Origin of the sequence: Blautia hansenii DSM 20583 (genome assembly GCF_002222595.2) — a bacterium.
In the GTDB taxonomy this organism is placed as follows: Bacteria; Bacillota; Clostridia; order Lachnospirales; family Lachnospiraceae; genus Blautia; species Blautia hansenii.
On the sequence record NZ_CP022413.2, the window covers coordinates 1,334,998 to 2,257,743 of the forward strand.

Annotated in this window: 977 protein-coding genes, 13 tRNA genes, 2 other RNA genes, 13 pseudogenes, 5 riboswitches and 2 other annotated features (2 of these 1012 cut by a window edge); of the genes and pseudogenes, 274 read left to right on the top strand and 731 right to left on the bottom strand. The window is 38.6% G+C overall.

Features of this window, described 5'->3' with window-relative positions:
- The 17 genes from CGC63_RS06530 to rpsA all read left to right on the top strand — a co-directional run.
- On the top strand, positions 1-1,108 hold the 3' portion of the coding sequence (locus CGC63_RS06530) for a vWA domain-containing protein (protein ID WP_004222265.1). 161 nt of this gene lie to the left of the window's left edge; only the last 1,108 of its 1,269 coding nucleotides appear in the window; its start codon lies off the left edge, out of view; it ends in the stop codon at positions 1,106-1,108.
- A gap of 12 nt (positions 1,109-1,120) precedes the next feature.
- Positions 1,121-2,596: an ATP-binding protein gene (locus CGC63_RS06535; RefSeq protein WP_004222262.1), complete on the top strand. Its 1,476-nt coding sequence runs from the start codon at positions 1,121-1,123 to the stop codon at positions 2,594-2,596.
- A gap of 105 nt (positions 2,597-2,701) precedes the next feature.
- Positions 2,702-4,585 (top strand): anaerobic carbon-monoxide dehydrogenase catalytic subunit, encoded by a 1,884-nt coding sequence (cooS, locus tag CGC63_RS06540; RefSeq protein WP_004222259.1) that lies wholly within the window; start codon positions 2,702-2,704, stop codon positions 4,583-4,585.
- A gap of 33 nt (positions 4,586-4,618) precedes the next feature.
- The gene (locus tag CGC63_RS06545; RefSeq protein ID WP_009247245.1) at positions 4,619-5,065 is read left to right on the top strand and encodes a 4Fe-4S dicluster domain-containing protein; all 447 of its coding nucleotides are present in this window, start codon (positions 4,619-4,621) and stop codon (positions 5,063-5,065) included.
- A 4-nt stretch (positions 5,066-5,069) separates the two neighbouring features.
- Positions 5,070-6,296 (top strand): NAD(P)/FAD-dependent oxidoreductase, encoded by a 1,227-nt coding sequence (locus tag CGC63_RS06550; RefSeq protein ID WP_004222252.1) that lies wholly within the window; start codon positions 5,070-5,072, stop codon positions 6,294-6,296.
- A 37-nt stretch (positions 6,297-6,333) separates the two neighbouring features.
- Positions 6,334-6,588: a binding site (T-box leader), on the top strand.
- 76 nt (positions 6,589-6,664) lie between these two features.
- Positions 6,665-7,885, top strand: coding sequence for a tyrosine--tRNA ligase (tyrS, locus tag CGC63_RS06555; protein WP_004222240.1), 1,221 nt, complete (start codon positions 6,665-6,667; stop codon positions 7,883-7,885).
- A 379-nt stretch (positions 7,886-8,264) separates the two neighbouring features.
- Positions 8,265-8,711: a hypothetical protein gene (locus CGC63_RS06560; protein ID WP_242970509.1), complete on the top strand. Its 447-nt coding sequence runs from the start codon at positions 8,265-8,267 to the stop codon at positions 8,709-8,711.
- Positions 8,712-8,950: 239 nt separating this feature from the next.
- Positions 8,951-10,387, top strand: coding sequence for an acyl-CoA carboxylase subunit beta (locus CGC63_RS06565; RefSeq protein ID WP_004222235.1), 1,437 nt, complete (start codon positions 8,951-8,953; stop codon positions 10,385-10,387).
- Between the two features lie 15 nt (positions 10,388-10,402).
- Positions 10,403-11,161: an OadG family protein gene (locus CGC63_RS06570; protein ID WP_004222234.1), complete on the top strand. Its 759-nt coding sequence runs from the start codon at positions 10,403-10,405 to the stop codon at positions 11,159-11,161.
- A 25-nt stretch (positions 11,162-11,186) separates the two neighbouring features.
- Positions 11,187-11,558 carry a biotin/lipoyl-containing protein gene (locus tag CGC63_RS06575; RefSeq protein WP_004222230.1) on the top strand — a complete coding sequence of 124 codons (372 nt, stop codon included), beginning with the start codon at positions 11,187-11,189 and terminating at the stop codon, positions 11,556-11,558.
- Between the two features lie 72 nt (positions 11,559-11,630).
- Positions 11,631-12,779 (top strand): sodium ion-translocating decarboxylase subunit beta, encoded by a 1,149-nt coding sequence (locus CGC63_RS06580; RefSeq protein WP_009247240.1) that lies wholly within the window; start codon positions 11,631-11,633, stop codon positions 12,777-12,779.
- Between the two features lie 30 nt (positions 12,780-12,809).
- On the top strand, positions 12,810-14,222 hold the full coding sequence (locus tag CGC63_RS06585; protein WP_009247239.1) for an oxaloacetate decarboxylase subunit alpha: 1,413 nt from the start codon (positions 12,810-12,812) through the stop codon (positions 14,220-14,222).
- Positions 14,223-14,363: 141 nt separating this feature from the next.
- Complete coding sequence (locus CGC63_RS06590) at positions 14,364-15,287, top strand: MurR/RpiR family transcriptional regulator (RefSeq protein WP_009247238.1); 924 nt, start codon at positions 14,364-14,366, stop codon at positions 15,285-15,287.
- 18 nt (positions 15,288-15,305) lie between these two features.
- Complete coding sequence (locus CGC63_RS06595) at positions 15,306-16,553, top strand: BaiN/RdsA family NAD(P)/FAD-dependent oxidoreductase (RefSeq protein ID WP_004222221.1); 1,248 nt, start codon at positions 15,306-15,308, stop codon at positions 16,551-16,553.
- A 14-nt stretch (positions 16,554-16,567) separates the two neighbouring features.
- Entirely contained in the window at positions 16,568-17,236 is a 669-nt protein-coding gene (gene cmk, locus CGC63_RS06600; RefSeq protein ID WP_004222219.1) for a (d)CMP kinase, read from the top strand.
- A 16-nt stretch (positions 17,237-17,252) separates the two neighbouring features.
- Entirely contained in the window at positions 17,253-18,104 is an 852-nt protein-coding gene (gene ispH / locus CGC63_RS06605) for a 4-hydroxy-3-methylbut-2-enyl diphosphate reductase (protein ID WP_004222217.1), read from the top strand.
- Positions 18,085-19,170 carry a 30S ribosomal protein S1 gene (rpsA, locus tag CGC63_RS06610; protein ID WP_004222215.1) on the top strand — a complete coding sequence of 362 codons (1,086 nt, stop codon included), beginning with the start codon at positions 18,085-18,087 and terminating at the stop codon, positions 19,168-19,170. Before ispH ends, rpsA begins: the two co-directional genes overlap by 20 nt.
- A 26-nt stretch (positions 19,171-19,196) precedes the next feature.
- Here rpsA and CGC63_RS06615 read toward each other — a convergent pair whose 3' ends face one another.
- Positions 19,197-20,321 (bottom strand): ribonuclease H-like domain-containing protein, encoded by a 1,125-nt coding sequence (locus CGC63_RS06615; protein ID WP_004222213.1) that lies wholly within the window; start codon positions 20,319-20,321, stop codon positions 19,197-19,199.
- A gap of 107 nt (positions 20,322-20,428) precedes the next feature.
- On the opposite strand from CGC63_RS06615, the gene CGC63_RS06620 reads away from it, so the two are divergent.
- The 20 genes and pseudogenes from CGC63_RS06620 (at position 20,429) to CGC63_RS15440 (ending at position 37,067) form a co-directional block, all read left to right on the top strand.
- Positions 20,429-21,343 carry a putative ABC transporter permease gene (locus CGC63_RS06620; protein WP_004222210.1) on the top strand — a complete coding sequence of 305 codons (915 nt, stop codon included), beginning with the start codon at positions 20,429-20,431 and terminating at the stop codon, positions 21,341-21,343.
- A 41-nt stretch (positions 21,344-21,384) separates the two neighbouring features.
- Positions 21,385-22,739: pseudogene (gene rsxC / locus CGC63_RS15970) on the top strand (electron transport complex subunit RsxC).
- A 12-nt stretch (positions 22,740-22,751) separates the two neighbouring features.
- Complete coding sequence (locus CGC63_RS06630; RefSeq protein WP_009247235.1) at positions 22,752-23,711, top strand: RnfABCDGE type electron transport complex subunit D; 960 nt, start codon at positions 22,752-22,754, stop codon at positions 23,709-23,711.
- Positions 23,708-24,319, top strand: coding sequence for an RnfABCDGE type electron transport complex subunit G (locus CGC63_RS06635; RefSeq protein WP_004222201.1), 612 nt, complete (start codon positions 23,708-23,710; stop codon positions 24,317-24,319). Before CGC63_RS06630 ends, CGC63_RS06635 begins: the two co-directional genes overlap by 4 nt.
- 1 nt (position 24,320) lies before the next feature.
- Positions 24,321-25,022 carry an electron transport complex subunit RsxE gene (rsxE, locus tag CGC63_RS06640; protein WP_004222199.1) on the top strand — a complete coding sequence of 234 codons (702 nt, stop codon included), beginning with the start codon at positions 24,321-24,323 and terminating at the stop codon, positions 25,020-25,022.
- Between the two features lie 15 nt (positions 25,023-25,037).
- On the top strand, positions 25,038-25,613 hold the full coding sequence (rsxA, locus tag CGC63_RS06645; RefSeq protein WP_009247233.1) for an electron transport complex subunit RsxA: 576 nt from the start codon (positions 25,038-25,040) through the stop codon (positions 25,611-25,613).
- A gap of 12 nt (positions 25,614-25,625) precedes the next feature.
- Positions 25,626-26,414: an RnfABCDGE type electron transport complex subunit B gene (gene rnfB, locus CGC63_RS06650; RefSeq protein WP_004222192.1), complete on the top strand. Its 789-nt coding sequence runs from the start codon at positions 25,626-25,628 to the stop codon at positions 26,412-26,414.
- 107 nt (positions 26,415-26,521) lie between these two features.
- Positions 26,522-26,896, top strand: a complete 375-nt coding sequence (locus CGC63_RS06655; RefSeq protein WP_004222188.1) for a NusG domain II-containing protein — start codon at positions 26,522-26,524, stop codon at positions 26,894-26,896.
- 14 nt (positions 26,897-26,910) lie between these two features.
- Positions 26,911-27,420 carry a Gx transporter family protein gene (locus CGC63_RS06660; RefSeq protein WP_004222185.1) on the top strand — a complete coding sequence of 170 codons (510 nt, stop codon included), beginning with the start codon at positions 26,911-26,913 and terminating at the stop codon, positions 27,418-27,420.
- Entirely contained in the window at positions 27,398-28,009 is a 612-nt protein-coding gene (gene ruvA / locus CGC63_RS06665) for a Holliday junction branch migration protein RuvA (RefSeq protein WP_004222183.1), read from the top strand. The genes CGC63_RS06660 and ruvA overlap by 23 nt, the downstream gene beginning before the upstream one ends.
- A gap of 16 nt (positions 28,010-28,025) precedes the next feature.
- The gene (gene ruvB / locus CGC63_RS06670; protein ID WP_004222180.1) at positions 28,026-29,015 is read left to right on the top strand and encodes a Holliday junction branch migration DNA helicase RuvB; all 990 of its coding nucleotides are present in this window, start codon (positions 28,026-28,028) and stop codon (positions 29,013-29,015) included.
- Between the two features lie 68 nt (positions 29,016-29,083).
- Positions 29,084-29,482 carry a cell division protein ZapA gene (locus CGC63_RS06675; RefSeq protein WP_004222177.1) on the top strand — a complete coding sequence of 133 codons (399 nt, stop codon included), beginning with the start codon at positions 29,084-29,086 and terminating at the stop codon, positions 29,480-29,482.
- A gap of 77 nt (positions 29,483-29,559) precedes the next feature.
- On the top strand, positions 29,560-31,776 hold the full coding sequence (locus tag CGC63_RS06680; protein WP_004222175.1) for a U32 family peptidase: 2,217 nt from the start codon (positions 29,560-29,562) through the stop codon (positions 31,774-31,776).
- An 8-nt stretch (positions 31,777-31,784) separates the two neighbouring features.
- Positions 31,785-33,113, top strand: coding sequence for an FtsW/RodA/SpoVE family cell cycle protein (locus CGC63_RS06685; protein ID WP_004222173.1), 1,329 nt, complete (start codon positions 31,785-31,787; stop codon positions 33,111-33,113).
- The gene (locus CGC63_RS06690) at positions 33,082-34,587 is read left to right on the top strand and encodes a peptidoglycan D,D-transpeptidase FtsI family protein (RefSeq protein ID WP_004222170.1); all 1,506 of its coding nucleotides are present in this window, start codon (positions 33,082-33,084) and stop codon (positions 34,585-34,587) included. Before CGC63_RS06685 ends, CGC63_RS06690 begins: the two co-directional genes overlap by 32 nt.
- Before the next feature lie 102 nt (positions 34,588-34,689).
- Complete coding sequence (locus CGC63_RS06695) at positions 34,690-35,142, top strand: NUDIX hydrolase (RefSeq protein ID WP_004222167.1); 453 nt, start codon at positions 34,690-34,692, stop codon at positions 35,140-35,142.
- Between the two features lie 84 nt (positions 35,143-35,226).
- Positions 35,227-35,562, top strand: a complete 336-nt coding sequence (locus tag CGC63_RS06700; RefSeq protein ID WP_004222164.1) for a hypothetical protein — start codon at positions 35,227-35,229, stop codon at positions 35,560-35,562.
- Positions 35,563-35,566: 4 nt separating this feature from the next.
- Complete coding sequence (locus CGC63_RS06705; RefSeq protein WP_004222160.1) at positions 35,567-36,430, top strand: DUF2953 domain-containing protein; 864 nt, start codon at positions 35,567-35,569, stop codon at positions 36,428-36,430.
- Positions 36,431-36,444: 14 nt separating this feature from the next.
- Positions 36,445-36,846 carry a GerW family sporulation protein gene (locus tag CGC63_RS06710; RefSeq protein WP_004222158.1) on the top strand — a complete coding sequence of 134 codons (402 nt, stop codon included), beginning with the start codon at positions 36,445-36,447 and terminating at the stop codon, positions 36,844-36,846.
- A 77-nt stretch (positions 36,847-36,923) separates the two neighbouring features.
- A complete protein-coding gene (locus tag CGC63_RS15440) occupies positions 36,924-37,067 on the top strand; it encodes a hypothetical protein (RefSeq protein WP_004222145.1) in 144 nt (47 codons plus the stop codon).
- Positions 37,068-37,132: 65 nt separating this feature from the next.
- On the opposite strand, the gene rpmB is transcribed toward CGC63_RS15440, so the two are convergent.
- The gene (gene rpmB / locus CGC63_RS06715) at positions 37,133-37,321 is read right to left on the bottom strand and encodes a 50S ribosomal protein L28 (RefSeq protein WP_004222142.1); all 189 of its coding nucleotides are present in this window, start codon (positions 37,319-37,321) and stop codon (positions 37,133-37,135) included.
- Between the two features lie 175 nt (positions 37,322-37,496).
- Between rpmB and CGC63_RS06720 the strand changes: the two genes are divergently transcribed.
- The 3 genes from CGC63_RS06720 (at position 37,497) to recG (ending at position 41,657) form a co-directional block, all read left to right on the top strand.
- Entirely contained in the window at positions 37,497-37,853 is a 357-nt protein-coding gene (locus CGC63_RS06720) for an Asp23/Gls24 family envelope stress response protein (RefSeq protein WP_004222139.1), read from the top strand.
- Between the two features lie 17 nt (positions 37,854-37,870).
- Entirely contained in the window at positions 37,871-39,520 is a 1,650-nt protein-coding gene (locus CGC63_RS06725) for a DAK2 domain-containing protein (protein ID WP_040351046.1), read from the top strand.
- Positions 39,521-39,599: 79 nt separating this feature from the next.
- Entirely contained in the window at positions 39,600-41,657 is a 2,058-nt protein-coding gene (gene recG / locus CGC63_RS06730) for an ATP-dependent DNA helicase RecG (protein WP_089438676.1), read from the top strand.
- 86 nt (positions 41,658-41,743) lie between these two features.
- Here recG and CGC63_RS06735 read toward each other — a convergent pair whose 3' ends face one another.
- Positions 41,744-41,971, bottom strand: coding sequence for an alpha/beta-type small acid-soluble spore protein (locus CGC63_RS06735; protein WP_004222130.1), 228 nt, complete (start codon positions 41,969-41,971; stop codon positions 41,744-41,746).
- A gap of 294 nt (positions 41,972-42,265) precedes the next feature.
- Between CGC63_RS06735 and CGC63_RS06740 the strand changes: the two genes are divergently transcribed.
- The 4 genes from CGC63_RS06740 to CGC63_RS06755 are packed head-to-tail and all read left to right on the top strand — an operon-like array spanning position 42,266 to position 44,407.
- The gene (locus tag CGC63_RS06740) at positions 42,266-42,658 is read left to right on the top strand and encodes a methylglyoxal synthase (RefSeq protein ID WP_004222127.1); all 393 of its coding nucleotides are present in this window, start codon (positions 42,266-42,268) and stop codon (positions 42,656-42,658) included.
- A gap of 27 nt (positions 42,659-42,685) precedes the next feature.
- Positions 42,686-43,237, top strand: a complete 552-nt coding sequence (gene rsmD, locus CGC63_RS06745) for a 16S rRNA (guanine(966)-N(2))-methyltransferase RsmD (protein WP_004222124.1) — start codon at positions 42,686-42,688, stop codon at positions 43,235-43,237.
- Positions 43,238-43,240: 3 nt separating this feature from the next.
- A complete protein-coding gene (gene coaD, locus CGC63_RS06750; RefSeq protein WP_004222122.1) occupies positions 43,241-43,753 on the top strand; it encodes a pantetheine-phosphate adenylyltransferase in 513 nt (170 codons plus the stop codon).
- Between the two features lie 3 nt (positions 43,754-43,756).
- Positions 43,757-44,407 carry a hypothetical protein gene (locus CGC63_RS06755; RefSeq protein WP_004222118.1) on the top strand — a complete coding sequence of 217 codons (651 nt, stop codon included), beginning with the start codon at positions 43,757-43,759 and terminating at the stop codon, positions 44,405-44,407.
- Here CGC63_RS06755 and CGC63_RS06760 read toward each other — a convergent pair.
- The gene (locus CGC63_RS06760) at positions 44,378-45,319 is read right to left on the bottom strand and encodes a sporulation protein (protein WP_004222116.1); all 942 of its coding nucleotides are present in this window, start codon (positions 45,317-45,319) and stop codon (positions 44,378-44,380) included. The genes CGC63_RS06755 and CGC63_RS06760 overlap by 30 nt on opposite strands.
- Before the next feature lie 131 nt (positions 45,320-45,450).
- Between CGC63_RS06760 and CGC63_RS06765 the strand changes: the two genes are divergently transcribed.
- The 17 genes from CGC63_RS06765 (at position 45,451) to CGC63_RS06845 (ending at position 61,825) form a co-directional block, all read left to right on the top strand.
- On the top strand, positions 45,451-46,902 hold the full coding sequence (locus tag CGC63_RS06765; RefSeq protein WP_040351045.1) for an aminoacyl-histidine dipeptidase: 1,452 nt from the start codon (positions 45,451-45,453) through the stop codon (positions 46,900-46,902).
- A gap of 90 nt (positions 46,903-46,992) precedes the next feature.
- Entirely contained in the window at positions 46,993-47,661 is a 669-nt protein-coding gene (locus CGC63_RS06770) for a M23 family metallopeptidase (protein WP_009247222.1), read from the top strand.
- A gap of 50 nt (positions 47,662-47,711) precedes the next feature.
- Positions 47,712-48,527 (top strand): GTP pyrophosphokinase, encoded by an 816-nt coding sequence (locus CGC63_RS06775; protein WP_009247221.1) that lies wholly within the window; start codon positions 47,712-47,714, stop codon positions 48,525-48,527.
- Positions 48,528-48,546: 19 nt separating this feature from the next.
- Positions 48,547-49,938, top strand: a complete 1,392-nt coding sequence (locus CGC63_RS06780; RefSeq protein ID WP_004222104.1) for an RsmF rRNA methyltransferase first C-terminal domain-containing protein — start codon at positions 48,547-48,549, stop codon at positions 49,936-49,938.
- Positions 49,938-50,654: a pseudouridine synthase gene (locus CGC63_RS06785; protein ID WP_004222101.1), complete on the top strand. Its 717-nt coding sequence runs from the start codon at positions 49,938-49,940 to the stop codon at positions 50,652-50,654. Before CGC63_RS06780 ends, CGC63_RS06785 begins: the two co-directional genes overlap by 1 nt.
- Positions 50,647-51,306 (top strand): HAD family hydrolase, encoded by a 660-nt coding sequence (locus CGC63_RS06790; protein ID WP_004222098.1) that lies wholly within the window; start codon positions 50,647-50,649, stop codon positions 51,304-51,306. The genes CGC63_RS06785 and CGC63_RS06790 overlap by 8 nt, the downstream gene beginning before the upstream one ends.
- On the top strand, positions 51,303-53,174 hold the full coding sequence (locus CGC63_RS06795; RefSeq protein ID WP_004222095.1) for a YgiQ family radical SAM protein: 1,872 nt from the start codon (positions 51,303-51,305) through the stop codon (positions 53,172-53,174). The genes CGC63_RS06790 and CGC63_RS06795 overlap by 4 nt, the downstream gene beginning before the upstream one ends.
- Before the next feature lie 3 nt (positions 53,175-53,177).
- Entirely contained in the window at positions 53,178-53,921 is a 744-nt protein-coding gene (locus CGC63_RS06800) for an SDR family NAD(P)-dependent oxidoreductase (protein ID WP_004222088.1), read from the top strand.
- Between the two features lie 26 nt (positions 53,922-53,947).
- Positions 53,948-54,565, top strand: a complete 618-nt coding sequence (locus tag CGC63_RS06805; protein WP_004222086.1) for a hypothetical protein — start codon at positions 53,948-53,950, stop codon at positions 54,563-54,565.
- 8 nt (positions 54,566-54,573) lie between these two features.
- Positions 54,574-55,587, top strand: coding sequence for an RluA family pseudouridine synthase (locus CGC63_RS06810; RefSeq protein ID WP_004222083.1), 1,014 nt, complete (start codon positions 54,574-54,576; stop codon positions 55,585-55,587).
- Positions 55,580-56,119 (top strand): signal peptidase I, encoded by a 540-nt coding sequence (gene lepB / locus CGC63_RS06815; protein WP_040351044.1) that lies wholly within the window; start codon positions 55,580-55,582, stop codon positions 56,117-56,119. Before CGC63_RS06810 ends, lepB (CGC63_RS06815) begins: the two co-directional genes overlap by 8 nt.
- Before the next feature lie 10 nt (positions 56,120-56,129).
- Positions 56,130-56,660, top strand: a complete 531-nt coding sequence (locus tag CGC63_RS06820; protein ID WP_004222079.1) for a Holliday junction resolvase RecU — start codon at positions 56,130-56,132, stop codon at positions 56,658-56,660.
- 173 nt (positions 56,661-56,833) lie between these two features.
- Positions 56,834-57,781: an L-lactate dehydrogenase gene (locus CGC63_RS06825; protein ID WP_004222075.1), complete on the top strand. Its 948-nt coding sequence runs from the start codon at positions 56,834-56,836 to the stop codon at positions 57,779-57,781.
- An 18-nt stretch (positions 57,782-57,799) separates the two neighbouring features.
- Complete coding sequence (locus CGC63_RS06830) at positions 57,800-58,972, top strand: NAD(P)-dependent malic enzyme (RefSeq protein WP_009247216.1); 1,173 nt, start codon at positions 57,800-57,802, stop codon at positions 58,970-58,972.
- A 148-nt stretch (positions 58,973-59,120) separates the two neighbouring features.
- A complete protein-coding gene (locus CGC63_RS06835; RefSeq protein ID WP_004222070.1) occupies positions 59,121-60,407 on the top strand; it encodes an MFS transporter in 1,287 nt (428 codons plus the stop codon).
- Positions 60,408-60,410: 3 nt separating this feature from the next.
- Positions 60,411-61,208 (top strand): glycerophosphodiester phosphodiesterase, encoded by a 798-nt coding sequence (locus tag CGC63_RS06840; RefSeq protein WP_004222068.1) that lies wholly within the window; start codon positions 60,411-60,413, stop codon positions 61,206-61,208.
- Positions 61,209-61,225: 17 nt separating this feature from the next.
- A complete protein-coding gene (locus CGC63_RS06845; protein WP_004222065.1) occupies positions 61,226-61,825 on the top strand; it encodes a ribonuclease H1 domain-containing protein in 600 nt (199 codons plus the stop codon).
- Here CGC63_RS06845 and CGC63_RS06850 read toward each other — a convergent pair.
- Genes CGC63_RS06850 through CGC63_RS06860 form a run of 3 tightly spaced genes read right to left on the bottom strand, consistent with a single transcriptional unit; the run spans position 61,796 to position 64,486 of the window.
- A complete protein-coding gene (locus CGC63_RS06850; protein ID WP_040351043.1) occupies positions 61,796-62,533 on the bottom strand; it encodes an aminotransferase class IV in 738 nt (245 codons plus the stop codon). The genes CGC63_RS06845 and CGC63_RS06850 overlap by 30 nt on opposite strands.
- Positions 62,533-63,891 (bottom strand): aminodeoxychorismate synthase component I, encoded by a 1,359-nt coding sequence (gene pabB, locus CGC63_RS06855; protein WP_004222060.1) that lies wholly within the window; start codon positions 63,889-63,891, stop codon positions 62,533-62,535. The genes CGC63_RS06850 and pabB overlap by 1 nt, the downstream gene beginning before the upstream one ends.
- On the bottom strand, positions 63,875-64,486 hold the full coding sequence (locus CGC63_RS06860; RefSeq protein WP_022239757.1) for an anthranilate synthase component II: 612 nt from the start codon (positions 64,484-64,486) through the stop codon (positions 63,875-63,877). Before CGC63_RS06860 ends, pabB begins: the two co-directional genes overlap by 17 nt.
- 246 nt (positions 64,487-64,732) lie before the next feature.
- Between CGC63_RS06860 and CGC63_RS06865 the strand changes: the two genes are divergently transcribed.
- The 8 genes from CGC63_RS06865 (at position 64,733) to CGC63_RS06900 (ending at position 71,284) form a co-directional block, all read left to right on the top strand.
- Positions 64,733-66,031, top strand: coding sequence for a bifunctional folylpolyglutamate synthase/dihydrofolate synthase (locus tag CGC63_RS06865; RefSeq protein ID WP_004222054.1), 1,299 nt, complete (start codon positions 64,733-64,735; stop codon positions 66,029-66,031).
- Positions 66,024-66,581 (top strand): GTP cyclohydrolase I FolE, encoded by a 558-nt coding sequence (gene folE, locus CGC63_RS06870; RefSeq protein WP_004222052.1) that lies wholly within the window; start codon positions 66,024-66,026, stop codon positions 66,579-66,581. The genes CGC63_RS06865 and folE overlap by 8 nt, the downstream gene beginning before the upstream one ends.
- Position 66,582: 1 nt before the next feature.
- Positions 66,583-67,065 (top strand): HD domain-containing protein, encoded by a 483-nt coding sequence (locus tag CGC63_RS06875; protein ID WP_004222050.1) that lies wholly within the window; start codon positions 66,583-66,585, stop codon positions 67,063-67,065.
- Positions 67,066-67,087: 22 nt separating this feature from the next.
- On the top strand, positions 67,088-67,903 hold the full coding sequence (gene folP, locus CGC63_RS06880) for a dihydropteroate synthase (RefSeq protein WP_172620987.1): 816 nt from the start codon (positions 67,088-67,090) through the stop codon (positions 67,901-67,903).
- The gene (folK, locus tag CGC63_RS06885) at positions 67,900-68,721 is read left to right on the top strand and encodes a 2-amino-4-hydroxy-6-hydroxymethyldihydropteridine diphosphokinase (RefSeq protein ID WP_004222039.1); all 822 of its coding nucleotides are present in this window, start codon (positions 67,900-67,902) and stop codon (positions 68,719-68,721) included. Before folP ends, folK begins: the two co-directional genes overlap by 4 nt.
- Positions 68,722-68,746: 25 nt before the next feature.
- Complete coding sequence (hutG, locus tag CGC63_RS06890) at positions 68,747-69,769, top strand: formimidoylglutamase (protein ID WP_009247213.1); 1,023 nt, start codon at positions 68,747-68,749, stop codon at positions 69,767-69,769.
- 90 nt (positions 69,770-69,859) lie between these two features.
- Positions 69,860-70,753, top strand: coding sequence for an aldose 1-epimerase family protein (locus CGC63_RS06895; RefSeq protein ID WP_004222034.1), 894 nt, complete (start codon positions 69,860-69,862; stop codon positions 70,751-70,753).
- Positions 70,754-70,771: 18 nt separating this feature from the next.
- Positions 70,772-71,284, top strand: coding sequence for a ferritin (locus tag CGC63_RS06900; RefSeq protein WP_004222029.1), 513 nt, complete (start codon positions 70,772-70,774; stop codon positions 71,282-71,284).
- Positions 71,285-71,364: 80 nt separating this feature from the next.
- Here the strand turns inward: CGC63_RS06900 and CGC63_RS06905 are convergent, their stop codons facing one another.
- Positions 71,365-72,048, bottom strand: a complete 684-nt coding sequence (locus tag CGC63_RS06905; protein WP_009247212.1) for a FadR/GntR family transcriptional regulator — start codon at positions 72,046-72,048, stop codon at positions 71,365-71,367.
- A gap of 149 nt (positions 72,049-72,197) precedes the next feature.
- Between CGC63_RS06905 and CGC63_RS06910 the strand changes: the two genes are divergently transcribed.
- The 6 genes from CGC63_RS06910 (at position 72,198) to CGC63_RS06935 (ending at position 77,755) form a co-directional block, all read left to right on the top strand.
- Positions 72,198-72,872 carry a response regulator transcription factor gene (locus tag CGC63_RS06910; protein ID WP_004222026.1) on the top strand — a complete coding sequence of 225 codons (675 nt, stop codon included), beginning with the start codon at positions 72,198-72,200 and terminating at the stop codon, positions 72,870-72,872.
- On the top strand, positions 72,869-74,125 hold the full coding sequence (locus tag CGC63_RS06915; protein ID WP_004222024.1) for a sensor histidine kinase: 1,257 nt from the start codon (positions 72,869-72,871) through the stop codon (positions 74,123-74,125). The genes CGC63_RS06910 and CGC63_RS06915 overlap by 4 nt, the downstream gene beginning before the upstream one ends.
- Positions 74,126-74,201: 76 nt before the next feature.
- Positions 74,202-74,921, top strand: a complete 720-nt coding sequence (locus CGC63_RS06920) for a polyphosphate polymerase domain-containing protein (protein ID WP_004222023.1) — start codon at positions 74,202-74,204, stop codon at positions 74,919-74,921.
- Positions 74,914-75,609: a DUF4956 domain-containing protein gene (locus tag CGC63_RS06925; protein ID WP_004222021.1), complete on the top strand. Its 696-nt coding sequence runs from the start codon at positions 74,914-74,916 to the stop codon at positions 75,607-75,609. The genes CGC63_RS06920 and CGC63_RS06925 overlap by 8 nt, the downstream gene beginning before the upstream one ends.
- A 12-nt stretch (positions 75,610-75,621) precedes the next feature.
- A complete protein-coding gene (locus tag CGC63_RS06930) occupies positions 75,622-77,109 on the top strand; it encodes a carbohydrate-binding domain-containing protein (RefSeq protein ID WP_004222013.1) in 1,488 nt (495 codons plus the stop codon).
- A gap of 79 nt (positions 77,110-77,188) precedes the next feature.
- Positions 77,189-77,755 carry a flavodoxin family protein gene (locus CGC63_RS06935; protein WP_004222009.1) on the top strand — a complete coding sequence of 189 codons (567 nt, stop codon included), beginning with the start codon at positions 77,189-77,191 and terminating at the stop codon, positions 77,753-77,755.
- 56 nt (positions 77,756-77,811) lie between these two features.
- Here the strand turns inward: CGC63_RS06935 and CGC63_RS06940 are convergent, their stop codons facing one another.
- Positions 77,812-78,018, bottom strand: a complete 207-nt coding sequence (locus CGC63_RS06940) for a DUF4177 domain-containing protein (RefSeq protein WP_004222007.1) — start codon at positions 78,016-78,018, stop codon at positions 77,812-77,814.
- Between the two features lie 148 nt (positions 78,019-78,166).
- Between CGC63_RS06940 and CGC63_RS06945 the strand changes: the two genes are divergently transcribed.
- From CGC63_RS06945 to CGC63_RS07010, 14 genes are all read left to right on the top strand, one after another.
- On the top strand, positions 78,167-78,550 hold the full coding sequence (locus tag CGC63_RS06945; protein ID WP_004222005.1) for a GntR family transcriptional regulator: 384 nt from the start codon (positions 78,167-78,169) through the stop codon (positions 78,548-78,550).
- Positions 78,544-79,395, top strand: coding sequence for an ABC transporter ATP-binding protein (locus tag CGC63_RS06950; protein WP_004222002.1), 852 nt, complete (start codon positions 78,544-78,546; stop codon positions 79,393-79,395). The genes CGC63_RS06945 and CGC63_RS06950 overlap by 7 nt, the downstream gene beginning before the upstream one ends.
- Positions 79,392-80,048: an ABC-2 transporter permease gene (locus CGC63_RS06955; protein WP_004221998.1), complete on the top strand. Its 657-nt coding sequence runs from the start codon at positions 79,392-79,394 to the stop codon at positions 80,046-80,048. Before CGC63_RS06950 ends, CGC63_RS06955 begins: the two co-directional genes overlap by 4 nt.
- Positions 80,049-80,156: 108 nt before the next feature.
- Positions 80,157-80,597, top strand: coding sequence for a MarR family winged helix-turn-helix transcriptional regulator (locus CGC63_RS06960; RefSeq protein ID WP_009247208.1), 441 nt, complete (start codon positions 80,157-80,159; stop codon positions 80,595-80,597).
- Between the two features lie 5 nt (positions 80,598-80,602).
- Positions 80,603-81,970, top strand: a complete 1,368-nt coding sequence (locus tag CGC63_RS06965; RefSeq protein ID WP_009247207.1) for an MATE family efflux transporter — start codon at positions 80,603-80,605, stop codon at positions 81,968-81,970.
- A 140-nt stretch (positions 81,971-82,110) separates the two neighbouring features.
- Entirely contained in the window at positions 82,111-82,668 is a 558-nt protein-coding gene (locus CGC63_RS06970) for an RNA polymerase sigma factor (RefSeq protein WP_004221987.1), read from the top strand.
- Positions 82,665-83,345, top strand: coding sequence for a hypothetical protein (locus CGC63_RS06975; protein ID WP_004221984.1), 681 nt, complete (start codon positions 82,665-82,667; stop codon positions 83,343-83,345). Before CGC63_RS06970 ends, CGC63_RS06975 begins: the two co-directional genes overlap by 4 nt.
- 46 nt (positions 83,346-83,391) lie before the next feature.
- On the top strand, positions 83,392-84,504 hold the full coding sequence (locus CGC63_RS06980) for an aldo/keto reductase (RefSeq protein WP_040351042.1): 1,113 nt from the start codon (positions 83,392-83,394) through the stop codon (positions 84,502-84,504).
- 239 nt (positions 84,505-84,743) lie between these two features.
- The gene (locus CGC63_RS06985) at positions 84,744-85,265 is read left to right on the top strand and encodes a sigma-70 family RNA polymerase sigma factor (protein WP_004221980.1); all 522 of its coding nucleotides are present in this window, start codon (positions 84,744-84,746) and stop codon (positions 85,263-85,265) included.
- A gap of 87 nt (positions 85,266-85,352) precedes the next feature.
- Positions 85,353-85,979 (top strand): hypothetical protein, encoded by a 627-nt coding sequence (locus tag CGC63_RS06990; protein WP_004221978.1) that lies wholly within the window; start codon positions 85,353-85,355, stop codon positions 85,977-85,979.
- Between the two features lie 82 nt (positions 85,980-86,061).
- Positions 86,062-86,631 (top strand): hypothetical protein, encoded by a 570-nt coding sequence (locus CGC63_RS06995; RefSeq protein ID WP_004221975.1) that lies wholly within the window; start codon positions 86,062-86,064, stop codon positions 86,629-86,631.
- A 71-nt stretch (positions 86,632-86,702) separates the two neighbouring features.
- The gene (locus CGC63_RS07000; protein WP_242648438.1) at positions 86,703-86,942 is read left to right on the top strand and encodes a hypothetical protein; all 240 of its coding nucleotides are present in this window, start codon (positions 86,703-86,705) and stop codon (positions 86,940-86,942) included.
- Between the two features lie 455 nt (positions 86,943-87,397).
- A complete protein-coding gene (locus CGC63_RS07005; RefSeq protein WP_004221956.1) occupies positions 87,398-88,177 on the top strand; it encodes a hypothetical protein in 780 nt (259 codons plus the stop codon).
- A 90-nt stretch (positions 88,178-88,267) separates the two neighbouring features.
- A complete protein-coding gene (locus CGC63_RS07010; protein ID WP_004221953.1) occupies positions 88,268-88,663 on the top strand; it encodes a DUF6483 family protein in 396 nt (131 codons plus the stop codon).
- An 89-nt stretch (positions 88,664-88,752) separates the two neighbouring features.
- On the opposite strand, the gene CGC63_RS07015 is transcribed toward CGC63_RS07010, so the two are convergent.
- The 3 genes and pseudogenes from CGC63_RS07015 to CGC63_RS15805 form a co-directional block, all read right to left on the bottom strand.
- Complete coding sequence (locus CGC63_RS07015; protein WP_004221951.1) at positions 88,753-89,007, bottom strand: hypothetical protein; 255 nt, start codon at positions 89,005-89,007, stop codon at positions 88,753-88,755.
- Positions 89,000-89,365: pseudogene (locus CGC63_RS07020) on the bottom strand (DUF3990 domain-containing protein); the annotation flags it as partial. The pseudogene CGC63_RS07020 and the gene CGC63_RS07015, both read right to left, overlap by 8 nt.
- 14 nt (positions 89,366-89,379) lie before the next feature.
- Complete coding sequence (locus tag CGC63_RS15805) at positions 89,380-89,508, bottom strand: hypothetical protein (RefSeq protein WP_022239771.1); 129 nt, start codon at positions 89,506-89,508, stop codon at positions 89,380-89,382.
- A gap of 192 nt (positions 89,509-89,700) precedes the next feature.
- On the opposite strand from CGC63_RS15805, the gene vanR reads away from it, so the two are divergent.
- From vanR to CGC63_RS07065, 9 genes are all read left to right on the top strand, one after another.
- Positions 89,701-90,396, top strand: a complete 696-nt coding sequence (vanR, locus tag CGC63_RS07025) for a VanR-ABDEGLN family response regulator transcription factor (protein WP_022239772.1) — start codon at positions 89,701-89,703, stop codon at positions 90,394-90,396.
- Positions 90,338-91,540: a sensor histidine kinase gene (locus CGC63_RS07030; RefSeq protein ID WP_081445588.1), complete on the top strand. Its 1,203-nt coding sequence runs from the start codon at positions 90,338-90,340 to the stop codon at positions 91,538-91,540. Before vanR ends, CGC63_RS07030 begins: the two co-directional genes overlap by 59 nt.
- A gap of 33 nt (positions 91,541-91,573) precedes the next feature.
- The gene (locus CGC63_RS07035; RefSeq protein WP_009247349.1) at positions 91,574-91,834 is read left to right on the top strand and encodes a type II toxin-antitoxin system HicB family antitoxin; all 261 of its coding nucleotides are present in this window, start codon (positions 91,574-91,576) and stop codon (positions 91,832-91,834) included.
- Between the two features lie 70 nt (positions 91,835-91,904).
- Positions 91,905-92,327, top strand: coding sequence for a hypothetical protein (locus CGC63_RS07040; protein WP_004221939.1), 423 nt, complete (start codon positions 91,905-91,907; stop codon positions 92,325-92,327).
- A 162-nt stretch (positions 92,328-92,489) separates the two neighbouring features.
- Positions 92,490-93,395 (top strand): D-alanyl-D-alanine carboxypeptidase family protein, encoded by a 906-nt coding sequence (locus CGC63_RS07045; RefSeq protein ID WP_004221937.1) that lies wholly within the window; start codon positions 92,490-92,492, stop codon positions 93,393-93,395.
- A 100-nt stretch (positions 93,396-93,495) separates the two neighbouring features.
- Complete coding sequence (locus CGC63_RS07050) at positions 93,496-96,156, top strand: DEAD/DEAH box helicase family protein (protein WP_004221935.1); 2,661 nt, start codon at positions 93,496-93,498, stop codon at positions 96,154-96,156.
- A gap of 92 nt (positions 96,157-96,248) precedes the next feature.
- Positions 96,249-97,409 carry a rhodanese-like domain-containing protein gene (locus CGC63_RS07055; RefSeq protein ID WP_004221933.1) on the top strand — a complete coding sequence of 387 codons (1,161 nt, stop codon included), beginning with the start codon at positions 96,249-96,251 and terminating at the stop codon, positions 97,407-97,409.
- Positions 97,375-98,163, top strand: a complete 789-nt coding sequence (larB, locus tag CGC63_RS07060) for a nickel pincer cofactor biosynthesis protein LarB (RefSeq protein WP_330399138.1) — start codon at positions 97,375-97,377, stop codon at positions 98,161-98,163. Before CGC63_RS07055 ends, larB begins: the two co-directional genes overlap by 35 nt.
- A gap of 11 nt (positions 98,164-98,174) precedes the next feature.
- The gene (locus tag CGC63_RS07065; RefSeq protein WP_004221927.1) at positions 98,175-98,810 is read left to right on the top strand and encodes an endonuclease III domain-containing protein; all 636 of its coding nucleotides are present in this window, start codon (positions 98,175-98,177) and stop codon (positions 98,808-98,810) included.
- Here the strand turns inward: CGC63_RS07065 and CGC63_RS07070 are convergent.
- The 5 genes from CGC63_RS07070 to CGC63_RS07090 are packed head-to-tail and all read right to left on the bottom strand — an operon-like array spanning position 98,807 to position 102,841.
- Positions 98,807-99,895 carry an ABC transporter substrate-binding protein gene (locus CGC63_RS07070; RefSeq protein WP_022239142.1) on the bottom strand — a complete coding sequence of 363 codons (1,089 nt, stop codon included), beginning with the start codon at positions 99,893-99,895 and terminating at the stop codon, positions 98,807-98,809. The genes CGC63_RS07065 and CGC63_RS07070 overlap by 4 nt on opposite strands.
- A 29-nt stretch (positions 99,896-99,924) precedes the next feature.
- Entirely contained in the window at positions 99,925-100,695 is a 771-nt protein-coding gene (locus CGC63_RS07075) for an ABC transporter ATP-binding protein (protein WP_009247355.1), read from the bottom strand.
- A gap of 11 nt (positions 100,696-100,706) precedes the next feature.
- Positions 100,707-101,717, bottom strand: coding sequence for a FecCD family ABC transporter permease (locus CGC63_RS07080; RefSeq protein WP_004221920.1), 1,011 nt, complete (start codon positions 101,715-101,717; stop codon positions 100,707-100,709).
- The gene (locus tag CGC63_RS07085) at positions 101,714-102,304 is read right to left on the bottom strand and encodes a nucleoside-triphosphatase (RefSeq protein WP_004221918.1); all 591 of its coding nucleotides are present in this window, start codon (positions 102,302-102,304) and stop codon (positions 101,714-101,716) included. Before CGC63_RS07085 ends, CGC63_RS07080 begins: the two co-directional genes overlap by 4 nt.
- Before the next feature lie 27 nt (positions 102,305-102,331).
- On the bottom strand, positions 102,332-102,841 hold the full coding sequence (locus tag CGC63_RS07090) for a nitroreductase family protein (protein ID WP_004221917.1): 510 nt from the start codon (positions 102,839-102,841) through the stop codon (positions 102,332-102,334).
- Positions 102,842-103,070: 229 nt separating this feature from the next.
- On the opposite strand from CGC63_RS07090, the gene CGC63_RS07095 reads away from it, so the two are divergent.
- The 5 genes from CGC63_RS07095 to CGC63_RS07110 are packed head-to-tail and all read left to right on the top strand — an operon-like array spanning position 103,071 to position 104,686.
- Positions 103,071-103,241, top strand: a complete 171-nt coding sequence (locus tag CGC63_RS07095; RefSeq protein WP_004221914.1) for a hypothetical protein — start codon at positions 103,071-103,073, stop codon at positions 103,239-103,241.
- A 46-nt stretch (positions 103,242-103,287) separates the two neighbouring features.
- On the top strand, positions 103,288-103,488 hold the full coding sequence (locus CGC63_RS07100) for a DUF4177 domain-containing protein (RefSeq protein ID WP_004221912.1): 201 nt from the start codon (positions 103,288-103,290) through the stop codon (positions 103,486-103,488).
- 27 nt (positions 103,489-103,515) lie between these two features.
- Positions 103,516-103,980: a GNAT family N-acetyltransferase gene (locus tag CGC63_RS07105; RefSeq protein WP_004221908.1), complete on the top strand. Its 465-nt coding sequence runs from the start codon at positions 103,516-103,518 to the stop codon at positions 103,978-103,980.
- Positions 103,981-104,027: 47 nt separating this feature from the next.
- A complete protein-coding gene (locus CGC63_RS15265; protein ID WP_004221904.1) occupies positions 104,028-104,192 on the top strand; it encodes a PF20097 family protein in 165 nt (54 codons plus the stop codon).
- Positions 104,193-104,227: 35 nt separating this feature from the next.
- A complete protein-coding gene (locus CGC63_RS07110) occupies positions 104,228-104,686 on the top strand; it encodes an HIT family protein (protein ID WP_040351040.1) in 459 nt (152 codons plus the stop codon).
- Between the two features lie 56 nt (positions 104,687-104,742).
- Here the strand turns inward: CGC63_RS07110 and CGC63_RS07115 are convergent, their stop codons facing one another.
- Complete coding sequence (locus CGC63_RS07115; RefSeq protein WP_004221896.1) at positions 104,743-105,378, bottom strand: GNAT family N-acetyltransferase; 636 nt, start codon at positions 105,376-105,378, stop codon at positions 104,743-104,745.
- Positions 105,379-105,459: 81 nt separating this feature from the next.
- Here CGC63_RS07115 and CGC63_RS07120 point away from each other — a divergent pair, with 81 nt between their 5' ends.
- The 4 genes from CGC63_RS07120 to CGC63_RS07135 all read left to right on the top strand — a co-directional run bounded on the left by CGC63_RS07120 (position 105,460) and on the right by CGC63_RS07135 (position 108,978).
- Positions 105,460-106,269 carry a MerR family transcriptional regulator gene (locus tag CGC63_RS07120; RefSeq protein WP_004221894.1) on the top strand — a complete coding sequence of 270 codons (810 nt, stop codon included), beginning with the start codon at positions 105,460-105,462 and terminating at the stop codon, positions 106,267-106,269.
- A gap of 55 nt (positions 106,270-106,324) precedes the next feature.
- On the top strand, positions 106,325-106,945 hold the full coding sequence (locus tag CGC63_RS07125; RefSeq protein ID WP_004221892.1) for a superoxide dismutase: 621 nt from the start codon (positions 106,325-106,327) through the stop codon (positions 106,943-106,945).
- A gap of 18 nt (positions 106,946-106,963) precedes the next feature.
- The gene (locus CGC63_RS07130; protein WP_004221890.1) at positions 106,964-107,455 is read left to right on the top strand and encodes a hypothetical protein; all 492 of its coding nucleotides are present in this window, start codon (positions 106,964-106,966) and stop codon (positions 107,453-107,455) included.
- A 101-nt stretch (positions 107,456-107,556) separates the two neighbouring features.
- The gene (locus tag CGC63_RS07135) at positions 107,557-108,978 is read left to right on the top strand and encodes an FAD-dependent oxidoreductase (RefSeq protein WP_004221888.1); all 1,422 of its coding nucleotides are present in this window, start codon (positions 107,557-107,559) and stop codon (positions 108,976-108,978) included.
- A gap of 5 nt (positions 108,979-108,983) precedes the next feature.
- Here CGC63_RS07135 and CGC63_RS07140 read toward each other — a convergent pair whose 3' ends face one another.
- From CGC63_RS07140 to CGC63_RS07150, 3 genes are all read right to left on the bottom strand, one after another.
- Complete coding sequence (locus CGC63_RS07140) at positions 108,984-110,051, bottom strand: tyrosine-type recombinase/integrase (RefSeq protein ID WP_004221886.1); 1,068 nt, start codon at positions 110,049-110,051, stop codon at positions 108,984-108,986.
- Between the two features lie 202 nt (positions 110,052-110,253).
- Positions 110,254-110,703, bottom strand: coding sequence for a D-aminoacyl-tRNA deacylase (dtd, locus tag CGC63_RS07145; protein WP_004221883.1), 450 nt, complete (start codon positions 110,701-110,703; stop codon positions 110,254-110,256).
- A complete protein-coding gene (locus CGC63_RS07150) occupies positions 110,704-112,017 on the bottom strand; it encodes an AI-2E family transporter (RefSeq protein ID WP_004221882.1) in 1,314 nt (437 codons plus the stop codon). It lies immediately after the preceding gene.
- 284 nt (positions 112,018-112,301) lie between these two features.
- Here CGC63_RS07150 and CGC63_RS07155 point away from each other — a divergent pair, with 284 nt between their 5' ends.
- Complete coding sequence (locus CGC63_RS07155; RefSeq protein WP_004221879.1) at positions 112,302-113,018, top strand: tRNA lysidine(34) synthetase; 717 nt, start codon at positions 112,302-112,304, stop codon at positions 113,016-113,018.
- A 176-nt stretch (positions 113,019-113,194) separates the two neighbouring features.
- Here CGC63_RS07155 and CGC63_RS07160 read toward each other — a convergent pair whose 3' ends face one another.
- The 8 genes from CGC63_RS07160 to CGC63_RS07195 form a co-directional block, all read right to left on the bottom strand.
- Positions 113,195-113,824, bottom strand: a complete 630-nt coding sequence (locus CGC63_RS07160; protein ID WP_004221878.1) for a cytidylate kinase-like family protein — start codon at positions 113,822-113,824, stop codon at positions 113,195-113,197.
- 88 nt (positions 113,825-113,912) lie between these two features.
- Complete coding sequence (locus CGC63_RS07165; RefSeq protein WP_004221872.1) at positions 113,913-114,830, bottom strand: RluA family pseudouridine synthase; 918 nt, start codon at positions 114,828-114,830, stop codon at positions 113,913-113,915.
- 3 nt (positions 114,831-114,833) lie between these two features.
- Entirely contained in the window at positions 114,834-115,352 is a 519-nt protein-coding gene (gene lspA, locus CGC63_RS07170; protein WP_004221871.1) for a signal peptidase II, read from the bottom strand.
- Positions 115,349-116,461 carry a 3-dehydroquinate synthase gene (gene aroB, locus CGC63_RS07175; RefSeq protein ID WP_004221869.1) on the bottom strand — a complete coding sequence of 371 codons (1,113 nt, stop codon included), beginning with the start codon at positions 116,459-116,461 and terminating at the stop codon, positions 115,349-115,351. The genes lspA and aroB overlap by 4 nt, the downstream gene beginning before the upstream one ends.
- 16 nt (positions 116,462-116,477) lie before the next feature.
- A complete protein-coding gene (locus CGC63_RS07180) occupies positions 116,478-117,230 on the bottom strand; it encodes a YlmH family RNA-binding protein (RefSeq protein WP_004221865.1) in 753 nt (250 codons plus the stop codon).
- Between the two features lie 9 nt (positions 117,231-117,239).
- Positions 117,240-117,818, bottom strand: a complete 579-nt coding sequence (locus CGC63_RS07185; RefSeq protein ID WP_004221864.1) for a cell division protein SepF — start codon at positions 117,816-117,818, stop codon at positions 117,240-117,242.
- A gap of 20 nt (positions 117,819-117,838) precedes the next feature.
- On the bottom strand, positions 117,839-118,534 hold the full coding sequence (locus CGC63_RS07190; RefSeq protein ID WP_004221863.1) for a YggS family pyridoxal phosphate-dependent enzyme: 696 nt from the start codon (positions 118,532-118,534) through the stop codon (positions 117,839-117,841).
- Positions 118,535-118,554: 20 nt separating this feature from the next.
- Positions 118,555-120,090 (bottom strand): biotin/lipoyl attachment domain-containing protein, encoded by a 1,536-nt coding sequence (locus CGC63_RS07195; protein WP_004221862.1) that lies wholly within the window; start codon positions 120,088-120,090, stop codon positions 118,555-118,557.
- Between the two features lie 86 nt (positions 120,091-120,176).
- Between CGC63_RS07195 and CGC63_RS07200 the strand changes: the two genes are divergently transcribed.
- Positions 120,177-120,392 carry a DUF378 domain-containing protein gene (locus CGC63_RS07200; protein ID WP_004221861.1) on the top strand — a complete coding sequence of 72 codons (216 nt, stop codon included), beginning with the start codon at positions 120,177-120,179 and terminating at the stop codon, positions 120,390-120,392.
- Between the two features lie 105 nt (positions 120,393-120,497).
- Here CGC63_RS07200 and CGC63_RS07205 read toward each other — a convergent pair whose 3' ends face one another.
- From CGC63_RS07205 to CGC63_RS07350, 30 genes are all read right to left on the bottom strand, one after another.
- Complete coding sequence (locus tag CGC63_RS07205) at positions 120,498-120,917, bottom strand: hypothetical protein (protein WP_004221860.1); 420 nt, start codon at positions 120,915-120,917, stop codon at positions 120,498-120,500.
- 122 nt (positions 120,918-121,039) lie between these two features.
- Entirely contained in the window at positions 121,040-122,044 is a 1,005-nt protein-coding gene (locus tag CGC63_RS07210; RefSeq protein ID WP_004221859.1) for a D-alanyl-D-alanine carboxypeptidase family protein, read from the bottom strand.
- A complete protein-coding gene (locus CGC63_RS07215; protein ID WP_004221858.1) occupies positions 122,028-122,423 on the bottom strand; it encodes a methylglyoxal synthase in 396 nt (131 codons plus the stop codon). The genes CGC63_RS07210 and CGC63_RS07215 overlap by 17 nt, the downstream gene beginning before the upstream one ends.
- Positions 122,420-123,550, bottom strand: a complete 1,131-nt coding sequence (locus tag CGC63_RS07220) for an FtsW/RodA/SpoVE family cell cycle protein (RefSeq protein WP_004221857.1) — start codon at positions 123,548-123,550, stop codon at positions 122,420-122,422. The genes CGC63_RS07215 and CGC63_RS07220 overlap by 4 nt, the downstream gene beginning before the upstream one ends.
- A 42-nt stretch (positions 123,551-123,592) precedes the next feature.
- Complete coding sequence (locus CGC63_RS07225; RefSeq protein ID WP_004221856.1) at positions 123,593-123,856, bottom strand: cell division topological specificity factor MinE; 264 nt, start codon at positions 123,854-123,856, stop codon at positions 123,593-123,595.
- Positions 123,857-123,873: 17 nt separating this feature from the next.
- Complete coding sequence (gene minD, locus CGC63_RS07230; protein ID WP_004221854.1) at positions 123,874-124,662, bottom strand: septum site-determining protein MinD; 789 nt, start codon at positions 124,660-124,662, stop codon at positions 123,874-123,876.
- A 57-nt stretch (positions 124,663-124,719) separates the two neighbouring features.
- The gene (locus CGC63_RS07235; RefSeq protein WP_004221852.1) at positions 124,720-127,614 is read right to left on the bottom strand and encodes a penicillin-binding transpeptidase domain-containing protein; all 2,895 of its coding nucleotides are present in this window, start codon (positions 127,612-127,614) and stop codon (positions 124,720-124,722) included.
- Positions 127,599-128,132: a rod shape-determining protein MreD gene (gene mreD, locus CGC63_RS07240; protein WP_004221849.1), complete on the bottom strand. Its 534-nt coding sequence runs from the start codon at positions 128,130-128,132 to the stop codon at positions 127,599-127,601. The genes CGC63_RS07235 and mreD overlap by 16 nt, the downstream gene beginning before the upstream one ends.
- Entirely contained in the window at positions 128,129-128,989 is an 861-nt protein-coding gene (gene mreC, locus CGC63_RS07245) for a rod shape-determining protein MreC (RefSeq protein ID WP_004221845.1), read from the bottom strand. Before mreC ends, mreD begins: the two co-directional genes overlap by 4 nt.
- A 27-nt stretch (positions 128,990-129,016) precedes the next feature.
- A complete protein-coding gene (locus CGC63_RS07250) occupies positions 129,017-130,006 on the bottom strand; it encodes a rod shape-determining protein (protein ID WP_004221843.1) in 990 nt (329 codons plus the stop codon).
- A gap of 28 nt (positions 130,007-130,034) precedes the next feature.
- The gene (radC, locus tag CGC63_RS07255; RefSeq protein WP_004221840.1) at positions 130,035-130,730 is read right to left on the bottom strand and encodes a RadC family protein; all 696 of its coding nucleotides are present in this window, start codon (positions 130,728-130,730) and stop codon (positions 130,035-130,037) included.
- Positions 130,731-130,805: 75 nt separating this feature from the next.
- Complete coding sequence (locus tag CGC63_RS07260) at positions 130,806-132,395, bottom strand: NAD(P)/FAD-dependent oxidoreductase (protein WP_004221837.1); 1,590 nt, start codon at positions 132,393-132,395, stop codon at positions 130,806-130,808.
- Positions 132,389-133,588, bottom strand: a complete 1,200-nt coding sequence (locus CGC63_RS07265; RefSeq protein ID WP_004221835.1) for a BaiN/RdsA family NAD(P)/FAD-dependent oxidoreductase — start codon at positions 133,586-133,588, stop codon at positions 132,389-132,391. The genes CGC63_RS07260 and CGC63_RS07265 overlap by 7 nt, the downstream gene beginning before the upstream one ends.
- A 3-nt stretch (positions 133,589-133,591) precedes the next feature.
- Positions 133,592-134,884, bottom strand: coding sequence for a methionine gamma-lyase family protein (locus CGC63_RS07270; RefSeq protein ID WP_004221834.1), 1,293 nt, complete (start codon positions 134,882-134,884; stop codon positions 133,592-133,594).
- On the bottom strand, positions 134,872-135,828 hold the full coding sequence (miaA, locus tag CGC63_RS07275) for a tRNA (adenosine(37)-N6)-dimethylallyltransferase MiaA (protein ID WP_009247377.1): 957 nt from the start codon (positions 135,826-135,828) through the stop codon (positions 134,872-134,874). The genes CGC63_RS07270 and miaA overlap by 13 nt, the downstream gene beginning before the upstream one ends.
- 9 nt (positions 135,829-135,837) lie before the next feature.
- Positions 135,838-137,748, bottom strand: coding sequence for a DNA mismatch repair endonuclease MutL (mutL, locus tag CGC63_RS07280; protein ID WP_004221831.1), 1,911 nt, complete (start codon positions 137,746-137,748; stop codon positions 135,838-135,840).
- 6 nt (positions 137,749-137,754) lie between these two features.
- A complete protein-coding gene (gene mutS / locus CGC63_RS07285) occupies positions 137,755-140,430 on the bottom strand; it encodes a DNA mismatch repair protein MutS (RefSeq protein ID WP_172620988.1) in 2,676 nt (891 codons plus the stop codon).
- Positions 140,431-140,707: 277 nt separating this feature from the next.
- Positions 140,708-141,235, bottom strand: a complete 528-nt coding sequence (locus CGC63_RS07290; RefSeq protein WP_004221826.1) for a hypothetical protein — start codon at positions 141,233-141,235, stop codon at positions 140,708-140,710.
- Positions 141,236-141,524: 289 nt separating this feature from the next.
- The gene (miaB, locus tag CGC63_RS07295) at positions 141,525-143,000 is read right to left on the bottom strand and encodes a tRNA (N6-isopentenyl adenosine(37)-C2)-methylthiotransferase MiaB (RefSeq protein WP_089438677.1); all 1,476 of its coding nucleotides are present in this window, start codon (positions 142,998-143,000) and stop codon (positions 141,525-141,527) included.
- 12 nt (positions 143,001-143,012) lie between these two features.
- A complete protein-coding gene (locus tag CGC63_RS07300) occupies positions 143,013-143,564 on the bottom strand; it encodes a 5-formyltetrahydrofolate cyclo-ligase (protein ID WP_004221821.1) in 552 nt (183 codons plus the stop codon).
- Entirely contained in the window at positions 143,542-143,763 is a 222-nt protein-coding gene (locus CGC63_RS07305; protein WP_022238940.1) for a DUF896 domain-containing protein, read from the bottom strand. Before CGC63_RS07305 ends, CGC63_RS07300 begins: the two co-directional genes overlap by 23 nt.
- 22 nt (positions 143,764-143,785) lie before the next feature.
- Positions 143,786-144,640, bottom strand: coding sequence for a glutamate 5-kinase (gene proB, locus CGC63_RS07310; protein ID WP_004221816.1), 855 nt, complete (start codon positions 144,638-144,640; stop codon positions 143,786-143,788).
- An 85-nt stretch (positions 144,641-144,725) separates the two neighbouring features.
- Positions 144,726-145,202 carry a hypothetical protein gene (locus CGC63_RS07315; protein ID WP_004221815.1) on the bottom strand — a complete coding sequence of 159 codons (477 nt, stop codon included), beginning with the start codon at positions 145,200-145,202 and terminating at the stop codon, positions 144,726-144,728.
- 63 nt (positions 145,203-145,265) lie between these two features.
- Positions 145,266-145,760: an rRNA maturation RNase YbeY gene (ybeY, locus tag CGC63_RS07320; RefSeq protein ID WP_004221814.1), complete on the bottom strand. Its 495-nt coding sequence runs from the start codon at positions 145,758-145,760 to the stop codon at positions 145,266-145,268.
- Positions 145,757-146,770 carry a PhoH family protein gene (locus tag CGC63_RS07325; RefSeq protein ID WP_004221813.1) on the bottom strand — a complete coding sequence of 338 codons (1,014 nt, stop codon included), beginning with the start codon at positions 146,768-146,770 and terminating at the stop codon, positions 145,757-145,759. The genes ybeY and CGC63_RS07325 overlap by 4 nt, the downstream gene beginning before the upstream one ends.
- Positions 146,763-147,992 (bottom strand): sporulation protein YqfD, encoded by a 1,230-nt coding sequence (locus CGC63_RS07330; RefSeq protein ID WP_004221812.1) that lies wholly within the window; start codon positions 147,990-147,992, stop codon positions 146,763-146,765. The genes CGC63_RS07325 and CGC63_RS07330 overlap by 8 nt, the downstream gene beginning before the upstream one ends.
- 11 nt (positions 147,993-148,003) lie before the next feature.
- A complete protein-coding gene (locus CGC63_RS07335) occupies positions 148,004-148,279 on the bottom strand; it encodes a YabP/YqfC family sporulation protein (protein WP_004221811.1) in 276 nt (91 codons plus the stop codon).
- A 61-nt stretch (positions 148,280-148,340) separates the two neighbouring features.
- Positions 148,341-148,877 (bottom strand): DUF2284 domain-containing protein, encoded by a 537-nt coding sequence (locus tag CGC63_RS07340; RefSeq protein WP_004221809.1) that lies wholly within the window; start codon positions 148,875-148,877, stop codon positions 148,341-148,343.
- Between the two features lie 26 nt (positions 148,878-148,903).
- Positions 148,904-152,149 (bottom strand): AAA family ATPase, encoded by a 3,246-nt coding sequence (locus tag CGC63_RS07345; protein WP_009247381.1) that lies wholly within the window; start codon positions 152,147-152,149, stop codon positions 148,904-148,906.
- Positions 152,112-153,353, bottom strand: a complete 1,242-nt coding sequence (locus CGC63_RS07350; RefSeq protein ID WP_004221806.1) for an exonuclease SbcCD subunit D — start codon at positions 153,351-153,353, stop codon at positions 152,112-152,114. Before CGC63_RS07350 ends, CGC63_RS07345 begins: the two co-directional genes overlap by 38 nt.
- A 147-nt stretch (positions 153,354-153,500) precedes the next feature.
- Here CGC63_RS07350 and CGC63_RS07355 point away from each other — a divergent pair, with 147 nt between their 5' ends.
- Positions 153,501-154,274, top strand: coding sequence for a prolipoprotein diacylglyceryl transferase (locus CGC63_RS07355; RefSeq protein ID WP_009247382.1), 774 nt, complete (start codon positions 153,501-153,503; stop codon positions 154,272-154,274).
- A 62-nt stretch (positions 154,275-154,336) separates the two neighbouring features.
- On the opposite strand, the gene CGC63_RS07360 is transcribed toward CGC63_RS07355, so the two are convergent.
- From CGC63_RS07360 to CGC63_RS07370, 3 genes are all read right to left on the bottom strand, one after another.
- Entirely contained in the window at positions 154,337-154,996 is a 660-nt protein-coding gene (locus CGC63_RS07360; RefSeq protein WP_004221800.1) for a YkgJ family cysteine cluster protein, read from the bottom strand.
- Positions 154,980-157,028: a HelD family protein gene (locus CGC63_RS07365; protein ID WP_009247383.1), complete on the bottom strand. Its 2,049-nt coding sequence runs from the start codon at positions 157,026-157,028 to the stop codon at positions 154,980-154,982. Before CGC63_RS07365 ends, CGC63_RS07360 begins: the two co-directional genes overlap by 17 nt.
- A gap of 83 nt (positions 157,029-157,111) precedes the next feature.
- The gene (locus CGC63_RS07370; protein WP_004221796.1) at positions 157,112-157,399 is read right to left on the bottom strand and encodes a type II toxin-antitoxin system Phd/YefM family antitoxin; all 288 of its coding nucleotides are present in this window, start codon (positions 157,397-157,399) and stop codon (positions 157,112-157,114) included.
- A 220-nt stretch (positions 157,400-157,619) separates the two neighbouring features.
- On the opposite strand from CGC63_RS07370, the gene CGC63_RS07375 reads away from it, so the two are divergent.
- The 3 genes from CGC63_RS07375 (at position 157,620) to CGC63_RS07385 (ending at position 159,602) form a co-directional block, all read left to right on the top strand.
- A complete protein-coding gene (locus tag CGC63_RS07375; RefSeq protein ID WP_040351038.1) occupies positions 157,620-158,312 on the top strand; it encodes a DUF3990 domain-containing protein in 693 nt (230 codons plus the stop codon).
- Positions 158,275-158,916, top strand: a complete 642-nt coding sequence (locus CGC63_RS07380; RefSeq protein ID WP_009247385.1) for a helix-turn-helix domain-containing protein — start codon at positions 158,275-158,277, stop codon at positions 158,914-158,916. Before CGC63_RS07375 ends, CGC63_RS07380 begins: the two co-directional genes overlap by 38 nt.
- 107 nt (positions 158,917-159,023) lie before the next feature.
- Positions 159,024-159,602: a DUF1648 domain-containing protein gene (locus CGC63_RS07385; RefSeq protein WP_004221789.1), complete on the top strand. Its 579-nt coding sequence runs from the start codon at positions 159,024-159,026 to the stop codon at positions 159,600-159,602.
- Positions 159,603-159,710: 108 nt separating this feature from the next.
- Here CGC63_RS07385 and CGC63_RS07390 read toward each other — a convergent pair whose 3' ends face one another.
- The 3 genes from CGC63_RS07390 to CGC63_RS07400 all read right to left on the bottom strand — a co-directional run bounded on the left by CGC63_RS07390 (position 159,711) and on the right by CGC63_RS07400 (position 161,460).
- On the bottom strand, positions 159,711-160,175 hold the full coding sequence (locus CGC63_RS07390) for a hypothetical protein (protein ID WP_004221785.1): 465 nt from the start codon (positions 160,173-160,175) through the stop codon (positions 159,711-159,713).
- A gap of 87 nt (positions 160,176-160,262) precedes the next feature.
- On the bottom strand, positions 160,263-160,535 hold the full coding sequence (locus tag CGC63_RS07395; protein WP_009247386.1) for a hypothetical protein: 273 nt from the start codon (positions 160,533-160,535) through the stop codon (positions 160,263-160,265).
- Positions 160,536-160,560: 25 nt separating this feature from the next.
- Positions 160,561-161,460, bottom strand: coding sequence for a radical SAM protein (locus CGC63_RS07400; protein ID WP_004221781.1), 900 nt, complete (start codon positions 161,458-161,460; stop codon positions 160,561-160,563).
- Between the two features lie 152 nt (positions 161,461-161,612).
- On the opposite strand from CGC63_RS07400, the gene CGC63_RS07405 reads away from it, so the two are divergent.
- Positions 161,613-161,951 (top strand): winged helix-turn-helix transcriptional regulator, encoded by a 339-nt coding sequence (locus tag CGC63_RS07405; protein ID WP_009247387.1) that lies wholly within the window; start codon positions 161,613-161,615, stop codon positions 161,949-161,951.
- A gap of 4 nt (positions 161,952-161,955) precedes the next feature.
- Here the strand turns inward: CGC63_RS07405 and CGC63_RS07410 are convergent, their stop codons facing one another.
- The 23 genes from CGC63_RS07410 to CGC63_RS07520 form a co-directional block, all read right to left on the bottom strand.
- Positions 161,956-162,348, bottom strand: a complete 393-nt coding sequence (locus CGC63_RS07410; protein WP_242970510.1) for an SdpI family protein — start codon at positions 162,346-162,348, stop codon at positions 161,956-161,958.
- A 234-nt stretch (positions 162,349-162,582) separates the two neighbouring features.
- Entirely contained in the window at positions 162,583-162,792 is a 210-nt protein-coding gene (locus CGC63_RS07415; protein WP_004221776.1) for a DUF6199 family natural product biosynthesis protein, read from the bottom strand.
- 200 nt (positions 162,793-162,992) lie between these two features.
- Positions 162,993-163,292 (bottom strand): Dabb family protein, encoded by a 300-nt coding sequence (locus tag CGC63_RS07420; RefSeq protein ID WP_004221773.1) that lies wholly within the window; start codon positions 163,290-163,292, stop codon positions 162,993-162,995.
- A 71-nt stretch (positions 163,293-163,363) separates the two neighbouring features.
- Positions 163,364-164,419, bottom strand: a complete 1,056-nt coding sequence (locus tag CGC63_RS07425; protein WP_004221767.1) for an FUSC family protein — start codon at positions 164,417-164,419, stop codon at positions 163,364-163,366.
- A gap of 78 nt (positions 164,420-164,497) precedes the next feature.
- The gene (locus tag CGC63_RS07430; RefSeq protein WP_004221766.1) at positions 164,498-165,073 is read right to left on the bottom strand and encodes a peptidylprolyl isomerase; all 576 of its coding nucleotides are present in this window, start codon (positions 165,071-165,073) and stop codon (positions 164,498-164,500) included.
- A 16-nt stretch (positions 165,074-165,089) separates the two neighbouring features.
- Positions 165,090-166,139, bottom strand: coding sequence for a 16S rRNA (cytosine(1402)-N(4))-methyltransferase RsmH (rsmH, locus tag CGC63_RS07435; protein ID WP_004221765.1), 1,050 nt, complete (start codon positions 166,137-166,139; stop codon positions 165,090-165,092).
- Between the two features lie 9 nt (positions 166,140-166,148).
- Positions 166,149-167,168: a sugar kinase gene (locus CGC63_RS07440; protein ID WP_004221764.1), complete on the bottom strand. Its 1,020-nt coding sequence runs from the start codon at positions 167,166-167,168 to the stop codon at positions 166,149-166,151.
- Between the two features lie 6 nt (positions 167,169-167,174).
- Positions 167,175-167,714: a GNAT family N-acetyltransferase gene (locus CGC63_RS07445; protein WP_004221761.1), complete on the bottom strand. Its 540-nt coding sequence runs from the start codon at positions 167,712-167,714 to the stop codon at positions 167,175-167,177.
- Between the two features lie 86 nt (positions 167,715-167,800).
- Positions 167,801-168,280, bottom strand: coding sequence for a 23S rRNA (pseudouridine(1915)-N(3))-methyltransferase RlmH (gene rlmH, locus CGC63_RS07450; RefSeq protein WP_004221759.1), 480 nt, complete (start codon positions 168,278-168,280; stop codon positions 167,801-167,803).
- Positions 168,281-168,291: 11 nt separating this feature from the next.
- Positions 168,292-168,816, bottom strand: a complete 525-nt coding sequence (locus tag CGC63_RS07455) for a DsrE family protein (RefSeq protein WP_004221758.1) — start codon at positions 168,814-168,816, stop codon at positions 168,292-168,294.
- Positions 168,817-169,521 carry a DNA alkylation repair protein gene (locus CGC63_RS07460; RefSeq protein WP_004221755.1) on the bottom strand — a complete coding sequence of 235 codons (705 nt, stop codon included), beginning with the start codon at positions 169,519-169,521 and terminating at the stop codon, positions 168,817-168,819.
- Between the two features lie 69 nt (positions 169,522-169,590).
- Positions 169,591-170,985 carry an NADPH-dependent glutamate synthase gene (gltA, locus tag CGC63_RS07465; RefSeq protein WP_004221754.1) on the bottom strand — a complete coding sequence of 465 codons (1,395 nt, stop codon included), beginning with the start codon at positions 170,983-170,985 and terminating at the stop codon, positions 169,591-169,593.
- A complete protein-coding gene (locus tag CGC63_RS07470; protein WP_009247391.1) occupies positions 170,985-171,872 on the bottom strand; it encodes a sulfide/dihydroorotate dehydrogenase-like FAD/NAD-binding protein in 888 nt (295 codons plus the stop codon). Before CGC63_RS07470 ends, gltA begins: the two co-directional genes overlap by 1 nt.
- A 214-nt stretch (positions 171,873-172,086) precedes the next feature.
- Positions 172,087-173,217, bottom strand: a complete 1,131-nt coding sequence (locus tag CGC63_RS07475; protein WP_004221742.1) for an FN3 associated domain-containing protein — start codon at positions 173,215-173,217, stop codon at positions 172,087-172,089.
- A gap of 19 nt (positions 173,218-173,236) precedes the next feature.
- A complete protein-coding gene (locus tag CGC63_RS07480; RefSeq protein ID WP_004221740.1) occupies positions 173,237-175,711 on the bottom strand; it encodes an FtsK/SpoIIIE family DNA translocase in 2,475 nt (824 codons plus the stop codon).
- Between the two features lie 35 nt (positions 175,712-175,746).
- Positions 175,747-176,619, bottom strand: a complete 873-nt coding sequence (locus tag CGC63_RS07485; protein WP_004221735.1) for an undecaprenyl-diphosphate phosphatase — start codon at positions 176,617-176,619, stop codon at positions 175,747-175,749.
- A gap of 83 nt (positions 176,620-176,702) precedes the next feature.
- Positions 176,703-177,407 (bottom strand): ClpP family protease, encoded by a 705-nt coding sequence (locus CGC63_RS07490; RefSeq protein ID WP_009247395.1) that lies wholly within the window; start codon positions 177,405-177,407, stop codon positions 176,703-176,705.
- A 53-nt stretch (positions 177,408-177,460) separates the two neighbouring features.
- Positions 177,461-178,189 carry a YebC/PmpR family DNA-binding transcriptional regulator gene (locus CGC63_RS07495; RefSeq protein ID WP_004221723.1) on the bottom strand — a complete coding sequence of 243 codons (729 nt, stop codon included), beginning with the start codon at positions 178,187-178,189 and terminating at the stop codon, positions 177,461-177,463.
- Complete coding sequence (locus CGC63_RS07500; RefSeq protein WP_004221720.1) at positions 178,159-179,550, bottom strand: hemolysin family protein; 1,392 nt, start codon at positions 179,548-179,550, stop codon at positions 178,159-178,161. Before CGC63_RS07500 ends, CGC63_RS07495 begins: the two co-directional genes overlap by 31 nt.
- A 105-nt stretch (positions 179,551-179,655) precedes the next feature.
- Entirely contained in the window at positions 179,656-180,003 is a 348-nt protein-coding gene (locus tag CGC63_RS07505) for a type II toxin-antitoxin system PemK/MazF family toxin (protein WP_004221714.1), read from the bottom strand.
- An 82-nt stretch (positions 180,004-180,085) separates the two neighbouring features.
- Positions 180,086-181,234: an alanine racemase gene (gene alr, locus CGC63_RS07510; protein ID WP_004221711.1), complete on the bottom strand. Its 1,149-nt coding sequence runs from the start codon at positions 181,232-181,234 to the stop codon at positions 180,086-180,088.
- A 21-nt stretch (positions 181,235-181,255) separates the two neighbouring features.
- Complete coding sequence (locus CGC63_RS07515) at positions 181,256-182,740, bottom strand: bifunctional ADP-dependent NAD(P)H-hydrate dehydratase/NAD(P)H-hydrate epimerase (RefSeq protein ID WP_004221708.1); 1,485 nt, start codon at positions 182,738-182,740, stop codon at positions 181,256-181,258.
- A gap of 64 nt (positions 182,741-182,804) precedes the next feature.
- The gene (locus CGC63_RS07520; RefSeq protein ID WP_009247398.1) at positions 182,805-183,449 is read right to left on the bottom strand and encodes a redox-sensing transcriptional repressor Rex; all 645 of its coding nucleotides are present in this window, start codon (positions 183,447-183,449) and stop codon (positions 182,805-182,807) included.
- A 152-nt stretch (positions 183,450-183,601) separates the two neighbouring features.
- Between CGC63_RS07520 and CGC63_RS07525 the strand changes: the two genes are divergently transcribed.
- Entirely contained in the window at positions 183,602-185,512 is a 1,911-nt protein-coding gene (locus CGC63_RS07525; protein WP_004221705.1) for an ABC-F family ATP-binding cassette domain-containing protein, read from the top strand.
- A gap of 143 nt (positions 185,513-185,655) precedes the next feature.
- Here CGC63_RS07525 and CGC63_RS07530 read toward each other — a convergent pair whose 3' ends face one another.
- From CGC63_RS07530 to CGC63_RS07575, 9 genes are all read right to left on the bottom strand, one after another.
- Complete coding sequence (locus tag CGC63_RS07530; RefSeq protein ID WP_004221703.1) at positions 185,656-186,861, bottom strand: NADP-dependent isocitrate dehydrogenase; 1,206 nt, start codon at positions 186,859-186,861, stop codon at positions 185,656-185,658.
- Positions 186,862-186,951: 90 nt separating this feature from the next.
- Positions 186,952-187,740 carry a S8 family peptidase gene (locus CGC63_RS07535; protein WP_004221701.1) on the bottom strand — a complete coding sequence of 263 codons (789 nt, stop codon included), beginning with the start codon at positions 187,738-187,740 and terminating at the stop codon, positions 186,952-186,954.
- Between the two features lie 218 nt (positions 187,741-187,958).
- Complete coding sequence (locus CGC63_RS07540; RefSeq protein WP_004221696.1) at positions 187,959-188,591, bottom strand: hypothetical protein; 633 nt, start codon at positions 188,589-188,591, stop codon at positions 187,959-187,961.
- A complete protein-coding gene (locus CGC63_RS07545) occupies positions 188,588-188,785 on the bottom strand; it encodes a hypothetical protein (RefSeq protein ID WP_004221693.1) in 198 nt (65 codons plus the stop codon). The genes CGC63_RS07540 and CGC63_RS07545 overlap by 4 nt, the downstream gene beginning before the upstream one ends.
- Before the next feature lie 49 nt (positions 188,786-188,834).
- A complete protein-coding gene (locus tag CGC63_RS07550; protein ID WP_004221692.1) occupies positions 188,835-189,776 on the bottom strand; it encodes a hypothetical protein in 942 nt (313 codons plus the stop codon).
- Positions 189,777-189,946: 170 nt separating this feature from the next.
- On the bottom strand, positions 189,947-191,494 hold the full coding sequence (locus CGC63_RS07555; protein ID WP_004221691.1) for a recombinase family protein: 1,548 nt from the start codon (positions 191,492-191,494) through the stop codon (positions 189,947-189,949).
- Positions 191,484-193,136 (bottom strand): recombinase family protein, encoded by a 1,653-nt coding sequence (locus CGC63_RS07560; protein ID WP_004221684.1) that lies wholly within the window; start codon positions 193,134-193,136, stop codon positions 191,484-191,486. Before CGC63_RS07560 ends, CGC63_RS07555 begins: the two co-directional genes overlap by 11 nt.
- The gene (locus tag CGC63_RS07565; RefSeq protein WP_004221681.1) at positions 193,137-194,795 is read right to left on the bottom strand and encodes a recombinase family protein; all 1,659 of its coding nucleotides are present in this window, start codon (positions 194,793-194,795) and stop codon (positions 193,137-193,139) included. It abuts the gene before it with no gap.
- A gap of 153 nt (positions 194,796-194,948) precedes the next feature.
- Entirely contained in the window at positions 194,949-195,218 is a 270-nt protein-coding gene (locus tag CGC63_RS07575; RefSeq protein ID WP_004221676.1) for a DUF6870 family protein, read from the bottom strand.
- Between the two features lie 402 nt (positions 195,219-195,620).
- Between CGC63_RS07575 and CGC63_RS07585 the strand changes: the two genes are divergently transcribed.
- The 3 genes from CGC63_RS07585 (at position 195,621) to CGC63_RS07600 (ending at position 197,828) form a co-directional block, all read left to right on the top strand.
- Positions 195,621-196,007: a DUF6290 family protein gene (locus tag CGC63_RS07585; protein ID WP_039959488.1), complete on the top strand. Its 387-nt coding sequence runs from the start codon at positions 195,621-195,623 to the stop codon at positions 196,005-196,007.
- Positions 195,979-197,328: a relaxase/mobilization nuclease domain-containing protein gene (locus CGC63_RS07590; protein WP_004221666.1), complete on the top strand. Its 1,350-nt coding sequence runs from the start codon at positions 195,979-195,981 to the stop codon at positions 197,326-197,328. The genes CGC63_RS07585 and CGC63_RS07590 overlap by 29 nt, the downstream gene beginning before the upstream one ends.
- A gap of 122 nt (positions 197,329-197,450) precedes the next feature.
- Complete coding sequence (locus CGC63_RS07600) at positions 197,451-197,828, top strand: hypothetical protein (RefSeq protein WP_004221663.1); 378 nt, start codon at positions 197,451-197,453, stop codon at positions 197,826-197,828.
- 105 nt (positions 197,829-197,933) lie between these two features.
- Here CGC63_RS07600 and CGC63_RS07605 read toward each other — a convergent pair whose 3' ends face one another.
- From CGC63_RS07605 to CGC63_RS07720, 22 genes are all read right to left on the bottom strand, one after another.
- Positions 197,934-198,464, bottom strand: a complete 531-nt coding sequence (locus CGC63_RS07605) for a DUF6892 domain-containing protein (RefSeq protein WP_004221660.1) — start codon at positions 198,462-198,464, stop codon at positions 197,934-197,936.
- Between the two features lie 130 nt (positions 198,465-198,594).
- Positions 198,595-199,140: a hypothetical protein gene (locus tag CGC63_RS07610; RefSeq protein ID WP_004221658.1), complete on the bottom strand. Its 546-nt coding sequence runs from the start codon at positions 199,138-199,140 to the stop codon at positions 198,595-198,597.
- A gap of 175 nt (positions 199,141-199,315) precedes the next feature.
- On the bottom strand, positions 199,316-199,588 hold the full coding sequence (locus CGC63_RS07615; protein ID WP_004221655.1) for an Imm59 family immunity protein: 273 nt from the start codon (positions 199,586-199,588) through the stop codon (positions 199,316-199,318).
- Positions 199,589-199,611: 23 nt separating this feature from the next.
- Positions 199,612-200,388 carry a hypothetical protein gene (locus tag CGC63_RS07620; RefSeq protein WP_004221651.1) on the bottom strand — a complete coding sequence of 259 codons (777 nt, stop codon included), beginning with the start codon at positions 200,386-200,388 and terminating at the stop codon, positions 199,612-199,614.
- Positions 200,389-200,406: 18 nt separating this feature from the next.
- The gene (locus tag CGC63_RS07625) at positions 200,407-200,862 is read right to left on the bottom strand and encodes a YrhA family protein (RefSeq protein ID WP_004221650.1); all 456 of its coding nucleotides are present in this window, start codon (positions 200,860-200,862) and stop codon (positions 200,407-200,409) included.
- 443 nt (positions 200,863-201,305) lie between these two features.
- A complete protein-coding gene (locus CGC63_RS07630) occupies positions 201,306-201,920 on the bottom strand; it encodes a hypothetical protein (protein ID WP_226971810.1) in 615 nt (204 codons plus the stop codon).
- Positions 201,921-202,290: 370 nt separating this feature from the next.
- The gene (locus CGC63_RS07640; protein ID WP_039959494.1) at positions 202,291-202,941 is read right to left on the bottom strand and encodes a hypothetical protein; all 651 of its coding nucleotides are present in this window, start codon (positions 202,939-202,941) and stop codon (positions 202,291-202,293) included.
- Positions 202,942-202,986: 45 nt separating this feature from the next.
- Entirely contained in the window at positions 202,987-203,799 is an 813-nt protein-coding gene (locus tag CGC63_RS07645) for a DUF5037 domain-containing protein (protein WP_004221639.1), read from the bottom strand.
- A 28-nt stretch (positions 203,800-203,827) separates the two neighbouring features.
- The gene (locus CGC63_RS07650; protein ID WP_004221637.1) at positions 203,828-204,328 is read right to left on the bottom strand and encodes a hypothetical protein; all 501 of its coding nucleotides are present in this window, start codon (positions 204,326-204,328) and stop codon (positions 203,828-203,830) included.
- An 83-nt stretch (positions 204,329-204,411) separates the two neighbouring features.
- Entirely contained in the window at positions 204,412-205,452 is a 1,041-nt protein-coding gene (locus tag CGC63_RS07655; protein WP_004221635.1) for a hypothetical protein, read from the bottom strand.
- A 12-nt stretch (positions 205,453-205,464) separates the two neighbouring features.
- Entirely contained in the window at positions 205,465-206,091 is a 627-nt protein-coding gene (locus tag CGC63_RS07660) for a hypothetical protein (protein WP_242648437.1), read from the bottom strand.
- Between the two features lie 145 nt (positions 206,092-206,236).
- Entirely contained in the window at positions 206,237-207,010 is a 774-nt protein-coding gene (locus CGC63_RS07665; RefSeq protein WP_004221631.1) for a hypothetical protein, read from the bottom strand.
- Between the two features lie 2 nt (positions 207,011-207,012).
- On the bottom strand, positions 207,013-207,579 hold the full coding sequence (locus tag CGC63_RS07670; protein WP_172620989.1) for a hypothetical protein: 567 nt from the start codon (positions 207,577-207,579) through the stop codon (positions 207,013-207,015).
- A 25-nt stretch (positions 207,580-207,604) separates the two neighbouring features.
- Positions 207,605-207,952 carry a hypothetical protein gene (locus CGC63_RS15655; protein WP_242970491.1) on the bottom strand — a complete coding sequence of 116 codons (348 nt, stop codon included), beginning with the start codon at positions 207,950-207,952 and terminating at the stop codon, positions 207,605-207,607.
- A gap of 373 nt (positions 207,953-208,325) precedes the next feature.
- Complete coding sequence (locus CGC63_RS07680; protein ID WP_039959497.1) at positions 208,326-208,790, bottom strand: hypothetical protein; 465 nt, start codon at positions 208,788-208,790, stop codon at positions 208,326-208,328.
- Between the two features lie 55 nt (positions 208,791-208,845).
- Positions 208,846-209,427: a DUF6652 family protein gene (locus CGC63_RS07685; protein ID WP_004221621.1), complete on the bottom strand. Its 582-nt coding sequence runs from the start codon at positions 209,425-209,427 to the stop codon at positions 208,846-208,848.
- Complete coding sequence (locus CGC63_RS07690; RefSeq protein ID WP_004221619.1) at positions 209,427-209,957, bottom strand: hypothetical protein; 531 nt, start codon at positions 209,955-209,957, stop codon at positions 209,427-209,429. The genes CGC63_RS07685 and CGC63_RS07690 overlap by 1 nt, the downstream gene beginning before the upstream one ends.
- 311 nt (positions 209,958-210,268) lie before the next feature.
- Positions 210,269-210,610, bottom strand: coding sequence for a hypothetical protein (locus tag CGC63_RS07700; protein ID WP_004221615.1), 342 nt, complete (start codon positions 210,608-210,610; stop codon positions 210,269-210,271).
- Between the two features lie 63 nt (positions 210,611-210,673).
- Complete coding sequence (locus CGC63_RS07705) at positions 210,674-211,411, bottom strand: hypothetical protein (RefSeq protein ID WP_004221614.1); 738 nt, start codon at positions 211,409-211,411, stop codon at positions 210,674-210,676.
- Positions 211,412-211,484: 73 nt separating this feature from the next.
- Positions 211,485-211,823: a hypothetical protein gene (locus CGC63_RS07710; protein WP_004221613.1), complete on the bottom strand. Its 339-nt coding sequence runs from the start codon at positions 211,821-211,823 to the stop codon at positions 211,485-211,487.
- Positions 211,824-211,848: 25 nt separating this feature from the next.
- Positions 211,849-212,178 carry a DUF4274 domain-containing protein gene (locus tag CGC63_RS07715; RefSeq protein WP_004221612.1) on the bottom strand — a complete coding sequence of 110 codons (330 nt, stop codon included), beginning with the start codon at positions 212,176-212,178 and terminating at the stop codon, positions 211,849-211,851.
- A 27-nt stretch (positions 212,179-212,205) separates the two neighbouring features.
- Complete coding sequence (locus tag CGC63_RS07720; RefSeq protein ID WP_004221611.1) at positions 212,206-212,427, bottom strand: hypothetical protein; 222 nt, start codon at positions 212,425-212,427, stop codon at positions 212,206-212,208.
- A 338-nt stretch (positions 212,428-212,765) separates the two neighbouring features.
- On the opposite strand from CGC63_RS07720, the gene CGC63_RS07725 reads away from it, so the two are divergent.
- Complete coding sequence (locus CGC63_RS07725) at positions 212,766-213,194, top strand: Abi family protein (RefSeq protein ID WP_233447395.1); 429 nt, start codon at positions 212,766-212,768, stop codon at positions 213,192-213,194.
- A gap of 16 nt (positions 213,195-213,210) precedes the next feature.
- Here the strand turns inward: CGC63_RS07725 and CGC63_RS07730 are convergent.
- Together CGC63_RS07730 and CGC63_RS07735 are read right to left on the bottom strand one after the other, a co-directional pair.
- Positions 213,211-214,355 (bottom strand): IS3 family transposase gene (locus CGC63_RS07730; protein ID WP_089438678.1). Its coding sequence is split into 2 segments (ribosomal slippage): positions 213,211-214,107 and positions 214,110-214,355, totalling 1,143 coding nucleotides; the frame shifts between segments, so codons are not numbered across the junction.
- A gap of 72 nt (positions 214,356-214,427) precedes the next feature.
- Positions 214,428-214,796: pseudogene (locus CGC63_RS07735) on the bottom strand (YtxH domain-containing protein); the annotation flags it as partial.
- A 17-nt stretch (positions 214,797-214,813) separates the two neighbouring features.
- Between CGC63_RS07735 and CGC63_RS07740 the strand changes: the two are divergent.
- Positions 214,814-215,005 (top strand): annotated as a pseudogene (locus CGC63_RS07740) (IS3 family transposase); the annotation flags it as partial.
- Positions 215,006-215,149: 144 nt separating this feature from the next.
- Here CGC63_RS07740 and CGC63_RS07745 read toward each other — a convergent pair.
- Positions 215,150-215,830 carry a hypothetical protein gene (locus CGC63_RS07745; RefSeq protein ID WP_003021564.1) on the bottom strand — a complete coding sequence of 227 codons (681 nt, stop codon included), beginning with the start codon at positions 215,828-215,830 and terminating at the stop codon, positions 215,150-215,152.
- 134 nt (positions 215,831-215,964) lie between these two features.
- Between CGC63_RS07745 and CGC63_RS07750 the strand changes: the two genes are divergently transcribed.
- On the top strand, positions 215,965-216,225 hold the full coding sequence (locus CGC63_RS07750; RefSeq protein ID WP_003021562.1) for a helix-turn-helix domain-containing protein: 261 nt from the start codon (positions 215,965-215,967) through the stop codon (positions 216,223-216,225).
- Between the two features lie 27 nt (positions 216,226-216,252).
- Here the strand turns inward: CGC63_RS07750 and CGC63_RS07755 are convergent, their stop codons facing one another.
- Positions 216,253-216,567: a DUF6050 family protein gene (locus tag CGC63_RS07755; protein WP_003021560.1), complete on the bottom strand. Its 315-nt coding sequence runs from the start codon at positions 216,565-216,567 to the stop codon at positions 216,253-216,255.
- A 499-nt stretch (positions 216,568-217,066) separates the two neighbouring features.
- Positions 217,067-217,819, bottom strand: coding sequence for an inositol monophosphatase family protein (locus CGC63_RS07760; protein WP_040351139.1), 753 nt, complete (start codon positions 217,817-217,819; stop codon positions 217,067-217,069).
- 160 nt (positions 217,820-217,979) lie between these two features.
- On the opposite strand from CGC63_RS07760, the gene CGC63_RS07765 reads away from it, so the two are divergent.
- Both CGC63_RS07765 and CGC63_RS07770 read left to right on the top strand, forming a co-directional pair.
- Positions 217,980-219,674 carry a S8 family peptidase gene (locus CGC63_RS07765; protein WP_052530453.1) on the top strand — a complete coding sequence of 565 codons (1,695 nt, stop codon included), beginning with the start codon at positions 217,980-217,982 and terminating at the stop codon, positions 219,672-219,674.
- A gap of 80 nt (positions 219,675-219,754) precedes the next feature.
- On the top strand, positions 219,755-219,982 hold the full coding sequence (locus CGC63_RS07770) for a hypothetical protein (RefSeq protein WP_003021548.1): 228 nt from the start codon (positions 219,755-219,757) through the stop codon (positions 219,980-219,982).
- A 287-nt stretch (positions 219,983-220,269) separates the two neighbouring features.
- On the opposite strand, the gene CGC63_RS07775 is transcribed toward CGC63_RS07770, so the two are convergent.
- Genes CGC63_RS07775 through hemA form a run of 7 tightly spaced genes read right to left on the bottom strand, consistent with a single transcriptional unit; the run spans position 220,270 to position 228,337 of the window.
- Positions 220,270-221,967 (bottom strand): MutS-related protein, encoded by a 1,698-nt coding sequence (locus CGC63_RS07775; RefSeq protein ID WP_003021542.1) that lies wholly within the window; start codon positions 221,965-221,967, stop codon positions 220,270-220,272.
- Between the two features lie 9 nt (positions 221,968-221,976).
- Entirely contained in the window at positions 221,977-223,248 is a 1,272-nt protein-coding gene (gene hemL / locus CGC63_RS07780; RefSeq protein WP_003021540.1) for a glutamate-1-semialdehyde 2,1-aminomutase, read from the bottom strand.
- On the bottom strand, positions 223,248-224,228 hold the full coding sequence (hemB, locus tag CGC63_RS07785; RefSeq protein ID WP_003021538.1) for a porphobilinogen synthase: 981 nt from the start codon (positions 224,226-224,228) through the stop codon (positions 223,248-223,250). The genes hemL and hemB overlap by 1 nt, the downstream gene beginning before the upstream one ends.
- 4 nt (positions 224,229-224,232) lie before the next feature.
- The gene (gene cobA / locus CGC63_RS07790; protein WP_003021536.1) at positions 224,233-225,756 is read right to left on the bottom strand and encodes a uroporphyrinogen-III C-methyltransferase; all 1,524 of its coding nucleotides are present in this window, start codon (positions 225,754-225,756) and stop codon (positions 224,233-224,235) included.
- Positions 225,749-226,639, bottom strand: a complete 891-nt coding sequence (gene hemC / locus CGC63_RS07795; RefSeq protein WP_003021533.1) for a hydroxymethylbilane synthase — start codon at positions 226,637-226,639, stop codon at positions 225,749-225,751. The genes cobA and hemC overlap by 8 nt, the downstream gene beginning before the upstream one ends.
- Positions 226,640-226,641: 2 nt before the next feature.
- Complete coding sequence (locus CGC63_RS07800) at positions 226,642-227,115, bottom strand: precorrin-2 dehydrogenase/sirohydrochlorin ferrochelatase family protein (RefSeq protein WP_009247407.1); 474 nt, start codon at positions 227,113-227,115, stop codon at positions 226,642-226,644.
- Positions 227,105-228,337 (bottom strand): glutamyl-tRNA reductase, encoded by a 1,233-nt coding sequence (gene hemA, locus CGC63_RS07805; RefSeq protein WP_009247408.1) that lies wholly within the window; start codon positions 228,335-228,337, stop codon positions 227,105-227,107. The genes CGC63_RS07800 and hemA overlap by 11 nt, the downstream gene beginning before the upstream one ends.
- 110 nt (positions 228,338-228,447) lie before the next feature.
- A riboswitch (cobalamin riboswitch) is annotated at positions 228,448-228,628 on the top strand.
- Positions 228,629-228,823: 195 nt separating this feature from the next.
- On the opposite strand from hemA, the gene CGC63_RS07810 reads away from it, so the two are divergent.
- The 5 genes and pseudogenes from CGC63_RS07810 to CGC63_RS15980 all read left to right on the top strand — a co-directional run bounded on the left by CGC63_RS07810 (position 228,824) and on the right by CGC63_RS15980 (position 232,335).
- Complete coding sequence (locus tag CGC63_RS07810; protein ID WP_003021523.1) at positions 228,824-229,570, top strand: energy-coupling factor ABC transporter permease; 747 nt, start codon at positions 228,824-228,826, stop codon at positions 229,568-229,570.
- A 1-nt stretch (position 229,571) separates the two neighbouring features.
- Positions 229,572-229,874 carry an energy-coupling factor ABC transporter substrate-binding protein gene (locus tag CGC63_RS07815; protein ID WP_003021521.1) on the top strand — a complete coding sequence of 101 codons (303 nt, stop codon included), beginning with the start codon at positions 229,572-229,574 and terminating at the stop codon, positions 229,872-229,874.
- A gap of 26 nt (positions 229,875-229,900) precedes the next feature.
- On the top strand, positions 229,901-230,677 hold the full coding sequence (gene cbiQ / locus CGC63_RS07820) for a cobalt ECF transporter T component CbiQ (RefSeq protein WP_003021518.1): 777 nt from the start codon (positions 229,901-229,903) through the stop codon (positions 230,675-230,677).
- Positions 230,674-231,276: pseudogene (locus CGC63_RS15975) on the top strand (energy-coupling factor ABC transporter ATP-binding protein); the annotation flags it as partial. The gene cbiQ and the pseudogene CGC63_RS15975, both read left to right, overlap by 4 nt.
- Before the next feature lie 270 nt (positions 231,277-231,546).
- Positions 231,547-232,335, top strand: a complete 789-nt coding sequence (locus tag CGC63_RS15980; protein ID WP_039925322.1) for a sirohydrochlorin cobaltochelatase — start codon at positions 231,547-231,549, stop codon at positions 232,333-232,335.
- 47 nt (positions 232,336-232,382) lie between these two features.
- On the opposite strand, the gene CGC63_RS07830 is transcribed toward CGC63_RS15980, so the two are convergent.
- The 21 genes from CGC63_RS07830 to spoIVA all read right to left on the bottom strand — a co-directional run bounded on the left by CGC63_RS07830 (position 232,383) and on the right by spoIVA (position 253,374).
- Positions 232,383-233,063 carry an HAD family hydrolase gene (locus CGC63_RS07830; protein WP_242648458.1) on the bottom strand — a complete coding sequence of 227 codons (681 nt, stop codon included), beginning with the start codon at positions 233,061-233,063 and terminating at the stop codon, positions 232,383-232,385.
- A 1-nt stretch (position 233,064) separates the two neighbouring features.
- Positions 233,065-234,087, bottom strand: coding sequence for a D-alanyl-D-alanine carboxypeptidase family protein (locus tag CGC63_RS07835; RefSeq protein WP_003021509.1), 1,023 nt, complete (start codon positions 234,085-234,087; stop codon positions 233,065-233,067).
- 97 nt (positions 234,088-234,184) lie between these two features.
- The gene (locus tag CGC63_RS07840; protein ID WP_003021506.1) at positions 234,185-235,384 is read right to left on the bottom strand and encodes an NADase-type glycan-binding domain-containing protein; all 1,200 of its coding nucleotides are present in this window, start codon (positions 235,382-235,384) and stop codon (positions 234,185-234,187) included.
- A 21-nt stretch (positions 235,385-235,405) separates the two neighbouring features.
- Positions 235,406-236,056 (bottom strand): precorrin-8X methylmutase, encoded by a 651-nt coding sequence (locus tag CGC63_RS07845; protein WP_003021503.1) that lies wholly within the window; start codon positions 236,054-236,056, stop codon positions 235,406-235,408.
- An 18-nt stretch (positions 236,057-236,074) separates the two neighbouring features.
- Positions 236,075-237,586, bottom strand: a complete 1,512-nt coding sequence (locus tag CGC63_RS07850; protein WP_003021500.1) for a cobyric acid synthase — start codon at positions 237,584-237,586, stop codon at positions 236,075-236,077.
- Between the two features lie 2 nt (positions 237,587-237,588).
- Positions 237,589-238,647 carry a pyridoxal phosphate-dependent aminotransferase gene (locus CGC63_RS07855; RefSeq protein WP_003021497.1) on the bottom strand — a complete coding sequence of 353 codons (1,059 nt, stop codon included), beginning with the start codon at positions 238,645-238,647 and terminating at the stop codon, positions 237,589-237,591.
- Positions 238,648-238,661: 14 nt separating this feature from the next.
- Positions 238,662-239,642 carry an adenosylcobinamide-phosphate synthase CbiB gene (gene cbiB, locus CGC63_RS07860; RefSeq protein WP_003021495.1) on the bottom strand — a complete coding sequence of 327 codons (981 nt, stop codon included), beginning with the start codon at positions 239,640-239,642 and terminating at the stop codon, positions 238,662-238,664.
- A 4-nt stretch (positions 239,643-239,646) separates the two neighbouring features.
- A complete protein-coding gene (locus CGC63_RS07865; protein WP_003021492.1) occupies positions 239,647-240,237 on the bottom strand; it encodes a histidine phosphatase family protein in 591 nt (196 codons plus the stop codon).
- Positions 240,230-240,616: a bifunctional adenosylcobinamide kinase/adenosylcobinamide-phosphate guanylyltransferase gene (locus CGC63_RS07870; protein WP_003021489.1), complete on the bottom strand. Its 387-nt coding sequence runs from the start codon at positions 240,614-240,616 to the stop codon at positions 240,230-240,232. The genes CGC63_RS07865 and CGC63_RS07870 overlap by 8 nt, the downstream gene beginning before the upstream one ends.
- A gap of 15 nt (positions 240,617-240,631) precedes the next feature.
- A complete protein-coding gene (locus CGC63_RS07875; protein WP_003021487.1) occupies positions 240,632-241,405 on the bottom strand; it encodes an adenosylcobinamide-GDP ribazoletransferase in 774 nt (257 codons plus the stop codon).
- Between the two features lies 1 nt (position 241,406).
- Positions 241,407-241,943 (bottom strand): bifunctional adenosylcobinamide kinase/adenosylcobinamide-phosphate guanylyltransferase, encoded by a 537-nt coding sequence (locus tag CGC63_RS07880; RefSeq protein ID WP_003021484.1) that lies wholly within the window; start codon positions 241,941-241,943, stop codon positions 241,407-241,409.
- 14 nt (positions 241,944-241,957) lie between these two features.
- On the bottom strand, positions 241,958-243,007 hold the full coding sequence (cobT, locus tag CGC63_RS07885; protein ID WP_003021481.1) for a nicotinate-nucleotide--dimethylbenzimidazole phosphoribosyltransferase: 1,050 nt from the start codon (positions 243,005-243,007) through the stop codon (positions 241,958-241,960).
- The gene (locus CGC63_RS07890; RefSeq protein WP_003021478.1) at positions 243,004-244,401 is read right to left on the bottom strand and encodes a cobyrinic acid a,c-diamide synthase CobB; all 1,398 of its coding nucleotides are present in this window, start codon (positions 244,399-244,401) and stop codon (positions 243,004-243,006) included. Before CGC63_RS07890 ends, cobT begins: the two co-directional genes overlap by 4 nt.
- Before the next feature lie 4 nt (positions 244,402-244,405).
- Positions 244,406-246,388 (bottom strand): bifunctional cobalt-precorrin-7 (C(5))-methyltransferase/cobalt-precorrin-6B (C(15))-methyltransferase, encoded by a 1,983-nt coding sequence (locus CGC63_RS07895; RefSeq protein ID WP_003021475.1) that lies wholly within the window; start codon positions 246,386-246,388, stop codon positions 244,406-244,408.
- Complete coding sequence (cobJ, locus tag CGC63_RS07900; protein ID WP_003021471.1) at positions 246,381-247,112, bottom strand: precorrin-3B C(17)-methyltransferase; 732 nt, start codon at positions 247,110-247,112, stop codon at positions 246,381-246,383. Before cobJ ends, CGC63_RS07895 begins: the two co-directional genes overlap by 8 nt.
- Positions 247,105-248,223 (bottom strand): cobalt-precorrin 5A hydrolase, encoded by a 1,119-nt coding sequence (locus CGC63_RS07905; protein ID WP_003021469.1) that lies wholly within the window; start codon positions 248,221-248,223, stop codon positions 247,105-247,107. Before CGC63_RS07905 ends, cobJ begins: the two co-directional genes overlap by 8 nt.
- 45 nt (positions 248,224-248,268) lie before the next feature.
- Positions 248,269-249,030, bottom strand: coding sequence for a precorrin-4 C(11)-methyltransferase (cobM, locus tag CGC63_RS07910; protein WP_003021466.1), 762 nt, complete (start codon positions 249,028-249,030; stop codon positions 248,269-248,271).
- A gap of 11 nt (positions 249,031-249,041) precedes the next feature.
- Entirely contained in the window at positions 249,042-249,737 is a 696-nt protein-coding gene (gene cobI, locus CGC63_RS07915) for a precorrin-2 C(20)-methyltransferase (RefSeq protein ID WP_003021464.1), read from the bottom strand.
- Entirely contained in the window at positions 249,734-250,906 is a 1,173-nt protein-coding gene (gene cbiD / locus CGC63_RS07920) for a cobalt-precorrin-5B (C(1))-methyltransferase CbiD (protein ID WP_003021461.1), read from the bottom strand. The genes cobI and cbiD overlap by 4 nt, the downstream gene beginning before the upstream one ends.
- A gap of 272 nt (positions 250,907-251,178) precedes the next feature.
- Positions 251,179-251,787 (bottom strand): DUF3786 domain-containing protein, encoded by a 609-nt coding sequence (locus tag CGC63_RS07925; RefSeq protein ID WP_003021459.1) that lies wholly within the window; start codon positions 251,785-251,787, stop codon positions 251,179-251,181.
- Between the two features lie 117 nt (positions 251,788-251,904).
- A complete protein-coding gene (gene spoIVA / locus CGC63_RS07930; protein ID WP_003021456.1) occupies positions 251,905-253,374 on the bottom strand; it encodes a stage IV sporulation protein A in 1,470 nt (489 codons plus the stop codon).
- 152 nt (positions 253,375-253,526) lie between these two features.
- Between spoIVA and CGC63_RS07935 the strand changes: the two genes are divergently transcribed.
- The 3 genes from CGC63_RS07935 to CGC63_RS16060 are packed head-to-tail and all read left to right on the top strand — an operon-like array spanning position 253,527 to position 256,195.
- Positions 253,527-255,005: a putative DNA modification/repair radical SAM protein gene (locus tag CGC63_RS07935; protein WP_022239183.1), complete on the top strand. Its 1,479-nt coding sequence runs from the start codon at positions 253,527-253,529 to the stop codon at positions 255,003-255,005.
- A 20-nt stretch (positions 255,006-255,025) separates the two neighbouring features.
- Entirely contained in the window at positions 255,026-255,781 is a 756-nt protein-coding gene (locus CGC63_RS07940) for a TIGR03915 family putative DNA repair protein (RefSeq protein ID WP_022239182.1), read from the top strand.
- Between the two features lie 54 nt (positions 255,782-255,835).
- Complete coding sequence (locus CGC63_RS16060) at positions 255,836-256,195, top strand: PBECR3 domain-containing polyvalent protein (RefSeq protein WP_412693780.1); 360 nt, start codon at positions 255,836-255,838, stop codon at positions 256,193-256,195.
- Between the two features lie 221 nt (positions 256,196-256,416).
- Here CGC63_RS16060 and CGC63_RS07945 read toward each other — a convergent pair whose 3' ends face one another.
- The 15 genes from CGC63_RS07945 to CGC63_RS08015 all read right to left on the bottom strand — a co-directional run bounded on the left by CGC63_RS07945 (position 256,417) and on the right by CGC63_RS08015 (position 273,409).
- Positions 256,417-257,268, bottom strand: coding sequence for a bifunctional 5,10-methylenetetrahydrofolate dehydrogenase/5,10-methenyltetrahydrofolate cyclohydrolase (locus CGC63_RS07945; RefSeq protein ID WP_003021444.1), 852 nt, complete (start codon positions 257,266-257,268; stop codon positions 256,417-256,419).
- A gap of 35 nt (positions 257,269-257,303) precedes the next feature.
- Positions 257,304-257,933, bottom strand: coding sequence for a cyclodeaminase/cyclohydrolase family protein (locus CGC63_RS07950; RefSeq protein WP_003021438.1), 630 nt, complete (start codon positions 257,931-257,933; stop codon positions 257,304-257,306).
- 33 nt (positions 257,934-257,966) lie between these two features.
- Positions 257,967-259,652: a formate--tetrahydrofolate ligase gene (locus tag CGC63_RS07955; RefSeq protein ID WP_089438679.1), complete on the bottom strand. Its 1,686-nt coding sequence runs from the start codon at positions 259,650-259,652 to the stop codon at positions 257,967-257,969.
- A 125-nt stretch (positions 259,653-259,777) separates the two neighbouring features.
- The gene (locus tag CGC63_RS07960) at positions 259,778-260,428 is read right to left on the bottom strand and encodes a DUF3786 domain-containing protein (RefSeq protein ID WP_003021425.1); all 651 of its coding nucleotides are present in this window, start codon (positions 260,426-260,428) and stop codon (positions 259,778-259,780) included.
- Between the two features lie 26 nt (positions 260,429-260,454).
- Positions 260,455-262,389 (bottom strand): corrinoid activation/regeneration protein AcsV, encoded by a 1,935-nt coding sequence (acsV, locus tag CGC63_RS07965; protein ID WP_039924855.1) that lies wholly within the window; start codon positions 262,387-262,389, stop codon positions 260,455-260,457.
- 91 nt (positions 262,390-262,480) lie between these two features.
- Positions 262,481-263,266, bottom strand: coding sequence for a carbon monoxide dehydrogenase/acetyl-CoA synthase methytransferase subunit (gene acsE / locus CGC63_RS07970; protein ID WP_003021416.1), 786 nt, complete (start codon positions 263,264-263,266; stop codon positions 262,481-262,483).
- A 189-nt stretch (positions 263,267-263,455) separates the two neighbouring features.
- The gene (gene acsC, locus CGC63_RS07975; protein WP_003021413.1) at positions 263,456-264,802 is read right to left on the bottom strand and encodes an acetyl-CoA decarbonylase/synthase complex subunit gamma; all 1,347 of its coding nucleotides are present in this window, start codon (positions 264,800-264,802) and stop codon (positions 263,456-263,458) included.
- Positions 264,803-264,827: 25 nt separating this feature from the next.
- Positions 264,828-265,766 (bottom strand): acetyl-CoA decarbonylase/synthase complex subunit delta, encoded by a 939-nt coding sequence (acsD, locus tag CGC63_RS07980; RefSeq protein ID WP_003021408.1) that lies wholly within the window; start codon positions 265,764-265,766, stop codon positions 264,828-264,830.
- Positions 265,767-266,044: 278 nt separating this feature from the next.
- A complete protein-coding gene (gene acsB / locus CGC63_RS07985; protein ID WP_003021404.1) occupies positions 266,045-268,171 on the bottom strand; it encodes an acetyl-CoA decarbonylase/synthase complex subunit alpha/beta in 2,127 nt (708 codons plus the stop codon).
- A gap of 21 nt (positions 268,172-268,192) precedes the next feature.
- On the bottom strand, positions 268,193-268,960 hold the full coding sequence (locus CGC63_RS07990) for an ATP-binding protein (RefSeq protein WP_003021401.1): 768 nt from the start codon (positions 268,958-268,960) through the stop codon (positions 268,193-268,195).
- Between the two features lie 25 nt (positions 268,961-268,985).
- Complete coding sequence (gene cooS, locus CGC63_RS07995) at positions 268,986-270,878, bottom strand: anaerobic carbon-monoxide dehydrogenase catalytic subunit (RefSeq protein ID WP_003021398.1); 1,893 nt, start codon at positions 270,876-270,878, stop codon at positions 268,986-268,988.
- A 229-nt stretch (positions 270,879-271,107) separates the two neighbouring features.
- Positions 271,108-271,878, bottom strand: a complete 771-nt coding sequence (locus tag CGC63_RS08000; RefSeq protein WP_003021392.1) for an ATP-binding protein — start codon at positions 271,876-271,878, stop codon at positions 271,108-271,110.
- 39 nt (positions 271,879-271,917) lie between these two features.
- Positions 271,918-272,835 (bottom strand): methylenetetrahydrofolate reductase, encoded by a 918-nt coding sequence (locus CGC63_RS08005; RefSeq protein WP_022239444.1) that lies wholly within the window; start codon positions 272,833-272,835, stop codon positions 271,918-271,920.
- Between the two features lie 59 nt (positions 272,836-272,894).
- Complete coding sequence (locus tag CGC63_RS08010) at positions 272,895-273,077, bottom strand: CooT family nickel-binding protein (protein ID WP_003021386.1); 183 nt, start codon at positions 273,075-273,077, stop codon at positions 272,895-272,897.
- A gap of 2 nt (positions 273,078-273,079) precedes the next feature.
- Positions 273,080-273,409 carry a DUF8180 domain-containing protein gene (locus tag CGC63_RS08015; protein ID WP_003021381.1) on the bottom strand — a complete coding sequence of 110 codons (330 nt, stop codon included), beginning with the start codon at positions 273,407-273,409 and terminating at the stop codon, positions 273,080-273,082.
- A 392-nt stretch (positions 273,410-273,801) separates the two neighbouring features.
- On the opposite strand from CGC63_RS08015, the gene CGC63_RS08020 reads away from it, so the two are divergent.
- Positions 273,802-274,629 carry an aldo/keto reductase gene (locus tag CGC63_RS08020; RefSeq protein ID WP_003021375.1) on the top strand — a complete coding sequence of 276 codons (828 nt, stop codon included), beginning with the start codon at positions 273,802-273,804 and terminating at the stop codon, positions 274,627-274,629.
- Positions 274,630-274,686: 57 nt separating this feature from the next.
- Here CGC63_RS08020 and CGC63_RS08025 read toward each other — a convergent pair whose 3' ends face one another.
- Genes CGC63_RS08025 through CGC63_RS08040 form a run of 4 tightly spaced genes read right to left on the bottom strand, consistent with a single transcriptional unit; the run spans position 274,687 to position 279,030 of the window.
- Positions 274,687-275,703 (bottom strand): NAD(P)H-dependent glycerol-3-phosphate dehydrogenase, encoded by a 1,017-nt coding sequence (locus CGC63_RS08025; RefSeq protein ID WP_003021373.1) that lies wholly within the window; start codon positions 275,701-275,703, stop codon positions 274,687-274,689.
- 6 nt (positions 275,704-275,709) lie between these two features.
- Positions 275,710-276,354 carry a glycerol-3-phosphate 1-O-acyltransferase PlsY gene (gene plsY / locus CGC63_RS08030; RefSeq protein WP_003021371.1) on the bottom strand — a complete coding sequence of 215 codons (645 nt, stop codon included), beginning with the start codon at positions 276,352-276,354 and terminating at the stop codon, positions 275,710-275,712.
- A 5-nt stretch (positions 276,355-276,359) separates the two neighbouring features.
- Positions 276,360-277,685, bottom strand: a complete 1,326-nt coding sequence (gene der / locus CGC63_RS08035; RefSeq protein WP_003021369.1) for a ribosome biogenesis GTPase Der — start codon at positions 277,683-277,685, stop codon at positions 276,360-276,362.
- Positions 277,648-279,030, bottom strand: a complete 1,383-nt coding sequence (locus tag CGC63_RS08040) for a radical SAM protein (RefSeq protein WP_003021367.1) — start codon at positions 279,028-279,030, stop codon at positions 277,648-277,650. Before CGC63_RS08040 ends, der begins: the two co-directional genes overlap by 38 nt.
- Positions 279,031-279,173: 143 nt before the next feature.
- Here CGC63_RS08040 and CGC63_RS08045 point away from each other — a divergent pair, with 143 nt between their 5' ends.
- Positions 279,174-280,337 carry a ribose-phosphate pyrophosphokinase gene (locus CGC63_RS08045; protein WP_009246094.1) on the top strand — a complete coding sequence of 388 codons (1,164 nt, stop codon included), beginning with the start codon at positions 279,174-279,176 and terminating at the stop codon, positions 280,335-280,337.
- A gap of 61 nt (positions 280,338-280,398) precedes the next feature.
- Here CGC63_RS08045 and CGC63_RS08050 read toward each other — a convergent pair whose 3' ends face one another.
- The 14 genes from CGC63_RS08050 to larC2 form a co-directional block, all read right to left on the bottom strand.
- Positions 280,399-281,607: a PcsB-like coiled-coil domain-containing protein gene (locus CGC63_RS08050; protein ID WP_003021362.1), complete on the bottom strand. Its 1,209-nt coding sequence runs from the start codon at positions 281,605-281,607 to the stop codon at positions 280,399-280,401.
- 148 nt (positions 281,608-281,755) lie between these two features.
- Complete coding sequence (locus tag CGC63_RS08055; RefSeq protein WP_003021359.1) at positions 281,756-282,103, bottom strand: YraN family protein; 348 nt, start codon at positions 282,101-282,103, stop codon at positions 281,756-281,758.
- Positions 282,096-282,866 carry a ribonuclease HII gene (locus tag CGC63_RS08060; protein WP_003021357.1) on the bottom strand — a complete coding sequence of 257 codons (771 nt, stop codon included), beginning with the start codon at positions 282,864-282,866 and terminating at the stop codon, positions 282,096-282,098. Before CGC63_RS08060 ends, CGC63_RS08055 begins: the two co-directional genes overlap by 8 nt.
- A 1-nt stretch (position 282,867) precedes the next feature.
- Positions 282,868-283,713, bottom strand: coding sequence for a ribosome biogenesis GTPase YlqF (gene ylqF, locus CGC63_RS08065; RefSeq protein WP_003021354.1), 846 nt, complete (start codon positions 283,711-283,713; stop codon positions 282,868-282,870).
- A gap of 17 nt (positions 283,714-283,730) precedes the next feature.
- On the bottom strand, positions 283,731-284,330 hold the full coding sequence (lepB, locus tag CGC63_RS08070; protein WP_003021352.1) for a signal peptidase I: 600 nt from the start codon (positions 284,328-284,330) through the stop codon (positions 283,731-283,733).
- A gap of 78 nt (positions 284,331-284,408) precedes the next feature.
- Entirely contained in the window at positions 284,409-284,756 is a 348-nt protein-coding gene (gene rplS, locus CGC63_RS08075) for a 50S ribosomal protein L19 (protein WP_003021348.1), read from the bottom strand.
- A gap of 130 nt (positions 284,757-284,886) precedes the next feature.
- Positions 284,887-286,323, bottom strand: coding sequence for a tRNA (guanosine(37)-N1)-methyltransferase TrmD (trmD, locus tag CGC63_RS08080; RefSeq protein WP_003021345.1), 1,437 nt, complete (start codon positions 286,321-286,323; stop codon positions 284,887-284,889).
- Positions 286,324-286,333: 10 nt separating this feature from the next.
- On the bottom strand, positions 286,334-286,840 hold the full coding sequence (gene rimM / locus CGC63_RS08085; protein ID WP_003021342.1) for a ribosome maturation factor RimM: 507 nt from the start codon (positions 286,838-286,840) through the stop codon (positions 286,334-286,336).
- A 120-nt stretch (positions 286,841-286,960) separates the two neighbouring features.
- On the bottom strand, positions 286,961-287,191 hold the full coding sequence (locus CGC63_RS08090) for a KH domain-containing protein (protein WP_003021339.1): 231 nt from the start codon (positions 287,189-287,191) through the stop codon (positions 286,961-286,963).
- 18 nt (positions 287,192-287,209) lie between these two features.
- Complete coding sequence (gene rpsP / locus CGC63_RS08095; RefSeq protein WP_003021336.1) at positions 287,210-287,455, bottom strand: 30S ribosomal protein S16; 246 nt, start codon at positions 287,453-287,455, stop codon at positions 287,210-287,212.
- A gap of 42 nt (positions 287,456-287,497) precedes the next feature.
- Positions 287,498-288,844, bottom strand: a complete 1,347-nt coding sequence (ffh, locus tag CGC63_RS08100) for a signal recognition particle protein (RefSeq protein ID WP_003021334.1) — start codon at positions 288,842-288,844, stop codon at positions 287,498-287,500.
- Positions 288,845-288,847: 3 nt separating this feature from the next.
- The gene (gene ylxM / locus CGC63_RS08105; RefSeq protein ID WP_009246100.1) at positions 288,848-289,192 is read right to left on the bottom strand and encodes a YlxM family DNA-binding protein; all 345 of its coding nucleotides are present in this window, start codon (positions 289,190-289,192) and stop codon (positions 288,848-288,850) included.
- Between the two features lie 41 nt (positions 289,193-289,233).
- On the bottom strand, positions 289,234-290,082 hold the full coding sequence (larE, locus tag CGC63_RS08110) for an ATP-dependent sacrificial sulfur transferase LarE (protein ID WP_003021328.1): 849 nt from the start codon (positions 290,080-290,082) through the stop codon (positions 289,234-289,236).
- A complete protein-coding gene (gene larC2 / locus CGC63_RS08115) occupies positions 290,069-291,040 on the bottom strand; it encodes a nickel pincer cofactor biosynthesis protein LarC2 (protein ID WP_003021325.1) in 972 nt (323 codons plus the stop codon). The genes larE and larC2 overlap by 14 nt, the downstream gene beginning before the upstream one ends.
- Positions 291,041-291,237: 197 nt before the next feature.
- On the opposite strand from larC2, the gene CGC63_RS08120 reads away from it, so the two are divergent.
- The gene (locus CGC63_RS08120) at positions 291,238-292,362 is read left to right on the top strand and encodes a DUF362 domain-containing protein (protein ID WP_003021323.1); all 1,125 of its coding nucleotides are present in this window, start codon (positions 291,238-291,240) and stop codon (positions 292,360-292,362) included.
- 76 nt (positions 292,363-292,438) lie between these two features.
- Here the strand turns inward: CGC63_RS08120 and thiD are convergent, their stop codons facing one another.
- The 14 genes from thiD to CGC63_RS08190 form a co-directional block, all read right to left on the bottom strand.
- A complete protein-coding gene (gene thiD / locus CGC63_RS08125) occupies positions 292,439-293,233 on the bottom strand; it encodes a bifunctional hydroxymethylpyrimidine kinase/phosphomethylpyrimidine kinase (protein WP_003021320.1) in 795 nt (264 codons plus the stop codon).
- Entirely contained in the window at positions 293,230-293,886 is a 657-nt protein-coding gene (gene thiE, locus CGC63_RS08130) for a thiamine phosphate synthase (protein WP_009246103.1), read from the bottom strand. Before thiE ends, thiD begins: the two co-directional genes overlap by 4 nt.
- Positions 293,887-293,981: 95 nt before the next feature.
- Positions 293,982-294,087: riboswitch (TPP riboswitch) on the bottom strand.
- Entirely contained in the window at positions 294,085-294,438 is a 354-nt protein-coding gene (locus CGC63_RS08135; RefSeq protein WP_003021314.1) for an arsenate reductase family protein, read from the bottom strand. (Overlaps the previous riboswitch by 3 nt.)
- A 14-nt stretch (positions 294,439-294,452) precedes the next feature.
- Positions 294,453-294,875, bottom strand: a complete 423-nt coding sequence (locus tag CGC63_RS08140; protein ID WP_040351138.1) for a bacteriohemerythrin — start codon at positions 294,873-294,875, stop codon at positions 294,453-294,455.
- A gap of 23 nt (positions 294,876-294,898) precedes the next feature.
- Entirely contained in the window at positions 294,899-295,324 is a 426-nt protein-coding gene (locus CGC63_RS08145; protein WP_003021308.1) for a DUF1284 domain-containing protein, read from the bottom strand.
- Entirely contained in the window at positions 295,321-295,866 is a 546-nt protein-coding gene (locus tag CGC63_RS08150) for a biotin transporter BioY (protein ID WP_330399101.1), read from the bottom strand. The genes CGC63_RS08145 and CGC63_RS08150 overlap by 4 nt, the downstream gene beginning before the upstream one ends.
- A gap of 100 nt (positions 295,867-295,966) precedes the next feature.
- The gene (locus CGC63_RS08155; protein WP_003021302.1) at positions 295,967-297,637 is read right to left on the bottom strand and encodes an extracellular solute-binding protein; all 1,671 of its coding nucleotides are present in this window, start codon (positions 297,635-297,637) and stop codon (positions 295,967-295,969) included.
- Positions 297,630-299,330, bottom strand: coding sequence for a sensor histidine kinase (locus CGC63_RS08160; protein ID WP_003021299.1), 1,701 nt, complete (start codon positions 299,328-299,330; stop codon positions 297,630-297,632). The genes CGC63_RS08155 and CGC63_RS08160 overlap by 8 nt, the downstream gene beginning before the upstream one ends.
- On the bottom strand, positions 299,305-300,831 hold the full coding sequence (locus CGC63_RS08165; RefSeq protein ID WP_089438680.1) for a response regulator transcription factor: 1,527 nt from the start codon (positions 300,829-300,831) through the stop codon (positions 299,305-299,307). The genes CGC63_RS08160 and CGC63_RS08165 overlap by 26 nt, the downstream gene beginning before the upstream one ends.
- A 109-nt stretch (positions 300,832-300,940) precedes the next feature.
- The gene (locus CGC63_RS08170; RefSeq protein ID WP_003021290.1) at positions 300,941-301,780 is read right to left on the bottom strand and encodes a carbohydrate ABC transporter permease; all 840 of its coding nucleotides are present in this window, start codon (positions 301,778-301,780) and stop codon (positions 300,941-300,943) included.
- On the bottom strand, positions 301,780-302,622 hold the full coding sequence (locus CGC63_RS08175; RefSeq protein WP_009246110.1) for a carbohydrate ABC transporter permease: 843 nt from the start codon (positions 302,620-302,622) through the stop codon (positions 301,780-301,782). Before CGC63_RS08175 ends, CGC63_RS08170 begins: the two co-directional genes overlap by 1 nt.
- Positions 302,623-302,699: 77 nt before the next feature.
- Positions 302,700-304,076 carry an ABC transporter substrate-binding protein gene (locus CGC63_RS08180; protein WP_022239458.1) on the bottom strand — a complete coding sequence of 459 codons (1,377 nt, stop codon included), beginning with the start codon at positions 304,074-304,076 and terminating at the stop codon, positions 302,700-302,702.
- A gap of 140 nt (positions 304,077-304,216) precedes the next feature.
- Positions 304,217-305,410, bottom strand: a complete 1,194-nt coding sequence (locus CGC63_RS08185) for a dicarboxylate/amino acid:cation symporter (RefSeq protein ID WP_003021282.1) — start codon at positions 305,408-305,410, stop codon at positions 304,217-304,219.
- A 182-nt stretch (positions 305,411-305,592) separates the two neighbouring features.
- On the bottom strand, positions 305,593-305,811 hold the full coding sequence (locus CGC63_RS08190; RefSeq protein ID WP_003021279.1) for a hypothetical protein: 219 nt from the start codon (positions 305,809-305,811) through the stop codon (positions 305,593-305,595).
- 276 nt (positions 305,812-306,087) lie between these two features.
- On the opposite strand from CGC63_RS08190, the gene CGC63_RS08195 reads away from it, so the two are divergent.
- Together CGC63_RS08195 and CGC63_RS08200 are read left to right on the top strand one after the other, a co-directional pair.
- A complete protein-coding gene (locus CGC63_RS08195) occupies positions 306,088-306,780 on the top strand; it encodes an iron-sulfur cluster assembly scaffold protein (RefSeq protein WP_003021275.1) in 693 nt (230 codons plus the stop codon).
- Positions 306,781-306,820: 40 nt separating this feature from the next.
- Positions 306,821-307,831 carry a GGGtGRT protein gene (locus tag CGC63_RS08200; RefSeq protein WP_003021272.1) on the top strand — a complete coding sequence of 337 codons (1,011 nt, stop codon included), beginning with the start codon at positions 306,821-306,823 and terminating at the stop codon, positions 307,829-307,831.
- 82 nt (positions 307,832-307,913) lie between these two features.
- Here the strand turns inward: CGC63_RS08200 and CGC63_RS08205 are convergent, their stop codons facing one another.
- From CGC63_RS08205 to CGC63_RS08225, 5 genes are all read right to left on the bottom strand, one after another.
- Complete coding sequence (locus tag CGC63_RS08205) at positions 307,914-308,993, bottom strand: hypothetical protein (protein WP_003021268.1); 1,080 nt, start codon at positions 308,991-308,993, stop codon at positions 307,914-307,916.
- Positions 308,994-309,085: 92 nt separating this feature from the next.
- A complete protein-coding gene (locus CGC63_RS08210) occupies positions 309,086-309,679 on the bottom strand; it encodes a TVP38/TMEM64 family protein (protein ID WP_003021265.1) in 594 nt (197 codons plus the stop codon).
- Positions 309,649-310,728 (bottom strand): glycosyltransferase family 4 protein, encoded by a 1,080-nt coding sequence (locus tag CGC63_RS08215; protein WP_154965455.1) that lies wholly within the window; start codon positions 310,726-310,728, stop codon positions 309,649-309,651. Before CGC63_RS08215 ends, CGC63_RS08210 begins: the two co-directional genes overlap by 31 nt.
- A gap of 2 nt (positions 310,729-310,730) precedes the next feature.
- A complete protein-coding gene (locus tag CGC63_RS08220; RefSeq protein WP_003021257.1) occupies positions 310,731-311,999 on the bottom strand; it encodes a glycosyltransferase family 4 protein in 1,269 nt (422 codons plus the stop codon).
- Positions 312,000-312,185: 186 nt separating this feature from the next.
- Complete coding sequence (locus CGC63_RS08225; RefSeq protein WP_003021254.1) at positions 312,186-313,691, bottom strand: 4Fe-4S dicluster domain-containing protein; 1,506 nt, start codon at positions 313,689-313,691, stop codon at positions 312,186-312,188.
- A gap of 170 nt (positions 313,692-313,861) precedes the next feature.
- Between CGC63_RS08225 and CGC63_RS08230 the strand changes: the two genes are divergently transcribed.
- Entirely contained in the window at positions 313,862-314,629 is a 768-nt protein-coding gene (locus CGC63_RS08230; protein ID WP_003021253.1) for a TraX family protein, read from the top strand.
- Between the two features lie 72 nt (positions 314,630-314,701).
- On the opposite strand, the gene fic is transcribed toward CGC63_RS08230, so the two are convergent.
- The 12 genes from fic to CGC63_RS08290 all read right to left on the bottom strand — a co-directional run bounded on the left by fic (position 314,702) and on the right by CGC63_RS08290 (position 326,424).
- Positions 314,702-315,307: a protein adenylyltransferase Fic gene (gene fic / locus CGC63_RS08235; RefSeq protein ID WP_009246118.1), complete on the bottom strand. Its 606-nt coding sequence runs from the start codon at positions 315,305-315,307 to the stop codon at positions 314,702-314,704.
- Positions 315,308-315,381: 74 nt separating this feature from the next.
- Positions 315,382-315,657 carry a hypothetical protein gene (locus CGC63_RS08240; RefSeq protein ID WP_003021247.1) on the bottom strand — a complete coding sequence of 92 codons (276 nt, stop codon included), beginning with the start codon at positions 315,655-315,657 and terminating at the stop codon, positions 315,382-315,384.
- Positions 315,658-315,697: 40 nt separating this feature from the next.
- On the bottom strand, positions 315,698-315,955 hold the full coding sequence (locus tag CGC63_RS08245) for a hypothetical protein (RefSeq protein ID WP_040351137.1): 258 nt from the start codon (positions 315,953-315,955) through the stop codon (positions 315,698-315,700).
- Positions 315,956-315,983: 28 nt separating this feature from the next.
- Positions 315,984-317,195 carry a threonine ammonia-lyase gene (ilvA, locus tag CGC63_RS08250; protein WP_009246121.1) on the bottom strand — a complete coding sequence of 404 codons (1,212 nt, stop codon included), beginning with the start codon at positions 317,193-317,195 and terminating at the stop codon, positions 315,984-315,986.
- 20 nt (positions 317,196-317,215) lie between these two features.
- A complete protein-coding gene (gene ftsY, locus CGC63_RS08255) occupies positions 317,216-318,169 on the bottom strand; it encodes a signal recognition particle-docking protein FtsY (protein WP_003021240.1) in 954 nt (317 codons plus the stop codon).
- Between the two features lie 9 nt (positions 318,170-318,178).
- Entirely contained in the window at positions 318,179-321,739 is a 3,561-nt protein-coding gene (gene smc / locus CGC63_RS08260; protein ID WP_003021238.1) for a chromosome segregation protein SMC, read from the bottom strand.
- Entirely contained in the window at positions 321,730-322,440 is a 711-nt protein-coding gene (rnc, locus tag CGC63_RS08265; protein ID WP_009246122.1) for a ribonuclease III, read from the bottom strand. Before rnc ends, smc begins: the two co-directional genes overlap by 10 nt.
- Positions 322,441-322,528: 88 nt before the next feature.
- Positions 322,529-322,759, bottom strand: a complete 231-nt coding sequence (acpP, locus tag CGC63_RS08270) for an acyl carrier protein (protein ID WP_003021234.1) — start codon at positions 322,757-322,759, stop codon at positions 322,529-322,531.
- 11 nt (positions 322,760-322,770) lie between these two features.
- The gene (gene plsX / locus CGC63_RS08275; RefSeq protein ID WP_039924860.1) at positions 322,771-323,790 is read right to left on the bottom strand and encodes a phosphate acyltransferase PlsX; all 1,020 of its coding nucleotides are present in this window, start codon (positions 323,788-323,790) and stop codon (positions 322,771-322,773) included.
- A 107-nt stretch (positions 323,791-323,897) separates the two neighbouring features.
- Complete coding sequence (locus tag CGC63_RS08280) at positions 323,898-324,530, bottom strand: hypothetical protein (RefSeq protein ID WP_009246123.1); 633 nt, start codon at positions 324,528-324,530, stop codon at positions 323,898-323,900.
- 97 nt (positions 324,531-324,627) lie between these two features.
- A complete protein-coding gene (locus CGC63_RS08285; RefSeq protein ID WP_003021229.1) occupies positions 324,628-325,692 on the bottom strand; it encodes a helix-turn-helix domain-containing protein in 1,065 nt (354 codons plus the stop codon).
- A 162-nt stretch (positions 325,693-325,854) separates the two neighbouring features.
- Complete coding sequence (locus tag CGC63_RS08290) at positions 325,855-326,424, bottom strand: folate family ECF transporter S component (protein WP_003021227.1); 570 nt, start codon at positions 326,422-326,424, stop codon at positions 325,855-325,857.
- 63 nt (positions 326,425-326,487) lie between these two features.
- A riboswitch (THF riboswitch) is annotated at positions 326,488-326,587 on the bottom strand.
- A 142-nt stretch (positions 326,588-326,729) separates the two neighbouring features.
- Here CGC63_RS08290 and CGC63_RS08295 point away from each other — a divergent pair.
- Positions 326,730-327,191, top strand: coding sequence for a GNAT family N-acetyltransferase (locus tag CGC63_RS08295; RefSeq protein WP_003021225.1), 462 nt, complete (start codon positions 326,730-326,732; stop codon positions 327,189-327,191).
- Between the two features lie 72 nt (positions 327,192-327,263).
- Here CGC63_RS08295 and CGC63_RS08300 read toward each other — a convergent pair whose 3' ends face one another.
- A complete protein-coding gene (locus CGC63_RS08300; protein ID WP_040351136.1) occupies positions 327,264-329,975 on the bottom strand; it encodes an alpha-mannosidase in 2,712 nt (903 codons plus the stop codon).
- A gap of 179 nt (positions 329,976-330,154) precedes the next feature.
- Between CGC63_RS08300 and CGC63_RS08305 the strand changes: the two genes are divergently transcribed.
- Positions 330,155-331,288, top strand: coding sequence for a GntR family transcriptional regulator (locus tag CGC63_RS08305; RefSeq protein WP_003021221.1), 1,134 nt, complete (start codon positions 330,155-330,157; stop codon positions 331,286-331,288).
- Positions 331,289-331,413: 125 nt separating this feature from the next.
- Here the strand turns inward: CGC63_RS08305 and rpmF are convergent, their stop codons facing one another.
- The 3 genes from rpmF to CGC63_RS08320 are packed head-to-tail and all read right to left on the bottom strand — an operon-like array spanning position 331,414 to position 333,385.
- Complete coding sequence (rpmF, locus tag CGC63_RS08310; protein WP_003021217.1) at positions 331,414-331,599, bottom strand: 50S ribosomal protein L32; 186 nt, start codon at positions 331,597-331,599, stop codon at positions 331,414-331,416.
- A 3-nt stretch (positions 331,600-331,602) separates the two neighbouring features.
- Positions 331,603-332,130 carry a YceD family protein gene (locus CGC63_RS08315; RefSeq protein ID WP_003021215.1) on the bottom strand — a complete coding sequence of 176 codons (528 nt, stop codon included), beginning with the start codon at positions 332,128-332,130 and terminating at the stop codon, positions 331,603-331,605.
- Between the two features lie 58 nt (positions 332,131-332,188).
- Complete coding sequence (locus tag CGC63_RS08320) at positions 332,189-333,385, bottom strand: acetate/propionate family kinase (RefSeq protein WP_003021213.1); 1,197 nt, start codon at positions 333,383-333,385, stop codon at positions 332,189-332,191.
- A gap of 246 nt (positions 333,386-333,631) precedes the next feature.
- Here CGC63_RS08320 and CGC63_RS08325 point away from each other — a divergent pair, with 246 nt between their 5' ends.
- On the top strand, positions 333,632-334,876 hold the full coding sequence (locus CGC63_RS08325) for a nucleotidyltransferase (RefSeq protein ID WP_003021211.1): 1,245 nt from the start codon (positions 333,632-333,634) through the stop codon (positions 334,874-334,876).
- A 3-nt stretch (positions 334,877-334,879) separates the two neighbouring features.
- Here CGC63_RS08325 and CGC63_RS08330 read toward each other — a convergent pair whose 3' ends face one another.
- The 11 genes from CGC63_RS08330 to CGC63_RS08385 form a co-directional block, all read right to left on the bottom strand.
- Positions 334,880-336,244 carry a PFL family protein gene (locus CGC63_RS08330; RefSeq protein ID WP_003021209.1) on the bottom strand — a complete coding sequence of 455 codons (1,365 nt, stop codon included), beginning with the start codon at positions 336,242-336,244 and terminating at the stop codon, positions 334,880-334,882.
- A gap of 32 nt (positions 336,245-336,276) precedes the next feature.
- Positions 336,277-336,549, bottom strand: coding sequence for an ACT domain-containing protein (locus CGC63_RS08335; RefSeq protein WP_003021207.1), 273 nt, complete (start codon positions 336,547-336,549; stop codon positions 336,277-336,279).
- Positions 336,550-336,574: 25 nt separating this feature from the next.
- A complete protein-coding gene (locus CGC63_RS08340; RefSeq protein ID WP_003021205.1) occupies positions 336,575-337,372 on the bottom strand; it encodes an MBL fold metallo-hydrolase in 798 nt (265 codons plus the stop codon).
- A complete protein-coding gene (gene coaE, locus CGC63_RS08345; RefSeq protein WP_040351135.1) occupies positions 337,359-337,961 on the bottom strand; it encodes a dephospho-CoA kinase in 603 nt (200 codons plus the stop codon). The genes CGC63_RS08340 and coaE overlap by 14 nt, the downstream gene beginning before the upstream one ends.
- Before the next feature lie 23 nt (positions 337,962-337,984).
- Positions 337,985-340,627 carry a DNA polymerase I gene (gene polA, locus CGC63_RS08350; RefSeq protein ID WP_003021201.1) on the bottom strand — a complete coding sequence of 881 codons (2,643 nt, stop codon included), beginning with the start codon at positions 340,625-340,627 and terminating at the stop codon, positions 337,985-337,987.
- Between the two features lie 168 nt (positions 340,628-340,795).
- A complete protein-coding gene (gene galT, locus CGC63_RS08360; protein WP_040351134.1) occupies positions 340,796-342,283 on the bottom strand; it encodes a UDP-glucose--hexose-1-phosphate uridylyltransferase in 1,488 nt (495 codons plus the stop codon).
- 19 nt (positions 342,284-342,302) lie between these two features.
- Positions 342,303-343,472 (bottom strand): galactokinase, encoded by a 1,170-nt coding sequence (locus tag CGC63_RS08365; protein ID WP_003021194.1) that lies wholly within the window; start codon positions 343,470-343,472, stop codon positions 342,303-342,305.
- Positions 343,473-343,588: 116 nt separating this feature from the next.
- Positions 343,589-344,500, bottom strand: a complete 912-nt coding sequence (locus tag CGC63_RS08370) for an ArsR/SmtB family transcription factor (RefSeq protein WP_003021192.1) — start codon at positions 344,498-344,500, stop codon at positions 343,589-343,591.
- A gap of 142 nt (positions 344,501-344,642) precedes the next feature.
- Positions 344,643-346,718 carry a DUF6449 domain-containing protein gene (locus CGC63_RS08375; RefSeq protein WP_003021188.1) on the bottom strand — a complete coding sequence of 692 codons (2,076 nt, stop codon included), beginning with the start codon at positions 346,716-346,718 and terminating at the stop codon, positions 344,643-344,645.
- The gene (locus CGC63_RS08380) at positions 346,693-347,595 is read right to left on the bottom strand and encodes an ABC transporter ATP-binding protein (protein WP_003021186.1); all 903 of its coding nucleotides are present in this window, start codon (positions 347,593-347,595) and stop codon (positions 346,693-346,695) included. The genes CGC63_RS08375 and CGC63_RS08380 overlap by 26 nt, the downstream gene beginning before the upstream one ends.
- Entirely contained in the window at positions 347,592-347,963 is a 372-nt protein-coding gene (locus CGC63_RS08385; RefSeq protein ID WP_009246133.1) for a GntR family transcriptional regulator, read from the bottom strand. Before CGC63_RS08385 ends, CGC63_RS08380 begins: the two co-directional genes overlap by 4 nt.
- A 302-nt stretch (positions 347,964-348,265) precedes the next feature.
- Between CGC63_RS08385 and CGC63_RS08390 the strand changes: the two genes are divergently transcribed.
- Positions 348,266-348,814, top strand: a complete 549-nt coding sequence (locus CGC63_RS08390) for a Uma2 family endonuclease (RefSeq protein ID WP_003021183.1) — start codon at positions 348,266-348,268, stop codon at positions 348,812-348,814.
- Between the two features lie 78 nt (positions 348,815-348,892).
- On the opposite strand, the gene CGC63_RS08395 is transcribed toward CGC63_RS08390, so the two are convergent.
- The 9 genes from CGC63_RS08395 to CGC63_RS08435 form a co-directional block, all read right to left on the bottom strand.
- Positions 348,893-351,520, bottom strand: a complete 2,628-nt coding sequence (locus tag CGC63_RS08395) for a pPIWI_RE module domain-containing protein (RefSeq protein WP_003021182.1) — start codon at positions 351,518-351,520, stop codon at positions 348,893-348,895.
- Positions 351,517-354,570, bottom strand: a complete 3,054-nt coding sequence (locus tag CGC63_RS08400; RefSeq protein ID WP_003021180.1) for a pPIWI_RE_Z domain-containing protein — start codon at positions 354,568-354,570, stop codon at positions 351,517-351,519. The genes CGC63_RS08395 and CGC63_RS08400 overlap by 4 nt, the downstream gene beginning before the upstream one ends.
- Complete coding sequence (locus CGC63_RS08405) at positions 354,554-355,690, bottom strand: restriction endonuclease-related protein (protein WP_003021178.1); 1,137 nt, start codon at positions 355,688-355,690, stop codon at positions 354,554-354,556. Before CGC63_RS08405 ends, CGC63_RS08400 begins: the two co-directional genes overlap by 17 nt.
- Before the next feature lie 402 nt (positions 355,691-356,092).
- Positions 356,093-357,034 (bottom strand): 2-hydroxyacid dehydrogenase, encoded by a 942-nt coding sequence (locus CGC63_RS08410; RefSeq protein WP_003021174.1) that lies wholly within the window; start codon positions 357,032-357,034, stop codon positions 356,093-356,095.
- A gap of 11 nt (positions 357,035-357,045) precedes the next feature.
- Positions 357,046-358,365 (bottom strand): aspartate kinase, encoded by a 1,320-nt coding sequence (locus tag CGC63_RS08415; protein ID WP_003021173.1) that lies wholly within the window; start codon positions 358,363-358,365, stop codon positions 357,046-357,048.
- Between the two features lie 131 nt (positions 358,366-358,496).
- Complete coding sequence (locus CGC63_RS08420) at positions 358,497-359,381, bottom strand: DMT family transporter (protein ID WP_003021170.1); 885 nt, start codon at positions 359,379-359,381, stop codon at positions 358,497-358,499.
- 62 nt (positions 359,382-359,443) lie between these two features.
- The gene (locus CGC63_RS08425; protein ID WP_003021168.1) at positions 359,444-359,881 is read right to left on the bottom strand and encodes an aspartate carbamoyltransferase regulatory subunit; all 438 of its coding nucleotides are present in this window, start codon (positions 359,879-359,881) and stop codon (positions 359,444-359,446) included.
- Positions 359,875-360,801: an aspartate carbamoyltransferase gene (gene pyrB, locus CGC63_RS08430; RefSeq protein WP_009246140.1), complete on the bottom strand. Its 927-nt coding sequence runs from the start codon at positions 360,799-360,801 to the stop codon at positions 359,875-359,877. Before pyrB ends, CGC63_RS08425 begins: the two co-directional genes overlap by 7 nt.
- Before the next feature lie 20 nt (positions 360,802-360,821).
- Positions 360,822-361,241 carry a putative ABC transporter permease gene (locus tag CGC63_RS08435; RefSeq protein ID WP_003021165.1) on the bottom strand — a complete coding sequence of 140 codons (420 nt, stop codon included), beginning with the start codon at positions 361,239-361,241 and terminating at the stop codon, positions 360,822-360,824.
- A gap of 145 nt (positions 361,242-361,386) precedes the next feature.
- Between CGC63_RS08435 and CGC63_RS08440 the strand changes: the two genes are divergently transcribed.
- Together CGC63_RS08440 and CGC63_RS08445 are read left to right on the top strand one after the other, a co-directional pair.
- Positions 361,387-362,520 (top strand): bifunctional chorismate mutase/prephenate dehydratase, encoded by a 1,134-nt coding sequence (locus CGC63_RS08440; RefSeq protein WP_003021163.1) that lies wholly within the window; start codon positions 361,387-361,389, stop codon positions 362,518-362,520.
- A 13-nt stretch (positions 362,521-362,533) separates the two neighbouring features.
- Positions 362,534-363,844 (top strand): ATP-binding protein, encoded by a 1,311-nt coding sequence (locus tag CGC63_RS08445; RefSeq protein WP_003021161.1) that lies wholly within the window; start codon positions 362,534-362,536, stop codon positions 363,842-363,844.
- A gap of 89 nt (positions 363,845-363,933) precedes the next feature.
- Here CGC63_RS08445 and CGC63_RS08450 read toward each other — a convergent pair whose 3' ends face one another.
- Positions 363,934-364,203 carry a hypothetical protein gene (locus CGC63_RS08450; RefSeq protein WP_003021159.1) on the bottom strand — a complete coding sequence of 90 codons (270 nt, stop codon included), beginning with the start codon at positions 364,201-364,203 and terminating at the stop codon, positions 363,934-363,936.
- Positions 364,204-364,284: 81 nt separating this feature from the next.
- Positions 364,285-364,614, bottom strand: a complete 330-nt coding sequence (locus tag CGC63_RS08455) for a hypothetical protein (protein WP_003021157.1) — start codon at positions 364,612-364,614, stop codon at positions 364,285-364,287.
- Positions 364,615-364,834: 220 nt separating this feature from the next.
- On the opposite strand from CGC63_RS08455, the gene lexA reads away from it, so the two are divergent.
- Positions 364,835-365,461, top strand: a complete 627-nt coding sequence (lexA, locus tag CGC63_RS08460; protein ID WP_003021155.1) for a transcriptional repressor LexA — start codon at positions 364,835-364,837, stop codon at positions 365,459-365,461.
- A gap of 33 nt (positions 365,462-365,494) precedes the next feature.
- Here lexA and CGC63_RS08465 read toward each other — a convergent pair.
- The 29 genes and pseudogenes from CGC63_RS08465 to glpK all read right to left on the bottom strand — a co-directional run bounded on the left by CGC63_RS08465 (position 365,495) and on the right by glpK (position 390,394).
- Positions 365,495-365,947, bottom strand: a pseudogene (locus CGC63_RS08465) (GNAT family N-acetyltransferase).
- Between the two features lie 83 nt (positions 365,948-366,030).
- Positions 366,031-366,381 carry a ribosome silencing factor gene (gene rsfS / locus CGC63_RS08470; protein ID WP_003021151.1) on the bottom strand — a complete coding sequence of 117 codons (351 nt, stop codon included), beginning with the start codon at positions 366,379-366,381 and terminating at the stop codon, positions 366,031-366,033.
- Positions 366,371-366,982 carry a bis(5'-nucleosyl)-tetraphosphatase (symmetrical) YqeK gene (gene yqeK, locus CGC63_RS08475; RefSeq protein ID WP_003021149.1) on the bottom strand — a complete coding sequence of 204 codons (612 nt, stop codon included), beginning with the start codon at positions 366,980-366,982 and terminating at the stop codon, positions 366,371-366,373. The genes rsfS and yqeK overlap by 11 nt, the downstream gene beginning before the upstream one ends.
- Positions 366,972-367,610 carry a nicotinate-nucleotide adenylyltransferase gene (gene nadD, locus CGC63_RS08480; protein WP_003021147.1) on the bottom strand — a complete coding sequence of 213 codons (639 nt, stop codon included), beginning with the start codon at positions 367,608-367,610 and terminating at the stop codon, positions 366,972-366,974. The genes yqeK and nadD overlap by 11 nt, the downstream gene beginning before the upstream one ends.
- Positions 367,611-367,636: 26 nt before the next feature.
- Positions 367,637-367,927, bottom strand: a complete 291-nt coding sequence (gene yhbY, locus CGC63_RS08485) for a ribosome assembly RNA-binding protein YhbY (protein WP_003021144.1) — start codon at positions 367,925-367,927, stop codon at positions 367,637-367,639.
- A gap of 18 nt (positions 367,928-367,945) precedes the next feature.
- On the bottom strand, positions 367,946-369,238 hold the full coding sequence (gene obgE, locus CGC63_RS08490; RefSeq protein ID WP_003021142.1) for a GTPase ObgE: 1,293 nt from the start codon (positions 369,236-369,238) through the stop codon (positions 367,946-367,948).
- Positions 369,239-369,313: 75 nt separating this feature from the next.
- Positions 369,314-369,604: a 50S ribosomal protein L27 gene (rpmA, locus tag CGC63_RS08495; protein WP_003021139.1), complete on the bottom strand. Its 291-nt coding sequence runs from the start codon at positions 369,602-369,604 to the stop codon at positions 369,314-369,316.
- Positions 369,605-369,608: 4 nt separating this feature from the next.
- On the bottom strand, positions 369,609-369,935 hold the full coding sequence (locus tag CGC63_RS08500; RefSeq protein ID WP_003021137.1) for a ribosomal-processing cysteine protease Prp: 327 nt from the start codon (positions 369,933-369,935) through the stop codon (positions 369,609-369,611).
- Between the two features lie 5 nt (positions 369,936-369,940).
- Complete coding sequence (gene rplU, locus CGC63_RS08505) at positions 369,941-370,246, bottom strand: 50S ribosomal protein L21 (protein ID WP_003021135.1); 306 nt, start codon at positions 370,244-370,246, stop codon at positions 369,941-369,943.
- A 139-nt stretch (positions 370,247-370,385) separates the two neighbouring features.
- Entirely contained in the window at positions 370,386-371,348 is a 963-nt protein-coding gene (locus CGC63_RS08510) for a CPBP family intramembrane glutamic endopeptidase (RefSeq protein ID WP_003021133.1), read from the bottom strand.
- Complete coding sequence (locus CGC63_RS08515; RefSeq protein ID WP_009246151.1) at positions 371,326-371,820, bottom strand: NUDIX hydrolase; 495 nt, start codon at positions 371,818-371,820, stop codon at positions 371,326-371,328. Before CGC63_RS08515 ends, CGC63_RS08510 begins: the two co-directional genes overlap by 23 nt.
- Before the next feature lie 16 nt (positions 371,821-371,836).
- A complete protein-coding gene (locus CGC63_RS08520) occupies positions 371,837-373,039 on the bottom strand; it encodes a ribonuclease E/G (protein WP_003021130.1) in 1,203 nt (400 codons plus the stop codon).
- Entirely contained in the window at positions 373,023-373,730 is a 708-nt protein-coding gene (locus CGC63_RS08525) for a TIGR03936 family radical SAM-associated protein (RefSeq protein ID WP_009246152.1), read from the bottom strand. Before CGC63_RS08525 ends, CGC63_RS08520 begins: the two co-directional genes overlap by 17 nt.
- Positions 373,720-375,579 (bottom strand): TIGR03960 family B12-binding radical SAM protein, encoded by a 1,860-nt coding sequence (locus CGC63_RS08530; RefSeq protein ID WP_040351133.1) that lies wholly within the window; start codon positions 375,577-375,579, stop codon positions 373,720-373,722. The genes CGC63_RS08525 and CGC63_RS08530 overlap by 11 nt, the downstream gene beginning before the upstream one ends.
- A 1,138-nt stretch (positions 375,580-376,717) precedes the next feature.
- A pseudogene (locus tag CGC63_RS16065) lies at positions 376,718-376,942 on the bottom strand (IS5/IS1182 family transposase); the annotation flags it as partial.
- A 157-nt stretch (positions 376,943-377,099) separates the two neighbouring features.
- On the bottom strand, positions 377,100-377,444 hold the full coding sequence (locus tag CGC63_RS08540) for a DUF6465 family protein (RefSeq protein WP_003021119.1): 345 nt from the start codon (positions 377,442-377,444) through the stop codon (positions 377,100-377,102).
- 145 nt (positions 377,445-377,589) lie between these two features.
- Positions 377,590-377,939: RNase P RNA component class A (rnpB, locus tag CGC63_RS08545), an RNA gene on the bottom strand.
- 48 nt (positions 377,940-377,987) lie between these two features.
- The gene (locus CGC63_RS08550; RefSeq protein WP_040351132.1) at positions 377,988-379,655 is read right to left on the bottom strand and encodes a nucleoside kinase; all 1,668 of its coding nucleotides are present in this window, start codon (positions 379,653-379,655) and stop codon (positions 377,988-377,990) included.
- 179 nt (positions 379,656-379,834) lie between these two features.
- Positions 379,835-380,620 (bottom strand): Nif3-like dinuclear metal center hexameric protein, encoded by a 786-nt coding sequence (locus tag CGC63_RS08555; protein WP_003021115.1) that lies wholly within the window; start codon positions 380,618-380,620, stop codon positions 379,835-379,837.
- Positions 380,610-381,314 (bottom strand): tRNA (adenine(22)-N(1))-methyltransferase, encoded by a 705-nt coding sequence (locus CGC63_RS08560; protein WP_040351131.1) that lies wholly within the window; start codon positions 381,312-381,314, stop codon positions 380,610-380,612. The genes CGC63_RS08555 and CGC63_RS08560 overlap by 11 nt, the downstream gene beginning before the upstream one ends.
- Positions 381,315-381,325: 11 nt before the next feature.
- On the bottom strand, positions 381,326-382,450 hold the full coding sequence (rpoD, locus tag CGC63_RS08565) for an RNA polymerase sigma factor RpoD (RefSeq protein ID WP_009246158.1): 1,125 nt from the start codon (positions 382,448-382,450) through the stop codon (positions 381,326-381,328).
- Between the two features lie 54 nt (positions 382,451-382,504).
- Positions 382,505-384,289 carry a DNA primase gene (dnaG, locus tag CGC63_RS08570; RefSeq protein ID WP_003021107.1) on the bottom strand — a complete coding sequence of 595 codons (1,785 nt, stop codon included), beginning with the start codon at positions 384,287-384,289 and terminating at the stop codon, positions 382,505-382,507.
- A gap of 15 nt (positions 384,290-384,304) precedes the next feature.
- Entirely contained in the window at positions 384,305-385,324 is a 1,020-nt protein-coding gene (locus CGC63_RS08575) for a deoxyguanosinetriphosphate triphosphohydrolase (protein WP_003021106.1), read from the bottom strand.
- A 142-nt stretch (positions 385,325-385,466) separates the two neighbouring features.
- Positions 385,467-386,303 carry a deoxyribonuclease IV gene (locus CGC63_RS08580; protein WP_003021105.1) on the bottom strand — a complete coding sequence of 279 codons (837 nt, stop codon included), beginning with the start codon at positions 386,301-386,303 and terminating at the stop codon, positions 385,467-385,469.
- Positions 386,304-386,423: 120 nt separating this feature from the next.
- A tRNA-Leu gene (locus CGC63_RS08585) sits at positions 386,424-386,507 on the bottom strand.
- Positions 386,508-386,550: 43 nt separating this feature from the next.
- Positions 386,551-386,634 (bottom strand) — tRNA-Leu (locus CGC63_RS08590).
- A 57-nt stretch (positions 386,635-386,691) separates the two neighbouring features.
- A complete protein-coding gene (locus CGC63_RS08595; protein ID WP_003021103.1) occupies positions 386,692-387,993 on the bottom strand; it encodes an amidohydrolase family protein in 1,302 nt (433 codons plus the stop codon).
- 10 nt (positions 387,994-388,003) lie between these two features.
- Positions 388,004-388,876, bottom strand: coding sequence for an amidohydrolase family protein (locus CGC63_RS08600; protein WP_003021101.1), 873 nt, complete (start codon positions 388,874-388,876; stop codon positions 388,004-388,006).
- 21 nt (positions 388,877-388,897) lie between these two features.
- A complete protein-coding gene (gene glpK, locus CGC63_RS08605) occupies positions 388,898-390,394 on the bottom strand; it encodes a glycerol kinase GlpK (protein ID WP_040351174.1) in 1,497 nt (498 codons plus the stop codon).
- A gap of 228 nt (positions 390,395-390,622) precedes the next feature.
- On the opposite strand from glpK, the gene CGC63_RS08610 reads away from it, so the two are divergent.
- Positions 390,623-391,888: a peptidoglycan-binding domain-containing protein gene (locus CGC63_RS08610; RefSeq protein WP_003021098.1), complete on the top strand. Its 1,266-nt coding sequence runs from the start codon at positions 390,623-390,625 to the stop codon at positions 391,886-391,888.
- A 95-nt stretch (positions 391,889-391,983) separates the two neighbouring features.
- On the opposite strand, the gene rseP is transcribed toward CGC63_RS08610, so the two are convergent.
- From rseP to CGC63_RS08660, 10 genes are all read right to left on the bottom strand, one after another.
- Positions 391,984-393,270, bottom strand: coding sequence for an RIP metalloprotease RseP (gene rseP, locus CGC63_RS08615; protein ID WP_040351130.1), 1,287 nt, complete (start codon positions 393,268-393,270; stop codon positions 391,984-391,986).
- 1 nt (position 393,271) lies between these two features.
- On the bottom strand, positions 393,272-394,414 hold the full coding sequence (gene dxr, locus CGC63_RS08620; RefSeq protein WP_003021094.1) for a 1-deoxy-D-xylulose-5-phosphate reductoisomerase: 1,143 nt from the start codon (positions 394,412-394,414) through the stop codon (positions 393,272-393,274).
- A 12-nt stretch (positions 394,415-394,426) separates the two neighbouring features.
- A complete protein-coding gene (locus CGC63_RS08625; protein WP_003021091.1) occupies positions 394,427-395,239 on the bottom strand; it encodes a phosphatidate cytidylyltransferase in 813 nt (270 codons plus the stop codon).
- Between the two features lies 1 nt (position 395,240).
- Positions 395,241-395,948 carry an undecaprenyl pyrophosphate synthase gene (locus CGC63_RS08630; protein ID WP_003021089.1) on the bottom strand — a complete coding sequence of 236 codons (708 nt, stop codon included), beginning with the start codon at positions 395,946-395,948 and terminating at the stop codon, positions 395,241-395,243.
- A gap of 68 nt (positions 395,949-396,016) precedes the next feature.
- Positions 396,017-396,574: a ribosome recycling factor gene (gene frr / locus CGC63_RS08635; protein ID WP_003021087.1), complete on the bottom strand. Its 558-nt coding sequence runs from the start codon at positions 396,572-396,574 to the stop codon at positions 396,017-396,019.
- Between the two features lie 29 nt (positions 396,575-396,603).
- Positions 396,604-397,299, bottom strand: a complete 696-nt coding sequence (pyrH, locus tag CGC63_RS08640) for a UMP kinase (protein ID WP_009246224.1) — start codon at positions 397,297-397,299, stop codon at positions 396,604-396,606.
- Between the two features lie 114 nt (positions 397,300-397,413).
- Positions 397,414-398,784, bottom strand: a complete 1,371-nt coding sequence (locus CGC63_RS08645; protein ID WP_003021083.1) for a sodium-dependent transporter — start codon at positions 398,782-398,784, stop codon at positions 397,414-397,416.
- Between the two features lie 94 nt (positions 398,785-398,878).
- Positions 398,879-399,901, bottom strand: coding sequence for a nucleoid-associated protein (locus CGC63_RS08650; RefSeq protein ID WP_003021079.1), 1,023 nt, complete (start codon positions 399,899-399,901; stop codon positions 398,879-398,881).
- A 15-nt stretch (positions 399,902-399,916) separates the two neighbouring features.
- A complete protein-coding gene (locus tag CGC63_RS08655; protein WP_003021077.1) occupies positions 399,917-401,479 on the bottom strand; it encodes a putative ABC exporter domain-containing protein in 1,563 nt (520 codons plus the stop codon).
- On the bottom strand, positions 401,476-402,180 hold the full coding sequence (locus CGC63_RS08660) for an ABC transporter ATP-binding protein (RefSeq protein ID WP_003021075.1): 705 nt from the start codon (positions 402,178-402,180) through the stop codon (positions 401,476-401,478). Before CGC63_RS08660 ends, CGC63_RS08655 begins: the two co-directional genes overlap by 4 nt.
- Positions 402,181-402,341: 161 nt before the next feature.
- Here CGC63_RS08660 and carB point away from each other — a divergent pair, with 161 nt between their 5' ends.
- Positions 402,342-405,560: a carbamoyl-phosphate synthase large subunit gene (gene carB, locus CGC63_RS08665; RefSeq protein ID WP_003021073.1), complete on the top strand. Its 3,219-nt coding sequence runs from the start codon at positions 402,342-402,344 to the stop codon at positions 405,558-405,560.
- A 93-nt stretch (positions 405,561-405,653) separates the two neighbouring features.
- Here carB and ltrA (CGC63_RS08670) read toward each other — a convergent pair whose 3' ends face one another.
- From ltrA (CGC63_RS08670) to CGC63_RS08695, 6 genes are all read right to left on the bottom strand, one after another.
- Positions 405,654-407,066, bottom strand: a complete 1,413-nt coding sequence (gene ltrA / locus CGC63_RS08670; RefSeq protein ID WP_003021071.1) for a group II intron reverse transcriptase/maturase — start codon at positions 407,064-407,066, stop codon at positions 405,654-405,656.
- A 472-nt stretch (positions 407,067-407,538) separates the two neighbouring features.
- On the bottom strand, positions 407,539-408,504 hold the full coding sequence (locus CGC63_RS08675) for a hypothetical protein (RefSeq protein ID WP_003021067.1): 966 nt from the start codon (positions 408,502-408,504) through the stop codon (positions 407,539-407,541).
- A gap of 198 nt (positions 408,505-408,702) precedes the next feature.
- Positions 408,703-409,305, bottom strand: a complete 603-nt coding sequence (locus tag CGC63_RS08680; RefSeq protein WP_003021065.1) for a LysO family transporter — start codon at positions 409,303-409,305, stop codon at positions 408,703-408,705.
- Between the two features lie 3 nt (positions 409,306-409,308).
- Entirely contained in the window at positions 409,309-409,593 is a 285-nt protein-coding gene (locus CGC63_RS08685; RefSeq protein WP_022239886.1) for a hypothetical protein, read from the bottom strand.
- Between the two features lie 71 nt (positions 409,594-409,664).
- Entirely contained in the window at positions 409,665-410,324 is a 660-nt protein-coding gene (locus tag CGC63_RS08690) for an HAD-IA family hydrolase (RefSeq protein ID WP_003021062.1), read from the bottom strand.
- A 4-nt stretch (positions 410,325-410,328) separates the two neighbouring features.
- Positions 410,329-410,790 (bottom strand): NADH-quinone oxidoreductase subunit NuoE family protein, encoded by a 462-nt coding sequence (locus CGC63_RS08695; RefSeq protein WP_022239887.1) that lies wholly within the window; start codon positions 410,788-410,790, stop codon positions 410,329-410,331.
- A 146-nt stretch (positions 410,791-410,936) separates the two neighbouring features.
- Between CGC63_RS08695 and CGC63_RS08700 the strand changes: the two genes are divergently transcribed.
- Positions 410,937-411,608, top strand: coding sequence for an HAD family hydrolase (locus tag CGC63_RS08700; protein ID WP_003021058.1), 672 nt, complete (start codon positions 410,937-410,939; stop codon positions 411,606-411,608).
- Here the strand turns inward: CGC63_RS08700 and CGC63_RS08705 are convergent.
- From CGC63_RS08705 to CGC63_RS08750, 10 genes are all read right to left on the bottom strand, one after another.
- The gene (locus CGC63_RS08705; RefSeq protein ID WP_003021056.1) at positions 411,580-411,885 is read right to left on the bottom strand and encodes a cysteine-rich small domain-containing protein; all 306 of its coding nucleotides are present in this window, start codon (positions 411,883-411,885) and stop codon (positions 411,580-411,582) included. The two genes, CGC63_RS08700 and CGC63_RS08705, sit on opposite strands and share 29 nt — an antisense overlap.
- Positions 411,878-413,038: a flagellin lysine-N-methylase gene (gene fliB / locus CGC63_RS08710; RefSeq protein ID WP_003021054.1), complete on the bottom strand. Its 1,161-nt coding sequence runs from the start codon at positions 413,036-413,038 to the stop codon at positions 411,878-411,880. The genes CGC63_RS08705 and fliB overlap by 8 nt, the downstream gene beginning before the upstream one ends.
- Before the next feature lie 3 nt (positions 413,039-413,041).
- The gene (locus CGC63_RS08715) at positions 413,042-413,710 is read right to left on the bottom strand and encodes an acyltransferase (RefSeq protein WP_003021052.1); all 669 of its coding nucleotides are present in this window, start codon (positions 413,708-413,710) and stop codon (positions 413,042-413,044) included.
- Positions 413,711-413,715: 5 nt separating this feature from the next.
- Entirely contained in the window at positions 413,716-415,785 is a 2,070-nt protein-coding gene (locus CGC63_RS08720) for a DNA topoisomerase (RefSeq protein ID WP_003021050.1), read from the bottom strand.
- Between the two features lie 165 nt (positions 415,786-415,950).
- The gene (asd, locus tag CGC63_RS08725) at positions 415,951-417,036 is read right to left on the bottom strand and encodes an aspartate-semialdehyde dehydrogenase (protein WP_003021048.1); all 1,086 of its coding nucleotides are present in this window, start codon (positions 417,034-417,036) and stop codon (positions 415,951-415,953) included.
- Between the two features lie 53 nt (positions 417,037-417,089).
- A complete protein-coding gene (gene argH / locus CGC63_RS08730; protein ID WP_003021046.1) occupies positions 417,090-418,478 on the bottom strand; it encodes an argininosuccinate lyase in 1,389 nt (462 codons plus the stop codon).
- Between the two features lie 69 nt (positions 418,479-418,547).
- Positions 418,548-419,186, bottom strand: coding sequence for an epoxyqueuosine reductase QueH (locus tag CGC63_RS08735; RefSeq protein WP_003021044.1), 639 nt, complete (start codon positions 419,184-419,186; stop codon positions 418,548-418,550).
- 16 nt (positions 419,187-419,202) lie between these two features.
- Entirely contained in the window at positions 419,203-420,192 is a 990-nt protein-coding gene (locus tag CGC63_RS08740) for a 2-hydroxyacid dehydrogenase (RefSeq protein ID WP_009246243.1), read from the bottom strand.
- 95 nt (positions 420,193-420,287) lie between these two features.
- Positions 420,288-420,983: a DUF1129 domain-containing protein gene (locus CGC63_RS08745; RefSeq protein WP_003021040.1), complete on the bottom strand. Its 696-nt coding sequence runs from the start codon at positions 420,981-420,983 to the stop codon at positions 420,288-420,290.
- A gap of 18 nt (positions 420,984-421,001) precedes the next feature.
- Positions 421,002-421,322: a PadR family transcriptional regulator gene (locus CGC63_RS08750; RefSeq protein WP_003021038.1), complete on the bottom strand. Its 321-nt coding sequence runs from the start codon at positions 421,320-421,322 to the stop codon at positions 421,002-421,004.
- A gap of 164 nt (positions 421,323-421,486) precedes the next feature.
- Here CGC63_RS08750 and CGC63_RS08755 point away from each other — a divergent pair, with 164 nt between their 5' ends.
- A complete protein-coding gene (locus tag CGC63_RS08755) occupies positions 421,487-422,257 on the top strand; it encodes an ABC transporter ATP-binding protein (RefSeq protein ID WP_003021036.1) in 771 nt (256 codons plus the stop codon).
- On the top strand, positions 422,250-423,059 hold the full coding sequence (locus tag CGC63_RS08760) for an ABC transporter permease (protein ID WP_040351128.1): 810 nt from the start codon (positions 422,250-422,252) through the stop codon (positions 423,057-423,059). Before CGC63_RS08755 ends, CGC63_RS08760 begins: the two co-directional genes overlap by 8 nt.
- 76 nt (positions 423,060-423,135) lie before the next feature.
- Here CGC63_RS08760 and CGC63_RS08765 read toward each other — a convergent pair whose 3' ends face one another.
- The 5 genes from CGC63_RS08765 to CGC63_RS08785 all read right to left on the bottom strand — a co-directional run bounded on the left by CGC63_RS08765 (position 423,136) and on the right by CGC63_RS08785 (position 428,263).
- Positions 423,136-424,065, bottom strand: a complete 930-nt coding sequence (locus CGC63_RS08765) for a hypothetical protein (RefSeq protein WP_040351127.1) — start codon at positions 424,063-424,065, stop codon at positions 423,136-423,138.
- Positions 424,066-424,184: 119 nt separating this feature from the next.
- Positions 424,185-425,093 carry a 1-phosphofructokinase gene (gene pfkB, locus CGC63_RS08770; RefSeq protein WP_003021030.1) on the bottom strand — a complete coding sequence of 303 codons (909 nt, stop codon included), beginning with the start codon at positions 425,091-425,093 and terminating at the stop codon, positions 424,185-424,187.
- A gap of 6 nt (positions 425,094-425,099) precedes the next feature.
- A complete protein-coding gene (locus CGC63_RS08775; RefSeq protein WP_003021028.1) occupies positions 425,100-426,476 on the bottom strand; it encodes an MATE family efflux transporter in 1,377 nt (458 codons plus the stop codon).
- A gap of 123 nt (positions 426,477-426,599) precedes the next feature.
- Entirely contained in the window at positions 426,600-427,517 is a 918-nt protein-coding gene (locus CGC63_RS08780) for a SufB/SufD family protein (protein WP_003021026.1), read from the bottom strand.
- A complete protein-coding gene (locus tag CGC63_RS08785) occupies positions 427,517-428,263 on the bottom strand; it encodes an ABC transporter ATP-binding protein (RefSeq protein WP_040351126.1) in 747 nt (248 codons plus the stop codon). The genes CGC63_RS08780 and CGC63_RS08785 overlap by 1 nt, the downstream gene beginning before the upstream one ends.
- A 190-nt stretch (positions 428,264-428,453) precedes the next feature.
- Here CGC63_RS08785 and CGC63_RS08790 point away from each other — a divergent pair, with 190 nt between their 5' ends.
- A complete protein-coding gene (locus tag CGC63_RS08790) occupies positions 428,454-429,101 on the top strand; it encodes a tetratricopeptide repeat protein (protein ID WP_003021022.1) in 648 nt (215 codons plus the stop codon).
- 110 nt (positions 429,102-429,211) lie between these two features.
- On the opposite strand, the gene CGC63_RS08795 is transcribed toward CGC63_RS08790, so the two are convergent.
- From CGC63_RS08795 to CGC63_RS08855, 13 genes are all read right to left on the bottom strand, one after another.
- On the bottom strand, positions 429,212-429,946 hold the full coding sequence (locus tag CGC63_RS08795; protein WP_040351125.1) for a DUF3784 domain-containing protein: 735 nt from the start codon (positions 429,944-429,946) through the stop codon (positions 429,212-429,214).
- Between the two features lie 20 nt (positions 429,947-429,966).
- Positions 429,967-430,392, bottom strand: a complete 426-nt coding sequence (locus CGC63_RS08800; RefSeq protein WP_003021020.1) for a DUF3887 domain-containing protein — start codon at positions 430,390-430,392, stop codon at positions 429,967-429,969.
- Entirely contained in the window at positions 430,379-431,527 is a 1,149-nt protein-coding gene (locus CGC63_RS08805; protein WP_003021018.1) for a sensor histidine kinase, read from the bottom strand. The genes CGC63_RS08800 and CGC63_RS08805 overlap by 14 nt, the downstream gene beginning before the upstream one ends.
- 4 nt (positions 431,528-431,531) lie before the next feature.
- Positions 431,532-432,233, bottom strand: coding sequence for a LytR/AlgR family response regulator transcription factor (locus tag CGC63_RS08810; RefSeq protein ID WP_003021016.1), 702 nt, complete (start codon positions 432,231-432,233; stop codon positions 431,532-431,534).
- Between the two features lie 150 nt (positions 432,234-432,383).
- Entirely contained in the window at positions 432,384-433,904 is a 1,521-nt protein-coding gene (locus tag CGC63_RS08815) for an ATP-binding protein (protein ID WP_003021011.1), read from the bottom strand.
- Complete coding sequence (locus tag CGC63_RS08820) at positions 433,894-435,240, bottom strand: vWA domain-containing protein (protein WP_040351173.1); 1,347 nt, start codon at positions 435,238-435,240, stop codon at positions 433,894-433,896. Before CGC63_RS08820 ends, CGC63_RS08815 begins: the two co-directional genes overlap by 11 nt.
- The gene (locus CGC63_RS08825) at positions 435,230-436,072 is read right to left on the bottom strand and encodes a leucine-rich repeat protein (RefSeq protein WP_003021006.1); all 843 of its coding nucleotides are present in this window, start codon (positions 436,070-436,072) and stop codon (positions 435,230-435,232) included. Before CGC63_RS08825 ends, CGC63_RS08820 begins: the two co-directional genes overlap by 11 nt.
- Before the next feature lie 19 nt (positions 436,073-436,091).
- Positions 436,092-437,132, bottom strand: coding sequence for a polyamine ABC transporter substrate-binding protein (locus CGC63_RS08830; RefSeq protein ID WP_003021003.1), 1,041 nt, complete (start codon positions 437,130-437,132; stop codon positions 436,092-436,094).
- A 23-nt stretch (positions 437,133-437,155) separates the two neighbouring features.
- On the bottom strand, positions 437,156-437,938 hold the full coding sequence (locus CGC63_RS08835) for an ABC transporter permease (protein WP_003021000.1): 783 nt from the start codon (positions 437,936-437,938) through the stop codon (positions 437,156-437,158).
- The gene (locus tag CGC63_RS08840) at positions 437,935-438,789 is read right to left on the bottom strand and encodes an ABC transporter permease (protein WP_003020998.1); all 855 of its coding nucleotides are present in this window, start codon (positions 438,787-438,789) and stop codon (positions 437,935-437,937) included. Before CGC63_RS08840 ends, CGC63_RS08835 begins: the two co-directional genes overlap by 4 nt.
- Before the next feature lie 10 nt (positions 438,790-438,799).
- Positions 438,800-439,864, bottom strand: coding sequence for an ABC transporter ATP-binding protein (locus CGC63_RS08845; RefSeq protein WP_003020995.1), 1,065 nt, complete (start codon positions 439,862-439,864; stop codon positions 438,800-438,802).
- Between the two features lie 67 nt (positions 439,865-439,931).
- The gene (locus CGC63_RS08850; RefSeq protein WP_022239906.1) at positions 439,932-440,720 is read right to left on the bottom strand and encodes a YibE/F family protein; all 789 of its coding nucleotides are present in this window, start codon (positions 440,718-440,720) and stop codon (positions 439,932-439,934) included.
- Positions 440,717-441,820 carry a YibE/F family protein gene (locus CGC63_RS08855; RefSeq protein WP_003020989.1) on the bottom strand — a complete coding sequence of 368 codons (1,104 nt, stop codon included), beginning with the start codon at positions 441,818-441,820 and terminating at the stop codon, positions 440,717-440,719. The genes CGC63_RS08850 and CGC63_RS08855 overlap by 4 nt, the downstream gene beginning before the upstream one ends.
- Positions 441,821-441,976: 156 nt before the next feature.
- Here CGC63_RS08855 and CGC63_RS08860 point away from each other — a divergent pair, with 156 nt between their 5' ends.
- The gene (locus CGC63_RS08860; RefSeq protein ID WP_003020985.1) at positions 441,977-443,884 is read left to right on the top strand and encodes a PfkB family carbohydrate kinase; all 1,908 of its coding nucleotides are present in this window, start codon (positions 441,977-441,979) and stop codon (positions 443,882-443,884) included.
- Positions 443,885-443,967: 83 nt separating this feature from the next.
- Here CGC63_RS08860 and CGC63_RS08865 read toward each other — a convergent pair whose 3' ends face one another.
- From CGC63_RS08865 to nadA, 5 genes are read right to left on the bottom strand one after another with little or no spacing between them, the layout of a single operon-like run.
- Positions 443,968-444,261 (bottom strand): hypothetical protein, encoded by a 294-nt coding sequence (locus CGC63_RS08865; protein WP_003020982.1) that lies wholly within the window; start codon positions 444,259-444,261, stop codon positions 443,968-443,970.
- 14 nt (positions 444,262-444,275) lie between these two features.
- Positions 444,276-445,280 (bottom strand): GNAT family N-acetyltransferase, encoded by a 1,005-nt coding sequence (locus CGC63_RS15875; protein WP_003020979.1) that lies wholly within the window; start codon positions 445,278-445,280, stop codon positions 444,276-444,278.
- A 27-nt stretch (positions 445,281-445,307) separates the two neighbouring features.
- On the bottom strand, positions 445,308-446,159 hold the full coding sequence (gene nadC, locus CGC63_RS08875; protein WP_003020976.1) for a carboxylating nicotinate-nucleotide diphosphorylase: 852 nt from the start codon (positions 446,157-446,159) through the stop codon (positions 445,308-445,310).
- On the bottom strand, positions 446,156-447,463 hold the full coding sequence (locus CGC63_RS08880) for an L-aspartate oxidase (protein ID WP_003020973.1): 1,308 nt from the start codon (positions 447,461-447,463) through the stop codon (positions 446,156-446,158). Before CGC63_RS08880 ends, nadC begins: the two co-directional genes overlap by 4 nt.
- A gap of 11 nt (positions 447,464-447,474) precedes the next feature.
- Positions 447,475-448,383, bottom strand: coding sequence for a quinolinate synthase NadA (gene nadA, locus CGC63_RS08885; RefSeq protein ID WP_009246287.1), 909 nt, complete (start codon positions 448,381-448,383; stop codon positions 447,475-447,477).
- Between the two features lie 192 nt (positions 448,384-448,575).
- Between nadA and CGC63_RS08890 the strand changes: the two genes are divergently transcribed.
- A complete protein-coding gene (locus CGC63_RS08890) occupies positions 448,576-448,875 on the top strand; it encodes an ATP-binding protein (protein WP_334290627.1) in 300 nt (99 codons plus the stop codon).
- A gap of 332 nt (positions 448,876-449,207) precedes the next feature.
- Here CGC63_RS08890 and CGC63_RS08895 read toward each other — a convergent pair whose 3' ends face one another.
- From CGC63_RS08895 to CGC63_RS08975, 16 genes are all read right to left on the bottom strand, one after another.
- Positions 449,208-449,699, bottom strand: a complete 492-nt coding sequence (locus tag CGC63_RS08895) for a class I SAM-dependent methyltransferase (protein WP_003020963.1) — start codon at positions 449,697-449,699, stop codon at positions 449,208-449,210.
- Positions 449,700-449,729: 30 nt separating this feature from the next.
- On the bottom strand, positions 449,730-450,494 hold the full coding sequence (locus CGC63_RS08900; RefSeq protein ID WP_003020960.1) for a MerR family transcriptional regulator: 765 nt from the start codon (positions 450,492-450,494) through the stop codon (positions 449,730-449,732).
- A gap of 78 nt (positions 450,495-450,572) precedes the next feature.
- Positions 450,573-450,812, bottom strand: a complete 240-nt coding sequence (locus tag CGC63_RS08905) for a hypothetical protein (protein ID WP_003020958.1) — start codon at positions 450,810-450,812, stop codon at positions 450,573-450,575.
- An 18-nt stretch (positions 450,813-450,830) separates the two neighbouring features.
- On the bottom strand, positions 450,831-451,304 hold the full coding sequence (locus CGC63_RS08910; RefSeq protein WP_003020955.1) for an LURP-one-related/scramblase family protein: 474 nt from the start codon (positions 451,302-451,304) through the stop codon (positions 450,831-450,833).
- An 18-nt stretch (positions 451,305-451,322) separates the two neighbouring features.
- Positions 451,323-453,590: an adenosylcobalamin-dependent ribonucleoside-diphosphate reductase gene (locus CGC63_RS08915; protein WP_009246291.1), complete on the bottom strand. Its 2,268-nt coding sequence runs from the start codon at positions 453,588-453,590 to the stop codon at positions 451,323-451,325.
- Positions 453,591-453,662: 72 nt separating this feature from the next.
- Positions 453,663-454,436 (bottom strand): ABC transporter ATP-binding protein, encoded by a 774-nt coding sequence (locus CGC63_RS08920; RefSeq protein WP_003020950.1) that lies wholly within the window; start codon positions 454,434-454,436, stop codon positions 453,663-453,665.
- A complete protein-coding gene (locus CGC63_RS08925; RefSeq protein WP_003020946.1) occupies positions 454,429-455,328 on the bottom strand; it encodes an ABC transporter permease in 900 nt (299 codons plus the stop codon). The genes CGC63_RS08920 and CGC63_RS08925 overlap by 8 nt, the downstream gene beginning before the upstream one ends.
- A gap of 17 nt (positions 455,329-455,345) precedes the next feature.
- Positions 455,346-456,353, bottom strand: a complete 1,008-nt coding sequence (locus tag CGC63_RS08930) for an ABC transporter substrate-binding protein (protein WP_009246292.1) — start codon at positions 456,351-456,353, stop codon at positions 455,346-455,348.
- 112 nt (positions 456,354-456,465) lie between these two features.
- Positions 456,466-456,714, bottom strand: a binding site (T-box leader).
- A gap of 22 nt (positions 456,715-456,736) precedes the next feature.
- On the bottom strand, positions 456,737-458,089 hold the full coding sequence (locus tag CGC63_RS08940) for an MATE family efflux transporter (protein WP_003020939.1): 1,353 nt from the start codon (positions 458,087-458,089) through the stop codon (positions 456,737-456,739).
- 83 nt (positions 458,090-458,172) lie between these two features.
- Complete coding sequence (locus CGC63_RS08945; protein ID WP_003020938.1) at positions 458,173-459,471, bottom strand: DUF4153 domain-containing protein; 1,299 nt, start codon at positions 459,469-459,471, stop codon at positions 458,173-458,175.
- 27 nt (positions 459,472-459,498) lie between these two features.
- Complete coding sequence (locus tag CGC63_RS08950) at positions 459,499-459,714, bottom strand: helix-turn-helix domain-containing protein (RefSeq protein WP_003020935.1); 216 nt, start codon at positions 459,712-459,714, stop codon at positions 459,499-459,501.
- Between the two features lie 14 nt (positions 459,715-459,728).
- On the bottom strand, positions 459,729-460,181 hold the full coding sequence (locus CGC63_RS08955; RefSeq protein ID WP_003020932.1) for a DUF2975 domain-containing protein: 453 nt from the start codon (positions 460,179-460,181) through the stop codon (positions 459,729-459,731).
- Positions 460,182-460,282: 101 nt separating this feature from the next.
- Entirely contained in the window at positions 460,283-460,711 is a 429-nt protein-coding gene (locus CGC63_RS08960; RefSeq protein WP_003020929.1) for a hypothetical protein, read from the bottom strand.
- Between the two features lie 110 nt (positions 460,712-460,821).
- The gene (locus CGC63_RS08965; protein WP_003020927.1) at positions 460,822-461,838 is read right to left on the bottom strand and encodes a serine hydrolase; all 1,017 of its coding nucleotides are present in this window, start codon (positions 461,836-461,838) and stop codon (positions 460,822-460,824) included.
- Between the two features lie 2 nt (positions 461,839-461,840).
- Positions 461,841-463,451, bottom strand: coding sequence for an amidohydrolase (locus CGC63_RS08970; protein ID WP_003020924.1), 1,611 nt, complete (start codon positions 463,449-463,451; stop codon positions 461,841-461,843).
- A 22-nt stretch (positions 463,452-463,473) separates the two neighbouring features.
- A complete protein-coding gene (locus tag CGC63_RS08975; protein WP_003020921.1) occupies positions 463,474-464,691 on the bottom strand; it encodes an aspartate kinase in 1,218 nt (405 codons plus the stop codon).
- Positions 464,692-464,857: 166 nt separating this feature from the next.
- Here CGC63_RS08975 and CGC63_RS08980 point away from each other — a divergent pair, with 166 nt between their 5' ends.
- Complete coding sequence (locus CGC63_RS08980; RefSeq protein WP_003020919.1) at positions 464,858-465,565, top strand: FadR/GntR family transcriptional regulator; 708 nt, start codon at positions 464,858-464,860, stop codon at positions 465,563-465,565.
- 66 nt (positions 465,566-465,631) lie between these two features.
- Here CGC63_RS08980 and CGC63_RS08985 read toward each other — a convergent pair whose 3' ends face one another.
- The 8 genes from CGC63_RS08985 to glgB all read right to left on the bottom strand — a co-directional run bounded on the left by CGC63_RS08985 (position 465,632) and on the right by glgB (position 474,919).
- A complete protein-coding gene (locus CGC63_RS08985; RefSeq protein WP_003020915.1) occupies positions 465,632-466,672 on the bottom strand; it encodes a DUF5692 family protein in 1,041 nt (346 codons plus the stop codon).
- 34 nt (positions 466,673-466,706) lie between these two features.
- A complete protein-coding gene (locus CGC63_RS08990) occupies positions 466,707-467,051 on the bottom strand; it encodes a hydrogenase maturation nickel metallochaperone HypA (protein WP_003020912.1) in 345 nt (114 codons plus the stop codon).
- A gap of 3 nt (positions 467,052-467,054) precedes the next feature.
- Positions 467,055-469,760 carry an FAD-dependent oxidoreductase gene (locus CGC63_RS08995; protein ID WP_003020910.1) on the bottom strand — a complete coding sequence of 902 codons (2,706 nt, stop codon included), beginning with the start codon at positions 469,758-469,760 and terminating at the stop codon, positions 467,055-467,057.
- 22 nt (positions 469,761-469,782) lie between these two features.
- A complete protein-coding gene (gene hypB, locus CGC63_RS09000; RefSeq protein ID WP_003020906.1) occupies positions 469,783-470,451 on the bottom strand; it encodes a hydrogenase nickel incorporation protein HypB in 669 nt (222 codons plus the stop codon).
- Positions 470,452-470,688: 237 nt separating this feature from the next.
- Entirely contained in the window at positions 470,689-471,105 is a 417-nt protein-coding gene (locus CGC63_RS09005) for a zinc ribbon domain-containing protein (protein ID WP_003020903.1), read from the bottom strand.
- Positions 471,098-471,637, bottom strand: coding sequence for a flavodoxin family protein BilS (gene bilS / locus CGC63_RS09010; RefSeq protein WP_330014655.1), 540 nt, complete (start codon positions 471,635-471,637; stop codon positions 471,098-471,100). The genes CGC63_RS09005 and bilS overlap by 8 nt, the downstream gene beginning before the upstream one ends.
- 109 nt (positions 471,638-471,746) lie before the next feature.
- Positions 471,747-472,631 carry a mechanosensitive ion channel family protein gene (locus tag CGC63_RS09015; protein WP_003020897.1) on the bottom strand — a complete coding sequence of 295 codons (885 nt, stop codon included), beginning with the start codon at positions 472,629-472,631 and terminating at the stop codon, positions 471,747-471,749.
- Positions 472,628-474,919 (bottom strand): 1,4-alpha-glucan branching protein GlgB, encoded by a 2,292-nt coding sequence (gene glgB, locus CGC63_RS09020; protein ID WP_003020894.1) that lies wholly within the window; start codon positions 474,917-474,919, stop codon positions 472,628-472,630. The genes CGC63_RS09015 and glgB overlap by 4 nt, the downstream gene beginning before the upstream one ends.
- 221 nt (positions 474,920-475,140) lie before the next feature.
- On the opposite strand from glgB, the gene CGC63_RS09025 reads away from it, so the two are divergent.
- The 3 genes from CGC63_RS09025 to CGC63_RS09035 are packed head-to-tail and all read left to right on the top strand — an operon-like array spanning position 475,141 to position 479,191.
- Positions 475,141-475,620 (top strand): complex I 24 kDa subunit family protein, encoded by a 480-nt coding sequence (locus CGC63_RS09025; protein ID WP_003020891.1) that lies wholly within the window; start codon positions 475,141-475,143, stop codon positions 475,618-475,620.
- Complete coding sequence (locus CGC63_RS09030; protein ID WP_003020887.1) at positions 475,617-477,491, top strand: NADH-ubiquinone oxidoreductase-F iron-sulfur binding region domain-containing protein; 1,875 nt, start codon at positions 475,617-475,619, stop codon at positions 477,489-477,491. The genes CGC63_RS09025 and CGC63_RS09030 overlap by 4 nt, the downstream gene beginning before the upstream one ends.
- Positions 477,492-477,502: 11 nt before the next feature.
- Positions 477,503-479,191, top strand: a complete 1,689-nt coding sequence (locus tag CGC63_RS09035; RefSeq protein WP_009246297.1) for a [FeFe] hydrogenase, group A — start codon at positions 477,503-477,505, stop codon at positions 479,189-479,191.
- 65 nt (positions 479,192-479,256) lie between these two features.
- On the opposite strand, the gene CGC63_RS09040 is transcribed toward CGC63_RS09035, so the two are convergent.
- The 12 genes from CGC63_RS09040 to tgt form a co-directional block, all read right to left on the bottom strand.
- Positions 479,257-479,820 carry an ATP-binding cassette domain-containing protein gene (locus tag CGC63_RS09040; protein WP_003020883.1) on the bottom strand — a complete coding sequence of 188 codons (564 nt, stop codon included), beginning with the start codon at positions 479,818-479,820 and terminating at the stop codon, positions 479,257-479,259.
- 3 nt (positions 479,821-479,823) lie between these two features.
- Positions 479,824-480,591 carry an ABC transporter permease gene (locus CGC63_RS09045; protein WP_003020878.1) on the bottom strand — a complete coding sequence of 256 codons (768 nt, stop codon included), beginning with the start codon at positions 480,589-480,591 and terminating at the stop codon, positions 479,824-479,826.
- Positions 480,569-481,564, bottom strand: coding sequence for an ABC transporter substrate-binding protein (locus tag CGC63_RS09050; protein ID WP_009246298.1), 996 nt, complete (start codon positions 481,562-481,564; stop codon positions 480,569-480,571). The genes CGC63_RS09045 and CGC63_RS09050 overlap by 23 nt, the downstream gene beginning before the upstream one ends.
- 25 nt (positions 481,565-481,589) lie before the next feature.
- Complete coding sequence (locus CGC63_RS09055) at positions 481,590-482,753, bottom strand: phosphoglycerate dehydrogenase (RefSeq protein ID WP_003020870.1); 1,164 nt, start codon at positions 482,751-482,753, stop codon at positions 481,590-481,592.
- Positions 482,746-483,837 carry a 3-phosphoserine/phosphohydroxythreonine transaminase gene (gene serC, locus CGC63_RS09060; RefSeq protein ID WP_003020868.1) on the bottom strand — a complete coding sequence of 364 codons (1,092 nt, stop codon included), beginning with the start codon at positions 483,835-483,837 and terminating at the stop codon, positions 482,746-482,748. The genes CGC63_RS09055 and serC overlap by 8 nt, the downstream gene beginning before the upstream one ends.
- A 142-nt stretch (positions 483,838-483,979) precedes the next feature.
- Positions 483,980-485,653, bottom strand: a complete 1,674-nt coding sequence (gene ilvB, locus CGC63_RS09065; protein WP_003020865.1) for a biosynthetic-type acetolactate synthase large subunit — start codon at positions 485,651-485,653, stop codon at positions 483,980-483,982.
- A gap of 21 nt (positions 485,654-485,674) precedes the next feature.
- Complete coding sequence (ilvD, locus tag CGC63_RS09070; protein ID WP_003020864.1) at positions 485,675-487,345, bottom strand: dihydroxy-acid dehydratase; 1,671 nt, start codon at positions 487,343-487,345, stop codon at positions 485,675-485,677.
- Between the two features lie 17 nt (positions 487,346-487,362).
- On the bottom strand, positions 487,363-488,448 hold the full coding sequence (leuB, locus tag CGC63_RS09075) for a 3-isopropylmalate dehydrogenase (RefSeq protein WP_003020860.1): 1,086 nt from the start codon (positions 488,446-488,448) through the stop codon (positions 487,363-487,365).
- Positions 488,449-488,585: 137 nt separating this feature from the next.
- Positions 488,586-489,470 carry an L-serine ammonia-lyase, iron-sulfur-dependent, subunit alpha gene (gene sdaAA, locus CGC63_RS09080; RefSeq protein ID WP_003020857.1) on the bottom strand — a complete coding sequence of 295 codons (885 nt, stop codon included), beginning with the start codon at positions 489,468-489,470 and terminating at the stop codon, positions 488,586-488,588.
- A 12-nt stretch (positions 489,471-489,482) separates the two neighbouring features.
- Positions 489,483-490,154, bottom strand: a complete 672-nt coding sequence (sdaAB, locus tag CGC63_RS09085; RefSeq protein ID WP_003020855.1) for an L-serine ammonia-lyase, iron-sulfur-dependent subunit beta — start codon at positions 490,152-490,154, stop codon at positions 489,483-489,485.
- 100 nt (positions 490,155-490,254) lie between these two features.
- Complete coding sequence (gene yajC / locus CGC63_RS09090; protein WP_003020852.1) at positions 490,255-490,563, bottom strand: preprotein translocase subunit YajC; 309 nt, start codon at positions 490,561-490,563, stop codon at positions 490,255-490,257.
- A 134-nt stretch (positions 490,564-490,697) separates the two neighbouring features.
- A complete protein-coding gene (tgt, locus tag CGC63_RS09095) occupies positions 490,698-491,834 on the bottom strand; it encodes a tRNA guanosine(34) transglycosylase Tgt (protein WP_009246301.1) in 1,137 nt (378 codons plus the stop codon).
- Positions 491,835-492,025: 191 nt separating this feature from the next.
- On the opposite strand from tgt, the gene CGC63_RS09100 reads away from it, so the two are divergent.
- Complete coding sequence (locus CGC63_RS09100) at positions 492,026-496,279, top strand: 2-hydroxyacyl-CoA dehydratase (protein WP_003020847.1); 4,254 nt, start codon at positions 492,026-492,028, stop codon at positions 496,277-496,279.
- A gap of 64 nt (positions 496,280-496,343) precedes the next feature.
- On the opposite strand, the gene CGC63_RS09105 is transcribed toward CGC63_RS09100, so the two are convergent.
- The 4 genes from CGC63_RS09105 to CGC63_RS09120 all read right to left on the bottom strand — a co-directional run bounded on the left by CGC63_RS09105 (position 496,344) and on the right by CGC63_RS09120 (position 500,901).
- Positions 496,344-497,978, bottom strand: a complete 1,635-nt coding sequence (locus CGC63_RS09105) for a putative polysaccharide biosynthesis protein (RefSeq protein ID WP_022239932.1) — start codon at positions 497,976-497,978, stop codon at positions 496,344-496,346.
- A 2-nt stretch (positions 497,979-497,980) separates the two neighbouring features.
- Positions 497,981-498,664, bottom strand: a complete 684-nt coding sequence (gene ung, locus CGC63_RS09110; protein ID WP_003020834.1) for a uracil-DNA glycosylase — start codon at positions 498,662-498,664, stop codon at positions 497,981-497,983.
- A gap of 84 nt (positions 498,665-498,748) precedes the next feature.
- Positions 498,749-500,224 carry a sensor histidine kinase gene (locus tag CGC63_RS09115; protein ID WP_003020831.1) on the bottom strand — a complete coding sequence of 492 codons (1,476 nt, stop codon included), beginning with the start codon at positions 500,222-500,224 and terminating at the stop codon, positions 498,749-498,751.
- Entirely contained in the window at positions 500,224-500,901 is a 678-nt protein-coding gene (locus CGC63_RS09120) for a response regulator transcription factor (RefSeq protein ID WP_003020829.1), read from the bottom strand. Before CGC63_RS09120 ends, CGC63_RS09115 begins: the two co-directional genes overlap by 1 nt.
- 175 nt (positions 500,902-501,076) lie before the next feature.
- A riboswitch (TPP riboswitch) is annotated at positions 501,077-501,176 on the top strand.
- Between the two features lie 42 nt (positions 501,177-501,218).
- Here CGC63_RS09120 and CGC63_RS09125 point away from each other — a divergent pair.
- The gene (locus tag CGC63_RS09125) at positions 501,219-501,884 is read left to right on the top strand and encodes an energy-coupled thiamine transporter ThiT (RefSeq protein ID WP_003020827.1); all 666 of its coding nucleotides are present in this window, start codon (positions 501,219-501,221) and stop codon (positions 501,882-501,884) included.
- A gap of 478 nt (positions 501,885-502,362) precedes the next feature.
- Here the strand turns inward: CGC63_RS09125 and CGC63_RS09130 are convergent, their stop codons facing one another.
- The 124 genes and pseudogenes from CGC63_RS09130 to CGC63_RS15340 all read right to left on the bottom strand — a co-directional run bounded on the left by CGC63_RS09130 (position 502,363) and on the right by CGC63_RS15340 (position 579,354).
- A complete protein-coding gene (locus CGC63_RS09130; RefSeq protein ID WP_003020823.1) occupies positions 502,363-503,643 on the bottom strand; it encodes a site-specific integrase in 1,281 nt (426 codons plus the stop codon).
- Entirely contained in the window at positions 503,636-504,256 is a 621-nt protein-coding gene (locus tag CGC63_RS09135) for an SH3 domain-containing protein (protein ID WP_003020820.1), read from the bottom strand. The genes CGC63_RS09130 and CGC63_RS09135 overlap by 8 nt, the downstream gene beginning before the upstream one ends.
- Positions 504,253-504,864 (bottom strand): hypothetical protein, encoded by a 612-nt coding sequence (locus CGC63_RS09140; RefSeq protein WP_003020817.1) that lies wholly within the window; start codon positions 504,862-504,864, stop codon positions 504,253-504,255. Before CGC63_RS09140 ends, CGC63_RS09135 begins: the two co-directional genes overlap by 4 nt.
- The gene (locus tag CGC63_RS09145; RefSeq protein WP_003020816.1) at positions 504,864-505,145 is read right to left on the bottom strand and encodes a hypothetical protein; all 282 of its coding nucleotides are present in this window, start codon (positions 505,143-505,145) and stop codon (positions 504,864-504,866) included. The genes CGC63_RS09140 and CGC63_RS09145 overlap by 1 nt, the downstream gene beginning before the upstream one ends.
- Positions 505,146-505,602: 457 nt before the next feature.
- A complete protein-coding gene (locus CGC63_RS09155; RefSeq protein WP_003020809.1) occupies positions 505,603-505,872 on the bottom strand; it encodes a hypothetical protein in 270 nt (89 codons plus the stop codon).
- Positions 505,873-505,893: 21 nt separating this feature from the next.
- The gene (locus CGC63_RS15275) at positions 505,894-506,046 is read right to left on the bottom strand and encodes a hypothetical protein (protein ID WP_003020807.1); all 153 of its coding nucleotides are present in this window, start codon (positions 506,044-506,046) and stop codon (positions 505,894-505,896) included.
- Positions 506,047-506,055: 9 nt separating this feature from the next.
- Positions 506,056-506,829: a class I SAM-dependent methyltransferase gene (locus CGC63_RS09160; RefSeq protein ID WP_003020804.1), complete on the bottom strand. Its 774-nt coding sequence runs from the start codon at positions 506,827-506,829 to the stop codon at positions 506,056-506,058.
- The gene (locus tag CGC63_RS09165) at positions 506,822-507,529 is read right to left on the bottom strand and encodes a hypothetical protein (protein ID WP_003020801.1); all 708 of its coding nucleotides are present in this window, start codon (positions 507,527-507,529) and stop codon (positions 506,822-506,824) included. The genes CGC63_RS09160 and CGC63_RS09165 overlap by 8 nt, the downstream gene beginning before the upstream one ends.
- Positions 507,522-507,770 carry an HPr family phosphocarrier protein gene (locus CGC63_RS09170; RefSeq protein ID WP_003020800.1) on the bottom strand — a complete coding sequence of 83 codons (249 nt, stop codon included), beginning with the start codon at positions 507,768-507,770 and terminating at the stop codon, positions 507,522-507,524. Before CGC63_RS09170 ends, CGC63_RS09165 begins: the two co-directional genes overlap by 8 nt.
- On the bottom strand, positions 507,771-508,016 hold the full coding sequence (locus tag CGC63_RS09175; protein ID WP_003020796.1) for an HPr family phosphocarrier protein: 246 nt from the start codon (positions 508,014-508,016) through the stop codon (positions 507,771-507,773). It lies immediately after the preceding gene.
- Between the two features lie 15 nt (positions 508,017-508,031).
- A complete protein-coding gene (locus CGC63_RS09180; protein ID WP_003020793.1) occupies positions 508,032-508,418 on the bottom strand; it encodes a hypothetical protein in 387 nt (128 codons plus the stop codon).
- A 2-nt stretch (positions 508,419-508,420) separates the two neighbouring features.
- Entirely contained in the window at positions 508,421-508,969 is a 549-nt protein-coding gene (locus CGC63_RS09185) for a dUTP diphosphatase (protein ID WP_003020791.1), read from the bottom strand.
- Between the two features lie 3 nt (positions 508,970-508,972).
- Positions 508,973-509,215 carry a hypothetical protein gene (locus CGC63_RS09190; RefSeq protein ID WP_003020787.1) on the bottom strand — a complete coding sequence of 81 codons (243 nt, stop codon included), beginning with the start codon at positions 509,213-509,215 and terminating at the stop codon, positions 508,973-508,975.
- 16 nt (positions 509,216-509,231) lie between these two features.
- Positions 509,232-509,501 carry a DUF6275 family protein gene (locus tag CGC63_RS09195; protein WP_003020785.1) on the bottom strand — a complete coding sequence of 90 codons (270 nt, stop codon included), beginning with the start codon at positions 509,499-509,501 and terminating at the stop codon, positions 509,232-509,234.
- 203 nt (positions 509,502-509,704) lie between these two features.
- Complete coding sequence (locus tag CGC63_RS09200) at positions 509,705-510,370, bottom strand: hypothetical protein (protein WP_003020778.1); 666 nt, start codon at positions 510,368-510,370, stop codon at positions 509,705-509,707.
- Positions 510,371-510,453: 83 nt separating this feature from the next.
- Entirely contained in the window at positions 510,454-510,606 is a 153-nt protein-coding gene (locus CGC63_RS15280) for a hypothetical protein (RefSeq protein ID WP_003020777.1), read from the bottom strand.
- Complete coding sequence (locus CGC63_RS09205) at positions 510,603-511,019, bottom strand: hypothetical protein (protein WP_040351124.1); 417 nt, start codon at positions 511,017-511,019, stop codon at positions 510,603-510,605. Before CGC63_RS09205 ends, CGC63_RS15280 begins: the two co-directional genes overlap by 4 nt.
- Before the next feature lie 97 nt (positions 511,020-511,116).
- Positions 511,117-511,323, bottom strand: coding sequence for a hypothetical protein (locus tag CGC63_RS09210; RefSeq protein ID WP_040351123.1), 207 nt, complete (start codon positions 511,321-511,323; stop codon positions 511,117-511,119).
- 14 nt (positions 511,324-511,337) lie between these two features.
- The gene (locus CGC63_RS09215; RefSeq protein ID WP_003020768.1) at positions 511,338-511,946 is read right to left on the bottom strand and encodes a TRM11 family methyltransferase; all 609 of its coding nucleotides are present in this window, start codon (positions 511,944-511,946) and stop codon (positions 511,338-511,340) included.
- Positions 511,933-512,649 carry a DNA-methyltransferase gene (locus CGC63_RS09220; RefSeq protein ID WP_003020765.1) on the bottom strand — a complete coding sequence of 239 codons (717 nt, stop codon included), beginning with the start codon at positions 512,647-512,649 and terminating at the stop codon, positions 511,933-511,935. The genes CGC63_RS09215 and CGC63_RS09220 overlap by 14 nt, the downstream gene beginning before the upstream one ends.
- 56 nt (positions 512,650-512,705) lie before the next feature.
- On the bottom strand, positions 512,706-513,398 hold the full coding sequence (locus CGC63_RS09225) for a DNA-methyltransferase (protein WP_003020760.1): 693 nt from the start codon (positions 513,396-513,398) through the stop codon (positions 512,706-512,708).
- Positions 513,399-513,504: 106 nt separating this feature from the next.
- A complete protein-coding gene (locus CGC63_RS09230) occupies positions 513,505-513,711 on the bottom strand; it encodes a hypothetical protein (protein WP_003020757.1) in 207 nt (68 codons plus the stop codon).
- A 12-nt stretch (positions 513,712-513,723) separates the two neighbouring features.
- Complete coding sequence (locus CGC63_RS09235) at positions 513,724-513,933, bottom strand: hypothetical protein (RefSeq protein ID WP_003020753.1); 210 nt, start codon at positions 513,931-513,933, stop codon at positions 513,724-513,726.
- Positions 513,924-516,215, bottom strand: coding sequence for an adenosylcobalamin-dependent ribonucleoside-diphosphate reductase (locus tag CGC63_RS09240; RefSeq protein WP_003020751.1), 2,292 nt, complete (start codon positions 516,213-516,215; stop codon positions 513,924-513,926). Before CGC63_RS09240 ends, CGC63_RS09235 begins: the two co-directional genes overlap by 10 nt.
- Before the next feature lie 14 nt (positions 516,216-516,229).
- A complete protein-coding gene (locus tag CGC63_RS09245) occupies positions 516,230-518,524 on the bottom strand; it encodes an AAA family ATPase (protein ID WP_003020748.1) in 2,295 nt (764 codons plus the stop codon).
- Positions 518,517-519,803, bottom strand: coding sequence for a helix-hairpin-helix domain-containing protein (locus CGC63_RS09250; protein ID WP_003020744.1), 1,287 nt, complete (start codon positions 519,801-519,803; stop codon positions 518,517-518,519). Before CGC63_RS09250 ends, CGC63_RS09245 begins: the two co-directional genes overlap by 8 nt.
- Before the next feature lie 664 nt (positions 519,804-520,467).
- The gene (locus CGC63_RS09260) at positions 520,468-520,968 is read right to left on the bottom strand and encodes a DNA polymerase III subunit alpha (protein ID WP_003020741.1); all 501 of its coding nucleotides are present in this window, start codon (positions 520,966-520,968) and stop codon (positions 520,468-520,470) included.
- A 105-nt stretch (positions 520,969-521,073) separates the two neighbouring features.
- On the bottom strand, positions 521,074-521,715 hold the full coding sequence (locus CGC63_RS09265; RefSeq protein ID WP_003020738.1) for an HNH endonuclease family protein: 642 nt from the start codon (positions 521,713-521,715) through the stop codon (positions 521,074-521,076).
- Between the two features lie 187 nt (positions 521,716-521,902).
- Entirely contained in the window at positions 521,903-523,933 is a 2,031-nt protein-coding gene (locus tag CGC63_RS09270) for a PHP domain-containing protein (RefSeq protein ID WP_003020735.1), read from the bottom strand.
- A gap of 15 nt (positions 523,934-523,948) precedes the next feature.
- The gene (locus CGC63_RS09275) at positions 523,949-524,941 is read right to left on the bottom strand and encodes a RecB family exonuclease (protein ID WP_003020733.1); all 993 of its coding nucleotides are present in this window, start codon (positions 524,939-524,941) and stop codon (positions 523,949-523,951) included.
- Positions 524,935-525,411 carry a hypothetical protein gene (locus CGC63_RS09280; RefSeq protein ID WP_003020730.1) on the bottom strand — a complete coding sequence of 159 codons (477 nt, stop codon included), beginning with the start codon at positions 525,409-525,411 and terminating at the stop codon, positions 524,935-524,937. Before CGC63_RS09280 ends, CGC63_RS09275 begins: the two co-directional genes overlap by 7 nt.
- Positions 525,412-525,416: 5 nt before the next feature.
- Complete coding sequence (locus CGC63_RS09285; RefSeq protein WP_003020725.1) at positions 525,417-526,529, bottom strand: hypothetical protein; 1,113 nt, start codon at positions 526,527-526,529, stop codon at positions 525,417-525,419.
- 8 nt (positions 526,530-526,537) lie between these two features.
- A complete protein-coding gene (locus tag CGC63_RS09290) occupies positions 526,538-528,139 on the bottom strand; it encodes a DnaB-like helicase C-terminal domain-containing protein (protein ID WP_003020722.1) in 1,602 nt (533 codons plus the stop codon).
- 148 nt (positions 528,140-528,287) lie between these two features.
- Complete coding sequence (locus CGC63_RS09295; RefSeq protein ID WP_003020715.1) at positions 528,288-528,866, bottom strand: hypothetical protein; 579 nt, start codon at positions 528,864-528,866, stop codon at positions 528,288-528,290.
- Positions 528,866-529,858, bottom strand: coding sequence for an AAA family ATPase (locus CGC63_RS09300; RefSeq protein WP_003020713.1), 993 nt, complete (start codon positions 529,856-529,858; stop codon positions 528,866-528,868). Before CGC63_RS09300 ends, CGC63_RS09295 begins: the two co-directional genes overlap by 1 nt.
- 16 nt (positions 529,859-529,874) lie before the next feature.
- Positions 529,875-530,798 carry a hypothetical protein gene (locus tag CGC63_RS09305; RefSeq protein WP_003020710.1) on the bottom strand — a complete coding sequence of 308 codons (924 nt, stop codon included), beginning with the start codon at positions 530,796-530,798 and terminating at the stop codon, positions 529,875-529,877.
- 212 nt (positions 530,799-531,010) lie between these two features.
- Positions 531,011-532,195: an RNA ligase family protein gene (locus CGC63_RS09310; protein WP_242648452.1), complete on the bottom strand. Its 1,185-nt coding sequence runs from the start codon at positions 532,193-532,195 to the stop codon at positions 531,011-531,013.
- A gap of 102 nt (positions 532,196-532,297) precedes the next feature.
- Positions 532,298-532,459, bottom strand: a complete 162-nt coding sequence (locus CGC63_RS15285) for a hypothetical protein (protein ID WP_003020705.1) — start codon at positions 532,457-532,459, stop codon at positions 532,298-532,300.
- Positions 532,460-532,473: 14 nt separating this feature from the next.
- The gene (locus CGC63_RS09315; protein WP_003020702.1) at positions 532,474-533,364 is read right to left on the bottom strand and encodes an ATP-binding protein; all 891 of its coding nucleotides are present in this window, start codon (positions 533,362-533,364) and stop codon (positions 532,474-532,476) included.
- A gap of 66 nt (positions 533,365-533,430) precedes the next feature.
- Positions 533,431-534,648 carry a zinc-ribbon domain-containing protein gene (locus CGC63_RS09320; RefSeq protein ID WP_003020698.1) on the bottom strand — a complete coding sequence of 406 codons (1,218 nt, stop codon included), beginning with the start codon at positions 534,646-534,648 and terminating at the stop codon, positions 533,431-533,433.
- On the bottom strand, positions 534,590-534,754 hold the full coding sequence (locus CGC63_RS16070) for a nucleotidyltransferase family protein (RefSeq protein WP_412693777.1): 165 nt from the start codon (positions 534,752-534,754) through the stop codon (positions 534,590-534,592). The genes CGC63_RS09320 and CGC63_RS16070 overlap by 59 nt, the downstream gene beginning before the upstream one ends.
- A 2-nt stretch (positions 534,755-534,756) precedes the next feature.
- Positions 534,757-535,722 (bottom strand): coiled-coil domain-containing protein, encoded by a 966-nt coding sequence (locus CGC63_RS09325; protein ID WP_003020695.1) that lies wholly within the window; start codon positions 535,720-535,722, stop codon positions 534,757-534,759.
- Entirely contained in the window at positions 535,694-535,864 is a 171-nt protein-coding gene (locus CGC63_RS15290) for a hypothetical protein (RefSeq protein WP_003020692.1), read from the bottom strand. The genes CGC63_RS09325 and CGC63_RS15290 overlap by 29 nt, the downstream gene beginning before the upstream one ends.
- 1 nt (position 535,865) lies before the next feature.
- The gene (locus CGC63_RS09330; protein WP_003020690.1) at positions 535,866-536,756 is read right to left on the bottom strand and encodes an SPFH domain-containing protein; all 891 of its coding nucleotides are present in this window, start codon (positions 536,754-536,756) and stop codon (positions 535,866-535,868) included.
- Complete coding sequence (locus CGC63_RS15450) at positions 536,753-536,896, bottom strand: hypothetical protein (RefSeq protein ID WP_003020685.1); 144 nt, start codon at positions 536,894-536,896, stop codon at positions 536,753-536,755. The genes CGC63_RS09330 and CGC63_RS15450 overlap by 4 nt, the downstream gene beginning before the upstream one ends.
- Before the next feature lies 1 nt (position 536,897).
- Positions 536,898-537,584 (bottom strand): hypothetical protein, encoded by a 687-nt coding sequence (locus CGC63_RS09335; RefSeq protein ID WP_154965457.1) that lies wholly within the window; start codon positions 537,582-537,584, stop codon positions 536,898-536,900.
- Positions 537,585-537,640: 56 nt separating this feature from the next.
- Complete coding sequence (locus CGC63_RS09340; protein ID WP_003020680.1) at positions 537,641-538,282, bottom strand: TerD family protein; 642 nt, start codon at positions 538,280-538,282, stop codon at positions 537,641-537,643.
- 12 nt (positions 538,283-538,294) lie between these two features.
- The gene (locus CGC63_RS09345) at positions 538,295-539,041 is read right to left on the bottom strand and encodes a VWA domain-containing protein (RefSeq protein WP_003020677.1); all 747 of its coding nucleotides are present in this window, start codon (positions 539,039-539,041) and stop codon (positions 538,295-538,297) included.
- The gene (locus CGC63_RS09350; RefSeq protein WP_003020674.1) at positions 539,041-541,659 is read right to left on the bottom strand and encodes a cation-translocating P-type ATPase; all 2,619 of its coding nucleotides are present in this window, start codon (positions 541,657-541,659) and stop codon (positions 539,041-539,043) included. The genes CGC63_RS09345 and CGC63_RS09350 overlap by 1 nt, the downstream gene beginning before the upstream one ends.
- The gene (locus CGC63_RS09355) at positions 541,656-543,275 is read right to left on the bottom strand and encodes a DUF2828 family protein (RefSeq protein WP_003020671.1); all 1,620 of its coding nucleotides are present in this window, start codon (positions 543,273-543,275) and stop codon (positions 541,656-541,658) included. The genes CGC63_RS09350 and CGC63_RS09355 overlap by 4 nt, the downstream gene beginning before the upstream one ends.
- Positions 543,276-543,392: 117 nt before the next feature.
- Positions 543,393-543,519, bottom strand: a pseudogene (locus CGC63_RS15295).
- Between the two features lie 6 nt (positions 543,520-543,525).
- A tRNA-OTHER gene (locus CGC63_RS15300) sits at positions 543,526-543,653 on the bottom strand.
- A gap of 340 nt (positions 543,654-543,993) precedes the next feature.
- Positions 543,994-544,067: transfer RNA gene (locus CGC63_RS09360), tRNA-Met, on the bottom strand.
- Positions 544,068-544,138: 71 nt separating this feature from the next.
- A tRNA-OTHER gene (locus tag CGC63_RS15305) sits at positions 544,139-544,248 on the bottom strand.
- Between the two features lie 83 nt (positions 544,249-544,331).
- A tRNA-Gln gene (locus tag CGC63_RS09365) sits at positions 544,332-544,403 on the bottom strand.
- 339 nt (positions 544,404-544,742) lie between these two features.
- Positions 544,743-544,816: transfer RNA gene (locus CGC63_RS09370), tRNA-Met, on the bottom strand.
- 33 nt (positions 544,817-544,849) lie between these two features.
- Positions 544,850-546,784, bottom strand: coding sequence for an NAD-dependent DNA ligase LigA (ligA, locus tag CGC63_RS09375; protein WP_003020666.1), 1,935 nt, complete (start codon positions 546,782-546,784; stop codon positions 544,850-544,852).
- Between the two features lie 54 nt (positions 546,785-546,838).
- Positions 546,839-547,093, bottom strand: a complete 255-nt coding sequence (locus CGC63_RS09380; RefSeq protein ID WP_003020664.1) for a hypothetical protein — start codon at positions 547,091-547,093, stop codon at positions 546,839-546,841.
- A 118-nt stretch (positions 547,094-547,211) separates the two neighbouring features.
- Positions 547,212-548,210, bottom strand: a complete 999-nt coding sequence (locus tag CGC63_RS09385; RefSeq protein WP_003020662.1) for a phage lytic cycle repressor MrpR family protein — start codon at positions 548,208-548,210, stop codon at positions 547,212-547,214.
- A gap of 79 nt (positions 548,211-548,289) precedes the next feature.
- The gene (locus CGC63_RS09390; RefSeq protein ID WP_003020661.1) at positions 548,290-549,303 is read right to left on the bottom strand and encodes a tyrosine-type recombinase/integrase; all 1,014 of its coding nucleotides are present in this window, start codon (positions 549,301-549,303) and stop codon (positions 548,290-548,292) included.
- On the bottom strand, positions 549,287-549,496 hold the full coding sequence (locus CGC63_RS09395) for a hypothetical protein (RefSeq protein ID WP_003020657.1): 210 nt from the start codon (positions 549,494-549,496) through the stop codon (positions 549,287-549,289). Before CGC63_RS09395 ends, CGC63_RS09390 begins: the two co-directional genes overlap by 17 nt.
- A 16-nt stretch (positions 549,497-549,512) precedes the next feature.
- Positions 549,513-549,635 (bottom strand): hypothetical protein, encoded by a 123-nt coding sequence (locus tag CGC63_RS15810; RefSeq protein WP_003020654.1) that lies wholly within the window; start codon positions 549,633-549,635, stop codon positions 549,513-549,515.
- A gap of 2 nt (positions 549,636-549,637) precedes the next feature.
- Positions 549,638-549,853, bottom strand: a complete 216-nt coding sequence (locus CGC63_RS09400) for a hypothetical protein (RefSeq protein WP_003020651.1) — start codon at positions 549,851-549,853, stop codon at positions 549,638-549,640.
- Positions 549,843-550,127 carry a hypothetical protein gene (locus tag CGC63_RS09405; protein WP_003020648.1) on the bottom strand — a complete coding sequence of 95 codons (285 nt, stop codon included), beginning with the start codon at positions 550,125-550,127 and terminating at the stop codon, positions 549,843-549,845. The genes CGC63_RS09400 and CGC63_RS09405 overlap by 11 nt, the downstream gene beginning before the upstream one ends.
- On the bottom strand, positions 550,124-550,303 hold the full coding sequence (locus tag CGC63_RS09410; RefSeq protein ID WP_154965458.1) for a hypothetical protein: 180 nt from the start codon (positions 550,301-550,303) through the stop codon (positions 550,124-550,126). The genes CGC63_RS09405 and CGC63_RS09410 overlap by 4 nt, the downstream gene beginning before the upstream one ends.
- Before the next feature lie 88 nt (positions 550,304-550,391).
- Positions 550,392-550,742, bottom strand: a complete 351-nt coding sequence (locus CGC63_RS09415; RefSeq protein WP_003020641.1) for a DUF551 domain-containing protein — start codon at positions 550,740-550,742, stop codon at positions 550,392-550,394.
- A 1-nt stretch (position 550,743) separates the two neighbouring features.
- Positions 550,744-550,908, bottom strand: coding sequence for a hypothetical protein (locus CGC63_RS15310; RefSeq protein WP_003020638.1), 165 nt, complete (start codon positions 550,906-550,908; stop codon positions 550,744-550,746).
- The gene (locus CGC63_RS09420; RefSeq protein WP_003020634.1) at positions 550,908-551,144 is read right to left on the bottom strand and encodes a hypothetical protein; all 237 of its coding nucleotides are present in this window, start codon (positions 551,142-551,144) and stop codon (positions 550,908-550,910) included. Before CGC63_RS09420 ends, CGC63_RS15310 begins: the two co-directional genes overlap by 1 nt.
- On the bottom strand, positions 551,141-551,470 hold the full coding sequence (locus CGC63_RS09425; protein WP_003020632.1) for a hypothetical protein: 330 nt from the start codon (positions 551,468-551,470) through the stop codon (positions 551,141-551,143). Before CGC63_RS09425 ends, CGC63_RS09420 begins: the two co-directional genes overlap by 4 nt.
- Before the next feature lie 203 nt (positions 551,471-551,673).
- On the bottom strand, positions 551,674-551,961 hold the full coding sequence (locus CGC63_RS09430; protein ID WP_003020629.1) for a hypothetical protein: 288 nt from the start codon (positions 551,959-551,961) through the stop codon (positions 551,674-551,676).
- Positions 551,942-552,706, bottom strand: a complete 765-nt coding sequence (locus tag CGC63_RS09435) for a hypothetical protein (protein ID WP_003020627.1) — start codon at positions 552,704-552,706, stop codon at positions 551,942-551,944. Before CGC63_RS09435 ends, CGC63_RS09430 begins: the two co-directional genes overlap by 20 nt.
- Positions 552,693-553,004 carry a hypothetical protein gene (locus CGC63_RS09440; protein ID WP_169899513.1) on the bottom strand — a complete coding sequence of 104 codons (312 nt, stop codon included), beginning with the start codon at positions 553,002-553,004 and terminating at the stop codon, positions 552,693-552,695. Before CGC63_RS09440 ends, CGC63_RS09435 begins: the two co-directional genes overlap by 14 nt.
- Before the next feature lie 63 nt (positions 553,005-553,067).
- Positions 553,068-554,120, bottom strand: coding sequence for a DUF262 domain-containing protein (locus CGC63_RS09445; protein ID WP_003020621.1), 1,053 nt, complete (start codon positions 554,118-554,120; stop codon positions 553,068-553,070).
- A 65-nt stretch (positions 554,121-554,185) separates the two neighbouring features.
- On the bottom strand, positions 554,186-554,845 hold the full coding sequence (locus CGC63_RS09450; protein ID WP_003020617.1) for a BRO-N domain-containing protein: 660 nt from the start codon (positions 554,843-554,845) through the stop codon (positions 554,186-554,188).
- A gap of 53 nt (positions 554,846-554,898) precedes the next feature.
- A complete protein-coding gene (locus CGC63_RS09455; protein ID WP_003020614.1) occupies positions 554,899-555,834 on the bottom strand; it encodes a hypothetical protein in 936 nt (311 codons plus the stop codon).
- 253 nt (positions 555,835-556,087) lie between these two features.
- Complete coding sequence (locus CGC63_RS09460) at positions 556,088-556,354, bottom strand: hypothetical protein (RefSeq protein ID WP_003020612.1); 267 nt, start codon at positions 556,352-556,354, stop codon at positions 556,088-556,090.
- Complete coding sequence (locus CGC63_RS09465) at positions 556,347-556,667, bottom strand: hypothetical protein (RefSeq protein ID WP_003020609.1); 321 nt, start codon at positions 556,665-556,667, stop codon at positions 556,347-556,349. The genes CGC63_RS09460 and CGC63_RS09465 overlap by 8 nt, the downstream gene beginning before the upstream one ends.
- 82 nt (positions 556,668-556,749) lie before the next feature.
- Positions 556,750-556,977, bottom strand: a complete 228-nt coding sequence (locus CGC63_RS09470) for a hypothetical protein (protein WP_003020606.1) — start codon at positions 556,975-556,977, stop codon at positions 556,750-556,752.
- 12 nt (positions 556,978-556,989) lie between these two features.
- A complete protein-coding gene (locus CGC63_RS09475) occupies positions 556,990-557,319 on the bottom strand; it encodes a hypothetical protein (protein WP_003020603.1) in 330 nt (109 codons plus the stop codon).
- A gap of 237 nt (positions 557,320-557,556) precedes the next feature.
- Complete coding sequence (locus CGC63_RS09480) at positions 557,557-558,078, bottom strand: hypothetical protein (protein WP_040351116.1); 522 nt, start codon at positions 558,076-558,078, stop codon at positions 557,557-557,559.
- Between the two features lie 242 nt (positions 558,079-558,320).
- On the bottom strand, positions 558,321-558,548 hold the full coding sequence (locus CGC63_RS09485; RefSeq protein WP_003020596.1) for a hypothetical protein: 228 nt from the start codon (positions 558,546-558,548) through the stop codon (positions 558,321-558,323).
- 126 nt (positions 558,549-558,674) lie between these two features.
- On the bottom strand, positions 558,675-559,007 hold the full coding sequence (locus tag CGC63_RS09490; protein WP_003020593.1) for a hypothetical protein: 333 nt from the start codon (positions 559,005-559,007) through the stop codon (positions 558,675-558,677).
- Positions 559,008-559,021: 14 nt separating this feature from the next.
- Positions 559,022-559,234 carry a hypothetical protein gene (locus CGC63_RS09495; RefSeq protein WP_003020590.1) on the bottom strand — a complete coding sequence of 71 codons (213 nt, stop codon included), beginning with the start codon at positions 559,232-559,234 and terminating at the stop codon, positions 559,022-559,024.
- Between the two features lie 96 nt (positions 559,235-559,330).
- Positions 559,331-559,771, bottom strand: a complete 441-nt coding sequence (locus tag CGC63_RS09500) for a type II toxin-antitoxin system HicB family antitoxin (RefSeq protein WP_003020587.1) — start codon at positions 559,769-559,771, stop codon at positions 559,331-559,333.
- A 36-nt stretch (positions 559,772-559,807) separates the two neighbouring features.
- Positions 559,808-559,981, bottom strand: a complete 174-nt coding sequence (locus CGC63_RS09505; protein WP_040351115.1) for a type II toxin-antitoxin system HicA family toxin — start codon at positions 559,979-559,981, stop codon at positions 559,808-559,810.
- Between the two features lie 85 nt (positions 559,982-560,066).
- Entirely contained in the window at positions 560,067-560,462 is a 396-nt protein-coding gene (locus CGC63_RS09510; protein WP_003020581.1) for a hypothetical protein, read from the bottom strand.
- Between the two features lie 48 nt (positions 560,463-560,510).
- Positions 560,511-560,837: a hypothetical protein gene (locus tag CGC63_RS09515; protein WP_003020578.1), complete on the bottom strand. Its 327-nt coding sequence runs from the start codon at positions 560,835-560,837 to the stop codon at positions 560,511-560,513.
- A gap of 14 nt (positions 560,838-560,851) precedes the next feature.
- Positions 560,852-561,133, bottom strand: a complete 282-nt coding sequence (locus tag CGC63_RS09520; RefSeq protein WP_003020575.1) for a hypothetical protein — start codon at positions 561,131-561,133, stop codon at positions 560,852-560,854.
- Positions 561,134-561,146: 13 nt separating this feature from the next.
- Positions 561,147-561,305: a hypothetical protein gene (locus CGC63_RS15315; RefSeq protein ID WP_155815246.1), complete on the bottom strand. Its 159-nt coding sequence runs from the start codon at positions 561,303-561,305 to the stop codon at positions 561,147-561,149.
- A 24-nt stretch (positions 561,306-561,329) separates the two neighbouring features.
- Positions 561,330-561,506, bottom strand: coding sequence for a hypothetical protein (locus CGC63_RS15320; protein ID WP_155815245.1), 177 nt, complete (start codon positions 561,504-561,506; stop codon positions 561,330-561,332).
- 35 nt (positions 561,507-561,541) lie between these two features.
- A complete protein-coding gene (locus tag CGC63_RS09525; RefSeq protein ID WP_003020566.1) occupies positions 561,542-561,838 on the bottom strand; it encodes a hypothetical protein in 297 nt (98 codons plus the stop codon).
- A 29-nt stretch (positions 561,839-561,867) separates the two neighbouring features.
- Positions 561,868-562,284: a hypothetical protein gene (locus CGC63_RS09530; protein WP_003020564.1), complete on the bottom strand. Its 417-nt coding sequence runs from the start codon at positions 562,282-562,284 to the stop codon at positions 561,868-561,870.
- Positions 562,285-562,336: 52 nt separating this feature from the next.
- A complete protein-coding gene (locus CGC63_RS09535) occupies positions 562,337-562,996 on the bottom strand; it encodes a hypothetical protein (protein ID WP_040351163.1) in 660 nt (219 codons plus the stop codon).
- 25 nt (positions 562,997-563,021) lie between these two features.
- The gene (locus CGC63_RS15525) at positions 563,022-563,420 is read right to left on the bottom strand and encodes a hypothetical protein (RefSeq protein WP_003020560.1); all 399 of its coding nucleotides are present in this window, start codon (positions 563,418-563,420) and stop codon (positions 563,022-563,024) included.
- Between the two features lie 19 nt (positions 563,421-563,439).
- The gene (locus CGC63_RS09545; RefSeq protein WP_003020557.1) at positions 563,440-563,673 is read right to left on the bottom strand and encodes a hypothetical protein; all 234 of its coding nucleotides are present in this window, start codon (positions 563,671-563,673) and stop codon (positions 563,440-563,442) included.
- Between the two features lie 201 nt (positions 563,674-563,874).
- Complete coding sequence (locus CGC63_RS09550) at positions 563,875-564,057, bottom strand: hypothetical protein (RefSeq protein WP_003020551.1); 183 nt, start codon at positions 564,055-564,057, stop codon at positions 563,875-563,877.
- A gap of 12 nt (positions 564,058-564,069) precedes the next feature.
- On the bottom strand, positions 564,070-564,315 hold the full coding sequence (locus CGC63_RS09555) for a hypothetical protein (protein ID WP_003020549.1): 246 nt from the start codon (positions 564,313-564,315) through the stop codon (positions 564,070-564,072).
- A 16-nt stretch (positions 564,316-564,331) separates the two neighbouring features.
- Positions 564,332-564,685 (bottom strand): hypothetical protein, encoded by a 354-nt coding sequence (locus tag CGC63_RS09560; protein WP_003020547.1) that lies wholly within the window; start codon positions 564,683-564,685, stop codon positions 564,332-564,334.
- A 12-nt stretch (positions 564,686-564,697) separates the two neighbouring features.
- Positions 564,698-565,018, bottom strand: a complete 321-nt coding sequence (locus CGC63_RS09565) for a hypothetical protein (RefSeq protein WP_003020544.1) — start codon at positions 565,016-565,018, stop codon at positions 564,698-564,700.
- Positions 565,019-565,033: 15 nt separating this feature from the next.
- On the bottom strand, positions 565,034-565,561 hold the full coding sequence (locus CGC63_RS09570; RefSeq protein WP_003020542.1) for a hypothetical protein: 528 nt from the start codon (positions 565,559-565,561) through the stop codon (positions 565,034-565,036).
- A complete protein-coding gene (locus tag CGC63_RS15330; protein WP_003020538.1) occupies positions 565,536-565,691 on the bottom strand; it encodes a hypothetical protein in 156 nt (51 codons plus the stop codon). The genes CGC63_RS09570 and CGC63_RS15330 overlap by 26 nt, the downstream gene beginning before the upstream one ends.
- 17 nt (positions 565,692-565,708) lie before the next feature.
- On the bottom strand, positions 565,709-565,897 hold the full coding sequence (locus CGC63_RS09575; RefSeq protein WP_003020535.1) for a hypothetical protein: 189 nt from the start codon (positions 565,895-565,897) through the stop codon (positions 565,709-565,711).
- A gap of 11 nt (positions 565,898-565,908) precedes the next feature.
- Positions 565,909-566,094, bottom strand: a complete 186-nt coding sequence (locus CGC63_RS09580) for a hypothetical protein (protein WP_169899516.1) — start codon at positions 566,092-566,094, stop codon at positions 565,909-565,911.
- Positions 566,095-566,126: 32 nt separating this feature from the next.
- Positions 566,127-566,369, bottom strand: coding sequence for a hypothetical protein (locus CGC63_RS09585; protein ID WP_040351112.1), 243 nt, complete (start codon positions 566,367-566,369; stop codon positions 566,127-566,129).
- Between the two features lie 14 nt (positions 566,370-566,383).
- A complete protein-coding gene (locus tag CGC63_RS09590; RefSeq protein ID WP_003020527.1) occupies positions 566,384-566,986 on the bottom strand; it encodes a GP88 family protein in 603 nt (200 codons plus the stop codon).
- Positions 566,986-568,341 (bottom strand): hypothetical protein, encoded by a 1,356-nt coding sequence (locus CGC63_RS09595; RefSeq protein ID WP_003020525.1) that lies wholly within the window; start codon positions 568,339-568,341, stop codon positions 566,986-566,988. The genes CGC63_RS09590 and CGC63_RS09595 overlap by 1 nt, the downstream gene beginning before the upstream one ends.
- Before the next feature lie 4 nt (positions 568,342-568,345).
- Complete coding sequence (locus CGC63_RS09600; RefSeq protein WP_003020523.1) at positions 568,346-569,626, bottom strand: reverse transcriptase domain-containing protein; 1,281 nt, start codon at positions 569,624-569,626, stop codon at positions 568,346-568,348.
- Positions 569,627-569,940: 314 nt separating this feature from the next.
- A complete protein-coding gene (locus CGC63_RS09605) occupies positions 569,941-570,786 on the bottom strand; it encodes a hypothetical protein (RefSeq protein WP_003020521.1) in 846 nt (281 codons plus the stop codon).
- Between the two features lie 46 nt (positions 570,787-570,832).
- Positions 570,833-571,315 carry a hypothetical protein gene (locus tag CGC63_RS09610; RefSeq protein WP_003020519.1) on the bottom strand — a complete coding sequence of 161 codons (483 nt, stop codon included), beginning with the start codon at positions 571,313-571,315 and terminating at the stop codon, positions 570,833-570,835.
- 25 nt (positions 571,316-571,340) lie between these two features.
- On the bottom strand, positions 571,341-572,183 hold the full coding sequence (locus tag CGC63_RS09615; RefSeq protein ID WP_003020515.1) for a DUF5688 family protein: 843 nt from the start codon (positions 572,181-572,183) through the stop codon (positions 571,341-571,343).
- Between the two features lie 431 nt (positions 572,184-572,614).
- A complete protein-coding gene (locus CGC63_RS09620; RefSeq protein WP_003020513.1) occupies positions 572,615-572,872 on the bottom strand; it encodes a hypothetical protein in 258 nt (85 codons plus the stop codon).
- The gene (locus CGC63_RS09625) at positions 572,869-573,159 is read right to left on the bottom strand and encodes a hypothetical protein (RefSeq protein WP_003020511.1); all 291 of its coding nucleotides are present in this window, start codon (positions 573,157-573,159) and stop codon (positions 572,869-572,871) included. Before CGC63_RS09625 ends, CGC63_RS09620 begins: the two co-directional genes overlap by 4 nt.
- A gap of 18 nt (positions 573,160-573,177) precedes the next feature.
- Positions 573,178-574,047 (bottom strand): DUF6551 family protein, encoded by an 870-nt coding sequence (locus CGC63_RS09630; protein ID WP_089438681.1) that lies wholly within the window; start codon positions 574,045-574,047, stop codon positions 573,178-573,180.
- 27 nt (positions 574,048-574,074) lie between these two features.
- Positions 574,075-574,422, bottom strand: a complete 348-nt coding sequence (locus tag CGC63_RS09635; RefSeq protein WP_003020504.1) for a hypothetical protein — start codon at positions 574,420-574,422, stop codon at positions 574,075-574,077.
- Between the two features lie 85 nt (positions 574,423-574,507).
- Complete coding sequence (locus CGC63_RS09640) at positions 574,508-574,969, bottom strand: hypothetical protein (protein ID WP_003020502.1); 462 nt, start codon at positions 574,967-574,969, stop codon at positions 574,508-574,510.
- The gene (locus CGC63_RS09645) at positions 574,962-575,243 is read right to left on the bottom strand and encodes a hypothetical protein (protein WP_003020500.1); all 282 of its coding nucleotides are present in this window, start codon (positions 575,241-575,243) and stop codon (positions 574,962-574,964) included. The genes CGC63_RS09640 and CGC63_RS09645 overlap by 8 nt, the downstream gene beginning before the upstream one ends.
- Positions 575,244-575,373: 130 nt before the next feature.
- Positions 575,374-575,523: a hypothetical protein gene (locus CGC63_RS15335; RefSeq protein ID WP_003020498.1), complete on the bottom strand. Its 150-nt coding sequence runs from the start codon at positions 575,521-575,523 to the stop codon at positions 575,374-575,376.
- Positions 575,524-575,692: 169 nt separating this feature from the next.
- Positions 575,693-575,890 carry a hypothetical protein gene (locus CGC63_RS09650; RefSeq protein ID WP_003020491.1) on the bottom strand — a complete coding sequence of 66 codons (198 nt, stop codon included), beginning with the start codon at positions 575,888-575,890 and terminating at the stop codon, positions 575,693-575,695.
- 14 nt (positions 575,891-575,904) lie between these two features.
- The gene (locus CGC63_RS09655) at positions 575,905-576,321 is read right to left on the bottom strand and encodes a hypothetical protein (protein ID WP_003020489.1); all 417 of its coding nucleotides are present in this window, start codon (positions 576,319-576,321) and stop codon (positions 575,905-575,907) included.
- A gap of 37 nt (positions 576,322-576,358) precedes the next feature.
- Entirely contained in the window at positions 576,359-576,544 is a 186-nt protein-coding gene (locus tag CGC63_RS09660; protein ID WP_003020487.1) for a hypothetical protein, read from the bottom strand.
- Between the two features lie 19 nt (positions 576,545-576,563).
- On the bottom strand, positions 576,564-576,965 hold the full coding sequence (locus tag CGC63_RS09665) for a hypothetical protein (protein WP_040351109.1): 402 nt from the start codon (positions 576,963-576,965) through the stop codon (positions 576,564-576,566).
- A 73-nt stretch (positions 576,966-577,038) separates the two neighbouring features.
- Positions 577,039-577,848: a hypothetical protein gene (locus CGC63_RS09670; RefSeq protein WP_003020482.1), complete on the bottom strand. Its 810-nt coding sequence runs from the start codon at positions 577,846-577,848 to the stop codon at positions 577,039-577,041.
- 972 nt (positions 577,849-578,820) lie between these two features.
- Positions 578,821-579,027, bottom strand: a complete 207-nt coding sequence (locus CGC63_RS09675; protein ID WP_003020478.1) for a helix-turn-helix domain-containing protein — start codon at positions 579,025-579,027, stop codon at positions 578,821-578,823.
- Positions 579,028-579,213: 186 nt separating this feature from the next.
- A complete protein-coding gene (locus tag CGC63_RS15340) occupies positions 579,214-579,354 on the bottom strand; it encodes a hypothetical protein (RefSeq protein ID WP_003020475.1) in 141 nt (46 codons plus the stop codon).
- A 642-nt stretch (positions 579,355-579,996) separates the two neighbouring features.
- Here CGC63_RS15340 and CGC63_RS09680 point away from each other — a divergent pair.
- From CGC63_RS09680 to CGC63_RS09780, 23 genes are all read left to right on the top strand, one after another.
- Complete coding sequence (locus CGC63_RS09680) at positions 579,997-581,187, top strand: AAA family ATPase (RefSeq protein WP_003020472.1); 1,191 nt, start codon at positions 579,997-579,999, stop codon at positions 581,185-581,187.
- Positions 581,188-581,397: 210 nt separating this feature from the next.
- Positions 581,398-581,670 (top strand): hypothetical protein, encoded by a 273-nt coding sequence (locus CGC63_RS09690; protein WP_003020466.1) that lies wholly within the window; start codon positions 581,398-581,400, stop codon positions 581,668-581,670.
- Positions 581,657-581,941, top strand: coding sequence for a hypothetical protein (locus tag CGC63_RS09695; RefSeq protein WP_003020464.1), 285 nt, complete (start codon positions 581,657-581,659; stop codon positions 581,939-581,941). Before CGC63_RS09690 ends, CGC63_RS09695 begins: the two co-directional genes overlap by 14 nt.
- Positions 581,941-582,627 (top strand): metallophosphoesterase family protein, encoded by a 687-nt coding sequence (locus CGC63_RS09700; RefSeq protein WP_003020461.1) that lies wholly within the window; start codon positions 581,941-581,943, stop codon positions 582,625-582,627. Before CGC63_RS09695 ends, CGC63_RS09700 begins: the two co-directional genes overlap by 1 nt.
- Position 582,628: 1 nt before the next feature.
- Positions 582,629-582,952, top strand: a complete 324-nt coding sequence (locus CGC63_RS09705) for a hypothetical protein (protein WP_040351108.1) — start codon at positions 582,629-582,631, stop codon at positions 582,950-582,952.
- A 19-nt stretch (positions 582,953-582,971) separates the two neighbouring features.
- Positions 582,972-583,319, top strand: a complete 348-nt coding sequence (locus CGC63_RS09710) for a hypothetical protein (RefSeq protein WP_003020455.1) — start codon at positions 582,972-582,974, stop codon at positions 583,317-583,319.
- A 15-nt stretch (positions 583,320-583,334) separates the two neighbouring features.
- Complete coding sequence (locus CGC63_RS15345; protein ID WP_003020452.1) at positions 583,335-583,490, top strand: hypothetical protein; 156 nt, start codon at positions 583,335-583,337, stop codon at positions 583,488-583,490.
- A gap of 16 nt (positions 583,491-583,506) precedes the next feature.
- A complete protein-coding gene (locus CGC63_RS09715; RefSeq protein WP_003020449.1) occupies positions 583,507-584,634 on the top strand; it encodes an RNA-guided endonuclease InsQ/TnpB family protein in 1,128 nt (375 codons plus the stop codon).
- On the top strand, positions 584,606-584,902 hold the full coding sequence (locus CGC63_RS09720) for a zinc ribbon domain-containing protein (RefSeq protein WP_089438683.1): 297 nt from the start codon (positions 584,606-584,608) through the stop codon (positions 584,900-584,902). Before CGC63_RS09715 ends, CGC63_RS09720 begins: the two co-directional genes overlap by 29 nt.
- 1,046 nt (positions 584,903-585,948) lie before the next feature.
- The gene (locus CGC63_RS09725) at positions 585,949-586,401 is read left to right on the top strand and encodes a GatB/YqeY domain-containing protein (protein ID WP_003020443.1); all 453 of its coding nucleotides are present in this window, start codon (positions 585,949-585,951) and stop codon (positions 586,399-586,401) included.
- Positions 586,394-586,519, top strand: a complete 126-nt coding sequence (locus CGC63_RS15815; protein ID WP_003020440.1) for a hypothetical protein — start codon at positions 586,394-586,396, stop codon at positions 586,517-586,519. Before CGC63_RS09725 ends, CGC63_RS15815 begins: the two co-directional genes overlap by 8 nt.
- A 19-nt stretch (positions 586,520-586,538) precedes the next feature.
- Entirely contained in the window at positions 586,539-586,739 is a 201-nt protein-coding gene (locus tag CGC63_RS09730) for a hypothetical protein (RefSeq protein ID WP_003020436.1), read from the top strand.
- Positions 586,740-586,759: 20 nt separating this feature from the next.
- Entirely contained in the window at positions 586,760-587,323 is a 564-nt protein-coding gene (locus CGC63_RS09735) for a hypothetical protein (protein ID WP_003020432.1), read from the top strand.
- Entirely contained in the window at positions 587,313-588,035 is a 723-nt protein-coding gene (locus CGC63_RS09740) for a hypothetical protein (protein ID WP_003020428.1), read from the top strand. Before CGC63_RS09735 ends, CGC63_RS09740 begins: the two co-directional genes overlap by 11 nt.
- A complete protein-coding gene (locus CGC63_RS09745) occupies positions 588,035-588,229 on the top strand; it encodes a hypothetical protein (protein ID WP_003020424.1) in 195 nt (64 codons plus the stop codon). Before CGC63_RS09740 ends, CGC63_RS09745 begins: the two co-directional genes overlap by 1 nt.
- A gap of 6 nt (positions 588,230-588,235) precedes the next feature.
- A complete protein-coding gene (locus tag CGC63_RS09750; protein ID WP_003020421.1) occupies positions 588,236-588,916 on the top strand; it encodes a hypothetical protein in 681 nt (226 codons plus the stop codon).
- Positions 588,900-590,138, top strand: a complete 1,239-nt coding sequence (locus CGC63_RS09755; RefSeq protein WP_003020420.1) for a DEAD/DEAH box helicase family protein — start codon at positions 588,900-588,902, stop codon at positions 590,136-590,138. Before CGC63_RS09750 ends, CGC63_RS09755 begins: the two co-directional genes overlap by 17 nt.
- A gap of 332 nt (positions 590,139-590,470) precedes the next feature.
- Entirely contained in the window at positions 590,471-591,211 is a 741-nt protein-coding gene (locus CGC63_RS09760; RefSeq protein WP_003020416.1) for a hypothetical protein, read from the top strand.
- On the top strand, positions 591,199-591,870 hold the full coding sequence (locus CGC63_RS09765) for a hypothetical protein (RefSeq protein WP_003020413.1): 672 nt from the start codon (positions 591,199-591,201) through the stop codon (positions 591,868-591,870). The genes CGC63_RS09760 and CGC63_RS09765 overlap by 13 nt, the downstream gene beginning before the upstream one ends.
- Before the next feature lie 54 nt (positions 591,871-591,924).
- Positions 591,925-592,092 carry a hypothetical protein gene (locus CGC63_RS15455; protein ID WP_169899500.1) on the top strand — a complete coding sequence of 56 codons (168 nt, stop codon included), beginning with the start codon at positions 591,925-591,927 and terminating at the stop codon, positions 592,090-592,092.
- Positions 592,085-593,980: a hypothetical protein gene (locus CGC63_RS09770; RefSeq protein ID WP_003020408.1), complete on the top strand. Its 1,896-nt coding sequence runs from the start codon at positions 592,085-592,087 to the stop codon at positions 593,978-593,980. The genes CGC63_RS15455 and CGC63_RS09770 overlap by 8 nt, the downstream gene beginning before the upstream one ends.
- An 87-nt stretch (positions 593,981-594,067) precedes the next feature.
- Positions 594,068-594,736 carry an NUMOD4 domain-containing protein gene (locus CGC63_RS09775; RefSeq protein ID WP_003020405.1) on the top strand — a complete coding sequence of 223 codons (669 nt, stop codon included), beginning with the start codon at positions 594,068-594,070 and terminating at the stop codon, positions 594,734-594,736.
- Between the two features lie 225 nt (positions 594,737-594,961).
- The gene (locus CGC63_RS09780; RefSeq protein WP_003020402.1) at positions 594,962-595,465 is read left to right on the top strand and encodes a hypothetical protein; all 504 of its coding nucleotides are present in this window, start codon (positions 594,962-594,964) and stop codon (positions 595,463-595,465) included.
- Between the two features lie 34 nt (positions 595,466-595,499).
- On the opposite strand, the gene CGC63_RS09785 is transcribed toward CGC63_RS09780, so the two are convergent.
- The 10 genes from CGC63_RS09785 to CGC63_RS09835 form a co-directional block, all read right to left on the bottom strand.
- The gene (locus CGC63_RS09785; RefSeq protein WP_003020398.1) at positions 595,500-597,182 is read right to left on the bottom strand and encodes a recombinase family protein; all 1,683 of its coding nucleotides are present in this window, start codon (positions 597,180-597,182) and stop codon (positions 595,500-595,502) included.
- Positions 597,183-597,300: 118 nt separating this feature from the next.
- Positions 597,301-597,567 carry a DUF6870 family protein gene (locus CGC63_RS09790; protein WP_089438684.1) on the bottom strand — a complete coding sequence of 89 codons (267 nt, stop codon included), beginning with the start codon at positions 597,565-597,567 and terminating at the stop codon, positions 597,301-597,303.
- Positions 597,568-598,036: 469 nt separating this feature from the next.
- A complete protein-coding gene (locus CGC63_RS09795) occupies positions 598,037-598,447 on the bottom strand; it encodes a sigma-70 family RNA polymerase sigma factor (protein WP_040351107.1) in 411 nt (136 codons plus the stop codon).
- A 436-nt stretch (positions 598,448-598,883) separates the two neighbouring features.
- Complete coding sequence (locus CGC63_RS09805) at positions 598,884-599,345, bottom strand: hypothetical protein (protein WP_003020388.1); 462 nt, start codon at positions 599,343-599,345, stop codon at positions 598,884-598,886.
- Between the two features lie 7 nt (positions 599,346-599,352).
- Positions 599,353-600,132: an ABC transporter permease gene (locus tag CGC63_RS09810; protein ID WP_003020385.1), complete on the bottom strand. Its 780-nt coding sequence runs from the start codon at positions 600,130-600,132 to the stop codon at positions 599,353-599,355.
- A gap of 2 nt (positions 600,133-600,134) precedes the next feature.
- Entirely contained in the window at positions 600,135-600,920 is a 786-nt protein-coding gene (locus CGC63_RS09815) for an ABC transporter permease (RefSeq protein ID WP_003020381.1), read from the bottom strand.
- A complete protein-coding gene (locus tag CGC63_RS09820) occupies positions 600,913-601,839 on the bottom strand; it encodes an ABC transporter ATP-binding protein (RefSeq protein WP_040351106.1) in 927 nt (308 codons plus the stop codon). Before CGC63_RS09820 ends, CGC63_RS09815 begins: the two co-directional genes overlap by 8 nt.
- 135 nt (positions 601,840-601,974) lie before the next feature.
- A complete protein-coding gene (locus CGC63_RS09825; RefSeq protein ID WP_003020375.1) occupies positions 601,975-602,892 on the bottom strand; it encodes a sensor histidine kinase in 918 nt (305 codons plus the stop codon).
- A 5-nt stretch (positions 602,893-602,897) separates the two neighbouring features.
- A complete protein-coding gene (locus CGC63_RS09830) occupies positions 602,898-603,590 on the bottom strand; it encodes a response regulator transcription factor (protein ID WP_003020373.1) in 693 nt (230 codons plus the stop codon).
- A complete protein-coding gene (locus tag CGC63_RS09835) occupies positions 603,583-603,771 on the bottom strand; it encodes a helix-turn-helix domain-containing protein (RefSeq protein ID WP_003020371.1) in 189 nt (62 codons plus the stop codon). The genes CGC63_RS09830 and CGC63_RS09835 overlap by 8 nt, the downstream gene beginning before the upstream one ends.
- Before the next feature lie 150 nt (positions 603,772-603,921).
- On the opposite strand from CGC63_RS09835, the gene CGC63_RS09840 reads away from it, so the two are divergent.
- Positions 603,922-604,281 (top strand): helix-turn-helix domain-containing protein, encoded by a 360-nt coding sequence (locus CGC63_RS09840; RefSeq protein WP_014080204.1) that lies wholly within the window; start codon positions 603,922-603,924, stop codon positions 604,279-604,281.
- A gap of 202 nt (positions 604,282-604,483) precedes the next feature.
- On the opposite strand, the gene CGC63_RS09845 is transcribed toward CGC63_RS09840, so the two are convergent.
- The 25 genes and pseudogenes from CGC63_RS09845 to CGC63_RS09965 form a co-directional block, all read right to left on the bottom strand.
- Positions 604,484-605,830, bottom strand: coding sequence for a relaxase/mobilization nuclease domain-containing protein (locus tag CGC63_RS09845; protein ID WP_172620990.1), 1,347 nt, complete (start codon positions 605,828-605,830; stop codon positions 604,484-604,486).
- 158 nt (positions 605,831-605,988) lie between these two features.
- Positions 605,989-606,336 (bottom strand): plasmid mobilization protein, encoded by a 348-nt coding sequence (locus CGC63_RS09850; protein WP_003020363.1) that lies wholly within the window; start codon positions 606,334-606,336, stop codon positions 605,989-605,991.
- Positions 606,333-606,497 carry a hypothetical protein gene (locus CGC63_RS15460; RefSeq protein ID WP_003020361.1) on the bottom strand — a complete coding sequence of 55 codons (165 nt, stop codon included), beginning with the start codon at positions 606,495-606,497 and terminating at the stop codon, positions 606,333-606,335. Before CGC63_RS15460 ends, CGC63_RS09850 begins: the two co-directional genes overlap by 4 nt.
- A 12-nt stretch (positions 606,498-606,509) precedes the next feature.
- Positions 606,510-607,094 (bottom strand): defense against restriction DarA-related protein, encoded by a 585-nt coding sequence (locus tag CGC63_RS09855; RefSeq protein ID WP_003020359.1) that lies wholly within the window; start codon positions 607,092-607,094, stop codon positions 606,510-606,512.
- A gap of 13 nt (positions 607,095-607,107) precedes the next feature.
- Positions 607,108-608,067: a DUF8626 domain-containing protein gene (locus CGC63_RS09860; protein ID WP_040351105.1), complete on the bottom strand. Its 960-nt coding sequence runs from the start codon at positions 608,065-608,067 to the stop codon at positions 607,108-607,110.
- A gap of 179 nt (positions 608,068-608,246) precedes the next feature.
- Entirely contained in the window at positions 608,247-608,600 is a 354-nt protein-coding gene (locus CGC63_RS09865; RefSeq protein ID WP_040351104.1) for a cysteine-rich VLP domain-containing protein, read from the bottom strand.
- A 177-nt stretch (positions 608,601-608,777) separates the two neighbouring features.
- On the bottom strand, positions 608,778-609,527 hold the full coding sequence (locus CGC63_RS09870; RefSeq protein ID WP_003020355.1) for a DUF4366 domain-containing protein: 750 nt from the start codon (positions 609,525-609,527) through the stop codon (positions 608,778-608,780).
- A 2-nt stretch (positions 609,528-609,529) separates the two neighbouring features.
- Positions 609,530-609,784: a DUF4315 family protein gene (locus CGC63_RS09875; protein WP_014080213.1), complete on the bottom strand. Its 255-nt coding sequence runs from the start codon at positions 609,782-609,784 to the stop codon at positions 609,530-609,532.
- Positions 609,785-609,798: 14 nt separating this feature from the next.
- Positions 609,799-611,517, bottom strand: a complete 1,719-nt coding sequence (locus CGC63_RS09880; protein ID WP_089438685.1) for a C40 family peptidase — start codon at positions 611,515-611,517, stop codon at positions 609,799-609,801.
- Positions 611,498-613,858, bottom strand: a complete 2,361-nt coding sequence (locus tag CGC63_RS09885) for a VirB4-like conjugal transfer ATPase, CD1110 family (RefSeq protein ID WP_172620980.1) — start codon at positions 613,856-613,858, stop codon at positions 611,498-611,500. The genes CGC63_RS09880 and CGC63_RS09885 overlap by 20 nt, the downstream gene beginning before the upstream one ends.
- Positions 613,815-614,204 carry a PrgI family protein gene (locus CGC63_RS09890; RefSeq protein WP_003020342.1) on the bottom strand — a complete coding sequence of 130 codons (390 nt, stop codon included), beginning with the start codon at positions 614,202-614,204 and terminating at the stop codon, positions 613,815-613,817. Before CGC63_RS09890 ends, CGC63_RS09885 begins: the two co-directional genes overlap by 44 nt.
- A gap of 3 nt (positions 614,205-614,207) precedes the next feature.
- Positions 614,208-614,777 carry an MT-A70 family methyltransferase gene (locus CGC63_RS09895; RefSeq protein WP_257319276.1) on the bottom strand — a complete coding sequence of 190 codons (570 nt, stop codon included), beginning with the start codon at positions 614,775-614,777 and terminating at the stop codon, positions 614,208-614,210.
- 2 nt (positions 614,778-614,779) lie between these two features.
- Complete coding sequence (locus CGC63_RS09900) at positions 614,780-615,559, bottom strand: DNA-methyltransferase (protein ID WP_003020336.1); 780 nt, start codon at positions 615,557-615,559, stop codon at positions 614,780-614,782.
- Positions 615,549-616,280: a septation protein SpoVG family protein gene (locus tag CGC63_RS09905; protein ID WP_003020333.1), complete on the bottom strand. Its 732-nt coding sequence runs from the start codon at positions 616,278-616,280 to the stop codon at positions 615,549-615,551. The genes CGC63_RS09900 and CGC63_RS09905 overlap by 11 nt, the downstream gene beginning before the upstream one ends.
- Positions 616,281-616,295: 15 nt before the next feature.
- The gene (locus tag CGC63_RS09910; protein ID WP_003020330.1) at positions 616,296-617,162 is read right to left on the bottom strand and encodes a VirB6/TrbL-like conjugal transfer protein, CD1112 family; all 867 of its coding nucleotides are present in this window, start codon (positions 617,160-617,162) and stop codon (positions 616,296-616,298) included.
- 11 nt (positions 617,163-617,173) lie between these two features.
- Positions 617,174-617,254, bottom strand: a pseudogene (locus tag CGC63_RS09915) (Maff2 family mobile element protein); the annotation flags it as partial.
- 90 nt (positions 617,255-617,344) lie between these two features.
- The gene (locus CGC63_RS09920; protein ID WP_003020327.1) at positions 617,345-619,015 is read right to left on the bottom strand and encodes a recombinase family protein; all 1,671 of its coding nucleotides are present in this window, start codon (positions 619,013-619,015) and stop codon (positions 617,345-617,347) included.
- Entirely contained in the window at positions 619,016-619,213 is a 198-nt protein-coding gene (locus CGC63_RS09925) for a hypothetical protein (protein ID WP_003020324.1), read from the bottom strand. It lies immediately after the preceding gene.
- Positions 619,214-619,454: 241 nt separating this feature from the next.
- The gene (locus tag CGC63_RS09935; RefSeq protein ID WP_003020317.1) at positions 619,455-620,783 is read right to left on the bottom strand and encodes a virulence-associated E family protein; all 1,329 of its coding nucleotides are present in this window, start codon (positions 620,781-620,783) and stop codon (positions 619,455-619,457) included.
- On the bottom strand, positions 620,761-621,405 hold the full coding sequence (locus tag CGC63_RS09940; RefSeq protein WP_004841066.1) for a CHC2 zinc finger domain-containing protein: 645 nt from the start codon (positions 621,403-621,405) through the stop codon (positions 620,761-620,763). The genes CGC63_RS09935 and CGC63_RS09940 overlap by 23 nt, the downstream gene beginning before the upstream one ends.
- 65 nt (positions 621,406-621,470) lie before the next feature.
- Positions 621,471-623,051, bottom strand: coding sequence for a MobQ family relaxase (gene mobQ / locus CGC63_RS09945; protein WP_003020311.1), 1,581 nt, complete (start codon positions 623,049-623,051; stop codon positions 621,471-621,473).
- A 157-nt stretch (positions 623,052-623,208) separates the two neighbouring features.
- A complete protein-coding gene (locus tag CGC63_RS09950; RefSeq protein WP_003020309.1) occupies positions 623,209-624,219 on the bottom strand; it encodes an acyl-CoA--6-aminopenicillanic acid acyltransferase in 1,011 nt (336 codons plus the stop codon).
- Between the two features lie 306 nt (positions 624,220-624,525).
- The gene (locus CGC63_RS09955) at positions 624,526-624,822 is read right to left on the bottom strand and encodes a DUF3847 domain-containing protein (RefSeq protein ID WP_039959346.1); all 297 of its coding nucleotides are present in this window, start codon (positions 624,820-624,822) and stop codon (positions 624,526-624,528) included.
- The gene (locus CGC63_RS09960; protein WP_003020305.1) at positions 624,815-625,156 is read right to left on the bottom strand and encodes a replication initiator protein A; all 342 of its coding nucleotides are present in this window, start codon (positions 625,154-625,156) and stop codon (positions 624,815-624,817) included. The genes CGC63_RS09955 and CGC63_RS09960 overlap by 8 nt, the downstream gene beginning before the upstream one ends.
- A complete protein-coding gene (locus CGC63_RS09965; RefSeq protein ID WP_003020302.1) occupies positions 625,153-625,341 on the bottom strand; it encodes a hypothetical protein in 189 nt (62 codons plus the stop codon). The genes CGC63_RS09960 and CGC63_RS09965 overlap by 4 nt, the downstream gene beginning before the upstream one ends.
- A 483-nt stretch (positions 625,342-625,824) precedes the next feature.
- Here CGC63_RS09965 and CGC63_RS09975 point away from each other — a divergent pair, with 483 nt between their 5' ends.
- Complete coding sequence (locus tag CGC63_RS09975; protein ID WP_003020299.1) at positions 625,825-626,631, top strand: helix-turn-helix domain-containing protein; 807 nt, start codon at positions 625,825-625,827, stop codon at positions 626,629-626,631.
- Between the two features lie 174 nt (positions 626,632-626,805).
- Here CGC63_RS09975 and ltrA (CGC63_RS09980) read toward each other — a convergent pair whose 3' ends face one another.
- The 25 genes from ltrA (CGC63_RS09980) to CGC63_RS10105 all read right to left on the bottom strand — a co-directional run bounded on the left by ltrA (CGC63_RS09980) (position 626,806) and on the right by CGC63_RS10105 (position 647,898).
- Positions 626,806-628,101, bottom strand: coding sequence for a group II intron reverse transcriptase/maturase (gene ltrA, locus CGC63_RS09980; protein WP_039959348.1), 1,296 nt, complete (start codon positions 628,099-628,101; stop codon positions 626,806-626,808).
- 490 nt (positions 628,102-628,591) lie between these two features.
- Positions 628,592-629,893: an MATE family efflux transporter gene (locus CGC63_RS09990; RefSeq protein ID WP_003020289.1), complete on the bottom strand. Its 1,302-nt coding sequence runs from the start codon at positions 629,891-629,893 to the stop codon at positions 628,592-628,594.
- A complete protein-coding gene (locus tag CGC63_RS09995; protein ID WP_003020286.1) occupies positions 629,886-630,320 on the bottom strand; it encodes a MarR family winged helix-turn-helix transcriptional regulator in 435 nt (144 codons plus the stop codon). The genes CGC63_RS09990 and CGC63_RS09995 overlap by 8 nt, the downstream gene beginning before the upstream one ends.
- Positions 630,321-630,436: 116 nt before the next feature.
- A complete protein-coding gene (locus tag CGC63_RS10000; RefSeq protein WP_003020283.1) occupies positions 630,437-630,814 on the bottom strand; it encodes a TnpV protein in 378 nt (125 codons plus the stop codon).
- Positions 630,774-631,046, bottom strand: coding sequence for a helix-turn-helix domain-containing protein (locus CGC63_RS10005; protein WP_039865074.1), 273 nt, complete (start codon positions 631,044-631,046; stop codon positions 630,774-630,776). The genes CGC63_RS10000 and CGC63_RS10005 overlap by 41 nt, the downstream gene beginning before the upstream one ends.
- Positions 631,047-631,325: 279 nt before the next feature.
- Positions 631,326-632,951, bottom strand: coding sequence for a recombinase family protein (locus CGC63_RS10010; RefSeq protein WP_003020278.1), 1,626 nt, complete (start codon positions 632,949-632,951; stop codon positions 631,326-631,328).
- Between the two features lie 127 nt (positions 632,952-633,078).
- Positions 633,079-633,273, bottom strand: coding sequence for a transposon-encoded TnpW family protein (locus CGC63_RS10015; RefSeq protein WP_003020275.1), 195 nt, complete (start codon positions 633,271-633,273; stop codon positions 633,079-633,081).
- On the bottom strand, positions 633,270-634,124 hold the full coding sequence (locus CGC63_RS10020) for an ATP-binding protein (RefSeq protein WP_003020273.1): 855 nt from the start codon (positions 634,122-634,124) through the stop codon (positions 633,270-633,272). The genes CGC63_RS10015 and CGC63_RS10020 overlap by 4 nt, the downstream gene beginning before the upstream one ends.
- On the bottom strand, positions 634,121-634,858 hold the full coding sequence (locus CGC63_RS10025) for a replication initiator protein A (RefSeq protein ID WP_003020271.1): 738 nt from the start codon (positions 634,856-634,858) through the stop codon (positions 634,121-634,123). The genes CGC63_RS10020 and CGC63_RS10025 overlap by 4 nt, the downstream gene beginning before the upstream one ends.
- A 130-nt stretch (positions 634,859-634,988) precedes the next feature.
- Positions 634,989-635,375 carry a cysteine-rich VLP domain-containing protein gene (locus CGC63_RS10030; protein ID WP_003020269.1) on the bottom strand — a complete coding sequence of 129 codons (387 nt, stop codon included), beginning with the start codon at positions 635,373-635,375 and terminating at the stop codon, positions 634,989-634,991.
- On the bottom strand, positions 635,365-636,990 hold the full coding sequence (locus tag CGC63_RS10035; protein WP_003020266.1) for a relaxase/mobilization nuclease domain-containing protein: 1,626 nt from the start codon (positions 636,988-636,990) through the stop codon (positions 635,365-635,367). Before CGC63_RS10035 ends, CGC63_RS10030 begins: the two co-directional genes overlap by 11 nt.
- Positions 636,962-637,360 carry a plasmid mobilization protein gene (locus tag CGC63_RS10040; RefSeq protein ID WP_025486347.1) on the bottom strand — a complete coding sequence of 133 codons (399 nt, stop codon included), beginning with the start codon at positions 637,358-637,360 and terminating at the stop codon, positions 636,962-636,964. The genes CGC63_RS10035 and CGC63_RS10040 overlap by 29 nt, the downstream gene beginning before the upstream one ends.
- A gap of 35 nt (positions 637,361-637,395) precedes the next feature.
- Positions 637,396-637,617, bottom strand: coding sequence for a hypothetical protein (locus CGC63_RS15530; RefSeq protein WP_207653329.1), 222 nt, complete (start codon positions 637,615-637,617; stop codon positions 637,396-637,398).
- Between the two features lie 325 nt (positions 637,618-637,942).
- The gene (locus CGC63_RS10050) at positions 637,943-638,143 is read right to left on the bottom strand and encodes a helix-turn-helix domain-containing protein (protein ID WP_081445594.1); all 201 of its coding nucleotides are present in this window, start codon (positions 638,141-638,143) and stop codon (positions 637,943-637,945) included.
- Positions 638,118-638,579: a sigma-70 family RNA polymerase sigma factor gene (locus CGC63_RS10055; protein WP_025482088.1), complete on the bottom strand. Its 462-nt coding sequence runs from the start codon at positions 638,577-638,579 to the stop codon at positions 638,118-638,120. Before CGC63_RS10055 ends, CGC63_RS10050 begins: the two co-directional genes overlap by 26 nt.
- 159 nt (positions 638,580-638,738) lie before the next feature.
- A complete protein-coding gene (gene ribH, locus CGC63_RS10060; RefSeq protein ID WP_003020249.1) occupies positions 638,739-639,206 on the bottom strand; it encodes a 6,7-dimethyl-8-ribityllumazine synthase in 468 nt (155 codons plus the stop codon).
- Between the two features lie 21 nt (positions 639,207-639,227).
- Positions 639,228-640,427, bottom strand: a complete 1,200-nt coding sequence (locus CGC63_RS10065) for a bifunctional 3,4-dihydroxy-2-butanone-4-phosphate synthase/GTP cyclohydrolase II (protein WP_003020247.1) — start codon at positions 640,425-640,427, stop codon at positions 639,228-639,230.
- 11 nt (positions 640,428-640,438) lie between these two features.
- Complete coding sequence (gene ribE, locus CGC63_RS10070) at positions 640,439-641,080, bottom strand: riboflavin synthase (RefSeq protein ID WP_003020245.1); 642 nt, start codon at positions 641,078-641,080, stop codon at positions 640,439-640,441.
- Positions 641,061-642,149 carry a bifunctional diaminohydroxyphosphoribosylaminopyrimidine deaminase/5-amino-6-(5-phosphoribosylamino)uracil reductase RibD gene (gene ribD / locus CGC63_RS10075; protein WP_003020242.1) on the bottom strand — a complete coding sequence of 363 codons (1,089 nt, stop codon included), beginning with the start codon at positions 642,147-642,149 and terminating at the stop codon, positions 641,061-641,063. The genes ribE and ribD overlap by 20 nt, the downstream gene beginning before the upstream one ends.
- A gap of 173 nt (positions 642,150-642,322) precedes the next feature.
- Positions 642,323-642,437: riboswitch (FMN riboswitch) on the bottom strand.
- A 96-nt stretch (positions 642,438-642,533) separates the two neighbouring features.
- Positions 642,534-642,674 carry a Maff2 family mobile element protein gene (locus tag CGC63_RS10080; RefSeq protein ID WP_014080223.1) on the bottom strand — a complete coding sequence of 47 codons (141 nt, stop codon included), beginning with the start codon at positions 642,672-642,674 and terminating at the stop codon, positions 642,534-642,536.
- Between the two features lie 95 nt (positions 642,675-642,769).
- Positions 642,770-644,605, bottom strand: coding sequence for a VirD4-like conjugal transfer protein, CD1115 family (locus CGC63_RS10085; RefSeq protein ID WP_003020231.1), 1,836 nt, complete (start codon positions 644,603-644,605; stop codon positions 642,770-642,772).
- A complete protein-coding gene (locus CGC63_RS10090) occupies positions 644,592-644,981 on the bottom strand; it encodes a PcfB family protein (RefSeq protein WP_003020228.1) in 390 nt (129 codons plus the stop codon). Before CGC63_RS10090 ends, CGC63_RS10085 begins: the two co-directional genes overlap by 14 nt.
- Positions 644,982-645,114: 133 nt before the next feature.
- The gene (locus CGC63_RS10095; RefSeq protein ID WP_003020225.1) at positions 645,115-645,828 is read right to left on the bottom strand and encodes an antirestriction protein ArdA; all 714 of its coding nucleotides are present in this window, start codon (positions 645,826-645,828) and stop codon (positions 645,115-645,117) included.
- Positions 645,828-646,169, bottom strand: a complete 342-nt coding sequence (locus tag CGC63_RS10100; protein WP_003020223.1) for a DUF7768 domain-containing protein — start codon at positions 646,167-646,169, stop codon at positions 645,828-645,830. Before CGC63_RS10100 ends, CGC63_RS10095 begins: the two co-directional genes overlap by 1 nt.
- 283 nt (positions 646,170-646,452) lie before the next feature.
- Positions 646,453-647,898, bottom strand: coding sequence for a ParB/RepB/Spo0J family partition protein (locus CGC63_RS10105; protein ID WP_003020216.1), 1,446 nt, complete (start codon positions 647,896-647,898; stop codon positions 646,453-646,455).
- 248 nt (positions 647,899-648,146) lie between these two features.
- Between CGC63_RS10105 and CGC63_RS10110 the strand changes: the two genes are divergently transcribed.
- The 43 genes from CGC63_RS10110 to CGC63_RS15375 all read left to right on the top strand — a co-directional run bounded on the left by CGC63_RS10110 (position 648,147) and on the right by CGC63_RS15375 (position 678,738).
- Positions 648,147-648,581, top strand: a complete 435-nt coding sequence (locus tag CGC63_RS10110; RefSeq protein WP_040351100.1) for a hypothetical protein — start codon at positions 648,147-648,149, stop codon at positions 648,579-648,581.
- Positions 648,582-648,699: 118 nt separating this feature from the next.
- A complete protein-coding gene (locus CGC63_RS10115; protein WP_040351099.1) occupies positions 648,700-649,053 on the top strand; it encodes a hypothetical protein in 354 nt (117 codons plus the stop codon).
- Between the two features lie 21 nt (positions 649,054-649,074).
- Complete coding sequence (locus CGC63_RS10120; protein WP_003020206.1) at positions 649,075-649,698, top strand: hypothetical protein; 624 nt, start codon at positions 649,075-649,077, stop codon at positions 649,696-649,698.
- A 498-nt stretch (positions 649,699-650,196) separates the two neighbouring features.
- Positions 650,197-650,282 (top strand) — tRNA-Tyr (locus CGC63_RS15350).
- A gap of 6 nt (positions 650,283-650,288) precedes the next feature.
- Positions 650,289-650,361 (top strand) — tRNA-Gly (locus CGC63_RS15355).
- A 4-nt stretch (positions 650,362-650,365) separates the two neighbouring features.
- A tRNA-Ser gene (locus tag CGC63_RS15360) sits at positions 650,366-650,454 on the top strand.
- Between the two features lie 443 nt (positions 650,455-650,897).
- Entirely contained in the window at positions 650,898-651,566 is a 669-nt protein-coding gene (locus CGC63_RS10125; RefSeq protein ID WP_003020200.1) for a GIY-YIG nuclease family protein, read from the top strand.
- A 3-nt stretch (positions 651,567-651,569) separates the two neighbouring features.
- Positions 651,570-651,800, top strand: a complete 231-nt coding sequence (locus CGC63_RS15365; RefSeq protein ID WP_003020197.1) for a hypothetical protein — start codon at positions 651,570-651,572, stop codon at positions 651,798-651,800.
- 49 nt (positions 651,801-651,849) lie between these two features.
- A tRNA-Leu gene (locus tag CGC63_RS10130) sits at positions 651,850-651,933 on the top strand.
- A 132-nt stretch (positions 651,934-652,065) separates the two neighbouring features.
- Positions 652,066-652,137 (top strand) — tRNA-Asn (locus tag CGC63_RS10135).
- Between the two features lie 3 nt (positions 652,138-652,140).
- A tRNA-Lys gene (locus CGC63_RS10140) sits at positions 652,141-652,212 on the top strand.
- Positions 652,213-652,352: 140 nt separating this feature from the next.
- A complete protein-coding gene (locus CGC63_RS10145; protein WP_003020194.1) occupies positions 652,353-652,541 on the top strand; it encodes a hypothetical protein in 189 nt (62 codons plus the stop codon).
- Positions 652,542-652,558: 17 nt separating this feature from the next.
- Positions 652,559-653,995 carry an MBL fold metallo-hydrolase gene (locus CGC63_RS10150; RefSeq protein ID WP_003020190.1) on the top strand — a complete coding sequence of 479 codons (1,437 nt, stop codon included), beginning with the start codon at positions 652,559-652,561 and terminating at the stop codon, positions 653,993-653,995.
- 16 nt (positions 653,996-654,011) lie between these two features.
- Complete coding sequence (locus tag CGC63_RS10155) at positions 654,012-654,635, top strand: ATP-dependent Clp protease proteolytic subunit (protein ID WP_003020188.1); 624 nt, start codon at positions 654,012-654,014, stop codon at positions 654,633-654,635.
- A gap of 22 nt (positions 654,636-654,657) precedes the next feature.
- Positions 654,658-654,963, top strand: coding sequence for an HU family DNA-binding protein (locus CGC63_RS10160; RefSeq protein ID WP_052530449.1), 306 nt, complete (start codon positions 654,658-654,660; stop codon positions 654,961-654,963).
- A 20-nt stretch (positions 654,964-654,983) separates the two neighbouring features.
- Entirely contained in the window at positions 654,984-655,157 is a 174-nt protein-coding gene (locus CGC63_RS15370) for a hypothetical protein (RefSeq protein ID WP_003020182.1), read from the top strand.
- 149 nt (positions 655,158-655,306) lie between these two features.
- Positions 655,307-656,419 (top strand): hypothetical protein, encoded by a 1,113-nt coding sequence (locus tag CGC63_RS10165; RefSeq protein WP_003020180.1) that lies wholly within the window; start codon positions 655,307-655,309, stop codon positions 656,417-656,419.
- A gap of 57 nt (positions 656,420-656,476) precedes the next feature.
- Positions 656,477-657,769 (top strand): YonG family phage-derived protein, encoded by a 1,293-nt coding sequence (locus CGC63_RS10170; protein WP_003020178.1) that lies wholly within the window; start codon positions 656,477-656,479, stop codon positions 657,767-657,769.
- Complete coding sequence (locus CGC63_RS10175; RefSeq protein ID WP_003020176.1) at positions 657,753-659,615, top strand: terminase large subunit domain-containing protein; 1,863 nt, start codon at positions 657,753-657,755, stop codon at positions 659,613-659,615. Before CGC63_RS10170 ends, CGC63_RS10175 begins: the two co-directional genes overlap by 17 nt.
- Before the next feature lie 793 nt (positions 659,616-660,408).
- The gene (tnpA, locus tag CGC63_RS10180) at positions 660,409-660,825 is read left to right on the top strand and encodes an IS200/IS605 family transposase (RefSeq protein ID WP_003020170.1); all 417 of its coding nucleotides are present in this window, start codon (positions 660,409-660,411) and stop codon (positions 660,823-660,825) included.
- The gene (locus CGC63_RS10185; protein ID WP_003020167.1) at positions 660,806-661,945 is read left to right on the top strand and encodes an RNA-guided endonuclease TnpB family protein; all 1,140 of its coding nucleotides are present in this window, start codon (positions 660,806-660,808) and stop codon (positions 661,943-661,945) included. The genes tnpA and CGC63_RS10185 overlap by 20 nt, the downstream gene beginning before the upstream one ends.
- Before the next feature lie 365 nt (positions 661,946-662,310).
- The gene (locus CGC63_RS10190) at positions 662,311-663,795 is read left to right on the top strand and encodes a hypothetical protein (RefSeq protein WP_003020162.1); all 1,485 of its coding nucleotides are present in this window, start codon (positions 662,311-662,313) and stop codon (positions 663,793-663,795) included.
- Entirely contained in the window at positions 663,770-663,967 is a 198-nt protein-coding gene (locus CGC63_RS10195) for a hypothetical protein (protein ID WP_003020159.1), read from the top strand. The genes CGC63_RS10190 and CGC63_RS10195 overlap by 26 nt, the downstream gene beginning before the upstream one ends.
- A gap of 12 nt (positions 663,968-663,979) precedes the next feature.
- Entirely contained in the window at positions 663,980-665,692 is a 1,713-nt protein-coding gene (locus tag CGC63_RS10200) for a hypothetical protein (protein ID WP_089438686.1), read from the top strand.
- Positions 665,693-665,751: 59 nt separating this feature from the next.
- On the top strand, positions 665,752-666,213 hold the full coding sequence (locus CGC63_RS10205; protein ID WP_003020148.1) for a hypothetical protein: 462 nt from the start codon (positions 665,752-665,754) through the stop codon (positions 666,211-666,213).
- 16 nt (positions 666,214-666,229) lie between these two features.
- Entirely contained in the window at positions 666,230-666,706 is a 477-nt protein-coding gene (locus CGC63_RS10210) for a YonB family capsid-like protein (RefSeq protein WP_040351097.1), read from the top strand.
- Positions 666,707-667,132: 426 nt separating this feature from the next.
- Positions 667,133-667,927, top strand: a complete 795-nt coding sequence (locus CGC63_RS10215; protein ID WP_003020139.1) for a GIY-YIG nuclease family protein — start codon at positions 667,133-667,135, stop codon at positions 667,925-667,927.
- A 122-nt stretch (positions 667,928-668,049) separates the two neighbouring features.
- Entirely contained in the window at positions 668,050-668,571 is a 522-nt protein-coding gene (locus CGC63_RS10220) for a YonB family capsid-like protein (RefSeq protein ID WP_154965461.1), read from the top strand.
- A gap of 64 nt (positions 668,572-668,635) precedes the next feature.
- Positions 668,636-669,166 carry a hypothetical protein gene (locus tag CGC63_RS10225; protein ID WP_040351096.1) on the top strand — a complete coding sequence of 177 codons (531 nt, stop codon included), beginning with the start codon at positions 668,636-668,638 and terminating at the stop codon, positions 669,164-669,166.
- 16 nt (positions 669,167-669,182) lie between these two features.
- Positions 669,183-669,611, top strand: coding sequence for a hypothetical protein (locus tag CGC63_RS10230; protein ID WP_003020132.1), 429 nt, complete (start codon positions 669,183-669,185; stop codon positions 669,609-669,611).
- Positions 669,604-669,903 carry a hypothetical protein gene (locus CGC63_RS10235; RefSeq protein ID WP_003020131.1) on the top strand — a complete coding sequence of 100 codons (300 nt, stop codon included), beginning with the start codon at positions 669,604-669,606 and terminating at the stop codon, positions 669,901-669,903. The genes CGC63_RS10230 and CGC63_RS10235 overlap by 8 nt, the downstream gene beginning before the upstream one ends.
- A complete protein-coding gene (locus CGC63_RS10240; RefSeq protein ID WP_003020129.1) occupies positions 669,903-670,880 on the top strand; it encodes a hypothetical protein in 978 nt (325 codons plus the stop codon). The genes CGC63_RS10235 and CGC63_RS10240 overlap by 1 nt, the downstream gene beginning before the upstream one ends.
- Positions 670,877-671,413, top strand: coding sequence for a hypothetical protein (locus CGC63_RS10245; RefSeq protein WP_003020127.1), 537 nt, complete (start codon positions 670,877-670,879; stop codon positions 671,411-671,413). Before CGC63_RS10240 ends, CGC63_RS10245 begins: the two co-directional genes overlap by 4 nt.
- A complete protein-coding gene (locus tag CGC63_RS10250) occupies positions 671,410-672,153 on the top strand; it encodes a hypothetical protein (protein ID WP_089438687.1) in 744 nt (247 codons plus the stop codon). Before CGC63_RS10245 ends, CGC63_RS10250 begins: the two co-directional genes overlap by 4 nt.
- Positions 672,154-672,212: 59 nt before the next feature.
- Positions 672,213-672,998, top strand: coding sequence for a YomU family phage tail tube protein (locus tag CGC63_RS10255; protein WP_003020118.1), 786 nt, complete (start codon positions 672,213-672,215; stop codon positions 672,996-672,998).
- A gap of 37 nt (positions 672,999-673,035) precedes the next feature.
- The gene (locus CGC63_RS10260) at positions 673,036-673,371 is read left to right on the top strand and encodes a hypothetical protein (protein WP_003020115.1); all 336 of its coding nucleotides are present in this window, start codon (positions 673,036-673,038) and stop codon (positions 673,369-673,371) included.
- Positions 673,372-673,440: 69 nt separating this feature from the next.
- Entirely contained in the window at positions 673,441-673,656 is a 216-nt protein-coding gene (locus CGC63_RS10265; protein ID WP_003020113.1) for a hypothetical protein, read from the top strand.
- Positions 673,656-674,234 (top strand): RusA family crossover junction endodeoxyribonuclease, encoded by a 579-nt coding sequence (locus CGC63_RS10270; protein WP_003020110.1) that lies wholly within the window; start codon positions 673,656-673,658, stop codon positions 674,232-674,234. Before CGC63_RS10265 ends, CGC63_RS10270 begins: the two co-directional genes overlap by 1 nt.
- A 1-nt stretch (position 674,235) precedes the next feature.
- Positions 674,236-674,772, top strand: coding sequence for a hypothetical protein (locus tag CGC63_RS10275; protein ID WP_040351094.1), 537 nt, complete (start codon positions 674,236-674,238; stop codon positions 674,770-674,772).
- 8 nt (positions 674,773-674,780) lie between these two features.
- Entirely contained in the window at positions 674,781-675,167 is a 387-nt protein-coding gene (locus CGC63_RS10280; RefSeq protein WP_003020106.1) for a hypothetical protein, read from the top strand.
- 17 nt (positions 675,168-675,184) lie between these two features.
- Positions 675,185-677,767, top strand: coding sequence for a phage tail tape measure protein (locus CGC63_RS10285; RefSeq protein ID WP_003020104.1), 2,583 nt, complete (start codon positions 675,185-675,187; stop codon positions 677,765-677,767).
- A 494-nt stretch (positions 677,768-678,261) separates the two neighbouring features.
- Positions 678,262-678,498, top strand: a complete 237-nt coding sequence (locus CGC63_RS10290; RefSeq protein ID WP_003020101.1) for a hypothetical protein — start codon at positions 678,262-678,264, stop codon at positions 678,496-678,498.
- Between the two features lie 87 nt (positions 678,499-678,585).
- The gene (locus tag CGC63_RS15375) at positions 678,586-678,738 is read left to right on the top strand and encodes a hypothetical protein (protein ID WP_003020097.1); all 153 of its coding nucleotides are present in this window, start codon (positions 678,586-678,588) and stop codon (positions 678,736-678,738) included.
- A 90-nt stretch (positions 678,739-678,828) separates the two neighbouring features.
- Here CGC63_RS15375 and CGC63_RS10295 read toward each other — a convergent pair whose 3' ends face one another.
- Entirely contained in the window at positions 678,829-679,290 is a 462-nt protein-coding gene (locus CGC63_RS10295; RefSeq protein WP_003020095.1) for a hypothetical protein, read from the bottom strand.
- 65 nt (positions 679,291-679,355) lie between these two features.
- Here CGC63_RS10295 and CGC63_RS10300 point away from each other — a divergent pair, with 65 nt between their 5' ends.
- From CGC63_RS10300 to CGC63_RS10405, 23 genes are all read left to right on the top strand, one after another.
- A complete protein-coding gene (locus tag CGC63_RS10300) occupies positions 679,356-683,972 on the top strand; it encodes a hypothetical protein (protein WP_003020092.1) in 4,617 nt (1,538 codons plus the stop codon).
- Positions 683,973-684,250: 278 nt separating this feature from the next.
- A complete protein-coding gene (locus CGC63_RS10305; RefSeq protein WP_003020089.1) occupies positions 684,251-684,709 on the top strand; it encodes a hypothetical protein in 459 nt (152 codons plus the stop codon).
- 99 nt (positions 684,710-684,808) lie between these two features.
- The gene (locus tag CGC63_RS10310) at positions 684,809-686,554 is read left to right on the top strand and encodes a coiled-coil domain-containing protein (protein ID WP_003020086.1); all 1,746 of its coding nucleotides are present in this window, start codon (positions 684,809-684,811) and stop codon (positions 686,552-686,554) included.
- A gap of 43 nt (positions 686,555-686,597) precedes the next feature.
- Positions 686,598-686,825, top strand: coding sequence for a hypothetical protein (locus CGC63_RS10315; RefSeq protein WP_003020084.1), 228 nt, complete (start codon positions 686,598-686,600; stop codon positions 686,823-686,825).
- 4 nt (positions 686,826-686,829) lie between these two features.
- A complete protein-coding gene (locus tag CGC63_RS10320) occupies positions 686,830-687,648 on the top strand; it encodes a phage tail domain-containing protein (protein WP_003020081.1) in 819 nt (272 codons plus the stop codon).
- The gene (locus CGC63_RS10325) at positions 687,648-691,538 is read left to right on the top strand and encodes a hypothetical protein (RefSeq protein WP_089438689.1); all 3,891 of its coding nucleotides are present in this window, start codon (positions 687,648-687,650) and stop codon (positions 691,536-691,538) included. The genes CGC63_RS10320 and CGC63_RS10325 overlap by 1 nt, the downstream gene beginning before the upstream one ends.
- Positions 691,528-691,773, top strand: a complete 246-nt coding sequence (locus CGC63_RS10330) for a hypothetical protein (RefSeq protein WP_003020069.1) — start codon at positions 691,528-691,530, stop codon at positions 691,771-691,773. Before CGC63_RS10325 ends, CGC63_RS10330 begins: the two co-directional genes overlap by 11 nt.
- A gap of 41 nt (positions 691,774-691,814) precedes the next feature.
- Positions 691,815-692,888, top strand: a complete 1,074-nt coding sequence (locus CGC63_RS10335) for an N-acetylmuramoyl-L-alanine amidase (RefSeq protein WP_003020067.1) — start codon at positions 691,815-691,817, stop codon at positions 692,886-692,888.
- Positions 692,889-692,949: 61 nt separating this feature from the next.
- The gene (locus tag CGC63_RS10340; RefSeq protein ID WP_052530445.1) at positions 692,950-693,864 is read left to right on the top strand and encodes a hypothetical protein; all 915 of its coding nucleotides are present in this window, start codon (positions 692,950-692,952) and stop codon (positions 693,862-693,864) included.
- 25 nt (positions 693,865-693,889) lie between these two features.
- Positions 693,890-694,327: a hypothetical protein gene (locus CGC63_RS10345; protein WP_003020064.1), complete on the top strand. Its 438-nt coding sequence runs from the start codon at positions 693,890-693,892 to the stop codon at positions 694,325-694,327.
- A 20-nt stretch (positions 694,328-694,347) separates the two neighbouring features.
- Positions 694,348-694,719 carry a hypothetical protein gene (locus CGC63_RS10350; protein WP_040351093.1) on the top strand — a complete coding sequence of 124 codons (372 nt, stop codon included), beginning with the start codon at positions 694,348-694,350 and terminating at the stop codon, positions 694,717-694,719.
- Positions 694,719-694,835, top strand: coding sequence for a CD1375 family protein (locus CGC63_RS15820; protein WP_259805246.1), 117 nt, complete (start codon positions 694,719-694,721; stop codon positions 694,833-694,835). The genes CGC63_RS10350 and CGC63_RS15820 overlap by 1 nt, the downstream gene beginning before the upstream one ends.
- A gap of 33 nt (positions 694,836-694,868) precedes the next feature.
- Positions 694,869-695,522 (top strand): hypothetical protein, encoded by a 654-nt coding sequence (locus tag CGC63_RS10355; protein WP_003020061.1) that lies wholly within the window; start codon positions 694,869-694,871, stop codon positions 695,520-695,522.
- A 3-nt stretch (positions 695,523-695,525) separates the two neighbouring features.
- Positions 695,526-695,873: a hypothetical protein gene (locus CGC63_RS10360; RefSeq protein ID WP_003020058.1), complete on the top strand. Its 348-nt coding sequence runs from the start codon at positions 695,526-695,528 to the stop codon at positions 695,871-695,873.
- Between the two features lie 22 nt (positions 695,874-695,895).
- Positions 695,896-702,753 (top strand): DUF6273 domain-containing protein, encoded by a 6,858-nt coding sequence (locus tag CGC63_RS10365; protein ID WP_089438690.1) that lies wholly within the window; start codon positions 695,896-695,898, stop codon positions 702,751-702,753.
- 52 nt (positions 702,754-702,805) lie between these two features.
- The gene (locus tag CGC63_RS10370; RefSeq protein ID WP_040351092.1) at positions 702,806-703,129 is read left to right on the top strand and encodes a hypothetical protein; all 324 of its coding nucleotides are present in this window, start codon (positions 702,806-702,808) and stop codon (positions 703,127-703,129) included.
- On the top strand, positions 703,126-703,257 hold the full coding sequence (locus CGC63_RS10375) for an XkdX family protein (protein ID WP_003020046.1): 132 nt from the start codon (positions 703,126-703,128) through the stop codon (positions 703,255-703,257). Before CGC63_RS10370 ends, CGC63_RS10375 begins: the two co-directional genes overlap by 4 nt.
- A 9-nt stretch (positions 703,258-703,266) precedes the next feature.
- On the top strand, positions 703,267-703,971 hold the full coding sequence (locus CGC63_RS10380) for a hypothetical protein (RefSeq protein WP_003020043.1): 705 nt from the start codon (positions 703,267-703,269) through the stop codon (positions 703,969-703,971).
- Positions 703,972-704,023: 52 nt separating this feature from the next.
- Positions 704,024-705,007 carry a hypothetical protein gene (locus CGC63_RS10385; RefSeq protein WP_003020040.1) on the top strand — a complete coding sequence of 328 codons (984 nt, stop codon included), beginning with the start codon at positions 704,024-704,026 and terminating at the stop codon, positions 705,005-705,007.
- An 11-nt stretch (positions 705,008-705,018) separates the two neighbouring features.
- Positions 705,019-705,606, top strand: coding sequence for a hypothetical protein (locus tag CGC63_RS10390; protein ID WP_003020037.1), 588 nt, complete (start codon positions 705,019-705,021; stop codon positions 705,604-705,606).
- A gap of 20 nt (positions 705,607-705,626) precedes the next feature.
- Positions 705,627-706,088: a hypothetical protein gene (locus CGC63_RS10395; RefSeq protein WP_003020033.1), complete on the top strand. Its 462-nt coding sequence runs from the start codon at positions 705,627-705,629 to the stop codon at positions 706,086-706,088.
- A gap of 39 nt (positions 706,089-706,127) precedes the next feature.
- Positions 706,128-707,786 (top strand): hypothetical protein, encoded by a 1,659-nt coding sequence (locus CGC63_RS10400; protein WP_003020030.1) that lies wholly within the window; start codon positions 706,128-706,130, stop codon positions 707,784-707,786.
- Positions 707,787-707,819: 33 nt separating this feature from the next.
- A complete protein-coding gene (locus tag CGC63_RS10405) occupies positions 707,820-710,918 on the top strand; it encodes a hypothetical protein (protein WP_003020027.1) in 3,099 nt (1,032 codons plus the stop codon).
- 372 nt (positions 710,919-711,290) lie between these two features.
- Here CGC63_RS10405 and CGC63_RS10410 read toward each other — a convergent pair whose 3' ends face one another.
- From CGC63_RS10410 to CGC63_RS10495, 18 genes are all read right to left on the bottom strand, one after another.
- Complete coding sequence (locus CGC63_RS10410) at positions 711,291-711,515, bottom strand: hypothetical protein (protein ID WP_003020024.1); 225 nt, start codon at positions 711,513-711,515, stop codon at positions 711,291-711,293.
- 178 nt (positions 711,516-711,693) lie between these two features.
- Positions 711,694-711,921 (bottom strand): hypothetical protein, encoded by a 228-nt coding sequence (locus CGC63_RS10415; RefSeq protein ID WP_003020019.1) that lies wholly within the window; start codon positions 711,919-711,921, stop codon positions 711,694-711,696.
- A 398-nt stretch (positions 711,922-712,319) separates the two neighbouring features.
- Positions 712,320-712,669: a transfer-messenger RNA gene (gene ssrA / locus CGC63_RS10420) on the bottom strand.
- A gap of 180 nt (positions 712,670-712,849) precedes the next feature.
- Positions 712,850-714,580 carry a peptide ABC transporter substrate-binding protein gene (locus CGC63_RS10425; RefSeq protein WP_003020017.1) on the bottom strand — a complete coding sequence of 577 codons (1,731 nt, stop codon included), beginning with the start codon at positions 714,578-714,580 and terminating at the stop codon, positions 712,850-712,852.
- A 74-nt stretch (positions 714,581-714,654) separates the two neighbouring features.
- Positions 714,655-715,635, bottom strand: a complete 981-nt coding sequence (locus CGC63_RS10430) for an ABC transporter ATP-binding protein (RefSeq protein WP_003020015.1) — start codon at positions 715,633-715,635, stop codon at positions 714,655-714,657.
- Positions 715,628-716,635, bottom strand: a complete 1,008-nt coding sequence (locus tag CGC63_RS10435) for an ABC transporter ATP-binding protein (RefSeq protein WP_003020013.1) — start codon at positions 716,633-716,635, stop codon at positions 715,628-715,630. Before CGC63_RS10435 ends, CGC63_RS10430 begins: the two co-directional genes overlap by 8 nt.
- Before the next feature lie 7 nt (positions 716,636-716,642).
- Positions 716,643-717,725, bottom strand: a complete 1,083-nt coding sequence (locus tag CGC63_RS10440; protein WP_003020011.1) for an ABC transporter permease — start codon at positions 717,723-717,725, stop codon at positions 716,643-716,645.
- Between the two features lie 15 nt (positions 717,726-717,740).
- On the bottom strand, positions 717,741-718,652 hold the full coding sequence (locus CGC63_RS10445) for an ABC transporter permease (RefSeq protein WP_003020009.1): 912 nt from the start codon (positions 718,650-718,652) through the stop codon (positions 717,741-717,743).
- 342 nt (positions 718,653-718,994) lie between these two features.
- On the bottom strand, positions 718,995-720,662 hold the full coding sequence (locus CGC63_RS10450; RefSeq protein WP_003020007.1) for a M3 family oligoendopeptidase: 1,668 nt from the start codon (positions 720,660-720,662) through the stop codon (positions 718,995-718,997).
- Positions 720,663-720,678: 16 nt separating this feature from the next.
- Positions 720,679-721,149: an SsrA-binding protein SmpB gene (gene smpB, locus CGC63_RS10455; protein ID WP_003020005.1), complete on the bottom strand. Its 471-nt coding sequence runs from the start codon at positions 721,147-721,149 to the stop codon at positions 720,679-720,681.
- 5 nt (positions 721,150-721,154) lie between these two features.
- Positions 721,155-723,347 (bottom strand): ribonuclease R, encoded by a 2,193-nt coding sequence (rnr, locus tag CGC63_RS10460; protein WP_003020003.1) that lies wholly within the window; start codon positions 723,345-723,347, stop codon positions 721,155-721,157.
- Positions 723,348-723,398: 51 nt separating this feature from the next.
- Complete coding sequence (gene secG / locus CGC63_RS10465; RefSeq protein ID WP_003020001.1) at positions 723,399-723,635, bottom strand: preprotein translocase subunit SecG; 237 nt, start codon at positions 723,633-723,635, stop codon at positions 723,399-723,401.
- A 55-nt stretch (positions 723,636-723,690) separates the two neighbouring features.
- Positions 723,691-725,013, bottom strand: coding sequence for a phosphopyruvate hydratase (gene eno / locus CGC63_RS10470; RefSeq protein ID WP_040351091.1), 1,323 nt, complete (start codon positions 725,011-725,013; stop codon positions 723,691-723,693).
- A gap of 135 nt (positions 725,014-725,148) precedes the next feature.
- A complete protein-coding gene (gpmI, locus tag CGC63_RS10475; RefSeq protein ID WP_009246311.1) occupies positions 725,149-726,690 on the bottom strand; it encodes a 2,3-bisphosphoglycerate-independent phosphoglycerate mutase in 1,542 nt (513 codons plus the stop codon).
- Between the two features lie 116 nt (positions 726,691-726,806).
- Positions 726,807-727,634 (bottom strand): amino acid ABC transporter ATP-binding protein, encoded by an 828-nt coding sequence (locus tag CGC63_RS10480; protein WP_003019997.1) that lies wholly within the window; start codon positions 727,632-727,634, stop codon positions 726,807-726,809.
- Complete coding sequence (locus tag CGC63_RS10485; protein WP_003019995.1) at positions 727,618-728,328, bottom strand: amino acid ABC transporter permease; 711 nt, start codon at positions 728,326-728,328, stop codon at positions 727,618-727,620. Before CGC63_RS10485 ends, CGC63_RS10480 begins: the two co-directional genes overlap by 17 nt.
- 16 nt (positions 728,329-728,344) lie before the next feature.
- Complete coding sequence (locus tag CGC63_RS10490; RefSeq protein ID WP_003019992.1) at positions 728,345-729,214, bottom strand: transporter substrate-binding domain-containing protein; 870 nt, start codon at positions 729,212-729,214, stop codon at positions 728,345-728,347.
- A 136-nt stretch (positions 729,215-729,350) separates the two neighbouring features.
- Positions 729,351-730,832 (bottom strand): L,D-transpeptidase family protein, encoded by a 1,482-nt coding sequence (locus CGC63_RS10495; RefSeq protein WP_003019990.1) that lies wholly within the window; start codon positions 730,830-730,832, stop codon positions 729,351-729,353.
- Positions 730,833-731,015: 183 nt separating this feature from the next.
- On the opposite strand from CGC63_RS10495, the gene CGC63_RS10500 reads away from it, so the two are divergent.
- A complete protein-coding gene (locus CGC63_RS10500; RefSeq protein ID WP_003019987.1) occupies positions 731,016-731,927 on the top strand; it encodes a radical SAM protein in 912 nt (303 codons plus the stop codon).
- A 90-nt stretch (positions 731,928-732,017) separates the two neighbouring features.
- Here the strand turns inward: CGC63_RS10500 and tpiA are convergent, their stop codons facing one another.
- From tpiA to gap, 3 genes are all read right to left on the bottom strand, one after another.
- Positions 732,018-732,767, bottom strand: a complete 750-nt coding sequence (gene tpiA, locus CGC63_RS10505) for a triose-phosphate isomerase (RefSeq protein WP_003019984.1) — start codon at positions 732,765-732,767, stop codon at positions 732,018-732,020.
- Positions 732,768-732,910: 143 nt separating this feature from the next.
- Complete coding sequence (locus tag CGC63_RS10510) at positions 732,911-734,104, bottom strand: phosphoglycerate kinase (RefSeq protein WP_003019980.1); 1,194 nt, start codon at positions 734,102-734,104, stop codon at positions 732,911-732,913.
- Between the two features lie 107 nt (positions 734,105-734,211).
- Positions 734,212-735,231 (bottom strand): type I glyceraldehyde-3-phosphate dehydrogenase, encoded by a 1,020-nt coding sequence (gene gap / locus CGC63_RS10515; RefSeq protein WP_039924906.1) that lies wholly within the window; start codon positions 735,229-735,231, stop codon positions 734,212-734,214.
- Between the two features lie 241 nt (positions 735,232-735,472).
- On the opposite strand from gap, the gene CGC63_RS10520 reads away from it, so the two are divergent.
- Positions 735,473-736,273, top strand: a complete 801-nt coding sequence (locus CGC63_RS10520; protein WP_022239939.1) for a histidinol-phosphatase HisJ family protein — start codon at positions 735,473-735,475, stop codon at positions 736,271-736,273.
- Between the two features lie 229 nt (positions 736,274-736,502).
- Here CGC63_RS10520 and CGC63_RS16110 read toward each other — a convergent pair.
- The 5 genes and pseudogenes from CGC63_RS16110 to CGC63_RS10545 form a co-directional block, all read right to left on the bottom strand.
- Positions 736,503-736,771, bottom strand: a pseudogene (locus CGC63_RS16110) (DUF7724 family protein).
- Positions 736,772-736,916: 145 nt separating this feature from the next.
- A complete protein-coding gene (gene mnmA, locus CGC63_RS10530) occupies positions 736,917-738,002 on the bottom strand; it encodes a tRNA 2-thiouridine(34) synthase MnmA (RefSeq protein WP_003019967.1) in 1,086 nt (361 codons plus the stop codon).
- Complete coding sequence (gene nifU, locus CGC63_RS10535; RefSeq protein WP_003019964.1) at positions 738,002-738,442, bottom strand: Fe-S cluster assembly scaffold protein NifU; 441 nt, start codon at positions 738,440-738,442, stop codon at positions 738,002-738,004. The genes mnmA and nifU overlap by 1 nt, the downstream gene beginning before the upstream one ends.
- Before the next feature lie 25 nt (positions 738,443-738,467).
- Complete coding sequence (gene nifS / locus CGC63_RS10540; RefSeq protein WP_009246318.1) at positions 738,468-739,652, bottom strand: cysteine desulfurase NifS; 1,185 nt, start codon at positions 739,650-739,652, stop codon at positions 738,468-738,470.
- 18 nt (positions 739,653-739,670) lie between these two features.
- Complete coding sequence (locus CGC63_RS10545; RefSeq protein ID WP_003019958.1) at positions 739,671-740,123, bottom strand: RrF2 family transcriptional regulator; 453 nt, start codon at positions 740,121-740,123, stop codon at positions 739,671-739,673.
- A 131-nt stretch (positions 740,124-740,254) separates the two neighbouring features.
- On the opposite strand from CGC63_RS10545, the gene CGC63_RS10550 reads away from it, so the two are divergent.
- Positions 740,255-741,583, top strand: coding sequence for a polysaccharide biosynthesis protein (locus CGC63_RS10550; RefSeq protein WP_003019955.1), 1,329 nt, complete (start codon positions 740,255-740,257; stop codon positions 741,581-741,583).
- Positions 741,584-741,693: 110 nt separating this feature from the next.
- The gene (locus tag CGC63_RS10555; protein WP_003019953.1) at positions 741,694-742,725 is read left to right on the top strand and encodes a 3-deoxy-7-phosphoheptulonate synthase; all 1,032 of its coding nucleotides are present in this window, start codon (positions 741,694-741,696) and stop codon (positions 742,723-742,725) included.
- A 27-nt stretch (positions 742,726-742,752) separates the two neighbouring features.
- On the opposite strand, the gene xerD is transcribed toward CGC63_RS10555, so the two are convergent.
- From xerD to CGC63_RS10785, 47 genes are all read right to left on the bottom strand, one after another.
- Complete coding sequence (gene xerD, locus CGC63_RS10560) at positions 742,753-743,637, bottom strand: site-specific tyrosine recombinase XerD (RefSeq protein WP_003019951.1); 885 nt, start codon at positions 743,635-743,637, stop codon at positions 742,753-742,755.
- A 99-nt stretch (positions 743,638-743,736) separates the two neighbouring features.
- Positions 743,737-744,270, bottom strand: coding sequence for a stage II sporulation protein M (locus tag CGC63_RS10565; RefSeq protein WP_242970492.1), 534 nt, complete (start codon positions 744,268-744,270; stop codon positions 743,737-743,739).
- 128 nt (positions 744,271-744,398) lie between these two features.
- On the bottom strand, positions 744,399-745,958 hold the full coding sequence (rny, locus tag CGC63_RS10570; protein WP_009246320.1) for a ribonuclease Y: 1,560 nt from the start codon (positions 745,956-745,958) through the stop codon (positions 744,399-744,401).
- 129 nt (positions 745,959-746,087) lie between these two features.
- Positions 746,088-746,696 (bottom strand): regulatory protein RecX, encoded by a 609-nt coding sequence (locus CGC63_RS10575; RefSeq protein ID WP_003019944.1) that lies wholly within the window; start codon positions 746,694-746,696, stop codon positions 746,088-746,090.
- Between the two features lie 12 nt (positions 746,697-746,708).
- Positions 746,709-747,776 (bottom strand): recombinase RecA, encoded by a 1,068-nt coding sequence (gene recA / locus CGC63_RS10580; protein ID WP_172620991.1) that lies wholly within the window; start codon positions 747,774-747,776, stop codon positions 746,709-746,711.
- A gap of 172 nt (positions 747,777-747,948) precedes the next feature.
- Complete coding sequence (locus CGC63_RS15380) at positions 747,949-748,092, bottom strand: hypothetical protein (protein WP_003019936.1); 144 nt, start codon at positions 748,090-748,092, stop codon at positions 747,949-747,951.
- A 25-nt stretch (positions 748,093-748,117) separates the two neighbouring features.
- On the bottom strand, positions 748,118-748,375 hold the full coding sequence (locus tag CGC63_RS10585) for a spore coat protein (protein WP_003019934.1): 258 nt from the start codon (positions 748,373-748,375) through the stop codon (positions 748,118-748,120).
- A gap of 11 nt (positions 748,376-748,386) precedes the next feature.
- A complete protein-coding gene (locus CGC63_RS10590) occupies positions 748,387-748,572 on the bottom strand; it encodes a hypothetical protein (RefSeq protein WP_003019931.1) in 186 nt (61 codons plus the stop codon).
- An 83-nt stretch (positions 748,573-748,655) separates the two neighbouring features.
- Positions 748,656-750,101 (bottom strand): glycogen synthase GlgA, encoded by a 1,446-nt coding sequence (gene glgA / locus CGC63_RS10595; protein WP_009246321.1) that lies wholly within the window; start codon positions 750,099-750,101, stop codon positions 748,656-748,658.
- Positions 750,102-750,212: 111 nt separating this feature from the next.
- Positions 750,213-751,007 (bottom strand): sporulation transcription factor Spo0A, encoded by a 795-nt coding sequence (spo0A, locus tag CGC63_RS10600; protein WP_003019926.1) that lies wholly within the window; start codon positions 751,005-751,007, stop codon positions 750,213-750,215.
- 197 nt (positions 751,008-751,204) lie between these two features.
- Positions 751,205-752,431 (bottom strand): SpoIVB peptidase, encoded by a 1,227-nt coding sequence (spoIVB, locus tag CGC63_RS10605; protein WP_003019924.1) that lies wholly within the window; start codon positions 752,429-752,431, stop codon positions 751,205-751,207.
- Positions 752,432-752,681: 250 nt separating this feature from the next.
- Positions 752,682-754,364 (bottom strand): DNA repair protein RecN, encoded by a 1,683-nt coding sequence (recN, locus tag CGC63_RS10610; protein ID WP_003019922.1) that lies wholly within the window; start codon positions 754,362-754,364, stop codon positions 752,682-752,684.
- Positions 754,365-754,384: 20 nt separating this feature from the next.
- Positions 754,385-754,843 carry an arginine repressor gene (gene argR / locus CGC63_RS10615; protein ID WP_003019919.1) on the bottom strand — a complete coding sequence of 153 codons (459 nt, stop codon included), beginning with the start codon at positions 754,841-754,843 and terminating at the stop codon, positions 754,385-754,387.
- A 12-nt stretch (positions 754,844-754,855) separates the two neighbouring features.
- Positions 754,856-755,719, bottom strand: a complete 864-nt coding sequence (locus tag CGC63_RS10620; protein ID WP_003019917.1) for an NAD(+)/NADH kinase — start codon at positions 755,717-755,719, stop codon at positions 754,856-754,858.
- A gap of 2 nt (positions 755,720-755,721) precedes the next feature.
- A complete protein-coding gene (locus tag CGC63_RS10625; protein ID WP_003019916.1) occupies positions 755,722-756,528 on the bottom strand; it encodes a TlyA family RNA methyltransferase in 807 nt (268 codons plus the stop codon).
- Positions 756,529-758,385: a 1-deoxy-D-xylulose-5-phosphate synthase gene (gene dxs / locus CGC63_RS10630; protein ID WP_003019914.1), complete on the bottom strand. Its 1,857-nt coding sequence runs from the start codon at positions 758,383-758,385 to the stop codon at positions 756,529-756,531. It abuts the gene before it with no gap.
- 13 nt (positions 758,386-758,398) lie between these two features.
- A complete protein-coding gene (locus tag CGC63_RS10635; RefSeq protein ID WP_003019911.1) occupies positions 758,399-759,289 on the bottom strand; it encodes a polyprenyl synthetase family protein in 891 nt (296 codons plus the stop codon).
- A complete protein-coding gene (xseB, locus tag CGC63_RS10640; protein ID WP_003019909.1) occupies positions 759,279-759,497 on the bottom strand; it encodes an exodeoxyribonuclease VII small subunit in 219 nt (72 codons plus the stop codon). The genes CGC63_RS10635 and xseB overlap by 11 nt, the downstream gene beginning before the upstream one ends.
- A 3-nt stretch (positions 759,498-759,500) precedes the next feature.
- On the bottom strand, positions 759,501-760,712 hold the full coding sequence (xseA, locus tag CGC63_RS10645) for an exodeoxyribonuclease VII large subunit (protein ID WP_003019907.1): 1,212 nt from the start codon (positions 760,710-760,712) through the stop codon (positions 759,501-759,503).
- A complete protein-coding gene (gene nusB, locus CGC63_RS10650; RefSeq protein WP_003019905.1) occupies positions 760,709-761,116 on the bottom strand; it encodes a transcription antitermination factor NusB in 408 nt (135 codons plus the stop codon). Before nusB ends, xseA begins: the two co-directional genes overlap by 4 nt.
- A gap of 110 nt (positions 761,117-761,226) precedes the next feature.
- A complete protein-coding gene (locus tag CGC63_RS10655; RefSeq protein ID WP_003019904.1) occupies positions 761,227-761,604 on the bottom strand; it encodes an Asp23/Gls24 family envelope stress response protein in 378 nt (125 codons plus the stop codon).
- 118 nt (positions 761,605-761,722) lie between these two features.
- Positions 761,723-763,315, bottom strand: a complete 1,593-nt coding sequence (locus tag CGC63_RS10660) for a peptide chain release factor 3 (protein ID WP_003019903.1) — start codon at positions 763,313-763,315, stop codon at positions 761,723-761,725.
- A 73-nt stretch (positions 763,316-763,388) separates the two neighbouring features.
- On the bottom strand, positions 763,389-764,060 hold the full coding sequence (locus tag CGC63_RS10665) for a SpoIIIAH-like family protein (protein ID WP_009246329.1): 672 nt from the start codon (positions 764,058-764,060) through the stop codon (positions 763,389-763,391).
- 13 nt (positions 764,061-764,073) lie between these two features.
- Positions 764,074-764,553 carry a SpoIIIAG-related protein gene (locus CGC63_RS10670; RefSeq protein WP_003019901.1) on the bottom strand — a complete coding sequence of 160 codons (480 nt, stop codon included), beginning with the start codon at positions 764,551-764,553 and terminating at the stop codon, positions 764,074-764,076.
- The gene (locus CGC63_RS10675) at positions 764,550-764,861 is read right to left on the bottom strand and encodes a stage III sporulation protein AF (RefSeq protein WP_154965464.1); all 312 of its coding nucleotides are present in this window, start codon (positions 764,859-764,861) and stop codon (positions 764,550-764,552) included. The genes CGC63_RS10670 and CGC63_RS10675 overlap by 4 nt, the downstream gene beginning before the upstream one ends.
- Before the next feature lie 189 nt (positions 764,862-765,050).
- A complete protein-coding gene (locus CGC63_RS10680) occupies positions 765,051-766,169 on the bottom strand; it encodes a stage III sporulation protein AE (protein ID WP_242648451.1) in 1,119 nt (372 codons plus the stop codon).
- A gap of 17 nt (positions 766,170-766,186) precedes the next feature.
- On the bottom strand, positions 766,187-766,573 hold the full coding sequence (locus CGC63_RS10685) for a SpoIIIAC/SpoIIIAD family protein (RefSeq protein ID WP_003019898.1): 387 nt from the start codon (positions 766,571-766,573) through the stop codon (positions 766,187-766,189).
- 11 nt (positions 766,574-766,584) lie between these two features.
- The gene (gene spoIIIAC / locus CGC63_RS10690) at positions 766,585-766,779 is read right to left on the bottom strand and encodes a stage III sporulation protein AC (RefSeq protein WP_003019897.1); all 195 of its coding nucleotides are present in this window, start codon (positions 766,777-766,779) and stop codon (positions 766,585-766,587) included.
- Between the two features lie 23 nt (positions 766,780-766,802).
- Positions 766,803-767,321: a stage III sporulation protein AB gene (locus CGC63_RS10695; protein ID WP_003019896.1), complete on the bottom strand. Its 519-nt coding sequence runs from the start codon at positions 767,319-767,321 to the stop codon at positions 766,803-766,805.
- Positions 767,315-768,286 (bottom strand): stage III sporulation protein AA, encoded by a 972-nt coding sequence (gene spoIIIAA, locus CGC63_RS10700; protein ID WP_003019895.1) that lies wholly within the window; start codon positions 768,284-768,286, stop codon positions 767,315-767,317. The genes CGC63_RS10695 and spoIIIAA overlap by 7 nt, the downstream gene beginning before the upstream one ends.
- 79 nt (positions 768,287-768,365) lie before the next feature.
- Positions 768,366-768,758 carry a DUF4430 domain-containing protein gene (locus CGC63_RS10705; protein WP_003019894.1) on the bottom strand — a complete coding sequence of 131 codons (393 nt, stop codon included), beginning with the start codon at positions 768,756-768,758 and terminating at the stop codon, positions 768,366-768,368.
- Positions 768,755-769,540: a sugar phosphate isomerase/epimerase family protein gene (locus CGC63_RS10710; RefSeq protein WP_003019892.1), complete on the bottom strand. Its 786-nt coding sequence runs from the start codon at positions 769,538-769,540 to the stop codon at positions 768,755-768,757. Before CGC63_RS10710 ends, CGC63_RS10705 begins: the two co-directional genes overlap by 4 nt.
- Positions 769,541-769,542: 2 nt before the next feature.
- Positions 769,543-770,133, bottom strand: coding sequence for a DUF2238 domain-containing protein (locus tag CGC63_RS10715; RefSeq protein ID WP_003019890.1), 591 nt, complete (start codon positions 770,131-770,133; stop codon positions 769,543-769,545).
- Positions 770,134-770,214: 81 nt separating this feature from the next.
- Positions 770,215-770,835 (bottom strand): 4'-phosphopantetheinyl transferase family protein, encoded by a 621-nt coding sequence (locus tag CGC63_RS10720; protein ID WP_003019888.1) that lies wholly within the window; start codon positions 770,833-770,835, stop codon positions 770,215-770,217.
- On the bottom strand, positions 770,816-772,687 hold the full coding sequence (locus CGC63_RS10725) for an ATP-dependent helicase (protein ID WP_022239951.1): 1,872 nt from the start codon (positions 772,685-772,687) through the stop codon (positions 770,816-770,818). Before CGC63_RS10725 ends, CGC63_RS10720 begins: the two co-directional genes overlap by 20 nt.
- A 4-nt stretch (positions 772,688-772,691) precedes the next feature.
- Positions 772,692-774,140 (bottom strand): glutamate--tRNA ligase, encoded by a 1,449-nt coding sequence (gltX, locus tag CGC63_RS10730; protein ID WP_003019885.1) that lies wholly within the window; start codon positions 774,138-774,140, stop codon positions 772,692-772,694.
- A 90-nt stretch (positions 774,141-774,230) separates the two neighbouring features.
- Positions 774,231-775,292, bottom strand: coding sequence for an NAD(P)H-dependent flavin oxidoreductase (locus CGC63_RS10735; RefSeq protein WP_003019883.1), 1,062 nt, complete (start codon positions 775,290-775,292; stop codon positions 774,231-774,233).
- A gap of 10 nt (positions 775,293-775,302) precedes the next feature.
- A complete protein-coding gene (locus tag CGC63_RS10740) occupies positions 775,303-777,015 on the bottom strand; it encodes an acetyl-CoA carboxylase carboxyl transferase subunit (protein WP_022239952.1) in 1,713 nt (570 codons plus the stop codon).
- Positions 777,016-777,029: 14 nt separating this feature from the next.
- Positions 777,030-778,373, bottom strand: a complete 1,344-nt coding sequence (locus CGC63_RS10745) for an acetyl-CoA carboxylase biotin carboxylase subunit (protein WP_003019880.1) — start codon at positions 778,371-778,373, stop codon at positions 777,030-777,032.
- An 8-nt stretch (positions 778,374-778,381) separates the two neighbouring features.
- Complete coding sequence (gene fabZ / locus CGC63_RS10750) at positions 778,382-778,810, bottom strand: 3-hydroxyacyl-ACP dehydratase FabZ (RefSeq protein ID WP_003019878.1); 429 nt, start codon at positions 778,808-778,810, stop codon at positions 778,382-778,384.
- Between the two features lie 10 nt (positions 778,811-778,820).
- Positions 778,821-779,243 (bottom strand): acetyl-CoA carboxylase biotin carboxyl carrier protein, encoded by a 423-nt coding sequence (accB, locus tag CGC63_RS10755; protein WP_003019876.1) that lies wholly within the window; start codon positions 779,241-779,243, stop codon positions 778,821-778,823.
- Between the two features lie 15 nt (positions 779,244-779,258).
- Positions 779,259-780,491 carry a beta-ketoacyl-ACP synthase II gene (gene fabF, locus CGC63_RS10760; protein WP_003019874.1) on the bottom strand — a complete coding sequence of 411 codons (1,233 nt, stop codon included), beginning with the start codon at positions 780,489-780,491 and terminating at the stop codon, positions 779,259-779,261.
- Between the two features lie 8 nt (positions 780,492-780,499).
- Positions 780,500-781,240 carry a 3-oxoacyl-[acyl-carrier-protein] reductase gene (gene fabG / locus CGC63_RS10765; protein ID WP_003019871.1) on the bottom strand — a complete coding sequence of 247 codons (741 nt, stop codon included), beginning with the start codon at positions 781,238-781,240 and terminating at the stop codon, positions 780,500-780,502.
- On the bottom strand, positions 781,227-782,174 hold the full coding sequence (gene fabD / locus CGC63_RS10770) for an ACP S-malonyltransferase (protein ID WP_003019869.1): 948 nt from the start codon (positions 782,172-782,174) through the stop codon (positions 781,227-781,229). The genes fabG and fabD overlap by 14 nt, the downstream gene beginning before the upstream one ends.
- Positions 782,175-782,282: 108 nt before the next feature.
- Positions 782,283-782,516, bottom strand: coding sequence for an acyl carrier protein (acpP, locus tag CGC63_RS10775; RefSeq protein WP_009246344.1), 234 nt, complete (start codon positions 782,514-782,516; stop codon positions 782,283-782,285).
- A gap of 110 nt (positions 782,517-782,626) precedes the next feature.
- Positions 782,627-783,808, bottom strand: coding sequence for an FtsW/RodA/SpoVE family cell cycle protein (locus CGC63_RS10780; RefSeq protein ID WP_003019867.1), 1,182 nt, complete (start codon positions 783,806-783,808; stop codon positions 782,627-782,629).
- Positions 783,809-783,821: 13 nt separating this feature from the next.
- Entirely contained in the window at positions 783,822-785,648 is a 1,827-nt protein-coding gene (locus CGC63_RS10785) for a glycerophosphodiester phosphodiesterase family protein (protein ID WP_003019865.1), read from the bottom strand.
- A 150-nt stretch (positions 785,649-785,798) separates the two neighbouring features.
- Between CGC63_RS10785 and CGC63_RS10790 the strand changes: the two genes are divergently transcribed.
- Positions 785,799-786,647 (top strand): YitT family protein, encoded by an 849-nt coding sequence (locus CGC63_RS10790; protein ID WP_040351089.1) that lies wholly within the window; start codon positions 785,799-785,801, stop codon positions 786,645-786,647.
- A 7-nt stretch (positions 786,648-786,654) separates the two neighbouring features.
- Here CGC63_RS10790 and CGC63_RS10795 read toward each other — a convergent pair whose 3' ends face one another.
- From CGC63_RS10795 to CGC63_RS10900, 23 genes and pseudogenes are all read right to left on the bottom strand, one after another.
- Positions 786,655-787,110 (bottom strand): DUF6512 family protein, encoded by a 456-nt coding sequence (locus CGC63_RS10795; protein WP_009246347.1) that lies wholly within the window; start codon positions 787,108-787,110, stop codon positions 786,655-786,657.
- A gap of 97 nt (positions 787,111-787,207) precedes the next feature.
- The gene (locus CGC63_RS10800; protein WP_003019857.1) at positions 787,208-787,840 is read right to left on the bottom strand and encodes a manganese catalase family protein; all 633 of its coding nucleotides are present in this window, start codon (positions 787,838-787,840) and stop codon (positions 787,208-787,210) included.
- A 3-nt stretch (positions 787,841-787,843) separates the two neighbouring features.
- Positions 787,844-788,116 carry a spore coat protein CotJB gene (locus tag CGC63_RS10805; RefSeq protein WP_003019855.1) on the bottom strand — a complete coding sequence of 91 codons (273 nt, stop codon included), beginning with the start codon at positions 788,114-788,116 and terminating at the stop codon, positions 787,844-787,846.
- Positions 788,113-788,406 carry a spore coat associated protein CotJA gene (locus CGC63_RS10810; protein ID WP_242648450.1) on the bottom strand — a complete coding sequence of 98 codons (294 nt, stop codon included), beginning with the start codon at positions 788,404-788,406 and terminating at the stop codon, positions 788,113-788,115. Before CGC63_RS10810 ends, CGC63_RS10805 begins: the two co-directional genes overlap by 4 nt.
- Positions 788,407-788,498: 92 nt before the next feature.
- Positions 788,499-789,680, bottom strand: a complete 1,182-nt coding sequence (locus CGC63_RS10815) for an aspartate aminotransferase family protein (protein ID WP_003019851.1) — start codon at positions 789,678-789,680, stop codon at positions 788,499-788,501.
- Positions 789,670-790,566 (bottom strand): acetylglutamate kinase, encoded by an 897-nt coding sequence (argB, locus tag CGC63_RS10820; RefSeq protein ID WP_009246348.1) that lies wholly within the window; start codon positions 790,564-790,566, stop codon positions 789,670-789,672. Before argB ends, CGC63_RS10815 begins: the two co-directional genes overlap by 11 nt.
- A 4-nt stretch (positions 790,567-790,570) precedes the next feature.
- Positions 790,571-791,794 carry a bifunctional glutamate N-acetyltransferase/amino-acid acetyltransferase ArgJ gene (gene argJ, locus CGC63_RS10825; protein WP_003019847.1) on the bottom strand — a complete coding sequence of 408 codons (1,224 nt, stop codon included), beginning with the start codon at positions 791,792-791,794 and terminating at the stop codon, positions 790,571-790,573.
- 1 nt (position 791,795) lies between these two features.
- Positions 791,796-792,251 carry a GNAT family N-acetyltransferase gene (locus CGC63_RS10830; protein ID WP_003019846.1) on the bottom strand — a complete coding sequence of 152 codons (456 nt, stop codon included), beginning with the start codon at positions 792,249-792,251 and terminating at the stop codon, positions 791,796-791,798.
- 13 nt (positions 792,252-792,264) lie between these two features.
- Positions 792,265-793,305 (bottom strand): N-acetyl-gamma-glutamyl-phosphate reductase, encoded by a 1,041-nt coding sequence (argC, locus tag CGC63_RS10835; protein WP_003019845.1) that lies wholly within the window; start codon positions 793,303-793,305, stop codon positions 792,265-792,267.
- A 308-nt stretch (positions 793,306-793,613) separates the two neighbouring features.
- Positions 793,614-794,231 carry a uridine kinase gene (gene udk / locus CGC63_RS10840; protein WP_009246350.1) on the bottom strand — a complete coding sequence of 206 codons (618 nt, stop codon included), beginning with the start codon at positions 794,229-794,231 and terminating at the stop codon, positions 793,614-793,616.
- Between the two features lie 92 nt (positions 794,232-794,323).
- Entirely contained in the window at positions 794,324-796,369 is a 2,046-nt protein-coding gene (locus tag CGC63_RS10845) for a penicillin-binding transpeptidase domain-containing protein (RefSeq protein WP_003019841.1), read from the bottom strand.
- 122 nt (positions 796,370-796,491) lie between these two features.
- Positions 796,492-797,808 carry a glucose-6-phosphate isomerase gene (locus tag CGC63_RS15535; protein ID WP_003019839.1) on the bottom strand — a complete coding sequence of 439 codons (1,317 nt, stop codon included), beginning with the start codon at positions 797,806-797,808 and terminating at the stop codon, positions 796,492-796,494.
- 18 nt (positions 797,809-797,826) lie between these two features.
- Complete coding sequence (locus CGC63_RS15540) at positions 797,827-798,792, bottom strand: D-2-hydroxyacid dehydrogenase (protein WP_003019837.1); 966 nt, start codon at positions 798,790-798,792, stop codon at positions 797,827-797,829.
- A 21-nt stretch (positions 798,793-798,813) separates the two neighbouring features.
- The gene (locus CGC63_RS10855; RefSeq protein WP_003019835.1) at positions 798,814-800,094 is read right to left on the bottom strand and encodes a TRAP transporter large permease; all 1,281 of its coding nucleotides are present in this window, start codon (positions 800,092-800,094) and stop codon (positions 798,814-798,816) included.
- Positions 800,095-800,100: 6 nt separating this feature from the next.
- Positions 800,101-800,637: a TRAP transporter small permease gene (locus tag CGC63_RS10860; protein WP_003019834.1), complete on the bottom strand. Its 537-nt coding sequence runs from the start codon at positions 800,635-800,637 to the stop codon at positions 800,101-800,103.
- Positions 800,638-800,655: 18 nt separating this feature from the next.
- Positions 800,656-801,696, bottom strand: coding sequence for a DctP family TRAP transporter solute-binding subunit (locus CGC63_RS10865; RefSeq protein WP_003019833.1), 1,041 nt, complete (start codon positions 801,694-801,696; stop codon positions 800,656-800,658).
- A 14-nt stretch (positions 801,697-801,710) separates the two neighbouring features.
- Entirely contained in the window at positions 801,711-803,255 is a 1,545-nt protein-coding gene (locus tag CGC63_RS10870) for a xylulokinase (protein WP_003019832.1), read from the bottom strand.
- Positions 803,256-803,286: 31 nt separating this feature from the next.
- Positions 803,287-804,132, bottom strand: coding sequence for a class I fructose-bisphosphate aldolase (locus tag CGC63_RS10875; protein WP_003019830.1), 846 nt, complete (start codon positions 804,130-804,132; stop codon positions 803,287-803,289).
- Between the two features lie 51 nt (positions 804,133-804,183).
- A complete protein-coding gene (locus tag CGC63_RS10880) occupies positions 804,184-805,224 on the bottom strand; it encodes a zinc-dependent dehydrogenase (RefSeq protein ID WP_003019828.1) in 1,041 nt (346 codons plus the stop codon).
- Between the two features lie 283 nt (positions 805,225-805,507).
- Positions 805,508-806,368, bottom strand: a complete 861-nt coding sequence (locus tag CGC63_RS10885; protein ID WP_009246353.1) for a MurR/RpiR family transcriptional regulator — start codon at positions 806,366-806,368, stop codon at positions 805,508-805,510.
- A gap of 142 nt (positions 806,369-806,510) precedes the next feature.
- Complete coding sequence (locus tag CGC63_RS10890) at positions 806,511-806,681, bottom strand: aspartyl-phosphate phosphatase Spo0E family protein (protein WP_003019825.1); 171 nt, start codon at positions 806,679-806,681, stop codon at positions 806,511-806,513.
- A gap of 47 nt (positions 806,682-806,728) precedes the next feature.
- Positions 806,729-807,826 carry a redox-regulated ATPase YchF gene (ychF, locus tag CGC63_RS10895; RefSeq protein ID WP_003019822.1) on the bottom strand — a complete coding sequence of 366 codons (1,098 nt, stop codon included), beginning with the start codon at positions 807,824-807,826 and terminating at the stop codon, positions 806,729-806,731.
- A gap of 217 nt (positions 807,827-808,043) precedes the next feature.
- Positions 808,044-809,416: pseudogene (locus tag CGC63_RS10900) on the bottom strand (MATE family efflux transporter).
- 203 nt (positions 809,417-809,619) lie between these two features.
- Between CGC63_RS10900 and CGC63_RS10905 the strand changes: the two are divergent.
- Positions 809,620-810,144 carry a PadR family transcriptional regulator gene (locus CGC63_RS10905; RefSeq protein WP_172620992.1) on the top strand — a complete coding sequence of 175 codons (525 nt, stop codon included), beginning with the start codon at positions 809,620-809,622 and terminating at the stop codon, positions 810,142-810,144.
- Between the two features lie 112 nt (positions 810,145-810,256).
- Here the strand turns inward: CGC63_RS10905 and CGC63_RS10910 are convergent, their stop codons facing one another.
- From CGC63_RS10910 to CGC63_RS10980, 15 genes are all read right to left on the bottom strand, one after another.
- Positions 810,257-810,907, bottom strand: coding sequence for a thiamine diphosphokinase (locus tag CGC63_RS10910; protein WP_003019814.1), 651 nt, complete (start codon positions 810,905-810,907; stop codon positions 810,257-810,259).
- Entirely contained in the window at positions 810,907-811,563 is a 657-nt protein-coding gene (gene rpe / locus CGC63_RS10915; RefSeq protein ID WP_003019811.1) for a ribulose-phosphate 3-epimerase, read from the bottom strand. The genes CGC63_RS10910 and rpe overlap by 1 nt, the downstream gene beginning before the upstream one ends.
- Positions 811,564-811,565: 2 nt before the next feature.
- Positions 811,566-812,441 carry a ribosome small subunit-dependent GTPase A gene (rsgA, locus tag CGC63_RS10920; protein ID WP_003019806.1) on the bottom strand — a complete coding sequence of 292 codons (876 nt, stop codon included), beginning with the start codon at positions 812,439-812,441 and terminating at the stop codon, positions 811,566-811,568.
- 85 nt (positions 812,442-812,526) lie between these two features.
- The gene (locus tag CGC63_RS10925) at positions 812,527-812,817 is read right to left on the bottom strand and encodes a helix-turn-helix domain-containing protein (protein WP_040351142.1); all 291 of its coding nucleotides are present in this window, start codon (positions 812,815-812,817) and stop codon (positions 812,527-812,529) included.
- Between the two features lie 130 nt (positions 812,818-812,947).
- Positions 812,948-815,158, bottom strand: a complete 2,211-nt coding sequence (gene pknB, locus CGC63_RS10930; protein ID WP_003019800.1) for a Stk1 family PASTA domain-containing Ser/Thr kinase — start codon at positions 815,156-815,158, stop codon at positions 812,948-812,950.
- Positions 815,152-815,895 (bottom strand): Stp1/IreP family PP2C-type Ser/Thr phosphatase, encoded by a 744-nt coding sequence (locus CGC63_RS10935; RefSeq protein WP_003019796.1) that lies wholly within the window; start codon positions 815,893-815,895, stop codon positions 815,152-815,154. The genes pknB and CGC63_RS10935 overlap by 7 nt, the downstream gene beginning before the upstream one ends.
- Before the next feature lies 1 nt (position 815,896).
- The gene (rlmN, locus tag CGC63_RS10940; protein ID WP_003019795.1) at positions 815,897-816,943 is read right to left on the bottom strand and encodes a dual-specificity RNA methyltransferase RlmN; all 1,047 of its coding nucleotides are present in this window, start codon (positions 816,941-816,943) and stop codon (positions 815,897-815,899) included.
- Positions 816,931-818,295, bottom strand: coding sequence for a 16S rRNA (cytosine(967)-C(5))-methyltransferase RsmB (gene rsmB, locus CGC63_RS10945; RefSeq protein WP_003019792.1), 1,365 nt, complete (start codon positions 818,293-818,295; stop codon positions 816,931-816,933). The genes rlmN and rsmB overlap by 13 nt, the downstream gene beginning before the upstream one ends.
- Positions 818,296-818,319: 24 nt before the next feature.
- A complete protein-coding gene (fmt, locus tag CGC63_RS10950; RefSeq protein WP_003019789.1) occupies positions 818,320-819,252 on the bottom strand; it encodes a methionyl-tRNA formyltransferase in 933 nt (310 codons plus the stop codon).
- Entirely contained in the window at positions 819,249-819,728 is a 480-nt protein-coding gene (gene def, locus CGC63_RS10955) for a peptide deformylase (RefSeq protein ID WP_003019786.1), read from the bottom strand. Before def ends, fmt begins: the two co-directional genes overlap by 4 nt.
- Positions 819,729-819,743: 15 nt before the next feature.
- Positions 819,744-821,969, bottom strand: a complete 2,226-nt coding sequence (gene priA / locus CGC63_RS10960) for a replication restart helicase PriA (protein WP_003019783.1) — start codon at positions 821,967-821,969, stop codon at positions 819,744-819,746.
- Positions 821,966-823,459, bottom strand: a complete 1,494-nt coding sequence (locus tag CGC63_RS10965) for a UDP-N-acetylmuramoyl-L-alanyl-D-glutamate--2,6-diaminopimelate ligase (RefSeq protein ID WP_003019780.1) — start codon at positions 823,457-823,459, stop codon at positions 821,966-821,968. Before CGC63_RS10965 ends, priA begins: the two co-directional genes overlap by 4 nt.
- A 97-nt stretch (positions 823,460-823,556) precedes the next feature.
- Complete coding sequence (gene asnB, locus CGC63_RS10970; RefSeq protein WP_003019778.1) at positions 823,557-825,224, bottom strand: asparagine synthase (glutamine-hydrolyzing); 1,668 nt, start codon at positions 825,222-825,224, stop codon at positions 823,557-823,559.
- Between the two features lie 12 nt (positions 825,225-825,236).
- Positions 825,237-825,815, bottom strand: a complete 579-nt coding sequence (locus CGC63_RS10975; protein ID WP_009246363.1) for a dipicolinate synthase subunit B — start codon at positions 825,813-825,815, stop codon at positions 825,237-825,239.
- A 19-nt stretch (positions 825,816-825,834) separates the two neighbouring features.
- A complete protein-coding gene (locus tag CGC63_RS10980) occupies positions 825,835-826,692 on the bottom strand; it encodes a dipicolinate synthase subunit DpsA (RefSeq protein WP_003019772.1) in 858 nt (285 codons plus the stop codon).
- Positions 826,693-826,785: 93 nt separating this feature from the next.
- On the opposite strand from CGC63_RS10980, the gene CGC63_RS10985 reads away from it, so the two are divergent.
- On the top strand, positions 826,786-827,235 hold the full coding sequence (locus CGC63_RS10985) for a DUF2871 domain-containing protein (RefSeq protein ID WP_003019769.1): 450 nt from the start codon (positions 826,786-826,788) through the stop codon (positions 827,233-827,235).
- 134 nt (positions 827,236-827,369) lie between these two features.
- Entirely contained in the window at positions 827,370-829,535 is a 2,166-nt protein-coding gene (locus CGC63_RS10990; protein ID WP_003019767.1) for a TaqI-like C-terminal specificity domain-containing protein, read from the top strand.
- 44 nt (positions 829,536-829,579) lie between these two features.
- Here CGC63_RS10990 and CGC63_RS10995 read toward each other — a convergent pair whose 3' ends face one another.
- The 8 genes from CGC63_RS10995 to CGC63_RS11030 all read right to left on the bottom strand — a co-directional run bounded on the left by CGC63_RS10995 (position 829,580) and on the right by CGC63_RS11030 (position 837,982).
- The gene (locus tag CGC63_RS10995; protein WP_003019764.1) at positions 829,580-830,308 is read right to left on the bottom strand and encodes a hypothetical protein; all 729 of its coding nucleotides are present in this window, start codon (positions 830,306-830,308) and stop codon (positions 829,580-829,582) included.
- A gap of 48 nt (positions 830,309-830,356) precedes the next feature.
- Complete coding sequence (gene nspC, locus CGC63_RS11000; RefSeq protein WP_003019761.1) at positions 830,357-831,493, bottom strand: carboxynorspermidine decarboxylase; 1,137 nt, start codon at positions 831,491-831,493, stop codon at positions 830,357-830,359.
- Positions 831,493-832,695, bottom strand: a complete 1,203-nt coding sequence (locus CGC63_RS11005; RefSeq protein ID WP_003019759.1) for a saccharopine dehydrogenase family protein — start codon at positions 832,693-832,695, stop codon at positions 831,493-831,495. Before CGC63_RS11005 ends, nspC begins: the two co-directional genes overlap by 1 nt.
- 36 nt (positions 832,696-832,731) lie before the next feature.
- Positions 832,732-833,589, bottom strand: coding sequence for an agmatinase (gene speB, locus CGC63_RS11010; RefSeq protein ID WP_003019755.1), 858 nt, complete (start codon positions 833,587-833,589; stop codon positions 832,732-832,734).
- Positions 833,576-834,430 carry a polyamine aminopropyltransferase gene (gene speE, locus CGC63_RS11015; protein WP_003019752.1) on the bottom strand — a complete coding sequence of 285 codons (855 nt, stop codon included), beginning with the start codon at positions 834,428-834,430 and terminating at the stop codon, positions 833,576-833,578. The genes speB and speE overlap by 14 nt, the downstream gene beginning before the upstream one ends.
- A 1-nt stretch (position 834,431) precedes the next feature.
- Complete coding sequence (locus CGC63_RS11020) at positions 834,432-835,886, bottom strand: aminotransferase class I/II-fold pyridoxal phosphate-dependent enzyme (protein ID WP_003019750.1); 1,455 nt, start codon at positions 835,884-835,886, stop codon at positions 834,432-834,434.
- Between the two features lie 15 nt (positions 835,887-835,901).
- Positions 835,902-836,657: an adenosylmethionine decarboxylase gene (gene speD, locus CGC63_RS11025; protein WP_003019747.1), complete on the bottom strand. Its 756-nt coding sequence runs from the start codon at positions 836,655-836,657 to the stop codon at positions 835,902-835,904.
- A 485-nt stretch (positions 836,658-837,142) separates the two neighbouring features.
- The gene (locus tag CGC63_RS11030) at positions 837,143-837,982 is read right to left on the bottom strand and encodes a DegV family protein (RefSeq protein WP_003019742.1); all 840 of its coding nucleotides are present in this window, start codon (positions 837,980-837,982) and stop codon (positions 837,143-837,145) included.
- A gap of 169 nt (positions 837,983-838,151) precedes the next feature.
- On the opposite strand from CGC63_RS11030, the gene CGC63_RS11035 reads away from it, so the two are divergent.
- On the top strand, positions 838,152-838,655 hold the full coding sequence (locus tag CGC63_RS11035) for a DUF5721 family protein (protein ID WP_003019739.1): 504 nt from the start codon (positions 838,152-838,154) through the stop codon (positions 838,653-838,655).
- A gap of 17 nt (positions 838,656-838,672) precedes the next feature.
- Entirely contained in the window at positions 838,673-839,500 is an 828-nt protein-coding gene (gene nudC, locus CGC63_RS11040; protein WP_003019737.1) for an NAD(+) diphosphatase, read from the top strand.
- Positions 839,501-839,578: 78 nt separating this feature from the next.
- On the opposite strand, the gene htpG is transcribed toward nudC, so the two are convergent.
- The 7 genes from htpG to CGC63_RS11075 form a co-directional block, all read right to left on the bottom strand.
- Positions 839,579-841,648, bottom strand: a complete 2,070-nt coding sequence (gene htpG / locus CGC63_RS11045) for a molecular chaperone HtpG (RefSeq protein WP_040351088.1) — start codon at positions 841,646-841,648, stop codon at positions 839,579-839,581.
- 160 nt (positions 841,649-841,808) lie between these two features.
- Positions 841,809-842,447, bottom strand: coding sequence for a class I SAM-dependent methyltransferase (locus tag CGC63_RS11050; protein ID WP_003019732.1), 639 nt, complete (start codon positions 842,445-842,447; stop codon positions 841,809-841,811).
- A gap of 16 nt (positions 842,448-842,463) precedes the next feature.
- Positions 842,464-843,834: an aldehyde dehydrogenase gene (locus CGC63_RS11055; protein WP_003019729.1), complete on the bottom strand. Its 1,371-nt coding sequence runs from the start codon at positions 843,832-843,834 to the stop codon at positions 842,464-842,466.
- Between the two features lie 14 nt (positions 843,835-843,848).
- Positions 843,849-844,112 carry a hypothetical protein gene (locus CGC63_RS11060; protein ID WP_003019727.1) on the bottom strand — a complete coding sequence of 88 codons (264 nt, stop codon included), beginning with the start codon at positions 844,110-844,112 and terminating at the stop codon, positions 843,849-843,851.
- Complete coding sequence (locus CGC63_RS11065) at positions 844,105-844,899, bottom strand: Cof-type HAD-IIB family hydrolase (RefSeq protein WP_009246371.1); 795 nt, start codon at positions 844,897-844,899, stop codon at positions 844,105-844,107. The genes CGC63_RS11060 and CGC63_RS11065 overlap by 8 nt, the downstream gene beginning before the upstream one ends.
- Positions 844,900-844,915: 16 nt before the next feature.
- On the bottom strand, positions 844,916-845,575 hold the full coding sequence (locus CGC63_RS11070; protein ID WP_009246372.1) for an HAD family hydrolase: 660 nt from the start codon (positions 845,573-845,575) through the stop codon (positions 844,916-844,918).
- A 2-nt stretch (positions 845,576-845,577) separates the two neighbouring features.
- Entirely contained in the window at positions 845,578-846,165 is a 588-nt protein-coding gene (locus CGC63_RS11075; RefSeq protein WP_009246373.1) for a Maf family protein, read from the bottom strand.
- 178 nt (positions 846,166-846,343) lie between these two features.
- Between CGC63_RS11075 and CGC63_RS16075 the strand changes: the two genes are divergently transcribed.
- Positions 846,344-846,538, top strand: a complete 195-nt coding sequence (locus CGC63_RS16075) for a transposase family protein (protein WP_412693781.1) — start codon at positions 846,344-846,346, stop codon at positions 846,536-846,538.
- Here CGC63_RS16075 and CGC63_RS11085 read toward each other — a convergent pair.
- From CGC63_RS11085 to CGC63_RS11105, 5 genes and pseudogenes are all read right to left on the bottom strand, one after another.
- Positions 846,480-846,770 (bottom strand): annotated as a pseudogene (locus CGC63_RS11085) (sugar phosphate nucleotidyltransferase); the annotation flags it as partial. The gene CGC63_RS16075 and the pseudogene CGC63_RS11085 overlap by 59 nt on opposite strands.
- Before the next feature lie 478 nt (positions 846,771-847,248).
- Complete coding sequence (locus tag CGC63_RS11090; RefSeq protein ID WP_003019715.1) at positions 847,249-849,642, bottom strand: glycoside hydrolase family 31 protein; 2,394 nt, start codon at positions 849,640-849,642, stop codon at positions 847,249-847,251.
- A gap of 17 nt (positions 849,643-849,659) precedes the next feature.
- Positions 849,660-850,481 carry a carbohydrate ABC transporter permease gene (locus CGC63_RS11095; protein WP_003019713.1) on the bottom strand — a complete coding sequence of 274 codons (822 nt, stop codon included), beginning with the start codon at positions 850,479-850,481 and terminating at the stop codon, positions 849,660-849,662.
- 11 nt (positions 850,482-850,492) lie between these two features.
- The gene (locus CGC63_RS11100; protein WP_003019710.1) at positions 850,493-851,371 is read right to left on the bottom strand and encodes a carbohydrate ABC transporter permease; all 879 of its coding nucleotides are present in this window, start codon (positions 851,369-851,371) and stop codon (positions 850,493-850,495) included.
- Positions 851,372-851,394: 23 nt separating this feature from the next.
- A complete protein-coding gene (locus CGC63_RS11105; protein WP_003019709.1) occupies positions 851,395-852,762 on the bottom strand; it encodes an extracellular solute-binding protein in 1,368 nt (455 codons plus the stop codon).
- A 269-nt stretch (positions 852,763-853,031) separates the two neighbouring features.
- Between CGC63_RS11105 and CGC63_RS11110 the strand changes: the two genes are divergently transcribed.
- Positions 853,032-854,045 carry a LacI family DNA-binding transcriptional regulator gene (locus CGC63_RS11110; RefSeq protein ID WP_003019708.1) on the top strand — a complete coding sequence of 338 codons (1,014 nt, stop codon included), beginning with the start codon at positions 853,032-853,034 and terminating at the stop codon, positions 854,043-854,045.
- 80 nt (positions 854,046-854,125) lie between these two features.
- On the opposite strand, the pseudogene CGC63_RS15985 reads toward CGC63_RS11110, so the two are convergent.
- Positions 854,126-854,727: pseudogene (locus CGC63_RS15985) on the bottom strand (glycoside hydrolase family 3 protein); the annotation flags it as partial.
- Positions 854,728-854,742: 15 nt separating this feature from the next.
- Between CGC63_RS15985 and CGC63_RS11120 the strand changes: the two are divergent.
- Positions 854,743-855,054 (top strand): transposase family protein, encoded by a 312-nt coding sequence (locus tag CGC63_RS11120; protein ID WP_157767984.1) that lies wholly within the window; start codon positions 854,743-854,745, stop codon positions 855,052-855,054.
- A gap of 104 nt (positions 855,055-855,158) precedes the next feature.
- On the opposite strand, the gene CGC63_RS11125 is transcribed toward CGC63_RS11120, so the two are convergent.
- Entirely contained in the window at positions 855,159-855,710 is a 552-nt protein-coding gene (locus CGC63_RS11125; RefSeq protein ID WP_003019700.1) for a DUF3793 family protein, read from the bottom strand.
- On the bottom strand, positions 855,711-856,001 hold the full coding sequence (locus CGC63_RS11130) for a DUF2325 domain-containing protein (protein WP_003019698.1): 291 nt from the start codon (positions 855,999-856,001) through the stop codon (positions 855,711-855,713).
- Positions 856,002-856,237: 236 nt separating this feature from the next.
- Here CGC63_RS11130 and CGC63_RS11135 point away from each other — a divergent pair, with 236 nt between their 5' ends.
- On the top strand, positions 856,238-856,708 hold the full coding sequence (locus tag CGC63_RS11135) for a hypothetical protein (protein ID WP_003019696.1): 471 nt from the start codon (positions 856,238-856,240) through the stop codon (positions 856,706-856,708).
- 81 nt (positions 856,709-856,789) lie between these two features.
- A complete protein-coding gene (locus CGC63_RS11140; protein WP_003019695.1) occupies positions 856,790-857,314 on the top strand; it encodes a hypothetical protein in 525 nt (174 codons plus the stop codon).
- Positions 857,315-857,364: 50 nt separating this feature from the next.
- Here CGC63_RS11140 and pdxR read toward each other — a convergent pair whose 3' ends face one another.
- From pdxR to fba, 7 genes are all read right to left on the bottom strand, one after another.
- The gene (pdxR, locus tag CGC63_RS11145) at positions 857,365-858,777 is read right to left on the bottom strand and encodes a MocR-like pyridoxine biosynthesis transcription factor PdxR (protein WP_003019693.1); all 1,413 of its coding nucleotides are present in this window, start codon (positions 858,775-858,777) and stop codon (positions 857,365-857,367) included.
- A gap of 1 nt (position 858,778) precedes the next feature.
- On the bottom strand, positions 858,779-860,455 hold the full coding sequence (locus CGC63_RS11150; RefSeq protein ID WP_003019689.1) for a glutamine--tRNA ligase/YqeY domain fusion protein: 1,677 nt from the start codon (positions 860,453-860,455) through the stop codon (positions 858,779-858,781).
- 129 nt (positions 860,456-860,584) lie between these two features.
- Positions 860,585-861,019, bottom strand: coding sequence for a PaaI family thioesterase (locus CGC63_RS11155; RefSeq protein WP_003019686.1), 435 nt, complete (start codon positions 861,017-861,019; stop codon positions 860,585-860,587).
- 14 nt (positions 861,020-861,033) lie between these two features.
- The gene (gene truA, locus CGC63_RS11160; RefSeq protein WP_003019683.1) at positions 861,034-861,768 is read right to left on the bottom strand and encodes a tRNA pseudouridine(38-40) synthase TruA; all 735 of its coding nucleotides are present in this window, start codon (positions 861,766-861,768) and stop codon (positions 861,034-861,036) included.
- Between the two features lie 64 nt (positions 861,769-861,832).
- A complete protein-coding gene (locus tag CGC63_RS11165) occupies positions 861,833-864,073 on the bottom strand; it encodes an NlpC/P60 family protein (protein ID WP_154965495.1) in 2,241 nt (746 codons plus the stop codon).
- 195 nt (positions 864,074-864,268) lie between these two features.
- Complete coding sequence (locus CGC63_RS11170; RefSeq protein WP_003019677.1) at positions 864,269-865,603, bottom strand: alanine/glycine:cation symporter family protein; 1,335 nt, start codon at positions 865,601-865,603, stop codon at positions 864,269-864,271.
- A 153-nt stretch (positions 865,604-865,756) separates the two neighbouring features.
- Positions 865,757-866,626 (bottom strand): class II fructose-1,6-bisphosphate aldolase, encoded by an 870-nt coding sequence (gene fba / locus CGC63_RS11175; protein ID WP_009246385.1) that lies wholly within the window; start codon positions 866,624-866,626, stop codon positions 865,757-865,759.
- A gap of 158 nt (positions 866,627-866,784) precedes the next feature.
- Here fba and CGC63_RS11180 point away from each other — a divergent pair, with 158 nt between their 5' ends.
- Both CGC63_RS11180 and CGC63_RS11185 read left to right on the top strand, forming a co-directional pair.
- A complete protein-coding gene (locus tag CGC63_RS11180; protein WP_040351140.1) occupies positions 866,785-868,008 on the top strand; it encodes a 6-phosphofructokinase in 1,224 nt (407 codons plus the stop codon).
- A gap of 21 nt (positions 868,009-868,029) precedes the next feature.
- The gene (locus CGC63_RS11185) at positions 868,030-868,836 is read left to right on the top strand and encodes an AIM24 family protein (RefSeq protein WP_003019669.1); all 807 of its coding nucleotides are present in this window, start codon (positions 868,030-868,032) and stop codon (positions 868,834-868,836) included.
- A gap of 28 nt (positions 868,837-868,864) precedes the next feature.
- On the opposite strand, the gene CGC63_RS11190 is transcribed toward CGC63_RS11185, so the two are convergent.
- A complete protein-coding gene (locus CGC63_RS11190) occupies positions 868,865-870,649 on the bottom strand; it encodes an ABC-F family ATP-binding cassette domain-containing protein (RefSeq protein WP_003019667.1) in 1,785 nt (594 codons plus the stop codon).
- Positions 870,650-870,804: 155 nt separating this feature from the next.
- Here CGC63_RS11190 and CGC63_RS11195 point away from each other — a divergent pair, with 155 nt between their 5' ends.
- The gene (locus CGC63_RS11195; RefSeq protein WP_022239999.1) at positions 870,805-871,770 is read left to right on the top strand and encodes a calcium/sodium antiporter; all 966 of its coding nucleotides are present in this window, start codon (positions 870,805-870,807) and stop codon (positions 871,768-871,770) included.
- A gap of 91 nt (positions 871,771-871,861) precedes the next feature.
- On the opposite strand, the gene CGC63_RS11200 is transcribed toward CGC63_RS11195, so the two are convergent.
- The 23 genes from CGC63_RS11200 to CGC63_RS11310 form a co-directional block, all read right to left on the bottom strand.
- On the bottom strand, positions 871,862-872,197 hold the full coding sequence (locus CGC63_RS11200; RefSeq protein WP_003019662.1) for a hypothetical protein: 336 nt from the start codon (positions 872,195-872,197) through the stop codon (positions 871,862-871,864).
- A gap of 63 nt (positions 872,198-872,260) precedes the next feature.
- Entirely contained in the window at positions 872,261-872,965 is a 705-nt protein-coding gene (locus CGC63_RS11205; RefSeq protein WP_009246391.1) for a hypothetical protein, read from the bottom strand.
- Positions 872,966-873,003: 38 nt separating this feature from the next.
- Positions 873,004-874,182 (bottom strand): alanyl-tRNA editing protein, encoded by a 1,179-nt coding sequence (locus CGC63_RS11210; protein WP_003019656.1) that lies wholly within the window; start codon positions 874,180-874,182, stop codon positions 873,004-873,006.
- Positions 874,179-875,477, bottom strand: coding sequence for a homoserine dehydrogenase (locus CGC63_RS11215; protein WP_003019653.1), 1,299 nt, complete (start codon positions 875,475-875,477; stop codon positions 874,179-874,181). Before CGC63_RS11215 ends, CGC63_RS11210 begins: the two co-directional genes overlap by 4 nt.
- Positions 875,458-876,282 (bottom strand): CehA/McbA family metallohydrolase, encoded by an 825-nt coding sequence (locus tag CGC63_RS11220; RefSeq protein ID WP_003019649.1) that lies wholly within the window; start codon positions 876,280-876,282, stop codon positions 875,458-875,460. The genes CGC63_RS11215 and CGC63_RS11220 overlap by 20 nt, the downstream gene beginning before the upstream one ends.
- Before the next feature lie 36 nt (positions 876,283-876,318).
- The gene (locus tag CGC63_RS11225) at positions 876,319-877,095 is read right to left on the bottom strand and encodes an SseB family protein (RefSeq protein WP_003019645.1); all 777 of its coding nucleotides are present in this window, start codon (positions 877,093-877,095) and stop codon (positions 876,319-876,321) included.
- Positions 877,096-877,162: 67 nt separating this feature from the next.
- Complete coding sequence (locus CGC63_RS11230) at positions 877,163-877,705, bottom strand: DUF2284 domain-containing protein (protein ID WP_003019642.1); 543 nt, start codon at positions 877,703-877,705, stop codon at positions 877,163-877,165.
- A gap of 18 nt (positions 877,706-877,723) precedes the next feature.
- Positions 877,724-878,548: a hypothetical protein gene (locus CGC63_RS11235; protein ID WP_003019639.1), complete on the bottom strand. Its 825-nt coding sequence runs from the start codon at positions 878,546-878,548 to the stop codon at positions 877,724-877,726.
- 159 nt (positions 878,549-878,707) lie between these two features.
- On the bottom strand, positions 878,708-879,244 hold the full coding sequence (locus tag CGC63_RS11240; RefSeq protein ID WP_040351087.1) for a Fe-S-containing hydro-lyase: 537 nt from the start codon (positions 879,242-879,244) through the stop codon (positions 878,708-878,710).
- Positions 879,245-879,271: 27 nt separating this feature from the next.
- On the bottom strand, positions 879,272-880,117 hold the full coding sequence (locus CGC63_RS11245; RefSeq protein ID WP_009246395.1) for a fumarate hydratase: 846 nt from the start codon (positions 880,115-880,117) through the stop codon (positions 879,272-879,274).
- Positions 880,118-880,140: 23 nt separating this feature from the next.
- Positions 880,141-881,091, bottom strand: a complete 951-nt coding sequence (locus CGC63_RS11250) for an alanine-tRNA synthetase second additional domain-containing protein (protein WP_003019631.1) — start codon at positions 881,089-881,091, stop codon at positions 880,141-880,143.
- 98 nt (positions 881,092-881,189) lie between these two features.
- Positions 881,190-882,434 (bottom strand): methylaspartate ammonia-lyase, encoded by a 1,245-nt coding sequence (locus tag CGC63_RS11255; RefSeq protein WP_003019625.1) that lies wholly within the window; start codon positions 882,432-882,434, stop codon positions 881,190-881,192.
- Between the two features lie 56 nt (positions 882,435-882,490).
- Positions 882,491-883,939, bottom strand: coding sequence for a methylaspartate mutase subunit E (locus tag CGC63_RS11260; protein ID WP_003019623.1), 1,449 nt, complete (start codon positions 883,937-883,939; stop codon positions 882,491-882,493).
- Positions 883,923-885,311: a methylaspartate mutase accessory protein GlmL gene (gene glmL, locus CGC63_RS11265; protein ID WP_003019621.1), complete on the bottom strand. Its 1,389-nt coding sequence runs from the start codon at positions 885,309-885,311 to the stop codon at positions 883,923-883,925. The genes CGC63_RS11260 and glmL overlap by 17 nt, the downstream gene beginning before the upstream one ends.
- A gap of 20 nt (positions 885,312-885,331) precedes the next feature.
- Positions 885,332-885,763, bottom strand: a complete 432-nt coding sequence (gene glmS / locus CGC63_RS11270) for a methylaspartate mutase subunit S (RefSeq protein ID WP_003019618.1) — start codon at positions 885,761-885,763, stop codon at positions 885,332-885,334.
- Between the two features lie 50 nt (positions 885,764-885,813).
- A complete protein-coding gene (citF, locus tag CGC63_RS11275; protein WP_040351086.1) occupies positions 885,814-887,217 on the bottom strand; it encodes a citrate lyase subunit alpha in 1,404 nt (467 codons plus the stop codon).
- Positions 887,214-888,089, bottom strand: coding sequence for an HpcH/HpaI aldolase/citrate lyase family protein (locus CGC63_RS11280; RefSeq protein WP_022240009.1), 876 nt, complete (start codon positions 888,087-888,089; stop codon positions 887,214-887,216). The genes citF and CGC63_RS11280 overlap by 4 nt, the downstream gene beginning before the upstream one ends.
- A gap of 2 nt (positions 888,090-888,091) precedes the next feature.
- Positions 888,092-888,358, bottom strand: a complete 267-nt coding sequence (gene citD, locus CGC63_RS11285) for a citrate lyase acyl carrier protein (protein WP_003019610.1) — start codon at positions 888,356-888,358, stop codon at positions 888,092-888,094.
- A 21-nt stretch (positions 888,359-888,379) separates the two neighbouring features.
- The gene (locus CGC63_RS11290) at positions 888,380-889,012 is read right to left on the bottom strand and encodes a cyclodeaminase/cyclohydrolase family protein (RefSeq protein WP_003019608.1); all 633 of its coding nucleotides are present in this window, start codon (positions 889,010-889,012) and stop codon (positions 888,380-888,382) included.
- Between the two features lie 29 nt (positions 889,013-889,041).
- A complete protein-coding gene (gene ftcD, locus CGC63_RS11295) occupies positions 889,042-889,935 on the bottom strand; it encodes a glutamate formimidoyltransferase (RefSeq protein WP_003019606.1) in 894 nt (297 codons plus the stop codon).
- 18 nt (positions 889,936-889,953) lie between these two features.
- Positions 889,954-891,210 carry an imidazolonepropionase gene (gene hutI, locus CGC63_RS11300; RefSeq protein ID WP_003019603.1) on the bottom strand — a complete coding sequence of 419 codons (1,257 nt, stop codon included), beginning with the start codon at positions 891,208-891,210 and terminating at the stop codon, positions 889,954-889,956.
- Between the two features lie 80 nt (positions 891,211-891,290).
- Positions 891,291-893,336 (bottom strand): urocanate hydratase, encoded by a 2,046-nt coding sequence (locus CGC63_RS11305; RefSeq protein WP_003019601.1) that lies wholly within the window; start codon positions 893,334-893,336, stop codon positions 891,291-891,293.
- Between the two features lie 195 nt (positions 893,337-893,531).
- Positions 893,532-894,110, bottom strand: a complete 579-nt coding sequence (locus CGC63_RS11310; protein WP_154965466.1) for a HutD family protein — start codon at positions 894,108-894,110, stop codon at positions 893,532-893,534.
- Between the two features lie 122 nt (positions 894,111-894,232).
- Between CGC63_RS11310 and citC the strand changes: the two genes are divergently transcribed.
- Positions 894,233-895,285, top strand: coding sequence for a [citrate (pro-3S)-lyase] ligase (gene citC / locus CGC63_RS11315; RefSeq protein WP_003019597.1), 1,053 nt, complete (start codon positions 894,233-894,235; stop codon positions 895,283-895,285).
- A complete protein-coding gene (gene citX / locus CGC63_RS11320; RefSeq protein WP_003019594.1) occupies positions 895,282-896,694 on the top strand; it encodes a citrate lyase holo-[acyl-carrier protein] synthase in 1,413 nt (470 codons plus the stop codon). The genes citC and citX overlap by 4 nt, the downstream gene beginning before the upstream one ends.
- 42 nt (positions 896,695-896,736) lie before the next feature.
- On the opposite strand, the gene CGC63_RS11325 is transcribed toward citX, so the two are convergent.
- The 4 genes from CGC63_RS11325 to CGC63_RS11340 are packed head-to-tail and all read right to left on the bottom strand — an operon-like array spanning position 896,737 to position 899,671.
- On the bottom strand, positions 896,737-897,636 hold the full coding sequence (locus tag CGC63_RS11325; protein WP_003019592.1) for a DUF445 domain-containing protein: 900 nt from the start codon (positions 897,634-897,636) through the stop codon (positions 896,737-896,739).
- Positions 897,637-897,658: 22 nt separating this feature from the next.
- Positions 897,659-898,195, bottom strand: coding sequence for a hypothetical protein (locus CGC63_RS11330; protein WP_003019590.1), 537 nt, complete (start codon positions 898,193-898,195; stop codon positions 897,659-897,661).
- Complete coding sequence (locus tag CGC63_RS11335) at positions 898,186-898,824, bottom strand: J domain-containing protein (RefSeq protein WP_003019589.1); 639 nt, start codon at positions 898,822-898,824, stop codon at positions 898,186-898,188. Before CGC63_RS11335 ends, CGC63_RS11330 begins: the two co-directional genes overlap by 10 nt.
- Positions 898,814-899,671, bottom strand: a complete 858-nt coding sequence (locus CGC63_RS11340; RefSeq protein ID WP_003019587.1) for a DUF5685 family protein — start codon at positions 899,669-899,671, stop codon at positions 898,814-898,816. The genes CGC63_RS11335 and CGC63_RS11340 overlap by 11 nt, the downstream gene beginning before the upstream one ends.
- A gap of 159 nt (positions 899,672-899,830) precedes the next feature.
- Between CGC63_RS11340 and CGC63_RS11345 the strand changes: the two genes are divergently transcribed.
- The gene (locus CGC63_RS11345) at positions 899,831-900,532 is read left to right on the top strand and encodes a GTP pyrophosphokinase (RefSeq protein WP_003019585.1); all 702 of its coding nucleotides are present in this window, start codon (positions 899,831-899,833) and stop codon (positions 900,530-900,532) included.
- 1 nt (position 900,533) lies between these two features.
- Here the strand turns inward: CGC63_RS11345 and CGC63_RS11350 are convergent, their stop codons facing one another.
- The 5 genes from CGC63_RS11350 to CGC63_RS11370 all read right to left on the bottom strand — a co-directional run bounded on the left by CGC63_RS11350 (position 900,534) and on the right by CGC63_RS11370 (position 905,352).
- A complete protein-coding gene (locus tag CGC63_RS11350) occupies positions 900,534-901,154 on the bottom strand; it encodes a hypothetical protein (protein WP_003019583.1) in 621 nt (206 codons plus the stop codon).
- Positions 901,155-901,269: 115 nt separating this feature from the next.
- On the bottom strand, positions 901,270-901,545 hold the full coding sequence (locus tag CGC63_RS11355; protein WP_003019582.1) for a GNAT family N-acetyltransferase: 276 nt from the start codon (positions 901,543-901,545) through the stop codon (positions 901,270-901,272).
- On the bottom strand, positions 901,545-902,387 hold the full coding sequence (locus CGC63_RS11360; RefSeq protein ID WP_003019580.1) for an Rpn family recombination-promoting nuclease/putative transposase: 843 nt from the start codon (positions 902,385-902,387) through the stop codon (positions 901,545-901,547). Before CGC63_RS11360 ends, CGC63_RS11355 begins: the two co-directional genes overlap by 1 nt.
- Positions 902,388-902,704: 317 nt before the next feature.
- On the bottom strand, positions 902,705-904,039 hold the full coding sequence (locus CGC63_RS11365; RefSeq protein WP_009246403.1) for an MATE family efflux transporter: 1,335 nt from the start codon (positions 904,037-904,039) through the stop codon (positions 902,705-902,707).
- Between the two features lie 146 nt (positions 904,040-904,185).
- Positions 904,186-905,352, bottom strand: a complete 1,167-nt coding sequence (locus tag CGC63_RS11370) for an iron-containing alcohol dehydrogenase (RefSeq protein WP_003019574.1) — start codon at positions 905,350-905,352, stop codon at positions 904,186-904,188.
- Positions 905,353-905,532: 180 nt separating this feature from the next.
- Between CGC63_RS11370 and CGC63_RS11375 the strand changes: the two genes are divergently transcribed.
- Positions 905,533-906,324, top strand: coding sequence for an N-acetylmuramoyl-L-alanine amidase (locus CGC63_RS11375; protein ID WP_040351085.1), 792 nt, complete (start codon positions 905,533-905,535; stop codon positions 906,322-906,324).
- Positions 906,325-906,395: 71 nt separating this feature from the next.
- On the opposite strand, the gene CGC63_RS11380 is transcribed toward CGC63_RS11375, so the two are convergent.
- Complete coding sequence (locus tag CGC63_RS11380; protein ID WP_009246406.1) at positions 906,396-906,869, bottom strand: methylglyoxal synthase; 474 nt, start codon at positions 906,867-906,869, stop codon at positions 906,396-906,398.
- Positions 906,870-906,989: 120 nt separating this feature from the next.
- On the opposite strand from CGC63_RS11380, the gene CGC63_RS11385 reads away from it, so the two are divergent.
- The 3 genes from CGC63_RS11385 (at position 906,990) to CGC63_RS11395 (ending at position 909,549) form a co-directional block, all read left to right on the top strand.
- Positions 906,990-907,913, top strand: coding sequence for a diacylglycerol/lipid kinase family protein (locus CGC63_RS11385; protein ID WP_009246407.1), 924 nt, complete (start codon positions 906,990-906,992; stop codon positions 907,911-907,913).
- A gap of 16 nt (positions 907,914-907,929) precedes the next feature.
- Positions 907,930-908,754, top strand: coding sequence for a glycerophosphodiester phosphodiesterase family protein (locus CGC63_RS11390; protein ID WP_003019567.1), 825 nt, complete (start codon positions 907,930-907,932; stop codon positions 908,752-908,754).
- 150 nt (positions 908,755-908,904) lie between these two features.
- Positions 908,905-909,549, top strand: a complete 645-nt coding sequence (locus CGC63_RS11395; protein ID WP_009246409.1) for a phosphatase PAP2 family protein — start codon at positions 908,905-908,907, stop codon at positions 909,547-909,549.
- A gap of 71 nt (positions 909,550-909,620) precedes the next feature.
- Here the strand turns inward: CGC63_RS11395 and CGC63_RS11400 are convergent, their stop codons facing one another.
- From CGC63_RS11400 to CGC63_RS11445, 11 genes are all read right to left on the bottom strand, one after another.
- Positions 909,621-910,637, bottom strand: a complete 1,017-nt coding sequence (locus CGC63_RS11400) for a glycosyltransferase family 2 protein (RefSeq protein WP_003019564.1) — start codon at positions 910,635-910,637, stop codon at positions 909,621-909,623.
- Positions 910,638-911,690, bottom strand: coding sequence for an A/G-specific adenine glycosylase (mutY, locus tag CGC63_RS15695; RefSeq protein WP_003019562.1), 1,053 nt, complete (start codon positions 911,688-911,690; stop codon positions 910,638-910,640).
- 36 nt (positions 911,691-911,726) lie between these two features.
- Entirely contained in the window at positions 911,727-912,410 is a 684-nt protein-coding gene (sfsA, locus tag CGC63_RS15700; protein ID WP_003019560.1) for a DNA/RNA nuclease SfsA, read from the bottom strand.
- Positions 912,407-913,237, bottom strand: a complete 831-nt coding sequence (locus CGC63_RS11410; protein WP_003019559.1) for an HAD-IIA family hydrolase — start codon at positions 913,235-913,237, stop codon at positions 912,407-912,409. The genes sfsA and CGC63_RS11410 overlap by 4 nt, the downstream gene beginning before the upstream one ends.
- Before the next feature lie 22 nt (positions 913,238-913,259).
- Positions 913,260-913,625: a DUF1667 domain-containing protein gene (locus CGC63_RS11415; protein ID WP_003019557.1), complete on the bottom strand. Its 366-nt coding sequence runs from the start codon at positions 913,623-913,625 to the stop codon at positions 913,260-913,262.
- A gap of 2 nt (positions 913,626-913,627) precedes the next feature.
- Positions 913,628-914,902: an NAD(P)/FAD-dependent oxidoreductase gene (locus tag CGC63_RS11420; protein ID WP_003019555.1), complete on the bottom strand. Its 1,275-nt coding sequence runs from the start codon at positions 914,900-914,902 to the stop codon at positions 913,628-913,630.
- Positions 914,903-914,919: 17 nt separating this feature from the next.
- The gene (locus CGC63_RS11425; protein WP_003019554.1) at positions 914,920-916,359 is read right to left on the bottom strand and encodes an NAD(P)/FAD-dependent oxidoreductase; all 1,440 of its coding nucleotides are present in this window, start codon (positions 916,357-916,359) and stop codon (positions 914,920-914,922) included.
- A gap of 130 nt (positions 916,360-916,489) precedes the next feature.
- Entirely contained in the window at positions 916,490-917,056 is a 567-nt protein-coding gene (locus CGC63_RS11430) for a glycerol-3-phosphate responsive antiterminator (RefSeq protein WP_040351084.1), read from the bottom strand.
- Positions 917,057-917,181: 125 nt separating this feature from the next.
- A complete protein-coding gene (locus tag CGC63_RS11435) occupies positions 917,182-918,618 on the bottom strand; it encodes a L,D-transpeptidase family protein (protein ID WP_154965467.1) in 1,437 nt (478 codons plus the stop codon).
- A 214-nt stretch (positions 918,619-918,832) separates the two neighbouring features.
- Entirely contained in the window at positions 918,833-922,369 is a 3,537-nt protein-coding gene (gene nifJ, locus CGC63_RS11440) for a pyruvate:ferredoxin (flavodoxin) oxidoreductase (protein WP_009246417.1), read from the bottom strand.
- 146 nt (positions 922,370-922,515) lie between these two features.
- A protein-coding gene (locus CGC63_RS11445) for an RrF2 family transcriptional regulator (RefSeq protein WP_003019546.1) crosses the window boundary here: on the bottom strand, positions 922,516-922,746 show its 3' portion. 180 nt of this gene lie beyond the right edge of the window; the window shows 231 of its 411 coding nt (coding positions 181-411); the start codon falls outside the window, past its right edge; its stop codon occupies positions 922,516-922,518.

A 922,746-nucleotide genomic window follows, 5' to 3' on the forward strand; every position in this document is an offset into this window, starting at 1 on the left:
GCCGAAGCTTTTCCTGAACCTCTATATGGAAAAGGGAGCACAGGGAATAAACCGTTTTTTTCTTCATACACTGTTTCATCTGTTGTACAGACAGGTAAGGGAGAATACAGAATCTTCGCCTTTTTGGCATTTGGCTTGTGATATGGTGACAGAGTATACCATTGATGCGCTGGGACAGGAGGAGCTTACAGGGAAAATGTCAAAGGCAGCCCAAGAATTTTGCAGTCAAATCTGGGAAAACGGGGAAGGGCTGTCAGCAGAAGCAGTAGAGGAAAGACTGGAAAGGAAAAAATTTTCTCCAAGTGAACTAGAATTTTGGCAAAAGTGTTTTGAGCAGGACAATCACACGCTTTGGAAAGAAGTAAAAGAAGAACAGACAGAAAAGCTGCTTGACTGGGCGCTTTCCTTAAAAGCATCAGGAGAGGACGGCAGCGGAAATGGATTTGGAAAAAGAGGTACGCAGAGAGGATATAAACAGGAGTGGTATGAGCTTCAGGAAGAAAGGAAGCGAAATTATAATAAATTTTTAAGACGGTTTACAGTGGAAAGAGAAGAGTTACAGTTAGATATGGAAGCTTTTGATTATATTCCCTACTTGTACGGGCTTTCTCATTATGGAAATCTCCCTTTTTTAGAGCCTTTGGAATATACAGAGGCAAAGAAGCTGGAGGAGCTGGTCATTGCCATTGATACCTCCGCATCTTGTAAAAGACCTACGGTACAGCGGTTTTTACAGGAAACTTATGCGGTTTTGGGGCAGCAGGAAAATTTTTTTAAAAAGCTGCGGGTACATATTATACAGTGTGACTGTTATGTGCAGGAAGATGTAAAAGTCACCTGTGAAAAGGAATGGAAAGAATATCTAAAGCACATTAAAATACAGGGAGGAGGGGGGACAGACTTTCGTCCGGTATTTCAATATGTGAATAAGATGATTGTGGATAGAACGCTGAAAAATTTAAAGGCGCTTTTATATTTTACCGATGGAGATGGGATTTATCCCAGAGAAAAACCGGATTACGAGACAGTTTTTTTACTGACGAAAGAACCACCGAAAGAAGCTAATGTTCCAAATTGGGCAAAGCTTTTCTATATGGATGAGAGATAACAGGAGAAGATAATGAATATTGCAGAAGCAAAACAGGAAATTATCAATACACTTCGAGCCTATACGGCAAAGGATGAGGAGGAGAATTATAAAATTCCTATACAGTATCAAAGGCCGGTGCTGCTTATGGGACCTCCGGGTATTGGAAAAACTGCTATTATGAAGCAGATTGCAGAGGAAGAAAAAATCGGACTTGTGGAGTATACGCTGACACACCATACACGGCAAAGCGCCGTGGGACTGCCGATTTTAGAGAAGAAAAGATTTCAGGGAGAAGAATATACGGTTACAGAATATACCATGAGCGAAATGCTTGCATCGGTATATGAATGTATAGAAAAAGAAGGCGCAGAAACAGGAATTTTATTTTTAGATGAGATTAACTGTGTTTCTGAAACCTTAGCGCCTACTATGCTGCAGCTTTTGCAGAACAAGACTTTTGGTGCACATAAACTTCCAAAGGGTTGGTGTATTGTAGCAGCAGGAAATCCGGAGAGATACAATAAGTCTGTGAGGGAATTTGACATCGTAACTCTTGATAGAGTAAAGAAAATAGAAATTCAGGAAAATCATTCTGTTTGGGATCGATATGCTGCAAAACAGGGCGTTCATTTAGGGATACGCAGTTATTTGCAGCTAAAAACAGAAAATTTTTACCGCATAGAAGAACGGCAGGAAGGAAGCTGTTTTGTAACGGCAAGAGGCTGGGAGGATTTATCCCGAATTTTGCAAAGCTACGAAGAAATGAAAGTGCCTGTAACAGAGGAGCTGATAGGCGAATACATACAGTATGAGGAAGTGGCAGCAGACTTTTATGGCTTTTATCAGCTGTTTAAGAGCTATGAAGAAAAGTATCAAAGGTATTCTTTTGAAGAAAAAGAGGACATGCTTTTTCATGCAGATTTTGACGGAAAGGTTTTGCTTATGCAGCTTTTAGAGGGTGAGCTGGAAGGAAAAATAAAGGAATATCAACAGGAAAAGGCTTATATAAACGGTTTGTATGAAGAACTAAAAAAGATGAAAAAGGCTGTTGCAGAGGAACTGCAGGATATAGACACGCTTTTTTGTCAGACAATAGAACGAAGGAAAAGACAGGAAAAAATTCTGGCAGAGCAGGGACTTTTGTCAAAAGAAAAACAAAAGACTGACAAAAATATCACAAAGTGGTTGGATGAGAGAAAATGGAAATTGAAAGAAGCAGGATTTGCGGCTGTAAAAGAAGATTTTTACAGAGAAACCTTGAAATTAAAGCATCAGGAGGAACAAATCCGGATACTGCTTGACAAGGAGCTGGGAGACGTGAAAAACAGCAGTAAAACAGGGCAGGAGCTGCCTCTGTTTCTGTCTATGCTGTCTCAAAATGAAAGGATTGCGGAATTTATCGCAGAGCATAGATGTGAAAGCTATTTAAAGGAGAGTAAAGCCCTTTTGTTACAGGAAAGAGAAGCTGCTTTAAAAGAGGAAATACAGGCGTTTCAGACAAATTAAAAAAGAAATGGAAAATCATACAAGTTATACTTGACTAATTTAGTTTAGAATTGTTATAATCTTAACAGATTAAAAAATAATGTACATATCAGGAGGATATTAAGTATGAATCAGTGTTTTGGATGCAATACATGTGCCAGTGCAGATAAGCCTTTAGAAGGATTTATCCGTAATTTACCTATGGAAACTTCTCATCATAGAGTGGAAGGACAGAGTACAAAATGTGGTTTTGGTTTACAGGGCGTATGCTGCCGTCTTTGCTCCAATGGTCCATGTCGTATTACACCAAAAGCTCCAAGAGGAATTTGTGGTGCTACAGCAGATGTTATTGTTGCGCGTAACTTCCTTCGTGCAGTGGCAAGTGGCTCTGGATGCTATATTCATATTGTAGAAAATACAGCATTAAATGTAAAGAAAACTGCTGAAATTAAAGGTGAGATTAAAGGTGAAAAATCCCTTGCAAGACTTGCTGAAATTTTTGGCGTTCAGGGAACAGATAAATGGGATACTGCAAAACAGGTAGCTCAGAAAGTTCTGGACGATTTATATAAACCGGAATATGAAAAAATGGAATTGGTTGAAAAAATGGCTTATGCACCTCGTTTTAAAAAATGGCAGGAATTAGGTATTTTACCAGGCGGTGCAAAAAGTGAAGTATTCCATGGAGTGGTAAAATGTTCTACAAACTTAAATTCCGATCCGGTTGATATGTATACAGATTGTCTGAAACTGGGTATTTCCACAGGTTTATACGGACTGACTCTTACAAATCTGTTAAATGACGTACTTTTAGGAGAACCAGAACTTCGTATGGCTCCTGTTGGACTTCGTGTAATTGATCCAGATTATATCAACATTATGATTACAGGACATCAGCATACAATTTTTGTAGATTTACAGGAAAGACTTACATCCAAAGAAGCAGTAGAAAAAGCAAAAGCAGCAGGAGCAAAAGGCTTTAAACTGGTTGGATGTACTTGTGTAGGTCAGGATTTACAGCTTAGAGGTGCTCATTACGAAGAAGTATTTGATGGACATGCAGGTAACAACTATACAAGTGAGGCAGTACTGGCTACCGGTGGTATTGATGCTGTTCTTTCTGAATTTAACTGTACACTTCCGGGTATCGAGCCAATCTGTGACGAATTAAAGATTAAACAGATTTGTCTTGACAGTGTTGCAAAGAAGGCAAATGCAGAGCTGAAACCATTTGTTTTTGAAGAAAGAGAAAAACAGAGCGAAGAAATCATTGACGAAATTATTGAAGCATACAAAGCAAGACGTGGCAACGTTCCGATGAACTTAATGCCGGAACACGGAAATGACCATACCTTAACAGGTGTTTCCGAAGGTTCTTTGAAAGAATTTTTAGGCGGCAACTGGAAACCGTTAATTGATTTAATCGTATCCGGTGATATCAAAGGTATTGCTGGCGTAGTTGGATGCTCCAACCTGACAGCAGGCGGACATGACGTTCTCTCCGTAGAACTGACAAAAGAACTGATTGCAAAAGATATTCTGGTATTGACAGCAGGATGTTCTTCAGGAGGTATTGAAAACTGTGGACTTATGACTCCAGAAGCTGCAAAATACGCAGGTCCAAAGCTTCGTGCCGTATGTGAAAAATTAAATATTCCTCCGGTATTGAACTTTGGTCCATGTCTTGCAATCGGACGTCTTGAGATTGTAGCAACAGAATTGGCAGAAGCGATTGGTGTAGATATTCCTCAGCTTCCATTAGTTCTTTCCGCAGCACAGTGGTTAGAAGAACAGGCTCTTGCAGATGGATGTTTCGGATTGGCACTTGGACTTCCGCTTCATTTAGGACTTCCTCCATTTGTTACAGGAAGTGAAATAGCAGTAAAACTGTTGACAGAAGATATGAAGAATCTTACAGGCGGACAGGTGATTATCAATCCGGATGCAAAAGAAAGTGCAGATATTCTTGATAAGATTATTGAAGAAAGACGTGCAGGATTAAATATCTAAAATAAATTCAATGATACAGAACGGGGGTATCTGATGAGAAGAATAATGATTGACGCTGCCAAATGTGATGGCTGTAAAAGCTGCTCCGTAGCATGTATGCAGGCGCATAGAAAAGATGACGGAAATGTTTATACCTTAGATTTGACAGATATTACAAATGAATCCAGAAACTTTATATACAAAAATCCGGACGGAAGCTATACACCTGTATTTTGCAGACACTGCGAGCAGCCGGAATGTGTAATGTCCTGTATGAGCGGCGCTCTGAAAAAGGACGAAAAAACAGGTCATGTACAGTATGACGCTGAAAAATGCGGTTCCTGTTTTATGTGTGTTATGAATTGCCCTTACGGCGTTTTAAAACCGGATGAAACAACTCATACAAAAGTCATTAAATGTGACTTTTGTATTGAGAAGGGTGAAGAGCCAAGTTGTGTAAAAGCCTGTCCAAAACAGGCAATCTGGGTAGAGGAGGTGTAGGCAGATGCAGTATGTGATTTTAGGAGCAGGTGCAGCCGGTATTATGGCTGCAAAGACCATTCGAAAGACAGATGCACAAGGTGAAATTACAGTGATATCTACGGATACACAGGTGCATTCACGTTGTATGCTGCATAAATTCCTCAGCCATGAAAGAAGTGCAGAGAGCATTAGCTTTATTGATGCGGATTTCTTTGAGAAAAATAAAATTAACTGGTTAAAAGGAAAAACAGTGAATAAGCTGGATACCGTAAAGAAAACAGTATTTACGGAAGACGGTAATGAAATCGGATACGATAAACTTTTGATTGCAACAGGTGCAGAAAGCTTTATCCCACCTGTGGGAAAATTAAGAGAGGCAAACAATGTTTTCGGGCTTCGTCATTTAAGAGATGCACAGGCAATCGATGAAATGGCAAAAAATGCAGAAAATATTGTGATTATCGGTTCCGGTCTGGTAGGACTGGATGCTGCTTACGGACTGATGGAAACAGGAAAGAAGGTTTCCATTGTAGAGATGGCAGAACAAATTCTTCCTATTCAGTTGGATAAGACAGGCGCTTTTGAATATCAGAAACGTTTTGAAAAAGCAGGAGCTTCTTTCTATCTGGGAAGAAAAGCGGCAGATACATTGATGAATGATGAGGGAAATGTTTCCTGTATCGTGCTGGACAACGGAGAAGAAATTCCATGTGATTTAGTGATAGTGGCAGCCGGTGTTCGTTCCGCAGTGGCAGGCATGGACGGAGAAGGGATTGTCATTGACAGAGGTATTAAAGTAGACGACTATCTGGAAACAGGAGCAAAGGACGTCTATGCGGCAGGTGATGTGGCAGGCTTATCCGGTATCTGGCCAAACGCTCAGAAACAAGGAGAGACAGCGGCGCTTAATATGTGCGGGAAAAAGACAGCTTACACAGACCGTTATGCTATCAAAAATACCATTAATTTCTTCGGGCTTGTTTCTATGTGTATCGGAGTTATTGTTCCGGAAGAAACAGACACCGTAGTGGCAAGAGAAGACTCCAAGGAATATAAACGTGTCATTATCCGTGACGGAAAAGTTGTGGGCGTACTGCTTCAGGGTGATATTTCTCATGGCGGTATCTGGCAGTATTTAATTAAAAATCAGATTTCCGTAGAGAATATTCAGAAGAATATTTTAGATTTGAACTTTGGTGATTTCTACGGTATTAAGGAAAACGGCGAATACCAGTGGAATATGTCTTGACAACCATAGAGGAAATTTGTATACTGTTGCTGTAAATGAAAAAGCAAAGATGAGAAGAAGTAATTTTCAGGGGAATGCACAGAAAGCAGCCGGCTGATGAGAGGCGCGCAGGAAGCTGGAAATGAATACATCTCGGAGCTTCACACCGAAAAGAAATGAGTAGGCTGTGACGGAAAGGTGCACGTTATAGCATTTTGAGTATCGCTTCGGCTGTACTTGCAGAGGCAGGCAATGCGAGTTGTCTGTGAATAAAGGTGGTAACACGAGAAGGCTTATCGCTCTCGTCCTTTTTATAATTATAAAGAGGACGGGAGTGTTTTTATTTTATAAGAAATTCTGTCCTCAGAGAACAGAAGGGAGAAAACGAAATGAAAATTTATGATGAACTGGTTGCCAGAGGCCTGATTGCTCAGGTGACAGATGAAGAAGAAATCCGTGAACTGATTAACAATGGGAAGGCTACCTTCTACATTGGCTTTGACCCTACGGCTGACAGTCTTCATGTAGGACATTTTATGGCATTATGTCTGATGAAACGTTTGCAGATGGCAGGAAATAAACCAATCGCATTGATTGGCGGAGGAACAGGCTATATCGGAGACCCGTCAGGAAGAAGCGATATGCGTTCCATGATGACACCGGAGATTATCCAGCACAACTGTGACTGCTTCAAAAAGCAGATGGAACGTTTTATTGACTTTTCTGAAGGAAAAGCAATGATGGTAAACAATGCAGACTGGCTTTTAGATTTGAATTATGTAGAGCTGTTAAGAGAAGTAGGACCTCATTTCTCCGTAAACCGTATGCTGACAGCAGAATGTTACAAACAGCGTATGGAAAAAGGTCTGAGCTTTTTGGAATTTAACTACATGATTATGCAGAGCTACGACTTCTATATGCTGTACCAGAAATACGGCTGTAATATGCAGTTCGGCGGAGATGACCAGTGGAGCAACATGCTGGGCGGAACAGAGTTAATTCGCAGAAAATTAGGCGAAAATGCCTGTGCAATGACCATTACTCTGCTTTTAAATTCCGAAGGTAAAAAAATGGGTAAAACACAGTCCGGAGCAGTTTGGTTAGATCCAAATAAAACTTCTCCATTTGACTTTTACCAGTACTGGAGAAACGTGGCAGATGCAGACGTATTAAAATGTATTCGTATGCTTACTTTCCTTCCATTGGAACAGATTGACGAAATGGATAAATGGGAAGGAAGCCAGTTAAATAAGGCAAAAGAAATTTTAGCTTACGAATTAACTGCCTTAGTACACGGAAAAGAAGAAGCGGAAAAAGCGCAGGAAGCTGCAAGAGCATTGTTCAGCAGCGGAAATGCAGCAAACATGCCGTCAGCAAAAATCGAAGAGGCTGATCTTGTAGACGGAAATATTGATTTGATTTCTCTGTTACACAAAAGCGGACTGGCAAATACACGTTCCGAGGCAAGACGTGCCATTGAACAGGGCGGTGTGTCTATTGACGGAGAGAAGGTTACAGATATTAAGCATCTGGTTTCCGGAGAAAAATTGCAGGGCGATGGAATTGTGCTGAAAAAAGGAAAGAAAAACTTTAGAAAAGTAACATTATAAGAAAGTCAGGTCATAAATCACTTAGGGAGAAGAAAGTGGTTTATGGCCTTTTTTATGAACAGAAAAATTAGCAGTTGAGAGAAAGCTTATTTTGTAGTAAAATGAAAAAAACACAAGTCTGTATTCAATTTCTAAATCATATCTGAATTTTCATCTTATCCGAATTATCCATTTCAAAATTTAATACAGGCAGAAAAGAGGTTATATGAGAACGCAGGGAATTTTATTTCAAGGCCTATATTTTTCTACAAAAGCGGAAGGATCTTTTCTGAAAGAAGAATTTTCATATTGCAAGGAATTACAAACAGAAACTGGGCATTATATAGATGTTACGTATTTTCTTTTATATGCTCTTTGTAAAAATCCCAAAATCAGAAAAATGTTGGAGACAATGGAGAAAGACTGGAAAGAATATATTTTATCAGCAGCAGAAAAAAGTATTTATCAAAGAGGTGCATTCTGGGAATATTTAGATAAAGGGGAAAGGGAAAATGCTCAAATTCTTTTAGGGTTATTAGAAGAAATCAGAAATTGCCACACATCCAGAGCAGAAAAATCATGGATTGCCTTTGCTTATTTGTTTCATAAAAGTATTGGAGTAGAATACAGCTTTCTGGAAGGGGAGAAGCTTGTATCTTTTGAAAAAATATGCAGTGTGGCAGAAAAATATCAGGAAATTCCATTTCTCCCTTCTGCCTATATTTGTGCAGCCTTTTTCTGGGCAGAGAGTCAAAATATTGAGATACAGAGAAACGGAACTTATGATTTTTTATATCCCTGTTTGAAAGAAGGAAGAAAAATTTGGGAAAGGGAAAAAAGCCTGTAAAATTGAGTTAAAACTTTGTCAAAAACTATTGAAAAAAAATACGAAACAGGGTACAATTAAAATCGGCAGAAATTGGTTTTAACAATCTATTGCGATGAAGCGAACACAAGGTGATTTCTGCAAAAAAACCGGAAAAAACTCACAAAAGCAGTGCAGAAATCCCGGTGAACAGCATGAATTTTATTGATTTGCAATAGATTTTTGCTGTTAAAATAAAAATTAATATGGAGGGCTGATTAATGAGTAGTACAGCACAAACCTTAGCAGGTAAAAGAATTGCTTCTTTGCTTGATGAGAACAGTTTTGTTGAAATTGGCGGCTATGTAACAGCCAGAAACACAGATTTCAACTTATCTGAAAAAGAAACACCGGCAGACGGTGTTATCACCGGATATGGTGTGATTGATGGCAGCCTGGTATATGTTTACAGCCAGGATGTTTCCGTGTTAAACGGTTCTATCGGCGAAATGCATGCAAAAAAAATCACAAATCTGTATGACTTGGCAATGAAAACAGGCGCACCGATTATCGGATTGCTTGATTGTGCAGGTTTAAGATTGCAGGAAGCAACAGATGCATTAAATGCCTTTGGTGAAATTTACACAAAACAGGTTATGGCATCTGGAGTAATTCCACAGATTACAGGTATCTTCGGTACATGTGGTGGAGGACTGGCAGTTGTTCCTGCTCTGACAGATTTCACATTTATGGAAGCAAACAAGGGAAGACTCTTTGTAAATGCACCAAATGCTTTGGAAGGAAATGAAATTTCAAAATGTGATACTTCCAGTGCAGCATATCAGAGCGAACATGCAGGTCTTGTAGATGTAATGGGAAGCGAAGAAGATATTTTAGCTCAGATGAGAGAATTAGTTTCTATGCTTCCATCTAATTTTGAAGACAATTCTTCTTACATTGAATGTACAGATGACTTAAACCGTATCTGTCCTGATTTAGAAAACTGTGCAGGAGATACTTCTATTGCACTTTCTCAGATTGCAGACAATCAGGAATTCTTTGAAGTGAAAGCTGAATATGCAAAAGACATGGTTACAGGATTTATCCGTTTAAACGGAGCAACTGTAGGATGCGTTGCAAACAGAAGTGAACTTTACAATGAAGAAGGCGAAAAGACAGAAACCTTTGAAAAAGTTTTATCAGCAAGAGGATGCAAAAAAGCTGCGGAATTTGTGAAATTCTGTGACGCTTTCGATATTCCTGTTTTAACTTTAACAAATGTAAAAGGTTATAAAGCTACAAAATGCTCTGAAGCAAATATGGCAAGAAGTGCAGCGGAACTTACAAATGCTTATATCAGTGCAACAGTTCCAAAAGTAAATGTAGTTGTAGGAGAAGCTTTTGGAAGCGCTTATCTTACAATGAACAGCAAATCTACCGGTGCAGATATGGTATTTGCATGGCCAAACGCACAGATTGGTATGATGGATGCAAAACTGGCTGCAAAGATTATGTATGCAGATGCAGATGCAGCTACAATTAATGAAAAAGCAGCAGAATATGCAATGTTACAGTCCAGTGCACTTTCAGCAGCTAAGAGAGGATATGTAGACACAATTATTCAGGCAGAAGATACAAGAAAATATGTGATTGGTGCTTTTGAAATGTTATTCACAAAGAGAGAAAATCGTCCTAGCAAAAAACATGGCACGGTTTAAGCGAGGTGAATTAATATGAAGCAGACATGGAAAAAATTAGGTAGTTTAGTTTCAGTAGGAATTTTGGCAGTATCTTTAACTGCCTGTGGTTCTACAAAGAACGAAATTAACGAAAAAGTAGCTCAAAATCTTTATGACAGCAGTGTGAATGTTGTTCAGACATTAACACAAAGCAATCCAAGTGAATTAGAACAGGCTTTAGAAGAAAATCCAAATATGGATGATTTTTCTAAAAATGCCTTTACATCATGGATTGATTCCTATGAAGAATTAGGAAGTTTTATTGACTATGAAGAAGTAGACCCTCAAGAAGCTATCAAAAAAGATGGCACGAACTATGTTGTGACATTAAAATGCGACTTTGAAAAAAGAGATGCTGAAGTACAGGTGGTTTATGATATTAAACTTACAGGAAAGTCTGTAGGATTTAGTGCGAACTATTCAATGGCAGAGAAAATGCAGGAAGCAGGGGGAAATACTTTAATCGGTCTTGTTATTGTATTTGCAATGCTTCTGTTCTTGAGTTTTATTATTTCTTTGATGAAATATATTCCAAAGTTTGTAGAAGGCTTTGGCAAGAAGAATGCAGCAGAACCAACACCGGCTCCGACACCTGTACAGCCGGCTATAGAAGAAACTGTTGAAGAAGATCTGACAGATGATCAGACATTAGTAGCAGTTATTGCAGCAGCAATTGCGGCATCAGAAAATACTTCAACAGATGCGTTTGTAGTACGTTCTATCAGAAAATTAAATAAGAGAAATTGGCGATAGGCTAAGCTCGTAGGAGGAAAAGAATATGAAATCTTATACAATTACAGTAAATGGCGTTGCATACGATGTAACAGTTGAAGAAACAGCTGGAAATGGTGCACCAGTTGCTGCTCCAAAAGCAGCTCCGAAGGCAGCACCAAAAGCTGCACCAGCAGCAAAACCGGCAGCAGCTTCTGCAGCAGGTGCTGTTGAAGTAAAAGCTTCTGTACCGGGAAAAGTTTGTAAAATTGAAGCAAGTGTAGGACAGGCTTTAAAAGCTGGTGATGCGATCGTAATTCTGGAAGCTATGAAAATGGAAATCCCAGTTGTTGCACCTCAGGACGGAACTGTAGCAAGTATTAATGTTGCAGTAGGTGATTCCGTGGATAACGGCGCTGTTCTGGCATCTATGAATTAGAATTTGCATACAGTGTAAATTCCCAAGACAGGAAAAATTCCTGTGCAATATAAATAAATGGGAGGTAAAAAAATGTCTAACATTGCAGATACAGTGTCAAACCTGATTGGACAGACAGCCTTTATGAATCTGACAGTGGGAAACCTGATTATGATTTTAGTGGCATTTATCTTTTTGTATCTTGCCATTAAAAAAGGATTTGAACCGCTTTTGCTGGTTCCAATTGCATTTGGTATGCTTTTGGTAAATATCTATCCGGATATTATGGCCAGCGCAGAAGAAACATCAAACGGAGTAGCAGGACTCCTTCATATTTTTTATATTTTGGATGAATGGAGCGTGCTTCCATCTCTGATTTTCCTTGGAGTAGGTGCTATGACAGACTTTGGTCCGTTAATTGCAAATCCAAAGAGCTTTTTGTTAGGTGCAGCAGCACAGCTTGGAATTTATGTTGCATACTTCCTTGCAATCCTGTTAGGATTTAACGGAAAAGCAGCAGCAGCAATCTCCATTATCGGTGGTGCGGATGGTCCAACATCAATCTTCCTTGCCGGTAAACTGGGGCAGACAGGCTTGATGGGAGCCATTGCGGTAGCGGCATATTCTTATATGTCTTTAGTACCGATTATCCAGCCTCCAATTATGAAACTCTTTACAACAGAGGAAGAAAGAAAGATTAAAATGGAACAGCTTCGTCCGGTATCTAAACTGGAAAAAATCTTGTTCCCAATTATCATTACCGTTGTTGTATGTTTAATTCTGCCAACAACAGCTCCGCTGGTTGGTATGTTAATGCTGGGTAACCTGTTCAGAGAATCAGGTGTTGTAAAACAGTTAACAGAAACAGCATCCAATGCTTTAATGTACATTGTAGTTATCTTACTTGGTACATCTGTAGGTGCATCTACAAGTGCAGAAGCATTCCTGAAATTAGATACGATTAAAATCGTAGTATTAGGTCTTGTTGCTTTCATATTTGGTACAGCCGGAGGTGTACTGTTTGGTAAACTTATGTGTAAGCTTACACACGGCAAGATTAATCCTCTGATTGGTTCCGCAGGTGTGTCTGCTGTTCCAATGGCAGCCCGTGTTTCACAGAAGGTCGGTGCAGAAGCAGATCCGACAAACTTCCTGTTGATGCACGCTATGGGACCAAACGTTGCAGGTGTTATCGGTACAGCCGTAGCGGCAGGTACTTTTATGGCGATTTTTGGAGTTTAATCCAAGATGAATAAAATGGAGGAAAAAAAGATGGCAGAAGTAGTGAAAAAACCAATTAAAATTACTGAAACAATTCTGCGTGATGCTCATCAGTCTCTGATTGCTACAAGAATGACAACAGAGCAGATGCTTCCTATTGTAGAAAAACTGGATAAAGTAGGATATCATTCCGTAGAATGTTGGGGTGGAGCTACCTTTGATGCTTCCCTGCGTTTCTTAAAAGAAGATCCATGGGAAAGACTTCGTAAATTCCGTGACGGATTTAAAAATACAAAATTACAGATGTTATTCCGTGGACAGAATATCTTAGGATATCGTCCTTATGCAGATGATGTAGTAGAATATTTCGTTCAGAAGTCTATTGCAAACGGTATTGATATTATCCGTATTTTCGACTGTTTAAATGACCTTCGTAACTTACAGACAGCAGTAAAAGCTGCGAACAAAGAAAAAGGTCATGCTCAGGTTGCATTATCTTATACTTTAGGTGATGCTTATACATTAGATTACTGGGTAGATATGGCGAAAAAAGTTGAAGACATGGGTGCAAATTCTATTTGTATCAAAGATATGGCTGGTTTATTGCTTCCATACAAAGCAACAGAGCTTGTAACAGCATTAAAAGAAGCAGTTGATATTCCAATTCAGCTTCATACACACTATACTTCCGGTGTTGCTTCCATGACTTACTTAAAAGCAGTAGAAGCAGGTGTAGATGTTATCGATACAGCAATGTCACCATTTGCATTGGGAACATCTCAGCCGGCAACAGAAGTTATGGTTGAAACATTTAAGGGAACACCTTATGATACAGGTTTTGACCAGCAGTTATTGGCTGAAATCGCTGATTACTTCCGTCCAATCCGTGACGAAGCTTTAGACAGCGGTCTGTTAAATCCAAAGAACTTAGGTGTAAACATCAAAACTTTACTGTATCAGGTACCGGGAGGGATGTTATCCAACTTAACATCCCAGTTAAAAGAACAGCATGCGGAAGATAAATTCTATGATGTTCTGGAAGAAGTACCAAGAGTACGTAAAGACCTTGGAGAACCGCCACTTGTAACACCATCCTCTCAGATTGTTGGTACACAGGCTGTATTTAACGTAATCATGGGTGAACGTTACAAAATGGTTACAAAAGAAACAAAAGACGTATTAAGCGGAAAATACGGTGCAACTGTAAAACCGTTTGATAAAGAAGTACAGAAAAAATGTATCGGTGACACAGAAGTAATTACATGCCGTCCGGCTGATTTACTGTCTCCTGAGCTTGATACATTAAGAGGAGAAATGGCACAGTGGTCCGAACAGGAAGAAGACGTATTGTCTTACGCACTGTTCCCACAGGTAGCAACAGACTTCTTCAAGTACAGAGAAGCACAGCAGACGAAGGTAGATCCAAAGGAAGCTGACACAGAAAACGGAGCATATCCGGTATAAAACAAAAAGAAAGGCTCAGCGCCCTATATGGGGTGTCTGAGCTTTTTCTTTGTGCAAAAGAGCAAAGTTTTTGCTGAAACTTTTTTGTTTCTGTGCTATCATAGAGAAAGTATGAAAGAAAAAGTAAAGAGGGGAAGGTTCATGAGCAATACAGAGCACCTGCTTAGTAAAATGAATGTGCAGTATCAAAATTTCAGCAAGGGTCAGAAGAAGCTGGCAGCATATATAAAAGAAAATTATGATAAAGCAGCATTTTTAACTGCGGCAAAGCTGGGAGAGACTGTGGGCGTCAGCGAGTCCACGGTTGTGCGCTTTGCAACACATCTGGGATACAAGGGATATCCTGAATTTCAGAGGGAATTAGAGGAGCTTGTGCGGAATAAATTAAATTCTATTCAGCGAATGGAAGTGACTTATGGAAAAGTGCCGCAGTCAGAGATTTTAGATACAGTGCTGCATTCAGATATTGATAAAATAAAAATGACTTTGGAAGCGGTGGATCATGAAGCGTTTAATCTGGCAGTGGAGACCATTTTAGAAGCAAAAAATATATATGTGGTAGGTATTCGAAGCTGTGCTCCTTTGGCAGAGTTTCTTGCCTTTTATCTGAATTTGATTTTTGACGGAGTGAGGCTTTTAAATACCAACAGCGCCAGTGAGCTTTTTGAGCAGATGATACGCATTGGGGAAAAGGATGTCATTATCGGAATTAGCTTTCCGAGATATTCCATGCGCACCTTAAAAGCCTTGGAATTTGCAAACAATCGAAATGCAAAGGTAATTACGCTTACCGACAGCATCCATTCTCCTATGAATTTATATTCCTCCTGCAATTTAATTGCCAGAAGTGACATGGCTTCTATTGTAGACTCTCTTGTAGCGCCTCTTAGTGTGATTAACGCATTGGTTGTGGCGCTCAGTATGCGCAAGCAAAAAACTGTGGTGGCAACCTTAGAGGCATTGGAGAAGATATGGGATGAATATCAGGTCTATAATAATGATGAAATCAATCTGCCGGATAATCACGAAATTGAATTGACAGACCCCAAAGTGTTAAAAAATTGAGAATTAAAGGAGCATTTTATGGCAAAGATACTAATTATTGGCGGCGGCGCAGCCGGGATGGCGGCAGCGGTTTTTCTGGGCGAAAAAAATCATCAGGTACATCTTTTTGAGAAAAATGAAAAGCTTGGAAAAAAACTGTTTATTACCGGAAAAGGACGCTGCAATATTACCAATACCTGTGACGATGAAACGTTCTTTAAGTCCGTAGTGACAAACGCAAAGTTTTTATACAGCGCATTTTACGGATACAGCAATCAGGACGTGGTCTCTTTCTTTGAAAATCTGGGCTTGGCAGTGAAAGAAGAACGGGGAGGGCGAATTTTCCCTGTTTCGGATCATTCCTCTGATGTTATTCGTATTCTGGAAAAGCGTATGAAAGAATTAGACGTAAAGGTACACTTAAAAAGCGAGGCAGAAGCTCTTTTGACAGAAGAAGGAGAGAACGGCGAAAGGAAAATAAAAGGCGTACGTCTTCGAAACGGTGCGGAGATTTTGGGTGAGAAGGTGATTGTTGCCACAGGCGGATTTTCCTATCAGGCAACAGGTTCTACGGGAGATGGCTACACCTTTGCCAAAGAGGCCGGACATACGGTTACACAACTGCGTCCGGCGCTTGTTCCCATTGCCACAAAAGAAGAATATGTAACGCAGATGCAGGGACTTGCATTAAAAAACATTCGTTTTACGGTAAAAGACGGCAAAAAAGTTTTATATGACGATTTCGGAGAGCTGTTGTTTACTCATTTTGGAATTTCAGGTCCTCTGGTTTTGACTGCCAGCTCCTATATTGGGAAAAAATTAGAAAAAAAGGAGCTTCAGGGATATATTGATTTAAAAGCAGCGCTGACAGAGGAACAGCTGGACGCCAGACTTTTAAGAGAATTTGAGGCAGGCATAAATCGACAGTTTAAAAATGTAATTACAGGTATGTTTCCTGCAAAGCTCTATCCGGTTATTTTAGAGCTGGGAGGCATTGCTCCTGATAAAAAAGTGAATGAAATAACAAGAAAAGAAAGACAGGATTTTATCCATCTTGTGAAACACTTTCCGCTGACACTTGTGGAGCTGCGTCCGTTTCGGGAGGCAATTATTACACAGGGCGGCGTAAAAGTAAAAGAAATCAATCCGAAGACCATGGAGTCTAAGCTGGTAAAGGGACTGTATTTTATCGGGGAGGTTCTTGATTTGGATGCAGTTACCGGCGGATTTAATTTGCAGATTGCCTGGTCTACGGCAAAGGCAGCAGCAGAATTTATAGAAGAATAAAGGGAGAGAAGAAAATGGCAATTAACATAGCGATTGACGGACCTGCCGGAGCAGGCAAAAGTACCATAGCAAAGGCAGTGGCAAAGGAATTGGAATTTATCTATGTAGATACAGGCGCCATGTATCGTGCAATGGCATTATATCTGATTAGAAAAGGAATTTCTCCAAAGGAACAGGAGAAAATGGAAGAAGCCTGTAAAAATGCAGAGATTTCCATTGTGTATGAAAAAGGAGCGCAGCAGGTGATTTTAGACGGGGAAAATGTCACAGAATATTTAAGACAGGAAGAAGTAGGCAATATGGCATCTGTAAGCTCTGTAAATCCGAAAATCAGAGAAAAGCTGGTAGAGCTTCAGAGAGTGCTTGCGTCGAAAGAAAACGTAGTTATGGATGGAAGAGATATCGGAACCTGCGTATTGCCTCATGCAGATATAAAAATTTATTTAACTGCCAGCGCACGTACAAGAGCCCTGAGAAGATGCAAAGAGCTGGAGGAAAAGGGAATTGCCTGTGTATTGGAAGAAATTGAGGCAGATATCAATGACAGAGATTACAGGGACATGCACAGAGATATTTCCCCTTTAAAACAGGCAGAAGACGCTGTTTTACTGGACTCCTCCAATATGAATATTACAGAAGTAAAAGACGAAATTATTCGTTTATACAAAGAGGCAATCGCATAGAGAACAGGAGAAAAGCATGGATGTAAAGGTAGCAAAAACAGCCGGATTTTGTTTTGGAGTGAAAAGAGCCGTGGAAGAAGTCTATAAGGTGGCGGAAACGACCAAAGGGACTGTGTATACTTACGGCCCGATTATCCACAATGAAGAAGTGGTATCTGATTTAGAAAAGAAAGGCGTAAAGGTTCTGGAAACAGAGGAAGACTTAAAAAATCTTACAGAAGGGACTGTGATTATTCGTTCTCACGGCGTTCCAAAATATATTTACGAGCTGTTGGAAGAGAGAAATATTTCCTATGTAGACGTTACCTGTCCTTTCGTTTTAAAAATACACAGGATTGTAGAAAAAGAAAGTGCACAGGGAAAACACATTGTAATTGTAGGAGATCCCAATCATCCTGAGGTAGTAGGAATTAAAGGCTGGTGTCAGAGGAAAGCTACGATTATAAAAACAAAAGAGGATGCAAAGAGCTTTTTGGCAGAAAGCGGCGAAAAACTATGTATTGTGTCTCAGACGACATTTAATTACAATAATTTTCAAGAAATAGTTGAAATTTTGAGCGAAAAGGGTTATGATAAACTTGTTTTAAATACGATTTGTAATGCTACCCAGGACAGACAGTCTGAAGCAGCTCAAATCGCTAAGCAGGTAGACGCCATGATAGTCGTAGGAGGCAAACATAGCTCCAATACCCAGAAACTATATGAGATATGTAAAAGCGAATGTAAGGACACTTACTATATACAGACACTTGCTGACTTGGATTCTGAAGGTTTTCCGTCCGTTCAATGTGTAGGTATTACAGCTGGGGCGTCAACCCCGAATAAAATAATTGAGGAGGTTTCAAAACATGTCAGAATTAAGTTTTGAACAGATGCTGGACGAAACATTTAAAACAATCAGAAATGGAGAGGTAGTTGAAGGTACAGTTATCGATGTCAAAGAAGACCAGATTATTTTGAACATTGATTATAAAGCAGACGGTATCATTACAAGAACTGAATACTCAAATGACCAGAACCTGGATTTAAGAACTGTTGCACACCCAGGCGATACAATGGAAGCAAAAGTTCTCAAATTAAACGATGGTGACGGACAGGTGCTTTTAACTTATAAAAGACTGGCAGCTGATAAAGGAAATAAGAGATTAGAAGAAGCATTCGAAAATAAAGAAGTGCTTACAGCAAAAGTAAATCAGGTATTAGACGGCGGATTAAGCGTTATCGTGGAAGAAGCAAGAGTTTTCATTCCTGCAAGCCTTGTATCTGATACTTATGAAAAAGACCTGACAAAATATCAGGATCAGGAAATTGAATTTGTAATTACAGAGTTCAACCCAAGAAGACGCCGTGTAATCGGTGACAGAAAACAGCTCTTAGTAGCTAAAAAAGAAGAAATGAAGAAAGAATTATTCGAAAGAATTCACGCCGGAGATGTTGTTGAAGGTACAATTAAAAATGTAACAGATTTCGGTGCATTTATTGACTTAGGTGGCGCTGACGGACTTCTTCATATTTCCGAAATGTCTTGGGGAAGAGTTGAAAATCCAAAGAAAGTATTTAAAGCAGGAGAGAAAATTACTGTTCTGATTAAAGAAATCAATGGTGATAAAATTGCGTTAAGTCTGAAATTTGAAGACCAGAACCCTTGGTTAAATGCAGCTGAAAAATACGCAGTTGGTAATGTTGTAGAAGGAAAAATTGCTCGTATGACAGATTTCGGTGCATTCATCGAATTAGAACCGGGTGTAGATGCGTTACTTCACGTTTCTCAGATTTCCAGAGCACATGTTGAAAAACCATCTGATGTATTAAAAGTTGGTCAGGTAGTTACTGCGAAAGTAGTAGACTTCAACGAAGAAGAAAAGAAAATCAGCCTGAGCATGAAGGTTCTTGAACCGGTTCAGGAAGAAGCAGAAGAAACAACAGAAGAATAATCAATAAGGTCGCAGTAAAACAGCCATTACGACAAAGTAATGGCTGTTTTTAATATTTCTTGAATATAACTTTTTTGCATGGTCAGAGATGAATTTTGAAGAGGCCAGAAGGTATAACATTCTTTGGTACGGATATCTTCTTTTAAAAGCGGCAGAGTACAGGTTTGAGGGGCATAAACAAAAATGCCGTTATATTTTTTGTAGCAGGTAGAAGCAGTTGCCTTTTGCCGGTGCTGTGCATCAATATAGACAGCAACACTTTTGTGAACGGCTTCATCTTCTAAAGGTAAATAGTAATAATTTTTATAGTCAGGATAATAGAATTTTAAAGTTCCCTCGTACAAGGGAAGCTTTATCTTTACCGTATGCCAAGAAGCCGTTATGTAGCCGAAAGGAAAGGAAGCGGAAAGCTGGCCGGGAATAGGGGCGGGAATTGTGAGGGTAAACAACAGTTCTTTGGTAATTGTTTGGTCTGCTTCCTGTTTTTTTAATTCCTCCACATGGGTGAGTTCCCATTGTCCTTTGGGGAGCTGTCTTAGATTAAAAAGAGGAAGGACAGAGAGCATTCCCACAAGGTCATCATAGTTATGCTGTAAAAGCAGGTCTTCTTTTTCCTTGGAAGGCGATTTTGTGTAGCTGTGATAAAATTTTATCATTTCTTTTCCTGATAAAAGGTCTTTTCTTGTATAAGAAGTCAATTCTTCAAAAGCTTTTTGGGTATGATTGGGCATTTGCCGGAAAAAAGCAGGCATACGCAGAAATTCCCGATACAAATCAAGGGAGCTTTTATGGGAAAAAGGGTTGGGAAGCTGATGCTTTTCATAGCGGGACACAAGATAAGGGATATCAAAAGAGCTTCCATTAAAGTGAATGAGCTGTGTTCTGTTTTTTGCAAAGGCAGAGAAAGTCTCTAAAAGTGCTCTTTCCTCTTCCTCGTTATCCTGCTCCTGAAGGAACTGGATAAGCTGCCATTCTTTGGTGTCAGGCTGAAAGGAAATAAGACCAATTAAAAATACATGGCTTGTTTTGGAGCTTAATCCCGTGGTTTCAATATCAAAAAACAGGACGTCCTTCGGCTCATAATTTAAGACGGAAAAGGTTACTGGTAAAACTGTTGAGAATTGGTGAAGAATTCGCACATTTGTTATCATTTTAACAAAATCCTTTCAAATTGTTTTTAAAATAATACGAAAAATTACTAAATTTTTCTAGTGATTTCTGCAAAAAAGTGTTATATTATATAACAGAGGAGGAAAACATGGATATAGAAATCGCAGGTGTATCTTTATATTATATCATAAGCTGGTTCTTTGTATATAGCTTTTTGGGATGGCTGTGGGAAACTGCTTATGTATCGGTAAGAAAAAAGAAGTTTGTAAACAGAGGGTTTATTAACGGTCCTCTATGTACCATTTATGGTATGGGTGCTGTAAGCATTTATTTGATTTTGAAACCTTTTGGTGATAATTTGGCTGTTTTGTACATAGGCGGTGTAGTGGTTGCGACTATACTGGAATATATCACCGGATGGCTGATGGAAAAGATTTTTCATACGCGCTGGTGGGATTACAGCCACAGAAAATATAATCTTCAGGGATATATCAGTCTGGGGACTTCTCTGGGATGGGGCGTGTTTACAGTTTTGCTGTTTGAAGTGCTTCAACCGGCTGTCTCATGGTTTACGGATTTATATCCTCAGAAAATAGGAGAAATCCTTCTGATTGTGATTATGATTTTATACGCATTGGATTTTATCACTTCGGCTTGGGCAGCTTTCGGTCTTACAAAGAACTTTGCAAAGGTAGAGGATATGATGGAGGATATTACCCAATATCTTCACAGCAGCAGGCTGTATGAAACGAAAGAAGAAATTCGGGAACGATTGGAAACAGTCAGAGCTCATATACGTACGCAGGAGGCGGTAGAGCGTTTATCTGTCAGACGACAGGAGTTTATGGAGCGTTTTGAAGCTTTGTTTGCGGAAAAGCATCTGCTGGATGAGGACAGTTATCTTTCCAAGAAGGCAGAGATGGAGCAGAAGCTGGATGAATTTGCAAAAAAATATACGGATATTCGCAAGAAACAAAATATTGTGAAAAAACGTATGGTTTACGCATATCCTGAACTGAAAAATCAGTTTAAGAAATATAGAAAAAAACATCAGAAAGAATAATCGGCGTAAGCTGATTAGGATAAATAAAGGAGGGACAAAATATGGCGTTTTTAACCTTTAGGGGTGGCGTACATCCTTATGATGGAAAAGAACTGTCAAAAGAAAAGCCTGTACGGGAATATTTTCCCGGAAAAGAAATGGTTTATCCGCTGTCACAGCATATCGGAGCTCCGGCGCAGCCTGTTGTGAAAAAGGGCGATTATGTTCTGGCGGGACAGAAAATCGCAGAGATGGGAGGCTTTGTTTCTGCACCTATTCATTCTTCTGTATCGGGAGTGGTAAAGGAACTCAAGAAGGTACGGAATAATGTAGGAGCTATGGTGGATGCTATTGTTATAGAAAATGACGAAAAATATGAAACCGTAGAATTTACACCGGCAGAGTCTTTAAAGGAACTTACTAAAGAAGAAATCATCGGCAGAATTAAAGATGCGGGCGTTGTCGGTATGGGAGGAGCGGGCTTTCCTACCCATGTAAAGCTTTCGCCAAAGGAGCCGGATAAAATTGAATATGTTCTGGTCAACGGAGCAGAATGTGAGCCTTATCTGACCTCTGATTATCGCCGTATGTTAGAGCAGCCGGATTGGATTATCGCCGTATGTTAGAGCAGCCGGATTGGATTATCGGCGGATTAAAGTGTATTTTAAAGCTTTTTGACCACGCAAAGGGTTATATCTGTATTGAAGACAACAAACCAGATTGTATTGAAAAGCTTACAGAGCTGGTAAAGGATGAACCAAGAATAGAAGTTGCTCCGTTAAAAACAAAATATCCGCAGGGAGCGGAGCGTTGCCTGATTGCGGCAGTAAGCGGCAGAGAAATCAATTCTTCCATGCTTCCGGCAGATGCGGGATGCGTAGTGGATAATATTGATACAGTATGTGCTGTTTATCGTGCAGTGATGAAAGGCGAACCGGTTATGGACCGTATTGTTACGGTTACAGGAGATGCGGTGGCAGAGCCGGGGAACTTTAAAGTCCGTCTGGGTACTTCCTTTGCAGAGCTTTTAGAAGAGGCAGGAGGCTTGAAGACTCCTGCAAAGAAAATCATTTCCGGCGGTCCTATGATGGGATTTGCCATGTTTGATTATCACGTTCCTGTTGTAAAAACATCTTCGGCTCTGCTTTGTATGTCAGAGGATGAGGTTTCGGAAAATGAACCGACTGCTTGTATTAACTGTGGAAGATGTGTATCTGCCTGTCCGGCAAGACTGGTTCCTTCCAGACTTGCAACTTATTCGGAGCACGGCAGAGAGGACTTATTTGTAAAATATAACGGTATGGAGTGTGTAGAATGTGGCTGCTGCAGCTTTGCCTGTCCGGCGAAAAGACCATTGACGCAGTCCATGCGTTCTATGAGAAAAATGGTTCTGGCAAATCGCAGAAAACCAAAGTAGGAGGAGAAAATCATGAGTGAATTATTACATGTTTCATCTTCCCCTCATGTAAGGTCGAAGGTGAGTACCAGCGGCATTATGCGCACAGTCTTTCTTGCGCTTATGCCTGCGGCATTATTCGGAATTTATAATTTTGGCTTAAATGCACTTCTGCTGATTTTAATTTCCATTGCAGTGTGCATGGCAACAGAAGCCGGATATGAGAAAATTGTACATAAGAAGCTGACCATTCAGGATGGCAGTGCGGCTGTTACCGGTCTTTTGCTGGCGCTTAATCTGCCTCCAAATGCACCTTGGTGGATTGCCGTAATCGGCGGAGTTTTTGCTATTTTAGTGGTGAAACAGCTTTTCGGCGGACTGGGACAGAATATTATGAACCCTGCGCTGGCAGCAAGATGTTTTCTTTTAATTTCTTTTACAGGAAGAATGACGGATTTCACAGTTCCAAGCGGTGGTTGGGGCAACATTGCTGATACTGTATCAGGAGCAACTCCATTAGCGGCTTTAAAAGCAGGAGAGAGTGTAAAGTGGGTAGACTTATTCTTTGGAAACGTACAGGGAACCATTGGCGAGACATCTGCTCTGGCAATTCTCATCGGAGCAGCAATTCTCTTAATCAACAGAATTATTGATTTTCGAATTCCATTGACTTATATCGGTACTTTTGCAGTATTTGTACTGTTATTTGGCGGTCATGGATTTGATGTGGAATATTTATTATGCCATTTATTTGGCGGCGGCTTAATGCTGGGAGCATGGTTTATGGCAACAGATTATGTTACAACACCGATTACCAAGGCAGGACAGCTTGTCTATGGTGTATGTCTTGGTATCTTTACAGGGCTGTTCCGTATTTTCGGCGGCTCCGCAGAAGGCGTATCTTATGCAATTATATTCTGCAACCTGTTGATACCTTTAATTGAGCGTTATACAATGCCCCGTGCCTTCGGAAAAGGAGGTAAAAAAGCATGAAAAAGAATACGATATTAAAAGATGCCCTTATTCTTATTGTGATTACTCTGATTGCAGGAGGGCTTTTAGGCTTGGTATATGAGGTTACGAAAAAGCCCATTGCCAATCAGCAGGAGAAAGCGAAACAGGAAGCATATAAGGCGGTATTTGAAGACGCAGACTCTTTTGAGGTGTGTGTGGAAGCAGAAGATGCAGATTTGGCAGAAGCTTTAAAAGAACAGGGCTTTGAAGCTCAGAAAATCAATGAAATTATGGAAGCAAAGGATGCTTCCGGAGAGACTTTAGGATATGCTGTCAATGTGACGACCTCAGAAGGCTATGGCGGCGATATCACCTTTTCTATGGGAGTTCAGCTTGACGGAACCTTAAACGGTATTTCTATTTTAAGTATCAGTGAAACGGCCGGACTTGGCATGAATGCCACAAAAGATGAATTTAAAAATCAGTTTTCTGATAAAAATGCAGAGGCTTTTGAAGTTACTAAAGCAGGTGCGTCTGATGAAAATGAAATCAATGCAATCAGCGGTGCAACCATTACTTCAAAGGCAGTAACCGGTGGGGTAAATGCCGGAATTTGTGCATTTAACTATGTAAAGGAGGGAGAATGATATGAAAAAGAATTCACCTGTTGAACGTCTTTATAACGGTATCATCAAAGAAAACCCGACTTTTGTGCTGGTACTTGGTATGTGTCCAACGCTGGCAGTTACCACAGCAGCCATAAACGGAATAGGAATGGGACTTACCACAACGGTGGTTCTGGCAATGTCCAACTTATTTATTTCTCTTTTGAGAAATATTATTCCGGACAAGGTACGTATGCCGGCATATATTGTGGTGGTAGCCTCCTTTGTAACCATTGTTCAGCTTTTGCTTCAGGGTTTTATTCCGGTTTTATACGATGCACTGGGAATTTATATTCCTCTTATCGTAGTAAACTGTATTATTTTAGGAAGAGCAGAGTCTTATGCGTCTAAGAACGGACCGGTTGCTTCTATTTTTGACGGAATAGGAATGGGACTTGGTTTTACACTTTCCATTACCATTCTTGCAGGCTTCCGTGAGCTTATTGGCGCAGGCACTTTGTTTGGTTTCCAGATTATGCCTGAGGCTTATGAGCCTGCTACTATTTTTATTTTAGCTCCGGGAGCTTTCTTTGTGCTTGCATTTTTGGCAGCGCTTCGTGCAAAAATGCAGGAAAAGAAACCAAAGGAAGAGCAAAAGCCGGTACATTGTATGGAAGGCGGCTGTGCTTCCTGTGGCAATGAGTCTTGCAGCGGAAAATTTTACGATAATACAGTGAAGAAATAAGGGGAGGGAGACGGAATGAAAGAATTATTGATTATAGCTGTTGGAGCAGCGGTGGTAAATAATGTTGTTTTAAGTCAGTTCCTCGGTCTTTGTCCCTTCTTTGGAGTTTCTAAGAAAATAGAAACGGCAGCGGGCATGGGAGGAGCGGTTATCTTTGTTATTACCCTGTCTTCACTGGTAACCAGCTTAATTTATCAGTTTGTTTTAAGTCCTTTGGATATGGGCTATATGCAGACGATAGTATTTATTTTAGTTATTGCGGCGTTAGTTCAGTTTGTAGAAATGTTTTTGAAAAAGGCAATGCCGGCGCTGTATCAGAGCCTTGGTGTTTACCTTCCTCTGATTACTACAAACTGTGCGGTTTTAGGTGTTGCAGTTATCAATGTGCAGAAATCTTATAATGTCTTGCAGGGAACAGTAAACGGATTTGCCACAGCAGTGGGCTTTACCATTTCTATTGTTTTAATGGCAGGGCTTCGTGAAAAAATGGAGTATAATGATGTTCCGAAATATTTTCAGGGATTTCCGATTGTGCTTTTGACTGCCGGATTGATGGCCATTGCTTTCTTTGGCTTTTCAGGAATTATTTAGGAGGTGTGAACTATGATAACAGGAATTATCATTGCGGCAGCTCTGGTAGGCGGCGTAGGGCTTTTCATCGGACTTTTTCTGGGAGTTGCCGGAAAGAAATTTGCAGTAGAAGTAGATGAAAGAGAAATACAGGTAAGGGAAGAGCTGCCCGGCAATAACTGCGGAGGTTGCGGATTTCCGGGATGTGACGGACTGGCAGCAGCCATTGCAAAGGGAGAAGCGCCTGTAAATGCCTGTCCCGTAGGTGGAGCGGCAGCAGCGGCAAAGATTGCAGCGATTATGGGGCAGGAAGCAGGAGAAAACATTCGTATGACAGCTTTTGTAAAATGTGCCGGTGATTGCGAAAAAGCCGGAAAAAGCTACGATTACACCGGTGTAAAGGACTGTAAAATGGCTGCTCTTATGCAAAACGGCGGAGAAAAAGCCTGCTCCTACGGATGTCTTGGCTATGGCTCCTGTGTAAAAGCCTGTGGTTTTGATGCTATACATATTGTCAACGGTATTGCCGTGGTAGACAAAGAGAAATGTAAGGCATGCGGAAAATGCGTGGCAGAATGTCCGAAGCATTTAATCGAATTAATTCCATATCAGCAGAAGCAGGCTGTGGCATGCAGCTCCAAGGAGAAAGGAAAGGCAGTCATGAGCGCCTGTGAAATCGGTTGTATCGGCTGCCGTAAATGTGTCAAAGAGTGTCCGAGCGAAGCCATTACAGTGGTAGACAATGTGGCACAGATTGATTATGAAAAATGTACAAATTGTGGAAAATGTAAAGAAACATGTCCACGCCACATTATTCTGTAAGATAAGAATGCAAATGTATCAGTCGCATATTTTGCGAACATACATTTGCATTTTTTATTTGGCTATGTTAAGATAGGACACAGAAAATAAGAACAGGAGAGTAATTCATGAAGAAAAAGGATTTGTTTCTAATTTGTATTCTCTTGGCAGCAGGAATGATTGGTTTTGTTGCGTTTAAAGGCATTCAGAAATCAGCAGCTTCAGATAAGCAAATGCTGAAAATTTCTGTGGATGGAGAAGTCTGCGGAGAGTATTCTTTAAAAGATAAACAGGAAATTAAAATCGGGGATACCAATGTATGCCAAATTGAAGAGGACGGAACAGTGTCCATGACAGAGGCGGACTGCCCTGACCAGCTGTGCGTAAAGCAGGGGAAAATCAAAGCGTTTGGAGAAAGTATCATCTGTCTGCCAAATAAAGTGGTTTTGGAAATTGTAACAGAGAATAAAAAGGCAGAGGAAATTGACAGTATAGTGAAATAGAAGCGAGGATTTGAATGAAAAAAACAGCGTATATCGGACTGCTCTGTGCATTGGCAATTATCTTGGGATATGTGGAAATGCTGCTTCCTTTGTTTCCCTTTGCACCGGGAGTAAAGCTTGGAATTACAAATTTGGTAACGGTATTTCTTTTATATAGCTTTACTTACAAAGAGGCTGCTCTTGTCTCCTGCATCCGAATTGTGTGCATTGGATTTATGTTTGGAAATTTGTTTTCTATTGTATACAGCCTGGCAGGAGCTTTTTTAAGCCTGTTTTGCATGACTTTGGCAAAGAAAATAAAAGGCTTATCTATGGCAGGAGTCAGTGTAATCGGAGGTGTGACACATAATATAGGACAGCTTATCATAGCAGCTTTGGTGGTGGAAAGCGGAAGTGTCTTTTTCTATTTTCCGATTTTACTTTTTGCAGGAACAGTAACCGGACTTTTAATAGGAATTGTATCTTCGGAAATTTATAAGAGAATACCGGGAAGGATAGGAAATGATAGCGTATTTAAAAGGTGAAATTGTTGAAATTTTAGAAGACAGAGTAATTTTGGAAGCGGGAAATATAGGATATAATCTTTTTATGCCCATGGCAGGAGTAGATGGGGTTCTGCGTACAGGTGATGAGACGAAGATTTACACTTACTTAAATGTCAGGGAGGATGCCATGCAGCTGTATGGTTTTCTTACCAAAGACGATTTGAATGTTTTCAAATTGCTGTTGGGAGTAAATGGTATCGGACCAAAGGCGGCGCTTGGAGTCTTATCGGGACTGTCCGCAGACGAGCTGCGCTTCGCTGTTTTGGCGGATGATGTGAAGACCATCTCAAAAGCGCCGGGAATTGGGAAGAAGACGGCACAAAAGCTGATTTTAGAATTAAAGGATAAAATGAGTCTTCAGGAAGCGTTTGACTTAAAATCAGAGCATGTGCAGGAAAGCGCAGGAAGCCTGAGTGATGTTTCTGATATTAAGAAGGAGGCAGTAGAGGCATTGACTGCTCTGGGATATTCCGGAGCAGATGCCCTTCGTGCGGTAAAGCATACAGAAATTACAGAGGGTATGAGCGTGGAGGATTTATTAAAACAGGCATTGAAAAACATGTTTTAAATAAAGAGGAAAAATCATGGAAAAAAGAATTATTACCACAGATGTGATGGAGGAAGACCTTCGCACAGAGGGCAATTTAAGACCTCAGCTTTTAAATGATTATATCGGACAGGAAAAAGCAAAGAAAAACCTGAAGGTTTATATTGAGGCTGCAAAGCAAAGAGGAGATGCCTTAGACCATGTGCTGTTTTACGGACCTCCGGGACTTGGAAAAACAACACTGGCAGGAATTATTGCCAATGAGCTGGGCGTGCACATGAAAGTAACCAGTGGGCCTGCCATTGAAAAGCCGGGAGAAATGGCGGCAATTTTAAATAATTTGCAGGAAAATGATGTGTTGTTTGTAGATGAAATCCACCGCCTGAACAGACAGGTGGAGGAAGTGCTTTACCCTGCAATGGAAGACTATGCCATTGATATTATGATTGGAAAGGGTGCGACTGCCCGCTCCATTCGTCTGGATTTGCCGAAATTTACACTGGTAGGAGCTACAACAAGAGCAGGACTTTTAACCGCTCCTCTGCGTGACCGATTTGGTGTCGTACATCATCTGGAATTTTATACAGAAGAGGAGCTTCAGACCATTATTATTCGTTCTGCAAAGGTTTTGGGCGTAGAAATTGACGAGGCAGGAGCTTTGGAAATGGCAAAGCGTTCCAGAGGAACACCACGACTTGCAAATCGTCTTTTGAAAAGAGTACGAGATTTTGCACAGGTAAAATACGATGGGAAGATTACAAAGGAAGTTGCGGATTTTGCTATGGATTTGTTAGAGGTGGACCGCTACGGTCTGGACCAGACAGACAGACTTTTGCTTACCACCATTATTGAACGGTTTTCAGGAGGACCTGTGGGGCTGGATACCCTGTCAGCCGCAATCGGCGAGGATGCAGGAACCATTGAAGATGTGTATGAGCCATATCTGATTAAAAACGGATTTTTGCTTCGAACTCCAAGGGGAAGAACCGTAACAGAATTGACCTATCATCATCTGGGAATAAAATAATGGTTGTTTTTCTCGGAATTTCGATTATAATAGACAATAAGGAACGTAAGAAAAGGCGGGAGGATTAGATGGCAGTTAAGAATACAACCCAGGTGCTGATTGGAGGAAAAATCATCACTTTAAGCGGATATGAAAGTGAAGAATACCTACAAAAGGTTGCAAATTATATGAACGGAAAGCTGACAGAGTTAGGACAGCTTCCGGGATACAACAGACAGTCACAGGAAACCAGACATACCCTGCTCAGTTTAAATATTGCAGATGATTATTTTAAGGCAAAGAGACAGGCGGAAATGTTCGAGGAAGAACTGGAAGCCAAAGACAGGGAAATGTATGATTTAAAACATGACTTAATCAACAAACAGGTAGAGCTTGATGAAGCAAAGGAAAAGGCTCAGGAAAGAATACAGGAATTGCAGCAAAAAGCAGCAGAGCTGGAGAAGGAGCTGGACGAGCTTTTAAAATAATATAGAAAAGAGCGATGGGGTGGGCAGTTGTTGTTTGCCCCATTTCTATTATTTGAAAAAGAAAGGATATTTGAATTATGAAAGCAGAATTGTTAGCACCGGCAGGCTCTTATGAAGGCTTGCAGGCAGTTGTAAAGGCAGGTGCAGATGCTGTTTATATTGGAGGAAGTATGTTTGGCGCAAGAGCATACGCCAATAATCCTCAGCAGGATGAAATGCTGGAGGCCATTGACTATGCCCACATACACGGAAAACAAATCTATTTGACGGTAAATACCCTTTTAAAGAATAAAGAGCTTTACGGACAGCTCTATGATTTTCTGGCTCCGTACTATCAGCAGGGAATTGATGCGGTGATTGTGCAGGACTTGGGCGTGCTGTCTTTTTTGAAAAAAGAATTTCCCAACTTTCCTATTCATGCCAGTACACAGATGGCGGTGACAGGCGCAAGGGGAGCGGCGCTTTTAAAGGAAGCAGGAGTATCCAGGATTGTAACGGCAAGAGAGCTGTCTTTAAAGGAAATTCATGAAATTTACAAGGAAACAGGGATGGAAATCGAAAGCTTTGTCCATGGGGCGCTTTGCTACTGTTATTCCGGCATGTGCCTGTTCAGCAGCATGCTGGGAGGCAGAAGCGGCAACAGAGGCAGATGCGCTCAGCCCTGCCGTCTGCCCTATACAGCATATAAAGGCAGAGAGCAGATTAGTCAGGAAGAGCAGGCATATCTGTTAAGTCCAAAGGATATGTGTACCGTTGACATTTTGCCGGAAATTTTACAGGCGGGAGTCTATTCCTTGAAAATAGAAGGCAGAATGAAGCGTCCGGAGTATGCGGCAGGGGTGACCTCCATTTACAGAAAGTATCTGGATTTGTACGAGAAAAATCCCAAGAATTATGGAGTTACATCTGAGGATAGGCAGATACTCCTTGATTTATATCAAAGAGACGGCTTTAATCAGGGCTATTATCATTCTCATAACGGAAAAGAGATGATGGCGGTGGTAAATCAGAAGGAGCAGAATAAAAAACAGAAGATTGCGGGAAAACGGAATGAGCTTCTCTTTGAACAGTTAAAGAAAGAATACTTGGACACAAAAAAACAAGAAAAAATTAATGGGAATTTTATCCTTTTTGCCAATTCTCCTGCTATACTGGATTTAGACTTTCAGGATATTCATGTTCAGGTTATGGGAGATACCGTAGAGGAGGCAAAAAAGCAGCCTTTGTCAGCAGACCGGGTAGAAAAGCAGATGAGAAAGACAGGGCAGACGCCTTTTGTGTTTGACACTTTGGAAATCATGACAGACGAAGCGGGATTTCTTCCTATGCAGAGCATCAACGAGCTTCGAAGAAAGGGCTTAGAAGAGCTGGAAAAAGAAATTTTAAAAAAGTATCGCAGAGCTTTGCCTGAAAGAACAGAAAACAGCAGAGAGAAGAGTTGTGAAGCATTTGGGAAAAATCCTGTTTTCTATGTTTCTGTGGAGACAAAAGAACAGCTGGAGGCTGTACTGGAGGAAAAGGATATACAGGGTGTGTATTGCCATATCTCCATGTTTGATAAAAAACAGCGTTGGAAAGAGGCTTTTGAGACCATGTATCAGGTGCATAAGCAGGGAAAAGAATTTTATCTGGCGCTGCCGTACATGCTGAGAGACGGACAGCTTGCTGATGAGGAACAGGAGTTTTTGAAAATGGCAGAGCAATGTGAAGGATTTCTGGTGAGAAATTTAGAAGAGCTGGGATATTTATCCAAGCTTGGACTGTTGCAGAAGGCTGTTACTGACTATTCTGTGTATGCGTTTAATGACAATGCAAAGAATACGCTGGATAAATTAGGCGTTATGCGTACCACAGTTCCACTGGAGCTTAACGGAAAAGAAATTCATGCAAGAGATAATGAAAACAGTGAAATGGTGATTTATGGGCATTACCCCATGATGATATCTGCCCAGTGCATTAAGAAAACCTGCGGAAAATGTGATAAAAACAGCAGCCTTGTGAAATTAAAGGACCGTTATGGAAAATACTTTCCCACAAGGACCTTCTGTGATTTTTGCTATAATGTGATTTATAACAGTGTTCCCACAGGGCTTTTAGAGGAAGCACCGCAGCTTTTCGGAGAGGGATTTGCGTCATTGAGACTGAATTTTACTGTTGAAACAAAGGAAGAAATGAAAAATCTGCTGGATATGTTTCTTGGAGCATACGCACAGGAAAACAAAAATGTGAAAAAGAAAAACCCGAAAGAAATGCCGGAATTTACAAAAGGGCATTTTAAAAGAGGGGTAGAGTAGGTGAACAAGTGTTAAATTTAATTATTGAACTTTCAAAATATTTTTTATTAATTCTCATTGTACTTTATACCTTTGAAAGCTTTACCGTATTTAAGTATGAGGATGATTATGACAAACGTTATATTTTAAGAAAACAGCTTCTGATCATTGTATTCTTGGATTTTACCGCTTTTTTGGTTATTTTTTTAAAGACAGAGAAAGTGGAGATTATTTATCTTTTTGGGGCGTTGCTGCTATACCTGATTACTGTGCAGGCCTTGTATCGCATTTTCTATAAAAAGGCGTCTATCTTGCTTTTAAATCATATGTGTATGCTGCTGTCTATTGGGTTTATTATGCTGTCCAGACTTTCTCCGGACTCAGCCATTCGGCAGTTTGCCATTGTAGCTGTGGCTACGGTCATTGCTATGATTATACCGATTATGATTAAAAAAATGTATTTTTTGAAAAACTGGACATGGTTTTACGCTGCATTAGGCTTGGGACTTTTGCTGGTTGTACTGATTTTCGGTAAGAATGTTAACGGGGCAAAAATCAATATTGACCTTGGCTTCTTTGTGTTTCAGCCATCTGAGTTTGTAAAAATTATTTTTGTGTTTTTTGTGGCAAGTCGTTTATATCGAAAAAGCGCTACCTTTAAAGACCATGTAATCACAACTGCCATTGCGGCGGTCTATGTGCTGACTTTGGTGCTTTCCAGAGATTTGGGAAGTGCGGTTGTATTTTTTATTACTTATGTCATTATGCTTTATGTGGCAACCAAAAAACCGTTTTATCTTTTGGCAGGATTGGGAAGCGGAAGTGCGGCGGCAGTGATTGCCTATTTCCTTTTCTCTCACGTAAGACAGCGAGTGGTGGCTTGGAAATCTCCTTTCAGTGTCTATGAGGGGGCGGGATATCAGATTGTGCAGGGGCTATTTGCCATCGGTGCAGGAGGCTGGTTTGGCATGGGGCTTTGTCAGGGCTCGCCGGAAATGATACCTTTTGTAAAACAGGACTATATGTTTGCGGCAATTTGTGAAGAGCTGGGAGGACTGTTTGCTATTTGTCTGATTTTAATTTGTATGAGTATGTTTCTTTTGGTTGTAAATATTTCTCTGCGGATTAAGAAAAGATTTTATAAGCTGATTGCATTGGGACTGGGAACAGAATATGCCTTTCAGGTATTTCTTACCATTGGCGGAGTGACGAAGTTTATTCCTATGACGGGAATTACGCTGCCCTTGGTCAGCTATGGAGGAAGTTCTGTGTTAAGTACCATTATCATGCTGGCAATTATTCAGGGATTGTATATTTTAAGAGAAGATGAGGACGAAGAAATTGAAAGACAAAAATAAGAAAAGCGCAAAAAAGCTTCAAAAAGAAGAGGAAGCTATGAAGAAAAAGCGCAAAAAAAGAAAACGTTCCAAAAACAAAGAGTATACGATTATCAGCTATTTCTTTGTAGCTATTTTTATATCCTTAATTGGATATATGGTATATTTTAATGTGGAAAAACGAGAGGATGTTATCAGCAGTCCGTATAATACCCGTCAAAACCAGTTGGCAGACAGGATTACCAGAGGAAAAATTCTATCCTCAGACGGACAGACTCTCGCATATACAGAAACTGACGGAGAGGGTAATGAAACAAGAGTTTATCCTTACGGAAATAAGTTTGCCCATGTGGTAGGCTATGACTGTAATGGAAAAAACGGAATTGAAGCGCTGGCTAATTTTTCGTTGATGTCTTCCCATAATAATTATATTGAGCAGGTGAAAAACGAAATTCTGGAGAACAAAAATCCGGGTGACAGCGTGGTAACTACCTTAAACACAAAATTGCAGGAGGCAGCTTATAATGCCCTTGGCTCTTACAACGGCGCTGTGGTTGTTTTAGACCCAAAGACAGGTGCTGTACTGGCTTCTGTAAGCAAACCGGATTTTAATCCGAATATGGTAGAGGAAGATTGGGATGCCTTGGTAAATGACTCTGCAAACAGCAGTCTTTTAAATAGAGCTACACAGGGGGCTTATCCGCCCGGGTCTATTTTTAAAGTGGTAGATGCGTTGGCATATTTGCGGGAGCATGGAACGATTGATGGATTTTCTTATAATTGTAAGGGAAGCATTACGGTAGACGACCATAAAATTCCTTGCTTTGGCGGGGAGGTTCACGGCTCGGAGGATTTTACAAAAGCATTTGCAAAATCCTGTAATACGGCATTTACACAGATCGGACTTGATTTAGGAGCGAAAAATCTGCAGGAGACAGCAGAGAACCTGTTGTTTAACAGTAAGCTTCCAATTCCTTTGGAATATAACAAGAGTAGATTTGACCTTGGAAGTGCGCCGGGAAATCCACTGCTGATGCAGACGGCCATCGGACAGGGAAATACGCTGGTATCACCGATGCACATGGCTATGATTACCGCTGCTATTGCCAATGACGGAAAGCTTATGAAACCTTATTATATAGAAAAGGTAGAAACGGTCAGCGGCCAGACAGTAGAAACTACAAAGCCGTCTGTCTATAAAGAGCTTATGACAGCAGAAGAAGCAGGAGTATTAAAAGCATTGATGACGGAAGTGGTAAAAAGCGGTACGGCAACAAAGCTTTCAGGAGAAAGCTACTCCGCAGCGGGAAAAACAGGTTCTGCGGAATATACGGGAAGTGACGGAAAGATAAAGACACATTCCTGGTTTATTGGATTTTCTAATGTAGAGGAGCTGGACTTAGCCATTGCCGTAATTGCAGAGGGCGCCGGAACAGGAAGTAAGGTAGCAGTTCCGGTAGCACATCAGGTGTTCAACGCTTTTTATTATAATTAGTGGCTGTAAATTTCTTGCGCCTGCGAAAAAAAAGAGGTATACTACCAATAAAGAAACACAACGCAGACATACTTGTATGTCTTAAGCAGGAGGAAGTGCAATATGATTGAAGCAACGAGCTGTGGCGGAGTGGTAATATATCGGGGCAAGATACTGACCTTGTATAAATCTTATAAGCACAAATACGAGGGCTGGGTACTGCCGAAAGGAACGGTAGAAAAGGGCGAAGACTATAAGGATACTGCCCTGCGGGAAGTGAAAGAAGAAGCAGGAGTATCAGCCAGCATCATTAAGTATGTGGGAAAGAGTCAATATAGTTTTTGTGTGCCGGAGGATGTAGTAGAAAAGGACGTACATTGGTATTTAATGTCTGCCAACAGCTATTACAGCAGACCGCAGAGAGAAGAATATTTTGTGGATTCCGGTTTTTACAAATTCCATGAAGCTTACCATCTGTTACGTTTTTCAAATGAAAAGCAGATTTTGGAAAAGGCTTATAGTGAATACCTGGATTTGAAAAAAGCAAATCTTTGGGGAAATAGAAAGTATTTCTGAGTAAGCATGGAAAAAGAGGACTGTCGCAGGAAGCAGTAGCAGGCTTTTGTGACAGCCTCTTTTTAAAATATAGGAGTGGAAAATATGTTAAACTGGTATAAAAAACTCTATGTTGGCGATAATGCAAAAAAGAAGAAAAGACAGCTGATGTTTAAAATTAACGCAGGAGCAGGAGTGTTTGATGTGTATTTGATTACCTTTGCCTGCAATTCTCAAAATCAGCTGGAAATTTTTTCAGCCAATGAGCTGAAGCAGAAGGCAAGACGGAAATTTTGTCCCGTGATTATCGGGCTGTGCTGCGGCTATGAGGAGGCATTGGAGATGACCAGAACGCTTGTGGAAGAGGCATATAAGGAGACAGGTACGCCTAATGTGAGAAAATGGCTGGAAAATAAGATAAAAGAGGAAGGCAGCAGGTGAGAGAATGGCGATGCTACATATTTTATTGGGAATTTTGAAAATAGCAGGTATTCTTCTGGCAGTTCTTTTGGGGCTTTTGCTGCTGATTTTAAGCTGTATGCTCTTTTGTCCTGTTGTTTATCAGGGGGCAGGAGAGAAAAATCAGGACAGCTTGAAAGGAAGCCTAAAAATTTCGTGGCTGTTTCGTGGAATTTCTTTGAAAGTATGGTATGAAGAAGGTACACATTATTCTGTGCGGATTTGCGGTATTTCCACGGAGCAATTTAAGAGGATTTTTAAAAGGCGGGCAGGAAAGAAAACCGAAAAAAAACAGCCAAAAGAGCTTACTGCCGTGCAGGAAAACAGTGGCGAAGCCAAGAAAAGGGAGTATACAGGGCAAAGCCCAAGGGAAGCTGTTCAAAAGGAAACAGAAAAAGCAGAAGAACAAGTTTCTCCAAAAGAAAAGTCGAAAAGAAAAGGAATAGGGCGGTCTTTTGCGGATTTTCGATTAACAATCGAAAAAATCTGTGATAAAATAAAAAAAGTAAAAAAAATTTTAAAGTCAGAGCAGATGAAGCAAACAAAAGCATGGATGCTGAAAGAAATCAAGTCCTTGATTTTTCATATAAAACCGAAAAAATTGCAGGGTAATATTCGCTTTGGATTGGAAGACCCTTGTCTGACAGGAGAAATTCTGGCTGTTGCAGGTGTATTTTATCCACTGTATGGGGAATATTTTACAATAGAGCCCTTTTTTGAGGAACAGATTTTAGAAGGAGAAATATCTTTTCGAGGACGCATTTACGGTATTTATTTTGCGCTTCTTGCATGGCGCATATTTCAAAACAGAGAGCTTCGTTTTATTATAAAAAAATTTAAGTATCTTTAAGGAGGAAACAGAATATGGCTTCAGAAAACAATTTTCAGACAACAGTAGAGTCGCTATTTAAAGGGATGGATAGTTTTATTACGACAAAGACGGTGGTAGGTGAGGCAATTACCGTGGGAGATACCATTATACTTCCGTTGGTAGATGTTTCCTTTGCAGTGGGAGCAGGCGCTTTTTCCGGTGAGAAAAAGAATAACGGCGGCGGCGGAATGGGCGGAAAGGTTTCTCCAAGTGCTGTTTTGGTGATTTCCAATGGCATGACAAAGCTGGTAAATATTAAAAATCAGGATGGTCTTACAAAAATTCTGGATATGGTTCCTGATTTCCTGAATAAATTTTCAGAAGGGAAAAAAGAGCAGGAGCCGGAAAAAGAAGGATTAAAAAAAGAAGAAACGGTTTCTGAGGAAGAAGAATAAGACAGAAGAGCTGCTGCGGGTAATCTGCGGCAGCTTTTTGCATATACTATAAAAAGAGAAAAGAGAAGGAAAAAGATATGAGTCGTGTATGCGGACTGTTTTTGTTTGGAATAGGGATTGGATTATTTTTAGCGCTTATTTTTCCAAAATCTCTTTTTATGGTGATTATGGCAGTGCTGTGCTTGCTGGCAGGATATAATCTGTTTTGCAGTTGTTCATAAATAGAAGAGAATAAAAAAACAGACCTTGTCGCATGGACAAGGTCTGTTGATGTGTCAATCAGTAATTAAGCTCTTTCAACTTTACCGCTTCGTAAGCAGGAAGTACAAACATACATTTTTTTTGCGTTTCCGCCTTCTGTTTTAACTCTTACAGATTTAATGTTGGATTTCCACATTTTGTTTGATCTTCTATGAGAATGGCTCACGTTGTTTCCAAAATGAGCACCTTTTTCACAAATTGCGCACTTTGCCATGGTAGCACCTCCTTAGAAATATAATAAGTCTGTATAACAAACTCACAACATAGCTTATTTTAGCAGATGATATTTGTTTTTGCAAGTAAAATTATAAAAAAATTAAATTATTATTTCGTTTTTGGAAAAGATATGTTAGAATAGCATATATAAAAAAGTATGGAGGTATCCGTGCATGAATGGATTTGTTGATACAGGATTAGGAAAAATTACAATTGATACTGATGTAATTGCAACTTATGCAGGCAGTGTGGCAGTGGAATGTTTTGGAATTGTGGGCATGGCTGCTGTAAGTATGAAGGACGGCCTTGTAAAGCTGTTAAAGAAAGACAGCTTAAAACACGGCATTAATGTTATGATTGCAGATAATAAGATTACACTGGAGTTTCATGTAATCGTGGCTTACGGAGTAAGTATTTCTGCTATGGCTGATAACTTAATCAGCAATGTAAAATACAAAGTAGAAGAATTTACAGGCCTGACTATTGAGAAGATAAATATCCTTGTAGAAGGCGTAAGAGTAATTGATTAATAAGGAGGAAACTTGTTTTGAATACCAATACCGTTGATGCGAAAATGCTTGGCCGGATGTTCCTTTCCGGAGCGAAAAATCTGGAGGCAAAGAAAGAGTGGATAAATGAATTAAATGTTTTTCCTGTGCCGGACGGCGATACAGGAACCAACATGACACTGACCATTATGGCGGCAGCGTCTGAGGTAAGCGCATTATCAGATTCTACTATGAAAACTCTGGCGAAAGCAATATCTTCCGGTTCTTTAAGAGGAGCAAGAGGAAACTCCGGTGTTATTCTTTCACAGCTTTTAAGAGGATTTACAAAATCAATCGAACATCATGAGCAGGTAGATGCCATGGCATTTGCCAGAGCTTTTGAAAAAGGTGTGGAAACTGCGTATAAAGCAGTTATGAAACCAAAAGAAGGTACAATTTTAACTGTGGCAAAGGGCGCTGCGGTAAAAGCTCTGGAAATTGCAGAGGACAGTGAAAATCTGGAAACATTTTTTGCAGATGTAATTGCAGAAGCAGAGGAGGTTCTTTCCAGAACCCCGGAAATGCTTCCTGTTTTAAAAGAAGCAGGTGTAGTAGATTCCGGCGGACAGGGACTTTTAGAAGTGTTAAAAGGTGCTTTTGACGGATATCTGGGCAAAGAAATTGATATGAATTTCGAAAAACCGGCTCATGCAGTGATGAGCAAGCCAATGTCCGCAGAGGAAAGCGATATTAAATTCGGTTACTGTACAGAATTTATTATTATGCTGGAAAAAGAATTCTCTGAAAAAGAAGAAAGAGCTTTCAAAGAATACCTGTTATCCATTGGTGACTCTCTGGTAGTCGTGGCAGATGATGAAATCGTAAAGGTGCATGTACATACCAATGCGCCGGGTGATGCAATTCAGAGAGCTTTGACCTACGGACAGCTGTCCAACATGAAAATTGACAATATGCGCTTAGAGCATCATGAACGTTTGATTAAAGACGCTGAAAAAGTAGCTGCACAGCAGGCAAAGGCAGAGCCGGAAAAAGAGGTTGGATTTATTTCCGTATCTGTGGGAGATGGTATGGGAGAGATTTTCCGTGAATTGGGAGCAGATTATCTCATTGAAGGCGGACAGACCATGAACCCAAGTACAGAGGATGTGCTTCAGGCAATCTCTCATGTAAATGCAAAAAATATATTTATTTTTCCAAATAATAAAAATATTATTCTGGCTGCAAATCAGGCAAGAGACCTGACAGAGGATAAGAACATTATTGTTATTCCGACAAAAACCATTCCTCAGGGTATTACAGCGTTGATTTCTTATGTGCCGGATAAAACCGTTGAGCAGAACACAGAAGAAATGTTAGAAGCTATGACACATGTGAAAACAGGTCAGGTGACTTATGCAGTGCGTGATACAAAGATTGATGACAAAGAAATTCGTCAGGGCGATATCATGGGCATTGGCGATAAGGGGATTTTGGCAGTCGGACAGGGTATCGAAGACATTACCGTAGAAACATTAAAAGAGATGGTAGACGAAGATACAGAAATTATCAGCATTTATTACGGGGCTGATGTAACAGAAGAAGATGCAGAACAGTTATGTGAGCGTCTGGAGGAGTTATATCCTGATTTTGATGTGGAAATCAATCAGGGCGGACAGCCGATTTATTACTACGTGGTTTCCGTAGAATAAGAGATGAACAGAGGAGCTGTTGGGGTTGTTGCACTTATGCGATAGCCTTGACCGCTTCTTTTTTATGAGGATTTTTCAGATGAAGGAACAGGAAAGTATTCGCAATATAAAAGGAATTGGAGAAAAAACAGAAAAGCTTCTGGCAAAATTGGGAATTACCACAGTAGGTGATTTCCTCCGTTATTATCCAAGGGAATATGATGAATATACAGAGCCTGTCGGTGTTTCTCAGGTGACCGCAGGAAAAAAATGTGCGGTTATGGGAAGGATTACAGGAAAAGTGGGCGTGCGAAATACAGGCAGACTTACCATAGTGACTGCCACGTTAAAAGAAGAAAATTCTTTCTTGCAGCTTACGTGGTACAATATGCCTTTTTTACGCAATACCTTGCGGTCCGGCGGGTTTTATATTTTCAGAGGAATGGTAACGGACAAAAACGGGCGAAAGACCATGGAGCAACCGGAGATTTTCAAAAGAGAAGATTACAAGGCGCTGCTTCACAGTCTCTACCCCATTTACGGGCTGACAAAGGGATTAACCAATAAGCTGATGGTAAAAACCATACATCAGATTTTGGAAAATAAAGAAATTGTGCAGGAATATCTTCCGGAGGAGTATAGAAACTATTATCAGTTGGCAGAATATAACTATGCAGTTTCACATATTCATTTTCCAAAAGATAAGAAAGATTTACTTCTGGGGCATCATCGATTAGTTTTTGATGAATTTTTACTTTTTATTCTTTCTATTCGAATGATGAAGGAAAAAACACAGGACATGCCGAATTCTTTTGCCATAAAACCGGTATGGGAAACAGAGAATGTAATTGATGGACTGCCGTATCCATTGACAAATGCACAAAAGAGAGTGTGGAATGAAATTGAAAGGGATATGACAGGACATACGCTGATGTCCAGACTGGTACAGGGAGATGTGGGAAGCGGAAAAACCATTATGGCATTTCTGGCAATGCTTCTGGCGGCATTTAACGGATATCAGGCTGCGCTCATGGTTCCTACGGAGGTTTTGGCAAAGCAGCATTTTAAAGAAATGGAAAAGCTGCTCAAGGAGCATCAGCTGCCGCTAAAAGCCGTTCTTCTGACCGGCTCGAATACCGCAAAGGAAAAAAGGGAGAGATGTGCTCAAATTGCTTCCGGAGAAGCAAAGCTGATTATCGGAACCCATGCGCTGATACAGGAAAAGGTAGAATATGAAAATTTGGCATTGGTGATTACCGATGAGCAGCATCGTTTTGGGGTTCAGCAAAGGGAAGACTTATCCAAAAAAGGAACAAGACCTCATGTGCTGGTCATGAGCGCCACGCCAATTCCCAGAACATTGGCAATTATTTTATACGGAGATTTGGACATTTCTGTCATGGATGAGCTGCCGGCAAAGCGATTACCTATAAAAAACTGTGTGGTGGACACTTCTTACCGTCCAAGAGCCTATCATTTTATTCAAAAGCAGGTGGAGGAAGGACGACAGGTGTATGTCATCTGCCCTATGGTAGAGGAAAGCGAAGGGCTGGATGCGGAGAACGTCATTGATTACACGCAAATTTTAAAGGAGGCTCTGCCCTCTGATATCTCTGTTGCGTATCTTCACGGAAGAATGAAGGCAGGAGAAAAGAACAAAATTATGGAAGCGTTTGCTGCAAATGAAATACAGGTGCTGGTATCTACCACGGTTATTGAGGTAGGGGTAAATGTTCCCAACGCAACGGTAATGATGGTAGAAAACGCAGAACGCTTCGGACTTGCTCAGCTTCATCAGTTAAGAGGAAGGGTAGGCCGAGGAGAACATCAGTCTTACTGTATTTTCGTGCAGGGAGGACAGGATACGGAAACAAAGGAGAGATTGGAAATTCTGGTGAAATCCAATGACGGCTTTCAGATTGCAGGAGAAGATTTGCGCTTGCGGGGACCGGGGGATTTTTTTGGTATACGGCAAAGCGGCTTAATGGAATTTAAGATTGCAGATATTTATCAGGATGCAGAGATACTAAAAGAAGCCGGTGAGGCGGCAGGAGCAATTTTAGCTTTAGATCCGGATTTATCATTGCCTCAGCATGAAAGATTAAGGGACAGACTTTTCTCTTACGGAAAAGAAAGAATGGAAACGCCGGGAATATAAAAAGAGATTTCCTTCTTTTTACTTTAAGAATAAGCAGAAGAAAATCCCTTTTTCTAGTTGTTAGACTTTACTAGTGATTTCGTACACTAGAACTGCTGAGTGCTTCCGTTTCCAGACATCTGACGTTCCTGAGCTTCAATCATTTTTTTGACCATATATCCCCCAACGGAACCGTTCTGTTTAGATGTTAAGTTACCGTTGTAACCATCTGTAAGAGGTACACCTAATTCGTTTGCAACCTCATATTTGAAGCGGTTTAATGCTCCCTTTGCTTCCGGTACAACTGCTTTGTTTGAAGAATTATTGTTAGACATTTTAATTTCCTCCTTTGGAATTTATTTTTGTTACAATGCTAGTATGTGATTTAAAAAAGTTTTTACACTAGAAGTTCTTTCAAGTTTTGACAAATTATGTGAATTGTATTACAATGAGTATTCGGATTTGGGGTTTCAAGTCGATTTTTTTTGTGAAAGTACACAAAATTTGTAAAAAATGTATAAAATGATAAAAAATAATTGCAAAAAGTTAGTGCTTTTGCTATAATAGACTCTGGAATACAAGAGAACCGGATGGTTTGATTGAATTAAAATAAATAAGGATTGATGTAAATGAATGTTGGAATTATAGCGCATAACAGTAAAAAAGCCCTGATTGAGGACTTCTGCATTGCTTATAAGAATATTTTGGCAAAGCATGAGATTTATGCAACAGGGACTACGGGACGCAGAATTGAAGAGGTTACAAATCTGCGTGTCCACAAATTCCTTCCGGGAAGCATGGGAGGAGATAAACAGTTTACAGAAATGATTGAGCGTGGAGATATTGATATGGTAATCTTTTTCTACAATCCGGCGATGATTGACGGTACGGAACCGGATGTATATCAGATATCCGGCTGCTGCGACCAGTACAATATTCCTATTGCAACGAATATTGCAACGGCAGAGTCTCTGATATTGGGACTGGAGCAGGGAGATTTGGATTACCGCTTAAACCGATAAAAGATACTGAAGAAGGAAAAACAGCTTATGAGAGTCATTGCAGGAAGTGCAAAAAGTATGCCTTTAAAAACAATTCCGGGCTTGGAAACAAGACCGACCACAGACAGGGTGAAGGAGACGTTATTTAATATGCTTCAGCCGTATTTGTGCGAATGTCGATTTTTGGATATTTTTGCGGGAAGCGGCGGAATTGGAATAGAAGCTTTAAGCAGAGGTGCACAGTTTTGTGTTTTTATTGAAAAAAACAGAAAGGCAGCAGCCGTAATTGAAGATAATCTGAAATTTACCAAACTGGCAGACAGAGCTGATGTATGGTGCAAAGATATATTTCAGGCAGTTGCTTTTTTGGAAAATGAAGAACCGTTTGATTGTATCTTCATGGACCCACCTTATAATCAGGAATTGGAAAAACAGGTTTTAGAATTTTTAAGAGATGTAAAGTTTGTAAATGAAGATACAAGAATTATTGTGGAAGCTTCTTTGGAAACAGATTTTAGTTATCTGGAGGAGCTGGGTTTTTCCATTGATAAAATCAAAAGATACAAGACAAATCAGCACATTTTTATTAGAAAGGCATAGAAAATGGTACGAGCAATTTATCCGGGAAGCTTTGACCCGGCAACTTACGGTCATCTGGACATTATTAGACGGGCAGCAAGCTTATTTGATGAGGTTGTTGTAGGAGTTTTGAATAATTCTGCAAAAAGTCCGTTGTTTTCTGTGGAAGAACGTGTTAATATATTAGAGAATGTAACAGAAGATATTCCCAACGTGAAAATTCAGGCGTTTGACGGATTATCTGTTAATTTTGCACGAAGCTGCGAGGCAAAGGTAATTATTCGTGGTTTGAGAGCCTTTACTGATTTTGAATATGAATTACAGATGGCACAGACAAACCGCGTGTTGGCAACTGATGTGGATACTATGTTTTTGACTACCAGTCTTCAGTATGCGTATTTAAGCTCTACTACATTGAAGGAGGCAGCGTCTTTCGGTGCGGATATTTCAAATTTTGCACCGGATTTTGTAGTACGACAGGTGGAGGAAAAATACAGGCAGAGGCATTTGGGAAAAGAATACAATAAGGAGAAATAAAAGATGAGCAGCAGAATTGAACAGATTATTGAAGAAATCGAAGAATATGTGGAAAGTTGTAAATATCAGGCGTTATCTACAACAAAGATTATTGTAAATAAAGAGGAAATCGAAGAGCTGTTAAGAGAGCTTCGTTTAAAAACACCGGATGAAATCAAAAGATATCAGAAAATCATCAGCAATAAAGATGCGATTTTAGCAGATGCACAGGCAAAAGCAGACAATATCATAGAAGACACCAAAAAACAGGTGCAGGAGATGGTAAAAGAGTCTGAGGTTATGCAGCAGGCTTACGCACAGGCAAACGAAACAATCAACAGTGCAAATCAGCAGGCACAGGCAATTATTGACGCAGCTACCAATGATGCAAATACACTTCGTTTAAGCGCAGTATCTTATACAGATGAAATGATGGCAAATATGGGACAGCTTGCCAGCAATATGTTAGAGGATGCAGCAGCAAAATATAATGATTTTGTTCAGGCGCTTCGCAGCTCTTTAGAGGTTATCAACCAGAACAGAGCCGAGTTATCTCCGCAGCTTGTTCGGAGCAATGAAGCTCCGGTTCAGGAAGAAGCTTCTGCACCTTCCTATGAGCCGGATGGTTTCGACGAAGATGAAGATTTAGATGATGACTTTGACGATTTTGACTAAGCAAAAGGCAATAGCAAAGGTACAGAAAAAGTTGCATATTTTTCCTTTTAAATAAGAGGAAAAGGGCAGGTCTGTATCAGCAAGCATGGACTTTGTCTGTGCGGCTACGCTTAAACCGCCAAAGGAAGTAAAGGCAAGGATGAGAGGATAAAGAAGGTCAAAGCTCCAAGAAGCTTTTGATAAAGCGGCATTTCCGGTAGTGATTTCCGTAATTCCCTGTAAGAAATAGCCGAGGGTGGGGAAGGAACGAAGGGCTATGCTGGAAATTCCCTGAAGGATGGAAAAAATTAAAATATATCCTCCCAGCTTTGTAATTGTTTCAAAACCGTTCATAATAGAGGTATCCAGAATATTTCCGAGAAAATCGGAGCCGGATATCTCTTTTTTTGTTTTTTTCAGATAAGAAAATTCCGAGCTTTTTTGAGGGCGAAACAGAAGGGAGCATAAAAAGCCGGAGCTGTAAAGAATAAAATATGTAGGGAAAATCAGGCGGGTATTTTTAAAAAGTCCCACACATAAATAGGAAGACAGGAAAGAGGGACCGGGAAAACAGGCAAAGGTCAGCAGATAGGAGGCTTCCTGTTTGGAAATACGGTGTTCTGCGTAAAGGTCTGCGGTGATTTTTGCGCCCATGGGATAACCGCAGAAAATCCCCATACATAATGCGTAAGCGCCGGATGGAGACAGGGCAAAGGCTTTTTTCCAAAATTTTTTCGGGGCTTCAAAAAGTTTGTCCAGCAGCCCTGTTTTGATGCAGATATTGGATAAAATCATAAAAGGCAAAAGCGAAGGCAAAAGGGTATAAAACCACAACATAAGCCCTGCCTTGGCATAGGAAAACGCCTGAGAGGGAAATAATAAAAGAAAAAATAAAAAGAATAGTAGGGCAAAAGGAAGAAGAATTTTTTTCATGATAAAATCCCGAGGTTTTTATCTAAAATATATGTGAGAAGAAATAGAATATTCAAGTTTTTCCGGAAAGCTTGCTATTTTTTTCAATCTGTGTAAGAATGAAGAAAGAAAAGAAACAGGAGGAAACAAAAATGGCAGTATTAGAACATTTACAGCCTGAAAGGGTATTTTATTATTTTGAGGAAATCAGTAAAATTCCTCGCGGCTCAGGAAATACAAAGGAAATCAGTGATTATCTGGTAAGCTTTGCAAATTCTCATAATTTACGCTGTATTCAGGATGATGATAATAATGTAATTATTTTTAAAGAGGCTTCCGAGGGTTATGAAAATGCGCCTGTGGTTATGCTTCAGGGACACATGGATATGGTTTGCGAAAAAACAGCAGACAGTACACATGATTTTACAAAGGACCCGCTGCAGCTTCGGATAGAGGGTGATTTTGTTTCTGCAACCAACACAACCTTAGGCGGAGATAACGGAATTGCCGTTGCTTACGGACTGGCAATTATGGAAGATACCACCCTTTCCCATCCGGCGCTGGAGCTGGTTATTACCGTAGATGAGGAAATCGGACTTTTGGGAGCAGCCTCTGTTGACACAACGCCTTTAAAGGCAAAATATTTAATCAATCTGGACTCAGAAGAGGAAGGATATATTTGTGCAGGCTGTGCAGGAGGAATGACAGCGGTTTCCGAAATTCCTGTTCGCTATCAGGAATATACGGATTATAAATGGAGAGTAAAAGTATCCGGACTTTTAGGTGGTCACTCCGGTGCAGAAATCGATAAGAACAGAGCAAATGCCACATTGCTTTTGGCACGTTTTCTGCATGAAGGAAAAGAACTTGCAGAGTATTCCGTTTCAGAGCTTTTCGGAGGACAAAAAGACAATGCCATTCCGAGAGAGGCAGAGGCATTAGTGCTGGCATCCAAGGAAGACGGAGAAAAGCTTTCTGCTTATGCGGCAGCCTATACAGAAGCCCTGAGAAAAGAATATACAGGAAGTGACGAAGAGATTACTGTTACCGTAGAGGAGGAAGGACAGGGCACAGAGCCGGTGCTTCATCCGGTAAGTCAGGAAAAAGCGCTGTTTTTCCTTTTGAATTATCCAAACGGCATTCAGAAGATGTGTGGGTTTATTGACGGTCTGGTAGAGACCTCCTGTAACGTGGGAATTACAAAACTGACTCCTGCTGTATTGAGCTGCTCTGCCAGTGTGAGAAGCTCTGTGGGAACGGCAAAGAAAGCGCTGGCTGATAAAATCGGATATCTGACAGAATTTTTAGGCGGTACTTTCACCATAGAAGGGGAATATCCTGCATGGGAATTCAAACAGGACTCTAAGCTTCGTCAGGTGTTGGTGGATGTATATGAGGAAATGTATCAGAAAGAGCCTGTTGTGAATGTTATTCACGCCGGCCTGGAATGTGGTTTATTCTACGAGAAAATTGCAGGACTGGACTGTGTATCTATCGGCCCTGACATGCAGGATATTCATACTTCCGAGGAGAAGCTTTCTATCTCCTCCGTAGAGCGTGTATGGAACTATTTATTAGAGGTTTTAAAAAGAATAAAGGAATAATGTCATAATTGCCTTCGTCTGCACATAGAATGATATGTAATGGTAAGCGTGTAGTTACCGGAGTATCTTGTGTGCAGACGGAGGTTTTTTGTGCTGAAAAGACTGCTGTTTTTATGTGTGATTTTGTTTTTGAATGTAAATCTTACAGGAGAATTAAAGGAAAAGGCTTCTTTGGAAGAGTTGAGGCAGAAAGGACTTCCTGTAAAAAGCATGGAAAATGCAGGGATTTCCAAAGAGGACATGGAAAAATATCTGGTTTTTTGGGAGGATTTAAAATGTTTTCCTGTTGCAGGGAGAATTAACGCAAGGACGGAGACTTTTTCTTATGAAAACAGCTGGCATGAAAAAAGGCACTATGGAGGGGAACGATTTCATGAGGGCTGTGATATTTTTCCCAAGGAGTCAAAAACAGATTATTATCCGATTTTAAGCATGACAGAGGGCAGAGTGGAGAAAATCGGCTGGCTTCCTCTGGGCGGATATCGCATTGGGATTCGAAGTCCGGGAGGCGGGTATTTTTATTATGCACATTTATCCTCTTATGCAGAAGACTTTTCGGAAGGCGACAAGGTAAAGGCAGGAGAAATTTTAGGATTTTTGGGAGATACCGGATATGGAGAAGAAGGGACGAGAGGGAAATTTCCGCCCCATCTTCATCTGGGAATTTACATAGCAGAAAAAGAAAGAGAAGAATATCCTTTAAATCCTTATCCGGTACTGCAGTTCTTACAGGAGAGGCAGAAAAATTTTTTCTATTAAAAAGAAAAGAAGTATGCTATACTTTAATGATAGTTAAGGAGTCATGTTTTATGGAAATACGTTTATGGCGTGAATTGCTCATTCCTTATGAACTGGCAGTGAAGGATTTAGTGATGAAATTCAAGCTGCTGCAAAAAGAACACAGGGAGAAAAACCTTTATTCTCCCATTGAACAGGTAACCGGTCGTGTTAAGTCTATTAACAGTATTCTGGAAAAAATGCAGGCGAAGCATGTTTCCTGGGAGGAGCTGGAGGAGAAGATTGAGGACATTGCCGGTGTGCGGATTATCTGCCAGTTTTGCGAAGACATTGAAAAGGTGGCGGCTTTAATTCGAAACCGCAGCGATATGAGGGTACTGGAGGAAAAGGATTACGTGACACAGGGAAAAGACAGCGGTTATCGAAGCTATCATATGATTGTGTCCTACTGTGCAGAAACCTTAGCCGGAAAAAAGGAAATTCATGCAGAAATTCAAATTCGGACCTTGGCAATGAATTTCTGGGCAACCATAGAACACTCTTTGCAGTATAAATATAAGGGAAATGTGCCGGCAGACCTTGCAGGCAGATTGACGGAGGCTGCAAATTCTGTGTTAAAGCTGGATGAAGAAATGTCTCTGGTGCGCAGCGAGGTGATGGATGCACAAAAATCCATGCTCCATCAGTCTAATCTGGTAGCAGATATTTTGAATAATATAGAAAATCTCTATTATTACGCAAACAGAAGGGAAACAGGTAAAATATTGGAAGAATTTTATCGTGTATATGAGGAGAAAAATCCTCAAAAGCTGGAAAGCTTTTACAAAGAATTGGATTTTATTGCAGAAGGATGCCGTGCACAGGCGTTGACATACGAAGATATATAGAATAAAGGACAGAGAAAGTATGATAAATTTACCGGAAGAATACGAAAAGGAAATGCGCAGCCTGCTGGGGGCAGAGTTTGAGGAATATAAGAAAATCTATGAACAGCCTGTCCGACAGGGACTGCGTTTTAATCCCTACAAGCTGACAAAGCCTGTATGGGAAGAAATCATGCCTTTTGAAAAAGAAGAAATTCCGTGGGTAGAAAACGGATATTATATTCACGGAGGGGAAGGAAATCCTGCAAGACATCCCTATTATTTTGCAGGTCTTTATTACCTTCAGGAGCCCAGCGCCATGACGCCTGCAAGCCGTCTGGAGATTCAGCCGTATGATAAGGTACTGGATTTGTGTGCGGCTCCGGGAGGAAAGGCTACGGAGCTGGTAGGGAGATTACAGGGAAAAGGTTTTTTGCTGGCAAATGATTTAAGCAACAGCAGGGCAAAGGCTCTTTTGAAAAATCTGGAGCTTACCGGTGCGCCGAATTTTTATGTCACCAGCGAAGAACCGGCAAAACTGGTAAAAAGCTTTCCGGAATTTTTTGATAAAATCTTGATTGACGCACCCTGCTCCGGTGAGGGAATGTTCCATAAAGAACCGAAAATGGCAGAGTATTGGCTGGAGAAATCACCGGACTATTATGCAGAAATTCAAAAGGAGCTGATTGTGCAGGGAGCGCAGATGTTAAAGCCGGGAGGGAAAATGCTTTATTCTACCTGTACGTTTTCCAAAAAGGAGAATGAGGAGACCATTGCCTATCTGCTGGAACAGTGCGAAGACATGGAGGTGCTTGCTCCTTTGGGCTATGGGGGCTTTTCGGAAGGCTTTCCTTTGGAAGGGAAAAGTGAGGAAATGTGTAGCCAACTGAAAAAATGTGTGCGAATTTTTCCACATAAAATGGCAGGGGAAGGACATTTTCTGGCTCTGTTACAGAAAAAAGGAAACGGAGAAAAAAGTGTGCCGAGAAAAACAGTGGCTGCAAAAAAGGATGAAAAACCAGATGCTTGTGTGGAAGAGTTTTTAAAACTGGTGTCCTTTGATTTCTCTGAGGGAAAGCTGAAAAAGGAAAAGGATAAGGTATATTTTTTACCGGGAGACGGAAATATGCCAAAGCTTCGGTATCTGCGTACCGGTCTTTATCTGGGAGAGATACGAAAAAATCGTTTTGAGCCCAGTCAGGCTTTGGCAATGGCATTGTCACCGAAGACCTTTGCTTCCTGCGTTCTGCTTTCCTCCAAGGATATTCGTACTGTGAAATATTTAAAGGGAGAAACCATTGATGTGGCAGACTTAAAGCCTGCAAAGGAAAAGGGCTGGCAGCTTGTGTGTGTAGACGGTTTTTCTCTGGGCTTTGGAAAGTTGGACAGAGGAATTTTGAAAAATAAATATTATCCGGGCTGGAGAATGCAGTAATGGGAAAAATAAGATTAGATAAATATCTGGCAGATATGGGACTGGGTACAAGAACAGAAGTAAAAAGGGATATCAAAAAGGGCAGGATTTCCGTAAACGGAGAAATTGTCAAAAGTCCCGAATATAAAATAGATATACAGACAGACGTGGTTTTGGCAGACGGAAAAGAGATTGCTTATGAGGAGCTGGTTTATTATATGTTAAATAAGCCTCAGGGCGTGGTGTCTGCCACAGAAGACAGACGGGATAAGACGGTGCTGGATTTGATTTCTGAGAAAAAAAGAAAAGATTTGTTTCCGGTAGGGCGTCTGGATAAGGATACAGAAGGGCTGCTGCTGATTACCAATGACGGCGAGCTGGCGCATAATCTATTGTCTCCGAAAAAACATGTAGATAAAAAGTATTTTGTCCGTTTAAGGGATGCGCTGTCAGAGGAAGATAAAAAGCATTTGGAAGAAGGCGTTGATATCGGAGAAGACAAGCTTACCCTGCCTTCTCATGTTTTTGTTTTAAATGAGAAAAGAGATGAGGCAGAGATTGTTATTCGGGAAGGAAAGTTTCATCAGATAAAGAGAATGTTTCACGCAGTGGGAAATGAAGTGGTGTTTTTAAAACGGCTGTCTATGGGAAGTCTGACATTGGATGAAGCTCTTTTAACAGGAGAATATCGTTTGCTGACACCACAGGAGATTGAGAGGTTGAAGGAAAATGCTTGAAAATATAAAAGCAGTGATTTTTGATTTAGACGGGACATTGGTAGACTCTATGTGGATGTGGAAATCCATTGATGTGGAGTATTTGGGAAGAAAAGGAATAGCCGTACCTGAGGATATTCAGGCATTTCAGGAAGAGCTGGAGGGTATGGGATTTACAGAAACCGCTGTTTTCTTTAAGAACAGATTTCAGATTGAAGACTCCTTAGAAGAAATCAAAAAAACATGGATTTTCATGGCGGAGGAAAAATACTGTAATGAAGTTCCCTTAAAAGCGGGAGTAAGAGAATTTTTAGAAGAGCTGAGAAACAGAAATATCCGTATTGGAATTAGCTCCAGCAACAGCAGAGAATTAATTCAGGTAGTTTTAAAAGCCCATGGAATTGCAGAATATTTTGACTGTATCACTACCTGCTGTGAAGTACCAAACAGCAAACCGGCGCCGGACGTCTATTTAAAGACTGCCGAGGGATTACAGGTTGAGCCAAAGGACTGCCTTGTCTTTGAAGACGTTCCTATGGGAATTATGGCAGGAAAGAATGCAGGCATGCAGGTGTGTGCTGTGGAGGATGCTTACAGCAAAAGACAGGAGGCAGAAAAACGCAGACTTGCGGACTATTACATAGAGGATTATTATGAGGTATTAAATTTATGAATACAAAATTTTTGCCTGTGACAAAAGAGGAGATGGAAGCAAGAGGCATTTGGCAGCCGGATTTCGTCTATATTTGCGGTGATGCTTATGTAGACCATCCCTCTTTTGGCGCAGCCATTATTACCAGACTTTTGGAAAGTCGTGGATATTCTGTGGGAATGATTGCACAGCCGGACTGGAGAAAAAAGGAAAGTATTGCTGTTTTCGGAGAGCCCAGACTGGGATTTCTGGTCTCGGCGGGAAATATGGACTCTATGGTTAATCATTACACCGTAGCCCAAAAGCATCGAAAACAGGATGCCTATTCTCCGGGAGGAAAAATGGGACTACGTCCGGACAGAGCCGTAACGGTATACAGCAATTTAATCCGTCAGACGTATAAGCATACGCCGATTATTTTGGGCGGTATTGAGGCTTCCCTTCGAAGGCTGGCACATTATGATTATTGGTCAGACGGAATGAAACGTTCTGTTTTAATGGATGCAGGTGCAGATTTGATTTCTTACGGAATGGGAGAACACAGTATTCTGGAAATTGCGGAAGCATTGGACAAGGGATTTCCTGTAAGTTCCATTACGTTTATTCCGGGAACGGTTTATAAGACAAAAGAAATGCCAAAAGGAGAACTGCTGCCCTCTTATGAACAGCTTTGTGAAAATAAAAAGGCCTATGCAGACAGTTTTCGTATACAGTATGAAAACACAGATGCGTTTTCCGGCAAGGTTCTGATAGAGGATTACGGAAACAGAGGCTATGTGGTACAAAATCCTCCTGCCAAGCCATTGAGTCAGAAGGAAATGGATGAGGTTTATGCTTTGCCTTATGCAAGAACCTACCATCCCATGTATGAAAAGCAGGGAAAAATTCCCGCAATCGAAGAAATCAAGTTCAGTATTACCAGTAACAGAGGCTGCTTTGGCGGATGTAATTTCTGTGCACTAACCTTTCATCAGGGCCGAATTGTACAGACCAGAAGCCATGCCTCTATTATAGAAGAGGCAAAATCTTATGTGACGGAAAAGGATTTTAAAGGATATATTCATGACGTGGGAGGACCTACGGCAGATTTTCGTCATCCTGCCTGCAAAAAGCAGGAGACAAAAGGGGTGTGTACCAATAGGCAGTGTCTGTTTCCAAAGCCCTGCAAAAATCTGAATACAGACCACAAGGATTATCTGGAGCTTCTTCGGAAGCTGCGAAATATATCCGGTGTAAAAAAGGTCTTTATACGCTCCGGTATTCGTTTTGACTATGTAAATGCAGATACTTCTTCTGCATTTTTGGATGAACTGGCAAAATATCATGTCAGCGGACAGCTTCGTGTAGCGCCGGAGCATGTATCTGACGAAGTGCTGTATTATATGGGAAAACCGGAGCATGCAGTTTATCAGCAGTTTTTAAAAAAATTTGAAAAGGCAAATGCAAGGTCAGGGAAAAAGCAGTATGTAGTTCCGTATCTTATGTCTTCCCATCCGGGGTGTACTATAACAGAAGCCGTGAAGCTGGCAGAGTATGTGCGGGATATGGGATTTATGCCGGAGCAGGTACAGGATTTTTATCCTACGCCGTCTACGATGTCTACCTGTATGTATTACACAGGGATAGACCCAAGAACAGGAAAGAAGGTTTATGTACCGAAAACCTTCAAAGAAAAAGCCATGCAGAGGGCTTTGCTTCAATATAAAAATCCGGAAAATTATGAGCTGGTAAAAGAAGCTCTGCTGCTGGCAGGAAGAAAAGATTTAATCGGTTTTGACAAGAAATGTCTGATACGTCCGAGAGGAGCAGGGAAGAAAGAGCAGCGCAGAAATAAGCCTGTGGAAAAGAAAAAGAAATCCATTCGAAACGTACATAAAAGAAAGGGTTAGCTTATGAAAATCGCAGTGATTACAGGGGCTTCCTCCGGCATGGGAAAGGCTTTTACAAAGCAGATTGACGAAAAATATCAAGAGCTGGATGAAATCTGGGTAATTGCCAGAAAAAAAGAAGGCTTAGAAGGATTAAAAAAGGAAATTTCCAAATTGCGTATTTTGCCTATGGATTTAACAGACAGACAGGCTTTGGAGGAATTTTCCACACTTTTAAAAAGAGAAAAGCCGTGTATTCAAATTTTGGTGGAAAGTGCGGGAATGGGAATTCAGAAAAAAATAGAAGATACTGCTGTGGATGACCTGCGTAGGATGACAGAATTAAATTGTACGGCGCTGACAGCATTTGTGGCTATGTGTCTTCCTTATTGCGAAAAGGGCAGCCGTATTTTATGTCTTGCAAGTGGTGCTGCTTTTGTGCCACAGCCGAGTTTTGCGGTGTATGCTGCTTCAAAGTCTTATGTGCTTTCTTTTGCAAGGGCTCTGGGAGCAGAGCAAAAGGGCAGAATTGTGGTTACAGCCGTATGTCCGGGACCGGTAGATACCCCATTTTTAGAGAAAATGGGCGGAAAAGAAAATATGCCTTTTTATAAGAAGCCTTTTATAGCCGATGCAGAAGCAGTGGTGAAAAAGGCGTTAAAAGACAGCGAAAGAGGACGGGAGATTTCCGTGTATGGTTTTGCAATGAAAGCCTTGCGGGCAGTCTGTAAAATAGTACCCATAAGGCTTCTGATGCGTTTTATGTAAAAAGAAATCCCTAAGGAGCGATAAAAATGAAAAATACAAAGAAAAAAATAGAAAAAGGCGAATTTGGTTATATTAAAAATCAGCAAAAAAGGCGTGTGATTTATACAGTGCTTGCCTTTATACCGCCTTTACTGATTTTTCTGGCAGGACTTGCCATATATGGAAAAAGAGAAAATGTATTTACTGCGTTTGCGGCAGTGGCATGTCTGCCTGCCTGTAAGTTTGCTGTTGGCATGATTATGATGTTTATGCAAAAGCCCATGAAAGAAGAAGATTATCAGGAAATTGAAAAGCACAGACACGGATTGGTATGTGGATATGAATTTGTAGTTTCCGCTTATGAAAAACAGTCTTTTTTAGACTCCGTTGCAATCTGCGGAAATACTGTGGTAGGCTATACCAGCAGAGAAAAAACAGATACAGCTTTTGTAGAAAAACACATACAGGATATTTTAAGGCAGAATGGATTTTATGTCAGTGTGAAAATCTTCAGAAAGCTGGGAGATTATACCAAACGACTGGAAACTATGTGGGAGCATCGGGAAGCGTTGGAAAAGGATATTAAATTCAAGCCGGATCCGGACGAACCGGAGCTTACAAGAAATGAAAAAATAAAAAGGGTAATTGGTGCAATTTCCCTTTAGGAGAAGCCATGAAACAATTAGTAGTCAAAGAAATAGAAAGCGGTCAAAGACTTGACAAATTTCTGGGGAAATATTTAAAAGAAGCGCCGAAAAGCTTTCTTTACAAAATGCTTCGAAAGAAAAATATTACGTTAAATGGAAAAAAAGCCACAGGAAATGAAAAGTTGCAGCCCAATGATGAAATCAAGCTGTTTTTATCCGATGACACATTGGAAAAATTCTGCGGGGAAGAAAAGAGCAGCAGTCGGACAGAGTTGGACATTGTATACGAGAACAATCATGTGCTGTTTGTGAATAAGCCGGTAGGAATGTTGTCCCAGAAGGCGGAAAAAGAGGATGTATCTTTGGTGGAATACATCACAGGCTATTTATTAGAAGAAAAATTTTTGACAAAGGAAGATTTAAGAACCTTTCGACCGGGAGTATGCAACCGTTTAGACAGAAATACCAGCGGTATTGTGGCAGCAGGAAAAACGGTTCAGGGCTTGCAGGAGATGTCTCAGTGGTTTAAGGAAAGAAATCTCCATAAATATTACCTGACACTGGTAAAAGGAAAGGTAGAGCGACCTGCCCATGTAAAGGGATATCTCTGGAAAGACGAAAAGAAAAATAAGGTAGCTGTATTTCAGGAAAAGAGGGAGGGGAGCCTTCCCATCGAAACGAAATATGAGCCCTTGGGTATTTCCAAAAACGGAGATACACTTTTAAAAGTAGAGCTTTTAACAGGGCGTTCTCACCAGATAAGAAGCCATCTGGCAGGATTGGGACATCCGGTTATCGGAGATTGGAAATACGGAAGCAAGGAGAAGAATGAAAACTTTCGGAAAAAATACGGAATTGAATTTCAGTTGCTTCATGCGTGGAAATTGAGCTTTCCCAAAACAGAAGGGATTTTGAAAGAACTGTCATTAAAAACAATTACGGCTGATGTACCTGAAAAGTTTCAAAAAGCTTTAAAAGGGGAGGGGCTTTTGGAATTTACATCAGAGAAAAATAAGGGAGATGTTAAAAAACATGAGTAAACCAGATGTAAAAAATTCAATATGGAAAGAGCTGTGGGAATATATCAAGATGATTATTTTTGTGGTAGTTGTGGTATTGATTGTGAATAATTTTTTGCTGATTAATGCCAGAGTGCCATCGGAGTCCATGGAAAAAACCATTATGACAGGCGACCGTTTCTTTGGAAATCGTCTGGCATATTTATTTGATGACCCGGAGCGCTTTGATATTGTGGTTTTTAAATATCCGGATGATGAGAGCCAGCTGTTTGTGAAAAGAGTAATCGGACTGCCGGGGGAAACAGTAGAGATTAAAGACGGAAAGGTCTATATCAACGGCTCCGAGACATCTTTGGACGACAGCTTTACACCGGAGACACCTACGGGAGATTATGGCCCTTATGTTGTGCCGGAGGGCAGCTATTTTATGTTGGGAGATAACCGTAATCATTCCGGAGACTCCCGTTTCTGGAAACAGCCTTATGTAGAAAAAGAGAAAATCGTAGGAAAAGCCATTTTTCGGTATTTTCCAGGTGTTAAGATACTGAAATAGGAGAAAGGATATGGCAACTTGGAATTCCAGAGGGCTTCGAGGCTCTACCTTAGAGGAATTTATTAACAGAACCTGCGAGCAATATCGGGAAAAGGGACTGGCGCTTATTCAGAAAGTGCCCACTCCCATTACGCCGGTGCGTATTGACCAGCAAAGCCGGCATATTACTCTGGCATATTTCGACCAGAAAAGTACCGTGGACTATATTGGTGCTGTGCAGGGAATACCGGTATGCTTTGATGCAAAAGAGTGCAGCACCGATAATTTTCCTCTGCAAAATATCCACGCACATCAGGTGGAATTTATGAGGGATTTTGAAAGACAGCAGGGAATTGCATTTTTGATTTTATATTTTTCCCACAGGGATGAAATTTACTATATGCCTTTTGCACAGGTGTTAAAATTCTGGGAACGAGGCAGAAACGGCGGCTTAAAGCATTTTAAATACACAGAGCTGGAGCCACAGTGGTTTTTAAGAAAAACGGGAAATATTCTGGTGCCTTTTTTAGAAGGAGTGCAAAGAGATTTGGAACAAAGATAGAGAGTGATTGCATCATGCAGTTGCTCTTTTTGTTTTTTTCCTAATACAAAAGCGTTGACAGAAAATAAGGATTGTGGTAAAATTCAGAGGAAAAGTGAAATTTTTAACGAATTTCCTTGCTGATTTAAAGTGATATTTCTATACTACGAAAAACAACAGGAGTGATACGTAAAATGAAGAACACACACAGAGATAAGATTGTAGTTATTGGTGCCGGAAATGTAGGAGAAGCCATTGCTTACACATTGATGGTGAGAAAACAGGCAAATGATATTGTGTTAATTGATGTAAATGAAGACAGAGCAAAGGGCGCTGCCATTGATATTGCACACGGAACCAGCTTCCATAAGCAGGTATGGGTAAGACAGGGCGGCTATGAAGAATGTAAGGATGCACAGATGATTATCATCACAGCAGGAATTGCAAGAAAACCGGGACAGACTCGTCTGGAGCTTGCAAAGACCAATGTATCCATTGTTCGCAGTATCACAGAAAACATTATGAAATATGCGGAAAATCCACTTCTTTTGGTTGTTTCCAATCCGGCGGATATTATTACAAAAGCCGTTCAGGAAACCTCAGGACTTCCTGGAAACCGTGTAATCGGTACAGGTACTTCCTTAGACACAGCAAGATTTCGTTATAATATAAGTACAAAGCTTCATGTAAACGTAGAAGATATTCAGGCTTACGTAGTAGGCGAGCACGGAGACAGCCAGGTTGCCGTATGGAGCTCTGCTATGGTAGGCGGTTTCCCATTGGAAGATTATGCAAAACAGGTGGGAGTGACACTTGACAAAAAGGAAATTGCAGAACATACTAAGAATGGCGGTGCAGAGGTTATCGGATTAAAAGGTGCAACCTTCTACGGAATTGCCATGTCTGTTTCCAACATTGTAGAAGCAATTATGAAGGATGACAGTGCAATTCTTCCGGCTGCATGTGTTCTGGATGAAAGCTTTGGTGAATGGGCAGGCGTTGCCGTTTCTTTACCATGCCGTATCGGATGGGAAGGAATTGAAACCTGTCTGAGAATACCGATGAATGAGGAAGAACAGGCAGCTATGAACAAATCCGTAGCAATTTTAAAAGATTTCTGGGCACAGGTAAAAGAACAGTAGAAAAAGGAGATTATGACAATGGACAAAAAAGAATTTGCATTAAAACAGCATGAAGACTGGAAAGGAAAAATCGAGGTTATCAGCAGAGCAAAAATCCAGACACCGGAAGAATTGGCAGTTGCTTATACACCGGGCGTTGCTGAACCATGTCTGAAAATTTCAGAAGATGTAGATTTGTCTTATAAATATACACGTCGTGGCAACATGGTAGCCGTAGTGACAGACGGAACTGCTGTTCTTGGTCTTGGTGATATCGGACCGGAAGCAGGTATGCCTGTAATGGAAGGAAAATGTGCATTATTTAAAACATTCGCAGATGTAGACGCATTTCCGTTATGTGTACGCTCTAAAGATGTAGATGACATTGTAAAAACAGTCAGCTTATTAGCAGGAAGCTTTGGAGGAGTAAACTTAGAAGATATTTCTGCTCCAAGATGTTTTGAAATCGAAAGAAAATTAAAAGAATGCTGTGATATTCCGATTTTCCATGATGACCAGCACGGAACAGCAGTTGTAACAGCAGCAGCTTTAATCAATGCTTTAAAATTAGTTGGCAAAAATCTGGAAGATATTAAAGTAGTTACTTCCGGTGCAGGTGCAGCAGGTATTGCCATCATTAAACTTTTAGTAAGTCTGGGACTGAAAAATGTAGTAATGTGTGACCGTCAGGGCGCTATCTATAAAGGAAGAGAAAACTTAAACGCAGAAAAGATGGAAATGGCTGAAATCTGTAACCAGAACATGGAAAAAGGTACTTTAGAAGAAGTATTAAAAGGCGCAGACGTATTTATCGGTGTATCTGCACCAGGTACTGTTACAGAAGAAATGGTAAAGAACATGGCTGAAAAACCAATTCTTTTCCCAATGGCAAACCCAGTTCCTGAAATTATGCCGGAGCTGGCAAAAAATGCAGGAGCAGCCGTAGTAGGTACAGGAAGAAGCGATTTCCCAAATCAGATTAACAACGTTTTGGCATTCCCGGGAATTTTCCGTGGAGCATTAGACGTTCGTGCAAAAGATATCAATGATGAAATGAAGGTTGCAGCAGCTTATGCCATTGCAAACTTAATCGAAGAAGATAAATTAAATCCGGATTACATCATTCCAAATCCTTTTGATGAACGTGTAGCGCCGGCAGTAGCAAAAGCAGTAGCAGAAGCAGCCAGAAAAACAGGCGTAGCCAGAATTTAATTTTTAATTTCACAGTAAAACAGGACAGGAGTCATTATATGAAACGTGAGCTGTTTCATGTAACGGCTCCTGTTTTATTTGAGTATTATTTCTGTTTGTGATAAAATGATTCTAGAAACAGGCTGAGCCTGACTTGAGGAGGAAGAGAATGGAAAAACTGAATTACAGGAGAACCTTTTTTATTGGACTTGCATTTTTGTCCATCTGTGCATTTTGGCAGATGTATGATAATGTTATTCCATTAATTTTGCAAAACACGTTTCATTTAAATGAAACTTTTACGGGAGCTGTTATGGCAGCAGACAATATTTTAGCAGTTTTTCTGCTTCCATTCTTTGGAACCTTGTCGGATAAGGCAAATACCCGCCTTGGTAAAAGAACGCCTTTTATTATTACGGGAACTTGTGTTTCGGTTTTGTTTTTAATGCTGCTGCCTTTTGCAGATAAAAATCAGAATTTTATCATGTTCGTGGCATGTCTGGCGGTTTTACTTGTAGCTATGGGATTTTACCGCTCTCCGGCAGTGGCGCTGATGCCGGATTTAACACCGAAGCCATTGCGAAGCAAGGCAAATGCCGTAATAAATCTGATGGGAGCGATTGGAGGCGTTTATACCCTTCTTCTCATTCGTTTTCTGGTAAAGGGAGGAGCAAGACCGGATTACATAGCCGTTTTTACAGGTGTGGCATTTCTTATGGCAGCAGCCGTAATTTTATTAGTGCTTACAGTAAAGGAAAAGAAAATTGCGGCAGAAATTGAAAAAGAGGAAATCCAAGAAGAGGAGCTTGCAGGGGAGGCAATAGCTGAAAATACAAAAGAACTGCCGAAACCGGTGAAGAAGAGTCTCTATATGATTTTACTTTCGATTTTCTTTTGGTTTGCGGCTTATAATGCAGTTACCACAGCCTTTTCCAGATATGCGGTAAAAGTATGGGGACTGGAAGGCGGCGGATTTGCAGACTGCTTAATGGTCGCTACGGTGGCTGCAATTTTCAGTTATATTCCTATTGGAATGATTTCGGAAAAATTCGGAAGAAAGAAATGTATACAGGGCGGTCTTTTGCTTTTGCTTATCAGCTATCTGTCCGCTGCATTTTTTCCGGTTTATCATCCGGCAATTAACATCGGATTTATCCTAATCGGTATTGGCTGGGCGTCTATCAGCGTCAATTCACTGCCTATGGTAGTGGAAATTTGTTCTCTGGGAGATGTGGGAAAATACACGGGAGTGTACTATACCTTTTCTATGGCAGCGCAGATTTTCACACCGATTTTTTCCGGATTTTTAATGCAGCATATTTCTTATCGTGTATTATTCCCGTATGCCTGTGTCTTCACAATTTTGGCAATGATTACCATGTGCATGGTAAAACACGGAGACAGCAAGCCTCAGGCAAAGAAAAAGGTATGGGAACATTTTGATGTGGAGGATTAAGGTATGAAAATGAAAACAGCAGCAGCAATTACCGGTGTTTCTTATTTAGGACTTGTAATGCCGAGGATGTTTCAAAGACCAAAGCAGGGGAAAAAGATTTATTACGCGCACAGAGGCCTGCATTATAATGCAGGAAATGCCCCGGAAAACACTATGGCGGCTTTTGAAAGAGCAGTAAAAGCAGGATATGGGATTGAGCTGGATGTACAGCTTACAAAAGACGGACAGGTTGTGGTTACCCATGATTTTCATCTGCGGAGGAACTGTGGGATTGATAAAGAGGTGGATGAATGTACTTATGAGGAGCTTTGTCAGTATCCTGTATTTTTCTCAAAGGAGAGAATTCCGCTGTTTACAGATGTGCTGAAGCTGGTAGACGGAAAAGTGCCTTTGATTGTGGAATTAAAATATAAGGACGGAAGTAAAATCTGCGAAAAAGCAGATGAAATTTTGCAGAATTATGAAGGGGAATACTGTATTGAGTCCTTTCATCCGCAGGTTTTGCTCTGGTATAAGAAGAACAGACCTTGGATTTGCAGAGGACAGCTTTCTATGAATTATCAGAAGGAAGAAGGCTGGCATCATCCTCAATATTATATTATGCGGCATCTATTGCTGAATTTTTTGACAAAACCGGATTTCATTGCTTATGACTGGAAAGCAAGAAAAGGGATTTCTCTGTGGATATGCAGAAATCTTTTCCGATGTCCTGTCTATGCGTGGACAATTAAAAGCAAAGAACAGTTAAAAGCGGCAGAAAAATATTTTGATTATTTTATATTTGAAGGTTTCAGACCTTAGAAGGATTTGGAGAATTTATGGCAAAAAAAGTATATGCAGTAAAAAAAGGAAAGAAAACAGGAATTTTCGCCACTTGGGCAGAATGTAAGGCAAATGTTGACGGTTATTCGGGGGCGCAGTTTAAAAGCTTTGCCACAAAAGCAGAAGCGGAGGCATATTTGGGGAATATTTCTAAAGAAGACAATCCATCGGAGACAGATGCAGATGCCTGTATTGCTTATGTGGACGGAAGCTTTGATGCAGCACAAAAGGCATATTCCTATGGCTGTATCCTTCTTTATCAGGAACAGAGAACAGAGCTTAGTAAAGCTTTTTACAATACAGAAGATGTGAGTATGAGAAATGTGGCAGGGGAATTGGAGGGCGCAATGGCTGCCATGGAATATTGTGAAAAGAACCACATTTCCAAACTGCATCTGTATTATGATTATCAGGGAATTGAGTCCTGGGCAACAGGAGAATGGAAACGGAATAAGCCGGGAACCATTCGTTATAAAGCTTTTTTTGATACCCTGCAAAATGTGCAGGTGATTTTTCATAAAGTAAAAGGTCACAGCGGAGTGGAGCTAAACGAAGCTGTGGATCGTTTAGCAAAAGCCGCACTGGGAATTGGATAATTCCTGTAACAGTTTTCTTCCGATGTTCATGCCGGAAAATGCGTGGATTCCGAGTCTGGCAACAGGCATAATACCCAGAAGAGAGTTTGTGAGAAACATTTCGTCAAACTCTCCGATGTCTTCCGGCAGAATGATTTGTTCTTTTATGGTGTAGGCATCATAAAGGTATTCTCTTATAATACCGGGGAGCATCCCACAAGACAGGGGAGGCGCTACAATTTCTTCATCTTTTACAAAGAAGACATTGGTGGTAGCGCCTTCTGCGATTTCTCCTCTTGTGTTTAGAAAAATAGGTTCTTGAATACCCATTTCTTTTGCACGGCGTTTTTCCATAATACAATCCCCATAATTTAAAGTTTTATGATAAGTAAAAGGAGAAGTTTCATTTCTTCTTACATTGGAAATGGCAGTGGCAAAGCCTTTTTCATAATCTTCTTTTTGATAAGTATTTGTCCGTGTGGTTACGAAAATATTTTCTTCGGAAACTGTAATTTTTAAGACTTTTCTTCCTTCCTGCATTTCTTTTTCTGCAAGGGTCATGTTTACTTTTTCTTCGATTTCAGAAAAATCAATATTCAGATTTAAAAATTTCAGCGCCAAAAGAAGCCTCTTATAGTGTTGGGGTAAAAATTGAGGAAAACCGTTTTCAACAGCAATGGTTTCAAAAGCGCCTAATCCAAAATAATATCCTTCATCCGGTATAAACATTATTTTTCCTCCCATAAAGCTTCTAAAAGAGCTTTTGCTTTTTGCAGTGTTTCTTCGTATTCAAATTCTAAATCAGACTCACAGGTAATTCCTCCGCCAACGCCCAGATGATATTGATTATCCTGATGAACGGCAGTGCGGATAATAATATTAAAATCGCAATTCCCATCAAGAGAGAAGTATCCCATAGAGCCGGTATACAGGTTACGCCTGTCATGCTCCAGCTCATCAATAATTTCCATGGCACGTATCTTCGGCGCTCCGGTAATTGAACCGCCCGGAAAGGCAGCTTTGATTAAATCGGAGGCAGGAAGCTTCTCCTTCAATTTGCCTATAATCGTAGTAACCAAATGAAAAACAGTGGAATATGTTTCTACTGCAAAATGCTCGGTTACTTTGACACTTCCCGGTTCACAGACATGGTTTAAGTCATTTCTTTCCAAATCTACAATCATTAAAAGCTCACTGCGGTCTTTGGAGGAGTTTTTCAGTTCCTCCTTCAATATTTTATCTTCCACAGGAGTTTCTCCCCGTTTTCTCGTGCCTTTGATGGGGCGTGTTTCAATACAGCGGTCTTTCACTTTCAAAAAACGCTCCGGTGAAGCACATACAACCTGAAAAGTATTGCATTGGAAAAATCCCCCAAAAGGAGAAGGGTTATGAGTGCGTAGATAACGGTATACTTCATAGGGAGGTTTTTGACTCTCTATGGTGAGCTGCTGTGTCATATTTGCAATATAAATATCGCCTTCTATGATGTAAGAAATCATTTTGTCAATGGCTTTTTTATAATCTTCTTTTGTAAAATTAGGTGTAAATGGGGCAAGGGCAGAATGTTTTTTCGGCCTTTTATAAGAAGTACATTCTTTGATTTCCTGTTCCAAATCGGCGATTGCCACATCTTGATTTTTTGTTTTTCCTCGTGCAGTAATATAGAGAGTTTTTTCGATTTTGTCATCAATAATCAGAAGGTCATAAAAAACAAATAAGGCATCGGGAACAGAAAGCTTTTTGGGATGACGGCTGGAAATCTGTTCAAACTTTCGTCCATAATCATAGGAAAAATACCCCAACGCACCCGCAATAAGAGGAAGGCTTGTAGGATTTTCTTCTTTTTGTTTTTCAAGATATTTCTGCATACCTTCTTCAAAGGTTATCTCTTGAGGAACATCATTTTCATAGAAAATGCCGTCACACTCTTTTAAAATAAGATAGGGATTTAGGCCGATAACAGAGTATTGACCCATGGCATTTTCTAAGGAAGAGTCTAAAAAAATTGCCATATTTTCGTCTTTATATTTTTCAAAGATGTCTTCGGATTTTTTGTAAAAATCCAGTTTTTTAACTTTTGTAGCCATTATTTTCTCTCCATTTCTTACATATTTTTGTGAAATTTTTCAGCAGCTCATGGCCGTATTTGGTAAGCACTGCTTCGGGATGAAACTGCACTCCGTAGATAGGAAAGGTTTTATGATGCAGCGCCATAATTACGCCGTCTTCAGAAAGCGCATCAATTTTCAGGCAACCCGGAAAATCGTATCCGGAAACAATAAGGGAGTGGTATCTGGTTACAGAATAAATTTTGGGAAGATCTTCAAAAAGTCCTGTCTGATTATTGCGTATTTCTGTAACTTTCCCGTGCATGGGTTTTGCACCTTTCTGCACGGATGCGCCGAAGACTTCTCCGATAATCTGATGCCCCAGACAAACACCTAAAACAGGAACTTTTCCTGCGGTTTTTTCCAGAATTTCTTTACAATTTCCACAGTCTTTGGGGCTTTTGGGACCGGGAGATATAATCAGTCCTTCTAAATATTCATCAGCTAGCAGCCTTTCTATTTCCGACAGAGTGATTTTATCATTTCTTATCAGAAGAACCTTTTCTCCACATTCTTCCAGATAGCATGCCAGATTGTAGACGAAAGAGTCGTAATTATCAATCATTAAATACATGGTTTCCTCCTTACAGAGTGCAAAAAAGACTGCCAAAAACAGGCTCCTTTTCAGAACCTCTTTTGGCAGTCTTCCATAAATGGGCACACCTGATATTTTTATTTTTCTTATTGTAGCATGGTTTTTTCTCACTGTCTATTTGTTTTCATGGCAAAATAATTGTAAAATTGAAAAAAATGTTGAGATTACTGTGAAAGAGGTCTATAATGAGTCGTAAAAAAGAGAATATCTCAGATAGGAGCAGACATGAATTACGAAGAAGCAAGAGTATATTTGGATGAAACCTCCAAATACGGAAGTGTACTTGGCTTGGAGAATATGAAAGCACTGTTAGACAGACTTGATAATCCCCAGGAAAGTTTAAAATTTATTCACATTTCCGGAACAAATGGCAAGGGAACGGTGCTGGCATATCTGTCCACGATTTTGCGCAAAGCAGGGTATCGGACAGGGCGATATATATCTCCCACACTGTTTTCTTATCGAGAGAGAATTCAGGTGAATGAAGAAAAAATTGAAAAAGAAGCTTTGGCGCAACATGTAACAGCTATTGCAGCTGCGGTAGCTGATATGAAGGAAAAGAAAGCAGGGACTCCCACTGCTTTTGAGATTGAGACAGCCTTGGCTTTTTTATATTTTAAGGAAAAAAATTGTGATATTGTAGTTCTGGAAACAGGACTGGGAGGGGCTTTAGACGCTACAAATATTATTCAGACCACACAACTAGAGGTAATTGCGCCAATCAGCATGGATCATACCGATGTGCTGGGAAAAACATTAAAAGAAATTGCCGCTCAGAAGGCAGGAATTATTAAGCCGCATACTACAATGGTAACTGCTGTTCAGGAGGAAGAAGCGAAAGAGGTGCTTCAAAAGGTTTGCAAAGAAAAGGAAAGCCGTTTTTGTGAAGTGGAAAAAGATGAAATCAGCGATATACAATACGGGTATATTCGACAGAGCTTTTCCTATAAGAACTGGAAAAACGTAGAGATTTCTCTGGCCGGAGAATTTCAGATACAAAACGGAGCATTGGCTTTGGAAGCCGTAAACCAGCTTCGCAAGCTTGGACTTTCTTTGCCGAATGAAGCAGTATATGCAGGTATGAAAGAGGCAAAATGGGTCGGAAGATTTACGGTAATGTCTCAAAACCCGCTGGTTATTTTAGACGGAGCGCACAATCCGCAAGCAGCGGAAGCTTTAAGAAAATCTTTGGAATTATATTTTAAAGGGAAAAAGCTGTATTATGTTTTTGGGGTTTTTCAGGATAAGGACTATAAGAAAATTATTGAGCTTACCGCACCTCTTGCAGAACATATTATTACGGTGGAGACACCGGATAATCCTCGTGCCCTTCCGGCAGAGGAGTTGAAAAAACAGGTGGAGAAGATAAATGCTTCAGTGGAAACAGGTGAGAGTATAGAAGCAGCAATCGAGAAAAATTTAAGCTATATGGGAGCCGAGGATGTGTTGGTTGTTTTTGGTTCTTTATCTTTTCTTGGTATAGCAGCCAAGGTATTACAGGGCGGAGGAAGAAAAAATGGATAAGAAAAAAATTGAAGAAGGCGTAAGATTAATTTTAGAAGGTATCGGAGAAGACATAAACCGAGAAGGACTTTTGGAAACACCGGACCGCATTGCCAGAATGTACGAGGAGCTGGCAGCAGGTTACACAGATAATGCGTCAGAGCATTTAAAAAAGAGATTTCATGTAGATAATAATGATATGGTAATGGAAAAAGATATTCCTTTTTATTCTTTTTGTGAACACCATATGCTTCCGTTTTATGGGAAAGCAGCGGTTGCTTATATTCCCAACGGAGAAGTTGTGGGGCTGAGCAAAATTGCCAGAACATTAGAAGTTTTTGCAAAGCGTTTTCAGCTTCAGGAACGTCTGACCGCACAGATTGCAGATGTGTTTATGGAAGAATTAAAGCCTTATGGTGTTATGGTTTTAATTGAGGCAGAGCACATGTGTATGACAATGCGTGGAATTAAAAAGCCGGGAGCAAAGACAGTGACAGTTGTTACAAGAGGCGTTTTTAATGAGGATGAAAAGCTTCAAAACCAATTTTACAGAATGTTGGAGTCAAGATAATATGGAGCGTATTGATAAAATTTCGGACCATCCTTTATGGAAATGGCACATGGCACAGCTAAAGGAAGCAGAAAAGGATAGAATTTTCTGCAAACATGGGATTGAGCATTTGCTGGATGTGGCAAGAATTGCATACATAGAAAATCTGGAGCAGAATTGCGGTGTCTCTAAGGAATGGATTTATACCGCAGCATTGCTTCACGATATCGGAAGATTTTTACAGTATTCCAAGGGAATATCTCACGAAGAAGCAGGGGCAGAGCTCGCAGAAGAAATATTAAAGGACTGCGGATTTAAGCAAGAGGAAAAAAAGGAAATTCTTTTGGCAATTACAGCTCACAGAAATATGGAAACGAGACAGGATAAGAGCCTTGCAGGGCTGATTTATCGGGCGGATAAACAGTCCAGAATGTGTAAATTTTGTCCGGCTTTTTCCGAATGTAACTGGTCGGCAGAGAAGAAAAATAACAAGATAGAAATATAAAAGCAAAGAGGTAAAAGAAATGATGAAAATCGGAAATCGCTTTTTTGATGTAGAAAATGACTGTAATATTATGGGAATTTTAAATGTAACACCGGACTCTTTTTCAGATGGCGGAAGATGGAATAATATGGAAAAAGCAAAACAGCATGTGGCTGATATGATAGAAGAAGGCGCAGGTATTATTGATGTGGGCGGAGAGTCTACCCGTCCAGGACATGTGCAGATTACTATACAGGAAGAAATCGATCGTGTTGTTCCTGTTATTGAAATGATAAAGGCAAATTTTGATATTCCCGTATCCATTGACAGCTATAAAAGCGAGGTCGTAGAGGCTGCATTAAAAGCAGGAGCTGATATGGTAAATGATATTTGGGGTTTAAAATATGACAAAAAAGTTGCTCGGTTAATTGCCAAATATCAGGTTCCTTGTTGTTTGATGCACAATCGGGATAACACAGATTATAACAACTTTGTAGAAGATATGTGCGAGGATTTAAGAGAGTCCGTAGCCATTGCAAAGGCGGCAAATATTCCGGATGAACACATTATTTTAGACCCCGGTGTAGGCTTTGGCAAAACTTATGAGCAGAACTTAATTGCCATTCATCAGCTGGAAAAATTGAAAGAAATCGGCTATCCTGTTTTGCTTGCCACTTCCAGAAAATCCGTAATCGGACTGACCTTAGACCTTCCTTCTGATGAGCGTGTGGAGGGAACCATTGTGACTACGGTCATGGGGGTTGAAAAGGGCGCAGCCTTTGTGCGTGTTCACGATGTGAAGGAAAATTTGCGGGCAATTCGCATGACGCAGGCAATTTTAAGGGAGTGTAAAGCATGATGAAATATGATGAAATCCATATAGAAGATTTGGAAATTTATGCCAGACATGGGGTGTTTCCGGAAGAAACAAAATTAGGACAGCGTTTTATTGTATCTGTAATATTATACACCAATACCAGAAAAGCAGGAACGACAGATGAATTGGAATGTTCCATTGATTACGGTTCAGTCAGTCATTTTATTACAAGATTTATGCAGGAGAACACCTATAAATTGATTGAGGCAGCAGCAGAAAATCTGGTAGAAGCGTTATTATTCGAATATCCGTTGCTGGCAGGCGTTACCTTGGAATTAAAGAAGCCGTGGGCGCCAATCGGTCTGCCGTTAAAGTATGCCTCTGTAAAAATCAGCAGATTTTGGCACAGAGCATATTTGGGCATGGGCTCTAATATGGGAGATAAAAAAGCATATTTGGACGGAGCAATTGAAGCTTTAAATAAAATAAAAGGCTGTCAGGTGGAAAAGGTATCCGAATATCTGGTGACAAAGCCTTATGGCGGAGTAGAACAGGATGATTTTTTAAATGCCTGTGCTCAGATAAAAACACTGCTTTCTCCGGAGGAGCTTTTAGATGTGCTTCATGAAATTGAAAAGGAAGCCCATAGAGAGCGGATTGTACGTTGGGGACCACGTACACTGGATTTAGATATTTTATTGTATGATGATGTAGTAATGGAAACAGATGATTTGATTATTCCTCATATTGAAATGGAATTGCGTGATTTTGTTTTAAAGCCTTTAAGTGAAATTGCACCAAATTTACGCCATCCTGTTTCAAAAAAGACAGTGACACAGATGTTGAAGGAATTGCAGTAAAAATTTGGAAGGAGAGGGGAAAGAGATGTTATTGACGAACTATGTAAGTGCCATGGAATACTGGAAGGGGCGTGTAGACAGCACCACAGATTATGATGCCTTTCGATGGCATCAATGGGTGAAACCTTTAGACTTAAATCAACAGGAAGAGCTGCCGGAAAGTAAGCTGGCCTTTGCCTTTATCGGCTTTTGCAGTGAGCAGGGGGTAAAGCGGAATAAAGGACGTGTGGGAACGGCTTTGGCTCCGGATTTTATCAGAGGTCAGATGTCAAATCTTCCGTGTACTTTTTCGCAGGAGGTAAAATTTTACGATGCAGGAAACATTCTCTGCGATGAAATTTCTATGGAAGAGGGACAAAGACTTTTAGGTCTGGCAGTGGAAAAGCTTTTGGAAATGAAGATGTTTCCTATTGTACTGGGAGGAGGTCATGAGACCACTTTCGGACATTTTCAGGGACAAATGGCAGATTTAAAAAAGGAAAATCATCCATTGGACATGGGAATTATCAATTTTGACGCACATTTTGATTTGAGACCCTATGATAATGGACCGTCCTCCGGTTCTATGTTTCGTCAGATTGCCGATATTTATAAGAAGGAAAATGCAGAGTACCGCTATTTGCCCCTTGGTATTCAGGAACACAGCAATACAGTGAGTTTGTTTAAATATGCCAAAGCGTTGGGGGCAAATTATATTTTGGCGAAAGAGATACAAAATTCTAATTTTTCTACGGTATTGGAAAAGGTAGACACTTTTTTGTATAAGTGTAATTCTGCCTATATTACCATTTGCACAGACGTATTTTCTTCTGCATTTGCGCCGGGAGTCAGCGCTACACAGGCTTTAGGATTGGATCCGGAGGTGGTGCTTCCTATTATCAAACATATTTTACGCACACGTAAAATCCGAGGATTTGATATCTGTGAGATTTCTCCCCGTTTTGATCAGGATAATACTACTGCAAAATTAGGGGCAGTTATTATCTTTGCCGTGGTAAATACGTTATGTAAGTTAAATGATTTGTCTTTGGAGATGCTGGATGAATAATCGGAAGAACATGTCTCTTGTATATCCGGATTTCCTGTGATAAACTGAAAGAAATATAAAATTGTAAAAGTAGAAAAAGGAGAGTCAGCTATGTATACAATGGAAAATCAATACTTAAAGGTAAAAGTATGTGAAAAAGGAGCAGAGCTGCAAAGCATTTTTGATAAAGAGATGGGAAAAGAAATTCTCTGGACAGCAGATGCAAAATTTTGGGCTCGCCGTTCTCCTATCTTATTTCCAAATGTAGGACGCCATCATGAAAACCAGTATTTTTATAATGGAAAGGTTTATGAAGCAATTCAGCATGGCTTTGCAAAAGATATGGAGTTTTCCTGTGTTGAAGAAACAGAGAATACCTTATCTTTTATAATTCAGGACACAGAGGAGACAAAGAAATATTATCCGTTTTCCTTTGCTTTAACTATTACATATAAAATTCAGGACAGAAAATTGGATGTAATCTGGAAAGTAGAAAATAAGAACACAGAAACCATGTACTTTACTATCGGAGGGCATCCGGGTTTTAATGTTCCGATTTTAGAAGATACTTGCCAGACAGATTATAAGCTGTTGTTTAAAAACAAAGGAGAAGTGGAGTATTGTCAGGTATACGGAATGACAGGTACTGCGGATGAGAAAAAAACATATAAGCTTCCTTTAGAGCCTTACGGTGAATATGAAGGCTGCAACGTTACAGAAACTATGTTTGAAAACGATGCTTTAATCTTTGACAATTCCCAGTTATCCTGTGTGGGAATTGGATATCCGGACGGAACACCGTATATTATGATGGACTGTACAGGATTTACAAATTTCGGAATTTGGAGTCTTCCGGGAGCGCCTTATATTTGTTTAGAGCCTTGGATGGGAAGATGTGATAATTACGGATTTAAAGATGACATTTCTAAAAAGCCGGATATTGTAGCATTGAAGCCGGAAGAAACCTTCCAGCATGGATACAGTGTAACCATATATAACAAATAAAAGAAAGAAGATGTAAAAATGTTAGACGCAAAAGTAACAGAACTGATCAATACACAAATCAATAAAGAATTTTACTCTGCATATCTTTATCTTGATTTTGCAAATTTTTATAAGAGCAAAGGTTTAGACGGATTTTATAATTGGTATATGGTGCAGACACAGGAAGAAAGAGACCATGCCATGTTGTTTCTGAAATATCTTCAGAACAATAATGCGGAAGTAACTCTGGAAGCGGTTGACAAGCCGCATATGACACTGGAAAAGCTGATAGATCCTTTAAAAGCAGGATTGGCTCACGAGGAGTATGTGACAGGACTAATCAATACCATTTATGATGCGGCTCAGAGTGTAAAGGATTTCAGAACCATGCAGTTTTTGGACTGGTTCATTAAAGAACAGGGAGAGGAAGAAACAAATGCTCATGATTTAATTACAAAGATGGAGTTATTTGGAACAGATCCAAAGGGACTTTATATGTTGGATAATGAATTGAAAGCCAGAGTGTATACAGCTCCTTCTTTGGTGATATAAGTGTCTGTGGAAAGACAACAAATGAAGTGAAAAAGAAAGGGTGTGACAGAAAAAAGAGCACCCTTTCTAAAACATATAATCTAATGAAAAATTCTTTTGCGGTTGTATACTAAATGCAGATACATCGCATCTTTAGCGCCGATGACATCATGGTTTCGAATAGCTTCGGTGATATCCACATGTGTTTCGATTGTTTCCTGTATTAAATTACTGTTTGTCAGTTGTATAAAAAGAGGAATAGAACTGTTGATAACAGGAATAAGACGGGGAACAACAAGATTTTTGCTGCTCATAGCAATGGCAGTGTGAAATTCAATATCTTTTTCTGTATGATTTTTCCCGCTTAGGAGCAATTCTTCGACTTCTTTACACAATTCGGAAATTTTTTCAATATCCTGTTCTGAGGCATTTGCAGCAGCCATTCCCGCAATGGAGGGTTCTAAAAGAAAACGCACTGCCAGTAAATCCTCTGCAAGTTTCTGCTTATTTTCTATAAATGTAAACCCAAGGGGGTCATTGATTACGCCTGGAGAAGAGGCAACATAGGTACCGGAGCCCTGACGAATGGTTACGATATTTCGAGAAGCCAATAATTTCATTGCTTCTCGGATAGAACTGCGGCCTGCTCCCATTTTTTCAGCGAGTATGGACTCGTTGGGGAGCTTATCATTTGGTTTAAGATGATTATTCAAAATATAAGAAACAATATCATCAGACAGCTTTTCGGGTAAACTTTTTTCATTATCACTTGTAGAATTCATCATATCATTTTCCTTTCTTTCTGCTTCTGAAAATCTACCATTATAGGATAAAATACAAAAAAATAAATGTCAAACGGAAATATTTTTAGGTTGGTTTAAAGCTTTTATAGTATAATTTAATCACTATTATAAAAATTTCGGAGGAACAGGATATGAGATTATTACTTGCAGAAGATGAAAAAGCACTCTCAAAAGCGCTTACTGCAATTTTAGAAAGAAATAATTATTCCGTAGATGCTGTTTATGACGGACAGGCGGCTTTGGAATATCTGGAGGCAGATAATTATGATGGTGTTATTCTTGATATTATGATGCCCAAAATAGATGGAATTACGGTGTTAAAAGAAATCCGAAAGAAGGGGAATTTAATTCCTGTTTTGTTATTGACAGCAAAATCTGAAGTGGATGATAAGGTAGAAGGCTTAGATGCCGGAGCCAATGATTATCTTGCAAAGCCCTTTCATTCAAAAGAATTACTGGCACGAATTCGTGCTATGACACGTGTGCAGACAGGACAGACCGGTTCAATTCTTAAAATGGGGAATGTAACCTTAAATCGTGCAGCTTTTGAGCTTTCTACATCAAAAGGAAGCTTTCGACTGGCAAACAAAGAATTTCAGATGATAGAGCTTATGATGAGCAATCCGGGAGTTTTGATTTCAGCAGAACGATTTATGGAAAAAATCTGGGGATATGACAGTGAGGCAGAAATCAATGTAGTATGGGTATATATTTCTTATTTGAGAAAAAAGCTGGCTGCGTTACAGGCAGATATTCAAATTAAAGTTACCAGAAGTGTAGGATATTCTCTGGAGGAAATAAAATGATTGCAAAACTGCGGAAAAAATTGATTTTTGTGTCTATGGTTTCTCTTTTTATTGTTCTTTTTGTACTTATTCTTTCTATTGGAATTTTAAATTACAGAAAGCTTGTGACAGATGCGGACCATGTACTTTCTATTTTGGCAGAAAATAACGGAAAGTTTCCGGAAAGAGAAGAACCGAAGGAACCGCCAAAGCCTGAAAAAAATTTTTCTGAAAAAAACCACCTTCTTTCGCCGGAATTACCTTATGAGTCAAGATATTTTTCAGCAACTGTAAATAAAGAAGGAGAAGTGCTTTCTGTGGAAGCAGGGAAAATTGTCACGGTAAACGAGGAAACAATTATCGAATACGTACAGGAGGTTTGGCAGAAGGGAAAGCAAAAAGGCTTTATTGAAAACTATCGTTTTTTATTAAGCCGTAATGACACAGAAATACGTATTATTTTTTTAGACTGTGGAAGAAGCTTAAACACTTTTCGAATGTTTCTTTTTATTGCTGCTTTTGTGAGCTTTTTAGGATTTTTAGCAGTGTGTCTTTTAATGATTTTTTTATCTGCATATATTGTAAAACCGTTTTTAGAAAATTATGAAAAACAAAAGCGGTTTATCACCGATGCCGGACATGAATTGAAAACTCCTCTTACAATTATTGACGCAGATGCAGAGGTTTTAGAAATGGATTTCGGAGAAAATGAATGGCTCAGTGATATTCAAAATCAAACAAAAAGGCTGACAGATTTAACAAACAATTTGATTTTATTGGCACGTATGGAAGAGGAAAGTATGAAGCTTCCTATGGTAGAATTTCCTTTATCAGATGTGGCAGAAGAAGTTATAGGAAATTTCCAGACACTGGCAAAAGCTCAAAATAAATTTCTTCACGGAAAAATTCAGCCAATGATTTCTATGAAGGGAGATGAGAAAGCAATTCGCCAGTTAATCGGGATTTTACTGGATAATGCTGTGAAATATTCAGATGAAAAGGGAGAAATATTGCTGACTGTGGAAGTACAGAGAAATCACATTTTTCTTTCTGTTTTTAATACGACAGAATTTATAAATAAAAAAGAAATTGCTCATTTATTTGAGCGGTTTTATAGAGCGGATAAGTCTCGAAATTCGCAGACAGGGGGGTATGGCATCGGGCTCTCTATTGCCGCTGCCACAGTGCGTGCGAATAAAGGCAAAATTTCTGCAATTACAGAAGATGAAAAATCTCTTAGAATTACAGCGGTATTTCCAAATGGAAAAAAATAAATTCTATTTTAAGTTTGATTAAGGTTTCTTCTTTATACTATGTCATGAAGAAAAACAATAGAAACAGGAGGAACTTATGGCATATCAAGCTACATTTAAAAGATACGAATTAAAGTATTTGCTGTCAAAGAAGGAAAAAGAAAAAGTTCTTGAGGCTATGGCAGCATATATGGAATTAGACAAATATGGAAGATGCACCATACGAAATATTTATTTGGACACAGATAATTTTCGTTTAATCAGACGTTCTTTGGAAAAACCGGTCTACAAGGAAAAGCTTAGAATACGCAGTTATCGCAGAGTAGAACCACAAGATACGGTGTTCGTAGAATTAAAAAAGAAATATAAGTCGGTTGTATATAAACGCAGACTGGTGCTTTCAGAAAAAGAAGTCATGGAAAGCTTTCGAAAGGAAACGCCATTACCGCTCCATTCACAAATCGGAGATGAAATTGAATATTTTCGGGAATATTACGGACATTTATATCCGGCTGTTTTCCTTTCTTACGAAAGAGAAGCTTATTTTATGAAAGATGGTTCTGATTTTCGTGTTACCTTTGATGAAAATATCTTGTACCGCAGAGAAAATTTTTCTCTTGGCAGTTCTGTTTACGGAACACCTCTTTTAGAAGAGGGTCAAACATTAATGGAAATTAAGACATCAGGGGGTATTCCTCTTTGGATGAGCCAAATTCTTACACAGTGCCATATTTATAAAACTTCATTTTCAAAATATGGACTGGCATATAAAAATATGATAGCCGAGAAAATACAGGGAGGAATAAAATATGCTTAATCATTTGTTTAAAGGAATTTTTGATACAAGTACAACGGAGGTAATTGCAGTATCTGATTTTCTTCTGTGTGTGTGTTGTGCCTTGATAATCGGTCTGTTTCTGGCATTTGCCTATATGTACCGTATCCGCTATACGAAAAGCTTTGTGGCAACCTTAGCTGTGCTGCCTGCTGTTGTATGTGTAGTAATTATGATGGTAAACGGGAATGTAGGTGCTGGTGTAGCTGTTGCAGGAGCATTTAGTCTGGTGCGGTTTCGTTCTGTGCCCGGCTCAGCAAAGGAAATCGGAGCAATCTTTCTTGCAATGGGAACCGGTTTAGTAGTAGGAATGGGCTATTTAGGATATGGGATTTTAGTAGCTCTCTTATTGGGCAGTGTCAATATGATTTATAATTGTGTTGGCTTTGGTGCAGGGAAGAAAGCGGAATTATATAAGACATTACATATTACAATTCCGGAGGACTTGGATTATACAGGAGTTTTTGAGGAGATTTTACAGACATACACCTCTCAATATGAGGTTGTTCGAGTGAAAACCACAAATATGGGAAGCTTATTTAAACTTACTTATAATTTGACTTTAAAAAACAAAGAACAGGAAAAAGAGTTTATTGACGAATTGCGTTGCCGAAATGGAAATTTGGAAATTACCATGTCAAAGCAGGAAACGGCAATCGGAGAATTATAAGGAGAATAATACATGAAGAAAAAAGTATATATGCTTCTGCTTGCTCTTGGAACGATATTGCTGTGTAGTTGCCAAAATCAACCGGTGTCAGAAAGCAAGTCTGACGGACAGACGGAAGAAAACAGCGTAGAGATTGACCTTACAGGAAACAGCGCAGAATGCACGTCAAAAGCAGTTGAAGTATCAGAAGGAAAGGTACGAATTACAGACGAGGGTACTTATACTTTGTCGGGAACATTGGAAGGAAGCGTTATCATTGATGCAAGTAATACCGATAAAGTAGAGTTAATATTAAAAAATGCGGAAATTAACAGCGCTGACTTTGCCGCTATTTATGTGCTGTCAGCGGATAAGGTTACAATTACGACAGAGGAGGAAACACAAAACAGTCTTTCGAATAGCGGAGAATATCAAAATATAGATGAAAATCAAGTAGACGGAGTTGTTTTTTCAAAAGCCGATTTAACTCTAAAAGGAGAAGGAATATTAAATATTCAGGCTTCTTATGGACACGGAATTGTGTCCAAGGATGAATTGATTTTCAGCAGCGGTACTTACGATATTACTGTAGCATCCCATGGAATTACAGGTAAGGACTGTGTAGAAATTACAGGTGGAGCTTATAGCATTACAGCAGGGAAAGACGGTATTCATGCAGAAAATAAGGATGACAGCAATTTGGGTTATCTCCATATAGGAGACGGAGAGTTTACGATAAATGCAGGAGATGACGGAATACACAGTGCGTCACAGGTTATGATTGCAGGCGGAAAAGTGGATATTACAAACAGCTATGAGGGAATAGAGGGACTGAGTATTGATATTACAGGAGGCGATATACAGATTACGGCAAGTGATGATGGAATGAATGCCGCAGGAGGAGCAGACGGCAGCAGTACAGGAGGAAAAGAGGAGGATATTTTTGCTGTTACAGAAGGCGCTTATATACAGATTTCAGGAGGAACTGTCTCAGTGAATGCTTCCGGAGACGGATTGGACTCTAACGGAGATTTGACGATTTCAGGAGGAAAAACTTATGTATCTGGTTCACAGGAGGGAAGTAACGGAGCAGTTGATTATAATGGAAAAGGTACAATAACCGGAGGTATTTTTGCTGCCGCAGGAGCATCGGGTATGGCACAGAATTTTCAGGAAGCTTCTACGCAGGGAGCAATATTGATTTCTACGGAACAGCAGGAAGCGCAAAGCTCTGTGGTTCTTTATGACAGCGAGGGAAAGGAATTGCTTAACTGGCAGCCTTTAAAGGCATATTCCAGTGTTCTTGTCAGTTGTCCGGAAATCAAGGAAGACGGCACTTATCAGCTAAGTGCAGGCAACAGCAGCAGTGAAATTACCATGACCGGTCTGATTTACGGAACAGAGCAAATGCAGGGAGGAGCTATGGGAGAAAGGAAAGCTCCTTTCGAGGGAGGACAAATGCCTGAGGGACAACCGGGAGAGCCACCAGAGGGGCAGGATAACAGAATGCCTCCGGCTTAAATTTTATAAGATTAAGATAGCAATCAAGTCTGATTTGAAGTATAATAATAACAGAAACGGAAAGGAAGGGAATAGAAGAATGAAAGTATTATTATTAAACGGAAGTCCCAGAAAAGAAGGGTGTACTTTTACAGCATTAAATCAGATAGCAGAGTCATTAAACAAACAGGGAATAGAAACAGAAATTTTTCAGGCGGGAAATGCTGACATGGAAAATGTAAAAGAGGCTGCGAAAAAATTGGAAACAGCCGATGGACTGATTGTAGGTTCACCTGTATATTGGGCTTCTCCCACAGGACAGATTATAGAGTTTATGGATAAACTTTCTTCATTGGCAGGAAAGCACATGCTATATAAACCGGCGGCAGCTATCGCATCAGCAAGACGTGCGGGAACAACGGCAACCTTGGAGGTTCTTACAAAATATTTCCAATTTTTCCAGATGCCTGTCATTTCATCAAATTATTGGAATATGGTTCATGGAAATACACCGGAAGAAGTAATGCAGGACGAAGAAGGACTTCAAATTATGAGAACGCTGGGTACCAATATGGCATGGGTTTTAAAGTGTCTGGAAGCAGGAAAAAATGCCGGTATTAAGAAACCTACACCGGAAGAAAAAATCAAAACGAATTTTATAAGATAAGGAAATAGGCGAAAGGTTGGAGTAAAATCAGCTTTTCGCCTTTATTATAGAAATTATTATTCTTCGTATTGAAAAATAAGAGATATGCTCTGTATTTCGCCTGTTCCTCGCATTTCAATGGGAATGTATCCACAAAATTCCCAGCCGTTTTCTATACGCTCACGGATAATGTCTTCTGCTTTATTAAATCCATAGCTTGTTCCTTTTCCAAAACCAAAACCCCAAAATTCAGCTTTTATTTTTACAAAATCAACTTTTTTCATTCTGTCACTCCTTTTTACGAAATTACATAATACATTTTAATTATATCATAAAAAAAGATAAAAGAAAGAAATTTTAAGCATAACAGTATATAACAGTTGACAAACAGTTATATACTGTTATATACTGTTTGTTAACAGGAGGAAAACAATGAAGATTATAATCAATAACTCATCGATGGTACCGATTTATGAACAGCTCATGGAGCAGATAAAAACAATGATTTTAAATGAAGAATTAAAAGAAGACGAGATTTTGCCTTCTGTGCGCTCTTTGGCAAAAGAATTAAAAATAAGCGCTCTTACTGTAAAAAAGGCGTATGACAATTTAGAGCAAGAAGGATTTACCGTTACGGTTCACGGAAAGGGCACTTATGTGGCAGCGGGAAATAACGCTGCAAAAGCAGAGGAACGAAGAAGGGAACTGGAGACGGACTTGGAAAATATTATTCAAAAAGGAAAAAGATATGGTATTTCCAATGAAGATATCCGTTCTATGTTTGAAATGATAATGGAGGATGAAGAAGAATGCTGAAAATAAAAGATTTGAAAAAATCCTATGATTTATTCCAACTGGACGTGTCTTTTGAAATCCCAAGAGGCTGTATCACCGGCTTAATTGGGGCAAACGGAGCAGGGAAAAGTACAATTTTCAAAGGGATTTTAGATTTGATTTCCATAGACGGAGGAACGATTGAAATTTTTGGAAAAGATTATAAAACTCTTTCCAAGAAAGAAAAGGAAAAACTGGGTGTTGTACTGGCTGAGTCAGGATTTAGTGGATTTTTGACGGTTCAGGATGTGGCAAAGATACTGGAGAATATGTATTCCCAATTTGATAAAGCCATGTTTTTCGATTATTGCAAACGGTATCAATTACCTTTAAAGAAACAGATAAAAGAATTTTCCACGGGAATGAAAGCAAAGCTGAAAATTTTAACTGCAATTTCTCATAAAGCAGAATTTTTGCTTTTGGATGAACCTACCACAGGCTTGGACGTTTTGGCAAGAGAGGACTTGCTTTCCATGCTCAGGGAATACATGGAGGAAAATGAAAACAGAACAATTTTAATCAGCTCACATATTTCCACAGACTTAGAGGGTTTATGTGATGATTTGTATATGATTGATAATGGAAAAGTAGTGCTCCATGAGGAAATTGACACGCTGCTGGGACAGTATGGATTATTGAAGATTTCTTCTGAGCAGTACGACACCTTAGATAAAAACTATTTGCTTCGGAAAAAGAGAGAAAGCTGGGGATATGCCTGTCTGACCAATCAAAAGCAGTTTTATCTTGAAAATTATCCTTCTTATACAATGGAAAAGGGAAGCATAGATGAGGTAATTACTATGATGATAAAAGGAGAAAAGATATGAAAGGATTATTTATAAAAGATATTGCTTTGATGAAGCATAATAAAAGATTATTGATGATTATATTTTTGACGGTACTTTTTTTACTTATGTCAGGCATGAACAGCAGTTTTCTCATGGGATATATGCCATTTATCTGTTGTATTCTGACCATGGGCACTATCAGCTATGACGAATATGAAAACGGACTTCCCTTTCTGTTTACATTGCCGGTTTCCAGAAAAGAGTATGTAAAAGAGAAGTTCTTACTGGGGTTTTTAACAGGAGGGGCAGGATTTCTCGTGAGTTCGGTAGTAACTACTGTTATGCAGTGGGTTAAGACACCGGAAATGGAATTTTTGCAGTGGTTTTTATTTTGCGGATGCTTTTTAATATTTCTGGCAATTTTTCTGGGGCTGATGATACCAATTCAGCTTAAATACGGCAGCGATAAAGGAAAAATCGTTTTTCTGGGAACTTTTTTGATTTTGATTGCTCTGTTTTATCTGATTACAAATATTTCCGAAAAGCTTTCCTTGGATTTGGGAGGGGTAAAACAGTTCTTGACAGGGATTTCTGACGGACAGTTTTTTGTGGGAGGTATACTGTTAGCGGTTGTTGTTTTAGGTATTTCTTATTATGTCAGTATTTGTATTATGGAGAAAAAAGAATTTTAGATTTTGAAGTTGACATTTTTTATTTTGAGGCTATAATAGTTTTAGATAAAACAGTTTTATTTAGAACTATTATAGCTGTTTTTTTATGGAAGGGGTGTGAAAATATAGATGAAAAATGCGTCCGATATGCTGATGTTGGTTCGTTATATGATGAAGCTGTATGAAAAATATTTGGAAGATGTACAGATGAAGCACCGGTTGTCCCATATAGAAATTGCCATTATTGGATTTTTGTATAATAATCCGGAGCGAGACACAGCAGCAGATATTGTGGAGAGGCGTATGCTCCCCAAAGGAAATGTATCTGCCGGTGTAGAAACTTTGGTACAAAAGGGGCTTTTAATGCGCAGGCAGGACCAGACAGACAGGAGAAAAATTCATTTATCTCTTTTGGAAAAAGCAGTTCCGATTGTTCAGGAAATCGAAGAAATCAATAAAAAATTTCGCCGACAAATTTTTAAAAACCTTTCAAATGATGATTTGAAAACTTATGAGAAAACAACGGATTTTATTTTAGAAAATCTAAAAGAGGTTTTAGAAAGGAAATGAGAACCATGACAAACCACAAAGATTTTTTAGGGAAAGAGCCGGTAGGTAAATTATTGTTAAAGCTGGCGCTTCCCACAGTAACCGCCCAGATTATCAATATGCTTTATAATATTGTAGACCGTATTTATATCGGGCATATTCCGAAGGTAGGGGCTATGGCGCTTACAGGAGTAGGCGTGTGTATGCCGTTAATTCTGATTGTAGCGGCATTTGCGGCATTAGTCGGAAACGGCGGTGCGCCAAGAGCTTCTATTTTTATGGGAAAAGGCGATACAAAATCAGCAGAAAAAACATTGGGTAACTGTTTTTCATTACAGATTATCATTTCTGTTTTATTGACGGTTGTCCTGCTGATTTGGAACAGAGATTTTCTTTTGGCATTTGGAGCCAGTGAAAATACCATTGAATATGGCGTAAGCTATATGAATATTTATGCGCTGGGTACGTTTTTTGTTCAGCTTACATTAGGAATGAATGCTTTTATTACCGCTCAGGGCTTTGCCAAGACAGGTATGCTGTCTGTGTTAATCGGTGCAGTGGCAAATATTGTGTTGGACCCGATTTTTATCTTCGGTCTGGATATGGGAGTAAGAGGCGCTGCTCTGGCAACCATTATCTCTCAGGCGCTTTCTTGTATCTGGGTGGTATCCTTCCTCTTTGGAAAGAAGACCTTCTTAAAGATTAAAAAGGAAAACCTGAAATTAAAAAAAGAATTTATTCTTCCGAGCTTGGCGCTGGGTTCTTCTGTGTTTATTATGCAGGCAAGTGAAAGTATTATTTCTGTGTGCTTTAATTCTTCCTTGCTGAAATACGGAGGAGATATTGCAGTAGGTGCAATGACAATTTTAACCAGTGTTATGCAGTTTGCTATGCTTCCTTTGCAGGGACTGGGGCAGGGAGCACAGCCGATTATCAGTTATAATTATGGTGCACGTAATGTAAAACGTGTAAAAAAAGCTTTCTGGCTGTTATTAAAAGTAAGTATGGCGTATGCTATTTTATTATGGGGCGGTGTAATGCTGTTTCCACAGGGCTTTGCAAGCTTGTTTACATCTGATGCGGCGCTTTTGGCATTTACAAAAGACGCATTGAGAATTTATGTGGCAGCGTTGTTTATTTTCGGAATTCAGATGGCATGCCAGATGACATTTATGTCTATCGGAAATGCAAAGGCTTCTATTATTGTAGCGGTTATGCGTAAATTTATTCTTTTAATTCCGCTGATTTACGTGATGCCGGCAATTTTAAAACAAAACCAGACCATGGCAGTTTATATGGCAGAACCTGTGGCTGATGTGATTGCCGTAACCTTTACCGCAATTTTATTTGCAGTTCAGTTTAAAAAAGCTATGCAGGAAATTTCAAAACAGTAAAAAGAAAGGCAGAAGAGTATAGAGAAATCTATGCTGTTCTGCCTAAATTATTTTTCGATAATTGTTTTATATGTTAAAATAAAATGAGATATTTTATTGAAAATTCGTAGTATAAAGATGGAGGAGAAAGGAGGAAGGCTTTGGAGGATTTAAAAATTATTGCATTATTTTATCAACGTTCGGAGCAGGCAATTATAGAATTGTCCAATAAATATGGGGCAATTTGCAGGAAAGTGGCAAATAATATATTAAATAACCGACAGGATACAGAGGAATGTTTAAATGATGCCTATCTGGGAGCATGGAATACTATACCACCGCAAAATCCAAATCCGCTTTTAACATATATTTGTCGTATTGTTCGGAATTTAGCGATTAAAAGGTATCATGCAAACACTGCGGCGAAACGAAATAGTACCTATGACATTGCGCTGGATGAATTGGAAAACTGTTTTCCGTCTGCGGATACAGTGGAAACGGAATGGAAAGCCAAGGAAATCACCGAAAGTATTAACCGATTTCTTGCCTGCTTAGAGCAAGACAATCGTGTTATGTTTGTGCAGCGCTATTGGTATTCCGCTTCTATTACAGAACTTGCAGAGCTTTTTCATACAAGCAATCATAATGTATCTGTTCGGCTTTCCAGAATACGCACAAAATTGCGAAAACATTTAATGAAGGAAGGGATATTTCTATGAGAAAAGAGAAAATTTCTGAAATTATCAGTGATATAAATTCTGAATATATAGAAGAAGCAGCTGTATATAGCGGAAAGAAAAACAGACAGGGGCACTATGCCTGGCTAAAATGGAGTGTTGCTGCTGCAAGTATTGTATTGATTGTATTTTTAGGGACAGCAATTTTAGGGCGGACATACACCGTTACCTTAGAGAATGGAGATACCATAAAATTTGTAAGAAATAAGTTTTCGGGAAATCGTGTCGAAGGAAAAATAGAGTGTGATACAAGAGATTTAACAGAAGAAGAAATTCAACAGCTTTTTCATGATTTGCCTGTTAAAGCCTATGGATTGTTTGATGTTGACAATCATCAATTATTTCTTTTAAGGGGAATGATAGGTGACGTAAGACTTTATGTAACTACGATAGACTCCCTATTCGATGATGCAGAAAATATGGGATATACAGATACTTCTGTTATAGAAGGAATTCCTGTCCATGGAGGTTATTCTTATCGCAGAGAAGAAAATCTGGAGGTTGTTTGCAATGCCGGTTTTACTGTGGGGAATAGTACGGTATATCTGGAATGTACAGAGGAATATAAAAATGCAAAGACAGCCAGAAATCAGATTGCACAAACTGTTTACCATTTGATTGAAAACGGAGAAATTAATCTGGAACAAATCATAAAATAGTTTTATACTTGGATTAAAGAAATAGTAGAGAAAGATGAGGAAAGATATGCAGTATAAAACATTTAAAGATGAAATTCAATTATCCAGACTGGGCATGGGTGTGATGCGCCTTCCCATAGCAGACGGAAATGATGCACAGATTGATTATGAGAAAGCAGAGAAGCTTATTGCTCACTGTATGGAGCAAGGAGTTAATTATTATGATACAGCCTACATCTATCATGGGGGCAAGTCTGAAGAATTTCTGGGGAAAGCTTTGGAAAAATATCCACGGGACAGCTTTTATATAGCAGATAAGTATAATTTTCAGGCGCAGCCGGATTACCGCAAACAGTTTCAGGAACAGCTTGCAAGACTTGATATGGATAGAATTGATTTTTATCTGCTTCATGGAATTCAGGATACTTTTGCAGAACAAATGATTGGAAACGGTTGTATTTCTTATTTCGACCAGATGAAAAAGGAAGGGAAAATTAAATATTTGGGATTTTCTTTTCATGGAACAGCAAAGCTTTTGAAAGAGCTTTTAAAACTGTATCCTTGGGATTTTGTACAAATTCAGTTAAACTATTATGATTGGTATTTTACAGATGCCAAGGAGCTGTATGAAATTTTAACGCAGGCTCAAATTCCGATTATGGTAATGGAACCTGTTCATGGAGGACTTTTGGCAAATCTTACAGAGAAAGCGGCGGATAAATTAAAATCAATAGATACAGACCGTTCTTTGGCATCATGGGCTATGCGATGGGTAATGGAGCTGGAAAATGTTCAGGTGGTTTTAAGCGGAATGTCTGATGACAGTCAGCTTTATGATAATATCCAAACATTTTCAGAGGCAGCTCCGTTGGCGGTTGAAGAACAGGAGAAGATTAAGGAAGCAGCAGAAATGCAGAAGGCTACCATTACAGTTCCGTGTACAGAATGCAGATATTGCACGCCGAATTGTCCGCAGGGACTGGATATTCCATGTTTGCTGAAACATTATAATACAGCGAAAGTAGGCGGAGCATGGAGAATTCGTGATTTGAAGCAGATGTCGGAAGAAAAGAGTCCGTCTGCTTGTATCGGATGTAAAGCCTGTACAGAGCATTGTCCGCAGGGATTTGAAATTCCGAAGTACATAAAAGAGTTGGAGGAAATGCTGAATAATTTGTAAAAGCTGTGTATTATCGGTGGGTTGACACCTAAAATCTGATATGTTTTTCGAACGAAGGTGTCGGAGGTTGGCAGACAACAAAAAAATCAACCATGAAAAGGGAATGTTTCATGCTGCGGCATGAACATTCCCTTTTCTAAATATTACAGGATAAAGATTTTGATTTTTAAAAAATATGAGGGAGCAGTGTAATATTTTAGGTAATTCCTGTGTCTAAGAAGTGAAAGGAGGAAGATGAAATGTCGGCAGAACAAGTAATAGAAAGATTGATTATGGAATATGGCGATGCAATTCTGCGAATGTGCTATCTTTATTTGAAAGATTATCATTTAGCGGAGGACGCAGCACAGGAAACCTTTATAAAAGCGATGAAGCATTATGAAAGCTTTCATCAGAAATCCAGTGAAAAGACATGGCTTACAAGGATTGCAATTAACTGCTGCAAAAATATGATGCGGATGAATTGGTTTCGGTTGGGGCGTGGATATCTGGAAGAAGACGTACAGGTATCTGCTGCTAATTTAATAGAAAATGTGTTGGAAAGAGATAGTATGACCAGAGCTATTCAAAATATGGAAATTCACGACAGAGAACTCATTATTTTATATTACTATCAGGAGTTGTCTATGAAAGAAAGAGGTGGCACAGGTAATTGGAAAATCGGAAAACGTGACAATACAACGTATGAACAGAGCCAGAAAAAGGCTCAAGAAAATTTTGATGGAGGTAGGTTATGGAACGTAAAGAAATTAAAAGAATAATAGATACGGAACTTAATGAGATTGTGTTTACAGATATCATGAAGAAAAAAAGTTTTTGAAAATTCAAAGAGGCGAATATCTCATCCGATGCTGCGATATGCAGCTATGATTATACTGACTTTTATGATTGGCGGAACGACGGTATTCGCAGGTTATTATTTTTTGAATAAAGTAAATGTCAATAAAATAACTCTTCCGGAACTGGATGCAATGCAGATTGTAGAAATTACACCTCTTAAAGCAGAAAAGGATGAATATGGATATATTCATACAGAGTTTTCTGATTACACTGCGTTGCAGTCAAATATTGGGATTGATTTGCTCGAAAGTAAATACGCAACGGAACAATCCTATTTGCAGGGAAGTATGGAGACAGACCAGAAAAATTATGCAATTATAAAAATGAAGAACTACATCATAGAAGAGATGTATTATTCGCCAATATCGCTGTCAATGGATTTAATTTTAAGTCAGGAACAGTTAGAGCAGGGATGGGATACAGACTATTTGGGTTTTTATGAGTATGTGGAAAGCTATACATCTAAACAGGGATACAAGGTAAATCTCATTCAGGACACAACAGAAGAAAATGTGGAGAATAACTACGTTTCAGAAAAATGTGCAATTTTTGTGGCTGACGGTGTCCGATATACTTTGTGCGGAAGAACTTCCATGGAGACGATAAAAGAGATTGTGGATAGTATGGAATATTAAAATTAAAAAACTATATACAAAAAATATTTTATAATATATAATTCCATTATACATTATGAACAAATAAGAGGTTGTGATTTTGATGGGATATGTTAGACTTTACACAGAAACCACGTCTATGAATAGTTACTATTATGAAGAATTGAGTGGAGAAATTTTTTTGTTTGAAAATAAAAGAGGTGGAAACGGACTTTGCATGGGAACTATTGCAGGAATTTCACTTGTGATATTTACGTTTGTAAGAAAAATAGAGAAGTCTATTCCCTTTGATGCCAATCTGTTGTATTGGATTTCCACGTGGATCGGAGTTATTTTAGGTGTATTTATTTCTGGATATATGTTGAAACGTGCAAAAAGAAAGATTGAAAGAAATGTAAGAATTTATCCTTGTGGATTAGAAGAACTGCGGACAATGGCAAAGCAGAACCGGAAATGGTTTTTTAAACATATTGTATTGGTTTTGAGCATGGGCGGGATGTGTGCAGTTTCTCATTTTCTAATGATTTGGGTTGTCCCCTCTGTTCCGATATATGCTTTTTTTAATTTACTAATGTGTCTGATGACGATGTTAATGCTGCTTTCTTTTGCAGGAAGTCATCCGATAAAAGGCTGGAAAATTGCAGGAAAGATATTAACAAAGAAGGAAAAATAATACGATATAAAACAGAAAGAAAATTTTCATTTTCCTTAAAATATCAATTAAGTATTTTGGTAACGCTGTATTTGGGATATTTATTAAATGCTAAGCTTTATACGGTATTGGCTCAAAATATTTTTTTGAAACATCTTATCATTTGGACCTCAGTTTCTGCGATAATATTGTTGCTTTTTTACCGGACAAATTTTGTTTTGATTTTAGTAATATTTTTAGCCAGTGTAATTGCTTTATCTGCTATGGCTGCTGCAACAAGACCTGTTTTACGGGCAAAAACATATAAAAGGTTAGAGAACAGAAAAAAATAATCGGAAGTTGATTATGGCAGGGTGATAACGTGATATTCAAGTTTTATATTGATTTAAACATGAAAATACCATCTTTATTAAAAAATACATAAATCCGAAGGAGTTTTCAGTAGCTGATATTGTGGAGGTTTTGGTATAAGAGGAAATGACTTCTTAATGGCTGCAATCGTTATTCCAGTGATTTTCATTCCGGTAAAGAGACACAGAAATACGTGCTGGCGAAATTGTTATTACAGAAGTAAAGATTTACAAAGAGGAAAAAATTCTTTTTTTTAATAATGGAGAATTAACAGCAACGGATTTTTACGGAAGAAGATAGTAGTATAGGACTCTCTGATAAATTTAAAAAGAAAACGGTTGAATTTTATGTTAAGACAAAAAGGGATTAAAAAATGCGTGAGGTTTTATAAATTTGTATTAGGGTAGAGTAAAAGAGAAGAAAAGGAGAAAATAGCATGGAACTGAAAAAGGTATGGATGTCCTCGGAAACAAGAAAAAAAAGCCGATATGGGTATCGGACGGTGGGGAAAATATTGGGAATTGTATTTTTAATGACAGCTTTACTTTTGATAGGAACATTTCTGTCTCTTTCTTTGGGATTGCCACAGCAAAGCTCTTCAATGATTTTGGTGCTTTTGGCTAGTACACTTGGGATTGTGCTGACTGCAAGGTTGGGACGGCGGGGAATGCAGGATGCCACGATTTTTTTTCTTACAGAAAATGACGGTTTATGGATTATGGATGCCCGCAGCATACCTAATTATGGAGATGGATTTTTGGGCTTTGCAGTTGGTGCGATGGAGACGCAGGCGTTTTTGCGTTTGCAGGGCAAAAAGCCATATCTTCCCCAAGGTGCAGATGAAATCCTGAAAGTATGGGGCATTAAAGAAAATAACAGTCATTATGTTATCCGATGCCAGTCACGTCATCCAAATAAACGTGTGACCCGGCATACATATTTTCTGGTTAAGGGACTTCAGGATGAAGAAATGCTATTGAAGGAGTTCGAGAGAAGAAAAACCTGGGAAAACACACTGGAGCCGGCTGAAAATCGAAATATGTGGTATATTCTACTGAGCGGAGTGGGGCTTGCGGTATGTGTTATTATGTGTGTCATGAGTCATCCGGCTGTTGCCAGAATGCCTGGAACGATTTATTTTCCCTGTATGGGAGCCTCTTTGATAGCATTTTGCTTTTTATTTTACTTTATTATCCGTCAACGCCGAGGGGAATAAGCGAGTTAGGTTTCCGCATCTAAAGAGGATACTATAAAAGAAAAAAGAGAAACACAGGGGGCGTTAAGAGATTGTAAAAGGAGGTGTCACATGAATTTCACAGACGAAAAAGACTATCTTATGCGTATGATTAAGGAAATGGTAAGTGTCTTGTTTTCTCTAATGTTGGGGAAGAAATATACTTCTGTTGAATTAGAAAATGAAGACAAATTTCAGGTGTCAGGGAGACCACTAAAAGATTTTAAAGCTATGATTGACCGAGGACAGATTAATGAAGCGGAGAATATTCTTTTAGATGAAATGGATTATACCAATCAAGATGATGTGATAACGGCTGCACTTTTTTATCAGTATTTATGTGAGAAAGAAGAAGGTTTTTTGCAGGAACATCAATATTCAAAAGAGGAGGTACTTTTTGGAGCAAAAGATTTATTAGAGAAATCAGGATATCATGATTTACTTGAGATTTTGCAGGAAAAAATATAGTTTATCAGTTATGAAAAAGAAGTTGTTACAGTTAAGGGCATATCAATGTTTCTGAACAATGCTAAATGTGACAACTTCTTTTTGTGTATTTAAGGATGCTGCTGAGAATTTAAAATTTCCTGTTCTTCAAAGTAGCGATCTGCAATAAAACCGGCAGACTCTGCCCAAAGTGTATTTTCAGTGTTTTGCAAAGCTTTGTAAGTCTTAGAGTGGTAAAAAGCTACGGTGGCTTCAGGAAAATTCATACCTGTTGTTTCTTGGATAATGTCTATAACATCTCGAATTTGTATACATAAATTCATAGTAATGTCTTTTCCATTGAAAAAATATTTATTACTAATCATGAGCAATCTCCTTTCGATATTCAAAATATAGATATTCTAAAGCACGTGGTGTGTGGAAAGACACTTGATTGTTAATTTTACTATAACGAAGTCTGTCTACTGCTTCATGTGATTTTAAAATACCTGACATATAAAGTTGAACGGTTTCCATTGTGTTATCATCGGCCACCGGACCTATGACTATATCATAATTATGTTGGATGCCGCCATGTAATCGATTGTTTTTGATAAATTCTAACCATTCTGCATCAAGAGTATTAAAATGTTTGATATTCAGTGAATTAGAAGGATGAAAAATGTATTGATATACGTATTCGCTGCCAGAAAAAGTTCGCATATATAAACGATGCGCCCATTCTTTAGCTTGAGTTTCTAGTACAGTACAATAAAATCCACGACCGAAGTCTCGTCGATTGCGTCATTTTCTGATAGATTGTGTATTTTTGCATAATTTTCTAAAGCTTGAATAGATAAAGACTCTACATCTGATTGCATGCTCATTTTTTACCCCTCCATTCTAATAACTTTATTATAACAGAATTGTTTTTTATAGCCAATAGCAAAAGTTTATCCTTAAATGATAATGCTTTGCTTTTGATTTACAATAAATATATTATGCAAACTAAAAAGCGGAAGTGGAAAAAACATTGCTCCATTTTTGCTTTTTCTGTTATAATGGGCTGGGAGGCAGATATGAAAGAAAAAATATTAATTGTAGATGATGAAACAGAAATCGCAGATTTAGTCGAGTTATATTTGCAAAATGAAGATTTTCTCGTATATAAATTTTACGATGCAGAAGAAGCGTGGAATTTTATGGAGAAGGAAGAGCTGGATTTGGCTCTTTTGGATATTATGATGCCAAAGATTTCAGGCTTAGAGTTGTGTAAAAAAATACGTGAACGATATAATTATCCTATTATTATGCTGACGGCAAAAGGAGCGGAAATTGATAAAATTCAAGGCTTGACTTTAGGAGCGGATGACTATATTACCAAGCCTTTTCAGCCGCTTGAGGTAGTGGCAAGAGTAAAGGCGCAGCTGCGCAGATATAAGCGTTATAATATGGGAACAGTGAAAGCAGAGGAGATTTTAGAGCATAAAGGATTGATTTTGAATAAAAAAACGCATGAATGTTTCTTAAATGAACGTTTATTGTCTCTTACACCCACAGAGTTTTCTATTTTAGCTATTTTGTGCGAACAAAAAGGCAATGTAGTCAGTGCGGAGGAGCTGTTTCATCAGATTTGGAAAGATGAATATTACAGCAAAAGCAATAATACCATCACCGTACATATTCGTCACTTAAGAGAAAAAATGGAGGACTCTTTTGAAAATCCAAAGTATATTAAAACAGTGTGGGGGTGCGGCTATAAAATTGAAAAATGAGAAGAAAAATATTTGTAAAATTGTGAAAATTATTCTTTTGATTTTGCTGTTCCTTTTGGGAATTTACGGGGTTTACTATCTATTTGATACGGTTTTTAACGGCATGATTTTAGATTGGATTAGCAATCATTTCGTTCATGAGGAACGTACCGGATGGTACGACGGAGAACAAAAGGTTCAATATATTTATGAGCGTGTGGATTGGCAAGCATTTAAGTATATTGCAGTTGTTTCTTTTGTTTTTTTGGCAGGTATAATTGGAAGCTCTGTATATATTATTTTGCATTTTTCCTTGAAAAAACAACAGAAAAAATTGATTTCCAGAACAGCGGAAATGATACATGATTACATGAAAAAAGAATGTGATGTATCGGAAATTTTCCCTCAGGAATTTTCAGAAATAAGTACACAGTTGGTTCAGATAAAAGCAGATATGGAAAGAAAAGAACAGTATTTGAAAATGGAAACTCAGAAAAAGAATGACTTAATTACTTATCTGGCACATGATTTGAAGACACCGCTTACATCGGTTATGGGGTATCTGAATTTACTGGAAGATGCACCGGATATGCCCCTTGCTCAACGCGAAAAATATACTCATATAGCCAGAAAAAAGGCAGAGCGTTTAGACAGTCTTATTCAGGAATTTTTTGAAATTACCCGTTACAATTTACAGAATATTACGCTGGAAAAAGAGAATATTGATTTATATTATATGCTTATACAGATGAAAGAAGAATTTTATCCTGTTCTGGCACAGAAGGGAAATACAATAGAATTGAAAGTGCCGGAGGACTTACAGGTTTACGGTGACGCAGATAAGCTTGCCAGGGTGTTTAATAATATTATTCGGAATGCCGTTTCTTATAGTTATCCGTCTTCTGTTATTACGATTGAGGGAGAGAAAAATTCAGACGGAGTGTGCCTTTTCTTCCGAAATAAAGGAAAAACAATTCCAAAGGAAAAGCTTTCCAGAGTATTTCAGAAATTTTTCCGAATTGATGAGGCACGCAGCTCAGATAGTGCAGGGTCAGGTCTTGGACTTGCTATTGCAAAAGAGATTGTGGAGCTTCACGGGGGAAGTATTTCTGCTATAAGTGAACAGGAGGAGACGGTTTTTCAGATTGTACTTCCGGAAAAGTAATGAGTTGCAAGTAAACAAATGGAGGTATTATGTATGGAAAAATTATTTTATCCGGCTATTTTTCATAAAGCAGAAGAAGGTGGTTTTTGGATTTCATTTCCCGATTTACCGGAATGTTTTACAGAAGGAGATGATATGAAACAGGCTTATGAAATGGCAGTAGAGGCTCTGGGACTTGCGTTGGTGAACCGAAAAGAGGAGAAAGAGGAAATTCCTATGCCCTCCGAAATAGATAAAATTCAAAATGAGGAAGGTATTGATTTCAGCTTAGTCTTTCCAGAAAATAATAGGTAGAATTGAATTAAATTATTAAAAATTATAGAATTACAATATAGAAAAATCAAAATAGAGAAAGGTATAGAAAATGTATATTGATTTTAAAAAGAATTGTAAAGAATACCTAAAAGAAGCCAAGAAAAAAGGCTATCAAAAATATGGATTTGTAGAATTTCAGGAATTTAGGGGAATTGTTATTACAAGTTTACAGAAATTAAATAATCCGTTAGAGGAATTATTGTACTATAAATTTGTATATCAAAAAAAGGAGATGAGATTTTATCATATTGCAACAGAACTAAAAGAAGTAGCCATATCTGGAATAGCTATTTTGAGTTTTTATATGACAGTGGCTTCTATGTTGGGAGAACATAGTATGAAATATTTGTCATTCGGGTATGCACTAATAATGTTATATTGTGGAGTGGAGATGTCCATATTTCAGTATAGCAAAATAGACTATTTTCTTTGCGAAATTTTTGCGAGTATAAGTGAAAGAGACTTACAATAATTATCCACAAGTCAAATTAAAATCATACATAATTAAAGAATATACCTTTTCAAATCTTAAGGAAATCTTAGGATTTTAACAACAGAATATTAAAACACCTTTTCTTTCTTTTTGGTACAGTAGATTTATAAGAAGTACAAAAGAAAGAAGGGTGTTTTTTATATGAGTAAACGGAAACAAAGAAGAAAGAGAAGAAGAAAAATAGGATTAATTTTCTTGGCAGCAGTGTTGGTTTTCTTGCTTTTGCCAAATAAAAAATCGGAAGTTTTCAGCAAGGGAAAGGAAGAAATTTCTTTAGGAGAACTTTATAGTGAGGCTGCGATACTGCTGGACGAAGAAGGTCAAATTTTAGGAAGAAAAAATTCAGAAAAGAAAATTTATCCGGCTTCGCTTACGAAAATTATGACAGTGCTTTTATCCATAGAAAAGCTGGATAATATACGGGAAATAACTGTTTTAAGAGAGGAAATCTTTCCTGAATTATATGCACAGGACGCTTCTATGGCAGGATTTTTGCCGGGAGAAAAGGTTACTTACAGAGACCTTTTATACGGAGCGATGCTGCCCTCAGGGGCAGAATGTTGTGTCGCTTTGGCAGAAGGTTCTTGTGGTTCAGAGAAAGAATTTGTATCAGAAATGAATAAGAAAGCAAAAAAACTGGGAATGAAAAATACACATTTTACAAATACTACCGGCTTACATGATGATAATCATTATACAACAGTTGAGGATTTATCACGCTTACTTTGCTATGCTATGAAAAATCAGGACTTTTCTAAGATTTTTACTGCATTTTCATATTCTGTGCCTGCGACTAACAAACATCCGGAGGGCTTTACTTTTTTCAGTACATTATCACAGGAGTTGCAAAAAGCAGGAGTAAAAGATAGCTGTATTTTAGGAGGAAAAACGGGCTATACCTCAAATGCAGGGCTTTGTCTTGCCACAGCAGCAGAAATAAACGGAAAAAAGTATTTTTTCATTACCGCTCATGCACAAGGCTCGCATAATACAGAACCGTATCACGTGTTAGATGCGCTTTCTGTTTATGGAAAACTGGAGAAATAATTTTAGCTGTGTCTTCTTTTCAGTATCTGTGCTATAATTTGCAGTATATACAACGGATTATATAAGCAATTTATAACCCCCACCGGAAAGGATTAAATATATGAATTTATATGATAACATTCTATCTTTTAAAGGCACATGGAGAAGGTATCAGGAGCGTGTCTTGAATTTCTCGGATGCTTATCTCTCCGACAAAAAAATACATATTGTAGCCGCTCCCGGCGCAGGCAAGACAACCTTAGGCATTGAACTTATCAGGCGGACACAAAAGCCCTGTCTTATCCTTTCACCGAGAATTGTTATTCGGGAGCAGTGGTTGGAAAGAATAAAAGACGGCTTCTTAAATGAGCGGCTTTCGCCCGAAGATATTCTTTCCAATGACATGAAAAATCCAAAGCTCATTACTTCGATTACCTATCAGACTTTATTTTGCGGCATGACACGCTATGCCGGAATGACTGAGGAAGAGGAAACAGAAAATCAGGAAGCTATGGATTTTTCTCATTTTGAGCTTCTCAGAACAGTGAAAGAAGCAGGGATAAAAGTTATATGCTTAGATGAATGTCACCATCTGAAAAACGAATGGTGGAAGGCGTTAGAAGATTTTATGAAGGAAATGGGGGAGGTTACGGTAATCTCCCTGACGGCAACACCTCCTTATGATGCAACGCCGGTGCAATGGGAACGTTACTGTAACATGTGCGGACCTGTGGACGAAGAAATTACAGTTCCTGAGCTGGTAAAGGAGAACAGTCTTTGCCCTCATCAGGATTTTGTGTATTTTAATTATCCCACAGGGGAAGAACAGGAAAAGGTAGACTTTTTCCGACAAAAGGCAGCTCAAATGATGCAGAAACTCATGGGAGATGCACGTTTAAAGGAAGCTGTGGCATCTCACAAAGGGTTAGAAGACGTACAGGGATATTTGGAAAAGCTGCTGGAAAATCCTGCATATTTATCTTCTTTGCTGATTTATTGTCAGGAGCAGAATATTCCTTATGCCCGCAGATGGCTGAAAATTTTAAATGTCAAAGAGCTTCCGCCTATGTCTGAAAAGTGGATGGAAATTTTGTTACAGGGCTTTTTATATGATGATGTATCGGAGTTTGTGTGTCAGGAGGAATATCGGGAGGAGCTTATTCGGCAATTAAAAGCTCATGGCTTGATAGAGAGAAAGAAGGTTGCTTTTTTCGTAAATCAAAAGCTGGAAAAAACTTTGATGAACAGTGCGGGAAAATTAAAAAGTATTTCTGAAATTTGTAAGCTGGAATATTCTTCTGTGGGTAATCAGTTACGACTTTTGATTTTGACAGATTATATTAAAAAGGAATATGCAAGAAAATTAGGAAAGCCCAATTTCCTGCCGGACAGTCTGGGTGTTCTGCCTATTTTTGAGATGCTGAGAAGGGAGAATCCGGATTGGAAGTTAGGTGTTTTATGCGGAAGTCTGATTTATATTCCGGATACAGCGCTGGCTGCTCTGAAACGCATTTCCTGTTCTTTTGGTATAGAAAAACTTCCTTCAAAAGCATTGTTAAATGAAAATGGAGAATGTTTGGGTTACAGTGAGATTTTGCTTACGGAAAATACCCATTTGTGCACACAGATGATTACCATGCTTTTTGAAAAAGGAGAAATCGAAATTTTAATCGGAACAAAATCACTGTTGGGAGAAGGCTGGGACTCTCCCTGTATCAATGCTTTGATTATGGCAAGCTCTGTGGGTTCTTATGTGTTGGGTAATCAGATGCGGGGAAGGGCTATCCGTGCAAGTAAGGATAATCCTGACAAAACCAGTAATATTTGGCATTTGGTCTGTATGACAGATACGAAGGAGTCCTGCGAAGTGACAGAAGATTTCCGTACACTGCAAAGAAGGATGATGGGATTTTTAGGAGTGAGTTATGACGGAACGGTGATTGAAAACGGTATGGAGCGTTTAAATACCATTACTCCTCCTTATACTTACCGACATCTTATGGAAATCAATGAAGACATGAAGCTGCGGGCGTGTATGCGGGAAGAATTAAAAGCCCAGTGGCAGCAGGCAGTTCATATTCAGGGAAATATGGAAGCCGTAGAAACCTGTAAAATGAAGAAAAAGCTTTTAAATCCCAGCGCTTCTTTTTTCAATGCTTTGGGTATGATTGCGTTAAGTGTTGCAATTCGAATGAGTCAGGGCATGATACGGGGCGCTTTTCGCAGAAGCTATGGGCAGCAGGGCATTACAGATTTTATTTTTACCGTGGCAGCAGCCGGAATTTTTCTCTGGGGCGTGTGGCGGCTTGTGCATTTTTCCGGTCCTTTAAAGCGTTTGCGAGAAATGGCAGAGGGAATGAAAGCGGCTCTTGCAGAGTCTCAAAATATTACGTCTTCCTGTAAAGTCAGTGTGTATGGAGAAAACGGTGTGGATTATCAGGTGTTTTTAAAGGGCGGAACAACAAGAGAGAAAGAGCTGTTTGCTCAGTGTATGGAAGAATTTTTGGCAGCAGTGGATAATCAGCGTTACCTTTTGTATGCGCCGCAGGCATTGGGAGCTATGACGAAATATTATTGTGTGCCCTCTGTTTTTTCTAAGACAAAGCAGGAGGCTCTCTTCTTTCAGAAGGTTATGTCTTCTCATTTAGGCAAATATCATCTGGTATATACCAGAACACCGGAGGGAAGAGCTGTGTTGCTAAAAGGAAGAGCAGAAGCCTTTGGCAGTCGAAATGAGCGGATTTTAAAGAGAAAAAAGGAAATAAAAGGAGCTTTGGAGTAGTTCATCTTTCGTTGACAAGTTTTTTCTCTTCCAGTACAATATAAACTGGTGTGAATTTTACTTTCACCAGTTTATAGAGTGGAGATTATAAGATGAACAACACATTAGAAATAAAGATACAGGATTTAAAAAACTTAAACAAAGAGGAATATCTGCTGGTAGATATTCGGGAAGAAGCAGCCTTTGCCCACGGTTTTATTCCCAATGCAGTGAATATTCCTCTGTCAAGGCTTCGGGAGAAGCCGGAGCTTCTGCCAAACGACAAAAAGATAATTTTATACTGCGCCAAAGGAATTTTAAGCTATGAGGCAGCAGAGGAATTGGAAGAAAAAGGGTATGATGTCGCACATCTTGCAGGTGGATATGGGGCATGGCTTTTAGACAGCTTTTCCACAGAGGAGCGATATCCGGAAATTGAAAAAAGCATTAGAAAGAAATTTCATAAAACGATTTTCAGCCGTTTTACAAAAGCCATTAATGAATATGAGCTTGTAAAAGAGGGAGATAAGATTGCCGTGTGCATTTCCGGCGGAAAAGACTCTATGCTTATGGCAAAGCTGTTTCAGGAGCTGCAAAAGCACCGAAAAGTAAATTTTGATGTGATTTTTCTGGTAATGGATCCGGGATATAACGAAACCAACCGAAAAGTAATTGAAGAAAATGCGCGGCTTTTAAATATTCCCATTACAATTTTTGAGACAAACATTTTTGAAACGGTGTATGAGATTGAGAAATCCCCCTGCTATCTGTGTGCTCGTATGCGCAGAGGTTATCTGTACAGTAAAGCAAAAGAGCTGGGCTGTAATAAAATTGCTCTGGGACACCACTATGACGATGTGATTGAAACCATTCTCATGGGAATGCTTTACGGAGCACAAATCCAGACCATGATGCCAAAGCTTCACAGCACAAATTTTGAGGGCATGGAGCTTATTCGCCCTATGTATTTAATCCGTGAAGATGATATTAAGCATTGGCGAGACTACAACGATTTACACTTTATTCAATGTGCCTGCCGTTTTACAGATACCTGTACCACTTGCAGAGAAGACGGAAGCACAGGCTCAAAGCGTATGGAAATCAAAGGACTAATTAAAGAGCTAAAGGAAATCAATCCTTTTATCGAAGGAAATATTTTTAAAAGTGTAGAAAATGTAAATTTAAGCACTGTGATTGCATATAAGGAAAATGGGGTAAAACATCATTTTCTGGAAAATTATGACACCGCAGAAAGGACCGAAGAAAATGGATAAGAAACAGTTGCAGACACTGCTGGAACAGGTAGCCAACGGAGGCGTGAAACCGGAGGAAGCATTGCTTCAGATTAAAACAGAGCCGTATAAAGATATGGGATTTGCAAAGCTGGATACGCACAGGGGTATTCGTCAGGGAATGGCAGAGGTGATTTACGGCGCAGGGAAGACAAAAGAACAGATTTTAAAAATTGCACAGGCAATGCTCACAGAACAAGAAAAAACAGTGCTGATTACCAGAATGAGTCAGGAAGCAGCTGATTATGTGAAGCAGTATTTAGATTTAAAATATGACGAGATGTCACGTACCGGAAGAATTGGAAAAATTCCAACGCCGGACGGAGCAGGGAAAATCGTCATTGCCACAGGGGGAACCAGCGATATGCCTGTGGCTGAGGAGGCTGCGCTTACCGCAGAAATATACGGAAATGAGGTAATACGCCTCTATGATGTGGGAGTAGCGGGCATGCACCGTCTGATGGACCATGTAGAGGAAATCATGAGCGCAAGAGTGATTGTAGCCATTGCCGGTATGGAGGGAGCGCTGGCAAGCGTTATCGGAGGCATGGCAGACTGTCCGGTAATCGCAGTGCCTACCAGTGTGGGATACGGAGCGAATTTCGGCGGTTTATCAGCGCTGCTGTCCATGCTGAACTCCTGTGCCAGCGGCATCAGCGTGGTAAATATTGACAATGGTTTTGGCGCAGGATATTTAGCCAGTATGATTAACCATTTGGACAGCAAGAAAAACTAAGGAGAAAGAACATGACAAAGCAGGAAAAAGCGTTAGAAGTCATTGAACGTTTGCGAAAGGAATATCCGGATGCCGGCTGCACACTGGATTATGACGATGCGTGGAAATTGCTGGTCAGTGTGCGTTTGGCTGCACAGTGTACCGATGCCAGAGTAAATGTAGTTGTTGAGGATTTATATGCAAAATATCCCGATGTGAATGCTCTGGCAGAAGCGCCCGTAGAAGAAGTAGAGAAAATTGTACGTCCCTGTGGTTTGGGAAAAAGTAAAGCAAGAGATATTTGTGCCTGTATGAAGATTTTAAAAGAGGAATATCAAGGGAAAGTACCGGATGATTTTCAGGCTCTTTTAAAGCTTCCGGGAGTGGGAAGAAAGAGCGCAAACCTGATTATGGGGGATGTGTTCGGAAAACCCGCCATTGTAACCGATACGCATTGTATTCGCCTTGTAAACCGTATCGGATTGGTAGAAAATATCAAAGAGCCGAAAAAGGTAGAAATGGAATTATGGAAAATCATTCCTCCCGAAGAAGGAAGCGATTTCTGCCACCGCCTTGTATACCATGGCCGGGAAATATGCACTGCCAGAACAACACCTCATTGTGAGAGCTGCTGTCTGGCAGATATCTGTGAGAAAAACGGAATTTAAAGAATTTCGTCAAGCTGTTCTTCTGTCAATTCGATATGGTAAAAGAGCTGATAAAATTCAGTTACTTCTTTTCGTATGTCTTCGGTATAGACTTCCGGATAGACAATGCTTCCAAGCCACGGAATACCGATAAAACGATTAACAGAAGGAGGATTGTTGATATAGCTGTATGGAATATCGGGAATTTGATAAACCTGATTATTCTTTACAGCTTCTAAATCCTGCCATGCAGGGTCCTTTAAAAGCTTTTCATAAAGTTCTTTTGTGTCTGCCAAAACAATGTCAGGGTTCCAAAGGAAAATCTGCTCTAAGGAAACTTCACTTCCGCCGCCCGTAGAGGCTGCGTCAACTCTTGCAGCATTCACAGCGCCGATTTGTTCCACAATATCTCCGTGAATAGAGCCGGAAGCATTGGTATTTAAGCCTTCATTTCCGGAAGCCAGATAAATGGCTTTTTTTTCATCCTCCGGTATGGAGGCTGCCTTTTTGGAGGTATCTTCTAAAAGTTCCTTGCAATATTCTGCAAGCTCTTCACATTCTTTTGTATTGCCCAGTAATTCGCCCAGCTTTGTATAAGCGCTTTCCATGGTAGGCAGAGTGGCTTCAATAAAGACAACAGGAATACCAAGCTGTTCACTTAAAGAGTCTAGCTCTTCTCCTATATTTTCCTTTGGTTCTCCGATATCAATGACAAGCTCAGGAGAAGCTGCCAAAAGAGCTTCCATATTCAGATTGGCATTTTTCCCGTAAAACTGACCGAAAACAGGGAGGAAATAATAACTGTCGTCAATATATCCTTTTGCTGTTTCGGGAAATTCTCTGGCAAGACCACAGAGCAAATCCGGCGCTGCGGTATATAAGACCAACTGCGCCACAGGACCGGAGGGCGCAATTTTTTTCAATTCCTTTGGAATGGTTACGGTTCTTCCGACAGAGTCAGTAAAGGTACGTGTTTCTTCTGTTTCGGTGTTTTCTTGTGTCTGCACTTCTTTTACCGGCTCTTTTGCAGGTTCTTCTTTTGCACAGCCGGTAAGACTAAAAAGCAGTGATACAGACAATAAAATAGTAAATAGTTTCTTTTTCATAAATTCCTCCATAAGTATAAATTTTAAAATCAGATTTTCGGAATGCACACAGGCTGCGGAACATCAGAAGAAGTATAAAGCTGTATGGGAATATTGTATATTTCTTCTAATAGAGAGGCTGTGAGTACTTCCTGCGGTTTTCCCGGTGTCATAGCAGTTCCATTATGTAAAACAAGCACCTTGTCTGCAAAAAGAAAAGCATGTTCCGGATTATGAGTGGAAAGCAGAACAAGATATCCAAGTGCAGAAAGCTGTTTTAACTTCTTTAAAAGACGGATTTGATTTCCATAGTCCAAATTTGAGCATGGCTCATCCATAATGAGGATTGGCGCTTTTTGAGCAAGGGCTCTGGCAATCAAAACCATTTGTTGTTCCCCGCCGCTTAAATGGGAAAAAGAGCGGGAAGCGTATTTTTCCATACCCATAAGGTGAAGCGCCTCCATGGCAGCTTCTTTTTGCGCCTCCTTTGGTGTGGAAAAGGGAGAAAGGCTGGCAGCAGTTCCCATGAGAACCGTATCAAATACGGAAAAAGGAAAGCTCTGCTTATGCAGCTGGGGAATATAGGCAATGGATTTTGCCAGCTCTTTTTCCTTTAAAGCTTTTACATTCTGTCCGTCAAGAGAAATCATTCCTGTATAATTTTTTTGCAGATTTAAAATACATTGAAACAAGGTGCTTTTTCCGGCACCGTTTTTTCCCAATACACACACAAAGCTTCCTGTATCAAGAGAAAAATCAAGGTCTCTTAACAAGGGAGCTGCTTGGTAGGAAAAATATAGAGAATGTACGGATAAATTCAAATCATCACCTCTTAAAAATTACTTTCTTTCTTCAAAATCAGATACAAAAAGATAGGCACACCTACAAAGGCAGTTAAAATTCCAATAGGAATTTCATTGGTAGATAAAAGTCTGGCACAATTATCGGTTACCACAAGGAAGCTTCCTCCTAACAGGAAAGAAGCAGGCAAAAGCTTCTGATAATCGTTTCCTACCAAAATTCTTCCGATATGAGGAATAATCAGTCCAATCCAGCCAATCATGCCGCTTACGGATACTGCTGCTGCGGTAATGAGCGTAGCACAGAAGATAACAAGAAACCTCACTTTTTGAATAGAAACGCCCATACATCTTGCTTCCTCATCACCTAAGGTGGCAATATTCATCTGCCAGCGGAAAAGATAGAGGGGAATAAGTCCCAAAATAATCAAAGGCGCTGCAAAAAGAACATCGTCGGGACGAATGGATGCAAGGCTTCCCATCAGCCAGTAAGTAATGACAGGCAGAACATTATCTGTATCAGCCACCAGCTTCACCAAAGAAATAGAGGAGGAAAACAGGGAGCTGATTAAAATGCCTGCCAATACCAGAGCAAGGGTGGGATTGCTTTTTACTCTTCGGCTAATCAAATAAACAACAAGCACTGCCAAAAGCCCAAAGAAAAGTGCGGTGGCTGAAACTGCCTGATAGCTAAAGCCTAATAAAAGTCCTAAAGCAGCGCCAAAGCCTGTTCCGGAAGAAACCCCAAGCACATCGGGAGATACCAGAGGATTTTGAAACATTCCCTGATATACCGCTCCGGCGCAGGACAAGCCTCCGCCTATCAGCACTGCCATAAATACTCTGGGAAGTCGTATCTGAAAAAGAACCGTTTCCAACTGAGCTTCCCAAGTAGGTGAAATCGGAAAAATTTTGGAAAGCAGAATTTTTACCAATTCCAAAGGGGAAATGGGATAGCGTCCCAGAAGAAAAGAAGAAAAAAAGCAAACAAAAAATAACAGAGTGAACCATAAAATCCAATGCTTTTGTTTTTTCTTTTTCATGTGCAAACCTCAGTTTTTATAAAATTTTTTAAGGCAAGCTTTACTTCTTCCCGATTAAACGCTGTCAATTCTACAATGACGCTGTGAAACTGCTGTGTCATATCCTTGTGCAGCTCTTGAAGCTTTATGGCTTCCTGCTTTTTCATTTCAACTCTTGTCATCATAGAAGTCAGATTTTGAGGACTTTTTATGACACCTACACAGCAGACATCGCTTTCTAGCAAAGCGTAGAGAGCATTTAAAAATTCGGGAACGAGAAGCTCTGTTCCTCCAATTTCGTCCAGACATTTTAACGGTGTCTTTTCATTTAACAGTGTAATTGCAGTTGTCTGAAAAACATGTAAATCTTTTTGCCAGCCTGTGTCCGATTTTTTTATGAACAAATCGGATGCTTCTGCCTGATATGTGGCAGTAAGAGGATGTTTGCTGCTCCAGGGAAGAAGACGAAAGCCTCCGGTAGTACCATCGGGAAGAAGCTGTCTTTGAGCAAAAAAACCGGATATAGGAAATTCCATTTCCTGTAAAACCTCCATAAGAAGGGTGGATTTCCCTATACCGGAAGTTCCCGTGAGAAAAAAATGGTGCATGTGAAATACCTGCCTTTATCGTCTCGTTTATTTTAAATAGGTAACCTTGGAAGGCTCAAAAAATCCTCGTGCATCCGGATTTTGCTCCGGTTTCCCCACAGCAACCACAGCCAGAGGGATACTTGTAACCTGAAGCAGCTTCTGTAATTTTTCTACTCTATCCATTACAGGATAAAATCCGCACCAGCAAGTGCCGTATCCTAAATCCGTTGCCTGAAGGAGCAGATTTTCAATGGCAGCTCCGCAATCCTGCGGCCAAAAAGCATTGCAAATATTTTCCTGCAAGTCAGGTCTTCCACATACTACAATGGCAAGGCTGGCAGTGTGTAACATGGAAGTATGAGGGCTGATTTCAATAATCTGTTCTTTTATCTTGGGATTTTCAACTACAACAAATTCCCATGGTCTTGTGTTGCAGGCGCTGGGCGCCATCATGGCAGCTTCCAACATGGTTTCAATATCTTTTTGAGGAATAGCAAAATTTTCTTTATACTTTCGAATGCTTCTGCGTGCACGAATAACTTCTGATGTATTCATAATTTAAAACTCCTTTCTTTTTTCTATCCTATTATAAAGCTTTTTGGAAAGGAAATAAATCTATTTTAGAAATTTATTACTAATTTACTACCATGGCAAGAAGAACGGTAAGGCAAAGATAAAAAAATATTCTGACAGATAACAGGAAAATAATGACTATTCAATTTTCTTATGGTATACTAAAAAATAATAATAGACAAATTTAGAAGTCGTAAGAAGGTGAAATACGATGTGGAAATATTTAGCTCCAGTCATTGTGGGGGTTATTGTAGCACTGTTTTCAGAAGATATAGATAAGATGTTTAACGGGAATAAAAAACTAAAGAAAGTTATATTAGTATTTTGTGGTGGTGTAATTATTATTTGTATGATATCTGCGGTTCTTTCTGTTTTGAACTGATAGCATCCGGTAACAAGAAAAGAGGAAATTGTGGAGGTGCAAGGTTATGAAAAAATATGAATACAAATTTGTTGAAGTAAAGAAACAAATGGGTTTAGCAGGCATTACATTTGAAGAATGTAAAAAAGTAATAATTTCAGAAGCAGAATGCGGCTGGCGATTGAAACAAATTGTTACGCCAATCAACGAGAAATCAGGGGTTAATACTCCTGTTTGTTATCAAATTATTTTTGAAAGAGAAGTATAAATTAGAAGTTGTGGGAGAGAACAAGATATGAATTTAACATATAAGAGAGCAACGCTTGAAGATATAGATATATTGACAGAAACAAGAATAGAGGTGTTAAGAGCAGCTAATAAACTTTCTGCCGATACTGATATGAGTGAAGTTGAAAGACAATCTTATAATTATTATCAAAAAGCGCTTTGTGATGGCTCTCATATTGCATATTTGGCTTTTGATGAAAATCATTTTGTAGGGGCTGGTGGTGTTAGTTTCTTTCAAGTAATGCCGACTTACCACAATCCAAGTGGAAACAAGGCTTATATCATGAATATGTATACTAATCCTGAATATAGAAGACTGGGAATTGCTTATAAAACATTAGATATGCTGATTAGAGATACTAAAGGCAAGGGGATTACAGCTATTTCATTAGAAGCAACTGATATGGGGCGACCATTGTATGAAAAGTATGGATTTGTAAAAAAGAATGATGAAATGGAATTACCAGAGTGATAAATCCCAGTTTGTAGTGCAGTAAATTATGATTTGGAGGTGCATATATGAAATGTCCATATTGTAATGAAGATATGGCAAAAGGATATATACAGTGCAGAGATGGTGTTAATTGGACAGAGAAAAAACAATTCATTGCTGCTTTGTCTGCATTGGGAAAAGGAAGAACATCGCTTGCGAATGGGGGTGCTGAAAATAAACCCAATTTGTAGTGTAGTGAATTTTGAATTTAACGAGGTGAATAAATATGTGTATCATCTGTGATAGAATTAAAATGATTAAGGATGGTGTTAATCCTTATTTTGTGAAAGAATTATCAACGGGATATGTTGTTATAGGAGATAATCAGCATTTTAAAGGCTATACATTATTTCTCAGTAAAGTTCATAAAACAGAATTATTCGACTTAGATTTTTCAACAAAAATGAAATTTTTAGAAGAAATGTCTGTTGTTGCAGAAGCAGTTTCAAAAGCATTTAAAGCAGATAAAATAAATTATGAATTGCTGGGTAATGGAGATACACATCTTCATTGGCATTTGTTTCCGAGAAAAGCAGGCGATATCGAGAATTATGGGAACAACGGGAAAGGTCCTGTTTGGTGGTATCCAATGGAAAAAATGTACGATGACAGTAATCGCCCTTCTCATAAGGAATTAGAAGAAATGAAATCAAAACTATTATTTGAGTTGGATAAGTTAATATAAAATAATTTTCGGTAGGAAGCCTCCCTGCTTAGAGGAGACTTCCTGCGGCAGCCTTTTTAGATTTCACAATCATAAATAAAAAATGTCATTTTTGAGCGCTGCTGATTAACAGTAAAAATATGCTCTTTTTCACATCTTCGTACCATTCCCTGATGTTCATAAAAACCGTAGTTGCAGCTGGTATCGGTATAGAGATAAAAGCTGTCTAAATGCTCCTTCTTAAGATATTGGAGAAATCGCTGGTATAATTGTTTCCCCACGCCTTTCCCCCGGCAGTCAGGACTAATGACGAAAAGCGCCAGCTCTGCGGGATAAGGTCTGCATGTGGCAAGTAATTCCTTATCAATACCATTTACACTGCCAAAAATTTCGGAGGCATTTCGCCCTTCTTTTGTCAGGTAAAGGGAGATGAGAGAACAAATTTGTTTCCATCTGTATGAAATAGGGCATTTATGAACGGCAATATTTTTTCCAAGAATAATTCCCACAGGTTTGCCGTTTTCCACAGCTACCTGAGAAAAGGTTTGATTGGCAAGACAACTGCTCAGAAATACTCTGGCAAGCTTTTGGGCTGTTTTTGGACTGGCAAATTTATCATAATTCCAAGTTTGGCGAATAATCCCTTCCAATGCAGGGATGTCTTCTTTTCTGAATTCTCTAAATTCCATTTTCATCATCCTTCCTGTTTCCATAAAGTTTTTTGTTTTTTTCTTTGCTGTACTGTATAATAAAGTATACAGTTAGTGTAGAGTCAATAGGAGATTAAAAAAAGAATGAAAAAAAGTACGAAATTGCTTACCACGGCAGAATTTGCCAAGCTTCATGACGTAAATAAAAGAACGCTGCATTATTATGACAGTATTGGTTTGTTTTCTCCTGCTAAAAAAGGGGAAAATCAATATCGTTATTATGAAACCTCACAGAGTATGGAATTTGAATATATTCGGATGCTAAAAGAATTGAATATGAGCATGGAAGAAATCAAGAAATATATAGAGTATCCAAATTCAAAGGATTTTCTGCAATTAGCAGATGCAAAAATCAGCGAAATTGACAGGCAGATGGAAAAACTCATAAAAACCAGACATATTCTTTCTGAAATGAAAAGTCAAACAGAAAGCTGCGAGCAATTAAAGGGAGGAGAAATTTTTTTAACGGAGTGCGAGGAGGAGCAATATCTGACTACACCTTATAATTTTGAAGAAGAGTTTTTAGAGGAAGCATTTGCTCATGTAAAAGAGGTATGGGGAATAGAGCAGTGCCGCATGGGAATAGGAAGCTATCTTTCTGTGGAAAAGGCAGAAAAAGGAGAATTTCAGGAGTATGACGGGCTTTTTACGCCGGCTTTTGGGAAAGTTCCCAAAGAGGGCGTGCTGATAAAACCAAAGGGTACTTATTTGTGTGCCTATTTGAAAGGGAGCTGGAATAATTTGCCGAAGCTTTATGAGAAAATATTTACTTATGCAAACAAAGAGAACCTGCGCTTGACAGGCTTTGCCTATGAGTGGGGGATGAATGATTTTTCTGTATCAAAAGAGGAAGATTATATTACTCAAATTATGATAAAAGCGGAACAAATGTAACTTTTCTTGGAATTTCGCATAGAATATCCATAATTCGATAATAGAAAGAATTGCTATGAATAACAATCAATATCCTTTTATAAACACACCTTTGCCGTATGATTATCAGGCATTAGAGCCTTATATTGATGCCACAACAATGTATTTGCACCATGAGAAGCATTTACAAGCCTATATTGATAAACTGAATAAACTCCTTACCAAAGAGCCAAAGCTGCAAGCATGTACGTTGGAGGAACTGACACAAATGCCCGGTGATATTGGGAAAAACAGCGGAGGCGTATATAATCACAGGTTTTATTTTGAAGGTCTTCAGCCTCCAAAGAAAGTCCCGCACAATCCACTGTATGAGGAAATTGAAAGCCAGTTTCAGAGCTTTGAAGCATTTCAGAAAATTTTTAAGCAGACGGCATTGTCTGTATTTGGTTCGGGATATGCGTGGCTGGTATGGGAAAGAGGAATGTTTCGGATTATTACAACTGCAAATCAAGACGTTCCATGCTTGAATAAAATGTCTCCTGTACTTTGTATTGACGTGTGGGAGCATGCCTATTATTTGAAGCATTATAATTTAAGAGGGGATTATATTGATAATTGGTTTAAAGTCATAAACTGGGACATAGCGCAAATGCGTTGGCAGCAGGGTGAACCCTTTAAGGCTTCTGTCATAGAATAAAGAAAAAAGGATTTTTTTATGGATTATAGTAATTATGAAAAAGTAGTCGGAATTATTGAGCGTATCACGCATGGAAATTCCTGCTGTACCATGGTGATTTCCCTAAAAGTTGAAAATAAGGAAAACGAAACAATCAATTTTATTCTCACAGGAGATACCACAGTTATTCACAATGTACGTTTAAGACCGGGAATGAGGATTGCCGCTTTTTATGACACAAGCTTGCCTGCGCCCGCCATTTTTCCTCCCCAGTATCAGGCGGAGCTGATTACGGCGCTCAGGCAAAATCAAGAGGTTATGCTGGCTTATTTTGATGAAAACTTAGAAGCGCAGGGGCAGTCTTTAAAGCTGAATTTAAGTCCTATGACAAATATTTCTACCATTAATGGTCAGAGATATGCCTGTGCGCCTATAAACATGGAGCTTTTGGTGTATTACACTGCTGCAACGAAAAGTATTCCTCCACAGACTACACCGCAGAAAATTATTGTGCTGTGTCCTTATGAATAAGAAAGCTGCCTGTATGACATATTATTTATTGTATGGGAAATGGTGTCCTGTGCAATAAAAACGCTGTGCAGAGAATGCACTGCGGCGTATAGGAGTAGTTTATGAAATCAATTTGGAGAGAAACCTGTGAAATAGAAGAACGAAAACCTTTAGATGAGAATATAGAAACAGAGGTTGCAGTGATAGGCGCGGGAATGACGGGAATTTTAGCTGCTTATTATCTGCAAAGAGAAGGAAAAGATGTCGTGGTTTTGGAGGCAAAGAAAATAGGAAGCGGGCAGACGCAGAATACAACAGCAAAGGTTACGTCCCAGCATGGGTTGATTTATCATTCTTTGTTAAAACAATATGGCAAAGAAAAAGCGCAGCAGTATGCGCTGGCAAATGAAACGGCAATCCGTGAATATCAGAATATCATTACAGATTTGCAGATAGACTGCGATTTCGAATATAAAAATTCTTATATTTATTCCAAAAGCCGAAAAGAACTGGAAGCAGAGGCAAAGGCAGCCTGCCTTTTAGGGCTTCCTGCGGCGCTTGCTAAAGAGGAGCTTCCATTGCCTTTTCCTGTATGGGGCGCAGTGGAGTTTCAAAATCAGGCACAATTTCATCCACTGAAGTTTTTAAAAGCCATCAGTGAAAAAGTGAAGGTTTATGAGAATACAGAAGTGGAAAGGGTAGAAGGGAATAAGCTTATAACAAAACAGGGAAGTGTGCAGGCAGAAAAAATTATTTTTGCCTGTCATTTTCCTTTTGTGAATTTTCCCGGAATGTATTTTGCAAGAATACATCAGGAACGTTCTTATGTGCTTGCTCTAAAAGATGCGTCACAGGTAAACGGTATGTATATGGGGGCAGAAAAGGGAGATTATTCTTTCCGTAATTATGGGGAATATTTGCTGCTGGGAGGAATGGGACATCGCACAGGGAAAAATGCAGGGAGCTATGAAGCGCTGCGAAAGGCAGCAGAGAAATGGTTTCCAAACAGTCAGGAAATTTACCATTGGTCAGCGCAGGACTGCATGACATTAGACAAAATCCCCTATATAGGGCAGTATTCCAAAGAAAATCCGGATTGGTATGTTGCCACCGGATTTCAAAAGTGGGGAATGACAACTGCTATGGTGGCGGCGCTTATTTTCCGTGATTTGATTTGCGGACAGGAGGTCTTTTACAAAGACGTTTTTTCGCCTTCCAGATTTTCTTTGGGCAATTTACCTGCGCTTTTGGCAGAAACAGGACATTCCATAAAAGGACTGGGAAAACGTGTGCTTTTTATACCGGGAAAGGAAGTCGAAGATATCTTGCCGGGACAGGCAGGAGTGGTGCTGTACAAAGGTAAAAAAGCCGGCGTTTATAAGGACATGGAGGGCAAAATTTATGCCGTGGATATCCGATGTCCTCATTTGGGGTGCCAGCTGGAATGGAATGCAGCAGAATTAAGCTGGGATTGCCCCTGTCATGGCTCACGGTTTGATTATCGTGGAAACTTATTGAACAATCCGGCTCAGAAAAATATCTGACAATATCAATCTTCTAATTTTTCTCTTAAAACAACAGCCTTGGAAGCAGACCTGCGGCGCTCATCGCTTAATTTGGCATAGTGTTTCTTTGTAGTATTGACGTCAGAGTGTCCTAAAACGTCTGCAACCAGATAAATATCACCGGTTTCCCGATAGAGGGCAGTGCCGTAGGTGCTTCGCAATTTGTGGGGTGTAATGGTTTTTACCGAAACAGCAGAAGCATATTTTTTTACCATTTTTTCTACGGCGTCTACGCTGATACGTTTTCTCTGACCGGAGAGAAAGAGCGCATCCTCATGGCCGGAGAGGGGAGTAATGCTGTTTCTGGAAATTTCCAGATAATCCTTTAAAGCTTGCTCCACTTCAGCGCCAAAATATACAATCATTTCATTGCCGCCTTTTCGAAGAATACGGATGCCGTTATTTTTAAAATCAATATCACCAATGTTTAAGCCCACTAATTCGGATACACGAACACCTGTTCCTAATAGAAGAGTGACAATGGCAATGTCACGGTATTTTTGTTTATTATAGTGATAAAGCTTTACACCGGATAATTGTTTTCCATAATTTTCGATATAGTCCAGAAGATTGGCAACTTCATCAGGGTCCAGCTGGATAATGGCTTTTTCTTTGATTTTCGGCATATCTACAAGGCGTACGGGATTTGATGTCAATAATTGGCGTTTACACAGATAATCATAAAAGCTGCGAAGGCAAGACATTTTTCTGGCAATTCCGGTACGGGAATTGGTTTCTAATTTATTGTCCGCAGATTGATAAGCCTTTAGATATTCCTGAAATTCTTCAAAGTCCACAGGCTCAAGCAGGGATAAATCCTGAATGGAGATTTCAGACAGAGATTTTTCCTTTAAAGAAGGATTTGTTTCTTGTAAAAAACGGAAAAAAACACGTAAATCATAAGCGTATGACAAACGGGTTTTGTCTGAGGTCGTGGGTTCTTTAGCACGGAAATAATCCTTGACATAAGGAGGAAGCTCTGTTAAAAATTCACGAAGCTTTACAGTATTTTCAATTTTTTCTTGTTCACGATATGTAATTGGCTTTGCCATAAAGTACCTCCCAAAATATGATTTTCAAGAGTAGTTTAACATGGTTTCTGTGAAAAGTCCATAGTTTTTCGGTTAAATCTGTATTTGTCCGCTAAACTAATCGAATAAGAAAAACACCTTTTAAACTGCTGTTTTCAATTTCAAAGATGTTTTTCTTCTGATTTTTTCATTTTTTTAAATTTTTAAAAAATTATTTTATTTTTTATGCAAATGTATTCTCATCTAATAAAATGGTAAACGGTCCTTCGTTAATCAAAGAAACTTTCATTAACGCACCGAATTTTCCTGTTTGCACTACGGGAACAAATTCTTTTACTTTTTCTACCATATATTCATAAAGCTGTTGCGCCTTTTCAGGTTCTCCCGCATCAAAGAAGCTTGGGCGGTTTCCCTTCTTACAGTTGGCATATAAGGTAAATTGTGATACCAGAAGGATTTCTCCGTTTACGTCTTTTAAGGAAAGGTTTGTTTTTCCGTTTTCATCTGTGAAAATACGAAGATTTACCATCTTTTTTACGTATTGGTCTATGGTCTCTTTGGTATCGTTTTTGCCGATACCCACCAGAACCAAAAATCCTTTTTGAATTTCTGCGATGCTTGCTCCCTCTGTTTCTACGGAGGCATGGCTGACTTTTTGTATAACCAGTTTCATTTACTTCTCTTCCTCTTCTGCTTCTTTTTTCTCTGCCTTAGCCTGTGGTTTTTCAGAAACGGGATGTTCCTCTGAAAAATGGATAGGTTTTAAGGTTTCCGGATTAATATAGGCAATATCCTCATAAAAAGCTTCTTCCGTAGGCATTGCTTTTTTCTTTAACTCATGGTTTCGGAAGCACTTAATTCCTGCCATAAAGACTGCCCATAAAGGAACACCGATAATCATTCCCGGAATGCCCATCAGACCGCCGAATAACAAGATTGCTACGATTACCATAAAGCTGGATAAGCCCGTGGAGTCTCCCAGAATTTTCGGCCCTAAAATATTTCCGTCAAATTGCTGTAAAAGCAGAATGAAAATCAGGAAATACAGACAGTGCATAGGATTAACCATTAAGATAATAAAGGCGCTGGGAATTGCCCCAAGGTACGGTCCGAAAAACGGAATAACATTGGTTACACCTACTACTACGCTGACAAGAAGTCCATAAGGCGTACCGATAATGCTGGTACCGATATAGCATAAAATACCGATAATAATGGAGTCTACGATTTTACCGCTGATAAATCCGCCAAAGGTACGGTGGATGAAGCGGAATGCCGTTACAATGCTGTTGGCGTTTTCTGTATCAAAAATTGCATATACCAGCATTTTGGACTGAGTGACAAAAGCCTCTTTTCCTGCCATCATATATACAGAAATAATCAATCCGATTAAAAGATTTTTAATGAAAACCAATGTTCCGAATACACCTGTGGTTAAAGACTGAAGAAGCTGCTTAATCTGTGGCAGAACTTCAACGTTTAAAAAGGTTTCGATTTTGGGAGAATAACGGTTCAAGTAATCAAAAACCGTAGTCTGCCATTCCGGATTATCCTTTAAAAGTGACTCCAGCCAATGGCGGATATTCTGCACATAGCGGGGGGAGTCATTGATAATGCTGATAATACTCTCCAAAATACTTGGCATAATCATGGCAAGCAGAGAATAAATCACAAGACCTGCAAAAACCAATGCAAAAGCAATACAAATATAGCGGATAATTTTTTTATGCTTTTTATCCAAGGCTAGATGGCGCTTTTCTTCCAAAATGTAATAAATTCTTCTTTCCTGAAAGTTCACTACCGGTATTAACAGGTATGCAATAATCGCACCGCAAATAACAGGCATTAAAATACTTGCCAAATTCTTAATGCGCCCAAGAAAAATATCCATACGAAAAATAATAAAATAAAACAAAAGGCTGGCACAAATAACTGCAAATGCAGTTGTACCCCAGTATAAATACTTTTTATTCCAACGAAACTTCATACGTTTCCTCCTTTCTTTTCTTTATATAACGTGCAAATATTACCACGTACGCAGGCGAGGAAGCGCTTGCAAAGCATTTTCTCGACAAGCCGTGGGTTGCCGGTATAAACCGACACATTTATGTGGCGGCAAGCCAATATTATTGGCTTGATTTGCACAACGTGCAAATATTATACCACGTATTTCCTTCTTTGTGTTCACAAACACAGAAAAAATCTTTCTTTTTTTCATTATCTATGCTATGCTCTCTGAGTAAGCAGAATGATATTTGAAAGGATAGATTTATGACATTACAGAAATTATTAAGCCTTACCAGAAAGGCGGTAGATGAATTTCAACTGATAGAGGAAGGAGATAAAATTGCCATTGGGGTTTCGGGAGGAAAGGACAGCCTTACCATGCTCTACGCCCTTCACGGTCTGATGCGCTTTTATCCAAAGCATTTTCAGCTTGAGGCAATTACAGTTGATTTGGGGCATAAAGACTTCTGCGCCGACAAAATTCAACGATTATGTGACAGCTTGGAAATTCCTTTTACTCTTGTAAAAACAGATATTGCTCCGATTATTTTTGAGGAGAGAAAAGAACAAAATCCCTGCTCTCTCTGTGCCAAAATGAGGAAGGGTGCATTGAATAATGCGGCGAAGGATTTAGGCTGTAATAAGGTGGCTTACGCCCATCACAAAGATGATGTAGTAGAAACCATGCTGCTTTCTTTAATTTACGAAGGAAGATTTCACACATTTTCTCCGAAAACGTATTTAGACCGTATGGATTTAACGGTTATTCGTCCTCTGCTTTATGTAAATGAAGCGGATGTAATCGGTTTTAAAAATAAATATCAGTTGGATATTGAGAAAAGTCCCTGTCCGGTAGACGGATATACCAAACGGCAATATGCGAAGGAGCTTTTAAAGACACTTACAAAGGAAAATCCGGGAGCAAAAGAAAGAATGTTTACGGCAATACGAAACAGTTCGATTTCGGGCTGGAGTAAATAAAGAGGAGCTGTCGCTTTAAATACATATTTCGAATATTTATACATTTTACGCTCAGTCTGCGCTCACTTTGAACTTGTAATTTCAAGGTGTGATTGACAAATTTGCTGAAAATATATAAATATTTTTGAATAATGTTAAAGAGACAGCTCCTCTTATCTTATCTTAATTATTTTTTGTCAGATTTTACGGTTCTTTAATTCCAACATTTTTTTAATCATTTCTACACAGCCGTCAATGCCGAAAACACCGCTGTCCAGACACAAATCATATCCGGCAGCCTCTGCCCATTTCTTGCTGGTGTAATAATTATAATAGCTTGCTCTTTGCTTGTCGGTTTTACGTATTCTATCCTTTGCCGCTGAGTCAGAGAGCTCATATTTTGTTGCAATACGGCGAATTCGTTTATCTAAATCCGCATGAATAAATACGCTGAAAGCGCCTTCGTAATCGGACAGAGCATAGTCTGCGCAACGACCTACCATAACACAGGACTCTTCCTGAGCCAGTTTTTTAATCGCATCAAACTGAGCCAGAAAAACCTTATGATTGATGGGCATATCTGCAAAAGCTGCGGAAGAATAACCAAAGGAATATGTATCCATGACTAAGGAGTATAAAAAGCTGTTTGTGGGCTTTTCATCATGATGCTCGAACAATTCCTCGCAAATACCGCTGTCCTTTGCTGCTTGATTTAATAGCTCTTTGTCATAGCATTTAATACCTAATTCCTCTGCAAGACGCATTCCGATTTCACGTCCTCCGCTTCCGTATTGACGTCCGATTGTTATAACTGTATTTCCTGCCATAACCACCACTCCTCTCTTTTATGCAATGCTGATTTTGTTCTTACTGTTATTATAATCCATTTTTTGGTGAATGTATATATTTTTTTGACTATTTTCTGAAATTTTTTAGCAGTTTTTCAAAATACTCTGGAAGCGGTGCAGTAAACTCCATATATTCATTAGAAACAGGATGAAGGAAACCAAGAACCATAGCATGGAGTGTCTGCCCCTGCAAATTAGGAAGGGCAGATTTTTTCGGTCCGTAAACAATATCACCTAAAAGGGGATGCCCGATACTGCTCATATGTACACGGATTTGATGGGTACGGCCTGTTTCCAGCTCACATTCTACATAAGTAAACCGGTCAAACCGCTCCAGAACCTTGTAGTGAGTGGTTGCAGGCTTTCCGTTTCTTACGTTTATTGCCATTTTTTTTCGGTCGGTAGGATGTCTTCCGATAGTTCCTTCGATTGTGCCGAAGTCCTCTTTTAATCGTCCATGAACAATGGCACGATAGAGGCGTGTAATGCTGTGTACTTTTAACTGCTCTGCCAGACTTTGGTGTGCCAAATCTGTTTTACATACGACTAAAGCTCCTGTTGTGTCCATATCAATTCTATGCACAATTCCCGGTCTTAATACCCCGTTTATTCCCGAAAGCTGGTCTTTACAGTGAAACATTAAAGCATTTACCAATGTTTGGGAATAATGCCCTGCACTGGGATGCACCACCATTCCCTTTGGTTTATTGACTACCAGAAGCTGCTGGTCTTCATAGAGAATATCAAGGGGGATATCCTCCGGTACAATATCCGGTTCTTTATTTTCCGGAATAAAAATACGAACTTCATCATCTTCTGCTACTTTTAAGCTGGCTTTGGCTGTTTTTTCATTGACGCTGACATTTCCGTCTTTAAGCTGTTTTTGCAGAAAAGAGCGGGAATAATCGTTCATAACCTCAGCCAGATATTTGTCAATTCTCTCTCCGGCGTATGCAGAGTCCACCTGCAAACAAAGCTGTTTCATAAATCAGACTCCTTTATTTTTCCATTTTAAAAATTCAAAATCTTCGTCTTTGTAATAAAATAGGACAACGATAAATAAGAAAACCATACCTACACTTACGTAGATATCCGCCACATTAAAAACAGGGAAATCAATGGGCGCAAAGTAAATAAAATCAATCACATAATCAAGCCGTACTCGGTCAATCAGATTTCCGATGCCTCCGGCAGTGATTAAGAAGCACAGTAATTTCAGATAAATGTATTTTTTATCTGCGGGAATTTTCCATAAAACATAGCAGACGCCAACTAAAATCAGGCTGGTTAAAAGAACCAGAAAGATTTTCCGGTCTTGAAAAATCCCAAAGGCAGCTCCTCTGTTTTCCAGATATTGAAAATATAGCACATCGGGAATTAAAGGAATGTCTGCTTTGCCCTTTAAATTTTTAACAGCCAGAAGCTTTGTAAGCTGGTCAAAGCCTGTCAATAATGCAACTGCAACAAACAGTTGGATAAAAGAGAAGATACGTTGTTTTTTTCTCATAAAGCAGCCTCCTTATTTTCCTTACATATTTCCGTTATGGCTTCCGTTAAATCCTCATCGGAAAGGGAGGTATCAATTACTGCATTTCCGCATCCCTGAAGAAGAATAAAACGAATATGACCTTTGTCCATCTTTTTATCTGATTTTGTAGTCATGAGAATATCCTCGCAGGATAAGCCGCTTACTTTTACAGGTAAATGAAATGCGTTTAATTCTGTAAGAACTTGCATATATTCTTCTTTTGATAAGAAGCCCTTTTTCAAAGATAAGTAGGCAGCCGCAGCGCATCCGATGGCAACACAGTGCCCGTGATGAAGAGAGAAATCTTTTAATTTCTCCACTGCATGTCCGATAGTATGACCGAAATTCAAAACAGCACGTTCTCCGTGCTCTAAAGGATCGTTTTCAACTACGGTCTTTTTAATAACACAGCTTTTGTAAATCATTTCTTGACAAATAGCAGGCTGTCTTTCTGTGATTTCCTGTTTATGGTCCAAAAGCCATTGGCTGTAATCCTTGCTGCGTATAAAACCGTGCTTTACCACTTCTCCCATTCCGCTGATAAATTCTGTTTCCGGCAGTGTTTTGAGAACCTGTACATTTGCATAAACAAAAAGAGGCTGATGAAATGCGCCTACCATATTTTTATACTGACCGAAATCCACTCCTGTTTTGCCTCCGATACTGCTGTCAACCTGAGCAAGCAGTGTGGTAGGAATTTGTACGAAATCAATGCCCCGCAGATAAGTGGCTGCGGTAAAACCGGTCATATCACCTACTACACCCCCGCCTAAAGCGGCCAGTAAATCGCCTCTGTCAAAATGATTGACAATTAAATGCTCGTAAATTCCTTCGATTTCTTTTAAGTTTTTGTTGGCTTCTCCGGCAGGAAGAACATAAGAGGTATAAATAAAATCTGTCTTTTTAAGTTCTTTTTCTACGGCGTCCAGATACAGAGGGGCAACGTTGCTGTCTGTTACAATACAGATTTTTCTTCCTTTTTTGTTTAACGCATTTAATTTCTCTGAAAGCTTTTCAAAGCTTTTTTCAAAGAAAATATTGTAATGAAAATCTCCGGCTTTTTTTACTTGTAAAACTTCCTGTTCCATTGAAAAATCCTCCTGTCTAACAATATTTATATAAAATCACATGGCTGCGATTTTTTTTCGTTTTACTGGTTACAGAATGAAACTGAAATTTGCCTTTTCCACGAACAGATACAATATCTCCCTCTTTCAATACATAACCGTTAGAGACAACGCTTTTCCCGTTTATGAATACTTTTCCGCTTTCAATATAAGAAATCATACTGCTTCTGGATGTGCGAAATGCCAGACCGATGACACTGTCCAGACGAGGGGAAGCAACCGTACCGGAAATTTCTTCTCGTTTGGGAGTTGGAAGCTGATTTTCTTCTGTAATTCTCTCTGCTTTTACAGGAGTATGTTTGATACGGCATATCTCATCGATTAAAAAATCGACCATAGAGGTGTGACAGAAAACAAAAGCGCCGTCTTCTTCTACTAATATGTCACCGATTTTACATCGCTCAATTCCCAGATTTAAAATAGAGCCCAGATAATCACGGTGTGTTAAAGTATCAGAAAATTTCCTGTTTAAAGGAGAGATTTTGATACAGGCAATAGGATAATCTTCTTTACAACAAAAAGCATCAGATACGAATGCCGCCATCTGACGCTCTGCTGTTTCATAGCCTCCGAATAACAGAACCTGAACTCCTGTATCTGAAAAAGAAAGGCTGTGAAGGATATTTTGTTCATTTAAATCTAAAAAATCAGAGTAAGTAAGAATTCCTCTGTAATAGGATTTCTTACTTAACTCTAACATACGCTTTTTAAATAATTCTTCTTTTTCCATAAGGCAAAATTAAATCCCCTCGTACATAGAAGCACCTGTGATGTCGTTGAGTAAGTCCTGAGAATCACCGGTAATATCCACACCTTCCGGTGTTAAGATGAAGATGTAAGAAGAAACCTTACGAATACTTCCCTGAATAGAATAACTTGCACCGGAAGTAAAATCAATAATATGCTGGGCAAGATTGATATCCAGACCTTCCAGATTTAAAATTACAGTGCAGTTATCTAACAGTGCATCTACGATTTCTGTGGCATCATCAAACTGTTTTGGCTTGATAACACAAACCTCACTGGAGGAAGCCGGTTTCTTCACATTATACATAGGTGTGACTTTGCTGGAAGCAGTGGAAGTCTGTTTTGCAGATTTTGGCTGTTTTGTTGCAGCAGTCTGTTTTTCTGCTTTTTTGTAGCTTTTTGAGGAAGGAATATCGTCAAAATCATCATCAAAGTCATCGTCTAATTTTTTGAAAAATCTTTTTTTCGGTTTTTCATCTTCAAAATCGTCATCTAAATCATCCAGAAAATCTTCATCGTCGAAGTCATCGTTTACTTTCACAGCATCTATAAATTTACCTAAAATATTCATTTTATAAAATCTCCTATCTGTTATATGGTATAATTTCTTTCCCCGAAGATACCTGTTCCCACTCGGACATGGGTAGCACCTTCTTCAATGGCAACCTCATAATCGCCTGTCATGCCCATACTCAGGACATCCATAGTAACATTATCAAAGTTTTTTCCTTTAATGTCAATACTTAAATTTTTTAATTTTTGAAAAATCCATCTGTTTTCTTCCGGATTTTCCACATAAGGCGCAATGGTCATAAGCCCTTTTATGGCAATATTGGGAAGAAGTGATATTGCTTCAATAAGAGGAAGCAATTCAGATGTACGTACACCGAATTTACTTTCTTCCTCTGCTACGTTTACTTCGATTAGGATTTTTGCCGTAACCTGTTTTTTCTGAGCCGCCTTGCTGATTTCTTCAGCAAGGCGCAGAGAGTCAACAGAATGAATGATACAGGCTTTATCAACAATATATTTTACCTTGTTTCTCTGTAAATGTCCTATCATGTGCCAATGAAGAGCAGAAGGAAGTATTTCTGCCTTTGCGGTAAGCTCCTGTACTTTATTTTCTCCGAAATCTCTTACATTTAAGGGGAGGAGTTCTTCTATCATAGAAACAGGCTTTGTTTTGCTTACTGCAATTAAAGTAACCTCCTCACGCTTTCTGCCCGCTCTTTTGCAGGCTTCTTCCACACGTTTTTCTACTTCTTTATAATTTTCACAGACGCTCATTGTGGTCTCCTTTCTCTGAATTAGTAAGTACCGGACAGAATATCTTCTTCCTGAACCTTTTCACCGTCCAGAACAATATAATCAAAAGGCTGAAGTCCGTAAGAAGTACCCTGTTCTACGATGCAGTATTCTTCATTTTGGTCAAGAATTTCGATTTGGCGGAATACAGCATAGCCCTTGTTCATACCGTATACCCCCTCCAGATAATCAACCTCTCCCATGACAAAGGTCTCGTTGGAGTCCGGTTTAATCAAAACATCGCCTTCTTGGAAGGTTTCCTTATCCACATAGCAATATCCGCCGGGAGTATCTGTCGTATCATAAGTAATTTCATTTCCTTCCTCGTCAATTTCCTTGTAAATGACAGGTTCTATAAATTCTGTGGTAGACGCTTTGTTTTTCTTCTGCAATTCTCTGATAAATCCTTTTCCTTCTGTGTTGTTTCCATTGGCAAGGAAATCTCTCGGAATGAGATAAAATTCTTTTGTCACAATAGAACTTACCGGTATTTTTAAACCGCTTCTGGTATTGACAACCAGCTCAATTTCAAGAAATCGGTCTGAAGCATAACGTGCCATACCATTTTTTAAATGAATTTGTGCAACCTTTTGGTCTCCGATTGTCACAATGGATAAAGCTCCGTTTTGGCTTTCTCCGTCTTTTAAGAATTTTACCTTAATGCTGCTTCGGTCTGCAATGGTAGCAGCCAGCTTGTCTGTAAGCGGAACCATTAAGGTCCATTCCTCACTGGTAATCACCTTATAGACCGGGTCGCCTTTTTTAATCTTTTCGTTGGTTAAAAGCTCTGTTTTTTTATAAGCTTTTTCATCAAAGTCACTTTCTTTTAAGGCTTCCGGTGTTTTTTTCTCATAGCCGTCTGTGGAGTAAACCACAACGCCTGCTTCCGGTGAAGTGAAGACCTTTTGATTTCCAAGAGAAACGGATGCGCCTACGGCTTGTCCCTTTAGAACATTGCTGTCCTCCTCGGCAGCTTCTGTGGAAGTATCTGTTTCGTCCATTATGCCGGAAGCATGAAGAATATTTCCTTGCAGCTCATATTTGAAGCTGTATGTATCATAAAAATCACTGCCTTGAAAGCCGTAGGAAAATTTTGCCATGTTTGCCCGCATCTTTTCCAACTGTTCTGCAGAAAGCTCTACGTCAGCAGCTTCTGTTTTTTTGTCATCCAATGCGTATACAGAGCCGTTCTTCCTTACCTGCATACCTTCTCGTGCATAATAATTAATATAACCGGAGCCGCCTGCCGGCACAAGCTGTTCCTCACGAAGCGCCAGTGCGCTGCATACAGGGTTTTTCGTTAAAGGCCCTACGGTAACCTGATAGGAGGTTACATGGTCGGAGGTCGCATATAAAACAACGGTAATTATCATGTAAAGCAGCAAAACACCAAACATAATGGTTGTAATATTAAAGGTCAGCAGCTTTTTTAAAAATAAAAAAAACTGCTTGAGTTTTTTTAAAATTTTCTTTCCGATTGACAACTTTAATCTCCTTTGTTCTAATTGTCTTTTCAGCATTATATTATATTTTAACATTTTCTATATGGAAGCACAATAGAAAAAATTTTGCATAAAACAGGATTTTGCGGACACACTAAATAAGGATAAAGGAGGCTTCATTTATGAATAGCAGAGCTTTAGATTACACAGCATTAGTAATTGCCTTAATCGGTGCAGTGAATTGGGGATTAATCGGATTTTTCCGGTTCAATCTGGTAACCTTCTTATTCGGAGATATGGTATGGGTAACCAGAATTATTTACGCACTGGTTGGAATTTGCGGATTATATCTTTTTACCCTATTCGGAAGAATTCAGGCTTTTGGAGAAAAGATGTAACAGCACTGCAAAAAGCCACCACGCAAAATCAAACTTGTGTGATGGCTTTTTGTATCTTTCATGTTTTTAAACTTTTGTAGAATTGTATAATAGGAAAATCGCTAATTACATAGAAACGAGAAGCATCTCTTTTGCACATTCCGGCAACTGAGAGGCATCTTTTGATACACTGAGTACAAAAGAAACCTGATATTTTTCACCCATTGTCTGCAGGCGTTTTAATACATCCGCAAGTTCTTCATCTGTTACTTTTGAGATTTTAAGAAAGCTGTCTAAGAAAATCTTTTCCAAATCATTGTCCTGTGAAAGGATACCGGAAAGAAATCCTATAAATTCACTGCTGTTTTGAATATCAAATTCAGATAAATCAATCAGACGTACTTTGTTATTTAACTCATACATGTGTTTTTTGCTCTTATCAAGATAAACAAATGTACCTGTTGCTTCTTTAATCTCCGTATTTACTTTGTCTAAAAGTATTTTTGTTTTTCCTTTTCCTTTTTCGCCTACAATTAACTGAACCATCGCAATTTCCTCCTTAGCCGCACGTAATATGTATATTTACCAAAAACGTGGTTATCGTTAAAATAATTATAGTGCATATTGTTCGAAAATTCAATGGTAAAATGAAAAAATATAGTAATTTTTTATCTATTTGTCTGGCTCAGCATTTCAGACATTCTTTCCATCAAGGCGCTTTCTGTTTCCGCATGAAATACAATGGAAATATAAAATTCACCGTATTTATTCTGGGTTAATAAAGCCGCATAATTGTTGGATTTTGAAGTGAAGGTTTTACCGCCTAAGACAGTAACGTCTTTTGGTATTGTTACCTTTCCGGCAGTAAAAGGATTATCACTGTCTAACCAACGCTGTTTTAATTCGTCTTTTGGAGTGGTGTAATTGATTGTATAGTCAGGCAGGGACATGGCGTTTAGCAAATCAGGATATTTTAAAAATTCATTGAGCAATAAATAAATATCATAGACCGTGGTATACTGCTCATCTGAGGTATATCCTGTGGAATTTGCATAATGTGTATTGGTCATGCCCAGTTCTGTTGCTCTTTCGTTCATCAGGGTAACAAAAGCTTCCTGTGAACCGCCCGTAAGTCGGGCAAGAGCCTGACAGGCATCTTCGGCAGAAGAAACAAGAACGGCATTTAAAAGCTGTTTTACTGTAACATGATATCCTTCCTGTAAGCCGCAGCCTCTGGCTTCTTTTCCATATACTCTGTCATCGCCTTCAATGACTGCTTCGTCCTCCAAATTTAAGCGTTCCACGGCAAGTAAAGCAGTCATAAGCTGCGTAACCTTTCCCGGCTCTGTTTTTTCATATAAATGATTGGAAAAGGGAATTGTGCCCTCTCCAAGTGAGAAAAATCCTGCCATTTCTTCGGAAATGTTCTGAATACCTTCCAGCTGGGTAAAATCTTCTCCAACGCAGAGATTGCGGGAAAGCCCGGGAGCTACCAGAGCGTCTTCTCTGGCAGAAGTTCCAAAAGCCTGTATACTTTTGTTATAAGGATGCTCATCCTCAAAATTTTTATCTTTGGATAACAAAACAATTCCTAAAATCACAAAAAGAACGATAATCATAGCAGCCAGCTTTAGAAAAAGCACTTTTTTTCTTTTTTTATTTATACATTTCACGCCAATCCAGCTCTCCTCTTCCTAAGGAACGAATCATCATTTCAGCAGTTGCCAGATTGGTTGCCATAGGAATATTATGGGTATCGCACAGCATAAAAATACGCTTTACATCCGGATCCTGCTTTTGCGGAGCTAAAGGCTCACGTAAGTAGATGATTAAATCCATTTCATTTTGCTCAATCATAGCGCCTAACTGTTGTTCGCCGCCTAAATGTCCTGCAAGAAATTTGTGAACCGTAAGATTGGAAGCTTCTTCAATCAGTCTTCCGGTAGTGCCTGTGGCATATAATGTATTTTTTGACAGAATATTTCTGTATGCGATGCAAAAGTTCTGCATCAGTTTTTTCTTTGAGTTGTGTGCAATCAATCCGATGTTCATGATTTTTCAACCTCCCTGTAAGTTCTATATTTTTGTAATCCCACATTTAATACGAGTCCCATTCCGATGTAAAGGCTGACAATAGAAGTCAGTCCATAGCTGACAAAAGGAAGGGGAGTTCCTGTGTTTGGCAGAATTTTTGTTACTACGGCAATATTGATGAAGGTCTGTATTCCGACTAAAGATGCAACGCCGCAGCAAATTAGTTTGCCCGAAGCATCCTTTGCCCGAAGACTGACACGGATACATTCTAAAATTACCAAAAAGAGCATAAGCAAAATGGCAGTACAGCCGATAAAGCCAAGCTCTTCTCCTGCCACAGAGAAAATAAAGTCCGTCTGATTTTCAGAAACAAAATTTCCTTTGTTGGCAGATGCCACTTCATTGTTGTTAAGTCCTTTTCCTGTAAGCTGACCGGAGCCAATGGCGGTTACAGAGTTTTCCTGCTGTAAAACATCATCAGAATAAGCGTCATCTTCAGAGTTTAAAAACGCCATAATTCGGTCACGCTGATAGTCTTTAATCAATTTTTGGTCAGGCTGGACAACAATAAACAAAAAAACGATTGCCATAGGAACCGCTATTAAAAGAATACTGCCGATAATTTTATAGCTTAATCCTGCAACATAAATCATGATACAAAAAAGTATAGCAACCGTAATGGTATTTTTCAAGTCCGGCTGTGATAAAATTAAAGACAACGGAATGGCAATTAAGACAACTGCTTTGACCAGAGTTCGCAAAGTGTTCAAGTCTTCTTCATGGTCCATAAAAAATTTGGCAAAGAATAAGATTAAAATAATCTTAGCTAATTCCGTAGGCTGAAACTGAAATCCTCCGATACTTAACCAACGTTGAGCTCCGTTTGCATCAGTACCCATTACTTTTACTAAAAGAAGTAAAAGTATGTTACCTCCGTACATAATCCAGCTGAAATTTAAAATCCAGCTAAAATCTATGAGGGATACAATTACCATAACGATAAGCCCTAAAACCATTCCTAAAAACTGTTTCTTCTGCAAACTGGGGTCTGCGCTTCCTACCAGCAGAACCCCCATTGAGGTCAATGCCATAAGAACAATTATCAATCTGAAGTTGTAATCTTGTAATTTATATTGTCTAATCATGAAAACACCTATTTTTCTTCTGGTCTTTAAAGTTTCCTTTCATCATCTCTGAAATAACATGCCCGGAGATGAATTTTTAATATCTGTCTGTAACGGAATATATGCTGTTACCGTTGCCGTATCTTTTCGATAACGGATTTCAACCTTTTGTTCGTGTACAGCAAAATATTTGTTTACAGCACGAATTAAATCATTTTGCAGCATGGTCATCATTTGTGGAGAACATTCCAGCCGCTCAGAAGTAAGGAGCAGCTTCAAGCGGTCTTTTGCAACAAAACCGGATGGTCTGCATGGAAATCGAAACATTCCTAATCCTCCTTCTTCTATTTTTTGAAAATACCGGAAATTCGTTTAAAAACACCTTTTTTTGTACGGAAATCCATGAAAGGAACATCTTCTCCGGATATTCTCCGACAGATATTTTCAAATGCTTTTCCCGACAGAGAGTCTTTGCCGCACAGAGGCTCTCCCTGATTGGTAGCAATTACCACTGCCTCGTCATCAGGAATAGCGCCTAATAAATCCACGGCAAGAATTTCAGAGACGTCCTCTACGGACATCATTTCTCCACGCTTAATCATATCCATACGAAGACGGTTAATGACTAATTGAATTTGAGGCATTTCGTTTGCCTGTAAAAGTCCGATAATTCGGTCAGCATCACGAATGGCAGAAACCTCCGGAGTGGTTACTACAATGGCTCTGCCTGCTCCTGCAATGGCATTTTTGAAGCCTTGTTCAATTCCCGCAGGACAGTCCAAAAGAATATAGTCAAATTCTTCAGAAAGAGCCTCGGTCAGCTTCACCATTTGCTCCGGTGTAATCGCAGTTTTATCTTTTGTCTGAGCGGAAGGCAGTAAAAACAGATTGTCACACTGCTTGTCCCGAATAAGCGCCTGCTTCATTCGGCAGCTTCCTTCAATCACATCAATGAGATTGTAGACAATGCGGTTTTCCAGTCCCAGCACAACATCCAGATTTCTAAGTCCGATGTCGGTGTCTACCACAACTACCTTTTTATTCAGCTTTGCCAGACCTAAACCGATGTTCGCTGTCACTGTGGTTTTACCCACGCCGCCTTTCCCAGACGTAATTACAATAATTTCACTCATACAAAATCCTCCTGATACCCTCTTTTTCTTTTTCGTATGTGCCTTACAGAGTTCTGTTTAGTCATTGTGCGTTGTTGTTGTGTCACTGGCTGTTGCAGCGCCTGTGACAATGTCAGACTCATCTGCAAAATTGTACTTATAATTGAGAATATCTTTTGCTACACTTGCCGCATTACCGGAAGAATATCCGTTACCAATGCGGACTGCCACGCCTACCTCCGGATTGTCATAAGGAGCAAATCCAATAAAGAGACCGTGGGACGGTCGGCTCATATCCTCCTGAGCTGTACCTGTTTTCCCTGCAACAGAAAGCTTCATAGAACTTAAAATAGGACTGTTTTTTGCAACACCGCGCATACCTTTGTGTACGGCATCCCAAGTGCTGCTTGCTACATCCATTTCTCCTTTTACTGCCGGCTGGTAGTCTTCTACCAAATTACCGTCAGCATCTGTTGCTTTATCAAAAAGGGTAAGCTCATAGCTGGTTCCCCGACTGGCAATAGTTGTTACATATCTGGCTAACTGGGAAGTTGTCATATTGTTCTTCGCCTGTCCAAAGGAAGTACGGATGGCATCTTCTTCTGAAACCTGAGGAGATACCTCTGTAATTTCCAAGCCGGATTTTTCGTTTAATAAAAACATATTTGCATATTTCTGAAGCTTATCAATACCAAGAGAGTCAGAAAAACTGCCGTTTTCATCTGTTCCCAAATCATAAGCCACCTGTCCCATAAATACATTACAGGAATTCGTAATACCGGATACCACATTCATATAGCCGTGTCCGGAGCGGTTCCAACAATACGGACCGTTTGGGATTTTATCAAAACGACCGCCGCAGACAACGCCGTAGTTGCTGTCAATAATACCTTCTTCCATACCGGCTACCGCAGTTACGATTTTAAAGGTAGAACCGGGAGCGGTAAGCTGCTGGGTTGCTTTGTTATAAAACGGTCTTGATAAATCCTGAGACAGCTTTGCAAAGTATTCGGTGTCCATGTTGTTGGCAAGACGATTATTGTCATATCCCGGATATGTGACACAGGCAAGTGTTTCTCCGGTTTTCACGTCTGTCATTACAAGAGAACCGGAGCACGGGTCTAAGGCAAGCTGTGCTGGCGTAATTTCCAAATTGCTGATTTTCTCTATCATAAAATTATACGCCGTCATAGAGCCGGATTTCAAGGCATTATAAGCTGTTTCATCTGCTTCTAAAATCCCCTGATCATATAAAAGCATACAAAGCTGTGCACCGGAAATCATATCGGAATGGAGCATATACTTATAAATAATCTTGGAAAATCCTGTATCATCAGCAAGAGAATTGGTGAGATAGTCTGCTAAAGCCGTATATACCTGAGAGGAGTCCAAATAATCCCCCTCTGCGGAAAACTGTGAAATATCAATCCAGTCTTTTCCGGCAGCATAAGTCAGAAATTCTTTTAAGCTGATACTTTCGTCCTTGGACCATGCAATATAAGTAGGATCTGCCGCATCAATGGCATCCATGGATAAAATTTCTTTCTTTCTTGTTAAAAATTCATTGACAATATAGCTTTGATATTCCTGCATTTCTTTGGAGAGGTCTTTATATGCCACAGGCTTTTCCTTGGTAAGCTCTTCTTGTATCTGCTGGAAAACCTTTTCCTGCTGTTGCTGGAATACGCCGTATACAGTTTTTTCCAACTCTGTGGCATCCTCTTCTTTAAAATGGCTGATATCCAATACACTGTTTTCGATTAGCGCATTATACACATCGTAGATAGGAGTTTTAATGGCCGCAGTATCCATCCCCTCTTCTACCTTAAATTCTTTTGCATTGATAATATTAGAAACCAAAATACCGGCAATTTTCTGCTCTAAGACGTTGTAGGCAATGCGCTGTAAGTCCTTGTCCAGCGTCAGATAAATGTTATTTCCTGATTTTGGATTTTTTCTGGAATTTTTAACGGTTTCCAAAGCCTTTCCCATGGTATCTACAAGAACCTTGTCAGAACCGTCTGTTCCCCGCAGCTGGGTTTCCATTATTTTTTCAATTCCTGCTTTACCGATAACGGCGTCAGCGGAATACTTGTGCCCCTGCTCCTTTAATTCTTTCAGTTCGTCAGCATCTGCTTTTCCTGTATAGCCGATAATCGGCGCAAAGGCTTCTGCTTCATCATAAACACGGATAGAGTCTTCTTCAATATCAAGTCCCTGTAAATCATCCTTGCGCTCCATGATTTCCGCTACGGTTTCTTCGCTGACATTTGTTGCCAGTGTTACCGGAACATATTTTTTAAAGCTGTTGGTAGAAAGAATGTAACGGATTTTCAGGATATCTAAAGTTTCCTCTTTTGTAAAGGTTTCCGGCAATCCGTATTTTTCCAGCTCTTCCTTTGTATAAGGCTTTTCTTCATTGATAAGTCCGAAACGTTTTTCATTGGACATATCAGCTATCATCTTGTCAGGAGTTGCATTGAGCTCCTCTTTTTTCAGTTTTTCGATGTTTGCCTGTCCATAAACGTCCGCTTTAAAACGATTGAGGTTAAAGCCGGTGGTATCAAAGGCATAGTTGCCTTCTTCGTCCAGAACAATATGGAAATCCACACTTAAAGCTTCGTTGTGTTTCTTTAATATATTAATCACTTCATAAGCAATGTGGTTCAAAGTGAGATTTCGTTCTCTGGTAGTTTCATAAGTTCCGTTGTCCTCCAGAATAACGGAATAGGAAAGCTGATTATAGGCGAGAGGCTTGCCGTTTCTGTCGTAAATAATTCCTCTGGTTCCCTTTAGTGTCCGTTCCTTTGTAATGCTTAAATTAAAGTTTTCCGCATACTCCTTTCCGTGAATAATCTGTAAGGAAAAGAGTCTTTGCAGAAGTACGCCAAACAGAATACAAAATACTAAAATAAGTACAGTAGTTCTTTTTAACCCGATTTTTTTCAATAGTTTTTTTATTTTTTTAGCCAAATGGAATCTCTCTCTTTCATTTCCAGTTCTGTCATTTTCTTGTTCAATCTAAATAAAAGCTTATAAAAAATAACAGTTATCAATACGGTATACAGCATTTCAGGAATAGCAATCCTTCCAAAATAGTAAAAAAATTCTAAGCGTCCCCGCATTAAAAACTGCATGCCATAGACCATTGTCCCATACAACAAATCTCCCACGGCTACTAATAGCATAGGAACACGGATTTCTTCATCATAAAAAATCTTACAGCAGCAGCCGGTAGCATAACCGATGCACAGATAGATAAGAGCATAGAAGCCTAAAAGGTTTCCGTAAAAAACGTCCTGTAAAATTCCGCAGAAAAAGCCAATCCAAAGTCCGGACAGCTTTCCCTGCATAAAGCCAAAGGCAACGGTAATAATCAGCAGAAGATTAGGAGTAATAGAGCCAATGGACAATGCCTGAAAAACAGTTCCCTGCAAAATAAAGCATAGTAAGATAATGACCGCTTCTACTATTCTTCGTTTGACTCTCATTCCGTATCCTCCTTCTGCTGTTTCAGTTCCTTGATGACTAAAACTTCACTTAAATGTTCGAAATCAACGGCTGGCGTTAAAGTTCCTGTTTTTGTCAGATTGTTCGGGTCTTCTTTGATATCGCTTACATATCCGATGAGAATACCTTTTAAAAATTTATCACTGACATCAGAGGTGACAATTTTCTCACCTTCCTGAATTTTATTGTCTTCGTCTTTTAAATGAATAAATTGAAGTTTGCCTTCGTCTATGAGACGCAAATCTCCTGCCACAATACAGCGGTCAGAGGTGCTCATGGTCATGGCGCTGACATTGCTGGTGTCATCAATAATAGAACGTACTGTCGCCCAGTTTTTTCCTACTTCTGTTACAATGCCTACCAATCCGCTTCCTGCAATGACGTTGCAGTCTTTCTGAATACCGTCCTCCGTACCTTTGTCAATGGTAAAATTAGAAAACCAGTTTCCGGCATCCTTGGAAATTACATTGGCAGCTACCTTGTCGTATTCACTGTAACTTTGATCCAACTGGTACAACTCCTGTAAGCGTTCAAGCTCTGTCAGTCCCTGTGTAAGGCGGCTGTTTTCCGCAGTCAGTTCATCTACTTTTTTCTGAAGTTTTTTATTTTCTTTTACTAAAGTCTGCTTTTCCTGAAATCCGGCTGTTGCGTTGTCTAAGACCTTTCCGACCTGATTAATTCCTTTCTGAAAAGGAACAATGACATAGCCTGCCGCATTTTTGAGGGGTGCAACGGGAAATTTCACTGCCGCTGCAAAAATCATAAGGCTAATACAAATTAAGCCCATAGCTATGAGGACATGTTTACTTTTAAATGTCCAATTACGCTTTTTTTTCATAATTTAAAACCTCAGCTTTTCTTTTTGTTATTGAACCCACTTGTGTAAGGTACGATTTCCGATGATTTCTTTTAATCCGCATATTGTACAATGCTCATAGTATCCGGATAAACGCACCTTCTGTCCGGTCTCCTGACTTAAAAACCAGTCGATATCAGGAATTCTGGTTGTTCCTCCTGCGAGAAAAATACCTTCCTCCAGAATATTCTGATAAATCTGAGGAGGTGTCCTTTCCAGAAAAGAACGGATTTCCTGACAAATCGTATGAACCGGTCCTAAAATGGTTTCATAAATCATATCAGAGGGGATAATTCCCTCTCTCGGAAGACCGGAAAGGCTGTCAATGCCGACGATTTTTCTGGCTTCTTTAATATCTTCTTTTAAATATGCCAAAGAAAACTTCAATCTTCTGGCAGTTCTGTTTCCGATATGAAGATTGTAATTTTTCCGCACTTCGTTTACAATCGCTTCATTTAACTGCGCTCCGCCCATAGCAATAATTTTGCTCAGAACGATTTTTCCTCTTTCGATTACAGAAATCTCTGTACTTTGCGCTCCGATATTTACAATCATGCTTCCCTTTGTATTATTGATGGGAATTCCAAGAGCCACCGCATCGGCGATGGTCTTGTTTACCATATAAATTTTATTTTTTCTGTTGGAATTTCCAATGGTATAGTAGGCACGCTGCTCTATTTCCGACAAATCGGAAGGAACAGCCAGGTATAAATTATTATTAAATAATCCACCTGCATTTATCTTTTCGAGTAAAGCCTGTAAAACCATCTCAGTATGATTGACATCTGCAATTTTCCCGTAAGCCATAGGTGAAATTACAGATACATTAGACGGATTTTTTTCAAAAATCTTATATGCTTCATTTCCTACTGCCAAAATCTGATTTTGGTTTCGAATGGCTATCATGTTTTTTTCTGTGATAATGGTATCATTATCCTGTGAATAAATTTTAACTGTACTTGTTCCGAGGTCTACTCCAAACGTTTTGTGTAATAGCACTTGAATGCTCCCCTTTATCTTTTAACATTTAAAAAATCCCCTGTTCACGAAAGCTTAAATATTTACAATCCCCGATAATAATATGATCCAGTAAAGGAATTCCCAATAGCTCCCCCGCTTCCTTTACTCTCTGAGTAAAATCAACATCTGCCTGACTGGGTGTACAATCGCCGCTGGGATGATTATGTACCAGAAGAATTCCCACTGCATGATAGGAAACCGCAGAAAGAAAAATTTCTCTGGGATTTGCCAAAGAACTGTTGACTGTTCCTTTAAAAATCATTTCATCTCCCAACAGATGATTTTTGGTATCCAGCATCATACAGATTAAAAGCTCCTGCTCCTCATGGCGAAGCTGCTCCATATAGTAATCTGCAATACTGGCAGGATGGCGGAAAGACAACCCTTTTTTGGCAGTTGCGGTGGCAATTCTTTTGGAAAGCTCTCCGATACATTTAATCTGTATTGCCTTTACCTTTCCAATGCCTTTGACTGCCTGAAGCTGTGCAAGGCTTAGTTGATGCAGTCCCAAAAGTCCTTCCTTATCTTTGGAGAGCTTTAGAACTTCTTCTGCCATCTCCACAGACGGGCTTCCTTTTGTTCCTGTTCTTAAAAGGACTGCTAAAAGTTCGCTGTCCGTTAAACACTCTGCGCCCATACGAAGACACTTTTCATAAGGTCTGTCTTCCTCGGGCATTTGATTAATCGTTGTATATTTTGTCATACTTTGTTATAAGCTCTTCGGCAATTGGCTATAACAAGTTTTATTGTAGCACAGATTAAAAACGATGTATATGCCTTAACAAAAATTTATGATTTTTTTCATAATTGCTTCGCCTACTTTTAAACCGTCCATGGCTGCGGAGGTAATTCCGCCTGCATAGCCTGCTCCTTCGCCGCAGGGGTAAATTCCGCAAATTGCAGACTCAAATGCTTCATTTCGAAGAATTCGTATCGGCGAAGAGGTTCTGCTCTCAATTCCACTTAAAACAGCATCTTTTCTTGAAAATCCGGGAATGATTTTTTCAAAAGCTTCTATCCCTTCGATAAGCGCTGCGTTTAACTCTTCCGGAAGCAATTCTCTTAAATTGGCAAAGGTATACTTGCCTTTCATACAGGGAAGTACGCTGCCAAAAGCCTCTGATGTTTTATTTTCCGTAAAGTCACCGTATAGCTGAAGCGGAATACTTCCTTTTCCCAGTGCATAAGCCTTTTCTTCCAGTCTTCTTTGAAAATCCATGCCTCGAAGTACGTCTGTTCCCGGAAAATCTTCCGGTGTTACCGTAACAATTAAGGCGCTGTTGGCATTGGCAGAGCCACGGTTTTGATAGCTCATACCATTGACAGCCAGCCTTTTTTCCTCAGAAGAAGCATTGACTACAAAGCCTCCCGGACACATACAAAAGCTGTAAACACCACGATTATTTTTGCACTTGTGGGTGAGCTTATAGGATGCCGCCCCAAGGTAGGGAGAGCTTTCCTGCCCGTATTGATAAAGATTGATTAAGGTCTGGGGGTGCTCCGCACGCAGACCTACGGCAAAAGCCTTTGCCTCCATAGGCAGATTTTTATCTTTTAACAGGGTAAAGGTGTCTCTGGCGCTGTGACCGATAGCCAGAACCAGACAATCAGTTTTTACTTTTTCAGTATCGTTTACAGTAATGGCTGATACTTTTCCGTTTTCAATTTGAATATCTGTCATCTTGGAGGAAAAACAAAATTCTCCGCCGGCATTTTTAATGTAATTTCGCATATTTTTTACAATACCGATTAGCATGTCTGTGCCAAGGTGCGGCTTTTGCTGATATAAAATTTCCTCGGGAGCGCCGAATTTTACAAATATTTTCAGAACCTCTTGATTGCGCCCTTTTGTGTCTTTTACTAAGGTATTCAGCTTTCCGTCAGAAAAAGTGCCTGCGCCTCCTTCTCCGAACTGTACATTAGACTCTTTCTTTAACTCTCCTGTTTCCCAGAATTTTTCCACGGTTTTCAGGCGGTTTTCTACGTCTTCGCCTCTTTCAATAATCAAAGGCTTTAAACCTGCTTGTACCAGATAATAGGCACAGAAAAGTCCGGCAGGTCCGCTGCCCACAATGACAGGTCTTTGAGAAACTTCTGTATTTGTTTTTAAATAAGAAAATCTCACAGGAGTTGTTGACATAATATTTTTATTGTTTACCTTTTTTAGAACCTGTTTTTCTTTTTTTACTTCTGCTTCAACGGTATAAACAAAGAAAAGCTCCGGCTTTTTCCTTGCATCTAAGGACTGGCGCCGAATTGTCCATGAAAGTAAATCTCCCGAGGAGATTTTTAAGAGCTTTTTGATTTTATTTTCCAAATCTTCTTTTGTATGAGAAACAGGAAGTTTTATCTGTTGAATTTTTACCATAAAGCAGCCTCCTTTCCTGCACATGCACCGCTGGACCATGCCCATTGAAGATTGTAGCCGCCGCAGATACCGTCTGCATCCAATAACTCTCCTGCCAGATACAGGTTGGGAATTTTTTTACATTCCATGGTTTCAGGAGAAATTTCTTCCAGAGAAACACCGCCTTGACATACCTGTGCATTAGAAAACGGCTTTGTCCCCACAATTTCCACCGGAAATGCTTTTATTTTCTCTGCCAGTGATGAAATTTCTGTTTTTTTATCTGCCAGAACTTCAATCAGTTTTTTGGGAATAAGACCGATACAGAGTTCTTTTGTTGTTTTGTATGGACAAAGCTCCTTTCTTTTCAGGAAAAGCTCTTCCAGTTCTTTTTTGGTAAAATCAGGTAAGAAATCAATCAGCAAGGTAACGGAACGTTGTTTTTGCAACAGCTTGGCTGCCAGAGCGCTGAGCTGAAACACCGGAATACCGGAAACCCCATAATCCGTAAGCTGTAATTCTCCTTCTTCTGTCTGTAAGGTTTTCTGCTCTGCTTGTAACTGTATTTTTCCGTAAATACGAGTACCAGCCCATTTTGAAAAGTAATTTCCTTTTCCTTTTAATGGAACCAAAGCAGGAAGGGGATTTATAACTTTTAAGCCTAATTGTTTTGCCAAAGTATAGCCGCTGCCGTCTGCTCCGTCAATTTCCGAAGCGCAAGAACCGCAGGCAAGAATAACAGCGTCGGCGGGATACTGCCATGTATCGGTTACCACTGAAAACTTTGGGCTTTCTTTTGTGTCTGAAATTTTAATTTCTTTTACATGCTCTTTGCTCTTGATTTTTACTTTTAAAAAGCGGGCTTCCATTTCTAAAAGCTCCTGTACGCTGGAGGCCTGCATACTGGAAGGATAAAAATATCCGTTCTTTGAAACAGGATAAATACCGATTTCTTTAAAAAAATCCAGCGTCTGTTCAAAAGAAAAATTTTGCAGAACATTCCAGAGAATTTTAGGCTGTTCACTGTGATAGCAGCTTTTTTCCAGCTTTTCATTGGTAAGGTTACAGCGGCCGTTTCCGGTTGCCAGCAGTTTTTTCCCTGTTTTTTCATTATGCTCTAAAACTGTGACAGCTGCATGATTTCTGGCTGCCATAATGGCGGCAATCATACCGGCAGCTCCACCGCCTACAATACAGACCTTTTTCTTTTCCATAATTTACTCCTGTGGCAATGTAACCAGATTTTTATCCGCAAGCTTTTGTAAGGACATTAAAATACCTAATTTTGCATGATACCAAGTAAGACCACCTTGGAAATACACGGTATAAGGCGGTTTAATCGGTCCGTCGGCAGAAAGCTCAATGGAAGAACCCTGCACGAAAGCGCCTGCTGCCATAATTACGTCACTGTCATAGCCCGGCATTGCCCATGGCTCCGGCTCTACATAACTGTCTACCGGTGCAGCCGCCTGAATACCCTTACAAAATTCAATGACGCCTTCCGGTGTACCAAAAGTAACAGCCTGAATAATGTCGTGACGGCTTTCTGTACTGTTTGGTGTAACCGAAAATCCTAAACGCTCGTAAATATTTGCGGCAAAAATCGCTCCCTTTAATGCACCTGCGGTAACAGTAGGGGCAAGGAAAAATCCCTGATAAAAGGAAGGATTAACGCCTAAAGTAGCGCCGACCTCTTTTCCAAGACCGGGACAGGTAAGACGATAGGCTGCATTGTCTACATATTCTTTCTTTCCTGCAATGTATCCGCCGATTGGCGCAAGACCGCCGCCGGGATTTTTAATCAGTGAACCAACGATTAAATCGGCGCCTACATCACTTGGCTCTATTTTTTCTACAAATTCACCGTAGCAGTTGTCTACCATACAGATAATGTCCGGTTTAATTCCTTTAATAAAAGAAATCAGTTCTCCGATTTGGGATACAGAAAAAGTAGGACGTGTGAGATATCCTTTGGAGCGCTGAATTTCCACCATTTTTGTTTTGTCTGTAATGGCATTTCGAATACCCTCATAATCAAAGCTTCCGTCTTCTAAAAGCTCTACCTGACGATAAGTAATGCCGTATTCAGCCAAAGAGCCCTTGGATTGACGAATACCGATAACCTCCTCTAAGGTATCGTAAGGCTTTCCAACAGGAGAAAGCAACTCATCTCCCGGTCTTAAATTTCCTGCAAGCGCCACAGATAAAGCATGCGTACCGCAAGCAATTAAAGGGCGCACTAAGGCTGCTTCTGTATGAAAAGCAGCTGCATAGACTTCTTCTAAGGTGTCACGTCCTAAATCGTTGTAGCCGTAACCGGTAGAAGAATAAAGGCAGCCTTCGCTTACTTTATTCTTCTGCATAGCATGAAGCACCTTTAACTGATTGTATTCTGCGTTTTCATCAATCTCCTGAAAACGTTCTTTTAATTCTGCTTCTATTTGATTTCCAAAAGCAAGCACTTGTGGGCTGATGCCTAAATCACGGTACATTTCCATCATTTCCTGCATGGTAATACTCCTCTTTTCTTACAGTTTTCTAATATATAATCTAAAATCTTATCCTCCTGATAAGCAAATTCCTGTTTATTTACCCAGATAACGTCTTTCTCTCGTTTAAACCAGGTAAGCTGCCGTTTTGCAAAGTGGCGGGTATCTCGTTTTAAGATATAAACAGCTTCATCAAGGGTACAGCTTCCATCCAGATAAGACAAAATTTCTTTATATCCTAAGCCCTGCATGGAAACCATGTCTTTGGTGTATCCCTTCTTGGCAAGCAGGGATACTTCATCCACCAGCCCTTCTTGCAGCATTGCGTCTACACGGGCATCAATTCTTTCATACAGCTTTTCACGGATATCATTTAGAACAAAATATGCCACATTGTAAGGAGACTCTTTTGAAGCCTCTTCTTCATTGTGAGCAGAAATCGGTTTTCCCGTAAGCTCAAAATACTCCAACGCCCGAATGACTCTTTTTACATTATTTGCATGAATTTTCTCTGCTGATTTCGGGTCTATCTGCTGTAATCTTTCATGGAGATATGTACAGCCCTTTTCCTCTGCCAGCTTTTCCAGTTCTTCTCTTACCGGTGACTTTTCAGACTCTTTTGAAAAATCAATATCCTTTACCACTGCCTGAATATAAAATCCTGTGCCTCCGGCAAGAATTGGAATTTTTCCTTTTGCATAGATTTCTGACATAGCCTGCTTTGCCATTTCCTGAAACCGCACTACATGAAATTCCTCGTCCGGTTCCAACACATCAATCAGATAATGAGGAACACCGCACATTTCTTCTTTTTTGATTTTGGCAGAGCCGATATCCATGTGTTTATATACCTGCATGGAGTCTGCGGAAATGATTTCTCCGTTGACTGCTTTTGCAAGTGCAATCGAGAGCTTTGTTTTTCCTACTGCCGTAGGACCTGTTAAAATAATTAAAGGTTTTTTCAAAATCTTCACCTACACAATTCGTTTAAACTTTTTCTCCAGCTCATATTTTGTCATGGAGATAATGGTTGGCCTTCCGTGAGGACAGTTGTATGGATTTTCCAGACTGAGAAGCTCGTCAATCAAAGCATCTGCCTCTTTTACGGAAAGACGGTTGTTTCCCTTTACCGCAGCCTTACAAGCGGCTGTTGCAATACGCTCGGCAAGGATATCCGGCGTTTTGGAAACGTGTTCCTGCTCTAAACTGTCTAAAATCTGTATAAAGAGCTCCTGTACAGAAACACCGTAGATATTTGCAGGAACTGCATGAATACTATATTCCTTGCCGCCAAATTCTGAGATTTCAAATCCAAACTCTCGGAAAATTTCCAGATTTGCCTTTAAAAGGTTACTTTCCTGTAAATTCAAAGAAATCAAGGACGGCGGCGATATCATTTGAGAAAGAATTTCTTTCTTGGCAAATTCTTTTAAAAAGCGTTCATATAATACCTTTTCATGAGCGGCATGCTGGTCAATAATATAGAATTTATTGTCATATTCCACCAGCCAGTAAGTATCGAAAAGTTGTCCGATAATCCGATGATGAATACGGGCTTCTTTTGATAAAAGCCGGTTGTCAAAAAGCTCCAGCTGTTCTGCTTTTTCTACTGCCTGCTTTTCTTTTGGGAAAGCTTCTTTCTTCTGTTCTTCCGGTTTTGCCTGTATTTCGGGCTCTGTTGGTTTTATAGGCTCGTTTACGTTTATAGGTTCTGCTTTACTTTCTGTTTTTGGCTCAGCGCTTGCCGGGCGAAGCCCTACGGGAGCATATACAGGTTTTTCTTCTGCAATTCTGTTCTTTTCAAAAGGTTCGGGAACCGGTATTTTTTCTTCTTTGATTTGAGCTTGCTTTTCTCCAACGGCCGGCTTTGGCGTAAGAGAAACCTCAGGGATGATTTCTTTCCCTGCTAAAGCATCTGTAATTAAATCATAGGTAGCATTATAAATCGCACTCTGGTTTTTAAAACGAACCTCCATTTTGGTAGGATGCACATTGACATCTACATCTTCCCCGTGAATATCATATTGTAAACAGACAAAGGGATATTTATGCTGCATCATGTAAGGCTTGTAAGCTTCTTCAATGGCTTTCATCAAAAGCTTGCTTTTCACATATCTGCCATTGATGTAATAATTTTCAAAGTTGCGGTTTCCTCTGGCAATGGAAGGTTTTCCGATAAAACCGCTGACAGAAAGACCGGAAACTTCATATTGTACAGGAAGAAGCTCTCTTGTAATATCCCGTCCGTAAATACCGTAAATTACATCCTTTAAATTAGCATTTCCTGAGGTGTGCAGACGAAGCTGTCCGTTTACCATGTATTTAAAAGAAATATTGTGATGAGATAAGGCAAGCTGTTCCATATAGCTGCTCACATACCCTGCTTCTGTCATCGCTGTTTTTAAAAATTTCTTTCTGGCAGGAGTATTAAAAAATAAATTTCGCACCAGCATGGTGGTTCCGTTTGGCGCTCCCACATCTTCCAGAACCTTTTCCTGTCCGCCTTCAATTACATAGCGCACACCCATGAAATCCTCCGGCGCTTTTGTAATCACTTCCATCTGGGATACCGCTGAAATACTGGATAGAGCTTCCCCTCGAAATCCCAGAGAAGTAATCTGAAGCAAGTCTTCTGCCTGTGTGATTTTGCTGGTTGCGTGGCGTAAAAATGCCAGAGGTACTTGTTCCTTTGGGATACCGCCCCCGTTGTCGGTAACACGGATAAAGGAAATACCGCCCTCTTTGATTTCTACCGTAATTGCCGTAGCCCCTGCGTCAATGGCATTTTCTACCAGTTCTTTTACTACGGAAGCAGGTCTTTCTACCACCTCTCCCGCAGCAATTTTATCAATTGTATTCTGACTTAAAACTGCAATTTTTCTCAATTTTTATCACCATCTGTTTTTCAGTTTGTTTTGAAGTCGATATAAAATATTTAAAGCATCTACCGGCCGCAATTCATCTAACTGTATGGATTTTAACTCTTCAATGACATCGTCATCCTTTACTGTATCAAAAAGAGAAATTTGCTCCATATCTACCTCGTCAAAATGAACGGCCGGTTTTGTCTTTTGCTTTTTGTTTTCGGAAGCAATATTTTTTACAGTGGCTGTAATATCTGCACTGACAAGCTCCTCTACCAGTTCCTTTGCCCGTTCAATAACAGAGTTAGGGACACCGGCAAGCTTGGCAACCTGAATACCATAGCTTTTATCTGCTCCGCCTTTTACGATTTTTCTAAGAAAGACAATGTCATCGCCTCGCTCTTTTACTGCAATACAGTAGTTGTTTACCCCTGCCAGCTTTCCTTCTAATTCTGTCAGCTCGTGGTAATGGGTAGCAAATAGAGTTTTGGCGCCTAAAATTCTGGTATTGCTGATATGCTCAATCACTGCCCATGCAATGGAAAGTCCATCAAAGGTGCTGGTTCCTCTGCCGATTTCATCCAAAATCAAAAGGCTTTTTGAGGTAGCGTTTCGCAGGATATTGGCAACCTCTGTCATTTCCACCATAAAGGTACTCTGTCCGCTTGCCAAATCATCCGATGCGCCTACACGGGTGAAAATACGGTCTACAATTCCGATATTGGCTTTTTCAGCAGGCACAAAAGAACCGATTTGCGCCATTAAAACAATCAAAGCAGACTGACGCATATAGGTGGATTTTCCTGCCATGTTCGGTCCTGTAATAACGGCAACACGATTTTTCCCGTTATCTAAATAGGTATCGTTTGGAATAAACATATCGTTGGAAATCATTTTTTCCACTACCGGATGTCTGCCGTTTTTAATATCAATAACGCCTTTGGTATTGATTTTGGGGCGGACAAATTGATTGCGAGATGCTACAAGAGCTAAAGATGCGTAGGCATCCAGCTTGGCAATGGCACGGGCTGTTTTCTGAATACGCTCTACTTCTGCCGCAATTTTTGTTCGAATGGAGACGAAAGCTTCATATTCCAGTGCATAAAGCTTGTCCTCCGCACCTAAAATCATATCTTCCAGTTCTTTTAAGCGTGGTGTGATATAACGCTCTGCATTGGTTAAGGTCTGCTTTCTGGTGTAGTAATCAGGAACCATGTCCTTAAAGGAATTGGTGACCTCCAGATAATAGCCGAAAACCTTATTGTATTTGATTTTTAAGGTACGAATACCTGTTTTTTCTTTTTCTTCTGCTTCCAGCTCGGCAAGCCATACCTTGCCCTTTGTTTTGGCTTCACGGAAATGGTCGATATCCTCCTGATACCCTTCTTTGATAATGCCGCCTTCTTTCATGGCAAGAGGGGGCTCGTCCACAATAGAGGCTTCCAAAAGCTGATATAAATCCTGTAAATCATCCATTTCCTCATATACTTTTTGGAGTTCCTCACACTGGAACTGGGACAAAAGCTGACGTATGTATGGTATCATGGAAATAGAGCTTTTAAAAGAAATCAAATCTCTTGGGTTGGCAGACTGATAGCTGACACGGCTGATTAAACGCTCCATGTCGTAAACAGGACTTAAATATTCCCGTATCTCTTCTCTGTCCATTTCATGACAGTTAATTTCTTCCACGGCATCTAAACGTGCGTTAATTTCTCCTTCATCGATTAAGGGCTGTTCAATAAAGCTGCGCATCATACGAGCTCCCATGGCTGTTTTGGTTTTATCCAGTACCCATAAAAGAGAACCTCTTTTTACCTTTTCCCGCATGGTTTCTGTAAGCTCCAGATTACGCCTTGTGGAGCTGTCAATGAGCATATATTTGTCTGTACTATACGGAGTAATCTGACGCAGATGCTCCATGGAGTTTTTCTGTGTTTCCAGAAGATAAGTAAACAAAGCTCCTGCTGCAATTACCGCACAGTTATAGTCCTTTAATCCCAAGCCCTCCAGTGTTCCCACATGAAAATGTTCTTTTAAGGTACGGGCGCATAAATCATCGTCAAAATACCAGTTATCCAGAGCAGAAAGAGAAATATTCAAACGGTTTTTCAGCTCGTCAATTTCAATGCCGCTCATAGTAAAGGCTTCGTTGCACACAAGCTCTGCCGGAGAAAACTTATAAATTTCGTCCAGCAGTTTTCGGATTTCATCGACCTCCGTAACCATGAACACACCTGTGGTAATATCCGCAATGGCAATGCCAAAGCGGTTGGAAACATAGACCACGGACATGATGTAATTATTTTTTGTTTCATCAAGAGCCTGTGTGTTTAATGTAGTTCCCGGTGTTACCACACGGATAACCTCTCTTCTGACAATTCCTTTTGTTTGCTTGGGATCTTCCATCTGTTCACAGATTGCTACTTTATATCCTTTGCTGATTAAGCGATTTAAATAGACCTCTGCCGCATGAAAAGGTATTCCGCACATAGGCGCGCGTTCTGACATACCGCAGTCCTTTCCCGTTAAGGTAAGCTCTAATTCTTTGGACACGATTTCTGCGTCCTCGAAAAACATTTCATAGAAGTCCCCTAAGCGGTAGAATAAGATACAGTCCTTATATTCTTCTTTGGTTTTTACATAATGCTGCATCATTGGTGAAATCGATGCAATATTTACGTCTTTTATTGAAATTCCCATGTATTTTCCTATATTTTTTCCTTTTAAAAATTTTTCCATATCATAATATCCTTATTTCCATATCTAAGAAACAAGGATACTTATCATATTCTTATATTCGGTTAACATCTTATCAAATTTAGGAATATTATTCAAGACAAAACAGAGTGTGTCGGTATCTTTGTTATAAATTTGAGTTTTCCTATGCAAATATAAAAACATTTCCAAATACAACTATGGAGCGGAATTCAGGAAATCCCGCCCCAACTATTGTCATAGAACATATTATTTTAATTGTCTACATAATATCTTCCCACAAATCAACTTTTTCTGTTATATCTTGGTTATTCTGTAAATCAATACAATCATAGTCTAAACAGCCATTCGCATCAATATAGGAACAAACTCTGACAACTGTAGGAGTATTTTCTACCATTGTAATTACATCAAAATAATCTTCATACTGTTTGTCAGAATAATTTGTGTCAAACGCATTAATATTTTTTTTAACTTTAGTAAAATTAATTTCTGTTAAGCGGCTTTTGTCAATCACATTTCTTCTAATTATGTATTTTCCATCTTCTTTATCATAAACAATCTTATCAGTTGTCTCATATCCGTTATACTCAAACACATATCGCTCTATAAAACTTTCACCACCGTTATAAACATAGCCTTCTGGAACATACAGTCCTCCGACAAAGTTCTCTTCTTTTATTGGAGTAAAATCTTCCCCATTTCTTTCAGGATTTTTTCCTCTCCACAAAATAACAAATATCAGGCAACATATAAGTCCGATGCCAACTATGCCAATAAATTTTTTCATGCGTGTCACCTCCTACAACCATTTGCTTTAGATTTTAAAGCTTTCTATATCTTTCTTAGACATATTTTTTGTTGTTTTTCATTTATATAATAACATATTTTTCTTTGTATTTAAAGACTATATTTTAGAGAAATGTATATTATCTGTTAATTCTTAATAACACATGAAATATCAGTTGCAATTGCAAGAAAACGCCTTTTGCTCTACAAAAATAAGGATATTCCATATCTCGCATTAAAAATGGAGGTAGGGAGTATCCTTACTTCTTTAAGATGGTATTGTTTCTTTTTTATCCTACTTTCGTTCCCATATAATAAAAGCCACGGCATTCATCTAAACGTACCTGACAGAGTTGTCCGATTAAAGAAGTATCTCCCTCAAAATGTACCAGCAAATTATTAGAAAGACGTCCTGTCATCAAATGCTTGTCCTGACTGTTCTGTTCTTCTACCAGAACCTCCATGACCTTTCCGGTGTCTCTTGCAGACATTTCTCTGCCAATGGACTGTACGGTTTCCAGAAGGCGGTTAAAACGGTCTTTTACCACGCCCTCCGAAACTTGATTTTCCATAACGGCAGCAGGCGTTCCCGTACGTTTGGAATAAATAAAGGTAAAGGCGCTGTCATAGCGGACTTTTTTTACTACGTCAACGGTTTCCAGAAAATCTTCTTCTGTTTCTCCCGGAAATCCTACAATAATATCTGTGGTAAGAGAAATATCAGGAATGGCTGTTCTGATTTTTTCTACCAGATTTAAGTATTTTTCCTTGTCATATCTGCGGTTCATCTTCTGCAAGATATCGCTGCTTCCTGACTGTAAAGGAAGATGGAGATGCTTACAGATTTTTTTGCTGTTTTTCATAACCTCAATGAGCTCATCTGATAAGTCTTTTGGATGAGAAGTCATGAAACGAATGCGTTTAAGACCTTCGATTTTTTCGATTTCTGTAAGAAGCTGGGCAAAGGTCATTGGCTCGTCTAAATTCTTTCCGTAGGAATTTACATTTTGCCCTAAAAGCATAACTTCCACAACACCGTCTTTTACCAGACGTTCAATTTCTCTTACAATATCTTTTGGATTTCTGCTGCGTTCCCTGCCTCGTACATAAGGCACAATACAATAGCTGCAGAAATTGTTGCAGCCAAACATAATATTGACACCGGATTTGAATGGATATTTTCGCTCTACCGGAAGGTCTTCCACGATTTTGTCTGTGTCTTTCCAGATATCAATAATCATACGGTCAGAAAGCAGAGAAGAAACCACTAACTCTGCGAATTTATAAATATTATGGGTACCGAAAATCAGATTGACAAAGGAATAGCTTTTTTTCAGCTTTTCCACTACCTGAGGCTCCTGCATCATACAGCCGCATAAGCCAATCATCATGTGGGGATTTTTCTTTTTCAGACTGTGGAGATAACCCAGTCGTCCGTATACACGGAGATTTGCATTTTCTCTTACAGTACAGGTGTTGTAAATTACGAAATCTGCGTTTTCGTCAGGAACCTCCACATAGCCGATGCGTTCTAAAATTCCCACCAGTTTTTCAGAGTCTCTGGCATTCATCTGGCATCCGAAAGTCGTAATATTGGCAGTAAGCGGTCTTCCCAGTTTTTCAGACTGTTCTTTTACAAGTTGACGTGCTTTTTTCATAAACCAATACTGACGCTGAGGTTCTTCCACGGGAGCTTCCTGACTTAAATCCATAGCGTCAATTATGTTTTCCATTTCATCATTAAATAAAAGTGTTGTATTTTCCATTAAATTCATCCTTTAATTGATTATTCTTGTTTCTGTAATTACTTTGTCGGGAAAAATATCCGTAGCTTCCGCAGGTACTTCTTCTACAATCTGGAAGTCAAAAGCTACGGCTGCTGTTTTGTGCTTTCTATGTACGGACAAATAGCGGTCATAAAAACCCTGTCCATAGCCGGCTCTGTGACGGTTTTTGTCAAAGGCAACGCCGGGAATAATTAAAAAAGCGTCCTCATCTTTTGCTTCTTCTCCCCATGCAGGCTCCGGTATCTGGAAATACCCCGGTGCTAACTGCTCAAAGCTTTCCAGATAGTAATATTTCATTTCATGAGTGCCGGTTACTTTGGGAACTGCCACTCGTTTTCCTGCTTTCCATGCGGCTTCAATCATGCCTCGTGTGATGACTTCTTTATTGTAGTCTACATAAGCGTAAATGCAGTCTGCTTCCTGAAACTCCGGAAGGGAGATAACGGTTTCACAGATTTTCTCACTGTATTTTTCTGCTTCCTGCTGAGTAAATTCTTTTCGTCTTCTGAAAATATATTTTCTAATTTCCTTTTTTTCTGCCATATTTCTCACCTAAATTGATAATCGTTCCATCTTTTTCCTGAATGTCAATATTATCTAACTGTGCACGCATATTCATGCGGATTGCCGCAATGTATTCTGCACGGAGTTTTCTCTGCTCCTCTTTTTCTTCCAGTGTTAAACCTTCTCCTTTTGATTTTCTTGCTAATTCGTTAATGCGGTTAATGGTGTTTTGATCCATCGTGGTTTCTTTTCTCCTTTGCTTATAGATTTTCAAATAATTCCTGTAAAATATCTTGTTCTTTTTTATCTGCCAGAAAAAGTGTTCCGTACTTTCTGCCCTGCATGATTTTATGTATGACATGGAAGTCTGCGCCGTTGGCAATGACCATGTCTGCTCCTGCACCGGTTGCAATACGGGCAGCGGAAAGTTTGGTTGCCATTCCTCCTGTTCCCACCTTGCTGCCGGTAGAGCCTTTTCCCATTTTCATTAAATGGTCATCCAGTTTTTCTACCACATCAATAAACTCTGCATTTGGGTTGACATTTGGGTCGTCTGTAAACAGTCCGTCAATGTCAGAGAGCAGGATAAGCATATCCGCATCCACCAAAGCAGCAACTAAAGCAGACAGCGTATCATTGTCACCGAAGGTATTGACAAATTCAATTTCATCCGTGGAAACTGTGTCGTTTTCATTTACAACAGGGATTGCGCCCATATCCAGAAGGCTTTGAAAAGTATTTCTGGCATTTTCTCTGGTAATATCATTTACCATGGTGTATTTGGTAATCAATACCTGTGCTGCTGTCTGGCTGTATTCTGCAAACAGCTTCTGATAAATCATCATCAGCCTTGCCTGTCCGATGGCTGCACATGCCTGTTTTTCAGAAAGACGGGAAGGCTTTTCCTGTAAGCCCATGGCAGCACGACCTACGGCAATGGCGCCGGAAGACACCACAATGACTTCCTTCCCCTGATTGTGTAAGTCTGCCAGCTCCCGAACCAGTATTTCCAGTTTAATCAAATCCAGTCGTCCGGTTTCTTTATGGGTCAGTGATGAAGAACCGATTTTGATTACAATCCTTTTTTTATCTTTTAATTTTTCTCTGATATTCATGTATTTTCCCTCTTTGGTTCATTTTCACATCATTTTATATTACACTATTTTTGTCTATAAGTCCAGAAGGGGATTTTGGTGTATTTTAGCTGGAATAATTCTCCAGAAAATTATAAAGCTCATCAGTGGTTTTAATCTGCTTTCCCAGCAGCACTTCACCTTGCAGCTCTTTTGGCAGGGCTTCCAAAGGAATGTCGGTATATTCAAAAACCTGATTTTGAGAATTTTCGTATACAACGATATATCCCTCCTCAACCTGAAGCTGATAGCCTGCGTTTTTTGCAGGAGCTTCCTCCTGACGGAAAACCACCTTGTCTGTGCCGTAAGAATGAAGCTTGAAGGACTCCTTCTGCAAAATCCCATCCTGATAATGTTCCAGAACAAAGGTCTTGTTTTTATAATTGACAGCGGGTACGGAAACCTGCTGCTTTGCAGAGGCATTTGTTTCTTCTAAAGCATAAATCCTGTCTTTTAAATCCGTAAGCTGGTAAGTAATCAGAAAACCCACAGTAAAGAAAAGCGCGATAAGGAAACAGCCGACACCATAGATTATTCTTTTCATAAGAACCTCCTTATTTTTGAATACTTATAGTATCGGCTGATTTTCCTGTTTTATTCACTTTTCTTAGCGTGTAATTCCAAGGCTTGCCAGAATTTCCTCCTGCTTTCTTTCCATTTCTTTTGCCTCTTCAGGTTCCATATGGTCATAGCCCATCAGGTGCAGCATGCTGTGGGCAATTAAAAAGGCAAATTCTCTTATCTGCCCATGTCCGTAGCTTTCTGCCTGTTCCTGCATTCTGGGAATACAAATCATAATATCTCCTAAAATTAATTCTCCGCTTTCCGGATGAAAACAGGTATCATCCTCCTCAGCAACAGAGAAATCTGCCGGAGCTGTAAAATCCAGCATAGGAAAAGAGAGAACGTCCGTTACACGGTCAATATTACGAAATTCCCTATTTGTCTGTTGGATTTCCTCATTTCCGGTTAAAACAAGGTTGATTTCCGTTTCATAGGGGCAGCCTTCGTAGTCAAGAGCAGCTTCTATTACTTTTTTTGCAAGCTCTTCGTAATCAAAATCCAGATTTTCCTCATATTCCATTTCCAAATTCAGTGTCATCGTTCTTTCCTCCTGTCTTTGCGAGGCTTCTTTTCTCTTTTTTCGTTTGCTTCTTTTTTCTCGTAAGCGTCATAGGCCTGCACGATTTTTTGTACCAGCGGATGACGCACTACATCCTTATTGGTTAATTCACAAAAGGCAATGTCCTCAACTTTTTTCAGTACGTGAAGGGCAACATCCAGTCCTGATTTCGCACCGGAAGGCAAATCCTTTTGGGAAAGGTCACCGGTAACAATAACTTTTGAGCCAAAACCAATACGGGTAAGAAACATCTTCATCTGAGCAGGTGTGGTATTTTGGGCTTCATCTAAAATAATAAAGGCATTATCCAGTGTCCGGCCTCTCATATAGGCAAGAGGCGCTACTTCAATTAAGCCCTTTTCCATGTTTTTGGCAAAGCTTTCCGCTCCCATGATTTCATACAGGGCATCGTAGAGAGGACGAAGATAAGGGTCGATTTTGCTTTGTAAATCTCCGGGGAGAAATCCCAGCTTTTCCCCTGCTTCAATAGCAGGTCTTGTTAAAATAATTCTGCCTACCTCATCATTTTTAAATGCGGTGATTGCCATTGCCATAGCAAGATAGGTTTTTCCTGTTCCCGCAGGACCAAGGCCGAAGACAATCATTTTTTTACGGATTGCATCGATATATGCCTTTTGCCCCAAGGTTTTTGGCTTAATGGGACGTCCGTTTAAGGTATGGCAAATACATTCCTTATCTATTTCTGTAATTACAGAAGTTTTTTCTTCGGCTGCGAGAGCCAGCGCATAATTTACATTCTGCTGGGTAATGGTATTTCCTTTTTGGGACAGTGTCAAAAATTCCCGTATAATCTTTACTGCCTGTTGGCAGGCTGCCATAGGACCTAAAATACGTAGCTGTCCGTCTCTGGAGATAACGGTGACGCCCAAGGTCTTTTCTATTTTTTTCATGTGCTCGTCAAATTGCCCGAACACATTTCGCTCATGCTCTGCGGGTAATTCTATTTTTTCTTCACAAATATTACTCATTAATGTCAAAATTCCTTTCTGTTTGCTGCGGAAGAATGTCTGTGGGAGCTTTTTTCCCTGCTTTTTCAACAGCCAGAAGTGTGCCGCTGGCTGTGCAGATATTTTTTTGTATGTTTATTTTAACATGATTTTCGGATATTTGAACCCCTTTTTCCTCTAAACTTTTTAAAAGTATGCTTAAATGACTTTCTACTTTTTCCCTTGCCTCTTTTTCAGTATAGACAAACTCCCCTGTTTGGTATTCATAATCTGTGCTGCTTCCGTAGAAAATGGGAAGCTTGAAATTTTCTGTAAGATAGAGCTGTTTTAGATTTGTTGTGGTATCAAAGGTTTCCCATGGAGGCTTTCTCTTAAAATCAAAATAATAATCGCCCACCTGAAGCAGATACCCCTTTTTCTGTTTTCCTGTGTAAATCGGCTTTTGATAAGTCATGGAAAACTGCTGATAATATTCTAACGGATATTCTACATAAATGTCCGCATCAGCGTCTGTATATTCGTATTTTTCTATTTCCTTGCTGTCATTTAAAATGTCCAGACGGCCGCTTACTAAGATTTCGCCTTTTTTACAAAGCTCCCCTGTCTTTTTCAGAGAAGTTCCTTTTCTGGTAACCATAGAAACAATTTTTCCTGTTTTGTCAGCGATTAAATCGTAAGCGCCTTTTTCCGGTATTTTTTCCTTGTAAATATTGTCGTTTTCTTTGATTTCCAAAAGCAGACGGCTTCCTGTGATTTTTGCGGAAACCCACGTGATATTTGGAAATTCACCTCTTAATTTTTCAGCAATCAAAGCGCAGTCCAATTTTTTTTTCGATGCTCCGTGGTGTACGTCAATTTTTTCTAAATAGCCCAGAATACTCTGTGTACTGTTATGTACATTTCCTTCCACATGAATATTCCAAATATAACCGGACAGAAAAAACAGAATGAAAAAACTCAAAAAAATGCCGATGAAAAATGCCTTCCTCTTTTTATTGCGATAAAAAAAGAAAGGCAGTCCATATTTACCTGTAATTTGAATTCTTGTACCTGTTTTTTTGCAGATGCTTTTTAATCGAAAAAAATCTTGGATACTTAAATTCATCTCATAAATATCATTTTTATTTACTAAATTCCAGACCTTGATTTTGTGATAGGCACATAAATTCAAAAAGCGTTCAGGGCTTTGTGTATACGCTTTTATCCGGACATAGCCCTTTCCGTAATGACTCCAATCCTGCACGCACAGCCTCCTTATAAAAACAAAATTTTATTGATATTTCCGCTTATTTTCATTTCCACATCTGTGTAATAGAGAATAAGGAGATTTTTCCCTTCAATCTGAATTTTATTTCTTTTTGAAAGGAGTATAATACAGGTATCCTGATATTGGCGTATACATTTATAATTTTCAATGTACAATTCCCGAGAACCGGTGAGAGTAAGAACTGCCTCTTTATAAGATAAATCTTTTGGAATTTGTAAGGAGTCTCCTAACTTTCCTGAAAAATCTCCTAATTTTCTTTTCACCAAAAGCCTCCTGCATAAGTTCTTATTTCAATCTTATGAAATACCGCAGAAAATCATGCGGTTATTTTAGAAAAAGAATACCGAACCACAAAATCTGGTTGGCGCTTAAGGTAAATTCCATGTTGTATTTTTCTGCCAGTTCGCAGACAATAATCCCGTGGCTCTCCACGCAAGGGTGCATTTTCTGCGGAAAGCGACAGGGAGCATCGGGATAGGTGCAGACCTCACAAATATCACAGGACTCCGTAGAAAGCGCCATACAGTCTGTGCCCTTTTCACGAACAAAGGCTTCTATGGCTGCTGTGATTTTTTCATGCTCCTTTCTGGTGGCTAAGGTTTCCTCAAAATTGATGACATCGGATACCTCTGCAATGGTAGAAAACAGGAAACATTCCTTATAATCAAGACAGCGTTTTCTGCATTCTTCCACTGTGCCTACGGCAGGGGGACACGCCCATGTGGAGTTATAGCGCTCACATTCTTTTTCGCAAATCCATCGTACACGAAAGGAAAAATCAATTTCCTCCGGTTTAAAAAAGGCATATTGATATACGGGAAACTGACAAATAAATTCTTCTAATTCTTCATGAGAAATCATGTGTTTTACTCCTTCTTCTTTTGATTTTATAATTCTTCTATGGAAATTTTACTGCCCCCTTCTCCTGCTTTTGCAGGCTCAATGAGAAGATGAACAGGGATACGGTTTTTAATTTCCTCTACGTGGGTAATCACACCTACGCTGCGCTTTTTGTTTCTTATTTTTTCCAGAGCCTCCATTACGACCTCCAGACAGTTTTCATCTAAAGTCCCAAAGCCTTCATCTAAGAAAAACAGCTCCAATGGGGCTGCTCCCTTCATCTGAATTTGGGAAGATAAAGCAAGGGCAAGAGCCAAAGAAGCCATAAAGGTCTCTCCTCCGGACAGGGTGGAGGCAGGTCGTGACGCACCGCCGTTTTTGTAATCACGAATAATAAAGGCAGTATTCTCATCAATCTCCAGCCCGTAAGTATTGCCTGTCATTTCTTTTAAGCCGGTATCGGCTTCTCGTGCAATGTGCTCTAGGTAATAACGGGAAATATATTCCACAAAACGCTTTCCTCGAAATAGTCCTTCCAGTTCAGAGAGAATGTCCAGCTTATGGTGAATTTTTTCCAGAAGGACACAGACATTTTCTTTTTCCTTCCATGCTGTTTTCATCTGTTCCAGCTCTTTTCGCACTGCACCAAAGCTTTTGTTTTCCTCGGTTGTTTCGGTTTCCAGTGTCTGTACTTCTTTTTCCAGCAGAGCAAATTCCCCTTGCTCCATACGCTTGCTTTTGAGCTTTTTCTTAATTTGCAAAAGCTGTTCCTGTACACGGATTTTTTCCTTTTGGAAATTTTCAAGCTTTTCTCTCATCTGAGACAATTTTTGTTCTTCCGTATGATATTTTGCAATGTAAGTTTCTTCTGTAACAGAACAGCTTTTCATTTTTTCTTGTAAAAGTGCATATTTTTGTATGCTGTCTTTTTGGGAAGCTTCTGCAAGCGCCTTTACGGCAGCTAATTGTCGGGCAACTTCTTGTTCTTCTGTGGATGCTTGCTCAAAAAGAGCTTTTGAAGTTTCGTATTGTTTCTCTAAGGCAGCAATAGACGCTTCGGTTTCTTTTAATTTTTCTAAAATATTTTCTTCTGTTTGAGCTTTTTCTAAAATTTTTTCTTTGATTTCCAGCAGCTTTTCTTCTGCTTGCTTTTGCAGAAAGGAAGCTTCTGTCTGTTGGGCTTTTAGCTCCTGAATGATGCCCTCTCCTTTTTCCCGATTTTTTATGCGGGCATCCAATTTTTGCTCTAAGGTTTCCAGCAGCTTTTGCAGTTCTTCTCTTTTTCTGTTCTTTTCCTGTAAAGCTTCATAAGCGATTTGAAAATCTTCAACCATTGCTGTTTGCTTTTGTATTTCCAGCTCGTTTTCTTTTTGAAGAATTTCTTTATTTTCTGCTTCCCATTCCTGTTTTCTCTCTGTGTAACGTTTTTGCAGCCCATTGATTTCAGTTTCTTTTTTTGCAGCTTCTGTTTGGAGCTTTTGCAGTTCTTCGGTAAGCTTGGGACTGATTGGAAGATTTTCAAAAGTTATCTGCTGCTCCTGCTGCAACTGTGTCCTTAAACCTGCAAGGGTTTCATAAATAGCTTGTATTTCTTCTTCCAAGGCTTCCTTTTGTTTTTGCAATGCCTGAATATCTTCTTTTTGCCGGAGTGTTTGTGGTTTTTCATGATGAATACTTCCGCATACAGGACAGGGCATGCCATCTTCCAAAGAAGCTGCCAGAATAGCAGCCATATTTTCCATATAAAGCTGTTCCTGCGTTTCTTTTTTTCCCTGTATTTCTATTTGGTTTACCTGAGCTTTTTCTATTTCCGCAGATAATTTTGCACATTTCTTTTTTTGATTTTCCCAAGCATTTTGAAGATATTCTGCTTTCTCTGCTTCTTTTTCTTTTAAACGCTGTAACAGTTCTTGCTTTTCTCTTTCTTTGTTACGGATATTTTTTATATCTTCTTTAAGCCCTTCTTCTATGGCGGTTCTTCGGCATTTTTGTTGGTTTAAACGTTCAGTTTTTTGAAAACCGTTCATAATCATCTGCTGAATTTCTGCTGATATTGTCGTTTTTACAATTTCCTGCTGCATAGCAGTTTTCTGCAATTTTCTTGCGTCAATATCCTGTAATAAAGCCTTCATTTTTTCTTGTGCATCCAGCAGCTTTTTCGTTATTTCTTCTCTATTCTTTTTCTGAGTATGGAAACGGTTTTTCTGTATATCTCGTTCTTCTGCAAGCTTTACTGCCTCCAAAAGATTGTTTCGCCTCTGCTCAAGGACAGGCTTTTGCGCCTGTTTTCGTTCTTCTGCTTTTTGAAGCTCTAGCTGTGTAAAGGTAAATGACTTTCTTTTTTCAGTCCAAAGTTCTGTAAGAGCGGCAGCTTTTTGCGTGTAGCTTTTTTCTTTGGCAATACTTTCCTGATAATCGGAGAAATAAGGAAACAGTCCGTTGGCAATTTCTGCTTTTTTCAAATTTTCCTGTAAAGCAGTGATATCATCCTGCTCTTTTGCAAGGGAATTTTCCTTTTCGCAGACCGCATCATATTCTTCCCATAATAAAATTTGCCCTTTGCTGTCTTCCAGATTTTTCCGCATTTTTTTCAAGGCTTCTTCTTTTTTTGCCAGATTTTTTTCTAATTCTGTTTCTTTTTGTTCCAAAGCTTGAATTGCCTCTGTTGTAACAGCTTCATAACGGGAAAGAGCGCCCTCCTGTTCTTTGCGTTTTCCTTCCCACTGCCCCGCCTGTTCTTTTACCAGAAAAGCCAGTCGTTCGCCGTATTTTTCCAAATGAAAAAGCCGTTCCAGGATTTTATTTCTTTCCATGCCTTCCAGCTTTAAAAACTCAGAAAATTTTCCCTGAGGCAGCACAACGGTACGGAAAAAATCATCTTTGGAAAGTCCCAGAACTTCCTGACATTTGGCGTTTACCGTTCCCACACGGTCTGCTAAAATCACAGGTTCTTCTTCGGTAATATCCGCAAATTTTGCGCTGTCACTGCGAATACCGCCGTCTTTTGTTCTTTTAAAGCTTCGGGCTACCAGATATTTATGCTGCTGCTTTTCCTGTATGGAAAAAATATATTCTACAAAAGCTTTGTCCGTATTTACGTTAATGTAATTGGTACTGTTTCTGGAAGTAGTGCCGTAAAGAGCCAGTGTCATACCGTCTAAAATACTGGTTTTGCCACTTCCCGTAGGACCGAAAATCCCAAAGAGTCCCTGAGAGGTCAGCTTCTCAAAATCGATTTCCTGAACCTCTAAAAAGCTATTTAATCCCTTCATTTTCATGGAAATCGGCTTCATTTTCGTCCTCCTTTATCAAAATTTCCTGTAAGGTTTCTACGATTTCTTCTTCCGGCAAAACGCCTTTCTTTTTCTGATAATAATCCAGAAACAGCTCTAAGAAGCTTTTTTCTGTAAAAACAGTTCCTTTTTTTGGTGTTTCTGTTTCGGGAAAAACAGGAATAACTTCTAAAATATCTTCTTTCCTGCTTTTTAATTCCTTTAATTGTTCTTCCCGAATGTAAGTATCTGTGTAAATTTGCAGATATACATAACAGGGGCGATTTTGGTTCTCCTCACATTTTTTTAACGCTTCGTCATAGCTTTTACAAATCCACTTTTCAATAGGCTTTGGATTGTCAAAATAAAAGTCCTCTACCACAGCTTCTTTTTGCGGATGCAGAGTAACTAAGGAACATTGCTTTGCAATGACGGTTTCCTGCAAGCGATAAGGCAGAGGCGAACCGCTGTATCGAATTCTGCCGTGGCTTCCCACTACCTTTTGCGGTCTGTGTACGTGCCCTAAAGCTACATACTGCGCTTTTGGGGGAAAGACCTCAGGTGGCAGCAAATAGCTATTTCCCAGCATTATTCCCTGTTCAGAGCCGTCTTTTTTGCAGCCCAGTGTAAAAACATGGCTCATCAGTATATTTATAGTGTTATACTCGTATCGGCTTGCTTTCTTTTGGAACAATTCGCCTATTTTTGCTGCGTAATCTGCTGCCCGTTTCTCATCACTGTCTTCTTCCCGATATAAAACCTCATTTAGTGTTTTTTCACTGACATAGGGAACACAAACAAAAACGGCTTTCTCTCCTTTATGGGAAAAGGAAAATACGCCTTCCTCTAAAGACTCTATTTCAAAATTCCCGTATTTACCGGAAGGGATTTTTGTTTTCGGTGTTCCGTAAATGATAATACCGTGCTCTCTGGCAAGAGGAACAATGGCTTCCAGACGGGAGGGCTGGTCATGGTTTCCTGCAATTAAGACTACCAGACGCTGTCCCTGTCTACTCAATTCTTTTAAGGTATGGTATAAAAGCATCTCTGCTCCGGCAGAAGGATGCCCGTTGTCAAACACATCTCCGGCAATACAGATAACATCTGCCTCTGTTTCATCCGCAATGGAAACAAACTGTTCTAAAACAATCCGTTGTTCTTCCAGTCTGCTTTTCCCTTCCAGAAGCTTTCCGATATGCCAGTCTGCGGTGTGTAATATTTTCATAAAATAAACCTGCTGCTTTCTATCTAATCTTCTTTTCTTATTCTAACATTTGCCGGAAAGGAAAAAAAGAGAATAATGATTTTTTTCAAAAAAGATGTTATAATGGTAAAACGAATGAAAATTGAGATAAGAAAGTGAGATGCAAAAATGAAAAATGATTTATTTTCCATAGGACCTTTGACCATACACAGCTATGGCTTGATGATTGCGCTGGGGATTTTAGTCTGTGTTTTTATGGGTATGTATCGTGCAAGAAAATACGGCTATAAAGACGAAGCAGTTCTGGACATTGCTATTTTCGGTATTTTAAGCGGTTTTATCGGAGCGAAGCTCTTATATGTTCTGGTAGAATTTGACCGTTTTCTGGAAAATCCCATGGATGTGCTGGGTTCAGAAGGATTTGTGGTTTACGGAGGTATTATTGTAGGGGCTTTGGCAGGTGTACTTTACTGCCGTATAAAGAAACTGCCTTGCTGGGAATACTTTGATTTATTAGCCCCTTCCATTGCTGTGGCACAGGGCTTTGGACGAATTGGCTGTTTCCTTGCAGGCTGCTGTTACGGAAGACCGACAGATGCCTTTTGGGGTGTAACCTTTCCGGAAGGAAGCTTTGCACCGGCAGGCGTACCTTTAATTCCCACACAGTTGATTTCTTCTGTTGGAGATTTTGCTATTGCAGGTATTCTGCTTCTCTACAACAAACGCAATAAAAAAGCGGGAAATGTGGGTATTCTCTATATGCTGCTCTATGGAATTGGCAGATTTTTGGTAGAATGTTTAAGAAGCGATGACAGAGGAACTGTTGGAATGCTTTCTACCTCACAATTTATTTCTATTGGTATTGTGCTTTTGGCAATCGTGCTGTTTTTCAGACATAAGCTTTTTAAAGGTACAAAAAAAGAAGAAAGCGAAGAAGTATAAAAATGATAAAAAGCGGGAGGTAAATCGAAACGTTCGGTCTGTCTCCTGCTTTTTCTTTTCATCTAAAATCTTTTTTTCATTTCTTCCAATCTAAAATAAAACTGCGTATAAAAATCCTGTTCTGTTTCGTAGGGTATCAGATAGAACAGCTGTAAAAGCTGAACGGAAAATTGTTTAGACAAGGCTTCATCTTGTGCGCCTTCTAAACGCTCCTGCATTTGCTTTAAGAAATAATGCCAGTCTTTGACAAAAGTCTCATATTTACGAATATCTCCTATTCCAAGCCATTTCTGGATTTTCACCTTTGTCTTTGGTTCTTGAGGACATTCCTTTGTCTGAAGGAAATATTGAAAATCATTGTCTTCATAAATTCTTCCAAGAGGAAACATACGGCAAAAGCCCGGGCGAAATCCGTGAATGGAACATCTTCCCTGTTCATTTAAAAAGCTGCATGCTTCTTCTGTTCCGGTCATTTTCAGATTAGGAAGAATAATTCCTTCTGCTACCTGTAACTCTACTGCATAGGATAACAATTTTTCAAAACTCTGTTTTAAATTCTTACACAAAAGATACACATCATAAGGATCTAAAACAATGGAATGCCCCATACCCTGACAACATTTTGAACAGCCTTTACAATCATTACATCCGGCTTTTACCATATCCTTATGTCCATATCGCTTTCCATCAGAAATTTCAGATAAATCAAGCTCTCTTATCATGGCTTTCCTCCTCTAATTGGTACATATACAGCTCGTGCAGCGCTCTGGTGGCACAGATATACCCTGCCTGTTTCAGAAGAGGCGTGTTTCTTTTTTCGGAAATTCCAAACACCTGATCAAATTCCAAACCTTTTGCCAGATAAAAAGTCGTGACGGTAAGTCCTTTTTGAAATACAGAGCTGTCTTTATCAATATAAAAAGTCTGAGGAAATTTTTCTTTTAAATACTGATAGGCAAAAACAGCCTCTTCCTCTGTGGTGGTAATCACTGCCGCAGTTTCATATTCGTTTTCCTGAAGCTTTAAATTCTTCAGGGCTTCCTCTAACATCTCTGTCAGAGTAGAAAATGTCTTTTCTTCTACCGGTTTTCCGTGGCGTTCAAACAATTCTACACCTTGTACATCGGTAATTTCGTTGGCATAAGATGCAATTTCCACGGTATTGCGGTAGCTTTTATTCATGTAAATCACACGTATCTGTTTTCCGTAAATTTCCGGCAAAAATTCTAATACATCCTGTACTTCTGCTTCCATGGTCTGCGCCTTGTCTCCTAAAATTGTCATGGGACAATGAAACAGTTCTTTTAAAATAATGTACTGCAAATACGAATAATCCTGCATTTCATCAATTACCAGATGTTTTATGGTCTTTTGCTGTGTGACAGAAAACAGACGATATTTGAAGTAAAGCATAGGATATACGTCCTCATAAGGTAGCAGTCTTTTTTCATAAGAACAATGAGGCAGAGCTTTTAATCCTGTGCGCTTTAAAAAACGGCTATATAAAACGTACAAATCTTTTGTTTCATACATTTTCATGAATTTCCCATAGAGCATATCCCGTTCTTCTTCCGGTAAGGTACAGTCTTTTAAGGTTTCGTATTCGTCGATAAAATATTCCAGCACTGCTTCCATTCTGGAAAGCAGAGGAATATCCTGAAACTTGAAATAAAATAAATTTAAAATTTCTTGTTCTGTTTTTTCAAAACCTTTGTATTCCACGGTGCGGAAATTCATAAGCTCATCTTCCAGCTCCAACAGAAAAGCTTCTGCTTCGTCAAGAAATTCTTTTGACTGTTTCCAGCGCATCCGTTTTATCTGTTTTTTGTCTGCAAAAGCAAGCTCTCTTTCAATCTGGTGATAGCGGTCTTCGCAGTCATAAACAAAAGATTTCAATTCTTTATAAGCATATAAATCAAAGCTCATTTCCTGAATATTTTCCTCTCCCAACTCAGGAAGAATATGAGAAATATAATCAGAAAAAACGCTGTTGGGAGACAAAACCAAAATATTGGAGGATTTTAAATGCTCCCTGTCATGATACAAAAGATAAGCAATCCGGTGAAGCGCCACAGAAGTCTTCCCGCTTCCTGCTGCTCCCTGAATAACCATAATCTTATCTTTGGTATTTCGGATAATGGCATTTTGTTCTTTCTGAATGGTTCGTACAATATTTTTAAGCTGTACATCGCCATTGCTGCCTAATTCTGCTTTTAAAATATCATCATCAATTTTTACGTCACTTTCAAATTCATAAACCATTTTTCCACGGCGGATTTTGTACTGCCATTTGGAAGTGATTTCTCCGTGTAAAACACCTGCCGGTGCAGTATAACAGGCAGCGCCTTTATCGTAATCGTAAAATAAACCGCTTACAGGGGCTCTCCAGTCATAAATCAAAGGAACATGCCCTGTTTTTTCAGAAAAGTTTCCAATTCCGATATAAAACTGCTCCGGTTCCTCTTCCCCCTCATAACAGAAATCAACTCTCCCGAAAAAAGGAGAGTCTATCATTTTTTCCAGACGCTGGCGGTAAATAAATTGCTCTTGATTGGCATTTACCTGCTGAAAAAGTGCCTGCTGGTTATCAAAATTTTCGTATCCATACTGGTCCATCTCTGTATAATTATCCCAGTAATAGGTGTGCATACTTTCGATTTCTTTTTGCCCTTCTAAAAGAGCATGGTTGACTTCTTGAATTTTATGTTTCAGTTTTTCGTTAATAAGCGTTAAAAATTCCGTTCCCTGACTCATAGATGTTCTCCATAATTTTAATTCTATTAAAAATATCATTATAGCATAGGATAAAGGATACGTCATCTGTCTGTTGGGATTTTTTATAATTCTTTGACGTCAAAGCCCAGTTCTTTTATGACAGCTTCCATGGGAATTCCCGGTTTATCTCCATTTGCCTCTAAACGACTTGTCGCTTCTAATAATAAAGTATAGTTTTCTTCAATTTCAGTTAGTCGTGTATATTCTTCAGGTGATAAAATAACAGCAGAAGGTTGATTATTTTTTAATACAAATAGCTCCTTTGTTTCTTTTAATCTGTTAAAAATCTTCGTTGCCTGTCCTTTATTAAATAAAGAAATTGGCACTAAGCAATCCATTACATTTGCCATATATGACACCTCCCTGTTTTCTTACTTTTATTATATGTATTCTGTATTGAAATATCAACAATAAATGAAAATTTATAGATATATTTTCATTACTTTATAAACCTTACATTATAATGTGTGTTTGCAAATATTGCTTAGAGTCAATATGATTTATGTTTTTTAGTCCATTGATTTACTATCACTTTAGTGATATTATAAAACATAAATGGAGGTAATGAGAATGGAGAAAAAAATTACAATATATCATGGTTCAGAAAAAATCATAGAGAATCCGATTTTTGGCGGAGGGAAAAGAAATAATGATTTCGGGTTTGGGTTTTATTGTACAGAAAGCGAAGAACTCGCAAAAGAATGGGCGGTATCTTCATTGCGTGATGGATTTTCTAATCGTTATACATTGAATACAGAATATTTGAATATTTTAAATTTGAACAGCCCTGCTTATACTATTCTTAATTGGATTGCCATATTGGTAGAACATCGTTTATTTTCCATAAAAAATCCAGTGGCCGGACGAGCAAAGCGATATTTGATAGAGAATTTCAGTGTCAACATAAATGCCTTTGATTTAATCATTGGTTACCGTGCAGATGACTCCTATTTTGATTATGCAGAGTCTTTTCTCAATAACGGGATTACTGTTGAACAACTGGCACAAGCTATGCGATTGGGAAAATTAGGTGAACAAATTGTTATCAAATCGCCGTTTGCTTTTTCAAATTTAAAATATGAAGGATTTACAGTCGCAGAGAAAGAACAATATTATGTTTCCCGTAAATCCAGAAATGATGAAGCTAACCGACTTTATTTTGAAATGCTTGAACAAGAAAGTGACGGATTATATATGCAGGATATTATTAGAGGAGGTATTAAAAATGATGATTTACGCATACCAAGAAATGTATTTAAGTAAAGCACAGGCTATGTTAGGAGATGCCTTTGATTATGCAGTGAATGTCTGCAATATTTCCGGCAATGATTTTACAAAGCTGTTTCTTGCAAGTTCAGCAAGCGAGCGCATGGAAAACGGTGAGATTTCTTATATTACAGGAAAAAGCGGGGGTGAAATGGTTACAGAAATTGTAGCGGAAACAAAGGGAAAAAATCTTCAAATAGAGCCATGTGTTCATTTTGAACGAACCAAAGAATATTGGATTGGATGGGCAATCGCTTATTATCAGTGGTATTCCGATAGAAAATACAGTGAAATATTGAAAGCTGTATCTTATGAGAACTTAGAGAAAATGTATTATACTCTCCACGAAGCGGACATTACCAAATTTGTTGATATTATGGACTCTCGAATGACAGAATTTTTTTCGGAAACAAATTTAAAGCGTATTCGTATGACTTATGGTTTCACACAAAAGGAATTAGCAGATAATTCCGGAGTTAGTCTGCGTTCTATTCAAATGTACGAACAACGACACAAAAATATTAACAAAGCAAGTGCAGAAACTTTATATCGGCTTTCAAAAATATTGGGCTGTACCATAGAAGATTTAATGGAAAAATGATACTTATTACGCTGTATTTCTAAAAATACTTGACTGTAAACCTTGTTTATACTATATGATAAGGACAGAAATCATTAAAAGAGATTATTCAGAAACGAAAAGAAGCCTTGGATACAGATATCATTGATGTCGAGAATGCCAAAAATATTTGTAAACAATTATTAAGAGAGAAAGAGCTTTCCTATGAAAGTCTGGATATAACAGCATATACTCCTGAAAAATTAGAATATTGGGAGCAAAATAAACAGTTCTTGAAGGTAGATACCGTGAGCTTTTTCTATCTGTGGGGCGGCTTTTTAATTTGGCTTCTTATTACAGGCATTTCCCTTTTTACCGCACTTTTGGCGTATCCGAATTTACCGGATTATATTCCTATACAATGGAGCAAAACGCAGGTAAGCAGTCAGGCAGGAAAAGCCTTTATCTTTTTCTATCCACTGGTTTGCATTATTGCCCGTTTTGGTCTTCGATTTTGTTTAAGATGGAAAATAGCGTTTAATAACCAACATATAAATGAAACTGTTTCCGATTATTTAAGCAATTCATTTTGCTTTGTTATGTTGTCAGCGGAAATTTTTACCATTTTATTTATACACGGTTACGTTCAGAATATAGTCGTGCTTTTTGTATTTGACGGAATTGTATTGTTGGGTATTCTAATAAAAGCACTAATAAAACTGTCTTAAATACAGCAGGAGGCTACCACATACAGTGGGAATACAGAATATTCTCGATATACACTTAAAATAACAGTCTCCTGCTATATAATTATCTTTTGACATTATTCAAAATCTTTATCCCAAGGATTTTAGATTGTGTCGATACTCTAACATTTCTTCTTCACTTACTGTATCAAGGATGTACTGTAATTCAGATAATATATTTTCCTTATCTCTCGGTAAGTATGCTGTGACTGGATAAAAATTTGATACAGTATTTGCAAATAAATGGGTACGAATATGAAGATTTTTAATGAACACTTTTAATTCTTCTAACCGCTCCTTTTCGCCGGCAGGAATAAATGTTCCTGCTCTTGCCATATCATATAATTCTGTACCTTCAAAAAGTGTAAGAGAGTCAACATGGACAAATCGGGGATTTACCTTACTGAACACTTTTGCTGAATTGACAGCGTTTTTATATCCTTTATCTTTTCCGGCAAGTCCGGTCATATATACGAAATAATATTCGATACCGGCTTCATCCAGCTTTCTGCACTGCTCAATAATATCCTTTGCTGTATATCCTTTATTTGCCAAAGCAAGTGTGCTGTCATCACCGCTTTCTACACCGATACTTAAACCGTTTATCCCTAAAGAATGTAATATTTTAAATTGTTTTACTTTCTAGTCATAAACAGCCAAAGCTCTGGCTTTCAGATTTTCAAAACTCATAGCAAATGGGTTAGCTCCCGTCCAATAAATTCTTCTCGCATACGGTTGGTAAGAGGCAAGTTCTGCCAAGTCTTTTCTCCATTCGTCTAATGGTGTCATGCTGAAACATTCATCTTTATACAAATTGCAAAAGCGACATTTATTGTGCGTACAGCCTGTTGTTGCTTGTATAATAAATGAACTTGCTTCGTATGGTGGTCGCCATGTTCTGCCGGTAAAATTCATGTAATCACTTCCTTAAAATATAAACTTATAAGTGTCGAAGATTTTTTCTATACTCTCTTAGTTGCTTTTCATCCACGCTTTGGATTATTTTATCCAGTACAGATAAAATCTTTTCCTTATCTCGTGGCAAAGTTGCTTGAATTGGAATTGCATTAGAAGCCCCGCCTGCTGCAAACCAAACAGGAATATCCAAATAACGAACTAATGTTCTTAATTCCTTATATTTTTCAATTTCCGTTTCTTCCTGCCAGTTACCTTTTTGAATTTCCTGATATAATTCCGAATTAGGATAAATCGTAAGCATATTCGCCCCAATAATTTGTGGGTGTAACTGATTGCAAATATCAGCGGTATCTTTTGCACCTTGTTCGCCTTTCCCTATGCCCGATATTCCGGTCAAATAAAAGAAATTATAGGTAATGCCAACATTATCTAATCGTTTGCATTGCGTAATAATATCCTTTGCTTCATAGCCTTTATTCATAAATTTTAAGGCATCATCATCTCCTGTCTCAATTCCGATTGTAAGACCGTCATATCCAGCCTTACTCAGTTTAAGTAATTCTTCATCCGTTTTTAGTGCAATATCTGTAATTCTGGAAAAACAGCCAATATTTTTATTCGTTGGAAAATATTTTTGTATGAGAGAAGCAATTTGTAATAAACGTGTTGCTTTCAATACAAATGGGTTTGCACCAACTAAAAATGTTCTTGTTACTTTGTTATCATTCCATAATCTAAACTGTCCTTTTACTTCTTGTAAATCTGCTTCAATATCTTCCATTGGCGACATTTTAAATTGAAAAGGTATATCATCATATAAGGTGCAAAATTTGCATTTATGATGCGTACAACCTGCCGTAACCTCTAAAAGCAATGATGACGCTTCATACGGTGGTCGCCATACTGTTCCTGTATAGTGCATATTGTGTTACTCCTTTCGTAAATCATATACTCATTATATCGCTGTACATTATTTTTCATAGTACGGAACTTATTTGTAGCACTATACTAAAATAGCGTACCTTGATTTTGATATGTATCTACAATATAATACAGAAAAGGAGTGAAATGATTATGAAAAAAACAGAGCAGTCTATACAAAGATGTGTGACAATATCAACCGTTCAAAAAATATTAGGCGGCAAATGGAAAATCGAAATACTTTATTATATTGGGAAACAAGATATTCGCAGATTTGGCGAGCTTCGCCGACATATAGGGGAAATCACAGAGTCTTCTTTAACAAAACAACTTCGGGAATTGGAGTCAGACGGTTTTATACACCGCCATGATTTCAAGGAAGTTCCGCCAAAAGTAGAATATACACTTACAGAATTGGGTGAAAGTTTTATGCGTGTATTAGATGTTATAAAAGATTGGGGAGACTTAAATTTAAATAAAGGTAAGACATGATAGTTTATTTACGAATTCCTTCATCAGTAAATTTTTCTTTTAATGCTCTTTCCGTTGGAAATACGGAGCATATTAAAATTACTGTTTGAACAATTATCAAAAGCAAACCCATGTTACCAATAATCTCCACAGAAGCTCCATAGAATGGAATTGGAATAAGAAGTGATGGAACAGAAATAATCCATCCTATTTTCCACCAAAGTTTACCACAGTGCTTTTGAGCAAAAAGCCATGTATCTATATTTTTCATAGAACGAGATGTTCGATACCCTATTATGCTGTTGATATTTTTAGGAGAATGTTTCCACATTATCTGTCCACCCAATATCATCAATATTGGCGTTAATTGATTAAAACAAAATATAAACCACCAAAACCACATTTTTATCATCTCCATGTAAAATATTGCATTATTTTTATTCTTTTGGCTTTTATTTAAAAGAAAAACCATGTTCCAAACAGAGAGTATACCTTAAAATATTCTTTACTATCAATTTCAATCATATCTATAAAGAAATTTTGAGCATATAATTCAATTTTAGTTTTTTCATTACCTTGTGTGTTTACAGCTGTAATCGTATTCTTTTCACACCTTTATTCATATTCTACCTCCTCCTAAAAAGGAAAATGATTATTTCACCATAGAAAGTACCGCAAAAATCGTACAAAAAATAGTTATTATTAGAAGAAAAGTGCCTCCTACTCTCATAAAAGCAAGGTACCAATCAGAAGGCTCACCATTTTTTACTGAGAGAAAATGCTCAATTTTCCAAAGTATTTCCGGTTTCACAATCATCATAATACTAAGAATATATAAGAAAACAATCCACCAATAATCCATATACGTTCCCCCTCAGTGTGATTATTTGCAACTTTTATTTTTCTATTACTTTTCATAAAATTATACCATGAATAAACTAATACCGCATCATTTTTTTAAATATAAATAACAAAAAGGAACTGTTATTTTAAACGTTATTCAGAAACATTTAAAGCAACAATTCCTTTTATCAAAGTCACGATTTTGGAACTTCTACTCTCTTATTCATAATCTAAACATGCTCTTTCCGTCACATAAGGGCGAACATAAGTATCTGCCACTTTTACGTGTTCCGGATGTGAGCCGTATACAGCTACATCTTCTGCTTTCTCCAGAGTTGTTACCAACGCAATATCGTGTGTGCTGGATGATAATGGTTCTTCTACAAATTCCACTGTCAGAAGTCCCGGTACTTTTCCTACCAAGCTTTTTAAATTCTCAGCCATTGCCTTTTTAAGTGCCGGTTTTTCAGCATCCTGAATTTCCGGTTTAAACTTCCACATAACAATATGATGTACCATAATGTACCCTCCTTATAACCGCTAAATATAATTTCATTTTAGCGTTGCTGTTTCACCTTGTCAACGATTTTTTAACCCTGTGCAGCAGGTTCGTCTATCTTTGAAACAGAATATTGGAATACATGGTTAAAAAGCAGTCCGTATACAGCGCCTAAAATGTTGTTGAAAATTCGGAAAAATACAGCGCCCTCAACGCCTAAAATACTTACGGCAATCGCCATAGCCCCGAAGGAATTAAAGACTGCCTGCCAACCGTAAGTAGCAGAAAATCCAACGCCAATTCCTCCTACCACACCAATGTAAGGATAGAAAGATTTTGGCAAAATTGGGTAAACAAGCAAAAATACAATTCCGCCAATTACATTTCCCGGAATTCTTCCTTTTACTCTGGTTTTAACATCCTCATGGAAGGGAAGAATAACAGACATTGCTGCAATTCCTGCCCACATAGCTCTTGGGATATGTAATAAGCCTGCCAAAAGAATAACCGTAGATACACCAAAAGTAACAGAAAGCTGCCATCTGGTTCTCATAGAATGCAAATCAAATTCACGGAGAAGGTCTTTCCAGCTTCTTTTATAAGTCACATGCTTATGATTACGGTAAAATACAATACCTGTAAGCAATGCTCCCACTGCAAGACCGGCAAGACGCAAAAGATACATTTTACCTGTCACATCATAACCGTATAAAAGTAAATAACCTAAAACTAAGGTAGAGTGGTTTCCCATAATAACATTATGGCAACCTAAAAGCATCAAAACAAAAATACATGCCAGATTTACCAGTAATTCTGTAAAAAGCCCTCCCATATTTGCCAGTCTTGGACCAAAGGCTAAAATACCGAAAATAATGAAAAGGGAACTAAGACCGTGAGGGGTATAAATACCAAAATCTGCAAAGCGAAATACCATAATGCACAACAAAATCACAACACCTACAACGCTGTTTGCATCACCGAAAATCTTACTGTACCCGATTACAAACGCCATGCAGAATACCATTGTAATGAAAATCTTGAACAAATAAATAGCTGTGTGCTTCAGTTTTTCTTTACCGGTCAGAGAACTTTTAATCACGGCTTTGGAGCCCGCCTGATTGAGCTGTAATTCTTGATAAATTGTCATAAAATGACTCCCGTCCTTTCTGTATAATTTTACCTAGCGGGGAGGCATTATACCATTAGAAAAGACGTTTGTCAAATTTTATTTTACAACTTTGATGCTTTCGATGACCGGCTGGTCTTCCGGTAGCACCGTACCATTGTCATCTATTACCTTTGCCTCACTACAGATTTTATCTACAATTTCTATACCTTCTGTCACATGTCCGAAGGCAGCATATTGTCCGTCAAGGAAAGTGCTGTCCTCATCTACGATAAAAAACTGAGAGCTGGCGCTGTCCGGAGCCTGAGAACGAGCCATAGATAATGTTCCCTTTTTATGAGAAATCGTATTGTCTACACCGTTTTGAGAAAATTCCCCTTTAATAGTTTCCTCAGAACCTCCTGTGCCGTTACCCAGAGGGTCGCCGCCCTGCATCATAAATCCGTCCATAATGCGATGAAAAGTCAATCCATCATAAAATCCTTCTTCTGCCAGAGAAATAAAGTTTTCTACTGTAATTGGCGCCTGTTTCGGATCCAATTCTGCTTTAATAGTTCCATAATCTTTAATATTAATCTCTACTTTAGGATTATCGTTATTATCTTTTTCACCACATCCGGCTAATATAAGTCCCAGTACACTGGCTGCTGCAATCATGCGAGTCAATTTTTTCATGAATTTATAATCTCCTTTAAGCTTTTATTGCCCATCTCATTTTAGTAGAGCGTGAACGGCTGTTTCTTGCACATTCCTCTGCCGAAGGTCTGATAACATCTTTTGAAATTTCACTGTAAACACCTTCCCTGTAAAAACGCTGGAATGCTTTTTTTACTAGACGATCCTCTCCGGAATGGAAAGTCAAAATAGCAACACGAGCTCCCTTATTTAAAACAGTAGGAAGTTTTTCCATAAATGCTTCTAACACTTCAAATTCGCTGTTTACATCAATACGCAAAGCCTGAAATGTTCTGGCACAGGATTTTTTTACCATTTCTTTTCGTTCTTTTTCAGGGATACGTACCAAAGCTTTTTCTACTGCTTTTTGAAGCTGTGTTGTAGTTGTTATGGGATTTCCTCTCCTGATTTCAGAAATAATGGTGTTGGAAATTTCTTTTGCATAAGGTTCGTCTGAATTTTCAATCAACATTCCTTCCAGCTCCGGCTGTGAAATATCTTTTAAACGCTCTGCTGCTGAAATTCCTTTTTCAGGGTTTAAGCGCAAATCCAGAGGACCTTCAAATTTATAAGTAAATCCACGTTCAGGATTATCAATCTGCATGGAAGAAACCCCTAAATCTGCCAGAACAAAATCAAAACCGCCTGCTTCTTCTTTTAGTTGGTCTACATCGGCAAAATTCATCTGCTTAATTGTGAGAATATCTTCTTTGTAGTCCATTTTTTCCAAACGCTCTTTTGTTTTCTTTATCTCTATGGGATCTACATCCAAGGCATATAAATGCCCTTTGCCTTCTAAACAGCCTAACATCTTGGAGGAATGTCCTCCATAACCTAAAGTGGCGTCAAGTCCTATCTGTCCCGGCTGAATTTGCAGAAAATCTAAAATCTCCTGCACACAGATAGAAATGTGCATTCCTGCCGGTGTTCCGCCTTTTTGAATAACTTTTTCAATGGTATCTGCATACTTTTCCGGCTGTAATTCTTTGTATTTTTCTTTATAGCTTCTGGGATGTGTACCTTTATAGCGTACCCGTCTTTTATGCTGCTGTTCCTGATTTTCCATTTTCTACTCCTATCTTGAAAGATTAATATCCTTTGATTTCATGATTTTAAAAATTTCTTCTTCACTTACCACATTAAAATCGTGCTGCACCATTAATTTCATTACACTGGCTGTAATAGAAAAATCAATGAGCTTCTGCGGTGAAAAATGATTTGCCAACGCATGCAAAAGTCCCGCTGCAAAAGCGTCTCCTGCCCCTACCGCTTCTAAACTGTGTACAGTGTGAATTGGACTTTCATAAAATTTTCCGTCACACAGATAAATTCCCATCCACTGTCCGTCTTCTACGGTATAAATGTTTCTTAAAACACTGGCAACGGCTTTACAATTTGGATATTGCTTTATAATTTCTTCCATGCCTTTTTTGTATGTTTCAATCTGGTCAATTCCATGTGCCATGTCTCCGTCAAAAGCATGAATACCTAAGCTTGCCTCAAAATCTTCATCATTGGCAATACATAAATCCACATAGTGCATTAATTTTTTCATAACGCTCTGCGCTTTTTCTGTACTCCACATTTTACTGCGGTAATTCAAATCACAAACCACCTGAATGTTATGCTCTTTGCAATATTTTAAAGCTTCTGTCACGGCAATTTCAATCTTTTCACTGATTGCCGGAGTAACACCGGAAAAATAGAAAATATCTACATCCGGAAGAAGGCTTTCCCAGCAAAATTCTTCCGGTTCTGCCATAGATAACGCACTGTATTCTCTGTCATAGACAACATTCGTCTGACGAATGTTACTTCCTTTCTCAAAATAATAGATGCCCAGACGTTTTCCGCCTTTCAAAACAAGGTCTGTATTGACACCATAACCACGAATTTCTTTTAAGGCAGCCATGCCCACAGGGTTATCCGGCACTTTTGTAAGGAAAGAAACCGTATCCTCCAGCATTGCCAGAGATACCGCAACATTGGCTTCTGCCCCTCCATAGCTGGCTTCAAAATTTTGGGATTGGATAATTCGCAAATGCTCCGGTGTTTTTAAACGAAGCATTATTTCTCCGAAAGTTAATATTTTCATTTTGGTTTACCTCATACTATCTGTTTCTTTTAATTTTCCGTAAATACATAAATCTTGGACTTTTCCGTTCTTTATCACTGCATTTTTCATTGTTCCTTCCAGAGAAAATCCGTTCTTTTTCAGAACCTTTTGCGAAGCGATATTAGGCTCATAAACAAGACCGGTAATGCGTATAATATCTAATTCAGAAAACGCAATTTCGCAAATCTGCTTCACCGCTTCTGTCATAAGGCCCTTTGACTGGTTATCTGTCAAAAGGAAATATCCGATTTCTGCATCCTTGCGATATACACCACTTTTTTGCTCAATGGAAATTGTACCTATGATTTTATCATCTAAGAGAATGGCACGAAAAACACCGTCTTTGCCTTCATGCTCGGCAATCATATTCAGCCACCAATCTGCATCCTCTTTTGTGTAAGGGAAAGGCAGACGGTCAGAAAGAAACGTTCGGTCAACAGCGTTGCCAATAGCGCTTAAATCATCTGCATCTGTCAAATCCCATTTCTTTAATTGTATTCTGCTGGTATCTGCTAATTTTGACATAAATATCTGCCACCTTTCTGTGTATATCCATTAAGACCTTTATTATACATAACTTAATTTTAAAATACAACTTGTATCTGCTTTCTTTACTTATGATATGGCTCTCCTGCTGCAATTCGATAACCACGATAAATTTGTTCTAATAAAATCACACGCATTAACTGGTGTGGAAATGTCATCTTAGAAAAACTAACTGCATAATCGGAACGCTTTAATACTGCTGTTCCCAGCCCAATAGAGCCGCCGATAATGAAAATAATATGGCTTTTTCCCTGAACGCCCAACTGCTGGATTTTTTTCGAAAATTCCACAGAGTCCAGCATCGAACCTCCGATTTCCAAAGTAATTACATAAGCGTCTTCCTTGACATATTTTAGAATTCGTTCTCCTTCTTTTTGGCGAATTTGATTTTCGACCACCTCGCTGGCAGCATCCGGTGTCTTTTCATCTGCAACCTCGATAATTTCCAGTTTACAGTATTTTCCAAGCCGTTTGCTGTATTCTGCCACAGCATCTTTTAAATACTTTTCCTTTAATTTTCCTACGGTAATAATGGTAATTTTCATAAAAATCCTTCCTAAACACGTATATAGGCATATCCCTCTTCTTGTTTTTCTATAAGTGTCAAAACGCCAAAAGGAACTGTTGTTGCCAAAGATACCAGCTCTGCATTTGTAAGCTCTAATTCCTTTATAGAAATTTCGCACACAAAAAATTTCACACCTTTTGCATGAAGCTCGAAAGCTGTTTGATTATCTTCAGAGGATAAAAGTCCTTTTATTGCATGATTTATTGCTAAAATTTCTACATTGCATACTGCGTTTTCCTCACAAAGCTTTTGGGCATATTGTTCTGCTCTTTCCAGACCCTGCTTATCTTCTGCATGAAAAATCACTTTACCCTTTGGCTGGGAAGACGGTTCTTTTCCTATAATTTCATACTCTATTTCATCAATAGACAAAGGTATCCCTGTACTGCTGGTTACATTGATACCACCGTACCAAGTGCTTTCCACAGTAAAAATATCACCCTCCTGATAATCAGAAGACCAGTCATTCATTTTCTTTATAATTTTAACCTTATCGCCTTTTCCTGCTTTCATCTATTTTCTCCTCATTTTCTGTAAACGTTCTTTGCTTTCTTTTGGTACACGATAGGACTCTCGAATTTTTTGAATAGATTTATTATGAGTAAAATCGTCTAAAAGATTTTCTTCAAAAATACTTTCTGTTTTTTTCGGGAATTTTACATAGCATACAGAAATCGCCCATGCAACAGCCATTTTTACATAATAGCCTTCATGATGAACTTGTAATAATAAATCCAGCACTTGCTCAATATATGTCTCGTTGATAAAAAAATCTAAAAGACATACCACGGCAAAACGGATTTCATATTCTTGTTTACTGGCTAAATATATCTTAATAAACGGCATCCATTCTTCTGGAAAATCACGCATAAACTTATAAGTAGCACAACTGCAGTCACAGATTGCCCAATTATTGATATGAGGAATAAATTTCTCAAGTTCCTTCTTCCTTTCTTCTGCTGAAAGCTTTGCATAGCCTAAAATCATTCCCCATAACATCAGTTCCTCATAAACCTGTGTATCAACATGTTCAATAAATTCCCTGTAATCTCCTTTTGCCGCCCTTTTTGCAATTTCCCGCAGCTTCGGAACCCGCACACCTAAAATATTCGAAATACCGGGAACAAGAGAACTGTGGAAGTCCTTGTAGCCTTCATCACTGTTTTCATATAATTCATTTCTTATCCATTGCGTAATATCTGACATTCTTTTCTCCATTTATAGAAAAAGGTCCGCATTTTGTACGGACCTTTTCTGCAATCGAAATATCACAACGATTTCCCGATTTTATTTTGCTTTATTTTTAATGAATTCATCAATACCTTTTGCTGCTGCTTTACCTGCACCCATAGCAAGAATAACAGTAGCTGCGCCTGTTACGGCATCACCGCCGGCATAAACGCCTTCTTTAGATGTTTTACCGTTTTCTTCATCTGCGATAATACATTTTCTTCTGTTGATGTCAAGTCCTACGGTTGTAGAAGAAATCAATGGGTTTGGAGAAGTTCCCAGAGACATGATAACAGTATCAGCCTCCATTTCAAATTCAGAACCGTCAATAACTACCGGACGTCTTCTTCCTGATGCGTCTGGTTCACCAAGCTCCATACGAACACATTTAATACCTTTTACCCATCCGTTTTCGTCAGCCAAAATTTCTACCGGATTTGTGAGAAGGTCGAAAATAATACCTTCTTCTTTTGCGTGATGTACTTCTTCTTTTCTTGCAGGAAGTTCTTCTTCGCTTCTTCTGTATACAACATGTACTTCTGCTCCGAGACGAAGAGCTGTTCTTGCAGCATCCATAGCAACGTTACCGCCGCCTACTACAACTACCTTTTTACCTGTTACGATTGGAGTATCGTAGTCTTCACGGAAAGCTTTCATCAGGTTGCTTCTTGTTAAGTATTCGTTTGCGGAGAATACACCGTTTGATACTTCTCCCGGAATTCCCATAAACATTGGAAGACCTGCACCGGAACCGATAAATACAGCTTCAAAGCCTTCGTTTTCCAGTAATTCATCTACCGTAGTAGATTTACCGATAATTACGTTTGTTTCGATTTTAACACCTAAAGATTTTACGTTTTCTACTTCTTCTTTTACAACCTTGTCTTTTGGAAGACGGAATTCAGGAATACCATATACCAATACACCGCCCGGCTGATGTAATGCTTCAAAAATAGTTACATCGTAACCCATTTTTGCCAAATCACCTGCACAAGTAAGTCCGGAAGGACCAGAACCGATGACTGCTACTTTATGTCCGTTTTTCTCAGCAGGAGCTTCCGGTTTAATGCCGTTTTCTTTTGCCCAGTCTGCAACAAAACGCTCCAATTTACCAATAGATACAGCCTCTCCTTTAATTCCTCTGATACATACACCTTCACACTGAGATTCCTGAGGACATACACGTCCACATACAGCAGGAAGTGCACTGGACTGACCAATGATTTTGTATGCTTCTTCGAAGTTTCCTTCTTTTACTTCATGGATAAATGCAGGAATGTTAATGGATACAGGACATCCCTTTACGCATTTTGCATTTTTACAGTTTAAGCAGCGAGCTGCTTCTTCCATAGCTTCTTCTTTATTATATCCAAGACAAACTTCTTCAAAATTTGTTGCTCTTACCTGAGGATCCTGTTCTCTTACAGGAACTTTTTCTAATACGTTACCCATTATTCGTCACCTCCGCAGTTTCCACATCCGCCATGATGTGTGTCGCCTTCGCGTTCTTTTAATAATGCACGACCTTCTTCTGTCTTATACATCTGCTGTCTTTTCATAGCTAAATCCCAATCGATTAAATGACCATCAAATTCAGGACCATCTACACACGCAAATTTAACTTCTCCGCCAACAATTACACGACATGCTCCACACATACCTGTTCCATCAACCATGATTGGGTTCATGGATACGATAGTTGGGATATCATATTTCTTTGTTGTAAGGCAACAGAATTTCATCATGATCATAGGACCGATAGCAACACATCTTGTGTAAGTTTTGCCTTCTGCAACTAAATCATCAATGACTTTTGTTACCATACCGCTGCGTCCGTAAGAACCGTCGTCTGTTGTAACATACAGATTACCTGCAACAGCTTCCATTTCTTTTTCAAGGATAACTAAATCCTTTGTCTTTGCTCCGACAATAACGTCAGCATCAATACCATGCTCATGAAGCCATTTTACCTGAGGATAAACAGGTGCAGTACCTACTCCGCCGGCTACGAAAAGAATTTTTTCTTTCTTTAATTCTTCAATATCTTCATTTACAAATTCAGATGGACATCCTAAAGGACCAACAAAGTCTTCAAAAGCATCTCCTGTCTGTAATTTTGCGAATTTTTCTGTGGATGCTCCGATTGGCTGGAATACGATTGTTACGGTTCCTGCCTCTCTGTCGTAATCACAAATTGTCAGGGGAACTCTTTCTCCTGCATCATCTAATTTTACGATGATAAACTGGCCTGGCTGACAATGCTTTGCAACCATAGGTGCTTCTACAACCATGAGATATACAATCTCATTAAGCTTTTCTGCTTTTAGAATTTTATACATAATGTCCTCCTCAATATTTCTCACAAAATACCGGCTTTTCTCTGCCCGCATAGCAGTTTTGCGATGAATTCCATCGATATTATCTTATGTCGATATATTGTTATAATTGCTAACCATCAGTATAAGACAAATAGAATAAAATTTCAATCTGCTTTTACTGTATAAAATTCATTTTTGTGCACATTGCTGTTATTTATTTCTTTTTTTTGACTTATTACCCATAATAAACATAAATAGCGCTGCTTACCGGACTGACCTTTCCTCTTTTGTCCACGGCAATAGCTGAAAAAGTATGCTCACCCTTAGGCATGGCAATAGGGCCTGTATATTTTTGACTGTCAGTGGTAGGCTCTTCGTCAAATGCATAGTAGATATCACAGCCTTCCTGTGCAGTTACAATAATATCGGCAGCATAATCGTATTTGTCAGAGCTTGGAGAAATCTGAGGCTTTTCCGGTGCCTCAAATTTCAAGGTATAAGTTTCTGTGCCGACCTTACTTGGAATTCCCTTTTTGTTATAGGCGATATATTTCAGGGTTACGGTTTCTTCTTCCTCAAGAACAATAGCTTCGCTGTATTTCTTGCTGTGTTTATCCGGTGTCTTTCCGTTTAAAGTATAGAACACCTCTGTTCCCTCCGGAAGATTTTCAAACTCTACGGTGATATCTGTGGAATATGTACCGCCTACATTGGAGGGCAAAGGCATTCCAGATACATACGCTTTATATTTTTCCTTCATAGTATCATCGGCATTGCTCATCAGCTCTGCAATTTTATCAAATTCTTCGTTTTTTTCGTAAAGTCTTAAAAGCTCTCCGTAAGCATTGACGCTGTCAGGATGGTCTTCTACCACAGAAAGCAAAATAGAAAGGGCAGCAGACTCATTGTCCTCTTTCAGATAAATCTTTGCCTCTAAAACATTGGCTTCGGCGCTTTTGGGATTTAAGGATAAGGCTCTTTCTATGTATTTTAAAGCGCTTTCGTAATCTTTATTACTGAATTTTGTCTCTGCCTGTGCCATCTGGAAATCAAAGGAATTGTGCTGGGACTGATAAACGAAAAACAACCCAAGTCCTGTTGCGGCAATAATTGCTGCGGCAGAGCCTGCCAATATAATCCTTCTTTTCTTTTTCTTTTTTCTTTCAAGCTCTGCTTTTCTTTGCAGACGCTCTTGTTCCTTTTGCAGTTCCAGTTCTTTTTTTCTCTTTTCCTGCTCTTTTAACTCTCTTTGCTTGATTAAGGTTTCCAAAGTATTATATTCGGGAACCCATTGAACCTCCTTCCCACATTTGGGGCAAAATAAAGTTCCTTCTTCAAGCTTTGCACCACATTTTGTACATTTCATGCCATTCTATCCTCATTTTCTATAAATACTCGTCAATATACTGTTCAAATTCTTCCATAGACATCAGCACTTTTCTTGGCTTTGTTCCTTCCTCGTCACCTACCACACCGGCTTCGTATAACTGGTCCATAATACGGGCAGCTCTGTTAAAACCGATTTTAAATACTCTTTGGAGCATTCCGATAGAGGCTTTGTCCTTTTCAATAATAAACTTACCGGCATCTGCAAAGTAAACGTCTCTGTCATTTGCAGTATCTGCTCCGGCTGTTGTTGTCTCTTTTACCGCTTCAATTTTTTCCTGAATTTCTTTATCATATTCTGCAGTTGGATTTTGTTTTGACAAAAAGTCCACCACTGCGCCTACTTCCTGGTCACTGACAAAAGCTCCCTGAACTCTGGCAGGTTTTTGATACCCCTGAGGATAAAAGAGCATATCGCCTTTACCTAAAAGTTTTTCTGCACCATTCATGTCTAAGATGGTTCTGGAGTCCACGCCGGATGATACAGAAAAGGCAATTCTGGAAGGCATATTTGCCTTAATCAACCCTGTAATAACGTTGACCGAAGGTCTCTGTGTGGCAATAATCAGATGAATGCCCGCTGCTCTGGCAAGCTGGGCAAGACGGCAGATAGAGTCCTCCACTTCGCCGGGGGCTACCATCATAAGGTCTGCAAGCTCGTCTACGATAATGACAATCTGAGGCAGCTTTTTCGGTTTATTTTCATCTTCAATATTCGAAATACTTTCCACTTTTGCATTATACCCTTTTAAATCACGGACATTATATTGGGCAAATTTATTATAACGGTCTGTCATTTCCGCTACCGCCCAGTTTAACGCTCCCGCAGCCTTTTTCGGGTCAGTGACAACAGGAATAAACAAATGTGGAATTCCGTTGTATACACTAAGCTCTACCACTTTTGGGTCAATCATAATCAATTTTACATCATCCGGTGATGCTTTGTAAAGAAGGCTGATAATAATTGTATTGATACATACCGATTTACCGGAACCCGTAGCGCCTGCAATCAGCAGATGCGGCATTTTTGCAATATCGGTAATTACCGGCTTTCCGGCTATATCCTTTCCGGCTGCAAAAGCAAGCTTTGATTTACAGCTTGAAAAAGCCTCGGACTGCAATAAGTCACGGAGCATAACAGTACTGTTATTTTCATTTGGAACTTCAATACCCACGGCTGCTTTTCCCGGTATGGGCGCTTCAATTCGGATATCTGTTGCAGCCAAATTCAATTTAATATCATCTGTCAGTCCTACAATTTTGCTTACTTTCACGCCTTGCTCTGGCTGCAGCTCATATCGGGTAACCGTCGGACCGCAGCTTACGTTTGTAATACTTACGTTTACGCCGAAATTATGTAAGGTCTCCTGTAACTTTCCGGCAGTTTCCCGTAAGTGAGCATCGGAGTCTCCCCCTGTCTGTTTTCCTTTTTTCAAAAGCTCCATAGGAGGAAATTCATAAGCCTTTTTTACTTCTGCTTCTTTTAAAGCAATTTCTTCGCTTACTTCATGAATACCCTGTTCAATTTCCGCTTTGGAAGAACGGGGATTTTTTTTAGAGGTTTCCTTTTCTTCTTCCGGTGGAGGTACAATTTCTTCCAAATCCTGTACTAATTCCTCTGCTCTATGTATTGGAAAAGCATTTTCCGGAACAAAAGGCTCATCCAGAAGGATATCTCCGGATACCTCCTGCTCTTTCGCTTTTTTCCTTGAAGCCTTTGATTCTTTTTTTCTTTTTCTTTCTTGTTCCGGTTCGTTTACTTCTGTTTCTTTTAAGAAATCTTCTGTTCGTTCTTTTCTTTTCTTTCTTCGCTCCTGCTGCTGTTCTTTTTCTGCCTGTTCTTCCTGACGTGCTTTTAATTCTTCCTGTCTTTGGGCTTTTCTTTCTGCTGCACGCCGGTACATTTTACGGCTGAATTTTTTTATCATATCAAACATGGATTTTTGCGTAATCAAAACAAAGGAAATCACCATGGCAATTACGGTAATTACATAAGTACCTACTGTTCCGAATGCCTGTACCAAAAGGCGGCTCAAAGCTCCTCCCAGAAGACCGCCGCCTGTTTTATACTCTGCGGAAACACGATAATAAGCCATGAAATCACGTTCATATACAGCGCCTTCTGTAACAAGCTGTAAAAAAAGACAGACAGCAAGAAACAGCAGGACAAAGCCTGCCATTTTTCTGTATGCTCTCGGATTTCTTTTGTTTGCAATGACAAAGGCAACTCCCAAAAACAAGAAAATCGGAAGAGGATAGCAAACTAATCCCACCAGTCCGAAAAAGAAGCTGCTAATTGCGTTTCCTACCGAACCTCCCACTCCGAAATTACTGATTAAAAGTACGACAGAAACAGCCAGAACAATCCATAAAAAGATTTCTGACTCCATAGAAGGTCCTGTCTGTACTTGTTTTTTCTTTCTTCCGGCAGGAGTCCTTCGTTTCCCTGCACTTTTTTTCTTGGTCGCTGCCATATTTCTTTTCTCCCCTTAATCAATTCCCCTGATACTTATATAAAATTACAAACGATTGCCACAATTCCCAATAAAAAACAATAAACAGAGAAAATACGAAAACGTTTTTTCCTCATGACTGCCAACATTCCCTTGATACAAAAATATCCTACAACGCCTGCCACTGCCGCAGCAAAGACTGCTAAAGCCATAGTCTGCACATTATCTCCTGTGTAGGAGAATTGAAAAAGTTCTAAAAGCGCTGCGCCTAACATAGCCGGTATTGCCATTAAAAAAGAATATTTCACTGCAAATTTACGGTTAAATCCGCATAACAGACAGACCGCAATGGTAATTCCCGCTCTGGAAATACCGGGAAAAACAGCAATCCCCTGACAAATTCCCAGCAAAAATGCAATGGAGTAAGTAACATCCTTCGGGATTTTCTTCCCTGCCGGAAAGAAATCTACTACCAAAAGCAAAATTCCTGTTATGAAAAGTCCCATAGCCGGCGCAAGGAGATTTTTCCCTGCCTGCTCTACAACATTCTGAAGCAAAAAGCCTAAAAATGCAGTAGGAACGGTAGATACAAAAAGCAGCAACAGAAGCTTTCTGTAATTATTGGAAATAATCTTTTTATACCGTTTTGCATCCTGCTGATGCCTATTGTGAAAATAGGTCCACACATTTCCATAGATGTCATAAAGGCTTTTACAGCCCTCCAGCAGCAGCTTTTTCACATCCTGACGAAACGCAATAAAAATTGCAGTAAGGGTTCCAAGATGTATAATGGTATTAAATAAAAGTCCGGTGTCTGTTTCTATTTTAAATAAATTTTCAATAATTGCCAGATGACCGGAGCTGCTCACCGGAAGAAACTCTGTAATTCCCTGAATTATACCTAATAAGAGTGCCTGTATAAATGACATTTTATTAACCTCATCATTCGTATTTTATGTTTTTATCAAATGTTTATTCTATCATAAATCCTGTATTCGTACAACTTAAATTCCTAAGATTTCTGCGCTTTCTCTTTTTCAATCAATTCATACAATTTATGAAGCGCCTGACAAATTCCTCCTGTTTCGTCAATGAGCCCTTCTTTTACCGCTTCTTCCCCTTCCAGCATCGTTCCCACATCCTTTACCAGCTGGGAGGTGTCCAGCATCAGCTGTTCAATACGTTTTTGAGGCATCTTTGAATGAGAGGCAATAAAGCGTGTAATCCTGTCCTGAATTTTTTCCATGTTCCGATAGGTCTGCATAACGCCGATAAACATTCCGTTGCTTCGAACCGGATGAATTACCATAGTTGCGCTGGGGACAATGTAAGAATAATCTGCGGAAACCGCCATGGGAACACCAATAGAATGGCCGCCTCCAAGTACAAGGGAAACGGTGGGCTTGCTTAAAGAAGCTATCATCTCTGCAATGGCAAGTCCTGCTTCCACATCTCCTCCTACGGTATTTAATAAAATCAATAACCCGTCTGTCTCTTTACTGTCTTCAATCATGGCAAGCTTTGGAAGTACGTGCTCGTATTTGGTAGTTTTGCTGTTGTTTGGCAGACATTCATGCCCTTCCACTTCTCCGATAATGGATAAAAGCTGAATGTGATACTCTTTCTCGTTTTCTTCCAGTAAAACCTGTCCCATTTCCTCAATCTGTTCATTTTGCTGCCGGGTTTTATCCAGTTTTTCGTTTTTTTCCTCGGACATAAAAATACCTCCAGTTCTGATTTCTGGAGGTATTATGTGTAGTATCTCTGTTTTTATTCTTCCCAATTATACCATACGTCTGTGACGTCGTCATCATTTTCCAATAAGTCAAGAGTTTTCTGAAGATTTTTGATATCCTGCTCATCAGAAAGTGTTACATAATTCTGAGGGATCATGGCAACCTGTGCTTCCACCATTGGAATGCCTTCTTTTTCTAATGCTTCTCTTACTGCACTAAAATCATCAGGAGCGGTAAGCACTTCAAAACTGTCATCTTCTTCTGCGAAATCTTCTGCGCCTGCATCTAAGGCAATCATCATTAAATCATCTGCATCCATTTCACATTCTTCTTTATCAATGATAATCTGTCCTTTTTTATCAAACATGAAGGATACAGAACCCGGTGTACCAATGTTTCCGTTTCCTTTTGTAAAAGCGCTTCTTACATTTCCGGCAGTACGGTTTTTGTTGTCTGTCAGTGTTTCTACGATAATAGCCACACCGCTTGGACCGTAGCCTTCGTATGTAAGCACCTCAAAGTTATCTGCATTGGAGTCTCCGGCAGCCTTTTTAATACCTCTTTCAATGGTATCGTTTGGCATGTTGTTTGCTTTTGCTTTTGCAATCACGTCTCTTAATTTGCTGTTGTTTGCCGGATCCGGTCCGCCTTCTTTTACAGCTACTACGATTTCTCTGCCGATAACGGTAAAGATTTTACCTTTTTTTGCATCGTTTTTCTCTTTTTTATGTTTTATGTTTGCGAATTTTGAATGTCCTGACATTTCTCTTCTCCTTTTTCTTCGTCCGGTAATTTTTCAACCCGAACTTTTTGTATGGTATTATTTTCCACTGCAAGAATGGTAAATAAATATCCTTTTGCTTTTATTTCTTTATCCTCTGCCATATTAGGTACGTGCCCTAATAAAGAGGTAAGATAACCGTTTAAGGTATCAAATTCTTCTTCGTCAAAATCAGAATTTAATACATCGTCTACTTGCTCCAGAGGAGTAAGTCCATTCATAACCAAGGACTGATCGTTCTGAAGCTGGATAAAGTTTTCGTCTTCATCATACTCGTCTAAAATGTTTCCTACAATCTCCTCTAAAATATCTTCCATGGTTACAATTCCCGATGTCTGTCCGTATTCATCTACCACAACCACCAGATGAATTTTTTTTGCCTGCATACGCTTAAACAAGTCATTGATGCTTCTGGTCTCCGGAACATACACGGCTTCCCTGACTAAATTTGGAATAGAACCAATGGGAAGGTTTTCACATTCAGGCAGTGTAATCTGCCTCATAACATCTTTTAAATGTAAAATACCGATAATATTATCAATATCCTCCCTGTATACCGGATAGCGGGAATTGCTGTTGTCCAACATATAAGACAAGGCATCCTTTAACAGCGTATTTTCTTCGATGGCATGGAGATTTTTGCGGTGCGTCATAATATCCTGTGCTTCCGTTTCAGAAAACTCCATAATGTTCTGGATCATTTCCGCTTCGTTTTCTTCGATAACGCCCTGCTCATGTGCATCATCCACCATGGAAATAATTTCTTCTTCTGTTACATCGTCCTCCTGCTTGTGAGGGTCTACGCCAAACAACCGTACAACCACATTGGAAAGCTTCATAATCAGAAAGGTAATAGGCTTAAAAACTGTTACCAAAAGCCGAACTACACTGGCTGTGCGGTAAACCCATTTATCTGGATTATGATTAAATACCTTTTTGGCTGAAATTACGCCAAAGGACATCAGTGTAATTAAAAAGAACACCAGCACCAACACCACAGAAATTCCTGCCCCTATATAAGGAGGGATTTCAATATGAGCTGCTTCTGCAAGTCCTTCTATCCATGTGTAAACATAGGGGGTTATGGAATGAATTCCAATGTAACCGATTAAAATACTTAAAAGCGTTGCTGTTGTCAAAATAGTATTGATAATTGTAGCGGGATTTGCCATAATTTCTAAAATCCATTGAGATTTTTTATCATTTTGCTCACCGGCTTTTTTCTCCACGTCTGCTTCGCTTACCTTTTGAATGGCAGCGCCAAAACCATATAAGCTGCCGTTTACCAGAATAAATGCAGCAAATACTATCAGAGCCCCTATCAGGCTACTCCCATCATCCATAAATTATATTATTTCCTTCCTTTTTCTTACGTTTTTCAATGTGATAAAACACATCATGAATAAAATACCATTTTCCATATCTTTCGTCAAGATTTCCGCAGAAAACTATGTAGGAAGTTCCAGACTGACGCACAGTGCATGGTTGACCTTCTTCAAAATCTCTGCGTCTAAATGGCAGACCTTATCCTTCAGCCTTCGTTTATCAATGGTTCTTAACTGTTCCAACAAAATTACCGAGTCCTTTACAATGGCATAAGACTGTGCATCAATTTCAATATGCGTAGGAAGCTTTGCCTTGTTCATTCTGGATGTAATTGCCGCACAGATGACCGTTGGACTGTGTTTGTTTCCAATATCATTTTGTATAATCAGAACCGGTCTGATACCGCCCTGCTCACTGCCGACTACCGGCCGCAGGTCTGCGTAAAAAATATCTCCGCGTTTGATAACCACACATTTCACACTCCGATTTTATGTTTTTTATGATTTTACCCATTTTTTTCGTGTGTATTCATGTATTATCCGCAGTCTTTTTTTATTCTTTTACTTGTCCGTTTTTATAATATACTCTTGGAACTCTTTTACTGATACAGCAGGCGAACTCATAATTAAATCTGCCTGACAACTCGCCTAATTCTTCCATGGTAATGCAGTCTGTACCGTCTTTTCCAAGAAGGGTTACTTCATCTAACTCCTTTGCTTCCGGAATTTCCGTTACATCTACCATAAATTGGTCCATACATACTTTTCCGAGGATTTTTGCTCTTTTTCCACGAATTAAGACACTGCCTTTATTGGAAAGGCCTCTGGAATAACCGTCTGCATAGCCCACGGGTATGGTGGCAACTCTGGTTACTTTTTCAGTTGTGAAGGTTCCGCCGTAGCTGATTTCTACTCCCGGTTCCACTTCTTTTATGTATGCAATATGGCTTTTCAATTCCATTGCCGGTTTCAGAAGAATTTTATCTTTTTCCACTTCATTGGAAGGATACATGCCGTAGAGAATAATTCCTGCACGTACTGCATCGAAATAGGCATCCTGCATCCGAATAATGGCTGCGCTGTTAGAGCAATGCTTTACAGGTATGGAAATTCCCTGTCTCTTTAAAGCGTCTAAAAATTCCTGATATTTTTCCAGCTGTTGATATGCCGGTGCAAGGTCGGTCTCATCTGCTCTTGCAAAGTGCGTGAAAATCCCTTCCAGTTCGATATTTGGAAGCTTTGAAATTTCCACGATTTCCGGTATTGCGTCTTCTATGTGGCGATAGCCGATACGTGTCATGCCTGTATCTAATTTTATATGTATTTTTAAAGTTTTATTGGCTTTTACGGCTGCTTTTGAAAGCTGTTCTGCCATGGAAAGCTTAAAGACCGTAGGTTGAAAATCTTCTTTTACAATTCGGTCATAATCTTCTTCGTAGGTATAGCCTAAAATTAAAATCGGCTTTTTTATTCCGGCTTTTCGAAGCTCTCTGCCTTCCTCCACAGTGGCAACCGCAATCCCCCATATATAAGAATAAGCCTCAATTTCCTTTGCGATGGGGACTGCTCCGTGTCCATAACCGTCTGCCTTTAACACTGCGATAATCTGTGTGTTCTTTCCCATATAATCATACATGTTTTTCAGGTTATAATCGATTGCATCCAGATTAATGTGCGCCTGAATTCTGCTTTGTATTCTCATGCCTTTCTCATCTCTCCCTTTTTAAACTTCATCCAGAATTTGCCCTGCTGCATCTATTAAATCTCCTGCCAGCATAGCTGCACGGCCTTTTCTTTTTGCTGCCAAATCTCCGGCAGCTCCGTGAAGATAAACACCCAGACAGGCTGCCTTTAACCCATCTTTTCCCTGAGCCAAAAGACTTAAAATCATACCTGTCAGAACATCGCCGCTGCCTGCGCTTGCCATACCGTCATTTCCGGATAAATTCAAGTAAATGTTTTTGTCTCCATTACTGATAACTGTTCTGGCATCCTTACATACTAACACAACAGAAAGGGTTTTTGCAATTTCCTGTGTGATTTTTATGGGATTTTCTTTCCATTTTTTTATAGAAATATCGGTAAGACGGGAAAATTCTCCTAAATGTGGTGTTAAAATCACTTCATTTGGATAGTTTTTTAACTGTTCTGTGCGTCCTTTTAACATTCCTATGGCATCTGCGTCAATAACAAGGGGTTTTGTTCCTTGGGAAAGCACCGTATCCAGCAAACTTTCTGCCTGTTTGCCAAGACCAATACCCGGTCCAATTCCAATGACATCTGCCCATTGAAAACCTTCTGACAATTCTTTTGTAATGTTCTCGTCATCCTCGTAACACAAGAGCATGGCTTCGGGAAAACAGGAAAAAAGAACCTTATTTTCTTTATGCGTACAGATTTTTAGCATACCTGCTCCGGTTTTCATAGCTGCCATTCCGCTTAAATAGGCTGCGCCGAAAATATCCTTGCTTCCTGCAATTAAAAGGATTTTCCCAAAACTGCCTTTATTTCCATCCCTCTTTCTTCGGATTTCTTTTAAGTCCCCTTTTGTATAAGTAAAAATTTCGGGCTTTGGAAGTATTTCCGGTTTGGCATAAATACCGATATCGGCAATGACAACCTTTCCTGCATATTCTGCGCCGGGATAAAGAAAAAGCCCTGTTTTTCCATAAGCAAATGTGACGGTTAAGTCCGCTTTTACCGCACAGCCCAATATTTTTCCTGTTCTGCTGCAAATTCCCGAAGGAATATCCACAGCAACGATTTTTCCTTGAAATTTATGTAATTCCAGTATAATTTCTTTTAAATTTCCCGTGATTTCTCTGGAAAGTCCCACACCGAAAACAGCATCTACAATAACAGTATATTCAGAAATATGAAAACTCTTGACAAAGGAAATTCCATAATTTTTTCCAATATCTATCTGTTTCTGCATTTCTTTTGTAAATTTCTCCGGCTTTCCTAAAATACAGACATCTGTGCAATAACCTGCAAGATGAAGCAGTCGTGCCAGTACCACACCATCCGCCCCATTATTTCCGCTTCCGCATAAAATCAAAATTTTATTAAGAGAAAACCCCTCTTTTTTTATTGCTTCAAAAACAGAAAGTCCGGCTCTTTCCATAAGCACTAAAGAAGGAACACCCATTTCTTCTATGGTGTATTTATCTAAAAGCTGCATCTGATCACCTGTTACAATTCTCTCCATGTCATCCTCCTAACGATAACGGAAAAAAGCTGCTGTAAAATTTCTTTCACAACAGCCTTCCCCTTTATTTTTCTTCTTTCTGCTCCGCAACAGTCAAATTGTAGGATAAACGCATCAGGCTTTCGGAAAGATGAACGTTTTCTACAATTACATCTTTTGGCACATTTAAGTCCAAATGGGCAAAATTCCAAATGGCTTTAATACCATTTTGCACCAAAAGCTCTGCAATTTCTGCGGCGCTGCTTTTTGGTACTGTCAGCGCTGCAATCTGTACGTCTTCTTTTTGTAAAAATTCCGGCAGCTCGCTCATCATACGAATTCCATTTCCCCTGATGGAAATTCCTTTTAAAACTGGATTGATATCGAAAACGCCCACAATTTTAAAGCCTCTCTTTTCGAATTTTACATAATTGGCAAGAGCCTGTCCCAGATTTCCCGCTCCTATGATAATCATGTGATGGGTTTTATCCAACCCCAGAATTTTTCCGATTTCCTCGTACAGATATGGCACATTGTATCCGTATCCCTGCTGCCCAAAGCCCCCGAAATTATTTAAGTCCTGACGGATTTGAGAAGCTGTTACACGCATCTTTGCACTTAACTCATTGGATGAAATCCTTTCTATTCCCTCCTCTATGAGTTCACCTAAATATCTGTAATATCGAGGCAGTCGTTTAATTACTGCTTTTGAAATGCTTTTTTCCTCCACGGCGAACCCTCCTGTATTCAAAATACACATTTCTTGAAATTATTATATAAAATTGTTAAATTAAAGTCAATCATAATTCATTTATCTGTTGTCAAATATATTTTTTCCGCTATAATAAATGAAGATACTATATTTACAAAGGAGATATTTACATGATATTAGCGTGTCAAAATATAGAAAAATCTTTTGACGGCGTCACCATTTTACAGGACGCCAGTTTCCATATAGAAGAAAGAGAAAAGGCTGCTCTTGTGGGCATTAACGGTGCGGGAAAATCTACACTTTTTCGTATTATTGTAGGAGAACTTTCCCCTGACAACGGACAGGTTATTCTGGCAAAAGGAAAGACCTTGGGATATCTGGCGCAGCATCAGGAAATGGAAAATGAGCTTACCATTTATGACTGCCTGTTGCAGGTAAAACAGCATATTCTGGATATGGAAATCCGCATGCGTGAAATGGAAGCGGAAATGAAGCATACCACAGGAGAAGCCCTGACAAAGCTTATGGACAGTTACTCCCGTCTCACACATGAATTCGAAATGGAAAACGGATATGCCTACAAAAGTGAGCTGACCGGTGTTTTAAAAGGGTTGGGATTTCAGGAAGAAGACTTTCAGAAACAGGTTTCCACGCTTTCCGGAGGACAGAAAACAAGGGTAGCCCTTGGCCGCCTCCTTCTCTCCAAACCGGATATTATTCTGTTGGATGAGCCTACCAACCATTTGGATATGGACTCCATTGCATGGCTGGAAACTTATCTTTTGAACTATCCCGGGGCTGTTTTTATCGTCTCTCATGACCGATATTTTCTGGACAAAGTGGCTACGAAAATTGTAGAAATTGATAATGGAAAGGTATCTGTTTTTACAGGAAATTACAGCGCTTACAGTGAAAAGAAATCCCTTCTTCGTAAAGCAGCTTATCAGGCATACCTAAATCAGCAGCAGGAAATCAAACATCAGGAAGAGGTTATTGCAAAGCTGAAATCCTTTAATAGAGAGAAGTCCATCCGCAGAGCAGAAAGTAGAGAAAAAATGCTGGATAAAATGGAAGTTCTGGAAAAACCGGTGGAAATCGACAGCTCTATGAAGATTACATTAAAGCCCAGAATTACCAGCGGAAATGATGTTTTAACCGTAGAAGGGCTTGGAAAATCCTTCCCTCCTCTCACACTTTTTGAAGATTTGAACTTTTCTGTGAAAAGAGGCGAGCGTGTTGCCATTATTGGAAATAACGGTACAGGAAAAACTACGATTTTAAAAATTTTAAATGAAATTGTGCCACCAGATACCGGATGTTTTCATTTGGGAAGCAAGGTTCATATCGGTTATTATGACCAGGAACACCATGTTTTGCACAATGAAAAGACCATTTTTGAAGAAATTTCCGATGATTTCCCGAAACTGACCAATACGGAAATCCGCAATCTGCTGGCAGCCTTTTTGTTTACGGGAGATGATGTATTTAAGCCTATTCAGGCTTTAAGCGGCGGAGAAAAAGGGCGTGTTTCTTTGGCAAAGCTGATGCTTTCAGAAGCCAATTTCTTAATCTTGGATGAGCCTACCAACCATCTGGATATTACCTCAAAAGAAATTTTGGAAGAAGCTTTAAGCAATTATGAGGGAACTGTTTTATACGTCTCTCATGACCGCTACTTTATCAATAAAACAGCTACCAGAATTTTAGATTTAACTAATCAAAAGCTGGTAAATTACATTGGAAATTATGATTATTATTTAGAGAAAAAAGAAGAATTAACACAGATTTATGCACCGGATATTCAAGAGGAAGCTGTTGAAACAAAGACTTCTGCGGTGAAATTAGACTGGAAACAGCAAAAGGAAGAACAGGCACGTCTTCGCAAAAAAGAAAATGATTTAAAGAAAACAGAAGCCATGATTGAAGAACTGGAAACAAGAGACAGTGAAATTGATGAGGAAATGGCAAAACCGGAAGTTGCTACCAATGTAGCGGAGTGTGTTCGTCTTTCCAAAGAAAAAGCCGAAATTGCCCAAAAGCTGGAAGAGCTTTATGAAAAGTGGGAAGAGCTGGCAGAATAATTTAGCTAATCCAGAGGATTTCTACATGTTGCGCTCAGTCTGCGCACACTTTGAGCTTGTAATCTCAAAGTGTGCCAGACAAATTTGCTAAAAATATAGAAATCTTCTAGATTTTTGTTTTAATATATTATTTCTTGTAAATGTTAAATAACTTCTAATTCTTTTCTGATTTCTTTTATAAAATCTAAACTGTTTAATACGGTTACAGAAGTGTCTGTGGTAATTGCAGCCAAATCCTTTGTCATTTTTCCAGACTCAATGACTTTTAAAACAGCTTGCTCCAGCTTATCTGCAAATTGTTCTAATTCTGCATTGCCGTCCAGCTCTCCTCTTTTTCTTAAAGCGCCGCTCCATGCAAAAATAGTTGCTACCGGATTGGTGGAGGTCTGTTTTCCTTCCAAATATTGATAGTAATGACGCTGTACTGTGCCGTGGGCTGCCTCATATTCAAAGTATCCCTTTGGAGATACTAAAACAGAAGTCATCATGGCAAGTGAGCCAAAAGCGGAGGAAACCATATCGCTCATCACATCTCCGTCATAATTTTTACATGCCCAAATAAAACCGCCTTCTGCTTTCATAATGCGGGCTACTGCATCGTCAATTAAGGTATAAAAATAGGTTAGATTTTCTTTCTCGAATTTTTCTTTATATTCTGCTTCATAAATTTCCTGAAAAATATCTTTGAAGGTATGGTCATATTTTTTAGAAATGGTGTCTTTAGAAGAAAACCATAAATCCTCATGACAATCCAGTGCATAAGAAAAACAGGATTTTGCAAAGCTTTCAATGGAAGACGTCAGATTATGTATCCCTTGTACAATACCGGACTCCTGAAATTCCTGTACTAATTCTCTTGTTTCTTCTCCTTTTTCATTTGTATAGACCAACTCTACTCTTCCTGCTCCCGGAATTTTCATTTCGGCATTTTTATATACATCACCATAGGCATGTCTTGCTATGGTAATGGGCTTTTTCCAGCTTTTTACGCAGGGCTCAATGCCTTTTACCAGAATAGGCGTGCGGAAAACCGTACCGTCTAAACAGGAACGAATAGTGGCGTTAGGGCTTTTATACATTTCTTTTAAATGGTATTCTTCGACTCTGGCTGCATTCGGTGTAATGGTAGCGCATTTTACCCCTACTTTATATTTTTTGATTGCTTCAGCGGCAGCCAAAGTCACTTTGTCATTTGTTTCGTCTCGATATTTTAATCCTAAATCATAATATTCTGTATTTAAGTCAAGAAAAGGAGAAAGCAGTTCCTCTTTTATCCACCCCCATAAAATTCTTGTCATTTCATCTCCGTCCATCTCTACTAAAGGTGTTGCCATTTGTATTTTTCCCATATCTTCTACCTCTTACTTTCTTAAATTATCACTGCGTTTTATTAAACTGTTTCGTACATTTTAATAGACAAAACAGATATTTGTCAAGAGTTATTGCAAAAATTTATGCAAATCAAACAATCCCCAACCTTGAAGATTATGCTCGTAGCCCAAGTCTTTGGCGGTTTTCCAAAGCTTTTTTTTCACTTCTAAATTCGTCATTTGAGGATATTTTTCCAATAAAAGAGCAATGCCTCCTGACACAATAGGGGTAGACATAGATGTGCCGCTTCTTGCAATATAGGGAAATAAACTGTCGGAGTTGGTACAAGACATGATTTCGCTTCCGGGGGCTACAATATCCGGCTTACTGATACATTCTTTTGTAGGACCTCTTCCTGAAATTCCATGGTTTTTCATCAGCATATCCGAAGAACCTACGGTAATAATTTTTCTGCTGCTTCCGGGCGCTGTAATGCTGCATCTTCCGGGACCCATATTTCCTGCCGCCGCTACTACCACAAGCCCTGCGTCCCAGACATCTTCTACTGCACGAATTAAATCCTCATGTCCTTCTCGTCTGGTAGTACCAACAGAAATATTTACAATACGGATATTGTAACAATCTTTGTTTTCTAAAATCCATTGAAATGCCCGTAATACCTTTTCCTTGCTGCCATTTCCCTTTTTATCCAGCACTTTAATGGGAATAAGCCCGCATTTTGGCGCAATCCCTTGAATTTTACCCTTTCCTGCCGCACCGCTTCCGCCGATAATTCCCAATACATGAGTTCCGTGACCATTGTCATCATAAGGCTTTGTACGACCGTTTACAAAGTCCTGAAAGCTCCAAATTCGGTTGTCAAAATCTATATGGGGAAATGCTCCCTCTTGTGTCAAGTAGTTGCAGGCAATTTTCTTTCGCTTTTTTTACGATTTTATCAGGTATTTCAGCACTTTTTCTTCAAAATAACGGCTGGGTGTTAAATAAATGCTATAAATCCGCAAAAGGCTTTGATAAATAGATGCAAACAAATCAAGTAGAGTTTATAAAACGTTAGTAGAGAAATGATTTTGAGGGATATAGCCTATGATGACTATACCCCTCTCCTTCTCTTTTACCATTTATACCTTCTGCAAGGAAAATGTAATTCACGCAATCCAGCCTCCCTACAAATAGAAGATAAGATTTTCAATATTTCTTCTCTTGTAAGATTAAACCACTCACCGAGTTCTCTATCTGAAAAACAATAAAAAACATCCTGTCCTGAACCATATTTTGTATATGTATGCTCTGCTTCAGCCACCTTTAATCGTCTACGGATATCATTAAGCATATCTGCAATTGTATCGAGTTTTTTACGCCATATTGGATTTTGAATCGCCGATTTTCCTTCCGCTTGTTTTAGTTTCTCACCATCTCTGGTACGCATAACCCCTGTATTCAATGCGATAAGAGTATCTTCGATGGCTTTATCAAAATCCTCCATTCGACCTTCCTGATAAATGTCATCTTGAAAAGCTGGACGATCAAAACATTGAACAAAGAATTTGATAATCGCTTTATCCTCTTCCATAGATTGTATTGGCGAAATCTTTTCAATCTCTGAAAGTGCTGATAATTCTGCAGCCTTTTTCCACTCTAAAAGAACTGCTTTTGAATAACGAGTGGTATCTGTATCTATTAACTTTGAGCAAGACTGGCATAGCCATATTCCATTCTCAGAAGACTTTCGTTCTTCTGGTGTCATACTTTCATCATATCTTGGACCACCCTTTGCTGCGGCACAAATATGGCAGCTACACCAATATTTGTAATTTTATCTGGATCAGTATTTGCAGCACAAGTTAGTTTTTGACATTTCGGATTGCTACATCTTCTGCCTACTCGATTTGCAAGCAACTCCTTCGTAGCCAAGGAAAAATCATCTCTATTGTTTGCCATCTTGCATACCTCATTTCATTTTTTGAATAAAATTTAATAACCTAAATATCTATTTCATAGTAATTCCCATTCGTTTCAATTCTTGAGCCATCTGATAACGATGTGTTATACAGTCTTTGTCAAGATTATTTTCATATATAATCCAATCATTTATCGACTCTAATGCGTAATCCACAGCTTCCTGATTTAACACAACACCAGACACTTTTAAAAAGTTTACTCTAATTACAAGTTCAAGTACATATACAAAATACCAATTTGCATAATCTGTAATTTTATCTTCGGAGTCATGAATTAACGCAGCCAAACTATTTTTTGAATATATATAATGATAAAATGTATGTCTTTCTTGAGATAATAACCCCTTATATTTTTCTCCATCTATTCCAAGCAAAGAAATTCCTTGTTGTAACTTCTGACTATTTACTATTTTCTTAAAAAATATATCATAACTACCTTTTACATTATTTGTCTCTTTATAAGTGTTTATTATGAAACCATCTGCAATATTCAATAATAAAGATAGTCTATGATTTACATTTATCTTTCCATAATTTTCTGAATTCAAATAGTAAAAAGCATTCACAACTGATTTTGTCATTTTTTTATCTGAAATGCCCGTGTTACGAAATTTATCATATTTTTCTAACACTTCTGATGACAGGTCTCTTTGTGCTCTCCCTAATAATTCTGAACAATACCACATTTTGTCTGTTTTATAAAATGGTAATGTAATAAGCTCTTTACATTCCATTTTAACCCCATCAATTTCATATGATATTGGTTCATAAAAATATCCATCATAAAGAAACAGCAATTCCCAAAGAAGTTGGAATACAATTTTGACATTCTCTTCCCCTTCAAGTTCTAATTTACAGTTATTATCTTTTATTTTTATATTTGCAGTAACTCCTTTATATTCTGTATGAATTTCTTGATCGCTCCAATTACGAATATAATCCTTTACTTTCATGTCTACTTGCCACTTCATAAATTCTCCCTAATAATTTTTATTTAGTTCTCACTTTTACAAATTCATATTTCTCACTTTATTTATAATTATACATCACCCAACATCATTGTAAAGAAAAAAGCAAGCCGTTTTCAGACTTGCTTTTCATCATACTTTATTCCCTATCATTTCCCCCTGCTATCCCATAGCTATTCTTTTCCATCACTAAAGTTCCAGATAATCTCCATATGCTGTTCATCCCATACATTTATCTTCTTTATAAAAGTATCCACCACCTCTTGATTTAGTTCATTGATCTTACATTCTTTCCAAATGATATGAGCATCCGGCAGTTCTGCATGAAACTCTGTCTCCACCTCTGCCAATCGCATCTCCTGCTCTTGGATTTCACTTTTTATAAAATCTTCCTTTTTCTGCAATTCCTCTCTGAACTCTATGTATTCTTCCCTTTGGATTTCCCGCTTTCCATATCTCTCATAAAGTGTGATCTGTTCTTTTCCCACAGCATCTAAGGCTTGTTGAGATTTTTGCAACTTATCCCTCTTCACATGATACTTCTCTTTTTGTACTTCCTGATACTGACTCCACACTTCTTCCAATTCCATCTGTCTGCGGATTTCCTTTTGCAAAGCAGCTAAAAGAACCTGTTCCAAAAAGAATACATTGACTTGGCTCACACAATTCTCATCACCTGTCGTATAACGTTCATTACAATAAAAATAAGGATTTTTTGCTTTACGATAGCGCAAAGCCTTACCACACTCCCCGCATACAACCTTTCCTATCAGAATATGTGCTTTTTGTGGCTGATAAGGTTTCGATATCCCCCTCGTCTGCTGTACTGCATCAAATACTTCCCGTTCGATGATCGGTTCATGATGATTATAAGTAATCTTCCATTCACTTCTTGGCTTTAAGTGATTTTTCCCTCCAACCTTATCCTTCTTATATTTTCCATATACCATATCTCCTGCATAAAAATGATTTTTCAGTATCGTGCAGATTGTTGTATGCTGCCATGAAAATTCCTTGCCAACTGGCTTCCGGTGTGTTGCTCCTCTCTCTATCAGATATTCCACAGGTGTTTTTACCTTTTCTTTATGAAACTTCTTTGCAATATCCACAGAAGTATATCCTTCTAATGTCAGTCGAAAAATTTCCCGGACAACTGCCGCCTCCTCTTCTACAATCTCCACTTGATTTCTGTCCTCTGCTTTTTTGCGATATCCAAAAGGACAGTTCCCGCTGCAGTAAATCCCCCGTTCTTTTTTAGAATGTAGGGAAGAAGTTACCTTTACCGATAAATCCTTAGAATAGAGATCATTGACCAGCGTTTTAAATGCCAGATTCATCCCAATCGTTTTTTTAGTGACAGCTTCACTATCATAATGGTCATTCACAGAGATAAAACGGATTCCTAAAAATGGAAAAATCTGCTCTACATAGAAACCTGTTTCTACATAGTCTCTGGCAAAACGTGAAAAATCTTTTACGATAATACAATCTACTTTTTTCTGCCGGGCAGCGGCTAATAATTCCTGCATTGCAGGTCTGTCCATACTGGTTCCGCTGTAACCATCATCCACAAATTCTAAAATCTCATAATTTTCAAAATTTCGCTCAATATATCCTCTTAACAACAAACGCTGATAAGAAATACTGTTACTCTCCTGTGCATTCCAGTCATCTTCCTTGGACAATCGCAGATACATTGCTATCTTCAGTCTATTTTTCATCGTCAGTTCCTCCCATCACCTTCGCAAACTCATCATTCCACTTCCAAATGATTTCTACCCGTTTTCCACGATACACATAAATTTTCTCTATCAGGTTTTGCACCAATTCCGCATTTAGTTCGGCACAGCTTTTGTATTTCAAAATAGTACGGAGAAATTGATTCTGCTTATCTACCATTCTGTCAATGGAAGAATACTCTGTATGTAAATCACGTAATGCCTGCCGATCCTGTTCCTTTTTTTCTTCCAGTTTCTTCTTTGTTTCCAGAAATTGTGCCTGTGAAATGCTCCCGTTTCGATACTCCAGATAATAGGAACTGATCTTCCTGTCAGCACCATCCACCGATTTTTGCAGTTCATCCTGTGCTTTCTGTATCTGTTCTTTTCGTTTTTCTCCTGCCTCTTTATTAAATTCCATCAGTTTTTTCATCTGTGTACTGCTTAAAAGAAACTCTTTTTTCAGCAGATGAAGGATCACTTTCTGAATCTGAAGAAATGTAATCTGTTCGTTTTCACATTTTTCTTCATCAATCCGTTTGCTATTCGGACAGCTATAAAATACAAATGTTTTTACTTCTTTATAAGAAGCCTTTCTCTCCGTCACCATACGGCTTAACTTATGCCCGCACTCACCGCAATACAAAACCCCACGGAAAATATCTTCCATCGTATCCTTTCTAAGTGGTCTGCGGTTTTGTATTTTAATATTTCCTTCTATCCTTTCCCATACCCGATAAAATACTTCTTCCGAAACCAAAGGTTCATGTGTGTGTTCCGCTGTAATCTGTTCTTTCATGTGCTTTCCGGATTGCACAAGATTCCCTATGTAGGCATCGTTGGTTAATAGAAACCGGATAGATTCTCTTTCCCACTGTCTTAACTGCTGCCCCTCCTGCTGATAAACCGTTTTGTATTTTTTATAATCACTTGGGCGATGAATCTTTTGTCTATACAGCCATTTTACAAGAGATACAAATGTCTCCCCAGAAGCATACCGGTTAAAGATCTCCCTGACAATCTCACTGGTCACAGGTTCCGACACTAAAGTCCGTTTTCCGTCTATCTTTTCGATTTGAAAACCATACGGCGGAATACTCCCCAGATATTCTCCCTGTTTCATCTTTGCCTGTTTACTTGCTGTGACCTTTTCTGCAATGTCCCTTGCATACAGTTCATTGGCAATATTTTTCAAATGCATGGAAAGCGCTTCGTTGCAGTCCGCCTGTTTGATGCTGTCATACTGATCTGTAATGGCAATAAAACGAACACCTAAAAATGGAAAAATCTTCTCTACAAAATTTCCTGTCTCAATATAATTTCTTCCAAACCGGGAAAAATCTTTTACAATGATACAGTTTATCAATCCATCTCTCACATCTTGCATCAACCGTTCAAAATCACTCCGCTGAAAATTTGTCCCGGTAGCTCCCAAATCTGAATAGCAATCATACAGTGTAATCTCTGTATGGGATTTCAAATATTCTTTTGCCATCTCAATCTGCGTTTCAATGGAGATTTCTTTCCCGTCATGATTATCCACAGATAATCTTGCATAAATACCTGCCATGTATGTTTTCACCGATACATTTTCTTGCAGTGATTGGCTTTCTAACCGAACCTTACGTTTGGATGTTCTTGCCATTTAGATCACCTCCTTCACTACTTCTGATTGTGAAGAAAGAAACTCCGACAACACTAGCATCTTTTCCATTTCTTCCTGATAACAAAACTGTACCGATACCTTTTTCTCCTCATATACTTCTATCCTGTCTACAAAGGCTAATAGGGTATCCCTGTCTAATGTGGCAATCTGCATCGTTTCTTTCAAGCGTTCCAGCTTCACACCGGACTGCACTCCATTGTAAAACAGTTTCTTTAACATATCCTCCTGTCTTGTCAATGCCTTCTCTGTTTCTATATACTGCTTTTCATAGATTTTGCTAAAATTCTTAAAGTCTGTCTGTGTGATGATTCCCGTTTTCAAATCTTCATAAAGTCCCGCCCGCAGCTCCAGATATTTTTCCTGCTCATTCCTTAATCGAGTAATCTCTTTATCAAATCCGACCACATCCTCAAAGTTCATTTCCTTTGTCTGGAGATACTGCATCTGTCGGTTTACGTCCATCAGAAGTGTAACCTGTGACCGGATAATCTGAAACACAACTCTTTTTAAGTCTGTTTCCGGAATACTATGCCTGCTGCATCCCTCACTCCGATTTCTCGTAGAACAGATATAATATATTTTTTCCGTCCCCTTATATCTGTTTATTCGGCGTACCATAGGTTCTTTACAGTCTCCGCAAAACAGAAGTCCCGAAAACATGTGCGCTTTTTCTTTTCCCTTCCCGGCTCTGGTATCGACTTTTAAAAGCCGCTGTACATTTTGGTAATCCTCTTTGGAAATGATTGCCTCATGTGTGCCTTCCACCTTAAACCACTCTGACTCCGGCTTTTCTAAAATCTTATCTACCTTATAATTGACTTTCTCCCGTTTTCCCTGTACCATCATTCCGGTGTAAATTTCATTGGTTAAAATACGCTTTACCGCCACCGCAGACCATTTTGATACAATTCCGGCTTGAAAACCTGTGGAATAATGCTCTCCGTAAGATTTCTTATATTCCAATGGAGAGAAAATTCCATTCTCATTCAGTCGGTTTGCAATGGCAAGATTGCTCATACCATCCAGTTTCCATGTGAAAATATTTTTTACAATCTTTGCCGCATATTCATCTATGACCAGCTTATTTTTATCTTCATGGTCTTTCTGATATCCATAGACTGCAAATGCACCGATAAATTTTCCTTTCTCCCGTTTTACTCTCTGATGTGATTTTACCTTTTCTGAAATATCCTGACAGTAGGAATCATTCACAAAGTTTTTAACCGGAATCACAAGAGATGTGGTACTCTGATCCGCAGTCAAACTATCGTAATGATCTGTGATCGCAATGAAACGCACAGAAAAAGCCGGGAAGGTCTTTTGAATGAACCGCCCGGCTTCAATATAATCTCGTCCAAATCTGGATAAATCTTTTACAACGACACAATTTACATTTCCATTTTCAATGTCCGCCATCATTCTTTTAAAATCTGGTCGGTCAAAGTTGGCTCCCGAATATCCGTCATCAATATAAATATCGAATAACTCCATATCCGGCTGTTCTCTTACAAAGGAACGTGCCAGCTCACGTTGGGATGAAATACTATCGCTCTCTCGTTTTGCGCTGCCATCAATATCTTCATCATCTCTCGATAAACGGAGATAAATCGCAGCATGATACATTATTTTTTTCTGCATTCTGCTTCCTCCTGATTTTTACTATTTTTTATTTCAGTCAGTTGAACCTGTCCTACGAGGTTACTTCTTATAGTAATTTTCAGGATTTCGCTGTTTTGTCCTGCATCTAAGTTACCATAACATCCTGCTACTGTAAAGAGTCTGTTGAAATTTTTAGTATTTTGTTTCTGCAATTTTTGAAATATACTGTTTCATCCGATCATTCAATGTCTCTTCACAGTCGGAATACCCAATCTTCACAACATACTCCCCCACCCGGACAAGATAGGGATTATGTACCTGCTCTACATACTCTTTCACTCGTTTTTGTACTGACTGTTTCGTATCAATCTCAATTTCACTAATATCCACAAGCTCATCTGGATTTACTTCTTTTATATTTACACGCTTCAATTCCTGCAAAGTTTTCCCATCCAAAAGCATAACCCCCTTCCTATTTGAGATTCTATGCGTCCAGAAACTTGTCTCATTCTAAAAACCGTTCTTCTTTTGTCAAGGTTCATCCTTACATAAACCCAATCCCGGCACATGAAAAAAACAAGCATCGAAAAGATTTTCTTTTTTCTGCTTGTTTCTTAACCTCCCCCAAACAGGGTTATTGAAGGGGAAAAACATTTCAGAGCAAGATTCGCCTATGTCCGACAATAACCCGTTTCCGGGTTTTTGCAGACTTGGCATTTCTTGATGGGGATTTCGCTCCCCATTCCCTCGATATAAAATCTGCACTTAAAACTTGCAGGTTGGCTCTCACAAAAAGTTGTGTTCGCAGCGCAATACCGAGGTATTGACGATGTGCATACGCACGAAGAAGAAAGGAGGCTTCCTATGGCAAGACCGAAAAAAACAATCTCCCGTCCGTATCGTATCACAGTCCGTTTTACAGATATGGAATATGGGTTAATAACAGATGCGGCTGAAGAAACTGGAGTTACCTTATCCGAATACATCCGCAAAATGGTGTTGGAAGGAAAAATAGCGATTCGCTATGAAGTAGTTGCTGATATCCCTGAATTACAAAAACTGACCGCTGAGTTTGGAAAAATCGGAAGTAACTTAAACCAGATTGCCCGCTATTTTCATACAGGCGGCGTCCGATCTAAAACCATGCAGGATGAAATTCAATCCTGTATCTCTGAACTTTGGAATTTAAGAAAAGACGTGACAAGAATGGCAGGTGACTTTCATGGCAGTGTTGAAACATATCGTAAGTAAAAATGCCAATTACGGAGAATCTTTGGATTATCTCCTATTCCAACATGATGAGCGAACAAAGAAACCGATTTTAAATGAACATGGGCAAATGATATTACGAGAGGAATATTATCTGGATGGATTGAACTGCGAACCAATGTTATTTGATAAGGAATGCGAACGTCTTAACGATCAATATCACAAAAACCAAACCTATGATGAAATCAAATCCCATCATTATATCATCAGCTTTGATCCTGCTGATCGTGACGAATGTGGATTAACCGGAGAAAAAGCACAGGAACTGGGACTAGAATATGCCCGTAAAAATTTCCCCGGACATCAGGCTCTTGTCTGTACTCATACGGATGGTCACAATGAAAGCGGCAATATCCATGTGCATATCGTAATCAATAGTCTAAGAAAATACGATATTCCGAAAGAGGGCTATATGGAACGAAACAGTGATTGTCTTGCTGGATACAAACACCATTTAACAAATAACTATCTAAGGCACTTGCAAAAATCTCTCATGGATACCTGCCACCGAGAAAATCTCCCTCAGGTGGATTTACTCTCACCTTCTGAAAATAAAATCAAAAATCGGGAATATTATGCCTCCCGGTACGGACAAGAAAAATTAGATAAATTGAATGAACAAATTCTTGCAGATGGACTAACACCTCGCAAAACCACATTTCAGACACAGAAACAATACCTGCGAGACGCTATTACAGAAATTTCCCATACAGCAAAAGATGTGGAAGATTTTAAAAAACAGCTTTATGAAAAATATCAGATCGTTGTAACGGAACATCGTGGACGTTTCAGCTATCTGCACCCGGAACGAGAAAAGAATATTACCGGACGTGCTTTAGGAACAAAGTATGAGAAAGACTATCTGCAACAGCAATTTGAATCCAACCACAGAACTCCAAATATTCATCCTGATATTTCCTCTGATCCTATGGACATCTTATTCATTAAATCTAATCTGCGACTGGTCATTGACTTACAAAACTGTGTAAAAGCACAACAAAGCCAAGCCTATGCCCGAAAGGTCAAACTCACCAATCTTCAGGAAATGGCAAAGACCATTGCCTATGTGCAGGAACATGAATATGATACCAGAGAAATTCTGGAAGATAAATTTTCTTCTGTAAAAGAACGAACCTCTAATTCTAGAAAACAATTAAATGAATATTCTTGTGCGATGAAATCACACTTCCGGAAATTTGGAAATCAGAGTTCCGGTACTCGGAAATCGCCTATTTTGTGCTTGATGACTTATCCATTTCTGTTTGGATATTGGTCAAGACCTTGCCGCATCTGCGGTGCGTAGCAGTCTTTACCAATGTCTCAACAGAAATTATGATTCGGTATGCACAAAAACGGATCTAAAAAGTGATTTCCATATCACCGGACAGCTGATGTAAAACCATCCGGAATATTCAATTAAAAACTGTGGAATCGGAATTAAAGAACCTCAATCAACAACTCCACTACACCGGACAGTATCTTGCAAATAAATCTGTCTATGCACAATTTCGTAAAAGCAAAAATAAGCAGAAATTCCGTCAGGAACATTCTGCCGAACTTACATTTTATGAAAAGGCTGTAACATCACTAAAAGAGAAAAACGGAACGCAGCCCCTTCCCACGATGAAGCAACTGAGAGAACAGAAGGAAAAACTTCTAACTCAAAAAGATACTCTCCAGAAACAATACGACTATTACCGGGATTACCAGAAAGAACTACATACTGTATGTCGTAACGTGGATATGATACTTGGATGGAATCCTCCAATCCAAACTACACATACCAAAGAATTTCAATTATAAAAGAAGTCTCCTCGGTCTTTTACAGATCGGGAGACTTTTTTAACGGGTAGTGTTCTTATTTACTTATTGAGTTCTGCAAACCGAAAGTTGGATAGAAGAACTAATTTAAAGCAATTCTACATCAATATTTTCAGCAACAAAAATTTCTTTTACTTTATCAAAATTACTGCTCATTATTGTTGCTTCCTTAAGATTTGGAAATTGTCTTATTTCTGAGGAAGTTATATTGTTTAAATCAAAGCATTCATCTTCTCCATCCCATTGTGGAATTATATTCATATACACTTCATTGCCACCATCCATGTCGATTTTTTCTACATAATGTGCAAATTCCCTTGGGATAGACAATTGTCTAAAAAAATTAAGCGCCGGTTCAATTACAGTATAGCTATCTGTATTTATCTCTAGTTCTTTATGCTCATCAGCAAAATCATAAATATCAAAACAAGGCTTTAATAAATTCAAGTCATACATCAAAACTTGAATTACTGCAAGTTTAAAATTTAAATTTTCAAACTGTAAGATTCCTTCTGTATTATTATCACCAGGTTCTCTTAAGAACTTTTCTTTATTATCATCTTTTACTTTATCTAGTTCAACTTCTTTTTTTCTTCCAAACAGTCCGAATAAACCCATTTTTTGTTTCTCCAATTATTATATTTTTGAGTATTACAAATTTTGTCATACCATTTTTCTCTTCCAATAAACTGAGAATTATCAATTAAATTTTAAAAAAATAATCTCATTAACTTCTAATTTCTGTTTTTTACTCAACTTTAGTGTAGTTCTCCATACTAAAAGTTTCTAAATCAATCACTACCGCAACAACATTGTCCTCATTTTCTTCAATAAGCCATAAGCGAGTCCATAAGGTTTGGTCGTTCATATTGGTAGCAGTTTTATCCTCACCATCGGTAATGATTTTTTCGGGATCTAATTTTGTTACAAAAATGTTTTCGGGTTTAAGACCTGGCAGGCTGCTCTTAAGTTCCTCCTCTGTTAGTCCTGCTATATCCATTGCTTCAGCACCGTTATAATACTCAACATCTCCGTACCAGTAGTTATCGTTAACATTCTCGATGAATTTTAACCACATAAACTTATCGTCAACGAATTTATAACCAGCACCAGAGCCGGTATCTATTTCCCATGTTCCTTGTATCAGTGCATTATCATCATTATTATCTTTGCTGTCAGTAGTATCGGCGCAAGCGGTAAGCCCAAATAGTGTAAAACAGATCATCAGAATAGCTGCTGCAATTCTGAAAAACCCACTTTTGCGGTATTTAATCAAATTCATATCATAGTTCATAAGTAACCTCCAAGTTCAAATTTGTTATCCTTATTCTACCATACTCCAACTGTGTTTTCTATCCTTATTAGACAAGAACAATCAGCTTTTATCTGACTGTTTCTTTTCGCTATAAGAAAAGTAGGAATACCTTTTATGGCTTCCCTGCTCAGTGATACTATCAGTTCCCTAAATTTTAAATACTGGTAACAGTCTTAACTTTATAGCCCCTTAATCTATTAAGAGCTCTTAATCTATCAATAAAATTATCTAATGCTTCTTCCTCATCAAAATAAATATCTTGTGAATTTGTAACCTTACTAGCTCTTTCATCTGTTGCATAAACAATCCACTTATCATTCTCACACCTTAACACAACTTCATTTTCTCTATTATACCTTTCTTCATTCATATTATAACCTTGTAATTTCTCGTCCTTTATAATTTTTATTGCTTCTTTTATATTCATATTTTATCTTCCCTTTAAATGATTTATTTGCTAGAGAACCAACTCCATGTCTGATTTGTCTCACACCACTTCTTTATGTGATCAGGCAATCGTTCCATATACATATTCCGATATTTTTCTGGATTCTGCAGGATGGTTTGCACCAGCTCTTTTTCATTTAATCCCAGATTTTCTTTCAGCTCTTGAAACTGGCGTGCAAAAGCATTGATAATATGTTCCCTTTGCTCTCCCACTATAATTCTTGGTATTATTTGAAACTTTTCCCAAAGATACTGATTATAATTTTCGATTTCTTTAATATGTATTTTGAAACCTAAATCTATCTTTATTACCTCTCCTGTCATATAAATAAAAAACACAGGTGTTACTGCTCTTCCATTCAGGCTTGAGCTTCCTTCTGCCCATCCGAATATAGCCAGATCTTTTGCTATAAGCCTGTCTCCTGCATAAAGCCAATGTGTTCCTGATTTTAGTAATCCTAACACTTTTTTATCCATTGTATTTTCAATAGGATAAAATTTTTCATTTTTCACAAGCTCTTCTAGTTCACATTTTGTAAAAATCCGATTAAAGTATGGCATACAATGATATGAAATTCTTATATATTTTATCATTGGGCAACTCATCACAAAGGCAGCTATTCCACATAGTATCCCAAGCCATAAGTTTTCACGATTTCCATCACGAACAAGCAAAATAATCGCCGCTACAAATATAAAAACACAAAATAACCACGCCCCAAGAAATAAAAGTTTTTTTACTGGATATAATCGTTGCCATTCTAATTTTTTTAGTTGCATAATCAAGCATTCCCTTCCTTATCCCTTAATCGCCTCATCCAAAACCTTATCAAACATTTCGTAAAAATTACGGAATCGATGGATTTCTCTTCCAGACGGCTGATCCAATTCCATATAACATTGATTTTTATATTGGTAGACATACCAGCTAATATTACTTTCGCCTAAAAATAAGTATTCTCTCTGCTTTTCATTTTCATACCATATGTGATTGAATTCCAATAGTCCATAAACAAGCTGCTTCATTTCATGCTCTAATAAATACTGATCTACACCATATAAAATAAATCCATTAAATTCTATTCCGTTTATCCTTGAAAGAACATCCAGATATTGTTGCGGAATTTCCATGTTCCATTTCTCTTTTGCAGTTGTTACCAATTCATAAATTTCTTTCTCGGATGCACCGGAATTTATTTCCTCATCATATAGTTCTTTCTCTTCTCTTATCTGCTGTAAATAAATTTCCCACATAAAATTCTGCACTCCTTCGAGATTTCATAATCTAATGCCATTGTAGAATCATCCGCATTGCAAATCCTTGACTACAATGCAGTTCTTTCCCCATTTGCTTTAAAAAATAATCTTCCTCTTTCGGAAAGACCTGTTTTGTCATATATTGTTGATCAGCACATTATAATATGCCATTTTCAGAAAAATAAATAGTGCAGAAATAATACGGGGATCTTCCATCCCCGAACCCCTGGAATCCTTGTTATAACAGTAATAGAAAAAATTATTACCGTTATAACAAGGCTAAAAATGGGATGTTTTAATTTTCCGAATTCTGCAAATTATGGCATCAAATAAAATGCGTTGTAACAATTTTAAGAAGTCTATTTTCTCAGTTGATTCCTGCATCACACAATCAAGTGAACTCCATCCATCTGTTACAGGAGTATAGATATCTCTAGTTATCAATGAGAAAGTTGGTTTTTACAGTATTCTCTCATAGCACTATTTATAGATATATCACCATTTTTAAAAACACCATCGCCTTTATCTAATAAATAATCTAATGCATCTTGATATTTATGATCATAAATAAATGATAATGCTTTTCTTAATTCGACATGGTATATAGAATTTTCTAAATTATTGTAAAAATCACAGATTGAAGATGATTGAACAGTTTTATAAAAATGTTCTAAATAATTATCTATGATTTCTTCTAATTCACTGATTGTCCATTCTTTTAATTCTGTTTCATTTTTAAACAATTCAGCTCCGCTAACTGTAAATGCACCAATAGTTCTCAAACTTAAAGGTGTTTCTTTGTTGGTTTCCATTTTCAATAAATCCCATAACAAATCATCTAACCACAATGGTTTGATTGTTTCTACGGCAGTACAATAACACTTATCATCTGACTTTACTTTCACATCAATAAGCAAATCGAAAAATAATTCTTTTTTCTTATACCAAATCATAAAGTCTTTTTTCTTAAACTTATATTTTTTAATTTTATCTTTTAATATTTTAGGCAACACTTTTGTTAGTTCCTTATATTTTTGTCGTTCTTCCTTTGTCACTTGAAACACATCCCTTCAAATTCATATTTTTCAATTTTACAAACTGAAAGTTATCCAATCAGTCCATCATTTGATTCAAAATAGTAATAATTTCATTATATTCCTCATCGGCTAATACTTTGACTCATAAGCAGGGATGATCTTCCACAAATCCTGCTTTAAGCATTGTTTCTTGGTCTGGACTATAAATATAATATAACGCAGGTTTATCTTCTCCCATATAACGATATGTGTCGGTATTGCATAAAACTCCTTTGTACCATATTTTCATAGAATATTACCTCTTACCTCAAACTTGTTCCTCTCCACAAAATTCCGATTTATCTATAAAGCATTGTTACAAACTATGAAACTCCTACTTTAACACGCTCTACAAACCGCTTTCTTTCAAAAAGTCTTCTTTATTTATAACCCGTTTATAAAATTCTTGCTTTATTTCTTTTCTTAAAATTCTATTTTGAATTTTTCTCATATTATTAAAATCCAATGTAAACTCTTCGAAAATTCCTTGCAAAGATTTTATGATTTTTTCTGCTTCTTCAATATCAATTATGGCAAATACAATATTTTCTCCATTTTTTGTTGCTATTGATAATTTTTCAAATGATGAATATAAAGATTTGCGTTCTGCTATCAAATCCAAAACTAATTTTCTTGGTATATAAACCTCATCAGCATAAATCCATTTAGAGGAATAATATATTTCAATCTTTCCAGATTTCTTCTCGTCAATAACGACTTTTGAAAACGATTCATTATTAATTCGATCTTTCAATTCTCTAAAAGATAAATATTTTTTTACTACTGTCATACACCTAAAACTTTTTGGTATTAATAGTTTATATAAAAAGTAAAGTAAACAAACAAGCACAACAATGAAAAGAAGTGCGACTCCAAAATCTCTTTGTAATTTATCTGTTCCCATAATACTTTTTTGCAATGAGATTGCAACAATTATAGTACACATAAATATAATTATTGCTAATATAATTCTTTTAAATGTCCATATTCTTTTAATCATTTTAAACCACTCCTTTATACCCACATCAATTAAAACTTGCTTTACTTACTGATATTTTTCTTGTTCTTTTCCCTGCTTTGCGGCCTTGAATATCTCTAAGTTATCATCAAATTTATCTGAACCATATCGCATGATTGTTCCAAAGTATGGCTGACCTTCGATAATATCTTCAAAATTACTACCCTCATCACCAGATGTGAAAATTTCTAATATTTTTTCTGCTTTTTCAAAACTCTTATGGTCTAAATAATAAACATAAAGCAATGCCTGACCACCTAATTTATCACGATAGACTTCTTCATACATTTGATATTCTTCTTCATCAGTTTTTCCTTTCATTGTAGAAGCATCAATATAGACCCAAGCTGAACCTAAAGTTTTATAATCTGAATTACTTTGATTACATAGATCAACATAATTTTTCCATTGTGAAATTTCCTCCACTGGGATGTCTTGCCATTCTTCAGGTATAATAATATCACCTTGAATATAATAGTTCTCAGCTGCCTGCGAAATGGCTTCTTCTATCATAGACTCCATTTGTTTTGCCAAAAGGCGTTGCCCATAACCATCATAAATAATTTCTATTTCTGAGTTTGGTTCTTCGGGATTAAAATAGCTACCCTCAAATGGATGCTTTGGGTCATTTTTTGAAATACAAGTTGCATAGATTGCACCATTGTCTGATGGTAAAAGTTTTGGTTGATTCCAAGACAATACTTCAAATTCTTCACCATATTCTTCTTGTAAATAGGTTTCAATTTTTATTGAAATCTCATTTTCATGCCCACAGCCATTCAATAGCCCTAAACAAAGCACACTTGCTATAATACTCAATACAATTTTTTTATATCGCATATCCGCCACCTCAATGTGATTTTATGATTTAAACGATTCTTTCTAAATAATAATTATCATCTTCCTGTATTTTTATTAAAAACTCTTCTAATGAATCTGCAATCTTAACATATTTTTCATCATCAGCCATCAACAGGGGAATATTGCCCGTATTCTGCATTCCCCAATGATACCCTCTTTTAGAAAGACCGTTTTTTAACATCACTTCCCCCAGATAAGAGCCAAAAATAAGGGACATACTCCACACTTGATTTTCTGTTGGTCTGCTTTCTAATAGATCCTTTGCATAATAATCCAGAATTTCTTCCAGATCCCCTATACTTCTCTCAGAAAAATCAAAATTCTTTTGAAAGCTTTTTGCATACTCAACCGCTGTCATACTATTTTTCTTTGCATTGCTTACAACTCCACTACACTCTTCCTTTGATGTCCGTTTTCCTCTTTTCAATCTGTCCAAAATGCCCATCTTATTACCACTCCCTTTTTCGTTCAGGATTTGCTTCATTATGCTGATTTTGTTTTTTTCCATTCTCCAGTATGTTTCATTGTCTCTTGTAAATTTTGATGCTGTACATTTCTTCCAAAATAAACTCTATCCCTTACAAATTTGTTTTACTTTCTGATACTCTTTCTATTCCTCCCCTGTCTTATAGCCTTGGATGCTTTTTCTTCACCGATTTGATATTTTATTTTATCCTCTTCATCGCCAAATTTCTCCATCAGCAGCATCCGGATTTCGTCTACATGTTCCATTTTTTCATAAAAATCCTTTTTGCCAAACTTACTGTTATTTAGATATTCCCTAGCTATTTCAGTATTTTTTCTATACCACGGAATTCCCGCAACGTTGCCTCCTAAAATTCCTGCTTTTTTCCATAAATACCCATATAGTTCCGTGCTTCTTTCATAATATAGGTCAGACAAAATAATTTCTCCTACTTCTCCATCCACGTACATCAATTTAATTTGTGAATGCATATGATTAGGGGATGTCCTCAATCCAAAATCTATTGCCACCACCATCTTTTTGTGCAACAGCAGTCCACCAATCCAGAACCAATTTCTACTTTCTTTTACGTATGGATAGATGGACATTTCTTTAAATTTCTCTATTCCCTGAAAATCCTCATCCCCCAGCATTTTATTCAGTTCTGTTTTGCTAAGCACATCTCCGATGTGAGGAAGGCAACGATATTTGGGACTTACATACTTTCTCATAGGTGAAAATGTAGCAATTGTAGTGATTATAAAAATGATGTAGCCAAACAATGTCTTAGAATCTGTTTCTTGCTCAGAACAATAAAATATCGTACTTATCAATACTGTAAACAAACAGATATTCCACAACAGAAAAGCAATAAATTTCTTTAATGGATACCACTTTTTCCACTCTATTCGTAATAGCACGTTCTTTGGTTTTCCATACTTTTCTTTGGTTGAGGCATGCTCCTCATGTGGTCTATACAACACTCTGTAAAAGGCATTTCCGAGTATCATAAACAGGATTCCTAGTGTCGATAATAATGATCTCCCTAATATGTATTGATTCCCTAATCCTATACGTATATAAACCCATTGTGAACATATTACTCCAAATATAAGCAACTGCATTCCTACAATAACTAATATCGCTCCTACTTTTCGTTTCACCATACCCCTCCTCTTTCATTCAGGATTTGTTTCATTATGCTGATTTTGTTTTTTCCATTCTTTGTAATTTTTTAGTGTTTCTTGCTGACTTTTGACATCATCCATTTCTTCCAAAATAACTTCTATATCTGGTTTTATGTGTTGGTCAGGCAACGAATAGAAAATAAGATCCTCATCATTTACATATACGGAAATATCAAAATTCAAATCACTTTTTACAATTTCTTGCATGATATCAGAAATCTCTTTTGCGTATTCTTCATCCGTTTTTCTATCATTAAGATATAGATATACTTCTATTTCATACTCTCTTTTTTCCAAGTATTCTTCTATACTTTCCTTACCATTCCATTTTGTGGTAGTTGTATGACCTTGTATTTCAAATTGATAATCTTTTACAAAATCCTTATCCTGAAATAAAGGATCTGCAAGTGATTTTAACTGTTCTGAAAAATAATGGGCGTGATAATCATCTTTAAAATATCCCGTATTTCGTGCATATACGGTAGCTGTTTTAGATGAATTTTCTTTACTGACCACTTCTGCAATCACCCAATTCAAACCGATTTTTTCTTCTTTGTAGGTCTTTACTTTTGTAATAACAAATTCTTCTTTATATTTATCTTTTAATTTCGCTAACACATATTTCTGTGCCTCTTCACTGGAATGAAAATCACAGGAATAACGGTTACAGCCGTTGAGAAGTCCTAAGCAGAACACACTTGTTATCATACCTAATATAAGTTTTTTATATCGCATATGAACCACCTCTATGTGATTGAATTCTTTACTGTTTTCTCTCCTCTATATTTTGTTTTTTGCACCATTTTTTTATATGGTACGGTAATATTTCCATATATATTTTCCTATATTTTTCTGGTTCCTTTATCATTTCTATGAGAAGTTCACGATCATCTAAGTTCATCTCTTCTTTCAATACTTGAAATTGTTTTGAAAAAATATCTGTTACCTCTTCTTCAGATTTTCCTAAAACCTCAGTTGATACAATCCCCAAATTATGCCAGAAATATTTCCTCAGTAAAGATATTTTTTCTACAGATAAATCCGTCTTTAAATCCACCTTAACAATATCCCCGGTCATATAAATAAATACCATAGGTGTCGTTGCTCTTCCTATTAAGCTAGACGTTACTCTTGGATACCCAATAATAAGAAGATTTTTAGCAATCAGTTTCCCTTTTGCACAAATCCAATGTTCACTTAATTTAATATCACAATTCGTAATATTACTGTCTTTCTTCGATATCTTTTCAAATACTTCTCCTTCAAGTAACTTTTCAAGCTCCACTTTTTGTAACTTGGAATTTAAACCAGGAACACAGTGATATGTTGTAAGCACATATTTTTTAATTGGAGAAAAGAATACGACACCCCCTATTCCAAAAAGTATTCCAACCAATAAATTCTTCACATCATTGTCAGAAATAAATATAATGATTCCTGCCACACATAAAAAGCATCCGAACAGCCATATCATTACAAGTAGTATTTTTTTAATGGGATACATTCCTTTCCATTCCAATACTTTAATTGGGTTCATATCTAATCTCCCTTCTTTCTAGTATATGCTTGATATAATTTTGCTCGTAAAACTGGTCTTGTTGCCGCAGCCATAGCGGATAAAGCAATCATGCTGACTAAAAATAGTACCAAAACCATAACCAAATTCGTCAGGTAAAAGATCCACAATATTACCACGGAAATCAAAGTCCATAGATATATGATCATTTTTTGCGTTTTTAAATCCTTTTGCCCTTTCTGCAGCAATTCATCAGATAGGATATACGGCACTTCTACTCCCTCATTTTTTATCTTTTTTGCTATGTCATTTTCAAAAAATAATAAACCAATGTAACCGATACTAAGGCACAAAAAAGCGATAAAATGTTTCAAGCAACTATTTTGAGCCAATACCATATAAACCTTAGCATTTAATAAATATCCCAAATACAACGTAACCAAAATACATAATTGATATTTTAAGGAAAATGAAAATTTTTTCCCTGTTTTATATCGTATTATTTTTTCTTCTTTATTGTCATAATATAAAACAGCGTACTCATTTTCCCTGCATACCTGAATATATCTATTTCGTTCCAAAAAGAACATCTCCCTCTCTGTTTGAAAACTCATTTCAAACATTACTTGTCCGTAAACATTTTTTTACTTTTGCCACTTCCATAAATTCTCCGTAATGGAAAAAGATAACCCCTATTATTCCACCTAATAAAACCAGAAACATCCCAGTAAGATGAGCTGTCTGTATTATAAGAATCATCCCAATAAGAAAAATAAGCAAACCTATAAAGGCAATAAAACCTAACGCCCTTCTGTTCCATTTCCCCAGCGTGTATAGCTTTAATACCTCCTCTTTTTCCATAGGAATTCCCATTGTGTGTTCCTCTATGTATTGGTACTTTTCTATGAATGATTTTTTCACTTTTTTATCAATCAGAACTAATATTCCAATTACCAGAAACAACAGCAGCATCCTACCATTTTTAGGTAATATACACGTTGAGATACCTGCTCTAAAAGTATTGCTAATATCCCACCTGAGATGAAAACAAATGGAATACCTCTTGTATTTTGTTTTGCATAATATGTTGAAAGACAGATTTTATATACTTTCTGAGATTGTAAATCAAAATAATATTCATCTGTTCTTTTATCATTATTTTTATAACATAATTTTAGCATTCTACTCTCCTAGCACTACCACTTCCTATTATTCAATAACGAGTTTCAATTATAAATCAATGAACAAGATCAAAGGGATAATACCCTGAAAAATTCTTCCTTTTTCAATTTATCACACATCATGAATCACCTTCTTTATGACCAACGGCTGATTTTTAGTTTTTACAAGCCTTTTGAATCATCTGGCAAACTCTCTCTACATTCTCTTTTTGTCCTTGAATATCAGAACCGATTGCATTATTCATAAGGGAGATTTTTAATTTGTTTTTTTCGAAATATACCGTTACAACTTTTCTTCCCGGCAAGAGTCCACCCTTCACTTCTGCTTTTGTGATACATTCCATTGGAATAGATATTCTGTTTTTAATATTACGAACGTCTACAGAGTCAACAACAACAAAATTCAAATGTTGCTCTGTAACACCTATATAACAGTAAGCATTACTTAATGCTCCTAATGCAGCAGCTCCACCTCCTACTATCGCAGAGAGTCCTCCGATTGCTGCATAAGTTTTGGAATCAGCCATTAAAACTCCCCAAAGTTTGCATAGATACTCTTCCTTTTCATTTAAAATAGAGTCTAACATTTCATTTTTATCTTTTTCATTCATTGTGATCATAATCATTCCTCCAAAATATTTTTCACTTGTTATTAAAAATCATCTTTCCTGCAATTTATACAAATGACGCAAACACGTCTAACAGAATCAAAAGAATTATGAGGCACATTCCCCCCAAAACACAGATTGTTGTTTTGACCAAATGCTTTTCCTTTATTGTCAGTATCATCATGGAAAGCACATCAAACGAAAAAAGAAATTGGCATATACCGGACAGAATCGCCACTATTTTTGAGTATTTTCCTTCTTTACACGACTTTATGATATATGCAAGTGCATAGGGAGATGCTCCCAACAAAATTCCATAACCAAAAATCAAAAAGACAATCGTTACAAGTCCAAGCAATGCCATTAACGGTAATGGAAATAATGCCGCAACCGTTACGCCGATCGTAATGCTACCTCCAATCAAATAAAACGGAATCAAGCCATATTTAATAATCAACGTACAGTTTAACAGTGTTTTTCTTGTCCACTTTCTTCCTACGGTTAATACAGTAATCAAATTAACAACTCCCATAATAAACGGTAAAAGAATTGAAAGAATCTTCAATTCCATTACATGATCAAATAAACCGGGTAAAAGAAAAAATGTATAAGATACAATTACATATAAAGTTGGAATTAAATATGCCATTACCTTTCTCCTCTCAGTATTCTACTTGCAATTTTCCATCCCTTTATGGGATGATTTCCTATAAAAGCGATTGTCAGTAAAATTGTCAACAAGCACATCAATGAATTTAAAAAAGCATATACCAAAACGGATGGAACAACCCATATCATTAGGAAATGAGAGGCTGCACATATCCCAACCATGACAAGAATCAGAAAAATGTATGTAAAAAAATATCTGTGATTCTGTTTTGCCATTGCCTGCTTTTCTTTTAGTCCACAGGGATAGATTCTTACATTTTTTTCAATTTTTCTTTTTGCACGTTTTAGCATATATCCAGCGATAAGTACGCCTAATGCAACTCCGATCCCCACAGAAATCCAATACAACAGATTTGCATCAAAAGAAATTGGCTTTTCTATTTTCCTTACAAACGCATATATCACAAGTGAAATTCCAGCAATGATTCCAACAGAAAGCCCGTTCCCACCTTTGCTTTGCTCAAGAATGAACATTTCTCCGGTCTGTTCCTCATAATAATAACTGTTCATTGACTTTGATTCTGTGTAAATCCGTATATATTTCATCAAAATAGCACTCCTTTTCTTTGTCGATAATTTATAATAGAATTATATATTATCAGATATTTCTTGTATATATTTTTTTTACACATGACATCATAAAAATTTTTATGCAAAAAGCAGCCTGATCAACAACCAGACTGCCTATCCATTTATTCAAATTTTGTCTACATAATTTATACGCTTTTTCAGATTTAATGTTTAGCAACGCTAGGAATATTGGATTGTACATTAGTCCTACAACATTTATGAGACCATTATATGTGGAGACATAATTAAATTTATAACCAACCATATGCCTGCAAATATTTATCTGGTATTCGTAATCTTATCTGCTCATCTACATTTTTCCAAAATGCAGCAAAATCACAATCATTATCCCACTCTCTATCATTTGGTAACGCAATAGCATCATCTCCACACACTATATTACATCCAAAATGCCCTCTATCATAATTGAATACAAGCACAAAATAATTATATATCGTACATTTTATACTAAACATTTTATATGGCTCATCTGTAAGATTAAAAAGAGTTATATTATTTATCTTTTCATTAAATGTTTCCTTGGCTGTTCTAATTATATCTCTTGCTATTTCATTTGATTTATTTCTCTGCATACCAAAATCCTCCTTCTTCTCTTAAATACAAATAATCACCATTTTTTTTAAATATTTCCACTCTTAATCTTTTGCATTATTTTGATTTTGTTTTTTCCACTCTTTGTAATCTTCTTTTGTTTCTTGTAAACTTCTCACATCTTCCATTTTTTCTAAAATCACTTCTACATCTGGTTGACTGTGCTGTTCTGGTAGAGAATAGAAAATAATGTTATCATCATTTGTATATACTGAAATATTTAAAACCAAATTACTTTCTACAATTTCCTGCATGATATGGGAAATTTCTTCTGCATATTCCTCGTCTGTTTTTCCATCATTAAGATATATGCTTGTTTCTATTTCATATTCTCTTTTTTTCAGATATTCTTCTACACTTTCCTTACCATTCCATTCTGTCGTTGTTGTATGCCCTTGTACTTCAAGTTGATAATTTCTTATGAAAGGCTTATCTTGAAATAAAGGAGTTGCAAGTTCTTCTATTTCATCAGAATAGTAATAAACATGATAACCATCCTTAAAAAGACCAGTATTTCGTGCATATACAGTAGAAGTTTGAGAAGAATTTTCTTTACTAGAAACTTCTACGCTAATCCAATTCAATCCAATTTTTTCTTCTTTGTACTTCTTCACTTCTTTAATGGTAAATTCTTCATTGTATTTGTCCTTTAATTTTGCTAATACATATTTTTGTGCTTCTTCACTTGAATTAAAATCATGAGAATAACCACCACAACCACTTAACAGCCCTAAACCAAGCACACTTGCTATAATACTCAATACAATTTTTTTATATCGCATAATTGCCACCTCAATGTGATTTTATGATTTAACATAGTTCTATAAACTGGTAGTTGTAGTTTAAATTTTATTTTCAAATTATGGACTGTTCAATAAATGCTTTTACTGCATATACATCTTTTAATTCTTCATATCGAGGAAATCCATCAGAATTATACTTTGAGTAAGTCAAATGAAAAATATAGTAGATGTCCGCATTCCTTCCGTTGTCAGTAACATATAACACATCATCATTAGATTCACACTTTGCTACTGCCCAAATTCTTTTGTCATATAAGAAGTGATCTTCCCCAATTTCATTTTTCAATTCAGTAACAAACATTCCATCAGCCTGTGTTAACGGAAGCATATACCAGTTAAAATCTTCACCATATTTATCATATAAATCACTAAAAACTTCTTCTATTGTCATTATCAATTCTACCTTAAATTCTAAGTTATAAGTCAGTCAAAAAAATTTTTGAAATACCTTTTTTCTGAAGTTTGTATTTTTGAACTTGGGATAATGGAATTTCAAATGCTGTGCTTGTCTTTGGAAATTTATTGTTCAATATATCATCATAGAGAACGGTAATAAATTTCCTCCATTCTTTTAAGTCAGTTGTCTTTGTTGAATCGTCTAAGAAAGCATAACCATCACTTAAATAAAATATCTCTAATGCTAGTGCTAAATCACAACTGGGGGCAGCAAGTATTTGTTTTGGAATTTCAAATCCGTCATCCCAGTTGTATTCATTTAGCTTACTTCTCAAATCATTATATACCATTTTTATATCTCCCAAATTCAAAGTTGTCTATTCATTTTTCGTAACAGCATCAACGATTTCTTGATATTCTTCATCTGTTAATACTTTCGCCCATAATCCATAGTGAACTTCATCAAATTCTTCATAAAATATAGGATCATTCGACTGGGTAATAGGAAATAATGCATGTCTATCTTCGCCCATCACACGATAGGGGGCAAGATTGCATAAAAAGCCTTTGTAATATATTTTCACTTCATATTCCTCCACATACAATTTGGATTTGTTTTATAATATTATACTTTATCCACATAAAGAATGGAAGAATTTTTCTTGCTCCGCAGCCTAATAGAACGCTATTTTTTTATACTTATAGTCCCCTTCATTCATTTCTCTGATGTATTATTTACCCAGTCAATACATATACTACCCTAGAACCTTATAATCCTTTGTAAATCTCCTGTGGAAGATTCCTTCGGAAACAGTTGACATTTTTACATTGGTTTGTTATATTAGGTTCAGTGATCGTGTTGCGGAAACTTGCGAAGCCCGTAACCGGGGGAGAGCCTGCGGGTCTCTCCCTCTTTTGCTATATAGAGGTGAATACTATGACGAAAAAAACATTTGCCAGCTTTGAGCAGCAAATACAACATTTAGAGGACAAAGTAATCATCATATCTGATCGAGCTTATGCAGAAGCCATGCTCAAGCAAATCGGATATTTCCCTTTGATTGGTGGGTACAAGCACTTATTCCGAGTTCCTTTTACCAAAACATATAAAATAGGAACAACATTCGAGGAAATTGTTGCCTTATATGAATTTGACTCTGATTTACGAGATTTATTTTTTAAATATTTACTCCAGATCGAACGTAACCTCCGTTCGCTTATGTCCTATTATTTTACAGAAAAGTATGGGGAATCACAGGACGCCTATCTGGATAGTTCAAACTATAATACGAACCGACGCAATCAAAAAGTAGTAGCTCGATTGATTTCCACCCTAAAGTATTGTAGTGGTCAAGCATTTTTGTAACACTTTGTTCGAAAATTCACCCGGCATATCGAGCTTCAAATGGTGTTTTCCAATCATTGTAGGAATGAGGACGGACATGATTGTACCATACGTACACATATCGGTTTAGTGCTTCATCTAAGCTGGCTGCATCATAAAAATGATTAGGATATATCAGTTCATTTTTTAGTGTGTTATAAAAGCGCTCCATCGGTGCGTTATCATAAGGACAGCCTGCCTTACTCATACTCTGACAAATCCCCCTGCTTTCACAATAATTGATAAACCCCCATGATGTAAACTGGCAGCCTTGATCGCTATGTAAAATCAATCCTTTTTCAGGCTTTTCTTCCATCAGTGCCTTCTCTAAAGTTGCTTTTGCCAATTCCGTATTGATATAATCCGAATTTAAAGTGGCAACTATACTACGGTCATATAAATCAAGAATAGAGCAGTTATAACGCATTTTTCCATTCCTCATACGGATATAGGTGAAATCTGTACACCATATCCGGTTTGGCTCCGTACAATGGAAATCCTGCTTTAGGAGGTTTGGGAAAATCTTATTTTTTGTTCCATGGACATATGCCGGCTTCTTTCTCATGATCCTTGCATGAAGTCCCAGAATTTGGTTCATATATTTATGGACGGTAGTCTTACTTAGAGAAATCTCCTGCCTTTTCAAAAAGATCCTCATGGGTCTATGTCCTAAAATTCGGTTGTTATTATAATAAATGGTTTTAATTTGTTCAAAAACTTGTTGCCGATGCTGCAGAAAAGATTTCTTCCGGTTTTTCCGGTAATTATAATAAGCATTGGGATAAATATGGAAATGCTTTAATAACCAGCGTAACCCAAAGAAATCCTTATGTTCATCAATAAATCGATAAGCCTCTAATCGATTTCCTTTGCAAAGAATGCCGCCGCTTTTTTTAAGAAAAGATTTTCCTTTTCCAGTTCCTGGATACGCTTATGAAGCTCGTGTATTTCCTTTGCATTTTCTGAAAAAGAGGGAGAGGTTTGTGGCTTTGTAGACTGGCATTCTTCGCTGTATTTTTTTACCCATCCTACAAGGGTGGATTTTGCAACCTGATATTCTTTTGAAAGTTTTGGATAGCTGGTACCTTTTAAATATTCCTGTACCATCTGCTTTTTAAATTCTTCGCTGTACTTTTTGGTCATGGTGGTTTCTCCTTGTTCGTTTTATTCTATTTTATCCGAACGGAATGTTACAACTTTAGTATACCACAACACACGCTTGAAGTCGGACACGCTGGACTTTGCCTTTTCCTTTGCAGAATACACCGCATAAGCGGTCTGAGTCGGCATATCCTTGATATTTTCTTTGACAGCGTTTGCCTTGTCTTTCACTTTATTTTTCGTATCTAAGACAGCACCCACCTTTGAGCCTGCACGCTGTCCCATGCTGGAAGTGGTATTGCCCCGATTTTCTTTAGAAGCCGTATTTTTTCTTTCGGCTCTCTTGCCAGCAACGGCACTTCCAGCCACCGCACCAGCCACACCGCCCGAAATACCGCCAGCACTTACCGCCCTTGCAATACGATGTTCCATACGTCTAGCCCTATGTCGCATAAACAGATACGGTCTGCGGAAAATTCTTCGTAGCTCATTGCACAGATAATGGTCCGATGAAAGGCTTTTGGGGAATCCTAAAACGAGAAATGTACTACAAACAAAAGTTTCATACTAGAGAAGAATTAGTTCAGGCAATTACGGAATATATGAATTATTATACAAATGATCGTCCGCAGCGTGGACTTGGAATCTTAACACCGATGGAATTTTACGAAAAACAATTATTAGTAGCATAAAAATGTTGCCCGGCATATACTGGGCAACACAAAAACTTTATATTTTTTTATTTGTCTACTTGACGGGTAGCACACCAAACCATATAATGGGAGATATTTATTTAGAAAATTATAGTTCATTTCTTCATATCACTGAAAGTATCCTTAAATCCGTTCTGGCACATAAAATGCTTCAACCCTAATTTCATTTTCTTCATGTTCCATATTTATCCAATAATCTCTTACCATACATCCTGCATGATAATCTTGCAAAGAGTATATTTCTAAAGTCTGAAAATCGACTATACAAAGTGGTATTACTTTCTTTTCTTCGTATTCCCATTTTGAATATCTCAAGCTCTCTGTAATCTTATCTAAACATTTCTGACACAAATGCTCCGCCAAAAAATTCATATCCAACTTATAAGTATCTGGAAGCATTATTTCCGCATTTGCCATTCCCCGGCTTGGTGATCCACCAGTCGAATAGAATGTACCTCCTGTATTGGTATATGTAATCTGTGAACCTTTAGAATCCTTATAGCTATCTAATCTCAATTCCACTATATACCAATCCAACAAAGATATAATTCCAATATCATCCGATCCCTGAAATACCCCCATTAGACTTTCATTGTTTAAACCGCATAAATAACATGTACTAATATCTTTCAGTTCGGACTTTTCTCCCTCAAAAGATATCTCTACTCTCTTTTGGCTGTGCAGCCATTTCTCTCTAATCTTTTCTTTCTGCCCTGCCATAGTAATTAAGGTAATAAACAATAAAACCATTACCCAAAATACCCACTTTTTAATTCGATAGCATCCCTGTCCATTCAATTTCATATTCCAACACCTTTCAATAAATATCTTTTTACTATTCCACTAAGTGGACTCATTCTAGTCCCATTGTATCATTTTCACCCGTTATGATAAAGATAAAAAAGGACTAATATGAGTCCAGATATAAGAGGGTAATTATGGAACAAAAAATCAAACAAACAGATATCTTTATTGGAAAGAACATACGAAAAATCAGATTATCCAAAGGTATCCATCAAACCGAACTTGTCCGTATGCTTCAGTTACAGAATATAAATATCACAAGAGAATCTCTTGTTAAAATCGAACGTGGAATTCAACACATCACAGCTTCGCAACTTCGTGGTATTCGGGATTGTCTGAATACTACTTACGATGAATTGTTAGAACCTGATGAAACAGAAAAAGCAAGTATGTAGCACTCTTCTCATACTTGCTTTTTTCTGTTACCAAACCCGCTCTACCATTACAGTAAAAACATCATATAGTAATCTTAAAATATATCCTATCACAACAAAACCACCCATGATGCACCCAATAATTATATTCATAGTCCATACACCAACAGTACCACCAATATCTAAATTTTTAGGTATCAACCATAAATGAATTTTATATATGCCAAACGGAAAACCAATTAGTAACCACATTTTGAATATATCAATCTGTCCTTCTTCTATGTAAAAATAGTGCATTAGCCATCCCCACAAGAATATAAACACAGCTCGTACTATTGATTTTCTTAATCTTTCCTTCATCATATACACCCCACTCCTCCCAATACCAGCAAATCACTTTTAATAATACCAAACTCCATGTACTTAAAGCATAAAACCTTTAATCATAATATCTCTTTCTTCCGGGCGGAAAGAAAATCAGTATTATAAAATCAACCAGCAAATTTATACTCTAACCACCTTGAGTTATATTATTGCAAACCTCCTTTTCACCACTATATTTTGACTCTGATACCGGTACTCATCATCAAAATTATCATAGTGTTTCTCATTTTTTCGTAGGACAAAAGTCAGCGAAACCCTTGTATTTACTGGGTTCTTTCTAACTTAGCATTATAATAACTCATTCCCCTGTGTCTAATACAGCAACACCTATTCCTTTTCCTGTCCAAAGTTCGTCTCCTGTATTATCGTGCCGATAATTGCCGGCTGCTTTTTCTTTGTCCATGACAAAATTTCCTTTTTCATTAGTATATGTAACGGACATAGAAAAGTACGAAAACAGAGTTCTTTACCATTCTTCTTACAAAAGTTTTAACAACTCCCCATGAATATTTCCGTTTGTTCCTACTACACTGCCTCCTTCTCTGGGATTAAGGGGATTTCCTGCAAAATCAGTTACTATTCCTCCTGCTTCCTGAACTAAAAGCATACCCGCAGCATAATCCCAAGGATTTAGATATATCTCGAAATATCCGTCCTGCCTTCCACAGGCAGTATATGCCAGCTCCAGAGCCGCAGAACCAATTCTACGGACATCCTGACACGCTCCGAAAACTCTGCGAAATCGTGCAAAGTTTTCGTCAGCAAGTTCTCTTTTTGCAGTTCCAAGACCAATGATTGTATCTGAAAGTTTTTCTGCCTTTGATACCTTTATCGGCTGTCCGTTTAGGAAACTTCCTTTTCCTTTTATTGCAGAAAATATTTCTTCATGGAAGGGATTATATACAATTCCCATAACAATTTCATCCTGATAACAAAGCGCTAAAGATACAACACTATGTTGATAATCGTGCATCAGATTTGTTGTTCCGTCAACCGGATCTAAAATCCAAAAGCTGTCGGCTTTCATTTCCTGCAATCCGGTTTCTTCACCGAGAAATTGAATATCTGGAGCAAGAAGAAACAATTCTTTTTTTAAGAAATTCTGCACTGCAATATCTACCTGTGTTACATAATCTGCTACCCCTTTTTCCTTTACATGAGCAGCCATTTCACGGTTTTTAATTAACTCTTTTGTCTTTGTTACCAAACGAATAATTTTCTCCATATTCATAGACATTTCCCTCATCGCTTTCCATTTACCGATACCATGAACAATAGTTTCTGCTTTTATTATATATACGGAAATCTTTCATGTAAAGTTCCGCTGGCAATCTTGGCAAGTTTTCTCCCCTCCTTTCATAGATTGAAAGAAAAGTCCTATGGAGTTGTTTATGCCATCAAAAAAAGAATTTATTCTCTCAGAAAAATATGCGGATATTATTCTACCCGTATATTCTGATTTTTTAGAGGAATACGCAGAATGGGGAGCGCAGATTTTTAACCGCTATTATGGAATGGTACACTATCCCTTAGAAGAGGAATTTTACCCTGATTTTTACGAATATGGATTTTTTTACAACACTCTGCCAAAGCTCTATACTCTCCTTGATACAGTAAGTCTGGATGCTTCCGGTATTACGACGGTGCAGACGCAGCCTGTTTTAAACTTAAAGGGAGCAGATGTGCTTTTAGGATTTATTGACACAGGCATTGATTATACACATCCTGCATTTCGAAGAACAGACGGAAGCAGCAGAATTTACGGTCTCTGGGATCAGACAGTTCAAGATGGTACGCCTCCCTTTGATTTAGAATATGGAAGTGCTTACAGTAATGAGGACTTAAATAATGCCCTTACCGCAACAACGCCCTTTTCCGTAGTTCCCAGCGAAGATACTAATGGGCATGGAACCTTCCTTGCAGGTGTAGCGGGAGGAAGCACTCTTCCCCGGTCCGATTTTAACGGCGCTGCTCCGGAAAGTATGCTGGCTGTTGTAAAATTAAAAGAAGCAAAACAGTATTTAAAAACACTTTTTTTGGCCAATGGCGAGCAGCCGGCATATCAGAGCACAGATATAATGATGGGCATTCGCTATCTTACTTTATTAGCTGAAAAACTGAAAAAACCACTTGTACTGTGCTTGGGACTTGGTACTAATCAAGGCCCTCATGCAGGTGTTTCGCCGGTAGACTCTATGCTGGGCATTGCCGACAACTATCGGGGGATTCACTCTGTTGTCGCTGCCGGAAATGAAGCCGGAAAGGCACATCACTATTATGGGAATTTTTCCGGAAACGAAACTTTTAAAGAGGTTGAAATATTAGTAGCCGAGAACACTTCCGGATTTTGTGTGGAGTTTTGGAGTGACCCTCCTGAAGTCTATGCGGTTGGATTTGAGTCTCCTTTAGGAGAAATCGTACAAAAATTATCTCCCCGTATCAGCTTTAGTGAAAACATTTCCTTTATCTTAGAAAACACAAAAATATTTGTCAGTTCAGAAATGTTCCAGACAGTTTCAGGCAATCAACTGATTTTCATTCGTTTCTCCGAACCTACACAAGGTATCTGGAAAATACGGATTTATACTAATATGCCGGGGCAGGGAACCTTTCATATGTGGCTTCCGATTACAGGGCTTGCAAGACCGGACATTACCTTTATACAGCCAAATCCAGACACCACCCTTACTGCTCCTTCAGACTCTGCTTCTGTGATTACCACAGCCGCTTATAATGCTTACAATAACAGCCTGTTTTTAAACTCCAGTAGGGGATATACAAGAAGCGGTCAAATAAAACCGGATTTAGCTGCTCCCGGCGTCAATGTTTTTGGACCAGCCCCGAACAATCGTTTTACCACTCTGTCGGGAACTTCTGTATCTGCTGCAATTACAGCCGGAGGATGCGCTTTGTTGGTAGAATGGGGTATGCGCCGTACTCCTGCCAGAATTTTCAATAACACAGAACTGAAAACTTTGCTGATAAGAGGAGCAAAGCGAAGCCCTGAACGCTTATATCCCAATCGGGAATGGGGATACGGAACGTTGGACATTTATCAGGTACTTTCTACTTTAACTCTTTCCTAAATTTTTTTTGATTTCTTTGCACCATTTTTCTTTGTTCACATAGTATGTAAGTGTAATCAAAATTTTTGGAGGATTTATTCATGAGTGATTTAGCTGCTACAAACTGTGGTTGCGGATGCGAAGACAACTGTGGAGGAGGTATGACACACAATTTCGGTGATTGCAACTGCATTATCTGGATTTTGTTATTATTATGCTTCTGCGGTAACGGATTTGGCGGAGACGGCTGTGGATGCGGCGGAGATAACAGTTGTCTTTTACTGATTATCCTGCTCTTATGCTGCGGCAACGGACACGGCTTTTGCTAATCTTTTTCTCCGCAGTGAGCCTTGCGGAGTATCTTTTATTTCATAGGACGAAAATTCTTCAGCAATAAGAAAAAGGGGATACCGTTTCGGTATCCCTGTCTGTAAGATAAGATATTCAGATTTTACAAAAAGATGTGCCTGCTTTGCAGAAAAAGATGTGTCTCTTTCTCGTGTATTTTCTTCTTCTTTTCTAAAATATAAAAAGAAATTTTTTTCCTTTTGTTATGATTTATTATGACAACTTTCTGAAAATCTGTCAATATTTCTATGCAAAATTTTACAATTTTCTATCTTGCTTTTTCGACATTTTTCCAACTGCCGGAAGCTTCAAACTCCTCTACTGCTCTTTTCGCCTCTTCAATCAATGTTTTATCATAGCCAATCATTTCTAAAAGGCGAATGGCATTTCTGGTAGTTACTCTTCCTTTTTTCAGAAGATAGTTAAACACAACGTCTTTTTCTCGTACTTCCTCTTCGAAATGATAATTTTCATAATATTCCTGAAGCATATAGGACAATTCAATATCATGAGTTGCCGCAAAAGACAATACATTGTTTTTACAGATGTGCGCTAATATTTGGGAAGATGCTCCAATTCGCTCAATGGTATTGGTTCCTCGTAATACCTCGTCAATAATACACAGCAGATTTTCGCCGGATTTTGCAGCGTCTAAAATTCTCTTTAAGGAACGGATTTCTACGATGTAATAGCTTTCTCCGCTTCCTAAATCATCTCGTAGCGCCATGGAAGTCATGACCTGAAAATAAGGTGCGCAATAAGAAGATGCCGTACAGGTATAAATAGTTTGGGCAAAAATACTGTTTATGGCAATATTTTTCAAAAATGTAGATTTTCCCGAAGCATTGGAACCGGTTACCAAAATGCCCCCTTTGGCAGAAATACTGTTTGCCACGGGATTTTCAATCAACGGATGGTAAAGATTTTCCACATCCATATACGCTCTTTTCTCTTCCCTAAATTCAGGACAAGTATAATAAGGCAAAGTTTCACGAAAAGATGCAATGGAAATCATGCTGTCTATATAACCTAAAGTATAAATCAGCTCCTCCAGTTCCTTTCGGTTTTCCTTCATGGACTTCATCATATCCTGAAATTTAATCAAATCAATATGAGTCAGCATACGAATGTAATCCATAAGCATGCCTTCCAGTCCGCCTCCCGTTGAACTTCTGTCAATAACAAGCGAGGAACGTTTCTGAAAGCCTGCCAGCCTTTTCTGTGCCGGTATTCCTCTTGCCATGGCAGCTTCCAGCTCCGGTATTTTTAGCTTTTCCAGTTTCTTATAAGCTTCTAAAAGCTGCAATACATTTCTGAAGCTGGAAAGATAAGCATCCACCTCCTGCTTCTGTGTCATATAAGCGCCGATATTCACAACACAGACCAAAAGAAACAAAAAGACTCCGGGATTAGGCGCCAAAATAAAGACAAGAAGCGACAGGAAAAAAGCGCTGCAAAATCCAATCTGTACGTTTTTTCCTTTGATGTTTACTTCTGTTGTTACATGAATATTTTCGTAAATACTATTGCTGCCGGATTTTCGCACAGAAGCAAGAATAGTCTGCACCTGCTCTCTTATTTCCTGATTTTTAGCAAAAAACAGCATCAACCGATTGCGATATTTTAGTTCTTTCTCTTCAAATACCGGTTTTCGCAAAATATCATACAGACAATCTCCTCCTACGGCGGAAAAAGTCTGGTTCAGCAGCATGAAAATACGGTCCATGTCTAAATCATTCCATGTGATATCGTCAATGAAAAAGCCTTCTTTTTCTCTCTTATGAAAAAACTGCGAAATATGATGGAAATCTTCATACGTATATTCCCGGTCAGGTATTTGTCCCCAGGCATTTTTTAATTTCTGCTGCAAAAAAAGCTTTCGTCTTTTGTTTTCTGACAGCATAACTGCTGCTGCCGATAAAAGCAGCAGCGCAATTATTCCAATTCCTACAACTGTTTCACTCATGAGGTCACCTTAAAAATATTTCTCGATACAGTCCAGTGTTTCCTGAATTTCTGCTTCTGTATGTGCATCGGATAAGAACATAGCCTCAAACTGTGACGGAGCCATGTGAATACCGTGATTTAACATATATTGGAAATATTTGGAAAATTCTGTGGTATCTGATGTTTTTGCAGAAATATAATCCGTTACCTTATTTGGGGTAAAGAAAATACAGCCTAGGGAGGACACGGAATTCACCTGATAGTCCACGCCTTTTTCTAAAAAGATTTTACGAATTCCCTCATACAGAAGTTCTCCTTTTTGATAAAGACGTTTGTAAATATCCTGATCTTCCCAGAGAATTTTCAGCTGTGTAAGTCCTGCTGCCATAGCAATGGGATTTCCGCTTAAAGTCCCTGCCTGATACACAGGTCCTGCCGGAGCTACCATTTCCATAATCTCTTTTCTTCCGCCGTAAGCGCCTACGGGCATACCGGCTCCGATAATTTTTCCGTAAGTTACCAAATCCGGTGTAATTCCGTAAAATCCTGCTGCTCCGCTGAAGCTTAAACGAAATCCGGTAATGACTTCGTCAAAAATTAAAAGCGCATGATATTTATCACATAAGTCACGCAGTCCCTGTAAAAATCCGTCTGCCGGAGGAACCACACCCATATTTGCACCTACCGGTTCTACAATCACAGCGGCAACCTGATTGTCGCTTTCTAAAAACAGCTTTTCTACACTGCTTAAATCGTTGTAAACAGCAAGCATAGTGTCCTGTGTACATCCTTTTGGAACGCCTGCGCTGTCCGGCACGCCGCTTGTCATAACACCGCTTCCTGCGCTTACCAGCATAGCGTCTGTGTGTCCGTGATAACAGCCGGCAAATTTAATGATTTTGTTCTTTCCCGTATACCCTCTGGCAACACGCAGAGCGCTCATTACCGCCTCTGTACCGGAGTTTACCATACGTATCATATCGATGTGAGGAATTTTATCACAGATAAATTCTGCCATTTCCACTTCTACTTCCGTAGCGCAGCCAAAGCTTAATCCGTTTTCGCTGGCACGGATAACCGCATCTTTAATCTGCTCATTATTATGTCCTAAAATCATAGGTCCCCATGAGTCAATGTAGTCAATATATTCATTGCCGTCTACATCAAAGATTTTACAGCCCACAGCTCCCTGTATAAAGCGAGGCGCTTCTGTAACAGAGCCATAAGCACGAACAGGACTGTTTACCCCTCCGGGTATTCTCTTTACTGCTCTTTGAAATAATTCCTCTGATTTTGTCATTATCCAATTCTCCCTTCTTCGATGTATTTTGCAATTTCCTTTGCAAAATAAGTGAGGTAAATGTCTGTACCTGCACGGTAGGCGCCGGCTGCCATTTCACAGATAATTTTATCCTCTTCAATATAACCAAGCTTTGCTCCCGCCTTTACCATAGCGTATTCTCCGCTGACAGAATATGCTGCCACAGGAACATGAAGCTCATTTTTCACTTCACGAATAATATCCAGATAAGAAAGCGCCGGTTTTACCATAATGATATCCGCTCCCTCTTCTACGTCTAACAAAGCTTCCTTTAAGCCTTCCCTGCGATTGTGATAATCCATCTGATAGCTCTTTCTGTCACCAAAGGAAGGCGCAGAGCCCGCAGCATCACGGAAAGGACCATAAAATGCAGAAGCATATTTTACGGCATAAGACATAATCGGCGCTTCCTTATATCCATTTTCATCCAGCAGATTACGAATTGCCAGAACCCTGCCATCCATCATATCAGAAGGAGCAACCATATCTGCGCCTGCCTGCACATGGGAAAGGGCTGTTTTTGCCAAAAGCTCTAAGGTCTTGTCGTTTTCTACTTCATGACCGCACAGAACACCGCAGTGTCCGTGAGAAGTATATTCGCACATACATACATCTGTAATCAGATACAAATCATCGCCAAAAGCTTCTTTTGCCTTTGCAACAGCTCTTTGTACAATACCGTCTTTTGCGTAAGCCTGACTTCCCACCTCATCTTTTTTATCCGGAATACCGAAAAACATTACCTTGCTGACTCCGGCGTCTAAGGTTTCTTCCAGTCCTTTTAACAAGGTATCAATGCTGTAACGATATTGCCCCGGCATGGTTGGAATTTCCTCTTTTATTCCTGTTCCTTCTTTTACAAACACCGGATAAATCAGAGAACTTTTATCCACTCTGGTTTCACGCACCATTTTTCTCAGGATTTCATTTCCTCTTAACCTTCTCGGTCTGATATTCATAATTCTACAACTCCTTTTTCTCTGAATTCTTTTTTAATTCTATTACTAATTCTAGAAGGCTGTCAATAGACGCTTCTTTTGACATGTAAGTTTCCATGGAATATTTATCTGCTGCTGCTTTTGTCTGTTTTCCGATACAGGCGGCTTTTACCCTGCTGTAATCCAACTCCGGCACTGCTTCCACAAAGCCTTTGACCGTAGATGCGCTGGTAAAAACAGCACAGTCGATGCTTCCTGCCTCAAATTCCTTCTTTTCATCAATAATTTCAGATTTTTCATAAAGAGTTTCGTAAATGCCGATATCGTCAATGACAATACCTGCTTTTTTCTTTAATTCTTCTATGATTTCCTGACTGCCGATTTCTGCTCTGGGGAGTAATATTTTTTCTGTTCCGCTGCATTTTTCACACAGCATTTTCCCAAGAGACGCACCGTCAAACAGTTCCGGCATGACATCTGCAAAAAATCCTTTTTCCTGCAATGCCTTCTGTGTTCCGGTTCCTACCACTGCAAATTTTGCATTTCCCAGTTTTCTTGCGTCCACCTTTGCTTTTTTCATTTCTTCAAAGAAAACCTTTACTCCCTTAGGGCTGGTAAAAGCAATCCAGTCATAAGTCTGCAAATGAGAAAAAGCATTCAAAAGAGCTGTATTTTCCTGTTTTGCTGCTGTCTTAATGGCAGGTAATTCCAGCACCTCTGCTCCCAGTTTTCTGAGCTTTGCCGCCATGGAGGATGCCGCTTCCTTTGGTCTTGTAACCAGCACTTTATAACCGAAAAGCGGAAGCTTCTCATACCAGGCAAATTCGTCTGCCAAAGCGCAGACCTTACCAACTACAATAATGGCAGGTGTTTCAATTCCCTGTCGCTGTACTTCTTCCGGCAAAGTAGAAACCGTTGCTACAATTCTTTTCTGTGCCGCAGTTGTGCCCTTCTGCAAAATTGCAGCCGGCATATCCTTTTCCATACCTGCGTCTAAAAGCGCTTGACAAATATCAGTTAAGGCGCTGACACCCATTAAAAAGACTAAAGTTCCTTTTGTACGAACAAGGGCTTCAAAATCAATGTCGTAAGCTGCGCCCTTTTTCTTATGTCCCGTAATAATGTGAAGAGAGGAGGTGAAATCACGATGAGTAACCGGAATGCCGTTATATGCCGGAACTGCAATGGGGGAAGTCACTCCTGGTACAATTTCATAGGGAATACCTTCCTGAATTAACAGCTCCAGCTCTTCCCCGCCTCTGCCAAAAAGGAAGGGGTCTCCACCTTTTAAGCGGACTACACGATATCCCTTTTTTGCTTCCTTTAATAAAACCTCATTAATCTGCTCCTGAGGCATGGTATGGTGCGATGCCCTTTTTCCTACGTTAATGCAGCGGGCAGTTTTTGGGATTTGTGATAAGACACCCTGTCCTACCAGACTGTCATATACCACTACCTCTGCCTGCTGTAAAATTTCCATTCCTTTTAAAGTAAACAGTCCAATATCTCCCGGACCGGCTCCTACCAGCCATACTTTCCCTTTACACATACGCTTTGCTCCTTTCCTGCAGCTCCTTTGCAAGAGAAATTCCAAGCTCCTCTGCTGCTTCTGCACTGCCCTTTTTCAGCCCTTTTTCATAATTTCCTGTATTCTCATCGTAGTATAAGCCACGTAAAATAATCTGTCCGTCCTCGACCCGGGCATGGGCGGCTACCGGAGAAGAACAGCCTCCGTTTAAATAACGGACAAAGGCTCTCTCTGCCAATGCGGCATAAGTGGCGTTTTCGTCTCCATAGCCCTTTAAATAGCTGTAATCTACATCCTTTCTTCCCTGAATTGCCAAAATTCCCTGTCCGGCTGCGGGTATCATCTCCTCCGGTTCAAAATAACGGGCAATTCTGTCCTCCAAGCCTAATCTCTTTAAACCGGCGGCTGCCAGCAGCAGACCGCTGTATTCTCCGTCATCTAATTTTTTTAAACGTGTCTGAACGTTTCCTCTAACACTTTTACATTCCATATCAGGAAAGATTTCTTTTAGCTGTAAAATTCTTCTTAAACTGGAGCACCCAATAGGCTTCGAAGTATCTAACTGGGTAACACCTTTTGGAAGTACCAGAACGTCTCTTGGATCTTCTCTTTTGGAAAATGCAATAAGAGGCAGTTCTTCGGGAACCTCCATAGGCATATCCTTTAAGCTGTGTACAGATAATTCTGTTTTTCTTTCCATAAGAGCTTTATCCAGCTCTTTTACAAACAGTCCCTTTCCTCCGATTTTATCTAAGGTTCTATCTAAGATTTTATCTCCGGTGGTTTTCATGGTCAAAATTTCCACCTGTATATCCGCATTATTTTCTCGGATATAATCCCGTACCATTTCGCTTTGCACCACTGCAAGCTTACTTTCTCTGCTTCCGATTACTACTTTTCTCATATTTACTCCCCTTTATGACTGAGCATTTCCTGTATCATTTCTCTTACACGGCGGACCTTTTTGTGGTCTTTTCCGCATCCATTAAAGCCGATAACCACATTCTCATATTCCAGAATTCCCGGAAAATGAAAATCGCATTTTTCTTGATTGCTGGCTACATTTACCAGTATATTATTCTCTTTGCAAATCTTGTATATTTCTTCGTTTAACGCATGATTATCTGTCACTGCAAGTACAAGGTCTGCATTTTCAATATCTTCTGCTTCAAACTTTTTCTGCTTATAAATAATTTTCCCCTTCTGGCAGAGAGTCTTGACGCTCTCTGTACAGGCAGGTGCGATTACCGTGATTTCCCCCACAAAAGTCAGCAGTGTTTGAATTCTTCTGACAGCAATCTTTCCGCCTCCGATTACCACGGCTCTTTTCTGTGTGAAATCTACAAACAAAGGAAAAAACTTCTTCTCTTTATGCTCCATAAAGCTTTTCCAGCCCTTCTACACAATTTATGAATTCTTCTTTTTCCAAGGTATCACGAAGCCCAAACATCATTTTACTGACAACCTTTCCGGCTGCAACATCAATGGCATTTAAAAGGTTTTCCCTGTCCTCGTCTTCCATAGGTGTTTTTCGCAGAATTTTTAAAATACGCAGGTTTAAATCCTGCACAGCCTCTGCCTGAATATCCTGAATACGAGGGATTAAACTTCTTCCGTCATACCAGCAGTAAAAATCTTCCATCTGCTCTCTTAATATTGCTGCTGCCTTCTGCATACTTTCCTGAAGCTCCAAAGAATTGGTATCAATTTTAAAACTGTCAATATCATAAAGAGTTATGCCCTCTATTTCGTTTACAGACGGCTCAATGTCTCTTGGAACTGCCAAATCAATTAAAATCTGCTGTTTTTTCCCTGTTGCTGCCTGCTGTATCAGCTCCTTGGTAAGGGTAAAGTTCGGACTTGCCGTTGCACTGACAATCAAATCACAGGAAGGGAAGAATTCCATGCGTTCTCCATAGTTAATTCTGTCGCATCCTTTGGGAATGCTTACAATTCCGCTGCGATACTGACGGACGGTAACCGTTACATGAGCGCCTGCCTCTGCCAAAGCCAGTGCAGCCACCTTTCCCATTTCTCCGTTTCCGATTACCATACAATTACTGCCGTCTAAGGAATATCCGGTTTCTCTCAGCTTTTGAATAGCCTGATGAATGACAGAGCTGTTGCCTCTGGAAAATACGACCTCTGTTTTTACTCTTTTTGCGGCAGTTACCGCCATACGAAACAGAACCTCTAAAACGTTGTCTGTACAGTAGACATCTCTTGCCATGGACAGGGCATCCTTTACCTGCGTAATAATCTGGTCTTCTGCCAAAATCTGAGATTTTAAGCCGCTTGTCAGATAAAAAAGATGCTCAATGGCTTCTTCTTCCCTTCGCTCCACAAAATATCTGCGAAATTCTTCCGGATTTTTTCCTTTTTCTTCACACAGAAAATCAAAAAGAGAACCTTCCCATTCCTCCTGTGTACTTGCCCAAATCTCCATTCTGTTGCAGGTAGACAAAATAATACAGCCTAAAATCCCCGGAGCTTCTTTTAATTTCTCCATTGCTGCCGCTGCATTTTTCTTTGTAAAGGAAAACTGCGCACGTATGTCTACGGACGCTTTGTTATAATCAATTCCCACCATGGAAATACTCATTTTTTCTTCCATCTCCTAAATCTTTTGTTTTTGCACTGTTTTTTCATCTTAGCACAGAATTCTTTTCGGTGCAACTTATTGACAAAATCAGATAGTATGTTACAATGAATGCAGAATTGAGTGTTCAAGGTGCCTGCTTGCAGGAGAATAGGAAAGTCAAGTGAAAAGCTTGCACGGTCACGCCGCTGTAAAGGAGAAGTTTTATTTCACTATGTCACTGGAGCTTACTGGGAAGACGAAATAAAATGCTGATGCCTGAGTCAGAAGACCTGCCTTGTACATGCGATTTACACAGGTTACGAACGATGGCCGTGTGTAAGAACAGGTTGGCTCATAGCATGTCAATTTTGCTGGAACCTCTTGTTCTTCTGATAGCCTGTCGGTGTGTACCGAAGGGCTTTTTTTGTTGTATAGAAAATTGTATTCTATACAATAAAACGCTCCGCAGAGAGCACATTATTTTTTAAATCAGAAGGGAGAAGAAAAATGAGTAAACAACGCAAACGAATTTTTGTACTGACTGGTATTCTTGCACTTACTTTTGGAATGATGACAAATGTCAGTGCAATGCACATTATGGAGGGCTATCTGCCCGGCGGCTTTTGTATCGCATGGGGTGCTTTATGTATTCCGTTTTTAGTTGCCGGATTTTTGTCTATTAAAAAGACTTTAGCCGAACATAAAAATTTAATTACACTCCTTGCTATGTCAGGAGCTTTTGTATTCGTAATTTCATCACTGAAAATTCCGTCTGTAACAGGAAGCTGTTCTCACATGACAGGAACCGGACTGGGCGCTATTTTATTCGGACCTTCCGCCGTTTCTATTTTAGGGCTGATTGTTCTGTTGTTTCAGGCTATTTTACTGGCCCACGGCGGACTGACTACCATCGGAGCAAATACTTTTTCCATGGCAATCGCCGGTCCGTTTGTATCCTACGGAATTTTTGTGTTATGTAAAAAAGCAAAAGTAAATAAAATAGTTTCTGTATTTCTTGCAGCGACCTTAGGTGACTTATTTACTTACTGCGTTACAGCTGCACAGATGGCGCTTGCTCACAATGCAGATACCACGTTTATGGCTGCTATGGGTAAATTCCTTACTGTATTCGCTCCTACACAGGTACCTTTGGCTATCATTGAAGGTATTATCACTGTTTTGATTATTCAGGGATTAGAAACTTACGCAAAACCTGAGCTTCGTGCTATCGGTTACTTAAAGGAGGGAAAATAATATGAAAAAGAAAGTATTTCTTGCCATTCTTTTGATTTTCTTAATTGCTTTTGTTCCGTTATTCGCATTAAAGGATGCAGAATTTGGCGGTTCTGATGATGCCGGAAGTCAGGTTGTAGAAGAGGTTGACTCTTCTTATGAGCCATGGGCAACTCCTATTTTTGAAAAGCTCATTGGCGGAGAGCTTCCGGGAGAAGTGGAAAGTCTTCTCTTCTGTCTTCAGACAGGAATTGGCGTAGGCGTCATTGCTTTCATCATGGGACGTTTTGTAGAACGCAAGAAATGGATGAAAGACGATAATTAAAATTTCTCTTTGAAAGGAGTTTTCTTATGATTGTCATTGATAAGCTTTGCTATCATTCCAGACTCAGATATGAAAACGCCGGTGAGAAGTTTGCCTTTGCAATAATTACACTTTGTATTTGTGTAATGAGTCGTTCGATTGCAGTGGCAGGTATCGTATTAGCAGTTACAGGGGTTCTTACCGTTAAAAAAGGTGGAGTCCCTGTTTCTCGTTATTTACGTTTTCTCACTGCCCCGATTATTTTTTTATTACTCAGCACCATTGCCATTATGTTTCATCTAAGCCGTACTCCCATGGATATGTTTGCTGTTCCTGTGGGAAGCTGGTACATTACCACCAGCTACTCCTCTTTCTTTTATGCGGTGCAGCTTATTTTTACGGCATTAGGAGCTGTTTCCTGCCTGTATTTTTTATCCTTTACTACGCCGATGCCGGATATTTTGCAGGTTCTTGAGAAGCTCCACTGCCCCAAATTATTGATGGAGCTCATGCTTTTAATTTATCGTTTTATTTTCGTGCTTTTGGATACGGCTTCTGCGCTTTCCACTTCTCAGAACTGCCGTCTTGGAAACCGTGATTATAAAACGTCTTTAAAATCCTTCGGAATGTTGGGCTCTGTTTTAATGATAAGAGCCGTGGAACGCTCCAACCGTTTATATGCTTCTATGGAGGCAAGATGCTATGACGATACCATCCGTGTCTTATCGGAAAACCAGCCTCCGAAAAAAAGTGTTATTGCAGCCATTGTTGTATTTGACTCGGCTTTATTTCTGTTTGCTGTATGGAGGAGATTTTTTTCATGAATTCAGATATTATTTTAAAAGCAGAAGATTTATATTTTTCTTATGACGATGAACAAAGCCATTCTTTAAACGGACTTTCTCTGGAAATTAAAAAAGGACAAAAAATCGCATTTATGGGTGCTAACGGAAGCGGAAAATCTACCTTTTTTCTATGCTGTACCGGTATTTTAAAACCGCAAAAGGGAAAACTTTTCTTCCATAATAAAGAAGTTACTTATAAGAAAAAAGAACTTTTAGATTTGCGAAGCAAAATCGGAATTGTTTTTCAGGATCCGGATAATCAGCTTTTTTCAGCCAGTGTCTATCAGGAAATTTCTTTTGGTCCTTTAAATTTAGGACATTCAGAAGAAGAAACAAAAAAAGAAGTTGAAGAAGTCATTGATTATCTGGAAATTACCCCTTTCCGTCATAAACCAACCCATGCATTAAGCGGTGGACAGAAAAAGCAGGTTTCTATTGCTGATATTCTTGTCATGAAACCGGAAATTATTATTTTAGATGAGCCTGCTGCTGCTTTAGATCCTAAGCATACGACTATGGTAAACCATATTGTAGATCAGATGACGCAAAATGGGATTACTGTTTTAATGGCAACTCATGATGTAAATTATGCTTATGAATGGGCAGATGAAATTTTATTATTCCACGAGGGGAAAGTTCTGATGCATGGCACTCCGGCTCAGGTATTCAGCAATCGAGGTGTTTTAAAACAAACAAATTTAGAACCGCCTGCTGTTCTGGAGCTTTTTGAAAGCTTATGCAGAAAAGGAATTTTAAAATCCTCTCTCCCACTTCCGAAAAACTTAAATGCTTTAGAAAAATACATCTCAGATGTGAAAATAAATACACACTACGGAGGAACAAAAACAGTGTCAAAAGAAACAAAAAAAGCCATCTTGGCTGTAAGCTTTGGAACAAGTCACAATGATACCAGAAAAATTACCATTGATGCCATTGAACAGGATATGCAGGCTGCTTTCCCTGATTATGCCCTCTATCGTGCATGGACCAGCAAAATGATTATCAAAAAAGTAAATGCCAGAGACGGTGTGCATATTTGCAATGTGAAGGAAGCTATGGAGAAAATGCTTCAGGACGGAATTACAGACGTACTTGTTCAGCCTACGCATGTAATTAACGGGATTGAAAACGACCTTATGAAAGAAGATGCTCTTGCTTTTCAGGAGCAGTTTCATTCTATTTCTTTTGGAGACCCGCTTCTTACCAGCGAGCAGGATAATTTAGCCGTTATCGATGCCATTACCTCTGAATTTAAGACTTTAACAAAGGATGAGGTTTTAGTCCTGATGGGGCACGGAACAACTCACTATGCCAACGCAATTTACGCTGCTTTGGACTATACCTTTAAAGATAAGGGGTATTCCAATATTTTTCTGGGAACCGTAGAAGCTTATCCTACCATGGAAAGTCTGTTAAAAATGGTTCATGCTTATCAGCCGAAAAAGGTTGTTTTGGCGCCGTTTATGATTGTTGCCGGAGACCATGCGAAAAATGATATGGCAAGTGATGAGCCGGACTCTTGGTATAGCCAGTTCAAAGCAGCAGGCTATGATGTAGAGCCTGTATTAAAAGGCTTGGGAGAATATACCGGTATCCGAAAACTTTTTATCGAACATTTAAAAACCATTGATTGTTAAAAAACAGAATGGGATGTCACATCGTATTTAAAGCGACATCCCATTCATTATTTTTCCATCCAATTCTTTACTTCTTCCAGTGTCTTTAATTTCCCGTATAAATATTCTTTTACAGGTGTTTCATCCTCCAAAAGGTCGGGTATCATAATTACCTTCATTCCCGCTTTTCCCGCTGAAATAATTCCGTTATAAGAGTCCTCCAGCGCCAGAGCGGCGGCGGGACTGACTTCTAATTTCTCACATGCCAGTGCGTAAATAGCCGGATGCGGTTTCCCATGCTCCACACAATCCCCTGTGATGATTTCCTGAAAATAATCAAAAATCCCTTGCTCCTTCAGCGCTTCCTTAGCATACATTTGATGGGTGGAGGTTGCCACTGCCATAGGAATGTTTTTCTTCTTTAAATAATCTAAAAGAGAAAGCAGACCTTCTTTTTTGGGAATTCCCTTCTCTTTCTCATAGTCATAATAGACCTGATGATATCCGTCTAAAAACGCCTCTAAAGGAAAATTTGCGCCGTATTTCTTCAGAAAATAAGCATTTCTTTGGGCTCTGTTCATGCCCAATGTATTTTTGATGTTATCGCCCAGCTTTCCGTAGCCCAGATTTTCCCCTGTCACATCCCAACTGTACTTAATAATCCGCTCGGTATCCAGCATTAAACCATCCATATCAAAAACAACTGCTTTTGGTAAAAACGGTTCTTCTTTTATCCAGTATTCTGCCATTTTATTCACTTTGAATTGCAGCTCCTATCTGACTGTAAATATTTTCTGCGTCCAGCACATGGAAAGGCTCGGTGTTATGATTTCCATCTGCTCCTGCTGTTACTAAAATGTATTCCTGTCCCTCTACCATTGCCAGACTTGCCAGACACTGACCAGCCGCATTGGTAAAGCCTGTTTTGCCGCCCAGAATTTCTCCGTCTGTCACCTCTAAGGTCGATTTCTTGTCATACATGGTGCTTTCAAAGGTAATTCCGTTTGGCTCTGCTGCTGTGGGAGCAGTTGTATAAGAACGGGTGGTAAAAACCTCATAAAAGGTTTCATTTTTAATTGCCTGCTCTAATAATATCATAATATCTGTAACGGTTGTATAGTGCTCCTCTTCATGCAGACCTGAGGCATTTACAAAGTGAGAATTTAACATCCCAAGCTCCTTGGCTCTTTCATTCATTTTTTCAGCAAAGGCTTCTTCACTTCCTGATATTCTGCATGCCAGCGCAGTACAACATTCTGCTCCTGACGGCAGCATCAGACCATACAGCAAATCTTTTACAGAAACTTTTTCTCCCGGCTGAAAGCCTGCCATGGAAGCTCCTCTTTCATATTCAGCCAAAACCTCGTCTACCGGAATTTGAACCTTCTCCTCCAAATCAGAAAGCTCTTCCACGGCAATCAACAAGGTGAGAATTTTTGTCATAGACGCAGGATAAATGCGTTCTTCTGCATTTTTAGAAGCCAGTACCTTATTGTTTTGTACGTCCTTTACAATAGCGGCTTCACTGTAAATATCCATATCAATCTGAACATTCAGCCGTTCCTCCAGCTTTCGTCTTTCTTCTTCCTCCTGCTGTCTTCTCCGTTCTTCCTCGGCTGCTATCCTTGCTTTTTCCTCCTGTTTTCTGTCATAAGCCTGTTTTAGCTTTATTCCGCCTAAAAGAGCGGTCAGGCAAAAAATGCACACAGCTAAAACCGTAAACATAATTCTTCTTTTTCTTCTGACTTCTTTCATTCGTTGTTGTTTCTTCATAATTTCTCCATATCCTATTATCTATTCTGTTTCAGGCAATAAACGCAGTTATTCCATGACAAAGCAATTTCTGTTTGTCATGGAATAATAAGCTTGTTTATTCATATATTTCTACTTCTGAAATACCATTGTCATTCCATCTGCTTCCCTCATAAGAGTCTGCAATATACATGGAAATGTAAGACGCATCTATTGGTTCCTCAAAGGAAAGACAGAATTTTTTCTTTTCGTCGGAAAATTCAATATCCTTTGTCTCACTGTCTCCCACTTGGATTGTCAATGTCTTTGGCCGTGCACTATATTCCCAGAGCTGGTCGCTTCTCCAGTTTCCTAAATATAATACAAGATAACGAACCTTATGATTTCCATCGAAATTTATCCGAATACCGGTTGTCTCGCCTGTGTTTTCCTCATTCTCCTGCCAGGAGGTGCTGCTGTCTCCGTCAACTGCACTTTGTGCACTGTAATCATAAGTGTCAGACTCTTTGATGGAGTTTTGTTCGGTACTGACAGGTACAATCTTCTGATATTGGGAAAAATCAATTTCATCCGGATTTACCAGTTGAAAACGCTCCTGTTTTGTCGTTTCCTCTTGCGCAGCATCCTGTTTCTCTGTTTCATCCACTTCTTTCTCAATCTCCTCAGACGGAGTATCCTGATGAACCACTTCTTTATGTAATTTTTCATAATACTCCTTTTCCTGCCTGTCCAAATCTTTCATCCGTTTCATTCCCAAAGCAATGCCAATTCCAAGGCATAAAAGCAACAGAAAAGTAATGAGAATGGCAATGTTTCGCCTTTTCTTTTTTTTCTCGGGACTTAAAGGGGGCTTTTCCTCTTCCTCCTCTTCTTCGTCTTCCTCGTCAAAAAGGTCTTCTTCCCAGACATTCTCCTCTTCTTCCGCAACAGCCGGTTCAACCTCCTGACATTCCATCTGCGGTTCTTCTTGCGGTTCTTCATTCAGCTTCGGTGTTTCTTCTGGTTCTGTAACAGAAGTATCTTCCTTTTCTTCGGCTTCTGTGGTTTTTTCAACTTCTGGCTTTTCTTGCTCCGGTTCTTCTTCTGTTTGTATAATTTTTTCTTCTTCCTTTGGAACATTTGTCATTTGTACAGGCTTTGTAGGCTCTGCCTTCTCTTCTCCCTGCTCTGCCTTTAAAATTTCTTCCAGTTCCTCGTCTGTCTTATAATAAGCCCATCTATCGTCCTCATCCATGTATTCGGGAAAAACAGCTTTTCCGCACCGTCCACAGTAGAGATCGGTATCCGGGATTTCTTTTCCGCATCTGTCACATTTCATGTTTTTTCCTTCCTGAAATTCCTATTTCCAGTAATCTCTTTCATTATCAATCATGTATAATAAAGCGTTACAGATACATGCGGCAATATTGCTTCCACCTTTTCTTCCTCTGGCAACAATATAAGGAACGTCTGTATCCATAATCATTTCCTTAGATTGTACCACATTTACAAAGCCAACGGGAACCCCTATAATTAAATACGGAGAAATTTTTTTCTCATTTATCAGTTCATACAGTCTTACAAGAGCAGTAGGCGCATTTCCGATAGCAAAAATTAATGGTTTTCCAAGTTCAGCCGCTTTGTCCATACTTGCTGTGGCTCTGGTGCTGCCCATCTCCTTTGCTTTTTTTGCCACATCCTCATCAGACATAAAGCAATAAACCTCACCGCCGTACTTTGCCAGTGCCTTTTTGTTAATTCCTGCCTTTGCCATCTGTGTATCTGTGACAATACAGGCGCCGTTTTTAATGGCTTCAATGGCTTTTTCCACTGCATTTGGAGAAAAACAAAGATTATCCGCATAGTCAAAATCAGCGCTTGTGTGAATACATCTTTTTACAATACATTCTGTACCGGGAATTAATTTTTTATCTCCCAGCTCTTCCGTAATAATTTCAAAGCTTCTTGTTTCGATTTCTTTTGGTTTTACATTTTCTAATTCTACTTTCATTTGTAGTCTGCCTCTCTTTTATTCCAATCCGGCTTCTAAAATCTCATAAATTTTCTTCATATCTAAATGCTTTCGAAGACCGTCTGCCAGTTTATCATATTGTGTTTCCTTAAATGCGGCAAAATCAATCCCCGTCATTTCAGAAACATCAAGCCCCTTTTCTTCTCCGATGGCTTTTACTATATTTTTTGCAACAGCTTCCTTATCAAAAATGCCGTGTACATAAGAGCCGTAAACATTGTTGCAGTAAGCTCCGTCCTGCTTTGTTGTATTTTGAACGTGGTCGGTGATTTCCGTGAAAGGATGTGCACCTTCCAGCAGTACACTTTCTCCCATGTGAATTTCATATCCTTCCAGCTTTACGCCTGTAAGAGAACTTAACGCACCTTCTACCTTTGGGAAAGTACCGGAAACTCTTGTGCGTGTTTTCAAATTCTGAAACACGGTTTCCATTGGCAAAAGTCCCATGCCCTTTATCTCCCCCCCGGCTTCAACGCCGTCAGGGTCTGAAAGCTTTTCTCCCAACATCTGATAACCGCCGCAAATGCCAAAAATAATCTTGCCTTCTGCTGCTTTTTTCAAAATCGCCGCTTCCAGTCCGTTTTGTCTTAACCAGAGTAAATCTTCCATAGTGTTTTTCGTTCCCGGTAAAATAATCATATCGGGATTTTTCAGCTCATTGACTGCTTTTACATAGCGCAGGGAAACACCGGAAATCATTTCCAGAGCATTAAAGTCCGTAAAATTGGAAATTCTGGGCACACGGATAACTGCAATATCAATGACGCCGATTTCCTGCTTATCGGAAAAACGTTCGGTGAGGCTGTCCTCGTCTTCGACCTCCAATTCCATATAAGGGGCTACTCCCACCACGGGAATACCTGTTTTTTCTTCCAAACTTACCACTCCCGGCTCTAAAATGGTTTTATCCCCTCGGAATTTATTGATAATCATGCCCTTTACCATTTTCTGCTCGTCTTCCTCCAGCAGCATAACTGTTCCGATTAACTGTGCAAAAACGCCGCCTCTGTCAATATCTCCCACCAGAAGTACAGGAGCTTTTGCCTGCTTTGCCATACCCATGTTTACAATGTCTTCTTTTTTTAAATTGATTTCTGCAGGACTTCCTGCTCCTTCAATGACAATAATATCATACTCTTCTTCCAGCTTACGGTAAGCTTCCATCACCTTGGGAAGAAGCTGTTTCTTGTAAGCAAAATAGTCTCTGGCGCTCATCGTTCCCAGCACTTCTCCGTTTACAATCACCTGACTTCCCACATCATTGGTAGGTTTTAAAAGAATAGGGTTCATGAATACGGAAGGCTTAATTCCCGCTGCCTCTGCCTGCATGACCTGCGCTCTTCCCATCTCCAGCCCGTCTTCTGTAATAAAAGAATTTAACGCCATATTCTGAGACTTAAACGGCGCTACCCGATAGCCATCCTGCTTAAAAATTCTGCAAAGTCCTGCTGCCAAAAGACTCTTTCCTGCATTGGACATTGTTCCCTGTATCATAATTGCCTTTGCCATTGCTATTTCCTCTTTTCCCCGTTTAAAATATATTCCAAAGCTTCTGTTAAGCGCTCGTTTTCTTCTCTTTTTCGAACTGCAATACGGTAAAATCCTTTTTCCAGATTTGGATAATTACTGCAGTCTCTTATGGCAATCCCCTGCTTTAAACAGTTCTCCTTTAAATGTAAAGGGCCTTTAAAAAAGATATAGTTTGCTTTTGAGGGATAACAGAAAAGCTCTAATTTTCTTAATTTTTCTAACAGCCATTCTTTTTCTGCTTTGATTTTACTAAGTGTTTCTTTTACATACTCTTTTTCTTTTAACGCTGCTATTCCCGCCTCCTGTGCCAGCACCGATACATTCCACGGCTGCATTACTGCCTGCATATTTTCTAAAGTCTGGTTGTCACTGCAAAATCCATAGCCCAGACGAATACCCGCCATTGCATATTTCTTGGTGAACGCCTTCAGCAAAAAGAAGTTGGTATAAGTTTCCAGATAGGCTTTCATAGTATAAGCTTCCGAATTTTCGATAAAATCAATAAAACATTCATCCAGCACAAGAAAGGCATCTGAACGCTTGCAGCGCTGTAAAAGCTTTTCTACATAGCTTCTGTCTGCCAATATTCCTGTCGGGTTGTTGGGATTACAGAAGAACACCATATCAATGTCTTCGGTAATTCTGTCTATAAAATTCTCCTGCGGCACAAAGCCTTTTTCCTCTGAAAGCGGCACATACACGATTTCACATCCCACAGAAGACAAAGCCTGCTCATATTCGGCAAAAGTAGGAGCTGGAAGCAATGCCTTTTTTGGCTTTCTTGCCAGTACCAGACCGAAAATCAAATCTGCCGCTCCGTTGCCGCAGATAATTCTTTCTTCCGGTACTTCTTCTTCCTCTGCCAATGCTTTGCGAAGGGCATCGCAGCTTACGTCAGGATAACATTCCGCTTTCTCAAGCGCCTGTATGACTGCCTCCTTCACGCCCTTGGGCATCCCGTAGGGATTACAATTTGCGGAGAAATCTAAAATACCGGGATTACGGTATACGTCTCCGCCGTGTATGTGTATCTTTGTCATTGTTTTAATCTCCTTTAAAGAAATAGAATACCTGCCAATAAGACAGTTCTTACTGCCACAAAAAGCACTGCCCCTAAAAAGGAGCTTACATATAATAAGGTATTGGCACGTTTAATATCTTCATATTCAATATCTCGGTTTGCATCTCCGATGGTAGGTTTTTCATATAATTTCCCAAAATAATAGGCATTTCCCGCAAGCTGCACATTTAAAGCGCCTGCCATGACTGCTTCTGTCTGCGCAGAATTCGGACTGGCATGCTTGTATCTGTCTCTGAGAAAAATTTTTTTTGCATTTTTGCCGTCAAAGCCTTCCAGATAAGCAGCTGCAATCATCAGCCATGCGGAAATTCTGGCAGGAATATAATTGACTATATCATCCAGCTTTGCAGCATATCTTCCGAAATTGATATATTTCTCATTCTTATATCCCACCATTGAGTCCATGGTATTTATCCCCTTATAGATAAACATCAGCACAGGGCCTCCGATTGCCATGTAAAAAAGAGGTGCGATAATTCCGTCTGAAGTATTTTCTGCAACAGTTTCCACTGCCGCCTTTGTAATTCCTTTTTCATCCAGTGATTTTGTATCACGTCCCACAATCATAGAAACCGCATGTCTTGCGCCTTCTAAATCGCCCTTTTTCAGCTCTTTATATACCTTCATGCTTTCCTGCTTTAAAGATTTTACCGCAAGCATCTGGTAGCAAAAAAAGCTTTCAATCACAATTCCCAGTACGGTATGTATTTGATAGCCGATATACAAAATAGCAAGAGGTACAAAACCGGATAGGAAACAAATGGAAATCACCAGCGCCAGTCCCGCTTTTCGTTCTCCTTTTTCTGTCTTTGGAAATAGATTTCTTAAATGTTTTTCAAAAAAAGAAATGCCGTTTCCGATTATTCGGACCGGATGGTAAAGCCATCTGGGGTCTCCCAAAAGTAAATCTATAAAAAAGCCCAAAAGCAGGGCAGTTCCTGTCCATCTTATCATGATTTTATCCTTTCTGTACCAGACTGATTTCTTTTTTCTGCTCCCAAGCTTCCCTGTCTATGTGAAGCAGATAAAATTCTCCGTTCCCAATCTGCCATTTAAAGTATTCGCCTTTCGGCTCTGCAAAATGGGAAAGGATGCTCATGATTGTACCTCCGTGTACTACCATGGCAATTTGCCTGTGTTCTTTTGAAAAAGCTTTTAAAATACATTCTTCAAAGCCTTTAATACATCTTTCTCGAAATTCTTCCACCCCTTCTCCGTTTGGAAAAGGCAGTGTTCCGTTGCTGTCAATCCATTCCTGATATTCTTTTACGCTTGACAGCTCCTGATAGTTTTTGTTTTCAAATTTTCCAAAATCACACTCTTTTAACTGTATATTTGTTTCCACAGAAAGCTTTGGATAAATCAGCGCCGCTGTTTCCAAGCATCGTTTCATAGGACTTGCATATACAAGCTCTGCCTTTGGATATTGTTTCTTTCTTATCTCCTCTATGCCAAGAGAGCACAAATTTTCATCGGTCTTACAGCCAATATATCTGCCTTTGAGATTTCCCAATGTTTTTCCGTGACGGATTAAAACTACTTTAAGCATCTTTTATCACCATGCCAAGACCGCATACCACACGGATGACCTGTCTGCTTTTTGCAGCCAGTTGTGTGCAGAGCCGCCCTGTACTCTCTCTGTATTTTCTGTCAAAGGCATCTATGGGGACTACACCATATCCTAATTCATTGGAAATCACAATTAAATCCGGATTTTTTTCCTGAATTTTCTCTGCTAAATTCTCAAAATCCCACTCTTTTTCCAGTCCCTTTTTTACCCATTCATGAAAATGATACAGACAGGTACAATGAAAAATATCATCATATTCTGCATTTTTTCCGTCTGTCATCTGCTCTTCGGAAAGAGAAAATTTCTCTTTTACATATTCTTTCTTTCCCTGAAAAGCGCCGCCTATAATTAACTTCATGGTCTTTCCCTTCTTTTATATCATTCTGCTGATGCTTTCACCGATTACACAGGAAAACGCTATCACCAGTTCGCAAATCTGCATGTGAAAACCGGCTAAATCTCCGGTAATTCCTCCAAATTCCTTCATAGACATTTTATAATAATACCAATATTCCAGAGCAGCTCCGGTTACCGCACATGCCCCGATGACAGGGCTGTATGCCAGCATTGCACACACGCAAAGAATAACATAAACGCAGGAAACAATTCTTACGCAATTCTTCTGTGCTCCGTCAGAAAAAGTAGCTGCAAGCCCTGTATTCTTTGCCATAGGAAAGCTGGCAATGGAAAAGCTTCCCAGCGCTCTGGAAAGCACAAAGCCGATACATACCACCGGCAGGCTCTGTAACGTAATTTCATGATACATGCCGTAGTACAGGAAAAAATACACCACGGCAGTGATAATGGCAAAGGCTCCTGCATGGGAGTCCTTTAAAATTTCCAGCTTACGTTCTCTTGGCTGATAGGAATGAATGGCGTCTGAAGTGTCCAGCAAGCCGTCCAAATGAATACCTCCTGTGAGAAATACCGGTATCATAACAAAAATCATTGCATAAAAGCCTCTGCTTTCTGTAAGATATCTTCCATAAAAGCCCCAAAGCCATACAACTCCGCCGATTATCACACCAATGAGGGGGAAAAAGCACATAATATAGCGCATATTTTCCTTTTTCCAGTCACTGGCAGGCATTGGGATTTTGGAATACATAGAAAATGCAATTTTAAAGCTGTTCCATAATTTTTCCATTTTATTGTCCTTCTTTTCGCTCTGTGTTTTTCTGCTGCACCGGAATGCCATACACCACTTCGGTTACTTCCTTCGCCCACGCGGCAAGTCTCGCATTAATTTCTCCCAGATATTTCTGATATTGTTTTGTTTCCTCATCATACTTTATTCCATCGGAAAAAATTTCATTTGTTACAATGACCACCTGCTCGGCCTGTTTGTCTAAATTTTTCACACCTTCTAAAATTTCTTCCACTACCTTCTCTTTTGCGCCGTTTTCCTGAAACATTTCATTGGCGGTAAGATTGGAAAGACACTCTAAAAGTACGCAGGAGTGTTTCGGTATTTTCACATTTTTTAAGCCTACATAACATTCCACAGTAGAAAAATTTTTTTCTGCCCGCATAGCACGATGACGGGCAATCCTTTGATGACTTTCCTCGTCAAAAGGGTACATGGTGGCAATATAAATACGGTTGAAATCCCCGAATTCTACTACCTTTTGCTCTGCATAAGCGGATTTTCCGCTGCCGCTTCCCCCTGTAATTAAAGTAATCATTTTGTCTTTCCTCTCTAATCCAAGGGCTGGTAAGCATCCATTCCCCAGTTTCCGAAATCCCCCATCTGATTGTAAACTGCCAAACCGGTATCCAGCAGCGGGAATAAATTCAATGCTCCCGTTCCTTCTCCCAGACACATGTCACAATACAGAGGCGCTTCTTTTCCCAGCGCTTCTAAAAGCAATGCGCCTGCCGGTTCTTTGGAAACGTGGGTAGCCAACATATAATCCTTTGCCAGAGGACAAATCGTTGCCGCTGCCAAAGCTCCTGTGGCAGAAATGACTCCGTCAATTAAAACAGGAATATGAAGGGCTGCCCCTCCTAAAAACAGTCCGGCAATCGCTGCAATATCAAATCCCCCTACCTTAGAAAGTACATCAATGGCATCTGTTTTATCAGGCTGATGAAGGGCAATGGCTTTTTTAATTGCTGTAATTTTGCGGTTTAAGCCTTCCGTAGAAAGTCCCGCTCCCCTGCCTGTCATTCTTTCCACAGGAATATCTAAGAGTACAGAAGCCACAGCGCTGCTGGTCGTGGTATTTCCAATGCCCATTTCACCGGTTGCAAGAATATGATAGCCCTTTTCCTTCATCATCTGCGCTGCTTCTATTCCGATTTCAATGGCACGGATTGCCTGTTCCCTTGTCATTGCAGGCTCTTTTGTCATATTTTTTGTTCCATAGGCGATTTTGCGGTTAAAAATACGGACGTCTCTTGCCACACCTACATCAATGGGAAAAATATCACAGCCCACACTTTTGCACATAATGCTGGAGGCTGCTTTTTCCTGTAAGAAATTTTCCGCCACCAGAGCCGTAATTTCCTGCCCTGTCTGTGTGACGCCCTCTTCTACTACGCCGTTGTCCGCACACATGGGAATTAAAACTCTTTTTTTCACGCACACCTTTGGCGTACCTGTAATTCCCGCAATCTGCACAATCATATCCTCCAGCTTTCCGAGGCTGTGCAGGGGATGGGCGATACTGTCCCAATGTGCCTGACTGCTTTTCATTGCTTCTTCGTTTAACGGCTGTATTTTTTCTAAAGCTTCCTGCAAATTCATTTTTCAAGTCCTCCTGACTGTCTTTTCTTAAAATCCCTGCTGCAATCCAGAAATGCTTTTGGCAATTCCGGATTTCCGTAATAATAAAAATGAGGAAATCCCGCCGTCATAGTCGGCGTACTGTGAATACAATCCCAGCCTCTTTTACCTGTGGGCTTTTTTGCATAAAAATCAGCTCCGCAGCTTGTAGAGTCAAAATAGTGAAACTCATGTGCCGGACACATACCAAGCTGTCTTCCGAATACCGGCTTTTTACAGGACGCTTCAATATACCCAAAACGAGACAGCTTTCCTGTATTAAAGACCTTCCCTTTAATCTGTCCTACTCCCTGACGAAAAACCCCTTTTTCATCCTCAAAGATATCGTGGAGATAAATAAAACCGCCGCATTCTGCCAAAACCGGCATCCCCTTTGAAAGAGCTTCTTTTATCTGTTCCCTCATAGAAAGATTTTCTTCCAGCGCTTTTCCGTATAATTCAGGATAACCGCCATACAGTAATAAGCCCTGAATATCAGGTGGCAGCTCTTTATCGTGAATGGGAGAAAACGGAATGAGCTCTGCGCCCATTTCCTCTAAAAGCTTTAGGTTGTCCTCATAGAAAAAGCAAAACGCTTCATCCTTTGCCAAGCCTATTTTTATTTTTTCTCCCTGATTTTTCAAGCTTTGAAAATATTCTTTTGTTTCTTTTTCAACAGAAATAGCAGGAGCGCTCTTTCCAAGCTCAATAAGTCCATGGAAATCTATGGTCTCCTCCATACGCTTGGCAAGCTTTCCAAGCTTTTCCTTGAAATCCTGTATTTCATTAGGCATTACAAGCCCTAAATGGCGGCTTTCAATGACACAGTCTGTTACCACAGGAACATAGCCATATACTTTTATTCCCAGCTTTGTTTCAATCATTTCTTTTACTCTGGGATACAGCATGGAAGAAATCTGGTTCAGCAGTACGCCTTTGATGTTGCTGTCCGGCATAAAATTCACAAATCCCTGAATAAAGGGAAGAATAGAGACGCTCATTCCTTTACAATTAACAATCAGCACCACAGGTGTCTGTGTCACCTTTGCCAAATCATAGGCGCTTGCCCTTGTGGTTGTTCCGCCTACGCCGTCATAATAGCCCATAACACCTTCCATTACGGCAATGTCACAGTCTTCCAGATTTCGTTTTAATAAATATCTGGTTCTGTCCGGCGTGGTAAAAAAAGTATCTAAATTTCGGGATTTTGTTCCGATTACCTTTGTGTGAAACATAGGGTCAATATAATCCGGCCCACACTTAAAAGAGGCTGTTTGAAGTCCTCTGTTTTTCAATGCCTGTAAAATCCCACAGGTAATCAGGGTTTTTCCGCTGCCGCTCGCACCGGCTGTTAAAAGAAAACGAGCTGTACTCATAGTTCTATCCTCTCTGCTGACAATTTCCCGTACAGGAAATAATATAAATGGGGTTTTCGCCCATCATCATGTGATATCTGCCGACTGTTTTTGATTTGCTCACAGTCATCTGCACAATTTCTGTGTCCGTTACAGGCAGGGTTTTCAAACACTCCAAAGCTTCTGACACGCTCTCCAAGGCAATACAGTTAATAACTATGCGAACCTTTGAATTTTTCTCTAAAAGCAGTTCCATAATTTCCTTCATATTTCCGGAAGATCCCCCGATAAAGGCATGGGTAGGCGCTTCTAAAGCTTTCATTGCTTCCGGAGCCAGTCCTTCTATAATCTCCAGATTATCCGCCTGAAACTGCTCTTTGTTTTTCTTTAAAAGCTCCACTGCCAGTTCTTTTTTTTCAATGGCATATACTTTTCCCTTATAAGCCCTCAGCGCCATTTCGATTGCCACAGAGCCTGTACCTGCCCCTATGTCATAGCATACAGAGTTTTCAAAAAGTCTCAGCTTGGAAAGAGACACCGTTCGAACCTCTTCCTTTGTCATGGGAACCTTATCTCTTAAAAATTCTTCATCTCTTATGCCGTGGGTTGCCGACTGCTGCCTGTAATTTTCATTTTCCACATATAAAACGCTTAAGCTGTCGCCTTCATAGTCTGCAAAGGTCTCAGGCGTTCCCTTTTGGATTTTTTCATCTGCATAAGACAGCCGTTCTCCAACATAGAGAACCACCTCATCCATCCCATAAGCCAGCAGTTTTTTTGCAAGCTCAGAAACGCTGTCATTCTTTCCTAAAATAGAAAAAACCTTTTTATTTTGTCTGATAAGAGAAAGCAAATTGGCTTCTTCTCCATGATTGCTGGTTAAAACTGTATCATCCCATGATTTCTGAATACGGCTCATAAAATATGCCACCGAAGAAATTCCGCAGATTACCTTTACCTGATTTCCCAAAACCGCAAGAAGCTTTTTGGCCCCACTGTGAAATCCCACATCTCCGGATAAAACCACGGCGATTTTTTCATATTCCGGATGCTCCTGTATGTATGATGCAATTTTTTCACTGTTATATTCCACGTAAATATCCTGCTCTTTTTTTTCACAGGACTCCAACATTCTGGAAGCGCCGATTAGTAAATCCGCTTCCTGTATGGTTTTTTCTGCCTCTTTTGTAAGACTGTCTGTATTTCCCATTCCAATTCCTACAAGGGAAATCTCTGCCTGTGACGGCAATGAAAAGCTTCTGCATAAAATCCGTTTACATTCCTGTAAGGAAACTCCTGTTTCTTTTAAAGGCCGCCCCACCACAACAAGGGTGCATCCGCAAGCTCTGGCTGCTTCCAGCTTTTCCAGAAAACCGCCGCTTTTACCGGACATTTTTGTTACCATGTATTTACAATTCAGCTGGCGAAGCATGGCAATATTAAATTCCTTTGAAAAAGGTCCCTGCATGCAGAGCAGATTTTTTCCCTGAAAGCCCAAGCGGGAACATTCTTCTACTACGTTTGGCAGAGAAAGAACCCGAAGAAAAACACGGTTTTCAAAGTCAGAAAGCACTGTATATTTTGCAGCTTCCTTACTCCCTGTAGTTGCCAGAATATTTCCTGTTGTTTTTCCAAGATAATCAACTGCCGCTTCCACGGTTTCAACATAAACATAGTCCCCTAAATCAGCATTTTCCTGATTTTCCCGAAGAACCCTTAAATATTCTGCGCCTGTATTTTCACATGCGGCTTTTATATTTTTTGTCACCTCCGCAGCATAAGGATGCGTGGCGTCAATAACAAGTGGTTTGTTATTTTTTAAAATCAATTCTTCTATCTGTTCCTGATTGAGCCGCTCATGAGAAATTTCCAGATTTTCATTCTCTCCTAAAAGCTGTTCTCCATATTCCGTTGCCACACAGATATGGGCAGGAACCTGTCTTTTTTCCAGAAACTGTGCAAGCTGCCTGCCTTCGGTAGTTCCTGCAAAAACAATTACTTTACACATTTTTATAGCCTCTTGGCGTTACCATTTTGCCCTGAATATTCATTGTCTGTGAATTTCCGATGAAAACAGTGGTAAACATGTCTACCTTTGTATCACGAAGCTCTTTTAAGGTCATGACCTGCATGTGCTCTCCGTCTCTGCCGATATTTCCCACAATTCCGCATACGGTTTCCGGTGACTGATGCTGCATCATCAAATCGCAGGCTTTTTGCAAGTAATCATGTCTCTTTTTACTGGACGGATTATATAAACAAATCACAAAATCCGCTTTTGCCGCATTTAAAAGTCTTGCCTCAATCTTTTCCCAAGGTGTTAATAAATCACTTAAACTGATAAGGCAGAAGTCGTGGATAAGAGGCGCTCCCAACACAGCAGCTCCGCCGGTTGCCGCAGTCACGCCGGGAATAATCTCCAGTTCCACTTCCGGATATTTCACACCGATTTCATACATCAGCCCTGACATTCCGTAAACACCTGCATCTCCGCTGCAAATCATGGATACGGTCTTGCCCTTCATGGCTTCCTCAAATGCCATAACACAGCGGTCTACCTCTTTCTTCATAGGTGTTGTCAAAAATTCTTTTCCGCTGAAATGTTCTTTCACCAAATCTACGTATACGGTATATCCAATAATTACGTCACTGTTCTTTAAAGCATTTGCTGCCTCGATTGTCATTTTTTCATAAGCGCCGGGACCAATTCCCACAACATATAATTTATTCAAAGTTCACACTCCATTTCTTCATAGCCAGCGCCACTGTCACGCCGTCCTTTGCATATTTTCTCTGTATCAGTCTGCCTTTTCCGTCCTTACTGCTACCTAAAAGCGCCGCTCTTTCACAGACATTATCTACGCCTGTCACATTCTCCACGAACTGAGAGCTGGCATAAGTGCCTTCTACCTCCTGAAGCTCTTCCGCAGTATAAGTAATAAACGGGATTTTCCGCTCCTTGCAATATTCCAGAATACCCGCCTCTTCCTTCTTCAAATCAATACTTGCCACCTGCTCCATAGCCACAGAAGGAATTAAAAGCTCATCGCAGGCTCTGCGTACAACGCTTTCTACGGTTTCCTTATCTGTTCCTTTTTTACATCCCAGACCTGTGGTAATTACTCTTGGAATTAAATATAAGGTATGCACAAACGGATGCTCCAAATATCCTGTGGTAACACAAATACCAATCTCCGGTTTTTCTTCATCCTCCTTCTGACAGAGCTTTAACTCATCCGGAATTTCTCCCAGCCATGGAAAATCACTGACAAATCCAACTTCCTTTCCTGCCAGAAGAGCCGCTGAAATTTCCTTTGCCAATTCCATATCGGAAATAAAGCAGCCGTTTTTCTTGGCAAAAACATCTACCGCAAACTTATCGTTTAAATCGGTGGCTGTTGTAATAACCGGCTGGGCACGAAGAATTTCTGCAATTTCTTCCGTAAGCTCATTTGCGCCGCCAATGTGTCCGGAAAGAAGAGAAATGGCAAACTGTCCCTGTTCGTCCACGACCACCACAGCCGGGTCTATCTTTTTGCTTTTTACAAAAGGAGCAATACTTCTTACCGCAATGCCGCAGGCTCCTACAAACACAATGGCATCACAATCCTCAAATCTTCTTCCTGTCCACTCTTTAATAGACTCGTCCACAGGTTTTGCAAACTGCTTCACACTTCTGAAATCCTGAGAGTCCTCATCCAGCTGAGACTCATCTAAAACCTTTTTCGTATATTTACTTTTGGTGTAGGATGCCACCTCATAAGAACGTTCTTTTAATACCCAGTAAAGCATTTCGCTTAACCGATATCCCGACTGACTGAAACTGATTATTGCTATTTTCATTTTCTACAATCCTTTCTTACTGTAAAAACCTTCCTGCTTATCTGCTTACAAATCTGTTCCCTTGCGAAACTCCGTAGTAAATCCGGGGTCATATAATTTTGAACGGTCATACTGCGGATGTGCCACCACATCACCGATAATCATCAGAGCCGTTTTGGTGATATTATTTTCTCTTGCTGTCTGTGCCAAAGTAGCAACCGTACAGACAAAGCTCTTTTCATCCTCCCATGTGGCACGATATACAATCGCTGCCGGTGTATCCGGTTCATAACCGCCTTCAATTAAACGCTTTGACAGCTCCTCCAGCATACCTGTACTTAAAAATACTACCATGGTTGCGTGATGCGCTGCAAAGGACTCAATACTTTCTTTTTCCGGAACAGGCGTTCTTCCTGCCATACGTGTAATAATGACACTCTGGGATACATTTGGCAGTGTATATTCCAGATTTAAAGCAGACGCCGCTCCGCAAAAAGAGCTGACGCCGGGACAATAATCATAAGCAATCCCCTTTTCATCCAGTACATCCATCTGTTCCCGAATTGCACCGTAAAGACAGGGGTCTCCTGTATGTAAACGCACGGTCATTTTCCCATCTTTTTCTGCCTGAAGCATAACCTCTAAGACCTCTTCCAGTGTCATTTTTGCACTGTTGTAAATTACACAGTCCTCTTTTGCATAATCCAATAACTGCGGATTTACCAGAGAGCCTGCATAAATCAATACGTCTGCTTCTTCTAAAAATGCTTTTCCACGCACTGTGATTAAATCGGCTGCCCCGCTTCCTGCACCTATAAAATGTATCATCTTCTTTCACCTCATTTGTTTTCTTTCACAATAATTAAAGAATAGTATCCTGCTTTTTCCGGAATGTCTTCTGCGGACAAATAAATCTTTTCATCCGGCATACCGCAATTTTCAATCATCACTGCCTGCTGCCCGCTGTTTACAATGCTTTCCTTTACCTGCTGCATTTTACTTCCTGTTTTCATCAGTACCTTTGTTCCCGGCATTTTTAAGATTTCATCCATTTCCTCTGCACGGTAAGTTGCAGGAATTACATGGAGGGGCTCTGCCATTTCTACCAGTCCCATATTCAATCTTGCCGCTACTGCACAAAAGGATGTAATTCCGCTGACGATTTCGACCTCATAGCCTCTGGATAAAATTCTTTTATGTACGTATAAATAAGTCGAATAAACCGTAGGGTCGCCTAAAGTCAGAAAGGCTACCTGCTTTCCTTCTTTTAAATAAGCTTCAATATCATTGGCTGCCTTTTCATGATTTGCTTCCAAAACAGCCTTATCCTTTGTCATAGGCATTGCAATGGGAATTAGATTTTTTTCATCCAGCTCCTCATATACCCCTTTTACAATCTGATATGCAACACTTTTTTGAATATCGTTCCCCGGAACTGCAATAACATCGCTTTCCTTAATCAGGCGAAGCGCCTTTACTGTTAATAATTCCGGATCACCTGGTCCTACTCCGAGTCCAAATAATTTTCCCTTCATTCTTCTTGTCCTTTCCGGTACTGATGATTTAATAAATCCGTCAGTTCCTTTACATTCTCTGTCTCTCCAAGATAACCAAACTCATTGGAATACAGCACAGCGCCTAAAAGCATTCTGTTATAAGCTCTGTGATTTAAGTAAAACAGAATTCTGTCTGTCAGTTCTTTCATAACCGGATTTAATAATCCTTCTCTTTGAATAATTTCCAATGCTTCATCCGTCGTAACGGTATTCAGAATTTCCTTCGCACTTTCCAAAGAAATTCCCGCCCGAAGGGCATTGGCGCTTAAAATTTCTGCTCTGGCATCTGCACATCTGGAATGGGTATTCATAATACCTGCTGCCACCTTCACAAATTTTCCGATATGAGAAATGAACAAAATCCCTTCTACGCCCATGGATACTGCCATATCCAGAGCTTCTCCCACATAATTGCTGCACTTTATATTTTCCTCGAAAGGCAGACAAAGATGCTCCTTCATATAGGCTGCACCATAATTTCCGGGGGTAATCAGCAGGTATTTTGCACCGTTTTCTACCTTCTGACGCATTTCTACCTCAATACTTTTTATCAGAGCAGCCTCACTCATAGGCTCTACAATTCCCGATGTACCAAGTATGGAAATCCCCCCTTCAATCCCCAGTCTGGGATTAAACGTTCTTTTGGCAATTTCCGCTCCTTTTGGCACACTGACGGTTACCAGAAGTCCGCCCTCATAATCTGCATCATTACAAACGTTTTCCATCTCTCTTTGTATCATAGCACGGGGAACTTTGTTAATTGCCGCATTCCCTAAAGGCTGTTCCAGCCCTTTCTTCGTTATTCGACCTACGCCAATGCCGCCTTCAATGCAAACGCCTCTGTTCTCTGTTTTTTCAACCTTTGCAAAAATCTCAATGCCGCTTGTGGCATCCGGGTCGTCTCCTCCATCCTTTTGAATGGCACAGGAAACCCAGTTCTCTCCTCTGGTAATATGCAGAACCTTCAGATGAAGGGAAATTCCCTTTGGTGTCATGAAATCTACATATCTTTGCTCCTGCCCTGCAAAAAGCATCAGCGCCGCTGCTTTAGCCGCTCCTGCGGCACAGGAGCCGGTAGTATATCCAAAACGCATTTTTTTATTATTTACAATACTGTAATACTCTTCTAATCCTGTTTTTTCTTCCATTGTCTATTCCTTTAAAAGCAAAAATTCGCTGTCCTCTAAGACAACGAACTCTCCATTGGATAATAGATACCCTTTTTTATTTGAAGTCATCCGGTTGCCGCAGATGCTCTTCATTCCTCTAAGCAATCTATGTATCTGGCTTTACAGTAACGGACTTGCACAGGAATTTCACCTGCTTCCATAAAAATGCTCAGTTCTGTTTCTTTCCTCAATAACCGTACTCATTATATAATTTTCCCTGTAAAAAGTCAACGCAAAACCAAGCTTTACTCTCAAATCCTCATAGCTGCTATCAATCTTTTTGTTCCTGTTTCCGCTAAAACCGGAACGCTTTCCGGATGTGTCCATTGAGCAATCCGATTACCAAAAAGAATATTGGCTGCCGCCGGAAACTCCTCGTCACTGTCCCAGAAAATATAAGTAAGGGAAATCATTGGAAATGCCTGCAAGGTAATACTGACATCGCCAAATTTTTCCTGTTTGCCGCCTATTTCTATGCCCGCCTTTAAAAGCGCATCTCCACGTCCCTGAAAAGCTTTTTTTAAAGGTTCCAGCGCCATTCGGTTATAAGCCGCCTCAAAAACAGCTGCTTCCCTGATTTCCCGAAACGGAACCTTCCTGTCACTTTTCTGCGCAAATTCCTGATGGCAGCATAAGTGGTGCATAATGGTCAAACGGTCGCTTACGCAAAGCTCCTGTCCTGTTTCTCCTGTAATCTCTCCCGTGGCTTTTTCTACACGGCAGTTTTCATTAAAAAATGGAACATACAAATAATAAGTATCTGTTTTCAGTTGTAATCTCTTCGCCGTTTCATCTATATTCTTTTTTAAAAAACGTTTTTGAAATTCTTGAAATACTTTTTCATAATTGGAGTCTTCCATGAAAAATATCATCTCTTTTCTTTTGCTTTTCTTTTTGTCATTTTATCATAAAACTTTCTTTTTCACAACAAAAGAGAGACTGCCGCATTCGCATACAGCACTCTCCCTCTTTCGATTTTATATAATAATGCAAACCATTCCGCCTTTGCTGTCATTGACAATTTTCTGCATGGTATCTTGAAGCTTTATCTGACTTTCATCACCGATTTGAATCAGTTTTGTGTGAATTCCATCCTCCACCAGCTCTCCGATGGATTTCCCGAAAATATTTGTCTGCCAGATACTTTCCTTTCTCTCGTCACTTGTTTTAATATAAGAAATTAAATCCTTTGCCTGTTCTTCGCTTCCCACAATCGGCGCAATTTCTGTCTCGATATTTGCCCGTATCATGTGAATGGAAGGACTGACCGATTTTATTTTTACCCCATATTTATTACCCTGCTTGATTACCACAGGTTCTTCCAGCTTAATCTCGTCTTTTTGCGGTGTAACCACACCATATCCCTTTCCCTTAACAGAAGAAATGGCATCCTGCACTTTTACGTATTCTGCCTTCATTTTTGCCAATTCCTGCATGGTATGAATAAGCTCGTATTCATCGGAGATGTCTACCCCTGTCATTTCACTTAGAATTTCATAATACCACACATCGTCCATATCCACTCGTATTTTCAATTTTCCCGTGGATAAATCAGTCTTTTCCAAAAGAAGATTTTGGATATATTCAGAAGAAACCCGCATATTTTCTTTTGTCGCATCTTTGACATAACGCATTTTTTCCATAAGCTTTTTAATACTGTCAATTAAATCTTTTTTCAAATAATGCTCCGAAGGAAGCATTTCCACCCATTTTGGAACGTAAAATTCCATCTGCACAATGGGAAATTCATATAAAATTTTTTCCATAATCCGACAAATATCTTCTTTTCTGAGCTGTTCACAGTTCAAGCTTAAAACACCTGTTTGATATTTTTGTTTTAATTCCTCTACCAACTTTAAGGTTTCTTCTTTATAGGGCTTTTGAGAATTTACTAAAATCAAAAAAGGCTTTCCTGTTTTCTTTAGTTCTGCCACGGTTTTTTCTTCACTGGAAATATAATTTTCTCTTGGAATTTCACCGAAAGAGCCATCGCAAGTCAAAACAAGCCCAATGTTTGAATGTTCTGTAATTACTTTTTGCGTACCGGTTTCTGCTGCCTGATGGAAGGGAATTTCATATCCAAACCATGGAGTTTTTACCATACGCTCCTTACCATCCTCCATATTTCCGGAAGCCTCAGGCACCATAAATCCCACGCAGTCAATCAAACGTATCTTTGCCGAAAGGTCTTCTCCTATTTGAATTTTTGCAGCTTCTTTCGGAATAAATTTAGGCTCTGCCGTTGTAATCATCTTTCCCGAACCGCTTAAAGGAAGCTGGTCTCTGACTTCCTTTTTCAACGGTTCTTCCATATTGGGCAATGCTGCAATTTCCATAAATCTTCTGACAAAGGTTGACTTTCCTGTACGCACAGGGCCTACCACACCAATATAGATTTCGCCGCCTGTACGTGCCTGTATATCTTTATAAATATTATATGTATCCATACTATACCCCCTTTATTCTATTACTAAATTATATGCCTGAGAAAAATAAAAAATTACCAGTCATTGCCAGAACGTTTGTTCTTGACTTTTTCATTTCCTGCTCTTATAATAAAAGCAGAACATACATTCGATTTAATTTAAAGGAGTACCTTATGAACATTCAAACCTCATTCACAATAAATCAAAAGCTTGAAATCTTATCCGATGCTGCCAAATACGATGTTGCCTGCACTTCCAGCGGTGCAGACCGCCGAGGGGCAAAGGGGCATTTAGGCAACTCCTGTGCCTCCGGTATCTGCCATAGCTTTGCCGCTGACGGAAGATGTATTTCCCTGTTAAAGGTCCTGTTCTCTAACGAATGTATTTACGACTGTAAATACTGTTTAAATCGCCGCTCCAATGACAGAGTCCGCACTACCTTTACGCCGGAAGAGCTTTGCGGCATTACTGTGGAATTTTATAAGCGCAATTATATTGAGGGCTTATTTTTAAGCTCCGGTGTTATAAAAAGCCCCGATTTCACCATGGAGCTTATTTACCAAACCTTATATCTTCTGCGAAATAAATATCATTTTCGTGGCTATATCCATGCGAAAGCTGTGCCCGGCGCCCACCCTGACCTAATCCAGAAAACCGGCTATCTGGCAGACAGAATGAGCGTAAATATAGAACTTCCCACAAAAGAAGGGCTGGCAGCCCTTGCTCCGGGTAAAACGCATGATAAAATCTTACAGCCTATGTCACAAATACAGCAGAATATCGCAGCTTCCCGTTTAGCGCTGGGAAAATCATCTTCCTTTGAACGCCATCACGGAAACCGCTATTTGCCAGACTCTATTTTTTCAAATGACAGGCAAAAGCAGCTGAATGCCTCTGCTTCCTCCTTGACTGTGCAAACCGCAGCTTCTCTGTCTGCGCACAACACTTCTGCTTCTTCTTTCGTTCCTGCCGGTCAAAGCACACAGATGATTATCGGAGCAGCTTTGGAAAATGATTATGAACTTTTAAAAGTCACTCAGACACTGTATCAGAAGTTCGACTTAAAGCGTGTATTCTTTTCTGCCTATATTCCGTTAAACGAAGACAGCCTGTTGCCCTCACCCGATACTCCGCCACCTCTTTTACGGGAACACCGTCTGTATCAGGCGGACTGGCTGCTGCGCTATTACGGCTTTCATGCAGAAGAATTATTAAGCCCTGAAAAACCCAATTTCAACCTGCTCCTTGACCCTAAATGTGAATGGGCGCTAAGACACTTAGATCAGTTTCCCATAGAAGTTTCCACTGCAAGTTACAGTCAATTACTAAAGGTTCCCGGCATTGGAAATAAATCGGCTCTTCGCATTGTTCAGGCAAGAAAAAATTCAACCTTGGATTTTTCTATTTTAAAGCGTCTTGGGCTTGTTCTGAAGCGGGCACAATATTTTATTACCTGTCACGGGAAAATGCTCTATTCCATGCCCATTGAAGAAAACTTTATTACCCGACAGCTTACCGCAGAGCAAAAAGAAACCTCATGGAAGCTGGAGCATCCTCAGACCTACCAGCAGCTATCTCTGTTTGATGACCATTTTCTCGATGTTCCGCCCACCATAGAGGATAAATGCAAAAGTATTCTGGGACAATTTTAAAAAATGAAAGGAAAATTGATATGATTGTTTTTACATGCTGTGATACCTTTGATGATATGATGACCTGCATCTACGATGCCTGGGCTGCCCGTTTAGGTCATTCTAATATTCGCCTTCAGACAGAGCCTATTGGAAATTTCGAATTATTTTGTGAATACCGCCATATTGATGCAGATAAAGAAAAAGTAAAAAAAGTCATCCGCTCTATTCAAAATAAAATATGTCCGCAGGCTTTTTATGATGTCTATACCGCATCTCTTTCTTATGAAAGTAATAAACTGGATATTATTTATCGTTTCTTAATTGTCGGATTTCTCTATCAAAAACAAGTCATCCAAATGCTTGGAAATCCGGCTGTTGCCGCCCTGTTTGAGTTAAAAAGAAAGGTAACAAATGAAGCCCATCAATTTCGTGAATTTGTACGATTTTCCAGACTTAATGAAAATATACTTCTTTCTGTTATTGAACCAAAATGCAACGTACTTACTCTGCTTGCTCCTCATTTTGAAGACCGTATGCCTTCGGAAAACTGGATGATTATTGATAAAAATCACATGATTGCTTTAATCCATCCTTTGGAGCAAAAATCCTTTTTAAGTCCTCTTACCAAAGAAGAACTCTCTTTTCTGGAAAATTCAAGACAGGACACAGACTTGTATTCTGAGCTTTGGAAAACATTTTTTCATTCTGTTGCCATTAAAGAAAGAAAAAACGCAAGATGCCAAAGAAACCTTATGCCCCTTTGGTTTCGGAAGAATATGACAGAATTTCCATAGAATATTTTTATTCGCACATACAGACAAGAGGTGATATAAATCACGAACGGCAAAATATTTCCTGTTGCATCTTATAATAAAGAATTTCACAACTATCTACCTATACATTTTAATCAAGACGTTATATATCAATCCTGTGGTCCAGAAAAGCATATAAAAAAAAGACATCCGGAATGTCTTCCCTATCTCAAATTTATCTCATCTATCATTTCATCTCCGGATTATATCGGAGTAAATCCTAATGAGATTGGAGACAGTTTTGAACTTGTCAAAAGGTTTCATGATAATATTCAAATCGGAATAAAACTTGATATGAAAGAAAATTATTTATATGTTTCCACTCTGCACACTATTACTAATGGAAAATTAAAACATGGTATCGCAAATGTCCGCTTAAAAAAATTTGACAAATAGTATAATTTCCTCTATAATATGGACACAATAAATTAAATTACAAAGGTCGGAAAGGCTCCCGACACACTCGTAAGAGTACCTGAGATGCTGGATACGCCGCCCAGCTTGTAATTTCTAAAACAAAAGGTGTTTCCATTGCGGAAACACCTTTTGTTTGTTGTATTAAAAAGGAGTTATCACCTGAAATATACATCAGGTGATAACTCCCTTAAAAAATTTCACTAAGCGAATTTTCTCTTAGCCGCTTCTACTACATGACCTACTAAAACAGAGGTTGTAACGCTTCCTACTCCGCCCGGAACAGGTGTGATTGCTTCTACAATTGGTTCTGCTTTTTCAAAATCAACGTCACCACAAAGCTTGCCTTCTTCGTTTACATTGATACCTACATCAATAACAACCTGACCTTCTCTCAAATATGTATCGTCTACCACACCTGCACGACCGGCAGCTACAATAACGATATCAGCTTCTTTTACAACAGAAGGCATATCAACAGTTCTTGTATGACATACAGTAACTGTTGCATTTTTCTTAATAAGCATCATAGCAGCAGGTTTTCCAACTACTAAGCTTCTTCCAACTACAACTGCCTTTTTACCTGTGCAGTCAATTCCATAGTGATCCAGAATTTCCATACATGCCTGTGGTGTACATGGTGGGAAACCTACGTTCTTTCCAGTAAATACACCTGACATAGAACCATCTGTCATACAGTCAACGTCTTTTGCAGGATCCAAAGCATTCTCAATTACGGACTGATCTAAGTGTTTTGGAAGTGGACGGAATAATAATACTCCATGGATGTTGTCATCTTTGTTTACTTTATCGATTGTTGCTAATAATTCTTCCTGTGTTACATCAGCAGGAAGTAAAATCTTCTCGCAAGCAACTCCTAGAGTTTCGCAACGTTTTGTAGCTCCTCTTTCATAGGAAATATCGCTTTCATTTTCACCCACACGAATAATACCTAATGTAGGTTTTACTCCTTTTGCTTCCAATTCTGCAACATCTGCTTTAATTCTTTCATTTAACGCTGCTGTTACTTCTTTACCAAGTAATCTTTTAGCCATTTTCTAGCTTCCTCCAATTTCTTTTTCTGATTTTCTTATTTTAATCTGGATAATACGCTTTCAAATGTTTCATCTGCAATTTTTGTATATTTTTCCAGCATAGCATCTGCTTTCTGATTTAATTCTTCTGCATAAGCTCTGTCTGCCATAGATTTTGTATTAATATATACATTCAGACTTGCACCTTTTAATGCAGCTTTACAGAATGCAGCGCCTACACCTGCATCACTGATTGCTAATGTAGAACCTTTTGCAGCAAATTCAACGATTACTTCAATCGCTTCACAACATTTTTCCATAATTTCCATTGGAACGGAACAAGCGTCTTTTAATACGATTTCCATAACTCTTGCTTTTTCTGCTTTTTCTTCTTCTGTACTTCTTGGCATACCATAAGCTTTTGAAAGAGGTTCAAATACTTCCGCATCTCTTTCAATCAGACGAAGAAAATCTTTCTGGAGTTCATCGCATTTTTTCTTTAACTCCCACATTTCATCTTCTACTTCGGCATATTTCTTTTTCCCTACGGTCAGACTTCCAACCATATTTCCTAAAGCAGTTCCAATTGCACCTACTAATGCAGATGCGCCGCCGCCGCCCGGTACAGGAGCCTTTGATGCTAATACTTCTACAAATTCATTACATGGTACTGTTGAAAATCCCATTGTTGTATCCTCCTTAAAACTCCGTATCTATTCTTAGAATAGACCGGTAATTTTTCCTCTTTCGTCCACGTCAATCTTCTCAGCAGCCGGTACTTTTGGAAGTCCTGGCATTGTCATGATTTCTCCTGTCAATGCTACGATAAATCCTGCACCTGCGGAAATCTTCAGATTTCTTACTGTTACTTCAAAATCGGTCGGTGCTCCCAGTTTTGTCTGGTCATCTGTCAGACTGTACTGTGTCTTAGCAACACAGATTGGGCAGTTTCCATATCCCATCGCTTCTAACTGTGCAGCCTGTTTCTGTGCGTTTGCAGTCAGAACGACTCTCTTACCACCGTAGATTTTCTGTACAATCTGGTTCAGCTTATCTTCAATACTTCCCTCTAAGTCATAGGAGAATGTGAAATCGTTTGGTTCTTCTACCAGACGGATAACTTCTTTCGCCAGTGCAATTCCGCCTTCGCCGCCTTTTGCCCATACTTCAGACAGTGCAACGTTTACGCCCAGCTCTCTACATTTGCTTTCTACTAAGTCAAGCTCTGCCTTTGTATCGGTTGGGAATGCGTTGATTGCTACAACACATGGAAGTTTATATACATTTTTAATGTTGCTTACATGTTTTAACAGGTTTGGAAGTCCTTTTTCCAGAGCTTCTAAGTTTTCGTTATTTAAGTCTGCTTTTGCTACTCCGCCGTTGTATTTTAATGCACGAACGGTTGCTACGATTACAACTGCGCTTGGAGTCAGACCGGCCATACGACATTTAATGTCTAAGAATTTCTCTGCACCTAAGTCAGCGCCGAAGCCTGCTTCTGTGATTGCGTAATCCCCTAACTTCATAGCCATCTTTGTTGCGATTACAGAGTTACATCCGTGAGCGATGTTTGCGAATGGTCCGCCGTGTACGATTGCAGGTACATGCTCTAAGGTCTGTACTAAGTTTGGTTTTAAAGCATCCTTTAACAGTGCACACATAGCGCCTTCTGCATGTAAATCATGAGCTGTTACCGGTTTCTGTTCAGAAACTTTTCCATAAGTATATCCAACGATAATACGTCCCAGTCTTTCTTTTAAGTCTGTGATGTCTTTTGCAAGACACAGAACTGCCATGATTTCGGAAGCTACGGTAATATCATAACCGTCTTCTCTTGGCATACCGTTTGTCTTTCCGCCCATACCGTCAAGAACAAAACGAAGCTGACGGTCGTTCATATCCACACATCTTCTCCATGTAATCTTTCTTGGGTCGATGTTTAATTCGTTTCCCTGATAAATGTGGTTATCCAGCATAGCTGCCAGAAGGTTATTTGCTGCACCGATTGCATGGAAGTCACCGGTAAAGTGCAGGTTGATATCTTCCATTGGAACAACCTGTGCGTATCCGCCGCCTGCTGCACCGCCTTTTACACCGAAAACAGGTCCCAGTGAAGGCTCACGCAGAGCAACCATAACATTTTTACCAAGTCTCTGCATACCGTCTGCAAGACCAACCGTTGTTGTTGTTTTTCCTTCTCCTGCCGGTGTCGGATTGATTGCTGTAACGAGAATTAATTTTCCGTTTGGCGCATCGGACTCTTTTAATAAATTGTAGTCAATTTTTGCTTTGTACTTTCCGTACTGCTCCAGATATTTATCATCAATACCTGCCTTTTCTGCAATTTTTGTAATCGGTTCCATTGTGCACTCCTGTGCGATTTCAATATCTGATTTGAATCCCATTCCAAAAACCTCCTTAAAGTTAATAAAATTTAAAGAATAAAATGGCTATGCCACATTATTTTCATTATCATTTATATGTCCAATTTCAAACTTTAGAAATTTATTTTCTGTTTTCTCTTTTTATTTTAAAATAACTTTCTTTCTACCGCTTTCATCATGTTGATTGCAATATCACCTGCCACTGCCAAATCTTCCGCAGCAAAGCTCACCGCAAAGTTATCTGAAAATAAAATCTGTGAAGAAGGAGGAAATTCATCGTCACCTTCCCAAAGGATAAACTTTATAAATAAATTATTCATAAATTCTAATTTATAAGAACAGTCGCCTTCGGTAGATTTTTCTGCTCCTAAATGCTCCATAACCTTCTGAAAATGCTCCAGTTTATTCCCATAGGAAAAAGCAAAGCGCATTAAGCATCTGCCCTGAAACTGACGAAAATAAACTTCGCCCCACGGAACATCATGATAAGTCAGAAATTTTCCTGAAAAAGGAGCTGCAAAGCGTTCTGCCAAATACCGAATAATAAATATTTTCGCATTCATAGCTTCTTCTAAAGGATAAACCCCAATCTCATCCTCCACATGAGAGATTTCATAATCCGGGAATGAAACAAGATAAGTGCTTCCCATAAAACATACGGTAAATTTCCGGCTTTCCTCGTCATAAGAAATTCCCGTTCTTTCACTGATTTCGTTCGGATCCATATCTTTATAAGCTGCTAAATAATGTTCATAGGGACGCTGCTCTTTACTGTCTTTTGCGTAGTCAAAATTCATATCTTCACCTCGGATAATATTTGTTTTTATTCGTCCTGCATACTAGACGGAAATAAAGATGTGTCTGTATGAGGAATAAAACAGCATGCTACAAATTCATCCATATAGGTAGGAACTGTAGACAACTCTAAATATGTCATATTTGATGCTAATTCATAACATTTTCTTTCTGCCTCTGTTGAAAGCAACATAGTATAAGCACCGGATAAAGAAGAATTTCCAATATAGTGGAACTTCTCTATAGGAATATCTGGTAACATACCTATTCTCACTGCATTCTGCATATTAATACCGCTTCCGATACCACCTGCAACATATACATCATCAATCATTTCAACATCAAAATCAAGAGAGGCAAGCATAGTACGGATTGCAGAAAAGATTGCTCCCTTTGCTCGAATAAAGTTATCGATATCAACTTCATTAATCTCTACATCTCTCACAGAACCTGCTTCTTCTTCAAAAGCAAGAACATAACTGCCCATTCCGTATTCATCATGACGTACACGCTTTCCTTCGCGCACGAATTTTCCTTTTGGATTAATAATACCTGTTCTGAATAATTCAGCAATTACATCAATAATTCCTGAACCACATAAACCAATTGGTTTTTCACCTTCTTCACCAATCACATGATAAGAAGGCTCCATAGTATCTTTGTCAATGGTACATGACTCAATAGCTCCATCTGTTGCACGCATACCGCAACTAATATCTCCGCCTTCAAAAGCCGGGCCTGCGGAACATGCACAACTCATCATAAAATCAGAATTTCCAAATACTAATTCGCCGTTTGTACCTAAATCAATAAAGAGAGAGAATTCCGGACGATTCCAAAGCATACTGACAAGGGCTCCGGCAGTAATATCTCCTCCTACATAACTTCCAATATTAGGTGCTATAATAATATGTGCGTCTCTATTAATAGCAATTCCAATATCAGATGCAAACAGAGAGTTTGTCTTATAATAGGTAGGAATATATGGCTCCATACGAATAGGATCTCCTTCCATTCCCGCCATAAGATGATTCATAGTTGTATTTGCAGCAATTGACATTCTATAAATATGCTCTGGCTTAAATCCGTTCGCCCTGCACATCTGTTGAATTAATGGATTAATTGTCTCATCAATCACTGCTTTTTGCAGCTTCTCACTTCCACCCGGTTTCATGGACTCAATAATACGGTTAATAACATCTGCACCATATCGAATTTGTCCGTTTCCGGCAGAAGCCTTACCGATAATTTCACCTGTGAGCATATTAATCAATAATGCTGATACTGTAGTTGTTCCAATATCAATAGCAAGACCACCGATTACTACACTTTCTGACTTTGGATATACATCATATACAAAAATATCTCCCTCATCAGAAGTACGAATTACACAACGAACTTCAAAATTGCTTTCTCTGAATACTCTTGCTATCTTTGTAAGCACCTGAAATGGCAGTCTAACTTTTGAAGCTCCTGTTGTTTTTTTAATTGCTCTTACGAATCGCTCGTTATCTGGCATGGTATCATCTAAAGAAGGAACTTCCATAGAAACATCTAAAATACCCATGCTGTTTTTCAGTGTCAGTCCTGCTTCTTCTAAATCATTTTTTGCCTTTTCAAAAATGGCAATTTCTTTTTTAGAACTTAAATCTGCAACTTTCATTCGACTGCGATAAGCAGATGCAATATCGGGTACTTCCACCGCAACATCACCCGTAATTTTACTTACACATGCCAGTCGCCAGCCCTCATCATATTCTTCATCAGAAATATGACGTGTCTTTGGAGAATGTAATTCTCCCTCTACTAATTTCACCTTGCACTTTCCGCAGGACGCATTTCCGCCACATGGAGCATCAATCGCCACATTGGTTACACGTGCTACTTCTAACAGGTTTTCACCTTCCTGGGCAAAGGTCGTGACATCCTCGCCGCTACCGAATTTAAAAGTCACTTTAAACATACGAATTCTGCCTTTCTCTGTTTTTTTACACAGGCTGTTGCAAATCATTTGCAACAGCCTGTACTTGTATCTTATTCAATAAGTCTTTTTCTTACAGTTCCAGATAAGAATCTGCGTATAATGTATTGTTTTTGAATACATCACAAGATTTGATTGTTTCCATAAGTCTTAAATCACATGGATTTACGATTGCAGATGTTAAGCCCTGCATCATGCACATAGCAACTAAAGCGGAGTCCATAATTGGACGGATATGTTTTGGCATACCGTTGGAGTTATTGGACAGACCACCTGTTGAGTTTAATCCCATTTCGCTGAACATTTTGATTGCTTCTAATACTTCCATCTGTTTGTCCTGCATACCTTTAACAACAAGGAATAATGGGTCGAACCATAAATCTGTTGGTTCCATACCAAGCATCATACCTCTTTCCAGCATGTTCTGGCAGTGCATCATACGTTCATCATTGTCTGCTGCAATACCTTCTGCTGAACAAAGAGCGATAACAATTGCATCGTTTGCAGCTGCTAAGTCGATGTTTTCAATTCTTCCGCCTGCATCTGCGGAGTTAACGATTGGTTTACCTTTGCTTCTGTTGTATACAGAAATACCAGCTTCGATTGCTTTTTTATTTGCTGTATCTAATGCTAAAGGTACATTGTCGAAATTAGACTGTAATAACTGAACAGCCCATTTCATTAAATCTTCACCGTCATTTTCAGCAGGTCCGATGTTAACGTCCAGGTATGTTGCACCTGCGTCTAACTGTTCTTTCGCACGTTTTAAAATTGGTTCTGGATCACGTTCAGCCATAGCTTTACGGATTACTGGGGAAATACAGTGAATTCTTTCACCAATTGTAACAAATTTAGCCATAATACTTCTCCTTTTACTTTATATATAATTTTAAAATTATTATTTTCAATCTATTTATTCTATAATTCTCCATTCGCTTCAATGTAAGAATGGGGAAATTTACAGAAATGAAAAAAGATTTGAGAAGCTTTGGTCCGCCGAAGCGGACCGCTTCCCTAAAAACAGCCTGCCATTACTGTTTTACAAACATTAAGCAGTTAAATCCTTCAGGAATTTTACTAACTGTACTGCTTCCATTGGTCCCACAATGATTTCCCATCCTGGAAGTTTTGCTTCGATATCGCCTTTTAATACAGCTACTTTTCCCGGAATAACCAGTTTTCTGGATTTTACTTTATCTTCTACATTTTCCTGAATGTATTTAGCAACAGATGTGGAAGATAATTTACCTGCAGCCCATGCAGTTAATACGGAAAGTCCGCCTGCATCGGAGATAATCAGGTTACATGGAACGCCGGAACGCTCTAATTCACCGGATACAACAAAATATGTAAGAGCAAAGTCTACGGTTGTCAGGCAGATAGAGTTTTCATCAGCTCCGTTTAACGGATATACACCCGGTTCTACTTTCATTGGCTTCTGTGGATCTGTAAATACGTTCTGTCTTAAACCGAACAATGGTAATGCTTCTGCATAATCCAGAGTTTCCATAACTACGATAGAACCGTATTTAACTGTGAATAAGGAAGCCAGAGCCTGCTGTAAGTGTCTGTCACCATGAGCAACCTTTGCTAAGTTTACAATTGTAGGATATCCAAATGTTCTATCCTGATCTTTTAATGCTGCACGACGAATTTGAACAGCGTTTCCATAAGCTTCTTTTACAGTTGCACCTGTTGCATCGATAACCAAGTTTTTGTTTCCTGCTTTTTCTAATGCAGCAACTGTATCGTAAATTTCATTTAAGTCAGCGCCTGCAACACCTAAAACAACGCCTGCTGCTGTTGCAACTTCGTTCATTGCTTCGTAGTTTGCTGCTGTTGCACCATTTAATACCGGTTTACCATCTTTGCAAACTTCTAATGCTGCTTTTGCAACTTCAACATCTGTACATCCAAGAACCAGAGTTCTTCCTGTTGCAGTTGCTTTTTTAACCATTTCTACATAACGGTCTTTGTCTGAACCTTCTTCATAGTTTACGTAAATTGCTTCAACGTACATTCTTTCGCCGATACGTTCGTAATCAACTTTCTGAAGTTCAGCAAGCTTTGCATCTACTGCTGCATCATCCATACATGTGCAAAGAGCTACTGCATATCTTGTTTTGCTTACGAATGTTTTTTCATGTCTGAATAAAACTGTTTCGCCGCCTAATGTATATTCATTGTCGCCCGCACCGACTTTGATTGTTTTCATTGGCGGAGCAGTAGCTTCAGATAATTCAGCTAAAGCTTCATCAGACATATGTGGACATTTTGAAATTTCCAAAGCGCCCTGTGCAACTTTCATAGCGAAAGCCATACATGTAGGGCAACCGCACTCTTTACAGTTTTTCTTTGGTGTCATTTTAAAGATTTGAATACCTGTTAATCCCATTTGTTTTAATCCTCCTGTTTTACGATTACATTAATTCTTTAATCATTTTTGAAATAGTTGCAACGGACTGAGGATGTTTCAGAATAACAGCGTCAGAACCAGATGCTAAAACAGCAGCTGCTGTCTGCACTTCCATGCTGATACCTCTTTCTTCAAGAGAACCCCATTCTGGCATATCTTCTTCAGAAGCCATAGCTTCTTTTACACTCCAGGATTCATCAGCAACTGTTGTGATGATTGGCATCTGTAACATATTATCGTTCTGAGATAATGCAGCACCTTTAATACGATCCATAGTAGAAACTACATATTCAAAACCATATCCTACTGCTGCTGAACCAACGTTCATAACAATATCCTGTGCTTTTACACCTAACTGTGTCATTACAACGTTTAACTGTTTTGCAAGGTTGATATCTACTGCAGACTCAGCTCCAACTTTCTGATTGTAAGCAAGACCTGCTGCTGCACCAACAGCTTTGTAGTTTTCTTCTCTTGCAGAAAGAACTAATGCGTTTTTACCCTGTAAAACTTCAGCTACTTTAGGAAGTAATTCAGCGTCTTTTTCAACGTTTTTACATCCTTCTACAACTAATGGGCAAGTAACAGCATCTCCAACTTCTTTTACGATAGCGATTAATTCATCAACAGATTTGTCAGCTCCATTTGGATCTCCGCCTTCCAAACGTAAGCAAACGAAATCAGCACCTTCTACAGCTTCAGCTTTTTTAGCGATTTCAGCCATAGTTGTTGCACCTGCATAGTATTCCTGGATACCTGGAACATTAGCAAGCCCCATATCTGAAATTTCCACACCTACTTTTGGTGCATTTTCCATGGGTGCGTCAAAAGTATAGAAAGGAAAAGTATTTTCTCCTCCTAATTTGATTGCTTTGTCCCCGCAGCCAATTTCAACTGTGTTAATGTTTGCATTGAATTTCTGTGGTTTCTGATTAAACGGCATTTCAGTTAGCCTCCTTCATATTTTTTATAACCGGCAAACACTTTATGGCAATCAGTATTTACCACTCTGTATTATACTACATTACGGGCTATATTGACAAGTTTCCCCTTGCAGTTTCATGAAAAACTTTCCAAAAAACTCCTTTTTCCTGTCTTATATCCTTTTTTCATACTTGACTTTTTTCGTCAATTTTCCGTAAAAGTATGAAACGGGAGACTTCCCGCATTTTCGGAAAGTGTCTCCCATTTCGCATAAGTGGAGAAAACTCCACCTTCTTTTTACATCATCGGATCCATAGAAAGGGCCGGATGGTTTTTCTCTGTTAAGAATGCAACTAATTCTTCAGGGTCTGTTGCGATTGTTTCATCACCAACCATATCGATGAAGTTGTCAATTCCGTACAGTTCTTTTGCTGTCTGATTTACTCTTTCAGCAACAGTTTCTTTTAATTCTTTTGGCATCCATACGATACGTTCAATACCGCCTTCTGCTTTCATGAATTTCTTAGAACCAATAAAATGTTTACCATGTCCCATAAATCCAGGTGTCTGAACACCACCACCTGTCATAGAAGCCAGTTCTGGGAATGTCATTCCAAGTGGTGTCATACCTGCATATTCACGGTTTGTAATAACAACACCATTAGAGAATGGTTCAATACCACAGATACATTCAAAACATCCACAAGATGTCATTGGTTTTTCCATGATAGAGTACAGAGATACATCCTGCAGAGCACCCTGAGAGAATTTCTGTACAGCTTCATTTACGTCTTCGTATTCACCAATTCTTTCATCGATTGGTCTTTCTTTTGTAATCACCTGGCAAGGTCCGTTTGGATCAAGTTCATTTGTAGCTTTTGCATCTAACCATGAAACCGCTCCACAAAGTCCCAGACGTTCTGGTGTAACAACACATACGTGAGATGGAGAGAATGCCTGACAAAGAATACAGCTGTAGTAAACATCAACAGATTCATCTGTCAGAGATTTCAGACGGTCATCACGTTTGTCGAATGTTGGAATTGCAACTTCATGACGAATTCTTGTACATTCAGCAGGATCTGTGTAAATAACAACTTCACACTTATCAACAACTGCATCAAATTCATTTTTAACAGAAGCATATAATACTTCACCGATATGTTTAATACGGAATCCTGCATTAAATGCATCTTTGCTGATACGAATACGCTGCATATCACGCTGTCCTGTGTGGTATACACCTTCGATACAGTTAATGTAGTTATGGAATTTACGTTCGATAACCGGTTCAAAATCAGACTGCATGTTTTTACCAGCAACTTTAACAACGTAAGCAATGTTGTTTTTGCTTCCTAATTCCATTTCGTCTGCTTCAGGACCAACTACTGTAATCTTGTGGTCTTCGATTTCAGAAGCGTCTACTGTCTGTACAAGCTCTGCACAGTCTACACGAGAACCATCGAATTCAACCTGCATATCACCACGACGGATGATTTCACCTTCAAATGCAGATGCGAATGCAACCGGAATATCAATGTTTGTAATTTTAATCTTGATATCGCGAGCTTCCAGAGATGTTGCATTAAATTTGCTTACATCTGTCTGAACAATTAAGCTCTTAGGAACTTCAGATACACCTTCCTGATTTGTGATAACAGGGAAACCAAGAGCAATAGCGCCAGCTCCACATGCAACGATTACATCATTTAATGGTGCAAACGCATTAACAAATGCAGGAACACGTTCCATTGTATATTTCATTAAGTTTCCAGCATCACCTGGTGTAATGTTACCGAAAATTAAAGCAGCTCTTAAAGCAACAGATACAACATGGATTACAGATGTAACGTCTTTACCTAATGGAATAACACGTACATTTGCACCTGTCTTCATGCCAGCTTCTGTCAACTGGTCAATCACATCACCTACTAAAGTAACAAGAATACCCTGTGCCTGATAGCTCTTAACTAATGCAACTGCATCTTCTGTTGTAGGAGCTTTTCCTAAGATAACAGCAACACCTGGGATATCTCCTGTAACAAGAGGAACACCAAGTTCACGGATAACAGCATCTGCTAAATGTCCATAGCATGGTTCTTCATAAGGTGTTGCACCATCAATATATTTTAATACTTCGATAAATTCTGCACAAAGAGCTGTAGCTACACCTGACATAAAGATGTCATGTGTTCTCATTTCTCTTGTCATAAGAGTTTTTACAACTCCTAATGCTTCTTTTAATTCGCCTAAGGTATTTACCTTTACGCCTGTTACAGCATAATAGCAAGGTAAGCTGTATGCTGTATTTGGGAAGCTGACAGCTTTGTCAGCACCATGCTGTTCAATGGCAGCGTTAATTGCACCTTCTGTTAAACCATAGACAGCGTCATTTCCACTAAATACTGTTTCAAATAATGTCAATGTCTTTTCCTCCTAACATTCTCATAATCCCTTATCGATTATGGTCTTGATTTTTGTGATTTCTTCTTTTACTGTATTGCTGAAGTCAAAAGGTGATTTTCCTTGACGATCAGCATCGATAACTTCTGTGTTATAGTGAATGAAACCCAGAAGGTCTTCAGCCGGAATTTTACTTCTTACAAATTCCTCATCCTCTGCATTTCGAACCTTATTGGCAACAACACGAACCTGTTTAACACCAAGATCTTCTGCAAGACGTTTTACATTCTTATATGTCTGAACACTTCTTGCACCTGGTTCAATTACTACAATAAACTGATCCATTGACTCTGTAGTCCCTCTGCCAAGATGTTCTAATCCTGCTTCCATATCCAGAATAACTACATCGTCACGATGAAGCACCAAATTATTGATAATCCTTCTGAGCATTACATGTTCAGGACAAACACAGCCGCCTCCGCCGGTTTCTACAGTACCTAAAACCAACAGCCTTACACCATTTACCATTTTGGAATATGTATCAGGAATATCACTTACCTGCGGATTTAGTTTATAAAACTGATTATCCTCTCCTGAACCTGTTCTTTCTTCTATTAACTTTCTCATTTTTGTGATGGGGATAATAGAATCCAGAGTTTCCTCATCAAAGCCAAGGGCTAATCCCAAGTTTGCATCAGGGTCTACATCTGCCGCCAGCACATGTTTTCCTTCTTCTGCATATAAACGTGCAAGGGTTGCTGCAAACGTAGTTTTTCCTACGCCGCCTTTTCCTGTAACTGCAATTTTCATGTCATTCACCTTTCCTGTTTAAAGATTAGATACCAAGAGCAGCTCTCTTTTCTTCAATTCTTTCAATCATTAAATCGCCCAATTTGTCGATGTCTTTTTCTACAGTAAATGCTGCTTCACACCATTCTCTTGTACCATTTGTAAGGATTTCAAGCATTTCACTGGAACCTGAAGCATAAGGATCAACACCCAGGTATGTATCAAGTCCGGAACCAATTACATAGTTACCGATAGATACTGCTTTTTCTGACATCCATTCTGGAGCACATCCAACAACTGGAAGCTGTGAAATACGAAGTCCGGAATCTTTTGCAAGGGTTGCAGCCAGAACCAGCATACGGGAGATATCAACACAAGAGCCCATGTGAAGTACTGGAGGAATATCAGCCAGCTCACAAACTCTCTTCAGACCATCACCGCAGATATCTTTTGCTCTCTTGTCCATAAGACCTGCTTTTGCAGCAGCCTGAGCAGAACATCCGGAAGCAATAATGATGATATCATTTGCAACTAATTTTTTCATTAATTCGATATGAGCAAGGTCAGGACGAACTTTTGGATTATTACATCCAACCATAGCAACTGCACCACGAAGTACACCAGATGTAATACACTGTAATAATGGTTTTGTTGTACCTGTTTCATCAACCTGTGAGTTTGTAACACCATCCAGAACTTTAACGATTGCTTCTGTAGAATAACCTACAGTTGCTTTCTGTTTCATCTGTGGGATATGAACTAATTCAGGTTTTCTGTTTTTGAAGTTTTCAATCGCCATTTTAACAATCTGTGTTGCTTTTTCTAATGCTGTATGAGCATCAAAACGAACAAATTCAGAATCAGGCATCTGAGCAATTGGAGATGTTGTGATGAATTTTGTATGGAAACATTTGCTTAAAGGTCCTAATGCTGGGAAAATACACTGTACGTCTACAACGATTGCTTCACAAGCACCTGTTAATACAACGTTTTCCTGCTGTAAGAAGTTACCAGCCATCGGAATACCACGGCGCATTGCAACTTCATTAGATGTACAGCATACACCGGAAATTGTAATACCTTTTGCGCCCTGTTCTTTTGCATAAGCAATCATTTCTGGGCTGTCAGCAACCTCACAAATCATCTCAGAAAGACTTGGGTCATGACCGTGTACAACGATATTTACGTTTTCCTCTACCATAACACCTAAGTTTGCTTCTGTTTCAATTGGCTTTGGAGTACCAAATAAGATATCGGAGAATTCTGTACCCATCATGGAGCCGCCCCAACCATCACTTAAACCAGCTCTAATAGACTGTTTTACTAAAGCTTCCGGCTTAGAAGAACATCCCATGTGAGCCATGTGAAGAGAACGGGAAACTTCTCTGTCAATAGCATGAGGTGCTAATTCATTTTCTTCCCACAGCTTCTGCTGTGATTCAGGAGCTCTCTTTAAAAATCTCTGAGTTCCGAATGGTTTACCATATTCCATTAAACCTTCTAATGCAACTTCATGTGCCAATTCATAAATATCTTTTCCTTCTGTTTCCATTCCCCATTCATTTGCAATGCGAATCAGTTTTTCAGGATCTTTTACTTTATAGCATCCATCTGCTGATGCTTCATATAAAGTATGACAAATTTCACGGCCATGGTCAGAGTGTGTAGCAGCTCCGCCTGCTGTAAATTTTAAGTAATTACGACCTACAATACCATGTACGTCACAACCGCAAATACCTCTTGGTGCCTTCTTTGTAATACGGCATGGACCCATTGTACAGATACGGCAGCAAATACCTTCTTCTCCAAATTTACAATGTGGTGTCTGATTTTTTACACGAGCCTGCCAGGAATCAGCGCCTACTTTAGCGCCTGTTTCCAGAAGTCTCGCAGTAGCAGCTTCAAATTCTTCTACTGTTGTTAATCTGAATTCACTCATGAATATCCTCCTTTTATTGTCGCCTCTTTTTCAAATATTTTTCCTGAAGTTGGCATTCTTCAATTTTCGGGGTGGACTGTATACCCCTATATCCACCCCAGGGGGTTACAAGCTTTATAAAAAATCCTCTCTGCCTCAACGGCTGCATCAAAATTGTTTCCAGCCATTGCATAGCTTACGCTACAACAGGTTTTTCTTATGCCCGGACAGAGAGGAGAAAGCTTACGCTTTAAATATCTAACTTATCGACTATTTCCCGTATAGCTTTTTTTACCGGAGAGTCTTCCGGAAGATTGATTGTAGGTTTCCCTTCACAATCATAATCAAAAACAGTCTCGTCCTGAGGTACAACCCCCAGAAGATGAAGTCCCTGATTTTCAATTTCCTGCTTTGTACCCTCATTGAGTACGCCGCCGGGTGCACGGTTAATAATCAATCCAATCTGACGAGGGTGCATATCACATTCCTCAATCAGTTTTGCAATTCTTCCTACCGCCTGCACACCTCTACGGGAACAGTCGCTGACCAGAATTGCTGTCTGCATGCTTGGAAGCACACCTCTGCTGATGTGTTCCATACCTGCTTCATTATCTACGATAATGTATGGATAATTTTTTTCTAATCGCTGAAGCTGCGCCTGCAAAAGACCGTTTACAAAACAATAACAGCCTTTCCCCTGAGTACGGCCCATTACCAGCAAATCAAAATCATCATCTTCTACCAACGCATCATCAAACTTAAATTCCATATAATCCGCCTTAGTCATACCGGCAGGAATAGGATTATCCTTTGCCATTTCAGAACGGGCAACTTCTTCACGGACATCACCGAGGGTTGCGTCTACTTTTACACCAAGCACTTCATTTAAATTTGAATTTGCATCTGCATCTACTGCAAGAATAGGACCTTTGCCCTTTTCGCCCAGATACTGAATAATAAGTCCTGTCAGTGTTGTCTTACCTACGCCGCCTTTTCCGGCAACTGCAATTACATGCGCCATAAAGGGCACCTCCTATGTTTCTTTACATTTTTATACTTCTTATACTAATGTACGAAGTCCGGAACGGTCGATGATTTCAGATACATCTTTCCATTTGTTCAATGCGTACAGATGGATACCATCAATACCGCAAGCACGGTATTCATCAATCTGTCTGATTGTATATTCAATACCAGCTTCTTTAAATCTTGCTTTTTTACCTTCTACATCTGCATCAAATGGATCCTGTACAAATGGATTTGGGAAGATCCAATTTTTGGAGATGATTTCGCAAAGTTCACGTGGCATTACACATGCGTTACGTGACAGAGCCATATTGATTGTAGCAGCCTGATCTAAGATTGGCATGATACCTACGTCAACCGGCATTGTGATACCTGCGCAACGGATTGCGTCTAACCAGTATTTAAACTGTTCCATATCCCAGCATAACTGAGTCATGATGTAGTCAGCACCGTTGTCCTGTTTCTGTTTCAGAACTGCGATATCAGCTTCTAAGCTGCGGCAGGAAATATGCCCTTCAGGAGAACCTGCAACTGCGATTTCGATTTTATCGCCGAATTCTTTACGAACATAAGCAACCAAATCTGTTGCATAAGCGAAATCTCCGCCTGTTCCTGTCCATCCGAACGGAAGGTCGCCACGCAGAGCCAGCATATGGTCTACACCGTTGTCCAGATAATTCTGAAGCTGGTCTTTAATACCTTCTGCTGTATTTCCAATACATGTAAAATGTGTAACAGGGATTGTTCCTGCATCTTTAATCATTTTACATACGTCCATGTTTTTACCAACGTTTGTTCCGCCGGCACCGTATGTACAGGAAATATATTCTGGTTTGTACTTACATAAATGTTCGATTGTTCCCGGAAGATTTTCCATACCTTTGTCTGTTTTTGGTGGAAAAAGCTCAAAAGAAAGGAGCATTTTCTCTCTCATTGCATCTGATAATTTCATAAGTTTGTACCTCCGCATTTAAAATATTATATTATTTTAAGGTGTTACCCTTTAAAATCTTATTCGCAATCCAGCTTTACAAGGCTGTTTGCTAAATCCACCATAAGGATTTTCCCTTTAATCACTGTTTTTTCACCCATGATGTCACGAAGAATAACATTTTCTCCTTCTACATCAATACGGCTTACCATTTTACAGATAACCGTGTTGTCACTTTCTTTTTGAACAGTTGCAAGACACATATTTACGCCTCCTTTAAATGTTCCTTAACAAGTGTCAGGGCCAGTCCCAAACGCATATTGCCTTTTTTGAAATCTGCAACGCCTTCTTTAATGGTTTTTGCCGCATCCGGCATACCCAGCTTTTCCAGATTTTCTGCCATCTGATCCAATTCCTCTGCATGATGCTCATTGTGTGATAACATATAATTTAACAAGGCTACCACTTCATCTGTGCAGTTTCCCTGACAGTCACTGTTGCAGCTGCCGCAGTGCTCATGTCCATGCTCGTGGTCATGATGATGATCACTTCCGTGAGGAATTACATTGCCATTTTCATCTTTGATTAAGTGCATTTTTCCATCCTTTCTGTGCGCTGTTTTATATTTTTACGCACTGAATGACAATAATTTATCAATTAAGCTCATTATACATGGTTTCATTATTTTTATCAAGATATTTTATGTTTTTTTCTAAGTCCAACCCGTAAATATTTTCAATATCTCCACTTATTTATTTAACTTTTTGTTATTTTTGTGCAATAGCTTCAAAAGCCTCTTTTCCCCTTTTGTATAAGTCTTCTTCCTGACATCTTTTTCCATATACAGAAAACAGCATTTTCCCCTTTATTCGCTATGGATTTTGTAGGTTTTTGAACAATCTTTTGCCAATTTTGAAATTTAATAAAAACGTTGTACATTCTTCACATTTTCATGTTATACTGTCAATAGTACAAGGAGGTTTTTATATGTCTTTCGGCAATCATATTATTCATTTAAACGACACAAAAGAGATGCCTCTCTTAGGACTTGGCACATATAAAACAACAGATGACAATCAACTAAAACAAGAAATTCTGGAAGCATTTTCCTGTGGCTACCACCTGATTGATACGGCTTCTTTTTATAAAAACGAGGAAGGCATCGGAAAATCCATAAAAGCCCTTTCCATTCCGCGAAGTGAATTATTTATCACCACAAAATTATGGAATACGGCACAGCGCATCGGAAATATTGAAGACAGCTTTTATCGCAGTCTGGAGCGTCTGGGACTAGAATATCTGGATTTGTATCTTATCCATTGGCCTGTGCCCGGCTGCTTCTGCAACACTTGGCACGTCTTAGAAAAATTACAGGCTTCCGGTGTTGTTAAATCCATCGGTGTTTCCAATTTTTCTGTACATGATTTAGAACTTTTAAAGGAATGTTCCGATATTGTTCCTGCCGTTAATCAGGTAGAACTGCATCCGCTTTTCCAAACTCCTGAGCTTGTTTCCTACTGTCAAAGCAGCGGCATCGCCTTACAGGCTTATGCTCCCCTTGCCAGAGGGGCTTATATGAACAGTCCGCTTATGCTGGAAATCGGAAACCGACATCAGAAAACACCTGCGCAAATCGGTCTTCGCTGGCTTGTACAGCAGAATATTTCTGTCATCCCAAAAGCAGGCCAGAAAAATCATTTAGAAGAAAACAGCAAAATCTTCGACTTTTCTCTGACACCGGAGGAAATGTCCGCCATTTCTGCTATGAATACCGGACAACGTATCACAGGCATTCCCGAAGATATGATGCCTTGATGCTTATCCTTAACACAAGGAGCTGCATATCATACAAATATGCAGCTCCTTTTACTTTTATTCCATTGTCCATGTGCTATCCCAAGACTCAATCTTCTTATCTCTTACCATCAATTCTTTTACCGCAGCTGCCGGCGCTTTTCCTTCAAAAAGCACTTTATTTACCTGCTCGATAATCGGCATTTCCACTTTATATTTTTGTGATAATGCAAGACCTGCCTTTGCAGAGTATACGCCTTCTACAACCATGTTTACTTCGTCCATCGCCTGCTGCATACTTCTGCCCTGTCCCATGAGATAACCTGCTTTTCGGTTTCTGCTGTGCTTACTTGCACAGGTTACAATTAAATCTCCTATACCGGATAATCCATAGAAGGTATCAGCTTTTGCCCCCATGGCAATTCCCAGACGGGCAATTTCCGTAATTCCTCTCGTAATTAAGGCTGCCTTTGTATTATCCCCGTATCCCAGTCCGTCTGCTGTTCCTGCCGCCAGCGCAATGACATTTTTTAGCGCACCGCCCAGCTCAATGCCCAGAATATCCGGACTGATATAAACACGAAATACAGGACTCATAAAAACGTTCTGCAAAAACTCTGCCGTTTCTTTGTCCTTTGCTCCGACTACACAGGTTGTAGGAAGTCCTCGGCTTACCTCCTCTGCATGGCTGGGTCCTGAAAGCACACAGCCCTTTGCTCCGGGAATTTCTTCTTCGATAATATCCGTAAGTGTCATCAGAGTCGTCTCCTCTATTCCCTTTGCCACATTCACAATCAGCTGTCCCTTTTTTACATAAGGGGCAACCTTTTTTGCTGTACTGCGCACTGCCACAGAAGGTACTGCAAAGACAAGTACATCTTTTGCCTGTAAAGCGCTTTCTAAATTACCGGTAATTTCAATTCTCTCCGGTATCTGTACCCCCGGAAGCTTTGATTTGTGTTCTCTGCTTTTTGCCAGTTCTTTTGCTTCTTCTTCCCTATGCGACCACAAGGTCACCTCATGCCCATTCTTTTCTAAAAGAATTGCCAGAGCCGTGCCCCAGCTTCCTGCCCCAATTACACTTACTTTGCTCATAAGCTTCTACCTCTTTTTCCTAAGAAAAATTTTGTTTTCATTTCCATGTATCAAACGAACAATATTCTGTCTATGCCTCCAATATGCCAGAAGCATTAAAACTACTGCCACACCATACATTTCATATAAAGCAGGCTGCGTACAGTCATAAGTCCCCATTTGTCCGAAAATAATAAGCGCCACTACAAATCCAAAATACGCCAACAAAGAGCCCAAAGACACATAATGTGTCAGGAAAAATGCTCCAAAAAACAATACGGCACAAATCAGAAACAGCCTCCAGTCAAATGCCAACAAAAGACCTACCGATGCTGCAATACCCTTTCCACCTTTAAATTTCAGATAAAAAGGAAAATTATGTCCCAAAACACAACCCGCACCTGCATATAACTCTAAAAGCAGTAAATCATTTCCCTGGTGTGATGCAAAAAGTAATTTTGCAATAAGAATAGCCACAACGCATTTTAAACAATCCCCCAAAAGCGTTAATGCCCCTGCTTTTTTTCCCAGCGTTCTCAATGCATTCGTACTTCCTGCATTTCCACTTCCATGTTCACGTATATCAATTCCGTTTTTCTTTCCATAAATGTAAGCGGTTTGAAACAACCCACATACATAACCGATTGCCAGACAAATCACTCGCGCTAACATTTTCTCTATTCTCCCTCTTTTCGCTCACGAATAATAAACTTCAACGAAGTTCCTTTAAATCCGAATGCTTCTCTGATTTTATTTTCCAAATATCTCACATAAGAAAAATGCATCAATTCTTTATCATTTACAAAAATAACAAAAGTAGGCGGTTTTACAGAAACCTGTGTTGTATAGAAGATTTTTAAACGTTTCCCTTTGTCAGAAGGTGGCTGCTGAAGAGCTGTTGCTTCTGTAATAATCTCATTTAAGACACCTGTCTGAATACGCAGTGTCTGATTTTCCAGAACCATATCAATAGTTTCAAAAAGATTTGGAATTCTCTGTCCTGTATGTGCAGAAATAAACATAATCTCTGCGTAAGGCATATAAGAAAGAGTCTCTCTTACTTTATTGGTAAACTTATAAATCGTTTTGTCATTCTTTTCAATAGCATCCCATTTATTTACGGCAATTACCACACCTTTTCCTCTGTCATGAGCAATTCCTGCAATTTTTGCATCCTGCTCTGTTACACCTTCTGTGGCATCAATCATCATAACCACCACATCTGCTCTTTCTACAGCAGTTACCGTACGAATAATGCTATATCTCTCCAGTTCTTCTTTAATCTTGTTTTTTCTACGAAGACCTGCTGTGTCAATAAAAGTATATTCTTTTCCTTGATAAGTCACCTTTGTATCAATAGCATCTCTGGTAGTTCCTGCAATGTTAGAAACAATGACTCTATCTTCTCCTAAAATTTTGTTAATCAGAGAAGATTTCCCTACATTTGGTTTTCCTACTACTGCAATTTTTGGAATTTCATCTTCTTCATCATTTTGTGCATCATCATCGAAATGTTCTACGACTTTTTCCAGCATATCTCCTAATCCCAACATAGATGCAGCAGAAATAGGTACCGGTTCTCCAATTCCCAAATTATAAAACTCATAAGTATCCATCATGAATTTTTGGAAACTATCCACTTTATTTACAACTAAAACTACTGGCTTTTTACTTCTTCGAAGCATATCCGCTACTTTTGAATCTGCATCTACCAGGCCCTGACGAACATCTGTCATGAAAATAATGACATCTGCAGTATCAATAGCAATCTGTGCCTGCTCTCTCATCTGAGAAAGAATAACATCATTACTCTCCGGTTCAATTCCTCCGGTATCAATCATAGTAAACGTCTTGTCCAACCATGTTACTTCTGCATAAATTCTATCTCTTGTTACTCCTGGTGTATCTTTTACAATAGAAATCTTTTCCCCTGCAAGGGCATTAAAAAGTGTTGATTTTCCTACATTAGGCCTTCCAACAATTGCTACAATCGGTTTGCTCATACATTGTTCTCCTTTTATTTGTTTTTCTTGTATTTTCTCCTAAAACTGCCGCTACAAAATCTGCACCTGCTTCATCTACAATCTGCACAGGAACTTTTAAAGCTGTTTCAATTTCACCTACGGTTGTATCATCCAGAAATACATCTTCTCCACTTCGAAGCAAATTACAAGGAAGCAACAGACATTCTCCCAAATCTTCATTTGCAAGTTGCTTGATTATATCTTGGCCTGTCAAAAGCCCTGACACGGTAATCCTCTCTCCGAAAAAGTCATTGCGTATTTCATATCCTTGGATTTCTATGTGAGGGAACTTTTCCTTCACTTTATCTGCATATTTGCATATATACGGATATGCCAACCTTCCTGTTGCAAAAGAAATCTTTCTCTTTCTGTTATCAGAAACTGTTTCTTCCAGAGCCTCTGTCACTTCTGTATCTAAAAGCCGCAACATACCCACTCCGTTTTCTAACTGAAGATAGCCGTCATATCGTTCTTCCTCAGGAAGTTCTCTGCCTGCCAGCAGATACCATTCATCACTGGCATGAATAAAATGAATCCCAAATTCAGGAAAGATTTTCTTTTGCCAGCTTTCAATGGTGTCAATTACCTGCGCTGCCTCATCCTTTGTAAAAGGCTCTAATGGATAAAGCCCGTCCCTATATTTACTAAGTCCCACAGGAACCACAGAAACGCTGCGCAAATGAGGCAAATACTGTGTTAAATCACAAATACTACGTTCTAATTCAGCCTTATCATTTAACCCTTTACACAGAACAATCTGTCCATTCATCTCAATTCCCGCTTCAAATAAGCGCTGTACCTTAGGAAAAATATCTCCGGCAAAACGATTATTCAGCATTTTACATCGAAGCTTAGGATTTGTAGTCTGAAAAGAAATATTAATCGGCGCTAAATGATAATGAATAATTCTGTCAATATCATGGTCACTCATATTAGTAAGCGTTACATAATTCCCCTGTAAAAAAGACAGTCGAGAATCATCGTCTTTAAAATACAGCGTTTCTCGCATTCCCGGTGGCATCTGATCAATAAAGCAAAAAACACATTTATTTCTACAGGAACGATATTCATCCATCAGACTGTTTTCAAACTCGATGCCTAAATCCTCTTCAAACTCTTTTTCGATTTCCAGTTCCCATTCTTCGCCATTTGATTTTCTTATCAGCAATTCTATATATTCATCATTCACCAGATAATGATAATCAAAAACATCTTCTATGGTTTCTCCATTGATGCTGATCAACTCATCTCCCGGCTCTAATTCTAACTCCCAGGCAATGCTTCCTTCTTTTACCTGGCTGATTTTATGTCGGTTATTTTTCATATTCTTCCTCCTGCAAATGCCCGTTATTTTTTATAATACCAACATTATATGAAAAAAGCAATATTTTTCCTTGACTCTCATGCGTGTCGAATGTTATAACTTATTGTGTAATTATGTCAAATAACTGTAAAATGGAGGTCATTATGGTTAATATCAGTTTGCTGGAAAAATCTATCCCGGTGGCTCCTATTAAAATAGCAGCATTAAAAAGCTGTTCTGAATTAGCTTCTCAGGTAGATGCTCATCTGGTACAATTCCGAAAAGAATTAAATTCTCACAATCAATCCGGATTAAACTTCCGGGGTTATGCTGAAAACAGTTTTCTCATTGACTGCAGCTGCCCACGCTTTGGTTCAGGAGAAGCCAAAGGTGTAATCAACGAATCTATTCGTGGTGCAGATATGTTTGTTATGGTAGATGTCTGTAATCACAGTTTAACTTACAATATGTGCGGACATGTGAATCACATGTCACCTGACGACCATTATCAGGATTTAAAACGTATTATTGCTACTGCTGCCGGAAAAGCACATCGTATTAACGTAATCATGCCTTTCCTCTATGAAAGCCGCCAGCACAAAAGAAGCAAAAGAGAATCTCTCGACTGTGCTCTTGCACTTCAGGAATTAGTTCAAATGGGTGTTTCTAATATCATTACTTTTGACGCTCATGATCCACGTATGCAGAATGCAATTCCGTTATCCGGATTTGATAACTTCATGCCAACTTACCAGTTCTTAAAAACATTATGTGCAAATATCGAAGATTTTAAAATTGATAACGAGCACTTAATGATTATCAGCCCTGACGAAGGTGCTATGCAAAGAGCTGTGTACTTCTCTAATATTTTAGGTGTTGACATGGGTATGTTCTACAAACGCCGTGATTATTCCACCGTTGTAAACGGACGTAATCCAATTGTTGCTCATGAATTTTTAGGCGACTCCGTAGAAGGAAAAGATGTGATTGTTATTGACGACATGATTTCTTCCGGAGAAAGTATGTTAGATGTTGCAAGAAAATTAAAAGAACGTAAGGCAAAACGTGTAATTGTATGTACTACTTTTGGTCTTTTCACAGACGGACTGGAAAAATTCGATGAATATTACGAAAAAGAATATATTTATCGTGTGATTACTACAAATCTAAACTACAGAAATCCAGAATTGCTGACACGTCCTTATTATCTGGAAGCTGATATGAGTAAATATCTGGCAAGTATCATGGATATTTTAAACCATGACTTATCTGTAAACAAAGTTCGAAATACAACAAAGAAAATCAATAAGCTTCTGAAGAGGTGCTAAAAACTTATCAAACATTGAAAAACAGATGGTCACAAGGCCATCTGTTTTTATTATGTAATCTTTAATTCACTTGATATACATCTGCGTACATTCTCCCAAATTCCATCGCATCCTCATGACTTTCAAAATAAATATCAACATGTCCATAAGGTACACCTCTGTCCTCTACTGTATACACAGATCCATTTATTTTTAATTTCGTTCCAAAAGGAATTCCATTCATAGCTACTGTTCTTCCCTGTACCGGAACAGTTCCGCTGGCAGTTAAGCCGCTGGAATGCCCTGAACAGCAAGAACCGTTACAATATGCCGTAATCTTAAATTTTCCTAAATATTTCTCACCAGATGTATTCTGACCTTCACTTTCCTGAGAATTGTTGTTATTATCTTCCGGTTTCTGCGGTGTTTCCGGTTTACTTTCTTCCGGCGCAGGCTTATTTTCCGGTTTTGTTGTGTTTTCCGGTTTCGCAGTATTATCCGGCTTTGGAGTTTGTACAGACGGTTTCTGTGACTGTGCAGCCTCCTCATCCTTTTCCTGCTTAATTAAAGCATTGATTTTATCACTTTGCACATTGATTTTATTCAGCAATGCTTTTGTAGTATCCTTTTCCGCAGAAATCTGTGTCTCATATTCTTCCATCTGAGACCGGGTACTTTTCATAACTGATGAAATCTCGTCCTGCTTTTCTAAACTTTCTTTATGAAGCTTTTTAAGCTTTTCCTGCTCTTTTTTTATACTTTCTTCTTTTTCTTTAATTTCCGCTGTTGTCTTTTTATATTCTTCCAGCATCTTTCTATCATACTTTGTCATCTGCGACATATTTTCTGCCTGACTTAAAAATTCTGAAAGATCCTTTGCTTCCAAAAATAATGTTATATAAGAACTATTTGAATTTTCGTACATATACTGAATACGAAGTTTCATTTTGGAATACTGTTCTTCCTCTTTTTTTTGCGCTTCTCCCAGTTGGGTTTCAAGCTCCGCCAGTTCTTCCTGTCTTGCATCTGACTGACTCTGAATATCCTGAAGGTTTTCTCCCAATTCGCTAAGCTGGTTATTCAGTTCTGTCAAGTACTCTTCCAAATTATTTTTCTTGGATTCCAGACTTTTGATTCTTCCCTGAGCATCATTTAACTGTTTCTCATTTTCCTTTTGTTTACCCTGCTCTGCAGAAATCTTACTCTGTGTAGTCGCAGCGTAACAAGGAGTGATAATCAGACTTGCTGATAAAAGCCCCAAAATCAGACCTGTACTTGTTTTTTTCCTCATAATCAAAGCTCCTTTTCATAACCGAAACTGATTATAACATAATATTCACAAGAAAAATAGCCTTTTTTCATTTTTTCGTAACATTTATGTAATAGTACCTAAGATTTTCTGTTAAATTTATGCAATTATCCCATTGATTTTTTTTCATTTATCTTTGATATTCAAAGGCATTTCGAATAAGCTCTGCCCTATTGGAAGATATCCCTACTACGTCAAAACGACAAGGCGTATCCTCAGGATATCCCTCTTTGGTAAGATAATACAAGGCTGTTCTGGAAATTTTTCTCTGCTTTGCTTTCGTCACGGCTTCCAGTGGGCTTCCGTAACTTAAATCACTTCTGTATTTCACTTCAATAAAACACAGATACTCCCCCTCTTTTCCAATTAAATCAATCTCACCTTGTTTACACCGGTAATTTCGTTCTAATATAAAATATCCTTGTTCTTCCAAAAGTTCAGCTGCTTTTTCTTCATATTTTCTGCCAATTTCATTCATAATTTTCCCCTGTCACATTATGAATGAAACTCCTTCTGTGTATCGGAGTCGGACCATATTTCTTAATGGCCTCAATATGTTCTTTAGAGCCGTATCCTTTATTGGATGCAAACCCATATTCCGGCATGATTTTATCATATTCCCTCATCAGGCGATCTCTGGTAACCTTTGCCACAATACTGGCCGCCGCTATGGAAATACTCTTTGCATCTCCCTTAATAATAGGCACTTGAGGGATGGTAATCTGAGGAATAGTCACTGCATCATTTAACAAAATTTGAGGTGTGACATCCAATTTTGAAACAGCTTCTCGCATCGCCTCATAGGTCGCCTGCAAAATATTGATTTCATCAATTCTCTGAGGACTTGCATATCCAACTGCCACAGAAACTGCTTTTTCCATAATTTCATCATAAAGTTGTTCTCGCATTTTTTCAGAAAGCTGTTTTGAGTCATTCACATATAAAATTTCACAATCCGGCGGCAAAATCACTGCACCTGCCACTACAGGACCGGCAAAAGGGCCACGCCCCACTTCATCAATCCCACAAATATAGCCTAAATGTTCATATTCACGCTCAAATTCTCTCATTTGCTTTAAACGTTCTTTTTCCTGTTCCAAAGCTTGTATGCGCTTGTGCCCCTGTTCTACAAGCTTCTGTACACCTTTTCGTTCATCCGCCCTGTAAATTTCACAAAAAGCAGGCAATTCCTGTATCGGTGTATTCTTAAATCTCTCTTTAATTTCCTGAATACTTTCCATTTTAAGCCTCCGGCTTTTCTAAAGTAATTTTTCCGATTTTCCCGTTTCTAAACTCTTCTAATAAAATATTAGCTGCCTTTAAATAATCCAGCTCGTTACCTTTCTGTATACATTTCCTATTTTCTGCAACTTGTTCCAACATAGAAAGTGCATTTTCGCTTTCCTCAATATCATATCTTTTTGTCAAAACGCCCTCATAAGACTCATGAAGATATTTTAACAATTCCAGAGATAATTCTTCTAAATTTAAAATTTCGTCTTTAATAGAGCCTACCATAGCGAGTTTTGCTCCTACGCTCTGATCTTCAAATTTCGGCCATAAAATCCCCGGTGTATCCAGAAGTTCTACGTTTTTGTTAATGCGTATCCACTGTTTTCCCTTTGTCACGCCTGGTTTATTTCCTGTTTTCGTGCAGGCTTTCCCTGCAAATGCATTGATAAATGTAGATTTTCCTACATTTGGAATTCCCACTACCATCGCTCTGATTGGTCTGTTGATAATTCCTCTTTTTCTGTCTCGCTCAAGCTTTTCTTTACAGGACTCCATGACAACAGGAAGAACTCCTTTTATCCCTGCACCGCTTTTTGCATTTAATTTTACTACATAATAGCCTTTGCTTTTAAAATATTCTGCCCATTTCTCATTTTCGCGCTCATCTGCTAAATCTGATTTATTTAACAAAATAAGTCTTGCTTTATTTTTGCCTAATTCATCTATATCCGGATTTCGACTGGAAAAAGGAATTCTCGCATCCACCACCTCAATAATCAGGTCAATGAGCTTAATATTCTCCTGCATCATACGTTTTGCTTTTGTCATGTGTCCCGGGTACCATTGATAATTCATGCTATTTCTCCTTTTGTCTAATGTTTTATAAATCCCATTTTGTTTACCGGTGCAACTCGAAACCACAGCTTACCTTCAATATATTTCTTCTTAACTTTCTTTACCTCTGCAAAGCGGCTGTCTTCACTGTTATTTCGATTGTCACCTAACACAAAATATTCATCATTTTTCAAAGTAACCCCTTCGTCTGCCAGACCGGGATTTGTCATTTTATCCACTTTCATTTTTTCTTTATATTTTTTTCCATCAATATAAACTTCCCCATTCTGAATTTGAATTGTTTCTCCGGGAAGTCCGATTACTCTTTTAATATGAATTGCCGCATTGTCTTTTCCATCCTTTGTAAAGGCAATCATATCTTCTCTTTTGGGCCCTGTTAGCTTATATGCCAGCTTATTTATAAAAAAAGTTTCACCTGTCCGCAAGGTAGGTTCCATACTGCTTTCCTGCATACGAATACTCTGAAAAAAGAAAATAGATACCACTGCAGCAACAGCCAACACCACTGCCACCTGAAATACCCAGCTAAAAACTGTTCTACCTCTTTTACTTTTAATAAACTCCAGCGCCATTTCCCTTTGCTGTTCTCTCTTTTTTCTGCTTTTCTTCTTTTTCATCCTGTTTTCACCTAAATTATCCGTATTGAAGAAACAGGGACATATACCAAAGTATGTGTCCCTGTCATGTTTACGTTATTATTTTACTAACTCTTTTACTTTCGCTGCTTTACCTACACGCTGTCTTAAGTAGTTCAATTTTGCACGTCTTACTTTACCACGTCTTATAACTTCTACTCTTTCTACGTTAGGGGAGTGTAATGGCCATGTTTTTTCAACACCAATTCCGTTAGAATTTTTTCTAACTGTGAATGTTTCACGGTTGCTTCCACCCTGTTTCTTTAATACAACACCTTCGAAAACCTGAATTCTTTCACGATTACCTTCTTTGATTTTACCGTGAACTCTTACAGTATCTCCTACGTTGAATTCCGGTGCTTCTGCTTTCATCTGAGCAGCTTCAATGTTTTTAATAATTTCGTTCATGATTTTTCTCCTTTAAATTCGGACGTTCTTAATGCAATCAGCAACAGAGGACCATCTCTTTTTACAACATGGGTAATTATACTATCTCCCCATATCCTTGTCAAGTATTTTCCCTTGATTTTTAAACAGATTAGAAAAATTCCACCTCTCTCGGTGTCAGAAATTTTTCTTCTAAATGAGCTTTTACCGCAGATGCGTCATAAGCTCTTGCTCCCTTTTTACACAGTAAAGCGCATCGCATACAGGAAATACATTTCCTTTCGTCAATTTCCAGCGTATCCTTGGAAATGGCATACACAGGACATTTCTGCACGCATACCTGACAGCCTGTGCAGCGTTCTTTTATAAAAGCTTTTGGTACAGGCTTCATCTCTTTTTTATCCGGCATGGGATTTCCGGAAACTTGAACAGAAGCAAATCCCTGTTCTTCCCCTTCTTCTATGCGTTTTTTTATCAGTACCGCAAATTTCTTAAAAATTGCCGCATCCTGCTCATTGGGTCTGCCTGCCCCTAGTTTATCCGAATAAATGTGTGGAATAACCGGTGCAATAGCTCCAATGCACACAAATCCTCTTTCCTCCAGGATTTTTTTCATCTGGGAGAGGGTATCATCATAATGTCTGTTTCCATAAGCAGCCATGATGACACAAGGTGTTTGATTTCCCTTTAAATTTGAAAATAACTTGTCATCCAAGGACGGAAGCTGTCCGCCATAGACAGGCGCTGCTGCAAGGAGTAATTCCTGACCGGAAAACTCTCTTTTTTCTCTGCGCAGCTTTCTTCTCGTCAAATCAATATATTGCGGATTTTGCGTCAAACAGCAAGCCAATAGCTCCGCTGCTTTTTTTGTTCCCCCTGTCGGACTGAAATAAGCGGCTGTCACAGGACGGTTTTTTGCTCTTAAATCAGGACGTCTTTCCTTTGTCCTTTTATAAGACTCTTCCAAACGCCACGCCTCAATTTTTGTATGGTCTCCGGTCAGCAATACCGCAGGCACATTTTTTCCTCTCCAGCTTTCCGGTCTGGTATAATGGGGATATTCCAGCAAATTATCCTGCATGGACTCAAACTGAGAAGACTCCTCATTATTTAAAACGCCTGGAACAAATCGGGAAATTGCATCAATCATAACACAGGCAGCCAGTTCTCCTCCGGTGAGCACATAGTCTCCGATAGAAACATAATCTGTCACGATTTCCTCTAAAACTCTCTCGTCAATTCCCTCATAATGCCCACAGAGAAAAACCAGCTCCTCTTCCAAGGCAAACTCCTCTGCCATAGTCTGGTTAAAAACCTTTCCCTGAGGAGTGAGATAAATACATCTGGGCTTTGAAGTCCGTTTTTTTACAGACTGATATGCCTGATACACAGGCTCTGCCTGTATGACCATTCCTGCACCGCCCCCGTAAGGGTAATCATCTACACGAGAATGTTTATTGTCTGCAAAATCTCTGATATTTACCGTATGGAGGGCTATTTTTCCGTTTTTCACTGCTCTTCCTGTAATACTGGTCTGGACTGTATTTTCCACCATTTCAGGAAACAGCGTAAGTACATGAAAATCCATTTTATCCCTCCTAGCACAGGCCCTTCAAAAGATGAACGACCATTTTTCCATTCTCTACATCTACTTCTTTGATGCAGTCTTTAATCGCTGGAATTAAAACTTCTTTTCCCGCTTCCAGATGAACCACATAAACATCGTTTGCTCCTGTTTCCATAACATCCATCAAAGTCCCAAAATGCTTTCCGTCTTCCAAATAAACTTCCATACCGATTAAGTCTGCAATATAATACTCATTTTCTTTTAAAGGCACTGCAAACTCTCTTGTTACATACAGGCTTTTCCCTTTATATGGCTCAATATCATTGATATCATCTACGTCCTTAAATTTCAAAATAACATACTGCTTAAAATATTTTACTCTTTCTATATCAAGCTCACACAACTCTTTTCCTGTATCTAAAAGTACACTTTTTAAATAATCAAATCTATGCGCATCATCTGTGGTAGGAAAAACCTTTACTTCTCCTCTGATTCCATGTGTAGTGGTAATTACACCCACCTGCAATAAATCTTCCATCAGTTAAATCTCCTCATTAAAACTCTACATACAAAAAGCCGCAGTAAATAAGTATTTACTACAGCCTTCTTTCCTTTTCCTGCATAGCAAAAAGGGGCGCATATAGCGCTCACCTCTTGCTTACTGTAAAATATCTACGACTACTTTCTTTTCACTCTTGGAAGAAGCTGCTTTTACAACAGTACGGATTGCCTTTGCAATACGTCCCTGACGACCGATTACTTTACCCATATCGGAAGCTGCCACCTTAAGTTCAACGAAAATCGCATCATTATCTTCTGTTTCTGTCACAATGACTTCTTCAGGACAATCTACGAGAGATTTTGCAATTACTTCAACTAATTCTTTCATTACAAGACACCTCCCAGATTATTTTTCGATACCAGCCAGTTTAAAGATTTTAGCAACAACATCTGTTGGCTGAGCACCATTTGCAAGCCATTTTTTAGCTGCTTCTTCATCTACTTTATATACGCTTGGTTCCTGAGTTGGATCGTATGTTCCGATTTCTTCGATAAATCTTCCATCTCTTGGAGATTTGGAATCTGCTACAACGATTCTATAAAAAGGAGCCTTTTTCTGTCCCATTCTTCTTAATCTGATTTTTACTGCCATTTCATTTCACCTCCTGGTTTATTTCATTATCTTTCATATATGTTAAAAGGGAAGTTTGAATTTTCCTCTTTTACCACCTTTGCCACCCATTAGACCGGGCATTTGTTTCATCATTTTCTTAGCCTGCTCAAACTGCTTTACCATACGATTGACTTCTGATACATCCACACCGGCGCCTTTTGCAATACGATATTTTCTTGATGGATTTAAGATTTCCGGATGAGAACGTTCTCTCGGTGTCATAGACAAGATAATCGCTTCTTTACGAGCCATATCCTTTTCATCCACCATACCTTCCAAATCTTTCATCTGAGAACCTACACCTGGAAGCATACTCAATACACTGGATAAACCACCCATATTTTTCATCTGGTTCATACTTTCCAGATAATCATCAAAGCCAAAAGAATTTTTGCGGAACTTCTGTTCCATTTCCTTTGCCTTCTCTTCATCCAGATTTGCCTGTGCTTTTTCAATCAGGCTCATAACATCTCCCATACCTAAAATACGGGATGCCATACGTTCCGGATAAAACTGTTCTAAATCAGAAAGCTTTTCACCCATACCAACATATAAAATTGGTTTTCCGCTGATTGCCTTTATGGAAAGAGCAGCACCACCTCGAGTGTCACCATCCATCTTTGTCAATATAACACCGTCAATTCCTACCTTTTCACCAAAGGTTTCTGCTACATTTACAGCATCCTGACCTGTCATGGCATCTACGACCAGTAAAGTCTGATCCACAGTAATTGCTTCTTTGATTTTTTCCAGTTCTTCCATCATGTCTTCATCAATGTGAAGACGACCTGCTGTATCCAAAATCAAGACATTATACTTTTCATTTTTTGCATGCTCGTAAGCAGCCTTCGCAATATCCACAGGACTGTTTTTATCGCCCATGGAAAATACATCCACACCCTGTTTTTCACCGTTTACCTGAAGCTGTTTAATTGCCGCAGGACGATATACGTCACAGGCTGCTAACAGAGGTTTTTTGCCTTTAGATTTCAACTTTCCTGCCAGCTTTGCGGTAGTCGTTGTTTTTCCGGCACCCTGAAGTCCTACCATCATGAGAACAGTCACTTCATTTCCTGACTTTAAGGCAATCTCTGTTGTCTCGCTTCCCATAAGCTTCACAAGCTCTTCGTTTACGATTTTGATTACCATCTGTCCCGGATTCAAACCGGACATTACATCCTGTCCAATGGCTCTTTCCTGTACCGCTTTCATAAACTGTTTTACTACCTTAAAGCTTACATCGGCTTCTAATAAAGCCATTTTTACTTCTTTTAAGGCAGCTTTTACATCGGCTTCCGTCAGACGGCCTTTTTTTCTTAAGTTTTTGAATACATTCTGTAATTTGTCTGTTAAGCTTTCAAATGCCATCTGTTATAACTCCTCTAAAATTTCCTGAGAAATATTTTCCACTTGGAAAACTAATTCCTGTTTGCTAAGCTTTTCACATTTCTTACTCAGTTCGTGAATACGATGAACTTTTTCTTTGATACTTAAAAACTTTTCTACCAAATGCAGCTTTGCCTCATAATCCTGCAAAGCTTTATTGCAGCGCTTAATGTTATCATGTACTCCCTGACGGCTAATTCCCAAGTCGTCAGCTACTTCACTGAGCGAGTAGTCATTTAAGACCACATCTTCATAAATTCTTCTCTGATGAACTGTCAGCAGTTCACCATAGAAATCATACAGTAAAGTCTGCTCTACAAATTTCTCCATTCGCATCACCTTGCTTATCATACAACAGACTTTTTACTCTGTCAAGTATTTTTTCTTGACAACTTTTCATTTCTGAATTCATCCATACTTCCGCTTCGAAATCCCTGTATATCTAAAGTGATATACTGAAATCCTCTTTTCTGCAAAGCTTCTGTTATTTCCTGCGATTTTTCCAAAAAAGCTCCAAAGTCTGCTTTTGGAATTTCAATTCTGCAAATCTCTCCGTGGAGTCTTATTCGTACTACGGAAAAGCCTTGTTTTTTTAAATATTCCTCTCCTAAAGCAATTTTCTCCAAAGCTTCTGTTTTAATTTCTGTTCCATAAGGAAGCCTTGTGGCAAGACATGGTGTTGACGGGCGACTTGCCACAGAAACGCTCAGCTCCTCTGCCAGTTTTCTTACCTCCTCTTTGGTAAATCCAGCTTCTGCCAGCGGACTGAATACTCCCAGCTCTTTGATTGCCCTTAATCCCGGACGATACACATGCAAATCATCCTCGTTTGTTCCTTCCATGACAACAGAAATCCCCTGACTTTTCGCATACTCCAAAAGCTTCTGAAATAAAGTTTTTTTGCAAAGATAACATCTGTCTTTTGGATTAAACCGAATTTCTTCCTGCTCTAATTCATTGACAAAAACCACTTTATGAACCGCACCGGCTTCTTTTGCTACTTTTTGAGCAATTTCCAAATCACAGGGCGGATGCAAAACCGTATGGAAGGTTACTGCATGAATATTCCCTGCTTTTTTCTGTTGCTTCATACATTCTTTTGCCAGCATTAAAAGAAGACTGCTGTCCACGCCTCCCGAAAAAGCAATACAAATATCTTCTTTTGTGTATTCTTTCATTTTTTCATATAAGTCCCGCTTCTTTTCTTCATAGGTCTTCATAATATCCTCCCGCCACGGCAGATGCTTCATCATACACATCTCTGTAAGCTCTGCCTGTTTCTTCGCACACCTTTTTTACCGTTTCAAATTCCGGATAACAAAATTTCTGCCCGTGGTGTTCACATACTTTTACAGTTACTTTCTGTCCGTCTTTTAACTGGATTTCTTTAAAAGTTCTGGGCAAAATTCTACGGTTTTCTTCGTATCTGCGTAATCCTATACTGGTAGTTTCTCGAAAAATAATATCTTCCAGCTTTTCCTGCTGCTCTTTTTTGCATAATACCTGCAGCATATAAGCAACTCTGTTTTTCTTCATATAAATAGGAAAGCAAGAAGCATCTAATGCGCCTGCTTTCATTAAACACTCTATGGCATACCCCAATTGTTCTCCACTGCAGTCATCCACATTCGTTTCTAAAACCTGTACCGTATCTTTTGCTTTTTCTGAAATTTCTGTATCCGAACACAGCAAAAGTTTTATTACACTGTCTTTATCACCTTTTTCTATAATTGTCTGTACCAAATAACCGGGTGTTTTTTCTGTTTTCCATTCTCCGAAAACAGCCAGAAAACAGACAATTCCCAGGCTTAAAAGCTCTCCCTTTTCCGGCTGCAATTCTATAGGAATATGATACCTCTGTAAAATATGAAAAATAGAAACAGATTTCTCCTCAAGAGTTTCTTCATTATTTCCTTCAGTAAGAGAAGAAATACAGATTTTCTCACATTCCAGTGCATCTAATAGTTTCCCCAGTTCCTCCTGCTGCTTTTTATCTTCTTCTCTGTCTTTTCCTGCTTCTTCTAATAAATCATAGACCTGTATAAGTCTTTGTTCAGTTTCCTCTTTTAATTTATTTTTTACAGATAAGTTCTGCTGTTTTACCAGTTTTGTTAAAGCTTGTATTAAAACATTACAATTTAACCCATTTCTACATGTCAGATAAAGTCTTTTCCCCATCTTTTTATCCCTTCATCGTTTTTCAGTAAATTTTATCACATTTCCACTTTCCTGAACAGTCTAAAGAAAATCCATATTTTTATATTGTATCTTGGTTTTTCCAATGATAAAATATTTTTATACTGCCAGAATAGCAAAAGTGCACAGCACGAAACAATTCGTCAGGCATCTTTTCATAAATAACAGGAGGATTGAAAATGGAAGTATCAAATGTATATTTTACAGATTTAAGAGTGAAAAACGGCGATAATCTTCTCACAAAACTGCAAAGATTAATCAAAACTGCCGGAATTGGAAATATTGATTTTACAGACAAATATGTTGCTATTAAAATGCACTTCGGGGAACCTGGAAATCTTGCATTTCTTCGCCCTAATTATGCTAAAGCAGTTGCTGATATAGTAAAAGAATTAGGTGGAAAACCTTTTCTCACAGACTGCAACACCTTATATGTAGGAGGAAGAAAAAATGCTCTCGACCATTTAGACAGTGCCAATTTAAATGGCTTTAATCCAACTACAACAGGCTGCCAGATTATCATTGCAGATGGTCTGAAGGGTACGGATGAAACACTGGTTCCTGTAGAGGGCGGCACTTACATAAAAGAAGCCAAAATCGGACGTGCAGTTATGGATGCAGATGTTTTTATCTCTTTAAGCCACTTCAAAGGACATGAATCAACAGGATTTGGCGGTGCCTTAAAAAACATCGGAATGGGTTGTGGCTCCAGAGCCGGAAAAATGGAAATGCATTCTGCCGGAAAACCTCACGTAGACCAAAATTTATGCGTTGGATGTCAAATGTGTGCAAAAATTTGTGCCCATGACGCTCCAGAATTTGAAAATAAAAAAGCAACCATTAACCACGATAAATGTGTTGGCTGCGGAAGATGTATTGGTGTCTGTCCAAAAGATGCAATTTTATCTGCTTCTGACGAGTCAAATGAAATCTTAAACTGCAAAATTGCAGAATACACAAAGGCAGTTATTGACAATCGCCCTCATTTCCATATCAGTCTGGTAATCGATGTATCTCCATATTGTGACTGCCATGGAGAAAATGACGCTGCCATCGTTCCAAATGTAGGAATGTTTGCTTCTTTCGATCCCGTAGCTCTTGATATGGCCTGTGCAGAAGCCGTAAATGCTCAACCTGTTCTTTCTAACAGTATGTTGGGAGATTGCAGTGAAGAAGAAAGAGCTTGCCACAATCACGACCACTTCCATAGCATTTTCCCTGAAACCTGTTGGGAAACAGCTATTTCTCATGGAGAAAAAATCGGAATTGGAAACAGTAAATATAAACTTATTACAGTGAAATAATACTTTATCAAAAAAAGTGTGCTTTATTTTTTTAGGAACCATAAATAAAGCACACTTTAAATTATTATAAATATCTTTAATTCTTTATTACCACTGTATTATAGAGATGATTAAGTGGTCCTCTGCCCTTTCCCAAATCCAGTCCAGCCTCAATGGCTCCAGTGAGATATTCCTTGGCATTTTTTACACTTTCCTGTAAAGAATACCCTTTGGCAAGGTTACATGCAATGGCAGAAGACAGAGTACAGCCTGTACCATGTGTATTGGGATTTTCAATTTTTTCTTTGCAATACCAGATTTCTTTCTCATTTTCATAGAGAAGATCATCTGCTCCCTGCGTCAAATGTCCACCTTTTACCAAAACTGCTCCCTGCGTATATTTTCCAATTTCTGCTGCTGCCAATACCATATCTTCCTGACTCTTTATCTCTATTCCCGAAAGAACCTCAGCCTCAAAAAGATTAGGTGTCAATACTTTTCCTAAAGGAAAAAGCTGTTCCTTCATCACTTTACAAGCTTCTTGCTGCATCAGTCTGCTTCCACTTGTCGATACCATAACTGTATCCACTACAATATTTTTCACCTGATATTCCCGTAATTTTTCAGAAATAACACAGACAATCTCGCTATTTGGAACCATTCCGATTTTCACAGCATCCGGATAAATATCCTGAAAAATACAATCCAACTGCTTTGCTATAAATTCCGGAGATACTTCCACAATATCATAAACACCTGTAGTATTCTGCGCTGTTAATGCAGTAATCGCTGTCATGGCATACATATTATGTGCACAAATAGTTTTGATATCTGCTTGAATTCCTGCGCCTCCGCTACAATCCGAACCTGCAATACTTAATACTTTTTTCATTTTTCTTTTACCTCCTGCTGTGTAATTTCCTTTGACAGCTTTAAAAATCTCTGACAAGCACTTTCTATATCTTTTTGAGCATAAATTCCTGAAATCACTGCAACACCTGAAATACCGCAGTCCCTTAATTTTGTTATATTTTCTTCCTTAATGCCGCCAATTGCCACAACCGGAATAGCTACTGCCTGACAAATAGACCTCAAACGTTCTGTTGTAATTACTTCTGCCTCTGTTTTTGTAGAAGTTGCAAACATAGCCCCTACTCCCAAATAATCTGCTCCCATTTGTTCTGCTTTTTTTGCATCCTCTACAGTGCGACAAGACACTCCCAAAATTTTATCTGCTCCCAGCTTTTGTCTGGCTTCTCCTGCTTCCATATCCTTTTGTCCTACATGAACACCGGCTGCATCTACCTGTAATGCAATTTCCACATCATCATTGATAATGAAAGGCACACCATACTTGTCCGTCAATTTCTTCACTTCTTGTGCTTCTTTTAAAAACTCCTCCCTGCTTAAATTCTTTTCACGAAGCTGCAATAAAGTAACTCCACCCTTCAAAGAATCCTCAATTTGCTCCAAAAAACTCTTTTCTCCTATCCAGCTTCTATCCGTAACTGCATATAAACACATATTTTTTCTTTCTAATCTCATTTTTTCCCCTATCCTGTTTTTTATATTATAATGACTGTGAATTTCCAGCATTTACAGCTATAAAGTAAAAAACCGGAAAACGCCTGCACGTTTCCCGGTTTTCACATTCATCTCCCTACGCTGGCATTACCCATATCAGGTTAAAGGGTCGAAGTTGATAACTTCCTCTCAGCCCGCCCACGGACTCCCCTGCTGACTTTAATTTAATTTTTCTGTCCACTCTTTTTCCTTAAAGCCTGTAAGGACAAAATCATTCCCTACAAGCACAGGTCGTTTTACCAGCATACCATCTGAAGCCAGAAGCTCAAGCTGTTCTTCCTCTGTCATAGCAGGCAGCTTATCCTTTAGCTTCAATTCTTTGTATTTCATTCCGCTGGTATTAAAGAAACGCTTCAAAGGAAGTCCGCTTTTTTCATACCAAGCCTTGAGTTCTTCCTTAGAAGGATTGTCTTCTACAATATGACGCTCCTCAAATTCCACCTGATTTTCTACAAGCCATTTCTTTGCCTTCTGACAGGTACTGCATTTGGGATATTCTACAAATAATATCATATACAACCTCTTAATTATAATCTGTCTGCGTTGGAAGCCATAAATTTATATTCTGCCACAGAACGGTCAAAGCCTTTAATGTGGTCGAATAACCAATCTACTACATTTTTCTTAACCTGAGCTACAAACGCTTCTGTCGGTCCTTCTTCCTCTTCCAGCATTTCCTGAAGTTCTTTTACAGCATTTTTAAATTCTGCATGTTTTACTTTATGTTCTTCGATTCCCGGATACTGAATTTCTTCCTGTAATTTTTCTTCTGCGCTGAAATGAAATTCTGTATAATCTAATAAGTAATCCAACATTTTAATTGCTTTCACTTTGCCCTGTCCGTCTTCGCAGCTTTCTAAAAGCTGGTTAATACGTTCAATCAGTTCTTTATGTTGTCCATCAATCATTTCATTTCCGGTTACTAATGTTTCATCAAATTCTGCTCTCATTTTCTTTCCCTCCAGTGGTTTTTTTATAGTGTAACACAATTTTTTTCAGTTTCCAATAGGCTTTTTTCTACTTTCTTTGAGCATATAGACGACCACTGACAATTTCCGCATATCTTTTGACGTTCTCCTGAAGAAATAATCCTCTCCTCCACCAGCTTTGCAAAATCATTCCAGAAAATTTTTATTCCCTCAGCCAGCCCGCAGCATTTTAGAACTTCTCTGTCATAATGCAGAACAAGCTCCCATGTATTGCAGACTCCGTTTTCTAAATTCGGGCATTTTTTACAGATTTCATCCCCACAGGCAACCACCTCGACCTCTGGATTTTTCTGCATTTCTTCATAAATTTTCTGCATGTGAGCCGTAAATTCATTACTATATCCTTTTCCTTCAAAAAAATGAAGGCACATACCATGATGTGCCCTGATTTTCAAACCTTCCTGTTTCATCTTCTGACTGCTCCTTTTAATCTTCCGCTTAATATTACCGCCAAAGCAATTTTTAAAATATCCGGTATCACAAACGGAAATACGCACCAGCCCAGAACTGCTAAAATTCCCACTTCACCGGTCTGATGAGTATATACTGCCATAAACCATAAGGTTCCTACTGCATAGCATGCCAATAATCCTACAAGCATAGAGAGAATTTGTATCTTTTTTCCTTTTCCGAAAGCACGTTCCATACCCCACATCACAAGAGCGGATGCCAGAAATCCTACAATATAGCCTCCTGTTGTTCCTGTAAGAACACCAATTCCGCCAGAAAAGCCTGCGAAAACGGGAATTCCGATAGCTCCCAGTAAAATATACACCAAAACAGCCATCGTTCCCCTTTTACCGCCCAGAATTCCCACTGCCAGAAAAACGCCTAAGGTTTGCAAGGTAAAAGGAACTGCTGCCGGAATGGAAATCCATGAGCAGATTGCGATTAATACCGTAAACATGCTAATATACACTAAATCATAAGTTTTGTTGTTTTCTTTTGCCATTATCATTTTTCGTTACCTTTCTTCTGTCCTTATTTTTGCAAAGGTATCGTATCACAATCCGCCTTTAATTGTCAACTATATTTTATTTTTAGGTTTACAATCATTCATTTTCTGCTGCTGTGCGAGCCTTTTGAGTAAAATCCTTTCCTCCCGCTGCATACCATTCTTTCACAAAAGTATCAAAATAGCCCACCGTTTTTTCACCACAGACAATCTGTATAAAGGTCTGCTGCTCCAATTTCAAAAGGTCTTCTCCGACCTTTAAGCCTTCTCCTGAAAGAGGCAGGGGCTGACGGCTTTTAAAATTCAAGTCCACCAGTGTGCCTACTGCCGTAATACGGGAGGTATAGGCGGCCCAGGCATTTGCCGTAGTCAGATTTCCGTCTAAATAAGCCTTACACGTACGATAATAAGACTTTTCAAGCCCTGTCAAGGAGGAGGACGGCTTTTCTTTGTTCAGCGCATTTCGAATATTTTCCGTTGTCTGATACAGTGTATCCCGATAATCCACGTTAATGTTCAACGGTCTTGCCGTAGGGTCTACATTTAATGAAAAATACTCATTTACTTCATTTGCCTCTTTGTCATCATAGCGGGAATAATCAAAAATCACACTGATATACTTTGCCACAATTTCCGGATGCTCATATCCTTTTCGCACCACCACATAAAGTCTGTCCTCAAAGGTTTCATACTCCTGCAATACATTTTCATCCTCTTTTGTAAAGAAATAAGGCGTCCATTCCGCATTTTTATCATAATCATAAGACTCCATCAGAGGATTATTCGGCGCCCACCATTTTCCGAAAAAAGCTCCGCATTTCCCATTTTTGATTAGCTCCTCTATATTCTCTGAGGTACGTAAAAGAAATTTTTTATCCAAAACGCCTTTTGTATACAGTGTATTCAGGTATTCCAGTGCTGCCTTACACTCCTGTGTCACAGAGCCGTACACAATTTCTCCCTCTGCATCCTGTACCCATTTTCTGGGACTTGCATGAAACATCGAAAAAATTCCGTCAGCAGAATAGGTTTCGCTGCTTCCGGCTACCAGCTCCGGCGTGCAGGCAAGGCCGATAGTCTCTCCGTTTCCGGCTGCGTCTTGATTGACAAATTCTAAAATATAATTCATTGCTTCGTCCATGTCGGCAGGTTCTTCCATCCCCAGCTTGTCCATCCAGTCTTTTCGCATCCACAGAAGCGTTGGACCGTGGTCGATAACCGTATCCGGAAATCCATAAAGCTTTCCCCCATACTTTCCTGAATTTAAAAGTGCGTCTGTATAACTGGCATACATATCTTTAATGCGCCATGTGGTACATTCCTCATAAACCTCAGTCAAATCCTCTATCATGCCTGCCTCTGCCAGCTTTTGCACGGTTTCCTGCCCTTTCACCACCATAATGTCCGGTAAATTGTTGTCCTTTATGGCGATTTCTACTGCTTCCTCATACTGATTTCCATCCTCCAGTTCAAATACATCCTTGTTTTGAATATTCAGCATTTTCTTTAAATAACGTGTATAACCGTTGTCTTCATAAGTATCTCCTGCCGGAAGATTAGAGTGATTGCCTCCGGATATTTTCCCCAGCGTATAGGTGACTGTTTCCGGATATTTTCCGTAAGGAGTATGCTCTGCTTCCTGCCATTTTGCATTGTTATCCGTTTTTGGAGGTTCTTCTTTAGCAGTCTCTTTTTTCCACGGAAAGAACAATATGCTAAAGACAATCACTGCTGCCACAGCAATGCCCCAAAATAATTTTTTATTCATATCGTTTTTCCTCCTTATTGACAGGAATAGCAATCTCTATTCGGCATCCCTCTCCCTGACGGCTTTTTACCCTTAAATGATATTCCTCTCCGTAAAGCAGTGTTATTCTGTCATTGACATTGCGTACCCCATATCCCTTAGAACGATAAGTGATGATAGACTTTGCCTGTTCCTCTGACATACCCATGCCATTGTCCTCCACTGCCATAATTAAGGCATCTTTCTCTTTGCAGACAGAAATTTTCAGCCATTTCTCTTCCTTTTCCGATACGTCTAAACCATGCTCAATGGCATTTTCCACTAACGGTTGTAAAATCAACTTGGGCACAGAGTAGCTTAAAGCATCTTCCTGTATTTCTTTGATAACCTGAAAACTGTTGTCGTGCATAATAAGCTGAATTTGAAGATAGGCATCAATATTTCGGATTTCGTTTGCAGCGATTGTCATAGTCTCTCCTTTGTTCAGGCTGGTGCGATAATAGGTAGACAATGCCAGCGTAATCCGGCTAATCTCCTCATTGTCTGCCTCAAGGGCTTTCCAGTTAATAATAGAAAGAGAATTGTAGAGAAAATGAGGATTAATCTGCGCCTGAAGGGCTTTCATCTCTGTTTTTTGCAGCTTAGTTTTTGCCTCATATACCTGAGAAATCAATTTATTGATTTCATCCATCATTCTGGTAAAGGTACGCACCAGCACACCGATTTCATCTTTAGATTGGCTCACCACCGTAACTTTACGAAGCCCCAGATTAATCTGGTTCATATTTTCTGTAAGCTGTTCCAAACGTTCTACCATTTTCCTTGAGAAAAAATATCCCAAAAGTAAAATCAGCAAAAGACAGAGAAGCAGCACAGGAATGTTTCCAAGAAGCAATGTCCAAACCGATTTCTCCAGCTCCTCTTTTGGCTGATAAAGACAGAAATTCCATTTCGTATCTTCTATTTTTTTCTCTATACATACATAATGTTCTTTTAAATAGTTTAGAGAAGTTTCTTTATCCGGCTTATAAGGGGCATCCATGCGGTATCCGGAATACACCACATTTCCTTGTTCGTCTAAGATTAAGCCCCCTCTGTTTTCCGTCAGCAAATCGGCAAAAGGCTCTAATACCCTATTGTAATCCAAGGTCAAAACCAGCATTGCCTGTATGCTGTCCTGCCGATAAAACTTACGCACTGCCAGAATTTCTTTTTTATTTCCCTGCTTTACCAGCCACTGCACCGTACCCTTTTCATTGATTTTAGAATACCAGGTCTGGTTTTGTGCCACAGACAGAGGAGCTAAGGTATTGCCATGTTCTACCTGAATGTTTTCAGCATATAATGTAATGCTTCTGATTTCCTCGTGGTATAGCTGCGGCATGGTAAACAGTGGATCAGCAATCTCTGTATATGCCAGATATGCCTCATAATCCGAGCGATATTCTTTCTCCATAATTTCCCGTAAGTCAGAGGAATAGGTTAAATAATTTATCAGATTTGTATAAATCTGCACCCGATTATCAATGCTGTCCACAGACTGCTCCAACACCTGCTTTAATCCGCTTTCTTCCTTTTCCCGCATAATCTGTATCGTTCTCATCTGGGTATAAGCACTGATGACGCATACCGGTATCAGGCTGCATAAAATCATCATAATGGTCAGCTTATAACGGTATTTTAGGTCTTTATATTTCTGTATCCATTTTTTCATACTCCGCAGTTCCTTTCCTGCAAGACTCCGGTGTCACTCCGAAATATTCCCGAAAGCTTCGGCAAAAATAAGAATTATTGGAAAATCCCACTTCCTTGGCAATCTGAGAAATTTTTTTCTGACTGTTTTCCAGCAGCTCTTTTGCCTTATCCATACGAAAAGCTTTAATAAAACGGTTTAAATTCATACCTGTTTCCTGTTTAAAAATGTAGCTTAAATACCCCGGTGACAAATATACTTTTTCCGCCAGAATGTCTACGCTTAATTCCTCCTGATAATTCTGATAAATGTAATTTTTCACCTGCGTCACTTCGCTTCTCGTACCCTTTTCTTCTTCTGCCAGATATTCCTCCAGCTCCTCCATGGCTTTTTCGGTAAGCTTCCATACATCTTGCAGCCTTTTGGCACGATATAAGCGGTCAATTTCTCTGCTCAATCTTTTCTCATCAGGCAAATCCATGGCTTCATAAATTTCTTTTATAATACTGGAAAATAAAAATTTCACATACATTTCAGAATATGCTTTTTCCGGATGATACACGACTTTCAACTGCTCAAAATGTTTTTTTAAATGCCCCATATCCCGATGATGAATGTCTTCTAAAATTCGTTTTAAAAGCTCTGCATCCCCAAGCGCTGCGTTTGTTTCTCTGTCTTCATTCTCTTTTAAAGAAAAAATATGCTTTTCCGGCTGATAAAACTGGTCTTCCAGCACCATTTCCAACGCTCCGAAAACCGCCGGCAACTCCTCAAAGCTTTTTAATTCCTCGCTGACAGCCAATAAGCATTCCGTATTATAACGAAGCTTAAAAAACTGATAAATTTCCCTGCACAAAAGCGCATAATCGCTGTGCTTCTCCTTAAAGAAGAAAAGTCCTTCTCCCGCATTTAAATTCAGATAAAAGAAATCACGGCGAATTTCCTCTTTTAATTTTTCTTTAAAGATTTCTTCTTCCATTTCAAAAAAACTGCTGGAGGTCTGAATTAAAACCATGTAATGATACTGTTGGAAATCCAGATTTCTCTTCATTTCCTCAATATCGACTTTTCCCCCGTACAAATAATTCTGCAAAAAGAACTGGTATAAATAATCCTGTGTTTTAATCTGCTGTACTTCTTCTGCTTTCTCTCTTTCGATTTCTTCCAACAGCTTTTTCATGGTCTTCTGGAATTCCAAAGGATCTACGGGCTTTAAAATATAATCAGAGACCCCGTATCGGATTGCCGTCTGTGCATAAGAAAAGTCACTATATCCGCTGAACATCACGATTTTCATTTCCGGATATTGTGAAGATACCTTTTCTGCCAGCTCCAAACCGCTCACATAGGGCATCTTAATATCCGTCAGAAGAATTTCCACTGTTTGATGTTTCAAAAGCTCCAGCGCATCCCTTCCGTTTGATGCTTCAAAAACCTCCAGCTCTGTTCCTGTCTTTTTCAATAAAAACTTAATGCCGTTTCGCTCCAGCTTTTCATCGTCTACAATTAAAATCCTGTACATATCTCCCACCTTTATAATCACCAAACAGGACTGACGTTCTCTGCCAGTCCTGTTTCTGTTTTCCTATATTTCTTTTATTGTAACATGTATTTTTATTCTGTCAACGAAATCAACCTTTTACAGCGCCTGCTGCAACACCTTCGATAATATAACGCTGGCAGAAAAGATAGAACACAATAATCGGAAGAATGGACAATACCAAAACGCCCATCATAGCTCCCATGTCAATCGAACCGTATCCGCCCTTCAAATATTGAATGGCAATGGAAATTGTTTTATATTTCTTTGTGTCCAACACCAGCACAGGCAGCAGATAGTCGTTCCATATCCACATGGCATCCAAAATTGCCACGGTAATACAGGTAGGTTTCATAATAGGAAATACCACCTTAAAATAACATTGCAGCGGCGTACATCCGTCAATCATACTTGCTTCTTCGATTTCAATCGGAATTGCCTTTACAAATCCTGTAAACATAAAGACTGCAAGTCCTGCGCCAAATCCCAGATAGATAATAATCAATCCCCAAGGATTATCCAGCTTCAGCATATTTGCAATTTTAGATAAGGTATACATTTCCATCTGAAAAGGAACTACCATCGCAAACAGACATAAAACATAGATAATTTTTGTACTCAAGGTTTTTACTCTGCTGATATACCACGCACACATGGAACAGCAAACGACAATCAGAGCCACCGAGCATACGGTAATAAATAAGGTCCATAAAAATGCTTCGAAAAATCCTGTCTTTTCCAGACCTCGGATATAGTTTTCCCAGCCTACAAACATATTTCCCTTTGGAATTTTAAAGGGATAACGGCTGATATATGCTTTCTTTTTAAAAGAGTTGATAAATACCAGTATAATGGGGTACATATACAGTACGCTGATAACTGAAAAAATCAGTGTCAGCAGCCAACCATGTTTTGCTTTTCTTGCTTTCATTACTGCTGCACCTCCTTTGTTCTGGTCAATCGATTTTGTATTAAAGCAATAATTCCCACTAAGACAAAGAAAATAACGGCTTTTGCCTGTCCTACGCCTTCATAGCCGGGACGACCATAGAAAGTTCTGTAAATATTTAATGCTATAAGCTCTGACATATTTGACGGTGCGCCGTTGGTGAGGGCTAAGTTCTGGTCAAAGAGCTTAAAGCCGTTGGTCAGTGTCAAAAACGTACAGATGGTAATAGACGGCATGACCATAGGAAGGGTAACATGACGAAGAAGCTGTCTTGCATTTGCCCCGTCAATCTTTGCCGCTTCAATGAGCTCACCCGGTATATTCTGAATGCCTGAAATATAGATAATCATCATATAACCTACTTGCTGCCAACACACCAGAATAACCAGTCCCCAGAAACCGTAGGTAGAGGAAAAAGTTAAAGTTTTTCCGTACTGTGCCAACACACCGTTTAACAAAAGCTGCCAGATATAACCTAAAATAATACCGCCGATTAAGTTCGGCATAAAAAATACTGTACGGAAAAGGTTTGTTCCTTTAATTCCCTTTGTTAAAAGCATTGCCACGGTAAATGCCAATACGTTAATCAAAATGACGGATACTGCGGTAAATAGAACCGTATACCATAAAGCGTGATAAAATTCTGTGTCCTGAAAAGCTTTTAAATAATTTTGAAACCCTACCCATCTGGCATCTGTTACCGTTGTAAATTTGCAAAAGGAAAGATAAATACCCAAAGCAAAGGGTGCAATAAATCCTAAAACAAATGCCAGCATGGTGGGCAATACAAACACAGGAAAATATTTTTTAATTGATTTTTCCAATTTTCTTCCCCCTTTTATCAGGAAAAGGGCTGCCTGTATAAAAAACTTTTACACAGCAGCCCTGTTTCTCATCTTCTTTATTCTGCGTGTGCTGCTTCGTATTCAGAAGCCCAGCCATCTACAAATGCAGCTTTCACAGCGTCCCATTCTCCTGTTCCCTGTGCATATTCCAGCATTGCAGAACCAACCTTATTCTTCCATTCTTCGGAAGGCATAGTTGTAAAGTTCCAGCTTACCGGTGTTTTGCCTGCTTTTGCATATTCATCATATGCTTTTACCAACGGATTTTCCGGCAGATACTCGTCAAAGGTCTTAAATGGTGTAATAAATCCCATTTCATTTGCAAGCATATCTCGTCCTTCATCACTTTCTACAACCCATGTAAGGAAGTCCAATGTTGCCTGAATATCTTCTTCTGATGCTTTCTTATTTACACACCAGTAGTTTTCAGAACCTGTGCAAAGTCCCTGATTTTCTTCACCTTCTGCACCAATGTAGATAGGAAGCATTCCCATATCCTCATCTGCTACTTCCATGTCTTTAATATCATTGTAAGCCCATGTTCCGTTCTGGTAGAAAACAGCTTCGCCAAGTGCGAATTCAGAAGCTGCATCTTCACCTGTCTTAGAGGAAATCATAGAAGGTTCACAAGTGGAGTCTTTTAAATATAAATCCCATACATTTTTGAAGTTTTCAATATAAGTGCCTTTGATTGCCTCTGAGGAAGTAATTCCGTCTTCTTTATATTCATAGTAAACCGGAAGGTTTGCTAAATGTGTTTTAAATCTCCAGTCAGAAGAAGCATCCATACCGGCAGATGTAAATGCACCGGAAACACCTAACTCATCTTTGTTTTTCTGAATACCGTCTGCTACTTTTTTCAGTGCTTCAAAATTGTTTAATTCATCAATGGATTTGATTTCTGCATCCGGAAGTTCAAAGTATTTATTCAGCAGTGCCTTGTTATAAATCAAACCATAGGTTTCAATTACATAAGCAATACCCTGAACAGCATCTCCGTCTTTTAATACATAATCGTCACTGCTCACATCCTTATAAATCTGAGAGTCAGATAAATCATAGCAGTAATCCTTCCATGAAGCCAGTCCCACCGGACCGTTTACCTGAAACAGTGTAGGAGGCTCGTCCTTTGCCATTTCAGATTTCAAGGTAGACTCATAAGTGCCGGCTGCCGCTGTCTGTACCTCTACTTCTACGCCGGTTTCATCTGTATAAGTTTTTGCCAGCTCCACCCACTGGTCTGCCTGCTCCGGCTTAAAGTTCAGATAATATACCTTTCCGTCCCCGCCTTTTTCCTTGTCGCCTTTTGCTTCGGAAGACTCTTCCTTTGGTGTTTCTTTGTCTTCGTTTTCTGTGCTGCCACCGCAGCCTGCCAGCATAGATGTAAGCATAGTTGCTGTCATCAGCATTGCAAATACTTTTTTAAATTTCATAATTGGTTACCTCCCTTTATTTACGTGCTCTTTTGTTTGTCTATATTATATCTATGCAGAAATGAAAAAAATATAATAAAAAACCCAGAAACATGTTCAATTTCCATGTTTCCAGGTTTTTTCTGTGCAATATGCTTTATTTACAAGTCGATTTCTATTTTTTGTTGTTCTATTTTATGCTTCTCCGCAAATCCTGTTAAAATCATAGTCAGCGCTCCGTCACCGGTGACGTTACAAGCAGTACCAAAGCTGTCCTGCAATGCAAAAATTGTCAATATCAAAGCTGTACCTGTTTCATCAAATCCTAAAACGCTGATAATCAGCCCCAGAGATGCCATAACCGTACCTCCCGGTACTCCCGGAGCTCCAATAGCAAACACACCTAAAAGAACACAAAACAGTATCATGCTTCCTACAGAAGGTAATTCTCCATATAAAATCTTAGAAACTACCATAACGAAGAATACTTCTGTCAGCACAGAACCACAAAGGTGAATATTGGCAAAAAGGGGAATTCCAAAATCCACCATATCATCACGAAGCTCAGGTTCTGATTTCTTAGCACAACGCAGCGCAACTGCCAATGTCGCTGCAGATGACATAGTTCCTACTGCTGTCAAATAAGCCGGACCATAATTTTTTAATACTTTCCACGGATTTTTACCGGAATAAATACCCCCGATGAGATACAAAAGCGCCAGCCAGATATAATGCCCTGCCATTACAATCAAAATCACTTTAAGAAATACAGGAAGCTGTTTTGTGATGGTTCCTTCATAAGATAATGCACAGAAAGTAACTGCAATAAAGAATGGCAAAATAGGAATAAGCACCTTTGATACAATGAGAAGTATCATCTTCTGAAATTCATCTAAAAACCGTATCGTAGTTTTGGCTTTTGTCCATGTAGCAGCAAGGCCAATCATAACAGACAGGACTAATGCACTCATAACAGGCATAATCTGAGGAATTTCCAGTTTAAATACTAGCTCTGGAAGTTCCTTTAAGCCATCTACCTCTGAAACAATAGATAAATGAGGAATAAGTGTATATCCTGCTCCCATAGAAAATAATGCGGCAAAAACTGAAGATGTATAAGCAGAAAGAATTGCTACCCCCAATATTTTAGAGGCACTATTTCCCAATTTTGTAATAGACGGCGCAATAAATCCGATAATAATCAATGGCACACAAAAAGTAATAATCTGCCCCAGAATAAATTTGGCAGTTACGATTACGTGCATTACCGGAAGATTTGCCACCTGCCCTGCAAGAATACCGATTACAACGCCTAAAAGCAGGCGAAAAGGCAAGTTATTAAATAATTTTTTCACTTTCTTCTTTCCTTTCTATATTCCCTTTTAGGGTTTTTGAATTTCTACATTATACTCTATGTTTATCCTTCCGTCTATCATTTTATGATTTATAGATAAAATTTATCCAATTTCCTGCCTGTCTCTTTTAAAATAACAAATACCTCCAAATGCTCATATCCAAAACACTTGGAGGTACCGAATTAAATTTCAGAAAATGTATATTTTTCTTTTAATCCATTTGTAATAACATCATAAGTAACACAACCATTATCCAGCACTGTCTTTTCACAGGAAGCAGCTTTGCTGATATGCTCTTTCATATACACATCTAAATTATCTGTTTCAATTTCTGTAATGTTAGATTCCATCTCTCCACGACACATATTGCTGATTTCCCGAATAAGCTCATATTTTTTCATAGCAAAACCTCCTTGATAAAGTTATTTTTATTATTTTATATATAATAACATAATCTCCTTTAAATTGCCAGATATGCGTATAATTTCTGTTCTGTTTTTCAAATATTTTACATTTACAAAAAATTGTCTGAATACGCAAAAAAAGAAACCTGCAAGATTTTGCAGAAAAGAAAAAATAGGTCTGGATTTTTTTGTCACTTTATGAGAAAATAGGGTTGAATAAAGCGTTAAATTATTGACGCATTTGAAGTATATATACTTGAAAGGAGTTTTAAAATGATTTATTCACATGAAGTAGAAACAATGTGCCCAGTAGCACAGGGCGTGAATCACGGTGCAGCTCCAATTCCGGAAGAAGCAAAGTGGGTAAAAGCAAAAGAAATCAAAGATATATCTGGTTTAACACACGGTGTAGGCTGGTGTGCTCCTCAGCAGGGTACTTGTAAATTAACATTAAATGTTAAAGAAGGTATCATTCAGGAAGCATTAGTTGAAACAATCGGATGTTCTGGTATGACTCATTCAGCTGCTATGGCATCTGAAATTTTACCTGGAAGAACAATTCTGGAAGCATTAAACACAGACTTAGTATGTGATGCTATCAATACAGCTATGAGAGAATTATTCTTACAGATTGTATACGGACGTACACAGAGTGCTTTCTCTGAAGACGGACTTCCAATCGGTGCTGGACTTGAAGACTTAGGTAAAGGATTACGTTCTCAGGTTGGTACAATGTACGGAACATTAAAGAAAGGTCCTCGTTATCTTGAAATGACAGATGGCTATGTAACAGGCATCGCTTTAAACGAAGATGATGAAATTATCGGTTACAAATTTGTAAGCTTTGGTAAAATGATGGACTTCATCAAAGCTGGTGATGATGCAAACACAGCATTTGAAAAAGCTCAGGGACAGTATGGTCGTGTAGCTGACGCTGTTAAGATCATCGATCCACGTAAAGAGTAATCACGGGATTTGTCAGAATAGAAATCAGGAGGATAGGATAATGGCTTTATTTGAATCATATGAAAGAAGAGAGAAACAAATTCTGGCTGTTTTAAAAGAGTACGGAATTAATTCTATCGAAGAAGCAGCTGAAGTTACAAAAGCTGCTGGTTTAGATGTATACAAAATGGTTGAAGGCATTCAGCCAATCTGTTTTGAAAATGCAAAATGGGCTTACACTGTAGGTGCTGCTATTGCAATCAAAAAAGGCTGCAAAAGAGCTGCTGATGCTGCTGCTGCAATCGGTGAAGGTCTTCAGTCTTTCTGTATTCCAGGTTCTGTTGCAGACCAGCGTAAAGTAGGTCTTGGACATGGTAACTTAGGAAAAATGTTACTGGAAGAAGATACAAAATGTTTTGCTTTCTTAGCAGGTCACGAATCTTTCGCTGCTGCTGAAGGTGCTATCGGTATCGCTGAAAAAGCAAACAAAGTTCGTAAAGAGCCTCTGCGTGTTATCTTAAACGGTTTAGGAAAAGATGCTGCTCAGATTATCGCTCGTATCAATGGATTTACTTATGTAGAAACTGAAATGGATTACTACACAGGTGAAGTGAAAGAAGTATTCCGTAAAGCTTACTCTGATGGACTTCGTGCAAAAGTTAACTGCTACGGTGCTAATGATGTAACAGAAGGTGTTGCTATCATGCACAAAGAAGGTGTTGACGTTTCCATTACAGGTAACTCTACAAACCCAACACGTTTCCAGCATCCAGTAGCTGGTACATACAAAAAAGAATGTGTTGAACAGGGTAAAAAATACTTCTCTGTTGCTTCCGGTGGTGGTACAGGACGTACACTTCACCCAGACAACATGGCTGCAGGTCCAGCTTCCTACGGTATGACAGATACTATGGGACGTATGCACTCTGACGCTCAGTTCGCTGGTTCTTCTTCTGTTCCTGCTCACGTAGAAATGATGGGACTTATCGGCGCTGGTAACAACCCAATGGTTGGTATGACTGTTGCTGTTGCTGTTGCTATTGAAGAAGCTGCAAAAGAAGGAAGATTTTAATTCTCACTTTCTGATGTAAATACTTAAAATGCGAAAGGATTTTGCAAGTTCAACTGTGGCTTGCAAAATCCTTTTTCTATGCTTATATTCCTTTCAATAAGCTCAATCTTTTCTCAAACATTCCCCAATACTGAGGCAATGCTTCAAAATAACTTTTCTTTACCTCTTTTATCTGGTTAAGTCCTATCTTCTTTACCGCTTCTTCCGCTGCTTCTCTTTGACTCATTTTTTTGTAAAATGTCGTCTGGCAGTTTGCTCCATCTATATTATCATAGGCGTAAAACGCTCGATTAAAATCCATAAGTTTGTGGAGAGAAATCGGCTTGTTATTTTTCGTGTCCACAAGCACTCCCCAGTTTCCCCAATGCCTGTCTGTATTTCCCACTAAATAGTCAATAATATTCATCATATAATAATTGTGGCTGTCTAAAGATAAAATATATTCTTTTACATCTCTATCATGGTTCTGTGCATATATCTCGAATGCTTCCATAGATGCAAGAGAGGTTTCCAAAGAAGTAATATTCTCACTTTTTGTTACTTTTTCATGAGAAAAATACGATTTTTGATAGATAACCTGACTGACATCAAAGCATTGGCAAATCCTGCTTGCCAGTAATTCTCTTTCCACAGCATCTTCTCCGCCGTCTTTTAGAAGTATAAACCCTTCTTCTTCCCTTTTCCAAGCTTTTGGAAAGCATCCATTTGTAGATAAGTCCTTTGCAAGCTCATGATTATCTGCGGTATACTGTTTTCCCCGAAGAGAAATATCAATAAAAGTATTTTTCAAATGATTGTTATATAAATTAATTTCTTCAAAAGTTATTTCTTCACCTTTTTGACGTACCCAAAAAACATCTGTTAAAGAAGCACATCGATAGCTTAAAGCAATTTGCGCTCTTTCCCTGTCAGTAACTGCCTGACGCATCCCAATGCTGTTGAGAATTTCTTTTGCATATTTTCTATCTAAAGTAAGAACTCGTGTGGCACACCAATAATAAAAATTAGTTACGTTATTTACAAGTGTATCAATATCATCATTTTCCTCTAAGTATAGATTATACGGTAAAAAACTTTCATCATAAATTTTGCAAAATCCTGTTTCTGAAATTTCTGCAACTTTTCTGTTTTTCTGCATAATCTCATATACTTTTTTCTCCACGCTTCTTCACCTCCGGTCTGTCTTCATTCTAACACAGCACCAATATTCTGTACATAGAAAAAAGCTATCGCTATAACGATAACTTTTCCCTTCTAAAATACATATTTGATAAGCTCCATAATTCCCGTAAGCCCCAAACTATATAAAAAAATAGAACCCGGTTTTCCCAAAAGAATAATACATGTAAATTTCTTTAAAGACATTTTCGTCAGTCCGGCTATGTAACAAAGCAAATCATCCGGCGCTACGGGAAGAAAAATTGCCACGGCAAAGGCTTTATCAAAGGCTTTGCCTTTGTCCAGCCAGCCAATATATTTGTTATAATTTTTCTCTCCGATAATATGATGAACAAATGGTCTTCCATAATGCTTTGACAAAAGAAATGCCAAAACAGAGCCCATGGCTATTCCTACATAATTATATACAAAGCCCCATACCGGTCCGAAAATCAGCACACCGCCCAGACATCCGATTGCTCCCGGCAAAATAGGAATGACTACCTGCACCATCTGTATCAGGATAAAAAGGGCAGGAGCAAAAAGTCCAAAACGGTCTAAAAATGCCTGCAAAGACTCAGAAGATACAAACAATCGGTTATCAATCCCATACCAGATAAACCATATCATTCCCGCCATACCAAGAATGGTACATAAATTTAAACACATTGCTGTTTTTGTTTTTTCCATAGTAAAACCTCTTTTTTCTCTGCCTGTTCCCGCAGAACCCTGTGATAAAACTTTTTCCATTGCTCTCCTACCGCCTCTGTACTGTATCTTAAATGACCTTCATAAGAAGCATGGGCGCTTCTATGATAAAAGTCCGGTTCTTCTTTTAGCTGTGTTAAAATCCTGATAAAATCAGAAGTTCCTTTTCCTCGCAAAGCATAGTCAAACAAAATCGGATCATAGATAGAAAGGTCTCGAACCAGAACCGGCAAAGCGCAGTTCATTGACTCCAAAATTGTCATGGGAAACAGTTCTTCATAAGATGGCAAAAACATAACATCTGCCATATTATAGACTTCATTCATTTTTTCCCTGTCTACAATTCCCAAGAACTTTATATTCTTTGGTGCATGTTTCATGGCTTCTCTGATTTCTTCATACCCTTCTGAAATCTTTCCGAAAGAAAATCCGCCTGCCCACACAAACTGACAATCCGGCATTTTTCTTGCAATTTCAATAAACTCCAGTACGCCTTTTCGCTTTTGTAACTGCCCTACACATAATACTGTAAATGTATCGTTTCCAATCTTACATTTCTTTCGGATTGCATTTCTCTTTTCCGTACTTAACGGATAAAAATTCTTTTCTGAAACAACATTGGGAATATAAGTCACTTTTTCTCTCGGTATACCGTAATCTGCTAATTTATCAATAAAAACCGGATTAACCGTAACCAGATAATCCATCTTTTTATAAAAAGATATCATATATTTATAAAAAGTATTTTTCGCAACTCTTGGAAGGGAAATACTGTTTTCCACTGTTTCCGGAAGAAAATGTACATACCCCACTAAAGCGCTTTGCTTTCTCTTGGCCGGAATAGAAAAGTAATATTCCGGATTAATGGAATGATAATGCACAATATCACATGGAGCTTTTGCATTTTCCAAAACAACTGCTTCCTGCTTCATTACCTGCTTTGCCAATGCAACTTGTTCATCATGAGCAGAAAGCACGCCCTGCCCTTTTACCATATCTGCTTTTGATAACATATTTATCTTCTTCATCATTTTCATGCCCCTCTCTTTAACAGCCCTTTTCTGTTCCATAAAATTCTGTTATAAACTCTATGTGCCCATACGGAAGCTTCTTTCTCTGCCTCCTGACGTTTCAGCACTTCTTTGTATAAGCTTTCTGCCATTGTACAGAAATTCCATGTGGAATAGAGATAAGCGGTTTCTTTTGCCCTTAATCCCATTTCCGCTTTTCTTGTTTCATCCTCCAGAATATATTCTAAGTGCATTTTAAAGTATTCGTAAGTTTCATATTGGAAACCATTATACCCATCTGTGATTACCTGATTTAGACATTCATCCTTACGGCACAGCGCCGGTCTTCCGCTGGCTAAGGCTTCAATGTAAGTAATTCCCTGTGTCTCACTGTTAGAGGCACATACAAAAACGTCTCCTAACTGATAGTAAATTCCCACGTCCTGTGGATTTACCATACCTGTAAAAATTACTTTTCCTGTCAAGGACAAGCTCTCGCTGATTTTTTCCAGCCGTTCTCTGTCAGGACCGTCTCCTACGATTAAAAGTGTTAAATTCTGTTTTTCTTCCTCATAGATAAGACGGGCAAAATAATTTAAGATTTCTTCCAGATTTTTCTCTTTTGCCAATCTTCCTACACTGACAAGCACCTTATTTTCAAGAGGAATGTTCCATTTCTTTTTCAGATTTTCACATTCTGATTTAGACATTCTGTTTTGAAAATTTTTTAAATCAATTCCCGTAGGTATAACAGAAATCGGTTCTTCTACTTCATACTTTTCTAAAATTTTTTCTACTTTTTCCGTAGGTACAATTACCTGATTTGTTTTATTTAAAATACTTCTGGAAAGCTGTGCAACGATTTTTTTCTCAAAAGCTGCCCCAAGCTTATAGGAGGACAAGCCTCCGGGAAGATAATGGATATAATCTTCATAAATCGTATGATAAGTATGAAGCAATGGACATTTACATTTCTTACTGATTTTCACTGCGTAAGAAAAAGTCATAAATTCGCACTGAGAATGTACAATGTCCGGTTTCCAGTCAATCAATTCCTGAATAAATCTTTCCACATGAGGAAGAACCGCTCTTGCGTTGGGATAAATCATTTCCAGATTTAAAGATTTTATGTAATATACATTTTCCTTTCGATAAGACTCATAAGTCGGTGATAATGTCAAAACTTTTACTTCATGTCCTCTTTCTTCCAATTCTTTCTTTAAATTCACAACGGATGTCACTACTCCGTTGACAATCGGCTTGTACCAATCACTTGTTAATAATATCTTCATAAGAGTTCCCCCTTTTGTCTTCTTTTAAGTTACTTTTATCTTAATGGAGATATTTAAAGAGAACAGCCATAGCTTTTTAAAGTTTTTCTAAAGATTAAAAAAAGAATTCTGCAACAATGTAATTTCCTAATTACATGAAAAAGAACCACAAGTTTCCTATAAGAAGAAAACTTATGGTTCTTTTCTTTAATCTAATTGAATTTCCGCTAATTCAGCCGGTGGCAACTGTTTGGAAGACGCCTGCTGATATTTTTTCAGTTCTGCCGCTGCTTTTGTAAACGGTATATTGGTTCCGGCTCCTGCCATACAGCCTCCCGGACATCCCATACCTTCAATCATGCAGCCTTTTAATTTTCCTGCTTTTGCTTTTGTCAAAAGCTTTTTACATTCGCTTAATCCTTCCGCATGCTCAATATGCACTTCCACTTCAGGATAATATTCTTTCAGGCAATCTCCCACTGCACTGGAAACTCCACCGGAAACAGCATATCCCCTTCCTGCTGCCGTTGCATTGTGGAAAGAGCTGTCTCCTTCGCACTCTTTTGGTTCAATCTCTTTTGCTTCAAACATTCCCGCTAATTCTTCAAATGTAATAACAAAATCCACATCACTTCTGACACTTGTTCTGGAAGCCTCCAACTTTTTAGACGCACATGGTCCGATAAACACTACCTGTGCATCGGGATATTCCTTTTTAATGGTTCTGGCAGTTGCCACCATCGGTGTTAATTCCTGAGAAATATTCTCAATCATATCCGGGAAGAACTTTTTCGCCATCATAATCCATGACGGACAGCAGGAAGTAAGTAAAAACGGAAGCTCTCCTGTGCTGACTTTTTCTGCATAGTGATGCGCTTCTGCTACCGCTCCAATGTCTGCACCTAAAGCTACTTCATAAACCTCTGAAAATCCCAATTTCAAAAGCGCTGCTTTTAATTTTCTCGGAGTTACTTCGTCTCCAAACTGTCCTACAAAAGCCGGTGCAACCTCTGCAATAATCTGTTTTCCCTCTTTTAAAGCGTGTGCCAACTGGAAAATCTGAGATTTATCAGAAATAGCCCCAAAAGGACAGCTTACCATACACATACCGCAAGAAACACATTTCTCATTGTTAATCGTTGCCCTTCCCATTTCATCACTTTCAATGGCATTGACACCGCAAGCTCTTGCACAGGGACGTTCCTTCTTAGCAATGGCATCGTAAGGACAGACGCTTTTACATTTTCCGCACTTGATACATTTTTCCTGATCAATGACAGATTTTCCCTTTATAATGGAAATCGCACCTTTGGGGCAAATTTCTTTACACGGATGAGCTACGCATCCCCTGCACATATTGGAAACCTCATACATTTTTGTCTCGCAGGCATCACAGGCAGAAGGAATAACCTGCATCAGCGGCGGTTCATAATATTTTTCATCGATATTGCTGGCTTCTAAGCCGGAAGTAATATGAACGGCTGTATTTTCCGGTCTTAAAGACATTCCCATTGCCAGACGTACTCGTTCACTGGCTACCGCTCTTTCCCGATAAATACTTTCTCTGTAAGTCGCTCTTTCTTTTACGATTTTATAAGGTATTGCTTCAATATCTGCTACCAGTGTTTCATCCGATGACTGAAAACCGGCTTTTGCAATTTCTTTAAATACTTTTCGGCGAATCCGTTTTACGTTTGTATCTAAACCTCTCATCTTTAATTCCTTTCCATTCTATTCTAAATATACCGCACAGCAATCATATCTATTTTCCAAAAAGATTGCAAGAAAATTCAGGTATTTTATTTCATACAATTACAATTTATGGTATACTTACAAACTAGTGCAACACAAAACAAGTAAAAACCACTCGGAAAGGATTTCTTATGAAAGCAAATTTTTCTCTATCAAAGAAGCAATTACTTCCACCTGTACTGACTTCAGGTGCATTAAAATGGATTGCTCTTATTACCATGTTTATAGACCATATTGGAGCGATTATATTAGAAAAGGGTGCAATTTCTGCTTACAATCAGGGACTTTCCTCTGCATTTTCCTATGATACCAGCGTCTTTCTTTCAAAACTGGATTTTTTTATTCGTCAAATTGGGCGCATTTCCTTTCCTATTTTCTGTTTTCTCTTGGTAGAAGGCTTTTATCATACCTCCAACAGAAAAAAATATGCTCTGCGCCTTTTCCTGTTCGCCTGTATTTCAGAAATTCCTTTTGATTTATGCTTTCGTGGAAAAATCTTGGAATTTTCCTATCAAAATGTCATGTTCACTTTGCTTATTGGTTTTCTGACTATGTGGGCAATAGAAATCTTAAAAGAAAAAAAAGAAATCCTCGGTATCATTCCTGCTGTCCTTGGAATTTTAACCGGATTTCTCTTTCATGCAGATTATAACTGGAAAGGAATTGTCCTTATACTTGTTTTATATGTTTTTTATTTCTATCCTGTGGAAAAAACCATTGCGGGATGTCTGGCGTTATATTGGGAGGCAACAGCGTGTCTGGCTTTTATTCCGATAAACCTTTATAATCATAAAAAAGGAAACGGACCGAAATATTTCTTTTACTTTTTCTATCCGGTTCATCTCCTTATTCTATTTCTTATTCGATATGCTCTCTTTGGTCTTCCGGCAATGTCATAAGTACCTTGCACTTCTGTCTTCGAGGCTGCCACAACAGCCTCGGCTCTTTTCTTCGTTGATAGGGAAATGTTTTTATAAATCTTCTGCTTTATATATGAAATATCCCTCATAATAGTAACTATGGTCTATTCCCTTCATATACACTTCTCTGTTTTCTACTTTATCAGTCAAAGCCTGTTTCAATATATATTTTATTTCAATATCTTTTATCGGACTTCTTTCCATTGCAAGTAGATAATCTTCTTTATCAACAACACTCCAATCAATAACCATGTTTAACTCTTTTTTCAAAATTAAATCAAGCCATATTCTTGTGCTTCTGCCATTCCCTTCTCGGAATGGATGCGCTATATTCATCTCTACATATTTTTCAATAATTTCCTCAAATGTTGACTGTGGCATCTTCTCAATATTTTCAATAGCTGCCTGCAAATACATCACCGGTGCAAATCGAAAATTTCCTTTTGCAACATTTACAGTTCGTACTTTTCCTGCAAACTCATATATATCGCCAAATAAATATCTATGAATGGCTGCAAGCATCTGAAATGTTCCTACTTCATAATTATCCAAATATCCATTTTCAAATAATTCAACTGCTTTTTTCTTACTTATCTTTTCTTCCATTCTGGCTAATTCTGTGGAGTCTGTGATATCCAGTTTATTTTCTAAAGTCATACTTTCCCCTTTCACCCTAATATAGTTTTGGAGCGGAATTCCGAAAATCCCGCCCCAATCATTAGCATAGAGCTTTATGTAATCGCACTGATAATTCTTTTGCCAAACAGCTTCATGTCTATTGACAGTATGCCCTTCCCATATACTTCATGATTATACTTTTCAATCTCAACAGTATATCCTAAACCTTGATATGTTCCTGAACCGCTTTCATCAATAATATCCTTTTGGACAACAAATATCGGTTCTTCAAAGGAAGAACATCGAAAATAATCTGTGAGAAACATAGTACCCCATAAAGCAGCTAATACAATAATAATTGTTAAACAAATATTTTTTAACTTTTTCATCTGCTCACCCTCTTAGCATATTAGATAATAGGTTTCCGCACTAATATTTTTTAATGGTCTTTAAATAAGTTCCCACAAGAAAACTCATAATTATAACACTAATTACCAAATAAAGAGGTTCAAAATAGTTCATATAACCGCCTATTCCCGAATTGATAAAACTTGCAATTCCGGTCATTACAACATATAATGCCAATAAAACTGTCATATTTTTCAGCATTTTCAGAAACAGCGCTTTCGTGGATTTTGTTTTATAAAATCCAATCATAGAATAAGTCAAAATCTTCTCTTTCTTCAAAATACCCCCTTTACCTTCTTCCAAAGGATTATAAGCTTGCCATTTTCAGTTTCGGACGATATCCTTCTTCCTCTAATGCTTTCATAATTTCCTGCTTATGCTCTGTGCCAAAAGCTTCCAAAGTAATTTTTAATTCCACTGCCGCTGTTCTGTTAGTGCTTACAAACTGGTTATGCTCCAGTTTAATAACATTGCCCTGATGTTTTGCAATTACAGCAGCCACACGCACCAATTCGCCCGGTTTATCTGGAAGAAGTACGGAAACAGTGAAAATTCTGTCTCTGGCAATGAGACCGTTTTGTACCACAGATGCCATGGTAATTACGTCCATGTTTCCGCCACTTAAAATGGACACTACCTTTTTATTCTGGAATTTCAGATGCTTTAACGCTGCCACCGTAAGAAGTCCTGAATTTTCTACAATCATCTTGTGATTTTCTACCATATCCAAGAAGGCAACAACCAATTCTTCATCTTTTACTGTGATGATTTCATCTACATTTTTCTGAATGTATGGGAAAATTTTCTCTCCCGGACGTTTGACTGCTGTACCGTCTGCAATGGTGTTCACCGTAGGAAGCGTCATAACTTCGCCGTTTAAGATAGATGCCTGCATGCAGTTTGCACCTTCCGGCTCTACTCCGATAACTTTAATATTAGGATTTAAAAGTTTTACCAAAGTGGAAACACCTGTTGCCAGACCGCCTCCTCCGATAGGCACTAAAACATAATCTACCAGAGGCAGCTCCTTGATAATCTCCATGGCAATAGTTCCCTGTCCGGTTGCCACAGCAGGGTCATCAAAAGGATGGATAAAAGTATAGCCATGCTTTTCTGCCAGCTCATAAGCGTGGGCACATGCTTCATCATATACATCTCCGTGAAGAATAACTTCTGCTCCGTAGCTCTTTGTTCTCTCCACTTTAATCAGCGGTGTGGTTGTTGGCATTACAATGACCGCTTTTGCTCCAAAAGCCTTTGCGGCATAAGCCACGCCCTGTGCGTGATTTCCCGCAGATGCCGTAATCAAGCCTTTTGCTCTTTCTTCCTCTGAAAGAGTGCTGATTTTATAATAAGCTCCTCTGATTTTATAAGCACCTGTCACCTGCATATTTTCCGGTTTTAAATAAACCTTGTTTCCTGTACTTTTACTGAAATAATCACTGTATACAAGCTTTGTTTCCTGTGTTACCTGTTTTACTACTTCTGAGGCTTCTTCAAATTTTTCTAATGTAAGCATGTGCATCTCCCCACTCTCTTTTAGTCTTCCTGTGTATTGTTTTCCATGTTAAACAGGGCATTTACAAATTCGTCGGAATTAAACTTCTGCAAATCATCAATGCCTTCACCCACTCCGATATATTTTACCGGAATGTCCAATTCTGACTGAATTGCCACTGCAATACCGCCTTTTGCCGTACCGTCCAGCTTTGTAAGAATAATTCCCGTAACATTTGCCACTTCGTTAAACTGACGTGCCTGAGCAAGGGCATTTTGTCCTGTTGTACCGTCTAAAACAACCAGCGTTTCCAAATATGCTTCCGGATATTCTTTTTCGATAATGCGGTAAATCTTGCGAAGCTCTTCCATAAGGTTCTTCTTGTTGTGAAGTCTTCCTGCTGTATCGCAAATCAAAACATCCGCATTTCTGGCTTTCGTAGCTGCAATGGCATCATATACCACAGAAGCCGGATCTGCTCCGTCCTGACCGCCGATAAGCTCCACACCGGCTCTGTTCGCCCACTGTGTAAGCTGCTCTCCCGCTGCTGCACGGAAGGTATCTGCCGCCGCCATAATCACTTTTTTCCCTTGTCCTTTCAGCTTTCCTGCCAGTTTTCCCACAGAAGTGGTCTTACCCACTCCGTTAACGCCGATTACCAGAATAACGGATTTGCGGTTTTCAAACTCATAAGCAGTTTCTCCTACCTGCATCTGCTCCTTAATACTGTCCATAAGAAGCTTTTTACACTCCATCGGTTCTTTGATATGCTGTTTTGACACCTGCTCCTTTAAGCGCTCAATAATCGCTGTTGTGGTATTGATACCAAGGTCGCCCATTACTAAAATTTCTTCGATTTCTTCGTAAAAATCATCGTCAATACTGGAATATCCGCTGAAAATAGAGTCAATTCCCGAAACAATATTTTCTCTTGTTTTGGAAAGTCCCTCTACCAGTCGCTTAAAAAATCCCTTCTTTTCTTTTCCTTCTGCCATTCTTACCTCCTACTTGTCCAAGTCATTTTCAATGAGGTCTACGGATACCAACGTTGACACTCCCTTTTCCTGCATGGTAATACCGTACAAGCGGTCTGCCGCTGCCATCGTACCTCTTCTATGTGTTATAATAATAAACTGTGTATTTTTTGTCAACTTATGAAGATATTTTGCATATCTTGTAACATTCGAGTCGTCAAGTGCAGCCTCAATCTCATCCAGCAGACAGAAGGGAGACGGCTTCAGATTTTGGATGGCAAATAAAAGGGCAATGGCTGTCAGCGCCTTTTCTCCACCGGAAAGCTGCATCATATTCTGCAATTTTTTTCCGGGCGGCTGGGAAATAATGCGAATTCCCGCCTCCAGAATATCTTCTTCCTCGTCAAGCTCCAGCGTACCCTTTCCGCCTCCGAAAAGCTCCTTAAATGCCTTATCAAACTCTATACGGATTTGTCCGAATTTTTCTTCAAACTGGCGGCGCATTCCGGTATCCAGCTCATTGATAATTCCCTGTAAGGTTTCCTCTGCCTGAACCAAATCATCATGCTGCGTCTTCATAAAAGTGTGACGCTCCGACAGCTCTTTGTATTCCTCAATGGCATTGACATTGACATTTCCCAACTGCCTGATTTCACTCCTCATATTGGAAATTGCGCTCTTTATCTCTGCTCTTTCCTGTAATTCATCCGGCATATCAATCAGCGCCTGACTATATGTAATCTCATATTCTTCCCACATATAGTTTACCTGCGTCTCTTGATTTTCTTCCAGCTTTTCCTTCTGCCCCAGCAGACGATAGCTTTCCTTATCCAGCAAATTCATCCTTGCAGACAATTCGTCTCTTTTTGAGAAAAATGCCTTATGCTCCTGTGTCATCTTTTCTTTTTTCAAAAGAGCTTCCTGCAATTTTTCTCTATCTTCTTCTTCCTCTTTTGCCGCAAGTTCGATTTCCTGACGAATTTTTACAATTTCCGTTTCTTTTTTCAAAGCCTCCTCTTTGCCTTCTTCCATTCCTGCAAAAAGAGCTTCTTTCTGATTGGTAAGACTTTCCAGTTCTTCCTTAATACGTCTTAGATTTTCCTGAATAAAGCCTTTTCTGGAAGTAATACCTGCTCCCTCCAACTGACTCTTTTCCAGTTCCTTGGAAATATCCGTTTCTTGCTTTTTCCTGCTTTCCAATTCTTCCTGCTTTTCATTGATAGATTTTTCCAATGCACTTTCCTGACTGGCGCTGGCTTCCATTTCTAATTGGATGGATTGGCTGTTTTCCTCAATTTCTTTCGTTTGCTTTTCAAGCTCTGCATTTTCTCTTTTTAAATTCTCATATCCCTGCTTAATCTCTGCTCTTTTATCTGACATGGAATTCAAATTCATCTGCACGGTATTTTCCTGAATATACTGCTCTTGAAGACTTTCCTGTATACGGCCAGCCTCATCACGGAAGTGGTTTCGCTTATTGCGGTATTCTTCCAATGCTGCCTGTAATTTTTCGATATTTAATTTTAATTTTTCTACATTTTCATGAAGCTCATCGATTTCTCTTCGTCTTCCCAGAAGATTGCTGTTATTCTTAAAAGCACCACCGGTCAGAGAACCGCCGGGATTTAAGGACTCCCCTTCTATGGTAACCATACGAATAGTATACTGATATTTCTTTGCAATGGCAATTCCATGATCAATGTGGTCTACTACCAAAGTTCTTCCCAGAAGATAATTCGCCAATCCTTCATACTCTGCCTCTACCTGAACCAAATCGCTGGCAACACCGATTACCCCCGGCTCTTTTAAGGCTGCCGGATTATTGAAGGTCTTTTTATTCTTCATACTGGTAAGAGGAAGGAAGGTAGCACGCCCATACTTGTTCTTCTTCAGGAATTCAATCATTCCCTTGGCTGTATTCTCATTATCTGTAACAATATTCTGAATACTGCCTCCCAAAGCCGTTTCAATGGCTGTCTCATAATTTTTTTCTACTTTTAAAAGGTCTGCCACAACGCCCTTAATTCCGGAAACATTTTTTTTCTGCTCCATAACACGGCGAATACTGTTTCCATAGCCGTCATAACGCTCCGTAATATTCTTCAAAGACTCCAGTCTGGAAGCTTCTCTGTGATAAGCTGTCTTTTCATTTTCCAACTGCTGTGTCGCTCTTGAAATTTCTGCCTGATATTTTTTAATCTGGTCTTCACAGCGGTTGCCCTGACGAATAAGCTTTTCAATGGTTTCTTCAATTTCCTGCTTCTGCGTTTTATACTGTTCCTCGGAAGCATCTAACTGTGCAACTTCACTTCGCAAGGTCAAATTTCTCTGATTTAAAGCAACCTTCCGAATAGAAATCTGCTCCATCATGGTGTCATAACGCTGTAATTTTCCTTTGATAGAAGCCCTCTGATTTAAAATTTCAATAATTTCGTTTTTACCGCTTTCAATGGCTTCTTCTAAATTATGAATTTCAATGGCAATTTCCTTAAACGCTTCCTGTGCCTGAGACTGAACCCTTGAAAATTCCGCTGCTTTTTCCTCTAATTGGGACTGTTCTTCCAGATATCCCTGTTCTTCTTTTTTTCTCTTGTCAATATCTGCGTCTAAAGCAACCGCTCTTTCCTGATACTGGGTTTCATTTTGCTTTGCAGAATGAATTTGCTCCTGCAACAGGTGAATTTGGTTTTCCAGATTTTGTTTTTCTAAAGTTTTCTGTGTAGACTGCTCTCTGGATTTCTGGATTTCTGTTTCCAGAATTTCCAGCTCTTTTTCCAAATTTTCATACTCTGTTTTCGTCACATCAAAGCTTTTACAGGTTTCTTCCAAGTCTGACTGGGCAATCTCGTATTTTTCTTCCACAGCCTTTAACTGCTCCCGAATTCTTGCCATTTCCACCAGAAACATCTGAATATCAAGCTGCTTTAAGGCTTCCTTTTTCTTCAGATATACCTTGGCTGTCTCTGCCTGCTTCTCCAAAGGCGCTAACTGTCTCGTAAGCTCGGATAAAATATCATTGACACGGGTAAGGTTTTGCTGTTCTTCCTCCAGCTTTTTAATGGCTGTATTCTTTCTTCTTTTAAACTTTACAATTCCGGCTGCCTCGTCAAAAAGCTCACGTCTTTCCTCCGGTTTTCCGCTTAATATTTTATCAATCTGTCCCTGCCCGATAATGGAATAGCCTTCTTTTCCAATACCTGTATCGTAGAAAAGCTCATTTACATCTTTTAAGCGGCAGGAGGTTCCGTTTAAAAGATATTCACTTTCCCCTGAGCGGTACAGTCTTCTGGCAATGGTAACCTCCTGATAATCAATGGGTAATTTGTGGTCGCTGTTATCCAGTGTAATCGCCACATAGGCAAAGCCCAGCGGTTTTCTTGTCTCTGTCCCTGAGAAAATAACATCCTGCATGTTACCCCCTCGAAGCTGTTTGGCGCTTTGCTCACCTAAAACCCAACGCACTGCATCGCCTACATTACTTTTTCCGCTTCCGTTTGGGCCTACAATTCCCGTGATTCCGTTATGAAATTCAAACGTAATCTTATTAGCAAAAGACTTAAATCCCTGCACCTCAATACTCTTTAAATACATAAGTCTCCCTTTTCATCTCTCAGTTTTTTAATGGCGCAGTAAGCTGCCTGCTGCTCTGCCGCCTTCTTTGTATGTCCGCAGCCCTCTCCCAGTTTTTTGTCACCCAGAAGTGCTTCCACATAAAAGGACTTATTGTGATCCGGTCCTTCTTCCTTTACCAATACATATTTTACATCATCTTCATACTGTGCCTGTACAATTTCCTGAAGTGTAGTCTTGCTATCATAAAAGAGCTGCTTGTTCTCAATGTCATTTAAGATATATTTGTGAACAAACTCTTTTGCATTAGCAAAACCGCCGTCCAGATAAATTGCACCTATCAGCGCTTCCATTGCGTCTGAAATAATAGAATTTCTGTTTCTTCCTCCTGTTGCTTCTTCCCCTTTGCCTAAAAGCAAATAATCTCCTAAGGAAATTTCCTTTGCACAGAGGGCAAGAGTAGGCTCACATACAATACTGGCACGTTTTTTTGTCAGTTTTCCTTCCGGTAAATCTGCATATTGGTAAAATAAAAATTCACTGGAAGTCAGCTCTAATACCGCATCTCCCAAAAATTCCAGTCTCTCATTATTTTCCTTATAAGCAATATGGTGTTCATTTGCATAAGAGCTGTGAGTCAGTGCATTGACTAAAAGGTCAAAATTTTCAAATTCATATCCTATTTTCTTCTCCAGCTCTAAAAATTTCTTTGAATTCTTCATATCTGCTCCTTTATTCTCTTTCTTTATGATACAAAAATGTCCTCCCTTTATCAGAACACTTCTGATTTTGCGGGAAGACATTTCGTTTTTATCCGATTAAACGCTTAATCTGTTCTACTGCATCTCCTACAGAAACAATTTGCTCCACTTCTTCTGTTGGGATTTCAATATCAAATTCTTCCTCGATACCCATCACAATTTGGAAAATATCCAGAGAGTCTGCACCCAAATCATCTACAAATGTGGTGTCCCAAGTCACTTCTTCTGTATCCACATTTAAAACCTCTGCTATTATCTTCTGTAATTTTTCCAATTCCATGATATATCCTCCTAAATCTCCTCTTTTTTCTCTTGTACAGCAACCAGATTTTCACCTATACGCTGGCTGATACGCTGTTCTTTAAATGAAATACACTGAATAATGGCATTTTTAAACTCTGTTTCCTTGGAATTGCCATGGCACTTTACTACCAGACCTTTTAAGCCTAAAAGCGGTGCGCCGCCGTACTGGCTGGCATCAAAGGATTTCAGTGTTTTTTTCATGGCAGGCTTTACAAGAAGCGCTCCCATTTTACTGCGGAAGCTGGACATCATACTTCCTTTGATTTTAGATATCAAAGTAGCCCCCAGACCTTCATACAGCTTTAAAATTACATTTCCCACAAAGGCTTCCGATACAATAACATCTGCTGCCCCTGCCGGAATTTCTCTTGCCTCAATGCTGCCGATAAAGTTAATGTCCTTACACTCCTTCAGCAAAGGATAGGTTTCTTTTACCAGAGCATTTCCCTTTTCTTCCTCTACACCAATATTCACAATTCCCACTCTGGGATTTTTCACACCCATAACATGCTCCATATAAATAGAACCCATACGGGCAAACTGTACCAAATGAGAAGCCCTTGCATCTACATTTGCTCCACAGTCAATAAGTAAGGATACCCCGTCTTTCGTTGGGATAAGGGGAGCTAACGGCGCTCTCTCCACACCTTTAATCCTTCCTACGATTGTAGTACCTCCTACCAGTATAGCGCCTGAGCTTCCCGCAGATACAAAAGCATCTGCCTCGCCCTGCCTTACCAGCTTCATTCCTACTACAATGGAGGAATTTTTCTTTCCACGGATAGCGGCTACCGGCGGTTCTCCTGTTTCAATAACCTCGCTTGCTCCTACAATGTGAATTCTCTCCTTGGGATAGGTACAGGATGCTAATTCTCTCTCCAGAATTTCCTGTTTGCCCACTAAATAAACTTCCACATTGTCCTTTTCCTTTACAGCAGCTACCGCACCTTTAATCGCTTCGGAAGGAGCATAATCACCGCCCATGGCATCCACAGCCACCTTTATCATTTCTTCCATGTTGTGCCTCCTGTTATATCTAACATGATTTTACTAAACATCTATAAAAAATGCAAGGACTCTCCTAAGAGAATCCTTGAAAACATCATAATTTTAAATTATTCTGTCGGCTGCTCCTCCGGTGGTGTAGTTTCCTCTGTTGTTTCGCTTCCTTCGGCTGCCGCTCCCTCTGCTGCTTCGCCTGAAGCCGCTGCATCCTCTGTCGGTGCTTCTTCCGGAGTTGTTTCTTCTGTCGGCGCTTCTTCCGGAGCTGCTTCTGATACGATTACTTCCATAGTTTCACTGGTCAGTCTGTTTGTCGAGCTTCCAATGGTATTGATGGCAACCACATAATAATAGACAGTTCCTACTTCATCAGTAGGCGGTGTAAAGGTACTGGAGGTTTCTCCCTCAATCACTGTGCCGCCGCCGTTTGTATTGGTCAAGCTCTTATACCACTGATAGGAAATTGTTCCATTGTCGGAAGCTGTTGCTTCTACCTGCAATGGTTCTGCTTCCGTATCCTTTGTATAAGTAACAGAACCGCTTAAATTTGTTGTCCACTGTGGTTTTTCTACCGGTACTTCCGGCTCTGCCTCCTTTTTCTCCGTCTCTTTGCTTTCTTCTTTCTTTGAGTCAGATTTTTCTAATACTTTATCAAATATCTTTTCAGCTTTACAACCGGTCATAGGAAGTGCCATACATCCAATCGTTAAGACAACCATTCCTTTTTTCAGCCATTTGTTCTTCACTGTTTCTTCCTCCTTAGACAAATAACTCTCTGCGTCTCCTATATTAACTTATTTTTTCTAAAACCGCAAGTTTTTCTTTCTAAATATTACATAAATATTACATTTTTTCATCTGCTTCAGCTTCTTTCAAAAGCTTCTGCACATCTTCACACTCTTTTAAAAAAGACGCCTCCTCATCCTCGCATAGCTCTTGAATAAGCGCTTTTCTTAATTTCAATCCAAATCCCTTTTCCGTCTTTTTTGTTTTAATATGACGATACAAAGGAGATTGATTGATTTCCCAGCTCTTCGTCAAAGCTTTCATCATAGGAAACAGTATTTTCAAGCATTTGACTCTGTCTTTTTGGGCAAGGTATAGCTGAAAATGCGCTGCATAAGAATAATATTCCCACAAATCAAATAATTTTGCCGCCTGCTTTGACACCTCTGCGAAATATTCTGCGTCTTCTTTTCTTTCTTGTTTTAATGCAATCTCCATCAGCATCAATAAAACACTCTGAATTTCTGTAATGGATGAAAATAGTTTTTCTTCCTCCAGCTTTGCAGCTTCTTCTAATTTTCCACGGGAAAGAAAAAGATTTATCTGTAATTGTTTCTTGTCCACAGAAGTTTTCTCCGGCAGAGATTGCAGCATTTCTTCTGCTTTTTCATATTCTTTTCGCTGAATATACTTGGAAATCAACATGGACTGAGCATAATTTTTCTCATTCTGATTAGGACTGTTCAACACCCGATGATATAGGGCTTCAATTTCTTTTTTATGTATTTTTAAGTCTTTTTTCCCTTCCTTGCTGTACATCCCTGCTCCCTCTAAAAACATCGCCACATTTAGAAGCAGCGGATAGCATACCGGATATTCTCTGATTTTTTCCATAGCAATTTCATAAACCTTTAAAAAGCCTTCTTTTTCCAGCAGCTCTGATAGAGTGTTTAAAAAAATTGCAATTTCTTGCTCCGTCAGTTCCTCTTTAAAGGATAATAACGTGTTTAAATCCGTTTCTAAAATTCTTGCCAATGCAGGTAAAGTGGTGATGTCGGGATAAGAAGTTCCCTTCTCCCATTTATTGACTGCGGGAGCTGTAACGCCCAAATAATTTGCCACCTGCTCCTGCGTTAAATTTCTCTCTATGCGTCTCTGTCGGATAGTTTCATTTATTTTCATAGACCTATACCTCATATTAAATTTTCTCTTTTGAATATTATAACAAGGGAAGGCTGTCGGCACAATTAACTGTGATTTAATTTTGAGACAAGAAATTTAACTATTCGTTATAAGAAAAAAGGACTACGCATGGCTGTCTGCGTAATCCTTCCATATTTATCTTTATGCAGTTCTTTTCAATGGTCTGAATACTCCTGTCTGCTCAATTACCTTTGTAATACTAAAGAAGATAAAAGAGTCAATCGGCCACATAATTACATTCTTTAACGCACGCATAGGCAGTAATGCAAGAAATCCTTTTCCGTAAAGCATATCCAGCCACAGAGTACTTAAAATAACGTTTACTACTAAAAATACAACAAATTTTGCAAGTAACACTCTCTTTAACGTTAATTTCTTTTTATAATAGAAACAACCATAAATCAGAGATGCTAAAATTGCATTAAAAGTAAAACCAAAGAAAAACGGACCATCCGGTTTCATAAAATATTTTACAACATCCAAAATTCCCGCAAACAAGCCGCCTGTAACAGGACCGAATAAGTAGTCTGCCAGCTGGTTTGGAATACCGGAAAAACCGATTTTAATATATGGTCCAATGGTAATGGACGCCACCTGATTTAAAATTAAAGATAAAGCTGCAAACATGGCACATACTGATAATGCCTGAACCTTCTTCAGCTCTTTTGCTGAAGATAAAAAAATGTTCTCTTTTGAATTATTTTTGAACATAAAAAAAATACCTCCTTCATCAAAACTACCACAATAGGAGATAATCTCAGCCTTATCTTCTGTTGCAGCGAGATGCGAGTTTGTACACCGTAAGATTTACCTTTTCGTCCTTCCAGCAACTCTCTATCCAGAGGGCACTTTACGCATACAAATCTACTCTGCAGTTTTTTCTTACTCAATCATAATAATAGATACTGGCAAAAAAAGCAATAGAAATTTTATTTATTTTTAATATTTATAAACAGAACTGTTTTATTTGTGCTATACTTAGGCATTATAACCATTTTATAAGGAGGAAAGAACAGATGAATGGAAATATCCGTAAAGCCAATGCTCAGGATTACCAACAAGTTGAACGGCTTATGCAGCAAGTTCATATTCTGCATGCAAACTGGAGACCTGATATTTACAAGCACTGCTCTGTGGTATTATCCGAAGAACGGTTTCTTGAACATATCAAAAATGAAGAAATTGTAGTATTAGAAAAAGAAAACTCTGTTATCGGAGTCATGATTTATCTTACCAGAAACATATCCGGCGGACTTATGCAGGACAGAAAAATATTATTTATTGACGCCTTGGCAGTTGATGAAAAAGAACGTGGAAATGGTTTTGGACATCAGCTTTTAGATTACCTTGTCCGTCTCTATAAAGATTTACAGTATGATGGATTGGAATTACAGGTAAATGCCAAAAACCTCACCGCTATGGAATTGTATACCAAATATGGCTTTACTCCGAAAAGTATCAATATGGAATTACTGTAAAAAGGCTGTTGCATTAAGCGCATATCAAGAATATTTGCTTAATGAACAGCCTTCTTTATTCTAAAAATTTTTCTATCTAATACCTAAAGTCAGAATTTCAAATGGTTTCAATACCACATGGTACATTCCGTCTTCCCTTACTTCCAGACCTTCTTTTTCTTCCTCGATGACATTACTCTTATACATTTTTTCCATCCAGCTCTGTTTCTGAATTTCAATTTCACGAGGTAATTCTGTAACATTTATAAAGCGAACCATAATATCAGAACCATTTTCCTGCTGTTTCAGTCCACTGAAGTTTACCCCTTCTCCTGTCCAGTTGAAGAAGCCCTTTTCCTGCGGATTAACCCCTGTATGAATACCTGTCGGAACTGCCATCAGTTCATTCTGGAACTGATATCCCAGTGTATAAACATCCAGTCTTTCTCCATCTGCAAATGGCAGAATTTCATAGGAAAGTGTATAAGTTCCCTGCATCTGTGCTTTTGGAGTCGGGAAATATCCCCAGTCACCCAATTCACCCACGCAGCGAAGAAGTGTAACTGCAATGGCGTTTTCCATATCCGGCAGCACTTCATACTCATACAATCCGTGGTTTGCAATCAGCATACCGTCTTTTTCGTCCTGCATTGCCACAAAGCTCTGCTGACGGTCACAGCCGCTTGGATTTTCCCACTGTTTGCTGTGGCGATTATTTCTTTCTACTACCTCAAAAGCAGAGTCTGCAAAATGTGTATCAGCTGCAAGTCCTGTCGGAATTACAACACGAACTCTGTGGTCTTTTGCTGTGTTGTGAATAGTTGTCTGTATCTTCAGACTCTTGGAGGATTTCTCCAAAGTAAGTTCTGTTTCAATTGCCAGCTCAACCATTTTATCACTGCGGCCGATATGGCGGTTATAGCACTCCTGGAAAGATTTCTGTGCAATTTCCAATTCCTTGGCTGCGCTTTCCGGTACTTCTATACTCTGGCAAATATGATATTTTGCACAGAAAGGAGTATCCTCTGCAAGAGTAATTTTTGCCGGCTTATTCTGTGTTGTAATTGCCTGACCGTTTGTATCCTGTACATAAATGTACTCGTTTCCGATATCGCCTGTTTCTTCATAATATCCGATATGTGAATAAACACGACCTGTTTTCAGGTTTGTAAGTGTATAGCTTCCGTCTTCATGAATTTCCACACGGATATTTTCATTTTCCATTGTGTTGCTGCCGGTAATCAATGTCTTTGTATCATCTGCCTGCTTTGCTTCTGCTTCCTGTAAATGATATACTCTGTATCCCATTGCCGGAACCTCTTTTGCCTCAAAGGTCACACGAACCTGTCTTGCCATGTATGGCTGGCGGAATTTATCATCCGGTAAAAGATAATCAAATGCCGTACCCATATCTTCAATTTTTGCATCTACGATATTTCCTTCGGCATCCTTTAATACAAATACAGGCAGCTTTATATTCTGCATTTCCCAGTAAGCTTTTTCCTGTATATTTTCAAAGCATCTGTCTACGTCTAATACAGCGCTTACCACGTCTGTTTTATTCCAGCCCGTGAAGTTATAAACTGCAAATGGCAATACCTTACCGTTTTCACTGTTCAAATTTGATGTATCTATCTGCTCTGTTAAGTATTCCATGCTTTCCTTGCACAGCTGCTCTGCTACCTGTCTGCTCTTTACAAAACGAATAGCCACTTCATCATTTACTTCATCTACGTTACAGCTGCAAATACTGTCATGCGGATGGTTCTGCATCAAAACCTTCCAGCTATATTCTAAAAGCTCTTTCGGATATTTCTTTCCTTCCAGTCCCGCTAAAACTGCTGCCGGTTCTGCTTTACGCTCCAGCGCTGTTTCGCCTTTTCTGTTTAACTGTTTCAAATCAATTCTGTTGGAAGCAGTATTTACCAATGTAAAACGTCCGTCTGTTTCCTGACTGGTCAGTTCTCCCTTTACAACAGAAATGTTTTCGCCAAGCTCTTCTTTGACGGCTTTTACATACGTTTCAAAATCGGAATGAATAAATTCAATTTCCGGATATAACTTTTTAGCTGTTTCAATAGCCTGTGGTAAATCCTTCTGTACAGGCTGGTGGTCACATCCGTTCATAAAAAGGAGCTGGCTGGTTCCCGCATACTGTCTTACATCTGCAAGCTTCTTATCCCAGAATTTCTTTGCTTCCTCCGGCTCAACAGGAATTTCCATTCCGTTATTGTACCAGTTCGGGAATAAGATGCCTAATAATGTACTTCCATCCGGTGACTGCCAATTAATTTCAGAATATGCTGTTTCATAAGTTCCTTTTTCCAAGGTTTCATTGTTAAAGCCAATGGATTTTACCCCACGTCCAAAGGCAACTGCTTCCATACCTGCCTGTGCAAGTACCTGCGGCATCTGTCCTGCATTTCCGAAGGCATCCGGAAAATATCCGATTGGACATAATTTTCCCAGCTTCAGGGCTTCTTTGCGACCTGTCAATAAATTTCGAACACAAGCCTCTCCACTTGTCAGGAATTCATCCTGCAATACATACCAAGGTCCTGCTGTAAGCTTTCCTTCCTGAACTAATTTTTTAATTCTTTCCTTCTGCTCCGGTTTGATTTCCAGATAATCATCATAAGCAGCAGTATGTCCGTCCATGTGGAAGCTGCGGTAATTTTCATTATTTTCCAGTAAATCGGATGCTGTATCCAGCAGTTCCACCAGTTTCATTCTGTGTTTTTCAAATGCCATGTACCATTCTCTGTCCCAATGAGAATGTGAAATAATATGTACTGTTGTTTTCATCTCATTTACCACCTTTTCATATTTTCTCACATGATAGTTTCTATTGTATTTGATATATCATATATTAACTTTCCTATGATAATTTGTCAATATAAATATATAATTTGACATATCAAACTAGGTATTATAAAATAATAACAGAACAAATTAACGATACATTTTCAGAAAGATGGAAATTTATGAAGCAAGAGAATTCAAACAAGCCAAAATATGAAATTATAAAAGAGGACATCCTTGCTCAAATCCGCAAAAATGACTTTTCTTATTCCGAGCCACTCTGTACGGAAAAGCAATTATCGGAACAATATCAGGTCAGTCGAATTACGGCAAAACATGCCCTGACGGATTTGGAACAAATGGGCGTTTTATATCGAAAGCGAGGTGTAGGCAGCTTCGTTGCTCCAAATGCAGCCAATCATCTAAACCGCCTTACACCGCCAAAGTATCTCCCCTCAAAAATGGTATCCTTTCTCCTTCCTTTTGACATCACAAAGGGCGGGATGTTTAAAACTGTCGAGGTGGTAAACAATGTCTTAAATGCTAACGGCTATATGATGAGTATTTATGTATCCGGCGCCAAAGAAAAATCCAATTTGCGCCTTCTTCTCTCTCAAAATCTTTCCGGACTTATTTATTATCCTGAGAGAGATAAAATTCATTTGGAGCTTCTCAATGAATTTGTTTTTATGAATATACCGATTATTGTAATTGATAAGACAACTGATTGTCCTTATATTCATAACATTGTTTCAGACAATTTTGCAGGCGGAAGATTATTAGGCGAACATCTTATTCAGTTAGGACATCGCAATATCACATTTTTCACAACTGCCCCACTGGAGGAAACCTCAACTGTCCGCAACCGCTTTGCAGGATTTCTTCATGCTTTGCAGGAAGGGGGAATTCAGCCAAATTCTTCCAATTTTGTTTATTATCCGCACAAGCTTACAGAAGAAGAATGTCTTGCGCCAAGCAGCGGTCCTCTTCAGGATACCTTACGTACTTTATATCAGAGAGGAACGACAGCAATTATTGCAGAAAATGACCGTGTTGCCCAGCTGATACAACTTGCCTGTCACTCTATGGGTATTCGTATTCCTGAGGATATCAGCCTTTGCGGATTTGATAATGATGATGCCATCCGCAGTCTGGATATCACTACCATCGGACAGAACTTTTCACGTATGGGGCAGGAAATCGGACGTATATTTACAGAGTCTATGAATAATCCGAATTATCCCATACAGAAAATCACAATTCCGGTAGAATTATTTTCCCGCAGCTCTACAAAAGAGCCTCGGACACTCTCATAAATTCATATTGCAAAGAGCCGAAATATCCTCTTGGTATTCCGGCTTTTTGCTTTTGTCCTAAAATATTGTAAACGCAAAAATAGAGGGCAGTGAAATAAATCACACCCTCTATCTTACAGGAAAGCTTAGGCTTCCTCTGTCTTAATGATTTCTTTTTTATTGTAGCTTCCGCATGCACGGCAAACTCTGTGAGGCATCATTAACGCACCACATTTGCTGCATTTTACTAAGTTTGGAGCACTCATTTTCCAGTTTGCACGTCTTTTATCTCTTCTTGCTTTAGAAGATTTATTTTTTGGACATATAGACATAGGTTACACCTCCTTAAATTTGCTAAATATATCACTGATTACCGCCATTCGGGGATCTGGACTTGTCTGGTCGCATTCGCATGAGCCTTCATTCAAATCTTTGCCGCATTTAGGGCAAATTCCCCGGCAGTTCTCTTTACATAGAACCCTTAAAGGCCAATGGATTAAAATCTCATTATGCACTAACTGCTCTACGTCCAGGCTGCAACCTGTGACATAATTAATTTCATCTAAGTCTTTTATCCTGTCTTCCCTCGAAGCCTTCATGTCAATTTCCTCCGATATATCAACCTCAAATTCAGTGGGAACATCCTTCAGGCACTTATCGCAAGGTATCGCCAGAACAATACTGCCCTTTGCTTCTATTTTGACAACCTTCTTACCTGTATTGACTAAAGTCACACAGATTGGCTTTTTTTCAATAACCGGGAAGCTTCCCAGCTTTGATTGAAAGAAATCCATGGAAACAGGTGCTTCAACAACCTGTGTCTTTCCTTCTATGGATAAAATTTCTGATAAATCAATTAGCATAATAGTCTCCTAATCACACCTTGTAAATTATACATAGGGATTTACAGTTTGTCAACCATTATTTTGAAACTAATTCAGCAGTTTCCTGACAAATAGCTAATTCTTCATTTGTAGGAACGATTGCTACTGTTACTTTAGAGTCCGGAGTAGAGATGATTTTGTTCTCTCCTCTTGTCTGGTTTGCTTCTTCATCCAATGTAATTCCAAGGTATCCTAAGCTTTTTACTACTGCTTCACGTACAGGAATTGCGTTTTCACCGATACCGCCTGTAAATGCAATAGCGTCTACACCGTTCATAGCTGCTACATAAGAACCGATATATTTAATAATTCTATAACATAAGCAGTCTACTGCACGTTTTGCATCTTCGTTGCCCTGTTCTCTTGCTTCATTTAAATCACGGAAGTCACTGGAAAGTCCTTTGGAAAGTCCCAGTAAACCGGATTTTTTATTCAGGATATTTACCATTTCTGTTACGTCAATGTTTTCTTTTTTGCAGATAAAGTCAAGAACAGCAGGGTCTAAGTCACCGGAACGTGTTCCCATAACAAGACCTTCCAATGGAGTAAGGCCCATAGAAGTATCTACACATTTGCCGTTTACAACTGCACTGATGGAAGAACCGTTTCCTAAGTGCGCTACGATAACTTTAGAGTTATCAGGGTCTAAGCCTAAGAATTTAATTGTTTCTTTGGATACAAATCTGTGAGATGTTCCGTGGAAACCATATTTACGAACTTTATATTTATCATAGTATTCGTAAGGAATTGCATACATATATGCTTTTTCCGGCATTGTCTGATGGAAAGCTGTATCAAATACGGCTACGTTTGGTTTGCCCGGCATCAGCTCCATACATGCACGGATACCCATTAAGTTTGCAGGGTTATGCAGAGGTCCTAAATCGCAGCATTCTTCGATTACAGAAATAACTTCGTCATTGATAATGCAGGAGTCAGAAATTTTTGCTCCGCCGTGAAGTACACGATGTCCGATTGCTTCTACTTCGTCTAAGCTTTTTAAAACACCTGTGTTTGGATTTACTAAAGCATCTAATACCATTTTAATCGCTTCAGTATGAGTAGGCATTGCTGCTTCTGTTACTTCTTTTTCTCCGCCTGTTGGCTGATATACTAATCTTCCGTCCAGCCCAATACGTTCACATAAGCCTTTTGCTGCTACTGCCTCTGTTTCAGAATTGATTAACTGGAATTTCAGTGATGAACTTCCGCAGTTTACTACTAATACGTTCATATTCTCTTCCTCCGATATCTTAAGATAATCTATATACAGATTGCTCTGTAATTCTGGCCGTTTTGACCATTTCTATTTTTCATTATACACTGTTTCTTTATCACAAACAAGAGAAGGTTTTGGATTTTTGTGGAAAAGCTCTCTTATTCTTGTATTATTTTTCAAACATTTTTTCACCGACAGAAAACTATTGTCAGTTTTCTACTTTCTCCTGTATACTAAGCAGTAGAAAACGGAGGTACGATTATGCAAAAAGCAGTGGGTATTATCGCAGAATATAATCCTTTTCACAAAGGACATGAATATCAAATTCAACAGGCAAAAGAACAGACAGGGGCGAATATTGCTATTATTTTAATGAGCGGAGATTTTGTACAGCGGGGTACTCCTGCTATTTTCGCAAAGCATCAGAGAACTGCCATGGCACTTTTGGGTGGCGCTGATATTGTTTTCGAGCTTCCTTCCTTTTATGCCTGCGGCAGTGCAGAATATTTTTCATCAGGGGCAGTTTCTGTTTTCAATGCGTTAAATTCCATTGATTTTCTGTGCTTCGGAAGCGAGAGCGGTGAAATTGATACCTGTCGCTTCTTAGGAAAGCTGCTCGCAGACGAACCAAAGCTCTATAAAGAAAAGCTGCGCAGTTTTCTTAAACAGGGACTGTCTTTTCCTGCTGCCAGAAAATCTGCATTGGCAGAATATTTGAAAGAAAAAGATATCCCTTTTTCTGAAGACTTTTTAGATACGCCAAACAATATTTTAGGTATCGAATACTGTAAGTCTCTCGCTGCTCAAAACAGTTCCATTGTCCCTGTTACCATAAAGAGAATTGGCAGCTCCTACCATGAAACTTCCCTTTCTTCAGAATATCCCAGTGCCTCTGCCATACGCAGAGAGCTTATTGCTGCTTGGAATACTCAGAAATTTCTTTCTGATACTTTAAAAAATGCACAGCCGCCTGCTGTAAAGGATTACCTCTGCGCTCTATTGGAAAACGAAACTTTTCTCATAGAAGATGACTTCTCACTACTTTTGAAATATGAACTGATGAAAAATACACCGGAAAGTCTGTGTGCCTTTTCTGATATGTCTCCTGATTTAGCCAGACGAATTTATCATCATTTGAATACCTTTGAAACTTTTACACAATTTGCAGAACAATTAAAAACAAAAGAGCTGACTTACACCCGCATTTGTCGGGCTTTGCTCCATGTATTATTAAATATTCCCTCTGATTTGCCTGCTATCTCTCCTGCGTATGTAAGACTGTTGGGATTTAAAAAAGAAAGTTCTTTCTTTTTGCGTATTTTACAGAAAAACAGTGATATTCCAATCATTACAAAAGCCGCCGATTATAAAAAATTATTGCCAAAAGAAGCTCACTCTCTTTTTGAAAAAGATTTGTTTGCTTCCAACCTTTATGAAACAGTAAAGTGCAATAAAAAATCGACAGCCTTTACAAACGATTTGCAAAAGCCGCCGATTATTCTTTAATTCTTAGTTTTTAAAGCTGTGAATTGGTGCCGGTATTCTTCCCTTACGACTGACAAAAGCCTCACAGGAATATGGATTTACCGGCATAATCGGTGCATATCCCAGTAAACCGCCGAATTCAACAGTTTCTCCTACACCTTTTCCGATAACAGGAATAATACGAACTGCTGTTGTTTTCTGGTTTACCATACCGATTGCACATTCATCTGCAATAATACCGGAAACAGTAGATGCCTTTGTATCTCCCGGAATTGCAATCATATCAAGACCTACGGAGCATACACAAGTCATAGCCTCCAGCTTTTCAATAGTTAAAGCATTGGCTACCACAGCATCAATCATACCCTGATCCTCACTTACAGGAATGAAAGCTCCGCTTAATCCGCCTACATAAGAGGACGCCATAACGCCGCCTTTTTTTACCTGATCGTTTAACAGGGCTAATGCTGCGGTTGTTCCCGGCGCTCCTGCATATTCCAGACCGATTTCACAGAGAATATCTGCCACACTGTCTCCAATCGCCGGTGTAGGCGCAAGAGATAAATCCACAATTCCAAAAGGAATGCCAAGACGTTTAGATGCTTCCTGCGCTACCAGCTGTCCCACACGTGTTACCTTAAATGCTGTCTTTTTAATAGTTTCACAGAGGACCTCAAAGCTTTCGCCCCGTACTTGCTCCAAAGCTGTTTTTACAACACCCGGACCTGAAACACCTACGTTAATAATGGCATCTGCTTCTGTTACCCCATGAAAAGCTCCAGCCATAAAAGGATTATCATCCGGCGCATTACAAAATACTACCAACTTCGCACATCCTAAAGAGTCATCCTCTTTCGTTGCTTCTGCTGTTTCCAGTACAATTTCACCCATAAGGCGCACAGCATCCATATTGATGCCTGTCTTTGTAGAGCCCAAATTTACGGAGCTGCACACTCTTTCTGTACTAGCCAAAGCCTGAGGAATAGAACGAATTAAGAGCTCATCTGCCTGTGTCATTCCTTTACATACTGTTGCAGAATATCCGCCGATAAAGTTCACGCCTACTTCTTTAGCAGCTCTGTCTAACGTTTCTGCCAAGGTCACAAAATCCTCCGGAGTTTTGCAGGCAGCGCCCCCTACAAGGGCAATGGGTGTAATAGAAATTCTTTTGTTTACAATGGGAACTCCGAATTCCTTTGAAATGTCCTCTCCTGTTTCGACCAGACGGCTGGCAAGGCGGGTAATCTTCTCATAAATTTTGCGATTTAACTCCTGTAAATCTGCATCAATACAATCCAAAAGACTAATTCCAAGTGTAATGGTACGAACATCCAGATTTTCCTGTTCAATCATTTTGTTCGTTTCATTTACCTCATACATGTTAATCATAGTTGTTTCCTGTCCTTTCTTCCTGCCATCTTTTAAATACGGTGCATTTTTGTGAAAATATCTTCTAACTGTGCATGAATAACAACACCGATTTCTGTGCCCACTGCATCCAGCTCTTCTGAAATTACACTGATTTTCTTGGAACACATACTGGTGTCTGTAATCATCATCATATTAAAGTATCCGTCTACAATGGTTTGTGTGATGTCTAAAATGTTAATATTGTTTTCTGCCAGATAAGTACAAACCTTTGCTGTAATACCTACGGTATCCTGTCCTACTACTGTGATAATGGTTTTTTTCATGCTTTTGTCCTCATTTCTTTCTTTTTTATACTGTCACTAAATCGGAAACCTGCTCTCTGTGCGCTACCATAATTTTAAAATCCGTAGATTTCCACGGGTTTTCTCCCATGGTAACTTCGGAGCATACAGTTTCATAAGCGAGAGCTTCATAATTATTTTCCCGACTTAAATGTCCTAAAAAAACAGCTTTCATCTGGTCGTGTAAAAGCCTGCACAAAAGACGCCCTGCCGTTTCATTGGAAAGGTGTCCTCTTTTCCCTAAAATACGCTGCTTCAAATAGTAAGGGTAGCTTCCTACCTGCAACATATTCACATCATGGTTTGCTTCTAAAAGAAGCACATCAAGACCTGATAGATTTTGAACAATATATTCATCATAATATCCCAAGTCTGTTGCAATACCTACGGATTTTTCTCCTTGATTTACCCGATATCCCACCGGTTCTGCCGCATCATGGGATATTGCAAAGGGCTGTATCTCTAAATCGCCTATCTGAAACCTTTTATTTGCTTCAATAGGATGAAAAAGCCCCTCCGGCATCTTTCCCAAAGAGCTCATTCCCTGCATTGCCTCCATTGTCCCTCTGGTACAATAAATCGGAATTTTATACTTTCTGGAAATCACTCCCAGCCCCTTAATATGGTCGGAATGTTCATGGGTAACCAAAATACCGTTACAGTCACCGGTGGTATGGTTAATGCTGCGAAGTCCTTCTTCAATACGCTTTCCGCTAATCCCCACATCCACTAATAAGCCGGTGGTATCACTTCCAACATAAATACAGTTGCCACTGCTTCCGCTGGCTATACTACATAAATTCATAATAAGTTCTCATCTTTCGCTCAATTTGAAGATAAGTATGTGCTACATCTTCATCGTTATATAACTGGAGGTCGCACCGAGCCTCAAATTCCTCATCAGGAAGCTGATTTGCCATCATGCGCTGAATTTTCTCATCGGAATATCCTCTGTCATGACGCAGTCGCTCCATACGTACTTCTTTTTCGCAATAAATATACCACATCTCATCACAAATTTCATCATATTTTTCTTCCAGCAGCAAAGCTGACTCAATAAAGAAAAATTCTGTCTCTTCTTTTTTTGATTTTTCAATTTCTTTTAAAATATATTTTTTCACCGCAGGATGTATAATATCATCCAGCTTTTTCAGCATTTCCCCGTCCTCAAATACAATGGAGGCAATGGCTTCTCTGTTTAAAGAAGTATCATCTTTTACAATCCATTCCCCAAACAGCTGAATAACCGGTTCATAGCAAGCTCTTCCCGGCATCATCAGTAAGTGCCCTACGTCATCCGCCTTCACAATTCGGCTGTCAAAATGTTCTTCTATATAATTTAATACCGCACTTTTTCCGGAACCCACTCCGCCTGTCACTCCTATAATTCTCATACCCATTCCTCCTTTGTAAATCTCTATTTTGCCTCGTACCAGTTTTCCCCTGTGTGCATATCGATTTCAAGAGCCACAGATAAATGTGCCGCCTCCTTCATCTCCTGCTCCAAAATAGCAGAAACCTGCTCCACTTCCTCTTTTGCTGTTTCAATCAACAGTTCATCGTGTACCTGCAAAACTAATCTGGATTTTAAATTTTCTTCTTTTAAGCGCTTATTTACTCGTATCATGGCAATTTTAATAATATCTGCCGCCGTTCCCTGAATTGGGGAGTTCATAGCCACTCTTTCTCCGAAAGAACGCTGCATAAAATTGCTGGATTTTAACTCCGGTACCGGTCTGCGTCTGTGAAACAACGTAGAAACATAGCCTTTTTCCTTAGCCTCTTCTACTAAACCATCTAAAAATCCTTTGATTTTCGGATAAGTCTGAAAATAGCTTTCTATATACTGGGCAGCCTCTTTTCTGCTGATACTTAAATCCTGACTAAGTCCGAAAGAGCTGATACCATATACAATTCCAAAATTTACAGCTTTGGCATTTCTTCTCTGAAGAGGTGTTACTTCATCGAAAGGAATGTGAAAGACCTGTGAAGCCGTAATTCTGTGAATATCCTGCGCTTCCTGATATGCCTGAATTAGCTTCTCGTCTCCTGACATGTGTGCCAGCACACGAAGCTCAATCTGGGAATAATCTGCGTCTAAGAATATAAATCCGTCTTTTGGAATAAATACTTTTCGAAGCAGTCTTCCCAATTCTGTACGAACCGGTATATTCTGTAAATTCGGCTCTGTACTGCTAATTCTCCCTGTTGCGGTGATGGTCTGATTAAAAGTAGAATGTATTCTGCCATCTTCTGCAATATAGTTGGCAAGTCCGTCTGCATAAGTGGATTTTAGCTTTGTAAGCTGTCTGTATTCTAAAATATCAGCCACAAGCTTATGCTCGGGAGCTAATTTTTCCAGCACATCGGCCGCTGTGGAATATCCTGTTTTTGTCTTCTTTCCTCCGGGCAGCTCTAATTTCTCGAACAAAATCACCCCAAGCTGTTTGGGAGAATTAATGTTAAATTCCTCTCCTGCCTGCTCCCAGATTTCTTTTTCCAAAGCTTCAATGCGAACCTGAAGCTTTTCTCCATATTCCTTTAATGCCTCCGCTTCGACTAAAATACCCTCTTTCTCCATATCTGCAAGTGTAAACAAAAGAGGCATTTCCATGTCAGTATAGAGCTCTTTCATATTTTCCTTTTCCAGAGCTTCCAAAAGTGATGTTCTGGATTTCAAAGCAGTATATGCCATATAACAGACGCTTTTGGCAAGTTCTTCTTCTTTTTCATTAGCAGCCTTTATATAGGATAATTTACCCAGTAAATCTTCCTTAGCAGGAAACATTTCTCCTAAAAATTCTTTTGCAATATCATCGTAAGTATACTCGGATTTTAAAGGATTTAAAAGGTAGGCTGCAAGCCCTGCATCAAACATATCGTTATGAGATTTCAAATCCATATAGCGCAGCATTGCCTTAATATTCAATGAAGCAATCAGTTTGCCCTGTTGGCAAAACTCCTGCGTTTTTTCAATGAGATAGTCTTCTGTCACAAAGCCCTGCGGCAAAATACTGTATACCTCTGTTTCTTCTTCTCCCCATGCCAGACCTAAGCCTAAAATCTGCCCTTTTTCTTCCAAAAGCTCAATACCTACAACAGGTTCTTCTAAAGCTCTTTCAAAAATCTTCTCTGTTTCTGTAAAATCTGTAATATATCGGAAGCTTTCTTCTATTTTATTTTCTTCTCCTGTATCCTCAAAACGGGAAAGGAAATTTTTAAATTCCAATTCTTTGAAAAATTCATACGCTTCCGGTGTATAAAGATTATGAATTTTCGCACCTTCCCAATCATATTCAATCGGACTGTCAATACAAATGGTTGCCAGTTCTTTGCTCAGTACAGCCAAATCATAATGTTCCAAAAAAGCAGTTTTTGCTTTATTCGGCTTTAATTCCTCTGCATGCGCCTTGGCATTTTCTACTGTTCCGTATTCCAACAGGATTTTCGTCGCTGTCTTTTCTCCTACACCCGGAAGTCCCGGAATATTGTCTGCGGTATCTCCCATCAATGCTTTCAACTCAATAATCTGTAACGGCGTAAGCTGATAAGCCTCTTTCACATCATTTTCATAATAATCTTCGATGGTAGTTTTTCCGCCCTTTGTCTTTGGAATACGAATACAAATATGAGAAGATGCCAACTGCAATAAATCCCTGTCACCGGAAAGAATGGTAACGTCCATACCCTTTTCTTCACTTTTCTTTGCTACGGTTCCCAGAAGGTCATCTGCCTCATATCCCTCTTTGGTAATCATGGTAACGCCCATTGCTGAAAGTACATCCTTCATCACCGGTATCTGCTCTCTTAATTCCATTGGCATAGGCTTTCTTGTTCCTTTATAAGCCTCATACTGCTTATGGCGGAAGGTAGGAGCATGTAAATCAAAAGCAACCGTAAGATAATCCGGCTTTTCCTCTTCCAAAATCTTAAATAAAATATTTAAGAAACCATAAATCGCATTTGTATGAAGTCCTTCCGCATTTGTCAAATCAGGCAATCCGTAAAATGCCCTGTTTAATATACTGTGTCCATCTATCAGCAGGATTTTTTCCCTCATTGAATTCTCCTTAAATTTTTTAATGCAAACATTATACCACGTCGACTGCCGTCTCCGTGAGTTTTTCGCCTTATAGAGTCCTCTGCGTACACGCAGGACTCTGCAAGGCTCATTATACCACATAAAGTGCAAAAAAGACAGGCAATGCCCATCTTTTTTGTCTTCTCTTTATAATACAGCCAGAAAACGTCTGAACGCTTCTCTTCCTTCTTCTGTACATTTGTATACACCGGCATCCTCCAACACATGAACAAACACCTGTCCAACCTCTTCATGAAGAATGTCCATTACATTTTCCTTTGTAATCTTTTCGTATTTTGGCGCAAATTCTGCTACCCATGCCGCATGTTTTTCCAAAACTTCGTTTTCAGCAGGATTTTTACCTTCCACAAGATATTCTGCCAAAAGCTCCATTTCTTCTTTTAAGCGTGCAGGAAGCACTGCCAATCCCATAACCTCAATCAAACCGATATTTTCTTTTTTAATATGGTGATATTCTGCATGAGGATGATATACGCCTAATGGATGCTCCTCTGTTGTAACATTATTTCTCAGTGTTAAATCCAATTCATACATATCGCCTTTTTTTCTGGCAATCGGTGTGATTGTATTATGTGGTTCTCCGTCTGTTTCTGCAAAAACTAATGCAGCCTCGTCTGTATATCCTCTCCATGCGTCCAAAACATGACTTGCCAAATCAATGAGGCGCTTCTCATCCTTACTGCGAATTCTAAGCACAGATAACGGCCATTTTACAATACCTGCTTCTACATCTTCATATCCCGGAATAGTGACCGTTTCTTCCATTGGAGCTTTTGCCATTGCAAAAGTATAGTGACCGCCTTGGAAATGGTCATGACTTAAAATAGAACCGCCTACGATTGGAAGGTCCGCATTAGAGCCAAGGAAATAATGCGGAAACAGCTTAATAAAATCAAAAAGCTTCACAAAAGTATTTCTTTCAATTTTCATTGGTACATGCTGTCCGTTAAATACGATACAGTGTTCATTATAATAAACATAAGGAGAATACTGAAATCCCCACTGGCTTTCATTGATTGTAATCGGAATAATTCTGTGGTTTTCTCTTGCAGGATGGTTCAATCTTCCGGCATATCCCTCATTTTCCATGCAAAGCTGGCATTTCGGATAAGCGCTTGCTTTTGCATTTTTTGCAGCTGCAATGGCTTTCGGGTCTTTTTCCGGTTTGGAAAGGTTAATGGTAATATCAATGGTTCCATAAGGGCTTTCCACTGTCCATTTCTGGTCCTTTTTAATGCGATAGCGGCGAATATAGTCGCTGTCCTGACTTAATTTATAGAAATAATCAGTAGCTGTTTCCGGACTTTTTTCGTATTCTTTCCAGAATTTTTCCTGCACCTGAGAAGGACGAGGCATTAAACAATTCATAATTTTTGTATCAAATAAATCCCTGTATCCGATGCTGTCTTCTATAATATTTCTTTTCACCGCTTCATCTAAAAGATTTTTTAAAATCTCTTCTAAATCGGTATTACATGCTTCTGTTGGCTCTTCATAATCATCTTCATGAAATAAATCAAGCAGTAAATTAATTGTATAATTTTTTTCACATGCAGGAACAAGGCCTGCTTCCATACCGTACTGTACTAAGTCTCTGATGTCTTTATTTAACATTTTTTTCACCTTTCTTATTTTACTGAATTCTTCTGGAACCGTCACCGATTTCTACTACATAAAAATCTGCTGCATAACCAATCTCTTTTTCATAAATTTCTCCCACATTCTGAATAAAGGAGTCAATTTTATCTTCTTTTACAATGCTGACTGTGCAACCGCCAAAGCCTGCACCTGTCATGCGGGAGCCGATTACTCCATCCTGTTTCCAAGCAGCTTCCACAAGGGTATCCAGCTCTTTTCCTGTCACTTCGTAATCGTCACGAAGAGAAATATGTGATTGGTTCATAAGCTTTCCAAAAGTTTCCAAATCATTTTCTTTCAATGCTTTTACTGCCTGAATGGTTCTCTGGTTTTCATATACTGCGTGCTTTGCTCTTTTACGGCATATTGGATTTGCGATAAAAGCTTTCACTTCTTCAAATTTTTCTTCTGTCAGTTCGCCAAGCGCCTGAATATTCTCGTGTTTCTGAATGTCTGCCAGCGCTTCCTCACACTCCGCACGTCTTTCGTTATATTTTGAGTCTGTCAGTTTTCTCTTTTTATTGCTGGCTGCAATGACAATTTTTGCCCCATCCATCTGAATTGGCGCATATTCATAATGCAGATTTCCGGTATCTAAGAAAATAGCGTGATTTTCTTTTCCCATGGCAATGGCAAACTGGTCCATAATTCCACAATTCATACCGTTAAATTTATTTTCTGCATACTGTCCGTACAGAGCCAAATCAATCATGGAAAGTCCTTCAAAGCCAAAAAGGTCTACTAATATAACACCCATCAACAGCTCTACGGAAGCAGAAGAAGATAATCCGGAACCGTTTGGAATATTTCCATACATAACCATGTCAAAACCGGTATCTGCCACATAGCCTTTTTCTTTAAAGGTCCAGATAACTCCCTTTGGATAGTTTGTCCAGTTGGCTTCTTCTCGGTATACCAAATCATCCAAACTTGTTTCAAAAACGCCTAAACGGCTGAAATTCTCAGAATAGAAGCGGATTTTTCTATCCTCTCTCTTTCTTGCCACGCCGTAAGTTCCGATTGTCAAAGCACATGGAAAAACATGTCCTCCGTTATAATCCGTATGCTCCCCGATAAGATTTACACGTCCCGGAGAAAAATAGCTTCGAATATCTCCTCCCTCTCCATAAAGCTCCTGAAATTTTTTTAATAGTTGTTTCTCCATCTCTACCTCCCAATTATAGCTTTACTTTATTTAAAACATTTTTTATGTTTTATTTTATATTTTATGTTTATAATGAAATTATAGCATATCTATTCCCCTTGTAAAGACTTTTTTGCCTAATATTTTAATTTCATTACTAAGTCCTGCGGATAATCCCCAAAGCAGCTTCCGAAAATGTTTACACCACCCACATGAGGAGCGTCTTCCTTAATTCCTATTCGCACCGAAATATAATCTCCCTCTGCCAGAGAATATTCTTTAATCCTTTTGTTACTAATCAATTCTTCATCTAAATACGTCCCTGTTTCGTCGATACGCCATGTTTTTAAATTTCCGTACTGAGTGTTTTTATCTTCCCACCAATCCGGATTTAATTTCCCCCGTCTGCCTCCAAAATCGGAAGGGCAGGTCCAAGTACCTGCTTCTATGCCGTTAATCCATAAGGTAATATCAGAAGGACAGTCTAAATTGTAATCTGCGGTTTCCGAACACAATTCTGCGGAAAATTCCATTCCTTTGGCATCTTCTCTTTGCAATCCTGCATTTGGAAAACGATATTCCAAATAACCGGAAGAAAACCACACCAGCTTTGCAGTCGTCCTTCTGGGGTCATAAAAGCATCTGGGCTCATCCTCCCCGTCAATATATTCCTCCTCGTTTACCATCCCGCAGGTAGGTGTAATTTTATAATCCACATAATTTCCTACGGGCATAGAAATAATTTCTTCTCTTTTTTTCGTTTCCCTTTTTTCCAAATGCAGTAAAATGCTGGTTTCCTGAAGAATACAAAGCTTCATAGAACCACGAATTCCCGGCTTTAGTTCTGTACGAATTAGGTTCGCTTCCTGAAGCACCCGCACGTGCAGCGCTGCGGAAGACGGAGGTATTTCCAATATTTCTGCAATTTCATTTACACAGAGAGGTTCTTTTTGCAAAAGCTCTAAAATGCGAATTCTAATCTCAGAAGAAAGGGCTTTTCCAAGTGCCATCAGTTCTTTTTCATCCTCTAAATTCAATCGTCTGCTCATTTTCCTTACTCCCGATTTTCTTGCAAATTTTAATTCTATTGTACCCTTGTTTTCTCATGCTTGTCAATGGCGCAAAAAAAAGGAGTTGCCGCATGAGACATATCTCCTAAACGGCAACTCCTCCTTTTTTCTATTCGAATGGTTAGTCAATATTCAGTTTTTCTAAAAGACTGTTGAAAGCTTCTCCTTCCATCATGTATAAATTGTTCTGCATCTGAGTTCCTCTGTCTTCAAACAGAATGTTAAAATTAAGCTCATAGCTCACCTTGCTTCCCAATCCATAATGCCCCATTTCATAAGTAAGGCTTGGAAGAATTTCTTCAATCTCTGCCTTGTCTGTAATTACTTCTTCTACATATTCGCCATTGCTTCTTGTTCCATAGCAAGTAATACTCAGAATGTCATCTGATGAAAGCTCTTTTAAAGGCTGTCCTGCATTTTCCAGAAGCTCTCTTGTCTTTGTAAAACTTTCATAAATCGGAAAATCCGTTGTCTGATTATAATTTTCCTCAATTTTTTCTTCTACGGATAGATAGCCTAGAATTCTGTCTTTGGAGCTTTGTTCCAAAGTCATACTTTCCAACTCTCCTTTATAGGTTTTATAAATATTATCTATAACGTCTTCTGTTGCATTAAGCTGAAGTCTTTTATCAAAAATATCTTTTACATATAAGTATTCTATATCCTGTTCTGATACATAGCTAGTAGGCAGCATTGTTTTTTTATAATCCCAGTTATCATAAATATCAGAGGCCAAGGCTAAAATTTCTTTGCTTTCCGGCAAGTAATAAGCTCTGTTTACGGTTCTTCCGTTTTTTAAGTGATAGCGGATGTATACAGATACCATAACGCTTTCATCCTCTTCTGTAAGAGCCCATGTGCTTTGAGTCCGAAGAAAAGCCGGAGCTATATCAACACTTTGCTTATCATGATCCTTATAATAATTTACACCAAGCTTTGCCATTTCATATATAGCATCAAAATCTTTTGTCTGATTTCTCTCCATCTGTTCATCTGCTCCCACCGGATATTTCATCGGATAATTTGCTCTTTCATTGATACTAGTAAAATAAACAGACATAGTCTCCACATCATCTTTTTCCGGCAAGTATTCATCCACACCTAAAATATCCATTTTATATCCGGCTAAAACCACTGCCAAGACAGCTAAAATCACACCGGTTGATATTTGGGGCCGAATACATTTACGAATATCCATAGTAAATAAAAATTCAAATACACAAGATAAAACAATTGACACTAAAATCACAGATACGCACAGCCACAAAAATTCATGCTCCATACCCGCACTAAAAAACAGAGAAATTAAAACAGAAATCGGCAGCACTGCACAAACCTTAATCATCGGCTGAAGCTTCTGGAAAGCTACGGATTTATGAAAGCTCTCGGACGGTCGTATTTTATAAATACACACATCTACTGCTAAAACCACAGCAATTAAAACTACTGCATAAATCACATACCCTCTTATACTGCCTATTTCTGCAGCCCAAAGATCCAGTGCATCTAAGTGTGAAATAACAGGACTTAAATATTTTGTAATCCCTGGTTCTTGAAACTGTGCTAAAGTATCAAAAAACATATTGTTCATATAGTGATATGCCCCGTATACAATCCAGCCGTAAGACATAAATCCCGTAAAAGCAAGAATACCTGTAAATAAATTCCCTGTCAGCAGTATAGCCAAAATTGCAAACACATACAATTCAAGGAAAAACAAAATATTCATTCCAATTGCAACAATCGTCTGAACTCCACTTTGAGCGCTGACTCCATGATAGCCGATGCCAATTAAGTAAGTGATGCCTACACTCAATAAATACGGTACAAAAAACATGAAAAAGCCGCTGAAAAAAGGAATAACAAAAAGCTCTTCTCTTTTTAAAGGGAGACTGTGATAAAAATCTGTTTTTTCACCGGAATACAAATAACAGAAACCTATAACGCCTAATAAAACAGCAATCACTCCGATAAAAATCGTCGCCATATTATTCTCCATTCCGATGCAGTTTAAAAATTCCATCTTCACCGGATTCATTTCATTCTCCATAGGAATAATTGCTTTTGCCCTGTCTAATGCCATAATTGTTTTTAACGGAAATATTGCAAGAAATCCCAACGTTATAAGAATAAGCAAATAAAAATTTCTCCGAATATTTTCCTTTATACTGTTAAATAAATAATTTCTTGATGTCATATCCTGCCACCTCCGTTTCGCTGATAAAGATTTCTTCTAGGGTTAATGGAATTGCCTCTGCAAACAATGGTTTTCTGTTATTGATTTTCCTCATAATTTCTTCTCGTTCCCCTTTTACCACCATGGTCAAAAGAGAAAGCCGTTTCTCATACTGCATCACATCCAACTCTTGCAAAAGCTCTTCTTCTGCTTTCTCATCCGGTATAACACACTGTACTTTATGAATATGCAGCTTCATATCTTCTACGTCTTTTGACAGAAGAACACCGCCTTTATGCAGCAACCCTACGTGGTCACAAATATCTTCCAGCTCACGCAGATTATGAGAAGCAATAATCGGTGTAAATTCTCTTTCGGAAACCTCATAGGCTAAAATGCTCTTTGCAGCCTGACGCATAACCGGATCTAAACCGTCAAAAGTCTCATCACAAAACAAATATTTTGTACCTGAACAAATTCCCAGTATCAATGCAGCCTGACGTTTCATTCCCTTTGAAAAAGTGCTGATTTTTCTTTTTTCATCTAAGCCCAGATTAGAAGCCAGCTTATGAAAACGCTCTCTATCATATTTTCGATAGTACATGGCATAATACTGAACCATTTCTTTCATGGTTGCATTTTGAAAAAAATAAGCTACATCCGGCAAAAAGAAAATTTCTTCCTTTATAGTAGGATTTTCGTACACCGGTTTATTATCTATAAATATTGTTCCGCTGTCTTGTTTTAAAACTCCTGCCAGCATACGCAAGAGTGTACTTTTTCCTGCGCCGTTGGTTCCTGCCAGTCCGAAAATACTGTTATCCGAAATTTTTAAAGATACTTCGTTCACTGCCTGTAAAGAACCAAAGGATTTGGACAGTTTTTCTGTTTTAATCATACTTTAACCTCCTCGTAAAATTCCGCTGTCTTTTCCACACACTCTTCTTTTGAAATTCCAATCTCTTTTCCTTCTTTTATCAGTATTTTCAGCTTCTGTAAGAAAACATTTTTTCGCTGTTCTACCAATGCCTGATTTCCTGAAACAAAGTTTCCTCTGCCTTTTACAGGATAGATAAATCCCTGCTGTTCCAAAAGAGAATATGCCTTTTGTATGGTATTGGGATTGATGGACAGCTCCGTAGCCAGGCTTCTTACAGACGGTATCTGTGTGTCCGGCTCCAAAACTCCTTTAATAATCAACATTTGAAATTTTTCCACAATTTGTTCATATATGGGTTTCCGATCTCGGTAATCAATAACAATCAAGGTCTCTCCTCCTTTCCCAGTGTATGACAATTTGTATTGTGTGTACTATGTATCCTAGTACACTTAAAGTATAATAAAAACGACTCGCCCTGTCAAGATGTTGCGTAACAAAAAAGTTTAAAATTTTTAGCTTGACTACATCCATATCTATTTACACCAATAGTTTTATAATATATAATCAGACATAATAGAAAAAGTATTTCCATCTTTAAAACAGCGCTATAAGGGAGATGCTCAAATGTCAGAAATACATGAGTATTACCACTCTGTCACAATCCATCGAGTAGAAAGGACGTTTTACTATGGCAATACCACAAAAACAGATTTACACAGAAATTGATTATTACACTCTTCCTGAAGATGTACGAGCCGAACTGATAGACGGTCAGATTTATTACCAGGCTGCTCCCAGCCGTATCCATCAAAAAATCTTAGGAAAAATCCATCAAAAAATTGCAAATTATATTGATTTAAAAGCCGGATTATGCGAAGTTTATCCCTCTCCGTTTGCAGTTAAATTATGGGAAGAAAGAACGACCATTGTTGAGCCAGATATAAGCGTTATCTGTGACCCTAACAAACTGACAGAAAGAGGCTGCACCGGAGCGCCTGACTGGATTATCGAAATTATTTCTCCGGGAAACTCCAGCCATGACTATGTCAGAAAGCTAAACCTTTATGCTGGTGCAGGAGTTCGGGAATATTGGATTGTAAATCCTATAAATCGCACTGTACTTGTGTATTACTTAGAAGAAAGCAAATTTGAAGTATCTTCCTATACCTTCCAGGACAAAATAAAAGTCAATATTTACGATGATTTCTGGATTAACTTCATGGAAATCAACCCATAATCCTTTTGTGAACCGCTTGCGCAATCTTTCTTGGATGACAGCAGGTTTTATTTTCATTCCTGCTGTCAAATCTTTTTTCTAAAATCGCCTCTTTATTTTACCCATAAATTCTCTTTTATTGTATGACCGCCTTTCTTGTGTTGCTTCATTTTCTTCCAGCTCTTGCCTTGTCATGTCTTTCCCATTCTCTGCAATAATATATTCTGTAAGTCTTTTTAATAAATATAGTGGCAATGGGGTAAGCGTCTGCGGTGATGCAGTAAGCGGCATACTCATTAAATCAAAGGTTAACTCTGCATAATATGAAAACAAAGTTTCCTGTGATGTTACAATATCAATCTCTGCCACTGTCTGAAGATAAAGTGGTTTTGAAGGAAGCATTAGTTTTGTCAAAGAAGCTTTTGGAGCCTTTATATCCGACCTTTTATGTACCAGATAGAACGTATTTCTTCTGTATTCACTCTGATATACACCACTAATCCGGTTATAAGGCTTCTTATCGTCTAAAGTATGGGCGCTCGGTACCTCATCCGTTGTATTAAAGCGAATTAATGTTAAGTTTTCTTTATGAATAAAAAGCTCTGTTTCCATACATTTCTTAAAATCAGCATTTTTAGCTAGTTTTAATTGATTTCTGCTTGCACAATCAATAAAGCAAACAACTTTTTTATGAATACATGTAAGCTCATTAATAGTTCTTAAAAACCATTGCTTAATCCCATCCGCTAAAACACTAGCCTTACAGCCTATAAAATTTACTTTTTTCAAAAGTTCTCTATCAAGTCTTTGACACATCTCAGGTATAGAAAACCATCGTTCTTCATCATTATAAAGTCTTATAAACATAGCTCCGTCTTTAATTAACGTCATTCCAAATATCTTACCATTGTTTAAATCTGATATTCTTCCAAATCCAACTATGCAATCCATTTCATGTATGAAATATTTCTTATCCTCATACATGAGCGGCGAATAAAACCCGCCCGCAAAAACAAGATCCTCTACGGTATTTTTCAATCTGGAAAGAAAGTCTTTATTTCTATAAACCGTTTCCTTCTCCATCCCGTCTACAACAGAGCCGTCTATGAATTGTGTCATTACTCCCATTTTTGCTAATTTATTCCGAATAAAATATTTTGGATCGATATCTTTCAAATTACTATATTTTTTCAAACGAAAATCAAGCATATCAATAGCTGCCAATTTTAAAGTGTTTCTCTTATCATCACCAAATATTTTTCTTAATTCTTCTTCTCTTTCTTTCTCATGCGTTTTTCTGTTTATACAGGGGAGCATTCCGGAAAATTGGTTTTTTACAAAGACAATCTGAACTTCTTTTCCATTAATCTGAACTATATTATGATTTGAAAAAGAAACTCTTAGCAAACTCTGAAGCATCTCTTGAAAAGCACTTTGAATAACAGGATTATTTGATGCCACATAAAAAATAATTCTATTACAATTCCCGTTATACAAATATCCTTTTTTATTGATTGCTATATTCGGAAACTGTAATTCCTCACTAATTCCTTCTTCATCTTCTACTTCTTTTGCAGTAGTTAAAATGGTTTTCCCTATTATGTGTATTTCATTAAGAGGTTGACGTGGGGTTAGTTCTGGAAAACATTCTGTTATTCGCTCCCACATTTCTTTTCGCTCCGGTAAACCTGCACCTCTGCTTACATAATTTTTTAAAAACTTCGTGATAATAAGTGCATGACCGTTCATTTCAAAATTTCTGACAGCTTGATTTTGTTCCAATATTTCTTGGATATCAATCTGCTCAAGTTCTAAAAAACAGCTATCCGCACAATCACACCACCAGGCCTTTTCTTTCTTCCCACGTTTCACATCAATTTCAAAATAAACCGGCTGCACATGATTATAATATTTACTGTCCCTACAAAGATATACTTTTGTGCTTTGTTTTCCGGATAAATAGTTTTTTCCCGTATTTTTGTTAATAATAGAATAACCCGTCCATATTCTGGTATGTAAAGTTGTGTGAAGAGTATAATATTCCTCATCAATACACTTTTTAAGCCTTATATCCAAATAGTAGGAAAAAGGCTGATCTGTATAATATGTTTCCTCATCTGTCACAATCTCCTCAATATTTTCCGAAATAAATGCTTCTTGGTTTTTCCTTCCTAAAAAAATAGGCGACGTTATTAATTCTGTATCAGTTCCATCTGTCATAACCAGTGTAAAATTCAGCTCACAACCCAAAGTATCCATACGTATTGGTTTTTGTGTCAGCCGATACCCATAATATTTTGGTAATAATCCGTACATGAGCGCCTCATACCTATACAAAGTATCCATAGACACACATTCACATTTTCCCCAGTCTCCATCTAAATCATAAGGAAATTTTTCGTTGAAATTATCTTCGTAGCTTTTTTTAATCCATTCTATGGTTCGGATTTTCAAAAGCTCCACGTTGATTTCTTCCATGCTTACGAACCAAATATTATCGTTGCCGGAAATTTGATATACTTTTCCAAACGCAAATAAAACACCGGGGAAATTTAAAATAACAACTTTCTTGATTACTGTTCCTGTCCAATCATATTCCTTTATTGGTTTTACTTTCCCTAAAAAATCTTTTAGATGAGAAGGCATCCGGTAAATATAGATTTTGTGTTCTTTTAAAGCTTCTCTTCGTACTTCCATCGCATGCAATTGTAATTTGTTTTCTTTCATTCATCTTCCTCCTGCAGATTACAATATATCCGTTCTGCTTCCCTGTTCATCTCACAAATTGCTTCATAAAAGTTCTGATACAAAATTTTTGTTGCCTTGTCTTCCATAATACTCTCCAATAAAAATTCCATAGAATGAATTGTGCTTGTACTTGGGCTTAGTTCTGTCCCTTGTTTCTGCAGCCCATCGCAAAAGGCGCTATCACACAAAAAAACAAAACTTTCATTCCCGTTTCTTTGTAAACGCCCAATTGCCTGCTTCATCTGGATTAAAATAAACCATGTCATGATTTCCCTGTCTTCCTCGTTTAAGCTTTTCCAGTATGTAATATTAGTGACATGAATAAATTTGGCAAAACAAGCTTTTCGAAATGCTAACATTCGATTTTGATAATCTTTGTTTTCTTTTTTTACAGCATCTATAATTTTGTCCAGTTGATAATGAATCATTTGAATTTCATTCGCATAATTTCCGGGAACCATATACGGTCTTGCCAAATAAAATTCCGTACCAAAATAAGAATTCCCGTCTTCATCCAGAATATTAAATCCTCTTGAAATAACAATCAGCGGAACCACCAAAATATCCGCATAATTACTCAGAACCGGAAATCTTTCAATATCTTTACGATAGACCATATAATTTTTCTTTTCTGCCCCATCTTCATTCACAAAATAAGCATTAAAATTATGATATCTGAGCTTTGCACACACTTCTTCTGCTTCCTGATAACTTCCGCAAATAATCATAATCTTCCGATATTGACTTTTGGAAAGGCAAGCACGAAGGGTATCTGCTAACTTATCTATCATTTTTTTAAGATTTTCTTTTCTCTGTCTTTCATTCGTTCCGGAAATACGGATATAAGATTTTCCATCTGCTAAGGGCTTAAATTTCATATAAATTTTCCCTTCCGGTTTTCCATACAGAATGGCATCCGGTTTTTTCGCAATATGATAATGCGCAGATTTCGGCGCTAAACTTGTCCCTGACAGACATAAAATGCCTGGACCCTTCTTCCCAAGTTCTTCTTTAGCCCCTGACCAATTCAACAGCATCTCTCTTCCTACACCTACATAACGGAGTGCATCAATATAAAGCAGATGATCCTTGAATTCCAATTTATAGCCAAGCAGCATACCAAAACATGGTTCCGTAACCAGGTGGCGCATTTGTTCTCTAATTCCGGCAAACATACGTACACTTTTACTGTAACCTTCCATTTCAAAATATACGGAGCTATATAATCGAACTAATCTTTTCAGCATTACATCAAACGGAACCAGCAACATAAGTAATATATATCGTTGGAACTGAAGTTCCTTATTTTTAATGTCAGAAGCATACGTTACACCATATCTTTTTAGTAAAGCTAAACTATTTTCTTCAATTTTCTTCTCTGCATAGCTACCCGTCCAGTGGAAATCAAACAGAAAATCCAACATAGTTTTTATCTCATTGCTTAGCTGCTCCTCTGTTATTCCATACATTCCCTCTGTTAGTTTTACATACTCCAAAAGAAGTTTTTCAAAAGATGTTTCCTTTCCATCGATGAGGACTTTTTCATAAGAAAATCCTTTCAAAACTTTATCCCGCAAAACATTGATCAAAATATTTTTGTTATTATAATGTTCAATAATATCGTGATATTTAATAAAAATCCGTTCCATGAGGGTCAAATGAGATTTCATTCGTTCGAAGTCCTGTTTAAAATTGTATAAATCATTTTTAATCACACTACAACCTTCAACTTTTTTATATAGCTTTTCTATTTCTACAAGAATAGACTCCTGTTCCCGGTTAATATGCTCTGTTACCATTAAAGAACGTTCAAAATCTTGTTGAATGTCATCTGCCTCATCTACAATAATAAGATCCATAAGATCATATAAAAGTTCGTACATGCTCCGATTATAATTATCTATTGGTTTTTCAACTTTACTCCTTGCGATCGCCTGTGGCGTAATTAAAATAATGTCCGCATCTATCAGTTCTCGTATACGGAACTGATGTCCACATGCACCAAAAAAGGGACAGACAACCGGAACTGATTGCTCATTCAAGAGCCGGTTGCATGGATATTTTTCAGTTTCATCCCCTGCAACTGCTTTTAAAATACAATTTCCGGACAAAATAGCTATTTCATCAGAGTTTTTTATTTCACGAATTCCTCTGCAAGCCGCAAGATACTCTCGTAAATAGATTTCTTCACTTGAAGTACTGATAAATGGTATTGCCTGTATTCCACACTGTTTTAACAACATCCATAATTCAAGCAATTTTGAAATTGAATTTTCTACAACTGCTATTTTTAAATGTTCATTTTTCACCGCATCATAGATTAAAGCCTGTTTTAAAGTTGACTTTCCGGAGCCTAAAGTCCCTACAACGTGGCGTAAACCATCCAGTTTTAACTCATCTCCATCCAAAATTTCAAGCTGAATGGATGGTCTATGTGAAAATATTCCCCCCATTTCTGCCAAAATCATATTCCAATCTTTATCTTGCCGGATTGTATAGATTTTCTTTTCTCTATAAGCAGGAAGCGTAGCTAATTCATCTGACGAACTTTCTACATTCAGCTCAAAGGCCTCTTGATTTCTATAAAAGATTTTTTCACAATAAACCTCTTTTTTTATTTCTTCTTCATCCGGAAGAGAATTTAAAAAATTTCGAAATAACAAAAATCTCTCCACAGAAACCTGGCAAGATGGGTTGATACGAATATGTCCTTCTTCTATCGTAAATATACGTTCACGTTCCATATGTGTCATGTAGTCATCCAAATCCCTGTTCCAGTAAAAACGGCTGCCATAAGAATGCCAGTACTTTCTCACCATATAAAGCCATCTCTGATGCTCTGCTGTAACCCTTTTTTCAGACAAACGCAGATAATATTTATTAAAAACGCTCCACCCCTCTTTTGCTTCTATATCCTCTCCTATGGAATGGATAACATATAAGCATACTTCTATTGCTATCTGACTTGTCCTTTTATAAAAAGGCAAGACTTCTTTGAGTTCTTTATATAATTCACGATAACGGCTCATCCTGACACCTCCATTCGCTATTCAACATAACAGGCAATCGTGCCTCCCGAATAACACGAATATCCATTCCGGCTTCTGTTAGATAGCTGCGTAGCTGTTCTATATAACTAAGGTTTCTGTTCGTCTGCGTATAAATGGAAATCCGATGCTCTGGAATAACAAGATAAACGGGGTTCTCTTTTGAATAGAATAATTTCGATAAATCACTGGTTTCTGTAAGTGTCTTAAAAAGTCTTAACGGATTTTTTACATCCTTAATATCCAGATATACCGCCTTTCCATTTTTCTGAACATCAATATCATATCGGTCCACATGTGGATATAAAAAAACATGGTCCGCGCCATAAAGGTCTTTCAATTTTTGATAAATTTTTCTTTCCGCAATCCCCGGAGACAGACAAAATCGATAAATACCGGGAAGCAACTCCATTGCCTTTCCTTGAAGTTTTATAGTTTTAGGTTCTAATTTTTCTTTTTGAATGTACCAGTTGCAAACTTCGTTATCGCAAATATTTTCGCGTTTTTCCATAATCGGTTTTCCGCACACCGGACATACTTCTACGTCCTTGCCATAATGTTTTTTACATGAAAAAGATTTTTTTAATATTTGGACGATTTCCGCAGGCACATTTAAGTTAGCTATATCATATTCCATAGAAATGGAATCTCTAAATTCTGTTTCTGATAAAAACAACCGAAATCGCACATACTCTTCCTCACATTCCTTAATGTAAATCCACGTATCTTCAGATTTTTCTTCTTCCAGCTTCTGAAGTTTTTCACGAAAAAACCGTATTCCGTTTCCAACAATTGCATTCTGCTGGATTTCCTCTAGATTTTCCTCTTGAAATAATTCTTCAACTTCTTTGTTGACTATTCCTGCATCGTAAAAAGGCTCCACCGATTTGATGCAAGTAATATAGTCGCATAACGGTCTTTCCTCCAGAAATTGATAATATTCACATAAGTTTGAAGGAATTTCTTGTATTCCGTTCTCATACAAATATCTGGTAAGCGCTTGTAACGCACTCATTGCCTTTTTTACCTGCTCTCTCACATCCTTTCTCTGCTTAATTTCCGTACTTTGCTTTAATAAATATAACAGGCTCATTTCATCCATTAAACGTCTATCCTCCTTTCAGCCTAGCGTAGAAAATTGTTGGGTTCTCTAACTATAATCTATTTCACTATAATAATCCATTTGTATTTTTCACAATATTCAGAATACAAATATAGTAATTTTTATGTTTCAGAATATAAAAAGCCAAAGTATTTCTACCTTGACTTTTCATCTTTACCTGTCACATTTAACGCATCTAAAGGTGTCGGCCAATAAATTATCCCTGTTTTTCAGAAAAATCAACAGGAGACGGAGCTTTTTTTATTTTTGTATCGTTTTTCTGCCTTTTTCCCCGAAACATAGAAAAAGTGCAAACCTTTTGAAATTTGCACTTTTTCCAATCTGCCATTTTCCTTATAAATCCGTTCTAAAAAGTTCAAACTTTTTTGTCAGTGAACAATTTTACATTACATTCTGCGGTTTCCCATTTTCCCATGCTCTCACATTTTCAAATGCAATATGCGCACGCTTCACCATAGCTTCTTTTGTAGCAAATGCCACATGTGGTGTCACCAAAATATTTTTTGCATGAAACAGAGGATGCGATGCTTCTACTGGTGGCTCTTTTTCAAATACATCCACACAAGCTCCTGCAATTTTTCCTTCATTCAGCGCCTCTGCCAAAGCTTCACTGTCCACCACCGGACCCCTTGCGGTATTGATGAGCACAGCATTTTCCTTCATCAATGCTAATTTTCCTTTATCTATCAGATGTGTTGTTTCCTTATTTAAAGGTACGTGCAGAGAAACAATATCACAGACAGATAAAAGCTCTTCCATTGATACAAATTGAGCGCCTTCAATCTCTTTCTCTGTTCTGCTGTATATATAAACTTCACACCCAAAGGCTTTTGCAATGCGGGCTACTCTTGTACCGATTGCGCCTGCACCGATTACACCAAATTTCTTAGCCTCCAGCTCAAAGCCTACTAAACCGTCTTTTGTTCCTTGGTTTCTCACAGCAGTATCACACTGTGCAAGTCTGCGGTAAAGAGAAATCAGCATACCAAAGACTAAGTCAGATACAGCTGCCGTAGAATAACCTGCACAATTACATACACAAATTCCCTTTTCCTTACATAAATCCAAAGGAATATGATCCACACCTGTAAAAGCAACTGATAAAAGTTTTAATTTTTCACAACCTTCTATCACTTCTTCATTTAAAGGAAGATTTGCCACCACGAGAATATCTGCATCTTTTCCTCTTTCAATCAAAGTTTCGGTGTCTGTGACTCTTGTATCATAATATACAATTTCTACATCTTTTGAGAGCTTTTCTTCTGCAATTTTTAAAAGCTGCTCTTTTTCCACACCTAATGGTTCAATAATTACTAATTTCACAAAATCACCTCTTAAATCTGTGTTTCTACAAAAATGTCATACAGCGCTTTAATTGCCACTTCAAAGTCTTCATTTTTCACACCCACAATGATATTTAACTCACTGGAGCCCTGATCAATCATTTTAACATTAACATCAGCATGTGCCAGCGCAGCAAAAATTCTTGCGGCAGTACCACGATTTGAACGCATGCCCCTACCAACCACAGCAATCAAAGCCAAGTCTGACTCTAATTCCATGTAATCCGGATTTACAGTTCTATGTACGCCTGCAATTACCTGCTGCTCTTTTTCCGCAAACTCATCCTGATGGATAAATACCGTCATAGTATCAATTCCTGATGGAATATGTTCAAAAGAAATCCCCTGTTCTTCTAACACCTGCAATACCTTTCTTCCGAAACCGATTTCTGCATTCATCATGGATTTTTCAATAAACAGAGAACAGAAACCTTTTTTCCCTGCAATACCGGTAATGGTATACAATGGCTTTTTACAGGTATCCTCTACAATCATTGTTCCTTCTGCTTCCGGTTCATTGGTATTTTTAATGTTAATCGGAATACCTGCTTTTCTTACAGGGAAAATAGCATCCTCGTGAAGCACAGTAGCGCCCATGTAAGAAAGCTCACGGAGTTCACGATAAGTAATGGTATCAATGGACTTTGGGTTTGGGATAATTCTGGGGTCTGTTACCATAACTCCTGAAACATCTGTCCAGTTTTCATACAAGTCTACATCTAAAGCTCCTGCAAGAATAGAGCCGGTAATATCAGAACCTCCTCTGGAAAAGGTTTTAATTTCTCCGTTTTCTTTTGCTCCATAAAATCCCGGTACAACTGCCCGTTCTATATTATTTAATTTCTTGGCAACCAAAAGCTCTGTAATTCCTGCATCAAACTGTCCGTTTCCGTCAAAACGAATGATTTCCGCCGGGTCCACAAATTCATAGCCCAAATATGCCGCCATAATTTTTCCGTTTAAATATTCCCCTCTGGATGCGGCATATTCTTTCCCAATCTGATTTTTAAAGTTCTCTTTTACTTCCTCAAATTCCTTTTCCAATGACAGAGAAATCTGTAAGCCATCAATAATTTGCTGATAGCGAGCTTTGATTTCTTCTAAAATCTTTTGAAATTTCCCCTCATCGTCTGCTGCCTCATAACAGGCATAAAGTAAATCCGTAACCTTTGTATCCTCTGAAAAACGTTTTCCGGGTGCAGACGGAACAACGTATCTTCTGCTTTCATCTGCACGAATAATTTTCCCTACTTTTTCAAACTGTTCTGCACTGGCAAGAGAACTCCCACCGAATTTCACAACTTTTTTCATTCCATATCCTCCCTGAGCGTCTTTTCTTCTGCATAGGCAGTGCAATCCTTGCGGAACGTTATTTATTTCATAGGACGCAATTTCCTATGGAATAAATAATAGCCTTTCATGTATAAAATGTCTAGCCTTTTCTAATTTTTTCCTTTTCCTTTATCCGATAAAATAAGTCCTGCAAAAACCAATACTACCCCAATTGCTGATACAACCGTTATTTTCTCTTCTAAAACAAGAGCAGATACAATAATTGTTACGACAGGAGAAAGGTATAAATAAACAGCCGTACGTACGGCGCCTAAAAGCTTTACCGCTAAATTCCACGTCACAAAACAAAGAGCAGAAGCTCCGATTCCTAAAAATAGCATATTTCCTAAATAGACAGGATTACGAAATCTTTCTAATCCCCATTCAAATCCCATAAGAAATACTGGGATAATCATAAAGAAAATACCGTAAAAGAAAATATGGCGTGTACTTTGAATAACAGACATTCCAAAAGAACCTATTTTTTTCACCAGCACAGAATAACAAGCCCATACAAACGCCGCCAGAAATGCCAAAATATCTCCTTTCGGGTTTAAAGAAAAAGCACTGCTTCCATGTACACTAATGAGAATAATTCCGGTAATACTTGTAAGAAATCCTATAAAAAATCCTGTTTTCAACCTTTCTTCTTTTAAAAATATTCTCCCTAAAATCGCAGTAAAAAAAGGAGCTGTGGCAATAATAATTCCTACATTAGAAGCATAAGTATACGTCAAAGCAATATTCTCCAAAAGGAAATATAAAGTCACTCCGGTAATCCCAGCGCCAATAAAATACAATTCCTGTTTTATGTTGCTTACAGACAAACCCTGATGGTTCATGAGTAAAAGTATAAAATACCCCATCAAAAAGCGCATAAATAAAATTTCAATGGGCGTAAACGCCTTTAATAAAACTTTTGTTGCAATAAAAGTCGTTCCCCAGACACAAATGGTAAATAATGCCAAGAAATGTCCTTTCGCATTTTCTTTCATAAACTTCCTCCTTCATATAGAAAAACCGGCAGGCACTGCATCCAGATGACTGCCGGCAAACTTTATTTATTTCTGTTTCCCCTGTACTTTTCTTCACAATATTTGCAACGATATATTTCCTTTTCCGGATCTGCCAGAATAAATACATGATCCAGCTCCTGCTCAATAGAAGTAATACAACGTGGGTTTTTACAGCGAATTACATTCCGGATTTCTTTTGGGAGAGAAAGGTCTTTCTTCTCTACAATTTCTCCGTCTTTAATAATATTTACCGTAATATTATGGTCGATAAATCCCAGAATATCTAAATTTAATGAGTCAATGGGACATTCTACTTTAATAATGTCCTTGCGTCCCATTTTATCACTTCTGGCATTTTTAATAATTGCCACACAGCAGTCCAGCTTATCCAACTTTAAGTCATGATAAATTGTCATGCTTTTTCCTGCTTTAATATGGTCTAAAACCACACCTTCACTTAAACGGCCTACATTTAACATAAGTCTACCCCCAATCCTAACAAGCTTAAAATCAATGCCATTCTTACATAAACACCGTACTGTACCTGTTTGAAATAAGCTGCTCTTGGGTCTGCATCTACTTCTACGGAAATTTCATTTACTCTTGGCAATGGATGAAGCACCAGCATATCCTCTCTTGCCAGCGCCATTTTCGCTTTATCTAAGATATAGAAATCTTTCATTCGTACATAATCTTCTTCGTTGAAGAAACGTTCTCTCTGCACACGTGTCATATACAGAAGGTCAAGACTCGGCATTGCCTCTTCCAAACGCTCTACTTCAATAAACTCATGACCGCTGGCTTTTAAAACGTCTTCACGAATATAATCCGGAATACGAAGCTCTTCCGGAGAAATCAAAACAAATTTTACACCCTCGTAGCGTACCAGCGCTTCAATTAAAGAATGTACTGTTCTTCCGAACTTTAAGTCTCCGCAAAGACCAATGGTAATATTGTCCAGTCTTCCTTTTAAAGAACGGATTGTAAGTAAATCTGTAAGTGTCTGTGTAGGATGCTGATGTCCTCCGTCACCTGCGTTGATAACAGGAATTTCAGATGCCATAGACGCAACTAACGGCGCACCTTCTTTTGGATGACGCATAGCACAGATATCTGCATAGCAGGACACAGTACGCACAGTATCTGCCACACTTTCGCCCTTTGCGGCAGAGCTCGAGTTTGCGCTGGAAAATCCTAAAACTTTTCCTCCCAGACGCATCATGGCAGACTCAAAACTTAAACGTGTTCTTGTACTTGGTTCATAAAACAAGGTTGCTAAGATTTTCCCATCACATTTATGGGCATATTTCTCTGGATTTTTTTCAATATCGTTAGCAAGGTCTAAAACCTTCGCCAATTCCTCTACGGACAAATCCAACGGACTCATTAAGTGTCTCATAGATTACCTCCTATGTGTTCTCAAGCTTTATCATCACGTACTATCATATAACAGTTACCTCTGCATTTCAAGAATTTTTCATAGATTATTCCAACCAAAAACCATACCGGCGCATAGTCCAGCCGAATAACGCCTTTATACTGAAAAGGACTGCTGCTGTAATCCCACGGACACATATTATAATGCTTTAAAAACATGCCAGAAAGATACTCCACCGTAAAAATTCCCGTCATGTAAATACTGCCTCGCAAGACCAACGGCAAATCCTGTATTTTCTTTGAAACAGGTCCGATACACGCCGCCATTCCGTATATGGGAAACATCCATAAAGAGGAATAGCCGGTAAGCTTCCAATTTTCACTGCCCAGAGCATGCAGACCTGTCCAGAAAATTTCCATTCCCCATCCCAATACTCCGCATTTCAAAAAATCACCCTTCATACTCGTTTTCTCCTTGCATTTACTTTCCTTATATTATGGAATGGAAATGCCATTTTTATACAAAAAACTTGCACAGTTTAAATTGGCGGTGTATCATAGTGCACATAGACTATGGATTTAGAAAGGATTTAGAAAGGATTTCTATATGATGCCGGATTTACAGGATTTAAGAAAAGAAATAGATGCTATTGATAATCAAATGACTTCCCTGTTCGAAAAAAGGATGGAAATTGCCGAACAGGTAGCACGATTTAAAATTGAAAATGAAAAACCGGTTTTTGACCGTACCAGAGAATTAGAAAAATTAAAATCAGTCTCTCAAAAAACGCACAGTAATTTTAACCGCTGCGGCATTCAGGAGCTATATCAGCAGATTATGTCCATCAGCAGAAAACGCCAATATCAGCTTCTTCAGGAACACGGAATATCTCAAAAAAGCCTTTTTACTCCTGTGGATAACTTGGAAAAAGAAAATGTAACAGTTGTGTTTCAAGGAGTGGAAGGCGCATACAGTCATGCTGCCATGTGTCGTTTCTTTGGCAATTCTATTCAAAGCTACCATGTAGACACATGGAAAGATGCTATGGAAGAAATTAAACACGGCCGTGCACGCTATGCCGTACTGCCTATTGAGAACTCAACTGCCGGAATTGTACAGGACAATTATGATTTACTTACCGCTTACGACCATGTTATCGTAGGAGAACAGATTATCCCATGCCAGCATGTTCTTGCGGGTATACCGGGAAGCACTCTTTCCGACATTCAGCATGTATATTCTCACCCGCAAGCTTTAATGCAGTGTCGGGAATTTCTGGACAGCAACGAAAATTGGTGTACCCATGATTTTAGTAATACTGCTGCCGCAGCAAAAAAAGTCGCATTGGAAAAGGATAAAACACAGGCAGCTATTGCAAGCCCTTATGCTGCTGAATATTTTGGACTTTCTGTTTTAAAAGAAGGTATTTTCTCTAATCCGGAAAATTCTACCCGTTTCATTATTGTTACAAAGGATAAAATATACCAAAAAGCTGCCCATAAAATCAGCGTCAGCTATGAACTGCCTCACGAAAGCGGAAGTCTGTATAACAGCCTGTCCCATTTTATTTACAATGGTTTAAACATGACCAAAATTGAGTCTCGACCTATTGCCAACCGTAACTGGGAATACCGTTTTTTCGTAGATTTTGAAGGAAATTTAAGCGACAGCGCTGTTAAAAATGCTTTATGCGGTCTGAGCTTTGAAGTACAAAACCTCCGTATACACGGAAATTATTGAAAGGAGCTGCCCTATGTTTCACATTGATGAATGTATCTTATACAGAAACTTTCCTCACGGAGATATTTTAAAGGATATGACAGATGCCCTGTCTATCTGCTGTAAAGAACCGGAAGCGCCGGAAAAATCAAAACCTCTTTTTTACAGCTGCATGAACCGTTTAGTGGAAATGGCAAATGACTATGGTTTTCGAGGAGATTTATGGAACCATTACCTTACCTGGCTTTTAGTCAATCACGAAAATGCTTTCAGCGTTTCCTGTGAAATAACAGGACTGACACATAGTCCTTCCTTAAATGCTCTGGCTCTCCATGACTTTGCGATTTTTAAGGATTTATTTCATCTGGATTTTTCTGCTTTTGAAAGCTTTTACGGAACGTCCTCCTGCTGTAATTTAATCAGTAATTACCAAACAGAACATCAGAGAGGATTATATGTAAATGAACGCATTTCCGGTCGGCTTTCTGCTTTGAGCAGCCTTTTGGAAAATTCTGCTTCTCCGGAAGAATTTATGGAACATATTGTTGATTTTTATAAGGATTTCGGAGTAGGTAAATTAGGACTTCACAAAGCCTTTCGTCTGGAGCATAAAAATCCTGCTCAGACAACAGAAATCATTCCGATTACCAGAGTTGCCCATGTAAAATTGGATGATTTAGTCGGATACGAATTAGAAAAGAAAAAGCTGACGGATAATACAGAAGCTTTTCTGGCAGGAAAGCCCGCCAATAACTGTCTCCTCTTCGGTGATGCAGGAACCGGAAAGTCTACCTGCATTAAAGCAATTCTAAACCAATATTATGAAAAGGGACTTCGTATTATCGAGGTATATAAGCATCAGTTTCAGGATTTAAATGATGTAATTGCTCAAATTAAAAATCGAAATTATAAATTTATTATCTATATGGATGACCTGTCCTTCGAGGATTTTGAAATCGAATACAAATACTTAAAGGCCGTTATCGAAGGCGGATTAGAGAAAAAGCCTAACAATGTGTTGATTTATGCCACCTCAAACCGTAGACATCTCATTCGAGAAAGCTTTCGTGATAAAAATGAACGTGACGATGATTTACACACCAATGATACCGTACAGGAAAAACTGTCCTTGGTTTCACGCTTTGGTATTACTATTTATTTTGGCTCACCGGAGAAAAAAGAATTTCAGAATATTGTGCTTGCTCTGGCTAAGCGAAATGAAATCAATATGCCGGAAGATGAAATCTTGGCAAAAGCGAATATTTGGGAATTGCAGCATGGCGGTCTTTCCGGACGAACTGCGCAGCAGTTTATCGACTATTTAAAAGGAACCTTATATTCTTAAAACCATTTATAAAAGAAATTGTGGCAGAAAATAGGTATATCTCATTAATACTTGCTTTTCTGCCACAATTTTTATCTTAACGTTATTTTCTATAAGAAGCTGCCCCATTTATTCCGTTCTTTTAAAAGCTCCTGTGTAATATGTATTTCCTTGTTATCTACGTCTCTTGCATCATATTTATGTTCCCGAAACATACTCATGAAAAAAGTCATAAATAACAGATAAGCCACATAACCTGCCCATATCCAAAAATTTGTCTGCAAGGCATTGAAAGAAGGCAGAATACAAATTGATATAGGAAATACAACTGCCACTGCAATAAGGCACATCTTTATTATTCGGAGTTTCTTTGTTTTCATGCTAATCACGCTCCTTTTTCAGATAACACGGGTTTCTTGCTGATTTCATTATAACATTACAAGAAGCGTTACTTTTCTTTTTTATTTTATCTCAGATGAATAATATGGAATACACAAATATGCACCTTCATAAATCAAGTCTTCTGTTAAATGATTGATTTCTTTTACTTCTTTAATATAATCTTCCACGGACGCATATTCTTCAGACATATATTCTTCTGCTATCTCCCATAGACTGCTTCTCGGTTCAATTTCCACGCTGGTATAATATTTGTGGCGAATAGAATTGGGCGTTCCTGCATTTGCTGTATTTGATGTCTGAAATAAAAGAAATATAAGAAATCCGATTATAAAAACTGCAATAAAAAATCCTTTTATTCCTACTTTCTCTTTTCCTATTCTTCTATTCATAATATAATCCTCCTAATCCGTAATGATTGCGAACATTTGTTTGTTGTGAGCTTATAATACTACAAGAACATACGTTTGTCAACACTTTTCTCGAACAAATATTCGATAAATTATCGAACACGCATTCCGAATATTTGTTTGCATTATCAAAAAATATGTGGTATGATGATTACAGAATAATACATTTTTTTCTTCAAAATGTATTCTGGAGGTAGAACGTATGGAATATGGAAAGATTACTCAAAAACAATCTGAAATTTTAGAATATATGAAAAATGAAATTTTAAACCGAGGATTTCCCCCTTCTGTAAGAGAAATTTGTGAAGCAGTTCATTTAAAGTCTACTTCATCTGTACATTCTCATTTAGAAACTCTGGAAAAAAACGGTTATATCCGCAGAGACCCTACCAAACCAAGGGCTATTGAAATTGTAGATGATAACTTTAATCTGGTACGCCGTGAGACAGTAAACGTTCCGATTATCGGAAAGGTTTCTGCCGGTCAGCCGCTTTTGGCAGTGGAAAACATTGATGGATATTTTCCCATCCCTTCTGAGTATATGCCAAATAACAAAACTTTCATGTTGGTTGTTCAGGGAGACAGTATGATTAACGCCGGTATTTTTAACGGCGATTATGTGATTGTGGAACAGCAGCAAACTGCAGAAAACGGACAAAAAGTAGTAGCCCTTGTGGAAGACTCTGCCACTGTAAAAACCTTTTATAAAGAAGATGGGCATATCCGACTGCAACCGGAAAATGATACTATGGAACCTATTATCGTGGAACAAGATCAGTTTTTCCAGATTTTAGGAAAAGTCATTGGTGTTTTTCGCTTTATGCGTTAAATCCCAAAGTAAGTTCTTCCAAAAGCGAAGAACTTACTTTTTCTTTTCCATAATATAATTTGTCAATGCAATTCCTTTTCGAAAAACCTGCTGTTCTTTTAGCATAACATAGCCTCTTTTTTCAAAAAAGGGCTTTGCTGTAATGGACGCATGTGTCACAATTTCTGTGGTTGCTACTGCATTTTCCAGTTTTTCACAAAGCGCAGTAGCTATCCCTTTTCCCTGAGCATCCTTATGCACATAAAGTCTGTCCAGATATCCGGTCTTATCAATATCTCCGAAGCCTACAATTTTATTTCCTTCTACTGCCACAAAGCTTTCATGTGCCAAAAGAGAAGTATTCCATTGCTGTATATTCACTTCTCCTGTTGCCCATACATCTAATTGTTCTTTTGTATAATCTTTTCAATTCACATTATGAACCGTGTCATAAAAAAGCTTTGCCAACTCTTCACAGTCTTTTTCCTGATATTTTCGAATTATCACATTTATCATTTTGTTCCTCCATAAGAAAACAGAACAGCAAAATGATAAAACTCATCCTGACTGTTCTGCTTCATTCACTGTACTTAATTTAATTCTTCTCTTTCTAAAATTTCTCCGTCTCTCCAAATACGTTCCAAATCATAGAATAATCGATTTTCTTCATCAAAAATGTGAATAACAACATCTCTGTAATCCATTAAAATCCAGTTAGCATTCTGATAACCTTCTAACTGTTTCGGTTCTACTCCTGCTTTTCCCAGCATTTCATTCACATTATCAGCCATTGCCTGTACCTGATTGCGGTTCATTCCGCTTGCAACGATGAAGTAATCTGCCAGTGAAGATACATTTTCAATATTGATAATCTTAATGTCCTGTGCTTTTTTATCTTCCATAGCTTCACAGGCTATACGTGCGATTTCTTTACTGTTCATGCTTGTCCAATCCTTTCTGTTTTTTTCCAAGATGCAGTGTTTCATAATAATAAAAAGCCTTCTGCGTTGCCGGGTCTATTACTTTTGTATTTCTCTCCAGATAATTCAAACTATCCTTTAAAATATAATACATACATTCATCTAAATCCATAAACGCTATTTTTCTCACCCATGACAAATGCGGCGCTTTATCTCTGCCCGGTTCAATGTAATCGGCAATATACACAATTTTTTCCAAGGTTGTCATGTTCTCTTTTCCCGTTGTATGCCAGCGAATAGCAGAAAGCACTTCATCATCTGATACCTTGTACTGCTCTTTGGCAATATGTGCTCCCAGCTTTGCATGAATTAAAAATGTATTCTGCTTTTCAGATGGTGAAAGTTCTATCCCATTTTTCATACAAAGCTTCATCTTTTTCTTATTGGAAATACATTTTGCACAATCATGAAGAAGACCGGCAATCTGAGCCTGTTCCATATCTGCTCCATGTGCCATAGCCAGCGCAGACGCTGTATACATAACACCCAGCGTATGAAGCAAACGGTCTTTGTCCAAATATTTCTTCAGTTTTTTTTCAATTTCGGCAAAATCATATTTCATCTTTATCACAATCCTTATATATATTATTTTCTCTGATGTAAGCGGCAACCTCATCAGGTACATAATAAATAATGGGGTTTCCCTCAACAATTCGAGCACGAAGCTCTTTCGAAGCAATATCTATGGTAGGGGAATTCATTTTTTCAATTCTGCCATGATATTTCTCTTCCAAAAAGGAAATTCTGTTGTTTAAACGCTCATGGCTTGTATGGTCTCGAGTTGCCACGAGAACCGTACATGCTTGTAAAATCCTTCCGGGCTCTTTCCATTCTTCAAAATCATACAAAGAGTCCGCTCCCAGAATAAAATAATAATCTGTATCCGGATTTTGCTTCTTTAATTCCTCCAGCGTTTTGTAAGTATAGGTATAAGTGGTTTTGTCCATTTCCACCAAGGATAGTCCAAAATGAGGATTTGATGCAATGGCTCTTTTTACCATTTCCACCCGCTGCTGATTGCTGGCTCCATCTTTACGGTTCTTCTTATGAGGCGGATTACCGGCCGGCATAAATAATACTTTATCTAGCTGAAACTGCTCATAAGCAATTTCTCCTAAAATCAAATGCCCTATATGAATAGGATCAAATGTCCCTCCCATAATTCCGATTTTTTTCCTGTTCTCCCACATAACCAACCCTCTTTTAATATTCTTTTTTATGGAAGGAAAATTTTCTTTTTATTATCTTTTCCTTCTTTATATAAAACAATTTTCTTGCCAATAACCTGTACAACCTGAGAACGTGTACGCTCTGCCAAAACTGCTGCAATTTCCTTCGGGTCATCCATACAATTCTGGAGTACACTGATTTTTATCAGCTCTCTTGCTTCTAAAGCCTCTGCCACTGCTGCTGTATTTTCCGGTGTCAGGCTGGATTTTCCAATCTGAAAAATCGGTTCCATTGTCATAGCAAGACCTTTTAAATAAGCTCTTTGTTTGCTTGTCATTTTTCTCTCCTGTTTCTATTACTTATAGTAATCAAAGTCAAAACCGTACATCCGAACAGTATCGCCTTCTTCAATACCTGCTTTTTCAAGATCCTCCAAAATTCCGCTTTCTTTCAGGAATTTCTGGAAGAATAAAAATCCCTTTTCGGAATCCAGATTTGTATAACCAAGCATTTTTTCAATCTTCGGTCCTTCGATAATGAATACATGCTCGTCATCTTCGTCACGGGCAACTGTATATGGCAGATTTTCTGTAATCAACACATCTTCCGGGAAGAATTCCTGTTCAAAAATAACCGGTTCTTTATCAATGGTATCTAACAACTGTTTAACATAATACAAAAGTTCTTTTAAACCTTTTCCGCTTACAGCAGATATTGCAAAAACTTTCATACCCTGAGGCTCAAATTCATCACGGATTTTCTGTACCGGGTCTTCGTCTCCTTCATATACGGCATCAATTTTGTTAGCCGCAATTACCTGAGGACGTTTCATAAGCTCAGGATCATAAGCTTCTAATTCTTTGTTTATTTTATATATATCATCAATAGGGTCTCTGCCTTCCGTAGACGCAGCGTCTACCAGATGGATTAATACCCTTGTTCTTTCAATATGACGTAAAAACTGATGTCCCAATCCGACACCCTCAGAAGCGCCTTCAATCAATCCCGGAATATCTGCAATGACAAAGCCGTTACAATCATCCAAATCTACAACGCCCAAATGTGGATTTAAGGTTGTAAAATGATAGTTGGCAATCTGTGGTCTTGCATTACTTACTCTGGAAAGCAACGTGGATTTTCCTACATTAGGAAAACCAATCAGACCTACATCAGCAATAACCTTCAGCTCTAGCTGTACTTCCAGCTCCTGTGCCGGCTGTCCCGGCTGAGCATATTTAGGCACCTGCATGGTTGCTGTTGCATAATGCTGGTTTCCTTTTCCACCGCGTCCGCCTCTTAATACAACCTGTCTTGTATTTGTTCCGGACATATCTGCGATTACTTTTCCGCTTTCTGCTTCTTTAATTACCGTACCCTCCGGTACTTTTAACACAATATCTTTTCCGTTTGCACCATGACATCTTTTTTTACCGCCTTCTTCACCATTTCCTGCGGCATATTTACTTTTATGACGATAATCAGTCAGTGCATTCATGCCTTTATCTACTTCAAATATAACGTCTCCGCCCTTACCGCCGTCGCCGCCGTCAGGACCGCCGTTTGGCACATAAAGCTCTCTGCGGAAGCTTACGTGTCCGTCGCCGCCTTTTCCGGAGCGGATATAAATTTTCGCTCTGTCTGCAAACATATTTACCTCTTTCTTTATTGAAAAAAAGTGGCTTCAAACCCGTTAAAGATTTGAAGCCGCCCTTGTTATCGTGAATTACTCTTCAGTAGCTACTGGAAAAACAGAAACCTGTTTTTTATCTCTGCCTTTTCTTTCAAAACGTACAACACCATCTACTAATGCAAATAATGTGTCGTCACCGCCTCTACCTACGTTTACGCCTGGATGAATTTTTGTTCCACGCTGTCTGTAAAGGATATTTCCAGCTTTTACAAACTGTCCGTCAGCTCTTTTAGCGCCAAGTCTTTTAGACTCGGAATCACGTCCGTTCTTTGTAGAACCAACACCTTTTTTATGAGCGAATAACTGAAGGTTCATTTTTAACATGTCTTTACACCTCCTCGAATATTACATCGATATATTCCATGTATTCTTCTTCTATCCCCTGCAAACCGAGGATAAGCGAATTCAACAACAATTCTGTCTCATGGGAATAGCCGGCATCTATCTTAAAGTACAATTCACCCAAATCCTCATTTACATCTACGGTAAACGTATCCTCGGTAAACTGTTCAATAGAATTTACTGCATTCTGCGCAAGCACAGATGCTGCTGCACACACAATGTCACTGCCGCTTTCGGCATAACCTGCATGTCCCTGCATGGCAAATCCTGAAATTCTCTGTTCTGAATTCTGATAAATCGTCACTCTAATCATATTGATTAAGCATTGATTTTTTCGATTTTAACTTTAGTAAACTGCTGTCTGTGACCGTTTTTCTTGTGGTATCCGGTTTTTCTCTTATATTTGTAAACGATAACTTTTTTTGCTTTACCGTTTTCAATTACAGATGCAGTTACATTTGCATTAGCTACGTCTTCGCCAACTTTTAAACCATCGTTGCTTACAGCAAGTACCTGGTCAAATGTAACAGTTTCACCAGCTTCTGCTCCAAGCTTTTCTACTCTGATAACATCGCCTTCGGCTACTTTGTACTGTTTACCACCTGTTGCAATAATTGCGTACATATGGCACCTCCTATTATCATTACTCGCCAAATATGGTGGCTTGTTTCCAAGCGCTTAAACCTCTTTGTGCGGCATACGCTAATATCATAACAGCTATTTCCCCATTCGTCAATAACTATTTTAAATTTTTTCAACGTATCTACATGATAGAAAAGAAAGCATTCGCATCAAAAAACAATCCGTACAGAAAAATCATCATACCCAGAATAATAGGCAGCACAGTCAACACAACAAGACTGATTAACACACCATTGGATTTTATATACTGCTGTTCCTTTCCCTGCTCTCCTTTTCGAAGCAAATAACCTGCCGTGTAAAAGCCAAAAGGTGCCACCCATGCCATTGCCAGATAAATTCCTAAAAAGGCAACCGGAATTCCCTGCTGCGCGAGCAGCTCCGATGCAGCCTCGGTCTGCGGACTGTTTCCGGAAAGACTGAGCAAAAAAGACGGCAAAAAGTTATTGGTAAAATGAAAGAGTGCCGGATAAAACATATTTTCTGTTTCCAACATAATATAGGCCAAAATGCCGCCCAAAATCGCAGTTGGAAGAAATCTCCATATACTTCCGTGAAACAGTCCAAATATAATCCCCATCAGTACAGACAAAAACCATTTGTTCTTCCACTTGCTTTGGAAGCTTTTTAAAATAAACCCTCTGTGGAGAGCTTCTTCACAAACAGCGGGCATAACACTGCTGATAAAAACAGATAAAATAAGCGGCACACTATAAATAACCTCATTAAGTCCTTCACTGACTGCAAACATCTGCTTTGGGAAAAAGTACGCCATAAACATGGTAACAGGTATCATAAGGGCATAAGAGCTTACCCACATCAGCAATACCCCAAGTGTCTTTTTCCATTTTGGTCTTTTCAATGGAAATATTTCCTTTAACGGTATTTTTAACAATTTCACTGCAAATATACTCAGGAACAGAAGATATAACTCTGTCAATGCCAGTCCGTACATTCCCCATTTCATCTGTGCCCATGCAATAATTGTATAAAAGGACAGCATTACAATTCCCAAAAGCACTGCTCCATGCCACGGCTTCAGCTTTTTTCTGTTCTTATTCTCATCAGAACTCCAGTTTTTCTCCATCTAAAACCGCCTCTCTTAATTCATCATCCTGATATACCAGTTTCAAGGAAAAGAATTGTCTTTCTTCCTGTAACAGGCGGAAAAAGATTTTATCACCTTCCCAAAGCTTCAGGGAAAAAATATCTTTTTTGTTCACCCATTCTAAATTTCCTTCCGAACACGAAATCAATTCCCCTTCATATCCATTCGCTGTATAAAGGCACATGTACTCCGTATCTGTTTCTCTTCCCTGAGAAGAAAACGTAAAGGTAATAAGCCCGCGAAATCGGTAAGAGGTTAAAGTCAAACCGGTTTCTTCCTTTACCTCACGCAAAAGACAATCCTCCGGACTTTCTCCTTTTTCAAAATGTCCTCCTACGCCAATCCATTTATCTTTGTTAATATCATTCTTTTTTAACACTCTGTGGAGCATGAGATACTTCTCATCTTTTTCAATATAACACAGCGTTGTCAATTTTGATTTTGTTTCCACAGGCACCTCCTGTTCCTCACAAAAGCTCCTTTAATTCTTCTGCAAGAGATTTTCTCACTTTTTTCCTTGTAACTTCTACAATATTTAGTTCTGTCATATCCACCACAGTTCCCTTTATTGAGTCCTGCCATAGATATTTTTGAAGCGTCTGCATAAGCTCTTCTTTATCTTCCGCTCTTTCCAGATTGATGAAATCGATTAAAATAATTCCTGATAAGTTTCGAAGTCTTAGCTGCCATGCAATTTCCTTTGCCGCTTCTAAGTTAATTTTGCGAAAGGTTTCCTGCATATCTTTCTTTGATGTGCACTTTCCGGTATTTACATCAATACATACAAAAGCTTCCGTTTGCTGGATTACCAAAAAACCGCCTGATTTCAGCCATACTCTTTCGTTCTGCGCCTGCTCAAATGCTTTTTGCAGATTATACAGCTTATACAACGGCAACAGCTTGTCCTCATAATAGCGCACAATTTTTTCCTGCTGCTTATAGCCTTTTAAATATTGTACCGCACACTCATATAGTTCTTGCTTATCCGTTACAATTTCTTCCAAATCCTGACTGTACAAATTCTGTAAAATCTGCACATACTCCGGCATACTTTTTTCCAGAACAGAAAAACACACTCTGCTTTTGCCTTTTTGCAATACAGCTTCATAGCGTTTCATCAGTTCTTCCAGCTCGTGCAGAATTTCCTCTTCCTGTGCATCTCTGCAGTTGGTTCTGACAATAATCCCTACGTTTTCAGGTATTTTGTCCTTGAGAATTTCCCGAATTTGCTTCTTTTCTTCTTTTTTTAATTTACCGGAAAAGCCCAGTTCTTTTCTTTCTGAAGTCAATACCAGATACCGCCCCGTAAAGTTCAAATTACTGCTTACATAAGGAAGCTTGCTCTTTATTCCTTCTTTGGATACCTGAACAATCATTTCGTCGCCGATTTTCAGTACATTATTTTTCTTTACATTTACAAAGCAGGGGGAAGCTTTTTCTGCCATAGAATAATAGCACATTATCCCATTTTCGATTTCAATAAATGCTGCCTGAATATTTTTTTGAATGTTTTTCACTTTTCCTATATAAATATTCCCCAGAATACTGTCTGAATTTAAACTCATGGGATTAAGCTGGCAAATGCGTCCTTCCTTCTCTAACGCAGCTACTAATATAGGGGTGTTCCTATAATTCATTTCAGTCAGTATCAGCTTACTCAATTTCTTCACCTAAATCTTCCAAAGAAATAAGATTTCTGTATTCCTCTGTTCCCTTATCCGCATAGACCTCTGCTCTGTGAATTGTAAAGCAAAAGCTGTCAAACTCCTGTCCCAGAAAAGCCAGAAATGCCTCCATTACCAGCTCCGGTTTTGTATTTTTTACGCTTCCGGCTGCAAGCTTCAGAAAAATACGACTTTCTTCCAAACGCATCTCATAAATATATGGTCTGATATCTACTTCTTTTTCGTTTTTCTTGGTTTTCTTTACAATAAGGATTTCAGACTGTCGGACAAAATCCTCAATCTTATTTTTCCAATCTGTTTCCGGTTCCATTCCTTCCCGAAACTCTACATAATAATCCGCAGCAGCTACTAATGCCATGGCAGCATTAGCTTTTCCGTCCGGAATTTTTCGGAAGCTTTTTACTTCCATTCCCTCTACCATTACTTCATTTAATCTTTTTACTGCTTCTTTTCCTGAAATCGGCATATTAATTTCCATATCAAAATATTCTGCCGTACTGGTCACGCCAACTCCCAAAGGCGCTGCAAAAGACATAATCATATGAGGACTAAAACCTTCGGAATATGCCACATCAATACCCGCCCTTTTGATTGCTTTTTGAAAGTACCGCATAATATCCAAATGTCCGATAAATTTCATTGCCCCTTCTTTGGCAAATTTTACTCTAACCTTCAATGCAAATTCCTCCTTTATATTTTCCCGCACCACAGCCGGAGCACTGCATTTTACAATTTGGTGTCACAACCTCCTGCTGCGCTTTCTTCCATTCATTTTCCAAAAATCTTCTTGTAACTCCGATAGAAATGAAATCCCATGGAAAAATTTCGTCTAAAGGACGTTCTCTTAATGTATAAAATTCAGGGTTAATTCCTGCTTCCTCAAATGCTTCCATCCATAAATCATATCGGAAATATTCTGACCACGCATCAAAAATAGCGCCTTTTTTATAAGTTGCCTCTAATACATCTGCCACTCGCCTGTCGCCTCGTGCTAAAATGCCCTCCAGCACTGTCACATCTGCTTCGTGGTAATTGTATTTAATGCTCTTTTGATTTAACTGTGCCTTAATTTCCTCTTTTACAATCTTTGCCTTATCCAGATAATCTTCCTTGCGGAACATACTTGCCCACTGGAACGGAGTAAACGGCTTTGGTACAAAGAAGGATGTGCTGACTACAATCTGACATTTTCCATGTCTCTGTTCTTTTGGAATTTCATAATATCTCTTGGCGATTGCCTCTGCCAGATGTGCAATCCCCTTCATATCCTCTTCTGTTTCCGTAGGCAGTCCCAGCATAAAGTACAATTTTACTCTTGTCCAACCGCCTTCAAAGGCTTTTCCCGCACCTTCTAGGATAACTTCTTCTGTCAGACCTTTGTTAATTACATCACGCAGTCTCTGAGAACCCGCCTCAGGCGCAAATGTCAGACTGCTTTTCTTAATATCCTGCACTTTACTCATAACGTCCAGAGAGAAAGCGTCGATACGCAAAGACGGTAAAGAAATATTTACTTTTCTCTGAGAACATTCTTCAATTAGGTAATCAATCAGCTCCGGAAGCTTGGAATAATCACTGGAGCTTAATGAGCTCAGTGAAATCTCTTCATGTCCGGTGCTCTCCAGCATCGCCTTTGCTGTTTCCTTTAACACCTCTACGTCTTTTTCTCTTGTAGGGCGATACAGCATGCCTGCCTGACAAAAACGGCAGCCACGGATACAGCCTCTCTGAATTTCAAGAGTCACTCTGTCCTGTGTCGCCTTAATAAACGGAACTACGGGCTTTGTAGGATAATAAGTATTCGTTACATCCATAACAACCTGTTTTTCTATTTTCTCTTTTGCGTGAGAATTATTTGGCTTGAAAGAATCAATGGTACCGTCCTCATGATATTCTACATCATAAAAAGCAGGCACATAAATCCCCGGAATTTCCGCTGCTCTTTCTAAAAATTCTTTTTTGCTTTTTCCTGCTTTTCTATATGTTTTATATTCATCTAAAAGCTGGTTGAAAACAGTCTCACCCTCTCCGATATAAAACATATCAAAAAATGGCGCTAAAGGTTCCGGATTGTATGAACAAGGTCCTCCTCCCATTACCAGAGGATATTCTTCACCCCTGTCCTCGGCACGTAACGGCATCTGCGCCAAATCCAGAATTTGAAGCACGTTGGTGTAACACATCTCGTACTGTAAAGTAATCCCCAGAAAATCAAAATCTTTGATGTTGTCCTGTGACTCTAACGCAAATAACGGAATTTGCTTTTCTCTCATAATGGCATCTAAATCCGGCCATGGAGAGTAGACACGCTCACACCAAGTATCTTCTCTTTTGTTGAACATATCATAGAGGATTTGAATTCCAAGATGACTCATTCCGATTTCATATACATCCGGAAAGCACATGGCGAAACGGATATCCACCTCATTTTTGTTTTTCATCACCGAGTTCACTTCGTTCCCGATATACCGGGCCGGCTTCTCGATTTTTAGTAATATTTCATCATTTAAAGCTAGTTTTCTCATATTTCTCCTTTCGTTTTTGTTTAATATATACAAAAAAGTAATCTTCTTTTCTTTTTCGATTTTCACGAAAAATAGCTGTTTTTTTATGATTTTCAGGGACGCTTTTCAGTATGAAAAATGCTGTTTTTCACCTGATTTTTGCCCTTGCGTAGCAAATTTACTTTTTTTCTACTGTGCAGCACTATGCATAATTATACACCATTTTCATGGTCTTGCATAAAATACATAGCACTGCATAACATAATTTGATACTATAAATCACCTATTTTATAATTAAATTCTTAAAAATTTTGTCCTGCTTTTTCTAGCATTTAATACCCTATATGAGAATATGATATTGTTTGATATGAAGCAGCAGAAAACATTCTGAAACAGCATGTTAGCCCATTATATTATATGCTTTTTGCGGAAGGAGTTCAAGCAAATTCTGGTTCATCTTCTCCAAGTTTTTCAAACAACTGCATATTTTCCTTTTTTCGAATTTCTAATTCTTGAAAAATTCTGAATATTTTAGCCCTAAAATTTCACCCTTGCGTAAACCTACAAACAAAGCCAGTAAAATCTCTAAATAAACAGAATGGTATTCATACGCCGCTTGAAGCAATGTCCGTATCTGCTTTTTAGAATATCCTTCGGTGTATTTGGAATAATGATTTTATAAATCGTCCATCAATACCCCACTTTAATAGAACTGTCTGTATTATTCCATATAAAGTACCTATTTGGTAGGTGCTTATATGCTTTCTTTTGCCATAAAGCACCGTAACATAATTGATTTGTGTGTGTCAATACCTGCATCTATGTTTGTAAACATGGTTTAGTTTCCTTCATCTAACTAATGGACGAAGGAAGACTTGGGAATACGATAAATATTTCCAACCACCCATCATAAATGTTAAACTGTTTTTTCCCAGAGTCAAAAAATGTCAATGCCCGTAAAACGCCCTTATATTTTTCACTATCCAGACAAATTTCATATTCTCCCCAAAATATGTTTTGCTGTAGACTAGATTTTTGATGGTCCGTTTTTTGCTTTGCATATTATATTCTACGTAGGATAATCCTGCTTTCACATTTGCTTTAATCTCCTGTTCCACCATTTCTTGAAAACAAAAACCACCAAGACAAGAAAAAATATCATGTAAGAGTAGAGTACAATCTTCAGAAGTGTTCTTGGCGATACAGAATTTATTCTTTTATAAGTAGAATACAGGTCAGTCAAATCCATAGCCTCCACAAACTGACTTAGTAATCGCACAGAATCATTATCCGGAATGATTGTTTCAAGATTTAACGGAAGTTTAAGTTGATATCCGTCTGAATTTTTCGTATAATCTTTTTGTAATAATTTAGTTAGTCGCATAACTTAATTTTACACCAACTGCCGGATTCTTTCGAGGTCTGGCAGTTATTTTTTTGCACTAGAAAAGGAGCTACGCACTAATTACTTAGTGCGACAGCCCCTTTTCCGTAAAGACTGTTATTTCACAGCCCCTTTCTTTTTCCATTTATTTTTTGACTTACAGAAGAATTTTATTTCCGCCTTCTGCAACTTCTCCATTCACTACATAATAAGCCGCAGCTTCTTCCGGTTTTACATAAATCTGAATTTCTGTAATATCACTTTCTTTTTTATCTGTTTCTTCTGTCCAAGCTTTTTTCACTGCTGCTTTGATTTCATTTATATCATATTCCTGACTTGCATACTGTACAAATACAGTTTCTGCCACTTCTTTTTTTACTGCACCTTTTTTTGTAGCTGCTTTCTTTGTTGTTTTTGTTGCCTTTTCTGTTACTTTTTCTGTCTTCGCCGGAGTAGTCTTTGTTGTTGCTTCTGTTACACTTTTTGTATTTGTTCTTTTCATAAGTGTTATCCTCCTTTTTCCTCTGTCTTGTCATGACGCCTTTTATCATATACCTTTTTGGAAAATATTTCAATATCTTAAAAAAATTAGGAGCTATGATTTCACAGACAAGCACATCTGCAAAATCATAGCTCCTTTTCATAAAATAACAAGCAAAACGATAAGCCGGGTTATGTCGTGAATAATCATCTATCCAGTCCTGCTGTCGCCAGCAGGCTCAAGCGACCCACCTGAAAACGTGACGGGCAGCCACATGGTTTTCTGTTCGGTCTTGCTTCGGATGGGGTTTACATGTGCCCTTTCTGTTACCAGAAAGGCGGTAGTCTCTTACACTGCCCTTCCACCCTTACCGGAATATTCCGGCGGTACATTTCTGTTGCACTGTCCTTAGAGTCACCTCCACCAGACGTTATCTGGCATCCTGCCCTGTGAAGCCCGGACTTTCCTCACCTGACCCCTTTCGGTTCTGTCAGCCGCGATTATTTGTTCTACTTGTTACGCATGGCATATTCTATCATAAGAGCGGTGAAAATGCAAACAAATTTACACATCAAAGCATCCATTTCCTACAAATTCCCGCAAAATAGAATTGCTCGGAATACTTTCACTTGGCACTCCCAGAAAAAAATCCAAAAATTTCAGCAGACGTTTTGCTTCTGCGTATTCCGGTTCTTCCTTTGTAATCGAAAACAACAGTGGTTCTGCATAAAGTTTTAAAACTGCCAATTCGTAAATCAAAGCAGAATTAAACATCACATCTGCCGACTCCTGATAAGGAAAAATATTTTCTTCTTCCCCACGTCTTACCGAGTTCCACATTCCTATGGTTGCTTTTGCAGATGCTCCTCTGGTTCTAGCATCACGGACAATCCGGCGTATCAGTCTTCCGTCTGTGGTAGGAATACGGTTGTGCTCATCAATATTTAACTGGGTAAGTGCGCTGATGTAGATTTTAAATTTACTTTCAGAAGGCAAGCTGCTGCTTAATCTATCATTTAAACAGTGAATTCCTTCAATAACAAGCACATCTTCTTCTCCCAGTTTTAGGAAATCCCCTTTATACTCTCTGTGTCCTGTCTTGAAATTAAAACGGGGCAGTTCTACTTCCTCGCCTCTTAACAAAACGCTCATATCTTCATTAAACTGTTTCACGTCAATGGCTTCCAGACATTCAAAATTATAATTGCCATTGCTGTCCAAAGGCGTGTCTTCCCTGTTTACAAAATAATTATCAACACCGATAGGATGAGGTTTCATCCCCTGCGCTGACAGCTGTATGGATAAGCGATGGGAAAATGTGGTTTTGCCCGAAGAAGAAGGTCCGGCAATCATAATAAATTTCCGATTTCCGGCTTCCACAATCTTTTTTGCAATCTGAGCTATTTTTGCTTCCTGAAGGGCTTCTGCAATAAGAATAAGATTGCTGGCACCTTCTTTTGTAATCCTTTCATTTAAATCGCCGACAGTATCTGCCTGAATTGCTTCACTCCACTGGGCAGACTCTTTCTGTACCTGAAAAATCTTTGGTCGTGGAACAAAGGGCGGAACTTCTTTCGGATTTTCTCTTTTCGGAAGCTGTAATACCAGTCCGTCATCATAGAGGTATAAATCAAAATATTTCAAATATCCTGTATGATTTACCATAAACCCATAGAAATAGTCTTCATATTCCTCCAGACTGTAAATATTTACTCTGGATACCCTACGAAAACGAAACAGCTTTTCCTTATCATACATTTTATGATTATGGAATAGCTCAATAGCTTCGTCTGTGCCTACACTTCTTTTTAAAATAGGAATTTTGCGTTCCACCAACTCCAGCATATAGGCTTTTACTTTATTTAAGAAATCCTCGTTCAGTACAATATCCCCGTCAATCGTATAATAATACCCGCTGCTGACTGAGTAGTGCATCGTTACCTTCGTTATATTATCGTATCCGGCAACATGATGCAGGGCTTTCAAAAGTAATAAAGAAACACTTCTTCGATAAGTTTCATGCCCTATTTGGTCCTGTGTTGTAATAAATTCAATGGTACCTTCTTTTTTCAGCTTTTTATGAAGCTCACAAAGCTTATTATCTTTCATAAGTAAAACGATGGGATATTCATACTTACTCTGATATTCCTGTGCAATTTTTCCATAAGTGGTTCCGTAAGGATATTCCTTTTGTTCTCCGAGGATGTTTACCTGTATCATTCTGTCACCCATAATATTTCTCCTTTCACCACATCTCTTTGTTAAGCTTCCCCTCAATTTTTGATTTAGATACATATTATTTTACTACAACAGTCTTTATTTTTCTATCATTTTATATATTTTTCATATATTTATTCCTATTATTCAGAAAAAAGAGATTGCCGCATAATGTGGCAACCTCAAAATTAGTTTCAATCAATTATTTTGCATGGGTAAGAAACCGGCATTTTTTCCACTTCTAAATCCGGCAGCATTGCCGTTAACTCTCTTTCCATGTAATCCATGAAAATATATTCTGTCCCGTAATGTCCTGCATCTATAATGCAAATCCCTTGCGCCACTGCATCAATGGAAGAATGATAATCCATATCTCCTGTAACGTATGCCTGCACACCGTTTTTCAATACCTGCTTCATCAGGCTTTTTCCGGAACCGGTACATATAGCAAGCTTTTCTATGATTTTATTTTCATTTCCGTAAATTTGCACAAAAGGAAGATACAGCCGGTCTTTTACAAATTTTCCACACTCTCTTAAAGTCATAGGAGCCGGCAAATCTCCGCACCGCCCTATTCCTTCTTTGCGTGTGTCTTCTTCGTAAGTGACATCTAATACTTCTCTGTGCGAAAGCTGTAAATAGTCTGCACTGAGTTCTGCCATTCCCAACACATCAAAATTCGTGTGCATTGCATAATAACAGATTTTATGCTGTACCATTTTAATAATCCGTCTTCCGATAAAATCATCTGCAGTAATTTTCTTCATTCCCGAAAAAATCAATGGGTGATGGGTAATAATCATATCAGCCCCACATTGAATGGCTGTGTCTATGACCTCATCTGTGGCATCTAATGCAAGAAAAATCTTTTTTGCTTCCCACGAAGCATCTCCCGCAAGAAAGCCGGAATTATCCCATCCCTCTGCAAAGGATACCGGATACTTTTCTTCTATTTTTGCAATAATATCTTTACACTTCATAATATGTAAGAGCCTCTTTTCTATCTTTCCATTCCTTTTCCAACTCGGAAATCCTTGCTTTTGCAGATGGTGTCTGTGAATTTTTCAGTTTTTCCAAAAGCTCCTCTGCTTTTACCTGTTCCCTGTCTAAAAACTCTTTTAAGACGGGATTTCTGTTCTGCAAAAGTTTTTTTCCATAGAGATATTCCGCTTCTGTCTGTTCCTTTGCTTTGCCATGAACAGCTCTCATAATCGGATAGTATTTTCCGTCTTCCAAAATCATTTCCTCATGAGTAATTTCATATCCATTTTCAATGAGAAACCTTCTGAAATGTCCGATTTCGGACTGAGGCTGTAAAACCAGTTCTGTTACTGTTTGCAGAACCTCGTTTCCTTCTGTAAGAATTTTCTCCATAAGGGGACCGCCCATACCGGCAATTACAACGCTCTGAACCTCATTTGGTTTTAAAGCCTTAACGCCGTCAGATAAACGAGTATCTATGTAATTTTCCAGTCCCCATTCCTGAATGTGCTCCTTCGCCCTCATAAGGGGACCTTGATTAATATCCATAGCAATGGCTTTTTCTATTTTCTTTTTCTGCAAAAGATAAATTGGAATATACCCATGGTCGCAGCCCACGTCTGCCAATCGCTTTCCTTCCTGTACAAAGGCTGCAACGTTTTGCAATCTTCTGGAAATCTGTATTTCTTTCATTGTACTCATCCTTAATCCAGATAATCCTTCAGCTTGCGGCTGCGGCTTGGATGACGAAGCTTTCTAAGCGCTTTTGCCTCAATCTGACGGATACGCTCTCTGGTTACGTTAAATTCTTTTCCTACTTCCTCCAGAGTTCTTGCTCTTCCGTCATCTAAACCAAAGCGCAGGCGAAGAACTTTCTGTTCTCTTTCTGTTAATGTGCCTAAAACCTCTACAAGCTGTTCTTTTAATAAGGTAAATGCAGCTGCGTCTGCCGGAACAGGAACATTATCATCCTGAATAAAATCGCCCAAATGGCTGTCCTCTTCCTCACCGATTGGTGTTTCCAAGGATACCGGTTCCTGAGAAATTTTGAGAATTTCACGAACACGCTCTACGGACATATTCATCTCTTCTGCAATTTCCTCCGGATGAGGTTCTCTTCCCAGCTCCTGTAAAAGCTGACGGGATACACGAATAAGCTTGTTAATGGTTTCTACCATGTGAACCGGAATACGAATAGTTCTCGCCTGATCCGCAATAGCTCTTGTAATCGCCTGACGTATCCACCATGTAGCATAGGTAGAAAATTTATATCCTTTACGATAGTCAAATTTCTCAACGGCTTTAATCAATCCCAGGTTACCTTCCTGAATTAAATCCAAAAATAACATACCACGTCCCACATAGCGTTTCGCAATACTTACTACCAGACGAAGGTTTGCCTCTGCAAGGCGTTTTTTCGCACTTTCGTCTCCTTCTTCCATACGCTGAGCAAGTGTAATCTCCTCCTCTGCACTTAAAAGCGGAACTTTACCGATTTCTTTCAGATACATACGAACAGGGTCTTCAATGCTGACCCCCTCCGGAACAGAAAGGTCGATATTTTCCATATCTACTTCGTCTTCCTCGCTGAGGTTTAAATCATCATCGTCACTGATAATTAAGTCGTCCATATCGTTGTCCTGAATTCGCAGGATATCAATTCCGTTTGCTTCCAGAAAATCAAATACTTTATCCATCTGCTCCGGCTCCAGAGGAAAATCCTTAAAGAAATCACTGATTTCCTGATATTCTAATACATTTTTCTTCTTTTTCGCCAGCTCCATAAGCTCTCCGAGCTTTTCGCTGAATTTCGCCATGTTCATTTCCATAAACTGTTCCTTCCTCTCACTTATTCTTCCTTAACAATCGTATATATCATTTCCTCAATCAAAAGAAATATGCAGCGTCACTCTGCCTCTCTCCAAATCCTCCAGACGCTTTCTGGCTTCTACAATCCTTTGCAGTCCGAAAAGGTCCGTAGGCGGTAAATTGGTGCTTTGCCATGCAATACTGTCTCTTTTTAGTCTGCATACCGTTTCCAGCACCGCCTTTTTTGCATCTTCCTCACTTTCCAAATGAAGAGAAGCATGAAACAGAGATGTAATTTCCTTCTGCTCCTCTGCGTCAGAAAACCGATTTAATAATTTTGCAGGATTTACCTCACCTTCTTTGTGCTGTTCAAATACTATTTCAGCAACCTTATGATACAAGGGTGTTGTAAAATCTGCCGGTTCTATCAATCCATCAATAGTTTTAAACATGGAAGGATAGGAGCTCAGCCATGTCAGCATCAGCTTTTGCGCCGTATGACCTGCATCTTCCTTGCCCTCTTTCTTTTTTGAAACAGCTTCCATTCTGGGCTTTACCGCAACGCCTGTTCCTGACAGCGCCATGTTATTTACCATTCTTCTTAAATCTTCAAATTTTATCTGATATCTGGCAGAAATACTTTCAATATAGTTGTTTCTTTCCAGCTCTTCCGGAAATTCCAGAAGTTTTCTGGCTATCTCCCGATAAAACTGTGTTTTACTCTCCGGGTCAGATAAATGGTATTGCTTTTCCAGTACCTTAATCTCAAACAGAAAATAGTTTTCTGCCTCCTCAAGACGCTTTTCAAAAGCCTCCTTGCCTTCTGCCTTAATAAATTCATCCGGGTCCTTATACGGCGCAAGGTTCACCACTCTCGGAGAAATTCCCGCCGCCTTTAAAATCGGAATACCTCGAAGGGCTGCTTTTTGTCCTGCCTCGTCACTGTCATAAGTCAGCAGAACCTCCTTTGTATAACGACTCATAAGACTGGCATGTCCTGAGGTAAGCGCTGTTCCGAGAGATGCCACCGCATTGTGAAAGCCTGCCTGGTACATGGCAATAACATCCATATAGCCCTCGCAGATAATAAAGTACGGTTTTCTGGAGGTACGGGCAATATTCAAACCGTATAAATTCCGACTCTTATCAAAAATTTTCGTTTCAGGAGAATTCAAATATTTCGGTTTTGCATCTCCCATAACTCTGCCGCCAAATCCAATCACACGATTATTTACATCCATAATCGGAAACATCACACGGTTCCAAAACTTGTCCTGCATGCCTCTTCGCTCATCAATATTGAAAAGACCGGACTCTTTTAATAATTCATCAGAGTACCCCTGCCCCTTTAAATATTGATACAATGCGCCCGAATATCTGGGCGAACACCCCAATCCGAATTTTTTAATCGTATCCTCAGAAAGCTGTCTTCCTTTCAGATAATCCAATGCCGGCTTTCCGCTTTCCTGTTTTAGTTGATAGTAATAAAAAGAAGCTGCTTTTTTCTGAATTTCCAACAACATGGATTTAAAATCCGAAGCTGCCTTTGCTTCTTTTGAATATTCAACCTCAGGAAGCTGTACCCCTGCTCTATCCGCCAAATATTTCAACGCCTCTACAAAGCTGTAATTCTCATATTCCATAATAAAGGTAAAAACATTACCTCCTGCTCCGCAGCCAAAGCAATAATACATCTGCTTTCCCGGGCTTACTGAAAAGGACGGAGATTTTTCATTATGAAAAGGGCAAAGTCCAAAATAAGAGCTTCCCTTTCTCTGCAATTTCACATAATCCGAAATCACGTCCACAATATCGTTTTTTGAGCGGACTTCCTCAATCAAATCATCTGAATAATACATACAACTTCCTCTTTTCTACTGTCCCTTTCCCTGAACGCTCCAGCCTTTGGGAATAAAAAGCTCACGGAACTTTTCCAGAGAATACTGGTCTGTCATACCTGATATATAATCACATATTACTCTTTCCTTTGGTTCATCCTGATACAGAAGCTTTTGATATTCCTCTGACATCTTTTCCGGATATTTGCTGTAATATGTATATAATTCTTCTACTACATGTTCTGCCTTTTTTTCTTCACTTTTTGCCGCAGGATTTAAGTAAACATCCTGAAACATCAAAGCACGGATATCCCGAAACCCTTCTTCAATCTCCGGAGACATCATAATCTTATCTTTCCCCTGACTGTTCTCTACAATATTGTGGACAAATGTATTCAGCCTTTCCCTTGTAGTAGCTCCCAAGAGCATGCGCAAGGTAATGGGAATGTCATCTTCTGTAATAATTCCTGCTCTCTGAGCATCATCCATATCATGATGAATATAAGAAATCTTATCACAGTAACGAACTACCTGACCCTCTAAGGTATGAGGTTTTCCGCTGGTTCTGTGATTTAAAATTCCGTCCCGCACTTCCCATGTAAGATTTAACCCTTCTCCGTTTTTTTCTAAACGCTCCACCACTCGAACGCTCTGCTTATAATGTGCAAATCCCAAGGGGCAAACTCTGTTTAAGGCTCTTTCCCCCGCATGACCAAAGGGCGTATGCCCCAAATCATGTCCCAGCGCAATGGCTTCTACTAAGTCTTCATTTAAAGACAGCGCTTTCGCAATGGTTCTGGCTGTCTGAGAAACCTCAAGGGTATGGGTCAGGCGATTTCGATAATGGTCACCCTGAGGGGACAAAAATACCTGTGTCTTATCCTTCATACGACGAAATGCTTTACAGTGCACAATGCGGTCTCTGTCCCGCTGGTAAACTGTACGGATATCACATTCCTGCTCTTCTCTTTCCCTTCCCTTAGAATGAATACTGTGAGAAGCGTACGGGCTTAAAAGCTCTAATTCTCTTTTTTCCATTTGTTCACGAATATTCATAGGCAGTCACCTGACTTTCTGATACCTTTCGGCAAAACATCTTGCGGTAATACCGCATACTTTCAAAAGAACTCTTCATATTTATTATTTCCGAAATTTCTTCTATTTCCTCTTTTTCTTCTTGAAAATTTCTACAAATTTTCTACAATTCTTTATAGGAATTTCTTAAAAGTGCGATTTCTCCCGCATATCCTTCTAAATCATTTGGAGTTTCCAAATAAAAGGGCAGCTTTCGAAGCGCCGGATGATTGATTACTCTTACAATCGCTTCCAGTCCCAGCTTTCCTTCGCCGATTTTCGCATGGCGGTCCTTATGACTTTCCAATCCGTACATACTGTCGTTTAAATGAATTGCTTTTAGCCTGTCCAATCCAATCACTTTATCAAATTTCGTCAAAACTCCGTCCAAATCCTCTGCGATATCATATCCTGCATCATATACATGACAGGTATCCAAACAAACTCCCAGCTTCTCTTTTAATTCCACTCTGTCTATAATTTCTCTTAATTCTTCAAAACGGCTTCCTACTTCGCTTCCTTTTCCTGCCATAGTTTCCAATAATACCGTTGTGCTCTGCTTAGGATTAAGAATTTCGTTTAACATATCTGCAATATACTGAATTCCCACTTCCACTCCTTGTTTTACATGGCTTCCCGGATGAAAGTTATAACAGTTCCCCGGAGTATATTCCATTCTCCTTAAATCGTCTTTCATAGTATTCACTGCAAATTCTCGAATACTTTCATCCGCCGAGCAGGCATTCAGGGTGTATGGGGCATGTGCCAAAATTCTGTCAATCCCTTGATTTTTTGCCCTTATGAGAAAAGCGTCTACATCCTCTTGCTTAATTTCCTTTGCTTTTGCTCCTCTTGGGTTTCTGGTAAAAAACTGAAAAGTATTTGCGTGAATTTTCTCTGCTTCCTTTGCCATAGCTTCATAGCCTTTTGAGGAAGATAAATGACATCCAATTTCTAACATAATCAATCTCCTTTATTTTCTGCTCCTGTTGCATAGGAAACAATTCCCTATGCAATAAAATAAGCACTTATGCAAAAATAAAATCTCTTTTACTTTTACATAAGTGCTTGATTAACTTAGTGCGGGAGATGGGACTTGAACCCACACGTCTATACAGACACAAGATCCTTAGTCTTGCCTGTCTGCCAATTCCAGCACTCCCGCTTGCCCTACCTCTTGGTAAGCATTTGTATATTATGTATATACATGCGGGAGATGGGACTTGAACCCACACGTTTATACAAACACAAGATCCTTAGTCTTGCCTGTCTGCCAATTCCAGCACTCCCGCTTACCTGTCGTTTCTCTCAAACGACAAGTGAAAGTATAGCAAATGTTTTTCTATTCGTCAAGAGTTTTTTTCATTTTTTTCGTAGATTAAATTTCCCTTTACAAATTTACTTTTTATCTGTCTGTCATCTGCCAGATAAATAAGTCTTTCCAGCCGCTCTCTTACACTTAATTCCTGCGGATGTAAAAGCTCACTGTCATCAAAAACGACTGCATCAAACTCATATCCCTCCAGAAAGCTTCCCACTTTTCCGAAAAATGCTCCGCCTCCTGCTGTTCCCATATAAAACGCTTCCTCCAATGTCACCGGCTTCTGTTTTGCATCCACCAGACGCCAACGAAGCTTGGAGCATTGAATGGTATCTGCCATAGCTCTTAAAACAGAGGTGCTGTATCCTCCTGCCACATCACTTCCAAGTCCGACAGAAAGCCCCTCATCTAAAAACCGCCGAACAGGCGCAATACCGGATGAAAGATTTGTATTCGACTGTGGACAATGCGCAATAAACACACCTTGCTTTTTAATCAGAGAAATTTCCTCCTCCTTTAACCAGACACAATGTGCCATAATCGTAGGACAATCTCCTCCGAACAAGCCTGCCTGATAATACGCATCACTGTAACTGGAAGAATTGGGGCAAAGTTCCTGTACCCACTGAATTTCTCCCGGATTTTCTGACAAATGAGACTGCAAAGGCAATCCTGTTTTTTCCTGAATACTTTTCAATTCCGCCATCAAAGCATCGGAACAGGACGGAATAAATCTGGGGGTTAAAATAGGCTTCGTATGCTCATAACGCCCTTCTGTTTCCAGCAGCCACTGCCTTACCGCCTTTGCTGCTGCCTCTGCATTTTCCTCCTGTAAGCCCTCCAGTGCATTTCTGTCCATACTCACTTTTCCCACATAAGTATCCAGTCCGGACGCTTCCAGTAAATCCATCAATATTTTTGTTCCTTCTATATGCAGGGTAGCAAAAATCACAGCTCTGGTCACAGCGCTTTTCTTTAAATCCTCTACAAACATTGTATATGCCTTTTTTGCATAATCTGCATCAGCATATTTCATTTCCTCCGGAAAAGTATGCGTATTCAGCCAGTCCAGCAATTCCAAATCCATTCCCAAGCCCCGAAAAGCATACTGAGGCGCATGAGTATGCAAATCCACCAATCCCGGTATAATCAGCGCATCCCCCATATCTTTTACAATATAGCTTTCATATTCCTTTGGAAGCTCCTGATAAACACCTCTGCAAATCCCTTCCTGGCACACCACATAACTTTTTGGACAAATCACAAGCTTTTTGCTGCCGTCACTGTAACAAATATTCCCTCTCAAAACAAAGCCGTTCTTTTCCTGCATTTACTGATTATTACCTCCGTATAAATTTCTCCTGAATTTTTCTTTCCCCCTCCAGAAGCATTTCGGTTACTTCTTTATTATTCTTTCCCAAAATCTCCTGAAAACATTCCCATTCATCTTTAATACCCTGTCCATGAGGCACAAGATATGCTCCGGCATCGCTACCTAGTGCAAGCTGTACGCCTATTTCATATCCCATTTGTATATTGCGGCTTCCTGTTTCCCATATCTTTTCCAGAACCTCGTCGGAAAACCTGCCGCAGCCAATCATGTTTTTCACTACGGTTATAGTAGGCACCCACACGGTTTTATGTTCTTTCATTGCCCACATAGCTTCTTCATCTACATAGTTTCCATGTTCAATGCTATCTGCACCGGCAAGAGCTGCTTCCCGAACAGCCCTTGCCCCATTTGTATGTGCCATTACGGAAAATCCCTCTTCGTGAGCAATATGTACCATTTCTTTTACTTCGTCAAACCTCAAGGGTTCTTCTGTCACAGAGCCATCCATATCAAAATTCATAATACCCGTTGTCATAATTTTAATGAAATCTCCGCCTCGCTTTCTCACTTCCTTTACCAAGTCGGCATATTCTTTCATATTTTCAAAAGGTCTTCCTACAATTCCTCCGTAATGCCCTTTTTTATGAATGGCAAAAACAGGCGTCCGATAGGTAATTCCATATTGGGGTGCAATTTCCCTTGCTTTTTCAGACACTCCCAAAGCATCCCCTCCGTCCCTGACAAAGGAAACACCCTTTTCCTGATAAGTCCGAAAATGTTTATGAATAACATCTGTATCCACTCCGCTTTTATGACAGTTTACTGCTGCTCTGTAATTGAGCCCATTCATGAAAATATGTGCATGATTTTCTCCAAACATTATGACATCTTCTTTCTGAAATTAATCTTCTCTTGCCCATCCGTAGGCACATTTTACTGCCTTTTTCCAACCCTTTGTCTTTTTATCTCTTTCTTCCTTTGTAAGCTCAGGATAAAAGACACGGTCTGTACTCCAATTCTCAATAATTTCCTCTTTGCTGTTCCAATATCCCACAGCCAAGCCTGCCAGATACGCTGCCCCCATTGCCGTTGTTTCCACACACACCGGTCTTTTTACAGGAACCTGTATCATATCTGCCTGTGCCTGCATAAGGAAATTATTCGCGCTGGCGCCTCCGTCTACCTTCAGGAAATTCAATTCCATACCGGAGTCCGCCCTCATGGCCTCAATCACATCATGAACCTGATATGCCAACGACTCCAGAGAGGCACGGATAATATGACATTTATTCACGCCTCTTGTAAGACCTACAATGGTTCCTCTGGCATATTGGTCCCAATATGGCGCTCCCAACCCCGTAAAAGCCGGCACAACATAACATCCATTGGTATCCTTTACCTTCCTTGCCATATATTCTGAGTCTTCTGCCGAGTCAATCAGGCGCAGCTCATCTCTTAACCATTGAATAATCGCTCCTGCCACAAACACAGAGCCTTCTAACGCATAATTGACCTTTCCGTCCAGCCCCCATGCAATGGTGGTAACAAGACCATTTTGCGAAAAGACCGGCTTTTCTCCTGTATTCATCAGCAAGAAGCAGCCTGTCCCATAGGTATTCTTCGCATCTCCCTTTTCAAAGCAGGTCTGTCCGAAAAGCGCCGACTGCTGGTCTCCTGCTGCACCTGCAATGGGAATTTCTCCTCCAAAAAAGCTGCTGTCCGCCATTCCGTAAACGCAGCTGGAGGGTTTTACTTCTGGAAGCATACATTCCGGAATATCCAATTCTTCTAAGATTTCTTTATCCCACTCTAATGTATTGATATTATAAAGAAGTGTCCTTGATGCGTTGGAATAGTCCGTCACATGAACGGCTCCCTTTGTCATCTTCCAAATCAACCATGTTTCCACTGTTCCAAAAAGCAATTCTCCCTTTTTCGCACGCTCTCTGGCGCCTTCTACGTGGTCTAAAATCCATTTTACCTTTGTGCCTGAAAAATAGGCATCAATAATCAAGCCTGTTTTCTTTCGAAAAACCTCCGTAAGCCCCTTGGCTTTCAACTGGTCGCAATACTCTGATGTTCTTCTGCATTGCCAGACAATGGCATGATAAATAGGCTCTCCTGTATTTTTATCCCAGACAATAGCCGTTTCTCGCTGATTGGTAATACCGATTGCCGCAATATCCTCTGCATCAGCTCCTGCTTTTTGCATAGCTTCCACAGCAACGCCTAACTGATTAGACCAGATTTCATTTGCATCATGCTCCACCCAGCCCGGTTTCGGAAAATATTGAGTAAACTCCTTCTGCGCCGAACTGATAGTCTCTCCTTTTTTGTTAAATAAAATACATCTGTTGCTGGTTGTCCCTGCATCCAATGCCATTACATATTTTGCCATATCGTTTCCTCCTGTATTTACAAAGTATTTTCCCATTACACGAAAAAAACTGTCCGGAAAAGAATTCCTTTTCCTACGACAGCCTTACTCCCCTTCTCCCTGCCTTCTTATATTTCACACGTTTCTTATGCTCCTATTTTAGCTCTAATCCCGAAAAATTTCAACCATATCTTCACCTTTTCTTTTCTTTCGCATATACTAAAGCAACGAAAAATCTGAGGTATTTTTATGAATACAGCCTCTTTAAAATCTATGCAGACAGACCACCCGGATGAAGGGACTTTGCAGCTTTATGTTCTTTCTTCCATTCGCAATCAGCCTGTGGAGGATGCTTCTGTTCAAATTTCTTATACCGGAGACCCTGACTCTGTGATTGAAGAAGTGAAAACAGATGCTAACGGCATGATACCGGAAATTCAGCTTCCTGCTCCGCCACTGGAATATAGTATGGCGCCTTCTGAATATCAGCCCTATGCAGAATATACTTTCCACATTTCAAAAGAAGGCTTTGATGATTTGGATATTTCCGGAGCAGAAATTTTACCGGATGCTACTGCTATTCAAAGAGCTGTCTTGTCTCCCCAAGCTGCTCCCGGAGCTTTTGAAGATATTGTCATTCCTGCTCATACCCTCTATGGGGAATATCCCGAAAAAATTCCCGAAGACGAAATCAAGCCTATGGATACGTCAGGAGAAATCGTTCTGAGCCGTGTGGTTATTCCGGAATATGTGGTTGTACATGATGGTTCTCCAAATGACTCCACCGCAAAGGATTATTATGTCCGTTATCGAGATTATATCAAAAATGTAGCCAGCAGCGAAATTTATGCCACTTGGCCGGATAATACCATTCGTGCGAATGTATTGGCAATTATGTCCTTTACTTTAAATCGTGTATATACCGAATGGTACAGAAACAAGGGATACGACTTTACTATCACTTCATCTACTGCTTTCGACCACAAATGGATGCACGGGCGAAATATCTTTGAAAGTATCTCCCGTATTGTAGATGAGCTCTTTGACAATTATCTTTCAAGACCGGGGGTACGGCAACCGATTTTAACTCAGTATTGTGACGGACAGAGGGTACAGTGCCCGAACTGGATGACACAATGGGGCTCAAAATATCTGGGAGATCAAGGCTATTCTGCCATTGAAATCTTACGAAACTTCTACGGCAGCAACATGTACATCAACACTGCCGAGGAAATTTCCGGCATCCCTGCCTCGTGGCCCGGTCAGCCCCTAGACATCGGTTCATCCGGAAGTAAGATCCGACAGATACAGGAACAGCTTAATGCCATTGCCAACGCCTATCCTGCTCTTCCGAAAATTTCCGTAGACGGAGTCTTTGGAGAAAACACGCAAAACGCAGTCAAAAAATTCCAGCAGATTTTCGGACTTCCTGCCACAGGAATTATTGATTACTCCACATGGTACGAAATTCAGGAAATTTACGTAGGCGTCACCAGAATTGCAGAATTAGTATAAAAAAGCTGCCACATAAAATAAATATCGAGAATATCTATACATTTTCGCCAAAACTGCATAGATATTCTTGATTATTCTTTCATGTGACAGTTCCATTATAATCTTCGAAAATCATTAAACATTACAAATACCATTAAAAGCATCAATAAAACAAATCCCGCAAAATGGATCATGCCTTCTACATTTGGATCTAATTTCTTCTTTCGTACAGCTTCAACTGCAAGAAAGACAAGTCTTCCTCCATCTAAAGCCGGAATAGGAAGTAAATTCATAACACCTAAATTAGCCGAAAGCAAAATTGCCCAGTACAGCATTTGCAACCATACCATTACGCTGCCTTCCTCTTTCGCCTCTTCATAAGAATCGCCAATAACATCAATAATTCCCACCGGACCGGAAAGATCATTTACGCTAAATTGTCCTTTTATCAACATCATAAGACTTTCTATCGTATTAGAAATCCAATACCGCACTTCAGAAGCGCTGTATCTTAATACACCTAAAAAATTCGTTTTTTCCCGATATAAATTATAGATGAAACCAGTGTCTACCTGCTTTGTCATCTGAGGTTTTAAAGAAAGTGTTTGTATCTCCCCATCTCTTTCAATTCCCAGACTAATCGCTGAGCCATCCAGTGGATTTTTTTCCCAATACTCCTGTATTTCCTGACTGGTTTCAATCGTCTCTCCATTAATTTCCCTGATAATATCTCCTGCCTGTACTCCTGCTTCCATCATTGCACCATTTAAAACGACCTGTGTAATTTCCGGCTCACTATCCGGTGTAGGCACATAAGAAAATCCCAGCATATATTTTTCTTCACTGTATGCTTCAAAGGAAACTTCCTTTTTCTCGCCATTTCGTTTATAAGTCAGGGTAATTTCTTCGTCATCCAAACCATGAAGCATCATATAAGAGTCCAAGTCTCTTCCCAAAACAATGCTTCTCCCTTGAAATTCCGTAATAATATCCCCCTCTTGAAGTCCTGCTTTGGCTGCAGGAGAACTTTCTTCTACCTTTAATACACGAGCAGGATCATATCCTGCCACGCTGGTAATAATCATGGCAAACACAAAAGCCAGAATAAAGTTAAAAATCGGTCCTGCCGCAACAACAGATATTCTCGCCCACACGGATGCTTTATTAAAAGAGCCTTCACTGTCATCGTCATCATCTTCTCCCACCATCATACAGGAACCACCTATAGGAAAAAGCTTTAAAGAATAACGGGTTTCTCCTTTTTGGGTAGACAAAAGTCTAGGTCCCATCCCCAAAGAAAATTCTGTAACTTTAATTCCATTTCTCTTTGCCAAAAGAAAGTGTCCCAACTCATGGAAAATAATAATGACGGAGAATATCAAAATTGCTATTAAAATTTTCAATTTACCACCTGCCCTCAATTCTCTTATATATGTCTTGTTCAATATTCAAAATTTCTTCAATCGTAGGATTTAAAATTAATTCATGCTCATTCATGGCATTCTCAATAATTTCATAGATATCTAAAAATCCGATTTTTCGATTTAAAAACAATGCCACTGCTTTTTCATTGGCTGCGTTAAAAACAGTGGGCATGGAGCCTCCTGTTTTCGATGCCTGCATTGCTAACGGCAGTCCTTTAAAGGTCTCCATATCAGGATTTTCAAAAGTAATGGATGCCAGCTTTGCAAAGTCCAAACGTTCCCCATCTAAATATTTACGCTCACCTTCATATAAAGCATACTGAATAGGCAGACGCATATCAGGTGTACCAAGCTGTGCCATAATACTTCCATCTTTAAATTCAATCATAGAATGAATAACACTTTGTGGCTGTACGACTACTTGTATTCTATCCAAATCCACATCAAATAACCATTTTGCTTCCATGACTTCCAACCCTTTATTTACTAAAGTAGCAGAATCAATAGTAATTTTCTGTCCCATAGCCCAATTAGGATGCTTTAAAGCATCTTCTACACGCATATTTTTCAATTCTTCTGTTTTCTTTCCACGGAAAGGGCCGCCGGAAGCAGTAATCAGCAGTTTTTCAATGGTTTTTGGATTTTCTCCGTTTAACGCCTGAAAAATTGCACTGTGCTCGCTGTCAACCGGTAAAATTTTCACATTGTGCTCTTTTGCAAGAGGCATAATAATATGCCCTGCTGTTACAAGGGTTTCTTTGTTTGCAAGAGCAATATGCTTTCCTGCACAAATAGCGGCAACCGTAGGACATATTCCAATCATCCCCACAATGGCGGTCACCAGAATTTCCGCTTCCTCCATAACCGCCAGCTCAATTAAACCTTCCATTCCGCCTACTATTTTGCAGTCAGTGTCCTGTACACGAAGCTTTAATTCCTGCGCTTTCTTTTCATCTCCCACCGCTGCCAGCCTTGGAGAAAACTGACGGATTTGCTTCTCCAGCAAATCAATATTTCTTCCCGCAGCAATTCCTACCACCTGCAAATCATCATTTTTGCTGACAATATCAAGGGTTTGTGTTCCTATGGAACCTGTTGAACCTAAAATTGCAATTTTCTTCATACGCTTTCCTCTTTATATTAAAACACTGGCAAGGAAATAAATAAACGGAGCTGTAAAAATAACACTGTCAAAACGGTCCAAAACACCGCCGTGCCCCGGAATAAGTTTTCCGTAATCTTTTATTTCCTTATTTCTCTTAATGGCAGATGCCGCCAAATCTCCTACCATGGAAATCAGCGCACCTACCGCACAAATCACTGCATACATCAATGGAGTATGACCGTCTGCCTGATTGACACCGGAAATCAAAAGTGCATAGAGCGCTCCCAAAAGCGCTGCGCCTAACACACCGCCTACACCGCCTTCAACGGATTTTTTCGGACTTAATACCGGCGCCATTTTATGCTTTCCGATTAACATTCCCACACAGTAGGCACAGGTATCGCTCCCCCAAGAGCTTAAGAAAATCAAGCCTACCAGCCATGCACCGCCCTCTAAGGTTCTCGTTTTATAAATATAGGACAGCATAACCGCAACATAGAAAATGCCGAATAAGGCTGCCATAATCTGTTCTGCTCTATATTTTGGATACGTAAACACATAGACACACATAATGAGTACAAGGGCAAACAGTAAAATCATCATGGAAAATTCATCTGTTTTTACCCAAAGCAGTGAAAGGTAATACAAAACCGTTCCTACATACCCTGCGATTTCCAATGCCCCAAAGCCCTTCTGGTGCACCTCCATGGCACGATACAGCTCTCCTACTCCGATTAATGAAATTGCCAGAAGCACAGCAAATAATATAGGACCTCCTGCGGCAACAGAAGCGACTGCAATCGCCACAAGAACAATTCCACTTAAAAGTCTTGTCTTAAACATTCTACTCCTCCTTTACGCCACCGTATCTGCGGTCTCTGTGATTGAATTTATCAATGGCTTTTTCAAATTCCTTTTTATCAAAATCCGGCCATGCCACATCGGTAAAGTAAAACTCTGTATAAGCAAGCTGCCACATTAAAAAGTTTGAAAGCCTTTCTTCGCCGCTTGTTCGAATTAGCAAATCAGGGTCGGGAAGTGCCCTTGTGTCCAAGTAATCAGAAATCACATCCTCCGTAATCTGCTGAGGGAGAAGAACTCCTTTTTCCACATCCTCCGCCATCCTTACCATGGCTCTTTTGATTTCATCTCTGCTTCCGTAATTTAAAGCAATTTGAAAATGCAGCTCGTCAAACTGGCTGGAATATTCCTCCAGCTCTTTGATTTTTTGCTGTAAATCTGCATCAAACATACTTGGGTCACCAATGACACGTACACACATTTTATTATCTCTTGAAATCTGAATACAGCGCTTCATATAGTTCCGAAACAGCTTCATAAGACCGTCCACTTCTTCTTTTGAACGCTTCCAGTTCTCTGTGGAAAAAGCATATACTGTCAAATATTTTACGCCTAAATCCTTGGCAATACCGCAAATTTTCTCCAGATTTTCGCATCCCTTAATATGTCCGTAGGTTCTGGGCATTCCCTTTGCTTTCGCCCATCTTCCGTTTCCGTCTAAAATAATTGCCACATGTCTGGGAATTGTCATAATTTTTCCTCCTACGCATGAAAGAGGCACAATACGGAATTTGTATGTGCCCCTTCCTATGTTTTCTCTTATACAGTCAGAATTTCTTTTGACTTTTCTTCCACTGCTTTTTCGATTTCTTTCACAAACTTATCTGTGATTTTCTGAATTTGCTCTTCTAATTCTTTAATTTCATCTTCAGATACATCCTGCTTTGCCAGCTTTTTAAAAGCATCATTGGCATCACGGCGCACATTACGAACTGCAACCTTCGCTGCTTCGCCTTTTTTCTTAACATCCTTTACCAGTTCTTTTCTGCGCTCTTCTGTCAGCTCCGGAAGTACCAGACGAATGATTTTACCGTCACTGTTTGGATTTAAGTTCAAATCAGAAGATAAAATTGCTTTACTGATTTCTTTAATCAAGGATGCTTCCCAAGGCTGAATTTGGATCATTCTAGCTTCCGGAACTGTAATATTTGCCACCTGCTGAAGCGGTGTCGGTGTTCCATAATAGTCTACGGTAAGTTTATCTAAAATATGCGGATTTGCACGTCCTGCACGAATGGTAACCAGTTCCTTTGTAAGACCTTCCAAAGTCTTTGTCATTTTGTGTTCATATACCTGAATTCTCTCATCTGTTGCCATGTTTTCTTCCTCCTAATTTTAAGCTCCGACTATACAAGCACCTTTGTACCTGTGAATTTACCATGAGCAGTATTCACAATGCTGTTTTCTTCATTTAAACCGAATACCAACATTGGCATTTTATTTTCCATACACATAATAGAAGCTGTCATATCTACAACTGCCAGTTTCTTGTCAATGACCTCCTGAATGTGAACCTCATCATATTTCTTTGCATTGGGGTTTGTTTTCGGGTCGCTGTCATAAACGCCGTCAACAGCTTTTGCAAGGAAAATAGTCTCTGCTTCGATTTCAATGGCACGAAGTACCGTAGCTGTATCTGTTGAGAAATAAGGATGTCCTGTTCCCCCTGCCATAAATACAACCATGCCTTTTTCAAAGTATTTGTTTGCACGGTCTTTGGAAAACAGCTTTGTGAAAGCACCGCACTCAAATGGTGTGAGCACACTTGTCTTCATTCCTGCTGCACGGAAAATTTCAGAAACATAAATACAGTTCATAACTGTTGCCAGCATACCAATCTGGTCTGCCTTTGTTCTGTCGATGTTCTCACTGGTACGTCCTCTCCAGAAGTTTCCTCCTCCGATTACAATACCAACCTGAACGCCTTCTTCTACAAGTACCTTTACCTGTTTTGCAACTTCCATAACGGTAGCTTCGTCAAAACCTGTTTTTTTCGGTCCTGCCAAAGCTTCTCCACTTAATTTCAATAAAATTCGTTTCATTGTATAAGCTCCTTTATCTCTTAATTCCCGTAACGGCATAAAGCACCGCTTTTCTCTAAGTATACCTATAAAACTCTCCGATTTCAAGAAATTTTTCTGAAACTTTCTTTTCCTTTATTTTAATCCTGCAAAAAGACTCCAATATCCCTGAATGAAAATATAAAATACTACAATCGGAAGTACAAAAGTAAGGTATACTCTCATCTTTTTCGGGAAAGAAATACCTGCTCCCGTGTTGGCTTCCTTCAGGAAATTCTCCCAGCCCCAGCCGTATTTATTTACACAGAACAGCAGATAAACCAAAGAGCCGAGAGGAAGCATATTGTTGCTTACCAAGAAGTCTTCTAAATCCATAATCTGTTTTCCCAAGATTGTAAAATCGCTCCAGATTGTCATACCGAAGATACAAGGCAGGGATAAAACAAAAATAGCTACTCCGTTTATCAAAACCGCTTTTTTCAGACTCCAGTTCCATAAGTCCTGTGCAAAGGAAATAATGTTCTGGAATACTGCAATAATCGTAGATAATGCAGCAAAAGTCATAAATAAGAAGAACAAAGATCCCCAAAGTCTTCCGCCCTTCATTTCATTAAATACATTGGGAAGTGTAACAAATACAAGTCCCGGTCCTTCTCCCGGATTAATATCAAAAGCAAAACAAGCAGGGAAAATAATCAAACCTGCAATTAAAGCCACACTGGTATCTAAAATCGTAATATTGATTGCCTCTCCTGTAAGCTTTCTCTCTTTTCCGATATAACTGCCGAAAATAGCCAGCGCTCCAATACCAAGACTAAGGGTAAAAAATGCCTGTCCCATAGCTGCAAAGACTACCTCGGAAATTCCTGCATCTATCAGTTTTCTAAAATCAGGAAGCAGATAAAATTTCAGTCCCTCTGATGCTCCCGGCAGCAGGCAGGAATTGATTGCCAGTACCACCATTAATCCTAAAAGCACCACCATCATAATCTTGTTAATACGTTCCACACCACTTTGCAGTCCCATAGAACACACCAAAAATCCAATGACAACAATCACTGCCATCCAGAAAATCATAGTAGGCATATCTGTGGTAAGCTTTGCAAATTCAGCACCCACCCCGTCAGGATTAAGCCCTGCAAAGTCCCCCTTTATCATCTTTACAAAATATGCCAGCATCCAGCCGCCAATGGTAGTATAAAACATCATTAAAAGATAATTTCCCGCCATACCAAAGTAACGGTAAATATGCCACTTTGTTCCTTTTGGTTCAAGAACGTTAAAAGATGTTGCAATACTTTTCTGGCTTGCTCTTCCCACGGAAAATTCCATTACCATAATCGGAAGTCCTAAAACAAGCAAAAAGAATAAATAAATCAGCACAAATGCCGCACCGCCGTATTTTCCCGTGATATAAGGAAATCTCCATACATTTCCGAGTCCAATGGCACAACCTGCTGAAATCAGGATAAAACCAATCCTTGAAGAAAATTTTTCTCTTTCCATATTATGTACCTCTTCTTTTTTCTTTATCTCACCAAAGCGTTGATGTGCAACGACTTTACAGAGATGATTTTTTCAGGTAATTATAACATGGTTCTTACTTGCTTTCAATACTTCCGATATTTTTAATTAAAACAGAAATTGTCCCGTCCGGATTTGTGATAAATTCAATTTTATCTTTATTATTGTATTCTTCCATAGGTATTTTCAGCTCAATTCCCGTATCTGTCATCAAATGCTGCTTAGTAAATTTTTTTGTTGTCAGCGGATTTTGAGGTTCTATGGTATCTTCTGTGAGATTGTATTTTTCCAGCTTTTCCTGAACCTCTTCTTTCATCTGAGGGTGCTCCTTGAAAATTTTATCAATTACCACAGGCACCTCCAAGCCACCCTGTTCTGAAAATTCCTGATTTAAAATACTCTTTGTTTCCATTTGTACTTCAAACTGCTCCGAGTCATGAAAATACTTTTTCTGAACCTCAGTCACAGCTTTATTTACAATGGCAAGCTTTGTCTTAGAAGACAAAGAGCCTTTACACTTTAAAAAGTTCTGAGAAAAATAATTGGTCTTTACACCGTTTACATCATATTTCTTTTCCACCAGCCGTACATACTGAGGAGCCATAAGGTCAATCAAAGCCGCTTCGGTAAGCTTCTGCGTCTCTCCCGGAAGAATGGCCTTCTGCTTAATAATATCATTATTATTTCCCCAAGGGTCTGAATTCGTCAGATGGGTATAGGAAGTTTTATAGTTCATTTTCAAAAGTGCCAGATAACTGTGCTGCTCCACCTGATATTCCACCACCAGCAAATCCGCTGCCGGAATGTCAATGTTCTGGCTCATAAGAGTATAGAGCTCTCCCGCAATTTTTTGCGACACTTCCAAAAAATTCTCAGAGTTCCATTCCTCCACCAAGAGAAAAACAGATGACTCCTCTGTAAAGCTGCAATTTTTTATTTCATCACTGCTGTCAATTTTAAAAATATGACTTTTCAAAAAATCAGAAAAATCCGAACCACAGTCCAACAGCGTATCAGATAAGACCGGCATGCCAAGTGCAGAGTCTAAAATATGTACCACTGCCTGCTGAATTTTAATTTCTTCTTTTGATGCCAACATTTCTTTCGTTCCCTTCTATATTTCTCTCCCGTTCATCATGCCCTGACATGCAATAAGGATAATCGCTGATACAAGAAAATTCATCACTATGGTAACCACTGTAACGACTGCCTGAAAAACATACAAATCCTTTAATAAGAACCATGCCAAAAAACCTGCTCCTGTTGCAGGAATTGCTGCCAGCAGGATAATCAGCATACGAAGAAGATTTTCTAATGCCACACTTGCCTTTGTTTTCATAACTTTCGCAGCCCAAACCGTACCGGAGATAAAAATCATTGCATATCCTAACAGCATAAAGAAATATTGCAAAGTCGTCAAGACCGGCATCCGATTAAAAATACCTGCAATTAAAATTGCCGTACCGATTAAAATAGAAATTTTGAAATAAGCAGGCAAAACTACATAAATCAATTTTTTTAATGGATTTTCCGGTATCAGATAAATCTGATAATTTTTTAAATCACCCAGAAACTCGGTATCATTTAGCAGATTAAACAGCCATAAAATCATCATGTAGCTGAACATATAAAACCGTCTTTCCGCTATCATGAAATAACTAATAAGAAAATACACCACAATCACAAAGAAATCCTGTTTTCTTAAAAAACTGCCTGTTTTTTTCATACTGAGAATATTCTTATAGAAAATTGCTCTTGCGCCTTCCGGAAATTCTCCCCGCACCTGCTTTATCTTTCCTTCACTGCTGAGAATATTTCCTCCATTCGCCTTTACCCTGCGAACATAATTGCTGATTTCCTCTGCGTCCCGCACAGCCTGCTCCACAATATTTCTTGGGAAGGTCAAAAACAGGATTACAAAAACAGCATTAGCGAGCAGCAAAAGAGCCAGACCAATTATCATACCCATATACTCTTTTCCCAGAAAAGCGCTCAAAACAAGCTTCCCCCATCCAAAGAAGGGTACATAATAAAATTCTCTGCTTACGGCAAACTTTAAAAATCCATCTTCCAAATCGTAGCCTGCTGCCTGCATAGAAATAAAAAAAACTGCTCCTGCCGATGCCAGCACCAAGATTACTGCAATATAATTCCAAATCTTTGCTTTGGGCTTTACCAGGGTCCACATATAAATATAATCTGTCATCAGTAAAAATATGGAGCTGATTAAGAAAAGCACCAGCAAACATAACAGGAAATACGGAATGGAAAAATATCCGCCCATAGAAAGCAAGCCCATAAAGAAGCAGCCTATCAGCCCATAGCCTAATGCGCCTTTTAAAGTCTGTACTAAAATAAAAAGATTTGTCTGCGTCTTTGTATAAGGACCGGAAAAAAAATAAAAAGCATCCGTATCATACAAAAGCGCTTTTCGCTTACTCATTAACGACAGCATTGAAAAGAAAGCCGTAACACCAATGCCTGCCAGAATTGCCGTAGCAGCCTGCAAATACATGGTTTCCTTGTCATAAGGTACAGAAGATGTAAAAATCGTTCCTATCAGTATTCCATAGATTAAAACCGTAAAAATGACTGCCATACCTGTTCCTAAAGAAGAAAACTGAACTCTTACAGAACCTTTTATTTTTGTCCGAAACAAATAGAAGAATGAATTCATACATCTCCCTCCCTTGTAGTTTCAAAAAAGATTTCCTTTAAGGTTTCTTCTCCTGCATCTTTTCTGTCTATTTCTTTTACAATCTCTCCCCTGTTCATAATATAAGCCCTGTCCCAGATATCATTTACAATGTCAATAATGTGGGTGCTGATGAGAATTGCCGTACCCTCTGCACGAAGCTGCCGAAAAAGCTCCAACACTTCTTCAATACTAGCGGGGTCTAATCCTACCATAGGCTCGTCTACCAACAATGCCTTCGGTTCAATCATAAACGCCAAAATCATGCTTAATTTCTGCCGCATTCCTTTGCTTAGCTCTTTTGCTAATTTTTTTCTGTTTTCTGTCATTTTAAATGCTTCCAGATACTTATCTGCTATTTCTTTATAATTCTTTACACGATACGCCCTGCCAATAAATTCTATAGTTTCATCCACAGTAAGAACATCGTACAACATAGGAATTTCCGGTACATAGCTGAAACATTTCTTCGCTTCAATGGTATTGTTTGGATGACCACATATCAGAATTTCCCCTTCATAATTTAAAAGATTTGCAATACTTTTAATCGTAGTAGATTTCCCAGCCCCATTCGGTCCTAAAAGGATAGTAATCTCTCCTGGTCTTGCACAAAGCGAAACATTCTTTACTACAGGTTTTTCCAATACATTATACGATTTTGTCAAATTTCGAACTTCTATCATTTTTCTTCCCTCCTAGGCCTAATTAATTTAGCATAGTATAGCATAAAAGTTTTTTAGAGTAAAGAAAATCTTATTATTTCCTTGCTTAACGATTGCTCTTTATGCTATACTTTATTACGTATGTAAAGTCATAAAAAAAAATATATAAATGGAGGTTCTTTATGCCAAAGAGAAATGATATACACAAAATTCTTATTATCGGTTCCGGCCCAATTATCATCGGACAGGCGTGTGAATTTGACTATTCCGGTACACAGGCATGCAAAGCTTTACGTAACCTTGGCTACGAAATCGTACTGGTAAACTCCAACCCTGCTACTATCATGACTGATCCATCCACAGCAGATGTTACTTACATCGAACCTTTAAATGTGGATCGCCTGACTGAAATTATTGCAAAGGAAAGACCTGATGCCCTGCTTCCTAACTTAGGCGGACAGTCCGGATTAAATCTTTGTGAAGAGCTCTATCATGCCGGTGTTTTGGACAAATATAATGTAGAAGTTATCGGTGTTCAGGTAGATGCTATCAGTCGCGGTGAAGACCGTATCGAATTTAAAAATGCCATGGATAAACTTGGTATCGAAATGGCAAAAAGTGCACCTGCTTATTCTGTAGAAGAAGCTCTTAAAATTGCTGAAGAATTAGGATACCCATGTGTTATTCGTCCTGCATATACTATGGGCGGTACAGGCGGTGGTATCGTCTATAATGAAGAAGAATTAAAAAAAGTAGCTGCAAGAGGTATTGCCGCATCTATGGTAAACCAAATTCTTGTAGAAGAATCTGTAATCGGTTGGGAAGAACTCGAAGTTGAAGTTGTTCGCGACAAAGCAGGAAAGAAAATCTCTATTTGTTTTATTGAAAATATCGACCCAATGGGTGTGCATACAGGTGACTCCTTCTGCTCTGCACCAATGCTGACAATCTCTCAGGATTTGCAGGATCGTCTGGAGAAACAGGCACACGCAATTGTAGAATCTATCGGCGTAATCGGCGGTACAAACGTACAGTTTGCTCATGATCCGAAATCAGACCGTATCATCATTATCGAAATCAACCCAAGAACATCCCGTTCCTCTGCTCTTGCAAGTAAAGCAACTGGTTTCCCAATTGCTTACGTATCTGCATTATTGGCAGCAGGACTTACCCTTGATGAAATTCCATACTGGAAAGACGGTTCTCTTGCAAACTATAAACCATCCGGAGATTATGTTGTTGTAAAATTTGCTCGCTGGGCATTTGAAAAATTCAAAAGCTCTCAGGATAAACTGGGCACACAGATGAAAGCCGTAGGCGAAGTTATGTCCATCGGTAAAACATACAAAGAAGCTTTACAAAAAGCAATCCGTTCTCTGGAAAGAGGCTGCTATGGTCTTGGATTTGTAAAAGACTTCCACGAACTTACTTTAGATGAATTATATGCAAAACTTGAAAAACCAACCAGCCAGAGACAGTTCATTCTTTACGAAGCAATCCGTAAAGGCGCTTCTTTAGAAAAACTTCACGATATGACACATATCAAACTTTGGTTCTTACAGCAGATGAAAGAACTGGTTGATTTAGAAGAAGAAATTCTGACTTACAAAGGTAAAAGCCTTCCTGATGAACTTCTTATTCAGGCTAAGAAAGACGGATTTTCTGATAAATACCTTGCTATGCTTTTAGATATTGACGAATGGGAATTATTCAAACACAGAGAATCTCTTGGCATGGGTGAACGTTGGGATGCCGTACCTGTAAGCGGTGTAGAAGAACCGGCTGCTTACTACTACTCTACATATAACGGAGAAGATAAAGCTCCTGTATCAAACGGACGAAAAGTTATGGTACTTGGCGGCGGTCCAAACCGTATTGGTCAGGGTATTGAATTTGACTACTGCTGTGTTCATGCTGCCTTCACTCTGCGTGAATTAGGCTTTGAAACCATCATGGTAAACTGTAACCCTGAAACTGTTTCTACTGACTACGATACTTCTGACAAATTATACTTTGAACCTCTGACTGTAGAAGACGTTATGTCCATTTACAACAAAGAAAAACCACTTGGTATCATTGTTCAGTTTGGTGGACAGACTCCTCTGAATATTGCTGCTGAACTTGAAAAACGCGGCGCTCATATTCTGGGTACTTCTCCTGCTGTTATTGATATGGCTGAAGACAGAGACTTATTCAATGCAATGATGCACAAATTAGAAATCCCAATGCCTGAATCAGGAATGGCTGTCAACGTTGAAGAAGCTCTGGAAATCGCTCATCGTATTGGCTATCCAATGATGGTTCGTCCTTCTTATGTATTAGGCGGACGTGGTATGGAAGTTGTTTACGATGACAATATGTTAAGAGATTACATGGCTGCTGCTATTGACGTTACACCGGAACGTCCAATCCTTATGGATAAATTCTTGCAGAATGCTTTAGAATGTGAAACAGACGCTATCTCTGATGGCACACACGCATTTGTTCCGACTGTTATGCAGCACATTGAACAGGCAGGTATTCACTCCGGTGACTCCGCTTGTGTTATTCCTTCTGTTGAAATTTCTGAAAAGAATAAAGAACTCATCAGAAAATACACAACTGCAATCGCATGTGAAATGGGTGTTGTAGGTCTTATGAATATGCAGTACGCAATCTGCGAAGATAAGGTTTATGTATTGGAAGCAAATCCACGTGCATCCCGTACTGTACCGCTTGTTTCTAAAGTATGTAACATCAACATGGCAAACATTGCCACAAAGCTTATGACTTACGAGCTGACAAATGAACGTCCTGACGTAACTGCATTTAAGGAAAAAGCGCATCCATATTATGGTGTAAAAGAAGCCGTATTCCCATTCAATATGTTCCCAGAAGTTGACCCTCTTTTAGGACCTGAAATGCGTTCAACAGGTGAGGTGCTCGGTTTAAGCGAGTCCTTCGGAACTGCTTACTACAAAGCACAGGAGGCAGCAGGAGCAAAACTTCCTCTTAGCGGAACTGCTTTAATCAGCGTAAACAAAAATGACCGTGCACAGGCATTAGAAGCTGCAAAACAGTTTAAAGAACTTGGATTTGGCATTGTTTCCACAGAAGGATGTGCAAAATTCTTCAATGAAAATGGTGTAGAATGTAAGACTCTGAAAAAACTTCAGGAAGGCAGTCCAAATGTTTACGATGCTTTAGTAAGCGGAGAAATTGATTTAGTCATCAACACTCCTGCCGGAAAACAGAGTAAATACGATGACTCTTATTTAAGAAAAACAGCAATTAACAAAAAAATCCCTTACATCACCACAATGTCAGCAGCTCTGGCAAGTGCAACCGGTGTAAAAGCGATTTTAAATAAAGAGGCTCAGTCCTTAAAATCCTTACAGGAATATCACAAAACATTAGATTAATACGATATCATTCAATCGGGTAGGAGGTAAATGATTATTCTATTTACCGTCCTCCCACACCACCTAGCATACCGTTCGGTACTAGGCGGTTCCTTAGTTTTCACAAACTGTTAGATAGTAGTCAAGCATAGATGTATATCCTAGCCTGGCTACTATTTTATTTGTGATTACTGAATTTAACACCTGAGCCATCCTCCAGTATCCTTTTCTACTACAAGCAAGTTCCTTTGCTTTCCAATGTTCCATTCCTAATGCTTTCAGCATTCGATACTTTGTTTTAATTTTCTTCCATTGTTTCCAATAGACTGCTCGAATCCTACGCCTTGCCCATTCGTCCATTGTTTTAAGAAGTCCTTTCATATCTGCAAGTCTAAAGTATTCTACCCATCCTCGCACATACTCCTGGTATTTTCTTTCTCGTTCTGCATTGCTAATACCTTTGTTCCTATCAGTAAGCTCTCTGATTTTATTTCTCATCTTGACTACTGACTTTTGATGTACTCTGAATCTGCATTTGCCTTTGTATCTATAAAAAGTATAACCGAGATACTTGACTTTGCTGATGTGAGCCACTTCTGTTTTCTTCCTATTCACTTTCAGGAAAAGCTTTCCTTCAATAAACGGAATGATGTTCTTCAAGGTTCTTTCTGCACTTTTTCTGCTCTTACAGAAAATCATACAGTCATCTGCATAACGGACATATCTATGTCCTCTGCGTTCCAGTTCCTTGTCCAACTCATTTAGCATTATGTTACTAAGCAACGGACTCAATGGTCCTCCTTGTGGCATCCCGATTTCTGTACGCTCATACTTCCCGTTTGCTATAACTCCCGCATTCAGGTATTTGTGTATCAATGAAATCACTCTGCCGTCCTTGATGGTTCGTGACAACACCTCGATTAACTTACTCTGACATACGGTATCAAAGAACTTTTCTAAGTCCATATCCACTACATATACATAGCCGTCATTTACGTTCTTTTGGCATTGTCTTAGGGCATCGTGTGCCCCTCTTTTCGGTCTGAAACCAAAACTGTTCTCTGAGAACTGCTCCTCAAAGATTGGCGAGAGTTCCTGTGCGATTGCCTGTTGAATCACTCTATCAACAACCGTAGGTACTCCCAGCTTCCTGTACTCGCCTTTTGTCTCTTTGGGTATTTCTACCCTTCGAACTGGGTTGGGTTTATATTTCCCTCCCCTTATCTCTTGGATTAAGGTTTCTTGATTTTCTCTAAGGAAGGGCAGAAGTTCATCCACCTGCATACCATCGATTCCACCTTTACCTCTGCTTCTTTTGACTTGCTTATAGGCATTGTTAAGATTGTCTTTCCGCAAAATCAATTCCAAAAGATTGTTCGTCCAATAGTCTGTGATGACACCGCTCTTTTCAGTAATCTTAGAGTAGTCGAACACTTCTGCATACTCTCTCTGTTCCGCAGATACCATTTGCAGATAGTCCTCTATATGAAGTTGTCTGTTCTTAAATCTACTTTCAGTTACATTCATTGCTTGTGCCTCCTAAAGTTCAGTCCTTCGCCGATGTTTGCAACCATCGGTTTACTATGACCTCTGCTGACTTCTTGCCATTCGTTATTACTACAAGTTTCTTACTCTGTTTCCACTTGCTGACAAGACCTCCCTTGGTACCACACGCCACTTTCTCTCCATCTATCTGCCACATTTACTACAGTTAATTCCGAGTAGTTATTGGACTTCAGCTTGTTAGGCAGCCTTATCCTTAACTATAGCCTGATGTGATTTCTGTTCGTCAGACCAGAGATTTGCCTCCACCTTCCTTCAGATTCCCCTCACGTTAATCATAGTCTTGCCATGAATAGGACACCCTTGGTCTTGGCTGTATCCTTCCCACTACTAGGGCGGATTAGGAACTTTCATCCATTAGCGGCGTGCGCCGCAAGGCGCACCTAAAAAGGGAGTTATCGCCTTTAAGGCGATAACTCCTTTTTCTAGTTAGTAACTAAAAATTTTCCAAATAATATGCTTCTGCTTCATCCAATTCCTGAATATAAGAAGATATATCTTCATCTGATATTTCCGTATATACAACTTCATCTAAGATTGCCCGAGAATATTCATAGGGTGTCTCATAGGTCTTATCCTTTATTTTATCTTTTCCATTTTGAAAATCCTTGTACGTTTCAAGTGAAAGTTTATTTTTTGTCATTTCTTCTTTGATATAATCTCTACTCTTCTCCAAACATTCTTCCATGGTTGTCCCGTATTCTTTACAAATAGCTTCATATTCCGGATAATCTTCCTGTTTGTTAAAATCTTCCAGTATTTTTTTTATCCTTTCTTCCACTTCTTTTTCTGAAACTTCATAACCGGATTTTTTAGCATATTCGTATATCTTTTGATTTTCTATGCTACTTTTTCTCACTTTAGAAATGGCCTCTTCTTCTGCATCTCCTGTCTTCTCCATTGTATTTACAACGCCACTTGCAAAGGAAAATTTTGTATCATAAGTTTTAAAGTCTTTTCCTATTTCCAAAGTTCTTTTTAATACATCTTTGTCTATCCTTATCTCCCTTTTTACATCAATGTTAAAATCAATATCTACATAGTCCAGAATAAAATCTGCGTTTCCATAAACGTCTCCATTCTCTGTTTCCAGATACCATTTCTCACCTTTTGGAAAGAAATAGAAAATATCCTTTGTTTCATCTTCGTAGATAAAGGAGACAGGATAATAGTCTTCTCCTCTATGAGGTGCTTTCTTCTGGTCTTTTTCCGGCACAGCCCCTTCCATATTTTCAATGAAATCAGATAGCTTTTTATATTCTTCCGGTTTTGATCTTATACTTCCCATTTGAAACTTGGCTATTTTTTCTTCGGGAATTTCAATCTGTGAGGGTTCTTTTTCGCTGCTGCATCCCGCAAGCAATATTCCGCACAAAAAAATATATATACCATATTTCTTCATTCCTACCGCTCCTTTCTCCTTCTACTACACGACCTTTTTGTTATGTATATTATATCTGAAAGAAAGGCTCTACACAAGTAAAATAATTATATTTTAGAAATATAAAAGAAAAAGGCTGTCACATTAAGCAGAAATCTGGAATATTCATACATATTCTCGATATGCACGCACTTAACGCAACAACCTCTCTTTATTCATTTAAAATTTTAATTGATAACATAAAGGAATTAATACCGGTACTACCGCAGAGCATAAAACTCCATTAATTACCGATAAGACTACCGTTTCCTCATTTGTATATTTCATCATCATAGGAAGTGTGGTATCTTCACTTGTAGCCGCTGCCGGAGCAATACAGGAATAATAATTAAAGTGTTTTGCAATAAAAGGAATTGTAAAAAACGAAAAAATTTCCCGCATCAGATTGCTTAAAAAAGCAATACTTCCAAGCTGCGCTCCTGCCAGATTTCCTATGGTAACACCTGCGAGGCTGTACCACCCCAAACCGCTTACCACCGAAGTACTCTCTCCTACGTTATACTTTGTTACCATACTGAGAAGCACCCCTCCCAGAAGTGTTCCCACAATAATCCCCGCCGGAATAATCAATATTTTTACATGATATTCTTTTATCTTTTTAATAATTCCTTTGTGAAGACCAATGCTCATTCCCACGGAAAACATCAAAAGATATAAAACCAAATCCTTATTCGATACCAGTGCATCCAGTAAAAAATTCTGCACATCAAAAGTACCCACAAGGACACCTAAAACCAATGCCAAAACTGCTAAAATTACCATAAGTCAATCCTTTTCTTTTTTTCTTTTGTCATCCATAAAACGCTTTGTCAAAATAAATACCAGTATAACGGAGCATACGGAAGGCACAAGGAAAAACAAAAAACTTTCCCAGCCTAATGTAAAGAGCTTATCAAAAAAATTGTCGTCCTGTCCCAGCATAACACCCATGGAAAAAATCAAAGACAGCGTACACATAATCTGAAAAATCTCGTTTGCTTTCTTATATTTTGGAGACAAAAACTTGTTTCCAATACATATTCCGATACACATAATGACTAAAATCAGCACATTTCATCTTCCTTCCTTTTTACTTCTCAATGCGACAATTTACCACATTATAGTTTGATTGTCAAGTATTCTCAGACACCGAAAAGCTCCCCTAATTCCTTTGTGCTGTCAACGATTTTTACTGCTCCTGCCTGCTGCAATTCCTGAAAATCCCCATAGCCATAAGTAACTCCAATGCAGGAAATCCCTGCTGTTTTTGCGCCTAAAACATCATGATGACGGTCTCCAATCATGACTGCAGACTCTCTTTTTTCAGAAAATCCCAGTTCCTCTAAAACTTCTTCAATGACTTCTGCTTTTGTCATTTTAGGCTTTGTAATATCGCTTCCCTTTACAACCTGAAAATATGGCATCAGGGAAAAATGATTTAAAACTGTTTTTACCATAGAATCCGGCTTGGAGGATGCTACTGCAAGGATATATCCCTTCTCTTTTAACTTTTTCAATACTTCTTCGATTCCTTCATAAGGCTTATTTTCAAATATTCCAACAGGCAGATAACGTTCCCGATAGAATTTCACCGCTTCTTCCGCTTCTGCCTCTGAAAGCCCTGCATAAGCCATAAACTGCTCTAATAAAGGAGGCCCTACAAACACCTCCAACTTCTTTAAATCCTGTGCCAGCTCTCTCTTATTCATCTTTTCTAAAGCATACTGCACACACTTTGTAATTCCTTCCCCTGATGCAGTTAAAGTGCCGTCTAAATCAAATAATAATACCTGATATTCCAATGTTTTATCTCCTTTTTTCTAATAATGATATTACCTTTTCTTTTGTTAAATTGGCATACAACTCTCCGTCCAAAAGCATATTGGGAGAAGTTCTGCATTGCTTTAAACAATTTCTTGTAGTCAGATGAAAGCTTCCGTCTGCTGATATACCGTCTTTTGAAATGCCAAATTCTTTCCTTACCATATCTAAAATTTCCATACTGTTTTTGCATTGACAGCTTTTTCCTGTGCATAACACCATCTCATGCGCATAATCAGCTTCCTTCAAGCTGGGATAACGCTTAATAATACAAGATAAAACAGACGGCTTAACTCCCAACGCTTCCGCAGCCTCTTCCTGTACCTTCATAGTAATACACCCTTCTGCTTCCTGTATTTCTCGAAGCATGGCAACTATATTTTCCTGTTCCTGTGGATTTCTCTGTTTACTATAATAATCTATAATTTCTCTGATTTCTTCTTTCATCGCTAAAACCTCCATTCAGATATTTTTCCTCTATATTCTATCATGTCAAAAATCACCTGCCAATGCTTTTTCTTATTTAATTCTTTCTTGCTACATTTCCAAACTTCTGCTATTCTGAAAGAAAAAGATTTTAAAGAGGGATTATTATGATAAAAGCAATCATTTTCGACATGGATGGTGTTTTATTTGATACAGAAAAGATTATGAAAAAAGGGTGGGAAAAAGCTGCTGATTTACTGAATTTTTCTCTCACAGAAGACCGATTGAAACAATTAAGAGGAGGCTCTAGAGAGCGAAATTGTGCTCTTTTTCAGGAATGGTATAACGGCGCTGTCGATTATCATCAAGCCAGAAAAATCCGCAGCGACTACTTAAATGCTTATGTAGAAAAATATTCTGTTCCTCCTAAAAAAGGACTTTATGAACTGCTTTCTTTTCTAAAAAGCGAAAATATACCCTGGGGAATTGCCACCTCTACGGACAGAACACAGGCAGAACACTATTGGAAATTAGCAGATATCTATGAGGGAATTTCTGCTTCTGTCTGCGGAAATGAAGTTTCAAAAAGCAAGCCAAATCCTGACATTTTCTTAAAAGCGGCTGAAAAGCTTCAGATTTCTATTGACTCCTGTATGATTGTGGAGGACAGCATCAATGGCTTAAAAGCAGCAAAGGCCGCAGGAGGTATTTCCTGTATGATACCGGATTTAACCCCTTACAGCCCTGATTTAGCTCCTTTTTGCGACTATGTGTGTGAAGATTTAGCAGCCTGTATTTCTCTCGTACAGACTATTGGTTTTTCTTCGCCAACTCCATAATTTCCTGATATTTACTCATAATATAACCATAATTTTTTCTCTTGTGAGGCAGCTTGCAGGCACTGCAATCTTTTATTCCCTGCTCTGTATATTTAAAGTTGCCTCCGCATTTACTGCCTAAGGCATACAGAGGACAGTAGCAAAACAAACAGTTAAAATTCTGCGGATCTGTGGTTTCATGGCAAGGGAAAAATTCACATTTTTTATGATTATAAAAAGAATATTCTTTCCCTTCCCAATATGGTTTTTCCTGTTTTTCTTCCTTTTCTTTACTCATGCTGTTTCCTTTCCCTGACAAAAATACATCTTAAAGTTTCCGGCTTATAGTGCTTATCTAAGTCGAAAATTTCTTCCAGTAAGTTCAGATTTTCATCAGAATGTTCAATCTCTCTTGCATAGCGATAAGCTGTTTCCAATAGATTTTTTTCTTCTATTTGTCCTTCGTCTGCCGCCCAGCTCCAAAAGGTAATTTCTTCTATCCAGAAAACGGATATTACAGATAAAACACCCTTGGAATAAATCATATCGTCATAGACTGCACCGCAGAAATAAGTATACAGGAAAAACATCAAAAGCTGTTCTTTATAAATATCCCACTGTTCCTGTCCTATGGTATTTTTTATTTCAGCTTTATATCTGTCTCTCTTTTCCACATACCATGTTTCACCCTTTTGAAAAAGGTTATCTGCCGCCTTTAAATTTGTTTTCCACTCTTCTCGAAGCACTTCCAGTCTTAACAAATCTTTTCTGAACGCCTGCACAATTTCATAAAGATTACCTGAAAAATCTTCTGCTTTTTCCTGTAAGCACAACTCAATTTCTGCCATAAAATCTCTTTCAAAAAGTTCTCCCTCATCAAGAGCAGTCTGTAAATTTTTTGCTATTTTCAAGACACAGTACATTCTCTTTTCTATGGGAATTGTTCTGTTTTGCACAATGGAAAACAGCTTTTCTCTCACCTCTAAAAGACAGTCAAACAAAAGAAAATCAAAATCTTCAAAGTCTTCTTCACATTCTTCTTTCTCGTCCTCTTCTTCCAGAAACCTCACCGGTTCCTGACACTGCAAAATCATTTTTGCTGCTACGGGACAGGATAAGGACAGAGAAAATTCTCTTAAATTTTCAAATTCTTCAATATGTCTGGGATATAAACGGCAGGTGTCACACAGCGCATCTGCACCTAATTCCTTATAAATATCACAGAGATTTTCTGCATTTAAAAAGCTGCATCTCTTCTCATATTGTTCAAAAATCCCCTCTCTCCAGTTAATGGAATTCAAAAGACGAATACCAAAATCACCGGAGACATTACTGTATTTTTCTAAAGAATTTTCATCAATTACAATCTGCCAGCCTGCACAGCAAGTATCCGGACATTGCTCCGCTGTGCAGGAAAATTTGTCATAATAATGTGGTTTTCTATAATACATACGCTATTGTTTTTCTACAATTTCATTGCCTTTTTTATAAATACTGTCAGAAGGAACAACGCCTCTTACAGAAGAAAGAGGATAAATATTGCTGTTGCTTCCCACTACTGTTCCCGGATTTAAAACAGAACCGCAGCCAACTTCCACTTCATCTCCAAGCATTGCGCCGAATTTCTTCAAACCTGTTTCAATATGTGTGTTTGCAGCCTTTACAACTACCAGTTTTTTATCTGATTTTACATTGGATGTAATAGACCCTGCCCCCATGTGAGACTTATAGCCTAAAATAGAGTCGCCTACATAATTGTAATGAGGAACCTGAACCTTATCAAATAAGATAACATTCTTTAACTCTGTGGAATTTCCCACTACTGCGCATTCTCCTACCAGAGCATTTCCTCTGATAAAAGCACAATGGCGAACCTCTGCCTCTTTTCCGATAATGGCAGGACCATTGATATAAGCAGTCGGCGCTACTTTCGCTGTTTTGGCAATCCATACATTATCGCCTTTTTTCTCATACTCTGCTTCGTCTAAAGTCTCTCCTAATTTCAGAATATATTCGCCAATGCAGGGAAGAGCCTCCCATGGATAAGTCTTTTCTTCTAAAAGCTCTTTTGCAAGGGTTTTGCTTAAATCATGATATAACTCTTTAATCGTTAACTGCTCCATTTTTTCTACCTACCTTCTCTTAAATTATTTTTTTCTATTTTACTACGCTTTTTTTGATTTTCCAACCTTTTTTGCGCCGGTTTTTTATAAAACTTGGAAGAAGCGTCAAAAAACTGCTTTAACATCAACTGATTTCGAAGCCCCAACACACCTTCTGTACGGGATTTAATGAAATTTTCCAGCTTAAACATATATTCTTCCGAAGTGATACTGCCTTCTGCCACGTATGTAAGCCCCTTCTCCCAGCTTGCCGTAAGCTCCGGATTTAAAAGAGAGCGGATGGAGCAATTCACTACATCAAAAATCATTTCCCCTAACAGTGTAGGCGTAATCACCTGTGTTTTTTTATTTAATTCCAGATATTTAATGGTCACCAATTTCTTCAAAATCTCTGCTCTGGTAGCGCTGGTTCCGATACCGCTTCCCTTAATCTGTGCACGCAGCTCCTCATCTTCGATAAGCTGTCCTGCGTTTTCCATTGCCAAAATCATCGAACCTGAGGTATAGCGCTTTGGCGGTGATGTTTCCCCTTCTTTTATAGAAAAGTCTTCAATGGAAAGATAACTCCCTTTTTTAATACCCAAAATCCAGTTAAGAAATTCCCCATCCTCTGCAATGGTTTTTTCTTCTTTTCCTGCATTGTCTTTCTTCTTTCCAAAAGAATTCGGAGTTACTTTTAAATAGCCTTCTGATACCAGTATTTTAAAAGAAGAAAATAATTTTTCTTTTTCAATCACCGATACCAGATTGATTTTCTGATATACTGCCGGAGGATAAAAAATGCTTAAAAACCTTCTTACAATCACTTCATAAACCTTACTTCCCTGCACGGAAATACTGCGTAAAGCATTTAATCCCTGCCCTGTGGGAATAATGGCATAGTGGTCTGTAATCTGTTTATCATTTACATATCTTGTTTTTATGAGATTTTTATAACAACCTGTCTCTAAAATCTCTGCCGCATAAATACTTCCATGCTCATAGTTCTTTAAGCCGCTGATATTTTTATAGATTTCCTTTGCAACTGCACTGGAAAGGACTCTGGCATCTGTTCTTGGATAAGTAACCAGCTTTTTCTCATATAATTCCTGCACAATTTTTAAGGTTTCATCAGGACTTAATTTAAATAATCTGGAACATTCATTTTGAAGCTCTGCCAGATTAAATAACAGCGGAGGATTTTTATTTTCCTTTTTCTTCTCTATCTTTTCCACCACTGCTTCCAAAGGAGGATTTGCAGAAAGAATTTCCTTTAATTCCATAGCTGTTTCTTTCTTTTTAAATCCGTTTTCCTTATATAAAAGAGGCGATGCAAAATATCTGCTGCTCTCTGCCGCTCTCCATTCTCCTTCAAAAGTATGCCCCTGCTGTTTAAAATTACCGATGACTCTGTAAAAAGGTGTCTTGACAAATTCTCGGATTTCCCGTTCTCTGCGCACCACCATTCCCAGAACACAGGTCATTACCCTTCCCACAGAAATTGCCTGATAACGGCTTCCCAGATAATTTGACACAGCATTTCCGTACTTTAAAGAAAGTAATCTGGAGAAATTAATTCCCATGAGATAATCCTCTTTTGCCCTGAGGTATGCAGATGCAGAAAGATTATCATACTCGCTGATATCTTTTGCTTCCTTTATCCCACGAATAATTTCCTCCTCTGTCTGGGAGTCAATCCAGACTCTTTTTTGCTTTTTATCTTTTACCCCTGCCATCATTGCCACAAGGCGGTAAATATATTCTCCTTCACGTCCAGAGTCCGTACATACATAAATCGTTTCCACATCCTTGCGGTTTAAAAGCCCGCTTACAATCTGAAACTGCTTCTTTACAGAAGGAATAACTTCATATTTAAAGTCCTCCGGAAGAAACGGAAGGGTTTCTAAACTCCACCTTTTCAGTGCAGGGTCATAGGCTTCCGGATAACTCATGGTCACCAAATGTCCCACACACCAGGTAATAATGGTATTTTCCGACTCTAAATATCCGTCCTTCCTTGAAGTATTTACTTTTAACGCTTTTGCAAATTCCTGTGCAACGCTGGGTTTTTCTGCTATAAATAGTGATTTATTCATGAAAGCTCTCTTTCCTTTCAAAATTACGTATCTTTTATGCTAACACAACTTTTTAAAAGCGTCAAATAGGACGCAATTTGCCATGTACGAATTTTCCTATGGAAGAAAAAAGGCGGCATACCTGTTTCTTGCAGGCTGCCACCTCTGTTAAAAAAATATCATTTTTTATTTCTTTGTAATATATCCTTTTGCTTTTAAGGTTTCTGCACAAAGCACTGCACCGCCTGCTGCGCCACGAACTGTATTGTGAGATAAACCGATAAATTTAAAGTCGTATACCTTATCTTCTCTTAAGCGTCCTACGCTTACGCCCATGCCGTTTTCATAATCTACATCAGCCTGTACCTGTGGTCTGTCAGCTTCTTCCATATAGCGGATGAACTGTTTTGGTGCGCTTGGCAGCTCTAATTCCTGTGGAATTCCTTTAAATGCTGTCAATTTTTCAATTAACTGCTCTTTTGTAGGTTTCTTTCTGAATTTTACAAAGACTGCCGCTGTATGTCCGTTTAAAACAGGAACACGTACACACTGACAGGTAATAACAGGTTCTTTTGCAGGAACGATTACGCCGTCTTCGATTTCACCCCAAAGACGCAACGGTTCCATCTCGCTCTTCTCTTCCTCTCCGCCAATATAAGGAATAATATTTTCTACCATTTCCGGCCAGTCTTTAAAAGTCTTTCCTGCACCTGAAATCGCCTGATAAGTAGTAGCAACCACTTCATAAGGCTCAAATTCCTTCCATGCTGTCAATACAGGCGCATAGCTCTGAATAGAACAGTTTGGTTTTACCGCAACAAATCCTCTTGTTGTTCCCAGACGTTTTTTCTGGAATTCAATCACATCAAAATGCTGTGGATTGATTTCCGGAACAACCATCGGTACGTCCGGTGTCCATCTGTGAGCGCTGTTATTAGAAACTACCGGTGTTTCTGTCTTTGCATATTCTTCTTCAATGGCTTTGATTTCCTCTTTTGACATATCTACTGCGGAAAAAACAAAATCCACAGTGGAAGCAACCTCTTCTACATCGGCAACATTCATAACCACTAATTTCTTTACTGCTTCCGGCATAGGAGTTGTCATTTTCCAACGAGCTCCTACTGCTTCTTCATAAGTTTTTCCTGCACTTCTTGCACTTGCTGCAACAGTCACCACTTCAAACCAAGGGTGATTTTCCAGTAAAGAAATAAATCTCTGTCCAACCATTCCTGTTGCGCCTAAAATTCCGACTCTTAATTTTTCACTCATCTGCTTATCTCCTCCGTTTCGTTTTATTTAATATAGCAAATCCTGTCAAAATGTCAATGTTTTTCACAATCTTCCAGATATTTTTTCTGAATTTCCAGTACCTTTTTCATTGCCTCCGGTCCCGGAGCGCCAATGGTATTTCTGGTTTCCACACAGGTCTTCATGCTGATTGCTTCATAAATATCCTGCTCAAATACCGGACTGATTTTCTGATATTCCTCTAACGGCATTTCATCAAGAGAAATCTGGTTTTTCACGCAGAATAATACCAGCTCGCCTACAATGCTGTGAGCATCTCTAAACGGTACGCCTTTTTTTACAAGATAATCTGCCGCATCTGTGGCATTGGTAAATCCGTTTTTCGCACTCTTTTCCATGTTCTCTTTTTTCAATTCCATGGTTTCCAGCATACCGTTAAACAGGGCGATACAGCCTTTTACCGTATCCATTGCGTCAAATGCGAGCTCTTTATCCTCCTGCATATCCTTATTATATGCCAGAGGAATTCCCTTCATAGTAGTAAGAAGAGACATCAGCGCCCCGTAGACACGACCTGTCTTTCCTCTTACCAGCTCTGCTATATCCGGATTTTTCTTCTGAGGCATAATACTGCTGCCTGTGCTGTATCCGTCATCAATTTCGATAAACTGATATTCGTTGGAATTCCACAAAATAATTTCTTCGCAGAAACGGCTCAGGTGCATCATAATCACAGATAAGTCTGATAAATATTCAATTAAATAATCTCTGTCTGCAACAGAGTCCATGCTGTTTAAGGTTGCTCCGTCAAAGCCCAGCAGCTCTGCCGTATATTCTCTGTCCAAAGGATACGTTGTTCCTGCCAAAGCTCCGCTGCCTAAAGGACAATAATTTAATCTCTTTTTCGTATCTGCCAGACGGCTTCTGTCTCTTTTGAACATTTCAAAATATGCGCCAAAGTGATGTGCCGCCGTAATCGGCTGCGCCTTCTGCAAGTGGGTAAATCCCGGCATATACGTATGTAAATTGTCTTCCATTAACTTCAAAAGTGTTTCCAACAGCTCTTTTAAGAGCATATCTGTCTCCTGAATTTCATCTCTGACATAAAGCTTCATATCTAATGCAACCTGATCGTTGCGGCTTCTTCCTGTATGAAGCTTCTTTCCCACATCACCTGTTCTTTTAATCAGATTTGCTTCTACAAAACTGTGAATATCCTCGTATTCCGGAGAAAATTCCAGCTTTTTCTCTTCAATGTCCTGAAGAATTTCTGTCAGTCCCTTGAGGATTTCATCCTTTTCCTGCTCTGTTAAAATTCCCTGCTTTGCAAGCATTTTAACATGTGCCATGCTTCCCTGAATATCCTGCTTATAGAGCTTTTTGTCAAAACCGAGGGAAGCATTGAAATTATAAACCAGCTGATCTGTTTCTTTCGTGAAACGTCCTCCCCATAATTGTGCCATAATTCTGTTCTCACTTCTTTCTCTTTATTGTAGCCAATGCTTTGAGCAGAATTTTATCACTTTATAGTATTAAATGCAAGATTTTTTCTTTTGTTCTTCTCTTTCTTTTTTCGAAAATACACAACCGCAATAATCTTGACGATATAATTGATATTCTTTTGACAATTCCGTAGAACGTTTATATCCGTTTTTCTTCTTAAAATCAGAGGGAAGGTGCTTAACATCATAGATTTCTGCCAGCTCCTCCCCTATTTCATTTATTTTTTGTGCATTTTTTAACGGACTAATGGTCAGCGTTGTTGTGAAATAATCATACCCGCCTTCTGCTGCCAAACGTGCCGCTTCCTCCATACGCATACGGAAACACTGAAAGCATCGCTCTCCGCCCTCCGGCACGTCCTCCAGTCCCTTTGCCATTTTGAAAAAATCCTCCGGACAGTATTCCCCTTCTACAAACTTGGGCTTATGTACAAAAGGCATCTCTTCAATGAGACGCTTCATTTCTTCCGTTCTTTTTTCGTATTCCTCCTTTGGAGAAATATTCGGATTATAGAAAAAATCGGTTATTTCAAAATATTGAGAAAGATATTCTAATACATAGCTGCTGCAAGGTGCACAGCAGCTATGTAGAAAGAGACTTGGAACTTTATTTTCCGCTTTATTTTTCTCAATAATCTTTTCCAGCTCTTTCTGATAATTTCTATTCATTTCTATCCCTTCCGGCTTATTTTACCTCGTTTTCGTTTGTTTCGCCTTTTAAGAAAGTCATTGCATTATCAAGGGTTGTCTGAGAAATTGCAGTCAGCGCCTCTTCTGTGAAAAATCCCTGATGAGAAGTAATCATAACATTCGGGAAAGAAAGCAGTCTGGCTGTTGTAGAATGTTCCAAAATTTCATCAGAACGGTTCTCAAATACGTTCTTTGTTTCTTCTTCGTATACGTCAAGACCTACTCCAAAGAATTTTCTTGCACGAATTCCGTCAATCAAATCATTGGTTTTTACCAGTCCGCCTCTTGATGTATTTACAAGGATAACACCGTCTTTCATTTTTGCAATAGTATCTTTGTTAATTAAATGATAAGTGCTGTCCATCAACGGGCAATGCAGAGAAATCAAATCACTCTGTGCCAGTAATTCATCTAAAGTTACATATTCTACAAAGTCTGCTAAATCCGGATTTTGGTATACGTCATAGGCAATAACCTTCATGCCAAATCCACGGCAGATTTTTGCCATAGCAGCGCCGATTTTACCTGTTCCCACGATACCTGCTGTTTTCTGATAGAAGTTAAAGCCCATGAGACCGCCAAGGCTGAAGTCGTTTTCTCTTACTTTTACATAAGCCTTATGAAGACGGCGGTTTACCTCCAGTGCAAGAGCCATAGCATGCTCTGCTACTGCTTCCGGTGAATATCCCGGCACACGCATAACACGAATACCGTATTCTTTTGCTTTATCCATATCAACATTATTAAATCCTGCACAGCGCATTAAAATCAGCTTGACACCTGCTTCGTGAAGCACGGTCATCGTTTCAGCGCCTACATCAGAGCTTACAAACGCACACACTGCATCATAGCCTTTTGCCAGAGGAGCTGTCTTTGGAGCAAGGTCTGTCTTTAAATAATCCATTTCAATCTCAGGATAATTTGCAATCTGTTTTTCAAATGAGTCTTTGTCGTAGTTTTTTGTGTCAAAAAATAAAATTTTCATAGTCACAGTCCTCCTGTTAAATAATTCACAATCTTTTTTCTCCTTTAATATAATAAATTCTATGGTATTTGTCAAGTACCCTCTTAAATTCTTTTTTATAGATTATGTTTTTTCACTACCTGTTCTACAGTATGGTCAAATTTTTGTTTTCCATACCAGTATACCCCTCCAGCTAAGGGTAATAATATCAGAAATACCCAATTAGGAACCATAATCTCCGAAAAAGGCAAAATATCCTCAAATACTATTTTAAACAGTATATTGGGGAAAATTATAACAGCAGCAGCCACTGCACTTAAAATCCAGCCAATTTTTTTAACCAATACAAAGCGCCCAATAGTGTGCATCTGCCATAATGATAGAAGACAAGGCAAGAAGAAAACCCATAAAAAATCTGCCAGACTGAATATGCCAGTTCCCAAAAAATGTTTGAAATCCGTTGTTATTGCAAGAAAGAAAACCAGCGCGATTACAACCAGATAAGATTTTCCGATTTCTTGAATACAGTAATAAATCTGGTCTTTTTTGCTCTCCTTTCTTCCTTCTGTAACCAGATTTTCTGTAAATTCTTTTACATCTCCCAGAGAATTTTCTAATCGCTCTCCATTTTTTTGTGCTTCTTCTGCTATACCGATTAAATCCTTTCGAATAATTTCTGTCTCCATCATTCCCACACCCTGATTTACAGCATAAGCAGTCACTTTGTCCAAATACCTTTGGTCTTCTATTTCCAAATTCAAGGCTTTGGCATTATTTTCTTTTTTTAATTCTTTCCATACGTTTTTCTTCATATTTGCCACCCCATTTCCTTATAATTTCAATATAGCCTCCACCGTATCTGATACACTTCGCCAACAAATTTCAAACTCATTTAATTGTTCCTGTCCTTCTCGTGTAAGAGAATAATATTTCCTGCTCGGTCCCAAGGGAGAAGGGCGGAATTGTGAGGAAATCATATTTTTCTTCTCTAAGCGCACCAGAATCGGATAAATGGTTCCTTCTTTCATATCCTCAAATCCAAAATCCTGAAGTTTCGTAACAATCTCATATCCGTACGTTGTCTCTACACTGATGATTTTCAAAATGCAGCCTTCCAATGTCCCCCTCATCATTTGAGATTTGTCATACATAATTTCCACCACCTGTCTTTCCTCACTATCACTACTATATACTACATAGTACCTTCTTAACTATATTGTACCACATAGTAGTCCTTTGTCAATTCCTTTCTCTGTCAAAAAACGTATTCTTTTCATATAATACTATATGAAAAATTCAAGAAAGGAGCTTCACTATGAGTTTGCCTCTTCTTCAAGTAAAAGATATAAGTTATACCTACCATACGAAAGCCGGTGAAACTCCGGCTCTTTCTCATATATCTTTTTCTGTATTTCCAGGAGAATTTATAGCTATTGTAGGACCTTCCGGATGTGGCAAATCCACATTTTTAGATATGCTTTGCGGTCTCTTAAAACCCGCCGCAGGAGAACTCCTCTTAAACGGAACTCCTTTATCCATGTCCAATACCAATATCGGTTATATGCTGCAAAAAGACCATTTATTTGAATGGCGCACCATTTACAGCAATATGCTGCTGGGACTGGAAATTCAAGGGAGAGTTACTCCGGAAACAAAAAAACACGTTGAAAATCTTCTGGAGAACTACGGGTTGTACAAATTCAGAAATTCCAGACCTTCTCAATTATCTGGTGGAATGAGACAAAGAGCAGCTCTTATTCGCACATTAGCCTTAGAACCCGATTTACTTCTGTTAGATGAACCTTTCTCTGCCCTAGATTACCAAACTCGTCTTTCTGTTGGAGACGATATCGGAACTATTATCCGTCAGGAAGGAAAAACTGCTATTCTTGTAACACATGACATTGCAGAAGCTGTGAGTATGGCAGATCGAGTAATTATCTTCAGCAATCGTCCAGCTTTTGTCCAAAAAATTATAAATATCAAATTTTCTATGGAAGAACGCACGCCTATGGCATCCAGAAATGCTCCGGAATTTAAAACCTATTTCAATGAAATCTGGAAGGAGTTGAATGTTCATGGCTGATTTACATTCTGTATCTGCTGAACAGAAACGCTATTTACAAATTCAAAAGCGCAATGTACGCCTCATTCAATGTTTCCGTATTCTCTTACTAATTCTTTTTCTGGGATTATGGGAAATAACTGCCCGACTGGGCATCATAGACTCTTTTATCTATTCCAGTCCTTCACAGATTTTAGATACTATGTTTAAAATGATTTCAGATGGAAGCCTGACAAAACACATTTCCGTCACACTCACAGAAACTTTAATAAGCTTTGCACTGGTTACTTTACTCGGTATCCTCTGTGCTGTAATTCTTTGGATTTTCCCCAGAGTTTCCAGTATCTTAGAGCCCTATTTAGTAGTATTAAACAGTTTACCAAAATCTGCTCTGGCTCCTCTGCTTATTGTGTGGCTGGGCAGTAATATGAAAACAATTATTATTGCCGGTATTTCTGTGGCTATTTTTGGTGCTGTTTTAAATTTATATACAGGATTTTGTGAAATCGATTCTGATAAATTAAAACTAATTCAAACTCTGGGAGGCAATAAAAAAGACGCTCTTATCAAAGTTATTCTGCCAGCTTCTATTCCTTTAATTCTCAGTGTCATGAAGGTCAATATCGGACTTTCCTTGATTGGAATTGTAATAGGAGAAATGATTGGAAGTAAGCAGGGACTGGGGTATTTGATTATTTATTCCAGCCAGGTATTCCAGCTTACTACCATGATTATGGCAATTGTTATTCTATGTGTTATTGCTATTCTTTTGTATGGTTTTATTTCTCTTTTGGAAAAATATTATTTAAGAAAATATCAGTAATAGTAAAAGGGAGAAAACTCAAAATGATTTTCTCCCTTTTATGACTATTTTTTAAATTGATGTTTCTTCAGTTGTTTTAAATCTCAATGTTATTTAATTCTTCATTTTTCTCTGTTTCTTCATGCTTATGTCCTACGGTTCCGGCTACTGCGTATAAGTGGAATTTCGGTTCATAATAATATTCTTTTACCAGAGAAAAATCTTCTATTTGCCCCGTACTCTCTACATGTAAAAGAGGTGCGGTACAATCCATTACATAATCACCAATCTGAATATGTTCCTCATCGTAGGGTTTGATAGGCAAATCCTGATGAATTAAATCAAGTATCTTTTCTTCAATTTCTGCCAAATCAAAAGACGGTTTCTCTGTATAATTCAACATAAACCCATGTTTAATATCAGAACGGATACATTTAGGCCGATCAATATCTTTTACGCAATACCCAAACAACTCTTCTGCGCTATGTGTCATTTTTCGATAAATTAAAGAGTCAAAAACAACATTTGCAATATTGTCCGGCAATGGTCCGAAAAGAGAAGGTCTTGTAACAATCACTTCCTCTCCAATTCCAATCAGCAAATCTGCATTTCTTTTCAAAACTGGATATAAAATTTCGAAGTGCTCTACAATTACTCTTTTATTCATCCCTATTACATTGTGTACTGCCTTTGCAATTTCCTCAAGAGAAACATATTTTCTGGCACTGCGCACATCTACATGGAACGTTCTCGGCGTATAAAAACCCACATCTTCCGCATTAAGCAAGGGCATATTTAAAATATCAAATTCATCATCTGACTCCACCATCTGAATTCCCGGAAACATTCCTTTAATCAACATACTCTTACCTGAATCTTTTGCCCCAATAATCCCTATAATCTTATCAAAAGGATTTAAGTACATCTGGGTAATTTTTCTTCCCAGTTCCATAACTCTGCGGTTTCCACGAGGAGCAAAAAAGAAATTATAAAGATTACATTCATGTCGAACATTATTATAAATCATGCGACACCCTCCTTCCAATACCAACTTACTGTTATTGTAACATAATTTGTTTCTCTATACAAACACTAAGCTTTCAAAGAAAGAATTTTATACCACGTCTGGCTATTTGTAATGATTTATTATTTTTCTAATCGTTCATAAATTCTCTGAATTTCTTCCTTGGTAGCCAGTAGATGGGAAAATGCACTGGCACTTCCTGCTGCAACTCCCATACGGAACGCATGGGAATAAGACTGTCTTTCCATCCATCCGGCAATAAAACCGGCTACCATAGAGTCACCTGCTCCTACAGCATTCACTAATGTTCCTTTCGGTGCTGGCTGCATAAATACTTCTCCGTTTTCTGCTACAAGAACGGCGCCTTCCCCAGCCATAGATACCAGAACATTTCTGGCTCCTTTTTCCTGAAGTTTTTTTGCATAAGGAATTACAGACTCTCTGGTCTTTAATTCCACATCAAAGATTTCCCCAAGTTCATGATTATTAGGTTTAATTAAAAACGGTTCATATTCTAACACATATAAAAGCAAATCTTTTGTAGCGTCCACAACAAAAAGAATTCCTTTACCCTGAAGTTCTGCTAAAATATCTCTGTAAATAGAATTTGGAAGACTCTCCGGTATGCTTCCTGCCAGAACCAGAACATCCCCTTCCTCTAAATGTTTGAGTTTTTCCATCAATTTTTCTGCTTCTTCCTTTTGAATTACAGGACCTATTCCATTAATCTCTGTTCCGTCATAATCTTTCAATTTCACATTAATTCTGGAAAATCCTGTTTTTGTCCTGATAAAATCACATTGAAATCCAATTTCTCTTACCATACGCTCAATTTCCTGTCCGGTAAATCCTGCCGTAAATCCCAATGCTGTATTATCTATCCCCAAATTTTGAAGTACTGTGGAAACATTAATTCCTTTCCCTCCCGGAAGCATTTGTTCTTCTTTGGTTCGATTAGTCGTTCCCATCTGAAATCCCTGTAAAGAAATAATATAATCCAGAGAAGGATTAAAAGTAACTGTATAAACCATCTTTTCTTACCTCCTATTTATTTTTAATTTTCTATGAACGCTCTTTCGCACAAACCAAAAGCAAATAACCTGAAGTATAATGGTTACAATCCAAGATGCCGGATAAGAAATAAACAGCCAATCTAAAGAACGGTGCTGTGGAAATATCCAAAAAATCCAGAGAATTCTGGTTCCTACTGTTCCGATTACAGATAAGAACATCGGTACTGCCGAATGTCCCATTCCACGCAAAGCTCCGGGAAACAAATCCATAAGCCCGCAGAGAAAATAAGTAACTGTGGTGTAAAGCTGAATTTCCACTCCACACTGAATAACCTGCGGATCTTTTGTATAAATCCGTAGAAGCTCCGGTCCAAATACATAAGCGCCGCCACCCAAAAGTACCGCAACTACAACAGAAAGAATAATGCAATTCCAGAGAACCTTATCCATGCGCTTCCATTTTCCAACTCCAAAGTTCTGACTGGTAAAGCTCATACATGCCTGAGTAACGGAATTCACCGCAACAAACAAGAAACCAAAAATATTGTTAGCTGCTGTATATCCTGCCATGGCAATGGAACCAAAAGAATTCACAGAGGACTGGAGCAGCACATTGGAAAAATTAATAACTGTACTCTGAATTCCAGCCGGTATTCCCACCTGAAAAATCTGTTTTAAATGATTTTTCTTCAAGGTAAGTTTGGAAAAGCGAAGCTGATAACTGCTGTCTGATTGATAAAGACACCGTAGCACCAAAACACAGGAAACTAATTGAGAAATCACCGTAGCGATAGCCACTCCTGCTACGCCCAGATGAAACACAATAACCAGTACCATATTTAGTCCTGCATTAATCAATCCTGCTGCAATCAGGAAAAACAACGGGCGCTTTGTATCTCCCACGGCTCTTAAAATCGCCGCCCCATAATTATACAACATGAAAAACGGCATTCCCAAAAAATAAATTTTCATATAAAGAGCTGCCTGATCAATGACATCTGAGGGCGTTGCCATAAGCTCCAATGCAAATCTGGAAAAAAACAGTCCCACAAACACCATTACAATTCCGCTGATTAAGGCAAAGGTAATAGAGGTATGAACTGTTTCTGACATTTCCTTGGAGCGTCCCGATGCGTAAAAACGGGCTGCCAGTACATTTGCTCCCAGGGAAACCCCGATAAATAAATTAGTGAACATATTTATCAGCGCAGAGGTTGAACCTACTGCCGCCAATGCCTGACTGCCGCTAAATCTCCCCACTACCACAATATCCACGGCATTAAACATCAACTGCAAAATTCCCGAAAGCATCAATGGCAGAGAAAACGAAATCAATTTATCCATAATAGAACCGTTGCACATATCGATTTCATATTTATTTTTCTTTGACACAGAATTCATATTTTTACTCCTTCTAAATTACAAAAATGACAAAATCGCCGTACCCCACTTTCAGTGCCCTTTACGCACAATGGATACAGCGATTTTTTCATTTTTCAGCTTTGAAAACAAAGAAAGCCTATATTATTTTAAAAATCCACTGATAATCTGTTCTTCCGCTTCTTCCTCTGTCAGTCCCAGAGTCATCAGCTTAATAATCTGCTCTCCTGCAATTTTTCCAATGGCAGCCTCATGAATAAGCGCTGCATCAGAATTATTAGCAGTAATTTCAGGAATGGAACTGATTTTTGCATTTCCTACAATAATCGCATCACATTCTGTATGTCCGCTGCACATTTCGTTTCCATTGAGTACAGATTGGAACAACTGATAAGAATTATCCTTCGCAACAGAGCGAGAAATAATATTAGCTCCTGAATTTTCTCCGTTTAAATCCACTACAAAATGACTTTCTGCTCTCTGTTCTCCGTGAGTCATCAAACGCTCCATAACTTTGATACTGGCATTTTTGTCCAGCTTTACCGTTGTTTTACGGATGGTAGAGTCCACACCTTTAATCTGGGCAGTATCCATTTCCATATAACTGTTTTCCCCTACTTCCACAATGGTTTCCGGGTTCATAATTCTCTGTCCTTTACCATCACCGCTTCCATAGTGTTTTTCCACATATTTTACCTTTGAATTTTTACCGATAAAAAAGCTGTGAATTCCATCATGCTCACTGGAATCATCTGTTCCGCAGTGAATACCGCAGCCTGCAACAATCGTAACATCACAGTCATCCCCGATATAAAAATCATTATAAACCGTCTCTTTTAATCCGGCTTCACTTAGCACAACAGGAATATGAATGCTCTCATTCTTTGTTCCGGCTTTAATTTTAATCACAATACCATCACTTCCCTCTTTCGGGACAATTTCGATATGTTCTGTGCTGTTTCTTGCCTCTGTTTTTCCATTTGTTCTGATGTTATATGCTCCTACAGGAATTTCATGCAGCCCTGCAATTTGTTTTAACAGCTCTTTTTGTACGTTATCCATTATCTCTGCACTCCCTTCTGCCACATTTCACAGCCGGTATCTGCCTGTGCTGCATCTAACAATGCAGGCAACACATCTTCTTTACTTCCTCTTTTTACAAGCCTTCCATCTGCAATTACCAGAATTTCATCTGCGGTATTTAAAATACGTTCCTGATGAGAAATAATCAAAATAGAGCCTTTCTTTTCCTTGTGCATCTTTTCAAATACCTGTATTAAATTTTGAAAACTCCATAAATCAATACCTGCCTCCGGCTCATCAAAAACAGATAGTTTTGTTCCTCTTGCCATAACTGTGGCAATTTCAATTCTCTTCATTTCTCCGCCGGACAAGCTGGCATTTACTTCTCTGTTAATATAGTCTTTTGCACAAAGTCCTACTTCTGAAAGATACTGACATGCTCCGGATAAAGAAATCTCTTTTCCCGCTGCCAAATTAATTAAATCAAAGACCGTAACACCTTTAAAGCGTACCGGCTGTTGAAAAGCATAACTAATTCCATGTTTCGCTCTTTCTGTAATACTCCAGTTTGTAATATCTTCTCCATCTAATAAAATCTGTCCCTGAGTAGGCTTTTCAATTCCTGCAATAATTTTTGCAAGTGTTGATTTTCCGCCTCCATTCGGTCCCGTGATAGCAACGAATCTATTATCCTCAAGAGTAAAACTTACATTTTCTAAAATTCCTTTTTCTTTGTCTTTAGAATTTTCTGCAACTCGAAAGGAAACGTTCCGTAATTCCAGCATTTTTCTTCCTCCCTGTATATCATAAATCATTTTGATTTGTAATCCGTTCTCTATTATATAATTCTGTATTCCAGTTGTAAATGCCTTTTGCCTTTTATTTACATTTTCTCAATTCATGGTATAATCATAATATGCTCGTTTAGAATACAAGCGATGGCTTGAAAATTTATAGAATACGGAGATTTAACTTATGAATATTCAAAATCTGAATTTTACAGTAGAGGAATTAAAAATTCTTGCAGAAAACGGTCAAAAAGATTTTATCTATGCTGTGGGATATTATTATGAAAATGGTATTCGAACCTCTGTTAATTTAACAGAAGCTGCTGTATGGTATGAAAAGGCTGCACAAAAAGGTCATGCAGAAGCTGCTATGCGTCTTGCCCTTCTCTATGCACAGGGGAAAGGTGTGGAAAAAAATGAGAAAAAAGCTTTCACTTATATGGAACAGGCTGCAAAAGCCGGAAATACCAATGCTCTCTATAATGTAGGACGCTGTTATGAGGAAGGAATTGGAGTAAAGCAGGACTTCTCAAAAGCCTTTGACTGGTACAAAAAGGCTGCTGCCGAAGGTGATTTCCGTGCCATGTGTTGTATGGGCGGATATTTTCTCACAGGAAATCCCGTTCCTTATGAACCCGCAAAAGCATTCCAGCTTTTTGAAAAAGCGGCAAATGCCAATATTCCGGCTGCCCAGTACAACCTTTCTGTCTTATACCGCTATGGAGAAGGAACTGAAAAAGACGTGGAAAAAGCAGATTTTTGGAGAATGAAGGCTGCTCAGAATGGTTTCCGCATGGCGATTGATGAGATTGAAAAGCCGGCTGAAAATCAATAATCCATATTTGCTTACCCAAAGAATTATTGGCTGGTGTACCACAGGTGCGTAGCAGCACAATTTCTACTTCAATAATTCTTTGGGTAAAGCCATTATACAATAAGCGACCATTATTTTAAAGTTTTTTCTATTTCATAATAGAGTTCCCTTGTCTCCTTTTCTGTTTTTTCGTTTATTACCACATCTCCTTTTTTTGTGTGCAGGATTATGTAAGCTTTACAGTCTTTATACGCATACAAAGTATATTTTCCCTGTTCTTCATTTTCAAATTTCCCTTGCAGCAAAGTTGCACCGGAAAATCCATTGGTTCTTGTTCCTGCCTGAAAGTCTTCGGTAAATTCTATTTCCTCAATATCTTCTGTTTTTATCTCGTAATCGCTCCACCAATACCCTTGAATTTCAAGTCTGTTTGCTGATACAGCAATTTCAATCTTACCTTTACTGAAAACAATTCCCATAATCAAACCGGAAAACACGATGGATGCTGCTATAACACAAATCACTGCTTTATTATAGTTTCTCTTTCTGCTTCCTGTATTTTCTTTTATCTTACAGATTGTATTACTCAAAATCATAATCCCGACTGCAATAAGGACAACCAAAACAGCATAGACTATCCAGAACCAATCCGGTATCCTTTTACCAAAAGCTTCCATAATTGCCGTAAGCAAGGTAATGATTAGCATACCTGTTCCTGTAATACGGCAAAGTTTTTTCTCATCGTATTGCTCCTGATTTTCCTTTGACATGGTATTATAACCGGCGATTAAAATACTGCCTCGTCCTGACAATAAAATCAGTGAACAAATACCACATAAGGCAATTATACTCCAGATTACTATCATCTTTTACGCCCCCACTTCATTTACTTAATAAAGAAGCCCGCACATTTCATATCCTCATCAAAGGAAACAGTGAACATTGCCTTTCCTTCTTCGTATTTTGCCAAAACCATAACGGTTGCATATTCTGTGCCTGTATCTTTGTCTTTTGTTCCTGCTACCTCTATTTTCTCGAAGCTGTCAAACGCTCCTACTTTATCTAAGGTGTATGATAAATTTTCCTGCAAGGTCTCTAACGCAATAGCATTTTTCATAACAGGGCTAAAGATGTCATTATATACACTTTCCACATTACCTTCATTTACCTGTGTCACAATATCCTTTGCCGCATTTTTGACTTCTTCCTCATCGAATTTGTCCGATAATTTTCCCTGACAGCCTGTCAGAAGCAATAACATTCCCGCCAGAATAAACGCTGTAAGCTTTTTCATAAAACTATTTTTTCTCATAATTTTCTACCTCCTGAAAATGATTTGATGAAATCATAATAATTACTTCAAACTGTTTTTCATTCTTTTCAACAGTACATGTTCCTTCGTATTTTTCCACCGCCTCCTTTACATTTCCAAGTCCTAAGCCTTCATGCTTCTTTTCCCGTTTTTGCACATTTCCCATAGAATTTGCTACATGTATAATCAAAAAATCCTTTGCTTCTTTTATACTGATTTTCAAAAATCGGGGTTCTTGTCCTTCACTTCCGATTGCTTCAATGGCATTATCCAGTAAATTGGCAAAAATCGTGGTGATATCCATTTCGTTTATTCTGTCAAGACAATGTTCCTGTATATCCAACTCCAGCTTCACATTTTGAAGATTTTTATGACAGAGCTTTTCATTTAAAATAATGTTTAACATTCTGTTTTCTGTATACCATAAATGATGGCTTTGGTTTAAAATATGAAAAACCTCCTGATTATACTGCTTTGCTTTCTGAATTTCTCCCATTTCATAAAGCTCTGTAATTACCTGCATGTGATTTTTTAAATCATGTACAATCTTCCGTGATGCCTGATAGCTTTCCTCCAGCTTTAAATAATGTTGATAGAGCAGTTCTTCTCTCTGCTTATTTTCACAGCTTTTTGCCACAAGCTGATAGGAATAAAACACCACCAAATTCATACCAAACAGAAGAACAATGTTGAAAATAATCAGTGCATATCCATTCCACCTTACATAATAATCCCCGATAATAAGCAGGGAAATGAGAAAAATAACAGAAAGTATCGGCATTGTCCAAAAGATGAGCTTCTGCCCTCTTTTCAGCGTCAAAACGCTTTGCTGTTTCATCATTCCGTCTAAAATCAATATCCAAAAAATATCTATCATCCAGCGGATTAAGGCAGCCCCGATACGGGATACCGCAAACGGATCTTCAATTACATACGACCATGACATATTCCATATAATTCCTGATAAAATGGTACTTTTTAAATGAACCGATAACACATAGCTGATAAAAATTCCTGCAAAAAACAACAAAAAATAAAAAATCAAACGCTCCTGTGCCTGTTTTTTCACTTTTCGGGAAAACCAGATGCACAGCCCTAAAAATAGGATAATCTCCACCCCGTAAAAAATATCCATAGTTTTACTCCTTTTTTACCAGAAATCTGCTCAGCGATTTTTTAAATGCAACCGCCTGTTTTTGAGATAAAGGAAGTATTTCATTGTTCATCAAATAAATGTCATAACCTTTAATGTTTTTCACTTTATCCAAATTTACCACAAAGCTTTTATGAGGAGCGGCAAAACCATATATTTCCATTTTTTCTCGGATATCGCTGATTTTTCCTCTCATAAAATAGGTTTCTTTCTTAGATACCAGCTTAATCTTCCGATTAAAAAATTCAAAATAATAAATAGTATCGCAAGGAATACGAACACGCCCTTCCAAAGTCATAAATTCTAAAAACGGTATCTCTTTCGGTGTTTCTTCCTCATAAGAAAGTGCATCCTGTATCTGCCTGTAAATTTTTTCTTTTTTTATGGGCTTTAACAAATAGCCGAAAGCATGTACGGAGAACGCCTGACTTGCATATTCCTTATATGCCGTCACATATACAATTTTTATTTTCTTATCTTTTAAGCGAATTTTTCTTGCTGTTTCTATCCCATTGATACCTTTCATATCAATATCTAAAAATAGTAAATCGTAACTTTTGCCACATTCCAAAAATTCTTCTCCGCCTGCATATAAATCAATCTGCTCCAAAGGCTCTCTATATTCTTCCAATATGTTTCTGAGACTTTCTCTTATCTCTTTTTCATCATCACAAATGGCTATTTTCATCTTTCCTACTCTTTTCTTCTTTTCCTTTTTCTGAATTATAATTCATTTTATCTCTTTACTCAATAGAAGTTGTATAAAAGACAGAAAAAAGGAACTATCGTATGAATACATCCAAAACAGATGATATCCAAAACAATAGTTCCCTTTCCTTTATAATTCCTGCTCGATTTCCTTTAATTCATTTAAAATTTCTGTATATTCTTCATGAAACAACAGTTTTTTATTATATTTGTAATAGCTGTCACATCCGTGTTCACTGATAAATTCTAAACTGTGCGGACTAGTATTCAGTTCTGTCACAAAGATAACCATTTCCTGTCCGTCTGCAAAAGCTGCCTCCAAAAAGTCAAAGGCATTTTGAAGATTATTGCGTAGAGCTTCAATGTCCTTTTCTCGTTTTTCCTTTTCTTCCTGAAATCTTTCTTTTACCCCGTCAAAAATAACTTCCTTGCTCTCTCCTACAATGTCCAGCGTATCTGCTGTCTCCTTGTAGTCTTTGAGACGCTCAATCGCTCTTAACCAAATATACTCCGCATCTTTTGTAAGCTGTCCGGCAACCTTTTTCTCCTCCAGCGCCCGATTTTCCATGTCCAGAATATCCCCCATAGAAACAGAGGCTTTCCGCTCATCCGAAAGCGCTTCCTTCCAGCTTTTCAGCAGTTCAAACAGCTTTTCCATATATGCTTCGTTATCGTGATAGCTTCGAAACATTTCATTTAATTTTCCAATGAGAAGTCCCACCACACTAAACCGCTCATCAAAGGCTGCCACTCGAAGCTTTTCGATTGCAAAGCTTGCGAAAGTCCCTGCAAGAACAGCATCAATCTGATAATCTGTCTGATATTTTTCAAACAGTTCCAGATAATTTGCAAAGTCTTTGGCAATTTTCCAATGCTGAATATACTGCATGATAACTTCTCTGTCTGCGGTTTTTCCCAGCTTTTCATACACATATAAAAGCTCAGATAAATCCTCCCAGCCTCTGGCAGTAGCAAACATTCTGCCGTCCACGCCGGTTTCCATACGATAAAAATTCTCCTTACGGATATCCAGATAAGAAATCACTGCCGGATGAATACCTGCTTCATAAGCATATTCCTTCCATACTTGGAAATTCTCCTGTACTTCTATCTTTTTTATTCTGTCTAAGGTTACCACATCAAATTCACGAACAGACTTATTGTATTCCGGAGGATTTCCTGCTGTTACAATCACCCAGCCCTTTGGCACTTGCTGATTTCCAAAAGTCTTGCACTGCAAAAATTGCAGCATGGCAGGGGCTAAGGTCTCTGATACGCAGTTAATTTCATCAATGAATAAAATCCCTTCCTCTATCCCTGTTTCTTTCATCTTATCATACGCCGCAGAAATAATTTCACTCATGGTATATTCTGTTACAGAACGATTTTCTCCTCCGTATTCTTTTTCCCGAATGAATGGCAGTCCCATAGCGCTTTGTCTTGTATGATGGGTAATGGTATAGGATACCAGATTAATCTTACACTCTCTGGCAATCTGCTCCATAATCTGTGTTTTTCCGATACCCGGCGGTCCGATTAAAAGCACAGGTCTTTGTCTGACAGAAGGAATACAGTATTCTCCCCGTTCATCCTTTAACAAATATGCTTCTATTGTATCTTTAATTTCCTGTTTTGCACGTTTAATATTCATACTCTGCTCCTTCCTCCTGTATATAAATTTTCATTGCCCAAGGCGGCACTTCTACCTCCTGATAATCCTTCTGCATAAGAATAAAAGCTGTGTCATACGGGGGCATTTTATTGGGAAAAATCCCCTGTCCGTCTGTAAAATATAAAAGTCCTTTTAATCCTGTGAGTTCTTTGTTCTCCTGTAATTTCTGAATATAAGCGAAAACAGGGCGAAAATCCGTACCTCCCTGTCCTGCCAGCTCCAGAGTTTCCATATAATTCTCCAGCTCTTCTTTTGAAGTAATTTTCTCATCTTTTTGAATTCTTTCATCACACTGGAGAATATGAATGTTAATCTTCCTAAAAAAGCTTTCTTCTTCCTTTAATATTCCGTAAGTTTCCTGCAAAAATCGTTTCACTGCCTCTCCGGAGCAGGACATAGAGGTATCAATGGCAATAACAAATTCTTCTATTTTCTTGACTTCTCTTGTTTCCTGTGGTTCAATCAGCGGCATATTTCCATAGACAGACAACCCATAGCTGTAAAATACATAATCAAAGGCATCCGGGTCTAAATGCGCTTCTTCCTTTACCACGGCAAACTTCTTCAAAAAATTTCTATAATCAAAGGTTTCCCTGTTTTCTACTTTAATTTGCTCTAAAAATCCCGGAGAACCCTCTGACAAATCCTGTCCGAAGGTTTCCATTTCTGTTTCCATTTTATCACGAATATCTTCCCAATTCTCCTTTGATCTTTCATTGGGAGGGCGGTTCTTGTCTCTTCTTTCCCAGAGCCCGTGATTGTCTGTGTGAAACTCTTTTTCCCACCTTTTTGCAGTTTCCAAGTCCGGCTTTTGCTCTGTCAGCTCCTGAAAAATCCCTTCTGCATGCAGCACATTTCTTCTCTTTTTTAACCACGCATATAAATTCTTTTTCTCTCTGCTCATGGGCCTTTTCACACAATGAAAAGGCAGTCCGTCTATGACAGACTCCACTGCAATATCACAGGCTGTATTCCAAAGGATATCCACGATTTCTCTGTCCAGATATTGACACGCACGTTTTTTTCGATGCTCTGTTTTCTTCCATAAATGCCCGAAAATACAGTGCAAAATCACGTGAAGATAAGCTCTGTTTACTTCTCTTCGACCTTCTCGATACAGCCCGCCCAGATAAGCCGGATGATAATAAAGTCCAATTCCGTCTGTTCCAATGGTATCTGTTCCTGCATCCATCTGATAGCGCAAGGTCGATAAAGCAACATCTAAAAACCGCAAATGAAGATACAGCTCATTTCTGGCTGATACTAAAATTTTTCGATTGATTTCTTCTATGCGTTTCTCTTTTTCATAACTCAAATTTTTTCTCCTTTCCTGCAAATTTCTTTCTTTTTTCTTCCATGAGATACCCTGCAATATCCACTGCTTTCTTCTCGGAAGCCTCCTCTATGATATTTTCTAAAGCTTCTCTGCTCCAGAAATTTTTCCTACCGAAATACTCATATACTTCATGCCAGTTGGATTTTTCCAGATAAAAACGTGCACATTTTTCCAGATTCTCTCTCACATAAGCTTCATAACTTTTCTCCGCTTCTTTGGCAAGCTGATAGGGATATAAAAGCCTGCCTACTGCCATGGGAATTAAAATTTCTTCTTTTTCATACACCAAAGCTGTGGAAAATAAACTGTCGTATCGCTTATAATCTACTTTCTTGTCCGTAAAGCACTGGCGGTATTTATAACCACACCCATGAAAATGCGTTTCCAAAATTCTGGCAGGGGTATTTTCCACGCCTTCCTCATAATATTCGGGAAAAATCAGCTCTGCCCTTTCATCTGTATTGAGAAAAACAATGCTTACATACATCTCATGAAAGGTCTCGCTGACAACGTCTTTGATACAGGAAATACCGTCTTCTTTTAAAAACATGACTAAATTTCTAAGGGAGGAACAGCCTGTAAAAGAGCCTCCTCCGATTTCCTTTACATCGTCAAAAAGCTTTAAGGTCTTCAAGCTTCTGCATCCGTAGAAAGTATATTTTCCCAGAATTTCAATCCCCTGCGGTATCTCTATTTCTTCTATTTCCGTAAATTCTCTTTGCTCCTCTTTGCTTCGTCCCGCCTTCCACGGAGAATAGGCATAAGACGTCAAAGAGGATGCCAAAGCACCCTCTTTTCTACATTCTTCCAACTTATGTACCTCCGAAAGCTTAGTCGCAGGCTGCTTTAAATTCTGTCCAGTTTTGATTGTATACCTCTTCTGCCTCTGCACTTACATTCTGAATAATTTCGCCCTTTGTTACAGAGTCCGGAACAACTAAATCAGGATTTACCAATTCATCTGCCGCTTTATTTGTACAGTAATATCCTACGAAATCAAAGCATTTTGCAGCTACCTCAGGCTCTAAAATGTAATCTAAAAATGCGTAAGCTTCTTCTGTATCCGGCGCATTTTTCGGAATAAAGAAGTTCATAATTCCAAAGCCCAAGCCCTCTTTTGGATAAACAACCTTCAAATCAGGATTTTCTGCCAAAGCTGCAATGACCTGTGAGGTATATAAAATACCTACGGAAGCTTCTCCGTTTAACAGAGCATTCTGTGTATTGGTATCCTGTATCATACGAATATTCGGCGCTAATTCTTTTAACTTTTCTCCTGATTCTTTAATCACCGCAGGGTCTTGTTCATTCATGCTTTTTCCCATAGTGAGAAGCACCATACCCTCTACGGCACGATAGCTGGCAATGGTTGCAATTTTATCTTCCAGCGCCGGGTTCCATAAGTCTTCATATCCCTGAATTTCAAAGTCCACCTGCTCCGGATCATATACGATTAAAGGAATACCTGCTCCATGCGGTATGGTATATTTATTTTCCGGGTCGTAAAACTGGCTCTGATACAATGGATTGATATTGTCATAATTTTTCAGCTTTTCCTTATCCAGTTCTTTTGCCAGTCCATTATTTACAATCTGCTCAATAATATAATCGTCACCGATTACAAGGTCGTAATCTTTTCCGTCAGACTGCTGTACCTTCTCAAACATGGTTTCGTTAGAGTCAAAGTTTGAGCTGATAATACGAATGCCTGTTTCATCTTCAAAATCTGTCAAAACCTCCTGAGGAAACAAGCCTTCCCATGTATAAAGCACCAGCTCTTTATTGTCTTCTTCTTTCTTCTCTCCGCAGCCTGTCAGCATACTTCCTGCCAACGCCGCACATAAAATCATAGAAACTATTTTTTTCTTCATTTTCACATCTCACTTTCTAAATATTAATATTTCTTTTCTGCTCTCTTACTCAAAAATGAGGAAAGAAGCAAAACTGCTGTAATTACTACTAAAATAATGGTACAAAGAGCGTTAATTTCCGGTGTTACCCCTGTTTTTAGCTGTGCATACACCTTTACCGGCAGAGTATTCAGCCTTGGACCGTTTACAAAAATACTGATGACCACATCATCAAAGGACATGGCAAACGCCAGTAAGCTTCCGGATAAAACAGCCGGTGCAATAAGAGGCATGGTAATGTCAAAAAAGGTTCTTATCGGTCCCGCCCCTAAGTCTCTTGCTGCTTCCTCAAGGGATTTATCAATTCCCACTAAGCGTGCCTTTACCATCATAAAAATATAGGGAATACAAAAGGTAGTATGTGCAATTACCAGTGTTGTCATACCAAAGGGCAGATTTAACATGGAAAAGAACACAAGAAAAACCATTCCTAGAATAATTTCCGGTATCATAATGGGAATTGTAGAAAGATATTCCATCATTCCCTTTGTTTTGTATTTCACTCTTGCCATTCCCACAGCCCCTAAGGTTCCGATTACCGCAGAAATTCCGCAGCTTAAAACCCCAAGCAAAATGCTGTTAAAAAGCGCTTCCTTTAAATCTCTGTCATTGGCTAAGGTCTCATACCATTTGAGCGAAAAGCCTGTAAAATTAGCGGAAAGTCTGGACTCATTAAAGGAAAAAATCACTACCATAACAAGGGGAAAATACATCAGTAAAATCATAATTGCCAAATATAAATTTGACCATTTCCATTTCTTTTTCAAAATAATCCCTCCAAATCCTTTACATGAGTAACCTTTCTATATACAAACATCATCAGAGATGTCAGCAGCATCAGAACCACTGCAAGGGCTGCCGCAAAAGGCCAGTTGCTTCCTCTGGTAAGCTGGTCCTGAATCACACTTCCCACCAGTACAATCTTATTTCCTCCTAAAATATCTGCGATGAAAAACAGCCCCATAGAAGGAATAAAAGTAAGAATAACCCCTGTCAAAAGCCCCGGCAAGGTAAGCTTAAAGGTAACCGTAAAAAATGCCTTTACAGCATTTGCACCTAAATCTCTTGCTGCCTCTACATAAGACCAATCCATCTTTTCCACACTGGAATATACTGCTAGCACCATAAAAGGCAAGAGAGCGTATACCATACCAATAACTACCGCAGGATAGGAATACAGAATTTTCAACGGTTCTTCAATAATCCCCAGTTTCATCAAGAAACCGTTTAAAACACCTTTTGCCTGCAAAATTAAAATCCATCCATACATACGAATTAAAGAACTCGTCCAAAAAGGTATCATAATCAAAAGCATCATTCGTTTCTTCCGTTTTGCAGAAAGCTTCGCCATAAAATATCCGAAAGGATACCCCATAAGTACAATCAACAGGGTACTGGTAATGGCAAGCTGGAAAGACTGCACAAAACTTTTTAAATATACAGGCTCTGCAATCTTTTTATAATTTTCCAGCGTAAAACTCCATATTGTGGAAGAACCGCTTCCATTGGTAGCAAAGCTCAGTGCCACCATGTAAAGGAGTGGTCCTACTACAAAGCATAAGGTAAAAAGATAAAGAGGAAGAACAGTAAGAAACAAACCTGATTTTTTCTTTTTCATGTTCCGCCTCCTACTCCAAATCCACAAATACCGCATGCTCCGGTTTCCAACCCACGCAGACCTTATCCCCTGCTTTTAAGTCCGCATCCATACCATATCGACAGGACACCAAGGTCTTTCCGGATTTCAGTTTCAATGTGAGATGAAGCTGCCCTGCTGTAAAGGATTTGTCTTCTAAAACAGCATCCAGACCTTCTTTACATTCTGTGCAAACCTTTAAATTTTCTCTTCGTACTGCCAGATTTACCTGCATGCCCTCACAAATTCCGTCAATGGGTTCTGCATACATCATCTGATTTTCTATCAGTACCTGCGCTTCTGTATCTGCTACCTTCTGCACCACGCCGGAAATCACATTGGCATTTCCTACAAAATCTGCCACATAACTGGTTTTCGGATGATTGTAAATTTCATCCGGCGTTCCAATTTGCTCAAATCTGCCGTCTTTCATAACCACAATTCGGTCGGACATATTGATGGCTTCTTCCTGATCATGGGTAATGTATAAAAAGGTGATACCCAGCTTTTTCTGTAATCGTTTCAACTCAAGCTGCATGGTACGGCGAAGCTTCAAATCCAGCGCACCCAAGGGCTCATCCAAAAGCAAAAGCTTGGGGCTGTTTACCAGCGCTCTTGCAATGGCAACCCTCTGCTTTTGCCCGCCTGAAAGCTCAGAAGGCATACGCTTTTCATATCCTGTCAGCTGTACCAATTCTAAGATTTCTGCCACTTTTTTCTTAATTTCTGCCTTGGGTACTCGCTTAATCTTCAATCCGTATCCCACATTTCCCTCTACATTTAAGTGAGGAAACAGCGCATAATTTTGAAAAACCGTATTCACATCCCTTTGATTGGGAGGCACAGCCGTAACATCCTTTCCGTCTAAAAATACCGTTCCGCTGTCCGGCGCTTCCAGTCCTGCAATAATACGCAGAGTCGTGGTTTTACCACATCCTGACGCCCCTAAAAAGGTGATAAACTCTCCCTTTTCAATGGACAGAGTAATTCCGTTTAAAACATCGGTTTCTCCAAATCCCTTTTTAATATTCTTCAATTCCAGTAATTGTTCACTCATTTTTTTACCTTCTTTTTCATTTCAACCTGTTGTCAGCTTCTATAATGGCATAAGTTTACTATTTTTGTCAATTCTTATGAAGAAATTTAGATTTTTTTAATCCACTTTTATTTGAAAGCGTATAGGCCACGCAATATGCCGCAAAGGGAACAATCAGCACACATGCCACTGCCCCAAAAAGCATCACGGACAACTCCTGAAACAAAAAGCGGGAATTCACAATGGTTTCTATGGTATATCCACCCTTCTTCAAATAGGCAAACAACAGCATAGAGTCACCTAAATACACAAAAAGCAGAGTATTTACCGTAGTTCCGATAATTTCCTTCCCCACCTGCATGCCGGAGGCGAACAATTCTTTTTGGCATAGCTCCGGCCGATGCTGCTTCACCTCATAAACCGCAGAGGTTACCGACAATGCCGTATCGATTGCCGCACCCAAAGCGCTTAGTATGGTTACTGATACTGCAATCTGTAACATGCTGATATGAATATCCGACTCATAAAAATACATAATATCCTCCTGCATGGACTGTATTTCATTTAATCCGCCGCCCTGTGCCTTCCACACCAGCAGATAAATCAGAATACTCAGTACAAGCATAATTCCCGTTACAGCAGCAAATGCCGCAAAGGTTTTCACGTTTTTTCCATTCTGCTTCATTAAAGATATGTAGCTAATGATTACAGCAGCCAGAAAGACAACGGGAAAAACAGGATAGCCCTTTGCCAGCAAAATAATCGTTCCTCCTAAAACAAGAATGTTGCCGCAGAGCACCAAAACGGCGATTGCACCTCTTTCTCCTCCCACTGCTACCATGAGAAGAAACAATATCAACACAAGTATTCCTGTCATTTTTCCCTCCTAACCTGTACCTTTAAAAAGACTGCGGATACAAAAATAGAAATTGGAATTGCCAGCACAATCCCGATACTTTCTATAAGAAACCGGCAGATTTCAAAGGAAATATGATATCGTATATTGGACAAAAAAGAAATGTCATTGTTCATTCGAATGAGAAATCCGGGAATTAAACCGCTTCCAAAGGTAAACAACAGCACACTGAGCATGGTTCCCATAATGTCATATCCTATTTCTCTGCCGGAGCGAAACAGGGACAAAAATTTAATATCCGGTTTTTTCCGAATAAGTTCTCCTGTTGCCGCCGCTATGGTTACAGCTACGTCCATAATTGCTCCAAGTCCTGCCAGCATAACCTCTGCCTCAAACATTTCTGCGGGATTTTCCACGCTTCCCAGATATTCCATAGAAGAATAGTCCACGTCTCCATACAAATACATAATAAAATGAAATATTCCCATAATAACCGTAAATACACAAAGAGTTGAGCAGACTGCCGCCAGCGTTCGCTTGTGAAATCCGTTTAAAAGCAAAATCGTTCCAAAAGTAAAGCAGAAAACCATGATATTGCAGATTTTAATCATATTTCCGCCTTTTAGATAAAAATGAAATCCCACGGCATAGACAACCGTGTTAAAAATCATCGTGCTTATAGTATAAATTCCTTGCTTCTTTGTAATCAGGATGAGCAAAAAAAGTAACATTCCTCCTACTGCCGCCAGATAAGTATCCCTTTTCAGACCTTTGATTTTTCCTGAAAGCCTTTCCCCGTTTTCACTGGCATGAATAAACACCTTATCCCCTCTGTGGTATTTCTGATTTGTAACACCGGAATACGTATATTCATTTTTCAGCGTAACTTTACTTCCCTTCCATTTTCCGTTCAGTAAAATCCCCTGCATTGTCTGTCGGTAATAAGCTTCCGTCTCACCTCTTGCCCCTTCTTTTTCTCCTGTCTTTTCTGTCTGCACTTTTGTAATTTTGGCAATGGTTGTATCATAAAGCCAAGCGTCCTGAGACACAAATAAAAGAAACAACAGATATATTCCTATAAGAAAAAATACCTTTTTTCTTTTACAAACAAATTCTTTCATTTTCCCACCTCATTTGTCAGAATTTACTGCTTTTTTGATTATACCCCTTTCTCTTTTTTACGGCAACAAAAAAGGTACGGAAGCTTTATTGACAAATAATTCCAGATAGTGAATAATACTTTATAAGATTAAACACAAGTGAGGTGACGTCATCTTATGACTATTAAAGAAATTGCCAAGCTGGCAGGCGTTTCTATTTCAACCGTTTCAAAAATTGTAAACAACAAAGCAGATAATATAAATATCGAAACCCGCAATCGTGTACTGAAAATTGTAAAAGAATACAACTATACGCCTTATGGCACAGCCAAAAATATTTCCAATGCAAAGACCTTTGTCATCGGCGTTCTTTTAAGACACAGCACTTTGCTGAACCTGATGCTAAAGGGCATTATGGATATGGCGCAAAAGCATGGCTATAATGTTCTTCTTTGCGACAGTATGGACTCTGAAGAAAAGGAATTAAAACACATTACCGCACTGTGCAGGCATCATGTGGACGGTGTTATCTGGGAGCCCGTCAGTGAAAACAGTATTCAATACGAACATTATTTTCAGGAGCAGGATATTGCTGTTTCCTACATTAACTCCTCCCTTCCGGAAGCCTCTCACTGTCTGGATTTTATGCAGATGGGTTATCTTGCTGCCCAAAAGCTTTTAGATTATCGCCATACTCATATTGCATGCCTGACAAAGCCCGGAAGCTTTCGCTCCAAAATGGTATTTGAAGGATTTAAGAAATGTCTTTTTGACAATGAAATTCCCTACTCAGAGGATATGAAGCTTTTCGTTACCGACCCTGACTTTTATACCCAGATTTCCTTGCAGGGCTTTACAGGAATTGTCAGCACCCACTTTGAGGCTGCTCTTTCTCTGTATGAAAAAGTAAAGAGCTTTCATTACCATATTCCTTCCGACTTATCCCTTATAAGTCTTCGGGAGGATGCGGGAGACGCCATCTGTTTTCCCAGAATTTCCTCTCTCCAAATCCCCTACGAGGCTTTCGGAGAAAAAGTCTGCTATCATTTAATTGCAGCCTGCGAAAACTTAAATGAACCTGAATTTACACTCTTTACTTCTGATAATCTCACTTTGGACCATGAAGAAAGCTTAAATGCGCCGCCTTCCTGCCGCTATAAAAAAGTGATTTCCGTAGGAAGCATCAATACGGATATTACACTGACCGTAGACGAGCTCCCAAGCTCCGGCAGTACCACCGTTACTACCGCCTCCTGTATTTCCCTTGGGGGAAAAGGAGCAAATCAGGCCATTGGCGCTGCCCGCCTCGGACGTGAAGTGATTTTAATCGGAAAAATCGGAAATGATTATGACTCCACCGTTATTTATGATACGTTAAAGAAAGAGCATGTGCTGACTCACGGAATACGAAGAAGCTCTGCCTCTGCCACCGGAAAGGCATATATTCACGTACAAAAAGATGCGGAAAGCTGTATTACTGTTCTGCCCGGCGCTAATGAAACCCTGTCTCCTGAGGACATCTTATCAAGAGAACATTTATTTGACGGCTGCGGTTATTGTTTGATTTCCACGGAAATCCCTATGAATACCTGTATACAGGCTGCCAAAACAGCCCATTTCCATCACGCCAAAAACATTGTAAAGCCCGCCACTCTAAAGGCGCTGCCAACTGAGCTTTTGGCAAATGCAGATATTTTCGTTCCCAATAAACGAGAAGCCGCACTTTTATGTCCTTCTGAAAACACAGTAGAAAAGCAGGCTGATTATTTTTACCGTCAAGGCTGTCCTGTGATTATTATCACCTTAGGTCATCAGGGTTCTTACGTAAAAACAGCAGATTTTTCCGGTTATTTTCCTGCTGCCGATTTTCCTTCCATCGACTCTACGGGAGGTGCTGACGCTTTTATTGCTGCTTTTGCTTCTTATTTAACAGAAGGGTATCCTCTTTTGAATGCAGTGAAAATCGCAACTCATGCAGCCGGATTTTGTATTTCCAGAACCGGTGTAGTGCCGGCGCTCATTGACAGAACCTCCTTGGAAAATCATATTAAAATGACAGAACCGACGCTTTTAACTCTAGCATAGTTCTTATGAAAGTAAGGCTGCTACATTAAGTTGTATATTACGAATACTTACACTTGATGCAACAGCCTCATTTTCATTCATTTCTAAATCCACCTTTTTTCGTTTGTATCTTTAAAATGTGCAAACCCTAAAACATATCCTTCTCCGCCCCTTGGTTTGTCATATACAACCACCATTTTTAAAATCGCATTACCATCCGACGATATACAAGGGCTATTTTCCAGCTCACGCTCGTACTTATATTTTGCTAAATTTATATTCAGAGTCTTCTTTTTCTCTATTTGTATCCATGCAATACTTATTAACACGATACCTATAAATATAGCAAGCCATATTATTAAGTATTTTTTCTTAAAATCGTTATATTTGATTATCAATAAAATAAACTTTTCTAAAACATTTTTCTCATATCATACCAGCAAGCTCCTCCGTGTGTTGAGTCTGCCACCCCAAAGTTTTCAAATCCATGACTTCCGTAAAACTTCAGCAAATGTTCTTTACAGGTTAAAATCACACCTTTTTTTCCTCTTTCTTTTGCCGTATCGGAGAGAAAATCCAGCAACTTTCCTGCAATTCCCTGATTTCTGTATGCTTCTCTTACGTCTAATCCAAACACTGTTTGGTAAGCTCCGTCAGGCTTATGCAGTGCCGCATTATGATAAAGCTCGTCCGGTAAAGAGGGCCGGTCTGTCACCGCTCCGTTAATAAAACCGGCAATTTCTCCCTGTACTTCTGCTACGAAAAAACTTTCTAAAAATGTACTCATGCGTTTTTGAATTTCCTCTGCCGAAGCTGCTTCTGCCTTTGGAAAACACTCTGCTTCAATCTGCGCCAATACAGAGGCTTCTTCTAATTTTGCATTTCTGATTGTAATTTCCATATTTTCTCTCTCATCCTCATAAATTCCCATTTTCTGAAAGGCTTCTTCAATAAGCTCTAAAACCTCCTCACTGTCTGCACTGATGGTATGGCAGTGATGACCGGATGTAATATTTGTAAGAGGACGTGATTTTCCTGTGCGAATATCCTCCACAAACTGTTTTACCTGTCTTCTGGAGCTGATTTGCAGGGAAGCTCTTAATTCTCCGTAAATATGGTGCTGTACAAACACATCTATAACTGTGCCTCCGCAGTCTACTACTGCGTTTAATTCTTCTTCTATTTTTTCATCGGTATGACACACCTGAAAAACCCGAACAAATTTCTTTGTTCCCTGACAGATATATCCTCTGTTGGTAGACAGAATTTCACAATCTGCCGCACGCAGTAATGCAATATCCTGTACAATTACCTGTCTGCTTACATGAAAAAGTTCTGCCAGCTTTGTTCCTGATACCGGTTTGTCGCTTTCCGAAATATATTTTAAAATTTCTTTTCTGCGTGTTTCTCCAACCATTCTGAAAAATCCCCTTCCTTCGCTGTATTATACCTCGTGAAGATTTTTTAAGGACAAGTCTAAAATCGGAGAGGAATGTGTCAAAGCCCCGCTGGAAATATAGTCTACGCCGACTTCTACCAGACGTTCAATGTTCTCTTTTGTAACATTACCGGAGCACTCGGTTTCTGCTCTGCCGTCAATGAGCTTCACTGCCTCTTTCATTACCTCCGGCGTCATATTATCCAGCATAATAATGTCTGCTCCGGCTTCTACTGCCTCCTTTACCATCTCCAGATTTTCTGTTTCAATCTCGATTTTACGAACAAAAGGAGCATATTCCTTTGCCATTTCCACTGCTTTTTTCACACTTCCTGCTGCTCCGATATGATTATCCTTCAATAAAATTCCGTCAGAAAGGTTGTATCTGTGATTATAACCGCCGCCGACTTTTACCGCATATTTTTCAAAAATACGCATGTTCGGAGTTGTTTTTCTGGTGTCTAAAAGCTTGATTTTTGTTTCTTTTAAAAGCTCTGCAATCTGATGTGTATAAGTCGCAATTCCGCTCATTCTCTGCAAATAATTCAGCGCAGTACGCTCGCCGGAAAGAAGCACACGGATGTCTCCACGTATTACTCCCAAAAGCTGTTTATTCTTTACCTCATCGCCGTCTTCTGCGTAAAATTCTACCTCTGTTGTCTCATCCAAAAGCTTGAAAACACGCTCAAATACACCCAGTCCGGCAATAATTCCATCCTGCTTGCAAATCAGCTGTACTTCTCCCTGTTTTCTGTTTCGCATAACGGCATTTGTAGTAACATCCTCGCTGCTGATATCTTCCTGTAATGCCATTTTTATCAAATTATCTGCATTTAATTTCATTGTAATATCGTTCATTTTGCCTGTCTCTCTCTTTCTATTTCTTTCAGAATTTCGTTCTTATACACCTCTGCCAGACATTCCTTCTGACTTACAATACACTCTTGTGTCTCTTGATACAGTTTATCAAAATCAGCATCATTTGTCTTGCATTTTTCCCTATTTTTTTCAATATTTTTTGCCGCACGCTCAGCAAAAACCAGACTTTCCAAAAGAGAATTGCTTGCAAGACGGTTAGCGCCGTGCACGCCGTTACAGCTTGTCTCACCTACTGCATACAGACTTTTCATTGTTGTTTTACTGTCTGCATCCACATGAATTCCCCCCATAAAATAGTGCTGGGCAGGAACTACGGGTATCCATTCCTTGGTTACATCATAGCCTTCCTCCAGACATCTTTCATAAATATGAGGAAAATGATTTAAAATCACTTTTTCTCCTAAAACCGTCATATCCAGCCACACATAAGGCTTATTATCCAATTCCATCTGCTTATGGATTTCCTTTGTCATCATGTCTCTTGGAAGCACCTCATTTGCAAAACGTTCTCCTTTTGCATTATATAATTTTGCTCCTTCTCCCCTTACAGACTCCGAAATCAGAAAACGTCTTCCCGGTTTTAAAGAATATAAGGTCGTAGGATGAATTTGAATATAATCAATATTTTCTAATTCCACTTTATGGCGCATAGCGATTGCCAGAGCATCTCCTGTTAAATGGGGATAATTGGTAGAATGTTGATATAAACCTCCAATTCCGCCGCTTGCCAGTATGGTATGCTCTGCCTGAATTCCCATACATTCCTCATTTTCCGTTTCTGCAAGAATTCCCATACAGGTATTGTCCTTCTCGATTAAATCCAGCATGGTGGTATGCTCCATAATTTTTACATTTGGAAGCTTTTTCACAGCCATTAAAAGCTTACTTGTAATTTCCTCTCCGGTAATATCTTCATGGAATAAAATTCTGGCTTTTGAATGACAGCCCTCTCTTGTATAATCCAGCTTTCCGTCACGCTTTGCGAAATCTACTCCGTAAGAAATCAGTTCATTAATGACCTCTCTGGAAGAACGTATCATGATATCCACAGACTCTTTTCGGTTCTCATAGTGCCCCGCTTTTAAGGTGTCTTCCATAAAGCTTTCATAGTCATTTTCGTCTCTTAAAACGCAAATTCCACCCTGCGCCAGATAAGAGTCGCTGTTTTTAAGGTCATCCTTTGTAATCAATATAACCTGCATATCGGAAGGAATATGAAGCGCTGCAAAAAGTCCGCTTGCGCCTGTTCCTACAATCAGCACATCTGCTTTTATCTTATTCATAAAGACACCCCCTACTTTGCCAGCTCCAGCATTTTGTCCAATGCTTTCTGTGCTTTTTCTCTGGTGTCTTCTGTAATTTCCACCTCATATTTTTCTTCTTTTAAGCAGTCACGCACCTTCTCAAGAGTGACTTTTTTCATATCTGCACAACACTGTCCTTGCATAACAGAATAGAAGCTTTTTTCAGGGCATTTTTTCATAAGCTCTGCGAAAACACCGTCCTCTGTGCCAATTAAAAATTCCTTTTTTGAAGACTTTTCTGCATAGCCGATAATGTCCGAAGTGCTTCCGATAAAGTCTGCCTCTGCCAGAATTTCCTCTGTGCATTCCGGATGTGCCAAGAATTCTACCTGTGGGTATTTTGCCTTTGTCTGCCTTACGGTTTCCACTGTAATTTTTTTATGTACCGGACAATATCCGTCATTTAAAAGAATATTTTTTTCAGGTACTTGTTTTGCCACATAGCTTCCCAGATTTTCATCCGGAATAAAGAAAATATTTTTATTTGGCAATGCTTTTACAATTTTTACTGCGTTGGATGAGGTCACGCATACATCAGAAACCGTCTTTAAAGCGGCTGTTGAATTAATGTAGCATACTACTGCCAAATCCTCATATTTTTCTCGCATTTCCTGTACTTTTTTCGCTGATGCCATGTGTGCCATTGCACAATCTGCCTCTGCATCCGGCAATAATACTTTCTTCGTGGGATTTAAAATTTTGGCACTTTCCCCCATAAAAGAAACACCTGCAAAAACAATAATTTCTGCCTCTGTCTCTCTTGCCTTTTTTGCTAAATAATAGGAGTCGCCTACAAAGTCCGCAACCTCCTGAACTTCCTTTGGAACATAATAATGTGCTAAAATTACTGCATTTTTTTCTTTTTTCAGCTGTTCGATTTCCTCTTTCATGGCTTTCATTTTCTCTTTCCTCCTGCCAAGCATTTGACAGCTATTATACACCATGTTTTTACAAGTGACAAGACAGTTGTTATTTTTTATTTTTACAGTAATTCACCTTTTGGCTTTTCTCTTATTTTAACCACTATATTGCTTATTTTCGTTTTTGAATATGGGAATTCCAACAGTCTTTACGAGGCTATGTATGGGACTGTGTACTTGCGAGACATTGTTTATCAAGAATTATTACGCCGTGGCTATAAAGTCACAGTAGAAAAAAACGGCGATAAGGAAATCGATTTTGTGTGCCATAAGCGAGATGAAAAGCTACATATTCAGGTTGCCTATCTGCTTGCCTCCGAGGAAACTGTTCAACGTGAATTCGGAGTATACGATACAATCCGAGACAATTTCCCGAAATATGTGGTTTCTTTAGATGAATTTGATATGAGCCGCAATGGTATCAAGCACCGTAATATCCGTGATTTTCTCTTAGCTGAAGAATGGAACTAAATAATAAAGGAGTTGTTGCTTTCAGTGATATTTCTAACCACCATGAAAAGCAACAACTCCTTTGTTTCTGAAAAACTATTTAATTTTTTCTGCCTATAATAATCACATGATTGCTCATGTCTATAATTGATTTTTCCGAACATACAGACAAGTGATATTTAAGCCATATTTCAAATTGTTCATTGTTCCACTGGTCTACTCTATTATGAAATAAAGGTGCTAATCCATCCTGTGCAAATTGGTCTATACATTCTATGCCATTATCTTTATATAATTTCTGCATTTCATCGTATGATGAATAATATGTATCAGTCCAAAAGCATTTTGGATTATCATGTAATAACTGACATAACAAGCATCTGATTAAGATATAATCTTGGAATATATGCTGTAATAAGATATCCACCTTTTTTCAAAACTCTTATAGACTCGCTTAAGCATTTATTCCTTGACATATCATCGGTTAAATGATAAAAAGGGCCCATGTTTAACACCACATCAAAGCACCCATCTTCAAAACATCTCATATCAGTAGCATCTAATACTTTTGTTTCCATTGAATATGTTCTATCCTTTAACTGTTCGTTTATTATTTTAATATGTCTTGGTGTTATATCTGTTGCTGTGAGATTATGTCCTTTATCTGCCAAATAAAAAGCATAAGCACCTGTACCAGCAGCACAATCTAAAATTTTCAAATTACCCTTCAACAATTTATCAAATTTATATATTGTTGTTAAAAATTCTATTCTCCTTGCATTATTAGTCGTAATTCTATCTTCTTCTCGATAATTTTCATAATAATTTACTACTTCATTACTCATAAAATTTCTCCGCAACTTAGTCAAGACACCTTATCTTCCTGCCCAATAGTCCACCGCTTTTACAAGAAACTCGCCGCACCCTTTTATATTCTTATCATAATATGCAAGAAATCTCTCATCGGCTATATACATAGACGCCAGCCCTTTATGTGCCTGAGCAGAATATTCCTTCCATGTATATCCCAGCCAGTCCTTATGCAAAAGCACAATTCTGTGTCCTGTTTCGCTTTCGGGCAATTCTTTGTTTCTTACAGCTTCTTCTAACTGACGAAGCACTTCCTTTTCCAGATTTTTAAATCTCTCGTAATCTGCCTCGGACAGTCCCATAATTTTTTGATTTGCCTCATCAACAGCCTCTTCGCCATATTTTTCTCTGGCTTCTTTCCCGTAAAGTCTTTCTTTTTCTTCTATCAGCTCTCGTTTAAAACCTTCAAATTTCTCTTTATCACTCATATTTCTTTCTTCTCCTTTCATGTCTGCAATGGTATTTTTTACAGTCTGAATTAAGGTAGAAATATGTTTTTCCTGTTCCATAAGAGCAATCAAATGTTCCTCAAGCGCTTGTGCCGCATCAAATTGGGGATTGCTGATAATCTCTTTAATCACATCCAATCCCAGATTTCTTTCCCGGTAAAATAAGATTTGTTGCAGCAGGTCCACCTGCTCCTGTTCATAGTAACGACAGCCCTGCTCATTTACTCTACTAGGCTTTAACAGACCTCTTTCATCATAATAACGAAGGGTTCTGGTACTGACCCCTGTAAGGTCTGCCAACTGTCTGATACTGTACTCCATATTTCTTCCTCCTTTTCTTACTGTACAATTACCATAACAGTTTCCGCTGCGTCAATGTCAAGGCTGTTTTTTCATTTTTTAATTCCATGTCTGAACAATATCTATAATTTCCCTTTCATACTCTCCGAATAAATCTTCATGTCGCCCCATATTTTTCACATTGGTTTCTGCTCCCCATATATCATCATCAAAAAATTCCCATACATGATAAGCAACTCCACGATATTCAAAATCAATACTTCCGCAACCATCTTCCTCAGAATAGGTAAAAGGAAATCTTTTTTCTTTTAAAAGGTTTTGCAACTTTTCTAATCTCATCGTTCTGTCTTCCTTCTCTTATGACTGACTGGAACATTTTTCTGCATCAATAGCCAGAACCAGCATCAATACATATAAAGCATTTTCTGGTCTGTCAATTTCCATGACATATGTATCCGCTAAAGAAAATACTTCTTTATTTACCAAGGCTACTGCCCTTCCAGTCTGATCCTGTATTTCATAATCCCATTCCCATACGTTTCCCTGCACGCTCCAGCCATTAAAATCAACAACAAATTTAGGCTTAAAAAAAGTAAACTCTTTCTGAACACACCCCAAATATTGTTCTCCCGCATAGAGTTCAAACTTAGGTAAAAATGTGAGCACTTTTTCTTTTACTGTACCTAAATATTGCCCATATTGATCCATAATTTTTAGACAATGTCCCCACGCTAATTCACCTTTTACTGTATACACTTTTTCTCCCTGCTCATTATAGATATCATAACTGTCAAGCCATGAAAATATCCTTTGTTTAAATAAAAGTTTCATATCGTCTCCTTTTGTTCATTAGTGACATTTACTCCATCCACAGCTTTTGCAAATATTACATCCTTCTTCAAAAACAAGGGATTCTCCGCACTCCGGACAATACATTTTATCTGTTTCTCCCCTTACCGGAACTGCTTTTGGTTTTGGAATTTTCTTGCCTTTCTCATCTTTTCCCGCTTTCTGACTTAATTCCTCCTGCATTTCTTTATACATATCCATTAAAGCATTTCCCACTGCCATTGGACAGCATGCACCTTTACTTGTATCCTTTCTAGTTACTCTACGAGCAGTATAAGACGGACAGGAACCACTGGAATTTAACTGATCTACAATAGTTTCAATATCAATTCCGCCTCTTGCACTGATAGAAATCATTCTGGAAAGACCAACCATAAAGTTATTACAGCCTCCGGTAGAACCTTTGCTTAAATATGTTTCCAAAAGTGCTCCTGTATGCGGGTCAAAAAGGGCAATACAGTGAAGACTTCCGCAGCCTGTAATCAGCTTTCTTTTCTTGCCTACCACATCGTCTGTGACAAGAATAATTTCTCCTCGTTTCAGTCCTTCTCCTGCTGTGATTTTCTTCGTTTCCTTTGTATTTAAAATTCCCACACGCTTGCAGCCGTCTCGGAAAATAGTAATTCCTTTTAACCCCTGCTCAAAGGCATATAAATAAAGATTTTCTGTTTCTTCCACAGTAAAGCCGGAAGGTACGTTTACCGTAGAGCTGATGGATGCGTCAATATGTCGCTGCCAGATGGACTGCATATCTATTCTCTGGTGATAGTCTAAAGTCATAGCCGTTACAAAATAGTCCGGCAAAAGTCTGTCATCCGAAACCTTGTGCTCCTCCATAAAATCTTTTACAATTTTTGTATAGACCTTATAATACACATCCTCTCCATGTAAGGACTCTGTTTTTCTCTCATAATAATTAGCATAAATCGGCTCAATTCCTCCTGAAATGCCCAGCATGGTAGACAAGGTTCCCGTAGGAGCAATGGTTAAAAGCTGAGAATTGCGAAGCCCGTATTTACGCACCAGCTCTTTTGTTCCCTCTGTTGTATTTGCCAGAAAATAAGGTGTTTCCATAATTTCCTCCACCTTACATTTTGGAAATGCACCCAATTCCTTGGCAAGTCTTGCGGAGGCTGCAATCGCTGTATCTGCCATGACAAAGCCTATTCTGTCACAGACAGAAACTGCATCTTCTTCTCCATACGTCAGTCCCAGCTTAATCAGTGCATCTGCAAGTCCCATAATTCCCAGTCCGATTTGACGCCACTGACTGACACTTTCTCGCTGCTCCGGAAGGGGATGCAAGGGCAGTCCTTCTTCCAACACTTCATTTAAAGCTCTTACAGATTCCTGTACACAATGCTTAAATTCTTCAAAGTCAAAATAGGCATTTTCTGTAAAAGGATTTTCTACAAAAGCAGAAAGGTTGATGCTTCCTAAAAGACAGCTTCCTCCTGCCGGCAAGGGCTCTTCTGCACAGGGATTTACGCCTGCATAAGAAAATTCCTTTGTATTGCTAAGTAAATTCCAGCCGGTAATTCTGTCCCAGAACAATGCGCCCGGTTCTGCATAATCCCAGTTTGTTTCCGTAATGCGGTGAAACAGCTCTCTGGCATTTACCATACGTTCAATAACCTGTCCTGTCTCTTCTCTTGTATAATGCAGACAATACTCTTCGTTTTTCTTCACTGCTTCCATGAAATCCTCATGAATACGCACGGAAATATTCGCTGTATTTACTTTTTCCAAATCAGTTTTCAGCTCAATAAATTCCGGAACGTCAGGATGGGAGCAGTCAATGGAAATCATCAACGCTCCCCTTCTTCCGTTTTGTCCGATTAAAGAAGTCACAAGAGAATATAATTCCATGAAGGATACCGCTCCGCTGGTTTCCTTTGCCGCATTATTGATTTTCGCACCTCTTGGACTCAGCTCGGAAATATCCACACCGCAGCCCCCACCGTAGCTGTACGTACGTGCCAGCTTTTTGGCACAATCAAAAATACTTTCTATGTTGTCCTTTGGCGGTTCGACCACATAGCAGTTGGAATAAGTCACCTTTTTCCCCTGCTTATCCAGTCCTCGATTGGATAAAATTCTTCCTCCGAAAAGAAATTTCTTTTCTTTTATGTACTTTGCGATTTCTTCATTTCCGCCGCTGATACGTGTAATCCAGCTTTCAAAATCCTCTTCTTCATTCCGATACTTTTTATTCCAGATATCCATTCCAAGCCGGTTTTCGCTGCCCAGCCATTCTTCAACATTCATCCTTTTACCCTCCACTATATTTAGTCAGTATGTATATATACTAGCACGATATATAGTTCGTTTCAAGGGCTGTTAATTTCCGCATTCTATGCTAATCTCATTAAACTTTTCTAAAATATCCTCAATTTTTATTTCTTTTTTCTTTTCTGCTACCGCATCCATAACTGCATTTCCCTGATGCAACATGAGAAGTCTATCTCCGTATTCCACTGCGTAGCGAAGATTATGCGTTACCATAATCGCTGTCAAATGCTTTTCTCTCACAATTTTCTCTGTTAATTCCATAATTAAATCTGCGGTTTTCGGGTCTAATGCTGCCGTATGCTCATCTAAAATCAGGAAATCAATAGGCGTCATGGTGCTCATTAAAAGCGCCAATGCCTGTCTTTGTCCTCCTGAAAGAGCTCCTACCTTTGTATTCAATTTATCTTCCAAGCCAAGCTGTAATTTTGCCAGCTCTTCTTTATAAAAAGCAATGCGTTTCTTATCTGTTCCTCTTTTTAATCCAAAGGCTTTTCCCTTATTATCTGCCATTGCCATATTTTCTAAAATAGTCATGGAAGGGCAGGTTCCCATAGCCGGATTTTGATACACACGTCCGATTTTCTCCAGACGCTTATATTCTTTTTGCTTTGTAATATCCTGACCGTCTACCAGAATTTTCCCCTCATCTAATTCAATACTTCCGCAGATAATATTTAAAAGAGAGGTTTTTCCTGAACCGTTACTGCCTACAATGGATACAAATTCTCCTTTTTCTATGGTCAGATTAAAATCTTCAAACAGACACATTTCATGCACTGTTCCCGGGTTATAGTATTTATGAATATGTTTTAATTCAAGCATGGCTTTTCCCTCTCTTCTCTTTTTTATCAACAACCAGAATTAAGACTAACACGCCTAAAAGGAACAATGCAGAAATCATTTTCATTGCCTGTGGCGGGAAGTATAAAATGGCAATTCCTGTACACGCCTTATAGAGAATTGCACCTAAAAATACAAAGGTCGTAACCTTGATAAAGGATATTTTTTTCAGCATTTTATAAAGACTTGTTCCTACAATAACACTGGCAAGTCCTACGACAATAGCTCCTGTACCGGAAGAAATTTCAAATACTCCCTGCTGCTGACAGGAAATACAGCCGCTTAATGCAACCAGTCCGTTGGCAATGGAAAGGCCTAAAATCTTCACATTTCCCTTGTTTTTTGCAAGAGAAGTAACCAGATTTTCATTATCACCTACGGCTCTTAATAAGTATCCTGACTTTGTTTTCAGATATCCGTCTAATGCAAATTTACTGATAAGAACCACCAGCAAAATAATCATCAAATTGCTGTATTTGGAAATTCCGCCGCTGAATATACCGGATAAAAACTCATTTTTAAAAATGGTTTCTTTAGAAAATAAAGGGACATTATTTGTTCCTGCCACCATTAAATTCACCGTGTATAAAGCTGTCATCATAATAATTCCGGAAAGTAAATCCCGTACCTTACATTTTACATGAATAAGACCTGTGCAAAGTCCGGCTGCTGCCCCGGCAAAAAATGCCACAGGCAGTGTGAGATAGGGGTTTACGCCGGATTTTAAAAGCGCCGCTGTTACGGCTGCTCCCAAAGGAAAGCTTCCGTCTACTGTCAAATCAGGAAAATCTAAAATTTTATAAGTAATATATACACCTAATGCTAAAATGCCGTAAATCAATCCCTGCTCAATAATACTGATTGCAAAATCCATCTTTTTTTCCTCTTTTCTTATCCTTCAATTTCTGTAAATACTTCCTCTGCTCTGTTTTTCAGTTCTTCCGGAAGTTCTATTTTTAAGTTTTCTGCTGCTTTTTCGTTGATGTAAAGGCTGCTTCCCTCTAAAAGCTCATAAGACATTTCCTCTGCTTTTGCTTCACCCTTTAAGATTTTTGCCGCCATCTTTCCTGTTTCTTTACCAAGATTGATATAATCTAAGCCTTCGGCTGCCAGACACCCCAGTTTTACCTGTTCAATTTCACTGCCGAAAACAGGAATACCTTTTTTATTTGCCTGCTCTAAAATCGTTGGCAGAACACTGACAACCGTATTGTCTGTAAGATTGGTAAGGCAGTCTACCTTTTCCAACAATCCTGCTGCTGCCAAAGACACCTCGGAAGTATTGGTAACACCTGCTGTTTCTAAGGTAAATCCGTATTCCTTGGCATATTTTTCATATTCTTTGATACTGTGAACGGAATTGGCTTCGCTGGTTGTATATAAAATACCGATTGTTTTTGCATCCGGAAGCATTTCACGTATCATCTTCAGCTGCGCCTCTACGGGAAGCTGGTCACTTGTTCCTGTCACATTTCCCACCGGTGTTTTATCCTCACCTGCAAGCTCGGCTTCCTCCGGATTCGTCACTGCTGTATACACAACGGGAATTTCTGTGTTTGCTGCACTGTTGTAAGCTGCCTGTGCGCTTGGTGTTGCAATGGCACAAATCAAATCCACCTTATCTGACACAAATTTATCGGAAATCTGTGCTGCTGTGGCAGTATCGGAATTGGCATTGTCTAAATCAATCTCCAGATTTTTCCCCTCTTCAATACCTTCTTCTTTTAAGCCTTCCAAAAATCCCTCCCGACAGTTATCCAAAGAACCATGTTCTGCAAACTGAGAAATGCCAATGTGATAGACACCTTCTTTACTCTCTTTATTTTCGCCTTTGCATCCGGTGAAAAGACCTGTTGTTAAAATTGCTCCTAAAATCATAACAAATACTTTTTTCTTCATAATTTTTTCTCCTTTTCTCTGCTTTTCTTTTTCCATTCCGATGTGCAAGGGCTTTCTATTGTATAGGACGCAATTTCCTATACAATAAAAAACCGCCCCAAGTTAGAAACTAACTTGAGACGGTAATAAAATCATTTATTATCGCGGTACCACTCAACTTGACATTGCCAAATGTCCACTTTACCATGTACTGACATACACGCCTGATTGATAACGGGTTCGGTTCCCGACAACGCCTACTCTTTTCATTTCGGGCTGCCCTCGAAAGTCCATTCAGCTTCAAAGTCCATACGGCAATCCCACCATCTGCCGCTCTCTGTAATTTCATTTCAAGCTTACTCCTCTTTCTCATCGGTTTTGCTTTTGTTGGTATCATTTTATGCTTAACTTTGTTTTTTGTCAACTATTTTTTGAAAATTTTTTCTGTCTGTTCTCTTTATTACAAACATTCCCACTGCCATAGTACATAATTCTGCCGCCGGGTATGCCAGCCAAATTCCTGTAACTCCCATAAAAACAGGCAATACATAGACAAAAATCAGTACCAGAATACAGCCTCTTAAAAGACATAAAAGCAGGGAATATCCATTTTCCACCACAGACTGAAAATAACAAATATACACCATATTTACTGCTGTAAATAAAAATCCGATAAAGTAAATCTGCACTGCGTCTCCTGACATGGAAAGGATTTCCTTATCAGGATTTAAGAAGATATAAGTAAAGAAATCCGGTGCAAAAATTCCAACTGCTACAATCACGCCACAGACAATAATAGATGTAATCATCGTCAGTTTTCTTACGGAAAAAGTTCTTTCAAACTGCCCTGCCCCGTAATTTACAGAGATAATAGGCTGAGATGCCTGATTAACGCCTTTGCAAAGACACATTACCACAATGGCTGTATTGCAGATAATGCCGAATACCGTAACTCCCGTATTTCCCACATATTTTAAAAGCTGCAAATTAAATACAAAAATGGTAATTCCCGATGAAACCTCAATCAAAAAACTGGCTGTTCCGTTCACCAGAATATCCTTCATATAGCTTACACGAATACCACGAAGGTTGAATTTCAACTGATTTTTCTTTGTAAAAAAATGAATAAGCAGAATTCCTACGGTTAAATAAGAGCCGATAACCGTTGCGATTGCAGCCCCTGACATTCCCATTTCCATAGGAAATACAAACACATAATCCAGCACAATATTGGTAATTCCTCCGGCAATTACCGCATTCATTGCCAACTTCGGAGCACCGTCATTTCTTACAAAGGTCTGTAAAAAAGCAGAGAGAAAATATGCTCCCATTCCCCATATAATGTAGGGAATATAGTCCATAATATAAGGCATGGTTTCCTCTGTTCCGCCTAAAAGCCATGCGATATCTTCCATGAAAACCACACTCACCACAAGGAGCAAAAGCCATATGAGAATGTTCAAAAGAAAGGATGCCGTGAAGTAGGCATCTGCCTTTTCTTTTTCTCCTCGTCCCCTGAAAATAGACATCAGTACAGAGCCGCCCACACCAAATAAAAGTCCCAATCCAAAGAACACATTATAAATGGGAAGTGCGATGTTTAACGCTGCCATTGCCACACTTCCCAATCCTTTTCCGATAATAATGGTATCTGCCAGAACATAGATAGAGGTTACCATTGTGCCCATAATGGACGGGATTAAATAATGAAAAAATAACCCTTTTACCGGTTTTGTCATAAAATCTTTTGTTTCCATAAATCCCTCACCTGTATATTTTATCTTGCAATGATACAGTATATACAAGGACAGAGTTTCTGGCAACCACTTTTTCTATTGCGCTAAGAAAGCATCGCTTCCAATGGCAATATGCACAGCAAGGTAAAAAGAACCGCACCTGAAAAAACAGCCCAACGGACCAATGGAATTTTCCTTTTTTGGTGCCATATAATCATAAAAAGGACAAGGAACAGCCATATCATAAATACACCTGCCTGTATTCTCTTAATCGTAAAACCATAGGCTGCAATATACATTCCCAGCTTGCTCATTGCCGTAATCAAAAGCAAAATCGTCACTGCGGAAAAAGCTATATTTATCACAGAAAGCACCTTGTTTTCTCTTGTTATAGTCTTTGTAAAAGTATTCATAAAAAGGAGCAGAAGGACATTAAAAGCGGTAATTCCGCAAAGCTCAAAAAAGCCCTGTCTTGCATATTCTGCATAAGTAAAGCTCTCCGGTAAAATCCCCGCACAGGCAGAAAAAAGATATTTTGCCTGAAAAGCAATAAACAAAATATAGGTAAATCCGATAATTCCTGCAAAGGTATAAACTGCCACATCCGGTATGATATGCAGGCCTTCTCCTGATATCTCCCTATGCTCTTTACAGAGGTCTTTTTCTATATTTCTCTGATAAATTCCTCCATAAACAGTACCAAACATTAGGGAAGAAAGAATAAGCATAATCGGAATTTCTATACATAACTGAAGGAAAAGACCTCCGTCAAAAATATTTCCCAAAAGGCTTTTAAGCATCCGGGAAAATCCCGCGTCTGCCTGAGACAAAACCGGCAAGATAATAACAAGCACCGGCAGAGATATCCCTATTCCCAGTAAAACCATAGCTCCTGTCCGTTTCTGTGTTTTGCTGAACAGACTTTGCAGCAACACTCTGATTTGACACAAAAAATTAGAAAACGGCAAAATAATCAGCGCATACCATACATCCAAAAGCACCCACGAGGAGGTTTTGCCATCCAAAACAAGCGCATCGGTCATAACCAGCGTCCAATAGGCACCTACCACCGCCAACATTCCCAGCTGTGTCAGAGGCATAATCGAATAATATCCGTAAGGTATTCCAACTCCCAGCAAAATAATACTCCAAAATATCTTTTCACCGTTTATATGAAAGCCTTTCACAAAACAATACAGAGAAACTACTGCAATATAGAGAATAACAAAGCCTGATATATTAAAAAAAGAGTCATACTGTCCTGTTTTCCACAGCACATATCCTAAAAATAAATACGCCGCCGCAAAGATTTTATCCCATTTATCTACCTTTATTTTCTCAAAAAAGGGTTCACTTTCCAAAGGTAAGCCCATTTCTGTACTTACCTGATTTTTATTTTCCATTTTTCTTCCTCACTTTCTGAAAACTATTTAGAATTCTTCCTCAGAAACATACTCCAGAATATCTCCCGGCTGACACTCCAAAACCTTACAAAGAGCTTCCAAAGTAGTAAAACGAACTGCTTTTGCCTTTCCGTTTTTTAACACCGATAAATTGGCAGGCGTAATATCAATGGCTTTTGCCAAGTCTCCTGCACTGATTTTTCTCTTTGCCATAACGACATCAAGATTAACTACAATAGGCATTTTTATCACCCTTCCTATATGGTATAATCGTTTTCTCTTTTAATTTCTTCCGCCTGTGCAAAAACATTCTTTATCACACGCAGTATCAAAGCCATAAACATGGCTGCCCCGCATAAAAACCAAAACGGAAAATAATAAAAACCGCTGGCTGCAAAAATCATTCCTGCCGCCGCACAGCACCATGACAGCTGTCTTAAACACTCTGTATTCTCAGAAATGAACACCTGATTTGCACTGATATTTTTCAACAGACCATTCATTTTGTAAAGCGCCGCTCCAACAGGAACTGCCGTAGCATAATTCGTCACTAAAAAGTACGGTAGCATTCCGTCTAAAAGAGGACTGCGAAGTTCTAAAAAACCCCGATACAGCCACGGAGCGCCAACACATATCCCCACAAGAAGGACTGCAAAGAAATAAATACAGACTCTTGTAAATTTTAAGCTTTTATCCTTGTTCCAATTCATCTTTTACCTCCCGCAAAAAAAGTTCTGTGATTTCTCTTTATCAAAGAATACCACAGAACTTTTTGTTTTTCAATATTTTTTTATCGTTTTTCGATAAATTTCTATTTTCTTTTGGAGCGAATAGCTATTCCTGCAACCAAAAGCACAACACCTGCAATTCCCAAAGTCCATTTCCACTCGTATTTGCCCATACTCATGGAAAACAGATAAAATACTTTTATCTTGTTAGGGGAAATGGCAATATTTAACATATAATACAGCAGAGGTATCATATAACCTACTACCACCTGGTCCGTCAGTGCATAAAAGAAAATACCCATTCCACCTAGAAACACTATGGTTGCCAGCTCGCCCATATATAATTTCAAAAATGCAAATTCACAATTTCCTGCTTTTAAAACGCACATATAAATGCCTAAAAGTAACATTAAATAGATAATCGCCTGTGTCATGCGAATACCGTATAGCTTCGCCATAGGCATATACTTTGATGACAGTAAATCTTTAGTAATCCATTTTTTTCCTTCCATAGCTGTTTTTATTCCCAGTTTAACCTAAAATTCTCTACAAAAACTCTACTTCTATGATATAAATAAGAGCTGTCGTATCAAGCATTTCCCTGACACAATAGCTCTTATTCTCATGGATTTAAAGTATCATATACCATTTTCGTAAGTTCATGAATATCTCCATATACTTCTTCCGCTCCATTGGTATTTTTTGTCATAATACATAAAATGAAATCCGTGTTTTCTCCATATACGATTGCCGCATCATGCTGTACCTCAGAAGTTTCTCCTGTTTTATTGGCAACTTTTGTTCCCTCAGGAAGTCCCTGAGGAATTTTAATAGTATTTTCCTGATTTAGCAATAAATGCAGCATACTTCCTGATTTTTCATGACTGACACAATTTCCCGTATAAATTTTTTCTAAAAGTTTTCCACAGTCTTTTACTGTAGTTACATTATCTCCCTTGCCGTCTTTTTCAGACTTGGAATATGCGGGATGTAAAGTAGTATGTATTCCTGTATCTTCATATCCATTTTCTTTCAGATACTCATTAATTTTTGCAGCTCCCTTTACAAAGCTTCGATCAGAAGATTGAACTTTTATAAGCTCATTATAAGCTTCATTATCGGAAACCTCTATCATTTCCTCTAAAAGTTTCTTTGTTTCACTCCAGGCTTTTTTCTCACCTTTATAATATTTCGTCTGGTTTTCCATAACCTCATCCAGATTTTCATAAGTGGCTGCCATAACAAACAACTTTACTAAGCTTGCAGGATACATGGGCTCATTATTCAAAACAATTTCATTGCCGTAATCCATTTCCTGAATATATACACTCCAATCACCTGCAAACCCACTTACCATATTTTCCGTTTCCGTCTGAAGTTTTTTTGTCAGTGCTTTTCTCTCTTCTGCTTCCTTTTTATGCTCTTTCTGACGGACTTTTACAGCGGCTTCTTTTGCTTCTTCTTTGGCAATCTGGGCTTCCTTTTTCGCTTTTTCTTCCTTCGCTTCTGCTCTGGCAGATGTAATGCTGGACACAAAATAAATGCTGAGTCCTATAACGAAAAGGGCAGCAACCATAAGCCCTAATTGCCTTCTTACTGCTCTTTTTCTAAGCAGCCTTCTTCTTTCTTTGGCATCCATATTTATCTATCTTCCTTTTTCCAAATACTTTTTCCCTCTTTTATGGTTTCCAAAACTTGTATTTCTTTTAACATTTTTTTCTCTGTTTTCATTGGATTTCTATCCAGAATAACAAGGTCTGCCCTTTTTCCTTCTTTAACACTTCCCTTTTCTTTTTCTTCAAAGTATGCGTATGCACCGTTTATCGTCACTGCCTGAAGTGCCTCATACACAGTACAGCACTGCTCTTTACCCAACTGATTTCCTGTGCGTGTAATACGATTTACCCCACACCATACAGAATGCAGCATATTCGGCTTTGTAACCGGTGTATCCTGATGAAAAGTCACTTTCATATTTCTTAAAAACGCAGAATGACAAGGACTAATACGTGCGGCTCTTTCTTCGCCTAAATTTTTTCTGTGTACTTCACCCCAGTAATAGACATGTCCCACAAAAATAGACGGAAGAATACCCAGTTCTTTCATTTCCTCTAACTGGTCTTCCCTTGCTGTCTGACAATGAATCATCACCGGACGAAGCTTGTCTTTTTTAGGATTTTTACTATTTTCCAATGCTTTTCTATAAGCGTGGATAAACTGATCTCCTGCTGCATCTCCGTTACAATGTACTAAAATCTGTCTGCTGTCTTCCACTGCTGTTTTCATAAATTTTTCTGTTTCTTTATCAGAAAACCATGGATAAGCACAATACCCTTCACTATTTTCATAAGGTTTTGTCAGCCATGCAGAACGTCCCTGAGGAGAACCATCAAGAACTGCTTTATAGCCTCCCAGCTTTAAATTTCCACAATATTGTTCTGCGTATTCAGGAAATTCTAAAAATAATTCTTGAGCCTTATTTTGTAATAAAGGATATAATACTACATCTAAAATCAGCTCTTTACTTTCATCCATCTGTCGAAGCATTGCAAAAGATTCAGGAGATGCTGCACCGTCTTGCACAGTTATAATTCCGTTTTGCAGATACAACTCCTGCGTTTTTTTCAAACCCGCTTTCAAGTCAAATTTTATTCTGGGGCCTATTGCCTTTTGCAGCAACATCATTGCTGCTTCTTCCAGATAACCATCCGGCTCATTATCTTTATCAAAGCGACCAATTTTACCGCCTTCCGGATCTTTTGTATCCTTTGTAATTCCCGCCAGTGCAAGAGCAGCATCATTGGCACAGCCCATGTGACCGGAAGTATGAGAAATATAAATAGGTATTTCTTTAGAAACCTGATTTAAGTACCTTTTATCCGGCTGCTTCCCCTGAGGTAAGAAATTATGATCATATCCAAATCCAATAATGATACCTGTCTTTTCTATTTTATTCTCCCGCTGATACTCTTTTAAAACAGAAATAATTTCCTCAAAACTCTCACATTGACTTAAATCTGCTGCCTGTGACATTTGAATAGCAGTAGAGATATGGCTATGGGCATCAATAAAAGCGGGCATCAGTGTTTTCCCTTTCAGATTTATCCATTGTGCATCTTCTTTTACAAAAGCCTTTACTTTTTCAAAATCCCCAGCTTTTTTAATTCTGCCGTTTTCCACAAGTACCGCTTCTAAGATTTCCCCTTCTTTTTCCATGGTGAGAATATCTCCGCCATAATAAAATTGCTGCATTACACTACCCCGCTTTCTTTATTTAATTTCTCTCAGATAAACCAAACGCTTCATGAACTGCGTTCATAGCTGCCACTGCATCCTTCTGTGCTACTAAAACGGTAATTCTGATTTCAGAAGTGGCAATCATGTTAATATTTACATCCTGATTATACAAACATTCAAACATCTTTGCCGCAACACCCGGATTAGACATCATACCCGCTCCTACGATAGAAAGCTTTGCAACATCGCAGTTATATTCTACCTTCTCAAAGCCCAGAGCTTCTTTCTTTTCCTCTAAAAGCGCAATGGCTTCATCCAGATTTTCATGGGAAACTGTAAAGGAAATGTCCTTTGTTCCTTCCCTTCCTACGGACTGGATAATAATATCTACGTTAATATTTTTCTTTGCCAATGTATTAAAAAGCTTAAATGCGCTTCCCGGCATATCCTGAATACCGATTACTGAAATTCTATCTGCATTTTTATCTAATGCAACCCCGCTGATAATCATTCTTTCCACTTTATTGACAACCTCCTTCACCACTGTTCCTTCTGAATTGTTTAAGCTTGAACGCACTACAAGACGTACGCCGTATTTTTTTGCCATTTCCACAGAACGGTTATGTAATACTCCCGCTCCCAATGTTGCCAAATCCAGCATTTCATCATAAGTGATTTCTTTTAATTTCCTTGCTGTCGGCACAAGACGTGGGTCTGCTGTGTAAACGCCGTCTACATCTGTATAAATTTCACAGGCATCTGCATGAAGAACTGCTGCCAAAGCAACTGCTGTGGTATCAGAACCGCCTCTGCCAAGTGTGGTATAATCATCATATTTATTTATTCCCTGAAAGCCTGTTACAATTACAATTTTTCTGTCTTCCAGTTCTCGTTTAATTCTCTCTGTATCAATTTTTTTCAGCCTTGCATTTCCATAGCTGCTGGTCGTGTGCATAGGTACTTGAAAAGCGTTTAAGGAAACAGCTCTGACTCCCAGCTGTGCCATTGCCATTGCCATAAGAGATACCGACATCTGCTCACCAATGGTAAATAACATATCCATTTCCCGCTTAGGTGGATTAGGATTGATATCATGAGCTTTTTCAATCAATTCATCCGTATATTTTCCCATTGCAGACAAAACGACCACAACATCATTTCCTTTTTCATAATCCTCTATACACCGTTTTGCCACATTGAAAATGCGTTCCTTATCGGCAACAGAGGTTCCTCCGAACTTCTTAACAATTAACATGGTTTCCTCCTGAACGGCAGCTTATACCGCTGTTTTTTCTAAATTGTAAAACAACTATATAATACTATACCATTTCATTGCGGTCAATTAAAAATAAGAAAGCTCTTGCAGTTTCTTTTATTTCGCAATATAATGAACTCAAATTTTACTGTTTTGGAGAAGGATTATGGAATTTGAAAAAATAAGTTCGCCATCTCTTCGGGAACTTTTTGTAGACCAGTTAGAAAATATGATTTTGTCAGGAAAATTAAAAATCGGCGAAAAGCTTCCTCCCGAACGCCAGCTTGCTCAGATGATGCAGGTCAGCCGTGCCGTGGTAAACAGCGGAATTGCGGAGCTGGAAAAAAAGGGTTTTTTAATTGTAAAACCCCGAAGCGGAACTTTTGTTGCCGACTATCGCAGGAAAGGTACGGTAGAAACCTTAGTTGCCATTATGAAATATAATGGAGGCCGTATTCGCAGAGAGGAAATCCGTTCGATTTTAGAAGTGCGTATTGCTCTTGACACGCTAATCGCCAGACTGAGTATTCCCATGATTACCGATGAGGAAATTCAGGTACTTTTTGAAAAAGTAGAAGCCATTCAAAATACTGCAAGCGTTCAGGAAGCCATTGAAGCTGCTTTTGCCTTTCAGCATGAATTTGCCCTGTCCTCCAAAAATACTTTGATACCTCTGATTTTTCAGTCTTTTCATGCCCCTATCTTTACCATGTGGGAGCGCTTCTGTGAACTGTATGGTGTGGAAATGCTCTATAACCGCAATTATACCATGTGGACTTATATAAAAAACCGAGATACACAGGGAGCGGTGGATTGGATTGAGCATTCTCTGAAGCAATGTATTGACGGGGATACGCAGATTTATTTTGATTAGAAAAAAACTGCTGTATAGAACAGCTATTGAACTATCAATAACTGCTCATACAACAGTTTTTCTTTTTTATCTCTCTGCTCTTTCCATAGCCAGCTTAAAGTCTTTCTGGTCTGTGAAAATCTCATGTGTATATGGATTTTTCTTCTGCTGTTTTGCACGTTTGATAATCATTGCCATACATGCAATATTGGCAATCAGCGCAATAACCGCTACCACCCCCTGCATAGTGGGATTTGCTACGGTTGGTCTTGTGGCAGCATCCATAAATCCGTCTGCATACAATACCGGTATAGTGGTAAATCTGCTGGCATCCTGAAACAGCGGAAATACCTGTGCAAACATACACCATAAAGCCAAAGTATTTGCTCTGTTCTGTATCCAGCCGCCTTTATTCCAAAGGGCATTGGCAACTGTCGGAGCTAAAAGAAGCGCCAGTCCGCAGTACCATGCGTGTGTAGGCAGATTGTTATAAGTATATTCAAAGTTCCATAAATCATAAGCCAGAATAAAACACCATGTCATATCCGGCCACAGCATATCTTTTTTATCCTTGGAAACATAAATCCCCAGCCAGCCTGTCATACAGAAAATATTGATTAAGCCGGAAATACCGTTTACCCAGTTCCACCAGCCTCCGTACAGCCATACGTTTTCAGATGACAGCCACCAGCGGTCTCCGTATTCTGCCATTGCCATCATACCTCTGATACCGGACTCAAAATCACTGACTACTGCAATTAAAATGTTAATTGCCACAATGAGAAAAGGAAACAGCTTAAACCATTCTTTTTTTCCAATTCCCCATTTGTATTTAATCATCATAAAGCCGATACATCCCGCTGTTGCCGCATAGAGCTTCGCATAATGGAACCAGCTTGTCATGTGCAGATAAGTCTGATTATGAAGCGCCCAATCTGCGCCCATGGCTGCTCCTACATAAATTGCCACAAAATATACGGTCAAGACCGCAGGTAAAATTAAGAAACAGAAAATTCCTCCTGTTTTGCTTCTTCTTGCCAGCTCATTCATGAGAATAAGCCCCGCAAATACCAAAATCCAGCCTAACAGCTGCCACATGGTGTTATCTCCGTAAATCTGAAATAACATAAAATCCCTTCCTTTCTCTTTCTGCCTGCATTTTTCAGCAGGCAGTTATCTCTTTAATATTAAACTCATTTCCGGCTGCAAGATATGTATGTTCACTTTTGCAATAGGGACAGATTTTTCCAAATTCTGTTGTAGAATAAGTCTGTTTACAATCCTCGCAAAAGGTCACTGCCGGAATTTGTTCCACAGTAAGTGATGCTCCCTTTAGAAGCTCTGTTCTGTCTGACGCCCACCGCCAACAGCTTTGCAGATAATCTTCCAAAACTCCGGAAACTTCCCCGACTTCCAAAGTCACCCCCGCAATCTGCTTTAAATGGTTTTCTTCCCCCACTTCTTTTAAGCTGTCAATAATATGAAAGACAATTCCCAGCTCGTGCATCCTCTATTTCTCCTTTTTTCCAAAACGGATTTTCATTTCCCTCTTAAATGCGTAAGGAAGAATGACCTTCATCTTATCCTCTGATTTGTGCATGGTACTGCATTCTGGATGCTCTCGATACAGATGAATGGCATCAAACTCACATTTTGTAGTACAAACACCGCAGCCGATACATTTGTTTTCATCTACAACGGAAGCTCCGCATCCCAGACAGCGTGCTGTTTCTTTTTTCACCTGTTCTTCTGTAAAGGCTTCTTTTGCATCTCTAAAGGATTTATGAGCATCAATGTCTTTTCTCACACCCGGTATCTGGCGGGAAGAATTATCGTATTCCTCTATTTGAATATTGCTCTTGTCAAGCTCAATAAACTGACGTCTGTTTCTTCCGATTGTCAAACTGCTGTGCGGCTGCACAAAACGATGAATGGAAATTGCACCCTCTTTTCCTGCTGCAATGGCATCAATGGCAAATTTCGGTCCTGTGTAAACGTCACCGCCTACAAAGATATCCGGTTCTGCTGTCTGATACGTTACTTTATCTGCCACCGCACCGTTTCCTCTTCCTAATTCAACCTTTGAGCCTTCTAATAAATTACCCCAGACAATGCTCTGTCCGATACTTAAAAAGACTCTTTCACAAGGAACGGTCATGGTTACGGCTTCATCAAATTTCGGTGCAAAGCGTTTGTTTTCATCAAAGACAGAAAGACATTTCTTAAATACAATTCCTTTGACTTTTCCGTTTTCTGTAAGGATTTCCTTCGGTCCCCAGCCACAGTTCAGAGTGATGCCTTCTTCCTGTGCCTCTGTGATTTCCTCTTCTGATGCAGGCATAATCTCTCTGCTTTCCAGACAGAACATGGAAACCTCAGATGCTCCGCAGCGGCTTGCAGTTCTCGCCACGTCAATGGCTACGTTTCCGCCTCCTACGACTACGGTACGTCCTTCTACCGGATAATTCTGATTGTCACCTACTGTACGAAGGAAATCTACGGCAGTCATAACACCTTCTGCATCTTCTCCTTGGATATTGGCTTTTCTTCCTCCCTGACATCCGATTGCAAGATAAAAGGCTTTATAGCCCTGTTTACGCAGTTCCTCTAAGGTAATATCTTTTCCTACTTCAATACCGCATTTAATTTCCACACCCATCTGGCGCATCACATCAATTTCTGCCTCTACCACATCTTTTTCCAGTTTAAAAGAAGGTATTCCGTAAACCAGCATACCGCCCGGCTTTTCATTCTTTTCAAAAACAGTAGGCTTATAACCTTTTTCTGCAAGATAAAAGGCACAACTAAGTCCTGCCGGACCACCGCCTATAATGGCAATCTTCTCTTCAAATAATCTGCCTGTGGTAGGCGGAATAATCGGCGGAATATAACGGTTTTCTGCTGTCAAATCCTGCTTTGCAATGAATTTCTTTACTTCGTCAATGGCAACCGCCTGATCAATGGTTCCTCTTGTGCAGGCATCTTCACATCTGCGGTTACAGATATGTCCGCATACTGCCGGAAACGGATTTTCTTTTTTAATCAAAGCCAGCGCTTCTCTGTATTTGCCCTGTGCGGCTTTTTTCAAATAGCCCTGTACTGCAATATGCGCAGGACAGGCTGTTTTACATGGCGCTGTACCGGTGTCATAGCAGTTAATCCGATTGTTATCCCGATAATCTTCATCCCATTTTTCCGGTCCCCACTTCACGGCATCCGGAAGCTCATGCTTCGGGTATTCGATTGGTCCATCTTTTGTACAGAGCTTCTGTCCCAGCTTGACCGCTCCTGCCGGACAATATTCCACGCATCTGCCGCAGGCAACACAATTTTCTGTCTTTACGTGAGCAACATAAGCAGACCTTGACATATTCGGCGTATTAAACAGCTGGGAAGTACGTAGTGCATAGCATACATTGACATTACAGTTGCAGATGGCAAAAATTTTATTTTTTCCGTCAATATTGGTAATCTGATGTACAAAGCCATTATCCTCAGCCTTTTTCAAAATATCCAGCACTTCCTCATAAGTGATATAGCGTCCGCCCTTTTGTGTTTCTACTACGTAATCTGCCATATCCCCCACTGCAATACACCAATCCTCCGGGTCATCTGCACAGCCTTCCTCATAGGTCTGTCTTGACAATCTGCAAGAACACGGACTTGCCGCATATTTTCCTTCATATTTTTTCAGCCAGTGAGAAATATGCTCAATGTCAATGGACTGATTTTCCATTTCAATGGCTTTTTCTACCGGAATAACGTGCATACCGATACCGGCTCCTCCCGGCGGCACCATTGGTGTTACTTTTTCTAAAGGCAGTCTTGACATCCTTTCAAAAAATCTGCCAAGTTCCGGATGTTCCTCAAGCTGTTTGCGGTTCATATTCGTAAATTCTGCACTGCCAGGCACAAACATAGGAAGTACATATTGTTTTTCTCTTTTAGGATTTTCCCAGTTATATTCCAAAAGCCCTACAATACTCATTTCTTCCAAAAGTTTTTCCAGTTCTTTTTCTTCTTTACCCGTAGCTTTTAAAATCTGAGAAAATGTCATAGGCTTACGCACCTTCATTTTCAGCGCCACTTCTGCCATTTCATCTGTTACAACGCATGCTAATCCCCAGTATTCTGGATCATCTACGGTCACCTTATGTCCGATACGATCTGTAATTTTCTGTCCCAGCTTTAAAATTAATTCTCTTTTTTCTGCCATACGTGACTCTCCCTTTCTGTTTCTACTCTTTCCAATGCTTTACTTCATCTAAAAGCCACTCAAACCACTGCTGCATCCCTTCCCCTGTCTTTGCACTAATAGGAATAATTTTTGCTTTTGGATTACGCATCAAAATATTTTTCTTACACGCCTCCATATCAAAGTCAAAATACGGAATTACGTCTACTTTGTTAATAAGAACTACATCGCACACGGAAAACATAAGCGGGTATTTCAACGGTTTATCATGGCCTTCCGGTACACTTAAAATCATGGCATTTTTTACTGCCCCTGTGTCAAACTCTGCAGGACAAACTAAATTTCCCACATTTTCCAAAATTGCCAAATCCAGTTCATCTGTCTCAAGACCTTCCAGCCCCTGAGCTGTCATGCCGGCATCCAAATGACACATTCCTCCCGTATGGAGCTGAATGGTTTTTACTCCCAAATCAGATATTGTTTTTGCATCCACGTCAGAGTCAATATCTGCCTCCATAACCCCAATGCGAAGCTCCCCTTTTAAAGCTTTAATGGTTCCTGTAAGGGTTGTAGTTTTTCCTGAACCGGGAGAAGACATTAGGTTTAATAGGAATAACTTTTTCTCCTTCAACTGCTTGCGAAGCTCATCGGCACGTTTTTCATTGCCGGAAAATACACTTTTTTTAATTTCCAGAACTTTGAATTTGTCCATTGCCCTTCCTCCGTTCTAATTGGTTGTACCAATTTTGTTATTTTATCGACATTATATTATTATGACGATTTTTTGTCAATATAACTTCTGTTTTTCATATATTTTATCCTATTTTTCTCTGTTTTCCCCTTCGTTTATGTCAATTTTTGTATTTGGTATCTGGTATAACCAATTCCATTTTTAAAAAAGAAAGAGAGGATATGATAAATCTCAAATCATAACCTCTCTCTATCAGCTTTAACTGTTCTTAACAAACTCAGCTCCGCATTTGGGGCATCTTACACTAATCTTACCTTTTCCCTTTGGAATACGGATTTTCTGTTTGCACTGGGGACATGTATAAATATGAAAGTCCTTTCTCTGCTGCTGTATGTATTTTGTTTTCCCGAAAAATCTTCGTACCTTATTTTCCAACGCCAGATATTTTTGATTTTCCGCATATCGCTTTGAAATATTTCTGGAAAACACACGGAAATAAATAAGAATAACAAGTAAAAATTCCCATGAAGTAAGCAACACGCTAAAGTATACATTATCCACGAAAATATCCAACATGGCACAGACCAGAAAAACAATCAGCATCGCCTGATTTAAACGGTCACTGCCATACCTTCCATACATAAATCGCTGAAACGCTTCTCTTATTTTATTCATACTGCAATTCTTCCTTCCTAATATCTTCAAATACCTTTTGTACAAAGGCTTTTGCGCCTTCTAAATCCTGCGTGTCAGGATGAAGCATTGCCATGTCAAAATTACGGAGCATAGCATTTATCATCTTCGTATTTTCCGGTGTCTTCATGCTGAGATATTTCTCACGCACAGAAATCGGCATCTTTCCCTGACAGATATAAGCGCCCAGATATTCGTTGTCATCCTCAATAAAAACACGTATGTTTTCTTCGATTTTTTTATAATATTCCAAATCATTTCCCATGCCGCAGGTACCGAATAATGCAATCTTCTTTCCCTGAAGGCTGCCCAGATAATCCAACACCTCCACGCTGGCACTTCCTCTGTCCGTCCAAAATCCTATAAAATATATGTCTCCCATTTCATAATCTGTCTGTCCTTCTAAAGGTGCAATATCCTTACACTGTCCGGGAACAGCCTCAAAAATTGCTTTTGCCAGCTTTTCTGTATTGCCGGTTCTGCTCTTGTACAATACCTGCGTTTTCATGTTCATCTTCCCTTCTATTGTTGTCATAATAGTATTTTATCACAAAACAATAGAAATAATATTTCTTAATTCTTAAAAACTCTAAACTCTCTATAAAGTTTTTCCTGCATACACTTTATTTAATATGCACGTCCAACTGCGGAAACGGAATTTCAATCCCCTGTTCATCAAAGGTGAGCTTGATTTTTTCATTCAAACGCCACTTTGTCGCCCAGTATTCCTCTGTCTTTACCCATGCACGAAGTCCCAAAATCACACTGTCTGCCGCCAGCTCGTCCACAAAGACCTGCATCTCCTGGTCTGACATAATACTGGCATCCTCGTGGAGCAGTGTTTCCAAAATTTTCTTGGCTTTTTTCAAATCTGCCTGATAGGAAATTCCTACCTTAATTTCCAGCTTGCGGTTGTCTTTTGCCGTCACATTGACAATACTGGAATTGGTAAGCGCTCCGTTTGGAACGGTAATTCTTCGGTTATCCACTGTGGATAAGGTTGTGTAAAAAAGGTCAATTTTTACAACCGTGCCCTCTTGCTTTCCCGAATTTTCAATAATATAATCTCCGATTACAAAAGGTCTTAAAATCAGGATAATCACTCCGCCTGCAAGGTTTGACAAGCCCCCCTGCAAGGCAAGACCAATGGCAACACCACTGGATGCCAAAAGTGCGGCAATGGAAGACTCCTTCACTCCAAAGCTGGTTGCAATGGAAACAATCAGGAAGAAATACATGGCAGCCTTTGCGAATGAGGATACAAATTGTGTAACTCCAGTATCTGCATTCGCCCTGTTCATAGATGCCACAATCAATTTGCAAAGTTTATGAATGATTTTACTGGCAACTACATAGACCAAAATTGCCAGAAGGACTCTCCCTGCAAAGCTTCCGATTAAGGGCAGCTTCTGACTCCAGTAATCCCATGTGAGATACTGTCTGAAAAACTCTCCAATTCCCGCAATTTCCAGCGGTTCTGTCAATGCGTCTGTCAAGATAATTCTCATCTTCTGTTTTCCTCTTTTTTGTGTTCTTCTTTTATTTTTTTCTCCAATTCACGGCGTACCTTAGACTCTTTTACCATCTTTTCCCCACATTCTTTTACAGAAAAAATCTGTACGGAAAGAGGGGCTACCTGAATTTCTATGGAATAAGGTCTTTCGTCCTTTTCCTCTTTTTTTGCTTTCTGTACTCCGCTGTTTTTTACGCCTGTACCTCCAAAGCTTTCATCATCACTGTTAAAAATTTCTCTGTACTCTCCTGCATAAGGAACACCCATCGCATAAGCTTCATACGCCAAATCAGAAAAGTTACATACCACAACTAAGGTATCTGCTTTTTTCTCTGCTTTCCGAAGGAAGGTAAGCATATTTTTTTCTGCTTCTATATGATTAATCCATTCAAAGCCGTCAGGAGTATCATCATATTCATAGAGCGCCGGATAATCCTGATAAAGCTTTAATAATGCTTTTACATAGTCCTGCATCTGTTTATGTTCCTTCTCTTCTAACAGCTCCCAATCAAGAGGGGTCTTTTCAGACCATTCCCTTTCCTGGGCAAAGTCCTGTCCCATGAATAAAAGCTTTTTGCCGGGATGTGTCATCCAAAAGCCATAGGCTGCTCGCAGATTTGCAAGCTTCCTATCTTTTTCACCGGGCATTTTATTAAGAAAAGAACCTTTTCCGTGTACTACCTCATCATGAGAAAAACTAAGCAAAAATTTTTCACTATATGCGTATAACATACTAAAGGTCAGCTCATCATGGACACCGCTTCTGAAAATCGGGTCTTTTCTCATATAATCCAGAAAATCATTCTGCCATCCCATATTCCATTTTCTGTCAAATCCCAAGCCATTATCCTCTAAATCTCCCGTAACAGCCGGCCATGCAGTAGACTCCTCTGCAATTAAAAGGGCATCGGGATATTTTTTCTTAAAAATAGAATTTAAGTGTTTCAAAAACTCTACTGCTTCCAGATTTTCATTTCCGCCATACATATTCGGCTGCCACTGTCCATCCTGTCTTCCGTAATCCAGATAAAGCATAGACGCCACCGCATCCATACGGATACCGTCTGCATGGTATTTTTCCGCCCAAAACAGAGCATTGGATATGAGGAAATTCTTTACTTCAGGGCTGGCATAGTCAAATACCAGCGTTCCCCAGTGAGGATGCTCTGCCTTCTCTGCTTGGGAATACTCATAAAGAGCTGTGCCGTCAAAGCCTGCCAAAGCAAAATCATCTTTTGGAAAATGTGCCGGAACCCAGTCTAAAATCACGCCGATATCATTTTGGTGCATATAATCCACAAAATACATAAAGTCTTCGCAATTTCCAAAGCGACTGGTAGGAGCATAATATCCTGTCACCTGATAGCCCCATGACTCATCTAAAGGATGCTCCATCACAGGTAATAATTCCACATGAGTATATCCCATCTCTTTCACGTACGCACACAGCATTTTCGCCAATTCCCGGTAATTATAAAATTCTCTGCCGTCCTCCGGCTTTTTCCATGAGCCTAAATGCACTTCGTATATGGAAAGTGGTCTGTCCTCTCCTTGGAGCTTACCTCTTTTGTTCATCCACAGACTGTCTTCCCACTGATAACCGGACAAATCTGTTACCACAGAAGCATTGCACGGACGGACCTCAGCCTGATTTGCATAAGGGTCTGCTTTTAAAAACACCCGCAAATCTTTTGTTTTAATTTCATACTTGTATAAATCAGAGAGTTTGACACCGGGAATAAACAATTCAAAAATCCCAGACCGGGAAAGCCGGTTCATCGGATGTACTCTGCCGTCCCAATGGTTAAAATCCCCTACCACACTGACACGCAGGGCATTGGGCGCCCAAACTGCGAAATGTACTCCCCAAACGCCTTTTATCTTTTGATAATGCGCTCCTAATTTTTCGTATATATCATAACAAATTCCCGCACAGAATTTCTTTTCTTCCTCTTCTGTAATCTGGCTCTCAAAATAATAAGGGTCTTGTACCAGCTTTTCTTCACCGTTTTTCAAAAACACCTGATACGTATAATTTAAAATCTGCTTTTCCGGTATCAGACAGGCAAAAAATCCCGCCTCATCCTGCATTTCCATTTTATATTCCCGTTTCTTTTTCCCAAAAAGAAGTTTTACTTTTCGTGCTTCCGGAAAAAAGCATTGAAAAAGAATACCGTTTTTCATAATTTTCGGTTTCAGTGTTTTCTGCGGCTCGCTTTCCTCTGAATAAACAAGAGCCTCTATCTTTTGCCAATCCATTAAATTATATAATTCCTCAGACATATTGCGCCTCCTTTTTTCTATATTATCATCAATCCGGTAAATTGTAAAGTTTTGCCCTGTTTCTCTTAAAATTTGTATATATAAATTGTATATTTTTTGTTTTTATAACAGAAAATGATTGTGAATTTTATACATATCAAGTATAATAGGAATAGCTTCGCAAAGTGAAGGTTCATTTCCCTTTGGCTGCGTATTTGACTATTAGGAGGAGGTATCAAAGCATGCTTGACCAAAGTTATTATGAAAAAACCGATGAAATCATCGAATTTTATGGCCGTAAAGCAAGTTCATTAATTCCCATTATGCAGGATATTCAGGCAGAATATCGTTATCTGCCCGGAGAGCTGCTGACCTATGTTGCGAAAGAAATCGGAGTACGTGAGGCAAAAGCTTACAGTGTGGCAACTTTCTATGAAAATTTCTCTTTTGAACCAAAGGGAAAATACATAATTAAAGTTTGTGACGGAACTGCCTGTCATGTCCGCAAATCTATTCCTATTTTAGAAGCCCTGCAAAAGGAGCTGGGGCTTAGCAAGAAAAAGCATACCACAGATGATATGCTGTTCACCGTAGAAACGGTTTCCTGTCTGGGCGCCTGCGGATTAGCGCCTACTATGACGGTAAACAACGAAGTTTATCCTTCCATGACGCCGGAAAAAGCTCTGAATTTAATCGCAGAACTGAGAGGTGATAATGTATGATAATTGAAAACAGAGAAGCTTTATTAAAAGAAAGAGAAGCTGCCCGTGAAGAACTGGCTTCTTATAAATGTCGTATTTTAGTCTGTGCGGGAACAGGATGTGTAGCCTCCGGTTCTGAGAAAATCTACCAGAAAATGGTTGAGCTCTGTCAGGATTTAGAAGGGGTTTCCGTTGAATTTCAAAAAGACGTTCCCCATATCGGCACAGTAAAAACAGGATGTCAGGGAATTTGTGAATTAGGCCCTTTGGTACGTATCGAGCCTTATCATTATCAGTATGTAAAAGTACAGGAGGACGACTGTGCTGAAATTTTCCAGCGCACGGTTTTAAATGAAGAGCCGGTAGAACGTCTTTTCTATAAAAAAGGCGGTAAAGCTTATCCGACTCCCGATGAAATTCCTTTTATTGCAAAACAGACTCGTATTGCTTTGGAAAACTGCGGTAAATTTGACGCAGAGTCTCTTGATGAATATATTGCTTCCGGCGGCTATGAGGCTTTATCAAAAGCGCTTTTTGACATGACTCCGGAAGATGTTTTAAATGAAGTGGATAAGTCCAAACTCCGCGGAAGAGGAGGCGGCGGCTTCCCTACGGGACGCAAATGGAAACAGGTTGCAGCTCACAAGGATGTAGCGGAACATTTTGTGGTATGTAACGGAGACGAAGGCGACCCCGGCGCTTTCATGGACGGCAGTGTTATGGAAGGCGACCCATATCGTCTGATTGAAGGTATGACTATTGCCGCTTACGCAACAGGCGCTCAAAATGGTTATATTTATGTTCGTGCCGAATATCCTCTTTCCGTTGCAAGACTTCGCAAGGCAATCCGACAGGCGGAAGAAAAAGGGCTTTTAGGCGACCATATTTTAGGTACGGATTTCCAGTTCCACATGCACATCAACCGTGGTGCAGGAGCATTTGTATGCGGCGAGGGTTCTGCTCTTACTGCTTCTATTGAAGGCGACAGAGGTATGCCTCGTGTAAAACCGCCTCGTACTGTTGACAAAGGTCTTTGGGCAAAGCCTACGGTTTTAAATAATGTAGAAACCTTTGCCAATGTACCGGGAATTGTATTAAAAGGCGCTGACTGGTTCAAAACCATCGGTACAGAAGGAAGTCCCGGAACAAAGACCTTCTCCATTACCGGTGCCATTGAAAATACAGGGCTGATTGAAGTGCCTATGGGTACTACTTTAAGAGAGATTATCTATGACATCGGCGGCGGCATCAAAGGCGGCGGTGATTTTAAAGCCATTCAGATTGGCGGTCCTTCCGGCGGATGTCTGACAAAAGAACATCTTGACGTTGGGCTGGATTTTGACAGCGTAAAAAAATACAATGCCATTATGGGCTCCGGCGGTCTTGTTGTTATGGATGAGAATACCTGTATGGTAGAGGTTGCCCGTTTCTTTATGAGCTTTACCCAAAGAGAGTCCTGCGGAAAATGTGTTCCATGCCGTGAGGGAACAAAACGTATGCTGGAAATTCTGGAGAGAATTGTCAATGGCGAGGGCAAGCTGGAAGATTTGGACACACTGGAAGAACTGGCTGCCATGGTGAAAAATATGGCTTTATGCGGTCTCGGAAAGAGCGCTCCTCTTCCGGTTATCAGTACTTTGAAAACCTTCCGCAAGGAATATGAAGAACATATTGTAGAGCATAAATGTGCTGCGAAAAACTGTACTGCCATGAGAAAATATGTAATCAATCCTGAATTTTGTAAGGGCTGCGGCAAATGTGCGAAGAACTGTCCGGTAGGTGCAATTACCGGTGTGCGCAAGGAAGCTTATCACATCAATCCAAATCTTTGTATTAAATGTGACTCTTGCCGTGATAACTGTGCATTTGATGCAGTGTATGTTGAATATTAGGAGGGATGATTATGGGATTTATGACAATAGACGGCAGAAAAGTAGAATTTACCGATGAAAAAAACGTACTTTCTGTCATTAGAAAAGCCGGTATTGATTTACCTACACTTTGCTATCATTCTGAGCTGTCCACCTTTGGCGCATGTCGTTTATGTACCGTAGAGGATGACAGAGGACGTACCTTTGCTTCCTGTTCAGAGGAGCCCAGAGACGGCATGGTAATTTATACCAATTCCGGAAGAATTAAAAAATATCGTAAAATGATTGTAGAACTGCTCCTTTCCGCACACTGCCGTGACTGTACTACTTGTGTGAAAAGCGGCGAATGTAAGTTGCAGGAGCTGGCTCACAGAATGAACATCACTACGGTTCGTTTCCAGAATACCAGAGAGGAAAAGCCTTTAGATACAAGCTCTCCTGCTCTTATTCGTGACCCGAATAAATGTATTCTCTGCGGAAACTGTGTTCGTGCATGCCGTGAGCTTCAGGGACTGGAGGTTTTAGGCTTTACCCACCGTGGTACAGATGCTATGGTAACGCCTGCCTTTGACAAGCCACTTTCTGAAACAGACTGTGTAAGCTGCGGTCAATGCCGTGTTTTCTGTCCAACGGGCGCTATCAGCATCCGCACCAATATGGATGAGGTCTGGGACGCTATCAATGATCCGGATACACGGGTTATCGCACAGGTTGCTCCGGCTGTCCGTGTAGCGGTAGGCGATGCCTTCGGATTAACAAAGGGACACAGTGTAATGGGCAAGCTGGTAGCTGTTCTTCACCGCATGGGCTTTGATGAAGTTTACGACACTACCTTTGCAGCTGACCTTACCATTATGGAGGAGTCCAAGGAATTTTTAAACCGTGTGGAAAAGAATGAAAAACTTCCTCTTTTAACCTCCTGCTGTCCTGCATGGGTAAAATTTGTATGTGACCAATATCCTGAGTTTAAAGATAATTTATCTACCTGTCGTTCCCCACAGGGAATGTTCTCGGCAGTTATTAAGGAATATTATAAAAATCCGGAAAGAAGCCAGAATAAGAAAACCTTCGTGGTTTCCATTATGCCATGTACAGCAAAGAAAATGGAAATCCTGCGCTCCAACAATTTTACTCATGGAGAACAGGATACCGATATTGTACTGACTACTACGGAAATCATCCGTATGATTAACAATTCCGGTATTGACTTTGCTTCTCAGGAAACAGAGGCATGCGATATGCCCTTTGGCTTTGGCTCCGGTGCAGGCGCTATCTTCGGTGTGACCGGAGGCGTTACAGAAGCAATGCTTCGCCGCCTTGCTGATGACCATAATAAAGCGACCATGGATGCCATTGCAGAAGCAGGGGCTCGTGGTGACGAGGGTATTAAAGAGTTCACTGTAAATTATAAAGGCACTGACTTAAATGTCTGCGTTGCCAGCGGACTTGCCAATGCACAGACTGTTATGGAAGATGTGAAAAGCGGAAGAAAGCATTACCATATTATTGAAATCATGGCATGCCGCAGAGGATGTATCATGGGCGGCGGACAGCCTCCAAGAGCCGGTGACCGTACCAAATCAGCCCGCCGTGACGGACTGTATCAGGCAGACCATGTGACAAGTATCCGAAAAGCTGACGAAAATCCATTAATTCTCGCTCTTTACGATACCTTACTGAAAGATAAGACACATGAACTGCTTCATGTAGATAAATACTAAAAAGCAAAAATGAGGCTGTCGTTTTAAATATATATGTATTTAATGCGACAACCTCTTTTTAAATTTTAGAAATATTGAATGACCGCTCCCAAGGCTTCTGCCTCTTTTTCCTCATGGGTAATACAGATGACCGTTTTCCCCTCACAGCTTTTTTTCAAAAACTGAATAACCCTTTCTTTCATTTCTTTATCCAAGCCCTTAAAGGGTTCGTCCAAGAACAGGATATCCCATTTTGCATACAATGCCCTTAAAATCGCCACTCGTCTTTTCATTCCTCCCGACAATTCTCTTACCGGCTGATGGCAGCAGTCCAGAAGTCCCACTGCTTCTAGCCCTTCCCGAATTTCTGTTTTTTCTTTTTGGACAAGGCGAATATTGGAAAGGACGTTTAGGTTTTCGCAAAGCCTATCCTCCTGAAAGACAACGCTGATATCCTTGCCTTCTATTCCTGCTACCTTTCCCCTGTCTGCCTGCTCCAGTCCGATGAGAATACGAAGCAATGTGGTTTTTCCTTTTCCGGAAGGCGCCATAATACAGGTTATCTGTCCTTCTGTCAGCTCCATATTCAGATTTTCGAACACTTGTCTGCCATCGTAACTTTTACTCAAGTTTTCTATCTTAATTGCCATGCTTTACATCCTTTCTACCCACGAAACAGCCTTATCCAGCGCTGCCAGAAAGATTTTTTCAAATATCATGCTGACTATAAGAATTACCATGGTCCATGCAAAAAGGTCTGGAGTATCCAGATACACTTTTGCCTCGTATAATCGCTCTCCCATAGAACCGTCAGGAATTCCGATTACCTCTGCAGCAACTCCCGCTTTCCAGCATAATCCCAGCGACACACTGCAGCCTGCTCTGAAAAAAGGCAGCACTTCAGAAAGATAAATGTAACGAATTTTGTTTTTTCCAGATACCTGAAACACCTGTGCCATTTCCAGAAGATTTTTATCTGTATTTTGAATACCGTTTAATACATTAGTGTAAATCACCGGAAACACCATGAGAAAAGAAATTGTTACAGAAAGGTTTTCGGAAGGAACCCAGATTAAAATTAAAATGACAAAGGATGCAACCGGAACAGATTTCATAGCAAGAATAAGAGGGGCAAAAAGCTCCTGTATTTTCGGAAGTCTTGACGCAATGCTTCCCCCGAGCACTCCTGCCAGTACAGCAAGGAAAAAACCGCCTATAATACGAAAAAGCGAAAAACAAATTGTCTTCCAAAAAGAAGCTTCAAAAATGAAACTGCCAAGTCTTTTCAGAACAGCAACAGGAGATACCAGAAGTATCTCCTGTCCAAGCCACAGACTGGCTATTTCCCATACAAGCAACCAGAAAAGCACTGCCCATAGCTTTATTTTTCTATTTTTCTTACTGGATGTAATAGAAGTCATGATTTGGTACTTCTCCTCCTACTGCCTGAGGATTTTGCGCTTTTAAAACCTCCAGATATCCGGAAAGTTTTTCTTCCATTTTCTCCCCGTCTATACAGACAATATTGCAGGCAGGAAGCGCTTTTTCCGCCACTGCTGCCGGCACAATGTCATATTTTTCGATTAGCTGTGCCGCATCTGTAACGTTCTCATTTACATAATCCACCGAAGTATGGTATTCCTTTAAAAATTCCTGCATTTCCTCTGGATTTTCTTCTGCAAACTCCTTACGGACAACCACAACTCCTGTAATCATGCTGCTTTTCTTTTCCTCACCTTCTTGTAATGCGTCCCATTCCTTTGTTAAATCAAGAGCAGTTCTAATCTCAGGATTTTTTGTCTGTGCCGTAGTGACAAAAGGCTGGGGCAGCATGGCAACTGCATTTTCCTGACTTGCTAAGGCAGCAACACATTCAGAATGTTCGCTTTTCCATTCAATGGTAACGTCTGTTTCAGGGTTTATTCCGTTAGAAGATAAAATGTAATTTAAAGCATATTCCGGTGTTGCGCCTTTTCCGCTGGCATAAATGGTCTTTCCTTTTAAGTCTGCTGCGCTTTGTATAGTTTCTCCGTTCTCCACAATATATAACACACCTAACGTGTTAATTGCCAGAACCTGAATGTCTCCTTCTGTTTTATTATAAAGAACAGAAGCCAGATTTGCGGGAATTGCCGCAATATCTGTTCCCCCCTGCAAAAGCTTTGGAGAAACCTCATCCACAGAAGCTGCTATGGAAAAATTGTAATCAGAATTTTCCATCATTTCTACCAGTCCCATTGCGGTGGGGCCTTTTAATGCCATAATATTCACATCTATCGGTGCTTTTCCTGTTTCTTTCGGCTCTTCTGCCTTACCTTCGGCTTTTCCGCATCCCATAAAGGCTGCAACCATCATTACCGCTGCCAATAACAGCGCCGTTATTTTCTTTTTCATGTTCTGTTCCTTTCTCATGAAAACTCTATTTTATAATTCGTACTCGGTATACTTCCTCAATGGCTTTTAATGCCTGCGCCACCTCTTTGGAAATCGGCATGGTAACATCAATCATCGTATACGCATAATCGCCTTTACTTTTGTTAATCATATTGGCAATATTTACCCCTGCATCACCTAATACTTTTGTAAACTGAGAAATCATATTCGGAATATTTTTATGATTAATCGTCAAGCGTCCCGCATCAATACAGGTACCCCCGTCACAACTTGGATAATTGACAGAATTTTTAATATTTCCGTTTTCCAGATAATCCATAAGCTGTTTTACTGCCATCACTGCACAATTATCCTCAGACTCCTCTGTGGATGCGCCAAGATGAGGTGTCACCAAAGTATTTGGTGCATTTGCAACGGTAGGATTTGCAAAGTCTGTTACATATTTTTTCATTTTTCCGGCTTTTAATGCTTCGCAGACAGCCTCCTCATCCACCAGCAAATCTCTGGCAAAGTTCAAAAGAACTACATCGTCCTTCATCTGAGCGATTTCCTCTTTCCCAATCATCTTCCTTGTAGCATCTGTCAAAGGCACATGAATGGTAATATAATCACAGTCACGGTAAATCATGTTAATATCATTGATGTGATAAATGCTTCTTGATAAATTCCATGCTGCATCTACGGAAATATACGGGTCATATCCGTAAACCTCCATTCCCAAATGAATTGCCGCATTTGCCACACGCACGCCAATAGCTCCGAGTCCGATAATTCCCAGCTTTTTACCGCTGATTTCACAGCCTGCGAACTGCTTTTTCTGTTTTTCTGCTCTTTTGGCAATATCCTCTGTAACATCCTGTTTTTCCAGCCACTCAATGCCTCCGATAATATCTCTGGATGCCAGCAACATTCCCGCAATCACCATTTCCTTTACTCCGTTGGCATTTGCTCCCGGTGTATTAAATACTACAACTCCCTTTTTTGTCATTTTTTCCAAAGGAATGTTGTTTACACCGGCTCCTGCTCTTGCCACTGCCGCTGTTTTTTCTGCCACTTCCAGATTGTGCATATCTGCACTTCGCACCAGTATGGCATCCGCTTCCTGCATACACTCTGTATTTTCATATTTTGCAGGAAACTTATCAAGACCAACTGCTGAAATTGGATTTAAACAATAATACTCATACATATTTTAAATTTCCCTCCTCAAAGTTCTTCATAAAGGCTACCAGTTCTTTTACACCCTCCATAGGCATTGCATTATAAAGGCTGGCACGCATACCGCCTACGGTGCGATGCCCTTTCAGATTATACAGACCTGCTGCTTCTGCTTCTTTTACAAATTTATCATCCAACTCTTTCTTTCCGGTAACAAAAGGAATGTTCATAAGAGAACGGTCTTCTTTTCTAACTGTACCCTGAAACATCTTGCTGCTGTCTAAGAAATCATAAAGAACCTGCGCTTTCTTTTCATTATATGCTTTCATGGCTTCCAGGCCACCCTGTTTTTTCAGCCACTGAAATACCTTTCCGCACATATAAATACAATACGTATTCGGCGTATTATAAAGAGAATTGGCATCTGCATGCGTTTTAAACTTCAGCATGGTAGGAGTTTCCGGCATTACATCTTCAGAAATCAAATCCTCTCGAATAACAGAAATCACCATTCCCGCAGGTCCGATATTTTTCTGTACGCCTCCATACATAATTCCATATTTCTCTATATCCACCGGCTCTGACAAAAAGCAGGAGGACACATCTGCCACTAATGGTTTTCCCTTTGTATTTGGAAGTGTTTTAAACTTCGTACCATAAATGGTATTGTTTTCACAAATATATACGTAATCTGCCTGTTCGTCAATTTCCAAATCACTGCAATCCGGTATATAAGAATACATTTTATCCTCAGAAGTTGCGATTTTGTTTGCTCTTCCGTATTTCTGTGCTTCCTGCCATGCTTTTTTTGCCCACTGTCCTGTCACAATATAATCTGCCACTTTATTTTTCATCAAGTTCATGGGAATTGCCGCAAACTGCTGGCTGGCGCCGCCCTGCATAAATAAAACCTTATAATTATTTGGAATATGAAGCAGCTCTCGAAAATCTGCCTCTGCTTCCTCCAATATTCTTTCAAACATTTTCGAGCGGTGACTCATCTCCATCACAGACATTCCGCATCCTCTGTAATCTAACATTTCTTCTGATGCTTCTCTTAATACTTCCTCCGGTAATACTGCCGGTCCTGCTGAAAAATTATACACTCTGCTCATGACTCGTCCTCCTCTAAATGTCTTTTATAAAAGTGTGCCATCTACTCCTTCTGGGAATACATGGCACTTTTTTCTTTCTCTTTATGATAAACCTTTCACTTATAGCTGTCAACAAAAACATTTGTCTTTTTGTCAAAGACAATTATGTTAAATCATCTTCATCAAAAGCATCTTCTATATTTGCTCCTGCTGGAACCATTGGAAATACCTTATCATCACTGTCAATGATACAATCCAGAACAACGGTTGTATTCAGCTCAATGGCTTTTGCAATGGCTTTTGGCAATTCTTCTTTTGTTGTAACACGAATGCCCACTGCTCCCATTGCTTCTGCCAGTTTTACAAAATCTACCTTATCCTGCAAAACCGTATTGGAATATCTTCCTTCATAAAATAAAGTCTGCCACTGACGCACCATACCTAATACCTGATTATTCACTACTACCTGAATAAGAGGCATATTATTTCTGGTAGCTGTGGCAATTTCGTTCATATTCATACGGAAGCAGCCGTCTCCTGCCACATTAATGACAATTTTGTCCGGATTTCCCATCTTCGCTCCAATAGCAGCGCCCAGTCCGTATCCCATAGTTCCCAGTCCGCCGGAGGACAAAAAGGTTCGAGGCATATTGTATTTATAATACTGTGCCGCCCACATCTGATGCTGACCTACCTCAGTAACAATAATGGCATTGCCCTTTGTCTGTCTGTACAGCTCTTCGATAATTGCCGGTCCGGTAAGCCCTTCCTGTCTGTATTTTAAAGGATATTTTGCCTTTAGCTGCTCGATATATTCCAGCCATTCCTCTCTTTGGCAGGGACTTAATTTTTCATTTAACTGCTTCAAAATTTCTTTGGCATCTCCTACAATACTGCAGTCCACCAGTATATTCTTGTTAATCTCCGCTGCGTCTACATCAATATGAATGACCTTTGCATTTCTTGCAAAGTTTCTTGGATTTCCGATTACACGGTCTGAAAATCTGGCTCCCACTGCAATTAAAAGGTCACATTTTGTTACACCTAAATTGGAAGCTTTTGTTCCGTGCATGCCCAACATTCCTGTATAATAAGGGTCTTCCCCTGAGAATACACCTTTTCCCATCAAAGAGTCTGTCACCGGAATTTGAAGGTTGTGTGAGAGCTTACGCACCTCCTCCCACGCACCGGAAGCCACAGCTCCTCCTCCTACAAAAAGGAAGGGACGTTTTGACTCTTTTATCATTTCTGCCGCACAATCAATGTCCTCCTGTCTGATTTCCGCTGTATATGGTTTTACAGGTGACGGTACATAAGGCTTAAATTCCGTTACAGCGGCTGTAATATCCTTTGGAATATCTACCAGAACAGGACCCGGTCTTCCGCTTTTTGCAATTACAAAGGCACGGCGAATGGTCTTTGCCAGCTTTGCCACATCCTTTACAATAAAGCTGTGCTTTGTAATAGGCATTACCACTCCCGCAATATCCACCTCCTGAAAGCTGTCCTTTCCAAGCAAAGGCAATCCTACGTTACAGGTAATGGCAACAACAGGAATAGAGTCCATCTGTGCGGTTGCAATACCGGTTACTAAATTAGTTGCTCCCGGACCGCTGGTAGCCAGACAAACGCCTACCTTCCCTGTGGAACGTGCATATCCGTCTGCCGCATGAACTGCCCCCTGTTCGTGAGAAGTCAGCACATGATGAATTTCTCCCTGATGCTTATATAACTCGTCATATATGTTTAAAATCGTTCCTCCCGGATATCCGAAAACAGTATCTACTCCCTGTTCCTTTAAACATTCTATCACAATCTGCGCTCCTGTCATCTGCATAAGCAAAACCTCCCCTTCCTCTTATTGTTTTGGTATTTCCAATACAGCTCCTCTGTTTCCGCTGGTCACCATAGCTGCGTAACGTGCCAGATAGCCTGTGGTTACCTTCGGCTCTTTTGACTGCCACTGTGCTCTTCTCTTTTCCAACTCTTCATCCGAAACAAGAAGCTCCAGTCTGGTATTTGGAATATCTACACGAATGCGGTCTCCTTCCTGTACCAGTGCAATGGGACCTCCCACTGCCGCTTCCGGTGAAATGTGACCGATAGACGCTCCTCTGGATGCTCCTGAAAAACGTCCGTCTGTAATCAGCGCAACGCTGGAGCCCAGTCCCATACCTGCAATAGCGGAAGTAGGATTTAACATTTCACGCATACCGGGACCGCCCTTTGGTCCTTCATAACGAATAACCACTACATCTCCTGCTTTGATTTCGCCGCCTTTGATTGCACAAATAGCATCCTCTTCACAGTCGAACACTCTTGCCGGACCTTCATGTACCATCATTTCTTCACAGACAGCGCTTCGTTTTACAACACCGCCGTCAGGGGCTAAATTTCCTGTGAGTACCGCCAGCCCTCCTGTTGCACTGTACGGATTTTCCACCGGACGGATAACCTCAGGATTTTTATTTACACAGTTGGCAATATTTTCACCTACTGTTTTTCCTGTTACTGTCATACAGTCCAGATTTAATAAATTCTTCTTTGTCAGCTCGTTCATAACGGCATAGACACCGCCTGCTTCATTTAAATCTTCCATATAAGTATAACCTGCCGGTGCTAAATGGCAAAGATTTGGTGTTTTTTCGCTGATTTCATTGGCAAAAGTAATATCAAAATCCCAGCCGATTTCATGAGCAATAGCCGGAAGGTGAAGCATACTGTTGGTAGAACAGCCAAGTGCCATATCTACTGTTAAAGCATTTAAAACTGCCTCTTTTGTCATAATATCTCTTGGACGTATATTTCTGCGGTACATTTCCATAACCTGCATACCTGCCTGTTTTGCCAGCTTTATACGCTCAGAATACACAGCCGGAATGGTTCCGTTTCCTTTTAATCCCATTCCTAAAACTTCGGTCAGACAATTCATGCTGTTGGCAGTATACATACCGGAACAGGAACCGCATGTCGGACATACGTTGTTTTCAAATTCTTCTACATCTTCTTCTGTCATTGTTCCTGCACTGTAAGCGCCTACGGCTTCAAACATGGAAGAAAGACTTCTCTTTTCCCCTCTTACTTTTCCTGCCAGCATAGGTCCGCCGCTTACAAAAACTGTGGGAACATTGATACGGGCTGCTGCCATTAAAAGTCCCGGCACGTTTTTGTCGCAGTTTGGCACCATAACAAGAGCATCAAACTGATGTGCCATTGCCATTGCTTCTGTAGAGTCTGCAATTAAATCTCTGGTGACGAGGGAATATTTCATACCGCTGTGTCCCATGGCAATTCCGTCACAAACGGCAATCGCCGGAAATACCACCGGAGTACCTCCTGCCATAGCAACACCCATTTTTACCGCATTTACGATTTTATCCAAATTGATATGCCCCGGAACAATTTCATTATAAGAACTGACAATTCCCACCAAAGGTCTTTCCATTTCTTCCTTTGTCATTCCCAAAGCATGGAATAAAGAACGATGAGGCGCTTGCTGCATCCCCTTTCTTACTACATCACTTCGCATATCTTTCCTCCTGTTATCTACTGTATTTTCTCTATAATCAAGTCTCCCATTTCTCCTGTGGAAACTTTTTTCATATTCTCTGACATAATATCGGATGTACGATAACCTTCATTTAAAACTGCATTTACCGCATTTTCAATAGCTTTTGCTTCTTCCTCCATGGAAAAAGAGTAGCGTAAAAGCATAGCTGCGGACAATATGGCTGCAATCGGATTTGCAATTCCTTTTCCCGCAATATCAGGAGCAGAACCATGAGACGGTTCATACAGTCCGAAACTGGTTTCATTTAAGCTTGCAGAAGGCAGCATTCCAATGGAACCTGTAAGCATACTTGCTTCATCGGAAAGAATATCTCCGAACATATTCTCTGTTAAAATCACGTCAAACTGCTCCGGATTGCAAATCAACTGCATGGCACAGTTATCAACAAGCATGTGCTCCAAAGTAACCTCCGGATAATCGGCTGCCACTTCCTCTGTTATTTTTCTCCACAAACGGGAGGAGTCCAAAACATTTGCCTTATCCACACTGGTGACTTTTTTCTTTCTTTTCACAGCGGTCTCAAAGGCTTTTTTTGCAATTCTGCGAATTTCCTTTTCATCATAAGTAAGAGTATCCACAGCCTTTGCAATTCCGTTTTCCACAACTGTTTTTCTCTCTCCGAAATAAAGTCCTCCTGTAAGCTCCCTTACAATCATCAAATCAATTCCTGTCTGATAAAACTGTTCCTTTACAGGGCAGGCATCCTTTAAAGCCTCATACAAATATGCCGGTCTTAAATTGGCAAACAGCTTTAATTCTTTTCTCAGCTTTAAAAGTCCCGCTTCCGGTCTTTTCTCGGGTGACAGACGATACCATGGTGAGGTTTTTGCATCTGCGCCTACTGCTCCCATTAAAACAGCATCTGCACTTTTGGCTTTTGCAATGGTTTCCTCTGTCAGCGGTTCTCCGTAAGCGTCAATGGACGCTCCTCCTAAGAGCAGCTCTTCATAGGAAAACGTATGTCCGTAGACCTTTGCTGTGGCGTCTAATACTTTTCTGGCTTCTTTTATAATTTCCGGACCAATGCCGTCTCCCGGCATCAAAGCAATTTTATATTCCATATCGATCCCCCGTTTTCTCAAATTAAATTATTACTATGATAAGCCTTTTTTCACCACAATTCAAGCAATAATAAAACAGAGAGGTATGCTTTTTTGTTATGGTTTCCATTCTTTTTAAACAATACCTCTCTTTTTCCCTATTCTTCTGTATTTCCGAATATTTTACAGCTTTTCTCACAGGCGCTGGTTGTCCCTGCACAGCCGCCCAAAGCGCTTTCTCTCAATTCAAAAGGAAGACATCTTCCTACATGGTACATTGCCTCTGCCATCTCATCAAAAGGAATAATCTGATGAATACCGGCAAGCGCCTGTTCCGCACAAATCAAAGCATTGGATGCACCAATGGAATTTCGGTTCTGACAGGGGGCTTCCACAAGGCCTGCTATGGGGTCGCAAACTAAGCCCAGCAGATTAGAAAGGGCTCCGGTTGCTGCCCACAAACACATCTTCGGACTTCCGCCCATCATTTCCACTGCCGCTGCCGCCGCCATTGCAGAGGCTGCTCCTACCTCAGCCTGACAGCCTGCCTCTGCTCCCGATACAGAAGCATTTCGCATCAAAAGATACCCCACTGCACCGGCTGTATAAAGTCCGTTTAATAATTCCTCGTCTGACAAATCAAATTCTTCCTGCAAAGCAAAAAGCACGCCGGGGACAACGCCGGAAGAGCCTGCCGTAGGAGCTGCCACAATCACACCCATAGAAGCGTTTACCTCTAAAACTGCCATGGCATAGGTCATTGCCTTTGACAGAACTGTTCCACAGATGGATTTTCCGCTTAATCTGTGGTTTTCCAGCAGTTTTGCTTCCCCGCCGATTAAGCCTCCCATGGATTTCTGGGGATTTTTTAAAGGCTCTTTTGCAGAATTTCTCATAATTTCCAAAGCTGTTCTCATTTTCTTCTCTACCTCTGCCTCAGAAATCTTAGAAAACTCTGCCTCTCTTTTTTTCATAATCTGAGAAATCGGAAATCCTGTTTCCTGACATAATTCCAGTAATTCTGCTCCGTTATTAAATTCCATTTCCCATTCCTCCTATAACTGCACCAATGTGATATCGGAAACCAGCGGATTTTCTCTTATTCTGTCCAGCACCTTGGCAGGTATTTTCTCATCAGACTCTACAACTGTAAAGGCTGCCGCACCTTTTTCTTCCCGAAACAGACGCATAAATGCAATATTTACCCCTTCCTCACTTAAAACTCTGGTAATATGAGCCACAACTCCGGGCTTGTCTGTCTGGCTTACGATTAAGGTGCTGTATTCCCCTGTAAAATCCACTTCTATCTGATTTAATTTTACGATTTTTACTTTTCCCCCGCCAATGGAAACTCCTCGGACAAAAAGCTTCTCCCCTTTTGTTCCCTCGATTTCCATATCTGCCGTATTGGGATGGATAGCCGCATCCTCCTGCGCAGAAACAGAAAAGCTATAATGAAGTCCCTGCTCCTTTGCAATGCTTAAAGAGTCACGAATACGCAAATCATCGGTTTCAAAGCCCATAATTCCGCCTAAAAGCGCCCTGTCTGTACCATGCCCCCGATAAGTTCTGGCAAAAGAACCATACAGGGTAAAATGCACGCTCTTTATCTCTCCCGGAAACAGCTTTCTTGCCAAAAGAGCCATAGAAGCTGCTCCTGCTGTATGAGAGCTGGAGGGGCCTACCATATTGGGACCGATTACTTCAAATAAACTGATAAATGCCATATTTCTATCTCCTGTTATATTAAAAACTTGCGCTGCTGCACAATTTCCTGTGAAATGAAAAAGGTACTGTGGTTTTATCCCTCAGCACCTCTTATTTCTCTTATTCTGCTGCACCGTCACTTGCTTTTTCTACTTCAGCGATTGCGCCTTTTCTCATTGGAATTCTGCAGTTTCTGTTATTTCCGAATTCTACAATAACATCTTCTTCTGTAATATCGATTAAAATCCCATAGAAACCGCTGGTTGTAACAACACTGTCACCAACCTCCATAGAAGCCAGCATACTTTTTACTCTCTGCTGCTCTTTTTTCTGTGGACGCATAATCATGAAATACATTAAAAGAAAAAATACAATCAATGGTACGAATAAACTAATCATGCTTCCTGCACCTGCTGCTGATAATAACATCTTACTTCCTCCTGAAAAAATAATCTTTGTCTGTCAGACTTATAGACATTATTGTTATAATACACAATTTCCGACTTTTCTTCAAGTGGTTTTTCTGTATTTTTCCAATTTTAATACTTTTTTATACCAATTTCTCAGTCTTTCGGACCTGCTGCCATACTCTCTAATTTTTTCTGTTTATATTCCTCATAACAGCCTTCATCAAGGGCATTTCTAATCTCTTCCATCATGGTATTGTAGAAATATAAATTATGCAGAACACAAAGGCGCATACCCAGCATTTCTTTGGCTTTCAGCAAATGGCGGATATAGGCTCTGCTGTAATGGCGGCATGCAGGACACTGACAGCCTTCTTCAATCGGACGGGAGTCCAGCTCATATTTTGCATTAAACAGATTGATTTTACCGAAGTTCGTATATACATGTCCGTGGCGACCGTTTCTGCTTGGGTAAACGCAGTCAAAGAAGTCCACGCCTCTGGATACCGCCTCTAAAATATTTGCCGGTGTTCCCACGCCCATAAGGTAAGTCGGCTTGTCCACAGGCAGATGCGGAACTACGCTGTCTAAAATGCGATACATTTCCTCATGAGTTTCCCCTACTGCCAAACCGCCTACTGCATATCCGTCTAAATCCATTTTGGAAATCGTCTCTGCATGGGCAATACGAATGTCATCGTAAATAGCACCTTGATTGATACCGAATAAAAGCTGATGGGGATTTACTGTATCCTCCAAGCTGTTCAGTCTTGCCATTTCGTCCTTACATCTTTGCAGCCATCTTGTGGTACGGTCAACCGATGCCTGCACATATTCTCTGCTGGCAACACTGGATGGACACTCGTCAAATGCCATGGCAATGGTAGAACCTAAATTGGACTGTATCTGCATACTTTCTTCCGGTCCCATGAAAATCTTTCTGCCGTCTACATGGGAGTTAAAGTAAACTCCTTCTTCTTTTATTTTTCTCAATTTTGATAAAGAAAATACCTGAAAACCGCCGGAGTCTGTTAAAATCGGTTTGTCCCAATTCATAAACTTATGAAGACCGCCCAGCTGCTTTACGACTTTATCTCCCGGTCTTACATGCAGATGATAGGTATTAGAAAGCTCCACCTGCGTTTTAATCTCCTGTAAGTCCATAGTAGATACAGCGCCTTTAATGGCTGCCGCTGTTCCCACGTTCATAAAAACCGGAGTTTCGATTGTTCCGTGAACCGTTTCCATGCGAGCTCTTTTCGCTCTGCCTTCCTGTTTTAATACTTTATACATCAATTTTTCCTCTTTTTCCATTCTCTTATTTCTTGCTGTCGTACAGATTATTCTATCATAAGCCTATTTCAAACGCAATGGCTGTGAAATATTTACGATTGTTTTTTTCGACATTTTGTCGTATAATGACTTTGATTTTTTTATACATATAATAATAAGTAGAAACACATACATAGAGGAGGTTTCTGACAATGTCAGAAGATAAAAAAATTAAAAATACCTTTTATACCTTAGGAATTGATATTGGCTCTACAACTGTAAAAATCGCAATTTTAAATCAAAAACATCAAATTATGTTTGCTGATTATGAGCGACATTTTGCTGATATTCAAAATACTCTGGCAAGACTTCTTGACAAAGCATATCAGACTATGGGAGAAATTTCCGTGATACCCGTTATCACTGGTTCCGGAGGACTTACTTTAGCAACTCATTTAACCATCCCGTTTGTACAGGAAGTAATTGCTGTTTCATCCTCCTTAGAAGAACTGGCACCTCAAACAGACGTTGCCATCGAACTGGGAGGAGAAGATGCCAAAATCATTTATTTTGAAGATGGCAATGTAGAACAGCGTATGAATGGTATCTGCGCCGGTGGTACAGGTTCTTTTATTGACCAAATGGCATCTCTTTTACAGACAGATGCTCCTGGACTTAATGATTATGCGAAAAACTACAAAGCTCTTTATCCTATTGCAGCCCGCTGCGGTGTTTTTGCAAAAACAGATATTCAGCCTTTAATTAACGAAGGTGCTACAAAAGAAGACTTATCTGCTTCTATTTTTCAGGCTGTAGTAAACCAGACAATCAGCGGTCTTGCCTGTGGAAAACCAATTCGTGGGCACGTAGCTTTTTTAGGCGGTCCTCTGCACTTTCTCTCTGAACTGAAAGCTGCATTTATCCGTACTTTAAAACTGGATAAGGAACACACCATTGTACCTGAAAATTCGCACTTATTTGCCGCAATAGGTTCTGCTTTAAACGCAAAAGAAGATGCTCCTGCATTTTCTATTACTGCCATGCGTGACAAACTGCAGGCATCTATTAAAATGGATTTTGAAATTGACCGTATGGAGCCCTTATTTGCTTCTCAACAGGAATATGATGTCTTTAATGAGCGTCAAAGCCGTTATAATGTAAAAACAGCTCCCCTTGATACTTACAGCGGAAACTGTTATTTGGGAATTGACGCAGGTTCTACCACTACCAAGGCTGCCCTTGTAGGAGAAGACGGTTCTTTGTTGTATTCCTTTTACAGTAACAATAATGGAAATCCTTTGGCAACTTCCATCAAAGCCATTCAGGAAATTTATAGCCAGCTTCCTGCCGGCGTTAAAATTGCCTATTCCTGCTCTACCGGATATGGAGAAGCTTTAATTAAGGCAGCGCTTCTGTTAGATGAAGGAGAAGTTGAAACTGTATCTCACTACTATGCTGCTGCCTTTTTTGATCCAGAAGTAGACTGTATCTTAGACATTGGCGGTCAGGATATGAAATGCATTAAAATTAAAAATCAAACCGTAGACAGCGTACAGCTCAATGAAGCCTGCTCCTCGGGATGTGGTTCTTTTATTGAAACCTTTGCAAAATCCTTAAATTACAGTGTAGAAGATTTTGCCAAAGCTGCCCTTTTTGCCGAAAATCCTATTGATTTAGGTACACGTTGTACTGTATTTATGAATTCCAAAGTAAAACAGGCACAAAAAGAAGGCGCTTCCGTTGCAGATATCTCTGCCGGTCTTGCTTATTCTGTTATCAAAAATGCTCTGTATAAAGTAATCAAAGTTTCTGATGCTTCTGAACTTGGAAAACATATTGTTGTTCAGGGCGGCACCTTTTATAACGATGCTGTACTTCGAAGCTTTGAAAAAATTGCCCAGTGCGAAGCTATTCGCCCTGATATTGCAGGAATTATGGGCGCTTTCGGCGCTGCTTTAATTGCCAGAGAGCGTTATGACAAAAATAAGACAACTACCATGCTTCCCATTGACAAAATCAATTCTCTGGAATATAAAACCATGATGGCAAACTGTAAAGGCTGTACCAATAACTGCCGCCTTACCATCAACAAATTTTCCGGCGGACGCCAATATATTTCAGGAAACCGCTGTGAGCGTGGAATTGGAAAAGAAAAAAACAAAGAGCAAATTCCGAATTTATATGAATATAAATACAAACGGCTGTTTTCCTACGAGCCTTTAACTCCAGATAAGGCGACACGGGGAAAAGTAGGACTTCCAAGAGTTTTAAATATGTTTGAGAATTATCCTTTCTGGTATACCTTCTTTACTGAACTGGGATATCAGGTAATACTCTCTCCTACCTCTACACGAAAGATTTACGAACTTGGAATTGAGTCTATCCCAAGTGAGTCAGAATGTTATCCTGCCAAAATGGCACATGGGCATGTATCCTGGCTGATTAAACAGGGTGTAAACTATATTTTTTATCCCTGTATTCCTTATGAACGCCAGGAATTTAAAGACTCTGTAAACCATTTTAACTGCCCAATAGTAACTTCTTATGCAGAAAATATTAAAAATAACATAGATGAACTAAAAAATCCTAATATTCGTTTTCACAACCCATTTCTGGCGCTGAGCAGCGAAGAAATTATCACAAAACGTTTAGTGGAAGAATTTCCTGATATTCCTTCCAAGGAAGTAGAAAAAGCTGCTCATGATGCATGGAAAGAAATGAGAAAATGCAGAAATGACATTATGCGAAAAGGAGAAGAAGTCCTTCGTTATCTTGAAAAAACAGGAAGACGAGGCATTGTTCTGGCAGGACGTCCTTATCACATTGATCCGGAAATTAACCACGGTATTCCAGAATTAATTACCTCTTATGGAATTGCAGTACTTACAGAAGATTCTGTCTCTCATCTTGCTCCTATTGAGCGACCTTTGAGAGTTAATGATCAATGGACTTACCATACTCGTCTATATGCTGCAGCAAATTTTGTAAAGGAAAAAAACAATCTGGATTTAATTCAATTAAACTCTTTCGGCTGCGGTCTGGATGCTGTAACTACAGATGAAGTCAATGAAATTTTATCTAACAGTGGAAAAATTTATACCTGCCTGAAAATTGATGAAGTGAATAATCTGGGTGCTGCCAGAATTCGTGTGCGCTCTTTAATTGCTGCACTGAAAGTAAAAGAACAACAAAAAATAGAAAGAGAAATACACCCTTCTTCTATTGAACGTGTTTCTTTTACAGAGGAAATGAGAAAAAAATATACTATCTTGTGTCCTCAAATGTCTCCTATCCACTTTAATATTTTAGAAGCTGCTTTTAACACTAGTGGTTATCATTTAGAAGTTTTAGGAAACGGAAATAAAGAAGCTGTTGATGTTGGATTAAAATATGTAAATAATGATGCTTGTTATCCATCTTTAATGGTAGTCGGACAAATTATGCAAGCATTACAATCAGGAAAATATGATTTAAACAAAGTGGCAATTATCATGACACAGACTGGCGGAGGCTGCCGTGCTTCCAACTATATTGGTTTTATACGACGTGCTTTAGAAAAAGCAGGTATGGCTCATATTCCTGTTATTTCCCTTAATTTAAGCGGATTGGAAGAAAATCCCGGATTTAAAATAACCGTGAAGCTGGCAACTCGCATTGCTTACGGTGCAGTCTTTGGAGATATTTTAATGAAATGTCTGTATCGTATGCGTCCTTACGAGGCTGTAAAAGGTTCTGCTAACGACCTTCATAAAAAATGGGAAAAACGTTGCATTACTTTCCTCTCAGGAAAACATGTAACCTTCTCTCGCTTTAATCAGCTCTGCCGTCAAATGATACGAGAATTCGATACTCTTCCTATTACAAACGAGAAAAAACCTCGTGTGGGAATTGTAGGTGAAATCCTAGTAAAATTCCATCCCGGTGCCAATAATCATCTGGTTGAGCTTTTAGAAAAAGAAGGTGCAGAAGCTGTATGCCCTGATTTAATTGATTTCATGTGCTACTGCTTCTATAATATGAGTTTTAAATCTCAATACCTTGGTTTCCAAAAGTCTTTTGCTCAGAAGGGTAAACTGGCAATTAAAGCCATTGACTTTATCCGAAAAGCTGCTAATGATGAATTTAAAAAGAGCCGGCATTTCACACCTTCCGCTCAAATTGAAAGTCTGGCAAAAATGGCAGAACCTATTGTTTCCATTGGAAATCAGACAGGAGAAGGTTGGTTCCTTACAGGAGAAATGCTGGAGCTTATTCATGCAGACACCCCAAATATCGTATGCATCCAGCCATTTGGCTGCCTTCCTAATCATATTGTAGGAAAAGGTGTGATTAAGGCAATCCGAAAGGATTATCCTCAGGCAAATATTGTGGCGGTAGATTATGATCCAGGTGCCAGTGAAGTAAATCAGTTAAATCGTATTAAGTTGATGCTTTCCACTGCCTTTAAAAAACTTTCTAATGATTAAAAATATGACCTTAAAAAGAACTGCTACATTTGATTTTCTCTTCGAATGTAACAGTTCTTTTTTCTTACATAATATGAAGTTTTCTTGTAATCTGTATCAGTTTTCTTCCTCCCGGAAGCCCTGCCAATTCTTCTTCTCCCGGCTTTGCAAAATACAAATACAGAAGAAAATAGATACATGCACCTAAACCAATAGCCGGTATCAACGCCAAAAGATTTCCTCCCGGCAAGGCTTTTGTCATCATATAAATAACCTGATAAACTACAAATGCTGCAATTCCCATAGGAACAGCTGCAAAAAGAGCAGGTAAATAAGCAGTTTTCCACGGATTTTTGTAATGCAATTCTTTTTTCAATGCTCTATCATTTAAAATACACATTACCAGTGCATAAACAATCATAGCCAGCACCACATTGTAAATTCCAAAATCTGTCACAAACATCAATACCGTAACTACAACTACATCAACTACCAAAGCAATGGCTGCGTTAATCATAGGGATATTAGCCTTTCCAATTCCCTGTAATACGCCATTGGAAATGTTGGACATTCCGTTCATAATAACTGTAATTACACCAAGCATCATTAAAAAGCCTGCGGTACCGTCTGTGGACGGAAATAAAAGTGCAGTAATCGGACCTGCCAGTGCAAAAAGTCCCACACTGCATGGAATAGAAATAAACATACTAAGCCATGTTGCTTTATCAATCTTTTCCTTCGCTGTTTTTAAGTCCCCTCTGGCATACGCCCCGGAAACCTCCGGCATCATAGAAGTAGGCGCTGTGCTTGACAGGGTAAGAGGAATGTTAATAATGGTTAAAAAGAACCCACATTCCGCATAAAATCCCTCTACAATGCTTCCTTTTAAGCCCTTCAGCTCTGACACAGAGGTATAAATCATACTGTTAATATAACCGTTTACGTTATACAAAAAGGCGCTTAAAATAATCGGAGCTACAATCATCACAATGATTTTCATAACATCCTTGTAGCTTTCATCCACCGACACCTTGTCTCTTGCAATCTTTCTTTGAATAGTCTTTCTGTTTACCTGATAGACAAACAGCATAAAGATAAGCGCCGTTAAAACACCGGCTCCCGTTCCCAGAGTAGCCCCTGCCGCACTCCAGCTTCGCAGCACGTCCGGCTGTGCATCTGCAAAATGATGCACCATAAAATTTGCCATTACCAGAGCTACCACGGCTACAGCAATCTGCTCCAAAATCTGAGAAATAGATGTCGGAAGCATATTTCGATATGCCTGAAAATATCCTCGGAAAACACCCAGAATACCGGAAACAAAAATGGTCGGCGCTAAAAACTGAAGCGCAAGTCTTGCATTTGCCATTCCGTCAGGCACTAAAATCGGAGCGCCTACAATACAGATAACTGCCACAGCTCCGCCTACGATTACCGCATAAAGCAACGCTCCTTTAAAAATTCTCTGAGCATCTCGATATCTCTTAAACGCAAGTCTTTCTGCCATGATTTTTGACACAGCCTGAGGAATACTAAAGGATGCAATCATCAGAAGAATAAAATACACATTCTGTGCAAACTGAAAGCATCCAAAGCTTTCTTTTCCCATTGTGCTTGACAAAGGGCTTTTGTAAATCAGCCCGATAATCTTGGAAATCAGCGCAGCAATCATGAGAAAAGAAGCATTTTTCACTAATGTATTATCATTTTTCTTTCCCATTTCTATATCCCCTGTCTGTTTTCTATCTGCCAGTCAATAGGAGCAAGACCATTTTGCTCCAAAAATTCATTGGTTTTGCTGAAATGTCTGCACCCAAAAAATCCTCTGTATGCAGATAAGGGGCTCGGATGAGGCGCTTCCAAAATTAAATGCTTCGGATTGTTCAGCATACTGTGTTTCATCTGTGCCGGTCTTCCCCAAAGCAAAAATACAATCGGTCTGTCCTGTTCATTCAATACACGAATTGCTGCGTCAGTAAATTGCTCCCAGCCAATTCCCCTGTGAGAATTTGCCTGATGAGCCCGTACCGTCAATACCGTATTTAACATCAGCACACCTTGTCTTGCCCATTTTTCCAAATAACCGTTATCCGGTATATAACATCCGCAGTCATCATGGAGCTCCTGATAAATATTTACCAGAGACGGCGGGATTTCCACCTCCGGCTTTACAGAAAAGCAAAGCCCATGTGCCTGTCCGTCATTGTGATAGGGGTCCTGTCCTAAAATTACTACTTTTACCTCATCAAGAGGTGTAAAATGAAAGGCATTAAAAATATCATCCGGTGCAGGAAATATCTTTCTTTCCTGATACTCCTGCCCTACTTTTTGAAACAGCTCTTTATAATATTCTTTCTTAAATTCCGGCTTTAAAGCTTCCAGCCATTGTCCTTGTAAAGGCGGCATCTGTATTCCTCCTTCTTCTTTTTATCCATCTTTTTAGTTTAGCAGAATATGTCAAAAAATGCAAACACGTAACCTCTTTTTCTTCTATTCTTCCGCATCTGCACAGGATAATTCAAACCAGAATTCCACACCGTTTTCATAATTTTTCACACCGCATTTCTGGTGCATACTGTCCATAATTGCCTTTACAATGGAAAGTCCGATGCCGCTTCCTCCGTATTCTCTGGTTCTGGCTTTATCCACCTTATAAAATTTAATCCATACCTTTTCCAAATCCTCTTTTGGAATAATATCTCCGGTATTAAAGACAGATACCCTGACTACATTTCCTTCTTTCTGTGCCTTTACTTCAATTTTTCTCTCATAGTCCACATGGTTTAGAGCATTGGAAACATAATTTGTCACCACTTCTTCTACTTTAAATTCATCTCCCCAGACATAAATAGGGGCATCCTGTGAAAAAGTCAGCTCTGCTTCTTTTTGTCCTGCCAAAAGCTGTGCCGACTGAACAACGCCACGAATAACTTCTGTTAAATCAAATCTCTCCATGGAAACCTTATCATTTCCAAATTCCAACTGATTTAATGTCAGCAGTTTTTTTACCATATTGTTCATTTTTCCTGCTTCATCAATAATAACATCACAGTAAAATTCTCTGCTCTCCGCATCATCGTTGATGCACTCCTGCAAGCCTTCTGCATAACCCTGTATTAAAGCAATGGGCGTTTTCAATTCATGGGACACATTGGAAAGAAACTCTTTTCTCATCTCATCTATCTGTTCTTTTTTCTCAATGTCCTTCTGCAATTCATTATTGGCTGTTTTCAGCTCGGAAATGGTATTTTCCAGAGCCTCCGACATCTTATTCAGATTGTTTCCCAATACGCTGATTTCATCCTGTCCTGCACTGTGATATTTTGCTTCGAAATTCAGATTTGCCATTTCCTGAGAAAGAGAACTGAGCTCCTGAAGCGGTCTGGTAATATGTCTTGTCATAAACCAGATAATCACAGAGCTTACCAAAATTGTAAGAACACCGATATATAAAAAGAAAATGTTGGAAATAATCGCACTGTCTTTTAAGCTCTGGGCAGGAGTATTGATTAAAAACGGATTTCCGTTATCCAGATTCCCCATCATGTTTACAGAGTCCATAGTTTCCCTGTCATCTGTTTTCTTTTCTACTACATAATTATCGGTTGTTTCAAGAACGCTGTGCTTTCCTCTTGAAAAGCTGTCCAAAAATCCAAACTGCGCCTCTGCATAAAGCTTATCCGCATCTCTTGCATAAGCATATATCTGATTGGAGGTTTTATGGTCTACTACAATAATCGAGAGGTTTTTTTCCTCACAAAATTGCAAAAAATCCGTGTCGTATTTCAGATAAGCATAATTCTCCGTGCTGTTTACCATCTCAAAAGCTTTTTTTAAAGAGTCTGTCTTTTTGGATAAATAAAATTTTTCCAGAAACAGTGTATTTACCAAAAGCATGGCAATCAGAGAAAGACACATAATCCCGATATAGCTGACTGCCACTCGTATTTTTATGGATTTTTTCATTATGACACCTCGAATTTATAGCCCATACCCCAAATGGTTTTAATGTATTCTCCCTTTGCTCCAATTTTGCTTCTCAGTTTTTTTACATGGGTATCAATGGTTCTAGCATCTCCAAAATAATCATAATTCCACACAGAATTTAAGATTTTTTCCCTTGATAAGGCAATTCCCTGATTTTCCAAAAAATAAGTCAAAAGCTCAAATTCTTTATAGCTTAAATCCATTGTTTTTCCGTCAATGGAAGCCGTATGAGAAGTTTTGTTAATTTCAATTCCTCCCGCACTTAAAATATCATCTGAGCCAATGGCGCTTGTTCTTCTTAAAATTGCCTCTACCCTTGCAACCAAAATTTTCGGACTGAAAGGCTTGGAAATATATTCATCAACACCCAGCTCAAAGCCCAAAAGCTCATCTCTTTCATCTCCTCTGGCAGTCAGCATAATAATAGGTATCTTTGAGTCCTTTCGGATTTCTCTGCATACGCCCCAACCATCCAGCTTCGGCATCATCACATCCAGAATAATCAGTTGGATGTCCTTGTCTTTATAAAAAATATCCAGTGCAGCTTCTCCGTCACCGGCTTCTAATACTTCATATCCCTGTTTTGTCAGGAAATCGCTTACCAGCTTTCTCATTCTGCTTTCATCGTCTACTACAAGTACCTTACATTTATCCATGAAAATTCCTCCTTTTTTTAAATTGTATCAAATAAATTTGTTAAAAATGTGAACAAGCTTTTCTCTCTGCCAATTCTAACACACCCGCTCTTATCTCACAATATTTTCCCTTATTTTTCCTATTCTTGACACTGCTCTTATGACTGTGATATAGTGGAACAGAAATAAATATCAGCAGAATAAGAAGGGGAGCCGAAAGGCTGAGAGGAAGGACCGCTTCGACCCTTGTACCTGATTTGGATTATGCCAACGTAGGAATCTTTTTTTCAAGCTTTCTTTGCCCCTTCTTGTTCTTCTAAAAGAAGGAGGATTTTTCTATGTTTCAATTTTTTATCAATGCAGAAGGTGGTCTTACTGCCGCCGGTTATGCAGTCACTATCCTGGCAGCAATTTTATTTACAGTTGCAGCCATTATTCTCGCCGGAAAGGAATCCACAAGAAAAAAATTAAGTATCAAACAGCTGGCTTATTGCTCTATGGCTTTAGCACTTAGCTTTATTACCTCTTATATTAAAATTTTTGAACTTCCTTTTGGCGGTTCTGTTACCGCTTTCAGTATGCTTTTTATTGTATTAATTGCTTATTGGTATGGACCGAAAGTAGGCATACTTTTAGGATTTGTTTTTGGTATTTTACAGTTTTTACAGGAGCCTTATGTGCTTTCCTTTTTCCAGGTATGCTGCGATTATCTCCTTGCCTTTGCTGCTCTTGGGCTGGCTGGAATTTTCCGCAAGCAGAAAAATGGGTTGGTAAAAGGATACTTGGTTGCTGTAATTGCCAGAGGTGCTTTTCACGTTTTAGGAGGATATTTATACTGGATGGATTATATGCCTGAAAATTTCCCAAAAGAATTATCTGTAGCTTATCCTTTCATCTATAACTACAGCTTTTTGTTGGCAGAAGCTTTGATTACTATTATTTTACTCTCTATACCGGCAGTAAAAAAAGCCTTTGCACAAATTCAGCAAAATGCACTTTCTTAATTTAATTACATAAATTGTTTCTTGACAATGTAATATACTTACCCGGGCAGCCAGTAGGACGGCTATGGTTCTCCGCCTGAGTCTTGACAGGAGGGGATGCTTATAAGTACGTATGAAGAATTGAGTTTGATTGTAAACACAGCTTTACTTATCGTAGCAATCCTTACATATACATCACATAAGAAATAGCCGCCCTGCTCTCTGGAAAAGAATAGGCGGCTATTTTAGCTAAATATATTTGCCAAGCGGGGAGCCTTAACCTCCCTTACTGGCTGTCTTGTTAAGTATATTATATGTCAAGAAAAACAATTTGTCAAATTTTTTGTCTCGCAAGACATAATTTCCTATGTAAAAAAAGCCCAGTAAACACTGAGCTTTTTCTATGGACCTGAGGGGAATTGAACCCCAGATAAATACCCTATTTTGCTTGCATTTTACGGTGTTTTAAGCTTTTTCTGTTGATTAGATTTGATTATATCTAATCAAACGCTTTGTCAATTATTAGGGATTTCTGTTGCATATTTTTTCGATTTTTATAATAGTAATTTTTCGTTGTCGTAATATCTGTATGTCCCATTTGAGCAATTATCAATGAGTCGTCCACTCTTTTATCTATCAATGTTGTTGCATACGTTTTTCTAATCTTATTTAATGATTTTTCTTTAATTTTTAACTTTGAACATATTCTCCTAATTCTATCATCAAAAAGACATGTTCTAATTCTTTGCCCATGTTGTTCAAATACATATTTTCCACTCGGATTTAAAGTTTTAATTTCTTTTAAAATCCATAATTGGCTTTGCGGCACAATAACATCTCGTATTCCTGCTTCTGTTTTGGGAAAATCTCTTACTTCGTATATATATTCTTTATTTTCATTTTCGTACCGTATCTCTGTACTATGGATTTTTATTATGTTACCATTTACATCATCCCACGTTAAAGCACTTAATTCTCCCGGACGCATTCCTGTATAAAACAAAAGTAGTATGCCTAAATCTTTTAAATCAAGTTTATGTTGTTTAAAATAATTTAAGACCTTTTCCACTTCTTCGTCCATGAAAATCAATTCATCATCTTCGTGCTTCACTTTTCTAAATAGTTTTCTGGATATGTCCATATCATCAATAACATTTTTTATACTATATTGTACGAGTTTTTTCTTTTTTGCTAATTTAAATATACCTAATATCAAAGTTCTAAGATTACTGAAACCTTTTGCGGTCATTTTGTGAACATGAATAGCCTCTAATAGAAATTTTTCAATATCATATTCTTCTATTGCTTTAATTCTATTTTTACCAAACTCAATCATGGACTCGTTATATTGCCTGTCGTATCTATTCTTGGTCGTAATCGTAATCTCTTCTCTCTTTAATTTCCCATCGACCCATTCAATATATAATTCATATATTGTCGGATTTTCCATTTCTTGTTTCCAAAAGTCTACTATACAATCTTCTATCTTTTGCCTTGTGTTCCTACTTTTCAGCATTCTTTTGTTGTCTTTTTCTGGAAAATACGTGTAGTATCTATTATCTTTACCTATCCATATTTCATACGGATGTTTTTTTAGTAACTCCTCTCTTTTATTCATTTCGATTTTATTTTCTATATATGACAAATCTATTATGCCATGTTCGATTGCATAGTTCAATACTTCGTTCTTTGTTGCTTGTTCTATAATAATTTCTCCTTCAAAAAGAACTGTAGTAAAAAATACCACAGTTCTATGCTGTTTTACTTTATATCTATTCAACTATGTAAACAGGAGCACTATATCTCCCTTTATTCATCGCCTCAGAATGACTTCCTACAAATACATCAACATTATTTCTTCCAATAGCTCCACCTCTGTCCTCTACTGTATATACTGTTGGGTTATTTCCAATTCTAATCTTTGTTCCAAATGGTACATTTCTACCCATTGCTACTGTTCTATTTACAGAAGGTATCACACCACTTGCAGTTGTATTTCCATAAGAGCCACTGCATGTTGAACAGTTGCAATAATGACTAATAGAACATGTACCATATAATCTACCTTTAGACTGAGTTACATTATTATTGCTTGTTGGTGCAGAAGTAGCTACAACAGGCTTTTCTTCATCTAACCATTCAGAATACATATATCCTTCAATATCATCGTATTTAATTGCATACCATTCAGGATTATCAGTAGAAGTGATTTCTACTTTTGTTCCTTTTGGTAAGGCTTTAATAACATTACTTTCAGTTGTTTCTGCCTCTCTAATATTTAATCCACTGTTTGCTGTTACATACATATCTTTTAATTCTTCTGCTTTTACTGTTACAGGAGCTATTAAACATAATACTAAAGCTCCAGTTGTCATTAGTTTTTTTAACATCATCTACTTCCTTTCTTTTTTAAATTATTTATTTTACATTTTATTTTTCTGACAATAGGCAAATTATGTAAAATAATGTTTTTTAATCTATAAATACTTCTTTCATAATCAAAGTTGTGTATAACTTCTACACCTGAACGACTTAAAGATTTTTCAAAGTTTTCAAACTGCAAATTTTCACTGTTGTATCTTTTTAAATATGATTGAATATTATCTCCTCTTTTTTTAGCTCTTTCACATAATTCATCTTTTGACACTTTAATATAAATGGGGATAAGTTTAATATTGAGATGATATTTTTCAATATTCTTAGATAAGAATTGATACCCTTCTGGATCAATCACATAGATATCTGACTGCTTTAATACATCAATTGTTGTAAAATATTTATAACCATTAATTTCTGTATATGCAATCATTTGTTTTTTATAAAACTTAACTTCGTCATCTGAGATGAAATAATGGTCTGAATTTTGTTCAGTTTCTCCTTCTCTCATAGGTCTTGTAGTATATGATTTTACTACTTTCAATCCAAAATCTTTAGCAACTGTTTTAGTTAAAGATGATTTTCCAGAAGCACTTCGACCAATAATACAAAATAATTTTTTCATCAATCTACCTTCCTTAAAACATATATTGTATTTTTTGTTTCAAGCTCATAAGTAAAAGCATCAATTTGACTTTTTCTATATAATCTTGAACATCTTAAATAATATCCATGATAATCATTGCCGCATTCATCTAATTCATATTGTAAAACCAAAGGTGAACCTACTGTTGCGAATAGAATAGTTTTATCGCTTACACATCTTCCAACTCTTAATGGGTACTTCCCATCAGTTCTAGGTGTACGTAACTTATCTCTATTGTAAATTCCTACTATTTTATACATAATCGTCTCTCCCTATCTGTAATATTTTCCAAATACATATCCCAATCCAAACCAGCCTGCTAAAAGACAAAACACAAGCTCATTTGTGTGTACTGATATTTCAGTTCTACTTACCTGCTTTTTCATATACAGTAAGTATGCTAAAAATCCAGTTAATAAATGAAGTATAAAAACCATTATTCAACTATATCCTTTCCTAATATAAATCTATAAAATTTTTGTCTTACCTCTCTTAGATATCCATGCGTATTAAATTTGTACTTAATAAAAGCTAAAAGACATGGAATACAAACCAATGTAAATGTTATATAGCCTCCTATGGTAAAAAATAAAAAACAGAAGTCAAAATCAGAAGCGTCAAACACTTTCTCATTGTCATATAAAGCATCTTTTCTTATTATCATTCTGAAACTTAGAATGCCACACAATATCCATGTAAATAAAAAAAGAAATATTTTCATGTCTTTACTTCCTCTTTACTGCCAATAGTGTTCACTTTGTTTGTAAAAATATTTAAAAAGCGTTCCATTCCATCCCTAGTGACAGCACAATTTTCCTCAGCGAAAATTTTTTGCCAGCCTTTCCGATAGTGTTCTATGAGATTAACTATATCTTCTCTTTTAATGTAATCATTGTCATCTTTGGATATCTCAATATTATATGTGTTATTCTTTTCATTATAATTTACGGTCAAATTATCACTTTCTGAAATTGAAATTTTAATCACTTCATCACCTACCTATATTATTTAATCATCCCAGTCATCTCGATTGGGATTGTTGTGACAATATGGACAATAACTCTCATATTCTCCCTCATCATTCATAAAATAATCATCACCATATCCTGAACACTCATAACAATAATCATATTTATCTTCTAAATCTTCATCGAACTCCATAAATCAGTTTTACCTCTTTCTTAGTAAAATTTTTACATGTGTATTATCTTTAATCTCAATATTAAAATCTTCTTTAACTTTTTGATATGTATAAGGCAGCACATAATCTTCAAAGTAGATGATTTCGTATTTATCTATAGGAATTTTACTCAACAACTCTTCAGTGGTTATGGGAAAGTAGTTTTCTCGCACTTCTCTCTGCCAATTGTCTATGTAGCGGTATTTCATGAGATAATGAATTAACTGTTTATTGTTTCTGACTTTTCCCCAGATACTTTCAAACTCTTTCAAAGCCGTAGGTGTACTTTTAATAACTGCTTTCACATAATCATTCATATCTGTTTCTCTATCAGCAGTTTTACTCAAGCATAAATCTCTTATAGAAATGTATTGAAATCCAGAATCAAATACTCTTTTCCAAAATTCTTTTATTTCATTTGGTTTGCTATAAGAATAAACTTCGTGGATAACACTGGAAAGATTTAGTAACGCTGTGTCTGTATCAATTTTTTTACATATAACATTAAAATCTTCATCGAATATGGCAATATCTGAATGACAATCATTTGCTTTTGCTATCATTTCAGAGCTGTTGTCGTAGCCATATAGGTCAATCTCAGGAGATATGTCATGAATATGTCTCAACATATCTCCCTGAGCACAACCAAAATCTAAGATTGCATCAACATTTTCAATTTTATCAAGGAAAAATAATTTATCTAAATAAGATTTGTTCATTCCAGAAATGTAAGAAGAATAATTAGAAATGTTATTATTACTCATTCTCTTCACCTGTAATCAATTCTGAACAAGGGAGAGTTTTAATCCATTCGCAGAATGTTCGCCATTCATCTAACTTATGTTTCTTTCTCTGATGATACATATTTGCCAGAACTTCATAATTGAGCATGACCGTGCGTTTCTGATTGTATGATGATGGAAGAAGCTGAATTAACTGCCACCAATCGGTTTTATTTTTAGTTTCCATAAATGTTTTTCTACAAGCATTCAAGCACTTAATCATTTCTTTCATTAACATATATGGTTTATATTCTTCACCATCTTCATCTAATCTTGAGATGGTTTCCAAATGTTCACAACTGAAATCTTCTAATGTGAATTCTTTCGCCGCAATCTTGTGCATTGTACTACAACTGTTCGCAACTGTGCCAACTTTATATGTATCAAATTCCTTCCACCAGTATAAAGGAGCAGTAATATCAACATATACTGTAATCATCCTCATGAATTTGCGATGTTCTGTTCCTGCTTTATCAAGTCTTTTCATGAGGTCTAAATCATTTGAGCCAATAATAAAACCATTTGTATGAGGTAAGCATTCTCCATCACAGTCTCCACAAAATATATTTCTACATTCCTCACTATCACTTTTATCCCAACTGTTTAGGGGATTTCTCATACCTCTTATAACAGTTTCCCACTGTTTTTCGTGTGGTAATACAACATTTTCAATTTTAATCATTTTCTTGAACCTCCCACTCTTTTACATATTTATAAAAGTTATCTTTTACATTTTCATTATCAGTTACAATTTCTACTGTTACAGGCTTTGACCAATCTAAGCTGTACATTCCCAAAAGACTTTTAGCATTGATAACTTGTCTTCCCTGCTTAACATAAATTTCTTCCTCAAACACTGTTGAACAAGCATTAACAAAAGCATTCATGTCACTAATATAATTTAATTGAATTTTAGTTTCCATCTACTTATCCTCCATCCATAATGAAATTTCTTCTTTGAACTTAGTAATGGTTTCTATATTATCTGTGTGTATTTCAACTTTTGCACTCTCACCTAAATCTGTAGACATAATACCCATGATAGATTTTGCATCAATAACATATCTTCCATGTATGTAATCTATATCTTCTTCAAATTCACCGCATTTTTTAACGAATAGAGCAGCATTATTTACGCTATTTAATTTAATTTTAAATATGTTATTCATTACACTTTCTCCCTTTTACTTAATCCTATTGTATAATTCTCTATATTTTTTAAAATCTTCTGCATTTCCACCATTATCAGGATGTGATTTTTTCATTGCATATTTGACCGCCTCGATGATTTCTTGATTGTTTATCTGACTATTGCAAGAATTGTATGTATCGTTTTGTCTGTTCATTTGTTCTTTTAATTGTTCTAGTTGTTTTGACAACCTAGCATAATTATCATAATAAAAATTGTAACCACTACGAAGACGTGCTGCTTCACGTTCTGCGTCTTCTGCCAACATTTGCCAATCGTCTTTTTGACGTTCTTGCTTTTTTATTTGTCCCGTTAGTGATGAGAGTCTACAAAAACTTGTCAATAGTAATAAAGCTAATGGAATTATAATTATGTAAGCCATTCTTACTCCTTCTTGTCGGTACTTCCAAACCCTCCGTTACGCACTCCTGTACAATCATCATCAACTGTCAATCCATAAGGCAAGAAAATGCCTTGTGCAAAACCTTCTCCTCGTTTGATTTTTACTGTTTTGTCACCTCTATTGACCAACTTCACAAAAATATGTCCTTCGTTGTCACTGTAAGCGTAATCTGCGTCCACTATCCCTGTTCCATTACAAAGATTTACCTGATACTTAAATCCTAATCCACTTCTAGGAAAAATCTGCAATACCCAATCATTATTCATTTCACATCTAATTCCTGTAGGAATTTTGATTGTTTCTCCGGGTTTTAATCCAACAAAGTCTACCGGACTGAAAAAATCGTATCCGGCACTTCCTGCTGTTGCTCTCTTAGGAAGTTTGATATTATCGTACATGTCTTTTACATATTTCTCTTTAATATTATCTGGTAATGTAAACGTATCCATCATATCCTTAAAAAACTGTTCATAAGTTACTTTCTCAAATTTTGCTATTCTTCTGTTTACTATATACTCAGCATTATTCATTATTTATTTCTCCTTTTCCATCATTAAATCAATTGCTCTTTTAGTCTTTTCAGCATCTACTAAACTTGGCATATTAAAAATATATCCTCTAATATCTTCAACTGCTTTTTCAGGTGGTCTACGCCCCTTTGACTCTTCAACACAAGCTTCTCCAATTTTGCATAAACTGCTTTTCATCTGTTCTATTAAATAGATTAGCTGCTCTTTTGATAGTTCCTGTAATACTTCCTTATCGTGTTTTGTCATGGTAATTTTCCTTACTTTACTCGTCTTTATGGCATGTGTTAGTGAGTTTTTTATAAACATCCTCATAGAGTTCCTGCTTGTCTCCATTAAATGTGTATTCTGCATAAATACCATCTCCTGACACAGCAGTAGATACCAAACATTTATAGTTTTGCAATGTCTTACAGCTCCACACAATAAATACATCTCCTAAATCAATCGGTGTTTCCGATCTGTTTTTGTTATACCATTCAACTAATTTCTTCTGACATACACTTTCAAAATGTTTCATTCCTGTAATAATCATATTATTTTCTCCTTTTCTTATAACCAAATAATCTTTTACGCTCTTTCAAAATATATCTACAATGATTGCATCCATTTCTATTTTTACACTTCCAACAATTATCATTGTCCAACCAGAACCAATGTGGCATTTCAGGAGCTTTTCTTTTCTTAGACTTGCTCATTTATTCAATATTTAATATATTGCCTCCCATCGCTTACGCTTTAAATTAAAACCAATTTAGTATAGTCAGGGTTATAGTTTTTTCTAAAAACAAAATGTGCATATTCAATAGAATCTGTAGAGCCATGTTTAACATTTCCATTTTTATCAAACATAACATATCCATCCTTATCTTTTTTATCACAAAATCCTATTCTAACATGATGCACGAAACACCATTCAGGCATATATTTTTCAAAAAATTTCTTTCTATCCTTACTGCCGAAAAAATTTAACCTAAGAAGCATAATTACATACCCATTATTCTCAACATCGCTTAATGCTTTTTCAATAATCTTAATCGCAGATGCAAATGGAGGATTTGTTATAATTAAATTAGGTTTATTTTCTAACTCTGTTTCTAAATAGTCTGCACAGTGCTCTGCTAAGGAATCTTCTCTTATATCCATAGTTGTAATATTACATTTTCCATATATGTTACTAATGGCTGTTGGATAACTCATTGCATGATATATTTCTTTTATTCCATGTTCATCTTTTACTTCTTTATTTCCTCCTGCACATGGATCAAGAATGTTTATTTCGTTCCATTCTATTTTTACATGTTCATTAAAATTTTTAAGAAATAATTCAACATCAGAAATCGGTGTTACATAATAATCTGAAATATGATTGTCTCTTGCATTACTTCTATTTGTACTACTCAAGTCTCTTACCTTATAGCGGTTGCAACCTTATCTCATGAGACTATTTCTATCCTTTCTATATTATTTTTTTATAGTAAACGAGATTAGTTTTTATCATTTTTTATTGCATAAACAGTTATATTTATATCTACTTTTTCAATTGACACAAAAGTATCACCTTCATTTATTTCAACTCTATATGTACCATCTTCATTTTGATAAGCATGAATTTCCTTGTTACAAATATTCTCTTTCAATTTTTCTCCTTTACAGGTGCTAACCATAAAACATATTCATAAGGTATAATCACCAACTCTTTTGTATTTTTTAATTCAAAATATATATTACTCATAGTCTGATTTACTATTACTCCAGCAAATCCATTTGCTATTTTAGTATTATAATTATATAATTCCTGAACATATTTTTCTTTAAGTTTTACAAAATAGATAGTCTCTGTGAAATCCTTCTTTACAGTTTCTGTTTTAACTGTTGGGTAATTCTTACCATTTTCTTCATTCTTAATATAATCTTTGCATTTTTTGTAATTATCTACATTTAACATCTCAGAAAAAATTTTCGTACATTTATACAGACATGATTTACTATCATCGCATTCAAAACAACATCTCCTATCCATACATCTTGCACATTCAAACTTGCATGACATTCTATTCACCTCCTATAAAACGTGAGTTTTATTGTTTTATCACACTACGACTCAATGTAATTCCATCTTTTCTTTACTCCTCGCTCGGTTGGCGTGATTAAGTAAATTCAATTTGTACTTCTTGTACCTCAGACAAGCGAGGAAATATTTCTTTGCATTTGCCTTCTTCATAATGTCGCCTATTTTCTTCATATCCACAGCTCCAACACTTACTTATACTTTGCCCCGGATACGATGTAAGAACCAAATCCATCATCTTTCCGCCACATTTAGGACAATGTTTTTCGCTTTCAAAATTGTACATACCTATATCTTCCTTTAAATCCAACTCAGTGTTGGCTTTCCATCATAATCCTTATCCCAAACAAACCAAGCGTACATTTTTGTTCCACCATTTTTTGGTTTTTCTTCTCCATAAGGAAACATTGTCACTCTATCTGAATGTATGTACAGATGTCTTAAATGACTTTCTTCTAATAACTGTTTTCTTTCTTTACTTGACAAAAAGAAAATATTTAAAAGCAGAATAACTTTGTGTCTTGAAATCCTTAAAAATTCCTTTAACAAACTTCCACCTTTATTTTCTTTTAAGGTCATTAAGTTGTATGGAGGATTAGTAAACACTACATCACAAACATTATCTTCAATGTCATAAACATCTACACCTTTATTTCCTTTAATGTATTCTTCTGTTTGGATATCTGAACATTTTAGGTTTTCAAATCCGTATATTTGTAGTACATCACTGATTGCTCCTGCGCCCACACAAGGTTCATAAATTTCTTCATATTTATTTATCAATCCATCTGTGAGCAATGCTTCAATTACTTTTTCAGTAGCCCATTTCGGAGTTTCGTAAAAATCAAATTCATCATTACGTTTTCTTCCAGTGATGTTACTGCCGTTTAATGTTTTATTGTCCGACATTTACATCACCTTCTTTCAATCGGTCTTTAGCAATATTAAAATATTCTTCTTCTTTCTCAATTCCGATGAATTTTCGATTGAGATTTTTACAAGCTTCACCAGTCGTTCCTGACCCCATCGTAAAGTCTAAAACAGTATCTCCTTCATTTGTCCAAATTGTTACGCAGCGTTCCATAAGCTGCAATGGCTTTTGGGTCGGATGTCCATTTCTTTCCTTGCTCCAAGGTACAATTGGAGAAATATCATACCAGACATTTGTTAATGCTCTGCATTCTTGTCCATTTTTCTTTCCCATTCCTCCAGTTTTCTTAGGAATATTGGAATAAATTTTATTAAATGTAGGTTTATCACCTTTGCAATACCAAAGGATGTCTTCTCTCGTAGATACAAAATTCTTCTTGGCTCCACGTCCCTTAATTCTATCCCACACAATCCAGTTCTGAATTTCAAATTTTTCATCCAACAGTTCTTTGGTTTGCAATACATTAGACCATCCTTGAAATAGAATTAAATTACCATTATCTTTTAGTAGGTCATAACATAAGTTAATTGCTAATGGCATATTAAATTCTTTATCCCAATCTGCCTGTTTTATTAGATAAGGCGGATCACAGATAATTGCATCTACTTTTACATCCTGTTTAATTAAGTCATTCATGACATCAAAACAGTCAGCTTGATATAATTCAATATCTTTTTTCATCTTTTTACCAGAAAGCCCACATGGTTTACAGTAGCTACACTTATTGTCCTTTCTGATTAATTATTGTTTATTCTATCTTTCGCTATTTCAAAATATTTTTCTTCTTTTTCAATTCCAATAAAACGTCTATTTAAATTCTTACATGATAAACCTGTTGTACCTGACCCCATACAATTATCTAAAACCAAATCACCCTCATTTGTATACGTTTTAACCATATATTCACATAATGCTAGTGGTTTTTGTGTAGGATGTAAATAACAAGTTTGCTTATCGCTAGGAAATGTTAATACACTTCGAGGATAGCGTATGGTTTCTCCACCGCCGCTAATCTCTTTATTCATCTTTCCATAAATTTCTGTATTATTTTGTGTTGTTATATATTTTGTATATGAATGTATTGGCTCATGACCCTCTGTCATTTGAGGATTATATGTTGGTAATTTTTTATAAAACACTAATAAATTCTCATGGGCTTTCATAGGCATCTTTTTAGCATTTAAATGTCCAGTGGCTTGTGTTTTTTCCCATATCCATTCGTATCTCAGCATTTTTAAATTTGAAGCTCCTAGTACTTTATCAAACGGTGTTTGAGCAAATAATACAATCGCACCATTTTCCTTAATAATACGACAATATTGTTTCCATAGTTCTTCAAGAGATATTATTGAGTCCCATTTACATTTTGTTGTCCCATAAGGTAAATCACACAAAATCATGTCAATACTTTCATCAGAAATATTATTCATTAACTCAAGACAATCTCCATGCCATAATTCAATATCTTTAATTTTCCCTCACCAGAAAGGTGACATGTCCTTAGTAGCTACCCTAACTTTTATCCTTTCTGATTAATTATTTTAAATAAAATTTCTCTTGTTCATTCTTAAATATCAAATAAAAACATCCTAACAGCACAAAGGAAGTCAACATATCTGCAATTCCTGCTGTAAATATTCCTGTTTCTAATATTTCGATTCCAGCATACATGCCTACATATATAACGTAGGCAAGCATACTTTTAAATAAGCACATCTTCTTTTCATATTTATTTAATTTCATTATTCACCTTCTCTATTTACGTTCCAACGCTTCTCCATAAGTGATAAAGACTATCTTTCCTATATCTGAATAATGAAACAGGAAAGCGTGTTGTTCTTTCTCTTCAATACCAACAAAGTAATCCTCTTCAACAGTTCTCACTGTTAAACGTAGAACTTCGTTAATATCCTGTTTAGGAAGTTTCCTGAGATAAAAGATTTTATCCTTCTTTTTTAATCGCATTTGCTAAATCCACAATTTTTACAGGAATTGCATCCCCCTTCAAACACTAATGGAGAGCCACATTCAGGGCAAGGAACTATCTGACTCTTGTCAACAGGTTTAATTCCCAATCTTTTTCCACGCTTAATAGTCTCTTTGTTTTTAATCGGTTTTTCATCTACATCTTCAAATAACTCTCCTTGTAACTCTTTATACATATTAAGGAGCGCATTTCCAACTGCAACAGGACAACTGCTTCCAATGCTAGTGTCATGCTTTGTAGCTGTTCTTACTGCATAAGAAGGACAAGTACCTGAAGACTTTAACTGGTCTACAATGGAGTAAATATCTACTCCTGCTCTTGCAGAAAGTGAAATCAATCTGGAAAGACCTGTAAGGCTATTTAGGCATCCACCTTTCGAGCCTTTGCTTAAATATGTTTCAAGTAAATCGCCTGTATCTGGATCAAAAAACGCTTCACAATGCAATGTTCCACATCCTGTTTGTAATGTGCGTTTCTTTCCAATGCAATTATCATCTGCTTTAATAATCATTCCACGTTGCAATGTAATAGGCACATTGCTGTCTGAGTTATTTTCTTTTGTTTCTTTTTTCTTATTATCTGTCGTTAAAATACCTGTACGTTTACATCCATCTCTAAAAATAGTGACACCTTTCAATCCCTTTTCCCACGCATAAAGGTATAAGTCTTCAGTATCTTTAACAGTAAAATTATTTGGTACATTTACTGTAGAACTAATAGATGCATCAATATGTCTCTGCCAGATAGACTGCATATCTATTCTTTCTTTATAATTAAGCGTTTGCGCTGTTACAAAGAAATCTGGTAATTCAGAATCATCTTTTAATCCATATTCATCAATATATTTTTTAACAATAGGCGTATATACTTTGTAATATTCATCATGCCCATGCAGAGACTCTGTTTTTCTTGTATAGTAATTTGCATAAACAGGCTCAATTCCTCCTGATACACCTAACATACTTGACAAGCTTCCTGTAGGAGCAATGGTTAAAAGTTGGGAATTACAAAGTCCTATTTCAGAAATATTTTCACGATATAATTCGTCAATGTGTTCGGTGAAAAATGGGGACTGTTTTACTGCATCTGGTTTATACTTTGGGTAAGAACCAACTTCAATTGCGATTGAATTTGAAGTCATAATAGCTTGATATGCCATTGCATGACCAATCATATCGCATAAATCAATTGACTCAGGTGAGCCGTATTTAATTCCTATTTTAATTAATAAGTCTGCTAGTCCAAAAATCCCTAAACCTATCTGTCTCCAATCTCTAACTGACTCTCTTTGTTCTTTCAATGGATGCAATGGTAATCCTTCATCTAAAACAATATTTAATGCTCGGACAGCAATATCAACTGTCTTTTTGAAATCTGTAAAATTAAAAGTTTTATTTTCTGTTACGAATTCGGATAAATTAATACTTCCAAGCAAACACGAACCTCCGGCTGGTAAGGGTTCTTCAGCGCATGGATTCGTGCCCGCATAAGAAAATTCTTTATCTGCACTAAGTAAATTCCAATTTTCAATTCTATCCCAGAAAAGCATTCCAGGTTCTGCATAATCCCAGTTCATCTCACATAGTTTATGAAATACTGAATATGCGTCAATTTCTTTCCTAATTGTTTCACCAGTTTCTTCTCTGGTAAAACTTAATACAAAAGGTTTTCTCATTTTTACTGCCAACATAAACTTATCGGTAATTCGTATTGAGATATTTGCTTTTGTCACTTTATCTAAATCAGACTTAATTTCAATAAATTCTTCTAAATCAGGATGGTCGCAAGCAATTGAAATCATCAATGCTCCCCTTCTCCCATTCTGACCGATTAAACCAGTAACCAAACTATATAAATCCATAAAACTAACTGAACCACTGGTTTCTTTTGCAGTATTTGTTACTCTTGCTCCTTTCGGTGCAAGTTTTGAAATATCCACACCGCAGCCTCCACCATAACTATAGGTACGTGCTAATTTTTTTGCACAGTCAAAGATTGATTCAATATTATCTTCAGGTGGTTCAACCACATAGCAATTTGAAAGTGTGACTTTTTCACCTAATTTGTCTAACCCTCTATTAGATAAAATCCTTCCACCAAACAAAAACTTCTTCTCAAGAATCAACTGTCTTAAATCACTATCTCCACCACTAACTCTATCAAGCCATTCATCGAAGCTTTCATTGTTATAACGATATTTTTTATTCCATATATCAATACCTAGTGTATTATCTTTTCCTAACCATTGTTCTACTGTCATTTCTTATCTCCTTTTTAAAATACTGGTTTTTCTACTTTTTCTATTGCTTCAACTAAATATGTTTGTTTACTGCTTATGGCATTTTGTCCCACTGCATATCTCAAAGCATTGGTTTGACATTCTAATTTACAATGCTTACTAGCTCTTGTAATTGCAGTATATATTAGCTCTTTTGTGAGCATAGAATATGAACCAAAATCTAACCCAACTAAAACATAAGGATATTGACTGCCCTGTGACTTGTGTACTGTAATTGCATAACTTAACTCCACACTAGAAAGCTGCTTCGATAATATCAAAATTTTACCTATGTATTGGAAATTCACTACTATCTCATTTCGCTCAAAATTTATTGCCTCAATTATCCCAATACTGCCATTAAAAACTCCAGTTATATTACTTATCTCTTCATACTCTTTCTGGTCATATTCCCACTGATTGTCGTACAATAAGGCTTTATATGTATTAGCAGTATACATTACTTTATCTCCCACTCTTAAATTTGCAGAATAGCTCGGAGAATATCTTACAATGATTTCTTCTTCATCATCTCTAGGATTATATAATTCCTGAAATGCTGCATTTAATTGATGTATCCCAGACTGACGCTCTCTAATTGGAACAATTACCTGTAAATCTAATATAGAGTCCACTTTATTTATCCATTCTGCAAAATCTCTACATAAATTAAAATATGTGTTATTTGCATCGCTGTAACAGTTGTATTCTAAGTCTTGTAAATCACCTTTCGTTAAATGTCCTACAAAGTCTTTATCAATTACCTGTATGTTTTTTCTTATTTTTAAACTATCTGTAATAATTGCGGAGGCTTCTGCCTGCCTATGAATTTTAGTCAAGTTTATAGAAGGAATATATTGACTTTCAATTAAATCATGAGCAATATTTCCGCTACCAATACATTCCAACTGACCTGTATCACCTAGCATGATTAACTTAGAACCGGGCTTAATTGCATCTATCAATCTATAGAATAACTTAGAGTCAACCATTGAAATTTCATCACAAATTATAATGTCGTATGGAAGATAATTACCTTCGTAAAAAGCAAACCCTCCATGCTCTTTATCGCCAAGTGGAAATCCCAGTAATCTGTGAATTGTAAATCCTTCTTCTCCTGTGACTTCAGCTAATCGTGCAGCCGCCCTTCCAGCTAAAGCACATTGAGCAAATCTCTTTCTCCATAGAACTCTTAATACACCTCTCACAAAAGAAGTTTTTCCTGTTCCACCGCCACCTGTAACGATGAAGACGTTTTCTATTAAAGCAGTTCTTATACATTCATATTGTTGGTCTGTATATTCCCAGCCTTGTTCTTTTTCAACTTCTGAAATGATTTCTTCCCAACCATCAAAGTTAAATGTATTCTCTGCCTTTTTTAATTGAATAAGCTTTTGAGCAATTTTCTCTTCTAGCTCAATATTCTTTTTAAATGCTACCTTACTCCTATCTTCATTCCACCATAGAAATTTATCTAAATCTTTCATGGCTTCTAAAATAGGTTCGTCAGGAATATCTTCTCCAAGCATAGTAACAATAGCATCCATAAGCTGTTCATTTGCATATACATAAGTACAACCTTTCTCAGCCATCTCATATAAATATCTTTTTACAAATGCTGTTACTCTTTCTTTAGAGTATATTCCCATCCCACCTTTTAGAGCTAACTCGTCACATTTTTTCCAACCAATTCCATGAATGTCAATTAAGGTATATGGATTTTGTTTTACATTCTTAATAATCACATCCGCAGATTTATAGTGCTCATATAGCTTTTCTACCATATTTGCTGTAAGGTTGTACTCTTTTAATTCTACAAAAACTCTACTTTTATCAATATTTTCATGGAAACGTTCCAGCCATTTATTTGCAGTTTTTAGCCCAACACCTTTAACCTTTACTAAGTCAGAAGCCTCTTTATTATAAAGTGCCATATAAGGATTTTCTAAAGCTGCATACATTGCATCAATTTGCTTGTCAGTGAATAAAACATGGAGAAATTCTCTTTGTCCTTTTAAGTCTGATACGTCTACGCAAAGATTAGTGTACATACTAATTACTTCATATTGATATCCCCATTTAGAGTCTTCTACCAACTTAGCATTGAGTGTGTACTTTACATTAGATTTTAATTCAGGCATAATTCCTTTCACTATCATTTGCCCGTATTTATCTTTTTGTATTTCATCTGTTGTTTCAACTATGTCAGCACAAATGATGCCAAAATTGTTACTATTGTTGTAATATCGTATTTTTTTTACTTTTATCAATGCTGATATTCTATCATTCATTTATATTTAACCTTTCAACTGAAGCTAGAATAGAACCATCATCATTTACTTTTTTAATTAACATACAGGAGTGCTTATAAGCACTATCAGCATATTTATAAGCTCTAAATATATCATTTTGCCTATATCCGCATACGGCTATTTTATTACCTCTTTTGAACCATGATTTTTCCAGTACCTTTTTATTCCCATTCTCATCTATGCTGCTTATTTGCTGGTCATAATGAACAAACTGTCCTTTGCTAAATTTCACCATAACAACTCCTGTTTTAGTAAGCAGTGTTACAAGATGTTTGTCTTTGTTTTTATCTAATACTGTACCGGAAATTCTTTTTATCCTGTATTTAGGGAATTTTTTTACTTCAGTTCTCCAAGTGTCACCTTCTTTAATTTTTATACGTTTTGTATATGTGTCATATATTTCAGGCTCTTCCGGCATTTCATAAAAATCTTCAATTCCATACATGTTATCTTTCATATTTTTCAACTCATGCTCAGTTGTTGCATAAATTGAAAGTGAGTCCATTTCCCATTTAGATAGAGTTCCACTCGCATTTTCTTCCAATGCTTCTTGAACTAAGTAATAATTGTATTGTTCTAATGTAGTCTCTAAAGTCAACCATTCTTTAAGTGGTGCTATATGGGTTTTGTTCTCTTTTATGAATCTCTTCTCAGATATCACATAGAATTCATCAATTACTGCCTCGACACTATCTTCGCTATAATATTGAATAAAAAACCTCATAGAGGTTTCATCCAATTTGAACAATCTATCATGATAACCAGCTTTAGGAACTTTCTTTCCATCAATAATGACGTTCTTGTAAAAGAAATAATCATCCAAAACATATTTCTTAAAATTTACATGTCTGATTGCTAATTGAAGTTTTTCTGGTATGAAGTTATATTTTTCATTTAAAACAAGTAATTTGTTAAATTGCTGCATGCCCAGCGCATTACATTTGCTTACTAAAAATTCTGAAATATATTCTTTCATAAGTTCTATTCTGTCTGTGTTACTTATTTCATCAAAAACTCCTGCTTTGATAAGTTGCATCATTTGAGAGTTTTTAACTAACTTTGTTTTGATCATTCTTTCATAAAAATCCTGCATATCTCTATAAGGTCTGTTTTCCAATAAAATTCTTACAACGTCATCGCCTATACCGTTAATTGCTTTTAAGGCATAAATGATACGATTGTTCTCTTCATCTGGATAAAAACCGAAATTGGCTTGATTGATATATGGAAGCGCAATAGGAATATTCCTTTTCTGCATATTAGATATTGCAGTTGCAATTTTTCCATAATCTGTAGATTTGTTTTCTTCAACTTCCTCATCTGCTCCTGCATCAACAATAAGACATGCTGTATTCCAGTAGATGATGGGATAATGATATGCTAGATTTAATTCCTGAACTCCTATACAGGAGTAAGGAAAAGTATGATTTTTCGAAAATGAATCATTTGTAGACTATCTCTTGAGTGAATGTGTTTATTCAAAATCATCTGAAATTATAAGTATTAAATATTAATTTTTGTTATACTTAACATCTGATTCCAATTCTAAAAAATTAGCCTTATTGTATTCACATTCAGTTTCAAGACATATATTACAATACTTTGTATTTTTCTCAGACATGTTATTACATAATCCTAGAAATTTATAATTAATTTTAAAATTTGATATTGTGAACGATAAACAATGCGTCATGCTTAATCTCCTTTCTAACTTCAGACCACATTCACCCTATCTCTGCGCTCCCAGATGTGCTAATCTCACCTGTACCCGTACTCATGCTTTCGCCTTTCCGATAGTCGTTACACCCGATTTAACTTGGCACGGTATTATTTACTGTTTCTACGTAACCTTCACCGTTAGCACTACTTTTGTAGTACACCGCTTTTGCTTGCGTTCACAGAGTTTTACTTGAGCACTCATTTTACCCAAGCTGCTTTCCTACTACTTCATTCCAGATGTAGTTCAGCAGATTGTCTGAAGTTCCTATTCCTCTACCTGCTTCAAAAAATGTATGTTTCATTTTTTGCTGTAATTCTTTATCTTTTTTGGCTATACTCTTACGTAGCTTATTAGACTCAGCTACGCTAAAATTCGCAATATGCTCATCCATAGATAATTCCATTACAATTTCCTGAGTATCACCAACACCATATACAGGTAGTAAATACGGTTCGATAATCTTAATTTCTACTTCTGTAAGATGGTACTCTTCTCTCATGCACTTATACCATTCAGATATATCGTTTTTATATCTGATATAAGTATCAATAGGCTGTTCCCCATCTGTTACCATGAGTCGCATAATGCTATTTGCTGTAGCCAATTCTACTAAACTGTGAGGTTGAATACGTTTAGCTGCCTGTAACCCAACCTGTGTATCAACATTTTGTTCATTTGTAGTCGCTACACTACAAACCGTCATCTTTCATGACTGCTTGCGCTCTCACGCAAGTTCAGACTATATCTTTTCCAATCTCCATTTCAGACACCAAACACTTGTATCTTACGCCTCACTAATGAGGTCTTACTAGTCGTTGAACCTTCTCAAATAACCAAATTTTTGTTCATAAAATATTCTTTTTTGCTTTGCCTCTTCAAGAGTATCGAAATCTTCATCTATAACATTACCATCGAGGTCAATTATTCTCATTCTGTATGTTTTTCCACTTCTTTTTTTATTGTAGTGAACACCATTAAAAGGGATTTCTTTATTTTTTTCTGCTGTAGTTTTATTTCTCGCATTGATTTGAGGTGTAACAATTCTAAGATTTGACTTTATATTGATTAGAGGATTTCTATTTATGTGGTCAACAACTGTATTTGTATCCGTTTTATTCATGACAAGATTATATAAATAGATTTTCTCTCCGTGAGTACGAGACATTGGATAACCATTCACATTAAGTTGCCAATAATATTTTTTAACTTTTCCTAAATCTTCTGTGTCAATTAAAATATCAATTATCTTGGAATTTTTCTGTTCCCAGTAGTATATATGCGTTTCATTTCCGTCTATTTTATATGGGTTCCATATTTTTTCATCTTGATTATAACTTTGTTCTACAACAGCTTTTAGAAGTTCACCATATCTTTTTACAGAATAACTTGCTTTATTATCATCGCTAAATTTTACTATTACTCTTGTATCATATTCATATATTGCTTTCACATATTCACACCTCCTCGTGTGTATTCTAGTTTTGGTTATTTAAGCTTGGCTGCGGATTGTCTAATTCTGATGCTTTTTACCCTATCTCCGACATTACTCTTTGCCATGTGTTCTTTGCAGAACACATTTGGTACATCAGACTCTAAAGAGTTTCCCGCAATTAAAAGACTTTTAATTCAGCCTGATATTACATCCACTGAAATAAATCCATTACTTTATTCTCGGCTATCCAATCCCACATTTCTTTTGTTTCGTAATCTAAAACATCAGGATGTAAGTATTTGTTATATGTATCTCTTAACGTTCCTTGCCATTGCATGTGCCCTGCTTCAATAAGTAGCTCCATACAATGTCTAACGATATCAAGAGATGAGATTGTCAACATATCTTGTTTCAAACCTCCACACCAATCTGAGTCGTGCATGTTGAATTGCGTTATATAAGTACCGTTTGGTGCTTTCATCCTAGCATTATGTTCTATAAAATCATCATTGAACAGATACACTGCTGACGCATGTATGCTTCGTCCGCTTATAAGACCTTCTATATTTAATGCAGTTTCTAATAAATTAGGAATTTTTTTAATCTCATTTGCAAATTCGATAACAGGTTTTCTTTCCTCTTCCTCATTCCCATATAAGCAATCATGTATAGACCATGTAAAACCTCTTGTAATAGGAATAAGATTTGCAATGTGTTGAGCAATGTCATTATCAACTCCTAATCCTCTAGCCGCTGTAATAACTGCGGATTTACTTCCTTCTGTTTTAAACGTACAGCTATTGAGAACTCTACGTTCGCCTTTACGTTTTTTAATTGCATTTACAATTTGTTTTCTTCTATTCCTTTGTGAATCTAAATCTATATCCGCTAATTCTGGGCGTTCATGAGATATATGTCTCCAATGAGGTAATCCCCATTGTATAGGGTTCATTTGTATCAATCCAATTAAATACATGGTATACATACCTGTTACTGAACCTCTGGCTACTCCAACTAAAGAGTCTCCTTCATTCCACATAATCTCAATCAATTCCAATGTTGATATGTAATAAGAAGAAATGCTGTTTTTAATCTTCTCTGTAACTTTCCACATCTCGGAAAGCTCTATTTCTATCCTATCAATCAAGATTTTAAGTTCTTCGTCTTTAATTCCAACATAGTATCCTTTTGTTTTAAAACCCTGAGAAATTAAATGAAGTAAATATCTATCATACTTATTGTCGCTGTAAGCAAATTTTCTAATATATTCATGTGTATCATAGAAATCTTTGAAATAGTGTTCTTCTTGATATTCCGGTATATTTGCTTCTGGAACAATGGTTGAATGAGCAAGTGTATAATTACTTACTTTGTCTGCTATAACTTCTGTATTTCTAATTGCTTTATTAACATTCTCTTCTCCAATTTGCCAATCTAAATACTCATGTATCTCTGTCACATTCATCATGTAAGTGGTTGCATAAAAATCACCAACTTCTCTTTCTTCTTCATGAGAATTTAAATATGCTTCATGAAATACCCTATCTTCTTTATTTACATAGTGTGCATCACAGGTAACGATAAATGGGATATCCAATTGTTCAGAAATGCTTATCAGAGTTTTATTTACTAAGACTTGTTCTTCAGAATTGTTTGGTTGAAGTTCAAAATAAAAATCTTCTCCAAATAAATCATAACAGTATTGCACAAATTCATTAAATTTTTCTACATCTTTATTTAATATCCAATGTGAACATTCGCCACCAAGACATGCAGTGCTTGCAATTAAATGTCCGGGGTTTTCTTTTACAATTTTTTCTAAATCTGATTTTAAAGTTGGAGTTCTTTCCATTTTTCCTGTCTTGAAACTATTATCCCAAGCTAAAGAACTTAAAATTCTTAATTGTTTATGTCCAATTTCATCTTTTGCCAATAGTATGAAATGCCAAAATTTAGTAATACCTGATTTATAATTGTCTCTTACTTCTTCTAAAGAATTTACTAAATATATTTCATTTCCCAATATCAGCTTAAAATCTTCTGGTATAGAACCTTCAGATTTTCCTTTTTCTACAATCTGCAAAGCTTGAACATGACCAGAAACACTTTCATGGTCTGTTATTGCTATACCAGAGTTATTCAGATTTACTGCTTTTTGTATCAATTTAGATACCTTATTAATAGAGTCAATCAGACGAATATTTGAATAATCACTATGTACATGCAAATGTAACATATTATCTACCTCTTTCTAAAATATACGTCTTGGTTTTGCATCCTCTCCCGGTATCCATTCCTTATTTACTTTAAATACTTTATTGTCTGGCTTCCAGAGAGAATGATATACACACAACCCACCATATCTGCTATCAGCATTTGGCGTATGTGACTTGCTTGCAAAATCGCACCAATAACATAATGGTGTTGGACTTGGCTTATAAATATTACTTTTCTCAAATTCATCAATTAGAGAAAGTAATTTGTCAATTTTTTTCAAACCTCTTTTTAAATATCCTTTTGAACAAACACCATCTTCTGTTGTCTGCTTTTTATCTAAGAGGATAAAATCATATTCATGATACATTGGAAGCCTTCCATATTTAAAAACACATGCAATATCATAAATTACCATCTGCAAAGGTGTTTTGATATCAGCATCTCTAAATACTCGTTTTGAAGATTTATAATCAATAACTTTGATTTCTCCGTCTTCGTTTTGATCTAATCTGTCTATAAAACCATGTACTATGCAGCGATTATCATAAACAAATTCAAAATGGTCTTCCACGGCGAATACGTTCCATTCCGGATTTTCCATTCTGGATTGAATAACAGAATTTAAATATACTTCCATTTTGTCGTTGTAATTAAATCCTGTATTCTCATCCTTTGTCATCCAGTCTTCCATATATCTTTTTTTAATGTCATTTGTTCCCGGAAGAAATGCTGTACTTTTATCAGTCTTTTCTTCACATCCTTCGACTACGGATGTTTTAATGTAATCATAATCTACATCTTGACCTTCAATTTTATTTCTTCCTTTAATTTCTAAACCTTTATGAAGAATTGTGCCTAACTCTAATGCTAATGTTTTAGAGTTTGCATAATTACCATCAATATATTTCATTTTATAACGGTAAGCACAATTCTCAAAAAGGCTTAGTTTTGAATAAGATACCGTAAGCAACTTACCTCTATCAGTATCTTCTACTGGTCGAATTTTTTCTAAGATTGTTTCTAACAACCTTCGTTTCCTTTATTCATTTCTTTCATTGCTCTGATATAAGCTTCTTTTTGAATTTCAATCTCATATTCTTTACGTGCTCGTTCTCTAGCAATACGCTTATCACGATTTTCTTTTTCTTTCTTAATCTGAGCTTCTTTAGCTGCCTTTTCTTCTGCTAATTTTTTCTCTTTATCATTTTGTAATTTCTCATCTGCTTTAATAAGTGAACGAATGTATGTATGATAACTTTTATCTCCAAAAAGATATTGCATGATACATTCCTGCACTCCACGTTCTTTATCGAATACATCTCCTTCTTGAGTAACAGAAACAAATTCACTACCATCTTTCAAAATAAGTTTTGTTGCCGGAGGATAGAATTCTACTCTTTCAATTGCATCTAAATTAATTGATTTGATATCAAATGCTTGAAACTTAAACGGGGGGTTCCAAAAGAAGTCAGTTATATTATCTAATTCTGATGTCATAATTCTCACTCTTCCTTTCGTACTTCAATTTTACTTTTCATTAACTTTTCTAATATTTCTTTTCCTCTATCAGCAGGAGAGTCTTTTTGTTTCAACAAATCTTCAGTATCCATAAGCAAATATACTGTACAATATGGAGTTAATTTATATGCCAGTTTCAGGAGCTTGTTATAATACGCTTCTGCAAGCTTGCTCTTAGCATTTTCGTACTCTTTATCAAAAGCAATCATTACTTCACTGACACCTAAAGAACGTATCATTCTACATTGAGTATCTGTAATGTTTGAACCACATACTGCAACACTGAAATTATTTTGCTGATAATATGTGTCGCACAATAATACAGATTTCTCACTTTCGAAAATGATTATTTTTCCCATTCTTTTAATGGCTTCTTCGTTCTGACATAATCCATATAGGTTATTCCCAAGCGTATGTTTCAAAACTTTGCCCTGTATTGTTATTGGCATATATTTTCTTTTTGCTTCTAAATCTGATTGATTTAAGGCTCTCCCTCTTATTCCAATCAATCTTCCATCTATATCTCTGTGAGGAATAATAATTTTATTTTGTTCTCCCCAATAGGATATTTGATATTTCTTCATAGAGTCTTTACCAATGCCTTCTTCTAACCATACTTCATGTGGATAAGGGCAAAAGACTTCTAAGATATGCTCATTGATTTCGCTGAGTTGAGGAATAGATTTTTTGTTTTGAGACGATTTTAATCGGTTTATCCAATTCCAATCATCAATTTTTTCTTCCTGTATAACATGGTCTTTTTTGTAAAAGACATTATTACTTATATTTGCAACATATTTTACTGCTTGAGGAAATGAAATTGTAATTCCTTGTTTTCTTCTAGCTCTTATTACTAATTCATAAACATCATAAGTGTCTGTACATGTATAACAATGAAATATCCATCTCATTTTTGAGTCTATATTTTCATACAAGTATAATTTCATCGAGTTTCCGTCTTCATGGCACAACTCAGTACAAAATATGAGATGTCCTTCATTATCTTTTTCGTACATTCCATTTCCTAGGTCGCTACAAATTTTAATAATATCTTCTTGAGTTAATTTTTGTGATATTTCCTGTGCATCTAAATACATATAACACCTCAGAAATTAAGAAAACTTTTTGCTGCTTCTATCATTTCTTCTTCTGTAGCTTCCAAATCTTTTTCATCAACAGAATGTTGTTTCAGAATTTTATTAGCACTTTCTATTGTAAGTGCATCCACTGGAATAAGTTCGTTATCGAATGTGGTAACAAACAAATCCTTAGCCCGACAATTACCTAAATTAACATGCAGCCATACTTTAACTCTGGTTATTTTCCCTCTCCTACATTTATACAAGTGATATATCATATTTGGTTTTGCATATATACCATTTTGTAGAATTGGCTTTACTGCTTCCAATTCTGTTTTAGAAGGTGGAAGTAATATATAACCTACGTCAATTCTGTCTGCTATTGCTTTTGAACCTCTTAGGATTGTCTGGTCTTTTTCCTGAGCATTTTTATAATCTCCTGAAAGCTGAGTTGCTGAGTCGATATGAATTTTATAATCATTAGCAATGGTTTTAAGAGCGTCCGAAAACATAAATAATACTTGGTCTTCTCTTATTTTCATTCCTTTAGAAATGTTTGAGATTTGACTTATAAGTTTAAGAGATGTATGCAGATAATCAAAATTTACATTAAGAACACCTTTTTCTCGATAATATTTTTTAATCGTATTTTTTATATCATCAATATCAAAATCTGGAATAGGTTCTATATATAGTGGACTGGAAGCAATATATTCAGCAGCTTGTAGCACTCTTTCGAATTCACCCTCTTTATATTCATTCTCAGTAATGTGGTCTTCATTTACTCCACTAACAAATGCTACAATAATCGTTTGAACTTCCTGAACAGATAATTCAGTTGTAATAATTAAACTGGGACTGCTAAATCCAGTGTATTCCCATTTATTGTCATCAAGATTGAATATCCAAGGAACAGCGGTCATACACGTATCTGCAAACGAGAGTCTTGATTTACCTGAACCAGTTCCACCAGATCTTAAATAAAATGTTGAGCGTCTTGCGCCTCTAAGTAAAGCGTTCATGAACTTACTCTGCATTGGAAATCCGAGTTCAGGATTTTCCTTAAACGACATGATTAGGTCAATTAATCCTGTTCCGGCAAGTTGTCCGTGTTTTTCTTGTGCGGAACTAAATCTTTCCTTTGCAGTGGTAACATATTTTATTTCTACCGTTTCAATAATATCTTCTATACTTAAACTATCAAACTTTTTCTGCTCTCTTTCTTGTTCTACTGGGTCTATCAAATTAGGGTTATAAATTGCAGTTATATCCATATTTTGAGATACATAATAACGAAGCAGGCTAAATTTTTTAACTCTGTTATAGTTATAAATAAAATTTTCAGGTTCGCACATAGAAATAGCATCATTTACGTAATCAATACCATTATTTGATGTAAAGATACGATATTGTTTCTCGTATGATGAGATAAATGAGTCCAAAGCAAAACAATCAATTATACTCACTCCCTGATTATGTAGGTTATATATAGAAGAGAAAACAATTTGGTGAAAACTGTCTCCATTAAAATCTTCCTGTGTCAGCACATATTCATCGAGTAAAGAAGGATTTTGTAGCAATCCTCCGATTACTTGGAATACTGACCTTCTATCAAATAACCCTGTCATTTTTTCTTCCTTTTACGATATTCAGATAGATATTCTATTTGTTCTAAATCATCTATTTCCCTGTCATAGTTTGTTTTATTCATGACTAAGACTGCTATACCGATTGCTATTGAACATACAATTATTATTGCAAGAATTTCCAACTCTATCACTCTCCAATCTTACTAATGTCAATTTGGTCAATAATTCTATTCTCTATGTCAGGGAGTTTTAAAACCTTTTCTGGATACATAGATATCATTTCACTCATTTTCTCTTGGCAATTCTTTTGTGCTCCCCTTATATTATCCATAGCATTTTTTGCTTCGTTGTAAACATAAGGGAAAATACCAATCATATCGCCTTTTACTTCATTGCTCTCAATCGAATAATACCAGTACAATGTTTCATAAATGTCTTTATAAGTTACTTTGTATTTTTTTATATAATCATCAATCAATTTATATATCTTAATGGTTATATCTGCTTTTGTCTTTTCTCTTATAAAGTCACATAGTTGTTTCTTTTCCTGATATTCCTCTTCAGTTAAACCTGTTTTAACTTCCTTTTGAGGAGCTTTCTTTGTATTTTTCTGTACTACTTTCGTACTTTTGGGCTTTTTCTCAGTTGTTACAACTTTCATTGCTACATTAAAGCAACTGAGGTGAGCGTACCGTTTTTTATACGGTACACTGTCATTATTATCCTCAATCCACTCGCCACATATAGCGCATTTACGTTTTGCCATTAAGCCAACGCTTCTTCTAAATCATTTAAAATAACTTCAACAGCTTCATACTGTTTAGCTGTACACTGAGATACCTTCCCACCTTTTCCAAGAGTTTTTTCTACAATATCAACAACTTCTTCATCTCGTTTTGCATTACACATTTTCTCAATACACTCGGCAACTTTTCCCATTAATTCATCAAAGGTAATTCTTTGCTTTTCGTACATTTTATCTCCCTCTTCTTTTGTCACAGTGCTTGTTCCCTCTGCTTTTTCCTGTCTATCTAAGGCATCATAATAAGCATTGACAAGATTCTCAGCAGTATAATCTTCAATATAAGGAACAAAATATTCGTTACGTGTTCTTGCAAAATATTCATCAGTGTCGGAAAGCATTAAAGAAGAGTGGATAGGCTTTCCTGTTTCTGGATCAGAACCATTTCCTCTTACATATCCAATGATATCAGAGTGATTTAAAATAATAGGAAGCATACGTTTTAAATCTCCAACTGGCATAATCTTTCCTGTATCATCTGCACAAGCATGAAGAATAAACATTACACAGAAACCACTGCCAATAATTTTCATAATTTCATTTTCCCATTCATCTTTCAAGTCACCCCAAAGACCATATCCACCATTTCCTTCTTTAATCTTTCTTACACCTTCTGTAGAAGCAACATACTGTTCACAGTATTTGTATAAGATTTCCATTTCGTCCAATACTAATGTGTGATATTTTTCATGAAGTTGCTCATAGTTTTTCTTATTTGAAAAAAGTTTAACAAGACTCTTAAAATCAGACCATGAATTTACTGGCTGGAAATCTACATTGTTAATTCCACTCAAACCAGACTTGCCAAATGCAAAGTAAAAAGGTTTTTCCATTTTTGTAGCCACTGGAGTTTTTCCTTGTCCTCTTGCGCCGTATGTAGTAATAATTAAGTTATCAGTTGAACGTGTTACTTTTGATACCTGTGGGTTTAATAAATCATCTAATGAATATGCCATTGTTTATCCTCCTAAATTAAAATCCTGCTGTTGGTAATTTTCTGCTTGTTGCTGTAGTATTTTTAGGTACAGCACCATTGTTCTTTCCTTTTTTTCTATCTTCTTCCACTTTTGCTTTTGCTTCGTCAAGAGCAATCTGCTTGTCTGCCATTGCTTTGCGAATAGCTTCTTCTTTGTATGCAAATTCTTCTTCATAAGGAGCAGAACCACCTGTCATTAAGAGTTCATTCACATATTCGGTGCTTGTTTCATGAACATCGTCTCCAATAGCTCTTTTAATTACTTTTTCTGTAACAATAGCTCGATTGACAATTTTTCCATCAACGTCTACTGTTGCGCCCATTTCCCATATATCTTTTACTGTATCTGCAAGATTTTCTGGAACAATAAGTTTTAATGGTTCAATAGAATTAAAAGTAGGTACTTGTAGATTAAGAATTAATCTTCCTGTTTCCTCCTCTTTATCGAATTCGTCAATGATAGACTGAATATATCCAGTAACATGAAATTCTGCTTTAAAAGGCACATCTAATTCACCATTCTCAGTATAAGTTCTATCAACTTTATTCATGAAATTTGCAGAATAGCGAACTCCCTGAACTTCTCTACCTGTTTCTTTGTTGATATATTTACTCGGTCTTAACTGACCTTTTTTAATGTGAACGATTGTTGCTCCATCTACACCTTCATCCGCAATAGACTCATATTCAGCCATGCGTGTAAGCCAACCATCATAGGTTTTATTTTCTTTTCCATCCTTTGTTACCTTATTTACTCTTACATCAGTAACAACTGTATTTGTTTCATCTGTCTTGATTTTGATTGTTCCACCAATATATTCTTTTCCTTCTGTATCGGTATCTACTTTCAGGTTCATTTCACTGATAATGCCGATTACTTCAAATCTTGCGTCTGCTTGTTTTAATGTATTTTCTTCCATTTAATGTCCTTTCTTTTAATACTTGTAATATTTTTTATCGTTGTTTATATCTAAAAATTTCATGAAAAATTGGTCGAGTGACCGATTAAGAACTGAATAAGATGCTTTACAGCATGGACTTTGATGACGCATTTTTACGTCTTCAGGTAATTGTGAATATGAAAAGATTTCTTTACATTTATGACATTGACATTTTGTTTCGCTGCTAATCATTAAAGCTCCTCAACCATATCGTCTGTCATATTTGCAATGTCAGCATTTTCTGAGATGATACCGCTGACTAATTTAAAAGTGAAGTTTTTATGTTTAAATGCTGTGAATTTAGGTCTATTTTCAATTCGTACAACAACTCCTTCTCGAATGTGTGTTTTTCCTACAGGGTCTACTCCATCATAGTATTTTTCAACACGTTCCATTAAATCTTCCCACGTTGAATATTCAAATGTTTCAAAAAGTGGCACACAATCCACTCCCATTTGCTCACATCTTAATCTCATGAGCCAATCAGGATATTCAATAGTGTATCCGTCCTCATTGGTCAGCGTCATACGATAAACATAGTATTGATTTTCTCCGGGATTACAACCATAGGAAAATACCATTTCTTTTCCATAAAGTTTTTTGGCTTCCTTATCCTGTAATTTTGAAGTAGAACAACTACCCATAATAGGAGTTTGATTATTAACGTAACCTACAATCTCTCCGTAGACTGTTTCACCTTTTTCTAATTTTCCTTCAAAGAAATCATGCCACGGTTTTCTAAATTCATTTGAACCATAAAATCCTCCATCGAAATCTTCTAATATACATCTCCTTGTACCTGAAACATACGTCCATTCTTTTTTAGTTCTAGGTTCTTTTTTTAGTAATTTTTCTATGAAATTTTTTTTGAATCGTTCATGTTTGATACTATACATTTCTCTACTGCTTGTTCCATGCATCTTTAATGTAATTGTGCATTTATCTCCGGGTTTAAATGCTTGTTTATTGCACATCAACTGTTCAGTATCAACATGTTCTATAAAGATAGGATATTTTTCCTTCTTAGAAATGTTTTTTGATTTTGTTGAACTGTTTCCACCTTTTAAGGTTTTTCTTTTAGGGATATATTTCTCACAAATCAAATGACCATTTAATGTCGTAATTTTATCTCCGACCTTTAATGTTTCCATACTTGTGTATGATAATAATGTTTCTACCGGCATTACTAAACCTTCGGACTTTTCTCCTCTAAGCTTCAATGCTCTGATGTTATTTTTCTCAGGCTCTAAATATCCTCCAATATTTTTACCTGTCTCATCTTTTTTTCTAACTAAATTATTTGCTAATGCGTATTCATCACTCAATCTTCCATCTACAGGAAAGAAGACTACTATTTGTCCTTCGTAATAAGACATATCTACAATTACATTGTTTCCAAAAATATTTACACATTGCAATCTGTCTGCATTTGAGTGCTTACGCAGGTTCTGTAGCTGTACAATATATCCACAATACAATTAAGCTTTTAAACCTCTGATTTTACGGATTACATCAAAAACATTATCTTTCTCTACATCAATTTCAATACCTGCTTTATTTAATAAAGCAAATACTGTTTCGGAATCTTCATGTACCAATACCTTACATACATCTTCAATAAACTGTTTCTCTTTTAACATTCTTATTCTCCTTTTTAATGAGCGTATAAATCCGCTTTATGTAATTTTTCTATCATTTCAAATAAATCTTTTCCCCATAGTTTTAATCTGTTTTCTTTTAATTTTTCATCTTTCTTCCAAAAGAAGGGTTCCATGTGCCAGTTAATTAACCAAGCTATTAATAATGAGTCGTCTAATACTTTTGAGGTATAAAAAAATGAGTCGTATGCACCTACGTTCATGTGGTTATAATAGTGAGCATTTTTGTCTCCTTCTTTGCACTCCTTGCAAAATGGCTTCCCTATGTCGTGAAGATATGAAGCCCACAACAGTTCGAAAGTATATCCTCTTTCATGTCTAACAAATCGTTGCCCTATGTAATGAAAAGCATGATATAAGTGCCGACCAAGAGTTAAAGTATGGTGCTCATTTTCTTGATTAAAATTATTATAACTTGTAACAATTTCTTCTGGCTCTTTGTAATCTGCCCCTTGCCATAAAACTACCTGAATAATATCAAATCCTTCATAATAATAAGGAACTTGGAAGTTCGTATACATTTTCTCTATAACACTTTCAGGAATACTTCTTTCCCTCTCTGCATTATTTTTCAAACATTGCTGGTATGGAGTCATTATGAGAATTGCAATTTTTTCACAGGGAATATCTTTTAAAGATTTCAGAAATGATATTCTTTTTTTCGAATTGATATTTGTTGCATCATATATAACGTTTTTACCAGCTTTTAAATCTCTCTGAATTCTTTTATGAAGTTCATTAAAAAGAAAGCCATTATCTCCCATGTGGTTTACATCTCGGAACAACTCTTCTCGCAATCTATCAGAAGCATGAATTACTGCGTTATGTTCTTTTGCAATTATCTCTGCTTCTTGTGATTTTCCACTACCGGGAATACCAATCATCATAAATAATTTGGGTAATATACTCAGTTTTCACTCACCTCTTTTCATCTATGTTTAATTAAGTTAAAGTCAATTCATGTCAAGCTCTTGATATCCCCATATATATCCTCCTGCTGATTGCCTTCTTCCAACTATGACATCCCATATATGTGAAATATGCAACTTTCGTTGTGCTTCGTTAATGCTAGGATATTCACCAATTATTTTTAAATCTTTCGTCATCTGAAAAATCGGCTTTGACATGGTTTTTACTGTACGTTTTGAAGTTTCCTTGTTTGCCTTTAAAACCGCTTCTTTAGAATCATAAGAACACCATCCAATTTTAGCTCCCTTTTTTAACCAAGATACAATAGTATTTCTGCAATATCCCACTTCTCTGGATATTTCTTTTATTGATTTAGTTTTATTTTCATAAATATCACACACTGTTTTTAACATATTATTACAGGTAGCCACATGACATAGCTCCCACTGTTCATCTGATAATGTTATTTTTTGGTTTAAAACTGTTTCGATATTACTTTGTAAAATACTGTTTTTAATATAGTCTGCATCTGAATTACGAGCGTTTATTTCTATATAGTGTTGTATTCCATTTTTACTTGCAATATCTTTTTTGAAATCATCATTTGCTTTTTCTTGTTTTAATGTTCTTCCACCTAAATCTGTAAAACCGCTCTCTATGTAATGTTGTTTCCCGTGAACTTCAATAATACACATATAATCTTTTAAATAAAAATCGTATGATTTTTTCCCAGACCATTTAAAAGATACATGTTTAGTGTAATTAGTATTCATTAAATCTAAAAATTTTGACACATATTTTTCACCGTAGCTAATAAAATCATTACAGTTATTGCATTTATTCTTATTGGTAAGAAACTTGTTTGGAGCTTTATACATTACATATCCACAATCAGGACATTTCCAATAGATTTTTTTATTAGAACCAAAAGTATATTTATATCCATCTTCTAAATTCAAAAGATATTTCATACATTCTGGATGTGTTGTAGCCATGTCGTTATACCCCTGTAAAACCGTATGATTGCTACATACTGTACAATGAAATCCATCATCTTTTATAATGTTCGATGGCAATGCCTCAAATTTATGTCCTTTGTTGCAAATCCATATATATTTTCGGTTTGTTTTGATTTCATTTATTTTATCTGTATTTTCATCTGAATATATTTGTGGATACATAGAAATGAAATTTTTTATCCTATCAATGTGCATGTTTACCCCTGTTAATATCCACATCGCTTGTTGGCAGGTTAGTTCCATAAGCAATAGAACCTCCCATACCAATCAAGCAGATGTTATTTCCTAAATGTGGGTTTTCTCTAAGAAATGAATATTCAGACTGTTTTAGAATTTCTCTGTAAGACATGATTATTTAGAAGCTGGAGTTGTACCAGATGATACAATACGAACTGCACCATTTGCTTTAACTGTTTCAGATGCTAGTGTGTTCATTTTAGTATAAGCATCATCTAACTTAGACTGTAATGTAGTTGTTTTACTTTCTTCCTGTTCTAATTTTTCTTCAAGCATAGAAACTTTGTCTTCCAATTTTGCAATTTCATATTCTTTTTCTTTTTCATACATGGTTTTCTTATAACCATACTCTTTTGCAGCTTCTTTCTGACCAAGTTCTTTTGCTTCTTTCTCAGCATTTGCAATCAATTCTGGAATTTCTGCAACTTTTTCACGCAATCTTTCCAGTTCGTCTAATTTGCTTTCTGCTTCTACAAACATATTGTCAGCAGCCTCTTCCTTTGCATTTAAAACTTTTTCACGTTCTGCTTTTTCATCTTCCCATTTATCATTTTCAATCTTACGCTGACGTGTCAGATTGTATCCATACTCTTCTTCTTCACGTTGACGTTCCTGTTTTACTTTTGCAATTTCTTCTGCTCTCGCAGCTCTTACTTCTTCTCGCACGGAGTCTTTTTGAGAAATCAAGTCATCTAACTCAGCTTCATATACTTTAATCAGCTCTTTGTGTTCAGCCATGAGTTTTTCTCTTTTAGCTTTAAATTCTTCCTCTAATTGATAGTCTTTTTCTTTAGCTGCATTAATAATAGCTGCCAGAGAAGATGCTTCTACTTCAATATCATATAATTCTTGCAATTCTTTCTGTTTATTTTCAATGGTTTCCATTAAGTCTTCGTACTGTCGAGTAATTTCATCACTGAAAATATTGCTCTCTACAGCCTGAGCAGCATTTTCTTCAACCGCTACTTTTCTTTTATTTTCAGCCATATCCGCTGGCGTTTCTTTCATTTTCTGAACTTCCTCTACTTTTTTCAATGCTTCTGAATATGCATCAAAAAGTTCCTGTTTCGTATTCTTCATTGTCAACATTTTTTAATTCCTTTCTTTTCTCTTTGATTTTTTTATATATAGCAATGCCTTTATCTACAGCGAATGTAGCGGTCATTGTTCCTAGCAATACAATTACTGTATCCGTAAATACTTTTGCGAATTTTTCTTTCACTTTATTCCTCCTTAACTACTGCATTTGCACCCTGAACAGTTACCCAACCATGCTGTAATCTTGCCTCTGCCTCTTTCATCTGAATGAGTTCTGGTGTAATGGAGTTAGATTTCAAATTATTTGCATCTGCCTCCGCCTGAGCTTCGATACGCATTTTTTCTGCTTTTGCTTGAGCCTGTGTTACTGCAATCTGAGCATCTGCTTCCGCTTGCATTTTTTCGGTTTCTTTTTGAACTTTAATTTTTTCCTGCTCTGCTTCCGCTTGCTGTTTTTCCTGCAAAGCTTTCACTCTATCATCAATTGCTGCCTTTAACTTATCGTCAGGATGAACGTCAATAATGGATGCATCCAAAACTTCAATGCCATACGCTTCGCCAAATTCTTCATTTAAATATTCAGTGATTTTGTCGTTGATTTCTGATCTATTTCCACTATATAACTGCATCATACTGTAATCTGTTGTAATTTCAGAAATCTTTGATTTTAACACTGTTTTCACACGCTGTTCAACAATATCTTCTCCATCCATACCTTTGAATTTCTTATATGTATCTACTACTGTTTCAGGAATATATCTATAGGACATCTGAAAACTAATAGAAATACTTGCATCATCAGAAGTAGCAACTTTGAAAGAGTCGTCCCCTTCACTTCCTTCTCTCTTATCTTTTGATAGAATTAACTGTTCATTTCCAATTGTAAATTCTTTTACGTGAATACCAGGAAGAACAAAATGTACTCCCATGTCCAATACTTCATCTTTTACTCCACCATTCAATGAATATTGAACTCCTACTCTTCCTGTTGGAATTTTTTCCATCTGGCTCACTGTAAAAACTCCGCCTGCCAATGCAACTACTAAAACAATACTAGCTATAACTTTTTTCTTCATGGCTTATGGTCTTCCTCCAATTCTTTTTCTATCTTTTTGTCATCTTTTTTGATTGAATTGATAACTTTATTTCCAATCCATACAATTATCAATCCCAACACTGCATATCCTAAAACCGCTAAAAGAAATAGAACCCACATATTATTTCATTCCTTTCTTTGCTTTCAGTTCAGCTAACTTCTTATTGATTTCTTCGTCTTTCATTTTTTTATCCAGACGTTTTTTCTGCACGCTAGCAGAATTTTCATAAGCTATTCTGTTTCCTTCAGACTCTTCTCTTGCTTTTCTGACTCCATCTCTGACTTTTTCTAACATTTTATCTTCTTCATTTGAAGACACTGTGGTATCAGCTTTCAAAGATTTTGTAGCTTCTACTGTTTCCAAAGTGAATACGGTTTTTTCTTTTTCAGCTTTTAACTGTGCCAAATCATCATAGAGCTTATCAACTGTCTCTTTCTGCAACCTTTCGTTCTCTTTCAAATCCTTAATACCTTCTTTGAGAACTTCCATCTTATCTGTAATTTCTTGCTGCATTTTCAAATATGTTTTAGCCCCTTCATCATCACCACGAGATACGCAAGAGTCAATATCCATATTAACTTTCATTTCATCTTTTTGGAGTGTTCTTAAATCTTTTTCAAATGCAGATAATTTTCCAAGAATTTGACTATAGTTAGCACTTGCTTTAGAATAATCTTCTTCTTTCTTTTCAATAGCAGCATTAAAATATGCTTTTGCACCTTCAGGAGTAGATGCATCTTCACTTAATTTTTCATTGATTGTTCCTGTTGCTCTAAGGCGAATTCTTTTGCCTATTTTTGTAAACAAAAGAATTCCTCCAACAATACCAACAGTTAATAAAAGTAATACCGTTGCGAAAGTCATTAAGCATCCCTACCTTCATCAATGTCTAAATCAAATGTTTTAAATAATTCAACCATACCGCCTGTATAACCAGAACCAATTGCCTGAAATTTAAATCCACCGTTATGCTTGTATAATCTTCCAAGCTCCACAGCATTTAATTTTTCAAACTTTTCATCTTCTGATAAATCAAAGTTTGCTTCAAAACCTGACGGATTGTCATAGTCATATACTGTAACCATTGCATTATTTACCATGCCAAAATTCTGCAATCGTTGAATTGCTCTGAAAATTGTTAAGCAAATTGTAAAGTCTGTTTTGTTTGCTGGAAACTTATCAGCGTGAACAATAAAATACTCATCAAAATGTCTCCCATTAAATTCAATACCCTGTGAGTCATCGCCTGTTCTGTTATCTCCAGAGTATTCAACCCACGGATAATTTTTTCCATCTCCGTATGTACTAAAATTCACGATATCTGAAGGATATTGAACTTTTTTATCGCTGTTTGTTAAGAACCCATGTATATCAAAATCAATATCTCCTTCGCCGGAAAATCTATTCATATCCCAACGCACACCAATGAAAATATTTTTAATGTTGCTTCCATCTTCTTTTGTCATGTTAATTTTTTGATTTTTACTCATATCAATTACTGGCATTTTTTCTTCCTCCTATTTATTCGCTAACCAATCTTTATATTGTCTCAAAAGCTCTGTATATAGCTGCTCATCATCTAATTTTGCAATATCTTTTACAGAGATAAACCCTGTATTATCATTCTCTCTGCCTTTCATGTCGTCCAAAGATTTCAGATATTTAAAATTATCATTTCCAATTCCTACAAACTGGACAAATATGTTGTATGCGGATAATTCCCTGATAATGTCATTTGTTTTTTCTTTATCCCAGTTATCTCCATCTGTAATAAACATGATAAATGCAGGAATTGTGCTAGGCTCAATATCTTTATAGTGATGAACCATACTTGTTAATACAGGTGCATATTCCGTACCTCCCATGCCCATACGTGCTTTCAACATTACTTTATCTACATAGTTTTCATAATTCTTTTCAGTAATAACTTCAAGTCTTTCTTCTCCATTTGAAAATAGCCAACATTCCAGTTCTTTATTATCATCAAACCTCAAGGCAATAGGAAGAAGTCTTGTAATTACATCCTGTACTTTTCCTTCTCTAAATTCATCGCTCATACTTCCACTATAATCCATTGCAACTGCAACTCTTGCCGTATGTTTTGTCATATCAATCTTGTTATCTTTTGACATGTTAATTAAAACTTTATTCAAATTCTCTTTTGACATATCAATACATACTTTTTTAGTTTCCTGAGCTGGTGCACTATTGTGCCCAGACTCAGTTTCATTTTTATTTCCATTTAAAAAACTGAAAAATCCCATTATTTATTTCTCCTTTTCTTCATTGTTTTTCTAATAAAATCTGCTAACAGAACGATTGTGGATAATGCTGTTACTGCTAACCACTGAGTTAAGTTCAATGAAGCTGTATGTAATACGCTTCCCCCAAACTGTACAAGAGCAATAGTTCCTACGAAAATCCCAATAGCAATTCGATAGAATAATTTATTCTTGCTTAATCCTTTAAACAGGTTTCTACTATCTGTTCTAAGAGTAAAGCCATTTAATACCGCCATAAAGCAAAGTAAAGCAAATCTCGCTGATAATCCAGCGGCTTCAGTTGCAAATAAATGCTTAATTGGACTAAAAATCATTAAACCAAACGCTAAAGAGAAGATACATGCGTTAATAGCAATATGTTTTTTACTTCCATTTACAAATAATCCTTCACCTTTCTTTAAAGGTTGTTCTTTCATATATTCATCTTTTGGAGGTTCACCACCAAATGATAAGGAGTTCAAAGAGTCCATAATAATGTTGATAATAAGAATAAGAGCTGATGTTAAGAAAGAGCCTGTTAAAAAGACTGGATATAAGAAGTTCATAGCAAGAAGTGAATAATTGATTGGCAACTGGAAATTCAAGAACATAAGAATATTGTGCATAAATGTTCTTCCAAGTTTTACTCCTTTTACAATAGAAGCAAAGTTATCGTCTACAAGGATAATATCACCAGCTTCTTTTGCCACATCAGTGCCACTATTCATGGCGAAACCAACGTCAGATTTTGTTAATGCTGGTGCATCATTTGTACCGTCACCTGTCATTGCTGTGGAATATCCAAGCTCCTGAGCTAATGTAATAAGTCTCAATTTTGTTGTAGGAGAACATCTAGCAATAACTCTTAAACGTGGAATAATGTCTTTAATTTCTTCATCTGTCATTCCAGAAAACTCTGCATCAGTTAAAGCCATATCACCTTTTTCATAAATACCAGCTTCTTGAGCTACTGCAACTGCTGTTTCAATACAGTCTCCTGTAATTTCTACTACTGTAATTCCAGCCTCTTTTGCTGTCTTAACAGCATCAGGAACTTCTTTACGAACTGGATCTTGTACTCCAATTACTGCTGTGAATACTAAATCTTCTGGTATTACATTTTCCTCTAAAGCTTCCATATTGTATGCAAATGCAATACATCTCATTGCTTTCGTGGTAAGGTCATAGATTTCACTCAAGATATTTATTCTATCCTCATCTGTCATTTCGACAATTTTCCCATTTTCTAGTCTGTATTTACAATTGGATAAAATCTTTTCAGGAGCACCCTTATAATAGGAAGTATCTCCAAACTCACAGCTTGTAGAAAACGCTGAATACTTAAATTGACTATTGAAAGGCTGTTTTTTAGATTTTGGGTTTTGAGTCAAAATAGAATTGAATTCAGATTGATTAAGAAGACTAAGCATTGCTCTATCTATTGAATTGCCACCAGTAATTTTTCCTTTTTCATCAAATAAGCTTCCGCTTGTTAAAGCTATATTTTCTTTAAGAATTTCTGGTAGATTATCTTTATTTATTTTTTGAGATTTCATGTCACCAGTAATAATTTCTTTTGGTGTCATAACACCTGTTGTCAATGTTCCTGTTTTATCTGTACATACGTAATTCACATAAGCCAATTCTGGTATCTTTGAAGGATTTTTTGTAAGAATATTTGCCTTTTCCATTGTCTTAACATTCATTTTAGTAACAAATTTTACAATCATTGGTAATCCTTCTGGTACAGCAGCTACAATAATTGTCAGGGCTACTGAAATGTTTTCAGCGATTGTTCTTATTATCTGTAACACATCTCCTGAAAAGTATTCTCTAAATCCAACTTCTAAGATACCTGTTGCTGTTGCGATTAAAAATCCTCCAAAGGCTGCCACTGTTCCCCATTTAGAAATAAAATCAGCTAACTTATCTAATGCAATATCTAAAGCAGTTTTAGTAGGCTCTAATGTTTGCATTTTTACCAGTGTGTCTCCATTGACAGTGTTAATACCAACTGTCTGTACTAACATTTTTGCTTCACCAGACATAACAGTTGTTCCGGCAAATACGCACGTTTCATCTGTATAATGGTCTGTAGTTATTTCTTCTGGATATTTAAATCCTGAAATGTAATGTTTTTTACATTCTTTTGTTTCACCATTAATTGCAGCGTTACTTACAGCAATTTCACCTTCAACAATGTAACCATCTGCAAAGATTTCCTGTCCCATTTCAAGACATATAATATCGCCAACTACAATATCATCTTTATTGATTTTTACAACAGAACCATTTCTAATTACATTACAATATCTAACCGCCGTTTTTGCTCTTAGACTATTATTTGATTTCTGTATTGATAGATTTGTTCTAACATTAATTCCACTCACAATTGCTAACACTGCTAAAATAATAACAGGCTCACTAAAACTTTCTACTCCTAGAAATGCAAGAGCAAAGAAAACTCCAGCCATCATGATTAGAATAATTGTGATTTTATCCTTTAATCCGTCTGTAAAAAAATTAAACCACGTCTTTTGCTTTGGTTCTGGCAGCTTATTGCTACCATATTTTTGTCTGCTTTTTTCTACTTGCTGGTCATTTAAACCATTCAAATTCATTTGCTTTTTCCCTCCAGTTCTTTAAATCTATCTTCAATAATCTGATACCTTTCTGTATTAAGCTGTTTTAATAGGCATTTGTACGGGTCTAATTCATTACTTAATACCATATTCATTATGTTTACAGAATATCCTGATACAAGTGCTACTCCATTCGCATTTTCTCTAACAGGGATTGTTCCTGTTCTTGAACAAATATTCCAAAACACCAGTCTTGGTAATTTATATCCGTATCGTTCATATTCTTTAGCAAATTCATCAAACATTGCTTTATCTGTTCTTCCTGAAGTCATACAGTCAAATTCCATATCCGAAATCATCAATAGCGTGTTTGGCAAATCAGATTGTTTCATGTTGTTTTTTACAGCCGTGTCTAATAATAACTGGAATACTCTTTCAATATTCGTATTACTGCAATCTGTATTTTTTAAAGTAATCTGAATTTTTTCTTTAAGATTTTGACAGTTGCTAATATCAACAAACCTTGGTCTATTTCCAAATGTCATAAACTTATTATTGAATTGACCAGAACATCTCTCAGCAAAGTAAATAGAAAGTGCTGTTGCAACTTCTTCTGCTTGCACTGAAGAATTTCTATCTATTGGTTGATACATACTTCCAGAACCATCTTGAATAACCATAATATTTTCTGCTGACTGAATAGTATCTTTTTGATTTTTCCAAAGTTGTTCTAATGTCTCATCATATTTTTTTAATTTATAACTCCAACCATATCCATCTACAGTAACATACTGATGCACAATATCGTGAGGAAAGTTAGTAGAAGCATTGATTTTTACTCCTTCTTTTCCGTTAGCCAAATCTTCAAGATACTGTTGTCTTCTTTCTGGATCGTGTTTAAGAAAAGCGTTTCGATATAATAGATTTGCTTTAGAAGGTACTGAATTGTAGTCAATTGCTGACCATTGATTTGCACACATAAAAGTTTCTACCAAATTGAGTTTCTTACGCAATTTCACCAACATACGATTGTATGTCTTATCATCGAGTTCTAACCCTTCAATAATAAGTCTTGCATAATGTCTTGATATATGACTTTCTGCATTACGTTTTGGTAGCCACTTCGCAAGCAATGATATTGGTTTATCTTCAGTATAATTTTTAATATCTTCTTGAAGCTGTGCGTTTATCATTTTAATTACTATACTGTTAAGTTGTGTATCAAGCAATACCCATGTATCATCATATCGTCCATATTCTGCTATATATGGAATAAATAGTGTCATCTCATGTGGTCTAAAGTCAGCCATATACTTGATAATTCTGTGAAAAGTATCTCTTTCACCCATCCCACCTCTAATATCACGTAAGAAGAATAGCCATTTCCATGCATACATTGGGTTTTCATAATAAGCAGCTTGGAACAAGTTGATTAATTCTTTGTCTGTTTTCTTTCGTAGCGAACTTGTCATATAGTTAATATCTACCAAAACATGACCTGAAGACTTATATCCAATTGCACCGTTTTCACTTATGGACACATTATATGGCAATTCATTTAGTGTTTCTTTTACAGCTTCTGCAAAATTTAATCCTTTTGGTTTCAAATATAATTCGCCATCTGCTACAAAATCTTTTATAAAATTGTTTTGCATTTTTAATTTCCCTTTCTTTGTATTTTAGATTTTACACCTATCAGAACACTAGGACTCGAACCTAGAACGAAAGCTTCCAACACTAACCGAGTTACCCATTACTCTCATATTCTGTTGTGCGGAGAAGCAAGACTCGAACCTGCGACATCTGGCTCCCTAAGCAATATGTATGTTGCTGCATGTAACGAATATTTTACATCGCTACAATTTTAACAGTGCTCTATCCATCTGAGCTATTCTCCGCATATTTTGCAGGACAACCGGACTCGAACCGATAACCACGGCGTTAAAAGCGCATTAGAAATAATTGCTGTATGTAACATATTTATAACAATACTACAAAGTTTACGTGCTCTAGCCAATTGAGCTATGTCCTGCATATTAAATTTTCTCAGCTACATTTAATTGTGATGGATTTGAACCATCTCGAAATATTTTGTCATAATACTTTCTTTAACCATTTGTTTTATATTTTGCTGTATGTAACTGATTTGAATTTTTCATTCACAATAAATCGTTACTTTATTGCAGTTCTCTTATGAACTTCTGCATTTCACAATGCAGTTTTACCCTATTCTCTTTACCTCTACTTAGAGTGCTACGAATTAGAAATATTGTTTCCTTTTACGATTGGGGCATGTCCTTGAGTAAATTTATTTGGAAGTGATTTATATGTTTGAAAATATATTTCAAAATTTTAAAGTTATAGCTCAAGGAATTGCGGAGAGTGGATTTGAACCACTGATCTTTAGCTGATGAGGCTAACGAGCTTCCAGACTGCTCTACTCCGCATCAGAATTGCAGTTATTCCTGCAACTCATTTAAAAGTAAATAAAAAAGATAACCTCTCCAACAAAGGAGCTTGCAATGAGCAAGAGTCGAACTTGCGACCTGCTGGTTTGTTTTGCTGTCTACAATGTATTTTTAACAACATTGTTTTTGCCAGCCGTTCTCCCAACTGAACTATCATTGCATTTATTTTTACCTTTACCCTGTAGAGTATTGCATTTTTGGGGGTGTGTTAGGGGTGTTTAAAAATACAGAGTAAAGATAAAACTGGGATAGCTGGATTCGAACCAGCGAATACAGGAGTCAAAGTCCTGTGCCTTACCGCTTGGCGATACCCCAAGAAAGGAGTCTACTATTTGAAAAAAATCATAAAGCAAATAGTAGAGAGATAAGCAATGGATTTGAACCATCTCTATAATGTAAAGTCTGTTTCATGTGCACATTCCACATTCATCGCATCATATTTTACTCGTTCCATATCATACTTTCCTTAGTTCGTGCACGTTCCAAAGATTTCTGTTGAGTATGCTTATCAAAATTAGTAGACTCAAAGGCTCATTACCTCTCATGAGTAAGGGATAAAACCTTAGTAAAAACTGTTACTTGTACAGGTACGCATTACAGTAAAAACTATATCTACTCTGTTTTTATGGCAATTGATTTAATCTATCAGCCTAATGGGGCTTATAGGACTCGAACCTATGACTTCTCGGTTATGAGCCGAGCGTTCTAACCAACTGAACTAAAGCCCCTTACATCGCAGCTTATGCTACGATGGTTTTATTTTACAAAAGTGTTAGAAATTCTTCTTCGCTTATAATTGGAATACCAAGCTCTTTTGCTTTTTTATTTTTAGAAGAATTTGACGTTGTATCATTGTTAATCAGATAATGTGTCTTTGAAGTCACACTCCCTGTTACTTTGCCTCCGTGAGTTTCAATTGTAGATTTTAAATCATTTCTATTTGAGAACTTATTCAAACTTCCTGTAATCACAAATGTTTTGTTGGTTAATGAAAGGAGTTCCTCCGTTTTTATTTTTTCTTCAAACACAAGAATTTTAACAAGTTGCTCAATTTCTTCTGATTTATAATCTTCTTTAAACCAATCGTATATAGATTTATTTAATACATCTCCAAAACCGTCTAATTTACTAAAATCAAATTTCTCTTTCATGGATTTTATCAAATCATCCCATGTATCAAAATGATTAAATATCTCTCTTGATTGACTTCTTCCAATTTTAGGTATTCCTAATGCATACAACAATCTTTCAGGACTTACTTGTTTACTTTTCTCTATTGACAGGAATAATTTTTCAACAGATTTTTTACCAAATCCCGGTATTGACATCCAAGTTGCCTTATACTGAGATAAATTGTAAAAATCTTTAAATGTCTTTAACCATCCTTTTTTCACGAGAAAATCAACAGTAGCCTCTGACATTCCCTCAATATTCATTGCGTCTCTTTCACAAAAATGTACAAATTTTCCAATAAGCTTTTCTGGACAGTGTGTATTCATGCACATTAGAACCTCTGTATCATTAGAGCAAATTATATTAGTGTCTCCTCCACATATAGGACATTGTTTTGGGATATCTAAATTGTTGCTCTTTGTGCTGTTTTCAACAATTTGGGGGATTATCATATTAGACTTGATAACTTTGATTGTATCTCCTATGCCGAGTTTCAATTCTTTAATAATACTGATATTATGCACACTGGCACGACTTACCGTAGTCCCTTCCAGCTCTACCGGCTCAAAAATTGCTACCGGATTAAGTAAGCCTGTTCGTGAAGGACTCCATTCAATCTTTTTTAAAGTAGTTTCCGCAACTTCATCTTTCCATTTGAAAGCAAACGAATGTCTTTCAAATTTCGAAGTATTGCCAAGAGAATTGCCATAATCAGTATTGTTATATGAAACTACAAGACCGTCTGTCGGAATGTCATTATTTTCGATTTTTCTTTTAAAAAATTTTACACATTCTTCTATATTGTCTTTATTTACAGGATAATGTTCTACAACATTAAATCCTATTTCAGAAAGCCAATTAAATTGTTTGTCCATTGTCTTAAATTTACTACCAGAGATTAGTCTAAATATAATGACTTGGACATTTCTTTTTTGACTTTCGGATGCATCAAGTAAGCGAATACTTCCTGAAGCAAGATTTCTTGGGTTTTTATATCTTGCTCCAACATCTTCTATCTGAGAATTAATTCTGTCAAAATCAGTATATGAAATAACTGCTTCACCTCTAAGAATTAGTTTCTCTTTATATGGAATTTTCAATGGTACTCCTTTACATCTTGATACATTTTGAGTGATAATTTCACCTGTTGTACCGTTTCCTCTTGTCACGGCTTTTTGCAGCTCGCCATTGTCGTAAGTAAGAACAACAGTTAGTCCATCTAATTTCCATGACAAAATTCCATCTTTATCGCTTATCCAGCTTTTTAAAGTTTCAACACTTTTTGTTTTGTCTAAAGAAAGCATCTTCTTTTCATGCTTTTCTTTTGGCAAGAAGTCTAAAAAATCGTTTGCTACAGATTGTGTTGGAGAATCGGAATAAATAACTCCTGTTTCTTTCTCCATATCTACCAGCTTATCGTAGAGTTTGTCATAATCATAGTTAGACATGATTTCTCTACTTTCCTGATAGTAAGCAACGTTAGCTGCTTTTAATTGTTCTATGATAGCTCTCATTTCATTCATTTTCTAATGTCCTCCGTTGCTATGGGTATAATTTATCACACTCTCGCCGAAATGTCAACACTTTTTTAAAATTATTTTTTCATTTGTATTTGATACTATGTTTATACAGTCGTTCTCATAAGTAACATCCTCGATTTTCTCTTTATCCAATATCACGCCTGCTCCTGAAATTACTAGTGCAATATTAGTTTCATTGTCAAATACATCAATCAAGCAACTATCTTTACAATATTTTATCCAATTTCCAATAAATTCTACATTTACGCAAGACATTTTGTGTTCTTTTAATAAAGTTATCAATTTAAACATGGTTATCTCCTTTAATCGAATATATGTTCTGTTTAATTATTGTACCATAACACTTTTAGAATATCAACCTGATATATAACCTTTTTGTCAAACTTGTGATATGGTAAAAAAATATAGCCTATTGGCTATATTTTAAAATATGTGTACTAATTATACTACGCATATAAGTCATGTCAATATTAAATTTGTCCAGTATCGGTTTGATAACAAAATTACTATCATCTTCTTCAAGTTTGCTTAACGGAACGCCTAAAGCGTTTGCTACATCTATTGTTACAGAAGCTATACCGGAACGCCTTATGCTTTCAAAATTAAGGTTTGGAAAATAAAAATCATCACTATTTCTCAACCTCATCAATCTATCTTGGATATTTTTTCTTCTTCTTTCGATAAATAATCTCAAATCTTTAGTTTCGCTGGTATCTAAATTTCTGCTTGTAATCCTTGTTTTAATAACATATTCGCTATTTTCGTATATACCTATTGCTCTACCAATATTATCTATGTACTCTATCTCTTTATCAGCCAACTCAGCTACTTTAATAAATAAGTCAGAGACTACTGTCGTTCTGGTAAAAATGATTTTATCGCTCACGGGGTCGTATTCGTATATTTTCAACTTTTTATTGCTAAAATCTATATTAGACAATTTGACAAGAGTAATTTCCGAAAGTCCATAGCCAGACAATCCAGACCATGCAGCTACGAGCGCAAATGCTCCTTGAGCATTGTTATTTTTAAGCATTTTATCTACAAGCATTTCAAACATTTCCTTACTAATTACTGCCAATTTGCTATTTCCGCTATTTGCTATTTCTCTTATTTTATCTTGGCTTATGGTCGTTTTTTTGATTGATTTGTCATATTCTTCTGAACAATATACAACATAACGGTTTATTCTTCTTTGGATTTCCCTCACCCTATAAATAGATGTAAAGTTGAACATTTTTATCAACTCTATTAACTGTTCTCTATTAAAGTACGCTAAATCACAATTGTATTTTTCTTCCAATATAGAAGATTTTTGGAACAATGTAAGTACATCCATCATTTCTTTCGTATCGACCTTATATTTTAATTTTTTTACATAGCTATTTTTCACATCCTCATTATACATAGGCTTTCCTCAACTTTCTGTTATGTACAGTAGTATATTATCATCTTTTGGAAATTTTTTCCAGTAAATGTAAATAAACTTATTTTAGCAGGTTATTGATTATCGCTCCTCTTACTTCTTTCATTTCTTGTTTGTTTACCGATGCGTACCTTTTCGTGGTTGTAGGACTACTGTGTCCGAGCAATTCTGATGTCAAATATATATCTCCCTTCATTCGATATACATTTGTACCAAATGTTCTACGCAACTCATGTGGGCTTATTTTTCTATCTATCCCCTCAGAATATTTTGCAATAATTTTTTGAATTGCGCCAACTCCGAGCCTTTTACATCCATCAGATTTTTTAGAAACAAATAAAGCATCTGTTGCTTCTATTCCCGGAATTAGTTTCCTCCTATCGCACCATCTACGAATGATATCCATAAGTTCTTTTGTGACCTCGTACTCAAATTCTTTATCTCTCTTATCAATTGTATGTATTAAACAATTTTCGAAATCAATATCACTCACATTGATTTCACTCAATGCTGATACTCTACATCCAGTTGATAGAGGAATAAGGAACAGCAACCTATCTCTATCCTGATATTTCTTTTGAGACGTTCTGGCGTGTTTTGACCCAACTCCCTCATTGAGATTTTTTATAATAATCGAAATCTCATCTTCTGTCAAATATGAAATTTCGTCTTTAAGCTTTACAGAAGGTCTTTTAATCGCTTTTTCCATTGGATTTTCTGATATATACTCAAATCTATAAAGAAAATCAAAGAAATTATGTAAGCTGCTGATTTGAGTTGCGATTGTTGCGTTAGATATTGGTTTTCCAGAAATTAACTCCTGATTTCTTTTAGTAAAATAGCGGTTAATTACAGATGTAGTGATGTTTTCTAATTTAAGCTCTGCAATTTCAACTCCCATTCCATCAGCAATACTATTCAAAAACATTTCTACATCTCCAAGGTATTTCCTTTTTGTCGCAGCAGTGTTATTCGCCATACTATAATAATAATCTCTTAACCATATCGGTTTCTCTTTTATATGGTTTTCAAGCTTTTCTTCTATGGCAAGCTTATGCTCAAATCTTCCGGTCATTCAAATCAACTCCTTTGTTCTTTAAATATTCCAAAAGTATTTCATTTTCTTTTTGAAGCTGGTCAATTTTTTCTGCGCCAGCAGTGCAATATATATGAATTGCATTTGATATTTTATCAGTCTCATCTAACGGAACATTGGTAAGCGGAAACATATTTGCTAACCACCTAAGACTTTTTGCTTCTTTACTCATATTATATCACCATCCTCTACTCATGAAAACTGATAGCTCCAGCAATTGCAAATAATCCAGCAGCCACTAAAGCAACATCACTTGTTCCTCTGCTGAATACCCAACCGATTAAAAGAAATAGCATTATTACATACCCCATATCTATTCAACCTCCTCTGCGTTATTTAAATAGCTGAGGATTGTAAGAAAATTATCAATCCTTCCCATTGCCTTATATAAATTTTTATCTTCAATCCTATTACATGCTTGACTGATATCAGCTCTTACATCTTTCAAGCACTCTATAAGCATATCTTTTGGCTCTTTTTTCGGTTCAGAAATTCCCTGATAACTTATATGCATGTTTTTATTCCTCATCTTTCTTCATCTGCTCTAGTGCTTTTTCTGCTTCTTCTTTTGTTGTGTAAAATCTATCACACTTCAACAAATCAGGTCTAATCCATGTTTCTGACACTGCACTTCGCGAATGTCCACATTCTGAACATAAAACTGTAGTTTCGATGGTAAAAGCGTGTATCAGCAATTCTTCTCGTTCATCGTAGTCTTCATAAAATCTCAGTCTATCTAGCACTTCTTTAATCGTAACATCTGTTCTTGCTTCACCAGTTCCACTAATTGTCAGTCTTTTCATTTCTCAATACCACCCTTTCGTACAATTTCAATTGCTTCATCAATACTTATTCTATCGTCTGCAATATTGTTTAACCGATAACACGACATTCTGGTTTTTGCTTTCTGTAACTGCTCTATAACCTTATCTACATCATAAGCAGTCGGCTCTTTTTGTACTTCGTCAATCATTTCCATGAGAGAATATTGTCCAAATTGTGTATCATATTCTTTAACAATTGATCGAATTAACGCCTGTCTACTAATTAAATCACTACTCATAATCTTATTTTCCTTTATATCTTTTTGGAAGCGGCTGCCATGCAATTACCCCTTTTACTTTGTCATCACTTACATCTGTCCATTCTTCTCCATCCCAAAAAGCAGAGAATGGGGTTATTATATTATTTGTTTGAACAATATACGAATCTTCTCCAAATACAGGTTTTTCAGGCAACCTCTCACTGCATGGTATCCAATCACTTTTGCTACCATCATCCATGTGAGAACGAATGATCTCTTCTATCCTGCTTGCTCGCACATATCCATCCACTTCCATATCACCCATATAAATAGGCGCATCTTCTTGAAATGTTGCTTCTTTTATCTCTTCCAAAATCTTCTCTAGTACGTTCATGTTATCCCTCTTTTCTTGATATCCTGTTAAATTCCTCTCTAAATCTTTCAACAACCCACGTTTTTTCATAGTCATGTTCATCTGCAAATTCTTGAATATCTTGCATCACATGTTCTGCAAGGCTTCTCATTTCCTTTACAGCTTGGTTATAAATTGCATCACCCATCACTCTACCTCCATGAACTCAAAATACTCTACTAAATGCTCTTTTGTGATTTCTAACCATGAGCCATCATCTACAGCGTCAAGATGAACATGGTCTTTCCCACCAATTATCATGTACTCACTTTCATTTAATTCGTAAATTTTCCCTTCTTCAATTACCATTCCATCGTTTATCAAAAATCCATCATTGTCGTATTTATCTACATAAAAAGACTTCTTGCATTTATATTTTTTCATTTACTCAACCGTTTCCTTTCTTCTTCCCAGTCAAAAGCAGCGCACGCAATACAGTGTTTGCATTGTTCACCAATCCCCAAGCAAGCACCGTTCTTGTCTTTTTCTACGCATCCATACCTCTTTTGTAGATTGCATTTTTCTATACGTTTCTTTATTCGACACTGTTTGCACACTACCTTTTTTCCTACTGTGCAACCCATTAATCTTGCATAATATCCCGCCCATATTTTACTCACTCCATCATTTCTTGTGCTATTCCATCCTATAACTTTTTCTCCGCATACATCACAGTAAACTTCTGTTATTACTTCTCTATAAATAGACATTTATTTCACTCTCCTATTCCATACTTCGATTGCTTCTTCTGATTTGTTGTAATTTGGTGAACACATCTCGCATTTTGCACATTACACTCTGTATTTGCTAATGTAATTAAACGATTTGTATATTTTAGCTTCCCCACCGCAAAACGGGTATTTCTTTGGTTCGTCTATATTTCTTTCACCTTTCTAAGTCTAATTCAACTCATTTATTCCGACCAATCAAGTTTCTGTCCGCACTGCGGGCAATAAACGTAATCATCATAGTCAACTTCATAGTATCCCTCACAACTCGGACATATCCACGTGTCATACACAAATGTTCCATTAGGAGCGTATCCATCTCCTTCAAAGTTAGGTTTCCTCGGCAACTGCTTTTCAAGTGCTTCGATTATTAAATCACACTGTCCAGAAGTAATATCAAATCCCATTGCAGAAGACATTAAAACTATTTCCTTAAAATCTTCTATCACTTCTCTAACTTTCTTTTCGTCCATCTTCCATCACCTTCTCATACGCTTTCTTTACTTCGTCTTTGCTATAGTTAGCAAAATTACAACTCATTCCACTTGGTATAACACACGTATTGCATTTAGCTTTTCTACAATATTTGCAAATAACTCCAATCATTTCTTCCACACTCGGCTCAAACTCAACCCTCTCTCCAGTCAGCTCTTCCAACTTCTTTTGCATTTCATCAACAGTCATGTGTTTGACTTCAATACGTTCCCAGATGAGTTTAAGGTTATCATCATCAAGAATATAATTAAATGTCATAGCTTCTTTTATTTTGAAAATTTTTACAATTGTATGGTCCATAAATTTAATATTTTCTAAATTTTCCCGGAATGAGTCTAACGTTAAAAATCCGTCTTCACCTATCAACATATTTGCAATAACAAGCCTTCTTTTTCCATTTTTGTATTCAACAACCATACCGTCTTTTAAATCTGCCTTTGTAAATTCTTTATTTCCAACTCCCATGTAATCACTCCACTCTAAAATTCTATAACCTATTTGTTCATAAAAATCATATCCGCCATACAAACAACTATTGCTGTAGCACGTTTTACCAAGATATTTATTATAGTTTATATTTTCCAAATAACTATCACCATCACCCCACTTCATCCCATGCTCATGCATCTGATTACAGAAATCTTTTGCTTCCTCCTCTGTTTTACAATGCACTGCAATCTTGTTATTTTTATATTTAAATTCTTCCCAGTTAAATTTTTTCATTTACATATTCCTCCTTCTCAATCATTGCATCAATACAATCAACCAATTCCTTCCATGTGTACTTTTTCTCAATGCCAAAATCTGTATCATTGTTGTATCTCAACGTGATTCCTTTAGCATTTGTATCTCCTCTTGTTAGCAAATTTGCTTCTGTTGAAGAAAAACTAAATCCTCCTACTCCAAATTCATTTTTCAGAAAATCCACCCTATCTTTTTTATTTTTGTTTTCCTGAAAGAATTTTAGAATTCTCTTTTCTCCGTTTACAAAACCTGTTCCTCTTTTTGCAAATTCTTCCAAAGGATTAAAATTATTCTGACACATATTTTCCTCCATAAAAAATAGCAGCCTAAGCTGCGTTAATTACATTTCAATGTTTTCAATTTTGTCGAAAAACTCTTCAAAGTTTTTCTCTAAAGCTCTATGTCTTTTCTGGATATTTTCATTTTTTGCCGAACCAGCTTGAGATGCAAGATTATATTCATCTGAAATACTAGCTCCGTCAGTTGAAGAAAAGAACTTCATTATCCAATCCGTAAATATGTCTGCATTTAGATTTTCTTCTACTGCCTTTTTCACAAATGGTATAAGTGATACTAAATGTGTTTCTTTATATATCTTCTTAGCAATCTTTGCACTAGCCTTATCCGTATCACTGGCAATAGAATCGTGTACATATTCTATTAAATCAAATACATCTATCAATTTCTTTTTCTCTTCCTCAGTAATTCTAAGCTTTTCAATTACTGGATTAAAATGTTTTCCTTCAAAAGAAACTTCATCTAATGGCTCGTAAATCATTAAATACATTTTCACGATAATTGGAACATACTTCTTTGCATGATAAGCTTTCTTATTCATCATTTCATGAAAAATTTCGTGTTCACCAATTTCCATAATATTCTCAATATCTTCACAATTAGCAATATTTCTTTCTTTAGTTGACAATGGTTTTCCGTTATTTAAACGCTTGAACATTTCTCTCACTTCTTCCGGCGTAATATCATCGAAATAATAAATTGTAAAGTTAAATGTATTTATTATCTCTTGAATTTCTTCAGGCAATTCTGAAAATCGAAGACCATTCAATTGATAAGTTTTCATTTCTCCTGTTACTTCATCAATGATAACAATATCATTTAATCCAGTAAGAGCAAATTCATCATGAAGAAGCTTATTGATAGTCAATAATCTTTGTTGTCCTTCCAGAATATCATAGATTTTTTCATCTCCTCTCTTGGCGTAAATTGGAGGTACAGGATATCCCGTAATCATAGAGTCGATAAGATAAGACCTCCTTGCTGTTTCCCATACATCTCCTCTTTGCACAACATTGTCAAAAGTAACTTTTTCATTATCAATCATCTTTGATATTTGTTTACTGTTCCATGTAATATTTGCTTTTCTTAAACTCATAATATATCCTCCTAAATTCTATTTACTATGTATTTTCACTCTTTGTTCCACTGTAAGTATTAAATTTAAATATTGTATCCTGCATGTTCTAAAAGAATATTAATTATATTCTCTGCTTCTGTTTGAAGCTGCTGGAAATGAGCGACAACATCCATAGGATATCTCGGAGCAGAACCAGTCTCATTGATATATGCCATCACTGCATAATCCCAACTGTATTTTCCTTGTACTTGAGTAAGGATTAAGTGATATAACTGTTTTCTGCTTGTATCATATATCTCACATAAAGCATCAATACGAAGTTTCATTTTATCGTACCAGTTACCAAGAGGAGGAATTTGGGTTACACTACCGACTACAGTTGGAATAATAGTGTTATTTTTATTAGCTTCGTATTTTCCTGTTTTGTGGACTGATGGAAGTACCTCGCTCGTTACCCAGTGTTTAAACTCTTTAGCAGATTTTAGCTTGCTGCCGAAGATAAGAGCATATAGACCTGACTCGTTAATAATAGTCATATTTTGTTTTCCACCGGGAGTCATCATTTCAGTGACACCTTTATCTTCATCATCTACATGATTCGCAATCGCATTGTTAAGGGATTTTCCTTCACCATATCCAAGTGCTCTTGCTACATCCTTTCCAACAAACCAAGGTTCTCCATCAATCATCACTATTCTCACTTGTCCAAATTCTTTGTTTTCAAAAATTTTTAATTCACTCATGTTCATTTCTCCTTTTTAATGTTTTTATTTAAACGCTCACATAGGAACGCTTTTTACTGACTTAATAACTTCCTCTCTAAGTTCTGCATTTCGTCAGAAGAATATCCTCTCCCTTTGAAGTTGTTAAATTTGTTCTTCTTTTCAGCATTTCCCCCTTTAAAATCAAAGCTTTTGTCGTATTTCCCTTCCAGTACCGCACTCATGTTATCTTCCTGAATGATCCAGTCAAACGTTGGTTTCCATTGACCGTCTTTCAGACTGTTAAAATATTCAGACTCATCAACTCTACGGAAAGCTTTTTCAAAATCTGATATTATAAACCCATTATCTAACAATGTATTGATAAAACGCTTTCTCTTGTTTGTCATCCTCTCTACTGGCTGAAGTTTTATACAAATATTGTTATATAAATTTTGTATCTCAACGTATATTCCAGATGGAGGTATATATGTATGCTGTTGTTTAACAGTTTCTATTGTTGCTGTTGCTATAGGTGGAGGCAAAGCCTCACCCTTATTTTCCTTATTTGGTAACAACAACTCTTTACTACTCTCTACTACACTACACTGTACTGTACTCGACTGTGGAAACATTTTGGAAACATTTTGGTTCCACTTATTTTCTAATCTAGTAACAGCTTGCTCTGCATCAAAAGTATATGCTCCATTCTTTTTCAAATACAGCATACTTCCTTCTTCCTGATAAGCCGTCTCTACATATCTATCACCTTTCAATGTATTGTGCATTCTCCAATGTTTTACGACCACAACACCAGAGTCAAATTTAATCAAAAACCCTTTATATATAAGCAAATTCAGGTCATCATCCGAAGCACCTACAAATCTCTGTACTCCTTTTGGATTACCAATAAATCCATCATCATCAGCTTCTAAATTCAAATGAAAATATAAAGCTTGAGTGCTTAATGGCATAGATGTAAACGCATCAGATTTTATCAATTTAATATTGAACATCCTTTTTGCTGCCATTATCTTTATCTCCTTATTTTTCTTATTTCTCTTATTTGAGCAAAATAAAAATAAGCTAATTAGCTTATTTAAGAAATGCTAATTAGCTTATTTAAAATCCTTATTTTTCTTATTTAAGGTCTTATTTTCCCTTATCTCTATTTCTTAGTACACTTATAAATTAAATAAATCACCAATATAAATGGAGTCAAAAAACCTAACTCATAAGGTAAGCCTAAAACTACCGGATAAAATGACATAACTTTCTCCTCCTTTAAAATATAATTTTTTCTTTACTTAAAATAGCGGTAATACCTAATGTACCTAAAATAAATACCCAAAATAATAATTCAGGTATTATTTTACTTAACTTCATTATACCATAAGAAATGAACAAAAGCATTATTCCATAGCGTTTTTGCTCTCGCAAATCAATTTTCTTATGTTTCCTCATATTCTCTCTTATTTCTAAAAATTCTACATCTTCTATAACACCTCCACTCTTTATATATTCATCTGGATCAAAGATTACATTATTCATTCTTTTCACCTTTTTGACAATTATAACCAGAATCAGAAGTTGTTATATAGGTATCCTCTTCAAATGGATAATTAAATGCAGCATTAGCACACAATCTAAACTTAGGATAATCCCTACTTTGTATATATTCACAGTCGTCTATAACAACAATGTCGTAAACTTCTGTTTGAATAACAACTTCCAACGTATCTTCTGAAATCCATTTTTCTCTGACTCTCGCTTCTTTTCCGTTAATGGATATAACTTTAATATCATGACCGTCAACGCCCCACCATAGTCCAACCTGTAATTTATATTTTGCTTCTTTACACATATTTAAAACCCCTTTTTCATTTGTAATAAAAAAAGATGATACCTAAGTATCACCTTTCTGTTTCGTTTTATTTTATCATCTTTTACATTAACCGATCTGCACTAACAATGTACGGAGCATTAAAATATTTCCCTTTAGCAGCTTGTATAAGCACCTTGTCCCTAAGAGACTCTGGAACAATTACTGTACCGCATTTTCCGCATTTGCACATAATGTCTACTTCCAGACCATCTTTTTCATTTGTGAATAGACTTAATCTATCACCTGTGCCAATAATTTTGTATCTATGCCGATGAAATATATTCCTCATAATTGCACACTCCTATTCTTTCATACGTGCATTATCAATTTTTTCTTTTATATCTTCGATACTATTGTACCAATCGCCACATTCAAGATATGGTAAATATACACCATATACACAATAGATTTTATTTCCCTTGTATTCCTCTACAAAATATTTATCCTCGTTTCTTTTCTTACATTCTTCAGAACACACTGGTTTATTTATCAATCTATTAACTATTTGAAATTCTCCATCCACTGTTTTTTTCTTAAAATTTCCAAACAATGTTGTTTTAGGACACTGTGAAAATTCTTTAAATCCAAAATTCTCAAACTCTTTACCACAAACAGGGCATTTCCATCTCACTTTTTTAAGCCTCCTTATAAACAGTAGTTAGTTTAACCTGATATCTACAATATTACTATATTAAAATATCCAATTTAATGATTTTTCTTTCACTTCCATTCTTCCCAATATAATACGTTCATCCTTCTTAGGTAAATATTCTAACAACGCAAGCTCATTGCTTGTTTCATTGTCTATTACAATAATTTCCCTTGAAATAATTTTGTATCCTAATAAACCTATATTTCTTCAGCATATTCACATTGCTTTAATATCTTCTGTCACTTTTATCGTATCATCATTCATCTGGTTTATTAAATTTTGTACTTTACTGGATAAGTCCGTTATTCGTTGCAAGGTATTTCTAGCTTCTTCCAACTCTTCATCTGAACAACTATACCATTTGAAATTCTTATAACTTTCAATTTTATCTTCTATAATTTGTAGTGCATTGTCAATTTTTCTGTCATTTATTCGATAAAGGCTTCTATTACATATGACTATCCCATCTTGTTTAAACCTATATAACTGATTATATAAGTTGTTTTTCTCTTTTTTATCATCAAAATTAAGCCCATAATCTTCTTTGCATATTTCCTCTAATTCGCTTATTGAATACCATTTTTCTTCTCGTTCTTTAAAAATTTCCATTAATGCTTTTTTTGTTTCATTATGCTTTGCCATTGCTTGCCTCCCTATAAAATTTACAGCATCAACTTTTGCTTCATCTGGATAAATATCTTTGCAATGTAACATTGCAGAAATACGTATTGCATCCAAGTATTCTGCTATTTATGCTGGATCAATTCCAGCCTTTCTTCCTATTCTCATAATACCATTTATTATTTTCATGTAGAATTTCTTTTCTTGCCACCTTTCTGCACTCATCTGGGCAGTATTTTTCTCTTAAACTTTGAAACTCTTTTCTGCATACCGGACAAGTGTATGTAATAGGAACACAAGATAATCCTTTTCGTCTCCTGTAATATATAGTATACCATGTCCCTATGTTTCTTGCCAGATTATTTCCATTTAATATTTTCAATTATTTTATCATAATAGTTGTCTGACAATTCTACAAATACTATAACACCATTTTCATCAGGACAATGAACAATGCATTTCACTTTGTATTCTAATCTTTTCCAGCTTCTTGTAATAATCATTCTATCTTCTCTTTTAGGAATAAAATCAATATTACCTAAATTTTCTTTTGTATCCTTGTCAATTAAAAAAATATTCTTATTCATAACTATTATTCCTCTCCTTTATAATCTGGTCTATAATGAAGACATTTCCTACAATCGCTGTATTCACATTTTCCTCTGTAATATATCCATATACATTTTCCGTCTGGTTTCATGGTTTGTTTCCTCCTAATTACACTCTATATTAAACGCTTCTTCTAATTCTTCGTATTCCTTAGAAAGATATCTTAATAATTCCTTGTAAATATCAAGTTGCGCTGCCTGCAAAAATTCACACAGTTCTATTTCTGTTGTAAAAAATTTTTCAAACCCTGTTGAATTAGCCCATCTATCAAAAGCTACTCTTGTCGTAATTCTAAGCATCCATCTATTATTTGTTCCACTATGCGGCTCTACAATCAAATAATGCACTATATCTGTTCTAGCATCTAAAAACCCATTTCCTTCTGATATTTCATAAGCCTCATTATCATTCTCAAACCACCGTTTAACATTTTTCATAATAAATTCCCTTTCTATGAAATGTGACTTTCATTATACTCAATAGGTTCAAGTTTAACTACATACCCTATTTTCTTTTCCTTATCGTAAATTTCCATTTTTGCAGCTTCGCCACCTGTAACCCACTCAAAAGAAAACCTTTCACTATTATTTTCTACAATTTTTATTAAGTGGTCTAATAGCTCATTTGTATTTTTAGCTATTTCAATTTTTTCTTTCACTGCCATAACAACGCCTTTCTTCTATAATTTTATTTTTTTAATATCAAAAAAGCACTCAGATATATATTCTCTGAATGCTTTTCGTATGTTTTCTATTTTGTTTTATACTCTACGTGAAACACCTAAAACACTAATAAGTGCTTCTTGTAATACTCTTGACACATTAATTCCTGCTTTATCTGCTTCATAATTCAACCAACTAGGTAATGAAACATTTTTTCTTACAACTTTTGTGTCAATCTTTCTTCTATATTCTACTAAATCCACATCAACTATTGAAATTATATTCTTTCCTTCTCCTGCAAAAGTAGACTGTGTAATGTCAATATTTTCTAGCAAAGAAGGTTCTTTTATCTCATCTCCTTTATCTTCCTTTTCAATACAAGCAATTCCAATGGCATCTCTTGCCATCATAATTGCATCTGCCAGTGTACCTTTTGGTTTTCCTTCCTCATTTGCTTCCGTTAATATTTCCAAATCTGGCACTTCAATTAAAATATTCGTATCAACATCTGTAAATATTACTGGATATGCTACTTTCATTTTATTGCCTCCTTATATATAAAGATGGGTAGGGGATTATAATAATCCCCATTTTCTTAATATTGCTTTTGCCAACCGTTCATTGACTTCTCGATGACGTGGTATCTTCTCTTCATCATTGCCTCGTTTGTATATATCGTGATTTCCACCATGTCTTTCAAAAACAAACCCACCATCTTCTAATCTCTTTATCAACTCACGTTGCTTCAAATATAATTGCACCTCCTTACAATTATATTATACACATTTATTGTGTAACGTCAATATGATTTGTACACAATTTTTACACAATATTTTATTCATTCAAAAACACCTCTCCATCACTATCAATGAATTTCTGAATAATTTCCTCTGCCCTTTTCTCAGTGACAACCCTGCTTCCATATTCCCAAGTAATCTTACTTTCAAACTCACATTCCGCAACAAGCCAGTCTAAATCCTCTAATGCTGCTTCATATTTCTGTTCCATGTTTTTAATACTATCATAATATCCATAGATGGCACATTCAATATCCTCTGTTGTCATCTTAGATACGTCTATAGTACCTGCAACTACACTATATATACCTTCATCATCTATTGCATCTAACCAAAGTGCCTGAATGAACATATACTTTCTATCTCCTATATATTTACGACATTGCATACAATCATCGTCAGTACACTCAAAACCATTTTTAACTTCTATCATATAGAACACCTTTCGTTATAAAATTTTAACTCTTCTAATTGTTTTCCTTCATACCGCTTCCAACGCATCAGCCAAACCATCAAGCATTTCTTGAATAGCTTCTGCGTCCTCAATAAGTTCTCTAATGCTTTCAGGCACTCCGTTTACCTCACCTCTTGCCTCAATCCACATTTCTGCGTGTTCATCCGCATCAAAATCATTTGCGTACTTTCTTACCGATTCTGTAAAATCTTCTACTTCTACAATGATAGAAAAATCTTCTCCTGCTGGTGAATACTTTTGAAGCTCAACTCTACCATCATCTGTATAAGAAGAAACACTCCAATCATTTTCTTCTAAAATATCTATGTATTTTTGTTTTAATTCCTTCATCATGTTCTCTCTTCTTTCTATACTTCAATAATTTTATAAAAAGCACAGTCTTGTAGCAAATATTCTCTTGTAGATACATTTTTCAAATCAAGAGTATATCCGCTTCCATAAACAAGGGTTACATCATCATCTGCAAATCTAAGAACAGAAGGTGCATATTCATTTTCTCTTTTAACTGTTTCGATTTCTTCATTCAACAGTTCATTTAACTTTTCAACTGCTTCTTCGTATGTCTTACATTTTATTGCAACAAAATCTGTATCAAAATTATATGTAATTACAACAATATATTCTTTCATCCTCGACACTCCCTTACTCACAATCTGCTAAAGCTTCATATAAATCAGAAATCCTTTCTTCAATTTCTCTAATCTGTTCTGCCTCGTCTTCATCTGAGTTTTTCAATTTTTTTAATTCCTTTTCCCAACTATCAATTTCATTTAAAATTTCAAATCTATCATCTGAGTTCATAGTATTCCTCCTAAAAATCATAATTTAATCTCTGTTACAGTAGTCTAAAAATGCTTCTATACTTTCCTCTGCTTCACATCTTGTCAAGCATCTACGACCTTTGCATTTCTTTCTATGTAATGGTAATCCAGCCATTTTGCGTTCATTATTTCTTAGCAGCATCTTATCTGTTTTTGGGCTCTTTCTTGCACTTGTATTCATATTCACTCTCACCTTATAAAAGCGTTCTTTCATTATTAAATGATTTCAATTTCCCACACATTATTACCACGAAAAGATTGTTTACAAACACCATTTTCAAACTCCCAATCTGAAGCTTTTCCATACTCAATCCAACTTCCTTTTCCATTATTTGCTAATGTCACTTCACTGTCAGGTTTTTCATTTTCAATACTATAGAATCCGTTTGTTAGTACCCAGTTAGGTTTTCTAATCTGCCCTTCATATTCTGGTTTAATATAATGTTTTCTGATAATAAATTTATGACCTTCTTTGATTGCTTTTTTCAGCTGTGATAAATTTTTAATTTCCATAATTATTTCCTCCGTTTGAAATTATCTTTTTATATCGTTATTTCTTCTATAATTCTCCCATACCACAATGGACAACATCCGTCATATTTTCTACTAAACGAGTAATAACCATCTTTATCTTCAATTATTACTTGATTATATCCATCTCTTTTCGCAACACTTTTTGCATTATTCCTTATTTCAGTTAAGTCATTTATGTATTTTATTCTCTTAAATTGTTGATATGATCTATATATTCTTTTTGTTCCAAATTGAATTTCATTTTTTCCAGTAATATCATTATAAAAAGCATGAATAATAAGTTTTGCATTACCATGAATCTGCTTTTTACATTCTAAAAACGTAGGATTTTTATTAACCCCAATCCATTCATATCCTGAACTTTTCAAATCTTTTGTAATTGTATTAAAAAACTTTTCTGTGTTTACAATATAAAAACCATCCATTTTCTTTCTCCTATACTTCACGGACTAGCTTGTGCTAGTCCTGTTTATTGGACTAGTTCTCGTTTTCTACAGATACAAAGATATCAGATTTCAAAGAGATAAACGGGCGAACAGAGAAGTCAGCCCAGCCGCAACCGCCGCAGCCCACGCAACCATTGCAGCAGACAAACTGAACATTGGAAGCATTATGACCTTCATTTGTACTATCTGGTGTATCAAGCCAAAATGGGTTGTTGTTTTTCTCTCTATATAATCCTTGCCTTCTTGCAGCTCTATAATCGTCAATTCCACCTAATCTTATCGGACATTTACAAACTCCGTATGTTGTAAGTCCATCAAGAGATGTTAAATCAACCTCCTGTATACAAAGATTTTCTTTTCCGAAACCTTCTTCTACATATTTAATATATTCGGCGTTTAAAAATTTCTGAATTTCACTCCCATAAAAATTATTACTTTCCTTATCAAACCTGCGAGTTTCTGGTAACAACTCTTTTCTCCACAGCTTTGTTGTTTCATCCTCATCATGCCTTATTACAATCCATTTGACTCCAATATTGTCAGTGACAACTTCACCGATTTTACAATCTTTTAAAAGCTTTTCAGAGGTATTTAAAATCCCTTTTAAGCTTTCCTTTAATTCATCCGTAATCTTAATTACAATGGTATTTCCTTCAATTTTTACATTTTCTTTACTGATATTTAAATTCATAATATTACCTGTCCTTTCCCTAACATTACACATATACTTCCACATCAGTACCATTTATTAAACACAGCGTATACCATATCTTTCCTATCTTACAGCCACTAAACCCGTTCTTTATACATGCTTTAACAACATACTCTTTTTCTAAGTCTCGCAAACACTCTAAAGAGATTTCGTGGTTATTGTAGGTAGTCACTCTTTCAATATTCTGTAATTCTTCAATATCAATATTGAATTCATTTAGCAACAAATCATAAAATTCACTTTGTTTCTCAAATTCTCCTGATTGAAGTTCTTCATAATATGCGACAAGAAAATGTTCATTTGAACATGGTGCTTCTTTTAAATGTACTTTTTCTCTCACTTCATCATTCATGTATGTAGCAATATTTTCCATTGTTAAATCATCAATTTTGTATTTTTTCATAGGTTATTTCCCCTTACTTTTACAATCTAATAAATGTTTCTTCTGTAATTTCGCCTGATAAATTTAACCCAATAGATACAGAGTCAATTATTCTTTCCTTAATACAATCGCTTGTGATAATATTTATTGCATTTTTCTGTCCTTGTGTCATTTTGTAGTAGGGCAACGTAAATTTGAAGCCTTCATGATAGTTTTTAATTTTTTTAAATATATCTTTATATTCCTTTGATTTTTTAAATTCCATTTTATTCATCTCTATTCTCCTACTAGAACAATTCTTACTACGCTATTTCCTTGTTTCCCCATCTGTTTGGATTATATTTTCCCCAAATTAGTTTATATTCCTTTTCTGGAACAACTGACACATTCTTGTTTTTTCCCAATTTGTACAGTACAATATTTTTCGCTTCCAATATAAAATTCATTTAATAATTCCAACATTTTTCTTCCCTCCTTAATATCTACAATAAACATCAATTTCTGTTCCATCATCCAAACCGATTGAATACCAATTAAATCCGATATACATTCCGGAAGTCCCTAAACATTCCATACTTAAAACGTGCATTGAACATTCAACTTCTTCTAGTGTTTTCAAAGATACTTTCTTTCCATTTAGCTTTTTAAGTTCTTCCATTTTTGTTTCCTCCTAATTACTTTGCTTTGCTTTACCAAGAGCTAAGAGCTTAATATAGAGCTTAAAAGAAACTCTTTGATTTTTATTTACAAATAAACTTTTGCATATTCTATGAATATTGTCCTTAGATACATTAACGAGCTTGGATAAGAAATTTATATCGTAGCTTTTAATGATAGGTACTAACTCATCCTGTATTTCCTGTGAAGTTAAATTCTCAAATCTAATAATTTCATCTAAAATCATTTCATAATCCATTATTTATCATCTCCTATTAATTACTTTTCAATATATTTACAAACTTTTTCATCCATTCTTCTGAAACATTACCTGACATAATTGACTCTATAATATCCATGATATAATCAGTTTCGGTTACATCAAACAGGTTCGCTCTTTTCAAGTCTTCCAAATGTTTTTCTATAACCTCTGAATAATTAACTGTTACACCTGTAGGATGAATAGTAGTTATTGTTAATAATTTAGATAATTCACTTATTGATTTATCCCACCACTTATCTCTTTCTTCAATGCCGCCATAAAAATACATTTCTACATAATACCCTTTATCCCATACAGTAATTTCATCATTATACTCTACTAATGATAAATATTCATATAATGTCATAGCTCTTCCCCCTTATTTCCAATTACGTCCACCAGTTGTTTTTGTTTTCCAATCTTTTCCATAGATATTCATTTTCTTGTACCTAAAGAAATCTTTTACACCCTCTACATCAAGTCTGTATTTTTCTTCTGGAAAAGGATACATTGGGGAATACTTTAATTCCATATTCCCCATTTCTTCCAGTGACTTAATGTATGGTTCTTTCGATTCATCGGAAGTAACACCTAGTTTATGTTCCCAGTATTTAATTTCGGTTTCCCAGAATTTATTTAATTCACATATTGTCTCTTCTCTACTAAAACTCATATATTTATCCTTTCTTGCAATCTCCAACTATGCAAATACTTATTACCAACTACTGCTATACATAACAACTTCGTGTTCAAAATCAGTATCTCTTAAACAGTCTTCAAGAACAGCAATAGTATGTTTAATATCTTCTAAATACCATTGGTCATACTCTGTACTTCCAAAGAAAAATCCAGAAGCTGTAGGTAATAATTTCCTTGCTATAACATTATTTTCAATAACTTGACCATCTTCATAATTATCTACCCATTCTCCATCAACATAGGTTTGACCATTCTTAACTTGTGCATCAATCAATTTTGAATTCTCCAAAACAATCTTACATAATGTAAGTAATTCTTCCAGTTGTTCTTTAGACACTTCATAAATTTCACAATCGTCATTTCCATCTTGTACATTTTCAACGAACCATCTGTGAATTTGATTTGCCTTCCTCCAGTCTGCAAGATAAGATATAATACTCTTTCTACCATATTTTTTCTCATCATCCCATGAATAATACCTTGTATTAAATTCACTTTCATATAAAGGCAGCAAGTCTTTATTTATTTTTTTCTTCTTTAACACCACACCATTCTAATAACGAATATTCGTTATCTTGTTCTTTCCATTGTAAATAACAATTTATACTAATAATTTCTTTAATATTTGCATCATTAAATCTTTTCGCTTTATTTAAATACATATCTAATCCCATAATATATTCCTCTCTTTCTACAATCCCATTAAATCTTCTGCAACACTTAAATCAAACTCTTCTTCAAACCAATGCCAGATTTCTTCTCTATGTGTTCCCGCCGGAAACCCGTTCCATTCTTCTTCAATACATTCTGTTTCTGGATTCATCGGCACATTTCCAAAATCTTTCCATAATTCCTTTGCTTTTGTAATACTTCTTTCCATTTTGTATTCTCCTAATAATTGATTCCGATTTCTCTTGTGAAATGATCAAAATCCCATGAGGTTATATACTCCTCTAAGATTTCTAAAAGCCAATCTTCTTCACAATTTAGTGCATCTTCAATAGTTCCTCTGAATGTACTCTCTTCTGCATCACAATCAAAGATGCTTATATTAACATTATCTTGCGTTGTACACATTTCTAAAAAATCTCTAATTGACATTTGATTGTTTATACCTCCACTTTAAAAATTGTCCATGTCCATCTATATTCTCCTGCACAGGACTCAACCATTCCAGTCATCTCCTCAATTACCTTGTGACAACTATCTGATTCAATCATGAATTTTTCTGTTCTGTATGTTTTATTTATATCATGTGTCATGTATTCAACAGCTTCTTTAAGAGAGTCAAACAACTTATGTTCTACAATTTCGTTGTCATGCTCTGAATAACAAATCATCATATATTTCATTTTTAACTCTCCTTTCAATGTTGAGTGAACACAACTTGTTCTCCCTTTTTCAATACCCAGCAACCACTATCCGTAATTGCACATTCAGTACAATCTCCGTCACACTCAATAGCTTCTTCCATTGCTGTTGTAGTACCATCTCTATATCTCACATGAGCTTCTGGAAGATTGTATGGATTTTTCATTTTTAAATTCTTCCAACCACTATAAATAAGATGTAAATTATTAGGTAGTTCGCCTTTTCTTTCAGATATTTCTTTATTGCACATATCAAACTTCTTAGTGAAACATAAGATTTCGCAATGCTGATGTCTGTTTGCAACGTCTATCATTCTGTGGATATAATCTTGATCTGGAATATCACCAGATACATGAAATCTAAAAAATCGAGACAACATAATCGTTGCCTCGATTTCTCTCCAGTAAGTTTCTCTATCTGATTTATATAAATTCCAATTATGTAAATAAGACTGTCTCACAGAAGGTCGTAGTTTTTCCAATTTATGAGCATAACAGATTTTATTACAATCACATTTAATACAAGTCAATAAAGATGGAAAAGATACGCTTGGTATTTTTCCCATCTTTGAATTCCCATTACTAATCTTTACATTCATTATGCAGCCTCCATATTTAACTTTGCTTCCGGATTTTCTTTAAACAAAAAGGCGTGTTTAAATTTGCTATAATAACCACCTAATTCTTTCATCCAGTGATTGACATTGACATATTCTTCCTTAGACAGTTTCTCTTTCACTTTTACCAACCAGATTTTACTTCCATCTCTTGTATCCACATCTTCGGAAATATCATATGTATATCTTCTTTTATTATTTGACTCCTCATTATTTTTAGCGTTACTAATCTTTGTTTTCACTACCTTTTTCACCTCGTAAGGGGTTTTAACTTCTCTTATTTCGCACCAAGAAATAAATCCTTCTTCAATCCATTTAAAGAATTTTTCATTAAAACAATTCCAAGAGTTAGAAGAATTTGCTCTACCTGTGCATTCTTTTGTGCATTTACCATTTAGCTTATATGCATGATAGTTTTTCTGTCCATTGTATTCTGTCTCATGTATCCTGAATACTTGTCCCTTGTTATGACCATAGTTAAATCTAGTTTTCAGAATAAAACATTGTCCTTCTTTTAAAACTCCTGTTTCTGTTTCAAAAGGTTTCATTTCCTTTTTGTACTCGGTTACAGTTTTTTCTTCATAAATATAACCATCTCCACTTCCAAGCAGTCCACCGCAAGTGGTATCAAATTTATTTATAAGAGCATCAAACTGTTGGCAAAGCTTTGCCTTTTCTGAGATTTCTTTATAGTGATATTCAAAAGCATCGTTAAGTCTTTCAGGCTTATAAGAATCTCTATGTTCAAACATAAATTTTTCTTTATATTTTTCTTTACTCAGCTTTCTATAGTCTGATAAATCTTCCATATATTGACGATATTTATAATAACTATCAATTCCATGAAATTTTAATAATCCATTTCCTTTTGCAATATATACGCCATCTTTTTCAATATGCCAGTTCATTCTAGGTGGATGTGCCATGTGTCCCGGCATCATACCAACAACTGTATATTTTTCCGTTTCAGTTTCTTTTGCAGCCTTTTGGCGAAGATTTTCAATCATTTTCTTAGCAGATTCTTCTTCCTGTTCACTCGCTCCTCTTTCAACAGTCATTTGTTCTAGTTTTTCAATTTTAGCTTGGATAGACATATTAATTGCAGTACCATTATAATTATATTCTCTGATTTCCTTTGCTTCAGAAGCACCGAATACATCTACACAAAGAACATACCCATTCTTTTCTGCAATTCCATCCCAATAAGCTGGATCAAAGTAATCTATCATAGCATCACTATTGTCTGGATGATAACCATATACTTTCCATCCGTCCATTGTCATGAGTCTTTCTGCAATTAATACTTTTACATCTCTATATTCCCAATAATTGCTCATATTCTTACCTCCACATATTCCTTACAACAGTTTCAAATACTGGTTGAGCCAGCTTTACGTCTTTAGCTAAACATCCAACAGATATATATTTTTCAATATAACCTGTTTTTGCCTTATTGCTTTTTACATTTCTTCCTGTACCTCTAAGAATTGTTTTATCAGGAAGATTAGTTACACTTCCTAATCCGCCAATTTTCTTTTTCCCTGTTTCGCAAGCTCGAATACAATCCATAATAAAACCATTTAATTCATTGATATCTTTTTCTACATTTATAATACTTAAACATGATGTAGCCCAGTTAAATTCTCCTTCGTAAAGGAATTTTGTAATTGCATTTTTTGCTTGTTTGCTAGAACATTTTCGTCTTTTAATGCTTCTTTTTTCAACTTCCTTTTGAAATTTTTTCACTCTTGTTCCACTTAGAGTTATTTGATTTCCCTTAATCAAAAATCCTAAGAATTTAAACCATTTATCAGAATACAAAGGTTCTACTTTCTTAGGATTTAAAGTGACTCCATATTTACTTATAATGTTGTTCATGTCTGTAATAACATTTTCAACATGATTATCAATGACAACTGTATCATCACTATATCTATAATAAATTTCATATTTATTTGCCATATATTCATCAAGTTCATATAAGCAAGCGTTAGCTAAAAAAGATGCTACAGCACATCCTTGCTTCAACCCTTGATACCTTGCTTCAAGTTTACCTTGCAGGTTGAAATATAAATCTTGATGATAATATCTTCTAAGAAGATTAATAACAGGTTCTGTATCTTTTTTAAATCCTAATCTTTTTTCCAATACGTCAAATATATTATCAATGACTTCAATATTTACTGTGTCAAAATATTTAGAAAAATCTGATTTATAACCAATAATTCCTTGTTTATTAAGACTTACAATTTTCTGAGACACTTCCAATACTACTTTTTGTGTTGATGTGCCTTTTTGATATGATTTACAATTTGGATGTACCATATCTTTAAACAAATCACAAAGACAGTCATTTATTAAAGTAAGTACAATTCTATCTAAAGCTTCATTTACGTATACTTCTCTAAATTCTCCCGGCTTATCTTTTGGAATTCGTGCTATATGAGGAGGAAAAATGTTGTATTGATTGCTTAAAATATCAGCAAACAATTTTTCTCTTTTCTCTTCAAAACAATACTCATGCAATACATCTAAACGTATTCCCTTTTCCGTTGCATGGTTAATTAATTCCTGCCATCTGTCAAATTCAAACATCATTTTTAATAATTTGCTTACTTTCATACCATTTTCCTTTCCGACAAACTAAATATCTGGTGCATTACTTTATTTTTTTGATTTAGCATCGCTGCAGCTTCAGTTGGCTGACAGAAGCAGCGAGACTATTAAATCATATATTCCATTTGCCTTACTCTCTGCACAGAGAGTTTGATAATTTATGTTGTATGGAGCATTTCTTTATATTTATGATGTATTACAACCAGGGATGAAGCATCTCCTCTCTAGCATGGGCTAGCTAAGGAGGCGATGGAAATACCGGGTTGTAAATAATAAAAATACAACATCTATTATCAATTCCCTTGCTCTAGGGTTGTATCTTATTTTCGCTTACAAATAGACTTTACTAAGTCAAAATCATTATAATCAATAGTTTCAAGCATCAGTGCATGTAATCTCCATAATTCTCCTATGCGTGAATATCTTGTAGTTATTCTATTTAATTCAAAATAGCTTTCTTTTTTAGCGCACAATGGCAACATGCAATCATGATACAAAATCATGTTCTGTAAGCTATAATATGCACCAGCAGCTTTATAAGCATCTTTCCATTCCTGACACTTTCTCTCTCTATTATTGATATGATTTAAAATCCCCGTCTTAATAAAGCTATCTAACAATACATACATAGAATGATAATCATTACGCTTGCGAGATATCATCAGAGAATATGTTCTTTCTGCTTCTTCTAAAATTCTATTTACTGTATCACTAAAATATCCTCTAAAATAAGCAATATTCTTTCTAAAACTTGCTAATGCATGATTACATGTTTTCAAAACAACATCTTGGGTAAAAAACAATTTTCTGATTGTATATTCTTCAGATGCGCTGTTTCTCTTTTTCATCTTATCCAACACTTTCAGTTCGTCCATAAGCACAGTAAACTGATATTTATAATCATATTTAAGTCTCATGTATCTTTCCCATCCTGCGTCAAATCTTCTGTCATTTGGATCGTATACTAACTCTGTAAGCATTTTCCAAGTTTGAGCGAGCACCCATCTTCTAAATGTTTTATGTTCCACTGTGCCCTGCTCTACATTTCTCTTTGCTAAGTCTAAGAATTCATTCAAATCCTTTCCATCAATATTAATACTAAATTTACTTGTATCAATACCCTGCTCTTCCAACTGTTTAATCATTTCGCTTAAAGATGTTTTCATAATTTCATTCTCCTTTTATTATATATAAATTTAAATTACTACCTATTTAAATAACCCACTGTTTCAATACAATACATTCTCTATCGTATTTATTTACCCAATACCAATGGTCTTCCCTTTCCCATTTCAACCAGCCTTGAAGACCTGCTAACAGGATGTAACCTTCTAAAACTGCACAAGCCATATATCTTGGATGATTTAGTACCATATCTTCCTCTGAGATTAGCTCGATTGGTAAAGCTTTGAATACACTTTTTCTATCATCCCATTTCTTATCTGGAATAGAATACTTATATAATTCATAAAGCATACGAACACAATTCCACGGTTCGCTTTTAATTTCTTCTATCTCATTTCCTTCATAAAAATAACCATCCAAATCGGATGGCTCAATAAGAATATTTTCACTGGAATATATTCCATTTTTAATTACTTCTCTTCCGTTAATGACCAGAGTTTTATCTTGCAGGGAAATTTTATAACTTCCGTTTTTGGCTGCATTTAACAATTTTTTAAAAACACTTGTCACTTTAATTTCTCCCTTCGTATATTGATTAAAATTCTAACAAGTATGCACGACTTGGAAGCTGTTCTTCTGGTTTTACTTCTGTATTGTTTACTTCTGATACCATCTCACTTAAAACGGATAAATCAAATTCTCCGTTATCCGGTATGATAATCATCTCATGTACAGATGAAGGTAAAACATAAAGTCTAGCGACACCTTTCTTCTGTGCAAATTCTTTCAATGCTTTTTCATTCAAAATCGCACTTGCACCTTTCATTTTGTCAGAATTGGAAATCACATACATCATATCGTCTTCTTCCTCTTCTACTGGTGCTCCGATTAATTCACTCATCATCTGAGACATTCCAACAATATGAGTTTCTTCGCAGATATGCTTATAAGCTATTTTCCATGCTTCTTCCTCACTAATATTCCATTGTTTTAAATGACAAGTTTCAATTTTCATAGAATAACTTTCATCTTCTTTTCCATTTTCCATTAGTAACAAGTATGCCTCCATTCCTGTAAAATTATCTAAATCATGTTTTACTAAATTTTCATCTGAAGATTTTTGAATTGCAATACTTAAATGTTTCATTACCCAGTCACGATTCATTAAATAGCGTATCCATCTCCTTCTTTGAATTTCCATTTTCATACAGTCCTTGCTATTTTCGTACACCTTAATAAATTCATCTACTACTTCTTCTAGTGTCTTTTTACGTTTATCTGCCTCTTGTATCATCTGTTCTGTATATATTAACGGATTTACGTCTTTTTCATCATGTACTAAAATGCCTTTACATATTACTCCATTTTTTACAGTATCTTTCATTTCCACATTAAATCCCTTTACTTCTAACTCTCTAATGATATCTTCTCTTGTCATGCTTCTTTTCCCCTTTACTTTTTATATTTGTTTTTTGTAGTAGTCCTATCTCGACACATTTCTATATTGTAGTGATGCTATGCTACTGCTTAGGCGTATTGATACGCCTTGCTGTAGGATAAGTTAAAATATAATAGGCTTACTATTAGATTATTAGATAAGTGTTCTGCAACAACACATTTCTTAATTCTATTGATATTTGTATGCAGGGTAGAAGCAGTGGTGCTTCTATCCTGACATGAAATTAAATCATTCAGTTTACTTATCATTTCGCTTGTGCCAACGATTGATATAGCAGTTCTGTTACAACACATTTCTTTATGGAATTGATGTAATTCATGATCCGGAGGCATGAATGGGTGATATGCCTCCGGATCATGAATGGTAAATACAACAGCTTTGCTATATACGGAATGTGCCTTCCCTTTATATTAAATAATGATGATTTTATTTGTAAGCATAATATAAAAACTTAACAATAATGGTAAAATAAAAGCTCCATCACCACATAATATTGCAATGATAGAGCATAAAGATAAACCAAATCCTATACATTTTTGCTTGATAAGTTTTTTCCTTTTATATCTGTTTTTCATTTGCCTTTTCGCTATAAATTCTGGATACAATATTTCTCTTGCCTGTTCTAATGTGTAGTAGTCATATTCTGCCACAACTTGTGATTGTTTCATTCTTCTACCTCTACTAAGCTATAGTGATATATTACATTACACATGCTTTCAATTTCGCTTATAGGAAGTTTCAAAAACTGTTCTACATCATTGGAAACTATTCCAGAAGCTTGATATGTAGTGCTATCTCTCACTTCAAGGCAATTATAAAGAATCTTTCCACGTTCACAGATTAATGTTTCTTGTCTGTAAATATCATCTATATTTGTTTCCTTTTCGCAAGCTGTGTAATGTTCTTTGCCATAAGAAGTAATATCTCTTTTAAATTCTTTAATAAAATCTTTCATATATTAATTCTCCATTATTTATGCCATTTTAGAAATACTTTTCCCTTTTGCTGCATCCAATAAATAGTTTGATAACGCTAACTCTACATCATGAGATGGATAAGCAATAAGAGCTGATGCACACAAATTCAAAGGAGTAGTTTCAGACATAGCTTTTATCATTCTTTGCTTTGTCAAATCATCTGGCTTAAAAGAATATACTCTCTTTAATGCTCTAAAAGTTCGTGAGTCAAATGCTCTTATTTGATTTTTCCATCCGGCACTTTCAATAATATCAAAAATCCATATCAAACCTTTTTCTCCATATTGATTAAGAATTCCTTTTGCAGTGGTAATACTACCTATTTGTGTATCACTTGCTTTTGCCTTTGTACCAATTCTCACTCCATATTCGTTGCAAATCTTAGTCAAAGTAACATCTTCATATTTCCCAGCAGCTAATCCAGCTTTATATCTATCGTATGGGGTAAGCTTACTTCTATTGTCATCTTGTGTCAGGAAAATATCAATTTCGCTTTCATAATCACTCTGGAATAATTCAGCTCCAATATATTCCCTATGCATCAGCATGTGAGCGTAAATCCTGTGTTGTCCTGCTGGACAATAAAAACGTCCATCTCTGTAATTCAGTTTAATTGGATCATAAGCAGCTTCGATAAAATTAGCAGCAATTTCGCTTGCTTTTGCTTTTGAAAAAGTTTCTGTTCTCTGGTAGCTGTCATCAATATAAATTAAACATAATGGAACATTTGCCATAATTTTATTGCCAACTTTATTATGGCTTGCAATATTAAAAAGTCTTTCTACATCGCCTTGAATTGTTTCTTCTGTTAAACCTAATGCTAAACGCATTTTATCTAATTCATTATTTACAATTATTCTTTTCATAACTATATCCCTTTCAATTACTTTTAATTACATTGCTACTTCCTGAGCAAAGAAATGATTATCCTTTCTGTTATAATGATAGCAAGTTACATGAATTCCATAGCTATAACATACATTCAAAAAACTAATTAACATACTTGAAAAACCTGTCATATATAAATTGATATGCACTTTGTAAGTTTCTGGTTTGAAAAAGAAATTTCGCTTTTTGAAACCTTTTGAATGCAAAATATCCAGAAGTTTGATTTCTGCTTTATTTTCCAATGCTACAATTTCAGTTATGTCAGGTGTATAATCAAAAATATAACCATCAATAGCTTCTGGAATATTGTAAGTGTATTTACTTTGAGACAATGCAAGAGTTAATGTTTTCATTTTCCTTTTCCTCCTTTCTTTTATAATTCAATAAAACCCACAAACAAATTTCCGTTTATGGGTTCAATCAATTATAAAAGATATTTTATTTTTTAATAGTGTATATATTTCCATCCTTAGTAGTGATATGTATTTCTGTTTCCGTTTCTTCTACGCTTTGGATTTCATTAAATCCCACGTAGTTTTTAAATTTTGGAGCATAAATATTTTGGGTTTGCGTTGCATAAAGTTCATTTCCGTTTGCTAGAGACAATGCAATTTCTGTTCCGTCTGTGTTCCAATCTACAATATCTCTAATATCAATTATGAGATTGTCTTCTAATTTCTCTTTTGAGATATTAAGCTGCTGATTATCGACAGTCAGTATTATGCTATTTTCCGTTGTTTCAATATATTCAACATCAAATCCCCTTAATTGGTTATGACTATAATGCCTGAATGTGAAGAGTGTAAAATTCAATAATAGTAAAATAACGCCTGTTAATATTGTTAAAATAAAACAAGCCTTTTGAAATTTCTTTGTTACTATTTCATCATTATCATACATAGCTAAAATCTCCTTGTAATCCTGTAAATATAACCATTTTTCCATCATCTCTTCTGTGAACAACTCCACAGCCATGACTGTAAGAATTCCACACCAGCCAACCGGGATTTCCTATGGGCTTTTCTTCTTTATTTGGCTGATACACATAATGAGGTTCTATCCCTTGTTTCTCTTGTTCTAAAGCATTGTTAATTATTTCAGTTTCCGTTGCCACAACACACTTTCCGTTTTTTATACCAATAATATAGCTTTCCATAACATTATTCCTCTTCATAATTGTTTCCTTTTGCTTCCTCATAAGCTGCTAAAATATCACTTGTCCATGCTTCCATAGTTTTCATCTCCTTTTGTACATTAAAAAAGACGTGATAATTCACGCCTCTTTCTGTATTTCTATTTTCCCTTTAAAACAAAGCTATACAGCCTGTAATAAAAAATCCTACTTCTGCCATCTTTGCACAAAGTAAAGTTCCTTTCACGTCTGTTTTATCTATTTTTGCAAGTCCTTTTAAGAGGATTGACATAACACCTAATACGATTGATACCTGTGGCATGATTATTTATCCTTTCTGTTTCTTTTATCTTCTGCTTTCTTTTCTGATTTAGTCGTGCGTCCTGCACAATATTCAGTACGTGTATTTTCTCCGCAAGTGTGAAAATATATGCAATTTCTACAAGGGTACTGTGCTTGCTGTTTCATTCTCATTCTATTCTTTTCCCTTTCTATACAAATTCAATGTAAATAGTATCTGTCAGATTTTTTACCTGTTCACAGCCCACACTTTCTACTGCTTCCTGAATTTCGCTTTCCGTTAAAAAACTACCTTCAAATGTTCTTTCCACAGCATTAAGAATGGATTGTTGCAAACGTAAAGGTAGTTGACAGGTGTATAATTCTCTATATTTTTCTGGTATTCTCATTTTCTCTTTTCCCTTTATAATTCTCTATAAAACCTGTAAAAATCAGGATGTCGTTTGAGATAGTGTTCAAAGCTTTTATAACATTCTGCACCATATACAAAAGCTCTTTTCTTTCCTGCATTGACTGCTTCAAGAAAAATTCCCTTATTTAATTCTTTATAATAATAGCCATGATCAAGCGTATGGCATCCGCTGCCTGTTGCTTTATTTGGTACGTATTCAAGGCTAGTTGTAAAGCCGTAGGGGTAGTTTGTAATATCAACGTAAATCATGCTTATGCCATCTGTCATAAGTCCATAGGCATAATCTGGTGATTTGTTTATAAACACTCTCAGTCCTTCTGATTTCGCTTTTAACAATTCTTTCTTTAATGCTTCTTTTTCCTCTAAAATAGTCATATTTTTCCCTTTCTTTGAAATATTTTTAGGCATAAAAAAGACTAGGCAAAAGCCTAGCCTGAAATATATTTTATGAAAACTGCAATACACCTGTTTTCAAAAATCTTTTAAACACTCTTATAGCATCCTCCTCAAAAAAATTAGCTTTATTGTTGTAGTAGTTAATAATTGCGTCAATAATGCCACCTACTATATTTTCTTTTCCCGCTTTTTTCCCCATTTCCTTTAAAGTAGCAATCAATTCGATAGTGTTCATATTTTACACTTCCTTTCTTTTAATTGTATACACGTCTGAAATCGTGTATTGGTTCTTTACAACATTCATAATCTGTCACTGTACCTGAAAAGCCTAAGCGTTGCCCTCCAGAACCTCTTTTGTGCTTCCTGTCGTGTTTCATCATACGTTTATATGTATTGAAACTTTCCTTTCTTTTATACTTGATATGGTTCTTGCGGTAGCAATTCCATATTTCTTCCGTCAAGTCGTTTTTATCGTGCGTGAGCACCCATTTTCCCTGTTTTGGTAAATAGCAATACATTTCTAATTTCTTTGTTCTTTTATGCCGGAAATCATTGGATACTAAAACCATACCATTTTCAAGGTATAAAATAACAGAACCTATTGGAAAAGTTCTGTTGCGTACTGCTGTTGAGCGTAATAAATATTCTGTTTTCACTTTTAAAGTCCCCTTTCTTTATAAATGTATACTATTACGGGATTGAAATTTTTCAGTCCCGTAAACTATACACTTATTTGAAATAGTGTTTCATAACAATCTGGCATACTGTCTGATACAATCCAGAGTAGTTATATGTAATTTTACCTGTCTTTTTATCCTTTTTACCTCTTACTAAGGTGTTTACCTGTCTTCCGGCAAAGTCTACTACCCCTGTAGCTTCATTCTGACTAAATTTATTTCTAAAACCTTTAACGTAGCAATCGTTAAGCAGTTTTTTATCATCAGCGTTCATTTTTACACGAGTTTTGTCAGTGTAAGATGTGGCAAAAGGTAAGCTGAAAGTATTCTTGATAATGCTTTCTAATTCATTAGAGGCTTTCTTGTATGCCTCTTTTACTTCCTTACTCATTACAAGACAGCCGTCATCATTAGATTTGGAATTGATATGGATTGTTTCCAGAGCGTCATGCAGAGCTTCCCCTTTAAAAGTTTCTACAAGTGCGAATTTTACAAGTCTGGAGTTGTCCCATGTTGCCAGTACACGCAATACGTTGCGTACTACTTCGAGTTTGTTGCCGAAATGGTCTTCGTTCTTTTTGGTCATATCAGCAATAACTTTGTTGTATGTATCTTTTGTTTCAAATAAACTCGTGTTAAGTGTTTCTAATACCTGTTTTTCCGCTGTCAGTTTGGATTTTAAAGCTTTGATTTCTTCCTCGGTAATATCATCTTTTTTCAAAGATTTTTCAAGTTTTTCAATAGTTTCTTCACTCTGGGAAATAAGCATAGATGTTTCTTCATGTTTTACGGCTGTGAAAAACTCATTTTTCATTTCAATAGTAGCGTTTTCAGATAAAAAATTGATGTTTAAAGTTGTCATAATATCACCTTTCTGCCATCTTTACGGCGTGACGTGCCAATTATTTATAATTATAGTTACTGTGCTTTTAGCACTGGAAAACAGTCGATTTTTCAACTGCTTTCCAGCATTAAAAGGATTATATAGACAGTAGGGAAACAACGGTCATGCGAGTTAGCGTTACCCAACGTCAAGAAGTACAAGTGTTACCTTGTCACTCTGCCACTTTGTTTATACTGTCTATCTCTTATATATTGTATGCTACTTATAAGTTTACTCATTTTTGAGTTATGAATTCAGTAACAAGTACGCTTTTTTGTGATAGCGTGATTTTTAACGAAATGGTTCGCATTTCTTAATGAGCTTTTTTCGTTTATCTGTCAACGTTCACTGCCTAGAATATAAACTAGGATAAACTACTTTTCTCTGGCAAGTTTACTCTTGCCCTACCGCCGAATAAAGTCTAAAAATAGTTGTTCTATTCGCCGTGTCAAGCCATGCAATCAATTATAAAATATAATATGTTTTGCACTCTTTAGGACTTTTCTGGATAGTCCCTACATCCGTTATATTAAATTTGTATATGCACAGTCCTAATAGGATTGCATACTATCCAACTATCACGCAACCTGTTTTATACTATCTAGGATAATACAGCATTGTTGTTCCTTCATTGGAAAGGTTTTTTGTTTGGGATTATAAGTCAGACTTGACAGAATAGATAAAATACACTAGAATAAAAGTGTCTAGTTTTTATACAGGTATTATTATCTGTTTTCTGTCAGAACCGACTATCTTTAGTTGGTTCTGATTTTTTTTGTGCTTATTTTCTCCTTTCATTTTGGTGTTGGTTTACAAGTTACATATTGCAAGGGGTTTACCATTCCTAGACCTAACAAAGAGGTTCGTTTTACAAGATTTGGTATCGTTCCTTGTCATGGTTTTATAATACCACAGTTTTAAGTAGTTGTCAACCATTTTTTATTATTTTTATCATACTTTTTTTATCAATACTTCTGACACTTCATATCCTATAATATTAAGTATGCGGTTAGCGTCATCCAGGCTGAATTGCTTTTTATTTAAAAGCTTATCAAGTGCTTGTCTTGATATGCCCAGCTTTTCAGCTAGAAATACTTTGTTTATACCATTATTGATAATATAAGTATTTACAAGGTTTGACAGTTCTTTGTTTGTCATGTTTTTATACCTCTCCTATTATGTAATATAATATAAAGAGTATACCATACAGAGTAGGTATATTGCTATATGTATAGGGTTTATTTATGTGTAATGCCTATGCGGTTATAGCAGTATAAAATTAAAAAGGTGCAAGACCCTAATAATTTTATAAGACCTTACACCTTAACCAATAATGTTATTTAGTTACTTGCTCTTTACTTGCTCTTTAGGTTCATGTGTTTCAATGTATTCTATAATATCCAGAATTTCATCACTTGATAGTCCTTTTTCGCGCAGTCTACGAATTAGGTTTACTATCTCTTTTCCCGTCATGTAATCACCCATTCTTTCTCACTCCTCTATATTATAAGCGTTGTTTATGGTTACTTATAATATAATACAGTGTGTGTGGTTTGGCAAGGTGTAAAGCCTTATAAAGTTATCAAAGTGCAATGTGGATAACTCCAATAAGAATTGGAAGTTATTTAATGATTTATTGGTTTGGGGAAATGTGGATAATGTGGATAAATAAGATTTTTTCCCCGATATGCCAAACAGAAGAACTAAAAGAGGTGTCCCCCTGTCGTTGGTCTTATATTACCACACTCTTTCCAAAAAGTCAATCAAGAATTAAAATTTCTTTGCAAAATATGTATTTTACTTACTTTTTTGCGTGTCTAGGGGGTGCTTTAAAACTCAAAAAACACCATTTTTCAGGCTATAACCCCTTAGCTGGTACATCTACAAACTCTAACCCTCTAAACCCCTCTAAAACCCCCATATTCCCCCTTTTCTCCCACCATCCTTACTCTTCCTAGTCCCCTTCCAATCTCCCCAATTATCCCCTCATTCGCTCATCTCTCATGCCCCTAAATCTCCTCTCTCATTCTTCACATCAAATCCTCCAAAATATAATATTTCATTTATATATTGACTTTTCGTTTAGAGTGTGATAGCATACCAATATAATAAAGAAAGGACGTAATCATGAATAAAATAAACACTTTTAAAACGAACACCCAAAGAAAAATTCGTACCATCTCAAACGCATTTTTCAATAAACAATTAGAAACAGCCACCAACAACACATTGAGATTTTTCTCAAATTCACTTAAAGAAAATTTCTATCCAACATTAGATATTGGTGCTAATCGTCAGATATACACTACTATTTCTAACACAATAAAAAGAGCAGCAAAATCTGCTGAAAAATTCTGCAACAAAAATGGAGATTTAAATCACAATAAAACTATACTTCTAAAAATTGACAACATGAACGCTTACATGTTCATCAGAACAGCCGATGTATATAATCCATTATCCGGTTGTTATCCCCGATTTTACATTACATTCTTAGGCATCGAAGCACTTAAAGCTAAAATCAAATTTATAAACACTATGAACTATGTACAAAATTATGTTCAAAATAACAAAGTAGGTGTTAATACACTTTATTTAGATAAGAACAGAAAAACGCCTAGTTGGGCAATAAGCTATCAATCAGTAACAAATAAGGGGTTAGATGAAATCTTTTCTGATACAGATATAAGCTATATAAGCAGCTTCTTAAAAGAGTGGAAAACAAATAGAGATTTATATGAACAGCTAAATATTATTCATAAAACAGGCATCCTACTCTATGGAGCACCCGGAACAGGAAAGACTTCCATCTCAAAAGCAATTGCCAAAGAATTAAATACAGACCTGTATGTTGTAAATATGGGGGATTTCAATGAAGCTCAAATAGAACGAATAAAAATAGAAATGGACGATTGCGATGAAGATACAAGCATTATTCTACTCGAAGATATTGACTGTATATTCTCTACTCGTGATAATCTCAAAACTGAAAATCAGCAAAAAGCTGCACAGTTATTACTCCAGTTTCTTGATGGTGTATTCTCTATTCCAAATACGGTTTTCATTGCAACTACCAACCACATTGAAGATTTAGACCCTGCACTCATTCGTGATGGACGATTTGATGTTAAAATCGAAATGAAAAATCTCTCACAGGAAACCGCAAATAAAATGTGCAAACACTTCAAACTTACAGATGAAGAAATTCTTTCTATATTAGAAAATGAAACATTCCCTATAAATCCCGCTTATCTCCAAAATAAAATAGTAACTCGCATTATTGAAAGGAGTAAACCATGTCTCTCCATGATGCCCTAGTTACTGTGTGCATTGCACACTTAACGAAGTTAATCGGTAATCAGGTTTTAGCTGAGTCAATACTCGTAATGTTAGATTCAGATGATAAGTTATTTTGGTATTTAAGCAAAGAGAAGAAAATAAACAAAACCATTTATGACCACCTATCAAAAGGAAACATAAGTACGGGGGATATATTAAAACTGAAAAAAAATTTGGAGAAACAGTACAATGAAGATAATTAAAAAGAATATAGAATATAAAGGTGAAAAGTATCGTGCAGTAATTAAAACAGGAGTCTTTATTACAGTAAAGCTATACAAAACAAACAAGTTTTTTCCTGTATTTAGAGACTATGCTGATTACTCTGAGTTTACAGACTATCCTGACCTAATTAAAAAAATATTTCATACGTATGAAGATGTAATATTATGTCAAGAGAAATCAAAAAAATTGTATCAAGATTTACAAGAATGGAACGGAGTGATTGATGAAAACATTTAAAACATTAAAGAAAGAATGCATATATCGAAATGAGAAGTACAAAGTTGTTATAAGCAAATATATTGGTCAATTTATTGGACTTTGCTATAAAGTAAAAATTCGAAAAGTCAATCGCCTTCATAGTAGAAGTTACTACATAGAAAGAATTGATAATACTTATAAAACAGCAGTAGAAGAAGCTTTTGAGCGTTATGGAAAATACTTAGATAATAAAAATGAAGAAGAAAAAGATATTCAAGAATTTAATTCATGGAATGGAGTGATTGAATAATGTTCTACGTAACAGGTGATACACACGGAAACTACGATATATACAAGCTATCAACACCAAGTCTAAATAAAAATAACATCTCTCTCACCTCTAATGATTACCTTGTTATATGTGGAGATTTTGGATTAGTATGGAATAACTCACCAGATGAAAACTACTGGCTTGACTGGTTAAACGAAAAGCCATGCACTACTCTATTCGTGGATGGTAATCACGAAAATCATAACCTATTAAATCAAATGAAACCTATGCTGTGGAATGGAGGATTTGTGCATCAAATTAGACCTAAAGTAATGCATTTAATGAGAGGTCAGATATTTAATATTGACGGAACAACCTTCTTCACTATGGGAGGAGCAGCTTCGGTTGATAAGCAATTCAGGAAAGAAGGTGTCTCATGGTGGGCTGAAGAAATGCCTTCAGCAGAAGAATATAAAACTGCAAATAAGAACTTAGAAAAAGCTAATTTCAAAGTAGATTATATTCTTACCCATACTGCTCCTACCTCAATTGTTAATCAATTAATACCAGAAATTAAACCGCCTGATAAACTAACAAACTACTTAGAGAATATAAAAGAAAATGTTGATTATAAACATTGGTACTTTGGTCACTTCCATATTGATGAAGATATAGATGATGAGCACACAGTTTTATATAACAGTATTATTAAAATTGGAGAATAAAATGAAAAAGAAAATATTGATTGCACTGTTACTCGTTGCTACATTGTCAGCACTTACAGGCTGTTATCAAACCAATACAAATATCAACATTGGCTCTGATAACGAAAATGCTGTAATGCAAGTGGGAATAGGACAGCTTAAAAAAATAAATAAAGGCTATTTATACTACGATGCAACAACAAATATCGTGTATTTCTGGAATGGGAAGATATCCAGCGAATATAGCTCAACCGCTCCATCGCCCTACTACGCACCAAACGGATTGCCATATAAATATAATCCGTCAACAAATACATTGGAAGAAATAACATTGCAGGAAGAATAAAAAATAAAAAGGTATTCACATGGAGTCAAACATGAAAAGTCTACTCTCCTCTTTAGAGAAAGACTCAGAAAACATTAAAGCATATAAAATACAACTCATCCATGAGTTATCCGTTGCAGACCAGAAAATAACTGACATCTACCATTATATAGAATTTCATCCGCTTAATGCCTGTCAGGGATATAAAATGGCAAAGCTACTACAGGATACATTAAAGGAACGTAGAGAAATTAAGAATGAATTAGAAATCCTTGGTCAAATATATGGATTTAATCTAAAAAGTATTGCTAATGGTAAATTAGAAAAAGCCTCTAAAACCAAACAGAAAAAATACAAGCCAAGAATATTAAAAGAATTATTTGAATAAAAGGAGAAATGTAAAATGAAAACATTTTTATTTATAGCAGGTTTTTGCTTAGAAGTTGCATGTTTTACCACTATTATAAATCTGTACGACTGGAAAGCTTTTGCATTATCAATAGGAGCTGCTCTTGGTGCATCTATAGTTGGTATAATGAGGAATAAATTGGATAGATAATTTAAAAGGAGAGAAAATGACAATGTTTGAACGGTACGTAAAATTACCTGTATATACAATTAATTTAAGATTGTACCCAACTTCTTCTCAAAAAGAAACTATTGATACCATTATTCATGAACTTCACAAAGCATGCAACATAGCGGTATACGATATGTTTACTAATCTTACAAATACAACTGAACGTGAAGACAAGGAAAGCAAACAAAAGATACACTTTCCAAATATTAATACTATGATAAAAAAAGATTATTTAGAAAAACTCAGAGAAGAACGACCTAGTATTTCTATTATCCCTGCTTCTGCTCTATCCGGTAACAATGGAGTTTTTAAAAGAGACTTATCAAAAAGGCTAGACGCTCAAGTAAGTGAAGGCAATCAGAAAAAGAAAACAAATGGAAAAGGTGTAAAGCGACCAATCGAAAGCAGTAAAGCCCCTTATTACTCAAAGAAGCATCCAAGAAGAAGTTATACGTATCAGGAGACATTAAGCAAAATTATTTTCAATGAAACTAACGACAATGTAGTACATCTCAACCTAAATAAAGTTGGACGGATCAAAGCAAGAGGAATGAAAAATTATCTTAGAATTCTAAGATTTGATGAAACTTGCAACATGACATTCAAAGAATATTGTGAACTACATAAGCGTACAGCTCACCTCTTCACTATTAAAAAAGACAACTGCGGAGATTATTTTATACAGATTTGTTTAAAGAATGTATATAAACTTATTAAAGACAGTGATAATAAAAAAGAAATAGGAATTGATGTTGGCGTTACTGATTTAATGATTTTATCTGATGGAACAAAATATAGTAATCCAAGATTTAAAAATGGAGAACATGGCGAAGTTCAAAAGCATAGAGAACAGCTACATAGACAACTTTCAAGACGAGAAGGTTTTGCAAATATTAAATTCAGAGAAAAATATAAAGTTGACCATGATACTCTTCCATCAAAACGTTATCAGGAAACCAAACTACAAGCCGCAAAGCTTGAAAGAAAAGTAGCCAGACAGCGTAAACATCACATGGAGAACATGGTTTTAGATGTTATCAGACAGTCAAGCTTTATAGGAATCGAAAATTTATCTGTAAAGGATATGATGAAAAATGTCAAGAAAAACAAGAGTGAAACATAATAATTTATCAGACGCAGCTATGGGAGAAATTTTAGCACTGTTAAAAAGAAAAGGTGAAGAATATAATGTTCCAGTTGTTGCAATCGGAAGATACGATAAATCAACTCAACCATGTAGTAGCTGTGGATTTGTAAATACTCAGGTAAAAGATACAAAAATAAGAAAGTGGATTTGTCCCAAATGCGGTATACAACATGATAGAGATATAAATGCAGCAATAAATATTTTAAATATTTCAAAGAAAAAATATAAAAAATCTATTGCTTAATAATATATGGTTGCAGGTTCAACGCCGCCAAGTGCGAATATAAAGTACACATAAATTACATGGCAATTCGCACTAAAGTAGATAAAAGAAATTTGATAGTAGTATATATACTATGATTACTATCACTATATATACGAAACAAAATATTGCTTTTATAACCATAACATTATGTAAATTATACAAAATATGATAGTCACATTTATGTATTTTTGCTGATGTAATTTACATATATGTGTGGATTGAAATCAAGGGGGTGCTAAAATGGAATATCTCTTTTTTAGAGGTAATTTATATATATGTGCGGATTGAAATCAGAAGTTCCACCAGTATTTTTTCTGGCTGCGAGGTAATTTGCATATATGTGAGGATTGAAATAAGTTTTAGTACACTAAAGCGTTTAAAACAATAGAGATGTAATTTACATACATGCGTGTATTGAAATTACCTGTCTAGGGCGGTAGCCTATAAATTATAGATAGAACTTACATAGGTAAGATTATTATATCTCAGACAAGTAAAATAACATGACTAATATTATAAATATTATAAATATTATATATAAAATATAGGTAGGAGGTTCAACCCCACCTTGGTGCGATTAGACAGTGAACATATATTTCTTAATAGATTCGCACCAGAAGTAGATAAAAGAAATCAGTTAGTACGATAGTTAATCATAGCAATATGTTAATTATTCGAAAACAGATAATGCTTTTATAACCACAAATATGTATAAAATGCACAATGATAATAGATAAGTCTTATATATATTTGCTGATGCATTTTATATATATAAGTGGATTGAAATCTACTTTTGGCAACGGAAAGGCTTAAATCCGTAGGATGCATTTTATATATATAAGTGGATTGAAATCACATCTGCCACCAGTGTTTCTTTTCTGGCATCTGATGCATTTTATATATATAAGTGGATTGAAATCCTCAAAATCCAATGATATTTTTTTAATCATATTGATGCATTCTACATATATAAGTGGATTGAAATATTTCACAATATACACAAAAATAAAAGGAGTATAATAAAAATGACAATAGAAACACTTAGAGAACAAATGATTACTGCAATGAAAGCAGGAAATAAATTAAAAAAAGAAGTCCTCTCTTCTGTCCTTTCAACAGCTAAAAACATGGCAATTGAAAAAGGATGTAAGGATAACATTTCAGAAGAAATCGTTAATGCTGCTATTCTTAAAGAACTCAAAACAGCAACAGAAATGTTAGATACTTGTCCTTCTGACAGATTGGAACAATTAGAGGAATTCACATTAAGAATTGAAATATTAAAAGAGATTGCTCCTACAATGATGGATAAATCAGAAATTGAAAGATATGTTATCCAGCTTGTAGAAGAAAATAATATTGAACTCATTACTAAGAACAAAGGTCAGATTATGAAAGTAATTACGCCTAGCTTAAAAGGTAAGGCTGATGGAAAGTTAGTAAATACTGTTGTACAGGAGATATTGAAAAATGAGTGATTTTGGAATTATGTGGACTGTAGTATCTATTGCTGCAATTGCAGGTATGATTATAACTGGTAAGCCAGAATGTTTATGTATTTTTGCTATACCATACATACTTACTTTTTTAGACTAATTTAAAGGAGATAACTTAGATGGATAAAAACGCAATAATAGTAAACAACCTCAAAGAATTCACAGAGGTTTTAAATAACCAAATTGATTTACTTTATGAAAATCTTCCGACTTCCAAAGAAGAATGTATCCAGAAGAACTGTACAGCTCTGGCATACCAGAAAGTTTTATGGACTTTAGAAAAGATTTTACAAGGTAAAAAATATAATGAAGATATTTGAAAAGAAAGGAAACAAATTACATGAACAACAAAAGAAATCACAAATACTATCAAGAAATTTTTGAAAAATGGAATAATAGAAGAACTTCGCTGGAAATCCCCAGACTTTTGATTTACCAGCCGAAAGATGATGAGGAGTTCCGGCAGTGCTATTTGCCGGAAACAGCTAAGGGGCAACCTTTCTACAAGGCAAGACACAGTTTACCGAAATACTGGTTTGTTTCTAATTATGGGACAATACTAACGTTAGAACATGACATTCCAGAATTGCTTGTCGATATTGTTACTAATGAAGATAAAATTGCATCATCTTTTGATTACGGAGGTTTGACCTACCAAATTGACAATGATGCCCTTGTTGCTTTGGTTTTCAATACTGAATCATACATTGAAACAGCAGCAAAAGAAATTATTGAAATAAAAGGTATAAAAGCTTTTACAAAAAACATGGTTACAATTTTTTACAGGAGTTATTTCGAACCATTGGAACACTTAAATGTAATAGAAATAATAAAAGCTAATTTAAAAAATTTAAAACCTTCTAATTTAGTTATTACAAAAGAGGAAAAATTATATGAAATATAAAATTGGGGATAAAGTTAAAGTACGAAGTGATTTAGTTAAAGACAATCGGTATGGACATCATGTGTATGTTTCTGCAATGGATAATTTCAAAGGAGAGCAGACAATACGTGAAATTAGAGGTGATGGATATTTGATTTATGGTGATTGTGGTAATTATCGCTGGACGGACGAAATGTTTGAAGATACGGAGGAAAATAAAATGGATAATAACAACATTACAGTAAATATGGAGAATTTATCTCCGGAAGAACGCTCTACTCTCCTGTCTTTAATTGAGAAAGCTAATAAGCCAAAGAATAAAGTTTGGAAACCAGAAGAAAATGAAACATATTATTATAGTTACAGCGATGGTCATATCGAGAAAACCACTTGTGATAATAGAAATATGTATAAAAATAGATATGCTATCGGTAACTGCTTTAAAACAAAAAAAGAGGCTGAATTTGCATTGGAAAGACAGAAAGTGATTATGGAGTTAAAACGTTTTGCTCTGGAACACAATGAAAAAGAAATTGATTGGAGCAACGATGACGAACAAAAGTATTGTCTATATTTTAACCATGAGAGAAACCGTATAATGATTGATAATTTTGATGTATCCCAATTTCTGTCAGAACAAATCTATTTCACATCAGATACAATTGCACAGCAAGCAATTAAAGAGATTGGTGAAGAAAGACTTGAAAAATACTATTTTGAGGTGAAAGAATAATGATAAATAAAAATCAAATATATAAAGCATTTTACGAAACAGTATCTTCAGGAGAAAGCGACTTACATTACATCAAGGGTGCGTTAGATATAAGTAAGAAATTGCTTATAATGGTAGAACAAAACAATCGCTCACAGATAACCACTACTGCAACTAATTCAGATAAGAAACAGTTGACTGAGCTGTACGCATAAAAGGAGATGGTAAGAATAGATACCAGTAAACTACATCCGGGAATGATAGTAAAAAATTATAAAGAACTTTGTAAGATTTTAGGAATTGAACCTAAAACAAGCAATTCAAAAATTCGCCAATTAAAAGAAATCGAAGAATTGATTAGCTATCAAAAAAGTGGTCACGCATTTATTATTAAAGAAGTTTACGATAAGAAAACATTAAAATTCACACTATCAAAACCAAGAGATAAAAGATATAAAAATCCCAGAAATATATATACAAGATATATAAGTCAAATATTACTTCAAGTCATTAACAACTGCTCGGAGAAACAATTTAGCAATGTCACATTTAAAGATATCTGTGTTCTATTAGGTCTTGTAGAAATTGACAATAATGAAAAGTATGTTTTCAAAAATACTGATGGTACTACATTAGAAATGACACAAGAACAGCGGACATTATCCATTCAGAAGATGGAATCAATATTAAAATCTGCTATTACTAGCTTAGTAAACAAAGGATATATTACCTGTCAGCACACAGAAAGAAGATACACATTTTCATTTTCTGCTTCTATCAATGTAATCAATTTATCGGAAATGGATGTCCAAAGAGAGAAACAAATGTTGCACGAAGAATTCATATTATTTATAACAAATAATTACTTACGAAAGGAAGCAGTTAATGATACAAGTAATTGACTCCATAATGGGGTCAGGAAAATCAACATGGATGATTAACTATATCAATTCTCATCCTGAACAACAATATTTAATAGTCGTCCCCTATCTTAGTGAAGTAAACAGATACGAAGTTGCCTTAGAAAACATTAAAGGTTTTCAACCAAGGAACAAACCCGGAGGAAAAATATCAGATTTTAAAGAGTTAGTAGCTTCAGGCAGAAATATTGTAACAACTCATGCTCTATTAAAAAACATTGATAGAGAATGTTTAAATCTATTGCAAGTTCAAAATTATAATCTAATATTAGATGAAGCAATGCAGGTAATTGAAGAATATCACATACCTCAAAGCGACCTCAAAATCATTTTAAACAATGAATATATTAAAATCTCTGATGATGGATTTGTAATATGGAATAATGAGAATGAAAACGCTAAAGAATATAAAGGAAAATGGGTTAAAGAAATCAGAAAATACGCTGAATTGAATTCTCTAATGGCATATCAGGATAGTGACAAAACTCCCGTAAAGCTCATCTGGAATTATCCATCGAACTTTTTTGAATACTTCAACAATATATACATTCTCACCTATCTATGGTCAGGCGATATACAAGAAGCATATTTTAAATTACACAATATTGAATATCAACATTGTTCACTTATAAACGGAAAATTATCTCCATATTCTAAATCAAATGATATAATTGAACGTCAGAAATATAAACAGCTTATTACTGTTCTTGATGATAAGAAATTAAATCAAATAGGTGAACGAGAATACAAATCTAAAATTCCATTAAGCAGCTCTTGGTACAAATCTAATGTAAACTCTCTGCACATGAAAATATTAAAAAATCATCTTTATAATTATTTCCATAATAAAGTTAAAACACTGATGATTGATAATATGTGGGTAACATTCAAAGATTATCAATCAAAGCTTAAAGGAAAAGGATACACAGGAAGCAAGAAAAATCCATGTTTTGTTCCATTTAATACAAGAGGAACAAATGAATATGCTAACAAAAAATCATTAGCATTTATGGTAAATGTTTATTTAAATCCAGTGATTAAAAATTTCTTTGCTCAACATAATATCCAATTAAATCAAGATGAATACGCTACCTCAATATTAGTTCAATGGATATGGAGAAGCCAAATTAGAGAAGATAAACCTATAATTTTATATCTCCCATCAAAGCGAATGAGAGATTTATTAAATGAATTTTTTGCTTAAATGAATTTTACCACCAAGTATCAATCTTGACGGTGTTAAAGTAAATTCTAAAACCTTATATTTACTATATATTTAGCATACTCCTCTTTAATAAAAGATATATGTATATAAATATATAATAATAAAAAAATAAAAATACCAAATACATTGTATTTATTCGAGTAAGAACGATTGTTGCTTTGCAACATGAGTTCTACGGAGAAAAATTACCCGTCAGACCCGTAGTAAAGTTGCTTTAGCAATCTTTACGTAGGTATCAGTCTGACAGGGCAATTACACTTGCATAGCAAGTTATACATCAAATAATACATAAAAAGAAAGGATTAAAAATAATGAATGAATTTAAAAAAGGTGACATTATAAAAGGAATTAATAAGCGATATTTACATACGAATAAAGATATGAAAAAAGCAATTGTAACGGATATTCTTTCCGGTAATATGATGAAAATTAAAATATTAGACCATGAAAACAAAAACACTATTGGTCATTTTTTTACTGTAGATAATACAGACCAGTTCTTTGAATTAATTTCAAATAAAGAAATCCACATCACTCTTGACGATACTACTACTATTGCTATTCTCAAAGAGAATGGAAAAGTCGTAAAACGTTCTGAAGCTAAGCTACATCCTGATGATACTTTTGATTTTGAAACTGGAGTAAATGTTGTAATGGATAGATTATTTAATAGAGAAAATAAATCTACTGACACTTCTGCTCCTGTTGCAGATAAACATTTACATCTCAAAATCAATGGAAAAGACTTAGGAGTATTAGGATCACCTGTAAATAAAACAGATGTATTCGGAGAACAACTTCATGTAGGGGATACAGTGCAATACTTAGAAAAAGGCACTACTTCAGGTGATTTAATATCTGTTGGAAATGCTGTTGTTATCTCAAATGAAGAACTGGTTCTTTTTAATGGAGATAAAGAAAATATTAAACGTAGAAATCTCCCGTTCATGCTCAGTGAGTCTTACACAAAAAGAAAGTTAGGGCACAGATATCCTTATACTGATATACGTGTTGGATATTTAGCTTGGGAGGTGAATATATGGATAGATTAGAACAAATGAAAATTATGTCAGAAAGACTAAGCAAAAAATGCAGTGGGTATCCTTGTATCAGATGTCCATTAAAAGAAAACACATCTAACTTTTGTTACAGTTTTGATGATATAAAAGATTATGATATTCTCAAAGAACATTGTAAAATAATGGGTATTGACATATCTGATTTAATAGGATTTACAAAATTTGAAATTGAGCCGGGATATTTATTACAACTTAAAGGTGGAAAGTTTGTAATTGCTATGGGAGAAAAACGTAACCTCTTCTTCCACTACTTCGATGTTGCTAACAGTAAATTAAATGACTACGCTTTCTGCTTAGATGATATTAAAGATGACTTTACAGCCCTTGCTAGTGTAGCAATTATTACTGTTTATGGACATACTTTTTCTAAGAGTTTAGGACTAAATGATAGGCTAATTCTTTGGGAGCGCAATGGATCAGAATGTAAAATATACAATATTGAAACTGATGGACAGTCTATTAAAATTCAGCCAAATGCTAATACATATTTAACTGAAAATAATGATGGAGATATTTTCATTGAAAACACAAGTGACAACGAAGAGTATATATGTATTAAGCATGAAAATCTTCCGGGACTAATTGCAGCGTTACAGGAAATACAGGGATTATATGAGAAGGAGGTTGTATGATGGATTACATGGAATATACTCCAAGAACATTTGAAGAAATTGTAGGCAATGAAAATGGAAAATAAAAAACCTCCTCTTGGTATATTGCCAAGAAAAATACATGATTCAATGAGATTAGAAGGATTAAAAGCAGCTATTATAAGATATGTTAATGCTAGTTGCGAAATTGATCCAGAGTGGGTAAAAGAATATAACGAATTAATTAAGAAAGTAGGTGATTAAGCTGGATGGTATTAAAATTCCATCCCTAGATGCAAAAGATATTTATATTGCTAATTACTTATATCCTAAACAGGGATATAACCTGAAACGTAAAGATGGTTCATATAATATTGCCAAATTTAAAAACACCTTAGACTATAGTTTAGATTTAATAAAATTAAGAGAAGTGTATTTAAAAGAATATCGCAATAAGCGGTTCTCATGGTATGAACGCAATGAAATGGAACACACTGATAGAGTTATCAATGTTACTTTTAAATATTCTAATAAGGAATACAATAAAATAGGAAGTATAAAAGAGAATGAGGAACAAAAGAAAAAAGGTAAATGTAAATATCCAAAATATCTATATGTAAAATTTGGTTATGAAATAAGTCAAAACAGTATTACAAACTGTGTATACGTAGCAAACGGCGAACTTATTGCTATACAGACAGGTATATACGTTCCACCTGATAAAATAGTTCCTGAAACTCTTCTTAAAGACAATTTTATTTATGAAGATGGTGTTTATAAAATAAAGAAAAATGGTACATTAAACTCTGTTGCTAATCTAAGATATGAACTTTATAAAAATGGATTTTGGTGTAACGGAATACATTATGTGCGATTTAAACGTTCTTCTGGAAGCAGTCGTGTTGGTAAATGTTTATTTATTGATGAAAAGCTATACAAGCGAATGCACAAATGGGAAATGTGCGGTATTAAATTAAAAGAAGGAGATAAAGTTGATTTAGCTGCACTGGAAGCGTATATTGCTCTTACACTATCTTCTATTATTGATACTATTGAAATTAAACCAGAAAATATTTTAATCTTAGATGATTATGAGAGTACATTTACTGATACGGTAATTGCTACTGAAATGAAAGAAGAAAATGGTAAATATTCTTTACAAACAGGTGAAAAGCAAGTAAAAATATCTAACTCAATCTGGGATGGACTATCTCTTATTGACAAATCTATTATGGGTATCTATGACAAATATGGCATGATACTTCTCAGAAAAAACTTTTTCAAATCGTGTTGCTTCAACACAAACATTCAACAATTTTTTAAAGATAATAATATAAGTGATATTAGTCAACTTAATGGATTTACTCTTGCAGAAAGCATTGAGGATATAAAACTTATAACTACACCAAGTAGTATTAAGTATCTAAAATTTGGAACGATTGAACAGTGGTTAAAAAATATCGACAGTACCTTTGGTGTTGTTAAGCATGAAAAGAAAACACACTTTTTTGATGGACGAATGGTGCAAAGTCACTACCAGTTGATTAATACGCTACAGCTCACAAAAAAGCAGGTGAGAGAATTTATTCAACCTTCTCTGGATTATATGTACTTACTTAAAACTGAACCTGCCGCAGTTCGTCATTATGTAAAATATTCAGATGAGCATGAGTTTGAATCGAATAATCTCAAGACAAAGAATGAAATCATTTATCAACTCATGGGATTAAACAATAAGTTTTGTGAAACAAAATGGTATAAGGATTTTGTGAATGAGTTAATCAAATCATATAAGAGAAATTTAAAATCTGGTCATGTCCTGATTGAAGGTAACTACTCTACTTTGTTGGGTAATCCATACGAATTACTTCTTAATACGATAGGTGAATTTTATGGAGAGTCAATATTAGGGGTAGGAAATGTGCATACCACAAGATTTCCTTATGGAAAGAAAATTCTTGGTTCAAGGTCGCCTCACGTATGTGTTTCAAATATCTTATTATCTAATAATGTGGAATGTGCATTAATTGATAAGTATTTCAATTTAACAGATGAAATTATATGTATAAATAGTATTGGTGAGAATATATTGGAAAGACTCAATGGTGCGGATTGGATAAAATCGAAGTCCGCCTTACGGAGTAATCTGTAAGTAAAAAATTCGGTGAACCTAGAAATCTAGGGTGTGTTCAATAATGAATGCTAACGATGAAACTCTTTATAAAAATGAAAGGAATATATGGAAGAAATTTGGAAAGAAGTAAAAGAATATGAAGAATTGTACGAAATCAGTAATACTGGAAAACTCAGAAGTAAAGACAGAGCAATTTTAAAAAGAAATGGTGTTACACAATATCGAAATGGAATATTAATTGCACTTAACACAAATTCAGATGGTTATTTACAAGGAAAACTATGTAAAGAAGGAAAAACAAAAACTGTTAAAATACATAGGTTGGTTGCAGAGCACTTCTTGCCAAATCCCAATAACCTGCCTGAAGTAAATCATAAAGATTATGACCGCACAAATAATAATGTCAATAACCTTGAATGGTCATCGCATAAAGAAAATATCCAACATGGTGCAAAAGTTGGACATTATAAACGCTACGGTAGTAATAATTCTAATTATAAAAATACTACACTAAAAGAATTCTATAAAAATAATCCTGATGAAAAGAAAAAACTAGCCCGACATGGCAGTGCAAATGGAAGGGCGAAACAAATAAAGTTAATTTTCCCAAACAAAAGTGAAAAGATATTTCCCTGTATAAAAGATTGTGCAAAATATTGTAATAACACCATCCCAGAATTCCAAAATTTTTCGCAGAGGACCGTGATAGAATATATTTCCAAATCTGCAAATAATAAAAAATATATTAAAAATTATTTATTCGAAATTTTATAAAGACAATATCGTGTCAAGCTGGAAAAGCAATTTTCCTGAAGATGTAACGACTAAGACATACCTTCTCTCAGAGAAGATGAAGTCTGTACATGTAGAGTGAAATTCTCTATGTGGAAGCGCCGGACTCCTACTCTTCTATTATGAAGACAAGAGGAAGATGAGATAGTCTAAGCCCATTTAAATACATGGTGACATGGGGTATAAACGTTCGATTCAGACACAATTATGATTACCAATAATGAATTATTTATAAAAGCTGCCGAAAAGAATTATGAGCTATTTAAAGTTCCTACTAATATGGTAAAAGCCAAAAAAACAACTAGGTTCTACACAGCGGAGCAAAAAGCTGATTTAGATATTAAAACTTCAGTAAATAAAATCGGAGATATTATCAATCTCTCTCAGGAACTTCAAACTCACATGTGGCATCAGTTAAATCATGGAGCTAAATATAAAGACATTGAAGAAGTCTATTTTGATATCTGCCAGTTAGCCGTGTTAAGCAATCTTGCTATTGATGCTGCAAAAAAAGAATTTGATATTACAATCGCTGATGAGTTAAGAAAATTAAAGGAAAAATGGATACGGAGAGATGATACAGGGCGTGTTATTAAGCCGTTCTTCTTTGGTTTTTTAGCGAAAGAAAAGGGATATTACAATCCTGAAAAGAAAAATTATATGCATCACGATACTTCTATGGACTATTTACATATGATTAGCGCCTATTAGGAAAACACACTGTCAAAGGGGTTTGTAGCGGGGGTTAGCCCGCTACTGCGGTATCTTCCGTAGTGTTAATTTCAATGTACTCGGCAATCTTGCGGAGCTCGTCAGCAAATTTGAATTTCACGCTAATATTGCCGTTTTCATAGACCTTGATATAGTCCACAAGTTCAACCAAGATTTCACGGTTGAGGGCTTCAATGTTCTGATACTTCATAAAGGCTACCAGTGCAGGATGCTCGTTGTCCACACCGTTTGCCAGTTCTGCGCGTTCAGCGTTCAGCCGGGTAAGCACTGCGGAAATATCAGAAGTCTGCCGTTCATAATCGGCCTTCATATCCCGGTATTCCTGCTGGGTGATTTCACCGTCTTTCCAGTCCTGATAAAGAGACTGCTTGTAGCGTGTTATCTTTGTCAGTTCCCGCTCTTTTGCAGCTATCAGATCGTCCAGTCGGTAAGACTGGCTTTTTTTGATTGGAGCGGAATTGATCTGTGTGACGATTTCCGAGTAGGAAACAGCCAAATGCACCTGATGTTGTACGGCGAACAGAACAGCAGCCTCCAGCCGCTCATGCTTGATTGAGTGCATGGTGCAGGCCGTCCGGGAACGGTTCTTGTAGGTTGAGCAAGAATAATATACATTGTTGTTCTTGCCAACGCATCGGGTAATGGCCCGCCCGCAATCGGCACATTTCAGAAAGCCGCTGAATAAATGTACCTCACGGCCTTTCGGGGAAGTACGGGTATCACGCTGTAGGAGAGCCTGTACCTTGTCGAAAGTTTCATAGTCGATAATGGCCTCATGCGTTCCAGCCACTTCCACCCATTCCTCACGGGGAACGGCTTCAATCTGGTGTACCTTGTAGCTTTTCACTCGGCTCCGGCCTTGGGCTAAATCCCCGGTGTAGGTCGGATTAGTAAGAATGGAGTGGATCATGCGGGCTCCCCACATAGGATCGTCATACCCTCTTGTAGAAACAGGCAAGCCCTTTTGTACCTTGTAAGCCGAGGGGCTCGGTACGCCGTGTTCGTTCAGGTACAACGCGATAGCACGTTTTGATGACCCTTGAATAAGCATTGTGAAAATGAGTTTGACATTTTCAGCAGCATCGGGATCAACAATCAGCCTGTGCTTGTCCTTTGGGTGCTTTACATAGCCGTAAGGAGCAAATGCTCCGATATACTGGCCGTTGCGCCGTTTGTAATCAAATACCTGCCGGATCTTTTTGGAAGTCTGATAGCAGTAATTATCGTTCATCACGTTTGTAATGGGAACGATGATATTTGAAACGCTGTCGGGGTTCTTGTAGCTGTCCACATTCTCAGCAAGGCTGAGAAAGCGAACACCCATTTGAACAAACAGGTTGTCGATCAAACTTCCTGCATCGCTATAATTTCGTGCGAAGCGGGACAGGTCTTTTACTATAACGCAGTTGATTTTACCACTCATGACATCCGCCAAGAGCCGTTGAAAATCTTCACGGTTAGCGTCCGTTCCAGTATGTCCGTCATCTACATATTCCGTGATACTTTCAAACTCGTCAATGTTGCGTCGGTAAAAATCGTTCAGTAGGTCACGCTGGTTTTTTACGCTGTTGCTATCGTCTTTTCCTTTTTTCAAATCTTCCTTTGAAAGCCGGATATAAATGCCCAGCCGCCAGCGGCGGATTGTGTAAGAGGGAGAGAAACTCTGCTGATACCCTCTGTTTTTTGCTCGTGCCATTGTTCCTCCTTCCCTATCACATTACACTTATATTATAACTCTGTCCGGGGAGGACAACAAGGATGCCTCCGCTTCGGGACACTTTGTCTCGAAGAAGCAAAACGAGCTGTAACCGAAGTTACAGCCCGCTTCTTTGCCGCAGCAGGAAATCCGTCAACTTATCTTGGAGAGATGGCCCGCTTTCAGCAAATTCAATTTTCACGCCAACACCACCGATGCAAAAGCAGTATGGATTTTTGACAGTCTGCAAAAATTGAGAGATGCGCTCCTTTCGGGAAAGCGCATTGTCAAAGGTCATACCGCTCACATCAGGCAGGGACTCGGCAGCCACCGCGCCAATGTCAACGCTTCTCATTTGTTCAAGTTCCTGTGTAGTTAATTTCACGGTAAACCTCCTTCGCAGATTGATAGAACGCCTCCCTCTGTTTGGTAGGGAAACGCAACAGGCCAGCACCACTGGGATGCTGGCCTGTTGCCTTACTCCACCTTGGGACACTTTGTCTCGAGGTTTATTATAGTTTTTGAATATTAGAGAGCGCCGCACATATTTACTTGGCCTGTCCAAAGACAATCTTTATTTTCTGTGCGGCGCTCTCAACGCAAGTAAAGCGACACGCCCGGAGGAACAGGCAGCCAACCTGTTCAGCGCCGGATCATGGCCTTGGGATGGCCGGGCCCATTTACGATGTTGGTGTTGTTCGCTCAATCTCTTTTTGGAAATGTCACCGCGCACCCACCGTCTGGCTCCCCGAACTTGCTCAGGGTTGCCGTTATTCCCTTGCGTTAGGAAGAAAACCTCCTCTCATAAACCGAGACATTTTTTCATCAATTCCAAGTGGGTTAAGAAGAAAAAATCAAAAAGTTTTTTTCATGCGCTCAAGGCCACGCTTGATCGACTGGCGAATAGACTCCTCATGTACGCCCTCGGCCTCGGCAATTTCCTTAATCGACTTGCCAAGAATGATATGTGCGTCAATTCTACGGCCCTGAATCTCCGGCAGGGAATTGAGAGCGTTCCACAAACGAAGAAAGGTTTCCATCCGTTCAAGGAGTTCCTGCGGGGTCGGCTCATGCAGGCAAGCGGAATATTCAATCCCGTCATCGCAGTCCAAAGAATACTGTGCCTTGTGCCGGGAGAGCCGCCGCTGGTAGGCCATTTCATAGCGGGCATTGGCCTTGAATACCTCGGCCACCTCGTCAGAAACTTCGATAAGCTGATCCTGCGTGTACCAATAATATAAATCTTTCAAATTGATAGTAGTCATCGTAAAATCCTCCATTTCAGTTTGTTCGGGGTTGGTCGGAAACGAAATGGAGTAACGGCGGAGAACGGCACCGCGCCTCGGGACACTTTGTCTCGAAGTCTGGAAAGCAAAATGCGCCTGCGTGACACAAGGCCGCACAAGCGCACGAAAATATATTATCGGTTATGTACTGTTTAATTTCACATTCAAAGCCGGACTGCTCCGATGGAGGGGCTACGCTTTTTTTAGCTGGTGCAGATCATGGATACTGCGAAAAAGAGAAAAGGACACGGCAAAATAACCTCCCATCGGCTACCGTGTCCCTGCAAGTCGTCATTGGTTTGTGTAGACGCAAAGAAACGGCGGCTCTGAAAATCAAAGCCGCCGCTTCATAGGCGCGTGAAAATGTGTCTGCTGTACGACGGCTTTTTTTCTTTTGCCGTCGTGCGGCAGAGTATTATTCAATGTTCAATTCAATGTTTCCGGTAAAATTCTCACACTCAATGCCGATATAATTTCCACCATCGGGAAGCGTAATTGTATCGCTATAAGTTCCGGTTGCTTCAATCAACGTGACTGCTTCATCAGATCCAGAAATCCAAAATACTTTTGCAGTACCTTCCGTAATCTCCAAGGTGCAATCAATGGACAGCTCCTTACCGGCTTCTCTCTTTATGGAAGTTCCTCCGAACAAATACTCTGTACCTGAAAAGCTCGCATAATCAGCCGTATAAGTCCCTGTATAATCATCAATTCCTTTTTCTTTTTCCCCTTGCAGTGACGATTTCCCTGTCAGTTCTATGGAGCCCGCAGACTGAACAATGTTATTGTAATGATTGAGAATTTCATCTTTTGAACAGCCAGCAAGCATAAAACTTCCCAAAAGGACAAATGCCAATGCTAAAACTATTTTCTTCATAAAATCATCACCAGCCTTTCTTTGGAGCTACCTTTTTGGCCTTTTTCTTTGTTTGGGTTGCTTCTCGTTCTTTTATGCACAAAATCAAGATGGCAGAAATAACGACAGCAAGTGCAAGACTGCAAGAACAGGTTCCGATATTCCAGTTGACTGCGGTATCATAGCTACGGTAGCCTACCATTCCGAGACTTGCGGTAATCGGATAAAGGTTTGCTAATGTCATATTTCCTGCGGCAAACATCCCTCCATATCCATAGACAAAAGCAATGATTACACCGACTAAAAAGCTGCCTGCCCTCCGACAAGTAAGAGCGATAATCGGCAGAACCGCAAGATATAAAAAGAAATTAACCGCAGTAATCTGCAAGGCTGCTTTTAGAGCTAAGGAAATCTCAAAGCCGGGAAATCCCACAATCATTTCTGCTATGATTGTAAACAGACTGCATATCAGCCCGAAAATAATAGACAATACGCCGCACACAATCAATTTTCCGGTCAGCAGTTTCTTAAAAGAGATCGGCACAGTCAGAATATTTTTCAATGTATCATCCGTCTGCTCGCGAGAAATCATATATCCAGCAATTAGGCTGATACACATCGGAAAAATCATGGACATATTGTTTTTGATGACCTGTTCTGTAAGATAGGCGAAATCCCAAACGGAACCATCATTCGCCATAGAGGTAAACAAGGTCAGCAGGACGGATAGGAGCATGAGTGCAACGCCAGCCCAAAGGATATGATACCTTTTCAATTTATAAAATTCTGTTTTTACAATGCGAACCATGTTTATTCCCCCCTCTGCTTATATAATCTGTCAATTAGTAAGAACGAAACCAATGCCATGATCCCAAGAATGAATACAACTTGAAATGTTGAAGGAATTAGCCCTGTCATTTGCTCCAAATCCATTTTTATTCCATGAGCCGCCATATCTCCTGCACTCCAAAATGTAGTCAGTGGCGTGGGCAGAAGCCATAACATGGTTTTAGGCAGCGTGTCAAACAATGCCGTAGCACTCATGTTCAGAACGCTGTAAAAGACGCACAGCAAAATGGAAAAAACATAGGTCTTACTGAAAAAGACAACAAGAACAATCAACGGGAGTGTTCCTGCCGTAATGAAAATTCCTGTTTCAACCGCTAAAAACAATTTATAGCCTATTCCATAAACTTCTAATGTTCCAAATCCGCAAAGAATTGTTGCAATGGTAGAAGCCACACAAAAAACAATTCCCAAAAGAAAGAGGACAATAATCTTTGCAAGCACCATTTGCGTGCTGGTTACGGGAATTGTACGCAGATTTTTGAATGTATCGTTGTCGCGTTCCATAAAGAACAGGATAGCGGCAATCACTCCAATAATGCAGGGCAGTAAAAACTGGATACCATATCCCAACACCATGTTAAATAGTCCGTCAAAAGCATCTGCCCGATCTGTATATCGCTCCATCATAGAGGGCGTTGTCATCAGATAAGTCAGCGGGATTGGAAACAGGAAAGCAGCCAGAATAATCAGCGGAATAAATTTCTTCCGTTTCAATTTCAAAAATTCGCATTTGATTAGTTTAAGCAATTCCTTCGCCCCCTGTCACACGCTTGAAGTAATCTTCAAGACTTTCTTCACAGGTATGTGCTTCTGATACCTCCAATCCGTTTTCTACAAAGGCAGTTACAATTTTACCCACAGGCAGATCAAGGTTGTGCAGGCGCAGATTGTGGTCGTCCTGTATGGAAAAATGGTTTTCATGGAAATTGCGTTCCAAAATTCTTGCTGCCTGTGCAGTATCAGAGAGCGTAAACCGGATATGCTTACTGCTTTTTTGCTCCAGTTCAGCAAGGCTTTCTTCTTCCAGCAATGCGCCGTGGTCGATAATTCCAATATCGTCAGCCAGCAAGGAAATCTCCGAAAGAATGTGACTGGAAATCAAAATGGTTTTTCCTCGCGCGTCACAAAGCTCACGAATAAAGGAACGTACTTCTGCGATACCGATAGGGTCAAGTCCATTGATAGGCTCGTCTAAAATTAAAAGTTCCGGGTCGTGCATGACTGCAAGGGCAATCGCCAACCGCTGCTTCATACCAAGAGAGTATTGCGAAAACAGCTTTTTATCCTTGTAAGGAAGCCCGACCAAATCCAGAGCGTCCTTGATTGCATGGCTGTTCGGCACTCCCCGCAGAGTAGCAAAAATACGCAGATTTTCCGTTGCGGTCAAATTCGGATAAAAGCCGGGGGACTCAATTAGACTGCCAATGCGGGGGAGCAACTTCTTTTCATTCCCTTGCAAAGACTTTCCCCAGATTTTGACCTCCCCGGAAGTCGGCTTCGTTAAGCCCAACAGCATTTTCATGGTAGTGGTTTTTCCGGCTCCGTTTCTGCCCAGCAGACCGTAAATTCTCCCACGCTTCACATGGATATTTAAGTCAGCCACACTCTTTTGTGAGCCGTATTGCTTCGTCAGATTTTTTGTTTCAATGATATAATTTGTATCCATATTCAAAACCTCCTGTTCTGTAAGGTATTCTATCATGCCAACCTTGCATTAACCTTGCCGCAACCTTGCATTAACCTTGCAATTTGAAATTCGGCTAAAATGACAAGAGTTCCCGCCGTAAGGACGGGAACCCGCTTAAATCTCCAAAGGAAAACGCAACACAAATTCAGTTCCCTTTCCCGGAAAACTTTCAACTGTTATGCTTCCACCCATCTTTTCTACAAGCTGATGGACAATAGAAAGACCAAGTCCGCTGCCTTTTTCAGAGCGTCCTTTATCACACTTATAAAGCCGTTCAAATATGTGTTTCAAATCTTCTTTCTCAATTCCCACTCCATTATCCGCCAGCAGCAGCTCCATGTTACTTTCCTTCTTTGACAGGGCAATTTTGATTTTGTCTGCATGGCTGTGAGCGATTACATTTTGAATAAGGTTATTGATGATCCTCATATAGCTATCCATATCCAATCTTACCCGGACAGGCTGTTCAGGAATATCAATGTCATAATCAACCTGTTTATCCTCAAAAATCGGTATCCAGTCAATGAGGATATTTCTTGTCAGCTCTGCGGCCTCAACGCTCTGGATCTCCAAAGCAAACTCGTTTGAATTTAACTTGAACCAGTCAAAGAGTACATCAATATATTCTTTCAGATCATGGGCTTTCCGGCGGGCGGTTTCAATATAATCATCCCGGTCTTTTCCTGTGACCAGTCCTTTGTGTGCAGCGTCAAGATACCCAATCAGAGTAGTAAGGGGCGTTCGCACGTCATGTGAAAGGCTCGTCATAAGCTGGCGGTTGGTTTCTTCTGTCTGCCGTACAGTTGAAAGTCTGCTTTCATAGGCCACAACGATCTCGTTGATTTCATAGGCAAGAGGTGCTGTCAGTTCATTTGTTGCAGATAGAATACGCCGGTTGCCATTTCCGTTTTTCACATCAACCAGCACATCGGTCATTTCTGCTATTTGTTTTTTTACACGCCGAACGAGAACGATGGAAGTCAATACAGCCCCAACAGCAATCACAATGGACAAGAATACAATGATTTCCATACTGACTACACCTCCTTATTAAACCGGTAGCCAATCCCTTTGACCGTTTGTATATACTTTGGGCTTGAAGGATTGACTTCTAATTTTTTACGAAGCCGACTGATAATCGCCATAATGTTACTGTCATCATAGAAATATTCTTCGCCCCAAACTTCCTCATAAATCTGCTGTTTTGTCAAAATTTTCCCTTGATGCTTTGCACAGTACAGGAGCAGATCAAATTCCTTTGGTGGAAGTTCAAAAGTGCCATTTTCCGTCGTAACAGAACGATTTTCAAGGTCAATCTGCAATCCGTCAAAATTTAGCTTTTGTATGGCTCCAGCTTGCTGATTAAAGCGAGTGTAGCGGCGAATAAGAGACGCAATACGGGCAATCAGTTCATCCATATCAAACGGTTTTGTAAGATAATCGTCCGCTCCGGCCCGTAAGCCCCGTACTTTAGAAATGCTGTCATTTTTAGATGTGAACATCAAAATCGGCAGACTGTTCTCTTTGCGGATTTCTTCCAGCGTTTCAAAGCCATCCATACCAGGCATCATCACATCCAGCACTACAAGCTGGTATTCCTGCTCTTTTAATTTCTGTAAACCATCTTTTCCGGTATTACAAAAATCAGCTTCTATGTTTTCTGCTTGTACGCTGCGTTTAATCAAAGCACACAGTTCTCTGTCATCATCTATAATCAGGATTTTATTCATGGCGCAACTCCTTCCCTTGTTTTGTCCTTCCGTCAATCGGCTTTTCTGTGTTCTTTGGAATTAGCCAGATAGTTGCCATCTTTACAGCACCGGGAATACGCCCGGCAGCACAATAGTAATTTACTCTACGAGGTGTCACGCCCCATTTTTCGGCGGCCTCTTTTAGTGTCATATAATCCATTCTGCACCTCCATAGAGTACATTATAGTTCTTCGGCTCGAACAAAACAAGTTTAGGAAGAAAATATAGTGAAATTAAATAGTCAGTAGTATGAAATACACAGTCGTTCAAATAATATCACATGAAATGTAAAATCATATCAGGTGATGTTATGAAGATAGAACGAGATGAAAGACGCTTTGATTTTCACGATATAGGGCTCGCCATCAAGCGGGCAAGAGAAGCCAGCGGCATGACGCAGGAGCAACTGGCCTATATTGTTGACCGCGCTCCGCGTACCATTATGTATAACGAAAATGACGGCCAGCATCCAAGCCTCAACACCTTTTATCAGATGGTCACAATGTTTGATATATCGGTGGATCAATACTTTTACCCGTCCCAGAATAGCGGGAGCGAGTGCAGAAAGCGGATTGATGCCATGTTGAACGCCTTGGACGAAAGAGAATTGAAAATCGTTGAAGCTACAATCCAAGCGATGAAAGCATCGAAAGAAACGGAGGAAACGTAAAAGAAAGCGTAACCTCCGTTTTTTTGCGCCATGTTGCGGGTTGCGCGTTTTGGCAAGCAATTCGGGTGTGGCCACACTCCGAAATTTTTGCAGGGCGCAGGGCCCGCAAAAATGCTTGTTGGGGAGCTCCCCAAACCCGCTGTACTTTGGGACAAATTGTCCCAAAGTCCCGGTGCGCTGCACCGTAGTCTGCGGCCCGTCACTATCGTTCCTGAGCCTTATTTTCACGCTCGTCTGTTATGCCGAGCAGATGATCAATGTTCGCTTTTATTGCCACGGCCTCCCGCATTTGCCGCTGGGCCTCCCGGTATTCTGCATAAAGCTCTTTTTTCTGTCCTGCCAGCTCACGGCGGGATTTTTTTAGTGCTTCAATCTTAGGGAGCTTTGCGCCGTTCAGTATGGTGTTCATGGTATCCTTTGCCGCCCGGTAAGTGGCAAGCTCTGCTTCATGCTGGGCCAGATACTTTTTACTGTACCGCGCAGCCTTGTACCCATCGAACACCGGGCGGGTCTTAGCATAGTCCACCGTGGCAGCCATCAGCTCCGAGGTTTTGGAAAAAGCCTCCTCCGTTGTGCGGAGCTTGTCAGACAGCTTGTGAAAGTGATCCACCGCAGCCTCGGTGCGGGCCGTCAGCGCCGCATAGTCTGTCAGATGATGCTCCTGCAAATACTGGAGTGCAGCGGCCATCTGTTTTAGGTTGTAGACCTTGGCCCATCGTTCATAGGCCGGGCCCTTGCCCTGGGCCATACGCTCTTGAATGTCGATGATGAGATTAACTCGCCGTGGCGGAACCGTGGGCTCCTCTGGCAGCTCGGGGAGCGGACGTTCCCCGGCAATTACCTCCTTGATGTCCTCCGGGTCAAATCCGGCTCCCAGTGTAGAAGCTCGGAGCCGGGTCGGTTTTTCCTGTCCGGGCGCGAGAAATGAGATGACACCGCCGCGCCCCTGTTTCACCGCAAAGCCAGACTCATCCATGAGCCGAAGAAAGTCGGCAAAGTCTGTGGGCTTTTTCTCCAAAGCGGCAAGAATAGCCAGCCGTACCCTCTGCTTGGCAGAGGGCGGCTTTTCCCTGATCCACTGGCCATAGTGGAGAAAACGGCCCTTGCTGTGCTGGCGCGGATTTTGAATGACAGACAATTCATGTTCGATGCACACGCGGTCAGAAAGCCGCCGCAGGGCAAAGGACGAACCAATGAAATTATGAAATTTCCGGGAGCGATCAAAGGCCGTCGCATTGAAATAAATGTGATTGTGGATATGGGCCTTATCAGTATGCGTACAGACAAAGAATTGATGCTTTCCCTTTGTCCAGCGCATCGCCGTTTCATAACCGATACGGTTTGCTTCTTCCGCCGTAACCTCCCCGGGCAGAAACGCCTGCCGGATCTGAAAGAACAGTGCCCCGCGAGATACGGCCCGGCCTGTCTCTGCAAGGTATTGACTTTTTACCAGAAGAAACTCGGCGGGAGCCGTGTTCGGATCGCAGAGATAGGAAGATACGGCTCCCAGCTTTTCCGGGTTCAGGCCATAGGTGAAACGATCCTCCATCGTTTGAATTGCACTTTTTCCCGCCGCTGTTTTATAAGGGCGGATGTAGGTGGTCGCCGTAAAAATCCCTCCTTCCGGCAAACAGTATTTTTACTTTGGGACACTTTGTCCCGAAGTAGAAAAAGCCGGGGAGCGGTATCAACCACTCCCCGGACGGGTCAGAGCTCTACCAGCGCGGAGAGCTGTTTCAAGAGATCAGACAGCGGCCCCCACAAAGCGGCATAGTCCCGCTGCAAGGCCGCGAGTTCTTCGGGATAAATCGCGCCGTAGGTGTTGGCTTGAATTGCCACTTGGTTCAGATTGTTGGAGCAGCGCCGCTGGAGCGAAACCAGCTCACGAACAGGCGAAAGGTCAACATGAAGCACATACCCACTCAGGGCCATTTTCCGCATATAGGCTCCCATATTACGGATGCCAGCCTCCGCCATACGTTCTTGAATCAGAGCCTGCTCCGCCTCCGACACCATCACATGAAGATGGATCGGACGGCGGCGTTTCTTTGTCATCGCTCCTCACGCTCCCGGCTGCGGCAGGCGCGGGGCGGCTCCTTTACCTTATCCAGCGGCTTTTCCTGTTTGTCTGCCGGAACAGGGTGCGGCAAATGAAATTCACGGTGCAGGCGCAGCACCTCCAGTACAGACAATTCCTGTTCACGTTTCTTTTCCATATACGCACCTCCTTATCTATCGCCACGGTCAGGCTGCCTCCGTTGGGGAGCCGGAGCCTCCGAGCCGCGATCTGCCTCCGCCAACTTTGCCGCATTTTTCATCTGCTCGGCAATCGGACGGGGTCTGTCGGGATTATCAGGCGCAGGACGCAGCTCATAGTCGGATGCCTGTTTTTCCGTTAGCGGGCGGGTATAGGTAAGATAGCCCCAAGCCAAGAACGAGCCATTTTCCACCGGGATGCGCTGATCGTAATTGAAGATTTCATCCGGCTTGTTATAAGGCGGCTTCGGGAATGTCCCGATGTCCACAGGCCGCTGGGTCGAATAATACTTGTAAAGGCCGGGAGCCTCGGTCTGCCTGATCCCGACATTATAAATACGCTGATAGTCCTGCACCCGGTCTGTGAAATCCTGTTCCATCGCGGTGCGGTCATTTCCATAGTGACCCCATTCATACTGCCGCTGGCCGTCCTTGTCATCATAGCAGGCCCATGTGACATAGCGGGATGGCGCGGTGGGATGTTCGCCCAATGCAAATCCTCGTCCATTTTCCAGCATGACCGCCTTCAAAATAGCATAGCCTTGATTTTTGTCCATAGTACACCTCCCATCATCGAGACATTTCTTTATTTTCTCTTTTCACAAACGGCTGGAGCTGATAGGGGCTTGTACCGTCCTCGGGTCGCAGAAAGTCTATCCGGGCCGCAGCACGGATAGCGTTCTGGTTAAGCTGCCGCTGCCATGCCCCTTGGCTGGGAGCCCACTTAAAGCCGTTGCTTTTCAGTTCCTGCCGCTGATCGGCATCGGGCTTTTCCTCAAAAATAAGCTGCAAACGATTTTCAGCCTCGTTGATTTTTGCCTCACCTCCGGGGAATGTCCAGCCAGCAAACTCGGAGCGGCTGCTCAGTTCCTCAATGCGCTGGCGCACACGGCGGATGTTGGCGTTGTTGTTGGAAAGCAGATAGGCGGGGTATGGCTTGCTTTTGTCCAAGTGCCATGACTGCGCCATATCTGCTTTGAGCTTTTCTGCCTGCTCCGGCGTAAGCTCCGGGCAGCCGTCCAGCGTTTTGTGTTTCCGAAAATACGCATTGACCGCCTTCATGGTGGTCTGCTGGGACTCCAGCCCCTCCAGCTTTTTTGTCAGCTTTTCCACGGCCAGATCGTCATCCGCGCTGATCCCACCCATTCCAACAGAGCGGATTTTATCAAGCAGCTTTGAAATCTCCGCATACTCTCCATAGTTGCGATCCCGGGCGGCGTTCTGCTTGTGCTTTTTTGTCACAGGGAAATTGCCGCCCCCGGAGATCAGAATAGAGGGCACCCGGGCATCAATCACATTGCGTTCATTCAGATTTTCGGCAAGTTTCCGGGCATAGCGATCCACCAGTGTGTCAATCTTATCATGGTACATGGGATCGACACGCGCTTTCTGGCGTTCCGCCGCTGCATACGCTTCATCGACCATTGCCCGGTAGCCCGCCGTAGCGGAGCCCGGCTGATAGTCGGAAAAGCTGTTCATATCCTTTGCCCGCTTTGCGGCTTCTTCATTGATTGGATAATATTTCGGCATAGTACCTCCTTCCACAAAAGCCGGAACTTTGGGACAAATTGTCCCAAAGCCCCGGCAGCTAAAATGTTGACAGCATCTCACGGAAACAGGGCCGGACGTAGAAATATACGCCTCCCGCAGAAAATGGCCTTAAAAAGCCTTGTCACAGGCGGGTTTTGGATGTCCTAATTGTCAACACATCAGCCCCGTTTTTTCCGCATATATTCCCGCTGCTGTCTGCGGTGTGCCGCCTTTGCACAGGCCACCGAACAATAGGTTTGCCGTCCATCAGGAGCCACGGCTCTGCCACATACCGGGCAAGCCTTGAAATCCGGCCTTGGCCCCTCTGTCAGCAACGCAGCCTCCAGCGCCGGATCAAGGGGCAGAACAGCCTCGCGGAAGTAGCGGCAATAAGCCCCCGTCCAGCATTTCCCAAACATATAGCACTCGCAATCCAGCGGCAGGCAGCCGCAGTCCCGGTCATAGTTGGCACACCATTTTGACACCAGCCTGCGGATTGCCGCTTTTTCTGTCCGGGTCAGTTCTCGGCCCACAGTATCACCTCCCGTTGCCCGGTGGTTTGAGCTGCTCCCGGTAGCAGAACACGCAGCCGATCCCGCGCCAGTAAGGGCAGCCGTCACAACGGGAGCCCTTCGGCGGCAGGCTTGGCGGCACACCCTTAAAGTAGCTTTTTTCTTTCATAAATCCCTCATAGGGGTTGTTGGTAAATCTCATTCATTATCCTCGCTTTCTGTATTGTCCTCGTCCCAAGGCGGCCCATCGTCCTCGGGATCGTCATAATCAGCCAGTTCCTCACTGTAATCCTCTTCGGGTACAGCAGCTTTTTCATGCTTCGGGCGATAGATTTTGAAGTACCAGCCTGCACCGCCGCCCAGAACAGCCACTGCCAAAATCAGCAGAAGTGTCCCGGTATTGCTTTTCTGCTGGGGCTCGGGTTCCGGCTCCTCCGCAGGTTCCGTCACCGGGGCGGGTTCGGGAGCTGTACCAGCACACTCGGTCATGTTGACCGCGCAGACCTCGCAATCCGTATTGATGGCTCCGGGCGCACATTTTTCTGTGCAGGAGCAGGCCGGAAGCTCTCCGCCAGCGGCCTCCAGTGCCGCCAGCAGATCGGCTTCATCCACCATGTTCAGAAAGTAGGTGTGATACTGTTCGCCGTCCTCGTCCACAGGCTTGTCATAATCAATGACAATGTAAAAGGTGTTGCCGCCGCTGGTTTCCACCGTGATAAACTGTTTGTTGGTTGCAGCATCATAGAGCAGATCGCGGGTCACAAGGTTTCCATCCTCCGAAAAGCCCGCGCCCGGGGTAATGGTAGGTGCAGGCTCCGGGGCCGGAGTTTCTTCCACAACAGGCGGTTCCTCATTCCCACTGTCCGAATAGGCGTAGGCTGGGATCGCAAAGCCGCATAAAAGAACGGCGAAGCAAAGCCCCGCCGCCAACATACGAAAGTGTTTCATATTCAGTTCTCCTCCTTCTTTTCTTCTTCGGACTTCGGGACACTTTGTCCCAAAGTGCCACCGTCCTTCAGCTTTTCAAACAGCAGCGGGAGCTCCGTAAGGGAGATGCTCATACCGCGCACAATGTCCACGATCTCGCTGTTTTCTGCCTCCAGCTTTTTCTGCTCCAGCTCCTTGAGCCGGGCCTGCTGTTCACTGATTTTAGCCTTGACCTTATCAATCTCGGCCTGAATTTTCATGCTTTTGGTAGTTGCCATTTCAAAACCTCCTGTCACGGTAAACGCCCGTAGGCGTAAAAATGAGATTGCCAGTAGCTTGTATTCAAATTTGCGTAGCCGATGGGATCTCCGCAATGCAGCATTTTTCCGTCACCGACATAAATCCCGCAATGACTCACGCCCGGCGTGTCATAGGTGCCTTTGAAGAACACCAGATCACCGGGTTTGGGAGAGCTGGTCGGCGTACAGATGTTATAGAGCCCCTGGGCTCCCAGCCTGCCAACATTCCAGCCGGAGTGATTGATGACCCATGAAACATAGCCCGAGCAATCAAAGGAAGTAGCCGGAGAACTGCCGCCCCACACATAGGGATAGCCGATGTATTTCTGCGCCTCGGCAAGCATCGCGGCAAAGGTTTCATCGTCCAGATATTCTCCGGGTACTTCGTAATCACCGGGTTTCCCGGTAATGTACTTGTTCACATAGGGAGAATCCGGGAACAGATCGGGGCGGTTTCCCAGCGTTGCCATATAGATGGCATACCGGGAAAGCTGATCCTCGCCCATGACATACACGGGTACATGGGATAAATCAAAGTTCTCCAGCGTGACCGTACAGATGTAATAGTCGTAAGGCACCTGATAGGTGTCTGTATGGGAGTTGCCGTCCTCGTCCGTCCATGTGTCGGTTTCTGTGCGATACCGGGTTTCCACCACCACATCCTCCGTGAGAATGTATTGGCGGTCAAACAGCATTTGCAGCGTTCCCTGTACCTCGTCTATTGTCCATTGTCCCTCATGGAGCGCACACAAAAGAGAAAGCAGCACATAGGGGTCATGTTCGATTTCGTCCAGATCGAAGTGGTATTCGTCATAGTCATGGGTGCTTTCATAGGTATCCAGATAATGCTGCAAATCATCTTCCAGCGCACAGTAGGCAGCTTCGGCGGCCAGCATATCCCGATCCTCGCAAGGATAGGTGCTGGCCCCTAATGCACCGGCCCCGGCGTTCCCCAGCATAAGCATGGTAGAGGAACAGGACTGCATAGCAAACAGGAGTAACACACAGAGCACCGCAACCACGGCACCTGCGGGATGACTTTTGACAAATTCCACTGCCCGGGCGGTCAGGCGTTCTGTGGCTGTGGCAGTTTTCCCAGCCGCAGCCGCGCCCTGCTTTGCAGCCTCCTTTGCCTGCTTGCGGTATTGCCTGCGAAGCCGTTGCTTTTGCCAGTAGCGGGTAAGGGCATTTTTCGTCAGCTCCGGGTGCTCCTGTGCGGCGGTGTGAAAATGGTAGTCCGCCGTGTACTTGGTATAGCGGGCTTCGGCCTTGCGTACCACTTTTGCCGGATGTTCCCGGACTTTACGGCGCACAAAGCGGGAGCCGTGCCGCAGCGCGGTTTCTCCCACAAGCTCAGAACGGTGTGCGCCTTCTGTGCCGACATTTTCCTGTTCCACTTCAAAAATCTTGCCATGCACGAAGCTGTGAACGGAACCACTGGCAACACGGCCTATGCGTTTTACCGGGCCGGGCTTTTTCGGCGGCTTTTGTTTTGCCAGCTTCTCCCGGGCCTGTTCCAGCTTTTCGCCTTGGGACTCCATACGGAGCTTTGCCGCCGCAGCCTGTTCCTGCTGGCTCTTTTTGCGGAACTTGGACTTCGGGACACTTTGTCCCGAAGTGTCGGAAGCCTCCGGCCCGGGCTGTTCCCCGTCAGGGGCGTGGGCGGTCTGCGACCAAGCCTCCTCCTTGGTCTTATTCGTTTTTCGTTTCATTCTTCATATCCTCCGGGCGGGTAGTCAGCAGGTCATAGATTTCTCCGCGAGGGAACCGATCCACAAACGGAATGGTTACATTTCCATAGAACAACAGCCCCTCACCGGAATTGCTGTGTGTGATATAGGAAAGCTGATGCTCGGAAATGCCGAGCTGTTTTGCCAGAATGGTACGGTCACTCTGCGCCTGCGAAAGCAGAATCATAAAATCCGTGTTGTCCAGAATGTTCTCGATTTCCCGGCTGGCCAAAAGGTCTTTGACGTTCTGCGTCAAAGCAGACGGCACACATCCTTTTTTACGCAGCATTTTCCAGACTGCCACAAAGTAGCTGGCTGTCAGCGGATCGCGGAGCAGGATATGAAACTCGTCAAAGTAGCACCAAGTCGCCGCGCCCTCGTGGAAGTTCTGATCCACCGCCTGCGAAACAAACTCATTTGTGATGTGCATTGCAATCTTTCTAAGGTTTTCGCCCATGTTTTTCAGAACGATGCACACCACACGGCTGTCCGTCTTGACGTTGGTAGGATGGTTAAAGAGATTGAGGGAGCCTGTGCAATAAAGCTCTAAGGCAGTTGCCACGCGCCGGGCTTCGGGCTCCGGCTGGCGTAAGAGCTCTTCGTACAAATCCTGCAACAGCGGTGTTTTTGCGGTTTCCAGTCCGAGCGCCTGCTCCCGATACACCAAACGCACACAGCGGTCAATGACCGTCTTTTCAATGGGCTGCAAACCTTCCTTGCCGCCAACCACCAGCTCGCACAGGGACAAAAGAAAATCCGCCTTCATGGAAAGCGGGCTTTCTCCGGCAGCCATATTGAGCTCCACATCCATCGGATTGAGGTGGTGCGGGCTGTCCGGGGCAATCTCGATCACCTGGCCGCCCAGCCTTCGCACCAGCGGAGCGTATTCGCCCATCGGGTCAACCACGATGATCCGATCCTGCGGGATGGTGAGAAACACATTCAAGAGCTCGCGCTTTGCGGCAAAGCTCTTTCCGGAGCCCGTAGAGCCCAAATACATCCCGTTTGCTGATTTCAGCTTTTTGCGGTCAGCCATGATGACATTGTGAGAAAGTGCGTTCATGCCATAGTAGAGGGCCTGCCCAGCCATGCGGAGCTCCCTTGTCATAAAAGGAATAAAGATGGCTGTGGAGCTGGTGGTCATACCGCGCTGGATTTCTACCTCGTTGTAACCAAGGGCCAACGAGGAAACAAAGCCCTGTTCCTGTTGCCAGTCCAGACGGCGCAGAGCGCAGTTGTATTTCTGCGCGATACCGCCCACGGTAAACACATCGTTTTCCAGCCGCTGGCGGTTAGGAGCAAGGTTTACCACCGTAAAGGTCAGCAGAAACATTCGCTCATTGCGGGATTGCAAATCAGCCAGAAGCTCCGCCGCGTCCTTGCTGAATGTGATCAGGTCAGGGGGAAGAATATCCGGGTCATAGCCGGAGCGCACAGCCTTTCTCTGTTCCTCCACCTTCATTTTTCCGATGTCAGAGATTTTCCCCTTGATGGTCTTGATTGCCTTGAGCTGATCCACGGTCTGAATGTGCATGGTCACGGTCATTTCCGCATCCAGCTCCAAGATTTCCGCCAACAACTTATCCGAAAGCTCCGATGCCATAATCTGTAAGTAGGACACCGCGCCCCAATACTGGCCGATGCGGAATGTGCGGGACTGGCGGAAGTCGAGACTGTCCGGGGCAATAAAGTCTTTTGTGCCGAGCCCGGTCTGCGGGATGTCTTTCCACGAAAAACGGAACGCCTCACGGCTCCCCGGGTGCATCTGGCTATGAAGCAGCGCAAGGCGGGCCCGTCCGTCCATCGGCTCCGAGGGAACGCCCAGTCGCTTAAAGTTTCCCATGACATCGGCCTCCACACGCTCCAGACGGGGCCGTGCCTCCGCAATCCCCTCGGCGGGTATGCCAAAGGTGATGTATTTTGAGCGTTCAATGCCGTTATTGCTTTTGGCAATCTGATTTTTCAGCATCCCGGTAAACTCATCCCGGACGCTGTTATAGTTGTCATCCGCTTTCGGGATATTGACTTGATAGCGGCTGCGGGAATGGGAACGACGGTTGATAAAGGAAAGCTGGAACGGCAGCGAACTGTCAAAGTAGTTGAGGAATGAGCTCCATCCGCTGAATATGGCGGTCTGATCCTCGGTGGATGCCACGGAGTAATTGATGTCCTCATATTCCACGGTTTTTGTATAGAGCCCGCCCGGGAGCTTGCACACACCGTCCGGGTGCATGGACAGATACGGGATTGTCTGTTGGGCAGACAGGGTCGCCCGGCCTTTACCCTTGGCGGCGGCTACGTTTTTCTTCTTTGTGTTTTTCAATCACATCCTCCTTTCCAGCGCCCGGCCCGGCAAAGGGCGCATAAATGTTTTCGGTTTGGTAGGCCCTGATCCCCGGCCTTAGAAACTTGGCCCGGATGATATTCCGCACCACCTTTTCAAAGGGTAAGCCGTCCTTTTCATACATCGCCAGAAGGAACGCCGGGAGCATAATTCCCAGCATGAGAAACATCGCCCCGGTATTGCCGAGGGTGCCACGGGTCAGCAGATAGGCCGGAATCCCCACTGCGCCCGCGCTGCCGAAGCAGACAAGCTGGCGTTTGGTGAGGTTGAAAGCCATCTTTGTTTTGATTTTGGATAAATCGTTTGGTACGTTTACATAGGGCATAGATCACACTCCTTTCTGCACTTCGGGACAATGTGTCCCAAAGTCCGGGATGGTTGGTGTTACTTCATTTCCCCATACAGCCCAGCCGGGCGGGGTCTGCCTGGCAAAGAGCTCCACGCGGGGCAGATCTCCCATCAGGGAAATGATTTTGGCGCGGGCCTCGTCCGGCTTTTTGCTATGGGCTTCAATCGGGGAAATGATGAATTGATGAATGTTGGCAGCCTGCCGCTTCGGGTGGCCCTTGGTTGCCAGCAGGCAGATTTCTGCATTGCCCCTTGTCCAGAAGCCAAGGCCGTAAAACCAGCTATCCGCCTTCTTGTTCTTTTTCAGCCAGACGAAAGCAACGCTTTTGTAGGTGAAGCCCCAAGCCTCGATCAGCCGGAGCGCCTCCGGGAGCTGCGGGAAAGTGGCCCATAAAAAGAGTGCGCTGTCCGGGGCTGCAAGATCAGCCACAGGCAACGCACATAAATCCTCAATGCTCATAGTGGGATAATGATTTTCCGCCGCGCCCTGTACTTTCTTAGCCGAGTAGCGCCAAGGGGGATCGGCGTAAATGATAGAATACTGCTGGATAATTACACTCCTTTCTCGCCGGAGCTTTTTACTGCCTGCGCCGCACGGATGCGCTCACTGGCGGCGGCATAAAAGGACGGGGCCGTTTCAAAGCATACAAAGCGACGTTCTGTGTTGATAGCTGCAATCGCGGTTGTGCCGGAGCCCGCGCAAATGTCCGCGACCAATTCGCCGGGGCGGGTATAGGTGCGGATCAGATACTCACAAAGCTCCACGGGCTTCTGTGTGGGATGGATGCCGCCGGACACCGTAGGCACAAAAAGCACATTTCCGGGATAGCGGCGGCCATCGTTGGACTCTGAGCCCTGCCGTTCAAATTTCCCATAGTTAGAGCTTGTACCGCTTCGGGAATGAACACGGGTATATGGCTTGCCGTAAGTAAACTGTGGATTGTAGACCGGGGACTTTTGGTAAAACACCAAGATGTTCTCGGACTTTTTCAGCGGAGCCCGGTTTGCATTGAGAAAGCCCGTTCCGCGCTCTTTATACCAAATCCACTCATAGCGGAGCATGGCGAGGTTGGATGCGCCCAGCACCTTGTCAAAGGGGCACTGTGCGAAAAACAGCACTGCGCCATTCGGCTTGACCGCCCATTTCACCGCCTCCCACAACTCCGGGAGCGGCAGGGGCACATCCCAATAATTCCGGGTTGTGCCGTAAGGCGGATCAGTCAACAGCATATCCACGCTATGTTTGGGCAGGGAGCGCAGGCCCTCAATGCCATCCATGAGAAACAAGCCCTCCTTCGGGACACTTTGTCCCAAAGTGCGGCTATCGGTCATTACGGGCCTCCTTTGCCTTGGCAGGCGCAGGCCGGGCAGCGTTTTCTTTTCCTGCTTGCTTTGCAGCCTCGGCCATCTGCTCCTTGATCGGGGCAGGCCGTACCGCCTGGGCCCGTGCAACAAGCTGTTCCACCGCCGCATGATACGCCTCCACACCAGCCGCATTGATCCGTTCCTGTGTGGCTCGGTCAGGAATCCGAACCGTAGCCCGGTATCCCGTCCGGCTGGCAGGATCAGGTTTAGAGGGAGCGCCGAGGAAAATCCCGTTTTTCCCGTCCACAACCTTAAAATCGTCGATGACCACACCGCCAAAATTAACGCTGGCGAAGCCGATCAGTTTTCCCTGCGGCTCAATCGGGCGGACAGATACCGTGATTGGAACAACCGCCTCCTGCAAGACAGCATCTGTCCGCATTTTTACTGCCTCATCAATGCTAACGCCCTTGACTTCTGCAAGCTCCGCGATGGGAGCATCAAACAGCCAGCGCCGTTCCTCCGCAGCAATCTGCTCCGGGGTCAGCAATACATCGTCTTTCTTACTCAGATAAAATTCCTCCTTTCCGCTTGCCGGAGCAGGCTGGGCGGGGTCGTCCATCAATTCTTTTCTTTGCAGGACGGCCTCTGTTTCCGCCATAAAGCGGTAAGCATCCGCCTCAGTAAACTCCTCCGGCGTTTTTCCATTCCATAAGCGCGTTCCATCCGCCCCGTATCTTCGCGGCATAAGCACCACCTCCTGTTAATGAGCGCCAAAGATACGCTGGGCAATGCTCCCGGTCTTAAAGAGCATGAAGCAAAGCAGAACCGTGTAGCCCACAGTTCCCCAAATCGCCCCGATGGGATCGCCGCTTGTTGCGATGCCTTGAATGAGCACCGCGTAAATTGCAACACATACAAGGATCAGCAGCCCTTGAAAGCCTACGGCAAACAGGGACTTGATGTAGTTCTGCCCGGTGCCGCCAAGCTCCCGGTTGGAAAGCGTAGCAACGGGGATGGGGGCCAGACTGGTCAGCAGATAGATTTCCAGCATCCTGCCATACACCAAAACGAAAATGATAATCCCCATTGCTTTCATCGTGAAGCCAATGAGTGCAGACTGCAGCCACAGCCCCAAAAGCGGCCCCAAGTCCATCGCCTCCAGCGAGGTTTCCAATTCGGCAAGCATATCCGCCGAAACATCGGTGGAGCCTTGAATGAGCCCGCCTGCCTGCGCGATGACGCTCTGCGATACATCGAACACGGCCATGACGATATTGAATGTGTTTGACAGGATTAAGATTGCACAGGCCGTTTTGAACATCCATTTATAGAGGTTCGCAACGTCAACCTCGTGCATATTGTTCTTTTCCAAAAGCATCTGTATGAGCTCATAAGTGGCAACAAAGGTCAGCACCATTCCGGCAATCGGCAGGATCACCGTTTCGGAAAGCTGTCGGATCAGGGAGAAAACCCCGGCGTGCCACGCCGCCGGGGTAGTCCCTACCTGTGCCGCAATCTCTCCGACTTGGGCATTGACGGTATCAAAAAGCCCTTCGAGGTTTCCCATAATCCCGCCAATCAGAAGCTCTTTGAGCCAGTTTGTGAGCCAGTCGGTGAGAAAATCCATAAGCGCCTACCTTAAAACAGGCCAGACAGCAGAGGGATCAGTGTGGTGCCAATGACGATGATGCCGCCGCCCGCCATGAGCTGTTTTATCCCCAATTAGGTGTAAAACTCTGCTCGATGGCGGGCGGCGGCGTACAAAAAATCTATATGGTGTTGTTAAGAGAACCGTCCCGGCGGGACAGGTCAGGCAGTGACCTGTTCCACCTCTGGGATGGGTTTGAGATTAAAATGAATTTCGATAGAAATGTGTCTTGTTTTATCTTCGTCAATGCGCTCATGCACGACGATTTCTTTGATTAAGCGGTTGAGGGTGGCTACGTCCAGCTCTGTGATATTGGCGTATTCCTGAATGGCTTCCACCCATTGTTTTGCGTCATTGGCAAGCTGGACTTCATCGGACAGCCGCTTTCTGCCCTCGGACACTTTTGCTTTAAGCTCCGTCTGCTCGGTCTGTGTCTTTTCCAGCATGGTGTTGAAATTCTGCTCACTGATACGCCCTGCAATCATATCCTCATAAAGCCGCATGACCATTTTGTCCAGAACCTCAATCCGTTCCTCGTCCCTTGTAAGGGAGCGTTCCATTGCTTCCCGCTGTTCCCGCTGCTCGGCTTCACAGGTATTGGTCAGGCGGTCAGCAACCGCTTCCCCGTCCATCAGGGCAGCTCTGGCACATTCCCGGATTTTCCGCAGCACATGGCTGTAAAGGGTGTCATAGTCAATCCGGTGCTGGGTGCAGTGGTTCTTTCCAAAGGCATTGTAGGTCTTGCAGGAATAAATCTGCTGGGGATGTTTTGCGTTTGTGTAGCGTACTGTCAGCGACTTCCCACACTCGCCGCATTTTAACAGTCCGGCAAACAGGCTGATTTCATTAGTCTGCCCCGGACGCTGGCGGGATTTCAGCTTGTTCTGCACAATGTCAAAGCTCATGCGATCAATCAGCGGTTCATGCTGCCCCTCCACCACAATCCAGTCCTCCGGCTTCTTTTCCCCAATCGTGCCGATTTTGAAACGGTAGTCCTTTTTCTGGGAAGCAATCGCCCCGGTGTAGACGGGATTCATCAAAAGGTCTTTGATAACGGAGAAGTCCCACATATACCGCCCGTTTTCCGGGTCTTTCTTTTCCCATTTGGTGCGGGTATTGCGAAGCCCCCGTTCCCGGTTCCACCATGTGGGGCAGGGGATTTTTTCTTCCTCCAGCCGTCTGCGGATATAGTTCGGACCATGACCGTTCAGGGCATATCCGAAAATCAGCCGCACAATCGGGGCGGTTTCCTCGTCAATGAGCAGATGGTTTTTGTCCTCCGGGTCTTTCCGATATCCAAACGGGGCAAGACACCCGGTAAACTGTCCTTTCTGCGCTTTCAGAAGATAAGAGGAATGGACTTTCTTGGAAATATCCTTGCTGTACATCTCGTTCAGGATATTTTTGAACGGGGCAATGTCGTTGTTATCCCGCAGGGTGTCGATTCCGTCATTCATGGCGATATAGCGGACACCGTTTCTTGGGAAAAAGTCCTCAATCAAATGCCCGGTTTGCAGATAGTTACGCCCCAGTCGGCTGAGGTCTTTCGTGATGACAAGGTTGATTTGCCTGCGCTCAATGGCTCTCAACATTCTCTGTAAATCAGGACGCTCCATATTAAGACCTGTGAAGCCATCGTCCTGATAGACTGCCACAACCTCCCATCCCTGCTTTTCGCAGTATTTTTCCAGCATATCACGCTGGTTTGCGATACTGGCACTTTCGCCTTGCAGGTCATCGTCCTTTGACAGCCTGCAATAGACCGCTGCACGATACCCTCCGGCAAGTGCCGAACCGATTGTTCTGTATTCCATTTCGTTCATCATAGCCATTTACCCACACAATCCAGACGGTATCTGGCTCTTTTGAACCTCATCTTCATTATAGCTCATATCTTTCCTTTTAGCAAGATATTCTTTCGTATTTGTCTTACCGTATTTCTGGGAAATCAGGCTGACGAACACATCGGTTGCGTCCAGTTCCCCGTCAAATACCGTTGTAACATGAATCTCTGTTTTGTTTTTTGCCATAGGCAGTTATCCTCCATACATGAAAATAGCCAGACAGAGGGTGTCGGCAACGAAGTCCGGCAACGGGCTTCAAAAGACCTTGCAAACAATCTCAATCTGGCGATGGTTACTATTTATACTTTTCTTTTATTTTTCTGTTGTTTTGGTTGTTATAAGGGAGAAAAGCCCGCAGTTATGGGGTTTTCCCCGGCAACCGGCTCGGCAACGGGATAGCAACAGGGGATGCAACGGGCTGTCATTTTCAGAATGGAAGCTCCATCTGTTCTGTGACCTCCACAAAACCGTCCATCGTTTTTTCAGACGGGTTGCCGGAGTCCGTTGCCGGGTTTTCACGCTCCCAGCCCTTTTGTCTGCCATATTCGGAAAACATTCTTGGGTTTGGGAAGTACCGCCAGCCGGAAATGCACTGGTTCATAATCTCGTTGATTTCCCGGATTTCCCATTGCTTCGGCTCGTCAAAGACATGGTTCAAGGCTTCCTTGTAGAGCTGCTTGGAGCAGACCATGCTCCCGGTGTACTTATCAAGATACGCCTGTATCATCCCGGCTTTGGTGTCCTCCGGCATAAAATCCCTCTGGTGTTCTTTGAGATACCGCTGCATGGCGGGGCTGAAAGCCAGCTTGAACCTGCCGCTTCGGTAAATCTCCATCGCTTCCGCCCACATCTGCTCGATATAGGCTCTGGAAGCAGCTTCGTCCTCTAAAATGTGAACCTCGGCTTGCTCCGGGTACACCATGACGGGGATAAAGCGGCGGTTGCCGGAACGGTCAAGGGGCAGGAAGTCAAGGGCATTGGAAGTGCCGCCAAACACGCACTGACGGGGGCGGTCTGCCGGGTGGGTTTCATAGGGTATCTTGTAAACCTCTTTCTGCCGGCTTAAAAATGACTTGATTTCCTCAATGCTCTTGGCGTTTGCGGTTGCCATCATTTCCGACATTTCGATAATCCAGTGACCTTGCAGCTTGCGGTACACATTGTCATCGTCCAACTTCCGCAAATCATCGGAGAACCACTCGTCCCGGACTGCCAGCAGACGGAAGAAGGTGGACTTGCCAGCCCCCTGACCGCCTACCAGACAGAGCATGATTTCAAACTTGCATCCGGGCTGAAAGGCTCGTGAGATTGCACCCAGCAGGAATAGCTTCAACGCTTCATAGGTGTAATCGTCTGCGTCAGCCCCCAAAAAGTGCCGCAGGCAGAAGCGGATTCGCTCTGTCCCATCCCACACAAGGGTATTGAGATAATCCCGGATGGGATGGTACTTGTTTTCATTCGCCACAATCCCGATGGCGTTATCAATCTTTTTCTCATTGGTAAGCCCGTAGGTTTCTTCCAGATAGAGAAGCAGATACTTCATGTCCGTATCGTTTAAGGCGGTGCTTTCCCTGTGGAAACCGATGGGCTTTATGATGTCTTTGCGGTCGGTCAGGATGTTGTAGGCGATAGCCCCGGAAAGCAGCGGGTCACGCTGGAATACAGTCAGGCAGTTTCGTATGCTCTGACGGACACCGCCTTTCTCGGTAGTTTCCAGCCCCGCCTTGATTTCCTCAATGCTCTGGGGCGGCTGCATGGCGTTTATGGTGTTTTTTAGTTCTTGCTGCGTCTGCGGCTGCAAGCTCTGCCATTCGCTGTTCAAGCTGTATCACATCCTTTCCGTAGTCCGTAATCAAAGCCGCTTTTTCCTCGGTTTCCCCGAACAGCAGCACATCCAGCAGATATTCCACATGGGCTTGCTTCTGTAAGGCTTCCACAAACCGGGGATGAAAGGCTTCCTCCGGGGAGTGTGGGGCATAATCTTTTCTCCATTCCCGGAGTAGGTGGAGATAATCGGCAAGGATACGGAAGCAGCGGTTCTTTGCTTCCTGAAACTGTTCCTCCGGGGATTTCTGCCGGGGCTTGGGCTTTTTTGCCTTTCCCGGCGGTTTCCAGTCCTCATAGGAAAGCCCGAAGTCCTGTGCCAGCTGTACGGCGGCTTCTTTCTTTCCCAGCCCATACAGGGCGGCGGCAAAATCAATCACATCCCCATCTGCACCGCAGCCGAAGCAGTGATAACGCCGATCCAGCTTCATGCTTGGGGTTTTATCGTTATGGAACGGGCAGCAAGCCATCCCGTTCCGACCTATATGGATTCCATAATGCTCCGCAGCCTGTCTTGTTGTGACGGACTGCTTCACAGTTTCAAATACATTCAAATCTATCCCTCCTTGAAAAAAAGAAAAGCACCTGACATTCTCAATCTGAAAATGGCAAGTGCCTGTTAAAGTTCCATATCCTGTTGTTTGTGTTTTGTCTGCACCGGGGCAGTTCTTTGTGCTTTTTTCTCGTCAGCCTTATCCTGCAAGACTTCTTTGATAGGCTGTTTCTTGGGCGGCTCTTTGCTTTCTTCTGTGCCGGGGGTGGCTTTCCGTACCCAGTAGCGAATGTCCCGCAGCTTCTTCAAATCCTCCTGTACCTCGGTCAGCGGTGTTTTCAGGGCTGCAATTTCTTCCAGAAGCGTTTCCTGCTCCTCTTGCAGCTCCTTTTGGGTACTGTCCTTATCGTCCGGGTGCTTGGCAAGGTAGGCGGCGGCTTTCTCATACCGGGCAACCTCCGGGTGTTCCTGTTTGAATTTTTCCTTTGTTTTCTTAAAAAATATCTTCTGGTACTTCTCATAGACAGCCTTACATTCTTTGCAGTCTGTCCGGCTGGCAAGAATCCCGTCAATCACTTTGCTTCGGGCTTCCTTTGGCTTCATCTGATTGCGGTAATCTGCGGCTGATTTCCCGGAGGATTCCAGAAATGCTTCTAAGTCCTCCACAGTGGAAAGCCCCTTTTGCCGGAGATAGGACAGGGCTTCGCTGACTGCCTTTAAGTCCTGTGAAGTCCCCCGGTTCTGTCCAGCCCTCGTCCAGTCCTTCCGTTCTTCCTTTCGTATCTCCATGTACTTCATCAGCAGATTGGGAAGAAGTGTCGCTTCCTCCGCCGCCTTTTGTGCAAGCAGTTCTTTTCGTTTTTCTCCCAGCTCGGTAATCCAGCCTTTGAGGTTTTGGATAAGCTGTCGGATGGACTTCATCAGATTGTTGGCAGCTCTGATTTCCCGGTTCAGGTTGCCGATGTTCGTCTGGATACCCCGCTTTTCCATCTGCCGGACAGCAGCTCCCTCATGGACAGTAGGGATAATATCAAGCCCCTGTCTGGCATAAGAACGCAAGTCCACACGCTCTGGGCGGTCATTGGCTTCCAGATAGCGGTTCTGGATGACCTCCCATTCATGCCGCCAGATTTCGCAATACTTCTGGTCGTTCCAATCCACCGTATCCTCCTTGTGGCTTTTCCATCTGCCGGACGGAAGTTTTATCCGTTCCCCGTTTTCGTCAAGGTCATAAACCTTGCGGCTCTTGGGAAGCCATTTTCCATGTTCGTCCATTGCCCTCATAGTGAGCATGACATGGGCGTGGGGATTGTGTCCCGGCGGATGGGGGTCGTGGATGGCAAAGTCAACGATCATGCCTTTGGAAACAAACTGCTGTTCACAAAACTCCCGGACAAGGACAGCGTACTGGTCAGGCGGTATCTCTCTGGGGATGGTAAGCACCCACCGCCTTGCAAGCTGGGAGTTCCATTGCTTCTCCACCGCTTCGGCGGCGTTCCATAAGGTATTGCGGTCTGCATACTCCGGCGGAGCATTTGCCGGGAGCAGGATTTCATTGTGGACGATACCACGCTTTTCCGAGTAGTGCTTCACTTGCTGGTCGTATTCACAGAACAGCTTTTCGCCACTCTGGTAAGCAGCGGCGGCAACCGCAGACTGTCGCTGGCTGCGCTGCACAATCGTGATTTCGTTGTGTGGACAGGGCATTTCGTGTCCCTCCTTTCGGTAATTGGTGGATGGGGTGGCGTTTTACCACTTCATTTTGTGCAGAAAAAAAGCAGGAGATCTTTTTCAGATTTCCTGCTTAATGTGCCGCTGTGTGGGCGGCGAGTATTTAGTTGTAGTAATATATCAGCTTGAAAAATCAAAACTGAAAACGAGTATCTTCTTTGAATTTGTGTCGTCCGGGATTCCCTTCGCTTCGATAAATTTTGTGTCGTTTCATATCATAGATGACTGACCAGACAGTATCTTTACCAGTACTTCTGTCATACTGGCAGAGAAAACCATAATCCCCAGACAACAATTTTTCTGCAAATGGAAGATTGAAACCTCCATTTTTTCTGATAAAAGCTGAATACAATGTTTGATACCGTTCTTCTGCAAACCAATTATCAATTTTATCGTTGTTATAGCCTATCATTTCTGGAAAATGGAAAGTGTTTGTTGCGCAGACAAAAGAAAGATTGTTATTCAATGTCTTTTCTACTTTTATCTGTTCCGCATTACATTCTATAACTGTTATCGTCCCCATTGCATCAGCTAAGGTTAAAGTTTGCGCTGAAGCAATCGGTAGTTGATATAAACAGGAGACAGCTTCCGATACATTTTTACATTTCTCCAGCAGGTATCTGACAATCATACCTGCGTTAAATCCCGGTTTGCATTGGTTAGGATAGACGGATGTTAGACCAACCGCTAAACCATGTTCATTAACGCCATCTTCAATCTCAACAAAAGCAGTTGTATTTCCTGTGAAAGAATAAACTCCATCTGTCAATTTATAAACTACATTCTGATTTAGTCTTTCGATTTCTGTCAGAAAATCACTGTTTCGTCCCAGAAGAATTTCATGCTCCGTTGTAAAAGCAAAACAAGAGCAATTACAAGATGGCGGCATAGAGTACATACTAAATAATACAGCTTGCAGAATACGGACATCACATTGTTGTCCATCTGCCAGACCTTGAATTTCTTCCATAATCTCATGGTAATACTTTTCATAAATCGGAAGGCAGGACAAAGCATAGTCAATCCGCTCCTGTGTGATTTCAAATGGTATGTTCTCCAAAATTATATTTTTGTGTTTTAACAGTAAGGAACCCCACCGAAAACCAGCTTCGTAGTGTGTTCCCCTAAAATGTGCATGATACATTTTTACACGCTCCTTATTGATTAGGTAAAGAGCTACCGGTAACTCTTATCTAAGGGTAACTGAATAAAAATTTTAAGTCAAGCCATATTTTACTTGTCGGCTGGGAACAGCTTGCAGCGCAAGGTGTCCCCAGAGGGCAGGTCCACAAAAGGGTAGCTGGCGGCAGCCAGCGCAGGGGAAGCGTAGCGTCTCCTGTTTGATTTGAAGCAGACCATGACTGCGGAAAATCACAGCCCTCCGGCGAGGAGCCTTCGGAGAACGCAATGCACCAACCTCTGGGTGGTGTATAATTGCGCCCTTAGTAAACTAAGGGGTTTCCGGCTTCTCCCGTTCCAGCAGTTTTTTCAATAGTTCCTGCGTGTCCTGCCTGTGAAAAATGAGTTTCAACAACATCATGACATCATCATCTGTCAGGCGTTCCGGCTCTTGCAGAAAACTTTCCAGCATACCGCCACGGGTACAGAGCCGGTGCGTCCGTTCCTTTCGGGTAAGCTGCTTTAACTGGTGCTGCAATGCCTTTTCATCATTGATGGCTTTCCGCAGTTTCTTTTCGCTTTTCTCCATCTCCCGGTTGAGCCTTTCCAGCTTTGAGGTATCAGGCAAGGGCAGCGTCCTCCTTTCCCGGTATCAGCACATAAATCCTGTTTGGTTCTCCAACGCCCTGACGCACCCGCATGATAAGTCCGGCGGTTTCCAGTTCATTCAAAGAACGCTTGACCGTCATGGGGCTGCGGGACAGGACTGCGGCAATGGCTGTGACAGGGAAGCAGACAAACAGGATTCCGTTCTCGTCCTCCTGCCCTTTGGAGAGCATAGCGTCCAGCATCCGGCAGTACATGACCTTTGCGGTGCTGCTGACTGGAAATCCTGTCAACGCCCTGGGAAAAGGCATACAGGGCGGCAAGGGTGTGTCTATCGTCATAAATTCAAAATTCATTCGGTGTGTTCCTCCTTTTTCTTTGCTCGTTTGGATAAATAACGGGGGCAGTCAATCACAACCGCCCGGAAGCTCTGCTTGCACCCATGCTGGCATTTCCGGCATAATTCGTTGTAAGTGACACGCCCCCGGTCATTGAGGTAAAAGGAAAGCTCCTGTTTCCTCTTTTTGCTCATTCTCGGCATATTGCGCTTCCTCCCGTTTTTGTGTATGGTTTCGGGGCGATTTTCGGAAAAATTACAGCCATAGAGCCGCCTAAAATCTCCCGAAGTATCAGCGATAGGGTAGACTATCCCCCTATCAGATTGTCGTGTTTCGGTATCATTTCGGTGTCAGTTCGCCAGTTCTCCCCGGTGTCGTTCCTCCCCTGAATCTCACAGCGGCGTATCGCTCCCTTTGGTACGCTCGTTTCGGTCAGGGTTCCTCCACATCCCTGCCAAAAGTCATGGCACTACATCGCCGGGGAAGCATATCCCACACAGGCTGGTCATTCGATTGGAATAATCCATCGATGAACTACCTGTATCATAGAACATTTTTGTGCCCTGTGCCGTATGTCCACAAAGTAGGAATTAGGAGTAAAAATCAGAAATTTCCACGATTGCGGAAAGTGTGATATAATCCAGTTAAGCGGCAGCAATGAAACCGCCGGAAAGGAGTGTGCGCCCATGAAAGGAGCAACAAGCATACAGGAACGCCTTTGGGAACTCCGCAAGGACAAAGGCTTAAATCTGGAAGAACTATCAAAGCTGACGGGTATTTCCAAATCTGCTCTCGGAAGTTATGAAAAAGAGGATTTTAAGGAAATCAATCATGGCAACCTTATCACGCTGGCAGACTTCTATGGGGTTTCCGTTGATTATCTACTGTGCCGGACAGAGAACAGGGAGCAGATCAACACGTCATTGACGGAGCTGCATTTGAATGATGAGATGGTTGCTCTCCTGAAAAGCGGTCGGATTAACAACCGTCTGCTCTGTGAGCTTGCCACACATAAAGATTTTATCAAGTTTCTTGCAGACATTGAGATTTATGTGGACGGGATTGCCACCATGCAGATTCAAAATCTCAATGCACTTGTCGATACCGTCCGGCATGAAATCATTGAACGGTATCGCCCCGGCGAAGATGACCCGCATTTGAAAGTGCTGCAAGCCGCCCATATCAGCGATGATGAATATTTCAGCCACATGGTTCTGGATGACCTCAATCTCATTATCCGGGATATTCGGGAAGCTCACAAAAAGGACAGTGAGAGTGCGCCCCAGACCACCGTTGCCGATGAACTGAAAGAAAATCTGGAAGCGGTCGAAAATTTCAAGGGCAGTCGGGATGAAAAGCTCGTTGTCCTTTACTGCAAGCAGCTCGGTATCAACTATAAAAATCTGTCAGATGAAGAATTTCGCTGGCTCATTCGGATTCTCAAAAAATCAAAGAAAATGGGAACGCCTATCAGCCAAAGGAAAAAACGGTAAAGAAAAACCGCTGTTGCATGGTTTGTTAGCTTCCATGTAGCAGCGGTTTTTACTGTGGTTATTCAGTTGAAAATCAGAACGATAGTCGAGTAGACTAAGACCTCTCAATCTTAGCCCCTCACAGATCCGTACGTGCGGCTTTCCCGCATACGGCTCCTCATAGTAACATTCGCTTCAATATAAACAATAGTACGTTTTAGGTTTTGCTAACGGGTAATACTTGAGCATTTCCACAAATCCATTCCATGTGTATGCCCGTCTACAACCTCTCCGATTCATGGCTTTGAATAGAAACTGTTGTACTCTGTGCAGGAATGTTGTTATCTTCCGAAAATTCCATGTAACACCATAATACCGATAGTGTCCAATTAGTTTTACGTTCAACTCTTTAATTATTTCTCGCATTGGTCGATTTCGATTATCGTAAATCCAGTTCTTGTATGCTCTAACCTTTTGCTCAAACTTCTTTCTTGAAGTCTGTACCTTTGGTACGAAACCTCCCTTTCGAGTTTTGCTACAGTAGAAGGTAAATCCCAGAAAATCAAATGTTTCAGGCTTACATTCTCCTCTTGCTCTACGATTCTGCTCTGCAAATCTCCCAAATTCAATCAGTCTGCTTTTACTACTTTCCAGCTCCAGTCCAAACTTTTCCATTCGTTCCTTTAACTCTTTATAGTATCTTTCAGCTTCTGACTTATATTGAAATCCTGCAACAAAATCATCCGCAAAGTTGACGAGAAAACACTCTCCATGCATTTCCCTTTGCACCACCAGCTTAAACCACAGCGTCAGCACATAATGCATGTATATATTTGCAAGCATCGGACTCATTACTGAGCCTTGTGCCGAACCTTCCTCTGTTGGCTCGAATTTTCCTTGCTCTATTATTCCTGCTTTGAGGTATTTACGTATTAGCCACAATAAGTTCCTATCCTGTATATTCCATTCAAGGAACTTCATCATCCAATCATGGTCGATATGGTCAAAGAAACCTTTGATATCGGCATCTACGATATAGCTGATTTTTCCATAGCTTATCCGTTGGTATACTTCTTTTATTGCTTCGTGACACCCCCTATTCGGTCTGAATCCATACATGCAGTTTAGGAATCTCGGTTCATAAATAGCTCCCAGTATTTTCTTCACTGCCATTTGTACAATCTTATCTTCATAGGAAGCAATCCCTAATGGTCGTTTCTTTCCATTTCCTTTAGGTATATATACCCTCAGTGACGGAAATGGCTTAAAGGATTTGTTTTTCAACCTCTGTACCAGTTCCTTGATATTTCTATCAAGGTTCTTCCCATACTCATCCTTAGTTACCTTGTCAATTCCGACTGCTTTGTTCCCATCTAATTCCCTATGGCATTGCTTTAGCATATCTTCATTTATCAAATGGTACACTGATGTAAATATAGGATGTTTTGATGTTGCCGATATCTCAGCTATTCTTACTAATTTCGTTTCCATTATTTCCTCCGTCCCTGAGTACGGATAATGTGTCCTCAGTAAGACCTTTACTATGCAATCCCCTTCCCTCCATAGGCATTGCCCGATTTCTACAGTACTATGGGATTGTCCGACCACCTACCATTCATTTGAAATCCTCCGTTTTCAGTTGCAACTTCATACTCTTCTTCGAGAAATGGCAGGTTCTCCCCAGTTGATGTGTATTCACAATGTAAAACATGATTGGTTCTCTGACTCCGCAGTGCCACATAATACTCGCCATATCGCATTACATGCTATTGTCTTCCGCACCAGTTAAGACGTCGACCGACTGAAGTTAACGTTTCGAAGCTCAATCACTATTCAACCCTGCTTTCTTGCTGTCTACGCTTGTCAGATGCCGTTACCGGCATCATCCCAAGACTCGCTATTATCTGGTTGGCTAAACCTTGGATAAACCGGAATCCCACCGGCTTGACTACACACCCTTAGCTGGGCGCACAACTGGAAGTTATCGATTTCTTTGTGCGCTGTATCTAACGGACAGCACAATGCTTACTGATGCGGTAATGACCTTTGCAAATACGGCGCTCCACCAAATCGTGATTTGACCGCCAAACACCGGCGGCAGCATCAGCATCAACACCAGCATGATGATGGGTTCGATAAAGGTCAGAACATAGGACAGCACACTTTTTTCGGTTGCGTAGAAAGCCGCCGCGGAAACTCGTGTGATGGCGTCAAACGGAACCGACACAAGGAAGATCGGCATGACCTTTATGACCCCTGCGTTTACCTCGGCAGATGAACCGAACAGTAGTCCAATCTTTCCACGGAGCAGGTAAATCAGAATCGCACTGATTACCGCCAAAACCATGGAAAATTCATACGCCAGCGTTTTGGTTTGTTTGAGCGATTTTTCTTCGCCTGCTCCGTAGAACTGACTCATGAGCGGCTGGCTACCATCACCGACACCCTGCAAAAGAAGATAAACAATGCAGATGATATAGGAGATACAGGCATAGGTGGCGATAGCCTCCTGTCCGCCATAATAAACCGAAAATCGGTTGATGATCACAAGAGAGATATTTGGGGCAAGGGTCAAGCCAAATGGAGCAAGTCCGATTTTTAATATCTGAAATGCCGTTTTCGGGGTATCAACAGGTGCGATTTTCAGAGTGAGGTTCTTTTTGATGGCGCAATACACGAGTGCAACCGCCATGGTAACTCCCTGCCCAATAATGGTCGCCAATGCCGCACCGTACATGCCCCGTCCAAGAACCCACACAAAAGTATAGTCAAGAGCAACATTGGTAGCAAAGCCGCAGATCATAGCGATCATTGCCCACAAAGAACCGCCGTAATTACGCATAAACGGAACCAGTCCGGTGCCGAACACCTGTAAAATCGCTCCAAGGGCAATTACCTTGATATACTCATTTCCCAGAGTAAGCAACTCGCCCGATGCACCAAGGGCAGAAAGGATTTTCTCTGAAGTGAAGAAAACGGTGACAGTCAGGACAGCGCTGAAAAGAAGCATCAGCCATGTTGCACCGGCAACGAACTCCCGTGCTTTTTTCTCATTTCCTGCTGCTTTCAGAATGGAGTATTTGACTGAACCACCCATTCCGATTCCTGTCCCTACGGATTGCAGGACCGCCGTGATGGGATATGCAATGTTGATTGCGGAAAGTCCGGCATCCCCGATTGAGTTGCCTACAAAGAAACCGTCAACGATGGCATACACCCCGGAAAGCGCAAAGGATAACACGGACGGAATCACATACTGAAAGAAAGTCCGCTTGTTATTCACTGCCCAGACCTCCTCTCAGCTCTCTTTCAAAGAGAAGATTGAAAAGGTCAAGAATTTCACACATGGCTTGGAGCCGTTCGTTCCCGATTGTTCTATAAACCTTCTCCTCGGCTTTTCGTAAAGGCGCAATCATTCTGTGGGCGTATACCTGTCCGCTTTCAGTCAAGACGATCCGCTTCTCACGTTTATCGCCCTCGCTGGCCTCCAACAGTAAATAGCCCTTCTTTTGAAGTGCGCTCACGACCGTATGAACCGTCTGTTTTTGCATACCGAAATTCTCTGCGATCTGCTTTTGCGTCAGTTCTCCCATGGATTCCAGCGCATACAGCACCATCATTTCCGGGTATCCGACGCCAAGTACTGAAGCTGCTTTTGTATATAGCGCAGTGCTTTTCGCCCACGCAACGTTAAAATGATTGTTTTCCATAAGTCCTCCTCTTACAAATAGTATTTACAAATACTATTATAGTATATTGTAAGGACTATTGTCAAGGGCGTATGGAGCAAAAAATTCTTATTTGTCATAATCATTCTACCATACCGTTATGAATAAATCATCTCTTGCAAAATAATTTCTTCTGCCCGGTTGTGAATGTTATTGCAACGCCGCACCCATTCCATTTCTTGGGTTCGTTTCAATTCCTCGGTCACGCCCTCGGCATCTTTCATCTGCTCCATGATGGTGTCTAACCGTTCCTGTGCCTGTTCGTTCAGGTCTGCAAGGTATGTCCATAACTCCCCGGTCAAGGTCAATGTGTTCAATCTGACTGGGTGGACTTCCCTTAAATATTCCCTGTGCATCCGTCCGTACTTTCCAATAGGGCGGTGTTCCTTCGGCAGCTTCAAATCCGGGATATAGTAATCTCCGACAAGGATATAATCAATTCCGTTTTCCGTTATTCTTGGTTTCAGTTCGCTCATGTTCCTTACCTCCTGTGGAAGTAGGCTCGTCTGGTACTAACTCAATCACATCGGTAATCTCACAATTCAGCGTTTCGCAGATACGGGCTAATGTGTCCATGCTGATGTGCTTTCCCTCTTTACTCATGTTGGCAATCATATTCGTTGTCATACCAGCGGCAAGCCTTAAATCTTCTTTTCGCATATCACGCTCTAACAGTGTGTGCCAGAGTGGTTTATAGCTGATGTGCATATTGCTTTCCCGCCTTCCTATCCATACCACCGGGGCGGCTGCCCCGGCAGGAACTTTTCTCTTATTATAGCACCAATCTTGTGAAATCACAATTTATTCTTGTGGACTGCCGCTGATACCGTCTGGATTGTGCTTTTCCTTTCTTTTTGTTCCCTTTAATTAGCCATGAACTGCTTCATGCCCTGGGACTTAGTTCATGTGAGATAAAGAAGTAAAAGAAGTGTAAAAAATTTTGCCGTTCCTATCCGGCACATGAGGTATGTCGGATAGGTCGGGCGGTTAGGTGTCGGGCAATTCTACCTTGCCGACAAAAGAATAATAGATTTCAATTTCCTGTCTGCGTAACTTGCCCCGGCGTTTCCCGTCAAGGGCAACGCTTTCATGGACAACGATTTTCTCCACAAACTCCCGCAGCAGAGTAGGGGTAAGTTCTTCAATGGTGGTGTGCCTGCGTACCACGTTCATAAACTTTTCAGCGTTTTCGGTGGCTTCCTGCACTTTGGAAAGTTCTTCCCGCAGTTTGGCGGCACGTTCTTTCAGTTCTTTCTGCTCGGCTTCATAGTCTGCCGACAGCTCTGTGAAACGCTCGTCCGATATGCGCCCGGTCACGCTGTCCTCATACAGCCGTTTGAAGATAGCAGAAAGTTCGCTGATACGCTTTTCAGCCGTTTCCAGTTCCTTTTTCTTGGCGGCGTTCCTGCGTCTGTCCCCGTCCTCATTCTGTTCAATCAAGAGCTTCATAAACCGGGCTTCATGCTTTGCCGCATAGCTGGTAACTTTCCGCAGATTGGAGAGTACACCGGCAGTCAAGAGGTCGGTGCGGATAAAGTGCGCCGTACAGTCGGCGGTGCGCTTCTTGTAGCTGCCGCAGATATAACAGTCCTGCTTGCGCTTGTCCGTCTGATACCGCTGCTGGTACATGACGCTGCCGCAGTCGGCACAAAAGAGTATGCCGGAGAACAAGCCCACTTCGTCATAACGGTTGGGGCGTTTGCGCTGCTTGCGTAACTCCTGCACCCGTTCCCACGTTTCCCGGTCAATGATAGGCTCATGGTGGTTCTCAAAAACTGCCTGTTTTTCCGGGGGATTTTCTATGCTGTGTTTCAGCTTGTAGGACGGTTTCTCGGTCTTAAAGTTTACCAGACAGCCCGTATATTCCCGGTTTTCCAGCAGATGAACCACTGTATTTGTCGCCCACTTGCACTCATAGCCGGGGTGGTAGCGGCGGGTGCTTCCCGTCCTGCGGTATTCCAGTGTCCCCGGCGTGGGGATTTGCTGCTCGGTCAGCATACGGGCTATCTTGGTCGGACCGTTCCCGGCAAGGCAAAGGCTGTAAATCTGCCGTACCACCGGGGCGGCTTCCTCGTCAATGATAAAGTTTTCGTCCTCGTCCATGAGGTAGCCATAGACAGGCTTGCTTGTGATGGGCTTGCCGCTCATGCCCTTAGAGCGTTTTACTGCCTTGATTTTCTTGCTCGTATCTCTCACCAGCCATTCGTTAAAGATGTTCCGCAGAGGGGCAAAGTCATTTTCCCCCTGTGCGCTGTCAACGCCGTCATTAATAGCAATAAAACGGACGTTTTTCTGTGGGAAAATCATTTCGGTGTACATTCCCACTTGTAAGTAGTTTCGCCCTAACCTCGACATATCCTTGACGATAACTGTCCCGACTTTCCCGGCTTCAATGTCTGCAAGCATGGCTTGAAATCCGGGTCTTTGAAAGTTTGCACCGGAATAACCGTCGTCGGTGTACCAGCGCAGATTGGAAAATCCATTCTGTTTGGCATAGGTTTCCAAAATCCGCTTTTGGTTGGAAATGGAATTGCTCTCGCCTTGCAGTTCGTCCTCATGGGAAAGTCTTGGGTAAAGGGCGGTAATGAGTTGCTGGGTGGTCTGTCTTAACATAAATTCCTCCGTTTCCGACAGCCAGCCCCACTATTCCGTACCTTGATTGTACCACATGGGGCGGCTGTCTGTATAGCGGCAAAAGCGTCAAATCTGCTTCTTTACAGTCGGTAAAAATGGCGGTTTTTCAATTAGGCTTCTCGCAGCTCAAATATCCGGCGGCGGCTTCTGCTTCCAGCACTTTCATCATCTTGTCAGCGGCGGTGTCGGTCGCCCCCTCCTTGAAAAAGCCGGACACCACAAGGATTGTGTTGCCTATCCTTGTTTCGGTCACGCAGTCCGGGCGGCGGGCAGGGCGTTTGTTTCTTTGGGTGTCGGTCATAGGCAAATCTCCTTTCCGGCAAGCAGCCGTTTCAGCCGTTCCATTTTCCCCTGTGCGGCGGCTTTCCTCAAATTCTCCCCGGTAAAGCAGAGGGGGGAACACATTTCAAGCAGCCGGTCATAAATCCGGGCGTGGGCGGTGTCCTCCGGGTGCTGCAATTCCTCCAGCGTGAGGTTGGTCGTCACAATCAGCGGCTTCCTGCTCCGGTAGCGGCTGTCAATCACGTTATAGACCTGTTCCAGTCCGTATTCTGTGCCACGCTCTATTCCAAAATCGTCAATGATGAGCAGGGGGAAGCTGCAAAGCCGGGAAATATATTCATTCCTGCCCGCAAAGCTGGCGGTAAGGTCGTTGAGTATCGCTGCAAAGTTTGTCATGCACACCGGGACTTCCTGCTCCATGAGGGCATTTGCAATACACCCGGCAAAATAGCTTTTTCCAGTGCCTACCTTTCCCCACAAGAGCAGCCCGTAGTTCCCGTCCTTTATCTGCTCCCAGCGTGCCACATATCCGGCGGCGTTCTTCATCTGCGGGCAGCTTCCGTTATCGTTGGCAAATGTCCAGTCCTGCATGGTCTTGTCGGTAAATCCCTGCCGTTTCAGTCGTTCCACCGTTTCAAGGTGGCTGCGCTGCTTTTCGGCAGCTTCCCGTTCCTTGCGGGCTGCCCGCTGGCAGTCGCACTCTGACGGGTGGCGGTCACGCCCGAAAAAGGTCTTGCCCTCCGGGAAATAGGCTTCTTTGGGCTTGTGGCATTTGCCGCAGTATAACAGCCCGTCCTCCCCGGTGTAATCCTCCGGTGTGACAGTGGTATCAGTCATAGGCAGTATGGTGTTGTGGATTGTATCGGTCATAGGCTTTCTCCCTCCTTGAATGAATAGTCCGGTATGCCTTTCTTGGGCTTCCCTTTGGCGGCGTCCTCCTGCGCCCACTTGTAAATGGTGGCTGCATGGCTTTTATACCGCTTCCCGGTAGAAGCGATATGGCAGGATAGGCGGTCAAGGTAATACTCCCACTTGCCGGGAAAGTCCTTTTCCAGTCCCAAAAGGTCTGCGTCAGAAAGGAATACATTTTTATATCTGCCATAAGCGGCAGGGGGCTGCCCCTCACTCGCTCTTTTTGTTTGGCTCTCTATTAGGTTGTTTATATTAGTTTGGTTAGGGGACGGTTTTCCGACCGTCATAAGGTCAGTTTTCCGGCTGTCAGTTGGTCGGTTTCCTGCCCTTATGAGGGTCGGTTTTCCGTCCGTCAGTTGGTCGGGAAACTGTACCACTGGGGCAGGCACTTTCACATACAGACGGTTGGCGCAAGAGAAGCCCGTCCGCCTGCGCTCCAACAGCCCCGCAGCGTCCAGTTCGTTCAGTGCCCCCTTTATGGTGGTGCTGCCTTTTTTCATCACTTCCGCCATTTCCGCTATGGGGTAGACAATGTATGTCCGCCCCTCGCTGTCCTGCCAGCCGTTCTTCTGTGAAAGGGTGGAACGGTCTAACAGCAGCGAATATAACTCTCTTGCGGTATGGGATAGGTCTGTTTCCAGCAGGAAACGGGGGTAAGGCAGGTAAGCGGGCAGCTCCGTTCCTGCGGTCATATAATCGGCGATAGGGTTCACCTCCTTGTGGTGTCTGTCTGTGGGTTCTGTTACGCTTTTAGGGGGCGTTTTTAAGGGAAAAGGATAAATGTATCACGCACCCTTTGACACCCTCCAAAAAAGCCTTGATTTATGCGGGTTTGAAATGCCCTAAAGCGTGACATTTCCCCCTTTGTTTCCGCTTCCGTTTGGCGGCATTTATCCGCTTCATGCGTCCGGCGCAGTCCGGGCAGTATTTCCCCCGGTTGGACTTGGGGAAGAAGAACGCCCCGCAGACAGCGCAGCGTTTCCGGCTTTCCCGGCGCAAAAGGGCGGCTTCCAGTGCTTCATCAAGGGGCAGGACAGCGGCAGTAAACCAGCGGCAGAGCAGCGAATAGCTGATACTCTGCACACACACGCAAGGCTCACTGTCCTCCAACAGCAGGCAGTTCCCGCTGTCATAGTTGCAGCACTCATGCACAAGGCGGCGGGCTGCCCGGTACTGGCGGTAGTCCATGCGGGGGATATTACCGTTCATGGCTCTGCTCCTTTCTGCGCTGCGGCTCGCTCCGGCGTAAAATCTGGTCGATATTGCCCTTGACAGTCTGTAAGCGGCGGTATTCCTCCCGTTTTGCCCGGTAATCGTTGTAGCCGCTGTTTTTCTCTTTGATAAGGGTTTCAATCTCTGCTTGCAGGGCTTTATAGCTCGGCAGCTTGGAAATGCCGTTCTCCCTGAAATAGCGGGCGGCTGCGTCTGCTATGATAAAGTCGCTTTCGTGCTTCTGTCGGTAGGCTGCTTTTGCTTTGGCGTTTTTCTGCTGTTTCAGCCCGTCCCGGACAGGGCGGGTCTTGGAATAGGCAAGCACCTGCCGTTGCAGCTCCTTTTTCCCGTCCAGTGTCTTTTCCACCTGCTTCAGCTCCGTAAGGCTTTTCCGCATGGCGGTATAGGCGGCAGAACAGGCTTCGTCCAGTTCCTCCGGGGAAGAAAAGCCGTACTGCTGGTAGGCGGTAACGGTAGCCGCCATCTGCTTTAGGTTGTGCTTTGCCGCCCAGCGGTCATAGCCCACGCCCTTGCCCTCGGTTCGCTTGGCTTCCCGGTCAACCATGCGCTGCAAGGTGTTGTCTGCCGGGGTGGTTTTTGCGGTTTTTTCCCCTTGTGACGGCTTTTTAACTGCGACAGGGTATTCGGGTATGGCTTTGGTCTGTTCGGCGGCTCTGTGGGCGTTCTGCGTGAGCAGGGCAAGGACAGCAGCCTTGTCAAAATCGTCCCCCAGCTTCCGGGCTGTGATAGGCTTTGTCCTGTCCGGCGTGAGGTAGGAAAGCCGCCCTCGGCTCTCCTTGACGGTCACACCCTCCCGCAGCAAAAGGGAAGAAAACTCGTCAAAGCTGCCAGCTTGGGAAAGTGCCTGCCGTATCGTCCGGCGCAGCTTCGCCTTGTCCGTTTCAAACTTGGTGGGCTTGGTCGGCTGTCCTGCGGCTTCTCTGGCGGCGTTCTCTTTATCAAGGGCAAGCTGCCCTTTCTTTGCCGCCCAGTATTCCCGTTCGGTTATCCGTTCCTTGCTGCCGTTCAAGAGGTCGATTTGGTAAAGCCCCTCCCGGTGGCACATCTCCATGACTTCACTCTTGAAATATTCCATAGCGGTATTGGTGCAGCGGTGCTTGCAGCCCTCCCGTGTGTCGGCTGGTCTGTCCATGTAGGGCAGAAGCGGGACTTCATAAATCCGCAGGGAGTTGATGACGATATGCACATGGATATTGCCGCTGTGGTTATGCCCGTCCGGGTGGGTGCAGATTAGGGCTTGGTGTCCGGGGAAATGCTCTTTACAGAACTGCTCGCCCAGCTCCTGCGCCCGGTCTACGGTCAAGCCGTTGTCTGTCCCGTCCCGTGGGTCAAAGCTGATGATATAATGGTGGCTTTTCACATCTTCCCGTTTTTGGTTTTTCTCATAGCGGAGATTGGCTCGCATACAGGCAACAGCGAAATCCTCGCCCCCGCAGTTGAGGGAAGAAATGCGGTAATCCTCCCTCGGTATCAGCCGCCCGTTTTCATCAAGGGTGGGCTTCATGGTAAACTCGTCATGCTCAAATGTGAGGTAGGCTTCCGCTGCGCCATAGTCGGCATTTTTAGAGCTGATATGTTTGAATGTTGCCAACAGCGTCACCCACTTTCTGCAAAACTTCAAACTTCAGGGCAGCAAGGTCGGAAACCGCCGCCCGTACCTCCTCGGCAAGCTGCGGGTAGGGGCTGTGCCACTCATTCAGCGTCCGGGCTATCTGGTTTAAGTTGCCGCCGATCCTGCCGTATTCGGCGGTCAGCTTCCCGACAGCGGCAAGCAGCTCGTCATTGACGGGGGAAACAGTTATGATGGGGCGTATGGCTGCCCCGGTTATGGCTTGCCGGATAAACTCGGCTTGGCTCATGTTGCAGGCAGAAAGCCTTTCCGCAAACTCGGCGTATTCTTCCTCGGTCATGCGTGTTTTGACTACCCGGCTGCGGTGGGGCGTGTTGTATCGTTTTCGCATGGTAAAACCTCCTTTCTGTGCGTGGTGTTCTCTCACTAATAGGAGAAAAACAGGGTGTAAAGCGGAACTGTTTTTGAAAAATCCGAAAAAATATTTTGAGGGATTTTTAAGCGGCGTAAGCCGCATGGCAGGGTTTGGGGAAGGCACTCCCCAACAAGATTCCCGCAGGGGCAAAATGAGCGATAAGCGAATTTTGGTACTGCGGTAGAATCTTGCTCTAAGAAACTGCCGGACTGCCGTTCACTTCCTACTGCCACTTTTTCGGGAAATCTATAACCAGCTTTTTTATAAAAGGCTGCGGGCTGGCGTTCTTCCCCTTACTCCCTACAAACCACAAAAGAGCAGAATGGACGGACTTTCCGGCAAGAACTTTTCCAGCGGCTCGGTCTTTCCCGACAATAAGGCGTTTCGGAAGCTGCGTTTTGCCCGCTGTCTGAAAAAACGGCAGCCTTTTTTGGTTTCACTATCTAATACGGAACTTTTGGAAATTTGCCAAAAATGGGCGCAAAAAAAGCAGCAAATCTTTTTCGGATTTACTGCTTCGTGTGCCGCTGCGGGGCGGCGGGATATTCAGTTTTTATGTTATCGGTCCAGCCGGAACTTGAACAGGCTTTCAATCAGCTTTGTTCTAATGTAGTCCTCCATATCAGAATTATAATAGCCGTTCATTTTGGAGAAATAGCGGATATATCCGGCATATCGGTCAAGGACAGTTTGTATCGCTATGGGGTCGCCTTCATGTGCTTTTATTATCGTGTCATAGGGGAGAAGTCGGTTGCTCATGGAACAACACCTCCATTTCTTCTTTCAGCCGCTTTAAGGCAAGCTGGATATGCCGCCCGATTGTGCTGCGTGTCCAGCCGCTTTGTTCTCCGATTTCTTTCTGTGTCAAGTGCTGGAAGTAATACAAAAAGATTTCCTCCTGCGTCTGTTCCGGCAGTTCGACAAGAGCCGCCGCAAGGGAATAGCTATCTAAAAATATCGTCTTCCCCCGGACAGAGAACGGATAAGTTTCGCCATAGTCCGGCACTTGAAAATACTCGTCTGTGGTGCTTAGTTGGACAAACTTTTCTTCGGTCAGATATTCAAGGGAGATTTCCCGTTTCCACCTCGCCGCCAGCATACGGGCAGCGTCAAAGGACGCATGGCGAATAACAATCCGGCAATAGGTATCATGGGTATAGCGGATATGTTCTTGATAGGATTCCTGTTCAGTCATGGAAAATCCCCCTTTCTTCGATTATGGGAAAGGGCGGTAGCACTTTTTACTGTCGCCCCTTGATTACCCACCAGCAAGGACAGACGGGGCTGTCAACGGTGGGCGCAGCCCATTCACTTGCCGTTGACTGGCTCGGCTGATTCTGCTATGGAAAAATATTTATTTTTCAATTTCCTCAATAAGATTTACCATTTCGATTGCACTGACAGCACAATCATATCCCTTATTTCCCACCTTTGTTCCTGCCCTCTCAATCGCCTGTTCAATACTGTCAGTAGTAAGTACACCAAACAGTACGGGTATACCGCTTTCCAGAGAAACAGTAGCAATCCCTTTCGCCACCTCACTGCATACATAGTCATAATGACTGGTTGAGCCGCGAATAACCGCCCCCAAACAAATTATTACGTCATACTTTCCGCTTTTTGCCATTCTGGACGCAATTAGAGGGATTTCAAATGCTCCGGGAACCCACGCCACATGAATATTTTTTTCTTCTACGTCATGACGGAGCAAAGCGTCCATAGCCCCTCCCAACAACTTAGCAGTGATAAATTCGTTAAACCTTGCCGCTACAATCCCAACTTTGATTCCTTTTGACACAAGTTTTCCTTCAAATGTTTTCATATCGTATTTTCCTCCTGCGATTTAGTATTTTAGAATATGTCCCATACGTTTCTGCTTGGTTTTGAGGTATAACAAATCGTGCGCCGTAGCGTCCATTTGGAGCGGAATACGTTCCGTGATTTCAAGCCCAAATTCCGCAAGCTGATAAACTTTATCTGGATTATTCGTTAAAAGCCGCATACTTGATACGCCCAAATCCCGTAAAATCTGTGCGCCGATATAATATTCCCGTTCATCGCCTGAAAAGCCTAATGCAAGGTTTGCTTCTAACGTGTCCATTCCCTGCTCTTGCAGCTCATAGGCACGCAGCTTATTGATAAGCCCGATACCCCGTCCTTCCTGCCGCATATAGAGCAAGATACCCCGTCCCTCTTTTTCAATCTGCGTCATGGCTGAAGCAAATTGCTGTCCGCAATCACAGCGTAGGGAGCCAAAGGTATCACCGGTCAAACATTCCGAATGAACACGGCATAGAATATGTTTCCCATCTCCGATTTCCCCTTTTACAAGAGCAATATGATGTTCTCCATTTAGCTTATTTACAAAACCATATGCGATAAAATCCCCATATTTGGTCGGCATTTTTACAGTTGTTACCCGCTCGACCAAATGGTCATGGCACTTACGGTAATTTTGCAAATCTTGTATGGTAATAAATTTTATTCCAAAACGCTCTGCCAGTTCAAAAAGCTCTGTTGTTCTCATCATCGTTCCATCTTCACGCATGATTTCACAGCATAATCCACATTCTTTTAATCCAGCCAACCGGCATAAATCTACAGTTGCTTCCGTGTGCCCGTTTCTCTCTAACACACCATTTTTCTTTGCAAGCAGTGGAAACATATGTCCAGGTCTACGGAAATCCTCTGGCTTTACATTTTCCTCCACACATGCAAGGGCGGTGATTGAGCGTTCAGCAGCAGAAATTCCGGTAGAAGTTGTTACATGGTCAATAGAAACAGTAAAAGCCGTTTCATGGTTATCGGTATTTCTTTCTACCATTTGCGGAATTTTGAGCTTGCTTACATAGTCCTCTGACATAGGCATACAAATCAGCCCTTTTCCGTAGGTCGCCATAAAGTTAATATTTTCCGTTGTTGCGAATTGTGCTGCGCAGATAAAATCCCCTTCATTTTCCCGTTCCGCATCATCTGTTACTAAAATTATTTTTCCTTTTTTCAAATCTTCAAGTGCCTCTTCGATTTTATGAAACGCTGCCATGCGACATCCTCCTAATAACCATATTTCTCTAAAAATTCCTTTGTGATATGACTGTCCGTGTTCTGTTTGAAAGACAAGAATTTTCCAACATATTTTCCAACTATATCTGCTTCCAGATTGACAGAATCACCCTCTTTTCGCTCATTCAATACTGTTTGTCTGACGGTATGGGGAATCGCTGAAATAGAAAATCTATCTCTGTCGGCTTTGGCAATTGTCAAACTGATACCGTCGATTGCAACAGAACCTTTTTCTACAACATACCTCATGATTTCCGGGTTTGTATGTATGGTAAACCAGACCGCATTATCATCTTTTTGTATGTACACGATTTTGCCTGTGCCATCTATATGTCCGGAGACAATGTGTCCTCCAAATCTTCCGCTTGCCGACATTGCTCGTTCCAGATTCACATGACCACCAGGGATAAGGGCTGCCAGTGCAGAACGGTTTAAGGTTTCGTGCATAACGTCCGCAACAAATGAGCCTGAGTACAGGGCTGTAACAGTTAGACAAACTCCATTTACTGCAATACTATCCCCTATTTTCATATCCTCCAGCACTGTTTTCGCACAAACTTCAAGGACGACGGAAAGCTGTCCTTTTTTGATTTTATGAACCGTTCCGATTTCCTCAATGATTCCCGTAAACACTTTGCTCTACCTCACTTTCAATCAGAAAATCTTCACCCAGCGGAAGAACACAGCTATTCTTTAATCGGAAAGCCGCAGTAGGATAGCAAATGCCCTCTCCCTCTATCGGAGTTTTTGCAGCCTGTCCACCAAATAATTTAGGTGCGATATAAGCCTGCACTTTCTGTACAATACCGCTGGAAAGAGCTGCCCAATTTAACGTCCCTCCACCCTCCAGCAAAATGCTGTCAATCTGTTTTTCCCCTAATAAATACATAAGCTGTTCTAAATCCACATGACCGTTTCTTTCCTCGACAAGCAGGACATGGCAGCCTTTTTTCTCATACAAGGCACATCTTTCTGCGTCCCTGCAACAGGTTGCAATTATTGTAGGAATCTGCTTTGCTGTGGAAACAACGTTCGCACTTAGAGGTATGCGAAGCGTGGTGTCACAAATAATGCGAATCGGATTTTTTCCACCCTCTATCCGGCAGGTAAGCTGTGGGTCGTCTGTCAATATTGTTCCGATTCCTGCCATAATTGCAGCATATCGGTGACGCTGCTGTGCGACATGGCGTCGTGCCGTTTCGCCCGTGACCCATTTTGACGCTCCTGTTTTAGTTGAAATTTTTCCGTCCATTGTCATGGCATACTTCATCACTACAAAAGGACGCTTGGTTTGAATGTAATGGAAAAACACTTCATTGAGCCTCTCGCAGTCCTCCTGTAAAATATGTTCTGTCACCAAAATCCCTTGTTTTTTTAGAATTTGTATTCCTTTTCCGCTGACAAGGGGATTGGGGTCACCAGAACCGATTACTACCCGTTCAATGCCTGCTTCCATGATTGCATTGATGCAGGGCGGCTGCTTTCCATAATGGCAGCAAGGTTCTAAAGTCACATACATGGTCGCACCTTTTGGATTTTCTGTACATGCCGCTAACGCATTACGTTCTGCATGAGCTTCGCCATATTTTTCGTGCCAACCCTGCCCGATTATCCGTCCTTCCTTTACAATGACAGCTCCTACCATAGGGTTAGGAGAAGTAAAACCGCATCCTTTTTTTGCAAGCTGTAATGCGATTTTCATATAATCACTGTCATTCACAGTATCACCTCCACAAATAGAAAATGCCTTGAACAAAATCGTTCAAGGCAAAAGCAAAAGAGCGCAGGGAATACCTGTGCAAATATAAAGCTCTGGAATATAAAATATCCCAGAGCAATCGCTTTACACGCAGAAAAGAAAACTTTCCTGCGCTTCTTAATCTTCTTTCATCCAGACTATACTGTCGGCTTCGGAGTTTCACCGAATCATGCCTTGCGGCTCGTGGGCTATACCACCGGTAGGGAATTGCACCCTGCCCTGAAGATTTTATTCAATTTACAGGATAAGTATAATCATCTGTTCAATAGTTGTCAAGATTTTTTAGGAATAATGGGCTGCTGCCTGTTCAAATTCTTGTGTGTTACTTTACCGCACATGAGCATTGGAGCCCGGGTTATCCGAGCCGTAGCCCTCCAGCAGATTAACCACGCCCCACACGCCAAGGCCAGCGCCGAGAGCAATAACGAGGGTCTGTAAAGTGTCGATTGCAGATGAGAAAAATGCCATATAAGCCTCCATTTCTCCGGAATTTTCCCGGTAACAAAAAAGCCGCCCATACAGGCGGCAGGTTACAAACTTCGGGACACTTTGTCTCGAAGCGTTTATGCAAAGGCGTCTGGATCGTCGATGTCATCATAGTTGAGGATGTCCTCGTCCTCTTCCGTGAGTGCATCGTCCGACACAGCCACCTCATACATCGTACACGCCTCGTTCAGCCCGGGCCGCCTACGGCGGTTAATGAGCCTGTCGAGGTCAAAAGCGTTTTTCTGTTTATCGGCCTCCGCCGTATAACGGTAGTTCGGATGCCGTTTCAGATCATACTTGGGAGAGAAGAACGGGGGCAGGCCCCGAAGCTGCAAAATACATTTGTCTCCCGGCATGGTTGCAAGTTCGGCTGGGGTCATTAGTTCCCGGCCCAGCCGCTGGGTATTTTGACTGTAGCTTTCCGACTGGCCACGGGAGCGGCTGTCGGTCTGCATACTGATTGTGGCTTTTCCCAACCAGTTCTCGGATATTTCCTTGATGGTGCTGGCTTCGCGGCCACCAAGGAACACCACGCTGTCCATGTTGCCGAGGATTGTCTCGGCGTGTTTATCGTAAATGGCCTTGCACTGTGCCAACTGCTGATATAGCAGGCACAAACTCACCTCACGGGAGCGGATAACTGCGACCAGCTTTTCGAGCTGGGGCACCTGTCCCGTGTTGGCTGCCTCGTCCCACAGCACCCGTACATGGTGCGGCAGGCGGCCACCGTGAACATTGTCCGCCCGTTCACACAGGAGGTTGAACATCTGCGAAAATGCCAGCGCCACTAAAAAGTTGTAGGTCTGCGTGGTATCGGAAATGATGAAGAATACCGCCGTTTTCCGATCTCCGATGCGGTCAAGCTCCAATTCGTCATAGGCCATGACCTCACGAAGCTGCGGGATGTCAAAGGGAGCCAGCCGCGCACCGCAGGAAATCAAAATGCTTTTTGCCGTCTTGCCGCTGGCCAATTTGTACTTTTTATACTGTTTGACCGCGAAGCAATCCGGCTTGCGCTTTTCAAGCCCGGCAAACATATAGTCCACCGCGTTCATAAAGTCCTCGTCATCCTCCTTGACCTCCATGCCGGAAATCATATCCACAAGGGTATTCATGTTCCGATCCTCGGCAGGCCCCTCGAAAATGATGTAGGCGATCAGAGCACAGTACAAAAGCGTTTCCGATTTCGTCCAGAATGGATCGCCTTCCTTGCCTTCGCCCTTGGTGTTGGAAATCAGGGCATCCACGAATTTCAGAATATCGGCCTCGTTGCGGATATACGCCAGCGGGTTATAGTGCATGGATTTTGAAAAATCTATGCTGTTGAATACCTTGATTTTGTACCCGCGTTTTTGCAAGAAAGCTCCGACCTGTCCCAGCACACCGCCTTTGGGATCGACCACCACATAAGAGGAATGAGCCTGTAAAAGCTGGGGCGTGAGCCAAAAGCGGGTTTTGCCGGAGCCGGATGAGCCGATAATACAGCAATTCAGGTTTCTGGCATTTGCGGGGATTTTAGGGCGGGTGTTCATCGTGAGAAACTCCGTCCCGGTCAAAATCACGTTGTTTTCAAACTTCGGATCGACAAACGGTTTGATGTCTTTTTCCGTTCCCCATCGAGCGCTGCCGTATTCTGCATCCCGCCGAAACTTCTTAGCGTTCTTGCTTTTGAAATAGATCAGCAGCCGGAAACCAACTGCGCCTACAATACCAACAAGCCAATCCAGCGGGACAAGGCCGGGGGCAAAGTCCGCAAAGGCCGGGCCAATCGTCTGGCCCAGCCCGATGAGCTTATGTGCAAAATCGTTCCCCGCCGCCAGCCGGTAGGCCGTTCCCAGCTTGAGGAACGCCCACAGGATGAACAGATAGGGAATGTTCGGAATGAGATATTTTCTGATCTTATCTGTCCTCATGGGCCACCTCCTTTGCACGTTCTTTCTGCTTCGGCTTTTCTTTGGAAAGCTGATCTGCCGCCTGTTGCAGTTGTTCCCGGATGGGAACACGGTTCGATTTTGCTTTGCTTAACACTTTCCGGGAATACTCAGAAAAGCAGGCGGTCATTGCGTCTGCCTGTCCAGCCTTGAAAAACAGCAGGTATTTGTCCGGCCCGGTTTTATAGAACGCATAGTCTACATTCCATTTCCGGGCCACGCGGTCAAAGGACTTGGCATCCCCGGATAGCTCAATGCTGTTGGTGGCTGTACCGTGGGCCATGAGCTTTCGCACACTTTGTTTTCCATGCGGTACTTGCCGCCCACGGTATGCCTTGCGGATCTTCCGGCCCACCATGCCCAGCACATACGCCAGTCCCCGCGCCGTCAGCTTGGTTGTTTTTACGGATATGGCTATCGTGTGCCGGGAAATATCTTCATCAATCAGTTACACCGCCTCCTTCCTTGGGACAATTTGTCTCGAAGTGCCATCACCGATCCCCACGGTCTTTTTTCTGCATTTGACGGTAGCCCTCCAAAGAAGAACCGTCTATGATTTCCTGATAAGCGGCCATTTGCTCCCGGATAGAGAGCTTCGGGAAAGAGAATACCTTATGTTCCTTGGGAATATCCTGCAAGCCGTGATACACTTCCACGAAATGATCGCTTTCTTTGACAACATAGCCGCCCGGAGCAAAATGGCCGTTTTCGTGGATGCAGGCATCCCGGCCATACGCCTCATAATCGAAATACGGTTTTACCTGATCCGGCACATCCAACATTTCCAGATCGTCCACATAAATACGCCCCAGCGTTTCCTCATCGGATACGCCGGGGTAAAAGCCGTAACAGTCCAGATTTTGTGTCAGATTGATGATGTCCCGCACCGAAGAACAGTGATCGCCGCTGTCGAGGACGGCCTCCAGTGTTTCCAGCTCCGATGAGGTAAACTCGGAAAGCAGGCAGGCCAGATGATTAAGCTCATCCAGATTTTCATACTCGCTCAAATGGTCATAGAGCCCCAGCACATCCCCATCGAAAGAGGTAATAAAAATTTCCTGATAGCGGACGCCATCCACGCCGATCCGTTTCAAGAGAGCCTCCACCTCCTGGGCGGTTGTGGGAAATTTCAGTGTTTCACCCACAAGCTGGCCCTCGCTGTACTTCCCCGCATTGGTAACGTAGGCTTCAAACAGGGTCGCCATCAGCGGCGGCCCTGTCCCTTGACGGTCAGGATGCCCTCAAGGGTTGTTGCCGTAATTCCCAGCCGCTGGGCCACGGCAATATCATTTTTCATGGCTTCGGTCATACTGTGCCCGCAGACAACCAGCACATGAGAACGGCGGAGCAGGTCACGGCTCATGTCGATGCCGCTTTTATGCTCCTCGGGAACAGCATCGTTGAGAAACAGGGGCAAGTACAAAGGCGGACAAATAGGAGAAAAGCCTGCCTCATACACGGTGCGGCAATACTGCGCCGCCAGTTCTGCGTTTTCGCTATCGCCGCCGAGCCATGCAGCGGTGATATAAGCAAGGGGTCGTTTCATCGTTCATACCTCCGATATTTTAATAAGAAAGTTCAACCCAAACCCCACGCCCTTTCCCAGTCTTGGGAAAGGGGGCGGCTCTGGAGGATATACCCCCGCCGCTTGCCGGGGAAATAGCACAGCCGGGGCAGACCGTCAAGGGCGAGCCGCCGAAAACGGCGGTGCGCTGCACCCTTGACGGCCCACTCCCGGCTGTACTAAAAAACAGGCGGCGACGGGGGATATATACCACCAGAGCCTCTGCGTGAGGGCGGGGCCCTCGGGACAAAGTGTCTCGAAGTTGTTACTTGTCAAGTTCCTGCTTTTTCGGGGCTTTTGCCAGCTCCGGCGGCTGTTTTTCTTTCCAGTCATCCAGCAGGGACATAATCTGTTCTTTCATTTTGGCGGGAGTGACCTCCTTGCCAAAATACTTTTCCAGTTCCGCAGTAGAAATAATCACGCCTCGATCCTCCTTTTTCTGTTCTGATAAGATACCGTCAATGACATCGCCGTTAAGCTTGCCTTCCTTATCCAGCTCCCGGAGCCGTTTAGCCTGGGCCAGCGAGGGCGAAGCCTGCTCCCCGTCAATGGAAACAGCAATAAGCCTCTGATTTTTCGGTTTGATGTAGGAAAGCTCCACGGCAGGCATGAAGCCCATCTTTTTATCGTCTACCTTATCCAGAAGCTCCGGCACAAGGGAGTTGAGCCGCAAGTAGCGCATGACCTTTTTATAGTTCATTTCATGCGCCTCGCCTACAATCTCAACCGAGCGTTTCCCGACATCGCCTTCCGCAACACCTTTCAGCCGCCCGCCCTGATGCTTGATGTCCTCAACCTCGAGTTCCAGCAGCGCGGCCAATTCGCTGGGGAGCATCCCGTCACGCTGCTTGTTGCTGTCCTTCATGGCCTGTACCGCTTCGTGGTCGGTCATTTCACGGACGATAAAGGGCATTTCATCCAACCCGGCCAGCTCGCTACCGTGGGTACGGCGATGGCCCGCTACAATTTCGTAGCCGTTTCCATCTTTCTCCGGGCGGGCAAGACCGGGAACCATTACACCGTTTACGCGGATAGAAGCAACGATTTCCTGCATCTTCGCATCGTCCCGTACCTTAAAGGGGTGCGGACGGAATGTGTGAAATGGATGAACCTCGGAAAGTTTCAGATAAACCAGCTTGCCTTCCTCAACCGGGCGTGGAGGTGTGGTCGGCGCGGGAGCCGTCTGTTCCACAGCAGCTTCCTTCGGTGCCGTATCCTGTGTGGGCTTTACGGGCTCCTTGGCATCCGGGGCCTTTCCGTCACTTCGGGACACTTTGTCTCGTTTGGACGGCTTGGGCTTGTCAGGGGCCGCCTTATCCGCCTTGGGTGGGCGGCCCTTGTGGGCCCCAGCCGATTTCTCCGCTTTCTGATTTTCAGTCGCGGCCTTTTCCGCTTTCGGCGGACGGCCACGGCGCGACTTTTTCGGCTCCTCCGTATTGGCGGGCTGCGGTGTTTCTCCGTGGGCTGCTGCCTCTGGCGTTTCGGTGGTTTCCGCCTTTTCGACTTCGGCGCGGGCGTTCTGCCTCTTTTCCGCCATAAGTTCATTGATTTTGTCAAAGGACACAACCACATCGCCGGACTCAGGTATGGCAGGCCCGGTCTGTTCCTGCTGGGGCTCAGACGCTGCGGCCTGTTCGGGTGTGGTGATAGGCTCGGCGGCCTCCGGGGAAATATTCTCCGCAGGGCCAGTATTCAATTTTTCATCGGCCATTTACGATCCTCCTTTTCGTTAAAGTTGCACAAATTTGAACGCTAAAATTTTGTAGTTATTTTTGTGCCTCCTTTCCGTCTATCCACGCAAAAAAGCCGCCCGTTTTTCATGCCGGACGGCTTTTTGCGTAATGTGATAGATCAAATATTATTTTTTCTGGTTTGTAGGCTCCGAAAAGCCTTGTATTTACAGTGTTCCTAATAGGAAGTAATCATAAGATTATCAATGGATATTTATTACCTAAAAACATGGAGTGCAATCTTACAATAGATGAAATTTTAGATACTTCTGATTATGATTACGAAAATGTCCGGAGAGATAATGTAAATAAGATTATTGGAATGCTTTCAGATTTTTTAGAATATTCAAATCTTCTATTTAAAGATCATAAATGTGGAGATAAATATAAAGAATATATGGAAACAAAAAACTGGCTGTACACGCAGATAAATCAATTAACTATAAACAAAGATACCATTATTGCTTTATATAGGAAACTAAAAAAAGACGAACAATTAAAAAAATACGTTATGACTATTTTATTTAATATAGGAAATCATGAAGCTTTTGATTTAATCAAGCAATCAGCAGAAGATATTCCTTTCCTTATTAAAGACGACAATGGTGATATTGATATATATGGTCTAAAATATTCGAAAACATACAAAAAACCTTCAAAATAATTCAAGTTTTGTTTTTGACGATGCAAAAAAAGTAAATAAAATATTACCTTTTTTGCATGTCGAGAACGTGGGTGTATTGGAAGGAAAAAACAATAGTGATTTAAAGGAGATAATAAAAATGAAAAAAAATAAATATAATCAAGATACTTTTACAAATCGTTTCACAGGTGAGGAATTATCTACTTATCCTACTCCTTTTGCGGAGTTAAGTAAAGTATCTAAAAGAACTAAAAATGAAAATAAGTTAAATTCTCAAATCGAAAAATTCACAGGACGTTATATTTGTAAGTTTTGTGGTGAAAAAATGGATTGGGTTTCAGATACAAATGTTATGGTATGTAAAAATCCATTATGCAATGGTCATGAGAAAACATTAAAAAATAAAAATGGTGATGAACTAAAATTAGCTGAACCATCCATGAAAATTTTAACAAAACGTGGTACAGCTATTGCAGAAACACTCTTAGGTTAATTAAGAAAGGATAAAAAGGATATGGAAAAATTATTAGTAACTCAGGCTTTAAATGAATTAAAATTATTAGACTCAAGAATTTTAAACGAAATTGAAAGAAGCAAATTTGTTGCATCTGCTAAGAAAATCGAAAAGAAAGTTACTCCTCATGTAACAAAAGAAGAATTTAATGCTAAAGCGAAAGCTAACTACGCTTCTATTAATGATTTAATTGCTAGAAAGTCTAAAATTAAGTCCGCTGTTATTGCTTCAAATGCTGTAACTGTTGTTGAAGTTAATGGAGTACAAATGACTGTCGCTGAAGCTTTAGAATTGAAAAATTCTATTGAATATAAAGAAGAACTTCTAATAACTTTGAAAGCTCAATTTGCATCATCCACTAAAGATGCCTTAAATAAAAACATTGCACTTGAAGCTAAAATTGACAACATTTTAGAGACAATGGTTGGAAAGGATGCTAAAACTAAGAGCGAAGATTTTAAAGAAGTAGTAGAACCAATGAGAGAAAATGGTGAATATGCTCTGGTAGACCCATTGGGAATTGAAAACGAAATTCAAAAATTAGAAGATGAAATTTCTGGTTTCAAATCCAATGTAGATGCCGTATTACAGATTTCTAACTGCATTACTTACATTGAATTTTAATTGAATAAAATATTGCCAATTATACGAAAACACTAAATTTATATACCCTATTCTTTTTGGGTTAAAAAAGAACACTATGCGATTTGATAGAGATAATGCATATTATACTATGATATTAAGTATGTATCAATGGAATTTTAAACAATGGTGTATACATGATAGGACATCATACACATACGATTGTTTGAAAATGTGACATACATATACAACTATGTAAATGCTCAATGTTTAATTTTCAATTCTGTAATTCTAAATTCTTAATATTTAATTCTTAAACTGTACAATTCTTATTTCTCAATCTTTGATAAAATCCTCAGTTTAGGTTTGGAATTTATATAAATATCCATGTGTAATCCTTGGGGCTGTATAATTGGCAATAAATAAATCAAACTGCAAATATTTACATTTAAACTGTTGCTTACAGCAAATTTATTTAATATGGGAAAATTTACAAATTAAAAAAGATATTTAATTTTATTTATGCAGCAGTGACTTTCTCGGAGTGTAAATCGCTAAGGAAGGCGAGCAGGTCTGTAAAACCTGTGTCATTGCGACTTGAGTGGGTTCAATTCCCTCTACTCCGATTTGATGCATCGTTAGTATAACGGAATATTATGTCTGATTTCCAATCAGAAGATATGAGTTCGACTCTCATACGATGTTTTTTGGCACAGTGTCCGAGTGGTTTATGGTGCTCCCCTGCTAAGGGAGTGATGAGAGAAATCTTGTCCGATTGTTCGAATCAATCCTGTGTCGGTTATATTTAAGCCAAGGCGAAAGGCTTTTGCGGCATCCATCCGCATTAGAAGTGGGAAGAAGCTGGTAGCATGAGCCATAAAATCATGCAATGTTAATACATGGATGGCAGAGTCAGGCTGATTGCGGTGGTCTTGAAAACCACATATCCAGAAATGGGTACTAGGGTTCAAATCCCTATCCATGTGTCGGCTCAGGATTGAGTCCAATACTTGCAAGTGTTCTCAGTGATGATGCTGGGTACAAATAACGGAATAACTGATAAGTAACTCATGATAGGGTATGCTCCTATCACTTATCTCCTACTTCCAGTGAAGATGCTGGATATATTTACAGAACGGAATTACTGGGCTATGTAACGAAATGTTACGTAGCCTGCACATGTGCTTAATAGAAATTAAAGTTAAATATTAGATTAAATGTAAATAATAAGGGAGATTTATATGAAGGAATTAAAAATATGGAATAACTTTACAGATTTGAAAGAAAGTGGAATATTTGAAATAGAAGAATATTTTGGATATGTTTATTTTGTAGAATATGGAAAATATCTAAAAATTGGTTGTACCAAAAACCCCTTAGAAAGACTTAGAACTCTTAGTAGTAATGCAAAGCTATATCATGATGTTGTGCTAGGTAGAATATATATTACTCCTATGCATACCAACTATCCTGAGAATGAAAGAATTTTACATAGACATTTTGCTTTAAGAAGAAAAGATAATAGTGAACTATTTTCCATATCAATCGAGGAAGCTATTGGGTCTATAGCAGAAATTCCCTTATCGTTCTTAGATGAGTCTGCTGAAAAAGAAGAAAGACATAAAAAAATAATAGAAGGAATTATAAAATACATATCACAATCAAAGTGTAAAGAAAATATGTTAGTAAAAACGTCTGATTTTGGTTGCATTCTTGCTATTATATTAGACTTACTTTCTGAGATTGTCGAATTATATGAAGAAATAAATAATTTAACTGACGATGTGTTAAACTGTATTGATACGGAAATACCTGATGAAATTTTTAATCAAATCATGAGTTTAGGAAATAATGTCCATACCTTAAATGAAAAAGAACGTTCAAAACTACATGAATTATTTGGTGTTTAGCCTATGAAAAACAAAATATCAGGAAAACATATTTATCCTAACGATGGAACAGACAGTCGTTTAAAATATTGTAGAAACATTCCAACTCAGCATTTCTTTCAGCAATGTCAAATAAAAAATCCAATAGAAAATCCAAAAAATTATAAAGTAAATTATTCATTATTCCCCTTCTGGGTAAGATGGATTGATAATGTTATAGAATTCTTTGAGAAAATAACTGGAAAAGAATTTTAATATTTTAACAGAGAAAAATTGGGAGCAGTGAAAATATCTCCCTCATTATGTGACAATGGCGGAATTGGCAGACGCACTTGATTTAAACTCAAGTAGACTTAGTTCTGTGAGGGTTCAAGTCCCTCTTGTCACATTTGTCAATATGGGAGTATCGTTTTATGTAGTAAGACTCTAGTCTCCAAAACTAGAAAATAGGGTGCAAATCCTTATGCTCCTGTTGCGGTTTTCTTGGCGTTTCCCTATAAAAACGTCCGTACTTTTATTTGGGTGTATAGCCTAGTGGTTAGGCAACTGCCTGTTAAGCAGTCTTAGATGTGTTCAATTCACATTGCACCCGTAACGGTCTGTAGTGAAATGGCATCACAGCACCCTTTTAAGGTGCAAATTTTGGGTTCAAGTCCCAACAGACCGATTATCGTGCTGTGGATTTTATTCTTCCCAGTATGAGCTATGTAGAGAAAACTACTAAAAATCACTCTCCTAACAAGGAGAAATTTAATATGAAAGGATGAAAAGGACATTAAGCAAATTGACAAAAAATGTGTTCAAGTATTGATTGACTATGGGTATACAAAAGAAAGTTCTTTAAAAGGAATTTCTATTACTTCTCGTGGTAAAAAATCTCGTGGTAAAAGATACTACGCAAAGGATGTAATGGCATTTAATGCTTGGAAAATTTTAGGTTACTCTCCTATTGACGCTGAATATCAAAATTGGTTGAGTAATCAAAAGAAAAAATAAGAAGAAAAGAGAAACGTATGGCAAAGAAAAATACTGTTTCAATCAATGTGATTGGAGGAAATGCTGAAGATGTTACAGGAAGTGCTTCTCTTATTACATTTGATAATCTACTAATTTTATTTGAATTTGGACTTATCCAAAAAGGCAAAAATATTTATGAAAACTACTGTTACAATAGAGAACTTATCGGCAAAGTTAAGGCTAGTAAAATTGATTATATTATTGTTGGTCATACTCATGCAGACCATATAGCTTTAATACCAGCTCTTTATGCAAAAGGATGTACAGCAAAAATAATTGTTCCAAAAGGCAGCTATGATATTATGAAAGAAATGTGGTTAGATTGTGCTTATATCAATCAACGTGATTGTGATATTTTAACTGCTCAAAAAGAAAAGGTATTTTATCCATTTTATGCAAATGAAGATGTGTATGCTGCTTTAAATAATGTTATTGAAGTAGAAATGAATAATAAGTATTCTGTTACAGATAGCTTCCATCTTCGATTTGTTCCAGCAGGTCATATCTTATTCTCTGCACAAACAGAATTATTCTTTACTAAATCAAATCATACAAAAAAAGTATTGTTTACGTCTGATTTAGGAAATCTCAATTTGAAAAATCATAAGTTATTTGTTGAAGAATTTGAACCTGTCATAAATGCGGACATTGTTATTGGAGAAGCTACTTACGCTTCTGCTGAAAGAACTTCCTCAAAAAAAACGCTGAAAAAAGATATGGAGAAAATAAAAACTATTATTTCCCAATATTGTGTTGATTATAAGAAAAGAGTTCTTATACCCTGTTTTGCATTAGACAGGCTTCCATACATGATGTGGATATTGTACAGTTTGTTTGGGACTGATGAAAATTTCAATATTCCTATATGTATTGATAGTCCATTAGGAATAAGGCTACTAAGAGCTTATAAAAAAAATATACCAGAGGAAATGCAACAAGATTTTTCAAATATGTTAAAATGGAAAAATTTTAAATTTATTGAAGAGTCTGAGGACAGCAAAGCTGCTATCGCTGACGATAAGTCAAAAGTCATATTAGCATCTGCCGGTATGCTTACAGCAGGTCGTAGTGTTAAATGGACACAATCTATATTACCCTCTTATATGGATTGTATTATGTTCATTGGTTATTGTGCAACAAATACCTTGGCATATAAAATCAAGAACTTCTCGGATAGAAGTACGGTGTCTATCGCAGGCAAGGAAATTAACAATAAGGCAAGCATAGTTGACTTAAAATCATTTTCAAGTCACATGCAACATTATGATTTATTAAATTACTATTCTAATATTAATGCTCAAAAGATATATCTTATTCATTCTAATCAGAATGATAAAATCCAATTCAAAGAAGAATTACAAAATGAAATTAGTAGAAAAAACAAAACTACAAAAGTTGTTGCTGTCAATCGAAGTACAGTAATAAATATATGATTAAAAGGACAAATATATGGGTGATTATTTAAACAATTTACTTCTGGAAGTATGCAATGATGACGATATGTACACTATTCAGACAAAACAATATTTAGCTCAACGTAAAATTATTCTCAATGACATTGTTGATGAAGATATTGTGAGAAATGTTACGTTAAATATTTTCCAATGGAATAAAGAAGATAAAGATATTCCTATTGAAAAAAGAAAACCGATATGGTTATATCTCAATTCTCCGGGTGGAGATGTTACAGAGGGATTGAATGTTATTGATGTAATTAAAGCAAGTCAAACTCCTGTATATACAGTGTGTTTTGCAACTTGTGCTTCAATGGCGTTTCATATCTTTATTGCAGGACATAAGAGATACTGCTTTAAGAATTCAATACTCCTCATTCATGATGGAGAAGTAAGTATTAGTAATAGTTCTTCCAAAGCTAAAGATACAATGAAATTTATCGAGTCTTTGGATGAAAGAATTAAACAACATATTTTAGAAAATACAAAAATAACTGCTGAGTTCTACGAGTCAATATATGACACAGAATATTATTTATTTGCAAATGATAAAGGAAAAGAACTTGGTTGTGTAGATTATATTATTGGCGAAGATGCGCCATTATCAATTATTTTATAAGAAGAAAAGGAGAAAAATTATTATGGAAACAATTAAAATGACAACAAAAGAAATGGTAAAAGGTGTAGCTGAATTAACAGGTAAAACTCAGAAAGAAGTTAGAGAAGTTTTAGATGGAATTGAAGATGTTGTAATGGCTCAGGTGGGACAGGCAACTGAAGATAATTCTGTTGAAATCAGATTGTTCAATGGTTTATATGTTACTTCTGAATTTGTTGCACCACACACAGCACGTAATCCACGTACAGGTGAAACATTTACAGCAGAAGGAAAAAATCGTGTAAAAGCAAAAATTGGTGCTGCTTTAAAAAATGCTGCAAATCAGTAATTGTTAAGGAAGATATAGTTATGATTAATAATGATTTATGTGCTTCATGTAATAAAGTTACAGTGTGTCGTATCAACGATGTATTATATAAATTTCATGAGGATGCTAAAAAAGACCTTGGTGTAGAAATCACAATGGAAAATTGTGAAAATTTTGAGGATGCTACACGGAACGCTATTGTAGAAGAATATTAAAAGAATTTGGCTGTTACTTCGGTAGCAGCCATTTTTTTTAGAAATGGAGAAAGAGGATTATTATAGAAAAAGAATTAGAAAAATTTGGTCTGTCAAAAGAAAGATATTTAGCAGCATGTAAAGATATAGATGCGAAACTGGAAGGGAAGTTGGATATTGACTGGTGCGAAATAAAAGATAAATACAATATTCAATGTTCTGCTGATACAATTAGAAAAGCATCTACTACTATTTTTGGTGGACATTATAGAAAGAAATTAGAAAAAACTCCTGACAGTAATTTAGATGACAAAATTGCAGAATTACGTGAGGAGCGTATTAAATTGCAAACAGTTAATTTAGAAAATTCAAGATTAGACAGATCTGAATATAGACAGAAATTATATTACGAATATGTAGGAAAAGCTATAACTACTCTTCCACTACCTGATTTTGAGCCATTATTTAATAATTTTTCAGAAGAAAAAGCTACTCATTATTTACTAACCATAGCTGATGTTCATTATGGAGCAACCTTTAAAAGCGTAAATAATGTATATTCTCCTGAAATAGCTCACGCAAGATTTCGTGACCTCTATCTTGAAATGGTGTCTTTTATCAAAAAACATACTGTTAATACATTACACATCGTTTCATTAGGAGATTTAATACAGGGTATTTTACGTATGTCGGACATCAGGTTAAATGACTCTTCTGTTGTAAAGGCTGTCGTTGAAGTAAGTAGGCTTATGGCTCATTTTTTAAATACATTGTCTAAATATGTAAATATTGAATACTACCATGTTCCATTTGCAAATCATACACAAATACGACCACTGGGTAGTAAAGCTAATGAATTACCTCTTGAAGACCTAGAATATGTTATTGGTAATTATATTGCCGACTTAGTTAAGGATAATAAACGCATACATGTTCATTTTGCTCTCGAAGGAGAGAATGGAATTAATATTAACATACCCGGAAATACTATTTACGCCATGCATGGTCATCAAATTAAGAATTTAGAAAATGCAATTAAGAATATTTCTTCTTTAAAAAGAGACTTTATAGATTATTTAATTTTAGGGCACTATCATGGCAGTTCTGAAATTCCTGCCGGAGAAAGTGTTTGTAACGATACAGAAGTACTGGTAAGTCCATCATTTGTGGGGTCAGACCCATATAGCGACAGTTTGTTTAAGGGGTCAAAAGCTTCTGTAAAAATTTATGGATTTGATGAAATATATGGACATACAGAAAGTTATAAAATTATTTTGAATTAAAGGGACATATTGTTCCTTTAATTTTTTTACAAACAAATTTTTGAAAGGGGGAATTTTATGGCGGTCACAAAATCTTCTCCTGTAAGAAAACCTATTGCTGAGGTAAGGAAAGAAAACGAAGAATTACATAAAAAGATAGAAGCTTTAGAAAATGGTGGTTATTGCTATATGTGCGGAAAACATAAGGCAAAAACCAATTTTTATCAAAACACAGATCCGAATATAAAATCAGGTATTACAGGAATTTGCAAAGATTGTGCAAAGAACATTGCATGTAGATATGATGAAAAGACCGGAGAATATTTAGGTTGCACAAAAGAGTCTGTAATGGAAGCATTAACGTACATAGATAAACCTTTTCTTGTCAACTTGTGGGACGCTGCCTATTATGAGTTGCAAGATGAAACTACGCCAGCTCAGAATAAGCGCAAAACAATTTGGGGTAATTACATAAAGAATGTATCTATTGCTCTCTACAACGGATTGCGCTGGAAAGATAGTGACATATTTACAGGAAATTATTATGCAGGTAGTTTAGACAAAGCTTTGAGTTCTGAAGAGGAAGAAGAAATTCAAAGAGATAGAAAAGAAAGACAAAAAGAATTAGCTGTTGAATATAAGAAAAATAGAGAAGACGTAATTAAGCTTTATCATTATGACCCTTTTGAATATGAAGCTGAAGAAGATAAACCTATTATGTATGCACAAGTGTCAAACATGTGTAATACCTCAGACGAGTCAGAAGACGATGTTATTAAACTAAATTCTATTATCAGTATTGTCAAGCTGTCTGTGCAGGTAGAAAAAAATAATCGTGAAATCAGCCGTTTGCAGAATGAAGCTTTAAATGATAGAAACATCAGTGCTATCAAAAGCTTAACATCTGTTAATAAAGATATGAATAACTCTATTATTAATTTAGCTAAAGAGAGTAAGCTATCAAAGGGTAGTTCCGGTACATCTACAAAGGGTACGAATACATGGACTGGAAAAGTAAAAATTCTAAAGGAAATGAAGCTTCGTGAAGAAGAAGTTAATGCATTTGAAGTTGAAACATGCAAAGGAATGCAACAAGTAGCCGAATTAAGTGACGCTGCAATTATTAAACAAATAGGTCTTGATGAAAATGATTACTCTGACATGTTAATAGAACAGAGAAATCTTATTACGAAAATAAGAAAAGATAAAAATTTAGCAGAAGAAAGAATGCGGATATTATATAGAGAGAATGTGGATTTAAAACGTTTGTTGGAAAAAAATGCTATTAAGATAGATAAAAACTTAGAAAGTAATTATCTATTTGCTCCTGAGAAATCAAAGGAGGTTGAAGCTGATGAGTCAGACTCCTGAGAAAAATATTTGGACACCAGAGTATGAAATCTATATTCCTTCCAATGAAACGGTTATAACCCAACGAAAACTTGAGGGTTTGAAAAAATTAGCTGAGATTAAACAATGGGGAATTCGGAATCCAACAAAATTTATGAAAGAATTTATTGGCGTGGAATTACTTGACTCTCAAGAATATGTCTTTATGAACAGTTGGAATAAGCCATTTTGTTTATGGCTAGAGTCAAGAGGCGCAGGAAAAAGTACAATGTTAGCCTTATATTTTATGACCAAAGGATTATTGTTTAATAATTACTGGGCTTACATTTGTTCCGGTAACGCTGACCAAGCACAGGAAACCTTTAGGAAAATTGAAGACATTGCCAAAAAGAATATTGAGTCCATGACAGGTCTAACTGACGTATTTGTAAATGAATTGGTTAAAAATCAAGCAAACACTGATGGCTTTGTAAGAAGTCCTATGGGATTTACTTATAAACTGTACAATGGCTCTTTCGTTAAAACATTAAACAGTAATATAGATGGAAAAAGGGGCAAGAGAGCAAATGCTGTTTGCTTTGATGAAGGTTCTTGGTTGTCAGAAGAAATATTTAATGTTATTGGTGCTTTTACTGCGGTAAATAAAGAATTTAAACTTGGTGGAGATATTGATGTAAATGCCATACCAAGAGAAATACCAAATCAATTACTTTACGCCTCTTCTGCTTCTTCTGTGGATACTGCATTTTATAATAAGTATAGAGATTTTTCTAAGAAAATGTTGCTTGGAGATGACAGATACTTTGTTGCTGACATTAATTGCGATATTGTTATTCATGCAACGCAAAAAGGCATTCCATTAAACAAGTCTCTACTTAGTCAGGAAACTGTAGATAATGAAATGCGAAACAATCCAGAAAAAGCTCTTAGAGAATATTATAATCGTTTTACAAAAGATGGTGGAGTAAATCAGATTATTAAGCGTTCTCTTATCGTGCGAAATTCAGAGAAATATGTTCCTGTAATGTACAATGATACAGGAAAACGGAAATTTGTATTGTGTTATGACCCTGCTCGTAACATAGATAACAGTACGGTTTTAATCAGTGAAATTTTAGACGCCGATGAAGGATATAAATTAAAAATTGTCAATTCTGTAAACTTCACAGATTTAAATATTAAGAAGAAAAAGAAACCAATGCGTACTCCTGACCAGATAGCCGCATTGAAAGAATTAATTGTAAATTATAATGGGAAAGATGTTCCTGATTATGATAATATTTTCTTTTTAATTGATGGCGGTTCCGGTGGAGGTGGAAACTTAATTCCTGACTTCTTTATGGAAGATTGGAAAGATAAATCCGGAAAAACTCACAAAGGTCTTTTAGATAAAGAGTATTCTGCTGATTATATCAAACAATATCCTACTGCTGTTAATAAAATCAAAGTAGTAACACCTTCTGGTTACAAATCTCAAATGTATGAAGCATTAATCAAAATGGTTGAAAGTGACCTCATTATTTTCCCAGAACATTATGATAATCACGGTTATTTAGTATTTACAAATGAAGATACGTTAAAAGTAAATAGTGTTAAACAAGAGTTGTATGCGAATGGTTTTACAGATGAGGAAGTTGAAGAAAAACTTTCTGAGATGAACTTAGTGCAACAAGAAACTTATAAACTCTCCTTAGATGAGGAAAATGCCTTATCCCAGATAGATGCAATGAAAGAAGAAATTGTTAATATCTGTCGTGTTAAACGAGATGGAGGAAAAGATGCTTTTAAACTACCAGCACATAAAGATGCAGATACAGGCGCATCAGAAGCTACTATGCATAAACGTCATTGTGCAATTGCAGCATAAACCTCATAAACTGCAAGAAAATAAATTCAATCTAATTGACTTGGAAGCCCAGAAGTGGGTAACAGGGCTGAAGAACTTTAGTTCACAGTGAACGACTGAATGATTGAATTCCACAGAGGTATTTTGTGGAAATGCGACAGTCTGAACTCACACTATAACAAAATGAAATGTGAGAAGGAAACTCGAAGAAGTTTCCTCGCCTATTTTGTCAATAGGTCATAAAGTAACAGAAAGGATGATAGAGCCTAGATCGTGTGGGCTTATAACGGAATAATCCATAAGCCGTTATTAGAAAATTCTCTTTAATTGACTTGAAGTTCCAGAGATGGATAACAAGGGGCAAGTTTAAATACAGCCTGAACGACTAAACAAGAGAACTACATAGGAATTAAATGTAGATGCGATAGTCTGAACTGTAACTATAATCGAAATACGAAATTACAGAATTATGGTCGAGTGTAAAGACACTCTTGGAAGTACCATAATCGCTTTTGTTTATTAAAAGTAGTAACAAAATAATTGACACTCTCGCCATGACTGGTTGGTATCTCAATGAATTGAGAATGCAAAGCATCAGAACAGAAAATAAACCTAAAATTGACCCGAAGTCTGCTTTTAAAATTAGAGCACCTAAAAAAGTGAGCAGATTTTAACACGCCGTGAGCAAGAAATCCCCACCTCTATAGGTGGTGGGATGAATTGCGATTAACACGGCGTTTCTTGACTTTAGAATCTTGCTGTGTTACAATGTATTTACAAATCAGTCGTATCTAACGGAAAGGATATAAATATAATGCAATTGGATACAAATAATCATTCGGTATTCATGTTACACTATCATTTGATTATGTGTATAAAATATCGTAACAAAGTAATAGACGATATTATCTCTAATCGTTTGAAAGAGATATTTGAAAAGATTGCTCCTGCCTATAACATTACATTAGAGGAATGGAATCACGATACAGACCATGTTCATATTCTATTCAAAGGGCAGCCGAATACAGAAATCAGCAAGTTTATCAATGCATATAAATCCGCAAGTAGCAGACTCATAAAGAAAGAGTTTCCTCAGATACGTAAGTCTCTATGGAAAGAGATGTTTTGGTCACAGAGTTTTTGTCTGCTGACCACAGGTGGAGCTACCGTAGATATTATCAAGCAGTACATAATGTCACAGGGGAAGAAAAATGACAAACAAAGCAATTAAGTATCGCATATATCCTACAACTGAACAAAGTATTATGTTCTCTAAGACCTTTGGCTGTTGTCGTAAGGTCTATAATCTTATGCTTTCTGATAAGATTGAGGGCTATAAAGCAACTGGGAAATTCCCTACTGTAACACCTGCTAAATACAAGAAGGATTATCCTTATCTTAAAGAAGTAGACAGTCTTGCACTTGCTAATAAACAGATGGATTTGCAGGCAGCATTTCGTAATACATTTAGTAAATCACGCAAAAAGAAAAACGGATTTCCTAGGTTCAAATCTGCAAAGCATAGTCGTAAGTCTTACACTATAAACAATCAAAAAGGCACAGTAGCTATTCTGGACAACAGATACATCAAGCTCCCTAAAGTGGGTAAGGTGAAGGCTGTTATTCATCGTATTCCCGATGATAATTGGATTATCAAATCTGCTACTATATCACAGGAATCAGATGGTAAGTATTATATTTCTGTGCTTTTTGAGTTTGAAAAAGTAGAAAATATTTATATAGCGGATAAAACTAACGCCATTGGATTAGATTATGCTTCTGATGGCTTATATGTAGACAGTAATGGCAATGTGGGTACTAATCATAAGTATTACCGTGAAAGTCATGATAAGCTTGCCAAAGCACAGCGCAAACTGTCTCGTATGCAAGGCTCTAAAAAGCAAGAAGATAAATCTAATAACTATATTAAGCAACTCCGTAAAGTAAACAAAATTCATAGGCATATTGCTAATCAGCGTTTGGATAACCTACATAAAATATCTACTGAGATAGCCAATCAGTATGATGTTGTTTGCGTAGAAAATCTAAATATGCGTTCTATGGCAAATAAGGGTTTTGGTAACGGCAAAGCGACACTGGATAACGGATATGGAATGTTCCTATCTATGCTTGAGTATAAGCTGTCTGATAGAAATAAGTATCTCGTAAAAGTAGATAAGTGGTTTCCGTCATCACAAATATGCCATTGTTGCGGTGCATTGCATCCCGATATGAAGGATTTAGCTAACCGCAAAATGGTATGTGATTGTGGTCTTACAATAAACCGTGACCAAAACGCTGCTATCAATATCCTAAACGAAGGATTACGCCTACTTAGTGAAGTAGCATAAACAAAATATATAGTAGGGATGGAATTAGCCCAAACTTATACGCCTGTGGACATTGTGTAAGACATTGAGTTGCGTAACATTGCAGCCAACGCAGTAGTGGTTGAAGCAGGAAGCTCCGACTTCTATAAGTCGGAGCAGTTCACTTTCATACAAAAAAGGGCGTTTTTTCTTCAAGTTTGAAAATTTACATCCTCTTTTTATGGTTAAATTATTAAATATTTGCACACTCACTAACGTGGGTGTATAGGAAAGAATAAAGTTTAATTTTATTTGTATACAATATACAAGATATTTACTAGAATTTTGAAAGGAGGGGGATTTAGCTGGTTTCTCCGCAGAAAAGAATATTTGATGCAGAAGAAAAAATGCGTCAACTGAAATTTGAAAAATTAAAAGAATTATTGCTTGGAAGTGCAAAAGGTACAAAGTCTAAAACTTTTACCCAGTATACTAAAGAGCAAATAAAAAAATATTTACAGAACCCTTATGCTAATATTCAGAATATTAGAAATGTCTCTATGTTCTTAGAGAGAAATTCAATGATATATAAAAAAATCATTGATTATTATTCTAAAATGCCTCTCTTTGATTATAACATCACTTATAAAATTGATAAGATTGGGAGTATCAAATCTTCTGTAATGAATGAATATATTCAAGTATTAAAAAATTTACAGGAAATACCTATGAAAAAAGAGTTTTCAAAAATTATAGCAACTGCTTTAAGAGATGGAGCATTTTATGGATTTATATATGATGGAGAAGGTGATGGATTTTTAATTCAGCCACTAGACCCTGCTTATTGTAAAATTACTGCTCAATCCTCTTCAGGTGAATATATTTATGCGTTTGATGCTACTTTCTTTGACAAGGGAAATAATAAAGAATATTTATATGGTACAGGTGAAGACACTGAAGGTGTCTGGGATGATATTTTCATAGATGGGTATGAAACTTATAAAAATCAAGGTATAGATTATCGGTGGTTTGAAATACCGATTGAACGTTCTATTTGTATTATAAGTGGAAATGACCCAGACATGCCACTGCCATACTTTTTGCCAATTTTTATAAGTTTATTAGATTTATTAGACTTAGAACAAATATTGGCTTCAAAAGCCGAATTAGAAAACTATGTATTGCTGGTAAGTAAAATCCCATTATTACAAGGGGCTAATACACCAGATGAATTTGCAGTATCTCTTGAGATTGTTCAAGCAATGCAGAATTTAATTGACGAAGTTGTACCTAGCTTAGTAGGCACTGCTTATTCCCCATGTGAACTTGACGTAGTTCATTTCGACCAAAGTAACAAAGCAGAGGATACTAACAAGCTTGCCGAGTCTATGCATAATTTATTTTCAAATCTGGGAATGTCTGAATTAGTTGTTTCTGGTGGCTCTTCAACAAACTCTGTTGGTCTAAAACATTCAATTCAAAATGACGAATCTATTGCTTTTTCTTTTATGGAAGCTCTGGAAAGCTGGATGAATTCTTACATAGAATTAAATTATTCTGATAAATTCATATTCTATTTCCACAGGACAACTTATTTTAGTCAAGAAATTTTTGTAAATCAAATTAAGGATGCAGCTACATTGGGCTTACCCGTAGGGATAGATTATGCCACTGGACTTGGGTATACACCTTACGAAGTTATGTGCAATACATTTTTAGAACAGGCAATCGGTATTAAAGATGGACTTTGGAAACCATTGTCCACTTCTTACACTGAGTCTGGAAATGACAAATCTTCAGGTGCTCCTCAAAAAGATGAGGGAGATTTATCTCCTGAAGGAATTAAAACAAAGGAGGGAGATAAAAATGCAGGAACAAAAGCCTCTAAGTAATTTTATTAAAACAACAGACAAAAATACTGCTGAAAAATTACGACATTTAGGATTTTATGAAATAACTGATAGTTCTCCCGGTTATTTTGTTTTTGTAAATTGCATTTGCAATTTTGCAAAAGCTGATATTGATATGAAGAAAATACAGTTTACTAATGTACTGTGTTTTTAGAAGGGAGAATAAATGAGAATTATTACTTTAGACCAGTTGCAATCATACTGTGAAAAATATAATCTTTCTCACTACTCTTCTACTGCCAACGATAATGCAATGGTATTTGTTCAAGTTCCCGGAGAATTTAGAAAAGATACTTCTATAAAATTTTCTGATGAAGAAACTGATGGATTATTACCAGTCACACTGCAAAGTTGTCATATCTATGAAAACCGTAATGGTTCTTACATTTCTAAGGCAAGCATGAAAAAAGCTATGCCATCTTTTTCAAATCGACCTATTCTTGGTCATATTATTCAAAAAGATGATGGAACGTATGATTTTGATTCTCACAACATGGAAATTGTCGATGACCCTTGGAATGAAGGAGAACAGCGAACACATTATATTGAACAACCTATAGGTATTATACCTGAAAGTTGTAACGCTAGGTTGGAATATGATGAAAAAAAAGAAAAAACTTATGTTGTGGTAGATGGATGGATTTACGAAGATTATGGCAATGGTGCTGCTGAAATTATTAAAGAAAAAGGTGGTACTAAAGTTTCTGTAGAACTTGGAGTAAAAAATTTTTCCTATAATTCTAAAAAGAAACGTTTAGAAATTGAAGAATTTGTTTTTATGGGTGTCACAGTATTAGGAGAACATGTTGGTGAAGGAATGTTGGGTAGTAATTTAAAACTATCTGATTTTTGTAGTGCAGAAAACAACCTAATTGATTTCACACAGGTAAGTAAGGAAATACAAGAATTAAATGAGAAAATTAAAAATATGGAAAAATTATATTTTGAGAAAGGAGGAAACGGATTGAAGCTGGACGAATTATTAGCAAAATATAATGTAACTAAAGAAGATTTGGATTTTGATATTGAAGGATTAACTGAAGACGAGCTAGAAAAAATCTTTTCAGAAAAATTTGAAGATACAGACTCTTCAGTAGAAGAAGTTGAGGATGATAATTCAGAAGAAAATGATTCTTCAATTGATAATTCAGAAGAAAGCGAACCTCCTGTAGATGTAGAGTTAGACTCAGAAACTGAAGAAACAGATTTACAGGACAAAGAAATTGAAAACACTGTATCAGAAACAAGTGATGAGTCTAAAAAGAAAACATATTCTATTAATTTAGGTGAAAAAGAATATACATTTGAATGTTCTTTAGACGAGGTTATTTATGCTTTAGAAACAGTTGTAAACAATACATATTCTGAGCAGGATAATACATATTACACAGTTAAAGTATATGACAAGCATGTGGTTATGTTAGATTTATGGACTGGAAAAGCATTCAAGCAGAATTACAAAGTACGTTCTGGTTCTTATTCATTAACTGGCGACAGAGTTGAAGTATATGCTCGTTATGTTACTAAAGAAGAAGAAACTGCTTTAGATGAAATGCGTAGTAAGTTTTCTGAAATGGAAAGCAAATTAAATGACTATATTGCTAAAGAAGAAGATGATAAAAAGAAAGAATTAGTAAGTTCAGAAGATTATTCCTTAATTTCCGATAGCGAAGATTTTAAGGCATTAGTTGACAATATTAATGAATATTCTTTATCTGAATTAGCATCCAAATGTGATGCACTATTATTACAATGTGCAAAACAAAAAAATAATTTTAGTTTTTCCAACAATACAGATGGAAAAAGAAAAGTCCGTACAGGAAACCAACGAGAAGAAAAATACTCACCTTACGGAACATTATTTCAAGAATATAAGTAAAAAAATTTGAAGAACCTTGAGAGGTTCTTTTTTAGTGTAAAAAAGAAAGGAGACTTAAAATGGTTGATTTTATTAAATTTACTAAGCATGCCTGTGCGGGTAGTTCAAAATTAAAAGCTACTACTGCCGGACATATTTACAATATTTTAATTGAACAGGATTTAGACAATGGTTCTGTGGTTGCTAAAGGCGATTACGTAAAACCAGAAGTATATAAAGCAAAAGATAGTACAGGATTTGCAGGGAAAATTGTTGATGTAGCTGCAAACGGAAATTTCTATGTAGAAGTTGAAGATCCGGGAGATGCAGTTTTACTGTTGCAAGTTCCTATGATTTATGAGGAATATACAACTGCTATGCAGCATGAATCTAATTTTTATAATGCAAATGGCGACATTGTAAGAGGCTATGAACTGTATAAAGGAGACATCTTTGAACTTTCTAAAGAAGGTTTTGAAGGCACTCCAGAAAAAGGTAAATCTGTAACTATTAACAGCAAGAAAGTAAAAGTTGAAGATTAAAGGGAGGAGTAAGAATATGGTTAATAAAATAAATTTTTCAACAGAAAATTTACAGAACGTATTTGCTGTAAGAGACTATAACGAATTCTCCCAGTTAATGTTTGACACTGGAATGAATCGTGAAAAAGTTTCAAAAGATGAAGCAAATGATAAAATTCGTGAAATCATGTTTAACATTTTAGGAACAGATAAATATTCCACAAAAAAAGAAATTAGACGTGCTTTCAGACGACATAAAGATGAAGTATTCGAGGTTATTGAAGAAACAGTTGAAAATCTGTTAGTTAGCGGATGGGGAGACAATCCTTTCTTCAATGAATTTGTAGAAATTAGAAACATGAATGATGGTGATACAAATGAATTTTATGTTCCTGACGATAGTATTCTAACAGTTTCTGAATTATCAGGAAATCACCACGATATAGTACGTCAAAGATTAGCAGAAGGAAGTACATTCCGTGTTAAAACTTCTTGGTATGGGGTTAAATTTTAGCTCCAAAGTATTGTAAAATGCTTTAAAATTATAAACACATTGAATTGCTGGAAATCCTTAAAGCTAATTACACCACAGCATAAGTATGAAATATGACTAAGTGCGAAGGTTGTGAAAACAGAAAAAAGTAATTAGATGATACATGGTTAAATCCTAAATATCAAAAGCAAGAAACACCTATTTTAGGTGTTTTTATTATGCTCAAAATAGGCAATCAGCAGCGAAGCTCCGAACAGGAGAACGTTCAACGACTATCTCGTAAGAGAGTAGGGTTACAAGCTATTGGTAATTCGAAGTGGTGTGCAGTCACCTACGTGTGGCTGAAGATATAGTCTAATCTTTAGTGAAAGCTAAAGGGCTTTTGCCAACAAGGAGTAGCGTCCTAATGATAACATTTTTCGAAATAATTACAAAAAGAAGGTATTAATGAAAGATAATTTAACTGAAGAATTATGCGGTATTTACTGTATTGAAAATACAATAAACGAGAAAAAATATATTGGAATGTCAAGGAATATAAAAAGAAGATGGAATGAGCATAAGTCTTATTTAAACAATCATACGCACGCAAATCAATATTTACAATCAGCGTGGATTAAGTATGGAGAAACAAATTTTAACTTTTATGTTCTTGAGTTGTGCGAAGAAAAAAATCTTAGCGAAAGAGAATGTCATTATATTAAATTATACAAATCTATGTCGCATCAAAATGGATATAATTTAACCCCCGGAGGAGAAAATACTTCTATCGGTAAGGTTGTTATATGTCTAAAAGATAAATCCACCTATAATTTTGTGCATGAGGCAGCGAGCAGTGCAAATGTTAGTTCTGCAACAATGTCTATTTGGTGTAAACAAAAACGAAATTACATGTATCTGGAAGAATTTGATGAATTAAGTTCAGAAGAAAAAGATTATTGGATAAATTTTAATTGGGAAGAATATGATCATGTCAGATTAGGAAAAGCCCATTCTCGTGAAAACTTATCTAAAGAAACACTGGAAAAATATAAGCAAGCCCTTACAGGAGAAAACAATCCAAGAGCTACTAAAGTATATTGTCCTCAATTAGATGAAGCATTTGATTGTATCAAATATGCGTCAGATAAATATGGAGTTAATCGAGGAAGTATTACTTCATGTTTAAAAGGGAGATTAAAAAGTGCTGGTAAACATCCCGTTACCGGTGAAAAACTAACATGGGAAAAAATCGAAAAATGATATCAATTGTTAAATAAAAATGTAAAATTTACGCAGAGTATGAGAAGTTTATGACTGGTAAAATTGATTGGGCTAAATTCATTCAGAAAATTTATGAAGCTTATGACAAACTTGTAAACGATATGGTATATAAAGCAGTTATGGCTGCTGGTACTAAGGTACTGCCTTCTAGTCAGTTTAATAAAACAGGTAAATTAGATGACACTACAAAAGCTCAGTTCGTAGAATTAATTGAAGATGTACAGGCTGCTACTGGCGATGAAGTAGTTATCATGGGTACAAAATCCGCTCTTTCTAAATTAAATGGTATGATTGCAACAGAGTGGATTTCAAACGGAATGAAAGATGAACGTCATACAACAGGTAGATTGGGAATTTGGGAAGGAATCCGTCTGGTTGAAATTCCTCAGTCTTTCGCTCCTAATGATACAAGTAAAAAGCTGGTAGACAATACAAAATTACTGATTATGCCTGTTGCAGATAATAAGTTCATTAAAATCTTTAATGAAGGTGAAGCCAATATTAAAGAAGTTAATGATGGCAACACAAACATGGATATGACTATCGAATATGAATTCCAGAAGAAAATGGGCGTAGCTACTATTGTAGGTAAAAAATTCGGTATGTGGACAATTGCTGGGTAAACCAGTTTTTTAGAGGTGGTATAAAATTACCGCCTCTTTTCAAATGGATAAAAAGGAGATAAAAATGGCTAAAGCAACAAATGTAGAAGCTGTTATTAAAACAGCAAAACCAATAAAATCAGAACAAGAAAAAGTTGTTCGTAAATTTGAACCTGAAGATTTAGTTCTTGTACGTTCTATTACTCAGGGCACTCTTCTGCTTCCGGGAAGTAAGAGTCAAATACTTTATACATGGGAATCTTATGGAGATATTGTACAGGTTGAATATCGTGATTTATATACTTTAAAAGCAAGTCGTTCAGGGTATTTATATAAACCATATTTTATAATTGAAGATGAAGAATTGCTAGAAAATCCACACTGGTCTGATTTAAAGAAATTATACGATAGTTTAATTACTACATCAGATATCAACACTATTATAAATCTTCCTGTTGCTGATTTTGAAGAAACTTTAAAAAGCCTTCCTGAAGGTTTTAAAGATGCAATTAAAATGGAAGTTTCAACGAGATTAGATGCAGGAACATTTGATTCTATTAGTAAAGTAAAAATTGTAGATAAAATTTGTGGTACAGACCTTTTCAATCTCTTGTAAAAAGGAGTGATAACCTATGACTTCTTATGATGAAATATATGAGAGATTTTCTACAAAAATTACAGATTATAAGTTGTTAGAGCTGTCTGATAAAGATGTTAGGATGATGCTGCATGATTGGTTAAATGGTGCTATAGCAAAATTTAGACGTTGCAAGACAGATTTAACAAATAGGGACGATGAATTAAACAGTTTTAGAGATGATTTATTAGATATTGAAAAAGAAATATTAGCTGAACTAATGGTGGGAGAATGGTTAGCTCCACAATTGAATTCTGTATTATATACATCACAATTCTTTGGGGGTAAAGAAGAAAAATTTTATGCCCAAGCAAATCAGCTTGATAAACTTATGGCTTTAAAAGAAACTAACCGTGTAAATTGCCTAAATCTCATGAGGGATTATGGTTATCAAAATTTTATTTGGGGACGTAAAAATGAATAAAACAATTTATGGAACAGTTCCTATAAAATCCCTTAGAAACAATTATTCAGATATTATCAATCAAATCTATAAACTCTTACCTCTTAAAGAAAATAATAATTCAGATATTGATTATTATTTTTCAACTCTTCTCTTCCGCATTCGTGGAATGTCAAATCTTTTTCCAAATGAACCAAGATGGATTACCATATTAGCTTTAATTGAAGCAGCTAGGTCTGAAAATGACTTTAAGCTATATAGGAAAGCTGTTTTAGACTCATGTTCAATTATAAAGAAAATGGGTGAATATTAATGCTTGAACTTTATAGAAAAAGACTTAAAACATCTGGGAATTATATGGGAGAAGCATTAAAAAAACAATCAGACATGATTATGGATAATACATTTACAAGAGACATTGCTTACAGGAAATGTTATATAGATAACCAGCCTGTAGATGCAAAATACATTGTACATACTTATTATAGCATCTCAAAAGACGCTGTAGATTATCATTTACAGTTTAGACCTGGAGTACATTATCCTATTGGAACTTTTGTTGATATTCCAGATGATGTAGGAATGTATAACAGATGGCTAATTGTAGGTAGAAGTGATGAACCCCAGTTTGTTAAATATAATGTTTTGAAATGTAACTGGACATTTAAGTGGATTGTAAATGGTGTTATACACGAATGTTTAGGAGTATTGAGATCACGCTCAAGTTACAACGCCGGAGTATGGCACGATTATTACACTACAACTCCAGAGAATCAAACACAATTCATCGTACCAACAAATGAACATACACAAACAATAGATTACAATATGCGTTTTTTAATCAGTGATAATAAAATCAATCCTATTGCTTGGGAAGTATCAAAACGTGAAGATACTTTTCCGGTAGGAATAACTAAAATCACTTTAAAGCAAGATTTATTTAATCCAAATATGGATAATAAGGAACTTATGATTGCTGATTACTATAAAAATAAAGTTTTAGAGGACAGTTCTGAGAAGGTTGAATATGAAATAACCTATTCAGGAAAACCTAATCTTAAAGTTGGAGGCTCGTATAAAACCTACTCTATTCCTAATATAGATTTTTGTTCATGGAAAATCACTGGAATAGATACGAAAAATTATCAGGTTATCACACCTTACGACTCCAATCAAATAAAAATCAAAATCATTAAAGACTACAATTTAATAGGAAGTGTATTTACTTTATCTGCATACAAAGGTGATACACTGCTAGATGCAATAGATATCGAGGTGATTAGTATATGATAAGAGATATCAACAATATAGATGACTCTATTATTAAAGCTAAAAGAATTATAAAAGAAAAATTATATTCAGACCAAGATATTATTGAAGTGTTAAATAATCCTAAGCTTAATCCTGATGAGCCAGATACATATTTAGATGAAAATATATTTGATTATATTCGTGTTCCGGGAACAACAACAGATACAAAAAATTTTATATGCTTTGATATTAAGCAACAGTCAATGAATGTTAAAAATCAACACATGAGAGATATGCTTTTTATATTCAATGTGTGGGTGAATGAAGATAATATGAAGACACCTTATGGCATCTCTCGACATGATTTGCTCGGTTATTTAATCAGAGATATATTTAATTACTCTAATATCTTAGGAGCACAATTAGTTGAAATTGCAGATGTTCCGGGAATTATGGATGCATATTCATCAAGCAGAACTATAACATTTAAAGCTATTCAACCAGCATCATTAAATGAAGCAGTAAAAACTAATAAATATGAATTTGAAAATTTTCATAGGAGAATATTATGATTGATGAATTGAAATTATATGTTGGCGAAAAGTATAAAATAAATGACTGCATTGCTGTGAACAGTCCTACAATAGGAGATGTGATTTCTGTAGGAGAAAATAATTATTTTACCGTATTACATCTTTTAACTGCTATTCCATCTGATATGAAAGCAATGTTGTGGGATATGGGGATATGCTGGATGGATATATCTGATTTTGATTTTTTTTGTTTATTAACAAGAAATTTAACTTCTCAAGATACAAGAGTTTTTTTAGGAGATTTAGATTTAAGTATCATGGAATTCGGACAGAATAATAAAACTGGAGAACATGTACTATTTCAGGAAAAACCTTCTGGTGAAGAAGTTATAATTGACAATCAAGTCTATCAACAAATCGTAAAAATTCTAAGAACAATTCATAATATTACACCAAAAGTTGAAAAAGTAAAATCCGATACTATGAAAGAATTACTGGTAGAAATCAATAGAGAAGATATTGCCAAATCTGCTAAAAAAGAAAATACTTCTACTCTTCTGCCGCTTATTTCTTCAATGGTGAATTCATCAGGTTTTAAATATGATGTAAATTCAATATGCAATTTAACTTATTATGCATTTATGGATGCGATAAGTCGAATAAATGCAATTAACAATGCCAATGCCATGCTTAGTGGTATATACGGTGGATTTGTTGATACGTCCAAATTGGATAAAAACCAGTTGAATTGGATGAGAGATTTTAGAAAAGAAAAATAAATTAGAAAGTTATTAGAACCTTTATAGGTTCTTTTTTATTACATAAAGGAGGATAAAACATGGATATTAATAATTTTGCCATTGACAGAGTTATAAATGGAACAATGTTTTCAAAAACTAATGGCGAGTTACTTTGGAGAGTTACACAGGTTACTAATCCAAGTTTAAATTGCGCTACTGAAACAACGGACATTGTAGATGCAATTGGTACACCAATTATGACATTAGATAGAGCTAAAACAGCAGAATTTTCCGGCGAAAACTCTCTGTTTGACTTAGGTCTGGCAGCAGCACAGCTCGGTAGCACTAAAGAAATTATGTCTAGTGAGAAAAAACAGATCGTTCCAATTAACGAAGAGTTTGTATTAGGAGAAGACGCTACTACTATTACATTAAGTAAAACACCAGTAGGAGCAATTCCATTTATTTATTTAATTAAAGCAGATTCTTCTGTTGCTGAAAAATATAAAAAAGGCAGTGAAGCTAATGCAACAGATTTCACTCATACAGACAAGCAGACTTCTATTAAATTACCAACAGGTTTAAAAGCTGGTATGAAGATTTGTGTTCCATATTCCTATGAACGTGAAGACGGTGTGTCTGTAACTAATTATGGAAATAAATTCCCGAAAGCTGGTAGATTCCTGTTGGATGTATTAGGTTATGATATTTGCAATCAGGAACATATTGTACATGCATTAGTTGAATTCCATAATGCTAAATTAACAGGTGATGTAGACTTCAACTTTACTACAGAAGGAACACATCCATTTACAATTAAATGTTTACAGGATTACTGCGATGCAAATAAACGCCTCTTCACAATCTATGTAATTGATGAGTAATTAGAGAGTTTATCTCTCTAATTATGGAGGTGCTTTTATGAGAAAATGTTTATTATGTCAAAAAGAATATAAATATTGTCCATATTGTGCAGAAGACGCTTATAAACCTAAATGGATGGTTTTATTTCATGACGAAAACTGTTCAGAGATATTTGATGTACTTCAGCGTCATGACCAAGGATTTTATACAGATGAAGAAGCCATTATTCGTTTAAAATCATTGGACTTAACAGTGTTAAAAAATGCTACTGAAAATGTTAAAAATCAGGTTAAAAGAATACTTTCAAAAGAAGTGAAAGAGGATAAACAGGAAGAAATAAAATCTCCTGTAATGATAAAAAGTAATACGAAAAAAACAAACAATAGAAAATAAGAAAGGTAGGAGGTGCGTTCAAAAAATAGAATACATCTCCTATTTTTACTTTGAAAGGAAAAAACGGATATGAGTCAAGTAAAATCGAAATTTGCAGAAATCCCTACACATTATGATACTAAAGATGTATGTAGGATTGTTAATATAAAACAACACATGTTGTACATGAAACACGGATTATTTCCAGTTGATATGTATTATAGCAAAGGGCTTTTAGTATATGTATACGATAAAGCTGAAAGTGAAGAATGTTATAAAAAATGGTGTGAAAGGACATTGGAATAATGGAAGAAAAATTAGTATTTACTTCTCCTATTCCACCTAGCGTTAATCATTACTTAGCATACCGCACAATTATTAAAAATGGAAAACCAATGGCTATGAGTTACAAAACGAAAGAAGCTAAGGATTACCAAAAAAATATTATAGAACTTATCAAAAAAGAAGTTGAAAAACAAAGATGGGTAAAGTCTGATAATAAATTTCAGCATTATTATATGGATGTAGTCTTCTATTTCCCTAGAGTCGATATGGATGCTAATAATTATTTCAAGTGTTTAGCAGATGCCATTACTGATACTGAATTAGTTTGGATAGATGATACACAGCTTTGTGAAAGAGTTATGGGAATTTATTATGACAATAAAAACCCAAGAATGGAAATTGAAATAAAACCTGTTAATTATAAAGGTATCTTTCCTAATCAAAACACTTATGAGGAATTTGTTTGTAAATGTGAAACATGTAAAAGATACAAACGTAATTGCAGTATTTTAACAAAGTCTATTGAAGGAAGAATTACGGAAGACATTGAAAACTTAGAATGTCAAAAATATAAATCAATTGAAAAAGAGGATAAATAATATGGAAAAGAAAATTACTGTAAAACAATTTATTGATACATATAATGCAGCAGCTAATAAACAGGAAGTCTTAGAAAGTGTTGTTGTGAATAAATATATTCCATTTCGTATCAAATTAGAGTGCGCCAAACTCATTGTAGAAAACCACAATTTAATTAATAAAGAAATTAAATCTGATACGGGAAAAATGTATTTAAGTTTCACTGCTTCTATTTTAAGACTATATACAAGACTTGAAGTTTCTAATACAGATACAGATTTAGATTATGATTTACTTCAGGAACAAGGATTGGTTGATATTATTTTAAATACAATCGGAAAAGATTTGGAGGAATACAGAAAAATCTTTGCAATGTGTGAAGAGGATTTTAGAACCAACTATCTTTCTACACCTTCTTTTGTACAAAGGCAAGTTACAAGAGTTATTCATGTGCTAGAAAAATACGTACACAGTTTACAAAACTGGTTAAATAAAATAGACAACGACAAAATAAACATTCTTATTGACGAAATTCAAAAACAAAATAAAAAACAATAGGTGATTATGTGAATTTAGACGTAGCATTAAAAAAAAGATTAGAAAAAGTTCTGGAAAAAAAAGTTAAAGAAAGAGCTGAGGAAATTTATGCTGAATGTGTTGATTTAGGAGATATGGCGATAGCTCAATTTTATGCTGCCTACTCTCCTATTCACTACAAACGTATGCATTCTTTTGACTATGTGTGTTCTCCGTTTAAACATAAGCTTTCATCTATCAAATATGAGGTTGGAATACGTGTATTAGAAGGTGTCGCTGTTGGTCATAAAGACAAGCTTGGAGATGAATATGTATTTCATGGAGTTATGGAATTGGGTATACATGGGACATCTTCAGTCGCAGTATCAACTCCTCCTATGGAAGTTATACGAGATTATTTTGCAAAATTTGACTAATGAAAGGAAGTGATTAAATGGCAGACCATATAGAACGAGTCATAGTACAGGGTGAGGTAGAGTTAGATACTAGCGCAGCAGAAAAGAAAAAAGAAAATCTTGCCAAACCTATTAAAATCGAATTGAGTGCAAATGATAAGGCAATTTTTAATAATATTACCAGTGCCATTAATGTGCTGCAAGTAAAAATAGACCGCTTAAATTTTAAAAATTTAGAGAAGAAACTATCTAAAAGCCTTGCTGAAAGTTCTAAAAATGGCGTAGATGAAATTAAAAATCAAGCCAAGTTGATTGACGATGCTTTCAATAAAACCTTATGGAAAAGCATGGATAAAAATGGGAATAAGACATCTCATACTTTTGCTGGCGTCTTGAGAGATATGCGACAAGAATTAGTTTCTATGAGCACATATATAAGCAAGCTCACCAATTCTAAAGACAACGAACTTAGTCTTAAAGTAAAAATTGAAAATATCAATGATTTTACTCAAAGTATGCAGGAAGCAAAAGGTCGGATAGAAACATTTCAAGATGTATTAGATCAGTTAGATAACAATTCTGTTTTTTCTTTACTCAATGAGCAAATTAAGGATATCACTTCTTCCATACAAATTCTCACCAACAATTTTAAAGAATTAAATACAGCCGCTGAGAAATATGCTAACCTACCGGATAAAGTTCCGAAGCGTAAAAAAGTATCTTCTGACAAAACCATTGGTCAAATATATGAAGAAAAAAGGAAAGAAGAAGAAAAGAGAATTGCTGCTGAGAAGAAAGCTTTAGAAAAGCTACAAAATGAAGAAGATAAAAAAGCAGCAAAGATTCAAAAACAAAAAGACTCACAAACTTCTGTTAATTATGTTGACATGGCAATTGCCAGAAGAGAAAAAGAAGCCAGAGATTTTGCCAAAAGATTAAAAAATGATATGTCTGAAAGATATGATATCAGCAAAACTTTAGACAAATTCCAAAAATGGGATGACAAAATAAAGTCCTATAATGAGTTAGGAAGTAAGTTTGAAGGTGCTACTGCATATCAGAAAATCCTTCCTGTACTAGAAAAAGTCAAAAATGCTTTTTCAGACATTAACTCAGAGATTGCAAAAGGTGATAATGCTGATTTTTCTAAAATAGAACAACAGATGAATGAAATTGCTTCATCGGTTAAAAAGGTTGATACAGCTTTTGAAGGGTTACAAAAACCAGCAGGTAATTTAGGTAAAATTGCTTCTAATGATACTTTAAGTTGGTTAGAAAAAAATACCAAAGCATTAAAAAAATATGGTGAAGAGTTAAAAGAAATTGCTACTTTGCAAGCAAAAGCAACTACTAAGGGAGAATTAGACTCCTTAACAGGAAGACGTAACGAATTAGTTTCTTCTGCTAAACGAGAAGGTTTAGTTGGGAAAAACTGGACAGACTCTTTTAAAAAGAGTTTGGGTAGTCTTTCTCAAATATTTGGTTCATTTTCTTTATTAAATCGAGCTGATGATATTGCTCATGAAATGATTGGTACAATTCATGAAGTAGACGATGCTTTAACTGATTTACAAATGGCTACAAGTGTTTCAGATAAAGAAGCGCAATCCTTAATGGAAACTTATAGCCAAATGGGTAAAGAATTAAAGGCTACTGGAGTTGATGTCGCTAAGTCAAATACTGAGTGGCTCAAACAAGGCAAAAGCTTAAAAGAAGCTGAAACCTTAACAACTGACTCTATTATTCTCTCTAAAGTTGGCGATTTATCCTCTGAGGAAAGTACAAAATATCTTACTTCTGCAATGAAAGGCTTTAAGGTAGAAGCCAAAGATGCTTTGAATATTGTAGATCAGTTATCTGCTGTAGATATGGCATCTGCTACTGATGTAGGCGGTTTAGCGGAAGCAATGTCAAAAACAGCAGTTACCGCACAGGATGCCGGTATTGAAATGCAACGTTTAATTGGTTACATAGCTACTGTTGGTGAAACCACTCAGGCTGATATGGGTTCTGTTGGTAACGCATTTAAAACAATCTTTACCAGAATGTCTGATATTAAAGCAGGAAAGTTTAAATTGATTGATGAGGATGGTACAACAGAAACTCTTTCTGATGTAGAGCAAACTTTATCAAATGTAGGTATAGATTTAAGAAAAACTGTAACAGAATATAACGATTATGGCGATGTTTTAGACAACTTGGCATCTAAGTGGGATAATCTGTCTCAATTACAACAAAATGCTTTAGCAAAAGCCTTTGCTGGAACAAGACAAGCGGAAGTATTTAGAACCCTTATGGCAAATTATGACAGTGCCAAGAAGTATATGCAAACAGCTAATGAAAGCGAAGGATATGCTACTGAAAAATTTGAAGCTTATCAAAATTCACTTTCAGGTGCAATTGAAGGGTTTAAAAATTCATTTCAAACATTATCTAACACAGTTGTCGGTTCAGATTTCTTAAAAGGAATTGTAAATGCTGGTACAACAACTCTCAATATTTTAGATAGTATAATTGAAAGATTTCATACAATCCCCTCCTTATTAGGAGCATTCGGTATTTTTCAAGGCTTTCAAGGCGGTGGTTGGAGTTCACAGAAAATCGTCTGTGTATCTCTATAGATAACCTAAGCCACCGAGGAGTTTAATGGCGACATGTACGAGCTATTATATAGCAAGGACTCCTGTAGTTAAATGCTGGAAAATGGTTTGTTGATAATACAACAAGCTACCTTTTAATGATTAAGGTACGGGAAACTTCCTTTATAAATATCTACCAAACTATAGTAGAAATATTATATGTGGCAAATGTGAAAGCACGAGGTATGGTAACAACGATATTTATGGAATAATCCGCAGCAGACAGTCCGTATGGGACTATGCTCAACGAGCAGTGACAGCAAGTGGTGTTTTTACATTACTAAGGTGTGCTCTAACGATAGGTTGTGTATAACCGAAAATCATTCATATAAATCCATCTTATATGTATACACATGTTTTGACGTAGTACAAGCGTTGATGGAATGTACAAATTTTGTAAAAAAATAACGATATTTTTTTGTTTATCTCTCGCTCACCTGTGCTATAATATAAGAAAAAGTTCAGGAGGAATTATTATGGCAAGAGGTAAACGATTAACAGGAATTGATTTGTTAGAAAAGAAAATTTCAGATTTAAATGAAAAAATTGATAGTCATGAAACAATTATTTATAATTTGAAAGAACAGAAATCTAAATTAGAAGAAGAAATGAAAAAGATTAAATTGGAAGAATTGTCTTCTATTATAGAAGAAAAAGGATTAAGTATTGAGGAAGTTAAGAAACTGATTGATAATCAGGGTTCTGAAAGATAGTAAATAAATAAGAAATATCAACCCTCATTCTATACTTATAAAGATACAATTGGAAAGAATTTTATTAATAAATCAGGAGGAAAAAGGATGGCAGTTTTAGCGAAACCAAGTAAAACTCAAATCGTTGTAGATGCGAAATCATCCAAAGATTTTATAGAACGTTTTAATAAGAATACAATTACTCCAAAAATGTTAGAGTCTTGTGCAAAAGCTGAACGCCTTTTTAAGCGTATCAAGTAAAGTTGTAAATATCTTTTCAGATGTTATCTATTATGAGGAGAATATAAGAAGCAGAAAGAGTATTACTCTCCTGCTTCTTTTTTAATCGTATTATTTTTTCACGACATGACCACAATCATTACATACCATATCGACCTTATTGGTCATAAAACCTGTAATAAAACTCCATTTCCTACGGACAGGCGTAAAATTAGTGCCAGCGCATTTAGGACAGATTAGTTGATGTGATTGAGATTGAGCGGCTTCTTCATTGCGTTTTTTCTCCCAATTATCTTTTTGAAGCTGTATTTGAAATTCAATGTCTTCTCTTCTATTCCATGCTTCTTTATCGTAGTATGGATTGTCTGGAGAAAGAACATATCGTTTACGAAGCATTTCTTCCCATTCTCTCTTTTGTTCTTTATCCATTTCTAAACGTATTTTAAACGTATAATTAGTTAAAATAAGTTTATCCCATTCCAAGTCGCAGGTGTTACATTCGTCACTTCTACGTGCGGTAATAATAGAACCACATTTAGGACATATGCGAATTGGTCTATCGTCTTCAATCATGTATTTTCCTCCCTCTATTCATATACATTATTATACTCTCAAAACAAGTATAAATCAACCATTCGTTGTTAGGTAATCGCTATCTCGATTTTGTTAATAAGAGCAAAGGTGGAAAATACACTTCGGCAAGCAAAGCAGATATTGAACGATACGATGAAATTATAAGCGACTTCCAAAACAATAAATTTAAACGTGGTTCAAGTTTTGACGTTAAAAAATGGGCAGATGGTTTTGGTGGACTAAGCTCTGACGTTGTAGACTTCTTATCCAATGTTCAAGATGGAGATGATATTCTTGAAGGTCTTGCTAACTCTATGGGAAAGACGACAAAAGCTATATCATCTTCTGGAGAAGAAATTCAATTAACAGGAAATAAATTTAAAGACTTCTTTACTAAAACAAAATCTTCCTTTGGTACATTTGGTAAGGTTGTCGGCAACGGCTTAAAAGGCTTTGGTAAAGCATTATTAGGCAGTGGACTTAATGTACTTCTCAATGCTGGTATTGGAGCAGCATTATCATTAGCCTTTAAACTCTACGATACTGTAGCTCATGCACAGGATAATGTCATAGAAAAAGGCAAAGAAGCTTCCGCTGCAATTAAATCAAATTATGATGCTATAAGTAATAGCAATCAATGGAAAACTTCCAACTTAGAGCGTTTCACTGAATTGGCTAAAGGTGTTAATGAGTCAGGACTTAATATGTCTTTAAGCTCTGATGAATTTGCAGAATACCAATCTCTCGCTTCGAGTTTAGCTGATACGCTTCCTAATTTAGTTGTTGGATTTAATAGCTTGGGTCAACCAATTATAAAAGCTGCTACGGATATGGAACAGCTCAATCAGGCTTTTAGAGATAACGATGTTGAAAAATATCAAGAGAATATTAGCAAGGCTTCTGATGTAATCAAAGGTTTCAAAACTCAGTATGATGAGAGAGGTTCATTATTTAAAGATACTGGTGCAAAGCAAAAGCAAGACATCTATAAATATATTCTTGACAGTTATAAAAACCTTGATGTTGAAAATTTAGAGTCTTGGAATAGAAGTATAATGGACGGACTAAGTGAAAAAGGGTACAACCTTTTTGAAATTGATGATGCGCTAGGAGAAATAGGTGTCAAGAAAATTGATGATAAAAGCATTGCAAAGGGCATCGACAAAATATCAGAACCTTATCAGAAAGGACAGACTGAGCTTGAGCAATATGCTTCTTCTGTAAAAGAAACACTACCTAGTTTCTTTATGATTTCAGATGAGTATGCAAAGCTTGTAGAAAAATCTCCTGCAATAGATACTTTTATTCAGTCTATTACAAGCGGATTAAGTTCAGACTATGTTAATGAAAATTTCCCTACCACTGAAAGCATTGAACAATGGACTTCTTCTATTACTTCTGCTTTAGGAAATAAAAAAGTTCAAACTTCAATCGAGGACTTATTCCAGTTAAATAAAGACAAGGATAAAATGTCTTTCAAGGAATATGAACAGGGTGTAAATTCATTGGTCGATACTATTTCTGGTTCAATGCCGGGAATTACATCTGATATGATGAAAGCAAGCCTTGGTATTGATAGAGAGCTTGAAAACATGGCAGCTCATTACTCTAAAGTCTCCGCAAAAGTTGGAAAAGAATTCGCTGACAATCTTTCAGGAGCAGATTTAGAATTAGCTTCTGATATTATATCTGAGAAAGATGTAAGAAATGCTGAAGAACTAAAACGAGCAATGATTGAAACAAAACAAGCTGCTCAAGACATCAATGCAAACCCTATTTTCGACTCTATCAAAATGGCGGATGAAAATAGAAACAAGGGTGACGACTATTTAGATGCTCTGAAATATATTGAAGAAGCCAAGGAAATGTACGATAAAGGTCTTATTGGTACGGATGACTTCAAAGCAAGAGCAAAATACTTATCTCCTACTGGTGCGGAAGACCCAGCTAACTTTATAGAAAACTACTCTAAGGCTACAAGATACCTTACAGAAGACAGCACTGGCGTACAGAATTTCTTAAATGACCTTGAGAAAAAAGGTTATGCTACATTTGAAACACTTTCAGATGGTACAAAACAGTGGAGTTATAACATATCTGATTTAGAAAGTGCCGCAGAGAATATGGGAATGGGATTTGAGTTCTTCATGGATATGTTCGGTAGACTCGAAGACTATGGGTTCTCTAATAATTTCTTCTCCACACAAGAAGAAGGAATAGAAAAAATCTCAGAAAAAACAGCTCAACTGGCAAAGGCTAAAAAAGAATTAGCTGAGATGGAAACCACAGGTCAGTACACTACCACTGACGAAAATGGAAACCAAGTCCAAACAGAAGCTAATCAGACCGCTATTGATGCAAAAAAGGCAGAAATAGCTGGACTAGAAAATGATTTAAATGAACTGCAAAATAATCTTGAAGCAGTCACTCAGAGTAATATAGACCGTATCAATGAACAGATTATAGAAACAAAGGAACAATACAAGTCTTTAAAAGAAGAAAGAGACAAAATTCTTGCTGAAAATAGATACGGTGAAAATACAGATGAGGTTGTTGCAGCTTTAGACGAGCAATTAAAAGGATTGGCTCAAGAGGGATACTTTGAAATTGACGGTGAAATGAACATTGTCAATGAAGATGAGGTCAGAGAAGAAATCGAGTCTGAGCCTATCGAAATAAATGCAGAAGGTAACTTTGAAGAATTTAAAGGACAGGCAAAAGACTCGGTAGACATAGTTCAAAAATTGCTTAATGAAAACAGTCAGGGCGTTCCTATTAAAATAAACTTAGACTCTGACAGTGTATTTGATATTGATACGCAAATTGCTGGTATTATGTCTTCATTAGATAAATTGAGGAATGAAGACGGCACAATAAACATTGAAGCTGAAGGTGCTCAAGATGTGATAAATGTATTATTAGCATTGATTGCTAAAAAACAGGAATTAAATGAGCCTGTGATAATGACGGCAGATACAAGCAATGTTGATGCAAACGTATCATCTGTAATTGGAAAGCTGCAAGAATTTCAAAATGCCTATAACGAACTTGAAAGATTGAATACCTTAAAATCTGCTGGTGTCGATGTAGATACTTCAGCAGCTCAGGAAAAACTTAATGGACTTGCTTCTGAAATTAGCAGTTTTGATGGTAAACAAGCAGAAATTTTGGCAACACTGAATGTTGACCCAACTTCTATTGAGAGTATAAAATCAACAATATCAAGCATTGGAGCAAGCGACTTAGCAAATGTAGGTGTAACCGTTGAGGCTAAGACAGAAGGTAAAACAGATGTAGAGGCTTTATCTAGTGCCATAGAAAAAGTTCAAGGTAAAACAGTAAGTGTTTCAGCTTCCGTAAGTGGCACAAGCTCTGTTCGAGATTTATCTAATGCTATATCAGGATTAAAAAACAAAACTGTTACTGTCACTACAAAACGTGTAGAAGAAAAAGCCTCTAAAGCATCAGGTACAATGCTCTCTCCTGCTCATGCAGAAGGTACATCAAATTCTATATCGGCTTATGCTGGCGGAAATGTTGCAATTCAAAAAGACGAAAAAGCATTGGTCAATGAATTAAAGAAGCCAGAAAGTATAGTACGTGATGGGGTTTGGAGTATTATACCCGGTGGTGCTCATATTGAGCAACTAAAAAAAGGCGACATTATATTTAATGGAGAACAAACAGAACAGCTATTAAAACACGGGAAAATCGCAGGTCATGGAAAAGCTTATGCTAATGGCACTGTTCCCGATGGTTCTATTGCTTCAACCTTAGCAAGTGCTTATGCAGGTGGTTCTGGTGGAGGTTCTTTCCAAGGTGGAGCTGCAACTGGCACAGATAAAAAGAAGCCTTCTTCAAGCAATTCTAACTCCAGCTCTAATAAAAAATCATCTAATAAAAAATCATCCAACTCCTCCTCTTCTACTGACGATGCAAAAGAATTTGAGGAAGCTTTAGATTGGATTGAAATCAAGATTGACCGCTTAGAGCGTAAAATCAAAAGCTTAGATAGAATTGCTGGAAGTGCATTTGAAACCTATGCTACAAGAAGTAAGGCTCTGGCTGAACAAATGGGCGAAGTTTCAAATGAAATTACGGTTCAACAGCAAGCCTATGAGCGTTATTTGCAACAGGCAAATTCTATCTCATTATCTGATGATTACAAGACTCAGGTAAAAAATGGTACAATTGATATTTCTACAATTACAGATGAAGATTTAAAGAAAAACATTGATGATTATAAACAGTGGTATGAAAAAGCCCTCGATTGCAAAGATGCGGTTGAGGAATTAACTGAGTCTGTAAAAGAATTATATCAACAGGCGTTTGACAATATTGTTGAGGAATTTGACAATTACATCAGTCTGATTGAACACAATAAGAATATCATAGATGGCTATATCGAGCAGGATGAAAATGCTGGATATTTGGTCAGTACAAAATACTATGACTCTCTTATTGCATTAGAAAATCAAACATTAAATCAACTTACGGAAGAAAGAGATCGTTTAATTGCTTCTTTAAATGAAGCTGTTTCAAGCGGAAATGTTAAAGAATATTCTGATGCGTGGTTTAAAATCAAGCCACGTAATCTATTTTATTGCGGGAAAATCCCCATAACCCTAATATGCTACAACGTAACTGGAAACAGTAAGCGTGAATGCGGTATGTGTTTATAACACGACAGTCAAAAGATAGAAACCATAAAAAATATTAGGCTAGGGACAACCGAGTGTGCAAGTCACTCAGACGCAGCGAACTACCTAAATCATACATGACATGGTAGACGTTCAACGACTAACCCTTTATGGGTGGCGAAAGCCTTAATGTAGGAACACAAGCGATTGGTGTTTCGAAAAATATAGACTATCTATTTCATTTTACACAATTTTTCATTGCTCATAACACAATTATTTGGTATAATATAACAAATAATTTTTAGGAGGTAATTCCGGTAATGAAAAATAACAATTCAATGTCATTCAGTTTTAAAATTCCCCAAATGTTTAAAAATAAAATTTCAATAAATATTGAATGTGAACTTTTAGGCATACATTATACTATATTCAATAATACCTTAGAGCTTATCTCACGTACTATAGCTAATGAGTCTAAGGAATTCCAAAAAGAATTGAAACCTGTAACTATATGTTTCCAAGAGTATGACTCCTTAGATGAAAATTTTAAAATTGATATTGAAAACTCCACAATAATATACAATATGAAAGCTATGAAATTAATGAGGAGTTTTGATTTTATATTTTATATTTTTATCGAAGGTTTAGTTTGCTATTACTGGAAAATCCCTGATACTTATGAAGCAAAAATAAAGGCACTCAATATTATAAAGACATTAGCTGAAAGTATGGAAGTAAGTACATTGAAAAAATGGGGATTAATAAGTACGGAAGAATAAAAAATAGATAGAAAATATAGTCTCAACTTCTGGGTAATACCTAGAGAAGTTCATAAGAGAACTGCATAGTGTAGCGAGCTATGTGAAGATTTTGTTAAAATGCAACAGGATATAAACGATGTTAATGAAGCTATTCAGGACTCTACATCTTCTTTAATTGATTACAAAAACGCAATACAGGAAATTCAGTGGGATATCTTTGATAAAATTCAGGATAGAATTTCTGATATTAACAAAGAGTCTGATTTCCTTATTGAGCTGATGTCTAATGATAAATTGTTTGATGATAAAGGGAAAATCACAGATAAAGGCAAAGCTACTATGGGGCTACATGGTGTTAATTATAACACTTATATGGCTCAAGCTGATGATTATCAAAAAGAAATGGAGAAAATCCAGAAAGAGCTTGCTGAAGACCCTCATAATCAAACTCTCATTGACCGTAAGCGTGAATTATTAGATTTACAGAGAGAAGCTATTCAATCTGCTGAAGATGAAAAAGAAGCTATTAAAGACTTGGTTGAAGAAGGTATCGAAAAGCAATTAGACAGTTTGCAAGAGTTGATTGATAAATATAATGATACTTTAGATAGCCAGAAGGATTTATATGACTATCAAAAAGAAATTGCTGAAAAGCAAAAAGAAATTGCTGAAATAGAGAAACAGCTTGCAGCTTATAAAGGAGACAATTCAGAAGAAGGTGCAGCAAAACGTCAGGAATTAGAAAATGCACTTGCAGAGTCTAAGGATGATTTAGCTGAAACCCAATATGAGAAATCCATATCAGAGCAAAAGAAACTTCTTGATGAATTGTATACAGAATATGAAACCATACTCAATATGCGCCTTGACAATATTGATATGTTAATTTCTGATGTTATTGCAAATGTCAATTCCGAGTCTTCTGGCATCAAAGATACAATTACATCCGAGGCTGATAAAGTAGGATATACAATTACTGATAGTATGAATACAATTTGGGGTTCAAATGGTATTTCAGGTGTATTAACCAATTATAGTAACAACTTCTCTTCTACTATGACTGGTGTAATGACAGCAATTAATGATATTAAAAATCTCATTTCCAAAGCAATCGAAGCTTCAAATAACAAGTCTCAGTCTAACATTAGTCAATCTCAAAATAATCAGTCACAACAGGGAGTAGAAAAACCATCTCCTCCTCCAACACCTCCAAAACCAACTTCACCTCAAGGTGATGGTACACCTAATATGGGGGATAAAGTTGTTTTTGTGAGTGGTAATTATTATTACGACTCTTATGGTAAACGTCCTTTAGGACATCGCTATCAAGGTCAGGAAGTTTATATTACTAAAATAAATCCGAAAGGTTCAAAGCCTTATCATATCAGCAGAGGAAATAAACTTGGTGATGGAGATTTAGGATGGGTTAATTTAGAACAGATTAAAGGATATAAGACAGGTGTGAAATCTGTTCCTAAAAGCGGATTATACTGGACAAATGAAGATGCTCCTGAAACTATTGTACGTAAAAAAGACAATGCATTACTAACTAAGCTTAATTTGGGAGACACAGTATTAAAGAATTCTTCTCATAATCACATTTGGGAAATGGCAACTAATCCTACTGATTTTATTGGTAAATATATGCCTAAGTTTTCTCCTACTATCCCATCTAAGTATGTAACAACAGGTAATAATCCAACTGAAATTCAAATCAATATAGGAATAGAAAAAGTACAAGATTATAATGATTTTGTTCGTCAACTACAAGCTGATGACAAATTTGAAAAACTTGTACAATCTATGACCATAGATAGAATTGCAGGAAAAGGAAAGCTAAATAAATATGGAATTAAAATTTAAGGATGCGTGAAATATCGCATCCTTTTTTGAAAGGAAAAAATGGATGAGTGATTTAATTACAATGCAAGAACAAAATGAGTTGCTGATAGAAACTCTTAAATCTATAAAAAATTTTTCAGGCTTGCCTGATGATGTTAAGATTACTTTGCGTAATCTACAATCCATAGAAAAAGAATGGAAAGATATTGTAGAGAGATTAAAAGAACGTGAAAAAGAATATGTAAAATTGATAGAGGAAGTTAAAACTCTTAAATCGGTGTTAGAATTATAAAATAATGGAGGTGATTGTCACGATTGCGGAAAATTTTGAGTATGCAGGAGAATTTCTAAATGACAAAGGATATATTATTTGTAGCCCAGACAATTCAGGAGGATTTGAAACAATAAACTCGGATTCTCAAAGAAGTTTTAATACACAATCAATGTTTAATGGGAAAATGTTCGAACTTACTCACAGTGCTTACGAAGATAGAATAGAAATAACTTTTTGTATATGTAAACATTCTTGTCAGTCACCTATTCCAACTCCTATTACTACTACAGAGTCAAGGGTGTTAAAACGTTGGTTAAATAGACCTGATTTTCATAGATTTAAACTGTTACAACCAAATTGGGCTGATATATATATGGAAGGTAGTTTTAATGTAAAAGATGTTGAATGTATGGGACAAACATACATGTTAGAACTTACATTTATAAGTAATAGACCTTTTGCACTACATGAACCAATTACATATAATTTTACAACATCTAATAACAATACAAGTTTTACGATATATGATATATCAGATGAAGTTGGATATATTTATCCTGATATTGAAATTAAGTGCTTAGAATCAGGAAATTTAGAAATTTTAAATTCAAATGAAGAAAGAAGAACGATCATTAAGAATTGTTCTAATGGCGAAACAATTACATTTACAAGAGACTTAATAATGAACACATCTATCATTTCTCATAAAATCCAAAATGATTTTAACTACCAATTCTTGAGGATATCTAATTCATATTATAATAGAAAAAATAAATTAACATTTTCAATTCCTGTGCAAGTGTCTTTGAAATATAGTCCCTATATAAAGGCGGTGAGCTAATGAGCGCAACTATTAAATTTGATACCGCAGGTAATCCAGAAATCCCTACTCTCATCTTATCAAAACAAAATGGTGATAAAATCAATGTATTGCATAAAAGTTATAATATTCATTTTGAAGATGCAATGAATAGTCCTAGCGAATGTTCTTTTTCGTATCCTAAATATGTGAATGGGAAAATTAGTGCGTTATGGGGAGAAATAAAAGATTTTCGAGTAATTCATGTTCCTGAGTGGAAAAAGAGATTTAGCATATCCGTGAGCGTTAGTGAGAGCAATGAAAACGTTAAGAATATTTCTGGAGTATCTTTATGTGAGTATGAACTATCTCAGGTGAATTTATATGAGACTGAAATTAATACCGAGGCTGATATTGCAAGAAAAGACTATGTAAAAACAGTTTTCCATGACAAGAAAAATACAAAAGGTTCTTTGTTACACAGAATTTTACATGATAAAGCTCCTCATTATAAAATCTTACATGTAGATAGCAGTCTGGAAAATTTGCAAAGAACTTTTTCTTTTGACGATACGTCAGTTTATGACGCATTGATGGAGATAGCTGATGAAATTCATTGTTTATTTGTATTTGGGGAAGAAACTGAAGATGGATATTTTAGAACAATTTCTGCCTATGACTTAGAAAGTTATTGTAATGATTGCAATAATAGAGGAGAGTTTCACGATATATGTCCTAAATGTGGAAGTTCAAATATTGATGAAGGCTATGGAGATAATACGCCTTTAGTTGTATCAAGCGAAAATTTAGCTGAAAATATTGAATATTCTATAGATACCGACTCTGTTAAAAACTGTTTCAGATTGGAAGCAGGAGATGACATTATGACCGCAGCAATTGTGAACAGTAATCCTTCTGGTTCGTCTTATATTTGGAATATCACTTCTGAAATGAAACATGATATGTCTGAGGGGTTGGTTTCTAAACTCTCTCAGTATGAAGAGGAATACACTTCTTATGAAACGAAACATGAATTTTCATTAGATTCGAATATTGTTTCTAACTACAATAACGTAATTAAGAAATATCAAAAATATGATGATAAACTATCTATTGTTGACAATCCTATTGTAGGATATCAAAGTTTAATGCAAGCATATTATAACACAATAGATTTTGATGGATATTTGCGTAATAGTCTTATGCCATCTATAAAAATCACACATTCTACTGCAAAGGAACAGTTAAAATTTTTAACTCCTGAAAACTTATCTCCTATTTCTGTAGAAAATATCAAATACATATCTCTTGCCACTGCTAATAGTGCAATCTTAAATTATGCAAAAGTATATATCGACTCTGCAAAATTTAAAATCAAAATTAAAGATAGTTCTATTTCAGGTGTTGCGTGGAGAGGTAGTTTCACTGTAACAAGCTATTTTGACGAAGAAGATACTGCTGATAGTACAGAAATTGATATCATCTTTAACAATGATTACGAGAATTTTTTAAAGCAGAAAATTGATAAGGTATTAGCAAAAGAAGATGAAGATGTTAGTATTATAGGATTGTTTAAAAAAAATGAAGAAGAATTTACTTCTGAATTACAGAAATACTGCTTATCTTATCTTCTTATCTTTCAGGATGCGTGTGAAGCATGTCTTAACATTTTAATTGAACAAGGTGTACCAGATAAAGACTCTTGGAATTCTTCTTCTAATCCTGAAAGTGATTTATATGGAAAATTATATCAACCGTATTTAAAGAAAAAAGAACTTATAGAAAAAGAAATTCAAATACGTGAAAATGAACTAAATATAATTACTGGTAAGTATGATACAGACCATAATTTAATATCAGATGGCTTACAATCTGTATTGGGAAAAGAGCGTAATGAAGTTTTAAAAAGATTAAACTTTCAAAATTATTTAGGTTCTTACTGGAGTGAGTTTTCTACTTTTCGTAGAGAAGATACGTGGAAAAATGAAAATTATATATCTGATGGTTTAGATAATGTAGGTATATTTAAAAAAGCAAAAGAATTTCTGGAAGCTGCCAACAAAGAACTTATCAAATCTTCTACACTTCAACACCGTATTTCTACTACTCTTAAAAATCTCTTAATTATGTGTCCATTTGCAGATGTAAGAAAATACTTTGCATTAGGGAATTGGCTTAGACTTATTGTAGATGAAAAAGTTTATAAATTGCGACTTATTTCTTATGAAATCAATTATGATGATTTAGATACTATTCCTGTTGAATTTTCTGACGTACTTACAGGCACTACAATTACAGACATTGAAAGTATTCTAAGTCAAAGTCAATCTATTTCTACTTCTTACAATTCTGTTAAAAGACAAGCTACTCAGGGAGAAGAAAGTAATCAAACATTAAAGAATTGGGTAGAAAAAGGTCTGGATACTTCTGTTACAAAGATTGTAAACAATGCAGATAATCAGGATATTGTATTTAACAAAAATGGTCTTTTATTAAGGAAATATGATGATTTTACAGGGAAATATTCTGATGAGCAAACAAAGCTTATCAATTCTTCTATTGTTATGACAACTGACAATTGGAAGACTTCAAAAGTGGGGATTGGTAAGTTTACTTATTATGATCCGAAAGATGGTCAAATGAAAGAAGGGTATGGTATTATTGCCAATCAGCTTGTAGGCGGTCTTTTATTATCAGAAGAAATTGGTATTTACAATAAGACTGGAAGCATGACATTTGATGATAAGAATGGTTTGAAGATTTCAAATAAAACGAATACTGTTACCATCAATCCAAATGAAACAAACTTATTTGTAATAAATAAAGGAAATCAAAAAATATTCTATGTAGACGATACAGGAAATTTGAATATTACAGGTACTCTTACTGCTGGTTCTGGTTCTAAAATTGGTTATTGGGGAATTACCGATACTGCAATTTACAACACAAACGCTACATGGGGAGCTACAAACGGAAAATACTTTGGTGACAATGGGTTAAGTATTTCAGATAAATTTAAAGTAGATGCCTTTGGTAATGTTACTGCATCTGGTACTCTTACACTTGCCAATGGAAAATTTAATTTCTCTGATGATAACTTAATTGTACAGGCTGACGTATCTACGGAAAATTTAAGAGCGACTGGTGGTAAAATTGCAAACTTTACAATATCTCAGGGATATTTACACAATGGTATCTCAATTGGTAAAGCAGATAGTTGTGGATTATCCTCTGGTACTTTAAATGGCGGTTCTGACGATAGAATGTTTTGGGCTGGAAATGATACTTTTAGAGTTACAAAACAAGGCAAGCTATTCTCAAAAGATGCGCAGATTTCTGGTGGTAAAATTGGTGGATTTAATATAGAAGAAACAGGATTATATTCTGGAAAAGACAAGCTGTTTGCTGGTATTGACACAGATATTACTTCACCTGTATTTTGGAGTGGAACAACTTATGCTGGTAGAAAAACAGCACCTTTTCAAGTTGCATATAGTGGAAAAATGAAAGTTCCTGAAGTATTGGTGAACACTTCTATTGGTTCTATCTTCGTTGGAGAGTCGAATGATACGGGCATTAACACAGTCTCTATTTTACCAAGCAAAGATAATACAGGAAGTATTGGCTCTCCTACAAAGCGTTGGAATGCTATTTATGGAAATGTAATTGGTCAATCACCTGTTAATCTTTATAGAAATAACGATAATTTTGATATTTCAAAAGCTTATACAGAATTAGAAAATATGCAAATATACTCTTCTACTTCTGAAAACGAAAAAATAAATATAAATGCACTACCAAAATCTATTCAATCAGGAGATACTTTTAATCTTGCTGATTTACTCTATTGGTCAATTGCAGTTATGAAAGCTGCTCAAAATCGAATTAAAATTTTAGAAAGCAAATTGGAGGAAAAGGAAAATGGAAAATAAACCTATGTCTGTAATACTGAATGAAGTAAAAGGCAATATTGTAAATATTATCAATCAATCTGGATTACCTATTTACATTACAGAAATGATTTTAAAAGATATTGTCAATGATGTTTCAGAAGTAAGTCGTCAGGTACGTGAAAAGGAATATCAGGATTATATTCAAGCAGAGCAGACAAAAATGGAAGAAACAAAAACTCAGAAAACAGTTGATATGGAAAAGGCTGATGAATAATCAGTCTTTTCTTATGCTCAAAAATAAAGGAGGAATTTATTATGGCTACATATAATGTACATGCAGGACACTGCCCTCAAGGAAAAGGAGCTTCAGGTGCTTGTGGATACTTAAAGGAGTCTGTGGAAGATAGACTGGTGAAAGATGCTCTTATTGCAAAGTTGAGAGCTGCCGGACACACAGTATATGACTGTACCGATGACAGTAATTGCACTGCTTCTCAAAATTTAAAGAATATCGTAACTAAGTGTAATACGCATTCTGTTGACTTGGATATTTCTATCCATCTTAATGCTGGTGGCGGTACAGGTGTTGAGACTCTAATTTATAACGAAAAAACGAAAGCCATTGCAACAAAAATTTCTCAGGAAATTTCAAGTGCTCTTGGAATTATAAACAGAGGTGTAAAAACAAGAACAGGATTATATGTATTAAGACATACAAATGCTCCTGCTCTCTTAGTGGAATGTTGTTTTGTAGATAGTCAGAACGATTACAATAAATGGAATGTAGAAAAATGTGCAGAAGCTATCTATAGAGGTATCACAGGGCAATCTTCTACTGATGTTAAAGAAGAAGGATGGCAAAAGAATGATACAGGCTGGTGGTATCAACATTCAGATGGTTCTTATACAACAAATGGTTGGGAGAAAATTAATGGTAATTGGTACTACTTTGATGGTAACGGATATATGTACGAAGAAGGTTGGCATCAGATAGGTGGTGTTTGGTATCACATTGATAAATGGGGGGCTATGCACACTAAATGGCAGTACATAGATAATGGATGGTATTACATGGATGAGTCAGGAGCCATGTTATCAGGTTGGCAACTCATTGACTCAAATTGGTATTACTTAAATGAAAACCATGATGGGGATTTTGGAAAAATGCTCACGGGCTGGCAGTCCATCAATGGTAATTGGTTTTATCTTAAATCAGATGGAAGTATGGCAAATCACGAATGGTATAAAGATGAAAACGAAAATTGGTTCTGGCTCAAAGATGGTGGCTATATGGCACATGATGAAATCGTTTGGATTGGTGATAGAGCCTTTGCTTTCTTATCGGATGGTCACATGGGTAGAACCGATGAAAATGGAGCACTCTACTAAGTTATATATTATTTTACGAATGGGTTAGTTTTCACTAATCCATTCCTTATAGGAGGAAAATATGTCAAATTTACTTAATTCACCGCAAATGTTAATTAGGTTGCATCATGATATATTGACATCTGTAAATGCCATTCAAGGTGATACTGGCAGACTATGGAATTTTGTAATTGACGATTATGAAATTCCTACTGATGCAGAAATTAGATTATACCTTGAAAAACCCAGTGGAAAAAGAATTTATAATCCCGGTATTTTGCAGAATTCTATTATATCTTTCCAACCTACGGAACAGACCTTAGCAGAAATTGGTCAATCTATTGGTCAAATTCAAATTACGCAAAATAAACAGACTATCACTTCTTATCCTTTCTTTTTAAACGTGTCAAAAAATTATGTATTAAATGCGGATATTCAATCTACAGATGAGTTTCTTGTGCTAGATAATCTGATTGATGAAGCGCAAAAAACGATTGCTAATATGAAAGCTTTAATGCAGAAATTCACAACACAAGAAAATGCAAGGATTGAAGCAGAAAAGAGAAGAGTTAGTGCTGAAAGTGCTCGTGTCACCGCTGAGAACAAAAGACAGACAGATACCAACTCTGCTATCTCAAAAGCAAATACAGCTACCACAAATGCAAATAATGCTGCCAATAATGCAAATAGCAAAGCAACCTTAGCTAATGATGCCGCTACAAATGCAAACAATAAAGCTACTTTAGCAGACAGGGCTAAAGAGCTGGCAAATCAGGCGACTACAAAAGCAAATCAGGCAGCTTCTACTGCTGAAAATGCAGCTACGAAAGCAAATAATGCTATTGCTGGAATACCAGTGGAAATAAAAAAACTAATCAATGATACTTCTGCTTCCTCCACTGCTACATATTCCAGTACAAAAATAAATGCTTTGTTTTCATCAGCTAATGTAAAAGAAATAACAAATAGTCAGATTGACTCTTTGTCCAACTTATAACTGAAAGTAAGGAGTGATATAGAAAATGGATATAAAAGAAGCATTAAATTTTAGTGGACTACAGCGTTTTTATACAACTCATATAAAACCATTAAGAACAAGAATAAATCAATTGGGAACAGCATCAAATTGCACCGTTGTAAATAACTCCACTACTACTTCTTCTAATACAGTTTTAGATGGTAGAATGGGAAAAACACTAAAGGACGAAATAACCAATATAGACGCCAAAACAATGAATAAATATGCTGTTGGAATAGGTAACGCGCCTACTATAAAATATTCATATTTCATAGAGGCAACTTCAGTAGTACCAATTGGTAATATTAGTGTGCCGAATTATTCAAAAGGAGTATTTATAACTAATGGTGGTAGTGATGGTTGTTTGTTGATGGTAGACCCACAGTGTAACTTATATGTTGGATTTCGAAACGGTTCAACTTGGACAGGAAGAAAAATATAATTGTTGAAAGGAGAACAAATATGCAGAAAATTGTATTTACAGATAAAACAGAATTTGAAATCATGCCGGGCGCAGGTTTAAATAACATTACAGTTCTTTTAAATGATTTCGTTGCTCTCGGAAAATTTACAGAAACTTTGAGAAAAAAAGGAAATTTAGATTCCGTACAGTTCAAGCAAGATGAACTCATTACAGGAGAATATAAAAAGCTTGCGCTTTCATCTTCTATTTATTCTAACGTAGATGTAAACGAAGATGGAAAAGTTTTAGCAACATTCGGTTTCAGAGAAAAAACAAAACTCGAAATTACAGTTGAAACTATTCAGGCTGACCAGGTAACACAGGACGGAGCAATTATGGAACTTGCTGAAATGATTGGAGGACAGGCATAATGGTTAATTTTTATGTTAAGAAAATTATAAGAGAACAGATTACAATTGACGATGTACCTATTCATTGGAAAGAAAAAGTACAACAAGAACTGGATAAATTAAAACAGGAAGAATAAACGTTCTTCCTTATATTTATATAAGGAGTGCTTATGATAGACACATTTACAGATTACATACTCGCAGATATCAGCAGTCCTATTACTCTTTTACTTCTATTAGTCGTTTCTATTTATTTCATTGGCAAGTTTTTATTTAAAAACTGGGGAAATATCAAGTCCTATTTCGAAAATTCTTACCAAAATCGTAAAAAAAAAGAAGAGCTATATGAAACCGTAGAGGTCTTACAAAAAGCAAAAGACGACATTATTGCAGAAACAAAAGCACTAAGTCAGGCTCAGAAAGACTTCTATGATGAACAGTTAAAATACCGCAATGTTTCTCAGCAGCTAAGAGATAGCTTGCAAGAAAAGACAGATATTGCTGTAAAAAAATCAGAAGAAGCTTTAAATGAGATTAAAGAACTTCATTTGATTTTAGAGCAGATACAGACTCGACAGGAAGAAATTGATGCAGACAGGAAATCTCAGAAAGTAAATGAGTTAAGGCAGGATTTAATTAACGCTTACCACTACTTTACCTCAGTGGAAAGAAATCCAAAACAAGAATGGAATGAAATGGAAGCACATGCTTTTTGGAGTATGTTCGGAGATTACGAAAGATATGGCGGTAATGATTTTGCTCACAGAGTTATTCAACCAGCAATGAATAAGTTAAAAATCATACCGATTACACAGGAGGATTAGTTTATGGAAATTGCAGTAATTATGAATGTATTAGAAATACTGCTTTACATTGTGCTTGGTGGATTGGCACTTTGGTTTAAAACAAATTCAAAAATAAATAATGCAGTAAATGGACTGATTGCAAAAGCAGAAGAAGAATTCACCGGATTTAAACAAGGAAATGAAAAATTTCAGGCAGTTGTGAACTGGCTCTATGAGTTAGTTCCGGCATTTTTAAAACCTTTCTTCCCGAAAAAATTTGTGGAAGCTTTAATACAGAACGCTTTTGAGCAGTCAGCAGCTTATGCAAAACAACAATTAGATAAGATTGTTGACAAAACAGTTAAAACAGACGATAAGTCAATTGAATAACTATCAGAAAGGAATATAAAGCATGGCTCTATCTTTTAAAAATTCTAAGAATTCAATTGAGAAGTTATCTACAGAACACATAGATAAGAGTATCATGCCTACTGTTCTCGCAGAAAAAGGCATTGACACACTTCAGGAAGTTTTTACTCGAAGTGACAAATACGAATGGTACAATAACTATTCTGATGAAAACTTTTCAATTGTAGATGATAATAAAAATATTTCAGTAAATGAAAAACAATTAAATCTGACTCAAGAAGTAAACAGTCAGTTCATTCCATTTGAACTTTCACGTTATTATGATGGAATAGACCTTATGGAAATGTCTTTTCGAGTACATTATGTTAATGCCGAAGGTGGAGAACATTATTCCACTCCTATAAATGTAACATATAGCGAAAATAAAATCCGCTTTGGGTGGCTAGTAGATGAATATGCTACCGCCCTTGAAGGGGATTTAAAATTTGAAATCGTTGCTAATGGCACAAATGAAAAAGGTCAAAATTATATTTGGAAAACCAGACCAAATGGAAAGGTTAATATTTTAAAATCTTTATCCGGGAATGGGGTTATAAAACCGGATGAAGATTGGTATACACAATTTGTAACTTTAATTGATGGAAAAGTAAATGAGGCAAGACAGGCTGCAAAAGAGGCAAAAACTTCTGCTGACAATGCTCAAAGTTCTGCTAATCGTGCTCAAGGGGTTGTTGACGGAGCAAAAGATGAAATCTTACAGCAGGTCACTGGTTCTTTAAATGAACAGCTCACTACTGCTCTTTTAAATTATTATACAAAGCAGCAAGTCGATAATTTGATTAAAAACATTGACTTAACAGAGGCTTTGAAAGAAGTCAATGACAAAATCGACAAGATTGATGGACTGGCAAAATTTAAGGTAGAATACGATGATACGACAAAAACTATTAAGTTTTACAACGGTGAAGACTTAATTAAATCCATTACAATTAACACAGACCCAAGTACACAATGGGTATCATCTTATAATAAAATTGTAGATGAAAAAGTAAAAACTGGTACAGATGCGGTCAAACAGGAGTTAGCTACTTTTAAAACAAAAACAGAACAGGATTTAGCTGCTATCCACAAAGATGTTGACGGATTACCGGAAACATTGAATACACAGTATTATAAGAAACCTGAAACAGACGCTTTATTAAATAAAAAAGCATCAACAGAAAGTGTTGAAGGAATTAAAAATGAAGTATCTGTCATGAAATCCTCTGTACAGCAAATGGAGGGAAATGTTACTGCGTTAAGTGGCGATGTAACACGTATCGAGGATATCGTCAATAAAATCAACGAAAAGCCCTCGAATACATACGAAGCAACTTACGTAGATAATGTTTTCAGTCTTCTTGAAAATGGAGAAGTTAAAAACCAATTTACAATTGTTGGTGGAGGTGGCAGCGGCGCAGACTCTACTACAATTACCATTGAAAGAATTACTCCTGAAAGTTTGGTTGTTTTATTGGATGCTCTAACCAATATTGAATTCAATTTCACCTCTGTTGATAGTGCTGGTGATACTACTGGCAATGCAACAGCAACATGGAAAGTGGGAAATACAAAGGTAGCTACTTCTACGGTTATTCAAGGTAAGAACTCTTTTGATATTACACCACATCTCAAAATTGGCGCAAATACAATTCGTATGACTGTTACAGACAGTTTTGGTACAGTGTCAGCTAAGACTTGGACAATTACTGTTGTAGAATTTAAGATTGAGTCAAATTTTGATGATACTTTATTTTATTCAGATGAAGTAATTTTCCGCTACACTCCATACGGAAATATTTCAAAACAAATTGTATTTAAATTAGATGGACAACAGATTGCCACAATAGGTACTTCTGTCACTGGTAGACAGATGACTCAAACTATTCCGAAAAAACCACATGGCGCACATCTTCTTGAAGTTTACATGACAGCGGAGATAAATCAGCAGTCTGTAAAAAGCAATTCTATTTTTAAAGATATTATCTATATTGAACCCACAAATAATACTCCTGTTATCGGATGTTCAATATCAAAGTTTGAGGTAAAGCAATACAACACTTATAATATCAAATATGTTGTATACGACCCTGAGCATAATCCTTCTACAATTACTCTTTATGAAAACGAAAAACTTCTGTCTACATTAAAGGTTGACAGGACAGGTCAGACATGGAGTTACAAATCTGCTTCCACAGGAGCAAAAACTTTAAAAATCAAATGCCGTGAAACAATGAAGGCTCTGAATGTTACGGTAACGGAATTGGGTATTGACGTTAAGCCTATTGTAACAAACCTTGCCTTTGACTTTAATCCTGCTGGAAAAAGCAATGCAGACTCAGACAGGTTATGGCAAGATGTTGACAAAAATGTACACATGACAGTATCGGATAACTTTGACTGGGCGAATGGTGGTTATCAGTTAGATGCAGACGGAGATACCTATTTCTGTGTAAAAGCTGGTACTACTGCGACCATTGACTATAAATTATTCGGTGATGATGCAAAGAAGTTGGGTAAAAACTTTAAGTTTGTATATAAGAGCACGAATGTACGTGATTATGACGGTAAAGTTATGGAATGTGTCAATGGCAAAATTGGTTTCAGAGTAAACGCACAATCTTCTGTATTATCTTCTGAACAGAATACCATTACTCTTCCATTCTGTGAAGACAATTACATGGAATTGGAATTTAATATTCTTCCAGACAGCGAATATAAAGAAATGGTTATGTGGATGGACGGAATTCCAAGCAGGATTGAACTTTATTCTGAATCCGATAGTTTTACACAGGCAGAACCACAGGGAATTACCATTGGTTCTGAGGATTGTGATGTATGGGTGTATCGTATGAAATCCTACACAATGAACCTTACAGATGATGAAATCTTAGATAACCATATTGCTGATGCAAAAAATGCAGACGAAATCATGAGTCGCTATGCAAGAAATGATATTTTAGACTCCTCTGGTAATCTTGATCCAGATTTACTTGCTGAAAAATGTCCAGATTTACGTATTATTAAGATTGAAACTCCAAGATTTACAACAGGTAAAAAGGATAAGGTTACGGTTACTTCTTTCCAGCAAATCTATAAAAACGGAAGACCTGTAGATAACTGGGTATCCGAAGCTGGAGTTTTATCTGGTCAAGGTACTTCTTCTGAGTATTATGGTGAGTCTTCTCGTAACTTAGACCTAAACTGTAAAAAAGGATTTAAGTTTGAAAATGGTGAGTCTAATTCAAAATATGCGATGACAGAGAATTCTATTCCTGTTAATTATTTTAACATCAAAGTAAATGTTGCCTCTTCCGAGAATATTAACAACTCTACTTTGGCACAGGAATATCATCGTTTCAATCCGTATTTGAGACAGGCAAGAAAAGATGACCCAAAAGTACGTGATACAATGGAATTTCATCCTTGTGTTGTGTTTATTAAGGAAACAGACTTAAGCAATGCAGTAGAATTTAAAGACGGAGCTTGGCACTTCTATAGCTGTGGAAATATTGGTAACTCAAAGAAAAACCATGAAGCCTTTGGTATGAACCCTGATAATCACAAAGAGTTTATTGTTGAGGTATCTAATAATACGGATAAGCAGTGTCGTTTTCTCTCTGATGATTTATCTCAGGAAGGATGGGACGGAGACACTAGCTTTGAAATGCGATATGAAAATCCAGATTGTAGTCCTGAAGAATTACAGGCGGGGAAAGATGCTTGGCAGACATTCCTGACATGGGTAGTAAACGTAACGCCAGAAAACTTCGTAAAGGAATTTGACCAACATTGTATCCGTGACTCTGTATTATTCTTCTACCTCTTCACGGAAAGACACACAATGGTTGATAACCGAGCAAAAAATACATTCTGGCACACAGAAGACTTGGTACATTGGGATTTATGCTTTGACTATGATAATGATACTGCTATGGGTAATAACAACGAAGGTGCTCTGACACTGAGTTATGGATATGAAGATACTGATACCATTGGCACAAAGTCTGTATTTAATGCATGGGATAGTAAAATTTACTGTTATGTGCGTGATTATTTAAAAGAAGACCTTGCTAAAATGTTTATTAAGATGGAAAGTAAACTGGCATGGTCTGCATCTCGTATTCTTTCTGAAATGGAATCTGAACAGGCATTAAAACCTGAAAGATTATGGATTATGGACATGAGAAGAAAATATTTCAGACCTTATGAAGATAATGGTACAACTTCTTATTTAACCATGATGTACGGAGATAAAAAGCATCAGCGTAGACAGTTCCAGAAATATCAGGAAAAATATATGTCAAGTAAATATGCTGGAACAGCTTGTACTTCTGATGTTATTACTATTCGAGGTTATACTCCACGGGAATGGACTGGTGTAAAACCAGATGGTACTTTTCATATTGTTCCTTATGCAGATACTTACGTGGTAAACCGTTTTGGTTCTAACCAGACTTCTGTTCGTGCAAAACGAGGTCAAACATATACAGTAAAATCTCCAATTCCAGCAATGAATGATACAGAAATTTATGTATATAACGCTTCTATTATTCAGTCTATCGGTGATATTGCTCCATTCTATCCGGGTTACACAGACTTTAACCAAGGTATAAAATTGACAGATTTAACAATTGGTTCTGGCGTATCTGGATATAAAAACATGAACATGGATGATTTTGGTATCGGTAAGAATATTCTGCTTGAGAGATTAAATCTGCAAAATCTTCCAAATCTGAAAAAGACCATTGCGCTTACAGAGTGTACAAACCTTACAGAATTTTTAGCTGATGGTTCTGGTATTACGGGTGTTATCCTCCCGACAGGAGGTAAAATACAGACAGCACATCTTCCTGCAATTGCCTCTCTTACTGCGAAAAAGTTATTGGCTCTCAATGACTTAAAAATCTCATCTTACGAAAATATCACAACACTTTCTATTGACGATTGTCCTACAATTCATGCAAAAGATATGATTGAAAAATCTCCAAAATTAAACCGTTTACGTTTAACAGGTATCAACTGGAATTTAGAAGACGACAGTTTATTAAAGAGATTGATTAAATTATCCGGTATTGATGAAAATGGCTATAATACAGATGTTTCTGTACTGACTGGTTCTGTTCATGTTCCTGTAATGAGACAACAAGAATTAGAGGATTACAAGAAAGCATGGAAAGATTTGGATATCAATTATGATACCATTATTACGCAGTATACTGTAAAATTCCTGAACTACGATGGAACACTGTTGGACAAACAATATGTTGACAAGGGTTCTAAGCCTGTTAATCCAATTACACGTCCTGACTCTCCTATTCCTACACCAACAAAACCTAGCAATGTAAGTACAGTCTTTACCTTTAAGGGTTGGGATACGGAATTTGCTCCTGTATTCTCCAACTTGGAAATCAGAGCCACTTACTCTGAGTCTTTAAGAACTTATATGGTAAGATATCTCTCAAGAGGAAATGTATTACAATCTTCTACTGCTCCTTACGGTTCTTCTGTATTTTACAAAGGTGACATCCCTACTTATACGGGAGAAGAAACTGCTTACAAATACTATCTTTTCACAGGTTGGGATAAAAGCGGTTTTGTCAGTGGAGATAAAGATGTCAATGCTGTATTTGACTCTTGTGAATATAATGAGGGATATTTCGATGATAAGCCATTATCAAAATTACGTCCCGTTGAAATGTATGCCTTGACAAAATTAGGTATTGAAGAAGATGTTGTAAAATTGAAAGACTCATTCTCTTTTGAATTAGGACACGACTACAGCTATGATGACATTTCTGAAAAGGTGATTATCAGTGAGAAAAAAGTATTTACAGGCACAGAACATTACGACACGAATATTTCTCTCTTCGATGAAGATAGAGATTTCACACTTGCAATTGATTATACTTTTGATGGAACTTCGCCTCAGGCTTCTGTTATTGCCCAGTGTTTCCAAAATGATGGTACAAATGGGTTCCGTATTTGGAATAACAATAATCCGAAATTTTCATGGGGAACTTCTTCTACTTCTGTTGCTTCTTTTAATAAACGTGAAATGGTTGTTATGAGACATATTAAGGGAGAAACAGGTATCCATGTATACTCTGCAAACCTTACAGGTGAAGAACCTCAATATATTGAATTAACAAAAAACAGAAGTACAAAAACCAATGCGACTTTGGTATTTGGTAGCGGTAAAGCAGATGACGGAATGTTTGAAAATCATGCTAAAGGAACTGTATATTGGAGCAAAATCTGGTATGCAGACTTGGGTGATGAAGCTTGTAAAAATCTTTCCATGTGGACGCATGAAAAACTGGAAATGGAAATGTGTGGCTTCAAGCGTTATTACTTAGCAGACGGAACACAAAAACGTACATCCATGAGCTTTATTGCAAAACACTTGTTATCTATTAACAAGACTTTGAGTACTTCCTCTGAAAATACAGGAGGTTGGGCAACTGCGGAACTAAATAAATCTTTAAATAAACGTTTATACAATGCTATTCCGATAGCCTATAAACAATTAGTAAAACAGGCACGAATTAGTTCTTCTGTTGGTAATAAATCCACAGACGTTTCCACTTCCAACTGTTATATTCACATTCCAGCAGCTTACGAAGTAGACCCGACAATGACAACTGAACCATATATCTACGAAGGTTCTCCAATCCCGTATTTCACAACAAATGAATCAAGGACTTGTTCTTATGAAAATGGAGATGTTCATTCTTATTGGCTTCGTTCTCCTAACATTGAATATACAACTTATTATTATCGTGTTGAGGATAATGGTACACTTTCAGGATACTATTATTCCTATAATGAGGATGGTGTCCGTATCATGTTTTCAATATAAAAATATTGAAGTGGGAGTTTATCTTCCACTTCTTTTAATTAAGGAGGCAACTATGTTATATAAAGTAATAAAAAACAATAGAGTCATTGATGTCCTTTCTCAACTTGTATTTTGCAGATATGATGAAAGCATTGATACTGTAATAACATGTTCAGAAGAAGATGCTCAAGCAATTCTTTCTTCTTCTAAAAATTATATCTGGCATATTTCTTCTTATCCTTCTTTTCCAAAATCTGTTGTGAATAAGTACGATACGGTGGACATTGTTGAAATAGATGAATACGAATATAAACAGTTAAAAATATTGGACTATAAAACGCCAGAAGAAATTATAGATGCATATACATTATCACTTATTGAAGGAGGCGTGCTATGACTCAATTAGTAGAAAGCTTAAAAAGACTTTATGAAAAAGGAAAACTATCAGAAGAAAAACTTCAGTCAATGATACAAAAATCAACTATCACTGATTATGAATATAAGTACATTATTGGTGAAGTTTAAAGAAAGTTGGTGATATCTATATATACCATTTTAATAAATGAGAATAATGAACTAATCAATACTACGCCAAAAGAACGTATTCTACAACGTAGCAAATTAGTAGACAAATTACATTTCCTTACATCTCCTATCTATAAAGATTTCGATATGACACTTTTCACTGCAACTCTGGAGTATGTCTTACCCATTTCAAAAAAATATCGTTCTGAAAATTTAATTTTATCTGAAGAACTTTATAAAGAACAGTTAGAGTATATCTTACCTATAGACACTGCTCTGACGCAAGAACATGGCGACATTGAATTGCAGATTACATTTACCTATGTACATAGGAGTAAAGAAGGACAATTAGTTCAACACGTGCGAAAAACCACTCCAACTACTATCACTATCACTCCAATTGCTGCTTGGTCAGACCTTATTCCTGATGATGCTCTTACAAGCTTAGATCAGAGACTCTTAAAAATTGACGCAATGATACAGGATTTGAACGAGTTTAATACAAACTTGGATAAAACTAAAGCAGATAATATTAGTTTAGAAAAGAACATCATTCAATTAACTTCTCATGGAAATAAAATAGGCGATGCACATTTGCTACCTTCTGGTGGAAATGTAAATGAAAACGGTGTGCCTGTCGTAGAATTCGGCAACACAACATCTCGTTCAGTGGAAGTAAACAAAGATATTGGATATGAAGTTGTTGAATTTTAAAAACTATATTTAGCAACGTATTCTTTTATAAAATTTATTAAGGAGGATTTTTATGGCTACAAAATTATCCAAACTTTCATTTGGAAATAAATTAGATATTGAAGCCGCAAAAAAACAAAATAAGATTGATGAGTACGATATCATTTTCCTTGATAATGGTGAAATCGGCTGGTTAAACAAAGAAAAAAATACCATAATAAATACTCCTCGTACTCAAAAAGCTTATACATTAAACGGAACGGATTTTGGTGCATTAAGTTCTGGTCAAACAATTCCATCTGAAACTTCTTTAGATGAAATTATGGCAATGACAACACAAAAGTCAATTAAGCCAGAATATGTAAAACCTCTGGTTACTTTAAGTAATAACAAAGGAACAGTTTCAGGAATTGTAGAGGTTGGAACTTCTATAACTCCAAAATTAACAGCAACTTTTACACAAAATGATGCAGGAAAATTAACAGATATCGTTTTTAAAAAAGGAAAAGAACAAGTAAAACAAAGTCCTACTTCTCCTACTAATTATGATGGTAAACCTTTTATCATTGGAGATGAAACTATTACTTATTCTGCTATTGCAACTTATAAAGAAGGTATTATTAAAAATGATAACTTGGGAAAACCATATTCTGATGGACATATTGTGGCTGGCACAATTGCTTCTGAAGATTATAATTTTACTGGAAAAAGATGCTTATTTTACGGCTCAGGAAATGGAGCGAATTACATACCTACATCTGAGAGTATACGGGATTTAAACAAGCATTTAAACCCAGAAAAAGGTTATCGTTTTACTATGCACATTCATATCGGTGCACAATACATTATAATTGCATATCCTGATTTTATGTCCGATATAGAAAGGATACATTACATTGAAGGAAGTGATCCAAATCTTGCAATGAGATTTAAGAAATCTATTGTGCAAGTTGCAGATGCCAGAGGAGGGCAAGAAGGAAAAATAGCATACAAATGTTATGTACTACAGCTTTCTACCCCCATAAAGGCAAATATGACATTGGAAGTGATACTTTAAGGAGGTTCAAAATGGCAGATTACAAACCAGAACAGTTATATGTTGTATTAAAATCAGCTTCTCGAACTGAGCCACTTCCACTCGACTCTACGGAAATCTGGGATAGTCTTTCAAACGCACAAGCTTACATACAAGAGGCAAATGCTTATGCTGGGCAAACAATAAAAGCAAAGCTTAATGATGGAAAATATCATACCTACACTATCCAGCCATCTGACAATGGTTGCGTTTTAGAAGAATTAAGCTCTGCAAGCAGTTTAAAACAATATGTCATGATTGTGGATAAACTACCAGACTCTTCTCAGGAACAAGGAGTTCTGTATATTAATAAACTGGAAAATACTGGTTATATATGGAATGGCAGTGGATGGCAGATTGTTTTTAAAGATATTAGCATGGAATTTGATAAAGTTAAAGACAAAGTGAAAACTCTTGAAACAAAAGTGAATATCCCAGAAGATGAAACCCTGACATCTTACATAGATAAGGTTGTGGGCGCAAATACAGACGTAACAGAACAGATTAATACTGCAAAGAAAGAAGCAGTTGCAAAGTCAAAAGAATATGTTCAGAGTTGTCTAACGATTACAGAATTTTAAATAGACAGAAAGGAAATCACATGGCAGAAATGAAAGAAATACTGTCTGTTGTGATTACGAATGGCAGTAAATTACATGAACTTCCAGTTAAACACAGCCAGTTAATTTTTATCAAAGACACAAAGACAATTGCTTTAGACTACAACGGGATAAGGACAACCTATTCTAATATTGTAACGTTGCAAACAGAGCAAGAAAGATTGGCTATTCTTGCACCTGTTTGTGGGTTATTCTATTTCATTTTAGAAACATCTTGTTTATGGGCATATGAGGACAAATGGAATCAAATAACTTCTCCTCCTCATGATGTTATTTTCAAGGGTGGAGCGACCAATGATTTTCCTCCTGTCGGAAATGAGTTGTGTCTATATGTTGCGGAAAGTGAAAACAAATTGTACCGTTGGGACGATACAACAATTAAATACTATTGTGTCGGAAGTGATTACAACGACATAAAAATCATAAATGGTGGCGGTGCATAACTGTCACCATTTTTATAATAAAAAAGGAGTAAAAATATTATGGCAAACACAACATTAAATACAAGAATTATACTTTGCAATGATACAACTGTAAATTGGGGTACTTCAGAAAAAGTCCTCTTAAAAGGTGAGCTTGGTATTGAAATTACAGGTGGCGCACCAAAAGTAAAAGTTGGTAATGGTACTGATACTTTTAAGGCATTACCTTATATTACAATGACACCTCCAGAAATTGAAGCTGCTATCCAGAAGGCTGTTCAGGCTGCAAACCATAGTCATGCCAACAAATCCATTCTGGATGGTATTCAGGTTGCACTGACAAATGCTTTAAAAGCAAATTATGATGCTGCTTTTGCTCATTCTAAAGCACCTCATGCACCTGTTGGAGCACAGGCAAACATTATTGAAAGCGTAAAAGTAAATGGTGCTCCATTACCTATTAGTGAAAAAGCAGTAAATGTTTCTGTACCTACAAAAGTAAGTCAGCTTACTAATGATAGTGGATTTGTAAGCACAGATACTAAATACAACCTTGCTACAGCAAAAAGCTTAGCAAATGGTAATGTAAAAATTGATTTGGTTGGAACTGATGGTAAGAATAGTGCTGTAAATATCAAAGGTACAGGTATCGCTTCTGTTACAACTGATGAAACAGGTAGCATTGTTGTTAATGCAACACAGAGAGACTATGTGCATCCTACATCTGGTGTAGAAGCAGGTACATACAAATCTGTTACTGTGGATAATAAAGGTCATGTTACAGCAGGTACAAATCCAACTACATTAGCTGGCTATGGAATTGTGGATGCAATTCAGAAAGGCACAAAATTTGGCGATGCTGATATTACAGGCATGAATGCTAATAAGCTGACAGGTACAATTGATATTGCAAGATTACCTCACGGTGCGTTGGAAAGATGTAAAATTGTTGCTGATGATGTAGCAAGATTTAAACTTACAACTGCTGACGTACAGACTGGTGATACTGTAAAGGTTACAGGTACAGGAAAAATGTACTTCGTAAAAGATGACAGTAAATTAAATGTAGAAGATGGTTACGAAGTGTATACTGCTGGTTCTGCTACTTCTGTTCCTTGGAGTGGTGTAACTGGAAAACCTTCTACTTTCACACCTTCTGCTCATAATCAGGATATTAGCACAATCAATGGTCTTCAGGCTGCATTAGACAGTAAAGCTGCCAATAAAGATATGACAGGTGCTACTTCTGGTGCAAATGGTACTCATGGTCTTGTACCTGCTCCTGTTGCTGGTGCTCAGGGTAAATATCTTAGAGGAGATGGTACATGGCAGACACCTCCAAATACTACTTATGGTAATGCCACAGGAAGCAATGCTGGTCTTATGTCACCTGCTGATAAAACAAAATTAGATAACATTGCACCAAATGCTAACAACTATGTACACCCAACTACACCGGGTAATAAACATATTCCTACTGGTGGTCAGGCTGGTCAGTTCCTGAAATGGAGTGCTGATGGTACTGCTGTTTGGGCTGCTGATAACAATACAACTTATGGTATTGCAAATGCATCTACTGCTGGTCTTGTTAAATCTGCTACAGGTGCAAACAAAGTTAGTGTAGATGGTAGCGGAATTATGTCCGTTGCAAGTGTTTCCACTGATACAATCGTAAATGGTGGTAATACACTTATTTTAAATGGTGGAGGGGCTGCTTAATGCTCCTCTTTTTAAATAAAAGGAGATTTTTAAATGGCTCAAAAAATTATAAATACGAAAATACAAGAAGCTTATGATACAGAAGCAAACTGGATAAAATATAACCCTGTTTTGCTTGCTGGTCAATTGGCTTTTTCTAAAGATAAATATGGTAAATATAAAATTGGTGATGGGATAGCCAAATGGAGTCAATTACAATATATGACTTTAGGATGGAATGATATTACTGGAAAGCCGAGTTCTTTCACGCCATCTTCTCATACTCATGACGATAGATATTTTACAGAAACAGAAGCGACAAACAAATTTTCTCCAAAAGAAGGTAGTGCTTCTTTAAGTAAATTGGCTTCTACTATTACACTTGGTGCAGGAGATGCAGCTACTATACTTCAAAATGGAAGCACATATCAACAGAAAATTGAAATCATTGATAACAGTACTTCTGGTGATGCAGTATTTGGATTTTACCAGTCAGGGGATAGTGGAAAAAATTTTAATAAACTTATGACCATCAATGATGATGGAAATGTTGTTGCAAATAAATTTACTGGTGCTTTAGCAGGTAATGCTTCAAGTGCAAATTCTGTTCCTTGGTCTGGTGTCAGTGGTAAGCCAAGTACATTTCCCCCATCCACACATAATCATCCTGCTTCACAAATTACAGGATTGCCAACAAAACTTCCAAATCCTTATGCACTTACAGTAAAAGGAAATGGAGCTTTACTAAATACTTATGATGGTTCAGGTGCAAAGGAAATCAATATTACTCCTGCTGTAATTGGTGCGGCAACTTCAGGGCACACACATTCTCAATATGCTCCAACGAGTCATAATCATTCTGCCGATAATATTACAAGTGGAGTGTTACCTATTGGTAGAGGTGGAACGGGAGGAACAAACCTTACTACTACCGCAAGCAATCTCCAGTTTGAGTCAATTGGGGAAGGTGCTACTACTATTCCGAACAACTCTGACTTAAATACATATTCAACTCCGGGTACATATGTGTCTCAGAGTGCCAAGAATACCGGTATAAAAAATAGACCTACTGGTACACAGGGGGCTTTTAAACTTGTTGTAAAATATGCGCTAGGAGATAACGGGTATATCCAGCAAGTTATGACAGGATACGATGCAGGAACTCACATGGAATATACAAGATATTATGACGGATATGGTAGTAATAAAACATGGTCACGATGGGTAAAAACGTTTGCTGATAACAGTGTAATCCCCGTAACAAGTGGAGGCACTGGTGCGAATACCTATTCAACAGCTCTAAAAAATTTAGTTATTAATGGTGCTGTTTCTGGTTCGGCAGTTCCTACTGATACAAATTGGTATTTATGTAGTGATAATGCTGATAGTAGCGGAACTCCAGTAAGGCGTTCAATGTCATCGTTGTGGAGTTATATTAAAGGTAAAACAGATGCAAATTATCTTAAACTTAGTGGAACTGCTGTATCAGCATCATCTATTAAAGTTCCTGATACACGGGATACTAACCCAGCACCTAATAATGCTGGATTTAAAAAAAATGCAGTTACATTTGACTTTAAATCTGCTTCAAAAATCAATTCACCTATAAGTAATACTTATGTTGGCTTAATGTCGTTTGCTCCTTGGAGTGAAACATCAGGTGGAAATGGTTATCAGATGGCTTTTGGATATATAAATAATACAACACCAAGACTTATGCTTAGAACTGCTGATTTAGGAGCAAGCACTTGGGGTGCATGGTACAAGGTATATACAAGTGCAGATAAACCTACCTTATCTGAATTAGGTGCTGCTGCTACCTCACACACACATAATTATGCAGGTTCTTCCTCTGCTGGTGGAGCTGCCAATAGTGCGAATATGTTAAATGCAAATGCAGGTTCTAGTACACAGCCTGTATATTTTAGTGGAGGTAAACCTGTGGCTTGCGCTTATACGTTAGGAAAATCAGTTCCTAGTAATGCTGTTTTTACTGACACGAACACTTGGCGACCTGTTCAAAACAATCTTACTTCTACTTCTACTTCTGATGCTTTAAGTGCTTATCAGGGTAAGGTATTGAAAGATTTAATTGACGGCAAAGCTTCTAGTAGTCACTCTCACGATACTGGTATATGTACTATTCAAGAAAAAAGCAATGCAGGAACTCGTTATGTTAAAATTGCAGAATTAGTGTGCAATCGTACATATCATAGATTAAATCAACAACTAATTTTTACCAGTAGAGAAAGAGCAGTGTTACTAAATGTTAGGGCTGCATCTGGAAACGATACTATATTTACCGCTAGTATTGATTATGTTCCTATTTCTGAAAATTCACATAATATTATAAATAATTTGTATGCTGGCTTAGTTAATATCAGTAGTACACAAAATAGAATTGAAATATGGTATAAACAAGTACAATGGGCAGAAAGTTTACGTATCATTCCTCTCGGTAGAAATGCAGAAGGTAATGCTTTAACGTTCAAAAATTATAGTTCAACAGATGCTGGAAGTACAAGTGCTCCTACATTTACCAAAACTATACCTATAAACAGTGTAATTCGTTGGGAAAATGTAGTAGGAAGACCTTCTTCTATGCCAGCATCTGATGTCTATTCATGGGCTAAAGCCTCTACAAAACCAGCTTATTCAAAGACAGAAATAGGTCTTGGAAACGTAGACAACACAGCAGATAGTAATAAATCCGTTAAATATGCTACAAGTGCCGGAAGTGCAACAACAGCGACAAATGTTGCATGGTCTGGAATAACGGGGAAACCTAGTAGTTTTACTCCTAGTAGTCATAGTCATACAATAGCGAATATTACTAATCTCCAATCAGCTCTTGACGGAAAGGCTAGTACCAGTCATACTCACGAGTTTTACGCAACAACAAAACATACCCATAATACCATAAATGATTTAATGTCTGGAAATCCTATTGGTATATCGACTTCTACCTACATAACCCCTGCAACAGCAGGCGAATACGATATAGTTGTTGCAAATACAAGCAAAATTGGTAATAATAAATGTGTCGTAATGAGTAAAGTAAGCTTTGTAGAGCATGTAAAAAATCATATAATTGAGACGTTCCCATTAAAAGCTATTACTAACTCTCAAATTGACAGTTTGGCTAGTCTATAAAATAAAAAGAACCGCTTATTAAACGGCTCTAGTGTTATAACATTTGCATATATAATACAAATAGCAATATCATTATATGAATTTAAAATGCAAATGTCAAGTTATAGTTTGCAAATACTTATTGAGGTACTGTTACGTACCTCATTTTTTACTATTTACAATTTCATAGAAAGGATATATAATAATGCTATAAATAAATATTAACATACGATGTATTTAAATGTGGTAAAAGAATTAGTATTTATGATGAATAGTAACGCATGGCGTATTTAAACATAGTCAACAAGATATGTTTAGCATTTAGATGAATAACAACGTGTGACGTAAGCTTAACCTCTTAGCAAAAAAGCTAGGAGGTTATTTTTTTACTTTTTAGTGCCAGTAATCATAAGGATTGCTTACCTTCTTCACTGGTTTCACATTTTTTATTGAACTTACTGCTTCTTCATACGTTTCGTAAATTCTATGCTTTGGAAGCCTAATCACTGTGTTGTCAAATTGAATGGTTATTAAGTTGCCGAATATATTTACAATACGTACCTCTCTTACAGATAAGTTATTTTCTACAATCCATGCAGTGTCGTTTTTCTTTAACATAATTTCACCTTCTTATAATACAAAAATGACCACATGTTTCAGTAGTCATTTTTGCAGTTCAATATTTAGCTCAAATCTCTTCTTACACTATTTCCAAATATGTAAGTTCAAAATATATAGTAATACAAACATTGACATTTTGCAATAAAATTTTATCGACAAATTATTGCACAATCTGTTATATCATTTTCATTTTAACCATTGGAACAACTATAACAGGTTTGTTATCTACAATAATGGTTATTTGGGATATTTCTTTCTTGTGATAAGTATTATAGAATTTCAGTGCAGCTTCTTCTGTGATATAGATTTCTCCTTGTAGGTTAATCTTTTCGATGATTGGAGTTAGATTGATTACTTTTCCTTCAATAAGTAATCGTGCATTTTCGTTCTCGTATGTTATCATAGTACACCTCTCAATACAGTCTGTAAGCTTCTATTCTGTGTCTAAAATCAGTTTTATGTTATTTTCCGTATATTTTATTATAAGTGTAGTGAAATTTGTTTTAGACGTATTTTAGGAGCTTATACAGACTTTAGAACATTCGTTTGTATATTTATATTTCCTATTATATAAACGTTTGTTCGAGTTGTCAACTGGGAAAATTTGGAAGGTTGTACAAAAAAATAAGCACTTACATAAAAACAAGAATTTCTCGTATTTATGTAAATACTTATTACTTTGTCATATATAGAAAATACTCCTTTCTTTATAAATTTTATAAGTATATTTGTTCTTGATTAGATTTTTGATTAGATAATTTTTTGTAAATACCGAAAACCCTTAGTTTTACTGGGTTTTCGGAGTGGACTTGAGGGGAATTGAACCCCTGTCCGAAAGTCTATCCCTTGCGGCATCTCCCATCACAGTTATTCTTTTAACATTCCCTCACACAAACGCCGAATAACAGGCTTTTGCACTTAGTAGCTTCATAAAATCTTCCACTTTCTCAAAGCTTTGAAAGCGAAGTGCCCCGCAAAGTCGATGCCAGGTTCTTAAACAGCGGGTGGTTTAAGGCTGACAAGCTGCAATTAGGCAGCTAACGCTACGTTATCGTTTGCGTTTATATTTAATTTCCAGGTTGGTATGCAGTCCCGGAGTCTGCAGATGGCTTCCTCAACTTCAAAACCCCCGTCGAAACCAGTACAAGCCCTAAAAGCATTCTGGTTGTGCAAACGAGAATAACATACTTCCTTTGGCGCAACTATAATACTAAACGTATTTACCTCATTTGTCAAGGGAATATTAATTTCTCGACAAATAGAAATGCCGCTTCAAGATTTTTCAATCTCAAAGCGGCGCTTTTCATTACAAGAATATAGCAGAAAGTAAATTATCTACCAAACTGCATATCATTGTTACCAGATTTTGTTTCCCACATTTCAAGCATGTTAATTGGGTCATTGTAATCTGCTAACCAACCTTCACGAGCAAAGTCAAATTTACCAGCTTTTCTTTCTTCAAGGAATGTAGACCATTCACGTGTTTCTACTGTCATGTTAATACCGATTTCATTGAAATCCTGCTGCATAGCTTCACCAATCTTAACATTACCTTCAGAGTCATTTGTCAGGTATGTAATATTAATTGGTGTTTCTGGAGATAACATACCTGCATCATCAAATTTATATCCAGCACCTTCTAATAATTTTCTAGCTTCTTCTACGTTAGCTTCTGTTTTTTCTGGATCATAGTAACCAACGTTTTCTGCATCTGGATAAGTATAAGCGTCATCATTTGCTCTGAATTCGCTACCCTGTCCATCTAACATACCTTCCGGAATAAATGTGTTAGCTACTGTCTGATCAGCCTGAGCGATTGTATCTACAATATACTGACGGTCAATCAGTAAGGAGAATGCATGACGCATATCTGCTGCCTGCTGTGCTGTCTTTCCTGCAAATAATTCACTCTGAACATTAAATCCTGAGTAATATGTTCCTAAAGTAGCAATTTTGTGGAATTCAGGTGTATTTACAACATTTTTCATTTCGTCTGTTGGAATTGTATCACTAAACTGTAAAGAACCATCTTTAAATGCGTTAAATACAGCTGTATCATCAGCACTTAACATAAAGTTGATTTTCTTCAAAGAAACTTTTCCAGCATCATAGTAATTTGGGTTTGGTTCATAAGTCATAGACTCATTGTGTTTCCACTCTTTTAATGTGAACGGACCGGATGTTACAAATCCAGACTCCAGACACCATGCACCCGGGTTATCTGCTGCGCCTTCAGCGGACTCTACGTTCTGCTGTGGAACTGGGTAAAATGCAGGGAATGCACATAAGTCAAGGAAGTATGCACAAGGTGCTGCAAGTTTTACTGTAAATGTTTTTCCGTCTTCAGAAGCTGCGATATCAAGTGTACCGTCTTCTTTCTTAGCAATACCGTCTGCTAAGTAAGAATAGTCAGCACCTGTATTAGGATCTACAAGTCTGTTCCAGCTGTATGCAACGTCTGTTGCGTCAAGAGCTTCACCGTCAGACCATTTCAAACCGTCTTTCATTGTGAAAGTATAAGTAAGACCGTCTTCGCTCATTTCATGGCTTTCAGCTAAGTCCGGAACTAAAGCTCCTGTTTCATCATATTTATATAATCCGGCAAATGAAAGAAGTGCCAGACAAGCGCCGTCTACTGCTGAGTTTAACGCCGGATCAAGTTTATTTGGTTCAGATGCAACCTGTAAGGATAATTCATTATTTGGAGCTGTTGCAAATCCAAAATACTTAAATCCGAAAAGGTTAGAGTAAATACCTTCTACATCTGTACTCTGCATATAAACATCGTTGTAGTAGTATAAAGGAACAACTGCCCATGTATCCATAAGCATATCTTCTGCTTCGTGCATCATTGCCTCACGTTTTACAAGGTCTGTTTCCTTCTTGATGTTGGCAATTAATTCATCATAAGCTTCCCATTCCGGTGCTGCAGAACCTTCTTCTGCTGTTTCTTTTCCATCTTCTGTGCTTGCTTCTGGTTTGTCGCTGGAGCCGCCACATCCTGCCAGTGAACCGGCAACCATCGCAGAAGCAAGAAGCATTGCTAAAACACGTTTTTTCATTTTTGCCTCCTTCTACTTATTTCCTTCATAAGTATACATTTATTATACAAAATTCCTAACGGAATGTTGTATCACTATTTATTCCAGCATGCAACCTGATGTCCGTTACCTCTGTCAGTTAATGTCGGACATTCTTTTGCACACTGCTCTGTTGCATATTTGCAACGTGTACGGAACGCACAGCCTGTTGGCATGTGCAGAGGACTTGGTACGTCACCTTCCAGAATAATACGCTGTCTTTCCTTTGCCATCTTTGGATCCGGATAAGGTACTGCGCTTAATAAGGACTGTGTATATGGATGAATTGGACTTGCATTTAATTCATCTGCATCTGCAATTTCAACCACACGTCCCAGATACATAACTGCAATTCTATCTGAAATATGATGTACAACCAATAAGTCATGGGCGATAAACAAATAAGCAATTCCCAGCTTATCCTGAAGTTCTTCAAACATGTTGATAACCTGTGCCTGAATAGATACGTCAAGAGCGCTGACCGCCTCATCACATATAATAAACTTTGGATTTGTAGCCAATGCTCTGGCAATTCCGATACGCTGACGCTGACCGCCGGAAAACTCATGTGCATATCGTGTTGCATGCTCTGCATTCAGACCTACTAATTCCATAAGATGTAAAATCTTATCACGTCTTTCTCCCTTAGAAGTATATAATTTATGTACGTCTAAAGGTTCACCGATAATATCCTCTACTGTCATACGTGGGTTTAAGGAAGAATATGGATCCTGAAAAACCATCTGCATATCCTTTCTCATAGACTGAATACTTTTTTCGTCTACACGCTGACCATTGTAAAAAATATCGCCGCTGGTTGGTTTATATAAGTGTAACAGAGAACGTCCTACTGTTGTTTTACCACAACCGGACTCTCCTACCAATCCCAGAGTTTCTCCCGGTTTGATTGCGAAGGATACGCCGTCTACCGCTTTTAAAGGAATTGTTTTACCAAACCCTGCTTTGATTGGAAAATACTGTTTCAGATTATTTACTTCTACCAGATACTCTTTATTTGGTACGAAATTATCACTCATTACTTCCGGCTCCTTTCTGGTTCTCCATAAGTTCTTTTACGCTGAGCCAGCAAGATGCAAAATGTCCGTCTGGCATCTGTACTTCCGGTGCCTGTTCCTCAAGACAAATTTTCATTGCATTTTCACATCTGGGACAGAAAGCACAGCCTTTTGGCATATTTAATAAGTTAATCGGTGTTCCCGGAACCGGAACCAGCTTTTCTCCGATACGGTCAACATTCGGAATGGAGCGAAGCAGACCTTTTGTATATTCATGCGCCGGTCTGTAAAAGATATCTTCTGCTGTACCACGTTCACAAACTCTACCGCCGTACATAACAATGATTTCGTCGCACATATCTGCAATAACACCTAAGTCATGAGTAACCATGATAATAGCCATACCTAATTTTTTCTGAAGACTCTGCATCAGCTCCAAAATCTGAGCCTGAATGGTAACGTCAAGCGCTGTTGTCGGTTCATCGGCAATCAGGATATCCGGTTCACATGCCAGTGCCATAGCAATCATAACCCTCTGGCGCATACCGCCGGATAACTCATAAGGATACTGTTTGATACGTTTCTCCGGTTCGTTTACACCTACTAAAGTAAGCATTTCCACTGCACGGGCTTCTGCTTCTTTTCCTTTGCGTTCTGTATGTAACTCAATGGCTTCTTTTAACTGGTTTCCAATTGTAAAAACTGGATTTAAGCTAGTCATAGGATCCTGGAAAATAATGGAACAACATTTTCCACGGAACGCCCTCATCTGTTTTTCTGAAAATTTTGTAATATCTTCACCTTTAAATAAAACTTCACCCTGTTTGATGCTTCCGTTTTTCTCCAGAATTTGCATAATGGAATATGCAGTAACACTCTTTCCGGAACCGGACTCACCTACAATACCAAGGATTTTCCCTTTATCCAGATTAAAGGAAACGCCGTTTACGGCCATTACTTCACCTTTTTCTGTTGTAAAGGAAGTACAAAGATTTTTTACTGAAAGGATTGTCTCGCTCATTTTTCTATTACCTCCTTAATTTTGGATCGAACGCATCACGCAGACCGTCACCAATCAGGTTAAAGGAAAGAGTGATAAGACCAATCATCAGTGCCGGGAAAATCAGTTTATAAGGATACGCTGAAATACCTGCACGAGCCGCATTTGCCAGAGAACCAAGAGAAGGCATTGGCGCCTGAACACCCAGACCTACGAAGCTTAAGAAGCTCTCTGTAAAAATAGCGGAAGGAATTTGTAATGCTGCGGAAATAATAATAACGCTGACACAGTTTGGAAGAATATGTCTGCGGATAATTCTTCCCGGTTTTGCGCCACTTACTTTTGCAGCAAGTACGTATTCATTCTGTTTAATTGTAAGGATCTGACCTCTTACCATACGAGCCATACTGGTCCAGTATAAAAGACCGAATACAATAAACAGAGAAATCATATTTGTACCCAGCTTGCTAAGCGCCGGAATTGCATCCAAGTTCAAGGTTTCACGAAGCACTACGGATAACAGAATAATCATCAGCATATCCGGCAGGGAATAGATAATATCCACTATTCGCATCATGACCAAGTCGACCTTGCCGCCGAAATATCCGGAGACACTTCCGTAGATAACACCGATTAGCACAACGATACAACTTGCAAATACACCTACCAACAGGGAAATTCTTGTTCCGTATACAACACGTACAAAATAATCTCTACCCATTTCATCAGTACCCATAATATGAGGGAATACTTCACCGCCCTCTTTCATATATTCCTTTTCTAAATCAGAATACTGGAACGGAGCCATATTTGCCGCTGTTTTGTCACGCTTACCGTTTACGGTAACAATCTGTGAATATTTATACGGTACAACGTATGGTGTAATTACAATAGTAAGGATAATTAAAAGCAATACAATAACACTTCCTACTGCCAATGGGTTTTTCATCAGCTTACGCATACCGTCTTTAAAGAATGTGGAGGACTCGCTCATAACCTCCTGCTGTCTTTTTTCTTCATCTGTTGCCTTTTCAAATTTACTCAGGTCTACCTGAAAGCTAAAAGGAGATTTTTTAGGCATCTGATCCAAATTTTTATTTGTATTTTCCATGTCTTATGTCTCCTCCTAATCTAATTTAATTCTTGGATCAATGAGTTTATATACAATATCTGTAATCAAGTTCATTGTAACCATCAATACTGCAAGGAAAATAGTTACACCCATAATAAGCGGGTAATCTCGGTTGATAATACTATCAACAAATTTTGCGCCAAGTCCGCCGATTGTAAAGATTTTTTCTACAACCAAGCTACCTGTAAGAATTGCTGCTGTCATCGGACCTACGTATGTAACAACCGGAATAAGAGCATTTCTCAATGTATGTTTGAAAATCACCTTCCACTGTGCAACACCTTTTGCTCTGGCTGTACGCACATAGTCCTGTCCCATTGCATCCAGCATACTTGTCTTTGTAAGACGTGTGATATAAGCCATAGGGTAAGCTGCCAATGCAATTACCGGAAGAATATAATTCTGATTATCAGGACTCCATACAGGAACCCATTTCAGCTTGATGGAAAATACCAAAAGCAGGAGGGAACCGAGTACAAAGCTGGGAAGCGATGTAAACAATGTGGAGAAGAAAATAATCAATCTGTCAGGAAGTTTATTTCTGGTAAGCGCAGCAATACTTCCTAAAACCAATCCGAAGATAATTGCTGTTACTACTGCCATAGCTCCCAGCTTCGCTGAAACCTTAAAAGATGTGAAAATTGTTTCTCCAATATCACGTCCTGTTTTTGTAGAGATACCAAAATCACCCTGGAAAACATTTCCCATATAAATTACAAACTGTTCCGGAACCGGTTTGTCAAGGTTATATCTCTTTTCTAATGCCGCTTTTACTTCTGGTGTCGTTGCTTTTTCACCATCAAACGGTCCACCCGGAATTGCATTCATTGCAAAAAATGTGATTACGCATACAATAAAGATTGTTGCGATTGCAAGTAAAATTCGTTTAACAACATATTTTGCCATTACAACTTACTCCTTTTCCTTTATATTTCTTCTTGTAACTTCAGGTCTTCTCATACATCTGTCTTTATAGGAAAGACATTCGGCGTAAAATAATAATCCAATGTCTATACATTAGATTTCATTTACACTAGCACTTTAATCAACTGAATTTACGTATACTAGCTATTATATAGTCTTCGATTGAATTCGTCAATCTTTTTTCTCACAAATTTTGCATGAAAATTCACATTTGTTTATATTTTGTTTATTTTTTATAGAATTCGTTTAATTTTAAAAACTTTTCTATTGCTTTTAAACAGAAAAAGTGCTTACAAAAAAGCACTTTTTCTCTTACGTTTTTTATCATTTCTTTAAATTCTCTACAATTTTCGCAAGTACTCCATTTTTAAACGGAGTTTCCAGTCCTGCCTCCTCTAAAAGCTCTGTGTGGAACTTAGCCGCAGACATTCTGCATAATTTCAAATAACTCTGCCATGCAGCCTTTCTGTCCTTATCCATCCAGATTTTATATTCAAAAGCGCAGAGCTGCGCAATTACATAATCGATATAATACAGCGGAAAACTGTAAATATGATGCTGCTTCTGCCAAAAGCAGCCGTTTTCAAAGAATTCCAGCCCATCATAGAACAGATGCGGCTTGTAATCCCTCTCCAAATCCTTCCACACCTGCTTTCTCTCCTTTGGTGTCAGATTTGGATTGTCGTATATTATATGCTGGAATTCGTCAACCATGCAGCCGTAAGGAACAAAAATCACAGCGTCCTCTAAGTGCATATCTGTATATTCCTGTGCGGTTTCTTTTCCAAAAAACAAAGGATACCACGGCTCAGTAAAAAATTCCATAGACATAGAATGAATTTCTGCGGTTTCCATTCCGATATCTGCGTGTTCACGAATAGGATCTGCTGCTGCCAGATATCCCTGAAAAGCATGACCACACTCATGTGTCATAACATCTACATCACCGCTTGTTCCATTGAAATTAGCAAAAATAAATGGTGATTTATAATCCGGAATATAAGTCATATATCCGCCTACTGCTTTTGTTTTTCTTCCAAACACATCTAACAGTTCATTATCCATCATAAAATCAAAAAATTCTTTTGTTTCAGAAGAAAGCTCCTCATACATCTGCTGTCCTGCCTGCAGGATTTCTTCCGGTGTTCCTTCCGGCTGTGGATTTCCTTTTGGGCTGTATACTACTTCATCTGTATAGGAAAGTTCAGATAAGCCCAGACGTTCTTTTCTTTTCTCAAAAATACTTTCTGCAAAAGGAACCCAAACTTCTTTTACCTGACGTCTTAAATTCTCGATTTCCTCTCGCCCATAGCAGTTTCGCTGCATACGCAGATAACCCAGAGGTGTATAAGTTTCAAATCCCAGCTTTTTCGCCTGTAAAGTACGGTTTTTTACCAGCTTATCATAAAGCTCATCTAATTTGTCCTGAATACTTAAAAAGAATTCATTCTGTTTTTCCTGTGCTTCCCGTCTTATTTTTGCATCTTTATGCTTTAAATACGGTGTCAAAAGTGAAAGATTTAATGTTTCCTCTCCCCAGGGTATCTGAGCACTTGCCAGAAGTTTTTCATACTCTGTTACCAGTGTATTTTCTTCTTGCATAAGAGGAATAATTTCTTCTGACACAGACTTCATGGCAATCTCCATATTTTTAAAAGCTACCTGTCCAATCTTTTCTTCTAATACCTGTTTATATGGAGAATGGAACAAGATTTTCTGATATTCTACACACATATTAGAATATTCAGGAATTTGTTCATCGTAATAATTCTGTTCTTTTTCATAAAATTCATCCGTAGTATCAATGGTATGACGAATAGAACAAAGTGTTACCTGCGTCTGAATTTTATCATTTAACTGATAAAATTCTTTATGAATTTCAAACTGTTCTTCTCCACTTTTTGCCGCTTTGGATTTTTCCATAATTTCTGAAAGTTCTGCTTTTGCCTTCGCAAAATCAATTCTTTCATAAGGCATATCCTTAAATTTCATCCTGTTTTCCTCCCATTTAATATAGATTTTTCACTTTAAATTCTCTCTCTGTTTCCCTTCTCTGGTCTTTCTTGGCAATATCCTGACGTTTGTCATATAATTTCTTTCCTTTTGCCACGCCTATTTCCACCTTTACAAGACTGCCTTTAAAATATACTTTTAAAGGTACCAGCGTATATCCTTTTTCTCTTATTTTCCCCTCAATTTTTCGTATCTCGTAAGAATGAAGCAAAAGCTTTCTTACACGCAAAGGGTCTTTATTGAAAATATTTCCTTTTTCATAAGGACTGATATGCATACCAAAAATAAAAACCTCACCCTTGTCAATCTGAATAAAGGACTCTTTAATGCTGCATTTGCCCATACGAAGGGATTTTACCTCTGTACCGGCTAAAGCAATTCCTGCTTCATAAGTATCTTCAATAAAATAATCATGATAGGCTTTTTTATTATTTGCAATCAGGCGATTTTCTGATTTTTTTGCCATTTTTTCTACCCCATCCTTTCTATTTTAAAATCCACTGTCTTTGTATTCTCATCTGCATTTTCCACCCAGACCTTTACTCTTTGCCCCATCGTATAAGTTCTGCCTGTCATATCGCCTACAAGACAATATCTGTCTTTATCAAAGCTATAGTAATCATCTGTGAGACTGTTTACATGTACCAGACCTTCCACTGTATTATCCAGTTCCACATAAAATCCCCATTCCGTCACTCCTGAAACAGTTCCTTCAAAGGCTTCTCCTATATGTTGTTTCATATATTCTGCCTTCTTCATTTTAATTGTTTCCCGTTCTACTTCTTCTGCCCTTCTTTCCATGGCGCTGGACTGTCTGGCTACTTCTTCCAAAATTCCTCTGTAATGCTGAATTTTCGCCTCTGTCATTTTGCCACGGAGAGTTTCTTTAATAATTCTGTGTATCTGTAAATCCGGATAACGGCGAATTGGCGATGTAAAATGACAATAATATTTTGCAGCTAAACCAAAATGTCCAGTATCCTCTACGGTATATTTTGCCTGTTTCATAGAACGCAAAATCAATCTTGCAAAGAAAGGCTCACATTCCATTCCTTCCAGCTCTTTTAAAATCTTCTGAACTTCCTTGGGAGAAATGGTTTCCTTTCCTTTTTTTACTTTTATGCCTGCCTGATGAACCATCTCCAGAACCGTCTCCATTTTTTCCATATCCGGATTCTCATGGGTTCTGTATACAAAAGGCAATCCCAGCATACAATATTCCTCTGCCACGGTTTCGTTGGCAGCCAGCATGAAATCCTCAATCAGGCGGGTAGCAATATTCTGTTCGTAAGGATAAATATCAACCACTTTTCCCTTCTCATCTAAAACCAGCTTGCTCTCCGGAAAGTCAAAATCAATAGCTCCTCTTTTCTTTCTTCTGTTTCGAAGAAGCTCTGACAGCTCTTTCATCTGGAAAAACATCGGCAGCAGCTCTTCATAGCGTTTTTCAAGCTCTTCATCTTCCTGCAAAAGAATTTTCTTTACATTTGTATAGCTCATTCTTTCTTTTACATGAATAACGCTCTCCACAATACGATGAGAAACCACTCTTCCCTTTTTATCAATATCCATCAGACAACTAAGCGCCAGTCTGTCTTCCCCTGCATTTAAGGAACAAATTCCGTTGGAAAGCTTTTTGGGAAGCATGGGAATAACTCGGTCTGCCAAATATACGCTTGTTCCTCTTTTTAAGGCTTCTTTATCTAAAGCGCTGTTGTACTGAACATAATTGCTCACATCTGCAATGTGTACGCCTAAATGATACAAATCCTCCTCTTTTGTAAGGGATACGGCATCATCCAAATCCTTTGCATCTTCTCCGTCTATGGTTACCATGACAACATCCCTTAAATCTTCTCGACCGTAAAAATCCCCTTCATTTAAAGTTTCTTTTATACGCTCTGCCTGTTTTGCTACTTTTTCAGGAAATTCCATAGGCAGCTCATAACTTTTCGCCACACACAGAACATCTACGCCGCATTCTCCCGGTTTTCCCAGAATTTCAATAATTTTCCCTTCCGGAGAGCGTCTTTTATTTCCATGGTCTTTAATTTCCGCAAGAACTTTATCTCCGTCCTCTGCTGTCAGTGATTTTCCTGCCGGAATAAACACATCTTTTAAGAAACGCTGATTATCTGTCACGACAAATCCAAAGCCGTCACATTGCTGATACGTCCCTACAACTTCCCTTGTGCCCCTTTCCAGCACCTTAACAACTTCTCCCTCACATCTTTTTCCGTCTTTGCCGTCTTTTTTCACTACAATCTGCACCGTATCTCCGTGAAGGGCTGTTCCTATACTCTCCTCTGGAATAAAGATATCTTCTTCCGCTTCCGGAATTTCTAAAAATCCAAAGCCTCTTGGATGGCTGATAAAGGTTCCTGTATAATACTGACCTTTTTTTCTCTCTGCTTTTACAGATTTTTTTTCAGCTTCTTTTTTTGCCGCACTGCTTCTCACCGCTTCATATCTGCCTCTTTTATTGATACTGATTTTTCCTTCTTCCAGAAGCATATCTAAAATTTTATGAAGCTCCTCCCTCTTTCCTGCGGGGATTTGAAGGAGTACTGCCAATTCTTTTGCACGCATTGGCTGGTATTCCTTGCAGCACATAATTTCATATACGATTTTTTTTCTTTTTTTAATTTGTTGATTTTTTTTCAATGTTTTTATCCTCAAAAAAGATGACACCCTTGCAATGCAAGAGTGTCATGATTAAAATTTCAAATTCAATACTAAAGCTAACACAAAGAACAATACACCAAGAATTCTTGTTACTTTTACTAAAGTACCTTCCATGGAGCGTCCTTTATTTTTTCCCCAGTAAGTCTCAGACATACCGGAAAGACTTCCAAGTCCCTGAGATTTTCCCTCCTGCATCAGAATGATTACAGATAATGCAATACAATCTATAATGAAAAGCACAGTTAAAGCAATTCTTAAATATTCCATCGTTACACCTCCTAATTGCTAAGCACTACAAGTGTAACACAGGAACTTTGCAATTTCAACTATTATTTTTCATAAATGGATTTCTGTACTGTGCTTCTTTGCCTAAATCATCTTCAATTTCCAGAAGCCGATTATATTTTGCTGTTCTTTCTGCCCTGCACGGCGCTCCTGTCTTTATCTGTCCGGTTCCCGTTGCAACTGCCAAATCAGCAATAAAGGTGTCCTCACTTTCTCCTGAGCGATGAGAAATAATGGCACAATATCCTGCCTTATGCGCCATCTCCACTGCCTCCATAGCCTCTGACAGACTTCCGATTTGATTTACCTTAATTAAAATGGCGTTTCCTGCACCCATTTCAATTCCTTTTTGAAGACGTTTTGTATTTGTAACAAACAAATCATCTCCTACCAGCTGTACCTTATCTCCCAGTCGCTGTGTCATTTTCACCCAGCCTTCCCAGTCCTCTTCACAAAGTCCGTCTTCAATGGAAACAATGGGGAATTTTTCTAAAAGCTGCTCATAATAATCAATCATTTCCTCTGCACTTTTTCTCACTTTTTCGCCTCGCATAAAGCTCTGTCCCGGAAAATAATACATACCGTCTTCATAGAGCTCGCTTGCTGCCACATCAAGAGCAAAAGAAATTTCTTTTCCCGGTATAAATCCCGCTTCCTTCACTGCCCTTACCATATACTCCAATGCTTCTTCCGCTCCTTTTAAGTCCGGTGCAAATCCGCCTTCATCACCTACCGCTGCCGACAAGCCTTCTGACTTTAAAATTTCTTTCAGCTTATGATATACTTCCGCACACATGCGAAGCCCTTCCTTAAAACAGCATGCGCCTACGGGCATAATCATAAATTCCTGAAAATCCACGGTATTATCTGCGTGTTTCCCGCCGTTTAAAATATTCATCATGGGAACAGGCATACAATGCGCCTGACAACCTCCCAGATATTGATACAAAGGAATACGAAGCGCCTTTGCCGCTACGTCAGCCGCTGCCAAAGATACTCCTAAAATGGCATTTGCACCCATTTTCTCTTTATTTTCCGTTCCATCCTCTCTTTTCAGCAAGGTATCAATATGCCTTTGATTTAAAACGTTTTCTCCTAAAATACACTCTGCCAATTTATCGTTCACGTTCTCTACTGCTTTTAAAACGCCCTGACCGCAGTAACGATTTTCTTTATCTCTCAGCTCTAAAGCCTCGTATTTTCCTGTGGAGGCGCCTGATGGAACAATGGATTTCCCTGTATATCCGTCTTTCCCCACAATCCCTTCTCCTACCGTCACTTCTGTCTCCACTGTCGGATTGCCTCTGGAGTCCAGCACTTCTCTGGCGTAAACCTGTCTAATCGGTAAATAACGATTCATGGTACAACCTCCTGTTTTTTCATTTCCAGTATTAGTATTCGCATTCACCGATTTTTCATACAAAGATATTTCTTTGCACAGGGCAATTTTGCACAATAAAAGAAACTGCCTTTTGGGCAGTCTCTTTAAAAATTTTTATTTTTTAATCAATAAAGATTTTCCTGTCATTTCTTTTGGCTGTTCCATACCCATTAACTCAATCAGAGTTGGTGCAATATCTGCAAGGCATCCGCCTTCTCTTAAATCATAGGATGGGTCTGCATTTACTAAAATGAACGGAACAGGATTTGTAGTATGCGCTGTAAACGGAGCTCCTGTTTCGTAGTCTACTAACTGCTCTGCGTTTCCGTGATCTGCACAGATAAACATCTGTCCGCCAACCTCTTTGATTGCATCCACTGTTTTTCCTACACATTCATCTACTGCTTCAATGGCTTTAATTGCAGCTGCTTCTACACCTGTATGTCCAACCATATCCGGATTTGCGAAGTTAATGATAATTACATCATATTTTTCAGATTTGATTGCCTCTACCAGTTTGTCGCATACTTCGTAAGCGCTCATTTCCGGTTTTAAATCGTAAGTAGCAACCTTCGGAGATTTCACCAGAATTCTGTCTTCTCCTTCGTTTGGTTCTTCCACACCGCCGTTGAAGAAGAAAGTAACATGCGCATATTTCTCTGTCTCTGCAATACGTGCCTGTTTTTTGCCGTTTGCAGCCAAAAATTCACCGAATGTATTGGTGATTGCCACTTTATGGAAAGCAACTTCTTTATTGGGGATAGTCGGGTCATATTCTGTAAAGCATACAAAGGTTAAATCTAATCTCTTTTCTCTTGCAAATCCTGTAAACTCATCATCACAGAAAGCTCTTGTAAGCTCTCTTGCTCTGTCAGGACGGAAGTTGAAGAAGATTACAGAGTCTTTATCCTGAATAGTTCCTACCGGTTTACCGTCTTTTACAATTACAGTCGGCATTACGAATTCATCTGTTTTTTCTTCTTTATAGGATGCTTCTACGGCTGCTGCCGGACACTCGGCCTGTACACCTTCCCCTTTTGTCATTGCATTGAATGCCAGTTCTACACGGTCCCAGCGATTATCTCTGTCCATTGCATAATAACGTCCCATAACAGAGGCAACCTGACCTACACCCAGTTCTTTCATCTTATCGCAAAGCTGTTCCACATATCCTTTACCACTTGCAGGAGGTGTATCTCTACCGTCTAAGAAACAATGTACAAATACTTTGGAAAGTCCTTCTTTTTTCGCTAATTCTAAAAGACCGAATACATGAGTTAAATGACTATGCACACCACCGTCAGATAATAATCCGAATAAATGCAGCGCTGAGTCATTTTCTTTTGCATTTTTTACTGCTTTTAATAAAGCTTCGTTTTTGAAGAAATCTCCGTCTTCGATTTCTTTTGTAATTCTTGTAAGCTCCTGATAAACAATGCGGCCTGCACCCATATTTAAGTGACCTACCTCAGAATTACCCATCTGTCCGTCAGGAAGTCCTACTGCCATACCGCTGGCATTTCCTTTTACAAAAGGATACTGCTCCTTTAACATATCCATTACAGGAGTTTTCCCTTCGCATACTGCATTTGCCTCACATTTGTCATTTAATCCGTATCCGTCAAGGATCATTAACACGGTTGGTTTTTTACTCATAATTTTTCTCCCTTCTATATCTATATAATAGAAATACCGATTTCTCATTTCATGTTGTTACCAAAGGTATTCTATCACGAAATAGGAAATCGGTAAATGCTTTTTTCTATAATTTTCTAAGACAAAACCTTAGACAAAAATTCTTTTGCTCTCGGTGTCTTTGGATTTTCGAAAAATTCTTTTGGTGTGCTGTCCTCTAAAATTCTTCCTTCATCCATAAATAAAATTCGGTTGGCAACCTCTTTTGCAAATCCCATTTCATGGGTAACAATAATCATGGTCATACCTTCTTTTGCCAGAGCCTTCATTAAATCCAAAACTTCTCCTACCATTTCAGGGTCAAGCGCACTGGTAGGCTCATCAAAAAGAATAACATCCGGGTTCATTGCCAGAGAACGCACAATGGCAACCCTCTGCTTTTGGCCTCCTGATAAAGTAGAGGGATAAACGTCTGCTTTATCCTCAAGCCCAATTCTTTTTAACAAATCAAGAGCCTGTACCTTTGCCTCATCACGAATTTGTGCTTTTGTAGTAGTAATCGGAAGAAGCTCTTTCTTCTGCGAGGAAAAGACATTCTTCACCTTTGTCACAAAATTCCTTCTCTTTGTCTGGCTCAATTCCTGACATTTTACATGTACCGGCGCCATCATAATATTTTGAATAACCGTCTTATTATTAAAAAGATTAAAATGCTGAAAAACCATTCCCATGTGGCGGCGATGGATATTGATATCTACTTTCATGTCCGCAATATCCACACCGTTAAAAATAATGCTTCCTCCGGTCGGGTCTTCCATACAGTTTAAACATCTTAAAAACGTACTTTTTCCGGAACCTGATGGTCCAAGGACAACCATAATGTCACCTTTATTTACTGTGACGTTGATATCCTTTAAAACCTGAACATGATTAAAATCTTTTTTCAAATTAATTACGTCTATCACTCTTTTTCAGGCTCCTTTCTAATAATTTCACCAGCAGAGAAATAATCAGTACCAGAACAATGTAAATCAATGCCATTACCAGATACGGTACCATAAATTCATAGCTGTTGCTTCCGATATAACTAAATGCCACATATAAGTCAGCAGCACCGACAAAACTTACGATTGAAGTTTCTTTAATTAAGGAAATAAATTCATTTCCCAAGGTAGGCAGAATGTTCTTCACTGCCTGTGGAATTACAATTTTTACCATACTTACGCTAAAGCTCAAGCCCACTGCTCTTCCGGCTTCTAACTGTCCGGCGTCCACAGACTGAATTCCACTTCGCATAATTTCTGAAATATATGCGCCGCTGTTCAAGCCGAATACAGCCATAGCAACAACTTCTCCGGAAGTACGGATTCCCATAATCGGAAGAAGTACATAGTAGAAAACCAAAAGCTGTACTACCATTGGCGTTCCACGGAATAATGCCACATAAAAGCTGCAAATTCCATTTAAAATCCGAGGCAGACGTTTATATTTTGGAAGAACTCGGACTGTTGCAATCAAAGTACCGATTAAAATACCCACGATTAAGCCGACAATGGCAATCATTAAAGTATTTTGCAGACCTTCTATAACCTTCACATAACCGTTCTGCTCCAGAAAAATTTCCATAAACTTATTTATTTTCTGTTCAAAGTTACCCATTTTTTCACCTTTTCACTTACTGCATTTCATTGATTGCTTCCGTGATACATTTTGCAGGAGCAGCATCTACCATTACATAATCAATATTTCCGTTAATTAAATCCTGTACTGCTAGAGAACTGTTTTTGTAAGTAACGCATTTTGCAGGAAGTCCCGGGAATCCCCATTCTTCATCACCTTCGATGTAATACTGACCTGTTGTTCCTGCCTGTACGCCGATGCTGTCAGACTCTTTTAATTCATTTAAAAGCTTTTCTACGTCTGCTGCTTCTTTACAGTCATCAAAAGCTGTATTATCACTGGATACAATTAAACGCTGAGAAGCTTCATAATAAGTATCGGTAAACGCTACCTGTTCTGCTCTTTCTTCGTTTACAGTCAGACCAGCCATTGCAACATCACATTTTGACTGTCCTACGGATAAACAAACAGCGTCAAAGTCCATGTTCTGAATTACCAGCTCCTGATTTAATTCCTCTGCAAGGAGGGATGCGATTTCCATATCAATCCCGTAATACTCATCGCCCTTTGTAAATTCAAATGGTTCAAATGCCGCATTTGTAGCAACAACCAACTGGTCTTTGGATGTATCCAGTTTTGCAGATTTTACTGCTGTCGGTTCTCCCTCTGAGAAATATTTTTCACAGATTTCATCTAAAGTTCCGTCTTCTTTGATTTTTGCAATAAAAGTATTTACCTGCTCTAATAATTCCGGCTGTTTCTTATCAACACCGAAAGCATATTCTTCATCTGTCAAGTCTACATCAATAATCTTTGCTGTTTTTTTGCCTTCGCTTTTTCCGCCCTCTTCTTTGTCACTTCCACAAGCTGTCATGGACATTGCCATCAATGCTGCTAATACTGCTGCCAATAATTTTTTCTTCATATCTATTCTCTCCTTTATTCATTTCTTATGTATATTTTGTATATTTATTCATCTGTTAAAGGATTATAACAGCTCTTTCCTCATTTGGCAAGTCCTTTTTTCACTTTTTTATATATTTATTCATTCTTACTGTATATCAATACACTACAATCGGTGTATTCACCTCAATATTCTCATAAATGGTTCGTACATTATCAAGAGGTGTATTGATACATCCATGTGAACCGTTTGTCAAATAAATATCTCCGCCAAAGCTGCTTCTCTTTGTCAAATCGTGAATTCCTACACCGCCGTTAAAAGGCATCCAGTAGTTCACCGGTTCTTCATAATCAATGCTGCCGTCCGGTTTTTTTCCTACCAAAGTAAAGGGACTGGCTTTATCTTTTAATCTCCATACACCGCCTTTTGGAGTGCCGTGTCCTTTATTTGGATTTCCCGTAACAACCGGAGTGTCTACCAGACAGGTTCCGTTTTTATAAAACCACATCCGCTGCTGATCAATGGATATTTCCACGTATGTACCATTAATATCATTTCCCTCATGTGTCTGTCCTTTATACAGCCAAGTCGGTTCAAGCTCACCGCTTTGTCCTGCATTTAATGCAGCAATTAAAGCATCTGTTGTTTTGTCCTGCCATACTCTCCAGCCATAATCGCCGGTGGTCAAACGTACGGTTCCGCCTCCTGAGGTCTTAAAATCACGTGGTTTCCCATAAGTATTGTATTTTTCAGACCAACCGATAACTACCGGCTTTACCAGATTGACATCAAACGTATACGTTCCGTCTTCTCCTTTTACCAGCCATGATTTCAGCATATCTCTTGTAACTGTCTCTGTTCCGTTTCCGAAATTTACTGTAATCTGCGTTGCTGTAATTTTATTTAATTTCTCTGCTTCTTTTGCCAGTTCTTCATCATTTTGCAATACAGCAGGTTTTAAATAACAGTCCTCATCTGTCAAAGAAACTTCTGTTCTTCTCTCATCCACTGCCTTTTTAATTACTTCTGTGGTTTTTTCTTTATCCAGAGCAGTTCCTTCTACTTCCGGTACAATCTGATAAGCCGTACCGTCATCTTCCAACCTTGCATCCTGTGGCGGTGTCATATTTGCATCCTGCATACACGCCAGTTGATTGACCGCCTGAGTAAAACTGGCTTCATCATAAGAATGTTCCATGGAGACCGTATATGCCTTATCTTGAAAAATCTGTATCGGCCACAGCCATGAATTTTGTTTTTCTTTTACTTCATTCAATTCCCTGTCATCCTTATACTGAAGCTTAATTGCTTCACCGTTGATAAGTTCTGTTTTATCCTCTTTTTCTTTAATTGTCAGAACATAATCTTTCGAGCTCTTTTTCAGAATTTCTTTGACATCTTCTACTTTCTTTCCTCCAAAAGAATTATCGTTAATCACTGTTCCCGGATAAAATCTATCATGATAATAAACAGCCAGTGACACATATCCTACCAAAAGACATGCTGCACTTCCTCCGGCAATGCCTACAAGAACTTTCCCTGACTTTTTCCTGCTTTTTCCTCCTCGTTCTCTTTTTATTTTCTGGTCTGCCTTCTTTAGCTCCTTTAATCTCTGCTTACTATTTTTCTTATTACTCATCAAATAGACTTCCTTTTCTCAAACTATCTCTTGTTAAGTTTTACGCATTTTCATTTTACTCCAAAAATAGACAAAATAAAAGCTTTTTATCCCCCCTCTTGAAATTGTCATACTTTTTTAATATTATGTTGAAAGAGATAAAATACGAAATAGGTTTTGTTTACTGAAAGGAAATATTTTTGTATGAATTCATTATTGGATACTACCTGCTGTCAGCTTTGTCCCCGTACCTGCAAAGTCAACCGAACAGTCTCAACCGGATTTTGCGGCTGCACCAATGAAGTAAAAGCAGCCAGAGCAGCGCTGCATTTATGGGAAGAGCCCTGTATCAGCAGCACACAAGGAAGCGGTACGGTTTTCTTTTCCGGCTGTACTTTAAAATGCTGTTTTTGCCAAAACTCTCAAATCAGTTGTGAAAATTTTGGAAAAACACTGTCCGTATCACAGCTTAGTGAAATTTTCTTAAAACTTCAGGAGGAAGGAGCTCATAATCTTAATCTGGTTACGCCAACTCAATATCTTCCTTTTATTATAGAAGCTTTAGATAACATTAAAAAGCTTCTTTCCATACCTGTTATTTATAATTGCGGCGGTTACGAAAGACCTGAAGTCATTTCACTTTTAAAAGATTATATTGATATTTACATGCCCGACTTGAAATATTATGATGCTTCCCTGTCATTTTCCTACTCCAAAGCAAAGGATTACTTTTCCTTTGCTTCAAAAGCAATTCAGAAAATGATAGAACAGACAGGCGTTCCCACTTTTAATAAGGAAGGGATTTTACAAAAAGGAGTTCTTATTCGCCATCTGGTTTTACCGGGATGCAAAGAAGACTCTATGAAGCTTTTAGAATGGATGAGTGAAACACTCCCAAAAGACAGCTTTTTGCTAAGTCTTTTGAGTCAATATACCCCCGTTTACAAAGCATCGATGTATCCGAAAATCAACCGCAGAGTAACAACTTATGAATACAACAAAGTCTTGGACAAAGCAATTTCTCTTGGGCTGACGCAGGGCTTTATGCAGGAAAGAAGCAGCGCTTCTTCTGCATACACACCTTCTTTCCAATTAGAAGGTCTTGATATTGAATAGATTTTATGCAACAGAAAAGAACCGGAAAGCTCCTTACAAAGGGAAGCTTCCGGTTCTCTTCAAATCAATCATTTTAATTTGGAATAATTCTTATTTGTAGTTTACAATAGAACCAAAATCTGGTTTTAATGCTGCTCCACCAACTAATCCACCGTCAATATCCGGCTGAACGAATAATTCCGGAGCTGTTGCAGCATTTACAGAACCGCCGTACTGAATACGGATTGCTTCTGCTGTTGCTTCATCATAAACTTCTGCGATACACTCACGGATTGCTTTACAAACTTCCTGAGCCTGCTCTGTTGTAGCTGTTTTTCCTGTTCCGATTGCCCAGATTGGCTCATAAGCGATAACTGCTTCTTTTGCCTGTTCTGCTGTAATTCCCTGGAAACCAACTTTTACCTGCTGACGGATAAAGTCCATAGTAACACCCTGTTCTCTCTGTTCCAGAGTTTCACCACAGCACATAATTGGTGTTAAACTATGTTCAAATGCTTTTAACATTTTTTTGTTGATGTCTTCGTTTGTTTCACCAAAGTATTCACGTCTTTCGGAATGTCCTAAGATAACATATTTAACGCCTGCATCTACCAGCATGTTTGGAGAAATTTCTCCTGTGTATGCACCTTTTTCTTCAAAGTACATATTTTCAGCACCAACCTGAATGTTGCTTCCTTTTACAGCTTCCACAACCGGTACAATGTCAATAGCAGGTACGCAGAATACCACGTCTACTTCTTCGTTTGCAACCAGTGGTTTCAATGTGTTTACTAATTCAACTGCTTCGCTTGGTGTCATGTTCATTTTCCAGTTACCAGCGATAATTTTTTTTCTTGCCATTGGAATGACCTTCTTTCTGATTTTATAATTGTATTTTTTGTTCGCCTTTGGCTTGCTAAGAGCCTCGCAATCTAGTTTATATCAGGGGTATGTTCCCCTTACTAAACTCTGTCTGCGCCTACGGCTTGCCACTCGTCAAGTGCTTACTTATCGTTTGCTGCTGCAACGCCCGGTAATTCTTTTCCTTCTAAGAATTCCAAAGAAGCACCGCCACCTGTGGAGATGTGTGTCATTTTGTCTCCATATCCTAAGATATTTACTGCTGCCGCAGAGTCACCGCCACCGATGATTGTTGTAGCATCTGTATCAGCAAGCGCTTTTGCAACTGCTGCTGTACCATGTGCAAAGTTTGACATTTCAAAGCAACCCATTGGTCCGTTCCATACAACTGTTTTTGCATCTTTTACAGCATCTGCAAAGATTTTTTCTGTTTCAGGTCCGATATCCATACCTTCCCAACCTTCCGGAATTTGTCCGCTGCCTACAATCTGAATATTGCAGTCATTAGAGAAAGCATCACCAATTCTGTGGTCAACAGGAAGAAGAAGTTTTACTCCTTTTTCTGCTGCTTTCTTTTTCATTTCTAATGCGTAATCTAAATAATCATCTTCACATAAAGAAACACCGATGCTTCCGCCTGCTGCTTTGGAGAAAGTATAAGCCATACCGCCGCCGATGATTAAAGTATCTACTTTGTCAAGCAGGTTATTGATAACAGAAATTTTGCTGGAAACTTTTGCTCCTCCAAGAATAGCAACGAAAGGTCTTTCCGGATTATTTACTGCATTTCCTAAGAAATCAATTTCTTTCTGCATTAAGTATCCAACAACTGCTGTATCAACAAATTTTGTAACTCCTACGTTAGAGCAATGTGCTCTGTGAGCTGTACCAAATGCGTCATTTACAAATACTTCGCAAAGAGATGCCAGTTCTTTAGAGAATTCCTCACCATTTTTTGTTTCTTCTGCACGATAACGTGTGTTTTCAAGTAAAACAACTTCGCCGTCTTTCATTGCTTCTACTGCTGCTTTTGCGTTTGGTCCTACAACCTCAGCGTCAGCAGCAAATTTAACTTCCTGACCTAATAATTCAGATAAACGTCTTGCAACAGGTGCCAAAGATAATTCCGGTTTTGCTTCTCCCTTTGGTTTACCAAGGTGTGAGCATAAGATTACTCTGCCGCCATCTGCGATTAATTTTTTAATAGTAGGAAGTGCAGCTACCAGACGATTTTCATCTGTAATTTTACCTTCCTGTAATGGTACGTTAAAGTCACAGCGAACCAGGACTTTTTTTCCTTTTACGTTAATGTCGTCAACTGATTTTTTATTAAGCATTGAGAAATGCCTCCTTTTTCTTATTTTCCCGTCTTTCTTTTATATAGACGAAAAGGGTCCGGTCCACAATAGACCGGACCCTTATTGAGCCTTATAATACCCAAAAATTATTTGTTTAATAATTTTCCGAAGTATTTGATTGTTCTAACCATCTGGCTTGTGTAAGAGTTTTCATTGTCATACCATGATACAACCTGAACTTCTGTTGTGCCGTTATCTAATGGAAGAACCATTGTCTGAGTAGCATCGAACAGAGAACCATATCTCATACCAACGATATCGCTGGATACGATTTCATCTGTGTTATATCCGAAGGATTCTGTGGATGCTGCTTTCATAGCATTGTTGATTTCTTCAACTGTTACGTTTCCTTTAACAACTGCTGTTAAGATAGTTGTGGAACCTGTTGGTGTTGGGATACGCTGAGCAGCTCCGATTAATTTTCCGTTTAATTCAGGAATAACTAATCCGATAGCTTTTGCAGCACCTGTGCTGTTTGGTACGATATTTACTGCTGCTGCACGAGATCTTCTTAAATCACCTTTTCTCTGTGGTCCGTCAAGTGTCATCTGATCGCCTGTGTAAGCATGAATTGTACACATAATACCAGACTGAATTTCAGCTAAGTCATTTAATGCTTTTGCCATTGGAGCTAAGCAGTTTGTTGTACAAGAAGCTGCAGAAATGATGTTATCATTTTCTGTTAATGTTTCATGGTTTACATTGTAAACGATTGTTGGTAAGTCATTTCCTGCTGGTGCAGAGATAACAACTTTTTTAGCGCCTGCATCGATATGAGCCTGAGCTTTGTCTTTAGATGTATAGAAACCTGTACACTCAAGAACTACGTCTACACCGATTTCTCCCCATGGAAGTTCAGCTGCGTTTGCTTTTGCGTAAATTTTGATTTCTTTTCCATCAACTGTGATGAAGTCTTCACCTGCTGTTACTTTATCAGCTAATTCGTATCTACCCTGAGTAGAGTCATATTTCAGTAAGTGAGCTAACATTGCTGGAGATGTTAAATCGTTGATTGCTACGATTTCAAATCCCTCTGCTCCGAACATCTGTCTAAATGCAAGACGACCAATACGTCCAAAACCATTAATTGCTACTTTTACTGCCATGATTTTTATTCCTCCTAAAAGTGATTGATTTAATGTGAGTTCTTTCACAAAATAAATGTACTTTGTTAAAGAAACATCAACCTTGTCCATATTGTACCTGTTTTTATCCAAAAATTCAAGTCTATTTTCAAATTTCCTGAGGTTTCATGCTTTCTCACTTGAAATTGCTTCTGTTTTGCCTTTATAATGGAAGAAAAGCAAAGAATTTTTCATATTTTATTTATACGAAAGGAAAAAATTTATGTATTATGATTTCCATCTCCATTCGAATTTTTCCGAAGACAGTACCAGTCCTATGGAGGATATGATAAAAGAAGGAATAAAACAGAATTTAAAAGGAATGTGTTTTACCGAACATACCGACTTAGATTTTCCGGGAAATAATTTTACTTTTCTGGCTGATTTAGATGCATACGAAAAAACCTTTTTACAATTAAAAGAAAAATATCGGTCTCAAATCAAGCTTTATTTTGGTCTGGAAGTAGGCTTACAGCCACATTTAAAAGAAGAAATTCCTGCTCTGTGTACTTCCAGAAATTTTGATTTTCTTATAGGCTCTACTCATGTTGCAGATTGTTTGGACCCTTATGATAATGCTTTCTTTGAAAATCGCACTGAGACACAGGCATATCAACGCTATTTCGAAGTTCTTCTTAAAAATCTTCAGACCTACTCCTGCTTTGATACCTGTGGGCATATTGACTATGTAGTTCGCTACGGTCCGTCCAAAAATGTACATTATTGTTATAAAAATCATGCCGATATCTTAGATGAAATTTTAAAAACACTCATAGATAAAGGAATTGGTTTGGAATGTAACACAGCAGGTTTTAAATATGGTCTGGGACAGCCACATCCTTCTACGGAAATTTTAAAACGCTACAAAGAATTAGGCGGCGAACTGCTGACTTTGGGCTCTGATGCTCATGCTCCCTGTCATATCGCCTACGATTTCCAGAAGGCTTCCGACCTTTTAAAAGCCTGCGGTTTTCGATACTATACAATTTTCAAAGAGAGAAAATCGGAATGTATTCCTTTATAAAAGTTTTCAATAACTATTGGGATATTTTATCTTCTATACCCCAATAGTTATTCTCCATAAAAACCATTATCACTTTTTTCCGCCCATTTCATATACATTTCTTTATAATTTTCTTTTATAAACTCACGATAATACGAATTTCCCTATCAGATAATTGTCCTATATTCTCAATCGTTGTTTCGCCATTTTTCATAACAAAAAACTTTGCAGAACCCGCATTTTCACAACATCACACATATTCAATCCTCACCTTCTGAATTGGTTTTAAAAAATCTTCCGTATCAAAATATAAGTTTTCAAGAATTGGAATTAAATCTATATACCCTCTTCCTCCTCGTGCCCTTCATATTTAGCCATAACAACTAAATATCCCTTATCCCATTCAATTACTTTCGTATATCGTTCAAGTCTTGGAGATGTTCTAAAACGTATATTATGACTATTAAACCGAAAAGATGTAAACATTTTGTCACTACTTAATATCGCCTCATTCTTCATATTAACTCCACCACCTTAATTTACGTTTCCTAAAAATATTATAACACCCAATAAATGTTATTTCCGTACATTCTGCGTATCCGTTTAAAGACAGAAAAAAGAGCACTCTCTACAAGTGCCCTTTTCCCATTCTCTCTATATTCTCTCATGCTTTTCCTAAAATAATACCGCCACCGGCTACATATTCTCCATCATAAAAGACCACTGCCTGTCCCGGAGTAACTGCTCTTTGCGATTCACGGAAAAGGACTTTTACTTTTCCTTCTCCCAAGTCTTCCAGCGTACATACTGCTCCCGGATGATTGTAACGGATTTTTGCAGTAAATTCTTTTCCTTCTTCCAGATGGTCTATTGCCATGAAATTTACTCTGTCGCAAATTAAATCTGTTACAAACAAATCTTCATTTTCTCCGATAACAACCTCATTGGTATCCGGTCTTATTTCTGTCACAAAAACAGGATGTCCCATAGAAAGGTTCAACCCTTTTCGCTGTCCGATGGTATAATGAATAATTCCCTTATGTTTTCCGATTACTGTACCGTCTTCTAAAACATAATTTCCTTCTTCCAGCTTTTTCCCTGTACTTTCCTCAATAAAGCCTGCATAATCATTATCCGGTACAAAGCAGATTTCCTGACTATCCTTTTTGTGCGCTACGGGAAGTCCCGCTTCCTGAGCAATCCGGCGAATTTCCTCTTTTGTATATTCTCCTACTGGCATCAGTGTTCTGGAAAGCTGTTCCTGTGTAAGATTATATAAAGCATAAGTCTGGTCTTTCTTTGCTGTCACCGAATTTCGAATGGCATATCTTCCGTTTGGAAGCTGCTCCACTCTGGCATAATGTCCTGTTGCAATATAATCTGCTCCGATATCCAGACTTCTCTTTAAAAGAGACTCCCATTTCACATAGCGGTTACATGCAATACAGGGATTTGGCGTTCTGCCTTCCAAATATTCCTGATTAAAGTAATCAATAACCTTCTCTTTAAACTCTTTTCGGAAATTCATAACATAATAAGGAATATCTAAAATCTGAGCAACGCGTCTGGCATCATCTACTGCACTTAATCCGCAGCAGCCACCGTTTTCTTCCTGAAACTCATTGTCTTCCTCCTGCCAAATCTGCATGGTTACTCCGATTACATCATACCCCTGCTTTTTCAAAAGATACGCTGCCACAGAAGAGTCTACGCCGCCGGATAACCCTACAACGACTTTCTTTCCGCTCATTAATATTCTTCCTCGTCTTCTTCATCTTCATGGATATCGGATTTTGGTTTGGAAAGACCTTCAATCTTAATTCCGTGTTTTTCCGCATAATCCCACAGAGCTGCATGAATTGCTTCTTCAGCCAGTAAGGAACAGTGTACTTTTACCGGTGGAAGTCCGTCTAAAGCTTCCATAACTGCTTTATTTGTAACTTTTAAAGCTTCTTCAATAGTCTTTCCTTTTACCAGCTCTGTTGCCATACTGCTTGTTGCAACGGCTGCTCCACATCCAAATGTCTTAAATTTGCAATCCTGAATAATTTGATTATCATCAATATCAAGATAAATTCTCATAATATCGCCGCATTTTGCATTTCCTACTGTTCCTACACCGCTGGCGTTTTCAATTTCTCCTACATTTCTTGGGTTCTGAAAATGGTCCATAACTTTTTCGCTGTACATAATAATTTCCTCCGTTTTTTCTCTCTTATTTGTTCTGTTTTTTTACAAAATCTTCATATAATGGTGATAAATCACGCAGTTTTCCGATAATTTCTTTTAACTGCTCTAATGTATAATCCAAATCTTCTTTTGTGGTATCTTCTCCTAAAGTCAATCGCAAAGAACCGTGTGCAATTTCATGAGGCAGACCGATTGCCAATAGTACATGAGAAGGATCTAAGGAACCGGATGTACATGCAGAACCACTGGAAGCAGCAATTCCTTTCATATCCAGCATAATTAACAAAGACTCCCCTTCTACAAAACGAAAACTGAGATTGATATTGTTTGGCAAACGTTTTACAGGGTCACCGTTTAATTTTACATAAGGAATTTCTTTTAAAACTCTGTCAATAAAATAATCTCTTAATTCTCTTTCTTTTGCTGTACGGACTTCCATGGTTTCTGCTGCTCTTTTTGCCGCTACGCCATAGCCCACAATACCCGGAACATTTTCTGTACCCGCACGTCTCTTTCTTTCCTGTGCACCTCCGTGTACAAAAGAACGGATTTTTACGCCTTTGCGGATATATAAAAATCCGATACCCTTTGGTCCGTTAATCTTATGCGCACTGGAGCTGAGCATATCAATATTCATCTCATCCACATCAATCGGCACCTGTCCGAATGCCTGAACAGCATCTGTATGGAATAAAACTCCGTGTTCTTTCGCAATCATTCCAATCTCTTTTACCGGTTCAATGGTTCCGATTTCATTATTTGCAAACATAATAGAAATTAAAATTGTTTCCGGACGAATTGCCTTTTGTAATTCATCTAAATTAACCAGACCATTCTCATCTACATCTAAATATGTGATTTCAGCGCCCTTTTTCTCCAGATATTCACAGGTGTGTAAAATCGCATGGTGTTCAATCTTTGTTGTGATAATGTGATTGCCCTTTTTGCTGTATGCTTCAAAAGCAGCCTTTAACGCCCAGTTGTCCGCTTCACTTCCTCCTGCGGTAAAATAAATCTCCTCTGTTTTTGCGCCTAAAACTTTTGCAATATCTTCTCTTGCAGTAGTAATAGCTTCTTTACTTCTTTGTCCCACTTCGTAAATACTGGAAGCATTTCCATAGTTTTCCGTAAAATATGGAAGCATTGCATCCACAACTTCCTGAGAAGTTTTGGTCGTTGCTGCATTGTCCAAATAAATTCTTGTTTTCATATCGCTCATCTCCTATATTTAATCACATTTCTGCACTTTAATTTGCCCTTTTTCACGAGCCTTACGGCTCTCCTCTACTAACTGACTGATTTTTATGGAGTCTACTGTTTCCTGAATACTTTTATTAATCTCCTGCCAGACATAACGGGTAACGCATAAATCCTCACCCTGACAATGTTCATTGTTTCCTGCTCCACAGGATACTGCCTCAAGACTTCCCTCCAAGGCTCTTAACACATCTCCAACGGAAATTTCATCCGCCGGCTTTGCCAGTCGATAACCGCCCTGAGCGCCTCGTTCACTAACAACCAAACCAGCTTTTTTCAGCTTTCTCATAAGCTGCTCCAAATAGCTGTCTGAAATATTTTGTCTGTTAGAAATACTTTGTATGGAAACAGCTTCCTCATCACTATATAATGCTAAGTCGATTAACGCTCTTAGACCATATCTTCCTTTTGTAGAAAGCTTCATCCTATCGCCTCTTTTCAATTCCGACTGTTTTACTCTGATTTCTAATCTTGAAGTAGAATAACACCTTTCCTTTGTTCTGTCAAGCTCATTTGAAGAATATATTATGAAAAAGAGAAAATAAGGATTTTACCATGAGTAACAGAAACTTTCTTTTAAAAGGTACGCTTCTTCTGACACTGTCCGGCTTTCTTACAAAAATCATCGGCTTTATTTATAGGATATTCCTTTCTCAAAAAATTGGTGCACAGGGTATGGGAATTTATCAGCTTATTTTTCCCGTTTACACCCTATGCTATGCGCTTGCAGCAGGAGGCATACAGACAGCTATTTCCCGTCTCGTAGCGGCAAAAGCCGCTTTAAAAGATGAGCAGGGAGCGCACGATGTTTTTCTCCTGTCAACTTCTCTGGCTGCTGTCATTTCTATTCTGACAGAATTTTTTCTGTACCGTCACGCGAACTGGTTTGCCGTACATTTTTTATTAGAAGAGCAATGTACCCCTCTTTTAAAAATATTGGCATTTTCCCTTCCTTTTGGTGTGTTTCACGCTTGTGTCAACGGCTATTATCTCGCCAGAAAAAAACTTTCTGTTCCTGCTTCCGCCCAGCTCATTGAGCAGTGCTTTCGTGTGGCAGCCTCTTTTCTGCTGTTTTTGGTCTGGTCGGAAAAAGAAGTTCCAATCACACCAAAGCTGGCTGTTTTCGGACTTCTCGCCGGAGAACTGGCTGCATGGCTATTTACAGGTTTTATGATTTTATGGGACTTCTGTAAAGGACACTACCGCCTTGCTTCTATGACAGCGCCCTTCAAAGAACTAAAAGCTATTACAGCGCTTTCGCTGCCTTTAACCTGCAACCGTCTTCTGGTAAACATTCTGCATAGCATAGAAGCCGTACTTATTCCCGGACATTTACAGCTTTTTGGACTAGACAACGCCTCTGCTCTTTCTATCTACGGCGTTTTAACAGGAATGGCGCTTCCCCTTATTCTTTTTCCTTCCGCCATTACCAATGCCTTATCCACAGTGCTTCTGCCTTCCGTAGCAGAAAAGCAGGCATTGGGCGACAGAGCAAGTATTCGAAAAAACATTCTTTTGTCCATAAAATACTGTTTCTTATTAGGCTTTGGAGCTTTTCTCTTTTTCTATGCAGGAGGAGATTTACTGGGACTTCTGCTTTTTAAAAACGAATTTGCGGGAACTTTTATTAAAACACTGTCTTTTATTTGCCCTTGCCTGTACTTATCCGGAACCTTAAGCGGCATTTTAAACGGACTTGGAGCTGCAAACCAAACCTTTTGGCTAAACACGCTGGGACTCGGCATTCGCCTTCTTTTCGTATTTTTTATTATTCCCCACTATGGAATTGTAGGCTATCTCTGGGGGCTGATTATCAGTGAGCTTATTGTTACTTTGCTTTCTCTTTACTGCTTACGTGAGTTTCTTTTCATCCATTCACTTTAAAGTTTTAAACTTTACATTAAAAAAGTATCGACAATCTCTTTTTTTTGTATTATAATTTACGGAAACACCAAAGGCACACTGCCCAAAATGAGGATAAAAGGAGATTTTTTATGAGCTTCCAATTTGTAAAACAGCTTCCGACTCCGGATGAAATTAAAGAACAAATCCCTATGTCAGAAGAATTAAAAGCACAGAAAAGAAAAAGAGATAAAGAGATACAGGATATTTTTACCGGAGCTTCCGATAAATTTCTTGTAGTTGTAGGACCTTGTTCTGCTGACAGAGAAGACTCTGTATGTGAATATACCAATCGTCTGGCAAAATTACAGGAAAAGGTTTCCGACCGCCTGATTTTAGTTCCCAGAATTTATACAAACAAACCAAGAACCACAGGCGAAGGTTATAAAGGTATGCTTCATCAGCCGGTTCCCGAAGCAAAGCCTGATGTATTAGCCGGTATTCTGGCTATCCGAAAAATGCACATTCGTGCTCTTACGGAAACAGGTTTGACTTCCGCTGATGAGATGCTTTATCCTGACAACTGGCATTATTTATCTGACCTGCTTTCCTATGTTGCCATTGGCGCACGCTCTGTGGAAAATCAGGAGCATCGTTTAATGGTAAGCGGTCTTGATATTCCGGTAGGTATGAAAAATCCTACCAGTGGAGATTTCTCTGTTATGTTAAACTCTGTTGTTGCCGCTCAGGGAGGACACGACTTTATTTCCAGAGGCTGGGAAGTAAAAACAGAAGGCAATCCTCTGACTCATACCATTTTAAGAGGAGCAGTCAGCAAACACGGGAATACCATTCCCAACTATCACTATGAGGATTTGCAGCGTCTTCTGGAAATGTATAATGAAAGAAATCTGGCAAATCCATCTGTTGTCATTGATGCAAACCATTCAAATTCGGGAAAAAAATACAAAGAACAAATTCGTATTGTAAAAGAAGTGCTTCACAGCCGCCTTGTATCAAAGGATATCCAAAATCTTGTAAAAGGCGTTATGATTGAAAGTTATCTTGTAGAAGGCTGTCAAAAAATCGCTCCTGACAATATTTACGGAAAATCTATTACAGATCCATGTCTTGGATGGGAAGATACTGAAAAGCTTATCTTTACCATTGCCGAGCTTTGTTAAAAACAAAAAGAGGACAAAGTCCTCTTTTTATTTTCTGGGATGTGCTTTCATATACACATCCCTAATTTTATTCACATTCATATTCATATAAATCTGTGTTGTGGAAATATCTGAATGTCCCATCATCTCCTGCACGCTTTTCAAATCCGCACCGTTTTGCACCAAATGTGCGGCAAAAGAATGACGAAGCGTATGAGGTGTGATGTCCTGCTGTATGCCTGCTGACACTGCATAACCTTTTAAAATTTTCCAAAAGCCCTGTCTGCTCATAGATTTTCCTGAACAATTCACAAACAGCCATTCACTGCTGTTTTCCCCTAAAAGCTCTACTCTTGCCCATGCCATGTAAGCCTCCACTGCTGTTTTTGCAGTTGCTCCAAAAGGAATTACCCTCTCTCTCTCACTTTGGCTGCATGTAAGATATCCTAATTTTAAATTTACATCTCGCAATGTAAGATGAATTAATTCACTTACTCTAATACCAGTCGCATACAAAAGCTCCAGCATCGCTCTGTCCCGAACACCCTTTGCTGTATTTTCCTTAGGCTGACTCAAAAGTAAGTCCACCTCATCCACAGTTAAAATTCCCGGCGCTTTTTTTTCTATCTTTGGTGCTTTTAAACCTTCCGCAGGATTTTCTCTCCAGCACTCTCTCTGACATAAATACTGAAAAAAGGCTCTTATGGACGCTACACTTCTTGATATGGAAGAAGCCGCAAAATTCTTTCTTTCCAAATACATAATATAAGAATTCAACAAAACAGCCGATACCTGATGCCATTCGAGAATTCCTTCCTGTTTTAAAAACTGCTCCAATTTTTTTAAATCTCTCTCATAAGATACTTCTGTATTTCTGGAAGTGCCTCTGGTATTATGTAAATGCTCAATAAACTCCTGTATTTCGCACTTCATATTTCATTCCCCTTCTTTTAGGCATAGTACGATTATATATCAAATGCACTCCAAAAATCAAACCTTATTTTACAAAAACCTTTATTTTCTCAGTCCTTCTCATATCCAATGCTGAAAAATCCAAATCAGAATGTTTTGATTAACATAGCTTTCCAGCCAAATCCCCAATAAAACACAAATCCCTGCACCAACACCAAAGAAAATATAAGCTTGATAATCTGCCCTTTCCCTTCTCTTCTTGCCCATAGCCTTCCTGCTCATACGCATAACAATCCAGAACAACAAAAGCCAGCCCGGCAAATAAAAAAATATCTGCGGCAAAAAACAGACGCTCCCTGCCACAAGTCCTTTTACTCCGTACTCCAAAAGAAAAATTGTCATCAGGTTTCCCGCCAAAAAACCAAACCATAGAAGGCTGAGTACAACGGCAAAAATCCCAATATAAGTCAACCCCAGAAATATCATGGACAAAAAATAGATACCTCTTTGAAACAGCAGATGAGAAAACAACGCTTCTGCATCTATCCATTCTTTTGATGCAGCCGTACCATATACAGCCAAAATTCCGGAAGAATACCCTGTTTCCCGAAACAATAAATTTGCCCCTATAATTCCAAGTATAAATCCTGACAAATACCAACAAAGAAGAAGCCTGACATTCCTTTTCATACTTTCACCCTGTACATCTTATGCCTAATACAGAAAAAAAAGACCCTTATTTTAAAAATAAGAGTCTTTATCGTTCTAAAAAGTCAACGGTATTACTTTGCGTAATCAATTACACGTGATTCACGAATTATGTTTACTTTAATCTGTCCCGGATATTCCAGCTCAGCCTCAATCTGCTTTGAAATATCTCTTCCCAGAAGCACCATATCGGCATCTGTTACATGCTCCGGAACTACCATAACACGAATTTCTCGTCCTGCCTGAATAGCAAAAGACTTATCTACTCCCTTAAAGGAATTTGCAATATCTTCTAACTGTTTTAATCTGTTGGTATATGTTTCTAATGTTTCACGTCTTGCACCCGGTCTCGCTGCAGAAATTGCATCAGCAGCCTGTACAATACATGCGACTAATGAAGTAGGCTCTACATCACCGTGATGTGACTCTACTGCATTGATAACAATTTGTGATTCTTTATATTTCTTACATAAATCTGCACCAATCTGAATATGAGAACCCTCTACCTCATGGTCGATGGATTTACCTATATCATGGAGCAGACCTGCTCTTTTCGCCATTCGTATATCCGTTCCTACTTCACCTGCGAGTAATCCTGCAAGCTGTGCTACTTCGATAGAATGCTTTAATGCGTTCTGTCCATAGCTTGAACGGAATTTCATACGGCCCAGAAGACGGATGAGCTCCGGATGAATACCGTGAACACCTACCTCCAATGCTGCGGCTTCTCCTTCTTCCCGCATCATTGTTTCAACTTCTCTTTGAGCCTTTTCAACCATTTCTTCAATTCTAGCCGGATGAATACGTCCGTCTACAATCAGCTTTTCAAGCGCAATCCTTGCAATTTCCCTACGAATAGGGTCAAAGCCGGATAATACCACTGCTTCCGGAGTATCATCAATAATTAAATCCACACCTGTCAGTGTTTCCAGAGTACGAATATTACGTCCTTCACGTCCGATAATTCTACCCTTCATTTCATCACTTGGCAGCTGTACTACTGAAATTGTAGCTTCTGCCACATGGTCCGCTGCACATTTCTGAATAGCTGTCACCACATATTCTTTTGCCTTTTTATCAGCTTCTTCTTTTGCCTTGCTTTCTAATTCTTTATAAAGCTTGGCTGTGTCAATTTTTACTTCATCTTCAACAGTTTTCAACAGATAATCTTTTGCCTGTTCGGAGGTCAGACCTGAAATTCGCTCCAGTTCCTGCACTCGCTGTCCTTGTAATTCGTCAACTTTCTTTTCCTTTTTCTTTAATTCTGCTTCCTTCGCTGTGTATTCAGCTTCTCTTTTTTCTAAAGCATCTGCTTTTTTATCAAGAGCTTCTTCTTTTGATAAAACACGTTTTTCATACTTCTGAAGTTCGCTTCTTCTCTCTTTTGTCTCTTTTTCCAATTCATTCTTGGTACGGAGATTTTCTTCTTTTGCTTCCAAGAGAGCTTCTCGCTTTTTTGTTTCAGCAGTCTTTAATGCTTCATCTATAATGCTTCTCGCTTTGACCTCTGCGGTTCCAATGGTTTCTGCATCTTTTTCTGCTTTTTTCTTAACAGTAATATTTGCGGTAACCGGAACTGCAATCAGCGCAGTAAGAATCACAGCAATAATTGCAATTATTACATAGATTGCCACAGGAGCACCTCCTTATTTAATTTTCATTGTACGAATACAACAGTATAATTTTATACTGAATTCTTTAAAAAGTCAACATAAAAGCGGAAACTAACCTGACCTAATCTGTATAATCTATACAAAATCCTTTTACTCTGAAATCTCACGAAAAACCGATAAAATATCAGAAGAAGAAAAACCTCTCCTCAACAAAAAACCATATAATTTTCTCTTTTCTTTTTCATCCATCTGTGTCGGATTGGAACATTTCTTTTCTATCAAGCTGCGAATGGTTTCTTTTGTGTCTGTTTCATCTTCTGTTTCTTCAAAAACTTCAGCTATTACCTCTGAGGAAACTCCTTTCCGCATCAACTCCATTTTTATTCTGGCTTTTCCTTTTTTATTTTTTTGACTCTCTATATACATTGCAACATATCGTTTGTCATCGATATAATGGAAAGACGTTACATACTCCAGCGCCCTTTCAACTGCCACGGGAGGATATCCGCTTTCCTGCAATTTCCTTTCCAGCTCCCAGCGGGTTCTGTCCATTTTCTGCAATAAATACATAGCTCTCAGCTTTGCCCTTTTTGTCAGAACTTCATCTACAAGCTCTGTATAAACGCTCTGTTCAATTTCCCTGTTCTTTTCAAGATGATAGCGAAACAGCTCGCCTTTATACACTACAAAGGCGGGCTGTCCGTCTATTTCAATCTGAAATTTTTGTTTTGTCACAGGCTTAATATCCGTAACAAGCATCTGTTTTTCCTCTTAAATTTCTTCTGTCTCTTCGTTTCCTGTACTTTCTCCGGCAGGTGTTGGCTGTTCTGCACCGTTCTCATCCGGTAAAAGTCCGTAATGTACTCTTACCTTCTGCTCGATTTCTTCTGCAATTTCCGGATTTTCTTTCAGATATTTCTTTGCATTTTCTCTTCCCTGTCCGATTTTTCCATCGTTGTAGGCATACCACGCACCGCTTTTATTCACAATACCAATATTTGCTGCCAAGTCTAGAATATCTCCTTCTTTGGAAATCCCCTCGCCAAACATAATATCAAACTCTGCCTCTTTAAACGGAGGTGCAATTTTATTCTTCACTACTTTAATTCGAGTTCTGTTTCCGACCATTTCTCCGCCCTGTTTTAAGGTTTCAATTCTGCGGACATCCATACGGATAGAAGAATAGAATTTCAAGGCACGTCCGCCTGTGGTAACCTCCGGATTTCCAAACATGACACCTACTTTTTCACGAAGCTGATTGATAAAAATAACAATACAATTCGATTTACTGATATGCGCCGTTAATTTTCTCAGCGCCTGAGACATCAAACGTGCCTGAAGACCTACATGGGAGTCTCCCATATCTCCTTCAATCTCTGCCTTCGGTACTAATGCCGCAACAGAGTCCACAATAATAATATCCACAGCGCCGGAACGCACCATTGTTTCTGTAATTTCCAGCGCCTGCTCTCCGTTATCCGGCTGAGAAATATAAAGATTATCAATATCAACACCGATATTTTTTGCATATGCCGGATCTAACGCATGCTCCGCATCAATAAAGCCTGCAATTCCGCCTCTTTTCTGTACTTCTGCCACCATATGTAAAGCAACCGTAGTCTTACCACTGGACTCCGGTCCGTAAACCTCAATAATTCTTCCTTTTGGAACACCGCCTAAGCCTAAAGCAATGTCTAAGCTCAGAGCTCCGGTAGGTACGGTTTCCACGTTCATATTTGCAGTGGAGTCTCCTAATTTCATAATGGAGCCTTTTCCAAACTGCTTTTCAATCTGTGCCAAAGCACCGTCTAATGCTTTTAATTTATCTTCTTTCACCATCTGTGCCATATTTTTTCTCCTTTTAATCACACTTTCGCAAGCACGAACTTATGTTCGTTTCTATGTTTCATAATAGTATACTTTTTTCTTCTTGTCAACTATTTTTCTTATCCTTCGGGAAGTCCTTCCACTCTTCTTTTGTTTTCTTTGAAATATACAGAGAATACTGCTGTTATGAAAAACTGATGCTGTCTTCATCCGACAGAAAGATATGTATTACTTTTTCAGTATGCACGTTTTCCTCTTTTCTGTCAAGCTGATTTCTCAATTTTTCCATGTCCTGAAATAAAATATCACAGGAAAAAGGAGATGTCACAAAAGCAACATCTCCTTTTTCCTCATTATCTCATAGTCGGCTGTGTGAGAACAGAACGTACATGAGCAACCTCTTCAGGCTTTGCACAGGCTGCCGGAACATAATAACTTTTTGCTCTAGCAATCTGATAAATCTCTTCCTGTGACATTTCACACTGATTTCTCATCTGCTTTAAAGTCTGTTTTAACTGCTGATTTTCTGTCTGTGTAATCATTTCTCCGTAACGTACCAATTCACCGTTAATTCCTGCAAGCGTATCTGCTACCATTGTCTTTTCTGTCATTTCTACCCCTCCTACTGTAAAAACTGCATTAACTGCTGCTTACTTTCCATTGCAGACTGCGCAGACTTCTGGAAGAACTGCTTAATCTGCGGGTCCTGTGACTCCTGTGCATAATCCTGCATTTTACAGTGAGTGGTTTCAAATCCGCCAATCAAATGGCGCAAATTCTGTAAATCAAGTACTGAAATCTCTGTCATGATTATTTCCTCCTGTTTTCTTGTTCTACCTTCTTAGTATGTCAGGATTTTTCATTTCTATGACAGGATACTTTTACCTGATTTTATTTGCCAATCAGCCAATCATACATTTCTTCGTACTGTTTTGCAGAGTTTGCCCATGAAAAATCTCTTGCCATGGCTCTGTCAACCAGCTTGTTCCATTCCCGTTTTTTGTCATAATAAATATGCTCTGCATAACGGATAATACCCAGCATTTCATGTGCATTGTAATTTGTAAAGCTAAAGCCTGTACCTGTGTTTTCAAACTCATTATACGGTTCTACGGTATCCTTTAATCCGCCTGTTTCACGTACAATCGGCAGTGTACCATAGCGAAGGCTCATAAGCTGGCTTAAACCGCATGGTTCAAATAACGATGGCATCAGGAACGCATCGCTGGCCGCATAAATTCTGTGGGACAGTCCATTGTCGTAGAAAATATTAGCGGATACCTTGCCCTGATATTTCCATGCAAAATGGCGGAACATGTTTTCATATCTTTCTTCACCTGTACCCAGAACAACCAGCTGAATACTGTCCTGACATAACTCGTCCATCACATAATTTACCAAATCAAAGCCCTTCTGGTCTGTCAGTCTTGATACAACGCCAATCATCATTGCTTTTGGATTTTCCTCCAGCCCAAGCTCTCTTTGCAATGCAAGCTTATTTTTCACCTTTTCTTTTCTAAAATTCTTTGCATTATAATTCTTTACAATAAATTTGTCTGTCTGCGGATTATATTCGTCATAGTCAATACCGTTTACGATACCTCTTAAATCATTAGAACGTGCCTGCATCAGCCCTTCCAGATGCTCCCCGTAAAACTCTGTTTTGATTTCCTCAGCATAAGTATTGCTTACTGTTGTAATCGCATCTGCATACACAAGACCGCCCTTTAACAGATTGGCATCTTTAAACGCCTCCATTTTATCCGGAGTAAAGAAATGTGCCGGCAGTCCCGTAATCTGTCTGACTGTTTTAATATCCCATGTCCCTTGGAATTTCAAGTTATGTATGGTCATGACGGTCTTAATGCCTCTGTAAAATTCCCCTTGCTGAAAGCTGTCATTCAAATATACAGGTACCAGCCCTGTCTGCCAGTCGTGGCAATGAATAAGGTCAGGACGAAATCCGATTACAGGGAGAACAGACAATGCAGCTTTTGAGAAGAAAGCAAACTTTTCAATGTCAAAACGAATTTCCCCATAAGGCTGATATCCTGAAAAATAATATTCATTATCGATAAAATAGAATTGAATTCCTTCGTATTCCATCTGCATGATACCTACGTATTCCCGTCTGTATCCGATATCCATATAAAAATGAGTCACATACTGCAACTGATTTTTATATTCTTCCTTCATACACAAATACTTTGGAATAATCACCCGTACATCATACTCTTTTTTATCAAAACACTTAGGCAGCGCACCTACTACGTCAGCCAGACCTCCTGTTTTTATAAATGGCACCGCCTCGGATGCAACAAACAAAATTTTCTTCACTAAAACACCCTCCTTGTCAGATAAGATATACCTTTCCACATCTTGTTTTATCTAACAACATTATACTCCTTTTTTCGTGTAAAGAAAAGTTCTTTTATTGTTGTAAATTCTTTATTTTTTATATTCTAACCGTATTTTATCTGCAATAAGAGCAATAAACTCTGAATTGGTCGGTTTCCCTTTTCCCGTACTGACTGTATAACCAAATAATTCATCAATGGTATCCATTTTTCCTCTGCTCCACGCAACCTCTATGGCATGACGAATAGCACGCTCAACTCTGCTTGGCGTTGTCTGATGTTTTTTAGCAATGGTAGGGTACAGTATTTTTGTGATTGAATTTAACATTTCCATGTCGTTTACTGACAGGATAATGGCATCTCTTAAATACTGGTACCCTTTAATATGTGCCGGCACTCCGATTTCATGAATAATATCCGTTACATCTGCTTCTAAATTTCTTTCATAGTAGCTGCCTGTATTTTCATAAGCATCTACTTTTCGTATATCCCTTTTTCTTCCGTCCCTGAAATTACGCATACGCTTAATTCTGGATAACAGCATATTATTATCAAATGGTTTTAAAATATAATAATTTGCACCTAATTGAAAAGCGTCTTCTGTAATCTGTTCCTGCCCCACTGCTGAAACGACAATAAACGCTGGCTGTTTTTTTAAAGCATTGTCTTTTCCCACTCTTTCCATGACGGTAAGTCCGTCCACTTTTGGCATAATAATATCTAAAAGTACAACATCTGGTTCTTTTTCTTTTATAATATCATATATTTCAGCACCGTTATTTGCATGTCCTACCAGTTCCAGCTCTTTATCCTCGTTAATTAAATTCCCCAATAAGTCCAACATTTTCTCGTTATCATCTGCAATAGCGACATTTAACTTCTCCATTAATCTTCCTCCATCAATTTTGTTACAACAACTTCTTCAGAATTTGACGGGCGCCCTTTTTAATCGTCAATAACTGAAGACTATTAGTATTATATTCTCTGTTGTTTTCAGAATCAAGTCAAATCCTTCAACAATTTGTTTTTCTTTGTGATTATTTTCATTCAATTTCGACATATTCATGATTTTTCACTAGATTTTTATAACATATTTTCAATAAAAATCCCGTAACCTTTCGATGAATCCTGTACAAAAACATGAGTAACTGCTCCAATCAGCTTTCCGTCCTGAAGAATTGGGCTGCCGCTCATCCCCTGCACAATCCCTCCTGTTTCCTCTAAAAGCTTCGGGTCTGTTACCTGAATTTCAAAGGCTTTATTTGTTTTGGATTTATTTCGATAGATTTCTGTTATTTCAATATCATAGGCCTTCACTTCCTTATTCAGATTTGTCAAAAGTTTCGCTTTTCCTTCCTTTACTTCTTGTTGATATCCTACCATAACCTTCTTATGAGGCAAACGTTCCACATCAAATACCTCTCCGAAAATACCCAGCTCTGTGTTTTTTTCAATGGTTCCGATTTTTTTCTCCTGCTCATATTCAATATAACCGGATAACTCTCCCGGCATGCCTTTTGCTCCCTTTTTTATAGAAACAATTTCGGCTTCGTACAGTTCTCCTTCTGAAATATCCAGAAGCTCTCCTGTGTCTGTATCACTAATCCCATGCCCCAAAGCGCCGAATTTTCCGTTTTCATCAATATACGTCATTGTTCCAATTCCCTGTGTGTTGTCCCGTACCCAAAGCCCAAGCTTATACTCGTCATTTTGGTCTAATACGGGCGAAATGGAAAGAGGTATTTGCTCACCGTTTCGGTTTACAAGAAGCTCCACGGTTTCCCCGTGACTGGCTTCAATATTTTTAATCAAATCTTTTTTCCCCAAGACAGGTGTTCCATTCACTTCCAAAATATAATCTCCCGACTTTGCAATATGCTCTGCCGGCTCTGCCTGTACGCCGTCCTTACCTGTAATTTCTCCTGTGTCAACCACCAGCACACCCTCGGTTTCCATATACAAACCAGCGGGCATACCACATACCGATACCCATTTTTCATCCGCTGTTTCCACCTGTACATCCTTCAGGTAAAACATATCGAGGAAATAACACGGTATTTGATAACTGCCGTTTTTTGACACATCAATACTTTTCGAATATGTTACAAAAGGATAGTCCAGCATCTGGGAAACGCCTGTTTCCTGTCCCTGGCGGATATAAATAGTGTCCGGAATTGCTTTTTTCAGATAACGAATTCCGAAAACTGTCATAAAGCACATATCCGCTAATAATAATACGAAAATAAGGAGGCGATAATTATGTTTTTTCTGCAAAAAATCAAATCCTTTCCTATTTTTTTCAAATTTCATTGTTATCTTCAAGATAATTTATGGCGTTAAGTATAGTGAGAAAATATATAAATATTCTCACTATAACTTAATGCAACAAGAAAGATTGCACAATAGCGCAATCTCCGCGCGCGAGCGGTTCACAAAATGATAATTTCACTTCCGCGAGCTGCGCATCCTTGCGGAGCATTTTTTATTTCATAGGACGCAATTTCCTATGAAATAAAAAAAGATACACTGCTGTGTACCTTTTTAGTATGTGATTATTTCTTTATTTCACTCTTGTATTTTTTTGTTGCTGTGCCAAATCTTTCATTTCCCTTGCATTTTGCAGCACCGCATTTGTTATCTCTGCGCCGCCCAACATTCTGGCAAGTTCTTCCACAGATTTCTCCTCATTCAATCTGAAAATTTCTGTAACCGTTTCCCCATTTTTTACCTGTTTTTCAATAATATAATGACCGGCTGCCTGCGCTGCAATCTGAGGCAGATGAGTAATGCAAAGCACCTGATGTTTTTCTCCGATTAACGCCATTTTTTCTGCAACCTTCTGCGCTGTTCTGCCGCTAATTCCCGTATCAATTTCGTCAAAAATCAAGGTTTCCGTACAGTCCTTATCCGCCAGCAGCGTTTTAATCGCCAGCATAATTCTGGAAAGCTCACCGCCGGATACCACTTTGGAAAGTTCCTTTACCGTTTCTCCCGGATTTGTGGAAATCAGAAAATGAATTTGGTCTTTTCCTAAAGCTGTAAATTTCTCTCTTTCTTCAAAGGAAATTTCAAAGGAAACATTGAGGAAGTTCAAATCCTGCAAGCCCAAGATAATCTGCTCCTGCAACTGTTTTGCCCATTTTTTTCGTACCTTTGTCAAAACGGCCGATGTTTTTGACAGCTCCTCTTCCTTTTCCTTCCATTGTCTTTCTAATTTTTCTTTTCTTTCTTCAAAATTCAAAAGCTTTTCCAGCTTTTCCTCCTGCTCTGCCTGATAATCGAAAATTTCCTGTATGGTATGTCCGTATTTTGCCTTTAATCCATTGATAATATCCAGTCTTTTTTCGATTTCAAAAAATTCCTCCTCAGAGAATGTAAATTCTGCCATGTAAGAAGAAGCTTCTCTGTTAAAATCATTTAAAAGACTGTCTACATCGGTAAGAGAAGAAAAAAGTCCTTCCAGATTTTCGTCAAAAGAAGCAATCTGGGAAAGCTTTTGCAGGGCTCTGCTTATCTGTCCTGCGCCGCCTTCTTCATACCCTGTAAACTGATAGACCTCGCCTAAATTTTCGGTAATCTTTTTACCGTTTAAAAGCTTTCGATAAGAGGAAGATAATTCCTCATCTTCTCCGTCTTTTAGCTGAGCATCTTCGATTTCCTGTATTTCATACTCTAAAAAGTTGATTTCCCGTCTTCTCTGCTCTTCGTCTAACTGATAAGACTCTAATTCCTGCTTTATACTGCGGTACTCCTTATAGAGCTCTTTTACTTTTTGTTTTTCATTTTCAATCTCAGCCTGTCCGTAAGCATCCAGAATTTCCATCTGTTTGTCTGCGTACAAAAGAGACTGATGTTCATGCTGTCCATGAATATCCAATAAAAGCTCTGAAATTTTCCGTATTCCGGAAACAGTTGTTGTCTCTCCGTTTATTTTACTGATACTTCTGTTCTCTGTAAAACGGCGGGAAATAATCACCTGTCCCTCCTCCGGAAAGACCTCCAGCTTTTTCAATTTTTCTTCTGTATCGGGGTTTACCTGAAATACCAGCTCCACATAAGCATAGTCTGCCCCCTCACGTATCATTTCTCTTGACATTTTCTGACCTAAAGCAAGATTTACAGAACCAATCAAAATAGACTTTCCGGCTCCTGTTTCTCCGGTTAAAATATTCAGTCCTTCTTCAAAATCAACCTCTGCTTCTTCAATCAGCGCAAGATTTTTTACATGTAAATGTACTAACATTCTCAGAATACTCCATTTTTCTATTCATATACATGAATGACCTTTTTAATCTTATTCATCAGTGTCATTGCCTGTCCTTCATTTTTGCAAAAGCAGGCTATGGTATCGTCTCCTGCAAGACTTCCTACGATTTCCTGAAAGCTGATATGGTCCAAAGCCGCTGCTGCCGCATTTGCCATTCCTGCCGTAGTTTTAATAACCAGAATATTCTGGGCAATATCCATTGACAAATAAGCGTCTCTTAACACACGTATGTACTTTTCGCTGTCTGCTGTGTTCGGAGAAGACACCAGCCCATATTTTGAGCCTCCGTCCTGTCTTGCCATTTTCATCAGCTTCATTTCTCTGATATCTCTGGAAACCGTTGCCTGTGTTACCTTAAAGCCCGCAGCATTTAATCTGGCAGCAAGCTCTTCCTGTGTCTCGATATCATATTCGTTAATTAGCTCTACAATTTTTGACTGTCTGGCGATTTTCATGTTCATCACCTCCTAATTTTTCATTTTTGTACGAAGCACCTCTAAAAAACTGATATTACTGATTTTTATAATCTTTGTATCACTGACAGAACGCTTGATGACAATTCTGTCGCCTACATTCATGGAAATATTGGTGTCTCCGTCAAAGGATGCCACTGCTTTTCCCTCTCCGTTTTTCTGTGCACCCTCCGTCACTTCCACGGTAATCTCATCCTCCGCAGGAAAAATAATACTTCTGGTATTTAAGGTATGAGGGGCAACCGGTGTCATAATCATAATGTTGGTTTCCGGAGATACAATAGGACCGCCTGCGGAAAGGCTGTATCCGGTAGAGCCTGTTGCGGTGGAGATAATAATCCCGTCTGCCGTATAGGAATTTAAAAATTCCCCATTTACATAATTATTAAAACGAATAACACGCAAAGGTCCTTCTCTTCCTATTACAATGTCGTTTAAAGCCACATCCTCTGCTACCATTTTTCCCCGATGATATACCTTTCCACTTAACATCATCCTTCGCTCAATGGTATACGCATCTGCAATCAAATGATTAAGCGCAGGCTCAATAGAGTCCTTATCAATCTCTGCAAGATAGCCCAGTGTTCCCAAATTTATTCCCAAAAGCGGAATTTGACGGCTTACCACATCTCTGGCAGCCTGCAATAAAGTACCGTCTCCTCCCAGCACAATCACACATTCCACATCATCCGGTATGGCACGGATATCCGTATAATGAGTAAAGGGATCTCGATTTCCAAAGCTTGCCGGACGAATGGTACAGCTTTTCCCCTTACTTTCCAGATATTTCGCAACTCTTTCCGATACCTTCAGACCCTCGTCCTTTTCACTGTTTGCAATAATATAAAATTTATCCATCTCTACTTATCCAGTTCTTTATGTGCGTTTGCCACCGTTTCCTTTACATCCAGCAGGGTGTCTTCTGGAAGATTATCTACCTTCTTTTTCAAGTGAAGAAGATATTCAATATTTCCCTCCGGCCCTTTAATCGGAGAATATTCTAAGTGCAATGTGGCATAACCGATGCTTTTGGCATATTCCATTACCTTTTCGATAACCTCTTCATGTACCTTCGGCTCTCTTACCACACCTTTTTTTCCTACCTTTTCTCTGCCGGCCTCAAACTGCGGTTTAATCAGACAAACCACTTCTCCATCTTCCTTTAACAGATGATATACAGGCAGCAAAACCTTTGTAAGAGAAATAAAAGATACGTCAATAGAAGAAAAATCTGCCGCTTCCTGTAAGTCCTCCGGCACCACATAGCGGATATTGGTTTTCTCCATACATACAACACGGGGGTCGTTTCGAAGCTTCCAATCCAACTGTCCGTGTCCCACGTCAATGGCATAAACTTTTACAGCGCCGTTTTGCAGCATACAGTCTGTAAATCCTCCTGTGGAAGAGCCTACATCCATACAAACCTTATTTTCCAAGGCAACTCCAAAATGGCTCATTGCTTTTTCCAGTTTCAATCCACCACGACTGACATATTTTAAAGTATTTCCGCGAATCTCAATATTCACAGTTTCCTGAAACATAGTTCCTGCTTTATCTTCTTTCTGATTATCTACATATACGTTTCCTGCCATAATGACAGCTTTTGCCTTTTCTCTGGAAACTGCCAGCCCTCTTTTTACAAGCAGGACATCAAGACGTTCCTTCATTTATTTTGCCTCCTTGATTTTTTTATAAACCGAAACTGCATCAATTCCTGCTTTTTCTTTTAACTTTTCAGGATTTCCATGTTCGATAAACCGATCCGGAAGCGCAATATTCAACACCCGAACCTGCGGATGGTGTCTGTGCATATAATCAATCACTGCGCTTCCAAAACCGCCCTTTTGTACATTTTCTTCCATAGTTACAAGCAGGGAATGTTCCTTTGCCAGTCTGTCCAGCATTTTTTCATCCAGAGGCTTTACAAATCTGGCGTTTACAAGAGTCGGCGTTTCTCCCTCTGCTTTCAGCATTTCATAAACCTGACATGCTGTTTTTACCATACTTCCGATTGGAAGCAATGCAATGGAATTTCCCTCGTAAATCATTTCACTGCGCCCTTTTAAAACAGGGGCTCTGTATTCCTCCAGCCCGTCATAAGCCTCTCCTCTGGGATATCGAATTGCAATCGGTCCGTCATAATTCACTGCAAATTTCATCATATCCGAAAGCTCCCATTTGTTTTTCGGAGCCATAACCGTCATGTTGGGTATCATGGATAAATACGTCAAATCAAAGCATCCCTGATGTGTTTCTCCGTCACTGCCTACCAGACCTGCTCTGTCTACCGCAAAAATCACATGGAGATTTTGCAGACACACATCCTCAATCATCTGGTCTACTGCTCTTTGCAAAAAAGAGGAATAAATTGCCACCACCGGTATCATGCCGCCTAAAGCAAGACCTGCTGCAAAAGTCACCGCATGCTCTTCCGCAATTCCCACATCAAAGAAGCGCTCCGGAAACATATTGCGAAAACGCTTTAAGCCCGTTCCATCCGGCATGGCTGCCGTAACTGCCACAACACGCTCATCCCGGTCACCGAATTTTCGCATAACCGTAGAAAAAATGTCTGTATAATTTGCCTTTCCTCCGCTGCTGAGCGGAAGACCGTTTTCCAGATCAAAGGCTGCTGTTCCATGAAAACGGGCAGGATGACGCATGGCAGGTTCGTATCCCCTGCCTTTTTCTGTTTTTACATGCACCAGTACCGGACCTGAAATCTTCTTTGCTTCCTGAAAGGTCTGAATAAGCTTGGAGCAGTCATGTCCATTTACAGGTCCTAAATAGGTAATCCCCATATCTTCAAAAAACATTCCCGGTATTACCAGACGTTTAATACTGTCCTTTGTTTTATGCAGACGCTTAATCGTTGCAGGACCAATTCCCGGTATCTTACTCAGACTGTTTTTTACCCCTGTTTTAAATTCCTGATATCCTTCTGCTGTACGAAGATTACTTAAATAGCTGGAAATTCCTCCCACGTTTTCGGAAATGGACATTTCATTGTCATTTAATACAACAATAAAATTCTTTTTCAGCACAGAAGCATTGTTCAAAGCTTCATAAGCCATTCCTCCTGTAAGCGCTCCATCTCCGATAATGGATACCACATGGTAATTTTCCTGCTTTAAATCCCTTGCCCGCACATATCCCACACCTGCCGATATGGAGGTTGAGCTATGTCCCGTGTCAAAAGCGTCACAGGGACTTTCGCATCTTTTGGGAAATCCGCTCATACCGCCTAAGGTACGAAGTCCGTCAAAGCCTTCTTTTCGCCCTGTTAAAATTTTGTGAGTATAGGATTGGTGTCCCACATCCCAGATAAGCTTGTCCTCCGGCAAACAAAACACATAATGCAGCGCCATAGTAAGCTCCACCACACCTAAATTAGATGCCAGATGCCCGCCGGTCTTACTTACATGCTCTAAAAGAAATTCCCGAATTTCCTGTGCAAGCTGCTCCATATCTTCTAATGGGACTTTTTTAATGTCGTTCTCTTTTTTTATATTTTCTAAAATCATTCGTAATGCACCTCTATTTTCTGCGGGCACATAAAGACTGAAACAGTTCTTCCAGAAAACTCTTTTCATCTGTAAGCTCACGAAGAAGCCCAACGGCTTCATCTGTAAGCTTTTGCACCTCATTCCCCGCTTTTTCAATGCCTTCTAAGGTCACATACGTGGTCTTATTATTTTTTTCATCACTTCCAATCGGCTTGCCAAGCTCCTCTGCACTGCTGATAACGTCTAAAATATCATCTTGTATCTGAAAAGCAATACCGATTTTACTGCCGATTTGCTCCAGCTTTTCAATATCCGTAGCCCCTGCAAGAATACCACCAACCATCAGTGCGGCCTCGATTAAAGCTGAAGTTTTATTTTCATATATATAATCCAAAAGCTGTTTTTCCAGAGGTTTTCCGTCATTTTCCACGTCAACTCCCTGTCCGCCCAGCATTCCTTTTATTCCTGTTTTCTGTGCCAAAACCTTTAATGCTTTTGCCACACGCTGAAGCTCTGCCTCATCCTTTGCCATATCAAAGGCAGAAAAAGCTGTTTCATAAGCATAATTTAACAGAGCATCCCCTGCTAAAATTGCCGCTGCTTCTCCAAAGACAATATGGGTGGTTTGCTTTCCCCGTCTGAATTCATCATTGTCAAGGGCAGGCAAATCATCATGAATTAAAGAATGGGTATGAACCATTTCCAAGGCTGCCATAAAAGGCTCGATGATTTCCCCTTCTCCTCCCAAAATCTGATAAGCTTCTCTCATAAATACAGGTCTTAAACGCTTTCCTCCTGCTCGCATGCTGTAATTTACAGCTTCTGCCATTCTCCCTGAAAATCCATGCTCTTCAGGCAGATATTTCTCAATCACAGCCTCTGCAAAGTCTGTTCTTTCCTGAAGTTCTGTTTTAAAATTCACTTAAATCACCATCTTTATTCATCTGGAGCATTTTTTTCTCAACCATATCGATTTTTTGGCTGCACTGCTTTAAGACTTCCATTCCTTTTTGGTACATGACAAAGGAGTCCTCCAGAGAGATTTCTCTGCTTTCCAGCTTTTCTACAATTTTATCCAGCTCCTGCAAGCCTTCCTCAATGGTTCTTTCTTCTGTCAGTTTCTCCGTCAATCTCTATGCTCCTCTCTTTTCTTTTTTCACATCGGTTACTTTTGTTATAATCGTTCCGTCTGTCACCTGAATTTTCAGTTCTTCTCCCACCTTCACCTGAGAAATACCGGTAACGGCAGATCCTGTTTGATTTTCCACATAAGAAAAGCCCTGATTTAATTTTTCAAGAGGTGACAGCCCCTTCATTCGTTCAATATAAATGTTCAAGTTTTGTCTGGCATGGAAAATCTGTGCTTCCATCGCACTCTGTATTCTGTTCTCCAAATCCAACAGGCGTGTACGCTTTTCCCTTATCTGAAACTCCGGACTTCCATACAGCAGACGATTTTCATAATATTTTATCTGCTGCTGTAAAAGCTGAATTTTATTTTCCAGATTTCTTGAAAGCTTCTGGCGATAATTTTCAAGAGACTGAAAAACGCCTCGGATATCTGCCACAGCCAGCTCTGCGGCTGCCGAAGGTGTAGGCGCACGCAAATCTGCCACAAAGTCCGCAATCGTGGTATCTGTTTCATGTCCCACTGCTGATATTATGGGAGTTTTACAGTTAAAAATTGCTCTCGCCACTTCCTCCTCGTTAAACGCCCACAAATCTTCCACAGAACCACCGCCACGGCCTACAAGCATCACATCGACGCCGTAAGCATCCAGCTTTTCAATTCCTTCAATAATACTTTCCTTTGCACCGTCTCCCTGTACCAGCGCCGGATACAAAATAAGCTGAACATAAGGATTTCGTCTTCCGGCCACATTGCGGATATCCTGTATGGCCGCTCCTGTGGGCGCCGTAACAATCCCCACGGTTTTTGCATAAGCCGGAATGGGCTGTTTGTATTCCTTTGCAAACATTCCCATCTCTTCCAGCTCTGCTTTTAATGCCAGAAAACGCTCGTATAAAAGTCCTGCGCCTTCTAAAGTAATCTCTTTGGCGTAAAGCTGATATTTTCCATCTCTTTCATATACACTGACGCTTCCGCTTACTACGACTTTATCGCCGTTTTTCATGGGAAATGCCAGACCCTTTCTCTGTCCTGCAAACATGACGCAGGCAAGAGCTCCTGTCTCATCTTTTAATGAAAAGTAAATATGTCCGGAGGTATGATACTTACAATTTGATACTTCACCTTTTATACTTATTTTATTCAACAGAAAATCCTGCTGAAACATATTTTTAATATAATTATTTACCTGACCTACGGAGTAGATACTGTTCATAAATCTTCCCTTGCTATTTTACCCAATATTCCATTGACAAAAGAAGCAGAATCATCTCCACCAAAGCTCTTACTAATTTCAACTGCCTCATTGATTGCGACTTTAACCGGTACGTCTTCATCATATTTCATTTCATAAACAGCCAAACGAAGAATATTCAAGTCAACTTTACTCATTCTCTTTGTTTTCCAACCTGCTGACTTTTCATTTAATAAAGCGTCAATTTCTTCCAAATGTTCCTTTACCAAAGCATATTTATTTTCCATGTAAGCTTGTTCTGTAGGCTGTAAATCAGAAAGGCCCTCAAAATATAACTGTATCTGTTCCGGCATTTCCGCTGTTTCATTAAACTCTCCTAAAAAAAGAAGTTTGAAAATGTGTTCTCTCATTTCTCGTCTTCCCATATTTCTTCCTCCTGTACGTATCCTTTTTAAATTCTCTTATAGCAAAAATAAGGTGCCCTAAAAAAGACACCTTACCTCTCTTCTCTTTTAGCTGTGAACTTGTCAATGAACTATTTTGTCTTTTCAATCTCTACGCTTGCAATGCGCACGTTTACATCAGAAACAGTAAGACCTGTCATATTTTCAATGGCAGCCTTTACTCTTTCCTGTACTTTTTTGCTTGTTTCTAAAATATTAAAGCCATATTCGATATTAAGAGCAATATCTACGCATACTACATCTTCTAAAACATCTACCTTTACACCTTTTGAAAGCACCTTCATGCCCAGCTTTCCAACAAGCTCATTTGTAATGTTTCCTGCCATGGAGCCGACACCTTCTACCTCTGTTGCTGCCAGTCCTGCAATAATCGCCACTACTTCGTCTGCAATCTGTACTTCCCCAAGAGAGCCGTTATCATGTATTTTATATCTGTTTCTATCTTCCATTCTGATTTAACCTCCTAATAGGAAATATCCTGCTTCTTATTATACCAAAACCCTGAAAAAATTAAAAGTGGTTTTTTGCTTTTCCCGCAAAAAACCACCTTCTGCATCTTTTTTCTTTCTAATTTCTGGAAAACTCTGCCAATTTCAGACCTTCGTTTCTGTCCAAGGTCATTCCGATACTCCAGCTGTTGATAAACAGCAAAAGCGGATTTCCCTTCATATCCATAACCTTCTTCATGTCGGAAGTACCTGTGAGACGCTTCACATCCACTTCTTCTTTATTTTCAATCCAACGGATATGTTCATAAGGCAGGGCTTCCAAACGGATGTCTACATTGTACTCATTCTCCAGACGATATTTTAATACGTCAAACTGAAGAACACCTACAACACCTACGATAATTTCTTCCATACCGCCCATGATTTCCTGAAAAATCTGAATAGCGCCTTCCTGTGCAATCTGGTTAATTCCTTTCACAAACTGCTTACGCTTCATGCTGTCTAACAGACGCACACGTGCAAAATGTTCCGGAGCAAAAGTAGGAATACCTTCATACTGAAACTTCTTTCCTGGTGTACATACCGTATCTCCAATAGAGAAAATTCCCGGGTCAAAGACACCAATAATATCCCCTGCATAAGCCTCATCTACTACGTGTCTGTCCTGTGCCATCATCTGCTGTGGCTGAGAAAGACGCATTTTTTTGTTCCCCTGTACATGGAACACTTCTTTTGATGCTTCAAACTTGCCAGAGCAAATGCGCATAAACGCAATTCTGTCTCTGTGATTTTTATTCATATTTGCCTGTATTTTAAATACAAAAGCAGAAAAATCTTCTGTCAGAGGATCTACCTCTCCAATATCTGCTTTTCTTGGCAACGGTGTAGAAGTCATTTTCAAGAAATGTTTTAAGAAAGTTTCCACACCAAAGTTAGTAAGAGCAGATCCAAAGCACACAGGAGAGAGTTTTCCCTGATCCACAAGCTCCTGATCAAACTCAGCGCTTGCTCCGTCTAAAAGCTCAATTTCTTCTAAAAGCTGTTCCTTCTGATCTGCATCCAAAACTTCATCAATACGTGGTTCATCTAAAGCAATTTCTTCTTCCAGACCTTCTTTTGTACCTTTCATGGTATCTGAGAAAGTCAAAACCTTTCCTGTTTCCCTGTCATACACACCTCTGAATTTCTTTCCTGAACCAATAGGCCAGTTAATGGGGCATGTGGGAATTCCCAGTTCCTTTTCGATTTCGTCTAATAAATCAAAGGTATCGTTGGCATCTCTGTCCAGCTTGTTAATAAATGTAAAGATAGGAATATTTCGCATGGCACAAACCTTGAAAAGCTTTCTGGTCTGCGCTTCCACACCCTTTGATGCGTCAATAACCATTACGGCAGAGTCTGCCGCCATCAAAGTACGATAAGTATCCTCTGAGAAGTCCTGATGTCCCGGTGTATCCAAAATATTGATACAATAACCATCATAATTAAACTGCAACACAGAGGAAGTAACAGAAATACCTCTCTCCTTTTCTATTTCCATCCAGTCAGAAACTGCATGGCGGGCAGTTGCTTTTCCTTTTACGCTTCCTGCCAGATTAATCGCACCTCCGTAAAGCAGAAACTTCTCGGTAAGAGTTGTTTTACCTGCATCGGGGTGAGAAATAATTGCAAATGTACGTCTTTTTGTAATTTCTTTCGTATAGTCAGCCACCTTAGGCCCTCCTTCATTTCATATAGCACACTGACGCTATTTTAGTATACGGGGAAATATGTGTCAAGGGGATTTATTCATTTTCCCCGGTTCCGCCGTCCAAAGGAGTAATCACAATCTTTTCTGCCGCTACATTTGTTTTCCTCTTTACAATATCCTCAATCTGAGCTCTGTTGGCATCTTCCATATATTCCTTCGGCACAATAACATCTGCGCTGTCACCTGTCAAATTTACCACCACATTCTGAAAGCCCTGCGCGTCAAGCAACAGCTCTGCGGCTTCCTCCTGCTCTGCAAGATTAGTCATGTTTACCATGGAATTGACAGCCTCCTGCTTCTGTTCCTCACCTAAATTTTCATTGTTGATGATTTCCAGCAGTGTTTCTTTATTGGCAGAGCGCACCTGTTCTCTGCTGACCTTTGCTTCTGCCACAAAGCCGGATGCACCTGTCAGCACTGCTTCTCCCGGTGTTTCCGTTTCTTTTTCTTCTTCTGCCGCCTTCTGATTTTCTTCTGCCATGGCAGTTTCGTCTGTGATGTCATAATCCAGACTTTCGATTTCTTCTACGATGGCATCGGTTTCCTGTGTTTCCTCTTCATCCTTTTGCGAGGTTTTCGTACTTGCCTTCTTCAGCGTTTTGTCAATTCCCAGATGATTGTCTGAGTAATTGATGTACCCTGCCACAGCAATCATAATTGCCAAAGCTGTAATAATGACCTGATTTTTTTTGAAGATTTTTTTCATGTGACATTCTCCTCTAATTCATTTTCATTACTTTAATTTTATGGGCTTCCACCTGAAATAATACCTGTACTGCCTCCTGAATGTTGCGAATAATTACGGGATTATCACCTCCCTCTGCCACCACCACGACACCAAGCACTTTGGGATATTCCTGTGATGTAAGATAGGGGATTTGATTACCCTTTGCATCCTTTGTATAAACGGTATCCTGTTCATCCTTTTCCACCAGATTTTTCTCTGTGCCTTCACAGGTGAGAATAACTTCTGCTTCTCCTACCCCCTTTACCTTTTCCAATACCTTTTCCAGCTGTTCTTCCATCTGCTGCTGCCAGTCCTTTTGTTCTTTTTCCTGTTCTGTGCCGTTTTCTTCCTCCGACAGCATTTGCGGCACTTCCCTTTCCTTTACGGGAAGAGCTGCAATGAGCAAAAGAAGTCCAAGGAGAAGAATGACAACCAATTTTTCTTTTTTCATCATTCCCTGTAAAAGCTTCATGGTTCTACCTCCTGCCCTCTTAAAATTTCTGTCTCCTTCTCCCAGCTTTGCTCCCATGCCTCTGCTTTTTCTTCCCACTCTTGCGCTTCTGTTTCAAACCCCTCGAAGCTCTCTATATAAGACTCCAGTTTTTGTCCCATATCGGTAATCTGAAAAATAGGAGATAAAAATGTAAGGATAAGCAGCAAGCCCATGTAATAACGAATATATTTCTTGTAGCTATCATCGGGGAGTAAATTCATAACTACGGTCAGCAGAAAAAAATAGCAGACTACGTTTTGAAGCCAGGAATATAGTTGTGAGAGCATAGATTTTCTCCTTTCTTTCTCAAACAAATGTAATAAAAAGTTTTTAACAGATGCTGACTCCATATTCCCCTGCAAACTGTCCATTTTCTTATTTTTCTACGCCGCTTATAGATGCTCGAAAAATCGCAAAATGTTCCAATTGTTTGCAAAAGAACATGTCGTTGCATCTGAGCAAATATTTTTATACAATTAATGAGAAACAAATGAAACGGATAAAATAGCAATGGTAATGAGTAGCAACAACTCTACTGTTAATAATACTCTCAAAAGTAATCTGCAGCCCTCTCCCATGGTGGAGAGGCAGCCTGTCATTCGTTTGTCTGCCACGGGCTGGACAACGGCTGCCAAAAGCTTATAGATCAAGGTGGTTACTCCCAGACGAATAATAGGAGGAAGTCCTAAAAGGAGTAAAACCAAAATTCCCACTACGCCAATACAGTTTCGAATAAGCACAGCCGTTCCAAGCGCCACCTCTGTTACGCCGTCAATGGCGTTCCCTACTGCCGGAATGGCGGTGGCTGTTTTTCCTATGACATCTCGTTTTAAAGAGTCCACAGCCGGAGATATCATGTTCTGAATAACCTGCATCCCCACAAGAACTGCCACACAGGTATGCAGAGTCCACTCTAAAATTGTTTTAAAAAACTCTGCCATTTTAGACAGAATATCTTCTTTATGAAGATAATTTACCAGCTGAAACAAAACAAACAGATGTATCCCCGGTACTACCAGCTTTAATAAAATAACCTGAATAACGTAAATTACAGCCAGCACCATGTTATAAAAAATCATGGCGCTTGCCACACCTCCGGCTGCTGTCACTGCCAGAAAATAGGAGGGCATCAATGCTTTCATAAAAAACACAAAATCCTCTAAACCGGAAGAAATGATCCGACTCATCTGTCCAAAGCTTTTCATGAGTATGGTAAGCAAAAAAAGATATACCATGTAAAAACTGATTCCTCCCGTTTCTCCTTTTCCGAACATTCCTGTAAAATTAGAAAACAGAGAAGCAGCCAATACCAGAAGGATAACCTGAACCAGAATTTTCTTATCCGGCAAAAGCTGTTGATATAAAAATGCTTTTCCGATTTCCCCAAAATGCTCTGCGGAAAAAGGTTCTTCCCCTGAAAGTGCCTTTTTGATGCTTTCTTTTACAGAAAAAGTCTCTTCCCCTAAAAGCTCGTTTACCGCTTCCTGCATTTTTTCCAGCTCCATACTGTCTAAAAGCTGCTCCTGCGTATTTCCCTGCTCCCCGTTGGAAGCCTGTACCGGTATGGAAAACAAAAGAAAAAGAAAAAATATCATTTGTATCTTTTTTATCCTCATGGCAGAAAGCTGCGAATTGTTTCCATCAAAGCCAAAAGCACCGGCATGGACAGAACCATCATATACAGCTTTGTAAAAACCTCAATCTGGGAAGCCACTGCACTGTAACCTGCATCCTTGCAAAGTCCGGAAGAAAACTGAGCCACATAAGCCGCTCCCAGCATTTTTAACAAAATCACAAAATACTTGGTATCCAGCGGCAAATATTCCTGAAGCTGTAAAACAGAAGAAAATATATATGCAATTTTTTCTGTCATATAAGAAAAAATACAGATGCCAGCCCCAAGGCTTAAATATACGGTATATTCCGGTCTTGTCCCTTTTAAAAGCAGTCCCAGCAGCATCCCTGTAATGCCTATCATCACAATTCTTATAACTTCCATATCCCCTCCTGCTATAATGAAAACAAGTCTTCAATGGTACGGAATAAATCGTAAATATAGGGAAGTATCCAGAACAATACCAAAAGAAGTCCTGTCAGGCTTGTCAAAAATGCCAGCTCCTCTCTCTGACTGTGCTTTAATATCTGGCACAGAACAGACACCAGTATCCCCACTGCACCGATTTTAAATAATAACCCTACCTCCACTCTGTTTCCTCCTGTATGCTGTATTACAGTAACAAAATCGCCAGAAAAATCCCTGACAAAACCCCTAAGCTCCGATATAGCTTTTTCTTTACCGGTATCTCCCCTGCAAGGATGTCAATTTCTGTTTTTAACTGCTGCAAATACCACTGTGTTGTATTTTTCTGCATGTCTGTATCCAAATATCCCAGATATTCTCCAAGCTGTACAAATTCTTCAAAATCCTTCTGCGTCAGCTCGCTGTTTTTCAAATATTTTTCTGCATTTTCCCGAAAAATACAGGCAAAACGCTCTCCCTGATATTTCTGCGCCATCTCTGCCGTCTCTTTCAAAAAACTGCACAAGGGTTCTTGCACTTTGCCGGAAACACGCAGCACGGCTTCCGGCAAGGCTTCCCTTCGATAAGTAATTTCTCCCATTAAAAGCAGCAGCAGCTTTTCAATTTCCCGAAGCAAAAACAGCCTGTCAGAAATTGCCGCACTTTTCTTATACCCCAATGCTGCACAGGCAAAAATCACCAGAACTGCCCCTATGATTTTCAGCATAAAATCCCCTGCCTTCGGGAAGCATCATAAAGACCGGTTCCCCTCTCATCGTAAATAGCCTTTATTTGTCCAGCACAGTCTTTTTTATACAGCACAATATAACGCTCGAAAACCTTTTCCTGCATCAGCCTTTGAAGCAACGGCTTTCGTTTAATATCCTCTATGGAGCTTCCGTGAACAGTTGCAAAAAGCTTGCAGCCACAGTGAATAACAGACTCTATGGCATGAATGTCTTCATAATCGCCCAGCTCGTCTACTGCCACTACCTCCGGTGACATGGAACGTATCAGCATCATCATTCCCTCTGCCTTCGGACAACAATCTAAAACATCTGTGCGTATACCCAAATCATTTTGCGGTATTCCCTGATAAGAGCCTGCAATTTCCGAACGCTCATCTACCACACCTACGGAAACTCCCGGCATATAGCGGTTTCCGTTGCTGACCTGACGGATTAAATCTCTTAAAAGCGTGGTTTTCCCGCACCTGGGGGGAGAAATAATCAGGGTATGGCAAATTTGTCTGTTTTTTATAATATAGGGAAGTATGGGGGATGCGCACCCCTTTATCTGATGTGATAATCGAAGATTGATATAAGATATGTATTTCAGACTTTTAATCTTATTGCCGTCTAAGATGGTTTTTCCTGCAATTCCTACTCTGTGGCCTCCCACAATGGTGAGAAAGCCCTGCCGTATTTCCTCCTCAAAGGCATAGAGAGAATAGCCGCTGATATATTCCAGCATTTCCTTTAAATCCTCTGTTTGAACATGGTAAGCCTTTGCCTCCTCTCTTGTCAGCTCTCCTTCTAAGGTCAAAAAATATTCTTTTCCCTGATAAATCACAATCAGAGGCGCATTCACCCTCAGTCGGATTTCGTAGATTTTATTTCTGTCAAAAAGAGCCTGCCCAAGAGCTTTTCTAATTTGTGCAGGAAACAGTTTTGTAATATCCTGTTCTGTCATTTGCCTCACCTCTTAAAATAATATATGAGGACAATCCCTTTTTATGACACATAGAAAAGTCGGGCAGATTCTTTTTCTTTTAATATCCTTCTTTTAATGTAATTTCGAACTTGTCGCCATCTTGTACAGATGTTTTATCTGCGGAAGTATTCACCTGAGCTCCGCCTTTGGTAATACACCACCACTGTTCTTTTGTATCATCTGCTTTTTCTCCATCTACAGAAGTAATAAACAGACCATATTCGCCTTCTTCACCTTCTACAAGCTCATTTTCTTTTAAAATTTCACCTAAAAATTCGGCTTCTGTGTTATACTCAAAAGTTTCCGCCTTTCCGTCTCCATGTACAACTTCAATAGAAACCTTTTTTGTACCTTCTTTTGTTTCTTTTTTATTTCCCATAAATAAAACGGCACATAATACACATACAAATATAATCAAAACACTTGCTGCTGCAATAATTTTTTTCTTCATTGTTTTTCCTCTCTATTGTCTGTTTTTTTACTCTCGAAAAGGTTTTTTGCACCATAAAAAGAGGCAAGTACGGCTTCCTGCGTACTGCATTCTATGGTACAGGTATCCACCTGCTTTTCTCTTAAAATTTCTCTTACGGTATCCCTGCAAACCGTACCTGTGCCCAAGGGTAAATGGCTGTCTCTATCCCCTTTATTGTCATGTAAATGAGAATGCTTCAGATATTTTTTCTCCGTCTGAAACCATTCCTTACAAGGAACTTTAGAATAGCAGTTGGCATGACCTACATCCAGACACAATCCAAAGGCAGGATGTTCCGTTTTTTCTGCCACTTCTGCCATAGGCTGTGGGATGCGGTCTAATACATTCTCCATAACAATTTCTATGGAATTGTCTTTGTTATAAAGAAATTCTTTGTAAAACTCTGCCATCCGCTCTGCCCATCCGATTAAAAGATAAAAATCAGGCACATAACAGGTATGATACACAATTTTTTTCGCTCCCAAAGCCTTTGCTGCCTGATAAGCTTCCTCATATCTTTTCATAGTCACATTCCGAATGGATAAGTCATAGGATACCGGATTTAAGTCCAGAAAAGGACCGTGAAGCAAAAGCTTTTCACAGCCCATTTTTCCCAGTCTTTTTTCATAGGAAAGCAAGGTTTTTGAAAAATTGTCTAAATTTTCCGCAATGGAAAATTCGATGGACTCTACACCCATTCCTGTTTCCTGTATAACCTCTTTCATTTCTTCATCACGTAATAAATGACTGAAATAGAACATATTTATTTCCCCACATTTCTGTCATAAAATTTCTCATAAATATTGACAAAAAAACTTCTTCTTCCATTTTTATAATATAAAACAAGAAAGACCGTAAGACCGATACCTGCCACCGTGGCACACAGCATATCGGTAATGCTGTCATGAACCCCTTGGGTATAATGATTGATACAATCATTTTTAAAGAAAATCAGCATGACGTACTCATAAAATTCCCATAGCTGTGCCACTGCCATATTAACAGCATTGATAAAAATAAGAAAAATCGCAAATTCTCTTTTGGACTGAAATTTTCTGTCTCCTTTAATGGTAAAATACAAAATCACCGCCGCCGTTGTAATCAGCCATCCGCTGGAAAAATGGAGCGCTTTATCAAAGCCATAAAGACGATAAGCGTCCAGTGCTCCTCCCCACACGCTGGCAAAATAGGTAAAAACATTGGACAAAATATAAATTTCATATACCACATTCCAATGACACAGCTTAAAAATCAGGGGCACAATACATGGGGTAAGCACGGCTACAAACGCCAAAGTTCCTATATAAAGAACAATACTTCCGTACCAGACCTTTTTCAATGTCTTTTCCTGCATATTTCTTCCTCCTTTGTTTCCATATCCTTTACTATAAAGAAAAAATCTTAATAAAAGATACGTGAAAAACAAAAGTTTTTATTAAGAAAAGAATTTTAAAAGGTCAAAAGGCAAGATATGCTCATAAGTGACCTGACACTCTGTATCGGCGCTGATACAACCTGCATAAACTTCCTTTAATGTAAAATCTTCCTGCCACACAGGTTTGGAAATCCCTCTTAAATCCACAGTAATTCCCTGTCCGGTAAGCTTTAAAAAGCTTTCCTTCCTAGCCCAGTATTTATAAAAAGCAGCCGCTTGGTCTGTACTGAAAAGCACCTCATCTTGCTCCTTTTCGGACAAAATTTTTTCAAAAATACGATGGTTTCTCAGCTCTTTTTTTTCCTGTATATCAATACCGCAGGGCACTTCTGACAGCGCACATACCGCATATTTTCCGGAATGGCTGATATTAAAATGAGGAGAAAAGCTATCCGAAAGAGCAGGCTTTCCATGAGTCCCATATACAAGTTGCTTTTTCAGCTTCTGATATGCCTCTGTCAACGTATCTGCCAAAAAAAGCTCCTGCCCTTCCTTTAGCCGAAACAAGCCATATAACAGCAAAAGTCTTCCGCATATTGTTTCTGCTCTTTCTTCTGCCTGATATATCCCTGCCCATTTGTCAATTTCTCCTATATAAATTTTAATTTGAGCTTGCTCCATTCTTTTCCTCCTGCCAGCCACATTCCTTCAAAAAGCGGGAAGGCTCCAGCTGCTTTTCATGACGTTCTTTTATAAAGAAAAGAGAAAGTTCTTTTCTTGCTCTTGTCATACCCACATAAAACAAGCGGCGTTCTTCCTCTATGTCACTGTCTGTGGCTGCCTTATGGTAAGGTATTGTTCCTTCGTTTACATCCATCAAAAATACCTTGTCAAACTCCAGTCCCTTAATACTGTGTAAAGTAGAAATAATCACGCCTTGTCTCTGCACCGGCTGATTTTTTGCCTGTTCTTTTAAGTTTTGTGTGTATTCCTCCATATGCTTAAACCATTCCGGATAAGTTTTATAGCCCTTGGCACTTTCTGCCAGCTCCTCCAAAACCTCATAGAAATCCTCTGTTTTCAACTTCCGATAAGCGGCATAATCCTTTAAGTATTCATCATATCCGATACCCTTGCGTATATAATTGATTGCACCGTAAGGCGTCATATTCTTTAAAAGATATAAGTCCTCTTCCAGCTTATCAATGCGGTCACACAGCCAGTCTTTCCCCTCGTAATACCAGCGAAGGGCTTCAAAGGATACCTGTGTATCCTCCAAAGCAGCTCTTGATATGTAGCGGTTGGGGCGATTCATCACCTGCAAAAATTCTTTTCTGCTTCGGTCACCCATTGCCAGTTTTATATAAGAAATCATATTTCGAGCAATCCAATGCTCATAAATATTAGGCATCACATCCCGCATCTGAAAAGGTATCTGATACTCCATAAGAGTCTCCACCAAAAATCTGGCGCCGGAATTTGTCCTGTATAAAATTGCCATTTCTTCGTAGGAACAGCCCTCCTGATAAGCTTTTACAATGCAGTCCTTTACGTAAAGCTCTTCCTGTTTTTGCGTATCAAACACCTTGATACACACAGGTTTTCCCTCTTCATTTTCCGTATGAATTTTCTTTTTAAATCTGTTTTTGTTACAGCTTATTACCCTTCCGGCAGCTTCTACGATTTTCTTCGTAGAGCGGTAATTACAAGACAAAAGCTCCGTCCTCACCGTAGGAAAATCCTTTGGAAAGTGCATCATAATTTCCGGCTTTGCTCCACGAAAGGCATAGATGGACTGGTCGTCATCTCCCACAATAAACAGGTTATTTTGGGGCGCTGCCAGCATCTTCACAATATCATACTGAAGCTGATTGATATCCTGAAATTCGTCTACCAGAATATACTGAAATTTCTGCTGCCAGCCCGCTAAAATATCGGCTCTTTTTTTCAATAAATCATAACAATACAAAAGCATATCATCAAAATCCAGCAGCCGTGCCTGTCTGCATCTATTGACATAAGTACAGTAAATTGTCCGGAATATTTCGTCCGGACAATTCTTAGAATAGTAATGCTCCAGAGGAATGCGGTTGTTCTTTACCTGACTGATTTCCTGTACCAGCCCCTCGAAAAACTCCTTTTCATCCTCTATTTCTATTCTTTGCTTATAAATAATTTCTCTCAGCATATCATAGCGCTGTTCCTCGCTGATGATATTTTTCCCTGTCAAACCGTAAGCATGTCTTAAAATGCCGTAAAAAATACCGTGAAAGGTACCAAAGGTGACCCTCTGATAATTTTCTTTTACGCCGGATTTCTGACAAAGGGATAAAAAACGCTCTTTCATCTCTCTTGCAGCCGCCTTTGTAAAGGTAACCACCAGAATGTGCGCAGGGTTTACACGATGCTCTCTGATAAGCGCCTCCACTCTCCTTGTCATGGTGGTAGTCTTTCCCGAACCCGGTCCTGCCAAAAGCATCATTGGTCCTTGATTATGATGAATTGCTTTTTCCTGTGCTGCATTTTTCTCCATAAGATTAGCTTAATTTCTCGATTGCAGCTTTTATTCTTCGGATACTCTCTTCTTTTCCAAGTATCTCCAGAATTTCCGTAGCGCCTGCCGGTGTCATCTGTTTTCCGGAAAGTGCAGTACGGATTGGCCATAAAATCTGTCCGTTTTTATAACCGTTTTCTTTTGCAAATCCGCAGAGAAGCTCATACATTGCATCGTTGCTGTAATCCTCTGTTCCTTCTAATACCGGAAGGATTTTCTCTAAAACTTCTAATGAAATTTCAGGATTTGTTTTCATTTTCTTATGTGTATACATGGCAATGTCATACTCCGGTACTGCTTCAAAGAAGTCGATTAAATCTGCGATATCAGGCAGAACCTCTATTCTGGTTTTTACCATTCCTGCGATTTTTCTTAAATCCAAATCCTTGGTAATCACCTGTTTTAAGTATGGAAGCGCCATTTCATAGAACTTGTCATCATCCATAGCTTTCATATATTCTCCGTTCATCCAGCGAAGCTTCTGAATATCAAATACAGCCGGTGATTTACTCATGTGGTGGTAATCAAATACCTTTACCAGCTCCTCCAAGGAGAAGATTTCACGGTTGTCTTCCGGACACCAGCCTAAAAGAGCCACATAGTTTACAATGGCTTCTGTTAAAAATCCCTGCTCTACCAAATCTTCGTAAGAAGAATGGCCGGAGCGTTTACTGAGCTTTTTATGCTCTTCATTTGTAATCAATGGACAGTGTACATAAGTAGGAATTTCCCATCCAAAAGCTTCATAAATACGGTTGTATTTCGGTGAAGAAGATAAGTATTCATTTCCTCTTACTACGTGTGTAATTCCCATTAAATGGTCGTCTACTACATTGGCAAAGTTATAAGTAGGATATCCGTCTGATTTAATTAAAATCAAATCATCCAATTCGTTATTCGGAACGGTAATGGCTCCGTAAATATCATCCTGAAAGGTTGTTGTGCCTTCGGTAGGCATGTTAAAACGGATAACATAAGGCTCGCCGTTAGCCAGCTTTTCTTCGATTTCTTCCTTGCTTAAATGCAGACAATGCTTGTCATACATAGCAATTTCTTTTTCTCCAACGCTGGATTTTAAAGACTCCAGACGCTCTTTTGTACAGAAGCAGTAATAAGCGTCTCCCTGCTCAATTAACTGCTTTGCATATTTTAAATAAATGCCCTGTGCATTTCTTTCACTCTGCACATAAGGACCGTAACCGCCGTCCTTGTCAGGACCTTCATCGTGTACCAGACCTGTCTTTGCAAGAGTTCTGTAAATAATATCCAGTGCGCCTTCTACAAAACGCTCCTGGTCTGTATCTTCAATACGAAGCATAAAGCTTCCGTCCTCATGCTTTGCAATTAAGTATGCGTACAAAGCAGTTCTCAAATTTCCTACGTGCATTCTGCCTGTTGGGCTTGGTGCAAATCTTGTTCTTACTTTACTCATGGTATTTCTCCTTATTTTTAAAACAGGGGTATGTGGCTTTCACCCTATACCCCATTACCATGAAAATTATACTCGAACCATCGTCTATTTTCAAGTATTGTTTCCCGAAAATTCTCTCATTATTTCTTTTACTTCCTCGATTTTACTGCATTTCCACGCATTTTCTCCACAAAACAAAAGCCCATGCTCTGTATCTCCCACTGCTGCGTGCACCAGCGCTTCTGTAATGCAATAAGGAATATCCTTTCCCTTACAGCCTTCAATACACTGATAACAATGGGTTATTTTTTCCGGTTTTGTCTTTACCCTTTCAAGAAAAGCATTGGAAATTGCCCTTCCCGGCATTCCCACAGGACTGTCTACAAGAACAATATCTTCCTTTCTCGCCTTCAAATAGGATTCCTTATAACGCGTGTCCGCATCACATTCCTTTGTGGTAACAAATCGAGTCCCCACCTGCACTCCGTCTGCACCAAGGCTTAACGCATGCTCCATATCCTGTCTGTCAAAAATTCCTCCGGCTGCAATAACCGGAATTTTTCGTCCTGCCTTTTGGCTGTATTCCTTTGCTTTTTCTACAATGCTTACAATAACTTTATCGTATTCTTCCTGTGTAAGCTGCTGTACCGCTTCCTTGGAAAATCCCAGATGTCCTCCTGCTTTTGGACCTTCCACCACCACAAAATCCGGATAGCGGGCATATTTCCGCTCCCATACTCTGCTGATTACGGTAAACGCCTTTAAGGAAGAAATAATCGGTGCAATTTTCACCTTGCTTCCTTTTACATATTCCGGTAAATCTACCGGAAGTCCTGCCCCTGATAAAATCACATCAACGCCTGCCAAAACAGCGTTTTTTACATACTCCTTATAATGTCTGGTTGCCACCATAATATTCGCGCCGATTACGCCGCCTTTTCCGATTTCTTTCGCCTTTGCAATCTCTTTTTTTAGCGCACGGAAATTTGCTTCTAATGGATTTTTTAAGAAATCAGGCTCTCGAAATCCAATCTGTGCCGTGGATATCACACCCATTCCACCTTCTCTTGCCACACTTCCCGCAAGCTTAGAAAGGCTGATACCCACTCCCATTCCGCCTTGTATCACCGGAATTTTCAGTTTTAAATCTCCGATTTCCAATGGATTTATCATATTTCCTCCCTTACATTCGCCGAAATCTGTTGTATCTGTGCTCTGCGATTTCTTCTCCTGTCATGCCTTCCATTCTTCTCAAAAAGTCTTTCATTCGCTCCTTCATATCTTTGCACAGAACAGGAAGATTTTCTTTTGATGCCGCTGTTTCCTCCGGTATTACCTGCTCAATGATGCCAAGCTTTTTCAAATCCTCCGCTGTAATTTTCATTACCTCAGACGCTTCTTTCGCCTTTTTACTGTCCTTCCATAAGATAGAGGCAAAGCCTTCCGGCGACAAAATCGAATAAATGGCGTTTTCCAGCATCCACACTTCATTGCCTACGCCAAGAGCCAAAGCCCCTCCGCTTCCCCCTTCTCCGATGACAATGCTTAAAACAGGTACTTTTAGCGCTGCCATTTCCAGCAGATTTCTGGCAATGGCTTCTCCCTGTCCCCGTTCCTCTGCTTCTACACCGCAGAAGGCTCCCGGCGTGTCAATAAAGGTAATAATCGGACGTTGAAATTTCTCTGCCTGCTTCATCAGACGCAAAGTTTTTCGATACCCCTCCGGTGAAGGCATCCCGAAATTTCTGCCGATATTTTCTTTTGTATTTCTGCCTTTTTGAATTCCGATGACCGTTATCGGCTGTCCGTCTAAAAGCGCCAGACCTCCTATAATTGCACCGTCATCACGAAAAGCTCTGTCTCCATGAAGCTCCATAAAGCTGTCAAAAATTTCCTTTATATAATCAAGGCTTACCGGTCTTTTGCTGTCTCTTGCTGTCTGTACCCGCTCCCATGCAGTCATTTCTTTCGTTTTTTTCCTTCTGGTATCCTGCAAAATTTCTTCTTTGGAAAGAACAATATTGGAGAACTGACAATAGCCCTTCTGTCTTTCATGAAGCTTTAAAAGTCCGGACAAGGTCTGCTTTAAATCCTCTCTTTTTACAATCCCGTCCAGTATGCCATGCTCTACTAAAAACTCTGCTTTTTGAAAGCCCTCAGGCAGCTTTTGATGAATAGTCTGTGCAATGACACGAGGTCCCGCAAAGCCGATTAATGCCCCCGGCTCTGCCAGAATAATATCTCCCAGCATGGCAAAGCTTGCTGTCACTCCTCCTGTCGTGGGGTCTGTAAGAACAGGTATATATAGAAGTCCTGCATCACTGTGTTTTTTAACAGCCGCCGAGGTTTTTGCCATCTGCATCAAAGAAACAATTCCTTCCTGCATTCTGGCTCCTCCCGAACAGCAGAACAATACCACCGGCAGCTTCCTTTTTGTAGCTTCTTCAAAGGCTCCGGTAATTTTCTCCCCTACGGTATGCCCCATGCTTCCCATTAAAAAGCGGGCATCACAGACTCCCAATACCACCGGACTATTCTCAATCCTTGCCTCTCCGATACACACTGCTTCATCCAAATGTGTTTTCTCTTTTAAAGCTGCAAGCTTTTCCTCATATTCCGGATAGTCCAGAGGATTACAAAGAGGAAAGTCCGTATACCATTCCTGAAAGCTGTCCTTATCTGCCACCAATTTTATTCTTGTTTTGGCTTTCATACGGAAATATCCCCCGCATTTTGGACATACATAGGATGCTCCTACTACATCTTCTTTGTAAATCATTTCACCGCATTTCGGGCATTTCATCCAAAGCCCCTGAGGCACAGAGGGAGCGGATGTTTTTTCTTCTGTCTGCTCTGTATCGGATGTTTTTTTAAATAATTCCTTCCATCTGGACATCTGCTAAATTCTCCTTATATCGAATAATGTTTTGGTATAAAATCTGTGGTAATTTTCCCCTCTATAAAATCCTTTTGCTGCAAAATATCATACTGGAAATCCAGATTTGTCTCAATTCCTTCAATGATTACCTCGCCCAGTGTGCTTCGCAGCTTTGCAATAGCAGAGGCTCTGTCCTTATCATGAACAATGACCTTCATAATCATAGAGTCATAGTTGGGCGGTATCTGATACCCTGCATAAACAGCCGTATCCACCCGCACACCGTTGCCTCCGGGAATGTGTAAATGCTCAATCGTTCCCGGACAGGGCATAAAGTTTTTCCTTGGATTTTCCGCATTAATTCTGCACTCAATGGCGTGACCGTTCGGAGAAATATCCTCCTGTGAAACAGAAAGAGGAAGTCCTGCCGCAATTTGAATTTGCTCTTTAATCAGGTCTACTCCCGAGACAAATTCCGTCACCGGATGCTCTACCTGAATTCTGGTATTCATCTCCATAAAGAAAAATTCACCGGACTCATCCAAAAGAAATTCAATGGTTCCTGCACTTTCATATCCCACTGCTTTGGCTGCTTTTCTGGCTGTCTCCCCTAATTTTTCTCTTATTTTTTCTGAAATTGCACAGCATGGAGACTCCTCAATCAGCTTCTGATGGCGTCTTTGTATGGAGCAGTCACGTTCTCCCAGCTGCACCACATTTCCGAATTTATCTCCCAAAATCTGTACCTCTATGTGTCTTGGATTTCTCACATAACGTTCAATATACATGGTATCATCGCCAAAAGAATTCTTAGACTCCTGCTGTGCCATAAGGAAGTTTTCCGTAAAATCTTCTTTCTTTTCTGATACACGCATGCCTTTTCCGCCACCTCCCGAGGACGCCTTTATCATAACCGGAAATCCAATTCTCTCCGCCTCTGAAAGGCCTTCTTCCACTGTATAAACAGCTTCTTTTGTCCCCGGTATCACAGGCACACCTGCCTGCATCATGGTCTTTCTTGCTTCTGATTTATTCCCCATTTTCTGTATAATTTCAGGAGACGGGCCGATAAAAGCCACATGACATTTCTCACACATCTGTGCAAAGCGGCTGTTCTCTGATAAAAATCCAAATCCCGGATGAATTGCCTCTGCCTTTGTGGCAATGGTTGCGCTTAAAATTCTCTCCATATTCAAATAACTGTCTTTTGAAGAAGCCGGTCCAATGCACACAGCTTCATCTGCAAGCTGGGCATGTAAAGCATCCTTATCTGCCTCAGAATATACTGCCACCGTTCTGATTCCCAACTCTCTGCAGGCACGAATAATGCGCACTGCAATCTCCCCTCGATTTGCAATTAAAATCTTCTGAAACATAGACACTCCTATCCCACCATAAAGGTCATCTCTGCTGTCACCGTTACTTTTCCGTGCTGGTTTTTGGCAACTGCTTTTCCAATTCCCACAGGACCTTTTTCTCTGATGATTTCAACCTCTAAAGTCAGCACGTCCCCCGGCACGACCTTTGTCTTAAATTTTGCAGACTGTATACCGCCAAAATAAGCAGTTTTCCCTTTGTTTTCCTCCTTACTTAAAATTGCCACGGCTCCTGTCTGCGCCAGCGCTTCAATCTGTAAAACTCCCGGCATTACCGGCTCATTGGGGAAATGTCCCGCAAAAAAATTCTCATGATAAGTCACACATTTTTTTCCCACAGCTTTTACACCCGGCTCTAATTCCTCTATGGTATCTACCAGAAGAAAGGGATGTCTGTGAGGAATAATTTCCATAATTTCCTTTGTTGTAAGCTGCATCATATCCCTCCTACGCAATCACAAATAATGGCTGTCCATACTCTACCGTATCCTCATTTCCAATGAGAATATCCTCTACCACGCCATCATATTCAGACTCGATTTCATTCATAAGCTTCATGGCTTCTACAATTCCAAGCACCTGTCCCTTCTTTACGGTATCGCCTTTTTTTACAAAGGTTTCTGCCTCCGGTGAAGGAGCTGCATAGAAGGTTCCGACCAGCGGAGACTTCACGGTTTTTCCTGTTATCACTGCCGTTTTTTCCTTGATTTCTTCTTTTATTTCCACTGCTTTTGGTAGAAATTCCACTGTTTTCCCCTGTTTTTCTCCTCCTCGCATGGAAATCTTTAACGCACCTTCTTCAAAGGAAAATTCTGACAATCCCGACTCTCCTACTGCATGAATAAGCTTTACAATTTTATCAAATTCCATATTTTTCTTTCCCCCTTATTCAAAACGTTTTATGAGCAGGCTGGCATTATGTCCGCCAAATCCAAGAGAATTGCTCAAGGCATATTCTATTCTCTTTTCTATTCCGTTTTCTGTAATATAGTCTAAATCACATTCCTCATCCGGTACCTTATATCCTGCTGTTTTATGAAGATAACCTTCCTCTAATTCCTTTACGCAGGCAATAAATTCCACTGCTCCTGCTGCCCCCAGAAGGTGACCGATCATGGACTTTGTAGAATTGATTTTCAATTCTTTGGCATGGTCCTTGAACAGGCTTTTGATTGCTCTTGTTTCAAATAAATCATTGTGGTGGGTGCTTGTGCCATGAGCATTGATATATTCGATTTTCTCAAGCTCCACGCCTGCTTCTCTTATGGCATTTTCCATACATCTGGCTGCTCCCTGTCCGTCCTCCGCAGGGGAAGTAATGTGATAAGCGTCACTGGTTGCACCGTATCCCACAACCTCTGCCAGAATTTTTGCCCCTCTTTTTTTTGCATGCTCCAGCTCTTCCAAAATAACTACGCCTGCGCCTTCTCCCATGACAAATCCGTCTCTTTCTTTGTCAAAAGGAATGGAACATCTTTTCGGATTTTCTGAAGTAGAAAGGGCGGTAAGAGCAGAAAATCCTGCAATTCCCACCGGTGTAATGCTGGCTTCTGTACCTCCTGCCGCCATGATATCTGCATCTCCTACCTGAATAGTTCGGAAAGCTTCACCGATACAATGAGTGCCGGATGCACAGGCAGTTACTACGTTAATGCTCTTTCCTTTCAGCCCAAACTGTATGGAAACATTTCCTGCCGCCATATTAGAAATCATCAGAGGAACCATTAAAGGATTGACTCTTGCCGGCCCTTTTTCCAGCAATTTTTTATGCTCTCTTTCAATGGTCTGAAGGCTTCCTATTCCCGAACCGATGGAACATCCCACCCGATAAGGATCTTCATTTTCCATACAAATGCCCGCCTGTTCCATTGCCTCTTTTGCTGCCGCAACTGCGTACTGGCAAAACAGTTCCATACGTTTGGCAGCTTTAAAATCCATGTAATCCTTTCCCTGAAAGCCCTTTACCTCTGCTGCCAGATGCACTTTGTATTCTGTGGTATCAAATTTTGTAATTTCTCCAAAAGCTGTTTTTCCTTCTTTTAAGCCTGTCCAAAATTCCTCCACATTCAATCCCAAGGGTGTTACCGCACCCATTCCTGTCACTACTACTCGTCTCATGTTTCCTCCTATATGCTCATACCGCCGTCTACACAAAGCACCTGACCGGTAATATAATTTCCCTTTTCTGAAGCCAGAAATGCCACAAGTTCTGCCACATCCTCTGCCTTTCCAAATCTCCCCAGAGGAATTTGTTCGCAGGCATGTTCCTTAACACTGTCTGAAAGCACCTCTGTCATCTCCGTCTCAATAAAGCCCGGCGCCACAGCATTTACGGTAATTCCTCTGCTTGCCAGTTCTCTTGCCATAGTCTTGGTAAGGCCGATTACTCCTGCTTTGCTGGCGGCATAATTTGCCTGTCCCGCATTTCCCATAACACCTGAAACAGAAGAAATATTGATGATTTTTCCGCTTTTTTGCTTCAGCATCTGTCTGGCACTATGGCGAATGGTATGGAAGGTTCCTTTTAAATTGGTATTTAAAACAGCGTCAAAATCCTCTTCCTTCATTTTCATAATCAAACCGTCTCTTGTAATTCCTGCATTATTTACCAGAATATCCAGATGTCCGTATTTATTTATTACGTTGTTTATCATTTCCTGACAGGCTTCAAAATCGCTTACATCACAGCCGTAAGCCTCTGCTTTTCCTCCTGCATTTTCAATTTCTGCAACCACGCCTTCTGCTCTTTCTCTTGAGCCGTTATAATTTACAACAACTGTTGCCCCTTCCTTTGCCAATGTCAGGGCAATCTGTCTTCCAATGCCTCTGCCTGCTCCTGTTACCAATGCAACTTTATTTTCCAACACTGTTTTCCCTTCTTTCTTCCAGCTTTTCTGTAACTTTCCAAAAATCTTCTACTGTCTGAATGTTCATTACCGTTACATTTCGATTGATTTTCCTCATAAATCCGCTTAACGTTCTGCCCGGTCCGATTTCCACAAATGTATCTGCACCGTTTTCTATCATAGTTTCCACGCACTGCTGCCAGCGTACAGGAGAAGATACCTGCTTTACCAAAAGCTTCTTGATTTCTTCTTTTTCTGTAACCATCTGCGCTGTCACATTGGAAACATAGGGAATTTTTATCTCTCTCAAAGGAATTTCTTCTAATACCTTGGAAAGCTTTTCTCCTGCGCCTGTAAGCATTTCACAATGGAAAGGACCGGAAACCTGTAATGGCAAAATTCTCTTTGCTCCTGCTTCCTTTAACTTTTCAGATGCCTTTGCCACAGCCGCTTCTTCCCCTGTAATCACAATCTGTCCCGGACAGTTATAATTTGCCACACTGACTATTCCCTGCGTTTCTTCACAAATCATTTCAATCAATTCCGCTTCCATTCCCAAAACCGCTGCCATAGCGCCGCCTTTTGGAACTGCCTCCTGCATATAAATGCCTCGTTTTCTTACCGTATAAAAGATGTCTTCTAAAGGCATTGCACCTGATGCCAGCAAAGCTCCGTATTCTCCGAGGCTTAATCCCGCTGTCATATCCGAATAAAATCCTTTTTCCTCCAGTGCCTTTAAAATTGCCGCTTCCACGGCTGTCATGGCAATCTGTGTATATTCTGTAATTGAAATTTTCTCATTTTCTTCAAAACAAATTTTCTCTAAATCCAGCTTGGAAATTTCTGCTGCTTTTTCTATGGTCTGCCTGCAAATCGGAAATTCTTCATAAAAATCTTTTCCCATTCCCACATATTGCGCTCCTTGCCCCGGAAAGATAAATGCCAGCTTTCCCATCGTCTATCTCCTTTGCATTTAAAATATTTTGTATATCAAACTATTTATCTAAAAAAATGAGAGTATTACATTCCATGCAAATGATGAGCAACACTCTCATATATCTTCTTATTCTTCTACACCTTTTGTTTTTAAGTAGTCAATAACAGCTCCCACTGTTGTCAATTCCTGTAATTCCTCAGATGGGATATCTACGGAATATTCATCCTCCAAAGCCATAACCAGTTCAAATAAATCCAGAGAGTCTGCACCTAAATCTTCCTTAAAAGAAGTTTCGAGCTGAATGCTTTCTGCCTCACAATTTAACTGCTCTGCAATAATTTCTCTCATTTTTTCTAACATAACCTTCATTCTCCTTTTAAAAACTTATTAAATTCCCCTGTAACGGGATTTCTTTCTGTTTAATATTTTGATGTTCAAAGTATATATTCTTTCCCTTTATTTGTCAACCCTTATTTCGCAAATTTTATCTCTCTGGAAACACTGAGGGCAATCCCCATTTCTGCCATCAGGAACATAATGGACGTTCCTCCATAGCTGAAAAACGGAAGGGTAATACCGGTTGTAGGTATCCAGTTAAGCACAACACAGATATTTAAAATCACCTGTAAGGCAATGTGGATTAAAATGCCGCTGACCATCAAAGAGCCGTAAAAATCCGGTGCATTCTGAGCGATAAAAAACAGACGATACAGCATATAGCCAAATAAAAGTAAAACTACCATACCCCCGAATACGCCAAGCTCCTCACAAATAATAGAGAAAATCATATCATTTTGGGCTTCCGGCACAGGGCCAAGCTTCTGCACACTGTTTCCCAGTCCCTTTCCGAAAAAGCCGCCGCTTCCGATAGCATAGAGAGCCTGCATAATCTGATAGCCTCCCTCAGAAGAATACTTCTCAGGATTTAGCCATACAAGGACTCTGGCAAGACGAAAGTTTTCTACATTGTCCATGTCCAGCGTCATCTCGCCCAAGGTGATTTGAAGCATAATCCGAGCCAGAACCACCAGAACTGCCAAAATTCCTCCCCACATTAAAAACAGACGTTTATTGGGATGCGCAATAAAAATCATAATAACCGTAATACCGGCAATAATCATAGCTGTACTCAGGTTTTCCGTAAGGTAAAAAGCCGCTGCCGCCAACCCCAGTCCGTAAGCCATCAATTTTAAAAACCCACGTCTTGTGGCAATTTCACGTCCCATTTTCATAATCAGACACGGAATAAAGGTAATTGCCGCAATTTTAGCCACCTCTGCCGGCTGAAACTGCAAGGCCTGTATTCCAAAACGAAGCCATCTTCTGGCGCCGTTTACTTCTACGCCCAAAGGCGTAAATTTTACCATTGCCATTAAAATAATGGATATCCCGTAAATCATTTTACTTACATAGTAAAGTAAATGATAGTCAAACTTTGATAAAAACAATGCCGCTAAAATACTTACAATACTGATAATCGTCTGCTTTGTAAAAAAGTTCATATCATTCCCATATTTCACCTGAGCTGTATAAGCGCTGGTGCTGTAAAGCATGACTAATCCAAAGCAAATCAACAGAATTACCACTGCTACCAGATTAAAATCGTAATATCCGGATTTTGCAGAACGTTTCTTCTTTCTTCTCCCTGCCATTTATTTCCTCCCACTAAAAACGAAAAGCATACCTCAGCAGCTCCACATATCCGGTACTGCTGCCGCTCTCCCGGTTCTGCACCTTACGCACCATAATCGGGTCATCTGTAATAATATTATCCACGCCCATATCCAGCATGCGTTTTGCATCTCCTTTATAATTCACCGTCCACACATGTACTTCTTTACCAAGTGCATGTGCCTGCGTGACAAATTTTTCATCTACGTAAGTGTGTTTTACGCTGAAAAAATCAGCCGCTTCCATCCCCTGTACACCGCCGTAGGTCATGGTCATAATATAACCTGTTCGAATTTCAGGGGCTGTTTTCTTGATTTGTTTCAGGAATTGATAATTCATGGAGGTTACTACACAGTGGTCTTCAAAATGATTTTCTTTAATTGCACGAACCACCTTATTTACAATCCCCTTATTTTTACCATTATACTTAATCTCGATATTTAAGTCCAGTCTTCCTTTGCAAAATTTCAAAGCCTCTGTAAATTCCGGTATTTTTTCTCCTCTGAATTTCTTATGAAAGCTGGCTCCCGCATCCAGCTTTTCCACTTGCTTTAAGGTCATGTCCCACACATTTTTCTTGACTCCGGCTGTTCTTTTCAACGAGTCGTCATGCAGAAGAATAAGCTCGCCGTCTTTTGTTTCCTGCACATCAATTTCAGCATAATCCGCACCGCTGTCTATGGTATACTGCAAGGCGCTGATGGTATTTTCCGGCGCTTTCCATGCGCCTCCTCTGTGCGCTGTAATTTCCGTATCTGCTGCCAAATGGCTCAGTGTCGTATCGTGATTGATAACCAAAAAGCCGAAATAAATCCCTTCCAAAAGGACAAATAAAGCAGTAAGAAGACCTGCTGCTTTTCTTCTTCCCAGCTTCGAATACCAGAAATACTGCTCCATTTTTTTATAAAAAAGATGTTCCTCCTCGTCCTTGGGCTGTATGTGAAATTTGGTATATACCGTATACACAAAAGCAATGCTTCCAATCAACTGCACGCCTCCTGCATAAATTCCGAGAGCCATGTTCACATATTCACTGTAAATAAAAATACTGCTGATTTTCACAGCCTCAGGCTTAAAGAAAAATACACCTGCGGCAAGAATAAGCATCACAACGCTATACGTTATCAGAATAAACAGCAACATAAAAACATGCAGAAAACAAAAATCCAGTAAAATTCTTTTCCAATGGGTTCGAAATAATTTCATACCGCTTAGAAATCCCTGCCAGTTCTTTTTCTTTTCTAAAATGCAATAAGGCAATGCAAATACAAACAAAAAAGAAATCAGAAGCAATACACCTAAAAATCCATAAATCAACATCGGTGATTTTATCTCTTTATAAATCTGTCTTGCCGTAAACTCTAAAATTTGAATATAAGAAATTTCTCTTACCAGAAAATACGCTGCGAGAAAAGGACCTGAGCAGGCCGCACACACCAGCCAGCTCACCTTGCTGTGTCGAAAAAAGGAAACGGTCTTCTTTATTCCCAGAATAAAAAAATCTCCCGCATACAGCTTCTTTTCCTTTGCAGAATACACAAAACCACACAGTAAGGCTGCCACCTCAACAAAGTAAAAAATCAAAATCACCAAAAATACCAACGCCAGAAAAACAACGGATAAAGGATACTGCAAAAACTCCTTATAATTCTCTGCGGTAAGGTAACTGAACCCTTGCTGCTTTAAAGAAAAGTCCACGAAAAAGCGCACCAGCTGCATAACCAGAAAAAACGTGGCAGCACGATAGCCTGCCTCAAAAATAAGCAGACTTCTGATATTATATCTGATTGTTTTCCATGTCTGTTTCAAAATTTTTTTCATGTATCTGACCGCCGTTTCTCATTCATTCGTGCCTTGTTAGTGCTTATTCTATCAAAAAGCTTACGACTTATGCAAGGGAAAGAAAATATCTGTGGATATTTCAAAACTCTTTTGGTAGAATAAGATATAAAAATACAGGAGTCTAAAAACATGAAATCAAAAAATACAATCAAAGATTTTTCTATTATTACTTTAGGAATGTTTATCGTTTCCGCCGCTGTGTATTTTTTCTTAATTCCCAGCGAAATTGTAGTGGGAAGTATCTCCGGCTTGTCCATGGTACTGTCTCAGCTTTTGGGTATTCCCATTTCCCTGATTACCTTCATTTTAAATGCAGTTCTGCTGGTTATCGGATTTATTTTCATCGGAAAGGATTTCGGTGCAAAAACCATTTACACCTCTATGCTGCTGCCGGTTTTCCTCTGGATTTTTGAAATGCTGTTTCCGTTTTCCGGCTCTCTTACCCAAAATCAGGTGTTTGATTTAGCAGCTTATATTTTAATCATAGCTTTGGGACAGGCGCTTCTGTTTCATGTCAATGCCTCTTCCGGAGGACTTGATATCGTTGCCAAAATCATGAATAAATTTATGCACATCGAGCTTGGAAAAGCAGTTACCTTAGCAGGGCTTTTCACTGCAATGACCTCTATTTTTGTCTATGATGTTTCCACTTTAATCATCAGTATTCTGGGAACTTACGGCAACGGTCTTGCCGTAGATTATTTCATTGACGGCTTTAACAAACGAAAACGTGTGTGCATTATATGCGATGATTACAAGGACATTCAGGACTACATTTTAAATGATTTGAAACGTGGTGTAACTCTTTATACGGCACAGGGCGCTTACGATGAAAAGCATCGCACAGAACTGGTTACTATTCTTGCAAAACAGGAATACCGCCTGCTTTTAAACTATCTGCACACAGCACAAAAGCAGGTATTTGTAACGGTTTCCACTGTAAATGAAGTCATTGGGGAATGGAATAAACACAAGTAAGCTTGCCTTACTTCACCCAGAAACTGATGCCGATAGCAGCCAGCAAAATCCATCCTGCATTTCCTGCTGTTTTGCAGGATAATGTAAGCTTATAAATTATCCAAAAACAAAGAATGACACTGACAATAAAAATAAGAATGTCCAAAACAAGAACATGTGTCCCTAAAATCGCCGTATAAAAATAAAAAAATGCCGGTATAGACAACGAACCGATTACAATACCGACAGGCACAGAAGGTACGATACAAGGATACGCTTCTTTCCATTTCTTTATTAAAAATAACCCATACAACAGGGTTGGGAAAAACAATAATTTTACATGCTCCCATACAGACTCATCTATCGGAAAAAAGATGGCTGCTATGGGATTTTTTCCCGTCCATTCATAGACAAAATGTGCCAGCGTACCTACAATAACAGAAAATACAATACCTATTCCAATATCTCTTTTCAATGCTTTCATATAAAACCCCTTTTTCATTATTATATGGAGTTTTTATCCTTCTATTCTATGTAAATACAGCCCCGGTATTTTAACCGAGACTGTATCCAAAACCAAATTATCGATTACAATTATCCTTACAGCTTGCTTTACACGGCATATCAAAGCTGGGATTAAAAGCATAGAAGTTTTTAGAGTCCAGTTCCTCCTGCACGCATCTTAAAGCTTCACCGAAACGCTGGAAGTGCACAATTTCTCTGGCTCTTAAAAACTTAATCGGCTCAATAATATCCGGATCATCTACCAGACGCAGGATATTGTCGTAGGTGGTACGCGCCTTTTGTTCTGCTGCCATGTCTTCAAATAAGTCTGTAATCGGATCGCCTTTTGACTGAAACTCACAGGCATTAAAAGGAATTCCGCCTGCTGCCTGAGGCCATATTCCTACGGTATGGTCTACATAGTAAGGTGCAAATCCTGATTTTTCGATTTCTTCCATAGACAGGTTTTTGGTAAGCTGATGCACGATAGTCGAAACCATTTCAAGGTGTGCCAGCTCCTCTGTTGCAATGTCATTTAAAGTCCCCATTGCCACTCTGTTCGGCATAGTAAATCTCTGGGAAAGATATCGCATAGATGCTCCCATTTCTCCGTCCGGTCCTCCATACTGGCTCATAATCACCTGAGCAGCTCTGGCATCCGGCTTTTTGATATTTACAGGAAACTGTAATCTTTTTTCATAATTCCACATACCTTAGCATCCTCCTTCCCACGGCCACGGCTGCATTACCCATTCCCACCGGCGACTGCAAGTATCCTTTGCGGTATCAATGGTCAGCGGTCCGTAGAGTCTTGCATATTCCTGCAATGCTTTTTCCCGCATTTCTGACATTTCTTCATAGTAGGCAAGTGCTTTTTCATCACAAGGATGGGTATCCAGATATAAGGTAATATCGTTCACCGCAAAGCTCACTTCATTAATCTTTTGCAGAAGTTCTTTTCTTGCATACATATCGTTTTTCGTCATCTGCAAACACCTCTCTTTCCACAGAACGGCATACAAAGCTCAGGAAAAATCGTTCCTACCTGAAGCGCTTTTTGCAAGTGAAACGTATTGATAAAATTCTGACACGGTACATAAGCCATGGCTAAAGGAAGATGGTCTGCATGTGCATAAACGCCCATATCTTCAATTTTATCACAACAACAGTCGGACGCAGTTCTCGGCATACAAGAGGCTTGCGTCGGCATTTCCCTTGGTTTCATTTTACAATTACAAGAGCGGGAAACTCCATAATTCATACGATAATTATCCATAATTTCACCCCTATACATAAACAGAAATTTTTCTGTTATGACGTTACAGTAATATTTTATGGAAAAACGCATAAAATGTTCCCCGCTCTTTTTTAACGCAATGCTTTTTTCAGTTTTTCTATCATTTCATCCACGTGCTCTTTCTCCACAATAAGAGGCGGTACAAGACGCAGTACATTTCCCTGTGCCTGAATGACCAGTAATCCTTCCTCCATGGCTTTTGTGCACACTTCTGCTACCGGCTGTTTCAAAACAATCCCCTGTATCAGACCTTTCCCTCTTCTTTCCAAAACACAGTCCAATTCTTCTGTTAAACTGTCTAATTTATCTTCCAAATAAGGGGTAATTTCTTTTACATGTCCTAAAATATCTTCTTCTTCAAAGATATCGAGAACTGTTTTTACAGCTTTACATGCTAACGGATTTCCTCCGTAGGTTGCTCCGTGGTCTCCCGGTTTTAAGGAATTTTCCGCTACCTTTTTTGTCACTGCAAAAGCGCCTACCGGAATACCGCTTCCAATTCCTTTTGCCATTGCAAGAATATCCGGTTTCACTCCGTAGCCCTGCCATGCAAACATAGAACCGCTTCTTCCCATACCGCATTGCACTTCATCAAAAATCAACAAAATATCCTTTTCGTCGCAGAGCTTTCGGACTGTTTCCATAAATTCCTGTGTTGCCGGATGAATACCGCCTTCGCCCTGAATTGGCTCTAAAATAATGGCACAAGTCCTATCTGTAACCAGTTTTTTTACACTTTCAATGTTGTTAAATTCTGCAAAAGACACACCGGGAACTAAGGGTTCAAAAGGCGTTCTGTATGCCTCGTGCCCTGTGACAGACAACGCTCCGAAGGTACGTCCGTGAAAAGAATTTTCCATGGCAATAAATTGATATTTGCCGGATTTTTTATTATACGCATATCTTCTGGCTGTTTTCAACGCTCCTTCTATGGCTTCAGCGCCGCTGTTTGTAAAAAATATTTTATCCATCTGTGCGTATTGATTTAATTTTTCGGCAGCCTCGGCACAGTTCTTATGATAATACAGATTGGAGGTATGATAGAGTAAATCAATCTGTTTTTTTAACGCTTTTGCCAGCTTTTTATTTCCGTATCCCAGCGCAGAAACAGCAAATCCCGCCCCAAAATCCAGATATTTTTTACTGTTTTCGTCATATAAATACATGCCTTCTCCGTGTTCAAAAGCAATAGGAAAACGATTGTAAATATGAAGTAGATTTTCTTCTGAAGCTTCTATACTTTTATTCATCATAATACTTATTTTCTCCTTCCTGCAAAATGGCAGTTCCAATTCCTTTATTGGTGAAAATCTCCAGCAACAGGCAATGTGGAATACGTCCGTCTAAAATATGCACACGGGAAACTCCGTTCTCAATAGCATCAATGCAACTGTGTAATTTCGGGAGCATTCCCCCTCCAATACAGCCTGTTTCCATCAATTTCTCTGCATCTTTTACCCACAATTCAGAAATTAAAGTAGATGGATCAGAAGGATCTTTATAAACGCCCTCCATATCTGTCAGGAACGCAAGCTTCTCTGCGTGCATTGCTTTTGCAATAGCGCAGGCTGCATCATCTGCATTGATATTATAAGTATTCCACTCGTCATCCAGCCCCACCGGACACACAATCGGAAGGAAATCTTTTTCCAAAAGGTCGTATAAAACGCTGCTGTTTACCTCTTTAATTTCTCCTACAAATCCAATATCCTTTCCATCTGAATACTTCTTTTCTACTTTTAAAAGACCGCCGTCTTTTCCGCTAATTCCAATGGCACGGACACCCAGACTTTCCACCAGCTGTACCAGACTTTTATTTACTTTTCCTAAAACCATTTCTGCAATTTCCATGGTTTCCTCATCTGTTACACGAAGACCATTGATAAACTGTGGCTCTTTGCCGGTTTTTGCCACCCATTTGCTGATTTCCTTGCCTCCGCCGTGTACTACGATAGGTTTAAATCCAACCAGTTTTAAAAGAGTTACATCTTCGATTACCTTTCTTTTTAAGGCTTCGTCCGTCATGGCGCTTCCGCCGTATTTTACTACGATAATTTTTCTGTTAAACTTCTGAATATAAGGCAGAGCCTCTACTAAAACCTTTGCTTTTTCAAGATATTTTTCCATATTTTTATTCATCTTCTTAGCTCCTATAATCTGCATTGATATCAATATATCCATGTGTCAAATCACAGCCCCACGCTGTTGCTTTTTCTGTTCCTGTTTTTATATCTGCCACAACACAAACCTCTGCCTGTGATAAGATTTCTGTTGCTTTTTCCTCACTGTAATTCAGAGCCATTCCGTTTTCTACAAGCTTTAATTCTCCTGCGCTGCTCTGTATAAACAAGTCTGTTTTTTCCGGTTCAAATTCCACTCCTGCATAACCCATGGCACAGAGAATTCTGCCCCAGTTGGCATCATGTCCTGCAATGGCTGTTTTCGTAAGATTGGAGCAAATCACAGATTTTGCCAACGTTTTTGCCTGTTGCTTCGTCTCTGCTCCCTGAACCGTCACCTCCAAAAGAGCGGTAGCTCCTTCTCCGTCACCGGCGATTTTCTTTGCCAAGGTTGTATTGACTTCATGAAGGGCTTCTTTAAAAATTTCAAACTCCTTTGTGCCTTTTTGAATTTCCTTATTTCCTGCCATCTGGTTGGCTAAAAGCAAAACTGTGTCATTGGTAGAGGTGTCTCCATCCACAGAAATCATGTTATAGGTTTCTTCCACATCACTGCTCAAAGCCGCCTGCAACGCTTCTTTTGAAATCACCGCATCTGTTGTAATAAACGCCAGCATGGTACACATATTGGGATGTATCATGCCTGAGCCCTTTGCCATTCCGCCAATAGTCACGGTTGTTCCGTCAAGTTCAATGGTTACTGCTGCTTCTTTTTCTTTTGTATCCGTAGTCATAATCGCCTTCGCAGCCAAATTTCCCATTTCCAAGCCTTCCGCTTTTTCTTTGGCAAGTAAATGCACACCGTCCTTCATCTTTTCTACCGGAAGCTGCATGCCAATCACTCCGGTAGAACCGATTAGTACGCTTTCCATTTCGGTTTCCAGCGCTTTTGCCGCCTCTTTTGCCACTTCCTTGCAGCATTCCATTCCTGTTTCTCCTGTACAGGCATTGGCAATTCCGGAATTGATAACAACAACCTGTGGCTTGACGTTACTTTCCACTACTTTTTTATCCCATTTTACAGGGGCTGCTTTCACCACATTTGTGGTAAAAGTACCGGCTGCTTCACAAGGCTTTTGGCTATATACCAAAGCCATATCGGTTCTTCCCTGATATTTAATTCCCGCTGCTGCGGACGCTGCTTCAAACCCTTTTGCGGCAGTTACTCCGCCCTTTATTTTCTTCATTTTATCCCTCCTGCTGCACATTAAACTGTGTAATATTCTCTGTATTTAAAATAAAATCATAATAGTTTAAGTCCTGTCTTTGCTGCCATCCAATAGTATTCCAAAAGGTATTTCCGATATCGTTCTGAGCAAAAGCAATTAAAGAAACATGGTTAATTCCTTCTTTTTGCAGTGCATCCATAACCGCCACCACCATGGCTTTTCCAATCCCTTTTCTTCGATATTTTTCATCTACACATACATGATAAAGACAGCCTCTGCGTCCGTCATGTCCACATAAAATTGCCCCCACAATTTTCGAATTTTCCACTGCTACTACACTGGTATTTGGATTTCTTTCCAGAAATTTTCTCACTCCTTCTTTTGAGTCATCAATACTGCGAATTCCAAATCCCTGTATCTTTTTCCATAAGCTGTATACTTCCTCGTAGTCCTCAATTACCATTGTTCTTATCATGCTGTCACCTCTCCTATGGAAACATGGGAATAAGCTCAAGTCCCTCTTTTTCATCTAATCCAAACATTAAATTCATATTCTGTACTGCCTGACCTGCCGCACCTTTTACCAGATTGTCAAGAGCGCCCATGACAATAATTCGGTTGGTTCTTTCATCAATCTGAAAACTGATATCTGTATAATTGCTTCCCTCTACCCATTTTGTTTCCGGATATACATTCTTTTCCAAAACACGAACAAATTTTTCTTCACCATAGTATTTATCATAGACTTTTTTTACTTCTTCATAAGTAACTTCTTTTTTTAGTTTTGCATACTCTGTAACTAAAATTCCTCTGTTCATTGGTACAAGATGAGGGGTGAAATTCAAAACAATTTCCTCTCCTGCCGCATATCCCAACTGTTCTTCTATCTCCGGTGTATGACGGTGATTTCCAACGGCATACGCTTTCATATTTTCATTTACTTCACAGAAAAGATTGTCAATTTTTGCTCCCCGTCCTGCTCCGGAGGTACCGGATTTTGCATCAATAATCAAGGTATCTGTGTCAATCAAGCCTTCTTTTACAAGGGGATATGCCGACAAAATGGAACAGGTAGTATAACATCCCGGGTTTGCCACAAGCCTTGCATTTTTAATTTTTTCCCTGTTGATTTCACATAATCCGTATACTGCTTCTGGAAGAAACTGTGGACTTTTATGTGTGATTTTATACCATTTTTCATAGACAGACACATCTTTTAAACGAAAGTCAGCACTTAAATCTATGATTTTAACTTTTGAAAGGATTTCTTCATTCACAAGAGAAGAACACAGTCCCTGTGGCGTTGCGGTAAAGATTACATCTACCTGTTCTGCCAGTGTTTCTATATCGTCGTCCATACAGGCGGCATCTACAATCTGAAACATATTTCTGTAAACGTCCGCATACTTTTTGTCAAGATGACTTCTGGAACCATACCATTTAATTTCTGCATTTTTATGCCCGGTTAAAATTCTTACAAGTTCTCCGCCTGCATATCCCGTAGAGCCAATAATTCCTACTTTAATCATCTCATTCTTCCTTTCTCTCTATCCTGTCTTTCATAAAATTCTTACTTTTATGTATATTTAAAATTTTATTTTGCATAATTATACATCTACTTTTTCGATTATGCAAGAGTTTTTTCATTTTTTGTCAACTGCTTTTCTGTTGCTGTGTACGCAAAAGGAGTTGTCACTTTAAATGTCATACAGAAATATTTATACACTTTTAGCGAATTTGTCGAGCACGCTTTGAGATTACAAGCTCAAAGTGAGCACAGACTGAGCATAAAATGTATAAATATTTTTTGATATGCACCTAAAGTAACAACTCCCTTTTATTCTTCACTGTCTAAAATTTTCTGTATGGTATTTTTCACCAATTCAAAAGCCGTGGAATTCATACCGCTGTTAATGACAATATCTGCCGTACTTCTGGTAGGCTCTACATATAAATAGTGCATAGGCTTTACCGTTGTCAGATACTGCTCTACCACTCCTTCGATATCTCTTCCTCTTTCCTTTACGTCTCGGATAACACGGCGTAAAATTCTCTCGTCCGCATCTGCTTCTACATAGATTTTAATATCCATCAAATCCCGCAGACGTTCATCTGCCAACACAAGAATTCCCTCTAAAAGAATAACCTTTTTCGGTTCAACGGTCTGAACCTCACCGGAACGATTATGCTGTGTATAATCATATACTGGACATTGTATGCTCTTGCCTTCCTTCAGCTCCTGAAGCTGCTGTACCAAAAGCTCGGTTTCCATTGCATCCGGATGGTCGTAATTAGTTTTCTTACGCTCCTCTAAAGGTATATCACTTTGGTCACGATAATAATTATCATGATAAATGACTGCTACATTATCTTTAAATTCATCTCTTAATCGGTTTGTAAACGTTGACTTTCCGGAGCCTGTTCCTCCGGCAATTCCTATAATCACACTTTTCATATTTTTTCCCATCCGTATTTTACTGTTTTTTACTTCGTTTTCATGCGCCCTTATTATATAATTTACACCTTTTACTGTCAACGGTAATTTCGTTATTCCTCACGCTCAAAATACTGCTCAAGAACCGCCTTATCCTTGCCCACTACATAGCCGCTTCCTCCTAAATCCTTTACATTCTCTACCATACTGATAAGCATAATAGGTTTTTCTGCCTCTTTTTCTGCGGTAAAGCTGCAAAACCAGCCGATTTCCGTTCCCTCTGTGTCTTCCTGAGAGTCCTTGATTTCTGCAGTTCCTGTCTTTCCTGCCAGTAAAATATCATCTCTGCGCAGAGCATAGCCTGTGCCGTTTGGATCATTTACCACCCCAATCAGCCCTTCCATAATTGCCTTTACATGTTCCGGTGAAAATACGCCCTCCAGCCATGCTTCTCCCTGCTTTTCCTCCTGATATTCCAGAGAAGGCTTGAGCATATTTCCGTCATTTAAAAAGGCAGTATACATACTTGCCAGATGCAGCGGATTGACTAAAATCTGTCCCTGTCCGTAACCGCTGTCCGCCAGTTGAATTTCTGTTTCAATCTGCCCGTTATTGGCATACTGAGACGGTGACATTTGAATTTCAAAAGGCAATTCCTGTTTAAATCCAAGCCCTTCCAAGCCCTTCATAAAGTTCTCCTGACCGATTTTTAAGGCTGCCTTTGCAAAGTAAATATTGTCTGAACATATCAACGCATTTTTCAAAATAACCGGTTCGTAAACATGCAAGGTCGTCACTTTATAATCTCCCCATGAGGAGCTTTGCTGCCAAGAAAGTCCCTCGTTTCCAAAGTCTTCCTCCGGTGTAAAAGCACCTGTTTTCAGTCCTATTCCGGCCACGATGGGTTTCAAAGAAGAACCCGGACACCAAATCTGCCGAAAGCGATTATATAAAGGCAAATTTGCATCTTCATTTAAGCTTGTCCATCTTTCCGAAGACATTCCCGTAATAAATTCATTGTTATCAAAGGACGGTGTGCTCACCAAAGCCAATACTTCCCCTGTGTACGGATGAATTGCCACAGAGCATCCTCTATCCTCCCGAAACTGTTCGTATAAGCTTTTTTGAAGCTCTGCATCAATGGTTAATAGAATGTTCTCTCCGTCTTCTTTTATCTTGCTTGCCACAACTTCCTTTTCTGTTCCATCTTCGGAAAAAATAGAGATTTTGCATCCGTCCTGCCCCTTTAAACGTTTCTCAAAAAGACCTTCCATACCGCTTCTTCCGATTACGCTGTTAGCATGATATCCTTCTCCTTTATGGGCTTCCAAATCCTCTGCCGTCACTGCCTGCACATAGCCGATTAAATGAGACGCTGCCTCCTTCAAGGGATAGCTGCGCACCTCCACATCGGAAAGCATAACTCCGGAAATTTCCAACAGCTTGTCTTCTGTTTCCTGTTCTCCCGAAATAGTTGCAACAGGTACAAAAGAGTCCTCTTTTACCCATTCTGCTTCTAATTTACTCTGTATTCCCTCCGGTTGAATTTGCAGGATTTCCCCTAATTTCTGAAATGCTTCTTCTTTATTTTCTAATTTGCCCGGCACAATTCCCACAGAGGTTGCAAGTCCTTTTCCTGCAAGCATCCTTCCGTTTCTGTCTAATATCTGACCTCTCTGTGCCGGTATGGTCTCCACCTGTATTTTATCTGTTCTTGTGAGATTTGGTATGATTAAACTGTCCTTCCAGCGTAATTTATAACCTTCCTTTGTGTCAACAAAAACAGCTTTATTATCAAATTCCACAACGCCTGCCAATGTATCAAAGGCTGTATGATAAGAAACAGGAACTTCTTTTCCTTCCTTTTTCCCCACCTGAATTTCTGTAATTTTTAAATTTTCAACTTCCATTCCCTCATAAATTTTCGAATTTCTCTCCAGAAATTTTTCTTCTTTTACAGATTTTGTGTCAATCATGGAATACATTTCTTCATATTCTTTCTTTTCAATATGCGCCATATATTCCTTCAGTAAATCTTCCGGTTTTTCTTTTATCATTACCCGAAAAGCAAAAATTCCTACAACAGCAAAAATTACCAGTATGCTTAAACTAATTGCCGCATATTTTAACTTTTTTTGCCTTCTTTTTTTCTTCTTCATAAAGCCCTCCTACCTGAATTATTTCATTTTTTCTTTAATCTTACATCTGTAAGATTTGAAAGTCAAGAAATATTTCAGCTAATAAAAAAGACTGCCACAAAACGACAGTCTTTTTTACAATTTTAAAATCCCGGTTTTCCTAAAAGGGCAAACATATTGCTTTTATAACTCTCTACACCCGGTTGGTCAAAAGGATTTATTCCTCCGATATAGCCGCTCACTCCGCAGGCAAACCAGAAAAAACAGAACATCTGTCCTAAGGTGTATTCATCCTGTTTTGGAAGTTTTATCCGCATGACAGGTACGTTTCCTGTTTCGTGTGCTAAAATTGTGCCTTCCATTGCCGCATGATTGACAAATTCCATGCTCTTTCCTGCCAGATAATTCAATCCGTCTAAATCCTCTGCCGCCTCAGGAATAAAAACATTTCTTTCTGTTTCTTCCACATAGAGTACGGTTTCAAATAAAATTCTGGCTCCGTCCTGTATATATTGTCCCATAGAATGTAAATCTGTGGTTAAATCTACGGATGCAGGGAACAGACCTCTTTGATTTTTTCCTTCACTCTCTCCATAAAGCTGTTTCCACCACTCTGAAAAATAATGAAGGCTTGGTTCATAATTTGCCAGAAGCTCAATTTCTTTTCCTTTTCTCAAAAGAAGGTTGCGACATGCCGCATATTGTAAAGAGGGATTTTCTTCGTAAGGTGCTTCCAACACTCTCTGACGCATATCTGCTGCGCCCTGCATCAAAGCTTTTATATCTGCTCCGCTTACGGCAATCGGCAAAAGACCGACTGCTGTAAGAACGGAATATCGCCCTCCTATGTCGTCCGGTATCACAAAGCAGGTATAGCCTTCTTTGTCTGCCATTTTCTTCAATGCTCCGTTTGCCTTATCTGTGGTGGCGTAAACACGTTTTGCAGCTTCTTTTTTTCCGTATTTTTCTTCTAATTTCTGCTTAATAATACGAAAAGCCACTGCCGACTCTGTGGTCGTTCCTGATTTGGAAATCACATTGACAGAGAAGTCGCATCCTTCCAGCATATCCTCCAAGTCTGCCAGATATTTTGAGGAATTCGAGTTTCCGCAAAAATAAATGCGGGGTGCTTTTCGTTTTTCATCCGGCAAACTGTTAAAAAAGCTGTGGTGCAAAAATTCTATTGCAGCTCTTGCGCCTAAATAAGAACCGCCAATTCCCACTACTAAAAGTACATCGGAATTCTGCCTAATTTCTTCTGCTGCCTGTAAAATTCTTTCAAATTCTTCTTTGTCATACGCAACAGGGTGATTTAACCAGCCTGTGAAATCATTTCCTGCTCCATCTCTTTTTACAAGAGTATTTCTTGCATGCTCCACCGTAGATTTGAAGTTTTTCAACTCCTCGTCAGGTATCCATTTAGAAAGATTTAAGTGTTCAAATTCAATTTGTCTGCTCATGACCTGCCTCTTTTCTTCCTATTTATTTACAACATTCTGTGGAGTTCCTTCCACATAAGCTTTCAGATTTTCATAGGCACAATCCATAATTCTCTGTCTGCTTTCCTTCGGCGCCCATGAAATATGCGGCGTAATAATGCAGTTTTTTGCCTTTAATAAAGGATTATCTCCCTTAATCGGTTCTGTGGATACCACATCCAGTCCTGCTGCATAAACTTTACCTGAATTTAAGGCATCTGCCAAATCCTGCTCTACTACAAGAGGTCCTCTTGCATTATTCAAAATAATAACGCCGTCCTTCATCTTGGCAATATTTTCTTTGTTGATAATTCCCTCTGTCTCAGGAAACAGCGGACAGTGCAGAGCAATCACATCTGATTTTTCCAGCAGTTCGTCTAAGGACACATATTCTGCAATGGCTTTTCCTGTTTCATTCGGATAAGAGTCATAGGCAAGAACGTGCATTCCCATAGCCTTTGCCAGTTTGCCTGTGGTCTGTCCGATTTTTCCAAATCCGATGATACCCATGGTTTTGTTATCCAGCTCAATTAAAGGGTAATCCCAGTAGCACCAGTCTTCATGGTTCTGCCATTTGCCTTCGTGTACCGTTTCATTATGATGTCCGATATGGTGACAGATTTCCAGAAGAAGCGCCATTGCAAACTGTCCTACGGATGCTGTTCCGTAAGTCGGCACATTGGTGACCGGTATTCCTTTTTCCTTTGCGTACTGGTAATCCACTACATTGTAACCGGTTGCCAGCAGACTAATCATCTTCATGTTTTTACAGGTGTCAATTACATGCTTGTTAATCGGTGTTTTATTGGTATAGACTACCTCGGCGTCTCCAATGCGGGAAATAATTTCCTCGTCATTATCTACGGGTGTTCTGTCATATACAACAAGCTCTCCAAATTCTTTCAGAGCATCCCAGCTTAAATCGCCGGGATTTTCTGTGTAACCGTCTAATACAACAATTTTCATAATATAAAAACCTCCTTACTGCTATGCTCCGAAAATCAATTCTACCGGAGCCGTGATAATCTGCGGGAATATAATAAAGATGCAAAGAGAAATTGCAATCAGCAAAATCCACGGTACAGATGCCTTTATAATCCTCTCAAGAGGTATTCCCGTAACATTTTCCGCTGCATACAAGCATACTCCGACAGGTGGTGTAATCAAACCAAAGGATAATGTAATAACTAAAAATACTACAAAGAATAACGGTGATACGCCTACTGCCTGTACTGCCGGCAATAAAATCGGTACTAAAATGAAGATAGCTGCCGTTGCATCCATAAACATACCTACAACAATTAAGAATGCGTATAACACAAACATAATGATAATACGATTATCTGATATTCCTGTAATCATATTAGCTACCTTTGACGGAAGTCCATCTAACTCAAAGAGTAAAGATGCCGGTTTTGCTGCGATTGCCACGAATAAGATTGTTCCTGTGGATCTTGCGTTTTTACAGATAATTCTCGGAATATCTTTCCATGTCAAATTTTTGTATACGTAAATGGATACTAAAATCGTGTAAACAACGGCAATAGCCGCACCTTCTGTGGGTGTGTAAAAGCCTGTATATACGCCGCCTAATAAAATAACCGGTGTCAAAAGTGCAGGAATTGCATTTATAAACGCTTTTCCCAGCTTTTTGGCTTCAAAAGAAGTACGGTCTCCAATTCCATGCTTCTTGCAGTATAAGTAATTATACACCATAAAAATCAATCCGATAATAATTCCCGGAATTAAACCTGCCAAAAGAGCTTTTCCGATGGAAACATTTGCCGTTGCCGCTGCGTTAATCATCAAAATACTGGGCGGAATAACGGAAGCCAACATAGAACCGGACAAGTTGATTGCCGTTGCATAATCCTTTGGATATCCTTTTTTGCTCAAGGCGTTAATACTCATCTTACCGATAGATGCAATCGCTGCCACAGAAGAACCGGACATCCCCGCAAAAATCATATTTACCACAACCGATACATGACCTAATCCGCCGTAAATCCAGCCAACCAGAGCTTCTGCAAGTCCGTAAATCTTATCTGCCACACCGCCCTCGTCCATCAATGAACCGCACAGAATAAACAGAGGAACAGCAACCATAATAAAGCTGTTCATAGATGTAAACATAGACTGTGCAGCTAAGGAAAGCGGTATATCAGACATGGTTACAATGCAGATAACTGCTGATGCTCCCAAAGATACTGCAATGGGTACTCCCAGAAACATCAATACAATGAAAATAATAATCAATGCCCAACTCATAATCTATCACCCCTGTTCCAATGCCTTTTGTTTTTCTGTTTCTTTGTCTCCGATTGCCACCTTTTCGTGGTGTTCAAGGAAACTTTCTGCCACACCGATAATTCCAAGCACACCTGCTATGGGCTGGCAAATACCGATTACCCACATAGGAATTGCCAATGCTGTTCCCATTTCCTTCATCATAATCTGCTGGCGTACAACTTCAATACCCCATATAATCATAAATCCGAAAAATGCAACAACAATTACCGCATATAAAATTTCACTGAATTTTTTCAGCCACTTAGGTCCTACCTGTAAAAGCAAGGTAACACGAGATGACTCTGCCTGATTAAATCCTGATGCCAAAGCCACAAACATCATCCATAAAAACAGGTAACGGCTGGTTTCTTCTGTCCATGGGAAGGGATGTCCGATTACACGTCCGATAATCTGCAAAAGAATAGTCACCAGCATTCCCACAACCATAATTGCCAAAATTACATTTTCTACTTTATTTACACATCCAAATACCTTTGAAATGACACTTTTCTTTTTCTCCATGAAAATTCCCCCATTGCTCTATTCTGCTTTACCACAAAATTCAGCAGTAGCGTCAAACAGCTCATCATCTTTAATCAGCTCTTTAAATTTGTCATAGCAAGATTTAGAAACTTCAACAAATTTTTCACGGTCTTCCTCTGAAATGTCATTGTATTCCATACCGTTTTCTTTTAAAGTATCCAGTGCTTTCTGGTCTTCTTTTTCCATAAATTCCACATTCCACTGCTGTACTTCTTCACCTGCTTTTGTAATTGCCTCCTGCTGCTTGTCACTTAAACTGTCATACAATTTACTGTTAATTCCCACAAGCCATGTATCAGCCATGTGATCTGTTCCTGATATGTATTTCTGTACCTCATAAAATTTATTAGAATATGGTACGTCAATTGGGTTTTCCTGTCCATCCAAAGTATTTAGCTGTAACGCATTGTAAACCTCTGAGAAATTCATTGGTGTTGTAACTGCACCACATGCTCCGAAGAATTCTACATACAAGGAGTTATTTGGAACTCGTAATACCATACCATCTAAATCTTCCGGTGCATTTACAGGGCGAACAGAATTGGTTACTTTACGCATAGATCTTGTCCATTTACCAACTGTTGTAATACCCATATCTGATACTCTGTTCATTAATTCTGTTCCCACATCACTGTTTAAGTAATCCAAAAACTGCTGCTGATCATCAAACATATACGGAACAGAAATCACATTATATCCAGGTTCAAAACTTGCATAAACAGAACTTGCCAATATCAACATCTGTAAAGATCCTGCTGAAAGCTGTTTAATACCTGCTGCTGTATCACCACCGTACAAAGAGCCATTTCCAGACACTTTAAATTCAAGGCTTCCATCTGAATACTCGTTGGCACGCTTTGCAAATTCCTCTGCTGCCTGATAAATATAGGATACATCAGGGTCTGGAACAGAAATAGTAATACTAACTTTTTTCTCTTTAGAGTCTCCATCCACTGTTTCATTTTTACTTCCACATCCTACTAATCCTGTGCACAGCATTGCCATAGTAAGTATTCCCGCTAAAATTTTTTTCTTCATACGTAATCCCTCTCCTATTTCAAATTTGTATTAATTTTGTAAAGCTCCTTCACCTGCTGATATAATCGAATGTAAATTTGATAATTCTTTTCATAAACATCCTGATACTTATCACTGCTGGTAACTTTCTTATATAGTTTTTTCTCTACCTTTTCAGAAGCTTCTACCGGATCTTTAAAAATTCCTGCTCCCACTCCAGCCAGCAATGCAGCTCCCACAGGTGCCATATCGTTCATGTCCAAAATTTCTATGGTTTTTCCTGTAATATCTGCTTTCATCTGTGCCCAGAGGTCGCTTTTTGCTCCTCCTCCGATAGATGCAAATTTCTCTAATTTTTCCCCTGTTACTTTCTCTGCGATTTCACATAATTGGCGAAGGCCATAATCACAGCCTTCCATAACTGCACGATTAAATTCTTTTCTTTCACTTTTTAAAGATACTCCGAAAAATACACCTCTTGCATAGGGGTCCCATACAGGGCTTCTTTCTCCCTGCATATAGGGAAGAAAAACAACTCCGCCACATCCGGGGGCTGCTTTCTCTGCTTCTTCATTCATAAGTGTAAAAGAATTTTTCTTGCTTCCTGCTGCTTCTTCCATTAAATCCTGACAAAATTTATCACGAAACCACTGATAGGCTGCTCCTGTATAAGACATAGCCCCCTGGTAAATCCAGGTTCCTTCTACCACATGGCAACGATTGATAAAACTTTTATCAAACTTTGGCTTATCTACACAAATAGTCAAAACATTTGTTGTTCCTACTGACTCACAAGCATCTCCATTGGCTTTTACACCTGCTGCCAAAGTAGCACAAGGTGTATCTGCTCCTCCGATTACCACCGGAGTTCCTTTGGAAATTCCCAGTGAAATAATATCTTCATTTATAAGACCGCCTACTACTTCAGAAGAATTCATCAATGGCGGTAATTTTTCTTTTGCAATTCCGATAGTTTCACAAAGGTAATCAGACCACTGTCCTTTATGACCTTTCTGTGTTTCAAATAAATTTGTATAAGAAGCATTGGAATAATCTATTGCAAAATTCCCAGTCATTTTCTGTGCCAAAACAGTATTAATATGACCAAAATATTTTGTTTTCTCATAAATTTCCGGTAAATTTCTCTTAATCCACAGCATGGAAGTACCGGAATGTGCTCCTGCCATACAGTTGTTTGCTGTAATATCAAAGAGCTTTTCACCCCCCACTGCTGCTTTTATTATTTCTGCTTCTTCTGTGCTTCGTCTGTCGGAATAAATAATAGGCTCTACTAAAATATTTCCTTTTTCATCCATAGCAGCAAGACCGGGGCATAAGCTGGAAATTCCAATACCTGCTATTTTTTCAGGAGAAATCCCCTTCCCCTGAAGCAACAGTCTTATACACTTTAAGTACGCCTGCCACATGCCCTCAGTATCAATATGAACATAATCCTGATTCGGTGTAATAAGAGGATAAGAGCTGCTGCTAATTCCCAGAAGCTTTGCATTTTTATCAATAATTGCTACTTTTATACTTGTAGTTCCTACATCTACTCCCAGTAAGTATTCCTTTTCCATAACTTATAACCCGCCCTTACTTTCTGTTTTCTTAAAACTGTTCGTAATTTTTATCGTTCTCTAACTGTGCCAGAAGCTCTTTTGCTTCTTTTACACTATATCCTTCATGAATAATATAGCGAAGTGCAATTACAAGAGCTGTTACATCTTTGTAATCCCATACAAATCTTCCCATTGTAACACCGCCTACACCACAATCCATGGCATCTCTTGTCATCTGAAGGTAGTCATCTAATGTTTTACAGGAATCGCCACCCTGAATTACAATTCTGAAAGAAGATGGTACACATGCTACAACTTTTGCCATGCTTTCTGGATCTCCTGTATATGTTGTTTTTACAACATCCATACCTAATTCGCAAGCGCTTCGTACACAGTATGCAATATTTTCCCATGAGGTTCTTTCATCTGTTGGTACGCTTTCTCCCTTTGGATAAATATGTCCGATTAAAGGCATTCCCATACGGTCACAGTAGTCAGATACTTCTCCAATTCTTTCAAACTGTTCATTCTGGAAATCTCCTAAGGTCATAGCTCCCATAGATACTGCATCTGCTCCCATGCGGATAGCTGCGTCTACACATCCGAATACAATATCATTGGTAGGTGCAGTAGGAGAATAATTGGAAATTTTCTGTAATACAGAAATACCTGAACCAACATATGGGCCCCAGCATCTTTCCTGAATACCCTTTGTCATAGTCATCGCATCCGGTTTTCCTGCAACAATTTTATCAATCGCTCCCTGAATATCATGAAGACCTGTCATAGGTGCAATTCCTCTGGAAATTGCATGGTCTACGGTAATTGCCATCATTTTGTTGCTCTTTGGATTTACTAATCTTGCTAATCTTACATCTTTTCCCATCATTGCCATAATTACATATCTCCTTTTCGTCTGCTTTTTATTTCTTCTCTTCTTATATTTTTACGGTTCAATTTCGACTTTTAATTCCTTGCCGCTTTTTACAGCCTCGTATGCTTCCTGAAATTCTTCCAGTTTAAATACCTTTGTAATAATCGGTTTCAGATTTACTGCTCCGCTCATAACCATCTGCGCCGCCTCATGATAATCCTGACGTTTATATGCACTGGAACCGCATACATTGATTTCTCCATAATGAATCAAGTTTGGATCAATTTCTGCCATAACACCTTTTGTAAATCCGGCAAACAGACAAACAGAACCTGTCTTTCTTACCAATTCTAAATTAGAATTAACAAGCTGTGGAATTCCAATAGCAATTAAAACAACATCTGCTCCAATTCCATCTGTTTCATTCATAACAATCTGTTTCAAATCTTCTTCTGCAGAATTTACAACAATATCTGCACCACACTCGTAAGCTTTTTCACGTCTGAATTCATTTAATTCGCTAACGATTACTTTACGAGCTCCTGCTGCTTTTGCCAAAATAATGTGCATCAAACCAATAGGTCCTGCTCCGATAATAACGACAACATCGTTAAATTTTACTCCTGCATTTTTCTGTCCTCTCAGACAGCATGATAATGGTTCAATCAATGCACCTTCTCCAAAAGAAACATCATCTGACAGTTTTACTACATTTCCTCCTTCAATCGCTTCTTGAGGAAGCAGAACATATTCTGCAAATCCGCCGTCAAATTCATATCCAATTGCCTTTCTGTTCAGGCAAATATTATCGTGTCCACTTACACACATTGCACAGGAGCCGTCCGGTATTACGTTTTCCACAGCAACTCTGTCTCCTACTTGATATCCCTGTACATTCTCTCCTACTTCACAAATCACACCGCTGATTTCATGTCCGATTACATGTCCATAGCGAACAGATTTTGTTTTCTTTCCTTCCAGAATTCTAATATCAGTACCGCAAATAGCCGTTCTTTTCATTTCCAGCAACATATCATTAGGTCCTATTGTTGGTTTCGGATAATCCTCAACCGTTTTAAAATCATTTGGTGAATATAAAACTACCGCTTTCATGACTTTCTCCTTTCCCTTTCTGATAATTGCATTATAGCACTAATGTAGTAATTTTACAACAATATATTTTCTATTTTTATCATATTTATATGTATTTCATAATTTTATACCGCTTTTATTGTGTATTTTTCTTATATTTATACTTATTTTTGTAATCTCACTACTTTATTTCGCTCTAATTTGTAGTAATTTTACATCCGTTTCATAGGACACAGCTTCCCATGAAACCAAAAAGAGATAGGAGTCCTATCGACTTCCTATCTCTTTTCATTCCTATATTCTTTTATTCTTTATTTACAGATGTTGCAATACGCGTTGCCTTCATCGCTTCAAGAGAACCGTCAAAGTTTTTAAATGCCATCAAAGCAACCAGACAATCCAGCATTGCCAGCTGTGCCAGACGAGCGCTAAAGGACTCCGACTCAAAAATAGTCTTTTCACTGACCACATACAAAGGATAGTCTGCCTTTTCCACTAAAATGTTCTTACTTTTCATTGTCAGTGTAATTATTTTGGCATTTCTCTTTTGTGCTAACTCTATGGTTTCTGCCACATGCAGATTGCTTCCTGAATGTGAAATAGCAAACAGGACGTCCTCCTCTGTCAAAAGGGATGCCGACATAAGCTGCAAATCTTTGTCCTCCTGCAATTCTGCCCTCACACCGATTTTTAACAGCTTATGCTGAAAATCTCTTGCAGATATGGCGCTGCCTCCCGTCCCTACCAGATTTATCCGCCTTGCCTTTAACAGCACATCAGCGACCTTATTCATAACCGAAATATCAAGCTCCTGCTTTGTCTGCTCCAATGCAGAGCTTTCTATTGCAAATATTTTATCGCAAATCTCCGCCGGATTATCGTCCACAGACAAGGACGGATTGTACAATCTTGGTTCCGGCACACTTTGCAGCGCTGCGTTAATCTTATATTCCTGAAACCCTGTATAACCAATACTTTTACAAAAGCGAACAATAGAAGCATCACTGACGCCAATCTCATCTGCCAGCTCCAACAGTGTACTATGAAGACTTTTATCAAAGTTTCCCAATAAATACGCCGCTATTTTTCGCTCTGTTTTCTTGGTATGTTCTCCATCTCTTTTATCTATGAGTCTTTCCCTGCATCCCATCTCTTTCTTCATCATATAATTTTGTTCCTTTCTCCCTATTTCATCCATTTTAACCCGAACTGATGTTAAAACATTAGGAGTATACTCATCCGAAGATAAAATGTAGTATTTCTACAACACTAATTATAGATGAATTTTCTGTTTTTACAAGTCTTTTTTACTGTCCCGCAACCATTTTCTGATTGCGTATTTCCATATACTTTTCTATCAGGCAGTCCAGATTTCTGCTGATATCCAAAACCTTTCCTGAGCCCCATCTCTCTCTTACTGCCATATTTAAAACGTTTCTTGTTTTCTCAATTTCTTCTTTCAGTTCAAGCTCTGTCATTCATTCACCTCTGTATTTTTTATTTAGCCTTTGTCATTCTGTCTTTTTTATACATTGAAACGGAATAAGATTACATCTCCGTCCTGTACTACATATTCTTTTCCTTCCATGCGCACAAGACCTTTTTCTCTTGCCCCTGCATAAGAGCCGCAATCTAATAAGTCCTGATAATTTACAACCTCTGCCTTGATAAATCCCCTTTCAAAGTCTGTATGGATTTTTCCCGCTGCCTGAGGCGCTTTTGTACCTACCTTAATCGTCCATGCTCTTGTCTCATCTTCTCCTGCTGTTAAGAAGCTCAGAAGACCTAACAGACGGTAGCTTGCAACAATCAACTTTTCAAGACCGGACTGCTGAATACCTAAATCTTCCAGAAATTCTTTCTTTTCATCTTCTTCCAGCTCAGAAATTTCCTGTTCGATTTCTGCACATAATGCAAAAACTTCACTTCCTGTTTCTTTTGCATATTCTCTTACTTTTGCCACATACTCGTTGGAAGCTGCATCATCTGCCAAATCATCTTCTGAAACATTTGCTGCATAAATAACAGGTTTCCACGTAAGAAGATTATATTCTTTCATATAAAGCTCCTGCTCTTCTCCGTCAAGTTCCATGGAAGATGCAGGCTTTCCGTCTTCTAAATGCGCTTTTACCTGTTTTAAAAATTCTAATTCTTTTGCCGCTTCTTTATCCATTCTGGCTGTCTTTGTAGTCTTTGCAATTCTTCTTTCCAGAATTTCCAAGTCAGAGAAAATCAGCTCTAAGTTAATGGTTTCAATGTCTCTAAGAGGATCAATACATCCGTCTACATGGATTACATTTTCATCCTCAAAGCATCTGACAACATGTACAATGGCATCTACTTCTCTGATATTTGCCAAAAACTGATTTCCCAGACCTTCACCCTTTGACGCACCCTTTACAAGACCGGCAATATCAACAAATTCAATTACAGCCGGCGTTACCTTTTTAGACTGATAAAAGTCACCTAAAAGTTTTAATCTTTCGTCAGGAACTGCTACAATTCCTACATTGGGATCAATGGTACAAAAAGGGTAGTTTGCTGACTCTGCCCCCGCCTTTGTTAAAGAATTGAATAATGTACTTTTACCTACATTAGGAAGTCCTACGATACCTAATTTCATTTTTCTATTTTCCTCCTTAGAATTCCTTTATTTGATAGGCTTGCGCTTATTGTTACTCTCATCGAGTGCCATAACAAGTGCCACAAACCATCATGTTAATCTCTTTTATTTTTCTTCTGTAATATAAATGTACAAGAAGCTCCAATATAGCAATTCTTAGATTACCACAATAGAGCTTCAAATTCAATGTAAATCAACATTTTCAACGTTGAAAAGTTTATTCCTTTTTTATAATCCCGCTTTTAGATGCTTCCGCTAATTCTTTATGGAAATGCAGTGCCATAAAAGCTGTGACAATAGCAGAAATTATGTCTGCAATCGGCTGCGCATATAATATTCCATTCATTCCCCAAAGTGTCGGAAGAAACAGAATAACAGGAACAAAGCAAATACCTTGTCGGCAAGCTCCAAGAATAAAGCCGGCAGTGCCTTTTCCAAGTGCAAGGAACAATGAAGAATATACGGTATAAAAACCAAAAGGGAAGAATGAGAAGCCGTTTGCCATAAGTGATTTTTGCCCAACAGCAATCATGGCTTCATTTCCATTAGCAAATTGTGAAATAATTTGAGTAGAGAATAGTGCCATAAGTAATCCTGCAATTACACAAAAAATGCTAGACCACAAAATAGAAACTTTTATTGATTGACGTAAGCGTTCAAAATTCTTTGCTCCATAGCTAAATCCTGCAATCGGTTGAAAACCTTTCAAAAATCCGAATACTACTAAAGTTCCCATAGAAGTAACCCTTGTTACTGCTCCCATTCCGGCGATTACTGCGTCGCCATATCCATTTGCAACTCTGTTAATCAATGCAATAGACAAACCGGTAAGAAGCTGAAAAGTTAATGTAGGAACACCAATTTTTAATATTTCTACCATAATTTCTTTTTTGGGTACAAATTCTTTAAGGCTGAATGAAAAAGCACTTTTCTTTCTAAGAACATAAAACAAGTAAACAATCGTAGAAACTATTTGTGAAATCGCTGTCGCAATAGCAGCCCCCGCTACCCCCATATTAAGTGTATAAATAAAAATAGGGTCTAAAACCATATTGATTACTGCACCTAAAAGCAAAGCGCACATAGTTGTTTTTGCTGCACCTTCGCTTGCAACAATATTGTTCATAGTGACATTGAATACATTAAAAATGCAGGAAATCACATAAATTCTTGCATACGTCAGAGCATAAGGCATAATAGTGTCCGTTGCTCCTAAAAGTGACAAAATCGGCTCCAAAAAGATAATTGCAAGAACAATTAAAATAGCTCCTACAAAAACACTTCCATATAGGGCTGTACTTGCAACCTTATTAGCGGTGCTTTTATCGCCTTTTCCTAATAATCTTGAAAGATAGGACGCTGCTCCGTTACCAAACATTAAGCCGAGTCCAACTACGACCTGCCCTAATGGGAAAACAATAGATATTGCTCCCATAGGACTTTCTCCCAATCCACCGACAAAATAAGCGTCCACTAAATTGTAAAGCGCATTTATCAGCATACCAATCATAATTGGGACACCTAATGCCATTAACGCTTTGGGGATAGGTGGCTTCCTAAAAGTTCCATTTTGCTATTACGTTCATTCATTGTAGTAAAAGCTCCTTTCAATTAAATATAAATTATAGTAGTTTAAATTATAGTTTCATCGTAAAATACTACTATAATTTATAGTAGTTGTCAATAGAAGCCTCACAATAGTCTTGACAATAGGGATAAAATACTATAAATTACAGTATATGCTTTTGGTTTATTTTATTTGTAGTCTGTAAAATATGGAGAGGTAAAATATGATGGCAACGATTGATTTGATAGTTTTAGGAATGTTAAAAAAAGAACCTATGGGGGCATACGATATCCAAAAGTTAGTAGAATATCGAAATATATCTAAATGGGTAAAAATCAGTACCCCGTCTATTTATAAAAAAGTTATTCAACTGGAAAAAAAGGGACTTATTAAAGGAGAAGTCGTAAAAGAGGGAAAAATGCCCGAGAAATCAGTGTATACTTTAACGGAAACGGGAGAAAAAGAGTTTGAAAAGTTGATGTTAGAGATTGCAGGGAAGCCCATACATCTTTTTTTGGACTTTAATGCTGTAATTGTAAATTTAGACAGTCTATCTCCCAAAATGCAAAAAGAATGTATCAACAAAATTAAAGAAAATATAGGTATTCTTAAAATGTACTTAGCACAAAATCTGCAAGAAAAAGAAAATATACCGAAAATACCCAAAACAGGAATAGCTGTTTTAAAGCAGCAAATGGTTTTAGTTAATACAATCGAAGAATGGATTTCATCATTAGAAGAAACTTTTTAACAATTAACTGCAATAAGACCACGGAAATTCAACAGACGATGTCTGTTAAATTCCATGGCCTTATTGTTTGATATGCAAATTGAAACGGAAAATTTCCACATTTTATTTCTCATTATTTATCTCTCGACATAATCATCAAAAGAATACCTCTTTCAAACTCCACATACACTGTATCTTCCTGCATTTCATTACTAATACCTATACCATCATCATTTGTCATGGTATATTTCAAAAGAGGGTATTTAAAGCCTTTTAATGTAATTCCTTCCACTTTTTCACTCATTGCCAGAAAAGAAATATATTTCCCAAAGCTGTCCTGTTTTTTTACAGAAAAGGAACTGTCCCACACAGTAATGACATTCTGGCTGTCAATAATCCACGCTTTTGCTCCATATTTTAAAGGCACTTGTAAAGACTGCAAATTCCCCATATAATGGTCTAATCTTCCTCCTGTTGCCCCTAACAGGAAAATCCTCTTACTCCCCAGCTTTAATGCCAGTTCCAGACCTATTCTCGCATCTGTGGCATCTTTTTCCGGCTTATATCGCTGCACCGGAATTTCCTTCTGATTTTCATAGAAATCCAGCACCTTTTTATCAATACTGTCAAAATCTCCTAGAATATACTGAGGATAAATCTGATTTCTGTAACAAAATTCCAAGCCTTTATCAATACCGATAATACAGTCGGGCTTGATTTTTTCCAATGCTCTTTTTGCAGTTTCTTCTTCTAAAAATCCGCCACATATCAGTACGGTATTCATTATCTTTCCATAATTCCTTTCAGTTCTTTGACATTTGCATCAACATCACCTTGAAAAACAGCAGAACCGGCTACAATAATATTTGCTCCGGCATCCACTACCTCCTGAATGGTATTTTTGTTAATTCCACCGTCAACCTCAATATCCAAAGTCAGATTTCTTTCCTTTGCCATTTCTCGTATCTGACGCACTTTATTTGCACAATAAGGAATATATGCCTGTCCTCCAAATCCCGGATTAACTGTCATAATCAACACCATATCCACGATTTCCAGTACATTTTCCAGTACGTGCACGGAAGTAGCCGGATTGATGGCAACACCCACCTTGCAGCCTTTTTCTCTGATAAGACGCAATGTTCTGTCCAAATTTGGACATGCTTCTACATGAACGGTAATCAAATCTGCTCCTGCCTTTGCAAAGTCTTCTATCAGAGCTGTTGGATCCAGCGCCATAATATGGACATCAAAAAACAAATCTGTTCTTTTTCTGATAGATGAAATCACCGGAATTCCCATAGAGATAGACGGCACAAACTGCCCGTCCATAATATCAATATGAAGCCAACGTGCACCAGCTCTTTCGACTTTTGTAATCTCCTCACCCAGATTTGAAAAATCTGCCGCCAAGATAGACGGGGATAACTGATATTCCATTTCTAATACCTCCTCTTTTCCTCTAATTCTCTATACATTTCTAAATAATTTTCGTATCTTTTTCGACTGATTTTACCATTCTCTAAAGCTTCTTTTACCATACAGCCCGGCTCATGGGTATGGGTACACCCCTGAAATCTGCAGCTTCCCTCATAATCCTGAAATTCAGGAAAATAATAACGAAGCTCCTCTTTTTCCATGTTTTCCACATAAAAAGAAGTAAATCCCGGTGTGTCCATAAGATATGTTTCCTGCCACAATTCAATAAGCTGGGAATGTCTTGTGGTGTGACGTCCTCTTCCAAGCTTTTTACTGATTTCTCCCGTTTCCATGTCGATACCGGGAGCAAGCAAATTTGTCAGTGAAGATTTCCCAACACCGGAAGGGCCCGCCACCGCTGTGGTCTTACCGTTTAAAACAGCACGAAGCTCATCAATTCCCTTTTCCTTGCTTGCACTGGTAAAGATGACAGGATAACCGCATCTTTGATAAATCGTCTTGATTTCCTCTATTTCTTCCGGCAGCGCCAAATCCTCTTTATTGATACAAATCAGAACCGGAATTTCCTGTCGCTCCATAGTCACTAAAAATCGGTCTAGTAAGGACAGATTTGGATTTGGCTCTTTTGCGGCAAAAATAACCAGAGCCTGATCAATATTTGCCACAGCCGGACGGATAAGAGAATTTTTTCTGGGTAAAATATCTACAATATTTCCCAGTTTCTTTTCTTCATCTAAAATTTCTATTTCTACCAAATCGCCTACCAGCGGCTTCATTTTTTCTTTTCTGAAAATTCCTTTTGCTTTACATTCATATAATTCCGACTCTGCTGTTACATAATAAAAGCCGGCAATTCCTTTTATAATTCTTCCCTGCATTGAACCTACCTGTATTTCTTTATAGCTTTTCTAGTTATATCACATTTTCTGTATACTGTAAATATTATATACTCTTTAATTTCCATTATCGTTTTGTTGGCTCTGAAATAAATTCTAATTTTAGCCTCATTCCCATTCCTTTTGCTAATCTTTTAATCATATCAAGGCTAGGGTTACGTGTACCGTTTTCAATACGACTAATATCTGCCTGCGTTATCCCTGTCTTTTCTGCTAATTCCTTTTGTGTCATATTTCGCTCTTTTCTTGCTGCTACCATTGCTCGAATAATATCAAATTCCGGAGACATATTTTCATATTCTTCTCTAAACTCTTTATCCTCAAGCTGTTCGTCTAAAAAATCACGAAATTCACTCATTATTTTCACCAATCCTTTCAAGAACAATCTCATTGTATGTCGTATACAACATATTTGTCAAGAAATTTATCCGAACATGCAAAATGGGACAGGATTAAAAATCCTGCCCCAACTATCGGCATAAATTTTCTTATTCTTGTTTAAATTCTAACTGATACTGATATAAAACTTTATAATTTCCATCAGCCTGCATTTCATCGAAATACAATGTTCCTTCGGAAACGCCTTCTTTTCCTACAATTCTTCCTACATTGTAGCCGCCTTTTTCACTGAATTCCAGCACCTTATCGGAAAGAATAACTTTTCCTCCGCTACTCTGGCTGCCGTCTCCGTCCTGTACCAGACGAAGGCGTACCTGACCACCCTGATAATTGCTTGGTTTTTCAATGTTGACGTCTTCCGGTGTAGCCCACTGTCCGGCTTCTACGCTTTCGCCATTCTGTGTCTCTCCACTTCCATTGGAAGCAGCATTTTTATTCAGAACCTTAATTGTTACAGAAGTTCCTGCCTCTACACGATTTCCTGCCTTTGGAGTCTGTGCATATACTTCACCTTCTCCGACACCGGCATTTTCATCATAAGCTTCTTCCACTGTTACAATCAGTCCTTTTTTCTCTAAGGTTGCCTGTGCATCTGCTGCTTTTACTCCACGAACATTTGGTATGGATACCATTTCATCGCCGGAACCGATGCTGACTGTAATTGTCACTTCTGTGTCTTTGGAAACAGAAGTACCTTCTTTTGGATTTACAGAAATAACTTTACCTACTGCTACATCTTCGCTTTTTGTCTTTTCAATCGTTACTTTGCTAAGTCCCAACTGCTGTAATTCAGCCTGAACATCGCTTAAAGCTTTTCCGGCAAGTCCTGTTGGAATAGTAACCTCTTCCTTTTCTTCAGACTTTCCTGTGCTGACGTAATAAGTAACCTTTGTATTTTTCTCTACTTTTGTTCCTGCTTTCGGCTCCTGACGAGCAATCATACCTTCCGGTACTGTATCAGATGCTTCTTCGCCGCCTTTTTTCAGTCCCAGATGCTTTGCATTTAACTCTTTTAACGCATCGTCTTCAGATTTTCCTACAATATCAGGAACTTCCAGTTTTTCATCCTCTTTTTCCTGTGTCTGCTCTACCTTTGGCTTCTCTGTCTTTCCGCTTCCGCCTTTAATCAAGCCTGCTGCGGATGCAATCATATAGATAAGGATGCAGATAATAATACCGCCGATAATCAGACCGCCGATGGTCATTGCCTTTTCCAGCTTGGTGTTAATTCCGCCACGTTCTTCATCGTCATCATCTTCGTCTTCCTCATCCTCATCGTCCTCTTCATGTCTGCGGCGACGTTTTTTAGATGGTTTTTCAAAGATTTCTTCGTCCTCATCATCTTCATCGTCTTCTTCATCATTATAGATAGAGGATGGCTGTGTATAAGCGCTGTTCTGAATTTCTTTCATTTCATCCGGTGTAATCATAATGGTCTGTGCATGATTACTTAACGGAGTCAGATTTACGAAGTTTCCGTTTGGATCAATCAAAGAATGTTTTAAATCGTTAATCAGCTCTGCCAATGTACTGTATCGTCTGTCAGGACTTTTCTGTGTACATTTTAAGATAATCTCTTCCAGACTGTGAGGTAGCTCTGCCACATACTGAGACGGAGGAACCATCTCATCCTGTAAATGCTTAATGGCAATGGCAACCGTTGTGTCTCCGTCAAAAGGCACTCTGCCTGTCACCATTTCATACATGGTGATACCCAGTGAGTAAATATCGCTCTTAAAGTCACTGTAACCGCCACGTACCTGCTCTGGAGAACTATAATGAACAGAACCCATTGCATTGGTACTAATAGTATTTGATGATGCCACTCTGGCAATACCAAAGTCTGTTACTTTCACCTTTCCATCTGTGGAAATGATAATATTCTGCGGTTTAATATCACGATGTACGATATTTCTATTATGTGCTGCTTCTAACCCCATAGAAACCTGAATTGCTATACTAGTGGCTTCTTTTACTGTAAGCTTCCCTTTTTTCGAAATATAGTCTTTTAAGGTAATACCCTCTACCAATTCCATTACAATATAGTTAATGCCTTTATCCTCCCCAACATCAAAGACATTTACTACATTAGGATGCGCCAGACCTGCTGCTGCCTGAGCTTCTCTTTGAAATTTCCGTATAAAATTTGTATCTGCGCTGAATTCCGGCTTCAGCACCTTCATCGCCACAAAACGGTTTAGTTTATGGTCTTTTGCTTTATAAACATCCGCCATACCGCCGGAGCCTATACAGCCCACAACCTCATACCGTTCACCTATAATTATTCCCATATTTAACATATTTCCACCTCTTTTGTGTCTGGCTGAACCAGCACTACTGCTATATTATCTTTACCGCCGTTTTCATTTGCCAGAGAAACAAGACGCATTCCCATTTCCCTTAAATCCCTGCTTGTATTTGCAATTCTCCAGATTTCCTCATCAGAAACCATATTAGACAATCCATCTGAGCATAATAGTAAGGTACTGTTTTCCTTTAAATGTATGTCAAAAAAGTCTACCTCTATCTCCGGACTAATACCGATTACCCTTGTAATCTTATTCTTATCCGGATGATTTTGTGCTTCTTCTTTCGTCAGCAATCCTCGTCTTACTAATTCCTGTACAAGGGAATGATCCTTTGTAATCTGAGTAATCCGATCCTCTATGAGATACAGTCTGCTGTCACCTACATTAGCTACATAAGCATAGTCATCTACAACAGTAACAAGTACCATGGTCGTTCCCATTCCTGACATATCTGCATGTGTTCTGGCTTTCTCAAGAACCTTACGATTTGCTTCTTCTATTGCGCTGCGGATAATCTTTATGGGATTTTGATTTTCATCTTCTAAAACAGAATGAAGAAATGTCTGAACGGCAAAGCTGGAAGCAAAATCTCCTGCATTATGCCCTCCCATTCCATCTGCAACGATAAAAAGATTTGGCAAATTTCCTACCGGCTCCTCAGATGCAAACACAAAGTCCTGATTTACCTGACGTTTCTGTCCCACATCAGTTACAGAATATGATTTCATCTTACGAGTCCTCTTTCTTATCGATATAACTTTTCCTTAGCTGTCCACAGGCCCCGTCAATATCCCGGCCCATTTCCCTTCTAATAGTAACATTTATTTGGTATTTTTCAAGTTTATTTTTGAAATTCTCTATAACTTTTTTGTCTGACTGCACGTAATCCCGCTCCTTAATGGGGTTTACAGGGATTAAATTCACATGACAATTCAGCCCCTTAATCAGCCGTGCCAGCTCCTCTGCGTCCTCTTTTGTGTCATTCTTTCCGCCTACAAGGCTGTATTCAAAGGTAAGTCTTCTGCCGGTTTTCTCAAAATAATTCCTGCACGCCTCCAACACTTCTTCAATAGAATATTTATTGGCTATGGGCATCAGCTCTGCACGCTTCTCCTGATTGGAAGCATGAAGGGAAATCGCCAGTGTAATCTGCAAATTTTCCTCTGCCAGTGCGTACATTTTCGGCACAATGCCACAGGTAGATACAGTGAGATTTCGCTGACTGATATGCAGACCGTTTTCATCTGTCAGAAGTCGGATAAACTGCAATAAATTTTCATAATTGTCAAGAGGTTCTCCTGTTCCCATCACGACTACATTGGAAACACGCTCTCCCGACAGCTTCTGAATACGATAAATCTGTTCCAGCATTTCTGACGGGAGCAAATTTCTTGTCCAACCGCCAATGGTAGATGCACAAAATCTGCATCCCATTTTACATCCTACTTGAGAAGAAATACACACGCTGTTTCCGTGTTTATATTTCATCAATACGCTTTCCACTACATTTCCGTCAGGAAGGGCAAAAAGATATTTCTGTGTTCCGTCTATTTTTGAAGTCTGCACTTCCAGCATTTTCAATGTAGTCAGTACACAGCGCTCTTTTAATTTTTCCCGAAGGGCTGCGGACAGATTGCTCATTTCATCAAAGCTCTCTGCCTGCTTTTGATGCAGCCATTCATAAATCTGCTTTGCACGAAAAGCCTTTTCTCCCATTTCAATCATCACATTTTTTAGCTGTACCAGACTTAGGGATTTTATTTCTATCTGTTCCATTCTGTTTTCCTCTTTAATCTCGCAATGAAAAATCCATCACAATCATGTACTCCCGAAAGAAGCTGTAAATATCCTTCCTTTGTGGTATCGCTTCTCAGTTCTTCGCAGAGATAATCATCAATACTTTCTAATTCATAAGGGTAATTTTCCACAAACCAGCGGACATTTTCAATATTTTCTTCTTTGTTAATGGTACAGGTACTATAAATCAATGTACCGCCCGGTTTTACATAAGTAGAAGCCTGCTCCAGAATTTTTCTCTGCAAATTTACCAGCTCTGCAATTCCGTTCTGTGTGATATTGTATTTAATGTCTGTTTTCTTTCCGATTACGCCCAGACCGGAGCAGGGTACATCCGCAATAAGAATATCTGCCTTTTCAAAAGACTCCGAGTCTAACTGCGTGGCATCCTTTTCTGTTACCACTACATTTAAAAAGTTCTGACGAATGGCATTTTCCCTTATGAGGTCTGTCTTTGTTCTGCTGATATCTCTGGCATCTATCCGCCCTGTTCCTTTTAACTTATCTGCAATGCACAAAGTCTTTCCGCCCGGCGCTGCACATAAATCAATGACATAATCTCCCTCTTTTGGATCTGCCACTTCACCTACCAGCATGGAGCTGACATCCTGCACCTGAATGTTTCCCATGCGAAAAGCTTCCAAAGCAGGAAGATAATCATAGTCCTTTATATAATAGGCATTTTCCACATACGGAGCCGGTTCCACTGTTACCTTCTGTCTTTTCAGGCTGTCCAGTACAGCTCCTTTATCTACCAGATGCTGACGAATACGAATGGTCGTAGGTTTTTCCGTTAAAAACGCCTCCAACATCTTTTCCGTCTTTTCAAATCCATACTCTCCCAAAAATTTTTCTACCAGCCATTTTGGCATGGAATATAAAACAGAAAGATATTCCACCGGCTGATCTTTTTCCGGAAAATGGATACTGCCGTACTCTCTTGCCACTTTTCTCAAAACACCGTTGACAAAACCTGTCAGATTATAAAACCCTTTTTTTCTTGCCAGCTTTACCGCTTCGTCGCAAACTGCGCTGTCCGGCACGTTGTCCATGTATAAAAGCTGATATACGCTGCTTCTTAAAATTTCACGGATAACCGGTTTCATCTTTTCCACAGGTACGGAAGAATACTGGTCTAAAATATAATCTAAACGCAGCTTGTATTCTAACGTTCCTTCGCAGACTCTGGTAAGAAAAGCTCTTTCCTGCTTTTCCAGATATTGATATTTCTCTAATGTACTGCGGATAACCAGATGGCTGTGCTGTCCTTCTTTATTGATTTCCAGCAAAATCCCCAGTACCAATTCTCTTAAATTTACCTTATTTACCATACTCTATCTAATCCTCTAATTCTTCTATCCAAGGATTTCTCCTTCCGAAACGGAGTAGCCTCTTAAGAAAGCTGCCGCATCCATGCGTTTCTTTCCTTCTAACTGAAGCTCACGAATTTTCAGCAGTCCTTCCCCTGTCTGTACGCAAATACCGTCTTTTTCGATTTTTACGATTTCACCCGTCTGTCTGTGGGCAGTATCCTCTAAAACCTCTGCTTTCCAAAGCTTTAACATTTTCCCATGAACTTTTGTATAAGCGCTTGGCCATGGATTTAAACCACGGATTAACTGCTCGATTTCTTTTGCTTTGCAGTCCCATTTAATTTCTCCCATACCTTTGCTAATCATGGAAGCATAAGCAGTTGTACTTTCTTTTGGCTGTTTTACTCTCACTGCTTTGCCTTCTTCCAAATCCTTTAAAACCTTTACGCAAAGCTTTGCTCCCGCTTCGCTTAACTTATCAAACAGGCTTCCTCCTGTCTCGTCTTCTGCAATAGGTACAACCACTTTATCCATCATATCTCCGGTATCAATTCCCTCATCCATCTGCATAATGGTAACGCCGGACTCTTTGTCTCCGTTAATAACAGCCCACTGAATAGGCGCTGCTCCTCTGTATGCCGGAAGTAAAGAAGCATGGACGTTCACACATCCGAAACGAGGCATTTCCAGAATTTCCTTTGTGATAATCTGACCAAAAGCAGCTACCACAATTACATCCGGTTTTAAGCCTCTTAAAGTTTCGATAAATTCCGGTTCTTTTGCTCTTTTGGGCTGATATACCGGCAAATCATATTTCAAAGCCACTTCTTTTACCGGTGTTGGCATGAGGTTTTTTCCTCTTCCCTTTGGCTTATCCGGCTGTGTTACTACGCCAACTATCTCATAACCGCTTCTTACAATTTCTTCTAAGGTTCCCGTTGCAAAATCGGGTGTTCCCATGAAAACTACTCTCATTCTTCATCCTCCTCATAGCTTGTGTGATGAAGCTCGCCTTCCACCAATTCTGTATATAATCTTCCGTGAAGGTGGTCTGTTTCATGGCAGATTGCTCTTGCCAAAAGCTCTTCACCTTCTAAAATAAATTCCTGCATATCTTCATCAAAGGCTCTTACTTTCACATAATTCGGGCGTGTTACCACTCCTGACATTCCCGGAACGCTCAAGCATCCTTCTTCTCCTGTCTGAGAACCGGAGGTTTCTATAATTTCAGGGTTAATCAGTACAATGGGGTCTTCTCCCGTAGTGTCAATGACTACAATCTGTTTTAAAATTCCCACCTGAGGCGCTGCCAATCCTACTCCGTAAGCTTCATACATAGTATCAAACATGTCGTCAATGAGCTCTCTGATTTTCGGAGTCATTTTCTCTACCTTTCTGCACTCTTTTGTAAGTATATCGTCACCCTGTGTTCTGATTTGTCTTAATGCCATTTTTTCTCTCCTTTTCTAAACGTTAAAATCAAATTGTATATAAATGTCCTGAAAACCTTTATTTACTGCAATATATTTTTCCAGTGCATCTTTTAGCCTGACCAGAATTTCTCTGTTTTCATGGCGCATATATAAAACCATTTTATAATAGTCCTGCACCTTTGCAACTGTTTCGGGAGCAGGTCCTACTAAAATCAAATCTTCTTTTTTATATATTTTTTCTATATATTTTCGGCAGTATTCCATTGCCTGTTTTAATAATTCTTCGTTTTTACAAGAGCCTCTCACTGCTGTCATAAAAGCAGCCGGCGGGTAATCCATCAAAAGGCGATAGCCAATCTCTGCCTGATAAAAAGCTTCATAATCCTGCGCTGCCGCCGCCAAAATACTGTAATGCTCCGGATGATAGGTTTGAATAACCGCCTCACCCTTTTTTCGACCTCTTCCTGCCCTTCCTACTGCCTGTAAAAGAAGCTGAAAGGTCTTTTCAGACGCCCGATAATCTTCACTGTATAAGGATAAATCAGCTGCCAAAACACCCACAAATGTTACATTCGGAAAATCATGTCCCTTTACAATCATCTGCGTACCAATGAGAATATCTGCTTCCCCTGCCGCAAAGGCAGACAGCACCTTTTCATGTCCACCTTTGTTTTTTGTGGTATCTGCATCCATGCGGAGAATTCTGGCATCAGGGAAGCTTTTCTTCAGCAGCGTTTCTATCTGCTGCGTTCCTGCCTTAAATCCTCCAATATAAGGAGAGCCGCAGGACGGACAGGTTTTTACCTGTGGTATCTCATAGCCGCAGTAATGACAAATCATCTTTCCGTTTCTGTGAGCAGTAAGAGAAACATCACAATGGGGACATTTCACTACATAACCGCAAGACCTGCAACTGACAAAACCTGTATATCCTCTCCTGTTGAGGAATAAAATGCTTTGCTCTTTTTTTTGTAATCGTTCTTCAAGCTTCTCTGTCAGTACATGGCTGAAAATCGAACGATTTCCAGTCTTTAATTCTGCTTTCAAGTCTACGATTTCTACCTCTGGAAGCTCTTTTCCTCCATATCTCTCATTTAGATATAAAAGCTGATATTCACCTGCTTTTCCTCTGTAATAGCTGTCTACACTGGGAGAAGCAGAACCCATAACTACCCTTGCACTTTCCATTTTCCCTCGCTGGACAGCGGTTTCTCTTGCATGGTAGCAAGGTGTTTTCTCACTTTTATAGGAGTCCTCATGCTCCTCATCAATAATAATCAGTCCCAGATTTGGAAAAGGTGTAAACAAGGCAGAGCGTGGACCAATGACAACGGAAATTTCTCCCTTTTTTGCCCTTTCAAACTGGTCAAAACGTTCTCCCACAGATAAACGGGAATTGATAACAGACACACAGGAGCCAAAACGGCTGTAAAACCGCACTACATTTTGATAAGTCAAGGCAATCTCCGGAATAAGTACAATGACCTGCTTTCCCTGTTTTAATACAGCCTCTATAAGCTCCATATAGACCTGTGTTTTGCCGCTTCCCGTCACCCCTTTTATAAGGCAAGGACGAGGCTGCTCCTGCTGCCATTCTTTGAAAATCTCGCTCACAACTTCCTTCTGTTCCTTGGAAAGCTGGTACTCATATCCCCTTTGTGCATCTTTCGGTACAGGAGTACGATACAATCGTTCTCTTTCAACAGCAATCAGCTTCTTTTCTTCCATTCCTTTAATCACTGATGAGGAAAGCTTTAAAGTGTCCATTGCCTCCTTATATTCCAGCACCTGATTTTCTAAAAGTGCTTCCATAAGACGGGCTTTTGCCAGATAATGCTTCCTTGTAAATTCTTCCAGATAAGTCTGCCCTTCTTCCTTTGAAATCAGAAGTCGTATATATTTTTTTTCTTTTGCAGAAGCTTTTTCCTTTACTAAAAGCACGGTTTTTAATGCCTGATTAACGGTAGAGCCATAGTTTTTGGCAATCCAGCCTGCAAGGGCAATCAAATGAGACTCAATTTCAATCCCCTGTGTGACAACCTCCAAAACAGGCTTGATTTTCTCCGGTGAAAGCTTCGGTGTATCTGAAATTCCAATGACATAACCGCTTATTTTTCTGTTTCCGTTTCCAAAGGAAACCAGCACTTTTTTTCCGATTTCCACCTGATTTTGCAAATTCTCCGGAATTTCATACTGAAAACTTTTATCCAGCTTTTCCTGAGAAATGTCTACGATAATATCTGCATAAACTTTACTCATTTATTCTGTTTATCTTCTTCTAAGATTTCCTGAATAAGCACACGCTCATCCATAGGATATTTTTTGCCCTTAATTTCCTGATAGTCCTCGTGACCTTTTCCTGCCAAAACTACAATGTCGCCCGGCTGTCCGTGATGAATGGCATAGGCAATGGCCTCTTTTCTGTCAATGATTTCCACATATTTTCCGTTTGTCTTTCCAATGCCGATTTTAATATCATCAATAATCTCCTGCGGTTCTTCATCACGGGGATTATCCGAAGTAATAATGGTTAAATCTGCCAGTTTACCGGACACTTCTCCCATTTCATAACGGCGGAGCTTGGAGCGGTTGCCTCCACATCCGAATAAACATACCAGACGATTTGGTTTATACTCTTTTAGCGTTGTCAAAAGGCTCTCCAGACTCATGGCATTGTGTGCGTAATCAATCATCAAGGTAAATTCATCAGAAACTTTTACCATCTCAATTCTGCCTTTTACCTTTGCCTGCTTTAACGCTTTTTGAATATTCTCCGGCGTTACGCCGAAATGTCTGCACACGGCAATGGCGGTCAGAGAATTGTATACGCTGAAGGCTCCCGGCAAATCAATTTCCACAGGAAAATTCATCAAGCCTTTTACATCATAGGCAATTCCAAGTGTTCCTTTTCCTGTTACCAGCTTTGTGTTTTCTGCTCTTAAATCTGCCTTTTCGGAAAATCCGAAGGTTTCCACCTGACAGGTATGTCCCTCTAAAATCTCATCTAAATGGTCTGCATCTGCATTAAAAATACCCACCTTGCACTGCTTAAACAGAAGCGCCTTGCAGTGAAGATAATCTGCAAAGTCCTTGTGCTCATTTGGTCCGATATGGTCCGGCTCAATATTGGTAAAAATACCGATATCAAATTGAAAACCTGCTGTTCTGTGAAGCATCAAACCCTGAGAAGAAACCTCCATAACCACGCTGTCGCAGCCTGCCTCTACCATTTCTGCAAAGTATTTCTGAACCAGATAAGACTCCGGTGTGGTATTGGCAGAAGGAATTTTCTTCTCGCCGATAATGGTTTCAATGGTTCCGATAAGTCCTGTTTTATGACCGGCATTTTCCAAAATGGACTTTACAAGATAGGTTGTGGTTGTTTTTCCTTTTGTTCCCGTAATTCCTATGGTCTTTAATTTCTCTGCCGGATGTCCGAACCATGCGGCGGAGATACATGCCATGGCATAACGGCTGTTTTCCACCTGAATAACGGTTACTTCTTCCGGCACTTCCACCTTATCCTGCACAATTAAAACAGCTGCGCCTTTTTCTGCCACATCTTTGGCATAAGCGTGTCCGTCTGAAACCGCACCTTTTATACAGAAAAACAGACAGCCTTTTTCTGCTTTTCTGGAGTCAAATGTAATATTTGTAATTTCTTTATCCATTGTACCCTGAAGACACTGATATTCCAGCTTCTCCAGTAAATCTGCTAATTTTTTCATATTTTCATATTCCCCTTTCATAATCGGGTGTAGAATTTATCTTTCTCTTTAGAATAACACAAAAACAGGAGAAGGGGCAAGCCCCTCTCCCATGCCTTGCAGATTTTTAATAAAACCATTATTCTTTTATTTTTATTTTATATTTTTCCAGCCAGTAATTCACTTGCAGCATATATGCCAGCATCTGCGGTCCTGCCATAAGCTGGCCATACCATGGTTTTCCGTAATCGGAAGGACTGCTTAAAAACCGCTTTACCTTCTTTTCATCCAAAAACTGTTTTACAGGGGCATCCGGTCTTGCCAGAACACCTTTTAATTCTTCTCCCAGTAGCTTTTCATAGAAAGGATTATAGGTTTTTGGATAAGGACTTTTCTTTCTCCATAAAACGTCCTTCGGCAACAAGCCCTCGCCCGCAAAGCGCAGCAGCCCTTTTACCGTATGATTTCTATATTTCATATCCCATGGAACATTCCACAAATACTGCACAATTCTCTCATCTGCAAATGGCACTCTTGCATCCAAGCCACAAGCTCGGCTGGTTCTGTCCATTCTGTCTAAAAGTGTTGCCATAAACCATTTCAGATTTAAATAAGAAATCTCTCTTCGCCTTTTTTCTCTGCCTGTTTCACCTTCCAGCGCCGGTGTATCCTCTATGGTTTTTTCATAGGCTTCTCTTGCATACTCTTCCATAGGAAGACGCTCTATCCATGTATCTGCCAAAAGTGTCTGACGTGGCTTCATATCAAAAGACCATGGGAAAGCTCTCATAGCAAAGCTCTCTTCCTTATAAAACCAAGGATAGCCTCCGAAAATCTCGTCTGCCCCTTCCCCTGTTAAAACCACTTTTCTTTCCTTTGCCGTCTGTTCGCAAAAGTACAGCATTGAGCCTTCCACATCTGCCATACAAGGCAAATCTGCCGCATCCACGGCTTTATACAGATAAGCCACCAAATCATCATTGTCACATTCCAGATATCGATGCTTTGTGTCTGCATACTGTACCATTTTTTCTACCCATGGTCTGTCCTGACTGGGCTGAAACGCATTTGCCTTAAAATATTTCCGGTTTCCTTCAAAGTCAAAAGAAAAGGTATCCAGCTGCTGCCCCTGTCTTTTCAGTTCCTTTGCACAGATTGCCGTTACCAGACTGCTGTCTATCCCTCCTGACAAAAAGGTACTCACAGGGGTATTCGCCTGCATCTGACGTTTTACAGCATCTTTGAGCAACCATGCTGTTTTTTCCACAGTTTCAGGAAAAGAGTCTTTATGCTTAAAGCTTTCTAATTTCCAATATATGCGCTTTTGCAGTTTTCCCTCTTGAAAAACTACATATTGTGCCGGAATCACCTCTGAAATTCCCTGAAAAATATCGGCAGTGCGGCTTTTCGCAGGCCCCAGTGCAAAAATTTCACACAGTCCCTCCGTTGTTACAACAGCCTCTATTCCCGAATTTTCCAGCACGTCTTGAATTGTCGAGCCAAAGAAAATCTTATTTTTAAATAGGGTATAATACAGCGGTTTTACTCCTATTTTATCTCTGCAAAGTATAGCCTTTCTTTCTTTTCCATCCCAAAGCGCCAGAGCAAATGTGCCGTTTATTTTTTTAAAGAAGTCTTCTCCGTATTCTCGGTATCCTTTTAAACATATTTCCGGCACATCTCCCTTTACAATGAAAATTCCTCTGCCGGTTAATTCTCTTTTTAATTCCTCGAAATTGTATATTCCTCCGTCAAAAACAAGCTTATCTTCTGAAGTTTCTAATGTAAAATCAAAAAATCCTCTCATGTCCCTGCTCCTTTACTGAATAATGGGCTGATATTGTTTTCCTTCCAAGGCAGCCTTTGCCGCCGGAATTAAAAGATTGGTATGAGCAATCATAGAATTGGGCTTTTTCTCTGCGTTGTCCTGCCCAAAAGGTACAAAATAGATATTTTTTGCATTCATTAAAAGCCCGATATTTTTCATATTCATTCCCAGTGCATCATTGGTGGAAATGGATAACAGCAGCGGTTTTTCATTTCTCAGATGTGCCTTCGCCGCCATGAGCACCGGCGTATCGGTAATGCCGTTTGCCAGCTTTGCAATGGTATTTCCCGTGCAAGGCATGATAATCAAAAGGTCGAGAAGGTTTTTGGGTCCGATGGGCTCTGCCTGTGCAATGGTTTTCATAATTTTCTTTCCTGTAATTTCCTCTGCCCGTTTTACGAAATCCTCTGCATTTCCAAAACGGCTGTCTGTTTTCTGTGCAGAATTTGAAAAAATCGTCTGTACCTCTGCACCTTCCAAAACCAGATTTTCCAATTCCGTAAATAATTTTTTATAGGTACAGAAAGAACCGGTAATCGCCACTCCAATCTGTTTTCCTTTCAATTCCATAATATCTCCCTCCAAACAACTATTCCCTTTTTCCTTTCCTTTTTATCAGCTTTCCTAAAATTTCTGCCGAAGATTTCGGCGCATAGCTTCCCGGAAGTCCTGGAAGCAAAACAGCCTGTATTCCCTTTTCCTTTGCAGCCCCAAAATCCACGCCGCCGGGAGCAGACGCCAAATCTAAAATCAATGCTTTCTTAGGCGCATACTCCAGCAATGCCTTTGGAAGAACCATTGCCGGAATTGTATTAAAAATATAGTCTGCCTGTTCTAAATAAAGAGGAAATTTCCCCTTCTCTATGACTTCATCTGCCAACAAAGCAGCCCTCGCTTTTAATGCTTCTTCTTTCTCATAAACAGCCACATAGCAGCCCATTCTCTTTAAATAAGAAACCAAGGTGCTTCCGCATCTGCCATATCCCAAAACAATACAAAAACTTTTATATAAATTTCTGTCACTTCTTTTCATTGCCTCTGCCAGCGTACCTTCTGCCACAGCAACAGTATTCTCCATAACCGTGCGGCAGTCCTTTAAATAATCCACGCAAATAATTCCTTTTTCCTCTGCTTTCTTCAAAAAACTTGTGGGAATTCCTCCTGCAAAAAGCTTGCAACCCTCAGGTGCGTATTCTAAAATTTTTTCCAAAGACAAATCTTCTTTTTTCTCTTTCGAAAATATCTCTCCCCCTTTTAAAAAGGGAACAGGCGCAGCTATGACAGCAGCATCCTTTAACGCTTCTTTTAAAGAAGCTGCCTTGCTTCCATGAACACAGTTCACCGCATAAGTCACAACCTCATAGCCCTCTTTTTCCAGAATTTCCGCCAAATAAGCCTGACGCTTATCTCCTCCGATTACTGTTGCTTTATTTAAACAGAATTTCAATTTAATTCCAAAACCTTTTTCTTTTATGGTATGCCGAAAAATAAGATTGGTTATCCCATGATTTTATTGACAAAAAAGTGAAAAAAATGTAGAATGAACATTGTTCAACACAAAAGAAAGGACTTATTGATTATGAAACGATATTTGAATTTTGCATTTTATTATTTCCTGTTTGCTATGGCAGGAGGCGTTTTTTATCGGGAATTTACAAAGTTTTTAGACTTTTCCGGAAAAACCACCTTATCACTGGTACATGTGCATCTTATGGTTTTAGGTACTTTCCTGTTCCTGCTCCTTGCATTGTTTACCAGACACCTGAATCTTGAGGAAGAACGTTCTTTTCGCAGATTTCTCATTCTTCATTCCATTGCACTGCCTTTTATGGTTATCATGATGCTGGTTCGTGGTGTTTTACAGGTTTTGGGAACTTCCCTTTCCTCCGGTGCAAATGCTGCGATTTCCGGAATTGCAGGAATTTCTCATATTCTTATGCTAATTTCCTTCCTGCTGCTGTTTCATGCGCTGAGAAAATGCAGTGAATAAATAATATATCAAAAGAATTATTGACCATACCGGATTTATACTTTTTCGGTATGGTTATTTTTTACACATAATTAATATTGCATCTATTCGTCAGTGCGTATATAATATTTATTATAATTATTTAGGAGATTATTATGGATTATATATCAGTAAAAGAAGCTGCACAGAAATTTCAGCTTTCTGAAAGACGAGTACAAAAGCTTTGCGAAACAAATAGAATTGATGGATGTACTATGGTAAGTGGTATTTGGTTAATTCCTGCTATGGCAAAAAAGCCTTCTGATGAAAGATTATCCTCTGCACCAAAATCAGAAGACGATTTAACATTAAAAGAATTATGTGAAGAATTATCTATTTCTACTGCTACCGGAAGAAATTGGATAAAGCTTGGAAAATTAACTCCGGAATGTACCGATAAAAGAACACCTTACTTCTCAAAAAAATATGTTGCCCAATTATATGCAGAACTTCATTCAGGAGAAAATAAAGCCTTAAAAAGTAGAAGAAATAAAAAATTCATATCTGGCAATTCCCTATATAATTCTTATGTATCAGAACAATGTCAGAATATACAATCCTTACAAAAACTATTAGATTTAATAACTGCTAGGAACATTGATTTAGATGTCTCAATTATTCAATTATTGGTTGCTGATTGTGCTTTACATTTATTCTTATACAAACAGGAATTGCAAATGGAGAAAAGCCCAAATTTGTTGTTACAATTTTTAACCGAACAATTCTCTATCGGCGAATATGATAAATTAATTCGAAACCTGATTGATGATACTGAGACAGCAATATCTTTTTGCAGAACTCATTCTTCCATTTTTAACATAGAATATGTATATGAACCTACTGAGGACATATTAGGTTTAATCTACATTTCCTGCAAAAATATAGGAAACAGAAAAGCTACCGGTTCTTATTATACACCGACAAAGGTTGTCAAAAATCTCATAAGTAAGCTTGATTTCCAAGCCACGCCAAAAATATTGGACCCTTGTTGCGGAACAGGAAACTTTCTTCTACAATTACCGGACCATATTCCATTTGACTCAGTATTTGGCAATGATATAGATACAGTTAGTGTCAAAATTACAAGGCTTAATATGGCTCTTAAATATGACGTACCTGTCTCATCTATTTGCGAACATATTACTGCGTTTAATTATCTAACTGAATATACAAATACAGGTTTCCGTTACATTATTGGTAATCCGCCTTGGGGATTTGAATTCTCCGTAAGCGAAAAAAATAAATTAAGAAAATTATTTAAAGCTACTTCCGGTAAAAATATAGAGTCATACGATATTTTTATTGAGCAATCCCTTAATCATCTTTCAGATAACGGACATTTAGCATTTATTCTTCCTGAAGCCATACTGAATGTAAAAGCCCACACTAATATCAGAGAAATCATACTAAAAAACTGTTCCATAAAAAATATCGATTTCTTAGGAAATGCTTTTGACGGAGTTCAGTGTCCTTGTATCCTTCTTGATTTGCAATGTACACGTTCCCCTCTATCCACCCTAGGCATGAATGTAAATACAGGCTCTGATGCCTTTACCATAAACCTAGAACGTAAAGTTACATCCAAATATTTTAGTTTTACAACAACAGATGCGGAATATCAGGTACTTAATAAAATCAAAACTATCAAAAATGCTTCTTTCCTATTGGGAAACGCTGACTTTGCTTTAGGCATTGTAACCGGCAATAACAAAAAATATATTTCTAATGTAAAAACCAGTGAAAACGAAATGGTATTAAAGGGCGCTGATATTCTTAAATATCATATCAACACTACAACAAATTACATTACCTTTGAGCCTGAAAACTTCCAGCAAGTTGCACCCACAGAAATATACCGTGCACAAGAAAAACTTCTGTACCGTTTTATAAGCAATCAATTTGTTTTTGCCTACGATGATAAACAAACACTTTCCTTAAATAGCTGTAACATCGTCATACCTAAAATACCGGGAATTAAAATAAAATATGTATTAGCAATACTAAACTCAAGAATTGCACAGTTCATTTATAAAAAAGAATTCAATTCAGTAAAAATTTTACGCTCTCATATTGAAAACATCCCTATTCCTTTCATAGATGAAGCAGCACAAGATAAAATCATTGCCATTACTGATAAACTGATTGCCGGACTCAGTTCAGAGGAAACCATCCACGTTTATAATGAACTAGATGCACTAATTGCGGAGATTTTCAATCTTAATCCCTCAGAAATAGAGATTATAAAAAAAGCCGTAGACGGAGAAAATAAATTTTTACTATAATGCAAATAAGAGCCAATGTTTATAAAAAACACGGCTCTTATTCGTTATTTTCCTTTTCTCTTTACTTCATTGAGGACATCTCTCTCATTAACCAAGAAAGGGGAAAGTTCTTCTTCTGTCATAAAAACTTGTCCTTCAAATATCTGTGCTCCATCAACGCCTGTATTTTCATTTCTATGTTGAGGACTTAGTTTTCCGGTCTTCTGTAATTCATCACTTGTAAGTACCCAATATAATAAGTCGTCTCGGCAAACACCAATCCAAATAAATATGTCACAGCAAGAAGGTTTTAACTGCTGGTAATGATATTTAAACGAATTCGTTGTAGCTTCTGTATGTAAATATGCTCTGCTGGCAAGACTGCCACTTGTCTTTGTACTATTAGCTCTGCAAGCTTTTACCTCTACCCTTATCCCATCAAGCCATAAATCAAATTCTCCGTCAAAATCGGGATATATAGAAGTCATATTTTCTTTTGTTGCCTTTACAAATTCTGGAAATAAACTAAGAATATGTTTCTCTCCCCATGTTTCTCCAAAAGTACGTGGAGCCATCTCAAACAAATCCAAATATTGATTTCTCTTAGCATACGCATCCTGCAATTCCACATATTTTTCATACGTTATTGTTTGTGTAGCCAGCAAATACGCAAATATTCTTCCTTCTGTACTAAAAGGAAATATGGCTTTCTCTTTCTTAATCATTTCTATAACGTTTTTATTTCCACCCGATTGTTTCAAAAGCTCATCTAATTGCTTTCTTAATTCTCTCATTTATCCTTTCCTTCTCTGTAAAATTTCCTCAACCCAATATCTTTTCTCTTATGACAATCTTCCTTTAAAATCCTCATATCCAAAGCTTTTCACCAGTTTCATTTCCCCGTTCCTGTCTCTCCAGACAATATCCGGCAGAGGCATTCCGTTAAAGGTATTCGTCTTCACCATGGTGTAAAGAGCCATATCCTCAAAGACTACCAAATCCCCTTCTTTTAAAGGAGCATCAAAGGAATAATCGCCCATAACATCCCCTGCAAGACAGGTAGGACCTGCAAGCCTTACTGTACAAGCTTTTTCCCCTGCTAAACCGCTGTCCTTTACAGGAGGACGATACGGCATTTCCAGAACGTCCGGCATGTGACAAGCTGCGGAAGTGTCTAAAATGGCAATATCCATTCCGTTATGTACCACCTCTAAAACCTGTGAAACCAGAAATCCTGCATCCAGCACCACTGCTTCTCCCGGCTCTAAATAGACTTCCACATCATAGGTTTCTTTTAAATGGCGCACCATTCTGATTAAAGCATCTACGTCATAATCTGCTTTTGTAATGTGATGTCCGCCGCCTAAATTCAGCCATTTCATCTGATACAGATATTTGCCGAATTTTTCTTCCACTGCTTTTAAGGTAATTTCCAAAGCATCTGCTCCCTGCTCGCAGAGGGTATGAAAATGCAGTCCGTCTAACTCCGAAAGCAGTTCTTCCTCAAAGTTTTCCAAAGTGGTTCCCAAACGGGAAAAATCAGCACAGGGGTCATAAATCGCATGACCTTCCTGTGTGGAGCACTGAGGGTTAATGCGAAGTCCTACGGATTTCCCTGCTGCTTTTGCTTTTTTCGCAAATTTTTTAAACTGTGTGGGAGAATTAAATACCACATCATCTGCGTATTTTAAAATTTCATCAAATTCCTTTTCTCTGTATGCAGGAGAAAAGACATGAGTTTCCTTGCCGAATTCCTCACATCCAAGCTTTGCCTCGTAAAGTCCGCTTGCCGTAGTCCCTGCCAGATATTCTCTCATAAGAGGATAAGCATAAAACATGGAAAATGCCTTCTGTGCCAGCAATATTTTGCATCCGCTTTTTTCTGACACAGATTTCAAAATTTCCAGATTATGCAAAAGCCGTTTCTCATCTACCAGAAAATACGGTGTGGAAAATTCGTTTTTCTCTCCCCCGCTCATTAGTCCACCAGTACCGGTGTATGAGTTTCTTTCCATGGAAGTCCCCATTTATTTAATGCGTCCATAAACGGGTCTGGATCAAACTCTTCAATGTTGTGAACACCCGGTTTATTCCATTTACCTGTCATAACCATCATCGCACCAATCATAGCAGGTACACCGGTGGTATAAGCAACTGCCTGAGAACCAACCTCTTTATAACATTCTTCATGGTCGCAAATGTTGTAAAGATAATAAGTTTTCTCTTTTCCGTCCTTTTTCCCTTGAAAAATACATCCGATATTTGTCTTTCCTTTTGTACGAGGTCCTAAAGAAGCAGGGTCAGGAAGCACTGCCTTTAAGAACTGTAACGGAATAATTTCTTTGCCTTCGTACATAATCGGTTCAATGGAGGTCATTCCAACATTTTCCAAACATTTTAAATGTGTCAGATAACTCTGTCCGAAAGTCATAAAGAAACGAATTCTTTTAATTCCCGGAATGTTAAGAGCCAGACTTTCAATTTCTTCATGGTGAAGCAGATACATATCTTTTTCTCCCACGCCTTCAAAATTGTATTCTCTCTTAATTTCCATAGGCTCTGTTTCTACCCAATGACCGTCTTCCCAGTAAGAGCCTTTTGCAGAAACCTCACGAATGTTAATTTCCGGATTAAAGTTTGTCGCAAATGGATAGCCGTGGTCTCCGCCGTTGCAGTCTAAAATATCAATATAGTTAATTTCATCAAACTCATGTTTTAACGCATAAGCGCTGAATACACCTGTTACACCCGGATCAAAACCGCTTCCTAAAAGAGCTGTAATTCCTGCTTCTTCAAATTTTTCTCTGTAAGCCCACTGCCAGCTATATTCAAATTTTGCTGTATCTTCCGGCTCATAATTGGCTGTATCAATATAATGTGTCTTTGTTGCAAGGCAGGCATCCATAATGGTAAGGTCCTGATAAGGAAGAGCCAGATTTAAAACCACATCCGGTTTTACTTCATTAATCAATGCAATCAGTTCGTCTACATTATCTGCATTTACCTGTGCAGTAGTGATTTTTGTCTTTGTTGTTCCCTGTAATTTTTCTTTTAACGCATCACATTTGGATACTGTACGGCTGGCAATACAAATTTCTTCAAATACCTCGCTGTTCTGACAGCATTTGTGAATGGCTACGGATGCTACGCCTCCGCATCCGATAATCAACGCTTTTCCCATGTTTTTTTCCTCCTGTTTTTCATGTTCTTTTATATTTTACTTCTTGCTTAAAGCCAGAAGCATTTCTCTGATAATTTTTCCTGCTGCGGCTGTGGAAGCCCCGCTTTGGTCGTAATGAGGGCTTAACTCATTGACATCACAGCCCACCACATTTGCTTTTTCGCATACTGATGTGGCAGCCCTTCTAAGCTCGTCAAAGCTTACCCCGCCCGGCTCCGGTGTTCCTGTCCCCGGAAATACGGAAGGGTCCATAACATCTAAATCTACGGTAAAATAAACAGGTTTCCCCTTTAATTCCTCTAGCGCTTCTTCCAGACCGTCAAAGGAGAATTTCTGCATTTTCACATGCTCCTTTGCCCAGTAAAATTCATCTCTGTCTCCGGAACGAATTCCAAACTGATGAATTTTACCGTCTCCTGTCATTTCCCAGCATCTGCGCAGTACACAGGCATGGGAAAGCTTTGCGTCTAAATATTCTTCTCTTAAATCCGCATGTGCATCAAAGTGAATAATGCAAACCTCAGGATATTGCTCCCATACGGCACGAAAAGCACCCAAAGTCACCAGATGCTCACCGCCTACCATAAACGGCAGCTTTTTATCTTTTAAAATCAACGCTGTGCGATGATAAATATCCGTAAGAGCGGATTTCGTATTTCCAAAAGAAAGCTCTAAATCTCCGGAGTCCATAATTTTACAGTCTCTTAAATCCTTATCCTGATAAGGACTGTAACTTTCCAGACCGTAGGACTCATGACGGACTGCGCTACTGCCAAACCGTGTTCCCGGTCTAAAAGAGGTTGTGGAGTCAAAAGGCGCTCCGAAAAGCACAATTTCCGCCTCATTGTATTCCTTATCACATTCTAAAAAAGTTTCTATATTATTTTTCAACATCTTTTAACAGTTCCTCCACGTATGCGGGCAGATAAAATGCCCCTTTATGTAATGTAGTGGTATAATAATGCGTTTTTATTCCTCTTTCATTCCAACGCTTTTCGTCCAAATCTCTGAGAGGGTGATACTTCTTAGATGCAAAACCAAACAGCCAATGTCCGGAAGGATAAGTAGGAATATGTGCCTGATAAATTCTGCTGATTGGAAAGGACTCTGTAATATTCCTGTGCGCCCGCTGACAGGCAAGAGCATCTTCCTCGTAGAAAGGACTTTCATGCTGATTTACCATAATGCCGTCTTCCTTTAAAGCTTTATAGCAGTTGCCGTAAAATTCTCTTGTAAAAAGTCCTTCTCCCGGTCCAAATGGGTCGGTGGAGTCCACAATAATCAAATCATATTCCTCTTTGCAGCGGCGGATGAATTTCAGCCCATCTTCGTAGAAAATATGCACACGTTCATCCTCCAGTCCGCAGGCCGTGTGAGGAAAATATTCTTTGCACACCTCTACCACCATTTCATCAATTTCCACCAAATCAATTCGTTTGATTTCCTCATATCTGGTAAGCTCTCTTACCACGCCGCCGTCTCCTGCGCCGATAACCAGTATATTTTCCACATGAGGATGTACTGCCATAGGAATATGGGTAATCATTTCATGGTAGATAAATTCATCCTTTTCTGTAAACATCATATAGCCGTCTAATGTGAGAAATTTTCCGAATTCCGGTGACTCAAAGACATCAATTCTCTGGAACTCACTCTGCCCGCTGTATAACTGTTTATCCACACGGATAGAAAATTTCACATTATTTGTCTGTTTTTCTGAAAACCATAAATCCATATTAAACTCCTTTCAGCACATTCAAATAATTGATTTCTGCATCCTCAGGGCCTGTAATGGTACAGCCCTTTTCCTTTGCATACTCAATATGCTCGATAATCTCTTTTGTCACTCTTTCTCCTGGCGCTAAAATAGGAATTCCCGGCGGATAACACATAACAAACTCACTGCAAATAAAGCCGATTGCGTCTCGCAGTGTTTTGGACTCCTTTTCTGCGTAAAAAGCTTCCTGAGGAGATACTGCCACCTGAGGCGGAATATATTCCTGCTCAATTAAATCCACCTTTGTCTTGCCAAACCGCCTTGCAACCTCAGAAAGAGAAGACACCAATCGCTCAATATCACGTTTTCTGTCTCCGATAGACAAATATGCCAAAATATTTCCAAAATCTCCGAATTCAATCTGAATGTCATATTCATCCCGCAGCAAATCATAGACTTCAATTCCCGCAAGTCCTGTTTCCAAGGTATGAATAGAAAGCTTTGTCACATCAAAATCATACACACTGTCCTTGTTTATGATTTCCTTGGAAAATGCGTAAAAGCCCGGAATTTCGTTAATCTCTTTTCTGGCATATTCTGCCAGCTCAATGACCTTTTCAAAGGTTTCTCTGCCTCTCAATGCCAGATTTCTTCTGGAAATATCCAGACTGGACATCAAAAGATAAGAACCGCTGGTCGTCTGCGTCAGATTGATAATCTGTCTTACATGTCCTTCCGGCATATTCGGTCCGATTAAAAGCAGAGAGCTCTGCGTCAGACTTCCTCCCGATTTGTGCATGGAAACTGCTGCCATATCTGCTCCTGCATCCATAGCGGAAACAGGAAGCTTGTCTGAAAAATAAAAATGCGTTCCGTGCGCCTCATCCGCCAGACAATACATTCCGTTATCATGTGCCAGCTTTACAATGGACTGAATATCAGAGCAAACGCCGTAGTAGGTAGGATTGTTTACTAAAACTGCCTTTGCATCGGGATTTTCCCGAATTACCCTTTCCACATCCGCCACAGACATTCCAAGAGGAATTCCAAGACGATTGCTGCACTGTGGATTTACATACACAGGCACTGCTCCGCACAGTACCATTGCCGTAAGCACGCTTCGGTGCACATTCCTCGGAAGAATAATTTTCTCTCCTCTTTTTGCAACCGATAAAATCATGCTCTGCACCGAAGAAGTTGTCCCCCCTACCATCAAAAAAGCGTGGGCCGCATGAAAAGCCTCTGCTGCCAGCTCCTCTGCCTGACGGATAACGGAGACCGGATGACAAAGATTGTCAAGAGGTTTCATAGAGTTTACATCTAAATTCATACAGCGATCTCCCAAAAGACGCTCCAGCTCCGGATTTCCCCTTCCTCTTTTATGTCCCGGCACATCAAAGGGCACGACTCTCATCTTTCTGAATTTTTCTAAAGCCTCATAAATCGGGGCACTTTCCTGCGATAACTTTTCCATTTCTGCCTCCTTTTATCAGACTGTTTTTCCGATAAAAATTTCTGTCATTTCTTTCTTTAAACGATTTTCTATATCCTGTTTCTTTTCTTTTGAAAGTTCCTCTATATTTGTATTAAATAAATAATCATCTAAACAAATTTTTTCCCGCACCATTTTCGTATGGAATAAATTCGCTTCCGGTACGTTGATATCCACAGCGTTATATTCTTTTAAAGTTTCTTTATCAATATATTCCTGAATAGAATGAATTTCATGGTCCATAAAGAGCTTCTTTCCCTTTAAGCTTCTTGTAAAGCCTCTTACCCGATAATCCATGGTAATTACGTCCGAGTCAAAAGCTCCGATAAGGTAATCCAGAGTGGAAAGCGGTGTAATCTCCCCGCAGGTAGACACATCAATATCCACCCGAAAGGTTGCCACACAGGTTTCCGGATGATACTCCGGATATGTATGTACTGTCACATGGCTTTTATCTAAATGCGCCACATGAGTTTTTCCCATAGGAACCATAGTCTTTTCCGCAATCAAGATAGTCACAGATGCTCCCTGCGGCTCATAATCCTGCTGGGAAATATTCAATATCTGTGCACCTATCATCTGTGTTAAATTTGTCAAAATGGTAATCAGTCTATCGGAATTATACATATCGTCAATGTATTCAATATATTCTTTCTGGTCTTTTTGCGTTTCCGCATAGCATATATCAAAAATATTAAAGCTCAGGGATTTTGTTAAATTATTAAAACCATACAGCTTCAGTTTTTCACTCATAATTCCATTTCCTTTCAGCAGTGCTCTTCTCCCGAAGCATTTTTATTGTTTCATAGAACGCCATTCCCATGAAACAATAAAAACGCCACAGGTGCTGTATTTCTACACATCACCTGTGGCTGTATTTCGCAAAATATCCAACGATATTCATTTCGTCCCATTTTCTTTTCTCTAAGGGTTCGGAATGACGAAAGTTTTAGAGTCTATATAGCAAATATCTTACTTTTACTACTCTTATTGACCGTTTCACAAGTTGATGTGCACCTTTTGTGCACTGGTTGTAAAGTTACCAACTTATAAAATTTGAGCTTTTAACTCAATCAATAAGGCAACAAGCGTTGCCAATCGGCAGTTGCCCCGGCTGTCCGTATGGCCTTAACCCGAAGGTGGGCAAAAAATATTTGCATGGAACCTCTGTCGAACTTTGTATCCCATAGCCTTCTTAATATAGCTGATTTTAATTTTTTTGTCAATAGATTTGGCACTTAAATGGACACAATAATTCCTCCGTCATTTGCATACATACTGCTGACTCCCGCAGTGTCTAAAACAACGACATCCTTGACTTCAATTCGCTTTAAAATCTCTTCTTTTACGATTTCTGCACGAGAAGCACAGTTGCAGTGGGTAATTGCCAAAACTTTCTCTGCACTGTCCTTAGCATTTTCCACAACATAATCCACCATTTTTACAAGAGCCTTGTTAATTCCCCTTGCCTGATCCAGCTGTGCAATAGTCCCCTCCGGTGTGCCGTTCATAACCGGTTTAATCTTTAAAGCGCTTGCCACAAAAGCTTTCATATTGCTCAGTCTTCCGTTCTTTCTCAGTGTTTCCAGATTTTCCAATACAAAATAAATATTCTGTGACTGAATATACTCTTCAACGGTTTTTATTACCTGCTCAAAGTCCATTCCTGCTTCTTCACATTCTTCGATTTTCATGGCGATTAAGGTCTGACCTGCGGAAGCAGAACAGGAATTAAAAACATGTACCTTCTGCTCCGGTTTATCTTCTGAAAGAAGATTTTTTCCTAAAACCGCACTGTTATAAGAACCGCTCAAATTAGATGAGAGTGTTACTGCATACACATGCTCCGCATCACAGTCAAATGCCTGACGATATCTTTCCGGTGAAGGGCAGGAGGATTTGGGACATTCCGGACACTGTGCCACTTTCTCTAAAAACTCTGCCTGATTAAAGCTTTCGTCATCTACAATATCTTCGCCCCCAACGGTCAATGTCAAAGGAATACTTTCAAATTTTTCATCTGTTTTCCATCTGTCTAATAATTCGCCGCAGCTATCTATTACAATTTTATATTTCATTTTTCATAACCTCTTTATGTAGTTTTTAATACCATTTCTTATACTACCACAAAACTACTTATTTGAAAAGGTTTTTTCCTAAAACACTGGGATTTTTTTTCATTTTCGTTTATACTGTTCTTATCCTTTCTTCCATACGGAAAATTTTTATAGAAATGAGGAATTTTTTATGATTGCATTACAGGTGCAGGATATAAAAAGCTTTATGTCAAAATTATTGATTGGTACTGATTTTGATGCTTTCTGGCTGTCAGAAGCGACTGTCACTACCTCCATTACTTATACCTTAGACGGACTTCTCCATCTTGATTTTTTCGATACACAGGAAGCAGAACTGTTGCAGGCAGAAGGTCGTGAATACACACTTTGGAAAGACATCAAGCCCTTTTGTTTTTCCATCATGAAAGGAAAAAAAACACCTCTTCACTTTAAAATTGTATTCATGCTCTCAAAAAAAAATACAGAAAAACTTTTACTGGGAAACCGTGTTCCTCTCTCTATTGATGATATTTTCGGTCTTTTCGTAAATTTCCAATACGACGGAACACATTTAACCTGTACTACCGGAACTTCTGTAAAAACCTTTACTCTTGATAAAACCTTAGATCATGTATGGGATGAGCTGGTTCAAAAGTTTTTCAGGCAGCAGCAAATCCCCTACGAAATTTTATAGAATTAGGAGACTGACTTATGATACAGGATATCGGAACACATTGTTATCACAACGAATACATACCTGTTCCGCCAAAAGAACAGGACTTTATTTTATGTTATAAGGAAAAAAACGTTTTAGTGAAAAAAACAAAGGACAGCTTTTTGCTACCACGTTTCTGTGACATTCCAAATTGGGAAACAGAGCCGTACATTTATTTATTTTCCATTGATGAGCATCATTTTTATATGCTTCCAAAAATGCAGCCTTCTCTTTTGTCTGATTTTATTTTTGAAGATTTGGTTATCTTTCGCAGCCAGCAGCCAAAAGAGCTGTGTTTTGCACTGATTACAGGCTTTCATTTATTTTCTTGGTATGAAAGCCGCAAATTCTGCGGTAAATGCGGTGAAAAACTGCTTCACGATACAAAAGAACGCATGATGTACTGCCCCCATTGTCATAACACAGAATATCCCAAAATTTCTCCTGCCGTCATTGTAGGTATTCGAAATAAAAACAAGCTCTTACTTTCAAAATACGCCGGAAGAAATACTACACGTTATGCCTTGATTGCGGGATTTACGGAAATCGGTGAAACACTGGAAGACACAGTAAGAAGAGAAATCATGGAAGAGGTTGGACTGAAGGTAAAAAACATTCAATATTACAAAAGCCAGCCGTGGGGACTTTCCGGCTCTGTTTTGTCAGGATTTTTCTGTGATTTAGACGGTGACGATACCATCACCTTAGACCGAGAAGAATTGTCCACTGCCCAGTGGTTTGAGAGAGAAGACATTCCTTATGATGACTATGACGTAAGCCTTACAAGGGAAATGATGATACAATTTAAAAAAGGACTCTATTAAAAAATAACAAAAAGAGACTGTCTTTTAAATATTCCGAATGAGCATTTAATGTAACAGTCTCTTTTATATAATTATCTTTTATTTTGCCAGAAGCAGCATGATTTCATTGCTTCTTGTCACAAATTTTGTCATTTCTTCCGGTGTCAGCTGTCTGTGGCTGATTAACGCCAAATCATATAACTGTTCGCACAGAATATCCACGTTTTCATTTTCTTTATTTTCCAGAACATACTGTACCAGTTTATTATTTGCATTTAATACCAGTGTTTCCTGTCCGCCGAACATAGATGGGTCCATGCCGTACATATTGTACATTTTCATCATTTCCTGCATACGACGGTTTTCTTCGGAAATTGTCATCATGGAAGATACTTTATCGTTTTTCAGGCTTTCTACCTTAATTGTCAGATTTTCTTTCTTTAAAGCTTTCTTAAAGATTTCAGATAAAGTCTTTGTTTCTTCCTCTAAGTCTTTTCCTTCTTCTTTTACAGCGTCTGTTACATCTGCATCAATACGAAGGAATTTGACATTTTCTTTTACCTGTTCTACATGAGAAATAAACGGAGAGTCAATGTTGTGCTTCAGAATAACCGCATCCTGATTTTGTTCTCTGAACATATTGATATACTGGCTCTGCTGTACTTCATCGGTTACATAGTAAATACTGGTTTTTTCAGGTTCTTTTTTCGCTTCTTCTTTTGCTTCCTCAAGAACCTCTTCTTTATTTTCCTCTGCAAGAACTTCCTGCTCTTCCGGTGTTTCTGCTGTATTTTCTTTGATGCAGTCTTCCAGTGTCAGATATTTTCCGTCAATATTCTTATAGAGAATATAATCCATCATTCTCTCAGAGAATTTCGTATCTTTTAAGCAGCCGAATTTAATAAACGGGTTGATATCATCCCAGTATTTTTCATAATTTTCTCTGTCAGTTTTGCACATACCGGAAAGCTTGTCTGCCACTTTTTTGCTGATATAATCAGAAATTTTCTTTACAAAACCATCGTTCTGCAAAGCGCTTCTGGATACATTAAGCGGTAAATCAGGACAATCGATGACACCCTTTAACAGCATTAAGAATTCAGGAATAACTTCTTTGATGTTATCTGCAATAAATACCTGATTATTGTATAATTTAATTGTACCTTCAATGGACTCATATTCCATGTTGATTTTTGGGAAGTATAAAATGCCTTTTAAATTAAACGGATAATCCATGTTCAGATGTATCCAGAACAATGGCTCTTTATAGTCCATAAATACTTTTCTGTAAAATGCTTTGTACTCTTCTTCTGTACATTCATTTGGATGCTTCATCCACAGCGGATTTGTATCGCTTAAAGATACCGGACGTTTATGGATTTTTACCATTTCTTTTGCAGGAGAAATTTCTACAACCTCTTTTTCGCCGTTTTCATTTTCTTTTTCTTCTGTTTTTGCATCTTCGTGAATATGTTCTACAATAATATCGTCTTCTTTTACCTCAGACTCTTCAATGGTTTCATATTCCTGCGGCGCATTTGCTTTAGAAAGGAAGATTTCTACCGGCATAAAGGAACAATATTTTTCAATAATTTCTCTTGCACGATATTCATTGGCAAATTCTACGCTTTCTTCATTTAAGAACAGCGTAATCTCTGTACCCACTTCTGTTCTGTTTCCATCTCCGATTTCATACTCTGTACCGCCGTCACTGGACCAGTGAACCGCAGTTGCACCTTCTTTGTAAGATAAAGTATCAATCTGTACTTCATCTGCCACCATAAACGCAGAGTAAAATCCCAGACCAAAATGTCCGATAATCTGGTCTTCATTTGTTTTATCTTTATATTTCTCTAAAAACTGTGTTGCACCGGAAAATGCAATCTGTGTAATGTATTCTTCTACTTCATCTGCGGTCATACCAAGACCTGTATCAATGAATTTCAAAGTCTTTTCTTCCGGATTTACAATGACCTGAATTTTATTTTTATGGTCTTCCGGAAAAGTGTATTCTCCCATAACCTCCAGTTTTTTCAGTTTTGTAATGGCATCACATCCATTTGAAATTAATTCACGGAAGAAAATGTCATGATCGGAATACATCCATTTTTTAATAATCGGAAGGATATTGTCACTGTTAATTGATAAAGTACCACGCTTGCTAGCCATGATAAAATACATCTCCTTTTTCATTCTTATATTGGGAAACGTTTCCCTGCCTAAACACCATAATAGTCCCCAAAGAAATAAAAGTCAAGAGAAAATTAGCACTCAATCATATTGAGTGCTAACAAAATTTTATAAACTTTCTTAAATAATTCTAAACTTCTTATTTTTTCTTTGCTGCAATAAAGATATTCGGCGGATTTTTATGGAGATTGACAATTTCCAGAACTTCAAAACCGTTTTTCTGGATTTTCCGCATCAGACTAATGGGTGTATCAAAAGCTACATAAGGCATCAGATGTAATTTACTTTTCCAGAATTTTTTCACAGAGTCTTTGGATAAATTTCTTCCCAGACAGTCTGTGGCAGAAAGAAAAATACCGCCAGGTTTTAAAATCTCATATATTTTCTTTAAAACCTCATCCTGATTTTTCATATACAACAGCACATTGTACGCCGTCACCACATCATAGCTTTCCGGCTCTATTTCCATTTCCGTCAATTCTCCCATGGAAAAGGTAATATTATTCTTTGACAATTTTTCTGCTTTTTCTCTGGCTTTTTGGAGCATATCTTTAGAAATATCCGTTGCCGTGATTTCTTTTACATATTTTGAAAGAGGAATGGTCGCTGCGCCGGTGCCGCAGCCAATCTCAAAAACTCTGTCCTCCTCCTTTAAAAATGTCGCAGAACGTTTCACAGTTTTTCTGTAAGCATTTTCATATACTGATAAAACCTGCTTATCGAATACTTCTGAACGCCTGTTCCAAAATGCAGGAGCTTCAACCCTTGTATTTTTCATCCTTATCCCTCCTTGATCACTTCAAAAACAAACGCAGCAATTTCTTTTTCCCATTTGTATACGGCTGATAACGAATAGGTAAATCGACTCCCTGATATTTTTTCACAATACTTTTCGTATGACTAAAGGTATCAAAGCTTTTTTTTCCGTGATAGCTTCCCATACCGCTTGCACCTACACCGCCAAATCCCATTCTTGATGTTGCCAAATGAATAATGGTGTCGTTAATACAACCTCCTCCAAAGGATACTTCCCTTAAAACCCTTTTCTCTGTCTGCTTTCTTCCTGTGAAAAGATACAATGCAAGAGGTTTTTCCCCTTTTTTAATAAAATCCTCTGCCTCCTTTAAATCTCTGTAAGTAAGCACAGGCAGCACCGGTCCGAAAATTTCTTCCTGCATAATGGGTGACTTTTCCGTAATATCATCTAAAACAGTAGGGGCAATAAACAGCCTTTCTTTATTCCCAAAGCCGCCCTTTATAATATGTTCTCCTTCCATAAGCTTCATAATGCGCTCATAGTGTTTTTCATTAATGATTTTAGGATAATCCTGATTTTTCATCGGCTCTGCCGAAAACACTTTATCAATCCAGTATTTTAAATATTCTAAAAATTCTTCTTTTACAGTTTCCTGTATCAAAAGGTAATCAGGAGCTACACAGGTCTGTCCGCTGTTTAAATATTTCCCAAACACCAGACGTTTTGCTGCCAGCTTTAAATTTGCTGTTTCGTCTACAATACAGGGACTTTTTCCACCCAGCTCTAAAGTAACAGGCGTGAGATTTTGGGCAGCCTTTTCCAGAACAATTTTTCCCACTGCCTTGCTTCCCGTAAAGAAAATATAGTCAAATTTCTGTTCTAAAAGCGCTGTATTCTCTTCTCTGCCGCCTTCCACAGCTGCCACAAATTCTTTCGGAAAAACAGCGGAAAGAATTTTTTTAATCACTGCCGAGGTGTGCGGTGCATAAGCAGAAGGCTTTACCACACAACAATTTCCCGCTGCAACAGCGCCGATTAAAGGCTCCATACAAAGCATAAAAGGGTAATTCCAAGGGGCTATAATCAGCACTGTGCCATAGGGCTCGACAGCTTCAAAGCTTTTTGCAGGAAACTGCGCCAATGGTGTCAAGGCACGTTTTTCCTTCATCCAGCCCTTTAAATGCTTTTCTGCATAGTTCAGCTCGGAAAGTGTCATTCCCACTTCTGTCATATAAGCTTCAAAATCTGATTTTCCCAAGTCCTTATACAGGGCTTCTTCGATTTCTTTTTCATAATATAAAATTGTTCGTTTTAAGCGAAGAAGAGCTTTCTTGCGAAATTCATAAGCTTTTGTCCTGTTTTTTTCAAAAAAAGCTTTTTGCCTCTCTGCTATGCAGTTTATTTCCATGAGCCGTCACCTCACTAGCCTTCTACAATTAAATACTGTCCGTTTGGAAGAGGAAAGACTTCACTGGCATCCTCCAGCTCTTCCAAGGTCATTCCGTCTACATCCATGCCGTTTTCTTCAAAATATTCCTTTACTTCGGCTAAAGAGTCTACCACAACTGCCATGCAATCCTCTAAAAACGCCTCCGCCTCTTCCTCTGTCTCCGCTACCGGCTCTGCAAATAACTGCTCCTGATTTTTCAAAAAAGTTACCAGACATTCTTCACTATATTCATTCATTCCAATTTCCTCCTTGTTGAATTATTTTTTCTAAAACGGTTTCTACCCGTTCTGTTTCATATTTTGCTGTTTCTTTTACTTCTTCTTTGGCATTGCTCACGGCAAAGCTATAAGTAACCTCATGGAGCATTTCCAAATCATTTAAGTTATCTCCAAAAGCCGCACAGGCGTCTGCGGAAATAAGAAAATGCTTCTGCAAAACTCGAATTCCTTTTCCCTTATCCGCACTCATCGGCATCATATCCAGCCATGCGTGACCGGAGGTTACCACAGTTGCCTGACTTCCGAAAAGCTTTTTCCAATAAGGCAGCATTTCTTCCAGTCCGCTTTCCCTGTACATGGATATTTTCAAAATATCTTCTTTTACTTTGAAAATATCATCTACCACTGCAACCTTGCCTTTTACTGTCTGAAGCATATAATCTGCAAATGCTTTTCTTTTCGGCTGAATATAGTAGGATTTTTCTCCGGAAACAATAATTTCCATATCCTCTCTATTCAGTATGCTATGCGCCATTTCTTCTGCTAATGCCCGTTCAAAAACATCTTTATGTAAAATTTTTCCTTTATACACAACCATTGCCCCATTTTCACAAATATAAGCAATGTCATCTTTTACAGGCTCAAATAAGTTTCGTAAAACTGCATACTGTCTTCCGCTGGCAGCCGCAAAAAGAATTCCCATTTCTTTTAACTGTTTTATCTGCTCCACTGCTTGTAAAGACAGCTCTCTTTTCCCATTTTGAAGAAGCGTGCCATCTATATCACTGGCAATCAGCTTTAACATACTTTCCCACTCCCTGCTATTTCTTTTTTGCGGTTTCAAAAATTTCCTGTGGCGTATCTACAATTTTATCTGCATGATGTTCCACCAGTTCCTGTCTTGGACGAAAACCCCATGTTACGCCGATGGTATACATACCTGCCGCTTTTCCCGTATCCATATCTGTATTGGTATCTCCACAGTAAAGACATTCCTCAGGTTTTACGCCAAATGCCTCTGCAATAGCCAAAGCTCCCACCGGTGACGGCTTTCTGGGAATACTTTGTGTCTGTCCCTGTACTTTATGAAACATTTCTTCTCCGAAAATTTTATTCACTACCTCTATGGCTGCTTCATGAGGCTTATTAGACAATACCGCAATTCTAATATTTTCTTTTTTTAACTCTCCTAAAAGCTCCAAAATCCCGTCAAAAGGTTTCACATGATAAAATGGATTTTGTGCAAATTTCTGACGATATACAGTGCGTATCTGCTCATAATCTGCCGTATCACCTCCCGGTGTATCTGCCAACATCCTCCTTACCAGCTCATCTGCTCCATCTCCTGCATAAAAATTATAATTCTCCACCGGTAGCGCAGACAATCCAAATTCCTCCAAAACCTGATTTCCTACATAGGCCATAGACTCCACAGTATCTGCGATTGTTCCGTCTAAGTCAAATATACAAGCTTTATACATCTTTACCATTCCCTACTTTCTATTCCCATATTTTTTAATTCCTGATACAATCTTGCCAGTGGCAGACCTACTACATTATTATAATCACCGCTGATTTCCTTAATAAAGACTGCCGATTTTCCCTGAATACCATAAGCCCCTGCTTTATCCATAGGCTCCCCAGTATTCACATAACTTCTGATTTCTTCATCTGACATAGGGTAAAAAACTACTTTCGTTTTCTCATGAAACGTCTTTTTTCTGTTTTCGTTTCCCTCTCTTGCCATAATTGTCACACCTGTATAAACTTCATGTTCCCTTCCCTGAAGACTTTGAAGCATCTTTACAGCGTCTTTTTGCGAAGACGGTTTGCCCAATATTTTTCCTTCACTTGCGACAACCGTATCCGCCCCAATCACAAGAACATCCCCTAATGACTTTTCATAAATATCGCTGCATTTTAAATAAGACAGCTCCTCTACTGCCTGCCCCGGCTGTTCCGTGGTAATTTTCTCCTCTGCCTGACTGGGGATAACTGTAAAGGGAATTCCTCCCTGCTCTAAAAGTTCCCTTCGTCTGGGAGAAGCACTTGCCAGTATAATTTTCCTCATGTTTTTCTCCTTTAAAGAAATTCCCACTTTATATTCTTTCAATTCTTAGTATATCCTGTCTTTTTCAATGATGCAAGACAAGAAAGAATTCTGCCAGGGCAACCGCATAAAAAATATTAATACCAAAATCATCACTTTTCCGTTATAATAAAAGAAAAGGGTGATTTTTATGATGGAAATGAAAAAGTATTTTTCAGATTTGGTAGATAGCAGAGATAATCGAGGATTGAGACATACTCTCGTGGATATCGTAGTTATGAGTATTTATGCTGTCTTATGCGGTTATACAGATACAGAAAATATGGCATTTTTTATGAAACTTCAAATGGCTCCGATATATTATTATGGACAATCATTTTATTTTTCTGCGTGAAATCAAAGGTGATATCGCTGCTGTGCAAATAATAATCTGCAAACCATTTCTTAATCATCTCTTGTTTATATCCACAACAAATAACGAATTCGTGATATCCGTAGTGAGAATATAGTTTCATAATATGCCAGAGTATGGGTTTATCTCCAACCTCCACCATAGGTTTTGGTTTCAAATGACTCTCTTCACTGATCCGGGTTCCAAATCCCCCTGCCAAAATAACAACTTTCATTCCTTTATCTCCCTCGTTATTTTTCATCACTGTATATCATAACAACGAATTCTATTCCTTTATCGTTTATTGTAGCAAGGCTAACAGGGGGTGTAAATGGTTTATGCTCTCAATCGTCTACTCTACGTATATTTCCTTTTTATTTTAAGACTTCTTTCAATTTTTATTTCTGGCTTACTTTTCTTAGGTATGTATACGCTTCTTCACTTTCATATCCTCTGGCTTTGTTTTTAGAGTGACTGAAAAATTCTGTAGATATTCCCTGTTCAGAAGTGGTATCGCCTCTTGTATCTTTGGGAACAATTTTCTCCTCATTTTTCTATAGACTTTTTCCATGTAAAGGTATATGAGTGAAGATGAATTTGGAGATATGGATTATTTCTTAAATAATTTACCTCTCTCAAAATCGTAATTTTCTATGAAGAAAAGAGCAGTTATAAAAACAGGTTTTTATCTGTTTTTACAACTGCTCTTTATCCTATGCCGTCAAAATTTCCATCAATGCTCCATACAAATCGTGATCCAAGTTCATGGAAGAAAGTTCCGTACTGATCACAGCAAGATTTTTACCAGACATCAGAATCTGATAAATCTCATCCTTCAGTACAAAGCCAATTTCCGCCTGATTTAAAAATTCAAAGCATCTTCTGGCAACCTGCTTTTCACCGCTGATCAAATGACCGGACAGTACAATTTGAACCTCATCTAAAACAGCCACCTGAGGAAGTGAAATTACCACTGCCTGTTTTTCTTCCGCATAAGTAAATTCTGCATTTATTTCTTTCCCATTTACCAGCGCCTGTGCCTGCTGACACGCTTCCTTCGCATATCCTGTCATTTCTATTGTATATGCTCTCTTTTCCGGAAGTACGGACGTCTCTCCTGTTGCCGGAGCAATGGTTAATACAGACTGCTCTCCTTCCGTATAGTTTATCTCTGTGACAGCGCAAATTCCTTCCTGATATTGGCAGGTCTCATTGTCATCCTCATACAGAGAGAAGTTTCCCTCTTTCCCTGCAAAAACTTTGATTCTCAGGGAATTCGGATTTTTCACTGTTTGTACACCGCTGATTTCATCGGTGAACGGCAGAATACTTCCTTCTTTTACCAATACAGGAATACTGTCCAGCGTTCTGTACAAATCCATCATTCTTCCGCCTGAATATTTCAATCCCGTATGCAAATCATACCAGTTTCCTTCCGGTATCCAAGTCTTCACCTTTGCCACGTTCAAACCTTTGATTCTTGGAGAAGTAATAGGTGCCACCACCATATTCTCACCGAAGAAATACTGATTTTTTACTTCATAGGCACGCCTCTCTTCCGGATATTCATAATACATCGGTACGACTAAGGGACGATCTTCCATATAGCTCTTATAATTCATCGTGTACAGATACGGCATCATCCGATGACGCTCTCTCAGTGCTTCTGACATAGCGTCATCTGTTTCTTTTTTAAATCTCCATGGCTCCTTGCCATTAAATTCACTACAAGAGCTATGCAGACGCATAATCGGAGAATAGATTCCATACTGGGTCCATCTGGCTGTCATCTCATCGTTCTTATAACCCAGCATATGACCGCCGATATCATGACTCCACCAGCCGTAACCTATATTCGAAGCTGTCGCTGTGAAATACGGCTGAAAATTCAGAGAATCCCATGTGGTATGCGTATCTCCGGAAAATCCGATCGGATATCGGTGACTTCCCGGACCAGCATATCTGGAAAAGGTAAGGGGTCTTTTTCCTTCTCTTTTGCTGTCCAGAAAATGGAAATGGTTAAAAATCCATAAAGGATCCAGTCCTTCGATTTTTGTATTATTCCCCTGCTGCCAGTCAATCCACCAGAAATCCACACCTTCTTTTTCTCTGGGGTGATGCAGATATTCAAAATATGCTTCAAGGAATTTGGGATCCGCCGGATCACAGCTAACCGGATCCTCTTGCTCATAATCTACGCCCATGGTTTCTGCCATCTGTCGATACATCTCTTCATGGGCTCTCACACCGTCTGCAGGATGCACATTTAATGTCACTTTCATTCCCCGATCATGAAGCTTTTTCAAGAATCTGGCAGGATCTGGAAACAATTCTTTGTTCCAAGTATAACCAGTCCATCCGCTTCCATACTTGGGATCAATATCTACCATATGCCAGTCCATATCGATGACAGCTACTGTAAACGGAAGATTTTTTTCTTCAAATTTCTTCATCAACTCCAGGTAACTGTCTTCTGTGTATTTATAGTAACGACTCCACCAGTTTCCCAATGCATATCTGGGCAGCATGGGAGACTTTCCACAGAGATAGTAAAAGTCATGAAGGGCCTCTTTGTAATCGTGTCCATATCCCCAGAAATATAAATCCTGAATCCCTTTCTTCCGAGGCTCAATCCATCCATCTTCTAGCAAAATCTGTGATTTGCTGTCGTCCAGAAGAGAATAACCAAACTCCGACACTACACCGTGCTCCAATTCTGTCTCTCCATCCACCATATCCAGAGTTCTGGCTGTACCTTTCAGGTCGTGAATTTCTTCTCCATAATGCCAGATACTATGGTAAGCGCTCAGATTTCCTTTTACCTGAATACTCAGTCCATGACTCGAAAATTCTTTTTCATTATAAATCAGATGAATGCGAGAGGTATGAATTTCAATTCTGTCCTCCATGTGCAGAAGTCTGTAATTTGTCTCTGGAAAATCTCTGAAAAACGCCATCTGTGTAGCCCGATCTTCAAAGATACCATCCTCACTGTATTCCAATCGAATCAGACCCTCTGTCAGCATGGTGATTCTGTATTTTTCACCAATCACCATATTAGCCTCCAGCGCTACTGGACGGGTCTGTACCTTATAAATATCTTTCATACTCTTACTTCTCCTTTTTATCCTTTCACTGCGGAAGCCGCAATTCCGGCAATAAACTGCTTCTGGAAGAACAGATAGATCAAAAGCACTGGAACAATCGAAATTGCTGTGGCTGCAAAAAGAGCTCCGTAATCTGTCGAATACTGTCCGTTGAACATTTTCAACCCTACCGCCAAAAGCTGTTTTTCCTTGGTATTAATCACCAAATACGGCCAGAGGAAATCTTCCCATGCCCATAAAAACTGGAAGATGGCAATACTGGAAATACCATTTTTCGCCATGGGGAAGACAATTCTGTGGAAAATGAAAAATTCATTTGCCCCGTCAATCCGCGCAGCTTCTAAAATTTCATTGGGAAGAGAGGAAATATGCTGCTTCATCATAAAGATTCCAAACCCACTGAACATTGCCGGAATGATCAGTGCTTTATAACTGTCCATCCATCCAAAATACTGAATCATGGAATATTTCGGAATGATAGTCACACACCAGGGAATCATCATCGTAGCCAACACGAAACCGAACAAAATATTTCTGCCCTTGAACTGATATTTACTCAGTACAAATCCACAAATCGTACTGGTATAAATCACAATCAGCGTAATCACCAATGTAATCACCAAACTATTCAGGAAGAACCGCATAAAATTAAAATGCGCATTCATATTCATGTAGTTGGTCGTAATAAACTCCTGTGGAAGCAAATGCTGTTCCAGAGCCATAATTTCTTTATTCTGCTTGAAAGAAGATAGGATCATCCATACAAACGGATATACCGTTATCAACCCCAGTAGAAGAAGACCAATATTCAATACAACACTGTTTATTTTTCTTTTCACAACGGCACCTCCTATTCCTCACTTCCGGATACCCGGAAAGATAACCAGCTGAATACAGCAGTAATAACAAACAAAACAAAGGATAATGCAGACGCATAACCAAAATTATATTTTACAAAGGCTTCATCATAGATGATATAAGATGCCAGATAGGTAGCTGTACCAGGGCCGCCCTCCGTCATAATCAGTATCTGAACATAAGCCTGAATATAAGAAATAATAGAAGTAATTACTACAAACAGCGTCATCGGTTTCAGCAGCGGAAGTGTAATGTATCTGAACGTCTGCCATCCATTCGCTCCGTCTACTTTTGCCGCTTCCAATGCATCCGAAGGCAGCGAATACAGTCCGGCCATATACATAACTACCGCATAACCAAAATCTTTCCAAATCGTCATGATAATAACTGCAAGCAATGCAATCTTCGGATTCATCAGCCAGTTCACATCCAATCCGAAGATCTGATTTATCGTTCCAATCTGCGGATTATACATGAACTTCCATACAAACGCCACCGCCACCATCGGCGTAACAACCGGCATATAATAAATTGCTCGGAAAAAGCTTTTGTGTTTTACCAACGGAGAATAGATCGCATAGGCAATTCCCAATCCCAGTCCCACACGGAAAATAATAACCACCACTGAAAAGATCAGTGTATTTAGCATTGATTTTCCAAACAGAGAACTGGTAAATACCTCTTTATAATTCTCCAGGCCCAGGAAATTATAGGTTCCGCTTAAAGGATTCCATTCGTGAAAGCTTCCTGCAAAAGCAATTCCAATAGGAACAATCAGAAAAATACTGAAAAATGCGATCATTGCAATTACTACTATATTCCGCAGAATAATCTCACTCTTACTCTGCAAAGGGTGGGATTTCTTAAACATAAGACCTACCTCCTTTGTCTGCTTTATTTTGCGTATTCGTACAAATTCTCTACAGATTTAAAATCACTATTCTTCATATCTTTGATGATGTTTTGCTGTGCTTCATTCAAAGCAGTATCAATATCAACACCGTTAAAGAAAATATCCTGTCCCGCTTTTTTCAGTGATGTCTCCATTGTGGCAGGCATTGGACCCGGCCAGATATAGTGGTCAATGTGCTCAGCCAATACTTTCAGAGATGGATTTTCAAGAATCTTTTCATTGTCTGCCAGAGATTTCTTAGCAGGGAATATACTCATAGCCAGATTAAATGCTACCTGTGCATCATCATTTGCCAGGAAATATTTAATAAAATCCTGAGCTACTGCCTGCTGATCTTCCGGCGCATTTTTATTTACACCGAACGTAGACTCTCCATTGTAACGATTGTATGCATATGGATTTCCGTCAAAGGTAGGAATCTCAAATACGCCAAAATTAATATCGCTCCAGGTAGTCTGCAGGGTATTGTAGTAATGTCCCCACTGAATAACCATTGCTGACTGTCCCTGTCCAAAGCTGTCTGCACCTTTTTCTCCAAAATCTTTAGAACCGATGCCGTCTACTTCATACATATCTACCAACATCTGCATCACCTGTTTCATTGCATCTGAGTTTACCTTTGGTGTCACACCGTCTTCTTCAAACAGGTTTTCTCCCAACTGATAGTTCAGACCCAGAAGATAATTCTGATGGAAATCATCATTGAAGTTCAGACCAGCCTGAATAATGGTATCTCCTTCTTTAATCGTGAGCTTTTTCGCAACCTCACGCATCTCATCCCATGTTTTTGGAATATCTGCTTCCGTGAGTCCGGCTGCTTCCCACATATCTTTATTGTAGTATACAGATCCTGTCATCATACCATAGTCAATGTAATAAACCTCTCCATCAATCACATGGGCATCCACACCGGTAAAATCAGCCTGAAGATCTTCCAGAGGAATCTCCAACGGTGCCATATAATTGATTAAGTTCTCATGATAACTGTTATGTATATTAAAAATTGCAGGTCCATTCTCTCCGTCAAGAGCCAGCGGAAGTTTTGTCCAGTAATCCTCCCAGGGATTATTCACAAGATTAATCGTTACATTCGGATGAATGGCTGTATATCCATCAATGATTTCCTGGAAAAGTTCATCGCTGCCCCACTCCCATAATTCCACGGTAATATCCTTTCCACCGTTAATCTCTACAGAAGGATCATACTTAATCGTATCTCCAAAAGGCTCTGTAGGAACCTCTATATTTTTCTTAGCTTCTTCCTTTCCAGTTCCGCTTCCGCCGCATCCTGCGAGTCCTGTAACTGCCATCATAGCCGCTAATGCTGCTACAATTACTCTTTTTCTCATACTTACTTCCTCCTTGATAAAATGTGGTTTTCGTTCACTTGATTTAGCGTTAAATCTATTGTTAAATTACCATTATTTTTTTTTATTCGTCAATATTTTTTTACTTTTTCAGCATATATAACATTTATACATCTCTATTTTTGTGTGTTTTTCACAATAATGTATCGGTACTTTTCATTGATTTTTTTTAGTTTCTTGGATATAATAAATTTATATATGACAAATATAAATATTATATAAGTTTATAAAGCTATAAGGATGTGAATACTATGACTCTAAAAGATATTGCAGAAAAAGCCGGCGTAAGTATGATGACCGTTTCAAATGTAATAAATGGGAAACACAATCGTGTTTCCCAAAAAACAATAGAAAAAGTAAATGCCATTATCAAAGAATGTGGCTATGTTCCTAACCTTAGCGCGCGGAGTCTGACGAATAAGACCTCCAATATTATTGGAATTATTATTTCCATGGATAATAAAGATGAAAACCTTCTGGAGAATCCTTATATCAGCACCATGATTGGAACGATAGAAAAAGAGCTGCGCATTAACGGATATTATACGATGGTACGTTCCATATATCAGAATACAGATGTGATTACACTCTTAAAAAACTGGAATGTGGACGGTATTATCTTTCTTTATCCTAATTTTCAGGATACCCTGAGTGAGCTTCTGCCGTCTCTGCCCTGCCCTGTAGCTATTTTCGACAGCTATCTGGAGCTTCCCAACCTGATCAATATCCGTTCCGACGACCAGAAAGGATTGTATCTGGCCACTAAATATATGATTAATCACGGACACTCACACATTGCTTTTGTGGCAGATTATGAAAATAACTTTCTTTTGACAGAACGTTTTCAGGGATACCGCCAGGCATTAAGAGAAAATGATATCCCATTTCGTCCAGAATATGTTTTCTCTTTCACCCCTTCCTATGAAGGAGGGATTCAGGCAGGAAAACAAATCGCTTCCATGCAGAATATGATTACTGCAGCCGTCACTACCGCTGATATCTGTGCCATTGGCATCATGGAGGGCGCCCGTCTAGGCGGTTATCGTGTTCCTATTGAACTGTCTGTAATCGGTTATGATAATCTGAAATTATGTCAGTATACAGTTCCGAAATTAACTTCTATTTCTCAGAACATTACGCAGAAGGCTCTGCTTGCCACAAAGTTTTTATTAGAACGTATTCGTACAGGAAGTAATAAAGCGCCTATTCATGTGAAGATAGATGTTGAAATTGTAGAACGGCAATCTGTGATTTCACTATTTTAAGATATTTGAATCATAAAAATTAGCACAACCTCAAAAAGAGCCACGAACATCCTATTGATTTCTTGGCTCTTAATCTCTTTTTATCTAAACTGTGCTCCATAACTTACGCAATCTTCATATCCCAGTGTCTGGAAGATCACTTTCAGCATTCTTTTTACACAAGCCTGCAAATCTTCTCGCTTCAGACTTCCATTTTTCAGCGCTTCTCTGATATTTTCACTGTCTCCCGGCCATCCCGGCATAATCAGATCGTTTCCTGCCTCCACACATTTCCAGGAAAGACTGCCGCCCTGTGGCATAGTAGTTGTCCAACCTGTCATAATGATATCCTGGAAATCCACTCTTTTCTTGCTGCAACCGTACAAATATCTTTACAGTTAGCAGCATGAACGCCATTGATCAAATTATAAGACGTCATAATTGCCATAGGCTGAGATGTTTTCACTGCAATTTCAAATCCTCTCAGATAGATTTCTCTTAAAGTACGTTCTGACAAAATACTGTTGGAACCCATACGGTTATCTTCCTGACTGTTGCAGGCAAAATGTTTGATGGTGGTTCCCACTCCTTCTTTTGACTGAACTCCCCGGGTGATTGCCGCTGCCATCTTGCCGCTAACCAGAGGATCTTCCGAATAATATTCAAAGTTTCTTCCACACAATGGATTTCTGTGAACATTCATTCTATGGCATTTTTTATGAAACTTCAAGAACCTTATTTTGAAAAAATACTGGATTTAAAGTATGGGACTCCTTCTGCGGATACCCTGCTTCGGGTGTTTGCGATTATAGAACCGGAAAAATTTATGGAGATGTTTTATCATTGGATCCTTTTTCTTATGCAGAAAAGGAAGTACAAAATCTCACAGGATATTGATTATCTGATGAAATTGGATAAACGGTTTGATAAAAAGAAAAAAATGACTTATGAGAAAATGAGTATGTTATATACATATCATTTAGAATATGTGCAGGAATTGATTTTTGAGAAAATTGTGGAAAACATTTAAAAATATCCATCTAGGGAAATATTTCTCTAAATGGATATTTTTATGCGGTTGCCCTGGAATTCTGCTTCCTATAATTCTCTATCTATACAAAAATGACGGCATTTTTATGCCGCCACAATCATTTTTTCTACAGGTCTTCCTTTTAAAAATAACCTCTCATACACACGCTCACATTTTTTAAATTTACAAAACATTTTTTGTGCATCACATTCATTGCAATATACTTTCCAACACCCACAACACTTACAATTTTTTCCCTGATTTTCTATAAATCCCTGTACATCCTCCTCCGGATATCCTAAGAATAATCCAATTTCATGAGGAAAGGTTTCATACATCTGTAATTTATTCTGCAAGATTTTTACCGCTTCCTCCACACTACTATAATCGTATCCCTCTGCTTTCAGCATTCTGCGTGTCTTCTCTCTTTTTAAGTCTGCTTCCAACTGTTTTTTTCTATTCACATATAAAAGTGCTCTCTGCGCTGTAGTACGCATAATTCTAATATCCAGTCCCTTTTCCTCAAAAATCCTTGTCCAGACTTCCATACTATTTTCAAATTCTGCTTTAGACTCCCAAGAATACCAGAAAAGATTAGCTGTTTTTAAACCCGCCAATGTAGGTGCACTGTATCTGATTAAAATTTCTTCCAACATCTATTTTTCCTCCCCTTTTATATCTTCCAATACAGATTGCAATGCTGCTGTACTGGCTCTGTGAATTCTTCGAATAGGAATATTATTTCTCTTTGCTTCCTGAGAAGCATTCATCACCATTTTATGGGACACTGTATTTGTAAAGAGCAGCAGTAAATCCGGACATCCCATTTTTTTCTTAATAGAACTGTTTTCTTTTACAAATACTTTTGCCTTACATCCATAACTTTCGCACAAATTTTCATAACGTGTTACCATTCGTTCATTTCCGCCAATAATTACAATACTCATGCCATTCTTCCTTTCTTTGATTAGTCTTATCTAACTTATAATTAAAAAAATAAGAATTTCTTACAACCTTCGCTTTTTTGATTAGTTTTAACTAACTACTATAATACTGATTTTTTTCTTTTTGTCAATCATTTTTCAACAAAAGAACATTAATTTCATAGAAAATTAATGAAAAAATACTTCCCTTCCTGAGTGAAAAAGGATTATAATGGAGAACATATAGGTAAAGTAAGGGAATGTTAATTTCAGAAAGGATTTTAATTATGGGAAATTTAGGTAAAAAATTATTAGGTATTGGGCTATTAAGTGCAACTGCCGGAGCTGCCGTTTATTATTTTACAAAAAAGAAAGAAGAAAATCCTGATCTTCAGGAAGAATTCGCAGACTTTCAGGATAATTTAAAAGAAACTGCTGCCTCTGCAGTAAACGTAGCTTCCAAATTTAAAGAAGTAGTTGAAAAATCAGTAGATCAGGCAGTCAACAAAACCGATGAACTTGCGAAAGAATTCTCCGAAGATGATATCTTTGAAGATGATTTTGAAGACCTTGCCGAAGATATGGCAGAACTGAAAGAAGACATAAAAGATACAGTAGAAGACACAAAAAAAACTGCCAAAAATGTTACAGAAACTGTAAAAGAAACCGTAAAGGACTGTTTCTGTGAAAAAGAAGACGAAGAAAATAAAAACACTTCCGATGAACTTTAAAATAGCTCTTGTAAAAATCTTCTATTCATAATACAATCACTTTAGTGGGTATTCAACTATTTATAAAGTGAGGAATTTACTATGGATAACAATTTATTTGAGCAGGCAAAAAATGATGATATTTTATCAAAAGAATTAATTTCTTTTTTACTGGAAAGTATGGAATACAGCCGATTGAGTTTTATTAACGATGCGGTAGATATTCTCAAAGTTTTAAAAATCCGTATTGAGCGAGGAGATAAAATTACAGATGCAGTTTCTTTAGAAACTTATACTTTAAAAGGATTTAAAGCTTTTGTAAAAGAACATTTTTCAGAATACATTTACAATCAGGTCTTTACTCCTTTAAAAAAAGATGAAAAAATTTATTTTTCCTTAGAACCTTGTGACGGTGGATATGAGCTTGTGCTTTCTGAAAAAGACAATAAAGTATACAAATGGATTTCCAGCTTAAATGAAAAATTTTCTCTCGTTTACATGATTGCTACAAAAGTTGTATATATCAAAAATATTAAAACGAAAACTTATTCCCCGTTTATTTCCGGAAATGGAAAATACTGCAGATATGATGAGTCTGTAGGGAAAATCTTAGAAATAAACGAATAAATATAATTTCTAAAAGGGGAATGTTTTTTGCCTTCCCCTTTCACAACTTTCTATTTCTTATGCCATACTTTTTTTAAAAGCTTCATGGCTTCTTCAATTTCTTTTTCTTCCATACCAGCATATCCTAAAAGTACTTTATTTTCTTTTTCCGTGTTTATTGAAATACAATATTCCGATACTCCATAAACCTGTATACCTACATCTCTGGCTTTGTCTATTGCTTCTTGTTCTGTTAGGCCGTTAATAAATTCTAAAACAAAATGAACTCCTGCATTTTCCCCATGAAATACACAAATATCCTGCATTTCTTTCAAATATTTTACAATCAAATCATGCTTATTTTTATAAATCTTACGCATACGATTTAAGTGTTTTTCATAATAACCTTTGTTTAAAAAAAGTTCCAGTATTTTCTGATCTGTCTTAGAAACTGTTACAGAGAAAAGATGTTTTTTCTTCAAATATTTCTGCATAAGTCTTTCTGGTAAAACCATATAACTGACACGAATAGAAGGCGCTACAGATTTTGAAAATGTCCCCATATAAATCACGCTGCCATTTCTGTCAAAGCCCTGCAAACTGGGAATAGGCTGCCCTTTATAACGAAACTCACTGTCATAATCATCTTCAATAATATAACGCTCTTGTGACTTTTCTGCCCAATTTAGAAGAGCCATACGGCGTTTTAAAGGCATAATCATTCCCATAGGAAATTGATGAGAAGGCATAACATATACAATGTTTGCACTTTTTCCTTCTAAATCACTAATATCAAGTCCCTGTTCATCCTGCTTAATTTGCTCTATATCATAACCTATATGACGAAAATCATAATATGCGCTGATATAGGTAGCCACTTCCATTGCAACTGTCTGTCCATCTCCCAGAATTGTCCCTAAAAGCATTAAAAGATAATCATTTCCTGCCCCGATAATAATCTGCTCTCTTTTGCATTTTACTCCTCTGGAGCGATACAGATATTCAGCTACAGCCTGCCTAATTCCATCCTCCCCACAGGGATTTCCAAGCTGAAAAAATTCCTCATCGGCCTCTGCCAGTACCTGTTTTGACAACTTTTGCCACACATTATAAGGAAAACTTCCTCTGGCAATTTCATTTAAAGCAAAATCATGGAAATATTTCTTTACTCTCTCTTGAACAATTGGCTTTTCTTCCTGACATTTTGATAAACGACTATCTGAAAAATAAACGCCTTCCAGTTGAGAGACATAATATCCTTTACATGGCATAGCTTCAATGTATCCTTCTGAAGCAAGCTGATCATAAGCAAGGTCTATGGTACTTCTGCTGACAGAAAGATACCGGGAAAGCGCCCTTGATGAGGGCAGCTTGTCTCCCGGCTTTAATTGTTCTTTCTCTATTTCTTTTTTTATAAATTCATAAATTTGCTGATAGATAGGAACTTTCGACTCCTTATCTATAAAAATTATCAATTCGTTCATTTTATTTTAATTTAAAAGAACTCTTTAATGATACAATACGATTAAATACCGGTGCTCCCGGTTTACTGTCATGGCAATCCGCACAGAAAAATCCATTTCTTACAAACTGAAATCTATCATAAGATTCTGCTTTTCCTAATTCCGGTTCTACAAGACATCCCTTCACAACTGTCAGTGAGTTAGGATTTAAGTTCAAACTTCCATCCTCTTTATTGTATACACCTTTTTCTTCATCTACGATATTTTCATATAAACGACATTCTGCTTCTACTGCTGTTTCTGCACATACCCAATGAATGGTTCCTTTTACCTTTCTTCCGTCCGGTGAATTACCACCTTTAGAAGCAGGATCATAAGTACAGTGGATAACTGTTACATTTCCTTCTTCGTCTTTTTCACATCCTGTACAAGTAACAAAATAAGCATTCATAAGACGTACTTCATTTTCAGGATACAGACGTTTATACTTCTTAATAGGAACTTCCATAAAGTCTTCTCTTTCAATGTACAGTTCTCTGCCAAATGGAACCTGTCTTGTACCCAATTCCGGATTTTCCATATTATTTGGGACTTCCAGATATTCAATTTCTCCTTCCGGATAATTGTCAATTACTAATTTCACAGGATCTAAAACAGCCATCATACGAGGCGCTTTCATCTTCAAATCTTCTCTGATACAATACTCCAGCATTGCATAATCTACAGAACTGTTTGCCTTGGAAACACCACACAATTCTACAAATTTCTGGATAGATTCCGGTGTAAAACCACGTCTTCTTAAAGCTGCAATAGATACCAGACGAGGATCATCCCAGCCATCTACAATGCCATCTTCTACCAGTTTTTTGATATATCTCTTTCCTGTTACTACATTTGTCAAATATAATTTTGCAAATTCAATCTGCTTTGGAGGATGTACATACTCTAACTCCTGAACAACCCAGTCATATAACGGTCTGTGATCCTCAAATTCCAATGTACAGATAGAATGAGTAACACCTTCAATAGCATCTTCAATAGGATGTGCAAAATCATACATTGGGTAAATGCACCATTTGTCACCTGTATTGTGGTGTGTCATGTGAGCCACACGATAAATAACAGGATCACGCATATTAATATTTGGAGAAGCCATATCAATTTTTGCTCTCAGAACCTTACTTCCGTCTTTAAACTCACCGTTTTTCATTTTTTCAAATAATTCCAGATTTTCCTCTACACTTCTGTTTCTGTAAGGACTCTCTTTTCCCGGCTCTGTTAAGGTTCCTCTGTATTCTCTGATTTCTTCTGCTGTTAAATCACAGACAAAAGCTTTTCCTTTTTTAATCAGCTTCACCGCTGCTTCATACATCTGTTCAAAATAATTAGATGCGAAATATAAACGGTCTTCCCAATCAGCGCCCAACCACTGAATATCTTTCTTAATAGACTCTACAAATTCTACTTTTTCCTTTGTAGGATTTGTATCGTCAAAACGCATGTTAAATTTTCCATGGTATTTCTGTGCCAAACCATAGTTTAATAAAATTGATTTTGCATGACCAATATGCAGATATCCGTTTGGCTCAGGTGGAAATCTGGTACAAATTTCATCGTACTTTCCTTCTGCCAAATCTTTTTCAATAATCTGCTCAATAAAGTTTTTAGAAACGGTTTCTTTTGCTGTTTCTTTTTCCACTTTTTTCTCCTCCGTCTATGGTAATTTTCTTTGGCTTAAACCAATTTTTTGTCTAAATAATAGCTTTAAAAAATATACTACCATAAAATTACTGTTTTTCAAAGGCTTTGCTTATATTTTTTTCTGATTTCAGTCTAAAATCATAAAGTTTGCCGTTGCAGTAGCAATGATTTTGTCGTTTTTCTCTGACCTGCACACTGCATGAACATTACATACCTTTCTTCCTGCCCTGTCTGCGGTTGCAGTGACAAGCAGTGCGTCACCGGGAAGCCCCGGACTTAAATAATTGATATTTAAGTTAATGGTGGGAATACTCTTACTTCCACTTACGTTTCTTACAATCGCTCCGCAGGTGGTATCAATAGCCGCTGCAATGATACCGCCGTGTATGGTGGACATATGATTTAATTCCCATCTCTGTATGGGAAATCGAAAGGTAAGGCTCTTTTTCTCATAATTGCAGGAATAAAATTCCACCTGCATTTTATTATACAAATGGTCCGGTGAATTAGGGTATAACATTTCCATCTGCTTCTTTATTTCCTGTTCCATTGTCTGCTGCATAACTTCTCTCCTCTTTAATAACGTACTTCTAAAAGGGTCAGTCCTCTTGCCGGAGCTGTAAATCCTGCTTCTTTTCTGTCACAGCCTTCTAAAATCCCTTTCATCTCCTCCGGCTTTCTTCGTCCCCTGCCTACTTCAATTAATGTGCCCGTTAAAATCCGAACCATATTATACAAAAAACCGTTTCCTGTATAAGTAATGACAATTTCCTGTGTCAAATCCACAATCTCAATACTGTAAATCGTTCTTACAGAGGATTTTTTCATTTTCTTATTAGAACAAAAGCTTTTAAAATCGTGAGTGCCCTCTAAATATTTGGCCGCTTCCTGCATGGCGTTTACATCTAGCGTTTCATGAAGAGGGCATTGGTATTTTCTTTCAAAAACATTTTTATGAATACCGGATACAATCCGATATTGATACACCTTCTCCTTTGCGTTTAAGCGGCTGTGAAACCGCTCCTCCGCCTCGCTTACCTTAGAAATCTCGATGTCCTCCGGCAGATACTCATTTAAATATTGACAAATTTCTTCGCAGCTCTTTTCACAGTCCGCATGGAAATTCGCCACCTGACCTTTGGCATGTACCCCTGCATCAGTTCTTCCTGCTCCCTGAATTTGTACCTCTGTTCCCAGCATTTTTGTTAAAACATCTTCGATTTTTCCCTGTATGGTATTGTCCGTATCCTTCTGACGCTGCCAGCCTCCGTATCGGCTTCCGTCATATTGAATATCCAAACGATAATTCATATCTGCTCTCCTTTTAAACAGACAAAAGGTGTTACATAAATGCAACACCTTATATCTCTATTTCTTATTTTACCAAATAAACATCCGCATGATTTACACCCAAAGCATTGGCTCTGTCATGGTCGTTTACATAGATATCAATGCGGTTTCCTTTAATTGCACCGCCACAGTCTTCTGCTGTAAATACATGTCCGTTAATAATTACCTGTGTTCCGTAAGGAATAACTTTCGGGTCTACTGCAATGGTTCTTCCTTCTACTACCGGTGTACCTGTTGCTGTAATACCTGTTTCCACATCACAGCAAAGCTCACAGGAGCAATAATAAGTCAGCTTAAAGTTACCCAGTTTTTCACCGTACATATCAGATGTAGCATTTACCTCTGCTATATCACCGCCGCCGTAGGAAACTGTCTCATCCTCTAATACACGTACTGCCCATACTGCGTTTTTCGTATTTAAGTTACCCTGCACGATACCATAATCCTTACCCATAGCTTCTACGGTCTTACCGTCTCCTGCATAGATAACAACGTGATATACATAACCATTCTTTGCATAGAAAATCAAATCTCCCGGCTGTGCATCTTCTACCGGAATTTTGGTTCCGTACTGTGCCTGATCTGCCGCAACACGAGGCAGCTCATATCCGTATTCTTTGAAAATACTCTGTACAAAACCGGAGCAGTCCGCACCTTCTGTTAAGCTGGTACCTCCCCAAACATAAGGATTTCCGATAAACTGAGAAGCAAATTCTACCACAGAGCTTCTAAGCTGTCCTCCCGGGACTCCTGATCTTACAGAAGTGAGTGTATAATAACAAGCTTCATTCTCTTCCGGCGCAATTTCTTCTTTTGCAAGCGTATAAGTATCTTCACCCTTTTCTGTTACTTCTTCCTGAACCGTTTCTTCCATGTTCAGATATTCTTTTGCCACAAAGCCTCTGACATCTCCGGACTCTATGTAGACCCAATCCTCCTCTGCATCTTCCAGAACATAGCACAGGCTGTTTTCTTCCAGCGTTCCGATAATACGGGACTCTGTATTCTTATCCTCTCTTATGTTTAAAAGACTGGCTGTTGTAAGGGCATACTCCTTATCTACAACTGTCTGATTTACCGTAGCTCTCAGATACAAAAATGCTTTATTTTCTCTGTATGGAACTGTTTCTTTTGCTGTGGGTGCAACGCCTTCAATTCCTTTATATTCTTCATTAAATCTTGCTGCTAAGGATCTTGCTTCCTTCTGATATCTTTCCAGAATTTTCTGAGCTTCCTCTCCTGTAACAACATCCTCTGCTTTTACAAAGCCTCTGACAGCTCCGGACTCAACATAAAGCCATCCGTCTTCCTCTTCCTTCAATATGTAACATACACCTTTTTTAGCAAGTGTTCCTACACTGCGGGCCTCCTCTGTCATCTCTTCATAAATATTTATTTTTTCATTGGAAAATGCGTATTTTCTGGCTACTGTCCAGAAACGAAAATCTTCTACAATCGTAGGAACTTCTATAATTTCCTGCTGCTGTACTAATTCCTGATTGCTAGATGGCGCTTCCGGATCATCCGCTTCAATTTTGGGTGAACCATTATCTAAAAGAATAACATAGCCATTTTCATCCAACACATAATGATAACCCTCCGGCAGCTGATAGCCTGTTCTTTCCTCATACTGCTCAGGTGTCTCCTGTGACGGCGTTTCATCCACTGTATCGGCTTCTATTTTCGGTGAACCATCTTCGTTAAATGTCACATAACCATTTGCATCCAATACATAATGATATCCTTCCGGCAGCTGATAGCCTGTTCTTTCCTCATACTGCTGGGGTGTCTCCTGTAACGGTGCTTCCGGCTGATTGGCTTCTATTTTTACACTGCCGTCTTCGTTAAATGTTACATAACCATTTGCATCCAATACATAATGATGTCCTTCCGGCAGCTGATAGCCTGTTCTTTCCTCATACTGCTGGGGTGTCTCCTGTAACGGTGCTTCCGGCTGATTGGCTTCTATTTTTATACTGCCGTCTTCGTTAAATGTTACATAGCCATTTGCATCCAATACATAATGATGTCCTTCCGGCAGCTGATAGCCTGTTCTCTGCTCGTACTGCTCAGGTGTTTCCTGTAACGGCGCTTCCGGCTGTTCAGGCTCTTGTGGTGTTTCCGGCTGCTGAGGTGTCTCCGGTTCTTCCACGACCTGATTGCCATCCGCCTGAGTCTGTATATCTGCTGCAAAAACATTTGCCGGTGCTGCTAAGCTAAGCGCCATAGTAAGCGCAAGTATTTTCTTTATTTCCTTATATTTCAATTTCTTCTCCTCCGGTATCACTGTATCCATTTCTAAGGTTGAATACCATTCTAGTAAAAATGTTTCGTCTTCTTTTTAGTTTATCACGAGTACCTTATCAAATCAACAATAAATTATAGAATTTAAAGTATTTTTTATGCACTTTACCCTACTTTTGTATGATATTTTTCATTTTTTATACAATTATCCTAATCACTATTTTTTGCCCACATATGCAACCTCTTTTCCTAAGAAAAAAAGTGCTAACAGATTAGGAACTGCCATCATTCCGTTTAAGGCATCGGACAATTCCCAAATCATAGTCGGAGCAATCATACATCCCGGCAGTGTAATCAAAATATAGCAAAAACGATATACCTTTACACCCTTTTCTCCTGCCAGATAATCTGCTGTCTGTGCACCAAAATAAAACCAGCCAATCATTGTGGCAAAAGCAAACAATGCGGTTGCCCCTGCCAAAAACTCCTTTCCCCAAGGAATAACAGATGCAAACGCCATTCCCGTAAGCGTTGTTCCATCTATCTCTCCAGCCTGCCAATATGGCACTTGACTCACCAATATTACAAGAGCTGTAATCGTACAGACCAGAACTGTATCAATAAATACTTCTAAAATCCCCCACATTCCTTGAACTTTCGGGTCCTCCACATCAGACTGGGCATGAGCCATAACAGAAGACCCAAGCCCCGCCTCATTAGAAAAAATCCCCCTTGCAATTCCCATACGCACCGCCTGTTTCATACTGTATCCTGCCACCCCTCCCACTGCTGCCGAAGAGCGAAAGGCTTCTTGGAAAATCAAAGCAAATGCTCCTGCAATTCTGTCTCTGTAAAAGAATAGAACAAGCATAGCGCCTGCCAAATAAATGGCAGCCATAACAGGTACAAGCCTTTCCGTAAAGATTGCAATTCGCTTCATTCCTCCTGTTAAAACCACTGCCACTACAATCATGCAAAGACTTCCTGACAGAAATGCAGGTACATGAAAAGCCTTTTCAAGCCCCACTGCCATAGAATTTCCCTGCACCATATTCCCCATGCCAAAGGATGCGCCTAAACAGCAGACAGCAAAAGCAACAGCCAAAGGCTTACACCCAAGTCCCCTTTCCATATAAACCATGGCGCCGCCCTTCCACTGTCCTTTCTCATCTTTATAACGATATTTTATTCCCAAAAAATTTTCCGCATAGGTTGTCATCATTCCGAAAAAGGCAGATACCCACATCCAGAAGATAGCTCCCGGTCCTCCAAACATCAATGCAGTGGCAACGCCGGTTATATTCCCTGTGCCCAAAGTAGCTGCCAGCGCTGTGCAAAAAGATTGAAATTGCGTTACAGAAGCAGTTTCTTTCGCATTTTTTGTTTTCTTTCCTTTTTTTAATGCACCAATGGTATTTGCTGTCCATATATGTATTTTTGTAATCTGAAAAAATCCTGACCGTATGGTAAACCAGATACCTGCTCCCAGAAAAAATACCAGCATTCCCCGTCCCCATACAAATTCCTGAAGAGAATGAATAAAATTTGCCATTGCACATTCCTTTTCCTTGCTCCATAAAACCTATGCAAAAAATCATTCTCCTATGAAATGAAAAAAGACCATTACATGAAGTATCTATTAAGGATATGTATACATATTCCAAACTTCTACTTCATGTAACAGCCTTTGCTGTAAGAGTTAATCTTATTCGAAAGCTTTTCCAACAGAACCAAAGAGTTCCATTTTTTCTTTAATTGTATCGCAGATAGCATCAAATCCCGGTTTTAATAATTTACGTGGGTCGTATCCTTTTCCTTCATTATCTTTTCCAGCTTCGATATATTCACGTGTAGCTGCTGCGAAAGCTAACTGACATTCTGTGTTTACATTGATTTTAGATACACCTAAATCAATTGCTTTTTTAATCATATCTGCTGGGATACCTGTACCACCGTGAAGAACTAATGGCATTTCTCCTGTTAATTTCTGGATATTGTCCAAAACGTCAAAGCTAAGACCTGCCCAGTTTTCAGGATATTTTCCATGAATGTTACCGATACCTGCTGCAAGCATATCAACACCTAAGTCAGCAATCATTTTACATTCTTCTGGATCTGCACATTCACCCATACCTACAACACCGTCTTCTTCACCACCAATAGAACCAACTTCTGCTTCTAAGGACAGTCCAAGACCTTTACAAACACCTGCTAATTCTTTTGTTTTTTCAACGTTTTCTTCGATTGGGTAGTGGGAACCATCAAACATAATAGAAGAAAATCCTGCTTTAATACATTTATAGCATCCATCGTATGTACCATGATCTAAGTGCAGAGCAACCGGAACTGTGATGTTTAATTCATCAATCATAGCTTTTACCATGTCTGCAACTGTTTTAAATCCACACATATATTTTCCTGCACCTTCAGAAACACCCAGAATAATTGGGGATTTACATTCTTCTGCAGTTAAAAGCGCTGCTTTTGTCCACTCCATGTTATTGATATTAAACTGACCTACTGCATAATGTCCTGCTTTTGCTTTTTTTAACATTTCTGCTGCTGATACTAACATATTCAATGACCTCCGTTTATTTTTTTTATTGGGTCTAAAACCTAAAACCATTATAACACATTTTCATTTTCAGGCAAGTATTTCTTAATGCAATTTATCCTGTTTCATGATATACTTATTTTTAAGAATATTTAACAGAAAGGAATATGAACATCAATATGGAAATAAAAAATTTAATTGTCGGACAATCCGGAGGTCCTACCGCAGTCATTAACAGCAGCTTATACGGCGTTGTTTCTGAAGCGCTTTCCCAGCCTTCTATCGGCAAGGTATACGGTATGGTAAACGGCATCGAAGGCTTTTTACGAGAAACGGTTTTGGATTTTGAAGAAACACTCTTTTCCAATGATTTAGAAAAATTAAAAACCACTCCCGGAGCCTATCTGGGTTCCTGCCGCTACAAACTGCCTGAAGACTTGGACGACCCTGTTTATCCTGTTCTTTTTCAGAAATTCAAAGAATTAAGCATTGGCTATTTCTTCTATATCGGCGGAAATGACTCTATGGATACCGTCAGCAAGTTGTCCCGTTATGCCGAAAAAATCAACAGTGACATTCGTGTAATCGGCGAACCAAAAACCATTGATAACGATTTGGTTATGACAGACCATACTCCCGGCTTTGGCAGCGCTGCCAGATATGTTGCTTCTACTGTAAGAGAAATTGTCATTGATGCCAATGTGTACGAAACAAAATCTGTTACTATTGTTGAGATTATGGGACGTCATGCGGGCTGGCTCACTGCCGCAAGCGCTTTGGCAAGAAAAAGCGTCGGGGACAATCCTCTGCTGATTTATCTGCCGGAAACAGATTTTGACGAAGAAGCTTTTCTTGAAAAAGTAAAAGGTTGTTTTGAAAAAAATCCAAATGTCATTGTCTGTGTTTCTGAAGGTATTCACGATAAAAACGGAACTTTCATCTGCGAATACGATAACTCCGTAGGCACAGATACTTTTGGACACAAAATGCTGGCAGGCTGCGGAAAATATCTGGAAAATCTGGTTCGTAACCGTCTGTGCGTAAAGGCACGCTCCGTGGAATTAAATGTAAATCAGCGCTGTTCCGCCTCTATGATGTCAGCAACAGACCAAAAAGAAGCAATTCTTGCAGGACAATTTGGTGTACGTGAAGCATTAAAAGGCGCTACCGGAAAAATGGTTTCCTACGTTAGAACTTCTGATTTACCTTATAGCATGACACTTGGTCTGGAAGATGTAAATCTGATTTGTAATCAGGAAAAAACCGTTCCTCTGGAATGGATTTCCAAAGACGGTTCTGATGTGACAGACGCATTTCTAGCTTACGCCCTTCCTCTTATTCAGGGCACAGTAGAAATTCCGCTTGGCACAGATGGACTTCCTGATTTCCTTTCCAGAAAATAATAATCGTTTAGGAGGGTTTTTATGTTTCGTATTTCAAATTTTACCGATAATGACGATGTAAGAGTTTTAGACTCTGCCGGTCCTTTTACCGTTATTGAATATATGAGAGATTTAAGTGTTTCTCCGTCTGATGCGGAGAAAGCTTATTTCTGCCATGCGATGAACGTACGCAAACGTCAGGTGGTGTGCGATTTAAGTAAAGCAAACGTCACTTTACAATCTGGGGCTATGCAGTGGACTGTTGGAAATGTCAACGCCACTACCGGATTAAAGGGTGTGGGAGATTTCTTCGGAAAGGCTGTCCGTGGAAAAATGACAGGAGAAGGTACGATTAAACCGGAGTATACCGGCGACGGTGTTCTGGTATTAGAGCCTACCTACAAGCATTTAATTTTATTGGATGTGGAAGACTGGAATGGTTCGGTTGTTCTGGATGACGGCTTGTTTCTTGCCTGTGATGCAGATTTAAAACATAAAGCTGTCATGCGCTCTAATCTTTCTTCTGCTGTATTCGGTAATGAAGGTTTGTTTAATCTGGGATTAAGAGGCAATGGTGTTGTATGTCTGGAAACACCATGTCCAAAAGAGGAGTTAATTACCATTACTTTAGATAATGATGTATTAAAAGTTGACGGAAATATGGCTGTTGCATGGAGCGGAAGCCTTGACTTTACCGTAGAACGCTCGGGCAAAAGTCTGATTGGTTCTGCCGCTTCAGGCGAAGGACTGGTAAATGTATATCGTGGTACAGGAAAGGTACTTTTAGCCCCTGTTCAGAAAACTATCACTCCACCGTCTGAGCTGAGCATACCGGATGACGAAGACTAACTCTATTATTTTTAGGGCTGTCGCATTATTACAACAGCCCTATCTTTTCTGCCAAATCATTCAAATAAACCCATCGCTCCATTTTTTCTTCCAGAAGCGCTTCTTCTTCTTCTTTTTCTGCTGTAAGTTCATTTAATTTTCCTGAATTTGTTGCATTTTTCATAATTTCTTCATCCAGCTTTTCCAGTTTTTCCTCAAGCTTTGCAATATCATCATCAATGGTTTCAAATTCCTTCTGTTCCTTGAAAGTAAATTTTAATTTTACTGTACGATTTTGCTTCCATGTTTGTGCTGAAGTTTTCTTTTCTTCTTTTTTCTCTGTCTGAACAGGCTGTTTTACACTATCATTTCTTCTTGCTTTTGCTTCCAGATAATCTGTATATCCCCCTTCATACTGCTGAAGTTTCCCGTTTCCTGTAAATTCAAAAATTCGGTCTACTACGTTATCCAGAAAATAACGGTCATGGGAAACCGTCACTACAATTCCGGTAAAAGAGTTCAAATAATCTTCCAAAATCGTAAGGGTAGGAATGTCCAGATTATTTCCCGGCTCATCTAAAAGCAACACATTAATTTCACTGGAAAGGACACCCAAAAGATATAAACGTCTTTTCTCTCCTCCTGAAAGCTTTCCAATAGGCGCATACTGCATATCAGGGGTAAATAAAAAACGCTCCAGCATCTGAGATGCACTGATTTTTCCGTCTTTTGTGTTAATGTATTCTGCAATATCTTTCACATAATCAATAACCCTCTGACGTTCATCCATTTCCTGCTCTTCCTGAGCAAAATATCCGATTTTAATGGTTTCTCCCATTTCTACTGTTCCACTATCGGGCTCTACCAGTCCTGCCATCAATTTCATTAGTGTAGATTTTCCGCATCCATTTGGACCGATAATACCCAGTTTTTGGTTTTTCAATAAAATATAATTGAAATCTTCTACCAAAACCTGATTACCGTATTTCTTAGAAACGTGCTTTAATTCAATGGTCTTTTTCCCCATACGTGTTTCTACAGACTCTAATTCCACACTCTGGTCTCCCACAGGAGCTGCTGTATTTTTCAGGGCTTCTAATCTCTCCAGTCTGGCACGCTGTTTTGTTGTTCTTGCACGGCAGCCTCTTTTTGCCCATTCTAATTCCATACGCAGAACACTTTGACGTTTTCTCTCTGATGCAAGTTCCATTTCTTCTCTTTCTGCCTTTAATTCCAGAAATTTTGAATAATTTGCTTCATAACTGTACATTTTTCCGTGAGAAATTTCTAAAATACGATTCGTTACCTTATCCATAAAATAACGATCATGTGTAACCATCAAAACCGTTCCCCGAAAACTCTTTAAATATTCTTCCAGCCATGAAATCATGGCTTCGTCTAAGTGATTAGTTGGCTCGTCCAGTAAAAGAATGTCAAAATCCTGCGCTAAAATTTTTGCCAAAGCTACTTTTCTTCTCTGCCCTCCTGAGAGCACTGCAATTTGTTTTTCATATTCTGTAATTCCAAGCTGTGTCAGATTACTCTGCACTTTCCATTCTGCCTCACAATCCTGTATATAAGAAAGAATTGTGGCATTTTCCGGAAACTGCGGATTTTGTGGCAAATAGGCAAGTCTTACATTGTTCTGCATAATAATCTGTCCTGTCTCGGGAACTTCCTCTCCCGCCAGCATTTTCAAAAGAGTAGACTTTCCTGTACCGTTAATTCCGATAATTCCTACTTTATCTCCCTCCTGAACTCCAAAGCTGGCATCCTCGAAAATCACTTTTTCTCCGTAAATCTTGCTGATATGTTCTATATTTAATATGTTCATGGGAACACTCCTTTTTCTCGCTTTATTCCTTAATCACTATAACAAAGAAATCCTTTTGGGACAATGACTTTTTATTTTTCTTAAAAAGATTGTTATTTTCTTTATAAAATGATATGGTAATAAAGTGGAAAATGAAAAAATTATGGAGGAAAATTATGTTAAAATCTGTTATTTTTTTATTAGTAGGATTTTTTCTACTTGTAAAAGGCGCAGACTGGTTTGTGGAAGGCGCCTCTTCTATTGCAAGACGTCTGCGTATCCCGTCTTTAATTATCGGACTTACTATTGTAGCATTTGGAACCAGCGCACCGGAGCTTGCAGTAAGTATTACTGCTGCTGTAAAGGGGAGTAATGATATTGCCATTGGAAATGTAGTAGGTTCCAACATTTTTAACCTTCTGGTAGTTATTGGTATGAGTGCTCTGATTTGCCCTCTGTCCGTAAAACCAAGCATGATAAAAAAAGATTATCCTTTGTCTATTGCTGCCACACTTCTTTTAAATGTGCTGATTATGGATCAATTTTTTACTGGAAGCTCCCGCATGATCTTAGGACGTCTTGACGGAGTTTTATTGCTGGTGGGATTTGGATTTTTCATGTATCTGGCTGTAAAAGATGCTTTGAAAAGCAGAGCTGAAAATCTGTGTATACAAGAAGCTGAAACTGTCATTGGATATTCTATGGGAAAAAGCATTCTGCTTTCTCTTGTTGGACTTGCAGGTATTATTATCGGTGGAGATATGACTGTAAATGGAGCAAAAGAAATTGCCAGAGCCTTTGGTCTTAGTGAAGCCCTGATTGGTCTTACCATTGTGGCAGTAGGTACTTCTCTGCCGGAATTAGTTACTTCTATTGTAGCTGCCAGAAAAGGAGAAAGTGACATCGCTCTTGGAAATGTGGTAGGTTCTAATATTTTTAATGTATTTCTTATTTTGGGATTATCCAGCACGATTTTGCCTATGAATGTCACAAAAACTTATCTATATGATGTGGGCTTATTGACTATTGTCTCCATACTGGTCTATATTCCAATTCTTCTCAGAAAGAAAATCGGACGAGTTATGGGAGCTGTGATGACTTGCTCTTATATAGCTTATACGGCGTATCTGATTATGAGATAAAAAATGGAGCTGTTGCTTCAAATATCTATACATTTTTGAATGATATTTGAAGCAGAACTCCTCTTGAAAAAATTCTAAAGATTTTCTATTTTTATTTGCCACTCTTTCTTTTTTTCACATATCTTTCTATCCAATCACTTACATAAACGAGTAACAATATACCTGCTAAAACCAAAGCATAGGTAGTATTTTCTCCGTCAAATCCCCATACAACAAGAAACAAAACAGAAGTAATATTCATAAGCTCTCTTGTCCACTGTACACCGCCCACTGTCCATTTCGTTGTCATTTTCTTTGGAAGAAATACTACGATTAAATCCATTAGGATAAATATTCCCAATATCACCATTTCAAATTTGGAGCTAATACAGCCTGTTAACATTAAAATCCCCATAATAATCCAAAAAATACTGTCAGTCAGTTCCATCCAGTTTTGTCCATTGAGTTTTTCATATCAATCACCTCTTCCGCAAACATCCACTTTCAGAAATTATTTCTCAGTTTCCAACTGTTCCATAATAGCATTATGCAAAATCAAATTTCCTGCAAAGAGGCAAATCCCATTTTTTTCAAACATAGGCACAGCATCTTTGCCTCCGGCATATATTCCGTAGGTTAAATGCGATTTCTCTGAAAATTCATCCCAGTTTTCTGCATTAAGTCCTTGCTGGAAATTTTCCCACATTCTCTTATACTCTTCTGCATTTTCCTTTGGCACAACTTCTTTCAAAGATTGGCTTGTCCAATATGCTGCATTTTCCTTTTCCTCATATTCACTTACCGCCATTGAAAGTAGTGAATACAAACTTATATTAGGTACTGTTTTTCCAAAATCTTTTTTCATTTTCTTCAATACCTGTTCCATATCTGCATCATCCGGATACACAACTCTGATTTCATATAACTGTTGTGGTTTTCCGCTAAAAGAAGCATCTACAAAGCTGAAATAAATTTGAGATGTCTTTTCACCAAACATCTCCTGTCCGTTTTCCAGAGCAAAATAAGAGTCATTCTTATTTTCTATTAGATTTTCCACAGTATCTTTATTCACTCCATAGGTTTCAAAAACATCCTCCATGGTAATGCCCCATGGTGCATCTTCCAGTTCAATATTCTCATTTTGAGAACTCTCGGAGCAACCGGAAAAAGCACAAAACGTTATAAGAGCCATAAAACAAATAAGTTTTTTTAACATTTCAATCTCCTTCCAATACATCTTAATAATTTAATTTCTTATAAAACTTTTTCCAAAAACTCCCTTATTTTTTCTTCTTCCCCTACAAGAGAACCCTGTATCATCGGAGGTTTACCTCCTCCTTTTCCCTGAAAAGCTGCATTCAATTTCTTACCGATTTCTCTGATATCTCCACTGCTTCCCAGCACATAGCGAAATCCCTGTTTTTCATCTCCTACAAAAGCACCACAGACGCCTTTTGTAAGCTCCATTCCTGCATTGACAAAGTTTCGCATTGCCATAGCGTCTAACTCTTTTTCAAATAACAACAAATTCGCATTTGGATTTTCCTTTAAAACAACTTTTTCAGACTCTAAATATCCCATAACAAGCCTTTCCTGCATTTTTGCTGCTTTCTCTTTTAACTGCTGAATTTCTTCTGTTAAGCGCTTTACAGCATCTGTTACTTCTTGCTGTTTTGCAGAGAGCATATTGGAAATTTGTACCACACTGGCTTCCTTTTGATTATAATCCTCCAACGCCCGCATACCACAGGTAATCCAAAGGCGCATACCGCCTTTATAACGTATAGCATTTGTAATTTTAATGAGTCCTACATTTCCTGTTGTTTTCACATGAGGAGCACAGCAGGCACAGATATCACAATCCTGAATTTCTACAATTCGAATTTTTCCCTGCAATTCTTTCTTGCTGCGATAAGGGATTTTTTCCAACTCTTCTGTACCAGGAAAATACGCTCTTATTTCTCTGTTCTCTGCCACCACTTGATTTGCTTCGTATTCAATACTTCTCAGTTCTTCTGGAGTAAGAGGGCCATCATAATCCATAGTCACTTCTTCTTTTCCCAGATGAAAACCTACATTTTCATAACCAAATCTTCTATGTACAATTCCGGAAATAATATGTTCTCCGGTATGCTGCTGCATCTTGGAAAATCGCTCCTGAAAATCCAATTCGCCTATGACTGTCTGTCCCGGCAAAATTTCCTTATCTATAAAATGAATAATTTCTCCATTTCTTTCCTGCACATCAAATACTTGTATTTCCCTGTTTTCTATATGCAGCACACCGGTATCTGCACATTGTCCCCCTCCTTCTGGAAAAAAGGCAGTTCTATCAAGAACCGCCTCAAAATGATTTCCATTTGGAATACAGGACAAAACCACAGCTTCAAAATCTTTTATATAACTGTCTTGATAATATAACTGTTCTGTCATTCTTCCTCTCCATATACTCTAATAACAGAAGAAATCTTCTGCACTACTTCCATTTTCTCTAAAACCAAAAGCGCATCGTGGAAGTTTCCTTCTTTTACCCTTGATGTTACAATCACCAATTCTGCCCATTCTTCATGTTTATGTTTTTGAATCATTTGAGCAATACTTACTTCATATTTGCCCAGCACACTGGCAATTGCTGCCAATACTCCCGGAGTATCACTTGCATGAATACGCATAAAGAAGCGACTTTCAATATCTTCCTGATTTTTGATAGGAAGCGTTTTATAGCAGGTACAGCGAATTCTTCCCGTACAGGAAAACAAAATATCACGTACAATATCAAATACGTCACCTACGATTGCACTTGCCGTAGGCAGTTCTCCTGCGCCTCTGCCGTAAAACATTGCGTCATCCACTGCATCTCCGTGAACGAAAACTGCATTAAAGGAGTCATTTACCGATGCCAGAGGGTGCTTTTCAGAAACCAGCATCGGCTGTACAGATACTTCTATTCCCGTATCTGTGTTTCTGGCAACGCCTAAAAGCTTAATCACACAGCCTAAATCTCTTGCATAACGAATATCTTTGGAAGAAATACGGGTAATGCCTTCTGTTGCAACATTTTCAAATGTCACTCTGGAATTAAAGGCAATGGATGCCATAATCGCCATTTTTCTTCCTGCATCATAGCCCTGTATATCCGCAGTAGGATCTGCCTCCGCATATCCCAGCTTTGTCGCAAGTGCAAGTGCATCTGCAAATTCCATATTTTCCTGTGTCATTTTTGTCAGAATAAAATTCGTAGTTCCGTTTACAATTCCTACGATTTCTGACAGATGATTTCCTGTAAGACACTGTTTTAAAGGGCGAATAATGGGAATTCCTCCTGCTACTGCCGCCTCAAACAAAAAGTCGCACTGGTTGGCAGCCGCACAATCTAAAAGCTCTCCTCCGTGAGATGCAACCAAATCCTTATTGGCTGTAACCACATTTTTTCCTGCTTTTAGGGCTTCCATAATGTATGTTTTGGCAGGCTCAATTCCTCCCATTACTTCAATCACAATATCGATACTTTCATCTTCTAAAATTTCTTTCCAGTTATTTGTCAGAATTTCCGGCTCTGCGATTTTTGCCGCAGCCTTTTTTAAATTCCGAACCAAAATTTTCTTCAATTTTACAGTAGCGCCGATTTTCTTCTCCATCTCGGCTTCCTGATTTTTCAGCACCTTATATACCCCGGTTCCTACTGTTCCAAGGCCTAAAAGTGCTGCGTTAATTACTTTTTTGCTCATGCTTTTCTTCCTTTTCAACCTCTACTCTTTCAATGAACCCTTTTTTCAGTTTGCTGTTTCGTTTAAATGCCTTGCTCCAGCCTCCGATTTTATTATATACCCAGAAGGAATGGGAAAGAACTGTTTTTGCCTTTCCTATTTTTTCCTTTGTTGTCTTTGTATAAATACTGCCGCCGCAGCTGAATTTTGTTCCTTTTATAACGTGAGCAATCAAATCCGACTCACAGGTAATGTCATCCGGCACTTCTGTGTATGCTAAGCCTACACAGTCTGCCTTATGGGCATCGCTTCCCCCTGTTCCCGGCAAATCATATTTTTCTGCAATTTTTACGGCTCTGTCGTTTACCTCCTGCGGCTCGCAGGCATTAAAGATTTCCATAAAATCAAATTCCTTCAAAATATCAGGATTTCGCTCGTAAGCTTTTGCATTCATAAAGCTCATAAACTTTTCTCCACACGGATGTGCCGGTCCTAAAATCCCCCCATAATTATGCACAATCGGTATGAGCATCTGCACCGGAATTCCACGAAGCTCCAACAAACGAAGCTTAATGTTTTCCGGCATAATTACAATAATATGTCCTGCATCCAGTGTATCGTATTCAATCCCTTTTAAGACTACAAAATCCTCATGCTTTTTCCCTTTAATATTCTTTTTCCAATAGCGGTATCCCCCGTAAGAATCATGGTCTGTTACCAACATTCCTCCAAAGCCCTGCGCCTTCAACATAGAAATGTATTCTTCAATCGGGACTTTTCCGTCAATAGAACCCTCTTTTGTATGGCAATGCATGTCAATCTTCATGACAACATCTCCTTCCCCACATTTGATATTTTGAATTTACATACCAAATCTTTGCTTTAATGCACTCATCTTCTCTTTTGGAAGAATTAAATTAAAACTGTTCGGATTGATTACAATACCTTTTGCAATCGGTATCAACACCTTTTCCATATTTTCAAAGGTTACCAGAAGCGCCTGAAATTTTCCTTCTTTATTAAATCTGCGAAACTCCTCGGCGTCTGTAAATACAGGCTGGAAAACATCTCCGTTTTGATTTTTCACATAAGGAACCTGTACGTTTTTTTCTTCCTCTCCCTTTTTCTCTACTGCCAAAAGGAACTTGCTTTTTACCACATTTGCCGCAACCTCTTCCTCCAGCTCAGGAAGCGATTTCTTTTCTTCCATTTCTACATCTCTGCGAAATTCCTGCATAAAATAAATAGCAGATAACTGAAGCTGCGGATTGAGTAATGGTCTCTTTTCCTCAGGAAGCACAGAGAAATCCGGTTTTTTTACGATTTCTTCCAATTCAAGCTCTGTTGTTTTATCTTTTTCATGATATACAACGCTGTTTACGCCAAGTGTGTAAAGTGTTGTATAAAAATTAAGAAAGCTCTTATTTTCTACTTTTATTCCGGCAACTGCATTTTTTTCTGCTGCAATAGGCTGTGCTGCTTTTTCCAAATCTTCCTGATTTTCGAAAATCCAAACCTGATCGTTAAAGCTTTCTGCATCGCAAATCACGAAGGGCTGTCTGGTAGCTCTTGAAAAGAGTGCAAATACTTCCTCTCTTGTCTGTATTTTCTGAATTAGTTCTTTTTTTACGTTATCCATGTCCTTCTTCTCCTGTCGTAATCTTTTCTATGTATAGTATACACCTTTTTCTTGTTTTTGTCCCTGTTTATTTCCTGTCAAAAAACAGCAAACTGAAAAATGCCACTTTGCCGTCACAATAGTAAGGAAATCCACAGTACTCTGCCAGTTTATTTACCTGAATACAAAAAGCAGATAGACAGGAAGCCTTTTTATTCGGGAAGACACACTCTTTTCCTTCTCTGATTGCACAGGGTGTACATAACTGACACGGACCTGCCATTGCCGGCAAGTATTCCTGAATTTCTTCCTCTAGTTCTGAAATCAAAGCTCTTGTAAGCTGGTTATGATGTTTTTTAATTAAGCGAGTCTCACTGTCATCATTGATATCATGAACCATGGTAATAGTCTGAAGTACCAGCGCCTTTTTAAACTTATCTGCTTTTTCTTTTAATTCCTCAAAAGTTCCGCAGGCAGGAGGACAGGAATAATTTTTTTCATAATTCCCGCAATAATTCATTTCACAAAATCCGCGAAAGCTTCCATCGTATTCGATTGCCTGTGTATCAATGATTTTATAATTTGTAAAGCCCAGATTTTCTGCTGCTTCTAAAATTTTTTCTTCCTGCATACCTTTACCACCTTTTCTCTATTTCGCTGTTTTTACAGGTGTAACGGAAAATCCATATTCCATCTCTTTATCTGCCCAAATTGCCTTAATCTGATAAATATATCCCGCCTGCATGGTAATTGTCCAATTTCCATCTTCATTCTTCTCAGCAGATACTACTTCTCCTTTAGGAACAGGTGAAGCGTCAGATGCTTCCATTTTTTTCTCTGCTTCCCAGCGTACTACCTCTATGTTTTCAGGCTGTGTACTGACTAAAAGCTCTGCCTGTGTATCACCATCCACAGAAAGCTCCACAAGCTCCGGAAGCTTTAATGCCGGAACGCCTGCTATTATATCTGCCGCTGCTGTCACCAGCGCTTCCGGCTGTTTATAAGAAACGTCCAGATACGGCGGTTCATTCTCATCCGGTACGACAATAAATTCTTCCAAATAATGTCCGTACTTTTCTATATAATCCTTATTTTCTTTTTCTTCTCTCTGTATCTTAGTAATTCCCGGATACTGTGCAGGATAGGACTGTGCAATAGCTCCGTTTCCCCAGATTTTCACTACATCTCCGGAATGTAAATCTTCTTCTGTTATTTTCTTCTCATTTTCATCGTATAATTCCTGTGGAATTGTACCGAAAAATACCATTTCTGTATCTGTCTGTACAAAAATGCTGTTACCCTGTTCATCTTTTAAATAGACAGCCTTTAAATACGGTTCTTCTGTTTTCTCCTCTGTTGTTTTCTCCGTTTTCTTTTCCGCTTTCTTAAAGTTATTCTGCCCGAAAACTACTGCCCCGATGATTAAAATCACCAAAATAATTCCTACAATCCCTAAGATTTTTTTGTTTTTCACCTTACTTTCTCCTTTTCCACTTTTTTGTTTTCAGAATACCATACTTTGTGTCTGAAAACAACTAATACAGTAAATAATATGCTTCTGCTGTACAAAACAAAAAAAGAAGAGCTATTACATTAAGTATTACTTACTGCAACACCCCTTCTTTCGCTTTACCTATTTACAAACCTCATCATAAAGATTTCTTCCTTTTGAGTCAATGACTACAATCACAGGGAAATTCTCTACCTCCAGCTTTCGGATTGCCTCTGTTCCCAAATCATCATAAGCAATCACTTCTGCTTTCTTAATACATTTTGATAACAATGCGCCCGCTCCGCCTACTGCTGCAAAGAAAACTGCAGCGTTTCTTACAATGGCGTCTGTAACCTCCGGTTTTCTTCTTCCTTTTCCAATCATGCCTGTAAGCCCTAAATCTAAAAGTCTAGGCGCATATTTATCCATACGGCTGGCTGTTGTAGGTCCTGCTGAACCGATTACTCTGCCTTCTCTTGCAGGTGTGGGACCCATGTAGTAAATAATATTATTGTTTAAGTCAATGGGAAGCTCCTCGCCTCTGTCTAAAGCCTCTGACATTCTGAGATGTGCCGCATCTCTTGCTGTGTAAATTGTACCTGTAATATAAACATAATCCCCTGCCTCTAAAGCTTTTACTTCCTCTTTATCAAGGGGCGCCTGCATATATCTGTCCATCTTCATTCCTCCCAAATTTCTGCTGTATTATATTGTTCTGGCAATATGACGGTTTACATGACAGCAAATATTTACTGCCACAGGAAGTCCTGCGATATGTGTTGCATAAGTGTTGATATTCACTGCCAGCGCAGTAGTATCTCCGCCAAGCCCCGCAGGTCCTAAACCAATCTGATTGATTTTTTCCAGTAATTCTTCTTCCAGCTCTTTAATATGGGCAAGCTCTGAATGTGTACCGATTTCTCTTGTCAGGGCTTTTTTTGCCAAAATAGCAGCCTTTTCAAAAGTTCCGCCAATTCCCACGCCAACAACAACCGGTGGGCAGGCATTTGGTCCTGCTTCTTTTACGGTGTTGATGATTGCTTCTTTTACGCCTTCAATGCCGTCTGCCGGCTTCAGCATATAAATTTTACTCATGTTCTCGCTTCCGAAGCCTTTGGGTGCTACCATAATTTCCACCTTGTCACCCGGTACAATTTCGTAATGGATAATGGCAGGTGTATTGTCCTTTGTATTTACACGAAGCAAAGGGTCTCCAACCACGGATTTCCTCAGATAACCTTCTGCATATCCCTGTCTTACCCCTTCGTTTACGGCAGCTTCTACGCTTCCGCCTTCAAAGTGTACATCCTGTCCTACCTTTAAAAACACCACTGCCATACCCGTATCCTGACAAATTGGTATCATATCTTCTCCGGCAATATTCAGATTTTCCAAAAGCTGCCCCAAAATCTGCTTTGCCAAAGGCTTTGTCTCTTTTTCATAGGCATTTTTCATTGCCTTGTCCATATCCGGCGCCAGATAGTGATTTGCCTGAATACACATTTCTTTAATATTCTCTGTTAAAAGTTTTACGTCTATACTGCGAACCATGCCAGCTTCCTCCAATTTCTGCTTTACTTCAAATGGTTAGTTAAATGCTTGCTGATATCAATGCGATTAAAATCCTTAATATCATCTGACTGATGTTTTCCCAATAATCCGATTAACATATAGTAGCCGTTTCTTGGGTCTTGCGGATAATCCTTTACTAAAGTAAAATCCTTAATCTTACCTGTACTGGAAATGTGCATTCTCGGACCTAAACACTCTAAAATATAGTCTCCAATCTGCACATGATTTTCATCATAGTAAGATACCGGTAAGTCCCGTTCTACCGCTTCTTTTACTTTTCTTTCCAGCTCATAAATATCTACCTGTGGTTTTTCTTCAAACTCCAATACAAAGCCATGGCGAACATCGGAACGAGGTCCGTCCTGCGCATAGCCCTCTCCCATAAAATGCACACATAAATCTTCCAGCGTATGAGCTGCTTTTCGGTAAGTTACAGACTTATGTACAATTTTGGCAATGTTTTCCGGAAGCGGTCCAAACATATTGGGTCTAGTAATAATAATTTCTTCCCCAATTCCCACCAGTAAATCGGCATTACGTTTCAAAAACGGGAAAATCAGTTCAAAATGTTCTACAATCACCATTTTCCCATTCTTTGCAGCCTCTAAAATCGCTTCCGCAAGCACGTGCATCTGTGTAAATGCAGACTCAAAGCGAATATCCAGATGATACGTATGCGGAGAAAAGGGGTCTTCCAAATTTTCGTGCAATAAAGGCAATGGACGAATATTCACTCCTTCATCATCATTGGTAAGATCCACCCCTGGAAACATACCCTTAATCAAAAGACTTTTTCCTGCGCCTGCATCTCCGATAATCCCAATAATGTGGTCAAAAGGACTTAAATACATCTGACTTAACTGCATCCCCAAATCTGCCATACGGCGGTTTCCTCTGGGAGCAAAATAATAACTGTACAGGTTTCCATCCTGCATTTGTTTTGAATATGCCATATTTTTATTCCTTTTTATTTGCCAGAATAGCCAGTCACATTTTAGTCACCCAAAATGTGCTGGCATATTCCTTCATCCTTATTTCTCAGTATCCTGTCTTATTTTCTTGCTTTACGAAGGGCAAGAATTCTTTCCATTTCGTTGTAAACAATCATGTAGCCTTCGTCAACACCCATACCTGGTTTTGCTAAAATCTGATCTGGTTTTGTAGCCATAGCACAGTTTACACATACCTGAGCGGAACGGTCTGTTTCATTACATGTACCACCCTGATAAGCACCAAAACCTTTTTCCTTACAGTATAATACTGCTTCCACAATATTATTAATTCCACCAAGGTCAGGTGTTTTAATCTGTGCCATGTGACCTGCTTTATTATCTGCAAAATATTTTACATCTTCTAAAGTATTGCACCATTCGTCAGCAACCAGCTCTACGTTGATACCACGTCTGTCCACTTCCTCACGAAGTCCTTTTAAGCAAAGCATCTGTTTTTCTCTTTCCTCTGCATCCATAGGTCCTTCAATTCTCAAATGGAATGGTTTTGCTGCTTCTTCCAGCTCTGCCAGATAATCTGCCATTGCAGGATAATTATCCACACCGAAAATTGCTCCAATTGTTCCATATACGTCAATATGGAATACAGGCATATAATTTTCATCATTGCGAAGTTTCTGTACACGCTGGCTTAACCACTGTACATATTCTTTCAGCAATTCTCCTTTTTCACCCAGTTTCAATTTTACATTGTTAATTAATGCATGAGGCATAACTGCAGCCCCTTTTAAGATCATCTTATCTGCATTGTCATAACGATTGTCACCGGACTGTGTGAAAACAGGAATTGGTTCTTCAGAAACAGTTGTACCATATTCATCTGCTACAACTTCACACATCAGTCTCTTGCTGGATTTTGCAACTGCATCCAAAATTGCCTGGCTGACACCATAGCGAATTGCTGTATGCAGTCTCTTTCCGTCTACCTGAATGTTTTCCAACATTTCACATAAGCCTTTAAAGCTGTCTGCTTCTTTTCCTACTAATTCCGGTTTAATATATTTTTCAATAATCGGAATAAAGTCTTCTGCTAAGAACAATGGGTCTCTTCCGCCTGCTCCGGAATACTGAACGGCAGCACAATCACCCCACGCAATCTGTCCGTCCTCTAAAATCAACATAACGGAAATTGCTTCGCCTGCCTGTCTTACAGACTTAAATCCCGGTGTAACAGTTTCTCCAAAGTAAGCTGCTCCGTCAGCTACTGCTCCTTTTTTAATTGCTCTTTGGTCATCAAAGAAAAATCCGGTTCTTGCTTTCGAACAAACAACATCTACTATTTTCATGATACACTTCTCCTTAAACGTTTGTAATAATTCCTTGTATGCTGCTGTCTTTCTCTTTATTTAGGCTTTCCGACAAGTCTTCCTTTACTGATAGCGTATACATCATCGATTACCATCTGGAAGGAAGCTTTTCTCTTCTCCAGTTTTGCACGATGTTCAATCTTTCCTCTGTTAAAATCAACCAGCTCCTGTGGTAATGGTACGTTTGCTACATTTAAGTAACGAACAGCGCCTTCATTGTCACGTGCCGGAAGCATCTTACCAAAGTTGTAACGGCTTGGTGCAAATGGAATATCAATGACACCGGCTTTTACTGCACGAATAACACCCAGCGCTAAATCTCCCATACCAAGCTCAAAGCATTTATCTACGATGGCACAGGTTTCACCTTTAATAATTGCTTTTTCAAGCTCAAGAGCAGAGCTCTTTAATTCCTGATCTGCCAGCAGAGAAATTGCCTGTTTTGTACAGCGAAGTCCCTGTGCATTTGCTTCCATTGTAGGAACACCCATTGCTTCGTGAGGAGTTTTAACAATAACCTTTGTAGCCTTTGCAAGAGCTGCAACAGAACTTCCCCATGAAATAACGGCGAAGGCTTTTGCCTCATCCTGTGGAAATCCTCCCATCCACTGATGAAGAACAGATGTAACTGTTACATCTTCGTATCCGTATTTGTCCAGATATTCTTCTGTCAATTCTTCCAGAACACGTAAAGCAGCAACGTCCTGCACTAAGTTACCACACTGTCCATAACCAACAGTTACATTTTTTACTCCCTGTTCTGCTGCCAAAAGTGCTTCAATAATTGCAACTGCATTTGACATAGAAGGTGGTACTAAAGTACCTGTAAGTGGTCCGTAAGGTTCACGGTTAATAGAAACTCCCGCTTCTTCATAAATCCCTGTCAAACGGTCTACATACTGCCAGTCATAAATGGTTCTTTCAAGAGGAACATCCTTCGCATAAGGGATATTGTAGGAAATACCACCACCTTCGTAACTGGTAAATCCACCTGCATAACAGATTTCTGTCAGCAATCTGGCATCCGGAGTACCGTGACGTACCTGTACAGGAGTATCCAGATTTTCAATAATCTGACGGCATCCGTATACACCGTGGTTTACAGCCGGAAAACCATTTAACATGGATTTCTGTGTATGAATAGACTCTTTAATACCTACTTCTGCTTCCTCATAACGGTTCTGACGTGTATAGGAGTCAATGGTTGTAGGAAGTAAATCTGCTTCACCTTTATCCTGTAAATACTGTAAAAGCTTAATATGCTCATCAATTAACGCTACACCAGCTCTTGGCTGAATTAAAGTTTTTCTTTCTTTTTTTGCCTGTGACAGCTTTCTGGAAAAGCTTTTTGTTTCAGGCATATTTTTGTGGTATTCTACTGCTTCGTCAAAATCAACGTCTTTTCCTGTTGACCACTGTCCTAAAATCTCTTTTCGAATACCATAGAACTCATCATCAGATAACTTTTTATTTCTTATGTCCATAATAAGCAATCTCCTTCTTCATAATTTCCAGAGCAGCTGCCGGGTAATGCTGTGAAAGCAGTCCCATTGCTGCCAGGATATATTTTCGATCCACCAGGATTTCCGCATTCTCCGGGCGCAAAGAGCCAGAAGTGCTCTCATCATACAGTGCAAACTTTGCAATTTCTTCTGTATGCTTTGCATGTATTAAAGCTCCGCCGGTAACAACTACGTATTTTACTCTGCGCAAATCCTTGCCGCTTTGTAAATACGTTAAACCACATGGTGTATAAACCTGTTCCAGAGAACCTGCATGACGGGATACAGCCGTTTCCACTGCTGCACATGCCAATGCATAATCCATCTTCTCCATTTCCTCATTGTCAGGAATATAATCTGTATGATTACTCAGATAATCTACCAATTCATTCACTTTCTGGCGGTTAATACCGGCTATTTTAGAAAGTCGTCTGTCACCTACTGCTTCCAGAATGCCGTGAACGCTATAACGCATACCGATATCGCCCTCTACGCTTCTTTTTGCATAAGGCTCCTTAATACCTTTCATAACCGTTCCCATATTAGCCGGACTTCCTTCTGCTATGGAATAGATGTCGGTAGTCGCTCCTCCTAAATCTACACCTACCAATTCTCCAATTCCCGGAAGTTCCTCCCATCCATCTGATAAAAGCTCCATTGCTGTAAGCATGGCAGACGGTGTAGGCATAATAATTCCGGATACTAAATCTGATGCCTCTGAAAGCCCTTTTCCCTGTACAATTCTCTTTAAAAAGATTTCACGGATTTGTTTCTGCGTTGGCTCTATATTCAGCTCACCAAGCTTTGGCATTACATTTTCACAAAGAAATGTAGTTCTCTCTCCCAAAATTTCCTGACATTCTTCTGCTGCACAGCGATTTCCTGCAATAACAATCGGACAGTCGTAACTCAGAGAAGATAACATTTGCGCATTGTACAAAATACACTCTGAATTTCCTCCGTCTGTTCCCCCTGTGAGCAAAATAATATCTGGATGATATTCTTCGATTTCCCGCATATCCCCTTTTGTCAGATTAAAAGAATATGTTTTCCATACCTTTGCACCTGCACCAAGAGAAGCTTCTCTGGATGCCTGAGCTGTAAGCTCCGGTACCAGACCAATGGAAATCATCTTCAGTCCTCCGGCTGCACTGGAACAGGCATATCTTTCTTCATATTCAATATGACCTGTTATCTTTTCCAAATTAGAAACTGCTTCCCGAAGACCGTTGTTAATATCTGTTTCCACGGTTGTATATGCTGCTGCTGTTCCAAGAACCTCATAGTTTTCTACATCAACTGCTGTCACCTTTGTGTTGGTGCTTCCGAAGTCCACCAATAAAATTGGTTTCATTTCAATCACCGCCTCGTCTCTTATTCTGCTGTTTTTGGAGCTTCGATGCCAAAATCTTCATATAAAGCTGCAATGGTTGTTTCCGGTGCTGTACCAGGACCAAATACTCTGTCAAATCCCATAGCTTTAAAACGTTTTTCTACTTCATCAAAAGGCTGCTTACCAACTACAATATTTCCGCCTACATAGAGTAAAATCCCCTTTAAGCCAGCCTCATCACATTTTTCTCTTAAACCTCGACAATCCAGCTCACCATGTCCATACAGTGAAGATACCATAATTCCGTCAGCTCCTGTTTCAATCGCTGCTGAAATATATTCTTCCTGTGAAACCATAACTCCCAGATTTGTCACCTCAAATCCGGCATCTTCAAATGCATGCTGAAGAATACTAATTCCAACTGCATGTACATCTGCGCCGATTACACCAATGACCAATTTCTTTTTGTCCATTGTAAAACCGCTCCCTTCCGATTTCTTGATTAAATGGCTTTTTATAACTTTTACAGTACATTTTTAATTGTATCAAGCAAAGTTCCATCACGATAAAGCACTTGTGCTACCACTTTGTCCCCTGTTTGAATTTTATTTGGAACACCTGCAATGTCCTCTGCTATTTGTTTTAACTCTTCAATGTCCTTTACCGGAAGTCCGGCTTTTAACAACTTCTCTTTCAATTCCTTCTGCTTTGGATTTACTGCAATTCCTCTTTGTGTCACAACCACATCTACCGTTTCCCCCGGTGTGGATTTACAAAGCACTTCGTCTACGATAAGAGGAAGTCTTGCACGAATTAAAGGCGCTACAATAATTGCCAGTTTAGAACCTGCAGCTGTATCACAATGACCGCCGGAACCTCCCATAATAAATCCGTTTGAATCTGTATGTACATTGACATTAAAGTTTACATCTACCTGTGTTGCACCCAAAATAACCACATCAAGACTGTCTACTGCAGCGCTCTTTGCTGCCGGTGATGCATAACGCATAGCAGAAATTTCCTGATGTTTTGGATTTTCCCGAATAGATTCAATGGCTTTCAGGTCAAAACACTGTACATCTAAAATAGTGTCAAAATATCCTTTGTTTGCCATATCTACCATATATCCGGTAATGCCGCCCATACAAAAGCTGCCTTTTATATTTTCTTTTTCCATCATTTCTTCCACATATTTAGCTACTGCTAAAGATGCACCGCCTGCACCTGTTTGGAAAGAAAATCCATCCTTTAAATATCCTGAATGTTTTACCACCTGTGCTGCCAATCCTGCAATTCGAAGTCCAACAGGATCACGAGTGATTTTTGTTGTTCCTGACACAATACGTGCAGGATCACCAATCTGAGGAACTTCTACCACATAATCTACATAACCTTCGTTAATAGAAGTATCCTTTAATGGGTAAGGAACTAAATTATCTGTCAGCACAACCACTTTATCTGCATGCATCGCATCAGAAAAAGCATAACCTAAGGAACCACATGCAGATGGACCGTATTTTCCACTGCAATTTCCCATATTATCTGCACAAGGTGCTGCCAGAAAGGCAATATCAATTTTTGAAGAACCATTTTCCATATCCCCGGCTCTGCCACCGTGGCTTCGGAAAATCACAGGTTTTTCTAATATTCCCTGAGAAATAGCCTTTCCAACTTTTCCCCCCATATAATTACATTCAAGACCGGTTACTACACCATTTTTAATATGTTCGATAATAGGTTCATGAATATCAAAAATAGAGCTGGCATTTACTGTTAAATCCTTAATGCCCATTTCTGCTGCCTGTTCCAGAACCATATTCAGAACAAAATCTCCATTTCTCATGTGATGATGAAAGGAAATTGTCATGCCATCTCTTAATCCTGTTTTTTCAATGGCTTCCCTTACGGAAGAAATCAATTTACTCATCTGCATGCACCCCCATAAATCGCCTTTTCCATTTCCAGTACCTGCTGGGCACGTTTTACAATCGGTGCATCAATCATCTTTCCTCTAAGAGAAATTACGCCTTTTCCCTGACGTTTACCATCTTCAATGGCATCCATCACATCATGAGCATATTCTATTTCACTTTCAGTAGGAGAAAATACTGCATTTACAATATCTACATGTCTTGGGGAAATAACTGCTTTTCCTGCAAATCCCAGACTTTTTGCAAATTCCGTATCTTTTTCCAGTCCTTCCATATCCTCTACATCTGTAAACGGTGTGTCATAAGCTTCAATTCCACACGCTCTGGCAGCACATACCAGACGAGTTCTGGCATAGAAAATCTCTTTTCCTTCTTTTGTTCGTTTACAGTGCATATCTGCCGTAAAATCTTCTCCCCCTAAGAAAAGCCCGATTACTCGCTTATCTGCACTGGCAATCTCAAAAGATTTTTCCACACCCAGAGCAGTTTCAATTAATGGAAGAATTTTCACTGTTCCTTCTTCCATACCATTTTCTTTTTCAACCTGTGTCATAAAATCTGCCACCTGGCAAATCATTTCCTTGCCGCTGACTTTTGTCGGCATAATCACATCCGGTTTTAAAGGAATAATGGCTTTTAAATCTTCTTTCCAAAATTCTGTATCTGTAGGGTTAATTCGTACCACTACTTCACAATCAGGGAAAGACTGATATTTCAGTGCATTTCTCACCAGAATTCTGGCAGCATCTTTTTCATCCGGAGATACTGCATCTTCCAAATCAAAAATAATTGTATCAGCTCCCAGTGTATCACCATTAATCAGCATATTCGGAGTGTTACCCGGTAAAAACAACATGGTTCGTCTCATACCTATTCAACTCCTCCTCTTTTCAGTGCAGTTTCCATACGAGCACGAATGACGCAGTCCAAAGCACCTTTGTCTTTAATAAATATTTTTCCTGTGGATACGTCAAATTCTTTCAGAGTATCCAGAACAGCAGTCCGAATGGCATCCATATACTGATTTGCAACAACGGAGTCAATCTCCAAAGTTAATTCCTTTTCGTCCGGCTCTATCTGAATAAACAAATCACTGGATTCCAGAGTTCCTGCTACTGCATTTTTTAAAATTTTCACAGGTTTTCTCCTTTCTCTGTCTTACTCTACAACACTTTTGGAAACTTGGGCCTGTGCCAAAATTTTCTGTTCAAAAGCAATTGCCTTTTTCTCCAGCACTTCCACTTCTTTTGAAGTTTCTTTTACGAATTCTTCATCTTTAATGGATTCCAGATTAATTTTTACATTGAACAACGCACCTAAAACTGCTGTTCTTGCCATCATGGTTGCTACCAAAGCATCTGTAACTGCTGTTTTATTGCCTTTTACCACCATAGTTTCTGCAAAAGGAAGAACCTCATAAGCTGCTTTTGCCACAGATAAAGGCACTGCAACCGCTGCTTTCAATCCATTCTGCATTGCTGCTGTACGAGCTGCTTTTTCTTCTTCTGTTTCCTTTGGAAGTGTTAAAGCCTGCATATATAAGTCAAAAGACTCACTATCTCTCTTAATATCATCCAGAAGCTGTTCACAAATTTTGTGCATTGGTTCTACTGCTTCTTTCATTTCTTCTTCTACTTCAACGTATTTCTTTTTCCCGATTGTAAGTCCTGCCACCATCTCTGTTAAAGCCGCTGCTAAAGCGCCAGCGAGGGCGGAAATACTTCCGCCCCCTGGTACTGGTTCATTAGAGGCTGTCTGCATGGCGAACTGTTCAATTGTCATCTGTTTCATGGCATATACCTCTTATATTTTTTTATAAATTATAATCTTGTTTCAAGAACCTGTTTTGGATCAAAGTTTTCAAATCCAAGATAGTATTCTGCACAATCAACGATAGCCTGCAGAGGAATTAAACCTACTACTTCGCTTCCTAATACATTTACACCATAACGTCTTGCTTCCATACGTACTGTTTCAAATACAGTATAAACAGATGTTTTTGTATAATCTGTTAAGTTCATGGATACCTGAGCAATGTTTCTGTCTTCCAGCATAACACCCATAGCTTTACAATAACGGAAACCACCTTTTACGTGACGGATTTTATCCGCAATTTTCTGAGCGATTTCCAGATTTGATGTATCTAAGTTGATGTTGTATGCAATCAGAGGCATTCTTGCGCCGATTGCTGTAACTCCGCCTGTTGGATGAATAGTATTTGGACCAAAATCCGGTTTCCATTTTTCCTGGTCTTTCATCTTTTCTGCCATACCTTCAAACTGTCCCTGACGAACTTTTGCAAGGTTTTCTCTGTGAGGAGCTGTTGCAGATTTTTCATACAGGAAGAATGGCTGTCCGAATTTTTCAGAAGCTTCTTTTGCAACTGCTTTTGCTAAAGCATCTGCATCTTCTACTGTCACACCACGAATTGGAATAAACGGAACAACGTCTACACAACCCATACGAGGATGCTGTCCCTGATGTTTTGTCATATCAATTAATTCAACTGCTTTTCCAATTGCTGCAACCATAGCATCTTTTAATGGTTCAGGCTCACCGATTACTGTTACAACACTTCTGTTGTGATCTTCGTCAGAACTGTAATCAAGAAGCTTTACACCTTCTACATTACGAAAACAACCTACAATCTGTTCAATTTTGTCTTTGTCTCTACCTTCGCTGAAATTAGGTACGCATTCAATAATTCTCTCCATGGTTTCATTCTCCTTTTCTTATTTCCAATCTTTGTGGTATACCGTTTCACCCTTTTTGATAACAGTTTCTACTAAGTTTATGCCTGTATGATATGGCATAAAATGAATAGACGGGAATTTGAGGAAAATAATATCCGCCTGTTTCCCCGCTTCCAAACTTCCCACTATATCAGCTCTATCCACTGCTGCTGCGCCATTAATTGTCAGTGCTGTAATCACTTCTTCAATGGACATATTCATATAAATGCAGCCAAGCGCTACCAATAACGGAATTGAATTGGTAAAGCAGCTTCCGGGATTTAAATCAGAGGCAATTGCCACTGCGCATCCTTCATCAATCATTTTTCTGCCCGGCGCATATTCTTCTTTTAAGCAAAATGCTGTTGCCGGAAGCAGTGTACTGATAACTCCCGCATCTCTCATCTGATGAATGCCTTCATCAGATGCTTTCAAAAGATGGTCTGCTGATACAGCACCTACTCTTGATGCAAGCTCTGCTCCGCCTAACTGATAAATCTCATCTGCATGGATTTTCAATTTAAATCCCATTTCTTTTGCCTTTGTGAGATAATACTCGGAGTCTTCTATATTAAATACATTTTTTTCTGTAAAAATATCAGCAAATTCTGCAAGATTTTCTTCTTTTACTTTTGGCATTACAACCTGAAGCTGTTCTTCCAAAAATTCTCTCTCTTTACCTTTCCATTCTGGAAGGACACTGTGAGGTCCTAAAAAAGTTCTTACAATATCTACTGCATGGGTTTCATCCAGTTTTTTCATGGCACGAAGCTGTTTCAACTCTGTTTCGCAGTCCATACCATATCCACTTTTACCCTCTACGGTGGTTACACCAAATTCCAGCATGCGGTTTAATCTTTCTCGCCCTGCTTCGACCAGTTCTTCCTCCGTAGCTTCTCGCGTAGGAATAACCGTTGCATTAATTCCGCCGCCTCTTTCCATAATGGACATGTAACTGTCACCTTTTAGTCTCCAGGAAAATTCATCTGCTCTGTATCCGCCAAAAATAAAATGTGTATGAGAGTCTACAAACCCTGGCATGACCACTTTCCCCGAGGCATCAATAACCTCATATTCTTCTTTATTTATCTGCTGGTCCAGTTCCTCTGTAGTTCCCACTGCAACGATTTTATCATCATGAATCAGAACTGCACCATCTTTGATAATGCCCACATCAGACATTTCTTTCCCGTGTTTTGGTGCATTTCCTCTACAGGTTACTAATTCAGAAGCATGACGTATATATCTTTTTTTCATGTTCTATCTCCTTGCGACTGTTTAATCGGGTTCAGGCACCGATATTCCGGTGCCCGTCCCTGAAAATTCAAGATAAACTTTTAGTGATGTGCATGATGATGTTCTTCTACTACAACATCTTTGCACACTCTTTCAATCAGCTCATCGCTTGCCAGATAAGGCATTGTTACATAATCTTCACCATTTCTGATTCTGTTATATTCTGCTACTGTTTCAATAGAATGTTCGCATCTTCCCCAGCTTCTTCTGGAAACACCAATCATAGTATCCCATGGAATTGCAGCCATAAGGATTTCATCTACTCTTTCGCTTCCATCAAGAACCATACCAAATCCACCATTGATAGATTTGCTGATACCAACACCACCACCATTATGAAGAGCTACAAGGCTCATTCCTCTTGCAGCGTTACCTGCATAGCAGTGTACAGCCATATCTGCTGTAATGTTAGAACCATCATAGATATTAGATGTTTCTCTGTATGGTGAATCAGTTCCACCTGTATCGTGATGGTCACGTCCAAGCATAACTGGTCCGATTTCACCGTTTCTTACCATTTCATTAAATTTAAGTGCGATATCACGTCTGCCAAGAGCATCCTGATAAAGAATACGGCACTGTGTACCAACAACCAATTTATTCTTTTCTGCGTCACGAATCCAGATATAGTTATCTCTATCCTGACTTCTTCTGTTTGGATCAATAATTTCCATAGCAGCATGGTCTGTTTTTCTTAAATCTTCCGGTTTTCCGGACAGACAGCACCATCTGAATGGTCCATATCCGTAATCGAATAATTCTGGTCCTAAAATATCTTCTACATAAGATGGGAAGATAAATCCTTCACTTGTGTCTTCACCATTCTTAGCAATATCTTTTGCACCTGCATCAAATACAGCTTTCATAAATGCATTACCGTAGTCAAAGAAGTATGCTCCTCTTTCTACTAAAGTCTTAATTAAGTGATAATGTTTAATTAAGGACTGGTCTACCAATTCACAGAATTTTTCTTTGTCATTAGCCAGCATCTCTGTTCTTTCTTCGAAAGTAAGTCCCTGTGGGCAGTAACCGCCGTCATAAGGAACGTGACAGGATGTCTGGTCAGATAACAATTCAATCTTGATATTATTGTCAACAGCATACTGAAGAAGGTCAACAATATTTCCGTGGAATGCAATGGAAATTGTTTCTTTCTTGTCCATATATTCCTGAGCAACCTTAAATGCTTCCGCAGCATCTTCAATTACAAGACTTACCCAACCCTGATCATGTCTTGTTTTAATTCTGGAGTAATCCACTTCTGCTACAATACCTACGCCGCCTGCGATTTCAATAGCTTTTGGTTGAGCACCGCTCATACCACCAAGACCACTTGTTACGAATAAGTGTCCTGCTAAATCTCCGTCCTGCGGAACTCCTAAGAATTTACGTCCTGCATTAAGAATTGTATTAAATGTACCGTGTACGATACCCTGTGGTCCGATGTACATCCAGCCTCCGGCTGTCATCTGCCCGTAGGAAGAGCATCCCATAGCTGTTGCTTTTGCCCAGTCTTCCGGATTATCAAACATACCAACCATAAGACCGTTTGTTACAATAACTCTTGGGCTTGTTTCATGAGATTTGAAAAGTCCCATTGGATGTCCGCTCATCATAACCAATGTGTGGTGATGTGTCAGTTTTTCAAGATATTTTTTAATTAACTGATACTGCATCCAGTTCTGGCAAACCTGTCCGGTTTCGCCGTATGTAACCAGTTCATAAGGATAAAGAGCGACCTCATGGTCCAGATTGTTGTCAATCATAACCTGAAAAGCTTTACCTTCTACACATTCACCTTTATACTCGTCGATTGGTTTTCCATAAATTCTTTCTTTTGGCATAAAACGATATCCATAGATACGTCCATGTGTTAATAATTCGTCCAGGAATTCCGGTGCCAACTGTTCATGCAGTTCTTCAGGTACATATCTCAAGGCATTGGCTACTGCCAGTTTGATTTCTCTTTTATTTAATGTCAATTCTCTTTTCGGAGCTCTTCTGACACCTTCTTTAAATGTTGGATACTCCGGTAATACCGCGTCTAATTTAATTACCATTGCATTTCCGATCTCTGCATTGTTCATTTCGCATCTCTCCTTTGCTTTTTTTACGATTGTAGCATTGTTACAGTCTAAAAAACGTCTATTTTTCCCTTGTTTTCTTGACGTTTTAGACTTTTTTTATGTATATTAACGAATTTGCACCTTTTATTCTGGTGTGGTAAAGTAAAAATGCACGAAAGAAAGACGCCAGTTTCTACTGGCGCCCCTGATTTTTTATTAAATTCTAACTCTGCAAATCCCTATTCCGCTTTCTTCCGTATCCTTTCCCAGAACCTTTACTTTATCTTCCCATTCCTCACAGATAAAAAGTTCTCCTGCTTCTACAATCTTTTCTTCTATCTGAACACAGCCTGTTTTCACATAAACCGCCAAAAGATTTTCCCCTTCTTTCGGCTCTAAAATCAACGCTTCCTCTCCTTTCAATTTTTTTGCCTGCATCTCTCCATCTGCACCGTTTTTCAACATGAGATTAAAATCCACCACTTTCCCATAACTAACGGTAGAGTCTCCTCCATCAAAACAATCTACCTCATAAGGTTTCAAAATGACTTCTTTCTCCCCTCCATGTACCATTTTCAATTTTCCGAAAAAAATACTTAAATATCGTTTCACCCCTGGTAAGGAAGTAAAATCCGATTTTTCGACCTCTACTGTAGCACTGCTAATACGACATTTAAAATTCCCTTCTCGATATACTGCCTGAGGTGGATAAATATAAAGCTCTGTTGTGCTTCCTCCAGACCATTTTGAAGTTACAAAATCTTCTGCTTTTTTCAATATCATTTTATTGCTCATGCTTTTTCCCCTATTCTTTTTTATTTTCATACTAGCAAAAATTATTTTCTTCGTCAATAAACTACCCCTATTACATTTTTCATGTTAGAATATTCATAATATGTTTCAGAAAGGAGCTCATTATGGCTACGGAACAATTTTATTTAGAAGAAGGTTTTCCCTTTCATTCACGAAAATTAGAACAAATGAAAGATTTTTTAAAAAGATTTGATTTAACTTATGACTCCCAAATTCAATATTCGGTATTCTTAAAAACAGCTTCCGGAAAATTGGCCGGCTGTGGTTCACGCCACGAAAACACATTAAAATGTATTGCAATAAATCCAGATTTTCAAGGCGAAGGCTGTTTACAGATTATTATTACACAACTGATCAAAAATGCTTTTGAACAGGGAATTTCTCACTTATTTTTATTTACCAAACCAATGTATGAGCAAATGTTTTCCGATATGGGATTTTACCCCATTACTGAAACCCCTGATATGCTTCTTATGGAAAACCGAAAAGACGGCATCCGCCAATACCTCAAGGAAGAAACAAAAAATATCCCTGACTGTACAGATTGCTCCATCGGTTCTATTGTAATGAATGCAAATCCATTTACTAACGGACATAAATATTTGGTAGAAACAGCAGCAAAATCCTGTGATTATCTCCACGTCTTTGTCTTATCCACAGACTCCTCTGAGTTTCCTTCAGATATTCGTCTGGAACTGGTAAAACAGGGATGTGCCCATTTATCCAATGTATCTGTCCACGGAAGTTCTGATTATCTTATTTCCCATGCAACTTTTCCTGATTATTTTTTAAAGGATAAAGCGACTGCTACGGAAAAAGCTGCTGTTTTAGACTTGCAAATTTTTGGTAGTTATTTCAAAGAAGCTTTTCACATTACCCACCGTTTTGTAGGAGAAGAACCCTTCTCCTTAATCACAAGAACCTACAATGAACAGATGAAAAAAATTCTTCCTTCTTTTGACATAATCGTGACAGAAATTCCACGATGCAAAAAAAATAACACGGTTATTAGTGCTACCTTTGTGCGTCAAAAGTTTCTGGAAGGAGATTTTTTGCTTTTAAAAGATTTTGTACCGAAAACCACTTATGATTTTCTTATTTCACCTAAAGGCAGTGAACTACGAAATCAACTTCTCACTACAGGAGCAACATTATGAAACATGAACTATGGACTTCAGGCAACTGTGTTTCCCTAGAAGAAATACTAAATGCAAGAGAAAATCGTGTAAAAATACAGCAAAAAATGTTACAGAAAGCACCAACTTGTCTTTTAAGCTTTACCCTAAATATTCCCGGTCCTGTAAAGGTTTTCCCTTATACAAAATGGGCTTATGAAGTGGGTTCTTCTATTATTTCAAAAGGTGTTTCACTTTTAAATGGAGATGTTTTGGAACAATTTGAAGCGAAAAACGAAACTGGATGGGAAGGATTTTTTGCTTTAAATCTTCCTCCCGAAGAGATTAAAACTTACCTTTTAGAACAAGAAGAACATCATCCTTTAGGGCGTCTTTTTGACTTTGATGTGTTACGCACTGACGGCAGTAAATTATCACGTCAGGAACTGGGCTTTCCTGAAAGAACCTGTCTCCTATGTGGCAATCCTGCCTTTCTCTGCGGTCGTTCCAGAACACATAGCGCACAAGAGCTTCTTGCAAAAGAGATTGAAATCATGGAAAATTTCTTTGTTTTTCGATTATCCAATCACATTGGACTGCTCATGCAAAAAGCGCTTTTTTATGAAGTCAATACATCTTTAAAGCCGGGTCTTGTAGACCGACTGCATAATGGTTCTCACAAAGATATGCGTCTTTCTACCTTCATAAACAGCGCTTACAGTCTCACGGATTACTTCTGCCAATGTGTAAAAGAAGGGCTGTCTTGCGACTGCTCCAAAAAGGAACTTCCACTGCTGTTTCAAAAGCTTCGAGGTATTGGAAAACAGGCTGAAAAAAACATGCTTTTCGCTACGCAGGGAATAAACACTCACAAGGGAATTGTCTTTTCCGGTGGGATTTTGTGCGCTGCTATCGGCTATTATATTTCAACAAACAGTAAGGATATTTCTTCTGAAAATTTCCTGCTTTCTCTGCCAGAGATATGTCGCTGTATGCTTCCTGAACTGTTAAGCGACTACCTTACACTGACACCTGATACAGCCAAAACCAATGGTGAGAAGCTCTATCTGAAGTATAAAATTACAGGCATTCGAGGAGAAGCAAAAGAAGGATTTCCTCTTCTTTTCAACGTAGGATTTCCTCTTTTTCAAGCTGTTTTAAAGAAGGGATTTTCCCTGTGGCAGGCAGGCTTGATAACACTTTTACATTATATCGCTTGCACAGAAGATACCAATCTCATTATCCGTTCTGATTATCAGCTTGCCTGTAAGATACAGAAGGATTTACAGCAATTTCTGGCTCATGCTACTTACGAAAAACAACTTTCCATACTTCCAAAGCTGGATGCTTTCTTTGTCTCCAGAAACATCAGCCCCGGCGGAAGTGCAGATATGCTGGCATTGACTTACTTTTTATACTTTATACAAAATATTCCTTGTCCATTTTTATAACGCAAAAGAGACTGTCGCTTTGATATACGACAGTCCCTTTTCTTAAATCCAAATATTTAAAAGTCCCAACACAAAACCGATAACCGCCCCTAAGCTGACCACTGCATTGAGCTCTTTTTTCATAATTCCCAGCAACAGATTTTCCAATTCCAGAACATCCATTGCGTTGATTTTTTCTTCCACAATTTCTGCAACATGGAATTTTTCTGCCAGTTCTTCCGCCTTTTCATTTACGAATTTCACATAAATATTCTCTACAATTTGGCGCAATTTCTTATCGCTTACAGGAAGAAGTTCTATCCATTCAGCCACTGATTTACTTTCTGCTGCCGCTAACTGAGCGACCACTGCCGGCCTTATTTTCTCTTCCCCGTTTTCCTTGATATAGTCGTCTACCTTCTTTCCGATAGGAGCTGCAACGGACTGAATAAGTTCATCATTTAAGAACATGGAAAGCATTCCGCCTTTGAACTTTTCTTTTATTTCTTTCGTGCCCTCTTCTACAATAATCGCTCCTATATCAAGCTTCTCAACGCCTTCTGTAATCTTTTCTGTAATATAGTCTTCCAGCTTGTCACGCATAAGGTCGTATTCTTCCTGTCCCGTATACTGTGACAGAAATTCCTCTAAAGAAGCATCTGTATGTTTTAATTTTTCTGCCTTCCGTGACACTGCATCCACTACTGCATTTTTAATGTCTTCAGATAAAAGCATCTTCTCAAAGTCTTCCTTTGTAAGAAGGTGCTCTCCCACTGCCTGCCCTAAGGCTTTCGCCATTCTTCCCTGTCCTTTTGGAATAATTCCCGGTGTAAAAGGCAATGTTCTATTTCCGATTTTTATCGGTTTTAAAGGACGAAACAGCATCTTGACTGCAATATAATTGGTACAATAACCGATAACAGCCCCAATGGCAGGACCTGCAATTATCTCAAGTATTGTCATTTACATTCTTCCTTTTCTGTTGTTATTTTCCAAAGATTTTTACTCGTACCTGTCCCCACATACGAATTAAAAAATATTCATATGCTTTATCATAAATAAACAAAGCAATCTGCCCTGCAACTATCAACACAAACAGCATGGTATCCGGTATTTCACCTGCAAAAAGAAGCTTTGGGAAGAAAAACAGCACAGGCAAATACATCACATTAAAAATTACAAATTTTCCGATTTGGAAAATCCGTTTTCTTTTTTCCCACTGGGGGTGCTTTCCAAGATAATGCCATAAAAATTCAATTCCCAGAACATAAATTCCCATCATTGCATAAGTAATGCAATATAATTTCTGTGGTGCTAACAAAATACCCAATACCAGACAACCTATAAAATAAGCTGCTCCGTAGCGCAGTCCGAATTCGCGTATAATAATTCCCACAAAGAATGCCGCTGCTGCCAAGAAAAATAAAGTATTAAAGTCTAAAATTCCGCTTAAAACAATAAATACAACAGCCAGAGCCATTAAAAGTCCTGATACTGCCATTTTTTTCGTATTTACATACATGAGCACAAATCGCCTCCCATGCACTCACAAAGACTGTCTGCACACCAGAGATCACAGCAGGTATTTCCTGTACCGCAGGTGCTGCCGCCTCCGTTTGAATAAGGATAACCTCCGCCCTGATAGCGGTTGCTGTTCCACTGTAATCTGTTCACAAGGTTACTGTACTCCGGATTTCCCGGCTCCATACTCTGTGCCTGACGTGCCATATTCAGAGCATTTACATTGTTTCCCATACCCATATTTGCACAAGCGCTGAGATAATACCACTGTGCATTTCTGTTTTGTATTCTGGATAATACGTTTAATGCCTGCTGATACTGACGGCCGTTGATATAATTATAAGCAGCCTGATACTGCATATCATCCTGACTTGCCGCATTGTGATTGTATGTGGACTGCTGGTTCTGATAACCACCATATCCGCTTTGGTACCCTCCGTCTCTCTCTTTCATAATCTGGTCATAAGCTTCCTGTACTTCTTTAAACTTTTCTTCTGCCAGATCAGATAACGGATTATCTACATAAGAATCCGGGTGGTATTTTCTGCTCATATCGCGATATGCTCGTTTAATCTCATCATTTGAGGCGTTTGGTGATACGCCTAAGATTTCATAAGGATTATTTACCATCTCTCTCTTGTTTCTCCTGTTTTTCTTTTTGTTTTTTATTATACTTTGCCCAAACTCCGCTATACAAAATATTTCTTAAAATTTCAGAGTCCCAAAGTAAGGGCAGCTTTTCAAAGGCTGCTGTGGCTTCTGCCATCATCATTACCAATATCTGCTGTACTGTATTTTCATAATCATTGTCATCTTTGCTGTTCTTTTTTACTGCTTTTAAAGGATTATAAGAACCTGTCTTTAAATCTTCCTCTAAATCATCATAGGCATCCATAATATAAATGAATTTTCCAAGATAAAATCCAAAATTTCGCAGCTCCTGCTCCCACATATCCTCTTTATATACAAAAAGCTCTGCCATAAGCTTTCCAAAAGCTCCGGCTGCCAAATCAAGAGTTTCTTCCTGTTTTTCTTCATAAACTGCCAAAACCTTAAGCTGCTTTTGGATAACTTGCGCCTGCCTCTTATATTCTTTACAAAGTTCTTTTGCCTTCTTTCTGAAAAGGTGCATTCCCGCAATTCCTTTCAGGCTTTTATCATCCTTCCAGTCATCTTCACACTTGAAATATACGAGCAAAATATTCATCTTTGCGCCATACTCCGATATTTCATTTTGAAGCATAGGAATTTTCTTCACAGGATGAAGGGGACAATGGGATTGTAATTCCTTTGTAGGTGTTTCATACAAAGAAGTTAAAAACAGCACTAAAAATGCCATATCATAAGAAAGTGTCATACGACCCCGAAATCCATATTCTTCTTTCAAGGTGCGGCACAATCCGCAATAATAGGACTTGTACCGATAAAACTCTTTTACCTTTAATTCAGGCTTATCAATCGTTACATATCCAAACATTTCCAAAACCTTTCTTTCATAGAATAAATTTCGTATCTTTTAATTATACTATACCTTTTTTGAAATTTCTACTTTATTTTCACTTTTGTTGACGTTTTGCTATTTTTCCGATATACTTTCTTTGTAGCATAATACGGAATTTACGAAAGAGGTGATTTTGTGCATAAAGACACAATTAAGAACAGCATAAGAGAAGATGCTTCCGAAGAATTCGATATTTTATTTCCGGAAAGATTTATCAAAAATACTGATTATTATAATTCCTTAATGATGATGTATCGCTGTGCAATTCGTGAGGTCAGCACCAAACTGGAGGTACTGGATGACGAGTTCTCTGTAAAATATAAAAGAAACCCTATTTCTTCCATTAAGAGCCGCATTAAGACACCGTTGAGCATTTACAATAAGCTTCAGCGTCTGGGATATGAATTTACAGAACAAAATATTCGTGAACAGTTAAATGATGTTGCCGGAATTCGAGTTATTTGCTCCTTCATTGATGATATCTACGCAGTTGCCCACCTACTGGCAGAGCAGGATGATATTACAATTATACGGATTAAAGATTATATTCAAAATCCAAAGCCTAACGGCTACCGCAGCTATCACATGATTATTGAAATTCCTGTTTTCTTTGCAGAGGGCAAAACTCCTATTCGTGCAGAAATTCAAATTCGTACAATCGGTATGGATTTCTGGGCCAGTCTGGAGCATCAGCTTCGTTATAAAAAGGATTTAGGCAATAATGAGCAATATGCGCTTATTACACAGAAGCTTACCGAATGTGCCCGCACCATTACTGCTACCGACAATCAAATGCAGGATATAAAAAATTTAATCGGGGAATATTGTGAGTTTTAACTCACTCCCCGATAAATTTCTTTAAAAGCTTTTCACTTTCTTCATAATATTTCTGTGCTTCTTCTCCCTTTTCATTATCTGCCACTTCCGGCAAAATACGCAGGGTAATATACATGTCCTGAAAAGATGCGGGACTTCCCATTTCTTCAAAAGCTTTACAATCCTTTACTGCAATTAACTGATTTTCGTCTTCAGAGAAAACCTCCATCTCTTTAAATTTCTCATAGCTTCTCTCACTCACAAAGAAAATCATACTTGTCGCTGTCTGTACGTCTACCGTAAACTTTGTCTGACCTGCCATAACCATCTGTGGGTCGTAGCCCTCGTCCCCTTCTGATGGAATAAAATAATCGCTAATCTGAACATGAACTTCTCCATCTTCATTTAAATCTTTTGCATTTTCTGTAAACCAGTCTTCCATTTTTATTCTATCTTCTTCCACCATAGAATAATCGCCCAGAAATCCGATTTCATAATCGTAGGAAACCTTTCCCAGCATATCCTTTGCAAAGGTAATAATACAAATCAGCGCAAATGCGCCAATCAATACATGATATTTATAATAATACCAAAAATTATCCCACTTCTTCTTTCTGTCTTCCTTTGTTTTTTCTGTTTTCATCCTCTTATCCTTTTCTCTAAAATTATCATTGCTATAAATTCTATCACTTTTTCATGTTCGGGAAAAGTGGAAAATGCACATTTCACATATTTTTCAAATTTAATTATCCCTCCGCTTACTTCCGTATTATATCCTGAAATTCTTCATGATGCTCAAACCAATTTATGGCATAAGAACAGGTGAGCACTGCCCTTTTCCCCTGTCTGGAAATTTCCTCTGCTGCTGTCTGCATCAATTTTTCCGCCATGCCTGTTCCACGAAGAGACGGTGACACAAAGGTATGATTAATCTCCACCGTATCTGCATCAATACTTGGAAATGTTACTTCTGCTGCCTTCTCTCCATTTTCATTTATATAATAAATCTCATTATCTTGTATACAAAAATCCATCAGCTTCTCCCTTCTTTTTCTATTTCTTTTATCAACTCTTTTATAACTTGAGGGTCTTCCTCCAACATATCTGCGATTTCTTCTGCTGTTTTTCCTTTTTTCAGCTTTTTTCCTACAAGTTCCTTTAATTTTTCCCTAATCCCTTCTTCCCTACCCTCTTCTCTTTCATAATATTTCTCTTCCCATGCCTGCATATATTTCACCCCGATTTCTTCACTTCTTTTCACCTCACAGACACGTTCATGAATATGGCGAATTTTCTCACTTTCCGATTGCTGCGCCACTTCGTCCGTGGTATTCTCCACATAATGTAAAAATTCTGCCAGTTCCTTGGGTACTTCATCATCATTTTTTCCCTTTGTGTTTAAAAAAATACGGACTGTTCCATCCTGCAATCTACACTCCGGTACTTCCTGACACTGAGGCACAAATGTATACTGATATTTTCCATAACCAAATAAATCAAACGGCATAATCATAATCAAATACGAGTCATTCAAAAGATTATAACTTGGTATTCCCGGTTCTAAAAGCCCTGTATCCATCATTCCCTGATAATAACGGCTTCTCTTAGGTAAATCGTCCTTCCTCTTTTTTTGCATTTCCGTATTATAAACTTGTTCTTCACTGTCTATGGCAAACAAATCCATACGTATGGAACGGATTAATGGCGAAATTCTACTTTCTTTTTCTGTCTTACTTTCCTGTAAGAGGGAAATTTCCCTCCCTAAAATCAGGCTTAAAACCTCTTGATGAATTGTGGGGTCTTCCATAACTTCATCAAATAAAAACCGGTCTGTAAGGTTTAGCTCTTTTAATGGTACAATATTTTTCTTAGCCATGCTTATTCTCCTTTATTCTAACATAGTCCAACCGCCGTTAAAAGATTTTACCCATAAAATTTTGGCTGAACCTTGTATTTTTCATTCCCAATATTTTATTTCTAAATTTGTTTGAAATAGTGGCGAATTGCCTTAGATAAAAAGATTAATAGATTATCATTTACTATAATACTTCCGACCCTTAATTTCCAGAAATATATTGATAAGTTTTTATAAAATTTCTTTGAACTGATTTTGAATATATTACTTTATTTCATAAAAAAACGACAAGGTCAAAACACTTTTCATGCTTTGACCTTTTATACTATAAACTAATTCTATTCTAAATACCCCTTCCGAAATACCGGATTTTTTACAAGTTTCACCACCAATGGTATAATCATCAAAATCCATATTACAGGCTCTGCAATAATAATTCCCATATATTCCAGCACAGGACTTAAAAGCGCCGCAATCAGCACCTTTCCCAAAAGCTCAATAAAGCTGGAAATAACCGGTGTTTTGTGGTCTCCCACTGCCTGAAGGGCATTTCTGAAAATGCTAATTCCCGCCGCCAGAAAATAAAAAGGCGCATTTATTTTCAGATATAAAACAGCCGTATCAATAACAATTTTCTCATGACTTCCTGTTACCATAGAAACAAAAAACGGAGCAACCGTGTAGCTCATGAGAATAACCAACACGCTCCACCCCCACGTAATGAAAAGCGCATTTTTTATTCCCATTTTCATTCTGTCATATTTCCCAGCTCCAAAATTCTGTCCGCAGAAGGTTGCCATTGTCATTCCCATAACAGAAATAGGCAGGAAATAAAGCTCGGAAACCTTTCTTGCCGCAGTATGTGCTACAATAATCTCTGTACCAAAGGTGTTAATGGCACATTGAAGCGCCAGCGTTCCAAAAAACACCAGAGACATCATCATTCCCATTGACATTCCTGATGTATACATTTGCTTTACCAAACTGATTTCCAAACGAAAATCCTCTTTTTTCAAATGAAATACCGGATATTTCTTCCATATATAAAGGAAACAAAAAATCACGGAAACCAGCTGTGCAAGAACAGTTCCAAGAGCAGCTCCCTGAACGCCCAAGGGCAGGACTGCCATAAACAAAATATCAAGACCTACATTTAAAAATGCAGCACATATTAAAAACAGCAGCGGCGCCGTGGTATCACCGATGGCTCTTAAAATTCCTGCACAGGCATTATAAAGCATGGTAATCATCATACCTGCCAATACAATAAAAATATAACCGTAGGCTTCCTGCAATAACTCATCGGGAACATTCAGCAATCTTAAAATCCCTTTTAGTCCCAGAAGCACCGGCAGCATAATCGCCGCTGTGGTTGCCCCGCCCAAGAGCAAAGTTCCTGCTGCCGCCTTTCTAAGCTCTTCCCATCTTTTTGCCCCGAAGCTACGGGCAGCAATAATTGCAAATCCATTGGTAAGTCCCTGCAAAAAGCCGATAAGTAAGGTACTGATGGCAGTGGTTGCTCCCACTGCTGCCAAAGAATTCCCACCTAAAACACTTCCTACAATTCTGGTATCTGCCAGACTGTAAAACAACTGAAAAATGTTCCCAATGCAAACCGGAAGTGCAAAGGACAGCATCAGCTTTACAGGATTTCCTTCTGTCAAATTCTTCATTTTCATTCTCCTGTCTTTGTAAATTTCTTTACAGCTTCTACTATTCTAAGCACTTCCGGTTTAAAAATCAATTCTTATTTCATTTAAAGAGATTGTGCATCCTCGCGGAGCATTTTTAATTTCGTAGGACGCAATTTCCTATGAAATTAAAAATCTACTTCTTTTCCATCGTAGATATAAGTAAACAATTTTTCCATTGTCTCTGGGTCAATACTTCTTGGGTTAGAACCCGTACAAGCATCTCCAACTGCATTTTTTGCAATTTCACTGATTTTTTCTTTAAATTCGTCTTCCTTAATACCGAACTCTTTTAATGTATTCGGAATTCCCATGTAGTTATTTAACTCTACAATTCTGTTACACAGTGCGTCCACACTGGCTTCCAGTCCCAGATACGCAGCAATTGTCTCATAACGCTTCTTTGCTTCTGCTTCTTTTGCATTGTATTTAATAACATACGGCAGATACATTGCATTTGCAAGACCATGTGTAATATGTCCTGTTGAGAAAGCAGCTCCTGTTTTATGCGCCATAGAGTGTACAATTCCCAGAAGCGCATTAGAAAATGCCATTCCTGCCAGACACTGACCATAGTGCATTTCTTCTCTGCTTGCCATATCTCCGTCATAAGATTTTGTAAGCTCATCATTGACAATCTGGATTGCTTTTAATGCCAGAGGGTCTGTAAATGTTCCATGTAAAGTAGAAACATAAGCTTCAATGGCATGTGTCAGAGCATCCATACCTGTATACGCAACTAAATGCTTTGGCATTGTCTCTGCCAGTTCCGGATCTACGATTGCCACATCCGGTGTAATATTAAAGTCAGCCAGAGGATATTTAATTCCCTTTGCATAATCTGTAATAACGGAAAATGCAGTTACTTCTGTGGCTGTACCTGATGTAGACGGAATTGCACAGAATTTCGCTTTCTTACGAAGCTCCGGAAAACTAAACGGTGTGAGAATTTCCTCAAAAGTACATTCCGGATATTCGTAAAATACCCACATTGCCTTTGCCGCATCAATAGGAGAACCGCCGCCCATGGAAATAATCCAGTCCGGTTCAAATTCACGCATAAACTCTGCGCCTTTCATAACGGTCTCTACGGATGGATCCGGCTCTACATTTTCAAACAATTTTGTTTCAATACCTGCTTCTTTTAAATATGCTACTGCTTTATCAACAAATCCGAAGCGCTTCATGGAACCGCCGCCTAAAACCAATACTGCTTTTTTACCCTGTAATGTTTTCAGGTTTTCCAAAGAACCTTTTCCCCAGTATAAATCTCTTGGTAATGTAAATCTTGCCATATTGCTTCCTCCTTGAATTTATGTTATTTTTTAATGTTATTTTTTTAACGTTATTTTTTTAACGATTAAATTGTATCATATATCATCTGAATGTCAAGATGTTTTATATATTTTTTATACTTTTTCACCTTTTTTCAGGATATGTATATCTTAAATAGAGAGGCTTTTAAGGAGTTTAACATGGCTTATAAAGTAATAATCGATGCCGGACACGGGGGAGCCGATTTTGGCGCTACCTACAACGGCAGAAAGGAAAAAGACGATAATCTAGATTTGGCGCTGGCAGTGGGAAATATCCTGTCCCAAAACGGTATTGATGTAGTCTATACCCGTACCACAGATGTATACCAGACACCTTTTGAAAAAGCAGCTCTTGCCAACGAAGCAGGCGCTGATTTTTTCATTTCTTTTCACCGCAATTCCAGCCCTAAGTCCAATCAATATGAAGGCGTTGAAACTTTGGTATACGACAAATCCGGTGAAAAGCTGGATATGGCAGAAAATATTAACGGTGCTTTGGGCGAACTGGGCTTTCGAGAAATCGGCGTAAAGGCACGCCCCGGTCTGGTGGTTCTTCGAAGAACAAAAATGCCTGCTGTTTTAATTGAAACAGGATTTTTGAATACAGATGCCGATAATGAACGTTTTGACACACAATTTTCTGAAATTGCACAGGCGATTTCTTCTGCAATTTTAGGAACTTTAGATGAAGAAACTTTAGAAAATCAAACAGCAACTCAAGATGATTTCTACCGCGTGCAAACAGGCAGTTTCCGAAATAGGGAACATGCAAACAATATGCTCTATACCTTACAGGCTCAGGGATATCCTGCCTTTCTTTTATACGAAGACGGCTTGTTCAAGGTACAGGTAGGTGCATACAAGAACCTTTCCAATGCAGTGAAAATGGAACAGGCTCTCAGAAAATCCGGTTACAGTACTTGGATTGTCTCCGGTCCTGCCTCCTACTAAAAAGCCAAAAGAAGATTTATGGATTTCCCTTTTTATCTGAAAATCTATAAATCTTCTTACTATAAGCTTCTTTACATAGACTCTGCTCTGTCTTCTACATTCTTATTAAAATTAATCACTTCGTGGTCATATTCTGTATCCATATAAATGGATTTAATCATAAAATCCGCTGTGGCTTTATTCACCGCCATAGGAATATCATACACCTGTGCAATACGCATCAGCGCTTTTACATCGGGGTCATGAGGCTGTGCTGTCAAAGGATCAGAGAAAAATACAATAAAATCAATGACTCCTTCTACAATTTTAGCGCCAATCTGCTGGTCCCCGCCTAGAGGACCGCTGTTATAGCCTTTGATACAAAGTCCTGCTTTGTCTGCAATCAATCTGGACGTTGTACCTGTTCCGTATAAATTATGATTTTTTAAAATATCGTAGTTATCCTTACACCATTGGATAAGCTTTGGCTTTTCATTGTCATGGGCAATCAGGGCAATATTCTTTTTCTTTCCAATTGTAAATGTTACATATTCGTTTGTTATCATCTGAAAGACCGCCTTTCTGAATTTTTTCATCTCCTGCTCAGTTTATCATATTTTTCTTGTTCTCTCAACGTGAAACTGCTACAATGTAACCAAAACAAAAGAAAACGCAGGTAAAAACACATGTATTACTTTATTATAAATCCTCACTCAAAATCCGGATATGGCATGTCTATCTGGAAAAGGGCTGAGGCGATTTTGAAGGAACGGGAAGTTTCTTATGAAGCCCGTTTCACTGAATATACAGGACATGCTAAAAAGCTTGCCGAACAAATTGCCAATCTCTCCCGCCCCTGTACTTTAGGTGTATTAGGCGGTGACGGAACCTTAAATGAGGTAATAAACGGTTTGGCCGAAACAGACTTTTCCCACATTACGCTGGGTTATCTTCCCACCGGCTCCGGCAATGATTTTGCAAGAGCTTTAAATCTCTCTTGCGATGTAGAAAAATGTATGGATGCTATTTTGTCTCCGTCCCAGTGTACTGCTGTGGACATAGGTCTTGCCCGTACCCAGGAAAGCTCCCGCTATTTTCTTGTAAGCAGCGGCATTGGCTACGATGCAGATATCTGCCGTAAGGTAATGGTTTCCCCTTTAAAAAAAGCAATGAATAAAATACATCTGGGAAAACTGACTTACGTTTTGATTGCATTAAAGCTTTTAATCCTATATAAAGCATGCCCTGTCTCTGTTCGTATGGACAAGAAAGAAACGGCCTCCTTATCTAAATTTTTCTTCATCACAGGAATGAACATGCCTTATGAAGGGGGCGGTGTAAAATTTTGTCCAAAGGCAGACTTTCAAGATAATCTGCTGGATATCTGTATGGTTGGAAATTTATCAAAGCTGAAAATACTGGCTCTTTTCCCCACTGCCTTTGTGGGAAAACACGGACGTTTTCAAGGTGTTACGCTCACAAGCTGCAAACGAATTGATATTTCCAGCAAATCCCCTCTCCCCATTCATTGTGACGGAGAGTCGCTGGGAGTGGCAGACCATTTAACCTTGCAGTCTGCCGGAAAACAGATTAACGTTATTCTCAAATAAGAAACAGGTGAAAATTATGGAAAAAATACTAATGATTTTTGTGCTTCTGCTGTGTATTTATATTTTAGGAACCTTGCCCCGCTTTACCAGAAAGAAAGAAACCAAGACATTTTGTCACTGTCTGTTTGCGCACAGAGGACTGTTTACCCCTGACCAGCGCATCCCCGAAAATTCTATGAGAGCTTTTCAGGAGGCAGTACGGCATGGGTACGGCATTGAGCTTGATATTCAAAGAACAAAGGATAATCAAATTGTTGTTTTTCATGACCATACCTTATCACGGATGTGCGGTATTGACCTTCCCGTATGCGAACTCACTTACAAGGAACTGCAAAAGCTTACGCTTATGAATTCTACGGAAAAAATTCCTCTTTTTCAGGACGTTTTAGACCTTGTAAACGGACAGGTTCCTTTATTGATAGAAATTAAACTTCCCACTGTGAAAACCCTTACCTGCCGTCTGGCTGATGAACTGCTGCAAAATTATTCCGGCAAATATTGTATTGAGTCCTTTAATCCTCTTGCTCTGCGCTGGTACAAGAAAAACCGCAAGGAAATTATCAGAGGACAGCTCTCTGCCAATTTAACAAGACCGGTTGCCGAGGGCGGATATTTTTTGAGCTTTCTTGTAAAATATCTTTTGCTGAACTTTTTAGGAAAACCTGATTTTATTTCTTACTGTTATAAAGACCGATATAATATCAGCTTTCTTTTGCAGAAATATATTTACAAAACCCCTGTTTTTGCGTGGACGGTACGTTCTTCTATGGTCTTTAAAAAGCAAAAAGACTGTTTTGACTCCATTATTTTTGACAGCTTTATCCCTGCAAAAGAATGTTAAAATGCAAGATTTTCCTAATATTTTTCTAATAAGATAAACATATTCTTTAATTTATTAAACAAATGTAAATTGCGTTGTTATCCTATATTTGCTGTGCTATAATAGCTCAAAGAATGATATGAATATTCTGAAAGAATGTGAGGTGAGATTTTGGAATTCCTGAAAAAATATAAGCATACCTTGATTATTCCGATTTACGGTATTTTCTACATGCTTGCTTTCGGATACGTAGAACAGCGGAAAGTTCCCATTAATATTATTCACATGAAAATCGATGATTATATTCCCTTTTGTGAATACTTTATTATTCCCTATCTTCTATGGTTTGCATACGTTGCCGTAACTGTATTTTATTTTGCTTTTATCAATAAAAACAAGCAGGAATACTGGCAGTTTATTTTAACATTGGGAATAGGAATGACTCTATTTATTGTAGTTTCTCTTATTTATCCCAACGGACAAAATTTAAGGCCTGAATTAACAGGAGACGGTATTTTTATTCAACTGGTACAGTATCTTTATACGATTGATACACCAACCAATATTTTGCCCAGCATTCATGTATTTAACTCCATCGCATGCTGTATTGCAGTTTTTCATCACAAGCCTTTCCAAAAACGAAAGGTGCTGCTTACCGGCACTGCTGTTTTAACTACATTGATTGTTCTGGCAACTGTATTCTTAAAACAACATACTCTTGTAGATGTCATCGCTGCCGCAGCGCTTAACCTTGTATGTTATCAGCTTCTCTATAAGCCCAGAGCTGTACATGCAGAAAAGCCGGCAAGAGTATAAAAAGTGACTGTCGCATTCATACATATCTTAAATGTTTAAAGCGACAGCCACTTTTTTGTTATTTTAGGAAATTAATTAAATCCATAGAATTTTTGTGCTACTTTATACAAGGTAACAGAAAGACGTCTTCCGCTTCTTCCCGGAAGGTTTACGCCCCTTCCTAAAACACTCATATAAAGCTTTCTGTAAATGTGAATATCTGCACTTCTTAAATATCTCCAAAGTTCTTTTTTCTTCTCCAGATTTTCCTCCGTACCGGAACGAATTAACATAATAGAAGATACTGCCATAATAATATCCAGATATTTCAGCATATATCTTCGTGTGTTTTTATCTGTAACTTTTTCTTCGGAAATAATGTCAATCATCAGGCGATTGACTAAAAGCTGCTGGTCAATTCGGCGTATCATAACAGTCTCATTTACAGACTGGTCGTTTCTTCCGATGAAATAACGATAAAAGTTCACATCCATATAATACATGGTTTTTACATAAGGCAATGGCTTATATACAAAGATATTATCCACATAAAAAGTATGCTTTGGCAGCTCTAATTTACATTCTCTTAAAAGCTCTGTCCGGTAAATAACAGAGTGCATTAAAATATACTTTCCGATAGGCATTCTGCCCATTTCTTTCCATGTAAATATCTTGCCTTCCGGTATATAATTTTTATATTTCATGACCTTTTTATGCTTTGCGCCCTGCTTTTCGTACACAAAGTTGCTTATCATCATGTCCAGTGTTTCCGGTCCTGCAATAATCTCCAAAAGCTTATCAAGAATTGCATGATAGGCTTCTTTATTTACCCAGTCATCACTGTCTACAACCTTAAAATAAAAGCCTGTTGCATTTCGAAGTCCGGCATTTACCGCCTCTCCGTGCCCTCCGTTTTCCTGATGAATTGCCTTTACAATATTCGGATATTTCGCAGCGTATTCATCTGCAATCTTTGCTGTATCATCCTTAGAACCGTCATCCACAATCAAAATTTCCACTAAATCTCCGCCCTCTAAAAGAGAGTCTACACAATTTCTCATATAATCCTGTGAGTTGTAACAAGGCACAGCAATGGATAATAACTTCATCTAAAAGTCCTCCTCAATGTACTTTCTATATGCTGAAAACGCAGAAGGAATAGGATATTTCTTTTTTGAATTTTTTTTGTCTGCAAATATCAATTCTCCCACTTGTTTTTCTTCCGTAGATGCCACTTTAATCAAATATCCCTTCATGTGCCATTCTACATGAGAAAAAATATGCTTTGAGCTTCCTGCCTCTTTAATATAAACAGGCATCAGCTTCATGTCCTCTACACAGCGTATGGCTTCCTCTCGAGTCAGGTAGCCCGCTCTGTTCGGAAGCTCATAAAGTCCTGCCAAAAGCCCGCTTTCGGGACGCTTTTGTATGGCAAATTCTTGTCCGTTTTGAATAATCAATACGGTTTTTTCTTCTATTTTTCTGGGCTTTTTTGCCGCCTTTTTCGGATATTCCAAAACAGTATCATGGGCTCTTGCCATGCAAAATTCTGCCACAGGACAACATTCACATTTTGCCATACCATTAGGCACACAAACCGTTGCCCCAAGCTCCATTAAGCTTTGATTAAAAGCGCCGGGAGCATGAACAGGCATGATTTTTTCCAAATTTTTTTCCATTTCCCGCTTTGTAGACTGTTTTAAAATATCAGAGGGATTTTCCGTAATTCTGGTAATCACACGAAGTACATTCCCATCTACCGCAGGCTTTGAAATTCCGTAAGCAATGGATGCAACTGCCCCTGCCGTATAGCTTCCAATTCCCGAAAGGCTTAACAGTTTTTCATAATCAGCCGGCAGCTTTCCGTCATAAAATTCCATCACTTCTCTGGCTGCTTTCTGCATATTTTTCACTCGATTATAATATCCAAGCCCTTCCCAGAGCTTCAACAATCTTTCTTCCGGACACTCTGCCAAATCCTTAATTTCAGGTAATGCTTCTATAAATCTTGCGTAATAACCCTTTACCGCTTCTACTCTGGTTTGCTGAAGCATAATCTCTGAAATCCACACATGGTAAGGGGTAGATTCATCTCTCCATGGTAAGCTTCTTTTATTCTTCTCATACCAGATAAGCAAAGGCTCTACAATCTGTTCTAACATATTTGCTCCTGTTTGTTTTCTGTTTTCAGTATATTTTTATTCTAAGTAAACCCTAACAGGTTTTGCAAGATTTATCAAGTCTTTTCTTACAATACAATCGTATGCGAGAATATGAACGCCTGCTTTTTCTGCTGTTTTTAATGCCTCGGCAAATTCAGGATGCGTATCACGATTAGGTGTAAAATAATCCACATTTTCCATCTGAATAACAAATATCAGATACGCTTCATATCCCTCTTTTATACATTTTTCCAGCTCCTGTATGTGTTTTACTCCTCGCTGTGTAGGTGCATCGGGAAATCTTACAACATTATTTTCCTCCAGCGTAACTCCCTTTACTTCCATGAAAATTTTTCTTTCTCCGCTTTCTATATACAAGTCAAATCGAGAATTTCCGTACACAACTTCCCGCCGAACTTTTGCTTCCTTTCCAAAGAGATTTCCCTCTTTTAACCATTCCTCTACTACCTTATTTGGAATTTGTGAGTCCATGTTAATCAGACGATTTCCCTTTTCCACTGCAATTAAATCATACTTTGTTTTTCGCTTTGGATTATCACTTTCCTCCAAAAAAACAAGGGCGCCGGGAACTAATAATTCCCGACAGCGCCCTGTATTTTTCACATGGCAGACTTCCTCTTTTCCGTTTATTTCCACATGGGCAATAAACCGATTTGGACGTTTCTGAAAAATCCCCTGTTCTACCTTGTTATATTTCATAGCTCTGTTTCCTCTGTCAATCCTTCGTATATTTCTTTTACACTTTTAAAAATGTAAGTGGGCTCTACTTCTCCCTGCAAAATATCTTCCATAGAAGCTTCACCGGAAAGCACGCAGATGGTATCCACCTGGGCATTTGCTCCTGTTTTAATATCCGTATACAGCCTGTCACCTACGATTACCGCATCTTCTCTCTTGCAGTTTAACTTCTTCAATACGCAGTTTACCATAATCGGCTCCGGTTTTCCGATAAAAAACGGTTCTTTTCCTGTGGCATTTTTCAACATGATGCTCATGGAACCGCAATCCGGAATATAACCAAAGCTTACAGGACAAACTAAGTCCGGATTGGTTGCCAGATATGCCACATCTCTTCCAAGCATGATACAAGTGTTTCGGATTTTCTCGGATGTATTTTCTGTATCAAAGCCTAAAAGTACCACGCCTGCACGCTCATCCACCTCTGTAACGACCTCTATTCCTGCTTCCCGAAGCTCCTTTATTAAAGACTTCGTTCCCATGCAGTAAACCACCTGATTGGGATAATTTTCTTTTAGATACATAGCTGTTGCCTGACCGGAGGTATAAAAGTTTTCATACTCTGCTTTTATCCCCATAGCCCGTACCTTTTGTACATAATCTTCTACGGATTTTGAAGAATTATTGGTAATGAACACATATTGTCCGCCCCGTCTTTCAATCTCTTCAAGGAATTCCAATGTTCCGTCAAAAATTTCATTTTCATTATAAATCGTTCCATCCATATCTAAAAGATACAAGGTTTTTTCTTTCAATTTATTTGCAGATTTTCCGGTATAATCCAGCATTTATTTCTCCTCTTTCAGCCGATTACCTGTGCTCAACATTTTTTGTTGCAATAAGCGCTACCCCCGTACCTCCTATATTTTCTAAGATAATATCTCCGATTTTTACAGGTGCCTGTACGGTAATATTTTTCAAACCGGCTGCACATTCTCTGATTTTATTTTTTGGAATATCGGAGGCAGTTTTTACAGAAACAACAGGAAGCTTTCCATCTGTAACCATTACACTGGATGTGAGAATTCTGGTTGGATTTATAACTTCCTTTTCCCCATAGGTTTTCCCTTTTGGACATGTATTCCCTTCCACTTTTATTACTTTTTCTCCGTCTAAGGTAACGGTGAGAGAACATCCCAAAGGACAGTTAATACAAGTTAATTCCCTGACATTCATCCTTATGCTTCCTCCAATTTCATAATAATTTTATCGAATTTCAATCCCTGTGTCAAATCTGATTTTTTTAAAACAATCTGCTCCATTTCTCCAGGTGCTGTCTTTTTTTTCTTCTTATGTACAATACGTTTATCTCCTAAATAAACATTTATATATACGTTCTCATATACTTTTCCCACACGAAATCGTACAATCAGACTGTCTTCCATATTCTCCAGCCGAAGCTTTTGCGGCACAGTATAGCGAATACCTCCTTCCGGACAAATGGCAATGACATTTTCTTCCTCCTGTAACTCTTTTCCGTAGAGAAATGCAGCTGCCTGCTGCCCTGCCTTCTTTGCTTCTTCTGAAACATAATCTACTAAATCGTGGACATGAAGTACATTTCCACAGGCAAAAATTCCTTTTACACTTGTCTCCAGACTTTCATTTACCACAGGACCGGAGGTGACTTTTGAAAGCTCAATTCCTGCTTTTGCAGACAATTCATTTTCCGGAATTAAACCGCAGGATAAAAGCAATGTATCACAGGAATAAAACTCCTCTGTCCCTGGAATTGGCTTACGATTTTCATCTACCTGTGCCAGAGTAACGCCTGTCACTCTCTCCTTCCCATGGATTTCTACTACGGTATGACTGAGTTTTAAGGGAATGTCAAAATCTTCCAGACACTGCACAATATTTCGTTGTAATCCACCGGAATATGGTAATAATTCTGCTACTACTTTGACTTTTGCCCCCTCCAGTGTCATACGCCTTGCCATAATCAGCCCAATATCTCCTGAACCTAAAATCACCACTTCTTTTCCCGGCATCATTCCTTCCATGTTCACCAGTCTTTGAGCTGTTCCTGCCGTATAAATTCCTGCCGGACGATATCCCGGTATATTCAGCGCACCTCTTGGGCGTTCCCTGCATCCCATAGCCAAAATCACTGCCTTTGTCTTTAAGCTCATAAAGCCGTCCTCTTTATTTACGGCAGTTACTACTTTTTCCTCTCCGCAATCTTCAATATCAAGCACCATGGTATTTAATTTATAAGGAATATTTTTCTCAAAAACCTGTTCAATAAAGCGCTGTGCATATTCCGGTCCGGTCAGCTCCTCCTTAAATGTATGTAGGCCAAAGCCATTGTGAATACACTGGTTTAAAATACCGCCCAGCTCATAATCTCTTTCTAAAATTAAAAGCTTTTCAATCCCGTTTTCTTTCGCTGAAATCGCTGCTGCAAGTCCTGCCGGACCGCCTCCCACAATAATCAATTCATATTCCTGCATGACTTTTCTATCCTTTCCTATACAAATTCTTCCTTAATTTTGCCTGTTAAAAGTGTGGATTTTCCTCCTGCCTTTGTAATTTCCAAAGGAGATTTCTGAAGCTCTCTTTCCAGAATTTCCATTACCTTAGGCGCACAAAATCCTGACTGGCATCTGCCCATTCCTGCTCTGGTTCTTCTTTTCACTCCATCTAAGGACTTAGCGCCTAAAGGTCTGCGAATTGCATTTACAATCTCGCCCTCTGTAACGGTTTCGCATCTGCAAATTACATTTCCATATAACGGATTTTCTGCTATCAATGCTTTTAATTCCTCTTTTGGCATTTCTGCCACGCATGGAATATCCTTTCTTCTCGGATTAAAATCTTCTTTTTTCTCTGCTTTTAACTTCTCTGCAATGCTGTCTGCCAGATATTCTCCAATAGCAGGAGCGCTGGAAAGTCCCGGTGACTGAATTCCTGCTGCATCAAAAAATCCCGGCGCATCAAAGACCTCTCCCAGGACAAAATCTCCGCCTTTTTCCGCTGCACGCAGCCCTGCAAAGGAAGTAATTACCATATTCAGAGGAATATTTTCTGCGCTTAATTTTGCCATCTGAGACAATTTTGCAATTCCTTCTCCCGTGGTGTTAATGCCTTCTTTATCCTCTATATTTTCAGCCGTAGGTCCTGCTAAAAGATTTCCGTGCACGGTAGGGGTAATGAGCACACCTTTTCCCATAGCGGTAGGAAGCTGAAAAATTGTGTGCGATACGAAGCTTCCCGCCTTTTTATCCATAAGACAATATTCTCCCCTTCTGGGGGTAATAGAAAGCTTTTCCTCACTGACCATATTGTGAAAAACATCTGCGTATACTCCGGCAGCATTGACAATACATTTTGTTTCATAGCATCCCTTTGTAGTCTCTATCTCGTATCCATTTTCTGTCTTCTGAATGTCTTTTACCTCTATATCAAAGGCAAATTCCACTCCGTTGACATTGGCATTTTCTGCTAAAGCAATGGTCAATTTAAAGGGACAAATAATAGCTCCCGTAGGTGCATAGAGCATTGCCTTTACATTTTTTGAAAGGTTCGGCTCCATTTCCCATATCTTTTCTCCGGTAATAATTTCCAAACCTTCTACGCCGTTTTCTATTCCTTTTTGCTTTAAATCGTCTAATTTGTGTAAATCTTTTTCATCAAAGCAAAGAACCAGAGAGCCGTTTCTTTTATAAGGAAAATCCAGTTCTTTTGATAATTTTTCCATTTTTTTACTGCCTATTACATTCATTTTTGCCTTCCACGTTCCCGGCTCTGCGTCAAATCCCGCATGAACAATAGCGCTGTTTGCCTTGGAAGTACCACAACATACGTCCTCTCCTTTTTCTAAAACAACCGTTTTTAGTCGATACCTTGACAACTCTCTTGCCACTGCACATCCTACAACTCCTGCTCCAATAATTACTGCATCATACATTTTTAATCTCCTTCCCAGACCTTACGTCTGCTGCGTTTTCTATACAATAAAAGAGAGACAGAACAAGAAGGCATAAGTTTTCCTATGCTTCATTCGCTCTATCTCTCATCTCCGGCGTATTTATTCTGTTTTACATAAACCAAACCTTTTGGTTGGTGGTGGATATGGACATAGCTCCTGCATCAAGAGCTGCCATAATATCCTCTTTATCTGATATCAAACCACCTGCAATTACAGGGGTTCTGTTTTGCTTGCAAATTTTCTGTATAATCTTCGGCATGACTCCCGGAAGCACCTCTATCATATCGGGATATACACTTTCTGTCTGGCGTTTAATACTTTCAAAAGCCATAGAGTCAATGACAAAAAAACGCATAATAGCAAACAGTCCTTCTTCCTTTGCCTGACGGATTACCGCAGGTCTTGTGGAAATAATACCGTCTGCATGTGTCACCAATTTTATATAGGTAACTGCAATTTCCTTACTGCTTAATCCTGCAATTAAATCAATATGGATAATAACTGTTTTTCCTGCCTTCTTTAAACGACTGACAATCTGGCTGATATTGCAGATATCTCCATACAAGACAAACACAATGGGAATATCTGAATGAATACATCTTTTCAGCCCTTCCTCGTCTTTTATGGCTGCAATAACCGGACAATCCTCAAATTCTTCTATAAGCTGAGACCTCATATTTCTACCTTCTGTCATTCATAATCAGTGATAAAAAGACAAGAGCATAAAGCTGTCCCACAGCCTTTGTTCTTGTCTCCTACTCAACCTTATTGTACTACACATATTTTATAGTTGCAAGTTAATTATCTGTAAAAACATACAATGGGACAGCCTGCTTCAATACTTTCATAAAACTTTCCTGCAAAAGAAACAGGGAGATTAATACAGCCATGAGAACCGCTGTTTCTGTAAATATTCCCTCCAAATCTGCCTCTCCAGTTGGCATCATGAAGTCCAATTCCACCATTAAAAGGCATCCAATAAGAAACCGGTGACTCATAGTCATAAGTTCCGTCCGGATTAGGCGCAGGACGCAAAACCTGATTTCTCTGCTTATACGCCAGAGAATATACCCCCGACGGCGTTCTGCGGCTTTTATCATTGTAAGTGCCTGATACAAAATCTGACTCCATAAGAACCGCTCCGTCTTTGTAATACCATAAATGCTGTGCGCTTAAATCCAGCTCTACATACGTGTTTCCTATATCATTTTCTCCATAGGCTTTTCCTCGTTTCGCATATATGGGTTCTCTTTCAATATTACCGTGGGATTGAATATCTTTTAGAAGCTGAGCTCTTTCTCCTCTTATATCAATGAGATAGCCATAACTGCCACCCGATACAGTCACAGGTTCACCTGTATAGGTACTGGTCAGGGTTCTTTTTGTTCCAATGGTATTATATTTTTCTCCCAGCGTCTGAACGTAGTCTCTGATATGCTGTTGTAAAACACCTAAATTCTCCACATAATTTCCGTTTTCGTCATAGGTCATCCAATCCTTCACAGTCATTCCGTCCAGAACTTCTTTTTTGTCACCGAAGGTATGGGTCACGGTTACCGCAGCACATCCGTTCCATACCTCCTGTTGATGCTTCAGCGTCTCATCTTTATCGGTAACTGTCGGAAGCACATAAACGCCTGCTTCTTCGGCAGAAAAGGTATTTTTACTTTCCTTTACAGATGCAAGCAGCTTTTCCGTCAATAATGCCTTATCAAGGGTAGTTCCTGCTTCTTCCGGTTTTATGACAAAACTGTTGTTTTCAAAAGCAATATATGCGTCTTTTGGAGGTATCATGTTTTCCTCCTGCATACATGCAAAAGTGTTTAATTTTTCCTGAAGCTTCGTCTCATCAAAAGTAATTGCTTCTCCTACCTCATAATTATGTTCCTTAAAAAACCCTGAAGTCCATAAGAAAGGATTTTGCTTTTCCAAATGTTCCTGAATTTTTCCGTCTGAAAGATACTCATAAGAAATCTCCTTACCGTCAATTACTTCTTTTTCCCCATCTTTAAAAGAGATTTCCAGAGAATAATCCTCTATTCTATTTTCTATTTTTTTCTCTGCCTCTTTTGCAGTTAAATTATCAACAGAAACTCCATTTATCTTCGTTCTTTTAAAAAATTTATCTTTATAATAAAAAGCCCCTCCTGCATATACAAGACCAAAAATACAAGCTATAACTGTTCCACATATAAGTACTTTCTTTTGCCACTTTGCACACTTTTTCTTTTTCGCCATATTTATAAGCTCCCTCTGCTTCATTTGTATGATTATTGAATGATTGTATCATACTTATATTACAATTTCTCTATATTTATCATGTATTTATTTACAAAAGACATACTTATTTTTTAAATTTTCCAATATAAAAAGTCCTGTTTTACAGAACTTCTGCAAAACAAGACTTTTTTTCTCGTCCGGACACATTTATAACTTTATTTTGTTAATGGAATTACTCCTCTGTTTTTCCGTAAAGAGTAACCAGTTTATTTAAGTATTCGTATCTAGCCTTAGCTTCAGACTCATTCTTAGCGAACAATCTAGCAGCTTTTTCCGGATTAGAACGTTTCAGGGAATTGTAACGAACTTCTCCGTCAAGGAATGCCTGATAATCTTCTGTTGGAGCTTTGGAATCCAGAGTGAATTTGTTTTCTGCTGCTGGATTGAAGCGGAAGTTATGCCAGTATCCACATTTAACTGCTAATTCTTCTTCTGTCTGAGCTTTGCTCATACCTTTCTTAATACCATGGTTGATACATGGAGCGTAAGCAATAATCAGAGATGGTCCCGGATATGCTTCAGCTTCAGCGATTGCTTTTACAGTCTGGTTGAAGTCTGCACCCATAGCAATCTGAGCAACGTATACATAACCATAGCTCATTGCGATAGAAGCCATATCTTTCTTCTTAACCTCTTTACCGCCGGCTGCGAACTGTGCGATAGCACCTGTTGGTGTAGATTTAGAAGACTGTCCACCTGTGTTGGAGTAAACTTCTGTATCGAATACCATTACGTTGATATCCTGTCCGGAAGCTAACACGTGATCAACACCACCGAAACCGATGTCGTATGCCCAACCGTCACCACCGAAAATCCACTGAGATTTCTTAGCTAAGAAGTCTTTGTTCTTAACGATGTCTTTGCATACGTCACAGTCAACACCTTCTAATGCTGCAACTAATTTATCTGTTGCCGCACCGTTTGTAATTCCGCTTCCGAATGTATCTAACCATTCCTGACAAGCAGCTTTTACTTCTTCAGAAGATCCTTCGTAAGCCATTACAGACTCAACTTTTTCTTTTAATCCGCCACGGATAGCTTTCTGAGCTAATAACATACCGTATCCGAATTCAGCGTTATCTTCGAACAGAGAGTTAGACCATGCTGGACCCTGTCCTTTTGCATTTACAGTATATGGTGTAGATGGTGAGGAGTTACCCCAGATAGAAGAACATCCTGTTGCGTTTGCAATGTACATTCTGTCACCAAATAACTGTGTGATTAATTTAGCGTAAGGTGTTTCTCCACAACCAGCACAAGCTCCTGAGAACTCAAGTAATGGCTGTTTGAACTGAGAACCTTTTACTGTATTTTCTTTAAATTTAGCAACAACATCTTCTTTTACTGGTAATGTTACACCATAATCGAAGAATTTCTGTTCTCCTGCATTTTCTTCCATGTTTGCCATAACAAGAGCTTTTGCACCCTTCTTACCTGGGCAGACATTTGCACAAGAACCACATCCTGTACAGTCATAAGCAGATACAGTCATAACAAACTTGTAATCAGCCATACCTGTCATAGGTAATGTCTTCATTCCTTCCGGAGCTGCTGCTACTTCAGCATCTGTCATAGCAACTGGACGGATAACTGCATGAGGACAAACATAAGCACAACGGTTACACTGGATACAGTTTTCTGGCTGCCATACTGGGATGTCTACTGCGATACCACGTTTTTCGTAAGCAGAAGAACCAGATGGAGTTGTACCATCAACATAATCTTTAAATGCAGATACAGGTAATGTGTTACCTTCCTGAGCATTTACTTTAGCCTGAACATTGTTTACGAAATCAACAACATCCTGACGTCCGCCTTCAGCATGAGCCATGAATAAACCTTCATCAGCACAATCTTTCCAGCTTTCCGGAACCTGAATTTCAACAACCTGTTTAGCACCTGCGTCGATAGCGTCATAGTTCATCTGCACAATAGCGTCACCTTTTCTTCCGTAAGTAGCTTTTGCAGCAGCTTTCATTAATTCGATAGCCTGTTCTTCCGGAATGATGTTAGCAAGTTTGAAGAATGCAGACTGAAGAACTGTATTGATACGTCCGCCAAGTCCGATTTCTTTACCGATTTTAATACCATCAATTACATAGAATTTGATGTTGTGGTTAGCGATGAAAGCTTTTACCTGTCCTGGTAAATGTTTTTCAAGGCCTTCCATATCCCATGGGCAGTTTAATAAGAATGTACCGCCGTCAACTAATTCCTGAACCATGTTATATTTGTTAACATAGGAAGGATTGTGACAAGCAACAAAGTTCGCCTGTTTAATCAGGTATGTGGATTTGATTGGGCTCTTACCAAAACGAAGGTGAGACATTGTAACACCGCCGGATTTTTTAGAGTCGTAATCAAAGTATGCCTGAGCATACATATCTGTATTATCACCGATAATCTTGATGGAGTTTTTGTTTGCACCAACAGTACCGTCAGCACCTAATCCCCAGAATTTGCAGTTGATTGTTCCTTCCGGTGTTGTAACAAGAGGAGCTCCAACTTCCAGAGATAAGTTTGTAACATCATCAACAATACCGATTGTGAATTTTTCTTTTGTTGTGTTTTCGTATACAGCAACGATCTGAGCCGGAGTTGTATCTTTAGAACCTAATCCGTAACGTCCGCTGAAGATTGGTGTATCGTTGAATTTTGTACCTTTTAATGCAGCAACAACGTCTAAGTATAATGGTTCGCCAAGAGCGCCCGGTTCTTTTGTTCTGTCTAATACAGAAATCTGTTTTACAGTTTCCGGAATAGCGTTTACTAATGCTTCAGCGCAGAATGGTCTGTAAAGACGAACTGTAACAAGACCAACTTTTTTGCCTGCTGCCATTAAGTAATCGATTGTTTCTTCGATTGTTTCACATGCAGAACCCATAGCGATGATAACGTGTTCAGCATCTTCAGCACCGTAGTAGTTGAATAATTTGTAGTTTGTGCCGATTTTTTCATTTACTTTATCCATGTATTCCTGTACTAATGCCGGTAAAGCATCGTAGTATGGGTTACATGCTTCTCTTGCCTGGAAGAAGATATCAGGGTTCTGAGCAGAACCTCTCTGACATGGATGATTTGGGTTTAATGCGTGTTTACGGAATTCGTCAACAGCGTCCATATCTACCATATCTTTTAAATCTTCGTAATCCCATGTTTCAATTTTCTGAATTTCATGAGATGTACGGAAACCGTCAAAGAAGTTAATGAATGGAACTTTACCTTTGATTGCAGAGCAATGAGCAACCGGTGTTAAGTCCATAACTTCCTGTACGGAAGACTCACATAACATTGCGCATCCTGTCTGACGACATGCGTATACGTCAGAATGGTCACCGAAGATTGACAGTGCATGGCTTGCTAATGCACGAGCAGAAACGTTGATAACACCCGGTAACTGCTCTCCGGCAATTTTGTAAAGGTTTGGAATCATTAACAGAAGTCCCTGAGATGCTGTATATGTTGTAGTCAGAGCACCTGCTGCCAGAGAACCGTGAACTGCACCTGCTGCACCTGCTTCAGACTGCATTTCAGTAACCTGTACTTCCTGTCCGAAAATGTTCTTTCTTCCCTGTGTTGCCCATTCGTCTGTTGCCTCTGCCATTACAGATGACGGGGTGATAGGATAGATAGCCGCTACATCAGAATACGCATAAGAAGCATGAGCTGCTGCATGGTTACCATCCATGGTTTTCATCTTTCTAGCCATTTGATTTTCCTCCTTGAAAATTGTTTTCAACAATATTTCACTTCGCTCCCGAAGTCTATATTAAATTATAGCACGATTTCAAGGGCATGTCTATTTCTAAAACCAAAGAAAGCATAATGTTTTTCTAAAAAAACAAATCCGATTTTCTATTCCTTTTCCAGTCCGATAATTTCCGCAATGGAATGTACTTTTAATTCTGTCAATAAAATCTGCTGCACTCTTGCCAGCTCTCTATGCACGGCACACCCGCAATCCGATTGATTATGCGTACAGGGCTTTTGCGGGTTCATACATTCAATCATATAAAACTCCGGGTCTACTGCCAGATAAATATCCAGCAAAGTCAGCTCCTTTACAGAGCTTTTCAAAGCATAGCC

Coding starts and splice junctions, on each gene's coding strand:
- acpP (WP_009246344.1), bottom strand. CDS start 782,516: ATGTTAGAAAAAATGAGAGAAATTATTGCAGAGCAGTTAAATTGTGAG.
- CGC63_RS09560 (WP_003020547.1), bottom strand. CDS start 564,685: ATGACATTATATGAATATTTATCATTAGTAGAGTATAATGATGAAATT.
- CGC63_RS08805 (WP_003021018.1), bottom strand. CDS start 431,527: ATGGATATTTTTTACGGGGTGGAGATTATCCTATTTTTAGGGCTGTGC.
- rsgA (WP_003019806.1), bottom strand. CDS start 812,441: ATGCAGGGAAGAATTATAAAAGGAATTGCCGGCTTTTATTATGTAACA.
- CGC63_RS07605 (WP_004221660.1), bottom strand. CDS start 198,464: ATGGGTTTATTCGGACTGTTTGGAAGAAAAAAAGAAGTTGAACTAGAT.
- CGC63_RS11110 (WP_003019708.1), top strand. CDS start 853,032: ATGACTCTAAAAGATATTGCAGAAAAAGCCGGCGTAAGTATGATGACC.
- CGC63_RS10400 (WP_003020030.1), top strand. CDS start 706,128: ATGGCAAACACAACATTAAATACAAGAATTATACTTTGCAATGATACA.
- CGC63_RS09400 (WP_003020651.1), bottom strand. CDS start 549,853: ATGAGGAATAAAAACATGCATATAAGTTATCAGGGAATTTCTGAACCG.
- CGC63_RS07290 (WP_004221826.1), bottom strand. CDS start 141,235: ATGAAAAAATTTATTGGCATAGTTGGCATCGGACTTATATGTTGCCTG.
- CGC63_RS10810 (WP_242648450.1), bottom strand. CDS start 788,406: ATGGATAATTATCGTATGAATTATGGAGTTTCCCGCTCTTGTAATTGT.
- CGC63_RS07905 (WP_003021469.1), bottom strand. CDS start 248,223: ATGAAAATAGCAATAATCAGTTTCAGTCAGTCGGGATATCGGTTAAGC.
- proB (WP_004221816.1), bottom strand. CDS start 144,640: ATGAATATCAGAGAAAAATTAAAAGATAAAAAAAGGATTGTAATCAAA.
- CGC63_RS15820 (WP_259805246.1), top strand. CDS start 694,719: ATGGTTAATTTTTATGTTAAGAAAATTATAAGAGAACAGATTACAATT.
- CGC63_RS08595 (WP_003021103.1), bottom strand. CDS start 387,993: ATGCAGGAAAAGAACGGCTTTGTTTTGAGAGGGAATATTTGTTACAGT.
- CGC63_RS08625 (WP_003021091.1), bottom strand. CDS start 395,239: ATGTTTAAGACAAGACTTTTAAGTGGAATTGTTCTTGTGGCGATTGCA.
- CGC63_RS06850 (WP_040351043.1), bottom strand. CDS start 62,533: ATGTTTATACCGGATGAAGGATATTATTTTGGATTAGGCGCTTTTGAA.
- CGC63_RS10240 (WP_003020129.1), top strand. CDS start 669,903: ATGCTTGAACTTTATAGAAAAAGACTTAAAACATCTGGGAATTATATG.
- CGC63_RS09545 (WP_003020557.1), bottom strand. CDS start 563,673: ATGAATAAAATGGAATTTAAAAAATCAAAGGAATATAAAGATATATTT.
- CGC63_RS10065 (WP_003020247.1), bottom strand. CDS start 640,427: ATGGCAGCGTTTCATAAAATCGAAGAGGCACTTGAAGATTTGAAAAAA.
- CGC63_RS10095 (WP_003020225.1), bottom strand. CDS start 645,828: ATGGCGACCCTGTTTGAAGCCTACGTTACCAATGCGGGGAAGTACAGC.
- CGC63_RS06965 (WP_009247207.1), top strand. CDS start 80,603: ATGACAAACCACAAAGATTTTTTAGGGAAAGAGCCGGTAGGTAAATTA.
- CGC63_RS08840 (WP_003020998.1), bottom strand. CDS start 438,789: ATGAAAAAGAAAAAATCAGGTTTGTTTCTTACTGTTCTTCCTCTTTAT.
- rpsP (WP_003021336.1), bottom strand. CDS start 287,455: ATGGCAGTAAAAATCAGATTAAGAAGAATGGGACAGAAAAAGGCTCCT.
- CGC63_RS07125 (WP_004221892.1), top strand. CDS start 106,325: ATGAATAACAATCAATATCCTTTTATAAACACACCTTTGCCGTATGAT.
- CGC63_RS07685 (WP_004221621.1), bottom strand. CDS start 209,427: ATGGCATATTTAATTCCAACTTTATATGTAATTGTATCTTATACATTT.
- cobT (WP_003021481.1), bottom strand. CDS start 243,007: ATGAATTTGCAGGAAGCTTTAGAAAAAATACAGCCGTTAAACGAAGAA.
- CGC63_RS07575 (WP_004221676.1), bottom strand. CDS start 195,218: ATGCTTTTGGATGGGAAAACTTTGCAGGAATTGAAGCGTGTAAATATA.
- rplS (WP_003021348.1), bottom strand. CDS start 284,756: ATGAACGAAATTATTAAAAACATTGAAGCTGCTCAGATGAAAGCAGAA.
- CGC63_RS07670 (WP_172620989.1), bottom strand. CDS start 207,579: ATGTTCTTTTTGGAACGAAATAGATATATTCAGGTATGCAGGGAAAAT.
- leuB (WP_003020860.1), bottom strand. CDS start 488,448: ATGGAATATAAAATTGCTTTGATGCCGGGAGACGGCATTGGTCCGGAA.
- CGC63_RS08215 (WP_154965455.1), bottom strand. CDS start 310,728: ATGATGAAGAAGATAAATATGTTATCAAAAGCAGATATGGTAAAAGGG.
- CGC63_RS08965 (WP_003020927.1), bottom strand. CDS start 461,838: ATGGATGCCAAAGAAAGAAGAAGGCTGCTTAGAAAAAGAGCAGTAAGA.
- CGC63_RS09520 (WP_003020575.1), bottom strand. CDS start 561,133: ATGAAAGAATATATTGTTGTAATTACATATAATTTTGATACAGATTTT.
- CGC63_RS15315 (WP_155815246.1), bottom strand. CDS start 561,305: ATGAACTCAGATGATAGATTTGAAATTTTAAATGAAATTGATAGTTGG.
- CGC63_RS07770 (WP_003021548.1), top strand. CDS start 219,755: ATGAGTGATTTAGCTGCTACAAACTGTGGTTGCGGATGCGAAGACAAC.
- CGC63_RS11065 (WP_009246371.1), bottom strand. CDS start 844,899: ATGTTAAAGCTGATTGCCAGTGATATAGATGGCACGCTTCTTCAAAAT.
- CGC63_RS09880 (WP_089438685.1), bottom strand. CDS start 611,517: ATGAAACGAAAAACGAATAAGACCAAGGAGGAGGCTTGGTCGCAGACC.
- CGC63_RS11380 (WP_009246406.1), bottom strand. CDS start 906,869: ATGATAACAAACGAATATGTAACATTTACAATTGGAAAGAAAAAGAAT.
- CGC63_RS10935 (WP_003019796.1), bottom strand. CDS start 815,895: ATGAAATCATATTCTGTAACTGATGTGGGACAGAAACGTCAGGTAAAT.
- acpP (WP_003021234.1), bottom strand. CDS start 322,759: ATGGAATTGGAAAAATTACAGAAGATAATAGCAGAGGTTTTAAATGTG.
- CGC63_RS11420 (WP_003019555.1), bottom strand. CDS start 914,902: ATGCAGGAATATGAATTGATTATTGTGGGAGGCGGTCCGGCAGGACTT.
- larE (WP_003021328.1), bottom strand. CDS start 290,082: ATGAAGACCTATGAAGAAAAGAAGCGGGACTTATATGAAAAAATGAAA.
- CGC63_RS11070 (WP_009246372.1), bottom strand. CDS start 845,575: ATGTATAAAGCTTGTATATTTGACTTAGACGGAACAATCGCAGATACT.
- CGC63_RS10375 (WP_003020046.1), top strand. CDS start 703,126: ATGACTCAATTAGTAGAAAGCTTAAAAAGACTTTATGAAAAAGGAAAA.
- CGC63_RS10555 (WP_003019953.1), top strand. CDS start 741,694: ATGAGCTTCCAATTTGTAAAACAGCTTCCGACTCCGGATGAAATTAAA.
- CGC63_RS08435 (WP_003021165.1), bottom strand. CDS start 361,241: ATGAAGGGTGATTTTTTGAAATGCGGAGTATTGGGATGGGGAATGGAA.
- CGC63_RS07815 (WP_003021521.1), top strand. CDS start 229,572: ATGAAAAAGAAAGTATTTCTTGCCATTCTTTTGATTTTCTTAATTGCT.
- CGC63_RS11255 (WP_003019625.1), bottom strand. CDS start 882,434: ATGAAAATAGTAGATGTTGTTTGTTCGAAAGCAAGAACCGGATTTTTC.
- miaB (WP_089438677.1), bottom strand. CDS start 143,000: ATGGAAAATACAACACTTTTATTTAATGATGAAATGGAAAACATAATT.
- CGC63_RS07960 (WP_003021425.1), bottom strand. CDS start 260,428: ATGAATTTTGACTACGCAAAAGACAGTAAAGAGCAGCGTCCCTATGAA.
- CGC63_RS08170 (WP_003021290.1), bottom strand. CDS start 301,780: ATGAAAGCAAGAAAAGCAAAACATGGTTGGCTGCTGACACTGATTTTT.
- CGC63_RS09905 (WP_003020333.1), bottom strand. CDS start 616,280: ATGCCGCGAAGATACGGGGCGGATGGAACGCGCTTATGGAATGGAAAA.
- CGC63_RS08025 (WP_003021373.1), bottom strand. CDS start 275,703: ATGAGCAAAGTAAGTGTAATTGGGGCAGGAAGCTGGGGCACGGCTCTG.
- CGC63_RS11005 (WP_003019759.1), bottom strand. CDS start 832,695: ATGGGAAAAGCGTTGATTATCGGATGCGGAGGCGTAGCATCCGTAGCC.
- galT (WP_040351134.1), bottom strand. CDS start 342,283: ATGTTAAATAAAGACATCAGAGACTTAGTACAGTACGGTATGGAAGCA.
- ilvB (WP_003020865.1), bottom strand. CDS start 485,653: ATGCAGATGACAGGAGCGCAGATTGTGATAGAATGTTTAAAGGAACAG.
- ybeY (WP_004221814.1), bottom strand. CDS start 145,760: ATGACACTGAATTTGGAAATGGAATATGAGGAAAATCTGGATTTTGAT.
- CGC63_RS06930 (WP_004222013.1), top strand. CDS start 75,622: ATGAAGAAAAAAGTATATATGCTTCTGCTTGCTCTTGGAACGATATTG.
- CGC63_RS08045 (WP_009246094.1), top strand. CDS start 279,174: ATGGTTAATATCAGTTTGCTGGAAAAATCTATCCCGGTGGCTCCTATT.
- CGC63_RS06775 (WP_009247221.1), top strand. CDS start 47,712: ATGGAAATACGTTTATGGCGTGAATTGCTCATTCCTTATGAACTGGCA.
- CGC63_RS10315 (WP_003020084.1), top strand. CDS start 686,598: ATGAGTGATTTAATTACAATGCAAGAACAAAATGAGTTGCTGATAGAA.
- carB (WP_003021073.1), top strand. CDS start 402,342: ATGCCAAAGAGAAATGATATACACAAAATTCTTATTATCGGTTCCGGC.
- def (WP_003019786.1), bottom strand. CDS start 819,728: ATGGCATTAAGACAAATCAGAACACAGGGTGACGATATACTTACAAAA.
- CGC63_RS10005 (WP_039865074.1), bottom strand. CDS start 631,046: ATGCACATCAGCTATAAACCACTCTGGCACACACTGTTAGAGCGTGAT.
- CGC63_RS10125 (WP_003020200.1), top strand. CDS start 650,898: ATGAAGGAATTAAAAATATGGAATAACTTTACAGATTTGAAAGAAAGT.
- CGC63_RS10680 (WP_242648451.1), bottom strand. CDS start 766,169: ATGATATTTTTTCTTTTTCTTTTGTTTTCCATACCGGTACAGGCTTCC.
- dtd (WP_004221883.1), bottom strand. CDS start 110,703: ATGAAACTGGTTATACAAAAAGTCAGCCATGCCTCCGTAGAAACAGAG.
- CGC63_RS10870 (WP_003019832.1), bottom strand. CDS start 803,255: ATGGAAAAGGAATACTTACTGGGAGTAGATGTAGGAACTACAAGTATA.
- CGC63_RS11280 (WP_022240009.1), bottom strand. CDS start 888,089: ATGAGACGAACCATGTTGTTTTTACCGGGTAACACTCCGAATATGCTG.
- recN (WP_003019922.1), bottom strand. CDS start 754,364: ATGTTAGTACATTTACATGTAAAAAATCTTGCGCTGATTGAAGAAGCA.
- CGC63_RS09710 (WP_003020455.1), top strand. CDS start 582,972: ATGGAGTCAAACATGAAAAGTCTACTCTCCTCTTTAGAGAAAGACTCA.
- sfsA (WP_003019560.1), bottom strand. CDS start 912,410: ATGAAATATAACAAGGTAGAACAGGGGATTTTTCAGAAACGTCCAAAT.
- CGC63_RS08005 (WP_022239444.1), bottom strand. CDS start 272,835: ATGAAATTATCAGATGCAATGAGAGAGAAAATGCTCCTTTCTTTTGAG.
- tyrS (WP_004222240.1), top strand. CDS start 6,665: ATGAAAATTTATGATGAACTGGTTGCCAGAGGCCTGATTGCTCAGGTG.
- CGC63_RS11310 (WP_154965466.1), bottom strand. CDS start 894,110: ATGAGCAATAAAATGATATTGAAAAAAGCAGAAGATTTTGTAACTTCA.
- CGC63_RS10710 (WP_003019892.1), bottom strand. CDS start 769,540: ATGTTCTATTTCAGTCATTTATTACGTGATGAAGAAATGAAAGAGGTT.
- CGC63_RS08680 (WP_003021065.1), bottom strand. CDS start 409,305: ATGGTAATTTTAGCAGTTTTGGCATTGGTTTTAGGTGTCCTTGTGGGT.
- CGC63_RS07370 (WP_004221796.1), bottom strand. CDS start 157,399: ATGGCAAATGTAATGGATTGCTTAGTGCCAATTTCTTTATTTAATAAA.
- truA (WP_003019683.1), bottom strand. CDS start 861,768: ATGAATTATCGTTTGGATATTCAATATGACGGAAGCCGATACGGAGGC.
- CGC63_RS10365 (WP_089438690.1), top strand. CDS start 695,896: ATGGCTCTATCTTTTAAAAATTCTAAGAATTCAATTGAGAAGTTATCT.
- CGC63_RS10510 (WP_003019980.1), bottom strand. CDS start 734,104: ATGCTTAATAAAAAATCAGTTGACGACATTAACGTAAAAGGAAAAAAA.
- CGC63_RS09245 (WP_003020748.1), bottom strand. CDS start 518,524: ATGAATGATAGAATATCAGCATTGATAAAAGTAAAAAAAATACGATAT.
- CGC63_RS11195 (WP_022239999.1), top strand. CDS start 870,805: ATGTTAAAATCTGTTATTTTTTTATTAGTAGGATTTTTTCTACTTGTA.
- CGC63_RS06755 (WP_004222118.1), top strand. CDS start 43,757: ATGAGCAGCAGAATTGAACAGATTATTGAAGAAATCGAAGAATATGTG.
- CGC63_RS08210 (WP_003021265.1), bottom strand. CDS start 309,679: ATGGAAAAAACAAAAACAGCAATGTGTTTAAATTTATGTACCATTCTT.
- rnc (WP_009246122.1), bottom strand. CDS start 322,440: ATGAAGAATTCAAAGAAATTTTTAGAGCTGGAGAAGAAAATAGGATAT.
- CGC63_RS07205 (WP_004221860.1), bottom strand. CDS start 120,917: ATGGTTCAGTTAATTGTAGGCGAAAAAGGAAAAGGAAAAACAAAAATA.
- CGC63_RS07455 (WP_004221758.1), bottom strand. CDS start 168,816: ATGAAAGCAGGAAAAGGCGATAAGGTTAAAATTATAAAGAAAATGAAT.
- CGC63_RS09650 (WP_003020491.1), bottom strand. CDS start 575,890: ATGAGAATACCAGAAAAATATAGAGAATTATACACCTGTCAACTACCT.
- yqeK (WP_003021149.1), bottom strand. CDS start 366,982: ATGAAATATGATTTTGCCGAAATTGAAAAAAAACTGAAGAAATATTTG.
- CGC63_RS10675 (WP_154965464.1), bottom strand. CDS start 764,861: ATGCTCTCACAACTATATTCCTGGCTTCAAAACGTAGTCTGCTATTTT.
- yhbY (WP_003021144.1), bottom strand. CDS start 367,927: ATGACAAGCAAACAAAGAGCTTATTTAAAAGGTCTTGCTATGACAATG.
- larC2 (WP_003021325.1), bottom strand. CDS start 291,040: ATGGGGAAAAGACTTTATCTGACATGTAGAAATGGGTTAAATTGTAAT.
- CGC63_RS09465 (WP_003020609.1), bottom strand. CDS start 556,667: ATGTGTAAAGAAGCAAAATATAAATTACAGGTTGGACTATGGTGGGGC.
- CGC63_RS09825 (WP_003020375.1), bottom strand. CDS start 602,892: ATGGAAATCATTGTATTCTTGTCCATTGTGATTGCTGTTGGGGCTGTA.
- CGC63_RS08375 (WP_003021188.1), bottom strand. CDS start 346,718: ATGACATCAAGAAATTATTTATTTAACAGTATAAAGGAAAATATTCGG.
- CGC63_RS10120 (WP_003020206.1), top strand. CDS start 649,075: ATGGAAAAATTATTAGTAACTCAGGCTTTAAATGAATTAAAATTATTA.
- asnB (WP_003019778.1), bottom strand. CDS start 825,224: ATGAGAGGATTTTTTGATTTTACATTAGAAACTTCAGAAGATAAGCTT.
- CGC63_RS06590 (WP_009247238.1), top strand. CDS start 14,364: ATGAGCAATACAGAGCACCTGCTTAGTAAAATGAATGTGCAGTATCAA.
- fabZ (WP_003019878.1), bottom strand. CDS start 778,810: ATGCAGCTTACAACAAAGGAAATTATGGAAATTATTCCTCACAGACAT.
- CGC63_RS10965 (WP_003019780.1), bottom strand. CDS start 823,459: ATGAAAGGGGAATATGAAAATATGAAAAAATTAGCAGATTTACTGGAG.
- CGC63_RS09030 (WP_003020887.1), top strand. CDS start 475,617: ATGATAATTGAAAACAGAGAAGCTTTATTAAAAGAAAGAGAAGCTGCC.
- CGC63_RS07615 (WP_004221655.1), bottom strand. CDS start 199,588: ATGAATATAAAAGAAGCAATAAAAATTATAAAGGACGAGAAATTACAA.
- CGC63_RS07990 (WP_003021401.1), bottom strand. CDS start 268,960: ATGAAAATTGCAGTTACAGGAAAAGGCGGCGTAGGAAAAACTACGTTT.
- CGC63_RS09165 (WP_003020801.1), bottom strand. CDS start 507,529: ATGATTAAAATTGAAAATGTTGTATTACCACACGAAAAACAGTGGGAA.
- rpsA (WP_004222215.1), top strand. CDS start 18,085: ATGTCAGAATTAAGTTTTGAACAGATGCTGGACGAAACATTTAAAACA.
- CGC63_RS08225 (WP_003021254.1), bottom strand. CDS start 313,691: ATGAGAGGTTTAGATACAAACGTAAAACGGATTCGCCGAAAAGTATTT.
- CGC63_RS10265 (WP_003020113.1), top strand. CDS start 673,441: ATGAGTCAAGTAAAATCGAAATTTGCAGAAATCCCTACACATTATGAT.
- CGC63_RS15375 (WP_003020097.1), top strand. CDS start 678,586: ATGGCAGTTTTAGCGAAACCAAGTAAAACTCAAATCGTTGTAGATGCG.
- CGC63_RS07490 (WP_009247395.1), bottom strand. CDS start 177,407: ATGTCCGAGGAAAAAAACGAAAAACTGGATAAAACCCGGCAGCAAAAT.
- CGC63_RS07750 (WP_003021562.1), top strand. CDS start 215,965: ATGGAACAAAAAATCAAACAAACAGATATCTTTATTGGAAAGAACATA.
- CGC63_RS08400 (WP_003021180.1), bottom strand. CDS start 354,570: ATGAGCCGTTATCGTGAATTATATAAAGAACTCAAAGAAGTCTTGCCT.
- CGC63_RS06910 (WP_004222026.1), top strand. CDS start 72,198: ATGAGATTATTACTTGCAGAAGATGAAAAAGCACTCTCAAAAGCGCTT.
- CGC63_RS07710 (WP_004221613.1), bottom strand. CDS start 211,823: ATGACAATAGAAGAAGTTTTTAGTGATTTATATGATAAATATGGTGAA.
- obgE (WP_003021142.1), bottom strand. CDS start 369,238: ATGTTTGCAGACAGAGCGAAAATTTATATCCGCTCCGGAAAAGGCGGC.
- CGC63_RS07095 (WP_004221914.1), top strand. CDS start 103,071: ATGTGGAAATATTTAGCTCCAGTCATTGTGGGGGTTATTGTAGCACTG.
- CGC63_RS08145 (WP_003021308.1), bottom strand. CDS start 295,324: ATGAAACAGGAAGGTTTGAAAATCAGGGCACATCATGGTATGTGCCTT.
- CGC63_RS06810 (WP_004222083.1), top strand. CDS start 54,574: ATGAAACAATTAGTAGTCAAAGAAATAGAAAGCGGTCAAAGACTTGAC.
- CGC63_RS08815 (WP_003021011.1), bottom strand. CDS start 433,904: ATGAATATTAAACGTGCAAAACAGGAAATTAAAGATACAATAGAAGCA.
- CGC63_RS06570 (WP_004222234.1), top strand. CDS start 10,403: ATGAAGCAGACATGGAAAAAATTAGGTAGTTTAGTTTCAGTAGGAATT.
- spoIIIAA (WP_003019895.1), bottom strand. CDS start 768,286: ATGACAGAACAGGATATTACAAAACTGTTTCCTGCACAAATTAGAAAA.
- CGC63_RS06800 (WP_004222088.1), top strand. CDS start 53,178: ATGAAAATCGCAGTGATTACAGGGGCTTCCTCCGGCATGGGAAAGGCT.
- CGC63_RS07260 (WP_004221837.1), bottom strand. CDS start 132,395: ATGGTAAAAATTCAACAGATAAAACTTCCTGTTTCTCATACAAAAGAA.
- CGC63_RS07305 (WP_022238940.1), bottom strand. CDS start 143,763: ATGGATCAAAACACCATTAACCGCATTAACGAATTAGCAAGAAAATCA.
- CGC63_RS10080 (WP_014080223.1), bottom strand. CDS start 642,674: ATGGCATTTTTCTCATCTGCAATCGACACTTTACAGACCCTCGTTATT.
- CGC63_RS11305 (WP_003019601.1), bottom strand. CDS start 893,336: ATGAACAATGCAGAGATCGGAAATGCAATGGTAATTAAATTAGACGCG.
- CGC63_RS09205 (WP_040351124.1), bottom strand. CDS start 511,019: ATGTCATGCAAGTTTGAATGTGCAAGATGTATGGATAGGAGATGTTGT.
- CGC63_RS08930 (WP_009246292.1), bottom strand. CDS start 456,353: ATGAAGAAAAAAGTATTTGTTATGATTTTAGGAGCAATTTTAACAACA.
- CGC63_RS09510 (WP_003020581.1), bottom strand. CDS start 560,462: ATGATAGAAGTTAAAAATGGTTTTGAGTGTACTGACGATGATTGTATG.
- CGC63_RS07810 (WP_003021523.1), top strand. CDS start 228,824: ATGAGTAAACAACGCAAACGAATTTTTGTACTGACTGGTATTCTTGCA.
- CGC63_RS09860 (WP_040351105.1), bottom strand. CDS start 608,067: ATGCCGAAATATTATCCAATCAATGAAGAAGCCGCAAAGCGGGCAAAG.
- CGC63_RS06865 (WP_004222054.1), top strand. CDS start 64,733: ATGAATTACGAAGAAGCAAGAGTATATTTGGATGAAACCTCCAAATAC.
- CGC63_RS10320 (WP_003020081.1), top strand. CDS start 686,830: ATGGAGGTGATTGTCACGATTGCGGAAAATTTTGAGTATGCAGGAGAA.
- CGC63_RS08580 (WP_003021105.1), bottom strand. CDS start 386,303: ATGTTAGAAATTGGATGTCATTTATCTTCCTCAAAAGGCTATGAAGCT.
- glgB (WP_003020894.1), bottom strand. CDS start 474,919: ATGTCTGAGGAATTATATAATTTAATGGATTGGCAAAAGATAGAGGCT.
- CGC63_RS09340 (WP_003020680.1), bottom strand. CDS start 538,282: ATGCCAGTAATTGATATGAGTAAAAATCAAAAAATTAACATGACAAAA.
- CGC63_RS10415 (WP_003020019.1), bottom strand. CDS start 711,921: ATGATAACATACGAGAACGAAAATGCACGATTACTTATTGAAGGAAAA.
- CGC63_RS07460 (WP_004221755.1), bottom strand. CDS start 169,521: ATGGAGAAAAGAATGTCAGATATTACGCAATGGATAAGAAATGAATTA.
- frr (WP_003021087.1), bottom strand. CDS start 396,574: ATGGCAACAGATGAGAGAATTCAGGTATATGAACACAAAATGACAAAG.
- CGC63_RS06680 (WP_004222175.1), top strand. CDS start 29,560: ATGAAAGCAGAATTGTTAGCACCGGCAGGCTCTTATGAAGGCTTGCAG.
- CGC63_RS09730 (WP_003020436.1), top strand. CDS start 586,539: ATGGATAAAAACGCAATAATAGTAAACAACCTCAAAGAATTCACAGAG.
- CGC63_RS07225 (WP_004221856.1), bottom strand. CDS start 123,856: ATGTTTCGATTTCCATGCAGACCATCCGGTTTTGTTGCAAAAGACCGC.
- CGC63_RS09190 (WP_003020787.1), bottom strand. CDS start 509,215: ATGACAAAACACGATAAGGAAGTATTACAGGAACTATCAAAAGAGCAG.
- CGC63_RS08220 (WP_003021257.1), bottom strand. CDS start 311,999: ATGAAGATATTATTAACAAGTGATTGGTACAAGCCGATTGTCAACGGA.
- CGC63_RS15285 (WP_003020705.1), bottom strand. CDS start 532,459: ATGTTAAAAGAGAAACAGTTTATTGAAGATGTATGTAAGGTATTGGTA.
- CGC63_RS06795 (WP_004222095.1), top strand. CDS start 51,303: ATGAATACAAAATTTTTGCCTGTGACAAAAGAGGAGATGGAAGCAAGA.
- CGC63_RS08445 (WP_003021161.1), top strand. CDS start 362,534: ATGTTTCACATTGATGAATGTATCTTATACAGAAACTTTCCTCACGGA.
- CGC63_RS10100 (WP_003020223.1), bottom strand. CDS start 646,169: ATGAAACGACCCCTTGCTTATATCACCGCTGCATGGCTCGGCGGCGAT.
- CGC63_RS07380 (WP_009247385.1), top strand. CDS start 158,275: ATGATGATTTACGCATACCAAGAAATGTATTTAAGTAAAGCACAGGCT.
- hemL (WP_003021540.1), bottom strand. CDS start 223,248: ATGACAAAATCAGAGGAATTATTTCAAAGAGCAGTAAAGAGAATACCC.
- CGC63_RS09160 (WP_003020804.1), bottom strand. CDS start 506,829: ATGAGTAATAATAACATTTCTAATTATTCTTCTTACATTTCTGGAATG.
- CGC63_RS07895 (WP_003021475.1), bottom strand. CDS start 246,388: ATGTGTAAAGTAATTGTTTTTGCAGGAACTACCGAAGGCAGGCAGCTT.
- CGC63_RS10705 (WP_003019894.1), bottom strand. CDS start 768,758: ATGAAGAAAAAAATTATTGCAGCAGCAAGTGTTTTGATTATATTTGTA.
- CGC63_RS08765 (WP_040351127.1), bottom strand. CDS start 424,065: ATGATTTATAATAATGTTCGACATGAATGTAATCTTTATAATTTCTTT.
- CGC63_RS09305 (WP_003020710.1), bottom strand. CDS start 530,798: ATGGAAGAAAATACATTAAAACAAGCAGACGCAAGATTTGAAGTAATC.
- CGC63_RS09705 (WP_040351108.1), top strand. CDS start 582,629: ATGAAAAAGAAAATATTGATTGCACTGTTACTCGTTGCTACATTGTCA.
- CGC63_RS07705 (WP_004221614.1), bottom strand. CDS start 211,411: ATGCGATATAAAAAAATTGTATTGAGTATTATAGCAAGTGTGCTTGGT.
- CGC63_RS07590 (WP_004221666.1), top strand. CDS start 195,979: ATGGCAGTGTTGAAACATATCGTAAGTAAAAATGCCAATTACGGAGAA.
- argJ (WP_003019847.1), bottom strand. CDS start 791,794: ATGAAGAAAATAAAGGGCGGAGTAACTGCCGCAAAAGGGTTTGAAGCA.
- nifJ (WP_009246417.1), bottom strand. CDS start 922,369: ATGGCTAGAAAGATGAAAACCATGGATGGTAACCATGCAGCAGCTCAT.
- nadA (WP_009246287.1), bottom strand. CDS start 448,383: ATGAAAGCCATGAAAGAGGAAATCGAACAGCTGAAAAAAGAAAAAAAT.
- CGC63_RS07445 (WP_004221761.1), bottom strand. CDS start 167,714: ATGTCAAAATTAGCAGATACCAGCAGAATACAATTAAAGAAATGGGAT.
- CGC63_RS10175 (WP_003020176.1), top strand. CDS start 657,753: ATGAGTCAGACTCCTGAGAAAAATATTTGGACACCAGAGTATGAAATC.
- CGC63_RS10015 (WP_003020275.1), bottom strand. CDS start 633,273: ATGACCGACACCCAAAGAAACAAACGCCCTGCCCGCCGCCCGGACTGC.
- CGC63_RS09845 (WP_172620990.1), bottom strand. CDS start 605,830: ATGGAGGATCGTTTCACCTATGGCCTGAACCCGGAAAAGCTGGGAGCC.
- CGC63_RS08420 (WP_003021170.1), bottom strand. CDS start 359,381: ATGAAAGAAAATGCGAAAGGACATTTCTTGGCATTATTTACCATTTGT.
- CGC63_RS10345 (WP_003020064.1), top strand. CDS start 693,890: ATGGATATAAAAGAAGCATTAAATTTTAGTGGACTACAGCGTTTTTAT.
- CGC63_RS10655 (WP_003019904.1), bottom strand. CDS start 761,604: ATGGAAGATAGAAACAGATATAAAATACATGATAACGGCTCTCTTGGG.
- CGC63_RS08120 (WP_003021323.1), top strand. CDS start 291,238: ATGGAAGTATCAAATGTATATTTTACAGATTTAAGAGTGAAAAACGGC.
- CGC63_RS07065 (WP_004221927.1), top strand. CDS start 98,175: ATGACAAAGCAGGAAAAAGCGTTAGAAGTCATTGAACGTTTGCGAAAG.
- CGC63_RS10215 (WP_003020139.1), top strand. CDS start 667,133: ATGAAAGATAATTTAACTGAAGAATTATGCGGTATTTACTGTATTGAA.
- CGC63_RS08715 (WP_003021052.1), bottom strand. CDS start 413,710: ATGGAGCAGTTAACGATTAAAGAGTTATATCATGATTTAAGCAAAACC.
- CGC63_RS07700 (WP_004221615.1), bottom strand. CDS start 210,610: ATGCAGAGAAATAAATCAAATGAAATAGCAAGAGATATAATTAGAACA.
- CGC63_RS07955 (WP_089438679.1), bottom strand. CDS start 259,652: ATGGGATTCAAATCAGATATTGAAATCGCACAGGAGTGCACAATGGAA.
- CGC63_RS07775 (WP_003021542.1), bottom strand. CDS start 221,967: ATGAGTGAAACAGTTGTAGGAATTGGAATAATTGCGCTGCTGCTTTTA.
- CGC63_RS08060 (WP_003021357.1), bottom strand. CDS start 282,866: ATGGAAAGTATTCAGGAAATTAAAGAGAGATTTAAGAATACACCGATA.
- rpmA (WP_003021139.1), bottom strand. CDS start 369,604: ATGTTAAAAATGAACCTTCAGTTATTCGCTCATAAAAAAGGTGTTGGT.
- CGC63_RS11050 (WP_003019732.1), bottom strand. CDS start 842,447: ATGAAAAATACAAGGGTTGAAGCTCCTGCATTTTGGAACAGGCGTTCA.
- CGC63_RS06990 (WP_004221978.1), top strand. CDS start 85,353: ATGCTGCGATATGCAGCTATGATTATACTGACTTTTATGATTGGCGGA.
- CGC63_RS15540 (WP_003019837.1), bottom strand. CDS start 798,792: ATGAAAATTGTTGTATTAGACGGTTACACAGAAAATCCCGGCGATTTA.
- CGC63_RS09285 (WP_003020725.1), bottom strand. CDS start 526,529: ATGTATTTAGATGCACAGGAAATATCACAAAAATTAACTCAAGAAGAT.
- eno (WP_040351091.1), bottom strand. CDS start 725,013: ATGAATCGTTATTTACCGATTAGACAGGTTTACGCCAGAGAAGTGCTG.
- CGC63_RS09830 (WP_003020373.1), bottom strand. CDS start 603,590: ATGAATAAAATCCTGATTATAGATGATGACAGAGAACTGTGTGCTTTG.
- CGC63_RS08970 (WP_003020924.1), bottom strand. CDS start 463,451: ATGCAGCAATTTTATTATGGCGGAGATATTCTCACCATGGAAAAAGAA.
- CGC63_RS08380 (WP_003021186.1), bottom strand. CDS start 347,595: ATGATTAAAACAGAAAAACTGTCCAAATCCTTTGGTTCTTTACAGGCA.
- CGC63_RS10170 (WP_003020178.1), top strand. CDS start 656,477: ATGGCGGTCACAAAATCTTCTCCTGTAAGAAAACCTATTGCTGAGGTA.
- mutY (WP_003019562.1), bottom strand. CDS start 911,690: ATGTTAGAACAGATTGTAGAGCCTTTGCTTATCTGGTATGAGAAGAAT.
- CGC63_RS10890 (WP_003019825.1), bottom strand. CDS start 806,681: ATGACAGAGCTTGAACTGAAAGAAGAAATTGAGAAAACAAGAAACGTT.
- CGC63_RS07425 (WP_004221767.1), bottom strand. CDS start 164,419: ATGACAATTTATCAAGAATTACAGCTCAATCAGGCGGGCTCCAAAGCC.
- CGC63_RS08945 (WP_003020938.1), bottom strand. CDS start 459,471: ATGGAAAATAAAAATCAGGTAAGTACAGAAATGGGCTTACCTTTGGAA.
- CGC63_RS07270 (WP_004221834.1), bottom strand. CDS start 134,884: ATGCAGGAAATGATGGAAATGTACCGTGATTTAGGCATCAGCCCACAA.
- CGC63_RS09330 (WP_003020690.1), bottom strand. CDS start 536,756: ATGAAGAAAAAAGTTATAGCTAGTATTGTTTTAGTAGTTGCATTGGCA.
- CGC63_RS09405 (WP_003020648.1), bottom strand. CDS start 550,127: ATGAAAAGACTGACAATTAGTGGAACTGGTGAAGCAAGAACAGATGTT.
- CGC63_RS10195 (WP_003020159.1), top strand. CDS start 663,770: ATGCAGGAACAAAAGCCTCTAAGTAATTTTATTAAAACAACAGACAAA.
- CGC63_RS11245 (WP_009246395.1), bottom strand. CDS start 880,117: ATGGTTCGCAGTATAGACGTAAAACTTTTAACAGAGAATATTAAAGAA.
- CGC63_RS11090 (WP_003019715.1), bottom strand. CDS start 849,642: ATGAAAGATATTTATAAGGTACAGACCCGTCCAGTAGCGCTGGAGGCT.
- CGC63_RS08910 (WP_003020955.1), bottom strand. CDS start 451,304: ATGAAACTTTTATTTAAACAAAGGATATTTTCATGGCTTGACAGTTAT.
- CGC63_RS11030 (WP_003019742.1), bottom strand. CDS start 837,982: ATGAAATATAAAATTGTAATAGATAGCTGCGGCGAATTATTAGACAGA.
- argC (WP_003019845.1), bottom strand. CDS start 793,305: ATGATTAAAGTAGGAATTATTGGCTCTACGGGATATGCAGGCGGAGAA.
- CGC63_RS08960 (WP_003020929.1), bottom strand. CDS start 460,711: ATGGAAGGAAAAAAATGGATTACTAAAGATTTACTGTCATCAAAGTAT.
- CGC63_RS07725 (WP_233447395.1), top strand. CDS start 212,766: ATGACGAAAAAAACATTTGCCAGCTTTGAGCAGCAAATACAACATTTA.
- CGC63_RS08330 (WP_003021209.1), bottom strand. CDS start 336,244: ATGATTAACATGTATGAGGTAAATGAAACGAACAAAATGATTGAACAG.
- spo0A (WP_003019926.1), bottom strand. CDS start 751,007: ATGGAGAAGTTAAATGTCGCTATTGCAGATGATAACGAGAAAATGTTG.
- nadD (WP_003021147.1), bottom strand. CDS start 367,610: ATGTGGGAGAACAGGAAAAAAATCGGAATTATGGGAGGGACATTTGAT.
- ltrA (WP_003021071.1), bottom strand. CDS start 407,066: ATGAATGTAACTGAAAGTAGATTTAAGAACAGACAACTTCATATAGAG.
- CGC63_RS09810 (WP_003020385.1), bottom strand. CDS start 600,132: ATGGTTCGCATTGTAAAAACAGAATTTTATAAATTGAAAAGGTATCAT.
- CGC63_RS08415 (WP_003021173.1), bottom strand. CDS start 358,365: ATGAAAAAAGTTGTGAAATTCGGTGGGAGTTCTCTTGCCAGTGCAGAA.
- CGC63_RS09395 (WP_003020657.1), bottom strand. CDS start 549,496: ATGAGTAAAGAAGCAAAAAGTCTTAGGTGGTTAGCAAATATGTTTCCG.
- CGC63_RS06765 (WP_040351045.1), top strand. CDS start 45,451: ATGGCAGTATTAGAACATTTACAGCCTGAAAGGGTATTTTATTATTTT.
- CGC63_RS09655 (WP_003020489.1), bottom strand. CDS start 576,321: ATGCCTAAAAATATTTCAAAGAAAGGGAAAAATATGACTATTTTAGAG.
- CGC63_RS09680 (WP_003020472.1), top strand. CDS start 579,997: ATGAATAAAATAAACACTTTTAAAACGAACACCCAAAGAAAAATTCGT.
- CGC63_RS06925 (WP_004222021.1), top strand. CDS start 74,914: ATGCTTAATCATTTGTTTAAAGGAATTTTTGATACAAGTACAACGGAG.
- CGC63_RS09840 (WP_014080204.1), top strand. CDS start 603,922: ATGAAGATAGAACGAGATGAAAGACGCTTTGATTTTCACGATATAGGG.
- speD (WP_003019747.1), bottom strand. CDS start 836,657: ATGAGTGAAAAACTGAAGCTGTATGGTTTTAATAATTTAACAAAATCC.
- CGC63_RS10670 (WP_003019901.1), bottom strand. CDS start 764,553: ATGAAGCTTTTACAGGGAATGATGAAAAAAGAAAAATTGGTTGTCATT.
- CGC63_RS06740 (WP_004222127.1), top strand. CDS start 42,266: ATGAATGTTGGAATTATAGCGCATAACAGTAAAAAAGCCCTGATTGAG.
- CGC63_RS06835 (WP_004222070.1), top strand. CDS start 59,121: ATGGAAAAACTGAATTACAGGAGAACCTTTTTTATTGGACTTGCATTT.
- CGC63_RS07470 (WP_009247391.1), bottom strand. CDS start 171,872: ATGTATAAAATTCTAAAAGCAGAAAAGCTTAATGAGATTGTATATCTC.
- CGC63_RS08230 (WP_003021253.1), top strand. CDS start 313,862: ATGAAAGCAAATTTTTCTCTATCAAAGAAGCAATTACTTCCACCTGTA.
- CGC63_RS09550 (WP_003020551.1), bottom strand. CDS start 564,057: ATGGAAGAACTTAAAAAGCTAAATGGAAAGAAAGTATCTTTGAAAACA.
- CGC63_RS07650 (WP_004221637.1), bottom strand. CDS start 204,328: ATGGAAAAAAACAAAATCAGCATAATGAAGCAAATCCTGAACGAAAAA.
- cooS (WP_004222259.1), top strand. CDS start 2,702: ATGAATCAGTGTTTTGGATGCAATACATGTGCCAGTGCAGATAAGCCT.
- CGC63_RS06875 (WP_004222050.1), top strand. CDS start 66,583: ATGGAGCGTATTGATAAAATTTCGGACCATCCTTTATGGAAATGGCAC.
- CGC63_RS08285 (WP_003021229.1), bottom strand. CDS start 325,692: ATGAAAATAAATGAAACTATCCGACAGAGACGCATAGAGAGAAATTTA.
- mutS (WP_172620988.1), bottom strand. CDS start 140,430: ATGGGAATTTCAATAAAAGACGTAAATATTGCATCGATTTCACCAATG.
- rnfB (WP_004222192.1), top strand. CDS start 25,626: ATGATAACAGGAATTATCATTGCGGCAGCTCTGGTAGGCGGCGTAGGG.
- fic (WP_009246118.1), bottom strand. CDS start 315,307: ATGACTTTAGAAAATAAACTGGATATCACAGACTCCACAGAATTAGCC.
- xseA (WP_003019907.1), bottom strand. CDS start 760,712: ATGAACAGTATCTACTCCGTAGGTCAGGTAAATAATTATATTAAAAAT.
- CGC63_RS08700 (WP_003021058.1), top strand. CDS start 410,937: ATGATAAAAGCAATCATTTTCGACATGGATGGTGTTTTATTTGATACA.
- CGC63_RS09040 (WP_003020883.1), bottom strand. CDS start 479,820: ATGGCAATTAAGATAGAAAACTTGAGTAAAAGTTACGATGGCAGACAA.
- CGC63_RS06550 (WP_004222252.1), top strand. CDS start 5,070: ATGCAGTATGTGATTTTAGGAGCAGGTGCAGCCGGTATTATGGCTGCA.
- CGC63_RS08695 (WP_022239887.1), bottom strand. CDS start 410,790: ATGAAAGAAGAAATCAGAGAAATTATAGATTATTATAGTAAACAGAGA.
- CGC63_RS08775 (WP_003021028.1), bottom strand. CDS start 426,476: ATGAATTCTGTGTCAAAGAAAAATAAATATGAAATCGATATGTGCAAC.
- CGC63_RS09900 (WP_003020336.1), bottom strand. CDS start 615,559: ATGACCGATAGCCGCACTTTGGGACAAAGTGTCCCGAAGGAGGGCTTG.
- CGC63_RS10150 (WP_003020190.1), top strand. CDS start 652,559: ATGGCAAAGAAAAATACTGTTTCAATCAATGTGATTGGAGGAAATGCT.
- CGC63_RS08140 (WP_040351138.1), bottom strand. CDS start 294,875: ATGAGAGCAGAATTTGATGAAACATTAGTAACCGGAAATGAAATGATT.
- CGC63_RS10010 (WP_003020278.1), bottom strand. CDS start 632,951: ATGTTAAGACAGACCACCCAGCAACTCATTACCGCCCTTTACCCAAGA.
- CGC63_RS07480 (WP_004221740.1), bottom strand. CDS start 175,711: ATGGCAGCGACCAAGAAAAAAAGTGCAGGGAAACGAAGGACTCCTGCC.
- sdaAA (WP_003020857.1), bottom strand. CDS start 489,470: ATGGAATTTAATAACGGAGCAGAATTACTGGAATTATGTCAGGAAACA.
- CGC63_RS08335 (WP_003021207.1), bottom strand. CDS start 336,549: ATGAAAAAAACCATTATCACAGTAGTAGGACAGGATACCGTAGGTATT.
- CGC63_RS07410 (WP_242970510.1), bottom strand. CDS start 162,348: ATGGAGATGATAAAAATGTGGTTTTGGTGGTTTATATTTTGTTTTAAT.
- CGC63_RS09050 (WP_009246298.1), bottom strand. CDS start 481,564: ATGAAAAAGAAAATAACGGCGCTGTTATTGGCAGCGGTAATGATGGTT.
- hemA (WP_009247408.1), bottom strand. CDS start 228,337: ATGAGTATTTCCATGGTGGGAATTGATTATAACAAAGCGTCCGTAGAC.
- CGC63_RS10305 (WP_003020089.1), top strand. CDS start 684,251: ATGAAAAATAACAATTCAATGTCATTCAGTTTTAAAATTCCCCAAATG.
- CGC63_RS07760 (WP_040351139.1), bottom strand. CDS start 217,819: ATGAATATGGAGAAAATTATTCGTTTGGTAACAAAGACAAAAGAGTTA.
- CGC63_RS10050 (WP_081445594.1), bottom strand. CDS start 638,143: ATGAGCAACCGACTTCTCCCCTATGACACGATAATAAAAGCACATGAA.
- CGC63_RS10340 (WP_052530445.1), top strand. CDS start 692,950: ATGTCAAATTTACTTAATTCACCGCAAATGTTAATTAGGTTGCATCAT.
- CGC63_RS10085 (WP_003020231.1), bottom strand. CDS start 644,605: ATGAGGACAGATAAGATCAGAAAATATCTCATTCCGAACATTCCCTAT.
- CGC63_RS10795 (WP_009246347.1), bottom strand. CDS start 787,110: ATGAAAGCATTGAAAAGAGATATTGGAATAGGTATTGTATTTTCTGTT.
- ltrA (WP_039959348.1), bottom strand. CDS start 628,101: ATGGAAACGAAATTAGTAAGAATAGCTGAGATATCGGCAACATCAAAA.
- fliB (WP_003021054.1), bottom strand. CDS start 413,038: ATGTATTATAGAAAACCACATTATTATGACAAATTTTCCTGCACAGCG.
- argH (WP_003021046.1), bottom strand. CDS start 418,478: ATGGCACAATTATGGGGAGGACGTTTCACGAAAGAAACAGATCAGCTG.
- CGC63_RS06580 (WP_009247240.1), top strand. CDS start 11,631: ATGTCTAACATTGCAGATACAGTGTCAAACCTGATTGGACAGACAGCC.
- CGC63_RS09555 (WP_003020549.1), bottom strand. CDS start 564,315: ATGGATTATGAAATGATTTTAGATGAAATTATTAGATTTGAGAATTTA.
- citC (WP_003019597.1), top strand. CDS start 894,233: ATGGCTACGGAACAATTTTATTTAGAAGAAGGTTTTCCCTTTCATTCA.
- CGC63_RS11355 (WP_003019582.1), bottom strand. CDS start 901,545: ATGGATTTTTGTATACAAGATAATGAGATTTATTATATAAATGAAAAT.
- bilS (WP_330014655.1), bottom strand. CDS start 471,637: ATGAACATGAAAACGCAGGTATTGTACAAGAGCAGAACCGGCAATACA.
- CGC63_RS08015 (WP_003021381.1), bottom strand. CDS start 273,409: ATGCACTTAATCAAAGATGAAAATGGCAATGTAATTCCTCACGGAAGT.
- CGC63_RS06820 (WP_004222079.1), top strand. CDS start 56,130: ATGGCAACTTGGAATTCCAGAGGGCTTCGAGGCTCTACCTTAGAGGAA.
- CGC63_RS09055 (WP_003020870.1), bottom strand. CDS start 482,753: ATGTATGAGTATTATTGTTTAAATCCAATTTCAGCAGTTGGTCTTGAT.
- CGC63_RS07525 (WP_004221705.1), top strand. CDS start 183,602: ATGATATTAGCGTGTCAAAATATAGAAAAATCTTTTGACGGCGTCACC.
- CGC63_RS09530 (WP_003020564.1), bottom strand. CDS start 562,284: ATGGATGGTTTTTATATTGTAAACACAGAAAAGTTTTTTAATACAATT.
- CGC63_RS11105 (WP_003019709.1), bottom strand. CDS start 852,762: ATGAGAAAAAGAGTAATTGTAGCAGCATTAGCGGCTATGATGGCAGTT.
- CGC63_RS10830 (WP_003019846.1), bottom strand. CDS start 792,251: ATGATAAGAACAATGGTAATTGAGGACTACGAGGAAGTATACAGCTTA.
- CGC63_RS11220 (WP_003019649.1), bottom strand. CDS start 876,282: ATGAAGATTGACATGCATTGCCATACAAAAGAGGGTTCTATTGACGGA.
- CGC63_RS09720 (WP_089438683.1), top strand. CDS start 584,606: ATGTCAAGAAAAACAAGAGTGAAACATAATAATTTATCAGACGCAGCT.
- CGC63_RS07560 (WP_004221684.1), bottom strand. CDS start 193,136: ATGGCAAGAACATCCAAACGTAAGGTTCGGTTAGAAAGCCAATCACTG.
- CGC63_RS11140 (WP_003019695.1), top strand. CDS start 856,790: ATGGATAACAATTTATTTGAGCAGGCAAAAAATGATGATATTTTATCA.
- CGC63_RS09950 (WP_003020309.1), bottom strand. CDS start 624,219: ATGTATCATGCACATTTTAGGGGAACACACTACGAAGCTGGTTTTCGG.
- CGC63_RS08555 (WP_003021115.1), bottom strand. CDS start 380,620: ATGAAGTGTAAAGATATTATTGCAAAAATAGAAGAAAAGTATCCGGTA.
- mreD (WP_004221849.1), bottom strand. CDS start 128,132: ATGAGAGTCAAACGAAGAATAGTAGAAGCGGTCATTATCTTACTATGC.
- CGC63_RS10210 (WP_040351097.1), top strand. CDS start 666,230: ATGGTTAATAAAATAAATTTTTCAACAGAAAATTTACAGAACGTATTT.
- CGC63_RS09260 (WP_003020741.1), bottom strand. CDS start 520,968: ATGACGGTTTGTAGTGTAGCGACTACAAATGAACAAAATGTTGATACA.
- thiE (WP_009246103.1), bottom strand. CDS start 293,886: ATGAGATTAGAAAGAAAAAATATGTGTTTATATGCAGTTACGGATAGA.
- CGC63_RS06560 (WP_242970509.1), top strand. CDS start 8,265: ATGTTGGAGACAATGGAGAAAGACTGGAAAGAATATATTTTATCAGCA.
- CGC63_RS10780 (WP_003019867.1), bottom strand. CDS start 783,808: ATGGCAGGGAGAAGAAAGAAGAAACGTTCTGCAAAATCCGGATATTAC.
- CGC63_RS08660 (WP_003021075.1), bottom strand. CDS start 402,180: ATGATAGAAGTTCGAAATTTGACAAAATCGTATAATGTATTGGAAAAA.
- rimM (WP_003021342.1), bottom strand. CDS start 286,840: ATGGAAGATTTATTGCAGGTGGGTGTAATTACCACTACACATGGAATC.
- CGC63_RS09295 (WP_003020715.1), bottom strand. CDS start 528,866: ATGGCAAAACGTAAATGCGCTATATGTGGCGAGTGGATTGAGGATAAT.
- CGC63_RS09410 (WP_154965458.1), bottom strand. CDS start 550,303: ATGGAAATGATTGACGAAGTACAAAAAGAGCCGACTGCTTATGATGTA.
- CGC63_RS11400 (WP_003019564.1), bottom strand. CDS start 910,637: ATGAAGTTATTATCCATTGCTGTGCCTTGTTACAACTCACAGGATTAT.
- CGC63_RS06700 (WP_004222164.1), top strand. CDS start 35,227: ATGTTAAACTGGTATAAAAAACTCTATGTTGGCGATAATGCAAAAAAG.
- CGC63_RS08780 (WP_003021026.1), bottom strand. CDS start 427,517: ATGGATAACGTACAAAAAGAGCTGTTAAAACAAATTGCAGGGCTGCAT.
- CGC63_RS09760 (WP_003020416.1), top strand. CDS start 590,471: ATGAATGAATTTAAAAAAGGTGACATTATAAAAGGAATTAATAAGCGA.
- CGC63_RS06975 (WP_004221984.1), top strand. CDS start 82,665: ATGAGAAAAGAGAAAATTTCTGAAATTATCAGTGATATAAATTCTGAA.
- xerD (WP_003019951.1), bottom strand. CDS start 743,637: ATGAAGTGCGAAATACAGGAGTTTATTGAGCATTTACATAATACCAGA.
- CGC63_RS11060 (WP_003019727.1), bottom strand. CDS start 844,112: ATGAATGAATATAGTGAAGAATGTCTGGTAACTTTTTTGAAAAATCAG.
- CGC63_RS08735 (WP_003021044.1), bottom strand. CDS start 419,186: ATGAATAGAAATTATCAGAAAGAGCTGGAAAAGATTATTGAGAAAAAT.
- CGC63_RS10425 (WP_003020017.1), bottom strand. CDS start 714,580: ATGAAAAAACGTGTTTTAGCAATGCTTCTTGCTTCTGCGATGGTTGCC.
- CGC63_RS09195 (WP_003020785.1), bottom strand. CDS start 509,501: ATGATTATTACAGGAATGAAACATTTTGAAAGTGTATGTCAGAAGAAA.
- CGC63_RS11225 (WP_003019645.1), bottom strand. CDS start 877,095: ATGGATAACGTAAAAAAAGAACTAATTCAGAAAATACAGACAAGAGAG.
- CGC63_RS06595 (WP_004222221.1), top strand. CDS start 15,306: ATGGCAAAGATACTAATTATTGGCGGCGGCGCAGCCGGGATGGCGGCA.
- cmk (WP_004222219.1), top strand. CDS start 16,568: ATGGCAATTAACATAGCGATTGACGGACCTGCCGGAGCAGGCAAAAGT.
- CGC63_RS09345 (WP_003020677.1), bottom strand. CDS start 539,041: ATGGGATTTTTCAGTTTTTTAAATGGAAATAAAAATGAAACTGAGTCT.
- CGC63_RS09390 (WP_003020661.1), bottom strand. CDS start 549,303: ATGACCGGAAGATTTGAGCATAAGCTTGCCATAGAAGAAAAGCTTGAA.
- CGC63_RS10430 (WP_003020015.1), bottom strand. CDS start 715,635: ATGAGTGATAATTTCGTACCAAATAAAGAGTATCTGGTAGAAGTAAAT.
- CGC63_RS08180 (WP_022239458.1), bottom strand. CDS start 304,076: ATGAAATTTAAAAAAGTATTTGCAATGCTGATGACAGCAACTATGCTT.
- CGC63_RS10155 (WP_003020188.1), top strand. CDS start 654,012: ATGGGTGATTATTTAAACAATTTACTTCTGGAAGTATGCAATGATGAC.
- radC (WP_004221840.1), bottom strand. CDS start 130,730: ATGACAAAATATACAACGATTAATCAAATGCCCGAGGAAGACAGACCT.
- CGC63_RS09185 (WP_003020791.1), bottom strand. CDS start 508,969: ATGAATAATGCTGAGTATATAGTAAACAGAAGAATAGCAAAATTTGAG.
- fba (WP_009246385.1), bottom strand. CDS start 866,626: ATGTTAGTATCAGCAGCAGAAATGTTAAAAAAAGCAAAAGCAGGACAT.
- CGC63_RS09600 (WP_003020523.1), bottom strand. CDS start 569,626: ATGAAAGTAAGCAAATTATTAAAAATGATGTTTGAATTTGACAGATGG.
- CGC63_RS07160 (WP_004221878.1), bottom strand. CDS start 113,824: ATGGCAGGAAATACAGTTATAACAATCGGACGTCAATACGGAAGCGGA.
- CGC63_RS07190 (WP_004221863.1), bottom strand. CDS start 118,534: ATGAGCGTCTGTGAAAATTATAAAGAAGTAGAAAAACGTGTGGAAGAA.
- CGC63_RS09035 (WP_009246297.1), top strand. CDS start 477,503: ATGGGATTTATGACAATAGACGGCAGAAAAGTAGAATTTACCGATGAA.
- CGC63_RS07365 (WP_009247383.1), bottom strand. CDS start 157,028: ATGAGTCAGGGAACGGAATTTTTAACGCTTATTAACGAAAAACTGAAA.
- folP (WP_172620987.1), top strand. CDS start 67,088: ATGAAAATCGGAAATCGCTTTTTTGATGTAGAAAATGACTGTAATATT.
- CGC63_RS09715 (WP_003020449.1), top strand. CDS start 583,507: ATGACAATGTTTGAACGGTACGTAAAATTACCTGTATATACAATTAAT.
- CGC63_RS08755 (WP_003021036.1), top strand. CDS start 421,487: ATGAGTTTGCCTCTTCTTCAAGTAAAAGATATAAGTTATACCTACCAT.
- CGC63_RS11130 (WP_003019698.1), bottom strand. CDS start 856,001: ATGAGTATTGTAATTATTGGCGGAAATGAACGAATGGTAACACGTTAT.
- CGC63_RS07665 (WP_004221631.1), bottom strand. CDS start 207,010: ATGAACCCAATTAAAGTATTGGAATGGAAAGGAATGTATCCCATTAAA.
- CGC63_RS09385 (WP_003020662.1), bottom strand. CDS start 548,210: ATGTATAATGAGGATGTGAAAAATAGCTATGTAAAAAAATTAAAATAT.
- CGC63_RS09485 (WP_003020596.1), bottom strand. CDS start 558,548: ATGAATAAGAATATTTTTTTAATTGACAAGGATACAAAAGAAAATTTA.
- ilvD (WP_003020864.1), bottom strand. CDS start 487,345: ATGCGAAGTGATGTAGTAAGAAAGGGGATGCAGCAAGCGCCTCATCGT.
- CGC63_RS11170 (WP_003019677.1), bottom strand. CDS start 865,603: ATGGCAAATTTTATTCATTCTCTTCAGGAATTTGTATGGGGACGGGGA.
- CGC63_RS08720 (WP_003021050.1), bottom strand. CDS start 415,785: ATGAATAAATCACTATTTATAGCAGAAAAACCCAGCGTTGCACAGGAA.
- glmL (WP_003019621.1), bottom strand. CDS start 885,311: ATGAAACCAATTTTATTGGTGGACTTCGGAAGCACCAACACAAAGGTG.
- CGC63_RS10995 (WP_003019764.1), bottom strand. CDS start 830,308: ATGAGAGAATTAAGAAAGCAATTAGATGAGCTTTTGAAACAATCGGGT.
- CGC63_RS09525 (WP_003020566.1), bottom strand. CDS start 561,838: ATGGAAATTAAAAATTTATCACAGCTGAAAAAAGCAATCAAAGAAGGT.
- CGC63_RS09645 (WP_003020500.1), bottom strand. CDS start 575,243: ATGAAGAGGAATAATGTTATGGAAAGCTATATTATTGGTATAAAAAAC.
- argB (WP_009246348.1), bottom strand. CDS start 790,566: ATGAATAAAAATATGGAAAAATATCTTGAAAAAGCAAAGGTTTTAGTA.
- CGC63_RS10000 (WP_003020283.1), bottom strand. CDS start 630,814: ATGAGCGAACTGAAACCAAGAATAACGGAAAACGGAATTGATTATATC.
- CGC63_RS08980 (WP_003020919.1), top strand. CDS start 464,858: ATGGAATTTGAAAAAATAAGTTCGCCATCTCTTCGGGAACTTTTTGTA.
- gpmI (WP_009246311.1), bottom strand. CDS start 726,690: ATGAGTAAAAAACCAACCGTGTTAATGATCCTTGACGGATACGGATTA.
- CGC63_RS07150 (WP_004221882.1), bottom strand. CDS start 112,017: ATGAAGTTTCGTTGGAATAAAAAGTATTTATACTGGGGTACAACTGCA.
- CGC63_RS11430 (WP_040351084.1), bottom strand. CDS start 917,056: ATGAGGTCTCAGCTTATAGAAGAATTTGAGGATTGTCCGGTTATTGCA.
- CGC63_RS08810 (WP_003021016.1), bottom strand. CDS start 432,233: ATGAAAATAGCCATTTGTGATGATGAAAAAGAGATAAGAGAAAGTCTC.
- CGC63_RS10905 (WP_172620992.1), top strand. CDS start 809,620: ATGGCAACGATTGATTTGATAGTTTTAGGAATGTTAAAAAAAGAACCT.
- CGC63_RS09175 (WP_003020796.1), bottom strand. CDS start 508,016: ATGAATAACATATTTAAAATTAAATTAAATAGCGTAAATAATGCTGCT.
- sdaAB (WP_003020855.1), bottom strand. CDS start 490,154: ATGGCATTTATCAGTTTATTTGAAGTAATCGGTCCCAATATGGTAGGC.
- CGC63_RS07045 (WP_004221937.1), top strand. CDS start 92,490: ATGAGTAAACGGAAACAAAGAAGAAAGAGAAGAAGAAAAATAGGATTA.
- CGC63_RS08925 (WP_003020946.1), bottom strand. CDS start 455,328: ATGGATTTTGCAATCAGTATTATTGAGCAGGGATTGATTTACGGCATT.
- cobI (WP_003021464.1), bottom strand. CDS start 249,737: ATGAAGGGAAAATTATTTGGACTCGGAGTAGGACCAGGTGATCCGGAA.
- CGC63_RS07475 (WP_004221742.1), bottom strand. CDS start 173,217: ATGAAATGTACAAAATGTGGTGCAAAGCTTGAAGAAGGAACTTTATTT.
- nspC (WP_003019761.1), bottom strand. CDS start 831,493: ATGAGCGGGGGAGAGAAAAACGAATTTTCCACACCGTATTTTCTGGTA.
- CGC63_RS07055 (WP_004221933.1), top strand. CDS start 96,249: ATGAACAACACATTAGAAATAAAGATACAGGATTTAAAAAACTTAAAC.
- CGC63_RS08560 (WP_040351131.1), bottom strand. CDS start 381,314: ATGAAAGAAATACAGATTTCCAGAAGATTGCAAAACGTTGCAGCCTTT.
- CGC63_RS09380 (WP_003020664.1), bottom strand. CDS start 547,093: ATGTTTAAATTGATAACTTTATTAAAAGAACACAAAATGTCTTGCGTA.
- aroB (WP_004221869.1), bottom strand. CDS start 116,461: ATGGAACAGGAAGTTTTACAAGTAAAAAAAGCCGGAGATTTTCATTAC.
- CGC63_RS07090 (WP_004221917.1), bottom strand. CDS start 102,841: ATGAATACATCAGAAGTTATTCGTGCACGCAGAAGCATTCGAAAGTAT.
- glmS (WP_003019618.1), bottom strand. CDS start 885,763: ATGGACAAAAAGAAATTGGTCATTGGTGTAATCGGCGCAGATGTACAT.
- CGC63_RS08390 (WP_003021183.1), top strand. CDS start 348,266: ATGGCAATACCACAAAAACAGATTTACACAGAAATTGATTATTACACT.
- CGC63_RS09460 (WP_003020612.1), bottom strand. CDS start 556,354: ATGAATAATGTAATCTTTGATCCAGATGAATATATAAAGAGTGGAGGT.
- CGC63_RS10020 (WP_003020273.1), bottom strand. CDS start 634,124: ATGACCGATACAATCCACAACACCATACTGCCTATGACTGATACCACT.
- CGC63_RS07420 (WP_004221773.1), bottom strand. CDS start 163,292: ATGGTACATCATATTGTTATGTGGAAGTTTAAACCGGAAATTCAGGAT.
- CGC63_RS08020 (WP_003021375.1), top strand. CDS start 273,802: ATGTCTTTCGGCAATCATATTATTCATTTAAACGACACAAAAGAGATG.
- CGC63_RS09105 (WP_022239932.1), bottom strand. CDS start 497,978: ATGGGAAAGAAAAATGATAATACATTAGTGAAAAATGCTTCTTTTCTC.
- CGC63_RS15310 (WP_003020638.1), bottom strand. CDS start 550,908: ATGGGTGATGCAATTTATAACCAAGCTGTAAAGGAAATGAGAAGCCTT.
- CGC63_RS10545 (WP_003019958.1), bottom strand. CDS start 740,123: ATGAAGCTTTCTACAAAAGGAAGATATGGTCTAAGAGCGTTAATCGAC.
- CGC63_RS06675 (WP_004222177.1), top strand. CDS start 29,084: ATGGCAGTTAAGAATACAACCCAGGTGCTGATTGGAGGAAAAATCATC.
- CGC63_RS08010 (WP_003021386.1), bottom strand. CDS start 273,077: ATGTGTCTTGCAACTGTTCAAAAAGAAAGTGACAACACGGTTATCTGT.
- CGC63_RS09670 (WP_003020482.1), bottom strand. CDS start 577,848: ATGACAACTTTAAACATCAATTTTTTATCTGAAAACGCTACTATTGAA.
- tpiA (WP_003019984.1), bottom strand. CDS start 732,767: ATGGCAAGAAAAAAAATTATCGCTGGTAACTGGAAAATGAACATGACA.
- CGC63_RS15525 (WP_003020560.1), bottom strand. CDS start 563,420: ATGAAAAAATACAAAATTGATGATTTAACAATGGAAAATATTGCTACA.
- CGC63_RS08320 (WP_003021213.1), bottom strand. CDS start 333,385: ATGAACGTATTAGTAGTAAACTGCGGAAGTTCATCACTGAAATTCCAG.
- CGC63_RS09215 (WP_003020768.1), bottom strand. CDS start 511,946: ATGTCGGACAATAAAACATTAAACGGCAGTAACATCACTGGAAGAAAA.
- CGC63_RS09935 (WP_003020317.1), bottom strand. CDS start 620,783: ATGCAGCCGCCCCAGAGCATTGAGGAAATCAAGGCGGGGCTGGAAACT.
- CGC63_RS06575 (WP_004222230.1), top strand. CDS start 11,187: ATGAAATCTTATACAATTACAGTAAATGGCGTTGCATACGATGTAACA.
- CGC63_RS07050 (WP_004221935.1), top strand. CDS start 93,496: ATGAATTTATATGATAACATTCTATCTTTTAAAGGCACATGGAGAAGG.
- CGC63_RS11435 (WP_154965467.1), bottom strand. CDS start 918,618: ATGGCGAAAAAGAAAAAGTGTGCAAAGTGGCAAAAGAAAGTACTTATA.
- CGC63_RS08090 (WP_003021339.1), bottom strand. CDS start 287,191: ATGAAAGAATTAGTTGAAGTAATTGCAAAATCTCTCGTAGATTGTCCT.
- CGC63_RS15450 (WP_003020685.1), bottom strand. CDS start 536,896: ATGTGGGTTCTATTTCTTTTAGCGGTTTTAGGATATGCAGTGTTGGGA.
- CGC63_RS06695 (WP_004222167.1), top strand. CDS start 34,690: ATGATTGAAGCAACGAGCTGTGGCGGAGTGGTAATATATCGGGGCAAG.
- CGC63_RS10990 (WP_003019767.1), top strand. CDS start 827,370: ATGGATTATATATCAGTAAAAGAAGCTGCACAGAAATTTCAGCTTTCT.
- CGC63_RS10250 (WP_089438687.1), top strand. CDS start 671,410: ATGATTGATGAATTGAAATTATATGTTGGCGAAAAGTATAAAATAAAT.
- CGC63_RS11155 (WP_003019686.1), bottom strand. CDS start 861,019: ATGCAGCAGACAATGGAACAGGAAATAAAGAAGCAGATGGAAATGTTA.
- CGC63_RS09445 (WP_003020621.1), bottom strand. CDS start 554,120: ATGAGTTTAAGAAAAGCAAATATTACATGGAACAGTAAACAAATATCA.
- CGC63_RS06545 (WP_009247245.1), top strand. CDS start 4,619: ATGAGAAGAATAATGATTGACGCTGCCAAATGTGATGGCTGTAAAAGC.
- CGC63_RS08975 (WP_003020921.1), bottom strand. CDS start 464,691: ATGTTAATTGTTAAGAAGTTCGGAGGAACCTCTGTTGCCGATAAGGAA.
- CGC63_RS10880 (WP_003019828.1), bottom strand. CDS start 805,224: ATGAAAGCGGTAGTTTTATATTCACCAAATGATTTTAAAACGGTTGAG.
- CGC63_RS15535 (WP_003019839.1), bottom strand. CDS start 797,808: ATGAGCAGACAAATTGAATTTGAACACTTAAATCTTTCTAAATGGATA.
- CGC63_RS08845 (WP_003020995.1), bottom strand. CDS start 439,864: ATGAGTGAACAATTACTGGAATTGAAGAATATTAAAAAGGGATTTGGA.
- speB (WP_003019755.1), bottom strand. CDS start 833,589: ATGTTGAAAAATAATATAGAAACTTTTTTAGAATGTGATAAGGAATAC.
- CGC63_RS11125 (WP_003019700.1), bottom strand. CDS start 855,710: ATGTTGGAAGAAATTTTAATCAGATACAGTGCACCTACATTGGCGGGT.
- CGC63_RS07940 (WP_022239182.1), top strand. CDS start 255,026: ATGATTGTTTTTACATGCTGTGATACCTTTGATGATATGATGACCTGC.
- coaE (WP_040351135.1), bottom strand. CDS start 337,961: ATGAGAATTATAGGAGTGACAGGCGGAGTGGGTTCCGGAAAAAGTGCG.
- CGC63_RS07110 (WP_040351040.1), top strand. CDS start 104,228: ATGTGTATCATCTGTGATAGAATTAAAATGATTAAGGATGGTGTTAAT.
- CGC63_RS10625 (WP_003019916.1), bottom strand. CDS start 756,528: ATGAAGGAACGTCTTGATGTCCTGCTTGTAAAAAGAGGGCTGGCAGTT.
- nusB (WP_003019905.1), bottom strand. CDS start 761,116: ATGGGAAGACGAGAAATGAGAGAACACATTTTCAAACTTCTTTTTTTA.
- CGC63_RS11055 (WP_003019729.1), bottom strand. CDS start 843,834: ATGGAAATAAACTGCATAGCAGAGAGGCAAAAAGCTTTTTTTGAAAAA.
- CGC63_RS11425 (WP_003019554.1), bottom strand. CDS start 916,359: ATGTATGATGCAGTAATTATTGGAGCAGGAGTTGTAGGATGTGCAGTG.
- CGC63_RS10695 (WP_003019896.1), bottom strand. CDS start 767,321: ATGCTGAAAATCATAGGGGCAGTTCTGGTGATTTTTGCCTGTGCAGCA.
- cooS (WP_003021398.1), bottom strand. CDS start 270,878: ATGAGTGAATTCAGATTAACAACAGTAGAAGAATTTGAAGCTGCTACT.
- CGC63_RS09240 (WP_003020751.1), bottom strand. CDS start 516,215: ATGACAGTAGAACAATGGTTAGGAAAAGATAATACACTAGGTATTGAT.
- CGC63_RS09415 (WP_003020641.1), bottom strand. CDS start 550,742: ATGAACGTACTAGAGAAGATTTTGGAAGAGATAAAAGAAGCAACATTT.
- CGC63_RS07880 (WP_003021484.1), bottom strand. CDS start 241,943: ATGATTACTTTAATTACAGGGGGAAGCGGCAGCGGAAAATCCGCTTAT.
- CGC63_RS09890 (WP_003020342.1), bottom strand. CDS start 614,204: ATGCCCTATGTAAACGTACCAAACGATTTATCCAAAATCAAAACAAAG.
- CGC63_RS08655 (WP_003021077.1), bottom strand. CDS start 401,479: ATGAATTCATTCTTCTATTTGTTTCGGACAAAAATAAAAGGTTCTGTA.
- hutI (WP_003019603.1), bottom strand. CDS start 891,210: ATGAAAAAAAGATATATACGTCATGCTTCTGAATTAGTAACCTGTAGA.
- fabD (WP_003019869.1), bottom strand. CDS start 782,174: ATGGGAAAGCTGGCATTTATCTTTCCGGGGCAAGGAGCGCAATATGTG.
- CGC63_RS11250 (WP_003019631.1), bottom strand. CDS start 881,091: ATGGCATATTCAAAACAAATGCAGGATGGAAACCTGTACAGTTATTAT.
- gltA (WP_004221754.1), bottom strand. CDS start 170,985: ATGGGTAACGTATTAGAAAAAGTTCCTGTAAGAGAACAGGATCCTCAG.
- CGC63_RS06900 (WP_004222029.1), top strand. CDS start 70,772: ATGTTAGACGCAAAAGTAACAGAACTGATCAATACACAAATCAATAAA.
- CGC63_RS11180 (WP_040351140.1), top strand. CDS start 866,785: ATGGAAATAAAAAATTTAATTGTCGGACAATCCGGAGGTCCTACCGCA.
- CGC63_RS09470 (WP_003020606.1), bottom strand. CDS start 556,977: ATGAGGAATATATTTCATCGGCATAGATACAAAATTATTGGCACAGGT.
- CGC63_RS10865 (WP_003019833.1), bottom strand. CDS start 801,696: ATGAAGAAAAAAATTTTAGCGGGAATACTTACTATGGCAATGCTGTGC.
- CGC63_RS07745 (WP_003021564.1), bottom strand. CDS start 215,830: ATGAAATTGAATGGACAGGGATGCTATCGAATTAAAAAGTGGGTATTT.
- CGC63_RS07835 (WP_003021509.1), bottom strand. CDS start 234,087: ATGAAGAAACAACAACGAATGAAAGAAGTCAGAAGAAAAAGAAGAATT.
- CGC63_RS08985 (WP_003020915.1), bottom strand. CDS start 466,672: ATGTTATTTCAGATTTACGGAGATAACACCATGTGGCAGCTGTTAGGC.
- CGC63_RS07140 (WP_004221886.1), bottom strand. CDS start 110,051: ATGGCAAAGCCAATTACATATCGTGAACAAGAAAAAATTGAAAATACT.
- CGC63_RS10925 (WP_040351142.1), bottom strand. CDS start 812,817: ATGAGTGAATTTCGTGATTTTTTAGACGAACAGCTTGAGGATAAAGAG.
- CGC63_RS08240 (WP_003021247.1), bottom strand. CDS start 315,657: ATGAAAAAGTTAAAAAATATTTGTTTAACAATTATTATTGTATTAGCT.
- lepB (WP_003021352.1), bottom strand. CDS start 284,330: ATGAAAAAGAAGAAAAGCAGAAAAAAGAGAGAACAGCAAAGGGAAATG.
- CGC63_RS07405 (WP_009247387.1), top strand. CDS start 161,613: ATGAAAAAAACAGAGCAGTCTATACAAAGATGTGTGACAATATCAACC.
- CGC63_RS08630 (WP_003021089.1), bottom strand. CDS start 395,948: ATGACAATTCCCAGACATGTGGCAATTATTTTAGACGGAAACGGAAGA.
- nadC (WP_003020976.1), bottom strand. CDS start 446,159: ATGAACGATATTACAATGAAATTAAATGCAGATAATTTGATAAAAATG.
- CGC63_RS08500 (WP_003021137.1), bottom strand. CDS start 369,935: ATGATTAGAGTGACGATTTATCAGAATTCAGAACAGAGAATTTCAGGA.
- CGC63_RS09320 (WP_003020698.1), bottom strand. CDS start 534,648: ATGGAACTAACCTGCCAACAAGCGATGTGGATATTAACAGGGGTAAAC.
- CGC63_RS09910 (WP_003020330.1), bottom strand. CDS start 617,162: ATGGATTTTCTCACCGACTGGCTCACAAACTGGCTCAAAGAGCTTCTG.
- gltX (WP_003019885.1), bottom strand. CDS start 774,140: ATGAGTAAAGTAAGAACAAGATTTGCACCAAGCCCAACAGGCAGAATG.
- CGC63_RS08455 (WP_003021157.1), bottom strand. CDS start 364,614: ATGAATAGAAGAATAGGAAAAGAGAAAGTAGGAATAAAAGGATTTTTT.
- CGC63_RS09635 (WP_003020504.1), bottom strand. CDS start 574,422: ATGAAAACATTAACTCTTGCATTGTCTCAAAGTAAATACACTTACAAT.
- pknB (WP_003019800.1), bottom strand. CDS start 815,158: ATGTTAAATATGGGAATAATTATAGGTGAACGGTATGAGGTTGTGGGC.
- CGC63_RS09420 (WP_003020634.1), bottom strand. CDS start 551,144: ATGAAAAAATATAAATGCAAGAAGTCTTTTTATGTAGATAAATACGAC.
- acsV (WP_039924855.1), bottom strand. CDS start 262,389: ATGTTTAAAGTGACTTTTAAATTCGGTAGCGGCGAGGATGTCACGACC.
- CGC63_RS10260 (WP_003020115.1), top strand. CDS start 673,036: ATGAGAAAATGTTTATTATGTCAAAAAGAATATAAATATTGTCCATAT.
- yajC (WP_003020852.1), bottom strand. CDS start 490,563: ATGTTATTATCAGCAGCAGGTGCAGGAAGCATGATTAGTTTATTCGTA.
- CGC63_RS10290 (WP_003020101.1), top strand. CDS start 678,262: ATGGCAAGAGGTAAACGATTAACAGGAATTGATTTGTTAGAAAAGAAA.
- pfkB (WP_003021030.1), bottom strand. CDS start 425,093: ATGGTTTATACAGTTACTTTTAATCCTTCTCTGGATTATATTATTTCT.
- CGC63_RS09435 (WP_003020627.1), bottom strand. CDS start 552,706: ATGAAAAAATTTAACTGGGAAGAATTTAAATATAAAAATAACAAGATT.
- CGC63_RS08530 (WP_040351133.1), bottom strand. CDS start 375,579: ATGAGAAAACTAGCTTTAAATGATGAAATATTACTAAAAATCGAGAAG.
- CGC63_RS06585 (WP_009247239.1), top strand. CDS start 12,810: ATGGCAGAAGTAGTGAAAAAACCAATTAAAATTACTGAAACAATTCTG.
- CGC63_RS09355 (WP_003020671.1), bottom strand. CDS start 543,275: ATGCAAAACAATTTTATAAAAGATTTTGTAGCAGATGGCGAATTATAT.
- CGC63_RS09585 (WP_040351112.1), bottom strand. CDS start 566,369: ATGAAATATATGATGATTTGTTATTCAGAGCATGACAACGAAATTGTA.
- ribD (WP_003020242.1), bottom strand. CDS start 642,149: ATGAAAATCGCATTACAGCTTGCAAAAAAAGGATGCGGTTTTACTTCT.
- CGC63_RS09580 (WP_169899516.1), bottom strand. CDS start 566,094: ATGTGTACAACGCAAGATAATGTTAATATAAGCATCTTTGATTGTGAT.
- CGC63_RS06710 (WP_004222158.1), top strand. CDS start 36,445: ATGGCTTCAGAAAACAATTTTCAGACAACAGTAGAGTCGCTATTTAAA.
- CGC63_RS07875 (WP_003021487.1), bottom strand. CDS start 241,405: ATGGAAAAATTATGGAACAGCTTTAAAATTGCATTTTCTATGTATTCC.
- CGC63_RS07585 (WP_039959488.1), top strand. CDS start 195,621: ATGGCAAGACCGAAAAAAACAATCTCCCGTCCGTATCGTATCACAGTC.
- CGC63_RS07155 (WP_004221879.1), top strand. CDS start 112,302: ATGACATTACAGAAATTATTAAGCCTTACCAGAAAGGCGGTAGATGAA.
- CGC63_RS09975 (WP_003020299.1), top strand. CDS start 625,825: ATGAAAGGAGCAACAAGCATACAGGAACGCCTTTGGGAACTCCGCAAG.
- acsD (WP_003021408.1), bottom strand. CDS start 265,766: ATGCCGTTTAATCAGAAACCACAGAAATTCAATGCAAACATTAACACA.
- CGC63_RS07195 (WP_004221862.1), bottom strand. CDS start 120,090: ATGTTAAAATATAATATAATGCTGAAAAGACAATTAGAACAAAGGAGA.
- CGC63_RS10685 (WP_003019898.1), bottom strand. CDS start 766,573: ATGGAAGTTATAAGAATTGTGATGATAGGCATTACAGGGATGCTGCTG.
- CGC63_RS09695 (WP_003020464.1), top strand. CDS start 581,657: ATGAAAACATTTAAAACATTAAAGAAAGAATGCATATATCGAAATGAG.
- CGC63_RS07070 (WP_022239142.1), bottom strand. CDS start 99,895: ATGAAAAAGAAACTATTTACTATTTTATTGTCTGTATCACTGCTTTTT.
- CGC63_RS10390 (WP_003020037.1), top strand. CDS start 705,019: ATGGCAGATTACAAACCAGAACAGTTATATGTTGTATTAAAATCAGCT.
- CGC63_RS07555 (WP_004221691.1), bottom strand. CDS start 191,494: ATGAAAAATAGACTGAAGATAGCAATGTATCTGCGATTGTCCAAGGAA.
- lspA (WP_004221871.1), bottom strand. CDS start 115,352: ATGAGAAAAAAACAACGTATCTTCTCTTTTATCCAACTGTTTGTTGCA.
- CGC63_RS08920 (WP_003020950.1), bottom strand. CDS start 454,436: ATGCTTGAATTAAAACATATTCATAAATACTATAACCCGGGAACAGTG.
- CGC63_RS10350 (WP_040351093.1), top strand. CDS start 694,348: ATGCAGAAAATTGTATTTACAGATAAAACAGAATTTGAAATCATGCCG.
- CGC63_RS08675 (WP_003021067.1), bottom strand. CDS start 408,504: ATGAAGAAATATGGTATATATATTTTTTTGTGCGGAATATTGCTTGCG.
- secG (WP_003020001.1), bottom strand. CDS start 723,635: ATGGAATATTTAAGAATTGCTTTAACTGTGCTTTTCATTATAGATTGT.
- spoIVB (WP_003019924.1), bottom strand. CDS start 752,431: ATGAAATTTGAAAAAAATAGGAAAGGATTTGATTTTTTGCAGAAAAAA.
- CGC63_RS06940 (WP_004222007.1), bottom strand. CDS start 78,018: ATGAAAAAAGTTGATTTTGTAAAAATAAAAGCTGAATTTTGGGGTTTT.
- CGC63_RS08650 (WP_003021079.1), bottom strand. CDS start 399,901: ATGTTGGCATCAAAAGAAGAAATTAAAATTCAGCAGGCAGTGGTACAT.
- rlmN (WP_003019795.1), bottom strand. CDS start 816,943: ATGGAACAGATAGAAATAAAATCCCTAAGTCTGGTACAGCTAAAAAAT.
- CGC63_RS10040 (WP_025486347.1), bottom strand. CDS start 637,360: ATGCGAAAACGATACAACACGCCCCACCGCAGCCGGGTAGTCAAAACA.
- CGC63_RS06955 (WP_004221998.1), top strand. CDS start 79,392: ATGAAAGGATTATTTATAAAAGATATTGCTTTGATGAAGCATAATAAA.
- CGC63_RS09965 (WP_003020302.1), bottom strand. CDS start 625,341: ATGCCGAGAATGAGCAAAAAGAGGAAACAGGAGCTTTCCTTTTACCTC.
- ylxM (WP_009246100.1), bottom strand. CDS start 289,192: ATGGAGAAATTTGTAGAGCAGACTTTACTGTATGATTTCTATGGTGAA.
- CGC63_RS16070 (WP_412693777.1), bottom strand. CDS start 534,754: ATGTCTTACAGAGAAATTCTAAAACAGTCTGAATATTCATTTCTTAGA.
- rsmD (WP_004222124.1), top strand. CDS start 42,686: ATGAGAGTCATTGCAGGAAGTGCAAAAAGTATGCCTTTAAAAACAATT.
- CGC63_RS08900 (WP_003020960.1), bottom strand. CDS start 450,494: ATGGAGTACAGTATCAGACAGTTGGCAGACCTTACAGGGGTCAGTACC.
- CGC63_RS06535 (WP_004222262.1), top strand. CDS start 1,121: ATGAATATTGCAGAAGCAAAACAGGAAATTATCAATACACTTCGAGCC.
- CGC63_RS11215 (WP_003019653.1), bottom strand. CDS start 875,477: ATGAGCAAAAAAGTAATTAACGCAGCACTTTTAGGCCTTGGAACAGTA.
- CGC63_RS08155 (WP_003021302.1), bottom strand. CDS start 297,637: ATGAATAAAAAATTATTTTGGGGCATTGCTGTGGCAGCAGTGATTGTC.
- CGC63_RS10665 (WP_009246329.1), bottom strand. CDS start 764,060: ATGAAAAAAATCTTCAAAAAAAATCAGGTCATTATTACAGCTTTGGCA.
- CGC63_RS09140 (WP_003020817.1), bottom strand. CDS start 504,864: ATGAAAAAATTATTTTGTATTATTGGTCGAAGTGCTTCTGGAAAATCA.
- CGC63_RS11240 (WP_040351087.1), bottom strand. CDS start 879,244: ATGGACAGATATATGCAGGCGCCCCTTGATAAAGAGGAAGTAAAAGCT.
- CGC63_RS10785 (WP_003019865.1), bottom strand. CDS start 785,648: ATGAAAAAAATTTTGAAACAGACATGGAAAACAATCAGATATAATATC.
- CGC63_RS11375 (WP_040351085.1), top strand. CDS start 905,533: ATGGCTTATAAAGTAATAATCGATGCCGGACACGGGGGAGCCGATTTT.
- CGC63_RS09270 (WP_003020735.1), bottom strand. CDS start 523,933: ATGTTACATTTGCATGTACATAGTGATTATTCAAATATTCGTCTGATT.
- CGC63_RS07300 (WP_004221821.1), bottom strand. CDS start 143,564: ATGGCAGAAAAAAAGGAAATTAGAAAATATATTTTCAGAAGACGAAAA.
- CGC63_RS07645 (WP_004221639.1), bottom strand. CDS start 203,799: ATGCGATATAAAAAAATTGTATTGAGTATTATAGCAAGTGTGCTTTGT.
- ftcD (WP_003019606.1), bottom strand. CDS start 889,935: ATGGAGAGAATTATTGAATGCGTACCTAATTTCAGCGAAGGTAGAGAC.
- CGC63_RS10715 (WP_003019890.1), bottom strand. CDS start 770,133: ATGCAGGAAAAGACATTGAAAAAGGTCTGGTACGGAAGTATTGTTCTT.
- CGC63_RS11360 (WP_003019580.1), bottom strand. CDS start 902,387: ATGGCTAAGAAAAATATTGTACCATTAAAAGAGCTAAACCTTACAGAC.
- CGC63_RS07640 (WP_039959494.1), bottom strand. CDS start 202,941: ATGATTAAAAGAATATGGACATTTAAAAGAATTATATTAGCAATAATT.
- CGC63_RS06980 (WP_040351042.1), top strand. CDS start 83,392: ATGCAGTATAAAACATTTAAAGATGAAATTCAATTATCCAGACTGGGC.
- CGC63_RS09660 (WP_003020487.1), bottom strand. CDS start 576,544: ATGAACACTATCGAATTGATTGCTACTTTAAAGGAAATGGGGAAAAAA.
- CGC63_RS08745 (WP_003021040.1), bottom strand. CDS start 420,983: ATGAAGAAAAACGTATGGAAAGAATTAAAAAAAGAAAATAATGCCAAA.
- CGC63_RS07565 (WP_004221681.1), bottom strand. CDS start 194,795: ATGCAGAAAAAAATAATGTATCATGCTGCGATTTATCTCCGTTTATCG.
- CGC63_RS10440 (WP_003020011.1), bottom strand. CDS start 717,725: ATGGAAAATACAAATAAAAATTTGGATCAGATGCCTAAAAAATCTCCT.
- rpmF (WP_003021217.1), bottom strand. CDS start 331,599: ATGTCTATATGTCCAAAAAATAAATCTTCTAAAGCAAGAAGAGATAAA.
- CGC63_RS09605 (WP_003020521.1), bottom strand. CDS start 570,786: ATGAAAACATCTTTAAGCGAAATGATTAAACAGTTGGAAGAGCAGGGT.
- CGC63_RS07855 (WP_003021497.1), bottom strand. CDS start 238,647: ATGACAAAGATACACATACACGGCGGAGACGTATACCGTAATCCCGGT.
- mnmA (WP_003019967.1), bottom strand. CDS start 738,002: ATGAGCGGAAAGAAAGTCGTTGTAGGGTTATCCGGCGGCGTAGACTCT.
- CGC63_RS09490 (WP_003020593.1), bottom strand. CDS start 559,007: ATGAAAAATGTTAAACGGTGGTTTGAGAATGATAATGAGGCTTATGAA.
- CGC63_RS09325 (WP_003020695.1), bottom strand. CDS start 535,722: ATGAAGAATACGAAACAGGAACTTTTTGATGCATATTCAGAAGCATTG.
- asd (WP_003021048.1), bottom strand. CDS start 417,036: ATGAGTGAAAAATTAAGAGTCGGAATTTTAGGCGCAACAGGAATGGTT.
- CGC63_RS10740 (WP_022239952.1), bottom strand. CDS start 777,015: ATGTCCAGATGGAAGGAATTATTTAAAAAAACATCCGATACAGAGCAG.
- CGC63_RS10355 (WP_003020061.1), top strand. CDS start 694,869: ATGATAGACACATTTACAGATTACATACTCGCAGATATCAGCAGTCCT.
- CGC63_RS09820 (WP_040351106.1), bottom strand. CDS start 601,839: ATGGATACAAATTATATCATTGAAACAAAAAATCTGACGAAGCAATAC.
- nifS (WP_009246318.1), bottom strand. CDS start 739,652: ATGAAAACAAGAATTTATTTGGACAATGCAGCAACGACCAAAACTTCT.
- CGC63_RS10220 (WP_154965461.1), top strand. CDS start 668,050: ATGGTATATAAAGCAGTTATGGCTGCTGGTACTAAGGTACTGCCTTCT.
- fmt (WP_003019789.1), bottom strand. CDS start 819,252: ATGAGAGTAGTTTTCATGGGAACACCCGATTTTGCAACGGGAACCTTA.
- CGC63_RS07165 (WP_004221872.1), bottom strand. CDS start 114,830: ATGAAACAGCTTTGTTTGCAGGTGGACTCTGCATACGCCGGAGAGAGA.
- CGC63_RS09310 (WP_242648452.1), bottom strand. CDS start 532,195: ATGTCTTATTACGAAGGACAAATAGTAGTCTTCTTTCCTGTAGATGGA.
- alr (WP_004221711.1), bottom strand. CDS start 181,234: ATGAGAATACAAAGCAGAATTCAGGCGCACATTAATCTGGATGCAATC.
- CGC63_RS08425 (WP_003021168.1), bottom strand. CDS start 359,881: ATGTTAAATGTAGGCCGTTTAAGTGAAGGTGTGGTTTTAGACCATATT.
- CGC63_RS07015 (WP_004221951.1), bottom strand. CDS start 89,007: ATGATTAGTAATAAATATTTTTTCAATGGAAAAGACATTACTATGAAT.
- CGC63_RS09575 (WP_003020535.1), bottom strand. CDS start 565,897: ATGGAAAGAAGTATTACAAAAGCAAAGGAATTATGGAAAGATTTTGGA.
- CGC63_RS08290 (WP_003021227.1), bottom strand. CDS start 326,424: ATGTTCAAAAATAATTCAAAAGAGAACATTTTTTTATCTTCAGCAAAA.
- CGC63_RS08395 (WP_003021182.1), bottom strand. CDS start 351,520: ATGAAAGAAAACAAATTACAATTGCATGCGATGGAAGTACGAAGAGAA.
- CGC63_RS10485 (WP_003019995.1), bottom strand. CDS start 728,328: ATGGGTAACTTTGAACAGAAAATAAATAAGTTTATGGAAATTTTTCTG.
- rpe (WP_003019811.1), bottom strand. CDS start 811,563: ATGGAATATCAGTTATCCCCGTCTATCTTGGCGGCAGATTTTTCAAAT.
- CGC63_RS15455 (WP_169899500.1), top strand. CDS start 591,925: ATGGAAAATAAAAAACCTCCTCTTGGTATATTGCCAAGAAAAATACAT.
- CGC63_RS10855 (WP_003019835.1), bottom strand. CDS start 800,094: ATGAGTTGGGCATTGATTATTATTTTCATTGTATTGATGTTTCTGGGA.
- CGC63_RS11415 (WP_003019557.1), bottom strand. CDS start 913,625: ATGAATGTCAGGGAATTAACTTGTATTAACTGTCCTTTGGGATGTTCT.
- CGC63_RS07690 (WP_004221619.1), bottom strand. CDS start 209,957: ATGAACAGTTATTATTATGAGGAACAGACCGGAGAAATGTTCATTCTT.
- CGC63_RS07010 (WP_004221953.1), top strand. CDS start 88,268: ATGAATTTCACAGACGAAAAAGACTATCTTATGCGTATGATTAAGGAA.
- CGC63_RS07265 (WP_004221835.1), bottom strand. CDS start 133,588: ATGGAAAAGAAAAAGGTCTGTATTGTAGGCGGTGGAGCTGCCGGTATG.
- ftsY (WP_003021240.1), bottom strand. CDS start 318,169: ATGGCAGAAGGAAAAGAAAAGAAGGGATTTTTTAAGCGACTGGTAGAG.
- pdxR (WP_003019693.1), bottom strand. CDS start 858,777: ATGAACGAATTGATAATTTTTATAGATAAGGAGTCGAAAGTTCCTATC.
- CGC63_RS10490 (WP_003019992.1), bottom strand. CDS start 729,214: ATGAAGAAAAAATTATTGGCAGCAGTATTAGCAGCATTGATGGCAATG.
- CGC63_RS09615 (WP_003020515.1), bottom strand. CDS start 572,183: ATGACAAGAGAAGATATCATTAGAGAGTTAGAAGTAAAGGGATTTAAT.
- CGC63_RS08940 (WP_003020939.1), bottom strand. CDS start 458,089: ATGGAAACAAAAGATTTTATGACAAAACCGGTAAAAGGGTTATTTTTT.
- CGC63_RS08915 (WP_009246291.1), bottom strand. CDS start 453,590: ATGAATGTTGAAGAATGGCTGGGCAGCGAAAACCGGCTTGGAATGGAT.
- rsfS (WP_003021151.1), bottom strand. CDS start 366,381: ATGAACAGTAAAGAAATCGCACGTATAGCCTGTGAAGCTATGGAAGAT.
- CGC63_RS07350 (WP_004221806.1), bottom strand. CDS start 153,353: ATGAAAATATTACACACCGCAGACTGGCATATCGGAAAGCTTCTGGAA.
- CGC63_RS08850 (WP_022239906.1), bottom strand. CDS start 440,720: ATGACAGGAATACTTGTGTTGATATTGTTTCTTCTCATGGTAGCAGTG.
- CGC63_RS07115 (WP_004221896.1), bottom strand. CDS start 105,378: ATGGAAACAGGAAGGATGATGAAAATGGAATTTAGAGAATTCAGAAAA.
- CGC63_RS08340 (WP_003021205.1), bottom strand. CDS start 337,372: ATGAATTTATGTAGTATAGCCAGCGGAAGCAGTGGCAACTGTATTTAT.
- CGC63_RS10385 (WP_003020040.1), top strand. CDS start 704,024: ATGGCTACAAAATTATCCAAACTTTCATTTGGAAATAAATTAGATATT.
- CGC63_RS11020 (WP_003019750.1), bottom strand. CDS start 835,886: ATGGAAAAGTTATCGCAGGAAAGTGCCCCGATTTATGAGGCTTTAGAA.
- CGC63_RS07840 (WP_003021506.1), bottom strand. CDS start 235,384: ATGAAATGTGACAGATGCGGAAAAGAAATCCCGGATACCGATCTCTAC.
- CGC63_RS09120 (WP_003020829.1), bottom strand. CDS start 500,901: ATGGATAAATGTAAGGTACTTGTAGTAGACGATGAAAGCAGAATGAGA.
- CGC63_RS09920 (WP_003020327.1), bottom strand. CDS start 619,015: ATGGCTATGATGAACGAAATGGAATACAGAACAATCGGTTCGGCACTT.
- CGC63_RS09740 (WP_003020428.1), top strand. CDS start 587,313: ATGAAATATAAAATTGGGGATAAAGTTAAAGTACGAAGTGATTTAGTT.
- CGC63_RS09455 (WP_003020614.1), bottom strand. CDS start 555,834: ATGGCAGCAAAAAGGATGTTCAATATTAAATTGATAAAATCTGATGCG.
- CGC63_RS09430 (WP_003020629.1), bottom strand. CDS start 551,961: ATGGACGAAAAGAAAGTTAGAGAAGTGATAGAAGATTTTAAGGAAATA.
- CGC63_RS09995 (WP_003020286.1), bottom strand. CDS start 630,320: ATGGAAAACAATCATTTTAACGTTGCGTGGGCGAAAAGCACTGCGCTA.
- smpB (WP_003020005.1), bottom strand. CDS start 721,149: ATGGCAAAAAAATCAGAAAATCGCCTGATTGCAAATAATAAAAAAGCC.
- CGC63_RS07345 (WP_009247381.1), bottom strand. CDS start 152,149: ATGAAGCCGATTTCCATGAAAATGAAGGGATTAAATAGCTTTTTAGAG.
- CGC63_RS07100 (WP_004221912.1), top strand. CDS start 103,288: ATGAAAAAATATGAATACAAATTTGTTGAAGTAAAGAAACAAATGGGT.
- CGC63_RS07035 (WP_009247349.1), top strand. CDS start 91,574: ATGGAAAAATTATTTTATCCGGCTATTTTTCATAAAGCAGAAGAAGGT.
- CGC63_RS06655 (WP_004222188.1), top strand. CDS start 26,522: ATGAAGAAAAAGGATTTGTTTCTAATTTGTATTCTCTTGGCAGCAGGA.
- CGC63_RS09620 (WP_003020513.1), bottom strand. CDS start 572,872: ATGAAACAATCACAAGTTGTGGCAGAATATGACTACTACACATTAGAA.
- CGC63_RS10585 (WP_003019934.1), bottom strand. CDS start 748,375: ATGACAGAAAAGACAATGGTAGCAGATACGCTTGCAGGAATTAACGGT.
- CGC63_RS06905 (WP_009247212.1), bottom strand. CDS start 72,048: ATGATGAATTCTACAAGTGATAATGAAAAAAGTTTACCCGAAAAGCTG.
- CGC63_RS07080 (WP_004221920.1), bottom strand. CDS start 101,717: ATGAAAAAGAAAAAACAAAAGCATTGGATTTTATGGTTCACTCTGTTA.
- CGC63_RS07500 (WP_004221720.1), bottom strand. CDS start 179,550: ATGGATGATGGGAGTAGCCTGATAGGGGCTCTGATAGTATTTGCTGCA.
- CGC63_RS08370 (WP_003021192.1), bottom strand. CDS start 344,500: ATGAGCAGACGATTGAATTTAGAGGATGAAAAAGAACTGATGGCACTT.
- CGC63_RS08540 (WP_003021119.1), bottom strand. CDS start 377,444: ATGAAAAGAACAAATACAAAAAGTGTAACAGAAGCAACAACAAAGACT.
- coaD (WP_004222122.1), top strand. CDS start 43,241: ATGGTACGAGCAATTTATCCGGGAAGCTTTGACCCGGCAACTTACGGT.
- pyrB (WP_009246140.1), bottom strand. CDS start 360,801: ATGAGACACTTAATGAGTCCGTTGGATTTGTCCGTAGAGGAATTGGCG.
- CGC63_RS10030 (WP_003020269.1), bottom strand. CDS start 635,375: ATGAACGGTAATATCCCCCGCATGGACTACCGCCAGTACCGGGCAGCC.
- CGC63_RS08440 (WP_003021163.1), top strand. CDS start 361,387: ATGATGCCGGATTTACAGGATTTAAGAAAAGAAATAGATGCTATTGAT.
- CGC63_RS08195 (WP_003021275.1), top strand. CDS start 306,088: ATGATTTATTCACATGAAGTAGAAACAATGTGCCCAGTAGCACAGGGC.
- tgt (WP_009246301.1), bottom strand. CDS start 491,834: ATGTATAAAGTATTAAAACAGGAAGGCAGAGCGAAAAGAGCTCGCATG.
- tnpA (WP_003020170.1), top strand. CDS start 660,409: ATGCAATTGGATACAAATAATCATTCGGTATTCATGTTACACTATCAT.
- CGC63_RS08905 (WP_003020958.1), bottom strand. CDS start 450,812: ATGAGATTAGAAAAGTTGCAAAACCTTTTAAAAGAAAAAAGATTTCCT.
- rlmH (WP_004221759.1), bottom strand. CDS start 168,280: ATGAAAATTACCATTATTACCGTAGGAAAATTAAAGGAAAAGTATTTA.
- CGC63_RS06805 (WP_004222086.1), top strand. CDS start 53,948: ATGAAAAATACAAAGAAAAAAATAGAAAAAGGCGAATTTGGTTATATT.
- rsxA (WP_009247233.1), top strand. CDS start 25,038: ATGAAAGAATTATTGATTATAGCTGTTGGAGCAGCGGTGGTAAATAAT.
- CGC63_RS15365 (WP_003020197.1), top strand. CDS start 651,570: ATGAAAAACAAAATATCAGGAAAACATATTTATCCTAACGATGGAACA.
- CGC63_RS09735 (WP_003020432.1), top strand. CDS start 586,760: ATGAACAACAAAAGAAATCACAAATACTATCAAGAAATTTTTGAAAAA.
- CGC63_RS08510 (WP_003021133.1), bottom strand. CDS start 371,348: ATGGAGAAAAACTGGAGTTCTGATGAGAATAAGAACAGAAAAAAGCTG.
- CGC63_RS11230 (WP_003019642.1), bottom strand. CDS start 877,705: ATGCAGGAAGAAAAAATTTTAGAAGCAGCAGAAAATCTGGGCTTTACA.
- CGC63_RS10985 (WP_003019769.1), top strand. CDS start 826,786: ATGAACATTGTTCAACACAAAAGAAAGGACTTATTGATTATGAAACGA.
- CGC63_RS08200 (WP_003021272.1), top strand. CDS start 306,821: ATGGCTTTATTTGAATCATATGAAAGAAGAGAGAAACAAATTCTGGCT.
- CGC63_RS07325 (WP_004221813.1), bottom strand. CDS start 146,770: ATGAGTAATATTTGTGAAGAAAAAATAGAATTACCCGCAGAGCATGAG.
- CGC63_RS09855 (WP_003020359.1), bottom strand. CDS start 607,094: ATGGACAAAAATCAAGGCTATGCTATTTTGAAGGCGGTCATGCTGGAA.
- CGC63_RS07610 (WP_004221658.1), bottom strand. CDS start 199,140: ATGAACTATGATATGAATTTGATTAAATACCGCAAAAGTGGGTTTTTC.
- CGC63_RS09745 (WP_003020424.1), top strand. CDS start 588,035: ATGATAAATAAAAATCAAATATATAAAGCATTTTACGAAACAGTATCT.
- CGC63_RS07315 (WP_004221815.1), bottom strand. CDS start 145,202: ATGAAAAGAATAATCTATGGTGTCGGCTGTTTCCTTATCGCGCTTTTC.
- CGC63_RS11365 (WP_009246403.1), bottom strand. CDS start 904,039: ATGAAGAATTTGACAGAAGGAAATCCTGTAAAGCTGATGCTGTCCTTT.
- CGC63_RS15265 (WP_004221904.1), top strand. CDS start 104,028: ATGAAATGTCCATATTGTAATGAAGATATGGCAAAAGGATATATACAG.
- CGC63_RS08190 (WP_003021279.1), bottom strand. CDS start 305,811: ATGAAAAAATATGAGCTTATTCGGGAAATCAGCAATATGTGTCGTGGA.
- lexA (WP_003021155.1), top strand. CDS start 364,835: ATGGAATATGGAAAGATTACTCAAAAACAATCTGAAATTTTAGAATAT.
- CGC63_RS07130 (WP_004221890.1), top strand. CDS start 106,964: ATGGATTATAGTAATTATGAAAAAGTAGTCGGAATTATTGAGCGTATC.
- CGC63_RS07215 (WP_004221858.1), bottom strand. CDS start 122,423: ATGAACATCGGATTGATTGCACACAACTCAAAGAAAAAACTGATGCAG.
- plsY (WP_003021371.1), bottom strand. CDS start 276,354: ATGTTAGCGCGAGTGATTTGTCTGGCAATCGGTTATGTATGTGGGTTG.
- CGC63_RS08305 (WP_003021221.1), top strand. CDS start 330,155: ATGAAGCAAGAGAATTCAAACAAGCCAAAATATGAAATTATAAAAGAG.
- CGC63_RS10805 (WP_003019855.1), bottom strand. CDS start 788,116: ATGACGAAAAACGATATGTATGCAAGAAAAGAACTTCTGCAAAAGATT.
- CGC63_RS09795 (WP_040351107.1), bottom strand. CDS start 598,447: ATGACTACTATCAATTTGAAAGATTTATATTATTGGTACACGCAGGAT.
- CGC63_RS10410 (WP_003020024.1), bottom strand. CDS start 711,515: ATGTTAAAGAAAAACGACACTGCATGGATTGTAGAAAATAACTTATCT.
- CGC63_RS11200 (WP_003019662.1), bottom strand. CDS start 872,197: ATGGAACTGACTGACAGTATTTTTTGGATTATTATGGGGATTTTAATG.
- CGC63_RS07005 (WP_004221956.1), top strand. CDS start 87,398: ATGGAACTGAAAAAGGTATGGATGTCCTCGGAAACAAGAAAAAAAAGC.
- CGC63_RS09450 (WP_003020617.1), bottom strand. CDS start 554,845: ATGAGTGAATTAAAAATTTTTGAAAACAAAGAATTTGGACAAGTGAGA.
- CGC63_RS08040 (WP_003021367.1), bottom strand. CDS start 279,030: ATGAAAAATAACCGACATAAAATCAGCCAGGTAAAAGAAGGAAGCATT.
- CGC63_RS09005 (WP_003020903.1), bottom strand. CDS start 471,105: ATGAATAAAATAAGAGAAGCGTTTCAGCGATTTATGTATGGAAGGTAT.
- CGC63_RS11260 (WP_003019623.1), bottom strand. CDS start 883,939: ATGGACATAAGAAATAAAAAGTTATCTGATGATGAGTTCTATGGTATT.
- dnaG (WP_003021107.1), bottom strand. CDS start 384,289: ATGTATTATTCAGATGATTTGATTGAGGAAGTCCGCTCAAAAAACGAT.
- CGC63_RS06690 (WP_004222170.1), top strand. CDS start 33,082: ATGAGGACGAAGAAATTGAAAGACAAAAATAAGAAAAGCGCAAAAAAG.
- CGC63_RS08055 (WP_003021359.1), bottom strand. CDS start 282,103: ATGAATGAAATTGGCAGAAAATATGAAGAAAAAGCAGCTGAACTTTTG.
- CGC63_RS06895 (WP_004222034.1), top strand. CDS start 69,860: ATGTATACAATGGAAAATCAATACTTAAAGGTAAAAGTATGTGAAAAA.
- CGC63_RS11390 (WP_003019567.1), top strand. CDS start 907,930: ATGGAAAAAATACTAATGATTTTTGTGCTTCTGCTGTGTATTTATATT.
- CGC63_RS10335 (WP_003020067.1), top strand. CDS start 691,815: ATGGCTACATATAATGTACATGCAGGACACTGCCCTCAAGGAAAAGGA.
- CGC63_RS07530 (WP_004221703.1), bottom strand. CDS start 186,861: ATGGGAAAAATACAAATGGCAACACCTTTAGTAGAGATGGACGGAGAT.
- CGC63_RS15320 (WP_155815245.1), bottom strand. CDS start 561,506: ATGAATACAAGTGCAAGAAAGAGCCCAAAAACAGATAAGATGCTGCTA.
- ispH (WP_004222217.1), top strand. CDS start 17,253: ATGGATGTAAAGGTAGCAAAAACAGCCGGATTTTGTTTTGGAGTGAAA.
- CGC63_RS10875 (WP_003019830.1), bottom strand. CDS start 804,132: ATGGCAATGATGGGAAAAGATGTAAGATTAGCAAGATTAGTAAATCCA.
- nudC (WP_003019737.1), top strand. CDS start 838,673: ATGATACAGGATATCGGAACACATTGTTATCACAACGAATACATACCT.
- CGC63_RS09225 (WP_003020760.1), bottom strand. CDS start 513,398: ATGAATAATATTTCTGATGAAAGTATTGACATGATTTTGTGTGATTTA.
- smc (WP_003021238.1), bottom strand. CDS start 321,739: ATGTATTTAAAGAGTATTGAGGTGCAGGGATTTAAGTCTTTTGCTAAT.
- der (WP_003021369.1), bottom strand. CDS start 277,685: ATGAGCAAACCGATTGTAGCAATTGTTGGAAGGCCTAATGTAGGAAAA.
- CGC63_RS10025 (WP_003020271.1), bottom strand. CDS start 634,858: ATGACCGCAGGAACGGAGCTGCCCGCTTACCTGCCTTACCCCCGTTTC.
- CGC63_RS07680 (WP_039959497.1), bottom strand. CDS start 208,790: ATGATCACAATGAATGAAAAAGATAAAAATGAAATGTTAGACTCTATT.
- CGC63_RS10445 (WP_003020009.1), bottom strand. CDS start 718,652: ATGGCAAAATATGTTGTTAAACGAATTTTACTTGCAATCGCAACAATC.
- CGC63_RS09535 (WP_040351163.1), bottom strand. CDS start 562,996: ATGAATTTAAATATCAGTAAAGAAAATGTAAAAATTGAAGGAAATACC.
- plsX (WP_039924860.1), bottom strand. CDS start 323,790: ATGATAAAGGTGGCTGTGGATGCCATGGGCGGTGATTATGCTCCTTCC.
- CGC63_RS06985 (WP_004221980.1), top strand. CDS start 84,744: ATGTCGGCAGAACAAGTAATAGAAAGATTGATTATGGAATATGGCGAT.
- CGC63_RS09850 (WP_003020363.1), bottom strand. CDS start 606,336: ATGACAAAGAAACGCCGCCGTCCGATCCATCTTCATGTGATGGTGTCG.
- CGC63_RS07375 (WP_040351038.1), top strand. CDS start 157,620: ATGGAGAAAAAAATTACAATATATCATGGTTCAGAAAAAATCATAGAG.
- CGC63_RS08165 (WP_089438680.1), bottom strand. CDS start 300,831: ATGTACAGGATTTTAATTGTAGACGATGAAAAGCTGGAGCGAAACGGC.
- CGC63_RS09805 (WP_003020388.1), bottom strand. CDS start 599,345: ATGAAGAAAATAGTTTTAGCATTGGCATTTGTCCTTTTGGGAAGTTTT.
- CGC63_RS06915 (WP_004222024.1), top strand. CDS start 72,869: ATGATTGCAAAACTGCGGAAAAAATTGATTTTTGTGTCTATGGTTTCT.
- CGC63_RS08610 (WP_003021098.1), top strand. CDS start 390,623: ATGAATACAGCCTCTTTAAAATCTATGCAGACAGACCACCCGGATGAA.
- CGC63_RS11385 (WP_009246407.1), top strand. CDS start 906,990: ATGTATTACTTTATTATAAATCCTCACTCAAAATCCGGATATGGCATG.
- CGC63_RS11190 (WP_003019667.1), bottom strand. CDS start 870,649: ATGAACATATTAAATATAGAACATATCAGCAAGATTTACGGAGAAAAA.
- CGC63_RS06790 (WP_004222098.1), top strand. CDS start 50,647: ATGCTTGAAAATATAAAAGCAGTGATTTTTGATTTAGACGGGACATTG.
- CGC63_RS08995 (WP_003020910.1), bottom strand. CDS start 469,760: ATGGCAGAAAAAAGAGAATTAATTTTAAAGCTGGGACAGAAAATTACA.
- CGC63_RS07180 (WP_004221865.1), bottom strand. CDS start 117,230: ATGGAAAAAGAAGAATTATTTAAAAAGCGTATGTTAGAGTTAAGTAAG.
- CGC63_RS06615 (WP_004222213.1), bottom strand. CDS start 20,321: ATGATAACAAATGTGCGAATTCTTCACCAATTCTCAACAGTTTTACCA.
- CGC63_RS11075 (WP_009246373.1), bottom strand. CDS start 846,165: ATGAGGAAAATTATACTGGCAAGTGCTTCTCCCAGACGAAGGGAACTT.
- CGC63_RS10110 (WP_040351100.1), top strand. CDS start 648,147: ATGGAGTGCAATCTTACAATAGATGAAATTTTAGATACTTCTGATTAT.
- CGC63_RS10090 (WP_003020228.1), bottom strand. CDS start 644,981: ATGGTGGGCCGGAAGATCCGCAAGGCATACCGTGGGCGGCAAGTACCG.
- CGC63_RS15460 (WP_003020361.1), bottom strand. CDS start 606,497: ATGGAAAAGAAACGTGAACAGGAATTGTCTGTACTGGAGGTGCTGCGC.
- CGC63_RS07845 (WP_003021503.1), bottom strand. CDS start 236,056: ATGAAAGTAGAATTAGAAAATGTAAAACCAAAAGAAATCGAAACAAGA.
- CGC63_RS08750 (WP_003021038.1), bottom strand. CDS start 421,322: ATGTATGACAAATCTCAAATGATGAGGGGGACATTGGAAGGCTGCATT.
- CGC63_RS06995 (WP_004221975.1), top strand. CDS start 86,062: ATGGGATATGTTAGACTTTACACAGAAACCACGTCTATGAATAGTTAC.
- CGC63_RS09775 (WP_003020405.1), top strand. CDS start 594,068: ATGGAAGAAATTTGGAAAGAAGTAAAAGAATATGAAGAATTGTACGAA.
- trmD (WP_003021345.1), bottom strand. CDS start 286,323: ATGGATTTTCATGTACTTACGCTGTTTCCTGAAATGGTGGAAAATACA.
- CGC63_RS10270 (WP_003020110.1), top strand. CDS start 673,656: ATGGAAGAAAAATTAGTATTTACTTCTCCTATTCCACCTAGCGTTAAT.
- rsmH (WP_004221765.1), bottom strand. CDS start 166,139: ATGGAAAATCAGGAACAGCAGCATAAAAGACGGGTACGCTATAAAGGT.
- CGC63_RS07105 (WP_004221908.1), top strand. CDS start 103,516: ATGAATTTAACATATAAGAGAGCAACGCTTGAAGATATAGATATATTG.
- CGC63_RS08760 (WP_040351128.1), top strand. CDS start 422,250: ATGGCTGATTTACATTCTGTATCTGCTGAACAGAAACGCTATTTACAA.
- CGC63_RS10105 (WP_003020216.1), bottom strand. CDS start 647,898: ATGGCCGATGAAAAATTGAATACTGGCCCTGCGGAGAATATTTCCCCG.
- CGC63_RS07340 (WP_004221809.1), bottom strand. CDS start 148,877: ATGATTTCTCATGAAGAATTAGAAGAATTTATTTGTCAGTTTCCCGTA.
- CGC63_RS08325 (WP_003021211.1), top strand. CDS start 333,632: ATGCAAAAAGCAGTGGGTATTATCGCAGAATATAATCCTTTTCACAAA.
- CGC63_RS08365 (WP_003021194.1), bottom strand. CDS start 343,472: ATGGAGAAACAACTATTAAAAAAATTTCAGGAGCTTTATGGAGAGGGA.
- ruvA (WP_004222183.1), top strand. CDS start 27,398: ATGATAGCGTATTTAAAAGGTGAAATTGTTGAAATTTTAGAAGACAGA.
- thiD (WP_003021320.1), bottom strand. CDS start 293,233: ATGAAAAAAGTATTAAGTATTGCAGGTTCGGATTGTAGCGGAGGCGCA.
- CGC63_RS10160 (WP_052530449.1), top strand. CDS start 654,658: ATGGAAACAATTAAAATGACAACAAAAGAAATGGTAAAAGGTGTAGCT.
- CGC63_RS06565 (WP_004222235.1), top strand. CDS start 8,951: ATGAGTAGTACAGCACAAACCTTAGCAGGTAAAAGAATTGCTTCTTTG.
- CGC63_RS06705 (WP_004222160.1), top strand. CDS start 35,567: ATGGCGATGCTACATATTTTATTGGGAATTTTGAAAATAGCAGGTATT.
- CGC63_RS09675 (WP_003020478.1), bottom strand. CDS start 579,027: ATGACAAACAAAGAACTGTCAAACCTTGTAAATACTTATATTATCAAT.
- CGC63_RS10815 (WP_003019851.1), bottom strand. CDS start 789,680: ATGATGAATAAAAGTATAGAAGCTTCAGAAGAAAATCTACTTCATATT.
- vanR (WP_022239772.1), top strand. CDS start 89,701: ATGAAAGAAAAAATATTAATTGTAGATGATGAAACAGAAATCGCAGAT.
- CGC63_RS08645 (WP_003021083.1), bottom strand. CDS start 398,784: ATGGAAAGAGAAAAATTTTCTTCAAGGATTGGTTTTATCCTGATTTCA.
- CGC63_RS07440 (WP_004221764.1), bottom strand. CDS start 167,168: ATGAAAATATTAACTTTCGGAGAAATAATGCTTCGTTTAAAAACACCG.
- cbiD (WP_003021461.1), bottom strand. CDS start 250,906: ATGGAAGAAAAAACAGGATTAGAAGAGTATTACAGTATTGTAAATAAT.
- cbiB (WP_003021495.1), bottom strand. CDS start 239,642: ATGATAAGATGGACAGGAACTGCCCTGCTTTTGGGCTTTTTTATAGAT.
- lepB (WP_040351044.1), top strand. CDS start 55,580: ATGAGTAAACCAGATGTAAAAAATTCAATATGGAAAGAGCTGTGGGAA.
- CGC63_RS08300 (WP_040351136.1), bottom strand. CDS start 329,975: ATGAAAACAACAGTACATATTATTTCACATTCTCATTGGGACAGAGAA.
- CGC63_RS09210 (WP_040351123.1), bottom strand. CDS start 511,323: ATGTACAATTTTGAAAGCGAAAAACATTGTCCTAAATGTGGCGGAAAG.
- hutG (WP_009247213.1), top strand. CDS start 68,747: ATGTTATTGACGAACTATGTAAGTGCCATGGAATACTGGAAGGGGCGT.
- CGC63_RS10225 (WP_040351096.1), top strand. CDS start 668,636: ATGGCTAAAGCAACAAATGTAGAAGCTGTTATTAAAACAGCAAAACCA.
- ruvB (WP_004222180.1), top strand. CDS start 28,026: ATGGAAAAAAGAATTATTACCACAGATGTGATGGAGGAAGACCTTCGC.
- CGC63_RS09690 (WP_003020466.1), top strand. CDS start 581,398: ATGAAGATAATTAAAAAGAATATAGAATATAAAGGTGAAAAGTATCGT.
- CGC63_RS06620 (WP_004222210.1), top strand. CDS start 20,429: ATGGATATAGAAATCGCAGGTGTATCTTTATATTATATCATAAGCTGG.
- CGC63_RS09765 (WP_003020413.1), top strand. CDS start 591,199: ATGGATAGATTAGAACAAATGAAAATTATGTCAGAAAGACTAAGCAAA.
- CGC63_RS08450 (WP_003021159.1), bottom strand. CDS start 364,203: ATGAAAACAAAGAAACTCCGAATAATAAAGATGTGCCTTATTGCAGTG.
- CGC63_RS08800 (WP_003021020.1), bottom strand. CDS start 430,392: ATGAGAAAAAATAGTTTTATGAAAAAGCTTACAGCGTTTATTCTGGCG.
- CGC63_RS07395 (WP_009247386.1), bottom strand. CDS start 160,535: ATGAATTTTACCGGCAGAACATGGCGACCACCATACGAAGCAAGTTCA.
- CGC63_RS08315 (WP_003021215.1), bottom strand. CDS start 332,130: ATGCTAATTGATTTATCAGAAATTTTATCCATAGAAGGAAAGACACAG.
- CGC63_RS09135 (WP_003020820.1), bottom strand. CDS start 504,256: ATGATGTTAAAAAAACTAATGACAACTGGAGCTTTAGTATTATGTTTA.
- CGC63_RS09115 (WP_003020831.1), bottom strand. CDS start 500,224: ATGAAAAAATCCATAAAAATACGAGTGGCAGTCAGCTATATCGGGATT.
- CGC63_RS08150 (WP_330399101.1), bottom strand. CDS start 295,866: ATGGCAAAAGAAAACAACAAAACTTATGATTTAGTGTATATTAGCATG.
- dxr (WP_003021094.1), bottom strand. CDS start 394,414: ATGAAGAAAATTGCAATTTTAGGTTCAACAGGTTCCATAGGAACACAA.
- CGC63_RS11335 (WP_003019589.1), bottom strand. CDS start 898,824: ATGGTAAATAATCCTTATGAAATCTTAGGCGTATCACCAAACGCCTCA.
- CGC63_RS11120 (WP_157767984.1), top strand. CDS start 854,743: ATGAAACTTCAAGAACCTTATTTTGAAAAAATACTGGATTTAAAGTAT.
- CGC63_RS07925 (WP_003021459.1), bottom strand. CDS start 251,787: ATGGAAGACTCCAATTATGAAAAAGTATTTCAAGAATTTCAAAAACGT.
- CGC63_RS07040 (WP_004221939.1), top strand. CDS start 91,905: ATGTATATTGATTTTAAAAAGAATTGTAAAGAATACCTAAAAGAAGCC.
- CGC63_RS07430 (WP_004221766.1), bottom strand. CDS start 165,073: ATGAAAAAATTGACTCGCATGATTGCAGCAGCCAGTGTACTGGGACTT.
- CGC63_RS11035 (WP_003019739.1), top strand. CDS start 838,152: ATGATTGCATTACAGGTGCAGGATATAAAAAGCTTTATGTCAAAATTA.
- CGC63_RS06845 (WP_004222065.1), top strand. CDS start 61,226: ATGGCAAAAAAAGTATATGCAGTAAAAAAAGGAAAGAAAACAGGAATT.
- CGC63_RS09750 (WP_003020421.1), top strand. CDS start 588,236: ATGGTAAGAATAGATACCAGTAAACTACATCCGGGAATGATAGTAAAA.
- CGC63_RS07830 (WP_242648458.1), bottom strand. CDS start 233,063: ATGGCAGAATACTGGATAAAAGAAGAACCGTTTTTACCAAAAGCAGTT.
- CGC63_RS10500 (WP_003019987.1), top strand. CDS start 731,016: ATGAATTCATTATTGGATACTACCTGCTGTCAGCTTTGTCCCCGTACC.
- CGC63_RS10590 (WP_003019931.1), bottom strand. CDS start 748,572: ATGACAGAGATTTCAGTACTTGATTTACAGAATTTGCGCCATTTGATT.
- CGC63_RS09315 (WP_003020702.1), bottom strand. CDS start 533,364: ATGATGATTGGTATTCCCGGTAGTGGAAAATCACAAGAAGCAGAGATA.
- rpmB (WP_004222142.1), bottom strand. CDS start 37,321: ATGGCAAAGTGCGCAATTTGTGAAAAAGGTGCTCATTTTGGAAACAAC.
- CGC63_RS09630 (WP_089438681.1), bottom strand. CDS start 574,047: ATGAAAAGAATAATTGTAAATAATGAATTAGATAAAATGCGTTTAGCA.
- rsxE (WP_004222199.1), top strand. CDS start 24,321: ATGAAAAAGAATTCACCTGTTGAACGTCTTTATAACGGTATCATCAAA.
- CGC63_RS07200 (WP_004221861.1), top strand. CDS start 120,177: ATGAATAGCAGAGCTTTAGATTACACAGCATTAGTAATTGCCTTAATC.
- ylqF (WP_003021354.1), bottom strand. CDS start 283,713: ATGAATTATCAATGGTACCCGGGACACATGACAAAAGCAAAACGTATG.
- CGC63_RS09290 (WP_003020722.1), bottom strand. CDS start 528,139: ATGACAGGGTTATTTGATAGAAGGTCAGTATTCCAAGTAATCGGAGGA.
- CGC63_RS11350 (WP_003019583.1), bottom strand. CDS start 901,154: ATGAAAACAGAAAAAACAAAGGAAGACAGAAAGAAGAAGTGGGATAAT.
- CGC63_RS07515 (WP_004221708.1), bottom strand. CDS start 182,740: ATGGAGAGAATTGTAACAGGTGATCAGATGCAGCTTTTAGATAAATAC.
- CGC63_RS10885 (WP_009246353.1), bottom strand. CDS start 806,368: ATGATGAAGAAAGAGATGGGATGCAGGGAAAGACTCATAGATAAAAGA.
- CGC63_RS08790 (WP_003021022.1), top strand. CDS start 428,454: ATGAATATTCAAAATCTGAATTTTACAGTAGAGGAATTAAAAATTCTT.
- acsC (WP_003021413.1), bottom strand. CDS start 264,802: ATGGGATTAACAGGTATTCAAATCTTTAAAATGACACCAAAGAAAAAC.
- CGC63_RS10190 (WP_003020162.1), top strand. CDS start 662,311: ATGCGTCAACTGAAATTTGAAAAATTAAAAGAATTATTGCTTGGAAGT.
- CGC63_RS16075 (WP_412693781.1), top strand. CDS start 846,344: ATGAAAAAGTATTTTTCAGATTTGGTAGATAGCAGAGATAATCGAGGA.
- CGC63_RS06935 (WP_004222009.1), top strand. CDS start 77,189: ATGAAAGTATTATTATTAAACGGAAGTCCCAGAAAAGAAGGGTGTACT.
- CGC63_RS10325 (WP_089438689.1), top strand. CDS start 687,648: ATGAGCGCAACTATTAAATTTGATACCGCAGGTAATCCAGAAATCCCT.
- CGC63_RS07655 (WP_004221635.1), bottom strand. CDS start 205,452: ATGGTGAAACGAAAAGTAGGAGCGATATTAGTTATTGTAGGAATGCAG.
- CGC63_RS10205 (WP_003020148.1), top strand. CDS start 665,752: ATGGTTGATTTTATTAAATTTACTAAGCATGCCTGTGCGGGTAGTTCA.
- CGC63_RS06825 (WP_004222075.1), top strand. CDS start 56,834: ATGAAGAACACACACAGAGATAAGATTGTAGTTATTGGTGCCGGAAAT.
- rpoD (WP_009246158.1), bottom strand. CDS start 382,450: ATGGAAATGAACATGGCGAAATTCAGCGAAAAGCTCGGAGAGCTTATG.
- speE (WP_003019752.1), bottom strand. CDS start 834,430: ATGGATTTATGGTTTTCAGAAAAACAGACAAATAATGTGAAATTTTCT.
- CGC63_RS10725 (WP_022239951.1), bottom strand. CDS start 772,687: ATGGAGAAAAATGCAGCACAGGAAAAAGCAATTCATCATAATCAAGGA.
- CGC63_RS10285 (WP_003020104.1), top strand. CDS start 675,185: ATGGCAGACCATATAGAACGAGTCATAGTACAGGGTGAGGTAGAGTTA.
- CGC63_RS07870 (WP_003021489.1), bottom strand. CDS start 240,616: ATGAAGTTAATTATAGGCGGCGCTTTTCAGGGAAAGAAAGAATATGTA.
- rplU (WP_003021135.1), bottom strand. CDS start 370,246: ATGTACGCAATTATTGCAACAGGTGGTAAACAGTACAAAGTAGCCGAA.
- CGC63_RS10975 (WP_009246363.1), bottom strand. CDS start 825,815: ATGGAATTGAAAGGAAAACAGATTGGAGTGGCGATTACCGGTTCTTTC.
- mreC (WP_004221845.1), bottom strand. CDS start 128,989: ATGAAAAAAAAGCGTAATTGGACATTTAAAAGTAAACATGTCCTCATA.
- CGC63_RS07085 (WP_004221918.1), bottom strand. CDS start 102,304: ATGCACCATTTTTTTCTCACGGGAACTTCCGGTATAGGGAAATCCACC.
- glpK (WP_040351174.1), bottom strand. CDS start 390,394: ATGGCAAAATATGTAATGGCATTGGATGCAGGGACAACCAGCAACAGA.
- hypB (WP_003020906.1), bottom strand. CDS start 470,451: ATGGACAAATTCAAAGTTCTGGAAATTAAAAAAAGTGTATTTTCCGGC.
- CGC63_RS08950 (WP_003020935.1), bottom strand. CDS start 459,714: ATGCCTATTGTAGTTAATCTTGATGTCGTTATGGCAAAGAGAAAAATC.
- CGC63_RS07220 (WP_004221857.1), bottom strand. CDS start 123,550: ATGATTAGACAATATAAATTACAAGATTACAACTTCAGATTGATAATT.
- CGC63_RS07400 (WP_004221781.1), bottom strand. CDS start 161,460: ATGCACTATACAGGAACAGTATGGCGACCACCGTATGAAGCGTCATCA.
- CGC63_RS06735 (WP_004222130.1), bottom strand. CDS start 41,971: ATGTCTAACAATAATTCTTCAAACAAAGCAGTTGTACCGGAAGCAAAG.
- ffh (WP_003021334.1), bottom strand. CDS start 288,844: ATGGCATTTGAAAGCTTAACAGACAAATTACAGAATGTATTCAAAAAC.
- CGC63_RS07945 (WP_003021444.1), bottom strand. CDS start 257,268: ATGGCTAAAAGATTACTTGGTAAAGAAGTAACAGCAGCGTTAAATGAA.
- CGC63_RS07800 (WP_009247407.1), bottom strand. CDS start 227,115: ATGGAGCATAAAGAGAAGAAGTTTTTTCCTTTGTTTGTAGATTTCACA.
- CGC63_RS15275 (WP_003020807.1), bottom strand. CDS start 506,046: ATGGAGTTCGATGAAGATTTAGAAGATAAATATGATTATTGTTATGAG.
- CGC63_RS09045 (WP_003020878.1), bottom strand. CDS start 480,591: ATGACTTCTATTACATCCAGTAAGAAAAATAGAAAAATAAAGCTATGG.
- CGC63_RS09230 (WP_003020757.1), bottom strand. CDS start 513,711: ATGAAATTAAATAAATATGAAAAGAAGATGTGCTTATTTAAAAGTATG.
- CGC63_RS10745 (WP_003019880.1), bottom strand. CDS start 778,373: ATGTTTCAGAAGATTTTAATTGCAAATCGAGGGGAGATTGCAGTGCGC.
- CGC63_RS07185 (WP_004221864.1), bottom strand. CDS start 117,818: ATGAATATTTTAGGTAAATTTATAGATGCTGTGAAAGTAAACGATGAC.
- CGC63_RS10230 (WP_003020132.1), top strand. CDS start 669,183: ATGACTTCTTATGATGAAATATATGAGAGATTTTCTACAAAAATTACA.
- CGC63_RS10520 (WP_022239939.1), top strand. CDS start 735,473: ATGTATTATGATTTCCATCTCCATTCGAATTTTTCCGAAGACAGTACC.
- CGC63_RS07485 (WP_004221735.1), bottom strand. CDS start 176,619: ATGTCATTTATACAGGCACTCTTATTAGGTATAATTCAGGGAATTACA.
- recA (WP_172620991.1), bottom strand. CDS start 747,776: ATGGTGAAAGAAGATAAATTAAAAGCATTAGACGGTGCTTTGGCACAG.
- CGC63_RS09640 (WP_003020502.1), bottom strand. CDS start 574,969: ATGTATGATAATGATGAAATAGTAACAAAGAAATTTCAAAAGGCTTGT.
- CGC63_RS10055 (WP_025482088.1), bottom strand. CDS start 638,579: ATGACTGAACAGGAATCCTATCAAGAACATATCCGCTATACCCATGAT.
- CGC63_RS11185 (WP_003019669.1), top strand. CDS start 868,030: ATGTTTCGTATTTCAAATTTTACCGATAATGACGATGTAAGAGTTTTA.
- CGC63_RS06840 (WP_004222068.1), top strand. CDS start 60,411: ATGAAAATGAAAACAGCAGCAGCAATTACCGGTGTTTCTTATTTAGGA.
- CGC63_RS09425 (WP_003020632.1), bottom strand. CDS start 551,470: ATGTCTATTTATAGAGAAGTAATAACAGAAGTTTACTGTGATGTATGC.
- CGC63_RS08880 (WP_003020973.1), bottom strand. CDS start 447,463: ATGAATAAGATAAAAGCAGATGTGCTGATTGTAGGAACAGGCGCAAGC.
- CGC63_RS07765 (WP_052530453.1), top strand. CDS start 217,980: ATGCCATCAAAAAAAGAATTTATTCTCTCAGAAAAATATGCGGATATT.
- CGC63_RS07355 (WP_009247382.1), top strand. CDS start 153,501: ATGAAAAATGATTTATTTTCCATAGGACCTTTGACCATACACAGCTAT.
- CGC63_RS11340 (WP_003019587.1), bottom strand. CDS start 899,671: ATGTTTGGATATGTAACGATTGATAAGCCTGAATTAAAGGTAAAAGAG.
- CGC63_RS11210 (WP_003019656.1), bottom strand. CDS start 874,182: ATGACAGAACAGTTATATTATCAAGACAGTTATATAAAAGATTTTGAA.
- pabB (WP_004222060.1), bottom strand. CDS start 63,891: ATGGCTACAAAAGTTAAAAAACTGGATTTTTACAAAAAATCCGAAGAC.
- CGC63_RS10790 (WP_040351089.1), top strand. CDS start 785,799: ATGAAATCAAAAAATACAATCAAAGATTTTTCTATTATTACTTTAGGA.
- CGC63_RS08575 (WP_003021106.1), bottom strand. CDS start 385,324: ATGAATATTCGTGAACAAATGGAAAAAAGAGAATTAGAGCTTTTAAGC.
- CGC63_RS08785 (WP_040351126.1), bottom strand. CDS start 428,263: ATGCTGGAATTACGGAACGTTTCCTTTCGAGTTGCAGAAAATTCTAAA.
- CGC63_RS08795 (WP_040351125.1), bottom strand. CDS start 429,946: ATGATAGTAATCTGGAGTATAATTGCCTTATGTGGTATTTGTTCACTG.
- CGC63_RS09180 (WP_003020793.1), bottom strand. CDS start 508,418: ATGGCTTACATAATTATAATTCCATTAGCTTTATTACTATTGACAAGT.
- udk (WP_009246350.1), bottom strand. CDS start 794,231: ATGAAAAGTGTGATTATAGGAATTGCCGGAGGAACAGGCTCCGGAAAG.
- CGC63_RS06830 (WP_009247216.1), top strand. CDS start 57,800: ATGGACAAAAAAGAATTTGCATTAAAACAGCATGAAGACTGGAAAGGA.
- CGC63_RS10620 (WP_003019917.1), bottom strand. CDS start 755,719: ATGGATAAATTTTATATTATTGCAAACAGTGAAAAGGACGAGGGTCTG.
- hemB (WP_003021538.1), bottom strand. CDS start 224,228: ATGAATATCAGACCGAGAAGGTTAAGAGGAAATGAAATCCTGAGAAAA.
- CGC63_RS07935 (WP_022239183.1), top strand. CDS start 253,527: ATGAACATTCAAACCTCATTCACAATAAATCAAAAGCTTGAAATCTTA.
- CGC63_RS10435 (WP_003020013.1), bottom strand. CDS start 716,635: ATGAGCGAGACAATCCTTTCAGTAAAAAATCTTTGTACTTCCTTTACA.
- hemC (WP_003021533.1), bottom strand. CDS start 226,639: ATGAGAAAAGTAGTAATCGGAAGCAGAGAAAGTAAGCTTGCAGTGGTG.
- CGC63_RS09725 (WP_003020443.1), top strand. CDS start 585,949: ATGACAATAGAAACACTTAGAGAACAAATGATTACTGCAATGAAAGCA.
- CGC63_RS09960 (WP_003020305.1), bottom strand. CDS start 625,156: ATGAATTTTGAATTTATGACGATAGACACACCCTTGCCGCCCTGTATG.
- acsE (WP_003021416.1), bottom strand. CDS start 263,266: ATGGCTAAATTTGTTACAATTGGTGAAAGAATTCACTGTATTTCCCCA.
- fabF (WP_003019874.1), bottom strand. CDS start 780,491: ATGAGACGAGTAGTAGTGACAGGAATGGGTGCGGTAACACCCTTGGGA.
- CGC63_RS15335 (WP_003020498.1), bottom strand. CDS start 575,523: ATGCCACAGGTATCAATCGTATTAGGTGTTATGTCAATCCTCTTAAAA.
- cobM (WP_003021466.1), bottom strand. CDS start 249,030: ATGATACATTTTATAGGTGCAGGAAGCGGGGCAGCCGATTTAATCACA.
- CGC63_RS15330 (WP_003020538.1), bottom strand. CDS start 565,691: ATGGGATTAGATATGTATTTAAATAAAGCGAAAAGATTTAATGATGCA.
- CGC63_RS06920 (WP_004222023.1), top strand. CDS start 74,202: ATGGCATATCAAGCTACATTTAAAAGATACGAATTAAAGTATTTGCTG.
- CGC63_RS15440 (WP_004222145.1), top strand. CDS start 36,924: ATGAGTCGTGTATGCGGACTGTTTTTGTTTGGAATAGGGATTGGATTA.
- CGC63_RS09500 (WP_003020587.1), bottom strand. CDS start 559,771: ATGAAAGTAGCATATCCAGTAATATTTACAGATGTTGATACGAATATT.
- CGC63_RS08740 (WP_009246243.1), bottom strand. CDS start 420,192: ATGAAAATTTTATTTTTTGACACAAAAAACTACGACAAAGACTCATTT.
- CGC63_RS09125 (WP_003020827.1), top strand. CDS start 501,219: ATGTTTCAATTTTTTATCAATGCAGAAGGTGGTCTTACTGCCGCCGGT.
- CGC63_RS09495 (WP_003020590.1), bottom strand. CDS start 559,234: ATGGCAGTGAAAGAAAAAATTGAAATAGCTAAAAATACAAATGAGCTA.
- CGC63_RS09100 (WP_003020847.1), top strand. CDS start 492,026: ATGTCAGAAGATAAAAAAATTAAAAATACCTTTTATACCTTAGGAATT.
- CGC63_RS07540 (WP_004221696.1), bottom strand. CDS start 188,591: ATGACACCAGAAGAACGAAAGTCTTCTGAGAATGGAATATGGCTATGC.
- CGC63_RS07715 (WP_004221612.1), bottom strand. CDS start 212,178: ATGGTATATAATGATTTGAGAAGTAAGCTAAATGAATACAACTGGGAT.
- CGC63_RS11330 (WP_003019590.1), bottom strand. CDS start 898,195: ATGTATGTAAATACGAAAAAAATGGCAGTATCAGGACTTTTAATGGCT.
- cbiQ (WP_003021518.1), top strand. CDS start 229,901: ATGATTGTCATTGATAAGCTTTGCTATCATTCCAGACTCAGATATGAA.
- CGC63_RS10185 (WP_003020167.1), top strand. CDS start 660,806: ATGACAAACAAAGCAATTAAGTATCGCATATATCCTACAACTGAACAA.
- ilvA (WP_009246121.1), bottom strand. CDS start 317,195: ATGCTTACATTAGAAAAATTTGAAGAAGCCTCAGAAGTAGTAAAACAG.
- CGC63_RS07865 (WP_003021492.1), bottom strand. CDS start 240,237: ATGCTTAAAGTAGTTTTAATCCGTCACGGAAAAACATTGGGAAATCTC.
- CGC63_RS07850 (WP_003021500.1), bottom strand. CDS start 237,586: ATGGCAAAGGCAATTATGATACAGGGAACAATGTCCAATGCAGGAAAG.
- CGC63_RS10245 (WP_003020127.1), top strand. CDS start 670,877: ATGATAAGAGATATCAACAATATAGATGACTCTATTATTAAAGCTAAA.
- CGC63_RS10735 (WP_003019883.1), bottom strand. CDS start 775,292: ATGATAAATCCATTGGAAATCGGAGATTTAAAACTGAAAATTCCGGTG.
- cobA (WP_003021536.1), bottom strand. CDS start 225,756: ATGTGTAAAGGGAAAGTATGGCTGGTAGGAGCCGGTCCGGGAGATATT.
- CGC63_RS06635 (WP_004222201.1), top strand. CDS start 23,708: ATGAAAAAGAATACGATATTAAAAGATGCCCTTATTCTTATTGTGATT.
- CGC63_RS10495 (WP_003019990.1), bottom strand. CDS start 730,832: ATGAGTAATAAGAAAAATAGTAAGCAGAGATTAAAGGAGCTAAAGAAG.
- CGC63_RS07950 (WP_003021438.1), bottom strand. CDS start 257,933: ATGGGATTTTCAACAGTACCATGTAATGAATTTGTAGAAGTATTAGCA.
- htpG (WP_040351088.1), bottom strand. CDS start 841,648: ATGGCTAGCAAGCGTGGTACTTTATCAATTAACAGTGACAATATCCTT.
- CGC63_RS08135 (WP_003021314.1), bottom strand. CDS start 294,438: ATGATATTATTTGTAGAATATCCCAAATGCAGTACCTGTCAGAAGGCA.
- CGC63_RS06780 (WP_004222104.1), top strand. CDS start 48,547: ATGATAAATTTACCGGAAGAATACGAAAAGGAAATGCGCAGCCTGCTG.
- minD (WP_004221854.1), bottom strand. CDS start 124,662: ATGAGTGAAATTATTGTAATTACGTCTGGGAAAGGCGGCGTGGGTAAA.
- CGC63_RS07545 (WP_004221693.1), bottom strand. CDS start 188,785: ATGGCAAACAATAGAGATGATTTTTCCTTGGCTACGAAGGAGTTGCTT.
- CGC63_RS09250 (WP_003020744.1), bottom strand. CDS start 519,803: ATGCAGAAAAGGAATATTCCTATTGCGCTTCCATATATCAATCAAGCC.
- CGC63_RS08955 (WP_003020932.1), bottom strand. CDS start 460,181: ATGAATTGGAACAAGGATAAAAGCTTAAAATTTACAAGAGTCTGTATT.
- CGC63_RS08705 (WP_003021056.1), bottom strand. CDS start 411,885: ATGAGTAAAGAAAAGGAAGAAAAACAGGAAAAACCATATTGGGAAGGG.
- CGC63_RS15370 (WP_003020182.1), top strand. CDS start 654,984: ATGATTAATAATGATTTATGTGCTTCATGTAATAAAGTTACAGTGTGT.
- CGC63_RS11370 (WP_003019574.1), bottom strand. CDS start 905,352: ATGGCAAGATTTACATTACCAAGAGATTTATACTGGGGAAAAGGTTCT.
- CGC63_RS10370 (WP_040351092.1), top strand. CDS start 702,806: ATGTTATATAAAGTAATAAAAAACAATAGAGTCATTGATGTCCTTTCT.
- CGC63_RS10330 (WP_003020069.1), top strand. CDS start 691,528: ATGGAAAATAAACCTATGTCTGTAATACTGAATGAAGTAAAAGGCAAT.
- CGC63_RS09280 (WP_003020730.1), bottom strand. CDS start 525,411: ATGACATCAGAATTAGATAATATAACTGACTTCTTTTGGAACCCCCCG.
- CGC63_RS10405 (WP_003020027.1), top strand. CDS start 707,820: ATGGCTCAAAAAATTATAAATACGAAAATACAAGAAGCTTATGATACA.
- CGC63_RS10235 (WP_003020131.1), top strand. CDS start 669,604: ATGAATAAAACAATTTATGGAACAGTTCCTATAAAATCCCTTAGAAAC.
- CGC63_RS09835 (WP_003020371.1), bottom strand. CDS start 603,771: ATGGATTATATGACACTAAAAGAGGCCGCCGAAAAATGGGGCGTGACA.
- dxs (WP_003019914.1), bottom strand. CDS start 758,385: ATGATTTTAGAAAATATAAAAAAAGAGAACGACATTAAAAAAGTCCCA.
- CGC63_RS10450 (WP_003020007.1), bottom strand. CDS start 720,662: ATGAAATTTAAGGATATGCCTTATGAAAGAATTGATTTTGCGAAGGCA.
- CGC63_RS09170 (WP_003020800.1), bottom strand. CDS start 507,770: ATGGAAACTAAAATTCAATTAAATTATATTAGTGACATGAATGCTTTT.
- CGC63_RS11290 (WP_003019608.1), bottom strand. CDS start 889,012: ATGAAACAGATGACAATTGAACAGTTCGCCATGCAGACAGCCTCTAAT.
- CGC63_RS10550 (WP_003019955.1), top strand. CDS start 740,255: ATGAGTAACAGAAACTTTCTTTTAAAAGGTACGCTTCTTCTGACACTG.
- CGC63_RS08405 (WP_003021178.1), bottom strand. CDS start 355,690: ATGGATGAAATGAGCCTGTTATATTTATTAAAGCAAAGTACGGAAATT.
- polA (WP_003021201.1), bottom strand. CDS start 340,627: ATGAGGGAAAAAATCCTGCTGATAGATGGACACAGTATATTAAACAGG.
- CGC63_RS08050 (WP_003021362.1), bottom strand. CDS start 281,607: ATGAGGAAAAAAACAAGTACAGGTCTGATTTTGGGGCTTTTATCAGCA.
- CGC63_RS08860 (WP_003020985.1), top strand. CDS start 441,977: ATGACTATTAAAGAAATTGCCAAGCTGGCAGGCGTTTCTATTTCAACC.
- CGC63_RS07495 (WP_004221723.1), bottom strand. CDS start 178,189: ATGTCAGGACATTCAAAATTCGCAAACATAAAACATAAAAAAGAGAAA.
- CGC63_RS06860 (WP_022239757.1), bottom strand. CDS start 64,486: ATGTATTTAATGATTGATAATTACGACTCTTTCGTCTACAATCTGGCA.
- CGC63_RS07550 (WP_004221692.1), bottom strand. CDS start 189,776: ATGAAGTGGCAAGTAGACATGAAAGTAAAGGATTATATTCGTAATTGG.
- recG (WP_089438676.1), top strand. CDS start 39,600: ATGAAGGAACAGGAAAGTATTCGCAATATAAAAGGAATTGGAGAAAAA.
- gap (WP_039924906.1), bottom strand. CDS start 735,231: ATGGCAGTAAAAGTAGCAATTAATGGTTTTGGACGTATTGGTCGTCTT.
- CGC63_RS11100 (WP_003019710.1), bottom strand. CDS start 851,371: ATGTTTAAGAAATCCCACCCTTTGCAGAGTAAGAGTGAGATTATTCTG.
- CGC63_RS11205 (WP_009246391.1), bottom strand. CDS start 872,965: ATGTTAAAAAAACTTATTTGTTTTATGGCTCTTATAACGTTTTGTGCT.
- CGC63_RS08295 (WP_003021225.1), top strand. CDS start 326,730: ATGAATGGAAATATCCGTAAAGCCAATGCTCAGGATTACCAACAAGTT.
- CGC63_RS15345 (WP_003020452.1), top strand. CDS start 583,335: ATGAAAACATTTTTATTTATAGCAGGTTTTTGCTTAGAAGTTGCATGT.
- CGC63_RS08830 (WP_003021003.1), bottom strand. CDS start 437,132: ATGAAGAAAAAAATAGTTTCTATGATTTTATGTGCGGCGTTGGCAGGA.
- CGC63_RS10395 (WP_003020033.1), top strand. CDS start 705,627: ATGGCAGAAATGAAAGAAATACTGTCTGTTGTGATTACGAATGGCAGT.
- ychF (WP_003019822.1), bottom strand. CDS start 807,826: ATGAAATTAGGTATCGTAGGACTTCCTAATGTAGGTAAAAGTACATTA.
- serC (WP_003020868.1), bottom strand. CDS start 483,837: ATGAGCAGAGTGTATAATTTTTCAGCAGGACCGGCAGTATTACCGGAG.
- priA (WP_003019783.1), bottom strand. CDS start 821,969: ATGAGTAAAGTTTATGCAGATATTATCGTAGACATTTCTCAGGAAAAG.
- CGC63_RS11410 (WP_003019559.1), bottom strand. CDS start 913,237: ATGCTGGATTATACCGGAAAATCTGCAAATAAATTGAAAGAAAAAACC.
- spoIVA (WP_003021456.1), bottom strand. CDS start 253,374: ATGGATACATATAATATTTATAAAGATATACAGGCACGTACAGGCGGC.
- CGC63_RS09700 (WP_003020461.1), top strand. CDS start 581,941: ATGTTCTACGTAACAGGTGATACACACGGAAACTACGATATATACAAG.
- CGC63_RS09025 (WP_003020891.1), top strand. CDS start 475,141: ATGCTTGACCAAAGTTATTATGAAAAAACCGATGAAATCATCGAATTT.
- CGC63_RS09350 (WP_003020674.1), bottom strand. CDS start 541,659: ATGAATTTGAATGGTTTAAATGACCAGCAAGTAGAAAAAAGCAGACAA.
- CGC63_RS08160 (WP_003021299.1), bottom strand. CDS start 299,330: ATGAAAAAATGGATACAGAAATATAAAGACCTAAAATACCGTTATAAG.
- CGC63_RS09780 (WP_003020402.1), top strand. CDS start 594,962: ATGATTACCAATAATGAATTATTTATAAAAGCTGCCGAAAAGAATTAT.
- CGC63_RS07890 (WP_003021478.1), bottom strand. CDS start 244,401: ATGAGTACAGCTCGTTTTCTTTTAACAGCCGGTGCGAGCGGCAGCGGA.
- CGC63_RS08600 (WP_003021101.1), bottom strand. CDS start 388,876: ATGTTTGGAGAAAATCATGCACATATTTTCATGAATGGGCTCAATTAC.
- CGC63_RS10910 (WP_003019814.1), bottom strand. CDS start 810,907: ATGAATACCGTACTGATATGTGGCGGATTTTTAGAAGAAGAAACTGCA.
- CGC63_RS09870 (WP_003020355.1), bottom strand. CDS start 609,527: ATGAAACACTTTCGTATGTTGGCGGCGGGGCTTTGCTTCGCCGTTCTT.
- CGC63_RS08000 (WP_003021392.1), bottom strand. CDS start 271,878: ATGGCGCATGTAATTGCAGTTGCCGGAAAAGGCGGCGTAGGTAAGACA.
- CGC63_RS15810 (WP_003020654.1), bottom strand. CDS start 549,635: ATGGGGTATGTAATAATGCTATTTCTTTTAATCGGTTGGGTATTCAGC.
- CGC63_RS09590 (WP_003020527.1), bottom strand. CDS start 566,986: ATGAATGTAAAGATTAGTAATGGGAATTCAAAGATGGGAAAAATACCA.
- CGC63_RS08855 (WP_003020989.1), bottom strand. CDS start 441,820: ATGAAAGAATTTGTTTGTAAAAGAAAAAAGGTATTTTTTCTTATAGGA.
- CGC63_RS10845 (WP_003019841.1), bottom strand. CDS start 796,369: ATGAAGAAGAAAAAAAGAAGGCAAAAAAAGTTAAAATATGCGGCAATT.
- CGC63_RS08550 (WP_040351132.1), bottom strand. CDS start 379,655: ATGGGTGACAGAATGATACAGGTAAACATCCTCGGAGAACAAAAGGAA.
- CGC63_RS06945 (WP_004222005.1), top strand. CDS start 78,167: ATGAAGATTATAATCAATAACTCATCGATGGTACCGATTTATGAACAG.
- CGC63_RS07620 (WP_004221651.1), bottom strand. CDS start 200,388: ATGCAACTAAAAAAATTAGAATGGCAACGATTATATCCAGTAAAAAAA.
- CGC63_RS09875 (WP_014080213.1), bottom strand. CDS start 609,784: ATGGCAACTACCAAAAGCATGAAAATTCAGGCCGAGATTGATAAGGTC.
- argR (WP_003019919.1), bottom strand. CDS start 754,843: ATGAAAATCGCCAGACAGTCAAAAATTGTAGAGCTAATTAACGAATAT.
- larB (WP_330399138.1), top strand. CDS start 97,375: ATGACACCGCAGAAAGGACCGAAGAAAATGGATAAGAAACAGTTGCAG.
- CGC63_RS09145 (WP_003020816.1), bottom strand. CDS start 505,145: ATGTATAAAATAGTAGGAATTTACAATAGAGATAAGTTACGTACACCT.
- CGC63_RS09925 (WP_003020324.1), bottom strand. CDS start 619,213: ATGGCAAAAAACAAAACAGAGATTCATGTTACAACGGTATTTGACGGG.
- CGC63_RS09625 (WP_003020511.1), bottom strand. CDS start 573,159: ATGAAAGATTTTATTAAAGAATTTAAAAGAGATATTACTTCTTATGGC.
- CGC63_RS08990 (WP_003020912.1), bottom strand. CDS start 467,051: ATGCACGAGCTGGGAATTGTCTTTCATATTATTGACAGCTTAAAAGAA.
- CGC63_RS07360 (WP_004221800.1), bottom strand. CDS start 154,996: ATGATAAGAGAGCTTGATTTATCTGAAATTTCTGATGGAAAGCGATAT.
- CGC63_RS15340 (WP_003020475.1), bottom strand. CDS start 579,354: ATGGGTGATTACATGACGGGAAAAGAGATAGTAAACCTAATTCGTAGA.
- CGC63_RS06950 (WP_004222002.1), top strand. CDS start 78,544: ATGCTGAAAATAAAAGATTTGAAAAAATCCTATGATTTATTCCAACTG.
- CGC63_RS10720 (WP_003019888.1), bottom strand. CDS start 770,835: ATGGAGCAAGCTCAAATTAAAATTTATATAGGAGAAATTGACAAATGG.
- CGC63_RS15805 (WP_022239771.1), bottom strand. CDS start 89,508: ATGAGCATGCAATCAGATGTAGAGTCTTTATCTATTCAAGCTTTAGAA.
- CGC63_RS10575 (WP_003019944.1), bottom strand. CDS start 746,696: ATGCTTGTTACGGATATTAAGCCTGTGACAAAACAAAAATTTCAGATT.
- pyrH (WP_009246224.1), bottom strand. CDS start 397,299: ATGAAACGAATTTTATTGAAATTAAGTGGAGAAGCTTTGGCAGGACCG.
- CGC63_RS11135 (WP_003019696.1), top strand. CDS start 856,238: ATGTTAATTTCAGAAAGGATTTTAATTATGGGAAATTTAGGTAAAAAA.
- CGC63_RS07755 (WP_003021560.1), bottom strand. CDS start 216,567: ATGATGAAGGAAAGATTAAGAAAATCAATAGTACGAGCTGTGTTTATA.
- CGC63_RS09755 (WP_003020420.1), top strand. CDS start 588,900: ATGATACAAGTAATTGACTCCATAATGGGGTCAGGAAAATCAACATGG.
- CGC63_RS09785 (WP_003020398.1), bottom strand. CDS start 597,182: ATGGCACGAGCAAAAAACAGAGGGTATCAGCAGAGTTTCTCTCCCTCT.
- CGC63_RS09595 (WP_003020525.1), bottom strand. CDS start 568,341: ATGAGCAATTATTGGGAATATAGAGATGTAAAAGTATTAATTGCAGAA.
- citX (WP_003019594.1), top strand. CDS start 895,282: ATGAAACATGAACTATGGACTTCAGGCAACTGTGTTTCCCTAGAAGAA.
- ribH (WP_003020249.1), bottom strand. CDS start 639,206: ATGAAAACATTTGAAGGAAAACTTGTGTCAAAAGGAATCAAAGTTGGG.
- ung (WP_003020834.1), bottom strand. CDS start 498,664: ATGCCGCCTTTACAAGGACAATGGCTGGAAGCTTTAAAGCCGGAATTT.
- CGC63_RS11325 (WP_003019592.1), bottom strand. CDS start 897,636: ATGACAATACTTGAGATAATTGCAGGTCCTGCCATTGGGGCTGTTATC.
- CGC63_RS09235 (WP_003020753.1), bottom strand. CDS start 513,933: ATGCGATTAAAAAAGAAGGATAAAATCTTTTATCTCAGGAAACTTCCT.
- CGC63_RS10295 (WP_003020095.1), bottom strand. CDS start 679,290: ATGATTGAAGACGATAGACCAATTCGCATATGTCCTAAATGTGGTTCT.
- CGC63_RS06760 (WP_004222116.1), bottom strand. CDS start 45,319: ATGAAAAAAATTCTTCTTCCTTTTGCCCTACTATTCTTTTTATTTTTT.
- nifU (WP_003019964.1), bottom strand. CDS start 738,442: ATGTACAGCGAAAAAGTTATGGACCATTTTCAGAACCCAAGAAATGTA.
- rsmB (WP_003019792.1), bottom strand. CDS start 818,295: ATGGTAAATAAGGTAAATTTAAGAGAATTGGTACTGGGGATTTTGCTG.
- CGC63_RS10255 (WP_003020118.1), top strand. CDS start 672,213: ATGGATATTAATAATTTTGCCATTGACAGAGTTATAAATGGAACAATG.
- CGC63_RS15815 (WP_003020440.1), top strand. CDS start 586,394: ATGAGTGATTTTGGAATTATGTGGACTGTAGTATCTATTGCTGCAATT.
- CGC63_RS09515 (WP_003020578.1), bottom strand. CDS start 560,837: ATGATGAAGGAATTAAAACAAAAATACATAGATATTTTAGAAGAAAAT.
- CGC63_RS09220 (WP_003020765.1), bottom strand. CDS start 512,649: ATGAAAAAAGATATTGAATTATATCAAGCTGACTGTTTTGATGTCATG.
- folE (WP_004222052.1), top strand. CDS start 66,024: ATGGATAAGAAAAAAATTGAAGAAGGCGTAAGATTAATTTTAGAAGGT.
- citF (WP_040351086.1), bottom strand. CDS start 887,217: ATGAGTAAATTGATTTCTTCCGTAAGGGAAGCCATTGAAAAAACAGGA.
- CGC63_RS10115 (WP_040351099.1), top strand. CDS start 648,700: ATGAAAAAAAATAAATATAATCAAGATACTTTTACAAATCGTTTCACA.
- CGC63_RS07135 (WP_004221888.1), top strand. CDS start 107,557: ATGAAATCAATTTGGAGAGAAACCTGTGAAATAGAAGAACGAAAACCT.
- CGC63_RS07625 (WP_004221650.1), bottom strand. CDS start 200,862: ATGTGGGAAATTTATTTACAGCAGATAAGAGAAGAGAAAGAACTATAT.
- CGC63_RS10310 (WP_003020086.1), top strand. CDS start 684,809: ATGCAACAGGATATAAACGATGTTAATGAAGCTATTCAGGACTCTACA.
- CGC63_RS06660 (WP_004222185.1), top strand. CDS start 26,911: ATGAAAAAAACAGCGTATATCGGACTGCTCTGTGCATTGGCAATTATC.
- CGC63_RS15875 (WP_003020979.1), bottom strand. CDS start 445,280: ATGGTTGGAGAAACACGCAGAAAAGAAATTTTAAAATATATTTCGGAA.
- CGC63_RS10360 (WP_003020058.1), top strand. CDS start 695,526: ATGGAAATTGCAGTAATTATGAATGTATTAGAAATACTGCTTTACATT.
- CGC63_RS07120 (WP_004221894.1), top strand. CDS start 105,460: ATGAAAAAAAGTACGAAATTGCTTACCACGGCAGAATTTGCCAAGCTT.
- CGC63_RS06720 (WP_004222139.1), top strand. CDS start 37,497: ATGAATGGATTTGTTGATACAGGATTAGGAAAAATTACAATTGATACT.
- CGC63_RS08895 (WP_003020963.1), bottom strand. CDS start 449,699: ATGAGTAATGAAGTAGTAAATTATTATGAAAATTATCGAGAAGAAGAT.
- CGC63_RS09015 (WP_003020897.1), bottom strand. CDS start 472,631: ATGAGAATTATCTTGACAGACGCATTGACAGAACCGCTGGAAATTGCG.
- folK (WP_004222039.1), top strand. CDS start 67,900: ATGATGAAATATGATGAAATCCATATAGAAGATTTGGAAATTTATGCC.
- CGC63_RS10275 (WP_040351094.1), top strand. CDS start 674,236: ATGGAAAAGAAAATTACTGTAAAACAATTTATTGATACATATAATGCA.
- CGC63_RS10860 (WP_003019834.1), bottom strand. CDS start 800,637: ATGGAGAAAAAGAAAAGTGTCATTTCAAAGGTATTTGGATGTGTAAAT.
- CGC63_RS09300 (WP_003020713.1), bottom strand. CDS start 529,858: ATGGCATATTCATTAGATGATTTATTAAACCCACAGGTATCAAAAGTA.
- ligA (WP_003020666.1), bottom strand. CDS start 546,784: ATGAATGAAATGAGAGCTATCATAGAACAATTAAAAGCAGCTAACGTT.
- mobQ (WP_003020311.1), bottom strand. CDS start 623,051: ATGCCCTGTCCACACAACGAAATCACGATTGTGCAGCGCAGCCAGCGA.
- CGC63_RS10200 (WP_089438686.1), top strand. CDS start 663,980: ATGAGAATTATTACTTTAGACCAGTTGCAATCATACTGTGAAAAATAT.
- CGC63_RS07415 (WP_004221776.1), bottom strand. CDS start 162,792: ATGGATTATTGGTGGATTGTTTTCTTATATATTCTTAGTATTATGATG.
- CGC63_RS06630 (WP_009247235.1), top strand. CDS start 22,752: ATGAGTGAATTATTACATGTTTCATCTTCCCCTCATGTAAGGTCGAAG.
- CGC63_RS10800 (WP_003019857.1), bottom strand. CDS start 787,840: ATGTGGAATTATGAAAAAAGATTACAGTTTCCTGTAAATATCAAAAAG.
- CGC63_RS06960 (WP_009247208.1), top strand. CDS start 80,157: ATGAAAAATGCGTCCGATATGCTGATGTTGGTTCGTTATATGATGAAG.
- CGC63_RS06785 (WP_004222101.1), top strand. CDS start 49,938: ATGGGAAAAATAAGATTAGATAAATATCTGGCAGATATGGGACTGGGT.
- accB (WP_003019876.1), bottom strand. CDS start 779,243: ATGGAATTTGATAAAATTGTAAAGCTTATTCATGCAGTAGGAGAGTCG.